This window comes from Neobacillus sp. DHD-1R (assembly GCF_057747995.1).
This window is the reverse complement of record NZ_CM173232.1, coordinates 1432844-2355589: the sequence shown is the minus strand read 5'-3', so window position 1 is coordinate 2355589 and position 922746 is coordinate 1432844. Positions and strand designations below refer to the sequence as shown.

At 38.4% G+C, this 922746-nt stretch carries 898 protein-coding genes, 3 tRNA genes, 16 pseudogenes, 8 riboswitches and 3 other annotated features (2 of these 928 only partly in view); of the genes and pseudogenes, 197 read left to right on the top strand and 720 right to left on the bottom strand.

Annotation, left to right across the window (positions count from 1 at the left end; genetic code table 11):
- On the top strand, positions 1-453 hold the 3' end of the coding sequence (locus AC3ANL_RS11395) for a DHA2 family efflux MFS transporter permease subunit (RefSeq protein WP_488329325.1). It extends 1059 nt beyond the left edge of the window; only the last 453 of its 1512 coding nucleotides appear in the window; its start codon lies beyond the left edge, outside the window; it ends in the stop codon at positions 451-453.
- 136 nt (positions 454-589) lie between these two features.
- Here AC3ANL_RS11395 and spx read toward each other — a convergent pair whose 3' ends face one another.
- Positions 590-1006 carry a transcriptional regulator Spx gene (gene spx / locus AC3ANL_RS11390; protein WP_488329324.1) on the bottom strand — a complete coding sequence of 139 codons (417 nt, stop codon included), beginning with the start codon at positions 1004-1006 and terminating at the stop codon, positions 590-592.
- Between the two features lie 119 nt (positions 1007-1125).
- Positions 1126-1572 carry a MarR family winged helix-turn-helix transcriptional regulator gene (locus AC3ANL_RS11385; RefSeq protein ID WP_488329323.1) on the bottom strand — a complete coding sequence of 149 codons (447 nt, stop codon included), beginning with the start codon at positions 1570-1572 and terminating at the stop codon, positions 1126-1128.
- A 144-nt stretch (positions 1573-1716) separates the two neighbouring features.
- Between AC3ANL_RS11385 and AC3ANL_RS11380 the strand changes: the two genes are divergently transcribed.
- Entirely contained in the window at positions 1717-2220 is a 504-nt protein-coding gene (locus tag AC3ANL_RS11380) for a CarD family transcriptional regulator (RefSeq protein WP_488329322.1), read from the top strand.
- Positions 2221-2333: 113 nt separating this feature from the next.
- On the opposite strand, the gene AC3ANL_RS11375 is transcribed toward AC3ANL_RS11380, so the two are convergent.
- The 15 genes from AC3ANL_RS11375 to AC3ANL_RS11305 form a co-directional block, all read right to left on the bottom strand.
- On the bottom strand, positions 2334-2609 hold the full coding sequence (locus AC3ANL_RS11375) for an iron-sulfur cluster assembly accessory protein (protein ID WP_488329321.1): 276 nt from the start codon (positions 2607-2609) through the stop codon (positions 2334-2336).
- Positions 2610-2719: 110 nt separating this feature from the next.
- The gene (arsA, locus tag AC3ANL_RS11370) at positions 2720-4489 is read right to left on the bottom strand and encodes an arsenical pump-driving ATPase (protein ID WP_488329320.1); all 1770 of its coding nucleotides are present in this window, start codon (positions 4487-4489) and stop codon (positions 2720-2722) included.
- Between the two features lie 23 nt (positions 4490-4512).
- Positions 4513-4875: an arsenite efflux transporter metallochaperone ArsD gene (gene arsD / locus AC3ANL_RS11365; protein ID WP_488329319.1), complete on the bottom strand. Its 363-nt coding sequence runs from the start codon at positions 4873-4875 to the stop codon at positions 4513-4515.
- A 92-nt stretch (positions 4876-4967) separates the two neighbouring features.
- Positions 4968-5387, bottom strand: coding sequence for an arsenate reductase (thioredoxin) (gene arsC, locus AC3ANL_RS11360; RefSeq protein WP_488329318.1), 420 nt, complete (start codon positions 5385-5387; stop codon positions 4968-4970).
- A 61-nt stretch (positions 5388-5448) separates the two neighbouring features.
- Positions 5449-6135, bottom strand: coding sequence for an MIP/aquaporin family protein (locus AC3ANL_RS11355; RefSeq protein WP_488329317.1), 687 nt, complete (start codon positions 6133-6135; stop codon positions 5449-5451).
- A gap of 135 nt (positions 6136-6270) precedes the next feature.
- Positions 6271-6564: an ArsR/SmtB family transcription factor gene (locus AC3ANL_RS11350; protein ID WP_488329316.1), complete on the bottom strand. Its 294-nt coding sequence runs from the start codon at positions 6562-6564 to the stop codon at positions 6271-6273.
- Between the two features lie 79 nt (positions 6565-6643).
- Entirely contained in the window at positions 6644-7276 is a 633-nt protein-coding gene (locus tag AC3ANL_RS11345) for a class I SAM-dependent methyltransferase (protein ID WP_488329315.1), read from the bottom strand.
- Positions 7277-7461: 185 nt separating this feature from the next.
- On the bottom strand, positions 7462-8253 hold the full coding sequence (locus AC3ANL_RS11340) for a putative protein N(5)-glutamine methyltransferase (protein ID WP_488329314.1): 792 nt from the start codon (positions 8251-8253) through the stop codon (positions 7462-7464).
- 185 nt (positions 8254-8438) lie between these two features.
- Entirely contained in the window at positions 8439-8651 is a 213-nt protein-coding gene (locus AC3ANL_RS11335) for a hypothetical protein (protein ID WP_488329313.1), read from the bottom strand.
- A gap of 119 nt (positions 8652-8770) precedes the next feature.
- Entirely contained in the window at positions 8771-9262 is a 492-nt protein-coding gene (locus AC3ANL_RS11330) for an ArsI/CadI family heavy metal resistance metalloenzyme (RefSeq protein WP_488329312.1), read from the bottom strand.
- A gap of 395 nt (positions 9263-9657) precedes the next feature.
- Positions 9658-10107: a MarR family winged helix-turn-helix transcriptional regulator gene (locus AC3ANL_RS11325; protein WP_488329311.1), complete on the bottom strand. Its 450-nt coding sequence runs from the start codon at positions 10105-10107 to the stop codon at positions 9658-9660.
- A 52-nt stretch (positions 10108-10159) separates the two neighbouring features.
- On the bottom strand, positions 10160-10366 hold the full coding sequence (locus AC3ANL_RS11320) for a hypothetical protein (RefSeq protein WP_488329310.1): 207 nt from the start codon (positions 10364-10366) through the stop codon (positions 10160-10162).
- Between the two features lie 15 nt (positions 10367-10381).
- Positions 10382-10882: an arsinothricin resistance N-acetyltransferase ArsN1 family A gene (locus AC3ANL_RS11315; protein WP_488329309.1), complete on the bottom strand. Its 501-nt coding sequence runs from the start codon at positions 10880-10882 to the stop codon at positions 10382-10384.
- Positions 10883-11114: 232 nt separating this feature from the next.
- Entirely contained in the window at positions 11115-11600 is a 486-nt protein-coding gene (locus AC3ANL_RS11310; RefSeq protein WP_488329308.1) for a methylated-DNA--[protein]-cysteine S-methyltransferase, read from the bottom strand.
- A 40-nt stretch (positions 11601-11640) separates the two neighbouring features.
- Positions 11641-12585 (bottom strand): HNH endonuclease, encoded by a 945-nt coding sequence (locus AC3ANL_RS11305; protein WP_488329307.1) that lies wholly within the window; start codon positions 12583-12585, stop codon positions 11641-11643.
- A 239-nt stretch (positions 12586-12824) separates the two neighbouring features.
- Between AC3ANL_RS11305 and AC3ANL_RS11300 the strand changes: the two genes are divergently transcribed.
- Positions 12825-13199, top strand: coding sequence for a DUF4430 domain-containing protein (locus tag AC3ANL_RS11300; RefSeq protein ID WP_488329306.1), 375 nt, complete (start codon positions 12825-12827; stop codon positions 13197-13199).
- Between the two features lie 149 nt (positions 13200-13348).
- On the top strand, positions 13349-14779 hold the full coding sequence (locus AC3ANL_RS11295; protein WP_488329305.1) for a PQQ-dependent sugar dehydrogenase: 1431 nt from the start codon (positions 13349-13351) through the stop codon (positions 14777-14779).
- A 246-nt stretch (positions 14780-15025) separates the two neighbouring features.
- Here AC3ANL_RS11295 and AC3ANL_RS11290 read toward each other — a convergent pair whose 3' ends face one another.
- The 8 genes from AC3ANL_RS11290 to sstT all read right to left on the bottom strand — a co-directional run bounded on the left by AC3ANL_RS11290 (position 15026) and on the right by sstT (position 23360).
- Positions 15026-15415 carry a cupredoxin domain-containing protein gene (locus tag AC3ANL_RS11290; RefSeq protein ID WP_488329304.1) on the bottom strand — a complete coding sequence of 130 codons (390 nt, stop codon included), beginning with the start codon at positions 15413-15415 and terminating at the stop codon, positions 15026-15028.
- A 79-nt stretch (positions 15416-15494) separates the two neighbouring features.
- The gene (locus AC3ANL_RS11285) at positions 15495-17222 is read right to left on the bottom strand and encodes a glycine betaine ABC transporter substrate-binding protein (protein ID WP_488329303.1); all 1728 of its coding nucleotides are present in this window, start codon (positions 17220-17222) and stop codon (positions 15495-15497) included.
- 1 nt (position 17223) lies between these two features.
- Positions 17224-18429 (bottom strand): quaternary amine ABC transporter ATP-binding protein, encoded by a 1206-nt coding sequence (locus AC3ANL_RS11280; protein WP_488329302.1) that lies wholly within the window; start codon positions 18427-18429, stop codon positions 17224-17226.
- 199 nt (positions 18430-18628) lie between these two features.
- Positions 18629-19786 carry a DUF4317 domain-containing protein gene (locus AC3ANL_RS11275; RefSeq protein WP_488329301.1) on the bottom strand — a complete coding sequence of 386 codons (1158 nt, stop codon included), beginning with the start codon at positions 19784-19786 and terminating at the stop codon, positions 18629-18631.
- A 235-nt stretch (positions 19787-20021) separates the two neighbouring features.
- The gene (locus tag AC3ANL_RS11270; RefSeq protein ID WP_488329300.1) at positions 20022-20498 is read right to left on the bottom strand and encodes a CBS domain-containing protein; all 477 of its coding nucleotides are present in this window, start codon (positions 20496-20498) and stop codon (positions 20022-20024) included.
- 277 nt (positions 20499-20775) lie between these two features.
- On the bottom strand, positions 20776-21618 hold the full coding sequence (locus AC3ANL_RS11265) for an aldo/keto reductase (protein ID WP_488329299.1): 843 nt from the start codon (positions 21616-21618) through the stop codon (positions 20776-20778).
- A 187-nt stretch (positions 21619-21805) separates the two neighbouring features.
- Positions 21806-21949 (bottom strand): hypothetical protein, encoded by a 144-nt coding sequence (locus AC3ANL_RS11260; protein ID WP_488329298.1) that lies wholly within the window; start codon positions 21947-21949, stop codon positions 21806-21808.
- Positions 21950-22121: 172 nt separating this feature from the next.
- Entirely contained in the window at positions 22122-23360 is a 1239-nt protein-coding gene (gene sstT, locus AC3ANL_RS11255; protein ID WP_488329297.1) for a serine/threonine transporter SstT, read from the bottom strand.
- 203 nt (positions 23361-23563) lie between these two features.
- Between sstT and AC3ANL_RS11250 the strand changes: the two genes are divergently transcribed.
- Positions 23564-24835 carry a ComEC/Rec2 family competence protein gene (locus AC3ANL_RS11250; RefSeq protein WP_488329296.1) on the top strand — a complete coding sequence of 424 codons (1272 nt, stop codon included), beginning with the start codon at positions 23564-23566 and terminating at the stop codon, positions 24833-24835.
- A 9-nt stretch (positions 24836-24844) separates the two neighbouring features.
- A complete protein-coding gene (locus AC3ANL_RS11245; RefSeq protein ID WP_488329295.1) occupies positions 24845-25060 on the top strand; it encodes a DUF3006 domain-containing protein in 216 nt (71 codons plus the stop codon).
- Positions 25061-25238: 178 nt separating this feature from the next.
- Here the strand turns inward: AC3ANL_RS11245 and AC3ANL_RS11240 are convergent, their stop codons facing one another.
- The 8 genes from AC3ANL_RS11240 to AC3ANL_RS11205 form a co-directional block, all read right to left on the bottom strand.
- The gene (locus AC3ANL_RS11240; protein ID WP_488329294.1) at positions 25239-25865 is read right to left on the bottom strand and encodes a DUF3267 domain-containing protein; all 627 of its coding nucleotides are present in this window, start codon (positions 25863-25865) and stop codon (positions 25239-25241) included.
- Positions 25866-26138: 273 nt separating this feature from the next.
- The gene (locus tag AC3ANL_RS11235) at positions 26139-26270 is read right to left on the bottom strand and encodes a hypothetical protein (protein ID WP_488329293.1); all 132 of its coding nucleotides are present in this window, start codon (positions 26268-26270) and stop codon (positions 26139-26141) included.
- Between the two features lie 160 nt (positions 26271-26430).
- Positions 26431-27249, bottom strand: a complete 819-nt coding sequence (locus AC3ANL_RS11230) for an STAS domain-containing protein (RefSeq protein WP_488329292.1) — start codon at positions 27247-27249, stop codon at positions 26431-26433.
- Positions 27250-27340: 91 nt separating this feature from the next.
- Entirely contained in the window at positions 27341-27940 is a 600-nt protein-coding gene (locus tag AC3ANL_RS11225; RefSeq protein ID WP_488329291.1) for a PP2C family serine/threonine-protein phosphatase, read from the bottom strand.
- A 104-nt stretch (positions 27941-28044) separates the two neighbouring features.
- Entirely contained in the window at positions 28045-29049 is a 1005-nt protein-coding gene (locus AC3ANL_RS11220; RefSeq protein ID WP_488329290.1) for a SpoIIE family protein phosphatase, read from the bottom strand.
- A 3-nt stretch (positions 29050-29052) separates the two neighbouring features.
- Entirely contained in the window at positions 29053-29469 is a 417-nt protein-coding gene (locus AC3ANL_RS11215; RefSeq protein ID WP_488329289.1) for an anti-sigma regulatory factor, read from the bottom strand.
- A gap of 3 nt (positions 29470-29472) precedes the next feature.
- Positions 29473-29835, bottom strand: coding sequence for an STAS domain-containing protein (locus AC3ANL_RS11210; RefSeq protein ID WP_488329288.1), 363 nt, complete (start codon positions 29833-29835; stop codon positions 29473-29475).
- Position 29836: 1 nt separating this feature from the next.
- On the bottom strand, positions 29837-30661 hold the full coding sequence (locus AC3ANL_RS11205) for an STAS domain-containing protein (protein ID WP_488329287.1): 825 nt from the start codon (positions 30659-30661) through the stop codon (positions 29837-29839).
- A 205-nt stretch (positions 30662-30866) separates the two neighbouring features.
- Here AC3ANL_RS11205 and AC3ANL_RS11200 point away from each other — a divergent pair, with 205 nt between their 5' ends.
- Entirely contained in the window at positions 30867-31136 is a 270-nt protein-coding gene (locus AC3ANL_RS11200) for a DUF2188 domain-containing protein (RefSeq protein ID WP_488329286.1), read from the top strand.
- Between the two features lie 61 nt (positions 31137-31197).
- Here the strand turns inward: AC3ANL_RS11200 and AC3ANL_RS11195 are convergent, their stop codons facing one another.
- Positions 31198-32850: an ABC1 kinase family protein gene (locus tag AC3ANL_RS11195; RefSeq protein ID WP_488329285.1), complete on the bottom strand. Its 1653-nt coding sequence runs from the start codon at positions 32848-32850 to the stop codon at positions 31198-31200.
- Between the two features lie 32 nt (positions 32851-32882).
- Positions 32883-33212 carry a phasin family protein gene (locus AC3ANL_RS11190; RefSeq protein ID WP_488329284.1) on the bottom strand — a complete coding sequence of 110 codons (330 nt, stop codon included), beginning with the start codon at positions 33210-33212 and terminating at the stop codon, positions 32883-32885.
- Between the two features lie 281 nt (positions 33213-33493).
- Positions 33494-33602: riboswitch (TPP riboswitch) on the top strand.
- Between the two features lie 102 nt (positions 33603-33704).
- On the opposite strand from AC3ANL_RS11190, the gene AC3ANL_RS11185 reads away from it, so the two are divergent.
- From AC3ANL_RS11185 to AC3ANL_RS11165, 5 genes are read left to right on the top strand one after another with little or no spacing between them, the layout of a single operon-like run.
- Positions 33705-34346: a thiamine phosphate synthase gene (locus AC3ANL_RS11185; protein ID WP_488329283.1), complete on the top strand. Its 642-nt coding sequence runs from the start codon at positions 33705-33707 to the stop codon at positions 34344-34346.
- Positions 34330-35457: a glycine oxidase ThiO gene (thiO, locus tag AC3ANL_RS11180; protein WP_488329282.1), complete on the top strand. Its 1128-nt coding sequence runs from the start codon at positions 34330-34332 to the stop codon at positions 35455-35457. The genes AC3ANL_RS11185 and thiO overlap by 17 nt, the downstream gene beginning before the upstream one ends.
- Before the next feature lie 10 nt (positions 35458-35467).
- Positions 35468-35671, top strand: a complete 204-nt coding sequence (gene thiS / locus AC3ANL_RS11175; RefSeq protein WP_488329281.1) for a sulfur carrier protein ThiS — start codon at positions 35468-35470, stop codon at positions 35669-35671.
- Position 35672: 1 nt separating this feature from the next.
- Positions 35673-36440 carry a thiazole synthase gene (locus tag AC3ANL_RS11170; RefSeq protein WP_488329280.1) on the top strand — a complete coding sequence of 256 codons (768 nt, stop codon included), beginning with the start codon at positions 35673-35675 and terminating at the stop codon, positions 36438-36440.
- Complete coding sequence (locus AC3ANL_RS11165; RefSeq protein ID WP_488329279.1) at positions 36437-37456, top strand: thiazole biosynthesis adenylyltransferase ThiF; 1020 nt, start codon at positions 36437-36439, stop codon at positions 37454-37456. The genes AC3ANL_RS11170 and AC3ANL_RS11165 overlap by 4 nt, the downstream gene beginning before the upstream one ends.
- A 146-nt stretch (positions 37457-37602) precedes the next feature.
- Here the strand turns inward: AC3ANL_RS11165 and AC3ANL_RS11160 are convergent, their stop codons facing one another.
- The 4 genes from AC3ANL_RS11160 to metE form a co-directional block, all read right to left on the bottom strand.
- Entirely contained in the window at positions 37603-38103 is a 501-nt protein-coding gene (locus AC3ANL_RS11160; protein ID WP_488329278.1) for a flavodoxin domain-containing protein, read from the bottom strand.
- Entirely contained in the window at positions 38084-39127 is a 1044-nt protein-coding gene (locus AC3ANL_RS11155) for a ribonucleotide-diphosphate reductase subunit beta (RefSeq protein ID WP_488329277.1), read from the bottom strand. The genes AC3ANL_RS11160 and AC3ANL_RS11155 overlap by 20 nt, the downstream gene beginning before the upstream one ends.
- A gap of 24 nt (positions 39128-39151) precedes the next feature.
- Positions 39152-41434, bottom strand: coding sequence for a ribonucleoside-diphosphate reductase subunit alpha (locus AC3ANL_RS11150; protein WP_488329276.1), 2283 nt, complete (start codon positions 41432-41434; stop codon positions 39152-39154).
- A gap of 241 nt (positions 41435-41675) precedes the next feature.
- Positions 41676-41853: riboswitch (cobalamin riboswitch) on the bottom strand.
- A gap of 85 nt (positions 41854-41938) precedes the next feature.
- Positions 41939-44233 carry a 5-methyltetrahydropteroyltriglutamate--homocysteine S-methyltransferase gene (gene metE, locus AC3ANL_RS11145; RefSeq protein ID WP_488329275.1) on the bottom strand — a complete coding sequence of 765 codons (2295 nt, stop codon included), beginning with the start codon at positions 44231-44233 and terminating at the stop codon, positions 41939-41941.
- A 160-nt stretch (positions 44234-44393) separates the two neighbouring features.
- Positions 44394-44584, bottom strand: a riboswitch (cobalamin riboswitch).
- A gap of 301 nt (positions 44585-44885) precedes the next feature.
- On the opposite strand from metE, the gene AC3ANL_RS11140 reads away from it, so the two are divergent.
- Positions 44886-45446 (top strand): phosphatase PAP2 family protein, encoded by a 561-nt coding sequence (locus AC3ANL_RS11140; RefSeq protein WP_488329274.1) that lies wholly within the window; start codon positions 44886-44888, stop codon positions 45444-45446.
- A 66-nt stretch (positions 45447-45512) separates the two neighbouring features.
- On the opposite strand, the gene AC3ANL_RS11135 is transcribed toward AC3ANL_RS11140, so the two are convergent.
- Positions 45513-46298: an alpha/beta fold hydrolase gene (locus AC3ANL_RS11135; RefSeq protein ID WP_488329273.1), complete on the bottom strand. Its 786-nt coding sequence runs from the start codon at positions 46296-46298 to the stop codon at positions 45513-45515.
- Positions 46299-46570: 272 nt separating this feature from the next.
- The gene (locus tag AC3ANL_RS11130) at positions 46571-46924 is read right to left on the bottom strand and encodes a DoxX family protein (RefSeq protein WP_488329272.1); all 354 of its coding nucleotides are present in this window, start codon (positions 46922-46924) and stop codon (positions 46571-46573) included.
- Positions 46925-47328: 404 nt separating this feature from the next.
- Here AC3ANL_RS11130 and AC3ANL_RS11125 point away from each other — a divergent pair, with 404 nt between their 5' ends.
- Positions 47329-48381, top strand: a complete 1053-nt coding sequence (locus AC3ANL_RS11125; protein WP_488329271.1) for a C45 family autoproteolytic acyltransferase/hydrolase — start codon at positions 47329-47331, stop codon at positions 48379-48381.
- Between the two features lie 86 nt (positions 48382-48467).
- On the opposite strand, the gene AC3ANL_RS11120 is transcribed toward AC3ANL_RS11125, so the two are convergent.
- The 17 genes and pseudogenes from AC3ANL_RS11120 to AC3ANL_RS11040 form a co-directional block, all read right to left on the bottom strand.
- The gene (locus tag AC3ANL_RS11120; RefSeq protein WP_488329270.1) at positions 48468-49910 is read right to left on the bottom strand and encodes a DHA2 family efflux MFS transporter permease subunit; all 1443 of its coding nucleotides are present in this window, start codon (positions 49908-49910) and stop codon (positions 48468-48470) included.
- A gap of 234 nt (positions 49911-50144) precedes the next feature.
- Positions 50145-50546 (bottom strand): hypothetical protein, encoded by a 402-nt coding sequence (locus AC3ANL_RS11115; protein ID WP_488329269.1) that lies wholly within the window; start codon positions 50544-50546, stop codon positions 50145-50147.
- Positions 50533-52032: an FTR1 family iron permease gene (locus tag AC3ANL_RS11110; RefSeq protein WP_488329268.1), complete on the bottom strand. Its 1500-nt coding sequence runs from the start codon at positions 52030-52032 to the stop codon at positions 50533-50535. The genes AC3ANL_RS11115 and AC3ANL_RS11110 overlap by 14 nt, the downstream gene beginning before the upstream one ends.
- Positions 52033-52244: 212 nt before the next feature.
- Positions 52245-52913: a phosphatase PAP2 family protein gene (locus tag AC3ANL_RS11105; protein ID WP_488329267.1), complete on the bottom strand. Its 669-nt coding sequence runs from the start codon at positions 52911-52913 to the stop codon at positions 52245-52247.
- 85 nt (positions 52914-52998) lie between these two features.
- A pseudogene (locus AC3ANL_RS11100) lies at positions 52999-53811 on the bottom strand (COG4705 family protein).
- A gap of 280 nt (positions 53812-54091) precedes the next feature.
- Positions 54092-54688, bottom strand: coding sequence for an undecaprenyl phosphate transporter UptA (gene uptA / locus AC3ANL_RS11095; RefSeq protein ID WP_488329266.1), 597 nt, complete (start codon positions 54686-54688; stop codon positions 54092-54094).
- An 88-nt stretch (positions 54689-54776) separates the two neighbouring features.
- On the bottom strand, positions 54777-55463 hold the full coding sequence (locus AC3ANL_RS11090) for a response regulator transcription factor (protein ID WP_488329265.1): 687 nt from the start codon (positions 55461-55463) through the stop codon (positions 54777-54779).
- Complete coding sequence (locus AC3ANL_RS11085) at positions 55460-56920, bottom strand: sensor histidine kinase (RefSeq protein ID WP_488329264.1); 1461 nt, start codon at positions 56918-56920, stop codon at positions 55460-55462. The genes AC3ANL_RS11090 and AC3ANL_RS11085 overlap by 4 nt, the downstream gene beginning before the upstream one ends.
- A gap of 20 nt (positions 56921-56940) precedes the next feature.
- The gene (locus AC3ANL_RS11080) at positions 56941-57675 is read right to left on the bottom strand and encodes an ABC transporter permease (RefSeq protein WP_488329263.1); all 735 of its coding nucleotides are present in this window, start codon (positions 57673-57675) and stop codon (positions 56941-56943) included.
- Positions 57656-58399 (bottom strand): ABC transporter ATP-binding protein, encoded by a 744-nt coding sequence (locus AC3ANL_RS11075; protein ID WP_488329262.1) that lies wholly within the window; start codon positions 58397-58399, stop codon positions 57656-57658. Before AC3ANL_RS11075 ends, AC3ANL_RS11080 begins: the two co-directional genes overlap by 20 nt.
- Positions 58400-58514: 115 nt before the next feature.
- Positions 58515-59414 (bottom strand): hypothetical protein, encoded by a 900-nt coding sequence (locus tag AC3ANL_RS11070; protein ID WP_488329261.1) that lies wholly within the window; start codon positions 59412-59414, stop codon positions 58515-58517.
- Between the two features lie 213 nt (positions 59415-59627).
- Positions 59628-60335, bottom strand: a complete 708-nt coding sequence (locus AC3ANL_RS11065) for a response regulator (protein ID WP_488329260.1) — start codon at positions 60333-60335, stop codon at positions 59628-59630.
- Positions 60292-61923, bottom strand: coding sequence for an ATP-binding protein (locus tag AC3ANL_RS11060; protein ID WP_488329259.1), 1632 nt, complete (start codon positions 61921-61923; stop codon positions 60292-60294). The genes AC3ANL_RS11065 and AC3ANL_RS11060 overlap by 44 nt, the downstream gene beginning before the upstream one ends.
- 72 nt (positions 61924-61995) lie before the next feature.
- The gene (locus AC3ANL_RS11055) at positions 61996-63522 is read right to left on the bottom strand and encodes a tripartite tricarboxylate transporter permease (protein ID WP_488329258.1); all 1527 of its coding nucleotides are present in this window, start codon (positions 63520-63522) and stop codon (positions 61996-61998) included.
- Positions 63523-63552: 30 nt separating this feature from the next.
- Positions 63553-64005, bottom strand: coding sequence for a tripartite tricarboxylate transporter TctB family protein (locus AC3ANL_RS11050; RefSeq protein ID WP_488329257.1), 453 nt, complete (start codon positions 64003-64005; stop codon positions 63553-63555).
- A gap of 62 nt (positions 64006-64067) precedes the next feature.
- Positions 64068-65093 carry a Bug family tripartite tricarboxylate transporter substrate binding protein gene (locus AC3ANL_RS11045; RefSeq protein ID WP_488329705.1) on the bottom strand — a complete coding sequence of 342 codons (1026 nt, stop codon included), beginning with the start codon at positions 65091-65093 and terminating at the stop codon, positions 64068-64070.
- A gap of 187 nt (positions 65094-65280) precedes the next feature.
- Positions 65281-66309: a threonine aldolase family protein gene (locus tag AC3ANL_RS11040; RefSeq protein ID WP_488329256.1), complete on the bottom strand. Its 1029-nt coding sequence runs from the start codon at positions 66307-66309 to the stop codon at positions 65281-65283.
- 233 nt (positions 66310-66542) lie between these two features.
- Between AC3ANL_RS11040 and AC3ANL_RS11035 the strand changes: the two genes are divergently transcribed.
- Complete coding sequence (locus AC3ANL_RS11035) at positions 66543-67301, top strand: YhcN/YlaJ family sporulation lipoprotein (RefSeq protein WP_488329255.1); 759 nt, start codon at positions 66543-66545, stop codon at positions 67299-67301.
- Between the two features lie 295 nt (positions 67302-67596).
- Here AC3ANL_RS11035 and AC3ANL_RS11030 read toward each other — a convergent pair whose 3' ends face one another.
- From AC3ANL_RS11030 to AC3ANL_RS11015, 4 genes are all read right to left on the bottom strand, one after another.
- Complete coding sequence (locus tag AC3ANL_RS11030; RefSeq protein ID WP_488329254.1) at positions 67597-68595, bottom strand: glycerophosphodiester phosphodiesterase family protein; 999 nt, start codon at positions 68593-68595, stop codon at positions 67597-67599.
- 124 nt (positions 68596-68719) lie between these two features.
- On the bottom strand, positions 68720-69187 hold the full coding sequence (locus AC3ANL_RS11025) for an SRPBCC family protein (protein ID WP_488329253.1): 468 nt from the start codon (positions 69185-69187) through the stop codon (positions 68720-68722).
- A gap of 341 nt (positions 69188-69528) precedes the next feature.
- Positions 69529-70971, bottom strand: coding sequence for an amino acid permease (locus AC3ANL_RS11020; RefSeq protein WP_488329252.1), 1443 nt, complete (start codon positions 70969-70971; stop codon positions 69529-69531).
- A 219-nt stretch (positions 70972-71190) separates the two neighbouring features.
- Entirely contained in the window at positions 71191-71358 is a 168-nt protein-coding gene (locus tag AC3ANL_RS11015) for a Fur-regulated basic protein FbpA (protein ID WP_488329251.1), read from the bottom strand.
- Between the two features lie 367 nt (positions 71359-71725).
- Between AC3ANL_RS11015 and AC3ANL_RS11010 the strand changes: the two genes are divergently transcribed.
- Together AC3ANL_RS11010 and AC3ANL_RS11005 are read left to right on the top strand one after the other, a co-directional pair.
- Positions 71726-72841 carry a C40 family peptidase gene (locus AC3ANL_RS11010; protein ID WP_488329250.1) on the top strand — a complete coding sequence of 372 codons (1116 nt, stop codon included), beginning with the start codon at positions 71726-71728 and terminating at the stop codon, positions 72839-72841.
- 102 nt (positions 72842-72943) lie between these two features.
- The gene (locus AC3ANL_RS11005; RefSeq protein WP_488329249.1) at positions 72944-73762 is read left to right on the top strand and encodes a GDSL-type esterase/lipase family protein; all 819 of its coding nucleotides are present in this window, start codon (positions 72944-72946) and stop codon (positions 73760-73762) included.
- 65 nt (positions 73763-73827) lie between these two features.
- Here AC3ANL_RS11005 and AC3ANL_RS11000 read toward each other — a convergent pair whose 3' ends face one another.
- Positions 73828-74391, bottom strand: coding sequence for a DUF2062 domain-containing protein (locus AC3ANL_RS11000; protein ID WP_488329248.1), 564 nt, complete (start codon positions 74389-74391; stop codon positions 73828-73830).
- 290 nt (positions 74392-74681) lie between these two features.
- Here AC3ANL_RS11000 and AC3ANL_RS10995 point away from each other — a divergent pair, with 290 nt between their 5' ends.
- On the top strand, positions 74682-75674 hold the full coding sequence (locus AC3ANL_RS10995; RefSeq protein WP_488329247.1) for an NADPH:quinone oxidoreductase family protein: 993 nt from the start codon (positions 74682-74684) through the stop codon (positions 75672-75674).
- Between the two features lie 47 nt (positions 75675-75721).
- On the opposite strand, the gene AC3ANL_RS10990 is transcribed toward AC3ANL_RS10995, so the two are convergent.
- Positions 75722-76528 carry a rhamnogalacturonan acetylesterase gene (locus AC3ANL_RS10990; protein WP_488329246.1) on the bottom strand — a complete coding sequence of 269 codons (807 nt, stop codon included), beginning with the start codon at positions 76526-76528 and terminating at the stop codon, positions 75722-75724.
- A 208-nt stretch (positions 76529-76736) separates the two neighbouring features.
- On the opposite strand from AC3ANL_RS10990, the gene AC3ANL_RS10985 reads away from it, so the two are divergent.
- On the top strand, positions 76737-77252 hold the full coding sequence (locus AC3ANL_RS10985) for a DnaJ domain-containing protein (RefSeq protein ID WP_488329245.1): 516 nt from the start codon (positions 76737-76739) through the stop codon (positions 77250-77252).
- Between the two features lie 79 nt (positions 77253-77331).
- On the opposite strand, the gene cysI is transcribed toward AC3ANL_RS10985, so the two are convergent.
- The 9 genes from cysI to AC3ANL_RS10940 all read right to left on the bottom strand — a co-directional run bounded on the left by cysI (position 77332) and on the right by AC3ANL_RS10940 (position 86745).
- Positions 77332-79050 carry an assimilatory sulfite reductase (NADPH) hemoprotein subunit gene (cysI, locus tag AC3ANL_RS10980; RefSeq protein ID WP_488329244.1) on the bottom strand — a complete coding sequence of 573 codons (1719 nt, stop codon included), beginning with the start codon at positions 79048-79050 and terminating at the stop codon, positions 77332-77334.
- Positions 79051-79076: 26 nt separating this feature from the next.
- Positions 79077-80870: an assimilatory sulfite reductase (NADPH) flavoprotein subunit gene (locus tag AC3ANL_RS10975; RefSeq protein ID WP_488329243.1), complete on the bottom strand. Its 1794-nt coding sequence runs from the start codon at positions 80868-80870 to the stop codon at positions 79077-79079.
- A 456-nt stretch (positions 80871-81326) separates the two neighbouring features.
- The gene (locus AC3ANL_RS10970; protein ID WP_488329242.1) at positions 81327-82049 is read right to left on the bottom strand and encodes a sirohydrochlorin chelatase; all 723 of its coding nucleotides are present in this window, start codon (positions 82047-82049) and stop codon (positions 81327-81329) included.
- A 21-nt stretch (positions 82050-82070) separates the two neighbouring features.
- The gene (cobA, locus tag AC3ANL_RS10965; RefSeq protein ID WP_488329241.1) at positions 82071-82847 is read right to left on the bottom strand and encodes a uroporphyrinogen-III C-methyltransferase; all 777 of its coding nucleotides are present in this window, start codon (positions 82845-82847) and stop codon (positions 82071-82073) included.
- Positions 82848-82867: 20 nt separating this feature from the next.
- Positions 82868-83467, bottom strand: coding sequence for an adenylyl-sulfate kinase (gene cysC / locus AC3ANL_RS10960; protein WP_488329240.1), 600 nt, complete (start codon positions 83465-83467; stop codon positions 82868-82870).
- A 13-nt stretch (positions 83468-83480) separates the two neighbouring features.
- Entirely contained in the window at positions 83481-84629 is a 1149-nt protein-coding gene (gene sat, locus AC3ANL_RS10955; protein ID WP_488329239.1) for a sulfate adenylyltransferase, read from the bottom strand.
- A gap of 116 nt (positions 84630-84745) precedes the next feature.
- Entirely contained in the window at positions 84746-85813 is a 1068-nt protein-coding gene (gene cysP, locus AC3ANL_RS10950; RefSeq protein WP_488329238.1) for a sulfate permease, read from the bottom strand.
- 25 nt (positions 85814-85838) lie between these two features.
- The gene (locus AC3ANL_RS10945; protein WP_488329237.1) at positions 85839-86555 is read right to left on the bottom strand and encodes a phosphoadenylyl-sulfate reductase; all 717 of its coding nucleotides are present in this window, start codon (positions 86553-86555) and stop codon (positions 85839-85841) included.
- Positions 86556-86634: 79 nt separating this feature from the next.
- Positions 86635-86745 (bottom strand): YezD family protein, encoded by a 111-nt coding sequence (locus tag AC3ANL_RS10940; protein WP_488329236.1) that lies wholly within the window; start codon positions 86743-86745, stop codon positions 86635-86637.
- Positions 86746-86910: 165 nt separating this feature from the next.
- A riboswitch (SAM riboswitch) is annotated at positions 86911-87013 on the bottom strand.
- 218 nt (positions 87014-87231) lie between these two features.
- Between AC3ANL_RS10940 and AC3ANL_RS10935 the strand changes: the two genes are divergently transcribed.
- Entirely contained in the window at positions 87232-87510 is a 279-nt protein-coding gene (locus tag AC3ANL_RS10935; protein ID WP_488329235.1) for a hypothetical protein, read from the top strand.
- A gap of 111 nt (positions 87511-87621) precedes the next feature.
- On the opposite strand, the gene AC3ANL_RS10930 is transcribed toward AC3ANL_RS10935, so the two are convergent.
- A complete protein-coding gene (locus AC3ANL_RS10930) occupies positions 87622-89403 on the bottom strand; it encodes a PhoX family protein (protein WP_488329234.1) in 1782 nt (593 codons plus the stop codon).
- 351 nt (positions 89404-89754) lie between these two features.
- On the opposite strand from AC3ANL_RS10930, the gene AC3ANL_RS10925 reads away from it, so the two are divergent.
- Positions 89755-90861 (top strand): AbrB family transcriptional regulator, encoded by a 1107-nt coding sequence (locus AC3ANL_RS10925; protein ID WP_488329233.1) that lies wholly within the window; start codon positions 89755-89757, stop codon positions 90859-90861.
- 94 nt (positions 90862-90955) lie between these two features.
- On the opposite strand, the gene clpP is transcribed toward AC3ANL_RS10925, so the two are convergent.
- Positions 90956-91537, bottom strand: coding sequence for an ATP-dependent Clp endopeptidase proteolytic subunit ClpP (gene clpP / locus AC3ANL_RS10920; protein ID WP_488329232.1), 582 nt, complete (start codon positions 91535-91537; stop codon positions 90956-90958).
- A gap of 30 nt (positions 91538-91567) precedes the next feature.
- On the bottom strand, positions 91568-92263 hold the full coding sequence (locus AC3ANL_RS10915) for a sigma-70 family RNA polymerase sigma factor (protein WP_488329231.1): 696 nt from the start codon (positions 92261-92263) through the stop codon (positions 91568-91570).
- Between the two features lie 434 nt (positions 92264-92697).
- Between AC3ANL_RS10915 and AC3ANL_RS10910 the strand changes: the two genes are divergently transcribed.
- Positions 92698-92895 (top strand): hypothetical protein, encoded by a 198-nt coding sequence (locus AC3ANL_RS10910; RefSeq protein ID WP_488329230.1) that lies wholly within the window; start codon positions 92698-92700, stop codon positions 92893-92895.
- Between the two features lie 77 nt (positions 92896-92972).
- Here AC3ANL_RS10910 and AC3ANL_RS10905 read toward each other — a convergent pair whose 3' ends face one another.
- From AC3ANL_RS10905 to AC3ANL_RS10890, 4 genes are all read right to left on the bottom strand, one after another.
- Positions 92973-93341, bottom strand: a complete 369-nt coding sequence (locus AC3ANL_RS10905; protein WP_488329229.1) for a hypothetical protein — start codon at positions 93339-93341, stop codon at positions 92973-92975.
- Between the two features lie 209 nt (positions 93342-93550).
- Positions 93551-94915, bottom strand: coding sequence for an MATE family efflux transporter (locus AC3ANL_RS10900; protein ID WP_488329228.1), 1365 nt, complete (start codon positions 94913-94915; stop codon positions 93551-93553).
- A gap of 148 nt (positions 94916-95063) precedes the next feature.
- A complete protein-coding gene (locus AC3ANL_RS10895) occupies positions 95064-95882 on the bottom strand; it encodes a hypothetical protein (RefSeq protein ID WP_488329227.1) in 819 nt (272 codons plus the stop codon).
- 502 nt (positions 95883-96384) lie between these two features.
- Positions 96385-96585, bottom strand: a complete 201-nt coding sequence (locus AC3ANL_RS10890; RefSeq protein WP_024027764.1) for a cold-shock protein — start codon at positions 96583-96585, stop codon at positions 96385-96387.
- Between the two features lie 374 nt (positions 96586-96959).
- On the opposite strand from AC3ANL_RS10890, the gene AC3ANL_RS10885 reads away from it, so the two are divergent.
- On the top strand, positions 96960-98201 hold the full coding sequence (locus AC3ANL_RS10885) for an MFS transporter (protein WP_488329226.1): 1242 nt from the start codon (positions 96960-96962) through the stop codon (positions 98199-98201).
- Between the two features lie 302 nt (positions 98202-98503).
- Positions 98504-99229, top strand: a complete 726-nt coding sequence (locus tag AC3ANL_RS10880; protein ID WP_488329225.1) for a protein-glutamine gamma-glutamyltransferase — start codon at positions 98504-98506, stop codon at positions 99227-99229.
- A gap of 94 nt (positions 99230-99323) precedes the next feature.
- Here the strand turns inward: AC3ANL_RS10880 and AC3ANL_RS10875 are convergent, their stop codons facing one another.
- The 18 genes from AC3ANL_RS10875 to AC3ANL_RS10790 form a co-directional block, all read right to left on the bottom strand.
- Positions 99324-100331: an ABC transporter substrate-binding protein gene (locus tag AC3ANL_RS10875; protein WP_488329224.1), complete on the bottom strand. Its 1008-nt coding sequence runs from the start codon at positions 100329-100331 to the stop codon at positions 99324-99326.
- Positions 100332-100349: 18 nt separating this feature from the next.
- On the bottom strand, positions 100350-101120 hold the full coding sequence (locus AC3ANL_RS10870; protein ID WP_488329223.1) for an ABC transporter permease: 771 nt from the start codon (positions 101118-101120) through the stop codon (positions 100350-100352).
- Positions 101110-101853 (bottom strand): ABC transporter ATP-binding protein, encoded by a 744-nt coding sequence (locus tag AC3ANL_RS10865; protein WP_488329222.1) that lies wholly within the window; start codon positions 101851-101853, stop codon positions 101110-101112. Before AC3ANL_RS10865 ends, AC3ANL_RS10870 begins: the two co-directional genes overlap by 11 nt.
- A 7-nt stretch (positions 101854-101860) precedes the next feature.
- The gene (gene tenA / locus AC3ANL_RS10860) at positions 101861-102532 is read right to left on the bottom strand and encodes a thiaminase II (RefSeq protein ID WP_488329221.1); all 672 of its coding nucleotides are present in this window, start codon (positions 102530-102532) and stop codon (positions 101861-101863) included.
- On the bottom strand, positions 102495-103820 hold the full coding sequence (locus AC3ANL_RS10855; RefSeq protein WP_488329220.1) for an acetylornithine deacetylase: 1326 nt from the start codon (positions 103818-103820) through the stop codon (positions 102495-102497). Before AC3ANL_RS10855 ends, tenA begins: the two co-directional genes overlap by 38 nt.
- Positions 103821-103843: 23 nt before the next feature.
- Positions 103844-104365, bottom strand: coding sequence for an energy coupling factor transporter S component ThiW (gene thiW, locus AC3ANL_RS10850; RefSeq protein ID WP_488329219.1), 522 nt, complete (start codon positions 104363-104365; stop codon positions 103844-103846).
- A 5-nt stretch (positions 104366-104370) separates the two neighbouring features.
- Positions 104371-105018 carry a thiamine phosphate synthase gene (thiE, locus tag AC3ANL_RS10845; protein WP_488329218.1) on the bottom strand — a complete coding sequence of 216 codons (648 nt, stop codon included), beginning with the start codon at positions 105016-105018 and terminating at the stop codon, positions 104371-104373.
- Positions 105015-105833 (bottom strand): bifunctional hydroxymethylpyrimidine kinase/phosphomethylpyrimidine kinase, encoded by an 819-nt coding sequence (gene thiD / locus AC3ANL_RS10840; protein WP_488329217.1) that lies wholly within the window; start codon positions 105831-105833, stop codon positions 105015-105017. Before thiD ends, thiE begins: the two co-directional genes overlap by 4 nt.
- Positions 105834-105848: 15 nt before the next feature.
- The gene (thiM, locus tag AC3ANL_RS10835; protein ID WP_488329216.1) at positions 105849-106661 is read right to left on the bottom strand and encodes a hydroxyethylthiazole kinase; all 813 of its coding nucleotides are present in this window, start codon (positions 106659-106661) and stop codon (positions 105849-105851) included.
- Positions 106662-106740: 79 nt separating this feature from the next.
- Positions 106741-106849, bottom strand: a riboswitch (TPP riboswitch).
- An 87-nt stretch (positions 106850-106936) separates the two neighbouring features.
- Positions 106937-107188, bottom strand: a complete 252-nt coding sequence (locus tag AC3ANL_RS10830) for a glutaredoxin family protein (RefSeq protein ID WP_488329215.1) — start codon at positions 107186-107188, stop codon at positions 106937-106939.
- 301 nt (positions 107189-107489) lie between these two features.
- The gene (gene galU, locus AC3ANL_RS10825) at positions 107490-108374 is read right to left on the bottom strand and encodes a UTP--glucose-1-phosphate uridylyltransferase GalU (protein ID WP_488329214.1); all 885 of its coding nucleotides are present in this window, start codon (positions 108372-108374) and stop codon (positions 107490-107492) included.
- 29 nt (positions 108375-108403) lie between these two features.
- Positions 108404-109180, bottom strand: a complete 777-nt coding sequence (locus tag AC3ANL_RS10820) for a HipA family kinase (protein ID WP_488329213.1) — start codon at positions 109178-109180, stop codon at positions 108404-108406.
- Positions 109177-110292, bottom strand: a complete 1116-nt coding sequence (locus tag AC3ANL_RS10815; RefSeq protein ID WP_488329212.1) for a glycosyltransferase family 4 protein — start codon at positions 110290-110292, stop codon at positions 109177-109179. The genes AC3ANL_RS10820 and AC3ANL_RS10815 overlap by 4 nt, the downstream gene beginning before the upstream one ends.
- Positions 110293-110381: 89 nt before the next feature.
- On the bottom strand, positions 110382-111410 hold the full coding sequence (locus AC3ANL_RS10810) for a hypothetical protein (protein ID WP_488329211.1): 1029 nt from the start codon (positions 111408-111410) through the stop codon (positions 110382-110384).
- 567 nt (positions 111411-111977) lie between these two features.
- Complete coding sequence (locus AC3ANL_RS10805) at positions 111978-113003, bottom strand: agmatinase family protein (protein WP_488329210.1); 1026 nt, start codon at positions 113001-113003, stop codon at positions 111978-111980.
- Positions 112981-114273 carry an imidazolonepropionase gene (gene hutI, locus AC3ANL_RS10800; RefSeq protein ID WP_488329209.1) on the bottom strand — a complete coding sequence of 431 codons (1293 nt, stop codon included), beginning with the start codon at positions 114271-114273 and terminating at the stop codon, positions 112981-112983. Before hutI ends, AC3ANL_RS10805 begins: the two co-directional genes overlap by 23 nt.
- A 210-nt stretch (positions 114274-114483) precedes the next feature.
- The gene (gene hutU / locus AC3ANL_RS10795; protein ID WP_488329208.1) at positions 114484-116157 is read right to left on the bottom strand and encodes a urocanate hydratase; all 1674 of its coding nucleotides are present in this window, start codon (positions 116155-116157) and stop codon (positions 114484-114486) included.
- A gap of 214 nt (positions 116158-116371) precedes the next feature.
- Positions 116372-117883 carry a helix-turn-helix domain-containing protein gene (locus tag AC3ANL_RS10790; protein ID WP_488329207.1) on the bottom strand — a complete coding sequence of 504 codons (1512 nt, stop codon included), beginning with the start codon at positions 117881-117883 and terminating at the stop codon, positions 116372-116374.
- Between the two features lie 270 nt (positions 117884-118153).
- On the opposite strand from AC3ANL_RS10790, the gene AC3ANL_RS10785 reads away from it, so the two are divergent.
- Positions 118154-119224, top strand: a complete 1071-nt coding sequence (locus AC3ANL_RS10785) for a putative glycoside hydrolase (RefSeq protein ID WP_488329206.1) — start codon at positions 118154-118156, stop codon at positions 119222-119224.
- Positions 119225-119278: 54 nt separating this feature from the next.
- Here AC3ANL_RS10785 and AC3ANL_RS10780 read toward each other — a convergent pair whose 3' ends face one another.
- Positions 119279-119674, bottom strand: a complete 396-nt coding sequence (locus AC3ANL_RS10780) for a hypothetical protein (RefSeq protein WP_488329205.1) — start codon at positions 119672-119674, stop codon at positions 119279-119281.
- A 103-nt stretch (positions 119675-119777) separates the two neighbouring features.
- Positions 119778-120182 (bottom strand): hypothetical protein, encoded by a 405-nt coding sequence (locus AC3ANL_RS10775; protein WP_488329204.1) that lies wholly within the window; start codon positions 120180-120182, stop codon positions 119778-119780.
- A gap of 123 nt (positions 120183-120305) precedes the next feature.
- Here AC3ANL_RS10775 and AC3ANL_RS10770 point away from each other — a divergent pair, with 123 nt between their 5' ends.
- Positions 120306-120560, top strand: coding sequence for a hypothetical protein (locus AC3ANL_RS10770; RefSeq protein WP_488329203.1), 255 nt, complete (start codon positions 120306-120308; stop codon positions 120558-120560).
- Here the strand turns inward: AC3ANL_RS10770 and AC3ANL_RS10765 are convergent.
- Positions 120544-121092: an Hsp20/alpha crystallin family protein gene (locus AC3ANL_RS10765; RefSeq protein WP_488329202.1), complete on the bottom strand. Its 549-nt coding sequence runs from the start codon at positions 121090-121092 to the stop codon at positions 120544-120546. The two genes, AC3ANL_RS10770 and AC3ANL_RS10765, sit on opposite strands and share 17 nt — an antisense overlap.
- 74 nt (positions 121093-121166) lie before the next feature.
- Here AC3ANL_RS10765 and AC3ANL_RS10760 point away from each other — a divergent pair, with 74 nt between their 5' ends.
- Together AC3ANL_RS10760 and AC3ANL_RS10755 are read left to right on the top strand one after the other, a co-directional pair.
- On the top strand, positions 121167-121424 hold the full coding sequence (locus tag AC3ANL_RS10760; RefSeq protein WP_488329201.1) for a hypothetical protein: 258 nt from the start codon (positions 121167-121169) through the stop codon (positions 121422-121424).
- Between the two features lie 23 nt (positions 121425-121447).
- Positions 121448-121666 (top strand): hypothetical protein, encoded by a 219-nt coding sequence (locus AC3ANL_RS10755; RefSeq protein WP_488329704.1) that lies wholly within the window; start codon positions 121448-121450, stop codon positions 121664-121666.
- A 99-nt stretch (positions 121667-121765) separates the two neighbouring features.
- Here the strand turns inward: AC3ANL_RS10755 and AC3ANL_RS10750 are convergent, their stop codons facing one another.
- Positions 121766-122347, bottom strand: a complete 582-nt coding sequence (locus AC3ANL_RS10750) for a TerD family protein (RefSeq protein WP_488329200.1) — start codon at positions 122345-122347, stop codon at positions 121766-121768.
- Between the two features lie 316 nt (positions 122348-122663).
- Here AC3ANL_RS10750 and AC3ANL_RS10745 point away from each other — a divergent pair, with 316 nt between their 5' ends.
- On the top strand, positions 122664-123038 hold the full coding sequence (locus AC3ANL_RS10745; protein WP_488329199.1) for a nucleotide excision repair endonuclease: 375 nt from the start codon (positions 122664-122666) through the stop codon (positions 123036-123038).
- A 50-nt stretch (positions 123039-123088) separates the two neighbouring features.
- On the opposite strand, the gene AC3ANL_RS10740 is transcribed toward AC3ANL_RS10745, so the two are convergent.
- Positions 123089-124117 carry an ATP-grasp domain-containing protein gene (locus AC3ANL_RS10740; protein ID WP_488329198.1) on the bottom strand — a complete coding sequence of 343 codons (1029 nt, stop codon included), beginning with the start codon at positions 124115-124117 and terminating at the stop codon, positions 123089-123091.
- Positions 124118-124349: 232 nt separating this feature from the next.
- Entirely contained in the window at positions 124350-124844 is a 495-nt protein-coding gene (locus AC3ANL_RS10735) for a flavodoxin domain-containing protein (protein WP_488329197.1), read from the bottom strand.
- A 266-nt stretch (positions 124845-125110) separates the two neighbouring features.
- Here AC3ANL_RS10735 and AC3ANL_RS10730 point away from each other — a divergent pair, with 266 nt between their 5' ends.
- The gene (locus AC3ANL_RS10730) at positions 125111-127210 is read left to right on the top strand and encodes a metallophosphoesterase family protein (RefSeq protein ID WP_488329196.1); all 2100 of its coding nucleotides are present in this window, start codon (positions 125111-125113) and stop codon (positions 127208-127210) included.
- A gap of 18 nt (positions 127211-127228) precedes the next feature.
- On the opposite strand, the gene AC3ANL_RS10725 is transcribed toward AC3ANL_RS10730, so the two are convergent.
- Positions 127229-128146, bottom strand: a complete 918-nt coding sequence (locus AC3ANL_RS10725; RefSeq protein ID WP_488329195.1) for an alpha/beta hydrolase — start codon at positions 128144-128146, stop codon at positions 127229-127231.
- A gap of 312 nt (positions 128147-128458) precedes the next feature.
- Here AC3ANL_RS10725 and AC3ANL_RS10720 point away from each other — a divergent pair, with 312 nt between their 5' ends.
- Positions 128459-129769, top strand: a complete 1311-nt coding sequence (locus tag AC3ANL_RS10720) for an alkaline phosphatase family protein (protein WP_488329194.1) — start codon at positions 128459-128461, stop codon at positions 129767-129769.
- 12 nt (positions 129770-129781) lie between these two features.
- Positions 129782-131038, top strand: a complete 1257-nt coding sequence (locus AC3ANL_RS10715) for an MFS transporter (RefSeq protein ID WP_488329193.1) — start codon at positions 129782-129784, stop codon at positions 131036-131038.
- A gap of 66 nt (positions 131039-131104) precedes the next feature.
- Here the strand turns inward: AC3ANL_RS10715 and AC3ANL_RS10710 are convergent, their stop codons facing one another.
- A complete protein-coding gene (locus AC3ANL_RS10710; protein ID WP_488329192.1) occupies positions 131105-131452 on the bottom strand; it encodes a metal-sensitive transcriptional regulator in 348 nt (115 codons plus the stop codon).
- Positions 131453-131625: 173 nt separating this feature from the next.
- Between AC3ANL_RS10710 and AC3ANL_RS10705 the strand changes: the two genes are divergently transcribed.
- Both AC3ANL_RS10705 and AC3ANL_RS10700 read left to right on the top strand, forming a co-directional pair.
- Positions 131626-132522: a DUF2935 domain-containing protein gene (locus tag AC3ANL_RS10705; protein WP_488329191.1), complete on the top strand. Its 897-nt coding sequence runs from the start codon at positions 131626-131628 to the stop codon at positions 132520-132522.
- A 231-nt stretch (positions 132523-132753) separates the two neighbouring features.
- Positions 132754-133866: a metallophosphoesterase gene (locus AC3ANL_RS10700; protein WP_488329190.1), complete on the top strand. Its 1113-nt coding sequence runs from the start codon at positions 132754-132756 to the stop codon at positions 133864-133866.
- 243 nt (positions 133867-134109) lie between these two features.
- On the opposite strand, the gene AC3ANL_RS10695 is transcribed toward AC3ANL_RS10700, so the two are convergent.
- Both AC3ANL_RS10695 and AC3ANL_RS10690 read right to left on the bottom strand, forming a co-directional pair.
- On the bottom strand, positions 134110-134577 hold the full coding sequence (locus AC3ANL_RS10695) for a CBS domain-containing protein (RefSeq protein WP_488329189.1): 468 nt from the start codon (positions 134575-134577) through the stop codon (positions 134110-134112).
- A gap of 231 nt (positions 134578-134808) precedes the next feature.
- The gene (locus AC3ANL_RS10690) at positions 134809-135465 is read right to left on the bottom strand and encodes a TetR/AcrR family transcriptional regulator (RefSeq protein WP_488329188.1); all 657 of its coding nucleotides are present in this window, start codon (positions 135463-135465) and stop codon (positions 134809-134811) included.
- 299 nt (positions 135466-135764) lie between these two features.
- Here AC3ANL_RS10690 and AC3ANL_RS10685 point away from each other — a divergent pair, with 299 nt between their 5' ends.
- Positions 135765-135926 (top strand): hypothetical protein, encoded by a 162-nt coding sequence (locus tag AC3ANL_RS10685; RefSeq protein ID WP_488329187.1) that lies wholly within the window; start codon positions 135765-135767, stop codon positions 135924-135926.
- Between the two features lie 67 nt (positions 135927-135993).
- Here the strand turns inward: AC3ANL_RS10685 and AC3ANL_RS10680 are convergent, their stop codons facing one another.
- From AC3ANL_RS10680 to AC3ANL_RS10655, 6 genes are all read right to left on the bottom strand, one after another.
- Positions 135994-136548, bottom strand: coding sequence for a DNA-3-methyladenine glycosylase I (locus tag AC3ANL_RS10680; protein ID WP_488329186.1), 555 nt, complete (start codon positions 136546-136548; stop codon positions 135994-135996).
- Between the two features lie 214 nt (positions 136549-136762).
- Positions 136763-137611: a DODA-type extradiol aromatic ring-opening family dioxygenase gene (locus tag AC3ANL_RS10675; protein WP_488329185.1), complete on the bottom strand. Its 849-nt coding sequence runs from the start codon at positions 137609-137611 to the stop codon at positions 136763-136765.
- 179 nt (positions 137612-137790) lie between these two features.
- Positions 137791-137976 (bottom strand): 4-oxalocrotonate tautomerase, encoded by a 186-nt coding sequence (locus AC3ANL_RS10670; protein WP_488329184.1) that lies wholly within the window; start codon positions 137974-137976, stop codon positions 137791-137793.
- A 27-nt stretch (positions 137977-138003) separates the two neighbouring features.
- Positions 138004-138786 (bottom strand): 2-keto-4-pentenoate hydratase, encoded by a 783-nt coding sequence (locus tag AC3ANL_RS10665; RefSeq protein WP_488329183.1) that lies wholly within the window; start codon positions 138784-138786, stop codon positions 138004-138006.
- A gap of 25 nt (positions 138787-138811) precedes the next feature.
- On the bottom strand, positions 138812-139531 hold the full coding sequence (locus tag AC3ANL_RS10660; RefSeq protein ID WP_488329703.1) for a 2-keto-4-pentenoate hydratase: 720 nt from the start codon (positions 139529-139531) through the stop codon (positions 138812-138814).
- 74 nt (positions 139532-139605) lie between these two features.
- Positions 139606-141069, bottom strand: a complete 1464-nt coding sequence (locus AC3ANL_RS10655; RefSeq protein ID WP_488329182.1) for an aldehyde dehydrogenase — start codon at positions 141067-141069, stop codon at positions 139606-139608.
- Between the two features lie 502 nt (positions 141070-141571).
- Between AC3ANL_RS10655 and AC3ANL_RS10650 the strand changes: the two genes are divergently transcribed.
- Positions 141572-142393, top strand: a complete 822-nt coding sequence (locus tag AC3ANL_RS10650; RefSeq protein WP_488329181.1) for a Cof-type HAD-IIB family hydrolase — start codon at positions 141572-141574, stop codon at positions 142391-142393.
- 183 nt (positions 142394-142576) lie between these two features.
- On the top strand, positions 142577-143335 hold the full coding sequence (locus tag AC3ANL_RS10645) for a hypothetical protein (protein ID WP_488329180.1): 759 nt from the start codon (positions 142577-142579) through the stop codon (positions 143333-143335).
- Positions 143336-143388: 53 nt separating this feature from the next.
- Here AC3ANL_RS10645 and AC3ANL_RS10640 read toward each other — a convergent pair whose 3' ends face one another.
- From AC3ANL_RS10640 to AC3ANL_RS10610, 7 genes are all read right to left on the bottom strand, one after another.
- Positions 143389-144324 carry a manganese-dependent inorganic pyrophosphatase gene (locus AC3ANL_RS10640; protein WP_488329179.1) on the bottom strand — a complete coding sequence of 312 codons (936 nt, stop codon included), beginning with the start codon at positions 144322-144324 and terminating at the stop codon, positions 143389-143391.
- A gap of 344 nt (positions 144325-144668) precedes the next feature.
- Positions 144669-145442: an SDR family oxidoreductase gene (locus AC3ANL_RS10635; protein ID WP_488329178.1), complete on the bottom strand. Its 774-nt coding sequence runs from the start codon at positions 145440-145442 to the stop codon at positions 144669-144671.
- Between the two features lie 48 nt (positions 145443-145490).
- A complete protein-coding gene (locus tag AC3ANL_RS10630; protein ID WP_488329177.1) occupies positions 145491-145892 on the bottom strand; it encodes a MaoC/PaaZ C-terminal domain-containing protein in 402 nt (133 codons plus the stop codon).
- Positions 145889-146338 carry a MaoC family dehydratase N-terminal domain-containing protein gene (locus tag AC3ANL_RS10625; protein WP_488329176.1) on the bottom strand — a complete coding sequence of 150 codons (450 nt, stop codon included), beginning with the start codon at positions 146336-146338 and terminating at the stop codon, positions 145889-145891. The genes AC3ANL_RS10630 and AC3ANL_RS10625 overlap by 4 nt, the downstream gene beginning before the upstream one ends.
- Before the next feature lie 18 nt (positions 146339-146356).
- Complete coding sequence (locus AC3ANL_RS10620) at positions 146357-147121, bottom strand: beta-ketoacyl-ACP reductase (RefSeq protein ID WP_488329175.1); 765 nt, start codon at positions 147119-147121, stop codon at positions 146357-146359.
- A 241-nt stretch (positions 147122-147362) separates the two neighbouring features.
- Positions 147363-147734 carry a DUF3147 family protein gene (locus tag AC3ANL_RS10615; RefSeq protein ID WP_488329174.1) on the bottom strand — a complete coding sequence of 124 codons (372 nt, stop codon included), beginning with the start codon at positions 147732-147734 and terminating at the stop codon, positions 147363-147365.
- An 18-nt stretch (positions 147735-147752) separates the two neighbouring features.
- Positions 147753-148112 carry a DUF3147 family protein gene (locus tag AC3ANL_RS10610; protein WP_488329173.1) on the bottom strand — a complete coding sequence of 120 codons (360 nt, stop codon included), beginning with the start codon at positions 148110-148112 and terminating at the stop codon, positions 147753-147755.
- Between the two features lie 284 nt (positions 148113-148396).
- On the opposite strand from AC3ANL_RS10610, the gene AC3ANL_RS10605 reads away from it, so the two are divergent.
- From AC3ANL_RS10605 to AC3ANL_RS10590, 4 genes are all read left to right on the top strand, one after another.
- Positions 148397-148549 (top strand): YpzG family protein, encoded by a 153-nt coding sequence (locus AC3ANL_RS10605; protein ID WP_488329172.1) that lies wholly within the window; start codon positions 148397-148399, stop codon positions 148547-148549.
- Positions 148550-148814: 265 nt separating this feature from the next.
- Positions 148815-149318 (top strand): GNAT family N-acetyltransferase, encoded by a 504-nt coding sequence (locus AC3ANL_RS10600; RefSeq protein ID WP_488329171.1) that lies wholly within the window; start codon positions 148815-148817, stop codon positions 149316-149318.
- A 51-nt stretch (positions 149319-149369) separates the two neighbouring features.
- Positions 149370-149624 (top strand): YpbS family protein, encoded by a 255-nt coding sequence (locus tag AC3ANL_RS10595; protein WP_488329170.1) that lies wholly within the window; start codon positions 149370-149372, stop codon positions 149622-149624.
- A 142-nt stretch (positions 149625-149766) separates the two neighbouring features.
- Positions 149767-151422, top strand: coding sequence for a PAS domain-containing sensor histidine kinase (locus AC3ANL_RS10590; protein ID WP_488329169.1), 1656 nt, complete (start codon positions 149767-149769; stop codon positions 151420-151422).
- A gap of 45 nt (positions 151423-151467) precedes the next feature.
- On the opposite strand, the gene AC3ANL_RS10585 is transcribed toward AC3ANL_RS10590, so the two are convergent.
- From AC3ANL_RS10585 to AC3ANL_RS10575, 3 genes are read right to left on the bottom strand one after another with little or no spacing between them, the layout of a single operon-like run.
- The gene (locus AC3ANL_RS10585; RefSeq protein ID WP_488329702.1) at positions 151468-152574 is read right to left on the bottom strand and encodes a GerAB/ArcD/ProY family transporter; all 1107 of its coding nucleotides are present in this window, start codon (positions 152572-152574) and stop codon (positions 151468-151470) included.
- Between the two features lie 23 nt (positions 152575-152597).
- Complete coding sequence (locus tag AC3ANL_RS10580) at positions 152598-153803, bottom strand: Ger(x)C family spore germination protein (protein ID WP_488329168.1); 1206 nt, start codon at positions 153801-153803, stop codon at positions 152598-152600.
- Positions 153800-155407, bottom strand: coding sequence for a spore germination protein (locus tag AC3ANL_RS10575; protein WP_488329167.1), 1608 nt, complete (start codon positions 155405-155407; stop codon positions 153800-153802). The genes AC3ANL_RS10580 and AC3ANL_RS10575 overlap by 4 nt, the downstream gene beginning before the upstream one ends.
- A gap of 149 nt (positions 155408-155556) precedes the next feature.
- On the opposite strand from AC3ANL_RS10575, the gene AC3ANL_RS10570 reads away from it, so the two are divergent.
- Positions 155557-155793: a YczF family membrane protein gene (locus AC3ANL_RS10570; protein WP_488329166.1), complete on the top strand. Its 237-nt coding sequence runs from the start codon at positions 155557-155559 to the stop codon at positions 155791-155793.
- 59 nt (positions 155794-155852) lie between these two features.
- On the opposite strand, the gene AC3ANL_RS10565 is transcribed toward AC3ANL_RS10570, so the two are convergent.
- Positions 155853-156062 carry a hypothetical protein gene (locus AC3ANL_RS10565; RefSeq protein WP_488329165.1) on the bottom strand — a complete coding sequence of 70 codons (210 nt, stop codon included), beginning with the start codon at positions 156060-156062 and terminating at the stop codon, positions 155853-155855.
- Between the two features lie 196 nt (positions 156063-156258).
- Here AC3ANL_RS10565 and AC3ANL_RS10560 point away from each other — a divergent pair, with 196 nt between their 5' ends.
- A complete protein-coding gene (locus AC3ANL_RS10560) occupies positions 156259-157206 on the top strand; it encodes an aldo/keto reductase family protein (protein ID WP_488329164.1) in 948 nt (315 codons plus the stop codon).
- Positions 157207-157455: 249 nt separating this feature from the next.
- On the opposite strand, the gene AC3ANL_RS10555 is transcribed toward AC3ANL_RS10560, so the two are convergent.
- The 4 genes from AC3ANL_RS10555 to AC3ANL_RS10540 all read right to left on the bottom strand — a co-directional run bounded on the left by AC3ANL_RS10555 (position 157456) and on the right by AC3ANL_RS10540 (position 161242).
- A complete protein-coding gene (locus tag AC3ANL_RS10555) occupies positions 157456-158679 on the bottom strand; it encodes an MDR family MFS transporter (RefSeq protein WP_488329163.1) in 1224 nt (407 codons plus the stop codon).
- Between the two features lie 125 nt (positions 158680-158804).
- The gene (locus AC3ANL_RS10550) at positions 158805-159071 is read right to left on the bottom strand and encodes a phage holin (RefSeq protein WP_488329162.1); all 267 of its coding nucleotides are present in this window, start codon (positions 159069-159071) and stop codon (positions 158805-158807) included.
- A gap of 135 nt (positions 159072-159206) precedes the next feature.
- A complete protein-coding gene (locus AC3ANL_RS10545; protein WP_488329161.1) occupies positions 159207-160556 on the bottom strand; it encodes an ABC transporter permease in 1350 nt (449 codons plus the stop codon).
- Complete coding sequence (locus AC3ANL_RS10540) at positions 160553-161242, bottom strand: ABC transporter ATP-binding protein (RefSeq protein WP_488329160.1); 690 nt, start codon at positions 161240-161242, stop codon at positions 160553-160555. The genes AC3ANL_RS10545 and AC3ANL_RS10540 overlap by 4 nt, the downstream gene beginning before the upstream one ends.
- A 256-nt stretch (positions 161243-161498) precedes the next feature.
- Between AC3ANL_RS10540 and AC3ANL_RS10535 the strand changes: the two genes are divergently transcribed.
- A complete protein-coding gene (locus AC3ANL_RS10535) occupies positions 161499-163601 on the top strand; it encodes a transglycosylase domain-containing protein (protein ID WP_488329159.1) in 2103 nt (700 codons plus the stop codon).
- Between the two features lie 67 nt (positions 163602-163668).
- Here the strand turns inward: AC3ANL_RS10535 and AC3ANL_RS10530 are convergent, their stop codons facing one another.
- The 19 genes and pseudogenes from AC3ANL_RS10530 to katA all read right to left on the bottom strand — a co-directional run bounded on the left by AC3ANL_RS10530 (position 163669) and on the right by katA (position 180390).
- Positions 163669-164385, bottom strand: coding sequence for an ATP-binding protein (locus AC3ANL_RS10530; protein ID WP_488329158.1), 717 nt, complete (start codon positions 164383-164385; stop codon positions 163669-163671).
- On the bottom strand, positions 164385-164873 hold the full coding sequence (locus tag AC3ANL_RS10525; protein WP_488329157.1) for an ECF transporter S component: 489 nt from the start codon (positions 164871-164873) through the stop codon (positions 164385-164387). The genes AC3ANL_RS10530 and AC3ANL_RS10525 overlap by 1 nt, the downstream gene beginning before the upstream one ends.
- Before the next feature lies 1 nt (position 164874).
- Entirely contained in the window at positions 164875-165459 is a 585-nt protein-coding gene (locus tag AC3ANL_RS10520; RefSeq protein ID WP_488329156.1) for a cob(I)yrinic acid a,c-diamide adenosyltransferase, read from the bottom strand.
- Positions 165460-165474: 15 nt separating this feature from the next.
- The gene (locus AC3ANL_RS10515) at positions 165475-165909 is read right to left on the bottom strand and encodes a bifunctional adenosylcobinamide kinase/adenosylcobinamide-phosphate guanylyltransferase (RefSeq protein WP_488329155.1); all 435 of its coding nucleotides are present in this window, start codon (positions 165907-165909) and stop codon (positions 165475-165477) included.
- Complete coding sequence (locus AC3ANL_RS10510) at positions 165861-166460, bottom strand: histidine phosphatase family protein (protein WP_488329154.1); 600 nt, start codon at positions 166458-166460, stop codon at positions 165861-165863. Before AC3ANL_RS10510 ends, AC3ANL_RS10515 begins: the two co-directional genes overlap by 49 nt.
- Positions 166430-167221, bottom strand: a complete 792-nt coding sequence (cobS, locus tag AC3ANL_RS10505; protein WP_488329153.1) for an adenosylcobinamide-GDP ribazoletransferase — start codon at positions 167219-167221, stop codon at positions 166430-166432. Before cobS ends, AC3ANL_RS10510 begins: the two co-directional genes overlap by 31 nt.
- Positions 167218-168723, bottom strand: coding sequence for a cobyric acid synthase (locus tag AC3ANL_RS10500; protein ID WP_488329152.1), 1506 nt, complete (start codon positions 168721-168723; stop codon positions 167218-167220). Before AC3ANL_RS10500 ends, cobS begins: the two co-directional genes overlap by 4 nt.
- Positions 168720-169292 carry a bifunctional adenosylcobinamide kinase/adenosylcobinamide-phosphate guanylyltransferase gene (locus tag AC3ANL_RS10495; RefSeq protein ID WP_488329151.1) on the bottom strand — a complete coding sequence of 191 codons (573 nt, stop codon included), beginning with the start codon at positions 169290-169292 and terminating at the stop codon, positions 168720-168722. The genes AC3ANL_RS10500 and AC3ANL_RS10495 overlap by 4 nt, the downstream gene beginning before the upstream one ends.
- Positions 169274-170353, bottom strand: a complete 1080-nt coding sequence (cobD, locus tag AC3ANL_RS10490; RefSeq protein WP_488329701.1) for a threonine-phosphate decarboxylase CobD — start codon at positions 170351-170353, stop codon at positions 169274-169276. Before cobD ends, AC3ANL_RS10495 begins: the two co-directional genes overlap by 19 nt.
- Positions 170313-171296 (bottom strand): adenosylcobinamide-phosphate synthase CbiB, encoded by a 984-nt coding sequence (gene cbiB / locus AC3ANL_RS10485; protein WP_488329150.1) that lies wholly within the window; start codon positions 171294-171296, stop codon positions 170313-170315. Before cbiB ends, cobD begins: the two co-directional genes overlap by 41 nt.
- Positions 171293-172759 (bottom strand): heme ABC transporter ATP-binding protein, encoded by a 1467-nt coding sequence (locus AC3ANL_RS10480; RefSeq protein WP_488329149.1) that lies wholly within the window; start codon positions 172757-172759, stop codon positions 171293-171295. Before AC3ANL_RS10480 ends, cbiB begins: the two co-directional genes overlap by 4 nt.
- A 3-nt stretch (positions 172760-172762) precedes the next feature.
- Complete coding sequence (locus AC3ANL_RS10475) at positions 172763-173824, bottom strand: FecCD family ABC transporter permease (RefSeq protein WP_488329148.1); 1062 nt, start codon at positions 173822-173824, stop codon at positions 172763-172765.
- Positions 173790-174755 carry an ABC transporter substrate-binding protein gene (locus AC3ANL_RS10470; RefSeq protein ID WP_488329147.1) on the bottom strand — a complete coding sequence of 322 codons (966 nt, stop codon included), beginning with the start codon at positions 174753-174755 and terminating at the stop codon, positions 173790-173792. The genes AC3ANL_RS10475 and AC3ANL_RS10470 overlap by 35 nt, the downstream gene beginning before the upstream one ends.
- 190 nt (positions 174756-174945) lie before the next feature.
- Positions 174946-175139, bottom strand: a riboswitch (cobalamin riboswitch).
- A 105-nt stretch (positions 175140-175244) separates the two neighbouring features.
- Positions 175245-175715 carry a 6,7-dimethyl-8-ribityllumazine synthase gene (ribH, locus tag AC3ANL_RS10465; RefSeq protein ID WP_488329146.1) on the bottom strand — a complete coding sequence of 157 codons (471 nt, stop codon included), beginning with the start codon at positions 175713-175715 and terminating at the stop codon, positions 175245-175247.
- 134 nt (positions 175716-175849) lie between these two features.
- Positions 175850-176458: pseudogene (ribB, locus tag AC3ANL_RS10460) on the bottom strand (3,4-dihydroxy-2-butanone-4-phosphate synthase); the annotation flags it as partial.
- Between the two features lie 60 nt (positions 176459-176518).
- Positions 176519-177178, bottom strand: coding sequence for a riboflavin synthase (ribE, locus tag AC3ANL_RS10455; protein WP_488329145.1), 660 nt, complete (start codon positions 177176-177178; stop codon positions 176519-176521).
- A gap of 161 nt (positions 177179-177339) precedes the next feature.
- Positions 177340-177486, bottom strand: a riboswitch (FMN riboswitch).
- 139 nt (positions 177487-177625) lie between these two features.
- Positions 177626-178096: a GyrI-like domain-containing protein gene (locus tag AC3ANL_RS10450; RefSeq protein ID WP_488329144.1), complete on the bottom strand. Its 471-nt coding sequence runs from the start codon at positions 178094-178096 to the stop codon at positions 177626-177628.
- Between the two features lie 138 nt (positions 178097-178234).
- Positions 178235-178759 carry a CBO0543 family protein gene (locus AC3ANL_RS10445; RefSeq protein ID WP_488329143.1) on the bottom strand — a complete coding sequence of 175 codons (525 nt, stop codon included), beginning with the start codon at positions 178757-178759 and terminating at the stop codon, positions 178235-178237.
- Positions 178760-178929: 170 nt separating this feature from the next.
- Positions 178930-180390 carry a catalase KatA gene (gene katA, locus AC3ANL_RS10440; protein WP_488329142.1) on the bottom strand — a complete coding sequence of 487 codons (1461 nt, stop codon included), beginning with the start codon at positions 180388-180390 and terminating at the stop codon, positions 178930-178932.
- A gap of 272 nt (positions 180391-180662) precedes the next feature.
- On the opposite strand from katA, the gene AC3ANL_RS10435 reads away from it, so the two are divergent.
- Both AC3ANL_RS10435 and AC3ANL_RS10430 read left to right on the top strand, forming a co-directional pair.
- Positions 180663-180866 (top strand): hypothetical protein, encoded by a 204-nt coding sequence (locus AC3ANL_RS10435; protein ID WP_488329141.1) that lies wholly within the window; start codon positions 180663-180665, stop codon positions 180864-180866.
- Entirely contained in the window at positions 180859-181059 is a 201-nt protein-coding gene (locus AC3ANL_RS10430; protein ID WP_488329140.1) for a YwbE family protein, read from the top strand. Before AC3ANL_RS10435 ends, AC3ANL_RS10430 begins: the two co-directional genes overlap by 8 nt.
- A 120-nt stretch (positions 181060-181179) precedes the next feature.
- On the opposite strand, the gene AC3ANL_RS10425 is transcribed toward AC3ANL_RS10430, so the two are convergent.
- The 6 genes from AC3ANL_RS10425 to AC3ANL_RS10400 all read right to left on the bottom strand — a co-directional run bounded on the left by AC3ANL_RS10425 (position 181180) and on the right by AC3ANL_RS10400 (position 186243).
- Positions 181180-181380, bottom strand: a complete 201-nt coding sequence (locus AC3ANL_RS10425; RefSeq protein WP_040209572.1) for a cold-shock protein — start codon at positions 181378-181380, stop codon at positions 181180-181182.
- 128 nt (positions 181381-181508) lie between these two features.
- Positions 181509-182252 carry a Cof-type HAD-IIB family hydrolase gene (locus AC3ANL_RS10420; RefSeq protein ID WP_488329139.1) on the bottom strand — a complete coding sequence of 248 codons (744 nt, stop codon included), beginning with the start codon at positions 182250-182252 and terminating at the stop codon, positions 181509-181511.
- A 93-nt stretch (positions 182253-182345) separates the two neighbouring features.
- Complete coding sequence (locus AC3ANL_RS10415; protein ID WP_488329138.1) at positions 182346-182648, bottom strand: iron-sulfur cluster assembly accessory protein; 303 nt, start codon at positions 182646-182648, stop codon at positions 182346-182348.
- 105 nt (positions 182649-182753) lie between these two features.
- Positions 182754-183380 carry a CDP-diacylglycerol--serine O-phosphatidyltransferase gene (pssA, locus tag AC3ANL_RS10410; protein ID WP_488329700.1) on the bottom strand — a complete coding sequence of 209 codons (627 nt, stop codon included), beginning with the start codon at positions 183378-183380 and terminating at the stop codon, positions 182754-182756.
- 267 nt (positions 183381-183647) lie between these two features.
- Positions 183648-184427: a TerC family protein gene (locus AC3ANL_RS10405; RefSeq protein ID WP_488329137.1), complete on the bottom strand. Its 780-nt coding sequence runs from the start codon at positions 184425-184427 to the stop codon at positions 183648-183650.
- A gap of 280 nt (positions 184428-184707) precedes the next feature.
- Positions 184708-186243 (bottom strand): carboxypeptidase M32, encoded by a 1536-nt coding sequence (locus AC3ANL_RS10400; RefSeq protein WP_488329136.1) that lies wholly within the window; start codon positions 186241-186243, stop codon positions 184708-184710.
- Positions 186244-186498: 255 nt separating this feature from the next.
- Between AC3ANL_RS10400 and AC3ANL_RS10395 the strand changes: the two genes are divergently transcribed.
- On the top strand, positions 186499-188568 hold the full coding sequence (locus AC3ANL_RS10395; RefSeq protein ID WP_488329135.1) for a peptidoglycan D,D-transpeptidase FtsI family protein: 2070 nt from the start codon (positions 186499-186501) through the stop codon (positions 188566-188568).
- 1 nt (position 188569) lies between these two features.
- Here the strand turns inward: AC3ANL_RS10395 and AC3ANL_RS10390 are convergent, their stop codons facing one another.
- Genes AC3ANL_RS10390 through AC3ANL_RS10375 form a run of 4 tightly spaced genes read right to left on the bottom strand, consistent with a single transcriptional unit; the run spans position 188570 to position 193285 of the window.
- A complete protein-coding gene (locus tag AC3ANL_RS10390) occupies positions 188570-189025 on the bottom strand; it encodes a (2Fe-2S)-binding protein (RefSeq protein WP_488329134.1) in 456 nt (151 codons plus the stop codon).
- 31 nt (positions 189026-189056) lie between these two features.
- Complete coding sequence (locus tag AC3ANL_RS10385) at positions 189057-189896, bottom strand: FAD binding domain-containing protein (RefSeq protein WP_488329133.1); 840 nt, start codon at positions 189894-189896, stop codon at positions 189057-189059.
- Positions 189883-192213 (bottom strand): xanthine dehydrogenase family protein molybdopterin-binding subunit, encoded by a 2331-nt coding sequence (locus AC3ANL_RS10380; RefSeq protein WP_488329132.1) that lies wholly within the window; start codon positions 192211-192213, stop codon positions 189883-189885. The genes AC3ANL_RS10385 and AC3ANL_RS10380 overlap by 14 nt, the downstream gene beginning before the upstream one ends.
- A 55-nt stretch (positions 192214-192268) precedes the next feature.
- The gene (locus AC3ANL_RS10375; RefSeq protein ID WP_488329131.1) at positions 192269-193285 is read right to left on the bottom strand and encodes an XdhC family protein; all 1017 of its coding nucleotides are present in this window, start codon (positions 193283-193285) and stop codon (positions 192269-192271) included.
- A 133-nt stretch (positions 193286-193418) separates the two neighbouring features.
- Here AC3ANL_RS10375 and AC3ANL_RS10370 point away from each other — a divergent pair, with 133 nt between their 5' ends.
- On the top strand, positions 193419-194966 hold the full coding sequence (locus AC3ANL_RS10370; RefSeq protein WP_488329130.1) for a multicopper oxidase family protein: 1548 nt from the start codon (positions 193419-193421) through the stop codon (positions 194964-194966).
- Between the two features lie 73 nt (positions 194967-195039).
- On the opposite strand, the gene trhA is transcribed toward AC3ANL_RS10370, so the two are convergent.
- Positions 195040-195687: a PAQR family membrane homeostasis protein TrhA gene (gene trhA / locus AC3ANL_RS10365; RefSeq protein WP_488329129.1), complete on the bottom strand. Its 648-nt coding sequence runs from the start codon at positions 195685-195687 to the stop codon at positions 195040-195042.
- Between the two features lie 594 nt (positions 195688-196281).
- On the opposite strand from trhA, the gene AC3ANL_RS10360 reads away from it, so the two are divergent.
- A complete protein-coding gene (locus AC3ANL_RS10360) occupies positions 196282-196632 on the top strand; it encodes a hypothetical protein (RefSeq protein WP_488329128.1) in 351 nt (116 codons plus the stop codon).
- Here AC3ANL_RS10360 and AC3ANL_RS10355 read toward each other — a convergent pair.
- On the bottom strand, positions 196629-197258 hold the full coding sequence (locus tag AC3ANL_RS10355) for a TVP38/TMEM64 family protein (RefSeq protein ID WP_488329127.1): 630 nt from the start codon (positions 197256-197258) through the stop codon (positions 196629-196631). The genes AC3ANL_RS10360 and AC3ANL_RS10355 overlap by 4 nt on opposite strands.
- 587 nt (positions 197259-197845) lie before the next feature.
- Here AC3ANL_RS10355 and AC3ANL_RS10350 point away from each other — a divergent pair.
- The 3 genes from AC3ANL_RS10350 (at position 197846) to corA (ending at position 201662) form a co-directional block, all read left to right on the top strand.
- On the top strand, positions 197846-198994 hold the full coding sequence (locus tag AC3ANL_RS10350) for a TIGR04053 family radical SAM/SPASM domain-containing protein (RefSeq protein WP_488329699.1): 1149 nt from the start codon (positions 197846-197848) through the stop codon (positions 198992-198994).
- Between the two features lie 216 nt (positions 198995-199210).
- A complete protein-coding gene (locus AC3ANL_RS10345; RefSeq protein ID WP_488329126.1) occupies positions 199211-200644 on the top strand; it encodes a hypothetical protein in 1434 nt (477 codons plus the stop codon).
- A gap of 67 nt (positions 200645-200711) precedes the next feature.
- Positions 200712-201662, top strand: a complete 951-nt coding sequence (corA, locus tag AC3ANL_RS10340; protein ID WP_488329125.1) for a magnesium/cobalt transporter CorA — start codon at positions 200712-200714, stop codon at positions 201660-201662.
- 140 nt (positions 201663-201802) lie between these two features.
- Here corA and AC3ANL_RS10335 read toward each other — a convergent pair whose 3' ends face one another.
- On the bottom strand, positions 201803-202114 hold the full coding sequence (locus AC3ANL_RS10335) for a hypothetical protein (RefSeq protein ID WP_488329124.1): 312 nt from the start codon (positions 202112-202114) through the stop codon (positions 201803-201805).
- A 259-nt stretch (positions 202115-202373) separates the two neighbouring features.
- Between AC3ANL_RS10335 and AC3ANL_RS10330 the strand changes: the two genes are divergently transcribed.
- The 3 genes from AC3ANL_RS10330 to AC3ANL_RS10320 all read left to right on the top strand — a co-directional run bounded on the left by AC3ANL_RS10330 (position 202374) and on the right by AC3ANL_RS10320 (position 204533).
- Positions 202374-203408: a M42 family metallopeptidase gene (locus AC3ANL_RS10330; protein ID WP_488329698.1), complete on the top strand. Its 1035-nt coding sequence runs from the start codon at positions 202374-202376 to the stop codon at positions 203406-203408.
- 242 nt (positions 203409-203650) lie between these two features.
- On the top strand, positions 203651-204232 hold the full coding sequence (locus AC3ANL_RS10325) for a hypothetical protein (protein WP_488329123.1): 582 nt from the start codon (positions 203651-203653) through the stop codon (positions 204230-204232).
- An 85-nt stretch (positions 204233-204317) separates the two neighbouring features.
- Complete coding sequence (locus AC3ANL_RS10320) at positions 204318-204533, top strand: twin-arginine translocase TatA/TatE family subunit (protein WP_488329122.1); 216 nt, start codon at positions 204318-204320, stop codon at positions 204531-204533.
- A 53-nt stretch (positions 204534-204586) separates the two neighbouring features.
- Here the strand turns inward: AC3ANL_RS10320 and AC3ANL_RS10315 are convergent, their stop codons facing one another.
- Together AC3ANL_RS10315 and AC3ANL_RS10310 are read right to left on the bottom strand one after the other, a co-directional pair.
- Positions 204587-204712 carry a hypothetical protein gene (locus tag AC3ANL_RS10315; protein ID WP_488329121.1) on the bottom strand — a complete coding sequence of 42 codons (126 nt, stop codon included), beginning with the start codon at positions 204710-204712 and terminating at the stop codon, positions 204587-204589.
- A gap of 166 nt (positions 204713-204878) precedes the next feature.
- Positions 204879-205424: a hypothetical protein gene (locus AC3ANL_RS10310; protein ID WP_488329120.1), complete on the bottom strand. Its 546-nt coding sequence runs from the start codon at positions 205422-205424 to the stop codon at positions 204879-204881.
- Positions 205425-205696: 272 nt separating this feature from the next.
- On the opposite strand from AC3ANL_RS10310, the gene AC3ANL_RS10305 reads away from it, so the two are divergent.
- Positions 205697-206920: an NAD(P)/FAD-dependent oxidoreductase gene (locus tag AC3ANL_RS10305; protein ID WP_488329119.1), complete on the top strand. Its 1224-nt coding sequence runs from the start codon at positions 205697-205699 to the stop codon at positions 206918-206920.
- A 174-nt stretch (positions 206921-207094) separates the two neighbouring features.
- Here the strand turns inward: AC3ANL_RS10305 and AC3ANL_RS10300 are convergent, their stop codons facing one another.
- From AC3ANL_RS10300 to hmpA, 5 genes are all read right to left on the bottom strand, one after another.
- Complete coding sequence (locus AC3ANL_RS10300; protein ID WP_488329118.1) at positions 207095-207463, bottom strand: VOC family protein; 369 nt, start codon at positions 207461-207463, stop codon at positions 207095-207097.
- Positions 207464-207604: 141 nt separating this feature from the next.
- Positions 207605-208585, bottom strand: a complete 981-nt coding sequence (locus tag AC3ANL_RS10295; RefSeq protein ID WP_488329117.1) for an ABC transporter permease — start codon at positions 208583-208585, stop codon at positions 207605-207607.
- Positions 208578-209492: an ABC transporter ATP-binding protein gene (locus AC3ANL_RS10290; RefSeq protein WP_488329116.1), complete on the bottom strand. Its 915-nt coding sequence runs from the start codon at positions 209490-209492 to the stop codon at positions 208578-208580. The genes AC3ANL_RS10295 and AC3ANL_RS10290 overlap by 8 nt, the downstream gene beginning before the upstream one ends.
- A 13-nt stretch (positions 209493-209505) precedes the next feature.
- Complete coding sequence (locus AC3ANL_RS10285) at positions 209506-210282, bottom strand: SGNH/GDSL hydrolase family protein (protein WP_488329115.1); 777 nt, start codon at positions 210280-210282, stop codon at positions 209506-209508.
- A gap of 198 nt (positions 210283-210480) precedes the next feature.
- On the bottom strand, positions 210481-211695 hold the full coding sequence (gene hmpA, locus AC3ANL_RS10280) for an NO-inducible flavohemoprotein (protein WP_488329114.1): 1215 nt from the start codon (positions 211693-211695) through the stop codon (positions 210481-210483).
- A 287-nt stretch (positions 211696-211982) separates the two neighbouring features.
- On the opposite strand from hmpA, the gene AC3ANL_RS10275 reads away from it, so the two are divergent.
- The gene (locus tag AC3ANL_RS10275; RefSeq protein WP_488329113.1) at positions 211983-212840 is read left to right on the top strand and encodes a DegV family protein; all 858 of its coding nucleotides are present in this window, start codon (positions 211983-211985) and stop codon (positions 212838-212840) included.
- Positions 212841-212868: 28 nt separating this feature from the next.
- Here AC3ANL_RS10275 and AC3ANL_RS10270 read toward each other — a convergent pair whose 3' ends face one another.
- Complete coding sequence (locus tag AC3ANL_RS10270; protein WP_488329112.1) at positions 212869-213534, bottom strand: vWA domain-containing protein; 666 nt, start codon at positions 213532-213534, stop codon at positions 212869-212871.
- 165 nt (positions 213535-213699) lie between these two features.
- On the opposite strand from AC3ANL_RS10270, the gene AC3ANL_RS10265 reads away from it, so the two are divergent.
- Positions 213700-214287, top strand: coding sequence for a YdcF family protein (locus tag AC3ANL_RS10265; RefSeq protein ID WP_488329111.1), 588 nt, complete (start codon positions 213700-213702; stop codon positions 214285-214287).
- Positions 214288-214512: 225 nt separating this feature from the next.
- On the opposite strand, the gene AC3ANL_RS10260 is transcribed toward AC3ANL_RS10265, so the two are convergent.
- Positions 214513-215076: a GNAT family N-acetyltransferase gene (locus tag AC3ANL_RS10260; RefSeq protein WP_488329110.1), complete on the bottom strand. Its 564-nt coding sequence runs from the start codon at positions 215074-215076 to the stop codon at positions 214513-214515.
- A gap of 210 nt (positions 215077-215286) precedes the next feature.
- Complete coding sequence (gene proS, locus AC3ANL_RS10255) at positions 215287-216717, bottom strand: proline--tRNA ligase (protein ID WP_488329109.1); 1431 nt, start codon at positions 216715-216717, stop codon at positions 215287-215289.
- 123 nt (positions 216718-216840) lie between these two features.
- Positions 216841-217060 (bottom strand) — a binding site (T-box leader).
- Positions 217061-217682: 622 nt separating this feature from the next.
- Here proS and AC3ANL_RS10250 point away from each other — a divergent pair.
- Positions 217683-218573, top strand: coding sequence for a cupredoxin domain-containing protein (locus AC3ANL_RS10250; RefSeq protein WP_488329108.1), 891 nt, complete (start codon positions 217683-217685; stop codon positions 218571-218573).
- A gap of 83 nt (positions 218574-218656) precedes the next feature.
- On the opposite strand, the gene AC3ANL_RS10245 is transcribed toward AC3ANL_RS10250, so the two are convergent.
- The 6 genes from AC3ANL_RS10245 to AC3ANL_RS10220 all read right to left on the bottom strand — a co-directional run bounded on the left by AC3ANL_RS10245 (position 218657) and on the right by AC3ANL_RS10220 (position 224178).
- Positions 218657-219205 (bottom strand): PepSY-associated TM helix domain-containing protein, encoded by a 549-nt coding sequence (locus tag AC3ANL_RS10245; protein ID WP_488329107.1) that lies wholly within the window; start codon positions 219203-219205, stop codon positions 218657-218659.
- Positions 219206-219319: 114 nt separating this feature from the next.
- Positions 219320-220582 carry a sensor histidine kinase gene (locus AC3ANL_RS10240; protein WP_488329106.1) on the bottom strand — a complete coding sequence of 421 codons (1263 nt, stop codon included), beginning with the start codon at positions 220580-220582 and terminating at the stop codon, positions 219320-219322.
- A gap of 9 nt (positions 220583-220591) precedes the next feature.
- The gene (locus AC3ANL_RS10235) at positions 220592-221263 is read right to left on the bottom strand and encodes a response regulator transcription factor (protein ID WP_488329105.1); all 672 of its coding nucleotides are present in this window, start codon (positions 221261-221263) and stop codon (positions 220592-220594) included.
- Positions 221264-221349: 86 nt separating this feature from the next.
- Positions 221350-222516, bottom strand: a complete 1167-nt coding sequence (locus AC3ANL_RS10230) for an ABC transporter permease (protein ID WP_488329104.1) — start codon at positions 222514-222516, stop codon at positions 221350-221352.
- Entirely contained in the window at positions 222494-223204 is a 711-nt protein-coding gene (locus AC3ANL_RS10225; RefSeq protein ID WP_488329103.1) for an ABC transporter ATP-binding protein, read from the bottom strand. The genes AC3ANL_RS10230 and AC3ANL_RS10225 overlap by 23 nt, the downstream gene beginning before the upstream one ends.
- Positions 223204-224178 (bottom strand): efflux RND transporter periplasmic adaptor subunit, encoded by a 975-nt coding sequence (locus tag AC3ANL_RS10220; protein WP_488329102.1) that lies wholly within the window; start codon positions 224176-224178, stop codon positions 223204-223206. Before AC3ANL_RS10220 ends, AC3ANL_RS10225 begins: the two co-directional genes overlap by 1 nt.
- A gap of 233 nt (positions 224179-224411) precedes the next feature.
- On the opposite strand from AC3ANL_RS10220, the gene AC3ANL_RS10215 reads away from it, so the two are divergent.
- The 3 genes from AC3ANL_RS10215 to AC3ANL_RS10205 all read left to right on the top strand — a co-directional run bounded on the left by AC3ANL_RS10215 (position 224412) and on the right by AC3ANL_RS10205 (position 229719).
- The gene (locus AC3ANL_RS10215) at positions 224412-224873 is read left to right on the top strand and encodes a MarR family winged helix-turn-helix transcriptional regulator (protein WP_488329101.1); all 462 of its coding nucleotides are present in this window, start codon (positions 224412-224414) and stop codon (positions 224871-224873) included.
- 4 nt (positions 224874-224877) lie between these two features.
- On the top strand, positions 224878-228048 hold the full coding sequence (locus tag AC3ANL_RS10210) for an MMPL family transporter (protein ID WP_488329100.1): 3171 nt from the start codon (positions 224878-224880) through the stop codon (positions 228046-228048).
- Positions 228049-228255: 207 nt separating this feature from the next.
- Positions 228256-229719, top strand: a complete 1464-nt coding sequence (locus AC3ANL_RS10205) for a TerD family protein (RefSeq protein WP_488329099.1) — start codon at positions 228256-228258, stop codon at positions 229717-229719.
- 58 nt (positions 229720-229777) lie between these two features.
- Here the strand turns inward: AC3ANL_RS10205 and selB are convergent, their stop codons facing one another.
- Complete coding sequence (gene selB, locus AC3ANL_RS10200) at positions 229778-231661, bottom strand: selenocysteine-specific translation elongation factor (protein ID WP_488329098.1); 1884 nt, start codon at positions 231659-231661, stop codon at positions 229778-229780.
- A 262-nt stretch (positions 231662-231923) separates the two neighbouring features.
- On the opposite strand from selB, the gene AC3ANL_RS10195 reads away from it, so the two are divergent.
- Positions 231924-233228, top strand: coding sequence for an Nramp family divalent metal transporter (locus AC3ANL_RS10195; RefSeq protein WP_488329097.1), 1305 nt, complete (start codon positions 231924-231926; stop codon positions 233226-233228).
- A 41-nt stretch (positions 233229-233269) separates the two neighbouring features.
- Here the strand turns inward: AC3ANL_RS10195 and AC3ANL_RS10190 are convergent, their stop codons facing one another.
- The 4 genes from AC3ANL_RS10190 to AC3ANL_RS10175 all read right to left on the bottom strand — a co-directional run bounded on the left by AC3ANL_RS10190 (position 233270) and on the right by AC3ANL_RS10175 (position 235577).
- The gene (locus AC3ANL_RS10190) at positions 233270-233764 is read right to left on the bottom strand and encodes a GNAT family N-acetyltransferase (protein ID WP_488329096.1); all 495 of its coding nucleotides are present in this window, start codon (positions 233762-233764) and stop codon (positions 233270-233272) included.
- A gap of 95 nt (positions 233765-233859) precedes the next feature.
- Positions 233860-234270 (bottom strand): vWA domain-containing protein, encoded by a 411-nt coding sequence (locus AC3ANL_RS10185; RefSeq protein ID WP_488329095.1) that lies wholly within the window; start codon positions 234268-234270, stop codon positions 233860-233862.
- Positions 234271-234423: 153 nt separating this feature from the next.
- Positions 234424-234951: a hypothetical protein gene (locus tag AC3ANL_RS10180; RefSeq protein ID WP_488329094.1), complete on the bottom strand. Its 528-nt coding sequence runs from the start codon at positions 234949-234951 to the stop codon at positions 234424-234426.
- Positions 234952-235016: 65 nt separating this feature from the next.
- Positions 235017-235577 carry a sugar O-acetyltransferase gene (locus tag AC3ANL_RS10175; protein WP_488329093.1) on the bottom strand — a complete coding sequence of 187 codons (561 nt, stop codon included), beginning with the start codon at positions 235575-235577 and terminating at the stop codon, positions 235017-235019.
- A 154-nt stretch (positions 235578-235731) separates the two neighbouring features.
- Here AC3ANL_RS10175 and AC3ANL_RS10170 point away from each other — a divergent pair, with 154 nt between their 5' ends.
- Entirely contained in the window at positions 235732-237390 is a 1659-nt protein-coding gene (locus tag AC3ANL_RS10170) for an FAD-binding dehydrogenase (RefSeq protein ID WP_488329092.1), read from the top strand.
- Positions 237391-237751: 361 nt separating this feature from the next.
- Here AC3ANL_RS10170 and AC3ANL_RS10165 read toward each other — a convergent pair whose 3' ends face one another.
- The 6 genes from AC3ANL_RS10165 to AC3ANL_RS10140 all read right to left on the bottom strand — a co-directional run bounded on the left by AC3ANL_RS10165 (position 237752) and on the right by AC3ANL_RS10140 (position 246845).
- Complete coding sequence (locus AC3ANL_RS10165; RefSeq protein ID WP_488329091.1) at positions 237752-240889, bottom strand: AAA family ATPase; 3138 nt, start codon at positions 240887-240889, stop codon at positions 237752-237754.
- The gene (locus AC3ANL_RS10160) at positions 240886-242031 is read right to left on the bottom strand and encodes an exonuclease SbcCD subunit D (protein WP_488329090.1); all 1146 of its coding nucleotides are present in this window, start codon (positions 242029-242031) and stop codon (positions 240886-240888) included. Before AC3ANL_RS10160 ends, AC3ANL_RS10165 begins: the two co-directional genes overlap by 4 nt.
- 176 nt (positions 242032-242207) lie before the next feature.
- Positions 242208-242408 carry a cold-shock protein gene (locus tag AC3ANL_RS10155; protein ID WP_007083969.1) on the bottom strand — a complete coding sequence of 67 codons (201 nt, stop codon included), beginning with the start codon at positions 242406-242408 and terminating at the stop codon, positions 242208-242210.
- A gap of 356 nt (positions 242409-242764) precedes the next feature.
- Entirely contained in the window at positions 242765-244567 is a 1803-nt protein-coding gene (locus AC3ANL_RS10150) for a TIGR04190 family B12-binding domain/radical SAM domain protein (protein WP_488329089.1), read from the bottom strand.
- A 154-nt stretch (positions 244568-244721) separates the two neighbouring features.
- Entirely contained in the window at positions 244722-245078 is a 357-nt protein-coding gene (locus AC3ANL_RS10145) for an ArsR/SmtB family transcription factor (RefSeq protein ID WP_488329088.1), read from the bottom strand.
- Between the two features lie 21 nt (positions 245079-245099).
- Positions 245100-246845, bottom strand: coding sequence for a SulP family inorganic anion transporter (locus AC3ANL_RS10140; RefSeq protein WP_488329087.1), 1746 nt, complete (start codon positions 246843-246845; stop codon positions 245100-245102).
- A 423-nt stretch (positions 246846-247268) separates the two neighbouring features.
- Here AC3ANL_RS10140 and AC3ANL_RS10135 point away from each other — a divergent pair, with 423 nt between their 5' ends.
- Positions 247269-248063, top strand: coding sequence for a TIGR00266 family protein (locus AC3ANL_RS10135; RefSeq protein WP_488329086.1), 795 nt, complete (start codon positions 247269-247271; stop codon positions 248061-248063).
- 170 nt (positions 248064-248233) lie between these two features.
- Here AC3ANL_RS10135 and AC3ANL_RS10130 read toward each other — a convergent pair whose 3' ends face one another.
- From AC3ANL_RS10130 to pruA, 11 genes are all read right to left on the bottom strand, one after another.
- Positions 248234-249274: an ABC transporter permease gene (locus AC3ANL_RS10130; RefSeq protein WP_488329085.1), complete on the bottom strand. Its 1041-nt coding sequence runs from the start codon at positions 249272-249274 to the stop codon at positions 248234-248236.
- Positions 249271-250146 carry an ABC transporter permease subunit gene (locus AC3ANL_RS10125; protein ID WP_488329084.1) on the bottom strand — a complete coding sequence of 292 codons (876 nt, stop codon included), beginning with the start codon at positions 250144-250146 and terminating at the stop codon, positions 249271-249273. The genes AC3ANL_RS10130 and AC3ANL_RS10125 overlap by 4 nt, the downstream gene beginning before the upstream one ends.
- A 167-nt stretch (positions 250147-250313) precedes the next feature.
- Positions 250314-251774: a DUF4153 domain-containing protein gene (locus tag AC3ANL_RS10120; RefSeq protein WP_488329083.1), complete on the bottom strand. Its 1461-nt coding sequence runs from the start codon at positions 251772-251774 to the stop codon at positions 250314-250316.
- 70 nt (positions 251775-251844) lie between these two features.
- Positions 251845-252483, bottom strand: a complete 639-nt coding sequence (locus AC3ANL_RS10115) for an HAAS signaling domain-containing protein (protein ID WP_488329082.1) — start codon at positions 252481-252483, stop codon at positions 251845-251847.
- Entirely contained in the window at positions 252464-252811 is a 348-nt protein-coding gene (locus AC3ANL_RS10110; protein ID WP_488329081.1) for a PadR family transcriptional regulator, read from the bottom strand. The genes AC3ANL_RS10115 and AC3ANL_RS10110 overlap by 20 nt, the downstream gene beginning before the upstream one ends.
- Positions 252812-252928: 117 nt before the next feature.
- A complete protein-coding gene (locus AC3ANL_RS10105; protein ID WP_488329080.1) occupies positions 252929-253105 on the bottom strand; it encodes a hypothetical protein in 177 nt (58 codons plus the stop codon).
- Between the two features lie 90 nt (positions 253106-253195).
- On the bottom strand, positions 253196-254638 hold the full coding sequence (locus AC3ANL_RS10100) for an amino acid permease (protein WP_488329079.1): 1443 nt from the start codon (positions 254636-254638) through the stop codon (positions 253196-253198).
- Positions 254639-254985: 347 nt separating this feature from the next.
- Positions 254986-255240 carry a biotin/lipoyl attachment domain-containing protein gene (locus AC3ANL_RS10095; RefSeq protein ID WP_488329078.1) on the bottom strand — a complete coding sequence of 85 codons (255 nt, stop codon included), beginning with the start codon at positions 255238-255240 and terminating at the stop codon, positions 254986-254988.
- Between the two features lie 133 nt (positions 255241-255373).
- On the bottom strand, positions 255374-256639 hold the full coding sequence (locus AC3ANL_RS10090) for a Glu/Leu/Phe/Val family dehydrogenase (protein ID WP_488329697.1): 1266 nt from the start codon (positions 256637-256639) through the stop codon (positions 255374-255376).
- 61 nt (positions 256640-256700) lie between these two features.
- Entirely contained in the window at positions 256701-257903 is a 1203-nt protein-coding gene (locus AC3ANL_RS10085; RefSeq protein ID WP_488329077.1) for an ornithine--oxo-acid transaminase, read from the bottom strand.
- A 61-nt stretch (positions 257904-257964) separates the two neighbouring features.
- Positions 257965-259509: an L-glutamate gamma-semialdehyde dehydrogenase gene (gene pruA, locus AC3ANL_RS10080; protein ID WP_488329076.1), complete on the bottom strand. Its 1545-nt coding sequence runs from the start codon at positions 259507-259509 to the stop codon at positions 257965-257967.
- Between the two features lie 213 nt (positions 259510-259722).
- Here pruA and AC3ANL_RS10075 point away from each other — a divergent pair, with 213 nt between their 5' ends.
- Complete coding sequence (locus tag AC3ANL_RS10075) at positions 259723-261141, top strand: sigma-54 interaction domain-containing protein (RefSeq protein WP_488329075.1); 1419 nt, start codon at positions 259723-259725, stop codon at positions 261139-261141.
- Between the two features lie 186 nt (positions 261142-261327).
- Positions 261328-261534, top strand: coding sequence for a methionine aminopeptidase (locus AC3ANL_RS10070; protein ID WP_488329074.1), 207 nt, complete (start codon positions 261328-261330; stop codon positions 261532-261534).
- 93 nt (positions 261535-261627) lie between these two features.
- On the opposite strand, the gene AC3ANL_RS10065 is transcribed toward AC3ANL_RS10070, so the two are convergent.
- Positions 261628-262647 carry a VanW family protein gene (locus AC3ANL_RS10065; RefSeq protein WP_488329073.1) on the bottom strand — a complete coding sequence of 340 codons (1020 nt, stop codon included), beginning with the start codon at positions 262645-262647 and terminating at the stop codon, positions 261628-261630.
- A gap of 304 nt (positions 262648-262951) precedes the next feature.
- Here AC3ANL_RS10065 and AC3ANL_RS10060 point away from each other — a divergent pair, with 304 nt between their 5' ends.
- Positions 262952-263299 carry a hypothetical protein gene (locus tag AC3ANL_RS10060; RefSeq protein WP_488329072.1) on the top strand — a complete coding sequence of 116 codons (348 nt, stop codon included), beginning with the start codon at positions 262952-262954 and terminating at the stop codon, positions 263297-263299.
- Between the two features lie 83 nt (positions 263300-263382).
- On the opposite strand, the gene aspA is transcribed toward AC3ANL_RS10060, so the two are convergent.
- Together aspA and AC3ANL_RS10050 are read right to left on the bottom strand one after the other, a co-directional pair.
- Entirely contained in the window at positions 263383-264801 is a 1419-nt protein-coding gene (gene aspA, locus AC3ANL_RS10055) for an aspartate ammonia-lyase (RefSeq protein WP_488329071.1), read from the bottom strand.
- A 218-nt stretch (positions 264802-265019) separates the two neighbouring features.
- Positions 265020-265442 (bottom strand): MarR family winged helix-turn-helix transcriptional regulator, encoded by a 423-nt coding sequence (locus AC3ANL_RS10050; RefSeq protein WP_488329070.1) that lies wholly within the window; start codon positions 265440-265442, stop codon positions 265020-265022.
- Between the two features lie 183 nt (positions 265443-265625).
- Here AC3ANL_RS10050 and AC3ANL_RS10045 point away from each other — a divergent pair, with 183 nt between their 5' ends.
- Both AC3ANL_RS10045 and AC3ANL_RS10040 read left to right on the top strand, forming a co-directional pair.
- The gene (locus AC3ANL_RS10045; RefSeq protein ID WP_488329069.1) at positions 265626-266081 is read left to right on the top strand and encodes a CBS domain-containing protein; all 456 of its coding nucleotides are present in this window, start codon (positions 265626-265628) and stop codon (positions 266079-266081) included.
- Between the two features lie 79 nt (positions 266082-266160).
- On the top strand, positions 266161-267372 hold the full coding sequence (locus AC3ANL_RS10040; RefSeq protein WP_488329696.1) for an MFS transporter: 1212 nt from the start codon (positions 266161-266163) through the stop codon (positions 267370-267372).
- Between the two features lie 66 nt (positions 267373-267438).
- Here the strand turns inward: AC3ANL_RS10040 and AC3ANL_RS10035 are convergent, their stop codons facing one another.
- The 3 genes from AC3ANL_RS10035 to AC3ANL_RS10025 all read right to left on the bottom strand — a co-directional run bounded on the left by AC3ANL_RS10035 (position 267439) and on the right by AC3ANL_RS10025 (position 271793).
- Positions 267439-268338: a YitT family protein gene (locus AC3ANL_RS10035; protein WP_488329068.1), complete on the bottom strand. Its 900-nt coding sequence runs from the start codon at positions 268336-268338 to the stop codon at positions 267439-267441.
- Positions 268339-268489: 151 nt separating this feature from the next.
- Positions 268490-270367 (bottom strand): molecular chaperone HtpG, encoded by a 1878-nt coding sequence (gene htpG, locus AC3ANL_RS10030; RefSeq protein ID WP_488329067.1) that lies wholly within the window; start codon positions 270365-270367, stop codon positions 268490-268492.
- A gap of 139 nt (positions 270368-270506) precedes the next feature.
- Positions 270507-271793, bottom strand: a complete 1287-nt coding sequence (locus AC3ANL_RS10025) for an NCS2 family permease (RefSeq protein WP_488329066.1) — start codon at positions 271791-271793, stop codon at positions 270507-270509.
- A gap of 110 nt (positions 271794-271903) precedes the next feature.
- On the opposite strand from AC3ANL_RS10025, the gene AC3ANL_RS10020 reads away from it, so the two are divergent.
- Complete coding sequence (locus AC3ANL_RS10020; RefSeq protein ID WP_488329065.1) at positions 271904-272620, top strand: Crp/Fnr family transcriptional regulator; 717 nt, start codon at positions 271904-271906, stop codon at positions 272618-272620.
- A 295-nt stretch (positions 272621-272915) separates the two neighbouring features.
- On the opposite strand, the gene AC3ANL_RS10015 is transcribed toward AC3ANL_RS10020, so the two are convergent.
- Both AC3ANL_RS10015 and ltaS (AC3ANL_RS10010) read right to left on the bottom strand, forming a co-directional pair.
- A complete protein-coding gene (locus AC3ANL_RS10015; protein WP_488329064.1) occupies positions 272916-273023 on the bottom strand; it encodes a YjcZ family sporulation protein in 108 nt (35 codons plus the stop codon).
- A 127-nt stretch (positions 273024-273150) separates the two neighbouring features.
- A complete protein-coding gene (gene ltaS, locus AC3ANL_RS10010; protein ID WP_488329063.1) occupies positions 273151-275097 on the bottom strand; it encodes a lipoteichoic acid synthase in 1947 nt (648 codons plus the stop codon).
- A 250-nt stretch (positions 275098-275347) separates the two neighbouring features.
- Here ltaS (AC3ANL_RS10010) and AC3ANL_RS10005 point away from each other — a divergent pair, with 250 nt between their 5' ends.
- Both AC3ANL_RS10005 and AC3ANL_RS10000 read left to right on the top strand, forming a co-directional pair.
- Positions 275348-275860 (top strand): DUF3231 family protein, encoded by a 513-nt coding sequence (locus tag AC3ANL_RS10005; RefSeq protein ID WP_488329695.1) that lies wholly within the window; start codon positions 275348-275350, stop codon positions 275858-275860.
- Positions 275861-275905: 45 nt separating this feature from the next.
- Positions 275906-276082: a hypothetical protein gene (locus AC3ANL_RS10000; RefSeq protein WP_488329062.1), complete on the top strand. Its 177-nt coding sequence runs from the start codon at positions 275906-275908 to the stop codon at positions 276080-276082.
- An 80-nt stretch (positions 276083-276162) separates the two neighbouring features.
- Here AC3ANL_RS10000 and ssuE read toward each other — a convergent pair whose 3' ends face one another.
- The 22 genes from ssuE to AC3ANL_RS09890 all read right to left on the bottom strand — a co-directional run bounded on the left by ssuE (position 276163) and on the right by AC3ANL_RS09890 (position 297579).
- Positions 276163-276720 carry an NADPH-dependent FMN reductase gene (gene ssuE / locus AC3ANL_RS09995; RefSeq protein WP_488329061.1) on the bottom strand — a complete coding sequence of 186 codons (558 nt, stop codon included), beginning with the start codon at positions 276718-276720 and terminating at the stop codon, positions 276163-276165.
- 42 nt (positions 276721-276762) lie between these two features.
- On the bottom strand, positions 276763-277899 hold the full coding sequence (locus tag AC3ANL_RS09990; protein WP_488329060.1) for an amidohydrolase: 1137 nt from the start codon (positions 277897-277899) through the stop codon (positions 276763-276765).
- A 14-nt stretch (positions 277900-277913) separates the two neighbouring features.
- Complete coding sequence (locus AC3ANL_RS09985) at positions 277914-278426, bottom strand: GNAT family N-acetyltransferase (protein WP_488329059.1); 513 nt, start codon at positions 278424-278426, stop codon at positions 277914-277916.
- Positions 278427-278451: 25 nt separating this feature from the next.
- Positions 278452-279225 (bottom strand): amino acid ABC transporter ATP-binding protein, encoded by a 774-nt coding sequence (locus AC3ANL_RS09980; RefSeq protein ID WP_488329058.1) that lies wholly within the window; start codon positions 279223-279225, stop codon positions 278452-278454.
- Positions 279222-279932, bottom strand: coding sequence for an amino acid ABC transporter permease (locus tag AC3ANL_RS09975; protein WP_488329057.1), 711 nt, complete (start codon positions 279930-279932; stop codon positions 279222-279224). Before AC3ANL_RS09975 ends, AC3ANL_RS09980 begins: the two co-directional genes overlap by 4 nt.
- A 14-nt stretch (positions 279933-279946) precedes the next feature.
- Positions 279947-280654, bottom strand: coding sequence for an amino acid ABC transporter permease (locus AC3ANL_RS09970; RefSeq protein WP_488329056.1), 708 nt, complete (start codon positions 280652-280654; stop codon positions 279947-279949).
- Positions 280655-280688: 34 nt separating this feature from the next.
- Positions 280689-281519 (bottom strand): transporter substrate-binding domain-containing protein, encoded by an 831-nt coding sequence (locus AC3ANL_RS09965; protein ID WP_488329055.1) that lies wholly within the window; start codon positions 281517-281519, stop codon positions 280689-280691.
- Positions 281520-281541: 22 nt separating this feature from the next.
- A complete protein-coding gene (locus tag AC3ANL_RS09960) occupies positions 281542-282072 on the bottom strand; it encodes a GNAT family N-acetyltransferase (RefSeq protein WP_488329054.1) in 531 nt (176 codons plus the stop codon).
- 47 nt (positions 282073-282119) lie between these two features.
- Positions 282120-282398 (bottom strand): glutaredoxin family protein, encoded by a 279-nt coding sequence (locus tag AC3ANL_RS09955; protein WP_488329053.1) that lies wholly within the window; start codon positions 282396-282398, stop codon positions 282120-282122.
- 121 nt (positions 282399-282519) lie between these two features.
- On the bottom strand, positions 282520-283854 hold the full coding sequence (locus AC3ANL_RS09950; protein ID WP_488329052.1) for an LLM class flavin-dependent oxidoreductase: 1335 nt from the start codon (positions 283852-283854) through the stop codon (positions 282520-282522).
- Positions 283855-284047: 193 nt separating this feature from the next.
- Positions 284048-285079 carry an LLM class flavin-dependent oxidoreductase gene (locus tag AC3ANL_RS09945; protein ID WP_488329051.1) on the bottom strand — a complete coding sequence of 344 codons (1032 nt, stop codon included), beginning with the start codon at positions 285077-285079 and terminating at the stop codon, positions 284048-284050.
- A 57-nt stretch (positions 285080-285136) separates the two neighbouring features.
- Entirely contained in the window at positions 285137-285502 is a 366-nt protein-coding gene (locus AC3ANL_RS09940) for a hypothetical protein (protein WP_488329050.1), read from the bottom strand.
- A gap of 178 nt (positions 285503-285680) precedes the next feature.
- On the bottom strand, positions 285681-286586 hold the full coding sequence (locus AC3ANL_RS09935; protein ID WP_488329049.1) for a LysR family transcriptional regulator: 906 nt from the start codon (positions 286584-286586) through the stop codon (positions 285681-285683).
- Between the two features lie 73 nt (positions 286587-286659).
- On the bottom strand, positions 286660-286866 hold the full coding sequence (locus tag AC3ANL_RS09930; RefSeq protein WP_488329048.1) for a Fur-regulated basic protein FbpA: 207 nt from the start codon (positions 286864-286866) through the stop codon (positions 286660-286662).
- Positions 286867-287106: 240 nt separating this feature from the next.
- Positions 287107-288108, bottom strand: a complete 1002-nt coding sequence (locus tag AC3ANL_RS09925) for a Gfo/Idh/MocA family protein (protein WP_488329047.1) — start codon at positions 288106-288108, stop codon at positions 287107-287109.
- Positions 288109-288192: 84 nt separating this feature from the next.
- On the bottom strand, positions 288193-289953 hold the full coding sequence (gene pabB, locus AC3ANL_RS09920) for an aminodeoxychorismate synthase component I (RefSeq protein WP_488329046.1): 1761 nt from the start codon (positions 289951-289953) through the stop codon (positions 288193-288195).
- A 268-nt stretch (positions 289954-290221) separates the two neighbouring features.
- Positions 290222-292162: a lipoteichoic acid synthase gene (gene ltaS / locus AC3ANL_RS09915; RefSeq protein WP_488329045.1), complete on the bottom strand. Its 1941-nt coding sequence runs from the start codon at positions 292160-292162 to the stop codon at positions 290222-290224.
- Positions 292163-292215: 53 nt separating this feature from the next.
- Positions 292216-293628 (bottom strand): MFS transporter, encoded by a 1413-nt coding sequence (locus tag AC3ANL_RS09910; RefSeq protein ID WP_488329044.1) that lies wholly within the window; start codon positions 293626-293628, stop codon positions 292216-292218.
- A 58-nt stretch (positions 293629-293686) separates the two neighbouring features.
- Positions 293687-294820, bottom strand: coding sequence for an MGDG synthase family glycosyltransferase (locus tag AC3ANL_RS09905; protein ID WP_488329043.1), 1134 nt, complete (start codon positions 294818-294820; stop codon positions 293687-293689).
- Between the two features lie 420 nt (positions 294821-295240).
- The gene (locus AC3ANL_RS09900; protein WP_488329042.1) at positions 295241-295372 is read right to left on the bottom strand and encodes a hypothetical protein; all 132 of its coding nucleotides are present in this window, start codon (positions 295370-295372) and stop codon (positions 295241-295243) included.
- A gap of 290 nt (positions 295373-295662) precedes the next feature.
- Positions 295663-296877 (bottom strand): MFS transporter, encoded by a 1215-nt coding sequence (locus AC3ANL_RS09895; RefSeq protein WP_488329041.1) that lies wholly within the window; start codon positions 296875-296877, stop codon positions 295663-295665.
- Between the two features lie 345 nt (positions 296878-297222).
- Complete coding sequence (locus AC3ANL_RS09890; protein ID WP_488329040.1) at positions 297223-297579, bottom strand: hypothetical protein; 357 nt, start codon at positions 297577-297579, stop codon at positions 297223-297225.
- A gap of 200 nt (positions 297580-297779) precedes the next feature.
- On the opposite strand from AC3ANL_RS09890, the gene AC3ANL_RS09885 reads away from it, so the two are divergent.
- Complete coding sequence (locus tag AC3ANL_RS09885) at positions 297780-298064, top strand: DUF3243 family protein (protein WP_488329694.1); 285 nt, start codon at positions 297780-297782, stop codon at positions 298062-298064.
- Positions 298065-298156: 92 nt separating this feature from the next.
- Here the strand turns inward: AC3ANL_RS09885 and AC3ANL_RS09880 are convergent, their stop codons facing one another.
- The 3 genes from AC3ANL_RS09880 to AC3ANL_RS09870 all read right to left on the bottom strand — a co-directional run bounded on the left by AC3ANL_RS09880 (position 298157) and on the right by AC3ANL_RS09870 (position 302964).
- Entirely contained in the window at positions 298157-299395 is a 1239-nt protein-coding gene (locus AC3ANL_RS09880) for an MFS transporter (RefSeq protein ID WP_488329039.1), read from the bottom strand.
- A gap of 198 nt (positions 299396-299593) precedes the next feature.
- Positions 299594-300958 carry an amino acid permease gene (locus tag AC3ANL_RS09875; protein ID WP_488329038.1) on the bottom strand — a complete coding sequence of 455 codons (1365 nt, stop codon included), beginning with the start codon at positions 300956-300958 and terminating at the stop codon, positions 299594-299596.
- 158 nt (positions 300959-301116) lie between these two features.
- Positions 301117-301197, bottom strand: a riboswitch (glycine riboswitch).
- Positions 301198-301779: 582 nt separating this feature from the next.
- Positions 301780-302964, bottom strand: coding sequence for a sulfite reductase subunit alpha (locus AC3ANL_RS09870; RefSeq protein WP_488329037.1), 1185 nt, complete (start codon positions 302962-302964; stop codon positions 301780-301782).
- Between the two features lie 289 nt (positions 302965-303253).
- On the opposite strand from AC3ANL_RS09870, the gene AC3ANL_RS09865 reads away from it, so the two are divergent.
- Together AC3ANL_RS09865 and AC3ANL_RS09860 are read left to right on the top strand one after the other, a co-directional pair.
- Entirely contained in the window at positions 303254-304180 is a 927-nt protein-coding gene (locus AC3ANL_RS09865; protein ID WP_488329036.1) for a DMT family transporter, read from the top strand.
- A 9-nt stretch (positions 304181-304189) separates the two neighbouring features.
- Positions 304190-304765, top strand: a complete 576-nt coding sequence (locus AC3ANL_RS09860) for a cysteine dioxygenase (RefSeq protein WP_488329035.1) — start codon at positions 304190-304192, stop codon at positions 304763-304765.
- Positions 304766-304931: 166 nt separating this feature from the next.
- Here the strand turns inward: AC3ANL_RS09860 and thrC are convergent, their stop codons facing one another.
- Positions 304932-306335, bottom strand: a complete 1404-nt coding sequence (gene thrC, locus AC3ANL_RS09855; protein WP_488329034.1) for a threonine synthase — start codon at positions 306333-306335, stop codon at positions 304932-304934.
- A 454-nt stretch (positions 306336-306789) separates the two neighbouring features.
- Here thrC and AC3ANL_RS09850 point away from each other — a divergent pair, with 454 nt between their 5' ends.
- Positions 306790-307395 (top strand): hypothetical protein, encoded by a 606-nt coding sequence (locus AC3ANL_RS09850; protein ID WP_488329033.1) that lies wholly within the window; start codon positions 306790-306792, stop codon positions 307393-307395.
- 190 nt (positions 307396-307585) lie between these two features.
- Here the strand turns inward: AC3ANL_RS09850 and AC3ANL_RS09845 are convergent, their stop codons facing one another.
- From AC3ANL_RS09845 to AC3ANL_RS09835, 3 genes are all read right to left on the bottom strand, one after another.
- Positions 307586-308209, bottom strand: a complete 624-nt coding sequence (locus AC3ANL_RS09845; protein ID WP_488329032.1) for a DNA-3-methyladenine glycosylase — start codon at positions 308207-308209, stop codon at positions 307586-307588.
- Positions 308210-308380: 171 nt separating this feature from the next.
- On the bottom strand, positions 308381-308806 hold the full coding sequence (locus AC3ANL_RS09840; RefSeq protein WP_488329031.1) for a universal stress protein: 426 nt from the start codon (positions 308804-308806) through the stop codon (positions 308381-308383).
- 79 nt (positions 308807-308885) lie between these two features.
- Positions 308886-310100 carry an MFS transporter gene (locus AC3ANL_RS09835; protein ID WP_488329030.1) on the bottom strand — a complete coding sequence of 405 codons (1215 nt, stop codon included), beginning with the start codon at positions 310098-310100 and terminating at the stop codon, positions 308886-308888.
- Positions 310101-310214: 114 nt separating this feature from the next.
- On the opposite strand from AC3ANL_RS09835, the gene AC3ANL_RS09830 reads away from it, so the two are divergent.
- Positions 310215-311087: a LysR family transcriptional regulator gene (locus AC3ANL_RS09830; RefSeq protein WP_488329029.1), complete on the top strand. Its 873-nt coding sequence runs from the start codon at positions 310215-310217 to the stop codon at positions 311085-311087.
- 137 nt (positions 311088-311224) lie between these two features.
- Here AC3ANL_RS09830 and AC3ANL_RS09825 read toward each other — a convergent pair whose 3' ends face one another.
- The 5 genes from AC3ANL_RS09825 to AC3ANL_RS09805 form a co-directional block, all read right to left on the bottom strand.
- Positions 311225-312586 (bottom strand): FAD-binding oxidoreductase, encoded by a 1362-nt coding sequence (locus AC3ANL_RS09825; protein ID WP_488329028.1) that lies wholly within the window; start codon positions 312584-312586, stop codon positions 311225-311227.
- Positions 312587-312726: 140 nt separating this feature from the next.
- Positions 312727-313389 (bottom strand): amino acid ABC transporter permease, encoded by a 663-nt coding sequence (locus AC3ANL_RS09820; protein ID WP_488329027.1) that lies wholly within the window; start codon positions 313387-313389, stop codon positions 312727-312729.
- Between the two features lie 12 nt (positions 313390-313401).
- On the bottom strand, positions 313402-314040 hold the full coding sequence (locus tag AC3ANL_RS09815; RefSeq protein WP_488329026.1) for an amino acid ABC transporter permease: 639 nt from the start codon (positions 314038-314040) through the stop codon (positions 313402-313404).
- Between the two features lie 89 nt (positions 314041-314129).
- Positions 314130-314936 carry a transporter substrate-binding domain-containing protein gene (locus AC3ANL_RS09810; protein WP_488329025.1) on the bottom strand — a complete coding sequence of 269 codons (807 nt, stop codon included), beginning with the start codon at positions 314934-314936 and terminating at the stop codon, positions 314130-314132.
- A gap of 15 nt (positions 314937-314951) precedes the next feature.
- Positions 314952-315680 carry an amino acid ABC transporter ATP-binding protein gene (locus tag AC3ANL_RS09805; protein WP_488329024.1) on the bottom strand — a complete coding sequence of 243 codons (729 nt, stop codon included), beginning with the start codon at positions 315678-315680 and terminating at the stop codon, positions 314952-314954.
- Between the two features lie 323 nt (positions 315681-316003).
- On the opposite strand from AC3ANL_RS09805, the gene AC3ANL_RS09800 reads away from it, so the two are divergent.
- Positions 316004-316675 (top strand): cell wall hydrolase, encoded by a 672-nt coding sequence (locus AC3ANL_RS09800; protein ID WP_488329023.1) that lies wholly within the window; start codon positions 316004-316006, stop codon positions 316673-316675.
- Between the two features lie 139 nt (positions 316676-316814).
- On the opposite strand, the gene AC3ANL_RS09795 is transcribed toward AC3ANL_RS09800, so the two are convergent.
- A complete protein-coding gene (locus tag AC3ANL_RS09795) occupies positions 316815-317714 on the bottom strand; it encodes a diacylglycerol/lipid kinase family protein (RefSeq protein ID WP_488329022.1) in 900 nt (299 codons plus the stop codon).
- Between the two features lie 164 nt (positions 317715-317878).
- On the opposite strand from AC3ANL_RS09795, the gene AC3ANL_RS09790 reads away from it, so the two are divergent.
- Positions 317879-318097 (top strand): hypothetical protein, encoded by a 219-nt coding sequence (locus AC3ANL_RS09790; protein WP_488329021.1) that lies wholly within the window; start codon positions 317879-317881, stop codon positions 318095-318097.
- Positions 318098-318182: 85 nt separating this feature from the next.
- Here AC3ANL_RS09790 and AC3ANL_RS09785 read toward each other — a convergent pair whose 3' ends face one another.
- Positions 318183-319115, bottom strand: a complete 933-nt coding sequence (locus tag AC3ANL_RS09785; RefSeq protein ID WP_488329020.1) for an LCP family protein — start codon at positions 319113-319115, stop codon at positions 318183-318185.
- Between the two features lie 467 nt (positions 319116-319582).
- Between AC3ANL_RS09785 and AC3ANL_RS09780 the strand changes: the two genes are divergently transcribed.
- Positions 319583-320179 (top strand): hypothetical protein, encoded by a 597-nt coding sequence (locus tag AC3ANL_RS09780; RefSeq protein WP_488329019.1) that lies wholly within the window; start codon positions 319583-319585, stop codon positions 320177-320179.
- 240 nt (positions 320180-320419) lie between these two features.
- Here the strand turns inward: AC3ANL_RS09780 and AC3ANL_RS09775 are convergent, their stop codons facing one another.
- The 6 genes from AC3ANL_RS09775 to AC3ANL_RS09750 all read right to left on the bottom strand — a co-directional run bounded on the left by AC3ANL_RS09775 (position 320420) and on the right by AC3ANL_RS09750 (position 327882).
- Complete coding sequence (locus tag AC3ANL_RS09775) at positions 320420-321655, bottom strand: MFS transporter (protein ID WP_488329018.1); 1236 nt, start codon at positions 321653-321655, stop codon at positions 320420-320422.
- A 193-nt stretch (positions 321656-321848) separates the two neighbouring features.
- Positions 321849-322748 (bottom strand): LysR family transcriptional regulator, encoded by a 900-nt coding sequence (locus tag AC3ANL_RS09770; protein ID WP_488329017.1) that lies wholly within the window; start codon positions 322746-322748, stop codon positions 321849-321851.
- A gap of 301 nt (positions 322749-323049) precedes the next feature.
- Positions 323050-324678 carry a M20/M25/M40 family metallo-hydrolase gene (locus AC3ANL_RS09765; protein WP_488329016.1) on the bottom strand — a complete coding sequence of 543 codons (1629 nt, stop codon included), beginning with the start codon at positions 324676-324678 and terminating at the stop codon, positions 323050-323052.
- 111 nt (positions 324679-324789) lie between these two features.
- On the bottom strand, positions 324790-326196 hold the full coding sequence (locus AC3ANL_RS09760) for an amino acid permease (protein WP_488329015.1): 1407 nt from the start codon (positions 326194-326196) through the stop codon (positions 324790-324792).
- Between the two features lie 38 nt (positions 326197-326234).
- Positions 326235-326996 (bottom strand): dimethylarginine dimethylaminohydrolase family protein, encoded by a 762-nt coding sequence (locus AC3ANL_RS09755; RefSeq protein ID WP_488329014.1) that lies wholly within the window; start codon positions 326994-326996, stop codon positions 326235-326237.
- A gap of 19 nt (positions 326997-327015) precedes the next feature.
- Entirely contained in the window at positions 327016-327882 is an 867-nt protein-coding gene (locus AC3ANL_RS09750) for a dimethylarginine dimethylaminohydrolase family protein (RefSeq protein ID WP_488329013.1), read from the bottom strand.
- 168 nt (positions 327883-328050) lie between these two features.
- Here AC3ANL_RS09750 and AC3ANL_RS09745 point away from each other — a divergent pair, with 168 nt between their 5' ends.
- Both AC3ANL_RS09745 and AC3ANL_RS09740 read left to right on the top strand, forming a co-directional pair.
- Entirely contained in the window at positions 328051-328803 is a 753-nt protein-coding gene (locus AC3ANL_RS09745; protein ID WP_488329012.1) for an IclR family transcriptional regulator, read from the top strand.
- Positions 328804-329100: 297 nt separating this feature from the next.
- Complete coding sequence (locus AC3ANL_RS09740; RefSeq protein WP_488329011.1) at positions 329101-330582, top strand: S8 family serine peptidase; 1482 nt, start codon at positions 329101-329103, stop codon at positions 330580-330582.
- 42 nt (positions 330583-330624) lie between these two features.
- Here the strand turns inward: AC3ANL_RS09740 and AC3ANL_RS09735 are convergent, their stop codons facing one another.
- From AC3ANL_RS09735 to AC3ANL_RS09670, 14 genes are all read right to left on the bottom strand, one after another.
- Entirely contained in the window at positions 330625-335100 is a 4476-nt protein-coding gene (locus AC3ANL_RS09735; RefSeq protein ID WP_488329010.1) for a coiled-coil domain-containing protein, read from the bottom strand.
- Complete coding sequence (locus tag AC3ANL_RS09730; RefSeq protein ID WP_488329009.1) at positions 335078-335827, bottom strand: DUF6063 family protein; 750 nt, start codon at positions 335825-335827, stop codon at positions 335078-335080. Before AC3ANL_RS09730 ends, AC3ANL_RS09735 begins: the two co-directional genes overlap by 23 nt.
- On the bottom strand, positions 335824-337335 hold the full coding sequence (locus tag AC3ANL_RS09725; RefSeq protein WP_488329008.1) for a hypothetical protein: 1512 nt from the start codon (positions 337333-337335) through the stop codon (positions 335824-335826). The genes AC3ANL_RS09730 and AC3ANL_RS09725 overlap by 4 nt, the downstream gene beginning before the upstream one ends.
- Positions 337326-338399, bottom strand: coding sequence for a Wadjet anti-phage system protein JetD domain-containing protein (locus AC3ANL_RS09720; RefSeq protein ID WP_488329007.1), 1074 nt, complete (start codon positions 338397-338399; stop codon positions 337326-337328). The genes AC3ANL_RS09725 and AC3ANL_RS09720 overlap by 10 nt, the downstream gene beginning before the upstream one ends.
- 385 nt (positions 338400-338784) lie before the next feature.
- The gene (locus tag AC3ANL_RS09715) at positions 338785-340251 is read right to left on the bottom strand and encodes an FAD-linked oxidase C-terminal domain-containing protein (protein ID WP_488329006.1); all 1467 of its coding nucleotides are present in this window, start codon (positions 340249-340251) and stop codon (positions 338785-338787) included.
- Positions 340251-341603 carry a (Fe-S)-binding protein gene (locus AC3ANL_RS09710; RefSeq protein WP_488329005.1) on the bottom strand — a complete coding sequence of 451 codons (1353 nt, stop codon included), beginning with the start codon at positions 341601-341603 and terminating at the stop codon, positions 340251-340253. Before AC3ANL_RS09710 ends, AC3ANL_RS09715 begins: the two co-directional genes overlap by 1 nt.
- Before the next feature lie 2 nt (positions 341604-341605).
- Positions 341606-342925 carry an FAD-binding oxidoreductase gene (locus AC3ANL_RS09705; protein ID WP_488329004.1) on the bottom strand — a complete coding sequence of 440 codons (1320 nt, stop codon included), beginning with the start codon at positions 342923-342925 and terminating at the stop codon, positions 341606-341608.
- A gap of 128 nt (positions 342926-343053) precedes the next feature.
- A complete protein-coding gene (locus AC3ANL_RS09700) occupies positions 343054-343356 on the bottom strand; it encodes a YerC/YecD family TrpR-related protein (protein WP_488329003.1) in 303 nt (100 codons plus the stop codon).
- 157 nt (positions 343357-343513) lie between these two features.
- Positions 343514-344848 (bottom strand): CitMHS family transporter, encoded by a 1335-nt coding sequence (locus tag AC3ANL_RS09695; protein ID WP_488329002.1) that lies wholly within the window; start codon positions 344846-344848, stop codon positions 343514-343516.
- A gap of 153 nt (positions 344849-345001) precedes the next feature.
- A complete protein-coding gene (locus AC3ANL_RS09690; protein WP_488329001.1) occupies positions 345002-346162 on the bottom strand; it encodes a CaiB/BaiF CoA transferase family protein in 1161 nt (386 codons plus the stop codon).
- A 121-nt stretch (positions 346163-346283) separates the two neighbouring features.
- Positions 346284-347174, bottom strand: a complete 891-nt coding sequence (locus AC3ANL_RS09685; protein ID WP_488329000.1) for a hydroxymethylglutaryl-CoA lyase — start codon at positions 347172-347174, stop codon at positions 346284-346286.
- A 37-nt stretch (positions 347175-347211) separates the two neighbouring features.
- Positions 347212-347892, bottom strand: coding sequence for a GntR family transcriptional regulator (locus AC3ANL_RS09680; RefSeq protein WP_488328999.1), 681 nt, complete (start codon positions 347890-347892; stop codon positions 347212-347214).
- 348 nt (positions 347893-348240) lie between these two features.
- Complete coding sequence (locus AC3ANL_RS09675) at positions 348241-348882, bottom strand: hypothetical protein (protein WP_488328998.1); 642 nt, start codon at positions 348880-348882, stop codon at positions 348241-348243.
- 160 nt (positions 348883-349042) lie between these two features.
- Entirely contained in the window at positions 349043-349285 is a 243-nt protein-coding gene (locus AC3ANL_RS09670) for a DUF1450 domain-containing protein (protein ID WP_488328997.1), read from the bottom strand.
- A gap of 231 nt (positions 349286-349516) precedes the next feature.
- On the opposite strand from AC3ANL_RS09670, the gene hppD reads away from it, so the two are divergent.
- From hppD to AC3ANL_RS09650, 4 genes are all read left to right on the top strand, one after another.
- Positions 349517-350638 carry a 4-hydroxyphenylpyruvate dioxygenase gene (hppD, locus tag AC3ANL_RS09665; RefSeq protein ID WP_488328996.1) on the top strand — a complete coding sequence of 374 codons (1122 nt, stop codon included), beginning with the start codon at positions 349517-349519 and terminating at the stop codon, positions 350636-350638.
- A 63-nt stretch (positions 350639-350701) separates the two neighbouring features.
- Positions 350702-351637 carry a hypothetical protein gene (locus AC3ANL_RS09660; protein WP_488328995.1) on the top strand — a complete coding sequence of 312 codons (936 nt, stop codon included), beginning with the start codon at positions 350702-350704 and terminating at the stop codon, positions 351635-351637.
- A gap of 1 nt (position 351638) precedes the next feature.
- Positions 351639-352937 (top strand): fumarylacetoacetase, encoded by a 1299-nt coding sequence (gene fahA / locus AC3ANL_RS09655; RefSeq protein WP_488328994.1) that lies wholly within the window; start codon positions 351639-351641, stop codon positions 352935-352937.
- Between the two features lie 44 nt (positions 352938-352981).
- Complete coding sequence (locus AC3ANL_RS09650; protein WP_488328993.1) at positions 352982-354139, top strand: homogentisate 1,2-dioxygenase; 1158 nt, start codon at positions 352982-352984, stop codon at positions 354137-354139.
- Between the two features lie 217 nt (positions 354140-354356).
- Here the strand turns inward: AC3ANL_RS09650 and AC3ANL_RS09645 are convergent, their stop codons facing one another.
- The 3 genes from AC3ANL_RS09645 to AC3ANL_RS09635 are packed head-to-tail and all read right to left on the bottom strand — an operon-like array spanning position 354357 to position 355990.
- The gene (locus AC3ANL_RS09645; protein ID WP_488328992.1) at positions 354357-354968 is read right to left on the bottom strand and encodes an FMN-binding negative transcriptional regulator; all 612 of its coding nucleotides are present in this window, start codon (positions 354966-354968) and stop codon (positions 354357-354359) included.
- A 24-nt stretch (positions 354969-354992) separates the two neighbouring features.
- Complete coding sequence (paiA, locus tag AC3ANL_RS09640) at positions 354993-355511, bottom strand: spermidine/spermine N(1)-acetyltransferase (RefSeq protein WP_488328991.1); 519 nt, start codon at positions 355509-355511, stop codon at positions 354993-354995.
- Positions 355512-355537: 26 nt separating this feature from the next.
- Entirely contained in the window at positions 355538-355990 is a 453-nt protein-coding gene (locus tag AC3ANL_RS09635) for a MarR family winged helix-turn-helix transcriptional regulator (RefSeq protein WP_488328990.1), read from the bottom strand.
- 273 nt (positions 355991-356263) lie between these two features.
- On the opposite strand from AC3ANL_RS09635, the gene AC3ANL_RS09630 reads away from it, so the two are divergent.
- Positions 356264-356524, top strand: a complete 261-nt coding sequence (locus AC3ANL_RS09630; RefSeq protein WP_488328989.1) for a hypothetical protein — start codon at positions 356264-356266, stop codon at positions 356522-356524.
- Between the two features lie 56 nt (positions 356525-356580).
- On the opposite strand, the gene qoxD is transcribed toward AC3ANL_RS09630, so the two are convergent.
- From qoxD to AC3ANL_RS09515, 23 genes are all read right to left on the bottom strand, one after another.
- Entirely contained in the window at positions 356581-356862 is a 282-nt protein-coding gene (gene qoxD, locus AC3ANL_RS09625) for a cytochrome aa3 quinol oxidase subunit IV (RefSeq protein WP_488328988.1), read from the bottom strand.
- A 1-nt stretch (position 356863) separates the two neighbouring features.
- Entirely contained in the window at positions 356864-357460 is a 597-nt protein-coding gene (gene qoxC, locus AC3ANL_RS09620) for a cytochrome aa3 quinol oxidase subunit III (RefSeq protein WP_488328987.1), read from the bottom strand.
- The gene (gene qoxB / locus AC3ANL_RS09615) at positions 357460-359406 is read right to left on the bottom strand and encodes a cytochrome aa3 quinol oxidase subunit I (protein WP_488328986.1); all 1947 of its coding nucleotides are present in this window, start codon (positions 359404-359406) and stop codon (positions 357460-357462) included. Before qoxB ends, qoxC begins: the two co-directional genes overlap by 1 nt.
- 51 nt (positions 359407-359457) lie before the next feature.
- The gene (gene qoxA / locus AC3ANL_RS09610) at positions 359458-360375 is read right to left on the bottom strand and encodes a cytochrome aa3 quinol oxidase subunit II (RefSeq protein WP_488328985.1); all 918 of its coding nucleotides are present in this window, start codon (positions 360373-360375) and stop codon (positions 359458-359460) included.
- Between the two features lie 623 nt (positions 360376-360998).
- Positions 360999-361313 (bottom strand): PaaI family thioesterase, encoded by a 315-nt coding sequence (locus AC3ANL_RS09605; protein ID WP_488328984.1) that lies wholly within the window; start codon positions 361311-361313, stop codon positions 360999-361001.
- Between the two features lie 224 nt (positions 361314-361537).
- Positions 361538-362383 (bottom strand): 3-hydroxybutyryl-CoA dehydrogenase, encoded by an 846-nt coding sequence (locus AC3ANL_RS09600; RefSeq protein WP_488328983.1) that lies wholly within the window; start codon positions 362381-362383, stop codon positions 361538-361540.
- Positions 362384-362412: 29 nt separating this feature from the next.
- Positions 362413-363189, bottom strand: coding sequence for an enoyl-CoA hydratase/isomerase family protein (locus AC3ANL_RS09595; RefSeq protein ID WP_488328982.1), 777 nt, complete (start codon positions 363187-363189; stop codon positions 362413-362415).
- A gap of 22 nt (positions 363190-363211) precedes the next feature.
- The gene (locus AC3ANL_RS09590) at positions 363212-363994 is read right to left on the bottom strand and encodes an enoyl-CoA hydratase-related protein (protein ID WP_488328981.1); all 783 of its coding nucleotides are present in this window, start codon (positions 363992-363994) and stop codon (positions 363212-363214) included.
- A 38-nt stretch (positions 363995-364032) separates the two neighbouring features.
- On the bottom strand, positions 364033-365220 hold the full coding sequence (locus AC3ANL_RS09585) for a CaiB/BaiF CoA transferase family protein (protein ID WP_488328980.1): 1188 nt from the start codon (positions 365218-365220) through the stop codon (positions 364033-364035).
- A 388-nt stretch (positions 365221-365608) separates the two neighbouring features.
- Positions 365609-366208, bottom strand: a complete 600-nt coding sequence (locus AC3ANL_RS09580; RefSeq protein ID WP_488328979.1) for a hypothetical protein — start codon at positions 366206-366208, stop codon at positions 365609-365611.
- Positions 366209-366279: 71 nt separating this feature from the next.
- Entirely contained in the window at positions 366280-367047 is a 768-nt protein-coding gene (locus tag AC3ANL_RS09575) for an SDR family NAD(P)-dependent oxidoreductase (protein WP_488328978.1), read from the bottom strand.
- A 17-nt stretch (positions 367048-367064) separates the two neighbouring features.
- Positions 367065-367853, bottom strand: a complete 789-nt coding sequence (locus tag AC3ANL_RS09570; RefSeq protein ID WP_488328977.1) for an enoyl-CoA hydratase/isomerase family protein — start codon at positions 367851-367853, stop codon at positions 367065-367067.
- A gap of 25 nt (positions 367854-367878) precedes the next feature.
- Entirely contained in the window at positions 367879-368790 is a 912-nt protein-coding gene (locus AC3ANL_RS09565) for an acyl-CoA dehydratase activase (RefSeq protein ID WP_488328976.1), read from the bottom strand.
- Positions 368791-368891: 101 nt separating this feature from the next.
- Positions 368892-370196, bottom strand: a complete 1305-nt coding sequence (locus tag AC3ANL_RS09560; protein ID WP_488328975.1) for a 2-hydroxyacyl-CoA dehydratase subunit D — start codon at positions 370194-370196, stop codon at positions 368892-368894.
- 44 nt (positions 370197-370240) lie between these two features.
- Positions 370241-371395, bottom strand: coding sequence for a 2-hydroxyacyl-CoA dehydratase subunit D (locus AC3ANL_RS09555; protein WP_488328974.1), 1155 nt, complete (start codon positions 371393-371395; stop codon positions 370241-370243).
- 40 nt (positions 371396-371435) lie between these two features.
- The gene (locus AC3ANL_RS09550) at positions 371436-372206 is read right to left on the bottom strand and encodes an SDR family NAD(P)-dependent oxidoreductase (RefSeq protein WP_488328973.1); all 771 of its coding nucleotides are present in this window, start codon (positions 372204-372206) and stop codon (positions 371436-371438) included.
- Positions 372207-372255: 49 nt separating this feature from the next.
- Positions 372256-373395, bottom strand: coding sequence for an acyl-CoA dehydrogenase family protein (locus AC3ANL_RS09545; protein ID WP_488328972.1), 1140 nt, complete (start codon positions 373393-373395; stop codon positions 372256-372258).
- Between the two features lie 31 nt (positions 373396-373426).
- The gene (locus tag AC3ANL_RS09540; protein ID WP_488328971.1) at positions 373427-374665 is read right to left on the bottom strand and encodes a thiolase family protein; all 1239 of its coding nucleotides are present in this window, start codon (positions 374663-374665) and stop codon (positions 373427-373429) included.
- An 80-nt stretch (positions 374666-374745) separates the two neighbouring features.
- Positions 374746-375363: a TetR/AcrR family transcriptional regulator gene (locus tag AC3ANL_RS09535; RefSeq protein ID WP_488328970.1), complete on the bottom strand. Its 618-nt coding sequence runs from the start codon at positions 375361-375363 to the stop codon at positions 374746-374748.
- Positions 375364-375552: 189 nt separating this feature from the next.
- Positions 375553-377205 (bottom strand): class I adenylate-forming enzyme family protein, encoded by a 1653-nt coding sequence (locus AC3ANL_RS09530; protein ID WP_488328969.1) that lies wholly within the window; start codon positions 377203-377205, stop codon positions 375553-375555.
- A 565-nt stretch (positions 377206-377770) separates the two neighbouring features.
- Positions 377771-378376 (bottom strand): TetR/AcrR family transcriptional regulator, encoded by a 606-nt coding sequence (locus tag AC3ANL_RS09525; protein WP_488328968.1) that lies wholly within the window; start codon positions 378374-378376, stop codon positions 377771-377773.
- 776 nt (positions 378377-379152) lie between these two features.
- The gene (locus tag AC3ANL_RS09520) at positions 379153-379980 is read right to left on the bottom strand and encodes a hypothetical protein (protein ID WP_488328967.1); all 828 of its coding nucleotides are present in this window, start codon (positions 379978-379980) and stop codon (positions 379153-379155) included.
- A complete protein-coding gene (locus AC3ANL_RS09515; protein ID WP_488328966.1) occupies positions 379965-380225 on the bottom strand; it encodes a hypothetical protein in 261 nt (86 codons plus the stop codon). Before AC3ANL_RS09515 ends, AC3ANL_RS09520 begins: the two co-directional genes overlap by 16 nt.
- 597 nt (positions 380226-380822) lie before the next feature.
- Between AC3ANL_RS09515 and AC3ANL_RS09510 the strand changes: the two are divergent.
- The 7 genes and pseudogenes from AC3ANL_RS09510 to AC3ANL_RS09480 all read left to right on the top strand — a co-directional run.
- Positions 380823-381005: pseudogene (locus tag AC3ANL_RS09510) on the top strand (IS110 family transposase); the annotation flags it as partial.
- A 276-nt stretch (positions 381006-381281) separates the two neighbouring features.
- Positions 381282-382517, top strand: a complete 1236-nt coding sequence (locus AC3ANL_RS09505) for an ABC transporter substrate-binding protein (protein WP_488328965.1) — start codon at positions 381282-381284, stop codon at positions 382515-382517.
- 177 nt (positions 382518-382694) lie between these two features.
- A complete protein-coding gene (locus AC3ANL_RS09500) occupies positions 382695-383498 on the top strand; it encodes a branched-chain amino acid ABC transporter permease (RefSeq protein WP_488329693.1) in 804 nt (267 codons plus the stop codon).
- A complete protein-coding gene (locus AC3ANL_RS09495; protein WP_488328964.1) occupies positions 383499-384491 on the top strand; it encodes a branched-chain amino acid ABC transporter permease in 993 nt (330 codons plus the stop codon).
- Positions 384488-385243, top strand: a complete 756-nt coding sequence (locus AC3ANL_RS09490) for an ABC transporter ATP-binding protein (RefSeq protein WP_488328963.1) — start codon at positions 384488-384490, stop codon at positions 385241-385243. The genes AC3ANL_RS09495 and AC3ANL_RS09490 overlap by 4 nt, the downstream gene beginning before the upstream one ends.
- Positions 385236-385946 (top strand): ABC transporter ATP-binding protein, encoded by a 711-nt coding sequence (locus AC3ANL_RS09485; protein ID WP_488328962.1) that lies wholly within the window; start codon positions 385236-385238, stop codon positions 385944-385946. Before AC3ANL_RS09490 ends, AC3ANL_RS09485 begins: the two co-directional genes overlap by 8 nt.
- A 95-nt stretch (positions 385947-386041) precedes the next feature.
- Positions 386042-386128 (top strand): annotated as a pseudogene (locus tag AC3ANL_RS09480) (DUF4256 domain-containing protein); the annotation flags it as partial.
- Positions 386129-386189: 61 nt separating this feature from the next.
- Here the strand turns inward: AC3ANL_RS09480 and AC3ANL_RS09475 are convergent.
- The 5 genes from AC3ANL_RS09475 to AC3ANL_RS09455 all read right to left on the bottom strand — a co-directional run bounded on the left by AC3ANL_RS09475 (position 386190) and on the right by AC3ANL_RS09455 (position 391254).
- A complete protein-coding gene (locus tag AC3ANL_RS09475) occupies positions 386190-386321 on the bottom strand; it encodes a hypothetical protein (protein ID WP_488328961.1) in 132 nt (43 codons plus the stop codon).
- Between the two features lie 22 nt (positions 386322-386343).
- A complete protein-coding gene (locus AC3ANL_RS09470; protein ID WP_488328960.1) occupies positions 386344-387360 on the bottom strand; it encodes an amidohydrolase family protein in 1017 nt (338 codons plus the stop codon).
- A 41-nt stretch (positions 387361-387401) separates the two neighbouring features.
- Positions 387402-388400, bottom strand: coding sequence for a VOC family protein (locus AC3ANL_RS09465; protein WP_488328959.1), 999 nt, complete (start codon positions 388398-388400; stop codon positions 387402-387404).
- 339 nt (positions 388401-388739) lie between these two features.
- A complete protein-coding gene (locus AC3ANL_RS09460) occupies positions 388740-389588 on the bottom strand; it encodes a DODA-type extradiol aromatic ring-opening family dioxygenase (RefSeq protein ID WP_488328958.1) in 849 nt (282 codons plus the stop codon).
- A gap of 202 nt (positions 389589-389790) precedes the next feature.
- The gene (locus tag AC3ANL_RS09455; RefSeq protein WP_488328957.1) at positions 389791-391254 is read right to left on the bottom strand and encodes an aldehyde dehydrogenase; all 1464 of its coding nucleotides are present in this window, start codon (positions 391252-391254) and stop codon (positions 389791-389793) included.
- Positions 391255-391502: 248 nt separating this feature from the next.
- Between AC3ANL_RS09455 and AC3ANL_RS09450 the strand changes: the two genes are divergently transcribed.
- From AC3ANL_RS09450 to AC3ANL_RS09440, 3 genes are all read left to right on the top strand, one after another.
- Positions 391503-392279 carry an IclR family transcriptional regulator gene (locus tag AC3ANL_RS09450; protein ID WP_488328956.1) on the top strand — a complete coding sequence of 259 codons (777 nt, stop codon included), beginning with the start codon at positions 391503-391505 and terminating at the stop codon, positions 392277-392279.
- Positions 392280-392311: 32 nt separating this feature from the next.
- Positions 392312-393247: an amidohydrolase family protein gene (locus AC3ANL_RS09445; RefSeq protein ID WP_488328955.1), complete on the top strand. Its 936-nt coding sequence runs from the start codon at positions 392312-392314 to the stop codon at positions 393245-393247.
- A 972-nt stretch (positions 393248-394219) separates the two neighbouring features.
- The gene (locus AC3ANL_RS09440) at positions 394220-394474 is read left to right on the top strand and encodes a Shedu anti-phage system protein SduA domain-containing protein (RefSeq protein WP_488328954.1); all 255 of its coding nucleotides are present in this window, start codon (positions 394220-394222) and stop codon (positions 394472-394474) included.
- 451 nt (positions 394475-394925) lie between these two features.
- On the opposite strand, the gene AC3ANL_RS09435 is transcribed toward AC3ANL_RS09440, so the two are convergent.
- The 7 genes and pseudogenes from AC3ANL_RS09435 to AC3ANL_RS09405 form a co-directional block, all read right to left on the bottom strand.
- Positions 394926-395228 carry a hypothetical protein gene (locus AC3ANL_RS09435; protein WP_488328953.1) on the bottom strand — a complete coding sequence of 101 codons (303 nt, stop codon included), beginning with the start codon at positions 395226-395228 and terminating at the stop codon, positions 394926-394928.
- A 2-nt stretch (positions 395229-395230) separates the two neighbouring features.
- Positions 395231-395668, bottom strand: a complete 438-nt coding sequence (locus tag AC3ANL_RS09430) for a riboflavin kinase (protein WP_488328952.1) — start codon at positions 395666-395668, stop codon at positions 395231-395233.
- 122 nt (positions 395669-395790) lie between these two features.
- Complete coding sequence (locus tag AC3ANL_RS09425; protein WP_488328951.1) at positions 395791-396291, bottom strand: flavin reductase family protein; 501 nt, start codon at positions 396289-396291, stop codon at positions 395791-395793.
- 108 nt (positions 396292-396399) lie between these two features.
- Positions 396400-397461 (bottom strand): alpha/beta fold hydrolase, encoded by a 1062-nt coding sequence (locus AC3ANL_RS09420; RefSeq protein ID WP_488328950.1) that lies wholly within the window; start codon positions 397459-397461, stop codon positions 396400-396402.
- A 219-nt stretch (positions 397462-397680) separates the two neighbouring features.
- Positions 397681-398775: an LLM class flavin-dependent oxidoreductase gene (locus tag AC3ANL_RS09415; RefSeq protein ID WP_488328949.1), complete on the bottom strand. Its 1095-nt coding sequence runs from the start codon at positions 398773-398775 to the stop codon at positions 397681-397683.
- A gap of 555 nt (positions 398776-399330) precedes the next feature.
- A complete protein-coding gene (locus tag AC3ANL_RS09410; protein WP_488328948.1) occupies positions 399331-401178 on the bottom strand; it encodes a sigma-54-dependent Fis family transcriptional regulator in 1848 nt (615 codons plus the stop codon).
- Between the two features lie 1048 nt (positions 401179-402226).
- Positions 402227-403198 (bottom strand): annotated as a pseudogene (locus AC3ANL_RS09405) (FAD-dependent oxidoreductase); the annotation flags it as partial.
- Positions 403199-404590: 1392 nt separating this feature from the next.
- Here AC3ANL_RS09405 and AC3ANL_RS09400 point away from each other — a divergent pair.
- Positions 404591-404983: pseudogene (locus AC3ANL_RS09400) on the top strand (helix-turn-helix domain-containing protein); the annotation flags it as partial.
- Positions 404959-405954 (top strand): annotated as a pseudogene (locus AC3ANL_RS09395) (IS3 family transposase); the annotation flags it as partial. The pseudogenes AC3ANL_RS09400 and AC3ANL_RS09395, both read left to right, overlap by 25 nt.
- Before the next feature lie 120 nt (positions 405955-406074).
- On the opposite strand, the gene AC3ANL_RS09390 reads toward AC3ANL_RS09395, so the two are convergent.
- Both AC3ANL_RS09390 and AC3ANL_RS09385 read right to left on the bottom strand, forming a co-directional pair.
- The gene (locus tag AC3ANL_RS09390; protein WP_136356277.1) at positions 406075-406371 is read right to left on the bottom strand and encodes a putative quinol monooxygenase; all 297 of its coding nucleotides are present in this window, start codon (positions 406369-406371) and stop codon (positions 406075-406077) included.
- Between the two features lie 31 nt (positions 406372-406402).
- A complete protein-coding gene (locus AC3ANL_RS09385; protein ID WP_488329692.1) occupies positions 406403-407041 on the bottom strand; it encodes a nitroreductase family protein in 639 nt (212 codons plus the stop codon).
- Positions 407042-407275: 234 nt separating this feature from the next.
- Here AC3ANL_RS09385 and AC3ANL_RS09380 point away from each other — a divergent pair, with 234 nt between their 5' ends.
- Positions 407276-407938 carry a TetR/AcrR family transcriptional regulator gene (locus tag AC3ANL_RS09380; protein ID WP_488328947.1) on the top strand — a complete coding sequence of 221 codons (663 nt, stop codon included), beginning with the start codon at positions 407276-407278 and terminating at the stop codon, positions 407936-407938.
- 160 nt (positions 407939-408098) lie between these two features.
- Here AC3ANL_RS09380 and AC3ANL_RS09375 read toward each other — a convergent pair.
- Positions 408099-408374, bottom strand: a pseudogene (locus AC3ANL_RS09375) (UbiX family flavin prenyltransferase); the annotation flags it as partial.
- A gap of 233 nt (positions 408375-408607) precedes the next feature.
- Between AC3ANL_RS09375 and AC3ANL_RS09370 the strand changes: the two are divergent.
- Positions 408608-409195 (top strand): annotated as a pseudogene (locus AC3ANL_RS09370) (LysR family transcriptional regulator substrate-binding protein).
- Positions 409196-409485: 290 nt separating this feature from the next.
- Here AC3ANL_RS09370 and fdhD read toward each other — a convergent pair.
- From fdhD to fdhF, 5 genes are all read right to left on the bottom strand, one after another.
- The gene (gene fdhD / locus AC3ANL_RS09365; protein WP_488328946.1) at positions 409486-410280 is read right to left on the bottom strand and encodes a formate dehydrogenase accessory sulfurtransferase FdhD; all 795 of its coding nucleotides are present in this window, start codon (positions 410278-410280) and stop codon (positions 409486-409488) included.
- Between the two features lie 151 nt (positions 410281-410431).
- Complete coding sequence (locus AC3ANL_RS09360) at positions 410432-410563, bottom strand: hypothetical protein (RefSeq protein WP_488328945.1); 132 nt, start codon at positions 410561-410563, stop codon at positions 410432-410434.
- A gap of 15 nt (positions 410564-410578) precedes the next feature.
- Positions 410579-410788: a heavy-metal-associated domain-containing protein gene (locus AC3ANL_RS09355; protein ID WP_488328944.1), complete on the bottom strand. Its 210-nt coding sequence runs from the start codon at positions 410786-410788 to the stop codon at positions 410579-410581.
- Between the two features lie 16 nt (positions 410789-410804).
- On the bottom strand, positions 410805-411302 hold the full coding sequence (locus AC3ANL_RS09350) for a helical membrane plugin domain-containing protein (protein ID WP_488328943.1): 498 nt from the start codon (positions 411300-411302) through the stop codon (positions 410805-410807).
- Positions 411277-414258: a formate dehydrogenase subunit alpha gene (gene fdhF / locus AC3ANL_RS09345; protein ID WP_488328942.1), complete on the bottom strand. Its 2982-nt coding sequence runs from the start codon at positions 414256-414258 to the stop codon at positions 411277-411279. The genes AC3ANL_RS09350 and fdhF overlap by 26 nt, the downstream gene beginning before the upstream one ends.
- Positions 414259-414478: 220 nt before the next feature.
- On the opposite strand from fdhF, the gene AC3ANL_RS09340 reads away from it, so the two are divergent.
- Positions 414479-414697, top strand: coding sequence for a PCI domain-containing protein (locus AC3ANL_RS09340; protein ID WP_488328941.1), 219 nt, complete (start codon positions 414479-414481; stop codon positions 414695-414697).
- A gap of 286 nt (positions 414698-414983) precedes the next feature.
- On the opposite strand, the gene AC3ANL_RS09335 is transcribed toward AC3ANL_RS09340, so the two are convergent.
- From AC3ANL_RS09335 to AC3ANL_RS09325, 3 genes are all read right to left on the bottom strand, one after another.
- Positions 414984-415163, bottom strand: a complete 180-nt coding sequence (locus AC3ANL_RS09335; RefSeq protein ID WP_488328940.1) for a hypothetical protein — start codon at positions 415161-415163, stop codon at positions 414984-414986.
- A 411-nt stretch (positions 415164-415574) separates the two neighbouring features.
- On the bottom strand, positions 415575-416012 hold the full coding sequence (locus AC3ANL_RS09330; protein WP_488328939.1) for a hypothetical protein: 438 nt from the start codon (positions 416010-416012) through the stop codon (positions 415575-415577).
- Positions 416013-416414: 402 nt separating this feature from the next.
- On the bottom strand, positions 416415-416933 hold the full coding sequence (locus AC3ANL_RS09325; RefSeq protein ID WP_488328938.1) for a DJ-1/PfpI family protein: 519 nt from the start codon (positions 416931-416933) through the stop codon (positions 416415-416417).
- Positions 416934-417081: 148 nt separating this feature from the next.
- On the opposite strand from AC3ANL_RS09325, the gene AC3ANL_RS09320 reads away from it, so the two are divergent.
- The gene (locus AC3ANL_RS09320; protein ID WP_031537027.1) at positions 417082-417471 is read left to right on the top strand and encodes a winged helix-turn-helix transcriptional regulator; all 390 of its coding nucleotides are present in this window, start codon (positions 417082-417084) and stop codon (positions 417469-417471) included.
- 466 nt (positions 417472-417937) lie between these two features.
- On the opposite strand, the gene AC3ANL_RS09315 is transcribed toward AC3ANL_RS09320, so the two are convergent.
- The gene (locus AC3ANL_RS09315; protein WP_488328937.1) at positions 417938-419077 is read right to left on the bottom strand and encodes a zinc-dependent alcohol dehydrogenase; all 1140 of its coding nucleotides are present in this window, start codon (positions 419075-419077) and stop codon (positions 417938-417940) included.
- A gap of 215 nt (positions 419078-419292) precedes the next feature.
- Here AC3ANL_RS09315 and AC3ANL_RS09310 point away from each other — a divergent pair, with 215 nt between their 5' ends.
- On the top strand, positions 419293-419613 hold the full coding sequence (locus AC3ANL_RS09310) for a DUF3732 domain-containing protein (protein ID WP_488328936.1): 321 nt from the start codon (positions 419293-419295) through the stop codon (positions 419611-419613).
- Between the two features lie 973 nt (positions 419614-420586).
- On the opposite strand, the gene AC3ANL_RS09305 is transcribed toward AC3ANL_RS09310, so the two are convergent.
- The 8 genes and pseudogenes from AC3ANL_RS09305 to AC3ANL_RS09270 all read right to left on the bottom strand — a co-directional run bounded on the left by AC3ANL_RS09305 (position 420587) and on the right by AC3ANL_RS09270 (position 425922).
- The gene (locus AC3ANL_RS09305; RefSeq protein WP_488328935.1) at positions 420587-421021 is read right to left on the bottom strand and encodes a hypothetical protein; all 435 of its coding nucleotides are present in this window, start codon (positions 421019-421021) and stop codon (positions 420587-420589) included.
- Between the two features lie 356 nt (positions 421022-421377).
- The gene (locus AC3ANL_RS09300; protein WP_488328934.1) at positions 421378-421572 is read right to left on the bottom strand and encodes a hypothetical protein; all 195 of its coding nucleotides are present in this window, start codon (positions 421570-421572) and stop codon (positions 421378-421380) included.
- 341 nt (positions 421573-421913) lie between these two features.
- Positions 421914-422321 carry a hypothetical protein gene (locus AC3ANL_RS09295; protein WP_488328933.1) on the bottom strand — a complete coding sequence of 136 codons (408 nt, stop codon included), beginning with the start codon at positions 422319-422321 and terminating at the stop codon, positions 421914-421916.
- A 72-nt stretch (positions 422322-422393) separates the two neighbouring features.
- Complete coding sequence (locus tag AC3ANL_RS09290) at positions 422394-422750, bottom strand: hypothetical protein (protein ID WP_488328932.1); 357 nt, start codon at positions 422748-422750, stop codon at positions 422394-422396.
- 587 nt (positions 422751-423337) lie between these two features.
- Positions 423338-424612, bottom strand: a pseudogene (locus tag AC3ANL_RS09285) (IS110 family RNA-guided transposase).
- A gap of 134 nt (positions 424613-424746) precedes the next feature.
- Positions 424747-425340 (bottom strand): tyrosine-type recombinase/integrase, encoded by a 594-nt coding sequence (locus AC3ANL_RS09280; RefSeq protein ID WP_488328931.1) that lies wholly within the window; start codon positions 425338-425340, stop codon positions 424747-424749.
- Positions 425341-425470: 130 nt separating this feature from the next.
- Complete coding sequence (locus tag AC3ANL_RS09275; protein ID WP_488328930.1) at positions 425471-425686, bottom strand: hypothetical protein; 216 nt, start codon at positions 425684-425686, stop codon at positions 425471-425473.
- A 139-nt stretch (positions 425687-425825) separates the two neighbouring features.
- Positions 425826-425922 (bottom strand) — tRNA-Sec (locus AC3ANL_RS09270).
- Between the two features lie 287 nt (positions 425923-426209).
- Here AC3ANL_RS09270 and AC3ANL_RS09265 point away from each other — a divergent pair.
- Complete coding sequence (locus AC3ANL_RS09265; RefSeq protein WP_488328929.1) at positions 426210-426638, top strand: DUF2621 domain-containing protein; 429 nt, start codon at positions 426210-426212, stop codon at positions 426636-426638.
- 74 nt (positions 426639-426712) lie between these two features.
- Here the strand turns inward: AC3ANL_RS09265 and AC3ANL_RS09260 are convergent, their stop codons facing one another.
- A complete protein-coding gene (locus AC3ANL_RS09260) occupies positions 426713-427192 on the bottom strand; it encodes a CcdC family protein (RefSeq protein WP_488328928.1) in 480 nt (159 codons plus the stop codon).
- 197 nt (positions 427193-427389) lie between these two features.
- Positions 427390-428100: a cytochrome c biogenesis CcdA family protein gene (locus tag AC3ANL_RS09255; RefSeq protein WP_488328927.1), complete on the bottom strand. Its 711-nt coding sequence runs from the start codon at positions 428098-428100 to the stop codon at positions 427390-427392.
- 275 nt (positions 428101-428375) lie between these two features.
- Between AC3ANL_RS09255 and AC3ANL_RS09250 the strand changes: the two genes are divergently transcribed.
- The 3 genes and pseudogenes from AC3ANL_RS09250 to AC3ANL_RS09240 form a co-directional block, all read left to right on the top strand.
- Positions 428376-428552 carry a Spo0E family sporulation regulatory protein-aspartic acid phosphatase gene (locus AC3ANL_RS09250; RefSeq protein WP_488328926.1) on the top strand — a complete coding sequence of 59 codons (177 nt, stop codon included), beginning with the start codon at positions 428376-428378 and terminating at the stop codon, positions 428550-428552.
- 92 nt (positions 428553-428644) lie between these two features.
- Positions 428645-429037: pseudogene (locus AC3ANL_RS09245) on the top strand (helix-turn-helix domain-containing protein); the annotation flags it as partial.
- Positions 429013-430008, top strand: a pseudogene (locus AC3ANL_RS09240) (IS3 family transposase); the annotation flags it as partial. The pseudogenes AC3ANL_RS09245 and AC3ANL_RS09240, both read left to right, overlap by 25 nt.
- A gap of 54 nt (positions 430009-430062) precedes the next feature.
- Here AC3ANL_RS09240 and AC3ANL_RS09235 read toward each other — a convergent pair.
- The 8 genes from AC3ANL_RS09235 to yneA all read right to left on the bottom strand — a co-directional run bounded on the left by AC3ANL_RS09235 (position 430063) and on the right by yneA (position 438313).
- Complete coding sequence (locus AC3ANL_RS09235; protein ID WP_488328925.1) at positions 430063-431856, bottom strand: ABC transporter ATP-binding protein; 1794 nt, start codon at positions 431854-431856, stop codon at positions 430063-430065.
- Between the two features lie 3 nt (positions 431857-431859).
- The gene (locus AC3ANL_RS09230) at positions 431860-433611 is read right to left on the bottom strand and encodes an ABC transporter transmembrane domain-containing protein (protein WP_488328924.1); all 1752 of its coding nucleotides are present in this window, start codon (positions 433609-433611) and stop codon (positions 431860-431862) included.
- Between the two features lie 193 nt (positions 433612-433804).
- Entirely contained in the window at positions 433805-434020 is a 216-nt protein-coding gene (locus tag AC3ANL_RS09225) for a YneF family protein (RefSeq protein WP_488328923.1), read from the bottom strand.
- A gap of 69 nt (positions 434021-434089) precedes the next feature.
- Positions 434090-434530 carry a sporulation inhibitor of replication protein SirA gene (sirA, locus tag AC3ANL_RS09220; RefSeq protein ID WP_488328922.1) on the bottom strand — a complete coding sequence of 147 codons (441 nt, stop codon included), beginning with the start codon at positions 434528-434530 and terminating at the stop codon, positions 434090-434092.
- Positions 434531-434788: 258 nt separating this feature from the next.
- Complete coding sequence (gene tkt, locus AC3ANL_RS09215; RefSeq protein ID WP_488328921.1) at positions 434789-436795, bottom strand: transketolase; 2007 nt, start codon at positions 436793-436795, stop codon at positions 434789-434791.
- Positions 436796-437018: 223 nt separating this feature from the next.
- Entirely contained in the window at positions 437019-437249 is a 231-nt protein-coding gene (locus tag AC3ANL_RS09210; RefSeq protein WP_488328920.1) for a DUF896 domain-containing protein, read from the bottom strand.
- Positions 437250-437323: 74 nt separating this feature from the next.
- Entirely contained in the window at positions 437324-437971 is a 648-nt protein-coding gene (locus tag AC3ANL_RS09205; protein WP_488328919.1) for a YneB family resolvase-like protein, read from the bottom strand.
- 15 nt (positions 437972-437986) lie between these two features.
- Positions 437987-438313, bottom strand: coding sequence for a cell division suppressor protein YneA (yneA, locus tag AC3ANL_RS09200; RefSeq protein ID WP_488328918.1), 327 nt, complete (start codon positions 438311-438313; stop codon positions 437987-437989).
- A gap of 160 nt (positions 438314-438473) precedes the next feature.
- Between yneA and lexA the strand changes: the two genes are divergently transcribed.
- The gene (lexA, locus tag AC3ANL_RS09195; protein ID WP_488328917.1) at positions 438474-439097 is read left to right on the top strand and encodes a transcriptional repressor LexA; all 624 of its coding nucleotides are present in this window, start codon (positions 438474-438476) and stop codon (positions 439095-439097) included.
- 186 nt (positions 439098-439283) lie between these two features.
- Positions 439284-439568 (top strand): DUF4257 domain-containing protein, encoded by a 285-nt coding sequence (locus tag AC3ANL_RS09190; protein WP_488328916.1) that lies wholly within the window; start codon positions 439284-439286, stop codon positions 439566-439568.
- A 96-nt stretch (positions 439569-439664) separates the two neighbouring features.
- Here AC3ANL_RS09190 and glnA read toward each other — a convergent pair whose 3' ends face one another.
- The 7 genes from glnA to miaA form a co-directional block, all read right to left on the bottom strand.
- Positions 439665-440999, bottom strand: coding sequence for a type I glutamate--ammonia ligase (gene glnA / locus AC3ANL_RS09185; protein WP_488328915.1), 1335 nt, complete (start codon positions 440997-440999; stop codon positions 439665-439667).
- Between the two features lie 40 nt (positions 441000-441039).
- On the bottom strand, positions 441040-441441 hold the full coding sequence (locus AC3ANL_RS09180) for a MerR family transcriptional regulator (protein WP_488328914.1): 402 nt from the start codon (positions 441439-441441) through the stop codon (positions 441040-441042).
- Positions 441442-441583: 142 nt separating this feature from the next.
- Positions 441584-442855, bottom strand: coding sequence for a methionine gamma-lyase family protein (locus tag AC3ANL_RS09175; protein ID WP_488328913.1), 1272 nt, complete (start codon positions 442853-442855; stop codon positions 441584-441586).
- Positions 442856-442869: 14 nt separating this feature from the next.
- On the bottom strand, positions 442870-444129 hold the full coding sequence (hflX, locus tag AC3ANL_RS09170; RefSeq protein WP_488328912.1) for a GTPase HflX: 1260 nt from the start codon (positions 444127-444129) through the stop codon (positions 442870-442872).
- A gap of 122 nt (positions 444130-444251) precedes the next feature.
- Positions 444252-445199 carry a stage V sporulation protein K gene (spoVK, locus tag AC3ANL_RS09165; protein ID WP_488328911.1) on the bottom strand — a complete coding sequence of 316 codons (948 nt, stop codon included), beginning with the start codon at positions 445197-445199 and terminating at the stop codon, positions 444252-444254.
- 200 nt (positions 445200-445399) lie between these two features.
- A complete protein-coding gene (hfq, locus tag AC3ANL_RS09160; protein WP_488328910.1) occupies positions 445400-445630 on the bottom strand; it encodes an RNA chaperone Hfq in 231 nt (76 codons plus the stop codon).
- Positions 445631-445656: 26 nt separating this feature from the next.
- A complete protein-coding gene (gene miaA / locus AC3ANL_RS09155; protein ID WP_488329691.1) occupies positions 445657-446583 on the bottom strand; it encodes a tRNA (adenosine(37)-N6)-dimethylallyltransferase MiaA in 927 nt (308 codons plus the stop codon).
- 357 nt (positions 446584-446940) lie between these two features.
- Here miaA and mreBH point away from each other — a divergent pair, with 357 nt between their 5' ends.
- Positions 446941-447948 carry a rod-share determining protein MreBH gene (mreBH, locus tag AC3ANL_RS09150; protein ID WP_488328909.1) on the top strand — a complete coding sequence of 336 codons (1008 nt, stop codon included), beginning with the start codon at positions 446941-446943 and terminating at the stop codon, positions 447946-447948.
- Between the two features lie 44 nt (positions 447949-447992).
- Here mreBH and AC3ANL_RS09145 read toward each other — a convergent pair whose 3' ends face one another.
- From AC3ANL_RS09145 to mutS, 3 genes are all read right to left on the bottom strand, one after another.
- Positions 447993-448445, bottom strand: a complete 453-nt coding sequence (locus tag AC3ANL_RS09145; protein WP_488328908.1) for a hypothetical protein — start codon at positions 448443-448445, stop codon at positions 447993-447995.
- 210 nt (positions 448446-448655) lie between these two features.
- Positions 448656-450611 (bottom strand): DNA mismatch repair endonuclease MutL, encoded by a 1956-nt coding sequence (gene mutL, locus AC3ANL_RS09140; protein ID WP_488328907.1) that lies wholly within the window; start codon positions 450609-450611, stop codon positions 448656-448658.
- Between the two features lie 15 nt (positions 450612-450626).
- Positions 450627-453233, bottom strand: coding sequence for a DNA mismatch repair protein MutS (gene mutS, locus AC3ANL_RS09135; protein WP_488328906.1), 2607 nt, complete (start codon positions 453231-453233; stop codon positions 450627-450629).
- A gap of 254 nt (positions 453234-453487) precedes the next feature.
- Between mutS and AC3ANL_RS09130 the strand changes: the two genes are divergently transcribed.
- Complete coding sequence (locus tag AC3ANL_RS09130; protein WP_488328905.1) at positions 453488-454228, top strand: YwaF family protein; 741 nt, start codon at positions 453488-453490, stop codon at positions 454226-454228.
- A gap of 70 nt (positions 454229-454298) precedes the next feature.
- Positions 454299-454372 (top strand) — tRNA-Arg (locus AC3ANL_RS09125).
- Between the two features lie 101 nt (positions 454373-454473).
- On the opposite strand, the gene AC3ANL_RS09120 is transcribed toward AC3ANL_RS09125, so the two are convergent.
- The 5 genes from AC3ANL_RS09120 to AC3ANL_RS09100 form a co-directional block, all read right to left on the bottom strand.
- Entirely contained in the window at positions 454474-454929 is a 456-nt protein-coding gene (locus AC3ANL_RS09120) for a GNAT family N-acetyltransferase (protein WP_488328904.1), read from the bottom strand.
- 198 nt (positions 454930-455127) lie between these two features.
- The gene (bla, locus tag AC3ANL_RS09115; protein ID WP_488329690.1) at positions 455128-456042 is read right to left on the bottom strand and encodes a class A beta-lactamase; all 915 of its coding nucleotides are present in this window, start codon (positions 456040-456042) and stop codon (positions 455128-455130) included.
- Between the two features lie 353 nt (positions 456043-456395).
- Positions 456396-458450, bottom strand: a complete 2055-nt coding sequence (locus AC3ANL_RS09110; protein ID WP_488328903.1) for a peptidoglycan D,D-transpeptidase FtsI family protein — start codon at positions 458448-458450, stop codon at positions 456396-456398.
- 121 nt (positions 458451-458571) lie between these two features.
- Positions 458572-460368 carry a BlaR1 family beta-lactam sensor/signal transducer gene (locus tag AC3ANL_RS09105; RefSeq protein ID WP_488328902.1) on the bottom strand — a complete coding sequence of 599 codons (1797 nt, stop codon included), beginning with the start codon at positions 460366-460368 and terminating at the stop codon, positions 458572-458574.
- A complete protein-coding gene (locus AC3ANL_RS09100; RefSeq protein ID WP_488328901.1) occupies positions 460368-460757 on the bottom strand; it encodes a BlaI/MecI/CopY family transcriptional regulator in 390 nt (129 codons plus the stop codon). Before AC3ANL_RS09100 ends, AC3ANL_RS09105 begins: the two co-directional genes overlap by 1 nt.
- 218 nt (positions 460758-460975) lie before the next feature.
- Between AC3ANL_RS09100 and AC3ANL_RS09095 the strand changes: the two genes are divergently transcribed.
- Positions 460976-462043, top strand: coding sequence for a sulfite oxidase (locus AC3ANL_RS09095; RefSeq protein WP_488328900.1), 1068 nt, complete (start codon positions 460976-460978; stop codon positions 462041-462043).
- Between the two features lie 61 nt (positions 462044-462104).
- Here AC3ANL_RS09095 and AC3ANL_RS09090 read toward each other — a convergent pair whose 3' ends face one another.
- A complete protein-coding gene (locus AC3ANL_RS09090; protein WP_488329689.1) occupies positions 462105-462431 on the bottom strand; it encodes a YnfA family protein in 327 nt (108 codons plus the stop codon).
- A gap of 221 nt (positions 462432-462652) precedes the next feature.
- On the opposite strand from AC3ANL_RS09090, the gene AC3ANL_RS09085 reads away from it, so the two are divergent.
- Positions 462653-462907 (top strand): GlsB/YeaQ/YmgE family stress response membrane protein, encoded by a 255-nt coding sequence (locus tag AC3ANL_RS09085; RefSeq protein ID WP_488328899.1) that lies wholly within the window; start codon positions 462653-462655, stop codon positions 462905-462907.
- Between the two features lie 108 nt (positions 462908-463015).
- Here AC3ANL_RS09085 and AC3ANL_RS09080 read toward each other — a convergent pair whose 3' ends face one another.
- The 42 genes from AC3ANL_RS09080 to AC3ANL_RS08875 all read right to left on the bottom strand — a co-directional run bounded on the left by AC3ANL_RS09080 (position 463016) and on the right by AC3ANL_RS08875 (position 507671).
- A complete protein-coding gene (locus AC3ANL_RS09080; protein ID WP_488328898.1) occupies positions 463016-464122 on the bottom strand; it encodes an AI-2E family transporter in 1107 nt (368 codons plus the stop codon).
- A 183-nt stretch (positions 464123-464305) separates the two neighbouring features.
- Entirely contained in the window at positions 464306-464506 is a 201-nt protein-coding gene (locus tag AC3ANL_RS09075; RefSeq protein ID WP_488328897.1) for a hypothetical protein, read from the bottom strand.
- A gap of 110 nt (positions 464507-464616) precedes the next feature.
- On the bottom strand, positions 464617-465732 hold the full coding sequence (locus tag AC3ANL_RS09070; RefSeq protein WP_488328896.1) for a thermonuclease family protein: 1116 nt from the start codon (positions 465730-465732) through the stop codon (positions 464617-464619).
- 184 nt (positions 465733-465916) lie between these two features.
- Positions 465917-466705: an ABC transporter ATP-binding protein gene (locus AC3ANL_RS09065; protein WP_488328895.1), complete on the bottom strand. Its 789-nt coding sequence runs from the start codon at positions 466703-466705 to the stop codon at positions 465917-465919.
- A 123-nt stretch (positions 466706-466828) separates the two neighbouring features.
- On the bottom strand, positions 466829-467809 hold the full coding sequence (locus tag AC3ANL_RS09060; protein WP_488328894.1) for an electron transfer flavoprotein subunit alpha/FixB family protein: 981 nt from the start codon (positions 467807-467809) through the stop codon (positions 466829-466831).
- Positions 467810-467823: 14 nt separating this feature from the next.
- Positions 467824-468618 carry an electron transfer flavoprotein subunit beta/FixA family protein gene (locus AC3ANL_RS09055; RefSeq protein ID WP_488328893.1) on the bottom strand — a complete coding sequence of 265 codons (795 nt, stop codon included), beginning with the start codon at positions 468616-468618 and terminating at the stop codon, positions 467824-467826.
- Between the two features lie 76 nt (positions 468619-468694).
- A complete protein-coding gene (locus AC3ANL_RS09050) occupies positions 468695-469552 on the bottom strand; it encodes an aspartate/glutamate racemase family protein (RefSeq protein WP_488328892.1) in 858 nt (285 codons plus the stop codon).
- A gap of 342 nt (positions 469553-469894) precedes the next feature.
- Positions 469895-471271: an FAD-dependent oxidoreductase gene (locus AC3ANL_RS09045; RefSeq protein ID WP_488328891.1), complete on the bottom strand. Its 1377-nt coding sequence runs from the start codon at positions 471269-471271 to the stop codon at positions 469895-469897.
- Positions 471272-471307: 36 nt separating this feature from the next.
- Entirely contained in the window at positions 471308-472558 is a 1251-nt protein-coding gene (locus AC3ANL_RS09040; protein WP_488328890.1) for an MFS transporter, read from the bottom strand.
- A gap of 183 nt (positions 472559-472741) precedes the next feature.
- Positions 472742-473179, bottom strand: a complete 438-nt coding sequence (locus tag AC3ANL_RS09035) for a GlcG/HbpS family heme-binding protein (protein ID WP_215040859.1) — start codon at positions 473177-473179, stop codon at positions 472742-472744.
- 36 nt (positions 473180-473215) lie between these two features.
- The gene (locus AC3ANL_RS09030) at positions 473216-473953 is read right to left on the bottom strand and encodes an SDR family NAD(P)-dependent oxidoreductase (protein WP_488328889.1); all 738 of its coding nucleotides are present in this window, start codon (positions 473951-473953) and stop codon (positions 473216-473218) included.
- A gap of 45 nt (positions 473954-473998) precedes the next feature.
- On the bottom strand, positions 473999-475420 hold the full coding sequence (locus tag AC3ANL_RS09025; protein WP_488328888.1) for an FAD-binding protein: 1422 nt from the start codon (positions 475418-475420) through the stop codon (positions 473999-474001).
- Between the two features lie 26 nt (positions 475421-475446).
- On the bottom strand, positions 475447-476334 hold the full coding sequence (locus tag AC3ANL_RS09020) for an isocitrate lyase/PEP mutase family protein (RefSeq protein ID WP_488328887.1): 888 nt from the start codon (positions 476332-476334) through the stop codon (positions 475447-475449).
- Positions 476335-476535: 201 nt separating this feature from the next.
- A complete protein-coding gene (locus AC3ANL_RS09015) occupies positions 476536-477885 on the bottom strand; it encodes an MmgE/PrpD family protein (protein ID WP_488328886.1) in 1350 nt (449 codons plus the stop codon).
- Between the two features lie 113 nt (positions 477886-477998).
- Positions 477999-478991 (bottom strand): ABC transporter ATP-binding protein, encoded by a 993-nt coding sequence (locus tag AC3ANL_RS09010; protein WP_488328885.1) that lies wholly within the window; start codon positions 478989-478991, stop codon positions 477999-478001.
- Positions 478966-479991: an ABC transporter ATP-binding protein gene (locus AC3ANL_RS09005; RefSeq protein ID WP_488328884.1), complete on the bottom strand. Its 1026-nt coding sequence runs from the start codon at positions 479989-479991 to the stop codon at positions 478966-478968. Before AC3ANL_RS09005 ends, AC3ANL_RS09010 begins: the two co-directional genes overlap by 26 nt.
- 17 nt (positions 479992-480008) lie before the next feature.
- Positions 480009-480848: an ABC transporter permease gene (locus AC3ANL_RS09000; protein ID WP_488328883.1), complete on the bottom strand. Its 840-nt coding sequence runs from the start codon at positions 480846-480848 to the stop codon at positions 480009-480011.
- 16 nt (positions 480849-480864) lie between these two features.
- A complete protein-coding gene (locus AC3ANL_RS08995) occupies positions 480865-481764 on the bottom strand; it encodes an ABC transporter permease (protein ID WP_488328882.1) in 900 nt (299 codons plus the stop codon).
- Between the two features lie 67 nt (positions 481765-481831).
- Complete coding sequence (locus tag AC3ANL_RS08990; RefSeq protein ID WP_488328881.1) at positions 481832-483394, bottom strand: ABC transporter substrate-binding protein; 1563 nt, start codon at positions 483392-483394, stop codon at positions 481832-481834.
- Positions 483375-484889 carry an FAD-dependent tricarballylate dehydrogenase TcuA gene (tcuA, locus tag AC3ANL_RS08985; RefSeq protein ID WP_488328880.1) on the bottom strand — a complete coding sequence of 505 codons (1515 nt, stop codon included), beginning with the start codon at positions 484887-484889 and terminating at the stop codon, positions 483375-483377. The genes AC3ANL_RS08990 and tcuA (AC3ANL_RS08985) overlap by 20 nt, the downstream gene beginning before the upstream one ends.
- A 327-nt stretch (positions 484890-485216) precedes the next feature.
- Positions 485217-485912: a GntR family transcriptional regulator gene (locus tag AC3ANL_RS08980; RefSeq protein ID WP_488328879.1), complete on the bottom strand. Its 696-nt coding sequence runs from the start codon at positions 485910-485912 to the stop codon at positions 485217-485219.
- Positions 485913-486276: 364 nt separating this feature from the next.
- A complete protein-coding gene (locus AC3ANL_RS08975; protein WP_488328878.1) occupies positions 486277-487146 on the bottom strand; it encodes an adenylyltransferase/cytidyltransferase family protein in 870 nt (289 codons plus the stop codon).
- A 32-nt stretch (positions 487147-487178) separates the two neighbouring features.
- The gene (locus AC3ANL_RS08970; protein WP_488328877.1) at positions 487179-488351 is read right to left on the bottom strand and encodes an acyl-CoA dehydrogenase family protein; all 1173 of its coding nucleotides are present in this window, start codon (positions 488349-488351) and stop codon (positions 487179-487181) included.
- A gap of 56 nt (positions 488352-488407) precedes the next feature.
- Positions 488408-489907, bottom strand: a complete 1500-nt coding sequence (gene tcuA / locus AC3ANL_RS08965) for an FAD-dependent tricarballylate dehydrogenase TcuA (RefSeq protein ID WP_488328876.1) — start codon at positions 489905-489907, stop codon at positions 488408-488410.
- 59 nt (positions 489908-489966) lie between these two features.
- Positions 489967-490920, bottom strand: a complete 954-nt coding sequence (locus AC3ANL_RS08960) for a VOC family protein (protein WP_488328875.1) — start codon at positions 490918-490920, stop codon at positions 489967-489969.
- Between the two features lie 14 nt (positions 490921-490934).
- Positions 490935-491774 (bottom strand): alpha/beta fold hydrolase, encoded by an 840-nt coding sequence (locus AC3ANL_RS08955; RefSeq protein WP_488328874.1) that lies wholly within the window; start codon positions 491772-491774, stop codon positions 490935-490937.
- Between the two features lie 182 nt (positions 491775-491956).
- Positions 491957-493270: an MFS transporter gene (locus tag AC3ANL_RS08950; RefSeq protein WP_488328873.1), complete on the bottom strand. Its 1314-nt coding sequence runs from the start codon at positions 493268-493270 to the stop codon at positions 491957-491959.
- Positions 493271-493469: 199 nt separating this feature from the next.
- Positions 493470-495353 carry a XylR N-terminal domain-containing protein gene (locus tag AC3ANL_RS08945; RefSeq protein WP_488328872.1) on the bottom strand — a complete coding sequence of 628 codons (1884 nt, stop codon included), beginning with the start codon at positions 495351-495353 and terminating at the stop codon, positions 493470-493472.
- A gap of 121 nt (positions 495354-495474) precedes the next feature.
- Complete coding sequence (locus AC3ANL_RS08940; protein WP_488328871.1) at positions 495475-495954, bottom strand: flavin reductase family protein; 480 nt, start codon at positions 495952-495954, stop codon at positions 495475-495477.
- A gap of 64 nt (positions 495955-496018) precedes the next feature.
- Positions 496019-496972, bottom strand: a complete 954-nt coding sequence (locus AC3ANL_RS08935) for a VOC family protein (protein WP_488328870.1) — start codon at positions 496970-496972, stop codon at positions 496019-496021.
- 85 nt (positions 496973-497057) lie between these two features.
- Positions 497058-498251: an acyl-CoA dehydrogenase family protein gene (locus tag AC3ANL_RS08930; protein ID WP_488328869.1), complete on the bottom strand. Its 1194-nt coding sequence runs from the start codon at positions 498249-498251 to the stop codon at positions 497058-497060.
- A gap of 52 nt (positions 498252-498303) precedes the next feature.
- Positions 498304-498957, bottom strand: coding sequence for a GntR family transcriptional regulator (locus AC3ANL_RS08925; RefSeq protein WP_488328868.1), 654 nt, complete (start codon positions 498955-498957; stop codon positions 498304-498306).
- A 71-nt stretch (positions 498958-499028) separates the two neighbouring features.
- A complete protein-coding gene (locus tag AC3ANL_RS08920; RefSeq protein ID WP_488328867.1) occupies positions 499029-499874 on the bottom strand; it encodes an alpha/beta fold hydrolase in 846 nt (281 codons plus the stop codon).
- Positions 499875-500139: 265 nt separating this feature from the next.
- Positions 500140-501339 carry an MFS transporter gene (locus AC3ANL_RS08915; protein WP_488328866.1) on the bottom strand — a complete coding sequence of 400 codons (1200 nt, stop codon included), beginning with the start codon at positions 501337-501339 and terminating at the stop codon, positions 500140-500142.
- A gap of 552 nt (positions 501340-501891) precedes the next feature.
- Positions 501892-502179, bottom strand: coding sequence for a hypothetical protein (locus AC3ANL_RS08910; RefSeq protein ID WP_488328865.1), 288 nt, complete (start codon positions 502177-502179; stop codon positions 501892-501894).
- A 23-nt stretch (positions 502180-502202) separates the two neighbouring features.
- Positions 502203-503624 carry a radical SAM protein gene (locus AC3ANL_RS08905; RefSeq protein WP_488328864.1) on the bottom strand — a complete coding sequence of 474 codons (1422 nt, stop codon included), beginning with the start codon at positions 503622-503624 and terminating at the stop codon, positions 502203-502205.
- On the bottom strand, positions 503617-504360 hold the full coding sequence (locus AC3ANL_RS08900) for a prolipoprotein diacylglyceryl transferase (protein WP_488328863.1): 744 nt from the start codon (positions 504358-504360) through the stop codon (positions 503617-503619). Before AC3ANL_RS08900 ends, AC3ANL_RS08905 begins: the two co-directional genes overlap by 8 nt.
- Before the next feature lie 357 nt (positions 504361-504717).
- The gene (locus AC3ANL_RS08895) at positions 504718-505032 is read right to left on the bottom strand and encodes a thioredoxin family protein (protein ID WP_488328862.1); all 315 of its coding nucleotides are present in this window, start codon (positions 505030-505032) and stop codon (positions 504718-504720) included.
- A 72-nt stretch (positions 505033-505104) separates the two neighbouring features.
- Positions 505105-505680 (bottom strand): TetR/AcrR family transcriptional regulator, encoded by a 576-nt coding sequence (locus tag AC3ANL_RS08890; protein ID WP_488328861.1) that lies wholly within the window; start codon positions 505678-505680, stop codon positions 505105-505107.
- 28 nt (positions 505681-505708) lie between these two features.
- A complete protein-coding gene (locus AC3ANL_RS08885; RefSeq protein WP_488328860.1) occupies positions 505709-506362 on the bottom strand; it encodes a carboxymuconolactone decarboxylase family protein in 654 nt (217 codons plus the stop codon).
- Between the two features lie 54 nt (positions 506363-506416).
- Positions 506417-506740 carry an iron-sulfur cluster biosynthesis family protein gene (locus AC3ANL_RS08880; protein ID WP_488328859.1) on the bottom strand — a complete coding sequence of 108 codons (324 nt, stop codon included), beginning with the start codon at positions 506738-506740 and terminating at the stop codon, positions 506417-506419.
- Positions 506741-507026: 286 nt separating this feature from the next.
- Positions 507027-507671, bottom strand: a complete 645-nt coding sequence (locus tag AC3ANL_RS08875; protein ID WP_488328858.1) for a serine/threonine protein kinase — start codon at positions 507669-507671, stop codon at positions 507027-507029.
- 154 nt (positions 507672-507825) lie between these two features.
- Here AC3ANL_RS08875 and AC3ANL_RS08870 point away from each other — a divergent pair, with 154 nt between their 5' ends.
- Positions 507826-508377, top strand: a complete 552-nt coding sequence (locus AC3ANL_RS08870; protein ID WP_488328857.1) for a GNAT family N-acetyltransferase — start codon at positions 507826-507828, stop codon at positions 508375-508377.
- 9 nt (positions 508378-508386) lie between these two features.
- On the opposite strand, the gene AC3ANL_RS08865 is transcribed toward AC3ANL_RS08870, so the two are convergent.
- The 87 genes from AC3ANL_RS08865 to AC3ANL_RS08435 all read right to left on the bottom strand — a co-directional run bounded on the left by AC3ANL_RS08865 (position 508387) and on the right by AC3ANL_RS08435 (position 602027).
- Positions 508387-508587: a hypothetical protein gene (locus AC3ANL_RS08865; protein WP_488328856.1), complete on the bottom strand. Its 201-nt coding sequence runs from the start codon at positions 508585-508587 to the stop codon at positions 508387-508389.
- A 113-nt stretch (positions 508588-508700) separates the two neighbouring features.
- The gene (locus tag AC3ANL_RS08860) at positions 508701-509246 is read right to left on the bottom strand and encodes an outer spore coat protein CotE (protein ID WP_149869644.1); all 546 of its coding nucleotides are present in this window, start codon (positions 509244-509246) and stop codon (positions 508701-508703) included.
- A 254-nt stretch (positions 509247-509500) separates the two neighbouring features.
- Complete coding sequence (locus tag AC3ANL_RS08855) at positions 509501-509956, bottom strand: YlbF/YmcA family competence regulator (RefSeq protein ID WP_488328855.1); 456 nt, start codon at positions 509954-509956, stop codon at positions 509501-509503.
- 1 nt (position 509957) lies between these two features.
- Positions 509958-511502 (bottom strand): tRNA (N6-isopentenyl adenosine(37)-C2)-methylthiotransferase MiaB, encoded by a 1545-nt coding sequence (miaB, locus tag AC3ANL_RS08850; RefSeq protein WP_488328854.1) that lies wholly within the window; start codon positions 511500-511502, stop codon positions 509958-509960.
- A 263-nt stretch (positions 511503-511765) separates the two neighbouring features.
- On the bottom strand, positions 511766-512632 hold the full coding sequence (locus AC3ANL_RS08845; protein ID WP_488328853.1) for a 2-oxoacid:ferredoxin oxidoreductase subunit beta: 867 nt from the start codon (positions 512630-512632) through the stop codon (positions 511766-511768).
- Complete coding sequence (locus tag AC3ANL_RS08840; protein ID WP_488328852.1) at positions 512633-514369, bottom strand: 2-oxoacid:acceptor oxidoreductase subunit alpha; 1737 nt, start codon at positions 514367-514369, stop codon at positions 512633-512635.
- Between the two features lie 485 nt (positions 514370-514854).
- Positions 514855-515115 (bottom strand): stage V sporulation protein SpoVS, encoded by a 261-nt coding sequence (gene spoVS / locus AC3ANL_RS08835; protein WP_003211281.1) that lies wholly within the window; start codon positions 515113-515115, stop codon positions 514855-514857.
- Between the two features lie 233 nt (positions 515116-515348).
- Positions 515349-516146 (bottom strand): TIGR00282 family metallophosphoesterase, encoded by a 798-nt coding sequence (locus AC3ANL_RS08830; protein WP_488328851.1) that lies wholly within the window; start codon positions 516144-516146, stop codon positions 515349-515351.
- A gap of 104 nt (positions 516147-516250) precedes the next feature.
- A complete protein-coding gene (gene rny / locus AC3ANL_RS08825) occupies positions 516251-517810 on the bottom strand; it encodes a ribonuclease Y (RefSeq protein WP_488328850.1) in 1560 nt (519 codons plus the stop codon).
- 324 nt (positions 517811-518134) lie between these two features.
- A complete protein-coding gene (gene recA / locus AC3ANL_RS08820) occupies positions 518135-519178 on the bottom strand; it encodes a recombinase RecA (protein WP_488328849.1) in 1044 nt (347 codons plus the stop codon).
- A gap of 277 nt (positions 519179-519455) precedes the next feature.
- Positions 519456-520706 (bottom strand): competence/damage-inducible protein A, encoded by a 1251-nt coding sequence (locus AC3ANL_RS08815; RefSeq protein ID WP_488328848.1) that lies wholly within the window; start codon positions 520704-520706, stop codon positions 519456-519458.
- Positions 520707-520738: 32 nt separating this feature from the next.
- On the bottom strand, positions 520739-521323 hold the full coding sequence (pgsA, locus tag AC3ANL_RS08810; protein ID WP_488328847.1) for a CDP-diacylglycerol--glycerol-3-phosphate 3-phosphatidyltransferase: 585 nt from the start codon (positions 521321-521323) through the stop codon (positions 520739-520741).
- A 51-nt stretch (positions 521324-521374) separates the two neighbouring features.
- Positions 521375-522274 (bottom strand): helix-turn-helix domain-containing protein, encoded by a 900-nt coding sequence (locus tag AC3ANL_RS08805; RefSeq protein ID WP_488328846.1) that lies wholly within the window; start codon positions 522272-522274, stop codon positions 521375-521377.
- Positions 522275-522294: 20 nt separating this feature from the next.
- The gene (locus tag AC3ANL_RS08800) at positions 522295-523083 is read right to left on the bottom strand and encodes a DUF3388 domain-containing protein (RefSeq protein WP_488328845.1); all 789 of its coding nucleotides are present in this window, start codon (positions 523081-523083) and stop codon (positions 522295-522297) included.
- A gap of 183 nt (positions 523084-523266) precedes the next feature.
- Positions 523267-523524: a DUF3243 family protein gene (locus tag AC3ANL_RS08795; RefSeq protein WP_488329688.1), complete on the bottom strand. Its 258-nt coding sequence runs from the start codon at positions 523522-523524 to the stop codon at positions 523267-523269.
- Between the two features lie 82 nt (positions 523525-523606).
- On the bottom strand, positions 523607-524329 hold the full coding sequence (gene ymfI / locus AC3ANL_RS08790; protein ID WP_488328844.1) for an elongation factor P 5-aminopentanone reductase: 723 nt from the start codon (positions 524327-524329) through the stop codon (positions 523607-523609).
- A 61-nt stretch (positions 524330-524390) separates the two neighbouring features.
- Positions 524391-525683: an EF-P 5-aminopentanol modification-associated protein YfmH gene (gene yfmH / locus AC3ANL_RS08785; protein ID WP_488328843.1), complete on the bottom strand. Its 1293-nt coding sequence runs from the start codon at positions 525681-525683 to the stop codon at positions 524391-524393.
- Positions 525683-526963, bottom strand: coding sequence for an EF-P 5-aminopentanol modification-associated protein YfmF (gene yfmF / locus AC3ANL_RS08780; RefSeq protein ID WP_488328842.1), 1281 nt, complete (start codon positions 526961-526963; stop codon positions 525683-525685). Before yfmF ends, yfmH begins: the two co-directional genes overlap by 1 nt.
- A 184-nt stretch (positions 526964-527147) precedes the next feature.
- Positions 527148-528107, bottom strand: coding sequence for an ABC transporter permease (locus tag AC3ANL_RS08775; protein ID WP_488328841.1), 960 nt, complete (start codon positions 528105-528107; stop codon positions 527148-527150).
- Between the two features lies 1 nt (position 528108).
- On the bottom strand, positions 528109-529155 hold the full coding sequence (locus AC3ANL_RS08770; RefSeq protein WP_488328840.1) for an ABC transporter permease: 1047 nt from the start codon (positions 529153-529155) through the stop codon (positions 528109-528111).
- Positions 529148-530683 (bottom strand): ABC transporter ATP-binding protein, encoded by a 1536-nt coding sequence (locus AC3ANL_RS08765; protein WP_488328839.1) that lies wholly within the window; start codon positions 530681-530683, stop codon positions 529148-529150. The genes AC3ANL_RS08770 and AC3ANL_RS08765 overlap by 8 nt, the downstream gene beginning before the upstream one ends.
- Before the next feature lie 201 nt (positions 530684-530884).
- Positions 530885-531970 (bottom strand): BMP family lipoprotein, encoded by a 1086-nt coding sequence (locus tag AC3ANL_RS08760; RefSeq protein ID WP_488328838.1) that lies wholly within the window; start codon positions 531968-531970, stop codon positions 530885-530887.
- Positions 531971-532058: 88 nt separating this feature from the next.
- Positions 532059-532784 carry a GntR family transcriptional regulator gene (locus AC3ANL_RS08755; protein WP_488328837.1) on the bottom strand — a complete coding sequence of 242 codons (726 nt, stop codon included), beginning with the start codon at positions 532782-532784 and terminating at the stop codon, positions 532059-532061.
- A gap of 349 nt (positions 532785-533133) precedes the next feature.
- Positions 533134-535479, bottom strand: coding sequence for a DNA translocase FtsK (locus AC3ANL_RS08750; protein WP_488328836.1), 2346 nt, complete (start codon positions 535477-535479; stop codon positions 533134-533136).
- 143 nt (positions 535480-535622) lie between these two features.
- Positions 535623-535859 carry a YlzJ-like family protein gene (locus tag AC3ANL_RS08745; RefSeq protein ID WP_488328835.1) on the bottom strand — a complete coding sequence of 79 codons (237 nt, stop codon included), beginning with the start codon at positions 535857-535859 and terminating at the stop codon, positions 535623-535625.
- Positions 535856-536611: a ClpP family protease gene (locus AC3ANL_RS08740; RefSeq protein WP_488328834.1), complete on the bottom strand. Its 756-nt coding sequence runs from the start codon at positions 536609-536611 to the stop codon at positions 535856-535858. Before AC3ANL_RS08740 ends, AC3ANL_RS08745 begins: the two co-directional genes overlap by 4 nt.
- Before the next feature lie 102 nt (positions 536612-536713).
- A complete protein-coding gene (locus AC3ANL_RS08735; RefSeq protein WP_488328833.1) occupies positions 536714-538381 on the bottom strand; it encodes a ribonuclease J in 1668 nt (555 codons plus the stop codon).
- Between the two features lie 251 nt (positions 538382-538632).
- On the bottom strand, positions 538633-539505 hold the full coding sequence (dapA, locus tag AC3ANL_RS08730) for a 4-hydroxy-tetrahydrodipicolinate synthase (RefSeq protein ID WP_488328832.1): 873 nt from the start codon (positions 539503-539505) through the stop codon (positions 538633-538635).
- A gap of 103 nt (positions 539506-539608) precedes the next feature.
- A complete protein-coding gene (gene dapG, locus AC3ANL_RS08725; RefSeq protein WP_488328831.1) occupies positions 539609-540844 on the bottom strand; it encodes an aspartate kinase in 1236 nt (411 codons plus the stop codon).
- Positions 540845-540896: 52 nt separating this feature from the next.
- Positions 540897-541946, bottom strand: a complete 1050-nt coding sequence (gene asd / locus AC3ANL_RS08720) for an aspartate-semialdehyde dehydrogenase (RefSeq protein WP_488328830.1) — start codon at positions 541944-541946, stop codon at positions 540897-540899.
- Positions 541947-542102: 156 nt separating this feature from the next.
- Positions 542103-542702, bottom strand: a complete 600-nt coding sequence (gene dpaB, locus AC3ANL_RS08715; RefSeq protein ID WP_488328829.1) for a dipicolinate synthase subunit B — start codon at positions 542700-542702, stop codon at positions 542103-542105.
- Complete coding sequence (dpaA, locus tag AC3ANL_RS08710; protein ID WP_488328828.1) at positions 542699-543601, bottom strand: dipicolinic acid synthetase subunit A; 903 nt, start codon at positions 543599-543601, stop codon at positions 542699-542701. The genes dpaB and dpaA overlap by 4 nt, the downstream gene beginning before the upstream one ends.
- 161 nt (positions 543602-543762) lie before the next feature.
- Positions 543763-544005: a YlmC/YmxH family sporulation protein gene (locus AC3ANL_RS08705; RefSeq protein WP_488328827.1), complete on the bottom strand. Its 243-nt coding sequence runs from the start codon at positions 544003-544005 to the stop codon at positions 543763-543765.
- A 95-nt stretch (positions 544006-544100) separates the two neighbouring features.
- Positions 544101-545339, bottom strand: coding sequence for a M16 family metallopeptidase (locus tag AC3ANL_RS08700; protein ID WP_488328826.1), 1239 nt, complete (start codon positions 545337-545339; stop codon positions 544101-544103).
- 102 nt (positions 545340-545441) lie between these two features.
- The gene (locus AC3ANL_RS08695; RefSeq protein WP_488328825.1) at positions 545442-546389 is read right to left on the bottom strand and encodes a polysaccharide deacetylase family protein; all 948 of its coding nucleotides are present in this window, start codon (positions 546387-546389) and stop codon (positions 545442-545444) included.
- Positions 546390-546553: 164 nt separating this feature from the next.
- The gene (pnp, locus tag AC3ANL_RS08690) at positions 546554-548671 is read right to left on the bottom strand and encodes a polyribonucleotide nucleotidyltransferase (protein WP_488328824.1); all 2118 of its coding nucleotides are present in this window, start codon (positions 548669-548671) and stop codon (positions 546554-546556) included.
- Between the two features lie 281 nt (positions 548672-548952).
- Positions 548953-549222, bottom strand: a complete 270-nt coding sequence (gene rpsO / locus AC3ANL_RS08685; RefSeq protein WP_488328823.1) for a 30S ribosomal protein S15 — start codon at positions 549220-549222, stop codon at positions 548953-548955.
- Between the two features lie 171 nt (positions 549223-549393).
- Complete coding sequence (gene ribF / locus AC3ANL_RS08680; RefSeq protein WP_488328822.1) at positions 549394-550347, bottom strand: bifunctional riboflavin kinase/FAD synthetase; 954 nt, start codon at positions 550345-550347, stop codon at positions 549394-549396.
- Positions 550348-550377: 30 nt separating this feature from the next.
- Positions 550378-551298: a tRNA pseudouridine(55) synthase TruB gene (gene truB, locus AC3ANL_RS08675; protein WP_488328821.1), complete on the bottom strand. Its 921-nt coding sequence runs from the start codon at positions 551296-551298 to the stop codon at positions 550378-550380.
- 58 nt (positions 551299-551356) lie between these two features.
- A complete protein-coding gene (gene rbfA, locus AC3ANL_RS08670; protein ID WP_488329687.1) occupies positions 551357-551731 on the bottom strand; it encodes a 30S ribosome-binding factor RbfA in 375 nt (124 codons plus the stop codon).
- Between the two features lie 17 nt (positions 551732-551748).
- Positions 551749-552030, bottom strand: coding sequence for a DUF503 domain-containing protein (locus tag AC3ANL_RS08665; RefSeq protein ID WP_488328820.1), 282 nt, complete (start codon positions 552028-552030; stop codon positions 551749-551751).
- Positions 552027-554336 (bottom strand): translation initiation factor IF-2, encoded by a 2310-nt coding sequence (gene infB / locus AC3ANL_RS08660; protein ID WP_488328819.1) that lies wholly within the window; start codon positions 554334-554336, stop codon positions 552027-552029. The genes AC3ANL_RS08665 and infB overlap by 4 nt, the downstream gene beginning before the upstream one ends.
- A 20-nt stretch (positions 554337-554356) precedes the next feature.
- Entirely contained in the window at positions 554357-554659 is a 303-nt protein-coding gene (locus AC3ANL_RS08655; RefSeq protein WP_488328818.1) for a YlxQ family RNA-binding protein, read from the bottom strand.
- Positions 554660-554667: 8 nt separating this feature from the next.
- A complete protein-coding gene (rnpM, locus tag AC3ANL_RS08650) occupies positions 554668-554940 on the bottom strand; it encodes an RNase P modulator RnpM (RefSeq protein ID WP_488328817.1) in 273 nt (90 codons plus the stop codon).
- Between the two features lie 14 nt (positions 554941-554954).
- Positions 554955-556079 carry a transcription termination factor NusA gene (nusA, locus tag AC3ANL_RS08645; protein WP_488328816.1) on the bottom strand — a complete coding sequence of 375 codons (1125 nt, stop codon included), beginning with the start codon at positions 556077-556079 and terminating at the stop codon, positions 554955-554957.
- A 35-nt stretch (positions 556080-556114) separates the two neighbouring features.
- On the bottom strand, positions 556115-556585 hold the full coding sequence (rimP, locus tag AC3ANL_RS08640; RefSeq protein ID WP_488328815.1) for a ribosome maturation factor RimP: 471 nt from the start codon (positions 556583-556585) through the stop codon (positions 556115-556117).
- A 247-nt stretch (positions 556586-556832) separates the two neighbouring features.
- Positions 556833-561158, bottom strand: a complete 4326-nt coding sequence (locus AC3ANL_RS08635; RefSeq protein WP_488328814.1) for a PolC-type DNA polymerase III — start codon at positions 561156-561158, stop codon at positions 556833-556835.
- 186 nt (positions 561159-561344) lie between these two features.
- A complete protein-coding gene (rseP, locus tag AC3ANL_RS08630) occupies positions 561345-562604 on the bottom strand; it encodes an RIP metalloprotease RseP (RefSeq protein WP_488328813.1) in 1260 nt (419 codons plus the stop codon).
- Between the two features lie 108 nt (positions 562605-562712).
- The gene (gene dxr / locus AC3ANL_RS08625) at positions 562713-563855 is read right to left on the bottom strand and encodes a 1-deoxy-D-xylulose-5-phosphate reductoisomerase (RefSeq protein ID WP_488328812.1); all 1143 of its coding nucleotides are present in this window, start codon (positions 563853-563855) and stop codon (positions 562713-562715) included.
- 32 nt (positions 563856-563887) lie between these two features.
- Entirely contained in the window at positions 563888-564679 is a 792-nt protein-coding gene (locus AC3ANL_RS08620) for a phosphatidate cytidylyltransferase (protein WP_488328811.1), read from the bottom strand.
- 80 nt (positions 564680-564759) lie between these two features.
- The gene (uppS, locus tag AC3ANL_RS08615) at positions 564760-565536 is read right to left on the bottom strand and encodes an undecaprenyl pyrophosphate synthase (RefSeq protein ID WP_488328810.1); all 777 of its coding nucleotides are present in this window, start codon (positions 565534-565536) and stop codon (positions 564760-564762) included.
- Positions 565537-565809: 273 nt separating this feature from the next.
- Positions 565810-566367, bottom strand: coding sequence for a ribosome recycling factor (gene frr, locus AC3ANL_RS08610; RefSeq protein ID WP_488328809.1), 558 nt, complete (start codon positions 566365-566367; stop codon positions 565810-565812).
- Positions 566367-567092 (bottom strand): UMP kinase, encoded by a 726-nt coding sequence (gene pyrH, locus AC3ANL_RS08605; RefSeq protein ID WP_488328808.1) that lies wholly within the window; start codon positions 567090-567092, stop codon positions 566367-566369. The genes frr and pyrH overlap by 1 nt, the downstream gene beginning before the upstream one ends.
- Before the next feature lie 175 nt (positions 567093-567267).
- Positions 567268-568152, bottom strand: coding sequence for a translation elongation factor Ts (gene tsf, locus AC3ANL_RS08600; RefSeq protein ID WP_488328807.1), 885 nt, complete (start codon positions 568150-568152; stop codon positions 567268-567270).
- 126 nt (positions 568153-568278) lie between these two features.
- Positions 568279-568977 carry a 30S ribosomal protein S2 gene (gene rpsB, locus AC3ANL_RS08595; protein WP_488328806.1) on the bottom strand — a complete coding sequence of 233 codons (699 nt, stop codon included), beginning with the start codon at positions 568975-568977 and terminating at the stop codon, positions 568279-568281.
- 196 nt (positions 568978-569173) lie between these two features.
- Entirely contained in the window at positions 569174-569953 is a 780-nt protein-coding gene (gene codY / locus AC3ANL_RS08590) for a GTP-sensing pleiotropic transcriptional regulator CodY (protein WP_488328805.1), read from the bottom strand.
- Positions 569954-570078: 125 nt separating this feature from the next.
- Entirely contained in the window at positions 570079-571482 is a 1404-nt protein-coding gene (hslU, locus tag AC3ANL_RS08585) for an ATP-dependent protease ATPase subunit HslU (protein ID WP_488328804.1), read from the bottom strand.
- 18 nt (positions 571483-571500) lie between these two features.
- Positions 571501-572043 (bottom strand): ATP-dependent protease subunit HslV, encoded by a 543-nt coding sequence (hslV, locus tag AC3ANL_RS08580; RefSeq protein ID WP_488328803.1) that lies wholly within the window; start codon positions 572041-572043, stop codon positions 571501-571503.
- Positions 572044-572321: 278 nt separating this feature from the next.
- Positions 572322-573629, bottom strand: coding sequence for an FADH(2)-oxidizing methylenetetrahydrofolate--tRNA-(uracil(54)-C(5))-methyltransferase TrmFO (gene trmFO, locus AC3ANL_RS08575; RefSeq protein ID WP_488328802.1), 1308 nt, complete (start codon positions 573627-573629; stop codon positions 572322-572324).
- Between the two features lie 176 nt (positions 573630-573805).
- Positions 573806-575884 carry a type I DNA topoisomerase gene (gene topA, locus AC3ANL_RS08570; RefSeq protein ID WP_488328801.1) on the bottom strand — a complete coding sequence of 693 codons (2079 nt, stop codon included), beginning with the start codon at positions 575882-575884 and terminating at the stop codon, positions 573806-573808.
- A 313-nt stretch (positions 575885-576197) separates the two neighbouring features.
- Positions 576198-577100 carry a DNA-processing protein DprA gene (gene dprA / locus AC3ANL_RS08565; protein WP_488328800.1) on the bottom strand — a complete coding sequence of 301 codons (903 nt, stop codon included), beginning with the start codon at positions 577098-577100 and terminating at the stop codon, positions 576198-576200.
- Between the two features lie 294 nt (positions 577101-577394).
- The gene (gene sucD / locus AC3ANL_RS08560) at positions 577395-578297 is read right to left on the bottom strand and encodes a succinate--CoA ligase subunit alpha (RefSeq protein WP_488328799.1); all 903 of its coding nucleotides are present in this window, start codon (positions 578295-578297) and stop codon (positions 577395-577397) included.
- A 24-nt stretch (positions 578298-578321) separates the two neighbouring features.
- Positions 578322-579482 (bottom strand): ADP-forming succinate--CoA ligase subunit beta, encoded by a 1161-nt coding sequence (sucC, locus tag AC3ANL_RS08555; protein ID WP_488328798.1) that lies wholly within the window; start codon positions 579480-579482, stop codon positions 578322-578324.
- A 238-nt stretch (positions 579483-579720) separates the two neighbouring features.
- Complete coding sequence (gene rnhB, locus AC3ANL_RS08550) at positions 579721-580494, bottom strand: ribonuclease HII (protein ID WP_488328797.1); 774 nt, start codon at positions 580492-580494, stop codon at positions 579721-579723.
- A gap of 47 nt (positions 580495-580541) precedes the next feature.
- A complete protein-coding gene (gene ylqF / locus AC3ANL_RS08545) occupies positions 580542-581423 on the bottom strand; it encodes a ribosome biogenesis GTPase YlqF (protein ID WP_488328796.1) in 882 nt (293 codons plus the stop codon).
- Positions 581424-581440: 17 nt separating this feature from the next.
- Positions 581441-581998 (bottom strand): signal peptidase I, encoded by a 558-nt coding sequence (lepB, locus tag AC3ANL_RS08540; protein WP_488328795.1) that lies wholly within the window; start codon positions 581996-581998, stop codon positions 581441-581443.
- A gap of 215 nt (positions 581999-582213) precedes the next feature.
- Positions 582214-582558, bottom strand: coding sequence for a 50S ribosomal protein L19 (gene rplS, locus AC3ANL_RS08535; protein WP_488329686.1), 345 nt, complete (start codon positions 582556-582558; stop codon positions 582214-582216).
- Between the two features lie 124 nt (positions 582559-582682).
- Positions 582683-583441 (bottom strand): tRNA (guanosine(37)-N1)-methyltransferase TrmD, encoded by a 759-nt coding sequence (trmD, locus tag AC3ANL_RS08530; protein ID WP_488329685.1) that lies wholly within the window; start codon positions 583439-583441, stop codon positions 582683-582685.
- Positions 583441-583959: a ribosome maturation factor RimM gene (gene rimM / locus AC3ANL_RS08525; protein WP_488328794.1), complete on the bottom strand. Its 519-nt coding sequence runs from the start codon at positions 583957-583959 to the stop codon at positions 583441-583443. Before rimM ends, trmD begins: the two co-directional genes overlap by 1 nt.
- A 12-nt stretch (positions 583960-583971) precedes the next feature.
- Positions 583972-584358, bottom strand: a complete 387-nt coding sequence (locus AC3ANL_RS08520) for a YlqD family protein (RefSeq protein WP_488328793.1) — start codon at positions 584356-584358, stop codon at positions 583972-583974.
- Positions 584359-584441: 83 nt separating this feature from the next.
- Positions 584442-584672 carry a KH domain-containing protein gene (locus AC3ANL_RS08515; RefSeq protein WP_488328792.1) on the bottom strand — a complete coding sequence of 77 codons (231 nt, stop codon included), beginning with the start codon at positions 584670-584672 and terminating at the stop codon, positions 584442-584444.
- A 12-nt stretch (positions 584673-584684) separates the two neighbouring features.
- Positions 584685-584957: a 30S ribosomal protein S16 gene (gene rpsP / locus AC3ANL_RS08510; protein WP_215040762.1), complete on the bottom strand. Its 273-nt coding sequence runs from the start codon at positions 584955-584957 to the stop codon at positions 584685-584687.
- Between the two features lie 109 nt (positions 584958-585066).
- The gene (gene ffh / locus AC3ANL_RS08505) at positions 585067-586419 is read right to left on the bottom strand and encodes a signal recognition particle protein (RefSeq protein ID WP_488328791.1); all 1353 of its coding nucleotides are present in this window, start codon (positions 586417-586419) and stop codon (positions 585067-585069) included.
- Positions 586420-586431: 12 nt separating this feature from the next.
- Positions 586432-586764 (bottom strand): putative DNA-binding protein, encoded by a 333-nt coding sequence (locus AC3ANL_RS08500; RefSeq protein ID WP_488329684.1) that lies wholly within the window; start codon positions 586762-586764, stop codon positions 586432-586434.
- Between the two features lie 101 nt (positions 586765-586865).
- Entirely contained in the window at positions 586866-587852 is a 987-nt protein-coding gene (ftsY, locus tag AC3ANL_RS08495; protein ID WP_488328790.1) for a signal recognition particle-docking protein FtsY, read from the bottom strand.
- Between the two features lie 18 nt (positions 587853-587870).
- On the bottom strand, positions 587871-591437 hold the full coding sequence (smc, locus tag AC3ANL_RS08490) for a chromosome segregation protein SMC (RefSeq protein WP_488328789.1): 3567 nt from the start codon (positions 591435-591437) through the stop codon (positions 587871-587873).
- Positions 591438-591491: 54 nt separating this feature from the next.
- Positions 591492-592229 carry a ribonuclease III gene (gene rnc / locus AC3ANL_RS08485; protein WP_488328788.1) on the bottom strand — a complete coding sequence of 246 codons (738 nt, stop codon included), beginning with the start codon at positions 592227-592229 and terminating at the stop codon, positions 591492-591494.
- Between the two features lie 161 nt (positions 592230-592390).
- Positions 592391-592624: an acyl carrier protein gene (gene acpP, locus AC3ANL_RS08480; protein ID WP_166237974.1), complete on the bottom strand. Its 234-nt coding sequence runs from the start codon at positions 592622-592624 to the stop codon at positions 592391-592393.
- Positions 592625-592767: 143 nt separating this feature from the next.
- Complete coding sequence (gene fabG, locus AC3ANL_RS08475; protein ID WP_488328787.1) at positions 592768-593511, bottom strand: 3-oxoacyl-[acyl-carrier-protein] reductase; 744 nt, start codon at positions 593509-593511, stop codon at positions 592768-592770.
- Complete coding sequence (gene fabD / locus AC3ANL_RS08470; RefSeq protein ID WP_488328786.1) at positions 593508-594455, bottom strand: ACP S-malonyltransferase; 948 nt, start codon at positions 594453-594455, stop codon at positions 593508-593510. The genes fabG and fabD overlap by 4 nt, the downstream gene beginning before the upstream one ends.
- 12 nt (positions 594456-594467) lie before the next feature.
- A complete protein-coding gene (gene plsX / locus AC3ANL_RS08465; protein ID WP_488328785.1) occupies positions 594468-595472 on the bottom strand; it encodes a phosphate acyltransferase PlsX in 1005 nt (334 codons plus the stop codon).
- A 15-nt stretch (positions 595473-595487) separates the two neighbouring features.
- On the bottom strand, positions 595488-596054 hold the full coding sequence (gene fapR, locus AC3ANL_RS08460) for a transcription factor FapR (RefSeq protein WP_488328784.1): 567 nt from the start codon (positions 596052-596054) through the stop codon (positions 595488-595490).
- 188 nt (positions 596055-596242) lie between these two features.
- On the bottom strand, positions 596243-598291 hold the full coding sequence (gene recG / locus AC3ANL_RS08455; protein WP_488328783.1) for an ATP-dependent DNA helicase RecG: 2049 nt from the start codon (positions 598289-598291) through the stop codon (positions 596243-596245).
- Entirely contained in the window at positions 598288-599172 is an 885-nt protein-coding gene (gene sdaAA / locus AC3ANL_RS08450) for an L-serine ammonia-lyase, iron-sulfur-dependent, subunit alpha (protein WP_488328782.1), read from the bottom strand. Before sdaAA ends, recG begins: the two co-directional genes overlap by 4 nt.
- A 24-nt stretch (positions 599173-599196) precedes the next feature.
- Positions 599197-599859 (bottom strand): L-serine ammonia-lyase, iron-sulfur-dependent subunit beta, encoded by a 663-nt coding sequence (gene sdaAB / locus AC3ANL_RS08445; protein ID WP_488328781.1) that lies wholly within the window; start codon positions 599857-599859, stop codon positions 599197-599199.
- A gap of 125 nt (positions 599860-599984) precedes the next feature.
- Complete coding sequence (locus AC3ANL_RS08440) at positions 599985-601649, bottom strand: DAK2 domain-containing protein (protein ID WP_488328780.1); 1665 nt, start codon at positions 601647-601649, stop codon at positions 599985-599987.
- 15 nt (positions 601650-601664) lie between these two features.
- On the bottom strand, positions 601665-602027 hold the full coding sequence (locus tag AC3ANL_RS08435) for an Asp23/Gls24 family envelope stress response protein (RefSeq protein WP_488328779.1): 363 nt from the start codon (positions 602025-602027) through the stop codon (positions 601665-601667).
- 288 nt (positions 602028-602315) lie between these two features.
- Here AC3ANL_RS08435 and rpmB point away from each other — a divergent pair, with 288 nt between their 5' ends.
- Positions 602316-602504, top strand: a complete 189-nt coding sequence (gene rpmB / locus AC3ANL_RS08430; RefSeq protein ID WP_007087786.1) for a 50S ribosomal protein L28 — start codon at positions 602316-602318, stop codon at positions 602502-602504.
- 203 nt (positions 602505-602707) lie between these two features.
- Here rpmB and spoVM read toward each other — a convergent pair whose 3' ends face one another.
- The 17 genes from spoVM to AC3ANL_RS08345 form a co-directional block, all read right to left on the bottom strand.
- Positions 602708-602791 carry a stage V sporulation protein SpoVM gene (spoVM, locus tag AC3ANL_RS08425; protein ID WP_098528769.1) on the bottom strand — a complete coding sequence of 28 codons (84 nt, stop codon included), beginning with the start codon at positions 602789-602791 and terminating at the stop codon, positions 602708-602710.
- 106 nt (positions 602792-602897) lie between these two features.
- A complete protein-coding gene (locus AC3ANL_RS08420; protein ID WP_488328778.1) occupies positions 602898-603548 on the bottom strand; it encodes a thiamine diphosphokinase in 651 nt (216 codons plus the stop codon).
- A 43-nt stretch (positions 603549-603591) separates the two neighbouring features.
- On the bottom strand, positions 603592-604236 hold the full coding sequence (gene rpe / locus AC3ANL_RS08415) for a ribulose-phosphate 3-epimerase (RefSeq protein WP_488328777.1): 645 nt from the start codon (positions 604234-604236) through the stop codon (positions 603592-603594).
- Between the two features lies 1 nt (position 604237).
- Positions 604238-605119 carry a ribosome small subunit-dependent GTPase A gene (gene rsgA, locus AC3ANL_RS08410; protein WP_488328776.1) on the bottom strand — a complete coding sequence of 294 codons (882 nt, stop codon included), beginning with the start codon at positions 605117-605119 and terminating at the stop codon, positions 604238-604240.
- Positions 605120-605194: 75 nt separating this feature from the next.
- Positions 605195-607174: a Stk1 family PASTA domain-containing Ser/Thr kinase gene (gene pknB, locus AC3ANL_RS08405; RefSeq protein WP_488328775.1), complete on the bottom strand. Its 1980-nt coding sequence runs from the start codon at positions 607172-607174 to the stop codon at positions 605195-605197.
- Positions 607175-607927 carry a Stp1/IreP family PP2C-type Ser/Thr phosphatase gene (locus AC3ANL_RS08400; RefSeq protein WP_488328774.1) on the bottom strand — a complete coding sequence of 251 codons (753 nt, stop codon included), beginning with the start codon at positions 607925-607927 and terminating at the stop codon, positions 607175-607177. It lies immediately after the preceding gene.
- A 4-nt stretch (positions 607928-607931) separates the two neighbouring features.
- Positions 607932-609023, bottom strand: coding sequence for a dual-specificity RNA methyltransferase RlmN (gene rlmN / locus AC3ANL_RS08395; RefSeq protein WP_488328773.1), 1092 nt, complete (start codon positions 609021-609023; stop codon positions 607932-607934).
- A 44-nt stretch (positions 609024-609067) separates the two neighbouring features.
- The gene (gene rsmB, locus AC3ANL_RS08390) at positions 609068-610414 is read right to left on the bottom strand and encodes a 16S rRNA (cytosine(967)-C(5))-methyltransferase RsmB (RefSeq protein ID WP_488328772.1); all 1347 of its coding nucleotides are present in this window, start codon (positions 610412-610414) and stop codon (positions 609068-609070) included.
- A gap of 1 nt (position 610415) precedes the next feature.
- Complete coding sequence (gene fmt / locus AC3ANL_RS08385; RefSeq protein WP_488328771.1) at positions 610416-611360, bottom strand: methionyl-tRNA formyltransferase; 945 nt, start codon at positions 611358-611360, stop codon at positions 610416-610418.
- Positions 611357-611842 (bottom strand): peptide deformylase, encoded by a 486-nt coding sequence (def, locus tag AC3ANL_RS08380; RefSeq protein ID WP_488328770.1) that lies wholly within the window; start codon positions 611840-611842, stop codon positions 611357-611359. Before def (AC3ANL_RS08380) ends, fmt begins: the two co-directional genes overlap by 4 nt.
- A 175-nt stretch (positions 611843-612017) precedes the next feature.
- Positions 612018-614429 (bottom strand): primosomal protein N', encoded by a 2412-nt coding sequence (gene priA / locus AC3ANL_RS08375; protein WP_488328769.1) that lies wholly within the window; start codon positions 614427-614429, stop codon positions 612018-612020.
- A complete protein-coding gene (gene coaBC / locus AC3ANL_RS08370; RefSeq protein WP_488328768.1) occupies positions 614416-615639 on the bottom strand; it encodes a bifunctional phosphopantothenoylcysteine decarboxylase/phosphopantothenate--cysteine ligase CoaBC in 1224 nt (407 codons plus the stop codon). The genes priA and coaBC overlap by 14 nt, the downstream gene beginning before the upstream one ends.
- A gap of 202 nt (positions 615640-615841) precedes the next feature.
- Complete coding sequence (gene rpoZ, locus AC3ANL_RS08365) at positions 615842-616060, bottom strand: DNA-directed RNA polymerase subunit omega (protein WP_488328767.1); 219 nt, start codon at positions 616058-616060, stop codon at positions 615842-615844.
- Between the two features lies 1 nt (position 616061).
- Positions 616062-616676: a guanylate kinase gene (gene gmk, locus AC3ANL_RS08360; RefSeq protein WP_488328766.1), complete on the bottom strand. Its 615-nt coding sequence runs from the start codon at positions 616674-616676 to the stop codon at positions 616062-616064.
- Positions 616677-616687: 11 nt separating this feature from the next.
- Positions 616688-616951, bottom strand: a complete 264-nt coding sequence (gene remA / locus AC3ANL_RS08355) for an extracellular matrix/biofilm regulator RemA (RefSeq protein ID WP_101647389.1) — start codon at positions 616949-616951, stop codon at positions 616688-616690.
- A 60-nt stretch (positions 616952-617011) separates the two neighbouring features.
- Complete coding sequence (locus AC3ANL_RS08350; RefSeq protein WP_488328765.1) at positions 617012-617887, bottom strand: YicC/YloC family endoribonuclease; 876 nt, start codon at positions 617885-617887, stop codon at positions 617012-617014.
- 96 nt (positions 617888-617983) lie between these two features.
- The gene (locus AC3ANL_RS08345; RefSeq protein ID WP_488328764.1) at positions 617984-620662 is read right to left on the bottom strand and encodes a calcium-translocating P-type ATPase, SERCA-type; all 2679 of its coding nucleotides are present in this window, start codon (positions 620660-620662) and stop codon (positions 617984-617986) included.
- Between the two features lie 164 nt (positions 620663-620826).
- On the opposite strand from AC3ANL_RS08345, the gene AC3ANL_RS08340 reads away from it, so the two are divergent.
- Positions 620827-622536, top strand: coding sequence for an Rqc2 family fibronectin-binding protein (locus AC3ANL_RS08340; protein WP_488328763.1), 1710 nt, complete (start codon positions 620827-620829; stop codon positions 622534-622536).
- 49 nt (positions 622537-622585) lie between these two features.
- Here AC3ANL_RS08340 and pyrE read toward each other — a convergent pair whose 3' ends face one another.
- The 46 genes and pseudogenes from pyrE to AC3ANL_RS08110 form a co-directional block, all read right to left on the bottom strand.
- A complete protein-coding gene (pyrE, locus tag AC3ANL_RS08335) occupies positions 622586-623218 on the bottom strand; it encodes an orotate phosphoribosyltransferase (protein WP_488328762.1) in 633 nt (210 codons plus the stop codon).
- Complete coding sequence (pyrF, locus tag AC3ANL_RS08330; RefSeq protein WP_488328761.1) at positions 623215-623931, bottom strand: orotidine-5'-phosphate decarboxylase; 717 nt, start codon at positions 623929-623931, stop codon at positions 623215-623217. The genes pyrE and pyrF overlap by 4 nt, the downstream gene beginning before the upstream one ends.
- A complete protein-coding gene (locus AC3ANL_RS08325) occupies positions 623903-624844 on the bottom strand; it encodes a dihydroorotate dehydrogenase (RefSeq protein ID WP_488328760.1) in 942 nt (313 codons plus the stop codon). The genes pyrF and AC3ANL_RS08325 overlap by 29 nt, the downstream gene beginning before the upstream one ends.
- Positions 624841-625614, bottom strand: coding sequence for a dihydroorotate dehydrogenase electron transfer subunit (locus tag AC3ANL_RS08320; RefSeq protein WP_488328759.1), 774 nt, complete (start codon positions 625612-625614; stop codon positions 624841-624843). The genes AC3ANL_RS08325 and AC3ANL_RS08320 overlap by 4 nt, the downstream gene beginning before the upstream one ends.
- The gene (carB, locus tag AC3ANL_RS08315) at positions 625611-628817 is read right to left on the bottom strand and encodes a carbamoyl-phosphate synthase large subunit (protein ID WP_488328758.1); all 3207 of its coding nucleotides are present in this window, start codon (positions 628815-628817) and stop codon (positions 625611-625613) included. The genes AC3ANL_RS08320 and carB overlap by 4 nt, the downstream gene beginning before the upstream one ends.
- Positions 628784-629901 (bottom strand): annotated as a pseudogene (locus AC3ANL_RS08310) (carbamoyl phosphate synthase small subunit). Before AC3ANL_RS08310 ends, carB begins: the two are co-directional and overlap by 34 nt.
- Positions 629898-631184 (bottom strand): dihydroorotase, encoded by a 1287-nt coding sequence (gene pyrC / locus AC3ANL_RS08305; RefSeq protein WP_488328757.1) that lies wholly within the window; start codon positions 631182-631184, stop codon positions 629898-629900. The pseudogene AC3ANL_RS08310 and the gene pyrC overlap by 4 nt, the downstream one beginning before the upstream one ends.
- Positions 631144-632088, bottom strand: a complete 945-nt coding sequence (locus AC3ANL_RS08300) for an aspartate carbamoyltransferase catalytic subunit (RefSeq protein ID WP_488328756.1) — start codon at positions 632086-632088, stop codon at positions 631144-631146. The genes pyrC and AC3ANL_RS08300 overlap by 41 nt, the downstream gene beginning before the upstream one ends.
- Before the next feature lie 171 nt (positions 632089-632259).
- Positions 632260-633570: a solute carrier family 23 protein gene (locus tag AC3ANL_RS08295; RefSeq protein ID WP_488328755.1), complete on the bottom strand. Its 1311-nt coding sequence runs from the start codon at positions 633568-633570 to the stop codon at positions 632260-632262.
- A gap of 182 nt (positions 633571-633752) precedes the next feature.
- Positions 633753-634295, bottom strand: a complete 543-nt coding sequence (gene pyrR, locus AC3ANL_RS08290; RefSeq protein ID WP_488328754.1) for a bifunctional pyr operon transcriptional regulator/uracil phosphoribosyltransferase PyrR — start codon at positions 634293-634295, stop codon at positions 633753-633755.
- 180 nt (positions 634296-634475) lie between these two features.
- A complete protein-coding gene (locus AC3ANL_RS08285) occupies positions 634476-635387 on the bottom strand; it encodes an RluA family pseudouridine synthase (protein ID WP_488328753.1) in 912 nt (303 codons plus the stop codon).
- Positions 635359-635850: a signal peptidase II gene (gene lspA / locus AC3ANL_RS08280; protein WP_488328752.1), complete on the bottom strand. Its 492-nt coding sequence runs from the start codon at positions 635848-635850 to the stop codon at positions 635359-635361. Before lspA ends, AC3ANL_RS08285 begins: the two co-directional genes overlap by 29 nt.
- A gap of 77 nt (positions 635851-635927) precedes the next feature.
- Positions 635928-636224, bottom strand: a complete 297-nt coding sequence (locus AC3ANL_RS08275; RefSeq protein ID WP_488328751.1) for a TraR/DksA family transcriptional regulator — start codon at positions 636222-636224, stop codon at positions 635928-635930.
- A gap of 148 nt (positions 636225-636372) precedes the next feature.
- Positions 636373-639144 (bottom strand): isoleucine--tRNA ligase, encoded by a 2772-nt coding sequence (gene ileS, locus AC3ANL_RS08270; RefSeq protein ID WP_488328750.1) that lies wholly within the window; start codon positions 639142-639144, stop codon positions 636373-636375.
- The gene (locus AC3ANL_RS08265; RefSeq protein ID WP_488328749.1) at positions 639134-639268 is read right to left on the bottom strand and encodes a hypothetical protein; all 135 of its coding nucleotides are present in this window, start codon (positions 639266-639268) and stop codon (positions 639134-639136) included. The genes ileS and AC3ANL_RS08265 overlap by 11 nt, the downstream gene beginning before the upstream one ends.
- 19 nt (positions 639269-639287) lie before the next feature.
- Positions 639288-639527, bottom strand: a binding site (T-box leader).
- A 49-nt stretch (positions 639528-639576) separates the two neighbouring features.
- Entirely contained in the window at positions 639577-640092 is a 516-nt protein-coding gene (locus AC3ANL_RS08260) for a DivIVA domain-containing protein (protein ID WP_488328748.1), read from the bottom strand.
- 84 nt (positions 640093-640176) lie between these two features.
- On the bottom strand, positions 640177-640950 hold the full coding sequence (locus AC3ANL_RS08255) for a YlmH family RNA-binding protein (protein ID WP_488328747.1): 774 nt from the start codon (positions 640948-640950) through the stop codon (positions 640177-640179).
- A gap of 32 nt (positions 640951-640982) precedes the next feature.
- Positions 640983-641246, bottom strand: a complete 264-nt coding sequence (locus tag AC3ANL_RS08250) for a YggT family protein (protein ID WP_488328746.1) — start codon at positions 641244-641246, stop codon at positions 640983-640985.
- A 5-nt stretch (positions 641247-641251) separates the two neighbouring features.
- Positions 641252-641713: a cell division protein SepF gene (locus tag AC3ANL_RS08245; RefSeq protein ID WP_488328745.1), complete on the bottom strand. Its 462-nt coding sequence runs from the start codon at positions 641711-641713 to the stop codon at positions 641252-641254.
- Positions 641714-641724: 11 nt separating this feature from the next.
- Positions 641725-642402: a YggS family pyridoxal phosphate-dependent enzyme gene (locus tag AC3ANL_RS08240; protein ID WP_488328744.1), complete on the bottom strand. Its 678-nt coding sequence runs from the start codon at positions 642400-642402 to the stop codon at positions 641725-641727.
- The gene (gene pgeF / locus AC3ANL_RS08235; protein WP_488328743.1) at positions 642402-643229 is read right to left on the bottom strand and encodes a peptidoglycan editing factor PgeF; all 828 of its coding nucleotides are present in this window, start codon (positions 643227-643229) and stop codon (positions 642402-642404) included. Before pgeF ends, AC3ANL_RS08240 begins: the two co-directional genes overlap by 1 nt.
- A gap of 68 nt (positions 643230-643297) precedes the next feature.
- Positions 643298-643567, bottom strand: coding sequence for a YlmC/YmxH family sporulation protein (locus tag AC3ANL_RS08230; RefSeq protein WP_488328742.1), 270 nt, complete (start codon positions 643565-643567; stop codon positions 643298-643300).
- A gap of 264 nt (positions 643568-643831) precedes the next feature.
- The gene (gene sigG, locus AC3ANL_RS08225) at positions 643832-644611 is read right to left on the bottom strand and encodes an RNA polymerase sporulation sigma factor SigG (RefSeq protein ID WP_488328741.1); all 780 of its coding nucleotides are present in this window, start codon (positions 644609-644611) and stop codon (positions 643832-643834) included.
- Positions 644612-644776: 165 nt separating this feature from the next.
- A complete protein-coding gene (gene sigE / locus AC3ANL_RS08220) occupies positions 644777-645496 on the bottom strand; it encodes an RNA polymerase sporulation sigma factor SigE (protein WP_488328740.1) in 720 nt (239 codons plus the stop codon).
- Between the two features lie 44 nt (positions 645497-645540).
- On the bottom strand, positions 645541-646482 hold the full coding sequence (gene spoIIGA, locus AC3ANL_RS08215) for a sigma-E processing peptidase SpoIIGA (RefSeq protein ID WP_488328739.1): 942 nt from the start codon (positions 646480-646482) through the stop codon (positions 645541-645543).
- Positions 646483-647143: 661 nt separating this feature from the next.
- Positions 647144-648280 (bottom strand): cell division protein FtsZ, encoded by a 1137-nt coding sequence (gene ftsZ / locus AC3ANL_RS08210; protein ID WP_488328738.1) that lies wholly within the window; start codon positions 648278-648280, stop codon positions 647144-647146.
- Positions 648281-648316: 36 nt separating this feature from the next.
- Positions 648317-649612, bottom strand: a complete 1296-nt coding sequence (gene ftsA, locus AC3ANL_RS08205; RefSeq protein ID WP_488328737.1) for a cell division protein FtsA — start codon at positions 649610-649612, stop codon at positions 648317-648319.
- A gap of 120 nt (positions 649613-649732) precedes the next feature.
- Positions 649733-650095, bottom strand: a complete 363-nt coding sequence (locus AC3ANL_RS08200; RefSeq protein ID WP_488328736.1) for a small basic family protein — start codon at positions 650093-650095, stop codon at positions 649733-649735.
- On the bottom strand, positions 650095-650826 hold the full coding sequence (locus tag AC3ANL_RS08195) for a DUF881 domain-containing protein (RefSeq protein WP_488328735.1): 732 nt from the start codon (positions 650824-650826) through the stop codon (positions 650095-650097). Before AC3ANL_RS08195 ends, AC3ANL_RS08200 begins: the two co-directional genes overlap by 1 nt.
- Positions 650827-650870: 44 nt before the next feature.
- Positions 650871-651584 (bottom strand): DUF881 domain-containing protein, encoded by a 714-nt coding sequence (locus AC3ANL_RS08190; protein WP_488328734.1) that lies wholly within the window; start codon positions 651582-651584, stop codon positions 650871-650873.
- Entirely contained in the window at positions 651571-652350 is a 780-nt protein-coding gene (locus AC3ANL_RS08185; protein WP_488328733.1) for a cell division protein FtsQ/DivIB, read from the bottom strand. The genes AC3ANL_RS08190 and AC3ANL_RS08185 overlap by 14 nt, the downstream gene beginning before the upstream one ends.
- Positions 652351-652659: 309 nt before the next feature.
- The gene (gene murB / locus AC3ANL_RS08180; RefSeq protein ID WP_488328732.1) at positions 652660-653568 is read right to left on the bottom strand and encodes a UDP-N-acetylmuramate dehydrogenase; all 909 of its coding nucleotides are present in this window, start codon (positions 653566-653568) and stop codon (positions 652660-652662) included.
- A 61-nt stretch (positions 653569-653629) separates the two neighbouring features.
- Positions 653630-654733 (bottom strand): undecaprenyldiphospho-muramoylpentapeptide beta-N-acetylglucosaminyltransferase, encoded by a 1104-nt coding sequence (gene murG / locus AC3ANL_RS08175; RefSeq protein ID WP_488328731.1) that lies wholly within the window; start codon positions 654731-654733, stop codon positions 653630-653632.
- Positions 654734-654922: 189 nt separating this feature from the next.
- A complete protein-coding gene (gene spoVE / locus AC3ANL_RS08170; protein ID WP_488329683.1) occupies positions 654923-655987 on the bottom strand; it encodes a stage V sporulation protein E in 1065 nt (354 codons plus the stop codon).
- A 149-nt stretch (positions 655988-656136) separates the two neighbouring features.
- Entirely contained in the window at positions 656137-657489 is a 1353-nt protein-coding gene (gene murD / locus AC3ANL_RS08165) for a UDP-N-acetylmuramoyl-L-alanine--D-glutamate ligase (RefSeq protein ID WP_488328730.1), read from the bottom strand.
- Entirely contained in the window at positions 657490-658467 is a 978-nt protein-coding gene (mraY, locus tag AC3ANL_RS08160) for a phospho-N-acetylmuramoyl-pentapeptide-transferase (protein ID WP_488328729.1), read from the bottom strand.
- 1 nt (position 658468) lies between these two features.
- Positions 658469-658918, bottom strand: coding sequence for a hypothetical protein (locus AC3ANL_RS08155; RefSeq protein ID WP_488328728.1), 450 nt, complete (start codon positions 658916-658918; stop codon positions 658469-658471).
- Positions 658919-658920: 2 nt separating this feature from the next.
- Positions 658921-660381, bottom strand: a complete 1461-nt coding sequence (locus AC3ANL_RS08150; protein WP_488328727.1) for a UDP-N-acetylmuramoyl-L-alanyl-D-glutamate--2,6-diaminopimelate ligase — start codon at positions 660379-660381, stop codon at positions 658921-658923.
- Between the two features lie 188 nt (positions 660382-660569).
- Positions 660570-662489 (bottom strand): stage V sporulation protein D, encoded by a 1920-nt coding sequence (locus tag AC3ANL_RS08145; protein ID WP_488328726.1) that lies wholly within the window; start codon positions 662487-662489, stop codon positions 660570-660572.
- Between the two features lie 232 nt (positions 662490-662721).
- Positions 662722-664959 (bottom strand): penicillin-binding protein, encoded by a 2238-nt coding sequence (locus tag AC3ANL_RS08140; RefSeq protein WP_488328725.1) that lies wholly within the window; start codon positions 664957-664959, stop codon positions 662722-662724.
- A complete protein-coding gene (ftsL, locus tag AC3ANL_RS08135) occupies positions 664956-665315 on the bottom strand; it encodes a cell division protein FtsL (protein WP_488328724.1) in 360 nt (119 codons plus the stop codon). Before ftsL ends, AC3ANL_RS08140 begins: the two co-directional genes overlap by 4 nt.
- Positions 665316-665368: 53 nt before the next feature.
- Positions 665369-666301, bottom strand: a complete 933-nt coding sequence (rsmH, locus tag AC3ANL_RS08130; protein ID WP_488328723.1) for a 16S rRNA (cytosine(1402)-N(4))-methyltransferase RsmH — start codon at positions 666299-666301, stop codon at positions 665369-665371.
- A 64-nt stretch (positions 666302-666365) separates the two neighbouring features.
- Positions 666366-666797: a division/cell wall cluster transcriptional repressor MraZ gene (gene mraZ / locus AC3ANL_RS08125; RefSeq protein WP_488328722.1), complete on the bottom strand. Its 432-nt coding sequence runs from the start codon at positions 666795-666797 to the stop codon at positions 666366-666368.
- Between the two features lie 170 nt (positions 666798-666967).
- On the bottom strand, positions 666968-668602 hold the full coding sequence (gene bshC, locus AC3ANL_RS08120) for a bacillithiol biosynthesis cysteine-adding enzyme BshC (RefSeq protein WP_488328721.1): 1635 nt from the start codon (positions 668600-668602) through the stop codon (positions 666968-666970).
- A gap of 87 nt (positions 668603-668689) precedes the next feature.
- Positions 668690-669085 carry a DUF3397 domain-containing protein gene (locus AC3ANL_RS08115; protein WP_488328720.1) on the bottom strand — a complete coding sequence of 132 codons (396 nt, stop codon included), beginning with the start codon at positions 669083-669085 and terminating at the stop codon, positions 668690-668692.
- A complete protein-coding gene (locus AC3ANL_RS08110) occupies positions 669082-669987 on the bottom strand; it encodes a 2-dehydropantoate 2-reductase (RefSeq protein ID WP_488328719.1) in 906 nt (301 codons plus the stop codon). Before AC3ANL_RS08110 ends, AC3ANL_RS08115 begins: the two co-directional genes overlap by 4 nt.
- A 512-nt stretch (positions 669988-670499) precedes the next feature.
- Between AC3ANL_RS08110 and AC3ANL_RS08105 the strand changes: the two are divergent.
- A pseudogene (locus AC3ANL_RS08105) lies at positions 670500-670787 on the top strand (transposase); the annotation flags it as partial.
- Positions 670788-671054: 267 nt separating this feature from the next.
- On the opposite strand, the gene AC3ANL_RS08100 reads toward AC3ANL_RS08105, so the two are convergent.
- The 3 genes from AC3ANL_RS08100 to AC3ANL_RS08090 are packed head-to-tail and all read right to left on the bottom strand — an operon-like array spanning position 671055 to position 674162.
- Positions 671055-672596, bottom strand: coding sequence for an acyl-CoA carboxylase subunit beta (locus AC3ANL_RS08100; protein ID WP_488328718.1), 1542 nt, complete (start codon positions 672594-672596; stop codon positions 671055-671057).
- 22 nt (positions 672597-672618) lie between these two features.
- Positions 672619-672831, bottom strand: a complete 213-nt coding sequence (locus AC3ANL_RS08095) for a biotin/lipoyl-containing protein (protein WP_488328717.1) — start codon at positions 672829-672831, stop codon at positions 672619-672621.
- On the bottom strand, positions 672828-674162 hold the full coding sequence (locus tag AC3ANL_RS08090) for an acetyl-CoA carboxylase biotin carboxylase subunit (RefSeq protein ID WP_488328716.1): 1335 nt from the start codon (positions 674160-674162) through the stop codon (positions 672828-672830). Before AC3ANL_RS08090 ends, AC3ANL_RS08095 begins: the two co-directional genes overlap by 4 nt.
- A gap of 246 nt (positions 674163-674408) precedes the next feature.
- On the opposite strand from AC3ANL_RS08090, the gene AC3ANL_RS08085 reads away from it, so the two are divergent.
- Positions 674409-674882: an N-acetyltransferase gene (locus AC3ANL_RS08085; protein ID WP_488328715.1), complete on the top strand. Its 474-nt coding sequence runs from the start codon at positions 674409-674411 to the stop codon at positions 674880-674882.
- 35 nt (positions 674883-674917) lie between these two features.
- Here AC3ANL_RS08085 and AC3ANL_RS08080 read toward each other — a convergent pair whose 3' ends face one another.
- The 4 genes from AC3ANL_RS08080 to AC3ANL_RS08065 all read right to left on the bottom strand — a co-directional run bounded on the left by AC3ANL_RS08080 (position 674918) and on the right by AC3ANL_RS08065 (position 677327).
- Entirely contained in the window at positions 674918-675547 is a 630-nt protein-coding gene (locus tag AC3ANL_RS08080; protein ID WP_488328714.1) for an RsfA family transcriptional regulator, read from the bottom strand.
- A gap of 86 nt (positions 675548-675633) precedes the next feature.
- Complete coding sequence (locus AC3ANL_RS08075) at positions 675634-676392, bottom strand: enoyl-CoA hydratase/isomerase family protein (RefSeq protein WP_488328713.1); 759 nt, start codon at positions 676390-676392, stop codon at positions 675634-675636.
- A gap of 153 nt (positions 676393-676545) precedes the next feature.
- Positions 676546-676719 (bottom strand): 50S ribosomal protein L32, encoded by a 174-nt coding sequence (rpmF, locus tag AC3ANL_RS08070; protein WP_205179447.1) that lies wholly within the window; start codon positions 676717-676719, stop codon positions 676546-676548.
- An 83-nt stretch (positions 676720-676802) separates the two neighbouring features.
- Positions 676803-677327 carry a YceD family protein gene (locus AC3ANL_RS08065; protein WP_488328712.1) on the bottom strand — a complete coding sequence of 175 codons (525 nt, stop codon included), beginning with the start codon at positions 677325-677327 and terminating at the stop codon, positions 676803-676805.
- Positions 677328-677566: 239 nt separating this feature from the next.
- Here AC3ANL_RS08065 and AC3ANL_RS08060 point away from each other — a divergent pair, with 239 nt between their 5' ends.
- Positions 677567-678781 carry a nucleotidyltransferase gene (locus AC3ANL_RS08060; RefSeq protein ID WP_488328711.1) on the top strand — a complete coding sequence of 405 codons (1215 nt, stop codon included), beginning with the start codon at positions 677567-677569 and terminating at the stop codon, positions 678779-678781.
- 19 nt (positions 678782-678800) lie between these two features.
- Here AC3ANL_RS08060 and AC3ANL_RS08055 read toward each other — a convergent pair whose 3' ends face one another.
- The 3 genes from AC3ANL_RS08055 to AC3ANL_RS08045 form a co-directional block, all read right to left on the bottom strand.
- On the bottom strand, positions 678801-679826 hold the full coding sequence (locus AC3ANL_RS08055) for a SepM family pheromone-processing serine protease (protein ID WP_488328710.1): 1026 nt from the start codon (positions 679824-679826) through the stop codon (positions 678801-678803).
- An 8-nt stretch (positions 679827-679834) separates the two neighbouring features.
- Entirely contained in the window at positions 679835-680614 is a 780-nt protein-coding gene (locus AC3ANL_RS08050) for a patatin-like phospholipase family protein (RefSeq protein ID WP_488328709.1), read from the bottom strand.
- Positions 680615-680764: 150 nt separating this feature from the next.
- The gene (locus tag AC3ANL_RS08045; RefSeq protein ID WP_488329854.1) at positions 680765-680968 is read right to left on the bottom strand and encodes a hypothetical protein; all 204 of its coding nucleotides are present in this window, start codon (positions 680966-680968) and stop codon (positions 680765-680767) included.
- Between AC3ANL_RS08045 and ylbJ the strand changes: the two genes are divergently transcribed.
- A complete protein-coding gene (ylbJ, locus tag AC3ANL_RS08040; protein ID WP_488329682.1) occupies positions 680913-682085 on the top strand; it encodes a sporulation integral membrane protein YlbJ in 1173 nt (390 codons plus the stop codon). The genes AC3ANL_RS08045 and ylbJ overlap by 56 nt on opposite strands.
- Before the next feature lie 34 nt (positions 682086-682119).
- Here the strand turns inward: ylbJ and coaD are convergent, their stop codons facing one another.
- The 7 genes from coaD to AC3ANL_RS08005 form a co-directional block, all read right to left on the bottom strand.
- Positions 682120-682614, bottom strand: a complete 495-nt coding sequence (gene coaD / locus AC3ANL_RS08035) for a pantetheine-phosphate adenylyltransferase (RefSeq protein WP_488328708.1) — start codon at positions 682612-682614, stop codon at positions 682120-682122.
- A 12-nt stretch (positions 682615-682626) separates the two neighbouring features.
- The gene (gene rsmD / locus AC3ANL_RS08030; protein ID WP_488328707.1) at positions 682627-683187 is read right to left on the bottom strand and encodes a 16S rRNA (guanine(966)-N(2))-methyltransferase RsmD; all 561 of its coding nucleotides are present in this window, start codon (positions 683185-683187) and stop codon (positions 682627-682629) included.
- Positions 683188-683555: 368 nt separating this feature from the next.
- Complete coding sequence (locus AC3ANL_RS08025) at positions 683556-683831, bottom strand: YlbG family protein (RefSeq protein ID WP_488328706.1); 276 nt, start codon at positions 683829-683831, stop codon at positions 683556-683558.
- A gap of 113 nt (positions 683832-683944) precedes the next feature.
- Positions 683945-684382, bottom strand: coding sequence for a YlbF/YmcA family competence regulator (locus tag AC3ANL_RS08020; RefSeq protein ID WP_488328705.1), 438 nt, complete (start codon positions 684380-684382; stop codon positions 683945-683947).
- A 59-nt stretch (positions 684383-684441) separates the two neighbouring features.
- The gene (locus AC3ANL_RS08015) at positions 684442-684891 is read right to left on the bottom strand and encodes a hypothetical protein (RefSeq protein WP_488328704.1); all 450 of its coding nucleotides are present in this window, start codon (positions 684889-684891) and stop codon (positions 684442-684444) included.
- Positions 684892-684995: 104 nt separating this feature from the next.
- Positions 684996-685235, bottom strand: coding sequence for a YlbE-like family protein (locus AC3ANL_RS08010; protein WP_488328703.1), 240 nt, complete (start codon positions 685233-685235; stop codon positions 684996-684998).
- Between the two features lie 18 nt (positions 685236-685253).
- On the bottom strand, positions 685254-685664 hold the full coding sequence (locus tag AC3ANL_RS08005) for a YlbD family protein (protein WP_488328702.1): 411 nt from the start codon (positions 685662-685664) through the stop codon (positions 685254-685256).
- 173 nt (positions 685665-685837) lie between these two features.
- On the opposite strand from AC3ANL_RS08005, the gene AC3ANL_RS08000 reads away from it, so the two are divergent.
- Positions 685838-686320: a PaaI family thioesterase gene (locus AC3ANL_RS08000; RefSeq protein ID WP_488328701.1), complete on the top strand. Its 483-nt coding sequence runs from the start codon at positions 685838-685840 to the stop codon at positions 686318-686320.
- A 21-nt stretch (positions 686321-686341) separates the two neighbouring features.
- Positions 686342-686701, top strand: coding sequence for a hypothetical protein (locus AC3ANL_RS07995; protein WP_488328700.1), 360 nt, complete (start codon positions 686342-686344; stop codon positions 686699-686701).
- Positions 686702-686747: 46 nt separating this feature from the next.
- Here AC3ANL_RS07995 and AC3ANL_RS07990 read toward each other — a convergent pair whose 3' ends face one another.
- Positions 686748-687827: a CAP domain-containing protein gene (locus AC3ANL_RS07990; RefSeq protein ID WP_488328699.1), complete on the bottom strand. Its 1080-nt coding sequence runs from the start codon at positions 687825-687827 to the stop codon at positions 686748-686750.
- A gap of 177 nt (positions 687828-688004) precedes the next feature.
- On the bottom strand, positions 688005-688439 hold the full coding sequence (locus tag AC3ANL_RS07985; RefSeq protein WP_488328698.1) for a CBS domain-containing protein: 435 nt from the start codon (positions 688437-688439) through the stop codon (positions 688005-688007).
- Between the two features lie 193 nt (positions 688440-688632).
- Between AC3ANL_RS07985 and AC3ANL_RS07980 the strand changes: the two genes are divergently transcribed.
- On the top strand, positions 688633-688992 hold the full coding sequence (locus AC3ANL_RS07980) for a YugN family protein (protein ID WP_488328697.1): 360 nt from the start codon (positions 688633-688635) through the stop codon (positions 688990-688992).
- 233 nt (positions 688993-689225) lie between these two features.
- On the opposite strand, the gene AC3ANL_RS07975 is transcribed toward AC3ANL_RS07980, so the two are convergent.
- From AC3ANL_RS07975 to cyoE, 7 genes are all read right to left on the bottom strand, one after another.
- The gene (locus AC3ANL_RS07975; RefSeq protein ID WP_488328696.1) at positions 689226-689690 is read right to left on the bottom strand and encodes a DUF420 domain-containing protein; all 465 of its coding nucleotides are present in this window, start codon (positions 689688-689690) and stop codon (positions 689226-689228) included.
- 99 nt (positions 689691-689789) lie between these two features.
- The gene (gene ctaG, locus AC3ANL_RS07970; protein WP_488328695.1) at positions 689790-690698 is read right to left on the bottom strand and encodes a cytochrome c oxidase assembly factor CtaG; all 909 of its coding nucleotides are present in this window, start codon (positions 690696-690698) and stop codon (positions 689790-689792) included.
- Positions 690699-690838: 140 nt separating this feature from the next.
- Positions 690839-691174, bottom strand: coding sequence for a cytochrome c oxidase subunit IVB (gene ctaF / locus AC3ANL_RS07965; RefSeq protein ID WP_488328694.1), 336 nt, complete (start codon positions 691172-691174; stop codon positions 690839-690841).
- A gap of 1 nt (position 691175) precedes the next feature.
- Positions 691176-691802, bottom strand: a complete 627-nt coding sequence (locus AC3ANL_RS07960; RefSeq protein WP_488328693.1) for a cytochrome (ubi)quinol oxidase subunit III — start codon at positions 691800-691802, stop codon at positions 691176-691178.
- A complete protein-coding gene (ctaD, locus tag AC3ANL_RS07955; protein ID WP_488328692.1) occupies positions 691802-693667 on the bottom strand; it encodes a cytochrome c oxidase subunit I in 1866 nt (621 codons plus the stop codon). Before ctaD ends, AC3ANL_RS07960 begins: the two co-directional genes overlap by 1 nt.
- Before the next feature lie 31 nt (positions 693668-693698).
- Complete coding sequence (gene coxB / locus AC3ANL_RS07950; RefSeq protein ID WP_488328691.1) at positions 693699-694754, bottom strand: cytochrome c oxidase subunit II; 1056 nt, start codon at positions 694752-694754, stop codon at positions 693699-693701.
- A 112-nt stretch (positions 694755-694866) separates the two neighbouring features.
- Positions 694867-695805 (bottom strand): heme o synthase, encoded by a 939-nt coding sequence (cyoE, locus tag AC3ANL_RS07945; protein ID WP_488328690.1) that lies wholly within the window; start codon positions 695803-695805, stop codon positions 694867-694869.
- 655 nt (positions 695806-696460) lie between these two features.
- Between cyoE and AC3ANL_RS07940 the strand changes: the two genes are divergently transcribed.
- Positions 696461-697369, top strand: coding sequence for a COX15/CtaA family protein (locus AC3ANL_RS07940; RefSeq protein WP_488328689.1), 909 nt, complete (start codon positions 696461-696463; stop codon positions 697367-697369).
- 36 nt (positions 697370-697405) lie between these two features.
- Here the strand turns inward: AC3ANL_RS07940 and pyc are convergent, their stop codons facing one another.
- The 3 genes from pyc to AC3ANL_RS07925 all read right to left on the bottom strand — a co-directional run bounded on the left by pyc (position 697406) and on the right by AC3ANL_RS07925 (position 702576).
- Complete coding sequence (gene pyc, locus AC3ANL_RS07935; RefSeq protein WP_488328688.1) at positions 697406-700849, bottom strand: pyruvate carboxylase; 3444 nt, start codon at positions 700847-700849, stop codon at positions 697406-697408.
- 64 nt (positions 700850-700913) lie between these two features.
- Complete coding sequence (locus AC3ANL_RS07930; RefSeq protein WP_488328687.1) at positions 700914-702119, bottom strand: FtsW/RodA/SpoVE family cell cycle protein; 1206 nt, start codon at positions 702117-702119, stop codon at positions 700914-700916.
- Positions 702120-702294: 175 nt separating this feature from the next.
- Positions 702295-702576, bottom strand: coding sequence for an Fpa/YlaN family protein (locus AC3ANL_RS07925; RefSeq protein WP_488328686.1), 282 nt, complete (start codon positions 702574-702576; stop codon positions 702295-702297).
- Between the two features lie 170 nt (positions 702577-702746).
- Between AC3ANL_RS07925 and AC3ANL_RS07920 the strand changes: the two genes are divergently transcribed.
- A complete protein-coding gene (locus AC3ANL_RS07920) occupies positions 702747-703244 on the top strand; it encodes a peptidyl-prolyl cis-trans isomerase (RefSeq protein ID WP_488328685.1) in 498 nt (165 codons plus the stop codon).
- A gap of 82 nt (positions 703245-703326) precedes the next feature.
- On the opposite strand, the gene AC3ANL_RS07915 is transcribed toward AC3ANL_RS07920, so the two are convergent.
- A complete protein-coding gene (locus AC3ANL_RS07915) occupies positions 703327-704655 on the bottom strand; it encodes a PhoH family protein (protein ID WP_488328684.1) in 1329 nt (442 codons plus the stop codon).
- A gap of 214 nt (positions 704656-704869) precedes the next feature.
- Between AC3ANL_RS07915 and AC3ANL_RS07910 the strand changes: the two genes are divergently transcribed.
- Entirely contained in the window at positions 704870-705460 is a 591-nt protein-coding gene (locus tag AC3ANL_RS07910) for a YhcN/YlaJ family sporulation lipoprotein (RefSeq protein WP_488328683.1), read from the top strand.
- Positions 705461-705507: 47 nt separating this feature from the next.
- On the opposite strand, the gene AC3ANL_RS07905 is transcribed toward AC3ANL_RS07910, so the two are convergent.
- On the bottom strand, positions 705508-705963 hold the full coding sequence (locus AC3ANL_RS07905) for a pyridoxamine 5'-phosphate oxidase family protein (RefSeq protein ID WP_488328682.1): 456 nt from the start codon (positions 705961-705963) through the stop codon (positions 705508-705510).
- Positions 705964-706133: 170 nt separating this feature from the next.
- Between AC3ANL_RS07905 and AC3ANL_RS07900 the strand changes: the two genes are divergently transcribed.
- The gene (locus tag AC3ANL_RS07900) at positions 706134-706334 is read left to right on the top strand and encodes a YlaI family protein (RefSeq protein WP_488328681.1); all 201 of its coding nucleotides are present in this window, start codon (positions 706134-706136) and stop codon (positions 706332-706334) included.
- A 55-nt stretch (positions 706335-706389) separates the two neighbouring features.
- Here the strand turns inward: AC3ANL_RS07900 and AC3ANL_RS07895 are convergent, their stop codons facing one another.
- From AC3ANL_RS07895 to typA, 3 genes are read right to left on the bottom strand one after another with little or no spacing between them, the layout of a single operon-like run.
- Positions 706390-706677, bottom strand: a complete 288-nt coding sequence (locus AC3ANL_RS07895; protein WP_488328680.1) for a hypothetical protein — start codon at positions 706675-706677, stop codon at positions 706390-706392.
- Positions 706678-706690: 13 nt separating this feature from the next.
- Positions 706691-707005, bottom strand: coding sequence for a YlaH-like family protein (locus AC3ANL_RS07890; RefSeq protein ID WP_488328679.1), 315 nt, complete (start codon positions 707003-707005; stop codon positions 706691-706693).
- Between the two features lie 17 nt (positions 707006-707022).
- Positions 707023-708861, bottom strand: coding sequence for a translational GTPase TypA (gene typA, locus AC3ANL_RS07885; RefSeq protein WP_488328678.1), 1839 nt, complete (start codon positions 708859-708861; stop codon positions 707023-707025).
- Between the two features lie 178 nt (positions 708862-709039).
- On the opposite strand from typA, the gene AC3ANL_RS07880 reads away from it, so the two are divergent.
- Complete coding sequence (locus AC3ANL_RS07880) at positions 709040-709225, top strand: YlaF family protein (RefSeq protein WP_488328677.1); 186 nt, start codon at positions 709040-709042, stop codon at positions 709223-709225.
- Between the two features lie 73 nt (positions 709226-709298).
- Here the strand turns inward: AC3ANL_RS07880 and AC3ANL_RS07875 are convergent, their stop codons facing one another.
- Both AC3ANL_RS07875 and AC3ANL_RS07870 read right to left on the bottom strand, forming a co-directional pair.
- Complete coding sequence (locus AC3ANL_RS07875; RefSeq protein ID WP_488328676.1) at positions 709299-710096, bottom strand: inositol monophosphatase family protein; 798 nt, start codon at positions 710094-710096, stop codon at positions 709299-709301.
- A 266-nt stretch (positions 710097-710362) separates the two neighbouring features.
- Positions 710363-710557 carry a hypothetical protein gene (locus tag AC3ANL_RS07870; RefSeq protein ID WP_488328675.1) on the bottom strand — a complete coding sequence of 65 codons (195 nt, stop codon included), beginning with the start codon at positions 710555-710557 and terminating at the stop codon, positions 710363-710365.
- 181 nt (positions 710558-710738) lie between these two features.
- Between AC3ANL_RS07870 and AC3ANL_RS07865 the strand changes: the two genes are divergently transcribed.
- A complete protein-coding gene (locus AC3ANL_RS07865; protein WP_488328674.1) occupies positions 710739-711371 on the top strand; it encodes a YktB family protein in 633 nt (210 codons plus the stop codon).
- 109 nt (positions 711372-711480) lie between these two features.
- Here the strand turns inward: AC3ANL_RS07865 and AC3ANL_RS07860 are convergent, their stop codons facing one another.
- Positions 711481-711753, bottom strand: a complete 273-nt coding sequence (locus AC3ANL_RS07860) for a UPF0223 family protein (RefSeq protein ID WP_488328673.1) — start codon at positions 711751-711753, stop codon at positions 711481-711483.
- Between the two features lie 42 nt (positions 711754-711795).
- A complete protein-coding gene (locus AC3ANL_RS07855) occupies positions 711796-712755 on the bottom strand; it encodes an NAD(P)H-dependent flavin oxidoreductase (RefSeq protein WP_488328672.1) in 960 nt (319 codons plus the stop codon).
- Between the two features lie 214 nt (positions 712756-712969).
- Between AC3ANL_RS07855 and AC3ANL_RS07850 the strand changes: the two genes are divergently transcribed.
- Positions 712970-714442 (top strand): aminotransferase class I/II-fold pyridoxal phosphate-dependent enzyme, encoded by a 1473-nt coding sequence (locus AC3ANL_RS07850; protein WP_488328671.1) that lies wholly within the window; start codon positions 712970-712972, stop codon positions 714440-714442.
- Between the two features lie 60 nt (positions 714443-714502).
- Here the strand turns inward: AC3ANL_RS07850 and AC3ANL_RS07845 are convergent, their stop codons facing one another.
- On the bottom strand, positions 714503-714625 hold the full coding sequence (locus tag AC3ANL_RS07845; protein WP_402965568.1) for a GapA-binding peptide SR1P: 123 nt from the start codon (positions 714623-714625) through the stop codon (positions 714503-714505).
- Between the two features lie 174 nt (positions 714626-714799).
- Complete coding sequence (locus AC3ANL_RS07840; RefSeq protein WP_488328670.1) at positions 714800-715099, bottom strand: DUF3055 domain-containing protein; 300 nt, start codon at positions 715097-715099, stop codon at positions 714800-714802.
- A 162-nt stretch (positions 715100-715261) separates the two neighbouring features.
- Here AC3ANL_RS07840 and AC3ANL_RS07835 point away from each other — a divergent pair, with 162 nt between their 5' ends.
- Positions 715262-715696, top strand: coding sequence for a DUF1885 family protein (locus AC3ANL_RS07835; RefSeq protein WP_488328669.1), 435 nt, complete (start codon positions 715262-715264; stop codon positions 715694-715696).
- A 397-nt stretch (positions 715697-716093) separates the two neighbouring features.
- Here AC3ANL_RS07835 and lpdA read toward each other — a convergent pair whose 3' ends face one another.
- From lpdA to AC3ANL_RS07810, 5 genes are all read right to left on the bottom strand, one after another.
- Positions 716094-717509, bottom strand: coding sequence for a dihydrolipoyl dehydrogenase (lpdA, locus tag AC3ANL_RS07830; RefSeq protein ID WP_488328668.1), 1416 nt, complete (start codon positions 717507-717509; stop codon positions 716094-716096).
- A gap of 3 nt (positions 717510-717512) precedes the next feature.
- A complete protein-coding gene (locus tag AC3ANL_RS07825) occupies positions 717513-718817 on the bottom strand; it encodes a dihydrolipoamide acetyltransferase family protein (protein WP_488328667.1) in 1305 nt (434 codons plus the stop codon).
- A gap of 111 nt (positions 718818-718928) precedes the next feature.
- Positions 718929-719906, bottom strand: coding sequence for an alpha-ketoacid dehydrogenase subunit beta (locus AC3ANL_RS07820; RefSeq protein ID WP_488328666.1), 978 nt, complete (start codon positions 719904-719906; stop codon positions 718929-718931).
- Positions 719907-719909: 3 nt separating this feature from the next.
- Positions 719910-721025 carry a pyruvate dehydrogenase (acetyl-transferring) E1 component subunit alpha gene (gene pdhA / locus AC3ANL_RS07815; protein WP_488328665.1) on the bottom strand — a complete coding sequence of 372 codons (1116 nt, stop codon included), beginning with the start codon at positions 721023-721025 and terminating at the stop codon, positions 719910-719912.
- Positions 721026-721509: 484 nt separating this feature from the next.
- On the bottom strand, positions 721510-722169 hold the full coding sequence (locus AC3ANL_RS07810) for a YkyA family protein (protein ID WP_488328664.1): 660 nt from the start codon (positions 722167-722169) through the stop codon (positions 721510-721512).
- A gap of 181 nt (positions 722170-722350) precedes the next feature.
- Between AC3ANL_RS07810 and def (AC3ANL_RS07805) the strand changes: the two genes are divergently transcribed.
- From def (AC3ANL_RS07805) to rnjA, 3 genes are all read left to right on the top strand, one after another.
- Positions 722351-722905 (top strand): peptide deformylase, encoded by a 555-nt coding sequence (gene def / locus AC3ANL_RS07805; RefSeq protein ID WP_488328663.1) that lies wholly within the window; start codon positions 722351-722353, stop codon positions 722903-722905.
- Between the two features lie 489 nt (positions 722906-723394).
- Positions 723395-723607 carry a DNA-dependent RNA polymerase subunit epsilon gene (locus tag AC3ANL_RS07800; protein ID WP_488328662.1) on the top strand — a complete coding sequence of 71 codons (213 nt, stop codon included), beginning with the start codon at positions 723395-723397 and terminating at the stop codon, positions 723605-723607.
- A 3-nt stretch (positions 723608-723610) separates the two neighbouring features.
- The gene (rnjA, locus tag AC3ANL_RS07795; RefSeq protein ID WP_488328661.1) at positions 723611-725278 is read left to right on the top strand and encodes a ribonuclease J1; all 1668 of its coding nucleotides are present in this window, start codon (positions 723611-723613) and stop codon (positions 725276-725278) included.
- 121 nt (positions 725279-725399) lie between these two features.
- Here the strand turns inward: rnjA and AC3ANL_RS07790 are convergent, their stop codons facing one another.
- From AC3ANL_RS07790 to AC3ANL_RS07735, 12 genes are all read right to left on the bottom strand, one after another.
- The gene (locus tag AC3ANL_RS07790) at positions 725400-726059 is read right to left on the bottom strand and encodes a potassium channel family protein (protein WP_488328660.1); all 660 of its coding nucleotides are present in this window, start codon (positions 726057-726059) and stop codon (positions 725400-725402) included.
- 87 nt (positions 726060-726146) lie between these two features.
- On the bottom strand, positions 726147-727058 hold the full coding sequence (locus AC3ANL_RS07785; protein ID WP_488328659.1) for a DUF4349 domain-containing protein: 912 nt from the start codon (positions 727056-727058) through the stop codon (positions 726147-726149).
- A gap of 166 nt (positions 727059-727224) precedes the next feature.
- Positions 727225-727680, bottom strand: coding sequence for a TlpA disulfide reductase family protein (locus AC3ANL_RS07780; RefSeq protein ID WP_488328658.1), 456 nt, complete (start codon positions 727678-727680; stop codon positions 727225-727227).
- A 78-nt stretch (positions 727681-727758) separates the two neighbouring features.
- On the bottom strand, positions 727759-728301 hold the full coding sequence (locus AC3ANL_RS07775) for a peroxiredoxin (RefSeq protein WP_488328657.1): 543 nt from the start codon (positions 728299-728301) through the stop codon (positions 727759-727761).
- 241 nt (positions 728302-728542) lie between these two features.
- Positions 728543-729673, bottom strand: a complete 1131-nt coding sequence (locus AC3ANL_RS07770; RefSeq protein ID WP_488328656.1) for an N-acetyldiaminopimelate deacetylase — start codon at positions 729671-729673, stop codon at positions 728543-728545.
- A gap of 68 nt (positions 729674-729741) precedes the next feature.
- Entirely contained in the window at positions 729742-730452 is a 711-nt protein-coding gene (gene dapD, locus AC3ANL_RS07765; protein ID WP_488328655.1) for a 2,3,4,5-tetrahydropyridine-2,6-dicarboxylate N-acetyltransferase, read from the bottom strand.
- A gap of 106 nt (positions 730453-730558) precedes the next feature.
- A complete protein-coding gene (gene ccpC, locus AC3ANL_RS07760) occupies positions 730559-731446 on the bottom strand; it encodes a transcriptional regulator CcpC (RefSeq protein WP_488328654.1) in 888 nt (295 codons plus the stop codon).
- Between the two features lie 78 nt (positions 731447-731524).
- A complete protein-coding gene (locus AC3ANL_RS07755; protein WP_488328653.1) occupies positions 731525-733033 on the bottom strand; it encodes an MDR family MFS transporter in 1509 nt (502 codons plus the stop codon).
- Positions 733034-733091: 58 nt separating this feature from the next.
- Complete coding sequence (gene cbpB, locus AC3ANL_RS07750) at positions 733092-733535, bottom strand: cyclic-di-AMP-binding protein CbpB (RefSeq protein ID WP_488328652.1); 444 nt, start codon at positions 733533-733535, stop codon at positions 733092-733094.
- Positions 733536-733684: 149 nt separating this feature from the next.
- On the bottom strand, positions 733685-733921 hold the full coding sequence (locus tag AC3ANL_RS07745) for a YkuJ family protein (RefSeq protein ID WP_283922466.1): 237 nt from the start codon (positions 733919-733921) through the stop codon (positions 733685-733687).
- A 220-nt stretch (positions 733922-734141) separates the two neighbouring features.
- Entirely contained in the window at positions 734142-734378 is a 237-nt protein-coding gene (locus tag AC3ANL_RS07740; RefSeq protein WP_488328651.1) for a hypothetical protein, read from the bottom strand.
- A 71-nt stretch (positions 734379-734449) separates the two neighbouring features.
- On the bottom strand, positions 734450-735661 hold the full coding sequence (locus tag AC3ANL_RS07735) for an EAL domain-containing protein (protein ID WP_488328650.1): 1212 nt from the start codon (positions 735659-735661) through the stop codon (positions 734450-734452).
- 140 nt (positions 735662-735801) lie between these two features.
- Between AC3ANL_RS07735 and AC3ANL_RS07730 the strand changes: the two genes are divergently transcribed.
- The 5 genes from AC3ANL_RS07730 to AC3ANL_RS07710 all read left to right on the top strand — a co-directional run bounded on the left by AC3ANL_RS07730 (position 735802) and on the right by AC3ANL_RS07710 (position 740082).
- A complete protein-coding gene (locus tag AC3ANL_RS07730) occupies positions 735802-736650 on the top strand; it encodes a C39 family peptidase (RefSeq protein WP_488328649.1) in 849 nt (282 codons plus the stop codon).
- 156 nt (positions 736651-736806) lie between these two features.
- Positions 736807-737685: a metallophosphoesterase gene (locus tag AC3ANL_RS07725; RefSeq protein WP_488328648.1), complete on the top strand. Its 879-nt coding sequence runs from the start codon at positions 736807-736809 to the stop codon at positions 737683-737685.
- A 73-nt stretch (positions 737686-737758) separates the two neighbouring features.
- Positions 737759-738256 (top strand): YkyB family protein, encoded by a 498-nt coding sequence (locus AC3ANL_RS07720; protein WP_488328647.1) that lies wholly within the window; start codon positions 737759-737761, stop codon positions 738254-738256.
- 292 nt (positions 738257-738548) lie between these two features.
- On the top strand, positions 738549-738749 hold the full coding sequence (locus AC3ANL_RS07715) for a hypothetical protein (protein ID WP_488328646.1): 201 nt from the start codon (positions 738549-738551) through the stop codon (positions 738747-738749).
- Between the two features lie 181 nt (positions 738750-738930).
- On the top strand, positions 738931-740082 hold the full coding sequence (locus AC3ANL_RS07710) for an aminotransferase A (RefSeq protein ID WP_488328645.1): 1152 nt from the start codon (positions 738931-738933) through the stop codon (positions 740080-740082).
- Between the two features lie 273 nt (positions 740083-740355).
- Here the strand turns inward: AC3ANL_RS07710 and AC3ANL_RS07705 are convergent, their stop codons facing one another.
- The 11 genes from AC3ANL_RS07705 to AC3ANL_RS07655 form a co-directional block, all read right to left on the bottom strand.
- A complete protein-coding gene (locus AC3ANL_RS07705; protein ID WP_488328644.1) occupies positions 740356-740535 on the bottom strand; it encodes a hypothetical protein in 180 nt (59 codons plus the stop codon).
- 86 nt (positions 740536-740621) lie between these two features.
- Entirely contained in the window at positions 740622-741500 is an 879-nt protein-coding gene (locus AC3ANL_RS07700; protein ID WP_488328643.1) for an NAD(P)-dependent oxidoreductase, read from the bottom strand.
- A 349-nt stretch (positions 741501-741849) separates the two neighbouring features.
- On the bottom strand, positions 741850-742323 hold the full coding sequence (locus AC3ANL_RS07695) for a hypothetical protein (RefSeq protein ID WP_488328642.1): 474 nt from the start codon (positions 742321-742323) through the stop codon (positions 741850-741852).
- A gap of 81 nt (positions 742324-742404) precedes the next feature.
- The gene (locus AC3ANL_RS07690; RefSeq protein ID WP_488328641.1) at positions 742405-743190 is read right to left on the bottom strand and encodes an SDR family oxidoreductase; all 786 of its coding nucleotides are present in this window, start codon (positions 743188-743190) and stop codon (positions 742405-742407) included.
- Between the two features lie 121 nt (positions 743191-743311).
- Positions 743312-743947, bottom strand: a complete 636-nt coding sequence (locus AC3ANL_RS07685) for an FMN-dependent NADH-azoreductase (RefSeq protein WP_488328640.1) — start codon at positions 743945-743947, stop codon at positions 743312-743314.
- A 110-nt stretch (positions 743948-744057) separates the two neighbouring features.
- Positions 744058-744204 (bottom strand): hypothetical protein, encoded by a 147-nt coding sequence (locus AC3ANL_RS07680; RefSeq protein WP_488328639.1) that lies wholly within the window; start codon positions 744202-744204, stop codon positions 744058-744060.
- A gap of 229 nt (positions 744205-744433) precedes the next feature.
- On the bottom strand, positions 744434-746146 hold the full coding sequence (ptsP, locus tag AC3ANL_RS07675) for a phosphoenolpyruvate--protein phosphotransferase (protein WP_488328638.1): 1713 nt from the start codon (positions 746144-746146) through the stop codon (positions 744434-744436).
- Entirely contained in the window at positions 746146-746412 is a 267-nt protein-coding gene (locus AC3ANL_RS07670; protein ID WP_488328637.1) for a phosphocarrier protein HPr, read from the bottom strand. The genes ptsP and AC3ANL_RS07670 overlap by 1 nt, the downstream gene beginning before the upstream one ends.
- A 300-nt stretch (positions 746413-746712) precedes the next feature.
- The gene (locus AC3ANL_RS07665) at positions 746713-748362 is read right to left on the bottom strand and encodes a glycerol-3-phosphate dehydrogenase/oxidase (protein ID WP_488328636.1); all 1650 of its coding nucleotides are present in this window, start codon (positions 748360-748362) and stop codon (positions 746713-746715) included.
- 122 nt (positions 748363-748484) lie between these two features.
- Positions 748485-749975 carry a glycerol kinase GlpK gene (glpK, locus tag AC3ANL_RS07660; protein WP_488328635.1) on the bottom strand — a complete coding sequence of 497 codons (1491 nt, stop codon included), beginning with the start codon at positions 749973-749975 and terminating at the stop codon, positions 748485-748487.
- 55 nt (positions 749976-750030) lie between these two features.
- Positions 750031-750225, bottom strand: coding sequence for a hypothetical protein (locus tag AC3ANL_RS07655; protein ID WP_488328634.1), 195 nt, complete (start codon positions 750223-750225; stop codon positions 750031-750033).
- A 230-nt stretch (positions 750226-750455) separates the two neighbouring features.
- Here AC3ANL_RS07655 and AC3ANL_RS07650 point away from each other — a divergent pair, with 230 nt between their 5' ends.
- Positions 750456-750644, top strand: a complete 189-nt coding sequence (locus AC3ANL_RS07650; RefSeq protein ID WP_488328633.1) for a YkvS family protein — start codon at positions 750456-750458, stop codon at positions 750642-750644.
- Positions 750645-750702: 58 nt separating this feature from the next.
- On the opposite strand, the gene AC3ANL_RS07645 is transcribed toward AC3ANL_RS07650, so the two are convergent.
- Positions 750703-750822 (bottom strand): DUF6254 family protein, encoded by a 120-nt coding sequence (locus tag AC3ANL_RS07645; protein WP_488328632.1) that lies wholly within the window; start codon positions 750820-750822, stop codon positions 750703-750705.
- Between the two features lie 144 nt (positions 750823-750966).
- On the opposite strand from AC3ANL_RS07645, the gene AC3ANL_RS07640 reads away from it, so the two are divergent.
- On the top strand, positions 750967-751578 hold the full coding sequence (locus tag AC3ANL_RS07640) for a CPBP family intramembrane glutamic endopeptidase (RefSeq protein WP_488328631.1): 612 nt from the start codon (positions 750967-750969) through the stop codon (positions 751576-751578).
- Positions 751579-751606: 28 nt separating this feature from the next.
- Here the strand turns inward: AC3ANL_RS07640 and AC3ANL_RS07635 are convergent, their stop codons facing one another.
- Entirely contained in the window at positions 751607-752653 is a 1047-nt protein-coding gene (locus tag AC3ANL_RS07635) for a YkvI family membrane protein (protein ID WP_488328630.1), read from the bottom strand.
- 194 nt (positions 752654-752847) lie between these two features.
- Here AC3ANL_RS07635 and AC3ANL_RS07630 point away from each other — a divergent pair, with 194 nt between their 5' ends.
- Positions 752848-755004, top strand: a complete 2157-nt coding sequence (locus AC3ANL_RS07630; protein ID WP_488328629.1) for an ATP-dependent Clp protease ATP-binding subunit — start codon at positions 752848-752850, stop codon at positions 755002-755004.
- 34 nt (positions 755005-755038) lie between these two features.
- Here the strand turns inward: AC3ANL_RS07630 and AC3ANL_RS07625 are convergent, their stop codons facing one another.
- Together AC3ANL_RS07625 and AC3ANL_RS07620 are read right to left on the bottom strand one after the other, a co-directional pair.
- A complete protein-coding gene (locus AC3ANL_RS07625; RefSeq protein ID WP_488328628.1) occupies positions 755039-756733 on the bottom strand; it encodes a M3 family oligoendopeptidase in 1695 nt (564 codons plus the stop codon).
- Positions 756734-756831: 98 nt separating this feature from the next.
- Positions 756832-757272, bottom strand: coding sequence for a MarR family winged helix-turn-helix transcriptional regulator (locus tag AC3ANL_RS07620; protein ID WP_488328627.1), 441 nt, complete (start codon positions 757270-757272; stop codon positions 756832-756834).
- 277 nt (positions 757273-757549) lie between these two features.
- Between AC3ANL_RS07620 and AC3ANL_RS07615 the strand changes: the two genes are divergently transcribed.
- A complete protein-coding gene (locus AC3ANL_RS07615) occupies positions 757550-758788 on the top strand; it encodes an MFS transporter (RefSeq protein ID WP_488328626.1) in 1239 nt (412 codons plus the stop codon).
- Between the two features lie 143 nt (positions 758789-758931).
- On the top strand, positions 758932-759276 hold the full coding sequence (locus tag AC3ANL_RS07610) for a hypothetical protein (RefSeq protein WP_488328625.1): 345 nt from the start codon (positions 758932-758934) through the stop codon (positions 759274-759276).
- A 123-nt stretch (positions 759277-759399) separates the two neighbouring features.
- On the opposite strand, the gene AC3ANL_RS07605 is transcribed toward AC3ANL_RS07610, so the two are convergent.
- From AC3ANL_RS07605 to AC3ANL_RS07585, 5 genes are all read right to left on the bottom strand, one after another.
- Positions 759400-759684 carry a ferredoxin family protein gene (locus AC3ANL_RS07605; protein WP_488328624.1) on the bottom strand — a complete coding sequence of 95 codons (285 nt, stop codon included), beginning with the start codon at positions 759682-759684 and terminating at the stop codon, positions 759400-759402.
- Positions 759684-760979, bottom strand: a complete 1296-nt coding sequence (locus AC3ANL_RS07600) for an FAD-dependent oxidoreductase (protein ID WP_488328623.1) — start codon at positions 760977-760979, stop codon at positions 759684-759686. The genes AC3ANL_RS07605 and AC3ANL_RS07600 overlap by 1 nt, the downstream gene beginning before the upstream one ends.
- The gene (locus AC3ANL_RS07595; RefSeq protein WP_488328622.1) at positions 760972-762003 is read right to left on the bottom strand and encodes an electron transfer flavoprotein subunit alpha/FixB family protein; all 1032 of its coding nucleotides are present in this window, start codon (positions 762001-762003) and stop codon (positions 760972-760974) included. The genes AC3ANL_RS07600 and AC3ANL_RS07595 overlap by 8 nt, the downstream gene beginning before the upstream one ends.
- 35 nt (positions 762004-762038) lie before the next feature.
- Positions 762039-762863 carry an electron transfer flavoprotein subunit beta/FixA family protein gene (locus tag AC3ANL_RS07590; RefSeq protein WP_488328621.1) on the bottom strand — a complete coding sequence of 275 codons (825 nt, stop codon included), beginning with the start codon at positions 762861-762863 and terminating at the stop codon, positions 762039-762041.
- Between the two features lie 726 nt (positions 762864-763589).
- Positions 763590-763832 (bottom strand): Spo0E family sporulation regulatory protein-aspartic acid phosphatase, encoded by a 243-nt coding sequence (locus AC3ANL_RS07585; protein WP_488328620.1) that lies wholly within the window; start codon positions 763830-763832, stop codon positions 763590-763592.
- Between the two features lie 326 nt (positions 763833-764158).
- On the opposite strand from AC3ANL_RS07585, the gene AC3ANL_RS07580 reads away from it, so the two are divergent.
- Positions 764159-764941: a carbon-nitrogen family hydrolase gene (locus AC3ANL_RS07580; protein ID WP_488328619.1), complete on the top strand. Its 783-nt coding sequence runs from the start codon at positions 764159-764161 to the stop codon at positions 764939-764941.
- 74 nt (positions 764942-765015) lie between these two features.
- Here the strand turns inward: AC3ANL_RS07580 and AC3ANL_RS07575 are convergent, their stop codons facing one another.
- Positions 765016-767310, bottom strand: coding sequence for a thiamine pyrophosphate-dependent enzyme (locus AC3ANL_RS07575; RefSeq protein ID WP_488328618.1), 2295 nt, complete (start codon positions 767308-767310; stop codon positions 765016-765018).
- Positions 767310-768323 (bottom strand): 2-oxoacid:acceptor oxidoreductase family protein, encoded by a 1014-nt coding sequence (locus tag AC3ANL_RS07570; RefSeq protein WP_488328617.1) that lies wholly within the window; start codon positions 768321-768323, stop codon positions 767310-767312. The genes AC3ANL_RS07575 and AC3ANL_RS07570 overlap by 1 nt, the downstream gene beginning before the upstream one ends.
- A 401-nt stretch (positions 768324-768724) precedes the next feature.
- Here AC3ANL_RS07570 and AC3ANL_RS07565 point away from each other — a divergent pair, with 401 nt between their 5' ends.
- Positions 768725-770476: a B12-binding domain-containing radical SAM protein gene (locus AC3ANL_RS07565; RefSeq protein ID WP_488328616.1), complete on the top strand. Its 1752-nt coding sequence runs from the start codon at positions 768725-768727 to the stop codon at positions 770474-770476.
- A 20-nt stretch (positions 770477-770496) separates the two neighbouring features.
- Here the strand turns inward: AC3ANL_RS07565 and AC3ANL_RS07560 are convergent, their stop codons facing one another.
- Both AC3ANL_RS07560 and AC3ANL_RS07555 read right to left on the bottom strand, forming a co-directional pair.
- Positions 770497-770628 carry a hypothetical protein gene (locus tag AC3ANL_RS07560; protein ID WP_488328615.1) on the bottom strand — a complete coding sequence of 44 codons (132 nt, stop codon included), beginning with the start codon at positions 770626-770628 and terminating at the stop codon, positions 770497-770499.
- On the bottom strand, positions 770628-770789 hold the full coding sequence (locus AC3ANL_RS07555; RefSeq protein ID WP_007086172.1) for a hypothetical protein: 162 nt from the start codon (positions 770787-770789) through the stop codon (positions 770628-770630). Before AC3ANL_RS07555 ends, AC3ANL_RS07560 begins: the two co-directional genes overlap by 1 nt.
- Positions 770790-770920: 131 nt before the next feature.
- On the opposite strand from AC3ANL_RS07555, the gene AC3ANL_RS07550 reads away from it, so the two are divergent.
- Together AC3ANL_RS07550 and AC3ANL_RS07545 are read left to right on the top strand one after the other, a co-directional pair.
- Positions 770921-771274, top strand: coding sequence for a DUF3905 domain-containing protein (locus AC3ANL_RS07550; RefSeq protein ID WP_488328614.1), 354 nt, complete (start codon positions 770921-770923; stop codon positions 771272-771274).
- Positions 771275-771391: 117 nt separating this feature from the next.
- A complete protein-coding gene (locus AC3ANL_RS07545) occupies positions 771392-771595 on the top strand; it encodes an alpha/beta-type small acid-soluble spore protein (protein ID WP_488328613.1) in 204 nt (67 codons plus the stop codon).
- A gap of 72 nt (positions 771596-771667) precedes the next feature.
- On the opposite strand, the gene AC3ANL_RS07540 is transcribed toward AC3ANL_RS07545, so the two are convergent.
- The 4 genes from AC3ANL_RS07540 to AC3ANL_RS07525 all read right to left on the bottom strand — a co-directional run bounded on the left by AC3ANL_RS07540 (position 771668) and on the right by AC3ANL_RS07525 (position 776172).
- Positions 771668-772843: an anti-sigma factor domain-containing protein gene (locus AC3ANL_RS07540; RefSeq protein ID WP_488328612.1), complete on the bottom strand. Its 1176-nt coding sequence runs from the start codon at positions 772841-772843 to the stop codon at positions 771668-771670.
- Entirely contained in the window at positions 772840-773586 is a 747-nt protein-coding gene (gene sigI / locus AC3ANL_RS07535) for an RNA polymerase sigma factor SigI (protein ID WP_488328611.1), read from the bottom strand. Before sigI ends, AC3ANL_RS07540 begins: the two co-directional genes overlap by 4 nt.
- A gap of 298 nt (positions 773587-773884) precedes the next feature.
- Positions 773885-774346, bottom strand: a complete 462-nt coding sequence (locus tag AC3ANL_RS07530) for a hypothetical protein (protein ID WP_488328610.1) — start codon at positions 774344-774346, stop codon at positions 773885-773887.
- A 245-nt stretch (positions 774347-774591) separates the two neighbouring features.
- Positions 774592-776172 carry a peptide chain release factor 3 gene (locus AC3ANL_RS07525; RefSeq protein WP_488328609.1) on the bottom strand — a complete coding sequence of 527 codons (1581 nt, stop codon included), beginning with the start codon at positions 776170-776172 and terminating at the stop codon, positions 774592-774594.
- Positions 776173-776378: 206 nt separating this feature from the next.
- Between AC3ANL_RS07525 and AC3ANL_RS07520 the strand changes: the two genes are divergently transcribed.
- The 3 genes from AC3ANL_RS07520 to AC3ANL_RS07510 all read left to right on the top strand — a co-directional run bounded on the left by AC3ANL_RS07520 (position 776379) and on the right by AC3ANL_RS07510 (position 779067).
- Positions 776379-776639 (top strand): hypothetical protein, encoded by a 261-nt coding sequence (locus AC3ANL_RS07520; RefSeq protein ID WP_488328608.1) that lies wholly within the window; start codon positions 776379-776381, stop codon positions 776637-776639.
- A gap of 140 nt (positions 776640-776779) precedes the next feature.
- The gene (locus AC3ANL_RS07515) at positions 776780-778519 is read left to right on the top strand and encodes an AAA family ATPase (RefSeq protein ID WP_488328607.1); all 1740 of its coding nucleotides are present in this window, start codon (positions 776780-776782) and stop codon (positions 778517-778519) included.
- A 125-nt stretch (positions 778520-778644) separates the two neighbouring features.
- A complete protein-coding gene (locus tag AC3ANL_RS07510; RefSeq protein ID WP_488328606.1) occupies positions 778645-779067 on the top strand; it encodes a YkvA family protein in 423 nt (140 codons plus the stop codon).
- 268 nt (positions 779068-779335) lie between these two features.
- Here the strand turns inward: AC3ANL_RS07510 and AC3ANL_RS07505 are convergent, their stop codons facing one another.
- A complete protein-coding gene (locus AC3ANL_RS07505) occupies positions 779336-779479 on the bottom strand; it encodes a YjcZ family sporulation protein (RefSeq protein WP_488328605.1) in 144 nt (47 codons plus the stop codon).
- Between the two features lie 21 nt (positions 779480-779500).
- Entirely contained in the window at positions 779501-779605 is a 105-nt protein-coding gene (locus AC3ANL_RS07500; RefSeq protein ID WP_402962164.1) for a YjcZ family sporulation protein, read from the bottom strand.
- A gap of 230 nt (positions 779606-779835) precedes the next feature.
- On the opposite strand from AC3ANL_RS07500, the gene AC3ANL_RS07495 reads away from it, so the two are divergent.
- The gene (locus tag AC3ANL_RS07495) at positions 779836-780645 is read left to right on the top strand and encodes a glycerophosphodiester phosphodiesterase (RefSeq protein WP_488328604.1); all 810 of its coding nucleotides are present in this window, start codon (positions 779836-779838) and stop codon (positions 780643-780645) included.
- Between the two features lie 242 nt (positions 780646-780887).
- Here AC3ANL_RS07495 and AC3ANL_RS07490 read toward each other — a convergent pair whose 3' ends face one another.
- The 4 genes from AC3ANL_RS07490 to AC3ANL_RS07475 form a co-directional block, all read right to left on the bottom strand.
- On the bottom strand, positions 780888-781718 hold the full coding sequence (locus AC3ANL_RS07490; RefSeq protein WP_488328603.1) for an undecaprenyl-diphosphate phosphatase: 831 nt from the start codon (positions 781716-781718) through the stop codon (positions 780888-780890).
- A 236-nt stretch (positions 781719-781954) separates the two neighbouring features.
- A complete protein-coding gene (locus tag AC3ANL_RS07485; protein ID WP_488328602.1) occupies positions 781955-783151 on the bottom strand; it encodes a coiled-coil domain-containing protein in 1197 nt (398 codons plus the stop codon).
- Positions 783152-783585: 434 nt separating this feature from the next.
- The gene (locus AC3ANL_RS07480) at positions 783586-784182 is read right to left on the bottom strand and encodes a hypothetical protein (RefSeq protein ID WP_488328601.1); all 597 of its coding nucleotides are present in this window, start codon (positions 784180-784182) and stop codon (positions 783586-783588) included.
- Positions 784160-784597, bottom strand: a complete 438-nt coding sequence (locus tag AC3ANL_RS07475; protein ID WP_488328600.1) for a helix-turn-helix transcriptional regulator — start codon at positions 784595-784597, stop codon at positions 784160-784162. Before AC3ANL_RS07475 ends, AC3ANL_RS07480 begins: the two co-directional genes overlap by 23 nt.
- Positions 784598-784746: 149 nt before the next feature.
- Here AC3ANL_RS07475 and AC3ANL_RS07470 point away from each other — a divergent pair, with 149 nt between their 5' ends.
- The gene (locus tag AC3ANL_RS07470; RefSeq protein WP_488328599.1) at positions 784747-785529 is read left to right on the top strand and encodes an alpha/beta fold hydrolase; all 783 of its coding nucleotides are present in this window, start codon (positions 784747-784749) and stop codon (positions 785527-785529) included.
- Positions 785530-785652: 123 nt separating this feature from the next.
- On the opposite strand, the gene AC3ANL_RS07465 is transcribed toward AC3ANL_RS07470, so the two are convergent.
- The 8 genes from AC3ANL_RS07465 to AC3ANL_RS07430 form a co-directional block, all read right to left on the bottom strand.
- Positions 785653-786717 carry an alpha/beta fold hydrolase gene (locus tag AC3ANL_RS07465; protein WP_488328598.1) on the bottom strand — a complete coding sequence of 355 codons (1065 nt, stop codon included), beginning with the start codon at positions 786715-786717 and terminating at the stop codon, positions 785653-785655.
- A gap of 32 nt (positions 786718-786749) precedes the next feature.
- Positions 786750-787331, bottom strand: coding sequence for a polyhydroxyalkanoate biosynthesis repressor PhaR (locus tag AC3ANL_RS07460; RefSeq protein WP_488328597.1), 582 nt, complete (start codon positions 787329-787331; stop codon positions 786750-786752).
- Between the two features lie 18 nt (positions 787332-787349).
- Positions 787350-788063 carry a hypothetical protein gene (locus tag AC3ANL_RS07455; RefSeq protein WP_488328596.1) on the bottom strand — a complete coding sequence of 238 codons (714 nt, stop codon included), beginning with the start codon at positions 788061-788063 and terminating at the stop codon, positions 787350-787352.
- Between the two features lie 94 nt (positions 788064-788157).
- Positions 788158-790761 (bottom strand): bifunctional acetaldehyde-CoA/alcohol dehydrogenase, encoded by a 2604-nt coding sequence (gene adhE, locus AC3ANL_RS07450; RefSeq protein WP_488328595.1) that lies wholly within the window; start codon positions 790759-790761, stop codon positions 788158-788160.
- A 302-nt stretch (positions 790762-791063) separates the two neighbouring features.
- Positions 791064-793823: a phosphoenolpyruvate carboxylase gene (ppc, locus tag AC3ANL_RS07445; protein WP_488328594.1), complete on the bottom strand. Its 2760-nt coding sequence runs from the start codon at positions 793821-793823 to the stop codon at positions 791064-791066.
- A 165-nt stretch (positions 793824-793988) separates the two neighbouring features.
- Entirely contained in the window at positions 793989-795092 is a 1104-nt protein-coding gene (locus AC3ANL_RS07440) for a cadherin-like beta sandwich domain-containing protein (RefSeq protein ID WP_488328593.1), read from the bottom strand.
- 138 nt (positions 795093-795230) lie between these two features.
- Positions 795231-795692, bottom strand: coding sequence for an SRPBCC family protein (locus AC3ANL_RS07435; protein WP_488328592.1), 462 nt, complete (start codon positions 795690-795692; stop codon positions 795231-795233).
- A 114-nt stretch (positions 795693-795806) separates the two neighbouring features.
- The gene (locus AC3ANL_RS07430) at positions 795807-796979 is read right to left on the bottom strand and encodes an aminotransferase class I/II-fold pyridoxal phosphate-dependent enzyme (RefSeq protein ID WP_488328591.1); all 1173 of its coding nucleotides are present in this window, start codon (positions 796977-796979) and stop codon (positions 795807-795809) included.
- Between the two features lie 160 nt (positions 796980-797139).
- Between AC3ANL_RS07430 and AC3ANL_RS07425 the strand changes: the two genes are divergently transcribed.
- Entirely contained in the window at positions 797140-797826 is a 687-nt protein-coding gene (locus tag AC3ANL_RS07425; RefSeq protein ID WP_488328590.1) for a YczE/YyaS/YitT family protein, read from the top strand.
- 168 nt (positions 797827-797994) lie between these two features.
- Here AC3ANL_RS07425 and AC3ANL_RS07420 read toward each other — a convergent pair whose 3' ends face one another.
- Complete coding sequence (locus AC3ANL_RS07420; RefSeq protein WP_488328589.1) at positions 797995-798189, bottom strand: IDEAL domain-containing protein; 195 nt, start codon at positions 798187-798189, stop codon at positions 797995-797997.
- Positions 798190-798357: 168 nt separating this feature from the next.
- Between AC3ANL_RS07420 and AC3ANL_RS07415 the strand changes: the two genes are divergently transcribed.
- Positions 798358-799206, top strand: coding sequence for an alpha/beta fold hydrolase (locus AC3ANL_RS07415; protein ID WP_488328588.1), 849 nt, complete (start codon positions 798358-798360; stop codon positions 799204-799206).
- 24 nt (positions 799207-799230) lie between these two features.
- Here AC3ANL_RS07415 and AC3ANL_RS07410 read toward each other — a convergent pair whose 3' ends face one another.
- From AC3ANL_RS07410 to AC3ANL_RS07400, 3 genes are all read right to left on the bottom strand, one after another.
- Positions 799231-800460, bottom strand: a complete 1230-nt coding sequence (locus AC3ANL_RS07410) for a multidrug effflux MFS transporter (protein ID WP_488328587.1) — start codon at positions 800458-800460, stop codon at positions 799231-799233.
- A 224-nt stretch (positions 800461-800684) separates the two neighbouring features.
- Positions 800685-801284, bottom strand: a complete 600-nt coding sequence (locus tag AC3ANL_RS07405) for a response regulator (RefSeq protein ID WP_488328586.1) — start codon at positions 801282-801284, stop codon at positions 800685-800687.
- Positions 801277-802416 carry a sensor histidine kinase gene (locus AC3ANL_RS07400; RefSeq protein WP_488328585.1) on the bottom strand — a complete coding sequence of 380 codons (1140 nt, stop codon included), beginning with the start codon at positions 802414-802416 and terminating at the stop codon, positions 801277-801279. The genes AC3ANL_RS07405 and AC3ANL_RS07400 overlap by 8 nt, the downstream gene beginning before the upstream one ends.
- A 325-nt stretch (positions 802417-802741) precedes the next feature.
- Here AC3ANL_RS07400 and AC3ANL_RS07395 point away from each other — a divergent pair, with 325 nt between their 5' ends.
- Entirely contained in the window at positions 802742-803521 is a 780-nt protein-coding gene (locus AC3ANL_RS07395) for an alpha/beta fold hydrolase (RefSeq protein WP_488328584.1), read from the top strand.
- A gap of 78 nt (positions 803522-803599) precedes the next feature.
- Here AC3ANL_RS07395 and AC3ANL_RS07390 read toward each other — a convergent pair whose 3' ends face one another.
- Together AC3ANL_RS07390 and AC3ANL_RS07385 are read right to left on the bottom strand one after the other, a co-directional pair.
- Positions 803600-805231 carry a long-chain-fatty-acid--CoA ligase gene (locus tag AC3ANL_RS07390; RefSeq protein WP_488328583.1) on the bottom strand — a complete coding sequence of 544 codons (1632 nt, stop codon included), beginning with the start codon at positions 805229-805231 and terminating at the stop codon, positions 803600-803602.
- A gap of 282 nt (positions 805232-805513) precedes the next feature.
- Complete coding sequence (locus AC3ANL_RS07385; RefSeq protein ID WP_488328582.1) at positions 805514-806137, bottom strand: YitT family protein; 624 nt, start codon at positions 806135-806137, stop codon at positions 805514-805516.
- Positions 806138-806454: 317 nt separating this feature from the next.
- Between AC3ANL_RS07385 and AC3ANL_RS07380 the strand changes: the two genes are divergently transcribed.
- Entirely contained in the window at positions 806455-807789 is a 1335-nt protein-coding gene (locus tag AC3ANL_RS07380) for a hemolysin family protein (RefSeq protein WP_488328581.1), read from the top strand.
- Between the two features lie 79 nt (positions 807790-807868).
- Here AC3ANL_RS07380 and AC3ANL_RS07375 read toward each other — a convergent pair whose 3' ends face one another.
- Both AC3ANL_RS07375 and AC3ANL_RS07370 read right to left on the bottom strand, forming a co-directional pair.
- A complete protein-coding gene (locus AC3ANL_RS07375; RefSeq protein ID WP_488328580.1) occupies positions 807869-808654 on the bottom strand; it encodes an arginase family protein in 786 nt (261 codons plus the stop codon).
- A gap of 189 nt (positions 808655-808843) precedes the next feature.
- Positions 808844-809764 carry an aldo/keto reductase gene (locus AC3ANL_RS07370; protein ID WP_488328579.1) on the bottom strand — a complete coding sequence of 307 codons (921 nt, stop codon included), beginning with the start codon at positions 809762-809764 and terminating at the stop codon, positions 808844-808846.
- Between the two features lie 236 nt (positions 809765-810000).
- Here AC3ANL_RS07370 and AC3ANL_RS07365 point away from each other — a divergent pair, with 236 nt between their 5' ends.
- Together AC3ANL_RS07365 and AC3ANL_RS07360 are read left to right on the top strand one after the other, a co-directional pair.
- Positions 810001-810939 carry a DNA-3-methyladenine glycosylase family protein gene (locus AC3ANL_RS07365; RefSeq protein WP_488328578.1) on the top strand — a complete coding sequence of 313 codons (939 nt, stop codon included), beginning with the start codon at positions 810001-810003 and terminating at the stop codon, positions 810937-810939.
- A 33-nt stretch (positions 810940-810972) separates the two neighbouring features.
- Complete coding sequence (locus AC3ANL_RS07360) at positions 810973-811611, top strand: endonuclease (protein ID WP_488328577.1); 639 nt, start codon at positions 810973-810975, stop codon at positions 811609-811611.
- Positions 811612-811699: 88 nt separating this feature from the next.
- Here AC3ANL_RS07360 and AC3ANL_RS07355 read toward each other — a convergent pair whose 3' ends face one another.
- From AC3ANL_RS07355 to AC3ANL_RS07340, 4 genes are all read right to left on the bottom strand, one after another.
- Positions 811700-812629, bottom strand: a complete 930-nt coding sequence (locus tag AC3ANL_RS07355; RefSeq protein ID WP_488328576.1) for a phosphate ABC transporter substrate-binding protein — start codon at positions 812627-812629, stop codon at positions 811700-811702.
- 170 nt (positions 812630-812799) lie between these two features.
- Positions 812800-815886 (bottom strand): efflux RND transporter permease subunit, encoded by a 3087-nt coding sequence (locus AC3ANL_RS07350; RefSeq protein WP_488328575.1) that lies wholly within the window; start codon positions 815884-815886, stop codon positions 812800-812802.
- 178 nt (positions 815887-816064) lie between these two features.
- Positions 816065-818818 carry a bifunctional YncE family protein/alkaline phosphatase family protein gene (locus tag AC3ANL_RS07345; protein ID WP_488328574.1) on the bottom strand — a complete coding sequence of 918 codons (2754 nt, stop codon included), beginning with the start codon at positions 818816-818818 and terminating at the stop codon, positions 816065-816067.
- Positions 818819-819348: 530 nt separating this feature from the next.
- Positions 819349-819420: transfer RNA gene (locus AC3ANL_RS07340), tRNA-Val, on the bottom strand.
- A 239-nt stretch (positions 819421-819659) separates the two neighbouring features.
- Here AC3ANL_RS07340 and AC3ANL_RS07335 point away from each other — a divergent pair.
- From AC3ANL_RS07335 to AC3ANL_RS07320, 4 genes are all read left to right on the top strand, one after another.
- Positions 819660-820382, top strand: coding sequence for an alpha/beta hydrolase (locus AC3ANL_RS07335; protein ID WP_488328573.1), 723 nt, complete (start codon positions 819660-819662; stop codon positions 820380-820382).
- Positions 820383-820522: 140 nt separating this feature from the next.
- On the top strand, positions 820523-821035 hold the full coding sequence (locus AC3ANL_RS07330) for a YjcG family protein (RefSeq protein WP_488328572.1): 513 nt from the start codon (positions 820523-820525) through the stop codon (positions 821033-821035).
- Positions 821036-821041: 6 nt separating this feature from the next.
- Positions 821042-821464 carry a GNAT family N-acetyltransferase gene (locus tag AC3ANL_RS07325; protein ID WP_488328571.1) on the top strand — a complete coding sequence of 141 codons (423 nt, stop codon included), beginning with the start codon at positions 821042-821044 and terminating at the stop codon, positions 821462-821464.
- Positions 821465-821602: 138 nt separating this feature from the next.
- The gene (locus AC3ANL_RS07320) at positions 821603-823909 is read left to right on the top strand and encodes a UvrD-helicase domain-containing protein (RefSeq protein WP_488328570.1); all 2307 of its coding nucleotides are present in this window, start codon (positions 821603-821605) and stop codon (positions 823907-823909) included.
- Positions 823910-823934: 25 nt separating this feature from the next.
- Here the strand turns inward: AC3ANL_RS07320 and spoVIF are convergent, their stop codons facing one another.
- From spoVIF to AC3ANL_RS07285, 7 genes are all read right to left on the bottom strand, one after another.
- On the bottom strand, positions 823935-824189 hold the full coding sequence (gene spoVIF, locus AC3ANL_RS07315; RefSeq protein WP_488328569.1) for a sporulation-specific transcription regulator SpoVIF: 255 nt from the start codon (positions 824187-824189) through the stop codon (positions 823935-823937).
- Between the two features lie 342 nt (positions 824190-824531).
- On the bottom strand, positions 824532-824660 hold the full coding sequence (locus AC3ANL_RS07310; protein WP_488328568.1) for a YjcZ family sporulation protein: 129 nt from the start codon (positions 824658-824660) through the stop codon (positions 824532-824534).
- A 109-nt stretch (positions 824661-824769) separates the two neighbouring features.
- On the bottom strand, positions 824770-825126 hold the full coding sequence (gene spoVAE, locus AC3ANL_RS07305) for a stage V sporulation protein AE (protein WP_488328567.1): 357 nt from the start codon (positions 825124-825126) through the stop codon (positions 824770-824772).
- A 4-nt stretch (positions 825127-825130) separates the two neighbouring features.
- On the bottom strand, positions 825131-826156 hold the full coding sequence (spoVAD, locus tag AC3ANL_RS07300; RefSeq protein WP_488328566.1) for a stage V sporulation protein AD: 1026 nt from the start codon (positions 826154-826156) through the stop codon (positions 825131-825133).
- Positions 826157-826633, bottom strand: coding sequence for a stage V sporulation protein AC (spoVAC, locus tag AC3ANL_RS07295; RefSeq protein WP_488328565.1), 477 nt, complete (start codon positions 826631-826633; stop codon positions 826157-826159).
- 16 nt (positions 826634-826649) lie between these two features.
- Positions 826650-827117 carry a sporulation protein gene (locus tag AC3ANL_RS07290; RefSeq protein ID WP_488328564.1) on the bottom strand — a complete coding sequence of 156 codons (468 nt, stop codon included), beginning with the start codon at positions 827115-827117 and terminating at the stop codon, positions 826650-826652.
- A gap of 320 nt (positions 827118-827437) precedes the next feature.
- The gene (locus tag AC3ANL_RS07285) at positions 827438-827794 is read right to left on the bottom strand and encodes a DUF1360 domain-containing protein (RefSeq protein ID WP_488328563.1); all 357 of its coding nucleotides are present in this window, start codon (positions 827792-827794) and stop codon (positions 827438-827440) included.
- Positions 827795-827935: 141 nt separating this feature from the next.
- On the opposite strand from AC3ANL_RS07285, the gene AC3ANL_RS07280 reads away from it, so the two are divergent.
- The gene (locus tag AC3ANL_RS07280) at positions 827936-828454 is read left to right on the top strand and encodes a CotY/CotZ family spore coat protein (protein ID WP_488328562.1); all 519 of its coding nucleotides are present in this window, start codon (positions 827936-827938) and stop codon (positions 828452-828454) included.
- A gap of 51 nt (positions 828455-828505) precedes the next feature.
- On the opposite strand, the gene AC3ANL_RS07275 is transcribed toward AC3ANL_RS07280, so the two are convergent.
- The 3 genes from AC3ANL_RS07275 to AC3ANL_RS07265 form a co-directional block, all read right to left on the bottom strand.
- Positions 828506-829006: a CotO family spore coat protein gene (locus AC3ANL_RS07275; RefSeq protein ID WP_488328561.1), complete on the bottom strand. Its 501-nt coding sequence runs from the start codon at positions 829004-829006 to the stop codon at positions 828506-828508.
- Positions 829007-829142: 136 nt separating this feature from the next.
- Entirely contained in the window at positions 829143-829913 is a 771-nt protein-coding gene (gene fabI, locus AC3ANL_RS07270) for an enoyl-ACP reductase FabI (RefSeq protein ID WP_488328560.1), read from the bottom strand.
- Between the two features lie 171 nt (positions 829914-830084).
- Positions 830085-831944, bottom strand: a complete 1860-nt coding sequence (locus AC3ANL_RS07265; protein WP_488328559.1) for a monovalent cation:proton antiporter family protein — start codon at positions 831942-831944, stop codon at positions 830085-830087.
- Between the two features lie 88 nt (positions 831945-832032).
- Here AC3ANL_RS07265 and prpE point away from each other — a divergent pair, with 88 nt between their 5' ends.
- Complete coding sequence (prpE, locus tag AC3ANL_RS07260; protein WP_488328558.1) at positions 832033-832773, top strand: bis(5'-nucleosyl)-tetraphosphatase PrpE; 741 nt, start codon at positions 832033-832035, stop codon at positions 832771-832773.
- Positions 832774-832875: 102 nt separating this feature from the next.
- Here the strand turns inward: prpE and AC3ANL_RS07255 are convergent, their stop codons facing one another.
- Genes AC3ANL_RS07255 through AC3ANL_RS07240 form a run of 4 tightly spaced genes read right to left on the bottom strand, consistent with a single transcriptional unit; the run spans position 832876 to position 835660 of the window.
- A complete protein-coding gene (locus AC3ANL_RS07255; RefSeq protein ID WP_488328557.1) occupies positions 832876-833814 on the bottom strand; it encodes an RluA family pseudouridine synthase in 939 nt (312 codons plus the stop codon).
- On the bottom strand, positions 833792-834586 hold the full coding sequence (locus AC3ANL_RS07250) for an NAD kinase (protein ID WP_488328556.1): 795 nt from the start codon (positions 834584-834586) through the stop codon (positions 833792-833794). Before AC3ANL_RS07250 ends, AC3ANL_RS07255 begins: the two co-directional genes overlap by 23 nt.
- 47 nt (positions 834587-834633) lie before the next feature.
- Positions 834634-835272: a GTP diphosphokinase gene (gene yjbM, locus AC3ANL_RS07245; RefSeq protein ID WP_488328555.1), complete on the bottom strand. Its 639-nt coding sequence runs from the start codon at positions 835270-835272 to the stop codon at positions 834634-834636.
- Positions 835273-835303: 31 nt separating this feature from the next.
- Entirely contained in the window at positions 835304-835660 is a 357-nt protein-coding gene (locus tag AC3ANL_RS07240) for a UPF0738 family protein (RefSeq protein ID WP_488328554.1), read from the bottom strand.
- 160 nt (positions 835661-835820) lie between these two features.
- Here AC3ANL_RS07240 and AC3ANL_RS07235 point away from each other — a divergent pair, with 160 nt between their 5' ends.
- From AC3ANL_RS07235 to AC3ANL_RS07220, 4 genes are all read left to right on the top strand, one after another.
- Entirely contained in the window at positions 835821-836405 is a 585-nt protein-coding gene (locus AC3ANL_RS07235; protein WP_488328553.1) for a CYTH domain-containing protein, read from the top strand.
- A 182-nt stretch (positions 836406-836587) separates the two neighbouring features.
- Positions 836588-836998, top strand: coding sequence for a globin domain-containing protein (locus AC3ANL_RS07230; RefSeq protein WP_488328552.1), 411 nt, complete (start codon positions 836588-836590; stop codon positions 836996-836998).
- Complete coding sequence (locus AC3ANL_RS07225) at positions 836991-837860, top strand: ClpXP adapter SpxH family protein (RefSeq protein ID WP_488328551.1); 870 nt, start codon at positions 836991-836993, stop codon at positions 837858-837860. The genes AC3ANL_RS07230 and AC3ANL_RS07225 overlap by 8 nt, the downstream gene beginning before the upstream one ends.
- Before the next feature lie 453 nt (positions 837861-838313).
- The gene (locus AC3ANL_RS07220; protein WP_488328550.1) at positions 838314-838535 is read left to right on the top strand and encodes a hypothetical protein; all 222 of its coding nucleotides are present in this window, start codon (positions 838314-838316) and stop codon (positions 838533-838535) included.
- Positions 838536-838573: 38 nt separating this feature from the next.
- On the opposite strand, the gene pepF is transcribed toward AC3ANL_RS07220, so the two are convergent.
- The 5 genes from pepF to spxA form a co-directional block, all read right to left on the bottom strand.
- Positions 838574-840397 (bottom strand): oligoendopeptidase F, encoded by a 1824-nt coding sequence (gene pepF / locus AC3ANL_RS07215; RefSeq protein WP_488328549.1) that lies wholly within the window; start codon positions 840395-840397, stop codon positions 838574-838576.
- 210 nt (positions 840398-840607) lie between these two features.
- On the bottom strand, positions 840608-841804 hold the full coding sequence (locus AC3ANL_RS07210) for a competence protein CoiA (RefSeq protein ID WP_488328548.1): 1197 nt from the start codon (positions 841802-841804) through the stop codon (positions 840608-840610).
- A gap of 105 nt (positions 841805-841909) precedes the next feature.
- Positions 841910-843421 (bottom strand): cardiolipin synthase, encoded by a 1512-nt coding sequence (gene cls / locus AC3ANL_RS07205; RefSeq protein ID WP_488329681.1) that lies wholly within the window; start codon positions 843419-843421, stop codon positions 841910-841912.
- Positions 843422-843489: 68 nt separating this feature from the next.
- Positions 843490-844161, bottom strand: coding sequence for an adaptor protein MecA (gene mecA / locus AC3ANL_RS07200; protein WP_488329680.1), 672 nt, complete (start codon positions 844159-844161; stop codon positions 843490-843492).
- A 348-nt stretch (positions 844162-844509) separates the two neighbouring features.
- Positions 844510-844905 (bottom strand): transcriptional regulator SpxA, encoded by a 396-nt coding sequence (gene spxA / locus AC3ANL_RS07195; RefSeq protein ID WP_488328547.1) that lies wholly within the window; start codon positions 844903-844905, stop codon positions 844510-844512.
- Between the two features lie 565 nt (positions 844906-845470).
- Between spxA and AC3ANL_RS07190 the strand changes: the two genes are divergently transcribed.
- Positions 845471-845656, top strand: coding sequence for a hypothetical protein (locus tag AC3ANL_RS07190; RefSeq protein WP_488328546.1), 186 nt, complete (start codon positions 845471-845473; stop codon positions 845654-845656).
- 70 nt (positions 845657-845726) lie between these two features.
- Here AC3ANL_RS07190 and AC3ANL_RS07185 read toward each other — a convergent pair whose 3' ends face one another.
- The 5 genes from AC3ANL_RS07185 to AC3ANL_RS07165 form a co-directional block, all read right to left on the bottom strand.
- On the bottom strand, positions 845727-846668 hold the full coding sequence (locus tag AC3ANL_RS07185; protein WP_488328545.1) for an ABC transporter ATP-binding protein: 942 nt from the start codon (positions 846666-846668) through the stop codon (positions 845727-845729).
- A complete protein-coding gene (locus tag AC3ANL_RS07180; protein ID WP_488328544.1) occupies positions 846669-847769 on the bottom strand; it encodes an ABC transporter ATP-binding protein in 1101 nt (366 codons plus the stop codon). It abuts the gene before it with no gap.
- Between the two features lie 17 nt (positions 847770-847786).
- Complete coding sequence (gene opp3C, locus AC3ANL_RS07175; RefSeq protein WP_488328543.1) at positions 847787-848815, bottom strand: oligopeptide ABC transporter permease; 1029 nt, start codon at positions 848813-848815, stop codon at positions 847787-847789.
- Entirely contained in the window at positions 848812-849744 is a 933-nt protein-coding gene (gene opp3b, locus AC3ANL_RS07170; RefSeq protein ID WP_488328542.1) for an oligopeptide ABC transporter permease, read from the bottom strand. Before opp3b ends, opp3C begins: the two co-directional genes overlap by 4 nt.
- A 112-nt stretch (positions 849745-849856) precedes the next feature.
- Positions 849857-851542: a peptide ABC transporter substrate-binding protein gene (locus tag AC3ANL_RS07165; protein ID WP_488328541.1), complete on the bottom strand. Its 1686-nt coding sequence runs from the start codon at positions 851540-851542 to the stop codon at positions 849857-849859.
- Between the two features lie 221 nt (positions 851543-851763).
- On the opposite strand from AC3ANL_RS07165, the gene AC3ANL_RS07160 reads away from it, so the two are divergent.
- Positions 851764-852120 (top strand): DUF3899 domain-containing protein, encoded by a 357-nt coding sequence (locus AC3ANL_RS07160; protein ID WP_488328540.1) that lies wholly within the window; start codon positions 851764-851766, stop codon positions 852118-852120.
- A 49-nt stretch (positions 852121-852169) separates the two neighbouring features.
- Positions 852170-852450, top strand: a binding site (T-box leader).
- A gap of 51 nt (positions 852451-852501) precedes the next feature.
- Positions 852502-853485 carry a tryptophan--tRNA ligase gene (trpS, locus tag AC3ANL_RS07155; RefSeq protein ID WP_488328539.1) on the top strand — a complete coding sequence of 328 codons (984 nt, stop codon included), beginning with the start codon at positions 852502-852504 and terminating at the stop codon, positions 853483-853485.
- Positions 853486-853770: 285 nt separating this feature from the next.
- On the opposite strand, the pseudogene AC3ANL_RS07150 reads toward trpS, so the two are convergent.
- The 15 genes and pseudogenes from AC3ANL_RS07150 to AC3ANL_RS07080 all read right to left on the bottom strand — a co-directional run.
- Positions 853771-854766 (bottom strand): annotated as a pseudogene (locus tag AC3ANL_RS07150) (IS3 family transposase); the annotation flags it as partial.
- A pseudogene (locus AC3ANL_RS07145) lies at positions 854742-855134 on the bottom strand (helix-turn-helix domain-containing protein); the annotation flags it as partial. The pseudogenes AC3ANL_RS07150 and AC3ANL_RS07145, both read right to left, overlap by 25 nt.
- Before the next feature lie 70 nt (positions 855135-855204).
- Positions 855205-855951 carry a DUF3603 family protein gene (locus tag AC3ANL_RS07140; RefSeq protein WP_488328538.1) on the bottom strand — a complete coding sequence of 249 codons (747 nt, stop codon included), beginning with the start codon at positions 855949-855951 and terminating at the stop codon, positions 855205-855207.
- 220 nt (positions 855952-856171) lie between these two features.
- Positions 856172-857083 (bottom strand): oligopeptide ABC transporter permease, encoded by a 912-nt coding sequence (gene opp4C / locus AC3ANL_RS07135; protein ID WP_488328537.1) that lies wholly within the window; start codon positions 857081-857083, stop codon positions 856172-856174.
- Between the two features lie 11 nt (positions 857084-857094).
- Positions 857095-858060 (bottom strand): oligopeptide ABC transporter permease, encoded by a 966-nt coding sequence (gene opp4B, locus AC3ANL_RS07130; protein ID WP_488328536.1) that lies wholly within the window; start codon positions 858058-858060, stop codon positions 857095-857097.
- A gap of 152 nt (positions 858061-858212) precedes the next feature.
- Entirely contained in the window at positions 858213-859931 is a 1719-nt protein-coding gene (opp4A, locus tag AC3ANL_RS07125; RefSeq protein ID WP_488328535.1) for an oligopeptide ABC transporter substrate-binding protein, read from the bottom strand.
- An 82-nt stretch (positions 859932-860013) separates the two neighbouring features.
- A complete protein-coding gene (locus AC3ANL_RS07120) occupies positions 860014-861024 on the bottom strand; it encodes an ABC transporter ATP-binding protein (protein WP_488328534.1) in 1011 nt (336 codons plus the stop codon).
- On the bottom strand, positions 861024-862046 hold the full coding sequence (locus AC3ANL_RS07115; protein ID WP_488328533.1) for an ABC transporter ATP-binding protein: 1023 nt from the start codon (positions 862044-862046) through the stop codon (positions 861024-861026). The genes AC3ANL_RS07120 and AC3ANL_RS07115 overlap by 1 nt, the downstream gene beginning before the upstream one ends.
- Before the next feature lie 171 nt (positions 862047-862217).
- Positions 862218-862952 (bottom strand): DUF2268 domain-containing putative Zn-dependent protease, encoded by a 735-nt coding sequence (locus AC3ANL_RS07110; RefSeq protein WP_488328532.1) that lies wholly within the window; start codon positions 862950-862952, stop codon positions 862218-862220.
- A 185-nt stretch (positions 862953-863137) separates the two neighbouring features.
- The gene (fabF, locus tag AC3ANL_RS07105; RefSeq protein WP_488328531.1) at positions 863138-864376 is read right to left on the bottom strand and encodes a beta-ketoacyl-ACP synthase II; all 1239 of its coding nucleotides are present in this window, start codon (positions 864374-864376) and stop codon (positions 863138-863140) included.
- 33 nt (positions 864377-864409) lie between these two features.
- On the bottom strand, positions 864410-865342 hold the full coding sequence (locus AC3ANL_RS07100) for a beta-ketoacyl-ACP synthase III (protein WP_488328530.1): 933 nt from the start codon (positions 865340-865342) through the stop codon (positions 864410-864412).
- Between the two features lie 269 nt (positions 865343-865611).
- Positions 865612-865812, bottom strand: coding sequence for a ComZ family protein (locus tag AC3ANL_RS07095; RefSeq protein WP_488328529.1), 201 nt, complete (start codon positions 865810-865812; stop codon positions 865612-865614).
- 23 nt (positions 865813-865835) lie between these two features.
- Positions 865836-866783: a BMP family ABC transporter substrate-binding protein gene (locus tag AC3ANL_RS07090; protein WP_488328528.1), complete on the bottom strand. Its 948-nt coding sequence runs from the start codon at positions 866781-866783 to the stop codon at positions 865836-865838.
- 193 nt (positions 866784-866976) lie between these two features.
- Positions 866977-867819, bottom strand: a complete 843-nt coding sequence (locus AC3ANL_RS07085; RefSeq protein WP_488328527.1) for a hypothetical protein — start codon at positions 867817-867819, stop codon at positions 866977-866979.
- 80 nt (positions 867820-867899) lie between these two features.
- The gene (locus tag AC3ANL_RS07080; protein WP_488328526.1) at positions 867900-868622 is read right to left on the bottom strand and encodes a hydrolase; all 723 of its coding nucleotides are present in this window, start codon (positions 868620-868622) and stop codon (positions 867900-867902) included.
- A 185-nt stretch (positions 868623-868807) separates the two neighbouring features.
- Between AC3ANL_RS07080 and AC3ANL_RS07075 the strand changes: the two genes are divergently transcribed.
- Complete coding sequence (locus AC3ANL_RS07075) at positions 868808-868990, top strand: YjzD family protein (RefSeq protein ID WP_488328525.1); 183 nt, start codon at positions 868808-868810, stop codon at positions 868988-868990.
- A gap of 288 nt (positions 868991-869278) precedes the next feature.
- Here the strand turns inward: AC3ANL_RS07075 and clpB are convergent, their stop codons facing one another.
- Positions 869279-871879 carry an ATP-dependent chaperone ClpB gene (gene clpB / locus AC3ANL_RS07070; protein ID WP_488328524.1) on the bottom strand — a complete coding sequence of 867 codons (2601 nt, stop codon included), beginning with the start codon at positions 871877-871879 and terminating at the stop codon, positions 869279-869281.
- A 125-nt stretch (positions 871880-872004) separates the two neighbouring features.
- Positions 872005-872184 (bottom strand): YjzC family protein, encoded by a 180-nt coding sequence (locus AC3ANL_RS07065; RefSeq protein ID WP_488328523.1) that lies wholly within the window; start codon positions 872182-872184, stop codon positions 872005-872007.
- Between the two features lie 323 nt (positions 872185-872507).
- On the opposite strand from AC3ANL_RS07065, the gene AC3ANL_RS07060 reads away from it, so the two are divergent.
- The gene (locus AC3ANL_RS07060) at positions 872508-873182 is read left to right on the top strand and encodes a Crp/Fnr family transcriptional regulator (RefSeq protein WP_488329679.1); all 675 of its coding nucleotides are present in this window, start codon (positions 872508-872510) and stop codon (positions 873180-873182) included.
- Between the two features lie 57 nt (positions 873183-873239).
- Here the strand turns inward: AC3ANL_RS07060 and AC3ANL_RS07055 are convergent, their stop codons facing one another.
- The 3 genes from AC3ANL_RS07055 to AC3ANL_RS07045 form a co-directional block, all read right to left on the bottom strand.
- Complete coding sequence (locus AC3ANL_RS07055) at positions 873240-873968, bottom strand: YwiC-like family protein (protein ID WP_488328522.1); 729 nt, start codon at positions 873966-873968, stop codon at positions 873240-873242.
- Between the two features lie 206 nt (positions 873969-874174).
- Complete coding sequence (gene mobB, locus AC3ANL_RS07050; RefSeq protein WP_488328521.1) at positions 874175-874723, bottom strand: molybdopterin-guanine dinucleotide biosynthesis protein B; 549 nt, start codon at positions 874721-874723, stop codon at positions 874175-874177.
- Complete coding sequence (locus AC3ANL_RS07045) at positions 874711-875976, bottom strand: molybdopterin molybdotransferase MoeA (RefSeq protein ID WP_488328520.1); 1266 nt, start codon at positions 875974-875976, stop codon at positions 874711-874713. The genes mobB and AC3ANL_RS07045 overlap by 13 nt, the downstream gene beginning before the upstream one ends.
- Before the next feature lie 228 nt (positions 875977-876204).
- On the opposite strand from AC3ANL_RS07045, the gene ric reads away from it, so the two are divergent.
- The gene (gene ric, locus AC3ANL_RS07040) at positions 876205-876906 is read left to right on the top strand and encodes an iron-sulfur cluster repair di-iron protein (RefSeq protein WP_488328519.1); all 702 of its coding nucleotides are present in this window, start codon (positions 876205-876207) and stop codon (positions 876904-876906) included.
- 80 nt (positions 876907-876986) lie between these two features.
- On the opposite strand, the gene moaA is transcribed toward ric, so the two are convergent.
- Positions 876987-878003: a GTP 3',8-cyclase MoaA gene (gene moaA, locus AC3ANL_RS07035; protein WP_488328518.1), complete on the bottom strand. Its 1017-nt coding sequence runs from the start codon at positions 878001-878003 to the stop codon at positions 876987-876989.
- 320 nt (positions 878004-878323) lie between these two features.
- On the opposite strand from moaA, the gene AC3ANL_RS07030 reads away from it, so the two are divergent.
- Positions 878324-879022, top strand: a complete 699-nt coding sequence (locus AC3ANL_RS07030; protein ID WP_488328517.1) for a Crp/Fnr family transcriptional regulator — start codon at positions 878324-878326, stop codon at positions 879020-879022.
- Between the two features lie 162 nt (positions 879023-879184).
- Here the strand turns inward: AC3ANL_RS07030 and AC3ANL_RS07025 are convergent, their stop codons facing one another.
- Positions 879185-880312, bottom strand: coding sequence for a TIGR04053 family radical SAM/SPASM domain-containing protein (locus AC3ANL_RS07025; protein ID WP_488328516.1), 1128 nt, complete (start codon positions 880310-880312; stop codon positions 879185-879187).
- Positions 880313-880513: 201 nt separating this feature from the next.
- On the bottom strand, positions 880514-880822 hold the full coding sequence (locus tag AC3ANL_RS07020; RefSeq protein ID WP_488328515.1) for a metal-sulfur cluster assembly factor: 309 nt from the start codon (positions 880820-880822) through the stop codon (positions 880514-880516).
- Between the two features lie 309 nt (positions 880823-881131).
- On the opposite strand from AC3ANL_RS07020, the gene AC3ANL_RS07015 reads away from it, so the two are divergent.
- The 3 genes from AC3ANL_RS07015 (at position 881132) to AC3ANL_RS07005 (ending at position 882394) form a co-directional block, all read left to right on the top strand.
- On the top strand, positions 881132-881944 hold the full coding sequence (locus AC3ANL_RS07015; RefSeq protein WP_488328514.1) for a Cof-type HAD-IIB family hydrolase: 813 nt from the start codon (positions 881132-881134) through the stop codon (positions 881942-881944).
- Positions 881945-882054: 110 nt separating this feature from the next.
- The gene (locus AC3ANL_RS07010; protein WP_430119191.1) at positions 882055-882207 is read left to right on the top strand and encodes a hypothetical protein; all 153 of its coding nucleotides are present in this window, start codon (positions 882055-882057) and stop codon (positions 882205-882207) included.
- Between the two features lies 1 nt (position 882208).
- On the top strand, positions 882209-882394 hold the full coding sequence (locus AC3ANL_RS07005; protein ID WP_488329678.1) for a DUF3813 domain-containing protein: 186 nt from the start codon (positions 882209-882211) through the stop codon (positions 882392-882394).
- Positions 882395-882448: 54 nt separating this feature from the next.
- On the opposite strand, the gene AC3ANL_RS07000 is transcribed toward AC3ANL_RS07005, so the two are convergent.
- Positions 882449-883291 (bottom strand): YitT family protein, encoded by an 843-nt coding sequence (locus AC3ANL_RS07000; RefSeq protein ID WP_488328513.1) that lies wholly within the window; start codon positions 883289-883291, stop codon positions 882449-882451.
- Positions 883292-883420: 129 nt separating this feature from the next.
- Here AC3ANL_RS07000 and AC3ANL_RS06995 point away from each other — a divergent pair, with 129 nt between their 5' ends.
- Entirely contained in the window at positions 883421-884278 is an 858-nt protein-coding gene (locus AC3ANL_RS06995) for a DegV family protein (RefSeq protein WP_488328512.1), read from the top strand.
- Between the two features lie 316 nt (positions 884279-884594).
- On the opposite strand, the gene AC3ANL_RS06990 is transcribed toward AC3ANL_RS06995, so the two are convergent.
- A complete protein-coding gene (locus AC3ANL_RS06990) occupies positions 884595-884726 on the bottom strand; it encodes a DUF3941 domain-containing protein (RefSeq protein WP_081810752.1) in 132 nt (43 codons plus the stop codon).
- Between the two features lie 72 nt (positions 884727-884798).
- Positions 884799-885662 carry a CvfB family protein gene (locus AC3ANL_RS06985; protein ID WP_488328511.1) on the bottom strand — a complete coding sequence of 288 codons (864 nt, stop codon included), beginning with the start codon at positions 885660-885662 and terminating at the stop codon, positions 884799-884801.
- A 154-nt stretch (positions 885663-885816) separates the two neighbouring features.
- Here AC3ANL_RS06985 and AC3ANL_RS06980 point away from each other — a divergent pair, with 154 nt between their 5' ends.
- Complete coding sequence (locus AC3ANL_RS06980; RefSeq protein WP_488328510.1) at positions 885817-886308, top strand: YajQ family cyclic di-GMP-binding protein; 492 nt, start codon at positions 885817-885819, stop codon at positions 886306-886308.
- Between the two features lie 151 nt (positions 886309-886459).
- Positions 886460-887332 (top strand): SDR family oxidoreductase, encoded by an 873-nt coding sequence (locus AC3ANL_RS06975; protein ID WP_488328509.1) that lies wholly within the window; start codon positions 886460-886462, stop codon positions 887330-887332.
- Between the two features lie 33 nt (positions 887333-887365).
- On the opposite strand, the gene AC3ANL_RS06970 is transcribed toward AC3ANL_RS06975, so the two are convergent.
- Entirely contained in the window at positions 887366-888889 is a 1524-nt protein-coding gene (locus AC3ANL_RS06970) for an alpha-amylase family glycosyl hydrolase (protein ID WP_488328508.1), read from the bottom strand.
- A 122-nt stretch (positions 888890-889011) separates the two neighbouring features.
- Entirely contained in the window at positions 889012-890859 is a 1848-nt protein-coding gene (gene asnB, locus AC3ANL_RS06965) for an asparagine synthase (glutamine-hydrolyzing) (RefSeq protein WP_488328507.1), read from the bottom strand.
- Positions 890860-891093: 234 nt separating this feature from the next.
- Between asnB and AC3ANL_RS06960 the strand changes: the two genes are divergently transcribed.
- Complete coding sequence (locus tag AC3ANL_RS06960) at positions 891094-891657, top strand: DUF2777 domain-containing protein (protein ID WP_488328506.1); 564 nt, start codon at positions 891094-891096, stop codon at positions 891655-891657.
- Positions 891658-891696: 39 nt separating this feature from the next.
- Here the strand turns inward: AC3ANL_RS06960 and AC3ANL_RS06955 are convergent, their stop codons facing one another.
- Positions 891697-892731 carry a ThiF family adenylyltransferase gene (locus tag AC3ANL_RS06955; protein ID WP_488328505.1) on the bottom strand — a complete coding sequence of 345 codons (1035 nt, stop codon included), beginning with the start codon at positions 892729-892731 and terminating at the stop codon, positions 891697-891699.
- Between the two features lie 228 nt (positions 892732-892959).
- On the opposite strand from AC3ANL_RS06955, the gene AC3ANL_RS06950 reads away from it, so the two are divergent.
- Entirely contained in the window at positions 892960-894789 is a 1830-nt protein-coding gene (locus AC3ANL_RS06950) for an aldehyde ferredoxin oxidoreductase family protein (protein WP_488328504.1), read from the top strand.
- 129 nt (positions 894790-894918) lie between these two features.
- Here the strand turns inward: AC3ANL_RS06950 and AC3ANL_RS06945 are convergent, their stop codons facing one another.
- From AC3ANL_RS06945 to AC3ANL_RS06935, 3 genes are all read right to left on the bottom strand, one after another.
- Complete coding sequence (locus AC3ANL_RS06945; RefSeq protein ID WP_488328503.1) at positions 894919-895191, bottom strand: MoaD-like domain-containing protein; 273 nt, start codon at positions 895189-895191, stop codon at positions 894919-894921.
- Position 895192: 1 nt separating this feature from the next.
- Positions 895193-895465 carry a ubiquitin-like small modifier protein 1 gene (locus AC3ANL_RS06940; RefSeq protein ID WP_488329677.1) on the bottom strand — a complete coding sequence of 91 codons (273 nt, stop codon included), beginning with the start codon at positions 895463-895465 and terminating at the stop codon, positions 895193-895195.
- Positions 895466-895602: 137 nt separating this feature from the next.
- The gene (locus AC3ANL_RS06935) at positions 895603-895962 is read right to left on the bottom strand and encodes a YisL family protein (RefSeq protein WP_488328502.1); all 360 of its coding nucleotides are present in this window, start codon (positions 895960-895962) and stop codon (positions 895603-895605) included.
- Positions 895963-896251: 289 nt separating this feature from the next.
- Between AC3ANL_RS06935 and AC3ANL_RS06930 the strand changes: the two genes are divergently transcribed.
- The 6 genes from AC3ANL_RS06930 to AC3ANL_RS06905 all read left to right on the top strand — a co-directional run bounded on the left by AC3ANL_RS06930 (position 896252) and on the right by AC3ANL_RS06905 (position 898282).
- Positions 896252-896473, top strand: coding sequence for a spore germination protein (locus tag AC3ANL_RS06930; protein ID WP_488328501.1), 222 nt, complete (start codon positions 896252-896254; stop codon positions 896471-896473).
- A 17-nt stretch (positions 896474-896490) separates the two neighbouring features.
- Complete coding sequence (locus AC3ANL_RS06925) at positions 896491-896736, top strand: spore germination protein GerPB (protein WP_488328500.1); 246 nt, start codon at positions 896491-896493, stop codon at positions 896734-896736.
- A gap of 78 nt (positions 896737-896814) precedes the next feature.
- Positions 896815-897435 carry a spore germination protein GerPC gene (gene gerPC / locus AC3ANL_RS06920; RefSeq protein WP_488328499.1) on the top strand — a complete coding sequence of 207 codons (621 nt, stop codon included), beginning with the start codon at positions 896815-896817 and terminating at the stop codon, positions 897433-897435.
- Positions 897432-897614 (top strand): spore gernimation protein GerPD, encoded by a 183-nt coding sequence (locus AC3ANL_RS06915; protein ID WP_488328498.1) that lies wholly within the window; start codon positions 897432-897434, stop codon positions 897612-897614. Before gerPC ends, AC3ANL_RS06915 begins: the two co-directional genes overlap by 4 nt.
- A gap of 3 nt (positions 897615-897617) precedes the next feature.
- Positions 897618-898007, top strand: coding sequence for a spore germination protein GerPE (locus tag AC3ANL_RS06910; protein ID WP_488328497.1), 390 nt, complete (start codon positions 897618-897620; stop codon positions 898005-898007).
- Between the two features lie 56 nt (positions 898008-898063).
- Positions 898064-898282 (top strand): spore germination protein, encoded by a 219-nt coding sequence (locus AC3ANL_RS06905; protein WP_488328496.1) that lies wholly within the window; start codon positions 898064-898066, stop codon positions 898280-898282.
- A gap of 16 nt (positions 898283-898298) precedes the next feature.
- Here AC3ANL_RS06905 and addA read toward each other — a convergent pair whose 3' ends face one another.
- The 5 genes from addA to AC3ANL_RS06880 all read right to left on the bottom strand — a co-directional run bounded on the left by addA (position 898299) and on the right by AC3ANL_RS06880 (position 908089).
- Positions 898299-902108: a helicase-exonuclease AddAB subunit AddA gene (gene addA / locus AC3ANL_RS06900; RefSeq protein WP_488328495.1), complete on the bottom strand. Its 3810-nt coding sequence runs from the start codon at positions 902106-902108 to the stop codon at positions 898299-898301.
- Positions 902101-905598 carry a helicase-exonuclease AddAB subunit AddB gene (gene addB / locus AC3ANL_RS06895; protein WP_488328494.1) on the bottom strand — a complete coding sequence of 1166 codons (3498 nt, stop codon included), beginning with the start codon at positions 905596-905598 and terminating at the stop codon, positions 902101-902103. The genes addA and addB overlap by 8 nt, the downstream gene beginning before the upstream one ends.
- A gap of 307 nt (positions 905599-905905) precedes the next feature.
- Positions 905906-906460 (bottom strand): signal peptidase I, encoded by a 555-nt coding sequence (lepB, locus tag AC3ANL_RS06890; protein WP_488328493.1) that lies wholly within the window; start codon positions 906458-906460, stop codon positions 905906-905908.
- On the bottom strand, positions 906450-907115 hold the full coding sequence (locus tag AC3ANL_RS06885) for a TVP38/TMEM64 family protein (RefSeq protein WP_488328492.1): 666 nt from the start codon (positions 907113-907115) through the stop codon (positions 906450-906452). The genes lepB (AC3ANL_RS06890) and AC3ANL_RS06885 overlap by 11 nt, the downstream gene beginning before the upstream one ends.
- A gap of 32 nt (positions 907116-907147) precedes the next feature.
- On the bottom strand, positions 907148-908089 hold the full coding sequence (locus tag AC3ANL_RS06880; RefSeq protein WP_488328491.1) for an LCP family protein: 942 nt from the start codon (positions 908087-908089) through the stop codon (positions 907148-907150).
- A 269-nt stretch (positions 908090-908358) separates the two neighbouring features.
- On the opposite strand from AC3ANL_RS06880, the gene AC3ANL_RS06875 reads away from it, so the two are divergent.
- On the top strand, positions 908359-908730 hold the full coding sequence (locus tag AC3ANL_RS06875; RefSeq protein ID WP_488328490.1) for a YhjD family protein: 372 nt from the start codon (positions 908359-908361) through the stop codon (positions 908728-908730).
- A 13-nt stretch (positions 908731-908743) separates the two neighbouring features.
- Here AC3ANL_RS06875 and AC3ANL_RS06870 read toward each other — a convergent pair whose 3' ends face one another.
- A complete protein-coding gene (locus AC3ANL_RS06870; protein WP_488328489.1) occupies positions 908744-909304 on the bottom strand; it encodes a competence protein ComK in 561 nt (186 codons plus the stop codon).
- A gap of 196 nt (positions 909305-909500) precedes the next feature.
- Between AC3ANL_RS06870 and AC3ANL_RS06865 the strand changes: the two genes are divergently transcribed.
- On the top strand, positions 909501-909737 hold the full coding sequence (locus tag AC3ANL_RS06865; RefSeq protein ID WP_488328488.1) for an IDEAL domain-containing protein: 237 nt from the start codon (positions 909501-909503) through the stop codon (positions 909735-909737).
- Between the two features lie 273 nt (positions 909738-910010).
- Here AC3ANL_RS06865 and AC3ANL_RS06860 read toward each other — a convergent pair whose 3' ends face one another.
- From AC3ANL_RS06860 to hemE, 8 genes are all read right to left on the bottom strand, one after another.
- Positions 910011-911282 (bottom strand): M48 family metallopeptidase, encoded by a 1272-nt coding sequence (locus tag AC3ANL_RS06860; protein ID WP_488328487.1) that lies wholly within the window; start codon positions 911280-911282, stop codon positions 910011-910013.
- Between the two features lie 225 nt (positions 911283-911507).
- Positions 911508-913070 (bottom strand): fatty acid--CoA ligase family protein, encoded by a 1563-nt coding sequence (locus AC3ANL_RS06855; RefSeq protein WP_488328486.1) that lies wholly within the window; start codon positions 913068-913070, stop codon positions 911508-911510.
- Between the two features lie 155 nt (positions 913071-913225).
- On the bottom strand, positions 913226-914215 hold the full coding sequence (gene lplA, locus AC3ANL_RS06850) for a lipoate--protein ligase (protein ID WP_488329676.1): 990 nt from the start codon (positions 914213-914215) through the stop codon (positions 913226-913228).
- Between the two features lie 16 nt (positions 914216-914231).
- A complete protein-coding gene (locus AC3ANL_RS06845; RefSeq protein WP_488328485.1) occupies positions 914232-914966 on the bottom strand; it encodes an MBL fold metallo-hydrolase in 735 nt (244 codons plus the stop codon).
- A gap of 114 nt (positions 914967-915080) precedes the next feature.
- Entirely contained in the window at positions 915081-917456 is a 2376-nt protein-coding gene (locus AC3ANL_RS06840; RefSeq protein WP_488328484.1) for a YhgE/Pip family protein, read from the bottom strand.
- A 204-nt stretch (positions 917457-917660) separates the two neighbouring features.
- Positions 917661-919103 carry a protoporphyrinogen oxidase gene (hemY, locus tag AC3ANL_RS06835; RefSeq protein WP_488328483.1) on the bottom strand — a complete coding sequence of 481 codons (1443 nt, stop codon included), beginning with the start codon at positions 919101-919103 and terminating at the stop codon, positions 917661-917663.
- 37 nt (positions 919104-919140) lie between these two features.
- Entirely contained in the window at positions 919141-920073 is a 933-nt protein-coding gene (gene hemH, locus AC3ANL_RS06830; RefSeq protein ID WP_488328482.1) for a ferrochelatase, read from the bottom strand.
- Between the two features lie 363 nt (positions 920074-920436).
- Complete coding sequence (hemE, locus tag AC3ANL_RS06825) at positions 920437-921483, bottom strand: uroporphyrinogen decarboxylase (protein WP_488328481.1); 1047 nt, start codon at positions 921481-921483, stop codon at positions 920437-920439.
- A 257-nt stretch (positions 921484-921740) separates the two neighbouring features.
- Here hemE and AC3ANL_RS06820 point away from each other — a divergent pair, with 257 nt between their 5' ends.
- Positions 921741-922238, top strand: a complete 498-nt coding sequence (locus tag AC3ANL_RS06820) for an antibiotic biosynthesis monooxygenase family protein (RefSeq protein ID WP_488328480.1) — start codon at positions 921741-921743, stop codon at positions 922236-922238.
- 137 nt (positions 922239-922375) lie between these two features.
- A protein-coding gene (locus AC3ANL_RS06815) for a hypothetical protein (RefSeq protein WP_488328479.1) crosses the window boundary here: on the top strand, positions 922376-922746 show its beginning. The gene runs 1027 nt beyond the window's last position; only the first 371 of its 1398 coding nucleotides appear in the window; it begins with the start codon at positions 922376-922378; the stop codon falls past the right edge of the window.

Sequence of the window (922746 nt, the reverse complement as noted above, 5' to 3'; positions counted from 1 at the left end):
CAGCTTGAATCAAGTTACACCTATATTATCTTTGTCTACACGCTTCGTATGTTTGGGATGTCTATGGTTATGATGCCAATTATGACCAATGGGTTAAATCAATTACCTACCCGGTTAAATCCACACGGCACGGCTATTAACAATACAGCCCAACAAGTAGCAGGCTCTATTGGTACTGCTATCCTAGTTACCATTATGAATTCTGTTACAAAATCAGAGGCTTTAAGCTTAATGAAGGGGATCGATCCAACGACATTAACAGAGACTTCTAGAGCAGCGTTAACGCAGCAGGCATTATTGTCTGGAATTCAATATTCTTTTTACGTGGCTCTTGGGGTCAATATTGTTGCCTTAGTATTAGCCCTATTTGTTCAGCATGTCGATACAAGTGAAGAAGCTGTAAACAATTTAGAAAATCAAGATAATCCTTCCTCTAAGCCTGTATCCATATAAGTAGCTTATCAAAAATAAAGCACATCACTTATTTAAAAAAAGTGATGTGCTTTACTCGTTTTACTAGCTTGGTTTCAGGTTCATTTTTTAAAGGAGAACTATCCAGGGACCATCACAAAGGGATAATCCCAGCATTCTACTTCAAATCTTCAAGATTATTTTCCTCTAAACTGACATACTTCAAATAATTTTTATGACGAACCACTTTAGGCACAAACCTGCGGATCTGAGATTCATTAAAACCGACCATAAAGCGCTTTCCGTCATGAATGATTGGACTTTTTAAGATTCTTGGCTTTTTTTGGATAAGGCTGTATAGATCTGTCAATTGTAACTGGTCGATCTCTATCTCTTTTTTTTGATATTTTATTGAACGTGGTGAAATAATATCCTCTGTTCCATCATCAGTTAGTCGCAATATTTCTTTAAACTCCGCAAATGTTAATGGATCAGAAAATACATTCCGTTCAATAAACGCTATATTATTTTCTTGAAGCCATTTCTTCGCTTTTATGCAAGTACTCTCACTGGGGTTGCCATAAAGTATGACCATGAAATCAAATCCAATCCAATCAAGTTTTTTATTCCAACAATGAATACGTGTGAAGATATACATAACACATAAAACTAACAAATCCATTCATTGAAAAATATGTAATCAAGAATTTTATTTTAGAAGGATGATGCTATCAATCCCCACTCTAGTTTTAGGATTTCTTTTAGTTTTTTAACATATTCAGTACCAATTTTTTCAGTGATCTTGTTTTCAATTTCAGCCTTTAATGACTCGTTTTTTTTATAGCATTCTTCGCCTAATTTAGTTAACTGTATACTTTTCTCTTTCTTATTATTTTCTAGATTAGTAATTTCAACTAATCCTTTTTCTTCAAGATGCTTAATGAACTTATGAGTAGCCTGTCGGGAAATATCTACTTGTTTAGAAATGGATGAAATCGTAGCCTTCTTTTTCTGAAAAATCCTTGTTAAAATAAACCATTCCGAATTAGAGAGGTAAATATCAGTGCTATCGTTCCATAATTTCTCCGATAGTTTGCGAAGCTGAACATGATGTTCACTAATCAGATCAATTAGATCTAAGTGTTGCAAATTAGAATCCAACTTTTCCACTCCATTCCTCTTACTGATAACAACTATAACAAAAATAAATTTATATTGTCAACTTGGTTGACAATATAAATAAAAAAGTAGTAAACTAAAATTGGTCAACCTAGTTGACAATATAGCGAAAAAGGAGTTAGCACAATGTTTAATATTGGAGATTTAATCATCTATTCAGGACATGGTATATGCCGGGTTGATGAAATCTGTGATAAGACCTATTCCGGAATTTCTAAGTCTTACTACGTCATACATCCGATTGAAAATACTCATGAATTGACCATAAGTACCCCTGTAAATAATGACAAAACCGTCATACTGAAATTAATGAATAAAGAGGAAGCAGAAGAAATTTTAGAATCATTTCATTTACCGGGAATTAATTGGATTGAAAAACCGCATTTGCGTGGGCAAGTGTATTCTGAGATTATAAAAACCGGAAATCGTATGGATATTGCTAAAGTAGCCCAAACCCTGCTGCGAAAAAAGAAGGAAATTGAAGGAGCTGGAAGGAAATTTTATGAGCAAGATAGCAAAATTTTAAACACTATTCAAAATATCTTGTTCAAAGAATTAGCAATTGCACTAAAAACATCATCTGAAGACATCTTTAAAAAGATTCATAGCATGTTAAGAATCAGCCAATAATTCTCCTAATCAAGAGCTAAATGGATTCTTTAAAAGCTAGTAGGAGATGAATAAACAAAAAAAGGAGTAATTAGTCCTTTAAGAAAACTAACTACTCCCAATTTTTTTCACTTTTAGCAACAGTTATTAACACCTAATAAAACCAACCCTGCTCCATCTTGACTTTCTTCTTTATCTAATGTTAATTCATCCGTTCCTGTAATTTGTGAATCGAACGCTACCTTAATTCCATTAATGTTTTTAATCGTATCTGATTCAAGTGGTTCATCCAAAGTTAATGCAAATTGTGGTCCGCAGCATCCAGCAACGGCAGATAGACGAATTCCTTCTGCTCCCTTTTCGCTTAAAAAGGTTTCTAATAATTGTTTAGCTCCATCTGTAATTTTCATTTGTTTTTCCTCCAAAATTCCCCTTATGAATGAGGAAATAGTCTTTTTAAAGCTCTTTCATTTCAATGCGATTACTTCCCCCCTGACACTGAAAATAGATTTTTCTTTCATTAATTAATAAAATCCTTTAACTTGTCGTACCCAACCTTATCTTCATGTAACCAAGGAATCATCGCACACTTCTCAGCTTTATTATCAATTACGTCTCGAATCCATTTCCTTTCTGCCATTGCTTTCCCTTTTAAAATTGGATCACTCGTATTTGTGGCAGATAAACTTTGATTAATCACCCACCACTGCGGATTAATACTAGCTCGTCTTAGGTCATCTTGTAATCTTGATGCTTCTAACACAGGTGTTGCTTCCGCAAGGGTGACAATAACTACGGATGTTTCTTTTGAATTTCGAATTTGCGGCAATAGTCTTTTTGCACTGTCTGGTACTGCACCAGTAGACCTTTCAATTTCTTTACTATAGGACTGCGATGCATCTAATAATAATAATGTATGGCCTGTCGGAGCTGTATCAATGACAACTATTTCATTTTCTGCTTTGGCTACGACTTCTGCAAAAGCTTGAAAAACAGCAATTTCTTCTGTACAGGGTGATTCTAAATCTTCTTTTAAGTAAGCGAGACCCGCTTCATCTAAGTCCTTACTTGATTTGGTTAACACTTCAGCCTTATATTTTTCAACTTCTATTTTTGGATTAATGCTGCTAAGGCTCAAGTTTTGATGCAAATCATCGTTTTGAAACTGAAATTCCAGGTGTGCTGCCGGATCAGTAGTTGTTAAATGAACACGATGCCCTTTTTCAACTAACCCCACTGCAATGGCAGATGCGACCGTTGTTTTTCCTACGCCGCCCTTTCCCATTGTGAAAATCAACTTGGTGTTGTTAGCTAAAAAATCATGAATCAAATCCTTTAATCCCGGGAGATTATTTGAATGATTCTCCATAATTAAATCAGCTGTTGGAACCTCCTCAACTGGATGAAACAGATTTCGAAGATTTTCAACACCTGTCAGAGAATAGGAAACATACGGTAATGAGTACTTGGTTGTACCCATTAGGTTTTCTGGCATCTGCTTCATTGCCTCGCTTTGGCGATGATAAAAAGCAGATGAGACTTCATCTGCTTCATTAAGGTTTCGAAGAAAACCGTTAATGATAAGCACTTGGTTTTTGATACCAATCTCTTTAAGCTCCTTTGAGGCACGGTCTGCCTCTAACAGAGCAGAAACATCTGGTCTTGTTACTAGTATTAAAGTCGTTTTAATTGGGTCAGAGAGTACCGAGACGGCTTTAGAATAAAGCTCTTTTTTATCTGCTAAACCCGATAAAGGACCTAAGCATGATGCCCCATGTGTACTTTCCTCTAAAAAACCAGTCCAAGCAGTAGGGAGCTGTAATAGCCGTAACGTATGCCCTGTGGGGGCAGTATCAAAAATTATATGGTCATATTGATTCACTATTTCACTATTTGTGATGAAACTTGTAAATTCATCGAATGCGGCAATTTCGACTGTACAAGCACCTGACAATTGTTCTTCCATAGTAGCTACCACCGCTTCTGGAAACGTATCACGATATGGACCCACAACACGTTCCCGATAGGCTTTTGCTGAGCTTTCCGGGTCTATATTACTAATAAATAAATTTCCAACCGTCGGTACTGCTCGCGGTGTACTGGTTAACTCGATGCCAAATACATCTTGTAGATTGGAGGCCGGGTCAGTACTAATCAACAACACTTTTTTTCCTCTGTCCGCTAATGCGACTGCCGTTGCACAAGCCGTTGATGTTTTTCCTACCCCGCCTTTACCAGTTAAAAACATAAATTGAGTCTTTACGTGAGTGGGACTGAATGACAGAGACATATTTTTTCCTTCTTCCCAATGGTTTATAGTTGTTTTAAATTAAATGAAATTCTCGCTTTTGGTTTTTCATTTAACTCTTCCACTTTTACTTCAAACCATTCAGCAAACTCCTCGTTTGTTGGATAACTTCCCACTTTTACTAATTTGTCATTGACTAAAACTGCTGGCAAAGCATCAGGCCCTTTTTCTTTAAAAATTCGTGTGATCTCATCGTTTTCAGCGAATTTTTCAGGATTACTCGTTAGTTGATATCGTTTAATATGAAAGCCTTTTTGCTCTAATGAATAAACTGCAGATGCAACCCTTGTCAATTTTGGATCAACACTTGGACCACATACCCCAGTGGAACAGCACATAGCTGGATCAAAAATCTCTACCTTGTTCATGTTAAAACCTCCAAGATATTATTAAATAAGCATTTGCTTATTTTTAGCTTTAAAGAAAAACCAAAAGAATGCACTCTTGGTTATCCTTTGTATTATTCTCCGGTTTCACTAAAACGTTTAATTCTATCTCCGATTTCATCACGAACACGTTGAAATAATGCCCATTTTTCCTCGTCTGTCCCTTGTGCTTTTGCTGGGTCATCAAATCCCCAATGAACTCGTTTTACCTTTGGTGGAGTAATTGGGCATTTGTCAGCAGCGTCACCACATAACGTTACAACTAAATCTGCATTGTTTAAATATTCAGGATTGATAATATCAGAGGTATGATTAGAAATATCAATACCGGTTTCTCTCATCGCTTTTACTGCATTCGGATTCAATCCATGTGCTTCAATCCCCGCACTGCGAATCTCCCAATCATCACTTAAATATTTTTTCGCCCAACCCTCTGCCATTTGGCTTCGGCATGAGTTTCCTGTACATAAGAAGTAAATTGATTTTTTAGACATGTTATACGCTCCTTTTTTTAGCAGATCGGAATGTATACTTTCCGAACAAGCATAAGTGCAACTACGCCTCTATCTTCGCCCTATAGGGCTCGGCAATCGGCGAGTTTTCTTTATCATCAAGTATTTTATATATTATTGCCGCACAAATGGCCCCTAAAATAGTTGCGACAATATACACCCATAAATGTTGAAGTGTTCCTGATACTAAAGCAGGACCAATCGATCTGGCGGGATTCATCGAAGCACCACTGATCGGTCCACCAAACATCGCTTCTAACCCCACTGTTGCACCGATTGCCATTCCCGCAAAGGATTTTGCTGCTTTTCCATGAACAGCAGATCCAAAAATAACAAACATTAAGAAAAAGGTAAGGATAAATTCTAACACAAATGATTGAGACCATGAACCACTTGGCAGGGTGGTACCTAATGAGGCCACATTTCCAAATAAAGAAAATAAGGTGGCACTGGCTGCTATCCCCGCAATGATTTGTGTAACAATATAATACATGGCTTCCTTTTTAGTTATATCCTTATGAAATAAAAAGCCAATCGTAACTGCAGGGTTAAAATGTGCACCTGAGATGTGACCAAACGTGTAAATTAATGCCATAACGACCAGCCCGAAGGTAATGGCTACGCCAACATGTGTTAAACTGTTCGTCATGGTATCGATTACGACTGCACCTGTTCCTGCAAAAACAAGAAAATAGGTTCCTAAAAATTCGCTTATAATCTTTTCTTTCATTTCTCTATTCCCCTTGATGATGAAATTCCTAACACACAATAGAACCACGTAATCCAACGCATCGAAACTTTAAAGATGTGTGTACTAAATAGTTAAGGTCATATTGGGACCTAATTTTAAAAACATCGTAGTCGTTCAACAATTACAACGACTAAATGAAATCTCATCCAAGTGGTCAATAATGGATTGAATATAGGGTTGTTGTACTTCGTTTAAGCGATAATGTTTCCATGTTCCTGCCGGTCTTTCGACAATTATTCCGACTTCTTTTAGCTTTTTCAATTGTTGACTAACAGCAGGTTGAGAAATATTCAAGACATCAACAAAGTCACATGCACATATTTCTCCTTTTTTGAGACATGCCAATAACTTTAAACGGTTAGGGTCACTCACTGCTTTTAACTGTTTCGCCATCAATTCTATATCCATTAAATAAGCGTGCCTCCTTATAAATAATTATTTGCTTATATAATATTCCTCTTATATATTGATTACAAGTTGATTTTTTTTAAGTTTTTGTAAATTGTTTTAAAATATGCTTATTCGGTTTAGCCCATACTAAATGAACCGTACCAGTCAGATAATGTTCCATCCTCTCAATGTGAATGTTAGAGTGCTCTATGATTTGAAGCATATCACGATTTAAATCGCAACCTACGATCTTTCTATTAAGTGGATTCAACAATGTTTGAATGTATCCGATCATATTATTTGAGCTTTTTCCATGTTCTAATAAAAGAATTTTCCCGTCAGGTTTACACCACTTATTAAATGAATTTAATACTTTCGTAGGATTTTCATATCCACACAGCGATAATGTAGAGATTACCGTATCAAATGAATTATCCTCAAACGAAAAGGATTCAACATCAGAAAGTATAAATTGGGCTTCTATACCTTCTTCAATCGCAGCTTCTTTTGCTTTCTTTAACATTTCCTCACTGAAGTCAACTCCTGTCACTTCCAATCCTTGAGGATAATAATGAAAGTTTGCTCCCGCACCAACTGCTCCCTCCAGCACTTTCCCTCTTGTAGATGTGAGCAATCTTTCTCTCCATTTTCTTTCCGACCGTATTCTTCTTCTCTTTTCATATATTTTTGCTTGTTTATCAAAAGTTCTAATGATCTTATCTTTGTTCATTAGCCACACACCTTTTATCCCCATTTTCATAATGAAGATATTTTATATATAATCATTCATTTTTCGAAAACTACACTTTTGCAGTACCCTAGGTTTCAGTAATGCGCCCTATTCTGGAATAAGGAAATTTTGGTTACTAGTACAGTGCCAAGAATTATCATTTTATTTGTGATTGAACTGAATGCTTATTTACCTTGAAAGCTAAAATTTGATCCGATAACGACAGTAGCATCCAGTTCCTCGTCTCTGATCACTTTCGTAGTCAGCCCAACACTATCAAAGATTTCAAAGGTTTGGGGTGTCTGCGTTTCGCTCGTTTCTATCAAAAGATGTCCTCCAGGTGCTAGCCAAAGTAATGCTTCTTCTGCTACTCTTCGCTGAATGTCAAGCCCATCCTCTCCTCCGTCAAGCGCCACCTCCGGTTCATATAGGCGAGCCTCCTGGGGAAGTAGCTTGATTGCCTTGGTGGGAACGTAAGGTACATTTGCAACTAGGATGTTCACTTGGCCTTTGAGTGAGTTGGGTAAGGCCTTATACAGGTCACCTTCAAAAACGATACCGTCGAAAATCGTTACGTTGCGTTCAGCACATCGTACTGCGACAGGGTCAATGTCAACAGAGTACAACACAACCCGTCCCAAAGCTGCGGCCAGTGCTACACCCACAGCACCTGACCCACAACATAGGTCAACGACGATATCACCAGAACATGACAGGGCTTCTGCCTGGTGAACAAGAAACTCGGTACGTTTGCGTGGAACGAAAACGCCCTGATCCACTTCTATCCTCAGACCACAGAACTCTGTGCATCCAACAACGTATTCAAGAGGTAAACCGTTGGCTCGCATTTCCACCATTTTATTGAGGTCCTCTGGAGTCCGTGCCTCTGAGATAATTAACCGGGTCTCATCTTCTGCGAAAACACAACCGGCGATTCTAAGTCTGTTAATAATATGTTTTTCCGTTTTACAGTCCAAAAAGAAATTAATTTTTTTCCCTATCTATCTCACCACTTTTGATAAGTTTATTTTAGTTCTGTATTCGTTAAAAATAGGAATATTTCCTTTTAAGGAAGCTTAATAATTAAAAAATGACTTCCAACAGGAAGTCATACATTAGGAGAGGTCTTTTACTTAAAGATGTAATTAAACATGGTCAAATCTTATAATTTCGGACGTACTGCTGCTGATAATGGGACAGCAAATTCTATAGGACCTGTTAGAGGAACTAATGTAGTTCCCACTGTAGTATATCCAACAGGAGCGACTCGCGGGGCTTTACCAGCCCCACAACCAATTTGCATAACGCCACCATTGACCATCCCACCAATTTTCAAATAACGGAAATCAAATGTTTGTTGAAGATGTTTATTCATTTTAATCACCTCTTATTAATATATGATCAAGAGTTAGGTTCAGTACTGATAAAAATAATGCCAAAAAGTAAACGAAATAACTCGTATTGCAAGGTGGGATCATGAATATTCTTAGAGCGTCACTTTGAGGAGTCAACAATAAGTTCTACTTTTTGCACATATGGTGTACAACATGAAGCATTCATTTGTTCATCTTTTTGTTCAACCGTAGATTTACAACAAACTGTGTCGTTGTTAACCATTTCTTCTACATCCGTTTTTGTATAGAAAAATTCCCACTCATTCCCGTTAGGATCAGTAACCCAAAATTTATCTTGGGTTGCATAACAACAGGTTACATCCATTTCTTCACGGGCGAAAAAGCCTAACTTTTCTAAGCGTTTTTTCTGTTGAAGAACATCCTCTAAGCTGTTCACTTGAAAACCAAAATGTCCAATTTGATTTCCTGATACTTGCTCTTTTAAATTTAGTGTGAAATTCATTCCAGGGTCATCAAGTAAAAACTTCGCATAATCCGATTTCACTTTAACTGGTTCTGTATCAAAAACTTTTTTGTAGAATTTAATTGATTCCTTTAAATTAGTTACATTTACTCCTACATGCATTTTCATTGTATTCCCTCCATATTTGAAATCAAATTAAGTTTTACTCGTTTCAATTTATTCTTTTTCATTTTCTTTTACTTCCTCATTTTTACTTTACAACAAGAGCTTTTTTGATCTACAACTTTTTCTATTTTTACATCACAGCAAGACTTTTCTTTGTTCTTTATGAAACATGCCGTCCTTCCTCACCTCCTTTAAATTAAGTAAAAGAGAAACCCTGATATTGAAGCCATTTAAACCACAGACACTACAAATGCTGAAACAAGCTCCTTTTGCAATAAGCATTTTGGATATTTGTAATTTGCAACTATTAATCATTTATTGTTGTCTTTTCCACTTTTTATGTTTCCATCTTTTAGTGCTTATCTTACTTGTATTTTGCAAGTGTTGAAAATGGGGATTTACCCCGAAATAGTCCCACAGCATACGTTAGATTTCGCCATCGCCTGATTTAATAACTTAATGGACCGAATGACTGTTTCTTTTTCGAACTCATTCATATGAGAAAAAACCTCATTCAAAAAAGCATTCATTTGTTGGTCAATGGTCGTTGCAATAAATTTCCCCTCTGTTGTTAGAGATAGAATACTAAACCTTCTATCGTTTGGATCGGGTGTTTTTTTTACCAAATTCATTTTTACTAATGATTGTACCTGACGGCTAAATGTTGTGATGTCAGTACCTAATGTATCTGCTATTTGGTGCATGGAAGGTTTATGCTGATGGTCGATCTCATAAAGGATATGACTTTGAATGAGGGAAATATCACAACCGCCTGCACTGCAGCAATTTTTATTTAAAAGACCAAACCGTCGTGTCATTACTTGAAATAAATCACGAATATTTACCAATATTTCTCACCTCTTTTTATTATTATATAAAATAATTTGCAAAATGCAACTATTATTTTAATTTATTTTTTAGATTTTGATAGGCTGTGACAAAACTTTGAAACGTCTCTTTTCCGTATATTAGTAGATCGCCTTTAAAAAAGTTTTGTGTCATATATTCATTTGCCTTCTCAATATCATAGTTCCTTGATGAAGTGACAAGCTTAAAGTAAGCTTCGAAATACTCAACAGAGAGAACACCTGCATGATTTACTGTCATATATCAACACCTCCTTTACTTAGATTGTACGATTAGCTTCTCCATGGCCATAACATCCACGTACTTTCCATCCAGAATACCCTGATTCTTAAATATGCCTACCTCACGATACCCATTCTTTAGATATAATCCTTGACCAAGCTTATTGAACGGAAATGTAAACAGTACTATTTTATGAAAATCATTTTCTTCTGCAAACTTCTCAATTCCTGTTAATAACAAACTGCCAATGCCCTTCCCTCTGCACTCTCTGGCAATGTATACTGATAAATCTGCGACTCCTGCATAAGCACAACGGTTATTATAAAGATTTAATGAAGACCATCCTAAAAGCTGCCCTTCTTGTTCAGCAACAATAACTTTAAATCGTCCTTTGTGCTGTTCAAACCACTCTTTCATGTACTGAAGATCTTTAGGTTCCGTTTCTAAAGTGGCTATTCTGTCTTCAATTCCTTGGTTGTATATTTTCATGATGGATTCTAAATCCTGTGTGGTTGCTTCCCGAATCAAGACCATGTATTATCCTCCTAAAATTACCAATATCTTCTTGTGAATTAATATAAGTTATAAATTTGCAATTTGCAAGTATTTTTTATTTAGGTTTTAAAGCGCTTTGGGTTAAAGTTTGCATAAAAGGATGTTAATAGGCTTAAATTGACAGCAATCGAAAATAATCCATTTTGAAAAAATTCTCAGCAAAATGGATTATTTTCATATTTATACCAGTTTTAATGAATAGTTACTAAGATTAACAGTCAACACTTTTAACGTTTTTTTCATGTTGAAGCAGCCATTCTTTGCGCCACAATCCCCCTGCATAACCTACCAACTTTCCGTTTGCTCCGATTATCCTGTGGCATGGAATGACAATACTTAATTGATTCTTTCCGTTGGCGCTCCCCAAAGCTCTGACCGCCTTTTCATTGCCAATGGCGATTGCTAGATTTTTATAGGAATCCGTTTGACCGTAAGGAACTTGTCTTAGTGCAGACCAAACCTTTTTCTGAAAATCGGTCCCTTCAAACCGATATGGAAATGTAAAGGTACGGCGCTCCCCTTTAAAATATTGATCCAGTTGTTGATAGCACTCTTTTACACTATTTGGCGTTTCCACATTTAAGAGATTCACAGGGGTATCTTTTTCAGCAAATAAAATAGAACAAATCGCCTCCTCTGTCCCGCTTATTTCCAACACTCCGATTGGTGATTGGTAATCTACTTTATATAAGGTCATTTTTTCTTCTCCTTTAGTCAGTTCATACTAATTAGATTGATCACTGACTTTCTCTTTTATCATGATTTTTGGTAAACATATACTTTTTATGCCACTTCATATACGGTTTATTTTCTTGATGTAAATTTATTTTCGTTTTTGGCATTAATCCGTATTTAACATAATCTTCAGGCTTAATGACGGATGCAATGTGAAGTCTGCCCTGCCCATCAAAAGTAATAAAACCATTATCATAAAGGGCGTCATGGTTAGCGCAAAGTAATATTCCATTATACGGATCCAGCCGTTCTACATTCGTACTATCTTTCCATGGTTTTGCATGGCTTGCTCGAAGCAGCTCCGGTAAGTCAATACCACATAAAGCACATTTATGCTCCCATAATGGCAATAAGGAATTACGAAACTTGTGGTGATCGATTCGCATTTTGGTTTTCATTTCTGATTCTGTTTCTGCCATTACAGGTATTAATGTATTTCGTTCGGTTCTACGTACATAATCCATCGATAGTTCCAGTTGTTCCTCGTCCACTTGATAGATATTTAAATCTCTGATCAAATCAAGAAATTTAATCGACAGTTCCTCATTACATGGATATAAATAACCTGAATTTCCATCCGCATTTTCTTGAAAAGCCGAATATTTGATTGGAAGGAGCGGCTGAATTTCCTTAAAATTCGTTTTGATATGTAAGGGAATTTCCAGTTCATGGTAGTCTACCTTCACTAAATACCCTTCCTCATTACTAGTGCTCTTATTTAGCTGCATATTTGGTTTAGGCGCTGTATCATAATGGTCAGCCGCTACACTTAACGCGACAATGAACCCTTTTACATAGTGGAATATTCGATCGTCTTTTTGTACTTCTTTCATTCGCTGCCATGAGTGTGGAACCATCCCACCTTGATCATGTTGTGGCGACCAAATGATCCCTAACTCCTTTTCCTCTTGATACGTTTGTCCCTGCATGACAATGTAATTATTCATTTCTTCTCCTTACGCCAGATCGATATTAAAATACCCACCATCTTAATCACTGTTTATCCTTCAAATTCACTGTTTATCCTTCAAATTATTATAAAAAAATAATGATTTTATAATCTAATTATACCACTTTTCTATAAACCATCCCTTACCATAAATATCATACTTCAAGTTAATTCCATCAATAATTCTGGCCAAATTGATTACAATATGGATACATTACACTAAAAGGAGATAAAAAAATGCTTATTAAAAAGATGGCGTTATTTTTACCACTGTTTCTTTTTTTAGTCTATTTCCCAACCCTTGCATTAGAAACGAAGGGCAATTTTCGAATTATAAACGACAAAAAAGAGCTAATTATTTCAAAAGAAGTTTCATTTCAAGAAGAAGAAACATTATACGATGTGACTAAAAGGACATTTGACATAGAAGAATTCAAGGGCAATATTATATCCATCAACGGTATTCACTCCATTCCAGCGAAAAATATCCATTGGGCTGCGTTTGTAAACGGGAATTTTGTAGAAATTGGATTAGATGAAGTCCATCTATTTGCAAATGATAATGTAGTATGGGCTTTAAAAAATTATGATGCGGATGAAATTTTAAAATAAATAACCAATATCAACGACATTGACGATCTCTTCTTTCACAAAAGTATTCAGGATAAATTGACAGTCTCCCCTGTCCTCTTTTGGTACTAATAGCACTCTTCTAATCATATTCTTATAAAAGAATACAATAAGAAGGGGTGTAAAGTTAGTTGCCAAAAAATAAGGTTAGTTTACGGCCTCTTGTAACTAAACTAAATTTACCCACTGTTTTGAAAACAACCTTACTTCCGGGTGACTCAATTGAAAGATTATTTATTGCAACCCAGGTAGGAGAGATCTTTTACATAGGAAACAATAGTTTAAGGACATTTTTAGATATTCGCTCGCGAATCATAAAACTAGGTAGTTCTGAATCAGGCGTTTCTGGTAGAGGCTATGATGAACGGGGATTGCTGGGGCTAGCGTTTCATCCCCAATTTTATAATAACCGTCTGTTTTATCTTCATTATTCAGTAACTGGAACACAAGGTCCAGGTGCCCTTTCTGAGCCATTTAAGCCTAACCCGTGTGATCCTAGAACTTTAAAACTAAAGTGGTTAAATAGAGAAACTCAATATGATCATATTGATACAGTCGAAGAATGGATGTTGCAATCGAATGGTCAACCTCAAAAGCGACGGACATTACTTAACATAAGAAGACCATTTATGAACCATAATGGTGTCAATAGCTTAAACTTTTCACCTGAAACAGGAAAACTTGTTTTAACAACGGGAGATGGTGGATCAGGCTTTGATCCATTTAATTTAAGCCAGGACGATATGGAAATCGCGGGTAAAATCATTGAAATTGATGTAGGTAAGAATACATTTAACGATAATCCGCCCGTAGTCACACGTTTTAGTGAACTTCCCGTCCCTATTCAGGAAACGCTAACGGTAATGGCCAAAGGGGTCCGCAATATACCAGGCATTTCATTTCAAAGGTTTTATAATCAATATATCAAATATGTGGGAAATGTCGGACAGGATTTGGTCGAGTCCATTTTTTCATTCGTTCATTATAAGCCAATCCCAGTTACTCAGCTTATTCAAACTTCTTTAATGAATTCTGAACCTGACCAAGAAGGGTTTATTAACTTAGGCTGGCGAGGGTGGGAAGGTGCTTTTCCTACTTCAATTATAAAGGGCTGCTCTGAAAATCCGGCATTGGATGAGAAAGCAATCGCTTATTACAATGAATCTATAAACACTTCAGTGAGGCGTCTTCAGCCTTTAACTAGCTATTTTCATAAAGATCCCCGCCCCGAAAAGTTTGGAGGAACGGCACTTACAGGCGTCCAGCCGTATTTGGGGAATGGAATTCCCTATTTAACGGGAAGCGTTGTGTTTACCGATCTTGCCCGTGTCGAAAAATCTCGACCTCCGGTTAGAGGGGTTTTAGCTTATACCAGGGTTAGGGCAGATGGTAAACTAAATGATTTTAGTGTGATTGAAACGGATTATAATTTAGGAGCTCAATCAGCTTATTATGTTAATTTAGGAACGAATCAGGATCAATCCAAACTATATTTAGGTGTTTATGGCTCTATGAAAGTGACCGATTTTAACCAAGGTACTGTTTTTGAAATTGTTTCATAACATACAAAGCGTAAGCGCCCTGTTCAGCGGCGTATGGCCTGGAGCGCTCCAACTGAGATAAAGGAAACACGAAGAGCCGGAGGCGATTCGATGTTGACTTATCGTAGGTCGGAGAGCGAAGGACACTAGCCGCTAGGGCGCTGGAGCTGGACAATTCTCGAAGCCAGAACTTATAAATTCTGATATTTTGTAAAAGGACTGCCGAATCAGCAGTCCCATTTTTGTAGGCCCGAATGGCCCTGCTTGTTATTTGACTATTACTTTTCCAACCATCCCTTTACTGAAATGGTACCGGCATATAAGTTCATATGTACCGGACATTTTTGGGCTCACGGTAATGGTTTTTTCTTTTCCTGGCTGGACTTCAGCATCAATCCCAAGCTTTTCCACGGTGAAGGTGTGTTCTTTATTTCCTTTGTTTTTCAATATCAACGGTGTTGTTTTTCCATTGAGAATAGTGATGACTTTCGGATTATAGTAATCATCGTTCAACTCGACCTCAATCGCTTTCACCGTCTCCATAGGCTGAGTTACAACACCGGACTCGGCAAATACGCCTAATGAGCCAAGAGTTGTTACAACCACCATCATTGTAAGCAAAACGACCAATCCTGTTAACCACTTTTTCACATTCATTGACAATCCCTCCTTTCCTAACACTATTTTTTTCCAATTCGTCAAATATTATCACTTTAAAAAGTAAAGCCCCGGTTTTCTACTTCAAATCATCAATAGAATCAATTTCCATATATGTTGGTACAACAAACCCATTCTTTGTTCCATGGAGGTTGGTCCCTAAATCCACGAAATCATCTTTATATTGTTTATAATATTCGTTATGGGTACTTGGCAGCCAGGCGGCTACCATACCGTCGGCACTACCGTTGGCCACACCGGCAAACATCGGTCCGACCTCTACTTGGCTTAATCTAACCTCATAGCCATTTTGCTTTAGAACCTGAGCAATGACATTAGAACTAGCGATTTCTGTATCCCACGCCACATAGGCAAGTTTGATCTTTTCCCCATTGCCTGCTTCGGCACCATTAGTCCATTGCGTCACTTTATCCTTGTTGGCAGTAATCCATTTTTTCGCTGCATCGGCTGGATCCTTCCCGTCTTTAATATCGACCATCACTTTTTCGATATCAGCTGGTTTCCAGGTAAATTGATCGAGTATGGTATAGGCACCTGGCGCGTCCTGTTTCAGTCCTTTTCTTACGATCGTATGAATATCTTCTACCGCACCAAAGGATTTTTTTGGGTCTTTAAGAAATTTCAAATCATATGTGGAAAACATCCAATGTGGAGCCCATCCGGTAACAATGATTGGTTTCTTATGATCATAGGCTTTTTTCAATTCCGCGACCATAGCTGCGGATGAACCTTCTGCCAGCTGCCAGTCATCCAACTGATAATCTTTGATAGCTTTATTCGCTTGTGCCATAATTCCTGCACCAGGTTCAATCCCGATCATTCGATATTCAGTTTGAGCCCCAATGCTGTTGTCATCCTTATTAACAGCTGTTTCTTTTGTAATGCTTGTCACAATAGCGGTAACTATAATTAGAACTGCTAAAATGGAAAAAACAATTTTTTTCTTGATCACATTCTCATATGCTGGTTTTCGTAAGTTTTGCGAAATCCGGTCGAGGATAACGGCGATGAACACAATCGACAATCCTGCTTCAAAGCCTCGTCCTACATCAATTTGGCTGACAGCCCGGTAAACATCCGCACCCAAACCCGGTGCTCCTACTAAGGAAGCCGTCACGACCATCGAGAGGGCTAGCATAATACTTTGGTTTACCCCGGCCATGATTGTCGGTGTAGCAATTGGTAATTGAACCTTAAACAATTTTTGACTATTACTGGAACCAAAGGCATCGGCTGCTTCAATTAAATCATTTGGGACTTCCTTAATGCCAAGATTTGTCATTCGTATCGTTGGCGCAATCGCAAAAATAAACGAGGCAATAATTCCCGGTACGACTCCAATTCCGAAAAATAATATCGATGGAATTAAATAGACAAATGCTGGCATTGTCTGCATAAAATCCAAAATCGGCGTCACAATTCGATGCACCGTATTTCTTTGAGCACTCCAAATTCCAACAGGGATTCCGATTATAATGGTAAGTAATCCTGATAATAAAACAATGGCAATGGTTTGAACACTGGACTCCCAATAGCCGAGATTATCAATCAAGAGTAAGCTGATAAGCGTAAAAATTCCTAACGGCCATCTGCTGGTATAGGCAACTAACAGTGTTAAAACAATGATTACGATGATTGGCGGGCCAACACTTAATACGTCCACTATAATAGTTAATAGGGACTCGATGACGGTGGTTAAAAAGTCGAAAAATCCAGCAAAGGCAACGGTTACCCATTTGACAATTACGTCTACCCAATCTCCCAAAGGGATTTTCGGCACATTCATCTTATTCACTCTCCAAATCGTTCAAGGAATCTTTATTTCCAGCTAAAGCCCCAATCACGGCGCCGCGAATTACAATTCCTTTTAAATGGTGTTCTGCATCGATAACCGAGATTGGCAGACTGGATGTGGACATCACATCCATCAAATTGGTCAATAAAGTATCTTCCAAAACCGTAGGAACATCAGTTGTCATCACATCCTTCATCGACTGATTTTGCTCAATGGCCTGACGGGCCTGCTCAGCAGAAATCGCTCCCAAGAGTTTCCGGTTGCGATCAACTACAAAAATGCTGGAATATCCCTGCTTCCGCATAATTTCCAATGCTACTCGCGGCCCTCGGTCGACACCAATTTTTTCTGCACGTTTCATTACATGAGAGGCTGTTAATATTTTCGCTAAATCTACATCTTCGACAAACTTCTCGACAAATTCATTGGCAGGATTCATTAAAATTTGTTCAGGTGTACCCAGTTGAATGATGCTGCCATCCTTCATTAACGCAACTCTATCTCCAATGCGCAGTGCTTCATCTAAATCATGGGTGATAAAAATAATCGTTTTCTTATATTTTTCTTGAATATCCAGCAGTTCATCCTGCATATCCTTTCGTATTAACGGGTCGAGCGCACTGAATGCCTCGTCCATCAAAATTACATCCGTGTCACTGGCTAGTGCTCTAGCTAGTCCAACCCGTTGCTGCATACCGCCGCTCAATTGTTTAGGCAATTGGTTTTCATACCCTTTTAACCCGACTACTTCAAGGGCACTTAATGCCTTCTTCCTGCGCTGTTCAACGGGAACTTTCTGGATTTCCAGGCCGTATTCCGTATTTTCTACGATTGTTTTATGAGGAAACAGTGCAAAGTTTTGAAACACCATGCTAATTTTTTTCTGCCTGACATCCCTCAGCTTTGCGTCATTCATCTTCACGATATCTTCATTTTCAATTAGGATTTCTCCAATTGTCGGTTTAATCAGGCGGTTAAACATGCGAATTAACGTGGATTTCCCACTTCCAGATAAACCCATAATGACAAAAATTTCACCTGGATAAATTTCAAAACTAACATTCTTTACCCCCACGGTCTGTCCCGTTGATTGCAAAATTTCCTTCTTGGTCTTTCGTTGTTTCAATAAATCAATCGCTGCCTTCGGATTATTGCCAAAAATCTTAGAGACACTTCTAACCTCTATGTAAGGTTTCATGCTGTCACCTCATTCTATTAATGAACGTATCATATACATTTTTACCGAATATATCTGTTTTATGTTAGAAATCCCTAAAACAAAAAAAGTTGGTCTCTACCCTTAGTAGAGACCAACTTCATTTCACTCCTATATCTTGTAAGCGTTCAAAATAATTGTCCTTAAAAACCAAAATCTATTAAATTGACTCTTTTATATCCTAAAGTGTCTCCGACTCTAGTCGAAATCCCTCTATGACTACATCTTCATCGATCTCCAACAAGAGGCATCGTTTTCCATTATACGTAATATATTTTACATTTTTCAAATCTTTTGGGCTGACAGATACATCTGCCACCTTTGTATTGATTTTAATCGTTTTAGGAACCAAACTGCTTGCTTTGAATTCATGTTTTTCATCAGCTACGACGTCTTTAAAGGCATGTTCCACCTTAGCAGTGTCTACATTCTCAACCCCACTAACCGTTAAGATATGTTCAATGTCACGATAATCCAACATCGGTGGTTCACTTTCTTCACTTTCTTTATTTTCCTGAACCATCTTATCGATTTCTTCATAGACATTGGAAATAACCCTGGTATCCACTTCCTCGCCCATTACTTTTATTAAGACCTGTTCGAAATTGTCCTTATCTTCCACGGCAGTAATGATGTCTTCACAATTGAGAACCTCTCCAATAAATCTTTCATCGGGTTGATTTGCTTTTCCTGTAAAATATAGAATATGGTTCACATCTGCAGCATGGTCATTAAAAGCAGGGAACAGAAAGCCTGACAATGGAGCTGCCAAATTAATAATCGGATCAAGGTTGTTATTCGATTTAAATTCCTTCTCGATATAATCAAACAACAAGGCTTTTTTTGGCTGATCGGTTTTATTAAGACTGCAAAGAATAAACTGGCTGGAATATACTTCATCATTCCCGCCTTCTTCGGATTCTTGATCTCGTTTCCTAGTCGGCTTATGATATTCCCCTCTAATAAATGTCACCATGGTATCAAATTCATAAACCACATTCGTAAACATTTTCGCAACCATTTGAAGCATATATTCTTTCCAATCCTCCGAATTCGCTTGTGAGCCATAGAAAAGAAAGGATTGTGCGCCGTCCTCCACATCCTGTTGAAATTTCAGTTCAAACAGTTTGGTATCAAGGCTGCCAGTCAAAACCTTTTTAAAGTTACCCAAAAACAATTCTTGTGCTTCCAGTTCTAACATTTGAAACGGCTGACTGACATGGTGGTAAATTTCACCCGTTTCTTTCTTTACATAAACATTGAATATTTCTCTAATTTTCATGAGTTCATTATTTAGTTTAAATTGCTTGCGAATATCAGCGATATCATTTTTATTCATTTTTCTCAACTCCCATTACTGATTATACTGTTCCATCATGAAAATAGAAATACGGAACACTCGTATTAAATTTCTTTTTTCACTCTTGTGATGAAAGATGAAACTACTGTTATTTTTTAAAAATACTCTACTATCGGTAAAAGAAAAATCCCTGCTTTGTAAATAAAACAGGGATTTTTCTGCATTTTTATTGGCTGCAGTTGAATTTAATTGTTCTTTGCTTGGAGACCGATGCTTATGAACTGGAGATTATATCTTGTTCGGCGGCTTTTTTTGATAAATGATGGATAATATCTCCACGACTAATGATCCCAACCACTCTTCCTGCTTTATTCACGACAGGGAGATTTTTAAAATGATGTTTTGAGAGTAACCTTATAGCGCTTTCAATATCATCGTCAGGAGATAAAGTTTTAATATTTTTTTTCATCATAATTTCATTTATTGGTGTATTCATTTTAGTGCTTAATACCTCTTCGATTGTTTCAGCTTCTATAAGGTACGCCATATAGTAAGCAAAATAGACTTTCTCTTGCGGTGCAAGAAAACGAACAATATCCCCATCCGTAACGATACCCAATAAACCTCCCATTCGATCAACGACTGGTGCACAATCAATGCCATTTTTTTCAAAAATAGATAATAACTCTTTTACAGTTGTCGTAGTTGGAGCAGTACAGACATGGTAATTCATAAAATCTCGTACATGCATTTCTATCATTCCCCTCTCATTTTTACATCTAGCTACTTTTCTATTAGCAGAATGGTTTACTATAAGAACTCCAATTGTAAGCGGTGCCATTTTTATCTATAAACCTTCTTAGTTTTACTATGGTGATAAAGTAATTTTATATCATATTTTTATGTTAGTGCTAATGCTATTTATTAAAATTTTATGAATTTTTCCCGCGATTTCATATAAAGATGTAAAAAGCGCATCACTTATAATGGAAGTGATGCGCTTCATTGGTCTTCTTATCGGCAATTGTTTAAAATTCTTCGTATATAGCCGGATCGAGATTTTTTATTCGGCCATTTGGACGAGTTAAGCCAGATAACATGCTCATTTCCGTTTCATCTAGCGAAAAATCAAAAATGGAGATATTTTCAAGCTGTCGTACCGGCGATGATGATTTAGGAATCGAAATCGCTCCAAGTTGATAATGCCATCGTAAAATAATTTGTGAAGTAGATTTTTGATGGTGATTGGCAATCTGTTGAATGGTATCATTTTGTAAAAGATCATTTGCTCTGGCTAAAGGACTCCATGATTCCGTCGTAATGTTATTCTCTTCATGCCATTTTCGTTGTGGTGCTTGATTGAAAAATGGGTGTAATTCAACTTGGTTGACACTTGGTTTCACGCCTGTTTCCTTTTCTAAACGCTCCAAATGTTCAGGTAAGAAATTACATACACCAATGGAACGAATCAGACCCCATTTTTTAGCATCAATTAATGCTTGCCAAGCTTCCACGTATGTACCTTGTCTTGGGTTAGGCCAATGAATTAGATATAAATCATAATAGTCTAGATTTGCACGATATAACGATTCTTGAATAGTCGTAACCGCTTTGTCATAGGCTTGATAGCGGCCTGGCAGTTTAGAGGCTATTTTTAATTCTGATCTTGAAACCGAGCTGCGTCTAACGGCTTCACCAATCGTTCCTTCGTTTTCATAATTATAGGCAGAATCGATAAGACGATAGCCGATATCAATTGCACTTAGGATCGAATTGACCCCTTCATTTCCCTTTAGTGTATATGTACCCAAACCGACAACCGGTAACGTAAGCCCATCATTAAGTGTGATTTCTGGAATTAATTTATTCAAGAGGAAACACTCCCTTCAGTAATATTTTAATATTAGCATAATTTCGAATAAATTTCATTAAATGTAGGGGGTCTACTTTACCTGTAAAACCACAAAGACGGTCCTTCTTTTAGTAAAAGCATAAGAACCGTCTCTTCCTATTATCCTGATTTCTGTTACCACTTTTTTAAGTTGTTGACACGTCAAGTTATTTCATTTTTATAGGAGTTACAACGGAAAATAAATTTTCAGTTGGATCCGTTAGATTGATTTCAATGATTTTATATCCAGTTCCTCCATTGTTCGACTCGTTTTTTACAGTTGATATTTTTAATGGCTGATTGTTCATCATGCTTTCTTCCTTCCAATCATATTTCTCACACAGAAGTTACTATATGCTGAAAAAGAAAAAATGTGCATAATTTTTTGTCAGCGGTCCCTAATAAATTTATGACACTTCATTTAAAAAAGAGAAAAAGGATGTCTTAAAAGCGTCAGACCCTTTTAAGACATCCTTTTTCCTATTATGAAGCTTTTTGAATATTGATCGCTTTCCCTTCTTTTCGTCTCTTTTTAAATTCAGCTGTTGCTGTAAATAGGACGTCTGTCGAAGAGTTAAGGCCTGTTTCAAACGAATCCTGCAAAACTCCAATAATAAAACCGACACCGACTACCTGCATTGCTACATCAGCAGGGATTCCAAATAAGCTGCATGCAAGAGGAATCAATAATAGTGAGCCGCCAGCAACCCCTGAAGCACCACATGCACATACCGCTGAAAGGACACTAAGAATAATAGCAGTTGGAATGTCCACATGAATGCCTAGTGTATGAACCGCGGCAAGTGTCAACACAGAAATCGTAACGGCTGCACCAGCCATATTGATCGTTGCACCTAATGGAATAGACACAGAATACGTATCTTTATCCAAATCTAATTTTTCACATAACTTCATATTCACTGGAATATTGGAAGCTGAGCTGCGAGTAAAGAATGCTGTAATACCACTTTCCTTTAAACACATAAAGACAAGCGGGTATGGATTTTGGCGGATATTTACGTATACAATAATTGGGTTCAAAACAAGTGCAACCACGATCATACATCCAATTAAAACGGCAAGCAATTTCCCATAACTTAATAGTGAATTAAGACCATTTGTTGTTATTGAATCTACAACCAGCCCCATGATACCTAATGGCGCAAAGCGGATCACCCAGCCCACCATTTTGGAAACAGCATCGGAAAAATTAGAAATCATTGTTTTTGTTGTATCGGCTGCATTTTTTAAAGCCACCCCAAGGATTACCGCCCAAGCTAATATACCGATATAATTCGCATTAAAAATCGCTTTGACCGGATTATCCACCACGTTCAACAGTAAGGCTTTAAGTACTTCTACCACACCCCCTGGAGCGGTCACATCCTCAACACCCTTTCCAAGAGTTAAGCTTACAGGAAACATAAAGCTTACTATAACCGCTAAAAGTCCAGCTAAAAAGGTTCCTAAAAGATACAGGACAATAATGCTTTTCATATTTGTTTTGTGACCACTTTTGTGTTGAGCAATGGCCGACATTACCAAGAAAAGTACCAATACGGGTGCAATGGCTTTCAAAGCACCTACAAAGAGACTACCTAATATGACAACTGGTTTTGCTGCATCTGGGATTGCTACCGCCAAGATAATACCTATAATTAAACCAATAATTATTTGTTTTACCAGACTTAATTGATTCCATTTTTTCATAAGACTTTTCATCGTTGTGCCCCCTTGTCATTTCAACCATCCATAGCCAATTTCGTCGCCTAATTTAACTATAAATTTTAATAAATATTATTATAGTGAATATTTAGATATATTACAATAGCTTAATTATTATCTATATAATAATATAAATAATTATTCCTCCCCTCTTCCATGAAAATAAGCGATAATAGAGTTATATAAGGGGGAAAAGCAACATGAAAATATCTAAATGGATTCAATTATTTGCAACGATGTTCTCGTTGGTTATTTTGGGAACGGCTTGCAGTGAAGTGACGTCTGTTCAGGAAAAGCCTGATCCATCAGCATCCTCCCAAAAATCGAGTTCAACCGATAAGGGCCAGTTGAATGTCTATTATTTTGATGTTGGTCAAGGCGATAGTATTTATATCCAAACACCAGAGGGAGAAGATATTTTAATTGATGGTGGAAACAATGACAAAGGTGATGATGTGGTCCGTTATCTTCAAGCATTGCAGGTGACTGATTTGGAAGTCCTCATTGCCACCCATCCTGATGCTGACCACATTGGCGGTCTGGATACCGTCTTACAAAACATGAAGGTAAAATCTGTTTATACACCTAGAGTTACTCATTCAACCCAAACCTATGAAGATTTTCTGCTTGCTGTAAAAAAAGCGGGATTAAAGCTAAAGGCAGCGAAAGCGGGAGTCACTCTAGACCTGAAAGGCGTCGATGCCAAATTCGTAGCCCCTGTCCAAAGTTACGGAAGTGAACTTAATGATTGGAGTGCGGTTGTGAAAATAGCATATGGCGACAATTCCTTTCTATTTACGGGGGATGCCCCAATTCGCTCAGAGGAAGATATAGTTGCTACTCATCAGGATATCCAAGCAGATGTGTTAAAAGTAGGACATCACGGGGCAAACACTTCAAGCAGTCAAAACTTTTTGGCAATGGTCAAACCAACCTATGCGGTTATTTCGGTCGGACAAGGCAACCGTTACGGGCATCCAACTGAGGAAATCCTTAATCGATTGAAACAAAATGGCATCCAGGTTTTTCGTACGGATGAAATGAATACCATTCTAGCGACGGCTGACGGAAAGAAGATTCATTTTGAATCGATTGCTTCTTTAACTCCAAACCATTCCATGGGTGCTCAAGAGCAAACGGTCCAGACAGCATCGACTACAACTAACAAATCAGTACCGAGTGTCGCTGCCCTACCAAAGGAGTCGGCTAGCGGAGGGCTGCAAGCAACCGTTGATAATCGCACTCCGCACCAGTATAATACGATTCATTTAACCGTTACTGGAGTGCCCGGTGCCGCTTATACAGCGACCGTTCATTACAAAAGCACAAACACGGAGTACTCGGGTGAAGTGGGTACACCTTTGCCGATAAGTATAAGTCGAGCAGCTTCAGGGTATGAAGTAATTATAGATATTGTGGCGAATACAAATGGAAAAACCTATTCCACGCAAACGTCCTTTGTTCCACAGTGAGGAGGCATAATGATGAAAGTGATTGTAGACCGCATCGAAGGTGACTTAGCCGTTTGTGAGAAAGAAGACAAGTCCGCAATCGATATTCCGCGGAAAGAACTGCCGAAAGACGTTCAACCAGGAGATGTCGTGGTATTTGAAAATGGAGCATACCAAATAGATCATGAGGAATCGAAAGAGCGGAAACAAAGAATCGAGAAATTGGCAAATGATTTATGGGAATGAATCAGTTGAATTTTATCATTAGAAAAAGCTTGAGGAAAATTGCTGATCAACTCAAGCTTTTTCCTTTATTGATGAACTCATTCATTAGGTTTGTCTTTCGTGAATCGGAAAAACTGGTGTTCACCTTTCGTTTTTAACGCATAATCGATAGACCTTTTTTGATTAAATTAGCAATCTATTATTTTGTATACAAAGATTTCCAATATGTCTTCAGTCCATTGCTTCTTAGTACAGAATTTTTCGGTACTTGTGTTAGCAAGAAAACTAAAGTTAGCATATCTACCGATGATGCGGCTGCGTTCAGTAGGAAAAGAAATTTTATGGAAGGTGTCAGCACCTCCATTAATCCTAATAAAAATGGGAATAGTATTGAAATTATCACAAAAGGTGCTATCGTGATGACGATAAATCTCCTTCTCCTAATCTCTTCCTCTGTATAAACGAATCCCCCAAAGAGGGTTAATCCGATGAAGGTCCTGTTTGACTTCATGAATTTAGGAATAAACAGGAGATGAATGAGTTCGTGGATGACCACCATCAAGATAATCCCTACAATTACGTCTATATGAATTGAAAAAGAAAATGATTGTGATTCTACTGAAAAACCAAATTCCTTTAACGTCATTTTTGAAAAGGGATTAATGACCATTGCTGATATAAAGATATTGATAAACATAAACGGAATTGAAACTAAAACCGTCATAAGGAATGTTTTAGGCTCTTTGAGCAGAATCCAATCGTTTTTCAATAAATCTATATGCACCTCTTGATTACTCTTAGGGACCTTGTTCGCGACTTTCATCATCCAACCCCCTTGGATTTTTTTGGCAATTTCAGTATACCACATCTTAATAATAAAAAAGTATTTTTGGTAAACTGAAAAAAGCCCTTCTCATATTATAAGTTAGGGCTTTGGTCATTTATTTTTCAATTAAATCTAATTTTCTCTACCAAATACTGTACTCCATATCTAGGTTAATATGAAACAATTGCTAAATAGATTGATTACATAATCCTTTAAGCTCTTCCTCTATTCTTGCTTTAGTTATATGTCCTCTCCATTATGCTTTATCTTTTATTAAAACCACAATCTTTTATTATAATCGTATTCAGAAACATCTAAACTCTCTTCCCTCTCTTTTTTTGGGGTACTTTCTTTACAAGGTTCTTCTGTTTGGTTATGTTCACGTTGTTCTATTAAAAGTTCCATAAATTTGTATCCCCTTTCCTATTACTTATAAATAATTATAATGGAAGCGTTTACATTTGTCTTGTGTTATTTTCTGGTAATACTAGACACACAAATTAAATGACGTGTGCTATTCACACGTCATTATCGGTATCTATTATCTAGTTAAGATGTACGTATTTTAAACAAAATAATTATTTAATGTTTGCTGTAAGGTTGCTTTTGTTTGGGCAAAATTAGAAAAATCAATTCCTAAATGCACCATTTTTCTAACAAGTTCTGGGCGTAATCCAGTTATAATTGATTCTGCCCCCATTAACTTTATACCAATCAACACTTTTTGAAAATGAGCAATGGTTACTTCATCCATGTCGGATATTCCAGATAAGTCGATAATTAATGTTAAGATCCTTATCTTTGAAATTTCTGTTAATACTTTCTCTTCAATAATATGCATTCGATAAGAATCAAACATACCAATCAAAGGCAATACAGCTACCGTTTGGCTAACTGGTATGATTGGTACGGAAAGATGTTCGACTAATTTCCTTTGGGAATGAATTAATTCATCTTTAAAATGTGAATAGCTAATGAAAAACGTGTTTAGAAACTCGTCAATTCCATCATTAACCTTCTTTTCCAATTCGAAAAAATCTTCAATAAAATTAACGTTAACATTTCGATTATAAAGATTGATAAAATTCCATAACGTACGTCTGATTGCATGTACCCATTCTAATTTGAAGGCAAGCGTTAATGAATGTCTCGCCCAAGCAATTCCCTCTTCGTTAGCAAAAGCAATGAGATCATCTTTTCTATTTTCCACTACATAAAGAACTAGCTTTTGAGCATTTTTCAATAAATCAATATTTCCCTCTTTTAAAATACGCTCAATATTCGATGCAACATTGACAGCCTCGGATAAAAGTTGCTCCTTAAATTCTTCATTATGGTAATTAATATATTCTGAAATATTTTTAGTATCGCAGGATGGTTCCATATTATATTCCTCCAAAGGTATTTCTTCTGGGCCTCAAATATCACCCAATTAATATCCATACCCTCTTTTTTAGTAAATAAACATTTTTTTGTTAAAATAATTGACCTACAATATAAGTGAGGTCGTCTTTTCCTGTTTTCGCAGAGATTTCTATATAGTTAGATATCTCTTCAATTGATCGAGAGGAACTTACTAATGACTTAATACCGGGAATTGCAAGACCATCCGTATGAAGAATAAATTTGGATCCCTTTTCATATGAAAAGGTTTCGCATTTGTATTTTTGGGGTTTCCCAGATAAATATCCGAGGACAGGCAGTGGATAGATAAACCGACCAGAGGGGCAAGAAAGAATAAATTGGATGTTTCCTACCGAGCTATAGATGAAGGTCTCTTGTGAAAAATGTACCTTTAAAATTGATATTGTTGCACCCCTTTTATTCTTGAGGACCTGGTTGCAACTATCGATTAATACCTCTACCTCTTTATCATAGTTTTTTTCTACCTCTTGACGAATCGCGTTTGAGGAATAATAGGCATGCTCCCCGCTTCCTAACCCATCGGCAACCACACAAATAAAGAAATCGTCCGTTGCTTTCATAAAAAAACTATCCCCGTTAAATACATTACCTTCCTTTGGAATCTGATAGGCGATTGCCTGAATATGTTGGTTAAAGTCAAGTTCAAGCATTTTTTTACCCTGCATCTTTACCAAGAGCCTTTCATAGATTATTTCTTACTTATTTAGTTCCTTAAATACATTCTCTAAAATAAAACTACCCGGTCAATTATTCTTTAAACTCTTTTTATAATAATGAGCGTAAAATCATCTCTGATCTCAAAATTTTGGAGTCTCTCGATATCACGATAAATATTTTCCACCATTTCTTGTGCGGATAAATGCATATAGGTTTGAATTAAATCGGTAATGACCGAACGTTCGATAAATCCCTTTTCCGTCCGTGATTCAGTCACACCGTCAGAAAGCAAAACGATCATATCTCCGGGTTTAACCATTTTTTCATATTGCTCATATGTACTATTTTCTACTACACCTAACACCACGCCTCTTGCTTTGAGATCCTCAAAAGAGTCAGAAGAAGCATGATAATAGAACCCTTGTTCATGCCCCGCAGAAGCATATGTAAATGAATGTTTTATGACATCATAGATTCCGTAAAACATGGTAATAAACATACTTGAATCAACATTATTTTCTACGATTTTATTTAAATTTGTTAACAATTCAGTCGGATTTTTGCTGCACTTTGGTAAACTATCCATTGCATATATAATCATAGACATACAAAGAGCTGCAGGTATTCCTTTGCCAATTATATCTGCAATGGCAACACTAATAGTTTTTCCATCCTGAACAAAGCGATAAAAGTCTCCATTCATTTTCTTGGCCGGTATACTAATCGCACCAATATCTACTTCCTCTATCTTTGGAATTGGCGATTCTAATAAGTTTTCTTGTATGCTGGCAGCCATTTCAATTTCCGACTTAATTTCAACTTGCTTGTCCCGCAAGCTTTGATGTTCTTGATAGGCTAAGCCATAGTTCATCATAAATTCAATGAGGAAATCAAACGAAGCTAAGATTTCCTCACTAATATCTGGAAATAACTCCTTTAAGACTTTACAATGAATGCTAATAATTTCCTCAGGAGATATTTGCTGTTTAATGGATTTCCTGCTAAACATTTGTCCTTGATACAACGCTGCTTCGGAAGATTCTTCTAAATATCTGCGAAGTAATTCCCGATAACTTGATTCTAAAATCGGTTTAAAATCCATTTGCTAACCTACCCTCCTATCTCGAAGCCATTTTACTACCTGAATGGTTGTCCCTTCTCCAAGTGATGAGATGAGATCGAATTCATCCATTAAACGTTTTACTCCTGGTAATCCTGCCCCTAAACCACCAGATGTTGAAAACCCATCTTCCATCGCTCTTCTAATATCCTGAATTCCCGGACCATGATCAACAGCCATTACTTTTAAACCTCTCTTTTCAAAATCATTGACAGGCTCAAAATGAATTTCTCCCTTGCCGGCATACAAATAAATATTACGTGCCAACTCAGAAATGGCAGTGGTAATTCTAGCCTGGTCAACTGTTCCAAATCCTATTTCTTTTGCAATGTTTCTTCCCAGTTGTCTAGCTGCAACGATATCCCATTCTGATAATATTTTTACAGAGGATTCATTCTCCATACTTTAATCCCCCAACTCTCGTTGTAAAGTTTCTAACCCCTTTTCTAGATCTAATGCAGTATGGATATCTTGGAGGTGAATCCCGAGTTCAACCAAAGTAATCGCTACAGCTGGTTGAATGCCAGTTAAAACAACTTTTACCCCCATCAATTTGGCCATACTAATTACATCACCTAGAACCTTAGCAATAAACGAATCAATCATATCGACCGACGTGAGATCAATAACAACACCGCTAGCACCGGTTTCATGTATGCGTTGAAGCAATAATTCTTGAAATTGTAATGCCGTTTTATCATCAAGCTCCCATTGAATAGAAACAAACAGACAATTATATAATTTTAGAATTGGTATTTTTGTATTCATTCTATTCCTCCGTTGATACAATCTTTCGATTTGTCATTTCTAATGCAGCTATGATCCCCTCTTGCAAGTTGCTTTTGGTAATAACCTGATTTAAATTAATTCCTAAATTAACAATTGTTTGGGCTATCTCTGGTCTTATGCCGACAATTAAGCATTTTGCCCCAATTAATCTTACTGCTTCAGTAGCTTGAATAATATAATGAGCCACCATTGTATCCACTACAGGGACCCCTGTTATATCAATTAACACGACTTGCGATCTATATTTCACAACACCCTCAAGCAAATTTTCCATGATCCTTTTTGCCCTATCTGTATCAATTGTTCCAATGAAGGGCATGACGGAAATATTATCAAAAACAGGGATAAGTGGTGCAGATAATTCTTCCAGTGCGATTCTTTGCAGAGATATCGTTTTTTGCCAAGAGGCTGCGTACTGACTGAATAATTGGTTATTAATCGGACTAATCCAATTATCATAATCCCAGACAAATTCCATTTGCTTCTTTTCTGAGTCATCTTTCGTAATATGAAAGAAAACCATCTTACCAAACTCGGTTATACAATCCATAATAAAACTTAATGTCCACCCTAATTGAATTAATTTTTGAGTGAACTCACTTATTTTGATATTAACTTTCTCCTCATTACTAGAGTCATAAAATAATAAATTTATATAATCATTACAAATATTGAGATACCTTTGGTCTGATATGATCTTTGATATATTGTAGCCATCTAAACTGTTTATTTTATCTAACCACTCATTGGCTAACTGAGTCCTATTTTTTTGGATATATTCAAGAATATAATTAGACTCCCCCATATTTAAATGCCTCCTTTAATTTGATCGTTACGCTTTTTAATATATTATACCATAACACAAGTACTTAGAAATCAGGAGCTCAAGGAAGCAAAAGTGACTAATATAAATATGTGTTTATTCTATTAAAAAACAAACGGTGATGTTTCTAATATCTTGAATCGGGTAAATGTAAGGGTAAAGACAAAATAAATTTGGAGGGAAACCGATGACAAATAAAAGAGATAACCAAGATGATCGTGATCAATATTTTAAAGACCGCGCTGGAACCGATGATGCAAGATTCCATGTTGTTCCACATGACGAGGAGGGCTGGGCGGTGAAAATTGAGGGAAACGATGGGCCAGCCTTCACAACTGATTCAAAAAGTGAAGCTGTAAAAGAAGCCAAACGGATGGCAGAAGATTCTAAAACGATGGCATACATCCATGATGAGGACGGAAAAATTGAACAACAGCATAATTACATGGAATCTTAAAATGCCCGGGAAGTGAACCTTCCTGGACATTTTAATGTTAAAAAAATAAGACTTCCCCTAGTTAAAAACGTCCTGTTTTAAGAATGGAATAAATAATCCATAGAAACATTAAGAATGCAATAACAAAGCCAACTTCGACTGCGTGTATGCTGGTTAGAATGGTGTTGGTTCCGAAAGTGGCCCCAACTATTAAGCCCAATACCACGATACTAAAGGCAAGTAGTGTTAAACTAAACGAAAATTTGTTGCTTAAGCGATCTATTTTTGTAAAAATATCATCAAGCTCATGAACACTAATTTTCACCTTTAAATCCCCTTCGGAAGTCTTCTGAAGAACTTCCTCCAGCTGGCTAGGAATTTTCGTAAAGCTTTCAGCCATGTCCTCTGCATCGTTCAAAAGCCTTTTTCCAAATTTGACAGGATTATAGCGTTCCAGCAATAGTTGTTGACCATAAGGCTTGGCCAATTCAAGCAGGTTTAATGAAGGATTTATATCTGAAATAATTCCCTCCAACGTTATTAACGTTTTTCCCAGCATCATAAAATCAGTGGGGATATAAATTTGATGATTTTGGGCAACCGAAAAGAGATCGTTGATAGTCAAACCAAAATTCAATTCTCCTAAAGGGGTATGGCTGAATTTTTTTCTGATTCTGTCAATATCATCATAAAATAGTTTATCATCAACCGATGAGGGGATATAGGTAAGCCTGTACATAGCCTTCACTATTAAATCAGTATCTTCATTCATAAGACCGATCATCAATGTGGTCACATCATATCTTTTTCTCGAAGATAAGCTGCCTATCTGCCCAAAATCAATAAAACCCAGCTGCTTCGTATCAGGATTGTAAAGAATGTTACCAGGATGCGGGTCTCCATGAAAGAAACCTTCTCTTAAAATTTGGGTAACAAACGATTCTACTAACCTATCAGCAATCTGTCTTTTTTCCTCCGGAGTTAGGTTAAGATGTTGGATCTCGGTAATTTTTATTCCTTCGATCCGTTCCATCGTGAGTATTTCGGCTGTAGTGTAATCCCAATAAATTTTGGGAACTTTTATGCCATTATGGTTTTCAAGTTGAAGCTGAATCGTTTCGGTATTCCGGCCTTCCTCCATATAATCCAGTTCATTTTTGATTGATTCGGACAGCTCATCCATCAAATCTGTGATATGATAATGTTCGGCCCAATCATAGTGGTTTTCCATCATCTTTGATAGGTCCTTTATTATTTCAAGATCTGCAAAAACCGTTTCTTTTATTTTAGGCCGCTGTACCTTTACCATTACCTCCTGGCCTGTTGGCAGTACTGCTTCATGAACTTGGCCGATCGAAGCAGACCCGACCGGTGTTTCATTAAAGCGAACAAATACAGCCTCAACCGCCTGTCCGAATTCGAGCTGGATTTTATCATTTATCTCAATAATTGGGACTGGTTTTACATTATCCTGAAGAAGTTCCAATTCACGAATGACTTCTACTGGTAACAAGTCACTCCTAATACTAAGGAGCTGGCCTAACTTAATAAAAGTAGGGCCAAGCTCCTCTAATAAAATGCGTAATCGGTGCCCTATTTCCTGCGGATTTTCCTGTTTAAAGTCTGCTATTAGTCGGTCTTTCATCGTAAGGGTATCGGTTAAACCGATCTCTTGGACTATGTAACCAAACCCATGTTTTACCAACAGGGAAACAATTTCTCTATATCGATTCAAACGTATAATTCCACTTGTCCTCATCCTGCCACCTATATCAGTTCAACGTTTGTGTTGTTATTTTTCAATCGGGCGATTTCTTGTTGAAGTAGTAATAGTTGGGACTGAATATTATCTAGTTCCTCTCGTGCCACGAAGCCCAGGTCCTTTAGCTGGGACTGTACCATTTCACGGTATTCTTGATTCCAGCTCTCGCTTTTTTCTTCGCCGCGTTTCAGAAAATCACCGAATAAGGAATTTGCTTCCGATTGGCTTACCATCCCTTTTTCAATCATGTTCTTCATCAGATCATCTAGTTTTTCTTTTCCATATAAAGTAGCTCCCAGCCCTAATAGGAATCCATTTTTAAATAGGTCTTTCATTCTTATATTCCTCCTTAATATTGTTTTACTATTCCATACCCTAAAATGGGGGAGCAATATCATAAAAGCAGTATTAAAATTGCTGGCTTTTCATAACTCCTATATTTCTCCAAGATACAAAAAATTCATGCCCCTGTCCTTTTATGTATTTTTTCTATATATATAAAGTGAGAAAAAAGGCACTCTTTATGAATTTATTTAATAGTTAAAATTATTTGACATTCTTAACTCAAGTGTTAGTATTATGCATGTAGGTTATTATTAAAAATTATAATGGAATTTATATCCGCTAGAGGTGCCTTTTTAAAGGGCTGAGATTGAAGTACTACTTCGGGACTCTATGAACCTGATCTGGGTTATACCAGCGTAGGGAAGTGGAAAACGCGATATTTGAGTGTGCAAGCATTTCATTTCAAATTATCAAACCACTTTCTTACATAAGAAAGTGGTTTTTTGTTTTCACTTATTTCTTAAGCGGACTATTCTGAAGGGGTGACGCCAATTTTAACGAAGGAAAAAGAGCTACATATTATTTCGAATGGTAAGATGCCAATCGAGAAGTTACGGGAGATTTTAGTCGATATCCACCCATATGTAACGTCGATTCATTTACGGGAAAAACAAAAAACAGCACGGGAACTTTTTAATGCGGTTGATTTGCTTTCTAAAGACATCCCCCTATCCAAAATCATAATAAATGACCGGGTTGATGTTGCTTTGATTACAAGTGCGGCAGGAGTTCAATTAGCCTTTCATAGTTTAGATGCCGCACTTGTAAAAAAAGCGTTTCCCCAGTTAAGGGTAGGAAGTTCCATCCACTCTCTTCATGAAGGAGAAAAAGCCCAACTGGCTGGAGCAGACTACGTGCTTTTTGGCCATGTCTTCCCTTCTAAATCTAAACCAGGAAAGACACCAAGAGGACTCGAGGAATTATCAAGGGTAAATCAACTGAAAATACCCGTATTTGCTATTGGCGGTATAACACCTGAGAATACGAAACAAGTCTTTCAAGCTGGTGCAAAAGGAATTGCGGTCATGTCAGGTATCTTAGAATCCCGCGATCCATTATTAGCTGTAAAAGCGTATGTAAAGGCATTAAAAGATGGAGATGGAATAAGTGAAAAATTCATTTGATGTTGCCATTATCGGTGGCGGGATTAATGGGAGTTCAATCGCCTATCAACTATCAAAGCTTGGAAAAAAAGTGGTTATGATCGAGAAAAACTATTTAGCTTGTGAAGCCTCCAGTGCAGCTGCCGGAATGCTAGCGGCACAAGCGGAGATAGAACAAGACGGTCCCTTATTTCAGTTAGCTCTAAAGAGTCAGGCAATGTTTCCAGCCCTCTCAAAAGAGTTATTTGAAACAACCGGTATTGATATTGAGTTTGTTCAAAGAGGCATGATAAAAATTGCAGAAACGGATGAAATTGCAACAGAAGGACAACAACAGGCAGCGTTTCAACGGAATTGGGATCCAGAAATAGAATGGCTTGATTCTCATAGTGTACGAGAATTGGAACCATCCCTCTCCCCAAGCGTGGCCGGCGGGATGTATCTCCCTAACGATGGGCATGTCCAGCCAGCTAAATTATCACAGGCTTTTGCAAAGGCGGCTGAACAATTGGGGACGAAAATCCTTGAAAATACCGAAGTCCTTTCATTTATCTATGAACAAGAGCGAGTCATCGGGATTAAAACCACTTTAGGAAACATTCATTGCAATCAGGTTGTCCTTGCAACAGGTGCATGGGCTTCAAAGCTAATGCATGACACAGGGCTTGACATAACTGTTTATCCTGTCAAAGGTGAATGCTTCTCTGTTAAATCAGATACACCCATCATTAACAGAACTATTTTTTCAGATAAACGATGTTACTTAGTACCAAAACGGAATGGTGAAATCTATATTGGAGCTACCCAAGTTGAGAATACATTTGATAAAAACGTGACACCTGGCGGAATTGCTACATTAGTAGAAAGAGCCGTTCAGCTGGTTCCTCAAATAAAAGATGCCAGATGGGAGCGAGTTTGGGCTGGTATTAGACCTCAAACTAGCGACGGCCTCCCCTACATCGGTGAACATCCTTTAAAGAAAGGATTGTTCATTGCAGCCGGGCATTACCGAAACGGAATTCTATTAAGCCCAGTGACAGGTACGCTTGTAGTGGATTTATTGGAAGGAAGACCAGATAAACAACTTCTCTCTGCTTTCCGGATTGATAGAAATAAAGAAATGGTGCATTAGGGGGATAATAATGACAGTCTTATTAAATGGCGAATCAATTCAATTACCAGAACAGATTGTCTCTGTTTCAGATTTACTAAAGCATTATGAAATCCATGATAAAGTCGTTGTGGTCGAAGTTAACGGAGAGATTTTAAACCGTTTGGAACACCAGAGAACTAGATTAACAGATAAAGATCGAATCGAAATTGTCCATTTTGTAGGAGGCGGTTGATATGTTAAAAATTGGTCCATTATCATTTAATTCTCGTTTGTTGCTTGGGACTGGAAAATATCCTAGCTTTGAAATCCAAAAGGAAGCAGTAACGGTATCAAAAGCAGAAATACTAACGTTTGCGGTTCGACGAATGAATATTTTTGAACCAAGTCAGCCAAATTTTTTAGAAAAGCTAGACACTAGCATTTATACTCTCTTGCCCAATACAGCTGGGGCAAAAACAGCAGGAGAGGCTGTTCGTATTGCGAAACTAGCAAAAGCTTCCGGTCTCTGCGATATGATTAAAGTCGAAGTGATTGGCTGTGATAAAACGTTACTTCCTGATCCGATTGAAACCCTCAAAGCAACTGAAGAATTAGTGAAGGAAGGATTTATTGTCCTCCCTTATACATCTGATGATGTCGTCTTAGCAAGGAAACTTCAAGAAGCTGGCTGTCATGCGGTCATGCCTGGAGCCTCACCCATTGGCTCTGGTCAAGGTATCATCAATCCAGTAAATCTTAGTTTTATTATCGAACAAGCAGTTGTACCTGTTATAGTTGATGCTGGTGTTGGCTCACCTTCCGATGCTGCGTTGGCAATGGAATTAGGAGCCGATGGTGTTTTATTAAATACCGCTGTTTCAGCAGCAAAAGATCCAATAAAAATGGCCAAAGCGATGAGTTTAGCGATTGAAGCTGGACGCTTAGGCTATGAAGCCGGTCGAATCGAGAAAAAGAGGTACGCTACTGCCAGCAGTCCAAAGGAAGGAATGAGTATTGGGTGAATAATCGGTACTCACGGCAGGAATTATTTCCACCTATCGGAAAAGCTGGGCAGGAAAAAATATCAGCTAAACATGTTCTCATTATTGGGGCCGGTGCACTTGGCTCAGCAAATGCCGAAGCACTTGTCCGTGCCGGGGTTGGTCAGCTAACCATCGTGGATCGTGACTACGTGGAATGGTCAAATTTACAACGGCAGCAGTTATATTCCGAAGATGATGCTTTAAATCGTCTACCAAAAGTCATTGCGGCAAAAAAACGCTTAACAGCTATTAACTCTTTTGTAACCATAGAGGCATTGATTGCGGATGCATCGGTTTTAGAGCTAGAAGAATGGGCTCAAAAAGTAGACCTCATCATTGACGCAACTGATAATTTTGAAACTAGAATGATGATTAATGATGTTTCCCAAAAGTATAAAGTTCCTTGGATTTACGGTGCTTGCGTGGGGAGCTATGGAATCTCCTACACCATTATTCCTGAAAAAACGCCCTGTTTCTCTTGTTTACTAGAAACCGTTCCCCTAGGAGGATTAACCTGTGATACAGCTGGAATTATTAGTCCAGCTGTGAACATGGTGGTATCCTATCAAATTAGTGAAGCACTAAAAATTTTGGTAGGTGACTTGGATTCATTACGAAATAAATTAGTTTCTTTTGATTTATGGAAAAACCAGTTTAGTGCGATTAAAGTAGACCCATTGAAAAAAGAGGATTGTCCCACTTGCGGGAAAAAGCCCTCCTATCCCTTTTTGTCTTATGAAAATCAAACCAAAACGGCGGTACTTTGTGGAAGAGATTCCGTTCAGATACGCCCTTCCCTTCCAATTGTCCGTGATTTAGAGGAATTAGAAAAATTATTAGCGAAACTAGGAGGAACCGTACAGCGAAACCCTTACCTTGTATCTTTTAAAACAGTTTCTCATCGACTAGTGGTTTTTAGAGACGGAAGGGTTTTAATACACGGAACGAAAGATATATCTGAAGCAAAGGCAATCTACCATAGATACTTAGGATAAAGAAAAACAAATAAGGTAGAGGCAGCAAGAGAAGTAGGCTTGTTATAAAAATAAGGAGGATGTCTCATAACAAAGGGTCAGACCCTTTTGAGAGATCCTCTTTAAATTCTCTTCGTAAATCTCACTCTTACTGAAAAAAATGTGGTTTATTGTTTAATTAAGAGATTCTTCACATTAAACCTTTGATCACACCTATTTGCACGTTTTAGAATTGCTTCCACAAACTTTTCACAGCGCTCCCGATCTGAACTTTGTGGAAATAATTCAACCTTCAAGGTTGCAGCTAAGCTCGTCTGCACAAATAACATATCTCTAAAAAAATCCACTGCACCACAATACTTAGGATAACAGCTATCCCCGGTTCCAAAGACGGCTGTAATCATTTCTTTTCTTTCTAGTAATTCAAACACCTGATATAGTCTCCCCATTTCCTTGGGGATTTCACCATTCCCCCATGTGTATGTACCAATCACTACTGCATCATATTGAGGTAAATGGGTAACCGAAAATTCATCAATTTTAAATAAAGAAATTTTAATGGATTTGCTCAGGAAGTGGCGATAAATTTCCCCAGCCAGATCTCTTGTGTTTCCTGTAACGGAGGTATATACAATCGCTATTTTCATCTTACAATTCATCAAATCCATTGGACTGGGACACTTTGGAATAGGTCCTTGACTTTTGCTCAAAGAAATCAGACTTTGTCTCATTCAGCATGTCATCGCCAAAGATTTGAATCCAAGGCATAGGATTGTTTCTTTCTTCATACAGGTTTTTTAAACCTAGCTGTCTTAAGCGTTTATTAGCCAGATATTCGACATACCCTTCGAATTCATGTAAATCAATTCCCTTTATATCTGCTAAGATATAATGAGCCCATTCTTTTTCAAGTATGACAGCCTCATTAATCGTTTGGTACACATATTGAATATTTTCATTTGTATGCAGGGTAGGATTTTCGGTTAACAGAATCCGAATAAACTGGGACATAAAGTAGGCATGCTGCATTTCATCCCGCTGAATATAACTAATCATTGTACTGGTTTTTAGCATTTTTTGCTGACGGGCTAAATGATAGAAAAAAGCAAATCCCGCATAAAAATAAATCCCCTCAAGATTAATAGAGTTCACACTCAATTTAAATAAGGTTTGTGGCGAAGGGTTTTGTTTAAAATCCTCATAGGCATCTAGAATCAATTGATTTCGCTTCCTTACGATCGGATCCAGTTTTGCTTGATTAAACCGCTCATTTTGTTTTCCTCTCGGAATGAGCGAGCTTAGAATGTAAGAGTACGATTCAGTATGAACCGCTTCTTGCTGTGCAATCACTGCAAAAATTGCTTTAAAGCTGGAGTCTGTCACATAATCCATCACTTGACTCATCGTCGGAGTTTGCAGGCTGTCGAGTGCAGCAAGCTGCGTATTGATTCGCAGGAATACATCCTTTTCTTTCTCACTAAGGGATTCCCATTGTTTAATATCATCCTGCATATTAATTTCTTGCGCCTTCCAAAAATTAGAAAGTAATGTTTGATACAAATCATACATTTGTGGATAGGCAATATCATTCCAATTAAGAAGCCCTGAAGACTTGCCATTTATAATGCCAGTAGATTTATTTGGAAACTCAGGATTTAATAGTTTAATTTTGGTTAATGGTGTATGGATCATCTAGTTCTTACCTCCGCGTTTAAATTAACTTTGACATGCTTCACATTCTTCCATCTCAGATTGAGATGTGCTCCTTACATAATAGGTGGTTTTTAAACCTTGCCGCCATGCTTCAAAATGGAGATGTAATAAGTCTCTTGCTTTAATATCATGACGAACATAGAGATTAAAGCTAATCGATTGATCAATGTGGCGCTGGCGTGCAGCATTTTGCCGAATACTCCAAGACTGATCTAATACATGTCGGGTACGGCGATAATAATCGTATGTGTGGTGATCCAAATCGGGCGCCGTTACTTTGAATCTAAAATTTTTCTTTTCCTCTGCGTATTCGACAGCATACAAAGGATCAATTCCATCGGTCGAACCGCCAATCTTGGCCGTGGAGGAGTTTGGCGCAATCGCCATCATCCAGCCATTTCGAATTCCATATTCGGATATATCCTTCTTCAATTGATTCCACCGTTCGGTTCGATACACTTTACGGTCAAAATATTGGCCGGTTTGCCATTCTGACCCTTCAAACTTACTATAGGCTCCCTTTTCCTTCGCTAATTCCATGGATGAATGAATTGTAAAGAAGGCAATATCCTCATAAAGACGATTAGCATAAGAAACCGCTTCTTCCGATTCCCAGAATATCCCCTCTAATGCAAGCAGGTGATGCCAGCCATATGTCCCTAGTCCCACTGCACGGTATTTTTTATTGGTAACATCGGCTTGTCCGACAGAAATCCGATTAAGATCAATGACATTGTCTAGCATTCTCATCTGGATCGGAATCAACCGTTCTAAAACATGATCCTTTACAGCTTTCGGGAGATTAATAGACGATAAATTGCAGACAACGAAATCACCAGGTTTACGAACAATAACCATATTTCCGTCTTCATCCTTATATTCTTTTACAATCGTAGTGGCAGACATATTCTGGGTAATCTCCGTACACAAATTGCTGCAAAAAATGGAAGTGCGGCCCGTTCCCCTTACATGTTTGTTAGGGTTTTGACGATTGACTTCATCTCGATAAAACATGTAGGGAGTACCGGTTTCTAATTGAGAAATCATGATTCTCGCCATAATATCCATTGCGCGATATGTTTTCCGAGGAAGAAGTGGATGATTGACTGCTTCTTCATACTTTTCGGTAAAAAACTTTTCATCCACCTCGTCATAATAATCTTCCAGACCAAGTGGTGTCCCGTTTTCATCCTTCCATCCCATGATTTGTTTTACTTGATGTGGGCAAAAGGTATGCCATTCACCAATACTTCGCCCGTTTTCATCTACTTCTTCGAGTTTCTTCATAAACAAATCAGGAATTGACACCCCGGTAAAAATGTCATGAGCTTTGCGTCTTTCGTCTCCGTTATTTGTTTTTAGGTCTAAAAAGCCATTCATCATGTCCTTATGGAAAACATCTAAATAAACGGCGACGGCTCCCTGTCGTTGTCCGAGCTGATCGACACTCACAGCCGTATCGTTGATCAGCCGAATCCAAGGCACGACACCTGACGAATTCCCTTTGAACTTCTTGATATCAGATCCTAAGGCACGTATTTTCCCAAGATAAATACCAATCCCGCCGCCATCTTTACTCAATCTAGCAATATCCCAGTTATTTAAATAAATCCCATCTAAGGAATCATCTACGGTATCAATGAAACAGGAAGAAAGCTGCCCAAAGCTTTTTCCTGCATTTGATAAAGTCGGTGTCGCAACGGTCATATACAGGTTACTTAGCGCCCAGTAAGCCTCAATAACATTTTGTAAACGCGTTGTCTTTGGTTCATTCATCATTAATGTCATGGCGATGATCATAAACCGTTCTTGCGGTAACTCGTAAATATTTCCTTCGTAGTCTTTGGCAAGGTAACGATCTGCTATTAAAAATAATCCAATATAATTAAACAAATAGTCCCTCTCAGGATTAATCTTTGAACCTAAACCTTTTATCTCTTCTTTTGTATATTCTTGTAAAAGATCGTTAGAGTAGATTCCTATTTTGGTTAACTCGGTAATAAGTGAATAAAAATCACCGTATTTGTCTTCAGGCTTATATCCTCTATGTATGGATGCATTCTGATAAAGTTCATTTAAATATAAGTTTGCCGCAAGAAAGGTCCAGTTTGGATCTTCCATTGAGATTTGATTTAAGGCATACAACAGTGATTGTTCGTAGCGTGAGGATTCCTCAAGTACGGATATCTTTTCTTTAAGTTTAGATGTGTCTATCTGATATTTTTCAGAAACTCTATTTATCGTTTCTAAAATTGTATCGATTTCCGATTGATTTTTAACGCTCATATCTAGTTCTCCTTTTTATTACCGTGAGCACTCTTTTTTGGAGCATACGGTCACAATTACCTTTTTTTGTACCCGGGGACTGGCTTTTTCCAAGCGAACGGTCACAATCCTTTTCAAACAAAACAAAAAACCCATCAAATAGGAGATGGGTTTAATAAACGTGGATTTATCTAATAAAAACAGCTATTTCACTGTAATAGTCAGAATACCCTCGTTATATCTTCCCACCTCCCGAAGAAGATAATACGCTATAAAAATGGCAGGTCTCCTGACTCATGCTTCATCCTACTCTAATCCCTTCCCGTCCAAAGACAGTGGCTATGATTATTTCGTCAGCAATTACAGTTGCGGGTACAGTTCTGGCTTTTCACCAGATTCCCTTTTAAGTCTATTCAGACACCATTTTCATTGGTCATTATCTATATTTAGTGTATTTTAAAAAAACAAACACTAAATATTGTATACAAACAAATATAGTATACAATATTCACTTTGACAAGTCTTTTATTTTTTCACAATCAGCTTTTCTCTTGCTTGGACTGCCGCTTCTACCATCACCTTAAGAGCTGCAATCGACTCCTCCATACCACGCGTTTTCAAACCGCAATCAGGATTGATCCAGAACAGCTTGGGATCAAGCACTTGAAGTGCACGATCAATGTTTTTTGTCATCTCTTCCAGTGTTGGGACTCGTGGACTATGAATATCATAAACACCCAGACCAATGCCTTTATCATAGGTGTGCTCTTCAAAAGCATTTATCAATTCACCATGACTTTTGGATGTCTCAATGGAAATAACATCTGCATCCAGCGCTTTTATGGCATCAATAATATCTTCAAAATTCGAATAACACATATGGGTATGAATTTGTGTTTCGTTTTGGACAGACGATGTGGCTAGTCTAAAGGCATAAACCGCAGCATTCAAGTAGCTTTCCCATTGAATGTGCTTTAAGGGAAGTCCTTCACGTATAGCTGGTTCATCCACTTGAATCATTCGAATTCCGTTAAATTCTAATAGCTCAATTTCTTTTCGAAGCGCAAGCGCTATTTGATTGGCCACGTCATAACGTGAAATATCATCACGCACAAACGACCAGTTTAGAATCGTAATCGGACCTGTCAGCATCCCTTTAACAGGTTTTGTTGTTAACGATTGGGCATAAACCGTTTCCTTAACGGTCATTGGTGCTAGAAAAGACACATCTCCATAGATTAGCGGCGGCTTCACACAACGTGACCCATAGGACTGCACCCAGCCGAATTTAGTAAATTGGAAACCGGCTAATTTTTCACCAAAGTATTCAACCATATCAGTCCGCTCAAACTCACCATGTACCAACACATCCAGGCCAAGCTCTTCTTGTATATCCACCCACTTTTTAATTTCCGCATTGATATATTCTTCGTATTCATGATTCGTTAACTCGCCTTTGCGCCAATTTAAACGCTGTTTTCTTACCTCTTGTGTTTGAGGAAAGCTTCCAATTGTTGTCGTTGGTAGTAGCGGTAATTGAAAAGCTGCTTCCTGTACCACTTGGCGGACGTTAAACGAAGCATCACGTTCGGGTCGGTAGTTAGGCAGGAATTGTATAGCTTTTTGGATTTCAGCGTGGTTCCGAAATGATGATTCATTTAATGCTAAAATCGCTTTTGTACTTGCCATGATTTCTTCCTTTTTCGTTTCTAACCCATCTTGTAAGCCTTTTGTAAGGACAACAAGTTCATGCAATTTTTCATCTGCAAATGATAATGAATCTTTAAGTACCTCATTGATTGTTTCTTCGCTCCTCACAGTTACAGGGACATGTAATAAGCTTGATGAAGGCTGCACAATCAGGCGGTCTTTTGAAACAATCTTGGCAATCTCAGCAAGTAAAGAAAACCTATCATCAAGGTTCGCACGCCAGATGTTACGCCCATCGATCACTCCGGCTGCAAGCACCTTATCTTTTGGGAAACCAACCTCTTTCAAAGCAGCAAGATTCTGACCGTGATCATGAACAAAATCCAATCCAATTCCTTTAACAGGAAGAGCAATGATATCTTCGTAATGTTCAATGCTATCAAAATATGTTTGCAAAATAACTTTTACGTTGGGTGCTGTATCATGCAAGGTTTGATAGACATTGGTAAATAGTTCAACCTCTTCTTTTGAAATGGTTGTAGACAAAATGGGTTCATCGATTTGGACCCATTCAACCCCTTCTTGTTGTAAATCCTTTAAAATTTCAGCATAAAGTGGCACAAATTGTTGAACCACTGTTTGAAAGTCACATTCCTCATAGCCCTTTGACAGCTTTACAAATGTTATAGGACCTAATATGACAGGCTTCCCGTCAATATCCAGTTTTTGTTTCGCCTCTTTATAAAATTGAAGCGGCCTGTTTTCGACAAGTCTAGGGACTGCTTCATCCAACTCTGGAACAATATAGTGATAGTTTGTGTTAAACCATTTTGTCATTTCTGATGCTACTGCATCCTTAGTTCCTCGCGCGATATCAAAATATGTTTCTAGTGAAACCTTCCCTCCACTATATTCAAACCGCTTTGGTACCAGGCCGAACATAACAGCGGTATCAAGGACATGGTCATACAAGCTAAAGTCTCCCACTGGAATCAAGTCAATTCCTTGATCCTTTTGCTTTTGAAGAGACGAAAGTCGAATCCCCTCTATTTGTTTTAAGAAAGCGGATTTTTCAAGTTTACCTGCCCAGAACTGTTCAAGTGCTTTTTTCCACTCGCGTTTTTCCCCTATTCGTGGATAACCTAAATTCGAACTTTTCACTTTACTCATCGTATTCGTACACTCCTTTATTTTGTTTATTTTCGTCATCAACAAAAAAAATCTCCCTTTTCAAGAAGAAAAGAGAGATTAATACGTCCAGTTAACTAGAGTTGAGACCAACTGGTTTTCTCAACACGTATCCCTCACTCCCCTCTATACACCCGTAGAGTACAAGCGCATACAACAGGCAGGTCTCCTGACTTTGGTTCATCGCTTCTTATCCCTTCCCATTTCATTTGAAACAGTGGTTCATTGATAAGTCGCTCTCCATTACAGTGGCGGGACCGTGCCGGACTTTCACCGGTCTTCCCTTTTAAGCTGCGGAATGATTCACACAGCACCTGTTGCATTTACTATTAAATTATCAAAAAATATTTTAATATTTTGAATTTAGTAGCCATCATAGCATGATAAACCAAGGCTGTCAAAAATTGATGATCACCGAAGTTAATAATAACTTCACTCCAGAGTTTATTATTTTTCCATATTACTTACTAAAAAATATAAGCATGAACTCTAATTTGAATTCATATTATACTGTTTCAGTACCTCTTTAGACCTGGATAACAGTGCCCGGAAGTGCGAAAAACACCTTACATATTTGCGTAATGAACGGAAATAATACCCTTGATAATACAACAAATTAGAGGGAGACTTTTTTATGAACTATCAAATATTCAGGGCGATTAACCAATTGGCCGGGAATTCTCGTATTTTAGATTTCATTATGAGGACCATTTCTAAAAGAGCTCGGTTTGTCTACCTTTTCGTAATAATCTTTCTATGGTTTCGACATGATCATTATAAAAAAATGACACTTTATACATGTGTATCAGTTGGCATGACATATCTGCTCAGCATGATGATTAAACTAATCTTTTTTAAACCAAGGCCCTTCTTGAATCATGGAGTACATTTATTGCCGCCAGTCCCCACTAAAAAAGATTCTTCGTTTCCAAGTAAACATACTGCACTTGCCTTTGCCTTCGCAGCTTCTGTATTTGTTTATCACCGAATATTGGGCTTGAGCTTGTGGCTGGTATCCATCCTAGTAGGCTTTTCGCGTATCTGGATGGGACATCACTACCCCTCTGATATTATAGGCAGCGCCATTCTTGGAAATGGTACGGCCTTCATGGTAAAGCTTGCAGAACAGTATTGGAAACCTTTCATTATTCGTATCCTTCATTCGTACACCCATATTCGTTCTTCATTTCGGTAAATGTCATGTGAACTTTAGGGATCATCCATCTTGGCTTGGATCATCCCTTTATGATTTTCTCCGTTTTTACGTTTTTACTCTATTTAGTTGTTTTGCCAGGATGAACTCCTCGATGAATTGATTTAACTCATTCGCTGATTTTGTCGGAATTTGATGCTTTTCATGGATAAACCTTAATACATTATCTGGTAACTTTTCATGTAACAGTTTGGCATATGGATGAAAGTTTTTATCCTTTTCTCCATAGATCAATAATATCGGAATATCAATGGTTTTTAATTGATTTGTACAGTTATACTCCAAACAAGCATGGTAATACTGCTCGATATTTTTACTATTTCCTTTAAGTGCTTCTCGGTAAATGTTCTTAAATATCTCTATTGTATTGGAATTGCTCCATGAAATCGTAAGGCCTAGTAGAGGCATCGTCCATGTTTTGGAAAGCATTCTTGCTATTGAAATTCTTTTTTCTTGATGACTATCCATCACTTCTGACATTCCGCTCACGATTATGCCCCCTAAGGCCCGATTGGGATAGGTCAATAAAAATTCCAATACAATCGAACCTCCCGTCGAATATCCACAAAGGTAAGCTTTGTCGATTTCAAGATGATCCAAAAGCTGTTTCATATCATCTGCGATGAGCTGATAGGTAATCGGCTCTTCAGAGTACGGGCTGCGACCGTGCCCTCTGATATCAAATGTAATGACCTTAAATTTTCGCGATAATCCCTCCACTTGGTATGTAAAATTAGCGCTCGTAAGTAATGGGGGATGAACAAATAAAATGGCTGTTCCCTCACCTTGGACGGTATAAAATAGGCCTCTGCCGACTGTAGTTAATATTGGCACAATGCTGCTCACCTCAATAATTAGCTTTAGATGCTTTTCTCATGATAAGCATTTTAAATTCTTAGTTTTTCATATTTAGCTTTGCACCATTTAAAGTTCTTATTCTAAATCCATATTTAATGAAGGATTCCATTGAAAGTGTATTATTTCAAGTCAAAAAGGCCTTGGATGAAGAATCCAAGGCCCTCGCTATTCATCGCATATCGACCATTTTCAGATGCTGTCTGTTATGATTATTAATGGTGTCAGGCACCCATCTAGTATTTACCCTCCTACCAACGGCCGATTGCCACAAATAGTGCGAATACTAGAAAAATAATATTCATCCAGATTGCCTGATTTTCTTTCCTCTTTGCGTGAAACCCAGCAGCAAGAATCATGATGAGCCCAAGTCCAAGCCCTGCAATCTGTGTTAATATAGGAGCAATTCCAAGCGCATAAGGCAAAATCAACCCAAGCCCACCAAGCAGTTCCGCTACACCGATAAATGTAACCAAACCTTTTGAAGAATCCTTTACCCATGGCAAGCTGGCTTTTGCTTTTTCATACTGAAATGTCTTCATCCATCCGATCATAATAAACGCTACTCCTAAAATAATTTGAACAGCCCATAACGCAATATTCATTAATGGACCTCTCCTTTTTTACTGTTTTTGTAGTAGATTAACAGTCAAATGGATAAAACGCCCAACAACCAATAGTCCTTGAATGGTACGAACTGTCACTTCATTGTAACAATCCCCCTTATTTCAAATTGACATCTATGGGTTTATGTTTAAGCTGCTTATAAAAACATTTATGCATTCGTTGGCATAATCAGACCGTTTCATAATAAATTTTTAAATAAACAAAAAAAGAATGTTGCTGCCTAAAACACCTTAAATCTTTGCCAAACCAAAGAAAATGATGCTTCCTAATTATCCAATTTAGGAGACGCTGGTTAGAATTTTATTTCGTAAAGCATGCATTTTGCTTTTCTTTCCTTCATCCAGTAGAATTTCCTTAATCGCATGATAAATGGGGAATATATTTGAAAAACGTATTTAGTGATATCATTCAGTTTCGCGGAACTCATTATGATTTTGGGTATAGGCAGGGCGAGCTATTAAAGAATTCTCTCATATTGAAAAATCGTAAAAAACAATGGAGTTCTAAATCCAAATTACGGAATTTTATTTCAGATGAATTGGAAGCGAAAAGGTTGATTCTTCATTTCGCTCCCCGCATTTGGGATGAGCTAAATGGATTGGCAGATTCTTTAAAAATGGAGATGGCAGATGCCGTTAGGGAATTTGGCGGCTATTATCTTGAATATGGAAAAAGTGGATGCTCGATTTTCACAGACCCTGATTACATGATTCGAAACTATGATAATGACCCGCTCTCCTATGAGGGGCGTTTTGTTCTTTATCAACCGACAGATCAGGGCTATGCTGTGATCGGTCCCTCCATGCAAATCACCGGACGGACTGATGGGATCAATGAAAAAGGATTATCGATGGGCTATAACTTAGTAAATCGCGTAAGGTCCGATGATGGATTTATTTGTAATATGATTGGACGAATTATTTTGGAAACATGTGCAAATGTGGATCAAGCTATTTCACTCCTAAAAGAAATTCCACACCGTCGCTCTTTCAACTATGTCTTGCTTGATCAGTGTGGCGAGTCGATCGTCGTGGAGGCCTCCCCTAGAGAAATAGCAATCCATCAGGCTAATATCTGTACCAATCATTTCAATAAGCTAAAACATGAAAATCGCTTCCGGCTGGACGATTCTCTTCAACGATTACAGGCGATGAAGAGGCAGAAAAACAACACTACTGATTCATACAAGGCGTTTCGATTGATGAACGATACAGAAAAGGGCGTTTTCTCAAAAAAATATGGAGCATGGGCTGGTACCTTGCATACAGCAGCCTACTTTCCTAAAGAAATGAAAGCATGGCTAGCCCTGGGCGGAGACAAGCTGCCACTGATCTTTGACTTTGACCAATGGCTCAAGGGAGAAAATATAAACATAACACGAATCAAAGGGGAACTAGACACAAACCTGCCATTTGTGAATATGGAAGAAATTTAATCGAGAAAGGGGTCAGACCCCCGGTGCGTTAACGCTTTAATCCACCGGGGGTCTGACCCCTTATAGTATTTTATCGACCTCAGCCATTACTCCTGGATTTTCACACGTACGTTCTGTCGTCTTTCTCCATCCACTTCATCCTTTGTCTGTCGATTTTGCTTAATGAAAAAGGAAAGGATCAGTCCAAGTAAGGAGAGAATAGAAATCACCATAAAAGCGATATTTGCTCCATGGATATCCGGATAGGCAATGTCCGGCCGCTGTTTCGCTGCTTCTGCTGTTGTCGTCATGACTGTAACAAGGATGGCGGTCCCTACGGAAGCTGCAATCATTTTCATTGTATTATCCATCGCAGCCCCGTGTGGAATTAATCGTTTTGGTAACTGATTCAAAGCGGCTGTCGCGACTGGCATCATGACCATTGAAAGACCAAACATTCGAATACCGTAAACGACTGTAATGAAGGTCATCGAGGTCGCTGGACTTAAATTGGTAAACGCAAACGAAGATGCTGTCAAGATTGTAATGCCACTCATCACGAGCCATCTCGCACCGAATTTATCAAATATTCTCCCAACAATTGGTGACATGAACCCGCTTATAAGTGCACCGGGCAATAAAGCCAGACCCGCTTCAAAGGCAGAAAATCCCCGCATATTCTGCATAAAGAGCGGGATTATCGTTTCCGCTCCAATCAAGCCCATAAAGCTAATCATTCCAATAGCAATGGCGAACGGGAAAATAGTAAAAGTAAAAACACGGAATTCCAGCATCGGATGTTTCAATCGTAATTGGCGGAAAATAAATACGAGTAATGAAACGCCGCCAATCGCAAGTGATAGGACAGTTGCTGCATGGGACCAACCATAATTTCCAGCACTAGTAAATCCATAAAGAAGCCCGCCAAAACCGAATGAAGACAACAGGATCGAAATAATATCCACTTTTGGCCTGGAAACTTCTGTTACATTTTTCAAGAAGAGGTGTGCGACAATGATATCGATAAGAGCAATAGGCAAAATAATAAAAAATAACACTCTCCATGAAAAATGCGAGGTAACCCATCCGGACAGTGCTGGTCCGATGGCTGGTGCAAAGGAAATCACAAGACCGACAAGCCCCATGGCTGCACCGCGCTTGTTGACTGGAAAGATTAGTAAAAATACGGTTGTCATTAACGGCAGCATAACTCCTGCTCCCACAGACTGAATCACTCTTCCTAAAAGAAGAATTTCAAAATTAGGAGCGATTCCACTGACAACCGTTCCCACTGCAAAAACACTCATCGCCGTGATAAACAACTGTCTTGTTGTAAATTTTTCCAATAAAAAGGCACTGATCGGAATCATGATTCCATTCACCAGCATAAAGACAGTCGTCAGCCATTGTGCACTATTGGCGGTAATGCCCATTTCATCCATAATCGGTGGTATTGCTGTAATCATCAATGTTTGATTCAAAATGGCAATAAACGTCCCTGCCAGCAATAGTCCTACAATCATCGACTGTTTGTTGCCTGATTTCTCCATTAATCCAACTCCTTGTTACCCAAAGTAAAAAGATTCTGTTACAGATTACCTTGTTTTCCGTCCAATTACCAATGAAATGATTTAGAAGAGCGTGAGACAAGTCTTGTCAACCTACCACCTTCTATTTTGAGTCACTGAAATATTTTTTATGTAAACCCCCAACTCATAGTTTAAAAGGTCAGACCCCCGGTGCGTTAACGCTTTAATCCACCGGGGGTCTGACCCCATGCTTTTTTATTTTAATTTTTCGACATCAACTAACACGGTATCTAGTTCATCTGCTGCTTTATTAAGGGTTTGTTCGTCAAGTGGTTCTGTTTTTGCCCCTGCTTCAATTATATGAAGTGGTGTTTCAACTTTTTCGTATAAGTCAGCACTCTTATCTTTCACTTCATCTTCAAAGGTTTGCCAAGATTTTTCTAAATTTTCTCCACTTGTTTTTACTTTGGCAGCATCTTTCGTATTTAATTGTGTTTTCAAATCAGAAATGGTTTGTCTCATTTCCTTCGCACCATCACTAATAGAAACTGTAGTCTTTGTCTCCTCAGTCTTTTTGTCTGTATTAGCTCCAACACATGCAGCTAATGTTAAAGAAGATGCTAATAAAATTGGAACAATCAATTTACGCGATTTCATTCAAGTTTCCCCCAAAATTTGATTTATTATCTTTTCTTTTATTTACTATTGCAGCAATTACCGCAACAACTAGTAATATCATCTGTGGGATCAAACTCTCCCAGGTTGAATATAAAGCGAAAAAGTTAATCGTTGGAATGGGTGCTTGAGTAGCAGGTAATAATCCTGCAAGCTGTAGGCCATGAATCCCCATTCCAGTAAATTTGAAACATAAGTAAAACATTAGAATACTACATACTAAGAAGAACGGGCGCATTGGAATTTTTAATCCTACCTTCAGTATTAAATAAGATAAGACAACAAGGATAAGTAATCCAATGGCAATACCCAATAAAAGAGATGATAATTTTATTGAAGAAGCCATTCCAATAAAGAATAGAACCGTTTCTGTACCTTCACGGAAAACAGCAAGAAAAGATAGAATTGCTAAAGAAAATAGACTACCTGTATTCAGGGCTTTTGTACTTTGTGTGCGAATATAATTCTGCCATTCTGAAATACTTGATTTGCTATGAAGCCAATAACTCATATATAGAAGCATGACTGCTGCAAAGACCCCTGTCCAGCCTGCAATTAAGAAATTATTACTGCCAAATGCCCCGGCTGAAAATAATAGGTTTACAATGATGCCAAGAATAATGCTTACTCCTATCCCTGCTCCAACCCCGAGCCAGATCCAATTACTTTTTTCTTCATGACCTGCTTTTCTTAAAAACCCAAGCAAGGCAACAACGACAAGCAATCCTTCTAAACCTTCACGAAGAAGAATCGTAATCGCATCCATCATGTTATAACTAGTTTTGGTGACCAGCGGGGAAAGATAGTCTCTCATTCCTTCAATTGTTTTTTTAGCTCCTGATATATCAGCGGGTTGAGAGGATAGCATCGAGTAGGAAGAAACCATATCTCTTTCTGCATCACCATATATTTTGGAGGATTGGGTCAGGACTACACCCTCGACATTCAACCAAGATTTACGAAATTTTTCAATATCGTCTTTCGCGCCCTGAATATCATTGTCCTTAATTTTTGCGAGCGACTGGTTAAGCAAAGAGACCAAATCCGCTACATCACCCTTTTGAGCAGAGCTGTTATTACTTTTATCGGACGTTGCGGAAAACTTACCATCAATAAACTGTTGATTTATGTTTTTTAGTCCTAAAAGAGCATTTCTCACTTTGTCTTGATTAATTGGCTGTTGAGCAAATGCAAATGATACCTGCCCCATGTTATCTTCAATATCATGATAAGCCTGCTCTGATTGTTTTTTTACTCCATCTTCAATTGAAAGCCATGTGGTTCTAAAGGTCTTGAATTGCTCAGAGGCTGCATCTAGTTCTCCCTTATCCACCGATTGAATAGTTTGAGTAATGATATTGTTTGCTCGCTCCATATCTTCCGATGCACTCGCAGCAAAACTGTTACTTGGAAGAACCATAAAAGCTGTAAGTAAAATCAATAGAGTAGTAAATAGCCTGCTCCTCATAATATCCTCCTTATGTACACGATTCATTTTTATATTTTATTAGGTTAATAAATGAAAATCATTTTCAATTAATTCTAAAAAAAATTATATTCCCATTGAGAATGAAAGTCAATATCATTTTATGAACTAGCTCGTCATTCCAACTAATAAAATATAAAGTAATTGGAATGAAATACAAAAGGAGCTTACCAAAAATGGTTTGCTCCTTTTTATTAATGCAGTTCACTCCGTTTATATTTTTTATTCTTCCCTTTTTCTTTATAATATTGGAAAAACCAAATTGCCACGGTTAACCAGAATCCGCTTGCTAAGTACCCGCCAATGATATCGCTAGGATAATGGACCCCTAAATAGATCCGACTGATCCCAATTGCGAAAATCATAATGGCACTTACGCAAATTAACAGGCTCCTTCCCCACTTCGTTGGAATATGACGCCAGAGCAAGAAAGAAACAATCACATAAACGGTAAAAGCATTCATGGCATGACCACTTGGGAAACTATATCCTGAAATATTAATTAACCGATGAAAATTAGGTCGTACCCTGTGAAACACTAGTTTCAAAATTTGGTTTAAGACAGCCGAACCGATTATGGCTGAAACAAGCAAGATCAATTCTAAACGATGATGCAAAACCGTATAAAGAAAAACGATGAAAAAGATACTAAGGACGATCACAACCGGAGTCGAACCCACAAAGGTGAAAAATTTCATCACGCTTGTTAACTGTGGGGATTCCAGTCCTTGAATGGCTGCGATGACGTCGCTATCAAAATCAATAATTTTGTGGTCACTTATTAACAAAGAAGTAAATAGGAATCCGAGCACACAGATTAGACTAATGATGAAAGCGATAACTAGATGCGATTTTAGGTTCATAAACAGGTCCTTTCAAGCAAGTATTTCAGTTATTACTTTTGTAATGGTTTTACTATACCATTAGATTTACTACGACTGATTATCTTTATTCATTTTTTGTACTAGCGAGCTCGTCTCTTCTCGTCTTAGTCAAGTAGATGACTAAACTTAAAATCGTTACGAGGAAGACTGCACTCGTCCCGACTGTGCCTAGACCGAGTCCGCTTTCTTTGCGTTGTTGTGACAAAAAGTCGCCCAGCGAAGCGCCGAGTGGTCTTGTCAAGATATAGGCGATCCAAAATGATAACACCGCATTCAGCTTCAATCGGTAATAAGCAATGGTAACGACTCCTATGAGCACAGCAAACATGAGAGCTGATTTCCAGTAGCCTATGTTCAGACCCTCAGCAATAAGGTCACCTGCAGCCGTACCTAAGGCGAAAGTGAAAAGAATGGCCAACCAGTAGAACGCTTCCCGTTTGGAGGTGTAGATCGAGTGGATAGAAAGTGTTTTTTCACTTGCGTACCAAACAGCAAAAGTTGCCAGCAATGCCAAACTAAACACGATCGTGGTAGTCTCAAGAGCCACGCCGAGGTTGTCAACTAGATTATCGGTGACAAGCGTTCCTACAATGCTTATCATAACAACTGCGAGCCAATAAATACTTGGCACATATTTCTTCAATCGAAATTGGAAGAAGAGCGTGATGATTAACAAAACAGTTCACACAATCGTCGTATTCGTTAGACCCCAGTTCAGGTTAAAATTCAGGAAGTCTGCGGCGGTTTCCCCTACAGTCGTAGCCATGATTTTGATGATCCAGAAAAAGATCGTCACCTCCGGTACCTTATTCAACATTTTCCTTTCTTTAGATTGATGATTCCGATTAATATCGATATTCTCCCCAGAATAGTCCATTCAGTTGTCCTCCTTATTTTCTGCATTTTAACATTCGATTTTTACAATCTACAAAAAGGTTTTTAGCTGCGCTCCCATTTTCAGATCATAAATCATCAATCCTCACGCATGTATACCCTTTATCGAGAAGGTCTCTCTTTTTTACACGTGAAATGAGATCCATTTGGGAAGCGTTAAATGAATGACGATGAATAAACTATTAAAAAACCATTAATATAACTTCTTTTAGCAAAAAAAAAGCAAAGATGGAAAACGTGGTGATCCTCAGATATCCAATCTATTACTTTTCAACTTTTTTAAATTTCCATTTATAAATGACATAACCAATTGTAAAAATAATCGCTACAAGGATAGCAGGCGTAACATAGGGCTTTGCCGCCTGGTTAATTTGATCCCATTTTGTTCCCAATGTCATTCCTAGATAAAGAAAAAGGATGGACCATGGAATAATCGCTACAATCGTATAGATGCTAAACTTCGCAAACGACATACGAGCAATCCCTGCAGGAATGGATATAGCATGTCTTACAACTGGAATAAACCGTGCCGTAAAAATAACACCCGGTCCATACTTGCTAAACCATTGTTGGGCATGGTCAATATGGTGAGGCTGGATTAATAAAAACTTTCCATATTTATTGAGAAACGGTCTTCCCCCGTAACGTCCTATCCAATATAAAAACCATTGAGCAATAATACCGCCAATTGTCCCTGCAATGACTGCTCCTATAAATGAAATTTTTCCGATCGAAACTAAATAACCGCCATAGGCTAATACAATTTCACTTGGAATGACTTCTACCATTAAGCCAAGGGAAATACCTAAGTAACCAAGGCTCGAAAGCAAATCAAAGATGGACTGAATGAAATGTGACATTTTCTACCTACCTTTTTGAAAATATTCCTTTGTTGTTAATTGGCTAACTGGCTAACGAGAGACAATGCTGCTTAACATTTATGTGCCATTAAGCTTTAAACCGGTACCCAGCTCCCCAAACCGTTTCGATATATTGGGGATTGGAAGGATCGGCTTCAATCTTTTCGCGGATCTTGCGAATATGGACTGTAACAGTGGATATGTCACCAAAGGACTCAAAGCCCCATAACTTTTCAAATAACTGTTCCTTACTAATGACCCGGTTAGAATTTAAAGCTAAAAAGGTTAAAACATCAAATTCCTTCGTGGTAAAAACTACCTCTTGGTTATTGACATAAACCCGTCTTGAATCTTGATCAATCCGAAGACCCCGAATCATGATACTGTCATTTCGAGGTTCCTTCCCTATTAGTCTCTGATAACGAGCTAGATGCGCCTTTACCCTTGCAACCAGCTCACTGGGACTAAATGGCTTGACAATGTAATCATCGGCCCCCAAGCCCAACCCACGAATCTTATCAATGTCTTCTTTTTTGGCAGAAACCATCAGGATCGGGATGTCCTTTTCGGTTCGGATCGCTTTGCAAATTTGGAAGCCATCAACCCCTGGAAGCATTAGATCAAGCAGCACCAAATCGATCTCTTCCGTTAACGCTTTATTTAATCCATCATTCCCTGTTAAAGCAATCTCAACCGAAAAACCATCTATTTCTAAGTAATCCCGTTCAAGCTCGGCAATACTTAAATCATCTTCTATAATTAAAATCTGTTTCATTGATCTTCACCTGCTTTATTTAGCGTAAATAAAATCGTTGTTCCTTGTCCTTGTTGACTATCTGCCCAGATGGTCCCCTGATGTTCTTCGATGATTCGTTTCGCAATCGATAATCCTAGACCACTTCCGCCAGTATCTGTTCCACGCGCCATATCAGCACGATAAAAGCGGTCAAAAATCATCGGAATATTCTCGTCAGCGATTCCAGGTCCATTGTCAGTGAGCTTAAAAAGAACAAAAGAATCGACAGTAGATAAATGAAAGGTGAGCTTTTTGTCCGGTTTATCGATATACTTCAAAGAATTTTCCACAATATTGGTAATCACCCGTTTCAAATGCTCACGGTCCCCCATAATGAGATAATCACCACTTTTTTCAATATTTAAGTTAATTTCAACACTCTGCTCTTCCAGATCAAAGCGAAGCTCCTCCACAAAATCCTCAAGGTAGTGATCAAAATGAAGTTTTTCAAAATGAAACGGAAGCCGTTGCAGGTCTAGTTTAGAGTATAAGAAGAGTTCATCAATCATATGATCCAAATCAAGTGATTTCGAATGAATCGTTTGTATATAACGGTCAATTTTTTCCGGGCTGTTTGCCACCCCATCCCGTATTCCTTCTACATAACCCTTAATGGTGGTAATCGGTGTTTTTAAGTCATGAGAAATATTGGCGATGAGTTCTTTGCGATTTTCCTCATATGCCAGCTGCTTTTCAACCGATTCCTTTAACCGCACCCTCATTTCCTCGAATCCTTGGGCAAGCTGCCCAATTTCATCCTTGGATGTTACTGGGATTGGAAGAGTTAGATCCCCTTCTTTCATTTGCATCGCAGCCTTTTGTAACCCGCGAATCGGACGAATGATACTTCGAGACACATAATAGGTTAACAATCCGTTAGTAACGATCAAGATCACAATCAAGATGATAAATAATATTGGAAAAGAAGCGCGGACAAATTGAGCTAAACTGCTGGCATCCGTTACAAAGAACAATGAACCTTCTGATCCATCCGGATAAAAGAAATCAAGTTTTTTTATCGATACAAATTGGTGATCAATTCGTTCTACCGGATCCACTTCACCAAATAAACCAAAAGGCGGCAGTTCGTCCTTTTCCAATCCCTTTAACTTAGCGGGTAGGTAGATAAGGTTTTCACCTTTTCTCACCACTAAGGAATTACCACCCGTTTTATTTAATTGACGGTCAATTTTCTTTAAGTCCGTTTGATCCAGAAACTTCCCTGGGCTTTTCAACGTTTCCTTGTGTAATTCAACTAATAATTGATCTTTCTCAGAAATTTGCTGATGATGCTCAGGGGGCAGGTAGATGTTTCGCAATTCTTTAATATCCCCTCTAAAAAGTAATGCCACTAGAAGCGCGGATAAAAAAACAAAAAAGATTGGCACTAAAATCATGGCAAGATTGGATAATAAAAGTTTTAAACGAATCGACATCTATTCCACTACTTTCTAATTTAATATTCTTTTTGACTAAACTTATAGTAGCCTAGTGTGAAGAATAAAGCACCAAATGATAATAGATAAATGGTTCTACCGAAGGTTACGATATTCATGCCATTATTGATCCAGCGTTGATACCAGTCATTATCATATGCCGGCAGCCATTGGGCAACGGCAGGAAAAAGATAGGTTAAAACGACCATCACTACATAAAGAAGGATTGAAAATGTTAAGGCCTTGCTGCTTGCTCCAAACCATTGAACGAGGAAAACCATTAAAATTCCAATCGCCATTAGTGGAAACCATGATAACAAAAACGATGATAACCCCACTAACAAACCACTAAAGGTGAAGTTCTCTAACCAAATGGCCCCTGTTAGTAAAGATGAAAGACAGACAATGATTAATAGCGTCACTAGGTAGATGCCGGTGCAGACAATTTTTGATGTAAACAGCTTGAAACGTGATAATGGGCGGACAAGCAGAAACGAGAGTGTCTTTTGTTCTTGTTCTCCTGCAAACATATCACTGACGACCAATGCCAATAATAACGGCAGGTAAAAAGAAACAGCTAAGCTTAAAATGACTAGTGGAAAAGACTCTCCATCAAAGGCGGTAAAACCAAACTTGTTCTGCATCATTTGAATGGCTGGACCAACAAGTAAAGGGAATAATGCTGAGAGGCACATCAACACGATGGTTGATTTTTTTCGTACTAACTTGGTCCACTCATTTTGTAAGTTCAGCATCTTGGTTTACTCCTTTCCCCTTACGAATGTGTTGGATATAATAGGATTCAAATGTTTCCCCTTCTTCTAATTGGCTTTTAGCCACTTCGCCAACGATTTTCCCCTTGGAAAGAATCGCAATTCGATTACATAACCGCTCGACTTCATCAATCAAATGAGTGGAGAGAATAAAGGTAACACCTTCCGCCTTCGCCAATCGACTAATAAGCTCCTGAAAATCAAGCTTCCCTTCAATATCGAGACCGTTTGTTGGTTCATCTAAAATAACCAAAGACGGTTTGGAGAGTAATGCCGCGGCAAGATATAACCGCTGCCGCATTCCGGTTGAAAAAGATTTCACCTTTTCATGCTTATGAGCTTCCATTCCCACCCATTGCAGGACTTCCTCTATTCTTCCTTTTTCAATGGAAGGATACAGTCTCGATGCGATCTGCAGATTTTCATAGGCGGTTAAATAATCAAACGCTTCGACGCCACTGATAAGTGTTCCCACCGATTTCATCGCTTGTTCAAAATGGTCCATGACATGAAAACCATTAATGAAGATCTTTCCTTGGTCTGGACGGCATAATGCGACAATGCACTTCATCAACGTTGTTTTTCCTGCACCGTTTGGGCCTAATAACCCAAAGATTTCACCCTTTTCAACCGAAAAATTAATCTTTTCAACACCGCGGCTATTCTTATATTGTTTTGTTACATCTTGTACTTCAAGAACCGGCATACTGTTCACTCCTTTCTACTGCTGTTTCTATATAAACAAGGTTTCCACTTGTAATTGTCAATTTTTTAGAACCCAGGGCAGAGGAATTTCCCCTGCCTTATAGGCTCATTGCAAATTAATCTTCATGTCCTTCATGCTTATCTTGTACGTTGACAACCTTTTTGCCTGTCAAATCAACGTTTGTTACCTGTGCTTTATTTAACTGATCGAATTTATTGGTAAGCGTTAAGACAAGGTCATGATGTGTTCCATTTACATCTTCACCAGAAACATAAATAGTTGCTTCTTGGCCAATTAAGTATTCACTTTGATCCACTACGCCTGTTAAGACAACACGGGATACGTTTATGTTATTTTTCAATTGTGGTAGCTGCGGTTTTAAGTCAGATAACTGTAAAGAGCCAAATTCTGCTTTTTCCGCATGATCGTTTTGTTGGTCGATATTTTTAAGGAAGAAAGACACAACAGCTTGCCCAACGGCAGGTATTTGATTTTTTGAAAGATCAAGCTGCAATTCTGTGTTCCCATTGGCACTATCTTTCGTGGTAATCTTATCCTGATAATTTTTGGTTACAGCGTCAAAGATCGCCTCTATATCTTTTTGCATTTGCGGTGAAACCTTTTCATCTTTATGCTCTTTTTCGTTTAAATCCTTCTTATCTCCGTTTTCTTGTTTCACATAGTAGCTATCATCTTTACTGCTCTTCACAACCGTCTGATCGGCTTTAGAAAAATAATCTACTTTTGTCGTTGTCCCACCATTTGTAACATTAACGGTGCTATTTCCTGATTCATCCTTCACATTTGCTGTGTTCAAGGAATCAACCTGGTAAATCTCCTTACCGTTATCTGTTAATGACGCGGTAGTATGTGCCGTAAAACTGTTAATGGTTTGCGTCTTTTTAACAGCCGTTTTGAACAGATCATACCCCGATGTGGACGCAGATGCCGACAAAACACCTCCTGCCATTAATAATCCACTGATGCCGGCAGCAACAAGCACTTTCTTCTTCATTGTCGTTCCTCCTTCAATTTAGTGATTGGTACAATGATCATCATAGACAAACAGCCTTAACAGCCTATTAATGAAATATTAAAAATTTCTTAAATCTATCTTTTGTGACAAGAACAGGACAATGGATTCACTTCATCTTAGTTATCAACCCATTTCCTAAATACAGTCAAAAAAATAGACACCAGGATCGTTTCCTGGCGCCCGTTTTTCTCATTATCTAGTCACTATATAAACCCGCTCTGGACGACCGACAGTGCCATATGCAAGGTCTGCTGCTATTTTTTCTTCCGAGACAAGGTGCTCTAAGTACCGTCTTGCGGTGGTTCTGCTGGCACCAATTTCTTTGGCAACGAGTTCAGCCGTTAAGCCGCGTCCTTCTCGGTCTAGAACCTCCAATACCTTCTCTAGTGTCAGTGGGTCAATTCCTTTCGGCAGGTAGGCCTTTTCATTTGTTATACCCTCTATTTCCTTTCGCAACAACTTGTCCACCTGCTGCTGGGTGACATGGAGATTTTCTTTTTCTAATTGTCCCAGTTTGGAATGAAAATCCTTAAATCTTAATAATGCTTGTTTGAACCGTTCAAACACGACAGGTTTAATGATGTAATCAAATACACCAATACTGATTGCTTCTTGTACTTTATGAATCTCTTTTGTCGCTGTAATCATGATCACATTCATTTGTTTCGGAGACTGCTTTAGTTCTTTCAATAAATCGAGTCCGTTCATATCTGGGAAAAACACATCCAGCAGCAGTAAGTCCGGCTGCATGATGTCGATTAAGGCTTTGGCCTCCCGATAACTTGCGGCAATCCCCACTGTTTGAAAACCTTCAATCTGCTCGATAAATCGTTTTTGGATTTCAGCAACTCTTAAATCATCCTCTATAATTAATACTTCGATCACTTGATTCCCCGTCATTCAAATTCCCCCTGCTTTTTGGTATCGCCACAGTGAAAATTGTCCCTTCACTATAATTGGAAGAAAACGTAATCGATCCACCTAAATCATGAATGGCTTTTTGTACGATGCTTAAACCGATTCCTGCATTACTGATGGTGCTCTTTGTGGTAAAACCTGCATTGAAGATCAATTCGCTTTTACTTGCCTCTATACCTTTTCCGTTATCTTCCACTTCAATAATCAACTCTTTCCCAAGATCGGTTAGGAACAGGGAGACCTTTTTTTCTACCCTTTCATTTTCTCGAACGGCGTCAAAGGCATTATTCACCAGGTTGCCAATAATCGTAACTAACGAGTCCCGGCTGATTTCAGGCGGCAGATCGGCAAAACTGCTTTCCCTATCAACCGTAAATTGGATTTTCATTTCGCTTGCTAAACTCACTTTTCCTAAAATAAATCCAGCAATGATGGGATCTGGCACTTCTCTCATTAAAAATTGGATGAACCCTTGGGTCACATCTACTTCCTTGGCGATAAAATCAATTGCTTCCTTATAGGATCCAAGCTGGATGAGACCAAGTAACGTATAAAGTCGATTGGAATATTCATGCGTTTGGGCCCGTAATCCTTCCGCATAGGCTTTTACATGAGACAACTCCTGTAGAAGATTAGCAAGCTCCGACTTATTACGAAAGCTGGCAACAGCCCCGACAACCTCTTTCTTATTATTAAAAATAGGAATGTGATTGGCTAAATAGACATCACCCAAAATGATGATTTCCTGGTCATATTCAGCTTGTCCCGTTTGGATGACTTCGAGTAGATGCGTATTTTCCAGCACCTCTTCGATTCTTTTTCCCCTTAATAGTGTTTGAATGGGAACCTTCAAAATATTATGAGCGGTTTCATTGACAACGGTAATCCGACCATGCGGATCAATCGCGATTATTCCCTCATGGATCGACTCAAGAATCGCATGCTTCTCCAGGTACATCCGGGCTATTTCTTTGGGCTCCAATCCCAAAATGGCTCTTTTAATATTTAGGGAGATCAATAGTGCTGCGAGTAAACTAGCGATTAAAATAATTAATGTCGCGACAAAAATTTTCCGCTGAATCTTTGCTACTTCTTTTTGAATATCCGTTTGCAGATAACCAACTGAAACCACGCCAATGACCTTTTCCTCATTAAAAATAGGTGCCTTTCCCCTAAGAGAAGGACCTAATGTCCCAATGGATTCTGAGATAACCGATTCACCTTTAAACACACGTCCGTTGTCACCCCCAACCATTTTCTGACCTAACCGCTTAGGATTGGGATGTGAGTAACGAATTTCATCGCGGTTACCGATGACGATAAATTCTGCCCCGACCTGGTTGCGAATTTTTTCAACAAGTGGCTGAATAATGACAGAGGGATTTTCTGTTTTAAAAGCAGATTGGATCTCTGGCATATTAGAAATGGATTGGGCAACCGCTAAGGCTTTCGTACCGATTTCATGCTTAAGGTTGGATTCCATTATATTTTTAAATGTAAATTCTATAATCGCTCCCATGATAATAATAAGTACAGAGATTCCCAGCATTAACTTTGTATGTAAACGCATCCAAACACCTCTTCTCTATCATATAAAAAAAAACTCCTCTTAAAAAGGAGTTTTTTCATAATTGTCAGTTTTTTATCCTTCCACATTGATGATGACCTCTTTCCCTCTTCGTTTCAATACGAAGGGAATGAGGAGCCATAAAGCCGTAATCACGAGAAAGACTAGTGAAATCGGGCGGGTAAAAAAGACACCATAATCTCCATTTGAAATGGTCAAGGCTCTTCTCAAGTTATTCTCAATCATCGGCCCAAGGACAAGCCCGAGAACAAGCGGAGCAATCGGGTAATCATGTTTATTCAAGAAATAGCCAACGACACCGCAGCCTAATAATAGCAAAAGATCGTTGGTGGATACTTGTACGGCATAGACACCAAAAATAGAGATAGCAATAATCATTGGGATCAGATATTTTTTCGGTGTTTGAATAATTTTTGCAAATACCTTCACAAGCGGCAAATTCAAAATTAATAGCATAATGTTTCCGATAAACATACTCGCAATCAGTCCCCATGCTACCTGCGGGTGGTCTTCAAATAATAACGGACCTGGCTGTACATTATACATCATTAAAGCCCCCATTAGGATGGCCGTGGTGCCAGAGCCCGGTATTCCCAATGTTAACAAGGGAATCATTGCACCACCGGACGCTGCATTATTGGCTGATTCAGGTGCGGCCACTCCGGCAATCGTTCCTGTGCCAAATTTCGCTGGGTTTTTAGAGATCTTTTTTTCAAGGATATAAGAAAAGAAGGAGGCAAGTGTCGCCCCTGCTCCAGGCAAAATGCCGACAAAAAAACCTAAGATGCTGCCGCGGGCAATCGGTCCTGCTGATTCTTTCAATTCACTCTTTGAAGGAAGTAAATTATTGATTTTCGCAATTTCTACGTCTTCCTCTTCTTTTTCTAATATGGTCTTGAACACCTCACCAAGGGCAAATAGCCCCACGGCAATCGTTAAGAACTCAATTCCCTGGTACAGCCAAGGAACATCAAAGGTAAATCTCGCAATTCCCGAAACACTGTCGATACCAATCGTACCTAATAATAACCCGCAAACCGTCATAATTAACGCCTTTGTGACCGATTTTCCTGCTAAACCACTAACAGCCCCCAGGCCCAATAGCATTAATGAAAAATATTCTGCCGGGCCAAATTTCAGCGCGACATTTGATAATGGTTTTGCTAGCGCGATTAAGGCAATCAATGTTACAATCCCGGCAACAAATGAACCAATCGCTGCAATCGAAAGCGCGCTGCCGGCTCTCCCTTTTTTGGCCATCTGATAGCCGTCCAATGTCGTCACAACTGAAGAAGATTCACCAGGTGTATTTAATAGGATCGACGTGGTCGATCCCCCATACATGGCTCCGTAGTAAACTCCGGCTAAGAGAATGATCGCACTGGTAGCTGCTTGTTCCGGTGGAAGCCCGCCCGTAATCGAAGCTGTTACGGGAATGAGCAGCGCTACCCCGCTCATTGGACCAATTCCCGGCAAAACACCAACAGCAGTCCCGATTAACACCCCAACAAAAGCAAAAATGATATTATACCAAATAAGTGCTGTACCAAAACCGTGGACCAAATACTCAAGTGTACTCATATGATTACCTCCTCTCTTTCTTTTCCTTTTTTAAAACCAAATTGGCCAGCCTGGAAGTGTCCCTTTTAATACCTCTACAAATAGAATATAAATAATTCCTGAAAAACTAGCAGAGATAATCAGGGAGGAAATCCACTTTGATCTTTCCATCGTTTGAAAGCATACAAATAAAAACAGGAAAGTAGTAATCACATAGCCGACTGATTCTAATGTTAAAATATAAAGCAATGTTGCGACAAGGATGATCAAGAAAGGTTTGTATTGTAAGGATTCTTTCGGTCCCTTCGTATCACTGCTGATAAATGTTTCGTAAAACAACCGAATACTTAATAAAACGAGTAGTATTCCAAGAACGAATGGAAATATATCTGGTCCGACCACACTTCCATAAGATGAGCTTGATAGATGCCTGCTGCCTATAATAAAAAGCACTCCAACCGCTAAAAACGCTATTGAGGCAACACGATCAAATTTTAATTCCATTGGTACGCCCCCTCCTGAGAAAAATAGAGGGAAGGAGAAAGTATACTCCTTCCCACTTTTTTTTACTTTTGCATGCCAAGTGCTTCTAATAATTGCTGAACTTGCTGATCCTGTTCTTCTAAGAACTTTTTAAAATCAGAACTGTTTTTGTATTCTAATTCCCAGCCTTGTGTTTCTACTTCCTTCTTCCATTCAGGCGAGTTTACTAATTTATCAATCGTTTTCTCCCAATATGTTTTTGCTTCCTTGGACATTTTTTCAGGACCAAACACTCCGCGCCAAATCGTAAATTCCGCATCAATACCTTGTTCCTTTGCTGTTGGAACATCTTTAAAATCACCTGCTAACCGTTCAGTTGCCGTCACTGCCAGAACACGAACCTTACCCGCTTTTAAAAATTCTTTCACACTTGAGGCATCCGTTCCAATTACATCAGCGTTACCGCCAAGCAGTGCGGTAATGGCTTCCCCGCCGCCATCATAGGATACGTACTTTATTTTCGTAGGATCGACACCATATTTATAAGCAGGAAGAATCGAAATCAAATGGTCCATCGACCCCGGTGCGGACCCGCCTGCAAAGGTTAGTTTGGTCGGATCTTTCTTTACTTCCTCCAATACGGATTTCAGGTCTTTAAATTTGGAATCTGCTTTTACCACGATGGCACCGAAGTCCTTTGTTAACTGTGCCAACGGCGTCGTGTTTTTGTATCCATAAGGACTATTTCCTTCTTTTTTCAAATTGTTAATAATAATGGGTGGTGAATTGACAAACAGCATATCGTTATTTTCAGCTTGCGCGGTTGCGTATTCTGCCATAAACACGGCACCGCCGCCGCCAGGCTTATTCTCAACCGTTAAGGGCTGATTGACAAGCTTTGTTTCACTCAGTACTTTTGTAAAGGAACGTGCCGTTAAATCCCAGCCCCCCCCCGCACCTGATGGAGCCACAACGGTAATCGCTTTTGTCGGATAGCCTGTGCTTTCCTCCTTCTTCACGGTGCTGCCTGTCTCTTTGCTACTGCTGCTGCACGCCCCTAAGCTTAATGCCAGTGCCCCAGCACACATTACTGCAGAAATTTTTTTCATCGAAAACATTTCATTTCCCCCTTTGTAAACGTTTTCTTAATTTTACAAAAGTTTTGTTAATTTGAAAGATTATGCATTTAAACAGCATTAAAAACTTATTAATCATTTTGTTCATATTGTTCACAGGCGTTTTTGGAAACATCAAAAAAGCGATCTCCATTATGGAAACCGCCCGTTTTTAGTGATATTATACTAGGACCTTTTTCACTCCCTCAATAAACCCTTTTACTTCTTCTTCTTTAGTCGCCCAAGAGGTCACGAGGCGGATGGCCGCGTGATCAGCATCGACCTTTTCCCAAATATGAAAAGAGTAATTCGTTTGCAATTCGGAAATAAGGACGTTCGGTAAAATTGGAAAGATTTGATTTGATGGTGAATCGGTCAAAAACCTGAAATTCGCTTTGCTTAATTCTTCTCTCAATAATCCTGCCATTTTGTTAGCATGTGATGCTAAGTCAAAGAACAAATTGTCCCGGAACAGTTCAAGAAACTGAATCCCCAAGAGTCTCCCTTTCGCTAAAAGTCCGCCTTTTTGCTTAATATGGTAGCGAAAATCCACCTTAAGCGCATCCTTACAAATAACTAAAGCTTCTCCAATCAATGCTCCATTTTTGGTTCCGCCAATATAGAAGGCATCAACAAGTTCAGGTAGATCACTCAAGGTTAGGTCATTTACTTCTGAACATAGTGCCGATCCAAGTCTTGCCCCATCCATATACAAAATGAGATTGTTTTCACGGCAGAAATCACTTAACTGCTGCAGTTCGTCCTTTTTATAAATGGAGCCAATCTCCGTCGAATTGGATATGTACACTAGCTTCGGTTTTACCATATGCTCATCAGGATGACCGTCGAGAACTGCTTTTACATGTGATGGTGTTAGTTTTCCATCCTTCGTTTCAATGGATAGTACTTTATGCCCGGTTGCCTCGATCGCCCCTGTCTCATGACCGAGGATATGGCCCGTACTTGCAGCCATGGCCGCCTCATGTGGTCTAAGAAAAGCTGAAAGAGCGGTAAGATTCGTTTGGGTCCCGCCTGATAAAAGATGAATATCTATATCCTTCCGTCCCATTCTTTCTTTTAACAATTCAATCGCTTGTAGGGTGTAACGATCTTCGCCATACCCGTCTTCCTGCACATAATTAGATTCGATTAAAGCATTCAAGATTCTAGGATGTGCCCCTTCATTGTAATCGGTCTTAAAGCTGTACATTATGTATCCCCCGTTTGATAATTTAACATTCGTCTTTATCGTAACATATCATGGGGATTATTTTAAAATAATCTTCCTGTCCGTTTAGTTTGTAGAATTTCAATTCAATCATCCTGAATTTAGACATTCCTTAAAATTTCCCATCGCAATATTTACCTGTATTCAGCATCGAATAGTCCGGCTTAAATAGGTGACATTATCTATGTACGATTAATTTAAAGGGAGTGACTTTCTTGTTGAAAAAAAGATGGGTTCCTTTCGTTTTAGCAACTACCATAATTGGTTTAACAGGCTGTGCTAACAATAATGACAATGCTAAAAATGCTCTTAATGATAGAGGCAATATGGGCGTTAATGTAAGAAACAATGCAGATAACGACCCTTATTTTAGAAATGTGAGAAACAATGTAAATAACAACATGAACATGCAGAACGTTTCCAACAAAACCTTACGCGTCTCAAATCGTGCCGGACAAAATGTTGAAAAGCTGCCACAAGTCGACCTGGCTCATGTCATTATTCGAAATAATGATGCCTATGTCGCTGTAAAATTAAACAATCCTAATACAACTGACAGGACTCGAACAGGTACGAATGTACGAAATAATAATGTAACTGCACCTGGTGCTGGTACGAGCATGAATGGGAACTATCCTAGTACTACCGGTGTCACAGGTGTAGGAAATATTGGAACAGGACCAAATGGTGCAGGAAATATTAGAACCAATTTGGGTACGACTGGTGTCCGTGATACTGGAATCAATGGCGGTACTACTGGAAATGTTAATTATAAGAAAGCCTCCACAGACCTTGATAAAGAAATTGATAAACAAGTCCGTGCAGCTGACAACAAAATTGACGATGTGTATATTTCTTATGATTCCAATTTCTTCAACCAAATGAACACTTTTTCCAACGATCTTCGTAACGGGCGAAATCGAGATGGATTATGGAATGACTTTACGAACACAGTTAATAATATTTTTAGGTAGATTTTAGCACCAATCTCTTTTGGAAAAAAAGCACTGCAGTTTCGTTCATTGAAATTGCAGTGCTTTGATTGGTTAGGGAAGTTTACATAATATAGTTATGGTTACTATCACTCGGTTTCATTTACTCTAAGAGCATTCTTTTTCTTTATTAGGTCAATGAAACCTTCTTTCATGAACCGGATACGCTTATTTTCTCACCTTGATGGCTTGGAGGGCAATGAAATGCTCGTTCATGGACCGTGCGACACCGATTTTTCTCCTTGAGGTCAATGAAACGAATGTTAATAAAATTTTCCTATTCATCCTCATGATCTTTTGAATTCCCCTTATGGATCGGGGCAATCCTATCGATCCGATTCGTCCAAATTCCACCCGTATAGTTCGATGGCAATCGTTTCAGATCTTCTGCGGAATCAAATCCTTCGGACCATCCACCATCTCCTGCCACTAAAATTACACGAGTGTTTACAGAATCCATCCGATTTAAAAACTTATTCGGCCAGCCCCACAGGTATGGTGCATATTTTTCGGGGATATGTAATTGAGTGTCCTCACATGCAGCCGGTATATATCCGGACCAACCAGTTCCTAAATATGGGAGTAAGCAACTCTTTAGAGTAGCCTTTGACATCACTCTTAGATCAGGAATCTGTTCCTTTAATGTTTGAATTGGCTGATCATCTCCGTAAACAGTCAACTGGCTGCGACGCTTTTCAGGAAGCTTTGAAAGGGAACGGGCAAGCATGATTCCCTCATTTGTGTCATTACTTTTTATATGAATTAATAAAGTGTCTTTTGAGAAATGGGTTAAGACTTCATCTAATGAAGGCATCAGACCGACTCCCTTCCCTCGAAATGGAAAGGTTTTTCCGTGATCTACCGTGTAGCCGTAGCCAATATCGACCTTTTTTAATTCTGACATTGTGTATTCCTTGGTTGATCCTTTAACATTTGTTCGACATTCAAGGGTTCCATCATGAAAAACAGCAAATTGACCATCCTTTGTCGGTTGAATATCCAGCTCGACCATATCAGCGCCAGCCGCAAAGGCCGCTTCCATTGACGGAAGTGTATTTTCTAAATAAGGATGCTCAGGTTTAAAAATACGTTCAGCTGTACAAGTATCCCACGCTATTCCCTCCATTGTAAAAGTTTGCCCCATCCCACGGTGAGCTAGCAAGAAAGGATCACCGTTCCGGTCTTTTGCCAAAAGAGAAGTATTATTTAGAAATATTAATACGATTATGAAAAGAATAAATAGGCCAAGTCTTTTTAATCTTTTTCTAACTTTCACTTTTTCCTCCAATATGAGCTTTTATCTTCATATTAAAGGAATTAAACATAAAAGTGAATGAAATATAACTTAAAAAGAGCGATAAAAATTGCTCTTTTTTATTGGCTGTTATCCGTTTTACATTTTATCTGCTGCCTCGTTTTATCTCATAAATCCGCCGTTTCATTTCTTTTTCAACCTTTTGAAAAAAAGTTTCTAAACCCTTGGCTGCTCCTGAATCTAATAGGCGCTGCCCTGCCAATGCTAGGGCACCTTCAACACGTGCATCAGCCCTGCACGTTAACTTGGATCCACCATGTACTTCTTTTATTACTATATCGGCGTTTCCACCTATTTCTCCCACATTTCCGTTCCCTTTGACTTGGAGGTGGTAAACTGAAGTAGGTTTCCTTTCAACAAAGCGAATTTCCAGTGTAAAAACGTCTTGGATTGGTCCGATTTTGAGCTCAATTTCAGCCTTGTACTTGCCTTGTGAAGTTTCCTTCAACGACCTGCATCCCGGAAGAGCATTTTTAAGGACTTTTTCGTCCTTTATATATTTCCAGACGATATTCCGTGGCAAACTGAAGTGATAAGCATATTCAATGATCAATGGTTCTCCTCCATTCGAGATCAGTTTAGAAAAATGAGGCGTAAACTTACCGGATTCCGATGCGATTTGTTTTTATTTATAATTATTCAAAATCCCTTTAAGTTGTTAAAATAGAATTTAGATTAGCGAGCCGTAGTCCATTTTAAATAGTAGAAGAAGGCAAAAAAAGTAAATCACCAAAAAAAGGCACTCCGTTGTGAGTACCTTTTTGGTGATTCTACAAAACTCAAATTTTAATTTGTTTTTGCTGATAAAACCTTTGCATTCCCTGATAAAAAGTAGAATTAGAAATAGAACCAAGAAATCCGCTGATTAGCTGTACCTTCACACTAAGTATTCGTCTATTTACGATCCTCATTCTCAGCATCTTTTCCAGTTAGTTCACTTGAAAATTCGGTTATTAATTGGGGTTGAAACTTCTTTGCTTGGACCTCAGCTTTCAAGTTTATCTTTTCGTGCGAACTGGTTTGGGATCTCATTACGAAATAAATGAGCGAGAATGCCGCTACCATCACAATCCCAGCTACTAGACCTGTCCCCTGTCCAGGAATAAATGGCATACTCACCAGAACTACAATCAAGCTGATTAAGGCTAGGTAAGATGTATATGGAAACCCAGGGATTTGGCATATTCCCTCAGGAGGACAGCCTGCTCTTTTACGAAAACGGATATGACTGGCCATTATGATGGCATAGGTAAAAATCAATGCGAAACCACCGGTACTAATTAAAACTAAATACACCCGTGGAAATAAGAGACCAAAACCTAAGCCAGCGAGCATGGCGAAACCTGAAAATAAAATACCTCGATAAGGGACGTCTTTTTGATCCTTTAACCACTTGGGTGCATGTCCTTCATCTGTTAGGGATCTAATCATTCTGCCTAATCCAAAGATCGCTGCCAGCATGGCAGAAAGGATTGCGGATATTAATACCACATTAATCGCCGTCCCAGCCCACCCGATCCCCCATCGATCAAGAGATGCGACCATCGGGCTAACCGTTTCATTTAGAGAGTCTGTAGGAATGAGGGGCAGGAGGACCGCTGCATAAATGATATACAAGCCTACAAGCGAAAATACCGTATAACGGATTGCTTTAGGAATGGTTTCACGAGGGTTATCCGCTTCTGATGCAGCAAGCCCGATAATTTCAAAACCGGCATATGCAAATATGACGAGTAACATACTTCCAGCAATACCTTTGATTCCTCCTGGCATTAATGACTCCCTTGCTAATTCCCCTGTCCCAATCGGTGCTGCTCCAGGAAGGACGCCAAAAATTAATACGATTGCAGTAATAATAAAAAAGACAATAGCGAAAATCTTCACTCCAGATAGACCACTTTCAAGCTTTCCAAGCTTGTCAGCTCCTAATAGGTTTAACAATGTAACACCTATAATAATAAAGCTGCCAAATAAGGCGATGGATACATGTGGAAACCATTCTCGGAGTAAGATGGATATGGCTGTGGCTTCACTTGACATCGATAGAACGGTTCCTGTCCAGTATAGCCACCCAACAACGAATCCTGCACCTGGACCAATTTCTCTTGCGGCAAAATTACTAAAGGAGCCGACAGTAGGATTAGCTACAGTCATCTCGGACAAAGCATAAAGGATAATATAAACAAGGACTCCCGCCAAAATATAGGACAATAAAATTGAAGGTCCTGCTGCATGAATAGCAACGGAAGAACCAAGAAAAAAGGAACCTCCGATTACACTCCCTAAGGCCATCATGGTGAGCTGCCACGCGGACAGGCCTTTTCGTTTTTTCTCCATTAAACTTTTTCTCCCATACTGTAAATTTTGTAATGTCAACGTTATTATTTACTCTGCTTGCCAAAAAGATTCTAGAAGAAAAAATTCGAAAATAGCAATTAATGTTCAGAAACTAGAAAAAGCCGCTCAAATGTGAGCGGCTTTTAGCTGTTTTAAGTATTGGTTGGTTAATCAGTTAACTATGCGAAAATGACGTTTAAGTTTAAAGGTGATGGAACCTCATGTAGCTAATTCATTTTCTTCATTGTCTTGAAATTCCTTTTCTAAATCACACAATGTCATTTCATATAGGTGCTTATTTTTAATTTTATAAACTCCTGATTTGATTAGTTCATCAATCAACACTTTTCTTTTTTCTTGGACAGCTTCCTGAAGTAGATCGCTCACCCGAGAAACCTCCATTCCTTGACTAAATATATATACCCAATATTCATTATAAATAGTCCTATTTTAAAATATTGTCGAACCAACGGATTGAAATAAATTGTTAGCATATTTTAATCAATGCAACAATTTTGTTAGGGACAAAATGTTTTTGTGCGATAGTTAATAGTATTGTTTCCTTAGATATTTTTATCAAAAATTTTTTGAGTTAATTGGATTATGTCTAATTTCTTAAAAATCCTATGTTATCAAACTGTAATACTCTTATAACACAGCTGACAGAATGATTTGCTACAATATCAATACATTGAATAGAGTGAATATTATGAAAAACTAAAAAATTATTAAATAAAGAAAGTAGTGGTGTTTGGTGATCAGAAAGATACTCATCCTTTTTTGTTTATTCTTCATGCTAGCAGCAACAGGATTTAATTTTTCTATACATACGGTTCAAGCAGATTCAGTCAATGACTTACATAATCAACAAGATTTAACCCCAACCCAACAATCTACCCTTCTAACTAATCAACTAACAGCAGAACCACAAGTGCCAAATTATCTCGGTCATTCATTAAACATAAATAACCAAATAAAACAAGTTTCTCTAGCTATGCAAGAAAATCAACAGGCAATCCACATAGCCGAGATTAATAGTAATCAATTGAAATCAGAAGTTGATCAACTGGAAAAAGAGACACAGATTTTAAAAGACAGCATCGATAAACGAACGACTGTATTAAAAGATCGTGCCCTTGCTTATCAGCACAGCAACAAAAATATTACTTATCTGGAAGTTTTGCTCGGTGCAACCAGTTTGAGTGACTTTGTGAACCGCGTCGGTGCCATTGCTGAGATAGCCGAAGCCGACAAAACGATTTTGGAACAGCAAGAAAATGAGCAACAGGAATACTCAAAAAAGAAAGCATCCATTGAAAAACATTTATTGAACCTTAATGACCTAAAACGTGATCTAGCGATCAAGCAGGCACATTTAGAAAAACAACAAACAGAATTCAAGGAATTAGATAAAAAGATCAAACTAGAATCAGTGGAAAAAGACGATGCTTCATTCTCCAGCATAGCTGCTTCCAATTTCGACAAGGCATCCATACGTACAGTCATTCATGCAGGCAATAAGTATATTGGGAACTCTGTTTATGTATTTGGCGGTGGAAGAAATAACTATGATGTCACCCACGGAAGGTTTGACTGCTCAGGCTTTGTGCATTGGGCATTTGCTCAAGCCGGAATTGAAATTGGGCGCAATACCGAGGCCATAAAAAAAGATGGCAAGCAAGTTTCTGCTGCTGAAATGCAGCCCGGGGATCTAGTTTTCTTTGACACGTATAAAAGGGATGGACATGTAGGCATCTATATTGGAGAAGGCAAATTCATTGGATCGCAAAGCTCTACCGGTGTTGCCATTGCGGACATGACAAAAGGGTATTGGAAAAATGCATTTAAAGGGCGGGTCATTCGAATTTAAGAGAATCTACTTTTTTCATAAATACCTGTATGATTGGAAATCAACTCCTACATATTTCTCCAATTAACCTTGATATAATGGAAAATATCAGGAGTGAAGAGTATGAAATATATTAAATATCTTTTTATTTTGGTGTTGATCATTGGATTTGGTACTGCTGCATGGGTTTATTATCCTCATTACCAACTATACCAGATGAAAAAACACACGGTTAAAGCGAGCCCGAATACTAATAAAGTGTCTTATCTCAATTATTTTCGAAATTCAAAAGCAGAAACGATTCATCATTTAGCCTTAGGTGACTCAATTATTCGTGGAGTTGGGGCTGGGGAGACAGAGAATTTTGTCTCACAATTTTCCATCAAGCTAGGTGCACAATCTGCTAAAAAAGTGGAGCTTGAAAATCAAGGGATTATTGGCATTACAAGTAGCGAATTAAATGAACTCATTCAGGAAGGACGTTTTGACGATTCTATCAAACAAGCGGATATTGTCACCATTAATGTAGGCGGAAATGATATCCTCAGCACAGCTAAAGGGGTAGATTTTCAAACGGTATTTCAGACCTACGATCAATTGCAATCCAACTTTACGAAGAACCTCTCAGACATTACAGCCAAAGTATCGATGTTAAATCCTAAGGCGACGATTGTTTTACTGGAATTGTATAATCCCCTTTCGCCCGAGGATCAATTATATTCGATTGCGGATAAAATGCTGCCAAAATGGAACTTGAATATTTATGAGGTCGCTAACAGTTTACCTGCGTCGATGGTCATTGAAACGACGAAGGTCATTAATGGGGATCATTTGCAAAACTTATCACCCGATGGTGTCCATCCTAATTCTGCCGGCTACACTGCCATATCGGAGCAAATGATTTTTCAATTTAAGCATCAATATAGAAAAAACTCAGTTTAAAACCAAGGAACTCATTCGTTTTAACTGAGTTTTTTGTAAGTCTAATCGTGCGAACGTTTACAAATTTAAATATAATTTTTATTTATACTATTTATACGGATTTCATTTTTACGGCGTCTTCTTTTTAGTCGATTGGTTCTTTCTTTTTCGTATAAATAATGAACGACAAAGTAAGATATGATGCTAAGAAGAATACCAAAAATAGTCATTCCTATTAAAGCATGGAAACCACCATGGATAATCCCGACAAGACTATGGAAATCACCATGCAGTAAGCCTTTAAAAGAAAAGGATGTATTATGACCGATTCTGACTTTCATTGGAAAGATAAGTTTTCCGATTTTTCTCGCAAATGGAAGTAGAATTACAGGGAGAAGAGATAATTTTCCAATAACATTTCCAATTATCGAAGCCGGTAAAGACCCTTTAGCTACCTTCACAATCGGAACAAACAATATATAGATAAGGGATGCTGAGGAAATCACCAGCATTTCCATGCCAAAGCCAAGCGCAAAACCCAATGATACCTTTTTAGCTCCTCCGGGGGAACGCAGAAGTTTCAAAAAGTTTAACTTAAAAGCACGTCCAAGCCGTTGAAAAAAATTATATTTATTTAGTTTTATGCTCATAAGTTAACCCCCAAGTAAATAATGCATTATACCTTAATTATATTCCAAATATGTTTAATTAACCAGTGAACTTCATCGAGATATGCTAGTTAATTTTTGCTAAAAAGCTATTGTGAAAGTTCTTCCACTTGTTGCTATCTTTAAACTTGATTTATGCATTTTCTCCCTTAACTAGCTATTTCGGATTATTTTCACAAAATGAGCAGTTTGCATGTAGAAAATAGTGTTAAACTAGATTTATTATTTAGTTTAGTTATATAAATTTATGAAAATCCAAAGGAGTTAGATCCATGACGCAATCGTTTAATGCACTTGTAGTGAATAAGCAGGATGAGCACTTTTCTGTTGAAGTTCAAAAGCTAACACTTTCCGATTTACCAGAAGGCGAAGTGTTAATTCGGGTCAACTACTCGAGTATTAATTATAAAGATAGTCTTGCCAGTATCCCTAATGGCAACATCGTTAACACCTATCCATTTGTTCCGGGCATTGATTTAGCCGGTGTCGTAGTTTCGTCAGCAGACGACCGCTATCAGGAAGGTGACGAGGTCATTGCCACCAGCTATGAAATCGGGGTATCCCATTTCGGAGGTTACAGCGAGTTTGCCCGTATTCCAGCAAAATGGATTGTTCCACTGCCGAAAGGGTTAACATTAAAAGAAGCAATGATTATCGGTACGGCCGGCTTTACTGCAGCATTATCCATTCAACGCCTTGTAGAAAATAATGTATCCCCTGAAAAAGGTAAAGTGCTTGTAACCGGAGCAACTGGAGGAGTTGGCAGCTTTGCTGTCTCCATTCTCTCTACACTCGGCTTTACCGTTGAAGCAAGTACAGGCAAAGAATCTGAGCATGAATACTTGAAAAAGCTCGGTGCCGCTGCCATTGTGTCACGTGAGGAAGTATATGATGGAAAAATTAGAGCATTAGGCAAACAAAAGTGGGCAGCAGCCGTCGATCCGGTTGGCGGTGAACCACTTGCCTCCCTATTAAGCCAAATACATTATGGAGGCTCAGTAGCTGCCAGTGGACTAACCGCCGGGACAAAGCTGCCAACATCGGTATTCCCATTCATCCTAAGAGGCGTAAATTTATTAGGCATTGACTCAGTTTACTGTCCAATGGAGACTCGATTGAAAATTTGGGACAGGTTAGCTGCCGATTTCAAGCCTGCAAATTTAGAAGCACTTATTCAAGAAGAGGTCAAACTAGCGCAATTGCCTGACGTCCTCCCTACCTTACTTAAAGGACAAGCACGAGGAAGAATCATCGTTAAAATATAATAGTAAGGGACTGCTCATCAGTATCGATGGGCAGTCCCCTTTTTATTTTAGCGATGTTTTTTTAAAATATGTTCTTTAAGCGGTAGATTAAGTTCGTCGATTCCCTCAATCACCAATTTTGCCATCTCTTTGGCACCCTTCTTCTGAAAATGAGTACTGTCCATTACTCCATTAGGATAATTGCGAGCTTCCCCAGCTTTCAGCCACAGGAACAGGTTCCTTGTTTTGTCTGGCCCGAGCTGCTTGAACCTTTTCTCACTTTTTGCAGCCAAATCAATGACTGGAACATGTTTCTCCTTGGCCAGCTCTTTCATGGCTGCAGGATAACCGCCATGTGTTTGCAATGCTTTGCCATCCTCTGTAAAACGGTATCTTTCCACAGGTGTAACCAAGATAGGGATCGCCCCTTTTTCTCTTGCCCCATCAATATACTGAGTTAAGTATTGTTTATAAGTTGTAGAAGGGTTCGTATACCTCTTCGGGTCTAGTATTTTTTCATCATTGTGCCCGAATTGAATAAACAGGTAATCGCCCTTGTTAATCGTTGAAAGGATCCTTTTCAATCTGCCTTCTTCTATAAAGCTTTTCGAACTTCTCCCCCGCTTGGCTTCATTGATCACCATAATTCGTTTATCAAACATATGTGTAAGCTCCTGTCCCCAGCCTGAACGGGGTGACAAAGATTTCGGGTAATTAGAAACGGTTGAGTCCCCTGCCAGATAAATCGTAATATGTTGACCATTAGTACTCTTGGATGAGACTCCAGTTGCATGAAAACCATTAAACAAAATTAACCCCAATAATATAACAAACGAACCAAATAATAAAATCTTCTTTCGTAATCCTTTTCCCAATCTATTTATCCCCCAATGTAATCACTTCGATGGTAAACCTTAGTATTTATTTATCATAATACATTCATAACATTTGAAAAAGAAAAATGTTGCAAAGAACTTTTAATCAAAATTATATCATTTAGTAAAACAATTGTGGTTTTCCGTATGTTACATTAATTTTAGCTTAAAAAGGAAGTAACTACGTGATGAAGAATGAGATGATTACATGTTGAATGTTAAGGAAGTTACAGAATTACTTAATGACCAAGGCATAGCAGCTAATGAAGAAACGGTCATACGATGGATTCTAGAAGGAAAAATGAAAGCGAAACGGACTAAAAAGTTGAACATAGACTACTCCATCTACCCGATTGATTTGGCAGCATTTATTTTAGAAAAGCAGATTGAAAAAAAGAGCAAACACTTTGGCATTGATTATCAACAATGGGAAAAAACGTTTTATGACAATCAGAAGTTAAAAGAGGAAAACGAGGAATTAAAAAGCATCGTTCGCATTGAACAAACCAAAGTCCGCGGATTAAAAAGAATGTTAAAAGCGGAATATGCACTGACTGATTCTCCACCCCTGCCCTTTCCTTTATTATTAGGATTAGAAGCAGATGCTGGCAAAGAAATGATCAAGAAAGAATATAAAAAATTACTCAAAGCCCTGCATCCAGATCGTAGTGGAGATGAACGACTTTTTAGGGTGTTTTACGATCATTACACCAAAATTAAGTAGAAATTATTTAATAAAATAAGAAGCCTGGTTTGGATATACAAAAAAAGAGACAGTCAAGGCTGTCTCTTTTCCAAATGCATTAATTATGAAAATTGGTCCCATCTGTTGTGGCTTTGACAATCTCTGCACGAATGACAAAGTCACCGAAGTGTTCGCCTTCCTGGCGTTCTTTTGCATAGCGTGGAATAATGACGCTTAATTCTTTTAAAATTTCGTCTTCACCGATATTTTCGCGGTGCATTTTGCTTAAGCGGCTGCCATCATGGGCTGCTCCAAGATACATATTATACTTACCTGGCGCTTTGCCGATAAACCCAATTTCTCCAAGGGCATGCCGTGCACATCCATTTGGGCAGCCAGTCATTCGGATCGTAATTTCTTTGTCACGGAGGCCGTTTTCATCAACAATTTTCTCAATTTTGGTAATGAGACTTGGTAAATAACGTTCTGCTTCTGCCATCGCCAAACCACATGTCGGGAGGGCCACACAGGCCATCGAGCTGCGGCGAAGCGCCGAGTAATGCTGTCCGTCAGTTAAACCGTATTTTTCAATCAAATCGTTGATTTTTTTCTTTTTCTGGCTGGATACATTAGCAATAATGACGTTTTGGTTGCCTGTTAAATGAAAATCTCCTGTATGAATTTTCGCGATTTCACGTAAGCCCGTCTTTAACTGGTAATTTTCAAAATCGGCAATCCGGCCGCCTTCGATAAACAGCGTAAAATGCCACTTTCCTTGAATACCTTTCACCCATCCATAACGATCGCCGTTATCGTCAAAATGAAACGGCTTCGCTTCTGCCAGGCTCCAGCCAAGGCGATTTTCCAGCTCTGCCTTCACATTTTCAAGACCTAGTCTATCCACGGTATATTTGAAGCGGGCATTTTTGCGGACAGAGCGGTTTCCATAATCACGTTGGATTGTAATGGTTTTTTCCGCAATATCATACAACTGATCAGGTTTACAGAAGCCGATCACCTTTGCGAGCTGCGGATATGTCGCTGTATCCCCGTGTGTCATGCCCATACCGCCGCCAATGGCAACGTTAAAACCGATTAGCTTGTCGTCCTCCACAATCGCAATAAATCCAAGATCTTGTGAAAAAACATCTATATCATTGGATGGTGGAACAGCAATCCCTATCTTGAACTTCCGTGGCAAATAAGTTGGACCATACATTGGCTCTACTTCTTCCACTTCAGGAGAACCGGCCACTTTTTCTTCATCGAGCCAAACCTCATAATACGCTCTAGTCCGGGGTAACAAATCATCACTTAATTTTTTTGACCATTCATATACTTCAGCATGAAGCTCCGATTGATAAGGATTCGAGGCACACATCACATTACGATTGACATCGCCGCACGCAGCAATTGTGTCCATAAGCGCTCCATTTATTTCCTGAATGGTCGATTTCATATTCCATTTTAAAATGCCATGCATTTGGAATGTTTCGCGAGTGGTAAGTTTTAATGTGCCATTGCCGTATTTATCAGCCAGCTCATCCATGACTAGCCATTGGTTTGGTGCAGCTACACCGCCTGGTAAGCGGACACGTAACATGAATTGGTAAGCTGGTTCTAGTTTTTGCTTTTGCCGCTCATTGCGGAGATCCCGGTCATCCTGCAAATAGCTGCCGTGATGTTTCATTAAACGGTTATCGTCTTCTGGAATTCCAGCGCTAATCCGCTCCAGCATCACTTCCTTCAGTGTCCCGCGTAAATAATTGCTTCTTGCTTTTATTTCCTCAACATCACTTGGTGGTCCATCGGGTGCTTTTAAAATTGGGTTTACCATGTTGAAAAACTCCTTTCCATCCAAAATCAATATACATCTCGCTGGTAACGTTTTTGCTGTTGCATATCGGCAAGATATGCTTCTGCATCTTCTCGGCTTAAATTGCCTTCTTTTTCAATAATTTCAACGAGAGCTTGATGGACGTCATGTGCCATGTGTTTCTCATCGCCACAAATATATAGGGCTGCTCCTTCTTGAAGCCACTGGAACACTTCATTACTGTGTTCCTGTAAACGGTGCTGTACGTATACTTTTTCCTTTGTGTCACGTGAAAAAGCAACATCCATTTTTGTCAACGTTCCATTTTTCAGCCATTTTTGCCATTCAGTTTGGTATAAGAAATCAGTTACAAAGTGCTGGTCACCAAAGAATAACCATGATTTACCTGTTTGACTTCCTGCATCTTCACGTTCCTGCATAAAAGCACGAAATGGAGCAACACCTGTTCCAGGTCCAATCATAATGATTGGTGTTTCCGGGGTTTGAGGTAATTTAAAGTTCTCATTGTGTTGAACGTAGACGTTCAAGATATCCCCCGGGTTTAGCCGTTCAGCCGCTAAAATCGAGCAGACACCATTCCGGGTGCGTCCGTGCGCCTCATAGCGGACAGCTCCGATTGTCAGATGGACTTCCTCTGGATTGGCAGATAAGCTGCTGGAAATTGAGTATAGACGGGAAGGAATTTTTCGCAAGCTGCTGATAAACTCTTGAGCCGCCCCCATCCAAGGCGTAAAGTCACGAACTAAATCAAGTAAATCCCGTCCTTCGATGTAGGCTTTTAATTGTTGTTCGTTACCTGCAGAAAGAAGTTCCTGTAACTTGTTATTTTCTGATAGCTGTACCAGCTTCTGAAGAAGTGGTTTTGTTAGAACCGTAATTTCATAAAAGGATAAAAGTGCGTCTCTTAGCGGACGAACATCGCCCTGTTTAACCGTAACTAGTTCCTCAGGGTTCCATTTCATTTCCTCAATGAGAAAGTCAACTAAAGCCGGATCGTTTTCCGGATAGACTCCAAGGCTGTCTCCAGGCTCATAGGCGAGTCCCGAACCCTCTAGCGAAATTTCGAGGTGATGTGTTTCTTTATTTGAACCTCTGCCGTTTAGATTAATATTTTCAAGCACTTCTGCTTTAAAAGGATTAGTCCTAGAATATGCTGAATCGACAGCTGGCTGGGCTGCTGTTTGTGCCGGTGTTGAATTTCCACTTGGAACTTCGCTAATGCTGCCAAGGACTCCTTCAAGCCATTCTGCTGCCGGCTCATCGTAGTCAACATCGCAGTCAAAGCGTGGATAGAGGCGTGTGCCGCCCAGTTCTTCTAACCGTGCATCCATTTCTTTTCCTGTCTGACAGAAAAACTCATACGAGCTGTCCCCCAACGCTAACACGGAAAAATTCAGGTCGACTAGTTTAGGCGCTCGCTTTCCAAAAAGAAACTCATGGAACGTAATCGCACGATCCGGCGGTTCGCCTTCGCCATGGGTACTTACGATAATAAGAAGGTTTTGAATTTTCTTTAGGTTATTCGGTTTAAAATCATCCATGGATGACAGTGTTACCTGGAAACCGTTCGATTCTAGTGTCTTGGCTGATTTCTTTGCCAGACCCTGGGCATTTCCTGTTTGAGAACCATAGAGAATGGTTATTTCTTTAGAAATTTTCTGAGTAGGCAGCTGTGCTATTGGTTCTGCTGCGGTTCCCAATGAACCAGCAAGATAGCCGCTAAGCCATACTTTTTGTGATTCTGTCAGGGTAGGCAGAATTTTGTTAAGGAGCTCAACTTGCTCCTGAGTAAACGGACTGTTCAATACCTGAAGTTGCAAACAATACCACCTCACAAGGGATAAAAGTAATTAACATATAATGTCATTTTTGAAATGAATGAGAATGTTCTCACTATTAATCTAGCATGCCATTAATTCGTGTTTCGGACAACTAGAAATTTTATTAAGATACCTTTTTTTCATTTTTATGGGATTTCGGTATAATTGGTTCGGTATAGTGCCTAGTTTTGTTCTTTTTAGGATGGTTCGGGCACTGTAAACCTTTGATAGTGACTGTCACGCTCTTTTTTTGAGTCGGATGGTCATCATTATCTTTTTTTGTGACTGTTAGTCTACTTTTAATCGGCTTCACGGGAACAATAATATTTTTTTGTGACCGTCAGTCTACTTTTATTCGGCTTCACGGGAACAATAATTCTTTTTTGTGACCGTCAGTACTCATTTGGAGTACGTCACGGGCACAATTGTTTCCTAGACTAGGTTAATAACAGCATCCTAGTTCGTCGCGCGCTCCATAACAATTTCCTCAATCACTCGATGGCCGCTCAATGGCCCAAGATTATGAATCGTATAGCCTTGCTTTTGCCACTTAAGCACCTCATGAGCAATTTCAGCAGTAAGTAAACCGGAAAATAACAAGTATGGAACCACTATTGCTGTACCCTCGACCCTTTCCATCAGGCGATTGAAACCCTCTTGCAGTCTTGGTTCCGCTGCAGCCATGTAGCAAACGGAGACCTCTTCAATGCCAAGCCGATTCGTAATGCCACTAGCAATCAGTTCGAAAGCGGCTTGGATTCCAGGGTCACTGCTTCCCCTTCCAACAATTAGGATTCGATCCTCACTTCGTAAAGGACCAACAGTGTCCCTAACCACTCCCGCAATTGCATCAAGAATGCCGCCTTGCACTCCGAAAGGATCCTTAACTGAAATTTGAATATCAGGAAATCTTGCCTGTAATGCCGAAAGCACCAAAGGGATATCTTGTTTAATGTGGCCGGCTGCCAACAAGAACAGCGGGACAACCGTGATATGCGTCGCCCCTCTTGCTACACACCTCTCAAAGCCTTCCTCAATAGATGGAGTCGACAATTCTAGAAAACTGATTTCTTGAATCGGGACATCCAGCCGGCCCATCACTCGCTCAATAAAGGCTTTGGCCTCATCTGCTCCTTTTTTCGAACGGGTACCATGGCCAATATATAAAATGGCTTTCATTCAAACGTCTCCTTTCTGCCTTTATCCATGGACAACTGGCAAATTGGGAACAATTTCTTCTTGGAACCAGTTTAGTTTTTTATGAAGGTGGACGACCTCGCCAATCACAATCATGCTTGGATTAGAAAGACCCGCCTCCTTCACACGTTCTTCAATGGTCTCAAGGGTACCTGCCACGGTTTGTTGATCGCCTAATGTCCCCCATTGGATAAGAGCAATCGGCGTTTGCGATGATTTGCCGTGTTGGATAAGTTGTTTGGTTATCGTTGAAAGATGGGATACCCCCATATAGATACAAATCGTATCAACTGCATTAGCCAGATGGTACCATTGATGCTCGGCCGCCACATCCCCGGCTTGGTGTCCAGTAATAAACGCAAAGCTTCTGCTTAAGCTCCTATGCGTGACTGGTATTCCAGCATAGGCGGAGGCTGCAATCCCGGCCGTAATACCGGGAACAATTTCAAACGGTATATCGTGCTTTGCACATTCCTCGGCCTCTTCACCGCCGCGTCCGAACACAAACGGATCTCCACCCTTTAAACGGACTACCTGATTTCCCTTTTTAGCATATTTCACCAAAAAGTGATTAATCGTTTCCTGTTTCATCGTATGATAGTGGGGGAGCTTGCCACAGTATACAAGCTGTGCCCCTTCTTTTGCATGCTGCAGCAGTTCAGGATTTACTAGCCGATCATAGAGGATGACATCAGCTTGTTGCAGGCAACGTAATCCTTTAACGGTAATTAATTCTGGATCTCCAGGACCCGCACCTACTAAAAAAACCTTGCCAACCATGGCTAATCATCCTTTCTCAACTAGATTATATTCTTTTCTTGCAAGTATTGAAAAATTTGTCCTACTGCTTCCTCTACCGTGAAAAGGTCGGAACGAATCGTGATTTCCGGACGTTCGGGTGCCTCGTAGGGAGAATCAATCCCGGTAAAATCCTTTATCTCACCACGACGTGCTTTAGCATAAAGCTGCTTTGGATCGCGAAGCTCACATTGCTCAAGCGGGCAGTCGATGAATACTTCGATAAACTCTCCATCTTCAAACAATTCACGAACCTGGTCACGGTCGGAACGGAATGGGGAAATAAACGCAGTGGTTACAACTGCACCGCTATCGACAAATAGTTTAGCGACTTCACCAATCCTCCTGATATTTTCAGTCCGATCATAATCGGAAAAGCCAAGGTCACGGTTCAAACCGTGACGAATATTATCTCCATCCAGTACATATTCATTGATTCCCTGGCGGTACAATTCGCTAGACACTGCATTGGCAATCGTCGATTTACCAGAACCAGAGAGGCCGGTAAACCAGAGTACACAGCTGCCATGCCCATATTGAGCACGACGATCTGTTTTCGTAATGGTTGTTGAGTGCCATGTAATATTCGTTGCTTTTGACATTTTCTTCTCCTCCTTAAACCGTTGCGCTTTCTTTCATTCCTTCAATCAACACTTCTACTACCTCTTTACGACTGAAGGTAGAAGGAGGTAGAACGCCAGCACGCAACATTTCTCTAACCTTTGTACCTGAAAGGATCACCCGGTCTTCTTTGCTGTGCGGGCAAGTTTTATCTGAAGCCATGCCTTCACATTTCGTGCAATAGAAGCTATGTTCAAAGAACAATGGTTTAATGCCAAGTTCCCCTTCAGGAAACTCGCTGAAAATGTGCTGTGCATCGTATGTCCCATAGTAATTGCCGACACCTGCGTGATCGCGGCCGACGATGAAATGGGTGCAGCCAAAGTTTTTTCGAGCGATCGCATGAAAAATCGCTTCTCTTGGACCTGCGTACCGCATTGCGGCAGGATATACACCAAGCTGGACTCTTTCTTCAGGATAATAGTTTTCTAGTAAAACACGGTAGCTTTTTAAACGAACATCAGCAGGGATATCGTCAGACTTGGTTTCCCCAACAAGTGGGTTAACAAATAGTCCATCGACTATTTCCAAAGCGGCTTTTTGAATATATTCATGAGCCCGGTGAATCGGGTTTCTGGTTTGGAAACCGACAACGGTTTTCCAGCCCTTTTCTTCAAATAATGCCCGTGTTTCTTTTGGCTCAAGCCAGACATCGGAAAATACTCCTTTTTCTGGTTTTTTGACCAAGGTTACTTCACCGGCTACATATACAGGCCCTCTTTCATAAAGCCGCTTTACGCCTGGGTGAGCAAGCTCTTGTGTTTTATACACTTCAATGGCTTCTTTGTCTAGGTCCGGCTCATACCATTCAGAGACCTTTATGACACCATAAACCTCTCCTTGAAAAACTAACTTGATTTCTTCGCCCTCATTAAGAGATACGGCTGTTGCGTAGGAAACAGGCAATGTAACAGGAATCGACCAAATGGTTTGATCTGCAAGACGCATGTTGCTAACAACAGATTCATAATCGGCTTTTCCGAGAAAACCCGTTAATGGACTAAACAGCCCTACTCCGATTAATTCGAGATCGCTTAAAGCGATGGCATCAATTTCAAGTTCTTTTTCAATTTGTGTTAAATCATAATCAGGGTTAAATGCTTGGATAAGTTTCCCTCCATGAGGTGCTGGTAAAAATGACATGTATAATCTAGTCCCTTCTATTATATAAATTAAGAACAATACTGAATTAGGTGTTACTGGCGGATAATCAACACTTAAGGTGAGACACCAACTTTCATTATCTCACAACCTAATATTTACTCTTTCACAACCTCTGGGTTCGCGGTTATCGTTGGCTTCTGCCTTTTCATTAAGGAAAGAACACCGAAGACAGAAATGAGTCCTCCAACCATTGCAATAATAGGGTAGAAATTATGTTCAATGATCAATTGAATGAGTGTATAGGATAACACCATTGATAAAACAGGCGACACAATCCAAACGGTAAGTAATTGAACAACAATCCCTTTTTTCAGTACCGACTTCCCCTGCTTGGCAAAGCCCATACCGATAATGGAGGAGGTGGTGATTTGTGTTAACGGGACAGGAATCCCAAACACGGATGCTATAGTTACAATGGTTGCACCCGTCCCTGAAATCACACAGCCCTCTTCCAGTTTAAGTGTCGTTATTTTCTTACCATTTGTTTCAAGGACGCGATGCCCGAGCAGCAGCGCCCCGCCTGCCACGAATAAGCCACCCCAGAAGATCCCATCTCCAGTTGAGAGAATGTTGGCTCCCACCAATGGACCAACTGCATTCGCAACATTGTTCATGCCGGCTGAAAAGGCCTCAAATAATCCCATAAATACGACAAGCGCAGACAAGAACGGAACGGCTTTCGGCGCTGCCATCCATTTTTTTAGCCGTTTATTTTTTAATAAATAAGAAGCTAAGATGGCGATGATAAATGCCGCGAATGGGGTAAGCAGCCAAAAAAACATGATCCAGACTATTTTGCTTACAAAAACAGATTGGTAAACAATCCCTGCCCCAATGACGGAACCTACTGCCACTTCACTAGTTGATAGCGGAATTCCGAAGATGTTGGCTAAAAATAAGGATAATGCCGCTGAAGCTAACACAATTAAGGCAATTGGGATGGTAAAGGTACTGTTTGGTACAATCCCGCTCCCAATTGTTTTAACCACTTCTCCCCCGCCAAGCCATGCGCCAAAGAATACAGCGATACTGCACAGGAGCAGGGCAAATCGTTTTTTTACAACTCCTGCTCCATAAGCGATGCCCATCGAGGCCGCAGCACCGCTGGCACCAATATTTATGGCAAAAAATAAACCAATACTTACTGCAATAATTGTGAGCAAAGATAATACCCTCCTTTAGCCTCCATTAACGGGTGTGTAGACCACACTCCGTCTTGCCGCTTCCTACCCAGCGTCCTGCTCGTGAATCCCCATCGTCCCCAACAGGTTGTGTACAAGGGAAACAGCCGATGCTTGGATAATTATGATCATGCAGGGTGTTGTATGGAAGATCTTTTTTCTTGATATAGTCCCAAACCTCATCCCATGTCCAATGAATCAATGGGCAAATTTTAATATTCTCGAATTTTTCATCCTTATTGATGAATTCAGTGTTGGCTCTTGTCGGTGACTGTTCTCGGCGAAGACCGGATATCCACGCTTGTTTAGCCGTTAACGTTTCTCTTAATGGTATGACCTTGCGAATATGGCAGCACTGGTTCGGATCCCTTTTCCATAAAGCTGAGCCATATTCTGCCGCTTGTTCATCGAGACTAACCTTTGGCAGTTTCCGCTCGATTCGGAGCGTTGGGAAACGGGCTTCTATTTTATCAATCACCTCGTATGTTTCTGGAAAGTGCAGTCCAGTGTCTAAAAAAACAATATGGGCATCTGGTTTTACCTGTGCGATTAGATCGATTAACACAATCGCCTCTGCCCCAAAACTTGATGAATAGACGATCTGCTCTTCAGGATAGGAATTGTAAGCCCATTCTAAAACGGAACGTGCCCCTTTGGTTTCATCCTCAATAGGGAATGTATCTGATATTTGTTGCCAATTTTGATAGGTTATTGCAGAATTCATGGTCATATGCCTCCTTTTTTCCATTAAAAAAGACAGTCTTCCACTCTTGTAAAGTGAAGACCGCCTCTAGTTTCTCTAGTCAGCGATTTTTATTTGGTTGAAGACGAACCTTTTCGTTTTTCTCAATTTGGACAATCTTGCCGTCCTGGACAACTAGTGTGATCGAACCAAATTTCAGTGATTCCATCATTTTCTCAATATGGGCAAGGAGTTCTTCCTTCTCATCAGTGTTCAGCTTGATTCGCCTCCTTTCGGATCATTAGCATGAGCATCATTCATCAATGTAACGCTCAGCACCCATTCCACAAAAAACACCTTTCCCCTTCGGAAAGGTGTTACCACTAGTATGGTGAACACCTTATCTCCCAAAATGACTTCACATTTTGCTGGAATTGGCACCTTGCTGTGCAGGTTGCCGGGCATCGTTGGGCCAGTCCCTAAGCCACTCTTGATAAGTGATTAACTGATTTTATGGAATTAATCCTACCATACCAATAGGTTTTATGTAAATAAAAAAATACAATTTTTTAAAAATTCTTGTTAATACCGTTTTTTCAATAGGTCATTAGTCTAATTTAACGAGAATTTGGACTGATTTTCCAAAAATTTTTTTTAAAAAAACCGATACCAATTTCAATAAATTGCATTTACTGTAATGTGAAGGAGGATGATGTTTATGACAGAGATAAATTTTCATCAAATTGCCCATGAGCTGTTAAATAAGGAAGTAGAGGTTGTAACTCTTCAAGGAACTTTTACAGGAAAACTGCTCGATGTTGGTACGGATGTTCTTGTTATAGAAAGCCGTGGTCGAATCCGCCCGAGGTTACTAGCCGTAAGAATTGAAGTTATCGTAGCTATCTTTCGGGTAGAGCACATGGCGAGAGGACCATTTGGTTTTAGTCCTGAGGAACATAAGGTTGAACACGATCGCGAAGAAAGTAGCAATGATTAGCGACAAAAGGTCGAAAAGAGAAAGCAAGTATTAATATGGTGCTTTCTCTTTTTTATAGTTACAAAAAAAAGCAGTCCTGTATAAAACAAGACCACTTAGAGGAAAAGTATCCTATTTATTATTTTTTTCCTCACCTAGTGAGGGAAGTCCCGAAAGATACCCCACATATCCCGGATTTTGCGAACTGTTCATGAGGTAGGCATGGCCATCAAGGTTCTCCACCATCTGTAAGCCAGTCGATTCCCCGCCTCCAGGTACGGAGAGAATTCGTGAAAGTTTCTTAGTCTCTACATTGTATGCCCATGTGTAATTATTTGCATGGAGACCGGAATCCTCCGCGATAAATAGTGTTTTCATTTTTGGTGAATAGATTACATTATCAGGATTTGCAATTTTATCAACGTTGGCTGTGTTTCCATCAGCGTCAGGAGCAGTCAAATCCTCACCCATTAAATAACCAGACATGTTGACAGGTACATAATGGCTGTTTATCTTTTGTCCATCTTTCGTTTTCCGATTGGGTTTGAAGGAGACTTCGTATATTCCTCCTGCACTAATCTTCGGTAATTGGATATCATCTACGGGAGCTGTTGGTTCAGGTAACATCGTCCCTTCTTGATAGGAGATGGCTAAGTAGGCTTTATTTTCTTTTTCGTTAAAATCAAGACCTTCCATCTTATTAAATTCTACTGTTGCACCAAGGTATGCCGCATAACGATGTGTCTCTAGGAATGCTGCCGCTTTGTCCATTCCTGGTTTCACTTTAACCCATTCTACTTTTTTACCGTTAGCTGCTGTTTTGATTGGGGTATAACCATCATTTTTCCCTTTAACGGCGTCGTCGGTTACGTCAAAGATATCACTGAAATTTGTTATGTCTGCTAACTTCTGAATTTCTTTATCTGTAGAATGACCAAGCTTAATCCATTCAAAATTGGCTGAACCGCCTTTTTCAGTTCCAGTCTGCACCCATTTGGCGGCATATAACGTACCTGCTGATAAATCTTTCTCTTTATCTGCTACATACATAAATAATCCGCCAGGGTTGCTGTCCACCCCATAAATAACCGTTTTGTTATCTGGCATGACCTTTACGCGTTCGAATGCCATTCTGCCCATGCTATAATGTTTAACAACACTAGTAAACCCATCTGCCTTAACGGTTACTTCCGGTACATGTCCATAATAGTAGGGATTTCCTATTAAATTTGGATTGTTATAATAATTCCGCATAAACTTAGTAACTGCTGAAGAAGCAGGATTCAATTCATGGGCTCTTGCATCGGGATCGGTTTCCTCTGATCCAAGATGTGTATTCCATGGAGTTAATAAGCCAGCACAAGGCTTCCAAATCCCATTTACCTCAGAAAAGTCAATTGGCTTAATATCAATAACAGTCAATTTGCCCGTGGCAGGATCCATCTCAACAGTACTTAAGCTCATGGTTCCCGGATTTTCAAGACCATTCTCATTTTTAGGCATTGATTCATAATGACTGATTAAATAATAAGTATTTTCAGGAAGACCAGGAACCTTCATAAGACTATTCATGTCTGGAGCTGATGAAACATATGGTGTACCATTGGCCCTTGTTTGGATTTCACCCGCTGCATTGGTGGTCACTCCAGCAACTTTTCCATTTATTAAATCACCAGGTCTAAACAAAGTTTCGTAGCTTAGTGGAACAGTTTTCTTGCTCCCGTTATTGTATGTAACCTCAACAGATGCCTTCGAATACATTAAGTCATTTTTTTCTTGGTCAGTCTTCGGTGCATTCATTCCATAAAACTCGATTGATTTAATTTTCGGAGATTCCTTCGGTGCAGCCATAGCTGCATTTAAAGATGTCATAGTTAACGATGCTGCAAGAACTGGTACGACAAATTTCTTCATTTCACTTCGCTCCTCTTCAATTAGCATTGCTCTTCTCTATAACCTTACAAAACTAACATTAAGACTGAGTAAAGTGGTAATAAGAATTTTGTAAACTTTCCATTAAAACGGCTTGATCAGTTTTTTCCTAGTGCTGCCTTTTTAAATGGTCACCTAAACACTTTAATTTACACATCATCACATGATAAAATAATGGAATGGCAAAAATTTTAGGTTTTTATTCATTAGTAGGTTTTGGGGTGAAAAATGATCCATCCCTTGTTGAAAATGTTATAAATGATGTATTACTTGAATATCATATTTCCTTATTATAAGGACGTTAATAAATTTTTATAGACGGAAGTGTTACTCTTGATTGATTTATCAAAGTCCAATGGCAACAAAATGCTTCGCTTTTCAATCACATTGATCACCGCCTTTATTGGTGGTCTGGTGTTCTCGGCTCTACATACTCCGATTCCCTGGCTGCTTGGGCCCATGGCAGCAGTTTTAATTGGGGCCCGATTTGTAAAAATTCCATTATATTGGCCAGTTCAGATTCGTGATGCTGGGTTAATTATTGTCGGTTATTCGATTGGATTGTCTTTTACACAAGAGGCGCTTCTGCAAATTATCGCAAAACTGCCCTCTATGCTGTTCATGACGGTATTATTAATAGGTTTTTGTGCAGGAATTGCCTTTGTTGTTTCAAAACTTACGGGGGTCGATTATCCAACTGTATTGACAGGAAGTATTCCTGGAGGACTGTCACAAATGATAATTTTTGCAGAAGAGATGAAAGGAATTGACATTACCACGGTGACTTTCCTGCAAGTGGCCCGGTTAATGATGATTATTTTTTTCGTACCTTTTCTGTTGTTTGGGCCGCTGTTTAAAAATACACCTGCTCAAACAGTTGCAGATGTACTTGACAAGACAATCCCAGCTTCTGGACCTTTTTTTGCCATGATGGTTTTCTTTGGAGTGATATGTATACTGTCTGCATTTCTTGCCAGAAAACTTAAATTTCCTACTCCCTTTTTACTAGGTCCTATGCTCATTACAGCGATTTTCAGTGTTGCTGGATTCCATGGCCCTGCGCTTACACCAACGATTTTGGACGTTTCACAATTTATGATAGGCGGGTACATTGGTTTGTTATTGAAACCTGAAAAACTCGAACATAAGGCAAGAATAATTACCCTGGCACTGCTTAGTGGATTGCTAATGGTCTTAGGATCTGTCGGGTTAGGTTGGTGGCTGATTTATTTTTACCATATTACCCCCTCGACAAGTTTACTGAGCTTGGCGCCAGGTGGAATGGATCAAATGGCGATCCTTGCCCATGAAGTTCATGCCGATTTATCGATGGTTACCGGGTACCAATTATTCCGGCTGTTTTTTATCTATTTTGCCGTACCGCCAATGCTAAGACTGTTCTTTAAAGTCGGTAATAGCAAGCGGAAAAGGACAGCTTGAGTGATTATCTGTTGCTTACTGTAATGAGAATATATTAAAGGGTCAGACCCCATATTGATGTTGAGGGGTCTGACCCTTTGTTTTCTTTTAATGATCATTTAGGATGCAGAATTTCATCAATGATGCCGTACTCTTTTGCTTCCTCCGCGCTCATGAAATAATCTCGATCGGTATCCCTTGCCACCTTTTCAACCGGCTGTCCTGTTCGGTCTGAAATAATTTGATTAATATGTTCTCTTAGCTTTAAAATCCGCCGCGCCGAAATTTCAATTTCCGTTGCCTGCCCTCTTGCACCGCCTAAAGGCTGATGGATCATGATTTCGCTATTGGGTAAGGCATACCGTTTCCCCTTAGTCCCCGCTAGAAGTAACAGCGCCCCAAATGAAGCAGCCATACCGGTACAAATGGTTCGTACTTCTGGCTTAATGTATTGCATCGTATCATAAATGGCGAAGCCAGCTGACGTGGAACCACCTGGGCTGTTAATATAGAGGGAAATTTCTTTATCTGGGGCGTCTGCTGCTAAAAATAATAATTGCGCGACCACGCTATTAGCAATATGGTCATTGATTTCATCGCCAATGATGATGATTCTGTCCTTTAATAGACGTGAGTAAATATCGTACGAACGCTCACCATGGTTAGATTGTTCAATTACATATGGAATGGTACTCATATCGTCATCCTCCTTGAAGCGTTTTATTGGCTATGCAGCCATACAGAGAGTGCTTGAAGGAGTGTTTTGTTTAATGGATTGCCATTTTGCCCTATAGTCAGGTGTTTCACGAAGACTTTTAACCATAGGGATAGTTTGAATTAGAACCGCTGGGTCTTCTTTTTTCAAAGCTTCATAAAATAAATCTGAAAGCAGCTCTCTTTCTTCTTCATCCCAAAATGAATCAATGGAAGAAGGTTGATCCTCTACTTTTTCTAGACGTTTTTTAGCACGATGAAGGCTGGCCTTTATTGCCATCTCTGTTGTTTTTAATAGCTCTGCTATTTCCTTGGCCTGATATTGAAACCCCTCTTTTAACATAAAAATGATCGCTTGCTTTGGTGTGAGTTGTTTGAACACAATGTCCACAAGATGGTTCATTTCATCGAGCCTCTCAGGTAAAACATGCTGATTAAGACCTGAATCAGCTTCAAGTGTTTCATTTTTTCTTTTTCGCAGGTGATCCACCCAATGATGGTAGGCAATTTTTTTTAACAAAGCGGTAGTCATTTGTTGAGGAGTATATTTTAATGCCTTCAGGAAGGTCTCCTGAGCGATATCGTCTCCATCCCAAGAGTTTTGTGCTAGAAACCGGCAATAGCGCTGTAGTTTTGGATAATGATCGATCCACCTGCCATCCTCTTGCAGTTTATTTTCTTCGCTGTGTGGGTTTAACTTTCGTGACATGCTTTCCACTCCTTTTTGCACTCTCTATCCTCTAAACGTTTCAAACTGGATGAAAAGATACGGGTACCGCTACTATTATTTATAAAATTATATGCTTAATAAAAGATTATTACATAGGACGACGAATTGATATTTGTTCGGCAATATTTTTATTGGAAAGCTTTTGGATTGGTCGAGACAATCGGAGGGAATTTCATTTGGTTTACATAATAATATTATCAATAAGGTAAATTTTTTGTAAATCGAAATTCATATACTAAAATTTTGCAAACGCTTAATCATCTATAAACCCTACATTATTCAAAATCATAGTTACAGTGTTTTCTCATCCTTGGTAAAAAATGAATGATTTTGTAGAAAAATAATGATGGACTAATTTTTATAGCCTGCTATAATCTCTTTAGGATATAAAATTATTTTTAAAGGTGGGCATTATGGGGAGCACATGTCGATATGTTGTCAACGCGCTTGGAAAAGGTGGGGAAACATATTATACTCTTTGTAAAGATAAACAGGATTTACAAAATTGGATTCACAACAATCGTGAAAAACTAATTATGGATGAGCTTATCGTTACGGATAAAAACCAAAGTCTTTTTAGCAAATTATTCGGTCTAAAAAAAATATTTTAACATGAAGGACGCCATTCATTATTGACTGGCGTCCTTATTTTAGTATTTTTGTATTTTCTGCCTTTAAATATAGTATCTTAGTCACCTAATTCTCTGATTTTTTTTCGTATTTCAATCATTACTTCGCGTGGGTTTTCCATTTCAAAAATGATATATTTATATTTCCCAAAACCGTCTACTTCCAAGTGGATTAACGGTACCTGATGTTCAAAAGATAGAAAGTACCACTCACCGCCAAATTTGAAGCGGCCTTCGTAGATATGCAGCGGTGCGATCGCGGTACCTGGCATTTGAAGCATCCATAGCGGCGGCTCAAATTCATCTATATAAACACCTTTAATGGATTTATATGGAATTTTCAACTGCCATTTAAATGCAAACACACTTATTACGCCTGTTAATCTTAGTACGAACTCATCGTCGGTAAAGTGTACTTTCCTTCCCATAGTCGTCACCTCACATACAGGTTTAGATCATCCTATCATTGTATATTTTACCACTAGAAGATAAAGTAAACTTTTTTAATTTTCACAAAAAACGCACATTATGCTAACAGATTCTTTCTTTAAGATAAACAAAAGGACTGACCCATTTGTGTGCAGTTTAGTGCTGGGCAGTCCATTTTTTGAATTATCACTATACCTACTATTGAAAGCTACTTATTGGTGCCTGACACCAAGAATCTTTTTTTCTGGATGTAGATGAGTCTGAGGGAGAGTGCGATTCCTGCGGCTAGTAGGCCGACGGTTAGGCCGATCCAGTAGCCTCTTGCCCCTAGGCTGGTAAAATTGGCCAAGAAGTACCCGATTGGTAAGCAAATGAGCCAATAAGCAATCAGCGTCATGATAAAAGCAATATTAACATCCTTATACCCTCTTAAGGCAGATTGGGCCGTTACCTGGATGGCATCCGAGATCTGGAAGAAGAGCGCAAAAATTAAAAAGTTCGCTGTTAAATTAATAACTGCAGTTTCATTTGAATAAAGTCCGGCCACCTGATAGCGAAAAGTGACCACCAGCAATCCCGTCCCGATTGCAATTAAAATGGCGAGTCCAATCCCCAACCAACTATATTGTTTTGCATCTTTATACCTCCGTGCCCCTACCTCATACCCGACAAGAACGGTTAGCGATGTAGAAATACTAATCGGAAACATATAAATAAATGAAACGACATTTAAAGCAGATTGATAAGCGGCAATCGTTGTCACCCTAAACTTACTTAATAAAATCGTGACAATTGCAAAAACAGTGGTCTCAAAAAAAACGGAAAGGCCCATTGGCACACCAATTTTTAAAATTTCTTTACACTGCTCCCAAGAAAATTCTTTTAAATTGGAAAATACAAGGAATGTAGTAAAAGGATCCTTATTTTTCACAATAAATGCTGTCATCCCGAGAAATACCCAATCGGTGATAGCTGTGGCATACCCTGCCCCGGCACCGCCAAGTTCAGGAAATCCAAACTTTCCAAAGATAAGTACATAATTCAGAATTAAATTGATCGGTAATGATAATAGCATAATGACCATAACAACGCGTGTTTTTCCTAACGCGTAAATAAACGATCTTAGGACGTTAAAAAGAAACAGAGGAAGCATTCCATAACTAAGTCCAACCAAATAATCAAAGGCTGTATCGCGTACACTTGGTGTAAGCTTCATGAAATCCAAGAGAGGATTTAACAAAAAGTATCCGAAAATGAGGACGACGATCGTAATCAAAACGGAAAGATACATCCCATGTTTAACAACGGCTGAAACTTCATGATTCTTTTTCTGTCCAAAGCGTTGTGCCGCAATTGGAGACACAGCAAGAAAAATCCCACTAATCCCCATGAAGACTGGACTCCATATGGACGAGCCAATCGCCACTCCCGCTAAATCAGAACTACTATATCTTCCTGACATAATCGTATTGAAAAACACCATTGAAAACATACCAAGTTGAGTAATTAAGATTGGTATTAGCATAACAAAAATCTGCTTTGTTTTTTCCTTAATTGTAAAAGTTTGATTCATTCTTGTGTACTCCTATTTAAATAAAAATCAGAAATTTCATTATACCCCATCTTTGCAAAATTTTCCTTACTAATATTAAAATTGATGAAACAACTTTCTCCCCGCTAAAAATCTTCTTGTCAAAGAAATAGGACATCCAGTGGAAGTCCTATTTTTTAACAATTTTCGAAGGGTTATTCACTTTATATAACACAGGCACATCTACTAGGAATTCTTCTGGGACCTCTTTCCCTTTTCCCATTTTCTTCGCAGCTACTTTTCCATCAAATTCAAGCGAATCGCCAGCGGCCAATTCGAACTTTTTCAATGTTTTACTGTGGCTGCACCAGGCAAGGCCTAGTTCTAGCGGATTCTCCTGCTCAATTTGAACATTTTCGAGGACAACCACTTCATCATTTTCTTCATTAAAAGGATTGTATACCAGTGCAAACTGTTTAACAGTTGCAGTAAAATGCACCTTATCAGCAGGTAATTCCAACTTTGGCGCCTTTGGTTTCTTCGGTTTTGACTCCTTAACAGGCTTAGCTTCCTGTTTAGACGGCTTTTCGGCTGTTTCAGTTACGGTTTTGATGGTCTCGGTTTCTTTTTCCGATCCCTCATCTGTCTTAACACCAGCAGCATCATGATCCTCAAGTGTGAGCATGCTTTCTTTCCCAAAGCTCGATTGCTGCATTTCTTTTAAAAAAGCAGGGTGAATACAGCTCAGATTGCCATCTTGGAATTCAATTACAAGCGTATTAAAATTCCCGCCACTCCCATAGGTTTCATATCCTTTGATGGTCACCTGACGCTGATTGTTTTGCTCCTTGTACCAAAAGTCCCTTTTCGCTTCCTTTGCGGAAGATAGACCCCATTCCTTTAATTTTTCCTTATAATGGTCATCATCACGAAAGGTCTCATAGTCGCCTTTAGGCGGGATATATTGAGTTAACTCAGATTGTTCTAATTGAGTTCGCACGATTGCCATATCTACATCTTCCTTTCACCATGTATGTTTCTTTGATTATAACATTTAAGACAGAAAATAATAATATTAAGAACAAAAGCGCAAGCGCCCGTTAAGCGACGTATGGACTGGAGCACATCGACTGAGATAAAGGAAACACGAATCGCGTTAGCGATTCGATGTTGACTTATCGTAGGGAGATGGGCGAAGTACACTAGTCGCTGGGCGCTGGAGCTGGACGAATCTAACGTATCAAAAGTTATTCACAGTGATGCAATCTATAATTTCCTATAAAATAAGTAAAACGACGTTTGGATTTACCCTGTGGACAATTATGTATTTATTTTTCTAAAATTTATGTGATTCCTCTCACATTCTATGCTATACTTATTCTACCATTTACTTTATTGCTTCATGTTCCCTGCTCATTTAGTTGAGCAGGGCTATTTTTTTGCAGCTTTTTATACTAAAAAAAAGACCCTGCGAGAGGGCCTTTTTTATGATTACATTTATGTGGTTAAGATTATGCTTTACGAACGTTAGAAGCTTGTGGTCCACGTTGACCTTGTTCTACGTCAAAAGTTACTGCTTGACCTTCGTCTAAAGATTTGAAGCCTTCACCTTGGATAGCTGAGAAGTGAACGAATACGTCGTCTCCTGCTTCGCGTTCGATGAATCCAAAACCTTTTTCTGCGTTAAACCATTTTACTTTACCTTGTTCCATGTGTGTTTCCTCCTGCTGTGTGCTTCATGCACACAATTTGTTACTATCCTTGCTTAAATCTTCCAGACAAAAAGCGCAGTACACTTTTAACGTTCTTTCCGACTCACAAAAATAATTCTCCTTTACTATAACAGAAAGAAATCAATAAAGCAAACGAAGAAACAACTTTTTAAAAAAGATTGTGGATTTCAGTGTTGAAGTAAAGACCTCCTAATATAGAAATGTCCGAAAATAAAGGGATTTATTTCACTTGAGATTTCAATCTTTCTAAAATATTTTTAATCTTCATGATTTTTTTAGAAAATTTTCTGTCGGTTGCTGGCTTTTGATTGTATAATTACTAAAGAATTTAATATGAAATCTGGTGAAGACACATGCGCACATATAATGAAAAAGTAAGTATCTATCATGGAATGGTGTCTACCATAGCTGTGAATCTTGCAGGTAACTATTTTCCTATTTTCGCTATTTCTATTCTTGGTGCTACCAATTATCAGGTAGGATTAATTAGTTCACTCCCACCGTTAGTTGCCTTAATAATGACGATTCCAGCAGCCATTCTGCTAAATCGGCTGGAATTACAAAAGAAAACGGTAGCTATGGCTGTTTTTTGGGGAAGGATTATGTTTTTATTGCTCATTGGAGTGGTTTTTTTCGATTCTGCCTACCAAGCCTGGGCTTTTTTAATCATTGTCGCTTTAATGAATGTGCCTGGAACAATCTCTAACATTGGTTGGCAAACACTCATTAGCGGGATGATTAATGATGATCGAAGAGGCGCATTTTTTAGTGACCGAAATCGACTTTTAACTATTGTCGGGATGGTAACCACGTTAATCATCGGCATTGTAATGAAAAAACAGACAGACAATGCACTTGCTTATCAATGCTTATTTTTTATTGCTTTTATTTTTGGCTTATTCGAAGTGTATTTCTTAATGAAGCATAAGGAACAAGTTCAACCAAAGACGAATAAAGAGCAAAAATCATTTATGGATTGGTCCATTTTTAAGGATAAAGGGTACAATTGGTTCCTCCTTTCTGCCCTGTGCTTTAACTTCACCTGGCAAATGGTTTGGGGACTATTCAATATTTATAACGTAAAATATGCGCATGCCACCATTCTTTGGATTAGTATATTTTCAGTTGCAAATCAGTTGGTGCAAATCTTTTCCTTCCCATTGTGGAAAAAATGGGCGGACCAAAAATCTAATACTCTTATGCTTGTTTGGGTAGCAGTCGGCATGGCAACAGCACCGATTTTAAATGTTCTATCAACGAACCTTATCTATTTGACATTTGTTTCTATGACATCCGGCTTTTTTGTTTCAGGTACGATGCTTCTTTTGTTTAACCTTTTGCTGGAGCAATCTCCTAAAGAAAAAAGAACGTATTGTATTACGACCTATAACATTCTTCTATCCTTGGTTGCATTTATTGCACCACAAATAGGAATTTGGCTTTTAGAAACAACAGGCATGGAAATATCGATGGAAATAAGCTCACTGCTCCGACTAATCAGTGCATTCGTCTTCCTCCTCATGTACGTAAAATTCATGAAAAACAAAAAATCCACCAAATTTCTAACAAGAAAAAAAGCGTCCTCTTCATCTTGACTGAAAAGACGCTTTTTGTAATATGAGAATGTATAAGTTTTTGTTTCGAGAATTGTCCAGCTCCAGCGCCCTAGCGGCTAGTGTCCTTCGCTCTCCGGCCTACGATAAGTCAACATCGAATCGCCTCCGGCTCTTCGTGTTTCCTTTATCTCAGTTGGAGCGCTCTAGGCCATACGCCGCTGACCAGGGCGCTTCCGCTTTTCTTGGTGTTAGGCACCATTTATTCTTTAGAAATGATAAATATATAAGAAACTTTATCATATTTTTAGAAAGAGTGTATTAATGGAATCAGGAGGAGAGCCATGATTAAAATTAATCATCAGATGGTGGATTCAGAGGATCTTGTTCCCAAATTTTCTAATCCAGAAGAGAAAACCATTGTGAAACAGATGGCGGCCCATCATACTTCCTACGAATACCCAACAATAAACGATCTTCAATTCGAACTCTTATTTCGAAGAAACACGATGAAAGCAGCACGTGAGCTAGACAAAAGTGGTCCTCATTTTACTACCTTTACGTATGCATTTTGCAATAAAAAGTATTGGGATCGCTTAGCGAATGGGGGCTTCCTCTTAAAGCCTGATGTTAGTCCCTCTGTTGGTCTATTAGACATCATTAAAAATGGGAAGCTTTATGCGTTTGAATGCTCCACAGCCATTGCTATTGTTTTATATATTGCCACCCTTTATTCGATCGGCAGTCAACGGTTTGATCTGCTCTTTGCCCGCCTATACTTAATGGATTGGCAATTTGATGAGGATTTGCCGATCCATCAAAAATATGGAGATGATTTTATTCCTGGCGATGTTTTGCATTTCAACAATCCTGATTTCGATCCCAAACAACCGCATTGGCGGGCGGAAAATGTCATCTTTTTTGGCGACGACAAATACTACGGACACGGTGTAGGCATCCGCAACGCCAGTACCATTATTGACTTTCTAAACAAAAAAAGAAAGCCAAATCCCAAGAATTCAGCTTACCTAATGCATTTAATCACACGACCAAATTATCAATCAATATAATGTTATTATTGGTGTCAGGCACCCATCGGTGGAAAGTGTCCACCGACGGTGCCTGACACCCTTTACAATACTGATGATTTACAAATGGCCTTTCCTATAAGTTAATAAAGGCTTGTTCTGCTTTGACGTTTTCGTTTATTACTTTGTTTTGTTTTAGCCATTTGGTGACCTGGTTCCAGGTTTCCGGGTCTTGGTAGCCGAATGGTTTTTCTTTTGCATCCATTAGAGGCAATAACATTTCTAAGCTTTTTGTTTCAATATCTTTCTCTAGCGGTGAAGATTTGTCTTCGTGCTTAAGCAGGGTGGACAAGGCCGCTTCAGGATGGTCCTGAACATATTTTTGACCTTCCCCAATTGCTGCCATAAACTTTTTAAACACTTCAGGTTTTGCCTTTAATCCCTTTTCACTAGCGACCAATACTAATTCATAGTAATCTGGAACGCCATAATCCGCAGGATTTAGGGTCCTTATTGGGTGCCCCTCTTTTTCCAGCAATAACTTTTCATGATTGATATACCCGCCGATAAGGGCGTCCGTCTTTTTCGTAGCCATTGCAGGAATGAGATCCCAGCCTACATCGACCATTTTTATCTTACCAGAGTCTCCGCCGTCAGCCTTTACCATGGTTTGTACAATCGCTTCATCAAGTGGAATCGATGGATAGCCAATGGTTTTACCAGCTAAATCTTTTGGTGATTGAACCGAACTATCGGCAGGCACCATGAGTTGATTGAGTGGATGACGGACAAGCGCGCCAAACGATTGAACAGGGATATCTTCACTGCGTGCCACAAGCACCTGCGGTTGATAGCTTATCGCCATGTCGATTTGATTGGCAGCCACGAGTTTCAATGGATCATTTGTGTCTGCAGGCATTTGAATATCTAGATCCAGCCCTTGCTTTTTAAAGTAGCCTTGTTCCTCGGCTGCAAAAAGAAAGGAATGGACCGCATTCGGATACCAATCCAACATTAAGCTGACTTTTTCGACCTTCTTGTCTGCACCTGAACTTGTTTTATCAGTAGCCGTCTTATCGTTTTGCCCACATGCACTTAACATAAGTAACAAAAGGCTAATCATGATTACAAAACTTTTCTTCATTAAATATTTCTTCCTTTCTTAGATGCGAAATTTATTTTTCAATAATTGTTTTTCTACTAATCGAATTAATAAAAATAGGACGATTCCGAGTAATGACAAAAGAAATATTGCAGCAAATACGGCATCTGCCTTAAGGTTACCTGACATGCGCCTGCTGAAGTAGCCGAGCCCTACACTTGCACCAAGCCATTCACCAATTGTTGCTCCGACCACACAATAGACAACAGACATCTTTAAACCGGACATAATCGAGGGCAATGCCATCGGGATCTGGATTTTTTTAAAAATGGCCCAGCGATTCGCCCCCATCGTTAACAATAAGTCCCGATATTCATGGCCGCCCGATTTTAGTCCATCATACGTACTAACGACGATCGGAAAAAATGCGGTCAAAATGGTTACGGCAATTTTGCTCCAAATCGAATAGCCAAACCACATGATAAAAATCGGCGAAATGGCAATTAGCGGCACCGTCTGTGAAATGACCAGAAACGGGTAAAGCACTTTCTCTAACGATCGTGAAAAGTGCATTCCCACTCCGATCAATAAGCCGCTGATAACCGAAATCAGAAAGCCTATCAAGACTTCTTTAAGGGTTGCGGGCAAATGTTCTTGTAACAAAAGCTGTCGGTTTTCTACCAATGACCCCCATATTGCTGATGGCGAAGGCAAGATAAAAGCTGGAATAATGCCTTGCTTCACTATCCACTCCCACAAACTGACGAGAACGATGACTACGATCACAAACAGACCATAATCTCCCGTCCATTTTTTCACTCTATTTTTCATTTTGTATCAGCCACTCCAGTTCTTTTCTCATTGCGATAAACTCTGGTTGGTAAATGAGTTCTGACTTTCTTGGTCTTGGGAGCTGGACCTTCACTTCTTGGATCCTATTTCCACGATCCCCTGTTAAAAGATAAATCCTGTCACTTAACAAAATCGCTTCCTCAAGATCATGGGTGATAAACAGGACCGTCTTTTGCAATTCTCCCCATAACCCTAATAACCATCCGTGCATGTTGCGTTTTGTCAGTGAATCAAGGGCGCCAAACGGCTCATCGAGCAATAAAAGGTCTTTGCCGGTCATAAGGGTTCGTAAAAAAGCAACCCGCTGCCTCATTCCTCCCGATAGTTCATTCGGATAGGCTTTTTCATAATCTGCTAAACCAAAGCGGGACAACCACTCCCGTACCTCCGGCAGCCTTGACTTTGTTCTTTCCTTCGTTACCTCCAAAGGCAGTAAGACATTCTCTATTACTGTTTTCCACGGTAGCAGCAAATCCTTTTGCGGCATATAACCGACATGTCCTACTCTCTTGCCAGGCTCTTCTTCTCCAATCAAAATAGTCCCTTGATCAGGTTCTAGTAATCCGGTAATCAACTTAAAAAGGGTGCTTTTGCCTGAACCGCTCGCCCCGATAACGGAAACAAATTCCCCAGCCATAACATCCAGAGAAATTTTTTCAAAAATGGGCTTCTCGCCAACAAAGGAGTAGGATAATTCATTAATCTTCAACATGGGTGAACTAGACAGGCCACTCGCCCCCCTGGTACACCATATCCCAGAACATGTATTCAAATCGGGATGTTGTCAGAAAATGTTCTTCTAAAATAGCTAGCTCCCGTTCTGGTTTTCCATCGGCCAATCCATCTAACAAATCCATGAGCCACTTAGCCAATGAACCAAATTCACTTGAGGAGTACATTTTGATCCATTCACCATATAGTTTGTGCTCACTAGCACCTGGATATTTTTCTGCTAGCATCGTGCTAATCTCCCAATAGCTCCACATACAGGGCAATAAAGCAGAGACTAATTCCTCCAACGAGCCGTTTTGAGCAACATTCAGCATGTACCGTGTATAAGCTAGGTTTATCGGAGTCGGTTGTGTTTCCTCCAATTGTTGCTTCGTAATTCCAAATTGCTTCGCATATTGGCGGTGCAATTCCATTTCACCATGCAAGGTCTCATTTAAGAGCTTTGCAAAGGCTGCCATTGTATCTAGGTCTCTTGCTTTCACAGCCCCAAATGCAAACAGTTTAGAATAATCGATTAAAAACACATAGTCCTGCTTCATATAGCGAATAAAGGATTCTATCGGCAGTTCGCCGGTTCCTAATCCGACTACGAATGGATGCTGATGGGTCTTCTCCCAAATATCATTTACGTTTTGATAAAGCCTCTCTGTAAACTTCATGTCCACCTGCCTCCTTCCTGGTGTTACACCATTCTGCGATAAAAACAACTAATACTTTTGTAAAATCCAATAATTGTTGAATTTCCACCTTCTCATTAACAGCATGGGCATTCTCCAATTTACCTGGTCCAAAGATAACCGTTGGAATACCAGCCCGATCAAGCCAGCCGGCATCTGTTACGGTTGGTGACATGCCAACCGTTGGCTTTTGGTTTATCATTTTTTCAAAAGCATTTGTTAAGCTCTTTGTTCCAGGATGCGCTGGATCGATTTCTAATGAAGGAAAAATTTCACCACGGTCGACAATCATGGATTTACCGCCCCATACGAACTCAGGAGGATTCTCCCGCAGCCACGGATCTGCTGCCGCTACTGCCTCAATATGTTGTTCGATTTCCTTTATAACCTGCAGGTAGTCTTCATTTGGGTAAAAATGAACAGTTACCCAGAGCGCACACCGATCAGCAATAAACGCTGCATGCCGGCCGCCTTCTATCACCGCGGGGTTAATCGTATTGGTGCCAGGTGAAAAACCTTCATAGCTTTTTGTCACTGCCCAGTGGCGTTCAAGTTCCTGAAGTCCGGCAATGATTTTCATCATTTTCTCAATCGCACTCGCGCCCTTTACTCGACCACCTGCATGAATCATCTTGCTTCTTATTCCATCATGATAGGTTTCCTTGCTTTGAATCGTTATCCAGCCTGTAATAACCCCGCCTTGCCCTTCTATATGTAAATCGCTTGTATCTACCACCACCGCGTAATCAGCTGTATAACCTCTTTCCGTGCATGCTAAAGTTCCCGCCTCGCCAACCTCTTCTCCGATTACGGATTGAAATTGAAGATCACCTTGTAAGGAAACACCTATTTCTTTTAAAAGTTTAATGGCAAACAGAGACGCGGCAATTCCGCCTTTCATATCGGCCACACCACGTCCAAAAATATGAGCATCCTTGATACTTGTTGAAAAGGGTGAAGTTTCCCATTCTTTATCATCCCAAACCTCGGCAACATCTACATGTCCATTGATAATCAAACTATTAAAATTGTTAGTGGATTCACCCTTTAAAATACCAACCACATTTGGGTCCCCAGGATAGACATCCCACTTATCAGTTTCAAATCCCAACTCTTCTAAATATCCTTTAATAAATTTCTGAATATCATCGGTATTACGGGCTGGCGGGCTCACGGTTGGAAAGGCAACCAGCTTGGTCATCAAGTCGAATAATACCCCTTTTCTCGCTTCAACTTCATTCGCTATTTTTCGAACTATTTCATCTTTCATTTGTCCACAACCCCTAGTGATTATTATTTTAATTTCATAATTTGGGGTGCATTTGTTTCATCCATTATTAAGACTCTCTTTCTCAAGAAAACGGCTAGAATCACAAATCCAAGCAGTGCACCTGCAAAAGAACTGAAGATAAATAATGGGATAAACCCAAATAGTGTTGCTTTTTGTCCCATAATGAGGGTTGCAATCGGATAGGATAGCAATGCACCAAGGATACCCGTGCCAATTACTTCGCCGATAAATGCCAAATAGATTTTTTTCGTTTTTATAAATAGGAGTGAAGCTAGCAATGCCCCGACCATACTGCCGGGAAAAGCAAAAATGGAGCCTGTGCCCATTAGATTTCGGATGAATGACACGCAAAAGGCCTGTGCTAACGCATAATAAGGTCCTAATAAGACGGCAGACAGCACGTTTAAAAAATGCTGCATCGGAAAGACCTTTGTAAAACCGATCGGAATAGCGACCAGATTACTAGTGATGGTTCCAATGGCAATCATCATAGCGGTCAGTGTCAATTTGGATGTTTTTTTCATAAAAATCACTTCTCCCCTAAGTAAACTTGGTGACTTAAGGCACTTGCGGCTTCCCGTGGTTTATCTGCATGGCTGATGGCCGTAATAACGGAAACGCCATCAGCACCTGCTTTTACAACTTCTGCGGCATTGCCACTAGTAATTCCACCGATTCCAACCATCGGAATGGTAAAGCCTTGTTTGCGTAATTGTTCAATGAGTACGGTCCCGCATACTGGCTTGGCATCATCTTTTGTATTTGTTGGAAAAATAGGACCAATGCCGAAGTAATCGGCTCCATCCTCTACCGCGCTGATTGCTTCTTCCCGGCTATGTACGGAAACGCCAAGAATCTTGTCGCCAATTTTTTCTCTTACCGTTTTTACCGACTCGTCCTCCTGCCCAATATGAACGCCGTCAGCCTCTATTGCAAGCGCTAGATCGATATCATCATTGACGATGAACGGAATTTCATGGTCCTTGCAAATGCTCTGAAGCTGTTTGGCAAGGGTCCATTTAGCTTCTCCTGTTAATGCCCCTTTGCCCTTTTCTCGAAATTGAAATAAAGTAATTCCACCAGCTACCGCTTCTTTAAGCACTTCCGCTGGATCCTTCAGGCAGTTGTTGCTGCCCATGATAAAATAAACCCTTAAATGTTCACTTATGCTTTTCATACATCTGCCGGCTCCCTTCGTAAGGTTCTTTTTCGAAATGCCCAGTGATTGGTTGGGCCGTGTCCTTGGCCAATCTCTAAGTCATCTTCAATCGCTGCCTGTATAAAATCCTTTGCTTTGACAACGGCATTATAAATCGTTGCCCCTTTAGCTAGTTCAGCGGTAATCGCGGCTGAAAAGGTACATCCGGTTCCATGGGTGTTCTTCGTTTCAATTCGCTTACTGGTGAAGGTGAAGAAATCCTTGCCATCAAATAATAAATCGATCGATTCAGCTGGATCTTCATCATGCCCGCCTTTTATCAAAATATGTTTGGCACCTAAGTCAAATAGCCGCTTGGCAGCTTCCTTTTTATCATTAGTTGTTCGAATTGACATTTCTGTTAGAACTTCTGCCTCCGGAATATTTGGTGTAATCACTTTGGCTAATGGCAATAAATACTTTTTCATAGCCGAAATGGCTTCCTGCTGCAAAAGTGAGGCACCGCCCTTTGCAATCATGACAGGATCGACAATCAAATTTCCCCATTTAAAAAACTGAATTTGTTCTGCAACGACTTCAATAATTTCCGCATTAAATAGCATTCCAGTTTTCAGGGCATCAGCACCGATATCCTCGCCAATAGCCTTTATCTGTTGTGATACTGCCTCCGAAGTCATCGGATATACCCCATGCACCCCCAACGTATTTTGGGCTGTAACCGCAGTGATGGCTGACATGCCGTACACGTCTAATTCTTGAAACGTCTTTAAATCAGCCTGAATACCTGCACCGCCGCCGCTATCAGAACCTGCGATCGTTAATGCTTTTATCATAAAAAAGATCCTCTCTTATTCATTTATTTTTTTAACAGATGCCAAAAGATTTATATCTTCACTTGAAACGAGTGATAATTGATTTAAAAATTCAATTTGGAAGCTGCCCGGCCCACGTTCTGCGGTTAATTTTGCAGCCTTTTCAGCAGCAATTCCATAATAGGACAAAGCCGAAACGGATGCCTTGAGCAGATTTTTTTCTACACCGGCAAATGCTCCAATTACAGAGGTTAATAAGCAACCGGTTCCTGTCACTTGTGTTAGAAGCGGATGTCCATTCGTAACAACAAAAGTGGTTTTTCCATCTGTTACCACATCCTCTTTTCCAGTGATAACCACCACACAATTCAGTTTTTGGGCTGCTGCTATAGCAAGCTCTGTAATATTTCCTTGTGTCTTACCTGCATCAACGCCTTTGATTTCCCACTGTTCTCCGATGACATTCGCCATTTCCGCAGCATTCCCTCTAATCAATGAGACGTTGATTTCCTTCATTATTTTTCTGGCTGTTTCCGTTCGATACGGAGTTGCACCAGCACCCACGGGGTCAAAAATAACCGGCACCCCATATTTATTGGCGGATTCTCCTGCAATGATCATCGCATCAACTGTTTGCGAATTTAACGTCCCTATATTCAAGACAAGGGAACTAGCAATCTTCGCCATGTCCGCTACCTCTTCATTTGCATAGGCCATGACCGGTGATGCACCAAGGGCAAGCAATCCATTTGCTGTAAAATTCGTAACGACGACATTCGTTATATTATGGACAAGCGGTCGTACCTCTCTTACTTTTTCCAACGTTTCATATATGCTCTGTTTTTCCAATCCAATCTCCCCATTTCTTTTGTAAATGAAAAAAACCAGATCCATAAATTGGACCTGGTTAGTTAGAAAATGAAAAAAATATTTCACTCGACTACTTTCCTACGCTGGTATTACCCAGATCAGGTCCGAAGGGTTAAAAACTAATCGTTTTCTCTCAGCCTGATTACAGGGCACCCCTAGTAGATACTTGCTTATTAAATTACCATCATCTTAACGCTAAAAATTATCGATGTAAAGAAAATTATTTCTATTAAACAACCTGATATTGTCTTAAATTATTTATCCAGATTTCTTTTCGCTAGTTCCATAAGTTCCTTTAACTCATTTGTAAATCCTTTGACTGCTCGTTGGCTAACCACGGTTACGGGTACACCTAGAAAGCCATATTGTTCGACTTCTGTTTGATACTCAGGGTTTGTGGTGATATTTCTGGCTTCAAATGGGATTCCTTCTTGAGAAAGTACCTTTTTGACCATTGTGCATTCGATACAATCGTTTGTCGTATAGACGATGACTTGTTTGTCCATGGTTCTGTTTCCCCTCTGCTAATATGTTAATTGGTGAAAGACTATGTTCTGTCTTTATGGTATCAGAAATATTAAAAATGCCAAATGAATCGTCTTAATTGCACTATTATATATGTACATCCAACCGACAAGGCTATTAAATAGAATCATAATTCTCCTAAAGAACCATTCAACCGTATATGACAAATTAACTCGAGAAATGTCTATTTATGCGCTTTCCCAAGCAATAATTAAACCATATTCACATATTCAAAAAGGCAACCTGTCCACCTGGGGTGGACAAATCGCCCCAATTGTCTTTTTATGGTGCCTGCCACCATTTTACTATTTCTTCCAAATAACTTAGGATTTCTGCTTTTGTGTCTTCTCTTTTGAGGGCGAGGTCGATGGTGGCTTTGATATAGCCGATTTTGTCGCCAATGTCGTAGCGGGTTCCTTCAAAGTTGTAGGCTAGAACGGCTTGTTGTTTATTTAACTCATTGATGGCATCGGTCAGTTGTAATTCGTTTCCTTGTCCAAGCGGAAGCCCTTCCAAGATTTTAAAAATCTCTGGTTTTAACACATATCGCCCCATGACAGCATACCTTGATGGAGCCTCGTCAATACTTGGCTTTTCTACTAACGATTCTATGGTAAGTAGATTCGTTTCGATCATCGCTGTCTTGGGCTTTATCATTCCGTATTTACTTACTTCATGTTCTGGCACTTTCTGAATCGCGATAATGGAACTATTATAATACTCGAAAACATTGATTAGCTGCTTTAAACATGGAACTTCAGCGGTGACCACATCATCGCCCAGCATCACCGCAAACGGTTCATCTCCAACAAAATTTTTGGCACATAGAATAGCATCGCCAAGCCCGTTCGGTTCCTTTTGGCGAACATAATAAATCTTAGCTAAATTAGAAATTTTCTGTACTTCCTCTAGCACTTTGAGATTATTCTTTCTAAACAGTGTATCCTCGAGTTCATAGGATTTATCGAAGTGATTCTCAATTGACCGTTTTCCCCTGCCGGTTATGATAATAATTTCCTCAATTCCCGACGCAACTGCCTCTTCAACAATATATTGAATCGTTGGTTTATCAACGATTGGAAGCATTTCCTTTGGAAGTGCTTTTGTTGCTGGTAAAAACCGAGTTCCGAGGCCGGCCGCTGGAATAATGGCCTTTCGGATTTTCATAAACTACCTCCTTTCAAAAAATTCTCTTTCTATTTTTCTTTAGCGTGTAATGGACGATAAACCTTTTTTAAAAACTTATACATTAACTCTGGAAGGATTTTTTTACGTCGGTTGACTAATGTACTGACAATCGCCTTGTTTTCTTCCTTTGAAACGTGCCAATCATCTGGTATGAACGAGACGATTTCTTCTATTAAGAGAATGGGCATGGTTTGAATGATTTCAAGGTGCTCTATAAAACTTTGTTCAGCACGAATACATTGTGCCATTAATTGGTGGGTAGCACTTTTCATTACTTCTACAGGTAAATTTTCCAAATCCTCATGAAGCCAATTATACGTTCCAAAAATCTCAGCCTGGTCAATCATCCATAATTGATAGTCTCCATTAGCTGCTTCTTGAAGCAATATATTCTTGCGGGTTCGGTCACGATTACACAACCAGTAATCTAGTAAAATGATTCCTGCGAGCGATTGATGGTTTAGGATATCTGGAACAGTAGATACCTGATGTCCATTGAAGGAGTTAGAAACATACAAAGAAGCAAATTGAAACTGTGTGCTTTGGAGCTGGGAAAGTTCAGGGACTTGCGAACAAAATTCTTGAGGAATCTCTACTAACCTAGCAAATGGTACAGGTAGTCCCATATAACGGGCCAAACAATACCCAATCCATTCATTCGGCAGGGTCTTTTCAAAGCCCGGTTGGAAAAATTTCACTACATAATCATTTCCATCATTGAAAGTGATTAGCTGTGCATTGGATTTACCTTCTAGCGTCTTGATAAAAGTAACCGGTGTCATCATGAAGGATCCTCCTCACTCTCGAGATCTTGACCTTTTTGGCCCATATTTTTTAATAATTGGATATATTCCGCAGCTACCTTTTGAATGGCAAAGTGCTGTTGAACTCGTTCAATCGCCGCTTGCGACATTTGCTGATGTTTTACAGGATTGTCAAGAACTCCATATATCTGCATGACCGCATCTTCGACATTTTGGCCACGATAAAGCTGACCCGTTTCACCTTCTACCACCAATTCAGTTACCGGCATCATCCTTGAAGCTACCACCGGAACACCGCAAATCATCGATTCGATAAAAGTATTGCCAAAGGATTCTGACCTGGTAGTCGCAAGGGTGCAGCCGCCTGATTGACGGATTTTTGCATACACATGTGGCATTTGTTGATAGGGAATGACTGGAAACCACTTGATAATATCAGTTAACCCATCGTCTTGCCAAACTGCTTTAAATTCTTCTCGCTGAACACTTTGTGCTCCACCAATAACCCATATTTCGATATCACTGCGTTCCATTTTTATCTTTTTTGCGATCTCAATCAGCATCGGCCAGTTTTTACGTTTGTCCAATCTGCCTACCCAACCGATAATCTTCTTATTGTTTGAAAGAATGGGTTCACTGTTGAAATCGATATCGTCATCCGGTAAGGCCCGAAAAAAAGAGGTATCAACCCCATTGTAGATAACGTTAATCGGGATATCATTGGTTAAAATAGTCACTAACTGCTTTTGATAATGGGAGGGAACAATAATACATTCTGGTTTAATACCTTTAAATGTTTTTAAGTGAGGCATCAGCTTGATTAATTCCGGTGTTCGAGCTTCTATAATGACAGGACCCTGGTATTTGGCTTTCCGGATCCACTTATATGCCGCACCTGTATCGACAACAATGATGGCATCATAGGAGTTTTTTTTGATAATTTTAATAATCTGCCCTTCATCCTTTGTTAAATAAACGGGAGCAATATCCTGCATTATATGGAGACCACCATGGTCGGTCGTATATAAAAATTCTGTATCAATTCCTTGCTGTTTAAAATAGACCGAACGGTTCCGCCATCCGGCATTTACCCCGCCAACGGTGAGGAGCCGCCAGATTACTAATACTTTCATGCTGCTTTCTCCCTTATTTTGATATAGGGCCTCCTCCATTGACAACACTCATCCGTAGTATGTTTGTTTGATGACATATTCTATGATTATTATTTGTGACGGTGTTTCCTGCTGCTACCATGTCTGCGGTCTCGATCACGGGATTTTTCTCCCTCATAACTCTTTCTATTTGAGTACCTATCTTTACCGCGATCACGAGAGCTTTCCCGGCGACGATCACTTTGGCTTTCCCCAGCATATCTTTTCTTTGAACTATTACCTCGTTTCCGCTCACTTGGTTGAGCTATTTCTCGAGATTTCCAATACTCATCTATTTTTTCCATAACCGCTTCCAGGCTCTTTCCACGTGCTAGCATGGTTTTGACCCATTCTTCCTTAAATACCTTTTGGACAAGGCCTTGCAACTGAACTACATATTTTTCCTCATCCGTTGTTGTCAAAAGTTGTTTACTTAGGTTCTTCAGTTTTTCTTTGTCAGGTTTTTGGGGGAGGATGACTTGAGTGATTTGCCGGGAGAGTTCTTCCATCCGGATATAGTGCAGCCATTCTTCATATAATTCTGGAGCCATTTCTTGAACATGTGCTAGAAATATAGCCTTATTTTCTTCCCCTAAAGAAGTTAATAATTTCCTTGGGTACGGATAAACGCGGTCACGCCAAACTGTTCTTGCAACGTCAATTACCTTCAAGTTCCCATCTGGCTGTATAAAAATTTGCCTTTTATGATGATCAATGCGCTCAAAACCGATTGATTTAAAGGTGATGAGCATTTCAATTAATTTGAAGGATAGCTCTGGCGTCAATGGCTGAGACTGCAGGTATTCACGGATATCGACACCTTTGACAAGTTCCATCGCGATATAAAGGGGACCTTTGGCATGTACATATGGAAAGAGATCCGTATTCTGTCCAAGGGACAGGGCATAAAATTCTCGTTCACAATCCTCTTCATTTCCGAAAACTTTCACACAAATATCGTCCCTCACTTGAAAGACCGCTCCCTGACGTCCTTTCCCTAACATCACTAATGGGGACTGATTTACTACTTCCACATCTGCATTTACTACATTTCGAACTTGTATATCTTTTAACCATGAATTCAATTGATTAATATCCACATTTTTCCTCCTGTCTTATGATTTATTCAACCGTCTATCGTGGGTTATTGGCTGGTCGCGATCACCGTTTACTTACTTCCTTCGGGCAGTTTTAAAAGCTTGTCTATTAAATGATCCTTTAAAGGTATCCTAATTAATAAAACAAAGCTTTATTACCTACAATAGTAAATTCAAGTGGAGTGAAAAAGGTAAAGGCAAGCGACCATAAAATCAAAATAAGATTAAATTTATGTAAATTTGTTAGAAAAGCGTAAGCGCCCTGTTCAGCGGCGTATGACCTAGAGCGCTCCCACTGAGATAAGGTGAAACTTCAATCAGCGAACGTTCTTCTCGCTGATTGTTAGTTGAACCGATCGGGTTCTTACGGGCAGTTGAGAAACTACTGCCCGTTAAACGCGATAAAGGAAACACGAAGAGCCGGAGGTGATTCGATGTTGACTTATCGTAGGACGGAGAGCGAAGGACACTAGCCGCTAGGGCGCTGGAGTTGGACAATTCTCGAAGATTTTAAACTTTCTAATCTCAGAACAAATGGCCAACGATAAACGAGATCGCTGGCCATTTCTCCTATTTTGCAGTGCCTTTTGCAGTGCCTGACACCATTCGTAACATTACCCCTGTAAGAAAGGTTAAAAATATATGGGTACCTAGTTTTACGGTTGATTGGACTAGCGTGTCTTTTAAGGGGTCGAGGCAAACGATGTCCATGGCTTTGACTTTGGGATGCTTCGCAGCTGCGAGTACGCCGTCGAGCAGCTCTTCTGTTGTCATGCCTCCCGGTGTTGATGCCGGTACTCCCGGAGCATAGGCAATATCAAGTACGTCCATGTCGACTGTCAAATAAATAGTATCAACCTTTGCAGATAACGCTTCTAAGCAATGGCGTACTGTTTCTTCAATACCCATTTTTCTTGCCTGACGGAGGGTAATATAATTAACACCCTTTTCATTAGCATATTGCTGTAAATCCTTTGTATTAAAAAAGCCATGTAAACCGATGTTGTACATATCAGGTCCCGCCACCACACCACTTTCGATCAAATTCCTCATCGGTGTTCCGTTTGATGGCCCATTATCGGTTAGAGACCGTAAATCAAAATGGGTATCAAATTGCAGGATGCCAATACGCTCCTGGGGTTTAGCCCATTTTAATCCCTTTACCATCATCGCCGTTATGGAATGATCACCGCCGATTGCTGCCACAGTCGATGTGGCAAAATTCCGATGAATAGTGGCTGATGCTTCGACGATATTGTCATGACAACGGTGTATATCAGTTACATGCATCGGAACATCTCCAGCATCCACTGCAGTCAGTTCCGCCAAATCCAAATCCTCATCCACATTATAGGTAGTAAATCCTTTCCAAGCACGGCGAAAGGCATCAGGAAATTCAGATGCCCCTGAGGCACTTATTGACGATCGCGATAGTGGAACGCCGACGACCACAACATCAACATCCTTATTTTTATGATCAACTGCTGCTGTGAGTGGCTGAATCCATTCATGAACCTTTGTCACATTGCCGTCAGTATCTGGTCTTACCCATAAAAAACTTGGTGGATTCAGTTTAGGATAAAGAAAGCTCTTCAACCAACTGCCCCCCTTTGACAACGACTTGACCATTTTTCACCACTGTATCCGTATGGTTTACCCCATACAAATATTGTAGTTTCATATAATTTTCAACGTTAAAAATGGTCACATCTCCTTTTTTGCCCACTTCTAAACTGCCAATCTCTCGTCCCCGATTGATGGCATGGGCTGCATTAATCGTTGCTGCAGTAAGTACTTCTGCCGGTGTCATCCCCATTTTTATACAAGCTAGATTCATAATAAAGGGCAGTGAAACGGTTGGTGAAGAACCAGGGTTACAATCTGTAGAAAGTGCCACTGGTACACCTAGGTCCACCATTTTTCTTCCATTTGCAGACTCGGCCATTAAAAAGTAAGCCGTTCCTGGCAGTAAAACACCCACCACCCCTTTTTCCGCCATGGCCATTATTCCTTTTTCCGACGCTTTTAATAAATGGTCGGCTGAAATCGCGCCTACTTCGGCCGCAAGTTCTGCTCCTTCATATGGCTCAATCTCATCGGCATGAATTTTTGGTATTAACCCATACCTTTTTCCAGCTTCAAGAATTTTCCGAGATTGCTCTGGTGTAAACACTCCCTGTTCACAAAATACGTCATTAAATTCTGCAAGTCCTAGCTCGGCCACCTTGGGAATCATTTCTTCAATTAACAATCTCACAAATTCATCGGGAGCATTCTTATATTCCTCCGGTACCGCATGGGCCCCCATGAAGGTACACACGACATCGATCACATGATTTTCATTTAACTTTTTCGCAACTTCCAGCTGCTTTTGCTCGGTATCCCAATCCATTCCGTAGCCGCTTTTCGCTTCGACCGTCGTCACGCCGTGCAGCAGAAATTGATTTAACCGTTCAAAGCTTTCTTGAAAAAGCTCCTCATGTGTGGCGTCCTGAGTCCGTTTGGTTGTGGCATGAATTCCACCGCCCGCATTCATGATTTCCATGTAGGCTGCCCCCTGCAAGCGCATATTAAATTCGTTCTCCCTGCTTCCCGCAAAAACCAAATGTGTATGCGGATCAACGAGCCCTGGAGTCACCAGCTTACCGGATGCATCCAATATTTCCGCCTCAGCGAGCCGCCCTGCATATTTTTCAAAGAGCTCTTCGTCCTTCCCTATTGCTTGAATGACACCGTTCTCAATCCATAGACTGCCGTTTTCAATGATGCCAAGCTCAGACATTGCTTTTTTTATAAGGGGAGCATTAGAACTTCCCTGTAACGACACAAGCTGTGCAGCATTTCGAATAAATAGTGCTTTACTCATCAGCTAACCTCCCTTTTTTGAAAGGCTCTGTTAATTTTGGTTGTTGATTTCCGCTCCAGGAGCTCGCTTTCCGCGGGCGTGCCGGGGAGCCTCCTCGGCGCTTTTGCGCCTGTGGGGTCTCCCCTGCACGCCCGCAGGAGTCGAGCGCCTTCCGCTCCAATCAACGAGTATAAAAAACAACATTGTCGTTTAACAGATCCTTTTGAAAAATTAATCTTGCTGCAGCATGGGCATGTTGATGCCCTTTTCTTTTGCTGTCTTAATGGCGTGCTCGTAGCCTGCATCGGCATGCCGAACCACACCCATCCCAGGGTCGGTTGTTAATACTCGTTCTAAACGCACTTCGGCATCCTTCGTTCCATCTGCCACAATAACCATCCCTGCATGCTGTGAATACCCCATTCCTACTCCGCCGCCATGGTGAACCGACACCCAGCTCGCACCACCGACAGCATTAATTAAGGCATTTAAGATTGGCCAGTCGGACACAGCATCACTGCCATCTTTCATCCCTTCTGTTTCTCGGTTGGGCGAAGCCACCGAACCTGCATCCAAATGATCACGACCAATTACGATTGGAGCGGAAACTTCTCCGGATGCAACCATATCATTGATGAGTTTGCCAAAGCGGGCCCGGTCTCCGTATCCGAGCCAGCAAATCCGGGCCGGAAGTCCTTGGAAGCTGATTTTTTCCTGAGCCATCTTCACCCATTTGCACAAGTGTTCATCATTCTTAAACTCGCGTAATAACCTTTTATCAATTTTTCGAATATCGTTAGGATCTCCGGATAAGGCTGCCCAGCGGAACGGCCCTTTTCCTTCACAGAATAGGGGCCGAATATAAGCTGGAACAAATCCTGGGAAGTCAAAGGCATGTTCCACTCCTTGATCCTTGGCTACCTGCCGGATGTTGTTCCCATAATCGAAGGTAACGGCGCCCTTTTCCTGCATGTTCAACATCGCTTTAACATGCATAGCCATACTTTGCTTGGAGAGTTCTACATACCTTGCTGGATCGGTTTTCCGTAATGCCGCTGCTTTTTCCAACGTAAACCCAACAGGCACATAGCCGTTTAACGGGTCGTGTGCAGAGGTTTGGTCTGTAAGCACATCAGGGTTGAAGCCTTTTTCAAGCATTAATGGTAAAATTTCTGCTGCGTTTCCGATTAACCCTATCGATAATGCCTTGCCATCCAGCTTTGCTTGGTGAGCCAGTTTCAATGCCTCGTCAAGGTCATTTGTTTTCAGGTCAAGGTAAGCGGTTTCAATTCGTCTGTCAATTCTGGACTCATCGACATCAATCGCTAAACAAACCCCGTCATTCATTGTGACAGCGAGTGGCTGTGCGCCGCCCATACCCCCAAGTCCTGCGGTTAAGGTAATCGTGTGTCTTAATGTTCCGCCAAATGATTGCCTTGCTAATTCAGCAAATGTTTCATAGGTTCCTTGGACAATTCCTTGACTGCCGATATAAATCCAGCTTCCGGCGGTCATTTGTCCGTACATCATTAACCCCTTTTGATCCAGTTCATGGAAATGTTCCCAATTGGCCCACGCTGGAACAAGGTTTGAGTTGGCAAGTAAAACACGCGGGGCGTCTTTATGTGTTTTCCAAACGGCGACAGGTTTGCCAGATTGAATTAACAATGTTTCGTCATCCTCTAATGCAAGCAGTGTTTTCACGATCGCATCATAGGATTCCCAGTTGCGGGCAGCCTTGCCAATTCCGCCGTACACAATTAAATCTCCCGGTCTTTCAGCAACCTCTTGGTCCAGATTATTCATTAACATTCTCAGCGCAGCTTCTTGAATCCAGCCCTTAGCGTGCAATTCCGTCCCGTGATAGTTTTTTATTACTCTTGGTTTAAAGGTGTTCTTTTCCATTCTCATCACTCCCTATTTATCATTCTATTCCTATTGTAAAAATAAAATTTTCTGAAAAATAGCTGTAAATCATTAGATAAAGGAAAATTTAAATGTTCAAAAGAGTAATTTTATTAGGATAACCTTCTAGTTTATGAAAATATATTTATAAAAAGATAGTTTTTATAGAAAAAGAAGCACAACATGTACCCTCATTTGTTTCTCTTTCATTTATTTATATGTTGGTGAAGTGGTCCTTTTCTATTACACCTTTTTGCATCCGAAATTCTCTCGGTGACCTTCCAATCAATAATTTAAATATTTTACTAAAATAATTTGCATTTTGATATCCAACCACAATCGCGATTTCTTTAACTGGCTTACTTGTTTCTATTAGCAGCCGTTTTGCTTCCTTCATTCGCACAGCTGTTAATAGTTCTGTAAAACTAGAACCTGTTTTCGTAATCAGCAGATGACTGAAATAAGAGGGATTTCGGTCCACAAATTGGGCGACATCTTCCAGGCGTAAGCCACTATTGGAATAGTGGCTCTCTAAATAGGCAATTCCACGCTCGATCGCATCTTGTTTTGTATTTTGAATAGTGGCACCAGCACCGATAAATATTTTTTGAATAAATAAAATGAGGTTTTGAACTGTTCGATAAAGAACCGCATCATAAAGAATCGAATCGAAAATAGTCCGATATTCTCGTTCATAATTCCGATTTACATTTAAATTGTATGTCTTCATAAATCTTCTTACTTGCGCCAAAATACTAGTTAACCTAATTCTGACCAGTCCAGGATCAGGATATGGACTTTGTAATTGGAGAAATTCAGCATAGAGCCACTTTTTTATTTTGTCCACGTCAAGATTTGTCAGCATATCGACCCATTCTCTTTGTTCCGGCGGCGTTAAAAAAGGATCAATATGCACCCACTCCGATGAAAATGTAAATTCGACCACTTGGCGGTAGCCCTTATAGTAAGTAAACTCCAGCATTTTTCGAGTCTGCAGGTATTTCTTGTTAAGGGTTGAATCCGAGGTCTTTCCTTTATGAACGACAATTGCTAGTGAATCTGAATAATCCTCTTCCCACTTTCTCATCGCTTTTTGGCATTGTTCTGTGATCGTAAGGCAGGTTTCCTTGAATAACAGAACCACCATATCACTTAGAGCGAAAACAGCGTGTTTATCAATAAATGGATAATCCAGTAAAAAGGACTGCAGTGTCGGAACTAGTTCAACGCTTTCTGTTTGAAAAGCGGCAAGTTTATAGTCCTCAGATGATGACACTTTTGGAAGGAATAAACTTTCATATGATAAATCTCGATATGTACTTGCCCTCTCTGTACTAGTTGTCTGATATTGATGACTCCGTTTTCGCGAGGCTTTTTGAAAGGTTGATTTAATCTTTGTGGCGGAAAACGGTTTAATCATTAAATCCAACGCCTGCAGATCTATCGCCATTTTTGCTTTTTCGAAGGTTGCTTCGGCACTGGTTAATACAAGTATCGGGGCATATATCTGCATCATTTCACGAAAACGTGACCAGTCTTCCTTCTTGAGCATATCTAGCTCCAGCAGAATAATGTCTGGTGTTTCCTTTTCAAACACCATCACAAATTCTTGAAAGTTTGATGCCAGCAAGATGTTCGAAACTGGAATAGAAGAAGACTTTAATAACCATTTAAGCCCCTCCCGTTCATTTAAATCCCGATCCGCAATCATCCACTTCTCCACCATTGCAACCCCGCCCTTCCTGCCACCGCTTCTGCTTCTATCTATTAATTATACAATGAAACAGGGTGCCATTAAATATAGAGCTTTTTAACATGGAGTCATTAAAAATGGTGCCTGACACCATTTATGGACACTGTACGCCTGGAGTGGACATTCACGCACAGAAAACGGTTGGTGTCAGGCACTAGAAGGCACCAGCATCGTTCTTTGTATTATTTATATATATATTGCAAACGATAATTTAGATAATCATAATTTGCAAGGAGTGGGAATATGCGGAAGTATCTTATTTTATTGATTGTCCTAGTCACATTTACCACGAATCGTCCGATATTAGCGAGTACTCATCCGACTAAAAATCCAGTGAGGGGCATTTATGTGACGGCACCAAATACTCAAGGCCCACAGTTCAATAAGTTACTCAATCTCGTCAAGCAGACCGATTTAAATGCAATGGTTATTGATATCAAGGATGACCAAGGCCATCTAACATTTACGCCCGCTAAATATTCACCTTTTTTGACTGCCAGTCACCCTTATATAACGGAGCCAAAGAAACTGATTCAGACCTTAAAAACAGAGCACATTTACCCGATCGCCCGGATCGTCGTATTTAAAGACAATGTATTGGCTCGTTCCCACCCCGAATGGTCGTTTCAAACAAATCAGGGCGTTTGGCATAATTCCCGAGGGGATTCGTTTACAAACCCCTTTCACAAAGAAGTATGGAAATATAATATTGGCATGGCGATTGAAGCAGCCAAAATGGGCTTTAAGGAAATTCAATTTGACTATGTGAGATTTCCTGAAAAATTTGAGACTCTCGAGGGTCCCCTTACATACAAAGGTAAACAAGGGAATAGGAATCGAGTGGCGGCAGTCACTGGATTCGTCAAATATGCTAGTAAAAAATTAAAGCCGTATGGGGTTAAGGTGTCTGTCGATACATTTGGAAATGCAACCATTATACCTGAAGCACCTGGTATTGGCCAAAATTTTTCAAAGATCGCTCAACATGTCGATGTTATATCCGCAATGATTTATCCTAGTCACTGGACAGGTAATTTTGGGATAGCCAAGCCTGATCTAGAACCCTTTCGCCTTGTGGAAGAATATGCAAAGGTTGAAACTGCGCGCTTGAAAAAATTAGCCACACCCCCTACATCTAGGCCATGGCTTCAAGATTTTACCGCCACATGGCTCGGCAAGGGGAATTATAAAGTGTATGGGAAAACGGAAATAGAGGATCAAATTCGGGCGTTACACGCCCAGGGAATTCAGGAATATTTATTGTGGAATGCTGCAAATGACTATACAACCAATGTGGATTATACACCGTTTTAACAAAAAGGATGAATCCTATTTCACTATGGAAGGATTCATCCTTTTTGGACTGTATTACGACTTTACTTGCGGTCTTATGAACATAATGCCCAAACCCAGACCAATTAGAATAGCAAGAAGATGGGTTGTCCCAGTGGACAATGCAAAGAATTTAAGCATCAATCCAAAGCTTTCATTCACCATACTTAAAAGCATTTTTTGAAAAATCGGCTTGTATATCAGGAAATAAGAGATCAGAATCACTGGGACTGCCTTCCAGTTTCGGCCAATTAAATACTTTGTTAAAAGAAAATAAATAATGGCCAATACAATGGCTAATCCAAAAACAAACGTATTTATGTACTGTATAGCACGTTCTGGCTGATCCAAAAACGTCAAAATAGTTAAGTAAATAACCCAACAAAGCGCCAATAAAACCGCGAAAATCTGGGTCCTAATCAAAAACTTCATACCCAATCTCCCTCACTCAAAATCATACAGTAACCATACCAACAAATCGCTTCTTATTCAACTAAGAAAGCATTTAGGCGTGTTTAAGTATCAAAAATGAAGTCTAGTAGTTTTCTCTTTTGGGTATTATGTTGACTTTTGGTCCGTCAGATTGTGGTTTCTTTTGATCGGCTTTCCTTTCTCCATGATCCTGTTTAGTTTCCTTTTCTCCTTCTGTCCGTAAAAAATCACTTCCATATGTGGCACCAATATTTAACCTTCCCTTTAACTCTTTAATCCCAAGCTGACCAAAGTTATTATTTAATTCAAACTTGTCGAATACAATTTTATCAACATGTACTTTTTCTATAATTACAGGCGGCTGAATGTTATCTTCCTTTTGCTGCTCCCATTTCTTCTCTAACAAATGGAGCTTCTGAATTTCTAGTTCTATGAGCCGCAGCTTTTGTTCTATTTTACTATATTTGTCATCTTTATTAGAGGAAAAGAATAGTTTTTTTAATAGCATAATCCGTCCCCGCTTTTGACGTCCCCACTGAGGACAATCTTCTTTTCCTTACTATATGCTCGTCCAAGTGGAACATGTCTATGTTAATAACGTACCTTTATAAAAATTAAGGAGGAAGCATCTATGTTCTTTTTGCCTTCGGCTGTAAACTTACACTATATAAAAATTAATACAATTGGACAAAACAGCAACCTATCAACAGGATCCAACTTTATCATCAACCGGAATGTAAGCAACTGTAGGAACGAGGGGTTCGGAGAGGAAAATTCTGATGGCACAGAATACCTTATTCCCATTTCCTATGTCGACGACAGCGATGTGCAGGATAGCGAGGCATTTAAAACACAACAAGCAGCCACTTCTAGTCAATGGGAATAATCTCGCCGGCTTCTTCAAGTAAAGGATAATGAACTTGCAGTACACCATTTGAGAAATTGGCTGATATATTACTGCCATCTGTCGGGCTCGGTAATAAAATATGGCGTTCAAAAGGACCTTGCTTTCGTTCGTTGTGGAGTACTTCACATCCATCCTCGTTTACTATTGATTTTGAATTGCCTTTTACAATTAAATAATTTTGATTGACCATTAACTGAACCTCTTCTTTTTTTATCCCAGGAAGGTCAATCAAGATTATTATTTTCCCTTCCTTTTTTATTATATCCACGAGTGGAAAACGGGGGTCACCTTTTGTATATATTGGCTGATTATTGGATGGAACGGAATTCATATTTATACTAGGTGTTGTTTGCTGATTTGACACCCTCTCTTGTTGGACATTCGTTTTCTGTTGCTGCCCATTTGCCAGAAATGAACCCATCATATTTTGATCAAAGATATCTTTCCAAAAATCGGTCCCGTATATATTTGAAGCCAATTCCATTAATCGTTTAATCTTCTCATCGTTCACCGATTTCACCTCATTCCCACATAATCTAGCATTATTAGGCATATATATTTAAGACAAAACGAAGGGGGTCCATCATGCCGGCACCAGTACCTTATGTTAATATTAATATTTTCTTATTGAAGATAAATTCCTTTGAAAATGCTTCAGCAGTAAATATTGGTCAAAATGTGTTAGCAGATTGGCACAACTCGGATAAGAAAAATCAAGGATATGGTCAAAACTTTGGGGATAATAGTGACTTTGTAGCAACACGAAGTGCTGTAGATGATAGGGATCAATTGGATGCCTTATCCTCGTTTGAATCCACGGTTCCCATTTTAGAAAGGAAGTGAGCATTTTGGTGAATTTTTCACCGATGGTTGTCAACTTTTTAGGTATTAAAATTAACGTGCTCGAGCATGAATCTTCTTTTACAATAGGACCCTTTTTTCAAGTGGACACATTTGTTTCTGAAAAACGAAATTATGGATTTGGAGAGGAAAATGGCGATTTAACATTAATAAATATACCGATTTCAGCAGTAACCGACTCAGACTTACTAGACTCTAATTCTGCCAAAAATAGTGTGGTCTGACGAGGTACTGCTCTCGAATTCTTGGTTTAATAATATCAACCAAAAAAGGCCAAGCAGGAGAATGTCTCCTGCTTGGCCTTTTCTATGTGTATGTTAGAATCAACCCACGTTTAAACCGAAGTCGGTTGCGATGCGGGCAAGACCGCCTTGGTAGCCGGAGCCGACGGCTGAGAATTTCCACTCGCCGTTGTGACGGTATAGTTCGCCAACAATAATCGCTGTTTCAATGGAGAAATCCTCTCCTAAATCATAACGAATGATTTCTTGATTAGTTTCCTCATTAACAATCCGGCAGAAGGCATTGGAAACTTGTCCGAAATTTTGACCGCGGGATTCTGCATCATGAATCGTAATCACAAATGAAATTCTTTCAACTTGAGCAGGGACTGCCTTTAAATCAACTTTAACTTGCTCATCGTCTCCGTCCCCCGCACCTGTACGGTTATCACCTGTATGTACCACGGAACCATTTCCGCCTTCAAGCTGGTTATAAAATACAAAATCCTTTTCAGATCCACACTTCCCATTGGCATCTAATAAAAAAATACTTGCGTCTAAATCAAAATCTTTCCCACCATCATAGCGATTGGTATCCCAGCCAAGACCAACTACAACCTTGGATAATCCAGGATTTGTTTTCGTTAAGTCTACCTTTTGACCTTTAGATAATGAAATTGCCATACTAACACCCTTTCGAAAAAATTTTTTGAAACCTTCTAACAAAAAAGAAAGCTACTACCATATTACACCCACATGTAAGATTATTCACTTCAGAAGCGAATCTAAAACGTAAAAATATCAATGCCTTCTTTAAGTTTACAAAATCTTCTTTCGTTTTTCTATTATTATTTCTCCAATTCTCTGATACAAAATGGTTTCGAATTGAAAAAAATGGTTAAATTAAGAAAGTCAAACCTAATATGGCAGGATATGCTATAATGAACTGTTGGCTAAGCACGTTAGCCGTTTATTTTTAAGCAGGGAGCGAATTTATTTTATGATAAAAATTGAAATACCAAATCCAGATGTTGTGATCACGAAAAGCAGACAAGTTGGAGAAAAAGTCGAATCACCACTTAGCAGCGAATATGGTTTCACGGATTACAACAAAATTCCTCGTGATAAAGGCGGAATGATTTTATTTTTTAACGCCAATGACGAATTACTTTTTGTAGGAAAAGCTAGAAAGCTAAGACCTCGTGTGAAGCGGCACTTTGAAGATACCGTTTCCCCAATCAAATCCCATCGCGATGAGGTTTATAAGATTGCCGTGATCGTTGTCGAAGAACCAATGGAAAGAGAAATCTATGAAACCTACATCATCAATACTCTTCATGCAAAATACAACATCGACAAAGTATTCTATAAATAATCCATACTGATGAAAAGAGCGGGTTTAAGTAAACCTGCTCTTTTTAAACATTAACTAATATCTCCATATTTCAAAATCATTTCTTTTTCAATATGACTAGCCCTTATACCAAACTGCGGCATCAACTGCCCTACTTTTTCACCCAATAGAATCTTTATGGCCAGATATGGAAAATTGATGCCTGAAAGACAGCTGACATGCATCCCCCCACTCATGCGTGGATTGATTTCGAGCAGCTTCGGCACCCCATTACTATATTTCACCTGGATATTGAACACATAAGGTAATTTATAAACTTGATGGAACCTATGGGCCAGCTCGATTAACTCCACACTATCCACAAGCTCTCTCACCCGGCCATCCCCTTTCATACGTGGAATCGCAGCATATAATTCATCATGAGAAGCCACGCAGTCAATACTGTATTCCCTATCTTCCAAAAATTCAAGAACCATTAAATCGGGGAAGGTTTCCTGCTGACTTAATATTTCACAGGCATAGGCATACGAAATTCGATAGCCAATTCCTTGATGGAAAAGCTGATCGATTGACTCCATTTTGTCTTTAATCACCCGGAAACCATTTGCCCCTTCTCCAATCACAGGTTTAAAGCAAACCTCGTGACCCAATTCCTTGAGTTTGGTATAGGCATTCTTAAAATCCGCCAGATTATTGACAACATAATAATCGGGGATCGAAAAGATCGGGACCCCGTTGGATAAGGTTTGATAGGCTGCCGCTTTATTATCGAGTATTTCCATAAGAGTCGCATTAGGGCATACCAGAACCTTCACACCCAAGGTTTCAAAATGAGCTAACCGCTTGGATATGAGGACATTTTCTTTCCGAGGAATGAAAATATCAATTTTATGTTTTTGGCAAAACTGAAGACAAAACTCTATATATTTTTCCCCTGATATGTCAGGCTCTACGAAGGCGTAATCACAATTTTGTAAATATAGCGCATCTTTATTTGGATGGGTACCATAAATAATAAATTTCCGCTGATCCTCATTTGCCCGAATCATATCAATATAATGTGAAACGGTTGTAAACCATCGATTAAACCAGATCTTCATTTGAATCCTCTTTCATGTTTATAATGAGACCCTTTCATTATGGGCAAACTGATTGCATTTTATAATCAAAATGTAAAAATGCCCCTGCCTATTGAGAATGGAGGGAATCAGCCATATCGTTTAATAGATCCTAATAAATAAAAAACGCCCCTGCAAACGCAAGAACGTTTTCCATCTACATTATAAATTCCCCAGTAAACTGCTTGATCTCTGATGAAAGTGAGCATTAAACTTATACCGGAATTTGAATATGGTTAAACTTGGTTGCAAACTCCATTATAGCTTCCAAATCTAACTTTGAGCTGTCCGAGATGATTCCATCTACTTTTTTTACCACTTGTCTTTCAAAAAAGTTCATTTTCGACACGAGGAATTCGCCGCCAAACAAGCCGAGTGCAACAGAGTTCTTTCGCATTTCTTGCGGATAAGCATTGTTAAATTGCTCAATCGCCATTTCTCCATCTCGCATACAAACGAGAAAAAGTCCTAATTCCTTTTCCAATAATTCATCGTGGTGTTGGTTGATAAACTTTTTAATTTTTCTTTGAATCTGTCCTGCGTGAATCGACCCTCCAATAATTACGGCATCAAAATCCTTGAGGTCAAAAATAGTTTTTTCCCTTTGTAAATCTGCCGATAAGACTTCTCCAGCTAGGTTCTCAGATAATAACCCAACCACCTTTTCTGTAGTCCCATGGGATGAGCAATAAACAATTAAACTTTTCATGCTATTTACTCCTCCTTCATTTACCAAAACCACCGCGATTACAAATGGACAGACAAAGACGGAATCATCCTCCCTTCTATTATAAATCCTCCATTTGAAAACACTCGCAATAATATTGGCAATATTATTACAACTAATCTTGCTAGGGTGCCTGACACCATTACCAATCTCCACGAGGTAATAACGGTGTCAGGCACTCTTTAACAATGTCACCAGTATCCCTCCTAACAAATAATATGGTAGTAATTTATTTTGGAGGTGAAGTTATGAGCAGGATGGAGTTCCCGATGGTGCTGGCGGGGCCGATTGTTCGGAGGGTTGAACCATCTAAGGTTTTTATTTGGATTGCGACAAGCAGGAGATTTATGATTGAAGGAATCTTCTATCAAATCAGCCAAAGCCAAGGAGGCGGGGATGATCTTTCCTTCGATTACCAGCAGATAGCAACAGTTAGTGTGCCTATGACCGTAAAGATTGGCAAACAACTGTTCATCCATTTAATTAAAGCGGCCCCCATCAACGGCCAATTTCCAACCGATACTTTGATTGGCTACAATCTACAATTCAGCCATGGCTCTGAGCAGCATGATTTAAAGAGTCTGAACTTCCTCACACCTAATCAACAGCATTCCATCGTATATGGAAAGCTTAAATACCCTACTTTTCAAATAAAAAACGGGAATTGCCAGTGCAAAAGCAATATTTTATATGGCTCTTGCCGAAAACTCCATGGTGAGGGAGAAGATACACTAGCCTTTGCAGATATGATCCTGGAAAAAACGTATGCCTTGACGAAGGAAGATCGCCCAGACGCACTTTTTCTGATGGGCGACCAAATTTATGCAGATGATGTCGCCGATCCAATCATCCTGCCCATTGCCACAATAGGCAAAGAGTTAATTGGGAAAAATGAACCACTCCATCTATTGGATGATCGCCTCAATCAAGAACTCTATCCTTCCCAGCTTAATCAAATAAACGGCAGACAATTTATCATGGAAAATCTTGCCCTGTTTACGTCCTCTCAAGCACAAAACCATTTAATCGAATTAGGCGAATTTGCTGCAATGTATCTATTAACTTGGAATCCCGAACTGTGGGCCGCCGCTCAAGAGCACCAATTATTTGCATCCTTTGCGGAGATGGAAGAAAAAAAGCTTATTCATTATACGTTTCCAAATAAGGAGCGCACTTTGAAGGAACATAAAACAGAGCGCGAAAAACTAAAGGTTCGGTACCAAGATCAACAAGAAGCCCTAATTACCTTCCAAGAAACACTTTGGCGAGTTCGAAGATTGTTAGCCAATATACCGACCTATATGATTTTTGATGATCATGATATTACCGATGATTGGAATATTTCAGCCAATTGGAAAAAGAACGTTCAAAATGCGTCCTTAGGCCGACATATCATTGCAAACGGCCTTGCCGCATATTGGGCGTTCCAAGGCTGGGGGAACGATCCGGAAGCCTATGATCAAGATTTTATCGAGATGATGGCCGCTTATTTTAAGAAATTGAGGAATGACAGCACTCACTCAAAACTAAATGACAGATGGATTATGAAACTTTTGAATTTTAACTCGTGGCATTTTGTTGCCCCAACCACGCCTAAGGCCGTTTTTCTAGATACCCGAACACTGCGTGAATATGAGTCCACACCCAAACCAGTAAAATTTGGTCATATTATAACAGAAACAGAGGGTTGCCCCCAGCTCATTAACCAAATCGGTTGGTCTCTCCTTACAAATAAGCTTCACTTAAGCGGATGGAAAAGTGGGACCCCCTTGGTCATCGTCTCCGCCACACCCTTTTACGGAATGGGCCTAATTGAATCCTTTCTGCACGATTTTGTCTACCCTTTTAAGGTCATCGGCGTGGACGTGCAAACTTCCTTTGATTTTGAAGCTTGGAAATATAACGGAAAAGGGTTTACAGAGTTCCTTCAACAGGTCACTGAATGGGCCCCATCTCAATGCCTTATATTATCAGGAGATGTACACTATGCCTCAGCCGTTAAGGCTGCGGTCACATTTGCCAATGGAAAAAAGCTTCCGATTCAGCAATATACAAGCAGCGCTTTTAAAAATATGAGTTTTTCTGGAATTTGGGGACTTTTGATGAAAATGGTCATTGGTTTCAACTCTTTAAGCAGGAAAAATAAAGATATCCACCGGATTTGTGACCCCACCTACACGATTATCCATGTTGAAAAAGACCATGAAGAAGAACCCTATTTATGGAAAGATCAATTGAGGTATCAATTTTTAGAAAAAGGCTCCATTATTGAAACCAGCAACAATCTTGGTTTAGTTACGATCACAAAGGAAACAAGTCAAAATAGGATCATTAAAAAAATAAAGTGAAGGTCATCTCACGGACCTTCACTGCCTAAATATTTTCTTTACAAATCTTCCAATATCCGTCACCGCTCTTCTTGCTTCAGGTAAGCGATCTCCACTAATTTGCCAAACATGCCACATTCCATTCCAAACATTAAGCGAAACATCCACACCTACTTTCCTTGCTTCTTGTGCGAGCTTCATGGCATCACTTTGTAAAATTTCATGATTACCAGCTTGGATAAACATGGGCGGCAATCCTGTAAGATCCGCAAAGATGGGGGATATGAGCGGGTGTTCGAGGGACTCATTCCCTGCGTACATACGGGCAGCCCCTTTTACTACTTCGAAACTTAAATACGGATCAATCTGATAATTTTGCCGATAACTTGCCCCGCTGCTTGTTAAATCTACCCATGGTGAAAGACAAACAACAGCAGCCGGAAGGGGCTCATTCTGATCTCTTAACACCAATAAAGTGGCAAGGCACAGTCCTCCTCCCGCCGAATCACCTGCCAGGATGATGTTCGAAGAATCGTACCCTTGCTCGAGCAGCCAGTGGTAAACGGTTACCGCATCTTCAATCGCCGCTGGAAAAGGATGTTCGGGTGCCAAGCGATACTCAGGAAACAGGACCTTCACACCAGACGCTCTCCCGATTCTAGCAGCGAGTGGACGATGAGTATTGGCTGAACATAGGGCATACCCTCCTCCATGTAAATAAAGAATCACCTTATTTGCCAACGATGTGCTGCCGAAAGAAAGCCACTCTGCATATAACCCTTCCACTTCAAGGGACTCAACCTTACAGTTTTTTGGCAGTCTGGCAATTTTTCTAGCGGCAGCATCAAGCATTTGCCGCTGTTCACCTATCCCTTTACTCCTTAAACCCTTCTTCACAGCTCTTTTTACCGATAGCTTAATTGCTTTTTCGAAAAAATAACTTTGGAAACTTGGCATGATTTCCAACTCCTTTTTTCCGCATGTAACGGCAGTAAGTTTAAGAAAATTTACTGGTTACAACGTATTGATTTAGGCTCACCATCAAGCAGCACGCGAGCCATACACGCCTATACTAACAGAACTCACATTATCCATTAATTGCTAATTTCATTATACTAGAAAAAATCCTTAATAAAATAATGACTCTATAAACTTCTATAGTTTTGCCAAATTTTCAAAAATTTTTGTAAATATTTTGTAACAATTCTTTCCTTTTAATCCTCCTATAGTAAAATAAAAGTAACCTGAACTATTTACTGGAGGGTTTGCATGCAACGACTTACTGACCATTTAATCATTATTTCATTTGATTGTCTTTCTGCTTTAGACTTTCCTATATTACAAGAACTTTCTCACTTTCAGACCTTATTAAACAATGGCACTTATGTCGAACAGGTGGAAACCATCTACCCTTCGGTTACCTATCCATGTCATGCCACCATTGTGACAGGAAATTATCCGAATCGGCACGGGGTCATCAATAATACGTTGCTGCAACCAGGTATGGCTTCACCTGATTGGAATTGGTACCGGGATTGTATCCAGGGGACTACCTTATATGATGAAGTGAAAAAGGCAGCGATGACGACCGCAGCCCTTTTATGGCCAGTGACTGCAAAAGCCGCTGCTATCGACTATAATATGCCGGAAATCTTCGCTAATCGCCGCTGGCATAATCAAATTCTTGTATCGCTTCGTAGTGGCACGCCGCGCTATCAGTGGGATCTCAATAAACGCTTCGGACATCTCCGCAATGGGCTTAGGCAACCTGAATTAGATGATTTTGTCTTAGCATCCACCGTCGACACAATTAAAACAAAGAAACCAAACTTATTGATGGTGCACTTTACCGATTTAGATACGCAGCGGCATGATCATGGTTTTTCTTCCGATGAAGCAATAGCGGCGATTCACCGACATAACAACCGGCTTGGTAGAATTATTGAGGCCTTACAAGAGAGCGGAATCTATGAACACTCGACCATCGTGGCATTAGGAGATCATAGTGCCCTGGATGAACATAAGGCTGTCAATGTGAATGTCCTCTTACATACCCAAAACCTAATTACAACAAACGCGAATGGGAAATTAATAAATTGGAAGGCCTATTGTAAAAGTTGTGATGGTTCTGCATATATTTACATAAAAGATAAACAAGATACAGCGACTTATAAAGAAGTTAAAAATCTATTAGATTCTTTATTAGCTGACCCTGATTCTGGCATCGAACAGGTACTAACAGGTGAACAAGCCGCGGAAAAAGGGGCTGATGGGACATGCGCCTTTATGATTGAAGCGCGGCGGGGTTTCTATTTTTTAGAAGACTATCAGGGGGATTACATCAAAACGATCACCAAGGAGGCGGCCGCATCTGATAAAAAGTACACCTTTGCCTGTCATGGCTATTCACCTGAAAAAGAGAATTATGGCACCATCTTGATGGCAGCCGGGAAAGGGATTCAGCCGATCACCCTGCCTTCTATCCGGCTCATTGATGAAGGCCCGACATTCGCAAGGCTCCTCGGTGTCAGCTTAGGAAATACCGATGGAAGAGTTATCGAAGAAATGTTGACTTTATAAGGGGGAAAATGAATGAGTCGGATGTCAAAGCAAGAGAAAAGCTGGGTGTTCTATGATTGGGCGAATTCGGCCTATTCGATCCTGATTACCACGGCCATATTTCCATTGTATTTTAAAGCGGCAGCGAACGAGGCGGGATTGGCCGCATCTACCTCTACTGCCTACTGGGGTTATGCCAATTCCTTTGCCACTTTGCTCATTTCGCTATGTGCCCCTATTTTGGGAAGTATCGCTGATTTCAAAGGCTTCAAAAAAAGATTTTTTATCTTTTTCTTTGCTCTCGGTATTATTTTTACCTTCCTGCTTGCGGTTGTGCCAAGTGATCAATGGCTGATTCTATTAATCTGTTATATGGTTACCGTCATTGGTTTTGGAGGTACAAATATTTTTTACGATGCTTTCCTTGTCGATGTAACAACAGAAGAAAGAATGAATCAAATTTCTTCAAAAGGATATGCGATGGGCTATATCGGCAGTACCATTCCGTTTATTCTTGGAATTGCCCTGATTATTTTATCACAGCAAAATATTATTCCACTCTCTGTAACGCTCGCAAGCCAGCTTGCCTTTGCGATTACGGCCTTATGGTGGGGGTTGTTTACCATTCCGATGTTAAAAAATGTGAAGCAGGTTTATTATAAGGAAATCTTACCAAACCCTGTAGTCAATGGATTTAAACAGCTTTTTACAACTTTTAAAAAAATCAGGCAATACCGACCCTTATTTCTGTTTTTAATCGCTTATTTCTTTTACATTGATGGCGTTAATACCATTATCACGATGTCAACAACCTATGGAGCTGATTTAGGAATCACATCTACGAACCTATTAATTATCTTGTTTGCGACACAAGTGGTGGCGGCACCGTTTGCAGTCTTATACGGAAAACTTGCCGATAAATTCACGGGAAAAACGATGTTGTTAGTTGGCATATTTATTTATATCGTCATTTGTGTATATGCTTATTTTTTAAAAACCACATTAGATTTTTGGATTCTCGCTATGCTTGTCGGTTCCTCCCAAGGTGGCATTCAGGCGTTAAGCCGTTCCTACTTTGCTAAGCTCGTTCCAAAAGATAGTGCCAATGAATTTTTTGGTTTCTATAGCATCTTTTATAAATTTGCTGCCATCTTAGGTCCATTTTTAGTCGGTATTACAGCTCAGTTAACCGGAAATACAAGTAGCGGCGTATTTAGCTTAGTCCTATTATTTATTATCGGAGGAATATTCCTTCTTCGTGTCCCGGAAGTGGCAAAGACTACAAATTAAATAGAATGAGATCGTATCAAAAGGGTCAGACCCCACGAATGCTGAAATCGCGGGGGTCTGACCCTTTTATTTTTTCATTAATTTTTGAATGGTAACCAAAACCTCATCCAAGACCTCGTAATCCCCTTCTTGGATTCTCTCGACAACACAGCTTTTCAGATGACCCTCAAGCAAGATTTTAGCTACACTATTTAACGCCGATTGGGTAGCAGAAATTTGATTAATGACATCATCACAATACGTATCTTTTTCAATTAAACCTTTAATTCCTCGGATTTGACCTTCGATTCGGTTCAACCTTGTTACAAGATTGTTTTTAACCTTATCTGAATGATGACTTTGTCGATGGCTGCCCTCATGGTCACAGCACGAATCATCAATAAGTTCCTTTTCAACCTCTTGTTCATGAGACATTTTAACGCCTCCTTTTTGACTTATTATATCATACCCCCGTATTGTAAAGCGACGGAAGAAACTGCGCTTACGACATCTTTATTTTATATATTCAAGATACAAACTAGTCCCATGACATATAAGGAAATCTTTGAAATAAATATGTAGTAATGGTTATTTTAGGGGGCGAAGACATGGTCAATCAGGGCTTTACGGGTATATATGACAGTCAGAATCAATTGCTGATTTCTCCTGAGTCCTTTGCTGCACCACCTGAATCATTGACAGAGCAACTGTTTATTGAACGATCCTTAACCGAAAATAAATTTTGGTTACGGATTATGAAAGAGCATTCGTATTTTTTAAGTGAAGGATTCAACCGTCATGATAAGCAGCTCATTCAACAAACAGATCGTTTTTATTATTACTTTCAAGAACAAGAAAAGCGAGCTCACCAAACTCCAAATGATGTAACCGCAGTCAGAAAGTTGAACGAAGATTCTATTCAATTGGTGTTAGGATTAAGAAATTTCAAACGTAATCTCCTTATTCTTATTATTAATTGCAAAGTTAAGGGATTTAATTTCCCGCTGCTTGTCGATCACATTGCCCGTGAAGCTGAGTATTTTATGAGAACGTTAAAAAAATTTAATGAAGGAATAATGGATCCTATTCAGGATGCCATCATCAAAGAAAATGTATTTTGGCTTAAAATTATGATGGAGCACTCACGCTTTATTGCTTCACTATTGGATCAATCAGAACGAAATTTAGTGAAAACTGCAAGTAAATTCGGCGACGATTTTGAAGTTCTTCTTAATCAAGCAAGAGATGTTGAATCCATGCTATATAAGAAGAGTCCGACTTATCCAATAATCGGAAAGCTAAATAAGGATAGTGAAAATGCCACCCATGAGCTTCGAAATTTTAAACAAGCGGGCTTAGATTTAATAAAATCATGTCAAATCCGTAGTGTCATTGATCCATTGTTAGCAGATCATGTAGTAAGGGAAGCTGATCATTTCCTCTCTATGATTTCGGTCTTAGAGCAAAGACTAAAAGTAAAACAACAAGAAGAACAGCATTTCTAGAAGTTATTTGACGTGACATATTTACTCCAAGTAAAACTGATAAAACCGCATTACGATATGAATGCGGTTTTTTACCGTTTTCTATGTCAATCCTCACAGCAAAGTTTAATTGACAGTACATAGTTAACATGCAATACTTGAACTACATTTCATGTTTTTTTAAAATTCACCTATGCTTACAATCTTTACATTCTAGATCCTGTTTTAGTAACTACATAAAAGGAGTTTTTTATGAAACTGCGCAATGTGATCAATTTTCTCCTTATCCTTATTGTTTATGCAGCATTAACCTTCTATATTGGCTGGAACGGCTGGATGTGGCTGCATGCCGCCTTTGGTCTTGAGGCTTCTTGGCCATATGGGATTTTAATTGGACTGATCTCATTTTCCTACATCATTGGCCATTTCCTAAAAAGTGTGTCCATTTTTAAAATGATTGGTTCCTATTGGTTTGGTGTCCTACAATACGCTATTTTATTTCTGCCCCTTGCAAATCTTATTGGGCTCGTCCTAGTTTTTGCTGGACTTCCAACCATATCGGTTATCAATTGGCTAGGTGCCATCGTTATTGTTGCCTTTATCGCTCTCTTTATTGTTGGAACATTTAATGCTTATAGCCCTGTTGTCCGCAACTATTCCATTGTGATTCCAAAAAAGGCTCAAAATCTTTCGACACTCAGAATTGCCATGGCCTCTGATATGCACTTCGGCAGACTCTCAGGTCGTTCCCATGCTCGCCGGCTGGTTCAACAAGTAAATGCACTACAGCCGGATCTCATTTTATTACCCGGCGATATCATTGATGATGACCCTGAGCCCTTCATCAAAAAAAAGATAGGAACGATTATGAACGAGTTATCAGCACCACTCGGAATATATGGTGTTCTCGGAAATCATGAATATTATGGCGGCGGAATTCCCCAATTTTTAAAGGAGATGGAACAAAACGGGATTACAATCCTACTTGATCAAATCATCAAGATTGAGGACAGTTTTTATTTAGCAGGACGGAAAGATAAAACCGATGGGAAGCGGATATCCATCGAGAATTTACTTGCAGACATTGATCTGGATGCCCCCATCATCATGATGGACCACCAACCGGCAGAAATTAGTCAGGCAGAAAAACATCATGTTGACTTACTTTTATCCGGGCATACGCACAGAGGACAGATGGCACCGAATCATCTCATTACCAGAAGAATATTTGAACTGGACTGGGGTTACCTGCACAAAAATCAACTACATACGATTGTTTCATCAGGATTTGGATTTTGGGGTCCACCACTCCGGATTGGCAGCCGCTCTGAAATCATCCAAATTGATGTTAGTTTTTCGGTATAAGGGGAAAAGCGCAAGCGCCCTGTTCAGCGGCGTATGGCCTGGAGCGCTCCAACTGAGATAAAGGAAACACGAAGAGCCGGAGGCGATTCGATGTTGACTTATCGTAGGGCGGAGAGCGAAGGACACTAGCCGCTAGGGCGCTGGAGCTGGACAATTCTCGAAGCCACAACTTATAAATTTTTATATTAAAAAAAAAGCCATCACAATGAAAAAATGTGATGGTCTTTCTTTTAAGTATTGTTCTTATTGAACGCTTTCCACGATCTTTTGCTGGATATTGCGAATGACATCACCGCGACTGATGACTCCTACAACATGTTTCTTTTCATCAATGACAGGTAGTTTCTTAAAGTGATGTTTAGATAAAAGATTTATGACTGTGGTCATTTCGTCCTCAGGTTGAACTGTTACGATTCCGTGTGTTTTGGCAATCTTACCAATCTCTGTCTCAATAATTTCACGTAAGTGTATGTCCATAGCTTCAACAGCCACATACGTGATAAAGCTGAAATAATCGTGAATGCGGCGATCAATCGGTTTGATTGCCCGTAGTATATCACCATCAGTTACAATTCCACATAAAGTCCCATCTTTTTTTATAATGGGCACGCCGCCTATTTTCTTTTCAACAAACGTCGCCATTACCTCTTTAACGGAACTTTCTGGGCTTACTGAAATAACATCTTTCACCATAAATTCTTTTACTTTCATGATGTTCACCACTTTCCTTGAAATGTATAATGATCAGTCGAACCCGCGTTATTTGTGTGGTATCCTATTACTATTTTTTCAAGATGGTTTCAAAAATAGACCGATAAAAGAGATCACTGCCTGCTAAGTTTCCTCTTTTTTATAGGTTCTATGGGATTGTATTCATGAATATAATTTTACTCATCTTTTAAGATATTAATTTTCGTTGTATTGTATTGTATTGTGTACACTTTAATCGATGTTTTTATTTTCATTATTTCGTAATTTTATTAAGGCTGCCGGCGGAAAAACCATTCGACAAATCACCTTAGCCAATTCATGATAATCTGCTTTAATCCTGCAATCAAGTTCTTTATCCATTCCCTTCTCCAATAAAACCATGATTGCCCAAGAAACCGTATCTAAATCAAGATCCATCCATGTTAGCTCTTGCTCACAAGCTTGTTTTAGACTAGAAAGTATTCTCGCATGGATCTTCTTTCTTGCATCATCCAATACCTCCGCAAGTTCTGAGTCCTTCGAGAGCAGCTCAGGCAGTACCCGATAAAGTCCCATCTCATTTAGCCGATTATAATGGTTTTCTAAAAGCGTTGCCATTAACGATTCCGGGTCATTAGAAACCCAACTGGGTTCAGGTGGCAGAAAGTTCTCTATTTTATCCTCTAATAAAGACATTAATAGCTGCCGTTTATCGGAAAAATAGCGATAAAACGTTCCTGTCGCTACCCCTGCATGGGAGGCAATTTCCTTAGCGGTTGTATGTTCGTAGCCTTTTGTATTAAATAAAACATAGCCGCTTTGAATCAGAGCATTTCTTTTTTGTTGAGCTCGTTCCTGTTTAGGCACAAATGGAAATTCACCAACAAGTTTATCTTCGCGTTCTGGCATATGATCACCTCGTTACAATCATAACACGATTTTATAATTTGAACCATAGTTCATCTTTTTATTGACAGACATCTCTGATTATGTAATACTTGAACCCAGGTTCATGTTGTAGTTCATGACATAGTTTAACACCCCTTGCAAAATGAATGACTATAACATGACCAACTTTTTTCATAAAAGTACAATCTCCTAAGCAGGATTTTAAATCTTTTATGCGAATAATTTATAGTATCTTTATCACGATTGTTCCTTTTCTATACTATATATGTATTACAATAATTTGGAAGGTGTTGAATAACTTGGCCAATCAAACTGATTCAAAAAAAATCTCTGTAAATTCAACTATTTCGTTAAAAGGAATTGTGAAAGCCATTTTCAACGATACCGTTCACGTCCAAATAGGTGGCAAGATTATTCCTATACCAGCTTCTGACTTCATGATTGAAAACCCTACGAAGTAATTATTTGATTTTTTAAGCAGGAAAGCCCATCACAAAATGTGGTGGGCTTTCCTTTTTCATGAGAAAACTACTGTTGATAACATTCACATGTCACAATATGGTCATTCACCATGCCAACTGCTTGCATAAATGCATAGCAAATGGTCGATCCAACAAATTTAAAGCCTCGTTTCTTTAAATCCTTACTTAATTGATCACTAATTTCTGTTGTAGCCGGGACATCTTTCATTTCTTTGAAATGATTGTGTATCGGTTTACCATTCACAAATGACCAGATGTATGTGTGGAAAGAACCAAATTCCTCTACAACTTTTAAGTACGCCGCTGCATTTGTCATAACAGCATTAATTTTCAGCTTGTTACGGACAATTCCTTCGTTATGTAAAAGCTCATCGATTTTTTTATCATCATACCGGATTATTTTTTTAGCATCAAAGTTGTCGAAGGCTTTTCGATAATTTTCTCGCTTTTTTAATATCGTATACCAGCTTAGCCCTGCTTGTGCACCTTCCAGATTTAAATATTCGAACAGCAACCGGTCATCATAAACGGGCACCCCCCATTCATGGTCATGATAATCGATATATAATGGGTCTTGGTTTACCCAGCTGCATCTATTCATTTTTAGAATACCTCCCATTCTTTCATCATCTAGTTAGCTCATTTTACATCTCCAAGTATTACATATTTCTATTAGAAAAGGTATCTGACAGATTAAACTACCAGGCACTTGAAGTAAAGTGACTATATACGGAAAAGGCTTAATTGGAACGATTATTAGAAAAAAAATGAGAGCTGTAGGAAGTTACAATTGTATTTTTCCTACAGCTCTCTATTTATTTAACATATTCACTGTCAGTCCTTGCCTCTACACTTGCATTCTCCTTTTTTCCAAATGTAATCAGTGCGTTCCAGCTTCCGGAAGATTGGCCATCTGCATAATAAATAGGCTCAGAACCCTCCTCAATCAGACTGAGCAACATGGCAAGATGACGACCACCGGATTCTACTCTTGCAAATCTTGCATATTCAGGCAGCATGTTATATGCCTCTTGATAATTTTTGTTCATTACAAATTCTATAAATTGTTTATCCATAGCATGCTCCGTAACAGTGGGCTTATTATGGCGTCCCCGAACTAAATTATGGGACAAGGCACCACTTGAAACAAATACAACCTTTTTCTCAGTTTCTTGTAAAACCTTCCTTATTTCCTGCCCCCATTTAAACGTTTCTTCCAAACTGGCAGCCAACGTGACTGATAAATTAATAACGGGAATTGCTTCGTTTGGATTTAAATATCGTAATGGAACTACACTTCCATAATCCCATAAGTAATAGGGATCATTTACCGCTTGAACTTGGAGACCTGCCGCTTGACCTGCCTTCACTAATTGATTGGCCAACTGTTCATCTCCAGGATAATGGTAAGACACATCCTTAATTAAGTCAGGAGCTTCAAATGCTGTTAAGACCCCTTTATGAACTGGGGTACAGTCAACATAATGGAAAAACGTAGACGGCCAGTGACAGGAAACTAACACAATTACATCCGCATTTACCCCTTTAATCTGTTTTGCCACTTCTTTCATTGCCGAGGCCATATCTTTTTGAAATTCTGGCACTTGGTCCTCATGACAAATGCTAGGAACATGCGGGGCTAATATACTAAACTCGATTGTCATAACACCCTCCTGAAATTTATCTCACGAATAGAAAACGCTTACAATAAAGAATTTTAAGAAAATATAAACGGGATTCTATCTTAAATATTTGCCCTGAACCTTCCTTTTACTTCGTATTAAAATCTACTCAATTGGAGCATGATCATTATTTATCACGATCACGCTCCAGTCTATTCTACTTATCTCTCTGAAGCTGGGATACCTGCAATTCCCCAATGGGTCTTCGGAATTTCTGTAACAATCACTCTAATACTCTCTTTTGGTGCATTTAAGGTTTCGGAAACTGTAGTCGTAATATTGTGGATTACTTCTGCCACTTTCTCCGGCGGCCTTCCTTCCATCATTTGTACGTTTATGATTGGCATTAGAATCCCTCTTCCTCTCTTTTCTTTTTAATCTATTACAGTGAAGGTCACTTCACCTAATCCGTCAAATTTCCCGCTGACCATATCACCATATTTTAACATTACCGCACTCGTAATTCCGCCTGTTAAAATGACATCCCCTTTTTTAACCTTTTCGCCTTTTCGAGCAAGCATATTCGCCAGCATGGCAACGGAGTTGGCAGGATGGCCAAGGACTGCAGCCCCTGCTCCTAATTCCTTTATTTCACCATTAATGGACAGGGTGGAACCAAGTAAGTCTAGTTCAAATTGCGCTGGTTTCTTTAAAGTTGTTCCAAAGACAACTCTAGATGTAGAAGCATTATCTGCAATCACATCGGGTAAAGTAAAATTAAAGTTTTCATAACGGCTATCAATGATTTCTAATGCCGGAAGAACATATTCCGTTTTTGCTAGTACCTGTGCACCAGTCACGCCAGGACCCTCGATATCTTCACCAATAACAAACGCAATTTCCGCTTCGACTTTTGGATGAATCATTTGATGTAATGGCAGCTTTCCGCCATTTTCGATGAGCATATAATCAAATACATATCCATAAATGGGTTCATCGATCCCCATTTGTTTCATTTTTGCATGACTTGTTAGACCCATTTTCGGTCCAACGATTCTTCTTCCTTCACCTAACTTCATTTGGACGATTTCTTCTTGTACCTGATAAGCCTCATTTACTGTCAAATCAGGTTTCAAATTTGCCGTTACTTTTACAACTTCGCGTTTTTCTACTTCGGCTGCAACTAAATAATTAGCTATTTCTTTTAATTGACTCAACTTGTTCCCCTCATTTTTTCATAGTTTAAAAGTGAACACTTACTTGACCGATATGGGCAAATCTTGCCGTAAACGAATCTCCCTTTTGTGCTACTTCTGCCGCAGACAATGCACCTGAGAGAATGACTTCTCCGGCACAAAGTGAAATATCAAACTCTGATAGTTTATTGGCTAACCAGGCAACACATGTGGCCGGATTTCCTAGCGCTGCCGCCCCCACGCCCGTATTGACAAGTTCTCCGTTTTTCGTTAATACCATCCCAATTAATTCAAGATCAATATCTTCTATTCTAGTTGGTTTTCCACCAAGCACGTATAAACAAGAAGACCCATTATCCGCAACCGTGTCCTGTAGCTTGATCTTCCAGTCCTTGATTCGACTATCAACGATTTCAAGTGCAGGAACAACATACTCCGTTGCTTGGAGGACATCAAGGGCGGTCACATTCGGTCCCCTTAAATCCTTTTTTAAAATAAAGGCAATCTCCGCCTCGACTTTTGGTTGAAGAACCGACTCAATCGAAATATGACCGCCATTTTCAACCACCATACTGTCAAGTAAATGCCCATAATCCGGTTCATCGACCCCGAGGAGATTTTGCATCGCTAGGGAGGTTAAGCCAATCTTTTTTCCGACGATTTTCTGGCCTTGGTCAATTTTCTTATTAATATTTTCTAATTGTATATAATAAGCTTCTTCAACGGAAAGCTCTGGATCTACTGATGTTAAAGGGGCTATTCCCATTTTCGTATTCTCTGCTTCCGCTAATTGTTCTGCATATTGTTTTACCTTATTCGTCAAAGTTCTTACTTCCCTTCTTATAGTTTAATCGTGATATTAGAAAGTTCAGAGTAAAAATCAATACTATGCATCCCACCCGTTCTACCAATTCCGCTCTGCTTCATTCCTCCAAATGGTGTACGTAAATCACGTAAGAACCAAGTATTTACCCAGATAATCCCTGCCTCAATTTGATGTGCAACACGATGGGCACGTTTCAAATCGTTTGTCCAGATGGTTGCACTTAAACCGTAATGGGTATCGTTAGCTTGCATAATGACTTCTTCTTCCATATCAAACGGCATAACAGTAACGACAGGTCCAAAGATTTCCTCACGGACACAACGAGAATTCCTATCTAATCCTGTAATAATAGTAGGCTCTAGATAATAGCCCTTTTCATAACCTTCTGGTCGTTTGCCGCCTGTGAGGATGGTTGCCCCGTCTTGCTGAGCGATCTCAATATAACTTTTGACTCGGTCATAATGTTCCTTGCTGATTAAGGCGCCCACATTTGTATCGGCATTTAGTGGATGGCCTACTTTTAACGTTTTTACTTTCTCTGCAAATTTAGTTAAAAATTCTTCATATGCGGGACGTTCGACATAAATACGTGAGCCACAAAGGCAAACCTCACCCTGATTAACAAAACTAGATTTAATCGTAGTTTCGATTACCTCATCTAAATTCGAGTCTGCGAAGATAATATTAGGATTTTTTCCACCCAATTCAAAGGAGAGCTTCTTCAAGGAATCAGCTGCAGCCTTCATAATAGCTGTCCCCGTTCCTGGTTCTCCAATAAAGGAAATCGCATCAATATCTGGGTGCTCCGAAATGGCGCCTCCCGCGGAATTTGGTCCAAAGCCGTGAACAAGATTGACGACTCCATCCGGAACTCCCGCTTCTTTACAAATTTCCATCAATACTGTAGCTGTCATTGGTGTCCATTCAGCTGGTTTGATCACTGCCGTATTCCCCATCGCTAAACATGGAGCTAATTTCCAAGTCAATAATAACAACGGCAAGTTCCAAGGCTTGATGATTCCGACTACTCCTACAGGACGTCGAAAAGTATAATGAAGCGCGATATCATCTTGCATATTCGCATCGGTTCCAACTGAAGTGATATAATCAGCGAAAAAGTGGAAGTTAAAGGCGGCACGAGGAACGTCCACACTATTAGCTAAAGAAAAAGGTTTTCCTGTGTCCAATGATTCTAAGTGGGCAAGTTCCTCTTGCCTTTCCAAAATCAAATCACCAATGCGGCGAAGAATTTTTGAACGTTCCACAACAGAAGTAGTCTTCCATCTACCATTTAAGGCTCTTCGTGCTGCCGTCACCGCGTAGTCAACCTCTTCTTTTCCACCTTCAGCTACTGTTCCTAACACGTCTTCTGTGGCAGGGTTAATATTATCAAATGTTTTTTTGTTTTGTGACTCAACAAATTGTCCGTTGATAAAATGTAAACAATTAATGGCTCTTATTCTTGTTTCTACTTGCATGTCAAAATTCCTCCTAGAAAGTAATTATTTTTGGTATTTTCTTAATTTTATGGTAACGCTTACGGATTTCATTAACAACACGTTCGTTTCTCTATATGAAACAACCATTTTTTTTTTGCAACTTAACTCCAACCTATTTAAAAACAACAAGGTTCCTTGCCCACCTTGTTGTTCAACGCTCTCTCGATTCAAAAATAAAAACATTATTTCCGGAATGTGAATATAAAAAATTCATAAAATCTAAATTTTCTCTTCCCCTTTTGAATTTTTTCGCTATATTCCCCACTATAGTGCAACAGGGTTTATCATTATGAAACAAATATCTAATGTTACTCTATTGATTGATAAAAGACACCGATGCACATAATTGCTCACCTTCATTATTGCAATTCACAATATTTTTTTGATGCAATCTATAATTGGATTCAATTGTTATAAGTTTTTTTCCTAGAGTTATAGTAAGATGAGGTAAGAATATTTGTAAAGAAAGGAATCATCAAGAATGACTTATAAAATGATTGTATTAGATTTAGATGATACGTTATTGCAAGACGACCATACGATTTCTCCCCGCACGAAGCAGGCCTTAATGGAGGCTCAGGAAATGGGAGTAAAAGTAGTTTTAGCATCTGGGCGCCCAACATCTGCAATGATAGACATTGCTGAAGAGCTTCGTTTAAAGGAATACGGAAGCTTTATCCTTTCTTTTAATGGGGCAAAAATTACAAATTGCCAAACAGGTGAAGAGCTTTTTAGCAGCACCTTATCACCAAAGACGGTTCACTATTTATACGAATTAAGTCAACGTGAAGATGTTTGGATTCATACGTATGTGGGAGACCTAATTGTAACCGAAGCAGGAAACCAATACACCAATATTGAAAGAGAGATAACTGGACTGGAAATTGTTGAAGTTGATAGCTTTGTAGATTATGTGACAGATCCAGTGGTCAAAGTGTTAATGCTTGAAGCCCCTGAAAAACTTGCCAATATAGAAAAAAGGCTTCAACAAGAGTTAGCTGGTAAACTAAGTGTCACGCGCTCTAAACCGTTCTTTTTGGAGTTTACCGAGGAAGGTGTAACAAAAGGAACAAGCCTTCATCATTTAATTGGACAACTTGGCATTAAGCGTGAGGAAGTCATTGCCATGGGAGATAGCTATAACGACTTAGCGATGATTGAGTTTGCTGGCCTTGGTGTGGCGATGGGCAATGCACCTGAAGATATTAAAGAAAAGTCGGACTATGTGACCGATACGAATATGAATGACGGAGTGGCAAAGGTCGTAGAAAAGTTCATCTTGAAAACTCCACAGCTAGTTTAAATCAATTATTCAATCCCCTCAAAACGCTTGGCATGTACCAAGCGTTTTTTGCTTATTTTAATAATGTTTATAGTCCCGTTCTTTTACAAGCTTTTTCAAATGATCCCTAGCCCATTCATGTCCCCTGTTTTGTTTTGAAGCATAAACTATTACAAGTAAAAATTAACAAAGGCGGTGTGTGATATGGGATTATTTATCAATAACAATCAGCATCCGAATGTTTTTAAGAATAATGAGAAACTGAATGAACCAAATCAAATATTTTCACGGCATGATTTCCTAACTGACCTAATGAATGAACAGCAAAAAGCCAATCTAGCCCTTAAACAAGCATTTCATGAGCTTCAATTGCGCTATGAACACCAGGAGAAAGCCCAAAATAATCATTGGAAACATGTAGACCATCAGCTTTATGATTTGAAAAATAGTACTGAACAAAAAAAAGACTTTGATAACCAAATGGTACAAAAATTACAAATCATTTATGAGAAAAATGCACATTTAGAGGCCCTTTTAGAAAAAGAAGCATTGATCAAACAATCATTAATCAATCAGGTCAGTCAATTAAATAAATCCTATCAGGGTATTGCAAGCAAATGGGAGCAGACCGATGAGTCGAATCATCAGCTTTCAGTGCAAATGAATGAACAGCTTAACATGCAAAAAGAGGCAGCTGAGAAATTGTCCAAACAAGAGGAGTTTCAAGATGGAGTGTTAAAGCGTCTTGACCATCAGGAAGCATTACTAGACAAAGTAGCCCGTCAAATGAATCACATTCGCTCCATTCTTTTTGAACGGACCAATTATCTAGCTGCCAGAATAGACGATGGATATAAATTGACCTCCTCCTATGTCTATAAATTGATGACCGGTTCCGATCAACCATTAACCTTTTTCATGATGAATCAGAAAAAAGAAGAAAATCAAAAGCAATTAGAGTAGGTGGTAACTAAACTGAAAACCGTCCATGCACATTAGCATGAACGGTTTCTTTATTAAATACCTTTATTAAAAATATCTGTTAAGATTGGAACGATTTGTTTTTTGCGGGAAACAACGCCCTTTAAGGTTGCTGTGTTATTAGAAAGGGTAACATTGTACGCTTCTTCGACCGCAGCCTTTTTGCTTCCTAGAGCTAAACCAACTGAATCATTTGTTAAAATATCCGTTACAACAAATAAGAATAAATCTAGGTTCTTTTCTGCAATAATATTCGAAATAGCTGCTTCTAATTCAGCTTGTCTTTCAAGCACATCAGCCGTGTCAACTACATTGACTTGTGCAATCTCTACTTTACTTGAGCCCATTTCAAATCCTTTAGCATCAAGGCTTAGAAGTTCATCAATGGTTTTATCACGAACATCTGCACCTGCTTTAAGCATTTCCAAACCATAGCTTTCTGCATCCACACCAGCAATTTCAGCTAGTTCACGTGCAGCGGCAACGTCTTCAGGTGTACACGTTGGTGATTTGAATAATAAAGAATCAGAAATAATTGCAGATAGCATTAGACCAGCAATTTCTTTCTTAATTTCTTTGCCGTTTTCTTTATACATTTTATTAAGAATGGTTGCTGTGCAGCCAACAGGCTCGCAGCGGTAATATAATGGATCGCTTGTTTCAAAATTAGCAATCCGGTGGTGGTCAATAACCTCGAGGACGCGAACATCAGCGATATCATTGGCACTTTGTTGGCGCTCGTTATGGTCAACAAGAATAACAGAATTAACTTCAGCGGCTACTGCTTCCACTAAGCGTGGAGTCTCAGCATGAAATTGGTTTAGCGCGAATTGTGTTTCACCATTAATTTGTCCTAAGCGAACTGGCTCCACATCTATGCCTAATTGTGTTTTCAAATCTGCATACGCAATCGCAGAACAGATCGTATCGGTGTCAGGATTTTTATGACCAAAAATAAGTACTTTTTCCATTTGACTACTCCCAATCGTTTGAAATTATGTAGGACAGCCTCAACTGCCTGAGTATGACCCTAACGAAAATTATATATGATTCTGTTAAAGGATTCAAAAAAAATATTTAAGATCCATTTTAAACAGCAAATTTTTCACTTAAAAAGTGCAACAAAACAAAGGATCATAACCCATAACCCCAATAATAAATGGAATGATAATATTAGTCTTCGCAAGTTGGAGTGAGTTATCCGCTAGTTAGCTCACTTCATCCGCAAGTCAAAGCGGTTTATCCGCAAATTAACTCACTCCATCCGAAAATTGAATCACCTTAACCACTAGTTAGCTCCATTTTCTCAAAAAAATCACATCGCATGTGCACCGCCGTCAACCACGACAATATCTCCAGTCACAAAATCTGAAGCAGGCGATGCTAAAAATAACGCTACACCTTTAATATCGGTGTCTGAGCCAAATTTCCGCAATGGCGTTTCTTCAAGAATGGCCTCTCCACCATGATCCAGCACGCCTTTTGACATTTTTGTTGGGAAGAATCCTGGGGCTATCGCATTCACGTAAATTCCCTGTGGTCCCCATTTCACAGCTAAATCTTTTGTAAAAGTAATAACAGCGCCCTTACTAGTGTTATAGCCAATCGCATTCATATAGTTAGGATTGCTGCCCTGTAAGCCGGCAACCGAGGCAATATTAATGATTTTTCCAGACTTTTGTTCGAGCATGACTCTTCCAACCGCTTGGGACATTAAAAATGTACCTGTTACATTTACATTCATGACCTTTTGCCAAGCCTCTAGCGGCATCTCCTCCACTGGAGCTCCCCAAGAGACACCGCTGTTGTTAACAAGAATGTCAATCCGGCCAAATTTTTTAACAGTCCGTTCGACGACGTTTCTTACGTCCTCGGGATTGGAAACATCACATTTAAGGGCAAAGCTTTCAACCCCAAGCTTTTTTAACCCTTCGCTTACTTCTTCACACGCTTCAAGTTTTCTTGAACAAACCACTACATTGGCTCTTGCCTCAGCAAATCCTTCGGCAATTTGCTGGCCAAGCCCCCTGCCTCCGCCTGTTACAATCGCAACTTTGCCGGTTAAATCAAATAACTGTTTTACATGCATCCGAATACCCCCTATTAAAGTTCAAAAAGGATAGAGCCATTCATGGCATTAATATTGGTGAAAGACGACCTCTCCCTTCAAAACTTCGCTTCCTTGTTGGTTAACCGCTTGGACACTAAAGTACAAATTGTGATCCTGTTTTTCTTTTAATGTCGCTTTAAGCGTTACTAGATCATTTAAAAACACCATGCCTTTAAAGCGAATGGAGTAATCCTGTACAAAACCTTCTTGATAATATTCTGTGAAAAGCTTTGCCAAATTGCCCATTGTCCACATACCGTGGGCGATAATCCCAGGTAAACCAGCTTTTTTCGCTTCTTCATCGATTGTATGAATCGGGTTAAAATCTCCTGATGCACCAGAGTATTTAATGAGGTCCATTCTAGAGACGGGCTCGAGTTGAACTTCTGATAAAGATTCACCAACTTGTAATTGTGTTAGTGTACTCACTTTACCAACTCCTTCCTTACCGCTTCCGAGATGACGATCGTTGAGGTTGAACTGAAAATGAGTTTGCCTGCCTCATCCTCGCCAAAGCTTTCAAGAACAAGGAATCCCATTTCCCCGAAGTTTCCTTTTTTCTCAAAGTAATTCTTAACTTTTGAATAGCAGTACACCTCTTCACCGACCAATAATGGCCGTTCATAATGAAAGGTTTGTTCCCCATGTATCAGCCCTTTAGACGGCAGGTTCAATCCCTCAAACACACCATAATCAAAAATCCTCGGAAAAGTTGGTGGAGCAATATTTGTTTTGTATCTGGAAAGCCAGGCCGTGTCTTCATCAAAATAGATGGGGTGAAGGTCATCAATGGCTTCCGCAAATTTCTTGACAGCGCCTCTTTCAACAGCATTCTTCACCTTATTCGATTGTTTGCCGATTTGATCTTTAAACAATTAACTTCACCTCATTTATTAACATTTTGGTCCGCCCGCAACATAAATGACTTGCCCATTCACAAACGATGATTTCTCATCTGCAAAGAAGGCAACAGCATTGGCGATATCAGCAGGCTTCCCGCTTCTTCCGACTGGAATAGCGGCCACACTTGCTTGAATTAATTGCTCAAATGGAACACCGATTCTGGCTGCTGTTTCTTTGGTCATTTCTGTTTCAATAAAGCCCGGGGCTACGGAGTTTGCGGTGATTCCATATTTCCCCAACTCAATGGCTAGTGTTTTCGTAAATCCTTGTAAGCCAGCTTTTGCCGCTGCATAATTGGCCTGACCGCGATTTCCCAGTGCTGACGTAGAGGAAATATTGATAATTCGGCCATATTTTTGTTCGACCATATATTTTTGGACAGCACGAGCGGTATTAAACGAGCCTTTTAGATGTACATCCATCACCGTCTGCCAATCTGAATCGGTCATTTTGAATAAGAGGTTATCGCGGATCACACCTGCATTATTAACAAGCACATCAACCGATCCAAATGCCTCATAAACTTCCTTAACCGCACTTTCTACCTGCTCTGCATCAACCACATTGGCGGCCTTCGCATAAACATCATAGCCTTTTTCTCTTAGTTCGCATGTAGTTTCATTTAATGTCTCTTCATTTAAATCAATGAAAGCTACCTTTGCCCCTTCTTGCGCAAAAAGTTCAACAATCCCTTTTCCAATTCCACGGCTTCCACCTGTTACAAATGCAACTCTCCCAGCAAATCTACCTGTCATTTCTATTCCTCCTGATTTTAAAATAAACAATACTCTATTCTAGATAGCGCTTACAATTTACCTTTTTTAAAAATATGCAAGCGTAAGTTAAAAAATACCTACCGGTTGGTATGTTAGTTTTATTTTATTCCGAAATTTCAGATAATACAAGCTTATGTTTATTATTTTCCCTATTAAAAATGAGGTTGTCCCTAAACAAAGGGGCCAGACCCTTTGATTGAGACAGCCTCATTTTGGATGATTATATGTGACGAATCGCTTTTCTAGCGATGCGCTCTTTTATAGTGGAGATGGTAATTGAACTTACTAGCCATGAAATTAATCCTATTGCAATACTAAAAATCCAATTGTCAGTTGTTTGCAAAGAAAAAAGAACAGCGATCACACATATAATTCCGCCCATCATTCCATAAACAGAACCTCTCGCAATATTAGTTGCTTTTTTCGTTCCGGAGGCTATGCCCACCATAATAACTGCTGTCAGCATAACAGCCGGGAAAGCAGCAAATATACCGGCAAGAATCTTCCATGGAGAAATGACGGTAATAAGATAACTGATGGAAACTGCTGCACCGCCAAGTAGAAAACGAACAAATAAATCTTGTTTATTCATGTTGTCACCTTTTTTCATTTAATAGGATGTAATAAATACAACGATTATCGAGACAGTAAGCCAACATGCCATTGCATGCAGGATCCCTCGTTTCCAGCCGAACTTTGGAAGAAGATAGCCTGCAATTAGGGCAACTAGTATATTAATGGCCATTCCAAAAATGGCTCCTCTTGATAGCATGATTGAATGAGAAATGAGTTGTCCACCATGAAAATCGAGTCCAATTGTAAGTAATGCTGCAAGATATACGGCAGGAAATGCTGCAAATATTCCGCCTGCTTTATCACCTAATTTTTTAGATACAATGGTACAAGCAACAACAGCCAAACCTCCCAAAAGGAATCGGATGAGCAGTGCACTTAAAGATAAATGAGCCATTTGTTTTTCGCCTCTTTTTTTGTGTCAACAAGATGTTATTTTACTAACGTGAATTGTCTCACAAAGTAATTTATGTATTCATTTTACATCACTTACGTGAACATTCATGTGAACTTTTTATTACTATTTTCGAAGCGGTTTCATCTTTTAGATTAAACGATTCCAACTTTTTTCAAGCGTCTTTTATGATAAGTAATGACTATTTTCTATACTTTTTACAAATGATAAAGGTGATATTCAAACCGAATATCGTCGTTTCAAATCCTATGATGAGGTGATTGTTGATGAGCTACAGAGAACAATTAGATCCACACTCAGAGCTTTTTCATCACACTTTTACGAGCCCGAAGCATCAAAAAGCACAGGTAAACGGGCAGACTCGACTGTCGCAAGACAAGATCATCTTAAGGAGCAATGCCAAGGCCCATCGCTGGTAGGAGTCCTGGCATAAGAAACGAAAATGGATGTAAAGAAAAATTACATCCATGAAAAGAAAGACTCTTTTCTCGATCCAAATGTCGAGGAAGGGTCTTTCTTTATTAAGTAAGAATTTATAAGTAATGACATTGAGAATTGTCTAGCTTCAGCGCTAAACAGGCGCTTGCACTTTTCTTTTTCAGATTTAACTTTATATTGAAAATATCTACTTGAAACGATATCATAAATTCTAATGACATTACATAACTGGAGTGGACTACAAATATGTTTGAAGCTGTGATAATTAGAGATGCAGAAATAAAGGACATGCCGTTCATTATAGATATATACAATTCCACGATTCCTGGCAGAATGGTGACAGCAGATTTAGAGCCTGTCACAGTCGAAAGTCGGATGCAGTGGTTTGATGATCATTCTCCTACTTTTCGCCCATTATGGGTTGTCGAAATGAATGACAGGATCTGCGGATGGGTTAGCTTTCAATCGTTTTATGGCAGACCTGCCTATAATGCCACTGCTGAAATCAGTATTTATATACATGATGATTTTCGCGGAAAAAGACTAGGTAAATACCTTATTCAAAAAGCAATCGATGCCTGTCCTAAACTTAAAATCAAGACGTTGCTCGGCTTTATTTTTGGCCATAATGAACCAAGTTTGAAATTATTCCAAAGCTTTGGTTTTGAGAAGTGGGCTCACCTACCGAAAGTTGCAGAATTAGATGGGGTTGAACGAGATTTACTAATTCTTGGAAAAAGGGTAGGATAGCCCCTCACCACAATGAAAAATCAAATACATAAAATGAATGGAGTGGAACACATGAGCGTCCATAAAGAAATAACTGAACATGTAAATAAACAAAACAAAAAAATAAATGATTTTCTTTTTCTTGATCAACAACGAGAATTTTATATAGAAGAAGCCATAACACTTTGCAAAGAAGGAAAAGCGTTTACGACGGATAAAATTAACGCTGTTACCAGTCAAATAAATGCTCTTGCAAGACAAGGTATCATCCCTACTCGTAAGATAGTAACAGTTGAGATGGTCAAAGAGTTCGCAATGAAATCCTAGGATTCACCAATAATCAATTGTAATAAATAGGAAATCAGCCTTATATGATTCCAAAAATATTATTTTTCTTGTATTATAAATAGGAAGAAAACTGTTTTTATTACTTTTGGATACCTCGTTTCCTAAAAGACTGGAGATTTACATGGATAAAAAAAAGCTAGTCTTCCTTTATTTCATCAGCAGTATTATTTGGATTTATGGATCTAACTATCTCATTCACCAGTTCGTACCAACTCCCTTTATTCCGATGATCGAAAGGTCAAAAGAGATTTTTTATATTCTCGTTACAGGGGGATTCATTTATTTTTTTATTGCTAAACAAGAAGAGCTAAATGTGTCTATAGATGACAAAAAACGGCTGTCAACCCTGATTAATTCGATGGTTGACTTTGTGAATTTTAAAGATGGTGACGGTAGATGGATTGAAGCGAATGATTTTGGTTTGAAATTGTTTCAGCTGGAACATGTCGATTATCGTGGAAAAAAGGACTCTGAATTAGCCAACTTTTCTGATTTTTACGCTGATGCTCTTAGGTACTGTGAAGTTTCAGATGAGCAGACATGGGAAAATAAAGAAATAACTCGGATAGAAGAAGTCCTTCCTATTCCAAATGGTTCATTTAAAACGTTTGATACCATTAAAGTTCCTTTATTCAATCCTGATGGCAGCAGAAAAGGGTTAGTGATTATTGGCCGTGACATTACTGAAAAAAAAGAAATGGCCAAGCAACTTGCTGAAAGCCAGCAACAATATAAATCTTTATTTGAATATAGTCCTGATATCGTTTATATATTGGATCTAGAAGGTAAAATAACAAATCTAAATTCCCAATTTGATGTCATTACAGGTTTTAATCGGACAGAAATGATTGGAAAAAACATTAAAACTTTATTACCGAAAAGGTATAAAAGATTTTTATTACGTTTTTTCTCTTCGGTTGTAGAAGAAGGAAAACCAGTTATGTACGAAATCAACATCGCAAATGTAACCGGAAATTTCATAACCCTGCAATGCACTTCCCTTCCGATTATCATCAATGGAAAGATTGCCGGAGTCATTGGTTATGGAAAAGATGTGACCACCCTCCGGAAGACGGAGGAACGGTTACGAAGAACAGAAAAACTTTCTGTTGTTGGCGAATTATCTGCAAGTATTGCACATGAAATTCGAAATCCTTTAACATCATTAAAAGGGTTTGTCCAGCTTCTCCAAATGGATGACCAAAAACATCAATATTATTATCGAATCATGCTTGATGAATTAGATCGTATTAACCACATTGTTGGTGAACTGTTACTTTTAGCCAAGCCCCAGCATCTTAAATTTTCTAAGGCGGCTCTTCAAAATCTCTTAAATGATGTCATTTCGTTATTAAATACAGAAGCTATTTATTATAATGTTCAGATAAATTCATTTTTTCCTGAAGAAAACATCTACATTGAATGCGAGCCAAACCAGCTTAAACAAGTATTTATAAATATCATTAAAAATGCCATCGAGGCTTCTGAAAAAGGTGGAATGGTAGCAATCAGTTTAAAGGTATTAGACAATGAGGCCCTGATTACTGTTAAAGACAATGGCTGTGGGATTTCAAAGGAACGATTAGAAAAAATTGGTGAACCTTTTTACTCTTCGAAGGAAAAAGGAACTGGCCTAGGCTTAACTGTTAGCTTTAACATTATTCAAACCCACAAGGGCACGATTCGATTTGACAGTCAAAAAAACCAAGGAACCTCGGTTCAAATATACCTGCCGATTAAGCAGGATCACCGGAAGACAGCTAACGTAAATATTTAAGGATGAAACTGCCTTTTGGGATATCCCTAGGCAGTTTTTACTATCTTATAACGAACCCGCCTTTTTTTTTCGATTTCGAAAAAAAGCTATGATTAGTAAAAGAGTGGGAATGATGATCTGAAAGGGCCAGTGTAAATAAATCGGAACGATTTTTAGCCCCTCCTTTATATGTTCAGCATAATTAGAAGCAATAGTCACAGAAGCAAATAAAATGATGGCCCCCATAGGAAGACTCAGTTTATTTCGGTCTTTGAAATTAAAAATATCGGCCGCCCCAACGACAGCTGCATAATAATATAAGGTGATTTTAAAAAAACCACCCACTACTAGATATAACATAAATAACACGTCTAAACGCTCAATAAAATCCGCTAACCTTATTTTGCTAACAGTCGATAATAAGGGGAAATTGGCTCGAACAAACAAATCAGGCCCTAGGGCAGCAACATTAATGACTGCTGTTATGGTAATATTGATCCCCGCTAGAATCATCCCTCCCAGAACAACAAGCTTAACTTTTTTTTGATCATTTACAAATGGGAGCAGCATCGTAAACACGATCATTTCTCCAAACGGGAAGGTAATGGTTTCGCCAAGAACTGTTTTCATTACGGGCATCCAGCCATTTTCAAGGACGGGCCGAAGATTCTCCAAGTGGATTAACCCTGAGATAATCACTAATGCGAAGCCAACTACCGCTACGAAATAAATGACGAGAAAAAAAAGCTCACCCACCCTTGCGATGACTTCAAAGCCCTTGTGAATGGCATAGATAATCGTGAAAATCATTAAGCAATTGATGACGATTAAAGGGGTTACAGTATAAATGGTGGTCGTTAATAATTCACCAAAGTCTCGTAACACCCTAGCCGCACAATATAGGAAATAGACAACGTATAAGAATCCAATGACACGCCCCATCCATTTTCCAACAATTTTTTGAGCATAGCTTGTAAAGGGGAGCTCAGGATAATATAAAAATAATTTATAGTAAACGAGAAAAAGAACCAGCCCCCCTGCCAAACCCAACAAAATGGTAATCCATGCATCCTGTTTCGCCTGCCCTCCTAAACCTACGAGAATGGCACTACCCATCTCGAACAGCACTACTAAGACAAATAGTTGACTAGCCTTAATTTTTTCCATTTCTATACACTCCCCCCTTTCCAAAAGATTTATTTCTCTAACGTTGACCAAAACGGTATTGTCCGAATTCCTTCTCGCCGGATATATAAATCTACTTCGACATTGACCTTTAAGGCAGCAAATTCTTCTGGCCAATTTCCTTTCAATTGTTTCCATAATTCAGGATCCGCTAAGTGGACTTTTTGACCGAACCCGAAGATATCACTTTTTTGCCGTTGAGCTGCTTTCACTGAGGCTAGTACTTGCTTCCTAGCTTCTTTTTCAACTAAATTTTCAATTTTTTGAATTACGGCTGGATCTGCCAAATCAATAGCTGTATTGGCTTCAGAAATCCATCCTTCACTTTCAATCGCAATATTAATAATTGGTTTTTGATTAATTATGCGTGCTGAGACTTTGGTTTTCGAACGTATCGGCGCAACGGTTAACGCATCTTTTTTCCCATTCCAGTTAACATTGACATTAGTACTCTTTAACTTATCTAGAATCCAGACCACCCCCCGCGCTTTGTCGTTCGAAATCCAGCCATGCAATTTCCCATTTTTAAAAACAGCAAGCCCATCGGATGATAGATATGCGTCTGTTGTTGTTTTTTGAAGGTTTTCTGCCTTTCTAGCTTTTGGTTTATTCCCAACAAGCTTGTAACCATTTAAAATGGGTTGCTTCCCTTTACTAATTAACCCAGTTAAAAAATCATCGATATTGATACTCATATTTTCTCCCAGCATACTTTCTGCTGACCTGATTTGTTTTGTTATTTTAGTAACTGGAAGTTTATCAAGAATCGTAAGTGTCGTTACTATTTCCTCTGCTGTGCAACCCCTCGTAATAATTAATTCTGTAGTTGTTCGAAATTCAGGGTCGCGGTCCAAAGCATCCATTATATACAGCATGCTTTCTTTGGCTACTTCTTCACTGACAACTACAACATTGGTATGTGCATAGTATAGTCGTCTAGAAACCTTTTTGGTTGCGTTTCTAGCGGCTTCCGTTAGGGTGTCCCCTGAACTTTTATAAACAGCGATTGGCAAACCTTGTCCGCCCCCGGTTTGGCCCGGCGCCACATTTGCAGGATTAACAAGTTGAAAAGAAACCTCAAACTTTTTATCCTTGCCTTTATCAATCCCCATGGCCATCACAAAGGCTAAATCGGTCAGTTCCTTTTGATTCCAGCAGGCACTTAACAGTGGTAAAAGCATGACAATTATGGACAGCATGATACCATTCTTGTTCATGACTGCTCACCTTTATTGGATGGACCCTCATCTGATTTAGGAGGTCCTGGCTTTTGATGTTCTCCAGTCCTGTTCAGATTTCCTTTACTAATAAATGGAGGTCTTTTCTTTAACGCCCAAAGGGGAAAACGAACAAATGCGTCTTGTTGGTTACTAATATTTAATGGAGCTAAAGGCATCATGTATGGGATTCCGAAAGAGCGAAGTGAGCATAGATGAATCACCATAAACATGACCCCAAGCATCATTCCATAAAAACCTAACATCGTTGCTAGTCCCATCAGAACAAATCGGATTAGCCTGGCCGCGATCGCCATGGCAAAAATAGGTGTTGAAAAATTTGCAATCGCAGTAATTGAAACCACGATAACCATTACAGGCGAAACAAACCCAGCTTGTACAGCAGCCTGGCCAATGACAAGTGCTCCAACAATTGAAACGGCCTGACCGACGGCACGTGGCAGTCGCAGACCGGCCTCCCTCAAGATTTCAAAGGTTACTTCCATAATTAACGCCTCCACAAACGCAGGAAACGGAACACTTTCCCGTTGGGCTGCAATCGCAATGGCCATTGTGGTGGGAATCATTTCTTGATGGAAGGTAGTGGCCGCAATATAGACAGCTGGACCCATAAGTGCGATTAAAAAAGACAATATTCTTAATAACCTGATACCTGTTGAGATATCAAAACGGGAGTAATAATCATCCGGTGCCTGAAAAAACTGAATAAATATCGCCGGGGCAGTAAGGACAAATGGGGTCCCATCAACAATAATGGCAATTCTCCCTTCAAGGAGCTGCGATGAAACGACATCTGGCCTTTCCGTATGAAAGGTGGTTGGAAATGTTGTCCAGGTCTGGTCTTCGATTAATTGTTCAATATATCCCGAAGCAATAATACCATCAATATCGATCCGATTTAGTCTCTCTTTTATCTCAGAAACAATTTTTTCATTGGCAATTCCTTTTATATACATAAGGGCAATATCCGTTTGTGATACCTTTCCAATTTTCATGGATTCCATCCATAAATTAGGGCTTTTTAATCTTCGTCTTATTAATGCTGTATTTGTTCGAAGTGTTTCCGTAAAGGAGTCCTTTGGTCCCCTTATCGATAATTGTGTGGAGGGTTCAGTAATCGCTCGCTTTTCCCATCCCTTCGTTTCACCACTGATTGCCTTCTGGCAGCCATCTAAAAAAATGATCGTATTACCTGAAAGGATGGAATCATATACTTGATTCCAATTATTGACGGTTGAGACGCTTCCTAATGCCACAGCATGGTCCAAAACATATTGAAAAATATCGATTCGGTCGAGAATGATTTCTGTCTCCATCATTGGTTCTAAAAGAAAATCACTGACTACTTTACTGTCTGCTAATCCATCTACATATACTAATGCACCTTTATAACTGTTCACATTGAATTCTCGAATAATAATATCCGCACTTTTTCCAAACTCTTCATTGATCCGTTTAATATTTTCTTTAAAATCCCTAAGTATAGGCAAATCTTCCGGTTTAAGAGGATCTTGTTGTTGTCTATAATTATCATTTTGCCTCTTTTTTTTCTTTTTTTTCAATATGTTCGATAAAATCGGCAAAATTATCCACCACTCATCCTAAAGATTGATATGGCTATTTTCCCCAATTAACACGCAAATATCCACTTATGAGAGAAACTTCTTAAACTATAGTATAAGGAGGTCTTATTCATAAAATACTATTGATAATGTGGAATGAAGGTGAAATAATGAAGCAGTTCTTCGTTGTACTATTACTGGCAGGTGGAATGCTTTCAATCATTATCATTTTAGATATACTTATGGGAACAAGCCCTAGTGGAGTTATTTGGAAATCAATTAATCCTTTTCGGGTAATGGAACCTGCTGAATATATGATTATTTTTTTATTTGGCTTGTTTTTTCTTATTAATGCATCCAGTTCCTACCTTAAAAAGAAACGGAAGAACAAATCACCTGCAAATTAACAAAACGCATCATTAAGAACATTACATTGCTTCTATTATTAAAAAAGAAAAAGAGCTCCTCAAAGTGAGCTCTTTTCCTTATCCTCTTCACGATTCACACTATGCTTTTTCCTTGTAAAGAAAGCTATGACTGATGAAAATCCGTCCTTCCATTTTTTTCTAAGAGCATTTTTTTCTCCATATATGTATCGATTCCAAACATAATAGACTATTTCCTCCCCCACTACAAGCAAAAGGAAAAGGGCAATAATCATCAACCAAACTGACATTCCAAGAACCCCTTTTCGTTTGGATTATTCATCTTATTCCAAAAACTAAAAAAGAAGTACAGCCTAACATAAAATTCTATTTTACTAGAATGATTCTATTTTAATAGTATCAAAAATCATCCTAATATGTAGACAATTTGCCAAATAATGTGTATTTTTATTTTGTGCCACTAATTTTTTTAGAGGAGAGGATTTTATGGAATACCGCCGATTAGGAAAGACAGGCTTAAAGGTCAGTGAAATCAGCTTGGGAAGCTGGCTTACATACGGAGGTTATGTCGAAGAGCAAAATGCTGCCGCCTCCATTGACAAAGCCTACGACCTAGGTGTTAATTTTTTTGATACCGCCAATGTTTACATGCGCGGAGAAGCGGAAGTTGTTGTAGGTAAAGCTTTAAAGAAATACGTACGTGATTCCTATGTACTTGCAACCAAAGTATTCTGGCCGATGGGCGATGGACCTAATGACCGTGGACTATCTCGTAAACATATCATTGAACAGTGTAATGCAAGTTTAAAACGTCTAAACACTGATTATGTTGACATTTATTATTGTCATCGTTTTGACCCTGAAACTCCACTTGAAGAAACATTACGGGCCCTTGACGATCTTGTCCGTCAAGGGAAAGTCCTCTATGTCGGTGTAAGTGAGTGGACAGCTGAACAAATTACCGAAGCTGTTCATCTGGCTGATAAAAAACTTCTGGATCGAATCGTCGTGAATCAACCGCAATACAGCATGCTGCAACGTTATATTGAAAAAGAAGTGCTCCCTGTTTCTGAAAAGCATGGAATCGGCCAGGTTGTATGGTCACCGCTTGCACAAGGAGTATTAACAGGCAAATATAAAAAAGGCGAAAAAGCTCCTGCGGGCAGCCGGGCAGCCCAAGAAAAATACAATAATGGCCTGTTTGGTTTGTTAACCGATGAAAATCTTGATCGTGTGGAGCTTTTGAAAGAAGTTGCTGCTGAAAATCAACTCTCGCTCGCCAATCTTGCCCTTGCCTGGATCTTAAGACAAAGCAATGTTGCCAGTGCATTGGTGGGAGCAAGCCGCCCTGAGCAAGTTGAGGAAAACGTTAAAGCCTCCGGTGTGAAATTGACTGAAGAAACAGTTGCTAGAATTGAAGATATTTTAAGATAAGAAAAGCGAAAGCGCCCTGGTCAGCGGCGTATGGCCTGGAGCGCTCCAACTGAGATAAAGGAAACACTAAGAGCCGGAGGCGATTCGATGTTGACTTATCGTAGGGCGGAGAGCGAAGGACACTAGCCGCTAGGGCGCTGGAGCTGGACAATTCTCGAAGCCAAAATTTATAAATTCTTATATTAAAAAATAATGTGGATGTCTTAAAGGGTCAGACCCCTTTGAGACATCCACATTTTACTTTTTATCTTATGTTGCTTTTTCAATGCTGGCAGATTTTGTTTTCATAAATGATTTGTTACCTGCTGTAAAGAAAACGATACTTCCGAGCGAAATAATAGCAATAATCCAAAACATGATTTGCCCTTGAAACAGGCTTAAAAGATAGCCGCCAACTACTGGTCCAAGAAAGTTGCCTATTTTTCGAAATTGAGCAGCACCAAAATAGGTGCCACGTAAATGTTCCGGTGCGAGCTGATCAATCATCATACTATTGGATGGGAAAATTAAGATTTCACCTATAGTTAATAACACCATCGCAAGGATGGCTGTCACCCAGCCATTTACAAAACTAAAACCAATTAATCCAGCAGCTATAAAAATTGCTCCTAACACCATGACTTGCATTAATTTAAATCTTTCCGCAAAATGACTGATTGGCATTTGCAGACATACCACCATAACAGCGTTAATCGTTAAAAGCATCGAAAAAATCACAACGCCATTTTCTATTTTCCCCTCTAAAATTTGCGGTAAATTGGAGTCAATTTGAACATAACCCATATTGATTAGGATGATTCCAATAATTAAATACCTTAAGGCCTTGTCTGTTTTGACGATTCTAAAAGCTTCACCAAAAGAGACACCTTTCTTATTTTGTTGCGCCTGCTGTGGAATGACCAGTTTTTTCAAAAAGTAGACTAATACGACAGCATATAAAAAATAGGTTGTGCCCGTAATCGCAAAAGATAACTTGGCCGATGTATTGGCCAAATAGGCACCAAAAAGCGGACCAACTGATGCACCGATATTCATTGCAGTATACCGTAAAGAATAGACCTTCATCCGCTTTTCTTTCGTTGTTATATCCGCCATCAAGGCTTGTGATGTGGGTTCAAAAAATGAATTGCATAAGCCATTTAATGAATTTAGGATAATAAACCAACCTTCGCCTGAGGCAATCGTAAATCCATAATATACAAAGGCCTGGGTAAACAGTGCTGTCACCATAATCGGTTTTCTACCAAAACGATCTGATAAATGACCACCTATAAATCCACCCACCGTTGCCATTAATGGGCTCATTCCGACGGTTAATCCAATAAAAATTGGTGAAAGGTCCATATGTCTCGATAAATAAATGGACAGAAAGGGAAGTGTCATAAAAGCGGAGCCTCTAGATAAAACAGTTCCTATTAACAGCACCCACACGATCGAATGAAATTGTTCAATATAGTTTTTAACTTTTTTCATATGTATGTCCTCACAAATTTAGGTTTACCTTTCAAGTAAAACAATTTGTAGAAAGTCTGTAAAGAATTTTCTTACAGTTAAAAAAATTTAAAAAGCCGGCACCAAAAGCTACCGGCTTTACTTTTTTAATTGGGGTCCTTGTATTTTAAGGCACGATCGCTATCTCCGTACCCCTTTGTAGTGGGATCTTGTACTAAACCTAACATCGACATTAAAACAAACACAGCATTTGCAAATGTTAAAATTGAGTTTTGAATGGCATCTGTTAATTGAAAATCAACAAGACCTACAGAATGTAACCCGCCTAACACCATTTGGGCCACGATTAAGATTTGTGAAACAAAGGCCATTACCCAATTCCGATTTTTAAATCGGACTTTCCAGTTAATCAAATTCCCCATCCCCTATCCTGTATACAATCTTTCTATTAACATATGCGTGGTTTTGAAAAGGTTGTCCACGATTATCACGGCTTTTCTGCTTAAAGCTCAAAAAAATCAGGTCCCATATAGGGTACCTGATTCCTATTACACTTCTCTTCGCATCGCTTTTAAAACATCTACCCTTGTTGCCCGTTGTGCCGGCCGATATCCTGATATAATTGTTACACCAAAACAAATCACAACACATATGATTGGTAAAATGACTGGAATATCACTAAATATTAAATTGATTTCTGTCTCCTGATTAAATGCTTGTTTAATAATGAAAGGAACCACAAAATTGACGGCGAAACTGATCCCATATGAAACGATGGTGCCGATAATTGCCCCAATTAAACCAATATAGGTGCTTTCGAGCAGAAAAATTCGCTTGATCGTTTTTGGACTTGCACCAATCGCTTTCATGATTCCAATATCTGGAGCCCGCTCGGTTACCGCCATAGTCATCGTATTATAAATTCCAATCGAGGCAATTAAAATTGCAATCGTTCCAATAAAAATCAGCCCAACTTTAGCAATCATAAATATCATATTTACTTCCTTTAATTCATTAACTACGGAATAGGTGCCATACCTTTTTTCATTTAATTGATCTGATATGCTTTGAACAGCTTCCATGTTTTTTGCATAAACCTTGACTTCATCATAGGTATTTCCATTTGAATCGATTCCTTCTATTTTCTCATTTGCAGGATCGATCATGATGCCTTTTGTGGTTCCTGTAAAATTTTCAATTTCCCTTAACACTTCTTCAGATATGTAGACACTTCGATCTTCAGCCCACTCTTTTGTTGGCTTCTTAGATATTCCCACGACTTTTAATGGAATCTTTTTTTCTACTTGTTTCCCATCTTTAAACTGCCTAACCGTTAATTCGATTTTCTCACCCATTATATTGCCTGTGTAGCGATACTTCTCTTTAATTTGTCCTTTTTCATCATACATGTCATCCGGCGCATTTATAACAGCAAGACTGAGTGGAAAGTTATAGCCTACCACCACTTCTTCTTTACTTTTTGGCAAATGACCTTTTTCTAATTCAAAACCCGCTTTAATCTCTGCAGGAAAATTCGTCACAAATGTTTGCGCTGATGATTGATAATTTCCAATCGAATACGTACTTTCCTGCTGGACTATTTTACGTCTAGTAACCGCTTTGACACCTTTCACCTTTTCAAAATATTGAACATCCTTCTCGTTTACAGGACGGAACTCGCCTTGATTTTCCATTTCCTTGCCGTGCACATCAATCTGCGTGATCACCCTGCGTTCCGTTATTTCCTTCACAACCGATTTCTGTAAACCGAAGCCTACGGAGGCTAGAACGATTAAAAAGGCACAACCCATTGCGGTGGCTAAGATCGTCATAAATACTCTTGTTCTATTTTTCTTCATATTTTGCCGAACAAAGCGAAATTGGTCTCTTTGCTTCATACCAATACCTCCTCGACAATGCGGCCATCACTTAATTCAATCTTGCGGCTGCCAATATTAGCTACCTGTTCATCATGGGTGATAATTAAAAAAGTGATTCCTAAATTTCGGTTTAGTTCCTGGATGAATTCTAGTAATTCTTGTTCTGTTTCACTATCAAGGCTGCCTGTCGGTTCATCCGCAAGGATAATAGGTGGGTTAACAATTAAGGCACGCGCGATACTGACCCGCTGCTGCTGCCCACCTGATAATTCTCCTGGATAATGATCCTGATATTCTAGCAACCCCACTTTCTGCAGCATTTCCTTTGTTTGCTGCTTTCTTTCATTTTCATTAATACCCCTTAAAATCAACGGAAGTTCGACATTTTGAAAAGCAGTCATGCTTGGAATGAGTTGAAAACTTTGAAAAATAAACCCGAGGTTTTTTATTCGAAAATTTGCAAATTTCTCTTCATTCAAATTAGAAACCTTTTCCCCGCTTATCCAGATTTCACCTGCTTTTGGATAAATAAAACCACTAATTAAATTTAATAAGGTTGATTTTCCTGAGCCGCTTCTTCCAACAATAGTTACAATTTCACCTTTTTCAACAGAAAATGAAATATCTCTAAGTACTGGAATAATCGTTTGCCTTCCTTTTTTTCCAATTACAAACTCATGACTTAAATTTTTTACTGTAATCATAATTTCCTCCTGCTTCCCATTTACTTCATACTAATAGACGAAGTCCAATACCATTTCCCCTACAGTTTGGTAAAAATAACTATTTTTTCCTTGTTTGAAGATAGACAGCTGCACTTCCACTTATCCCCCATAAAAGTTAGTAAACATTGTTATAAATGGGAATAATAGGTTGAAAAACAGTTTTTATTGGTTTTTTTCGATTAGAAAATTTATAATAGATGAATCGTAAATTTCTTTTTGAAAGTAAGGAGATATAATGGAGAAATTACATCCTTTTCGTGACATGCTTGTCCGTTTCTGGAAAAAGAAACATTTAACCCAAATATTCTTATTAGTAATCCTTGTAGTGGTATTATCAACGATTGTCTATTTCGGCTGGCTTGCATCAAGGGCAAATGTTGAATCACTGAAGCAAGGGTTAAGCACGCCGACTGTCATTTATGATAAAAATGAAAAAGTAGCAAGTAACGTAGCGACGAACAGAACCAAAGGCGTGAACATCACAGATTTGCCTAAATACGTACCCAATGCAGTAGTCGCGATCGAAGACGAACGCTTTTACGAACATGGCGGATTTGATGTCAAGGGAATAGCACGTGCCTTTTTCAGTAATTTGTTTGCAGGAGAAATAACAGGTGGCGGAAGCACGTTAACCCAGCAATTGACCAAAAATGCCCTCCTCTCCCCGGAACAGACCTATAAACGGAAGGCTGAGGAATTATTTTTAGCTGTAAAAATGGAGAAGGTTTATACAAAAGATGAAATTCTGCAAATGTATGTGAATCAAGTTTATTTTGGAAGCGGCGCTTGGGGAATAGGAAACGCCTCGAAAAAGTATTTTAATAAAAACATTCAGAATGTAACCATCAGTGAAGCGGCAATGCTGGCTGGACTTTTACAGTCGCCGAATTATCTGGATCCTTATAAAAACTATGATCTAGCAATGAAACGAAGAAATGTCGTTCTAGGTAAGATGAAGGAACTTGGGATGATTACCGCTGCGGAGTATAAAACTGCAAAGAACGAAAAAATCCGTCTGCACGATGGCGGAGGCAGCTCTGTTGAACGAAAATATCCTTATTATGTGGATGCGGTTTTAAATGAAGCCATTTCTAAATATGGCATCACTCAGGAAGAAATTTTAACTAGAGGATATCGTATTTATACAGAAATGGACCAAAACCTTCAAGCAGGACTTGAAAAAGTGTATAGTAAAAGCTATTTGTTCCCACGGGGAACAGGGAGAACATTAGTCCAAAGCGGATCTGTCTTAATGGATCCAGCTTCAGGCGGTGTCCGTGCACTTGTTGGCGGGCGTGGTGACCATGTGTTCCGCGGCTTTAACCGGGCCACTCAGTTACAGGCACAGCCAGGCTCGACTATAAAACCACTGGCCGTCTATACACCGGCTCTTGAAAATGGCTATAACTATTCGTCCGAGCTTGTCGATGAACCAACATCATTCGGAAATTACAAACCAGAAAATTTTTCGAAAACGTTTCAGGGTAAGGTGCAATTGTATAAGGCCCTAGAAGAATCGCTAAATGTACCGGCTGTTTGGCTATTAAATGAGATTGGTTTAAATCAAGGCTTGGATTCATTAAAGCGGTTTGGCATCCCTGTTGTAAAAGAAGACAAAAATTTAGCCATTGCCCTCGGAGGTATGAGTAAGGGGGTCTCCCCCTTACAAATGGCGAATGCATTTACGGCTTTTGCAAATGACGGGAAGCGGCAGGATAGTCATCTGATTACAAAAATTGTTGGCCCGACAGGAAATATCATTGCTGAACGGGAATCCAAAACAACCAAAGTGACTTCCAAAAAGGTTGCGAACGAAATGACGTCGATGCTTTTGAATGTTGTGGAATCAGGAACAGGAAAAAAAGCACATATCCCTGGCCTGCAAATTGCCGGAAAAACTGGGTCGACCCAGCTTCCGTTTAGCGGTGTCAGCGGTACGAAGGATCAATGGATGGTAGGTTATACGCCAAACATTGTTGGGGCTATCTGGATGGGCTATGACCAGACAGATCGACAGCATTACCTTCCAAGTGCCAGCTCGTCCAATGTTGTTCCGATTTTCAAAGAAATCATGAAGGAATCCAGTAAATATCTCCCAAATGAAAGCTTTGATGTGGTTTCGATAAATGCTCAGCTAGCAGGAGAAACGGCAACAAGGACAAAGATCAATGATCAAGCGAAGGAAATTAGCAAGGAATTGAATGAAAATGCCAAGAAAATCGGGGCCACGATCAAAGAACAAGCCCCTCAGTGGAAAAAGAGTTTGGATGAAACGTTATATACCATCGGTAAAGGGATTAATTCATTAATAAATAAAGCAAAAAGTATAGGAGAATAGCACGCAAGCTTTTGCGTGCTATTTTACTGTTATAAGTGAAAACAGCTCATTTCCGTCATGATTCTAATTATCTAATTACCAGGACAGGATGGAGAAAGCTTCCTGCCGCCTTCTTTATCATCTCTTCTTGATTTGGATGGTAAACAACTATAAAGCAGGTTGCAGGACCAGCTGATTTTAAAATATCAATATTTGTGTTGACCATTTCTTGTGAAATTTCTTCACCAGAGAACATTTGATTCAGCTCGAATAAAATTCCTTTGGAGCCAACAGGCCAAAGCATAACATCCTCAATCTTACTGATCTCTTGAAAAAGGGGAAGCGGTGCCACCAGATCAGTTTGTTCCATCACTTCGCTTCCCACAAGCGGAGTACCTACAACTGCAAATTTAAATTTTTCAGAGAAGACTAACTCTGTCGATTTAGCCATTTTCTTTTTGCCAAGAACGACTAAACCAACTGCTGATTGCAAAAGGGTAAAATTACTTTCCGTACTACCTGTTATCAAGACTGTTGTTAAATTGAGTTCCAACAGCCCTTTTTGTATCCCCTTTACAAGTTCATCCCATGGTTCATTACCGCAAAAGTTATGAAGAACGACAGAGATAGGCTGTCCGCCTGCTGCCATGCATTCCATAACTGCCACTCTAAACGAATAATATGCAGTCGTTTCGTATGGGACATGGATAAGGTCGCGATTCTTCATCCCAATGGCTCCGCTGTTATCACACGCGATAATGAGCGAGTCCTCATCGGTAACGGGAATGGTGATAATATCCCTCATTATTTTGTGACTCTCTTGAGTAATCCGTGTGAGACCACTGAAGAAAGACGTGGAATAAGGATAACTGCGATGACTGTGTTAATAATGGAACCAATTAACAGTGAAGGGACAATCCCCCAATAAAATCCTAAATTCATTAAATAAATAAAAGGTAATGGAGCCACGAAAGAATTCCCAATGATAAAGAGCACACTTGCTATAATTCTATTATTTTTATAAAGGATGCCAAAAATCCACACCAGCACTGCCATTTCTATCGCTATTAAAAAGTGCATAGGTCCTAATGGGAAGCCGCCTAACAGTGCTGATATGAGATGGCCAAATGCACCCACGATTGCCCCAGCAGGTCCTCCAAAAAAGGCCGCTGCTAAAAGGGCGGGAAAGGCATCCAATCCTACACTGCCGACAATCGCTGGTATCTTAATCATCGCTCCGACAACAGATAATGCCGTGAACAACGCCAGCCAGCTTACCATTTTCCCCTTCATCCTACTTTTCCTCCTTACGCTTACCATCTCTAAAGACCTTTGCACTGCGGACATATTCGACATCGCTGACATTTAGTCTAAAGTTAATGACTCTGGCTAACGCAAAGAAATAATCTGATAGACGGTTTAAATACATTAATGCTAATTCAGGTGTTTTTGGATCTGCCTTCAATAGCTTCACAACTAACCGTTCTGCTCGTCTTGTCACCGTTCTTGCAATATGAATCGAGGCGGATGGCTTGGTTCCTCCAGGTAAAATAAATCGTTCTAGCTCTGGTGCCTCTTCAATGTATGCATCTATTTTCTTTTCTAAGTAATCAATCGAAACTTGATGAAGCTTTAACGCTCTTTTTTCGGATACATTCGCAAGATCGCCGCCACAGTCAAATAATTCATGTTGGATTTTTTCAAGATCATCAAGAACGTCCTTGAATAACTTCGGATCAAGTTCAGTGATTGCCTGGCCGACAAAGCAATTTACCTCATCTACTGTTCCATAAGCTTCTACTCGTGTGTCGTCCTTGTCTACTCTTCCGCCAATAATACTTGTTTTTCCTTTATCACCAGTTCTTGTATAAATTTTCATTGTTTATGATCCCCTTTACTTAATAGTTTGTCTTATTCCATACCAGATAATATCTACCATTTCTGATTGGGCTGCAATATCTTGGTAGGCCCATCCTGTTACATCCCGCCAACGTCTTTTTCCTGCTTCGACTGGCACAATTCCTTTTGTTATATCAGTCCCAATCACGATCAATTGGCGATTACCGATTGCTTTTTCCCAAGAAAGCCAATGCTCTAAACAATGATTCCAGATCTCTCGACATTGGCCGGCATCATATTTCGCTGTTAAATCCTTTAGCCAAATTTCTATACCCTCAAGGATCATCACATCTTGGTCGATATCAATTAAATTCATTGGGAGAGAGTGATGATCATATGCTGATATCCAAAGATTTTGCTCGCATACTTTATATTCATTCTTTACCCATGCCCTTTTGCCGTTATAGGCACCTCCAATAATAAAGTGCATCGTTTCCCCCTCCTTAGCGATTCTCTTTCAAAAATAAGTTCGAACCCTTGATCATGATTTACCTGCCAGCTCCAAAATTCTCTTTGGTCTGGTGCAAGGATGGATAAAAGATATCTGATAACCCCGCCATGTGTAATCACTGCACAGGTTGGAACACTGGAGGCGAGGACTTCTTCAGTAATCCTAGCCCAGCCGGAATTAACCCTCTTCGCGAATTCGTCAAATGATTCTCCACCTGGCGGACAATGATTTAAAGGGTCACCAAGCCATTGGCGATAGAGACTATTTTCTTTTAGGTCTGCGTAGGTCTTTCCCTCCCATTTACCGAAATTCATTTCTCTTAATTCTTTTAATAAACAGGGACTCGTATTGGGAAATAATATTCCCGCAGTACTTACACATCTCTGTAAATCACTCGAAAAATAGACCTGATAGCTTTTTGCGATGGAAATCGTTTTTGATTCGGAACATAATGGTGAATCCTTCCATCCTAAGTAAGCTTTTCGTTTATTTTCTTCTGTTACACCATGACGAAATAATGCAATAACCACACGGTCATCCACAGTATTAACTCAGTCCCTTCAACAGTAGCGCCTAAGACATCCCCTGTGATTCCACCAAACCATTTCACCGCTTTATGTCGAAAAAGAAATAAGCAGCAGACTGCAACCAAAATTAACAAACCTATAAGGAGGAATTCTTTTATCAATAAACTGACAAGAATTAGAAGTCCAACTAAGTACAGGGGGTACGGCCATAGTGCCTTACGTGTAGCTGCACTCTGAAATAACGTGCCCAGCCCCTCATTTTTGGCAGATTTTACTGTTAACAACATTACACCCATTACACTTTTACTAAAAAAAGGGATCACCGCAATCATGATATATAAGATGTTTTCTACATTTGATGTACTCTCATAAATAAATAGAAACCGAGAGCTTAATAATACGATAATTGCTAGGACACCAAAGGCGCCCGTTCTCGGATCCTTCATAATTTCAAGTCTTTTCCCTTGATCTTGATAGGAAAAATAAGCATCACTTGCATCCATCCAGCCATCTAAATGAATTCCACCTGTGAGGAGAATCGTTACCAGCCACAGCAAGAATGCAGAAGCAAGATGGGAAAAAGGCGTAAATTCAATACACACATAAAAAACAAATGAATAAATAATTCCTTGAATTAACCCCATTAATGGAAAGGATTGGACTGCCTTTTTAAGATGCTCGTGATCGATCGGTATTTCTCGTGTGATCGGTATAGCCGTAAAGAATTGAAGATTAATCAAAAAACCTTTCCAAAACTTCATCATTTTGTACTCCATTGATAAATGATCTTTTTCATGACATCCCATTTAAGATGACTTTTCATTTCGTCAGCAAGAAAATCAAATCGTTTATCCTTAAACACTTTATTAAAATTAGCTTCTTTGTTGGGAAACCCTTTCCTTTTTCGAATCATGTTTAACCAATGATTTCTCCACTCATCATTGTGAAAAAGGTGGTGAAGATACGTTCCAATAATTTGACCATCATTTGCATAATAGCCTTCCTCATCCCCATTATCTAATGTTAAAAACGGACAAGCTTGTTTAGATAAGATTGTCTTCCCTAAATGGATTTCATACCCTTCTAATTGCTGGTTTATGTCTAACCCTGTCCTTTTGTGAAACTGGCCGATAACTCGATTGGTTTCTTTTTCTTTATAAAAGGTGGTTTTAGCGGGAATGGAACCTAAGCCCTTCACTTTGAAGTTCGGTACACCAGTATCAGTTCCCTCTTCATCGACAAGTTCTTCACAAAGAATTTGATAGCCGCCACAAATGCCGACTACATAACCGCCACTTTCTATATACGTTTGAATTAGAATATCTAACTGTTTATCTCTTAAATTTTTTAAATCACTGATCGTACTTTTTGTACCTGGAATGATAATAGCATCTGGTTGTCCAAAATCACTCGGATGATTAACCCAGCGGAGTGTGACATCCTCCTCATATTTAAAAGGTTCCATATCACTGTAATTTGAGATAAATGACATATTGATAATTGCAATATCAAGAGTCGCCTTTTTGGAATTCGTAAATTGCGTCCTTAGTGATAATGAGTCCTCCCCATCAATCATATGATTCTCAACAAAGGGCAGTACCCCTAAAACAGGTACACCCGTTTTCTCTTCCAGCCATTGAACTCCGTCCTCAAATAGGGTGATATCTCCACGGAATTTATTGATAATTACACCTGCAACTCTTTGCCTTTCTTTAGGTTCCAATAGATTAAGTGTCCCGACAATACTAGCAAACACTCCACCGCGATCAATATCCGCTGCAAGAATAACTGGGACATCCGCTAGTTCTGCTACTTTCATATTAACAATCTCGCGATCCTTTAAATTTATTTCAACAGGACTGCCTGCTCCCTCAATCACCACTACTTCGTATTCTTCCTGCAGCTTGTGAAGAGATTTCTTAATTACTTCAAGCCCTTTTTCGTAAAAATTTTCCCGATACCCACGTCCAGATTGAGTTTCAATTGCCTTTCCCAAATAGACAATCTCTGAGTACTGTTCCGAGCGAGGCTTCAATAAAATCGGATTCATCCAAACTGTTGGCTCAATCCGAGCGGCTTCTGCTTGAATTCCTTGTGCCCTGCCAATCTCTTTTCCGTCTCGAGTCACATACGAATTGTTAGACATATTCTGTGATTTAAACGGGACGACCTTTACTCCTTCATTGGCCAGGATTCGGCAGATTGCGGTTACAATTAGGCTTTTGCCAACATCAGATGCTGTCCCTTGAATCATGATCCCTTTCATCCGCGAACTCCTTTCATAGCGATGGGAATCCCTGCTTCCACTAAAAACACTTGGTCCGCTTCCTTCACTAAATATTGATGGAGCTGTCCCAGCAAGCGTCCATATGTAATAATCAATTCATTTCCCAGTAGTGACTCGTTTAATACTTCATTACTTACGACAATCGTTGTGCTTGCCTGGTGTTTAATTAAAGAAATCCCTGAGATAATATTTTCTTTAACCGTTTCTAAATAAGGGTTATCCCAGGCTTGTTCTATAGAAAACAATTCATTATTCAATAGTGTCGTGACACAATCCAACAAAATAATATCCTGGTTAGTAAATTCATGGGCAAGCTTCCCTATTTGGACAGAACGTTCAATTGTTTTCCAATGGCATGGACCTGATTGTCTATCACATTGGTGTTTTTTGATTCGTTCCTCCATTTCTAGATCAAAAGGAACACCTGTTGCCAAGTAGGTAAGTTTTCCACCTGTTTCACTTGCGATCTCGATAGCTTTGCTTTCAGCAAAGCTGCTTTTCCCGCTTCTTACTCCGCCTGTTATGAAGATTAATGATGATGCCGCCATTCTGCCAACACCTCCATTAATTGATTATTTTCTTCATGGCCCTTGATTGCAAACCGAAGCCATCTTCCCTCCAAACCAGGAAAATTAAACGTATGCCGTGGAATCATACCCCGATATAGGAGAAACTCAAACAATTTATACTGATCTTCCAATAAAGGATCCCGCAATAAATAAAAATTAACTTTGGAAGCTGTAACCGCAAATTTTTCTCGTTTAAAAAAAGTAAGGAGTCTTTTTCGTTCATTACGAATATATTCCTGGGTCTCTTTTATAAAAGATTCATTATGTAAACAAAGTTCACCTGCTAATAATGCAATCGTATTCGTACTCCAATGGGATTGTAACTGGCTAAGTATTACGATATTTTCAGGCTGGGAAACTAAATATCCCAGTCGAATTCCTGGAATCGCGAACATCTTTGTCATGGAGCGAATAATAACTAAATTTGAAAACCTGTTTATGTATGGAATGAATGAATCATAGTCATTTAAAAAATCAAAAAATGCTTCATCCAAAATGACAAAACAATTTTGCTTTTCACATTCCTCCATAATTGAAATGATCATTGATTTAGAATATTGAATGCCTGTCGGATTGTTCGGATTACACAGAAACAAGGCATCCGCATCTGCTTCCATCAGACTAGCGCATAAATCAGTCTGATCCAATTGAAAGTTCGGCTCCTTCAGTTGATGATAGAAAATTTCACAATGATTAACACGACATGCTTGTTCATATTCAGAAAAAGTTGGCTCTACAATTAGTATTTTTTTGCCTGCCATCATTCTTGCCACTAGTGTAATGAGCTCAGCTCCACCATTTCCAATTAAAATGGAATCAACGGTTGTCTGCTCAATGGTTGCAATTATCCTCTTTAACCTTGTGGCAAATGGATCGGGATAAACGATAATTTCTTGATAAAAGTCCTGCCACTTTTCCTTCAAATTTGCTGGTGGACCAAGGGGATTGATATTTGCACTGAAATCAATAAATTGCTTAGGAAGTGTGAGCCCCATTGCCTCATATAAATAGTGAGGATTCGAGCCATGTGATGGCCACATCAAGAAACATGCCCCCTATCCATAAACATAATAAAAATAAAAAAACGGTTTTGCTAAGAATAGCATTCGCTTTGAGAATATGGCCCGCTTGGATGGATTGAATAGGATCACCCATTTTTGCCCGGTTTGAAATCAAACCTTTGTAATAGTTTATTCCCCCAAGCTGGATTCCCAAGAGGGCGGCAACGGCTGCTTCACCCCAGCCACTATTTGGGCTCGGATGCTTTTTTGCATCTCTAAATAAAATCTTCCACGCTCTTCGATAGCTGAATTTTTCCGGACGTTTTCCAAGCAGCATCATCATTCCCGTTAATCGACTTGGTATCCAGTTCATTACATCATCCCACTTCGCAGATGCCCAGCCAAACTCTTTAAATCTCTCATTTATGTGGCCCACCATCGAATCACATGTATTGGCTGCCCGATAAACCATCGCAAGGGGGGCTCCACCAATGAAGGCCCAAAACAAGGGTGCTGTCACTCCATCACTTGTATTTTCGGCAACCGTCTCAATTGTTCCACGAGCAAGTTCACTTTCATCCAATGAATCTGTATCGCGGCCAACAATAAAGGATAGCTTTTTTCTTGCTTCAGCAAGCTTTCCTTCTATTAAAGGGTAATAGACTTCTAGGGAAGCATCTTTCAAGCTTTTTTGGGCAATAGTACTAGAAATGATAATACCTTCCACTAAGATTCCTACTAAAGGATGAATCTGATACCCAATTACTACTAACATTAAAACGATGAAAAAAACAAAAAGTAAGATAAACAGAAGCATAGCAACCCCTTTCGATCGCTTAAAATCCCCATGATTCCATCTCTTTTCAAAAAAAGTGATCATGTTACCAATCCATCTAACAGGATGTGGCCAATGCGGCGGATCACCAATAAGCAGGTCAATAAGATAAGCAAGCGTGATTGCGACTAAATGAGAAACGATCATGTTCGATTCCTTTTACTGGATTTTTGGATAGCTTCTGTTGTGCACTGATAAACTGCTGTACTAATAAGCTTTCCTAAAGGGGTTATCGTTCCGGCAAATTCTAACAGTTCTCCGGTTTGAGAAGCAGCAATTAAAATACTATCTGTCGAGGTGCCTGTAGCGATTGTTCCAGTGACTTTATCCATTACTTTTAAGTCATGTAATGCCTTTGCCTTTGCTTCCGTTGCGGTCATGATGCATTGAATAAATGCTTCCTCTGTCAGTTCACCATTCACAAAAATCCAGGTGTTGATCGTTCCAGGTGTCATCTCAAATGTATGCTGTACACTTTTTGAAGCATCGATCGCATTACCAACCCCCGCAGTGACCACTGCCAATAGGGAGAAGCCGTCTTGTTTAAACAATTTGTATACCACATCTTCCAATACAACCGCTGTCATCATGCCAACGGTCTCTGACGGTTCAAAACCCTTTACTTTTAAAAATGCAGCCATTTCCATGCGATGGTCGCTGCAGTTGTAATCCTTGTTCACATGCCGATTTACGAATGTTTGATGCCAGCCGGTTCCAGAACCCAAGACACCTGAAGACATGGTTCTTAAGGAAAAAGGGGTTGTTACCTCAATCAATTCTTCAGAAACAGATACGTACGTTTCATCTATTTCAAAACGGTTTGATTTCTTAAACTCAATTGGGAGCAAGACCATCTGTGGAGCAGCCACTTTTGGATGGGGATGTTTTTGAATGTCTGTATGATACACATTTCTAATTCTTTCTTCCCTAAGCACTTCATTAGGAACATGATCGATATTAATCGTTCCGTTTTCGAGGAGAAGCAAGCGATCACAATAAAGCCCTGCAAGATTTAAATCATGGAAAATCGAGATAACTGTTAAGCTATTTTCTGACGTCCATTTTTTTAAGAAATCTAGTAATTCCTTTTGATACGATAAATCCAAATGGTTGGTAGGTTCATCTAATAAGAGAATTTCAGGTTCTTGGGCTAATGCTTGTGCGAGAAAGACCCTCTGTTTCTCTCCGCCCGATAACTCCTGAATATTTTTATTTTGAAATGCCGAGACACCAATCTGCTCCATGACTCTTTGGACAACTGCTTCATCTTCTTTATTCCAGGTCTGAAACAATCCCTTCTGATGAGCATAGCGGCCAAGCGAAACCGTTTCTTTTACCGTGTAAGAGAAAGATTGGGATGAATGTTGAGAAAGGACTGCAATAATTTGGGCCAGTTGTTTTGTCTGGTATTCCTGGAGCGGGTTTCCCTTAATAAAAATCTTCCCTTGATGAAAGGGTAAAATCCCGCTAAGCATTTTCAATAAAGTTGTTTTTCCACTTCCATTAGGTCCTAGGATCCCGAACAATTCCCCTTGATTTACTTCAAATGAAATGTTCTTTAGAACAGGTTCACTTGAGTATCCGCCTGAAACTTGTTGTACGCTAAGCATTCCTTATCCTCTCCTTTCCATCCGTTTTCTTTGCAGTAATATCATGGCAAATACGGGTGCACCAATTAGGGCCGTTATCACACCAATCGGCAGCTCTGTCGGCGAAATAATCGTTCTCGAAATTAGATCAGCTAAAATTAAAAAACCACTCCCGGTAATGATCGATAATGGAAGAAGATGCCGATGATCGGGACCCCATAATAATCTTGAGAGATGGGGAATCACAAGTCCAACAAATCCAATTGTTCCCGAAACGGCCACTGCCGCTCCTGTTAAAATGGAACCAGCAGTCAAGATAATTAACTTTCTTTTTTGAACATTGACCCCTAAATGTTGTGCCCGTTCTTCCCCAAATGACATGGCATTTAATTCTTTTGAATTACCTATAAGCAGGACAGAACCGATAATAAAAAAGGGCAGCATGATTTTAATATATTCCCAGCCTCTCATTGATACACTTCCTAAAAGCCAGCCAATAATTTGCCTAAGCTCATCCCCAGTCAGAGCTATCATAAGCGAAATAATTGAACCTAGAAAAGAACTAAAAATAATACCCGTTAAGATAATCGTTTCTACTCTCATCGAGCGCTCAATTTTACTGGCAAACGTAAGGACCAAAATAATCGTGAAAAATGAAAATAAAATACTTAGTAATGGTAAGGTGAACAAGCCGACAAATGGGATGGAAAGATGAAAAAACAGTGTAAGCACGGCACCAACGGACGCCCCCGATGAAACACCCAATGTATAGGGATCTGCTAACGGGTTTCTCAGCAGACCTTGGAAGGCCGCCCCTGCAATAGCAAGAGACGCCCCGACAAGGCCTGATAAGATGACTCTAGGTAAGCGAATGCTTAAGACAATACTCGAATACATGGGGTCGATTTGTCCGAGTGAAATAAACCCAAATAGCTTATCACTTATTATTTGAATAATAGTTAACATGGGAACCGAAACTGTTCCGATCGAAATACCTAATAAAATAGAAATGAAAAGGAAAACCCCTGCCAGTATGTAGGCGAGAAGTTTATTATTTAAAAACCTCTGGATAGATTGCCTTTGCAAGATCCTCTACTCCTTCAACAATCCTAGGGCCTGAGCGGGTCACACGATCAGAATCAGCATCGATGACTTGTTTATTTTTTATAGCGTTAACCGTTTCCCAGCCTTTGCGGCTTAGAACTTGGTCAACTGGATTCTTTACATAATAGCCATAAGTGGTAATGATGACATCGGGATTCCGTTTGATCATGGCCTCTTGATCAATTTTAATCCAGCCCTCTTGATCATTTGCAATGTTTTCTGCATTAATCACAGTGAGCATTTGATCCATAAAGGTATTTTTTCCAGGTGTATAAATTTCTGGTGCAGGAGAAACCTCCACAAATACCTTTTTCTTTTCTTTTATTTCTTCCGCCTTAGTTTTGATTTCTGCCAATTTAGCCTTCATTCCCGTGATAATCTCAGCTGCATTTTTGGATTCTCCAGTAGCTTTCCCAATCATATCAATCGACTCATAGACTTGGTCAAAATTTTGCGCATCATTAATAATCAGCACTGTAATACCAGCATCGCGCAGTTGTTGAAGTCCCTCTTTAGATATAGGAGCTGATGATTCATGTGCTAAAACGAGATCCGGTTTTAAGGAAATGATTTTTTCTAGGTTAATTTCTTGCCCGCCGACTTTCTCTTTTTTCGTTGCTTCTTCAGGATAATTATCAAAATCAGACACACCAATTACTTCTTTTTCGAGACCTAATGCAAAAGCAATTTCTGTATTACTTGGGATCAGTGAGACAATCTTTTCTGGTTTTTTCTCAATCACAACATTATTATCTAATGCATCTTTAATCGTAACTGGAAAAGTGACTTCTGCTGATTTCTTTTCCACACTCGTGTTATTTTCCTGTTTCACCTGATCTTTCTTTTCAGCACAACCAGCTAAAACACCAAATGTCAATAATGCTACTAATAAGAGCGAATACCATTTCTTCATTTTTTCTCCTGCCTTCTGTTTAATAAAAATTTATGTAACAACAAATAAATCCCCCTGTGCCCCATTAACTTCTTCAGCAACAAAAAAACATCTCCACTGTAAAATGGAGATGTTGATGTGATTAGATTCAATTACTGTTATAAAGTAAAAGTAGTCTAGCCTTCAACACCCTCCTATCCACGTAGGTTAATTGGCGCACAAGAATTAGGCAGGTTTCCTGGCTCATGATCATCGCTTCCTACGTCTTCCCATCCTATTAGACAGTGACATATTATAGGTTGCTCCCATTTACAGTGGCGGGACCGCGCTGGCTTTTAACCAAACTTCCCTTTTAAGCTTAAAATCTCATATTAAGATTTTAGCACCTAATCTTTAAAGATCTATTTTGTTACTTTTATTATAAAAGTAGCGTAATGATTTGTATATGATTTTAAGAAATAATATTAAAGCCAGCTTAAGAGGTGACTTTATCATTACTCATTAAAAGCATTATTGTTCAATATTTCTGAGTAGATTGGCCATCTCAATGGCAGATGTTGCAGAATCCCAGCCTTTATTACCAGCCTTGGTTCCTGCACGCTCAATCGCCTGTTCAATGGATTCAGTGGTTAATAACCCAAAAATAACAGGAACACCAGTCGCTAATGATGTTGCTGAAACACCTTTAGCTGCTTCATTACATACATAATCAAAATGTGGTGTCGCGCCGCGGATGACTGTCCCAAGTGTGATGACAGCATCATACTTTTGGCTTTTTGCCATTTTTTGAGCGATTAACGGTAATTCAAATGCACCTGGAACCCAGGCGATATCTACATCGGATTCACTGACTCCATGTCTTTTTAATGCATCCTGTGCCCCATCTAATAATTTACTGGTTATGAACTCATTAAAACGTCCCACTACAATTCCTATTTTTAATCCTGAGCCAACTAAATTTCCTTCAAAAATATTTCCCATGTTAATGCCTCCATTAGTTTAATTTTTCTATAGTCATGTACAAATGCCCTCATTTATCAAGCTTTTTTCTTGAATGATGGGCATTTAAAATACCGATAAAAAATTAATTTTGGTTAATTTTATCTCACGTTCTTCAAATTTTCCTTTTGAGTTCGATATTCAACCAAGTCCTTGATCATAATCATCTTTACATTTAACTTATCCGCAATTTTACGGAGTTCAGGAACACGTGCCATTGTTCCATCTTCATTCAGGATTTCACAAATAACCCCAGCAGGTTTTGCATCGCATAACTTCGCAAGATCAACCGCTGCTTCAGTATGCCCTGTTCTCTCCAACACTCCGCCCTTTTTAGCAATGAGAGGAAACATGTGTCCAGGTCTTTTAAAATCCTCGGCTTTAGCCTCTGGATCAAGCAAACTTAAGATTGTACCAGATCGTTCGAATGCCGAAATTCCTGTTTTGGCAAATTTATGATCGATACTTACGGTAAAAGCTGTTCCATGAGGATCCGTGTTTTTAGCAACCATCGGCATCAATTCAAGTTTTTGCGCTAGTTCTTGCTCAATTGGAACACAGACAAGGCCTCTTCCGTGCGTAACCATTAAATTTAACACTGCTGGTGTTGCTTTTTCAGCTAAAGCGATAAAGTCACCTTCATTCTCCCGATCCTCGTCATCACAAACAATGATCACTTTACCTTCTTTTAAATCTTTAAGGGCTTCATCAATAGAATCAAACACGCTTATCACTCCTTTTATTTATCTAACAGTCATGGATGGATGCAATTTTTAGACTTTAGGTTAGTAAAACCCATTTTCTTCTAAAAAGCTTTCCGTGATACCAGACTTGCTTTTTCGTTGTGTCTCACTTGAAAAGTTTTTGATAAAATGGCCGATATATTTACCGACCATATCGCATTCCAAGTTAACAATCTCCCCTGAGCCCTTAAGCCCTACGACTGTTTCCGATAAGGTATGAGGAATCAGCGATAGAGTAAAACTTTGTTCTGTTACTGCGAAAATAGTTAGGCTTGTCCCATCGACTGCAACAGAACCCTTTTCGATCATATATTTTAACAATTCAGGGTCTGCTTCAATTTCATAGTAAACGGCATTTTCTACTGCCTGTTTTCGTTTAATGACCCCAGTTCCATCAATATGCCCCGAAACGAAGTGACCGCCAAACCTTCCTCCAGCTGCCATCGCTCTTTCTAAATTGACTTTTGCCCCGCGCTTCACTGCATTTAAACTGCTGGCTTTGACCGTTTCAGGCATGACATCAGCGGTGAAATGCTTACTTGTAAAAGAAGTAACCGTAAGGCACACCCCATTAACGGCTATACTATCGCCAAGGTGAACATCATTGAGTATCTTGTTCGCTTGAATCGATAAAACAAACGATTCGCCAGTGCGCTGAAAATTTGAAACCACACCAATTTCTTCAATGATTCCGGTAAACATAATCGTTACGACTCCTTACTTAGGTTTTACTCTTTTTATTATTCTCATTTAAAAATGAAATACAAAAAGACCCAAAAGAATTTTCTCTTCAGGGTCTTGAAAAAGGCATTAGAAAATAAAGGCTTAAAAATAGGCATATTTCACCCTACTATTAATCCGCTTTTTTCCTTCTCCCATCCAGACTTTAACTGTCGGCTCTGGAGTTTCACCAGATCCACCGTTTAACAAAAATGTTAACCGGGTCACGGACTTAGAAGCAATGCTTCATCACCGCCGGTTAGGAATTTCACCTGACCCCGAAGGAATTTATTCAGCTTGTTAACTTTCATATTAGTATACTTTATTTATACTGTAAAGAAAATTTGTTTGTGAATATTTTCACATGTGTTCGTAATAAGGAGTTAAAAAGACTCTCCTTATTTTTTTCATTGCATGATTAAATGCCCATTATTTCTTATAAGTTTTAACCGGTAAATAAATGTCAAATGAAAGGTCTCCTGCTCCGTTCTGCTGTTTGTGAGCTTCATGATAAATTTCTAAACTTAGTGCTTGATGATCATGGTCGTACCCGTATTCCTTCATCCAGGAAAACATCCGATGATACGTATTTTCTACATCCTCTAGCCTTCCTTTATGGGATGCAACCACGTAGTTTTTACGTGGAATGGTAAAGCCCACCATTCCTGCTGGTACATCTTCAATTTTTTCGACTGGTGTGGTTACATAATAAGTGAATTCGGTTTCTCTGCTATGAAAAGGTGCTACTAAGATTGGTTCTTCCGTCTGATGTAAAACTTCATCGAGACGTTCTTCCATCATCGTGAAAAGACTAGAAATAGATTGCGTTTGCGAGTATGTACCATTCCATGAAAGTCCCACTACTTTCATTTCAGCTTTTTCAATTACTTGGATTCCCAAGCATATCCCCCCTTTGTACAAGCATATTTCTATTATTCTTAAATTATCACTGGAATTCCTGCTAAAATAATTCGAGCCTTTTCGTGAAAAAAATTTTTTGAAACCAAACAGACAGCCTAGGGCTGCCTCGCTCCAAAATTATTTTAAGATACTTTGTGGTATATCAAATACATTCCACAAAAAAGTGGCATAGATCGCAGAGAGGATCCAAGCTAAAAGAGGATGTTTATAATGTACAGCCAAGACAGAAAACATAACAAAACTAAAAAAAGCTGACCAGCCTAGATTCCAACCATTCTTATGCACTAATGCCCCTATTTTCAAATCCGCAAATTCATTCACGGTATAAATAATAGTCCATAGAAGAATGTGGAATAATTTCTTCCATTTCTCCTTTGGTAAATGTCCTAGAAATATGCTAATAGTTGCAGGATATTTTATTAATATAACCAGCAACGCTATGTGAGTATGTTTAGCCCATCCTATATCACTTCCAACAGGTATGTATTCCCACATACTATGTTTAAATAACAGAAATTGATAGAGGAGATCCCCCACCATTAAAAATAAGTAAGTAGAATAATACGCCCTCCAGTTTTTCCAATCTCCCCATTTAATTGCCGAAAAAATAAATATTGCTCCATAGACAATGTTCAGATTCAAAGGTATAGACTCCTTCACATTCTTGGTACTTTTATTTTTCCAGTTATTTGAAAATTTATGACAGATATCTGGAAAAACTACTGGTTAAATTGAGTAAAAAGGGTCAGACCCCACGTTTGCTACACATAGTGGGGTCTGACCCTTTGACTTGAAACATTCTCTTCCAACGCTTATTTTACTTCTTGCGGAATGGCTAAATTCAAGCCTTTTGCTACTCGCTCTCCATACTCTGGGTCAGCCTTGTAGAAATGTTGAATTTGGCGAAGTTTAATATCATCTCTTTCCACTGGCTTCATTGCACCCACGATTGTATCCACCAAACGACTCCGCTCGTCTTCTGTCATTAACCGGTAAAGGTCTCCCGCTTGGGTATAATGATCGTCGTGATCATAGGAGACCTGCTCGGCTGCACCTGTAACTTGGAATGGAGTTTGTTTATGTTCGGGTGTTTCCTGCGGGCCCCCATAGCTATTAGGTTCATAATAAACCGAACCGCCGCCATTATTGTCAGAGCGCATCGCACCGTCACGTTGATAATTATTAACTTCCACTTTTGGCCGGTTGATTGGAAGTAAATTATGGTTTGGTCCTACACGATAGCGGTGGGCATCGGAATAAGCAAATAATCGGCCTTGAAGCATCTTATCCGGAGATGCCTCCACACCTGGAACAAGCGTTCCTGGCGAAAATGTTGCCTGCTCAACCTCCGCAAAATAATTTTCAGGATTGCGGTTCAGCACCATTCTTCCTACTTCAATTAATGGATAATCCTTATGTGACCATACCTTTGTAACATCAAATGGATCAAATCGATACGTAATAGCATCTTCAAATGGCATTATTTGAACATGCAACTTCCATGCGGGGAAATCTCCACTTTCAATTGCATTAAACAAATCCTCAGTATGGTAATCTGGATTGTCACCCGCTAATTTAGCTGCCACCTCTGCCGACATATTCTTAACGCCTTGTTCTGCCTTAAAGTGATACTTCACCCATACAGCTACGCCATCTTCATTTACCCACTTAAAGGTATGGCTTCCATAACCGTTCATGTGACGGAGCGTGGCAGGCAGACCGCGATCTCCCATTAAATATGTTACTTGATGTAAGGATTCAGGGGAAAGCGACCAGAAATCCCAGACTGCGTTGGGATTTTTCAAATGTGTTTTTGGATCTCTCTTTTGAGTATGAATGAAATCTGGAAACTTGATGGCATCACGAATAAAGAATATTGGTGTGTTATTTCCTACTAAATCATAGTTTCCTTCATCTGTATAAAATTTAACTGCAAAACCACGCGGGTCCCGAACCGTATCTGCTGAACCTAATTCTCCAGCTACAGTTGAGAATCGGATGAACATTGGCGTTCGTTTTCCAACCCCATTAAACAGCTTTGCCTTGGTGAATTTAGACATGTCATTTGTGACTTCAAAGTAACCATGTGCGCCTGCACCTTTGGCATGCACCACCCGCTCCGGTACACGTTCACGGTTAAAGTGGGCCAATTTCTCAAGTAAATGTACGTCTTGAATGAGAGTTGGACCGTGTGAACCTGCAGTCATCGAATTTTGATTATCACCAACAGGTGCTCCATTTCCTGTTGTTAAATGGTTGTTCGTGTTACTCATTTAATCACCTCGTAAACTATTTTTTAGAAACTTAAATAGATTATAATATAAATTTAATTAAAATCCATATTAATTAATAATTATTTTTAATTAATATGGATTTTAAATTATACCAACCTGTACCTACTATTACATAAGTATTAAAAATAAAGGACGTTATTCCAAAAATATAGAAATAACGTCCTAAAAATTTTTTATCTTGAATGGATGATTATTAATTAAGGTGAAAATAGATTATACTGTACATGACACTTTTTATAGGAGGATTTTTTATGAGTGAATCTAATCAAACAAACCAAGCTGAAGAACCAAAAAAGAAAATGAGCTTACAAGAAGCGATGAAACAGCAGCTTGAAAATAAAAAAAACAAAGCAGCATCAGGGAATACTAATGCAAATAACACCCAGAGTGCCAAAAAGATGAAAAGTCAACAGACCAAAAAAGTTAGTAATTCACGGAGAAAAATGGGTGTCTAACGGCCAGAACAGAAAGGATGTTCACCCTGGGGCTTCTGTGAAAATAGTTTTAAAAGCGGATCAAAAAAGTGGAAAACTAACAGCGGGCATCGTGAAAGATATATTGACTAACTCGAGTTTTCATCCTCATGGTATTAAAGTGAGACTAACAGATGGACAAGTTGGTAGAATCAAGGAAATTCAAGATGTTTAAAAAACTTTTCCGTTATTAGCATCATTCTTAAAAAACATCTGCTCGTGTAGCAGATGTTTTTTTGTAAAAAGCCATACAAAAAGAGGATGTCCTTGAGACATCCTCCAAGATTGGCAGGTCTTATGATTTACGAACGTTTACCGCTTGTGGTCCACGTTGGCCATTTTCGATTTCAAACGTAACCTCTTGACCTTCATCCAAAGATTTGTATCCTTCACCTTGAATGGCTGAAAAATGTACGAATACATCCTCTCCACCTTCACGCTCAATGAATCCAAATCCTTTTTCACTGTTAAACCATTTTACTTTACCTTGTTCCATTTCTTTGTAGCCTCCTAGCATGTAACCATACATGTTTTTGCAAAATATACTTGCCTAAATATGTTTACCCATTTTCAACCCTCCTATACCATAAAAACATCTATTAATTTAAATTTTTCCATTCAACTTCAAAGAATCCATTTGTGGATGGCACGTGCCACCCCGTCCTCATCATTTGTTAAAGTGACCCAGTCTGCAGCCTCCTTAACGACATCCTGAGCGTTTCCCATTGCTACACCAATTCCTGCTTCTTTAATCATTATTAAATCATTTCGACTATCTCCAACTGCTATAACATTTTTCATTTTAATGCCTAATCTGCTGCAAACCACTTCTAGTCCTCTAGCCTTGTGAATGCCAGCAGGGTTAACTTCGATGTTCCTCAAAGTGGAATTGCTAATTTCAAATTCCCCTTTTGCTTCAAGTTCTTTTAATATTATTGCTCTTGTTTCATCATCATCCGTCCAAAATCCAAATTTTAACCATTCTTTCTTATGTAAGTCCTCAGGCATTTCGTTTCGCCAATGGCGGTCCGTGCCGATTGCCCAATAGTTTGTTTTATGTTGCTGAGTTAATTCCCACATCCATTGTACCAGCTCAGATTTCACCAGATTCCGCTCGACTAATTCCCGATTTTCATCCCAAATCTCACTGCCATTAACCGTTACCAGATAGGAGGTCAGTTCCAATGCATCTGCATGCTCCCGACATGTCAACAATGAACGCCCAGTGCTAAGAACAACATATACCCCCTTATTTTGGGCAGCTTTGATTGCTTGGCGATTTGCTTCGGATATTTGTCCATCACTATTTAAAAGGGTCCCATCCATGTCTAAGGCAATTAATTTAATTTCATTTTTAAATTGATTCATTAGTAAATTCTCCCTTTTGACTTTTTTATCTATTTTATGAATCTCCTCGATAAAAAAACACTTGGCGTTAAAAACCAAGTGTTTGCTTTTATATTAATGATGGTGGTGTCCGCCCATTTTAGGATTAGTAATCAACCACTCCTCTTTTGGAACATGGAAAAATTGAATCCAGGCACCATCAAGATACTCATTATTTTTCTCAAGAATAATATCAATATCCTTATCGGTTTTAACCACTTCATCATTTTCAGTTGGAGTATCTAGCATCAAATCATAGTGGGCATGATCTCCATGAACATTTGTGACGTAAACTCGAAAAAGTTTTCCTTCTGAGCCATCTTGTTCTAACATTTTTTTTAATGCTTTTGCTGCATTGCGATTAATTTTAACGTCCATTTTGTGCTCTCCTCTTGTTATGTATTCTATATTATTATCCCACGATTGTTTAAAAATAGACAGTGTTAAGTGTTGAATCAACATAATTTCAAATATATTTAATCTTTATTTTAAGCTCTTTTTCCGTTTTGTTTTCACCAGCTGGTATCCAATAAAGGTGACGTAGAGGGGAATGGCTACGTAGATGAAATATGGGAATCTCTGCTGTTCTTTTTTAAAGACGATGTAGATGGCGTATCCCAAAAAAAGTGTAATGATGATTCCGTATCTCGGCAGCGGGATATCCTTTAAGCTTGGTATTTTAATGGTACTTACCATTAAATAGCATAAAACAAAAAAGGCAATGACAAAGATGAAACCAAGCATTTTCCCCTGAAACAGCGTCAAAAGTGTTAATAAACCGCCGGCCGCCGTAATCGGAACCCCGGTAAAATATTTTATAGATGATTTCACGGCATTAATATTGAATCGAGCCAATCGATAGGCTCCGAATAAAGGAAAGAGTCCTGCAACAGCCATGCCAACAACACCGAAGAATGAAAAATACGAATAGTAGGCCATCATGGCAGGCGCCACACCAAAGGTGACAATATCAGCTAAAGAGTCAAGTTCTTTCCCCAGATCACTTTCGACACGGAGAATTCGGGCAATACGTCCATCCATGCTATCCAGCATCATACCAATTAAAATTAAAATGGCGGCATTCTTGTAGTCCCCCTGTGCTGAATACATCACAGACAAAAAACCAAAAAATAAATTAGCTAAGGTAAAAAGATTAGGAATACTGTTTCTAATAATATGTATCACTCCAAAACGATTAATAAAACTACGCAACTCTTTGCTTGTTTATATACCTTATTATACAGTTTTTCATTACAAATTTGGAAAAACAAAATTACACCGACTAATTTTAATATCCCTTTTCCATTAAATAGTATGTCTATATTAATTTACCATCTTATTACATAAATGAAAACCCGCCAATTGGCGGGTTCGTTATCAAACGTTCGCTTTATTTGCAGCTTCTACAGTTTGATCCTTTGAAAGAAACCAACCAGCTGCCGCGATCCCAACTAAAACAACATAGAAGGTTACCTTCCATTCGGTTGAATGGGCAAATTCCTCATTTAAGATGGCTAATGACGGGTGTGAAAGAGTGTAAACAGCAAGTTTAACACCAACCCAGCCCACAATCGAAAAGGCAGCAATTTCTAAACCTGGTCTTCGCTCAAGGAGCTTAACAAATTGATTTGCGGCAAAACGCATAATGACTAAACCAATGATTCCTCCGGCAAAGATCACTAAGAATTTCCCTCCGTCCAGTCCACCGATATTGGGTAGCTTTGTGTCTGGAAGGACAACTGCCATCGCTACAGCAGCAAGGATAGAATCAACCGCGAAGGCAATATCCGCTAATTCCACTTTAAATACAGTCGTCCAGAAGCCACTCGTTTTTCGGACTTCTTTCTCCACTTTTTCTTCTGCCTTTCCTTTAACCACCTTTCGGAAAATATGATTTCCGGCCATGAATAATAAATAGAGAGCACCTATTGCTTGAACCTGCCACACATCAACTAGGAATGAGATCGCAAACAATGAGGCAAACCGGAACACAAATGCTCCAATTAATCCATAAAACAAAGATTTTTTTCGCTGTTCTTCCGGCAGATGCTTGACCATTATCGCTAGGACAAGGGCATTATCTGCAGCCAATAGCCCCTCCAATGCAACCAAGATTAGTAAAACCCACCCGTATTCCAGTAATAAAGCAAAATCCATAAGTAGTTCCTCCTTAGATTGTTAGATTTTTTTAAATATACTCCTAATGCCATAAAAATAGGCCTTTACCGGATACAGTAAAGGCCTAAAAATACACAAAAAGACCTTTACAGTAAAGTAAAGGTCTTGCTAACAACGTCCATGTTGCCAATAAAGCCGGAGAAAAGAATTCTCGAATTGACGACTTTATTGTAGCAGCTACTCCCCTTTAAAAAGGAAATATTTAATTACTATTAATATACTAAACGTCGTATTAATTGTCAACCACTTGTTTGTAGATTTATAAATCATATACCTCTGTATATTTTTCCTCTAAATATTGCACGAGGTATTCAGCATTTAATTCCTCACCTGTTACTTTTACAATTAATTCATTGGGAGTATACAGCTTACCGTACTGATGGATATTCTCCTTTAACCATGATTGAATAAAGTCAAATCTGCCACTTTCAATATAGGTATTCATATCAGGCAGTTCTTTTCGAATCGTATGAAGAATTTGAGCCGCATAAAGATTCCCTAACGAATAGGATGGAAAATAGCCGATTCCGCCAAATGACCAATGAACATCTTGAAGAACTCCTTCTGTGTCAGTCGCTGGGGTAATTCCAAGATAATCCTGCATTTTTTGATTCCAAATGGACGGTAAATCTTTTGCTTCAATCTCTCCGCCTATTAAAGCCTTTTCAATCTCATAACGGAGCATAATATGCAGGTTGTAGGTTAATTCATCAGCTTCGACACGGATAAATGAAGGTTCAACCGTATTGACGGCACGATAAAACTCCTCAACAGATAGATCTTTCAATTGCTTAGGAAAATATTCTTGAAGCTTAGGGAAAAAGTAATTCCAAAATTCCTTGCTGCGGCCGATCATATTTTCCAAAAATCTCGATTGTGATTCATGAATTCCAAATGATGCTCCACTCTGAAGAACAGTTTCCTCAAAGTCCGGATTAACATGCTGTTCATAAATACCATGTCCCGCTTCATGAATGGTTCCAAATAAAGCTGACCGGACGTTTTTTTCTAAATAACGCGTGGTTAAGCGAACGTCTCCAATATTAACTGTTTGGGCAAATGGATGAACAGTCTCATCCAGACGTCCAGCTTCCATATCAAAACCAATGATGGGCAAGATGAACCGATTAAATTCCTTTTGTTTCTCTATTTCAAATGATTGATTAAATACTTCAACCTTGGTTGGTTTGCCATTTTGCTTAATTCGTTCTAATAATTTAACACTCGATTCTCTTAATTTGGCAAATAAAGGGTCTAGTCTCTTTACCGTTAATCCCGGCTCAAATTCATCCAGCAGTGCATCATATGGATGATCCTCATACCCGTAAATTTCTGCAAATTTCCGCTTAAACTCAACAATTTTTTCTAAAGATGGAAGGTACAGCTGAAAGTCGTTATTTTCCCTTGCCACTTCCCATGCATCATTAGCCTGTGCGGTTAAAATGCTATATTCTTTAAAAAGATCAGCTGGAATGCTTTTGGATTTCTGGTAGTACTCTCTATACTCCCTTACTTTCGCCTTCGTAACCTCATCTAATTTACACTCATTTTCGGACGATGTTAGCGTTTCTAATAGATTTCCCATTGTGGGTGATACAGAAAGCTTAAATACTTCCGTCCGCAATGACCCAACGGCTTTTGCAAAAACACTTCTGCCTTTTTTCGGTGCCATCACCTTTTGATCCCAGTCAACTAGACCTATAATACTTGAGTAATGGGTAATTTTTTCATCTAATAATTTAAATTGTTTTAATGCTTGCTGAAGTGTAGTTGATTCCACCACATTATTCTCCATATGTAATTCCCCCTAACTTTTTTTCTATCTCTAAAAGGATATCTTAATGAAACAAACACATCCACATCCATTATAATTTAAAAATTCAAATATGGAAAAAGATTTCAAAATCTCTTCTTTGACAAAAATATTATCATTCGACACTCTTTGTTGATACTGCATAAATATTACCGTAATAAGGGAAATATAATATTTGGTAAATTATTTGGCATTATAAGGAAAAGGAACCGATTTGGTAAAAGGATGTGTGTTTATTTGGATAAACAAAAAATGAAAAAATCTCATTTTCCTTTTCGACTAAATATTCTTTTTTTCAGTGTATTTTTTTTATTTTCCGTACTCATTCTCCGGCTTGGCTTTGTCCAAATTGTGTATGGCGAAAATTTCAAAAGGGATTTGGAACGAAAAGTAGATATTACTGTTAGTACTCCAGTGCCTAGAGGAAAAATACTCGACCGTGATTTTCAAGTAATTGTCGATAATGTGCCAAAAAGTGCAATCACCTTTACCAATGAAGGCTTTAGCCAACAGGTAATGCTTGAAACAGCTGAAAAACTAGCACATCTAATCCAAAAAAAGACTGATAGGGTCACAAACAGAGATAAGCGGGATTATTGGCTTTTGAAAAACCAGCAGCTAGCCGATGCCAAAATATCAAATGAAGAATCAGACCTTTATCATACTAAAAAAATAACAGATAAAGATTTGTATAAATTAAAGTTAGATCGGATCACCGAGCAGGATTTGAAACAATTAACAGAGGTTGATCTTGAAGTTCTGGCAATTTACCGTGAATTTATCAACAGCTACCATTACTTACCACAAATGGTAAAGAATGAAGAAGTGACCGAAAAGGAATTTGCCATTGTCAGTGAACATCTCCAATCCTTGCCAGGGGTTGAGACAACTACGGATTGGGATCGTTCATATGCCTTTGATAATACGTTGAGATCTATTTTGGGAAATGTGACAAAATCAGGGGAAGGACTTCCAGCAGATCAATTAGAGTATTTTTTAGCAAGAGGCTATAGTCGAAATGACCGTGTCGGCAAAAGTCAGTTAGAGTTTCAGTATGATGATGTGCTTCACGGCTATAAATCAAAGATGAAGAACGTTACCGATAAAATGGGCAATGTGATTGAAACTCAGCCCATTGCTGTTGGAAAAAAAGGGAAGGATTTAGTATTAACGATTGATATGGATCTACAAATGGCGGTTGATAAAATAATTGAAGAAGAGCTTATGGCGGCCAAAAAATCACCGGGAACAAGTTTAACCGATCGGGCTTATGTCGTCTTAATGGATCCTAAAACTGGTGAAGTACTCGCAATGTCAGGTAAAAAAATGGTCAAAGATAAAACAACTGGCAAGGTCGAAATGTTTGATGATGCGCTTGGGACCTTTACCACTACCTATAGCGTAGGTTCGACAGTTAAAGGGGCTACCATCCTCACCGGCTACAAAACGGGGGCGATTTCCCCGGATACTTATTTTGATGATGCTGGGATTAAAATTAAAGATACACCTTTAAAAAAATCGTACACCTACTTAGGTAGATTAAATGAAGTTAATGCCTTAAAAAAATCTTCAAACGTTTATATGTTTCAAACGGCCCTAAGGATTGGAAAGGGTCATTATGAATATGACAAACCATTAAATTTTACAAATAAGCTGGCTTTCGAAACGATCAGAAACTCTTTTGCATCGTTTGGACTCGGAACTAGAACGGGAATTGACTTACCGAATGAACAATCCGGCTTTAAAGGACAAAGTAGGCTGCCCGGGTATTTGTTAGATTTAGTGATTGGTCAGTACGATACCTATTCTACGATGCAACTGGCCCAATATGTATCTACCATTGCAAATGGCGGTTATCGGATGCAGCCTCATGTGGTAAAACAAATTCGAGAACCTAATAGTGAATCAGACCAACTTGGACCTGTTCTTAAAGAAATCAATCCTACTGTCTTGAATACAATTGACATGAAACCGGAATGGATAAACCGAGTACAATTAGGATTTAAAAAGGTCATGCAAGAACCAGGTGGAACAGCTGTAAAGTTTTTTGAGGGTGTTACGTACTCACCTGCCGGAAAAACAGGGACTGCTGAGGCCTTTTATGATGGTCCCTTACGCAGTAATTACGGTAAAGAACCACCACCCGTTATAAATTTAAGTTTGGTCAGTTATGCCCCAAGTTCAAATCCTAAGGTGGCTATGGCTGTGTTAGTACCATGGGCTTTTGATGGCAAAATTGACAATCGTGCAAACCTAAAGATTGGCCGTCGGGTATTGGATACGTATTTTCAAATGAATCATAATTGAGTTAATTCCGTTTTAATACTGATTTTACCGCTTCCTCAATTTCCACATAACTCGTGCAGCGGCATATATTGGATTCAAGCCACTCTTTAATCGTTTGATCATCAGCATTCGGGTGCTGCTCGATTAAAGAGTGACAATTCATGATAAAACCAGGTGTACAATATCCGCATTGAAAGGCAAACTTTTCAATAAATGCTTTTTGAATCGGAGCCTCGTGAAGTCCTTCAATCGTCGTTACCTTTTTCCCCACTGCTTCTACTGCCAGCATCAAACATGACTTCATTGGCCAGCCGTCCACATTTACTGTACAGGCACCACAGTCACCATTTAAACACCCTGGCTTGGCACCGGTCAGACCAAGCTTTCCTCTCAAAATATAAAGCAGTGTATCAGCAGACCTTACTGAGATTGTATGACCTTCCCCATTTATATTTAGCTTAATGGTGCTGGACTTCAAGGTTCCCCTCCCCCTTCTACTAACAAATTAATCAAACCTGGGCTCTATCTAGTGTGGCCAACAAATCAAAAAGCAAATTCCGTAAAACAAATATCCGGTATTCCGATGAGCCCTCAACATCATCCAAAATGGGCTTCGGCAAAACAGCAATGGCCCTATCAATTCTTGCTTCAATCGTTTGCCCTTTATTGTTTAATGCGTCCTCTACTGTGTTTGAGCGAAAAGGAAATGGACACAATCCGCTAAAAGCAACTCGGGTTCTCCCATCCACTTTTATAGCAGCAATGGTAATGAGCGGATAGCCAGTGTCCCACTGTTGACGACGTTTCACTGTAAAATAAGGCGCCCTAATATATCTGCTCTCGGTTGCAATTTGAACCAAGAATTCTCCCTTTTGCAATTGGAGCTGCTCATTGAAAATTTGAGTAATCGGGACAATCTTTTTTCCATCCGGTCCAATTATTAACACCTGACTTTCGGCAAGTAAAAATGGCAGTACAGCTTCACGATAAAAAATACGGGCACAAATATTTCCCCCTAAGGTAATTTTCCCACGAGCAGTATGATCAGCTACTTCACTTGCTGTTTTTGTAAGAAGGGGGAAAAGATTTGCTTCTTCTATTTTGGTAAGAGATAGCGTGCTGCCAAGAAGCAAAAAATCTCCGCTTATTTGCATTACCTTGGATTCTACAATCTCCTTAATATCAATAACAGCCTCTGTATAAGCAAGATTAATTCGCCCAAGGGTGATTAGTTCTGTACCCCCTGAAAAAAATATGGGCTGTTTGCCCTGTTGGTCTAAAGATTGGTATAAGTCAACAGCTTCCTTTAATGTTTCCGGACGGTAATAGTCAAAATCAAAGGGAAGCATGTCGAGTTGCCTCCTTTGCCTTCCAAATTAACTCAGGAATTAATGGAAGATTGTGCAGTGACACTCCAGCAGCAATCGACAATGCATTACCGAGAGCCCCTGGCATTCCCATTAAGCCATGCTCCCCCACACCCCGTGCTCCATAGGGGCCATCCAGCAGAGGGGTCTCAACAAACCCAACGAGATAGTCAGGATTTTCTCCATACCTCAGCGGTCTATATGTGCGCAGCTGCGGATTCAATACTCGACCTAGTTCATCAAAATAAAATGTTTCTCTACCTGCAAAGGCAAGGCCCATACTCATTGCACCCATCACTTGTCCAAGCGCAGCTTTTTCATTCATGATGCGGCCAATATCTACAACAGTACAAGCTTTCAATAAACGGTAGGTATAGTCCCTCCTGTCAAATTCAATTTCCACTCCATAAGCGGCCACAGTCCATTCAGGTCCCGGCTTCCCTTCACCTGTTTCCGGATCCAAGTGTGTGAGGTGTCGTAAAATAAAATTGCCCCTGCCAATGATTTGACCGCCTACAGAATTTCCATTTGGATATTGATAACCGTAACCCACATCTTTAAAATCAAGTCCGATTGAAGGATCATCACGTAAATAAACGCGACTTTTGCCGACTTCCAAATCTTCCTTTGGCGCTCTTAATACACAGGCTGCCACCTCTTTCAGCTGTTTAATTACATCTTCTGCTGCATTTAAAACAGCCCTCCCAGCCATATAAGTTCCTCTGCTTGCGACCGTCTTCCAATGCTCTGGAGTTGTTTGCGTATCCACTTCCATCCGGACATGAATCTTATCCACATCCATTTTCAGTCGCTCAGCCAGAATTTGAGCAAGGATCGTTTTAGTTCCTGTTCCAATTTCAATAACGCCAGACATTAAATTCAGGCTGCCGTCGCGATTAAAAGTAATAATCGCCCCTGAGGGTGCATTCGGATCAATGGTGGAAGTTTTCCAACTGCAGCTGACCCCCTTCACCCTTACAAACCGATTATTTACCTCCTTGATGTAACCGTCTTCCCACTGGATTAAATCTCTTACTTTATTAATACATTTCTGTAAGTCTCCAACGTTACTTTTATTCAATTTGACCCTTGTCGGAGTGGTGTGCCCCGGCATAATGGCATTTATATATCTGAGTTCAAGCGGATCAGTATTTAATTTTTGCGCCAATAGATCCATCGTTCGTTCTATCACAAAAGATAATTCAGAATGGCTAAAACCTCTAAATGGGGCTGCATAGGGATGATTGGTATACATGCAATACGAGTTGCACCAGACATTTTCAATATGGTATGGGCCCGTACAATCAACTGCTCCTGATCTAACCACATCAATAGCTTTATCTGAATAGGCACCTCCGTCCCAGAAAAAATGGATCTCAGCCGCTTTTATTTTTCCATTCCTGTCTGACCCTAATTTAACAGTAGCATCTAAACCAATGTGGCATGGAGAGGTAAGGATGTCTTCTTCTCTTGAATTTAGGATCTTGACTGGCTTCCCGCCGACAGCCTTTGAAGCTAAATAAGCTAATAATTCGAGCTGAACAGACGCCTTCCCACCATACGCGCCGCCCACAAATGGAGTAGTAACAATGATTTTCCCCATGTCTTCATTAAAATATCTAGCAATCAACTGTTTGACCATAAACGGGGCTTGTGATGATGTAGTAATCATAATGGTACCATCGGGCCTAATCTCAGCTGTTGCACATCTTGTTTCGATTGCAGCATGATCAGAAGGGGAAAAAGAGAAGCTCGCTTCCACGACTGCGGAACATTCTGACCATCCCTGCTCCATGTTACCTTTTCGAATTTTAATGAGAGTGGCAATATTGGTGTCAGGCACCGGATGTGAGTCTTCATCCTTGTCATATTCACCTAAATGTTCATGAACAAGCGGTGCCCCCTGTTGAAAAGCCTCAGTTGGTGAATTTACAACAGGCAGTAATTCATATTGAACTTTTATTAAATCTGCTGCCTTCTTAGCTTGGGCAGGGTTGTCGGCAACAACAAGGGCAACAGGTTCACCATGGTACCGAACCTTGTCTACTGCAATCGGCGGCCTGTCACGTATGGCCTCCCCTGTTAACGGAAATGGCTTACCGGCGAGAATGACTCTGACACCTTGAACCTGTGAGGCTACCGTCGTATCAATGTGAACTATTTTAGCATGACCATAGGGACTGATGACCATTTTTCCAGACAGCATCGGGACAGTATGATAATCATGTGTGTACATTGCTCGACCAGTTACCTTTTCAAGCGCGTCCTTGCGCAGCACGCTTTTCCCAATAACTTCCACAATTTAACCTCCCAACATATGTGATTGTTTAATAGATCTCTATCTCTATCCAAAACTAATCTGGAATCGTCCATAAAAACTCTACTCTTTCATGAATTGGTTTTCTCCACACTTCAATCATTTGTGCCATCAGACTGACAGCAATTTCAATGGGACCTTTTGCTCCAATCGCAACTCCTATGGGGGAATGGATACTATCAGGAATATGCTCCTGTTTAAGAAGCCTTTTTGTTCTTTCTCTCGGACCTAGTACCCCTAAATATCTTATATTCTTAGTAACTACCTTCATTAGAATCTCTTGATCTATCTGAAAATGATGGGTCATAATCACTACAAAATCATAGGGGGAAAACGAGAGTTGGTTAAGAATTCTACCAGGGTGCTCGACTATGAGCTGATCTGCTTTGGAAAAATATTTCTTCTGACAGAACTGATCCCGCCAATCACAAACCACTACGGAAAAGCCAATTTCCGCGGCTAATGAAACAACGGGTCTTGCATCTGGTCCGGCTCCGAAAATAATAAGTCTGGGCTTAGGTCGATAAGTTTGCTGAAATACAGAAGGACCGTTTCTTGTGATAACGCCGCTTTTAGATGTAAACTCAAGGATTGGGATTGGTCCCGACCAGTTTCCAAATGGCTCTCCGTCTTCTTCAATAAAAACATATTCCCCCAAGTCATCTAATTTTTTCAAGCCAATGACTGGCTTATGCCGATTTAGCAGTCTATTTACTAAAAGAAGATCTTCTGTTAAATTGTCCGTAATCGGCTCAATTAAAATATCTATCGCGCCATTACAGCCTGCACCTTGCCCCCAGTTCAAATCATCGATATCAGATAAATCATAATGAACCATCATACTTTCCTGTTTCCTGAAAACATCCTGCACTTTAAACGCCAAATCTGTTTCTAAACAGCCTGCACTTAACATACCAATTTGGGTACCATCAGCCAAAAACACCATCGAAGAACCTTCTTTTTTATATGCGGATCCTTTTACCCTGACAATCGTTGCTAATACCTTTTCACCTGGGTACTCAAGTACATCTAACAATTGATAAAAATCGTCCACTCTTCTCCCCCACTTCAAAACATAAATTCCCTATCCTAATTTATATTAGGGTGGCAGCAATTCCTAGAATGGTTAATTTTTTCTTTTTTCCTTTCATAGTTATAAGGTAATACCTATTTAAAGGGGGATAAGGATGAAGCTGGCAAAATTTAAAGATTCACTGCCCATCCCGCCTGTATTAAAACCAAAATGGAAATCAGATGCCTACACCTATTACGACGTTGTGATGAAAGAAACACAGCAAGCACTGCATCGTGATTTGCCTAAAACTACGATATGGGGATATGAAGGAATTTATCCGGGTCCTACTTTCGAAGTTGAAAAAGGGGAAAAGGTGTATGTAAATTGGCAAAATAACCTTCCTGACCGTCATCTGTTTCCAATTGATCATACGGTTCATGGAGCTGAACCAGATAAACCAGATGTTCGAACCGTTGTCCATCTCCATGGAGGAAGAACAGAACCAGCTAGTGATGGATATCCTGATGCCTGGTTTACAAGGAGGTTTGGTAAAACTGGACCATTTTTTCAAAAAAGAATATATGAGTATACCAATCCGCAAACAGCAAGGACTCTATGGTATCATGACCATGCCATCGGACTGACGAGACTAAATATCTATGCAGGTCTGGCTGGATTTTATCTAATTAGGGATCGCCATGAGAAGTCATTAAATCTGCCAAACGGGGAGTTTGAAATACCTTTACTTCTTCAGGATCGTACGTTTAATGAGGATGGATCGTTGTCATACCCAATTCAGCCCGAGAACAATCCATCTGGCCTTAAACCATCCATTATCCCTTCATTCTTTGGAGATACAATTGTGGTAAATGGAAAGATTTGGCCGTATTTAGAGGTTGAACCTAGAAAATATCGTTTTCGGTTATTAAATGCTGCAAATGCTCGTTTTTTTCGACTTTCCTTAGATTCAGGCCAATTATTTTATCAAATCGGAACGGATAGCGGTTTGATCGAACGACCAGTTGGGATTACTTCTTTACTACTTGCTCCCGCTGAGCGCTTGGATGTCATCATTGATTTTTCCAATATGAGCGGCCATTCGATTATTTTGAAAAATGACGCTCCGACTCATTTTCCAAGCGGAGACCCTGTTGATCCTGAAACAACTGGAATCATAATGGAATTTCGGGTGTCAAAATCACTGACAAGCATCGATACAAGTGTGATTCCAGCTTATCTAGGACCTATAAACTGGTTGAAGGTAACGTCGGCACAAAAGCAAAGGTATCTAACATTAAGTGAAGAGAAGGATCAATACGGAAGATCACTATTTCTCCTCGATAAAAAAATGTGGGATGCTCCTATCTCTGAAAATCCGCGTCTTGGTACAAATGAAATATGGCATTTTGTCAACACGAATAATGATGACCATCCCATTCATATTCATCTTATCCAATTCCAAATTCTAACAAGAAGAGCATATGATGTGGAGCATTTTCAAAAGAAGAACCAAATTAAGTTTACTAATGCAGCCATTCCCCCCGATGTCACGGAAATGGGCTGGAAGGATACGGTAAAATGTCCCCCTGGTTTTATCACAAGTGTACTCATCCCGTTTTTCCCATTCACTGGTCAATATGTATGGCATTGTCATATGTTAGAACATGAGGATTATGAAATGATGCGACCATACCAGGTCATTCCGGCACTTGAATTTTAAGTGAAATGGATCAATTAAAAAAATAAGAACGATCTCAGAAAAAAAACAGCACTATTTAAAATGTGCTGTTTCTTTATTTTATAGGTAAAACATAAAATAACACACAAAAGAAGTGTGCAACACTACCGGCCATTACGAACAAATGCCAAACCGCATGGTGATATTTGAAGCCACGCCAAACATAAAAAATAGCTCCAAGGGTATAACAGGCACCACCGATGACTAAGTACATCATTCCTTCCGAAGAAAGATTGTTCATTAATGGTTTCCATGCAAAAACAATCAGCCAACCCATCACCACATAAAGAATCGTGGAAGTAAACAAATACTTTTTTACAAAAAAACATTTAAATACAGTGCCGGCAATGGCCATAACCCAAACGATTCCAAAAAGCCACCAGCCCATTTCCCCTTTGATGACGATTAATAAAAATGGCGTATATGTTCCCGCAATAAAAAAGTAGATAGACGAATGGTCAAAGATTTCAAAAAGATCCTTTACCTTACCTTCTGGGAAGCTATGCAGCAATGTTGATGACATATATAGAATAAACATTGTTACACCAAATATCGTAAAACTAACAACATGCCAGGCTGTCCCATAGAGCGAAGAGTATACAATTAATATAACTAGAGCTGATATGCTTAAAAGCGCCCCAATTCCATGTGTAATGGAATTAGCTACTTCTTCTTGCTTTGAAAAGGTGTGTGTAGTTGCCACTATATTGCCTTCTTTCAACCGAATTCTGTTTAAATACAAGGGTATACATCAAAATAACATGATCACCTAAAAGGCACAATGGACATTTATCATATCAAAAAACAAAAAGAGGCTGTCTCAATATCCTCTATTTTTTACCCTATTGATCCTTTTTATTAGTAATCTGATTCATTAATTTCTTGACACGATCGTTCGGACTCCAGCAATTAAATTTATAGGTCGTTTTCGTTTCATAACCTAAACGACTACAAAAATAGGTCATCTTATTTGTCGTTTTCTCTGCTCTAAAGTGCCTGCAGGTCGCACAACAGTGAAAATCCTTCAACATAGTCACCTTTCTTAAACTATTAATCTTTCCTTAATAGTTTGTTCATAATTATCATTTACGATATAAATAGGTTCACGGAAGAACCTTTAACCTCCGCCCCCCTTAATATAGATTAGGTTTGACTGCCCGACATGTTGTCGGGTAATTTTTTTTGACCAAAAGTAAAACTTATCGCCTTTTTCAAAATGTCCTCCTTCAGTTAAGTATACTTCTCGAAAACCATGTCAATAACAATAGCAATTACGTTATTGAGAGGGTGTCTTACTTTGAAGGGCATATATTTTATTAATGATCGAATTTGTCTTGATGGTCGATCAAAGGAAGAAAGTATCATCATGCAGGAACAAACCATAAAAAAATATCTATCTGAACAAAACATTCAGGTGGTCACGCTTAATCCATACCAATTAAACGAGTATTACACCATTCCCCATGCACTTTTATACGATTTAAAAAAAGAGAAAAGTCAATTTGATTGTTTGATTTATTACTCATTAGAAACCATAGAAGACTTTATATACACTTATCCGGCCAAATGGCTCATTTTAAGAAGCTTTTTTAAAGAAATTATTATGATGGATAAACAAATGGATTCAAATATCCAACAAGTAATTTAATCCGTTGATTTATTGGCGGTTCTTCGATAAATAATGAAAAAGTTGATCAAAAAAATAATTAGCACATAACAGCCATAAATTCCAAACGAATATAATTTATTGCTGTTAAATAGGGAACCTGCAAAGGATAAGATCAGAATATTGGGGATTTTCCCAAATACCGATGCGGTGAAAAAGGTCATCCAGCTGACATAACTTAAACCGCAAATAATATTAACAATTGGTGCCGGAATAATCGGGATTAAGCGGCAAGTCAGGATGGAAACGAACGAATTTCGGTGAAGAAAATCCTCATATTCCCTTACTTTTGGATATTTAGCTAACTTTTTTTCGGCAAAATCTCGAAAGCCATATCTGCATAAAAAAAAGAAACCCATTGTACCAACCATTGCTCCTGCCAACGATATGACAACTCCCAAAGCCGCGCCAAATATTGCTCCAATGACTCCTGCTAACACAGGAAAAGGGATGACCGGGAAGAAAACACAAATGGCGACGAGCAGCATACTAATGAAAATGGATAAGCTGTTGCCTTCATTAATTATTTCTAATAATACATCTTTCTGAAAGAAACCAAGGGCAACGATCATAAGTACAATACTTACGGTTATTATTCTTTTTACCATTATTTGTCCCTCCCCATTTATCGTATATAGAGGAAACTTTCCCTATCACCATTTTAAAATATCAGAATTTATAAGTTGTAGCTTCGAGAATTGTCCAGCTCCAGCGCCCTAGCGGCTAGTGTCCTTCGCTCTCAGCCCTACGATAAGTCAACATCGAATCGCCTCCGGCTCTTCGTGTTTCCTTTATCTCAGTTGGAGCGCTCCATAAGGAAGGCTTCGGCAGCATGGGCATCGCACGAAGGGAAAGCGTTAGCTTTTCCGAGGAGGCCATACGCCGCTGAACAGGGCGCTTCCGCTTTTCTTACAGTTTTGTTTGCCAAAAAAGATTCTTTATTAGTATATCGCTAAAAAGGACTTACATAAAGTGTCAGATTTAAGCTATTAAACCTTTAAACTGTAACAGGATTGTAATAGTTTAAGTGTTTTTTAGGCTCTTTTTTTGAATGTAGAAATATTGTAACAAAGCGCCCGTTCACGGCAGAATAGCAAATTTATAATAAACCTATAGAAACAATTTTAATGATAAAAAAATATAATGAATTTTGGTGATGAAAATGCAAGGTATTGGAAAAGGACATCCACATGCAATGGGACATCCACATGGTGCAAGTATGAAAATTGATTATGACGTTAACCCTTTTATCGTGATCTGGGAAGTAACTAGAGCTTGTCAGCTAAAATGTGTGCACTGCCGGGCAGATGCTCAGCTAACCAAAGACCCAAGAGAATTAACACATGAAGAAGGAATCAATTTAATTGATCAAATTTACGAAATGGATAACCCAATGTTAGTTTTTACTGGCGGGGATTGCATGATGAGAGATGATCTTTATGAGCTTGCTGATTATGCCATCAAAAAAGGTATGCGTGTTTCGATGACGCCGAGTGCTACTGATAATGTCACAAAGGAAAAAATGAAACTTTTTAAGGAAGTTGGATTATCCCGTTGGGGCTTTAGTTTAGACGGACCTACTCCAGAAATTCATGACCATTTCCGCGGAACACCCGGATCCTTCGATCTTACTGTAGAAAAAATAAAATACTTAAACGAACTTGATATGCCGCTTCAAATTAATACCGTAATCTCTCGCTATAATTATGATGCACTTGAACAAATGTCCAAACTCGTTGCAGAGCTTGGTGCAGTGATGTGGTACATTTTCTTACTAGTACCAACTGGCAGAGGTCAAATGGACGCTTGTATCTCTCCTGCTGAACATGAAAAGATATTCCGCTGGTTGTATGATTTAAGTAAAACCGCACCATATGATATTAAAACGACTGCAGCACAGCATTATCGGCGTGTTGTCCTTCAAGAAAAACAACGGGATCATTTAATTGAAAAGGGTGAACTTCATTACGAAGACACGATTACAACCGATTTTGCTTCCATGCATGATGGCTTAAAGCGTGCACCAAAAGGCGTAAACGATGGTAATGGTTTTGCATTTGTCTCCCACATTGGGGACGTAATGCCTAGCGGCTTGCTGCCTATTGTAGGCGGTAATGTCCGTGACACTCCACTTGCAGAAATTTATCGTGAAGCCAAAGTATTCAAAGAGCTTCGTCAGCCTGACAACTATAAAGGCAAGTGCGGCGTTTGTGAGTATAATAAAATTTGTGGTGGTTCCCGCTCTAGAACATACGCTGTAACCGGCGATTATTTGGAAAGTGAACCATTCTGCGTATATATTCCGCAAGCAATGCGAAATAAAGCTGCTGCTACAACAATATAAATTATTTTTCAACACCTATATTTAAGAGGCATTTCCAATTGTCGGAATGCCTCTTTTAATTTGGAAAAATAAGAGTTTTTTTGATTTAATCCAGTAAAATCAATGTCCATTTTTTATTTACCTTTTATTTTAATCTATACTTCATTTTACTGGTTAAGGAGTGTGCTTTTTGGGTATCTTGTCTTTAGAGATATTTCAATCGAAAGGAACCTCTCCATGCAACCAATCGCTATAAATGAAAAACACATTTCAACAGCTCTTTTTCAATTTATCTTCCCCATTTCATTTAAGGCCGCCAATGCTCATACCCTTCCCCATTACTTACATAACAATGGTTTTTCTCCGTTTCAATTAAATGATGTTCAACAAGAAACAGCCTATTATGGTGATTATTCTGTTTCCCATCGTGACTTGGAAGCATTTTACCTTCCAATGACAAATTCTATTCTATTTCCGCAGACGTCCCAGCAAAAAGGGTTGCAGAGGTACTCAAAAAACAGCGACGTGAACGGGCAGCTGATCTTAAAACAGACACGTATTCCATTTAAAATTCATTCTGTTGACGTATTTATCTGCCCATATGAACTTGGTTTTTTAACCATTCGAACTGAAATTAATCACTTGCCTTTATCACACGTCATAGAATTTGCCAATTGTTTTCGATTTTTGGATTCACCTACACAAATGACTGAAATTGAACATAATAACAATAAGTATCGGTTTGTAGGAGATTTTCTATTTGCTTCTCTATGTCCACATTTGCAGGATTATATAGAAGCTGCTTCCGATTCCCTGCTCAGCCCAAATAACATGTATGTACATTCCTTTCTTTCTTTTCGGGAAGAAGAGATTGTGGATGCAGTTGATGTATATCGTGCTGCAACATTAAGGGGGCAAAATTCAGGTGGAGATCCATTTGAACGTACAAATAACCAAGCATATATTAATCAATATTTGAAAACTAACGGCATCTGCTGGTCTCCTTCTACTTTTACTGTATTCGATGAACACTGCTTAACATGGTTAACAAATAAAAGTCAAAACGAAACCAGACAAAGCATCAGCGATTTTTATGGTCCATATTATTATGCAGTCATCATTAATCTTTTTCATATGCTGGTGTTTTTAAAAATTACTAAAACGTATTCAGCAATAAATATTGACCAAGCAACCAAAGAATTCAAGCAGTTAATTTATACGATAAACTCATTTACCTCGAATTTCTTTTTTACTATTGAGCCGGCGCATGCTTTTGGACATGAACTTTTTAAACAGTTAAAAAAATGCTTTCAAATCGACCGGTTACATGCTAATACGAAAGAAACTCTCTTTAGCCTTTTTAAATATGAAGAAAATATCGTAACAAAAAGAGACAGTTTATTATTATTAATTTTGACCTTATATACTGTGATTTGTGGAATATTTAGCATGAACCTGTTCACACATGATTTAGTGGGAAATATCAAATGGAGCCATTTTAAATCCTATAATCCCTTTGAATATTTTGCTGTTTTTATTGTACTTAGTGGAATCATTACAGTATTGTTCCTTGGGCTGCAAAGTCTTTATCAAGAAGTGCAGGACCGCAAAAACCGTAAAAAATGGATTCGAAAAACGGGCTTACCACAAAAAAATGATAAACTTCTATGAATCGTACTGTTTTTTACGATTCTTTCCTTTATATTGAATGTAGTGACTTTTCAATAAGGAGTATTTTATGATTAGAACCATTGCAGTAGATAAAACGTATCATATTCACATTGACGTAGATATCTCAAAACTGATTCACGGGGTGTATCAGTGGTACTGGATTGATTTTTACAATCCAACTGATGAGGAAATTCAATTGCTGAGTGCGCCTCTTTCCTTCCATCCCCTAGCTATTGAGGATTGCATCCATAATTTACAGCGGCCCAAGCTTGACTATTATGAGGACTATACATTTTTTGTTACACAAGCCCTTAACCAAGCATCCCTTACTCGCGAAGAAGTTGATTTTTTCTTGGGGAAAAACTATATTATTTCGTTTCATTATCAACCATCAAAGGAAATTGATGAAGTATGGCAGCGATTAACCGATACGACTGCCATTAAAAAGTGGGACCCTTCGCATGTACTATACATTGTCGTAGACAAAATGGTGGATAATTATTTTCCCCTCGTTTACCAAATCGAAGAAATGTTAAGTGAAATTGATGAAAATTCGAAAGGAAAAGCAATGGAAGTATTGCTGGAGGATTTATTTGATACGAGGCATCATCTGCTTTCATTACGGCATACGATTACACCGATGCGTGATTTGATTTATAGAATTCTTAATTCTCAACGGATTACTTACATACAAGGAAGAAAAGAATACTTTTCTGATATTCATGATCATTTACTTAAACTTACAGAAATGATTGAAGCCAATCGGGAGCTAACTACGGACATACGTGATAGTTATATTTCCCTTAATTCGCATCAAACCAATCATGTTATGAAAGTATTGACCGTGATTACGACCCTATTTATGCCATTGACTTTTATTGCAGGCCTTTACGGAATGAATTTTCGCTATATGCCGGAGTTAACATGGAAATATGGCTATTTTGCAACACTCATCGTTATGTTTTTAGTGGTGATTGGCATGTACATTTGGTTTAAGAAAAAAGGTTGGTTTAAATAAATGTACCCACAAAGGGTCAGACCCCACAACCTCAATATGCCGCTGGACTTTTTCTCAGCGGCGGTTTTATAACTGAGTGTTATGATTGGGGTCAGACCCATTTAGCTTCTTCTCACATTATGCTTCCTAATACTTTTATCTTATTCCCACTCTTCATATACAACCGTCCCACCTGTTAAATCGATCGTGTTCCTCTCACCTTTATAGTATGTTTTTCCAGCCTTCTCAACGATAAAGTTGTCATATGTATATACCTTTTGTCCATTTGGGAGCTGGATCATAACCTTTTCCCCGATTTCTTCTGTTGGAGCTTCTATTTTTATCGTACTTTGAAGGTAATGGTGAAATATAAAGAAAGCGCCTGTTATCATTACGCATACTGCGATGAAAGAAAATAGACCCTTCCAAGAAAATTGCTTTGTTTTTTGGTCATAAAGTTCTACTCTGTTCAACTTTTTCTCCTCCGTTTAGTACATATATGGTCGTTTTATGATTATTTACCCACTTTTTTAATAAACATTCGAATGGCTCATTCAAATCCAATTTCTTTACATTTAATCCTTTAAAGAAAAATTCAATCCATATTAAGATATGTGTCATTATCCAAAAAGTTGACACTTAAATGTTTTAAAACACATACTTTATTAATTTTAGGTATAATAATGAAGAATGAAAATTCCGAAAGGGGCACTTGCAGTGGCAAATACAAATATTGAAGAAACAATAAAATTAATAGCCAGCTTAGTTTCTATTCCTAGCCCATCAGGTAATACCAATGAAGTAATCACTTTTGTGGAAAACTTCCTGGCTGATTTGCAAATTAAGACATACAGAAACCGCAAAGGCGGGCTAATAGCCACAATTGAAGGTCATGATTCCAGCAAGCATCGCATGCTAACCGCACATGTTGATACGCTCGGAGCAATGGTGAAGGAAATTAAATCAAATGGAAGATTAAAGATTGACTTGATTGGCGGATTTAAATATAACTCCATTGAAGGAGAATACTGCCAAATTGAAACTAGCAGCGGAAAGAAAATTTCCGGGACCATTTTAATGCACCAAACATCCGTACATGTGTACAAAGATGCCGGTAAAGCAGAACGGAATCAAGAGAATATGGAAATTCGAATTGATGAAAAAGTACATACTGCTGAGGAAGTACGCGCACTTGGGATTGAAGTAGGAGATTTTGTTTCGTTTGACCCTCGGGTCGAGGTAACTCCCAGCGGCTATATAAAATCTCGTCATTTGGATGATAAAGCCAGTGTGGGGATCCTTCTTCAATTAATTAAACAAATTAAAACAGAAGGTATTGCATTGCCTTTTACGACCCATTTCCTTATTTCAAACAATGAAGAAATTGGTTACGGTGGTAACTCCAACATTACACCTGAAACAGTTGAATATTTAGCTGTCGATATGGGTGCAATGGGTGATGGGCAATCAACAGATGAATATACAGTTTCCATCTGTGTCAAAGATGCAAGCGGACCCTATCATTATGAATTGCGCAAACGATTAGTTCGTTTAGCTGAAGAAAATAATATTGATTATAAGCTTGATATTTACCCCTTCTATGGTTCCGATGCCTCAGCTGCCATTCGTTCTGGGCACGATATCGTCCATGGCTTAATCGGACCTGGAATCGATTCTTCCCATGCGTTTGAACGGACTCATACATCATCGATAGAAAATACAGCAAAGCTCTTGTATCAATACGTCCAATCTGATTTAGTTTTATAAGGATTAATGCCTATAATAGGGAAAGAGTAAAAGCCGATGTTTTTTCTGCATCGGCTTTTCTTGGTGATAGACCATTAGTAGTTTTCAATGATTAAAAACTTATTTATTTGTAAAAATAAAGAATGTCCCTCTTTCGCCTTCTCAACTTGAAAACTAATATTATTTTTACTCAATTTTCATGGAATTTTCATATTACTCATTTAAAATGAGAATAAATACTGATATTTAAGGTGTGTGGTTACATGAATCAAGGTTCCGTTTCAAATAAAAAAGCAGGTTTCCTGGTAAACTTTATTGCAAATACTAAAGAAAGAAAATTAATCCTTTTATCGTCTGTGGTTGTGCTATGCCTCATGTTGACCGGCTTCGTTTCTATTTATTTTTTTCGTGACCAATTAATGACGGAGGATTTTCGTCAATATAAAGGGACATTTAAACAATTGGGCTCGATTTCAAGGATTGGTTTTTTTGCAGTACTAGTGATTTATCCCATTTTTCGTTTATTAAAGGTTAAAAATTTGAAAGAAATCAAATGGGGAAATGTGCAATTAAAATCTATTTTACAGTTTGTCGGTAAATTAGTGAGAAAGTGGCATGCTCCCATTGCTATTCTTTCCACAGGTATTGTCATTCTTCATGCTTATCTGGCATTAATAAGAGGGTTTAAGTTTGACTTTACTTATATTTCAGGGATTATTACCACATTGGTTTTACCTTTCCTTCTCTTCATGGGACTAAAGCGCTATAAAAGAAAGGATCAGAATTGGCACTTCAAGCTTGCAATTGGCTTCTTGATTTTATTTATGATTCATGCGACCTTTTAATCATCACTCTTTACTAGTACAATTATAGAGAAAACGTTATAATATTCCTTGAAATAAGTAAAACTCATCACTAGGAGATGAAAAAATGTTTTCTAATATAGGTGTCCCTGGTTTAATTTTAATCCTAATTGTAGCCTTAGTGATCTTTGGACCAAACAAACTCCCGGAAATTGGCCGTGCCTTTGGAAAATCCATTAGAGAATTCAAAAACGCAACTGATGGAATTGCTGATGACATTAAGAAAGAAATCAAAGAGGATATAAAAGAGGTCAAACAAGAAAAAATTGACTTAACAAAATAACAAATCAAACACAAACAGCATCCCCAAACGATCATTAGGGATGCTGTTTCAGATTATCTGCGGGATTTTTCCGCTAACGACTGTACTTGAGTCATTAATTTTTTCCGAGCTTCTGGGTTTCGTAATAAATAAGCTGCGCCTAAACCAATTGTCGTCATCATCAAAGCTTTTCGTTTCATTTACAATTCCTCCTTTTCACTTCCTGCTTTTTAAATATTCCCACTTACTCATTAATTTAGCATTTCTAAAAATTAACAGTATATTTAATACGTACCCATCCTTTCTAGATTTAAACAAACAAAAAGCCAATTCCTTTTTGAAATTGACTTTTCTAATGACCTTGGATTACTTTTTTAACTTTTCTTTCATCATTTGATTATGCTGCTTTGTCTGCTCTAACAATTGATTTAAGAGGACAGTAGCTTGTTTATTGTCCTTATTTTCAACAGCAGTTCTTAATTCATGGAACGTTTTCCAATGTCCCATATCTTTTCCGCCATGTGCTTTCTTAACAAATTCCTCTTTCGTTAGCTTGCCTTCTTCAAATTGTTTCTTTAAACCTTCCATCTTGGAAATTTTTTCTTTTTTCCACTGCTCACGGATAGCCGCATTTTCTGGACTCATCCATTGATTCCGTAAATTTTTCTTCTCTGCAAGGACTTTTATCCATTCTTCTTTTTTATCCGGCGTATATTGATCTACCCAAGAAAGAAGCCTTTGCTCTCTTTCAGCCATCATTGCCTGCCAGTCTTTATGCATCATATGGTGATGGTTGCGTTCTTGGCAATCACAAGGTTTTTCCTCTGGATTTACAGGCGCCGCCTCTTTTGCATGAGCAAAACTTGGTATTAATAATAAGGCAAATGAAAAAATCAACAATCTTAATTTCATCAATAAATCTCCTTCCAATTTCATCAAATTAAAGCCGCTTTTTTCAACACGAAATTATTATTCCCATCATGTCGAAAAAAATTTACCATTTCGACAAAATTTTAGTAAAAATGTACTTGTGTTCTTAATTAAAGTGTCGTATTCTATGAACATAGTAAACATGTGAAAATATTCACAAATAAAAAGAGCGGTAGGCTCTTATTTTTAAAATATCTATTGTGAATAGTTTCACAAAAGGATGTATATATTTAAGGGTATCGGAGTGAATCATTATGACAAAACCACAAATCGTAATTCTAGGTGCCGGATACGGCGGGATCATCACATGTAAAAGCCTTGAAAAATTATTAAAATCGAATGAAGCAGATGTAACACTTATTAATAAACATGGATATCATTACATCACAACACAGCTTCACAAAACAGGAGTAGGAACAGCGGCAGATCGCCAAATTGCTATGTCAATTCCTGAACTAATCAATCCAAATAAAACTCGTTTTGTCCAAGCAGCTGTGTCATCTGTTGATATCAATACTCAAGAGGTTTACCTTGAAGGTGGAGATACGGTTAAATATGATTACTTGGTCATTGCTCTTGGCTTTGAGGTTGAAACATACGGCACTCCTGGAATTAAGGACCATGCATTTCAAATCAGAAGTTTTAGGAGTTCAAAAGCAATTTATCACCAAATCCTCAAGCAATTTAATCTATATAAGCAAGATCAAGACCCCGAACGATTAACTTTTGTAGTGGCTGGCGGTGGTTTTACAGGTGTTGAGATACTGGGGGAATTAGCTGATGGCCTTCCTAAATTATGTAAGGAACACAGTATTCCTTTTGAAAAAGTGAAAATTATGGCCATTGAGGCTGCACCATCTGTGATTCCATTCTTTCCGAAGCAATCAATTGAATATACAACCGAAGTGTTAGAACAATTAAATGTCGAATTAATTACAAGTAGAAAAATTCTTAAATGTACTCCAGATAAAGTTATTCTTGAAAATAATATAGAAATTCCTACTAAGACGTTAATATGGTCTTGTGGTGTAAAAGGAAACACAATTGTCCATAATTGGGGATTACCAATTGTGAAGGGCAAGATCGCCGTAGATTCTAATCTACGTGTTAAAAATACGAACAACATCTTTAGTATTGGGGACTGCTCAATATTCATGAAGGATGAAAAGAATGCATTGGCTCCAACTGCACAAGTAGCACTTCAACAGGCACCGGTTTGTGCAAAGAATATCGTTGCCTCGCTACGCGGTGAAACATTAAAATCATTTGTATATCACCATAAAGGTTCTGTTGCATCCATTGGATTTACAGCAGGTGTTGGTAAAGTAGGTTCTGTCCGTTTATCTGGCTTAATTGGTGCATTTATGAAACTCGTAATTGAGGCTCGTTATCTGTTTAATCTTGGCGGTCCAGCACTAATCATCAAACAGCATTTTGGTGTTGATCGCAAACCGATAAAAGTAACAGTAAAACAATAGCAAGGCTTGAAAATTGCTTATTTCCCTGGCATAGGCTCCCCTCCTACTTGCCATTTGATTAGATAAATCCCGATAATAAATTGCCTTAATCCCCCGAAATTAAGGCAGACAGAGGATGCCTCATTATAATGAGACATCCTCTGCTCATTTCTTGATATTATTTATTTTTATCCTTTATTCCCATTCTAAGAATTCAAGGCGATTTCCAAATGGGTCAAAGACATGAATTCTGCTTGCACCCGGAAGGTTGTCATCCTCCGTATATGCAATGCCACTCTCCATCAGACGTATTTTTAACCCAACTATATTGTCAACGACGATCGCTGGATGGGCTTTTTTAGCAGGTGTAAATGGTTCCTCTACTCCAATATGCAATTGAAATGGACCAAACTCAAACCAAACTCCACCGCGTTTTTTCAATTCCTCAGGTTTTTCAACCTCTGTTAAGCCGAGAATACCTGCAAAAAATCCTCTTGCCTCGTCCTCACACCCTTTTGGGGCCGCAAGTTGAACATGATCAAATTTTTTTAATGCAAATGCCATATAAGACACCTCCGAAGTGTACTAACTCACCCTTATTTTACAAAATTTTAAAAATTCCATCAAATTTCATCCCTTTTTAGATAAAAAATAAGTGAATGTGCCAAAACACGGGGTTACCCCTTTTTGGACATTCACTTTACGTTAATAGACATCTCTTTTAGTAAAAACAAAAAATGATACAAATAATGCGGCAGCCCACCAAACAAAAAGTACCATCATTGAAAACGAGAGGTTCATTCCTTCTATGGGCGGAGCCGCCCCCTTCATATAATCCGTTAATCGTAAATTTACCATAAAAAAGTATTTAGCCGATTCCCAAGAGGATACCATGTTACTTAGAATTGCTCCTGATATCAGAGCAGCAAGCATCACACCCATTCCCGCGGCTGTACTTCGAATTAAAACAGATAGCATAAAGGATAAAGTGCCCACGACAATTGCCACTAACCATACAAGACCAAAATCCATTAATAAAAACTTCCATAAGCTGAGCAGCTTCACTTCTGAGGTATTTAATCCTGCATCTGTCACATTGAAACCAGTTAAGATGGGTGCCCCCCAGCCTTTATACCCAAAAATCAATCCCGAAATGACATAAGATAGAATTCCCGTTATAGCAATAATTAACGAAATGGCTAGACACAGGGTGATATATTTACTTAAGAGTATCTTCCATCTTTTCACTGGTCTCGTCAACAAAAGCTTAATTGATCCCTGACTGTGTTCGGAGGATACCAAATCGCTCGCAATCACCATGACCATCAGCGGAATAAATAAATCAATCGAGTTTTCTAAAAAAATCCTCATAAACGTTGGTGCACCTGGCTCTGTTGGATTGATATCATGGTCAAGATAATATTGTTGCTGCTGTAACGAAATTTGCAGTTGTTTCTTCCATTCATCTGTTATTCTGCTGCTGCTTAACCGGTTTGTGGTATCGACAATTTGCTGCTGTAGGATTGTACGCCAATCACTTGTCCCTAATTTTTCTCGCTGTGTTTCAATCTGTTTGTATTGAGCATATGTAAATAACACTACAAGTACGCCGATAATCATCGCAATGACGACAAGTCGCTTTTTGGCCACAACCTTCATCATTTCATTTTGGACCAGATTATTCAATTGTGTCACCACCCGTTAGTTCGAGGAATAAATCTTCAAGCACCGGCATTTTTCTATTCATTTCTGTAACTGAAACACCTGCTTCAACTAGTTGTTTATTCCATTCTGGTATCTTAAGTTCATCAAATTCCGTTACAATCGTCCCATTATCTTTTTCTTCAATGGTTGTAAGAACGCTCAATACATGTTTTCCTCTTTCAAACGGAGTAATATGCCATTCCACTCTTTCACGATTTGCCAAGAGTTGCTGGACGGTAGCAATTCGAATAATCGTTCCTCTTGAAATAATTGCCACTCGATCGCACAATAATTGTATTTCACTTAATAAATGACTTGAAACAAGAACACTCAAACCTTCCTCTTCAGCAAGAAAACGGATAAATTGCCGCATTTCCCGGATACCTGCTGGGTCTAACCCATTGGTTGGTTCATCAAGGATTAACACTTTTGGTCTTCCCAATAATGCTTGGGCTATTCCGAGACGCTGCCTCATCCCTAAAGAGTAGGTTTTTACTTTATCATGAATCCGATCAGTTAAACCCACTAGTTTAGTGACCTCTTCGATTCGTTCATTGCCAATTCCATCAAGCATTCGCGCGAAATGGAGTAAATTATTATAACCTGATAGATATGGATATAATTCTGGGTTTTCCACAATACAACCGAGGTTGCCCATCGCCTCTTGAAACTGTTCCTCAACGTTGTAACCACAAATATGAATACTGCCCTCAGACGGTTTAATTAGTCCCACTAACATTCGGATTGTTGTCGTTTTTCCGGCGCCGTTTGGACCCAAAAATCCAAACACTTCCCCTTCACGTAAATCAAATGTCAAGCCCTTAATAATTTCTCTCTTCCCAATCACTTTTTTTAAATTCTTAACTGCTAATGTAATTTTCTTTTCCATCAATTTCCTCTCCTTACCAGGTGAGCAATGCAGCTACTCGTTCGGCAATTAAACGATACCCTTTTGAATTTGGGTGAAACTTGTCTGAATATAGATAGTCGTTTACCTTTAACTCGAACAAGTCAAACGTTGGCACGAACACGACTTTAGGAAAGGCAGCACTTACTTCGGCACTATCGTAGTTCCAATGACGAACGACTTTCGACATCTCTTTTCCTTGTTCTAACTCAATAAAAGGATTATACAAACCAACAAAAAATACATTTGCGTTAGGATTGTTCTTGCGAATTTGTTCAAAGATAAATTTCAAGTTATCAAGGTATTTCTTTTCAATGGCAGCGATTGCTTCTGACTTAAAATCAACCAAACCTTGACCGCCCCGGAATAAATCGTTCCCGCCAATCGTCACCAACACCATATCCGCTTGTTTGATTTGGCGGCCCACTTCAGGCTCTTGAACTTGTTTACGGAGCTGATCCGATCTTTGACCAATGATACCTAGATTTGTTAGCTGCACCTTTCGCTTTGTCCTGTCCTTTATTTCATCCATTAAAACGCCGACATATCCTTTTCCAGTCTCATCTCCTGTACCCCTCGTTAGTGAATCACCTAACGCGACGATGGTTAACTCTTTTTTGTTTTCTTCCTTTTTATTAACCGCGTTAGTTTCCGGAATTTTTTCCGGCTTTCCAGCATAGTATTCCCCTACTGCCCAACCAAGCCCAATCAGCCAGAGGAGGCAAAATAATACCGCAACGGCAGTAATGGAACGAATGACATTCTTATTCATGAAGGACATCCTTTCTGGCCTTTTCTATTATTTAATCACAGTTATTGACTGAAACAAACTTTCAATACCTCCGATTTGAGCTAAATCCAAAAAAATTCAATAAATGGTAACTTTTATAGTTAAAGTGCGATATCCTTGTTTTTTCTAATTTGTTCAAAAAAAAGCCGACCTCCATTTTGGAAATCGACTTACATCCTTCTATTCTTCTAAACTTCCCTTTGGTCCAAAAAACTCAAAGTGGATTCTCTCTTCATTTACCCCTAAATCTTTTAATGAGCCGTTAATTGCCTTCATAAATGGAACAGGACCGCAGAAATAAAAGTCTGCATTCTCAAGATCCACATTGTCGTTCAACCACTGACGTGTAACATAGCCTTCAACGTCAAATCGATTGTCCTTGCGATCCTCTTCAGTTGGAGAATCATAAAAAACAAATGAATTCACTTGCTCCTTAGCAGCTAGCTCCTCCACCTCACCTCTTAGGGCATGTACATGGCTGTTTGCAGCCGCATGAATAAACGTTACCTGACGTTCTGGTTGATTGTCCACCACTGTTTTTAACATGCTCATCATTGGTGTAAGCCCTACACCACCACTTAGAAACACAACCGGTGTATTTTTTTCCATATCAAGAACAAAATCCCCGGCTGGAGCACTTACTTTAAGAATATCCCCTTCATTTACACCTGTGTGTAAATAATTGGACACCATACCGTCAGGATTCGTGCTTCCTGCTTCTCGCTTCACACTAATTCGGTAATAGTCTTTACCAGGAGCATCTGAAAGACTGTATTGGCGGATATGTGTGAATGCTTCCCCTTCAATCTCTAGTTTAATACTAATATATTGACCTGGAATAAAATCTGCAATCGCACGATGATCCTCTGGTTTTAAATAGAAAGATGTAATCACATCACTTTCGACTACTTTACGGTCAACAGTAAAGTTGCGGAAACCATCCCAACCGCCATGCTGGTGGGCCGCTTCGTCATACATCTCTGCTTCCACACTAATAAAGGCATCGGCAATAACGCCATAGGCCTGCGCCCAAGCATCAATAATTTCGTCTGTTGCTGCTTCACCTAACACATCTTTAATCGCCAATAAAAGATGTTTCCCTACAATTGGATAATGCTCTGGCTTTATACCAAGACTTCTATGTTTGTGGGCAATTTGTTTAACGACAGGAAGAATGGTTTCGAGCTGGTCGATATATTTGGCTGCAGCATAAACAGTTGCTGCTAGTGCTTTTTGCTGTCTGCCCTTTTTTTGATTGGCATGATTAAAGATATTTAATAATTCAGGATGATTGCCAAACATCAATTGATAAAACCGAGTGGTAATCATTTCTCCATATTGTTCGAGTACCGGTACAGTTGATTTAATAATTTCAATTGTTTTTTGATCTAACACTAAAAACACTCCTTTAAGTAGTTTTCACTATTTCTATAGTGATTATATTAAATAAAGGATAGCTATTAAGTGATTTAGATCACACTTTATTATTTTTGAATAATTTGAACAAGGAAAAGTACCATTAATCATAACGCTGTCTCAGAAACTTCACAGATTGTTCACTTTTAAACATGACAAATATAACTAGTAGTCTAGTATCCAATCTTGTATCGTTTTAGTAAGTTATCAATGCCTGAGATTCTTCATAGGGAATGGCATATTAAGAGCATCAACTGGAGGAAAAAATGATTATGAACAAAGCAAAAATAGCCTGGATTACTGATACTACTGCTTCGCTCAGCAAAGAATTTATTGAGGAACACCATATACATGTTATTCCCCTGCACGTTGTAATTAATGATGAATTTTACAAAGAAACAATTGATATTTCTGCACAGGAATTTTATGATCGAATGAAGAATGAAGAAGGGAAATTTCAGTCTTCCCAGCCTTCGATTAATGACTTTGTAGTACTATATCGTCAATTAAAGGAAGACTATGACTGTGGAATTGCCATACATGCATCAAGTACTTTAACAGGTACCTATCAGTCATCGATTATGGCAGCAGAAATGGAAGATTTTAAACTGTTTGCAATTGATTCACAAACCGGTTCATATCCGCTTTCCTTTTTAATAAAAAAAGGAATCGAACTAGTTGAGCAAGGACTGGATATAAAAGATGTAATATCCCAATTAGAGACATTACGAGAACACACGCGTTTGTATTTGGTTCCATCTAATCTAGATCAACTTCATAAAAGCGGCCGCGTCTCTGGCAGTCAAAAAATACTAGCTTCTTTATTTAATATTAAACCGATTTTATCGATAGAAGATGGCGGCGCAGCAAAAATAAAGGAAAAAGTACGTACCGAAAAGAAAGCGCTAGCATGGCTGGTTAGTAAATTAAAAGAAGACCTTGATACCAGAACTGTTCGTAAGGCAGCTATTGTCCATGCCAATGACCTCAAAAGAGCGACGGAGTTTGAAAAACAAATAAACGAAATCTTCCCTAACATAGAAACAGAAAAATTGATGCTGATTACGGTGGCAGGAGTCCATACCGGTGTGGGGACACTTGGACTTTCGTGGGTGTGTGAATAAAGGACTGATTTTCATCAGTCCTTATTTTTTACAATATCCCCTTTGCTTTAGCTTCTGATAGCCACGAAGGAAACTCATTAAGTAATTGGTTATATAATTCTTCATCTGATGTTTTTTCGATATCTAATATGTGAAAAAAGTTTGCATTATCGACAAATCGGCCTTCCATTGTATCTAATTTTTCAAGGACTTCAAAATTGGAATTACCAATTCCGACAAATTGCCAAAAGATAGGCTTTTTCGAAGACTCTACTACTGGTTTCTTAATGGTTCTTTTACAGCCACCATCATTAATAAAAACGATAAAAGCAGGTTCTTTTGAAGGTGCTTCGATTGTATATTTTTTTATTACATCCTCCATGACAGGAGGTTCATCATTTCGCCCAAATTTATGAATCATATCATTGTTTAATATGTATTCCTCGACATAGTTGACAAAATCCCTCTCAGTAACTGATTTTAACCGAGAAAATTCATTATCATAAACCCAAATATCCAAAGTGCCATCATCATCAAATTGACTGGCAACCGCTAGGATCCGCTCCACGACTTTTTGGACGGTACCATTTTTATAGAGTCCCCTCATGGATCCGGAAATATCCAGCACTAACCCCACTCGAGCCACAACATTCGTAAGTTGCTTCTTTTCTAAAACAACACCTGCTGTTTTTTTCAGTAAATTAATTGTCGACATTAAAGCCCCTCCATTCATAAATTGATGCGAGTAATAGAAAGATAACTTCTTCTATTATTATACTCCATTTGAAAAATATGTTAAAAGGCAATCACAGATTATCTATTCTTTTGTATAATATGTTTAATTGGATTTGAAAAAATAACATGAAATGGATTTGAATTGATGAAAAATAAGAAAAGAGTGTTAGCATTGCTTGGAGTTCTCGTAGTCCTTGGGTTCATTTATATGACGATTTTACAATCAAAGATTAGCCATTATAGTAAAATGGAAGTTCCGCAAAATGCGGACTATTTGATTGTCTTGGGGGCAAGGGTGAAAGGAACGGTTCCTTCATTGGCCTTTGCAAGCAGGATAAATGCAGCTGGTACCTATTTAAAGAAAAACAAGAATACAGTTGTTATTGCATCAGGTGGCCAAGGTCCTGGCGAGGACATCTCTGAAGCGGAATCTATTAAGAGAGAATTAGTGAGTCAAGGCATTAAAGAATCTCGCATTATTTTAGAGGATCGTTCCACTGATACATATGAAAATATTCACTTTTCTAAAAAGCTGATTCCGGCTAATGCTAAGCTCGGAGTAGTGGTAACGAATAATTTTCACCTCTATCGTGCCCTATCGATTGCTCGTGATCAGGGCTTAAATGTACAAGGACTCCCAGCGAAAACCCCTCGGATGGCTGTTATCAAATCATATACTCGTGAATATTTAGCGATTACAAAATATTATTTTAAAAAATATCTACTAAATTAATCATAAAGAAAACTCGACATTGTGGTCGAGTTTTCGTTTTTTATTTAAGAATTTATAAGTTTTGGCTTCGAAAATTGTCTAGCTCCAGCGCCCTAGCGGCTAGTGTCCTTCGCTCTCCGCCCTACGATAAGTCAACATCGAATCGCCTCCGGCTCTTCGTGTTTCCTTTATCTCAGTTGGAGCCTCCAGGCCATACACCGCTGACCAGGGCGCCTCCGCTTTTCATTATGATTGTACTTTTGCAAAAATACAGGTATCACGTATTTCTTTACCATCGGCAGAAATACTATCATTTTTTAAAATGCCTTCTAAGGTAAAACCTAATTTTTGCGGGATAGCACGGCTTTTGGTGTTGCTAGCATCACACCGAATCTCTACTCTTCTTGCTTTTAACTCTCTAAATGCAAATTCTGTTATAGCTTCAGCTGCTTCAGTGATGTAGCCATTTCCGCTATAACGAGTATCAATCCAATAACCAATTTCAACCTTTGGCACATCCCAGTTAATTCTATGCAATCCCGAGGAACCAATGAATTCCCCAGTCCCTTTTTTAAATACATGAAGTCTTAGGTCTTCTCTTGTTAAAAACTTCGCATGGGCATCGCGCATATTAGCTTCTACATCTTGTTCCGATTGCTCTCTATGAGCCCAAGGCATCCAAGCTTTCAATTCATTTAATGATGCCTGCATGGCGTCAAAGACCGCTTTTCCGTCACCAGGCATTGGCTTTCTAATTAACAATCTTTCCGTGTAAAACTCTTCAGGAAAATCTAGCAAGATTGGTTTCATAGGACTTCTTCCCCTTTCTGAAATTAAAGTATTCGATAAAAAATGTAGATTTCCTTTTTTCTTTGGGTTCGTCTAGAAAAAGATTGATTCGCGGATAAAAATATAAATTCGCGGATAAACCAGATACTTAAAAATGGGCAGTAAATATTCAACAAAAATACTAATAAAAAGACCCTTCCATATCGGAAGAGCCCTAATAAATCGGTATTTTTAGTAAGCTTTTGCCCAATAAACCATTTGTTTTGCGTCTTTTCCACAGCAAACACATTGCTCAGACAACTGTTCTTGCTCAAATGGCATACAGCGTGAAGTTGCACCTGTTTCTTCTTTGATTTTTTCTTCACAGGCTAGGTCACCACACCACATTGCCTTGATAAATCCAGGTTTCGCTTCCAGCGTTTCTTTTAATTCAGAAAGAGTTACCGCTACAGACGTTCTTTCTTCGCGATGCTTCAATGCTTTATTGTAAAGGTTTGTTTGAATATCATCCAATAATTCTATAAGCTTTGCTTCTAATTGCTCAAGAGGAACGATTACCTTCTCTAACGTATCCCTTCTTACCAATACAACTTGTTTGTTTTCAATGTCTTTTGGTCCAACTTCAAGACGAACAGGAATACCCTTCATTTCGTATTCATTGAACTTCCAGCCTGGCTTTTTATCACTTGCATCAATACCCACACGAGCCACTTGTCCTAGCGAATTTTTTAATTCATATGCAAAGTCTAGAACGCCTTCTTTGTGCTGTGCGATTGGAACAATCATCACCTGTGTAGGAGCTGCTTTTGGTGGAATCACTAGACCACGGTCATCCCCATGGACCATGATTAATGCACCAATAATTCTTGTCGTGAACCCCCAAGATGTTTGGTGTACATACTGCAGTTTTCCTTCTTTATCGGTGTACTGAATTCCAAATGCCTCGGCAAAGCCTGTGCCAAAGTGATGGGAAGTACCTGATTGCAATGCCTTTCCATCATGCATTAAGCTTTCAATCGTAAAGGTAGCTTTAGCTCCTGCAAACTTTTCTTTCTCAGTCTTTTGCCCTTTCACAACTGGAATAGCAAGAATCTCTTCACAAATGGAAGCATAAACATTAAGCATCTTAATTGTTTCTTCCATGGCTTCTTCATCAGTGGCATGAGCTGTATGACCTTCCTGCCATAAAAACTCTAATGTCCGTAGGAATGGACGAGTCGTTTTTTCCCAGCGAACCACGTTTGCCCATTGGTTATATAATTTTGGTAAATCACGATAGGAGTGAATGATATTACTATAATGCTCGCAGAATAACACCTCAGATGTTGGTCGAACGACCAATCTTTCTGCTAATGGTTCCGATCCTCCATGAGTAACCCAAGCAACTTCAGGAGCAAAGCCTTCAACATGATCTTTTTCCTTTTGCAGCAAGCTTTCAGGAATGAATAAAGGCATATAAACATTTTCATGTCCTGTTTCTTTAATGCGGCGATCCAATTCATTTTTAATATTATCCCAGAGGGCAAATCCATAAGGGCGGATAATCATTGAACCGCGAACACTTGAATAATCAATTAAATCAGCTTTTGTGACTACATCTGTATACCATTGGGCGAAGTCCTCGTCCATGCTAGTAACATCTTTTACAAATTCCTTTGCCATTTTTGACACCTCATTATTTTTTTTAAAAGAAAAGACTAAATTTTCATTTTGAGAATTAGCCAATTCCACCGCACAGCGGCGTATGGATTTCGCTTTTTTGAACATAAAAAGGCCTTGATCCTAACAAGGGACCAAGGCCTGGCGGTACCACCCTAAATTCATAAAGCAAATAGCTTTATACTCTCTCCATGATAACGGACTTTATCCGCATGTATCTTCAAAAATTAATCCGATACAGAACTCAGAGGCAGGTTCGAATGAACGTCTTAAGAAACCTCACACCAACTGGTTTCCTCTCTTAGTAAGACCCTTTCAATTTACTAATCCTCATCATAGTTTCAATAGTATTTTTGAAAATTATATATTTCCTAATAATAAATGTCAAATTTATTTTTATTTTGTATATTATGAAAAGGAAAAAATGAGGCATTCCACTTTATTCACAATGATAATTCAGGTAAAATGCGAGGTATATAAAAATTGGGGTGACCACTATGTTAGATAAAAAAGATGAGATTGAACAGGAGGAAGAGGAAAAAGATTTACTATTGGAATACATCAAATTACAAAATGAAGCCCTCAAAAGAATTTATAAAAATACGCTTGATAAATAAGAAAAGCGCAAGCGCCCTGTTCAGCGGCGTATGGCCTGGAGCGCTCCAACTGAGATAAAGGAAACACGAAGAGCCGGAGGCGATTCGATGTTGACTTATCGTAGGGCGGAAAGCGAAGGACACTAGCCGCTAGGGCGCTGGAGCTAGACAATTCTCGAAGTCAACACTTATAAATTCTGATATTAGAACAAAAGGATTAAACAGCCTTTTATAACCTCCATGACATGTCCACCACTCAATATTCATAAAATGTTCAAATAAATCACTAAAAATACAAATTTCTATTGGATATTTAAATTTATAATACTCATATGTTGTTTATTTCAAAAAGCCATATGGGGAGATTATTAGATGAGTATTTTTTCAATTATTTCAGCAGTTTTTGTTGCGATTGGCACTGGCTATTCTATTTTTCTTGAATACCGTCATAAAAACCTGTTGAATAACACTCCGGGAATCATGATCAGCATGGTTATTGCTGTGATAACCGGCTTACTAGCTGGCAGTATTATTGGTATTACTTCTGGTGAGACTTTTTTAGTCGTTGGTGTCAGCATGATTATCGGTTTTGTCATTGGTTTCTTAGCGGGTCATCCGATTGGTTTATTGGCAATATTAATGGGCTCTATTGCTGGTTTAATGGGTGGGATTAATGGGGCTATTCTTGGAGTTTTTCTTCAATTCATTAACCCAACGATATTACTCGGCATTTTACTAGGTTTTTATATTGTCATTATTGGATTTGTTATCATTTATATTCACGTTATGACGAACAAAAAATTCTCTATCGATACGCAAGAACTTTCACCTTTTGCCATTATCGCAGGAGGGCTTGTGCTCGTCTCCTTGTTTTTATTTATGTATAGCAGTAATATGGTGAAAATTCCCGGTCAAGATGAACCTGCTCAGGCACAAGCCCAACAAGGAACGAGCAATCAAAAAGTTACGAAAACAGAAGTCGATGTAACGAACCAAAGCACGCCAAAAGTAAAAATGCTTGTAACAGAAACAGGTTATACGCCAAATGTTATCAGGGTAAAAAAGGGAGTTCCCGTCGAATTGGAAATTAAAAATCCGTTAAAAGATAGTTGCTTATCTACCTTTATGATCCCCGATTTTAATATTAACAATGTTAACCTTAAAACTGGGACAACAACTCTCACCTTTACCCCTGATAAATCAGGTGAATATACCTTTAGCTGTGGAATGCAAATGTTTAAAGGAACGATTATTGTTGAATAAAAAAGGGTCTGCCCTCACGATTAGCACTCAATATATTGAGGTTGTGAGGGTTGACCCTTTGTTTTATGACATCTTCTTTTACATTAGCTTACAAATTCTGCTTGACGTTTTTTTCTTTTTCCCTCGGCACGTAGTACTTTGATGGATAAATAGATACCTGTCCCTGTTAAAGCAATCATCGCAATAGCAACGAGATCAATGAGCCACTTTACATTTGTGGTGCCAATTCTTCCTTCGTGAAGACCACGAATTGTACTCATAAACGACACTTGTCCCATCCCTTCCCCTCGGATTCCATCAGGAAAGTTTCGATTCCCGCTAAAGCCAGATGGTGGACCTTGGAATTGCCCATTTTCATTTGAGCCCGTTTGTCCCTGGGCCTGACCATTATTCTGGCGTTGCATTTGCCCAGAGGCTTGGCCAGAATCCGATGTCATACCTTGTCCTGCTTGTCCCTGATTAAATTGGCCACGGTTAAATTGGCCTGGTTGGAAATTGCCTTTACCGCCTTCAATTTGTGTTTGCCCGATTAACCACGGTTCATTCATTAATAGCCCTGTCATCGACTCCAAGAAGATAAAAATTGACGCAATTAAGCCGATCCATAAGTGTGCCTTTCGCGTTTTCTTCATTTCAGAATTCTCCCTTCAAAATTCATGATTCACAAAATGTGCTTATTCAATATGGATAAACACATTATGAAGGGGTTTCCTTAAGATTTTCTTAACTTATCATGAAGAAGTACCCTAATTTTTTTGTGCCTTGGGAAATATGATTTCAATTTTTGTTCCCTTGCCTAGGATACTATGAACCTTAGTTTTACCATGATGTTTTTCAATAATCCATTTTGCAATCGACAAGCCCAATCCGGTTCCTTCTGCAGCTGTCCTTGCCTTGTCACTCTGATAAAATCGATCAAAGATTTTTGGGATATCCTTTTCGGGGATGCCGATCCCGTTATCCTCTACCTGAAAGAAAATAGAGGAATGAGTTTGTGTGCAAGAAAGCAGAATCTCACCGCCCTCTTTTGTATACTTAATCGCGTTGTCTAATAGAATCACAATCAACTGGTGAATACGTTCTTTATCTGCCAAAAACTTTACTGGTTCTGGAGCTTTTAATCTAAGTGATTTTTCTTGATACATCGCAATTTCTTCATACTGTAGAATGATTTCTTTTAAAAGTTCATCCAATTGAAAGGAGGACTTTTTCATTTCAATTTGATTAGAATCAGATCTAGCAAGTGTCAATAAATTAGTAACGAGTTTGGAAAGTCGTCTTGATTCATTCGATATGGTTGAAATGTCGATTATTTTTTCCTGGACCGTTGCAGCTGGAGAACGAAACAGTATATCTGTCTTTGCCTGAATGACTGCTAACGGTGTTCTTAACTCATGCGATGCATCCGAAACAAACTCCTGCTGCTTCTGCCAAGCTTTTTTAATCGGTACTAAAGCCCTGCCGGCTAAAAAATAACCAGAGGCAATCGCGCAAATTATCCCGACCCCACAGCCAATTAACATAATTAACAAAAGCCGGTCTAATAATTCGTTCTCTGAATTTACATTACGAATAAATTGAACTGTTAATTTGCCAAATTGAGGATGCACTACCTCGAAGGCTACATATCTAAACGAATAGTTTTCTACATCAACATCCTGCAGGCTGTTTAATTTTTTCGGACGAATGAGTTTCTCATTATCTTGAAAAAGCTGTGAATCTCGGTTTCCTTCGGCTAACAGCTGCTTGTTTTCATCCCAGATTAATGTCACGATCCTTGGATCTCTGCGTTCGAACCTAGGGGCAACCACCCTATTATTTTGATGTAGATCGTCCGGATCTTTAGGCTGCTGTTGTAGATGCTCTGCAGAATCAAGTAAGGACTGGTTTACATCCTTATATAACCTATTTTCCGTATAAAAATAAACAATGCCGCCGAGTATGCTGATTAACACAATGACAACCAATGAATTTAATAATGTAAGTTTGATATGGGTTTGACGAAACATGAGGTGCTCCTATTCTTCATTCAGCATGTAGCCGACGCCGCGGATGGTTTTAATATCAGCATGGTAACCAAAAGGTTCTAGTTTTTTTCGTAGATGATGCATGAATACCTCTACGATTGCGACCGTCGTATCAGAGTCGAAGCCCCAAATACGATCATATATTTGCTCTTTCGTTAAAATTGCACCTTTGTTAGTAATCAAATACTCTAACAGTTCATATTGCTTGGCTGTAAGCTTTATCTGCTCGCCATCCACGATAATTTCCCGTTCTTTTCCTAATAACTCAATGCCTCGATATTGAATCGTTTGATTGGTTGTTAAGCTTCCACTTCTCCGCAATAATGCGCGAATTCTTGCCTTTAATTCGGCTGCTTGGAAAGGCTTAACTAAATAATCATCGCCACCGCTATCTAATCCCTTTACTCGATCTTCTAAGGAATCTCTAGCTGTAAGGAAGAGCACAGGTATTTTTAATCCTTCTTTCCTTATCGTCTGTAACACTTGGAAGCCATCAATCTCTGGAATCATGACATCTAAAACAATTGCATCATGAATATTTTGCATAGCTAAAAACAAGGCTTCTTCCCCATCCGATGCTTGGTCTATTTCGAATTCATCTGATAAAAGCTGAACTATGGATTCCAGCAAGGGAAGGTTATCCTCTACTACTAATAATCGCAACTCATTCTCTCCTCTTGAAAAGGGTATTCATTTCATTATATAGGAAACAAAGCGGCCGCAATAGTGCGGAGCCGCTAGATTTTCCCTTATTCGTATCGTAAGGCTTGGATAGGATTTAACTTCGATGCTTTATTGGCTGGAAATACGCCAAAAACAACTCCGACTACTAACGAGAACAAGAACGAAAATATCATAATGGACGAAGAGAAGGAAACGCTCAAATTAAATAGTGATGATACGAGCTGACCTATTCCCAATCCTGCTATTACCCCAATCATTCCTCCAACACCACTTAAAACGACTGCTTCAATCAAGAATTGTAAAAGCACATCTCGCCGTTTTGCACCGATTGCTTTCCGAATTCCGATTTCCTTCGTTCGTTCTGAAACAGATACGAGCATGATATTCATGATTCCGATGCCGCCCACGAGTAAGGAAATACTGGAAATTCCGCCTAACATCATCGTCATCGTATCGGAAACAGAACTCATGGTATCCATAATATCCTGCTGGTTCGTGACACTATAGGAATCACTCTTGTTTGGATAGAGGGAAGCCATCGCCATTTCAACCTCATTCATGACAAAATCCATTTGATCCTCACTTTTTCCTTGTAGATACACCTGATTTATCGTCGTGCTTTTTACTAAACGCTGACCAGTGCTGATTGGGACGATGACAACATTGTCTCCACTTTGCCCCAAAGAGCTCCCTTTAGAAGCCAAAACTCCTACCACTTTAAATGAAGTTCCCTCAATTTGCAGATATTGACCTACAGGGTTTTCTGCTCCAAAAAAGGCAGATGCCGTGTCAGAGCCAATTACGGCAATTTTTTGCCGATACTCGATATCAAGGTCAGTGATAAATCGCCCTGCACTTACCTTTGCATCACGGACGGTTGAATAAGCAGCATTGGTACCGGTTAAGCTAACTTGAGAGGAAGTTCGATCTTTTTTAACATTCACACGTCCCGAGACAACAGGTGACACTGCTTTGACCCCGTTTAACTCACTAAGCTTACTAATTTTATCCTCTGTTAAAGCTAAATCTGTGCCAAACGTATTAATGGTTAATAAATTTGTCCCCAACTGATTAATCTGGCTTGTCACATTTTTTGTAGATCCCTGGGCAATCGAGACTAAAATGATCACGGATGAAACTCCGATAATCATGCCCAGCATAGTTAAAGCAGACCTTAGTTTATTACTCTTGATACTTTTGAGTGCCATTTTAATAGATTGCAATATTCCCAATGAGTTCACCTCCATTTTCCTGTAATTGCCCATCTTGGATGGTGACCATTCGTTTTGCTTGTTTTGCAATGGCTAGATCATGAGTGATTAAAATAATGGTATGACCTAATTCATTCAATTGTTTCATCACTTGGAGAATTTCCTTACTCGTTTTGCTATCGAGAGCACCCGTCGGTTCATCAGCCAGGAGAATGGCCGGTTGACCCACAAGCGCTCTGGCAATGGCAACCCGTTGTTGTTGACCTCCTGATAGTTGCGAGGGTAAATGGCCTGCCCGTTCTTTCAAGCCAACCTTGCTTAAGCCCTCTATGGCCCTTTCACGGCGTTCTTTTGCCGGAACCCCTCTATATAACATAGGCAATTCTACGTTTTCTAAAGCAGATAATTTTGTTAACAGGTTAAAGTTTTGAAAAATAAATCCTATTTTTTGATTTCGGATGGTAGCTAATTGATTATCATTCATTTTCCCGATATCCTTACCATCCAATAAATAGGTACCAGATTGGGGTCTGTCCAAGCAGCCAATCATATTCATTAATGTCGATTTCCCTGAACCCGAGGGACCAATTATGGCCAAAAATTCACCTTGATCAATAGTTAAAGAAACATTATTTAACGCATTGACCGTTTCCCCACCAAGCTTATACGTTTTCATCAGATTACTAATTTGAATGATAGGATTGCCCATTAGTTTCCACTCCTCCCACCAAACTGACCTGCCCCGCCACTGCGGTTCATACCTCCAGCATTACTCATTCCGCCGAATCCGCCGCCAAAGCCTCCGCCTTGCATAGCTCTATTTTGATTATTGGCCGAAGTTGCTTTAGCTAATTGCGGTAATTGAACGGTTTCACCTTCTGAAAGACCCTCGGTAATTTCTACATAATCTTCATTTGCCAATCCTGTTTTTACTGTTTTTTGCTCGGTTCCTGCACTTTGATTTCCTGATTCGGAGGCAATGGTTAGGACATATTTTTCACCATTTGACGTATGAACAGCATCCAAGGGTACATAAAGGGCATCTTGTTTACTTGCAGTTAAAATGCTTGCCTCTACACTCATACCAACTTTAAGATTATCAGGTTTATCAATATGGATACTAACATCGAAGGTGGAAACTCCATTAGAGGATATCCCTTCTTTTGCCACAGACGTTACTTTTCCTGTAAAGGTTTGATCAGGGTATGCATTTACTTTTAGACTAACAGACTGACCTTCTTTTATTTTGGTAATATCGAGTTCATCGATTTGAACGACTGTTTGCAGGTCTTGATAGTTGGTTACATGACCGACCACTTGTCCAGAGGTAACCCGTTCGCCCCCGGCAACGGCAACAGTTGTAACAGTCCCATCTGCAGGTGCTGTAATCGGGTCACTGCCATCTGTAAAGGTAATCAATTCATCGCCCTCTTTAACCTGCTCCCCTGCCCCGACTAATACTTCGTCAATCTCATCGTTATTCATAATTGACTTAATATCTTCGCTGGTAACAGCCTGAACTGTTCCTGACCCACTGATTTTTACTTCTAACGTCCCTTTTTGAACAACTGAGGTCCGTACCTGTGCAGTGGTAGGTTGTGAACTCGTTTTTGCTGAATACCATTGGTATCCGACAAAACCAACTACTAGTACACCTACTGTTATTAAAATCCATTTTTTCATTTGGGCCTGCTCCTTTTCTTGCCTGAATGCATTTTCAGGACATGATAACTTATAGCGCAACCGGTAATTACTTTCACAGCCATTAACGCGCTTCATTTGGATAAGCTTATTATTAGGTTTGTTCCTTAACTTTTCCTTAAGGAAAGCATTGACGGTAAATCCCTCATGAATTATAGTTAAACACATGAATAGTTAAAGAGTTTAACTAATTTTACAAAGAAGGTGTAATTAAAATGGATAACCACATCATCCAAGATTTGATTAACCGTTATGTATCTGTATCTTTTCAGGTTCATAAAAAAGGCGAAGCATTAATTAAAGGGCAAATAAGTACCGAACTAACCAATGACCAGCACTACATATTGAGGTATATTTCACAGGCTGGAGAATGTACTTCATCAGAATTGGCCGATGCTTTTGAAGTGAATAAAAGCGCCATCACAGCTATTATCAATCGCATGGTCGACAGGAACCTCATTGAACGAACTCGAGATGAAAGCGACAGAAGAGTCGTTTACTTAACCTTAACAAAGGAAGGAAATATGCTTTTTCAAAATTGCCAAGAAAAAATCCGATTACTGGTAGAATCCATCATTACACAATTTGATGAAGCTGAAATTAAAAATTTTATCAATACGTACGAAAAGCTGGCTCTTATTTTAGACACCAAGAAAAAGGAAGAACAGGGGGAATAGTCGTATGAGAGCAATAATTAAAGGAAAGTGGTTTATCCTTATTGCCTGGATTGCTATTATAACGGCACTTTTTATGGTGGCTCCAAATATGGAAGCACTTGTACGGGAAAAAGGGCAAATTGCTGTTCCGGATGGCTATTCATCGACCATTGCGGAAAAGATTCTCACTGATGTTCAATCAAGCGAAAATAAAGGGAATCAATTGCAAACGGCTCTTGTCTTTCATAGGGATAAAAAGTTATCAAAGGCTGATTTTACCAATGCCGAAAAGGCGGTTACTCTGCTTGATAAAAATAAAGAGAAACTAGGAATCACAGAAATCCTCACCCATTTCACCCAGGAAGAACTGAAAGATCAGCTTGTTTCGAAAGATGGGAAAACGATTCTTGTCTCTATCAAGGTTTCGGCTAATGGCCGGGAAGCGAAGGAAATAACGGAAGAGTTGTACCAAAAAATTGATCACATCAAGCTGGATCATTATTACACCGGCAGCTGGGTAATTGGTGACGATCTGGTTACAAATTCTCAGGAAGGTCTGAAAAAAACGGAAGGAATAACTGTTGGTTTTATCTTAGTGGTCCTTCTTCTTGTGTTTAGATCGGCCATTGCACCGATCATTCCATTAGTGACAGTCGGCTTCAGTTATCTTACTGCCCAATCGATTGTTGGGTTATTGGTGGATCATGTGAATTTCCCTTTATCAACCTTTACGCAAATATTCTTAGTCGCAGTCCTTTTCGGAATTGGAACGGATTATTGTATTCTGCTGCTTAGCCGCTTTAAAGAAGAAATGGCTCGACATGAAAGTGTTACAGATGCCATTGTGGAAACCTACCGGACTGCAGGAAAAACCGTTTTCTTTAGCGGAATAGCGGTTATGATCGGTTTTGCTTCAATTGGATTTTCCACCTTTCAGCTATACAAATCGGCTGCAGCGGTTGCTGTTGGTGTGGCGATTCTGTTACTCGCCTTATTGACTGTAGTTCCATTTTTTATGGCTGTGCTGGGTAAAAAATTATTTTGGCCCTCCAAAGGCCAGCTCGAACATCGGGACAGTAAAATATGGGGCACGATGGGGAAATTTGCATTGGTACGGCCATTAATTGCCTTTATCCTGGTTGCACTCATTTGTGTGCCCTTCTTGTTTACCTATCAGGATCAATTATCGTTTAACTCTCTCGAAGAAATTAGTGATGACTTTCCTTCGATAAAAGGTTTCAATATTATCTCTGAATCATTTGGTCCTGGCGAATCAATGCCTACTCAAATAGTAATTAAAAATGATGATAAAATGAACACAACTGATTATATTGCATTAACTGAAAATATTAGTCAGGAACTAAGTAAAGTAAATAATGTAGAAACCGTTCGTTCAGTTACCCGCCCAACCGGCAAACCGATTGATGACTTTTATCTTTCCAAGCAAGTAGCAAGTCTTGGAGACGGACTAGGTCAAGGAAATGATGGCATTAAGAAAATTAGTGAAGGACTTTTAGATGCAAGCAGCCAGATGGCTGCTAATCAGCCGCAAATGCAGAAAGCAACAAATGGAATCAGCACATTAATTACAGGAACAGACAAAATAAAAACCGGTATGGGCTCCCTTCAGGATGGTCTAATCCAAATTGAGAATGGACTCAAAGATGGATCAATGGGTGCTACCGAGGCACGTAAAGGGTTAGAAGAAATAAAATCACAATCTGAAAAATTATTGGCAGGATACAAACAACTACTCCAGGGCTATCAAGATGCGAGTGTAGGAATTGGCACGCTTAAAGAACATTACGATGGGATTGCAGCGGGATTAAATCAACTACATCAAAGCCTAGCCAAAACAGATCAAGATTTTGCTAACTTAGAAAAAACATATATTGGTATCACTCAAGATGCAAGCTACCAAACTATTAAATTGACAGTTGCCGGTGCAATAGCTGCAACGGATGCTTCCATTCAAGATCCAAATGTATCATTGGCAGCAGGTTTAGCTACCTTGAATACTGGATTAAAAGGTGCACAAACGGGTCTTAATATTGCCAATAGCAACTTTGCAACAATGATTGCAGGCCAAGGGCAGCTTTTAGACGGAATGGGCAAACTGATAATAGGAATTAAACAGCTTGAAGATGGTTTATATAAGATGGAAGCCGGTCAAGGAGAAGCAATCGCTAACTTGCCAAAGTTTTCTGCAGGTTTAGATGGAATTAAAACTGGGCAGCAGCAACTCCTTACAGGTTTCCAGGACATGGGTAGTCAAATCACTCAGCTTTCAGACGGCTTAACCCAAAGTTCCGATGGTTTGCATCAAGTATCCCAAGGTCTTAATTCTGCCCAAAATTATCTTACAGATGTATCGAAGCAAAAACAGAATGGTTTTTATATTCCACAGGATGTGTTGGACAGCAAAGATTTTGAACAGGCACTCAATGCCTATATGTCAAAAGACCGCAAAGTCATGACAATTGATGTGGTCTTTAATAAAAACCCATACTCAAATGAAGCGATTAATCAGGTCCCTGAAATAAAGAAAGCTGTAAATAGAGCGATAAAGGATACTAAACTGGAAAATGCACAAGTAGCGATTGGCGGAGTATCCAGTATGCATCATGACCTTGATACGATCTCCAAAGCCGATTATTCACGTACAGTTGTTTTAATGCTGGTTGGGATTAGTATCATTCTAATCATTCTATTCCGTTCACTCATTATGCCACTTTATCTAATTGGTTCACTAATCTTAACTTACTTTACGTCCATGGCGATTTCGGAATCTATTTTTGTTAACTTGCTAGGTTATACCGGCATCAGTTGGGCTGTTCCGTTCTTTGCCTTTGTCATCCTAGTGGCACTCGGAATTGACTATAGTATATTCTTAATGGACCGATTCAACGAATACCGAAATTTACCGGTTCAACAAGCAATCTTACTATCTATGAAAAAAATGGGTACAGTCATTATTTCCGCTGCCGTTATCTTAGGCGGTACATTTGCGGCAATGATGCCATCAGGCGTTTTGTCCCTGTTAGAGATTGCTACCATACTTCTCATTGGTTTAGCCTTATATTCCCTTGTTGTCCTTCCCTTGTTTGTGCCTGTCATGGTAAAAACATTTGGTGAGGCCAACTGGTGGCCATTTAGAAAGAATAATGATGGTATGAATCATTCAAATCATTTTTAATGTTTAATAAGTATACGGGGCTAACTTAACCGAGTTAGTCTCGTCTTGTGTAAAACCCTTGATTAATTTGAAACTTTTTGATCTTTGATACGTACATTAAAAGTGTAGACAAAATACCATCACTACAAATTCAACTTGAAGTTTTTCCCTTTTTCAAAAATAGATTTATAATGTACATATGACAAAAATGATTGAGGAGTGAAAAGTGTGGGTGTTACTCTTAGCAAGGGGCAAAAGGTTGATTTAACGAAATCACACCCTGGTCTGCAAAATGTTGTGGTTGGACTGGGTTGGAACGTTAGCAACCTGGGCTCTAATTTTGACTTGGATGCCTCGGCTTTCTTATTAGGTGAAAGCGGCAAGGCAAACAGCGATCAAGATTTTGTTTTTTATAATAACCCTTCAGGTGGAAATGGCTCGATCATCTACAGCGGTGATAACCGCATCGGTTCAGGGGTCCGCGATGACGAGCAAATCCGGATTGATTTAAACAGAGTCCCTGCTCAGATTCACCGCATCGCCTTTACCATCACCATTCACGATGCACAGGTAAAACAACAAAATTTCGGACAAGTGTCAGATTCCTATGTCCGCATTTTTAATGAGATGACGAATGAGGAATTACTAAGATTTAATCTTGGCAGGGACTTTACGGTGGAAACAGCAATCGTTGCTGCCGAGTTATACCGCCATAACGGAGAATGGAAATTTAATGCGATCGCCAGCGGTTTTCAAGGTGGTTTAGCAGCATTATGCCGTAACTTTGGGATTACCGTTGACGACCCGCCAGTGAGCACACCGCCTCAACAGGCAAATTTCCAACAAAATAATGTGTTTCAACAAACTAATCCGACTCAACCAAATTCTTATCAACAAACCCAAACAAGCTACAATCCATACCAACAAAATCAGACTAACCAGCATGCAGCCCAACAGCCTGTCCATCTTCAACCGGATTCGTCTTACCGGCCGCCTGCCTATGGGTATCCAGCGCAGTCGACCTACCCACCAGCTTCAAATGCTCATCAAACCTATGGTGGAGATGATATAATTTGTCCACGCTGCCATTCTTCAAATGTCAGTACAGGAAAAAAAGGTTTCGGGCTTGGTAAAGCTGCGATTGGCGGGTTAATTTTGGGACCGGTTGGTTTGCTTGGTGGGTTTATTGGAAAAAACCAGCTAAAGTTCAATTGTAATAGCTGTGGAAATTCATGGTCCCCTTCGCAAACGGATTATGCGGAATGGGCAAACACGCAAAAAAGAAAAGCTCAGGACTTATTCAATCGCTACAAAAGTCAGGATGTTTTGGAAGCGGTCGTGGCAGCCTGTGCTTTAGTGGCCATGGCTGATGGTTACTTAGACGCTTCTGAGCGCCAAAAAATGACCGAATTTGTTCAACAAAGTGATGAATTGCGTGTATTTGATACAAATAAAGTCCTGCAAAAGTTCAATCTCTTCGTTTCAAGAATAGAAAATGATCGGATGACGGGGCGTGCCGAAGCCTTTCGAGCACTTGGAAAAATTAGAACGAAGCCTGAAATTGCACGACTAGTAGCCCGTTACTGCATCGCGATTGGCTATGCTGATGGGAATTTTGATAATAATGAAAAGCAAATGGTTGCCGACATATGCCGTGAGCTCGGTTTAAATCCTGCAGAGTTTTTATCTTAATAATAAAGAGAGGATGTCACAAATTGGGTCTGACCCTTTGTGGCATCCTCTTTCCTTTTTAAATCATCCATACACGTTTATTTTCAACGCGTTTTGTTAAACCCTTTGCATCCAATCTTTCTAAAAACGGAATCATATATTTCCTTGATAGGTCAAGAACGTCCTTAGCTTCGCCGACTTCAAATTCTTGTCCTGTTTGGGATTGAAGTTTTTCAACCGCTTCCTTGAATACTGCTCCATGATAGGCAAAATGATCATCCAATGGAACGAGTAAATTTTGATCTTCCAAAAATCTTCTAAGATCAAATTCAATTGCTTCTGGTATGCCGGCACTGGAAAAATAGTCCTTTAAATAGCGTACTTTTAATCCGTCCTTCTTCAATTCCTGAAGAAGATTCTCAGTCCGCTTTGCCCAACTTTTCGGAACATGAGGGACAAAGGCTGCCAGGGAAACAAATTGTTCTTTTCGTTTAAAGATGCCATTTGCTATACCATTTTCCACTACAAAATCAAGCAAGGATTTTGGAAACCTTTTTTGCAGTGATTGTAAAAGCTCCGCTTTATTTACCCCGGTCTTCATGGGATAGGCTTGATGAAATTCCTGTAATCTATCAAAAATGTCCTCTTCAATGGAATGGATGATTAACTGTAATGTATACTCTTTTCCATTGTATAAAACAAATTCTTCCTCGATTAAATGCTCAATTAATGTGACTTCATCAAGTGCAGTCCGCTTGATCATTTCATTTAGAGGCAGGCTTTTTGCTTCTACTAAAGCCGCCGTGATTCGCTCCTTCGGTGTGCCCGCTTTTTTCTTCTCAAGTTCTTCAATGGTTTGGTCACCAAAGCGATATTTATTTCCACGCGGGTCAATGACCCAGCCGCCGCCAATGGTCTCTTGCGGACTTGGTCTGCGTAAAATAAAGCGGTCACCGCGTTTTGTTAGAATTTCTTCCTCCAGACGAAGCTGACACAAAATTTCGCCATTTTCTTCCTTAATCTCATTGCGGTCAAAGAAAACGATTCTACCCATTACCTCTGCGGTACCAAGATGAAGCTTAATCGGCATCCGCTGTTTAACCAGATGTTCCAAATCCTCGACGACACGAATAGCCACATCAACTGTTTTCGACACGATAAAATGTTCGGATGATACGAGCACATCCCCTCGCTCTACCTCTTCCTTTGTTACATTTGAAAGGTTGATGGCCGTCCGCTGGCCAGCAAATGCCTTACTGGCTGCCTTATGATGCACCTGAATCTGCCTTGCTCTTACTTCTAGGCCTTTTGGCATAATTTTAAGTGTTTGTCCTTCTTCCACGGTTCCTTCATAAACAGTCCCACGAACTACTGTACCTTGACCCTTGACCGTAAAGACTTGATCAATCGGCAGACGGAAGGCCCCTTTTGCATCCCGCATTTCTTGTTCCTTTAGCATTCTTATTATTAATTCTTTTATTTGTTCGATTCCTTTATTGGATAAACTATCAATAAGGACAAAAGGAGCGTCCGCAAAAACAGTATCCGTAAGCTCTTCTAAAATATCATCTTTGACAAGCTCAATAAATTCTTCGTCAACACGATCAATTTTGGAAATGGCTACTACCCCATTTTTTATACCCAAGAATTTTAAAATATCGAGATGTTCCCTGGTTTGAGGCATAACCCCTTCATCTGCAGCGACAACAAGCACAACTAAATCAATTCCAGCCACCCCGGCAATCATCTGTCTGATAAAGCGCTCATGTCCAGGAACATCTATCACGGATATTTGTATTTCCTCGTCTTCATATAATGGCGCAAAACCAAGTTCAATGGAAATTTGCCGTTCTTTCTCCTCTTTTAAACGGTCGGTATCGACATTGGTAAGTGCTTTCGTTAAAGATGTTTTCCCGTGATCAATATGACCAGCCATCCCAATTGTAAAATATCTTTTTTCCAAGATTACCACCTTCTTAATCGTTCTTCCATTCTACTGTAGCCTTTATAGGATAATTGTTCAAGCGAACATTTTTAGACAGAATGATAGGAATTACCCCGACCGATTGATCAATAAAAAAAATATATATTTTTGAGGCAAAAACCTACACAAATATTCCGAAATTTATTATAATGAATATATAAATTTTGCACTCATGCAACATTTGTTCATTAGAGAACAAACCTTGCATTTACGAAAAACAAATAGGAAAGGTTGGTGTCTTATGAGTCAAACAAATTCACTCGCAGTTGAAAGGGCTCGAGCAGCGGAACAACGAACGGTTTCTGCCGCAAGAGATGCCATTAATGGAAAAGTAACAGGTTTTCGGGCATTATTGCCGTTTATAGGTCCTGCATTTATCGCATCGATCGCATATATTGATCCAGGAAATTTTGCAACAAATATTCAAAGTGGTGCCCGTTTTGGCTATAAAATGCTTTGGGTAATCGTTTTAGCCAATTTAATGGCTATGCTCCTGCAAAACATGTCAGCTAAGATTGGAATCGCTACCGGAAAAAGTTTACCTGAACTTTGCCGAGAATATATGCCTAAATGGCTTACAAATATTATGTGGGTCGTTTCTGAGCTTGCCGCAATGGCAACGGACCTTGCTGAATTTTTAGGCGCAACATTAGCCTTAAATTTACTAGCCGGTATTCCGATGCTGTTTGCTACCATTATTACTGGTGTGGTCACCTATTTAATCTTAATGCTTGAAAAATTCGGATTTCGCCCTTTAGAGAAATTTATCGCAGCCTTTGCCTTGCTAATCGGATTATGTTATTTGGTCGAAACCATTCTATCAAAACCAGATTTTGCCCAAATTGCTTATCATAGTGTTGTTCCATGGCTTGGTAATAGTGAAAGTATGATGTTAGCCGTTGGAGTCATTGGAGCTACCGTTATGCCCCATGCAATTTATTTACACTCAAGCTTAACGCAACATCGAATTGTCCCTAGAAATGATATGGAAAAAATAAAAATTCAAAAATTTAGCACAAAAGAGATTATGATCGCCATGACACTTGCCGGCTTCGTTAATCTAGCGATGATGTATATGGCCGCGTCTGTTTTTCATTCATCTGGTCAAAGTCAAATTGCTGATCTTACAACTGCTTATCATACCTTAACACCACTGCTTGGTGCGGCTGCAGCCAGTGTTTTCTTAATCTCCCTGCTTGCTTCAGGGATTTCAAGTTCTGTAGTGGGTACAATGGCAGGGCAAGTTATCATGCAAGGGTTTGTGGGCTTCACGATTCCATTATGGATTCGCCGTTTAGTGACGATGCTGCCAACCGTCATTATCGTTGCCATCGGCGTGGATCCTACCCAAACGTTGATTATCAGCCAAGTCGTGCTAAGTATCGTATTACCGTTTCCGATTATTGCCTTGATTTATTTCACTCAAAAGAAAGAATTAATGGGCGTGCTCACCAATAAACGAATTACAACCGTTCTTTCCAGCCTATTTGCGCTAATCATCCTTGGTTTAAATATTTGGATGGTCTTGCAAATGTTTATTGGGTGAATCCGGACTCTTTATAGTAAAAATAGGAAAACACCATCCGATCATAGATGGTGTTTTTTGTTGGTCAAAGCGTCGGATCTTCTCGCCCTTCCTTTTTCAAACTGACTAATATAAAAACCTGGTACCACCTCAAGATCACTTACAAATTTAAACCCATTTTTCAAATATAAGTTTTTCGCGGGTGGATTGTCTTTTCCCGTTGAAACCTTAATAATAAGCAAATTTTGATTACAGTTCTCTACGTGTGATATCAATTTTTGCGCAATTCCTTTTCGGAAAAAGTCTGGATGGACAACCATTCTGCAAATGGTCAGCACCTCGTCATCAATTGTATAGGAAATGGCTCCAGCAAGTTTATCACTCTCAAAATATCCTAGAAATGTTTCCTCACATTCCTTTAAATCATTCATAGTTTCTTTTAGAGGTGGGATTTCGAAAAAATTTATCATTTTTGCCTCAATTAGATAGGAAGACCTTTGCAATTCAAATAATTCTTTTACTATTTTCTCATTAAGCAAATCAAGTTTTTTTATCAATGCTGTAATTCCCCTCTTATTTAATTCTCTTTTCTTCTCCCCTATCTTACTTTTAAAACATTTAAAGATCCCCCACTTGGTGAGGGATTTATTTTTCAAGCAACTTTAATTGCTTTTCCAAATGGAACCCGCGGTAAAAATTGACCTGGGACTAACCAAAATAATTCATAATCTATCTTTTCCATTTCATCAGAAAAAAAGCCGGTTACATCAGTAATATAAAACAGCGTGTCGATATTTTCTTCTTTTGCCCACTCCAGCACTAATGTATAGGAAGACTTCCCATGGGTTTGGTATTTAATCGTATCACTTTTTATAGGGGAAATACTTCTAATTTTAAAATCTGCCTGAACTAAAATCGTATCTGGTTTCAATTGTTCAAACAGTTTAACTATGTTATTAATAAGAATTCCTGGTGCTTCATTTGTGGAAGTATCCACAGCTAAGGCAACCTTCTTATCCTGCCGCTGCTGAATCATGGAGAGTATCGTTTTGTGCCATTTCAACTCCATCAACCCCTTTGTTTTAATAAGTGAACCATCTTATTTTGGGTTAATTGGAATGAGTTTATGATTGGATAATAGCGGGAAAATATTGACCGTACACTTGGGTAAGACTATCCTTGTAGATAAGCAAAGAGTGAATATTTCAGTGTGAATTTAATCCTGGTTTTTATGATTAAATTCGCTCTTTTCCTTTAAGTATTCTCTTTCGCATTTTAACAATTTGTAGGAAATAACGTTTCCCTCGGTTTTTTTCTTTTCGATCACTTCCCATTTAAAATTATTAAGTTTTAAATGGACGGCTACATTCCAGTTATCTGGCTGCTTATAAAGCAAATAAGCTTCAGATGGTTTAATAAACAATGTCGGTTTACCTCGAGAAGCTACAACAAATTGTGAATGTAAAGTCTGATAATTCTCATCCAATTCTTTTCCACCATAAATAAGGTGGGCAGCATCTAAATCCCTGTCGGTGACTTCAATGTAGTTTTGATCATCAATGTTCAATTCTAGGCTAGCAATTATATCTTTCATAAGTGCGTTATTATATTGGATATCTCGATTTCTCATATTTTCAAGGCATTCTGTGGATAACCTCGGTAGTTCCTTTGCCTGACCCTTTAAGGGAAAATTGCAAAGTGTGAAGAGTACACAACAAATTATATTGATTACAAGTTTATTCATAAAATAATCACCCCTAACATGTTTTACCATATTATTCAGCAATAGGGGTAGATCTATACTTTTGTCTACCCTTCCAAATGTTTAATTATTTTAGCAGGATTTCCGCCGACGATCACATGATCAGGAACATCTTTTGTAACAACCGCACCCGATGCAATGATCACATTATTTCCGATAGTAACCCCAGGATTAATAACAGCTTTGCCGCCAATCCAAACATCATTACCAATATGTACGGGAGCTCCAAATTCAATTCCAGATATTCTCTCGGCTCTATTAATCGGATGTGCTGCTGTATAAATATGGACGCCCGGTGCAATTAAACAATTGTCCCCTATCTGAATCTCACAAACATCAAGAAAAACACAATCAAAATTTGCATAAAAGTTTTCCCCAACGTGAATGTTGTAACCATAATCACAACGAAAATTTGGCTCTATGTAAAAATTTTCGCCTGTTGAACCAATTAGCTCTTTTAGAAGTTCCCTTCGTTTACTTCCTTCCGTTTCTATTGTTTGATTGTATAACCTTGTTAGCCTTCGTGCATGTTCACGTTCAGTTACGAGTTGGGGGTCGGCTGCAAGATAATGCTCACCATTTATCATTTTCTCTTTCTCTGTTTTCATAACATGCTTACCTCCTCAAGTATTCTTCCATATATTATAAGTAAAAAAGCAACATTTGTATGTGAATCATGCTATAATTTTAAATAATTGATTTTTCTGAAAATACATAAAATAGAGAATTCCCAACTGATTTTTACGAAAAGGAGGCAATAATTTGAAGTACGACGTAATTGTGGTTGGAGCTGGACTGGCTGGTTTAGTAGCAACTGCCGAACTCGCAGATGCAGGTAAAAAGGTACTCCTTTTAGATCAAGAGCCTGAAGCATCTCTTGGCGGCCAGGCATGGTGGTCGTTTGGCGGTTTATTTCTAGTGGATTCACCTGAGCAACGAAGAATGGGCATCAAGGATTCACGTGAGCTCGCATGGCAGGATTGGTTAGGAGCAGCAGGCTATGACCGCGAAGACGATGAGGATTATTGGGGGAAAAAGTGGGCAGAGGCATATGTTGATTTTGCTGCAGCCGAAAAACGCAAATGGCTTTTTGAAATGGGTGTTCGTTTTTTCCCTGTTGTAGGTTGGGCTGAGCGTGGTGGATATACCGCAGAAGGTCATGGCAACTCCGTACCTCGGTTTCACATCGTCTGGGGAACTGGCCCGGGTCTAATTAAGCCTTTTGAGGAAAGAGTTCGCCCAGCAATCGGAAAAGGTCTCGTTGATTATCGTCCGCGTCATCGGGTAAATGAATTAGTAACAGAAAAAGGGGCTGTTATTGGAACCCGTGGTAATATTCTCGTCCCGAGTTCCGCTGCACGCGGAGAAGCAAGTTCCCGTGAAGTAAATGGGGATTTTGAATTCCAAGCCCACGCTGTAATGGTGACTAGCGGCGGGATTGGTGGAAACCATGATTTAATAAGGAAAAACTGGCCCGCCCGGCTTGGTGGAGCACCTAAAAATATGATTTCCGGGGTGCCTGAACACGTCGATGGACGAATGCTTGCGATTACCGAAAATGCTGGTGGTCGAATTGTGAATCGAGATCGGATGTGGCATTATACCGAGGGGATTAAAAACTGGAATCCAGTTTGGCCCATGCATGGAATCCGTATTCTCCCTGGTCCGTCCTCTCTTTGGCTTGATGCAAAAGGAAAACGTTTTCCGACGCCGAATTTCCCAGGTTTTGATACTCTAGGCACTCTTGAGGCCATTATGAAATCAGGCTACGATTATTCTTGGTTTATCTTAACGCAGAAAATCATTGAAAAAGAGTTTGCCTTATCTGGCTCCGAGCAAAATCCTGATTTGACAGGGAAAAGTATTAAAAAGGTATTAGCACGTGTTCTGCCCGGCCCTACCGCTCCAGTAAAGGCTTTTATGGACAAGGGTGAGGATTTTGTTATTGCGAATACACTTGCAGAACTTGTTGCTGGGATGAATAAACTAAGTGGTGACAATTTGTTAAATCTTGAGGAAATCGAGCGTCAGGTTTTAGCAAGAGACAGGGAACTCGATAATAAGTTTACAAAGGACCTTCAAATTACTGCAATGCGTGGCGCCCGTCAATATCTTGGTGACAAACTGATAAGAGTAGCTCCTCCTCATAAAATCCTTGATCCAAAAATGGGGCCTCTCATCGCTGTTCGTTTAAATATACTTAGTCGAAAAACGCTCGGCGGGCTGCAAACGGATTTATCAGGGAGAGTATTAGATTCAGCAGGTAATCCAGTCCCAGGACTCTATGCTGCCGGTGAGGTTGCTGGATTTGGCGGCGGCGGAATCCATGGGTACCGCTCATTAGAAGGGACATTTGTCGGTGGCTGTCTGTTCACAGGGAGACAAGCTGGTCGGGCACTTGCTAAGGAATTAACAAACTAATTTTTTTGTGACCTTTGTTTATCTTTTTTGGGGGTATACAGGCACAATTATTATTTTTTTGACCGTCTGACTTTTTTTATCTGTGGTACGGCACAATTATATTTTTTTGTGTCCGTTAGGCTTTTTTTATCCTTAGTACGAGCACAATTATATCTTTTTGTGACCGTCTGGCTTTTTTTATCCTTGGTACGGGCACAATTATATCTTTTTGTGACCGTCTGGCTTCTTTTATCCTTGGTACGGGCACAATTATATCTTTTTGTGACCGTCTGGCTTTTTTTATCTGGGCTACGGGCACAATAAATCAAAAAAAAGGCAGTGTAATTTCACTAAAAATTGAAATCACACTGCCTTATAAACTTTAATTGGTAAACATAAACTCTGTTCTACTTCCAGTCTGTCCTGCAATAACCTCAAGTCTGACATCAATTCGTTCTTTCAGTTCCGGAACGTGAGATATAATACCGACCAGCCGGCCGCTGCTTTGAATATCCATTAATGCTTCAATCGCTTGGTCAAGTGATTCAGGGTCAAGTGTACCAAAACCTTCGTCGATAAACATCGTTTCCAACGAGACGCCCCCTGCATAATTTTGAACCACATCGGCTAGACCCAATGCCAAGGATAAAGATGCTTTAAAACTTTCACCGCCCGATAGTGTTTTAACATGGCGTTCCTGACCTGTATATTGGTCAAACACAAGCAGTTCAAGGCCGCTTTGAGCGTTCCCTTTTGATCTGTCTGTTTTTCTCAGTAATTGAAACCGGCCTGAGGTCATTTTTCTTAACCGGACATTGGCTTCCCGTAAAATATCATCTAAGAAAGCCGCAAGCACATACCGTTCAAAGGTGACCCGGAAGTTATTTTGACCCTTGGCAATATCAGATAGATGACCGATTAGTTTATATCGTTCTTCCATAACCTTCATTCGTTCATTTAAGCTTTCCACACGGTGATACATCTCTTCATTATCGCGCTTTTTGACGAACAAATCGGTCCGCTGCTGATTCAGCTCTTCCATTTCGCTCGTAAGTTTTACAAGCTCTGCCTTTAATCCTTCAACATCAGGGGTTTTTATATCTGCTAACAGCTCCGTTAATTCCTTCAAACGATCTGTTACAGAGCGGAGCTCTTCTCGAAAGCTGCGAACCTCCGCTTCTAGATTGCGGATTTCTCCATCTGTCCGTTTAGATGATGCATACAACCCGTATTTTTCAAAGCCTTGCTCGGACAGTCTCGTTAAAAAGATTTCTCGTTCTGTGGTTAGCTCCTGCTGTTTACTAGTGTGGTGCAATTGTGCATCTTTTAATCTAACTGTCTCATTCGAAAGTTTTTCTTTGTTTGCTTGTACATGTTGCTGCGCTTCTTCTAATTGTTTCATTAACCTCTCATGACGGCTTCTGGCAGCGGCAAGTGTTTTTTCATATTCTGCCTCAGACCGAAGATTTTCGGGTATAACGTTCATCATTCTCGTGAGATTCGTTTTCTTTTCCGTAAATTGAACCGTTAATTCATTCACATTAACACCCAGCTGATGAAGAGTAGTTTGTAAGACACCTTTTTCAGACTCTTTTTTCTCTAAATCAACTTTTACATTTTCAAGCAGTTGAAGCTGTTCAGCAAGCTTTCTTTGAAGTTGAACTAACTGATTTTTAGCCGTCAGGGTCTCCATTTTCACATGAGGTAAATCCGTTTCTGAAAAATCGGCACGAGCCGTCTGAATCTCCTGCAACATATCATGAACGGCTTCCTTCTGCGATCTCTCCACCGATTGACTTTGATAAAAATCCGCTTCAACTTTGGATTTTTCTTTTTCCCATATGGCAAGTTGTTCTTTTGCTGCCTTCAGGTCCTCTTCAGTCGGAATATTATTACCAGGTTGGATGGCTGGTGATGGATGATGCTCTGAACCACAGACAGGACAGGCTTCACCTGTTTGAAGCTGAGAAGCTAAAATGGCTGCCTGCCCATGCATCCACTTTTTCTCTAAATCTTCTACAAGGCCTTTGGCATCGGTAAATCTAGCAAGTGTATTTTCATAACGGCCCGTAATGACTTTGAGATTTTGTTCTGCCTTATGACGGCGCTCAAGTAAGCCTTCATATTTTTCAAACCGTTCCAACTCAAGTTTTAGTTTTACTAGCTTACTTTCATTTTCCAAATAGTCTAGCTTTCCCTTTTCTATTTCTTCTTTTTGTTGTTTAAGGGCTATGAGCTGCTCTTCCAATTGTTGGAGATTCTTTTCATAATTAAGTTGTTTTTCTTTTGCCGATATTAGTTCCGTCTCCTTAAGCTTTGTGTCCTTCAACAATGCCGAGTATGAATAGACATCCTCTTTCATATTGACTAATCGGTTCACTGCTTCAAGGGTTTCCTTTCGTTCTGCTTCACGGTCAAGTTCTTGCTGTAATTGGTGTTCATACTGTTTGGAAAGTTCGTCCAATTTTTCAATTTCCATAACAATAGACGTCACATTTTCCTTAAGCTGATCCATTTCACGCTTTAATCGGTGGCAAAGCTCCTCTTGTTTTGCTAATAATGCAGCTTTTTGCGCCCGATGGACTTGCAATTCCTTTTCTACAAACATTTCTTCTTGAGCAATCAGGCGCGCTTTTTGGCCCCTCAGATCCTCTTTTGTTTGCAATTGTTTCAAAATCGCTTCTGCTTCAAAAATCTGACCCTTAAGCATATCTTGTGCTTGGATCTTTTCAGTTAATTGGCTGTTTAGTTGATCAAGTCTTTCACCCATACCTGCTATTTCTGCTTGTAAAAGCGGCATGATAATGGTGTCATTCACACTTTCCGCTTCAAGGTAGGTTCGAAGCTCTTCATTTGTCATAGCTTGAATTCGTCGCATCGCTTCATTTCTTGCTTGAACCTGGTCTTCCACTGATCTTTTCAGTTCAGTTGCTTCTTCCTTCAATCTTTCTTCGACCATTTTATATATCTGGGTATGAAACAGTCGCTGCAGGATTACTTCCTTATCCTTACTGTCTGATGTCAACAACTTCCGGAATTCCCCTTGGGGAATCATGATAATCTGCCGAAACTGGTTGGCATCGATTAACATAATTTCTTTAATTTTTTCCTCAACATCATTGATCTTTGACGCTAGCAGCTTTTTTTCGCCATTAGCATCCCACATATATAATTCGGCTTTTGCTCCAAGCTGGGTAAAGCCCTCACCTTTTTCCTTTTTCTTAAGTTGTTGAGGTGACCGAGTGATTGAATAGACTTTGTTACGCAGGGAAAAATCAAGGGAAACCTCGGTTAACAACTCATCTGTAGCAAATTGGCTGCGGAGTTCGGGACCATTGCGGTCTTCTCCACTTGCTTTTCCATAGATTGCATAACTAATCGCATCAAAAATGGTTGTCTTACCGGAGCCTGTTTTTCCTGAAATCACAAACATCGTTCTGTTCCCTAGCTGATTAAAGTCAACCACTTCACTTCCAGCATAAGGACCAAACGCCTGCATCGTCAGTTTTAACGGTTTCATTTCACATCTTCCCCCCGTAACACTTTTTCAATAATATCAGCCATGATCGCTTTTTTATCACTAGTAAACTCAGAGGTTGTCATATCTGCGTAAAATTGCTCAAATAACTCAAGCTCCGACTTTTTCTCACTACGGTGGGAATTGAATGACTGTTTTTTCTTCAAATCGGTTAAATCAATCTTGCGTTCAAGATGGAGAACATTTGGATAGACTTGACGTAATTTATTAATCGGATCGAGTAAGGCCCCTTCATCCAGCAGGGTTATTTTCAAATAATCTTCAAGCCGTTCTTTTTCATAAAAGCGCGGGTCCAATAATTCCTCTAAATGTCCTTCTAATTCCCGCATGTCATGCCTAGGACTGAGCGAACGATAACGATGGGTGAAATTTCCTTTTTCGTCCATTTCTATAATTGAAATCGATTTTTTTTGTTTTGCTTCGGAAAATGAATATTTTAAAAGGGATCCAGAATATTTCACTTTTTCATGGTTAATCGCGTCGGGGCTGTGTAAGTGTCCGAGTGCCGTATAGGCAAACGGTTCAAATAATTCTGCCCCCACACACCCAGAGCCTCCCACTGATAATATTCGTTCCGAATCCGAGGTTTGTCCCCCCAGTACAAACGCATGTCCAACTAACACGTTCGGCTCATTTGGATTTAGCGTATCCTCCATTTTACCTATGAGAGCTTTCATTGCTTCTTGATGGGAGTGGATTGAATCATCTCCCAGAAGTTGGCGGACGACTCCGGGCTCTGCATAAGGAACAAGGTAGAAATTTACCCCATTAATATGGACCGGTTTGAAGTTGTTTGTTAGTTTCCCGGTTAAATAAAATTGACTATGCTTATACCATGAGCTTCCAAATGAGAGACGCTCCGCGCTGTCATGATTACCGGCTATTGCTACAATTGGCGTTTTTAACTCAACATTGATTTTGAATAGAATTTCATCAAGTAACTCTACTGCATCAGTGGGTGGAACGGAACGATCATATAAATCACCGGCAATGATTATGGCATCTGGCTTCTCTTCCTCCACTATGGCAACAAACTGTTCAAGTGCTTCTCGTTGATTCTCCGTCATATAAACCCCATGAACTAATTTACCTAAATGCCAATCGGCGGTATGGATAAATTTCATTTGGATCACCCCAATTTTTTTTCTGTACTTTTATCGAATACTACCATTATAGCAAAATACCATTAAGAATGAGGCTGGAAATCATTATTGTATTTCCCTTTATAACCAACCAAAACCCAAGACAACAAAAAACAGCCCGGTACAATGTCCGGGCTGTTATCATTAGTTTTTTTACATTACTTTTTAGTTACGTTTGCAGCTTGTGGTCCACGAGCACCTTCAACAACTTCGAAAGATACTTCTTGACCTTCTTCTAATGTTTTGAAACCTTCTGTTTGGATTGCAGAATAGTGAACGAATACATCGTTTCCGTCTTCTGCTTCAATGAATCCGAAACCTTTTTCTGAGTTAAACCATTTTACTTTACCGTTTTTCATGTGAAAAAATCCTCCTATTGGCTTGCTAAGCCATGTGTAAAATTCACCAAATTACAACGCGATAGCTTTACTTCAGGTCCTTATCCAAACATCGGTTAAAACATTGAACAAGCTTGTAACATAAATCTAATCTCGTGCAACGGCTGTCTAAAATTTATCATTTCTATACCTAACTGTCAAGAAATGTCTCATTGACAGACACCTACATAAATCTACATTTCTCCCTTAAAAACTTCCATTATTTAGGTTTTTTCTACTGTTTAAGAATCATAGATTAAAAGAATTTTGTCGTATTTTGCAGAAAAAATTAGGCAAAAAAACAGCATCTTAACATGCTGTCTACTTTTGTCGTTCCACTATTGACGTTTTCTAGAATTTGTAGAAATAAACACATTTCGATCTATCTTTCCAGCTCGACATTTTATCTCTTTGATGATGTCCTTCACTAGTAACTCCAGACCAATAAAAGTTAAAGACGGAAAGTCAGCAAACAACTTTTTAACTTCCCACTTCAATTCATTTCCACCACAAATGCTATGGCGATTAATCTGATCCACTTCTTCTTTGATTTGGACCATTAGCGTTTTTTGTTCCTCCTCTGGGAGGAGAGGCAATTCATCTAAGCGCTTAAGGAATTCTACCGATTTTTCAATTTTGACGGCAACCTCATCATGTACATCTTGTCCTATAATATGATGTTGGTACTTAAATTCATTTAACCTAAGTGCTGAATCATAGGTTGCTCTCACAATTTCCTCTCTTGTCATTTTATTTGTTTCATAGCTAAGCATATTTTTCCACGATGGCTGTTTCATTGCATTTCGAAAGTCTTCTAGCTTATGGCAAAATTTCTTATAGCCATATTTTTCTGGGTTTTCAAATGCTGGACTCCCTGGATCAAGAAATGGTGACAGCGGTGCTACAAAGTAAGAAAGTCTTGAATTCTCACCACATTTTTTGTGAATCATTTCACAAAAATCGACATTTCGCATTGCACTCTCATATGTTTGATTAGGGATTCCTGTCATGAAAAATAAATCAATTTTTGCACAGTTTTGCTGTAATGCACTTCGAAGCATTTCAACCACCTTTAGATTGGTGCATGGAAGCTTGCCATTATATTGACGAATATCTTCATCAGCGGATTCTAATGTCAGTTCAATACTATATTTGGGTATAGCCTTATTTAAACGTTTAAAAAAATCCTCGTCTGCATAATTAAATAATTCAAAAACGATTTCATTCTTTAGCTTCATCTTTTCTAACCCAGATAAAAAATCGTCAACATATTCTTCTCCACCCTGTCGAATATCATTTAAAAGAAAAATGGGCGCCCGGGTGAATCTTTGAATCAAGGCAATATCCTCTAGCATTTTTTCAGGTGAACGCATAACCAGTTTTTTTCGATTGCAATTAAGCTCATATGCTGCTTTTGAACCCCCGCAAATTAAACAATTATACGTGCACCCTTTGGATGTCAAAATGGCTGTATTTGGATATTGAAGCCAACCTTTGTATGGCAAAGGATCGAGGAGATTAAAGTACTTGAACACAGATCGAATGATGTAACGGTAACCAGGTAAATTAAATTCATCTAAACTATCTGGGACATAAGTTATCTCATTATAATGATAGTTTGTGCCTTTTTTCCAAGTAAGATTTGGAACATCAAAGAAACTTTCCGTTTCCCTTTTTTCTAATTTATTGAGGAGCATGAGGATGAGCTTTTCCGAGGTATCACCTCGTACAACAAAATCGATACATGGATATTCGATAAGTTCCTTATGAAAATAAGTGCTGGAAAGTCCCCCAAACATGACAGGGGTATCGGGGTGATATTTCTTGATGATTTTTGCAAGTTCAACACTTCCATGGGCATGGGGCAGCCAATGCAGGTCGATTCCAAATGCTTTGGTCTTTATTTTTCTAATTTTTTTCTCTACATCAAAGTTTGGATTTAACAACATCCGATTAGCAATATTAATAATCTTCACTTTTAAACCAAATCGTTCAAGATAATCGCCAATGCTTGTTAATCCGATTGGATACATTTCAAAAACTGGAGAAGATGGAACCACATCACTTATTGGTCCTGTAAACAGCATCTCTTTCCGAAAATCATAAACAGTAGGTGGATGCAGCAATACCAAATCATACATATTCGATCACCTTCCACTTTTTTAATCTATCATTCAACTTTCATATTAATCTATTTTTTAGTGAATAACTGGCTGAATTATTACAAAATAACGATATTTTCCACAAAATAACAATCCTAACTTTTTTATTATACATATAAAAAAACCGAAGAATTTAATTCTTCGGCTGTGATATCGCTTCTTCTTCCACTTCTTTAAACTTATCCAAAATAGTAATCGTATCAACGAGATGATTATTAAAAATCTGCCTAGCAACGGCTAATAATTCAATAATCATGGGATCCTTTAATGTATAAATGACCTTATTTCCTTCTTTTGTGCCTGAAACAATATTTTTTGCTCGTAGAATGGTCAGCTGCTGTGAAACAGAGGAGCCCTCACTGCCAACAAGGGTTTGAATTTCGTTAACATTTTTGTCCCCTTCGGCTAACAGTTCCAAAATGCGGATTCTCAATGGATGTGCTAAGGCTTTGAAAAATTCCGCTTTAAATTGCTGCATTTCTAAATTCAAATCATTCACTTCCTTGTTTTTCTAGAAGGTAGCGGTTAGCTTTGCCATTCCTTCCACTGATTCAGTGGCAGATAACTGCTTACACTCCCTAAACGCAAAATGCTTACAACCGAGGCATTTATTTTTGTTAATCTGCAAGAGTCCATATTGAATGGCTTCACCTGTATGCTCAAAAAAATGATCCGTGCCAATTAGGTCATATAAACCTGTTTTTTTCAAAACATTTTCCGGCTGCGCATTTAAACCTGATATCAATACTATACCACTTTTCGAAAAATGATTCACAATACTAGCTAGAATGGCTTCGCCTGTTGTATCCATTAATGGTACCTTGCTCATCCGTAATAATAAAATCTTCGGCCGATAGTTGATTGTACTCATGATGGTATTTTCAAAGGTTTGTGCGGCACCAAAAAACAATGGTCCTTCTACGTTAAAAATACTAATTTGTGGACAATCATGTGTATCCGTGACCATACCTGTTTCCACTTTCCCCTGACTGTGGGCCGGATTAGGCAAAGCCTTTGCCGTCTTCGTTACATCACTCATCCGTTTAACAAACAATATGGCCGACATCACTAAGCCTACTTCAACCGCGGTAGTTAAATTAATAAAAACCGTCAATAAAAACGTGACTGCTAGAACAAGGGAATCTGTCGATTTAGTTTTAAAAATATGAGCAAATACTTTTCTTTCACTCATATTCCAAGCTACGACCATCAGGATGGGTGCCATGCTTGCTAAAGGAATATACGAAGCCTTTGGTGCAAAGAACAGCAACACAAGCAAGACCACCAGCCCATGAATGATACCAGATAAAGGAGAAACGGCACCATTTTTAATATTTGTAGCCGTCCGTGCTAATGCCCCAGTTGCCGGGATCCCGCCAAACAATGGTGTCACCATATTAGCAATACCCTGACCAATCAGCTCTTTGTTGCTGTTATGGCGGCTATTAGTCATCCCATCCGCCACTACTGCGGAAAGAAGCGATTCAATTCCACCAAGCATGGCAATGATGAAAGCTGGCTTTAAAAGGTTGGTAATAATATCAAGGTTAATAGTTGGAATTTGAAGCTGTGGCAGTGTGCTAGGAATTTCTCCATAAGCTGAACCGATAGTCGCCACTTGCCCTGGATAAAACAAGGCAGCTACAAGTGTTGAAACCAGTAGTCCAATAAGTGGACCAGGTACTTTAGGGGCCACCTTGGGAGTAATGATCACAGTAACCAGACAGATTCCTGCCGTTAAAAGGCTGAACAAATTCGTTGAACCCAGATGGACAAAAATTTCCTTTAGGTTCAAAATAAATTCTTCATGCTTGTTAATTCCTTCTAGACCTAGGAAACTTGGGATTTGCCCTGTAAAGATTGTAACAGCAATCCCAGCAGTAAAACCAATGGTCACCGGTTTTGGAATCCATTTTATTAATGAACCAAGTTTAAATATCCCCATCAGTGTCAAAATAATTCCAGCCATAAATCCCGCAATTAGGAGGTTTTCATAGCCGTATGTCATGACAATACCAAATAGAATCGGAATAAATGCTCCAGTTGGCCCCCCTATTTGATACTTTGATCCACCGAGTAAGGAAATAAGAATCCCCGCAACAATAGTGGTATAGATTCCATACTCCGGCTTCACCCCTGAAGCAATGGCAAACGCCATTCCAAGCGGAATCGCAATTACCCCGACAATCAGACCTGATAGGAGATCTTTGGGTACACTCCTAAAGGAATAATGATGGAATCTTTTGTCAATAAACATATTCACCCTTCTTATCTTTTTATTTTTGGCCGATAGAAAGTAAAACTTTCCTATCCGGCATAAGTTCAACTACGCCCATTGTCTTCACCTTAAGGAGCTCGCCAATCAGTGTTTTTACTTTATATATCTGATTATTTGAATATAGAGGAATACTGAATAATAATCAAGTGTTTTATTATAAAAAGTTTCACTTGTTTTTTACATCATTATGCTGTTATAATAAACAAGCGATGAGCTGAGTTGTGTAAGCCGAGAAACATTCCTTTATGGAGCGCACTATGTGGAGTGTGGTTTTTCGCCTCAATACGCAAAAGACGCCTGACTAGTCAGGCGTCTTTTTATTTTCCCATTAAAATTAGCACTTACAACCTAAATTTTTTATAATATAGATAGGCAATTATTAAAAAAAATGGAGGGATAACCATGAATAACCATGAAATCGATTATAAGATTTATGGCGATGATATGCAATTTGTAGAGGTGGAGCTTGATCCGCAAGAAACGGTGATTGCAGAAGCCGGAAGCTTTATGATGATGGAAGATGACATACATATGGAGACCATCTTTGGTGATGGTTCTACAAGCGGCGGCGGCAGTGGAATAATGGGCAAATTATTAAGTGCTGGTAAGCGAGTGATTACCGGTGAAAGCTTATTCATGACGACATTTACGAATACCGGTATGGGAAAAAAACGAGTTTCTTTTGCTTCACCCTACCCAGGTAAAATCATTCCCATGGATTTATCACAATATGGAGGAAAGATCGTCTGTCAAAAGGATGCTTTTTTAGCTGCTGCCAAAGGGGTTCAAGTTGGAATTGAGTTCCAACGTAAACTAGGTGTCGGCTTTTTCGGCGGTGAAGGATTTATCATGCAAAAGCTCGAAGGAGACGGAATGTGTTTTGTTCATGCTGGTGGTACCATTACGAAGAAGGACCTGCTCCCTGGCCAAACATTACGAGTGGATACAGGCTGTTTAGTAGCCATGACCAGCAGTGTTCATTATGATATTGAATTTGTCAAAGGCGTCAAAACAGCCTTGTTTGGCGGAGAAGGCTTATTCTACGCAACATTACGCGGTCCTGGATCCGTTTGGATTCAATCATTGCCGTTTAGCCGACTTGCCAGTCGGGTATTCGCGGCTGCCCCTTCACGCGGTGGTGCAAAAGACGAAGGCAGTATCGCTAGAGGAATCTTTGATATGTTTAATGGCGACTAATTTAATTTTAAAGGAAGCAGGATCAGATTTGATTCTGCTTTTTTATTGTCATGAATGCCTGTTTACTTGCGAAGATTTATAGATTTTTTAACATTTTGTAAAATAATTCCAAAATTCGTTGAATTCCATCATGATTTTGTAGAATACTGCTTATAATTTGTTGAATTCACCTAATAATTTGTAGAATTCTTTCTAGAGTTCATTGTCTTTTTTTGTAATAGCTCAAATTTCCCCTGTGATGATAGATTCGCAGGAAGATCTACGTCCTTTTTTCTTTTCCGTTTTATTTTTATCATCTGTAATCCTAGGCTATTGTTTTCCAGTTCTTTTTTTATCATATTCACAACCACGATTACCAAGAAATAACCAATTACTGGAGCAAACACAATCCAAGGAGATAGAACAAACTCTGTAAAATTCTGGCCAATTAACCCAGCCCATTCATTAGACAAGGATGCAGGCTTGGGCCGATCGTGTTCATCCGTATAACCAAACACCCCGGCTCGATTTTGTCCCCCTAGAAAAAGTTGAAAAATACTTAGTTGCATGGTGATCTGTAACGTACTTAAAATCTGTTGCACGGTAAATAAAATACCATAAGACCGCATATAAGGCAGCAATTGTCTTTTTATTATATGTAATTTTCCTGCCCCCATTAAGAAGGAACTTTGCATAAAGGATGTTTTTAATAATTCATCGGTTATATCAGAGGCAAAAAGGGTTACTGTCGGGAATCCAATAAAGACTAAAATTATTATTTGATAGGTGACGATCGACGAAATAGCCACATCATTTGGTGCACCAACAATAGGAACCATCAAAATAATTCCAATTAATACGGAGGGGATATAGCGCATGGTTAAGAAAAAGTCCATAAAAAAACCTTTTAAAAATGGGAGCCATAGTGATAAAAGCATTCCAAACAGCCCGCCAAAAAGAACCCTAAGAATGGCAACAGCAAAAGCGGTAATTAACGTAAATTTCGCACCGTAGAGCATGACTAAATGCAAGTCCTCTCCATTTCGGGTAGTTCCAAGCCAATGTTCTTCTGAAGGAGGGAATGGTGCCCTTCCGATTATTTTCCCTTGATCATCTTTGATCAGCACCTGATGATTAAAATCGATAGGTGCATAATAAGGATAAAAACAACTCATGACTAATAGGATTAACAGCAAAGAGGTACCAATCATTGTCTTTTTATATTTCCTCATAGACTAATGGCCTCCTTTCCTTTAATCCGCCTTGAAATGAACCAGCCTGCTGCTTCAATCACTAAAAGGGGAATACTCAACATCAGTAAACATGCTACCAGTGAAGCGAAATCTCCACCCTCGAAAAGAATCTTAAAAAACTGTCTGGTAAATCCGTTTATGTTAAACATAAACTCGACAAGATAAATGTTTGATAAGAGGACCCAAATGACGGTTCTTAGTTGTAATACTAATAGTGGAAAAATGTTCCGAATTATATGTACTAATAATGTTCTTATAAGGCCCATCCCTTTTGCTTTTGCATAAAGGACATACGGCTGATTTTGTTCCTCAGCAATTACCCTTATGAGAAACTGCAAAAGCAAGAAAAGAGGTAAAAAGGAGACAGTAGCGATTGGAACAAAGTAAGGTTTTACACCAAAGATCCCGTAGAGCTGTAAAAACTTTAAACCTGTTGTTTTATAAAGAGTAATAACAAAAAATTGAAATAAAAAAATAACAAGTAAATCTGGAATCGCTTCAAAAAAATTGACTATATTTTTTAAACGGTTTTTTACATTTTCAGGAGCAATGATAATCAATAGAGCCATCATCATAGCAATTATGAGGATTACTAAAAGGCTCACTAGCAGAACAACCATGGTATATTGATAACTTCCTGCAATATCTAGTTCATGGAAAAATTTTAAGTAGAGAACATCCTTATAGTCTAGTAAGGATTGCCATTTTGCATTTACATTCGCCCAAAACAGGTTAAAATGAATCTCTACCTTATCTTTCCCAATTACCACTAATTGAGGTAGATTAAATATAAACAGGAACCCAGATAGGACCAAAATACTTCTAATAAGTGATCGGAACACACGCTTCATTTTATCATCCCTAGTAATTTATTAAACTTCTACGCTTCCTTTTTTTACCATTTTTAAAATATATTTTCAATATTTCCAAATTAAATAGACGTTATAAAATATGTGTTAGTTACAACATTTTTTGAAAAGAAAAAAGCATGCAAGTTTTCTGCATGCCAAAATCCTCTCTATTCCAAATCTAATTCTTTTAACTTTTCAAATGCCTGCTCTCTTTTCATATTATATGATTGCCACGGAAGGCTTGTTGTAGATGCTTCTCTTTTTCGTTCCAGTAAAATGGTTCGTAATTCAGGAATTTTCGAATCTTTTTCGAATAGCTCTGTCAAACCAAGGACTCCTGTATAGGACAAACGATTGAGATAGTGAACATCAATTTTCCCGCTTGTCTCGTAGCGGTTCAGATTTTCTTTTATCACAATTTTATATAAATCAATAACGTTAATCGCCGTGTAGTAAATAAGTGAGGCGATAAAATAAAAGTGAACTAAGGACAGCCTTTCAACCCAAATTTTCACCAAGGTATACGCAAAAATCACGACAAGGAAGATCATAAATGAATGCACGAGTACCCTTGTAAATGTAAAGCCATAAGCTTCCTCATACATACTTAACCGTAAAAAGGCGGAACTTAGCATCACTGCGCTTGAGAGGACAAGAATGGTGAGCATGATTTGGGTTAATCTGTTCATAAAACCAGCCACACGTTGTACATAGGTTAGCACTACTACGGTTATCGATAAATTAATCAATGTAACAAATAAGAGCTCAAAAAAGCCTTTTCGTGCATACTCTGCATACGTATAATCATCCTGCAGCGTCCCACTAAAAAAATATTTAAATTGGACGACTGTAAATAAAATATATACGGCATTTATTAGGACAAGAACCGTTATGGTAATAATGCCATCCATTTGAAACGGTGCTGTTTTCACTTGTTGTTTGATTACGTTCATTTGTTTCTTGATTAGTACCTGCATGAATGCAAAGAAGGCAAGGGTATAAATAAGAATACTAATCAAACGGGTAAACCTTTCTGCATTGATGATGCTAAACCATTCCGGTATCCCGCCAATCATCCGTTCAAATTGAGCGTCTGCAGACATTAGTAAATTTAATACAATAAATAATACAGGAAGAGCAATGATAATCCCAATACCGATTTTCTTCCAAACTAACAATTTATCTTCCTTAACTCCTTGTTTTAGTCCTTTTCCTAATAAACCGCTAAACGCCGCGAGAAATTTAAAAGACTCTATGATCCGAGAAAATATTAACGTAATAAATGCTGGCTGACTCCAACGATGATTCTTCGGACTGGTCACCAATACTAAATGAAAGACCACTAGTCCAGGTATCGCAACTATATTCAACGTGTAAAAAAGTAGATTATTGTTTAGAAAATAGCAGACTGACAAGAGCCAAATGCAACAAATAATCAGATACCCAAACCGCTGATGCGAAAAAGATAAGCGGCGGTATCTCCAGAAAAAGACAGAGTAAAAAGCCATTATAAAGACGATATAGGAAATTCCTATTTCTCCACGAAAAAAACTTTCTTCTGCTAAAATCCCAAGGAGCAGACATAAGAATAAAAACAACCAATCTGATTTTCCAATTTTCATTTCCATATTTTCATCCCTTTTCATATAGATTTTCTATATATATAGATATTCTAGGTAACAAAGCAAAAAAAACTGCTTATATCGACGCTTTCTTTCCCCAGCGATACCCAACCCAGCTAATTGGATAGAGGATTATTGTAAAAATGATACAAGCAATGATGAACGTTTTTGTTAGTAATGGTGCAAACCATGAATGTGGTATGATTTCAAATACCGTTAGAACCATTAACAATATATTAGGAATGAGTGAAAGTAAGAATGTTTTCCGAAGCAGCACTCTTCCACCGTGACCAAACCCTTTACCGATTTCATAACCAAGTAAGGCCCAAAAGAACATATACAAAAAGGCAATAAGAGAAGGAATGGCGGTTAAATGGCCCCATAGGGACGTTAACCACTCCCACTGATAAAGATTATGTGCTAATGTTAATAAACTTCCTCCACCAAAGAAAAGAATATTGAGAACAATAAACAGCCATTTCATATTACTTGGTGTAACGGATAGCTCTTCCTTCCACAATTCTGCAATCTCTTTTGGACTTCCGAGCCTAGCTTCAATTCGCTCGATGACCTCATCCTCATTCGTATAGTCAAACAATTCAATTAGAATTTCATCGATATGTGACTCATACTCGCGCAGAATATTCTCTTTATCTTGATGGTCACCAAGTCCCTCTGCTAATCTTTCAAGAAACTCATTCTTCGGCCGTTCCATGCTTCGATCTCCCTATCACCTTGTTCATTACTTTAACAAAGTCGTTCCACTCACGGGTTTTTTCGTCTAATAGCTCTTTCCCTGCTATGGTAATCCGGTAATATTTACGTGCAGGGCCTTTTTCCTGCTCTTGCCAGTAATAGTCAATATACTCCTGTTTTTCAAGCTTATGTAGGGCAGGATACAGAGTGCCTTCTTTTACACTCAAGCCATTGTCACTGCGCTGTTCAAGCTCTTTAACCAATTCATAGCCGTACATATCACGTTCGTTTAGTAATTGGAGTAAGATTAAGGACGTACTCCCCTTTACCAATTCACGATTAAACATTTTATCACCTACCTAGTTTTGTTAGGTACATAGAAATTCTACAACAAATAAAATGTGTTGTAAACAAATTTAAAAAAATAGTGACGATTTTGCATCGCCACTGCTTTTCATAAAAAACTATTTCATTTTCAAGTTATTCTTTTGTTTTTCAATGAATTGATCTCGTTCGCCGCCATCGGATAATTCCTCTGAAAATTCAAGTTCAGCTTCCTTACCAACAAACTCACCGGTGCGAATCGTCTTTGGGGGTAAATTATTATTCGGTGCGGCCTGCTCATTCCATTTTCCCATCATAATCACCTCACATTTATTATTCGAATTTCAGATAATAATATCCCCTAATAAAAGAACGTTTGGCATATAATCCAAACGTCAGCAAAAAGATTAAATGATCATTTTTTTATTTTCGTGAAGGTTTAATTCCTGTTCTCCACCACCATCGTTCTCACGGTTCTTTTTAATTTTGAAATGGTAAATAAGGTAACAGGCTGCTACAAACGGAACTCCTAAATAAAGGGCAAGCCGTTGTTCGGAGTCAAACGCTAAACTTCCCAATACGATACAATTTAAGGTTAAGGCGATGATTGGCAGTGCAGGATAAAGTGGTGTTCTGAATTTAAGGTCCTCCACTTTTCCGCCTTCACGGATGAATTTTCTCCGAAAGGCAATTTGCGAAGCGGTAATGGAAATCCAACCGACTTGAGCTCCAAGTCCAGCTATCGATAGCAGCCATACAAATACGGTTTCTTGTGCAAAGAATCCAGACAATAAGGATAATAAAGCAATCCCAATTGTTAAAACAAGGGCATTGATGGGAACACCTTGTTTATTCACTTTTGCAAGTTTTGGACTAGTCATTTTCTCTTTTGACATCGCATATAGCATCCGTGTTGCCGCATATAGACCCGAGTTAGCTACAGAAAGTAAGGCAGTAAGGATGACAAAGTTCATAATATCTGCTGCATAAGGGATACCAATACTATCAAAAACGACGACAAAAGGACTTTCAACGACTCCTGCTTGTTTCATTGGAATTAAACTTGCTAAAACAAATATAGCTAATACGAAGAAAAATAACGTACGCCACACCGTTTGCTTAATTGATTTTGGGATGGTCTTTTCTGGTTCTTCACTTTCCCCAGCTGCAATCCCGATTAATTCAGTACCCTGGAATGAGAAGTTAACGGCAATCATCGTAATGAGTAAGGCAGTAAATCCATGTGGAAGAAGACCATGGGCTGTAAAATTCGAGAAAAATGGTGCGGTTTGTCCACCTTTCATGTCAATCAAACCGAACATCGCAGCTCCACCAAGAATAATAAAAGCTATAATAGCGAAAATTTTAATACTAGAAAACCAAAACTCTGTTTCGCCAAAGGCACGGGCTGAAAGTGCATTGAGTGAAAATAAAACCACTGCAAAAATGGCACACCAGATCCAAACAGGTGAATTAGGGAACCACCGCTGCATAAGCTGCCCAGCCGACAACAATTCCAAGGCAACCGTAACGGACCAACCTAACCAATACAACCAGCCAAGTGCAAATCCCGTTCCGGCACCGATAAATTTAGTAGTATAGGTTTGGAATGAGCCGGAAACAGGCATGGCTACCGACAATTCCCCTAAACAAAGCATGGTTAAAAACATAATCAATCCGCCAACTATGTAGGAAAGAATAGCACCTGTTGGTCCAGCCTGGCTAATCGTATACCCTGCCCCTAAGAAAAGACCTGACCCAATTACCCCACCAAGTGAGATCATAAACAAGTGGCGCGTTTTCATGGTTCTTTTTAATTCATGTGTTGCATTGTTCTCCTGTAAATTCATTAACCTTCCCCCTTATTCCTATTAAAGAATACGCTTACATCTTCTGCTAACTAAAAAATGTATTAAAATAGTAAAACATCAACAAAAAGTTATCGAATTTTCTTGTTAAATTAAAAATTAGGTTTATTGCCCCTCATCAACAACCAAATCTTTTTAATATTTTTACTATTTCCACCTTATTACTTGCAATTTCTATGCCAAAGTAGAAAAGTCAATTTATGACCACTTTTTGAACAATAATGCAAAATTTTTTTGCATTATTTTAAAATAATTTTGCATATGAAACGCAAAAAAAAGATGTCCCATAACAAGGGGTCAGACCCCTTTGTTGAGACATCCTCTTTCTATTAGTCACTACCAGTAATCAGAAGGTCATCGTTTATTATAGCTAATGCTGTATGAGCATTAATCTTTTGGCCATCTCTAACGAATAAATTGGTAATATGTCCGCTTATGCCAACCGAAACCTCTTCCACCTTACCGTTGTTAGTTTTAATTAAAAACAACTTTTCCCATTCGTATACATGGTCGTTTTTCTCTGTTAAAACTTTTTCAACGGTTCCGGAACAAGGACTGTAAATGGTTTCTTCTATCCTTTGCAAAACTCTTCACTCCTATTTTTTGATTTCGTATAGTCATTAAGCGGTAATTATTCTAACACATGGAGAATTGATTTTACAAATCCAGTTTTCACCAAATAATTAGAATCAACTCTCACAGGTGCATCATTTTCCTTTATACCCAACCACGGAAACGAGAGGCTTCTGCTGTTTTTCTGATACCAACCATGTAAGCAGCTAAACGCATATCTACTTGATGTGTTTGAGCAGTATGATAGATATTTTCAAATGAACTGGTCATTACTTTTTCTAGTTTTTCATTAACCTCTTCTTCAGACCAATAGTAACCTTGATTATTTTGTACCCATTCAAAATAAGAAACAGTTACCCCACCGGCACTTGCCAAAATATCAGGAACTAGAAGAACACCGCGTTCTGTTAGAATACTAGTTGCTTCAAGAGTTGTAGGTCCATTCGCTGCTTCGACAATAATGGAAGCCTTAATATTCGCAGCATTATGAGCCGTTATTTGGTTTGAAATGGCCGCTGGAACAAGAATGTCACAATCTAGTTCAAGAAGTTCACTATTAGTAATTGTATTTTTAAATAATTGGGAGAAGGTTCCGAAACTATCCCTTCTATCGAGAAGGAAATTAATATCTAGTCCAGTAGGATCATAAACTCCCCCATAGACATCTGAAACGGCTATAACTTTTGCTCCCGCATCATGCATAAATTTGGCTAAATAGCTGCCAGCATTACCAAACCCTTGAATAACCACACGTGCACCCTTTAACTCTTTACCTTTTTTCTTCACAGCTTCTTGTATACAGATGGTAACACCAGCAGCCGTCGCTGTTTCACGACCTTTTGATCCGCCTAATACAAGTGGTTTTCCCGTGATAAATCCAGGTGAATCAAACTCACGTAAACGGCTATATTCGTCCATCATCCATGCCATAATTTGCGAATTGGTATACACATCTGGAGCGGGAATATCTTTAGATGGTCCAACAATTTGGCTAATCGCCCGAACATATCCGCGGCTTAATCTTTCAAGTTCTCTGAAGGACATCTGTCTTGGGTCACAAATGATTCCACCTTTTCCCCCGCCATAAGGTAGATCCGTAATTCCGCACTTTAAACTCATCCAAATCGACAGTGCTTTTACTTCTTCTTCATCCACGTCTGGGTGAAAGCGGACTCCACCTTTTGTTGGTCCTACAGCATCATTATGCTGTGAACGATAACCGGTAAAAATTTTAACGGATCCATCATCCATCCTTACAGGAATTCTAACTGTCAATAATCGAATCGGGTCTTTTAAAAGCTCATACATTTCGTTTGTATAACCTAACTTATTAAGTGCTTTTTGAATCACTGTTTGCGTGGAATAAAATAAATTTAATGATTCTTCTTCCTTATGTTGTTCCTTCGTCATATCATTTACCAGTGTATTAGCAGGCATCTTTGCCACCTCTTATTAAAGTTTGGGTTTCACATTAGGATAATACGTTTTGAATTTTCTCTACTGCCCAATCGATTTCTTCTCTTGTAATAATTAAAGGTGGTGCAAAGCGAATGACTGTATCATGTGTCTCTTTGCATAATAAGCCTACATCTTTTAATTGTTCACAATATGGTCTAGCTTCTTCAGTTAATTGAACCCCGATAAATAAGCCTCTTCCGCGAATTTCTTTAATAATTGGATTGTTCATTGTTTTTAATTGTTCAAGAAAATATTCCCCTAATTCAAGTGAGCGTTCTTCTAACTTTTCTTCCTCAATCACATTTAATGCCGCAAGTGACACCGCACATGCTAGTGGGTTTCCCCCAAAAGTAGACCCATGTGAACCAGGATTAAACACACCTAAAACGTCGGAATTGGCTACCACACAGGAAATCGGGAATACTCCGCCTCCAAGTGCTTTTCCTAAAATTAACATATCAGGTTCGACTTCTTCCCAATCACAGGCAAACATTTTTCCAGTCCGTGCTAAACCTACTTGAATTTCATCCGCAATAAATAAGACATTTTGTTCTTTACATAATTCAGAAGCTTGTTTTAAAAATCCATCAGGAGGTAAAATAATACCTGCCTCACCCTGGATTGGTTCCATTAAAAATGCAGCAGTATTAGGCGTAATGGCTGCCTTTAATGCTTCGAAGTCACCATATGGAATTAATTTTATCCCAGGCAGCATTGGTCCAAATCCTCGTTTGTATTCTGGATCAGATGATAACGAAACCGCGCCCATTGTCCGTCCATGAAAATTCCCTGTGCATGCTATAATTTCTGCCTGATCTTCCGCAATTCCTTTTACATTATAGCCCCAGCGGCGTGCTGCTTTTAGCGCTGTTTCTACTGCTTCTGCACCTGTATTCATAGGAAGTGCCATATTTTTATTAGTAAGCTTACAAATTTTTTCATACCAAGGACCTAATTGGTCATTATGAAATGCCCTTGATGTAAGGGTTACTTTATCTGCTTGGTCCTTTAATGCTTGAATAATTTTGGGATGACGATGTCCTTGGTTCACCGCTGAATACGCACTTAGCATATCCATATAACGTTTTCCTTCAGGACTTTCCACCCATACACCCTCTGCTTTTGCGATTACAATTGGCAGTGGGTGATAGTTATTGGCACCAAATTTATTTGTTTGTTCAATGATTTCGCTTGTTTTAGTTTTAACTTCTGTCATTTTGTTTTCCTCCCTAATTTTTTTAATAACTAGACTGCTCTCCTATTCTTGCTTGTTAGTCTTATAACATTTCTGAAGTTGTTTTTGCCTGCATATGGAGAAGTAAGTAATCTGGTCCTCCGGCTTTGGAATCTGTTCCTGACATATTGAATCCGCCAAATGGCTGGTAGCCAACAATTGCACCAGTACAAACACGGTTAAAGTAAAGATTTCCGACATGGAATTCCTCTCTTGCTCTTTCAATGTGTGCACGATTATTTGATATTAGGGCTCCTGTGAGTCCATAATCTGTATTGTTAGCAATATTCATCATATGGTCAAAATCATGTGCTTTACAGAATGTTACTACTGGTCCAAAGATTTCTTCTTGCATCAAGCGGGCATTTTCATCGAGATCCGCTATAATGGTCGGTTGAATGAAGTAACCTTTTGCGTCATCTCCTTCTCCGCCAGTCATTAACCTGCCTTCTTCTTTACCAATTTCAATATAATTCATGATTTTTTCGAATGATTTTTCATCAATTACTGGTCCCATATAGGTGTCTTCTAATTCAGGATTACCAACGGTAAGTGTCTTAGTTAAAGCAACAGCCTTTTCTAGGACGACATCGTATACATCTTGGTGTACAACCGCACGAGATCCAGCGGAACATTTTTGACCTGCATAGCCAAATGCTGAATAGACAATTGAGGCTGCAGCTAAATCTAAATCAGCTTCACTATCAACAACCACGGTGTCTTTTCCACCCATTTCTGCAATCACACGCTTTAACCAAATTTGTCCTGGATTTACCTTTGCAGCACGTTCATATATACGGCAGCCGACCTCGCGGGAACCTGTAAAGGATACAAAACGAGTTTTTGGATGGTCAACCAAATAATCACCAATATGTGCTCCGCTTCCTGGAACAAAGTTTAAAACGCCGCTGGGAAGCCCGGCTTCATGCATTAGTTCCACAAATTTTGCAGCTACAATCGGTGTTGAATTTGCTGGTTTTAACAAAACGGTATTTCCAGATACAATCGCGGCAATGGTTGTTCCAGCCATAATGGCCAATGAAAAATTAAATGGTGATATGATAATTCCTACTCCAAGTGGAATATAGTGAAACTGATTGAACTCGCCAAAACGACTTTGGACATGCACACCATCTTTGAGGTTCAACATTTGTCTGCCATAATATTCGATAAAATCGATTGCTTCAGCAGTTTCTACATCTGCTTCCCTCCAGGGCTTTCCTGCTTCCTTTACGAGATAACTAGAAAATTCATGTTTACGGCGGCGCATCATGGCAGCAGCCCGGAATAAGATGTTCGCCCTATGCTCAGGTCTCCAAGTTTTCCATGATTCAAATTCTGTTAATGCAGCCTGCATGGCTTGTTCCGCTAATTCTTGATTAGCCATTGACACGGTGCCAATTATTTCTTCTTTATTAGCAGGATTGATCGATTGAATTTTTTCATCAGTCGTAATCGATTCACCGCCAACAATAACCGGGTAGTGTTTACCCAATTGAGATTGGACTAATGATAAAGCTTCTTGAAATGCCAGTTTATTTTTTTCCTCTGAAAAATTAGTAAATGGTTCATGAGTATATGTCAGCATGCATTCTCCCCCTTTGTTATTCATAAATCTATAATGCAAGTTCTGTGCCAACCATATATTTTGCATGTTAATAGGGTTAACCTCATATATGAAGCAATATTTTTTTGCTTAAAATTCTGTTTTTACAAAAAAAACGCAAAATTATTTTGCATTGTTGAGTTTTTTTTGATTAAATATGTGCATAAAGGAAAAATACAAAGGGTAGGGATCATCATGGATCATTCCAAAAATTATTTGCTCTATTTAACACGTGTGTATAAACGAATTTTGGACGAAGTGGATGTTGGTGTCCATGCGGTTGACGAAACCGGAAAAACGATTATTTATAATAAAAAAATGATGCAAATGGAATCGATGGATTTTCAAGATGTAATGGATAAAAACCTTTTAGACGTGTTTATGTTTAAAGATGACCAATCTAGTACTCTTGTAAAAGCACTGCAAGAAGGCAAAGAAACGAGTAACGTAAAGCAAACCTATTTTAATAATAAGGGACGGGAAATTACTACTATTAACAATACCATTCCTATTTATATGGATGAAAATCTTCAAGGGGCAGTGGAAATTGCTAATGATGTTACAAAGCTAGAAAAGCTATTAAAGGGAAATATGAATAAGGGGACTACAAAATATACGTTCGATAACATTATTGGGACAAGCCAAGCCATGAAGGAAGTAATTGAATCGGCGAAACGCGCTACTCGAACCTCCTCCTATGTATTAATAGTTGGCGATACAGGTACAGGGAAAGAACTTTTTGCCCAAAGCATTCACAATGCAAGCGGAAGGTTATCTGCTCCTTTTATTTCGCAAAACTGTGCCGCCCTACCTGATAATTTAATTGAAAGTCTGCTTTTTGGGACGAAGCGTGGTGCATTTACAGGAGCTGTCGATACCCCAGGTTTATTTGAACAAGCAAACGGCGGTACATTGTTGCTTGATGAGATCAACTCATTAAATTTAAATCTTCAGGCTAAATTGCTCCGCGTCCTTCAGGAAAAAACGATACGGCGAATAGGTGATACGAAGGATACCCCTGTTGATGTTAGGGTTATAGCCAATATGAATGAAGACCCTATTGACGCAATTGCCCATAACCGCATGCGAAAGGACTTATATTATCGGCTGGGAGTCGTAACAATCTTTGTCCCGCCACTAAAAGACCGCAAAGAAGATATTCCATTATTAGTGGAGCATTTTATCGAAAAATACAATGAGCGATTTAGCATGCGGGTAAAGGGCTTGTCAGAGGATGTTAAATCCTCTTTCTTTGAGTATGATTGGCATGGAAATGTCCGCGAGTTAGAGCATATTATTGAAGCAGCCATGAACATTATGATGGACGAAGAATGTATTATGTACTCCCATTTGCCCTACCAATATCGAAGCAAAATGCAGATGAAGGAGAGAATGATGCCTCTTTCCACTGTGGACACCTTCATTAAAGATGACGCGAATGTTACGGTGCCACTTAAAGATCAAATGGAGTTATTTGAAAAAACATATATTGAGCATGTGTTAAAGAAAAACGATTTTAATATTTCAAGGGCAGCGAAGTCACTCGGGTTAAGCCGCCAAAGTTTACAATACCGAATGAAGAAGCTAAGTTTGGAGATAAAAAGAGTCGATTAGCATACTTCTTTTTTACAATTTTAAATAGAGACTCACTAAAAAGATTATATTTCCATATAATATATGAGGAATTACCGCCATTAAATGGAACTATTTAGTAACCATTAACCACTTTATAAAAAAAACATACAAGCATAAATATTCCATTTTTCCCCCATACTAAGAAAAAACGATGAGGTGAAGAAAATGGGACTACTCAACTCATTTAACCAATGGAAAGAGACTAGGTATCAAAACCATATCTCCAATATGAAAGAGCAGGGTAAATGTCCTGATTGTCAGGGTCGAGGCTATACCGTCTATCCCTATAATGAATATGCTTACTTCAATTCTTTTGAATGTCCAGGCTGTCAAGGCAGCGGTCAATATACAGATTGGGACGAAATGAAGTAATGTTTTTACAATTAACTCCGACCTCCTTCTTTAGTAAAAATCCCTTCAGGAAATGTCCTGAAGGGATTTTTTGCTGTCAATTCCGGGCCATAGTTAGCCACGCTTCTTAATTTGGTTTTGATATTTCTTTGCTGTCCTTACCTCAACGGTTAATGTACCTTTCTTAACAATTGCTTTTAAGAGCAACGGGGCATCAGCGGTATTTTTAAATCTAAAATCTAACCCCCCATAAGAAACTGTTGCATCTCTTCCAGTCGGTACATAGCCCACATGGAGCGAATGATTATTCCTTTCAATATAACTTACACCTAATTGGTCAATCGCATTATATAAAGTAGAAGATGTCTGACAAATACCGCCGCCGATTCCATCCACTAATTTCCCGTCGATCGCTTCAAGGGCTTGTTGATACCCATGTTCTGCGTCACTTGGGCCTACAGTCGTATTAAATGAGAAAGAATCCTCCATCCCAATGATGACATTATTGATCGCCTCTGCTGATAAGGCAATGTTTTTCGTTCTACCCGCAACGGCGTTATTAAATTTGGTAGTATACGCAGCGACAACGACTTCCCCTAATTGAGCCGCTTCTTCAGGCTTATAGCCACTTTCATTTACATAAAGTGGAATCTCAACGTCCCCGCCTTTGGCCGAGGTCTGCATGATCTTTTCGGACAGCTCCGCTTCATCAAGAATAGTTTGCGGTGTTCCTTTAATGACTTGTCCATTAGCATCTAACCTATCTAAAATCATCCTTTTATCATATCCTGGCATTTCTTTTGTTCCTCTAGCTAATTCCCTTGTTAATGCGGCAAGTTCTTGTTTAAATTTCCCCTCATCTTTTCCGTAACCTAAATCCTTTACATTAAAAGTTTTTATTACATTTTTCGAAGTTGGGTCAATAAGATTCAAAATTATCGGTCTTGCCTCTTCTTCTTTTTTTCTCTTTTCCTCTTCCTTGATCTGTTTTTCTTTTAAGTTTGCCTCTTGAGCAATTTTCTGCTGATGCTGCTGTGCTGCCTTTGCTTCTTTTTCTTTATCTGTCTGTTCCGCACAACCCACTAATCCAATTAAACTACCTGCTAATAAAATGGTAATTAATCTAGTAAACATTTCTATTTCCCCAACTTTTCTGATTTATTATAAAAATTTAGTCAAATACCTACTAATATACTATTTGACGTTTATAAAAAGAATTTCGTTTCAGGACAATCTCCTATTCTATTCCATTTTTATTTCCATTTTCCTGCAATAATTACATGAACAGATTTTATTTTAACACTTTGTACCCATAAAATAATTACATTTATTATTATAAACAAGTAAAAACTGATATTCAGCCAAAATGGACTAGTATAAAAAAATAAAATAAGCAAATAGTAATGAATAGGTATGGAATTTTTTTGGAGGTGCAAAAATGTCTGTATTTGTATATCAGACTTTTATCATTAAACAGGAGAAATTTAAGGAAGGAATCGATAATTTAAAGGAAATTAAAAAGTTTAGAAATGAAAATTATGATCATAAAGTGGAGATCTTAACCCCGGTGTCTGGAGCGGATCATACTTTAGCAATGCTTTCAACCTATGAGGGTTTAGCAGAAATGGAATTACAAAACAAAAAAATGTTTGAAGACGAGGAATATCTAGAACTCATTGGTCCTTTCTTCTTAGAAAATATTGCAGAAGGAAGTATGTATACGCAAATTTACCGTACGTTGCGTGAAGTGAAAAATGATAAAAGCGATAAAAAGAAAGAAAAATAAAAGATTGGTTTTAAACCTCTATAAACCAAAAAAGGGCCGAATCGCCCTTTTTTTATTTCACGCAAAACTAACGCCTTGTCTTGCTAATCTCGTTCCAATAGTGCGGCACCAGCAATCCCCGGCTTAGTCATTTCATATATATTTAAAATAAGGTCTAATTCTTCTTCTGAAAGAACGTCATATTTTAAGCATAATTCACGAACTGATTTACCAGTGATCGTCGCTTCTCTAGCAATGCGTGCCGCCACTTCATACCCTAAATGCGGATTAACAGCCGTGATGATTCCTACACTTTTTTCTACATATTCTTTTAGGCGAGCTTCATTTGCTTCAATTCCCTTTAGACAAAAATCGGTAAAAGAACGGAATCCATTGTTCATAATACTGATTGATTGCAATAGGTTAAACACTAATACTGGCTCCATCACGTTCAATTCGAGCTGGCCTGCTTCGGAAGCTAGGCAAATAGTATGGTCATTGCCGATTACCTGGAAAGCAATTTGATTAATAAGTTCCGGCATAACAGGATTTACTTTCCCTGGCATGATCGAAGAACCTGGTTGACGCGCAGGAAGTGTGATCTCTCCAAGGCCTGCACGTGGACCAGATGCCATTAAACGAAGATCATTGGAAATCTTTGACATGTTCATCATGCAAACCTTTAGCCCAGCTGATACTTCGGTATAGGCATCTGTGTTTTGGGTAGCATCAACTAGGTGTTCGGCATTCACTAATGGAAGCCTGCTGATATCTGCTAAGTGTTTAACGACATCTTGAATATATTGAGGGTCAGCATTTAATCCTGTACCTACTGCCGTTGCACCCATATTCACTTCATATAAATGGGAGCGTGATTGCGAAATACGCTTGATATCTCTTTCAAGGACACGTGAGTACGCTTCAAACTCTTGACCAAGGCGGATAGGAACGGCATCCTGAAGATGTGTTCTCCCCATTTTGATAACGTTTTCAAATTGTTTAGCCTTCTCTTTAAAAACTAAATGCATATAATTCATGGTCGCTAGTAATTTTTCAAGTAACTTTAGTGTGGCAATGTGAATGGCAGTTGGAAACACATCATTGGTCGATTGCGACATATTCACATGGGTATTAGGACTTAAATGCATATACGCACCTTTTTCATAGCCCAGCAATTCAAGAGCCCTATTTGCGATCACTTCATTTGCATTCATGTTCATCGATGTACCTGCTCCACCTTGAATCGGATCCACAATAAACTGGTCGTTCCATTTACCTTCAATCACCTCATCAGCTGCTTCAATGATTACATTTCCAAGCCCGCTGTACAAACGTTTAGTGGTCATATTAGCCATTGCGGCTGCTTTTTTTACCATCGCAAGTGCCTTAATTAACTCTTCATGAATCCGATAGCCCGTAATAGGAAAATTTTCAACCGCCCTCAGTGTTTGAATACCATAATACACATCTAAGGGAATCTCTTTTTTTCCTAAAAAGTCTTGTTCGATTCTTTTTGTGTCCATAAATATCCGTCTCCCAACTTTAATATCACGATCTTAGTTGTTGTAAAAAAATTATTATCACACAAAAATAATACCAATAAAATCATCATGTGTCTCTATTTTCTCTATTATTCATTAACAAACCAGATCTATTGCAACTGCTTCAAAATAAAAAGAGATGATCGAATTCATTTCCTTCGGTCATCTATTTTTTTTATCAAATTTAAAGAATATTAATCTTAAATAAAAGATTGATTGAATTTTCTTAACAGCTGTCCAAAAATTTGGCGTTCCTCATCTGACCAATCTTTTAATAAGACATTTATTCTCTCCAATCGGCCCTTCATATGGTCAGTTAATTCTTTTTGACCCTGTTCTGTTATTTCAAACGTATAGGCTCTTCCATCTAATGGATCAGGAATTTTATAGAGATAACCCTTTTGCTCTAAAGCTGCTGCCTGTCTACTTACCGTTGAAACATCCAACTGGAATTCTCCTGCCAGAACTTTTACTCCAACAGCCCCCTTAGTGGCGATCCGACGGAGCAATAAATAGGCAGAGCGATCAAGATTCCCGATTTTTTTATTAGAAGTAACGGCAGTCGTCCGGCGAATTAGAATAGCTAGTTCAAGTTCAATCATTTCCATGGAATGTTCGTGCATATCTATCCAACCTCACAGTTAAACTAAGTGCTAAAAACAATCATACCACATCAATCTATATTTATATGATAGTTAAACTTGATGGAAACCCCCATTGACGCTGTAGAAAATAGTTGTATAATACAATCAGATACTTTCATTATACAACCAATTTTTCCAAAAATGAAAAGAGGAGGAAAAAATTTGCAAGCACATGACATTATGATCAGTCAAGTCCATAAAGTGCTAGACAGTGATTCCGTTCGATCCGTGATTGAAAAGTTTATCGAATATCGGATCAGCGGTCTTCCAGTCGTTAATGACAGAAATGAGGTTGTTGCCTTTGTCAGTGATGGTGATATCTTGCGCTATATAGGCAAGCATGAGGACAGAATCGTCGACAATTTTTATTATGCTTTCGTAATTAAAGGCGATGATGAAAAATTTGAGGAAAGAGAACAAAGATTGTTAGATTTGAATGTTCTCGAGATTGCTAAAAAAAAGGTGATAAAGGTTTCATGGGATGAAGAACTGGAAAATATCGCTGCTGTATTAGGAAAAAGACAGATAAAAAAGGTTCCAGTTGAGCGTAATGGCGTATTGGTTGGAATTATAAGCCGTGGAGATGTGATCAGAAATACCTTCAAAGAGTTATTATAAATTAATAGGAAGATTGACTAGGGAGAAATTCAATCAAAAAGGAGAAATGTGAATGTCAACACCACCACCTGTTGCGTCTATGTCCTCGAAAGTTACTGCTTCTGCAGAAGTAAAAGGAAGATTATTAGCACAACCAAAGCCTGTATGGGCCGTGTTCTTTGCCTGTATCATTGCTTTTATGGGTTTAGGTCTTGTTGACCCGATTTTGCCGGCAATCGCCGACCAATTACATGCCTCGCATAGTCAAGTTACCTTGTTATTCACAAGCTATAATGCAGTAATGGCAGTTGCAATGCTCTTAACGGGAATGATTTCTTCAAGGCTTGGGATAAAGTGGACTCTTTTATCTGGGATTATTATCATTGCTGTCTTTTCCGCACTTGGGGGATTTTCAAACGGTATTTGGATACTCGTAGGCCTTCGCGGCGGCTGGGGACTTGGGAATGCATTGTTTGTCGCTACAGCATTAGCTGCGATCGTCTCCCTTTCTAAAAGCGGAACCGCTAAAGCAATTATTTTATATGAAGCAGCAATTGGACTAGGAATTTCTGTTGGACCGCTTCTTGGCGGTTGGCTGGGCGCTATGTCATGGAGAGGTCCATTTCTTGGTGTTGCTTCCCTAATGGTGATTGCTTTTATTGGGTTAACTTTATTAATGCCAAAGGACAATCAACAAACTAACAACCAATCAAAAACTTCCTTTTTAGATCCCTTCCGTGCCTTAAAACATCGCTCTCTGCTAATTTTCGGTATAGCTGCAGCCCTTTACAACTTCGGTTTTTTTACTCTACTCGCATACGCCCCTTTTGTCATGGGATTAGATGAGCATGGTTTAGGCTTTGTATTTCTTGGATGGGGAATCCTCTTGGCAATTACATCTGTATTCGTGGCTCCCAAATTGCAAAAATGGTTTGGAACGATTAAATCCATGTGTGCCATGCTAATTCTGTTTGCTATCCTTCTTTTTGCCATGGGCATTTGGACTTCAGAACAATGGCTAATCATCACTGCCGTAATTGTTGCTGGTGCATTATTAGGCAATAACAATACACTGATTACAACAGCAGTAATGAATGCTGCACCAGTAGAACGGTCCACTGCCTCCGCGGCCTATAGCTTTCTCCGCTTTATCGGCGGTGCTATTGCACCATTTATGGCTGGGAAGCTTGCTGAAATTTTTAACCCATCCGTCCCTTTCATCGTCGGTGGCAGCTTTGTGGTCATTTCTGTATGGTTTATCCTCATAAACAATCATCATGTTAAACATGTTGATCAAGTTGAAACACATTAATAAAAGGAGGATGTATGAAAGGGTCAACTCTTTCATACATCCTCCTTTTTTAGATTTACTAATTTCCTAATGAATATCTCTCTTCTTAAACCGGCCGCCACGAACCTCAGAGATGTCAGCAATGGCTAGGAATGCTGATGGATCAATCTCTTCGACAATCGTCGTTAATTTTGATTCTTCTAATCTTGAAATGATACTAAAAATGACCTTTTTAGTATCCCCTGTATAGGCACCTTCACCTTTAAGATAGGTCACTCCACGTCCAAGACGATCATTGACGGCATTTCCGATTTCTTCAGCATCGTCACTTATAATCCAAACAGATTTCGTTTCCTCCAGTCCCGCTACCACCGTATCGATTGCTTTGGAAGCAATGACATATGCTAACAGTGAGTACATCGCACGATCCCAGCCAAAGACAAAGCCTGCCGTTCCTAAAATGAAGATGTTCATAAACATAATAATTTGACCAACTGAAAAGGGAACTTTTTTGTTAATGACAAGGGCCAATATTTCTGTACCATCTAATGCCCCACCATTGCGAATGACCAGGCCAACCCCAATGCCTAAGATCATTCCCCCAAATAAAGTGGCTAAAAGGATATCATCCGTAAAAGCAGGTACAGGGTGAAAGAAGGAAGTAAAAATGGATAACACAATAATGCCATATACCGTAGAAAAGGCAAATGTTTTTCCCATTTGTTTATATCCCATATAAACAAATGGCAGGTTTAGCACGAATAGAAATATTCCTAATTTCCAACCAGTTAAATGTGCAAGCATGATTGAAATCCCTGTTATTCCACCATCAATAACGTGGTTTGGAACTAGGAATATTTCTAGTCCTGTTGCCATTAAAATAGCACCAATTGTAATGGCAATGATTCGCAAAATAATCCTGCTCTTTGGGAGCTTGCGATGTTGAATGGTTTCTTTTAAAAATTCTTCTTTTTGTAAATCTGTCATTAAACCACACCTTTCCGAAATAGTTGTTCTGTAAAAAACATTTTTTCTTCTTTATATAATTATATCATAATTCCTTCTAAAATTGAACTCAAGTTCACATTTATAAAAATAAAACGGATTGCATAAACAACTGCAATCCGTTTAGATATCCTTACACCATAATTTTACAAATGTTATTGGTAAATTCAACTGGATCCTCGATCGGCAATCCTTCAATTAACAGGGCTTGGTTATACAACAAGGTGGTATAAAGTGTTAATTTTTCTTTATCTTGTTCAAAGGCATCTTTTAATGATTCAAATACTTCGTGATGAACATTAATTTCTAAAACCTTGTCTGCCTTAATGTTTTGATTGTTTGGCATAGCATTAAGAATCTTTTCCATTTCAATCGAAACTTCGCCCTCAGTGGTTAAACATACCGGATGGGTTTTTAATCTTTTAGATACTCTAACATCCTTTACCCTGTCAGATAAGATATTTTTCATAAAGTCAAAGAGATCTTTGTTTTCCTTTTGTTCAGCAGCCGTATTTTGACTTTCATCCGTTTCAAACCCTAGATCACCGCTTGATACCGATTTAAATTCTTTTTCTTTATAAGCCATTAAAATTCTAATTGCAAACTCGTCTATTTCTTCTGTGAAATAGAGAATTTCATATCCTTTATCAGCAACTAGTTCTGTTTGTGGCAGCTTATCAATTCTTTCATTTGACTCTCCAGTGGCATAATAAATGTATTTTTGCTCCTCTGGCATCCTTGAAACATATTCGTCAAGCGTCACTAATTTCTTCTCTTTAGACGAATAGAACATCAATAAATCCTGTAATTCTTCTTTATGTGTCCCATAATCACTGTAAACACCGTATTTGAGTTGTCTGCCAAAGGAGTTATAAAACTCTTCATACTTATCTCGTTCATTTTTTTGGATAGTTAATAGTTCACTTTTGATTTTTTTATTAATGTTTTTCGCAATTAACTTTAATTGGCGGTCATGCTGCAACATCTCTCTTGAAATATTTAAAGACAGATCCTCAGAGTCCACCATCCCTTTAACAAAGCTAAAATAATCAGGAAGTAAGTCAGCGCATTTGTTCATAATCAACACACCATTGGAATAAAGCTCTAACCCCTTCTCATATTCCTGAGAATAAAAATCGAAAGGTATCTTTTCAGGAATATATAAGATTGCGTTATATCTAACAGCTCCGTCCACGCTGATATGAATATGTTTTATCGGCTTATCAAAACCATAGCGTTTTTCAGAATAAAAATTATAATAGTCATCTGCTGTAAGATCCTTTTTATTCTTTTTCCAAATTGGCACCATGCTATTAACCGTTTGTTCTTCTTGATAATCCTCATATTCATTTTCACTGCCCTCTTTTAGCCGTCTTTCCGTAACGTCCATTTTAATGGGATAGCGAATAAAATCAGAATATTTTTTGATGATCCCTTTTAAACGATACTCTTCCAAATATTCATCATAGCTCTCATCTTCTGTATTTTCTTTGATCTTTAAAATAATCTCGGTACCAACAGAATCCTTATCACTTGGGACAATCGTATACCCGTCAGCTCCCTTAGATTCCCATTTATAGGCTTCATCACTGCCGAGTGCCTTGCTGTTGACGATCACTTCATCCGCTACCATAAAGGCTGAATAAAATCCGACACCAAATTGACCAATAATATCATAACCATCTTTTATTTCATTTTCTTTTTTAAATGCTAACGAACCACTTTTAGCAATCGTTCCTAAATTAGTTTCAAGATCTTCCTTAGTCATTCCAATCCCAGTATCACAAATTTTCAAGGTTCGTTTTTCTTTATCGGCCGTTACTTTTATGTAGTAGCTATCTTTATCAAAGGTTAAATCATCATCTGTTAAGGCTCGATAATAAATTTTATCAATCGCATCACTTGCATTTGAAAGCAGCTCTCTTAAAAAAATCTCCCGATGCGTATAAATGGAGTTGATCATCATGTCTAATAATCGTTTTGACTCTGCTTTAAACTGTTTTGTTTCCATTAAGACCTCTCCTTTACAATAATTACAAATTCTATTTTAGCACTCTATGCCGTTGAGTGCTAACCATTATTTTAATAACATATAATCATTTTTTCGTCAAGAGATTAAAACAAAACAAGCCAGACCGTAGTCTGACTTGTTAAATAGACCCTAATATAAAGTAAAGCAAGAAGATAAAAGCAATCACATACATGGTAATGGAAACTTCCTGTTTTCTACCGGTGACAAGTTTTAGAATCGGATAGGCAATGAATCCAAATGCAATTCCATTAGCAATACTGAAAGATAAAGGCATGATTGCCATCATCAAATAAGCGGGAAAAGCTTCTGTAAAATCTCCAAATGGAATTTCCTTTAGATTTTGAACCATTAAACAACCGACAATAATTAAAACAGGGGCAATCGCAGCATTGGGAATCACTTTAAAAAGCGGAATCAGAAACAGTGCGGGAATAAACAATAATCCTGCGGTAAACGACGTTAAACCTGTTCTCCCCCCTGCTGCAATACCCGTGGCAGACTCAGCAGCGGTTGTTGTTGGACTGCACCCAAATAATCCTGCTCCAATAATGGAAAAGGCGTTAGACTGAAACGACTTTCTGAATTTCGATTTATCAGGAAGCATACCGAGCTGTGCTCCCATATTTTGAAAAATAATGACCATCGATAATGAGAATACAGCCGTCCAAAAATTAATCGTGCCTATCTGACTAAAATCAAAAGAAAAAAATATTTTATCATATCCACTAAAGGACAAGCTAAAATTACGCAAGGTTGAAAAATCAACTATTCCGAGTAAAGCTCCAATCAAAGTACCGGCAATAATCCCAATAAGAAAGTTTCCTTTCACATTGTTTAAAAAAAGCGGGATTAATATGAGCAAGGTAAGGATGGTAGTTAAAGCAATCGGGTCACCTAGATTTCCTAATTTAACAAACGTTCCCTCACCAGCAACAATCAGTCCGCCATTTTTTAATCCTAAAAAGGCTATAAACAGCCCGATCCCTGAGGTCATAGCGTTAATCATCGATTTCGGAATGGAGCGGGATAAATATACAGCACCTTTTGTTACCGTTGTCAATGTAAACACTATTCCTGCAACTAATACGACAGCGAGTGCTTGCTGCCAGGTAAGTCCTAATGAAAATACTAGTGTAAAAACAAAAAACGCGTTATCTCCCATTCCTGGAATGATCAGCAATGGTGAATTGGCCCAAAGTGCCATTAACATACAACCAACAAAGCTGCAAATAACGGTTGCAATCGTAACAGCTTCATATGGCATCCCGACTTGGCTTAGGATTGCACCATTTACCACAATAATGTAAGCAACTGTCATAAAAGAGGTCAGTCCTGCAATCCCCTCTGTTCGGATAGTTGTTTTTGCTTCTTCGAGATGAAAAAGTCTCTGTAATCGTTTATTCAATCTAATTAACCCCTTTTAATGCACGAGTTCAGTCAACGAAAATCGTGTTATAATTATCTTTATTATTACCCACATCAATTGACAAGTGATTCAAGAAAGGATGCATGTATATGATTACCAATATCTCAGAGATTCCGATTTTCGCTGATATTCCTGAGATTGATGCACCACATATCACTCCCCTACTGAAGGAGCGCCAATTTAAAAAAAACCATATCCTCATGTTTGAAAATGATCAAAGTGAGGATGTTTATATCATTCGTTCTGGTATGGTAAAGGTTTACCGTATTCACGAAGGAAAAGAAATTGTTCTAAGTATCTGTTTACCAGGTGATATCCTGGGAGAAGTAGAAGCTCTCTCAAACGACAACCATCGAATTTCTTCCATTGAAGCACTTGAAAATGTTTCTGTTTGGCAAATTAGCAAACAAGATTTCTTAGATCTTGTCGACAAATACCCTTCTGTTCTAAGAAAGGCATATATGATTCTCGTTGAGCGAACGAGAATGCTCAATCGCTTGATTCGCTATTTAACCTTCTATGATGTACGAACCAAAGCTGCTAATTTACTGGTGGACCTTTATTATAATTTTGGAAAACCAAGTGGTGATTGTTTTAAGATTGACCTGAAAATAAACCAGTCCCTGCTGGCTAGTATGCTGGGTGTAACTAGAGAATCCATATCCAAAACACTTGGTGATTTTCAAAATGAAGGACTTATCGATATTCGTGAAAAGTTTTTTTACCTTTTGGATAAAACTAAATTGGAAGCAATTTGTAATGAAGCAGAAGAAGTTCCAACGCTTCGGAAATGGAATAACCTTTAGTACTCGTTTAACCACTCATTTCATAATCATAACAATTTTAAGGTTTGATTTCAGTTAACCTTTTTACGTTAATTTTGTTAACTAGTTCACAAAATTAACGCCATTATGTTAAATGAAATAAATTTTTGAATTGGGACCAAGTTCGGTGTAAAGAATGCTGGAGATATTTTTAGAAAATGAATATTTCTCATATCTTTACACTTTACCTGCCTATAGATTCAAGAATGTTTTAAAACGAAAGGCAAAAAAATAACGCCCTGTCTATAGAAGACAGAGCGCAGTCAATTCTTATTCCTTAGCAATATCCGTAACCACCGACAAAGCTTGCACCGATGATGATTAGCAGAATGAATAAAACTACAACTAAAGCAAAGCCATTACCGAAGCCTGCAGCACCACCCATTAAAATCCACCTCCCAGCTATTTCTGAATTATCTTATGTTAGCCTCTATTTTGTGTGCCACACTTAATTAATCTTTCTTGGTCCAAGAAAAAAGGCTGCCTGAAATTGGCAGCCTGAATTGTTTTGATTACTGATTAACTACATCTTTTTTATTATAGTCGTATTTTGAGCGATCTACAGGAGTAAAGCTTGGAGGTGTATAGAACCGTAATAAATCACCATTCACAACTTTGTCTGAAAAGGTTAATTTTTGTTGCACGAGTCCTTTATATTTCTTTGCTTCTTCTAACTTGTCCTTATCTAAGTCCAATCCTGTATTTGTATCATAATATTTACCATCAATCGAATAAATCGTTGGACTTACATAGTCACCATTTCGGAATGGAATCAGATCATCATGTTGTTCAGATAATAAGTCTGTCCCAAATTGGACAAAGTCTTTTGTATCTGTACCTAACAAGTGCAGAAGTGTTGGAAGAATGTCGACTTGTCCACCGTATTCATGGTTTATTCCGCCTTCCATGCCTGGTACACGAATAAAGAATGGTACTCGTTGTAATCCTGCATTTTCAACAGGTGTAATTTCTTTTCCAATTATTTGTTCCATCGCTGTATTATGATTTTCTGAAATACCGTAATGATCACCATACATAACAATAATAGTATGGTCATATAACCCAGATGCCTTTAAATAATCAAAGAATTGCTTTAAAGCCTCGTCTGCATATCGAGCTGTTTGGAAGTATCCATCGACAGATTTATCGCCAGTCGCAGCAGGTGCAATTGTCGCCTCTTCTTGATTAATTGGGTATGGATAATGATTTGATACGGTTATAAATTTTGTATAAAATGGCTCGGGCAGTGACTCAAGTAATGGAATCGATTGTTTAAAAAATGGCTTATCCATTAACCCATATTCTGCTTCTTGATTAGCATCGATTTGATAGTAGTTTGAATCAAAAAATTTAGTAAATCCAAACGATTTATAGATCTCATTACGATTCCAGAAGGTTCCAGAATTCCCGTGAAACACTGCTGAAGTATAACCCTGTTGACCCAAAATGGCAGGTGCAGCCTGGTATGTGTTTAAACCTTTTGTTGTAAAGGCTGAACCTTGTGGCAATCCAAATAAGGAATTTTCGAGCATGAATTCAGCATCAGACGTTTTTCCTTGAGCTGTTTGATGGAAAAAGTTATCAAAATACATGGTATTTTGATCCTTCGTCAATGAATTCAAAAATGGTGTGACCTCTTCCCCATTTAACTTGTAATTAATTAAGAAATTTTGCATGGATTCCAAGTGTAGATAGATCACATTCATACCTTTACCAGCACCGAAATATTTAGGGTTAGGCTCCGCATAATTAGATTTTGTATAGTTTATGACTTCTGTAATATCGTCACTATTTGCCATTACCCGCTGTGCGGACGCTTGCGTACTTTTCACCGCATCGTAAATGGTGTAGTTGTACATTCCTAAATATTTTACGATATAGTTTCGGTCAAATCCTCTTGTCAATAATTGAGGTCGGTCTAATTCTGCTAATGATAGATTCACGCAGGAAATGGCCAGTGATAAAGTAAATAAAATAGATATTTTACCGCGGGTCATATCTTTTCTTTCAATCTTAACAAAACGAAATGCAAGTAAAATAATCATAAGTATGACATCGCTAAAAAATAAAATATCATACGGTTTTAACAAGGTAATCACACTACCGCTGACATCACCAAAATTTTGTGTCTGTGTTAAAGTCGGAAACGTAATAAAATCATTAAAGAATCGGTAAAATAAAATATTGGCATATAAAAGAATGGATAATAGAAAATCAATCACAATCAGCGAAGTATACTTTTTTCGTCCTTTAAAAAACATAGAAAAGCCTAAAAATATTAATGCAGAACCTAACGGATTAATAAACAGGAGAAATTTCTGAAGAGAATTTTCTATCCCTAAATCAAACTGTGTTAATTGAACAATGTATGTTTTTATCCATAGAAAGAATACTGCTAAAAAGAAAAAGCCAATATATTTGTTAAAAATACTTTGACCCTTGTGAAGTAAACTATTCAATTTGTTGCACCACCTTCTAGCACATCATTATGACAAAATAACATGCACTTTTAAATATGAGTTTAGAACCAATTAACCTAACATCTATCATAACAGGTAAATATGAACAATCAATGAACAAATAATGAACAAGCAATTTTGTCATCATTTTTTATAGGAATTAATTCTTTAGATGGTGGAAAACTATTTGTGTGCTTCAAGAAAGGAGGCACTTATGAATAAAATTTCAACTACTTTAAGGAGGGTAACAGTGGGGATTCTAAGTGGCAACCCTAAGGATGAGCCATTACATTATGGTGAAGTTTTTGACATTTGGGCATCGCAATTAGCTGGAAACAGCATGATTGCTGGTTATAAAACCATGTTAAATCATGCAGGTGATGAGGATTTAAAAAAATTATTAATAGAAGCAATTGAAATTGGTGAACAGCAAAAGAAACAAATCGAGGAAATTTTAAAAGAAAATGGCATTGGTCTGCCACCAGCATTGCCTGATCCGCCGGAAGCTTGTTTAGAAGATATTCCAATCGGAGCGAGAATTCCAGATCCCGCTATTGCTGCTACACTTTCTGCTGATATTGCTGCCGGTTTAGTTGCCTGCAGTAGTGTGATGGGGATGTCAATTAGAGAAGATGTGATCATGATGTACGGCCAATTCCATATGCAAAAGGCTGCACTAGGTGGAAAGGTACTTCGCTTAAATAAAGAAAAAGGGTGGCTGATTCCACCACCACTGCATCCTACTAAAAATCACGAATGCTAATATTTCATGTAAAATAAATCAACTTTAATTAGGAGGCAATATTCTTTGGCCACTCAAAATTCTCTTAATCAAAAAGGCAACACCATAAATAATACACAAGGTTCGGGAACTGCCTACCATCAAGAACATGCAAGTCAAGTACCAGATTATGGTGGGAATACAGTTGATCCAAACGCCGAACAACTAACTAATAGTATTGACAGTACTGAAAGTACAAAATAACAGCTCTCTCATGTAAACGCCCTTTATTGTGGCGTTTTTTTTCATTATGGGGAGATTAAGCCCATTTAAATAGACGTTCATTAATGAATGGTACTTAAAACGTTTTTTACGGTAATCAATGAGGTTTTTATGACATCTAATAAATAAATTAATCTACTCTTTGCATCACTATCTAATTCATAATGATTATTTCCTAATTTTTTTATTTGACTATCTTGTATAAAAACTCCTTTTAAAATGTGAGTTGCTCCAAGAGATGCTAAAACCGGTTTTAGTGCATAATCAATCATTAATAAATGCCCAAAAGTGCCGCCAACGGCAATGGGTATTATTATTTTTCCCTCAAGGCTGTTTTGTGGAAGAAGATCCAAGTACGTTTTTAACACCCCTGAAAAGGATGCTTTATAAACGGGAGTAAGAATGACAATAATCCTTGAATCTTCTACTTTTTTATTCGCTTTCCGGATTTCTTCACTTTCAAACTTCGCCTGAATTAAATCTTCTGCTGGAAGTTGGCGGACATTAATGATTTCAGGAGTACTTTCAAGGCCTTGAAAGTACTTAATAACTTCTTCTAATACCCCATTTAATCTCGTTTGTTCGGATGGACTGCCCGAAATAATGGTTACTTTACTCATCTTTGCTACTTCCTTTCTTAGGTAAACTTAATGTTAACTTGCCTATTGAGGCACTAATAATTCTTTAGCACTTTCATATAAAAAATAAGCTGCTTTAATAAGTGCTGACTCATCAAGTGTAAAGGCAGGATGGTGCCAGTCCTCATTCCCGTTTGTACCAAAAAAGGCAAATGTCCCTGGTACTTGTTGAAGATAATAAGAAAAATCTTCACCAGCCATTGATGGTTCTGGATTGACAACTTTCAAGGATTGCTGTTTCGCTGCTTTCTCAGCAAGTTCCGTGATTGACTTATCATTAATAAGGGGTGGTGGACCTGGAAACCAGCCAATCTCGACTTCTTGTGAAAAAGCTGTGGCAATCGCTTCAGCAATGGTATAGAACTTTGCTTTTACTTCCTCCCGAGCAGCCGTATCAAAGGTGCGAATGGTACCTTCCAGGATGACCTCACCTGGAATTACGTTCCACGTGCTGCCGCCATTAATTTTAGTTACACTTAGTACTGCACTTTGAAGTGGTGATACATTCCGGCTCACGATTGTCTGAAGGGTAGTAATAAGGTGCCCGGCTGCTACAATCGGATCCTTTCCATTTTGCGGCAGTGCTGCATGACTCCCTTTTCCATAAAGAACGAGATGAAAACGGTCCACTGCAGCCATTATTGGCCCTTTCTTTAAACCAATTGTTCCGACTGGTAAATTAGGTTTATTATGAAGTCCAATTATCGCCTCCACACCATCCAATTGCCCATCCTTTATTACATACTGTGCACCCCCGCCTGATTCTTCTGCTGGTTGGAAGATTAGTCGAACCGTTCCATTCAGTTCTGGCTGGTATTTTTTCAACAGATGGGCTGCACCAATTAGAGCTGCTGTATGAAAATCATGACCACAGGCATGCATAACTCCCTTTATTTTTGAAGCATAGGGAAGTCCTGTTTTTTCTTCGATTGGAAGTGCATCAATATCTGCTCGCACTGCCACGATTGGACCAGGTTTTCCTCCTTTTATGTCCGCAAAAACTCCTGTTTTCAAATCAGTTGGGCGAATTGGAATGTCGAGTTCCTGGAGCCATTTTCCAATGGATTTGGTTGTTTCATATTCTTGTAGTGATAATTCCGGACATTGATGTAAATGACGACGGATCGATATTAAATATGCAGCTAATTCCTCCTGATTCATAACAAATTCCTTCCTTATAAATCGAATCTATAGCATTTGACCAAAATATCATTGTTCTTAAATTCCTTCGATTGATCACGCTTAAATCCAAACCATTCGTATAAGCGAATAGCTTTTTGCATTTTATCACCTGTGTGCAAATATAATTTATCTGATCCTTGTGACTTGGCAAAATGAAGACCTGCTTTTAATAATTCTTGGGCTACGCCTTTTCCTCTTGCCTGGGGGTGAACTGCTAATAAGCGAATAATTGGTGAAAAGATTTGTAGTTCTGGTCTTTGATAGGCCTTTTCCGATGACTCAAATAACTGTAATGTACCAAGAATTTGGTCATTACTTTTTGCGATCAAGATCTTTTTCACATTTGGATTATCAACCGATGCTTTGATATTTGCTAAGTACTCCTCCCAATGATGTAGGTTTGTATAGTCTTTCGCATATTGCTGATAGCTTTCCACTAATAAATGTCTAACCGTTTCTTTTTCTTCCTCGGCTAATTCTTTTATGATGATTTGCTTTGTTACCATTACCAACACCCTCTTCTCAAGAATTTTAGTTAATTAACCTGTTCTTTAAGTTGGGGAAGAATGATTCACCCGATATTCGTTGTAAAAATCGCCGGGTTCGTTCTTCTTTTGGAGCATTAAAAATTTCCAAAGCTGTGCCTTCCTCAACAATGACTCCTTCATCCATGAACAATACGCGATCAGCGATTTCTCTAGCAAAACTCATTTCATGAGTAACAATCACCATCGTTATACCTTCTAGTGCAATATCTCTAATTACTGAGAGCACATCCCCAACTAATTCAGGGTCCAAGGCCGATGTAGGCTCATCAAAGAGAATGACTTGTGGATTTAGAGCGAGTGCCCTTGCTATTCCTACCCTTTGCTGTTGCCCGCCGGATAGCTGCGATGGATAATGATGTAATTTATCACTAAGTCCCACTTTTCTAAGCACCTGTTCACTTTGGATTCTAGCTTCTTTTTTCTTCACTTTCTTCGCAACGATTAATCCTTCCATCACATTTTCCAGCACAGTTTTATGGGCAAATAAATTATAATGTTGAAAAACCATGGCAGATTGTTTTCTTAATGACAACATTTCTTTTTTCTTCGCCTTTTCTGAATTGATCTGTATATCTCCAATTTTCACAATGCCTGCATCAGGTGTTTCTAAAAAATTCAGACATCTCAATAAAGTCGTTTTACCTGATCCACTTGGACCAAGAATCGTTACCACTTCTCCTTTTTCTATTTTTAAGTTAATTCCTTTTAAAACAGGCTGTTTGTTAAATGCCTTTTTTATACCATGTAAGTAGATCATGACACGCCTCCTCGATTATATGCTGTTACCCTTTTTTCAAGTAAATATGAGAGACCTTCTATCATAATGGTAAGACCCCAATAGATTATCCCCGCAGCAATAAAGGCTTCGAGAAACTTTAAATTGATTGATGCGACGATATTAGCCGCACCAGTCACCTCTTTCTCTGATACAAGAAAAGCAATAGATGATGTGTGTAAAAAACCGACAATGATATTTGTAAAATTCGGAATGGACTGAGCTAAAGCCTGTGGTAGAATGATTCTAACCATCGCTTGCATCTTCGTCATCCCCACTGAATAAGCCGCTTCCATTTGTCCATTAGAAACACTGATAATACCAGATCGAATAATTTCTGATAAATAGGCACCTGCCGCCAATGACAAGGCGATTAACACAAAAGAAATAATCGGAATAGAATTGGTCTGAATCCCTAAATTGAACTTTGTTGAAATTTCATCAATTAATAAGGGAAATCCAAAATAAATCACAAAAATATGCATAATAATAGGAGTTCCTCTAAAAAATGATACATAACCATTGGCAACACGATAGAGCAATTTCACTCGATAAACTCGAACAAGAGCAACAATAATGCCTATTAAAAAGCCGCCCAATAAGGGAACAATCGTTAGGATGAGAGTAATCGGAAGGGCCTTAATAATTTCTTTAAACGCTACCCAGATAAAGGGAATATCAATCGTCATGTTCACTCCTCCTATTATGCAGCAACAGATAGATCCGCTTTTTGATAACGATTGTAGTATTTTTCTAGTTTACTAAATATTTTTTCAAATAATAGGACCACAACATAATAAATAATCGAAAGAGATATATACACTTCTAGTGCATGTGCGGTTGCAGAAATGAGCGTATCCCCTCTTCCCATCATGTCCATCACACCGATGGTAAAAGCGAGCGAAGTATCCTTTAATGATCCAATGACCGAATTAGCCATATTTGGAAAAGCAATCCTCAGTGCTTGGGGCAGGACGATTCGAAAAAAGTTTTGGCTCCCGGTCATTCCTATTGAATAAGCTGCTTCCGTTTGTCCATAATCGACTGCCCGAATGGCTCCTCGGAAAATTTCAGCAAAACCAGCGCCATTACTAATGGCATAAGTAACAATGACAAAATAAATGGCATCCAACTTCGAAATATCAATATTAAAAATCATGAGTACGGCTGGCAAGCCATAAAAAACAAGGAATAATTGGATTAATATTGGTGTCCCTCTAATAAAAGAAACATATAAAATGACCAATTGATTTAATATAGGTATTTTAAATAATCTCGGTATAGCGGCTGCTATACCGAGAATTATTCCTAGAATAATAGATGCTGTTAATATTTGTAGAGTTACCCCGAGATATTGAATCAGTGTGGGAATAAACTCGATTATTAACTTTAAATCAAAGGCACTCCCCATTTTACTTAGAACCTCCTAATATAGAATCCACTTGTTAAAAGTTAACGGTATAGTCAGCGCCTAACCATTTTTTACTTAACTCACTCACTACACCTTCTTTTTTCAATTCCACAAGTGCTTCGTCAATTCTCTTTTGTAATGGTGTTTCATCTTTTCTAAGCAGGAAATAAACTTTAGAATTTAGCAGCGGCTCACCGACCACTTTTTGCTGCGCATCTACTGCGTCATTATTAAAATCGACAGAAAACGGCGTCGTAATGGTAGCATCGGCACGACCTGTTTTTAGTTGATTAATCGTCGAATCAGGTCCATTACCTGCATAAACAATTTCAATTCCGGCATTATTTTCTTTGTTATACTTATCTAGGAAAACAGCGGAATTACTAGTCGCACCTACGATTGCCTTTTTCCCTTTTAGATCTTTAATAGAATGAATATCATTGTTATTTTTATTGACAGTTACGTGAAGCGGAAAGACATTATATGGTTCTTCATTAAAGAGAAACTTCTTTTGCCGCTCTTCATTGACCTCCATTTGGTGGGCGATAAAATCAATTTTATTTGTTTCTAGACTTAATAACAGATTCGAGAACTCCATTGTTTTAAACTCAAATTCATAGTCTGGCAACTTTTCATCAATTTTCCTTACTAATTCCACATCATATCCAGTTAACTTTCCATCCTTATCAATAAAGCAAACATTTGGAAATTGTGTCCCTGTTCCGACTATTATTTTTTGGACTTTTGGTTCTTTTTTAGCAGGGTCTGAGGTTGTCTTTGAAGCTGTTTTCGTTTCTTGAGAAGAGCAAGCACTAACCACTAAAGCAAGTAGTAACGTCATAACAATTATTAATCTTTTCTTCATTAAATATCCACCCATCCTTTATTTACCTAGCTATCGGTATTTGATTTTCTATTATGTGATATAATGATTCATTCAAGATTTTTCGAAGATAAACAATTTTTTCCTTATTATTTTCCTTTTTATCAAAGATCTTATAACCTCTTCTTTCGTAAATAGAAACGAGCCATGGATGACGTTCAGCTGTTGCTAAATATACGGCAGGTGCTTTGACTTGATCCCGAAGAACTTTTTCTTCTAACCATGTTAACAATGTTGAGCCAATGCCTTTCTGCTTGTATGCTGGATCGACCGCAAACCACCAAATAAAGGGGTACGGACTGAAATGATTTGGATCAGCCCATGGGTAACGTACCGTAACAGTAGCAATAATGCTGCCATCTTGTTCCAAAACGTAAGTGGCATTTCGCTGAATATTATTGGTAACAAGCTCCAGGTCAGCTGTTGCAGCTGTGAATTTAATATTCAATTCACGAATCGGTTCGTAAGCTCTAAGAGTCAAATCGAGCACTGTTGGAGCATCATCTACTAATGCTAAGCGGATATGTTGTGTCATAATTACCCTCCTCGTTTAGCCTATTAAACTCATTTAATTAGTCGGATTTATCCTAAAATTTTATTCTTTTTAAATTTATCAAGCACTTGCTCAAGATGTTCAATTCCTACTTGTGTTACCGCCTCATACACTTCACCATGGCCAATTTCAACGACAGGTACATGGCGGATACCATACTTGGTATTTAATATTTCTCGAAATTCATCATGATTAGTGACATCGACTATTTTGTATTCAATCTCATTTTCTTGTAAATAATGTTTCACCTCTCCACAATAATGACAACCTTCTTTAGCCCAAACCACCACAGATAATTCTTTTCCCATCCTTACTTTCCTCCTTGGTTTTTTTTAACAAAAAAGGCTCTCCATTCAAGATCAAAATATCTTAAAATCGAGAGCCTCTAGTCGCCTAGTCGGCACAACAGCGAATATTCATTTACTAGTTTCAACGGTTTACAGCTTCTTTCGAATGACGATTTACTGGAAACGATATCCCCAGGTTACCTCGTAATGTATCAGCCTCGTATTCCGTCCTATACAGCCCTCTTTTTTGCAAAATTGGCACCACATAGTCTACAAAATCATTTAATCCATTAGGAACACCAGAACCTATAATAAACCCATCAGCACCCTTTCCTTCAAACCATTCCTGTATCAGATCAGCGACTGTTTCGGGAGTTCCAATGAAGTTGGGCTTCGGTGTAGTCTCTTTTAATGCAACTTGACGAAGTGTTAAATTTTGTTCTTTTGCTTGCTTTTTTATACGATTCGTATGACTTTGGAAACTGTTTTTCCCTAAGTCACCCAATTCAGGAAACGGTTCATCAAGCGGATACTGCGAGAAATCATGATGTTCGAAATATCGCCCTAGGTAATCCAGCGCTTTATCTATCGATACTAGGTTAGCAATTTCTTGATATTTTCTTTCTGCTTCCTCTTCTGTTTTACCAATAATAGGTGAAATCCCTGGCAGTATGACAAGTTCATCGGGTTTCCTGCCGAAGGCCTTTACCCTATTTTTAACATCTTGATAAAATTCCTGGGCAGCTTTTAATGTTGGATGGCCTGTAAAAATGGCATCCGCTTCCTTAGCAGCTAGATCTTTACCTGCTTCCGAGGAACCAGCTTGAAATATAACAGGTCGTCCTTGCTTAGATCTTCCAATATTCAAGGGACCTTTCACAGAGAAAAAATCTCCTCTATGATTTAATGGATGTAATTTCTCTGGATCAAAGAATACCCCTGAATCTTTATCACGTATAAATGCGTCATCTTCCCATGAGTCCCATAATCCCTTTGCTACCTGCAGGTATTCAGCAGCAATCCTGTATCTCTTTGCATGATCGGGATGTTCCTCAATTGTTTTGCTAAAGTTTAAGGCAGATTTCTCTAATGGTGAGGTCACAACATTCCAGCCGGCGCGACCATGACTAATCTGATCAAGTGAAGCAAATTGCCGCGCAACATTAAACGGTTCGCTATAGGAAGTCGATAATGTTCCAACCAGCCCAATCCTTGATGTGACGGTGGCTAGTGCGGATAAAATCGTAATTGGCTCAAAACGATTTAAAAAATGTGGAATCGATTTCTCGTTAATATGCAAGCCATCCGCGATAAAGACTAAGTCGAATTTTCCTTCTTCCGCCTTCTTAGCCTGATTTGTATAAAATTCTAAGCTAACACTTGCATCTGCTTGAATGTCTGGATGCCTCCATCCAGCTATATTTCCTCCAACTCCATGAATAATTGCGCCAAATTTCAGTTTTTTTCGATTACACACTAAGATTCCTCCTCTATAAATTAAATAAATTTTGTTCTCCTTTATACCCAAGTTAATTAATGAGATTAATCGGAATAGTGGTTGTTATGCTTTATCCTATCACTTAATGAATGGGATTTCTATTCTTTAACTGATAGATAAATTTTTTAGATTCATTTAAAAAATTTATTAGGGAACTTGAATATTTGACTTCCTAGACCAATGTCTTTTGTTGTCGTGTTGTATTAATATCCTCGTCAGATGTGTGCAGTGGGCTCAACAATTTAAAGGATCGCAATCTTTCTGCGTCATTTTCAATCGGTGTATGTAAAATAAATTCATCCACCTGATAAGTTTTGTGAAGCTGCTCTAACAACTCATTTACTTGAATTGGGGTTCCCGCAATGATATCTGCTTCTTGTTCTGTGATTTCATAAGGCTCACCTGCCTGTTTACCAAACACCTCAGCTTGCTCAACCGATTGCAGAGTCAATTTACGGCCGCTTTGAAGGTGAACCTTAACAATTTTCCGTTCACCTGCCAGCTGTTTTGCTTCCTCTTGAGATGGTGCCGCAATTACAGCTAATGAAATGATGAATCCACCATCTGGGAAACCTTGTCGATAGATGTTTGCCGCTTCTTCTAGCACATGGTTATCACTATTGATAAACTTAGCAAACACAAATGATATACCTAGACTTGCGGCTAGCTTGGCACTGTCTATACTGGCTCCTAGTAAAAAGATTTCGGGCTGTTCAGGTGGAATGGGTGTTGCTTGAATTCCAGAAAGTGGATGACTTTCTTCAACTGAATTTTCAATTATTTTTTGCAATAAAGAGATCCTTTCTTTAAAATCACTCCCATTATTAACATTCCCAAATTGTAATGCTTTTGTTGACAAAGGCAGCCCGCCCGGTGCTTTTCCGATGCCAAGGTCTACTCTTCCTGGAGCAAGCGTTGATAACACATTAAAGTTTTCTGCTACCTTATACGGACTATAATGCTGAAGCATCACGCCTCCTGAACCTATTCGAATAGAGTTCGTTCGAGCCAACAAGTATGATATTAAAACCTCAGGTGAGGAACCTGCCACTTGCTCTGAATGATGATGCTCTGATACCCAAAAACGTGAGTAACCCCATTGTTCTGCTTGTTGCGCTAGTTGTACAGTTTTTTGTAATGCCTCAAACGCAGTTGTTCCTGCAGATATCGGGCTCTGGTCTAACAGACTTAGCTTATAGCTCATTTACTGTAACCTCCTTTTATTTTTATACAAAAATGTGTTAAAGGACACTTAAACGAATCATTTCTTCAACGGTATGACTTTTCCACTTTTAAAACCGTCATTCATAAATTGATCTAGTTTTCTTTTGAGACCGCCATTGCCAAAACGAATGAATTTATGCTGATTTTTCTCAACTCCTTCATCTTGGACAAAATCTAAGAATGCCAAAAGTTGGATTCTACGGTTATAAATATTAATAATCCCCTGCTCGAACAGCCACTGTTCAATCGTATTATAAATTCCTCTATTAACCCCAAATTGATGATTGCACCAAATGAAAAACTGTAAATCTGGTAAATTCAGATATTGGCTTGCTTCAATACTATTCCTGTATTTTGTTTTTGGTTTTTGCCCAACAGATATTAAATTTGAGGTTTCCATCATTTACATCCTCCGTTTTCTGTCAATATTTTGACACCTCATATTCAGTTAAATCCAAGTTTAGTTATATGGATAATATAGATTGATTAATTGAGATTAATCCTAACACTTAAAAGTTTGAACTGGCAATACTTTAGCTGATAGAAAAAATTAATCAATCAATCAGAAATTTGAATCAATATCAGTACGTGCTAACTTTATGAGCTGGCTTTTCAAATTCACTAACTGAAAGAAGAATGTCCTTCCATAGGACTGGGTGGGCAATCCCTTTATTTAAGTGGATGGCAAATATATGCTGGTTAATATTGATGATATGTGAAACATCGATTTCAAACAGCTCGCCTCGATCAAGTTCTTTCTTTATGCATAGGTAAGGCAAAAATCCGATGCCGTTTTTGCTTAGAATAATAGATTTTGCTACCTCCAAGTGGTCAACTAAGAATTCTATTCGCGGCTCTAGATTGGCCACTTCAAATAGTTTATGGACCCGATTCCAGTCAAAAGCACCGCATTCAAAAAATACCATTGGCTCAATGGCTAGTTGCTGCACTGTTACATTCTCTTGAAATTGAAATGAATGACCGGGATAAACAACTAATCGGACAGAATTATTAAGGAGTTCATGCTTTTGAATTCCACGATGAGTGACATCCTTCATAAGGGCGATATCCACCTGTTTATGAAGAAGTTTATCGAGCAATATGTCATTTGGTGCGGATACAAATTTGAAACGAAGATGAGAATTTCCTTTTTTCAAGAAATGAAGGGCAAACGGAATAAAGTATTGTGATGTAATTATGTTCGCACCGATAACAACTTCCTCAGGATTTTGATCTTTTTTTAATAGTTTTTTCCCTTGCTGATACGTACGAATAATTTGTTCTGCATAAGGAATAAATAATTTTCCGTCCTCGGTTAAGGTCAAACTTCTCCCTTTCCGTAAAAATAATTCAATGCCTAAATCACGTTCTAACGTTTTAATTCTCGCTGTAACCGTTGGCTGAGATAAAAAAAGTGCTTCAGACGCTTTATGGATACTCTCCAAATGGACGACATACATAAAAGCTTCCAGATGATCAATATTCATGTTTCCTGCCCCTTTTCGTCATTTAATAAAGCTTCTAAAAAAAGTCCTAAAGTCTTCTTTTATGCACAAAATATTAGCATTTTTTATTAAACCAATGAATTGATTTCATTTCGCTATGCGGATGGTGATCTTCTTTAAAATTCCTGAATTCACTTTCTAAATCGTTAAGAGATAACTCAAAAAGGTGTTTTTCCTCTTTTTTGTATACACCAAAAGCAATTAGTTGGTGAATTAATTCCTTCCGTCTATTTTCAACAGCTTGCCGGAGAAGTTTACCCATTTTCAACACTCCTTTACGAATTGTCATTACATAAAGTAACCTGTTTAGGTAGGTACAGGTAATGAAAAAGGCTCCTTTAAACCATTACGTATATTTCTATACGTAATGGTTTGAAGGAGCCATTGGTTGACCAACAGGCTATCATAACGTTTTCTTATTTTCCCCATTTGTTTACTCGGTATTAAAACTATTGCTTAAACTATATATTGGATATGAATCCGTGTCAATTGTTTTTTACCATTATACGGAATGGTAATAACTTTTTACCATTTCACCCATGACCCAGTTGGTCCTCGCACCTGTCCTACCGTTGCTAGGACACTGCCCGCCAGCTCCTGTTAATTCAGCAACTACGGTTTCTATAAGGGGTTGATGAACATGCTGTGGCGGATCAAAACTCCATTCCTCTAGTCCATTTGCAGACGTCATAACAATAGGGTCATTTCCAAATGTAGAGAAGGTTATTTTTCCTTTACTGCCGACAATTTCATTTACATCGACATTCTCAAATGCAGAAAAGCACCAATTACCTACTCCGTGAATTCCAGATTCAAATAGATATGTACCTGTAACGATATCCTCTGCAGGGTAATAGCCAGCTTGATTTGAAGCAAAGCCTTGAACCGACTTGATTGGTCCTAGTAAAAAGTCTAAGATGTCAAGCGTATGGCTGGCTAAATCAAAAAACAATCCCCCGCCAGCTAGCTGTGGTTGAACACGCCAAGGAAGGTTTTGTGAATCCTTCACATCCTCTGAAACCATTTGATACTGTGTTGTTGATACGAAACGTATGTCACCGATTGCTTTATTTTCCAATAACTCTTTTATTTTTAGAAACCTCGGTTGCGCCCTTCGATAATAGGCTACGAATAAAGGAACCCCGGCTTCCTCACAGACAGCAATCATTTCTTGGCACTCTTTCATATTCCTTGCCATTGGCTTTTCTACATAGATCGGTTTTCCAGCCTTGGCTGCTTTAATGGTATATTCTTTATGCGATCCTGGCGGTGTCGCAATGTAGACAGCATCGACATCAGGGTCGTTAATAAGAGCATCCGCATCATCGTACCATTTTGGAACATGATGCCGTTCTGCGTAGTCTTTCGCCAATTCTCCTGTTCTTCTCATTACCGCAACCAACTCTGAGTTTTCAATTTTTTGGAATGCTGGTCCACTCTTTACTTCCGTCACATCACCACAACCAATGATACCCCAGCGAATTTTATCAAATTTCTTAATCATAATCGTTTCCCCCTTTTAATACGTTGTTTTCTTCACACACTACTTGAATTAAATTTAACAGGTGAATTTTTACAATAATAATTGCTAATTCGTCAATCGTACTTCGATCCATTTTCGTACACTGTTGATAAACCATATCTTCGAGCAGGTTCGTAAGTCAGTAATCGTTAATCGTTTCTCACGTATTTCCCCCTGACTAATTAATACCTCTCGGAATGTACCCGCAAGCAAGCCGCTTTTAACTGGCGGTGTCCACAATTGACCCTCTATTTCCAAGATAATGTTTCCATTTGTAAACTCGGTAATCTCATCATGTTTATTCCAAAGTAATACATCAAAAATATCTGACGGCTTTTTCATTTGAAAATAGGAATAAATAGAACGATTTGTTGTTTTATGGTAAAGGAACGGATTGTCCTGATCAATTGGTTGGTCGGCAAGCAACACCTTTAAAGAAGTAGCCGCTGGAATTAAAGGTTGTGCCTCTAGTATCAGTGCTCCAGCTTTTTTTAGCAGTAAGCGCACCTTAAACTCCCCACTTTTACGTTGTCTAGCGAAAGTGTTTAATTCATTTTGGAGTTTTTCCATAGGAAATGGATAACCAAAGTATTTTGCTGATTTTTCTAGACGGTTAAGATGTTCTTCTAACAAGAAATATTCTCCCTCGGTTAAAAGAATGCTTTCAAGCAGTTCGAACTCTGGTCTGTCTTCCTCAAGCAGTCTGGCTTTTGCAAGAATTTCATCATATTCGCCTTCAGTGGTAGAATCCCAGGTAATCCCTCCCCCAACACCATAGGTTGCTTGACCAGATTGCTGATCAATGATGACCGTTCTAATTGGTACATTGAAGATTGCTTCTTTGTTTGGTGTTATATATCCGATTGCCCCGCAATATACCTCACGCGGCTTTTCTTCCAACTCTGCAATGACTTTCATCGTGCTGACCTTTGGTGCACCAGTAATTGATGCACATGGAAAGAGGGCTTTAAAAATATCAATAACCCTCGTTTTTTCGGAAATTTTAGCGGTAATGGTTGAAGTCATTTGATAGACTGTTGGATATTGCTCAATTTCATATAACTTTGGAACAGTAACCGAACCAAGGTCCGCGATAAGAGATAAGTCATTTCGCAGCATATCCACAATCATGACATTTTCAGCCCTGTTCTTCTCAGAATGATAAAGCCAGCGGGCATTTGCTTCATCTTCTTCAAAGGATTTTCCTCTTTTGGTCGTCCCTTTCATCGGCCGGGTGGTAATCTTTCCACCCTCCAAATGGAAAAACAATTCAGGTGAGGCAGACAAAATGCTATGTTCGCCCGTATTGATATACGCGCAATAATTGGATGACTGTGCTTTTTTTAACGTCTCAAAAAAAGCAAAATCATCACCTTGAAAAAAACTGTTCAGTCGAATGGTATAATTTGTCTGATATGTATTGCCTTTTTCAATCGCCTTCTTAATGGATTGAATGCATTGATTATATTCTTCTAAACTAACAGATGGTGTCCATTCCGTAAGCGAATAGGAACTCTTACAATTTATTGTTCGATATTCGGGCTCCGTAAATAGACCAAACCATAATAGCGGCATTGTTGTTCCACTCTTTGTCATAAAAGCTTCATCAAATGCGGCTGCACTTTCATAGGATAAAAATCCAGCTGCATAATATCCTTCATTTACTGCTTCCTGTACAAGTTGAAAACATGGTAATACCTCATCGATTGTATGGGCTTCTATTACTTTATAGGGCTTTGAAAACACAACCGGCTCGATTTCACCCTTTTCAGAAGCAAATTCAAACACTAATAGCGGTTTTTGTTCAATGTAGTTTTTTTCTAGCATGGCTTTATCCCTTTTTTAAATATTCTGTTTTCCCAAGGCGTTAGTGGGGCAAAGTATCAAGCATTTAAGGAAAATTTTCTTAATCTTCCCTATGACCTCCCCAAAATGATTTGACATAAATAAAAATAAATTCTTCCATTACTATAACATATCATGGTAGATTTCTAATGAAAAAAAACCGCACAAAAATTTTTTTGTGCGGTCTAAAATTCAAGAAATTTATCCATTAATACTATCTTTAAAATGACAAGCAGGATCATTTGTTGATTCAATTTGCGAGGTTTTTGTAATAATGATATTTTGATCGATCCACCGGGACAAAACCTTTCGGTGTGTAAAACTGTAATAAATCTCCATTTACTACTTTATCGGATAGCGATAGTTTTTGTTGGACGATTTCCTGATCTTTCTTCGCCTCTGTTAGTTTATTATTTGCTAATTCCATACCTGTCGTAGAATCATAGAATTTTCCTTCAATCGATGTGATTGTAGAACTTACAAAGTCTCCATTTCGGAAAGGGACTAGGTCATCATGCTGTTTAGATAACAGGTCGGTTCCAAATAAAACATACTTCTTGGTATCTATTCCCAATAAGTGAAGAAGAGTTGGGAGAACATCAATTTGTCCGCCATATTCATGATTAACCCCGCCTTCTATTCCTGGAACATGAAGGATTAAAGGGACTCGCTGCAATCCAGTGCTGTCAAAAGGTGTAATTGGTTTCCCCAGAACTTGCTCCATTTCCTTATTATTATCTTTTGGAATCCCATAATGATCACCGTACAAAATAACAATAGTATTCTCATATAGCCCAGCCTTCTTTAATGAAGTGAAAAACTGCTCTAAAGCTTCGTCTGCATAACGGGCAGTCTGAAAGTATGAATCGACATATGCGTTACCCGTGGCAGCTGGTGCAATCGAAGCATCCTTTTTAGCAATCGGAAATGGAAAATGATTCGTTAACGTAATAAATTTGCTATAAAATGGCTGAGGTAATGATTCCAATAAAGGAAGCGATTCCTTTAAAAATGGCTTATCCATTAGCCCGTATTCCGTTAAATCCTCAGTATCCATATTATAGTAGCTTGAATCAAAAAACTTATCATAGCCAAACGATTTATAAATTTCCTCGCGATTCCAAAAACTCCCGGCATTTCCATGAAAGACAGCAGACGTATACCCCTGTTGTCCTAAAATGGAAGGTGCAGCTTGATAGGTGTTTAAACTTTTCATCATAAAAGCAGAGCCTTGTGGTAATCCATATAATGAATTTTCTAATATAAATTCAGCATCTGATGTTTTACCATGAGCCGTTTGGTGAAAGAAATTATCAAAATAAACGGTATTTTTATCCTCTGTCAATGAGTTTAAAAAAGGTGTCACTTCTTCCCCCCTTAACTTGTAATGAATAAGGAAATTTTGGAAAGACTCCAAGTGGTAATAAATGACATTCATTCCCTTACCCACACCAAAGTAAGTTGGATTGGGTTCAGCATAATTAGATTTTGTATAATTATAGACCTCTGTAATGTCGTTGCTATCTGCCATAACCCTTTGGGCCGATGCTTTTACACTTTGAACCGCATCATATAGGGTGTAATTGTACAAGCCCAGATATTTCACAATATAATTCCGGTCAAATCCTCTCGTTAATAACTCGGGTCGATTTATTTCTGCTAAACCTAAATTTGCACACGAAATTGCCAGTGAAAGTGAGAAAAACGCAGCCACCTTATGGTGATTCATATCCCTAATCTCCATTTTTACAAACCGAAAAGCAAGGAATGCCGACAACAAAATAAAATCAATAAAAAATAAAAAGTCAAATGGTTTAAGTAATGAAACTACGCTGCCACCTATTTCCCCAACATTCTGTGTCTGGGTTAAAGTCGGTAAAGTAATATAATCATTAAAGAAGCGGTAATATAAAATATTGCTATATAACAAAACAGATAAAAGAAAATAAATGGCCATCAACCATACAAGCTTCTTTCGTCCTTTTAAAAAGAAAGCAAGGCCTAAAAATAGTAAGGAAGATCCCAAAGGGTTTAGAAATAATAATAAATGTTGAAAAGGGCCTTCTATCCCTAATTTAAACTGTGTTAACTGAGCTAAATATGTTTTCATCCATAGGAAGAAGACAGCCAAAAAGAAAAAGCCATGATATCTATTAAATATACTTTGACCTTTCTGTAGTTTATTAATCATTTTGCTCCCCTATCAATTGGTATTATTTTTTTCATTTTTTAAAGGAAAAACTTCTAGACTTGATGATTTTTTTCTTGTTTCGACCTTAAATTTAGTATTTCTTTCACATTATGTATATCCACCATATTTTTCTTTGCCATTAATAAATAACATATGGCCGAAGGAAGAAGAAAAATTTGCAGAATCGATAAAGTTATCACATAACTTGCTGGTTCATGGTAGCGAAATGCGATTATGCCAAATATGATACCGACACCAACGTTTCCAATCGTTCTGCCTAAGCTATTGAAAAGATTTGCCACACTAAAAGCTGTACCACGATGCTCAGGCAAATTCACATCAGTGATAAGTGCAAGCCAGTTTGGAGTGTTTGCAGATTGGGATGCAGAAGCAAAAAAAGATAAAATTAATAATAAAGCCATCCAAGGATTTGTAAATAATTGCTTAATTAAACCAACTAAAATGCTCAAAGCATTATGATCGTTTGGCAGTAGCAGCTTGTCCATTGGAATAAAGAACATACAAATGTAAAGAGGCATTGTTAGAAATACAAAAAATGATGTGAAATAGGCTCTTCCTTTATAGGTTTTCTTTTGAAACTTGTCACCGAGATGGCCGAGGTAAACAGATGTCATGCCTCCAATTTGAAAGATTGCATAAAGATAACCAGAAGCAATCATAGCTGTTTCCAAGCTGTATCCCTGCTGTTGGATTTTCAAAATAAATAATGTAGGAAGCCATATGAGGCTGCCCGTAGCAATATTCATAAAAAAAGCCTGCAAAAATAGAAATACATTACTACCCTTTAAAAGAATAGGTAAAATTTGCTTTGCTTCTATCATATAATGATACGTTTGGCCATTTTCCATTAAACCTGTTAACTCTGGATCGGATTGACCTCTGGATGGTTCTTCTATAAAAAAATAAAGAATAATCAGAAAAAAACCGATTATACCTACTAATATAAAAGGCAATCTCCAACTAGTGCTAGTTGCAGTTAAAGAAGCCAAAATAGATCCTGCTATTCCACCAAAGCCTTGGGCCATGCCCCAAAGGCTCAAAATCATTCCACGTTTTTCAAATGGAATATAATCAGTTAAAATACTAAACCCAATTGATGCAATACACCCTAATCCTACCCCTGTAACGATTTGAAATAATAAAAGTTGCAGATAACTTTGGCTTATTGATGTCAAAAAAGCTGATATGACCCAAATTAACGTACCAATCATGATCAGTCTTTTTCGTTTATATTTTCCTGAGAGATAGCCCCAATAAACTGATGAAATAGCTGTCATTAAAATATTTACGGCTGAAATACTACCCAATTTTGCTATGTCCACATGCAAGTCCTGTGCGATATATTTAAATAGTGGCGGAAATAATCCAACAATAATATTATCGAATGCAGCAAGTGTAATAAATACCGATATTGTGAATACCATTTTGGTATTAGTACTTTTCAAATATATTAAAACCTCTTTTTCCTGAAATTTATTCTTTAAACGAAATTATTTATTCCAATTAGGCAAGCTGCAGATTCCATTCAAATCGATTTTCCACCTCTAAAATGAACTGAATGATTTCTTGTGCCGCTTGAGGTTGGATAAACTTTCTTTGGGAATCGATAATATTATTCAGTTTTTCTGCATCATTTTCAAGTAACTGGGTAATCATAGATTGAATTTCGGTTCTATCTTTACAAATAACACCCAAATTATATTTTTCAGCAAAATTCGGATTGTCCTCTTCTTGACCAGGGAGAGCACCTGTAATAATAATCGGTGTATTAGAAGAAAACGCCTCAAACATGACATTGGGGCTTCCCCTTGTAAAAGCAATATCTGCATCGAACATGAGATCTTGAATATTTTTTGTAAAGCCAAAAATATCAACATGATCCCCATATTTACTCTTAAGTGATTGCTCTAACTCTGCTTTTAGTTTACTATTTCTTCCGGCGACAATATTCACTTTACAATCAAAATGATCAAGTAAGATTTCAGCAATATTCTTCATATTTCCTACACCCTCACCACCGCTCATGATTAAGCAATTTAAAGGTGCACCATCATTATAACTAACTTTTTTATTCAAGCCATTTCTAAAAAATCTTGCACGTACCGGAAATCCTAATACTTTTATATTTTCAGCTGGGACGCCATATCCTATACACTTTTCTTGAGCTTCCATTGTTGGGCTGATAATATAATCCGCTCTTTTATCCGCCCAAAGTGGGGATATGTTCACAAGATCAGCAATAAGTGTAAAAAATGGTATTTTAATATATTGTGTTTCTAAAATATTTAAGATGGACCCATTAAAATTGGGATGGACAGATACGATCAAATCAGGTTTTACTTCGTTTAGTAATTTTAAAAAATTCGTTTTTATTAGTATTTCTATAAATTTATTGATTAAAGATGGATTTTCTGCCGAAAAATTAAATACCTTCTCCCATAAATTTTCTGACTTTCTCGTGATAGGACCGTAAGACTTGCCAATATTCAGTAGGAATTGGCCCCCAAGCGAAAAACCATCCACTACATGTACACTAATGTCAGGGTTCTTTTCGATCTTTTCACACAAAGATTCTGTGATACTTTTATGTCCATGACCTGTGTTATCCGAAGAAATAATTAATACTTTTTTACTCATATAAAGCACCTCACTTACCAATAAATATCCTAGGCTGCTCCAAGGATTATAAATTACAGCTGTAAAAGCCATATGGACTTAATTTAAAGTATATTGAAATTACTAAAATCTTTTTATGTAATTTTCATTAATCAAGGTATTATACCTATCTATATATCTATTGTATAATTTTTTGGGGGAAAATTCCCATTAATTTTATATTAATTATTCATTTATCTACCTGGAGCCGAGACACTTTATGAATTTGCGGGTTATTTATAGTAGTTTTTTCCTCATACTTACTGCTAATAAAACCGTTTAAAAGGACATAAAAATGGCAGCATAGTTGCTGCCAGTCCTAAACCTATTTCACTGTTTAAACTACTGCTAGCGGCAGGATCAGCAAAAATAAAGGCGTATGGGATGAATATTAGTTTCCCTTTATGCACCCTTTTTTCCTTTATTTATAAACTCCTTGGTGTATTTGATTTCATTTTCCAAAATGGCTAAACGAATTAGCTTTAACTTAATTTCCTTGCTAAGCGACATCCATTCATGATTATAGATTCTCAATTAATATCCCTCCAATTGATTTATTGTTCAGGCTATAAGTTAATCAGTAATCAATTCAACTTCTTATCCTCAAGGTATTTTTAACTTTCCAATTATGTATTCTTTTCCCTTTTATTTCAAATTGCTAACATATTATTGATTTCCAATTTATATCATTTTTCAACATATTTTTCTACAATTCATAAAAAAGAGGCTCAAATCGAAAGTGATTGATTTGTAGCCTCGTTTTACTTTCATTCATTTAGTTGAAGGAAAACCCACTCAATTAATAGATATTGCAAATTTGAAAATCACACCGCTTCAGCTAAAGATTCGATTTGATTCTGCTTTGCTTTTTTTTTCAAACTTACCATCGCTATGAAAGAAATACAGTAGAGTCCTGCCAGATACCCCATTGCTGTTGTCACATTAGCATGTTGCAGGATATATCCTACTAAAATTGGAGATAATCCCCCTAATGCTCTACCGAAGTTAAAGATCGTGTTGGTTGCTGTACTGCGGATTTCTACTGGATAGTAACTACTTATTAAGGCACCGTATCCAGCAAACATTCCATTTGAGAAGAACCCTACAATCGCACCGCCGATTAAAAGGCCGGCACTTCCTGACGCAAAGGAGTATAAAAAGACTGCGATGGCGGAAGCAAATAAGAAGATGCCAAATGCGCGCTTCATTCCAAGTCGATCCATAAATTGTCCAAACGTTAACATCCCTGCAATCATTCCAACCGCCGTACTAATCGTCCAAAGGGCCGAGTTTGAAACGGATAATCCTTGTGATTGTTGAAGCATAGACGGCAGCCAAATCATCAAACCGTTATATCCCGCAATTTGGACAGTGGCCATGATCGCTAACGCAAATGTTGTGATGGATGTTCTTGGTGTCGCAAACAATTGGGCTAATTTACCATGGTTTGGCACAAGTTGTTTTCTCTTTTGTGCGGCCAGCCATTCAGGTGATTCGTCTAATTTCTTTCGTACGATAAAGGCGAATATAACCGGAACCAAACCGATGAAGAACAATCCTCTCCATCCCCATGCAGGAAGAATCATGGCGCTTAGAAGTGCAGCAAGGATTACACCATATTGAGCACCGATACTAACATAAGAAGAAGCTCGTCCTTGTTTATTTTTTGGCCATGCTTCTGCTACAAGCGCCATTCCAATTCCGTACTCGCCACCTGCCCCTAAGCCTGCAATAAACCGAAATAAGTAGACTTGGTTAATATTTGTGGCTAACCCGGTTAATGCGGTTCCGATTGCAAATAGGAGAATGGTATAGGTAAATACTTTAACTCTCCCAAATTTATCTGCTAAAATACCGAAAATCATGCCCCCTGCCAGCATGCCTATATTAGTAATGGAAGAAATAAGTCCGCCTGCAACCATATCAATATGAAATTCTGCGATAATCATCGACATCGCAAAGGATATAAACATGATATCCATACCCTCTAATGTTAAACCTGCTACGGATGCAACTACTGTTTTTTTACGATAATCCATTTCTGTCGTTCTCCTTTCAAGCCTCACTGGACTATGATTAAAAGATAGTTGGCAAAAATAAAATGCCCTCTCATCCAAAGGACAAAAGGGCATCATATATACATAACGATTATATACGAAGTTTACTTTCGCCTTCTTGGCCTCTCTGGACCAAATTAAAGGAATTTAATTTCATCTAATAGTATCACGATATTTATTAAGTGACAATATTTTTAATCCAATTCTATAATTTTCAAAAAAAAACGCCATTCGACCATTTCCATCACAAATCAGCCAATACACAGCATAATCCAACAAAAAGCAGCTGCTCACTTTTTTAGAACAGCCATAACGTTATGCACATATTTATTCCTTATTGCTTAATGTTTGACTGAGATTTTTCAAGGTATATAGTTTAGCGGTTAAAAGATATAAATCATCATAGTTATTTTTTACGTACTCATCAATAATGTGGATTCCTTCCTTAAATCTATCAACTAAATAATAGGTGTACTTTCCATCCCAATCAAATTGGTTTATTCTTACAAGCTCATCTGCGAGGATTTGAAACTTATACTCCTGAATTAGTAATTTTATTTGATACAATTTATCTGTATGAAACCTAAAGCTATTATTTTGTTCATAACTTTTATCAACATATGAAATAAACTCATTAATATTTTCGGCCAACATATTCGCCTTTTGCATCTGGAAATTCATCATTCCATCTCCTCTTTGTCAATAATCCAATCTATCTCTAGAAAAAGTTTATGTTTCGAGATGATATTCTACTACCATCAGAAAAAGAAAAATGAGTCTCTTCATCCCCTTTCACATTGATAAGGTTTTAATTGGTGCCTTACAGGGAATCTATAACATTAAGGTTATACACAAAAAAAGGAGTGGTAAATTTGGACAAGCAGATGGATGAACAAAAAATAGAAAACCAGATTTATAAAAATGGAGATTCCTTAACAAGTTTTGATGATTTTCGGGAATACCTTAGTGGAAAGGTGAAGTTAGGAGAAAAACTAGGTATGGACGAAGAGCAATTAGCCAACTCGGCTCAGAAAGTAGCTGATTACCTAGCAGATAAACAGTCACCTAAAAATTCCGAGGAGCGATTATTGCAGGAGCTCTGGAACGTGGGTACGGAGGAAGAACAGCACAAACTAGCACATATGCTTGTACGATTAGTGCAACAATAAAAGAATTTTAAATATAATTGAAAATTACAAAAAAAGGAACCCACTCAATAGAAGTGGATTCCTTTTTTATAATCAGTCCCTCTTTTTGCTAGTTAAACAGTTTCAAAAGCAAGCTTTGGTTTTCGTTCCATTTTTAACGCCACAATTAGGAATGAGCATCCAACAATAAACCGTATAATCGAAGTTGTCACCATGGCCGCATTCATGCCAAACAAATTCAGCAGGAAAACCCCAAACTGAGGAGCGATAAAGCCAATTATTGATAACAAAAAGTTATAATTGGCGATATAGGTTGTTCTATTTTTCTCGGGAGACACCTTTAACAGCTGGTTAAATAATAAAAGGTTGGTACCTGAAACAAAAAGGCCGATCCATAGATTAATCAGCGTAATATAAATGAGGCTGGTGGATAATATGGTTAATACTGGTGCAGTCGCCATGCCGGTTGCTGCTACAAACAATAACATGGTATTCCCCCCACGATTCGCAGCTTTTGCCCACCATTTAATGCTGACAATTTGAGCAAATTGATTTGTAACAGCGAACAGGCTGAACCATAATGCAGTAGCATTCGCCTCTCGAATATGATAAATACTAAAGATGGACCATGCCATTTGAGCTCCAAAATTAAAGAGGAGCGCGCAGATAGTAAAGGATACAAACGGTTTATGAGAAAAAATTTCCAGTGAGAAACTCCTCTTCTTTGCTTCCATCACTGACTTTTCCATTGGAACAGTCTCATTCTTCTCCCTATGCTTCATTAAATAATATACTTCAAAAATGGCAAAAACGAATCCAACGACAAATAGAACCTGGTAAGGAAAGGGATTGCTTGAATTGAATTGCTGCAGAAAAAAACCAGTTAAAAAAGTAACCCCCATGGCAGTAATCGTAGATAACCGGTTACGTGTACTAAAAAATTCTCCCCTTCGATTTTCAGGAACAAGGTCACCAATCAAAGTTTGCCAAGATAATCCGGAAAGGGCCCCCGGAAAATTTAATAGCGCTATTAATCCAACAAGTACCCATGCAGAATATGTTCCCGATAAAAATGGAACAAACATCATAAGCATGAAAAGAAGCCTTGTAAAAAAAGTAGAAACGACAGTGAATTTTTTTTTGCTTTGTACTCTATTGAGCCAGACCGTGCCAGGAATCAGTGCAAGCATCCCAATAATTGACGGTAAAGATGTAATCAAACCCATCTGCTGGTTGGTTGCCCCTAAAACACTTAATGCAAATAAAGGGATATAGCCGTTAACCGTGTTGGTTGATACCGTAGAGGCAAGGCCGTTATATATGCTTAATCTTTCATTTTCGTTTAATTTCAAGTACTGTTTCTCTCCTTCATTTCATTTATCGAAATGGATTGTAAACCGACGCTTTACAGAAGGCAATACTTTCGGAGAAAAACAGTTACTTTATCATACCTTCTCAATTGAGAAGGTACATCTAAATACATAAATATCCATAAAAATCAGATAATGGAATGTTCTTTGGAACTTACTGCGTTTCATTCCCTGATAAATTTACGCAGAAATTTTTATATTTTTATCTTTTTTCTTTTTAAATGAATACAGGAAAAACAAAAGAATAAACCATAAAGGTGTCATTAATAACGCTACACGAGTTGCTTCCGCAAATAGCATAATAACTAGAATAATAGCAAATAACGTAAGGACCACATAGTTAATAAATGGTGTAAACGGTGCTTTAAAAGTAGATTTTTCTCGTAAATCGGGTCGTAATTTTCTATATCGCAAATGACAAACTAAAATGATGCTCCAAACCCAAATAAAACAAATCGCACTTATTGTCGTCACGATTCCAAAGGCTTGTCCCGGAATTAGCTTACTTAATAGGGCTCCAACGGATAGCACAAGGGCAGATATAAGTAATGCATTACTAGGTACATGATTCTTATTTAATTTAGCAAATTTAGCTGGTCCTTGTTCATGATTACTAAGGGTAAATAAAATCCGGCTTGTTGAAAACAACCCGCTGTTACAAGCTGATGCTGCGGATGTTAAGACCACAAAATTAATAATACCGGCAGCTATGGGAATACCTACCAAGCTAAATGTTTTCACAAAAGGGCTGTTTTCTGCATTTAGCTGTGTCCATGGATTAATACACAAAAGGATGATCAGTGCCCCTACATAGAAAAAAAGAATTCTTAACGGAATTTTATTAATCGCAGAGGGAATATTTTTTTGTGGATTGGATGTTTCCGCTGCAGATACCCCCACTAATTCTACACCTACAAATGCAAAAAGAACCATCTGAAATGAAAGCAAGAAACCTGAAACCCCATTTGGGAAGAAGCCGCCATATTGCCATAAATTATTTATCGAGACTGTACCCGTTTCTGTTTGGAATCCAATAACTAATAAAACAACCCCAATTATGATTAAGGCAAGAATAGTGATTACCTTGATTAACGCAAACCAAAACTCTAATTCTCCAAAAAGCTTTACAGTTAATAAATTTAGCCCCAATAACAAAACTAAACAGACTATGGCAGGAACCCATTGCGGAATATCAAACCAATATTGAACGTATACGCCAACCGCGATAATATCAGCCATTGCTGTCATGATCCAGCAAAACCAATACGTCCAGCCTGTAACATACGCTGCCCATGGTCCAATATAATCCTCAGCAAAGTCCGTAAATGATTGATAGCCCTTATTTGATAAAAGAAGTTCTCCTAATGCCCTCATAACAAAAAAGCATGCGATACCTACGATTAAATAAGCAAAAATGATCGAAGGACCGGCTAACTGGATAGCTTTTCCTGAACCTAAAAATAAGCCTGTCCCAATCGTACCGCCAATTGCTATGAGTTGTACGTGCCGATTTTTCAGATCTCGTTTTAATTCTTGTTGTGCCACTTAAAATTCCTCCTTGTTGTCATAAAAATTGTTATTAATCTACATGTAAACCATGTAAAAACCATAAAAAAAAGAGATTGGATTAGCTCCAATCTCATCGGTCATAAGAATAACAAATATTATCTATACCTCTTGTATTTGAGAATAATAAATAGTATTCGTACTCTTCTGTCCTTTTGCCTGAGATTGTGAACCCTTCGGCGCCGCAGATAACCTGCGGTCTCTCCAGAAGCTGCTCCTGCTATGGTACGTGCCATAGCAATCATAGCTTGCTAATATCATTTTGTTAAACTATTGTTGAATAATTTTTAATTTTAATAGTATTATGTTAATTTGTCAACACATCATTTGGTAGATTAATAGTTAGTAAAGAACCAGAGCATATTGAATTTGATTTGATGAGATTGGTGTAATGGCCATAATGCGATAGCCGATACTGAGTAATTGCGATAAAGTTTCAGCACAATTGTAACGTGGCGGCTCAATCGGTGCGTGAAAACTTTTATATAAATGTATCAATTGATTATTGTTTGTACAGTAAAGTAAGACAACATGTCTACCGGTCCATGCTTGACCGATCATTGGTTGTATTTTGATATCCCATATATTTCTCATTTTAGCACCCTTACTAATTGATACAGTAGATTATGTAAAAAACTAGTCCATTGTTCTAAAAGAATAACGAAATGGTTAAAGTAATGGTTGTTTCTACAAGCCGATAGCGCCTGGAGCTAGACATTTCCCAAAGCCAAAATTTATGATTTCCTATCTTTTAAAAAAGGAGAAGTTCTCAATGGTATGAGAACTTCTCCTTCCGCTTTTTAATACACATCCCGTAGGTAACGCCCTTGCGCTTTCATATCATTTAGATATGCTTCTGCTGCTTCAGGGGTCATTGATCCTTCTTTTTCAATCACGTTCAATAACGCGTTGTGAACGTCCTTCGCCATATATTGCTTATCACCACAAACATAGAAGGTTGCTCCATTTTCTAGCCATTCAAACAATTCTTTGCTATTCTCAAGCATTTTATGCTGTACATATACCTTATGCTCTGTATCACGTGAGAACGCCGTCTCTAATCTAGTTAGGACACCTTCTTTTTGATACTTTTCTAACTCTGCTTGATAAAGGAAGTCCGATGCTGAATGCTGATCTCCGAAAAATAGCCATGATCTTCCCGTTCCTTTATTAACCGCACGTTCCTGGATAAAGGAACGGAATGGTGCAATGCCTGTCCCTGGACCAACCATAATAATGTCTGTATCTTGTGACTCTGGCAGATGGAAATGCTTATTGGGTTGAACAAAAACAGAAAGCGTATCGCCTGCTTGAATTCGTTCTGCGACTAAAACAGAACAAACCCCTTTCCGATCGCGTCCATGTGCTGTGTAGCGCACAGCGCCGATCGTTAGATGCACTTCACCAGGATTGGCTGCAAAACTGCTAGCAATGGAATAGAGACGCGCTGTCATTTTTCTTAAAAGGGAGACAACCTCTTGGGCCGTAGCCTTCCATGGACCGAAATCACGCAGCATATCAAGCAAATCTCGTCCGTTAGTATATTCTTTTAGCTGGGTTGCATTTTCAATTAATACAAGCTTTTGTAACTCTTCATTTTCGGTTAATTCTGCTGCCTGTTGGAGAATCTTCTTCGATAGAAGTGTTATTTCAAAATATGTGGTTAGCGCCTCTTTTAATGGGAGTATATCCCCTTGCTTATTTATTGTTACAACTGTTTCTTCATCCCAGTTCATTTCTGTAATAATGGAGGCCACAAGTTCTGGATCATTCTGTGGAATCACACCAAGAGCATCTCCTGGGATATAAGAAAGTCCTGATTCTTCTAATGATAATTCAATATGCCTTGTTTCTTTACTAGAACCGGCACCATTTAAATTTTCGTTTTTGAGAACCTTTGCTTGGAAAGGATTTGTTCTTGAAAAAGTGGTTGGGACCTTGTTGTCTTCTTGTGTAATTTCAGGGTTTCTTACAGTAACTTGCATAATTTTCACCTCTAGAAGTTGTTTTTGCTAGGTTTGGCCATTTTACTTTGACACACCAACTAGTATTTATAACAGAATAATATCAAAGATTTGTAGCAATATCTATATTCCAACATAGTGGTTCCCACTATTTTATTATAAACACATCTATGAACTGAAATGAATATTAAAATAAATCCAATTCTCGAAGCCAAAACTTATAAATTTTTATATAAAAAGAAAAAACATTTTCTATTAGGACAGGCATATGATGGAATATCCATCTATTTGCTGAAAGGAATACTTGACCATGGTTAATAATAAATCGAAATTAATTGCTTCACTGTATGCCTTTATGTCGATTAGTTTTTGGGGCGTTTCATTTGTATCAACAAAAGCTGTACTTGAAAAGCTTGACCCCTATTCATTACTTGTTTTTCGTTTTGGAATTGGAACATTATTTTTGCTGTTGCTTTTACTTCTTCAGCGTAAGCGGCTGCTTGTCTCCATTAAATATCTTCCCCAACTCTTGATTTTGGGTATTCTTGGCGTATTTGTCCATCAAGTACTTCAGGCGACAGCATTATTAACGATTAATGCATCATCTGCTGGATGGCTCATTTCGTTTTCCCCTATCTTTACAGTCATCCTGTCCATTTTCTTTTTACATGAAAAGATGAGTATAACGAGGGCTGTGGGGATGGTGCTGGCAATCACAGGTGTACTGCTAGTTACAACCACAAGAAGTGGACAATCCTTTCAATTTGCATTGAATATTGGCTTTTTTCTAATGATTTTGAGTACCTTGAATTGGGCCGTCTACTCCGTGTTATTAAAAAGCTTAAAAATCCCTTATTCCCCTCTGTTAGTGACGTTTTACATGAGTTTACTAGGCTTGATTCTTACTACACCATTTATTATTAGGAATAGAGGCTGGGAATCCCTTCCCCTTCTAACGCATACGGAGTGGGCGCATTTGTTGTTCCTTGGTGTCTTTGTTTCAGGTATCGCTTATTGGTATTGGGGTAAAGCCCTTGAAACTTTAGAAGCCTCAAAGGTTTCGATGTTCCTTTATTTGGAGCCCATCTCCACATTGGTTGCGGCAGTTTTGCTGTTACAAGAAAAAGTTTTATTCATAAGTGTTGCCGGAGGTATCATAATTATTATAGGAGTAATTATTGTTAACGGTCAGCTTATACCTATGTTGTTTACCCTCTTCAAGAAAAAGCGTCCATAGGAGGAGAGCATGATGACTTTGCCAAGTAGGTTAAAGAAAGTATTAGATTCCTTAAGAAGCCCCTCTAAAGCAGTGTTGAGAGATGCTCTATTACAACTAGATCTTACACTAGACGATTTTTCCCACTTACCGGAACCATCGGAAGGAAAACCCTACAATCGAAAACTATTATATAAAAACGAAGAGGTTGAAATGCTTGTCATGAATTGGTCGCAGCTGGAGTGTGCACCGCATGATCACGGCCATTCCCATGGCTGGATTCAAGTCCTCTCAGGTATTTCCCTTAATTCGGTGTATGAGGTCAACGGTAATGGCTTGCCCAGTGAATTGTTTCATCAATACCATCATAAAGGGAAATTTTTTTATGCACCGAAAAGGGCTATTCACAAAATGAAAGCTTTGAACCAGACAGATTTGGTTACCCTCCATCTATATTCCCCTCCCATCACTGGAATGACTGTCTATGACCTGCAAAAATGTGCTGCTTGCGTCGTATCAGACGATTGCGGCGCATGGTGGCCAGATGAACAATATCAGAAGGTCAAAGAGATACAATTAAAAAACAATGTACTGACTAAAGAGTGACATCCTCTTTTTATAGTACACTCAAGTGATGGATGCTGGATTAAAAAAATTATGGATTATTAGATAGAAACTAGGTGATTTCCTTTTAAAAAAATAACAAAGCTGCCTCATTTGGAATGAGACAGCCTAATTTTTTTCAACCTTCCTCTATAACCAGATTTGTGGTTTATTTAGCTGAAAGACTAAAAAGCTTTTCTAAATGACGGACCACTTCATCATTATCCGCCTCAATTACTTCTAGATACTGTGGTTTATTAAACAATTGACTGATTTGCTCAGGGTATGTCTGATCAATATGACAACGTTCGATCGATTCATTAAATTTTGCCGGGTGGGCTGTTGCCAGTGTAACGCAAACCTCATTAGAGTTATTACAAACTTCGTACGCTGCGACCCCGCAAGCAGTATGTGGATCTAATAAATAACCTGTTTCAGCATAGTACTTACTGATGGTTTGCAGGCATTCTTCCCCTTCAACTCCATGTGCAGCAAAATCTTCTTTCACTTGACGGAGCAGCTCCTCATTCACAACGATTTTTTCTTCTGCCTTAAATTGCTCCATTAAGACTGACACTGCCTTTGGATCTTCTCCAAGCAAGTAGTACAAATAGCGCTCAAAATTGCTGGCAACTTGAATATCCATAGACGGGCTATAAGTGCTGCGGAATTCACCTGGCTTGTATACTCCATTATGGATAAAACCTTCTAAAATATTATTCTCATTTGTCGCTACGATGAGTTTCCCAACTGGGAGCCCCATTTTCTTTGCAAGATAACCAGCAAAGATATCTCCAAAATTTCCAGTCGGGACACTAAAGTTAATGCTGTTTAATTCTTTTTCTTTTTTCACTTGGAAATACGCATAAAAATAATAAACAGTTTGTGCCAAGATCCGAATAAAGTTAATGGAATTAATCGCACGCAGATGGTATTTGTTTTTCAGTTCAACATCTGCAAACAATTCCTTGATAATTTTTTGACCATCGTCAAACGTTCCTTTTATCGCCAAATTCAAGACACTCTTGTCATCAACCGTTGTCATTTGCAATTCTTGTACCTTACTTACTTTGCCATGGGGGTGCAAAATACAAATACGAATACCTTCTTTTCCTCTGACACCCTCAATGGCTGAAGCACCCGTATCTCCTGAAGTGGCACCGAGAATATGAATTGTTTCACCTGTCTGCTTGGACACATAGGAATATAAATTCCCTAAGAATTGCAGCGCAATATCCTTAAAAGCAAAGGTCGGCCCATGGAATAGTTCTAACAAATACATGTTATCTTTCAACCTTTTAACAGGTGTTACCTCTGCGTGGCGAAAAGTGGCATAACTTTTCTCGATTAATGCCTTAAGCTCATTATCAGGAATTTCACCATCCACAAAATAAGAAAAGATTTCGTATGCTAATTCCTGATAAGTAAATTGGGACATTGCATCTAGCTTCTCTGCAGGAATATGCGGAATTTTCTCCGGCACTAATAGTCCACCATCATTTGCCAGCCCCATTAAGACGGTATCAATAAAACCAATTTTTTTTACGTTTCCTCGTGTACTAACAAAGTTCATAGTGTCCTCCTGTTTTTTTTATTTAAAGTTATACTTTCTAGAGCAAATCAATATTGAAACTTTAGACATAATATTTTTTGTTGAGTTAAAATATATAAAGTTTATTTTATACATAATTTAGTGAATAGTCTATAAATTGTCGTTTTAGAAAGCAGATTTTTTATCATTTACATGTTTCGCTAGTAGATTTCCTCATAATTACTCAACAAATAGGAGGAACTAGCACATTTCATAAGAAAGTGACGATGAAAACTCTTCATACTCATACAGGAAAGTAAGAACATATCTTGAATTATACTCCTACAAGGAAAATAACCTTGTAACATATCGGAAAGGTTGTGAGTTTATGAGACTTTTGAATGTACAACCTAAGAAAAACTTTCACTACATCTTTGTTCAATTTCCAGGAATGAAGATGAATGTCCCTATGCTCTCGAACGGTGAGGGAAAGGTGGTGAATGAAGATGCTGCTTTATGTATCCAATTAAACAGCAAAGAGAAGGTTAAGCAAATATTCTTTGTACGTACCCAGAGTATCAAACCTTTTGACTTTACAGATGAAGGAATTGGAGCAAAAGCATATTATCGAGTCATCAAACAAAAAGAAACCTCTCATGCCTCACTCCAGAATGAATCTGAGGATTTCATCTCATTTATTACAGATGAAGTGGCTGTTGTCCAAAAGAAAACAGATGCAGGATATCACTTTGTCTTGGTGGTAAATAACCGTGAAATCGGAATTGTCGCTTCAGTTGAAGAAGAAGTTTTACAAACAGAGAAAGTGGCATTACAACCTAAAGAGAAAACGAAAGAGTATGCCTCTGCTAACAAAGATAGCAACAAAAATGTGGCTGTTTTCCGAAGGAGAGCCAAGAAAACGATATTCTTAGGAGGCTATGTCTTTCAGGATCATGTAGTTATAGAGCCAATCCGAACTCTTTTGGAGGGCGTTAAGAGAAAAGTTAAAGTATTTTCTCCTGCCGCATTAGACTTTATTGGTCCAGGTGATCAGAACCAACTATTTTTATCAGGAGGGGGTGGTGGAGCGGCTTGCCCCTAATAGGGATACACAACTTTATATTTTTAAACATCGAAACCAAAAGGATTAAAGGATAATCCTTTTCGATAATATAAAATCTAAAATAAATAGGAAAGGAAAAATAATTGGCTGCCAGACACATTCGATTTACGGAAAACTAAATTAATCCATTAATATATGGACTTAACCAACGTGTTAAGTCCTTTTTATTTTAAAATACATATTCAGACTTTTGATGTCTGGATACAAATTTATTATTAGTAACCCAGAAACGCCAAGGATAATCCCGTGCTTCACCAGATTTGTCAATTCCAATCCTTTTTCCAGCTGAAATGCTTTTTGGGTGGGATCCTTTAGCAATAAATAAAGGAGGATGCGTAAGGGGGCGGCCATAGTCCTCCATATTAATGCCCAATGATTTTGTCAGTTTCCCGGGGCCGTTTGTCAATCTTGTCAGATCTTCCATGCCTCGCCTGATTTTCATAAGCTCGATACCGTGCCAAGGTTCGAGGGCGCGGATTAAAACGGCTTCTGGTTTTTCTTCGCCGCCGGTGACCACATTGAAAAGGCAGTGTGTATGCATTAAATATGTATAGGCAAGGCCGGAACGTTGGAACATGACCTCGGTTCTTGCCGTCCTTCTATTATTGTAGCTGTGCGCAGCTTTGTCACCAGGACCTATGTAAGCCTCTGTTTCAACGATATATCCTGCAGCAATCCCCTCATTCGTTTCTTTTACAAGAAGGCATCCAAGCAATGCCTTTGCCAGTTCAAGCGTGGGCAGTTCATAAAATTCCGGCGATAATGGAATGATTTCTTTTAAAAATTCCCCCATGTCACACACCTCCATAAAAATATAATTAAGTTTACCCTAAAATATGGCCCAAATTGTATCCGTTTAAAAAAAGATGTCTTCCAATCCCTAAAAGGCACCATCCAACCTGGATGGTGCCCCTTTTTTCATCTAGTATATGTGTGTTCAATGAAAAACATCGGTATTTGCTGATTACTTAATAATCAAAACAGGACAATGTGCAAGCTGGGAAACTTTCTGACTAACACTGCCAAGCATTAATCCTTTAATATTTCCCAACCCCCTGCTTCCCATGATAATGAGCTGATACTTTCCTTCTTCTGCCTTTTTAACAATTTGAATGGCCGGTTCTCCTATCACATAATGGGTTTCAATTTCGATTCCTTCATCTTCTGCAAAAGAAACCGCCTGATTTAACATATCACCGGCTTCTTTTCTTCGTTCATTATAGAGATCATCAATCGTTGCATTTGGCATTCCTTCGGTTATATTCAGATTTTTCTCGACATGGATCACGCCAATTTTAGAATATCTTTCCTTCGCAAAATTTAATGCAGACCTTAAAGCTTTTTCACTCATTTTAGAGCCATCAATTGCTACAAGAATGCGATTGAACATAATGTCATCTCCAAAAATATAAAATATTATATTAATATTTTATCAAATATTTCTATCTATGAATAAATATTTAATAATATTATTTTAATGAAGTATTTACTTCTACGGAAGAAACACCCATTTTTTCTGAAGAAGCCTTTTTTCCGTACAAGAAATAGTGTAATGGCAAACAGATGACTGCAATAATTCCAAGACTGATATATAAACCACTGTATCCTATTGAAGGAACTAAAAATCCTTGTATAAAAGGTCCAATCCCTAATCCTATATCGGTAAGAATGAAAAATGTCGATGTTGCTAATCCAACGCGATGAGCAGGTGCAGATTGGACTGCGACTGTCTGAGAACTGGACATATACGTTCCATATCCAAAACCGACTAGTGCACCGGCAATTAATAGAACAATCCCAACATGTGATTGACTAAGCACAAATAGACCTATTATTAAAGAAATAAGCGCCGGATACATGATGAAATTTGGCCCCTTCAGATCAAACATTTTACCAGAAAATGGTCTGGTTACGAGGACCGCGGCAGCATAAACAATAAAGAAGAAACTTGCTGCTGAAGTGATGTTGTTCTCGATAGCAAAGAACGATAGGAAAGATAAAATTCCGGAATAACAGAAAGCAGTAACCGTTGCAACAAGTGTAATCGGCACAGATTTTTTCTCAATAAAATTGGATAATTTAAACCCTTTTAATTCCGCTTTTTGTTCTTCTGTTAAGGTAATTTCTTGAACTTTCAAGAAAAAGGATAAAACTAAACTAATCGCTATACAGACTAAACTAAAAACAAATATCATTTTAAATTGAAAATGTTGTTGAATAAATATACCTATAAAAGGTCCAATCGCTGTAGCCAAGGTCATACTTAAAGCAAAATAGCCGATTCCTTCTCCACCTCTAGCTTTTGGAATCACTTGGGCTACAACTGTACCTAATACAGTGCCAGCAAGACCAAAGGCAAACCCATGTAATAAGCGATTAGCAATGAGCATTCCAAAACTATCTACACCAAAATAGAAAATGGCAGAAAAAACCATTATCAAAATGCCGGCTAGAAGAAGTTTTTTTCTACCTATTTGATCAAGGTATTTACCGCCAATAATCCGACCGACAAGCGCTCCAATAACAAAAATACTGGATGCTAAACCTGCTTGACTCTCAGATGCATCAAATTCATTAACAGCAAATACGGATATAGTGACCATTAATAAATAAAATGTTAGCATTAGAAAAAAATTGGTCACTAATATACCTATATAATCTTTTGTCCATAATTTTTCTTTCATTATTCAATCCCCTTTTTTTGTCAATTTATTTAATATGAACATAGTGTTTATGATACAATATCGCTATTGATAAATAAAATAAATGTTGTTTATAAAGGGGATAAGTAATTAGTTATGCCAACGATTACTCAATTTGAAATCTTTATGAAGGTTATTGATGAAAGAAGCTTTACAAAAGCTGCTCAAGCCCTACATATGTCACAGCCTGCTGTCAGCCATGCGATTGCTACTTTAGAATCAGAGCTAGGCGTTACCTTATTAGTACGAGAACGGGGCAAGGAATTAATTGTAACGGACATTGGAAAACGGGTTCTATTTCAAATAAGAAATATACTAAATAGTCTTGAAAAAATTCAACAGGAGATCTCGCTGGAAAAAGGATTAGTCACTGGAACTATTCGTATCGCAACTTTTCCTAGTGTAACGGCACACTTCTTGCCAAAAATTATCAGTACTTTTCAACAGATAAGACCGAATGTGTCACTGACATTTAAGGAGGGTTCCCAAGAGGAAATCAAGGAATGGTTAACAGCACGGGAAATAGATATCGGATTTATCGTTCTGCCATGCAGCGAATTAGAAACAATCCCCCTTGTCAAGGATCGCTATCTTGTTATGCTGCCGGATGGGCATTCCTTGCTAAAGAATAAGTCTGTTTATTTATCGGATTTGGAAGACGAGCCTCTTATTATCTCTAATGCTGGATATGAAGCACCTATTATTGATCTAATGAGGAAACAAAAAATTACAATAAATGAAAAATATAATACTTCTAACCTAAATACCTCATTAGGTATGATAAAGGAAGGATTAGGAGTACTTATTCTGCCCGAGCTCTCATTGAAAAATCTTTCTTTTCCCAAAGCGAACATTCGGCCATTAGAAACAAACCATTATAGACATATCGCCTTAGGCTTACCCTCATTACAGGAAGCCTCCCGTGCCGTCCAATTATTTATTCAAATAACGAAACAACTGTTTGAATAGGAGAGGAATTTCTTGAAAAATTTTTACTTAGTGGCACTTTGTAGGTATTTAATAATTTTCGCTTAGTGGATAATAAAAATCCACCTTTCAAAAAGAAAAAGGTGGATTTCTTTGGCGGTAAGACCGAAGTTTCGTATTTATTTAAACATCTTTCCTGGATTTAAAATACCTAGGGGATCAAACTGGTCTTTTATCATTTTCATAAGATGAATAGAACTTGCATGTTCCTTATATAGATAGTCTATTTTTCCTAACCCAATTCCATGTTCACCTGTTGCTGTACCACCGCAATCAATCGCAAATTCGACAATTTTTTGATTCACCGTATGTGCTTTTTCCAGCTCTTCCTGATCGTTTGGATTAACCATCATTAACGCATGAAAGTTTCCATCCCCAACATGCCCTACTACGCCTCCAAACAATCCATAGCTTTCAAGTAAAATGCTTGCGTACGTAATCGCATCAGGTAGCTTGGAGAAGGGTACACAAACGTCCGTACTCATATTACTCTTCTCTGGAAAACTATGTTTAAATGCATAAACCAGTGTATGACGAGCCTCCCACAATTGTGCTTTTTTCTTTGAGTCCGTTTCATATTCAAACTGAGTACAACCTTCTACCTCCGCTATCTCTTGTGCAAAAGCAACATCTGCTTTAATTCCAGCTTCATTCCCCTGGAATTCCATAAATAAAGTTGGCTGCTCAGCATACATAGTTTTGTTATGAAAGTTAACTTGTTTCATACACTTGGAATCTACCAGTTCCACACGAGCGATTGGAATCCCAGAGGTGACCATCGCATTCGCTGCATTGATTGCATTTTCAACAGAAGGAAAAGCAGCTCTGCATGCAAGAGTTGCTTCGGGAATTCCGAATACTTTTAATGTTATTTCTGAAAATACTCCTAATGTCCCTTCTGAACCAACAAAAAGTGGAGTTAAATTGTATCCAGAAGAAGATTTAGCTGCTAACCCGCCAATGTTTGCTATTTCCCCATTTGCTAAAACTACCTCTAGACCTCGTACCACATCTTTCATAGCACCATATTTTACTGTCGTGGTACCCGAGGCATTGGTACTAGTCATACCACCGATGGTAGCATCAGCTCCTGGGTCTACCGGAAAAAATAGGCCATATCTTTTTAGTGCCTTATTCAATTGTTTTCGTGTTACACCAGGTTGTACCTTTACTAGTAGATCGTTTGGCCGTATTTCATTGATGTTATTCATCAATTGAAAATCCATCGAGATACCACCTGCAACTGGGATTGAGTGCCCTTCCAGGCTAGATCCAGCACCAAATGGTACAACCGGTATTTGATACTTATAAGCTATTTTCATAATTTCTGAAATCTCCATTTTACTTTTTGGAAAAACGACGATATCCGGCTTCACAGGCAGATGATACGATTCATCCTTGCTGTGATGTTCTAAAATGGTTGGATTCTCACTTATTTGTTCCATTGGTAGAATATTTCTCAAATCTTGTTTCCATTTCATTAGTATTCCATCCTCTCATTAACTGCAATTAATGGTTTCTTTTTCTCTATTAATATATTTAAATAAATAATTCACAATCTCCTGCAAGCATAAAATCTTTAATGAAATAAAAAATCCGGCCCAAGGAATGAGCCGGATTCTTAAGTCTGCTTTAATTCTAACCTTCTCGCTATCAGTGACAAAGCATAATTAACGATAAAATACATCAACGCTACAATTACAAACACAGGTATTACGTACGATCCCTTTTGTGCGTAAATAATTTGTCCGTTGTGCAATAAATCCGGCAGCGCGATGACGACAGCTAACGATGTATCTTTTAGCAAAGAAATAAATTGACTAACAATAGGTGGAACCATTCTTCTCAGCGCTTGAGGCAGGATAATATAACGTAATGTCTGAATGTAGTTCAGGCCAGACGAACGTCCTGCTTCAATCTGGCCTTTTTCGATCGAGTTTAAACCGCTTCGAATAATCTCTGACAGCATAGCTGATTCAAAAACCGTCAATGCGGCGATCGCCGCAGTCGTTATTTCCATTTCAATTCCGATTTCGGGCAAGGCAAAATAAGTGAAGAAAATGATCAACAGTAATGGAAGATTACGGATCGTCTCGACTACCACGGCAAGTAATGGAGAAACGACGGGAATCCGTGCATATCTGAGAGTGCCAATAAGACCACCAATAATGAAGCTGAGCACAATTGAAATGGCAGCGACCTTAAGGGTAACCCAAAATCCTTCAAGTAAAAATTTAAAATTATCCGGTTTATATACTTCAATGAACGGTGCTAGAAAATCCATCTATGCACCTCCTTAATTACTTTTAGCCATGCGTTTTTCTAAAAATCCTACGCCAAGACTTAAAGGTATCGTTAAAATTAAATAAAATAAGGCCACAAAAATATAGGTATCAAAGGTTACGTATGTCTTTGCGGATATTAAATCCCCCTGATACATTAAATCCCCACCTGCGACTACAGCTAACAATGATGAATTTTTAACTAAATTGATAAATTGGTTGCCAAGAGGAGGGATTACGATCTTTATAGCCTGCGGGAGTATAACCATTCTCATTGCCTGGCCGTAACTCAATCCTGTCGAGCGGGCTGCTTCCATTTGCCCTTTTGGAACAGACATAATTCCGGCACGGATTGCTTCCGCAATGAAAGCCGCTGTGTAAACGGTCAATCCGATCGTTCCTGCCAACATCCCGCCAAAATTTCCAGCTAAGTAAGTGAAAAATATGATTACCAGTACAGGGATATTACGAATAAATTCAACATATGCCGTACCAAACCAGTTTAGAGGTTTAAACGGGGCAATTCGCATGACAGCAAGAAGTGTTCCCAAAATAAAGCTGCATAATAACGCTATTAAACTGGCAATAATGGTTATTTTTAATCCTTCTAAAAATGAATCGATATTATTCATTAGTATCGAGAAATCCACCAAACGATCTCCTCCTAATTATCAGGATGAGCGGGTCCGAAAAGTTGCATACGGACCATTGCCCATCCTGACGAGAAACCCGGTATAAATAATTAATTTTTAATCCATTTATCCTTAATTTCATCGTACTTTCCTGAATCCTTCAGGCTTTTTAATGCTTTATTCAATGCATCGACAAGCTCTTTGTTGCCTTTCTTAACAGCAATTCCATAAGGCTCTTCTGTGAATGTTCCACCGACTAATTCAAATGAAGGATCTTCTTCTGCCATACCATAAAGAATGGAATCATCTGTCGTCAGGGCATCACCCTTGCCTGCCTTAAGGGCTGTAAAGGCTTCAGCATAGTTTTCGAATTCAAGTACGGTTGTTTCAGGTGCTTTCTCACGAATATTTACTGAAGATGTCGAACCTTTAACAGCAAGAACCTTCGTTCCTTTTTTCAAATCTTCAATACTCTTAACCTTGCTTCCTTTTTTCACAAGCAATGATTGCCCAGCATCAAAATATACATCAGTAAAATCAACTTCTTTTTTACGTTCTTCATTGATGGTCATGGTAGCGACAACCGCATCAACCTTACCATTATTCAGGAGGCCTACCCTAGTTTTCGAAGTAACTTCTACGTATTCTGGCTTAACATCCTTGCCAAACATTTCTTCTGCCAGCGCTTTGGAAAGATCGATATCGAACCCTTCCACCTCACCTGTCGAAGGATTCTTCAATCCAAACAAACGAGTGTCATATTTTACTCCAAACACGATTTTTTTCTCTTCCTTGATCTGGGCCAAGACATCCTTACTGCTGTCTGTAGAGGCCTTGTCCCCGCTGCAACCGGCAAGTAATAAAGCAGCCATTGCAGAAAATAGCGCCATTTTTACAAAGTTTTTTGTTTTCAACATTTCATTTACCCCCTATTAATGATTTAATATACGGCTGAGAAATAAGCGAGCCCGTTCTTCACGTGGATTCTCATAAAATTCAGCCGGGACTGCTTCTTCCAATATTCGCCCCTCATCCATAAATACGATTCGGTCGGCCACTTCTCTGGCAAAGCCCATTTCGTGGGTCACTACAACCATCGTCATACCTTCCTTAGCAAGGGCTTTCATCACATCTAGGACCTCGCCGATCATTTCAGGATCAAGAGCTGAGGTTGGTTCATCGAAAAGCATAATTTCTGGTTTCATGGCAAGGCCGCGTGCTATGGCTACACGCTGCTGCTGACCTCCGGAAAGCTGGGAGGGATATGATTCGGCCTTATCTGATATTCCTACTTTATTAAGATAATATCTGGCTGTTTCCTTTGCCTCATTTTGAGATTGGCCTAATACTTTCATAGGAGCAAGAGTGATATTTTCAAGCACAGTTTTGTGGGGATATAAATAAAAATGCTGAAAAACCATGCCAATATTGCGCCTTAGCTTATTGATATCTGTTTTTTTATCCCCTACTGATATCCCGTTTACAGTGAGTGTCCCGTCAGAGATTGATTCCAAATGATTAATACAGCGTAACAAAGTACTTTTCCCTGAACCAGATGGCCCGATTACTACCACAACTTCACCTTTATTGATTGTGAGATTAATATCTTTTAAGACGTGAAAATCCCCATAAAACTTATTAACCTGATTAAATACAATCATTCTTAACCTCCTTATATAAAACTTTTTCACTATGTAAATAAATTTTTGCGAACTTTCAGAATTGATTAAATTATATTCATATTACGTAAAGATGTCAAATCGTGACATTTTACCCATCTTTTTCATGCTCCACCATCAGTAAAATATTCCTGCATTTCGTATTATTGGATGTAATATGTCATTTATATAGGAATAATGTCATAATTCTATTTTACCTGTAATGTTGTACATCAAATTATAAAGAAATGTAACAGGAGCGTTCTGTAATTCATCCACTAGCACATGTTAGAGTTATAGAATAGTAATTTACAGGAGGTAGCAACATGAAAAACACATACATGATTAAATTAGCCGCAGCTTTTGTAGCTGCGTTTGCATTTATAGGTTTACAAAATGATACGGTCGAAGCTATTACCATACCTCAAGTTGTAAAGGCAGATAACCTTCAGAAGCTTGGAAAACAAAATGGTATAAGCATTGGGGATAAAAGCCAGGTCATTAATCGCCATGAGGATGGGATTTATAAAAAGGAACTGGTGCTTATGCCTGATAAGCCGAAGGTAGTAGAACAAACAGCACCTGAAAAAGAAACACCAGCAAAAAAACCAGAGGAACCAGCTGTTATAATTTCTAATCAAGAAAAAGACTTATTTGCCAGATTAGTAGAAGCTGAAGCAAAAGGAGAATCCTATGAAGGAAAATTAGCCGTTGCGACTGTCGTATTAAATCGAGTCGATTCTCCTCATTTCCCTAATACAGTTACAGGTGTAATTAAACAAGTAGTAGGGAAAAGCTATGCTTTTTCACCTGTTCAAAATGGTGAAATTAATAAGCCTGCATCTGATGAGTCTGAACGAGCAGTTGAAGAAGCACTAACCAGAAATGATCGTTTAAATGATTCCATCTATTTTTATAATCCGGAAATTGCCACAGATAAGTGGATTCGTACTCGTGAAGTAGTGAAAACAATTGGTAATCATGTATTTGCTAAATAATGTATAAAACTTGTTATATCAAAAAATAAGAGTGCCAGGCACCCTCCATTAATTTTATGGATGGTGCCTGGCATTTTTTAATACATGCAAGTTAAGATTTTTTACACTTAGCAACCATTGACTCTTATAAAACTCCCATTCACCATTTCTCATTTGGTTTTAACATGTGAAGATGATGTTTGAGAACGGTAATATGACTAGGTGTCTTGGTATACACCTCGCCATCCGTATCTGCGTCCATTTCCTCTTCTGTAAAAATGGAGATTGATTTTCCAGAGTAATGGTTCATTTCCTGGCTTAATTCATTATTTTGCATCGTAATATCTGTCGTGAAAAGTTCTTTCAACAGCGTCAAGTTTGTATGCTTGATAATAAATACATCTGCGTATCCATCATTATAACTGATCGCTTTAAATGGCAACATATTGGTTCCAATGTAATTCCCGTTGGCTACTATAATCAATTGCGCTTCTCCTTCAATTCTTTCCCCATCTATCTCTAATGCATATTTAATTGGATCTATATTTTTCATGGTCCTGATTGCACTAAGTAAATAGCTAATTCTACCAAAATGGTCCTTTTCCGTTTCTCTAATATTATTGGAGGTTTCTGCGATTAAACCAGTGCCCCAAAAATTTAAACAGTATTGTTCATCCACTTTGAGAACATCTACTGGCATGCTTTCACCATTGATGATTTGTTCTGCAGCGATAGCAATATCCTGGTCGATCATTAAGGTCCTTGAAAAATCATTACAGGTACCAGCAGGCAGGATACCAATCACAGGACGATGATCCAAAGTTGATAATCCGTTGATACATTCATGGACCGTGCCATCTCCACCAAGGATAATCACCAAATCAACATCCGATCCATGTGTCTGGCAAAGCTCTTTTGCATGGTTGATTCTTTGTGTTTGTACAATCATTAAATTTGAAATACTGGAAGACAGAATCGGGACAGCGACCCCAAGAGCCTGTTTAATATCCTTTTGGCCGGCATTTCCGTTATAAATTAATAGTGCACGTTCATAACGCATATAAATCACTTCCTAATTACCATTTTAATTCTTATATACCCAATCATCGTGTATCCTTCACCAGCAAATTCTACTAATCTAAAATTCTTAAAACATTTTGGTAAAAAGCAGTTTAATATACTAACTACAGGGTAAAAAAAGACAAAAGAATGAGGAGTGATTTGATGGAAAATAGTAAAAACAGCAAAAGTTACAAAACAAATAATATGGATCACCCTGAACAATATGAAACAACCAACGAAAGCTTATTTGATAAATTTGAAAGTGAAAGAACGGTAGATCCAATCCCGATGGAAGACCTGAATGAAGAAAAACAAGAGGAAAAGCACAAACGTGACACCAAGCATACTTCCTCTAGTGAAAAAAAATATGGTGGTGTGTAATTTCCATTCTAAGATTCTTAACATCCAATAAAAAAATGCAAGATGGTTTCATTCCATCTTGCATTTTTACTTTGAATTTAAAATTTTATTCGATTGATAAAAATTCATTTAGAGCAGACTTGTTTTGGTCAAGATTGATACTTAACACTGAACCAGCATTTTTATATTCCTCATTTGTGAAAGACCCATCCACGGGAATTCGCATTGTTTTTAAGTCGTTGGATTTATTTGTTAGCAAATCTTTTCCCAAAGAAAATAGGATAGGAGTATCCAAATTGGTATCAATATAAGGATTTATAACACCCAATATTTTAGGAAGTTTTAAAATGCTCCCTGCACTCATTGCTTCACCCTTCAACTTGCCAATCACTTCTTGTTGTCTTTGAATTCGGCCAAAATCGCTTAACTTATCATGTCTAAAACGTACATATCCTAACAACTTATCCCCATGTAAGGTTTGAATTCCAGGTTCTATTGTCGTTCCAATACCATACGACATTTCATAAGGGACGTCTACTTCAATTCCATCTGGTGCAATAATATCTGCAATTTTTGAAAATCCTTTAAAATCAACAACCGCGTAATAATTTATATCAATATCAAAGTTTTCTTTTATGGTTTGTCTAAGAAGCTCTGGTCCACCATATGCATACGCTGCATTTATTTTTTGCTTTCCATGTCCAGGGATATTTACAAAGGAGTCCCTCATGATAGAAATCAACTTGGCTTGATGAGTATCTTGGTCATAGTGGGCTATCATGATGGAATCCGTCCTTGAGTGTTCTTCACCACGTGAATCGCTTCCCAATAGGAGCACATTAATTTTTCCAAACTTCACTTCTTCTCCCTGGAAGGCTTTCGCAACTTTCTTATCACCATTTCCTACCCCAGCAAGCGAAACTCCTTGTTTATATTGATATGTTGCATAAGCACCTACACTACCAATCATTAATATAAAAATAAACAGAATTACTCGTTTCCATCTAACACGCTTTTTCCTACGCTGCATTCTTTCCATAGTACACCTTCCCGATTATTATGGTTTCACTGAATTATTGCACCTAAAAGCAAAATAGATCCTTAAGCTGACGGAAAAAAGGACCTATACTGCCAAATTTTTTTAAAATTTTCCATAAAGCTATTAAAAATAATTCTTTTCCCTCTTCTGTTAGTGCATATAGTTCATAGTTAGCTAATTGCCGTTCAACAATAGCATATCAAACTTATTATCTATTAAATTAATTTTGACTACTTTCAAAGACTTAAATAGAAACTAAAAAAATGTTCAGTAAACCCATTTTACTAAACAAAATGCTACTAGAACTATACATACTCGTTGACAATTTGTCAACAAAAGTTATGATTTTCACTATCTTTGACTTTGTCCCTATTATATAAAAGAAAGGGTTTTATTTCTATATTTGATAAATCCATGTAAAAAATAGTGTGGTAAAATAAGTATAAAACCTGTAAACGGAGGATTCTATGATTTGGTTTTTGCTGCTTGTCGTTCTGTTTGCTTTTTTGATGGGATTTTTCCAGGTTCCCATCTGGATCATGTATGGCGTATTGGTTGCTGTGCTTGTTTTTATCATGTTTCGAAACCCGCTTTTATTTGGCAAAGATGCGGAAAAGATGATGGCATACTTAAAAAAATCCAAATCGCCCTATTTGCAATTTCTCTACCATTTTCTTTACGGGGACCTATCGGCAGCGGAACATGCGATGGGGAAAATCCGTTCCAAAAGATCAAAACGAAACACCGAATTGATGCTCTTAATGGAGAGGAAACAATACGGAAAAGCAAAAGAACTTCTTACACAAATGGGTGGACATAAGTCAAAGTGGTACGCTTTATCGGATATCGCCATTAATGAAGGCGACGTAGAAGCATTCAAACAAAATAAAGAGAAGATCTCAGACACTTTTTTTTTAAACATGCTGGAAGTCGATCAAGCCGTTTATGATGGGAAAAAGGAAAATGCGGTTAGGCTGCTCGATAACATGATTCCAATGCTTAGAGGTTATAAATTATTAACAGCCGTCCAGTATCGCAAGAAAATACTTGAAGGAAAAGTCTGACCAGATGTACCGATTATGTAAAGCCCGAAAGCTTATAATTTCGGGCTTTTATTTAAATGATACTCTATCTTAGTCAAAATAATATCATGTGGACATTTGAAATACCTCTATTTTTGTCAGTGATAAAGATTGCCTATTATAATAAATTACGCGTAAAAAAAGTCTCTCCTCGGAAAGAGAGACTTTTCCATTTTAGCACCTTTGGTATATTAGAAATATCTTAAAAAAAGCGATTGCTCTTTATAAAACAGTTTCTATTTTTGGGTTTAGCTGGACCTTAACTGGTGCTGTTTCATGGAGAAATAGCGAGAAAACAAAAGCCAAAAATGCAGCACTGGAGCTAATGATAAGTGGTGCTGCAAGACCCCAGGTATCAGCAGCAATCCCACTTAAAATGGGGTTAAGAAAGCCTCCGAAAAGCTCCCCAATACCTATAACTAATCCTATAGCTACTCCAGAATATTTTACTGGAATTGATTCAGCTGGTATGACAGACATAATTAATGCTCCTACACCCATACCTGATGAAAATATAAAAACTAATGGAATAATTAACGAAACAGAGTCAAAAAACATTAGTGATAGTGGTGTAAAGCCGGAAAGAAATCCGAAGATAAGCATTGCTGGCTTTCTGCCAATACGATCTGAAATGGCAGGGACGATAAACCCTAAAATTGCGAATCCTGCACCAAATGAAGCCATAATGATACTCATAATGGTTGGTGAAAAGCCTTTTACATTAACAAGAAAGACTGGGCCGAATATATTAAAAGCCATAACATACACCATGAATAAGCTGAAAATGATGATGGATAAACAAATATTTCGATTTTTAATTACATTTTTAAAGCTAACCTTTTTACTAGGAACAGCTTGAGAATTGACTTCTACTTTAGGGTTTCTTACATACTTCATAATGAAAATTGCTAAAATGATTCCAGGAATTATTGTCAAATAAAAAGCCGTACGCCAATCATAAGCATTTGCCAGTGCGACAATGATAAGAGGAGCCATTAAACTACCAAACACGGCATTTCCAGTATTCATTGTAAATCCGACGTTAAAACCACGACGTGACTCAGACGACTCTACTGCCAGTATTGATTGGGTAATTGGTGTAATTGGACCTTCTACAACTCCCATAATCAGCCGAAAAACGAATAAGATTGCAAAAGAGGCAGCCAATCCATGCAAAAGAGATATTAAAGAAAAACCTAGGACAAAAACAGCCAATAGAGTTTTTTTGCTTCTTACTCTATCCGACAAATAGCCTCCCAATGGCCCAGAGATTGCCCATGTAATTGCTAGCGCCGAACCAAGTAATCCAATTTGGGTGTTTGTTAAAGTAAAATCCTCCTGTATAAATGGAATAAGATAATTAATTGCAAGTCGATCAAAGAAGACAAATCCTACTGAAAAGAAAAATAGTGCCACTAACTTATTTTCATACGTCCAAAATTTCCTCTTCTCCATCATAGACACCCCTTAAAATATAGTTATTATTGCTATCATTCTATATGTGAAGGTTTGCACCATATTGCTTTCTTTTATTGTTAGTTTAGGAAACGCTTACATAATTCTATTTTATTTTATTGTGGTAATAATTCGAAATATCAGAAATTTATATCCGTAATAAGTATTTCTTATCACCAAAATCTCAACACCTACATTAAGAATTTTGCCTTGAAATTATTGTATCAAGCTCTTTCAAAAACAAAGGGATAGATGGATTAGCGTTTCTTTTTTTCCAAGCAACCACGATATCAACAGTGTGATCCCATTCCTCAATTTCAATATATTGTAGGGTAGGGTTGGCATACACAAATAAATGCTTAGGAAGAACTGCAATACCTAATCCTGATTCAACGAGCAATAATACTGTTTCGATACGCTTAGATTGAGAGGTAATATTTGGTGAATAACCGTGATTTGCATAGAGAGAAATTAATTGGTCATATGCTTGTGGGGCTACTTTTCTATCAAGCATAACGAGAGGCTCATCGGCAAGCTCTGAGATATGAACACGTTCTTTCTTGGCAAGAGGATGTTCCTGATTCATAAATACATAATAAGGTTGGGAAGATAAGGTTTTGTACTCCCATTCTGCCATATCTTCAGGTCTAAAAAACATAGTAAAGGCAATATCGACCTCATCTTTTCTTAGTTTTTCCACAATTTGACCCGTTTGATAATGATTTAGACTCATTTGAACAGATGGGTATTTTCTTCTAAACTCTTTAACCAAGGCAGGCAAGATTTCCTTAACTGGGGAATATAAAAAACCAATATTCAATTGTCCAACCTCACCAATTGCAGCCTTTTTTGCCTTTTCAATAGCTTCTTCGGATTGGTTTAACATCTCAATGGCATCATTCAAAAAAACCTTCCCGGCAGGAGTCAACTGAACAGAATGTTTATCGCGAACAAAAAGTTTAAGACCAATTTCTTTTTCTAAACTAGCAATTTGTTGACTCACAGCTGGTTGAGCTACAAAAAGTCTCTTGGCTGCTTGTGTAAAATTCAAATGTTCTGCAACGGAAATGAAATAACGCAATTGTCGTATTTCCATAATAATCTCCTCGTAACAATAGTTTAGTAGCTCATACTAAGATGACTAATCCCCTAGTAACTTCCATTATATTGGAGAAAAGGAGTTCACTCAAACGATAATTCTGAATTTTTTAAAGACTTGTAAAATGAGATAACACTTATTTTACTTTTTTCCCTTTAGATTAGATATGTCTTGATACTCTCTAACTAACATTAACTTAAATTTCTCACTATATTTAGTCATAAAGAAACACCCCAAAGTTTAGAATTCAACTCTAACTTTTGGGGCGCAGTACAAAACAGATTGGTGCCATTTAATTTTAGCTTGAAGGTAACTGGCAAGAACTTTTTGCAATCATTTTAATCATTGCTTCAACAAGGGCCGGAACTTCTTCAAAGGCGCTTTGCATGTGCAGGCGTTCTGTTCGTTTATGGGCATCTTTTCCAAATGGACCGACATTTAAGACAGGCGCCCGGAGTTGAGACATTCCAACAAAAGGTATAAAATAACTGCTTCCCCATACCGGTGTATTTGCTTTAAAGGTAGTCCCCCCCTCCCATTCATCCTGATAATTAACATAACTTAAATCACTGATTCCATTAAAATAGTGAATCTGTTTTACAGGCAAATTAAATTTTGCCATTCCTTGTTCCTTAATATATTGCACACATTTTTTAATAAGCTCATCGTCAGAAGAATTGACCGCCGGATAATAGGGAGGTGCGTACATTAAGACCATGGCCGGTGCAAGCTCTTGACACTCAATCATCAGGGCATCGACAATCCTTATAGTTCTTTCACGGTCATCCATATGGGAGTTGGCATGAACCTCCGCTTTCAATTCCTCAACAAAATCGATACCGAATTTAGAAACCGCATAGGTTTGTAAGTCGTCATACCGTAAAACACTCACTTCGCCAACAGGTTTAATGGAATGATTCAAACAAACCTCTTTGTAAGCTTGGTTACAGGCCTGTGCCGCATCAAGTGCGACTTGTTCGAAAATCTCCATGATTTCTTCTGCATTACGTTTCATGACAAATACGTTATACAATGCTGCTGAACGGTATGGTGTTTGGGCAGAGTATTCCAATCGTAGATCTTTTTGCTGAAGGGTAACAGGAAGTGGTGTGGTTTCTCCCAGCACTTTTTCCTGAAGATTCAAATTCCACTCCATCCTTTGGGTCAAAAATGAGGCAATATATGGTGCAGTTATACCGCTTAGCGGTTCACCTACATGTGTTTCTTTTCCATAAAAGAGTGCTGATGGCATAATTTTTCCAATCGATCCGGAATAAATATAATAACTCCTGTCACCTGGTTCTTGTGTAAAGACTGGCTCTCCATTTAAGAAAAGCTTATAGTCAAGGTTATGCTCTTCTTTTAGTTCAAGTAATTTAGTAACGGCAGTTCTCATCCCGGCGGAATTAACCTCTTCATCAGGAACCGTTAGCAAAAGAAGATTAATCGGCCATTTTTCAACGGTTGCTTTTTCTAATAATCCCATGTGCATCGCAAGTCCCATTTTCATATCCATTGTACCCCGTCCAAATAAATACTCACCTGAGCGGAGATCGAGTTGTGCATCCTCATGTAATTCATCAATGCGATTTAAAAGGAGTTTCGTCAATTCCTCCGGTTGATAGGCATATTCTTCAAGGTCTCCATACTCTTCTGTGTTTACCGTATCAAAATGGCTTATTAAGACGATCGTTTCTTTTGCATCTCTATGCTTATACAGCGCAGTTAAAAACCGCCGATCCAAATCCACATCATGCATCTGTAAATGATTGGGATGTGTCGAAAAATACGATAATTCTTGAAGCTTTGCATGAAGCTTGCTGGGAAACTCACACTCACCAACCGTTAATGTCATACTTCGCCAATTCACCAGTTCACACAACAACGCTCGCAATGAATCTGGTGTTCCCCACCTTAGCTGTTCCATAGTTTCTTACCCCTTTACAATACCGAAAAAAGTAGTAGTTTAATAAATTCAATTCATTTCCACTCACTGTCCACTTCAGGTAGACAGTGTCCATTTATGGTGCCTGACACCCTAAAGTTTTATATCCTTTTCAGGAATGCTTTTTTCGGCTCGTTTATTTTTGAAGTAGAAGGATACATAACATATTAGCAGGAATCCAATTCCGATGAGTAGTCCGATTAGCTGAGTTGGATCGAATGCTAAGAATATGAGGATCGATACACAAAAAACGATACAAATGAGGGGAATTAAAGGATAGAATGGGACTTTGTACTGTAAATCCTCTAATTTCCCTCCTCCCTGCAGGTATTTACGGCGAAACATTAACTGGGAAAGAGCAATTCCGATCCAAGAAATCGTAACGGATATTCCTGCAATAGACATCAAAAGTACGAAAACGGTTTCTGCTGCAATAACGCTTGTCATCAATGATAAAAGGGAAAAAATCATCGTAATGACGAGCGCTGTGAATGGAACTTTCCTTTTTGAGAGTTTACCAAATAGCCTTGGTGCCATCCCTTCATGAGACATTGCCCAAAGAAGTCTGGTTGAAGCATATATACAGGAGTTTCCTACTGATAATATAGCGGTAAGGATAACAAAGTTCATAATATCTGGTGCGAATGGAATGCCTGCCAAATCCATTAACGTCACGAAGGGGCTTTCTAATAAGCCAAGTTCCTTGGTTGGGAAAATAGCTGATAAGATTATAATAGAGGCAAGGTAAAAAACAATGATTCTAACTAAAACGTTCCTAATGGCACGAGGGATGTTCTTTTGAGGCTCTTCACTTTCACCGGCTGCAATCCCAATTAATTCGGATCCTTGATAGGAAAAAATAACGTTCATCATGGTTACAAAAAGAATTCCAATCCCGGCTGGGAATAGACCCTTAGGGGCTAGGTTATCCAATAATGGAGCAGGTCTATCTTCTAAAGGGATAATTCCAAAAATTGACCCTACACCAATAAGGATAAAAAAGATAACGGCTACCACTTTAATTCCAGAAAACCAGTATTCCGCCTCAGCGAAACCTCTAGTCGTTAAGGCATTCAATACAAATAATAGCAGAATGAAAACGGCACACCAAACCCAAACGGATACATCTGGGAACCACCGCTTCATTAAGATCCCTGCTGCAGTGAATTCTACACCGGCAGTTGTCGCTGAGCCAATAAAATACATCCACCCCAGCGAAAACCCGGCGGATGGACTAATGAATTTACTTGCATATGTCTGAAACGAACCGGTTACAGGCATAAAAACGGCGAGTTCTCCCAAGCACACCATAACGAGGTACAAAATAATACCGCCGAATATGTACCCTATTAATGCACCACCTGCGCCTGCCTGGTTAATTGTATAACCAGCATTTAAAAATAGCCCGGTTCCAATTACTCCCCCTAACGACAGCATAAACAAATGTCGCCGTTTCATTGACCGATTTAATTGCTCCTGTTGACCCCCTTGATTTTCCATCCTCTCCCCACCCCTCTTAAATTAACAGCAATTTTAAATTAAAAGCGCAATGACAAGCAGCTTAATCCACCATCTAACTTACGGAATTCAGACATTTCGAGCTCAATCGTTTTATAGCCTGCCTCGTTAATTTTTTGTTTCGTGATCGGGTGCCCGGCGGGAATGATACAATAGTCATTCACTCGAATACAATTGGCTGCATACTCCTCTTCTGGTGGAATCACAATTTTTTTGTAGCTAGTGAAGTCTGGATGGTCAATAAATTCACCTGCGACCACAATCGTCTGATTCCCTAAATAAGCAATGCCTGTTTTTAAATGAAAGAATTTTTCAAGGTGAACAATCGTAGCTTTATATCCTTCTGATTCTAAAATTTGTTTTAATTGCTCGGAGCCTTCAAGGTTCGTTCTAACAGAAATGCCTATATAGAAATGATCTTCAATCTGTAATATATCTCCGCCATCTAGAGTCCCAGGAGATTTAATATAATAAATAGTTTCATAGAATGACTGGATTACAGGTTCCATTTCCACGATCTCTTCATTCCGGGATAGTGCTCCAGGGTTTGCAATCACAGCAAAATCTGGAGTTAGTACCGCTGTATCTTCCACAAAAGTTGAATCGGGAAATTCTAAAGTACTTGGGAGGACCGTCACCTTTGTACCACATTTTTCTAAGGCATTGATATAGGCCTTGTGCTGCTCTAACGCTTTTGCCAAATTGGGTTTTCCAAGGTCGGAAGTGGTTAAGCCATTTACATAGCTTTCTCCTGGTATTTTTACAATGGTATTTTTAAACATGATCAGTTCCCCTTTTCTTTTATTCTCGTACAACTGGACATGTTAAGCATGTCGGCCCGCCGGTTCCTAAAAAAGAGATTTCATTTCCTTCATATTCATAGACAGTTGCACCCGCCTCGATTAATCGTTGTTTCGTCATCGGGTTTCCATTCAACATTACGCAAACTCTCGGTGCTAACGCAAGAACATTGCAGCCAAGCTGGTGATATTCTTCATCCGGTACTTCAATCAATTGAAAGCCACGTTTGATAAGTAATTGACGAAGGTAGACAGGCATAAGTCTGGAATAAACCACTGCTAGATCTTCATCAATAATGCTGATGAGTGACATAAGATGAAGACATTCCTCTTCGCCCTTATCGTGCGGCAATTGAACAATAATACATTCATCCACTAATTCCTGGGTCATTTCTTGGATTTGCCGGATGGCTTCATCGTTTGTACGGTATCCGCGGCCGACTAACAACGTACGATCATCCAGCCATACGAGATCTCCCCCGTCCGCAACTGCATCTCCACTGAGTTCTCCTAAAATGGGAATGTTTTTTTCTTGTAAAAATTTTTTATACGCTTCAGCTTCCGGCTGTCGTAACGTTTTTCCTGATTTTAAAATGATCGCCCCATTTTTCGTAAACTTAACAGGGTCATGGGCATAAAGCGAGTCTAATCCAACTGCTTCTGATATTGGTAAAAACTCAATCTCAGCTACATGTTCTTTAATAATGGCAACAAACTGTTCAAACTCATGTTGAGCCTTTATGTAATTTGGTTCATTGAGGTAGTTGAATTTTTTCCATTCATTACGTAAATGCTCTTGACTGATAAAGGCATCCTTAGGATGTTTCAAAATAACCTTGTTAAGGTTTTTATACATAGATGATAACATGTTATTTCTCCTTTCTTTTTTCCGCATTGTGGAAAATACTTTCTTTTAATGGAAATATATACTATGATATTATAGTAGGTAAATTCACAAGTCAATATATTTTGAATTTACAAAAAATATTTTTTATTTACTTCAGGAGCTAATGAAATACGATAGGAGTTTGATACCATGCAAACGATTGACAGAGCCATGCAAGTTATTAAAGTACTTGCTGAGAGCGATCCAAAAAAGTGGTTTTCTATTACAGATTTATCGAAAGAATGTAATTTACCTGTCAGTACCATGCATCGTCTTTTACAATCAATGATTGAACACGGATTAGTTCAGCAGGACCCAAATCTAAAACTCTATTCAATGGGGATTACGTGGTTAGAATATGGGTTAAGGATGTATGATACATTTGATTTTGTTGGGCTGATTCGTCCCGAAATGGAGAAATTAATGCATGAGGTGGAAGAAAGTGTTTATTTTAGTAAACCTGTTGGATTGGATGCTTTAATTGTTGAAAGAATTGACTGCCCGCACAACCCGATCAGAATTTATGATCAATTAGGTATCAGAATCCCGCTAAATATTGGGGCTGCCAATAAAGTGATGCTGGCTCATATGCATAGGGACGAGGCATTAAAAATCATAAAAACATTAGTACCAAACGAGGAAATAGAGTCGTTCCTCCTTCTGCTAGATACCATCCATCATAGAGGTTATGGTGATAGCCTTGGGGAACGAACCAAAGGCACGGCCTCCGTCGCAGCACCTATATTCAATCATTCCAACGAATTAATAGGTGCATTAAGCATCGGTTACGTAAACCTAAATCAAACAGAAGAAAAACACCGTTTCCTTATTGAAAAAGTCATCCAATACAGTTTGGTTATATCCGGCAAATTAGGAAGTAGACCTAAAATGAATACCCAATAAAATCGTTAACGCTCTTTACAGCATAACCCAAGTGAAGACTAATCACTTGGGTTATTTCTTTTCCATAAAAATCGAATATGAGATTGCTCAAAAACTTCCTATGCTCCTACCATAAGGAACCACATCCATCAAAATTGGTAACTTATTTAATGGAATTTACTAAATTACTAGTGTCAATCCGCAAGAGTCGAAAATTCCCAAAAACGGTGTCGTTCTTTATCGAGAAGTTATCATTTCAAAAGGGTGGATGTTATATTAAAATGGAGCTGTTAGATAAATTATTAGGAGGTTATTTTATTGAAAAAAAGAAACAAGGGTATGGCTATCGTAGCCAGCAGTATCTTAGCAATCTCTCTATCATCCTTTAATCTCCAAGTCTCTGCAACTTCACCAGCTAAAAGCTACCTCATCGCTTACAACCAGTCATCATTACCAAAAACCTATCAGACAGACATGAAGAATGCCGGAGGTGTAGTGGTAAATGCTATTCCGGAAATCGGAGGAATAGAGGTCCGCTCTTCGAATCCTAATTTTCTCAACAATCTAAAATCCAATTCTAGTATTCTTGCTGCAAATGTAGAAATGCACTATAAACTCGATGACGAGCAACCAGCAGGGGCTGATGGTAAGCCTGTAACACTAACACCTGATGCTGATGGTACATACTGGAACTCACAGTGGGACATTCGTCATTTAACTAACGAAGGAAAATCGTTTAATATTGAGACAGGCGGTAAGGAAGCAAATGGAAAGGTTACTCATAAGGCCATAGTCGGAGTAATCGACACAGGTATTGATGCAAATCACCCTGACCTTAAAGCCAACTATGTTGGCGGTCAAAGTTTCGTTCCGGCAGGAGGTTATTCTGGAAATGACAAGACTGAAACAGGCAACCCCAAGGATGTACTGGATCGTGAAGGTCATGGTACACATGTAGCTGGTTCCATTGCGGGTAATGGAAAAATAAAAGGTGTAGGCCCAGATTTAGGAATCATGGCTTACCGTATATTTGACAGTTCTGGAAGCGCCCCAACTGCCCCAATTGTTAAAGCAATGATTCAAGCAGCTAAAGATAAAGTGGACGTTGTCAATATGTCCATTGGCGGCTATGACAATTTAAAATATGAATACAATGGTACTAGATATAGCGACATTGCCGACGTTCTCCTTTGGAAACGGGCAGTCAAGTATGCAGTGAATAATAATGTCACCCTAGTCGCTTCTTCCGGTAATGAATCGTTAAACTACGCGGATAAAAAATCACTGACTGACTATTTGAATACTAATTATGGTGATTCCAACCTAGTCTTTAAAGGTGTTACCATTGAAACACCAGGAGGAATTCCAGGAGTGATCACGGTTTCTTCGTCTAATAAATGGTCGAAGGATGTACTTGCATTCTATTCAAACTATGGCAATAGCTTTATCACTGTAGCTGCACCTGGAGGAGACAACGGTCCTGATTATGCCGCCACTGGAGATTTAAATAAACGCGATTTTACCTATCGCGCATTGTCCACTTGGCCAACTTACTTAGATCCATATTTCACAACAATAGATCCACAGCATCCAGGGTATGCATACCTCCACGGAACCTCCATGGCTTCGCCAAAGGTTGCCGGCATCGCTGGAGTCATCAAAGCTGCGCATCCAGACTACAAACCAGCTCAAGTGGAAGCTCTAATTGAAAAGACCGCATTAGATTATGGAAAACCAGGTCATGATCAATACTTTGGTTCCGGTGAAGCAAATGCTTACTCGGCGTTAACAGGTAAATAGTATAAGGTAAGGCCCATCTCATCGATGGGCCTTTGCGTTGCACTATGTTACTTTAATTGAGCCGACTTCCTCTCCTTGATAAATTCGAAATGCGGGAACGATTGTGTCCGAAACAATTTCTTTTCCTTTTTCCCGAATGAAGTCCAATTTATAGTAAGCGTCAAATCTTTGGCTGATTTCTGTTTTCACAAGTTCAGGCGGAGTAACGACGATGAATTGGAACTTCAGCTTTTCAGCCACTGCGAAAATCGGATCAAGGACATGGGCCGATGCTGCTTGTCCGAATGGATTATCACAGACTAAAGGAACCCAGCTTTGATCTGTTTCGCTTTTAACCGATAACAACATCATCATCATAACCATTCGTGCTGACAGCTTTTGTCCTCCACTGCCATCGGATTTCGTTCTTGAACCTTGATTAATGGTCTGCCAGGTTGAATAATGTTCTCTTTGCGGTTTCCCGTACATAAAGGCATTATCTGTTCGCATATTATAGACGAGCAGCTCAGGATATCGATTTCGTAGTGATACGAACAAGATTTGCTCATCACTAATGAGTTGTTTTATTTCTTGGTCTAATGCTTGATTATTACTATCAATCCTATCAAATTGTTTGGTAATTTTACTAATGGCAGATACAAAATGCTGCTTCAGCAGCGGTTCGATATCTTCAGCCTTTTTAGGTAAGATGTCTTCTTTTAGCTGGACGAGCGGAAAGGAGCCACGTTCATTTTTCAGCTTCATTTTTGCAATCATGGAACGAATGGCCTCTGCAATGCTCATGACCTTCATGCTGGCACGGCTTGCCCAAAAGTTTTGCGCCTTTTCTGCCCTTTCTTTGTCTCGTTCTAATTGTTCCAATCCACTCTGTGAAAAACGCTTCATATTTTTAACGATGCTTTGAATATGTGCATAATGCCTCATATCCAGATGATCTAATGTTGTTAATACTTCATTTTTAAACCGAATTTCCCAATCTTTTCCTTCAATAGTCAGCTTTAAATTACGCAAGGATTGTTCGATTTTCGCATGCTTCTCTTTGCCTTCTTCTTGGATCGCTTGATGTTCTTCACACCAGGATATGATACATGCTTTCCCTTGATTCTTAATTGTTTCTATATCCGCATCCGTAAATGCTGCCGCTTCCTCCTTTAGGATAACGGATAAAGTTAACAAATCCCCTTCATAACCAGCAATGTTGGTTTCTGTTTCTTTTTGGCGCTTTTCTGCCTGCTTTACTTCGTCTTTGTTTTTTTTCGTTTGGTCTTTTATTTCGACTGCCTTTACTTCTAAATCAAAGTCTTCCCATTTTTCAGGCTGCTTTTCATGCTTAGCCACTTTCTTTCCGGTCTTCTCACGCTGTTCGGCCGCATGATTCAGGGACGTTTCTGCAACTGTAACAGCCGTTCCTTGTTCCCGTTCTTCTTTTTCTGCTGCCTTCGCTTCCTTTTGTGCGGTTTGCAGCATATTTTCTAAAATACTCATCGGTTCATCAGGTTCGGATGCTTCATTCCAATCCGGATTATGAGTATTGAGTTTTTTCTCTAGTTTCTTTTGCTGCTTTTGTTCGGTTTCTCGTTTTGCTTGAATAACGAGTAATTCTTTAGCCTGTTCTTCTTTTGATTTTTGGAGCTGTTTCAGCTCATCAATACTCCCATTTATTTCTTCTAATAAATGGGGCGATAAGCGTGGGACCTCTTCACTTCGGTCTGCTTTTTCATCAACAGGAAATACAGCCGTTTCAATAAAAAGGGCAATCTCTTTTATATTTTGTTCGGTTATAACCTTCCATTCTAAATACGTTTGATTCCACTTGCTTTGCAGCTCACCGATATTTTCGTGCTCTTTTTCTATTTCTTGCTGCACTAAACTTAAAGCTTCCTTTTGTTTCTCTTTTTCTAGTTTTAGCCGTTTATTTTCTTGATGCAGTGTTTTTTCCTGATCAAATTGCTCTAATGTTTCAACATCTCTTGTCAGCTTTTCTATTCTTCTCTTTGACTTCTCCCACTGTTCTTTTAGCTGAAGCTGAATTTCCTTTTCTTTTTCTTGCAGTGTGGTGATTTCCTTTAATTCATCTTTTTTAGAAAAAAGAGCGATCTGTTCCTGATTGAATGCTTTCTCTATATCAACCGAAAGCTCACTTGAAACAAACCGATCGATTTCTTTTAAAATACGACGTAAGGAAGTTTCTGTTTTTTCAATTTCTATGAGAGTATCTTTCTTTTCTTCAATTTGTTTAGCTGTGTTTATTTTCCAGTTGGTGAAATGATTTTTATCCGCTAATAGCTCCTTCTCCGTACCGTTAATAAGCACAAAGATTGGCTGGTGATTTGCACCGTTCATTTCCTCACGCATGAAAATTGGAACAGGACTTTTAAACATTCTTCCTGAAAGAACCTGCTGATTGATTTTTTTCCATTGCTGCCCGCTAACGACCAAACCAAATGGAAGAAGTGGATTTGTCAAAAGGTGGTTCGCCATTTCCTCTGCACGTAAGGATTGAAGAAATTGGGTCCCATAAAACACATCAATACCAGTCTTTTCATCGATCCATTCCTTTAATTCCTTCACATCTTTATTTGGAATCCAAAAGTGCTCATCATTTAAGGAATGATCTAATTGTTTTTCCCAAAGGGCTTTTTTAATTTGTTCCCCTTGTTCCCTATTATTGTCTAGGATCTCTTCAATCTGGATAGCATATTTTGAAAGAAGTGCGTGAGTTAACGGTTCAGTGACGTCATTTAATAATCCATGAAGCCGATCGACTAATTTTGCTTCCTTTTGCTTTTGCTCTTCATTGGCTGCTTTTAACTCTTTACATTTTTCTTCTAAAAACTGAATCGTTTGGACGAGAGTACCATGTGAAGTGGCAAGTTGAGTTTGTTTTTCACTAGATTCTTTTTCCTTTACTTGCAGCTCTTCCAAATTAGCTTTTTTTTCTTCAATTTGTTTAGAAAGACTAAGAATAAAACCCTGTAAGTCATATGTTAAGCGGTCGCCAAATTCTTGGATGAGATTTTCTTCCTTAGACTCGAAGGTATGAATTTGTGTATATAAAAAATCAATTTCCGAGCTAAGCTGAGCAATCTCTTTTGTTTTTTGCTTTTCCTGCTGTAACAGATCATTTCCTTTTTTCTTTAAGAACTTTTGATACCCCAAATACTGCTTAACAGCCTCTTGTAAGGATTGATACGAATTTCCCCATTGATTTATAGCCTCTTTTTTAATTTCATCCATTCTTTGGTTCACTTGCTCTAAGCCGCTATTTTGTTCTAATATCATTATCTGTTGAGAAAGAGAGCGAATACTTTGTTCGTTTTCACTCCACTCTTTTAATAAAAGCTGAAAGTCCAGCTGTGCTTTTCGTTCCTGTTTTTCTTTAACGATTGCTAGTTGGGCAGTATGTTTCGCCCTTTCCTCAACTAATTTCTTCTCCCAATTCATAACCTCTCTGTGAGCTTTCGCATACTCTAAATTGTCATTTTGATAGCGTAAATCTGCTTGCCTTATTGTTAATTTTTCTATTTCCTGCTCTAAAGTAAGCCGTGTTTCCTCTTCTGATTGCTTTAAATGTTCCAAAGCACCAAGCAGTTGTCTGCCCACCTTTATACTGCCATTCACGATTTCTTTATGCTCTATACCTTTTGCCAGATTCTCTTCAAAAGGGACAATGTCTTCTAAAAATTCCTTATGGGCTTGCTCTCTTTTTATGAGAATAGGCAGGTCTTTCGCAATACTTGCCTGACTCTTAAAAATCTCAACAAGATCGTTTTTTTGATGTTCCGTCCGATGCAAGACTTGACTAACAGTAGGAATGATCCGTTTTTGGAACAGAGAATGATCATCCTCCGCTCCCTCAAAGTACTTACCAACGCCGCCTTCATCCTTGTTAATGTCTTTCATAATATCCCAGTCTTTACGGTTAATTCCGTATGTATCAAGAATGCGATAGTGTTTCTTTGTATCTCGGTAAACGTCATATCCATTCCATTTTAAATAGTCCTTTAAGCTTTCAGTCTCAGCAACCTCATCATTTTCAAAGAGTGGAATGTGCTCAAGTGACGCCTCTTCTTTCCGGTCAAATTCTCTTGTATAAAAAGTAATATTCGGAAGAATCTTCGCTTCCTGTTCCAATGTTTTACTTTCATTCCCACTTTCTTCACTCATCGAAATCCGCTGTTCTGCTGAGAACATTCCTCCAGTGATCAAATGCCTGTGGTCCGCACCATCCAATTCCCATTGAATGGCAACATGAAAGGTATATGGAATAAATTGCTCTTTATTGTTAAAAAAGAACTGCTGATAATAACGATTGTTTTGCTTTCCCCATGAGGTTCCTGGTTTAAGTATTTGGAAGATGGTTTGCAGGAATACACCTTTCCCTCCCCCATTCATCATTGCAATTAGACCATTGGTTGATGTCTCCTCATTATGGAAGTTAAAAGTGGTATCTTTATATTGCTTTTGCATGCCATCATATTTTAGGCCAACAATTCTAATTCGATGGATTTTCGGCATGCTCACCCTCCTCTGTAGTCATTAATTTTTTAAATAATTCATAACGATCATAATCGTGATACAAGTACTCAATTCGCTCAAAAAGCTCTTGTTTTGGAATTGCCTTTGGAATATCATCCCGATCAAGAATGACGACCAACCCCTCAGACTCTAATAAGCGTAAAGCACTGGCAATTAAACCGATTCGGGTTCGCCGATTGGCTTTTTTAGATCCAAAATCATCCGTGTCTACTTCCATGTACTTCCATGTCGTCACAACTTCTTTCATATCGATTCGTTCTTCTTCTCCGAAGTCAGGTTTAACTTTAAGAATGCTATCCCAATTCATCATAAGGTCGTTGACTTGCCGCTCTAATGCGTAATAGCTAATTCCTTCCCGCTTCGTGCGGATTTTCGCAGCCTGATTGAGATCGATGCTTGCTAAAAAAGACATAATGACAACACTAATTAGATGAAAATGTTTTTTCGTTTCGACTTGCTTATGTTTTTCTTTCATATGGGTAAAATTCGTCGCAAAGACAGAGCCGGTTGGCTGGACAACCAATTGGATCCGTTTAGGCGATTCAATGATATATGTACCGGATTCGTCTGCTAATAAAAGAACGGTTTGCCTCACTTCCGGATCAAAATATGTCTGGAAGTGTTCGCTGTTTTCGTCGATTACTTTATCTTTTAATAGAGTAAAATAGACCGCTGAAGCTTTTTTGATTGATTCTGCATTCATCATTTTTCCTCCTGTACACATATCTTAAAAGGGGTCATTTTCATTCGATACCAATGATGCGGCTCTGCTCGATGATCAAACATGGTAAAAATTTTCAAGCCTTCGAAGACTTGAAATTGTGGATATTCCTGCATTAGTTTATAGAGAAGAATTTCCCGCTCGTCACTTAATGTTTCTTCCTTTCGATGCAGCACTTGAACCTTCAGAGGCTTTTTATCAAACATCATCCATAAATCTATCGTTTCAGGTTCTTCAAACCATAAATCTTGCACTTCATATGGCAACCCCTGTAAATCCGCTAATGAAAACTCTCCGTATGTTTGTAAAAATTGAAAAACATAACTCCATGCCTTAATAACAGAATCCCAGTTTGTCACACGCGGTCGAGTAATGCTTTCTTCTGCCTCCTCTTCAACTAACGTCTCTGTTACTTGTTTTTCATCGAATTCTTGTTCACCCCAAATCCAATCAAGCGGCAAAATAAATTCATTCTTCGGTGAAAATAAAGGGGCAAGTACTCTTTCTAAGTCCGAAAAAGAATGAATGCCTTCCTTCATGAACCAATTTTCATAAATATGTTCTCGAAAGGAAATCAGGCTGGTTTCCCAAAACAATGAAGGGTTTTCCGCTTTTAATTTCATTTCATATGAGATATTTTGAATGACTAGCTTAGCAAAACGATCATGCAATTGCCTTGTATGGCCGATTTTTTCTTGGAGAATGATCAATTCTTTCTGAATATAATCATCCTCTTCCGTTCTTTGCTTTGTTTTTTCAATCATGCTAGTAATGGTACGAAAGTGATTTTTTTCTTCTTCAAATTGCTTTTCAATTTCGACCCGATTATCGGCCCTTTGCCATTCTTCTTCAATCAATAAGATTTTGGGATTGTTAATCATTTCCTTTTGGAAAGTGAATTCTTTTGCCATTAAGCGGTTTACTCGTGAAATGAGGTGATCGAGGTTTCGAGTAGCTTTGCGAAAATTACCGTTTTTAATCAGCTGCATACTATAAAGCTGTTCGATCGTTATCGAGAATTCCTCAGCCATTTCCCTGCTCATAAAAATCATTTCCTGCGATACATCTGTGAGTTTATACACAATGGATCCGCCCAGTTCTAAATTTGTATATAATTCATCCATAGTGACATATCGAAATGTCTGCGTTTCCCATGATTGTCTTAGTTCATCGTAATATAAGGCTTCAAACGGTTTACTATACTCTTCTTTTCCCTGATATAGCAGCCCGCTTGTAATACGTTCAATTTGCTTGTCGTCTGCCAAAAGCTTCATTTGCTTAACGGAATCTTCTACCATATACCTAATATCTGATTTGCGTCTATGATCATCATCATTTAATTCTCGATAAAAGATGGATAGGAGCACTTGCATGAGAATCGTTTGAATATGTGGCTTCAGCTCTCCTACTTCCATGCCCCTGCCAAACTCAAACAGGGGATTTAATCGTTGCATTCGTTGGGCGAAACCTTCCCATGATTCGTTCACGTCCATCTCCTCCATGTTTCTATGTTTAAGACTTCTTGCGGGATTCGCTTATTTTCCTGCCATAACTGCTGTAATAGCGCTTGCTCCTCTTCCGTAAACCATTGAAAGAATAATTCACGGTACTTGATGTTTTGTGTTTGGCCTTGTTTTTGGTCATTCCTTTGTTCTAGACATTCAAGCATTTTGCGATAAATTTTTAAGGCCGGCTGAATACAGCAATCCGGGTATTTTTCGATAAGCCGAATGAGGATCCCGTATCCTGCGGCATCAAGATCTCCTGCGTAATAGAAAAGATAGGGCTTTGTCGGAAACATTCGAAAGAAATAAGAAAAGCTCCGCTCTATTTTAGTCCCTGCCCCATAAATAATAAGTTCGGGTTCATAATCGAGTTTATTTTCTTCCAATAACTTAATAGAAGTATGAAAGAAAGATAGATTTTCGACGATGAGTACTCTTTGAATATCTTTTATTTCTTTCCCTTGTTTAATCCAAAATAAAAACGGCTCCCCATAGTTCACCATTTTAAGCTGATTTTCTGATATGCCAATCCTAGCTAAAAAGCCTTTTCCATCAGGAAAACTATCATTATCAGTTAAGAATTTTTCATGGCCAAAGAGCTCGAGGCTCCTTTCTTCTATTGAAATAGTCTCCCGATCATGATTGGATTGGAGAAATGTATACACATTCTGGATTCGATTCCACTCATCTATCGTTTGCCATTGGGGATATCGTTCATAATAGGAAAAATCAAACTGATCACTTAATTTCATCATCTCAAGACGATCCCATTTGGATTCCTGAACTTTTATATTTACCCAATAATATAACGGCAGCGCAGGTGTCCTGCCATTGTATTGATTATTTTGAATCGGGATAAGATGTCCTTCAGTTTGCAATGTTTCAATGGCACCATAAAACAAAGTATAACCGTCCATTTCAAAATAATTATCCAAAAGCTTTCGCAGCTGTAGTTCTAAATCATTAATATTTATTTTCTTTTTTTGTTTAGGGTGTTGAATATCTCCAATAAAGCCTCTCACCCTTGTTTCAATGATATCGATTATATTCACCTACTTAAATCCTATAGTTTTATAGAATAGACCTCTATTATCCAATTTGGACATCCTTATATTATAAACTAGTTGTGTTGTTGAGGGTAAATGGATTTTTCTTAAAACATCTCGAACAAGGACTGGTTCCATATCTATTTCCAACCCTAAGGAAGTGCAGCACAAGTTTTTTGAAATAATAAAAAAACCGCACGAGTGAAAAAACCTCCGTGCGGTTAATATGTATTAGTTTTGCCTTTACACTTCTAGGTATCTAATCTGCTTCCTGGAAAAGCTACTAAATTAATAAATTCATAGAGTTCTTGAGCCACCTGAAGTCTGCCTTTTTCACATAGTTTGTCAAAGTGAGATTCCTCCTTAGGTTTTATCGAAACAGCTGTATAGTTTATTTTGAAAGGGTCGTTTCTTTTTCTTTTAGGTCTGTCTTGATTTCCACGCAGCGTCCTGGGCTCGGGAATAGTTTTCCTGCATTTAACAGATTTTGAGGATTGAACACTTCACGAATATCCGTTTGTGCTTTAATTTCATCATCTGTAAAAACGAAGCGCATTTCTTCTCTTTTCTCAATACCAACGCCATGCTCACCGGTGATTGTTCCTCCTACATCAGCACATACTTGCAGACAGGCACTGCCAACTTCTAATGCCTTTTCACTTTGACCAGGAATTCGAGCATCGAAAAGAACTAACGGGTGAAGGTTCCCGTCTCCTGCATGAAAAATATTCGCTATCCGGAGTCCGGACTCTTCGCTAATTTTATTAATTCTGCTAAGAACTTCCGGCAGCCTGCTTCGAGGAATAACACCGTCTTGTACTAAATAATCCGGAGATATTGCTCCCATTGCACCGAATCCCGTTTTACGGTTTGCCCACCATCTGCCTCGTTCTTCCTCATCCTTTGCTGCCCTGACCTCACGCACGTTTCTTTTTTTACAGACTGCCAAGATTTGATGAATTTGCTCATCCAATCCTGCAGCAATTCCATCCACTTCAATAAGCAGCACTGCTTCAATATCCTTTGGATGTCCCACGGGGAATGCCGCCGCTTCTACACCCTCAATTGCTGTTTTATCCATCATTTCTAGTGCTGCTGGAACAATCCCTGCTGAAATGATATCTGAAACTGCTTGACTGCCGTCCTCCACTTTATCAAAATAAGCTAACACGGTTTTCTTTGCTTCCGGGTTCTTCAGGATTCGAACTGTTATTTTGGTTACGATCCCCAATGTTCCTTCAGACCCTATTAACAATCCAAGCAAATCATATCCAGGCTGGTCGGGAATTCCATTAGCTGCAATTTCCACGATGTCACCATTTGGCAAAACAACCTCTACACCGAGGATATGGTTCGTTGTCACACCATACTTAAGACAATGAGCGCCCCCAGCATTTTCGGCAACATTACCACCAATTGTACAACAATACTGACTTGATGGATCTGGAGCATAATAATAGCCCTTATCAGCAATCGAGTTCGTCAGTTTAAGGTTGACAAATCCAGGTTGAACTACAGCACGTCTATTTTCATAATCTACACTTAACAACCTTTTCATCATGACTAAGCTAATAATTATCTCTCCATTTAAGGGGATAGCCCCACCGCTTAATCCCGTTCCGGCGCCTCTGGCAAGAAAAGACAACTGATTATCGGAACAATATTTAACAAGTGCTGCCACTTCTTCTGTGTTTTTCGGGAACACAACAGCTTTAGGCAAATGCCTATGCAATGTAAAGCCATCACAATCATATGCTAGTAAGTCTTCCTTATGGTAAATGATAGATTGAGCATTCCCTACAATATTTGCGAGATTAATAATATGATGATCCTTTGATTTGATTCCCTTGACCGCCATTATTTTCCCTCCATACTCTCCTCTTTTTGATAGGCCCAATCCAGTAGCTGAATCGTATGAACAATTTTTTGGTTCCTTCCATACTTTTTTACTCCCATTGCCATTTGGAGCATACAACCAGGGTTCCCCATTGAGATCATTTCTACATCTTCAGGAACATTTTCCATTTTTCTTTCAAGCACGGCAGAGGCCATTTCCGGATTCGTAATATTGTAAATTCCCGCACTGCCACAACATCTGTCCGAATTTGCCATATGGACCAACTCCACCCCAGGAATGTCGAGTAGGAGATCCCGAGGTTCCTGGCGAATTCCCTGTCCATGTGCCAAATGGCAAGCATCATGATAGGTGATTCTTGTTTTTAATTCCGCTTTAGGTTTTTCGTAGCCTGTGTCATAAAGGTATTTCGAAATGTCCTCAACCTTTGCCGCAAACTCTTCTGCTTTTTCATGCCATTCAGGGTCTTCTCGAAACAATTCAGGATATTCCTTGAGTGCACACCCACAACCAGCTGCATTGACAATGATCATATCGGAATCTTTAAAAGCTTCGATATTTTGTTTTGCCAGCTTTCTTCCTGTATCACGATCACCAGCATGTACATGCAGTGCTCCGCAGCAAGTTTGATTTTTTGGAATAGCCACATCATTTCCGTTCCGGGTTAACACATTAATAGTCGCCTCATTAATATCACTGAACATAACATCCATGATACAGCCGGTTAAGATAGATACTTCAGTCTTTGTATTACCTTTGGCCTTAATGACTTTTGTATCTTTGTACTTTTTACGAACTGGCTCTTTTATTTCGGGCATGATAGTTTCCATCTCAACTAAATGCTGTGGCATGATATTAATCAACTTTGTTTTTCGGAATACCTTTTGCAAGCCGCTCTTTTGATAGAATCGCAGCAGGTTTCCAAGTGAATTCAGCCGTGTTTGATGAGGAAATAAGCCTTGCAGGAACACTTTGCTTACAGTTCCTTTCAAACCTGTTAATGGCATCGCCTGGCGAATCTGGCCACGGGCTTCTTCAATAAGTCCGCCGACTTCAACATCCGCTGGACATGCGGTTGTACAGGCACGACAGTCAAGACAAGCGAATACCGGATCCATAAAGTGCTTATTGACGGTGAGTTTACCTTCTGCCACCGATTTAATTAAATGAACGCGTCCACGGGGGGAATGCTGTTCCTGTCCTGTAATCTCATAAGTCGGGCATGATTCTAAGCACATTCCACAATGGACACAATCTGCCCATTTGTTTTCATCCGGGTGGTCTTTCAAGAGATAATTACTAAGACCGGTGGTACATGCAGGATCTTTCCTTAGATCTTTTTCATTAATACTCAATTTTAAATTCCTCCAACAAATCGTTTAGGATTAAGAACCCTGTTTGGGTCAATCTTTGATTTGATTCCTTCTAATAGGAAGAAATGCGAAGGCTTTTCACCCCACGTGCTTACATCCTTTCGCAAATCAAAAGGCAAATGCTTGACTATGGCATATCCACCCAGTCTTGTGACGGAGCTTCTAATTTGTTGGATGGCTGAAACGATATCCTTTTTTGCTCCTTTAAGGTTTATTTGACCTAAACCGTGTCCTAATCCACCATGAGCTAAAACTTCTAAATTATGAAAATCGCTTAAAAGATGACTTTCTTTAATTACGTGTGTTACATCCAGATTTATGACGCCAATTTTTAAAGATGCCTCTGTTACATTGCAGCTTTTTGCAGACGAATTCGGGGTAAGGGAATAAAATTGCTCCCAAAAGGAATGTACTTCTTGATTGGCAAGGATTTTTAATTCAGTATGTATGGGCTGAATACCTTGAATAAAATTCTCTTGGTACTGAATAGATGCTTCAACATCCTCTAGTCCAATTGCCAAAGTGAAACAGCTTACGCCTGTCAATTTTTCTGAAAGTTTTGGACTTAGAAGTTCAAGTGTTACTGGCTCCATGGTTGAATCAAGAAGCTGTGTAGTAAACCCTCGAATTTCTTCCATACTTCCCGCTGGGAATGATAATAAAATTAATCTTTCACATTTGGGCAGTGGCCGTAACTTTACAATGACTTCAGATAACACACCCAACGTACCCATTGATCCGATAAATAATTTGTTCATATCATAGCCTGCTACATTTTTCACTACCTTACCACCGGACCGGATTATCTTGCCATCCGGGTATATAATTCTTAGCCCAATAACAACGTCTCTTGAAGATCCATAACCCAGCCGTTTGGGACCACTTTCATTTGATGCTATTATACCGCCAATAGTAGCTGATTCGGGGTGGAAAGGGTCAAGTGAAATTTTTTGCTTATGCTGAGCCAAATAGTCTTGTAGTTCTTTAAACGTTGTCCCAGCTTTTACAGTTAACGTCATGTCGCCCACCACATGTTCCACGATGCCTTTATAGTTAGAAAGAGAGAGTAAAATATCAACTAAATCCAACAAACCGCCATACCCTTTTTTCGTTCCATTGCCTTCAACAGAGACCTTTTTGCCATTTTCATTTGCGTATTTGAGAATAGCGGCTATTTCTTCTTCTGATTGCGGATAAACAATCACTTTTGCATCGTTTCCTAGCGGATGATTTTGCTCTTCTACGGAGATTCTATTCCCTGGTATAATCGCCTCTAATTCAGACAAAAGTTCTGCGGTATCCAATACTATCCCCCCTTTAATGTTCCATCATAATATGGCGCAGCACTTCTTTTTTAGTTTCCGGGTTTAATATTATTTATGAGGATGAAATTTATTTATACTTCAATTATAAAAAATCCATGCTTACTCTATTAAAATTCAGCTGCAGTCTCTATGCGGTCTAATACCATTGGGTAACCCTCACTACCATAATCCAAAAGTTTCTTAATTCTTGTAATTGTAGAGGTTGAGGCACCAGTTTCTACTTGTATGTCCAGGTACGTATCACCTTCTTTTAGCATTCTTGCAACCTCTAGCCTTTGAATAAACGACTTAATCTCATTCATGGTACACAAATCATCAAAGAATGCCATACACTCTTCTTTGGTCTGTAGAGATAGGATTGAATTAAATAGCTGAACAACGGTTCTCTCGGGTAATTTTTTTATATACATTGTCTACCTCCACTTGCATATGGAAATTTTTTTTCGAGTATATATAGAAGAAACTAGGACCATTTTTTCTTCGTCACAAAATTTTACTCCTGTAGTTAAAGTAAGTAGGCAGACTCGTCAATTCAATGGACAGTCTGCCTACTATAATGCATTTGGATTACCCTAATGAAATTGTTCCTAAAAATACACCAATGATGATATAGATAAGCAAAATACCTAGAGACCATTTTGCTGCATGTTTATGGAGATCACCTAATGTGATACCTGTTATGTTGATAAGTAAATAAACAGACGCAACAAGTGGACCCATAATTCCGAATGGAGTGCCATATAAGGAAGCGGTTCCAATTTTTAAAGCATCTATCCCGTAAGTAGAAGCTGTTTCAGCTAAGATTGGCAAAACCCCAAAATAAAACCCATCTGGACCAATTAAGAAAAGGGCAGGCGCACTAAGAATAGCAGTAATTAAAGCCATAAAAGGACCCAAGTTGCTAGGGATAATTGACACCAGCGATTGTGCCATAGACTCTGAAATTGGTGTGCCTTTAAATATCCCTGAGAAAATCCCAGCTGCCAGAACCACCGCAACAACGGCTAAAGCATTAGGTGCATGAGCAGCTAATCGATCACGTTGACCATTTAATTCTGGATAATTAATTAACAGTGCAATAGCGGTTCCGATGATAAACAGTACTGCAGCAGGCAGCCATTCTAGTACAATGGCTATCATTATCACAGTTGATAGAAAAAAGTTAATCCAAATTAATTTTGGCCGTTTCAGGATTTGGCTTTCTGGTCCAATGTTCTCAATTGTTCCGCTTTCAATTGCGGCTTCTACTATCCCTGCATCAGGAATAGAAAGTGATCCACTGCTTTCCTTTTTATATCTTGCTCGTTCTTTCAAACCGATAAAATAAGCAACAGAGATAACGAACAGCAAACTTACAATCATCCCTGGCAGCATTTTAAGATATAAATCAGTTGGATTAAGATGTAGTACACTTGCTACCCTTCCTGCAGGGCCTCCCCAAGGAACAAGAGTTGTGATTCCTATTTGCATGATTGTAATCGATGCCAAAATAATAGGACTGATTCCAAGTTTTTTATAAAGCGGAAGCAGAGCCGTAACAACAATCATCATGGTCGTTGATCCATCCCCGTCAAATCCTATTAATCCTGCTAATACAGCAGTTCCGACAATTATCTTTAATGGATCTCCTTTAGCTAACTTGATGATCTTTGAGGTTAGTGGATCAAATAACCCTGTGTCTAGCATGATACCAAAATACAAAATGGCAAATAATAATAGAACGGCAGTAGGTGATACTTTTAGAATCCCATCCATCATCAACGTGCCTATTTTTGGTCCGAATCCCCCAATTAAACCAAAAATGATAGGTACTAATGTTAGGCCCAGAAACGGAGATGTACGTTTTGTCAAAATCAAAAACAAAAAGGTGAAAATCATGGCAAATCCTAAAATAGACAACATAAACTTTATTCCTCCCCAATGTTCGTTATTGGTGTGGGATCAATGGTGTCTTTAATTGCAACAGTCGCTTTGTCACTAGTAGTTATAGAATGACTTTTAACACTTCATTTATTTCATAGATATACATAAATCAAGCTGTTTCAATAATATATACTACTTTTGCTTACATAGTTTATTACCAATTATCTCTTCATTATGTTGTCCGAGTTTAGGACCAATCCATTCAATGGTGCCAGGAGTTTCAGATAATTTTGGGACTATACCTGGAACTAGTACCTGCTCTCCATCAGGAAGCGTAACCGTTTGAAGCATATCGCGCGCTTGGAACTGCTCATCATTAACAATTTCTTCAATACTATAGATAGGACCTACAGGCACACCAGCTTCATCAAGGATTCTTTGCACCTCCTTTTGTGTATGTCTCCTTGTCCATTCCTCTATGATTTGATCGAGGTATTCTGAATGCTTTGCTCTTCCTTGGTTATTTGCATACTCAGAATTTTCCGCAAAATCTTGTCGTCCAATAGCAATCGCAAAGCGTTTGAAAATGCTATCACTATTTGCTGCAATCACGATATATTTTCCGTCCGAACATAGATACGTATTAGATGGGGCAATTCCTTCTAAGGTAGCTCCCGTCCTTTCTCTTACAATACCTTTCATATCATATTCCGGGAGGACTCCCTCAAGCAAAGAGAAAACAGACTCAGTAAGTGCAACGTCTACAAACTGTCCTCTTTTCAATGGATCCATATCTCTTGCTCTTAATGCCAGTAAAGTGCCATTAACAGCATAAAGACCTGCAATAGAATCACCAACAGCTAACCCAACACGAACTGGAGGCCGATCAGGAAATCCAGTCAAATATCTAAGACCGCCCATGGATTCTGCAACACTGCCAAAACCAGCTTTGTCTCGGTAAGGTCCTGTTTGACCATAACCAGAGATACGGGTCATAATAATACTTGGGTTTATATTCTTTAAATCCTCATAACCGATTCCCCATCTTTCTAACGTTCCGGGACGAAAATTTTCAATAACAACATCTGCTTCTTTTGCTAATTCTCGCACCATATTCTGGCCTTCTACTTCGCGAAGGTTAAGTGTTATCGATTTTTTATTTCGAGCATGTACATACCACCACAGTGATGTTCCTTTATGCATAACACGCCAATTTCGTAAGGAATCACCACTCTTTGGATCCTCTACTTTAATCACCTCTGCACCAAATTCACCAAAAATCTTTCCGGCAAACGGAGCTGCTACGAAATTCCCTAATTCTAATACTTTAATTCCATCTAATGGTTTTCTCATTGACTCTCTCCTTTCCCATAATTAGGTGAGTTGTTTACGTTCAAGATATCTTTGAATAGAAAAATATTTTGAATATTCAGTTTTTGTATACCGATTTTAATATAGATGATTTTCAGTATGACTAACATTGTACGGTTTTTGTTAACACCTTAGCATCCCTTAACAATTGGGGAAATGAACAATCTAATTCCTTTAAGATATCAAGATTCAATCCAGTTTGCATATTTTGTTGTTCTAAAAATTCTGCAACACTGCTCGCCTTGATATTACCAGGAGACCCAGGGGCATAGGGACATCCTCCTAGTCCTGCTTGGGCGACATCCACTAAATAGACACCCGCCTGGATACCAGCCATTACATTAGCCAATCCGTACCCGTACGTGTCATGGAGATGAAGCCCAATAGGGGTGTCTGGAAACTTCTCAGCTAAACGACTGATATATTCATATACTTGTCTCGGTGTCGCTTTTCCAATGGTATCTCCCAAGCCTAGTTCATTAACTCCTTGGTTGACGAGGTACTCGGCAACTCTCTCCACTTCCGAGTAAGGTACAATTCCATCAAATGGACAAACAAATGCAGTAGCAATCGCACCAATAGTTTTTCTTTCCTTTTTATTTGTTTCTTCAATTAATTCTTTTATTTCTAGTAAAGATTCATCTGTACTTTTATTTAAGTTTGCTTTGTTATGTTTTGTGCTTGCAGAAAGGAAAAAAAGGGCGTTATGGATCTTTGATGTTAGGAATCTATCTAATCCCCTTTTATTAGGTACTAACGCGTCATATTCTACTCCTTCAACCATTGGTAGATTATTTGATAGTTCATCTGCATCCTTCAAGGCAGGAACCCACTTGGGATGGACAAAGGAAGTGACTTCCAAGCGATCAAATCCTGCTGAAATTAAATGATTTATTTTGTTTATCTTTTCTTTAGTGTCTACAAATACTGGTTCATTTTGCAACCCATCTCTCAATGTAACATCACGAATTTTAATCCTTTGAGGAAAAATCACTGATAAAACCACTCCAATTCTCAAATTGTTTAATTAATTAAGTTTCGCTTTCTATATTTTTTAAATCTGAGTACATCGAGGTATAAAATTGATAATCACGTTGAATATGAGCCTTCATTAACTCCTCTGCTGCTTTTCCATCCCTATTTTGAAGAGCCAGCCATACAGCTTGATGTTCTTTTGCTCCCTCTTCCAATCGCATTGGAATATTTATTACAGCATTACGATAAAAAGTTATTAATGAATAAAGCTGATTCATCATTTTCAGCAAGTATGGATTTCCACTTGCCTCTACAATTAGGAAGTGAAATTGAGTGCTTAGATTCTTTAATTTGCTAAGATCTTTCTTTTCAACCATTAAGTTCATATCAACCACTAAATTTGATAAATGATTACGTTGCTTCTCATTCATACGTAAAGCAGCATAATATGCACCTGTTGGCTCCATACTCAACCTGCATTCGAAAAGATATTTAAAATCCGAAATGGTTGGCCGGAAAACTCTTACACCGCCTCTCGGACTGACGGAAACTAATCCATCGCTGTTTAGCCGGCGAATCGCTTCACGAATCGGACTTCTACTAATTCCTGTTTCCTTTGAAATTTTCTCCTCAACAATTCGTTGTCCAGGCGGTATGTTGCCGCTTACAATTTTTTCATGTAAATATTCATAAACCTGTACTTGAAGAGTTTGGGACTGTAGCATTTTCGATTTCATCCTAACACATCCATAGTCGCAATTTTCTGTTTTTGTATACAAGAATATATATTTTCTTGGTCCAACCTAATCTTATACAATTTGTTGAGTTTGACTATTGTGGATAAATTTAAAATAGCCAAATATTTGCATGTTTTTTCGGATATATACCCCCTTATTCTACTGTGCTAATAGTGTTAATACAAGAAAAAATAAAATCATTTCTGATTTTTCTAAATTTTATAATCAATTTTCTAAAAGGGCAATCCTATACTTCAAAGTATTATCACTTTAAAACAATTACAATTCACAGTGTTAAAGTAAATGACTTCTAAAAACAATACCTTTCTTCTTCTGTTTTCAAAAGAGTTATCTATCCATGTCTAATTTAATCATTCTATATTTTCCCTTTTTATCAATATCAATTTCAAATAAACCTTTCTTGGACAAAAAGATTGAATAAGCAGTTTGACTTACCTTTTTATTGTTTATTTGACGGATTGCTAAAAAAAATTTATGGATGTAATAATTTATATTTTTCCTAGAAATATCGACTTCGTTTAGTAAAAAGCTCCGTAGAGTCATCATTTCTGTATTTGGAAACGTTTTATAAAAAAAATCAAGAGGGTTACTTTTTTGGAAGAAATCATCTGAAGAGAAATAAGTAACGCGGGGCATGTCGTTTGCATCAAAACCAGCCAAAATATAGACAGTTGTATAATCTTGGTCAGGATATGTTTTTCTGAACAATTCCAAAGAAGTACTAAATAATTTTTGAGTATGTGTTTCGATATCGTCCAGGGAACTTGTTCTTAGAGCGAATTTTTTAAGTTCTTCTAAAGGTATATCAATGATATTTTTAACACCAGCAAACGCAAAAATGACATTTTGATTTAACACTATTATTTTTTTTTCATCATCACTAAAATTAGCTGTTCCTCTATAGGTAATTCTTTTATCAGCCATTATTAACACACCATCTTCAAACTTCTTACCAATCAATGCGGTCATCAGTTTTACTCCTTCAGAATCAAAGAATGCCCTACTTTGGATTCATAGCAGGGCTTTTTTTTATTATAGCATAACCAAGTTTATTCTGAAGCGTTATGGATTCTTGGTACTACCAGACTTATGGTTAGATACTATCTATATCAAACTATTGATTTCTTTTTTACACAGCTCCTTGTTTTGTCCCATGTACATATTGATCAATTTTTTGATAAAGGCTTTCGGGTTCGTCTGTAACTAAATTTTTACCATTCACAAGTGCAAATGGTTCCATTAAGCATTGTCCACAATATAATAAGCATCTTTCTTCAATTACCTCCAAATCTTCGCGCTCCCTTAATTTTTCTTTTGTGGTTTCCAATTCGTCTTCGAAATTGCAAGGACAGAATTTCACTTTAATATTCATTCTTATCACCCCTTTGAATTTTATTGTCAACATTTTAAGTGAATATTGAAAATACATGCAAGAATACACCTAAACGCAAACTAGCTTTAACGCATTAATGCCGCACGGAAAAAACGCGTTAAAACCTAGGTTTGCACGCTCATTTTTAATATATTATGATGATTGACATTACAGGAATTGAATTTAGAAAATTCTGTTTGTTTATAAAATCAAACAAAGGAGCTGGAAAATATGGCTGAAAAAATGATTAATTCTACTACAACAAAAAAAGAGGAAATATTTCCTGTCAAAAATGTACATTACGTAGAAATTTATACTGGAAATGCAAAGCAAGCGGCCTATTATTATGCAAAAGCTTATGGTTTCAAGCTGGTGGCTTATAAAGGACTAGAAACTGGTTCTAGGGACCGAGTATCTTACGTAATGGAACAGGGGGCCATCCGATTAATTCTAACTGGTACATTATCAGATAGTACTGACATAGCTGCATTTATTAAAACTCATGGTGAAGGTGTTAAAGATATTGCCCTTTTTGTACAAGATTTAGAAAAAACCTATGCGGGTGCGATAGAACGCGGAGGTATTTCCATTCGGGATCCATGGGTTGAAGAAGATCAAAATGGCAAAGTGAAAAAAGCTATCCTCGGAACATACGGCGATACGATTCATACGCTTGTTGAACCGCTTGATTATAAAGGTGCATTTATGCCAGGGTTTGAAGCTCGTGAGGACATCTTAGGTGCAAACCCTACAGGCTTAATTGGTGTCGATCACCTTGTTGGTAATGTAGAGGTAATGGAAGAATGGGTAAGCTATTATGAAAAAGTATTCGGCTTTACTGTTCTTAAACACTTTGATGACGAAGACATTTCTACAGAATACTCTGCACTTATGTCCAAGGTGATGATGAATGGAACGGGACGCATTAAGTTCCCAATTAATGAGCCTGCTGAAGGAAAACGCAAATCTCAGATTCAAGAATACCTAGATTACTATAATGGACCAGGTGTTCAACATCTTGCCCTTTTAACTAACGATATTATTGGTACAGTGGCTGCACTAAAAGAAAATGGTGTTGAGTTTTTGTCTACTCCTAATACTTACTATGAAGATTTAGCAAAACGTGTAGGTGATATTGATGAAGATATAAAAAGACTACAGGAACTTAATATTCTTGTCGATCGTGATGATGAAGGTTATTTGCTTCAAATCTTTACAAAACCACTCGTTGACCGACCAACAATGTTTATTGAAATTATTCAACGTAAAGGGGCACTTGGTTTCGGTGATGGAAACTTTAAAGCATTATTTGAATCGATTGAACGTGAACAGGAGCTCAGAGGAAATATTTAATATTACCCGGTCATACCAGTGAGATATACGGTATGACCTCCTTTTCAAGGAGGTGTTTGGTTATTGTTAACAAAAGTAAATGTGATGTGGAAAGTGGATGCGGTCAGTCATTTCATGACAGAACTCATTGATTATGCTGGAATTTTTCCGCCAGCTGCCCTATCTCTTCAAGAAGCAATCTTCAATTTTAATTCATATATACATGGTTCTGATAGCTGGATGCTTGGTCCGTTTGTTATTCCTGCTTCCCGTTTAAGCGAACTAATTCCTTTTAGAGCTCAATTTAATGAACAATATCCCCTTCGTTTATCTATTATTCTTACAAAATCTGGAGACATCGAAACAGATATGGAGGCTATTCAACTTTTTTCGGAAACCTATAAAACAGCTGGCACGATAGAAGCTATTGAAGTCCCTCCACAATCACAATTTAATCCTGCTACTTTTGAGAAACTTGATAAACTGAACGAGGGGTACCGAATTTTTTGTGAAATCGACGGAACAATTGATCAACTACTAGCCACTTTGGATTCTCTTAAGATGATTAATCAAAGATCTTTTAGACCTGTGGGAATCAAATTACGTATGGGTGGTATTACAGCAGACTTGTTTCCCACTGCGGATAAAGCAGCGTTCGTCATCCATGAATGCCAAAAACGAGGTCTTGCCCTTAAATTTACTGCAGGTCTTCATCATCCGATTCGTCGGTATCGAAAAGAGGTGGAAACATCTATGCACGGTTTCGTTAATGTATTTACCGCTTCTATTATGGCCTATTGCCATTCAATTACGAATGAAACCATTAAAGCGATATTACTTGACGAAGATCCGGCAAATTTTTCATTTACAACAAACACGCTCGCCTGGCGCAATTTAGCAGTCAATTCCGCTGATATAAATGAGGCACGCAATATTTTTGCCCTTTCATACGGGAGTTGCAGCTTTGATGAGCCACGAGAAGAACTAGGGGAACTGAAAATATTTCATGGGAGGCAATGATATGAAACATTCCTTTATCAAAACTAAATTAGACTCACATTTTCCGATACAAAACTTACCGTACGGCATTTTTCAAAAAAAAGGTGAATCCCCTCGTGTTGGTACTGCGATTGGCGATTATGTTCTTGATTTATTAGTAATTGATGAAGCCGGATTATTAAATGGAACAGGTGCGGAACAAAAGAATATCTTTTCTGTTTCTACACTGAATCCATTTATGGCACTTGGACGTAAAGTCTGGTCTGCTGTACGAACGAAACTTCAGTACCTCTTGGATGCAAATACAGCTGATTTACGTGATAACGATGAGCTTCGTTCAAAAGCATTTCATTTAATGACCGATGTAGACATGCTTCTATCGGCGGACATTGGAGACTATACAGATTTCTATGCCTCGAAAGAGCATGCAACCAATGTAGGAACAATTTTTAGAGGAAAGGATAACGCACTCATGCCAAATTGGACACACTTGCCGATTGGATATCATGGGCGAACTAGTTCCATTGTACCAAGTGGAACCCCGGTTCGACGTCCACTCGGTCAGCGAAAACCAATAGATACAGAGTATCCAATTTTCGGACCTTCTACTCAACTTGATTTTGAGCTTGAAGTTGGTTGGTTTATTGGACCAGGCAACCCGCTTGGTGAACCTATTCCCATCAATCAGGCTGAAGATCATGTTTTTGGTCTCGTCCTTGTAAATGACTGGAGTGCGCGTGATATTCAAGCATGGGAATACCAACCGCTTGGCCCTTTCCTCGCCAAAAATTTTGCCACTTCCATCTCACCCTGGGTTGTGCCACTTGAAGCTTTAGAACCTTTTCGCAAAGCTGGACCAAAGCAGGAACCAGAGCCGTTTCCTTACCTCCAGCAAGCAAAAGATGGGTCATTTAATATTAATCTAGAAGTTTATTTGACTCCTGAAAGTTCTGAGATAGAAACGAGAATTACCAAAACCAACTTTAACTATTTGTATTGGTCAATTGCTCAACAATTGGCACATCATACCATAACGGGATGTAACATACGCCCAGGCGATATGCAAGCATCAGGCACAATAAGCGGTCCAGATAGAGAAGAACGTGGCAGCCTTCTAGAACTTGCCTGGCGCGGCTCACAACCGGTACCGCTTAAAGACGGTGGTGTACGCTGCTGGATCGAAGATGGAGATACAATAACGATCAGTGGCTGGTGCCAGGGAGATGGTTATCGAATTGGTTTTGGTGAAGTAAACGGTAAAATATTGCCTGCTCTTTCGGAAGCTAATATATTAGCTAATCAAACACCTCTAAAAATCTAAAATCCTATTATTAATTCAATAAAAGAAAAAAAGGAGTTTATACAATGACCTATTATGTAAAAATGGGCCGTATTCCCCACAAACGTCATACACAGTTTCGTCAAGAAGACGGAAGCCTTTATTATGAGCAATTGATGGGTACGAAAGGTTTCTCAAGTATCCAATCACTTATTTATCATATCAATCCGCCAACACAAGTAAAAAAGGCAGAAAAAATTGGTGATGTTCGTTATGAGTTTGAAGAAAAAGGCGCATTAAGACACCGTCATTTTCGGACATGGAATACAGAATCAGGCGGGGATTTTCTTGCAGCACGCAAAATTTTCCTGGCAAACGATGATGTAGCGCTTGGCGTAGCACGTCCTAATAAACAGATGGATTATTTTTATCGCAATGGTGAAGGCGATGAATTGTTATTTGTTCATGAAGGAACTGGTAAAGTAGAAAGCATTTTTGGCGAATTGAGTTTTGGGCCTGGAGACTACCTGGTTATTCCGATTGGCACAACCTATCGTGTTGTTTTGGAATCTGAAGAAGCTCGCTTTTTTATTGTAGAATCAAATTCATCCATTTTAACACCAAAGCGCTATCGAAATGAATTTGGACAGCTTCTTGAGCATTCACCTTTTTGCGAGCGTGATATCCGTACTCCAGAAAGATTGGAGCCGAAAAATGAAAAGGGTGAATTTGAAATCCGAGTACGGGCACAAGGAATGCTTACTTCCTATACGTATGATTTTCATCCGCTTGATGCGGTGGGATGGGATGGATTCCTTTACCCTTATGCATTCAGCATTCATGATTTCGAACCCATTACAGGTCGCGTTCATCAGCCGCCACCAGTCCATCAAACATTTGAGGCACATAATTATGTTATTTGTTCATTTGTACCACGGTTATATGACTACCATCCTGACGCTATCCCTGCTCCTTATGTTCACAGTAATGTGGACAGTGACGAGGTCCTCTATTATGTTGATGGGGACTTTATGAGCCGCCGTGGAATTGAAGAAGGTTCAATTACCCTTCATCCGAGCGGTCTACCGCATGGACCACATCCTGGCAAGATTGAAGCAAGTATTGGCAAAAAAGAAACTCAGGAACTTGCGGTCATGGTCGATACATTCCAACCGCTCTATATCGTAAAGGCTGCTCATGATATCGAAGTTGAGGAATATATGAGCAGTTGGCTGGAAAAATAATTACCAAAAATCGCTAATGCTCGATTGACCCCATAAAAGGAGCGATCCTCTCTCATAATAGATTGATTCCTTACCTTAACCTTAAATAAGCCCTAGCAAGTTTTTTCACCTGCTAGGGCTTTTTTTTATAATTTTTTATATTATTACAACCTAAACAAAAAAAAACATTTAATATACATTCAACATAAGCACTCAACAAAACTGCATTGAATAACTTTTATTTTTGTAGATTTTTCCTCATAAGAGATGCCACTTGTATGTTATCCTGTTTAGAAGTGTTTTCTAGGTTCTTAATAATTAACTCTTGTCGTTCCACAGGATGATTTTGACTTAATTTAGCCTTTGCTTCAATTTTTGTGATGTTTATTCTAAATGCTACAATTCCTTTACTCATGCCTTCGATAAAACTAGGGTCTACATCACTTAAATTGTATGGACTATCCGGATTTTCATATTTATTTACTAAGTCATTTAATGAATCGAATATCACTTTTTCATCTTCAATAATCTCTATCTTCCCATATAAATGAATGGACACATAATTCCAAGTAGGCACTGCTTTCATTGTTTCGTACCAAGAAGGTGAAATATAACAGTGTGGACCTTGGAAAACCACAAGAACTTGTTGGTTTTCAGCATCCTTCCATTGTTCGTTCGGATGAGCAAAATGACCATATAAAGCATTTTCAGATCTATTTAAGATCAGTGGAAGATGAGTAGCGTAGGGTTCTCCGTTATGCTGTGAAAATAAAGTTGCAAAGCCGTACTTTTCGATAAAGTCATAAATAATATTTTCATCATCGATTTTAAAATGTTTAGGTATATACATAATGATTCCACCTTTCAAAAAAAGTTATATGAGTGTTTTGGTCATTATTAAGTCCATTTGTTCTTCATCACCCATATAAAAAGAATGGGCTCCAGTTTGAACAAACCCCATTTTCTTATAAAAAGCAATAGCATTTTCATTTTTTTCCCAAACGCCTAGCCAGATTTTCTGTTTATTACGTTCCAGCGCAATTTCAATAGCTTTATTTAGCAGATATTTACCAAGCCCATGTTTTTGAAATTTGTGATTTATATAAATCCTCTCGATTTCAAGTGATTCATCACCCATTTCTTCAGACTGAGCATCATTGGTATTAACCTTTAAATATCCAGCGACTTCATTATTAAAATAAACAAAAAAGAATTGCGAAGAAACATTGGATAATTCTTTTTCTAATTGTTCTAAGTTAAATGCCCTTTCCAGGTACGCATTCATATTTTCGGGTGAGTTCTGATGCTTAAATGTCTCATTAAATGTTTCATAACTAATTTCTTGAAGTATGCGTAAATCTTCAAGTGTGCATTTTTTTAGATTTATAGTCATTTTTATATATCGCTCCTTTTATATAATTAATAATTTCTTTTGTTTCCCTTTTTTACAAATTCCCAGTCTATTTCAATATTTTTTCGAACTCTTTGAAGAAGATTAAAAATGGTTTCTACTTCTGTTTCGGAAAATCCAGCTAATGCGACAAGATTGGAATAATCATTTTCTCGTCTTATAAAAGGATAAACATTTTTCCCTTGCTCCGTTGGAAAGAGCTTTTTTATTTTTTTGTTATGTTGATCGTCTTTCTTTTCAATAAAGCCATTCATTTCAAGTTTTTTTATAGCACGAGCTGCTGTTGTTCGGTCTACTTTTATCATTTCAGCTAACTTTTCTTGAATGATTCCGGGATTTTCACATATTCGCACAAGGTACAAATACTGCCCTTTTGTAAGGTCATATTCTCTAAATTCTATATTACTTATAGAATCTAATGCCCTTGCTATCATTCCAATTTCACGAAGAATTTCCTTCATAATTAACTCCTTAGTAGATATTTTAGTTGCAAATACAATAAAAATGGAATATTTTAAATTTAATCTTTTTTTGTTGTATTTGCAACAAAAAATAATGTTTTTGGTGAAGAAATGACGAATGAGAACGTCTCTTACTACCTTGATCGATCATGATGATCGGTCATGATGAAAATATAAGATAGCAAGTGAAAGAAAATGTAAAGATATATCAAAAATAATTTTTGACAATTTTGTGAACAAAGTGAATAATATAAGTAAAGGGGGATGACAGTTATGAAATCTAAAGAAAAACTACTTAATGCAGTGAAGTATGTTGGGGGAACATTTCTTATTATTGGCTTAATCTCATTCTTAATTGGTTTTTTCGGAAACGGTTCCATTCTTTTAATAGGCAGTGGAATTGGGGCAGCAGTAGGGGCAGTATTTATCTTTATTATGGGAGTATTTTTCGTTTTAACAGAAGAAATGACTGAAAAATCTTTTAAAGGGATTCCAATATCACATATTAAACGCAAAAAAGGAGCGCCATTGTAAGCGCTCCTTTTTCTATAATCTTAGTTGAAAACATTTAAATTTCGAGAAATATTCAGCTACATATTCCAAATCATTGTTAGCAAGGTACCAAAGACAGTAACTAGTGCAATGACTATTGCATAGTAAAGAGTCGTATAAATGGCCCCTTTATCCTTCGTTTCACCAGCGTGCATAAATACAACAAGCTGAACGCCCGCTTGTATGAACGCAGTTAACAAAAGAATCGTCATTCCTGCTGTGAAGGACATGTCTAAAAAGTAAACAGCTAAAGCAATCATGGTAAGCAGCAGGGAAGATACAAATCCGAGAACCTGTTTCATCGGGAATAATTCTTTCATCTTACATCATTCCTTTCAGATAGATGAAGCTGAAAATGAAAATCCAAACCACATCCAAGAAATGCCAATAAAGAGAGAAAATAAAAGATTTATTGGCTGTTTCAGGAGTTAATCCCCGCTTTTTCACTTGCATTAGGATAAATAATCCCCAGAAAAAACCAAATGTAACGTGGGCACCGTGTGTTCCTAAAGTTGTTAAAAGGATCGCTGTAAAAGCGCTCGTTTGTAATGCTGCCCCTTCGTGTACGTACGTAATAAATTCAAAGATTTCAAAACTTAAAAATCCTAGTCCAAGTAAAAGGGTAATCGCAAAGAAGGTCATTGTCGCCTTCTTGTTGCCAATCCGCATGGCATGAATGCCAAGTCCGATTGTAAAACTACTTGTTAATAGTAGAATAGTTTCAATAAGGACTGGTGTGATTTGAAACAATTCTGCACCTGTTGGACCATTACCTGTCCGATTCACTAATGTGAAAAAGGACGAGAAAAGCGTTGCAAACAGCAGGATTTCGGCTCCTAGGAAAATCCAGAAACCTAAAATATTTGTTTTATTTTGTTCTGTACTATATTCAAGTGGCAGCGAGTGATCTATTTTCATTATTTCGCACCTCGCAATTTTGTTTCAGTTTCTTCAATCTCTTCGACAGAGATGTAGCGGCCATGATCTTTTTCGAATGAACGATAAGCCATACAACCAAAGATTCCTAGAGTTGCTAAAATTAATAGCGGCCAAATAGCAAATACAAACGCGAAGCCCCAGACGAAGAAGATACCTCCAAGGCTCACTGGTAACCCGCTATTATTCGGCATATGAATTTTTTCATATTCACCTTTAAATAATACATGTCCATTTTTCTTTGCATCCCAGAATGCTTGAGAAGATTTAACTTGTGGCGTAATCGCAAAGTTATATTCTGGTACAGGACTGTGTGTAGCCCATTCAAGAGAACGTGCATCCCAAGGGTCAGCACTAATATTTCTCGAAGCATAACGAACACTATAATAAATGTTATACACAATTAAGGCAAAACCTACTGCCATAATTGCCGCTCCGCCAAATGAAACCATATTCAATGGTCCAAAACCAGTCGATTCAGAGTATGTGTACATACGACGAGCTTGACCATCTAAACCTGTAATATACATTGGGAAGAAGGCTAACACGAAACCAATTGACAGTAACCATGCGGTCCATTTACCAATCTTCTCATTTAACATAAAACCAAACATCTTTGGCCAGTAATAGGTAAGACCTGCTAGCATAGCAAATACGACCCCAGGAATAATCACGTTATGGAAATGCGCAACTAAGAACATCGTATTATGATATTGGTAGTCTGCCGCTGACATCGCAAGCATAACCCCTGTTACCCCGCCAATTGTAAATAACGGGATGAAAAGCAAGGAGTATAACATAGGAGTGGTAATGGTAATTTTCCCTTTCCATAGCGTAAACAGCCAGTTAAAGATCTTAACCCCTGTAGGAACAGCAATTGCCATTGTTGTAATCGAGAAAATACTGTTTGTTAATGCACCCTGCCCCATAGTAAAGAAATGGTGAACCCAAACTAAGAAGGAAAGCAGCGATATAACGACCATTGATGCCACCATTGATTTGTATCCATAGAGATTTCGGCGTGCAAAGGTTGAAATGACTTCACTATAAATACCGAATGCTGGCATAATAAGGATATATACTTCAGGATGTCCCCAAACCCAGAACAAGTTAGCCCAAAGCATATCCATACCACCATTTGTCGTGGTAAAGAAGTTTGTTCCAAATAGTCGGTCCATTGTTCCCATCGCTAGAGCTACTGTTAAAACAGGGAACGCGAATACAATAATGACGTTAGCAACAAGAGAAGACCATGTAAACATTGGCATCTTCATTAATGTCATCCCTGGTGCCCTCATTCTAAGGATGGTCGTGATAAAGTTAATCCCTGTCATCAATGTACCCAGCCCCGCTATTTGAAGGGCAATCATATAATAGTTGGTACCAACAGATTCGCTGAATTCAGTACCGGCAAGCGGGAAGTAGGAAGTCCAGCCTGCATCTGGTGACCCGCCAATAACAAAGGAAATGTTAAATAACATTGCGCCAGCAAAGAATAACCAGAAACTGATTGCGTTTAATCGTGGAAAGGCTACATCTCGAGCTCCAATTTGTAAAGGAACAACGACATTCATTAAGGCCATAATAAATGGCATCGCCATAAACATGATCATTACGACACCGTGTGTTGAAAAGATTTCATTATAATGCTGTGCATCTAACAACTTGTTATCAGGTACAGCAAGCTGAGCACGCAGCATAATCGCATCTACGCCTCCGCGGAATAACATCAATAATGCGGAAACTAAATACATAATTCCGATTCGTTTGTGGTCAACTGTTGTTAACCATTCCCGCCAAAGATAGCCCCATTTTTTAAAATAAGTCAAGCCTGCGATAATCGCAATAACAGCAAGACCAATGGCAACCATTGATGCATATATAGCAGGTTCTGGATTTGGTACTGCAAATCTATCAAAGAAATCCATAGGTTGGTGACTCCTTTCATCATTTAAAAAATAGAACATACTAGTTTACTATTATTTGTGATCCATGTGATCCATATCGTCCATATTCATATTCTCATCCATGTGATCCATATCCATATTCTTATCCATATTTTCCATATTGGCATGACCTTCTGGTGGAGGTGAGAATTTCAAATGTGTACCTGTATAGGTGGAACGTCCAAGGTGACCTGGTTTTAATAACTCATCGAATTTTTCTTCCGTAAGAGGTTTCGCTGTTTCTTTTACTTCTTTCACCCAGTCATCAAATTTTTCTTCACTCATTGATTCGACTGGGAAAGTATTTTCAGCAGTACCTTTACCACTAAAGTTTACATTCCGACCCATCAATTCCCCTGGAGAGTCTGCTACTAAATGTAATGTATTAACCATGTCTGACATCGCATATTTTTGTCCGCCAAGCTGGGGAATCCAAAAACTAGTGATTGGTCCATATGAATACAGTTTAAATTCAATCGGACGGTTTGTTGGAATATACAAGTAGTTCACTGTTTCAATATTTTCTTCTGGGTAGCTGAAATGCCATTTCCAGTTAGATGAAGACGCATAAATAACCAAAGGCTTTTGATCTTCATATCCCTTTGGTGTTGCTTCCACTTTATAGTTTGATTGAACAGACATAAAGGAAAGAACTGCGACAATTATTATTGGAATCCCCACACAAATCGCTTCCACGAGAGGACTGCCTTCAATATGTGGAGGCTCATAATCTTTACTTTGTTTAGAAGCACGGTATTTAACTAACACAAAGATTAAAATAGCAAAAACAACAAGAACAATAAACGCCATTATTACAATTGAAATTATAATGTCATTAGCTTGTGTTTGCGCTTGAGGTCCTTTAGGATCTAAAACTAATAATGGCTCACAACCAGTTAGCAATGTGAAAATCGTGAAAATTAATGTTAATAAAGCCCATTTCATTTTCATAGGGGTGCCCCTTTCTATTTTTATCCCAAACGTTTTGTATGAATAATTGGGTATGTAGTGATATAAATCACACTCAAGTAAACCCATTTTATAATCATTCTTAAAAAAAGAAAAGGGAATGTGAAATATGTCACAAAATGTTCATAATCACATTTCCAGTACTGGAAGACTGTGCTAATCATTAGCTTTTTCAAAAAAGTTTTACTATTATAAGTAGGTTAGGAGAATATAATTCTACTTTTTCAAACAATCTAAAATAATCCCCCCTGGCAGTTGCCATTCAATTGCTTCGTTCCCCAGGTGATTTTATGTTTATCCTTAATATTTTTTTTTCACAAGGTGCCCTTCTCATAGAAGAATACATTAACAAATACAATGGAAAACGAATCTCACTAAAAGAAGAATGAAAATTTGACAACTAACTCTATTCTCGATATTTTTATCTCGAATTAAAGATAAATTATTCTGAGATACTATTAGTTTTTGATTCTTAGAAATACAAGAACATAGTTCAAAAATTGAACAAAAAGAAATATAAAATAGAAGGAATAAAAATACACAAAAAACTGTGTATGATGACCATACACAGTTTTTTGATTTCAGACGGTGAAGTTAAGAAACGGTCATATGTTAGCAAATATGCCGGTTGCTCTTGCAACTAATTCGTTTTGGTCATTGTAAATGTTACAGTCGACGTGGTTGAAAGTTCTTCCCTTTTTAATTAGGTGTGCGTCTGCTGTTATAAAGTCACCCTTTGCACCTTTTAGATAGGTTGTTTTTAGGTCGACTGTTACGACGGATTGAATAGTGTTTTGCTCTTCTACTAAGGCATTACATGTATTTCCCATAGCTAGGTCAGCTAACAAGCTAATTATCCCTCCTTGAACATACCCTACTGTATTCAACAGTAGTGGCTGAACAGGCAAGATTACTTTCAAATTGGTATCACTTATTTTTTCGTATTTGCAATTGAGTAAATGGTCAAATGCGTTTTTAATATACTTTGTTTCCAGCTGTATCACCTCAAAATACAATGCTAAAAAAGTTTGAAATCAAATACAAAAAAATCTACCTTTTTCTACTATTCGCCCAAGAAGGACAAAACGGATAATTTGTCCCCGTGTGGTGATGAGTGGGACCAAGGTGCCACCAATGCTAATTTTTAATACTCATAAAATCCACGGCCGGTTTTTCTGCCGTAGTGTCCTGCCCGAACCAGTTTTCGTAATAGTGTGGCAGGTCGGTATTTGGAGTCAGCTGTTTCTCCATAGAGAGTTTCCATTACCATCAGCATTACGTCCAGACCAATCATATCAGCCAGCGCTAAGGGTCCAATCGGATGATTGGCTCCCAATTTCATACCAAGATCAATATCTTCCCTTGTTGCAACGCCTTCTTGAAGGACAAATATAGCCTCGTTTATCATTGGCGCCAGTATTCTATTTACTGCAAACAATGGCGCTTCATTAACGGTTATTGATTTTTTCCCAAAGCTCTCACACAAATCTTTGGCAATTATATAGGTTTCATCCGAGGTATCATTGCCACGGATAATTTCGACTAATTCCATCAGTGGCACAGGGTTAAAAAAGTGAGTTCCGATGACACGATCAGCCCGTTTTGTAGCAGAAGCCATCTCTGTAATACTTAAACCGGATGTATTAGAGCAAAAAATTGCTTCTGCTTTGCATATTTGATCAATATTCCGATACAATTCTTTCTTTTTCTCCATGTTCTCGATGATAACCTCAAAAACTAAATCAGCGTCCTTCAAATCTTCCAATCTAGTAGTGACTGTAAACCGATTTAAAATGGTTTCAACTGAGTCGTTTAATTTCCCCTTAGAAGAGAGCTTTTCTAAGCTTTTTCCAATAATGCCTAAACTTCTGGTTAAAAAGTCCTCTTGGATATCCGATAATATGACTTGGAAACCTGCGCATGCAGCAACCTGAGCAATACCAGACCCCATGCTCCCGGCTCCAATTACACCAATTGTTTTGATTGTCATGTTACAACCTCCCAAAATTTCATCTAATCTTAAAAACCTTTAAATTCTGGTGCACGTTTTTCCAAGAATGCGTTCACACCCTCTTTAAGATCCTCACTAGATATCAGGTGGGCTTGGACCATACATTCTTGCTCTAAAAATGCTTCCCATGGGAGCTGCACCGAATGGTTCAACATTTTTTTCACATAGCGATTACTTAATGGCGGACCCTTCAAGAGTACCTGGGCAAATTCACTTGCTCCCTGAAGTAAATCACCTTCAACCACCTTATTGACAATCCCCCAACTCTTTGCCTCTTCTACTCCTAAAATCTTCCCGGAAACAATCCATTCCTTAGTTATAGTAGTTGGCACTCGTTCAGATAACAACTTTATTAAGCCTAAGTCCGGAATTACCCCAATATTCACAAAGCTCAACCCAAACTTTGCCGACGAGTCTGCGACGATAAAATCAGAAGCTAGCGCAAGGCTAAAACCTGCTCCCGCAGCATACCCATGAACAGCAGAAATCACATATTTATCCATATTCAATATCACGCGGGTAACATTAATCGCTTTCTCCATGTAAGAGGCAACTTCACTCTGTTTTGTAAATTGCTGAATGGTTTCTAAATCTCCTCCTGCGCAATAGGATTTCCCTTCACCCGATAAAAGGATTACCTTCACCTCAGGGTTTTTATCCAGGCTTAACAGCGCTTCTGTTAGTCCCTCTACTAAATCTGTAGATAGAGAATTCAACTTTTGAGGACGATTGAGAAAAATAGAACCGATACCGTCCGCAATTTTTACTAGGATAGGTTGAGACATAGGTATTTCCCCCCTTTTAAATTTATTTTCCCTGAAACTGTGGCTTTTCCTTCGCTAAGAATGCTCGCGCACCTTCCTTTTGATCGTCCGTGGAACAAAGGCTTTTAAATTCGACTGCCTCCAGCTCCAATGCTTCTTCAATCTGCAAATCCAATCCTCGGGTAATTGCTTTTTTGCCAGCTTTGATAGCCAGTGGCCCTTTTTTCTGCATCTTTGAAGCTAGAGAATGTGCACGTTTAAGGGCTTCTCCAGCTGGAACGAGAATTTCTACCAAACCAATTCGGTATGCTTCACTTGCATCGATGTTATCTCCGGTAAAAATAAGCTCCTTCGCCTTTCCAGCTCCTACTAATCTAGGTAAACGCTGCGTTCCTCCATAGCCTGGAATAATTCCTAAATTCACCTCAGGCTGTCCGAATACCGATTTTTCACCTGCAATTCGAATATCACACGCCATTGCCAGCTCACAGCCAGCACCAAGAGTGAATCCTTCAATCGCCGCTATCACTGGCACCTCCAAGTTTTCAATCTTATTAAAAGTCTGGTGTCCAATTTTCACTAGGTCATATCCTACTTCAGGAGTCATATTGATAAATTGTTTGATATCGGCTCCAGCAACAAAAGCTTTGTCACCGCCGCCACTAATAATCACAGTTTGAACAGCAGAATTCAGCTTCACGACGTCTAAAGTTTGATCCAGTTCTTCCATAATCTGAGCACTAAGCGCATTTAATGGCGGATTTTCTATTGTAATAACAGCCGTCTTATTTTCAACATTTAATTTTACAAATAGAGTCGTCAACATTTTTTTACCTCCCTCCTATTCTTGAAAAATAAACTCAATTAACTGAATAGCCCAGTATTGCCAAATTCCTCAATTTCCTCTTGAGAATAGCCGAGATTTTTCATCACCTCTTCTGTATTAGCCTTTGATAGAGGGATACCCGTGTGACAATACTGAGGAACAGACTCTGAAAACTTAATAGGATTGGCAATTTGTTTTACCTTTGTACCATAAGGACCAGGTACCTCAACGACCATACCTCGCTCATGAACGAGCGGTCCCTCTAATACTTCACCAAGGGTTAACACAGGTTCAACGCAGGCATCAACAACATTAAATAAATCCATCCACACATCAAGTGTTTTCGTCTTTAAAATCTCTCGAATCTCTTCTTTAATTTGAGCCAGATCCTTTGGCGCTACGCCTCCAGCAGCGAATTCAGGTCTGCCAATGGTTTGACAAAACGCCTTGAAAAATTGAGGCTCTACACCGCCAAAACTAAGGTATCTGCCATCCAACGTTTCGTAGTAATCGTATAGAGAGCCGCCATTAATAAGGTTTTCCTCCATACCAATGCCTTTTCCATTTACTAGATAGCTAGCACCCTGCATAAACGTATTAAAGGCAATCATTCCATCGGTCATGGAAACATCGATATGCTGACCATTCCCAGTTCGCTCACGATAAATAACTGCCGAAAGAATTCCAATAATGGCATTGTTGGACCCAGAAGCAATATCCGCAATTGCTACGCCCATCAATGGCGGCCCCGACTCTTTCTTTCCTGAATAAGAAGCGACACCTGAAATAGCTATGTAGTTAATGTCATGACCTGCACGATCTCTCATCGATCCTGTTTGACCGTATCCTGTTAACGAGCAATAGATTAATCGCCGATTTACTTTCCTAAGACTCTCGTAATCAAGGTTCAACTTCGCCATTACACCTGGGCGGAATTGTTCAATGATAATATCGTACTCGCCTAAAAGCTGGTGAATCACTTCTACTGCACGAGGATCCTTAAGATTGAGAGGCATAACCTTTTTGTTCCTGCTCAATTGTGCCGAAACGGCTGACATCTCTGTGCCAGGAAGAAAAGGTGGTAGAAAATCGACTACATCAGGTCTCGACCCCGATTTTATCCTTAATACCTCTGCTCCCATATCGGCTAAACACATGGTTGCGTATGGTCCCGGAACTAATGTACTGAAATCTAATATTTTTAAACCTTCTAATGCTCCAGCCATTTTTTTCTCCTTTCCATATTCATAGTATTTTTCTAAAATTTGTTCGAGCTATCACTGCTATTTCTTCTGGTAGTTTAAATGATAGTGGTTCTTGATGCAGGGCTTGGAAGAAGTTAGTATCACTCGTATTGAGATAACCGAGAGTAAGACGCGGCACAAGACGTACATGAATCGGCTGCTTCATTTGCGGATCTGGTGATAAATGCACCATTAAATTAAAACTAGCAAATCCCTGTTCATTTAAAGTTGCAAAAATAGAAAGTAAACCGTTCGAAAAATGGAGCCAATCTTGTTCCGTTAGATCATCTATCGAATAGGCTTCTGAAAAAACTGCTAAGAAGGCATTATGGCTTTTTGGTGCAAATGCATGAAGCCAAGCAATTTTTCCTTATTCACCGCTCCATCTTTCTCCTAGCTTTTTTTCAGTTTCACATAGTGTCGTGAAATATTCCTTACCCGTTTCACGTTCAAAAGTATGTGCCTTTTCTGCTGTAATACTTTGATAGTTTGTTGGAGAGTCTGAAACCATTACTTGAATATGAGGATGAATAATACTGCCTCCTGATAAAGGAAGATAGTTCCAGTTAATGGAAAAATTCTTTGCAATATTATCTGTGGCAGCTACACGTTGTATATAGGTTTGTGCAGCTAAAAAGGCGTTTTTTATCATTTCGGCTGTAAAATCTTCCAATCTCACATAATGTTGTCCAGAAAAAATAACGACACCATTATGTTTGCTGTAGGGGAATAAATTTGGAAATACAATGGCATTTCGAAAACTTCTTCGTTGTTCTGTTACTTCTCTATTAAATATTGGAGTCAGCTTTAGGATATTTTCGCTGCAAAACGGACAATTTTCCCCGCCTGTCTGCTCGGCAGCCTCTGTATAATCAGGTGGCTGAATTTTTACCCCTGTGTCAAATATTAGACGAGATGATTCACCAGTTAATGGATCAAAGCCGAATTTCCGTTTTTCGTTCAATGACATTACCTTGATTATCTTGAAAGCTGAATCATTCCACTTGTTTACGAAATTTCATTAACATGTGTGATCCCAGCTTACTTCGCAGGCAGCTGCGCTGCACCGTCTAGCATAATCGTTGTTCCATTTATATATGGATTCTCAACAATATGTCTAACCGTTGCTGCATATTCAGACGGATTCCCAAGCCTTTTTGGAAAAGGAATATGCTGGGTAACTTCTTGTTTAAATGATTCGGGCATTCCACTAGACATTTGCGTATCGAAAAGACCGGGTGAGATTGCCACAATCCGCATCCCATAATCGCCAATCTCGCGAGCAATCGGAAGAGTCATCCCAACTACTCCTGCTTTCGAGGCACTATATGCCGCCTGTCCTAGTTGACCGCCGAAGGCCGCTGCTGAAGCTGTATTCACAATAACTCCTCTTTCTCCATTTTCATCGGGTTCATTCTTCAACATCTCTTGGACTGCATATCGAACTACGTTCATCGTGCCGATTAGATTTACTTGGACTACCTTATTAAACTTATCCATTGGAAAAAGTCCCTTCTTGGAGTATACCTTTGCACCAAAAATAAGACCGGCACAATTGACTGCTACATGAATACCGCCAAAAGTGGTAGAGACTGTTTCCACTGCTTGTTTTACAGAAGTTTCATCACTTACATCTGTCTTGTAGAAAACAACTGATTCACCAAGTTCTCCTGCAAGATTCTCTCCTCGATCTTCATTCATATCTAGAATGCCGACCTTTGCACCTTGTTCCACAAACAGCCTCGTACAGGCCTCACCAAGACCCGAGGCACCACCGGTAACAATAAATACCCGATTTTTAATATTCATTCCTTCTCACCCTCCACTTAATAACCCTTAAATTCAGGTTTACGCTTTTCTGCAAAGGCTTTTAGTCCTTCTGCTAAGTCGTAAGACCGAACATGCTGGCGTAAATTAAGCATTTCATGCCGCAACGCCGCATCCTGTGTTTGATCCACCGAAGCGTTTGCCACTTCTTTCATTCGGCGGAGCACCAATGGACTTTTAGCGGCAAGCTTCTCAACAAAGTTTTCGACTTCCTCCACAAGCAGTTCATCAGCCACAACCTTATTAACCAAACCGAACATTTCCATCTCAGCAGCAGATAGAAAATCACCGCTAAATAAAAGATATTTTGCCCGATTTAGCCCGATTTTCTTTGGCAAAACCGCTGCACCACCTGCTCCTGGAAAAACTCCAAAGTTAGAATGTGCATCTCCGATTTTGGCACTTTCAGCGGCGTATACGATGTCACAGCACATGACAAGCTCCAGACCACCTGCTAGTGCAATACCATTGACAGCAGCAATCACGGGTTTTGGCATTTTTCGAAGAAGACCACAAACCTCATCAAACATATCTAGAAAGTCCTTCATACCAGGTTCAGAATTATCTAAAGATGAAAGGACATTTTTAAGATCCGCTCCAGCGCAGAACGCTGACCCTGTTCCAGTTAGGACAACAGCCTTGACACTGCTGTCAGATTCGCATTCTTTTAAAACGCTCTCCAACTCACTCAGCATAGTAGATGACACGGAATTCATATTCTTAGGACTGTCTAAAATAATCCAAGCGCCGGCACTGCGGCGCTCAAAACGAATACTTTCGTATTGCATGGCTTTCTCCTTTCTAAAAAAGCAATTATCCGTTTTGGTTTAATTGGTAATTTTGCACGGAACAACTAGCGCAATCTTTTGCAGGTGCACGAGATTTATCTAAGTCTTGTTCCTCTTCTACTTTTTTCCGCATCCCCGTAGCGAAGTCATTCGCAAATAATGCTGCCCCTAAAGCACCGACAATTTGGGGCTCATGGGGGATGAATATAGAAACACCTAACGTTTTTTCTAATGCATGAACCAATCCTATATTTTTTGCACCTCCACCTGTCATCATTACTGGCTGTTGCATTCCTACACGCCCAACTAAGCCTTTCATTCTTCCTGAAATTGCCTTATGCATACCAGAAAGAATATCTACTGTTGAGTGGCCTTCCGCAACTAAGGAAATGACTTCTGACTCAGCGAACGTTGTACACATGGAGCTGATTTTGATATCAGCGTCTGATTGCATCGACAAGGCACCAATTTCAGTCAATTCAACGTCCAGCGCTCTCGCAAGAACTTCTAGGAATTGACCCGTACCCGCAGCACATTTGTCGTTCATCGCAAAGTTTTTAACATTTCCTGAAGGATCGACCGCGATGACTTTGCTGTCCTGACCGCCAATGTCAATCACCGTTTTTACTTCGGGATACAGATAGTTGGCTCCCTTTGCGTGACAGCTTATTTCTGTAAGATTCTTACCTGCAATTTCTAACCTTTTCCTTCCATAACCCGTGCTTACGGTAAATGCAATATCATCAAGAACCAATCCTGCTTTTTCCAAGGCATCTTCAATCGCCATCATAACGGCTTTTTGACTTACAAAGCCCAATTGTTTTACGCTATGGGAAACAATTCGTTTATTTCCATCAATAATCACTGCTTTACCGGTTAAAGAACCACTATCTACACCCATTGTATAAAAGGAAGAACCATCACTTGTTGATGTCATTTAACTCTCTCCTCCATCATTCTAAGGGATTAACTCCCCCCAAATTCAACCACTTTAAAAATCTGTCCGGAACCTGTTTTCCCTAACAAATTCTGAATCTATTACCCTCGGCTTTTTTGTGCTTCAAGACTTTCAATCAGTGCTTCAATACGAGTGTTAACGAGTTCTTCCTTATAGAAGGAATCATCAACCATATCACCCTCAAAGGAAGTAGATTGAATACCCATCTTTTTATTTAAGTTTTCTGCTAACAAGAAATGAGAACGGGAGAAGGAACGACAAGTTCTTGCACCATGAAAGACAATACCATCGATGGAATAATCTTTAGATAATGTCATCATTCGCTCCTCAGTAATTGGGTAACCAAGGTTCAACTGACACTCAAGGTGATTGATCGCAATTCCCCTTAACGGATGTTCAGGGTCTATCGTATCTGGCTCATGCCAGAACGCCATATGCGTGTATCTACCCGCTACGACAGTCGCATCATAGCTGGCAAACTTATCGGCCATCCAGCCAAGCTTATTCCAATTCATAATTCCTTCCCAGAAAATACGATACTTTTCATTTGGAACAGCGCTGACTCCATTGTTGAGCCTCTCTTGAACCTCATCTTTAACAGCTTGCATCGCTTCCACCGTCCCTGGCCATGCTGTGAGATAATTGACCGGTGCAATTTGAATGGACCAATCAAAAAAGCTGGCAGGAGCTGGTTTCGCCTTACATAGTTCCATCGCTTCCATCCGAAGCTTCCCGACCTTCTTTGTGACACCCATTAACTCTTGGAATTTATCCCAGTTATATGGCTTGCCGCTTACAACCTCTAAGAACTTAATCAAATCTTCAAATTGCCTGACTACGTATTTAACATTTTCCTCAAATTCTTCGCCTTTCATATAGGTAGAGCCGTTACGTCCCATATGATACGGAATAACAACATTAAACCAAGGGATTTTTTTACCAAAAACACGCTCGATAGCCCAATCCCATTGCGGACCAGTTGAACAGCCCGGATAACAGGTAACAATCGCATCTGGTGCCGGAATTTCGGTTGCAATTGGACCTGGGTTCAAATCTTCCGGAACACCTAATTCAGCGAACATCGCACATCCCATTTGTGTTCTTGCGTATGAGCAGAGTTCACGATTAAAACCGCGGTTCTCAGCAAAGGTTTGCGGTTCTTTTTCCTCGTGTCTTGCCGCAACACGTGCACCGTAACCTTCTCCGTGGATCCACGCCATATCCTGTGCAGCCATGAACATCCCAATTGGGAGACCTGTTGTATAAACAACCTTTTTACCAGTCTTCTTGGCATTAATCAGATCCTCCCAATATTCATTAACAAGCTTGTTAACCAATTTACCAGACTTTAATCGATTCGCTCTTTTCGCTTCCTGTACTGCCATTTATCATCATTCCTCTCTTTTTAATTGCGTCAATTTTTTAAAATTTAAACAGCCATTTCAACAAAGGCTTCTAATCTAGTCTTAATGGTTTCGATAGAATCTAGTTCGTGTGAGATTTCTAGGAGTAGGTGAGGAATTCCAGCCGCTTGCATGGCGTCCTTGATATCTGGGTAGAAGAACATATGCGGTTCACAAAATTGTGCCATTACAATGATAAGTTGATCTGCTTTATACTTTTTCATCGAGTCAACTAAGTATTGAGGCCAGTCGGTTTTAGGATCACATCTAGTTGGACAAGGGACGTTTGTATTTTTATCAATATAATGTGCAGCGATTGCTGCCAGTGGTTCCCTATCCTCAGCAATATTGTCACTAATATACCTGTAGCCATGGAAAAGGTCATCCCCGACTACAATAGCACCTGATTGTTCAACAAGTTCCAATATCTCGTTTTTCGGTGCGCCGCAGAAACTTCCAGATAAGAAGACACGCACTCCTTCTTCCTTTATAGAATCCTTCTTACCATGAAGCTTCGGAATCAGGCTCTCTAGTATCTCGTTATGCTCTTCTTTCAGCATCACCATGCTTGATTTAATAATGGACAACATTTCACTCGAAGTAAGTAATGAAGGATGGATTGTTTTTAACTCGTAGATCTCCCTAATTAAGCTCCGGCTTTTGTTATAAATACGAATGCTTTTAAGGAGCGACTCATCACTAATCTCTTTACCTGTGAATCTTTCAGTATCTCGTTTTAATTCCTTTAATCCTTGAACGATATCTCCATGGGTCCATGGCTGGTTTCCAACAGGCAAGCGGAAAAACATATGGTTTACCTTCGGCAGAAGACTCCCAACTACTTCAGAACCGCCAACAGCTTGGATACAATAATCTCCACCAACGAATCCGTCTAAGAAATTTAATTCGCCCTTTGCTGCTTGATCGACAATACTGCGAGTCGGACCGCAGAAATAAGAAGGATAATACGCGTGCCCAGTAGTAATGGGTTCCTCCTTCACTTGAAGGACAATTGGTAAAACACCCGCTGCATGAAGTAACTCTTCTGGAAAATGCATAATGTAACAGCCAATAATTTTTGAGCCGGTTTCCATTTTCCATTCTTTTGCTCTCTCATAAGGGTCTGCTGCTATTTGTGCTAATTTATTCATAATTTCATCTGATGATAAATTTTGGTACATAAACGTGTTACCTCCTTTTTTATTAACAGAAAAGTTTCTTTTACCCTGCAAATGAAAGACCACCGTTGATGCTTAAAGTTTGACCTGTAATTCTGTCGGATTCGGGTGAGGCAAAGAAAAGGGCCGCCTCTGCAACATCCTCCGCATTAGGTAAACCAAGCTTGGCACGGTCCACTGCTTTTTGAAATACATGACTTGCCTCAGTAGCCATAACTGCCTCAAATCCTGGAGTATCTTGGATAACGGTTAAACATAGTGCATTCACACGAATCTGCCAGCGAGCGAACTCATTTGCCAATGCTTTATTCATAAGTACAAGACCTGCTGCTGCCGATCCTATTAATGATTCTCTTGGGGTAGCAATTCGTCCCGCGTCAGAGGTAATGATGACAATCTTTCCATAATTTTGCTCTCTCATATGGTCGAGCATGGCCCGTATCGCATAAAGTCTAGAGGATTGTTGGCTGTTTAAGCATCCATCATAGTCATTAGGGTCTAGTTCGTGAAAAAACCTCGCATACTGAACAGTGGCACCCCCATTGGCTATTAAAATATCAATTTTCCCCATCTCAGCAACGGCACGGTCTGCCATTTGTTTTACAGAATCATAGACAAACAAGTCACATTCTAAAAAGATGGCACGTCTGCCCAGTTCTTCAATTTCCGCTACAACCCGCATCCCTGCTTCATGATTTCTGCCGCTAACAACGACATCAGCTCCACTTTTTGCAAGCTTTAAAGCAGTTGCTTTTCCAATTCCATTCGTTCCACCTGTGACAAGGGCAACTTTACCATTAAGATTTGCAATCATATTTTTCTCCTTTTTTTAGAAAAGATTTAATATTCAGTCTTTAATGAATTTAAGAATGGAGAACACGTCCAATGGCCATAACCTCTGCTTCTTTCGTTCCTTCATAGATTTCAAGAATCTTGGCATCACGGTACCATTTTTGGACCTTGTATTCCCCCATATAACCGTAACCGCCATGAATTTCAATCGCAGCATTTGCACAGAAAACAGCCGTCTGACCACCTAAGTATTTTGCCATCGCCGAAAGTGTAAAATCAGGTTTTCCTGAATCGACAAGCCATGCCGCTTTATAGACGATATTTCGAAGTGCTTCTACTTTGACAGCCATCTCTGTTAATTTTGTCATTGTAGCCTGGTAGCTTCCAATCGGGTTGCCAAATGCATATCTTTCTTTTGAATATTTAACAGCTTCATCAAGGCATGCCTGCGAAATCCCCAATGCCTGAGCGGCAACCATCATTCGAGTAATATCAAAAAAGTGCATAAGCTGCGGAAATCCTTTTCCATCTGTTCCAACAAGATTAGCTTGAGGTACACGGACATTCTCGAATGAGATTTGTGCCGTATCACTTGCACGTATTCCTAATTTCCCATGAAGCTTACCTCTTGTGATTCCCTCACTATTGGCGTCTACAATAATTTGGGAGAAACGTTTATGCCTTTTCTCAACTGGTTGTGTAATCGCCTGAACTACCATAAAATCACTAACAGTACCATTAGTGATAAAGATTTTACTGCCATTGATGATGAAATCATCACCAGCACGTACTGCTCTAGTTTGGTAACCAGCTGCATCTGTACCGGCATTTGGCTCTGTAAAAGCACCTGATGATACCCACTCTCCTTTACAAACCTTTGGTAAATATTTTTGCTTCTGCTCCTCGGAGCCGTATAGGTAAATGGCTTCACATCCGAAGCTTGCCGTAATAATATTTGTACCAATTCCCATATCAACACGGGAGAGCTGTTCCGTTATAATAGCCTGACCTAATATCCCCATTCCGGCACCGCCGTACTCTTCAGGTATCCATGCTCCAACTAGCCCTAGGTCTGCTGCTTTTTTTACGATTTCAGGAGTATATTTCTCTTCTCTATCACATTCTGCTGAATGAGGAGCAATTTCATTCTCTGCAAATTTATAGGTCATATCCTTTAACATCGCCAATTCTTCGGTTAAATTGTAATCCACCGTTCTTATTCCTCCTCTAGAATCATAGTGTTCACGCTTTTTCTAATATATGAATGCACATCGCTGCTTCTTCAACTCCAATACTGCCGCCTCCGTTTTCAGCAAGACCGATTCTTGCTCCAATTACCTGCCTGTTTCCTGCTTCTCCTCGCAGCTGGGTGACAACTTCATAAATTTGTGCTAACCCCGAAGCTCCAATTGGATGCCCCCTGCTTTCAAGTCCACCACTTGTATTAATTGGGATTGATCCGCCAATAGTAGTGGCACCTGATTCTGCTAGTGCTCCTCCTTCACCCGGCGGGCAAAATCCCATTGCTTCACTTTGGTGTAGTTCTCCATAAGCAGTAGCATCATGTAACTCAGCTAAGTCGATATTCTTTGGACCAAGTCCAGCTTTTTCATAAGCCTCTTTGGCAAGTCTTTCACCGATATCCTCACCTTCAAGGTCTCTATCTGATCCTTGACCATGCACAGAGGCAAGAATTTTTACCGGACGTGATTTCTCTATTTTTTTCAAGAATCTCTCAGAACAAACGATAACTGCAGCTGCCCCGTCTCCAACTGGCGCGCACATACTGCGAGTCAAAGGATATGTAACAGGACTGTCATTCATAACTTCCTCTATACTCATTCGATTTTGATACTGTGCGTTTGGATTCAAAGAAGAGTGATAATGGTTTTTTGATGCGATGGCTGCTAGTTGTCTTTGAGTGGTACCATACTTACTCATGTGCCAACGGGTCATCATCGCATAAACATCCATAAAAACACTCCTTCCAGCACCAGGTGCTGATTCATCAGGAGGAAGTGCAACTTCTAGGTTCTTCCCGTATTCCAATAATGTATTGATTTGCTTATCAAAATTTTCTACATCCATACAACTAGAATAAGCGGATAACGATTTCGCTTTGTCTGGATTGGTCAACTTTTCAGAACCAACCGCAATGGCGACATCATACAATCCTGCTCGAATGCCAGTATACGCTAAATGCAGTGCAGTTGAAGCTCCCGCACAAGCATTTTCCACATTGGTTATTGGGATCCTGTCAATCCCCATTCCCCTGAAAACCACCTGACCACGAATGGAATGCTGTTTATCAAACATTCCCCAAAAAGTATTCGAGAAAAATCCAGCTTGTAAATCCTCTTTTCTTATTCCTGCATCCTCTAGGGATTGATGAATCACCTGCTCCGCCATGGTTCGAACTGTCTCTCCAGGATACTTGCCAAATTTGTTCATCCCAATCCCGATAATATAAACATTATTCATGTAATCCTTAACCTCCTGTTCCCTCTAACCAGGGTTAATCTTTTTTCTATTCGGGCATATGTAACTTTTACTCTAATATTCTAGTCTTCCAGTTTAATCACTGCCCGATAACAAAAGTCAGTTAAAGCCTCAGCAGCTATTTGTGTTTCTTTCTGACTATTAGGCTTGAGCATTAAATGTTGGCCATATCCTTCAAACATACTGGCAAGTGCCCGAATCGTGACATCAACATTTATTTTGTGGCAGTATCCCTTTTTTATGGAACCTTTAATATCACGTTCAATCCGTTTAAATAAGCTTTCACTTATTTCCAACCACTTATCTTTATAATGTTGTTCCACCATCATTACTTCTTTTAATGCCAGGAGTACCCCTCTGTTTTGATTGTAATAGTCTAGTATTTTCTGAGCTTCATTTTTCATCGTTTCATATAGGTTTATTGACAAGTTTTTGGACTGGACATCTTTGTCTACCTTTTCTATAAGTCCATCAACTAATCGGTCTAGGAGATCATTTTTATTTTTGAAGTAATGGTAAAAGGTTCCATACCCTACATTGGCTTTTGTCGTAATGTCCTTGACAGTCGCTTTCGTGTAACCGATTTCAGAAAATACTTCCATGGCACACTTCTTGATTAGATCCTGATTTAAAGTCTTGCGTTCTGGTTTTATTGTCTCCTTAGATTTTGCCAATTTCATATTCTTAACTCCTACTTTTCATAAATAACCCTTTATCAACATTGTAGTCACATATGACATTGATGTCAATAAAAACTGATAATTCAAAATATAAAAATTTTTATTGACTTATAGCTGTCAAAACTAGGTTCTTAGCAGAACCTTTATCAAATCAAAAAAGGTGTCCCGCTACCCGGAACACCTTACACCTTAAATTTGAGTCAAATTGGTACCTTGGTGAACTTCTCCATTTTTGACCATCTCTTGAAGCTTGAATTTTTGGATTTTCCCTGCTGCCGTCTTCGGAAACTCTTTCACGAAGTACCAATTTCTTGGTCTTTTAAAACCTGCCATATTAGCTTTACAGTACTCCGTAAGTTCAGTTTCGGTTGGCAGGTCTTCAAAGGAAGATGGAATGACAAGCGCATTGACTTGTTCTCCCCAATATTCATCCGGTATGCCAACTACTGCTATATCAGCAACTTTAGGGTGGTCCCGCAACAGTGATTCCACCTCACTCGGATATATATTTACACCTCCGCGAATGATCATATCCTTCAATCTACCTTTAATTTTAATAAATCCTCTCTCATCCATGGAACCAATATCTCCTGAATGTAGCCAGCCATCGTCTTTAAGTGTTGCAGCTGTCTGTTCCGGCATATTGTAATAGCCAATCATGGTTTGATATCCACGACAGCAGATTTCACCATCCATACCAAGTGGAAGTACTTTGCCTGTTGCAGGATCAGCAATCTTTACTTCAATATGCGGATATGGCTGCCCAATTGTTTCCGCCTGGTCCTCAGGGGAATCATCAAGATGCGTTTGGGTTGTTCCGCCGTGCATCTCCGTTTGTCCACAAACAATTGACATACCACAGCCTAGTTCATCCTTCACACGTCGAACTAAATAAGGTTCGACCTTTGAGGCACCAGAAAGCAGAGACTTCAAGGTTGAGAGATTGTATTTTTTACGATCAGGATAGTTTAAGATTGCTTCAACCATGGTTGGGACGAGAAGTGCAAATGAACCTCCTTCTTTTTCAATCAACTCAAGAAACAGTCCTGGGTCGAAGCTATTAACTAGTACAAGTGTACCCCGTTGTTGCAGGGTTCCTAGTACCGCAAACCCGCAGCCACCCATATGGACAAGCGGCATAACATTCACCCATACACCGCCTACTTCCATTCCTGCACGTTCTGCCATAAATTTAGTACTGTTGGTTATACCCTTATTGTGAAGGATTGCTCCCTTGGATTTACCAGTGGTACCTGATGTATACATGATTACAAAAGGATCTTCCGCCCTTACAATTGGAAAAATGGTTGATTGGCTGCCGCTATTCATGAATTCATCAAAATTTGAAAAACAAATCACTTTTCGCAATAACGGTAAGTTTTTACGGACATTTTTAACAGCCTCAAGCATGTTATAACCTCGGTATTCATCAACAAAGAAGATTCCCGCTGCTTCTGATTGACGTAAAAGGTATTCCAGTTCTTTCTCCTTTAATGCCGGGTTAACAGTTACTAATGTGACTCCTGCAATCGCACATCCATATTCAAGCAAAACCCATTCACTTTCATTTGGTGCCCAAACTGCAACATGCTCTCCCGGTTTAAATTTAGAAAGCAGGGCTGAAGCAACACGTTCAGAGTCAGCTAAAAGCTGAGTGTATGTCCATCTTCTGCGCCTTGCCGGATCCGCCACACCTTCTACTAAAGCAATCCGTTCAGGAACCTCCGCCGCAACTTCCCTTAATACCTGGGCAACCGTCCAGTTATGTAGCGGTTGTGATGTTTCGGCCGGCCAATAAGACTCCATTAATACAGTTGATTTATATACCTTGTTATTCGCCAAATTAATCTTCTCCTTTTGCATCCATATTATAAGACTCCATTTTCACTGCAGAATCTATAGGTGCGCAAAAAACGAATTTGTAGCGATCCCCCATTTAGCCTATGTGCCTTTTGCAAAACAGTACGTATGGGATTGATTGTGCCGCGTGTATGCCATTATGATATTGATCCCTCAAAACTAAAAAGTTTTACTATTCCTAATTATGTTTATATCCAGATAATTTATCTTTTAATTTTCTTACTCACCTCCTTTATTGTTCGTCAGGATTGGGTTATATTCCTCTAAAATCATCTATTAACGACATGATCATCACGTGTGACACCGCCGTCATTTTTTTAGTAAAAAGAATCAAATAAACTTTAAAAATACCATTTATCACTAAATAGAAATCAAAGTTTATTTTTATATGTAAGAGCCATATCTAATTGTAAGCGCATACATTGAATACATATTTTTTTTAAAATACCTTTTATTATTTTCAATGACTTCCGAATAAACTACTTAAACATAAAGAATAAGCAACAAAATGATTGAATCTGTTGCTTATTCGAGCAGATTAAATCAATTATTCCTTAAATACTGCTTTATAGCACAAGTTGGTCAATGCTTGGGCAACCTCTTGGATTTCCGCTGGTGTTACTGGCTGTGCCATTAAATGATGACCATATCCCTCAAACATGCATGCTAAAGCTCGAATCGTTACGTCAACATTGATGTCGTGACAGTACCCCTTTTGAATCGAGCCCTTGATATCACGCTCAATCCGCATGAATAGACTTTCACTTATTTTTAGCCATTTTTCCTCAAATTGTCTGTCAACCATGACTGCTTCCTTCAATGCCAATAGGATGCTGCTGTTATTTACGTAATACTCAAGAATTCTCTGTGCTTCATATTTCATTCTTTCGTAAACAGTTAACTGCATATTCTTTGGCTGGACATATTCATCCACCTTCTCCGCCAGGTCGTCTACCAACTTACTCAAGAGGTCCTGCTTATTGTTATAATAATGGTAAAAGGTTCCATGCCCTACATCTGCCCGTGAAGTAATATCATTCACAGTGGTTTTCATGTATCCAATTTCGGAAAATGCCTCTAAAGCACCACTAATAATCTGTTCACGTATCCATGCCTTTCGACGATCCGTTCTTGAATAGTTTTCAGCTTTCATATAAAACTCTCCTATTATTAATCAGATTCTATATTTAAAATTTTAGTCACATATGACTGTTGTGTCAATATATAAAAAATATTCAGAATGTTTTATTTAAAAAACTTCTTATGATTATTTTATAGAATGTCAATGATTGATCCCCATAATTCATCTAATACCTTCTTTGTACTCTTACTACTACATTAACGACGCTTATAATTACGTACTATTTTTTGCATAAAAATAGCCCCCTATGAATTTTAATAGGTGACTAAGAGTAATTGTCCTTCACAGTCTCGACAAAACAGTCTTCGACAGTCTAGCCAAATAACACTAAAAGACTGTGTTGAAACAATTTTATTAAAAAAATTGAAAATCCTAATTTGGCGGGACTGTGTGGGAATCGAACCCACCAGACCTGGCACGCAGGTCTCAAGCAGTTTTGAAGACTGACGCTATATTATCCGCTCAATCATTCCGATCAATTAGCGTCTACATCAACGTTGAATCAACGACTTACACAGTTTATGTTCAATCACCGTAACAGTTTTCGTTCGTCCTTTACGGTTTTATAATAGGCGAATGTTATCGTAAGTGTCAATATACCCTTGTCGTTGTTAGCTATCAAAGGAATCTTTTTTTATAATGATAAAAAACTTCATCTGCGTCCCCCATGATTTTTTGAAATCATTCCTTAACTATACTACCAAAGGTAGAAGAGGAAAATGTTTCCAAAATTATAAAAATAAAGACCACCCGATTACTTTATAGTAGACGGGTGGTCTCATGTTATGTTAGTTCCCCTTCATTATTCCTTCTTTGCGGCTTTCGTATTCTTTATCGGAGATCTTACCTTGCTCCTTCAAATGATCGAGATGCTGCAGTTCCAACTCCATAAACCCATTTTTGCCGGTTAGCACTTCTTCTTCTGTAACCAAAAAGTATTGAGTGGGATTCAGGGAATATTTAAACTTGCCATCTTGGTCGTATGCTCCCACCTTTACTTTAATCCTGCCTTGGCCAAACTCTTCCGCTTTTACAGTAATGGGGACGGTTGCGGTTTCCCCTTCTTGGACGTCCGTCCATTCAGCAAGGACCGTTTTTCCAGCCTCGCTATTCTGGATGACACCGGATGCCTCCAAGACAGCTTTTGCCTGTGCTTCGGGATTACCGAATTTCACTTGCAAATTCAATTTCATTTGATCTCGGCTGAGCGGTTCCTCGATTACCTCGAGATTACCCGTAATCGGCGGCAATAATTTCCCTGATTGCATCGGGGCAGTCTTGCCGCCCTCACTCTGACTTTCCATATTCCGACTGCAGCCTGCGATTGCTAACAGGCAAATGAAGAGGAACAAACATCTTTTCATTTTTCCACTACCTCCACTAACAAAACCCACAATGACATCCCAGTCAAAACCGTCCCCAGGGAGCAAATGAAGATCTTCCCCATCATAATAAGAGACACTATCTCCACTTGTATCAGGGAAGAGCACTCTGACATCTGGTAGTGCACCGCCATTTATTTTTTTCGTATATTTGGTTGCCATTAACATGGCTTGATGGACAGAAAATGCTTCTCCATTATCCCTGCTATGGTTGGTGGTTAAATCAATATCCAAACTGGATCCACTTTTTGGACATCCTCTTTTGTAGCACTTTCGACTTGATACGGATCTTTATTATTAGACGGGGTTACGGTAAATTCGTCTCCCTCTGCTATGATCCTTACATAAATATCATAGCCGCTTTCTGGCCATTTGGCACTATTATCAAATTCTGCATAGTATTCGCCATCTTTGTTGGTATGAATGTTAGTAATTAAATCATCTTTTGCCACATCTTCATCCCAAATTTCAACTGTCACGCCTTCTCCAACAAAACTACTAATCTATTTGAATAAATACCAAATAGCCCTTGTAGGGTAGTGCCTTTCAATATGGTGCCTGTCACCATTACTAATACCATCGCCTTATTTTCCCGCTTCCGCTTGTGCCATTCTTCTTAGGGAATTTTTGGATTTTTTTGGAATTTTTACTCAAAAGGACTATTTTAACATGAATTCCATTTTTAGGTAGTACTAAACGCTATGAAAATAGTGCAAATGGTGAAAAGCACCACTGAAAAGGCAACTGCTGATTTTTAGGAGTCCCTACTAGGGGACTTATTTTATTTTGAATAGGAAAAACATTGCTTCGTGTTGAATAGTGCTAATAGACCCTTTAGGAGGAAGAGAATCTTTCATGATTATCTAAAATTAAATCTTTTAAAATGTCTTAAAGAACATATAACAGGCGGCTTATATGAAAATGAATAGTGCAGATCTGAAGTGTAAAAGTTGTGGAGCAAATTCATTTGTGCAAGCGAGTGACTTCATAAACCTTCGTCCCCTTAATAAAAAATTGGCGATAGGCTCTGAGAAGATTTACACGATTTGTTTGGATTGCGGTGAAGTTGTGTTAATAGAATTACTAAACGAGGCTCTTGCAGGCTCCGTCATGCCTTGTATATGGCTGTTCAAAGCGGTATTCGTGATGCCCGTAAAAAGAAAACGACTGATGAAATCATTGCACGTAATAAAAGACTACGAGAGTTTTACGATAAAAAACGAGAAGAAGGAAAACTCTTCAGAGTAGCAATCATTGCCATTCGTTAACAGATATAAGAAAAAATATTTGAACAGGTAGATTTTTATATTTTTATAAAAAAAATTTAATACGTTGCGTATAGCACAACAAGGGTGTTGCAGTAGAAACAAATTCATAATAACATCTAGTCAGAAAGAAAAATCTGAACATTTTGAAAAAAATGTAAACGTGTCTAAAAAGGAGGAATTTTTCTCATAAAACAGAAATGTAAACGCTTAATAAAGGATAGTTTTGAAATGCTTGCCAATCTTTAATTACAAAAGGGGGAAATGAAAATGGAGAATAAGAAAACGAAATCAAAATGGAAATTAATGTTCCTGCTTCTTTTAACAATGATGATTTTTGTTGCAGGCTGCCAAGGAGCAAAAAAACAATCTACCACAACTGAGGAAAAGCCTCAATCAACAGAAGGCGAAACGATTAAAATTGGTTTTGTCCTATCCTTTACAGGTCCATTGGCTCCATTATCTGAAGGTATTAAAAAAGGATTCGAACTTTATTTAGAAGAACATGATGGGAAATTAGGCGGTAAAAATGTAGAGCTTAAATTTGAAGATGACGAAGGAAATCCTCAAGTAGCTCTAAGAAAATATCGTCAATTAGTTCACAGTGAAAAAGTAAATCTTCTAGTTGGTCCTACTAACTCTTCTATCGCTCTTGCATTACGTGATGAAGTAAATAAAGATAAAATTCCTATGATTGTACCAAACGCAGCAGCAGACGATCTTAATTGGAGTAAAAAGAGTGATTATGTATACCGTGTTTCTTGGTCTAACTGGCAAAATGGAAATTCTCTTGCAGGGTATGTAGTAGAAAATATTGGTAAAAATGCAGTTATTATGGGTTCTGATTTCCCAGCTGGTATCGAAGTGTTAAGATCCTTTAAGGCTGCCTATGAAGAAGCAGGCGGTAAAGTATTAAAAGAACTTTATCCTAAATTAGGAACAAATGACTTTTCTACTTATTTACAAGAAGCATCTAGCTTAAAGCCAGATGTAATCTATTCCTTCTTTGCTGGTAGTGACGGTATACGTTATATTCAACAATACAAGGAATTTGGTTTAAAAGATAAAATTCCAATGTCTGGAACATTAGAGTTTGGTGATTTACTAATGACAGAGCCTACTGGAGATGATTCGGAAGGATATCTTGCTGGAACTGTATACTCACCTTGGTTGGAGAATGATTTAAACAAAAAATTTGTTGAAGGTTATGAAAAGAAATACGGAAAGCTTCCAAATACGTTCTCTGTTAATGGATATGATTCTGCAACAGTTCTTAACAAAGCTCTAACTGCAGCAGGTGGCGTGGAAGCCGAAAAAGTAATCAAAGAATTACAAGGTATTTCTTATGATAGTCCACGTGGGCCAATTACGATTGATAAAAAAACACATAATCCAATTCAAAACTTCTATATCACAAAAAACGTTGTGAAGGACGGCAAACTTGTACCTGAAATCGTCGAAACAAAAGAAAAAGTAACAATGCCAGAAAAATCACCATTTGAATAATGGTTACTAAAAATTTCTGATTAACTAAATAAATGGGGCTGTCCCAAAAGACAACCCCATTTATTAATTGAAAAACTGATTATTTTACTACATTTTAAAAAGGAAGAGAGGAGAGAGTCCTTGGATATAATTCTAGTTCAACTTATAACGGGCATTGCATATGGAATGCTGTACTTTATGATTGCAGCAGGGCTAACGATTATTCTAGGAGTTATGAATGTTGTCAATCTAGCTCATGGAGCACTATTCATGCTAGGTTCCTATTTGGCCTTTACCTTTATTAGCAATGGGATTAACTTTTGGTTTGCACTAATATTATCCGCTATTTCAGTAGGGATATTTGGTATTATCCTTGAAAGAGTATTAATCAAACGTGTTTATGGAAAAGTGCTGGAACAAGTGTTGCTGACATTTGGTTTAATGCTAGTTATTGCTGACTCTGTCAAATGGATTTGGGGAACAGAAATGCAAACGATTCCAGCACCTGCAATGCTTGATATGTCCATCCCAATTGGGGATATGGCATTCCCAGTATTTCGTTTATTTGTCGTATTTCTTGGTTGTTTATTAGCAGTTTTACTATGGTATTTAGAAGCAAAGACACGTATAGGGGCAGTCATTCGTGCAGGGGTAGATGACCGTGCAATGGTTGGTTCTCTTGGTATTAATGTAGGAGTTGTATTTACAGGCGTATTTATCTTTGGAGCAGCTTTAGCTGGATTAAGTGGAGTATTAGGTGGGCCACTCTTAGGTATGTATACAGGAATGGACTCTGAGATCCTTGTCACATCCTTAATAGTTGTTGTAATAGGTGGTTTAGGTTCATGGAAGGGATCTTTTATTGGCGCTTTAATTATTGGAGTGCTTGAAATATTTGGAAAAGTGTGGTTCCCATCCTTATCCATGCTCATTGTATTCTTAATCATGATGGTTATTTTAATCATTCGCCCCCAAGGTCTATTTGGAAGAGAGGTGGCATAATTGAAAAAAAATATTTTTTATGCTGTTTTACTTCTCCTCGGCGTTTTCGCAGTACCGCAAATAATTTCTGATTTCGGAACGAATTTAACAACTGAAATTTTTATCATGGCCATGTTCGCCATGAGTTTGGGCTTAATAATGGGCTATGCTGGTTTAGATTCGCTAGGGCATGCTGCCTTTTTTGGAATTGGTGCCTATTCTGTTGCATTAATCGGGCAGGTTGTGACTAATACGTATTTAATCATAATTATAGCGGTTGCGATTACTGGAGTGATTGCATTCATGACTGGAGCAGTATTCATCCGTACTTCTAAATTCTACTTTCTTATGATTACGCTTGCCTTTAGCCAATTGATATTTACTCTATTGTGGCAAATGAAGGATTTGACAGGTGGAGCGGATGGGATGTCTGTTTCCGCTATTATGAATCTTGGATTTGGTGACATATTTGATCCGCAAACCATGTATTATGTGATGGGAATTATTTTTGTCGCTGTCTTTATTTTACTAAGATTATTCGTGGCATCTCCAGCAGGAAAAATTACGAAAGGCGTCATGGAAAATGAAGGTCGTATGGTTGCACTTGGCTATGACGTTCGTGTTTATAAATTATTAGCCTATACCCTTTCCGGAGCATTAGCAGGGTTTGCTGGTTCACTTTATTCCTTCTATAACGCTTTCGTCTCTCCTGAGTTATCTGCTTGGTTGTTCTCTGGTCAAGTAATGATCATGGTTATCGTTGGAGGCGTAGGTACATTGCTTGGACCTGCCATTGGAGCGGCTGTCTTTATCTTCCTACAAAACTTTATCAGTACCTATACGGAAAGATGGCCATTGATTTTGGGTGCCATTCTCATCTTCCTTGTCCTTCTTGGAAAAGGCGGAATCATCCAGTGGTTGAAATTAGGTGTCGATATGATTTTTAAAAGTAAATCCAAAAATAATAAGGTTTCCTCTACTAGTCAACCAGAAAAGGAGGAGGTTATCAGTTGAGCTTACTAAAAGTAGATAAAATAAATAAATCATTTGGGACCCTACAAATACTACATGATGTATCATTGGAAGTACAACCAGGCGAACGCCATGTTATTATTGGTCCAAATGGTGCTGGGAAAACGACTCTTTTTAATTCTATAACAAACCATCTTCCTATTACTTCAGGAACGGTACATTTTGAAGGGAAAGATATTACAAATCTTCCTGCTCATAGATTAATTCATTTAGGGATGGCACGAACATTTCAAAAGAATAATTTATTTGGTGATTTAACGGTAGAAGAAAATATTCATCTTGCCTTAACAGCCAAGAAAAAATATCGTCATGACGTATGGTTTTCCCTAACAAGTCGTTCTGATATAAAAAAAGAAACAAATATGATATTAGAAGAATGGAAGATTACCCATCGCCGTGATGTGAAAATAAATAATCTATCCTATGGGGAACAACGTTTATTAGAAGTACTATTGGCGATGGCTAGTAAACCAAAGCTTCTTTTATTAGATGAACCAACATCTGGAATGTCTCCGGCAGAAACAACTCAAACTTCCGAGATGATTCAAAGACTGCCGCGCTCCATGGCGTTAGTGGTAATTGAACATGATATGGAAGTAGTTTTTGCGATTGCAGATCGAATTACTGTTCTTCACCATGGTGAGCCAATATTAACTGGTGCTCCCGAAGAAGTTAAAAATAGCGAAATGGTAAAGGAAATTTATTTCGGTGGAGGTGCGAAAAAACATGCTTGAGTTACAAGATGTTCATTCCTATTATGGAACAAGTCATATCCTTCAAGGGGTTACATTTACCGTTCCAGAGGGAAAATGTGTCGCACTTTTGGGACGAAATGGAGCAGGAAAAACAACAACGATTCATACTATATCTGGTCTGGTCAAATCAAAACGCGGTACCATCACTTTTAATGATAAACAAGTACAAGCTTTACCAACACACCAAATTTCTCGTGATGGTATTGGCTTAGTACCACAAGGAAGAAGAATATTTCCTTCCCTTACCATTAGAGAGAACTTAACGATGCCCGCTAGGAAAAGAAAAGGATATAGTCAAGCAGTAAACTGGGATATCGACAAGGTTTATGAGCTATTCCCCATTCTTAAGGAACGCGAAAATAATATGGGTACGCAGCTATCCGGCGGACAGCAGCAAATGCTGGCAATTGGCCGGGCATTGATGACTAATCCGCAGTTTCTGTTAATGGATGAGCCATCTGAAGGACTAGCCCCGGTTATTATTGACCAAGTGGGTGAAATCGTCTGTAAGCTGAAAGAGACCGGACTTTCGATATTAATGGTTGAGCAAAATATTTCCCTTGCCTGCCAGGTGGCGGATGAAATCTTAATCATGAACAAGGGTACGATTGTTTGGAATGGTGCACCAGATGAATTGTTAGAAAATAAGTATATTCAGCATAAATATTTGGGAGTTTCATAGCTTCCAAAAAAGGTAGACTCCTATCTCGAGTCTACCTTTTGCTTAATTTAATCCTTATTTTTATGAAGAAAATAAGGATAGATACTTGTATATTTTTTCGCTTTGGGAACATCTTCGTGTACCACAATGGTGCGGACTCTTACTATGGGGCCAGAGGGTTCCGTGGCTCGCTAAGAGTCTAAATTATGCACAAACAGCTAAATTTTAATTTGAGAACAAATCACTTGGGGAAATGCTTTAATCTCATTCTTCAACAATCGAATTTGTGGAATAGCAAAAGCCAAATTTCTCACTAAAAGGTAGTGATGAATTTGGCTTTTTTTCTTTCAAATGCTTTGAAAGACTTTCTGTTTTCGAAGCATTTTTCGTTTCCATAAACATCCCCTAGAGTTTACAGTCAGGATTTAACCAATTCATTCAATCCAAGAAAATCCAAAGCATTTTGTCCAAGCATTAACCTTGCATCGACTTCTGAAATATCCTCATGGTTGTCAATGACCTTTCCTACCGGCTTTTCGCGCAGTAAGAATGGATAATCAGATCCAGCAATAATTTGCTTTGCACCAAAACGTTCGATCATGAATTTCAGATTATCTGGGTCGTATACGAGTGAATCGTAATACAGTTTTTTCGCATAGGAGCTTGGAGGATTTTCTGTATTTCGGGTATCCGGCCAAACTTCCCAGCCTTTATCCATTCTTGGAAGGATATATGGCAAAGATCCGCCTCCGTGTGCAAAGCAAATTTTCAGATTCGGCAACTTGTCCAGCATCCCGCTCATAATGATGCTTCCGGCTGCTAACGCAGTTTCTGATGGCATTCCGACAGTATACATTGAATTGAAACGTTGCAGCCTTTCTCGTCCTAGAGTTGCCCATGGGTGGACAAAAAGTGGAACATTCATTTCTGCTGCCGCCTCAAAAAATGGATACAGGGAATCGTCATCCAGATTTAGTCCGTTTACATTGGAACCTATCTGAATCCCTTTAAGTCCGAGCTCTTTAACAGCTCTTTCCATCTCTGCTACCGCCTGTTTCACATCCTGCAGTGGAACCGTGCCCATTCCAATAAATCTGTCTGGATACTTTTTTACCACAGAAGCGATAAAATTATTCTGTGACTGGGCAAGCTCCAGGCCTGCCTGCGGATCCGACCAATATGAGAAGGTGACTGGAATCGGTGACAGCACCTGTATATCCACACCCTCCTTATCCATGTCTTCAATCCGCTTTTTGGGATCCCATGCCTGGTCGGTTATCTTCCTGAATGTTTTGCCTTGTATCTTAATTTCAGCACCACAGCTGCAGGTCTTTTCAAGTATCGGAAACCGGCCATCTTCATATTTTGTTGCCAGGTCAGGAAAATCCTCGGAAATGATGTGTGTATGAAAATCAACTCGTAATTTTTTTGTCAAAGCTGAAAATCCCCCTTCTTTAAGACACCTAAACTGCCAATCTATTTCTTTATTTCTGTACCGTAAGTCAAGTAGCTTTTAGGTGGTGTGCTTCCCCACATATCAAGCCCAAACTGTCCAGTTCCTGATTGCCACTCAATTGGCTCCCAATCTGGTGCAAAAATAAGCATTCCGCCTGTCCACAGCTCAATCCGGTTACCAGATGGCTCAAATGCATACAGGAATTGCGCCCCACTTGTACCATGCTTTCCAGGTCCCCACTCGATTTTGATGTCATTTTCAGCCATGATATTCAGTGCACGCAGTAGTTCATCCGGTGAATCTAAGAAATAAGCTACATGATGGAGAAGTGCTCCCGATTGATTTCCGTTTCGCATGATTGCAATTTCATGTGCGATATTTGTTTTGCTCAACCATGAACCAAGACGAACATCTGCTTCATTTTGGATATAGTAACGATGATGGATTCCAAGGAAATTAGTCCACCATTCCTGTTCATGTGCAACATCATTCACCATCACATTCACATGGTCAAAGCGGCGAGGCGCAGCACCTTTCCCACTGTATTTCATTGGGTGACTAGGCAATTTGGAAGCTGTCAGTGGGTTCGAATACTTTTCCATTTCCCAATAAAGCTCAATAGGAATTCCAGCTGGGCTGTAGAATTTGATGGCATCACCCTGTGCGAGTTCAGTACCACCTTCTATCCACTTATAGTCAGTTCCTGATTCTATTAACGATTTTTCGAATGCATAAAGTGATTTTTCTGAGTTAACTCTCCAACCAAAATGGTCCAGTCCAGGTTTTTCAGCTTGATTGAGAACTAATGTGTGATGATCCCAGTCCTGCCATGCTCGTAGATAAACCTTGCCGTCTTCCTCTGCGGTTACATGCAGGCCCAGAACCTCTGTGAAAAACCATGTAGATCTTTCCAAGTTAGTCACATTGATTGATGCGTGGCCTATGTGTGCAACATTCGATAATTTAAGATCTAGTTCAGTCAGTTCTACCTCATTTTGTTTTGCATTTGATATCGTCATCTTTTCATACCTCCAGTGTTTTATTTTGCTTTAGAGTAAATTATTTCATATCGGAAACCGCTTACATGAATTGTAAGAAGAAATTGATTTCGATAATTCAAATAATTTACTATAAAAAAATGTGACTTTCTCTTTAACTAGTTCCTATTATATGGGGTCGATGGGGCAAACAAAAGTGCTGAATTGTTCTATGTGAAATTAAATTATAAAAATTTAAAAAAATCTAAATTATTTTATTGAAAGTGATTTCCTCTATGTGAAACTTTAAAGAACTCCAATACAATTTTCTATTAAATATTTTGTAGGCGTTTCCAAAAAAAAATCCTCCAGCCTTTTTCTTTATCTAACATATTCGCTATCTGCTTCAGCCTCTATCTTGACTGACTCTTTATTCCCAAAAGTAACCATTGCATTCCAACTTCCAGAAGATTGTCCGTCCGCTAAATAGGTTGGTTCCCATCCATCCTCAATCATGCTAAATAGCATTGCAAGGTGACGTCCACCGGATTCAACCTTTGCAAACCTTGCATACTGCGGAAGCATATCATAGGCTGCTTGATAATCTTTTTTCATGATGTATTCCACAAATTGCTTGTCCATAGCATGTTCCGTTACTGTCGGCTTATTGTGTCTTCCACGAACTAAATTATGAGATAAGGCACCACTTGAAACAAATACTACTTTTTTCTGACTTTCACGTAAAACCTTGGCAATGACTTGCCCCCACTTATTGGTTTCTTCTAAACTTGCTGCTAATGTAACAGATAAATTAATAACCGGAATATCTTCATTTGGAACAAGATAGCGTAATGGTACGACACTTCCATAATCCCAAATATAATAAGGATCATTTACCCCCTGGACTTGCAAGCCAGCTTCCTTACCAGCATCTACTAATTGATTAGCTAAGTCTTCGTCACCTGGCCAATGATAGGGAACATCTTTAATCAAATCTGGCGCTTCAAATGCAGTTAGAATCCCCTTATGGACAGGAGTACAGTCAACATAATGAAAAAATGTTGATGGCCAGTGACATGAAACTAATACTAGAACATCAGGTTTTATTGATTCAATCTCTTTAGCAACTTCTTTCATAGCTGAAACCATATCCTTTTGAAACTCAGGTACATCTTTTTCATGGCAAATACTTGGGACATGTGGGGCCAACATACTCAATTCAATCGTCATATGATCCTCCCTAAAAATAGATTTTTTAGCAACCGCTTTCATAAGTAAAAAAATAGATTTTTTTCCTTTTTAGACATATCTTTTACTGTAAGGTCAGGATCAATTGCTGTAAGTGGAGCAGTACCAATCCTAGTGTTTTCTGCTTCGGCTCATTGGTCTGCATATTGTTGTACTTTATTCGTCACTCTTCTTACTCCCCTTCCTATAACTTAATCGTGATATTGGATAATTCTGAGTAAAAATCAATGCTATGCATGCCGCCTGTTCTGCCGATCCCGCTGTGCTTCATCCCGCCAAATGGAGTACGAAGATCACGTAAAAACCACGTGTTTACCCAAATAATTCCAGATTCAATTTGATGGGCAACGCGATGAGCACGTCTTAAATCATTGGTCCAAATCGTTGTACTTAACCCATAATGCGTATCATTCGCCTGCATGATTACTTCCTCTTCCATATCAAATGGCATTACAGTAACAACAGGTCCAAAGATCTCTTCGCGGACACAGCGAGAATTCCGATCTAATCCCGTAATAATGGTTGGCTCTAAATAATATCCCTTTTCAAAGCCGTCCGGACGTTTTCCACCTGTCAAAATAGTGGCTCCATCATTTCTAGCAATCTCAATATAGCTATTAACTCGGTCATAATGCTCTTTGCTTATTAATGCCCCTACTTTAGAATCATTGTTCAAAGGATGGCCAACTTTTAATGTTTTTACCTTTTCAGCAAATTTGGCTAAGAATTCTTTATATACAGGTCTCTCAACATAAATACGTGATCCGCAAAGACAAACTTCCCCTTGATTAATAAAACTAGATTTAAGTGTTGTTTCAATAACCTCATCCAAATTAGAATCTGCGAAAATAATATTTGGATTTTTACCGCCCAATTCAAAGGATAGCTTTTTCAATGATGCTGCTGCAGATTTCATAATTGCTGTCCCTGTACTTGGCTCACCAATAAATGAAATAGCATCTACATCTGGATGTTCTGTGATCGCTCCACCAGCAGAATTTGGTCCGAATCCATGAACGAGGTTTACAACGCCATCTGGAACTCCTGCTTCTTTACAAATTTCCATTAACACCGTTGCAGTCATAGGAGTCCATTCTGCAGGTTTAATAACGGCTGAATTCCCCATAGCCAAGCAAGGAGCTAATTTCCAAGTAAGTAGTAATAATGGGAGATTCCAAGGCTTAATGATTCCCACAACACCTACTGGGCGACGATAGCTGTAATGAATCGCCTGATTATCCTGCTGATTGGCATCTGTGTTAACGGAAATCATGTAATCTGCAAAAAAGTGGAAGTTATAGGCAGCACGCGGGATATCGATACTGTTGGCTAACCAGAATGGCTTTCCAGTATCTAACGATTCTAAGTGAGCCAATTCTTCTTGTCTTTCAAGAATCAAATCACCAATGCGACGTAGAATTTTGGAACGTTCTCCGACCGTCATCCCATTCCATCTACCATTCAACGCTCTGCGAGCAGCTGCAACTGCATAATCTACTTCTTCTTTTCCACCTTCTGCAACTGTCCCTAGCACTTCTTCAGTTGCAGGATTGATGTTATCAAAGGTTTTTTTATTTTGAGATTCAACAAATTGTCCGTTTATAAAGTGTAAACAATTTATAGCTCTTACCCTAGTTTCTACTTGCATGTCAATAATCCTCCTAGAAAAGTTAATTTTTACTATTTTCTTAACTTTATGGTAAAGCTTACGAATTTCACATACAACGCTGCAGTTTCTCTATATGAAACAATCATTAAAAAATTTCAAAAAATGCAAAATATTCATTTATTTATCTAAATATTTATAATTTTCACTTTTCAAATCGTGTATTTTTTGATATATTGCGTACTATAGAACAACCTTGTTTTCTATAATGAAACTTAGGGGGTAATCATTTGGCACTTAAAAACCAAGAAGATAGTCATCTTTCATCTGTTAAAAATGCACTTCGAATCTTAAAAAGTTTTTCGATGGACGAACCAGAAAAAAAGATTAGTGACCTCTCTAATTCACTTGGACTTAATAAGAGTACGGTCTCTCGTACAATGGCAACGCTCGCAAGTGAAGGTTTTGTCTTTAAAGATCCTGAATCAAAGAAATATCGTTTAGGCCTGTCAATTCTATCTTTAAGTGGCATTGTCAATCACAATATGGATGTATATCGAGAGTCCCAGCCTATCCTTAATAAGCTTGTTGAAACCATTGGTGAAACCGCTCACATTACTGTTTTAGACCAATTAGATGTAATTTATCTGCAAAAGGTTGAATGTAATCATCCGGTTAGAATCTTAACTCACGTTGGAAGACGAAATCCTACATACTGTACTAGTTCAGGAAAAGTATTATTAGCTTTTTCAAAGGATGATGTCATTGAAGCTGTCATTAGAGATGGGTTAAAAAGGTTCACTAAAAACACGATTACAGATCCACAAAAATTACGACTCCATTTAAAACAGATTAAAGATAATGGTTACGCCTCATGTTTTGAGGAATTTCACGAGGGTGTCATTACGATCGCGGCTCCGATTTTTGACTACCAAGGAAATGTCATTGCAGCATTATCGATTGTCGGACCAAAACAAAGGATCCAGCCACAAAAAGTCCAGGGATATGCAAAAAAGGTTATGAACTCCGCGATGGAGATTTCCATTCGGATGGGATATAGGAGCTAAAAAAATTTTTTCAACCAAAAAGGAGATTTGTTATGTTCGATTTTCACACACACTTTATTCCTCCTGATGTGATCAGCTGGATTAAGGATCACCAACATACTGTTAATGCAAAATGGATTAAAAAAGAAGAAAACAAAGATGAATTTTTACTAGTAAATGATAAGTGGGGATTTGAGTTAAAAAAAGCGTTTATTGATGCTGATCTGTATTTATCCGAGCAGGAAAAAGCAGGTGTTACACATTCACTTCTATCGCCAATACCACAACTATTCATGTATGATTTTCCTGAAGAAATTTGCATGGATATTTCTACTGTTTACAATCGTTCTTTAGCACAGTGGACAAATTCAAATCCTACAAAACTATCAGCATTAGGCACTGTCCCACTTACAAACCCTGAGAAAGCGGCAGCCGTTCTACGCGATGGTATTAGTGCTGGATTAAAAGGAGTCATTATCGGACCTGGATTATCAGATCATATGTTATCAGATGAATTTTTTACACCTTTTTTTGAAGAAGCGAATCGACTAAAAGCGATTGTTTTCATTCATCCATTATTATGTGAGGATTCCAGATTAAAAAGAAGAATGATGCCAAATTTAATTGGTGTACCTTGGGAAACAACGATTTGTGCAACTGATCTTTTGTTAAGCGGGATCGTTGATCAATACCCTAATGTAAAGATTTTATTTGCCCATGGGGGAGGCTTCCTGCCGTATCAGATTGGGAGACTTAACAAGGGGTTTGAACAATGGGGACTTGTTTCGTCTAAACTACAGGCTCCACCATCAGAATATTTGAAACGCTTTTGGTATGATTCGGTTCTGTGGAGTCAGGAAAGTTTGGATTTCTTAATCAAAAGCGTGGGTGAAGATCGGGTGGTACCAGGATCTGATTATCCTTTTGACCTATGTGTTTGGCCTCCGACTGGAAATAATCAAGCAGCGACTTATTCTTTACTAGAATAATAACAAAAAAATTTAAGTCTATATACTCAATTTTATTAATGGTTGTGATTGGGGTGATTTTATTCGTAGGGGTTGAAAATTGATCGTATTGAATAACAGCTACTTTCGAAAGCGCTATTAAAGGCAATATTAAGTAATTTGAGAGCATACATTTTTAGATTTTTTAATTTGCTGCAACTTATAAATAAATTTAAGAACCCGAAGTGGATTCTACCCTTTCAAGGATTGCATAAATACGAAACTTACAAACCTGGCACGCAGGTCTCAAGCAGTTTTGAAGTTAGAAAAAATAAGTTATTTCTGGTTATTCTTAAGTATTGCACATTATCCATAATCGATTAAAATCGGGGGTTCATCAGATCTTAATGCGGTTTTGTTATTTCTATTAATCACTAATTATTTTGAGTATGTGACCAAAATGTTACCACTATACATTAGCCTAAAATTAACGCCAATCATTTAAATCTCATGGTTCTCTGAGCACAAACATATAGGTTTTAGATTTTTGAAAATTGTTTATAGTTACCGACTTAATTTATCTTTTCATTTTTCTAAAAGCAGTTCAAAAATAGAGGCTTTAAAGATTGAAAGATGATGTTTAAAAGGTGCTTTGACTTTTAAAATAAGGCTATATCTTGTTGATTAAAATTTGAGCCATATCTCGTTTTTCCACCGTGATATATAGGCCCAACTAGATGCAAAATATCGCATTTCTAAACTGGAGGTCGGACGTTCTAATCATTACCTATAAGTTAAAAACCCCTTCAATTCAAGGGGTTTTTCTGTTTTATTTGTTCCATATAACAGCTGTTTTGGCAACAAATACTTAAATGCGAAAATGTTCCTATTTGGTAACATTTGCATCTATTTTAGATTATATTTTATCAAATTAACCAAAATTAGGTATAATTAATATGAACGTTTATTGTACGTACACATTAATTTTTATGGTATAGAAAGGTGAGCTTTCAGGTGAAAGAAATACTGATTGAACAATTTAACAACGTTTTAGAAGATGAACAGTTAAATGAGAATGATGTTCAAAGATTTTTAGAAAACAATACTGAGCTTGTTTATACTCCTTTTTTGCTTAATCATGGATTACATTTTAATTATTTTGTATTAGTAGAACTTGAAGATCCCAAAAAAAGAATTTTCACATCAAATACAGAACAAATTACCTTCCACCACGATTTTAATCACGCCATTGATCATTTAATTTCATAGCCGATTGCAGTTGCATAGTCCAAAATACTTGTCCTTTGGGTCTCCAACCCAAAACCATTAGCCTGTTCTTCAGTGCTAACAGGTATCTACCCTAAGTATTTTTCCTATTTTTAGCCTCCCCCGTCATGTACGGATGCTTTATCTATTAGATACATCCTTACAACCTGGTTAGTGAGCTTTCAAGCATCTTAACAATTTTTTAACTCCTTCGGTTTAAAAAATTAAATCTATTTCTTTACTTGTATCTGGAAAAATATTATACGAATCTAATAATCTGTATTAAGAATAGTCCTGCCATCACACAATATTGATTTTTTTAACTATCCTTGGGCGTTCGGAACCGTATGTAATCTGGGTAGGGTTCTTAAAAAAGCCCAACTCGTTCATTAAATTTCCTCCTTAGTTTTAACTTTTATTCCTGCGACATATCCCAAACATACGTATATCGTGCTTAGCCCAATTTTTTCGTTGTTTTCATATATTCGTTTAAACGGGGTGTCAGTCCACCATGACCAAACTTAATAGAATTCATCCCAGAGTGGTTGTAATTGATTTGAATAAATCTAAGAAATGATAAAATTGTTTTACGTCGATGAATGATATCGATGAAACCTTCATTGTAAAGCCAGGCATCTATACAATTATAAACACCTTTATTAATCCCATACTTTTCATGACAAAATTTGAAAAAGGATAAATCCGCTACATTAAATTGGTGTTCTGGACTAAGTTTTATACCAAACACTCCAATCATTGTTAAACTTTCATTTTTTGATTTATTAAATTAAATCGATTATTAACATTTCTAATATCTTTTTTTATTTGATTTATAAGTGAATCCAGATTTAAAAATGGCACTTCTTCTCTTACAAAAAAACAAACATTTACAATTAGGGTTTGATTATAAATCTTTTTGTCAAAATCAAAAATATGAACTTCATAATGAATGGTTAAGTCTTTACTATTGAAAGTTGGTCTCTGGCCAACATTCATTATTCCAACATACTCTTGTTCCTGATAAACAACTTTCACTCCATATACACCACAATCTAAGTGCATGTGATTCAATTCTACCGATATATTCGCTGTTGGAAATCCCATTTTTGTTCCCAATTGTCTTCCTTTGATAACCAAACCACTAAATGAACATAATGTATCATCTAATTGATCCAATACATTCCCAATAGCTGTCATAGACATCTCCTCCTTTTTGGTCATAGTGCTGAACTCGCTCCTATGCAAGTTCAAAATCTCCATTTTTGATAGAAGATTCCCATGAATCATTTTTGGAATAATCATTTTCACGTAAAAAAAAGTTACTTCGCTACATAGAATTCTGACGGTATTGCTGCAAAGTGTCTACGATGATACAGCATGGGCTCTTTTTGCTCCATTCTAATGTTAGTAACTTCTCCAATTAAGATAGTGTGATCCCCTGCTTCAACTGTTTTAAATGTATCGCACTCAAGAACTGCGAAAACACCATCAATAATCGGAAGTAAATTTTTAGAAAATTCCCAATTACACCGACTAAAACGATCTACATTTTTGCTAGCAAATGTTTTACATAGCTCTTGCTGATCCCCAGCTAGAATATGAACTACAAACTTCTCCCCTTCTACAAACGATTTTATGGTTGATACATTATGATCAATTGACCAAAGAATCATAAGTGGTTCTAAAGAAACGGAAGCAAAAGAATTAACCGTTAATCCAACAGGTTTCCCGTCCTTGTCAGTTGTAGTAATCACTGTAACACCGGTCGGATAGTTTCCCATTACCTCTTTAAATAGTTTTTGATTTTCTATTTTTTTCATTATTATCCCTCCTTGTTCTTTAAAATCCTCCCACCATAATATCTTTCATTAGTACCTACTAAGAAATTCAAAAGTTGGAGACCCCTCATATTCTTGTTGAGTGTTTCACTATACAGGGGTAGCTAATAGCTGATTAAGATGTTTATTTATTTGATCCATAAAATCTGTACCTTCAGCTCCAAATAAAGCGTAGTGTCCACAAATACTATGAATCACCCTAAATTCACTATTCGGTATCATTTTTTGCTCCTCTTCGCAATCCTTAGGTGGAAAGAACATATCTTTATCAATTGGGATTACGTAGACTTTCGCTTTGATCCTGTCAAATGCTTCTTTCAGATTCCCGTTGGTGATTCTGCTCACATCACTATGTTGCCATTTCCACGCCATGCAAAGAAGGGCGTTTGGGTCTTTAACTTTATAATTTGCTTCAAGAAAGTCTGATAAAAATTCATCTAAAGAGTCTACACCAAATAGCCGCCAGGCTTCCCGCTTGTAAAATTCAGTACTACACCCCATTACCCCCCATATCTTCGCATGTCTTTTTAGTCCATTTAAAACTTCCGTGCATGATTGATAATTCCCGTTATTCCAGTTCGGGTCAGATGTGATTGCTTCCATTAATATATCGGTAAACAAAAAGTTGTGGGGGGTATTCTTTGCTGTTCCCGCAATCGGTGCAGCACGTTTAACCATATCAGGATATCGCAGAGCCCACTCATATGTTTGCTGGGCTCCCATTGAAGCTCCTACAACAAGAGCCAGTTGTTTGATATTAAAATGTTCGGTAAGTAACTTATGTTGAGCACGAACGTCATCACTAATTCGAACTTTTGGAAAATTACCCATATTCAAAGGAGCTGGTGTGTTATGAGGTGAACTTGACAGTCCATTTCCTATTTGATTGACAATAATAATAAAATAATGATCTGGATTTAGTGCATTTTCACTCCCTATAAAGGTTTCCATGCTTTTATTGGTACCGGAATACCATGTAGGAATGAGAATCGCATTATCTTTTTCCTCATTCAATTCCCCAAACGTAACAAAAGCCAGTTTACAATCAGGAATCTTGCAACCGTCCTCTAATTCAAAGTCTCCTATATTATAGAAATGATACGGTCCATGAACCTCTTGAGAATAAAAGTTGTTATCAATCAAAAAAACCACCTTCCCTCAATGTTCTTCATTAAAACTCTGAGATGGCAATTAAAGTCTGCTTTAAACTTCAAAAACACCTCAATAATCACCTTTTTAGGGATTATTGAGGTATGGATCATGAAACTTGTCCTCGGTTAAATTTCTTTCTTAACCTAGTTGGAAAGTTTCGTAGCACCCACTGCAACCAAAAAAAATTGTCCTTTTTTAAGGTGCAAATCTTTTGGTGTGTTATATGATTACTTTTGATAACTTGTGTTCAACTCTCGGCAATACTTCTTCCTTTAATAAACGCATTGATTTTTTCCACGATTCAGGTTGTTCGCTATAATCGTAGCTAACGACAAGCAAAGTTCCGAAACCGCCAACCGCTTCATAAAGATTGGCAAATTTAGTTGCGACCGTATCAGGAGAGCCGACCAGCCAGTTATGTTTTGCCACGTATTCTGGTGTAATTTCATTATCGTCTACAGAACTTTTATGTTTAAATACTGAAATTCCTCCAAGTTGTCTAAACAAAGGTAAGTAATATTCTCGATAATGTCTGCCCATCATGGAATGTAAAGATTCTTCGAGTGCTTCCTCATCGGTATCTGCTACAAACACATCACGTGTAATTCTCCAGTCGCTTCGCTGCGGGTTTCTTCCGCTTCTTTTTGCCCCTTCTTCGACATCCTTCCAGTGATTGGCAATATACTCAAGGTTATTGCCCAGACTCATAGGAATAAATCCCTTTTCCCCTGCCATTTTTAGTGTTTCCGATCCAGGGCTAAGTCCGGTGACGCCAATTGGCGGATGAGGATTTTGGAAAGGCTTCATATGCGGTTTTAAGATGTCATTGCCTTTTACTTTATTTGCGCTCCAATAATTCCCTTTAAATTCAAAAGGTTCCTCTTCTTTCCATAGTTTCAGCATAATTTCTAATGCTTCCGCCATCATCTTTCTATTTTCTCCAAATTCTACACCAAATGTCTCCAAATCCGTTGGTATCGCACCTGCACCTACTCCTAGGATCAACCGTCCTTGGGCAAGGTGGTCAAGATATGCGACCCGGTGAGCCAATTCTACTGGATGATGATAAGGCAAAAGGTGAGCACCAGGTGCGAGTTTAATTTGTTTCGTTGATTTAAGAGCTTGAGCAATCATCAAGTCCGGAGCTGGAATGGGCTCCCAAGTTGAAGTGTAATGCTCTCCGATCCAAACCTCATTGTAGCCCAATTGATCTGCCAATTGGATTACCTCTAGATCCCATTCCGTGGCATCATAAGGATTTCTTTCTGGTGGATGTGATGGCTGTAAAAACATTCCTAATTTCACTAAAATCATCTCCTAAGTGTTATTTTGTAACTCATAGAAGTAATATGCAGATTCTGTGCCAAATTCAAATACATACAAATGTGACTACAAACCATTCTTTTATTTTCTTTTTTAAAATATTTTTCCTGCTATAAAAATGAATGCCAAACACTTAACTAAATTTGTATTATGACGATAAGATCCTAAAAGAAACTAAACAAGTCCCTACCCAGATATGAGCTAAATTACTTTATTAATAAAATTTATTAATTACATTTGTGCCATCAAATTGTCATAATTTTGTTTTTTCTATTTTTGTTTTGTTGGAAAAGATGATGTCATATTAGAAAAAATGATAATTTTTGAGAATTTATGAGAATTTGTGAGAAAATAGAAAGAATATGGCGCCATTCGACTGATTACTTTCTGATAATCAGACTGCGAGTGAGAGGAGATAGCCTGTCAGTCTAACTCGTTTCGGGGATTTTCCAACTGTACTTTTATGGATTAAGTATATGGTGGAATTTAAACGATACAGCCATTGATACTGTATAAAATCAAAAAAGGTGATAAGTATTGCACTAATCACCTTGATATTTTATATTTGCTTAATTTGCGATAAAATGTACTTACTGGCATACCAATTAATTCTGCACCTTTAGTTACATTTCCCTCTGTTTGTTCCAATGCCCGTATCATTTTATCTTTTTCTTTATTTTTATAGTTATTTAATGAAATAGAATTATCAACCAGATTTCCTTGAAGAAAATAAGGAGAAAAGTGATGAAGTTGTGGTTCGCCATCATCGGCCAATACTTTCATTTTTTCAAGAACATTGAAAAGTTCGCGAATGTTACCAGGCCAATCATAATTGACAAGGTAGTCCATTAGTTGATCTGAAAATGTAACATCCCAAGGTTTTATTTTAAGAAAGTGATTTACCAGACTTGGAATGTCTTCCTTTCTTTCTCTAAGGGAAGGAAGATTTATGTTAAAAACATTTAAACGATAAAAAAGATCTCTTCTAAATTTCCCCTCTTCAACCAGCGTTTCCAGTCTTTTATTTGTTGCGGTAATTATTCGGACATCAACAGCCCTTGCATGAGTTCCTCCGACCGGAACGACTTCCTTTTCCTGCAAAACACGCAAAAGAGCAACCTGCATCGAAAGAGGCATATCACCTATTTCATCCAGGAAAATAGTTCCACCATCAGCCTGTTCAAATTTTCCTTTGTGTCCTTTTTTTCTTGCTCCCGTAAATGCTCCTTCCTCGTATCCAAATAATTCGCTTTCCAATAGATATTCAGGAATACTACCACAGTTAAGAACGATAAAAGGGTTATTTTTTCTATTACTATTTAAGTGAATCGTTTTCGCAGCAATTTCCTTTCCTGTTCCGCTCTCTCCATGAATGTATACAGTTATGTCGTATTTTGATGCTTTTTTCAAATCACTAATTACTTTCCTGAACTTCTCGCTTCTTCCTTCTTCACCCACAAATTTGAAAACGTTTTCAAAATATACCTTTTTCTTACCCATGTCTGCATTTTCTTGCTTAAGGGTAACATAAATTTCATAACCATATAATTTCCCATCTATATTAATAGGGATTCTGCTTTTTTCCTTAAGGCCAATCTTCTCCAATTTTGAAATCTGAGTTTTATACTCTACAATTTCATCCTTAATCATTTCCATAATAGATGAACTGGCTGTTACAAAATAATCATCCCGATCACAGATAACGATAGATTGTTCCCGATTTTTCTCTATCCTGTTATAAAACATTTTAAGCAGTTCTAACATTTCATTCTCTTGCTGTACTTTCCATTTCAGTTCAATAGCATATGCTGTCGACACAGCCATACTAAGCAACTTTAAATCAAGCTGCTTTCTTGTAGTAGAAATACCCAAAACTCCAACTAATTTACCCTGATTATTTTTTATCGGTGCGGCAGAACACGTCCAGTTATGAAAAGCTTTGGAAAAATGCTCAACGCCTGTAACGTGAATAGGTTCTTTTATTTCCAAAGCAGTAGCAATGGCGCTTGTCCCCAGCTCTTTTTCATTCCATCGCACTCCGTTAATGATATTCCAGTCTCTTGCAAATTTGACGGTTTTATCTTCACCATAGCCCTTTAATACATATCCCTCTGAATCTGTTAAAATCAGGATTGTTCCTGTTTCTTTTAAAAATCCGTTCAACGAATTAATATAGGAACTGGCCAACTGTAATAAGCGATTATTTTCTTCTCTTTTTTTCAAAAGATCTTCGTCGCTTAAAATATGTGTCACTTTTTCAAGATAAGGGTTTACATTATTTATTTTAGACCGGTACCATGACTCTAAAATTTTGTTGGAAATCCTGGATGTGTCCACAACCCCTTCTTTTACAAAACGGCTCCAGGTACTTTTTGTAATGATGAAATCATTCATTTATGTAATCATCTCCTTTAAAAGAAGTCCTTAAATTCTATGATAGAAGATAATTAAACCCCATAGATTGGTCGTAATATTCAAAATATTATATATTATCAATAATATTGTAAGGCATTTTCTTATATTTATCAATCGTTTGCGATTACAGTATTCTAATAGATTTTTGCAACCAATGTGCCACCAAACATTACAAAATGCTGTCTAAACCCAGCAAATTCAACTAAATCATATGTAAGTTGACCTTGTGTCCAATTGGTGTCCACTTCTGTAATTTTTACGTATTTTGGGACAAAAAAATTTTATTCTCAACTTCTAAAATCGCCTCAGAAACCTTGATATAACTGGATTGGCGGGACTGCGTGGGAATCGAACCCACCAGACCTTGCACGCAGGTCTCAAGCAGTTTTGAAGTTAGAGGAAGAGTGTTTTTTCTAGCTATTTTTAGTTATCTTTAATCTTTGTAAGTCCTTATTTCTCAAGTGATTTTCCAATCTTCAATATTTTTTTGTAATTTCTAATTATCATAATTATTTGTAGAATGTTACCAAAATGTTACCAAACCATATATATTTTTGAGCTAACCCTAATGTTACCGACAATATCTGCATATCCTCTTTTAAAGGGTCCTCATAATAATTTTTATTGTCATTTTTTATTTTTCCAATTGCTAAGCTTGTCGCCAAATAGCACCTTTTATATTTGAGAAGAGGAGCTTTTCGAAGAAATAAAAGCATCCAACCCTGTCAAGATAGGACGCTTTTATCTTCAATAATCTCATAACCTCCGGAAACCTTCTGAAATAAGCGTTTAGGATTTTATATTTATCCTTTCTTATCTTATCTTTTAACTATTTATTTGTATTTCGTGAACACGATGTTACCAATAGAAGACATACCGAAGGGGAGCAAAATTTAACTCTTATCATTACGGCACATCATTTTAATTCCACCAACTCAAAAAACTGTATGAATAAAATTTTAAACAGGTTTTCGAGAAACCTTTTAGATTGTCAATAGCTCCTACATTTACACTTTTTTCATGTTTCTTACAAAGAATGTATACCCATTCCGATTCCATTCTCCGCTGCTTCCATTACCATTTCTCCGAGGGTCGGATGGGCATGAATGGTAGAGGCTATATCTTCAAATGTAGTTCCTCTCATTTCAATCGCTAGTGCGACTTCCGCTATTAAATTTGATGCTTCTGCGCCTACAATCTGAGCCCCTAATACTGCTCCTGTTTTCTTATCCCCTACCAGCGTAACCGATCCCTCTTTTACGTCTAACACTAAGGCTCTTCCGTTTGCAGTGTAGGAGAATCTTCCTACTATTATTTCATACCCTCTGTCCTTTGCCTCTTTCTCAGAAAGACCAACTGAAGCAATCTCAGGGTCAGAAAAGACTACAGAGGGTATACAACGGTAATCGACCACACTTGGTTCACCTGCAATAGCTTCTGAAGCTACTTTGCCTTCATACGAGGCTTTATGTGCCAAAGCGAGACCTGGCACAATATCCCCTATTGCATATATATTCGATACATTCGTTTTGCATTGCTGATCAACTTCTATATATCCTTTGGAATTAACGATTACACCAACATTATCCAAAGACAGATTCACTGTATTTGGCCTTCGCCCGACTGTAACTAAAACATAGTCAGCAGCGACTTGCCTTTCTGCCCCATTTTCTTCGAAAGTGACTATGACTTCATTCTGTTTTTCTACATAACTTTTCGCTGTTGCCCGGGTAAAAACATTAACGTTCGCTTTTTTCAAATTTCGATTAACCACGCTTACCAACCTTTTATCAAAACTGGCTAGAATTGAACTCTCTCCCTCAAGAATTGTTACCTTCGATCCGAATTTTGCAAATGCCTGCCCCAGCTCAATTCCTATGTAACCTCCACCAACAACGACCATTCTTTTTGGCACTTCTGGCAGACTCAATGCTCCGGTTGATGAAAGTACCCTATCACTAAACGGAAATCTCGGCAGCTCAATTGGTCTTGATATGGTATGGTTAATATCAATTGCGAAATTTATTATTACCCTTTTCCTACTGTTCTTCGGTAGTTTGGTTGTAAAGGCATTTTCTCGATAAAGAGAGTATCATGCAGATAAATTGGCTTTTATGCTGATAATAAAAAGAGAATTGCAAAATAACCTAATAGGTTTCCTCACAATTCTCTTACTTATAGTAATATCTCTTATTTGAATGTAGTAATCACTTTAGTAGGTGGTTTCCAAAATAAATATAAGTTATTTTATATGTTAATCAGAATTTCAATATACAACTCTCGATGTTATAAATGCTCTATTAATATTGATTATTATTAAAACTTTTAAGGATTCAAATGTATTAAATGGATTTACTAAATTACCAGTAATACATCCAGCAGTAAATTGATGACAATTATCAAAAAGTAAATTGTAACCTCTTTTTTCTTTTTCTTCCCAAAATTTATTTGCTCTATAGTCAATAAGACTATCCGATAAAACTTCGCCATAAACGTCGCAAAGCGAATAAAGACTAATAACTGTTCTATAATCGCTACAGTTTACAAATTCATCGAGACTCAACTTCCTTAAATTCCCATCCCCCAGTTAACTCAATAATTCTATTATCCCCAATATAGATACCTGTATGCTCAGCGGAACCCTAACCCAAATCACACCAAACAATAGCTCCATTCTTTAATTCTGGCCTTTGGTCCACAATGTCCATAAATTGTTAATATAGCCTTTTGGTTCTTCCAAAGAACAAAAACCTCACTCCCTTTTCTAACACAGTTAAACAATGTGAAACTATTTATTTGTAAAAAAAGTGTTTTTAGTAATAATTAATTGTAATAATGTTTTCTTAGTTCTGTATTAATTTTTTCCTTATAACTCTTCTCAAAGTTGGTCATTACTTCTTTTACTATATTGAATGAAATTTCTTTTTGGTTTCTTGGTCTAGCCGCATCTCTAGTGGACATAACCGTTCTTCATTCAATTTGCCTAAGCGATCAACCAATTCAGCCTATTTCAGTACCCCTTCTTCAAATAAGCATAGTACCCTATCCCTTTTAGTTTCTACCGTAGCAATTGATTTTTTCAAAAGCTGGTATTCCTTTTGAATGGGGCCCATATTAAAAAAGTTTGTCTACATTTTAGTAGCTCCAAGCTTAAAAAACCTCAGTTACTTATGATACGGTTCACCGTATTTTATCTAAATGAGGTTTATATTTCCTCATTTTTAAAAATAGCATAGTTGAAATGTCTCTTGATATAATCAATCATATTTGACAAGTCTATACAGCTAAAGAACATTACTTGCAGCTTTAAAGAAAAGCCTATTCAAGATTTAATGTTCTGAACTGCCCCGTAAATGTTAGACACCATTCTAACGTTTACGGGGGTTTTTTTATGGCCAAATTTACAGTTGAAGAAAGAATACAAATTGTTTTACGGTATTTACATGGGATCGAATCTATCAAGGCGATTGCGCAGGAGGCAAAGGTATCCCTTAGTATTGTGAGTGGATGGATTCGACTTTATGAACAACAAGGTATAGAAGCTTTTCAAAAAAAATATACAAGCTACTCTCTACAGTTTAAAATGGATGTACTGAATTATATGAACGAAACGGGTACATCATCTTACGATGCAGCGGCTATATTCAATATTTCATCTCCTAGACTAATTCGAAATTGGAGAAGTAAATTTGAACAAGGTGGAATTGGTGCCCTAGAACAGAAGAAAAAGGGGCGTCCACCAGTGAAAAAGAAGGCAAAGAAAATCGATTCAAAAAGAACAATACCTGCAGAAGGGTCAGTCGAAGCACTACAAGAGAAAATCTCCCGATTAGAAATGGAAAATGCTTACCTAAAAAAGTTGAATGCTTTAGTTCAAATGCAGGAAAAATTACAAACAAAATCAAAGCGAAAGTAATTTTTGAACTAAAGTATCAGTATGAAGTCGTGGATTTAGTTGAAGTCGCTGACATTCCACGTAGTACGTATTATTATTGGGAAAAACGATTAAATCAAGCTGATAAATATGCCGAAGTAAAAGAAGCTATCAAAGTGATTTTCCATGAACACAAAGGTCGTTATGGTTACCGTCGTATAGCGAAAGAACTTGAGAAAAAAGGATTTCATCACGATCCGAAAACGATCAATCGTTTAATGAATGAAATCGGCCTAAAATGCCTGGTACGAATGAAAAAGTATCGTTCTTATAAAGGAAATGTAGGAAAAATCGCTCCAAACCTATTAAACCGCGATTTTTCTGCCGAGAAACTGAATCAAAAATGGGTAACCGATGTTACAGAATTCCACCTATTCGGTGAGAAACGTTACCTCTCACCAGTACTTGATTTATGTAACGGAGAAATAATCGCTTATACTGTGATGAAACGACCTGTTTATAAATTAGTTGGCGATATGTTAAATCAAGCGATAGAGCGTCTTCAACCTGGGGACCAAGTAATTCTCCATTCAGATCAAGGATGGCAGTATCAAATGAAGCAGTATCAAAAAACATTAGAACAGCACCAGATTACGCAAAGTATGTCTCGCAAGGGGAATTGTTTGGACAATGCAGTTATTGAAAATTTCTTTGGCTTATTAAAGTCTGAACTTCTTTATCTACAGGAGTTTGATAGTATTGAGCATTTTGAAAAAGAATTAGAAGACTATATTCACTATTATAATCACAAACGAATAAAGGCAAAATTAAAAGACCTAAGTCCGGTAGAATACCGAGCTCAGGTCCTCAATGTAGCCTAAAATATTTGTCTAACTTTATTGGTTCAGTTCATTCTTGAGTAGGCTTGTTTTCTTTTTGGAAAAAAACCTTATTTACTTATGATACGGTTCACCATTTCATTCTATTTAAGAGGCCGAAATCTATAATTTTAATGGCTGCCCCTCAAATGCTTTAACCTCTAATGGTGCAGTCAAAAAGTCCTTTGCATTTGCTACGAACTTGGTAAAGTGCTCGCTTGAGTTATGATTGGCAACAGCTTGCATATCCTGCCAAACTTCCACCATCGTAAATACATTTTCGCTTTCTGTATCTTTTTGAAGGCGATATGAAATATTTCCGTTTTCTTCTCTTGAGGCAGCAATTAACGGCTGAATTTCCTCTAGAAACAAATCCTGTTTCGCAGGATTTATATGGAATGTTGCATGAATAATAATCATCGAACGTCAATCCCTTCTTATTTACATTTCATTACTTCCATTGCGCGACTTGATCAATAGGCAGACGAACTGATGGATGTCCGTTATCTGCTGCTTTACCAATAGAGATTAACATAACCGGAACATAACGGTCTTTTTCCAATCCAAATGCTTCAGCAATTTTGTCTTTTTCATATCCGCCGATTGGATTTGTATCGTATCCATAAGCGCGGGCAGCAAGCATTAACTGCATGGATACAAGTCCGCCATCCACTAAAACAACATCTTTCAAATCTTCACGTGAAATCGTTTCAAAATAGCCTGAAAAGGAAGCATGAATTCCTTCTTTTACTTCTAAAGGCATAAATCCCTTCTCTACAGCTGCTCCGTAGATTTCTTCAAATTTCTCAAAATTATTCATATCACCAAAAACAGCAATAACGGCTGATGATGTTTCAACTTGAGTTTGGTTAAAACGTGCCAGTGGGGCAAGTGTTGCTTTTGCCTCAGGGCTCTCAATCACAAGAAAGCGCCATGGCTGCATATTAACAGAAGAAGGAGCACGTGTTGCTAATGTAAGAATTTCTGTCATTTCTTCATGGCAGATTTTTACGGACTTATCATAATTTTTAATGGAACGGCGTTCTGTCACAATTTTATTAAAATCATTCGTTATTTGTGCTGTAGTCATAGAAGTCATTGTTATATTCTCCTCATTTCGTTTTGATTATTGTTTATAATATTTGAGGTCTTTAAATACTTTTTATTCATTTTAGACAAAAATATTATAAAATGTCTAAAATGTTAACTACGTATAAACTTACTCCACTTTCTTTTAGTTGTAAACTGAAAAGAATTGGAATATCAGAATTTGAATGAACACCATTGGATTATGATATAATTTCCTGATAAAGGGAGTGGTAGTTTGAGAAAAATTGCACCTGATGAAAGACAGATGATAAGAAAAGCCTATGTAAAAAAGTTAATCCATGTCGTTCGGACTCAAGGATTCCTTTCCCTTACCATTCAAGATATCGCAAAAACGATGAATTTAAGCCGGGCTTCCTTGTATAACTACTTTTCTTCGAAGGAAGACATTATTATGGAGCTGACTAATCTCTGTATTGATTATATAAATGAAGCTGGTCAAACCATTTCCAATGAAGAGTTATCTTATCCACTTCGTTTCCAAAAAGTGTTTGAACAAGCTGTTTTTTCAGCTGCTTATGCTTCAGATATTTATTTGACTGATTTAAAAAGAAGCTGTAGGAATCTTTATGAAAAAAAGATGCAATCAAGAAAAGAACAACTATCTGCCATTCATACCTTTTATCGAAATGGCATGAATGCAGAAGTTTTTAATCAATTAAATCCATCCATCTTAATTATTCAGGATGAAACTGTACTAGGGAAATTGGTGAATACATCCTTTTTAGTGGAAGAGGAATTGTCATTGAAACAGGCTCTATTCGATTATTATGTGGCGAAGAAAACCCAGATCTTAAAGCCCGAGTACTTGCAAAACACGGAGCATGAAGATATTAATGCAATGATGGAAGGCATCCTCAAAAAGCTGGCAGCCATCTAATGACTATAAAAAAGACTCTTACTCGCTGGTGGGGTCAGCCACCTAAGAAACAGCCTAAATCTTTTTATTAAGCTTTAGGCTGTTTCTAGTGTAATTTAACTGTAAAAAAACATGTCGGTAATGCTTTTAATGATGAATTGGCATCAGTAGACTATTTAAATTATAAATTGCTATTCTCTTTTTTGATAGAACCATTCCAACGTTTTTCTTCAGCTTCGGGCAGATGTATGTTGAACTGATCCAGTGTTCGAAATACAATATGGTTAATTATGTCATCTAGCGATTCAGGGTGGTTATAAAATGCTGGCATTGGAGGGAGTATAACGGTTCCCATACGAGATAAAGCCAACATATTCTCAAGATGAATATCGTTGAGCGGTGTTTCCCGTGTCACCAATACCAACTTTTTGCGTTCTTTTAAATTCACTCGCGCCGCGAAGCGTTTACATATTGCTCAACCTCCTCTAAGTATGCATTGAAGTCTTTAGAGGAAGAACTGGGTGTCATATTAATTAAACGAGATTAAGGGGGATTTGGATTAACACCTGCTGGACTGACTTTTTATAAAAGAGCCAAAGAGGTTTTAAATTCTATTAATGAAATGGTAACAGAGGTAAAGGAGGAACAAGAAGGTATTAGAGGAAAACTATCTATTGGGACTGTTATGTCTTGTGTACCTTACCTTCCTCCGGTTTTAAAAGTTTCCAAGAAAAGTATCCTGACGTTTCTTTTCAACTTTTTGAGGAAGATTCCCAAAGAGTAGAGGATCTTCTGAAAAGTAAAGAAATTGAACTGGGTATCATAAGATTACCTTTGCAGTCCCAAAATGCTAATAACATTTCAATCTATCCGTTGCAATCTGACCCACTTGTAGCCATCTAACCAGCTAATTGGAATATCTTTAAGGGAAAAACCATATCAATTGAAGAATTAGAGAAATATCCTCTTTTGGTACTGCATGGGCAAGGGGATTATAGTGTTTTTCATAAGTTTGTTGAGACATGTAACATCCATGAATTTAATCCAAAGATTATTTGTGAAAGCCCAGATGTAACAACACTGATGAAATTAGCGGATTCAGGGATAGGAATTGCCATTGTTCCTAAAATAGCTGTGCAATTAGAACTGCAAGAATCATTATCATATGCGGAAATTATGCCTAAAATTAAATCCGATACTGCACTTATATGGATAGAAAATCATTTCATGTCCAAAACTGCACAAAACTTTAAGGAGACTTTCATCAATTTATTTTAAGTGACCCGTTTTTATTTTTAGAAGTAAGCACCTCTCCATCAAATTAGAGGTGTTGTTACTTTTTTCTCAAAAACCTCATTTACTTATGGTACGGTTCACTGTAACAAATCTAAATGAGGTTTTTTCATTCTTAATTTAAAAAGATATAACTGGAAATAAGGTATTAAGAGTTTATCGATTTAAATCCAATTTTTATACTTTATTTTTTGATACCACCTTGATTACGCCTGTTTTCATAATTCGATAATTCAGTGATGGTATGAGTAATAATTAGTTCCACTTATTAGGTCTTACACGACATCCAGCCTTTCACGACAGGTATACACATTTAATGTCTCATTTCTGACAAAGCCAATTGTCGTAATACCCAACTGTTCCGCAAGCTGTAGCGCAAGTTCAGTTGGGGCTGATTTTGACAGAACTATCTCACAGCCAATTTTCGCTACTTTTAATATGATTTCGGATGAAATCCGTCCACTAAACACGAGTAATTTGTTATGAAGTGAAATATTATTTTTTAAACAGTGTCCGTAAATTTTATCCAATGCATTGTGACGTCCGATATCCATTCTGTTTAAAATCATTTTATCCACCTTACATAATGAAGCATTATGTACACCCCCTGTACTTTTGAAAATTATGGATGAATGTTGCATCTCATTCATTAGCTTAAAACAGGCATCAGAGGATATTTTCAGGCTGAAGGAATCCATTTTCTTGGCATTTATGGAGTCATTAACAAAAACAAATCCCTGTCTGCTCATTCCACAGCACGAGGTTACATAGCGTTTATTATGAAATTTTTTATAATAAGGATTGATTTTATTTGTTTTCACATGGACAAATCCGTTGTTTTCTTCCGTCCAAATATCTTCAATTTCATCATATCTCCGTATGATTCCTTCGGAAGCCAAAAATCCTACAACTAAATCTTCGATATACTCAGGTGTACATACAAGTGTGACAAATTCTTCCCCATTAATTTTAATTGTTACTGGATACTCAGTTACGACACTGTCTTCTATATGTTCGGTAATTCCCTTTCCAAGCCGAAGAATCTGCCGTTTAACCTCTATTGGTTTCAATGTTATCTCACCTGCAGTAGAACAGATTGGATGATCTTAGGATACCTATTTTACTCGTACATTTTTATTCCATAAACTGTTTCAAGTTCATATCAATATTATCAAAACACGTTAAATGAATGAAACACAACCTGATTTTCTTACAAAATGCTCAGTTTTCAAAAGTGTGCCATTTGCGGTCTTCTATACAGCTTTCACAAATATGGAGGATGACCGATTCAATTGTTTCCTGACCATTATTCTCCATTTCTTCTTTTGAACCACATACTTCGCAAATTTTCATTGCGGACACCTCCTATTAATGAGCAATTTCAAATCCCGTTTCAATAATTGCTTGTTCAAAATCTTGTGGAGACGCCATCCGTTCATCATAAGTAAAAACCGCTTGGTTTATTGAGAGTTTTACTTCAGCCCTGCTTAGACCCCATACATGTTCCAAGGCTTGTAAAACTTTATCTGCATCCTGCTGATTCACCATATTTTTTACTGTAACAACACTTGTTTCCAAGCTGATCATCCTTCCTTTATGGATTTTCCCGCCTGTTACGCAAAAAAGATTCGCCCATTCCATCCATAAAATCAACCATGGTTGTCATGGCTGCGCGTATTTCTGGACTCCACAGTCTTTTTCTTAATTTCCAAAGGCTTTGCTTTTCACCTTTTTGACCGGTATTAGAAAGACGTTTTAGCCCATTCTTAAGTCCATCTAGGATCGTTGTGAGCTGTTCGGGCTGTAAGGAGCCTAAAAACGAAAAAGTGCTCATGCCGTTTTTAATAACATTGTGCATGGTTGGCTGGTTAACCTGTTGAATAGCGATAGCACCAATCTCTGTTCTCTGCTCGATCATAGAATGTACGGCTTCCAATATCTTCGTCTCGTGAAGCCCCTTTATGATGCTAATAGCTTCCAAAATGGCTTCCTTATTAGCAGCCAGCTCCTGAAGGATTTCAGAAACTGCCTGTGATTGTTCCATTTCTTGGTTGGGAATTTCTTTCCTAATTTGCGTGATGGCCTTTGCCATATTCGTCCCCCCTTAATTGAATGAGTTCTGGGATTGGAGTGTAATCCGAACGTTTCCATTTATCTTCCACCTTGACACTTAACTGTGGAACCCTATTTCCATACCGATGATTATGTCTTGGCAGTGGAGATTCTCCCTCGGTTTCAATGACTTCCATTTTTACACCTGCTTCCTTGTATGCCGGAGTATGGGTGATGATATCGTGGTAACTGCTTGTTAAGCGGTTTACTGCCTCAATTTCTTCTCTCGTATTCATCGTTAAATAAAGTTCTTTTCCTTTTACCCGGTCCGTGACAATGACTCTTACTTCAACATGTCCATATGGAGAAGTGAGCCCAACCAAAGAACCGTCCTCCAGGTTCCTTTCATGTGCAAGTTCAGGTGATACTTCTAGCCATGGATGAGGAACCTTGTGAATTAATCCTTCAGATTGGTACGTCATGTTTCCTTCATGGAAATGCTCTAATAAACGGCCATTATTCAAATGCAAATCATATTCTTCGCCCGCAACAAATGGCGGTATCCAATCAACTGGCACCAATCTAGCTTTGCCTTCAGGTAATGCAAATCGTTCTTTGTATAAAAGCGGTGTATCTTTACCATTTTTCGATACAGGCCATACCTGACTATTCCATCCTTCCAGACGTTCATAGCTTACTCCGGCAAATAATGGAGCAAGACCTGCAGCCTCATCCATAATTTCGCTTGGATGTTTATAATTCCAATTGGCACCAAGCCGATTGGCCACTTCCTGAATAATCTCCCAATCCGGCTTAGATTCTCCGAGCGGCTCAAACACTTTATGGAAGCGCTGAATCCTTCGTTCGGTATTGGTAAACGTGCCGTCCTTTTCAAGGCTTGGTGCAGCAGGGAGAACTACATCAGCAAACTGTGCGGTTTTACTAAAGAAAACATCCTGAACGACAAAAAACTCCAACTTTTCAAATCCAGCTTCCACATGGTTTGAATTTGCATCGACAAGGGCCATATCTTCACCAAACAAATATAGTGCTTTCAATTTTCCTTTGTCCATTCCTTCAACCATATGGTGGTTGTCCATACCAGGCTCTTCCGGAAGTTTCACGCCCCATGCTTTTTCATAGCGCTCTCGTACTTGAGGGTCCTGAACTGGATCATAGCCAGGCATCCAAGCTGGCATTGTTCCAAAATCACATGCACCTTGAACATTGTTATGGCCTCTGAGTGGATAGGCGCCGGTACCTGGTCGGCCCACATTACCCGTTATTAAAAGGAGATTACAAATAGCCGTACTAGTTTCTGTTGCCCCCATATGTTGAGTGATGCCCATTGCCCATAAAGCACAAACCGATTTGGCGGAATGAATCATCGTCGCAAGCCTTATCAATTCTTCCTCTGTAAGACCTGTTTTTTCTACGGCGTAACCTAAAGTGAATTTTTCGAGAGATGCTACGTATTTTTCAAAATCATTTACACGATTCTTCAAAAAATCTTTGTCTTCCCACCCTTGGTCAAGAATGTATTTCGTAACCGCTGACAGCCATATTAAATCCGTGCTCGGTTTTGGATGAATGAAAAAATCAGCCCGCTGTGCCATTTCGTTTTCTCTAATGTCTGCTACAATTAACTTTTGTCCATGTAGTTTATGGGCTCGTTTGATTCGCGTTGCTAATACAGGATGGGATTCTGCAGGATTTGCCCCAATAATGATAATTAATTCTGATGCCATGATGTCCTCAATCGTTCCAGTATCCCCTCCTAAACCGACCGTTCGCATCAAACCGGCTGTAGCGGGCGATTGACAATATCTCGAGCAATTATCAACATTGTTTGTGCCCATTACTGCTCTGGCTAATTTTTGGAACACATAGTTTTCCTCATTGGAGCATTTTGATGAAGCAATATATCCAATGGAGTCTGGTCCATATTTTCTTTTGATATGTCCAAGCTTTTCCCCGATGAGATCAAGTGCTTCTTCCCAGGTGGATTCAACAAACTCATTCCCGTTTCGAATTAATGGCTTTGTCAATCGCTCTTTGCTATTGACGAAATCCCAACCCCACTTCCCTTTTACACAGGTGGACACTCCATTAACCGGTGCTTCTATATCTGTTTGAATTTTCAAAATTTCACGACCTTTTGTCCATACCTCGAAGCTACAGCCGACACCACAATATGTACAAACGGTTTTCGTGCGTTTAATCCTTTCTTTTCTCATGGATGCTTCTACCTCGGATATGGCAAAAATCTCTTTATAACCTGGCTCAACCTCTTTCGTTAAATCAATCATCGGCCCTAAAATTTTAGGAGGAATGCCTGTTAAAAAGCCTGCGTTCCCCAACATCGATTTTTCCATGAGAGCATTACATGGACATACACTGACACAATGTCCGCACGAAACACAGGATGATTGATCAATTGGGACATCATTATCCCAAATAACACGCGGTGCCTCTCTACTCCAATCAATGGTTAGGGTTTCATTTACTTGCAAGTCCTGACATGCTTCCACACATCTACCACACAATATGCATTGATCTGGCTCATATCGGTAAAATGGATGTGAATTATCAGGCGGGTACGGTTTTGCTTCGAACGGGTATTGTTGATGTTCGACTCCCATGAGTTCCACTGTGTTATGGATAGTGCAGTTCCCGTTATTGTTATCACAAACCGTACAATAAAGTTCATGGTTCTTTAAAATTCGGTTCATGGCCTCATTTTGTGCATTTTTGACTGGTTGTGAAAGGCTATCGATTTTCATTCCTTCCACCACTCTTGTAGCACAAGAACGAACCATTTCACCGCCCACATTTACATAGCAAGTGTCACATGTTTGAATAGTTCCTAAGTTCGAGTGATAGCAAATACCAGGAATAAAGACATCTTTTTCCCTGGCGACATCTAAAATGGTTTGACCCAGTTTCGCCTCGTACCCTTTTCCATTAATCTCCACTAAAAAGGTTGACTCTTCCACGATGTTTCCTCCTATATTCCGGTTATTTAGCTACAGTTCCTGACTTTTACTTCCTGATTCATTCTATATGCAGTCTTTATATGTTTTGGGTTTGAAAATATCTTATTTCCCTTACTTCAAATTGGGTTCATGTAATAATGTTTACTATAATGGGAATTTTATTAATGACTTAAATATTTTTGGAATTTAATTGGGGCGGAAAAGAAAGAGAGTGATTTTTTTGGAAAAAGAAAACCTTTATCAATATGTCCATACCATGATTACTTCATCAACAAACCTACCAAAGTACATGTCTATTTCTTCAGTAAAAGTGGCGGATTTATTAGGAATTCCTGTATCAGAAGTTGAAAACGGTTTACACAAACTTGTCATGGATGGGCGTTTGCAGACTTCAAAACTAGACAAACCCCCATACAGTGAAATTTATTTGTTACCATAAAAATCAACAATTTAGGAACCATTTTAATAATAGAAAAAAAGCCGATTCTTACTCTTAATGAAGGAAGAACGGCTTTTTTAATGCAGGATTTTATAATTACAAGGAATAAAAAACCTCATTTACTTATGGTACGGTTCCCCGTAACGAATCTAAATGAAGTTTTTTATTGTATTAAAAAGAGAAGTGGTTTTTTCCCTCTTCTCATCGATTTATCTGTCAGTTATCCTCCAAGTCATTAATTTATACAGGGAATACAACTTTGCAATTTTCCCCTTTGCAATTTGAATTATGCTTTCTTTTGTTTTAAGATGTTCATGGTTAGGGAACATATGATAAATACAAAAGGATTCATAACCTTCCTTATCATACCTTCTCGTAATTTAGTATCCTTAAAGCCTTTTTTAGAAAGTGCATAAATAGATAATCCAAATACCACTCCCGCTTTAAACAAATCAATCGGTGACATACGCTCACCTCCTTTACTGTTAAATCACGCACGAAAAAGAGACGATAACTCTTTAAGAGCAAACCTCTCCGACCCTTTATCATAATAAGTTGTCCTATATATTCACCCGCCAGTGACTTCATACAAAGCTTATAGGCTTAATAAGTTCACCATCTTTCAATAGGCCAAGGGCCCCTGTTTATCCTGTAATAAGTAAACAACATTCGATGCATCGCCATCATAGAAGAATACCCAACACGTTAGTTCTTTCTTAAATTCAACCGGAATACTTGCCTAGCTCCCCGTTCCTTATGTCGTCCGCTGATATGGCTTTAACATCTACTTTCCAGTCTTTATATGCCAAATGTGGATGCTGTTACTCCATATAATGTCTAAATACTTTAATCACGCTCATGTTATTGCTCGCTCCCCTTATAGGTTGATAAAAATGGAAAAAGGAGAAGATAAATCATCGTCACTGGATGATTTATCTTCTCCCTGCTTTGTATAGTGCCTAACCACTTCATTATTCATTTGAATTTGTATCGATTCAATTTTACGGTCATTAGCTATCGTAATTTTATTGATTAGCAAATGCAAAAGCTGTTTTCTCTGTTCGTCTGTAATGGAATTCTTATAACAATCCTCAAAATGATTCATTACCCGTTTGACCATTTTAAATGATATTTCTTGCTTGCTGCCTTGCACCAATTTTTGCTCAATCGGTACAATTTGGTCCTCCAATAGCCTTGTTTCTTCATCTAACTTTTCCAATTGGTCCTTTAAATCGGTCTTGTTTAATATTCCATCTTCGTACAGACCTATTGCCTTATCTTTCTTAGATTGAATAGCTTCCAATGAGTTTTTCAAGATCCGATATTCCCTATGGAGCGGTTCTGAAATCGTACGATTTCTTTCATTAATTTTACCAACTATATCTGCTGGTTAACCAAATTTTAAAATAGCAGTAAGGTTATCACAGCATTTTGTCCCGCTCCAGGTAAAAATTAACTAGGATGATTCATTGGTGCTTGAATCCACACGGTTCTCATTTTCTTGCCTTACTCTGTCTGAACAAGGTACAAGCTCTGACTTCTTGTTGGCCACAAGCTCCAACTGTAACACCAGCAAATTCCATAGGACAGCACCAACTCTATCTGTTAATTGGGTTAATTTTTGGTGTATTTTTCTTACATTTGGATAGCCAAAAGCCTTCGAAATTAATTCCGTAGGCTTTCGATTATATGAAAATTCAGCGAAGAGACTGTAGAATTAGCTTAATGCTTTTACTAAAGCTTCTCCAAATTCTTTAGCGCCATCTGGACCATCACCAGTGATAATATCATCATGAGCAACAACATGTTTTTCAACATATGTTACTTTATTCGCTTTTAATTGGTCTTTTTGTACATCTACTGGATAGCAAGTTGCTTCTCTTCCAGTAAGTAAACCCGTTTTAGCTACAGTAACCGCACCTGCACAAATTCCTGTTACAAGAACTTTATTAGTATAAGCTTGTTTCAAGTAGTCTTGTAATTCTTGATTTTCCCATAGATGATCGTTCGTACCAGATCCACCAATAACAGATACAACATCATAGTCAGAAGCAAAAACGTCTGAGAAAATTACCTCAGCAGTTGCTTTACCTTCATAATCCCCTATGATTTCACCTGTTTTTGTACTTGCAATTGTCACATCAATTCCGTTGCTTTCCAATTCCGCTTTTGGTTGAAATAATTCGTCTTCATTGAAACGTTCTGGTGGTATAATTAAAAGTGCTTTTTTACTCATTTGTAGTTCCTCCTCATTAATGAAAAAGATTTGCCGGTAAGACGACCATTTCATTCTACTGCTTGTTTTCTTCACTGTGAAGAATGCACTTTTTTGTAAGAAGGTTACCGACAGGTTACAATTGATACAAATAAGGAGGTAAGAATTTATGCCAGATACATTTAGAGATGAAGTTAAAGAAAAGATCATAAATGGTGATTATAATTGTGAAAAAGAACTTACCTTATCAATTATAAGTGGTAAATGGAAAATTGTTATTTTATGGCATTTAGGGGTAGAAGGACCACATCGATTCAGTGATCTCCAAAGGCTTTTTCCAAAAATATCTCATAAAATATTAACGAATCAATTAAGAGAACTGATGGAAGATGGAATAGTTCATCGCGAGGTTTATCCAGAAGTTCCACCGAAAGTGGAATATTCCATGACTGAATTGGGGATGACTTTACTTCCTATCGTTGAAATGATGTATGAATGGGGAAAAAATCGGATAGCAGAAATCATAAAAGAAATGGATATTTCGGAATTAAACAATTAAGCGTAAGCTTACATTTACAATGTTGCTTTACAAAACCTATTAGAAAAGAAGCACCTTCACTTAACTGTAAGGAGGGTGTTTTTTTCTACCCATCATTAAAAATTAAAATGTTCGAAGGGTCCAACACGACTAAACCAAGGCATTTTTACTCCATTATGTAAGATCATTAAATGTTCAATGATTTTCATATATTTTACAATATAATCTATAAAAAGAAGCATCGGAGACATTTAAAACACTTATCTACGAAAGATGAACTATTTCAAAGAAAAGTCCGCTTTAATACCTGTAATATCCTTTTTCACTTAGCACACGGATCAATGGCAGTATCATCTTCACATGATTTCCCCCTCGTATAATAACGAAACTAGGTCCTGCCAATATTGACGAAAAATCGGCTAAACACATCGGGCTGTACCTCAGGGTACAAAACCCCGTGGCACAGCCCCTCTTCTCATGCCATCATTTAAGGCTTCAGGACGAATTTAATGCATTCGTCCGCATGGTTGTAAAAGGTGTTGTACGCGTTATGCGCCTGATCGAGCGGCACTTTATGCGTGATGATCTCCGTCGGATCGAACTCGCCTGCCATAATTTTTTGATACAGCATCGGCATGTAATGAATCACGGGCGCCTGTCCCATGGTCAGCTTCACGTTTCGTTCCCAAATGTTTCCGAACATGAACTGGTTGTATTTAGAACCGTATACCCCCGTAATCTGAATCGTGCCGAATTTCCGCACCGCATTCATCGCGATGTTGATCGGGCTGAGCGTTCCGCCAACCAGCTTGGCCTTCTGCTCTTCCTCCTCCAATGGCGTCTTCTTGCCGTCCATTCCGACGCAATCGATGACGACATCCGCACCCCCGCCCGTTATTTCTTTTATATGCAGCCCCAGGTCTTTGAAATCTTCAAAGTTGAAGATTTCGACGTTATTCATTTTTTTGGCATGGTTCAGCCGGTACGGGAGATTGTCGATCGCGATGACCCGTTTGGCCCCTTTCATCCAGGCGAATTTTTGCGCCATCAAGCCGACGGGGCCGCAGCCGAGCACCACCACCGTATCCCCCTGCTTCACGCCGCCGTTGTCCACGCTCCAATAGGCCGTCGGCAGCACGTCGGACAGGAACAGGAGCTTCTCATCCTCCAATTCGCATGACTCCGGAATAACGAAAGGCATGAAATTGCCGTACGGCACGTAAAGCAATTCGGCTTGTCCGCCCGAATAATTCCCGTAACGTTCGGTAAACCCAAAGTAAGCTCCCGTATCCACTTGGGGATTGGGGTTGGAGTTGTCGCATTGGCTCTCCATTTCATGCTGGCAGTAATGACAGCTGCCGCACGAGATATTGAACGGGAGCACGACCCGGTCCCCTTTTTTGACCTTTGTCACCTCAGGGCCCACTTCTTCGACGATACCCATCGGTTCATGTCCGACCACGTATCCGGTTTGGGCTTGAATCGCCCCCTGGTATATATGGAGATCGGAACCGCATATGGCGGTCGAGGTGATCCTGACGATAATCCCGTCTTTTTTCTGAATCGTCGGATCCGCGACCTGCGTCACTTGCATATTCTTCATGCCATTGAAAGTTACAGCCTTCATAATCACCCTCCTGTTATGGCATGCCTTGAATTTGCATGCATGCTTCTATTATGGAATTGGAGAGTGAGGCTTATACATTCGATGTACGGTATTTTCGACAGCCGCGGAGCGCCTAAGAACAAGAAAGGAGACGGAAGACGAAGCGTTAATGAATACCGCATGGAGTCACTTTCGCCGGTTTGAAGCCGCTCACCGAAATAGCATATGGCAGGGCGATGCCATATGTTCCTAATTGGTTAATACTTGACAAACCAAGCAGACCTTATTTTGGTGAAGAAGATAAAAAAGAAAAAAAAGAATGGAAAGATGTAATCCATACAGATAGGGCTAAGATTAAAATAGCAATGAAACTATTGGACGATTTTATTACTTATATAAATAAAGACCTGCATAAAGATTTTCAGATTATTGTTTTAGAGCATATCCCAAAGTCAATTTGGCAAGAGTCAAAACTGAAAAACCTCCATCTTGTTGATAAAGAATTTAAGGATGGCAATGCTCTTATTAGATTCGATGATACGGGTAATCCATATTAAAAAAGTTTTAACATTTTATTTTAAAAAGGCAGAAATAAAATTCATCTGCCTTTTTAACGATTAATTAGATATTCAAGGTTCATTTTTTTATAAGGTTTGCAGTTACTTATGATACGGTTCCCCTCAGTTAATCTTAAACAGAATGGGTAGAGGTATTGTGAAATTGTTCACCAGACCTTTTGTTTTGAGGTCATACCCAACTGTTCAAACCGTCTATCTTTGAAATTACTTAATTGTTATAATCCTCGAGCTGCAGATATTAGACCGCCATTAATTCTTGCTAAGTTTCTCCAAGTCTTTTCCATATGGTCAGCTATTTCCTGCTTTTCCCCATTTATATTAAGATTGATGGAGTGTCAAACTTGGAAGAAACCATTATCCTTTAAATTTTTATGAACTGTTGTTGCATTATAATGATTAAACGATTTCTTAAGGAAATGTGATTTATTGATTAACTCGTTATATTTTTTTATGTATTTTAATATTTGATTTTTTATATACCCTGTCTCTAAAAATCACATGTCATTAAAGATTTTATTTTATTAATATGACTATATTGCGGTTCACTTACATCATTATTCCATTCCTCTAGTCTACTTAAACCCTGAAGAAAACTATTTAAATCGGCACCAAAAGAATTACAAATAGCTTCTTCAATCTGATTTCTCATAGGGTCTAATTACAAATACCGATTCAGGATTAATATCCTCTCAGACACTATTTGTAATTACTCTTTTTCACTTCATCACCTCACAGGTAATATAACATTTTTTAATAGCCTACTATCCGAATTTTATCACCCCTTCCCAAGTACCGACTATATTACGAGAAAAAATTCAAACAATAAAAAAGGAACCGTAATAAGGCCCACCATTTTGTGTTTGAAATGCTTGATTAGCGTTATATATTTTATGTTTTATATAAGAATAATCAAAATTCCAAGACCTTATATTTTCATGTTTGCATAAATCATTTATTTTTGTTTAGAAGGAAATTCTTGCAATAGCTTCAACAATTCCCCAAATTCCTTGCATAGAAAATAGAAAGAAAGGCAAAAAGCTCCCATGTAATTGGGAGCATGAGTCAGCTCCATAGTAATTGGATTGTTCTTTTTCTGGTCAGAATATACCTTTCCATGTCCAGCTCGGTTTCTGGCAATGAGGAGTTTCTTTATCATGGTTGAAACCCTTGCATAGCTTTTTTTATTCAAGTCTCCGTATCGAACCTTATCAAAGGCTTTTAAGTACCTTGTATTCCATTTCACTCCTTGAATTTTATCGTTAATAACCTTCTTATAATGGTCATTCTCAAATATTCTGTCTCGGAAGTTACAATCCATAATGGCTTCAACTCCCCTATAAGCGGAAGTAAGCGAGGAGCAAAGCTTTTCATAGTTAATTTTATTCAAATAGCTATACTCATCAATTTCGTAATAATGCAAGTCTGGACGAAAATGAAACGATATTTAAGAACCCTCTAAAAGAGTATAGTAAGTTTCTTGAGCTTGATAAAAACAAGCTAGTGCTGTTCTGAGTCGGCTATCTCGATAGATTAACTTTAGCAATTTCTCCAACTTTTTAAACCGTAAAGTACCCAGTATAACTCCATTTTCAAGGTATTCATACTCGAAAGAATTTCTATTATGATAAATGTCATAAATTTTATAGTCTTTTCCATTTCCTCTAACCATTCTAAATAATGCCTTATCCTGGCTATAAACATGGTCGCATAATGCAAACATCAATTTTACTGACTCGAATACTTTTAAAGCTGTTTTAAGGTTTTTTCTTCTATTAGTAAAGAACCATATTTACCAGCTAATAAATAATTTATTAACTTGAAATACTTGTCCTCAACTAATACTTCTACATGGCTGTCTCTATCATGATAAGGGTGAGCCATTTCCTCGGTCATTTCCTGTATTCTTAATCCAGTCATAATAAACAATTCATTTGCCATTTTAACTCTCCAGATAATTTCCGTATTTTTTCTATATAAAACTAGCATAAGAGAACGTTAAGAAAAGAGCAATTTCGTTCATAAATTTGTCGAAACTTCTAATGAGGAGTACGCAAAATCAGTTTTAAAAGGTAAAGCAACTGGCGGGCTTCATAAAATGCTAAAGTCTGGGCTATCTCGCAAGATTAAAAAAATAAAAAGGAAAGACTTTACTGACATCTAATTATTCAAGTCCCCTCTTGGCAAAGAGTAACTTCTTTGCTTTTTTTAAGACCTAAAAAAGACCACTTCTCGTGGTCTAAATTTTTGTACCTGTTCAATTAAAGCTAGTTGAAGAAGACTTATTTTTCAAATCTCACTAATGTTTTTTCAGGAATACTAATTTTGTCTATATCAAAGTTAATTAGTTTTAGAGTTAACTCAACATCTCGTTCTTCGTCTTCTTCCCCGACCCAACAACTATACAGTTCAAAATAATCTCCTTTTTCGAGATACTCATCCATAATTTCACATAGTCTGATGAGTTTTTTCTTTGAGTCATTACGAACATATTTGGTTGTATATTCCGAAATGTTAATCCCCCAATCAGTTGATACCTCATAAACATAAGGAGTAGTAAATTGATTTTCCCTAACAGCTATTCGGTGGTCCTCTTCTGAAAAACTATGACCTATAATGATTATATCGTTTGAATTTTCATCGCTAAATGGTATTTCTACGTTGCAACCAATATAACTTGCCAAACTCACTTCTATTCACTCCCTAGAATTAGTTATAAAGCGTCTTTACCTATAAACCAGAAACTTCAATAACGGGTACAATTATTTTAATTTAAGCTTACGTTTTTCTTCCCAAGCTTGCGTTAAGTTTTTGTGATAATCTTTTGGCTTTTCGATTAAAATCCAATCAATTGAATGTGCAGTTTTTGGCATCCATTTCTTATGACGAATTCTTATTTTTTCGTGATTTGTATAGTGAGGATAAATTACAGTAGACTTTGAAAAACTGGCAGTACTGCTTTTAAAAAACTCAATGTCTTCAATTTCATCCCAATAAACCTTATTGGCTTTTAGGTCGACTACAATTCCCTCATCATCCCAATAAAATCCTTTGCCTTCATTTCTTTTTTTCCAAAAGTAAATTGAATACCCTATCGTAAAAGTTGAAAAAGTGAACAACTAAATTGATACAATTGGGGCATCCCTAAAAGCAAAAATGCACAATATACACAATATATTCCAGCAACCATAAGAACTAGTATCAATGGTAGAGAGATTCTGTACATTTTCACTTGTTCCAAAAAATAACAACACCTTTTTAAATTTGATTTATCATTATTTTAACAGTTGTTCCTCTTCAACTCCCTCAGTTTAATACGATTTTCTCCCGAATACTCGCTTATTCGCAGGATTTCATAACCCTTTATATAGATTTAACGGTTAAATGAAATGAGTTCAGATCAATTTGGCTTCGTGAAGGCATAGTTAAATAGAGGAGTAAAGCAAAACTCCATAATTTACCATATAATGTACATGCTCCACACCGCCCCTGGAGGCTTTCCCTCCCATGTCTCAACGGATCAAGTGCCCTATCATTCCTTCGTCATGCCTATTCCAAGGGGTGGAGGCCAGTTATGCTAAACTAATGGGTCAGTGCCCTTATGTTGAAGAAATCTGGTACCCCGTACATATTTGAAATCCTACGAATAAGCCAACATTCGGTAAATTCAAGTTTATTTATTTATGTTCCTAAAAGGGGACAAATATTAGGCAGCCAAGGGTGATAATGATTTGAGTTTATCAGGACAATAGGATTCATTACGTCTAGATATACCTACAAAAATCCTAGCCAATTTGCCAACTAACTTCATAATTGACTTCATTTTCTTCATCTTCTTCACTTTAACATTATGTGTGTGTAATGCTTTAAACTCTGGATTGTTCGCTACTAGACTCATTGTTGCTAAGAAGAGGAAACCCCGTAGTCTCGACCCTCCACGCTTTGAAATTACAATTTGACCTTTCCACTTACCTGAACTTGCTTAGGCTAAGTGTAATCCCGCAAGGCGAAGTAAAGAATTACCATGAGCAAAGTTACTTAAATCTCCAGCCTCACCTAATATGCCAGCTAGAGAAATTTCACTTATTCCTTTAATGGTAAGTAACATCTGAGCATATGGGATTTTATTTAATACCTCGGTAACTTGTTGTTCAACTCTTTCGAGTTGCATTACAGCTAAATCATATTCCTCTAATAACTGCTCTAAATGAAATTAATAAGCATCAAGTGCTTGTCTAGTACCAACAGATTTCTTAGCTAATTGGAGGAGTAATAGGGCCTTTTTTAATCCAGGCTGCCTTTTCATGATTGATTTCCAACCTGTGATGACATCATGAGGCTGCATAGTTTCTAATTCCATTGGGGTTGGGAATAATCGAAGGGTTGCGATTGCCCCTTTAGCTTTAATATCTTTGAATACCTGTCGTAGTTCTGGGAAAACAATATCTACCCAGCGATTTAATTGATTAATAGAACTAACGAGGCGATTAACAACTACATCACGATTAGACATAAGAACCCTAAGTTTTTCAAATGATTCTGATGTGTACCTAACTTCAGAATAGTAACCGTTCTTTACCATATCAGCGATAACTAAAGCATCCTTTTTATCGCTTTTTGACTGGGTATTATCACGGTTTTCTTTATTCTTTTTTACTAAATGAGGGTTTACTGTTACAACCTCAATATCTTGTTTAGAAAGCCATTTTGAAAGATTAATCCAGTAGTGTCCTGTAGGTTCCATCCCAACAATAGCTTCGTCCAAGTTGTTGGATCCTTGGAGATTTTTAATCCATTTTAATAAACTAGCAAATCCTTCTTCATTATTTTTGAATGTAAGTGGATCTCCGACAACAATTCCACGGAAATTAACAGCTCGTGCTACATGTAATTGTTGAGCAATGTCCACACCAACAACGAGATGTTTAACGGAAATTCTTTCTATTAGTTGATTTTGTTTGTTTTGCATTTTAAACTTCATAGTAGGGTTCCTCCTTAAGGTTTTGAGTTAGAGTGGTGTCTACTCATATCTTACTGAGGAGCCCTATTTTTTTCAAAGTCGAAAAATAACGATCTACAGGAATGCTAAACAGCCCAGTTAGTTAAACAAGAAAATTACTTAAAGACGTTCTTGAGTGGACTAAAAACGTTGTGTTGACGCTTAATGTCAAAGTTAGTCATTTGAATATATTTTCGAGTCATACTCATATCAGAGTGACCAAGTATTTTCTGTAAGCTGAAAGGGTCTCCTCCATTCATGATATAGAGTAATGCTCCAGTATGACGCATTACATGAGGACGGACAGCTTTCTTAATTCCTGCCAACTCAGCTACCTCATGGAGTCTTGTTCTCCAAGTATTTGAAATCATTTCTCTACCGTCATAAGTTAAGAAAAGAAGGTCTTCTCCAAAGTCCTCCGACTCATTCATGTACTCCTTGAGTAGTTTCATGGTCTTACTGGAGAGCGGTACTTCGCGAGCTTTCCTTGTTTTCGTATTCATTGCCTCCAGCTTAATGACTCCAGCCTTAAAGTCAACATTGCTGCGTTTCATTGCGAGGAGCTCAGATATACGAACCATTGAGTCAAGAAGAACCATGACCATAACTTTATCTCTGAAACCTACATAAGTGGACTCATCAAAAGCATTTAACAGAGTCTTTATTTCCGCAACAGTTAAAGCCTCAATAGTGTCCTCCGCTGTTTTCATTGGTTTAAACTTCTCGTGAATTGGTTCGTCAATAAGGTTCTCCAAGTAACACCAACGGAGAAATGCTCTCATTGTTCTAATCCTAATGTTAATGGTCATTGGCTTTAAACCTTTTTCACTTCTCATGAAGTCAACCCAGCCGAGAAAAACCTTCTCTCGATAAGTCTTGACCTAAATAGTTACACAACCATTGAAAATGAAAATGGTATTCTTCAATAGTTCTAGGAGCTAAACCTTCAGAGTTCTTATACCACATGAATTTCTCAAACATTTCTTTCATTGTTAAGTTCTCCGTAACCTTCCTCGTAGCTGTAACTCGACCATGTTTCCTAACACCTTTACGCATACAAAAAACCTCCAAATATAGTAATTTGAAGGCTCTGAACACACCCAGTTTTAGCTTCTCGGTTTCACACAGTTTCGTTTAAAACGACTAAAAGACTGTGGAGGTTGGAAGTTGTGTGATTGATTGAAAATATCAGTTTTGGCGGGACTGCGTGGGAATCGAACCCACCAGACCTGGCACGCAGGTCTCAAGCAGTTTTGAAGACTGTGGAGGACACCAGTACCCCATTCAGCCCCATCGTATGGAGTAGTTTCAAGGTGTAAAACTATAGTTAGACAGTCTTGTGAACTCTAACCAAATGAATTTACTTACCTATCATTTGTACTCATATTACAATGGAATATAGTAATAATCAATAAAATTGGCCCATTTGTCATTTTTTCGACAAGGTTTTCACTTCCCATATTTCCCTATACACCCCTTTGCTGCGAATGTCTGGCTCCAAGATTATGGCAAAATCTTGTCATTTATACTGAAAAAAGACTATAATAGGAAATAATATCGATTTTTGTAGGTGAATTGAATGCAGCTTCAAGGTTGGTTTTTATGGTTTATCCTATTTTGGGTCGTTTTTCTCGTAACGATGATGGGAATCGGCGGCTTCTTTATGTTTCGAAAGTTTTTGAAAAAGATGCCTAAAAATGATGGCAAGTCCGTGATGGATTGGGAAGAATATTATGTGAATGAATCCCGTCACCTATGGGGGGATGAGGAAAAAGCCTTTTTAGAGGATTTAGTCAGCCCTGTACCGGAGCTTTTCCGCGATGTTGCTCGGCACAAGATTGCTGGAAAAATCGGCGAACTTGCCTTAAAAGAGAATGCTCCAAAGATCACGCAAGGACTGATCATCCGCGGCTATATTCAAGCAACACCTAAACGGGATCATAAATTTTTACGCAAAAAGCTTTTTCAAAATCAGATTGATGTTGCGCCGTTTGAGCATTTATTCTAAACCGTCTCCCGAGACGGTTTTTTCTTTTACCAAAAGAAAAAGCACTGACCCCGAAGAATCAGTGCATTGAATACTTATATCATTTTTGTCCCATGTAACTCTCTGTATAGCTTCATATATGACCGATACATCGCCACACGCCACGGAACAATCATACTGAAAGCTAGCAGGAAGAACATACCGCTTAGCTGGCCAATATCAATGGTGCTGCTCAAGATCCCTTTTAATACAAGTCGAACGATTAATAAACCAACTAAGATAAAGATAAAGGCCTTAGATCGCTTTAAGTAAATATCGTTTTCACGAATTTCAAATTTTGACGTTTTGATCAGAAGGATTGAGAATAGCATCCCAACAATCACTGCCTCCATAATCTCCATAGGCGTTAATCGAAATTGAGGTATGACATACATCAGTGCCCCGCTGGACATGAATATCGGCGGTAATATAATCTTTTTGACATTTGTAGGTTTCTTTGCGGCTTTCATGCGAACAAATAAAACAAAAAAGCCCATAAAAACAGCTCCGATGGAAGAAACAACAACGTAGTTCATTGGAATCATTCGTCCCTTATCTAATTATTTACTCACCCATTATATCTCAAAAGATGTATTTTGAGAAAAAATATTCACTGTAATTATGTTAACAATATTGAAATGGCTTAACAAGCGAAGCAAACAAGGAAAATTTGACTTCCTAGAATACTACCAAATGCTTATCACCAGCTTCTAAACTATGCAGCCAAATGAAATTAAAATCCTGTAAACCCGCCAAACAACCCTGAAAAAATAGTAATAATTTTCGTCATCCAGTCAAAAAAGAGGACAATTCCCATGACGATCATGATGTAACCGCCAATTTTCATGATCTTTGCACTATGTTTTCTAATTGATTTCATCCGGCCCACGAAGAACGATAAAATGAGAAATGGAATCGCGAAGCCTAAGGAATAGGCAAGCATGTATATGACTCCAGACCCTGGGTTTGATGCAGCTAGCAAAATAACAGCTGAAAGGATTGGACCCGTACATGGCGTCCAACCAGCAGCAAAGGCCATTCCAATTAAAATGGAACCAATGTAGCCTGAAGGGCGATTTTTAAATTCGAATCGACGATCTTTCATCATAAACTGTGGATTTAAGATACCCACAATGATTAATCCAAAGAATACAATAAAAATCCCGCCCAGTTGACGGATAAGATCCTTGTATTCAACGAAGAAACGGCCAACAAAAAAGGTGGTTCCAAAGCCGATGGCAACGAAAATAATCGAAAATCCTAGTAAGAAACATATCGTATGTAACAAGCTCCGTTTTTGAAGCATGGCATTTTCACTTTTTATTTCGCCAACAGACATACCGGTAATGTATGATAGAAATGCTGGATAAAGTGGCAAACAACATGGTGAAATAAAGCTTAAAAACCCTGCACCTAATGCTAATAATAAATTTACATCAGACATATAAACACTCCCACTATAGTCGATACCACTTCATTCTAACAAAACTTTAGCCCAAAAGATAATGATTAACATGAATTTTTTGTGTCTCCGTTTTCACACGTCAAAAACCGTTCACTTTTTCCAATTAAAGTCTAAAACATTGGGTATTTTTTTACAAATTACTTTGAAGTAATTTACAATATAGGTTATACTAGTAAAACAATGCCGGTTTAATAGTCTTCCATTCTTTGTTTTTTTTTCAAAAATTAGGGGTTACTCCGGAAAGGAAATCAGCCGTGTTAAAACAAGATTTAGCTGCATTAATAGAAAAAAAGCGAGCTGAATTAATTCAAGTCGCCATTACAAACGGTTTGACTTCCTCCGTTGCAATTCGCTACAGTCAGGAACTTGACCATCTCTTAAACGAATATAATAAAATTTATATAAAAAAAGTTCCATCGTCCGCCAGTTAAAATCTTAATAAGAAGACCAACGAAAAAGCCTGGCATACTTGAACTGCCCCGTAAATGTTAGACACCATTCTAACGTTTACGGGGGTTTTTTTATGGCCAAATTTACAGTTGAAGAAAGAATACAAATTGTTTTACGGTATTTACATGGGATCGAATCTATCAAGGCGATTGCGCAGGAGGCAAAGGTATCCCTTAGTATTGTGAGTGGATGGATTCGACTTTATGAACAACAAGGTATAGAAGCTTTTCAAAAAAAATATACAAGCTACTCTCTACAGTTTAAAATGGATGTACTGAATTATATGAACGAAACGGGTACATCATCTTACGATGCAGCGGCTATATTCAATATTTCATCTCCTAGACTAATTCGAAATTGGAGAAGTAAATTTGAACAAGGTGGAATTGGTGCCCTAGAACAGAAGAAAAAGGGGCGTCCACCAGTGAAAAAGAAGGCAAAGAAAATCGATTCAAAAAGAACAATACCTGCAGAAGGGTCAGTCGAAGCACTACAAGAGAAAATCTCCCGATTAGAAATGGAAAATGCTTACCTAAAAAAGTTGAATGCTTTAGTTCAAATGCAGGAAAAATTACAAACAAAATCAAAGCGAAAGTAATTTTTGAACTAAAGTATCAGTATGAAGTCGTGGATTTAGTTGAAGTCGCTGACATTCCACGTAGTACGTATTATTATTGGGAAAAACGATTAAATCAAGCTGATAAATATGCCGAAGTAAAAGAAGCTATCAAAGTGATTTTCCATGAACACAAAGGTCGTTATGGTTACCGTCGTATAGCGAAAGAACTTGAGAAAAAAGGATTTCATCACGATCCGAAAACGATCAATCGTTTAATGAATGAAATCGGCCTAAAATGCCTGGTACGAATGAAAAAGTATCGTTCTTATAAAGGAAATGTAGGAAAAATCGCTCCAAACCTATTAAACCGCGATTTTTCTGCCGAGAAACTGAATCAAAAATGGGTAACCGATGTTACAGAATTCCACCTATTCGGTGAGAAACGTTACCTCTCACCAGTACTTGATTTATGTAACGGAGAAATAATCGCTTATACTGTGATGAAACGACCTGTTTATAAATTAGTTGGCGATATGTTAAATCAAGCGATAGAGCGTCTTCAACCTGGGGACCAAGTAATTCTCCATTCAGATCAAGGATGGCAGTATCAAATGAAGCAGTATCAAAAAACATTAGAACAGCACCAGATTACGCAAAGTATGTCTCGCAAGGGGAATTGTTTGGACAATGCAGTTATTGAAAATTTCTTTGGCTTATTAAAGTCTGAACTTCTTTATCTACAGGAGTTTGATAGTATTGAGCATTTTGAAAAAGAATTAGAAGACTATATTCACTATTATAATCACAAACGAATAAAGGCAAAATTAAAAGACCTAAGTCCGGTAGAATACCGAGCTCAGGTCCTCAATGTAGCCTAAAATATTTGTCTAACTTTATTGGTTCAGTTCAACTAGCGCCAGGCTTTTTTTCTATTAGTTTACTACATCTTCCATATGTTCAACGGCGCCGTTTTGTAAGAGGAACATTTTATGATATAAACCGCCAAGTGCAAGCAGTTCCTGATGGGTTCCCCGCTCTACGATCTCTCCTTGATGCAGCACGAGAATTAAATCTGCATCCTGAATGGTAGATAAGCGGTGGGCAATCGCGATGGTGGTTCTCCCCTTACGCATTTTTGCCAATGCCGTTTGAATGGCTTCTTCTGTTTCCGTATCAATATTAGCAGTTGCTTCATCTAACACCAGTATTTTAGGATTGGCTGCAATCGTTCGTGCAAAGGCAATTAATTGCCGCTGCCCACTCGAGAAAGTGGCTCCCCTTTCCACCACTCTATGCTCATAACCATCCTCGAGGTTTTCAATAAATGAATGGGCTTGAACAAACCTCGCTGCATCTTCAATTTGTTCATCGGTCACCTCGTGATTATGAAGACGAATATTATCCTTTACCGTTCCATAAAACAAAAAGGGATCCTGGAGGACAAGGCCCATTTTTACGCGCAATTCCGCCTTGGTAAAATGACGAATCGATTTCCCATCAATTAAGATCTCCCCACGCTCAAATTCGTAAAAACGCATCATTAGATTTATGATCGAGCTTTTGCCGCTGCCAGTGTGCCCCACCAGTGCGACCGTTTCACCTGGACGGGCGGTAAACGATATATTTTTTAAAACATCTCTCTGCCCATCATAGGAAAAGCTTAGATTCTTAAACTCGATCTGCCCTTCTTCAATGGAAAGGCTCGTTTCTGTCTTCTGAGCAGGAGCCAATTCTTCTTCGTCCAATAACCGAAAAACACGAGAGCCTGCGACAATCGCTTGCTGGTACAATGATAATCTCATCATCATTTGGTTAACGGGTTCAAAAAAGCGGTCTAGATAATTGATAAATGCATAGATGACCCCAATTTCTATACTGTGCTGGAAGGAGGTGATCCCGAAATAGCTCAAGACAAGAATTAACGCGAACATATAAATTAAGTCAATTGCCGGCCTTAACAGTAACCCATCTATTTTTATATTTTTCATTCCGGCATTATAGTGCTTCTCGTTGATGTCCCCGAACTCATTGCGAAGCCGTTTTTCCTGACGAAAGACTTGGATGATCGACATGCCTGAAAGGGATTCGGCTAATTTGGCATTCAATTGGCTTAGTCTTTCACGCATATCGAGATAAAACTTTGAGCTCATTTTTCTGTATAAGTTCATGACAAATAATAAAATAGGAATAATGATGAGACAAAATAAAGCCAGCTTCACATTCAAAATAAACATCGCAATAAAAATACCCGCAAGTAAGAATCCACCTTGAATGAAGGTAGCAATCACGGTTACAAACATATCTTTAATTGCTTCCGTATCATTCGTTACCCTTGACACGATACTCCCCGCTGGTGTTTTATCAAAGTATTTTAACCCGAGTGACTGCACTTTGGAAAAAACATCAATCCGCAGTTGCTGAATAATATATAAGGCAATCTCTTGGAATTTCACAAATTGAAAAAACATCAGGATGGCTTTTATGATTTGGATTCCCATATACAGGGACCCTAGGTATAATAATGGCTGAAACTCAAGCTTCCCCGGTGTCAAATAATCATCAATAAAGATTTTGACAATTAACGGCAGGACGATATCTCCTAATGTTGTTAAAATGAGCAGGACAAAGGCCACACTTATGATCTTTTTATGGGGCTTTGTATAGGAAAGGAGACGGAATAAGACTCTTCTTTGTTCACGGTCAGATAGCTGCAATTTTTCTTCCATATGTTAGTGACCTCCCTGCTCAACGAGCTCTTCTAACTGCTGGCGTAAATACATTTCCTGATACCATCCGTCTAATTGCATCAGTTCTTCATGAGTACCTCTTTCAACGATATTGCCCTCATCAAGGACAAGAATGAGATTCGCATGTTGAATCGCACTTAACCGATGCGAGGTAATGATTGTTGTTTTGCCAGCACGATTCTGCCTTAATGCCGAAAGAATCGCTTCTTCTGTTTTTGCATCTACAGCGGACAGTGAATCATCAAGGACTAATACTTCTGGATTCATCAGCAGGGCTCGGGCAATCGAAATCCGTTGCTTTTGCCCACCCGATAATGACACACCACGTTCGCCGACAACTGTTTGATAGCCATCCGTAAATTGGAGAATATCAGCGTGAATATTGGCTAATTTCGCAGCGCTTTCAATTTCCTTTATGGTGACAGTTGGATCTGTAAAGGCAATATTTTCAGCAATTGTAGCCGAAAATAAGAAATGGTCCTGTGGAACATAGCCAATGGCTTCGCGTAATTTTTCCAGTTTAAACATTTGCAGCACTTTTCCGCCGAAAAGTATTTCACCTTGATAGCCTTCAAACTCACGAATGAGTAGTTTCAGCAGTGTCGTTTTACCGGATCCGGTTTTCCCGACAATTCCAAGTGTCTCACCTTGATGAAGAGAAAAATGGACCTCTTTTAAGATCGGTCTTGCTTCTCCCGGATAAGTAAATTCAGCGATTTTGTATTGAATATCACCACAAGGGACCACATCTAATGCTTCTCCATTATCAATGATTTCAACTTTTTCACTTAGAAGTGCAGCAACTCTGTCGTAGGAGGCACGACCCCGTTCAACGATATTAAATAGCCAGCCAAAGGCAAGCATCGGCCAAATTAATAAACCTAAATAGGTAGTAAACGAGATTAATTCACCAATTGTTAACTCATCATTTAAAACATATTTGGCGCCAAACGCAATCGATAAAAAAAAGGAAATGCCGACAATAATCGAAATCGTCGGATCATAAAGTGAATCAATTTTAGCAACGATAATATTTTTTTGAACAACATCCTCTGATAGCTTGCGGAAATCCTCAATATCTTCCTGTTCCTGCCCAAAGGTTTTAATAACCTTTATCCCTGTAATACTCTCCTGTGTTTTATCATTTAGAGAGGAGAAGGTCTCTTGTGCCTTATGAAAGCTTTTATGTAACATGGTCCCAAACCAACTTGTCAGTATCGCCATAATCGGCAGGGGAATTAAACAGATTAACGTTAATTTCCAACTGATCGTAAAGGCCATGGCTATGATGACAAACCCTCCGGTGGATAGAGAGTCTACGAGGGTTAGCACCCCGGCACCAGCTGTTTGCTGAATGGCAGAAAGATCATTTGTCGCATGAGCCATCAAGTCCCCTATCCGGCTTTTTTGGTAAAATGCAGGTGACATTTTAGTGAAGTGACGGTACAGCTGATTTCGCAGAATTTTACTAAGCTTAACGGATGAACCGAAAATCATGATTCTCCAATAATACCTAAGGACGTACATCGCAAGCCCTACGGCAATAAGGACCACCACCCACTCAATGATTATCCCTTTTGTGATTGTTCCCTCGTTTATCTGATCGGCAATAATGCCGATTACTTTCGGAGGAACTAGTTGTAACAGTGCAACGACTAATAAGATTAGCACCCCTGATACGTACGCTTTTTTCTCCTGTTTAAAAAACCAGCCTAAATCTAAAAAAACTTTCAAGCACACACCTCCAATAAACAAGAAAATTCAACTGCCACTGAGTTGACTTTATGAAAGTTCTCGTCTTATTTATCTGTTATAAAAATCATACGGCTGAGTTTAATATTTTATCAAATATTTGTAAAATAAGAAAGATTTAGACATGAAAAATAATCATGAAAAAAGCACCCTTTTAGTTGAGTGCTTGTCCATTTTATTTGCCTTGCTGTTTATTCATAGCAGACATCATTTGGTTGATCTTCTTTTGAGAAGGCTTCATACCCATTTGCATCATCATCATTTTTAACATTTGTTCATTGATTGGCGGATTTTTCTTTAAGTAGCTCATCATATATTTTCGAGCAATGAAAAATCCTAGTGCTACACCGACTGCTAATGCCAGTATACCAACTAGAATGTAATATCCCATTAGACTTCCTCCTTCATGTTGTCTACCATACAGTGTACTAAATAAAATGGAATAAAACAATATCTCGTTTTAGATAAATTTTCTTTCTTTAATTGGTTTTAACCAGCCGTATCGCTCATGCTCGAGATCAATTGCCAAAAAGGAAGATTCACATTTTCTTAGCACTTCAAAAAAAGCTGTTTCTGCCTCATAGCTGCCCTCTGCTTCCACTGTAATTAAGTCTTGAAAAACTTCTATCCTTGCCGTGCTTAGTTTTCCGCTTAATCCTAACATGTATGCTCCGTGATCCGCTTTAAATCCCTTATGTTTTCCGAGCTGCTTTTGGATCAATTGATGGATTTTTAACACTTCTACCCTTTTGGTTATATATGAAATTTGTTTAGCTGTAATAAATTTAAGTTCGCCGTCAGCTGTCTGATGTTCTTGAAAAAGCTGAAAAAATAAACGCTCTCTTCCGAAGTAATGGGCGGCAAATTCATCTTCTATTAAATATAGCTGATATTTTCTCACCACTGTTCTCTCCTTCGTTGAAACCCTTTTCCCTATTATAAAAAAATTCAAGAAAAACTTTTGTCTTACGGCGCCAAAAACTTTCACTATTTTTGTCGATTACAAGGGTTTTAAACAAATCTATATTAATTTCGGTAGATTTAGTGAATTTTCCTTCATGAAAAGTCATTGTTCAAAAAATTTTAACAAATACAAATACTCTTCAAGAGCAAAAAGAGAGAACGGAAATTCCGTTCTCTCTCTTATCTATCTTACAATTTATTTTTGTAACAGTGCTTTAACACGTGCTACTACGTTATTAACGGTAAAGCCGTATTCTTCCATAATTTTTTCACCAGGTGCTGAAGCTCCGAACTTGTCGATTGCTAAAACATCACCTTCATCACCAGTATATTTGTGCCAGCCGAATGATGCGCCAACTTCAATTCCTAGACGCTTCTTCACATTCTTTGGTAGGACAAAATTTTTGTAATCTTGCGACTGTTGTTCAAAACGATCCCATGATGGCATGCTGACAACAGAAACGAGAATGCCTTCCCCAGCAAGGGCCTTTTGCGCTTCCACAGCAAGACTTACTTCTGATCCAGTTGCTAATAGCAATGCATCTGGAGTCTCTTTTTCTGCAGGTGAAACGACATAAGCACCTTTTGAAACTCCTTCGTAAGCACGCGTATCAGTGCCTTTTAAGGTTGGTAAATCTTGACGAGTTAAGATTAGGGCTGTTGGTTTGTTGGTTGACTCCACAGCAAGTTTCCAAGCTGCCGCTGTTTCATTACCGTCTGCTGGACGAATGATCGACAAACCAGGCATTGCTCTTAATGCTGCAAGCTGTTCCACTGGTTCGTGTGTTGGTCCGTCTTCCCCAACGGCAATACTATCATGTGTGAATACATATGTGACAGGTAATCCCATTATGGATGCTAGACGAATAGCTGGACGCAAGTAATCAGAGAAAACAAAGAATGTTCCACCGAATACTTTTACCCCACCATGCAGAGCAATCCCGTTCATGGCAGCGCCCATAGCAAATTCGCGGACACCAAACCAGAAATTACGGCCTTCATATGCTCCAGGCATATAGTCTTTTGATCCTTTAATCATCGTTTTATTTGATCCTGCAAGGTCTGCTGATCCACCGATAAATATAGGCAGATTTTTCGCAATTCCATTTAACACTTCACCAGAAGAGGCACGGCTTGCAAGACTTTTTCCTTCTGGGTAAACTGGAATATCCTTGTCCCAGCCTTCTGGAAGTTCATGATTTAATGCTTGTTCTAGCTGAACAGCTAGTTCAGGGTACTCATTCTTGTATTGAGCGAAAAGATCATTCCACTCTTTTTCTTTTTTCTCACCATTTTCAACAATGAGTTTTTGGAAGTTTTCATATACTTCTTGTGGTACATGGAAATCTTCTTCAAAGGTCCATTTATACGCTTCTTTTGTAAGCTTTAACTCATCCGCTCCAAGTGGTGCACCATGAATGCCTGATGTTCCTGCACGGTTTGGTGAACCGTAACCAATAACGGTTCTTACTTCAATCATGGTAGGACGATCAAGGTCACTTCTTGCTTCTTCAAGTGCATGAGCGATTTCTTCAAGGTTATTGCCGTCTTCAACACGAAGATACTGCCAGTTGTACGCTTGGAAACGCTCTTTAACACTTTCTGAGAATGATTTATTCAAGTCTCCATCAAGTGAAATATCATTGGAATCATATAGGACTACCAAACGGCCTAATTTTAAGTGTCCTGCAAGGGATGCTGCCTCTGCAGAAACGCCTTCCATTAGGTCCCCATCTCCGCAGACACTGTATGTAAAGTGGTTCACAAGTTCATACTTATCTTTATTATACACGCTCGCAACATGACGCTCTGCCATAGCCATTCCGACAGCCATCGCAATCCCTTGGCCAAGTGGACCAGTTGTTGCTTCTACACCTTCAGTATGGCGATACTCAGGGTGACCAGGTGTTTTACTACCCCATTGGCGGAATTGTTTTAGGTCATCCATGGAGAGATTGTAACCAGATAAGTGAAGCATGCTGTATAACAAGGCAGAGCCATGTCCCGCAGACAAGACAAAACGATCACGATTAAACCAGTGAGGGTTCTTTGGATTATGGTTCATGAATCTTGTCCATAATGTATAAGTCATTGGTGCTGCACCCATTGGCATCCCAGGATGTCCTGAATTTGCTTTCTCGATTGCATCAATGGAAAGCGTACGAATAGATGTTACAGATAAATCATCAATAGTATTAAACATGAAATACATCCTTTCTCATTCACTAAAACTGAATACACCATTTATATTATATTGCTCCTGCTATTAATTCAACAAATAGCACTAAAATAAGTAATAATCGTCACTTTGTTTCTTATTTTGACACTATAAGGAATGATATATGTGAAAAAAAAAAAAAACTCGCCAAATGGCGAGTATGTGTGTGGAGCCTCTTGCTTTGGCTATTATAATCGGGAACAGCCTTTTAATGAAGTCTATTTTTCTTTCTGGCTTTGATTTTTTCTGGTGTTACATCATTGCCTTCGGGATCAATGAACTTAGTGTTTGTTAGGGTATCAAGCATATTAGAACGGAAAGTCGCCAAATATTCACTTCTTAATTTTGATTGTTCTTTAGCTTCAATCTCCGTTAATCCTGTCGATTTTGCTTTTCTTGCCAGTTCGTTGATACGAGCCATTTTTTCTTTAGATAGCATTCAAGTACCATCCTTTCTATAGGATTAGACACTTGATTTTACTAAAAAAAAGAAGTTCTTACAAGGCAGAAGGATTATTCATCTTGTGACTCCATATACTCTTGATATCGTCTATGTACGGTTGCTTTTGAAATTTGGTAGCCAAATCCTCTAAGTGTGGCAGCAATTTCCGCAAAGGTTAAGTCATTTTTTCTTAACCGAATGATTTGATCAATTGGAACCTCGATTTTATCCCGGCCGGAACCCTCACCAAGGTTTTTTAAATTTTTTTCTGGTTTATAGCCTTGCTGAACGGCACGCTTCATGCCGCGTTTAATCTTTACATTATGAAGTTTCCGTTGGTACTCTTCTACCATACTGACGATTTGTAACACCATTGAATCAGATTCTGATAGTTCGAGTTCCCCGCTATGAGAAATACTATAAAGTTTGATTCCTTCTTTTAAAATGCAATGAAGGAGGGCAATTTTGGCATTCCCTCTGCCAAGCCGAGTCTCGTCCTGGATTAACAATGCTTGCACCTGTGAATCTTTTATCCGTTCTAATACCTCTAATATTCCATCTCTTTCAAAATCATAGCCGCTTGCTTGTTCTTTAATGATGGCATCAACCTCAAAGTGATACTGGCTCGCAAGTTGGATTAATTCCTCTTCCTGACGTTTTAATGAGGTTTCCTGGGTTTCTTTATTCGTGCTGACACGGCAGTAAATAATTGCTTTCAAATTCTATCCTTCTTCCTATTCTTCAGGGGCACTAGCTAAAATGGTTGTTGTTGGAGATACTTTCTTACTAACCGGAATGACAATTTCTTCACCTGGAAAAATTTGATCGTTAATATTTTCATTATGCTTCTTTACCCAGCTGACGAACTCATCATTGGATAATGAATGCTGTTCGGCATATTGGTTAGAGATTTTCCAGAGTGAATCACCTTCGGAAATAGTTACTTTTAAATATTGATCCTGGTCAGTAGGATGTTGTTTAAATGATAATATGAGAGCTAAGAAGCAGCTTAGTATAATTAGAGTAATAGCATATGAGTATTGGGTCCATAATTTTTTCATGTTTTCCACCTCTTATAGGAATATATGTTCTCTTTTTGATATCATCATTATAGTCCGAACGTTTGTTTGTTGTCAACTACATTTTCGAACTTATGTTTGTATAAAAATGAAGAACATGCTATAATTAAGCCAACAATAACCAGGCGAGGTGCATTTTATCATGGTAAAAATATCAAAACGGCAGCAGGATATCCTGGATTTTATAAAAGATGAGGTTAGAAGCAAGGGCTATCCTCCTTCGGTAAGGGAAATCGGTGAAGCAGTTGGTCTTGCCTCCAGCTCCACAGTACACGGTCACTTAGCTAGGTTGGAAAGTAAGGGTCTCATCAGAAGAGATCCAACTAAACCAAGAGCTATTGAAATTTTGGAAGTAGATGAAGCAGCCAATATCCCAAGAAACAAAGTTGTAAACGTACCAGTGGTTGGGAAAGTTACAGCAGGTATACCAATAACAGCTATTGAAAATGTAGAAGAGTATTTCCCTCTTCCAGAAAGTCTTGCTCCTTCGGATGAACAAGTCTTTATGCTGGAAATCATGGGTGAAAGTATGATAGAGGCTGGAATTCTTGATGGGGATTACGTTATTGTAAAGCAGCAGAAAAATGCTGATAACGGAGACATTGTTGTAGCAATGACTGAGGAAGATGAAGCAACCTGTAAACGGTTCTTCAAAGAAAAAGACTATATCCGCCTGCAACCAGAAAATTCCACGATGGATCCTATTATTTTAAGGAATGTTTCTATTCTTGGAAAAGTAATTGGGGTTTATCGTCATATACATTAAAACAAAAGAGCTGTGACCAGCTCTTTTTTTATTGGGAAAATTTTCAACTTTCATTCACAATTAATTACTATATTAAAAAATCAGTATTTTTACTCATTTTCATATTGCTAATATTTAATATAATTAAATTACACCATGATTTACCTTAGGTCCAAAAAATAAAAGGCTTAAGGAGTGTGGGAAACAGTGTTAATTGACATTATTTTCTCGATTGTGATTGGTGGGTCGGTGGGGGTCATCGGACATGTTCGAAAGAACGGAAAAATTATCATGCCTCGCAGAACAAAAAAATTTCTTTATCTCGGTTTTCTCGAAGAAGTACTTCTTGGTGCAGTTGCTTCGCTTCTCCTCGTCCTGTATACCGCTCCAAATTCATTGGTAGAAATCCTTATTTTTTCGATTATTGCTGGACTCGCTGGTGATGCCGTTCTGAATAGAATTAAATTATTAAATGAGAACGGTGAGAAGTAAATTTTTATAATGCCTCAGTAATCTATTACTGAGGCTTTTTGGTTTTTGTTGTAAATTAAAAAGCCCCGTCGCGTTAAGCGACAGGACTAATGAATCTTAGTACACGCTCATATATTGATCGCGTTCCCATTGGTGAACGACGGTGCGGAACATATCCCATTCAATTTCTTTAGCTTCAATAAAATGTTCTAGGATATGCTCTCCAAGACCAGCAGTGATCACTTCATCAGCTTGAAGTTTTTCTAATGCATGGGCAAGTGTTGCAGGAAGATCGATGATTCCTTCTTCGATTCTTTCTTCTTTACTCATTACATAAATGTTACGGTCGATTGGTGCTGGAGGAGTTAATTTATTTTTAATTCCATCTAGACCAGCTTTTAGAAGTACTGCCATTGCAAGGTATGGATTGGCAGCAGGGTCTACGCTTCGAACTTCTACACGAGTGCTTAACCCGCGTGAAGCTGGAATTCGGATTAATGGTGAACGGTTCATTGCAGACCATGCAACATAACAAGGTGCCTCATAGCCTGGTACTAAACGCTTATATGAGTTTACAGTAGGGTTTGTTACAGCTGTAAAGGCTTCAGCATGTTTTAGGATACCAGCAATGAATTGACGTGCATTATCGCTCATTTCTAAGTCGCCAGTTGACTCGTAGAATGCATTTTCCCCACCTTTGAATAAGGAAAGGTTCATGTGCATACCAGATCCGTTTACGCCGAATAATGGTTTTGGCATAAATGTCGCGTGAAGACCATGCTTACGCGCAATCGTCTTAACAACAAGCTTAAATGTTTGGATTTGGTCACAAGCTGTTAAAGCATCAGCATATTTAAAGTCAATTTCATGTTGTCCTGGAGCTACTTCATGGTGAGAAGCTTCAATTTCAAAGCCCATTTCTTCAAGCTCAAGAACGATATCACGACGGCAATTTTCACCTAAATCAGTTGGCGCTAAATCGAAGTAACCGCCTTGGTCGTTCAATTCAAGAGTGGGTTCACCTTTTTCATCTAATTTAAACAAGAAGAATTCCGGTTCAGGTCCGAGGTTGAAGTTAGTGAAGCCTAACTCTTCCATCTCCTTTAACACTCTTCTTAAGTTATTACGCGGGTCACCTGCAAATGGTTTACCTTCTGGAGTATAAATATCACAAATTAAACGGGCAACTTTCCCTTTTTCAGCTGTCCATGGGAATACTACCCATGTATTAAGGTCAGGGTAAAGAAGCATGTCAGATTCTTCAATACGTACGAAGCCTTCGATTGATGAACCGTCGAACATCATTTTGTTATCAAGTGCTTTTTCCAATTGGCTGCTTGGAATTTCAACATTTTTGATTGTTCCCAAAATGTCAGTAAATTGAAGACGGATAAATTTCACATTTTCTTCTTTTGCTAAACGTTGGATATCTTCTCTTGAATACTTTGCCATTTTCATTCCCCCTATTTTTTGAAAAAAGAATCATCATAATTTAATGGAAAAATCGAGACATATCGCCTTGGCGTAATGTGGATCGATTGTTTCTGCCTGAATGCATTAATTCGTTGCGAAGAAGCTTTCTTAGTTGTTCATCAGTTAAGTCTGTTTTGGCTTTTTCTTTTGGATTGTCAGCTAACTTAGATTGTTGCTCTTTGACTATGAACAATTGCTTAATGCCCGCCATGTTCACACCTTGGTCAATTAAATCTTTAATTTCTAACAATCTATCAATATCGTTCAAACTATACATCCGTCTGTTTCCTTCGGTTCTAGCTGGAGAAATCAACTGGTGCTCTTCATAATAGCGGATTTGTCTAGCGGTTAAATCTGTTAACTGCATGACTGGCCCAATCGGAAACAGTGGCATGGAACGACGAATTTCTCTTCCACTCACCAAATTTCTCCTCTCTTTCGTAAATCTTATTGCTATTATATTTCGTGTAAGAAAAGATGTCAACACTATGTTAGATTTTCTTACATGCTTTTTTAAAATAAAATAGGACAACAATATTACAAGCCATTCTATTTTATTTTCCCTAATCTAATTGAATTAATCCCTTTTCGACTAAATGGTCAATCGCCAAACAAATCGCCATTTTCACATGTGCATAGGTTAACCCGCCTTGTACATAGGCAACATATGGAGGGCGAAGCGGACCGTCCGCCGTAAGTTCAATACTCGCACCTTGAATAAAGGTTCCTGCTGCCATAATCACATCATCCTCATATCCAGGCATATAACTTGGGTGTGGTGTCACGTAGGAATTGATGGGTGAGGCAAATTGGATAGCCTGACAAAAAGCGACCATTTTATCCCGATCATCAAACTGGACTGATTGAATTAAATCTGTTCTTTTCGTGTCCCACTTTGGCGATGAATTCATCCCCAATTTTTCCAACATTGCTGCAGTAAAGACGGCGCCCTTTAATGCCTGACCTACGACATGTGGAGCAAGAAAGAACCCTTGATACATTTCTTGCAGGCTGTATAAAGAGGCACCTGCCTCTGCCCCGATACCCGGGGAAGTCATTCGATAGGAACAGGCCTCGACCCATTGTTTTTTCCCAACGATGTATCCTCCGGTTTTAGCAAGGCCGCCGCCTGGATTTTTAATTAATGACCCCGCCATAAGATCTGCACCGACATGACACGGTTCTATCTCTTCAACAAATTCCCCATAACAATTATCTACGAAAACGACCACGTCAGGTTTGATTTCTTTGACAAAGGAGATCATTTTACCGATTTCCTCAACAGTAAAGGAGGGCCTTGTGGCATAGCCTTTCGAGCGCTGGATCCCGATCATTTTTGTATTCGATTTTATTTTCCCAGCAATGGCATCCCAATTAATCGAGCCTTCATCGGTCAAGGCGGCACTATCATAAGAGATCCCGAATTCCTTTAAGGAGCCCACTCCATTGCCGCGAATCCCGACGATTTCTTCAAGGGTATCATAAGGTTTTCCCGTTATATAAAGAAGCTCATCCCCCGGCCGAAGAACCCCAAATAAAGCAATCGATATAGCATGGGTGCCTGAAATAATTTGCGGGCGAACTAGACCTGCTTCACCCCCAAACACATCCGCATAGACTAATTCCAAGGTATCTCTGCCAATATCATCATAGCCATAGCCGGTTGACGGAATAAAATGTGAATCACTTACACGATGTTGTTGAAAGCTTTTTAACACTCGAAATTGATTGGTTTCGATTCTTTCATCCATTTCTTTATGTACCGCAGCGATTTGTTGTTCCACTTCCCTCACAAGCGGCTGCAGCTTTTCCCCATTTTTTAACTGTTGAAACATGTTGTTACTCCTATCTATAGTGAAAATTTCAGTAATTGTCCCGTTATCTGATGATCCTTAAGTGTGTATCCTTTGCAGCGATAAAATTGACTGTCTTCATCAAAAACGAGTGTTCTTAAGATGGTCTCATTTTTTAATTGTGAAAGCAGCTTTCCTTCCGTTGATGGAATCTGTACTTCGTATGGTTCCATCTGTTTCATCACTACCTTCTCCATCTGCTCCTTCAAGGAATGACGATCGCCTTCATCAAAGGCACTAATGAATACAGTTGGTGTATCAGCCGTTGGGACAAAATCTGGATGCTGAATATCTTTTTTATTATATACTGTTATTTGTGGAATATCTTTTACTTCTAAGTCATCCAACAGCTTTTTAACAGTTTTTTCGTGTTGAAAATAATCAGGATTAGACATATCAACCACCTGCAGAATCAAATCAGCTTCCTTTACCTCCTCAAGTGTGGAACGAAAGGCCGCAATAAGTGTGGTCGGTAAATCTTGAATAAATCCTACCGTGTCGGTAATCAAGGCCAAAAATCCACTTGGTAAAATCAATTTCCGTGTCATCGGATCTAGCGTGGCGAATAATTGATTTTCCTCGTATGACTCCGCTTCAGATAACCGATTGAACAACGTTGATTTCCCTGCATTCGTATAACCGACAATGGCCACTTGAAAGGTCTTATTTTTCTTTCTTCTCTCACGATACCGATCACGGTGTTGAACGATGACGGAAAGCTGTCCTTTAATATCATCAATTCTTCGGCGGATATGACGGCGGTCTGATTCTAACTTCGTTTCCCCCGGACCTCTTGTACCTATTCCTGCACCAAGACGCGATAAAGCAGTTCCCTGACCAGCAAGTCTTGGTAATATGTATTGCAGCTGCGCCAGTTCAACCTGCAGCTTCCCTTCTTTAGAACGGGCCCTTTGGGCAAAGATGTCAAGAATGAGCTGCGTTCGGTCAATAATCCGCGCATTTATTTCAGCGGCCAGATTTCTTTTTTGACTTGGGGATAGCTCGTCATTAAATATGACGATATCTGCCTCCGTTTCCTCTACCAATGCATTTAATTCTTCGACTTTTCCTTTACCAATATAGGTGGCCGGGTGAACGCGGTCACGTTTTTGGACAAGTGTGATAAGCACCTCACCCTGTGCCGTTTCCGTTAATGCTCCTAGCTCTCCCATCGAATAATCGAAACGGGCATCATCATCCCGGTTCGTTTGGCACCCAACGAGAATGGCTTTTTCTTTTGTTTCCTTTACTGCCACAAGGCATCCTTCCTTCCCATCAAGCTCTATTGTTCATCATACCAAATATCCCTTATATAATACTAATTCCCCCTTTCTTACATAAAAAAAACGACAGGTTCATATTCCTGCCGATTCGTTGATTAATCTTCCTCAAAAATAAGGTCATTGCTTCTAAGGGTCATTAATTCATGCCGATCATAGCTATTTAGCATTAACAGTCTCATCGCTTGGGCCCGTACGGATTTTTCAATCACATTACGGACGTACCTGCCGTTTGAAAAACTATTTGGGTTTAATACAGCCTTCACCCAAATTAAATGATCGCGTAATTTTTTTTCTGCTTCATGACTAAGGGTATACTCTCTTTCGATTAACATCCGGCTGGCAATATCCATTAACTGGTCAATATTATAATCTGGGAAGTCAATGACTAAAGGGAAGCGAGAATGCAAACCAGGATTTAAGGTTAAAAAGTAATCCATCTCTCGGGAATAGCCTGCCAGAATCAGTATAAATTCATGCTGTTTATCCTCCATATGTTTGACCAGTGTATCGATGGCTTCCTTGCCAAAATCCTTTTCCCCGCCACGGCCTAACGAGTATGCTTCATCAATAAAGAGAATCCCGCCTTGAGCTTTCTTAACTAAGTCTCTTGTTTTTTGCGCAGTATGGCCGATATATTCGCCCACAAGATCCGCCCGCTCCGCCTCAATTAAATGGCCTTTTGAGAGGACATTCATTTTTTGAAACAACTTTCCTATTAACCTGGCAACGGTTGTTTTCCCTGTTCCCGGATTCCCTTTAAACATCATATGGAGGGCTTGCTTTCTTGCCCTTAGTCCCATTTCCTCACGCTTCTTGTTCACGTAAATCCATGCATAAATTTCTTTTATCATTCGTTTCATTTCTTCCATGCCAACCAAAGCCCCGAGTTCTTCTTCAATTTCCTTTAGTGCCGTATGCTCGGGGGGGATGACCTTTGGAACAACTTGAAAATCTGGTATCTCTTTTGTGACTGTTTTTCTTTCATGTGAGTTGAGTACCACCTTTATTTGGCCGTTACTTTTCATACGTATCGGTTGATCCAAAGCTTTCACCTCTCATTCTGCAAACAGTATACGTAAGGTAGCAAAATATAAGCTACTTAGAAGTGTATTTGGTTAGGCATAATCCTTCATACTATGTGTATTCACGACAAGTGGAAATCATTAAAAAAGTTTTCCCCGTGGTATCTCTTATAGCAAAAAAAAGAACCCATCGGCAATGGGCTCCATTTTAAATCTGTCTTTTATTGGTTTTCAAGTTCAAGGTGAACATTTTTTTGCGGTGCAAAGGTTGAAATGGCATGTTTATATACTAACTGCTGCTTCCCCTCTGATTCAAAAAGAACAGTAAAATTATCAAAGCCCTTAATTTGACCTCTTAATTGAAAACCGTTTAGAAGAAACACCGTCACATTGATATTGTCCTTACGGCACTGGTTTAAAAATTGGTCTTGAATATTAATCGTTGTTTTCATTTGTATATCCTCCTCTTTTATCTCTACTAATATGTATTCGATTTTACTTTAAGCTTTCCTTCAACATAATGAGAAATTTCCGCTATTTTTTTTGCGAAATTTTTCACATCTGTCATATCAAACCATTCTACATCCATTTTGTTCCGAAACCAAGTCAATTGTCTTTTTGCATATCTTCTTGAATTTTGTTTTAACTGTGTTACAGCTTCTTCTTTTGTTACATTACCGTCTAAATAGTCATAAATTTCTTTATAGCCGATAGCTTGGATCGATTGACAATCACGTAAGCCTTGATTATATAAGCTTTTTACCTCCGCTAGCAGTCCTTCAGCCAACATTAAGTCGACTCTCGTATTAATGCGTTCATACAGTGTTTCCCGTTCCATCGTTAAACCAATAAGTGCCGCATCATATAACAAATCAGGCTGTTGTGTCTTCTGGAATTCTTGCGTTGTTTTCCCTGTTAGATGGAATATCTCAAGGGCACGGATCACTCTTCGAACATTATTGGGATGGATTTGAGCCGCACTGCTAGGATCAACTTCCATTAATTCTTTGTGCAGCGCCTCATTCCCAATTTCCTTGGCTCGCTCTTCCTGTTGCATTCGAAAGGATTCATCACCTGGCACATCAGAAAATTGATAATCAAAGATAACGGACTGAATATACAACCCTGTCCCGCCTGCAATGATGGGAAGCTTACCTTTTTGGGCAATCTCATTAATTTTAGCACGGACAAGCAGTTGAAACTCAGCAACAGAGAAATTTTCAGATGGCTCTTTTATATCGATTAAATGGTGGGGGATACCCTCCATTTCATTTTTCGTTATTTTCGCTGTCCCAATATCCATACCACGATAGATCTGCATGGAATCCCCGCTGATGATTTCACCATTAAAACGTTTGGCCATTTCAATACTTAATCTTGTTTTTCCGACTGCGGTTGGGCCCATGATCACAATTAATTTTTGTTTCGACTCCAATATTTTCACACTGCCTTTTACGATATTCAGTGAAAGACTTACTTTGCTTCTGCTTCCACCCCTTCATCCTAACACAATTTTGAAAAGCAGTTGAACATCAAATAAGTATATACAAAAAATTTCTTTTCTATGCGTTTTGATCGAACGAATTTAGTATATCCATTTTTATTTCAAAGATGATAAATATTTCCTGTAAGTTTACAAAATATTTCCTGTAAGTTTACAAAACCATAACGGTTCATTTACAAAGCGCTTTCCACCCCCAAATTCATGGTAGGCTATAACGTAGGTTATGGAGTATTAAAACTAAGGAATAAGGTGAACAGAATGCTTACTACTTATGATATTGGAATTGACTTAGGAACAGCAAATATATTGATTTATAGTAAAAATAAAGGCATCGCTCTTAATGAGCCGTCTGTAGTGGTCATCGATACAGAAACGAAAAATGTCGTAGCTGTTGGAATCGAAGCGAAAGAAATGATTGGGAAAACACCAGAAAAAATTGTTGCGATTCGCCCATTAAAGGATGGCGTTATTGCTGATTTTGACATGACAACCGAAATGTTGAAGCACATGTTAAAAAAGGCATCTAAAAAAATCGGTTTTGGTATCCGTAAACCAAATGTTGTGGTAAGTATTCCGTCTGGTTCGACTAGTGTGGAACAAAGAGCCATTCAGGATGCAGTAAGAAATGCGGGTGCGAAAAAAATAACGTTAATTGAAGAGTCCGTTGCGGCAGCAATTGGGGCTGGGCTGCCAGTGGATGAACCGGTTGCCAACGTGGTGGTAGACATTGGCGGAGGGAATACCGAAGTGGCGATTATTTCCTTCGGAGGCGTGGTCGCCTACCATTCTATTAAAGTTGGCGGAGACCGCTTTGATGATGATATTATTCAACATGTCCGCAAGGAATACAATGTGTTGATTGGAGAACGGACAGCTGAAAATATTAAAATGCAAATTGGTTATGCCCTTATTGACCATGAAGAACTTACGATGGAAGTCCGGGGCCGTGACCTAGTAACAGGGCTACCAAAAACCATTAATCTTTCATCCTATGAAGTTCGTAATGCAATTAAAGAGGCACTTTTGCATATATTAGAAGCGATTCGAGCAACACTTGAAGACTGTCCTGCCGAACTAAGCGGTGATATTGTCGATCGCGGTGTGATTTTAACCGGTGGTGGTGCCCTTCTTAACGGTATGGAAGCATGGCTTAGTGAGGAAATCGTTGTACCTGTTCAGCTCGCTCCAAATCCACTTGAGTCCGTGGCAGTAGGAACTGGACAAGCACTACAGTTTATCAACAAAATACCGGCTGCTGTGAAATAAAACAGAGTCAAAAAAGGCTGCAGGGATAAACCTGCAGCCTTAACCTATTCATCACTATTTCTTTTTCTCCTATTATTAAAGTAAAGGAATATTGGTAACGGAATCACGATAAAACCAAGGCTTTTGATGATTTGATTTTTTGCACTTTCTTTTATCCGGTTCTGTTCATCTTTTACTGACTGTTCATAACTGGCACGGATATCTTTTTCGGAAAGAAGCTTATCATTCTCACCTTTCACTTTTCCATCTTCTCTAATTTGCTTAAAATCCTCATAATTTTGATAATATGCTGGCGGACTTATTAAATCAGCAGCAGCCATAAAAATAGAAATCCCTCCGCCTATAACCATCATTAGCGTTGCGAACAAAACCAAATACGTATACAGGTGTCGTATCACCTTTTCATCCCCTTTTTCTTTATTCTTCACAGCATAAACAATTACAAAAATAATGATCACAGCAGGTAAAAATGTCATTAACAAGCTGAAAACAACCAATGGCTTTCCCCCTTTTTACCATGACTTTTTTTATTTTCAAATTCATGTAAGCAAACGATTTCACGTTCCTTTTAGTGTAATTTTACACTAAAACATCTTCGGTTAGAAGAGTTTTTATAAATTTTTTCAATCTTTGTGTCCTTAGCTATAAACAAACATACAAAAAGGGTACAGAATCGAAGCGATTCTGTACCCTTATCTTATTTCCTATTACATTACCCGTTTAAACATTTTCTCCATTTCATAAATAGAGTAATGGACGATAATCGGTCTTCCATGTGGACACGTGAACGGGTCTGAAGCTTTCCGCAAATCATCGAGAAGGGCTTGGATTTCATCGTTGCGCAAATGGCGATTTGCTTTTATCGAGGCCTTGCAGCTCATCATGATCGCTGCTTCTTCACGTAGTTTTTTAATATCGACTTTTTTCATCGATAAAAGCTGCTCGATCATATCCTCAATAATCTGCTTTTCTTCCCCTTTAGGAAACCATTGTGGATGGGATCGGACGATGAAACTATTCAAACCGAATTCCTCGAGAAACACTCCAACCTTTTCAAGCTCACTTAAATTCTCTGTAATTTTTACAAACTCATCTGTTGAATATTCGAATGTTAATGGGACAAGCATTTCCTGCAATTCTGAATAAACCTGACCAACTTTTTCACGAAAGTACTCATACTTTAGACGCTCCTGTGCCGCATGCTGATCAATGATATATAACCCGTTTTCATTCTGGGCAAAAATATACGTCCCGTGCATCTGTCCAATTGGATAGAGTCGTGGAATCCGGCTATTTGTTTGATCGGTATTCAAAACAGGAGAATTAAATTGATCATTTTCAAGATTATGAGTACCCTGATCATTCAATTGATGATCTTCAAATGTTTCCTGATTTGTTTCAAAAAACGGTTCAGAATTCCTACTAGAAGGTTGGGCAAATGGACTTTTTGACTCCCAAATAGGTGTGTCATCTCTCTTATCAAAATCTGCAGGAACATTTTCATCTTGTGGAACCGGGAGTGTTCGCGACTCTTGGATGGTTTGCTGAGGAGCCGTCCAGTTCCAATTTGTTGATTTATTATTAGCCTGCAGCTGGGTACCTTCATCAAGTATTAACGCCGTTTGCTCGGATTTTACTTCTTCCTTTTTCACCTGTGTATAAGCTGTCGGAATCAAGATTTTCGATTTAAAGACTTCTTTAATAATCGTTGTGACAAGCTCATTCAATTCCGCTTCCTTACTAATGCGAACTTCCATTTTTGAGGGATGAACATTGACATCGACAAGCAATGGATCCATCTCAATATTCATCAAAACAATCGGAAACCGGCCAATCGGAAGCAAGGTATGGTAGCCTTCCTGAATCGCCTTCGCCAACGGATAATTTTTAATAAATCGGCCATTAATCATCGTAGAAATATAATTCCTCGAGGCTCTTGTCACTTCTGGCATGGATGCATAACCGCTAATCTTGTAATCAAGTGACTGTCCGGTAATCGGCACCAGCTGCTTCGCTATAGCCATTCCGTAAATCGAAGCTAGCACCTGGCGAACATCCCCGTTTCCGTTCGTATGAAGCAGCTTTCGCTCATTATGAATTAAACGGAAGGCCACCTCTGGATGGGACAGGGCCAGCCGGTTGACAACATCGGTAATGTTGCCAAGCTCTGTGTGAATGGTTTTCATGTACTTTAAGCGGGCAGGCGTGTTGTAAAATAGATCTGTGATCGTGATATCAGACCCACGTCTCGCCGAAGCTTTTTCAAAGGTTTCGACTTTCCCGCCTTCAATCACCACTCGGTTTCCCGCTCCTTCGCCCGTGGAGGTCTTCATTTCGAGCCTGGAGACGGATGCAATACTAGGTAGGGCTTCACCACGGAAGCCAAGCGTACGAATTCTGAATAAATCATTTTCATTCTTGATTTTGCTGGTAGCATGGCGTTGAAAGGCGAGTAATACATCTTCTTCTTCAATCCCGTACCCGTTATCGGTAATTCGGATTTTAGCAAGTCCTGCTTCTTCTATCTCAATTTCAATCACTGTACTGCCGGCATCAATCGCGTTTTCTACGAGTTCTTTTACAACAGAGGCGGGCCGTTCAACCACTTCACCCGCGGCTATTTTGTTTGACAGGGCATCATCTAATTGAATAATCTTTCCCATAATATATGGCACCCCCTACTTTAACTTTTTGTGGAGTTCATACAGCAGGTTAATCGCCTGTAGTGGTGTAACATCTAATAAATCAATTTCTTTTATTTTCTCTAATACACGCTTTTCTTTAGAAGAAGGTTCCACTTTTTTCGGCCCCTTCGGCTCATCGAAAAAGGATAGCTGGGCCAGTTGTTCCTGATGCTTTTCTTCGCTTACAACTGCTTCTTTTTTTAAAGGTGTGGTTGGCTGAACTTCTGTCTGCTCAAGGGCCGCTAAAATCTCACTCGCCCGGTTTATTAATTCCGTTGGTAATTCGGCAAGCTGTGCGACATGAATTCCGTAACTCTTATCAGCCGGTCCTTCTTTAATTTTATGAAGAAAAACAACTTTGCCATTGTGCTCAATCGCACTGACGTGAATATTTTTAAGCTTTGATAGTTCTTGATCCAAAACGGTAAGCTCGTGATAGTGAGTGGAAAATAAGGTTTTTGCCCCAATCCGCTCATGAATATATTCAATTATAGCCTGCGCAAGGGCCATTCCATCATAGGTGGAGGTTCCACGGCCAATTTCATCAAATAAAATTAAACTGTTTTGTGTTGCATGGGTAATCGCATTGTTTGCTTCCAGCATTTCAACCATAAACGTACTCTGACCTGAAATGAGATCATCTGCTGCACCAATCCGGGTAAAAACCTGGTCAAATATCGGCAGCACTGCTTCTGACGCCGGAACATAACAGCCGACTTGCGCTAAAATAGCAATCAAAGCAATTTGCCGCATATACGTACTTTTACCAGACATATTCGGACCAGTGATTAGCATGACTTCTCGGTCGCTATCCATAAAGCAGTCGTTTGGCACATATTCTTGCGCGTTTAAAACCTTTTCGACTACGGGATGGCGTCCATCCTTAATGACAACCTTGCGCTCATTTGAAAAGTGCGGTTTTACATAGCGGCGCTCTTCACTCACCTGGGCAAAGCATTGCAGCACATCTAGGGTACTAACGGTTTTGGCCAATGCCTGCAGGCGCGGAATTTGTTCCTTAACAATCTCGCGAATCTCGGTAAATAACTCATATTCGAGCTCACCGCATTTTTCTTCTGCTTGTAAAATTAATGCTTCTTTTTCCTTTAATTCTGGTGTAATAAATCGTTCTGCATTCGTTAAAGTCTGTTTACGCTCATATTGGCCTTCTGTTAACAAATGCAGATTTGCCCTGGTGACCTCAATATAATAGCCAAATACACGATTATAACCAACCTTTAAAGATTTAATGCCGGTTTTCTCACGTTCTTCACGCTCAAGTTGGGCGATCCAGTTCTTTCCGTTCCGGCTGGCATCACGGTATTGATCCAGCTGATCATGGTAACCGTCACGAATGATGTTTCCTTCTTTTAATGAAAGCGGAGGATTTTCCACAATCGCTTGCTCCAGGATATCTGTGACTTCTTCACAAGGGTCAAGCAATTCTACCATTTCATTCATTTGTTCATTTTGCATACCTTGAAGGATTTGTTTTAAAAAAGGAACCTGCATTAATGAGCGCTTTAATTGGACTAAATCGCGGGCATTGACATTTCCAAATGCCACCCGGCCTGCTAATCGCTCTAAATCATAGACTTCCGTTAATTTTTCACGAAGTTCCTGACGCTCAAAATAATGATTGATTAACACGTCAACAAGGTTATGCCGGTACTCGATGTCTGCTTGTTTAATCAACGGTCTGTCGATCCAGTGTTTGAGCATCCTTCCGCCCATCGCTGTCTTCGTTTCATCAAGCAGCCATAATAAGGAACCTTTCTTTCCTTTGGAACGAATTGTCTCGGTTAATTCCAAATTTCGTTTTGAATAGTAATCAATTTTCATATATTGATGAATTTGATACGTCGTAACAGGCTGCAGGTGGTCAAGGCTTCGTTTTTGCGACCGGAATAAATAGTTAAACAGCCTAGCCACGGTAAGCTTTAATTTATCTTGATTAAGGGCTCCCAACAGCTGAGAAAAATTGATATCTATTGAACTATTATCCTCAAAGGAAATCGCCAGCACATCGCGTTCGCGCATTTTCTTTTGCAGTTCACCATCAAAATTGCTGGCAATGACTACTTCTTTGGCACTTAAGACGGCCAATTCGTTTAGCACTTCATCAAAATTATTGGAAAGAAGTGTAACCCGGCTCTCACCGGTTGAGATGTCGTTGTAGGCAAAACCATAGGTTTGATCGTCAAAGGCTGTAATCGAGGCCAGATAGTTGTTCTCTTTGTCCGATAATCCTTTTCCATCCATCACGGTACCTGGTGTGATTAGTTGGACAACTTCCCGTTTCACCATACCTTTTGTTTGTCTTGGGTCTTCCATTTGCTCACAAATTGCGACTTTATAGCCTTTTGAAATCAACTGTTCAATATAGTTAGCGGCTGCATGATAGGGAACGCCGCACATCGGAATTCGTTCATCGGAACCGCCCTCGCGGCTCGTTAAGGTAATCTCTAATTCTTGTGATGCTTTTACGGCATCGTCAAAAAACATTTCGTAAAAATCGCCTAAGCGAAAAAATAAAAAGGCATCTTGATAATCTGCCTTAACGGTTAAATATTGCTGTATCATCGGCGTATAAGCAGCCATAATGACCTCCACGGTTTTAATCAATTTTGTAAATATATCTTTTAAACTTCATAAAAGTCAAGCTTTCGCTTTTCATATTTCGATTTACTTCGACATACTATTATATCACATACCGTGGGTGTCAGGCACCCGATGAATATTTGCCAGTTTAAAAGGATTACTGAATAAATCTATTGAAATGATAAACACATCTAAATTTCGACTAATTCCGAAAGTAAATCATGATAAGATTCCGATAAAAGGATGGTGTCATTATGGAGTGGTTTGGCCGAAGTAACAAAAACTTTGATTTTCAGATGTTTTCAGTCAGTCACTTTGTTGTCTTATTTATCCTATTTCTCGTTTCGGTAATTATTTTTATATTTAGGGATAGGTTAAAGGATAAGGTTTGGAGACGAGCAGAAATCGGGGCAGCCATTTCATTGATCATCATGGAAATCACCTACCATATATGGATGTTTATTAATGGAAGCTGGAATGTCAGTCATGCCATCCCGCTTGAGCTGTGCAGCATCAGCCTTATTCTAACAGTATTTTTATTACTGACTAGGAAAAAGATCATCTACGAGATTTTATTATTTACTGCCTTACTTGGGGCATCACAAGCTTTGGTTACACCCTTATTAACTTATGACTTTCCACATTTTCGATTTTTTCATTTCTTTTATACTCATATGATGAGCATTTGGATCCCTCTCTATTTTACGTGGGTGAAGGGATATCGGCCAACCGTCTGGTCCGTCTTAAAGTTGTTTATTTTTTTGAATGTTTTGCTGCCGATTATTATGTTTATCAACAAGTTAGTCGGTGGTAACTATATGTTCTTAAGCCACAAACCAACAAGTCCGAGTTTATTAGATGTTCTCGGCCCATACCCATGGTATATTTTATCGTTAGAAGGTTTATTAATCGTATTGAGTTTAATCGTTTGGTTCATTTTCCGAGAAAAGACAACGGTAAACAAAACGGAAGTCGTCAGTGAACAGTCCATTTAATAATATGAACTGAACTTTTTATTGACCTTTTTCGATTAACTCATTATAATAAATAAGGTTCCTAATAAGTGTCTCAGTAGCTCAGTAGGATAGAGCAACAGTTTCCTAAACTGTAGGTCGGAGGTTCGAATCCTCTCTGGGACGTACAAAAGCCTTGATCATTCAAGGCTTTTTATTTTGGTTTAAATAATTGTTTGGTGGTTGCCGAAAATTTGCCGAAAATAAAAATTACCTTGCAGGTTTTATTATTCTGTATAAATCTCATAAATTCTTGATTTGCTTCCCCAAGGATGATATCCGTCACCTATATATGTAAACCCATATTTTTCGTAGTATCCAACGTGGTCCGTGCAAAGGTAAACTTTATTAAATCCTGCTTTTTCTGCATCAGCTTTAGCACGCAAAAGAAGTTTTTTACCCAAAGACCTTCCACGATACCTTTTTTCAATATAAAGAGCACAAATCCAAGGCCATAAATCCATACGACTAATAAAATCATTACTAATAAGACCCGCGCAACCAATAATTTCACCTAAGTCCTCCAATAAATACCAAATAGGAAGTGGACTATCGGTTGTTATCCCATGTGCAATACAATCTTCATATACTTTCATACTGTTTTCGTTTGCCCATATACTCTGAAAATACTTTATTGCTTTTTCTTTATATTCTGGATGTTCCCTTACACTTATTATTTTCATATTAAAATTCCCTTTGTTATCGTATATTTTTTAAAAGATGCTAGAACTTTTGAAATCGGTTACATATAACCCCCATTTCTATTATTATATAGAAAAAAATCAGTCAGCACATACTAAATCTTTCTAATGATAGTATATGATGACTGAATGACAAGTCTGTTTACTGATGCAATTGAGAATTGGGATGAGTAAATTTAATTATTTGTCCCACTTCAGAGCGTTAAGTGCCACCTTGGCAGCTTCTGCGATAAGCGCATTGTCATAGGCGGCATTCTGTGTATCGCGCCTGGATAGAACTGCGATGACAATGGGAGCTCTATTCGGCGGCCAAACAATCGCAATGTCATTCCGCGTTCCATAGCTTCCTGCCCCGCTCTTATCATCGACTTCCCAGCCTGTTGGTGCACCAGCACGGATCAATGCATCTCCAGTTGCATTTCCACGCATCCAATCTGTCAGGATCGTACGTTTTTCAGCAGGGAGCAAGTCACTGACTGCGAAAGCCTGGAGGCTCGTAGCAAGTGCTTTTGGTGTACTGGTGTCACGAGTATCTCCAGGAACAGCTGAGTTCAAATCCGGCTCGTACCGATCAACCTGGGTAACGTTATCGCCAATCTGTCTAAGCGCTGTTTCAAATCCCTCGGGTCCTCCTAATTTTTCTAATAAAAGGTTCCCAGCGGTGTTGTCGCTATATCGGACAGCAGCCTCGATAACTTCCCGAAGCGTCATCCCGGTGTCTACGTGAAGCTCTGTAACGGGTGAATACGATACGATGTCATCGCGGGTGTATGTGACTAACTCGTCGAGTTGATCAATTGAGTAATGCTGCAGCAATGCACCTGCGGCTAAAGCTTTGAAGGTGGATGCGTAAGCGAACCGCTCATCAGGCCGATAGGCAACGGTCCGATTTGTACCGGTATCAATCGCATAGACTCCGAGCCGGGCGTCAAATTTGCCCTCGAGTTGTGCAAACTCACGGTGTATATGGGGTGCTGGTGTTTTCTTGACTGCCTTTTCGGGCTTGTCAGAATGATTATTGGTGGTCATCGACCAGCCGGCAAGGGGTACAATGGCAACCACTAGCACAAGCAGGGCAAATATAATATTATTCATGCTGAAAATGTTATGTGTTTTCTTCAAGATCTTAACCTCTTTCTATTAATAGAATAAGTGGGTTTAATCATTATGTTTTGATTAACACCAATCGGCTGTTAACCAGCTGATCCTAAAAATTGTGTATTGCTTACTAATTCAATTCTATTATTTACGGAATGAAAAATTTTTGCAGTTTGCAGCTAATTTCAATATCACTTTCATAACCTTATGCTCCCCCGAAATGCTAGAGGAGAATTTCCTCCTTTCTTCAATATTGATTACATGCGTAAAATTAGCTTACACACAAAATACTACAAACGTAGTATTTGTTGCGTATTTAATACTACACGTGTAATAAAAAGATGTCAATCTCATTTTGAAGTTGGCTGTCCTTTTTCATTAAGGTCAAAATATGATCGAAAAACCCGCTGGCTGATGATATTGGCTGCACTGTGCGGTTGAGCATAACCATCACGGTAAGCATTTGGCACAATAACTGCAATGGCAATCTCGGGATTATTGAATGGGGCATACCCAGCAAAAGAAAGATTCCAAGTCTTCACCCCATTTTTATAGGATTCCGAGGTCCCGGTTTTACCCGCGGCATTGTACGGTTCGTCTTTAAAATAGCCCCTCGCTGTTCCTTTGGAACCATGGGTAACCAACCAAAAACCTTGTTGAACCCGCTTAAGCATCTCCTCACTCATATCCACCTGATTCAGCACCACTGGTTCGATTTCATCGATTACATTGCCCGGACCATTGCCATTCTTATTGGGTTCGCGAATCTCCTTCACCAATTGGGGCTTCATCCGGTATCCTCCATTGGCAATCGTTGTAATATACTGGGCAATTTGCATCGGTGTATAAGTATCTAATTGTCCGATAGCAATTTGAAAGTAGGTGCTTGGATTGGTTCCTTTAATTCCCGCCGTTTCGTTATCAAAACCTATACCGGTCGGAATCCCCAAACCATATTGGTTGAAATAATAGCGGATGGTTTCAATTTTTTTCGGATCGATATTCAATGTGCCATTGGGGACATACTTGCCGCCCATAATTTCAATCGCAGTTTTCCACATATAAACATTTGATGAACGCTCTAATGCCTCTAATTCGTTAATTCTATTCATGACTTGGTAAGAGGAAAAGGTGCCCGATCCCTTAAATCGCATAACTTCATCCAAGTCTATTTCTCCGAAATCCCTGACACCCGTTTGGTATCCGGTTAATACGGTGGCCCCTTTAACGACGGACCCCTGTTCAAACGCATAAGTGAAGGTTCCCGGTGTAAAATCCGTAAACTCCCGGGACTGCCTATTATACACTTTTCCTGACATCGCTAGAATGCGGCCTGTTTTCGGTTCCATTGCCACGACAAAGGCAGTGTCAAGGGTATCCGTATGCGGCTTTTGGATCGCATTCACTAACTCTTCCTGCATGATTTTTTCCACTTGGGCTTGGAACTCCATATCAATGGTCAGAACAATATCCTTGCCGCTCTGCCCTTCCGATACAGTCTCTGTACTCACCACATTTCCATTTTGATCGGTCACCGTCTTTACCTTTTCCTTTTTGCCCTGTAAAATGTCGTCATAAAACTCTTCAATATAACTTTTTCCCACTCGGTCATTCAGTTTGTACCCTTTAGCCATATAGTAATCTACTTTTTCTTCAGGAAGTCCTTCATCTGCACTTGTTACTTCCCCAAGCATATTCCAAAACGTTTTCCCGTAGGTGCGTCCCCGCTTCCAATCGGTCGTGCCATCCACTCCCGGCAGGTTTTCCAGATTTTCATTTACTTTTGCATATTCTTCATCAGTTACATTTTCGTTTTTAATCATCGTCGGGGTTAAAGCGATAGCGGACGATAGCTCCCGGTAGATGGCCGTCATATTTTTGTTTATAGTCTGGATGTCTGTTTCAGTAATTCGGTCTAATTTCAATTGATATAAATCCTTGTCGGTCAGCTTTTCCTGTTTGTATAATTTCTCCTCCTTTTTTGTGATTAAATCCGTGCCATTGTTATGTTTCAACAGCCAGATATCTTTCAAATCCCGATCGGTCACTTTATTGATCTCTTTCTCATTCATGTCAAGAAAGGTATCTAACTTTTCAGCCAGTTCAAGCAATTCGCCCGGCTGCGGGTTTTTCGGCGGGGTATAGATAATCGCTTTTTCTGGAATATTGTAGACTACTAACTTATGATTCGTGTCATATATTTTTCCGCGCGGAACGGAATAGCTGACGGGCGTCACATCCGTCATCTCTGTTTGAGCCGCATAGGCTTCCCCTTTGATAATTTGAATAACACCAAGCCTGAGAATCAGGGTGGAGAAAAGAACAAAGACCATGAAAAAGAGACCATTCAGTCTCCAGCGAATTGGGTTTTTTACTATATCTTCTTTCTTCTTTTTTTGCTTCATAATACATCAGTCCTTTCATACTGAGAAGTTTGTGAATAAGGTCGTCTATAAATACTACAATTGTAGTATTTTGTACCAGAAAGTCCCAAAAAGGAAGGGTCATCCTTTCTGGGGTTATTTATTAAAATATCTTTTTATGACGCAGGATTTGCTTGGCAATCTCCGCTGCCTTGCTTCCTTGGGCCTGCCCATCCTTATTTTGAATATTAATGACGAAATAAAAACGATTATCACCTTTATCGACAAAGCCAATAAACCAGCCATTTACATTCTTTCCATTAAGCATGCCGGTTCCCGTTTTACCATACAACCGTCCATTCTTTTGCTCATCAATGAAAATGGCTTGTTTAACCGCTTGAATATTTTCCTGTTTAAAACCAAATTGATTTTCTTCAAATGCATACAATAGTTGCACCTGTTCAATCGGCGATATTTTTAAAGAGGATTCCATCCAGTAGCTATCCAAATTTCCTGAAAGGTTCTCGTTTCCGTATTTTATCTTGTGAAAATATTCCTGAAGCTGCTTCCTCCCTACCTCTCGATCGGTATTTTGGAAATACCAATTTACTGAACGGCTCATTGCAGTCGTTAAATTTTGATTTTGATTCCATTCTTGAAAAGGATAAATATTCCCATCCCAAACCTGTTTATTGTTATTCGGGGAAATCACATTAGATTCCAGGGCAAATAAGGCAGAATAAATTTTATAGGTGCTATTAGGAGAAACTCTTTGTTCACTCATTTCTCGATTATAAATTTGATATTGTTTTTTTGAGGCATCATATAAAACAAAGCTGCCATTGTAGCCCTTAAAATAGGAACTTAAATCTTCGTAAATCGTATTCTTCTCACTGAAATGATACACATCATCCGGACTCGCAATGACTGTAGTGATTGGAGCAATAAAAAGTACAAAAATCCCCAAAACTGCACAGATGACTTTACTTTTCCATTTCAATAATGGCGAATCTTTAGAGAAGCTTGCAATGCGCTGGATTCTTTGTTTGATCTGTGTTTTTGTTCCCCCAATTCCCGGTGCAAACTGTCCATAATCCCGATCAGATTGTTTATTCGCAAACCGAATGATGGTATGCCCATATTCGATATATCCGCTCTCATCCAAGAGATTTAGAACGGAAGCATCACAAGCCAATTCCCGATCGATTCGTATCCTTTTTAAGGCATACCAGACGATTGGGTTAAACCAATAAATTAAATGAAAGAACCACATAACGTAATTAACGAACACATCTTTGCTTTTATGATGGTGCAGCTCGTGCAAAAACACGTATTTTAATTCATTTAACGAGAATGCTGCTCGCGTTTTGCTTGGTAAAAAAATATAGGGTTGAAAAATCCCGAACGTGATCGGCGAGGTAATAAAAGAGGTCTCCCGCAGCCTTATGTTTCTTTTCACCCCAACCATCTCTTTACACGCTTCTAATAGTTCATTTATCTTTTGGTTATGAACAGCCGCAGCTGACTTTTTGATTTGATAGATTTGATAGTTTGAATAAACAGCAGCCCCAACAAAAAGAACCATTCCAATGACCCAAACCGTAAAAAATGTATGGGTGACGAAATCTGGCGTTGACTTGTTCACAGATACCGTGAAATCGTGCAATAAATCGGTGTTTGGCGCCTGAGAAGGATCCAATCCATTGAACCTTTCACTCTTAGATGCTGCGTCTTTAGGAAAAAAAAGCAAGCTTTTCAAATATTGGGTTCCTTCTCCAAGACGAAAATTACTCCAAGGTAAAAAGGAGGCTATAATTGGAATGAAAAGAAAATACCAAATATGATAATTTGCTTTCACCGTCAAATGTTTGGAAAATAGCCTTTTGATCAAGAGAATCATGAAAATCAAGAGGGATACCACGACGGTACTTAATAAGATCCGCAGTAGAATGGTATCCATTATTTTTCCCCTTCTTTCTTATCCCTCATGGATAAAATTTTCTTTAATTCGGAAATATCTTCATTAGATAACTGATCATTTTCAATAAAATTTAATACCATTGAATTTAATGTGCCTCCGAAAAACTGCTGCAGAAAGGATTTACTTTTTTGCCCAACATATTCGTGTTTTTCAACCAGTGAAGTATAAATAAACACTCGGCCATCTTTTCTTGCGTGTAAAGCCTTTTTCTTGACCAGGCGTGCCAGCATAGTGTGAATGGTATTCGGTTTCCAATCACACTTTTTCGATAATTTCTCAACGACCTCAGGAGTCGAAATGGGCTCATATTTCCATATAACTTTCATCACTTCATATTCTGCTTCTGATATTTGTGGAATATCTTTCATAATGACCCTCCTACTTTTACATCTGTAGTATTTATTATAGCAAGATGGTCCAATTATATAAAGCATTGTCGTGTACTTTAGCCTAAGGTAAATAATCCCGTGTGCTGAGGATTTATTCTATACCATTCACCTCAATAAGTTAGTTCCTATCTGTTGAATGATTTCTCAAAAACCACATATGCATATACTAGCAGCTCCATTTTAAAGGAGGTAGTAATATGAATTATTCTCATCGGCCTAATGTAAGACCCAACCTTACTATAAAGACGCTCGTTCCTGAAAATCAGGAAACACCGATCCATTTTATTGCAGACGATCTTGTAAGTGAAAAGCTATTTTATAGAAGGAATCATTTTCCTTACCCCCACTTTGCATCATCCTATTATTTTCTTCCAATTGTAGGATTTGTGGACACTCCTAAGGTCTTTACTTTACAGGAAATTTACTCATTGCCTTCACAAACGATAAAAGTGGTTTTAGAATGTTCAGGTGATAAGCGTGAGCTATTTGAACCAAAAGTGTATGGGGAGAAATGGGGGAAAGGAGCGATAAGTCAAGGATTTTGGAAGGGTGTATCTTTAAGATCCTTATTGCAGTACACCGGATTGCTCGAAACTGCCAAAGAAATTGTTTTTGAGGGTTATGATTTTGGTAAAAGGACTGATTCTAACCAATTATTCTATTTTTCAAGGAGTTTACCCATTGAAAAAGCCCTTGATCCAGATACCATTATTGCATATGAATATAATAATCAGCCCATCTCCTTCAAGCACGGGTATCCCCTCAGATTAATTGTCCCTGGATGGTATGCGATGGCATCTGTAAAATGGATTAAAAAAATTAGTGTCATTGACCATGTATTTAATGGACCTTTTCAAGCTGTTGATTACGTTTACTATCCATACAAAGAAAACGATAATGGAAAAGTTCCTGTCACAACCATAAATGTTAACTCAACCATCAATTTTCCATTAAATATGGAATTATTACATACTGGAATTTATGAAATTAGAGGGATTGCCTGGACAGGTAAAGGAAATATAGCAAAGGTGGAAATTAGTATTGATGGCGGCCAGACCTGGGTTACATGCCAACTAACTACCTCACCCAAGAAATATGTTTGGGTTCGTTGGAAGCATATATGGGAAGCACAAATAAAAGGCGAATACACCATACTTTCAAAAGCCACAGATTCTAATGGCAATGTCCAACCATTAGAACCGATGTGGAACAGAAAGGGGTATGGCTACAACGCCTTAGATCGTATTAAAGTTAAAGTTGAGTAATTTTTTGTTTTTACCAGTTAGCCTTATAACAATACCATTTTTTCTAAGCCTCATTAATTGTTTAATGTCTTGGTGCCCACAATATAACTGAAACCCCTATTAAACAAATAATAGCTCCAATCCAATCGTATGTATCTGGTGTCTTTTTATCAATTGCCCATCCCCATAATACAGATAGAAGGATAAAAACACCTCCGTATGCTGCATATACTCGACCGAATGATGGGAAATTTTGAAATGTTGGAATTACCCCATAAAGAACTAAAATAATACCGCCAATAATACCATACCAAAAAGAATGAGCCTCTCGTAACCATAACCAAATTAGATAGCCTCCACCTATTTCAGCGATCCCCGCAAGTATAAATAATATTATCGTGTAAGTTATTACAACCACCTCCTCATAAAAATTATAATCTAACACGAGTACTTATACTATTTGAACTGCTTTTGCCATAATTTTTTTAGGCACTTTTGCAATTTTCTACCGTGAGAAAAAGATAAAAAAAGGTAGTTAGCCCAACATAACTAACTACCCTTGCAGTTCTCACTATAAGTAGGTACAATCATGGATCATGTTGAATAAGCTGTTAAAAAGGGGTTTATTCGATGAGTGTGGTTACTTTAATTCTTACTGTTCTTATTGCGATGATAATTGGGATTGTTGCTGATAAGCTATCACCAGTTAATATGCCTGGAAGTTGGGCAGGCGCAATAGTTGCAGGCTTCGTCGGAGCATGGATTGGTCAGTATTTACTTGGGACATGGGGTCCAGTAGTTGCGGGCTTTTCATTAGTTCCTGCTCTCCTTGGTGCAATTATTGTGGTCATAGTTGCAGGTATATTTGCCAAGTTATTGGATTAACTATTTATGTCATAAAAATAAAAAAACGCTATGTTTGCTATTGTTTACCGGCAATTCACACGGGACAATATCATAACACAGCGTTTTTTAAATTAAAGTTTCACATTTTTATAAGGTTTCCTCAACGGCAAGGTTTGCTCTCTTCCTTGCCCTTAAAAATTTAACAATGTTTAAAACAATCGTTTTCGAAACAGCATAGGTTGGGACAGCCAAAACCATTCCGAGTACACCCGCTAGGTTTCCGGCAGCCAGTAAAATAATGATAATTGTCGCTGGATGGGTATCCAAACTTTTGCCTAGAATCATAGGTGACAACAGATTTCCTTCAATTTGCTGGGCTACCAGGATGACTACCACCACAAGCAGCGCTTTTGTTGGAGAATCAAAAAGAGCAATCAATACAGCAGGTGCCCCTCCCAAAATCGGACCAAGATACGGAATTATATTGGTGAAGGCCACAATCATCGCCAATACTAATGCATATGGCATGTCAATAATTAAATAGCCGATTAGTGATAGGGTTCCCACTGCCAAGGCCACCGTCACTTGGCCTTGAATATAGGCAGAAAGTGTTTCACCTGTCTCTTTTAAAATTGCTAGACCTTCCTCCCTGTATTGGGAAGGTATAAATTTTCCAACAGCCGTCGGAAAGTTATGACCGTCTTTAAACATGTAAAATAACAAGAATGGAACGGTAACGAGAATGATTGCAATATTGGTAATGACGCCTAGTACATTACCAAGACCACGTGTAATATTGTCAGGCAAGGTGTTAGCAAAATCGATGAGCCTTTGTTTAGCCGTTTCAATTAAATTGCTTTGTTCGTCAATGAAACGCTTGTATTCTGATGATTGGGCAAGGTTATCAACAAACTTCATTGTTTTGTCAGCATAGACTGGAATTTCATTCGCCAGCGCGGTTACCTGCTTTGTAATTGCTGGCACTAAATTCCCAATCGCCAGGACTAGGATTCCTGCAAAAACAACATAAATTATCAAGATGGCCCAGATTCTTGGTATCTTCCGCCGTTCAAGAAATTTCACAACCGGATTCAATAAGAAGAAAAGGAATCCTGTAATAAGGATCGGAAAGAAAATAGTCGAGAAAAATACGCCAATCGGTTGAAATAAAAATGAAATTTTTGTTGAAACATAAATGATGGCTGCAATTAACAAAATTTGGATGAGCCAATATTGTAATTTAGTCTTTGACAAATTATGTACCTCTTATTCTTAATTTTATTATAGTTAAAGTATATCAAACAGCGTGTTTGATACACAATTTTTTCCTTAATTATGTTTTTATAGATTACAATTGAACTCCATAGGTAATTTTTCCCTATCGGTCAATGTAACGTTCTTTCATTGCCCTTGACCGCTTTCTTTTTCTCCTTACGGTCAATGTAACCCTCCTTCATTGACCATGGACGCTTCCTTTTTCTTCTTGCGGTCAATGTAACTCTCTTTCATTGACCATGGACGCTTCCTTTTTCTTCTTCCGGTCAATGTAAATGTTCTTTCATTGACTTTGACCACTTTCTTTATCTCCTTGCGGTCAATGTCCTTCTTCTCATTGACGCGATTAACTAACCGTGGCATAACTTTAAAAAAATTCCCCTGCAGCAGGTGTGCTTATAACCGATAATTTCTCGAAAAAAATTGCAAAGACCGCTATTTAATTAAAATAACGGTCCTTCCATCAACCAATATTAAGATTGTTCACATGCCCAGTTATCTTTATCACGGTCATGTCGAGCTTCATAGGCTGGATGTGTGGATGGTACACCCTTTGGATATACCTTCCTCATTTCCGTACAATTTTTAAAGGACTCTGTACCAGTATTTGAAGTACCACCGCCAGAGGTTGCTCCACCTGATGAATTTCCACCCGATGAGGATGTTCCAGTTCCACTAGAATCCAAATCCCCCTTGGTAGTCCCCTGATCACCATAGGCCCATAAGCCTTTATTGGCTTCTCTTGCCTCTCTGGCAAACTTAACAAAGAAGGTACTATATTTCACGTCAGGCGGATAGGTTGATGGTTCAGCATATCCATTTAACACCAGGTTAGCATTGAACATTTTCGAACGAATTTCCGCTTCATCCATATCATTTGTTGGAATGCTTAACCAAACAATTCTTAGTAAACGGCTGTACCGGTCGGTTTCCGATACATCTTTTTGCATCCATACTTGTTTCCCATTTAGCTTCGAAATAGTATAATTGCTCGCTTCTTTGCCGTATTCTTCATGTCTTGTTGTGGATTCGGGCGTATTTACACCCACCAAACGGACTTTCCTACCATCGGAGGTAACAAAGGTATCTCCATCAACCACTCTGCCCACGGTGATAAGTTCCAACCCCATCCGTTTTGCCAATTCTTCTTGAGAAAGTTTAGCGGCTTCTTGTTTCTCCTGCTCTATCTTTTCAGCTTCCGCTTTTTCCGCTGCAATACGCTGCTCTTCAGCTTCAGCCTTTGCTTTTTCGTCTGCTAATCGTTTTTCTTCCGCTGCTGCTTTTTCCTTTGCCTTCTGCTCCGCCACTTCTTTCTTTTCCTTATTAACTGACGCAGTATTCGGTTTTACTTCTTTTTCCTGTTCAGTTGGTTCGGAAAACACCATGGCTAAAACAAAAGATAAAATAATTCCCGCTGCGATCAACCATCCTGATTTTGCGAAACGTATCTTTCTTTTTTTATATTGGGTATTAAGAAATAACCCGATTAAAAATATAACCATTCCGAGGAAGGCAACAGGGGCCACAATGCCCATTATTAACATAAACAGTAGGGCTAGTACAATAAGAATACCTTTGACTATTTTCACAATCGATGATCTCTCCTTTTGCAAGCAACTCTTTCTTATTATACCTATTTTCAAATTAAATTTGTTGTTAACTATTAAATCCATTGAATATGTCATTCATAAAAAGATTTACTAAGAAGTAATTGAAAAAAACTAAGTGCACACGATTTCATCATGCACACTTAGTTTTTTACTTTAACCAAAATTATTTTACGGTTTGTAATTTTGACAGCAGTGGTCGTCCATTCTCCCAATAAACCTTTACGGGAAGATTGAAATATTGACTGAGCTTATTGCTCTCTATCATGTCAGAAGTAGTTCCCGCTGCAAAAACTTGTCCCTCTTTTAATAATAAGGTCTTATCAAATTGAGGTAAAATCTCCTCAACATGGTGTGTTACATAAATGATAGTTGGAGCATCCGGGTTTTTAGTAATATTCTCAATCGATTCTAACAGTTGCTCACGGGCTATAAAATCCAGCCCATTCGTTGGTTCATCGAGAATGAGCAAGGACGGATCTGCCATTAATGCCCGAGCAATTAGAACCCGCTGCTTCTCCCCTTGTGATAAGGTTTGATAATCTCGATTAGCGTAGTTCGTACATCCAAGCTCTTCAAGAAGACCGATCGCTTTTTTTCTCATTTCATCTGTCGGTATTTCGTAAAGGCCGATTGACGCATAGGCCCCACTTAAGACAACTTCAAAAGCATTGTCTTCTGGATAAAATTTTTCTTGAAGTGATGATGAAACGAACCCAATCTGCTTACGAAGTTTCTCGCCTAGATACGTTTTACCAAACTCCAATCCCAAGACAGTTATTTTCCCTTTAGTCGGAAAATAATAAGCATTCAACAAATTTAAAATAGCTGTTTTTCCAGAGCCATTTAGACCAAAGAGGACCCAATGCTCTCCTCTATTAATTTGCCAATTGATATCTTGTAAAATCCACTTTCCATCACGTATTAATGAAAGATTCTCTAATTGGACAACCATTCGATCACTCCTCTGTAACAAAATTATACTCCTATATTATCAAAATCTTCAGAAATAGCTATTAACATTTTATAAAAAAAGGAACCCATGTCTATAACTGGGCTCCTGATTGATTGCTAACTCTTAAACTAGTACTTTTTTTAATTTTTCTGTTAGGGCTGGAATGATTGTTTTGTAATCAGCAATCACACCCATATTGGCACGTTTAAAGATAGGTGCTTCTGGATCCGTATTGATCGCGATGACGTTCTTCGCATTCGTTATACCTGCCAAGTGCTGACTGGCACCGGAGATTCCAACTGCAATATAAAGGTCTGGAGCGACCACTGCACCTGTCTGACCTACTTGCCTATTAGATGGAACCCAGCCGGCATCACATGCCGCACGGGACGCTCCCACTGAGCCGCCAAGAACATCTGCCAAGGCTTGCAGTTCCAAAAAGCCCTCTGGTCCCTCGAGACCTCGTCCGCCAGAGACGATGATTGAAGCATCTTCGAGGCGAATATCGGACAAGGCCGATTGAATTTTCACGACAAGTTTTGTTAAAACAATATCTTCCGATGGAGCGTAATCAATGGGAATAACTTCACCGATGCGAGTTTCATCAGGTACCGCCATATCCCGACTCTTTTGGCGTATACCAACTACTACTTTTCGGCGAGTGGTCGTATACTCTCCAATAGCCTTATCACCATAGATGGGACGAATCCATGTTAGTTTATCGCTTTCCGTTCTGAAATCGACCACCTCTGTAATAGCTGAGGCTCCCATTCTAGTAGCCAGCCGGCCGACTAAATCCTTGCCCATCCTGTCAAAGGAAAGGAGCAAAATGTCAGCGCTCGACTGTTGAAAAACCGTAAACAAGCTGTCAACGTAAAGATCTACCTGATATTCGGCAAGTACTGGATTTGACACTGTGTATACTTTCCTTGCACCACAGGCAATTGCTTCCTTTGAACTAGACACCGAAGCAGGTCCCAATAAAACAGCTTCCACTTCTCCGTCAGTGGCACTAGCTAATTGGGAGCCAAACCCCAACGCTTCTCGAGCACCCGAACTTAAGGAATCTCCGTGCTGATTTGCAAATACAAGAATTTTGGACATATTTTTGACTCCTCCTATAAAATCTTGAGTGCCAAGAGCTTGTCAGCCAATTCACTCGCGAGTACTGTTCCATCCGTTCCTGGCAGAATTTCACAGGGGACATCCCTGTTTAATACGTAGGCCCGCTCTAGTTTTACTCCAGGTTGACAGCGCTCCGGATCTAGTTCAAGATCATCCGATTCCATTTCCTTGATTGCCTTTGAACGTGCCAGCCTAATATCCTTTACCTTTGGCAGCCTTGGTACATTTGTTTCGGCGCTGATAATCGTAAAAACAGCTGGCATAGGCACACTCACAACGGTATAGCCATCCTCTGCCTCACAACTTGCCTTCACATGCTCTTCTTCTACCTCAAGGTCTGAAACAAGGGTAAGGCATGGTATACCAAGCTCTTCCGCCATAACAGGCCCAACCAAACCTTCCTCTATATCACTGGCTTGATATCCGGTCAGTACAATCTGTGCACCACCCAAATTTTTAATTGTTTGAGCAAGAATATGTCCAACAGCCTGCCCATCTAAGTTTTCCCACTCTGAATCCCAGACCCGAACTGCTTGATTAGCTGTAAACGCTAGGGCACGGCGAAGGATGTCTTCTGATGAATCGTCCCCTAAGCAGAGGGCCGTCACGGTTGCTCCTGGTGTCTTATCGCGCAGCTGGATTGCTAATTCAAGGGCATTCTCGGCAAAGGAATCCAGCACCATGTCTGTGTCACTGTTTTCCGGACGATTCGTCATGGGGTCAATCTTGAAATAACGCGGTGTAATCTCTGGATCATAAACCTGCTTAAGGCACACGACGATATGCATTCCAAATTCACCTCTTTTTTTATCTATAAAACTAAACCTATTTTTTAAAAATCTATTATTTTAACGAAATGGACTTTTATTTAATAGCTTTACTTTCATTACCTCTGACTGCAATTCCTCGATCGTTTTTAGGATCTGGAGAAGGATCCAGTCTATAAAGTTCTCGCAGTCTTTCCACCGCTTCTGCAGGTGGTTTGGCATTAAAGTATCCTCGTCGAGTCATAAAGACGCCGGAGTTTTTGCGTAAATCTACTAATGACTCACACATCTTAATTCCAGCTGCAAATGAATCTAGCACTGGTACATCACCAATTCTAGAAATGCCATGTGTAGCTAAGAAGACGTTCATTGGTCCCTCACCGGGAACAATGACATCGGCCCCTTCAGAGATGGCTTTTTCTGCTGCCTGTTTAAAAGACTTGATAACAGGCTCTGGGTCATTGAATCCAGCCAGTACATTGTCAAAGCCTACATCGGTTTGGATGATTGGTCCAAGCTTATTGCCAAGACCATAGCGTCCAGCATTCTGTCTTAGTTCATCAGCAAGCGGACCAAGGAAATTGACGACGCCAATACAGTCACCGAGCATGGAGGCCATATGAAAGGAGGCTTGACCATAGCCGACTATCGGAATATCTACCAATGTGCGCGCTTCTAGAAGGCCAACATCCGGAATAGTAGCAATAAACATCGCATCATAGCCGGCTTTTTCCGCCATTAGCGCTGCCCGTACAAACTGCTCCCGATGCAGGTTTTGCAGGTAAGAATACGTGATAAAATGACCAGGATAATGGGTAGGATACGTTTCTTCCGACATCCCATGTAACACGACCTCCACATCTGGACGGGCGATCCTGCTTACATGATTCATGATCGCATCCCGATATTGCGGAACCCTATCAATTGTGGTTAAACTTTGGTGCCAAATTTTCATGAATGGTACCCCCTTTTTTGGTGTTTTTTATAAAAAAGGTAATTATTTTTCAATTTCAGACTGGAGTAAAATAAGGACTTTAGCGAAAATCGCAAATTATCAGCGAATATTTAAGATTTATCAGCGAATTTCTTAATTTATCAGCGAAAATGAATAGTTTTTCAGCGGATTTAGTATTTTATCAGCGAATCAAAAAAGTTTGTTTGCGAATTTATATGTTTTATTTGCGATTTTCAATGTTTTATTTGCGAATTCAACATGTTTATTTGCGGTTCTCGCCGGTTTATTTGCGGATTAAAAATTTCATCTTAAAATCTCAATTAATGCACTGCCGCGATTCAATTATTTCACAGTGACCTCCGCCAAAGCATCCAGTGCAGCGATCCGGCCAAATACTGCGGCCTTCCCGAGTGAACTTCCCGTCATGTAACCAGCACCATGGAATCCGCCGGTGATTTCACCCGCTGCATATAACCCTGGTATCGGCTCTCCAAAGGGATTTAGCACTTGGGCTGCAGGATTTACAGCAACACCTGCATAAGTGGCCAGCATCGCAACGGTCGACTCGAAGGCATAGTAAGGTGCTTTCTCAATGGGAGTCGGTTTTCCATAATTATGGGTGAGCGACTTCCGGCCAAATTCAGGATCCTCTCCATCTTTAACACCATGATTGTACCTTGTAATCGTATCTTCCAACACTTCAAGCGGCACATCAATGCAGTCAGCTAATTCCTCTAATGTTTCTGCTATATAAAGAAGGCGGCGGCGCCGAAGCAATTCCAAATCATAAAGCGGATCATCGGTCACACTCTTATCCATTACGGTTTGGTCCCAAACCTGATAGCTAATTTTGTCGGGCTGCTCGAATGCTGCTTTTCCCAAGAGTTTATAGGAAATGGACTCATTAACAAATCGCTTCCCCAATTGGTTGACCATAATAGCCCCTTTGTAAAAAGCCAACCCCTGAGTCTTAACCGCTCCTGATGCAGTTGGGTGGAAGCCGTACGTTCCATTTAGGTAAGGCAAATCCTGTACCCAGGCACCATGCTCCCAGGCCATTTGTAATCCGTCTCCTTTGTTACCCGAACCACCAATCCTAAGGGCACCGGTTAACTGTGGAGCAAACTGATGAAGTAATTCCTCGCTTTTGGCAAAACCACCTGAAGCTAGAATAACTCCTTTAGCGGCCAAAACTGTTTGCTCTTCTCCATCGAATTCATATAAAACCCGATTAATTTTACCTTCTACGTTTTTCATAAGTCTACGGGCCGGAGCACTAAAACGAATGATCACGTTCGGCAACTGCTTTACCCTGCGGTATAATGACTGAATGGCTTGATGAGGGTCGATAATGTGGCCACGGGGAACACTGTGTCCGCTTACCGCTTCTAACGAGCGGAATTCCACACCATGATCAATTAGCCATGTATAGGTTTCAAGTTGATGCTGACCGTATGCATTTACTAACGTATGCTCATTTGCTCCTCCGCCAACCTCTATTAAGTCATTCATAAGAGATTCAGTAGAATCGATGATCCCTGCTATATCTTGCATATCGGTTCCTGCAAAGGCCATATATCCTGAGCTAAGTACGGTACTGCCGCCAAGTTCGTCCTGTTTTTCCAGGAGAAGGACACTGGCTCCTTTTTCACCAGCCTCAACTGCGGCGCACATGCCGGCCAGGCCCCCGCCCAAGACTACTAAATCAAAGGATTCCATTTTCTCACATCCTCTTATTCTATGATTTTCTTTTTACTAGAAACTAATATTTTCTTTATCATCGTGGTTCGTATTAATGGTTCCCGCAATCTCCATGTCCAATTTTGTATGCTTTGTTTCAGGGAATACCCAAGCCCATAAACACAAAGCAAAGAAAAAGGCTGCCCCCATTAAAATAATAGGTTGATATCCATAAACCGGAAAAATAGCTGCCGTGATTAACGGCGGAGCAAAAGCAAGACCCCGGCCAATTTGAAGTGCCCAAGAAATTCCTGTGCTTCTTAAATCTGTTGGAAATATCTCGCTAAATAATGAACCGAAGACCGTTGCACCATTTGAACCCATATATAAAAGAAAAATGGGAACTAATATCCAGATTGAATCCAATAAAGAATTCCAAGTAAAATAGAGGAGTAATCCGCCAAAGGCAGCTATGAATGCTAAATACGAAAGAGTGATTCGTCTACCCCAACGGTCGGTCGTATATCCCGCGATCAATGATCCAACCAAACCAGCAAAGGCTGTAAAAAATAACCACCACCCGGTTTGACCCATTTCAAAACCTTCATATTTTACTAAATAAGTGGGTAAAAAGTTAGTTATTCCATAATAGGCAAAATATTGAAATACAGCTGCAACCAAAGCTATGATAAAAGGCTTCCAAAAACGCTTCAGGCCAAACTTCTTTTTAAAACCAGGATTCCTCGTATTCTTAATTGTTTTTTCCCATACCTCTGATTCCTTTACATCTCGTCGAAGATATAACGCTAATAATATTGGAAGCGCTGAAATGGCAAAGGTCCACCTCCAACCAATAATAGGTAAAATAAATCCACCCATTAGTGCCCCCATAAAAATCCCGATATATGCTCCTCCATAAAGAAGACTGCTCCAAAATCCTCGTTGTTTCGTTGGAACCACTTCACTAACCAATGCCTGGCCTGCACCATATTCACCGCCAAGTCCAAATCCAGCAATGGCTGTCCAAATCACTAACCATATATAATCAAAAGTAAACGCTCTCATTAATGTAGCAATACAAAAGATGACTAGGGTCCATATCAGGATTTTTTTTCGGCCGATCTTATCTCCCAAAATTCCAAAAATAATTCCACCCAACGCCAGGAAACCCAATTGGACTGAAAACAAAGAAGCAACTTGTTCGGTAGTTAAAGACAGGGATGCAGCCATTGGAATGACTAAAAAACTAAGAACAAAAACCTCATAGTAATCAAAGATCCAGCCAATATAAGCACCAAAAAAGACTTTATACTTGGCGGAGTCCATTTTTTCCGGTTGATTAGGATAATTAGTTGTGCTCAGTATAAGCCCCTCCCCGCTTTAAGCATTTTTTATTGCAATTAAACTCTAGGAAATACTTATAGAAGTCCGGCCAATGAACTCTATCAACAAAAGTCCTTGGCCGGAGATTAAAAATACAAGTTTCATATAAAATCGTTACTGATTTATTTATTCGAAATTTTTGATCACTTCTAATGCGGCTTCACATACCTGCATATCATGTGTATAGTGTCCACCACTAACTCCGATACCACCGATCAGCTCGCCATTAATTTTAATAGGAAAACCTCCTCCGAAAATAACCAATCTTTCGGTGTGGACAATTCCATGAAGCAATGGTGGGTCATTCTTAATTTTGTCGTACCATTCATGTGTCGGTCTGTTATAAGCAGCTGCGGAAAAGGCTTTATTCTGCGAAATCTCCAAACTTAACACTGGTGCACCGTCCATTGCCGCAAATGCTTTTATATTACCTGGTTTATCAACAATCGCAATGCTAAACGGGATTCCGAGTTCCTCTCCCTTAGCTAAGGCTGCTTCTAACAATTTATTTGCCAATGCTAGACTAATATTTTTTGTTTCTACTACCGTTTTTAAATTTGTCATGTTTCTTTCCCCTTCCAACTATTAAAATTAATATTTTTATACGTTAACTGGCCGACCGCTGCCAAATGCTTCAACGGCAGTGGCTGTTACAGCAACAGATTTAGGTAAACATAAATCTACAATGACATGGGCGATATCTATCGGTCGAAGCCAATTGTCTTTATTCACATCAGGCGCTAAATCCTGCATCATCTTTGTGTCGACAGGACCTGGACAGACAGCGTTTACTCTAATTTTGTAAGGTTTTAATTCTTCACCCAATGCTTTCGTGAAACCGATGACCGCATATTTTGAAGTAATATATGCACTTCGATCAGGACCACCTTTCGTTCCCCATATAGATGAAAGATTAATAATTACGCCATTCTTTTTTTCAATCATTTTCGGCACCACTGCTCGTGAACATAAGAAGCTTCCCTTTACATTGACATCTTGTAAAAAGTCCCATTCTTCGACGCTTGTTTCAAGAAATGGTTTTAAACTCATTACACCGGCATTATTTACTAATATGTCAACGGAGCCGAGTTTTTCTTCTGTTTGTTGGACTGCTTGATAGACATTGAATTCGGAACGAACATCTCCGACGATGGAGATAGCTTCCCCTTTTAATTCATCAATAATATAAGCAGCCGTATCCTTGCTTTCCGCTTCGTTATCTGAAAAAATGGCTATTTTGGCACCTTGTTTGGCTAAAAGAATACAGGTTTCCCTGCCAATTCCCCTGCCGCCGCCAGTCACAAAAGCTACCTTGTCTTTTAATTCCAAGAAAATCATCCTTCCCTTTAAGACAAATTATAATTGGCTTTTTTCTTAGCTTGATTAAACTTCGAGTTTCTTTGATTGACTCACATAGGAAACTGCATGTTCCCCCGCACGGCGTCCAAATACAAGTCCCCTTAATACCGATGTTCCGCCTGGATACTTTCCGTAATAGAGTCCAGCTGTTTCACCTATTGCATATAAACCAGGAATGGCATCCTGATCTTGCGATAAGACGCGGCCATTTGTATCGGTAGCTAAACCGCCATTGGTGAAAACATTCGAGCAGACAATAGGATAAGCAATATAGGGTGCCTGGTTGATTGGGATTGCCCAATTAGACTTTGGCGGCGTTATTCCGACCGTTTGTTTGCCATCCTTTTTATCCCAGTGAAATTCACCCGGTTGAATGGCCGCATTATAGGATTCCACGGTAGCCGTTAATTGTTCAACCGGCACGCCTATCTTCTCGGCTAATTCTTCAAGCGTGTCAGCAACAATAGCGGGTTTATCCGTTTCTACTGCGCGCTCATAATTTGGAATATCATACATTTTTTGATCGCCGATCATATAGGCAATATGACCAGGAAGATCATGAAAGATTTTTCGGGCTACTTCTTCATATTGCTCGTCGACGGTGGTTTTTCCCTCATCCACAAAACGGTTTCCATTTTGATCGACCAAAATAAAGTAAGGATAGGTCATGACAGCCGCTTCTTCCCGCTTACTTCTTGGGTCGACTGGTTCAGCATGGAACGAATCAAACTGGCCAGCCGTTTTGGCCCCGATTGACATCGCCATCCGAATGCCTTCCCCCTTATTGAATAATCCGCCCTCGGCAACTGTCCGAATCTTATGGGCATCTCTGCCAACATATTGGGCCATCATCTCCTGATTTCCCTGGAATCCACCGGATGCTAATACAACTGCTCCGACTGTTAATTGAAGGGATGTCCCGCCTTTTACACGAATCATTAACCCATTGACAGCACCTTCATCATCAAGAAGTAATTTCCAAGCAGTAGCTTCGTAAATAATTTCAACACCCAGTCCACCAGCACGGCGGGCTAGTGTGTCAACAATCGCCCGACCGCCGCCCACTGGCAATAATCGCGGCTTTGATGCGGTTAAAAACATCGTTGGCAGGTAGTCGAAATCAACCCCTTTTTCCTCTACCCACCGTAGTGTACTGCCAGCATTTTGGGCGAGAGTTTCTATGTACTCCCGATCGGAATAGTTGTCTGAGAAAGCCAGCATATCTTCAACGAAGTTGTCGGCTACTTCATCGAGATTCTTCATCCGCATATAAGAGGCAGTCCAACGGGAGTTTCCGCCCCTATGATCATAATCAGCTCGTTCCAGGATGGCGATTTTTAAGTTTTTATTGGATTTCTTTGCCGTTTCTGCAGCAGATAAAGCTGCTGAGGTCCCAGCCACTCCACATCCAATTACTACAATGTCATAATCTATTTCTCTCACCACTTCAGCTTCCTCCTCTAAATAAGTTTTTACTTGTTAATTAATGACTGATTTTCAGAATACTTGTTTTCCCATTCTTTAATTTGGTTGAGTTTAAAGAGGGATTGGCGCTCTTCCCATGTACAGATCAACTCGTGAACATTCTCTTGTGAACCCTCCGCTTTTAAGATTTTCAGCGACTCAGTAATACCTTTAATCGCTGAACGAAGAACTGTATTGGCGCAAAGCATGATCTTAAAGCCAATCTCTTCCGCTTCTTTTAAAGAAACGAGCGGGGTTTTACCGCCCTCTACTAGATTAATGATCTGGGGGATGCCTGTTAAAGAACTGGTTATTTGCCTAAGTTGTTCGATCGTTGTAGGCGCTTCCACAAAAATGATGTCAGCACCAGCATCCTTATAGGCATGTGCCCTTTCTATTGCATCATCAATCCCATTAACAGCTAAAGCATCTGTTCTAGCAATGATGGCTAGATTTTCGTCATGTCTTGTGTCCACTGCTGCCTTGATCTTTCCTATCATTTCTCCCTTTGATATCACATCTTTTCCGTTGAAATGGCCACATTTCTTCGGCGACACCTGGTCTTCCATTTGAATAGCTGCAACACCTGCTCGTTCAAACTCACGAACTGTCCGCATAACATTAATGGCATTGCCAAACCCTGTATCGGCATCCACAACAATCGGAACTGTTGTCACATCTGCCATCCGGGCAACGATATCGACCACTTCTTTTAAGGAAGTCAAACCGACGTCCGCCCATCCTAATTGGGCATTGGAAATGCCGGCACCAGTCGCATAAATGGCGTGAAACCCGATTTCTTCTATTAATCTAGCTGACATCGCGTCATACGCACCCGGCAGGATAAATGATCCCCTTTGTTTCAAAAGTTCCTGGAACTTTTTTGTTTTATTCATTTATTGGATCTCCTTTTTTTTTATGCATATTTAAATTTTAGAAAATTAAAACATTAATTACAAAGGTAAAAACTATTCAATTTTTGGCAATTTTCCAATAATTTTTATTAGTCTTTCTTTAGAAAATCAATTTAATAGTTTTTGAAATGGTGAAAAATTATTAAAAAGTGGTAAAGTGTTTCTTACTGATTAATTTCAAAATTAATGGATAATTAGAGGTAATTTATTTAATAAGTCATAATCAAGGCTATTACTTATCGTTTTCCATACCTCTTCAGGAGCATCTATGTTTGCAAATAAACAACAATCAATAAATTTATTCTTAACTTCATCAAAAGTCACTATAGGAAGGCAACGTTCTATATGTCTTTTAGTTCCTTGAGCAGTTATTACCTTAATATCACCTTGAGGAAGCCCAAGAGTATTAGGTTGTGTCTGTTCAATCTTTACAAGCTTTGACAATTCTAATACTTGCGAATCCATAAGAGCCTTATCTGTTAGATTATTCAAATTGACATTTCCATGTACAAATGTAAACGCAACGATAAAAGGGATACTAAATTTAGCATCTTGCAATGTTTTGGGATGGCAACGCTCTGGCATTGGATGACATAACATACTTGCCGTTTCATTTACTCCGATTACAATGTTTTCGATTTGATTGTGTTTTACTTCATTACGAAGGACTAGCGCCGCTTTTATGTAAGGGTGTGAATAACGACAGCTAGGGAAAAGTTTTATTGATGTATCTGAAAATGCCCACGTTTCAGTATCTAATAATATTTTTCGTTGACCTTCGCTTAGATTTTTTCCGAAATAGTTTCGAAAAAGACCGGTTTTACCATCCAAGCTACTCGCTGGAGCCGATACTCCCTCTCTAGCCAAAAATGCTGCTTGAACACCTCCCATAGATGCAAAGGCAGGGTAAATCGACCTAGCTTGAGAACCTACACCAACTCCTGGCTCTTTTCCACCAGCTAATTGCATGTAAGCTAGACCTAAGGCATGAACTAATTTAGAATCATCTAACCCAAGAACAAGACCGGCAGTGATTGCGGCACCAAGATAACCAAAAAGTTGACTTAAAAACCATTTGGAATCAGCGCCTGTACCTCTAGGTTCAATCGCATATCCCAGCCGGCAAATTAACTCATTTCCTAGTCCTACCGCAGTGACAAGATCCGTAGTTCTAGAATCTTCAATGGTAGCAGCAGCTAATGCAGACGCTAAAATAATTGGAGTAGGATGTATTCTCGCTAAATCATTTATATCATCAAAATCTAGTGCATGTGCCAAAGCAGTATTGGAAAATGCTGCATAAGCAGGAGGTAATTGATGTCCACTTCCAATTACTCGGCCAGCACCACCTTCTACTCCCAAAGATATCCCAGATATCGATTGTAAGGCTATAGGTGCTCCTTTATGAGCCGCCAATGAGATTCCTATAGTATCAGAAATATGAAGTATTACCTTTTTACGGACTTCCTCTGGCAAACCACATTTTTGTCTTTGGCGAATGGCATTAATAATATCAAAGCTCAATGATGACAAATATAAGCCCTCCCAAATATTTCTCAAAATAGTTTTCCAAATAAAAAATCCTCCCTGCTTTCAAAACTCATCAATATCTAAGGGAGTATATGAAAACTATAATTTCAGTACTATTAAGTTGCGATCTGCTCCTTTTTTGGTTCTTGAACTAATAAACAAGCTGTCAAACTGTTAATGGACGTTTGTAATAAAGCAGGCTCAATACTTTTGCATTTTTCCATCGCCACTGGACAACGAGTATGAAAATGGCAGCCTTGTGGAGGGTTTGATGGACTCGGCAAGTCTCCCTGTAAGATAATTCGTTCTCTTTCTCTCATTTCTGGATTAGGTAGAGGTACAGCCGAGAACAGTGCTTTAGTATAAGGATGACGTGGAGATTCAAATAATTCCTCTGTCTTGGCAAATTCAATAATTCTTCCGAGATACATCACAGCAATTTTATCACTAATATGTTTAACAGCTTGGATTCCATGAGCAATAAAAATATAAGATAATCCAAAATCTTGTTGAATTTCTTTTAATAGATTTAAGATTTGAGCTTGAATGGACACGTCCAGGGCTGAAACCGGCTCATCACAAACAATGAGTTTTGGCCTTAAAGCAAGTGCACGTGCAATCCCAATTCTTTGCCTTTGTCCACCGGAGAATTCAATGGGGTACCGAGTGCCATGGTAGGAAGCGAGCCCAACTCTTTCGAGTAATTCATCCACCCTTTTCTTAATTTCTTTTTTTGTGCCAATTTTATGCAGAAAAAGCGGTTCAGCAATAATATTGGCTACTGTCATTCTTGGATTCAATGACGAGTAGGGATCTTGAAAAATCATTTGTAGATTTTTTCCTAATTCCTTTTTGTTCTTGTAATCACTTAATCTTTTTCCTTCAAATAGGATTTCACCACTGGACGGTTGGTTTAATCCAACAACCATTCTTCCAGTCGTTGATTTTCCACAACCAGACTCCCCGACCAATCCAATGGTCTCACCAGGAAAGATATCAAGACTAATACCATCTACGGCTTTTACAACTTGATCTTTTTTTCCGAATAGTCCGCTGCCAACAGGGAAGTACTTTTTTATGTCTCTAAGAGACACTAGAGGTTGTTGCATAATTCAAACTCACTCCTTCCTTTACAAGGGGATTCCAACAAGAAACGCTGTTTCCTGTAGAATACTTCACATGTACGGGCTCTACTTGTCTACACTTTTCTGTTGCAAAGGAACAACGGGTAACAAAATTGCAGCCGGATGGTAATTCTAATGGATTTGGAACAACACCAGGGATTGTTTCCAATTCGTCTATTCTCGGCCCAGTTAATTCAGGAACACTATCCATTAACCCTTTGGTATAAGGATGACGTGGATTTTTAAACACTTCTTTGACTGTACCTTCTTCAACAATTTTACCGCAATACATTACTAGTACACGATCTGCTATTTCGGCTACAACTCCAAGATCATGGGTAATTAATAGAATTGAAATACCTAATTCATGTTGAAGATTTTTTAATATATTCAAAATTTGAGCTTGAATGGTTACATCAAGTGCTGTTGTTGGTTCGTCAGCAATAAGCAGTTGTGGATTACAAGCAAGTGCCATCGCAATCATGATTCTCTGTCTCATCCCGCCTGACATCTGATGTGGATAGTTTCTTAATCGACGTTGTGCATCAGGAATTCCTACCTTATTTAGTAAATCTAATGCTATCTTTTCGGCTTCCTTATACTTAATTTTTTTATGAAGTATAATAGACTCTACAATTTGCTTGCCAATCTGGTGAACTGGATTGAGAGAAAACATTGGATCTTGGAAGATCATTGCGATGTCATTTCCACGTATTTTCCGCATTTCCTTTTCTTTCAATTTCAATAAATCCTGCCCATGGAATAAAATAGAACTTCCGGGTTTATATTGAATCGCACTAGCATTGAGTCCCATTATTGAGAGTGATGTCACACTTTTTCCACTTCCTGACTCCCCCACTAGTGCCATTATTTCCCCTTTTTGAATAGCAAATGAAACATCGTTTACCGGCCTGATTTCACCTTTATCTGTCGGAATGAATGCTTTCAAATTCTTTACTTCTAAAAGTGGTATTGTTGATTTCATACTTCTGTCCCCCTTTGTTAGACCTTTTTATACTTTGGGTCAAGTGCTGTCCGTAGACCATCTCCAAGAAAGTTCCCAGCAAGTACAGTAAGCATGATTGCAAAACCTGGGTAGACAATCATCCAAGGGTTCATATTAATCATGCTGTATGCCTGTTGTATCATATTTCCCCAGCTAATTTGAGGAGACTGCGCTCCCATGCCAAGGAAACTAAGAGATGCTTCAACAAGAATGGCATAGCTTAAATTAAACGATGCTTGAACGATTACCGGCGGAGCAATATTCGGAATAATGTGTTTTACCATAATCCAACTTGCTCCAGCGCCAGAAATTTTGGCTGCTTCAACATAGGGCTCTGTTCTGATTTGTAATGTTTGTCCTCTTGCAAGTCTTGCAAATTGGGGAATCGAGACTATCCCAATGGCAATCATGGCATTCCATAAGCTAATGCCTAATGCTCCTGTTATTCCTAGCGCCAATAATATGGAAGGAATGGCAATAATTCCATCTACAATTCTCATGAAAATATCATCAACAATCCCGCCTAAATATCCTGAAAGAATTCCCATTGGCACTCCGATAAAAAGTGGAATCAGGATAGCGAACAAACCAGCTTTGATTGCAGCTTGAGATCCGATTATTAATCTGCTAAAAATATCACGTCCAAGCTCATCTGTACCTAACCAATATTTGGTATTCGGACTAAGTAAAACCTTCGTTAAATCCTGCTTTAATGGATCATGAGGAACAATATAAGGCCCAATTAATGACATGATTATAAGGAAAACTAAAAAGAAAAAACTAATGAAGGCCATCCTTTCGGACATTAACCTTTTAAAGATAGTTTGAAAACTCATAGTCACAACCCCTCCACTAGTACTCGATCCGAGGATCTAAAAGTGCATAAACGATATCAGTAATAAAATTAATGAGAATGACCATGACAATCATAATCAGGACAACCCCCTGAAGCATAGTGAAATCACGCTGTAATACCGAATTTACTGCAAGCTGTCCTATACCAGGGATGGCAAATACAGTTTCAATAACAACTGTTGCACCTAACAAATGACCAAATAAAATCCCAATTGTCGTTACAACAGGTAGCATAGCGTTTTGGATACCATGTTTTATAATAGCTTGCCAACGATTAACTCCCTTGGAATAAGCTGTTCGTACATAGTCCGCACTCATTACCTCCATCAATGATGACCGTAAATGCCTTGTAATTTGCGCAGTTCCAACTGCACCAAGTGAAATGGCAGGTAACAATGTCCCTTTAAAAAATTCAACAGGATTCTCAGTTATACTGGTAAAACCTGTCGCTGGGACCCAGCCAAGGTGTAGACTGAAGAATAAAATAAGCAGCATTGCTAGCCAAAAATTAGGTAGTGCAGTTCCAAGTGTTCCAAAGAACCTTGAGACATAGTCGATCCAACTATTTGGGAAAAATGTAGATGTAATAGCAAAAAACATTCCACCAAAAATCGAAATAATCATTGCTACTACAACAAGTTGAAATGTAACGGCTAAACGTTCAATTACTGCTTCATGTACATATTGTCCTGTAAATACAGATCGCCCTAAATCCCCCTTTAAAGCATTTATTAACCAATCGAAGTATTGCGAAATAATCGATTGATCTAGCCCAAGTTGCTGGCGCAACTGGGCTATTTTTTCAGGGGTTGCATTCTCTCCAAGCAACGTTAAAACTGGATCGCCTGGTATTAAAAGGATAAAAGAATATACGATGAGCGTTGTTATTAATAGCATTGGAATTACGTATAATATACGCCGAAGTAAAAATTTTAAAAACACTTTTAATCGCTCCCTTTGTCGTTTATTCCTTTTTCCAAAGTGTTGAAAAAACTGGCTTTTCTAATTTATTTGGCACATATCCCTTTAACGATTGATTCATGATAGCAGTTCTTGGCGTAAAAAATAATGGTATTCCAATTGCTTCTTCTAAAATTGCTTTCTCGCTAATTTGCATATATAGTTTAGCACGCGTTTCTTGATCATAAGTCTTCCCCGCTTCAGCAATCAGCTTATCAATTTCTGCCGTTGTATGGCCTGTATTATAGTAGCTCCCACTAGAATATAATGCTTTTATTGTAATTTGCGGATCTGGACGGGCTGACCATCTTCCAAGGAAGCTGTTTGCTTTTTTTTCATCCCAAAAGTTAGCTAGCGCAGCCTGCTGCTCCATTGCTTGCAGTTTAACTTCAATCCCAATTTCTGCCAGTTGACTTTTTATGGCTTCAGCAACCCTTTGATCATAGGCCATTGAATGATGAACCAAATTAAATGAAACTTTGTTAATTCCAGCTTCTTTTAGAATTTGTTTTGCTTTTTCCGGGTCATAGTTAATCTTTAAATCTTTATTTGCCGCCCAGTATTCTTTTGGAAATGGCTGATATGCAGGTTCCCCAATACCAAAATTAATAGCTTTAATAAGTGCCTCTCGATCGATACCAAAATTAATGGCTTGTCGTACGGCTTTGTTATCTAGCGGAGCTTTAGCATTATTTAAATACAACATTTTAAATGGCAATGATATTTCTTGAATCACTTTAAGGTTTTTATCATTTACTAGGGATGAAACAGTACCAGGAGAAATATTTTCTACAAAATCGACTTCACCTGATTTCAGTGCATTTATTCTAGTAGTTTCTTCCGGCATAATTTTAACGGTCATTTTATCTAAATACGGAAGTTCTCCATCCCAGTAGTCTTTATTTGCTTCGTAAACAATTTCACCATTTGGCACATGTCTTGTCATTTTAAATGGGCCAGTGCCGATAGGATTTTGAGAATAATTTTCCCCGTTTTTTTCAACTGCAGTTGGTGAAACCATCATCCCAGCTTGATCCGATAGCGCTAATAAAATTGATGAATCTGGTTGTTTTAAGTTTAATTGAACCGTTTTTTCATCTATCACTTCTACACTTAAGATATTTTTCAAATCAGTCAACATAGATTTATCAGAGTTAATGCGATCAATATTAAATTTTACTGCTTCTGCATCGAAGGGAGTTCCATCATGAAATTTAACATTTTCCCTTAATGTAAGAATCAATGTAGAATCATTTGAATATTTCCAAGACACAGCCAATCCAGGTTCAGGCTCTAGTTCAGGAGAAAAGTGAATTAAAGTATCATAGACTGGAAACAATAAAGGAAAATTAATTCCTCCGCTTGCCTTAATTGGATCAAAATTAGCTACATCCGTTTCATAAGCGATCGTTGCATTTCCGCCTTTTTGAGGGGTACCTTCATCCACCTCTTTTTTACTGTTTTCTAAAGGTTTTGTGTCAGTTTTTGAGGAACAAGCCCCTAAAACGATTGTAAATGTAAATAATAATAAAACTATAAAACTCATTTTAAATTGGATTTTTTTCATATTGATTATTCCCCCTATAACTTGCAAATTGAGCTGCATTCTCACCGGCAATTTTTCCAAAAACAGAGCCTGCCATTAACCCAGCGCCACCTGGGTAGTTAAAATAGAATAGTCCACCTACTAGTTCTCCCGCTGCATACAATCCTGAAATGGATTGCAGCAATGTATCCTGAACCTCAGAATTAGGGTTAATCCGTAATCCCCCGTATGTGAAGGTAATGCCACATGTAACTGCATACGCTTCAAATGGAGCCTGCTCCAAAGTATTAGCCCAATTTGATTTGTTTATTGATAACCCTTTTGTACATCGACCGTCTTTAATATTGGGGTTAAATGGTATGTTGTTGCGAATAGATGCATTGTATTGCTTTATTGTTTGTAAAAGACCGTCAGGATCAATATCATCCAGTTTTTTAGCTAATTCTTCTATTGAATTTGCTGTTACCTTAGTAACCTGTTTAAGTTTATATTCGTCACGTAAAAGATGGGATACCTTGTTATCAAATATTTGCCAGGCAAATTGTCCGGGTTGTTCTAGTATTAGTTTTCCAATATTTGCATAGGTATAATTGCGAAAATCTGAGCCCTCATCTACAAAACGCTCCCCCTTTGCATTTACTATAATTCCGAAAGGATAGCTTAGCTTTTGAAAACCTTCACCAAATTCTGGTGCATATCGATCTCCACCAACTGCGTGTGCTCCTGACCAGTTCCCGTGGGAAACAGCCCCAATATCTAATGCCATTTGGATACCTTCCCCTGTATTAAAGCGACTTCCTCTAACTTTTGCTATATCCCATTTTGGACCTAAATATCGAGTTCTCATTTCTGTATTTGCATGAAATCCTCCAGAAGCTAAAATAACTGATTTTGAATAAATTTCTTTCGTTTCACCATGATGCTTAAAAACAACTCCATGGACACCCTTATCATCATGTATAAGCTTTGTAGCCATAGCATTATAAAGTATTTGAATCCCCAAATTTTTTCCTTCATTATGAAGAGTTTCAATTAAACCATTACCACCACCTACTGATTCGACAACCATCCCACCCCAAAATTTGAATTTTCCATTAACCTTAAAAGCCTGACGGCCATATATAGGTACAAATCTAATCTTATGAGATCTAAGCCATTTCATCGTTTCAAAACTTTTACTTGCTAAAAGTAAGGATAATTCAGGATCAGTCCTATATTCACTTAGTCGACATAAGTCATCGTAGAAATTCTCTTCAGAGTAAATTCCGAAGTCTGTATTCTCTATTTCCTCCGGTGTAAGGTCAGGTATAATTTGTATTAAATCTTCTATACTGTTGTAGGCGAACCTAATGGATCCATGGGTGTAAGCGCTGTTTCCACCTTTTTCATTCTCAGGTGACTTTTCTAGGACAATAACGTTGGCTCCGTGCTCCCGTGCTGCAATAGCAGCACACATGGCAGCATTTCCTGCCCCAACAATTACAATATCTGTTTCATATATCCTGTCTGCATTCACATATTTCCCCTTCTTTCGTAAATTTCCACCAAATTTTTCAGGATCTAATTAGGCTGGCCTGTACAAAATCATGACTTTTATTGACATTAGTTTTCTATTGACAGGAGGAACACTAAAAATCAACTGGTCTACAACTTCCATATGCATCAATTGCAAAAACTGTAACCGCATTCATTTCGAACAAGCTTGAATCGACTATTACATGTGAAATATCACAATTGGATATTTAGATGTACAATCACTATCGTCTGTCTATTTTAATTATTCCGAAAATTTTATTTATATTATAAGAGCTCAATTTTGAGCTCTACTTAGAGATGCTATTAATCAGTGGTTTTCATCAATATTTTGTTGAAGATGTACTTCAATTGTATGAACGGCAGCCTTTAAACTATTGTTAATATGTTCTCTCATTAATTTTTCAGCTTTATCGGGGTTTTTATTGGAGATTGCTTCAAACATTTCTAGGTGTTCTTTTGCGGCATTTCTACTTCTCTCATTATTTTTAATGGGTCCTAACCTACGGTATCTAGAAATGTGATCATTAAGTTGATTTAAAATCTTATTTGCAGTTTTATTTTTGCTAATTTGATAAAGATAGGAGTGAAATTCACTTCCATAATAAACAACTTCATCTCCTCTATCATTATTAGCAGCAGCGACAATAAGTTGAGTAAATTGACCTAACTTTTGTATATCGTTCGATGTTGCCTTTGTCGTTGCCTCTCTAGCTATCAGCCCTTCAAGTAAGCTTCTAACATTAAAAATTTCCTCAACCTCTTGAATTGAGATAGGTGCTACTTTAAGTCGTCCATTTGGTAATCTAAGGATAAGCTCTTCAATTTCCAGCCTCTGTAAGGCTTCTCTTATGGGTGTTCTGCTTATATTTAGTTCAGTTGCTAAATACTCTTCATTAATAGGTTGATCAGGAGCTAAGATACCCTCAATAATTTTTTTCTTAATTTCGAAATAAACAAAGTCCTTTGTAGATAACCTCCGATTCATTTGAGATGAATTCAGCATTATTAAAGCTCCCTTTTTAGTTAATTTAGTAATTTCAATAGTGTAATTACTATATTGTATAACAGTACATTTGTGTAATTGTATACAATTTTATAAGTTAGTCTAATTTTATTTGAAATATACTCTAATTGTCAATATTTTTTTATCATCAATTAACCGCTATTATTGACCAATTACAATCGAAAGAAAAAACTAGGTGGTAAGAGTCCTGTAAAGTACAGAATTCTTACCACCTAGCAATAATCATAATACTTTAGTCCAACTTTTTGGGGTCAGTTGAAAGTTAGCTTTGTTCTCTAATTTTTTTAAAAAAATTATAGTTTTTGCCGTTATATAGCTCTGAATATTTTCTTTTTTTATCTTATCATCCATTCCAAACAAAACTGAATTTGGACGAGTGTAACCAATCCCTATCGCAAATTGAATCCCTTTTATCTTCCGTTAACCGCTGGTGCCAAGTAAGCGAAACCGCTGTATCACTATTCAGGAATAGTTCCGAAACATTTAGAAGCGGGATCATTTCGTTTTCACCTGTCACAAATACCTCTATTTCTTGTGAATGACATCCACTTGTTAACGTAACAGCATATTTGCCCTGCCCTGGCAGGGTATAGTAAGGTTTAACTTTTAACGCACTGCCGTCCCATTCACAGCCAACTTCATAGGAACGTCCTAAAAAGGCAGGCAAGTCTTCCACATTTCCCTTTGATAATTTTTCCCGAATGCTTGTTGAACTAATTTTCTCTCCACGGCATTCGACTTTATTTACTTTCGTAACTTCGAGGATTCCGCCTGAATCTCGTTTCAATCGATCCATATTCCCTTCACCGCGAAAGCCATACGTATAATCAAAACCTGCAACTGCATGGACGACACCGAAATCGAGTAAATATTTAGCAGCAAACTTTTCTGGCGACAGCGATGCGAACTCCCGATCGAATTCAACAATATAAAAAATATCGACACCAAGTTCAGAGAACAGTTTCTCTTTATCAGGTAACGGCATTAGATATTCTACTTTTGTTTTTCCATTTGATAAAACGGTTTTGGGATGTGGAAAGAAACTCATTACCGTTAAGAGTAGATTTTCCTCTTTTGCCTTCCTAAAAGCTGTTTGAATGACTTCACGGTGGCCGATATGAATACCATCAAAAAATCCTAGCGCCATGATACTTGATTTTGCTTTTTGCTGCCAGTGCATCAGATTATCGGGATTCAAATAAATCGTTTCCATGCAGGTGCCTCCTTCTTATTTCACATTAAGCTTTACCCATTAATCGATACGTCAAAGCCAAATTGTGTCTTTCCAAACGCTTCAACCGAGTCTTCGTAGAGATTGGATCGATGTGTACATACTGCCAAAAGATCGCGTATGAACATTTCAATTGGATCTCCTTTAAACATCGAAAATCCGCCAAGTGTCAACAAAACTTTCACGGCAATGTCCGCTACGTTTTTCGTGATTTTTGCCCTAATTGCAGCAAATTCACCACGTTTATCTTCTTTTCCCATTTCATAGTTTTCTAATAAAGAAATATATTTGTCTAATAGACCTTCTGATTCGTAATATTTAATCGTTAATTCTGCTAATACCCCCTGATGACGGGAATCTTTAGCAGAATTTCCTCCTAATCGAACCCGCTTTTCCGTCCGTTTCTTAAATTCCTCTAGTAAACGCTCCGCACCGCCTAGCGCGACCATAGGGAATCCGATACAAAAAGATGAGAAAAATGGAACATCATAAAGAGGATAGTCTTTATCATAACCTTCAGGAGGTCTGCCTGTACGATCTGCAACAGTAAGTCGTATAAGATGGTGCTTTGGAACGTAGACATTATCGACAATTACCTGGTTGCTTCCTGTCCCCCTAAGGCCTAACGTATCCCAATTTTCCACTATTTGTACATCAGATACCGGTAATGTCAGCATGCATAGTTCATTCTCTTCATTGCCGTCTATTTTTATTTTCACTGCAAGAGACACCCAGTCGCTATATAAGATTCCGCTTACAAAACTATACTTACCGGTGATCCGAAAACCATCTCCATCCTTTTCCACTTTCCCTATAGGAGCAAAGATATCTGCGATTAATCCCCCCTGATTAATCACTTCTTCTGCTCCCTCTTTCGTCATAAAAGCTACTAAACTATTATGAATGGAATAAAGAAAAGTTAACCAAGCAGCAGAGGTATTATATTTTCCAACCGTGCGGATAATCTGGGAATACTCTCTTAAATTTACTTGAGGCTCTCCGTATTTTTTTGGAAGTAATAACTTGGATAATCGAGCTTCTTTCATCGCATCAATGACATTTTTTGAAACGGTTTTGTTCTGATCTGCTTCGAGCGCCTCCGATTCTGCAATTTTTCCAACCTTTTCTGCCCCTTTTAATAACAAACTGAAATCAATTTTGTTTTCATCCAATATATTGCTTACCATATTTCGCACCCCTTTTTAATGTTATCTCATAAAAAGAAAACAACTAATCTTTACTGTTAAACCATCTCTTTTTTTCCTTGATGGACAAATCGTGCAGCATTTTCGCCTGCAATTTTGCCAAAAACAGAGCCTGCCATTAAGCCTGCACCACCAGGATAATTAAAGTAGAATAAGCCGCCCACTAGCTCACCGGCCGCATATAATCCTGGAATCGATTGATATAAAACGTCCTGCACTTCGCCGCTCGCATTTATTTTCAACCCGCCAAAAGTAAAGGTGATGCCGCATGTAACAGCATAGGCTTCAAATGGGCCTTCATCCAGGGTATTTGCCCAATTGGATTTCCTGACCGCCAGCCCTTCTGTACACCTGCCATCCTTGATATTTGGATTAAACGGAATATCAGCCCGGACCGCCTCATTGTACTCCTTCACGGTTTGTAAAAATCCTTCCGGATCGACACCGTCAATTTTCTTGGCCAATTCCTCCAATGTATCTGCTTTCACTTTTGTTACTTGTTTTCCACGATATTCTTCCCGTAATAGACCGGACACTTTTTGATCGAAAATCTGCCAGGCAAATTGGCCAGGCTGTTCCAGAATCAGCTTGCCGTATTTTGCATACGTATAGTTTCGAAAGTCTGCACCTTCATCAACAAAGCGTTTTCCTTCAGCATTTACGATAATGCCAAATGGATAGCTTAGCCTTTGAAAGCCTTCCGTGAATTCCGGCAGGTATCGGTCTCCGCCAACCGAATGGCACCCTGACCAGTTTCCACTGGCAATCGCACCAATATTTAATGCCATTTGAATTCCTTCTCCAGTATTAAAACGGCTGCCTCTTGCATGAGCTAAGTCCCATTTCGGTCCTAAATACCGTGTCCGCATTTCCGGATTGGCATGGAAGCCCCCGGAAGCCAAGATCACTGCTTTGGTGCGAACTTCCGAAGTTCTTCCTTTATGTTTAAATATAACCCCATGAACTCCAGCATCATCATGAATAAGTTTGGTCGCCATGGCATCGAATAATACCTGTACACCTAGTCGCGCGGCTTCCTCATGCAGTGACCCGACTAAACCTGGACCACCGCCGACCGATTCAGCAATCATACCGCCCCAAAATTTGAATTTACCGTCCACTTTAAATGCTTGGCGGCCATAAATCGGCACAAATCGTACCTTATGGGATACAAGCCATTTCATTGTTTCAAAACTATTGCCAGTTAGGAGTGACGCGAGCTCTGGATCGGTACGGTATTCCGTCATTCGGCACATATCATCAAAAAATTCCTCTTCCGGATAGGAGCCAAAGTCTGTGATGGCAAAATCTTCTGCAGTCAGTTCAGGCATGATTTGTTGTAAGTCTTCATTGCCGTCATAAGCAAACCGAATGGAACCATGGGTGAATGTGCTGTTTCCGCCTTTTTCGGATTCAGGTGCCTTTTCCAGTACCAAGACCGAAGCGCCATTTTCTCGTGCAGATATGGCAGCACACATAGCGGCATTTCCTGCTCCAATAACCACTATATCTGTTTCAAACTTTCTTATTTCAGTCACAGACCTCTCCCTTTCTTTTAAAAAAGCTGACTCAATATGGTGATGAGTCAGCACTTTATTTAAGCTTCAATGGTCGGCTTATTCATTTCCTTATCCATCACAGAATCACCCCAGTAGGTATTACCAATCGAGTGCTCTTCTTCTGTCCACTCAACCGGCTCCCAATCGGGCTCAAATATTAGATAGGAACCGCTAAACAATTCCACTCGGCAGCCGCTGCCAGGATCCAATACATAGAGATAAAAAGCTTGAGATACACCATGCTTTCCAGGTCCGATAAAATTAATCCCATTTTCTTTTAATATATCAGCAGCCCTTAAAATGTCTTGGGCGTTATCATGCCAATACGAAATATGATGCAGCTGATTTGGAGTTTGCGCTTGTGGTCTTGAAATGACAGCAATATCGTGAACCAAAGGAGTGACACTCATCCAGCCTGCAACGATTTTATCATTATTGTATTTAACATATTCACGAAGCTTAAAGCCTAATTGGCTTCCCAAGTAGTCAATAATTTCACCAACATCCATCGAAGTAGCAATATTGACATGGTCAAACCTTCTAGGTGAGCAGCCGCGGGCCCAAGCTTTATAGGTCTGGTTTTTCAAGACGGATCGTCTCTTTTCATCCGCTTTTGGCTTTTCAACGTCATAATAGATTTCGAAAGAATGCTGACTTGGCAGTTTAAAACGGATTGCCTGTCCTTGCCCTGTCTCTTCACCTGCTTCAATCCATCTGACTTCTGTACCTGCCTTTTCTAAAAGCTGGGCAAATCCTTCGACATCCTCAGGCCTTTTCGTTCTCCAAGCGATATGGTCGATATAACCACGATCACCTGCTGTTAATGAAAGTGAGTGATGCTCAAAGTCACCCCAAGCCCTCATGTAGTAGGTCCCGTTTTTTTCTTCGGTAACTTCTAAACCAATAACATCTCGGAAAAACCACAATGACTTTTCAAGATCAGGTGTTACAAGAGCAACATGCCCCAATTTCGCAATCTCTGGTAAACTCATCTCCTATACCCCCTTTAAATTTTGCTAGAGAAATAATCTTGGATTAACTGATTAAAGCTTTCTTTCTGTTCTATTTGCGTCCAATGACCGGTTTGGCCATAGACATGGAGCTGGACGTTTGGTAAATAGGATAGCAGGTAATAGCTTGATTCAATGGAGCAAACCATATCGTCTCGTCCGTGTACCAATAAAATTGGATTTTGAATTCGTCTTAAAGCCGTAACCGGTACTGGAACAGCAGCGGTTGCAAAAATCGCATCATTGGAGCGCTGAATTTCCGGCCGCATCGCTGTTTCATAACGGGTTTCGGCAAGTGCATCTATTTCTGGTGCTAGTTTCTCAGCATCATAGACAAACCAGCTCATAATTTGGCGCATTTTCTTTTCTGATGGATTATCATAAAAACCTTTCGCGCGGCCAAGCTCAGTACTTATTTTTGTATTTGGCGTCCCGCCAGGTCCCATTAATACCACTCGATCAAATCGTTCCGGATGTTCTAGCAGCAATTCAAGGGCAATTGAGCAGCCTAACGAGTTCCCCACTACATGAGCCTTTTGAATTCCCAGTTCATCCAACAATTCGATAATTTGATTGACCCAAAGATCGCTCCACCCCTGCCGGTTCTTTGGCAGTGTTTCGGGATGGCTGCTATTGCCGAATCCAATCAGGTCCGGAGCAAGGCAGTCATATTGTTCGCTGCAAGCTTGCAAGGCATAGCGCCAGTTTGCCCAAGCAAACACACCGGGTCCTGAACCATGTAGGAACAAAATTACTTCAGAATTCCCCTCACCCGAGCGATTTAGGTAAGTTTCAAAATGTTTCGTTTTAATCAATTTTTGTGTAATAGTTGACAATTTTTATCCTCCTTTATTTAAAAGCATTTTTAAAGTTTGTTAGATAAAATGAAACCCTTTACATTAATAAACATTTTAATTCCTACTTAAATATTAGAAAATTCAAGCTATTGTTTCTAGATAAAAAATCATCTGATTTAACCTTGTTTTCAAGTAATTTTTATTAGTTTTTAATCAATAGGTTAAGATACGACGATCTCTTCATCTATTTCTTTCTGTCTTTTGGTACCAATTTTTAATGTTGTAAGGGTGATTAAACTGATAAGTAAGAATGCCGCAATGATAAACATAGCCTCCCTAAAAGTAAATACCCCCATAATATATGGGCCCACGAAACCGCCTAAAGAGGAAAGGGTGCTTACTAATGCAATTCCTGCAGGTGCTGTTTTTTCAGAGAAAAAGAAAGTGATATAAGCATAAAACGTACCAGAAATTCCATATAATCCGGCAGACGTTATCGAAAGCATCAAAACCATTAGTGGCAGGCTTGTGACAAGCGCACAACCAATGAAGCCAATCATTGCAATGGACACACATGCTGCCAAGTGCCGTTTATGCGAATTGGTTCTGTCAGCGTTCCATCCCGTAAACAGAATGGATGGTATTGCAATAATAGAAGGAATCATTGCTAACCAGCCAATTTGTAAGTTAGACGTTCCTGATACAGATAAGGATTTTATAATGGTTGGCATCCAGTAGGATAGGGCATTCACTGCAATAAACCCTGCAATATTAAACAAAGATAATTTCCACAATTTCGAATCCTTCAACATACCAAGATGGGAGGTTTTATTTAATTTCGAACTTTCCGACCTCTCTTTTTCTAATTCCTCCTCAAGCCATGCCTTTTCCTCTGCTGTTAACCACTTTGCATTGGCTGGTTTATTCGTTAAATAAAACAATACAACAACCCCTAAAAGCACAGCAGGAGCTCCTTCCAAGATAAACATCCATCTCCAGCCTGCTAATCCGCCCCACGTTATCGTATCCATGATCCATGTCGATACGGGTGCTCCGATTAAGGCACTTAGTGGTAAGGCAACGAAAAAGAGAGCGGTTGCTTTCCCTCTTTCTCGGGCTCTAAACCAATAGGTTAAGTAAAGAATGACCCCCGGGACAAAACCTGCTTCTGCAGCACCTAGTAAAAAGCGTAAGATATATAGATGTGTAGCGGATTGTATAAACCCTATTAAAATAACGACAATTCCCCATGTGATCATAATGCGGGAAATCCACAATCTTGCGCCTACCTTGTGTAATATTAGATTACTAGGAACTTCAAATAAAAAGTAGCTGATAAAAAATAACCCTGATAACAAGCCGAATACTTCTGCGGTTAAAGCCAAATCTCTGTTCATTTCCAAGGCAGCATAGCCCATATTAACCCTGTCCAAGAAAGCAACCACATATAAAATTAAAATAAATGGTAAAATTCTACGCATTGTCTTCTTTAAAGTACTTTTTTCAATGGCATTAATCGATTGAACCTGATTCAAATAAATCCCTCCATTAAATTATTCTAAAAAGAAATCGCTTACAATTTTAAATTTTAGAAAATTTAATATATTTATGCTAGAGTAAAATTCATCTGATTTTTTACTATTTTTAAGTAGTTTATATTGAAAACTTTATTTCGGTAATGTTTATTGGTTTTTTAAAACAAAGGCATTCCATCTCTGGAAGGCCCTTTGAAGTTCATATTTGCAGCTCTCCCATAGCCAACAAAGAGTTAAGAATTAGTAAGAGCTGGTAGCTTTGAGAAGAATCACGCAGGTTTTTGTTAATGAGCGATTCAATCTTGTTAATTCGATACATTAGCCCGCTCATGGACAGTGAAAGGTCTTCCATGGTTTGATGAAGCTTTCCGCCATTTGATAAAAAAACATACAGAGTTTTTATTAATTCTTTTTGTTTTACTTCGCTGAGCTTGTAAAGCGGACCCAATTCTTGCATGGCAATTTTCTTAATTCCACTTATATTTTTAGAATTAATCAAAACACCTACAATACCTAAATCATTAAAATAAATAATTTTCTTTTCCGACGACATCCTTAAAGCAATCACGGATTCTTCAAAAAAATCTAACACACTCTCAATCTCTTCAGCTTTATCACTAATTCCCATTTTAAATTGGTGGGAGGAATGGGTAGTTTCTAAGTGTTTAAGGAGTTTCACAAGATTAATTTTCTCTGTTTCTGGTATTAACATAATGATTTGACCCTCATACTGACCAATCAACGCTTTACATCCTTGAATGTCTAAATATTTGGCAATTGACTCGAGTATTGGATCATTTTGGTCCTTGTGATTATCTGTTATGGTTCTACTCACTTTAAAATCAATTGCAGCAATATAGTATGGTTTTTTTAGATCAAAGCCCATATACCGCCCACGTTTGATCATTTCCTCTCTCGAAGAATATTGACCTTTTAATATTTGTTCCAGGAAATAGCCCTTCATTTTTTCCAGTGCTTCAAAACTGGTTTTCTCATTCAGTAGATATAATGAAGCGGCGTTGGCGACTCGCTCAATAAACATAATATAATTTTCTACATTTTTGAGTGTATTTGTTGAGTAAATAAATGTGCAATATCCAATGACCTTTTTTTGCACAATAATAGGAGTGATTAACCGTTCTTGATTTTCTGTTTTTAATCTTGTGGTTTCATAAAATACTGGAAGGGTTTTATTATTCCTTCTATTCTTTCGGATTAAACTCTCGATTAATTCCTTATTAAGGATATTAAAATCTGTTTCTTTTATCCCGGAGTACGCTATTTTGTGAAAACTCAAATCTTCAATTGAGATTGGAATTTGCAGCAATTTATGAGATGTGTCGGTAATGTCTTGTAAATTGCTTCCATTTGATATACTTTCCGTTAATTTTTTATGGAATGTTGACACCTTATCAATATAATTTCGCTGCTCTAAAAGTTGCTCATACGTATACTCTAATTCTTCAATAATATTGGTTTCTTGGTAAAATTTAATTTCTTCCCGAATTTCACTTTCCCAATCCTCCTGAAGTCTTGCTTCAAAACTGCATTCCGCATCACCTTTAGCAATACAGCATATTTCCTTAACAATCACACTCTTTTTGCAAACAGTTGACATATAACCGCTGGCATATCCGGTCAAGGTATGACACGCAGGGATATCTGATTTGCCATGATGTTTAAGGTGCTCATGTGCTTCAAATGAGTCGATCCATTTTCCCTTTCCGAGAATAGACTTAATGGTATCTAAATCACTCATCTCAATAATACGTTCAGATTTAATATCCTTTATGTGACCTGTATTTAAATGAAGAATGGATGCTTGCTTTAGTAGTTCATCGATGGAGGAAATGGTTTTCATTGCCTCTTTTGCATCACTGGCACCTAAGCTCCAACCGTAACGAAGGAGGAACCCCTTGGCTCTTTTCGTACCTAAATTTTCGATGATTCCTTTGCGTAATAATCCAAAGGCTGCAGGCGTGGTTAAAATTTTTTTATTTTCTTCTTCTGCTCCGACTGGTTCAACGATCGTTTCCAGGTTGTCACTCATTCGCTCACCCTTTTCAATACATGGATTAATCAACAAAGACTCCTTACATGTTACCTACAAGGAGTCTTTATCGTGCATTCACAAGCTTTATTTAAAGGTTGCTGAAATGGAACCTAAATGAATATTAATCACCATAGCCTCGTTCATCCGTTTGCTAGTTTGTAACCGGTGAATCTTCCGCCAGTGCTCGGTAACGTCCGCTATAAAAAATGAGTGGTTCTGCATCTTCCAAGTGAATATCAGTTACTTTACCAATAAACAGTGTGTGATCACCCTCCACATGCTCAGCAGATACCTCGCAGGCAATCTGAGCTACAGCACCAGCGAGTACCGGCTTCCCATCGAGACGATCAAAAACAACTTCCCGATGTTCTTTTAACTGACCGGCAAAAATCATCGAAAGTTCTTGTTGATCCGCAGCCAAGATATTGACAGAAAATGTTTTGCTTTGTTTAATTTTTTCAAGAATACGGGCCTTTTCACCAATGGAAATAACCACTAATTTTGGACTAAGTGACACCGACATGAAAGCATTGGCTGTCATCCCGTGCACATCACCATCTACATCGGTTGCAATAACCGTTACCCCTGTTGCAAATTTACCCATTGCGCTTCGAAATTGACGATCATCCATTTTATAAACCCCTCTCTATAACTTATCCATAGTTTACACTAGCTATCTATTAAACTAAAAAATATTATGCCTCAATGGTTGGATTGTTCTCAGGCTTATTGTCCATCTGATCGCCCCAGAAGGTAAAGCCGATATCCATTTCATCGATTGTCCATTCGATAGGCTCCCAATCAGGTTCAAATATTAAGTAGCCATTCGTAAATAATTCAACACGTAAGCCGCTTCCAGGATCAATGGCATAGATATACATTGCTTGTGAGATTCCATGTTTCCCAGGTCCTTTGAAGAAAATACCATGCTCCTTTAAGATGTCCGCTGCTCTAAGAAGATCTTGAGAATTGTCCAACCAGTAGGAAATATGATGAATTTGATGGGTCGTTGGTGAGAATGGATCATGGCTAACCGCAATATCATGGACCAACGGTGTAACACTTAACCATGCACCGACTAAAGAGTCATCTGGTGCTTTCACATATTCACGCATTTTAAAGCCTAACTTTTCCTTTAAAAAGTCTGAAATGACATTTGCTTTTAATGATGTAAGCAGATTAACATGGTCTATTCTTCTTGGAGATACTCCACGGGCCCAGGATTTATAGGTCTGATTCTTTAATACGGAACGTTTAGACGCCTCTGCTAAAGTTTTTTCCATATCGTAATAAATTTCGAAACGGTGCTCACTTGGCAGTTGGAAGCGGATGGCTCTTCCTTGACCAGCCTCTACTCCTGCTTCTATCCAGGTTACTTCTGTTCCCGCTTCCTCCAGGAGTTTTGCAAATTTCTCCACATCCTCAGGTCGTTTTGTTCTCCAAGCAATATGATCAAGATAGGATTTGTCTCCAGCTGTAACCGAAAGGGTATGATGCTCAAAATCTCCCCAAGCTCGTAAATAATGGGTGCCGTCGACTACTTCTGTTTCCTCTAAACCAATGATTTCCTTATAAAACCACAGTGATTTCTCTAAGTCTTCGGAAACTAATGCAACGTGCCCTAACTTTGCAATCTCTGGTAAACTCATTTTGGATCCTCCTCATATTAATTAAATGAAAGCCTTTTCACATATCATTAAAAAAATAGGTACTTTGTTAATTTGATGCCACGGATTAAACGAAATACGAATTCGGTTCCTGCCCACACAAAACTCTTCCGTATGTTTCTATTAAACTTGATGGAGTAATAAATCCATGTAAATGCATGGTTAAAAAGTCACGATATACTCTTTGAAGAGGGTTGGTCTCGTAGGTGAACATAGAGCCGACTCCAGCAACTAGGAGATCAATGGCTTCTTTACATAATTGATTAACATAGCCAAAGTCTGCCTTCACTTTTACAATTTCTTCTTTACCCATCACTTCACCGCGTTCAGCATATGCGTCAATTTTATCTACAGCTCGGTAAAGGTGAAGCTCAGCGGAATCAATTTTTAACTGTGCTTGGGCTACCTGTAAATGGGTAATAGGTGCTTCCGCTTGTTTGTTATAGAAGGTGTTCCCAATTCCAGCCTTTGGAAGCCGTTCCATATATAGATCCATTGCCGCTTGGGCAAGTCCTAATGCTGGTGCCACAATCGATAGTGTTAGTGATGGAACAAAGGAAGATCGGTACAATGCCACATCTTTAAGCGGTTCAATTAAATAATGCCCTTTACTAGCTAAACGATCCAACGAAACACGATGATCGGGTACAAATACATTTTGTATCTTACAGCTATTGCTGCCTGATCCCTTTAGCCCCATAACATACCAGTCATCAAGAACCTCTAATTCGTCGCGAGGAATCACCATAATGGCCATTTCTACGCCGCCGTTATCATCCACAATTGGGAATCCAAAGTAGCACCAGTCAGCATGTGGACTTCCTGACACAAATGGCCATTGTGCTTCCTCGATAAAATAGCCGCCTTCTACTTTTTTGATACCACACTTAATTGGTTTGAAATTCCCGGCCAACACTACTTCTTTTCCAGGTTGATAAATTTCACTCAGTGCCTTTTCGCCAAACGTGTAGGAAATCATATAATCACGAATATTACTTAGCGCCACAAACCAGCCAGCAGATCCGTTGCCACGAGAGATTTCTGTAACTACCTCTGTATATGTCCGCATATTTGTTTGATATCCGCCAAATAAATGGGGACGCAGGACCTTTAGTGTTCCTTCCTTTTGCATGGCATCAATAATCGATTTTGGTAAGGTATTGGTTTTCTCAATTTCTTCACCATGTTCTCGTAACTTTGGTATAAGTGCCCGAGCCTTTTCCACTAATTCTCTTTTTGTATCTAGCACACTTTGTTCCATTAAAATTTCCTCCCAAAAATAGTTATAGTTTTTTACTATCGGGTGATCATTACTAATTAAGAACATGTTGGTTTACATCAATACCCTGATATTTTTCGCCCACTAATTTTGCTACACGGCGCATATGTTTTTCCATCAAACTTTTGGCCATTTTACTATCCTTTTCTTTAAGACAGTTAAAAATCATCCAATGTTCAATCTGAGATTGACTTCTTCGTACAGTTGAAAATAATTCATCTGGATTTCCTACATAATTTAGGTAATCCCAAAGCTGCTTTGCTAGATTAAAGGTATAAGTTAACTTGGAGGCTTCGTAAATTGTGCGATGATAATCAATGTTGAGGCTGGCATAATCGTCTGGTGACAATTCCGGATCATCCATTTGCACTAAAATATTTTCCAAATAAGCGAATTCCTCTTCGTCTAGGCATAATGCCGCCTGTTCAGTCATTAAGGCATCTAAATTTGCACAAACTATTAAACGCTCTAGCACTTCTTCAGGATCCGGTCGCTTCACAAAAACGCCTACTTGCGGAATAATCGAAAGGAAACCTTCCTGTTCTAATTTTGATAATGCCTTGTGGACGGGTGTTCGACTCATATTTAGGTTGACAGTGATTTCATTTACATTGATTGCGGTTTCTGGTTCCAAGACCCCTTCAATGATTAATCGTTTAATATAGCGATATGCTGTATCAATTTTCATTTTATACACCTGCAATTTTCTAGGATTCGTTACCCTAAATTAGATAGGGAATCAACGGTGTATTAAAATTTCTATATTTCACCATTGAAAAAATCCGCTGTTAGTTTGATAAATCTTTCTTTTTGCTCCACTTGAGCCCAATGCCCGCAACGCTTAAAGATATGTAACTGTGCATTTGGCAGATAGTCCATCACATACAGGCTGCTTTGAAGCGGTACAAATCGGTCTGCATGGCCATGGATCAGTAAAATAGAATGGTCCATTTGTTTTAGTGCGGATGGTGGAACGAGCATATCAGATAAGTGGGATTTTGAAAAATTTTCTTCATATGATTTGCGAACTTCCGGCTTTAGGAACATCTCTAATCGCTCAGAGACAATTTGGTCCAGTTCATCTTCAAGGATACTTTTATCATATAAAAACCAACTTAGTAAATTTTTAAATGCGACAGGATTTGGATCCTTATGAAAGTTTGCTAATTTAGCAAGTTCTGGGGTTGGTTCTGTTAAACCGCCGCCAGCCCCCATCAAGACAACCCGATCAAATCGTTCAGGAGCATACATCAATAAATGAAGAGCAATCACACCACCAAGCGAATTTCCCACTAAATGGGCTTTTTCAATCTCTAACGTATCCATTAAGGTTAAAACCTGCTTTACCCTCTCGTTCATCCATTCGGCCCCATTGTTCGGGTAGCTCTCAGGATGATCAGTATCACCAAACCCAAAAATATCGGGTGCCACGACATGAAATTTTTCATTTAATCGTGGTAAAATGTGCTGCCAATTTGTCTTAGCACTTACCCCTGGACCACTTCCATGAAGAAAGATAATCGTTTCAGCAGCTTTGTCTCCACCTTCATGGATAAATGTATGATAGTTTCCTGTTTGAACTTTCCTTGTTTCAACAGCTGTCATTTTTCGTACCCTCACTTTGTATAAAATAGTATTCAATCGTGATTTTTAAAGATGCTAGAATTTCAGTTTTTCATTTTTACTATCTTTATAGTGGATAATCCAATAAAAAAGCGCTTTCTTTTACTAACTATAATTTTACCTTTGTTTATTAAGCCTTGTCAATAAATTCTAAATATTTTTTTTATTCAGAACAACACACTCTACTTATTAAATTTAAAAAGCTAAAATGACAAATTTTCATTTATCATTTTAGCTTCATTTTTTATCATTGACTTACGGTAATCTCTAAATCCTTATTCGGTCTTCTAACCGTGATTGCCCAAATGAGAGCTAATAAGACCAGGCCAACCGCACTTACAGATAATGGGAATCGACCGATATCTTGGTTAAAAATGGTTTGGACTAACTGGAAACCAAAAGGACCTAAAATTCCGCCGATACCTTGACCAGCAACCACTAAACCGACACTCGAAGTGGCACCAACCGGGGTAAGTTCAGAAACCCGAGTAAATACTCCTGGAAGGCCAATTCCCATCCCAAAACCACCTATTACACTTCCAATAAAGATCATCGTTAGACTTGGCGAAAAATAACAGACGGCCATTCCTAATCCGGTCAATAAGATTGCTAGAGGTAAATAGTAATTAGGAAGTTTATGTTTAATTCTTCCAAATAAAAATCCTGCAAGCAATGTGCCGAATGTAAAAATGGATATAGCCAAGCCCGCCTCCGTTGCATTTCCCAATTTATCAGCTTGAATGACGACGGATATATTTGTTACATAACCAAAAATCAGTGCTGAGTAGAATACCTGTCCTAGACTTACCCAATATATAGATTTTGGCTTTTTAATCTTTACACGATCCTGAGATCCTTCGATTTCTGATACCCGCTTTTGCTCAGGTTCAGGTAAATAAAGAATGGTCAATGCTAGAATCCAGATTGGGAAAAGGTAGGTTAAGAAACCGTAGTGCCACCCATACGAATCCGCTAAAATCCCACCAACTAATTGGAAGAAAATAGCTCCAATACACGCAATCGTGGAGGTTCCAAAACCAATCAAGAAATCTCTTTCTCTACCTTCGAAGAAATCTGTTATCACATCAATGGATAATGGCATCGTGATTCCAACACCAAGCCCTAAAATACCCCTCATTACAATAATCAGCCCGAGATTATCAATAAAAGTTGGAAGAACTCCGCCAATGATAAAAAGGCTTAATCCAACAAACAATAAGGTTCTCTTTTTAAACCGTTTGGAAAGTTTACCATAAAAAAGTGCAGGAACAATTTGAATTAATCCTGGAAAAGTAGCAACTAACATGACAATCGTAGGGTCATATTCCGGGAATGCTTTAATAATATCGGCCATGATTGATCCGGCTACCCCTGCCGCAACATCTTGGAAGGCAAGAATTACAACCAAAAACTTGAGAAAATTTCTGCTGATTGTCTTTACTGCCATCGTAAAACCCCCCTTATATCCATGAAATTGTTTAAAAACTGAACACCAATGATAGCGGAGAACAAAATGAATTCGCCTTCAATACTTATCAAAATTTTAGAATAGTTTCTGTCGCTTTTGTTGGCCTTCAAAAACAACAGTAAAATTTTAGATAACCACTAGCTAAAATTTTAATTTTACTAATTTTCCTCTTTTCACTGTTAAAATAGGTAAAAAAAGCGCTTTCTTTTACTAACTGTAATTCTACAGACCTGTAAATTACTTGTCAATATATTCAAAATATTTTTTATTTTTAAAACAATTGACATTATAGTGGGAAAACACAGAAAAATGCGCTGAAAAATTCAGCGCATTTTAATAGAAATCAGTTTCAAGTAAAATTTTACTGTTAATCTCTGATTGAAATCTCTTTTTTTAAATTTCATTCAAAAAAACTGTAAAAAACCAATTGATGATAATGGAGTGGTCATTTACTCCTCTGCAAGCACTCGACCTTTACCACTATAATAAATAAGCGGTACAGATTCTTCGAATAATCGTTAGCTTGATTAGTCATCCACCTAGATTGGTTATGATGATTCCAAAGCAGGCCGAAAATAAAAGAATACTTAGACCTATACCAATTAATGCTCCCTGGCCCAGTCTTTTTCTTCCCTTTGCAAAACTAACTATCGGAATGACAATTAAGGCAATAATAGCAACACACAAATAAACAAAAAATAGGGATGAAAACATAACTAAAAATAAAATTCCGACAAGGTAAATTCCAAGAGTAATTCCTATTCCTTTCCACAGATCTTTTAATGATTCTGCATTTTTATTTCCATCATTTTGTGTCAATCCTTTCACTCCTATTCTAGCTATTAATCAGCTTTCATCATGGTCAGGCCCTCTAACTCTGCTTGGATTTTCTTAAGCTCCACTTCTTTATCGTCACGGTAAAATAAATTATAGGTATCAAACGGTATGATCCGTCCATCAGGATGGGCAATGTGAACACATGATTTTTTAACGGATCGAACATCAAAATTATAAGCATCTAAAAATTGCATAATAATCACCCGAAACACGTTGTCGTAGCCAATTTGTCCTGGCATTGACACCTTTGGCAGACAGCATAATAAATCCTGCAGTGATAATGCTGATGAAGCTGGCGAATGATTTAAGGAAAACAGCTTAAAGATCATCTTTTTCAAATGTTCGTCTTGTTCAAATACGATTGTATTTCGTTCACCCTCTAATAAGATGTTTGGATCAATTAAGCCTGTTAATGGCGTGACTTCCTCATTTTGTTTTAAGGCATAGCCCATTGCTAAACAATCGGGGTGACATGGTACTGGGATGATATCCTTTGAGCCAAATACGTTAGATTGGTCAATGATCATCTGCCGAACTTCACTTAGGGTTAAACGATTCGTTGAAGGGTCGTAGTCTTCCAGTCTTCCCGCTGCTTGGATAGGCTGGAAGGTTACCCCTCTGACACATTTCTGTTTTAAACCGTATTGAATGATCTTGCCCACTTCATGATCATTAAGCCCTTTTTTAAGGGTCACAACAAGGGTGGTTGAAATATTATATTCATTTAAATGCTCGATTGCCTTCTGTCTGATGTCTCTCAGGTCTACCCCTCTTAATTCCTCCAAAGCTTCTTTTTCAAAACTATCAAATTGTAAATAGATTTCAAAACCAGGTGAATACGCAGCGAGTCGTTTAACAAATTCTTTATCATTAGCAATCCGCAGACCATTTGTATTGACCATTATATGACGGATTGGTCTTGCTTTTACCATATCCAAAATGTCAAAAAATTGCGGGTGTATGGTGGGCTCGCCGCCGCTAATTTGAACAATATCTGCCTGTCGCTCATTTTTAATAATGCTATCAAGCATGAATTCGATTTTTTCTAAACTGCGGAAGCTGCCCTTTTGTGGAGAGGATTCTGCATAGCATATCGGACATTTCAGATTACATCTCTCGGTTATTTCTAGCAGCGTTAAACAACTATGCTGCTCGTGATCAGGACAAAGACCGCAATCATAAGGGCATCCGTACTTAATGGGTGTGTTCCAGCGATAAGGCATTTCAGAGGGTTTGATAAACTCACGGCACCACTTATAGTAAGCCACATCCGTTGAAATCAACACTTTTTCTCTCCCATGCCTCATACAATTCTTCACTAAATAGACCCTTTCGTTTTCGATAATGACCTTTGCTTCTACTTTTCGTAAACAGGTGGAGCAAATACTGTTTGTTAATTCATAAAATAAATACGGACGATTAGGCATTGATTTCTCTCCTTTGGTCTGCTTGTTTTTTGGATATGAGCCATATATAGTATCCAATCCCAAGTAAGCTGGCAATTTGGATATTGTTCAAGAACAGATATGGGTGTGGGGTTGGTTTAATAAAATCAATCAACAGGCGAAATAGAAGATAGCTTATCATAAATAACTGGAATAGCAATCCTTCCCAACCGATTTGTTTTTTCTTTATTTGAAAAAGAACCAAGATCAGTGCCCCTAAGAAGAATATTTCATAAAGCTGTGTTGGATGCCGCTTCATTCCGTCACCAAAATCAACACCTGTAAACCAAGTTGTTTCGACGCCATATGTATGGTCATCTAAACCGGTTAAGAAACAGCCGATTCTGCCAATTACCATTCCAATGGCAAGCGGGAGGACAAAATCATCACCCGTTGAGCGAGTCCAGCCAATTAATTTTTTTGCAATCTCCACGCCAATTAACCCACCTAATAATCCGCCCACAATCGTTTTCCCTTCCATTAAATAAACAAAATTATTCCAGTTTTCTAATGTCCTTGATGAGTCTTCAAACCAATAAAGCAACTTTGAACCGATTGCTGCCCCTAAAGTCGCACCGACAACCACCCAGATCGCTTTATCGATTGGAATCCGCTCTTTATTCCTTGTGAACAAATATACTCGAAACCCAATAAAGTATGCTAAGGCTTCAAATAACAGGTGGGGATGAATACCAAATACATAGAAAGGGAAATTCACCTTTTCCTCTCCTTTCTAAATTGAACTTTAATTCTATATTATCAGAATAAAAGGAAAGTAAATGGATTTTTTGTTAATTTTTAACTTGTAAAAAGAAAAGCGCAAGCGCCCTGGTCAGCGGCGTATGGCCTGGAGCACTCCAACTGAGATAAAGGAAATACGAAGAGCCGGAGGCGCATTCGTGCTTGACTTATCGTAGGGCGGAAAGCGAAGGACACTAGCCGCTAGGGCGCTGGAGCTAGACAATTCTCAAAGATTTTTATACTTTCCTATCTTATAAAAAAGAAAAACAGCCAAGGAACTTTAATTAAAGTCCTTGGCTGCTTATATATATTATTTCTCGTAAATTTTAAAATCTTATAACGTATTTAAAAATTCTCTTACTTGGTCTGCTGTTTTGGCGTTTGCACTATGTAAATGAGCCAGCTTTTCGCCATTTTTAAATACTAGTAATGATGGAATTCCCATTACCGTTTGTTCTTCAGCAAGTTCTGGAAATTCATCTTTGTCAATTTTAAACCAGTGCTTGTCCTGATTTTCCTCAACAATCTCATCGATATACATATTCAGACGTTTACAATCAGGGCACCACGTAGTTGTAAATATGCCTACTGTTAATTGATCATCTGCGATTTGATTACGGTATTCTTGCTCTGTCTTAATTTCTTTCATGTTAATCCCCCTTTATATTTATGCTTCCTATTATACAAAATTAATGTCTACTCTAAAAATCTTTTGATTTGATTAAGATAGATTAAGTTGTTTTCGAGTCACGTCGATTACATTAACCAATAATTGAATATCTTGATGGTTTTTCATTAATAAAACACCACCTTCGATAATAGCGATTATCGACTGCGCACTTTTTTTGGTATCAACTGTGTTATTTAGTTGAGCCTGCTTAACCATTTCGTCTAATACGGCTTTTACTGCATCAACCCAGCGCTCAAAAAATTGTTGAATTTTCACTCGAAACTCTTCTTCATGTTCACTCATTTCAATCGCCAAGTTGCCAACCGGACAACCTAGTTTCATTTCCATTTTAGCATGAGAAGCTATCGCCCAATCGAACATCATATTTAATTTTGATGTAGGGTTATCCGCTGATTGAAGAATTTCTTTAATTAACTGTTGATTCCAATCCTGAATCAAATCATCTACCACAGCAAGTCCAAGGTCATATTTAGAGGAAAAATAATGGTAGAATTGTCCCTTTCCAATATGAGCAGCTTGAAGTATATCACTTATTGATGTGGCTTGGTAGCCTTTTGAATGAATGATCTCTCTAGCTATAGAGATTATTTCTTGCCTTTTATTCATAAATACACCTTCGTCATCGTGATTCTAATCATTCACCATAGCTTTGAATCAAATTAGCTATATGTGCATATGCTCCACCAGCTAGTAATGCGGAAGAAACCAAAATGGCTTCGGATAGTTCTTCATTTGTTGCCCCGACTTTTGCTGCGTTTTTCGTGTGAACATCAATACAATATGGGCATTGAGTGGCATGCGCAACTGCTACAGCAATAATTTCTTTGAATTTTTCGGTTAATTTGCCTGCTTTCATGGCTGCGGCACTAAAATTAGAATACCCTTTAAAGCCATCAGGTGCATTGATTCTTAGATTACGAAGTTTTTTGAGATTCGATCTTGCATAAAGAGTATCCGGTGCTTCTGGATCTAATGCATTTTGCACATGAGTGCTATGGGTCACTGCCCCTCCAGCTTCTACTGCAGCTACGACAAAAACAGCTTCCACTAACTCTTCAAGGGATGCTCCCTCTGCTTTGGCGCTCAGTGTATGGGAGTCAATACAATATGGACATTCAGTTACATGGGCTATTGCAACGGCAATGATTTCCTTTTCTTTTTTTGTAAGTGCCCCTTCTTTAAGAACTGCACTGTTAAACTCCGAAAATGCTTGTAATTGATCAGGCACTAGATTTTTAAGTTGATTAAGATTTTTCAAATTTTCTTTTTGATATAAACTGTTTGTCATATAAAACACCCTTTCATTTACTGTACTACTAAATGATGAATTGTAATCCTTTATTTAGACTTTTGAAACAAATGCCATTCTTCCATTGACAATTTGCTGTGGGCTTTTCAACTGAAAACTATTAACTGACTCCGAAAAATCAATTTTTAAATCTTCATCAAAATAAAGAAGTTCTGATTTCTCCATTAAAATCGGACCATTGTTTGTTTCAAATACAATATCATCTGTTTCATCTATTGATGAGACAAACATCAAGGTAGGTACTCCCGCACCACAAGCGAGCCCTTCCATTACGTTTTTAATTTTTAGATATCCTTTTTGTTCACCAATCTTTTTAGTTAATACTCCTGCCGCATTATCAGTAATTGTGATATTCATTTCCACACCTCCCATTTTATTCTTATTCCCTTTTTATGATCTTCTTATAATTATTCTTGCAAACAGCTATAATTTCCTGTACCTACCGTTCGGTACAATTTTAGTCTATCAATTTAATTTATAATTAGCAATTAAATTGATTGACAACGGCAAGCCATACCGATTTAATTTTAAGTGAATTTTCTTTTCCAAATTTGATTTTTAACTTAATATATTCAAACTTGTTAAATCAACAAGTGCACTTTCACCAAAACGATAGCGAAGAAGCTTGTTCGCTATGATTCAACTATTTCTTTCTCCATCTGCGATACATCCTATATCCCTTTCGCACACCGTCAACAATAAAGAATGGAATTCTTGGATGATATTTATACAGAAATGGTCGATATATCTTGTAATAACCTTTTTTTAGGTCATTCCACTTCCTGCAATAGCCCTGTTTATAAAAATCTGATACATCAACGATATAACCTCTTCCTTCATACATCACAACGTTCTTGCCGTGAACATCAAAAGGATTCAACCCTACTGACCGGGCGTAATCTAAGCCAGCATCAATATCTTCAATGACTTGTTTAGGGATTTGTAGCCCTTTTATCACTGCATCAAATAAAGTAATCCCTTCTAGCTTTTTTAACACTAAATATGTTTCACCATAGTCGTATAATGTTGAATAAGAAGGATGGCTTCCTAACCTTTTATAGACTTCTATCTCCTTCTTAAGCTCCTCAGGGTTTCTGCCGTACACTTTTACTACTCTATCTGGATAAGACTTGTGTGAAAAGACACCAGCATAATTGCCGTTCCCAATTGTATTCCACGATTCTGACTGGTTGGTTACAATGATAGGGTCAAATGGGCTTTGAACAGTCAAATCTATATTTGGCAATAGTTCTTTTTCTATTAATTTTACATACTCATTAATAATCATTTACACACCTTCTACAATAGACTATCTTTAATATCACTTCTGATAAACCCATTATAAAGTAAATAGTTAATCTAGGTTGTAAATTAAAATAGAAATTTCTATACAGCCAATATACAATAAAAGAAGTAATCTAATTATAAAGAGAGGAGAACCTATGACATTTCCCATTTTAGAAACAAAACGATTAAAATTAATTGAACTTACTCATCAGCATGTAAATCCTCTTTTTGAGATATTATCATTAGAAGAAGTGACACGGTTTTATGGAACTAATTCTTTTACAATACAAGCCGAGGCTTCCAGATTAATTGAATTATTTCACAAGAACTTTCTTGAAAACCGGGGGATTCGTTGGGGCATTAAGCTTAAAGAAAATCAAAGAATTATTGGTACGGTTGGTCTGAATAGTTTACAATTAGCCAATAATCGTGCTGAAATCGGTTATGAACTACATCCTTCATTTTGGAGAATGGGTTTTGCTTCAGAGGCCATTACAGAGGTCCTGGAATTTAGTTTTAATAAGTTGAATTTAAATCGAATCGGAGCGGTCGTCTATCCTGAAAATGCTGCCTCCTTAGAGCTGCTATTAAAGTTAGGCTTCAGCAAAGAAGGAGTACTTCGCGGCTATATCAAACAGAACAATAAATTTCATGATACATATGTTTTATCACTTTTACAGTCAGAATGGAGGAAAAGCCAGGAATAAATCCTAGCTCTATTCTTCAAAATAATCTTTCAAGGCTTTAGGGTTTTTGACCTCATCCTCTTGATAATAAGGGTTATTTTCCTCTGCATCCTTTGGGTCTAGGTTCGTTTTAATCACTAACATTGGTGAAGAAGGGCTTTCCGCAATAATACGGTCATTTAATTGATCAAAATCTGGCATGTGTTTATTTCCAGGCTGTCTCGGCTTCATCGGAACACCTCCTAGAAATAGCTTGCTGATTTTTCCCTATCTCATTCACTTAATTTTTTGGCTATTTAAAAATAAAATGAAAAAAACTAGGAAGTGTTACCTTCCTAGTATCTTTATTCTTCTTCTGAGCCGACTAAGAAATCTGGATTCAGTTCCTCGAATTCTTCGTCGTCTACATCCAATCCCCAATCCTCATCATTGTCCTTGCAGCCTTCGGAGCTGACACGGACACAAACCTTTGTCTCGCCAATCACTTCTACAAGGAACTCCCTTTCGACATGGACAATGATTCGGTTACCATTAGGGGAAATGACCGCTTCACAGCAGTTAGGTTGTTGCAGCACTCGAGCACAAATTTCATTGTCATCGAGGCAGTCATGATCACGGTATTTTAGTTTGATGACATCAGTATATTGCACACGTTCAGTCACTACTTCTGTTTTGGTATTATCATTAAAAGAGTACCAAACGTTAATGTCATACGAGCCGTGAATCTCTACTGTTTTGCCGACTTTTTTCGCGTTGTATTTATGATTAATGATCCAACAGCCAAGAATACTTGTCGGACTATGCGCCGGGCTAATCGTATGATTGGACTGGGTAAATTTTCGTCCTTTCGCAACTACGGCCTTGGTAATTATCTCTCTATATTCTCCCATTTTGCGCGAACCCTCCTCATTCATTTTCATTTCATCGTATGCTAATTTGTAGACTAGTGTGATATATATTTTTGTGAATACTGGATAAAAGTTTAGTCATAGTTCATTTTATGCGGGATTTATAGGTGTGTGCCTTTCTTGCCTGTACTAAAAAAAGAAGGCCATTGATATCTTTGGTTTGGAGAATTTCTTTTGAAGGGTAGAGTTTTAGATAAAGAAAAACCAGACTTCGATTAGAAGCCTGGTTCCCATTTTTAATGATCGTGATCACAATCGTCGTGGCTATCACATGCCCCGCCGCCATTTTTCATACTTGCACCCGTTTCACCGATTAATACATCTCCACCTGTAGAAATAATAATTTCATCAGTTACCGTATTGGAGATAGTGGAAGCAATTAGTTGAAGTAGTTCATTCACATCTACTTGAGATTGTTTAAAATCCTGAACAACAGGAATTTCATCCAACTCTTGTTCAATCGAAGATATTTTGTCCTCAACCTTTTTTAATGCCTCATGTTTTCCATAATGCTGTAAATTAACGGCCTGCTTTTGTAGGCCTTTAATATCGGAAATCAAGGTCTTCACCTTTTGATTTTCATGAATATGAGCTTCTGCTCGTTTGAAGAAGTCCACTTCATCCGTATCTGCAATCATACGTGCCAATTCTGCAGCACGAGCGACGATATCGTCTTTAGTATATTTCGCCACTTTATTTCACCTCAACTGGTTCTAGTTCTTCCACCATTTCTCCGTTTAATGACCATGTTCTTGCTTCTGTTATTTTCACTTTAATAATTTTGCCAATCACCGATTTTGGGGCAGCAAAGTTAACAAGTTTGTTCTTTGAAGTGTAGCCTGCTAGTACATTAGGATTGTTCTTGCTTTCCCCTTCTACAAGAACATCCACTATTTGACCTTCATGCTTTTTCATTGCTTCTAAAGAAAGCTCATTTACAAGATTATTTAGCCGTTGCAGGCGTTCTTTCTTGACTGCCATCGGAACGTTATCCTCCATTTTTGCAGCAGGAGTTCCTTCACGTGGTGAATAAATAAAGGTATAAGCCAATTCATAGCCAACCTCTCGATAAAGAGACAATGTTTCTTCAAACTGTTCATCTGTCTCGTTTGGATAGCCCACAATAATATCAGTGGTCAAAGCAACATTTGGCATAGCCGCTTTGATTTTTCTAACAAGCTCTAAATATTGTTCTCTTGTATATTTACGAGCCATAATTTTCAATACATCTGTTGACCCAGACTGCACTGGTAAATGGATATGATCCATTAGGTTGCCGCCCTTTGCAAGAACTTCAATCAAATGATCATCAAAATCACGCGGATGGCTGGTGGTAAAGCGAATCCGTGGAATATCAATTTTACGTAATTCATCCATTAGGTCACCAAGGCCATAGTTCAAGCCTTCTAGATCTTTACCATAGGCATTTACGTTTTGTCCTAGCAGTGTAACCTCTTGATAGCCTTGTGCTGCTAACTGGCGAACTTCCTGAATAATCTCTTCAGGACGACGGCTTCGCTCCTTACCACGGGTGAACGGTACTATACAGTACGTACAGAATTTATCACAGCCGTACATGATGTTTACCCAAGCCTTAATTTTACCGCGGCGAACTTTTGGAAGGTTTTCAATAACATCGCCTTCCTTAGACCATACTTCAACTACCATTTCCTTTGACATGTATGCCTCATTTAAAATGTTTGGCAGACGATGAATGTTATGCGTACCAAAAATCATATCAACTTGATTATAGGTTTTTAGAATCTTATTAACGACGCTTTCTTCCTGCGACATACAACCACATACACCAATAAGTAAGTCCGGCTTTTCCAGTTTCAAATGCTTTAAATGACCAAGTTCACCAAACACTTTGTTTTCAGCATTTTCACGTATTGCACAAGTGTTTAAGAGAATAACATTCGCCTCTTCGGTGCTGTCAGTAGGCTCATAGCCCAATGCTAAAAAGATACCTGCCATGACTTCAGTATCATGTTCATTCATTTGACAGCCATAGGTACGGATATAAAACTTACGGCCATCCCCCATTCCACGGAATTCTTCAGGAATAGTAAAGTCATTATGATATTGCACTTCTTCTTTACCACGTTTTTTAGCTTCTTTTAGAGAAGGAGCAGTAATCACTTGCTCGAAGTATTTGCTGTAATCCTTGGCGGATTTTTTGTCCGAAGAATTAGCAGTTTCTACTTGCTGGCCTTCTAATCTTTGTTTTTCATTCATTTAATTAAAATCCCCTTTCTAAAAAAATGACGTAAGGTGTCTATTAAATTCCTTAATGTTATTTTTTACCTGTGCCGTAAATAAAGCTATTAAATATTATCTGCACATTATAATAGTATAAAGGTTTACCTAACTGAAAACAATAGAAATCCCTGTTAACAAGCCTGTTTAAGAGATAATTCATTTTTGTAATCGGTGGTTTCAATTAATCGTTTACGTAAAAAAACCGAGGAAATAAATTCCTCGGTTTTTTTGATTGTTTATTACATAAACTCAGCAACTAATTTATCAAAGTGTGCTTGATCAAGATTTAAATCAGCCTCTACTAATGGCTCTTCAGAATATCCAGTCAGTAATTCCTGGTAAGAAGAACGCTCATTGTTTTGGTATATTAGGCCAGTCACTAAACCATTATGTTTCATTAATGTCTGCATCGCCATTTCACGATTGGATGGATCGTATCCTTCCACATCGCTAAGCTTCTTTAGATTTTCCTTAAACCAGTCATATGTGTTGACTTTATTATATGTTACACATGGGCTGAATACGTTAATTAATGAAAAACCTTTATGCTTGATCCCTGCTTCAATTAAAGCAGTTAGATCTTTTAAATCGGTTGAGAAACTTTGAGCAACAAAGGTTGCGCCAACTGTTAATGCCATTTCCATTGGAGAAATCGCTTGTTCGATCGACCCCATCGGTGTTGATTTGGTTTTAAAACCAACTGCTGAACGTGGGGAAGTTTGACCTTTTGTTAAACCATAGATTTGGTTATCCATAACAATGTAGGTAATGTCGACATTACGGCGAATAGCATGAATCGTATGTCCCATCCCAATTGCATATCCATCACCGTCACCGCCAGAAGCAATGACTGTTAAATCACGATTAGCCATTTTAACACCTTGGGCAATCGGAAGTGAACGGCCATGGATACCATGAAAGCCATAAGAATTAATATAACCAGAGATCCGCCCTGAACAGCCAATCCCTGAAACAACTGCTAAATTTTCTGGTTCTAAACCTACATTTGCTGCCGCACGCTGCATTGCCGCTTGTACGGAGAAGTCGCCACAGCCTGGGCACCAGTTCGGTTTAACATCATTTCGAAAGTCTTTAAAAGTGGCCATTTAGAACAACTCCTTACATTTTGAATGAACTTCGTGTGGTAGGAATGGGTTACCATCATATTTAACATATTTTGTGATTTTTTCAGCATGTCCAACATTCATTTTCATGATATTTGCTAACTGTCCAGTTGCATTGTTTTCCACGACAATTACTTTTTTCGCAGAACGGACAAGTGGAAGCACTTCATCAGTTGGGAATGGATGGATTAATCGAATTTGGGCATGATTGACTTTCAAACCGTCATTTTCTAAGCGACCCATCGCTTCTTCAATAACTCCACGAGTTGAGTTAAAACCAACAATCAATAAATCTGCATCTTCATGTGGTGCATTTTTATAAACAGGTGTGTTAAAACGAATATTTTCAACCTTACGTAAACGTTTATCCATTTGGGCAATACGGTTTGTTGATGATTCAGATGGTTTACCATTTTCAGCATGTTCAACACCTGTAACATGGTGAATTCCATTTTTCATACCTGGAATAGTACGAGGTGAAATACCATCTGGTGTTACTTCATAACGCTTGAAATAGGCTTTATTTTCAATCTCTGGAAGTTCTTCTGTTACAAGCTTACCGCGTCTAATTTCTACTTTAGAGACATCAAGTGGTTCCACTGTTTGTTTTCCTAAAGATAACTGAAGGTCTGATAAAACAATTACAGGGCATTGATACTCTTCGGCCAGATTGAACGCTTCTGCAGTATCATAAAAAGCCTCTTGTACAGTACTTGGAGCCATTACGATTTTTGGAATTTCACCGTGTGTACCATAAATCATCGCCATTAAGTCGGACTGCTCTTGTTTAGTTGGTAATCCTGTTGATGGACCCCCACGCTGTGTATCGACGATGACAAGTGGAGTTTCTGTGATACCTGCTAATCCTATAGCTTCCATTTTTAATGATAATCCAGGGCCTGATGATGCAGTGATCGCACGGACACCACCATAGCTAGCACCGATCGTCATTGTACATGCAGCAATCTCGTCCTCTGTTTGGATAACTGTCCCGCCAAGTGCCGGTAATTTCTTAATTAAATATTCCATGATATCAGATGCAGGAGTGATTGGATATGCCGCCATAAAACGACATCCAGCAGCAAGGGCGCCCAATGCGATGGCATCGTTTCCAATCATAAACATACGGTGTTTGCCATCTGCTTTTTCAAGGACCATTGTCGGTACACTGGCATCCATTTTTTCTTTCATATAGTCGAAGCCAGCTTTAATCGCATCCATATTTTTCGCAACAACCTTGTCGCCTTTTTTACCAAAAATCTCACGAACTACTTCTTCAAAAACATGAATATCCAAATCTAAGACCGCAGATGTTGCACCGATTGCAACCATGTTTTTCATTAGGGATGTCCCTAATTCTGTAGCGATTTCTGTAAATGGAACCGCATACAGGGATGCTTCAGTATCTTCCGGCTTTTTTGGACCAAATTTTGCATCAGCAAGGATTACTCCTTTACTATGAAGCTCTTTGTAATTAACATCGATGGTTTCTTGGTCAAAAGCTACAAGGATATCAAGGTCATCAGAAATAGAGCGTACTTCAGTTGTGCTTACTCTGATTTTATTATTTGTATGACCGCCTTTAATACGTGATGAAAAGTGACGGTAACCATACAAGTAATATCCTAGGCGATTCAGTGCGATTGCAAAGATTTCCCCAGTACTTTCAATACCTTCCCCTTGTTGTCCGCCAACTTTCCACGAAAGTTGATTGATCATTTCCTTACACCCCTTTGGATATGTAAAAAGTTAGTAGATTAAATCATTTATTACTGTAGCACTTCTCCTGATAATTCACTAAAAAATTAGCCCGTTTAATGTTTTTAAGACTAAAAATTTGAATGATGAAGATGTACTAAACGCTTACAATTCTAGACCTTAGCACTAAAAATTGCAACCCTTTAAGCCTAAATATTGTCTAAAATATGAATATTTTTTTATTATTTGCAATTTACTATTTATCTTTCGGTAAAATTCTACCAAATGGTAGACTTAGACATTATATTTACCGTATTCTTTACCGTTTAAAAATATTGCGACCGAGCCTTCCCTATATACCAGAATAATGTTGAGACATTAAATTATTATTGCTCATTTAATTTTTAATAGGGAAAACGAAGAAATTAAAAAACCTGCTTGGCATGGTACCAAGCAGGTAAATTGTACGTATTTTTTTGTTACAGCCTATAAATAGTCTATCTCTTTCATCTTGGTTCGACGATTAACTTAATAGCCGTACGTTCTTCCCCGTCTATTAAAATATCGGTAAACGCAGGAATACAGATCAAATCTACTCCGCTAGGTGCTACAAACCCTCTTGCAATCGCTACTGCCTTTACGGCTTGATTCAATGCACCCGCACCAATAGCCTGTATCTCTGCTGCACCTCTTTCACGCAGAACTCCGGCAAGTGCACCAGCTACAGAATTAGGATTAGATTTTGCTGAAACTTTTAATATTTCCATTCCTAGCTCCCCCTTAGAAAAATCCCGATCCCGCATGAGCAGTTTCATGAACAAATCAGGTTATAACATTCCACTGCTACTATATTCAGTTGTGAAAAGACATATTCCGGCTTGGACAAAAAAATGTCATTCAAAATGCATAATCGTTCTTGCAAAGGGGGCTATCACTAACAAAGGGTCTGACCCCACACAGTATATTCAGTGTAGAATCTGACCCTTTTTGAGACAGCCGCTTAACTATAGAATGGATGATCATCATTTATTAAAATTGGATTTATTTTTTTGGTAAACCCTGTTTTACGGTCTAATTCAATCAACACGGCGCTTAACTGATTTCTTCCTGTCGTAGGGACTTCGAAACGAACTGGGAGACTGGTTAGAAACCTTTTTAAGACGGCCTCTCTTTCCATTCCTAAAATACCATCATATGGTCCAGTCATACCCACATCTGATAAATACCCGGTACCACCAGGTAATACACGGTTGTCTGCTGTTTGCACATGTGTGTGTGTTCCAACGACTGCTGATACTCTTCCGTCTAAATACCAGCCCATGGCCTGTTTTTCACTTGTGACCTCTGCATGGAAGTCGACAAAAATATATGGAGTTCGTTCACGGGCGATTTCCACTAATTCATCTGCTTTCCGAAATGGACAATCTAATGGGGCCATAAAGGTTCGACCTTGAAGATTAATCACAGCAACCTCTAGTTCATTCACTTTAAAAAAAGCTAAGCCCTGACCAGGTGTTCCTTCTGGAAAATTTGCTGGTCTAACTAAATTTTTCGCTGAGCCGATAAACTCAAATATGTCTCGATTATCCCAAGAATGATTGCCAAGCGTTATCGCTTGTGCACCCTGTCCCAAAAATTCCCGATAAATCTTTTCGGTAATTCCTCTTCCCCCAGCGGCATTTTCACCATTAATAATCGTAAAATGGGGTCGATACTTTTCTTTTAATTTAGGCAGATATTCCTTCACCATGTCACGGCCTGGTGAGCCAACGACATCGCCGATAAAAAGTAAATTCATGTTTTTCCCTTTCATCAATCAAATTAGTCAATATTCAATTTAACACATACAACTGTCATTTAAGCGATTGAAAATCAATAAATAAAGCGGTGCAATCGCACCGCTTATTTTGCGTATTCAACAGCCCGCGTTTCACGGATTACTGTTACTTTAATATGTCCAGGATAATCAAGCTCTTCTTCAATTCGTTTGCGAATATCACGAGCTAAACGATGTGCAGAAAGATCATCTACTGCTTCTGGTCTTACAATAATACGCACTTCGCGACCCGCTTGAATAGCAAAGGATTTTTCAACTCCTTCATAGGATTCAGAAATTTCCTCTAGCTTTTCAAGGCGACGGATATAGTTCTCAAGTGTCTCACTACGTGCACCTGGTCTAGCAGCTGATAGTGCATCAGCAGCTGCCACAAGAACTGCAATAATGGATGTTGGTTCTGTATCCCCATGGTGGGAGGCAATACTATTGATTACCACTGGGTGCTCCTTGTATTTCGTTGCAAGTTCTACCCCAATTTCCACATGGCTTCCTTCCACTTCATGGTCAATGGCTTTTCCAATATCATGAAGCAAGCCTGCACGGCGAGCCAATGTTTCATCTTGACCAAGTTCAGCGGCAAGCAAGCCTGAAAGCTGTGCAACTTCTACTGAATGTTTTAATACGTTTTGTCCGTAACTCGTACGGAACTTCAAACGGCCAAGGATTTTGATAAGATCAGGATGTAGTCCATGTACACCGACCTCAAAGGTCGTTTGCTCACCAACTTCACGGATATATTCATCCACTTCGCGGCGAGATTTTTCAACCATTTCTTCAATTCTTGCTGGATGGATTCTACCGTCTTGAACTAACTTCTCAAGAGCTAAACGAGCAGTTTCTCTTCGAATAGGATCAAATCCTGATAAAATAACTGCTTCAGGAGTATCATCAATAATCAAATCAATTCCCGTTAACGTTTCAAGTGTACGGATGTTACGTCCCTCACGACCAATAATCCGACCCTTCATTTCGTCATTTGGAAGATTGACGACAGAAACAGTCGTTTCGGCAACATGGTCAGCAGCGCAACGCTGGATTGCCAGCGAAAGAATTTCCTTCGCTTTCTTGTCTGCTTCTTCCTTCGCGCGGTTTTCACTTTCCTTAATCATGATGGCAGTGTCATGGGTTAACTCTTGCTCCATTCTGTCAATAATGATTGTTTTCGCTTCTTCGCGCGTAAGGCTTGAAATTCGTTCGAGTTCAGTTTGTTGTTTTCGTATCAACTCGTCCACTTTGCTTTCCATCTCTTCAATATGCTGTTGTCTTAGGTTTAGAGAATCATCCTTCTTTTCTAAAAGATTTTCACGCTTGTTTAACGTTTCCTCTTTTCGATCTAAATTCTCTTCTCTTTGCAGTAAACGGTTTTCTTGTTTTTGCATTTCATTTCTTCGTTCACGAACCTCACGCTCAGCTTCAGTCCGAAGCTTGTGAATTTCATCCTTTGCTTCTAGCAAAGCTTCTTTTTTCAATGAATCAGCATCACGTTTCGCATCTTCAAGAATCTGCTCTGCAGCATTCTTTGCACCTGCTACTTTTGCATCAGCAATGGATTTATGAACAAAATAGCCAACAACGGCACCGACGATAAGGCCAAGCAAAATGGAGATGATAGTAATTGGATCCAATCGTTACACCTCCTCTTGCTATGAACTTTTGTTACAATTTTTTAAGTGTCGGCATGTACATTGTTTAGACTCAACATACAGCAAGCACCAAGGCTTTTCGCATTGTAATATTTCCAAAAATGTAAAATATACATGTTAATTGTAAAGGTGAGAATATTTATTGTCAAGGCTTAGTCCTATTAGCTTTTTGAAATATTTAGAATTTGACAATTTATATTCATTTACTCACCCAAATTAAAAAATGTATAATTGAAAATACAATTGTATATTTATTCAACTTTATTAAAAAAGCAAAACCCGTCTAGGGGCTTTGCTCTACTAAAACTAATCCAGCAAATTAATCTGCTCATCATCTTCTTCTGTTTCGGTTACAAATTTCTCTCCATCTAAACCATAATGCTCACGAATTTTTTGTTGAATTTCCAGACGAATACTTGGGTTTTCTTTTAAGAATAATTTTGCATTTTCACGGCCTTGTCCGACTCTTTCCCCATTATAGGAATACCAAGAGCCGCTCTTTTCAACTATATCCAACTCAGAGCCAATATCGATAATCTCGCCCTCTTTAGAAATACCTTCACCATACATAATGTCAACTTCAGCAGTACGGAATGGCGGTGCCACTTTATTCTTAACGACCTTTATTTTGGTCTTGTTACCCACTATATCATTACCCTGCTTTAATGCTTCTGCACGGCGCACTTCAATACGAACAGTGGAATAGAATTTTAATGCGCGTCCACCTGGCGTAGTCTCTGGGTTTCCAAACATGACTCCAATTTTTTCACGAACTTGGTTAATAAAGATAGCGATTGTCTTGGATTTATTAATGGCACCGGAAAGTTTACGCAGTGCTTGAGACATCAAGCGTGCCTGTAAACCCATGTGCGAATCTCCCATTTCCCCTTCAATTTCTGCTTTTGGAACTAAAGCAGCTACTGAGTCGACTACAATAATATCAATTGCACCACTGCGAACAAGGGCCTCAGCGATTTCAAGTGCTTGTTCACCAGTATCTGGCTGCGATAACAATAACTCATCAATGTCAACACCCAATTTTTTTGCATAGGCTGGATCAAGGGCGTGCTCGGCGTCAATAAAGGCAGCCTGTCCACCATTTGCTTGTACTTCAGCAATTGCATGTAAGGCAACAGTTGTTTTACCAGAGCTTTCAGGGCCATAAACTTCGATAATACGGCCTCTTGGATATCCACCCACTCCTAGTGCTGCATCAAGGGCTAAAGAACCACTCGGACTCGTATGAATCTGCGTATCCGTTTTTTCTCCCATCTTCATGACGGAACCTTTACCAAATTGTTTTTCTATTTGTTTAAGCGCCATTTCTAAGGCGGCCTTTCTATCACTCACAAATAGTTCCTCCTTTTTTTATGAAAAAAATTTATTATTATTTCTTTAATCTATCAAAATAAAAATAAAACCTATTACTAATATAACCTCTTTTTGGCTATTTGTCGAGAAAAAACACGAACATTTATTCGACTTATTTTTAACAATTTATACTAGGATAACAGCTAAATCAAACCACTTTTTGTCTTTTCACTAAAATAATAGCTTTGAAATGCAACTTTTTAGCTTTTATCTAAAAGTTTCGAATTTGTTAAATAAAAAGAACCACAGAAAACTATTAAGCCTTCTGTGATTCTTTTAAATGCTGCAGTATAAAAAAGCAGCCATATTTTACTGATCTTTTCCGATTTGCTTCTCTAGTCCCAGCAAGGGCAAGTTTTTCGACTATTGTTGGTCTTCCCTTAATGGCCATTCCAATATAAATGGTCCCAACCGGTTTCCCTTCCACCTCATCAGGACCAGCAACACCGGTAAAACTGATTGAAATATCGCTATTAACCAGTCTTAATGCATTTTCCGCCATTTCTTTGGCGCATTGTTCACTTACAGCTCCATATTTTTCAAGCGTTTCTTTTTTTACTTGTAATACATTCTGCTTTACTTCATTCGAATAAGAAACAATTCCACCTTTAAATACGGAGCTTGCACCCGCTAAGGACGTTAACTCTTGCTGAAATAGCCCGCCTGTTAAACTCTCAGCAGCCGTAATCGTTAATTTTCTTTCTTTTAATGCTTTCATTAGTTCTTCTACTAATGATGTATCATTGTAGCCATATAAAAATTTTCCGACACGTTGATTAATAGTTTTTTCTACTTCATCAAGCATCGATTGCGCAATCTGTTCATCAATATGTTTTGCCGTTAATCTTAAGGTAACCTCTTGGTCACCTGCGAGCGGGGCAATCGTCGGATTGGTTTGAGCATCAATTAAATCGATTATTTCTGTTTCCAACGCTGCTTCCCCAATACCAAAGAAACGCAGCACCCGCGAAACAATTTTTTCGTGAGATTCTTTTTCAGTTGTTAGAGCTTGACACCCATATTGGAGAAACATCGGTTCCATTTCCTTTGGAGGGCCTGGTAAAAGCATATATGTATGGCTGTCTCTTTCTAAAACCATGCCAGGGGCCATGCCATGATCATTGGGAAGAATATGAGATCCTTCCAGTACTAGTGCCTGCTTGCGATTATTATCTGTCATTACACGGTTTGTTCGTTTAAAGTATTGTTCAATGGACTCTAATGCCACTTCGTCCAAAACAAGTTTTTTGCCAAGGTGACGCGCAATCGTTTCCTTCGTCAAGTCATCCTTTGTCGGACCTAGGCCGCCAGTAAAGATGATTACTTTCGCTCGACTTTCAGCTATTTCAATCGCTGCTTTTAATCGATCAGGGTTATCTCCAACGACGGTATGATAATAGACATTTATGCCTACTCCGGCTAATTGCTGTGATAGATAACGCGCATTTGTATTCACAATTTGACCGAGCAATAACTCAGAGCCAACAGCAATAATCTCGGCATTCATCACTTCATTCCCCCTTATCAACGATAGGTACCCTACTTAGAATTTTTTAACACGTGGCTATTTTTTGCAAAATAATCCCAGCCAGACCAAATAGTGAAAATTAATGCGACCCACAAGGCGAAAATATCAAATCGAAATGGAATCATCGCAAAAATAAAATTATGTAACAACAGGGATGAAATCGCGATAATTTGCGTCCATGTCTTTATTTTACCGAGCATATTAGCAGCGACCACTTCCCCTTCTCCTGCAAGTAAGAGGCGAAGACCCGTTACAGCAAATTCCCGGCTTATAATAACGATCACAAGCCATGATGGAGCATAAACATCATTCAGTTCAACAAGTACAATTAAAGCTGCCGAGACGAGTAATTTGTCTGCAAGCGGGTCAAGGAATTTCCCCATATTAGTAACAAGGTTGTATTTCCGGGCATAGTGGCCATCCACCCAATCTGTTGTGGACGCTAAAATAAAGATAAGTGCACCGACAAAATGAGTAACAGGCATATCTGCACCAAGGAGATGCATTTCCCCCCAATCAAATGAGGCTAACATTACAATCAAGAATATAGGAATTAATAATATCCTTGATACAGTGATTCTATTTGGAATATTCATAATTTTCCTCCATGCTGAGTTTAAAAGTGAAAAATAGCCATCAACAGATGACTATTCATTCTTCAGAACATAATGAATCGTGATGTTCTGAACATTCGCTGTTGCTGGTATGGCATACTCAAGCTTTTGATCATTTACATAAATTTCTGTTCCTGCGGCATTACCTACCCTGATAACGGCATCCGTTTCAGCTGATAAATCCACTGTCTGGTTCTCGATTTTACCAGGTTCAAGCGTTCCTTCGAAAAAAGATTTCTCTTTACCGTTTTTAACTCTTACCCAAGTTTTACTCTTAGAAACCAATTTCACGACAAATTTATCTGCATTTTTTAAATCGTAAGTAGAATTGTTCCCACTACTATTCACCACTGTTAGTTCTTGCTTCGGAGTATCTACTACTGTTTGTTGCTCTTCTTGCTTCGCAGTATCCTCTGTTTTTGTGTCTTTCTTTTTAACTTTTTCAGCTTCATCCGTTTTTACCTTTTCAAGGCTGGCGGATTTTTCAATTTTAACCTGTTCACTATCTTTACTGAGAGATTCTTTAGGATTACTGTCAGCATGATTAGTAATAAAATAATATAACAGACTTGCAACACCAATAACAAACACACCAATTAAAATCTTGGGGAGAATATCAAAGACTTTGGAATTTCCCTCTGTAATTGTTTTATGTGTTTTCACCCTTGATAATTGCTGCGGCAAATCCTCATTATAAGAAGAAGGAATTTCACTTTTATAGGTTTCAAAGATTTCATCTGGATTGAGGTCTAATGCCTCGGCATATTGCTTAATAAAAGCACGTACGTAAAAATTCCCAGGCATGCTGGAATAATTACCCTCTTCTATTCCTATTAAATACCGCTTTTGAATTTTTGTCATGGTTTGTAAATCATCTAAGCTTAATCCTTTTGCTAATCGAGCTTCTTTAAGACGATTTCCTAATTCCGTCACTTGTAACACCTTCCAACTTATTAAAAATCAAAATCTCCAAAATCAGATCCGGAGAACATATTGTGTTGATCAACCACCTCATATGTAATCTCTTCATCCGCGTGATTTCTAAGTTCAATGATATAATCAAAATCATCAAGCGTGTACTCTGAATTTTGTACGAAGATATCAGGATGCTCTATTACTTTAACAGACGGCAGACGCATGATTTCACGGACTAGCTGCCAGTGGCGCTCATTGGCACGTCTTGTCGACACGATCCCATCAAGAATAAACAAATTATTTGCATTGTACTCATCTTCGATTAATTGATTGCGGATCGTTTGTTTTAAGAGTGTAGATGAGACAAATAACCAGCGTTTATTGGCACAAACACTTGCTGCGACCAGTGATTCCGTTTTACCGACTCGAGGCATACCGCGAATACCAATCAGCTTATGTCCCTCCTGCTTAAATAATTCTGCCATAAAATCAACCAATAAGCCAAGCTCATCCCTTACAAAACGGAATGTTTTTTTATCATCTGCATCCCTTTGAATATAGCGGCCGTGTCTAACGGCAAGTCTGTCACGCAGTTTTGGTTCTCTCAGTTTGATTAATTTTATTGTGTCCATTGTATGTAAAATTGACTCAAGTCGTTTAATTTGATCATCATCTTTTGCTAAAATAAGCAGCCCTCGTCTTCCTTCATCAACACCATTAATGGTTACAATATTAATAGCAAGCATTCCTAATAAGGATGAAATGTCGCCCAATAGACCAGGGCGGTTTTTTTGAATCTCATATTCTAAGTACCATTCTTTTTTCATTTTTAAAAACCCCCTAAAAGAAGTTTCGACAAATTTTTCACAACTCCATGTCTAACACTTATAATAAATGATTTTGATTGAAGATGAAAGAAAAAACAAAAGAGAATGGCCTAATTATCCAAATTCCTTGCTTTACCTGTGAAAAATAGAAAAAGAGAGACGACCCCAAAGGGTCTCCCTCTTCTAGCGACTTCCGTTATTTGAGACAAGTTTTAGCATGATATTGGCAATAGCTTGTTGTTCATCTTTGTCTGCTACTGACCAAAGGTCGGAAAGAATTCTTTCTTGTTCATTTTTCGGTTCTACTTGGCTTGCTAAGTAATCACCAATTTGAAAAGCAAGGTTACTAATAGCCCCCTCACTCATACCCTCATTTTGTGCATGATGGAGACGATCAGCTAAGAAGTCTTCCCATTGTTTCCAATTTTCTAAAACAGACATCATGTTCCCTCCTTTAGAATGGTACATGAGTATTTTGCGGCGTAGTGACATGAACTATACATAAATAACTTGAATTTTATCCTTATGTATACCATCCGCCGTTTATTGCAAGAACCTGGCCAGTGATATAAGAAGACTGATCAGAGAGTAAGAAAGCAGCACATGAGGCAATTTCTTCAGGTTTCCCTATTCTTCCCATCGGTATCTCAAAAGCAATTTGCTCCATTTCTTCGGAGGTAAACCCTTCCATCATAGGCGTCTCAACCGGGCCTGGGGCGATTGCATTTACTCGAATACCATTTAGGGCAACTTCTTTACTTAGAGCTTTTACAAACGCAATTTGAGCACCTTTAGCAGCAGAGTATGCCACTTCACAAGCTGCACCTGTTTGCCCCCAAATCGAGCTGATGACAATAATATTTCCTGAGCGCTTTGATAAAAATTTTGGCAGCAGTTCTTTTGTTAACATTAAGGGATTGATTACATGAATATTCATAAGGGCTTCAGCTTCTTCCTGTTGCAAATCCACGAGAAGTCCATATTGACTTTTTCCACCGCAATGGATAATTGCATCTAATGAAAAGATTTGTGAGGGAATTGCTTGATAGCCATTTGCTTTAGAAAAATCTGCTTGGATAGGAATGTATTCACCGCCAAATGACTTCAGCTTATTCATTAACTCCATTATTGTTTGTTTATTTTGATTAAAATGCAGGTATAAATGATAGCCGTTTGCTGCTAAATGTAATGCTACCGCTTGTCCGATTCCACCACTTGCCCCCGTAATTAATACATACTTTTTCATGAAAATCACTCTCTCTTTAACTACATAGAGAAGAAGCGTCGGAAATACGACGCTTCTTCTCCTATTTTTTCTTTGGAACGACTTGGCATACAGAGAATCGTTCCTCTGAAATGACTTCTGACGCAAGCGTTTGAACATCCTCTAAAGATATTTTTTCAAGCGTAGGCACCACATCAAATAAGTTCATGTCATTAAACGCATAACGTGTAAACTGATTCGCAATATATTCAGGTGAATTTACAGATCGTAAAAAGGCACCAATTTTTTTCTTCTTTGCCCTATCCAATTGCTCCTCGGTAAAAATACTCCCATTTTTGGCCTCAAGAAGCATTTTTTCAATCATGTCGGCTAATTTGTCAGGTTCCCCCGTATCTCCCCCGACCATTGCAAATCCAAAACCCTGTTCCTGTGTATAGTCATAGGAAAAAGTTTCGTCAATAAGGCCTTCACCGTAGAGCTGATTATAATTTTCGGAACTCTTTCCAAACAATAAATCGAGAAGCACATTCATCGTTAACTCATTTTTAAGCAATACTTCGCCTGTTTGATCAACATGGAGCGCTTTAATCCCCACGAGCGATTTAGAGGTTTGAACGTTCATTTCAAGAATTTGCCTCTTTTCGGCAGCTTGCACTGGTTCTTCCGCAAATTTACGTTTTATTTCAGGCATATCCTTGTAGTCTTTTTTAGATTGATTATCCCTTACTTGATTCATAATCTTTTCTGGATCCACTGGGCCGACAATGAATAACAGCATATTGCTTGGGTGGTAGAAGGTATTATAACACTCATAAAGCCAATCCTTTGTAATATCAGCAATCGATTCGATTGTACCAGCGATATCAATTTTAACAGGATGATTTTGATATAGGTTTTGAATTAAGCCAAAATATAAGCGCCAATCTGGGTTGTCATCATACATGGTAATTTCCTGGCCAATAATCCCTTTTTCCTTTTCAACGGTTTTTTCAGAAAAATAGGGGCTTTGAACAAAATCAATCAAGGTTTCTAAATTTTTCTCGACATCTGAGGTGCTAGAAAATAGATAGGCAGTCCGTGTAAAAGAGGTAAAGGCGTTGGCTGATGCACCCTGACGGCTAAATTGTTGAAACACATCTCCATCTTCTTTTTCAAATAATTTATGCTCTAAAAAGTGAGCAATCCCATCAGGAACTTTAACATACTCATCTTTACCCAGTGGGACAAATGTATTATCTACTGAACCATATTTAGTAGTGAAGGTAGCAAATGTTTTATTAAAACCTTTCTTTGGCAAAATATAAACATTTAAGCCATTCGTCATTTTTTCATGATAAAGCTCTTCCTGAAGCTGGTCAAAAGTAATCTTCTCCATTAATTGCCCGCCTCCGATCCCGTTAAGAAATAAATCGTATCAAGTTCTATTTTTTTCGCTACGGCAACGATTTGCTCTTTCGTTACTTTCAGCATTTCTGTTAGCCATGATTCAAGGCTAATATTGGTATCTGCCACCACATTATGGTAGAGCAATTCGGTTAAGCCTCGAGCCGTGTCAACGGTTTCCATGATTTGATTTTGAATCACGGCTTTTGTTTGCTTTAACTCCTCGTCTGTAAAATCGCCTTTTTTCATGGCTTCCATTTGTTCGTGAATGATCCCCACTGCTTGATCATAGTTCTTTAGGTCAATCCCTGACATAACCATCATTAATCCCTTATGACTTTCAAGGCGACTCGCCGCATAATAGGCAAGACTCGCTTTTTCACGTACATTAATAAATAACTTAGAATGGGAAAAGCCACCGAAAACTCCATTAAAAACCTGAAGGGCAAAATAATCGGAATCCCCATAAACGATATTCGTGCGATATCCCATATTTAATTTTCCTTGCTTCACATCCTGCTGTTCTTTTACCTCATTTACAGAAGATGGTTTGTTTCTGCTACTTGCAGCAACCTTTTTCGGTGAACGATTTTCAAAAGATAAAAGCTCTGCCGCAATTGTCTTTACTTCCTCTTCCTTCACATCACCGATTACATAAAGATCCATCTCATCCTCTAAAAAAGCGCGTTTGAAGTAGTCGTATAAATTTGCTGGTGTAATCGCATCAACATCGCCCGCTGCTCCATTAGCCTGCAGGGCATAGGGTTCATCTTTACACATTTCTTCGATCAGGCGGGCATTGGAATAGCGCATTTTATCATCAAAAACAGATTGGATCCGCGACTTAAGGGTTCTTTTTTCTTTCTCAACTGTATCCTTATCAAAGCCATTTTCTGATAGGTTGGGGTTCGTTAAAATGTCCGCAAGCAATTCAAAGCCCTTTTTCAATAATGGATTGGAATCACTTAAAAATTTTTCATTCGCTATTTCTAATGAAAGACTTATGATATGATATTCCCCTTTTTTTCCTAAGTCCACATAAAGGGTTGCGCCATATAGTTCATCTAAATATGACCGTAAGGCCGTAGTGGTAGGATATTTCGCAGAACTGCTTTGTAATACTTGGGGAAGTAGAGCCCTTTTTGTTACATCCTCTTTTGTTAATGGTGCTTTCATTCTCCAAACAAATGTATTGGTTTTATATTTTTCTGTTTCGATGACATGAAGTTTATATCCTTGCAATTCTGATATTTTTTCAGCAATAGCGTCCAATGGTTTTCCTCCTTTTCAAGATAAAGGGTTCTACTTTAAAGATATGTAAACATTTTTCTTTATATCTTTTCCTTTTGAATAAAACCTATACTTCTTACTATAATTTGACAGGCTTGGTCATTACAAGCAAATACGCTTACGGATAGAAAAAAGAGAATGTCTTTTGAGACATCCTCTCGAATTTTTATCTGCTACCTTTGATATAATGTGTACCACTTGCTTTTGGAGCATCGGCACGGCCGATAAATCCTGTTAATGCTAAGATGGTTAATACATATGGGGCAATTAACAAATACACATTTGGAATGCCTTTTAAGAACGGTAAACTAGATCCGATAATACTGATACTTTGAGCAAAACCAAAGAATATGGCAGCTCCCAAGGCACCCAGTGGATGCCATTTACCAAAAATCATCGCGGCTATAGCCATAAAGCCCTGACCACTGATGGTTGAGTGGCTGAAGTTAGATGTAATGGATTGTGCGTAAACACCACCACCAATACCACCAAGAGCACCGGAAAGAATAACACCTAAATAACGCATCTTTGTAACATTTATTCCCATTGTATCAGCAGCCATTGGGTGTTCACCTACTGAACGCAAACGAAGACCAAATGGTGTTTTGAAGACTACATACCATACAATAATTGCAACAACAATAGCTAAAAATGATGTCCAGTATGTGTTTTGAAAGAAAATTTTTCCGATAACCGGAATATCTTTTAAAATTGGAATATCAATTTTATTAAAACCTTTACTAATAATGTCCGTTTCACCTTTATCGTAGATTAGCTTTACAAGATATAAGGTAATTCCTGTTGCAAGTAAGTTAATCGCCACACCGGAAACTGTATGGTCGGCACGAAATGTAATGGCAGCAACCGCGTGCAGTAACGAAAATATTGCTCCAGCGACCATTGCAACTAGTATGGATAGCCAAGGGGTCAGACTTCCAAACGTTTCTACAAAGGTTAGATTGAAAACGATTGCCGTAAAAGCACCAATCACCATCAATCCTTCAAGTCCAATATTTACTACCCCAGAACGTTCAGAGAAAATACCGCCTAATGCAGTGAAGACAAGAGGAGCAGCCCATAGCAATGTGGATGGAACAACAATCATTAAGATTTCCATTAAGCTCAACTTACTTCACCTCCTTTTTGCTAATTCGGTCAATAAACACTCTTATTATATAGCTTGATGCAACGAAGAATACAATTAATGCGATAATAATATCAACTAGTTCATTTGGTACACCTGCTTCAAGTGGCATATTCAATGCCCCAACTTTTAATGCACCAAATAATATCGCCGAGAAAAATACTCCTAAAGAGGTATTCCCACCTAATAAAGCAACGGCAATTCCATCAAATCCAACGCCTGTAAAACCACCTTTAACAGTTGCATAACCGAAGGTTCCTAGTCCTTCCATTGCCCCTGCTAAACCTGCAAAACCACCGGCGATAACCATGGATAAAATGATATTCTTATTCACACTCATCCCAGCATAGTGTGCAGCATGCTGGTTAAAACCAACAGCTCGTAATTCAAAACCTCTAGTTGTTCTTTCAAGCAAGAACCACATAAAAATACATGCAATTATGGCAATAATAATTCCCCAGTGAAGTCTTGAGTAATCAGTTAGACTTTGTAACCATTCAGACCTTAATGTTGCAGATTCTTTCACTAGATCTGTTTTATCTTTATTATCTGTTATTACATTTTTAATAATATAATTGGAAACGTGAAGCGCCACATAGTTCATCATGATCGTCACAATTACTTCATGAACGCGGAAGCGAGCTTTTAAGAAGCCAGGGATAAATGCCCAAAGTGCGCCCGCGACCATTGCTGCTATAATCGCTAGCGGCAAATGAATAATACGAGGAAGATCAAAAGCAATCCCCACCCATACAGCTGCAAGCCATCCGACTAAGAACTGACCTTCAACCCCGATATTAAATAAACCGACACGAAAAGCAAAGGCAACTGCTAAACCTGCTAAAATATAAGGGGTAAATTGTCTTATGACTTCCCCTAAATAATACACATCGCCAAATGCCCCATTCCAAAGCGCTGTATAAGCAGTAATTGGATCATAGCCACTTACAACCATGATAATGGTACCAACAATAATACCTAATAAAACGGCAATAATTGGTGTTAAAATACTTTTAAACCGTTTAGACATTGGTGTGTTCACCCGCTTCCTTTCTATTTGAACCTGCCATCAACAAGCCAAGCTCCTGCTCAGTTGTCTCTTTTGGATTCACAATGGCCACGATTTTTCCTTCATAGATAACAGCAATGCGGTCACTAACATTCATAATTTCATCTAACTCAAACGATACAAGTAAAACGGCCTTGCCATGATCGCGCTGCTCGATCAAGCGTTTATGAATGAATTCAATTGCTCCGACATCTAAACCACGAGTTGGCTGTGCAGCAATTAATAGATCTGGATCTCTGTCAATTTCACGACCAATGATCGCTTTTTGTTGATTTCCTCCCGAAAGGGCACGTGCCAATGTAAACTCACTAGGAGTACGCACATCAAATTCGTTAATTAATGTTTTTGCTTTTTTATAGATTTCTTTAAAATTCAAAATACCGTTGGTTGAGAATGGTTTCTTATTATAGGTTTGTAAGACCATATTCTCCCCAATTGGAAAATTCAAGACTAGACCATGTTTATGGCGATCTTGAGGAATATGGGCAACTCCAGAATCCGTGATTTTTCGTGGAGTATGGTTAATTAATTCTTTCCCGTTTAATTTAACACTGCCACTTTCTGCTTTACGTAATCCTGTTATGGCTTCAATAAATTCTGATTGCCCATTCCCATCCACACCCGCGATTCCAACAATTTCACCAGCTTTAACAGAAAGATTTAGACCATTAACCACAGTTACCCCACGGGTGTCTTTTACAACCAAATCATGAATTTCAAATACATCCTGTTTTGGTTCTGCCTCTTTCTTTTCTGTTTTAAAGACAACATCTCGGCCAACCATTAAACTCGCAAGCTCATTTGGGTTTGTTTCACTGACATTTACTGTTCCAATCCCTTTACCTTTCCGGATGACGGTACAACGGTCAGATACTTCCATAATTTCTTTTAACTTATGAGTTATAAGAATAATAGATTTACCTTCTTTAATTAATGTTTTCATAATTTGAATAAGTTCTTTAATTTCTTGTGGAGTTAAAACGGCAGTCGGCTCGTCAAAAATAAGAATCTCTGCCCCGCGGTAAAGAGTCTTTAATATTTCAACCCTTTGCTGCATGCCTACAGAAATATCAGAGATTTTCGCTTGAGGGTCAACAGCCAAGCCATACCGTTCAGAAATTTCGCGAACCTGTTGTTCCGCCTTTTTAAGATCAATTCGACCTGCAGAGGTAATTTCTCTTCCAAGGATTATATTTTCGGTTACAGAAAAGGTATCCACAAGCATAAAGTGTTGATGAACCATTCCAATTCCATGATCATTTGCAATATTTGGGTTCGAAATTTTTACAGGTTTCCCTTTAACACGGATTTCGCCCTCTTCTGGCTGATACAAACCAAAAAGAACGTTCATTAAGGTGGACTTTCCTGCACCATTTTCACCCAATAATGCATGAATTTCACCCTTTTTTAATTGCAGGGTTATGTTATCATTCGCAACAAAGCCATTAAACTCTTTACGGATGTTTAGCATCTCGATTACATATTCCATTTTTCTCACTCCCTGTGATAAGGTAAAAGGAAAATTTGACCAGTAGTAGTAAGAGGTCAGACCTTTCAGATTTTTAAAAAAATAGGGATTTCTCCCCACTAAAATCTTCAATGAAAAGCAGAATCTACTTCTGCGCTTCAGTTAAGATTTCATTAAGAAGGAATAAGCAGGCGGTAAACCCTCCGCTTATTCCTCGAAAAATTATTTTGCACTAAAGGTTTTTAATTCAGCACGTGTTCCTGGAACTTTTACAGTTCCGGCCTTAATTTTTCCAATCCAGTCTTTTACAGCTGCATCAATTTCAGCTTTCTTAGGGGCTTTATCGTTAATTGGAGCTAAACCAACTCCATCTTCAGCAAGGCCATATAATGCAATTTCTCCACCAGGGAATTTACCTTCTTTTGCTTTTGTAGAAAGGTCATATACGGCATTATCAACTCGTTTTAGAGCAGATGTAAGTACAACATCTGGACCCATGTTTGCTTGGTCACTGTCTACACCAATTGCCCAAATTTCACGAGCGGGATCTTTTTTCTTAAGATCTCCGGCTTCTTTAAATAATCCAACTCCCGTACCGCCAGCAGCATGGATAACTACGTCAGCTCCTGAAGAATACATTTTGGAAGAAATAGTTTGACCAAGTTCAGCCTTATCAAATGCTCCTGCATATTGGATATCAACAGTTGCTGTTGGATTTGAAGCTTTAACTCCTGCTACGAAACCGGCTTCGAAACGCTCGATAACAGCACTTTCCATACCGCCAATAAAGCCAATTTTGTTTGTTTTAGTAGTCATTCCAGCTGCAACACCTGCTAGGAAAGACGCTTCTTGTTCTTTGAAAAGAACGCTTGCTACGTTTGGCTGCTTAACTTCAGCATCTACAATGGCAAAATGCTGGTCTTTTTGCTGTTTTGCGATTTCTTCAACTGCGCCTTGCATCAAGTATCCAATACCAAACACTAGATCAAAATGTTGACGAGCAAGTGTATTTAAGTTTGTAGCGTAGTCAGCATCGGATTTTGATTGAAGGTAATCAAATCCACCTTTACCCTTTGCCAATCCGTTATCTTTACCAAATTTTTGAAGTCCTACCCACGATGATTGGTTAAATGATTTATCATCAACACCACCAACGTCAGTAACCATTGCTACAGAAAATGCTTTTTCTTTGTCTCCACCACTCTTAGCTGGTTCTTTGGTTGTGTCATTGCTTTTTCCACATGCACCTAAAAGTGTTCCAGCAGCAAGAACTAATGATAGCGCCATTCCAATTTTACGCTTTTTCAAGGTATTGTCCCCCTATGAATGTTGTTTGATTTAGTAGAAATGTTCTGAAAAGCTTGACTGATTCCGTTTACATAAATTAACAAAAAAATTAAATTCTTTTTCTTAATACATGGAAACTAAACTTATCTGCTTTAAAATAGTTTACCGAAAATAGGACAGGCTCATCCATTTCGTCGAAATGCATTTGTTTTAAAACCAACAAAGCTGTTTCAGGATCACATTCTAGGATTGGGGAAATTTTCTCATGAAAACCTAACGGTTCGATTTGGGCAACAGCATATGTAATTTTGCGGTTTGCCTTTTCATCTAGAATCCGAAAAAAAGATTCTTCCTCATGGGAAAATGTTTCTGGAAAAATGCGTTCAGGAACCTTATCAATGCAATACACGACAGGTTCACCGTTTGCGGTTCTAACCCTCTCCATCACGAAAATTTCCTCACTAGTAGAACATGAGAAACGACGAATATCCTCCTCGGTAGGATACTGAGTTGATGAACTTAAGAAAATCGTTCCAGGCTTCATACCAGCTTGTTTAATCATGTCAGTAACACTATTCAGTTGTTCAATTCCTGAAGTAAACATCGGCCTCGCGTTAACAAAGGTTCCTACTCCATGACGCCTTGTAATAACGTTATCTTCCTCAAGAATGCGAAGTGCTTCCCGAAGTGTTGCCCTGCTTACACCAAGTTGTTTCGCGAGATCAAATTCAGAAGGTAACTTTTCTTTTTCTTTGTATATACCTTCTTCAATATCTTGCTTCAACCGATCGATTACTTGTAAATATAAATGCCGGTTATCTGACTTAATTGACATGCTGTTTCCTCCAGCTCTTTTCCTAAGACATCAGACATCTGATATCATTCCTACTAATCGGATTTATATTAACATTTTTCAAGTGATAAATAAATAGGAATTAAAAATTTCGTCGAAAAAAGGAGGAGAGGATGAACTTGGTCATAAGGTTTCCGGTTTGTTCCTATAAATAAATGCAATCATTTACCATTCAATTTTTCTTGGTGTGATATGGAGAAATTACGGTGGATTTTTTGACTTCCCCACATTTCTCCATCTATTACTATAGTACCAATTTTTTTAGGAATTAGAAATAAAAAAAAGAGCCATTTGGCTCTTTTTTAAAATTCTGACAAGCTCCGCATTTAATTTAGGAACTTTGTTCCTCTTTTGGTTTTGTTTGAAGCACTGCTCGTGGTTTACTTCCTTCATATGGACCTACAACGCCGCGAGCCTCCATTTCATCAATTAAGCGAGCGGCACGTGTGTACCCTATCCGGAAGCGTCGCTGCAGCATTGATACTGACGCTGTTTGCATATCAATGATTAAATCCACTGCTTCTTCATATAAATCGTCTTCCACGGCTCCAGTAACCTCTGGAATATCATCGGGGATCATTTCTTCCTGATATTGCGCTTTTTGCTGACCAATAACAAATTCGACGGTATCTTCTACTTCTTGATCCGATAAAAAGGCGCCTTGAACCCGAACAGGTTTAGAGGATCCTACAGGAAGGAATAACATATCACCACGACCGAGCAGCTTTTCTGCGCCTCCCATGTCTAAAATGGTCCTCGAATCAGTTGCGCTTGATACTGCGAAGGCTATTCGTGATGGGATATTAGCTTTAATGACACCTGTTATAACATCAACAGATGGCCGCTGGGTAGCAATAATCAAGTGAATCCCTGCCGCTCGAGCCATTTGGGCCAAACGAGTAATCGAGTCTTCCACATCTGAAGATGCAACCATCATTAAATCAGCTAACTCATCAACAATTACGACGATATATGGTAATAACGGCTGCTTGTCGTCTTCTTCAAGATTATGCTTTCTTACATGATCATTATACCCCTCAATATTCCTGGTTCCTGTATGGGAAAACAATTCATAACGTCTTTCCATTTCATTTACTACTTTCTTTAATGCCTGGGATGCTTTTTTTGCATCTGTTACTACTGGTGCTAGCAAATGGGGGATACCGTTATAAACATTGAGTTCAACCATTTTCGGGTCAATCATCATTAATTTTACTTCATGGGGTTTTGCCCTCATTAATAAGCTGGTAATAATGCCATTAATACAAACACTCTTTCCACTACCAGTTGCTCCCGCTACTAGTAAGTGAGGCATTTTATTTAATTCAGCCAACACGGCTTCTCCCGTAATATCCCTTCCCAGTCCAATTAAAAGCTTGGCATCAGGCTTGTCATTTTGAGTGCCTTCAAGTACTTCTCTTAAAGAAACCATTGCCACCTCTGAATTTGGAACTTCAATGCCAATCGCTGATTTTCCTGGAATAGGTGCTTCAATTCGAATCCCTTTGGCCGCAAGTGCTAAAGCTATATCATCACTCAAGCTAACAATCTTACTAACTTTAACACCTACATCGGGATGTACCTCATATTTTGTGACAGCAGGTCCTAAATGGACTTGAGTAACACGGGCTTTTACGCCAAAACTTTGAAAGGTACGTTCAAGCTTAGCCGCATTGGCATGAATGAGCTCATATTCTCCACTTTGGTCTGTTTTCTTTGGTAGATTAAGCAGTTTAAGCGGCGGTAATTCATAGGAAACGTTTTCTACCTCAGTAAACTTAATTGGCGGGGTTTGATCATCGTCTTCTTCTTTTTTGTTTTTAGTTTCTTTCGACTGTTCTGGTGCATGTTTTTCAGGCGGTGCTCCTTCAATATAGGCCCTATCTGCAAAACTTGAAATAATTGGTTCCGGAATGTTTGTTTCTTCCTGCTCAGGCTGCTGTTGATTTTTGACAACAGGCACGTTTTCCCTTTGCCGATTTTCTTGCTCTTTTTGCTTTTGCACTAACCGTTCATTTTTGCGCTCTTCTTGTTTTTGCTTCCAATCAGACATATCTCCTTTAAAGGCTTCCCATTGATTTTTCGCAAAGTCGAAGATTGTTATCATTATTTTCCCTACTAAATCCCCAAACGATTTACCAGTGAGCAGGATAATGCCAATGATAATAAAAATAAAAGCGATAATTTTTGTACCCGTTTCTGCAAATAAATAATGAAATAATGCAAATAGGATAGCGCCAAGAATCCCCCCGCCTAAATCGGTAGTGCTTGTCTCTCCTCTTAGCTCCATTAAAAATAATTCCCACGTATTACCAATTACACTTGGATCTTTAAATTTACCATCGTTTGTTAGCAAATGAAATAGTGTTACATGACTTAATAGCAGGATGGCTGAAACGATAAAATAGCTTCCCACTAACTTGATATGAAAGAAAAAAGGAATACTGCGTTTCCACATCAAATAAACGCTTAAAGCAACGAGTCCGATCAAAGCCAGCATATACCATTCGCCCATCCAAAAGCGGAAGAATAGAACCGTCGCCTTGCCAACTGCTCCAAGCTTTGCAATCGAAATAATCGCTAAAGCTAAGATGACAAGTGCAGACAATTCATATTGCAGCGTCCGTTTTAAATGGTTATCTCTCTTTTTTGATCTTCTTCTCTTTTTTTTGACCATCTAATCACCTTGTATGTTATGGTATTGTTTATACTCACTATTATTACTTATGATATTTGATAGGTAATAAAGTATGAATAAAAAGGAAAGCAGCCCGTGCGGCTGCTCTTTTCTTGATACCATGATTATACCATAATCTTCTATTACAATCCCGACAATCCATTAAGGTTAGCTAAAGAAATTTTTGCACCTGGGCAAATCTGTTCATTCATAAAATGCTGGGGGTCACTACTTAAAATACGAATCACTTGTAAACTGTTTTGATCGCTTAGCTCTACTAAAAGTGGAATACCTTGATAAGTAATCATTTGTTGTTTGCTGTCTGCTCCAGGTTCATATGGATAAATAAGTTCATTTGGCATCATCGTATATAGAATCATTGAATCAGCCCCTCACCTTTTTCCTTATGAAGATCAATCAATTCATTTAATTTTTTCATTGCTGGACCAAGGCCGCCGACTTCATCTATTAGTCCGCAACTTACTGCATCCACACCAATGACATTTGTCCCAATGTCTCTCGTTAGATTTCCTTTAGCAAACATTAAATCCTTAAATGTATCTTCTGCAATATTTGAATGCTTCGTAACGAAATTGACAACTCGTTCCTGCATTTTATCCAAATATTCAAACGTGGCTGGGACACCGATCACGAGACCTGTTAACCGGATTGGATGTATGGTCATCGTCGCGGTTTCCGCAATAAAGGAATAATCACACGATACTGCAATTGGAACTCCAATAGAATGCCCGCCGCCTAATACAATGGAAACAGTTGGCTTGGAAATAGAAGCAATCATTTCGGAGATGGCAAGTCCTGCTTCAACATCACCGCCAACTGTATTTAAGACAATAAGGACTCCCTCTATTTTCGGATTTTGTTCGATCGCTACAAGTTGAGGCAGCAGGTGCTCATATTTTGTCGTTTTATTTTGTGGAGGAAGGGCTAAATGTCCCTCAATTTGGCCAATTATGGTTAAACAATGAATGCTAGAATCTGTTGAAAGTTGTGGTACATTTGTTTGACCCAGCTGCTGAATCTTCTCTATTAATGTAGAAGAAGGTTTTTCTTCTTTTTGCGGTTCTTGACCTTCTTGGTTATTAGTAACGTTTTTTAGGAAATCGTTATTCATCCTAATACTCCCTTCAAGCATGATATATTTTAGTATTTACCTATGGAATAATTTCATGCTTTAAATATAAAAAGGCACTGGCTGCCCAGTACCTTTTAGATTTTATACTTCCATGATAATTGGTAAAATCATGGGTCTTCTTTTGGTTTTTTCAAATAGTGAGCGGTTTAATTCTTCTCTAATTTCTTGTTTCAGGCTGGACCACTCAAATGTTGACTTTGCTGTATTTCTTTCGACGATATCCCGCACTAATTTTGTAGACTCATCCATTAACTTTTCTGATTCTCTCACATAGACAAATCCTCTTGAAAGAATCTCTGGTCCGGCTGCAATTTTCTTCTCTTGTTTTGTTAAGGAAACAACCACAATTAAAATTCCATCTTGGGATAAAAGCCTTCTGTCCCGTAATACAATATTACCTACATCTCCTACACCAATCCCATCGATTAGGACATTACCGGATGGCACCTTTCCAGAAATAGAAGGAATTCCTTCTTTCCATTCCACTACATCGCCACGATCAGGAATGAGAATTTGATTGTTCGTTAGTCCACAGTCCATCGCCACTTTTCGATGTGCCTTTAGCATCCGATATTCTCCATGTACAGGAATCAAGAATTTTGGTTTCATTAAATTAATCATGAATTTCAATTCTTCTTGACTTCCATGACTTGATACATGAATGGTCCGTTTACCGTATATGACATTGGCACCTGCCCTAAACAGCATATCGATTGTCTTAGAAAGGAATACCTCACTTCCTCTTAACGGAGAAGCAGCAAATAAAACAGTATCACCTGGCTGAATATTTAAAAGCTTATGGTTTTGCTTGGCCATTTTCTGAAGTGCTTCAATTGGTTCTCCCTGAACCCCTGTCGCTAATACCACTATTTCACGGTCTTGATATTCTTTAATTTCACTAACCGGGATAATTGCATCTTCGTCTACTTCTAAATATCCTAAATCGAATGCAATATGATAAATTCGTTCAAGACTCTTTCCCAAAACAGCTACTTTGCGACCGGTTTCTTTTGCTGCATCAAAAATATGTTGAACCCGGTTAATATCTGATGCAAAACATGCGGCAATAATTCTACCTGGTGCATAATAAAAAGAATTAGACATTTCGCGTTCAACGATCGCCTCAGATGTCGTATAACCAGGTTTTTCAGCTTCGGTACTATCTGATAGCAAACATAATACCCCTTGCTCTCCAATCGCTGCCATTTTCCCAATTTCAGGTTTATAAAGCTTTGTAGCTGCCTGGTCAAACTTAAAGTCACCTGTATAAACAATAATTCCTTCTGATGTATGAATACAAATTCCAATTGAATCAGGAATGCTATGATTGGTTTTAAAAAAACTTACATTAACAGCCTCTAATTCTACAATCGTATTCGAAGTAACTTCTATGAAATTAGCTGTTCCGTAAAATTCCTGCTCCTTTAGCTTGGCATTAGCAAGAGCAAGGGTCAGTTTTGTTCCATAGACTGGTACATTGACTTCTTGCAGAACGTAGGAAAGCGCCCCAATATGGTCTTCATGACCATGTGTTAAAAAGACTGCTTTTACCCTTTCCTTATTGTCTTTCAAATATGTTATATCAGGAATGACCATATCGATACCAAGCATTTCTTCCTCGGGGAACATTAAGCCGGCGTCGATGATGAATATATCCTTGTCTACCTCAACAAGGTACATATTCTTTCCGATTTCTCCAATACCACCAAGTGTAATGAACTTAATGGACGTATTTTTTTTCTTTATCAATTTCCGTTTCCTCCTATGATGATAATCACTCTATCATTTATTGACTTCGAAAATTGTCCAGCTTCAACGACCGGCGACACGTGTACTTCGCAAAACGATCGCTTCCGCTTTTCTATCCGATCGAGATCAGTTATGATCATTATACTTGATTGGTGAAAACCTTTACAACCAATATTAGTTATTTTAATCAGCTCATTACATAAAAAGTAAAAGGGCCAACCGATTTGCACATCGATTAGCCCTTGTTATTATTAATATTTTGGTAATAAAGCAATAAGGGTTGCACGTTCTTGTTCTGATAAGCTAACAAGTGGCAGCCTGACAGAACCTACATCCAATCCTTTTAGCTGCAATGCCGTTTTTACCGGTGCTGGACTTGGAGCAGCAAACAGCCCCTGCATAAGCGGCAGTAGCTGCTGATGCATTTTTGCAGCCTTGTTAATTTCTCCGTCAAAAAACGCTTTAACCATTTCTTGCAATTCATTTCCAATCACATGTGAAGCAACAGAAATAACACCTGCCCCCCCGATAGATAAAACCGGAAGTGTTAAACTATCATCCCCACTGTATAACACAAAGTCATCAGCTGTATTAGCAATAATATGTGCCATTGCGCTTAAATCCCCACTTGCTTCTTTTACAGCCACAATATTAGGGATTTTTGACAGGCGAATTACCGTTTCCGGTTGAATAGTAACGACCGATCTGCTCGGAATATTATATATCATAAGCGGCAGGGTTGTTGCATCAGCAATTGCTTTAAAATGCTGATATAAGCCTTCTTGATTTGGTTTATTATAATAGGGCGCAACCACCATAATGGCATCCACACCAAGCTGTTCAGCTTTTTTAGTCAATTCTATCGAGGCATACGTATTATTGCTGCCAGTACCTGCAATAACCGGTATCCGTTTTTTTACGACTTTTACAACGTGATCAAATAAGGCCAACTTTTCTTCTTTAGATAATGTTGGTGATTCACCAGTGGTTCCTGCTATCACTAGAGATTCTGTTCCATTTTCTATCAAGTAATTAACCAGTTGCGTGGTTTTTGCAAAGTCAATATGCCCTTTTTTATCAAAAGGGGTTACCATTGCTGTAGAAACTCGACCAAAATGAACCATTTTCTGACTCCTTTCAATACAAACGGATTGTTCATTACACCGTTGTATCGCAACTTCTAATTCCATTTCAATTAAATTTCTGAAATCATGGCTCTGTATAAAACTAAAAATTATACTCCATCGATTCTTCTTCTAACTGAAAGGCATCATGTAAGGCATTAACGGATTTAACCAAGTCATCCTGTTTTACCAAAACCCAAATAGTCGTATGACTGTCAGCAGATTGTAAAATTCGAATTCCTTGATCAGATAATGCCGTTACAATTTTAAAGGTAACCCCTGGGACACCCGCTATGCCTGCACCAACCACAGAAACCTTAGCACAGTGACGCTCGACAACAGGATTATGGCCTAATTCTTTAAGAACTTCCATTGCGCGATCAGTCATTTCATCGGTAACCGTATAGACAACTCCATTAGGAGATATATTGATAAAATCGACACTTATTTTTTCATTAGCCATTGCTTTAAATACTTCTGCTTGCAAGTTATATTGGTCTTTTTTTGCATAAACCTTTATTTGCGTGACATTAGAGACATGAGCAATCCCTGTGACAAGTCGCTCTTTAATATCACTGCCACGATTATCTTTATTTAGTGTAGTGACCAAAGTCCCAAGATTATCCGAATAGGTGGACCGAATGCGGATCGGAACTTTAGCTTGCATCGCAATCTCCACTGCTCTTGGATGAATGACCTTTGCACCTTGGTATGCCATATTGCACACTTCTGTATAGGTAACAACAGATAAAGGACGAGCATTTTCAGCAATCCTTGGGTCGGCTGTCATAATTCCTTCTACATCAGTAAATATGTCAATCCATTCTGCATTAAGGGCGGCTCCTAGGGCTGCGGCTGACGTATCACTTCCACCGCGTCCGATCGTAGTAACATCACTATTTTTTGCAGCTCCTTGAAAACCAGCTACCACTACCACATCATTTTTTTCGAGTTCTCGAAGCAGCCTGTCACATTTCATTTCAATAATCTTTGCATTTGTATGATCATTATTTGTACGGAAGCCTGCTTGAGCACCCGTTAAGGCAACGGCATCAATGCCGTTCTCCAATAGCATGTTTGTAAAAACAACACTAGAAATAACCTCACCACAGGACAATAACAAATCATGTTCCCGTTTAGAAATTTTGCTTAAATTACCGCCGATTAATGATAATAGTGTGTCTGTTGCATAGGGGTCTCCCTTTCTTCCCATTGCGGATACGACCACTACTACTTTGTAACCTTCAGCCAATGCTTTTTCGATATGGCCTTGGGCATGCTGTCTGCTTTGTTCATCCCTGACAGATGTCCCGCCAAATTTTTGGACTATAATTTTCATGGTGACACCAAAACCTGCCTTTTTTTGAAACAACCATTATATTTGATGTTTTTTATTTAACTAATCCTAATTCCACTAATCTCTCAGCAATTTGAACGGAGTTCCATGCTGCTCCCTTTAGCAAGTTATCAGAAACCACCCACATATGGAAACCGCGGTCTTCATCGATGTCTTTTCTAATACGTCCAACAAAGACATCATTCTTTCCAACACAATCTGCAGGCATTGGATATACTTGATTTGCAGGATCATCTTGCAAAACAACGCCTGGTGCATCCTTTAATAATGCTTTTATCTCATTCGCACTTACGCCTTCCGCATCAATTTCGAAATAAACGGATTCTGAGTGACCTACTGCGACAGGCAGTCTGACACATGTTGCAGAAACGTGTAAGTCTGGTAAATGCATGATTTTCTTCGTTTCATTAATCATTTTCATTTCCTCAAATGTATAGCCATTATCTTGGAACTTATCAATTTGGGGAATAGCATTAAACGCAATTTGATAATGATTTTTATCCGATTTAACTGGTAAAATCTTCGGTTCCACCGGTTCTTGAGAAACAATAGCTTTCGTTTGCTCCATTAATTCCTCAACTGCGGATGCACCTGCACCGGAAACTGCTTGATAGGTTGATACAATAACCTTCTTTAAACCAAACTTTTGACGAATCGGTTCGAGGGCAACAACCATTTGAATAGTGGAACAATTTGGGTTTGCAATAATGCCATTGTGCTGATGCAAGTCCGATTCGTTTACTTCTGGGACAACCAAAACTTTATCAGGATCCATTCTAAATGCACTAGTGTTGTCCACGACGATCGCACCACGTTTTACGGCTTCAGGGGCAAGTTCTAATGAAACACTGCCGCCAGCACTAAATAAAGCTATATCAACACCCTCAAAGCTTTCAGGTTTCGCTTCTTCAATCGTTATTTCCTGTCCATTTACCACTACTTTTTTCCCTGCCGACCGTGCTGATGATAGGAGGGTGAGTTTTTTAATTGGAAAATTTTCTTTTACTAATGTTTGAATCATTTGTTGTCCAACTGCTCCTGTAGCCCCTACAACAGCTACATGAAATCCATTTTGCTGACTCATTTCTAAGTTCCCCTTTCAATCTTTCAACCTTTATCATAATGATTATTTCTTTTTTAATTTGACATCAGAAGGGGACATCCCCCTCTGATGCAAGATTAATTTATTTTACCATATTCTTATTAAGAAATAACCTTTTTTGCCGAAAGAGAGGGAAATTTAGTCCGAATCTTTATACCTTTCAACAAGGACGGGCTGGATCTGCTTCCCTTCCATTGCAGCTTCTACTGTTTCTGGTAATAATGACATTCTGGCCACCATCGAATTAGGTTTTTTTATAGGATCATCCTGCCCATATGGAATAAAGAATATATTCTTTGTGGCCATTAGTCTCATTAAGTTGATACCATTTAATCCAAGCGCATCATTTGTGGATATTCCGAGGACTACCGGTTTCAAATTTCTTAGTGTTGCTTTAGCAGCCATTAAAACCGGGCTATCGTTCATAGCATTGGCAAATTTACTCATGGAAACACCTGTTAATGGGGCGATCACCATACAATCCAATGGAATTTTAGGTCCTAAAGGCTCCGCTTTGACAATCGAATCAATTACTTTATTTCCTGTTAAATCTTCTATTCTTTGAATCCAATCTTCTCCCTTGCCAAAACGGGTATTCGTGTTTTGCACTGTAAAAGTCACAACTGGCATGACCTCTGCACCGGCCTGAACTAGTTTTTCTATTTCTGGGAAAACAGCATCATAGGTACAATGCGAGCCGGTTAGACCAAAGCCAATTCTTTTACCTTTTAAACTCATTTTACTTTCCCCTTTCGCTTTCTTACATCATCTTGAAGCAGTTGGGCAAGAACATTTGCCAAAATTTGACCAGCTGTTTTCGGTGCCACAATGCCTGGCAGCCCTGGAGCAAGCAATGCTTTTATTCCTCTTTTCTCAGCATATCGAAAATCAGTTCCTCCAGGCTTTGAAGCAAGATCAATGATGAGGGAATGTGCAGGTAATTTAGAAATAACCATGGCCGTTACAATTAAATGGGGTGCTGTATTAATTAAAATATCCGTATCCTTCACTTCATTGATCAAATTATTTAATTGAAACGGGGTTAAACCCATTTCCGTAATTCGTGCCAAATGCTCACTCTTCCTTGCTCCAACCTTTACCTTTGCTCCAAGTGCAGCAAAGGTTCTCGCCACACTCATCCCAACTCTTCCTAATCCTAATACTGTTATATTTGAACCATGAATCGTAAAATCCGTATGCTGGATCGCCATCATAATCGTGCCCTCGACCGTCGGTATCGAATTATATATGGCAACATCATCTCTTTCAAACAATTGGATGAGAGTTCGTTTTGTTTCCTTTGTAATTCCATTTAAAAAGGAATTACTAATTCCTGAATAGATCGTACAATGCTCAGGTGTTTTAGCAAGCGTGTCACCTGTTAAAATAACCTTTTCATTCGAAAAGATTGTTTCTACTTGCCCTTCTAAATTCGTTCCAGGTACAGGCAAAATGAGAGCATCCATATTTGAAAAATCAACCTCATCCATCTTCTCTTTGACCGCACCCGTGAAGGCATGATCAAGCTGTTCAAAACCTATTAGCGATAGTCTCGCGTCTAATTCGGTTAACCTACGGATGATTTCCAGCTGTCTAGCATCCCCGCCAATTACGGCTATCTGCATCCCTGTCAGCATGAAAACGTTCACCTTCTTTTTTTAAAAATCCTTTTTGGATTCCATTTTCTGTTTATCACTTCAACATCTTATGTAGGATTGCATCATTCGGTGAGTTTTCCATCATAGAAATAAAAAAAGCCCAAGCAATATCATATTGCTTGGGCTTTCTCATTCGTATTTCATTCCTCTTCAGGCATATCGATAATAATCATATCAGAACCAATTTTTCGAATATGCTGCCATGGTACTCGGATTTCCTCTCCTTGTTTCCGAAAACCAAACCATTTTAATGAGGGAATGAGCAGTGCCTGAATTTGACCTGTCCCTTCATTAATTTCTAAATCCGTTTGGCCAAGTACGCCCAGGCGCTCTGCCTTTTTAACATCAACAATTTCTTTCCCACTTAATTCACTAAGCCTCATTACAAAACCCCCCTCGTTTAACCCTTTTCTACTAGTTTATAAGAGGAGCTCTGTTTTTAGACTAAAGAAAGAGGATGTACGACATCCTCCTCTAATTAAGATAATTTATTGGGAAATTCTCCGTCTGGACTAATTAAAGTGACTGAGTATTTATCATTAAAAACAGCTCTCGCCATTTCGTCCACGCTTTTTTTAGTTACCACATCAATCTGTTCAATAATTTCATCGAGAGAGCGATGGCGTTTTAAAAGCAATTCATTTTTACCATTACGACTCATTCTGCTATTCGTACTCTCTAAACTTAACATGAGGCTTCCTTTAAGCTGTTCTTTACTATTAGTCAATTCTTTTTCGGTAATTCCATCTTGTTTTAATTTTTCAAGCGTTTCCTGAATCGTATCAAATAAAACATTCAGCTGCTTTGCTCCCGTTCCGCCATATACAGTCACTATTCCACTATCCTGATAAGCAGAATGATAAGAGAAAACTGAATAAGCTAAGCCTCTTTGTTCACGAACATCTTGAAATAACCGCGAGCTCATACTGCCTCCTAAAATATTATTTAGGGTTATTAAACTGTATATGTCTTCGTGGCCGACTTTCAACCCTTCAAAGCCAATACATAAATGTGCTTGCTCCGTATCCTTTTTTCTAGAAATTCGGTTCGCATGAAACGTAGGAATATTTTCAGGAGTCTCTTTTGAGCCGCCCTGGTAGGAGCCAAAATAATTCTCGACTTCTTGAATAAAACTTTCAGATATATTTCCAGCAATAGAAACTACTACATTTTCAGGGGTGTATCTTTCATGGATATATTCCTTTAAGGTGTTACCTGTAAATGTATTTAATGTCTCTTCCGTCCCAAGGATCGGGTATCCAAGCGGATGGTCTTCAAATACTGCCCTGCTAAGTAAGTCATGGACAATATCGTCTGGGGTATCCTCATACATTTTGATTTCTTCTAAAACAACATTTCTTTCCTTATTCAATTCTTCTGCTACAAATGTAGAATTAAAAAACATGTCCGCCAACACGTCTAAGGCAAATTTAGAATGAGTATCGAGAACTTTTGCATAATAGCATGTATACTCTTTTGAGGTAAAGGCATTCACCTGACCACCGATACTATCAAATGATTCAGCTATATCTTTAGCTGAGCGAGTGGTCGTCCCTTTAAAAAACATATGTTCAAGAAAATGAGAGATCCCATTCGTTTCTGAAACTTCATTTCTCGAACCCGTTCCAATCCATACTCCAATGGCAACTGATCGTACTGTTGGAATATTTTCTAATACAATTCTTACTCCGTTTTGGCATGTGTACTTATTAATCATTGACTTCCTCCTGTCTAATAAACAGCGGATGCTACTACTCCAATTATTTATTATACTTTCTAATAAGTATTTTCTCCAATTTCTGATATATATTGCCTATATTTATTTTATTATTCGTTTTTCATTCATTAAATCGGTTACCGTACCAATTTGTAAATTCTTTTGTTCAATTAATGTAATTAATTGATCAAGTGATTTTGCTGTTGATGAGGTGGGATGCATAAGCACCATAGAACCTTTGTCAATTTTTGACATGACTCGATTGATTAGGACTTCAGGGGATGGTTTTCGCCAATCCACTGTATCTACCGTCCACATAACCGTCTTCATATTCAATTCATCGGCAATTTTAACGGTTTCATCACGATAGCTGCCACTTGGTGGTGCGAACCACACACATTTCTGCCCTGTCGCAGCTTCAATAATTTCATTTGTTCTTATTATTTGTTCCCTAGTTTGTGCCGCTGATAACCTTTTCATATCGGGATGAGAATAAGAATGATTTCCTACCTCATGGCCTGCACTCACGATCATTTTTGCTAAATCTGGATTCTTTTTGGTCCAATTTCCTTCAAGAAAAAAGGTCGCTGATACCTTATGCCTCTTTAGAGTTGCGAGCATTTCAGATAAATATTCGTTTCCCCAAGCAACATTTATAATAAAAGAAACCATTGGTTTTTCCGGATGACCTTTATAAATTGGAGAGGGCGGCAGATCATCAAGATGGACCCTAGGTTTTGTCTGGACAAATATCAATCTCTTTTCATCAAAAACGCGCTTTTTCATCATATTTTTATATGACCCTTCAATATCAACTTTAAGTCCGTTATATCCAGGAATAGCCTTCCATACAGAGTCTACTTTTGCATCGGAAGCAGGTATTTCATATGTAGAAGCATATTTTATTATACTTTGATATAGTGCATCTGTCTGATTCACTGCTGGAAGCGCAGATTCTTTCAAAGTGGATACATATTTATTCACAATCGGATTGTTTACCGAAATCCATGCTATTAAACAAATCACAACAACCATACTTGCCTTTTTCATCTATCTACCCATCCCCCTTCCATAAAGATTATGTATAAGAGGGACAAGGTAGAACCTAGAAAAGCGGCGGCACGCTGCCAAAAAGGTTGATGACATAAAAAAAGCCAAGAGGTTCTCCTCCTGACTTTTTTGTTCCTGTTTAACAGGTACAGTCTGAGTTTTAATTATTGTTTTTGTTCAGCTTTTTCCCGTTGTTCTTTTAATACAGCTTTGCGGGATAAGTTAACCCGGCCTTGTTTATCAATTTCAGTTACTTTAACTAAAATTTCATCGCCTAATTTTAAAATGTCCTCTACTTTTCCTACTCGCTCTTCAGCAAGTTCAGAAATATGAACAAGGCCATCTTTTCCAGCAAAGATTTCAACAAAAGCTCCGAATTTTTCAATTCGTTTTACCTTACCAAGGTACATTTCGCCAACTTGAACCTCACGAACAATATCTTCGATGATTTTCTTCGCCTTTTGATTCATCTCTTGATTTGTTGAGGCAATAAAGACTGTACCATCCTGCTCGATATCGATTTTAACGCCTGTTTCTTCAATAATCTTATTGATTTGTTTTCCACTTGGTCCAATGACATCACGAATCTTATCTGGATTGATCGTCATGGTTAAGATTTTCGGTGCAAATTGTGAAAGCTCAGCTCTAGGTTCAGTTAGGGTAGCCAGCATAGAGTCTAAGATGTGCATTCTTCCTACCTTTGCCTGCTGCAGAGCTTCTTCTAAAATCTCACGAGAAAGTCCTTCAATCTTAATATCCATTTGAAGTGCGGTAACCCCTTTTGCGGTACCAGCCACTTTAAAATCCATATCGCCAAGGTGGTCTTCCATTCCTTGAATATCAGATAAAACGGTGTAATGCTCACCCGATTTTACTAGCCCCATTGCGATACCAGCTACAGGTGATTTAATTGGTACACCGGCATCCATCATCGCTAATGTACTGGCACAAATACTTGCCTGTGATGTTGAACCGTTCGATTCAAGAACTTCAGAGACAAGACGAATGGTATATGGGAAATCCTTTTCAGGTGGAATAACTGGTTCAAGTGCTCTTTCACCAAGCGCTCCATGTCCAATTTCACGACGGCCTGGTCCACGAATTGGCCCTGTCTCCCCAACACTAAAGGAAGGGAAGTTATAATGGTGCATAAAGCGTTTTTCTTCTTCAATCCCTAGACCATCTAAAATTTGGACATCACCCATTGCACCAAGTGTACAAATACTTAAAGCCTGTGTTTGTCCCCGTGTAAATAATCCGGATCCATGGGTACGCGGCAAAATACCAACTTGAGAAGACAATGGACGAATTTCATCAATCTTCCGGCCGTCTGGACGAACTTTTTCTACCGTAATTAAGCGACGGACTTCACCTTTAACAATCTTGTCCAAAATTTGCTTCACTTGTTTCATGTCTTCTTCTGTTGCTTCTTGTTCCACATATTTCGCGATTACTTGATTTTTCACTTCTTTTATAGCATCCTCACGAGCATGCTTTTCTTGAACCTGAATAGCCTTAAGCATATCAGCTTCACAAAGCCCTCTTACCTCTGCCTCTAATTCTTTATCAATTTCATAAAGAGAAATTTCTCTTTTTGGTTTGCCAATTTCAGCAACAATTTTTTCTTGGAATTCAATTAATTGCTTAATTTGGTCATGACCAAACATAATTGCCTCAAGCATAATTTCTTCAGGGACTTCAAGAGCACCTGCTTCAACCATGTTGATTGCATCCTTTGTTCCGGCAACAGTTAAATGAATATCACTTTTTTCGGCCTGTTCAACAGTCGGGTTAATGACAAATTCATTATTTACACGACCAACTACAACACCAGCAATCGGTCCTTCAAATGGAATATCTGAAGTACTTAGTGCTAAAGAAGACCCAAACATAGCAGCCATTTCTGTAGAACAATCTTGGTCTACACTCATTACTATACTAATTACTTGAACATCATTACGGAAACCATCAGCAAAAAGCGGACGAATTGGACGGTCAATCAGGCGGCTGGCTAAAATAGCCTTTTCACTTGGGCGACCTTCACGTTTTATAAAACCACCAGGGATTTTACCAACCGCGTATAAGCGTTCTTCGTAATTAACTGTTAATGGGAAAAAATCAAGATTCTTTGGTTCTTTCGAAGCGGTAGCGGTACTCAATACGGCTGTATCGCCGTAGCGCACAAGAACTGCACCGTTAGCTTGCTTTGCTAATTGACCTAGTTCAACCGTTAACTTACGACCAGCCCACTCCATAGAATATTCATGTTTCGTTTGTTCCATAATTTTACCCCTCTCTAACTAAATCCCTTAGAAGGATGATACGAAAGATGGCTCTCTCCAATAATCATCAAACTAATTCTAACTAATATAAAAAAAGCCTAGAAAGCTTATTTATTTCATTCAAAGTATTTATAGTATGCACATAAAATCCTAGACTTAAAATTATGTATTAAAAATTCTTTGGTTTGTCAAGCTCCAGCGCTTACTGGGAATGCCCAAAGCACTTATGTTTTTGTCTTTTTAGCCTAATAAAAAAGCGGGAAAAATCCCGCTTCTGTAGACTAACGACGTAGACCAAGCTTATTAATTAACACACGGTAACGTTGAACGTCTTTGTTACGTAGGAATGTTAAAAGATTACGACGTTTACCAACCATTTTTAAAAGACCGCGACGTGAGTGGTGATCTTTCTTGTGAGTACGTAAGTGCTCGTTTAAATTGTTGATTGATTCAGTAAGGACAGCGATTTGAACTTCAGCAGATCCAGTGTCACTTTCATGAGTTTTGTACTCAGCGATAAGTTCATTTTTACGTTCTTGAGTGATTGCCATCCGGTTCACCTCCTAAAATTTTCATATCCCCTGTTACCGAGCAAGCGTCGGAGACTCGACTTGCCAAGTAAAGGTTTGTTTTAATACGTATTTAAGAATACATGGTTTTACGTCAAAATGCAAGTTAAAACCTGATTATATTGTAAGAAAAACTTCGTTTAAGCGGCAATTTTAAGAAGATTGTCGATTTTTTTGGAAGTAATCAAGAGCATTTTGTTTATCCTTTTCTATTTGGGTAACAAGTTGTTCAATACCGGAGAATTTTTGTTCTGTTCGAAGGTACTTATGCCATTCGATTACCACTTCTTCTCCATAAATATCTTGGTTATAGTCAAACACATGAACTTCCACTGATACTACCAGTGAATCTTTCTTAAAGGTTGGCTTGACGCCAACATTACAGACTCCATTATGCCATACATTATGAACCCTTAATCTTACAGCATATACTCCAATTGGCGGGATAATATACTCATCATGGTTGTTCACATTTGCCGTTGGAAAACCAATCGTTCTCCCTCGCTTGTCTCCATGAATGACCTCTCCGGATGTTGTATAGAATCGACCAAGTAAAGTAGGGAGTTCCTCTGTCTTTCCTTCCATAAGAAGGTCACGAATTCTAGTTGAACTCACTTTTTCATTGTTATAAACAAACTTCGGGACGATGTTATATGAAAATTTATCGCGTGAATGGAATGGTAAAGTTTCCATTGTTCCTTTCCCCATCCGTCCATACGTAAAATCAAACCCTGCCACAACATGTTGTACATTAAGACCAATAATATACTGATCAATAAATTCTTGAGGCAACAGATTTGCAAATTCTGTGGTAAATTGAACAATATATAGATAATCAATCCCAAATGCTTCTATGATGCGAATTTTTTCATCTATTGGTGTAATATATTGGATATTCTTATCTGTCTTGCCTAATACAACCGATGGATGTGGATCAAATGTCATCACAGCACTTCGATATCCCTTTTCAGCTGCTTGTTTTTTTGCTTCAAGAATTACTTTTTGATGGCCAATATGAACTCCATCAAAATAGCCAAGGGCAATCGCAAGTGGTGGAAGATCACCGTTTTCGATGTTAATTGGATAACTAAGTCTCTTTATTTCCAAATGAAACTCACCTTTTCTATTCGTAACCGTTTACTCTATATCATTTCTCAGTACTTTAACTGGTTTTAGAAGATCTGGTTTACTTGGATGTTTGGCATAGATGGCAAGTGCCTTACCTTCCTCTGTTTCAGTGATAATAGGTCCGTTACAATTTTTTAAGTGTTCTGGTATATTTAAGAGTGCGCCATTTTTCACTTTCTCTGCTACTTTATCATTAATTAGTAATTTCGGCAAATGAGAAAGTGCCGATTCTAATGGTCGCAACACACTGGAAATGGTCCCCGCTTCCATGTGTTTTTCAATCTCGGTAAACGTCAAACAATCCGCTAATAAAAAGTCAGCTGATTGTATTCTTTGTAAGTGGGACATATGGGCAGGGAAACCAAGTATTTCTCCCATCATGACTGCCAATGTTCGGATATAAGTCCCTTTGCTACAGCTTACCCGAAAGCGAAAGGATATGTTCTCGCCTTCAAATTGTTCTCTCTTGTCGAGTAATTCAATAGAATAGATGGATACAACTCGCGTAGGCCGTTCAACTTCTATTCCTTTTCGAGCATATTCATAAAGCCGGACTCCTCCAACCTTAACTGCTGAATACATTGGCGGAGTTTGTTTAATTTCCCCAGTGAGTGATTCTAATACCTTGATAATTTCTTCTCTTGTAATAGGGCGATCCACTGCTTTTCTTTCGACTACATCTCCTGAAGCATCTTCAGTTGTCGTTGAAAAACCTAGGGTTACTTCCCCTTCATAAGCCTTACCTGCATCAGTAATGTATTCTGCCACCTTCGTGGCTTTCCCAATACAAATAGGAAGAACCCCTGTTACATCGGGATCAAGCGTTCCTGTATGGCCAATTTTTTTGGTTTTTAATATCTTTCGCAGCTTAAAAACACAATCATGAGAGGTTAATCCAGCAGGTTTAAATAATGGTAATATTCCTTCCATTTAATAAATCCTTTCTATTATATAAAATTAAAAAAAGGGATAGACAAATGTCTATCCGCTATTTTTCTTCATTCTTTTCCATTGGCTTATCATCGTCCGTATGCAATTGATGGAGAAGTGTATCAATTCGATTTCCGTAATCGATTGATTCATCCCATTCAAAGATGATTTCTGGTGTTTTCCGAAGACGAATACGTTGACCAATTTCAGTTCTAATGAACCCTTTTGCTTTCGCAAGACCTTTTAACGTATTTTCCCTCTGCTCTTCATCACCTAATACAGAAATGTAAACCTTGGCTTGCTGAAGATCTCCAGTAACTTCCACATCAGTAATGGTCACAAATCCGATCCGAGGATCTTTAATTTTCCGACTGATGATGTCACCTAGTTCTTTCTTCATTTGTTCTCCCACACGATTTGCTCTGTGGCTCATCATATTCACCTCTTAACTTAAAGCCATTCTATCTCGGTGATCGTTCTTTCAATTTCAGGAAACGAGTCGATAAATTTTAAAGCATTTTGTAATTCATGCTCTGTCGAAACACGCGTAGATGTAACAACAGCAATGGCAATTTGGGTACGTTGCCACGTATCCTGAAACCCGACTTCTGAAACAGAAACATTAAATTTCTGTTTCAATCGAGTAAGTATTCGCTGCAAGACTGCTCGCTTTTCTTTTAATGAATGGGCATCATAAATCATACATTCACAAACGGCAGTTCCGATGATCATTTACGTTCGATTTCTTCCATTACATATGCTTCAATGATATCTCCTTCTTTTACATCATTGAAGTTTTTAATGGTAATTCCACATTCGTAACCTTGTGCTACTTCTTTCGCATCATCCTTAAATCTTTTAAGTGCATCAATTTGCCCTTCAAAAATTACCACACCATTACGAATTAAGCGAATCCCACTATCACGTGTAATTTTTCCATCTGTTACATAAGAACCAGCAATGGTTCCCACTTTAGAAACTTTAAACGTTTGACGAATTTCTGCTTGACCAATAATCTTTTCTTGGAACTCAGGGTCAAGCATACCCTTCATAGCTGCTTCGATTTCTTCAATTACTTTATAAATGATACGGTGCAGACGAACATCAACCTTTTCTGCTTCTGCAGCACGTTTCGCATTTACGTCAGGTCGTACGTTGAAACCAATAACAATTGCATTTGACGCAGCTGCTAAGGTAATATCCGATTCATTAATAGCACCGGCACCACTATGAATGATCTTGATGTTAACACCTTGAACATCAATTTTTTGCAGGGAGGCTGCGACCGCTTCTGCTGAACCTTGTACATCTGCTTTTAAGATGATGTTTAGGTCCTTCATTTCACCTTGCTTCAATTGCTCAAACAGTGTTTCTAGGCTGACAATTGATTTTTCACCACGATGAGCTACTAATGCCTGTTGGGCACGTGCTTCCCCAACTTGACGAGCCGTTTTCTCATCTTCAAATACTACAAAACGGTCCCCCGCTTGCGGTACATCATTTAAGCCTGTAATTTCCACTGGAGTGGATGGTCCTGCCTCTTTTACTCGGCGGCCCTTATCATTTACCATTGCACGGACACGGCCATGAGTACTGCCAACTACGATTGGATCGCCTATTTTTAATGTGCCATTTTGAACTAATAAAGTTGCCACTGATCCACGGCCTTTATCCAATTGGGCTTCGATGACTGTGCCTAATGCAAGACGGTTTGGATTTGCTTTATATTCTTCTACTTCACCTACAAGCAGAATCATTTCAAGAAGGGTATCAATCCCCTCGCCTGTTTTTGCAGATAGTGGAACAAATATAGTATCCCCGCCCCATGCTTCTGCTACTAATCCATGCTCTGTTAATTCCTGCATAACACGGTCAGCATTTGCAGCTTCTTTATCCATTTTATTTACAGCAACGATAATGGGAACCTCAGCTGCTTTTGCATGGTTGATCGCTTCAACTGTTTGCGGCATAACACCGTCATCTGCTGCTACAACAAGAATGGTAATATCAGTAATTTTTGCTCCACGGGCACGCATGGTTGTGAAGGCCGCATGTCCCGGAGTATCTAAAAAGGTAATCTTCTTACCATTTTCAACTACTTGATAAGCACCAATATGTTGTGTAATACCACCAGCTTCACCTTCTGTAACCTTTGTATTCCGAATTGAATCAAGTAAAGTAGTTTTACCATGGTCAACGTGACCCATAATCGTAACAACCGAAGGTCTTTCGACTAAATCTTCCGCAGCATCTTCTGTAAAATACACTTCAAGGTCAGTAGTATCGATTTTAATTTCCTCTTCAACCTCAACGCCATATTCACCAGCAATCAATTCAATTGCATCTTTATCAAGTACTTGATTAATGGTAGCCATTACACCAAGTAAAAAGAGCTTTTTAATGATTTCTGATGGTTCACGGTATAATTTTTTTGCTAATTCTGCGACTGTTAAAGATTCACTAAATGTGATTTTAGCTGGAAGCTCTTTCTCTTTTTTCTTTACAGGCTGTGACTGTTGAACAGGAGTATGAGCCTTCTTCTTCTTATTATTATGATTATTATTTCGATTTTGGTAATTATTATATGGCTTAGCTTTTGCTTTATCAGCATTGTTAAAAACTTTGTTTTCTTTTGACTGACTTTCTTGGTTTTGCTTTTTGCCTTCGACCTTTTTTGGAGGAGAGACAACCTTTACCTTGCTTGGAGCAACATTTTTATCTGCAGCTTCTTCGAATGCTTTAGGAGATTTCGCCTGCACTTGAGGCTTTTGTCCAGCTTGGCCCGGTCTTTGATTTTGGCGATTATCCTGCCCAGCAGGACGTGCGTTTGTGCGGTTTTGCTGCCCGTTAGTTTGCTTTTGCTGGTTTGGATTAGAAGCTTTTTTATTATAAGCTGCATCCAACTTTTTTACTTCTGCATCTTCAATTGTTGCCATATGATTGGATACCTCTATATTCATTTCTTTTAATTTATTGATAATTTCTTTACTCGATATGTTGTGTTTCTTTGCGTATTCATAAACACGGATTTTACTCATTTGTTTCACCCCCGCTAGATTTAATCGAGCAACGTTATTAGTTTTTTAGCAAATCCATCCTCCATAACAGCTACAACAACGCGGGCTTCTTTGCCAATTGCTTGACCTAGAAGATGACGATTTTCCACCATTTTTAATGGAACATGATAAGAATTACATTTATCTGTAATTTTTTTAGTTGTATTTGCAGATGCATCTGCGGCTAATAAAACGAGTTTTGCTTTCCCATTTCGGATTTCCTTAACGGCAAGCTCCTCACCCGAGATAATTTTACGTGCTCGATTGGCTAAGCCAAGCAATGACATCCATTGATTTTGTTTCATTTGGATAGTCAATTCTCCTTCTCTATTAGCTCAAGTAGTTCTTCATAGATCGAATCATTAACTGAAACATCTAGATGGTTAGATAATGTATTTTTTTTCTTGGCTAGTAGGATTGCTTCTTTGTTCTTTGAAAGGTACGCACCTCTGCCGGATTTTTTTCCCGTCAAATCGATGGATACGTCCCCTTCTTTGGAGCGAACGATGCGAACGAGTTCTTTTTTCGGTTTCATTTCACCGGTTGCTATACATTTACGCATAGGAACTTTTTTTCTAGTGTTCACACGTATCACCTCACCTAATCGTCTAACTCTTCATCATATTCAAAATCAGTATCAACTTGATCGTCAAACAATCTGATTGTTTCTTCACGTGGATAAATACCTAGTTCACGCGCTTCTGTTTCCGATTTGATATCGATTTTCCAGCCAGTTAATTTTGCAGCCAGGCGGGCATTTTGTCCACGTTTTCCGATTGCCAAAGAAAGCTGATAATCTGGAACAATAACGGTTGTTGCTTTTTCATTTTCACTCACCATAACATCAAGTACCTTTGATGGGCTTAAGGAATTAGCGACAAACACAACTGGATCATCGGACCACTTAACAATATCAATTTTTTCACCTTTTAATTCATTGACAACGGCCTGAACTCGTGATCCTTTTGGTCCTACGCAAGATCCTACCGGGTCAACCTCATGATTATCAGAGTGAACAGAAATCTTTGAACGGTCTCCCGCTTCACGTGCAACAGATTTTATTTCAACTGTACCGTCATAAATTTCTGGTACTTCAATTTCGAATAAACGTTTTAATAATCCTGGGTGAGTTCTAGAGACAAATATTTGCGGACCTTTTGTGGTTTTTTCAACCTTTGTGATAAATACCTTAATACGGTCATGTGGCTTATATCGTTCATTTGGCATTTGTTCATTTACGGGCAATAATGCTTCTATTTTCCCAAGGCTGACATAAATAAATTTAGAATCCAACCTTTGTACAATACCTGTCATAATATCTTCTTCACGGTCAATAAATTCAGAATAAATAATGCCTCGTTCTGCTTCTCTAACACGCTGAGTTACCACTTGTTTAGCGGTTTGGGCTGCAATCCTTCCAAAATCTTTTGGAGTGACTTCCATTTCAACAACATCTTCGACTTGATAATTAGGATTAATTCGTTGTGCATCCTCTAATGAAATTTCCAAACGTGGATCAAACACTTGATCGACCACTTCTTTACGTGCAAAAACACGCATGGTTCCACTCTGTAAATTTAAATCGATTCGGACGTTTTGTGCTTGATTGAAATTACGACGGTACGCTGATACTAATGCCGCTTCCATTGCTTCAACTAAAACATCCCTGGAAATGCCTTTCTCTCTTTCCAGTATTGTAAGAGCATCTAATAATTCGCTGCTCATTTTCTTGTATCCCCCTATTCCTATTCAATTTTTCTTTATGAAAAAATAACTGCAAGTCGTGCATTCGCTACCTTCTCATATGGAATTTCGATTGTTTTTTTGCGAGTTTTAATCTTTACTTCAATTTTCACTAATTGACCATTAAATTCCAGTAATGTTCCCTCGAAGTTTTTTTCCCCATTGATTGGCTCATAGGTTTTGATAAAGACATTTTTACCGATTGCCTTTTCGAAGTCTTTTTCTTTTTTTAATGGACGCTCTGCACCTGGTGATGACACTTCAAGAAAGTAGTTATGGGGAATGGGGTCAATTTCATCGAGTTTTTCACTAAGTCGCTCACTCACTACACCACAATCATCAATATCAACACCTGCGTCTGAATCAATATATACGCGAAGGAACCAGTTTTTTCCTTCCTTCACATAGTCAATTTCCACTAGTTCTAATCCAAGTTCTTGAATAATCGGTGCAGCTAGTTCTTCTACAACTTCCGTTACTTTGCTCATGCTTTCCCTCCTTATCTATATTATTTCACCCATATTCTATGTAGTTCACGGAAAGTTTTATCATTTTACATTAAAAACAATGGTAAACAAAACCAAGATGCAGGTGTGCCGCAGCTTGATTACATAACGAAAGAGTGGGTTTCCCCACTCTTGAACACGAGAGTATATCTTAGTATTTCCAATAAAACTATACCATAACCAACATTTATATGCAAATGAAACCAAAGAGTGTCAAGGTTATTCCTATCTAGAACAAGGAAAGTTGGTTCTGTTCTGGAAGAGATGCAAGACAGCCTTGTTTATCCAAATATTCAAGAATAGTCTTGGATACCTTACCGCGTTGCTGCAGGTCTTCTTTTGATAAAAATTCCCCATCTTTTCTAGCCTTAACTATATTAAAGGCTGCATTTGTACCTAAACCAGGGATGGAATTAAACGGAGGAATCAACGAATTTCCCTCAATGATAAAATCCGCTGCGTCAGATTTATATAAATCATAATTTTGGAAGGTATAGCCTCGTTCCGTCATTTCAAGTGCTAGTTCGAATACCGTTAACAAACTTTTCTCTTTATTGGATGCTTCCAGACCCTTTGCATTAATTTCCTCAATTTTTGCTCGAATGGACTCAGAACCACGCGACATCGCTTCAATGTCAAAGTCCTCGGCACGAACAGTGAAATAGGCTGCATAATAAAGAAGCGGAAGATGTACCTTAAAGTACGCAATTCTAACTGCCATTAACACATAGGCAGCGGCATGGGCTTTAGGGAACATGTATTTTATTTTTTTGCAGGAATCAATGTACCATTCCGGTACTTCGTTTCTCCGCATTTCCGCTTCCATTTCTTCGCTTAAGCCTTTTCCTTTACGAACTGATTCCATTATTTTAAAAGCAAAGGATGGGTCAAGCCCCTGATAAATTAAATAGACCATAATATCATCACGACAACCGATAACTTCACTTAAGTTACAAGTTTGATTATGAATTAATTCCTGTGCATTGCCGAGCCATACATCCGTTCCGTGCGATAAGCCTGAAATTTGGACTAGTTCTGAGAAGGTGGTCGGCTTTGTATCTTCAAGCATTTGCCGTACAAACCGAGTACCAAATTCAGGAATACCTAATGTCCCTGTTTTACACATGATTTGCTGTTCGGTTACACCTAATGATTCAGTGCTGCTAAAAATTTTCATAACCTCCGGATCGTCTGTAGGGATCGTTTTGGGGTCGATTCCACTTAAATCCTGCAGCATCCTAATTACAGTTGGATCGTCGTGTCCGAGAATATCTAGCTTTAAGACATTATCATGAATAGAATGGAAATCAAAATGAGTGGTCTTCCATTCTGAATTGCGGTCATCCGCCGGAAATTGAATCGGTGAAAAATCGTAAATATCCATATAATCCGGGATAACGATAATACCCCCTGGATGCTGTCCAGTTGTTCTCTTTACACCCGTACAGCCTGTTGCAAGTCTTTCAATTTCAGCACCCCGTAATTGTAAATTGTTATCCTGCTGATAGGCTTTTACATACCCAAATGCCGTTTTATCCGCGACTGTCCCAATCGTTCCGGCACGGTATACATTGTCTTCACCAAACAGAACCTTTGTATAGTCATGGGCACGAGGCTGATATTCACCCGAGAAATTCAAATCGATATCTGGAACCTTGTCCCCCTTAAAACCAAGGAATGTTTCAAACGGAATATCGTGTCCATCTTTATGGTATTTAGCACCACATTGCGGACAGTCCTTATCAGGCAAATCAAATCCGGAACCAACGGAACCATCATTAAAGAACTCTGAGTGCTTACAAGTTGCGCACACATAATGTGGCGGCAAAGGATTCACTTCCGTAATTTCCGTCATTGTCGCAACTAAGGAGGAACCAACCGATCCCCGTGAACCAACTAGATAACCATCGTTCAGTGATTTTTTTACAAGCTTATGAGAAATTAAATAAATCACGGCAAACCCATGCCCAATAATACTTTTTAGTTCTTTTTCCAAACGAGCTTCGACTATTTCAGGAAGCGGTTCACCATAAATTTTATGGGCCATTGCATAACTCATTTGGCGCATTTCATCTTCTGCACCTTCGATTTTCGGGGTGTACAAATCGTCTTTGATTGGCTTAATGGAGTCAATCATATCTGCTATTTTATTTGTGTTGGTTACGACAATTTCTTTCGCCTTTTCTTTGCCTAAAAACGAGAAGCAATCTAGCATTTCATTCGTAGTTCTAAAGTGAACATCTGGCAGTTCATGACGGTTCAATGGGTTTGCCCCGCCTTGTGAGTTAATTAAAATTTTACGATAGATTTTATCATTTTCATTCAAATAGTGGACATTTCCCGTGGCGACTACAGGAATCCCTAATTTATCGCCGAGAGCGACAATTTTACTAATGATGTCTTCCATCGCTTTTTCATCACGTACTAACTCCATTTCAATTAACGGTGCATTGACTTCTTTCGGCATAACTTCTAAATAATCATAAAAGCGTGCGTGTGCCTCCACTTCATCTGGAGATTTTTGCATCATTCCTTCAAACACTTCGCCTTTATTACATCCCGAACCAACCAGAATTCCTTCCCGGTACTTTTGAAGAACGGATCTCGGTAGTCTTGGTACACGGTAAAAATACTCAATGTGTGAAATAGAAACAAGTTTAAATAAGTTCTTTAACCCTGCCTCTGTTTGTGCTAAGAGCGTGCAATGATAGGGACGGGCACGTTGATAAGCATTTCCCTTACCCATATTATCATTGAATTCATCATGATATTTAATCCCCTTTTCATCGGCATCTTTAAGCATTTTTAACAGTAAATATCCTGTCGCTTCTGCATCATAAATGGCACGGTGATGCTGGGTTAATTCAATATCAAACTTTTTAGCCAATGTGTTTAAACGGTGGTTTTTCATTTCCGGATATAGAAAACGGCCTAACTCTAGTGTATCAATAACTGGGTTTTTCGCTTTTTCAAGACCAATCTTTTTATAGCCCACATTCAGGAAGCCCATATCAAAGGATGCGTTATGAGCAACAAGGACAGCATCGTCTATCCAGTTATGGAAATCCTGAATGACATCACCGATTTCCGGGGCATTTTGCACCATATCATCGGTTATTCCTGTCAGATTGATTGTCGTTGCTGAAAGACGATGGTGTGGATTGGCAAAGGATTCAAATCGATCAATAATTTCCCCATTTTTTACTTTTACAGCCGCTAATTCTATAATCGTATCATAAACAGCAGATAGTCCTGTTGTTTCAACATCAAAAATAACAAATGTATCTTCTTCTAGCAAACGATGGGCATCATTATAGGCTATTGGCACACCATCATCAACAAGGTTAACTTCAACCCCGTAAAGAATTTTTATATCATTCTTTTTTCCTGCTCCAAATGCTTCCGGAAAGGATTGTGCAACAGCATGGTCTGTCACAGCAATGGCTTTATGACCCCATTTACTTGCTTGAGCAACAAGCAAACTCACCGGTGTTACAGCATCCATCTGACTCATCGGTGTATGAAGATGAAGTTCAACCCGTTTTTCATTCTCTGGTGAAGTATCCTTCCGGCCCGCTGGTTTAATTTCATTTATATCGTTTCCGATCATAACAAGATCACGAACAAAAGTATCGTTCTGAATGCTTCCACGAACTCTTACCCACATCCCTTTTTTCACGTGTTGGAATAAGGCTGCATCCTCTTTATCTCTAGAGAACATTTTCACCATGATCGAGCTTGTGTAGTCAGTAATCTTAAAAGTTAGCAGTGAACGGCCGCTTCGTAATTCCCGAATTTCCGCATCAAAGATATAGCCTTCAACAGCCACTCTTCTTTCTTCATCCACAATATCAATCAAACTGCGAAGGTCGTTATTATCCTTTATGGTTAACCCAATTGTGAGTGGACCGATTGGGCCATCCCCGCCGGATGAATCCTTCTCGGCTTCTTTCTTCTGCATCTCAACTACAGCTAAATGGGCACGTTCTTGATCTTCCTTTTGTTTAGCAAGTAAAAATTGTTGGTATTCTTCATTTTTTTCATCATTTTTTAGGTCTGTCTCAATGGCCAGTAATGGAAAACCGAAGGATTGATAGATATTTCCAATAACAGATCCATACTTCCGTTTTAACGCTAGACCTTCAGCGTCATTCCTTACGGTTATGGTAAGCTTGTTTCCGCTTGCTTCTGGCACTTGCTCATTTAATAACCTTAAAAGCGGCGGTGAAATCCCATCAATTTGTTGAATACAATGATTCCAATATTCTCGCAATAAATCTGGTGTAATGATTGGATTTGTTACGTGGATATCGTATGAAATGGTTGCAATATTTGAAAAGGTTCTTTCTAGTTGAGTCGTAAACTTTAGATAAACATTAAAGGGTAGAATTTTTTCAATTAAAAATTGAAAATGCCACTTTCTCGCTTTCTTTTCAACCAAAAGCCTTTCAATTTGCGCATTGTTGAAATGTACTACCACAGCATCTTCTACTAATTGCAGCTGCTGGAGCAAGAGTTGGAATCGCTCTTTATTGCCTAAGGCATGTTCGCTCATCGTCTCTCTCCCATCTATTAAAAATCTCTAAATTTTATCTATATCAAAATTTAATTATATCACATGATATACCTTAGTTCGGGTAATTTCGACAGAAAATACATCCAGCCTTTCCAGTCAAAATAAAAACTGGGATCGCAGCTGCGATCCCAATCGTGGATATAAATTAACAGGTTTTATCTGGATTTACAGGAAGAATCTCTGTATATCATTCCAGGTGACCACAAGCATGAGAAGCATGAGGAGGGCAAAACCGATAAAATGAACCATCCCTTCTTTTTGCCGGTCAATAGGCTTGCCTCTGACAAATTCCACCACAAAGAACATTAATCTTCCACCATCTAGTGCAGGAATTGGTAGTAAATTCATAATCCCTAAGTTAATACTTAGGATTCCTGCCCATTTCATTAAATAATAAATACCCGATTTTGCTACTTCATCAGTAGATTTGTAAATGCCCACTGGACCTGAAAGTGCGTCAATCGTAAATTGTCCAGTAACTAATTTTCCAAGCATTACAAAAATCTGCTTCGTCCAGAAATAGGTTTCTGTAAAGCCAGATTTTACGGCTTGAACGGGTGACTTTTCAACAGGACTGTAGACCCCGATGATCCCCATTTTCTCACCCTCGACTGTTTTCTCAAGGGGAGTTACTTGAATTTCATTTTCTTTCCCATTACGAATTACTAAAAAATCAAGTTTTTTATTTGGATTTTCTCGAATAATTTCAACGACATCCGACCAGCTTGATATTTCGGAGCCATTAATACTTTGAACGATATCGCCTTTTTGCAAACCAGCTGATTTTGCCGCACCGTCCGGTGTAATAACACCCAGTTTGGGTTCGTTCGATGGCACACCCTGTAACAAGGCAATGATGATAAACACGACGAAAGCTAAAACAAAATTCATCATTGGACCAGCAAAAATAGCCATAAATCTTTGACCTAATGTTTTTGAACCAAATTGTCGATCAAGTGGAGCAATTTGTGATTCAATACCATTTTCAACAATGACTGCAGTTGGACTAACGATAAAAGTTTGCAAACTTTCATTTTCATCTTCCGGATATCCTTTTACCACTAAATCCTTTTCGATATCCGCAAACTCCACTTCCACAATCCGACAGTTAGGGAATTTTTCTTTATTATTTAATATGATTTTATTGACTTTATTTTCCTTGTCAAACATGAGACCAATTCGATATCCAGGCTTGATTTCAACCATTTCAGGATCTTCTCCTGCCATGCGGACAAATCCGCCGATAGGCAATAACCGGATCGTATAGATTGTCTCACCTTTTTTATGTGTGAATACTTTAGGTCCCATCCCAATTGCAAACTCTCGGCACAAGATACCTGCTCTTTTTGCAAAAATGAAATGACCTAATTCATGAAAGAAGACGAGTGCACCAAAAATCACAATAAATGCAATAACTGTAGTCAATAAAACAACCTCCTTTTTTCAGGATAGGGAAGATCTTTAAACTTCGATAATATGTTTTGCAAACCACTAGTCTCTTTCCTATGGACTTTGAACCATGATTCTAAATTCTTAGAGAAGAGAATGGACAAATTTTCTCGTTTCCTTATCTACCTCTTCAATCAATGTTAAACTTGGGTTCTCCATGGTTTGATGAGCATTTAATGCCTTTTCAATTAAATCCTCAATCTGAAGGAAACGAATTTTACCTGCTAAAAATGCGGCAACTGCTGTTTCATTGGCTGCATTTAAGACGGTTGGCAGTGTTCCGCCTTTTTTACCTGCAAAATAGGCAAACTGTAGACTTCGGAAGCGTTCGACATCCATCTCCTGAAAGTGCAGCTTTCCTACACTGGCCAAATTTAAACGGTTTGCTGATTTACGCGGCAGGCGATCAGGATAGGTAAGGGCATATTGAATTGGTACTCTCATATCGGGTGTTCCAAGTTGGGCAATGATACTTGAGTCATGAAATTCAACCATCGAATGAATAATACTTTCTTTGTGAAGCAGCACATCAATTTTTTCATAGGGCATTGCGAACAGCCAGTGTGCCTCGATGACCTCTAATCCTTTATTCATCATCGTTGCGGAATCAATGGTGATTTTCGCTCCCATCGACCAATTTGGATGGTTTAGTGCCTTTTGAACGGTAACATGTTCTAACTCCTGACGCGTTTTATCTCGAAAGCTCCCCCCAGAAGCAGTTAAGATTAATCTTTCGATATTTTTATCCTTTTCTCCTTGTAAAGCTTGAAAAATGGCTGAATGTTCACTGTCAACAGGAAGCAACGGAACATTATTCCTTTTTGCAGCTTCCATAACGAGATGTCCTGCTGTCACCAATGTTTCTTTATTGGCAATGGCAATAGCCTTTCCACATTCAATCGCTTGTAATGTAGGGTGAAGACCAATACTGCCCAAGACAGCATTAACGAGGATTCCAGATTTCTCATAAATAGCTACCTCAACTAGTCCCTCATTGCCATAGGTAAACTTTGTTTGGGGAAATTCTGCTTTTAATGTATTACAATCACTATAGTCTTGTACAGAAACAAGCCCTGGTTTAAATTCTACTATTAATTTCCGAGCCAAATCGATATTTTTGCCAACAGAAAAGGCTGCTAAATGAAATTCTGTTGGATGCTCACGGATAATATCGATCGTTTGCATCCCAATCGAACCAGTTGCACCTAATAAACTAATTATTTTCAAAGCTGTCAACTCCTATTAAAAAACACAAACATCTATACCCAAAGATGAAATAAGTGTAATATTGGCCAAACAAATAACAGGCTGTCAAAACGATCCAGTATTCCCCCATGGCCAGGTAAGATTGTTCCTGAATCTTTCACATTAAAATGACGTTTGAACGCTGATTGAACGAGATCGCCAATTTGTCCAAAAACAGAAAGGACAATCGTAATGCCAATTAAGGTCAATAGACTGACTGTAATGTCGCTAAAAAGGACAAATAAGATAGCAACAATTACGGCACATATCACGCCGCCGATTGAACCTTCAACGGTTTTATTTGGACTGATTTCTGGCCAAAGCTTGTTTTTACCAAAAGATTTTCCGATAAAATAAGCACCCGAATCCGTTGCCCAAATAATAAATAGAGAATAAAAAATATAAACAAGTCCCGCCTCACGCGTTTCCATAAAAAAGTAAAAGCCCATCCCAACATATACTGCAGACAGAATGGAAAAGGAAACATCCTCAAATGTAAAACGGTTCTTGGTAATTACCGTATACGCTAATAATAAGAGAATTAATATAATCCCCAGCTCTGTTTTTGAATAATAAAAGGTTGAGATTACATCATTATATTGTTTGGGAAAGATGATCACCCAAAGAAATAAAAGTGAGAGCAATCCATTGATTGTAAAAGGGTTTATTTTTCTCATTTTTAATAATTCATACAATCCAATTGTTGCGAGAAAATACGTTAACAAAACAAAAGGTAGTCCCCCATAAAATACAATTGGCACAAATAAGGCAGCTGCTACGACTCCTGTTATGATTCTTTGTTTCATCTACTAATTCAACACCTTTATTGTTCTACTAAGAAGTACAGAAATGCTCAATCACCTTTTTTAAATTAAGCAGGTCATTATTAAATTCCGCCAAACCGACGCTGACGTTTTTGATAGGCATGAATGGCTTCCAGTAAATGTTCTTCACTAAAATCCGGCCATAATACATCCGTAAACCAAAACTCTGAGTACGCCAATTGCCAGAGCATAAAGTTACTCAAACGAATTTCGCCACTAGTTCTAATTAACAAATCCGGGTCAGAAAAAAGGGAAGTCATTAAATAAGAGGAAAAGACTTGCTCGTCAAGTTCTGTCTCCTTCAGTATACCATTCTTACTATCAATTATGACTTGTTTAACGGCATCGAGAATTTCCGCCCTGCTTCCATAATTCAAGGCAAAATTTAACACTAGTCCTGTATTATTTTTTGTTTCTTCTATAGCTTTTTCAATTGCTTGGCGTGTATGTATAGGCAGCTGATTTTTATATCCCATCATTTTAACTTGAACATTATTCTCGATTAATTCAGGAAGAAAGGTACCTAAAAATTCTTCTGGAAGCCTCATAATATATTCCACTTCATTTTTCGGACGTTTCCAGTTCTCCGTTGAAAAAGCATATAAAGTTAGGGCCTTAATCCCAAGATTATTGGCAAGCATCGTAGTTTTACGAACAACCTTCATGCCTTCGTGGTGTCCGGCAATTCGCGGTAATGCCCTTTTTTTCGCCCATCGCCCGTTGCCGTCCATAATTATGGCAATGTGCTCTGGTACAGGCAACTCTTTTATTTCTTCTATTTTATCTCGGAGTGTGGAAGAGTTATTTGGCTTCTTCCAAAGCCTAAATTTTTTCAACATAACATTGCTCCTCAAATAGTTAATCATTTCCTCCGATAATAAATCATGCATTCAAAATCATATATTCATATGTAACAGATCGCTTTTCAGGTGAGATGATTTAATCATACCAAAAAATCGAGAAGATATCTCTAATAATAACTTATGTAAAATAAAAGGAATTAAGAATAATGTTCAGAAAATTTCTTGGACAATCGCCGTCCTAAAAACATCAATATAGATTAAAAAACCCCCTAAAAAGAGGGTCTTTTTTCAAAACAAGTGGATATATGATTACACTTCTAAGATTTCTTTTTCTTTATCTTTAGTAATTTGGTCAATTCTTTGAATATTCTCATCCGTAAGCTTTTGAATATCATCAGAATAACCACGAAGTGCATCTTCTGTAATTTCACCATTTTTCTCAAGCTTTTTCAAATCATCATTGCCATCACGGCGAATATTGCGTATTGCTACTTTCGCTTCTTCCGATTCTTTTCTAACCAATTTCACAAGTTCTTTACGACGTTCTTCCGTCAATTGCGGAATAGCAAGACGAATGACAGTCCCATCGTTAGTTGGATTTAAACCTAAATCAGACTTCAAGATGGCTTTTTCAATATCACCAAGAATTGATTTATCATAGGGTTGAATAACCAGCAGTCTTGCTTCTGGAGTTGAAATTCCTGCCATTTGATTTACAGGTGTAGGAGCACCATAATAATCAATAGTAATCCGATCAAGTAAAGAAGCACTAGCTCTTCCCGCACGGATACTTGCAAGCTCTCGAGTATAAGACTGAATTGCTTTGGTCATACGATCTTTTGTAGATGCGATAACTTGTTTTGGCATTAGTTTTTCCCCCTTACAATAGTACCTATTTTTTCACCCATAACAGCCTTTTTAATATTGCCCTGCTCCATAATTGAAAAGACAATAAGCGGAATATCATTATCCATACAAAGGGAAGATGCAGTTGAGTCCATAACGGCTAAACCTTCCTTAATAACATCCAGGAATGTTAAATCTTCATACTTAGTCGCAGTTGCATCGATGCGCGGGTCAGCCGAATAAACACCATCGACATTATTTTTTGCCATTAAAATCACTTCAGCATCAATTTCAGCTGCCCTTAACGCTGCAGTTGTATCCGTTGAGAAGTAAGGGTTACCAGTCCCTGCAGCAAAAATAACCACCCGATTCTTCTCTAAATGTCTTATTGCCCGACGTCTAATATACGGTTCTGCAACTTGGCGCATCTCTATAGATGTTTGCACACGTGATTCAATGCCTAGATGTTCTAAACTATCTTGCAGTGCTAATGAATTCATAACGGTAGCAAGCATGCCCATATAATCGGCTGTAGCTCTGTCCATGCCCATTTCACTGCCAATTTTCCCACGCCAAATGTTACCTCCACCAACAACGACTGCTACTTCAACTCCAAGCTCTGCGATTTCTTTAACTTGAATAGCAATCGACTTGATTACAGAAGGTTTAATCCCAAAGCTCGACTCACCAGCAAGTGCTTCTCCGCTCAATTTTAAAACCACTCGTTTGTACTTAGGACCGTTCATATAAACCTCCGTATGTAATTATTTAAGGCACAGCGCCCTAGTCAGACGCTGGAGCCAGATATTGCACAAAGTTCGTTCCTTCAAAAATAGGGAACACACCGTGTCCCCTATTCATAAACCTATTACAGTAACATTCTCATAACAACATGTTTAGTTTAAACTAGAGAATATTTGACTATTGTTTATTTACTTGGTTCATAACTTCTTCTGCAAAGTTATCTTCACGTTTTTCGATTCCTTCGCCTACTTCATAGCGTACAAATTCGCGAAGTGTTGCACCTTTTGATTCAACAAATTGACCCACTTTTTGATCTGGATTTTTAACGAAACTTTGGTCAAGAACACAAACATCTTCAAAGTATTTGCCAAGACGGCCTTCAACCATTTTTTCAACGATCTTCTCAGGCTTGCCTTCGTTAAGTGCTTGTTGTGTTAAGACTTGACGCTCGTGTTCCACTTCTTCTTGTGATACTTGATCACGAGAAACATATTTTGGTCTTAATGCTGCGATGTGCATAGAAATGTCTTTTGCTGCATCCGCATCGGTTGAACCTTCAAGTACAGTTAATACGCTGATACGGCCGCCCATGTGAAGGTAAGCACCAAAAGCATCATTGTCAGTTTTTGATAGGACTGCAAAACGACGAAGTGTAAGTTTTTCTCCGATTTTTGCAATTGCAGCGTTGATGTGATCAGCAACCGTTGCACCGTTTTCCAAAGTTTGTGTTAGAGCTTCCTCAACAGAAGCAGGATTGTTTTTCAAAAGGTGTTGAGCAAGTTCCTTCACAAGTGATTGGAAACCTTCGTTTTTTGCAACGAAATCAGTCTCTGAGTTAACTTCAAGAATAACCGCTTGGTTGCCTTCTGTTAAAATAGAAGTTAATCCTTCTGCAGCAATACGATCAGCTTTATTTGCTGCTTTTGAAATACCTTTTTCACGTAAGAAATCGATTGCTTTCTCCATATCACCATCTGTTGCTGTAAGAGCTTTTTTACAGTCCATCATACCTGCGCCTGTTTTTTCACGTAATTCTTTAACCATTTGAGCTGTAACTGCCATAATAAATTTCCTCCTTTATACTATGTACTATACACATATCTTAGCCATTCAAACTTAAGATAAACATTTCTTAAAAAAAGGTGATAAAGGGTCTCCCTCTTATCACCTTTTGAAAACATCCAAATCTTACGCTTGTACTTCTTCGCCTTGTTTAGCTTCAAGAATAGCATCAGCCATTTTACCAGTTAAAAGTTTAACTGCACGAATAGCATCATCGTTCGCAGGAATAACTACGTCGATTTCATCTGGATCACAGTTTGTATCAACAATACCTACGATAGGAATGTTCAATTTCTTAGCTTCTGCAACTGCAATACGCTCTTTACGAGGATCGATGATAAATAAAGCATCTGGAAGTTGCTTCATGTCTTTAATTCCGCCTAGGAATTTTTCAAGACGTTCTTGTTCTTTCTTTAATTGTACTACTTCTTTCTTTGGTAGTACTTCGAAAGTACCGTCTTCTGACATTCTTTCAATATCTTTTAAGCGGCCAATACGTTTTTGAATTGTTTCAAAGTTAGTTAATGTACCACCTAACCAACGTTGGTTAACATAGTACATACCAGAACGGCCTGCTTCTTCTTTAACAGAATCTTGAGCTTGTTTCTTTGTACCAACAAAAAGAACTGTTCCGCCGTTACCAGCAAGTTCCTTAACCCAGTTATAAGCTTCTTCAACTTTTTTAACTGTTTTTTGTAGGTCGATGATATAAATACCGTTACGTTCTGTGAAGATATATTTCTTCATTTTTGGGTTCCAACGGCGAGTTTGGTGTCCGAAATGTACACCAGCTTCAAGCAATTGCTTCATAGAAATTACTGACATGTTTTTTCCTCCTAGTGGTTTGTTTTCCTCCGCTCATCTCATTTTTAAGCAGAAACTGTTATGAACAGCACCATCTGTTTAAATCAATAAGCGTGTGTATTAACACCATGAAATAATATAGCATAAGTAAATCTAACAATCAAGTTTTACTTTTATAAAAATAAAAAATCCCTAGCATTGACTAGGGATTTATATATTACTTCGATCTTAATTTATCAAGTTCAATAAGAAACTTATCATTTAAGACTTTAATATACGTTCCTTTCATTCCAAGAGAACGTGACTCGATGACCCCTGCACTTTCAAGCTTTCTTAGTGCATTGACAATAACTGAACGTGTAATCCCAACACGGTCTGCAATTTTCGATGCAACAAGTAAGCCTTCATGGCCATTTAGTTCTTCAAAAATATGTTCAATAGCTTCTAGTTCACTATATGATAATGAACTGATGGCCATTTGCACAACTGCCTTACTTCTTGCTTCCTCTTCAATTTCTTCAGCTTTTTCACGTAAGATCTCCATACCTACTACAGTTGCTCCATATTCAGCAAGGATTAAATCATCATCATGGAATTTTTCTTCCAATCTTGCAAGAATTAATGTTCCAAGACGCTCCCCGCCGCCAATAATAGGTACGATTGTTGTTAAGCCTTCATGGAATAGATCATCGTTTTCTACTGGAAAAGCAGTATATTGGCTTTCAATATCAAGATTTGATGAAGTTTCTTGGATATTAAACAAACTCTTTGTATATTCTTCAGGAAATTGGCGATCCTCAAACATTTTTTTCATTCTTTCATTTTCAATTTGCTGATAAATTGAAAATCCTAAAAGCTTTCCGCGACGGCTGACAATGTATACATTTGCTTCAATTACTTCACTCAATACTTCAGACATTTCCTTGAAATTCACCGGCTTGCCAGCTGCCTTTTGCAATAGTACATTTATTCTTCTTGTTTTTGTAAGTAAATCCATCTGTTTCTTCCTCCTAATTAACTATAACCATTATTAAATTTTATTGTTAATACGCTATATTGACGTATTGGGTATTATGCAAGAAAAGACGTTTTTCCCGATCATTCAGGAAAAACTAGCTGTTCCTAAAGAATAAATTGGGATAAGTCTTTGTTTTTCGAAATAGCCCCAAGTTTATCATCTACATACTGTGGTGTAATCGTAATCTTCTCCATCGTGATATCAGGAGCTTCAAATGATAAGTCTTCTAATAGCTTTTCTAATATCGTATGAAGTCGTCTTGCCCCAATATTGTCTGTATTTTGATTTACTTCAAATGCTACTTCTGCAATTCTACGAATAGCATCGTCAGAAAATTCAATTTGTATACCTTCTGTTTCCAATAATGCTTGATATTGTTTAATCAAGGCATTATCTGGCTCCACCAAAATTCTGAAGAAATCATCAACTGTCAATTTCGTTAGTTCAACACGAATTGGAAAACGTCCTTGAAGCTCTGGGATTAAGTCTGATGGTTTAGCAATGTGAAAAGCCCCAGCTGCGATAAATAATACATGATCCGTTTTCATCGAACCATATTTCGTTACGACCGTTGATCCTTCTACAACTGGTAAGATATCTCGCTGAACACCTTCTCTTGAAACATCAGCTGAAGAACCACCTGAATTTTTGCTTGCAATTTTATCGATCTCATCAATAAAAATAATCCCTGTTTGTTCAGCTCGATAAATAGCTTCTGACGATACTTCATCCATATCGATCAGCTTTGCAGCTTCTTCACTTGTAAGTACTTTTCTAGCTTCACGGACCGTTAATTTTCTTCTTTTTCTTTTTTTCGGCATAAAGCTGCTGAGGGCATCTTGCATATTCATCCCCATTTGTTCAATCCCTGATCCTTGGAGCATATCGAACATGGAAGGAGTCTGCTCTTCTACTTCTACTGTTACGATTTCGTCTTCTAATTGACCAAGAGCCAATTTTTCTTTGACAATCTTCCGTTTTTCCTGAACAGAATAGTCTTCTTGATTCGTCTCTTGTTCAGTGGAAGAATTCCCGCCGCCAAATAACATTTCGAGCGGGTTTTTATAGTTGTTAGCTTTTTTTGCAGTTGGTACAAGTAAATCTAACAGCCTGCTGTTTGCATTTTCTTCTGCAAGTTCTTTTACACTTTGCATCCGGTCTTCTTTTACTAATCGAACTGATGTTTCAACAAGATCCCTAACCATCGATTCCACATCACGGCCGACATAGCCCACTTCTGTGAATTTAGTCGCTTCCACTTTAATAAACGGTGCACCAACTAACTTTGCCATCCGTCTAGCAATTTCTGTTTTACCGACACCGGTTGGCCCGATCATTAAAATGTTTTTCGGAATAATTTCTTCTCGAAGCTTGTCAGTTAAAAGGCCTCTTCTATAACGATTCCTTAAAGCAACAGCAACTGCTTTCTTTGCATCCTTTTGCCCAATGATATATTGATCAAGTCTTTCAACAATTTGGCGGGGTGTTAAATCGGTTGTCTTTACCATACGTTCAATCTCCTCCCATTAAAGCTCTTCAACGATAATGTTGTGGTTCGTGAATACACATATATCTGCGGCTATTTCTAAAGAAGCTTTGGCAATTTCTTTTGCAGTTAATTGATCCCCTGCAAACTTTTTCAAAGAACGTCCTGCCGCTAATGCATAATTTCCACCCGAGCCAATCGCGAGTATCCCGTCATCAGGTTCGATTACTTCTCCAGTTCCGGAAACAAGAAGCAAACTTTCACGATTCATCACAATTAACATAGCTTCCAACTTACGAAGCATTTTGTCGCTTCTCCATTCTTTGGCAAGTTCGACCGCTGCCCTTTGAAGATTACCATTATATTCTTCTAATTTACCCTCAAACAATTCAAAGAGAGTAAATGCATCTGCTACAGAACCTGCAAAACCAGCTAATACTTTACCATTAAATATCTTTCTTACTTTTCTTGCTGTGTGCTTCATCACCACCGAATTTCCTAATGTCACTTGGCCATCACCAGACATAGAACACTCTCCGTTATGATGAATGGCAAATATGGTAGTTGCGTGAAATTCACCCATAACTTATCTTCCTCCTTTTGGAGCAATTTCTGTTTAAAAAACACAAATGGTATGTAAATAATTGAGTTAAGTTGATTCTTAAGTCATTACTTGCAAAGATTTGAAAAAACCGAATTCACTGAACCCAAGTTGGTAATGTTCAATTGTATTGTGCTTAATTCTTGTATATTTGTAAACATCAAATAAATAAGTTTAATAAATCATTCACATTTATCATACTATTTACCTGACAAGGGCTACTAAATCGTATCATACTTCAATAACCCTTGCAAGAAACTTTACAAAACTTTCACAAAGTTCTGAATTGTGTCCAGTGCACGATTGGCATGCTGTAAATTCCTTTCCTGCTTCCCTTTTATTTTTACAGGCAGTTCAGGAAATAATCCAAAATTCGCATTCATGGGCTGAAAATTAGCGGGATTAGCTGTCGTTATATAACGAGCCATACTGCCAATCGCTGTTTCAGCAGGAAACTCGACTGTCTCCATCCCGTTCACTAATCGTGCGGCATTAATCCCTGCAATTAACCCGCTTGCTGCTGATTCCACGTACCCCTCAACACCCGTCATTTGGCCGGCAAAAAATAAATCTTCACGATTCCGGAATTGATAAGTAGCCTTCAATACTTTTGGAGAATTAATAAATGTGTTGCGGTGCATAACACCATATCGGATAATTTCAGCATTTTCAAGACCAGGTATCAGCTGAATGACTTCCTTTTGAGCTCCCCACTTTAAATGTGTCTGAAAACCGACAATATTAAACAGCGTTCCAGCTGCATCATCTTGACGAAGCTGTACAACTGCAAATGGTCTTTTCCCTGTTTTTGGGTCTTCCAAACCAACTGGCTTTAGCGGTCCGAAGAGCATTGTTTTCTTTCCTCTTCCGGCCATTACTTCAATTGGCATACAGCCTTCAAAAAAGACTTCCTTTTCAAATTCCTTCACTGGGGCAGTCTCAGCTGAAATCAAAGCATCATAAAACCGATTAAATTCTTCCTCTGTCATCGGACAATTTAAATAGGCTGCTTCGCCCTTATCATAACGGGACTTTAAGTAAACTTTATCCATATTAATACTTTCTTTTTCAAGAATCGGAGCGGCGGCATCATAAAAATAAAGATAATCCTCACCGGTAATACTCTTGAGCTGCGCAGAAAGAGCCTCACTGGTGAGTGGTCCTGTTGCAATAACAGTTGGTCCAGCAGGAATTTCAGTTACCTCTTCATTAATAACCGTCACATTTTCATGATTTTTAACCATCTCCGTCACTTTAGCGGCAAATTCATGACGATCGACAGCCAATGCTCCACCAGCAGGTACCGAACATGCATCAGCTGCTGCGATAATAACGGAATCAAGCTTTCTCATTTCTTCCTTTAATACCCCAACAGCGTTTGTTAACGTATTAGCCCTTAATGAATTACTGCAGACTAATTCAGCAAATTTATCTGTATGATGTGCAGGTGTTTGCTTGACAGGACGCATCTCAAAAAGTCTAACCTTTACGCCACGCTTTGCAATTTGCCATGCTGCTTCACTTCCAGCCAAACCAGCACCGACTACATTAATTGTTACTTCTTCCATTTAGAACCTCCTAAATTTCTTACTGGTATTTAATGCTCTCTACCAGTTTGGATAAAAAAGTACGTTATATATACCTTTCCCACAATTAAGTCCATCTTGCATTGTACTATACGAAAGAGAAACAAAAAAGTTTTTTGTTTTTTAGTAAAAAGAAAAAGAGTGGTTGGACCCACTCTTTAACTCTGTTGTTCTTCCTTGTAATCACATGCCGTACATTGTACTTGAACACCTTTTTTCAATTTCTTTTCGACAAGCAGACCGTCACATTTAGGGCAAGCTCTCGGTAATGGCTTATCCCAGGAGATAAATTCACACTCAGGGTATCTGGTACAGCCGTAAAATAACCTTTTTTTCTTGCTCTTACGTTCAATAATTTGGCCTTCTTTACAAGTAGGGCAAGTAACGCCAATTTCTTTCACAATTGCTTTAGTATTGCGACATTCAGGAAAATTGCTGCAAGCCATGAATTTTCCATATCTGCCCATTTTGAATACCATTGGGTTTCCACAGAGCTCACAATCCTCACCGGCTGGCTCATCTTTAATTTCAATGGATTGCATTTCTTTTTCAGCTATTTCTAAGTGCGTTTCAAAGTCGCGATAAAATTCATCGATAATTTGTACCCAGCTTACTTTTCCATCTTCAACATTGTCTAATCCCTGTTCCATTTTAGCTGTAAATTCTACATCAAGAATTTCAGGGAAGAATTCTAGAATAAGATCATTAATAATCTCTCCTAGTTCCGTTGGAATAAAGCGTTTATTATCAAGCGCAACATAGCCCCGTTTTTGAATCGTATCCAAAGTAGGTGCGTATGTTGAAGGTCGACCGATTCCCAACTCTTCTAACGTTTTTACAAGTCTTGCTTCCGTGTATCGTGGCGGCGGCTGGGTGAAGTGCTGTTTTGGCTCAATATCCTTTTTAAACACTTCATCTCCTTCTTTTAGATCCGGAAGCATTTTATTCGGTCCATCTATTTGGTCATCCGAACCTTCTACGTAAAGCTTCATAAAGCCGGGAAACTTTATTTTGGATCCAGTAGCTCGAAAGATGACATTTCCATTCTGCAAATCGACACTCATGGTGTCCATGGTTGCCTGTGCCATTTGACTCGCTAAAAATCGTTCCCATATTAATTTATATAAGCGGAGTTGATCACGAGAAAGAAATTCTTTTAAACTGTTGGGATCTCTTAATGTACTTGTTGGACGAATGCCTTCATGTGCATCTTGAGCATTCGTTTGCTTCTTTTCTTTTCTTTGTTCTTCCTTTAAAAAATTCTCACCATATTCAGCTTTAATATAACTTGCAGCCTCTGTCTGAGCAATGTCGGAAATTCGAGTAGAATCTGTTCTCATATATGTAATGAGACCCACCGTTCCCTCTTTTCCAAGCTCAATTCCTTCGTAAAGCTGTTGGGCTAGCATCATTGTTTTCTTCGCACGGAAGTTAAGCTTTCTAGCTGCTTCCTGCTGTAGGGATGAGGTAATAAAAGGTGGCGCCGGGTTTCTGCGGCGTTCTTTTTTAGTCACAGACATAACTTTGAACTTATTATCCTTCAATTGCTGTAAAACCGCGTTAACCTCTTCTTCCTTTCTAAGTTCACTTTTATTTTGATCAACTAAAGAATGAAAAGCTGCGCTAAATTGATCTTTCCCCTTTAAAAATTCGCCTTCAATCGTCCAGTATTCTTCAGGAGTAAATGCTTTTATTTCTTTCTCCCTGTCAATGATCAAACGCGTTGCAACGGACTGAACTCGTCCCGCACTTAATCCTTTTTTTACTTTTTTCCAGAGAAGCGGGCTAATATTATAGCCGACGAGACGATCTAAAATTCTTCGAGCCTGTTGAGCATCGACCAAATCCATATTAATTGAGCGTGGATGCTTAAAGGATTCTTTTATCGCGTCCTTAGTTATTTCATTAAAAACAACGCGGCAATCTGAGTTAATATCAACACCTAGACTATGCGCTAAATGCCAGGCAATGGCTTCCCCTTCACGATCCGGGTCAGCTGCGAGATAAACTTTTTTTGCCTTTTTGGCTGCCGTTTTTAATTCCTTTAAAACAGGACCTTTACCACGGATTGTAATATACTTTGGTTCGAAATTATTTTCTACGTTTACACCCATTTGACTCCGTGGCAAATCACGAACATGCCCCATCGATGCTTTTACTTTATATTTATTTCCTAAATATCGTTCAATTGTTTTCGCTTTTGCTGGCGATTCTACAATTACCAGAAATTCTGCCATTCAATATCCTCCTTAAGAGGGAAAGTGTGAAAGCAACTTGAAATTGGCGTGTGCCTTCTTCTAAGTGCTAACCATTTGAGAAGTTTTCCTAATTTCCAGTGTTAACAATTTAAACCGGAGAAAATACTTTACAAAACTGCCTTATCCCAAAAAATTTCACTTATATAGTAGCCTTTTATTTAATCTATTATTATTTTCTAACTTCTGTTGGAAAATGTATAACATAATAGAAATTTTTGCAACCTTTTTCAGCTAAATTCTCCATTTATTCGAAAAAACCTGCAATTATAACCATTTTATTGATAAGTTTCTATCATCTTCTAGAGTTTAATCTTATTTCTTCCAAAATATCCTCAGCTCTTGTGACAAGTTTTGCCCCTTGTTGAATTAACTCATTTGCCCCAGTTGAATAAGGATTAAAAATACTTCCCGGAAGTGAAAACACATCCCGTCCTTCATTAACGGCAAAATTGGCCGTAATCAACGAACCGCTTTTTCGCTTTGCTTCTATAATAAACGTTCCATTCGCTAAACCGCTAATAATTCGATTCCGAGCAGGGAAATGCCATCTGAGCGGTTTGGTATCAGGAGGATATTCTGAAAGGACTAATTGAGTTTTCATCATGTCTCGTGCAAGACTTAAATTTTCCTTAGGGTATATGTGGAATAAACCACCTGCAATTACAGCGATTGTTTTTCCACCATTTTTAATCGCATATTCATGTGCAAGGGCATCGATTCCCTTAGCTAGTCCACTAACGATCAGGACGCCATGTTCAATGAGCTCGGGAAAGATAAGTCGAATCGCATTTTTTCCATATTGAGTAGCTTGACGAGAACCAACCACAGCAAGCTTTGGTTCTGTTTCTAATAGAGATAAATCGCCCTTAGCAAATAAAGCCCAGGGCGGCTGATAAATTTCTTTTAAAAAGTGGGGATATTCTTTTTCAAAAATAGTGATGACGGCAATGTCATTGGTTTCATATTGTCGGATTTGTTCATGAATGATTTCGGGATGAAGAGTAAGGATAGAAGATGTTGTTGAAGGGTTATCGAGGTTGGTAGAAGGAAAAAGTAAATTTTGCTGATGGGATTGTGTTTGTAATTGATACAGGTACTTTAATGTCGGGTCTTTTTTTAACATTTGGAATACAGTATTCCAAGTGATATTGGGGTAATGAAGCAAATGAATCAGTTTTTCTTTAAAGTCATCCATCGTAACAAACCTCCATTTTATTTTATTTTATTATTAAATGACTCTGTTAAACTTAGTTGTTGATTTCCGTTCCAGGCACTTCGCTTTCCGCGGGGCGACCGCCGAGCCTCCTCGACACTGCGTGTCTGTGGGGTCTCGCCTGTCTCGCTTCTCCCGCGGGAGTCTTCGTGCCTTCCACTTCAATCAACAAGTGGTCAATTAATCAACATAATTCTTTAACAAAGTCTATTAAATAATGATAAAATAGTCCCTCAATTGTATAAGGGACTATCTGAATCATCTTAAGCTGTTATATTAGTGTGTTTTACACTTATCATATAAGCCTTGTTCTTTTAAGACACCGATTAAAGTTTCGCCCATAACAGATGGTGTATCGGCCACTTTAATGCCACACTCGTTCATGACGCGGATCTTTTCATCTGCTGTTCCTTTTCCGCCAGAAATTATGGCACCAGCATGTCCCATACGCTTTCCAGCAGGGGCGGTACGTCCACCGATAAAGCCAACTACAGGTTTTGTCATGTTTGCTTTTACCCATTCAGCAGCTTCTTCTTCTGCTGTTCCACCGATCTCACCAATCATGATAACCGCATATGTTTCTGGGTCTTCATTAAAGGCTTTTAACACATCGATGAAGTTTGTTCCGTTCACAGGGTCTCCACCAATACCTACTGCTGTTGTTTGGCCAAGGCCTGCTGTTGTTAATTGATGTACTGCCTCGTATGTTAATGTTCCAGAACGAGAAACAACACCTACATGGCCTTTCGTATGAATGTAACCAGGCATGATCCCGATTTTACATTCATCAGCTGTAATCACACCAGGACAGTTTGGACCTACTAAACGAGTCTTCTTGCCCTCCATATAACGTTTGACTTTGACCATATCCAAAACTGGAATATGCTCTGTTATACAAATAACAAGATCTAGCTCAGCATCGACTGCTTCAATGATGGAATCAGCAGCAAAAGGCGCTGGAACATAGATAACAGAAGCATTGGCACCAGTAGCATCAACTGCATCTTTCACAGTGTTGAAGACAGGTACTCCTTCTACTTCTTGACCGCCTTTACCAGGTGATGTACCGCCGACAATTTTTGTACCATATTCAAGCATTTGCTTTGTATGAAAACGAGCAGTGCCGCCTGTAATCCCTTGAACAATAACCTTTGTATCTTTATTAATAAAAACGCCCACGTTAATTCCCCTTTCTCCTCGATCCTATTTCACTAATGAAACGATTTTTTGTGCGCCATCAGCCATGGATTCAGCAGCGATAATGTCAACACTTGACTCTCTTAGGATTTTCTTACCTAAGTCAACATTTGTTCCTTCTAAGCGAACAACAAGCGGCACACTAAGTCCAACCTGCTTAGCTGCTTCTACAACACCCTCAGCAATAACATCACACTTCATGATTCCACCAAAGATATTTACAAAAATACCTTTTACGTTTGGATCAGAAAGGATAATTTTGAATGCTTCTGTCACTTTTTCAGCAGTTGCGCCGCCGCCGACATCAAGGAAGTTAGCAGGGTCACCGCTGTAATGTTTAATAATATCCATTGTTGACATCGCAAGTCCGGCACCATTAACCATACAGCCAATGTTTCCATCTAACGCAACATAGCTTAAATCATATTTAGATGCTTCAATTTCTTTTGCATCTTCTTCTTCAAGATCACGATATGCTAGTATATCTTTTTGACGGTATAAAGCATTCGAGTCGAAGTTTAATTTTGCATCTAAGGCCATTACTTTGCCATCCCCAGTTACCACAAGCGGGTTGATTTCAGCAATGGAGCAATCCTTTTCGATATAAGCATTATAAAGACCCGTCATAAACTTCACTGCTTGATTAACCAGCTCTTTTGGAATGTTAATATTGAAAGCAATACGACGTGCTTGGAATGGCTGTAAACCAATTGCAGGATCAATTTCTTCTTTAAAAATTTTCTCTGGGGATTTTGCTGCAACTTCTTCAATTTCTGTACCGCCCTCTTCTGATGCCATTAAAACAACACGAGAAGTAGCACGGTCTAGCACTAAACCAACATAGTATTCTTTCTTAATGTCGCAGCCCTCTTCGATTAACAAGCGCTTTACTTCTTTGCCCTCAGGACCTGTTTGGTGTGTTACTAAAGTTTTTCCGAGGATTTCATTTGCATATGTACGAACCTCTTCAAGGTTTTTCGCCACTTTTACTCCACCGGCTTTCCCCCGTCCGCCTGCATGGATTTGCGCTTTCACCACACATACTTGTGTGCCTAGTTCTTTAGCAGCTTCTACAGCCTCTTCAACCGTGAATGCCACTTTTCCATTTGGAACCGCTACCCCGTAGTTTCTGAGGATCTCTTTCCCTTGATACTCATGGATATTCATTTCCCATCCTCCTATCAAACTCTTCAAAAAATTGACTCCGTTTTCATTTTATAGAATGATGCAAAACTTGTCTACCTTAAAGCTTTAAAATTATATTCATCTTTAAAAGATTCTGAATAATGCATTTAAAAAACCATTAAATTAGATGATCCTACATTATTAAATCCAAAATTTACTAAAAAAAGATATCCAAAAACAAAAGGTCAGACCTTTTTTCAGGATATCCTAACTTCAACTATTATTTTTGTAGAAAATCTTTGACTGGTGCGAAGCTTTTTCGATGATAGGAAGTAATCCCATACTGCTCGATTGCTTGAATATGTTCCTTTGTGCCATATCCCATATTATGTTGGAAACCATAAGCAGGATAAGTTAACGAAATTTCTTTCATTAGCGCATCTCTTGCAACTTTAGCCACAATCGAAGCTGCCGCAATGGAGATACTTTTAGCATCTCCTTTAATAATCGATTCTGTTGGATATGGAGTCTCGAGTTTCATCGCATCAATCAACAAGAAATCGGGTTTAGGCTCTAATGAGATGACAGCTGATTTCATTGCTTTTTTTGTTGCTTCATAAATATTTATCTCATCAATTTCCTCAGCCGGGATCATCGAAATACCAATCGCGAGTGCTTCTCTGCGTATGACTTCATCGTATTCCTGCCGTTTTTTCTCTGAAAGCTTTTTTGAATCATCAATACCGGCCAAGAAAAAGTCAGCAGGCAATATAACAGCAGCCGCTACAACTGGACCTGCCAGCGGACCTCTCCCTACTTCATCAATACCCGCAATAAGTTGGAATCCTTGTGCACGAAATTTTCGTTCGTAAGCATTCATTTCATTAAATTTATCGTGCAGGAATTTTTCTTGTTCTCTTTGTTTTTTCCACTTTGCCAGCTTTTGCTGTACCCCTTTTCTTTCATCCTTCTGAAGTTCTAAAAGAAAGGAGTCCGTTTCATCTAAAATTGTTGTCAGTTTTGCTTCAATTTCTGCAATGGATAATTTTTTCATGTTACACACCTTATTTTTTTCGAAAAATAAGCTCCCCGACAGGAGAGCTAGTTTATTTTAATATTTTCTTCAGTTAATGGAATATCTTTTGGTCTTTCAAATGTCAGCGGTCCAAATTTCTCGGTGCGAATTTCTCTAATAACCAATTCTGCCACCTTATCATAATCTACTATGCCTCCGCCCGTCAGACAGCCTCTCAGCTTGCCGATATGGTCAAACAACTCCACCACATCCTCAGGAAGTTCCGACAGCTTGTATCGTTCCTGTAAACGCTCTGGATAGGCACGTTCCAAAAAGTTTAGCGTGTAAATGGTTAGATCATGCAGGTTTAATAATGTATCTTTAATTGCACCTGTAATAGCCAACTTCATTCCAACCTCTTGGTCTTCAAATTTTGGCCATAAAATTCCTGGTGTATCAAGCAAGTCCATTTCTTTTCCTACTTTAATCCATTGTTGTGCCTTTGTTACTCCAGGGGTATTCCCTGTTTTAGCGAGGTTTCTCTTTGCCAGCCGGTTAATAAGCGTTGACTTTCCTGCATTAGGGATGCCAACAATCATCGCGCGAGTTGCTCTCGGGTTTACCCCTCTTGCTCTTAACCTGTCAAATTTTTCTTTCAAAATTTCATTGGAGGCATTAACGATGCTTTTCATGCCTTCGCCGGCTTGAGAATTAATTGCCAAAGCTTTTATGCCCTTATTTGCAAAATAGGCTATCCATTCCCTTGTTGCTTCTTTATCAGCCATATCTGCTTTATTTAATAAAACCAATCTCGGTTTGTGCTGGATAATTTCATCAATCATTGGATTTCTTGAAGAATACGGAATTCTCGCATCCACCAATTCAAAAATGATATCGACCAGCTTTAACTTTTCCGTGACCTCTCTGCGAGCCTTAGCCATATGGCCTGGAAACCATTGGATCGTCAAAGCGCCACCTCCTATTTCTATTTCACCGTTACAATGTGAGCATCACTTATCGGCCAATAAACAACGCTCGTTTTCCCAATTACTTTACTCATTGGTACAGTTCCAATATGTCTTGAGTCTTTACTGAAACGGCGGTTATCACCCATAACAAACAATTCACCCTTTGGTACTGTTTTACGGCCAATTTTTTCTTCTAAGGTAAATGATCCTGTTAATGGACCGTCTTCCACTTGTTTCTTATATTCATCTAAATAAGGTTCTTTATACGCTTTACCATTCACAAATAGAGTATCATCCTTATACTCAATGGTATCACCCGGAAGGCCTATGACACGCTTTATATAATCCTTTTTTTCCGGAGCATGGAACACGATGATATCAAATCGCTTTGGCTCCCCGATATCATAACTAAATTTATTAACGATCATCCGGTCCTGGTCCTTCAATGTCGGCATCATGGATAAACCGTCTACAACAATTGGAGCAAACAGAAAATATCGAATGACTGTTGCTAGTGCTACAGCAATCAATAGGGCCTTTGTCCATTCCCATAGTTCATTTTTCTTTTTTGTCATACAATCCCCACCAATCACTAATAAAAAATGTTTTATAAAGACTATTTTACATAACTTAAACATATTTAACACGATGGGACAAAACATTTTAATGAAACTTTAATAATATATTTAACATTTTGCAACAATTGAATCCGTTCACTATCATTTACTATTCTTTTAATTGTTATGTACAGAAAAAGAGCCTGCTCGAGGCAAGCTCTTTTCTTTTCATATTATCGAATCTCTTTAATTCTTGCTTTTTTACCGCGAAGGTTACGCAAGTAGTAAAGCTTAGCACGGCGAACTTTACCGCGACGAATTACTTCAAGCTTCGCAATTTTAGGTGTGTGTACTGGGAAAGTACGCTCTACGCCTACTCCGTAAGAAACTTTACGAACTGTAAAAGTTTCACTAATTCCACCACCACGACGCTTAATCACTACACCTTCGAATAACTGAATACGTTCACGAGTACCCTCGACAACTTTAACGTGTACACGTACAGTGTCACCAGGACGGAACGAAGGAAGATCAGAACGAAGTTGTTCTTTTGTGATTTCTTCGATTAATTTATGCATCGTTTTCAACTCCTTCCAACAGATGCTCTTGCACATCAAATGCTTACCTCTTGCAGCGGAACATCGTTATAAGACCACATTCTGAAAAGTATCAGCTCAAGTCACAAGATGTATCATAACATACTTATTGCGAGCTTTCAACAATACTTTTATTCTTTTTTAGTTCATTTAACCATTTTTTCTGTTCTGGTGTCAGTTCAACCTTTTCAAATAGATCAGGCCTTCTATCCAATGTTCGACGTAAGGATTCCTTATTACGCCATTCCTCAATTAGCTTATGATTTCCAGACATGAGAACATCCGGTACCTTCAAGCCGCGAAAATCTGCAGGTCTTGTATAATGCGGGTGTTCAAGCAGACCTGTACTAAACGAATCATTTTGATGCGATTCCTGATTACCTAATACTTCTGGCAAGAGACGGACTACACTATCAACAACAACCATAGCTCCTAACTCACCACCCGTTAAGACATAATCACCAATCGATATTTCGTCTGTCACGACATGCTCCCTAATTCGTTCATCATAGCCCTCATAATGACCACAAATGAAGATTAAGTGTTCTTCTTTAGCTAATTCTTCCGCTTTTTTTTGTTCATACCGTTCTCCTTGTGGACAAAGCAAAATGATCCTAGGACTTTTACTTTCTGCCTGCTCCTTTAACGCCGCTACCGCATCAAAGATGGGCTGCGGTTTTAATACCATGCCAGCTCCTCCGCCATAGGGATAATCATCAACGGTAGAATGTTTGTTATCGGCAAAATCACGAAAATTAACGACATTATAGTGAACGGCAGACTTCTCGACGGCCTTTTGCAAAATGGATTGTCTTAGTACCCCAGAAAACATTTCTGGAAATAACGTCAGAATATCAATCTGCATCATGAAAGCAACCCTTCCATTGGATCAATTAAGATGACTTTCTCGTTAACATCCACTTTTTTGACCACATCATGGATGTAAGGAATTAAAATTTCTTTACCACCTTTACCTTTAACGACCCATACATCATTGGCCCCAGGGGATAAAATCTCAGTTACTTTCCCAATTTCTTCTCCTTTAGTTGTAGCAACAAGACAGCCTATAATTTCATGGTAGTAAAACTCATCTTCTTCTAATGACTCAAGCTGTGATTCGGGAACTTTCAAAATTCCGTCTCTAAACTTTTCAACTTCATTAATATTGTTATAGCCCTCAAACGTAAGTAAATTGAAATTTTTATGGGTCCTGTGGCTTTTAACTGTGAGCTCGATAGGCGTATTTGTATTTGGCATAAACAAATATAATACATTCCCTGCCTTATAGCGTTTCTCTGGAAAATCTGTTTTAGATATGACTCGCACTTCGCCCTTTATACCCTGTGTGTTTACAATTTTTCCGACATTAAACCATTTTTCCATAGTTTTACACCTCTAGCGTATATCGTCTATTATTCCATCTTTGATAATAATGGTTGGCTGCCCAGACCGCCCGTCCCACTTGTCACCTATCTTAACATCAACGAGGGCCTGCACTTCCTTTTCCTTTAATTCACTGCCTAATGGTAGCATATGTAATTGTTCGATTTGAAACTCTAGGAGCTTTTCTTTTTCCCTTCGCTTACTGATTTCTTTTTCAAATTGATTTTTCAGCGCTCCTGGTGAAAAACTCTTGGTTTTTTCCAAGCGTTTTAACTCAAATTGAAGCTGACTGCATTCCCTTTGAAGCTGCAGCTTCTGGGCCTGATATTGTTCGAATAATTTTTCCTTACTAGTTTCCGTTAGAATTTGTTTAACCACAACAGTTTGAAGAATTTGCATCAAAAAAGCCTCCCTCAACTTCCGCTTTTCGTATAGCAAAAAAGGGAGGAACTAATCCCTCCCTTTAATCTAGATGCAAAAAGCTATTCACCAATTTCTAGAAAAATTTTCTTTTGTTGTGATGATCCTGCTGCATATACAACAGTTCTAATGGCCTTTGCAACTCGCCCCTGTTTACCAATCACTTTTCCCATATCTGTTTTATTAACAGATAATTGATAGGTTACGCGATTGTCATCTTCCGCGACATCAACATGAACGTCTTCTGGAAAATCAACCAGCGGCTTAACAATTGTTTCGATTAATTGTTTCATAATCGCCCGCTATTACTTGTTTAATTTTGCATTATGGAATTTTTCCATGATGCCTTGGTTTGAGAAAAGGTTACGAACTGTATCAGATGGTTTCGCACCGTCTTTTAACCATTTAAGAGCTAATTCTTCGTTGATATCAACTTTAGCTGGTTCTGCAACTGGATTGTAAGTTCCAACGATTTCAATGTAACGGCCATCACGTGGTGAACGAGAATCTGCTACAACAATACGATAGAAAGGAGTTTTCTTTGCTCCCATACGTTTTAAACGAATTTTAACTGCCATTTTAAATAAGCACCTCCGAATAGTTTCACACAAGATAGTATAATATCAATTCTTTTATAGTTTGTAAAGTGTTTTTTCTTTACATGCAGTATTACCAATTTTTAGCAGCTTAAAACGGGTTGAATGGAAATTTAAATCCGCCTTTTTTCTTCCCTTTTTGCTGCATGCCTGTCATTTGCTTCATCATCTTTTTCATATCATCAAACTGTTTTAACAGGCGATTTACCTCCGTAACGGTCCGACCGCTGCCTTTGGCTATCCGTTTTTTACGGTTTGAATTTAAAATTTCTGGATGTGTTTTTTCTGCCATTGTCATTGACCTGATAATGGCTTCAACATGGCCTATTTGCTTTTCATCGATTTGAAGATTATTCAAACCTTTGATTTTATTTGCACCAGGCATCATTTTTAATAATTCATCCAGCGGGCCTAAGTTTCGAACCTGACCAAGCTGATCCAAAAAATCATCGAGCGTAAAGGTTGCTGTCCTCATTTTCTGTTCTAATTCTTTTGCCTTTTCTTCATCAACATTTGCTTGGGCTTTTTCGATAAGGGTAAGGACATCACCCATGCCTAAAATTCTTGATGCCATCCGTTCTGGGTGAAAAGGCTCCAATGCATCCATCTTCTCGCCGAGTCCGATAAATTTAATTGGCGTTTGTGTAACGGCACGAATGGAAAGTGCTGCACCACCCCTTGTATCACCATCAAGCTTTGTTAAAACAACACCTGTTAAACCCAGCTGTTCATTAAAGCTTTGGGCCACATTAACAGCATCCTGCCCTGTCATGGCGTCAACAACAAGGAAGATTTCATCAGGTTTCGTCAGCTCTTTAATGTCTTTAAGTTCGCCCATTAAAGCCTCATCGACGTGGAGACGTCCTGCAGTATCAATCAGAACATAATCATGATGCTCTTCTTTTGCTTTTTCAATCGCTTGTTTAGCAATCTCAACCGGGCTCACTTGATCACCAAGTGAGAAAACAGGCATGTCTAATTGTTTACCAAGAGTTTGAAGCTGCTTAATCGCTGCGGGACGATAAATATCGGCGGCAACAAGTAAGGGTTTGCGATTATACTTCTTACGAAGTAACAATGAAAGCTTCCCTGTTGTTGTTGTTTTACCGGCACCCTGTAACCCCACCATCATAATAACGGTCGGTGGGCGGCTGGATATAGCAATCTTGCTTTGTTCGCCCCCCATTAACGCAGTCAATTCCTCATTAACGATTTTAATGATTTGCTGACCGGGAGTTAAACTTTTCAAAACTTCTTGCCCGACGGCACGTTCACTGACTTTTTTGACAAAATCTTTGACAACTTTGAAGTTAACGTCTGCTTCTAATAGGGCAAGGCGTACTTCACGCATCATTTCTTTGACATCCGCTTCAGAAACTTTCCCTTTTCCACGGATTTTTTGGATTGTATTTTGCAGTCGGTCGGCTAATCCTTCAAATGCCATTCATGCCGCCTCCTAATCTAGTTTCTCAAGCTCAGTAACCATTTCTGAAAGTGTCTGCTTTGACATGTCATCCTTATTAAGCAATTCTTTCATTTGCCTAATCAGCTTTGTACGCTCTTGAAATTTCTGAAATAATAACAGCTTTTCCTCATACTCCTCGAGCATTGCTTCCGTCCGTTTAATATTATCATAAACGGCCTGACGGCTGACGTCATACTCCTCGGCAATTTCTCCCAGTGAGTAATCATCTAAATAATAGAGAGACATATAGCTTTGCTGCTTTGGCGTTAACAACGAATAGTAAAAATCATAAAGATAATTCATTCGTGTTGTCTTTTCAAGCATCATGCCAGAATTCCCTCCAATATGAATGTTAAGTGAAAAGCCTTTACAAAAGTAAGTTTACAGGGTAAGACATTTCCTGTCAAGAAAATATCTTTACATCCTTACTCTGTTTTTTCAACTTGGTCAGCAAATAGACCGTAAACATATTTTTCAGCGTCAAATTCTTGGAGATCATCCATTTTTTCCCCTAGACCGACAAATTTTACAGGGATTTTTAATTCATTTCGAATTGCAAGCACAATGCCGCCTTTAGCTGTACCATCTAATTTGGACAGGACGATCCCACTGACGTTTGTCACCTCTTTAAATGTTTTCGCCTGAATGAGAGCATTTTGACCTGTAGTGGCATCAAGAACTAAAATGACTTCATGTGGAGCACCAGGTATTTCCCGTTCAATTACACGTTTCACTTTTTCTAACTCTTTCATCAAGTTGACTTTGTTTTGTAAGCGGCCTGCTGTATCGCACAGTAGAATATCCGCATGGCGGGATTTAGCCGCCTGAATGGCATCAAACATGACGGCTGCTGGGTCCGATCCTTCTGCCTGCTTAATCACATCTACACCGACTCTTTCGCCCCAGACCTCAAGTTGTTCAATCGCACCTGCACGGAAGGTATCACCTGCTGCCATCACAACTTTCTTGCCTTCACTCTTAAACTTATAGCCCAGCTTACCAATGGTTGTGGTTTTACCCACTCCATTAACCCCCACAAAAAGAATGACTGTTAGACCATCTTCCTGGATGTTTAATTTAGACGATAGTTCTTCACCGGCATTGTATATCTCAACCAGTTTTTCAGAAATCACACTTTGCACTTCCTGCGGGTCTTGAATGTTTCGGCGCTTTACTTCCAACTTAAGCTCATCAATTAGCTGCATAACTGTATCAAAACCTACATCGGCCTGAATCAAAATTTCCTCTAATTCTTCAAAAAAGTCTTCATCTACTTTACGGTATCTTGCTACCAGATCATTAACTTTGCCAGAAAAATTGTCTCTTGTCTTTGTTAAACCTTCCTTAAACTTTTCCGTCACAGAATCTGTTGATTTTGAGATTTTTTCTTTTAACTTTTTAAAAAAGCTCATTTTATTCACTTCCTTAAATTATAATTCGACTAATTCCTTTGTATCCTCTAAACGGACTGAAACAAGTTTTGATACACCTGATTCCTGCATAGTTACCCCGTAAAGGACATCCGCTTCTTCCATTGTCCCTTTCCGGTGTGTAATCACAATAAATTGGGTTTCTGCACTATATCGTTTTAAATATTGGCTGAACCGTTGAACATTGGCTTCATCTAACGCTGCTTCCACCTCATCCAGGATACAGAATGGAACAGGACGGACCTTCAAAATAGAAAATAATAAGGCAATGGCGGTTAAAGCACGTTCTCCGCCTGATAATAACCCTAGGTTCTGCAGCTTTTTACCTGGTGGCTGGGCTACAATTTCCACACCCGTATTCAAAAGATCTTCTGGTACGGTTAAGACTAAATCAGCCCTGCCTCCACCAAAAAGGGTTCGAAAGGTCGGTTCAAAATGTTCGCGAATTCCCTCAAAGGTCTGTTGAAAACGTCTTTTCATTTCGATATCCATTTCCTCAATGACCTGGAAAAGGGTATCTTTTGCTTCTTGAAGGTCTGTTTTTTGTTCGTTTAAGAACACATAACGTTCAGAGACACGTTCATATTCCTCGATAGCACCAAGATTAACATTTCCCAGCTCTTCAATCGCGAGTTTGATTAGTTTGACCTTTTTCCTTGCTTCTTCAACTGGGATCGTTAATGGGTATTGATCCTTTGCCCCATCGAACGATAATAGATATTCTTCACGTAATTGAGCAAGGCGATTTTCAAGTTCTACATCCAAGCGGTTGATTTTAACTTCCTCATCTTTTAAAACGACAATCATACCCTTATGGAGTCTTTTTAGTTCATTTGCTTCCAATTCGGTATCTTCCAGTAAATCCTGCAAGGATAAACGCTCTTGTCTTCTTTCTGTAATTAGCTGCAGTGTCATTTCTTTGTCCTGCTGTTTTCTTTTTGCTGCAGCTTCTAACTGTACTTCCCCTGATGAACTGTTTGTCATCTCAGATGTTAATAGATCTAAATCCTCTGTAAAAATAGACAACTTTTGCTCGCTTTCTGCTAAATCTTCGTTTAGAAGTGCAAATCGTTCCTTTGCATGGGTGAATTGTTCATTTTTAGAAGCAAACTCGACTTTCAATTCATTGATTTCGGTTGTCAAGGTTTCTCTTGAGGTTAGGTTACTTGTTTTTTGTTCCGTTAGGATGACGATTTGAGCATCCAGTTCAGCAATCGTTACCTTGTAGTTCTCGATTGCCTCAAGTAATTCCGTCTTTCGGTTTAAAAGTGTGGCCTTTTCATCCGTAAATTGCTCTTTATCAAGATCATAAATGGATAACCGGTCGTTGATATTCTTTTCTTCCAACTCGGCTTCGCGAAGGTTGCCCTTGACAGTTTGTTCCCGAAGTCTTAATTCCTCACCGCTCTGTCGAATTTCATCAAGCAGTTTCTCCGACTTTTGGACTTCCTCTTTTAATGTCTTGACTACAGTTTCTAAACCAGCGGTTTGTTCTTCCATCAGGATAAGTTTTTCTTTTAAATTTTCAAGTTCCCCTTTTCTTGTTAACAGGGAAGTGTTTTTTTGTTTCAAAGCTCCACCGGTCATCGAACCACCCGGATTGACAATATCCCCATCCACTGTCACAAGTCTGCAACGGTACTGAAGGATTTTGGCTAGTTCATTCGCTCCCTTGAGATCTTTTGTAATGACTACATTCCCAAGCAGGTTACTCATGACATCTGCGTACTTGGGGTCAAACTTCACAAGGTTGACGGCTGGTCCAATCAAGGATGGATGGTTTTGAATGGAAGCCAGTTGTGCCGAAGAAAGTGGTCTTCCCTTGATTACACTTAAAGGTAAAAAAGTTGCCCTGCCATAAGAGTTTTGTTTTAAATACTGAATGGCCATCCGTGCGTTTTGCTCGGTATCGACGACAATATGCTGTAGAGCGCCGCCAAATGCTGTCTCAAGGGCAGTTTCATACTCCTTTGGAACGGTTACCAGTTCGGCAACGGCACCTTCGATTCCCGATAGCTTATGTTCACGAGCCTTTAGTACTTCTTTTACGCCTTGGAAAAAGCCTGCATAATCTTCTTCCATCTCTTCAAGCATTTCTTTTCTCGACTTTGCCTGCTGAAGAAGTTGGTAGGCTTGGTACAAGGTCTTTTCTTGTTTTTGATAATTCGTTTTTACTCCTTCAAGCTTACTTTGCTGATCACGAAACTCCATCAACTGATTAGATAGGTTCTTTTGAGTCTCTTCTAATGCAGCTTGGATGTTCAACTTTTTAGTCTGTGCAATTTGTCGTTCTTGTAGGTATTTTTCATTTTCTGAATCGAGCCGTGAACTTTTTCGCTCCTGCTGCTCCAACTGTTGATCAATATATTTTATTTCATTATTGGCGCCTGCTTGAGCATTTAATATTTCGATATATTCACTTTTTAAGGCTTCAATTTTTTCTTCCATGTTTTCTGTGAATAATGGAAGTCTTTCTTGTCTTTCGCTTAGCTTAGATTGTAATAGCACAACCTGTTCACGAAGTATGTTAACTGACTCTTCCAGAGTTTGACGATTTTTCTTTAACTGGCTGACTCGTTCGGTTAGTTCAATAATATTTGCTTTTAACTGTTCTTTATTTTGAGCAGCATTTTTCTTTCTTTCCTTTAGGACTTCTTTTCTTCCTTCAAGCTTTTCGAGTTCCTCACTCGCATGAAGAAGCACATTTTGCAAATCTGTAATGGATTCATCTAACGCCGAAATCTTGTCTCTGGTTTCAATTAGTTTAGCTTCCTTAACCTGAAGATCAGAGGATAGTCTCAATTCTTCCTGTTGATGCTGTTCAAGTTCCTTCGAAAGGTTTTCCCATTTCTGATGTAAATCTTCAATTTCATAAACCGTAAGGGCAACCTCTATTTTTTCAAGCTCCCCTTTTTTCTCCAAATAGTCTTTAGCCATTGATGCTTGAATTTTCAAAGGCTCCACTTGGCTTTCAAGCTCATGTAAAATATCATTCACCCGATTTAAATTATCCTGGGTTTCATATAATTTAACTTCCGCTTTTTTCTTCCGATTTTTATATTTTAATACCCCTGCCGCCTCTTCAAAAATGGTTCGGCGTTCCTCGGCTTTGCTGTTTAAAATTTCTTCCACTTTTCCTTGGCTGATAATCGAAAATGCTTCTCTGCCAAGGCCGGAGTCCATAAAAAGGTCAATGATATCCTTGAGCCGGCATGATTGTTTGTTGATTAGAAATTCACTATCCCCGGAACGTGTTACTCTTCTAGTCACACTAACTTCATTAAAGTCGAGCCCTAATCCCTGGTCCGTATTATCTAATGTAAGCGTTACTTCAGCAAAATTAAGGGCTTTTCTTGAATCGCTTCCAGCAAAAATGATATCTTCCATTTTGGTGCCTCTTAAAGACTTAGCAGACTGCTCCCCTAGAACCCAGCGGATTGCATCGGTAATATTACTTTTCCCACTGCCATTTGGACCCACAACTGCTGTAACACCAGGAACAAAATCAACTTCGATTCGTTCAGCGAAAGATTTAAAGCCAATAATATCCAACCGTTTTAAAAACATTCTTTATATCCTCCCTATGTTGCACGGGGATTTCTCCTGCAAACATTGTAATTTCTAGGTTGTTTTTGCTTTCAATACATTAAGTGCCATTTGTGCAGCAAACTGTTCCGCTTCTTTCTTAGATTTTCCCGTACCAATCCCTAGTTCTTCACCATTAAGGGATACTCGAGATACAAATTCTTTATTATGGGCAGGACCTTTTTCTTGAAGGACACGGTATTCAATCATTCCTGTTCCATCACGTTGAATCAGTTCTTGTAATTGGCTCTTATAATCCATCACATGAGAAAAAGCACCAGCATTAATTTTAGGAAAGACAACTCGATCAAGGAAGTCTACTACTTTTTCAATTCCCTGATCCAAATAAAGTGCACCAATAAATGCCTCAAACACGTCAGCAAGTAATGCTGGCCGCTCTCGTCCGCCAGTCATTTCTTCACCCTTGCCAAGCAATATTAGTTTTCCAAATTCGAGCTCATTGGCAAAAGCTACAAGTGATGGCTCACAAACAATGGCAGCACGTAATTTCGTCAATTCCCCTTCAGTCATAGTTGGGTATTTTTTAAAAAGGAATTGTGAAACAGTTAGTTCGAGGACTGCATCTCCTAAAAACTCGAGCCTTTCATTATCTTCGAAAGGCTTCCTGCGATGCTCATTCACATAGGATGAATGAGTAAAGGCCTGTTTTAATAATTTTTCATTCTCGATCGTAACTCCGATCGTATCTTGAAAATCCTTAAATTGATTCTCTTTTGCGCGATTCAATTCTTTTTCCTTACTATTCTTGCGCATGAAAGTTCTCCACCTTGCATTTAATTTACTAACACTACTATGAGTTTAAAAAAGTTTCTATAAAAACGCAAAGAAACTTGGCAAAAGTTTTGCTGCCAAGTTCTATCATACAGAATAAAGCTCCGTTTGAAAACGGAGCTTTGTGAATAAATCTAACGTGATTACTTACTGCTATTTATGTAATTAACAGCGTCACCAACAGTGTTGATTTTTTCAGCATCATCATCAGAAATCTCCATATCGAACTCATCTTCTAATTCCATTACTAGTTCAACTACGTCAAGGGAATCAGCGCCAAGATCATCTTTAAATGAAGCTTCAAGCTTAACTTGAGATTCATCCACACCTAAACGGTCAACGATGATTTTTGTAACACGTTCTAATACCTCTGCCATGCTTGTTCACCTCCCCTCAAGCTATTATAGAGTATTTCATTAAAATAATACACTACGTTTTTAATAATAATTCTGGTCAGAATTTTAAGAATTATCCAACCAAGGCGCCCAGCGTTCAAAATTGAGGCGAATTCGTATTTTTATTACATTACCATTCCGCCATCAATATGAAGTGTCTGACCTGTCATATAATTACTGTCATCCGATGCTAGAAACGCCGTAACTTTCGCAATATCTTTTGGTTCACCTAACCGTGCCAAAGGTATTTGCTTTAACATTTCAGCTTTCATATCGTCTGAGAGTTTATCCGTCATATCAGTGGTAATAAAGCCGGGAGCAATTGCGTTAACCGTTATATTTCTTGATGCAAGCTCTTTGGCTGTTGTTTTTGTTAAACCAATGACACCGGCTTTTGCTGCAACATAGTTCGCTTGCCCTGGGTTGCCGCTCACGCCAACAATAGAGGCAATATTAATAATGCGGCCCACTCGCTGCTTCATCATTTGTCTAGTAACTGCCTTTGTGCAAAGAAAAACGCCTTTTAGGTTAATGTTAATGACATCGTCCCATTCTTCTTCCTTCATTCTCATTAATAAATTATCCCTCGTAATTCCTGCGTTATTAACGAGAATATCAAGTTTTCCGAAACGGTCGATTGATGCTTTCACCATTTCTGTGACTTCTTCTGCCACTGACACGTTACACTTAACTGTAAAAGCATCTCGGCCAAGTGCCTTAATTTCATCAACAACTTCATTCGCTTTCGCTTCACTGCCGGAAAAATTAACAGCTACATTTGCTCCTTGTCTTGCAAGTTCAAGAGCAATCTCCCTGCCAATTCCTCTCGATGCCCCTGTGACTAAGGCGGCTTTCCCTGCTAAATTCATTGCATTTCCTCCTTTAGAGCATCCATTACTGCATGAGCACTTTCCTCGTCGGATACCGAATACGTTTTAACAGTTTTATCAATCTTTTTAATCAAACCTGACAACACTTTCCCCGGACCAATTTCAATGAATGTATCCACGCCAAGGTCGATCATTTTCAGAACGGAATCTTCCCATAAAACTGGAGAATAGAGTTGTTCAATTAATTTATCTTTCATTTCCGAAGCCAAGCTTACTGGTTCTGCGGTCACATTAATCACAACAGGGATCGATGCATTTTTCATCTCAATTCCATCTAAAACTTCAAGCAATTGGTCAGCCGCAGGTCTCATTAAAGTGGAATGAAAAGGACCGCTAACATCTAAAGGAAGCACTCTTTTTGCCCCGGCTTCTTTCGCTTTTGTGCCTGCCAATTCAACCCCTTCTCGTGAACCTGATATAACAATTTGTCCAGGACAGTTTAAATTTGCTAATGACACAGGATAGCCAGATTCACTTACGTCTTTTGTTACCGATGCAAGAGGATCACGAGCGAGCCCTAGTACAGCGGCCATTGAACCTTCACCATTTGGAACGGCGTTCTCCATAAACTCTCCCCGTTTTCTAACGGCATATACACCATCTTCAAAAGATAATACCCCGGCAGCAACAAGAGCTGTATATTCTCCTAAGCTATGACCTGCGACGAAATCAGCTTTGATACCAGATTGCTGAAAATAGTCCAAAATAGCGATACTTGTAGTCAATAAAGCAGGCTGGGTATTGTAGGTTTTGGTCAATTCTTCCTTTGGTCCTTCAAATATTAAATGACTCAATGGGGCATTTAGCCTTTTATCTGCCTTTGAAAAATACTCCATTACCTCGGAGTGTTTTCCGGCTAATTCCTTAGCCATTCCTACCGTTTGTGAGCCTTGTCCTGGAAAAACAAATGCGATTTTACTCATATCAACACTCCTTTATTGTTCAATTTTAGCGATATTAGTTTCTTCTACCGTTTGTTTAATTAACCCTACCACATCATTATTGACCATTTCTCTCGTTTGTCTAATCGCACTAAAGATAGATTGTCCATTTGACGAGCCATGGGCTTTAATAACCGGTGCATTCAAGCCAAATAGTGCCGCACCACCATACTCTGAATAATCCATTGTGTTTTTCAATGTCTTTAGATTAGGCTTGAGAACTGCCGCAGCCAATTTACTTGTAAAACTTCCCATTAAAGCCGTTTTTAACATTTTAAACATGGAAAGGGCTGTCCCCTCTATCGTCTTCAACACCATATTGCCCGTAAATCCATCGGTTACGACTACATCTGCAACACCATCAAGCAAATCTCGTGCTTCCACATTTCCAATAAAATTAATATCAGTATTTTTCAAAAGGTCATAAGCGTGTTTGGTCAGCTCATTCCCTTTCTTTTCTTCCGTACCGATATTTAAAAGGCCTACTCGCGGTTTATCAATGCCTCTTACTTTTTTGCTATAAATGGAACCCATCATCGCATATTGGACGAGATGTTCTGGTTTTGCGTCTGCATTTGCCCCGACATCTAATAGCAGGAAGCCTTCGCCGCCGATAGTGGGAAGGGTGGGTGCTAAGGCAGGCCTGTCAATCCCATCAATTCTTCCGACCACAAAAAGGCCGGCAGCCATCAATGCTCCCGTGTTACCTGCAGAGATACAAGCATCTGCTAACCCTTCTGCTACCTGACTGGCCGCTAAAACCATCGAAGCATTTTTTTTACGTCGAACTGCTCTTACTGGTTCATCCGTACTTAGTATCACTTCATTTGTATGTAATACAGAAATTCTCTCGTGGCTTGTTAGGGTTTCATTAATTTTGCTTTCGTCCCCTACAAGTGTTATATGTATGTCAGAAAAAGCCTGAACAGCTTTTATAGCACCTAAAACGATTTCTTTCGGGGCATGATCTCCGCCCATTGCATCGATCGCTAGTTTCATTTTTGTCTCATCCTTTTATCGATTTTTCGAACGGTACATTTCAAATTCCCCAGTAAACACCAATTCATTATTCACATAACTTTTCACTTCTACAAACGTTCTGCCAACGTGTTCATCAATTTTCGTGACTCTCGCTTTGGCAATCACACGTTCATCCAATTTAACCGAACGATTGAAATGAATATTTGCTCTTGCTGTTAAGGCCAATTCATCATTTATTACTGCTACAGCAAGAGAATTTGCCTGCGCAAATACATGATGCCCCCGGGCAATATTATTACGCTTAAAGACATGTTCATGTTTTACATCAAAAAGGGAAATGGCACTTTGATCTAATTCTATATCAATGATTTCACCAATGACTTCGTCAAGCGGTAAAGAGCGAACTTCATCTTCGAACCGTTTCTCAGCGACAGTCTTAATCCGTTCACGGAGTTCTGGAATTGATAGTTCTAAGCGATCAAGACGAATTGTTTGCACACTTACTTGGAATTTTTCCGCTAAGTCCTCATCGGTAATAAAGGGATTATCTGTAATTGTGGCCGTTAATAATTGTTGACGTTCCTTTTTACTTCTTCTCATGTTTAATCACACCGTCCGACATCTTATGACTAGGTCCTAAGAGTAGTATAAAATTTAAAAATACAGATTGCAAGATTAATTTTATTAGAAAAGCTGAAGAGCCCAGTTTTCTAATAAAATGATCCTTAGTTACTGGGCGCATTACCTAGACAAAAAAATACGATTTCTTTTCAGATAGCAATGGAAAGCTAGTCCAGCTTTTCCCCTTCTAATACACCCGATTCTTCAAGCGTATTTCTTAAATATTGATATTCGGGAGCTGACCAAAAGGTTTCCGACTGAATCAACATGGCTGCATCACTTCGAGCCGTTTCAAGCGCACGATAATCGTGAACCATATCCGCGACTTTAAATTCAGGAACCCCACTTTGTTTTTTTCCGAAAAAGTCCCCAGGCCCTCTAAGTTCCAAATCCTTTTCACTTAGAACAAACCCATCATTTGTTTCCGTCATGATTCTCATTCGTTCTTGACCAACTTCTGATTTTGGACTTGCAAGTAAAATGCAATACGACTGATCACTTCCACGGCCTACTCGTCCACGCAGCTGATGGAGCTGTGAAAGTCCGAATCGTTCGGCATCATAGATAACCATCATTGTTGCATTGGGAACATTTACCCCTACTTCCACTACTGTTGTGGATACAAGCACTTGAACATCATTCATACTAAACGCCTTCATGACTGAATCCTTTTCCTCTGAAGACAAACGGCCATGCATAAGACCTACTTTATAACGATTTTGAAAATAGTGGCTAAGCGTTGTATGGACATCAATCGCATTTTGGACATCAAGCTTTTCTGACTCCTCAATTAAGGGACAGATCACATATGCCTGGTGCCCCTTTACCAATTCCTTTTCAACAAAAGCAAGGACGCGCTCCAGCATTTCAGGTTTTGCCCAATAGGTTTCAATTGATTTTCTCCCAGCCGGCATTTCATCGATGATCGAAACATCCATCTCACCAAATACAGTAATTGCTAGCGTTCTTGGAATTGGAGTTGCAGTCATAAACAATACATCTGGATTTTCGCCCTTTTCCCGTAACACTCTCCGCTGCTCCACACCAAAGCGATGCTGCTCATCCGTGATCACAAAGCCGAGTCTTTTAAAAGATACCTCATCTTGGATGAGGGCATGTGTTCCAATTAAAATATCGATTTGTCCCTCCGCTAACGCTTGCAAGAGTTCACGACGCCGTTTCCCTTTAATGGAACTTGTTAAAAGCTCACATTTCACATTAAATGGTGCTAGTAAGCTTTTTAATGATTCTGCATGCTGCTCAGCGAGAATTTCTGTTGGTACCATTAATGCCCCCTGGTACCCTGCTGTTACGGAAGCAAATAAACCAATTGCCGCAACCACGGTTTTCCCTGACCCTACATCACCTTGTAAAAGCCGATTCATCCGGAAGGGTGATTTTAATTCAGCTAATAACTCATTTACAACCCTTTTTTGGGCATTGGTCAACGGAAAGGGCAAACTATTGATAAATTCCATAATTCTTGGCAACTCATATTTTTGCTTAATACCAGGAGAATGCTCTCGTTCAAACTTCCTTAATGCTTGCATTTTTAGTTGAAACAAAAGAAACTCTTCATAGACAAAACGGCGCCTTGCCTGTTTCACTTCTTCGGGGCTGTTCGGAAAATGCATGATTTTGATGGCAGCTTGTCTGTTTAGAAGACGATATTTCTTAATAAATGATTCTGGCAGAGTCTCTTCAATAAAATGCCCATATTGGCGGAAAGCAAGCTGGATAAATTTCCGCATCCCTTTTGTTGTTACTTTACCTCGTAAGGAGTAAACAGGTTCAAAATCATTTGCTTTTGTATTGTGACCCGCGTGCATTTCATTTGCTGTGATGGTTTGACGATGTGCATCCCATTTACCCGTAACAGTGATCGTTTCATTTATAGTGATTTTACTTTTTAAATAAGGTTGGTTAAAGAAAACTACTTTTATTAAATAAGCCCCGACAAATAGCCGGATCGTTAGCTTAGATTTTTTCCTGCCATAATAGACAAGAGAAGGCTCGCTATGAACCTTCCCTTCTACTGTCACTTTCTCTTCATGTTTTACTTCGGTTAAATCCCTTAGCGAATAGTCCTCATAGCGATAAGGAAAGTATTCCAATAAATCATGAATCGTAAAAATCTTCATTTCCGCAAAAGATTCCGCAGTTTCTTCCCCAATACCCTTCAATACGGTTACTGATTGGTTTAGATTTGAATTCACTTTTCTTTGAGCGGTATACCGAAAATCTTGGCTTCAAGCTCCCGACCTGTCGGTGTAGCCGCCAACCCTCCCTGCGCAGTTTCTTTTAGTGCTGTTGGCATAGATTGACCGATTTTATACATGGCGTCGATGACTTCATCACATGGAATTCGACTCGTAACTCCTGCCAAAGCCATATCAGCTGCTACCATGGCATTGGCTGCACCCATCGCATTTCGTTTCACGCATGGAACTTCAACAAGCCCAGCAACCGGATCACAAACTAAACCAAGCATGTTTTTTAATGTTATTGCCATCGCATCAGCACATTGCTGCGGTGTTCCGCCGGCTAATTCCACAATCGCAGCGGCAGCCATCCCTGCTGCAGAACCAACCTCAGCTTGGCAGCCACCCGCGGCACCGGAGATAGAGGCATTATTAGCCACCACAAATCCGAACGCACCCGCGGTAAACAAAAACGAAATCATTTGTTCCCTTGTTGGATTGAGCTTTTTTTGAACTGCAAACAGGGTTCCTGGAACAACGCCTGCTGACCCTGCTGTTGGAGTGGCACAAATAGTTCCCATCGCCGCATTTACTTCATTGGTTGCAACGGCTTTACTAACAGCATCCAAAATAGTTTCACCAGTTAAAAAATTCCCTTTTTCAATATACTTTTGAAGAAGAACCGCGTCTCCTCCGGTTAACCCCGAATGGGACCTTACACCCTTAATTCCTTTTTCGACGGCTTGTTCCATAACTGTTAAGTTTCTGTCCATAAAAGACATTATTTCTTCTCTTGAACGACCTGTCACGGCAACTTCTTGTTCAATCATAATTTCAGAAATCTTTTTATTTTGACTGATCGCGAGTTCAACTAATTCTGCAACATTGCGAAACATGACCTTCCCCCTCTTGATGTTTAATTAATCGACAATTTTGGTAACTTTTAGTATATTTGGTAGCTCTTCAAGTTCGATTAGAATTTTATCGTCAATATTTTGATCCACTTCAATGGTCATGAGCGCCATCTTTCCAATATCTTTACGGGCAACCTCCATATGACCGATATTTAATTCATATTTTGCCAGTGTATTCGCGACACTTGCAATCGCACCGAAACGATCATTATGAACGACAAGAATGGCGGGATGATTTCCGGATAACTTTAATTCAAAGCCATTTAACTCGATAATCTCAATTTTACCGCCGCCAATGGATATTCCCACTAGTTCAAGTTCTCCGTTATGATCACCAATGATTATTCTTGCCGTATTCGGATGATCCATAACGGCATCTTCTTCAATAAATCGAAGCTTCATCCCTTTTTGATTAGCAATTTCAATGGCATCAATGATTCTGACATCATCTGTATCAAAATCTAATAAACCACCAACTATTGCCACATCGGTTCCATGACCTTTATAGGTTTTGGCAAACGAACCATACAGGGATATATTGGCCCATTTAGGTTCTCGTCCAAATAAACTTCTGGCAACTCTACCTATTCTTGCTGCTCCTGCAGTATGTGAACTAGAGGGGCCAATCATGACAGGTCCAATTATATCGAATACACTTCTATATTTCATTAGGTTTCTCTCCCTTGGTGTAGATCGATTTATACATAATAGTTATTCTATAAAAAGTTTTTTAGCTGCTCAAATTCAAAAAAGAAGGGTGTGGCAAAAGCCCTCCCTTCTATTTTAGACCTTCCTTATTCAATTGAAAAGATAAATGAATATAATGGCTGACCACCATTATGAATTTCTATTTCCACATCTTCAAAATTTTCCTCAACAAATTGAGTAAGGTTACTTACTTCCTCTTCAGTTATATCTTCCCCATAAATGATGGTTAAGATTTCTGAATCCTCATCGAGCATCTTTGTTAACAGATCCTCTGCCACTTTTCCTTTGTCCTTGTTTTTTACAACAATTTTACCTTCAGCAATACCCATGAAATCATCTTTTTCAATTTCTAGGCCATCAATAGAGGTATCGCGGACAGCAAAAGTGATTTGACCCGTTTTAACATGCTGTAAGGCTTCCTTCATAGCGTTTTCATTACCATCAACACTTGCTGACGGGTTGAACGCAAGCAGGGCAGAAAGTCCTTGTGGAACCGTTTTAGATGGAATGACAATAATTTCTTCATCCGAGACATCTTTAGCTTGCTCTGCAGCCATAATGATATTTTTATTGTTTGGTAAAATAAAGACCTTCTTAGCATGAACATCTTTAACAGCTTTTACGATATCTTCTGTACTCGGATTCATCGTTTGCCCGCCTTCGATGACCGCATGCGCACCTATGCTTTTAAATAGATCTGCGATTCCTGAACCCATAGAAACGGTAACAATTCCATACTCTTGCAATTCCTTCGGCTTCGTTGAAACATCAACTTTATGAGATTCACCGACGATATTAGTATGCTGAAGCCGCATATTTTCGATTTTCATATTAATCAGATTGCCGTAACGCTGACCGTAGGACAAAACTTCTCCAGGCTGCTCAGAGTGAATGTGCACCTTTGCCACATCTTCATCCGCAATCACCAATAAAGAATCGCCTAATTCACTTAAATCATTTCTGAATGTGCCTTCATTGAACTCTGCTTTATCCTGTTCAAATCGAACCATAAATTCAGTACAGTAGCCGTAAACAATATCTTCTGTATTGATGTGGCCTTGGACACTTTTATGGTGTTCAGCACTAACTAGTTCTGACATGGATGGGAGCAGGTCAGAAGTTTCTGGCAGCTCTTCTCCTTTAAGTACAGAAAGAAAACCTTCATAGACAAAAACAAGCCCTTGACCCCCACTATCCACAACGCCAACTTCCTTTAAAACAGGAAGCAGGTCAGGTGTCCGTTTAAGAGAAGCCTTTGCCTCTTTTAACACTTCTTCCATAATTTCAATAATGTCATCAGATTGTTGGGAAGCGAGAACGCCTTTTTTGGCTGAATCCTTTGCTACTGTTAAAATAGTCCCTTCGACAGGTTTCATGACTGCTTTATAAGCCGTTTCAACGCCTGCTTCTAAGGCATTAGCAAAATCTTCCCCAGAAATATATGTTTTTGTTTCAACTGCCTTAGAAAAACCACGGAATAATTGAGAAAGAATAACCCCTGAATTACCGCGTGCTCCCATAAGTAAGCCTTTGGAAAGTGCTATTCCAACTTTACCAATATGTTCCTGGATATTATTTTTTACTTCCTTAGCCCCAGAGGTCATTGATAAATTCATATTTGTTCCAGTATCACCGTCGGGCACAGGAAAAACGTTTAAGGCATCAACCATTTTTGCATTTGCAGCCAAATGATTTGCACCTTGGATTACCATCTCGGCAAAACGTTTTCCATCTAATGCTGTTATTGACACAAACTTTCCTCCTCACTACGGGTTCGTCACACGAACTCCTTGAACGTAAATATTAACCGAGTCAACGGCAAGTCCAACAGTCTTATCGAGGGTATATTTAACTTTTGATTGTACGTTGTGGGCAATTTCGGAAATTTTTGTTCCATAGCTGACAATAATGTACATATCAATATGTAATGCCTCATTTTCCTGGCGCACAATCACACCGCGAGTAAAGTTTTCTTTTCGGAGTATTTCCGAGATACCGTCCTTAATTTGACTCTTAGAGGCCATACCGACGATTCCATAGCATTCGACTGCTGCTCCACCAGCAATTGTCGCGATTACTTCATTGGATATATCAATTTGTCCGTACTTTGTTTTTAATTCAATGGACATGGATCGTTCCCCCTTTGGATAATTGCTCCTTGACTACAGTCATTTTACTATAGTCAATCCAATATTGAAAGTCATACCTGCCTGTTAATATAAGAGCATTGAATGATTATCTATGTCAAGGCTTTTTTCTTGAAAGGTTTAGATTCAAGTATTGCATTCAGATAAGTTGTATGATAAATTATTAAAGTATCTCAAGTCTAGAAAATTTGATAAAATAATTTTCTATAGCCAGATGAACATCTAAAAGACAGCTAGTTAAGCTTTTGGTAGTTAAGGAGGGAAATCATAATGCCACGTAAATGTGTAGTAACTGGAAAGAAAACAACAACTGGTAACGCACGTTCTCACGCTATGAACGCAAATAAGCGTACATGGGGTGCTAACCTACAAAAAGTACGTATTCTTGTTGATGGAAAGCCTAAGCGTGTTTGGGTTTCTGCAAGAGCGTTAAGATCCGGTAAAGTTGAACGGGTATAAGAGTCACCTGAGCATCCTAAACTAGGATGCTCTTTCTTTTTATGGAAAGGGGCGGAGCAGCCCATCACGGCCTGTAATGCCATATTAGTTTTTTGTGAACAAAAAAGGACAATTTAAAGAGCTATTCTTTTATTATTCCCCAGTTTAAAATAAAGAGCACCCAAATAATTCGGGTGCCCCATCAAAAGTGACCATTTTTATTTCTATTCGCCCTTCTTAAATGCTCCAATCATCGCTCGGACAAGTCCGCCTAAGAATTTCGGCAGTTTAATTGTATAAAATTTCATACTGTCCCTCCTCACAAATCTCCCACAGCTTATTTAACGCAACTTTTTCCGCACGCCCCTACATATTATTCAAACGAACGAAATCAGTTCTACTTTGAATTGCATATTAATCATAACTTCTTATCACTATTAATATGCCTTCGGAAAATGAAAAAGTACCATAATCACTAATAAGTTCATTACTAATACATAGTGTGGAACCGATAGATATATGACGATTTTTCAGCGGATATTTAAAGCCTGACAATGTGAGATTACTGATTTCAAGGGTCAAAGGTACAAAGGATACATATTTTATAGATGCCATTTTTTCAATCGTATAGCTCCCTGGTCCTTTTAAAAAGACAATATTTTTACTATCAATTAGATAGATATTGGCTGGATTATTTTTTTTTAGTGGATTCAGTAACAGATGGACATTAGCAAATAAATGGTCAAGTCGACCGCCAGTTGCTCCAAACAAACGGATGATAGTTGGTTCTTGTTCTAATGCCCAATTAAGGGCAAGCTCCATGTCGGTTTCATTCTTTTCTGGTTTATACCGTTTCATTTCGGTTACATGCTTTTCAATAAAGGTTAATTCATCTTTTGTAACAGAATCGAAATCACCAAATGCAATAAGTGGCTCTATCTTCCTGTTTAAAAGGTGAAAGACACCTCGATCAACCCCGACCCAAATAGTGTTATCTTCATTATAGTTAGTTAAATCAGGAAGTAATTCTTCAGGTCCTCCGGCAAGAATATTAATAATCTTCATTCTTCATTCCTCCATAAAGAAAAGCCAGCTGTAAAAAGCCGGCTTACCCTCTAATTAGCGAAATCGCCTTCGCATAATCCTCATGATTATAAATAGCAGAACCCGCTACAAGGACATTTGCACCTGCTTCGATGCAAAGCTTTGCCGTTTCTGGATTAACACCGCCATCAATTTCAATTTCAAGTTCTAGTCCTTTTTGGTCCGCCATTTCTTTTACTTTGCGTATTTTCGGAAGAACCTCAGGAATAAATGCTTGCCCCCCAAAGCCTGGATTTACAGACATTAATAACACCATATCAATCTCTCCGATAATATGTTGAATCATTTCTACTGGAGTAGCAGGGTTAAGTACCACTCCGGCTTTAATACCATGAGATTTAATATTTTGGATGGTGCGATGAAGATGACGGCAAGCTTCCACATGAACGGTAATATAATCCGCACCAGCCTTCACAAAGGCTTCAATATATTGATCAGGATTTTCAATCATCAAATGCACGTCCAACGGCAATTTTGTCATTGGACGAATGGCATCAACAATAAGTGGTCCTATCGTAATATTGGGTACGAAATGTCCATCCATAACATCAATATGGATGTAGTCTGCTCCCGCTTGTTCCACAGCTAGTATCTCTTCCCCCAATTTTGAAAAATTGGCTGAAAGAATCGAAGGTGCTATTTTTACCATGTTAATACCTCGGCTTTCTATCTTTAATTTCCTGAAGGAAATCCACATAATGTTCATAACGATAGGATGGGATTTCACCTAATTCAACAGCTGACTTTACACCGCATTTCGGCTCTGTAACATGTAAGCAGCCTCGGAATTTACAATTCTCACTTGCCCGTTGGATTTCCGGAAAACAAGAAGTTAAATCTTCAGTCTCAATGTTCGCAAACTCTAAAGAACTAAACCCTGGAGTATCAGCAATTAAGCCGGTTCCAATCTTAATTAGCTCAACATGTCTCGTCGTATGTTTTCCTCTGCCAAGGTGTGAGGATATATCATTCGTTTTTAATTCAAGGTCTGGCCGTAATACATTAAGAAGCGAGGATTTCCCCACCCCCGACTGCCCAGCAAATACAGAAATTTTATTTTCCACATGTGGGCTTAATTGTTCAATCCCTGATTCTGTTTCGGATGAGGTAAGAATGACTTCATAACCCGCCGCTTTATATTGGTCAGCATATGCTTCAATCTTCTGCTTTTCGTCCTTATTTGTAAGATCCATCTTGGTAATACAAATTAACGGTTCAATGTGATTAAATTCGACCAAAACAAGAAAACGATCTAAAAGAACTGTACTAAAGTCCGGTTCGACTGCGGAAAAAACAAGAATCGCCTGATCTACATTCGCAATCGGCGGACGGACCAATTCATTTTTTCGTTCCTTCACTTCCAAAATATATCCTTCAAGATCATTTTCAGCCTGAAAAACGACCTCATCACCAACAAGCGGGGTTATTTTGTTTTTTCGAAAAATGCCTCTTCCTCGACATTGGATTAAGCTTTCATTTTGGAGAACATAATAAAAGCCGCTTAAAGCTTTAACAATTTTTCCTTCAGGCATAGCCACACTCCTTGCCCATTTTCTAACCGAAAAATAACTTTCATCACTTCTAATATCGTACTAATGCAAGACAGGTTATTCTGTATCAGAATAATTTTTATTTTCATCTATGATGACCTTGGTATCACGAATGACTTTATACCCGGCTTTTTTGCCATATGGAATCATTAATTTAATTTGTTTTTTCGTATTTTCCGTAATATAAAAGGTCTCAGCCGGTTCTGTCATGCTATGGTTCATATCCTCAATGTAAATGGTCACGAGTTGTTTCTGGACTGGTTCCTCTGGTACTGTTGTCGGTTCATATGGAATCGTTAATTCGATAATGACCTCTTTAGGCGGCTTATCTTCCTTGCCCTTCGAGATGACTACCTTTACCTTGTCACCCTTCTCTAATTCCGTACCTGGAGCGGGACTTTGAGAAATAACCATACCGACCGGGATATTTTCATCATATCTTTCTTCAGAGGCATCTAAAGTTAAACCAACCAAAGATGCATAATCTTGTGCGCCCGTTAAATTGTATTGGGTTAAATCCTTTAAGACAATTTTTTCGGGCCCTTTGCTGACTTCAAACTCTAGAACCGTCTCTTCTGGAACAACCTTTTCTCCACCTAAAGGATTTTGACTGATAATAGTTCCGGGATCGCTGTCATCGTTAATCTCGATTTTCTTTATATCTTTAAAATTTTGATTATCAAGGATACGAATGACATCCTCATATTGGCGTCCAACATAATCAGATAGTTCATATTTTTCCTTACCTGAGCTGATATACAAAGTAATTTTTGTATTTTCCTTGACAGTACTGCCAATTTCCGGACTAGTCCTTATGACGCTGCCTTTTTCAATCTCTTCATCAGTTATCTCGATTTGTTTACCAGCAGCTAGTCCTTTTAACTCGAGTTTGGAGATGGCATCCTCCGTAGTCAAGCCACTTATATCCGGAATTTTTACGTCCTTTGGTGTCAATAATCCAGGTAAAACGGTTAATGTTAATAAACCAAGAATAGCAAGCACTAAAAAAGTAGAAATTAGGATCATTGGCCATTTCTTTCGTTTTTTATTGCTGTTTTTCTGTTTTTTCTTTGCTTCTTTTTCATTAGTAGGCTTTTCGGTACTATGCACAATGGTTTCATCTAAATTTTTTAATGGATGTTGATCTGTAATAACCGGAATTGCTTTTGTAGCCTCATTATCAATAGGGATGACAAACTTGGGTTCATTCATCCTTTCCGGATCGAGGGCCGTTCGTAAATCCTCCTCCATTTCATCGACACTATTATAGCGATGGAATGGATCCTTAGCTGTAGCCTTCAAAACAATATTTTCAACACTTTGCGGAATGTCGGAATTCCATCTTCTAACAGATGGTGTTTCAGACTGAAGATGTTTCAAGGCAATCGATACAGCAGATTCCCCGGAAAAAGGAAGCCTTCCCGTCAATAGTTCAAACATGACAATACCTAATGAATAAATATCTGACTTTCCGGTCGCCATTCCACCTCTTGCTTGTTCAGGTGATAAATAGTGAACCGAGCCTAATACGGAATTGGTCTGAGTAATGCTAGTAGCACTGAGAGCCATGGCAATTCCAAAATCGGTAACTTTCACATTACTATCATGATCGACTAATATATTATGTGGTTTGATATCACGATGAATAATATGGTTTTGGTGGGCATGAGAAATGGCAGATGTAAGCTGTCTCATGATTCCAATTGCATCTTCGACTCTCAAGGGAGAATTTTGCTGTATGTATTGCTTTAGTGTTTGACCATTTATATATTCCATCACAATGTAATAAAGGTCATTTTCCTCACCTACATCATAAATATTAACAATATTCGGATGGGCAAGACTCGTTGCTGATTGAGCTTCACGGCGAAATCTGCGGATAAATTCCTCATCATTAGCAAAATCTAGGCGAAGCATTTTTACCGCTACATCGCGGTCAAGGATCATATCATGGGCTAAGTAGACATTTGCCATGCCTCCTCCGCCAATCATATCCAATATTTTATAGCGGCCACTTAATCTTTTTCCAATCATCATTTACACATCATCCTCGCTGACATCAGAAAACTCTACTATAGCAAGTGTAATGTTATCCTCTCCGCCATAATTATTTGCTAATGAGATCAGTGTGCCTGCTTTTTGCATTAAAGGTTCCTCATTTTGGAGGATTTCGATTAGTTCTTTTTCGCTTACTTTATTGGAAAGTCCGTCTGAACATAGTAAAAGGATGTCTCCCTCTTCAAAAATAATCGTTCTAATATCCATTTCTACTATTTTTTCTGTTCCCAGTGCGCGAAGTAACACATTTTTCCTCGGATGATGCTCGGCATCTTCTTTTGATATTTGTCCTGATCTAACTAGTTCATTAACAAGTGAATGATCTTCGGTGATTTGTTTAAAGCCGGTTTCATTTAATAAATATCCTCTGCTGTCACCAATGTTCGCGATGGTTGCAAAGCGGTCCGTAGTGATCGCCGCCACGATTGTTGTTCCCATACCATCACATTCAGAATGATTTGTGGCATGGTCTAATAATAAGCTATTTACTTCTGTAATTTGTTCCTTAAGCCAACTCTCTGCTTCTTCTGCTGTCACAATATTTTGGGAAGCTTCCCAAATAGATTTCAAATGACTTAATGTCATTTGACTTGCGACGTCACCAGCACGGTGACCGCCCATTCCATCAGCTACAATGGCAAGGCGGTTTCCGTCCTGATTGATAAACACACCACCAGCGTCCTCATTATGAAGACGCACTTTCCCTCGGTCTGTTTGAAATACCGCTTTCATCCTTTCACCTCGTCTCCTCTTTCCGCTCCTTTGCACGAAGTTGTCCACATGCTGCAGCAATATCTGACCCCTGCTCTCGGCGGATCGTTACATTAACACCTAAGTTTTTCAATGTTTTTTCAAAAGCAAAAATTTTATCCCTTGGTGTACGAACATAATCCCTTTCTGGTACATAGTTAACAGGAATTAAATTCACGTGACATTTTAGCCCTTTTAAGAGGGCTGCTAATTCTTCCGCGTGTTCTGTTGAATCATTTACACCACCGAAAAGGCCGTATTCAAAACTAATCCGTCGACCTGTCTTATCGATATAATACCTTACCGCTTTCATTAAGTCATCAAGTTTATATGCCTTATTAATTGGCATTAATCTAGAACGAAGTTCGGTATTTGGTGCATGAAGTGAAATGGCAAAGTTAATTTGCGTATTTTCATCTGCGAATTGATAGATTTTTGGAACGATTCCACTGGTCGAAACGGTAATATGGCGCGCCCCAATATTCAATGATTTTTCGTGATTGATGATTTTTAAAAAGGCTAACATGTTGTCGTAATTATCAAATGGCTCGCCAATCCCCATGATGACCACAGAGTCTACCCGCTCATCAGTTTCATCCAAGGCTTGTTGGACCTTGACAACTTGCGCTACAATTTCTCCTGCTTCTAGGTGTCGTTTCAACCCGCCAAGTGTCGAGGCGCAAAAAGTACAGCCAATTCGGCAGCCGACCTGTGTGGTGACACAAACAGAGTTTCCGTAATCATGGCGCATTAGCACCGTTTCTATTGAATAGCCATCTTGAAGCTCAAACAAGAATTTAATCGTTCCGTCGGTAGAGGTTTGCTGAATGATGGTATTCAAGGTAGTAATTTGAAAATGACCATCTAGCTTATCTCGCAAGCCCTTTGATAAATTACTCATGTCTTCAAACGAGGTAATTCTTTTTTTATAAAGCCAATCGAAAATTTGTTCAGCCCGAAATGGTTTTTCACCATTCTCCGACAGCCAGTTTTTTAATTCTTCAAGTTGTAAAGAGTATATTGATTTTTTCTTAATATCCATTGTTGTTTTTGTCTCAGTTGTATTTAATTGTTCCAACTGTTACACCTTCTTTCTATTGTCTAGCTCGAGCGCCTAGGCGCTTACGCTTTTCTTAAGACTGCAATATAAAATCCGTCCGAACCGATATCTTGCGGAAATATTTGTAAATCGAAGCCAGTAATTAATGGTTGGATCGCTTCCGGCATTCTGTTTTTAAATGAGACATCCCCTTCAAACTCAGGATGATTTTCCAAAAACGTTTTCACCGTTTGTTCATTTTCCTCTTTATCTACTGTACATGTACTATATACAAGTATACCGCCTTTTTTTAGGAGCGGGGTAACAGAAGTTAAAAGGTCTTGTTGAATACTGCTTAAACGTTGGATGTCTTGTTCAGTTTTTGTATATTTCATATCCGGTTTTCTTCTCATTACTCCAAGTCCCGAACACGGTGCATCGAGAAGAATTCGATCGAAGGATTCAAGCTTAAACTTTTCCTGTAAATGTCTGGAATCAGAAACACTAGTTTTGATATTGGATAATCCTAAGCGCTTGGCATTATCATTGATTAATCTTACTTTGTGCTGATGAAGATCAACCGATATCACTTCACCCGTACTATGCATTTTTTCAGCAATATGCGTACTCTTCCCTCCTGGTGCCGCACAAGCATCGAGAACATACTCGTCTTCCGTTGCACCCAATGCATAAGCAGCAAGCATCGAACTTTCATCTTGGATCGTGAACATTCCATATTTAAAGGCTATTGTCGAAGCTAGATTCCCCTTTATGGATCTGATTGCTTCAGGGATAATTGGGCTTTTTTCAATCTGGAAACCATCCTCTTCTAATAGCGCAATACATTCATCTCTAGAAATTTTTGTGAGATTAACTCTGGCTGTTTGCATAGGTGCGGTTAAATTGATTTCACACATTGCTTTTGTTTTATCATATCCAAATTGGTTAACCCATCTGGTTACTAGCCACAGCGGGTGGCTGGTTTCAAGTGATAATCTTTCAATTGGGTCGGACACTTCATTCAAAGATGGGAGCCCTTGCCTCTGGATGCTTCTAAGCACACCATTAACCAAACTGGCAATCCCTTTATGCCCGCGTTCTTTGGCAATTTCTACTGCTTCGAAAATAGCTGCTCTATCGGGTATGCGATCGAGGTAAACCATTTGATAAAGGGTTAGTCTGAGTAAATGATGGATCCAATTGGCTAATTTTTTATTGTCTTTGATAAAAGGCTTTAAATAAAAGTCTAGTACCATTCGCCTTTGTAATGTTCCATAGGTGAGTTCTGTTAACAGTCCAACATCTAAAGGGGACAATTGGTTTTTTTCAATCGTGCTGTTAAGAAGTAAATTGCTATATGATTGGTTTTTCTCTATCGTAACGAGTAGATCCATTGCGATGGCACGTACATTATTCTTTGTTAAAGTCATCTTATTCTCCCAGCTTATTGCCTATTGAAATTTTTGAACCTGCACCTCTTAAAAATTGTTCGCTCAACATTTTTGTTTTGCCGGAAGGCTGAAGCTCCGTGATCTTAATGGCCGTATTGTTACCTGTACTAACCGTAAATCCATCTGATTCTATTTTTAAAATGGTTCCAGGCTCCCCATTGGTTAAGCCTGAAACCTTTTCGGATCGCCAAATTTTTAAAACCTGACCATCCAATGTAGTAAACGCAACAGGCCATGGGTTTAACCCACGGATATGGTTATAGATTTCTTCACCCGTTTTATCCCATACAATCTTTTCTTGCTCCCGTTTAATATTCGCCGCAAAGGTAGCTTCCTCTTCGTTTTGTGGTTTAGGGGTAAGTCGACCTGCTAATAAAAGAGGCAGAGTTTCCGATAATAATTTTGATCCCGCAGCACTTAACTTATCATGGAGAGTCCCAAGATTGTCCTCTTCTGTAATGGGCACTTCGATTGTAGTTAAAATATCACCTGCATCTAATTTCTCTACCATATACATAATCGTGACACCTGTTTTCTTTTTCCCTTGAATAATCGAATAATGGATTGGTGCCCCACCACGTAGTTCCGGCAATAATGATGCATGAACATTAATACACCCAAATTTAGGTTCGTCTAACAGCTTTTTCGGTAAAATTTGCCCAAAAGCGGCCGTTACAATTAAATCAGGCTGTAAGGAAAGGATTTTCGCAAGTTCTTCTTCTTGACGAATTTTTTCCGGTTGAAAGACGGGGATTCCATGTTTTAATGCCTCCACCTTCACTGGCGGCGGGGTTAACACTTTTTTTCTTCCAACCGGTCGATCGGGCTGGGTGACTACTCCAATCACTTCATACCCATCATTAATAATTTGTTGTAAGACCGGTACAGAAAAATCAGGGGTTCCCATAAAAACGATTTTCGTCATTCACTTTCTACTCCTTTTAATTCATCTTCCTCTAGGTATCTGGTTACTTTTGTTGTAAATAATATCCCGTCTAGATGATCGATTTCATGCTGAATGGCTCTCGCTAAAAAACCCTCTGCTTCCAGCGTATATTTCTTTCCTTTCCTGTCAAAGGCTTCAATCTTTACAAAATTAGGCCGTGTCACTTCGCCAAACAGTCCAGGAAAACTAAGACAGCCTTCAGGTCCAGTTTGTTCTCCAGATGTTTCTAGAATACTCGGGTTAATCATTTCAATTGTCCCGTGTTCGTCATCGATATCGACAATTGCAATCCGGGCGTCTAGTCCGATTTGCGGGGCAGCAAGACCCACCCCGTCAAATTCAATCATCGTGTCATACATATCATCAAGTATCTTTGCTAGCTTCCGCTCAAACTTCACCACTGGTTTGCACGTCTGTTCGAGAATCTCTGCAGGGTGAATGACCATTTTTCTTATCGCCAAATCTGTTCCTCCATTATGATAATACTAGTTACTGTATCGTTTTATATTATTAATTAAGATGAGTATGATTGCACGTTGAAACAGAACCTGCTTCAGCGTCTCGTTATTGGAGCTTTTCTTTTCATTTTCGCCCAAAAAACTAAATCATAACCTTTCAAACTGTTTTCCGTCAAGCTTACATTAAGATGAAGGGATTTACATCTATGGAAACTTGTAAACCACTTTTGGTATCTTTCTGGTATTGATCTAAAACCGTTTTGAGTGTTTTCGTAAGGTTCGGTTCCCGCTTGTATTTTATCAGACATTGATAGCGATATCTATTATTAATCCTTGCAATCGGTGAGGCCGCAGGTCCTAAAATGACCGCCTCATTAGACATTTGTGAACGAACATATTTTACAATCTTCTCCGTTTCTGATACGACTTTTAACAGGTCCTCATGACTAATCGTAATAAGTGAGAGATAATAAAATGGCGGATAATGATGCAGCTTTCTAATCATCATTTCATGCTGATAAAAAAGATCATAATCTTGTTGACTAGCGAGTTCTACACTGTAGTGTTCTGGCGTATAGGTTTGAATAACGACTTCTCCCGGCAGTTGATGTCGTCCCGCCCGCCCGCTGACTTGTGTCAATAATTGAAAGGTTTTTTCAGATGCACGGAAATCTGGCAAATGAAGCATGGTATCTGCAGAAAGTACACCTACTAAGGTGATGTTTGGAAAATCCAGTCCCTTTGCAATCATTTGCGTACCTAATAAAATATCTGCTTTTCCATCCTTAAAATCGGTTAATAATCTCTCATGGGAACCTTTTCGACCTGTAGTATCAACATCCATTCGAATCACTCGAGCCTCTGGAAGGATTTTTCCCAGTTCCTCTTCCACCTTTTGGGTTCCGGTCCCAAAATAGCGAATATATTCACTATTGCACTCTGGACAATGCTTGGGAACATAGCTCTCATAGCCGCAATAATGGCATTTCATATGTTCATTAACGCGATGATAGGTAAGCGAGATATCACAGTTTGGGCAATTCACCACATAACCGCAGTCTCTGCACATCACAAACGACGAGTGTCCGCGCTTATTTAAAAATAACACGGACTGTTGTTTTTTCTCGAGACGATCTTTTAACATGTCAAAAAGCTTTCTGGAAAACATGGAGCGATTACCCTCACGTAGTTCCTCCCGCATATCAATAATTTCAACGGAAGGCATTTTCTGATTGTTCATTCGGGTCGGTAATGTAAGAAGATGATATACCTTTTTTTGCGCTCTTGCAAAAGACTCGAGCGACGGGGTGGCACTTCCAAGCACAACCGGACAATTGTATTTAGTTGCCCTTTCAACCGCCACATCCCTCGCATGGTAACGAGGCATTTCTTCCTGCTTATAACTTGTCTCGTGTTCTTCATCAATAATAATAATACCGATGTTTTCGAATGGAGCAAAAATCGCTGACCTGGCGCCGACGACAACTTTTACTTCCTTGCGCTGTATTTTTCGCCATTCATCATATTTTTCTCCTGCCGATAAGCCGCTGTGTAAAACGGCCACTAAGTCCCCAAATCTTCCTTTAAAACGATGAACCATTTGCGGGGTTAGGGCAATTTCTGGAACCAGAACGATTGCTTCCTGACCTTTTTCAATCACTTCTTGAATGGATTGTAAATAAATTTCCGTTTTGCCGCTTCCTGTAACACCATATAATAAGAACACTTCGTGCCGGTTCATTTCAATGGCATTAAGAATGGGAACAATGGCCGTTTGCTGGGCATTTGTTAATGGCAGAGGTTTCGTTCGTTCGAAAGTTCGGTGTTCAAATGGATCACGATATACCTCCATGTCAAACTCTATCAACAGATTTTTTTCGACCAGTGCCTTCACCGTCGATGCCGAAGTATTTACCTCCGAAATCAGCTTCCTTAATTCCACCTCATTAAAGTGCTCAGCAAAAAAGGTTAAAACCTGTCTTTGCTTCTCCGCCTTAACGGGGAGATGGTTTAATGCCTCGTTTAGTTCTTCAAGTGAGACGGCAGGGCGGACATATTTACGGTGTTTTTTGTTTACTCGTTCTTTGACCACATAAATCACTTCTAAATGACCTTTTGCTGCCTCTTTTTGTAATAAGGGAACAATCCCAACATTTAAAGCATCTTCCCAATTGAGCATGGCACCATTTACAAAATAGGGATGCAGCTGTAAAGGTAAATCAGTGAGTGTTACCCCATTACCAATCTTTACTTTTTTTTCGTATTTAGCTTTAAAGGCTGCCGGAAGCATGACTTGAAACGCTGAAATTTTAAAGCAAAGCGTATGGTCCGTCAGCCAGTCACCAAGCTCTAATAATTCCCTATTTAACACGGGCTCTAAGTCCATGGGCTCAATCAATTCTCTTAACTTTTTAAATTCCGATTCCGCTTTTAATCCGATAACAAATCCTTGAATATTCCTTGGACCAAATGGAACAATCACTCTCATTCCTGGCTGAATGGCACCCCTTAAATGCTCAGGGATTAAGTAATCGAAAGCCCGATCCGTTTGTTTAGCCGGAACATCCACAATTACACTAGCTATTTCCATATTTACCCATATCCTTCAAAAGTGAAGTAATTTCTTCAATGATCTTTCTTGCAACATCTATTTTTGACATTATCGGTAATTGTGTTACCTCTCCTGAACGTTTGAAGAGTGTGACAATGTTTGTATCAGTCCCAAAGCCGGCACCTTCTGTTTTCACATTGTTTGCAACAATCATATCCGCATTTTTCTTTGTTAATTTTTTTCTAGCGTACTCTTCTATATTTTCAGTTTCTGCCGCAAATCCCACTAAAACTTGATTTCGTTTCCTTTTTCCCAACTCAAACAAAATATCTTTCGTTCGTTCTAATTCAATGGTTGAATCTCCGTCCTGCTTTTTTACCTTATGATCAAAAGCGATTTTGGGGCGGTAGTCCGCCACAGCAGCTGTTTTAATCACCACATCTGCAGTGTCATAATGGTCCATTACAGCATTGTACATATCTTCTGCACTCTCAACCTTTATAAGTTCAACTCCATTTGGCGCTGTAAGCTGAACGGGTCCTGATACTAAAACAACACGAGCCCCCTGCTTGATCGTTTCTTCTGCAAGGGCATAGCCCATTTTTCCGGTAGAATGATTAGAAATAAACCGAACAGGATCAATTTTCTCTCTCGTTGGCCCCGCCGTTATCACAACTGTTTTTCCTTGTAATAAGTTCTGGTCTTTTTGTTCAAAAAACCTCTCAATTAATAAAACAATTTTTTCTGGTTCCTCTAGACGGCCCTTTCCGACATATCCACAGGCCAAATATCCTTCGCTAGGTTCAATAAATTGATAACCATACTCAGCCAAACGGGATAAATTTTTCTTCACAGCAGGATGGTCGTACATATGCACATTCATGGCAGGAGCGAGCCATACTGGTGAGGTTGCCGCCAACAATGTTGTGGTGATCATATTATCAGCGATCCCACTTGCTAATTTGGCAATCGTATTGGCGGTCGCGGGGGCAACTAAAATTAAATCAGCCCAGTCCGCCAAATCAATATGGGCAATTACTTGCGGATTTTTTTCATTAAAAGTATCGGTATATACTTCATTGCGGGATAATGCTTGAAAGGTTAGCGGGGTAACAAATTTTCCTGCTGATTCACTTAAGATGACCTTCACATGAGCTCCAGCTTGTACAAGCTTACTGGTTAGAGCTGCTGCTTTATATACAGCAATCCCTCCTGTAACACATAATAAAATGTTATGACCCTTTATCATTCTTAAAACCCCCCACTTCGTCCATTACTATATCTTTCTCCTTATTATGCTAGATAGACTCTAATTTTTCATCTATTTACTATCCAAAATCGACAAAATAAACCTATATGGAAATAGAAAAATAAAAAAGGCTGACATGGAGGCGATTTCCCTTTTTGTCAGACCTTCTTCCTTGTTTTACTTTGTATTTGTTTTTATTCGATTATTTACCATATAATTCATCTTTTTTAGTAATCCGGTAGGTTAGTTCACCGCTATAAATTTCTTCTAAAGCTTTTCCTACATATTTATAAGAAACATATTTAGGTAATCTTTCATCTTTTACTTGTGACATCACACGCGCACGCTTGGCTGCTACAGAGACAAGCGAGTATTTAGAGTCGATTTTTTCTAACAATGAGTCAATGGATGGATATAACATATTATTCAACCTCCAGTAATTTTTTATAACGATGTTCCACTCTTTCTCTGCGGCAGTGTTCAGCTGTGACAATGGCTTTAACACGTTCGCAGGCAAGGGAAATTTGGTCATTTTCCACTACATAATCATATAGTTCCATCATTTCGATTTCTTCACGAGCAGATAACATTCGATTATGGATGATATCCTCGGTTTCTGTTCCCCTTGTGACAATCCGGTTTTTTAATTCGGTTAAACTTGGAGGCATAAGGAAAATAAATAACCCTTCAGGAAATTTTTCCCGAACCTGACGGGCACCTTTTACTTCAATTTCTAAAAAGACATCTTTTCCCGCATCTAGCGTTTCACGGACATAATCAACTGGGGTACCGTAGTAATTCCCAACAAATTCTGCGTACTCTAACAATTTACCCTGCTTGATTAAAAGCTCAAATTCCTGTCTTGATTTAAAGAAATAATCAACCCCATCGACTTCACCTTCACGTGGTGAACGGGTGGTCATGGAGATGGAGTATTCAAAGGCTGTATCTGGATGAGAAAAAATTTCTTTTCGAACTGTTCCTTTTCCAACCCCGGATGGCCCAGACAATACAATCAGCAATCCTTTTTCCTGCATGTTAGAAAATCCTACCCTTCATCAATAATTTCATCACGGTCCGTTAAACGATTGGCAACCGTTTCTGGCTGCACGGCTGATAAAATAACATGGTCACTATCCATGACAATCACAGCACGTGTACGTCTGCCATATGTAGCGTCAATTAACGATCCCCGATCCCGCGCATCTTGAATAATTCGTTTTATTGGAGCAGATTCCGGGCTGACAATGGAAATAATGCGATTGGCAGAAACGATATTTCCAAATCCAATATTAATTAATTTAATCGACATGGTTACTCATCCAATCATTAATAATATATTTTGGCCGTGTTAAACAGTTTCTAAACCATTCTATTCGATATTCTGAACCTGTTCCTTCAGCTTCTCAAGTAAACTTTTGACCTCGACAACTGTTTTGGCAATATTTGAGTCATTAGCTTTTGAGCCAATGGTATTGGCCTCTCTGTTCATTTCTTGAACAAGGAAATCAAGCTTTCTGCCAATCGGTTCTGTTTCATTTAAGGTTTGGAGAAACTGTTGTATATGGCTTCTTAAACGTGTTATTTCTTCATTAATATCAGCTTTATCAGCAAATACAGCAACTTCTGTTAAGATTCTGGATTCATCCAGTTGTCCATTTACAAACTCCTGCATCCTTTTGGTTAGTCGCTCTTTAAAGGATTGGACAACGAGAGGAGCATACTTCTGAAGCTCTGAAACATTGGCTTCTAATTGAGAGGAAATAGCAAGCAAATCTTTTTTCAATTCTTCCCCTTCGGCGATACGCATTTGTTTCAGTAAAATGACTGCCTCTTCCACAGCACTAAGAACTAGATTCTCAATCACTTCATTGCCAGCTTCACTTTCTTCAATATGTAAAAGATCTGTTCGATTAAGCAAATCCTGAAGCGTGATCGTTCCTTCAATCCCATACTTGGTTCGTGCCTCTTTAATGAATTGATAATATTCTTCAATCAGATTCCAATCGGCTTGAACCTTACGGGTAACAATCCCTTCTCCTTCAACACTAACATAAACCTCAACCCGGCCCCGGCGAATATGCTGGCTTAATTTCTTTTTTATTTTATCTTCTATTTTTAAAAGTTGTCTTGGCATGCGGATATTTATTTCAGAAAATCGGTGGTTAACCGTTTTTATCTCCACATTTACAGAGAATGAACCTGAGTCTGTCTTCCCTCTTCCAAAGCCTGTCATACTTATAACCATCACGTGCACATCCAATCTTTTAAAAATGATCGGCTCCTTCTAACAAAACAAAAGGTAATAGATAGGATTCTATTACCTTTTGGATTATAACATACTTTATTTTGTTTTTCTTAACAAAAATGATCCGGCTAGTAAAAAAGTTGGAATGGAGGATAAACCCAAAATCAGCAGCCAATCCTTTCCACTAATCGGCAGCGTATGGAATATAGGCTGCAACGGCGGATAGTAAATGGCCACGAGCATGAGTACTAAGGATGATAAAACGGCCCAAACAAGGTAGCGATTTCCAAATGGGTTTCTCGATAGGACTGATTTTTCACTTCGGCAATCAAATACATGGATTAATTGGGCCATTACAAGTGTAGCAAAGGCAACGGTTTGTGCATAGGGAAGCTGATTAGGTTCGTTATGGTAAACAATCATAAAAGCTAATAATGTAACAAGGCCGATCAAGAATCCCCTTGATACAACTTTCCAACCTAACCCACGGGAGAAAACTCCTTCATTTGGGCTCCGCGGTCCGCGTTTCATCACATTCTCTTCTGGGCGATCCAGACCAAGTGCCATGGCCGGCAGACCATCTGTCACTAAATTGACCCAAAGGATTTGTATTGGTACAAGAGGCAGGGGCAGAGCTAATATCATCGCAAACAACATCACTAGAATTTCTCCAACATTCGATGCAAGTAAGTAACGGACAAATTTACGAATATTTTCGTAAATATTCCTTCCTTCCGTGATAGCGGCTTTAATGGTAGCAAAATTATCGTCCAACAAAACAAGGGCAGAGGCTTCCTTTGCCACATCCGTTCCCGTAATCCCCATTGCTACACCAATATCGGCCGCTTTTATGGCAGGGGCATCGTTTACCCCATCCCCTGTCATTGCCACAATATGTCCCCTGTTTTGCAATGCTTTCACAATTTTCAACTTATGCTCTGGTGACACTCGGGCAAAAACAGAAACGTCATCAACAACCTCTTCAAGCTCCTCGACGGACATTTCAGCTAACGCATTGCCGTCCAAAACCTTGCTTTTTTTCGTTAGAATTCCCAGCTGAGCTGCAATGGCTTTTGCCGTGATCACATGGTCACCTGTAATCATCACCGTTTTAATACCGGCTTCCTTACATTCTCTTACAGCCGCCTTAACTTCCGGTCTTGGCGGGTCAATCATTCCTTGAACACCAATAAAGGTTAATTTTTTTTCTGCTTCATGTTCACTTAGGATAACGGTATTAGCGGAAATAGGCTTAAAGGCAATCGCAATGGTTCGAAGTGCCTGGGACGCCAGCCCATTAATCGACTCCTGGACCTTCCCTTGGGTCTCTATATTTAAATATTGTGTTCGTTCGTCCCAAAGAATTGATTCGCAAATACCTAAAATAACGTCAGGTGCTCCTTTGGTTACTATAAAATGCCGCCCTTGTTTGTCCTTTACATGGATACTCATCATCTTTCTCGCCGAGTCAAATGGGAACTCATTGATAATCGTAAACTCATCTAATAATTTGTGACGATCAAAGCCTGCTTTCATCGCACTAACTAGTAAGGCCCCTTCGGTGGGGTCGCCATCAAGTGTGTATTCATCCTCTTTCATAACCAAATCAGAATGATTGCATAGCATTCCAAAGATTAACATCTGCTGGAGGGCTTTTTCATCTTTCGGAGCAACATGCTTCTCATTACGATAAAAATTCCCGCTTGGCTGGTAGCCCACTCCATCAACGGTCCACGTCTGCCCGCCGCTCCATAAATGGGTTACTGTCATTTTGTTTTGTGTCATGGTGCCTGTTTTATCAGAGCAAATGACTGAGGCACATCCAAGCGTTTCAACGGCAGGAAGCTTTCTAACAATCGCATTTTTCTTAATCATTTTTTGGACACCTAATGATAATGCGACAGTCACAATCGCTGGCAGTCCCTCAGGTATGGCGGCAACTGCAAGCGATACACCAGCTAAAAACATTTCATAAAGCTCATGTCCCCGTAACACACCGACCACAACAACAAGCACTGTTAGCAGCAATGCAACGGTAATTAATATTTTTCCCAGTTGTTCTAAACGGCGCTGCAGTGGTGTATCCTGCGATTCAGCATTTTGCAGTAAATTCGCAATTTGTCCCATCGCTGTATTCATTCCGGTACCGATGACAACTCCTACTCCACTGCCTCTAGTGACCATCGTCCCCATAAAGGCCGTATTCTCCATGTCACCAATGCCTGGGTTAGGATTTGTTAAGCTATCTATATGTTTCGAAACGGGTACAGACTCACCCGTTAGGGCTGATTCTTCAATTTCTAAACTTTTTGAGTCAATGACACGGACATCTGCACCAATTCTGTCACCCGAGGCAAACTTTAAAATATCGCCAATGACAATTTCTTTGGATGCTAGTTTAATCCACTTTCCTTCCCGTAATACTGAAACTTGGGGAGCCGATAATTCCTTTAATGCCTGAAGAGATTTTTCGGCACGTCGTTCTTGGTAAAAACCAAGACAGCCATTAATAATGACAATGGCGATAATGGCAATGGCATCAATATATTCACCTAATAACCCTGAAATCAAGGTTGCCGCTAGCAGAACTAATACCATAAAATCTTTAAATTGACTAAAAAATAAGAGTAAAGCCGATTGCTTTTCTCCTTCGTCTAATTCATTTAGTCCGTGCAGTTTGATCCTCATTTTTACTTCTTCTTGTGATAATCCCGAAGAAAAGTCGGTTTCTAAGGCCTTTTCTACTTGATCTATCTTCATTTCATGGAACTTCATCCGACCATCTCACTTCCCCCTTTTATAGACTTGCTCTAAGGAAAGCTTATTCAGGGTCGTCCAAAAAAATGCTAAATGAAAATATCATATCAGTGTAAAATAAGACAGAAGTTAAGATTGTAGGATATAATTAAATTATATGTTTGAAGAAAAGGATGTTTTCCATGTCATTTGATGGTTTATTTACAAAAGCAATGGTTGATGAACTAGTTCGTTCTATTAAGGGCGGGCGTATTAACAAGGTTCAGCAGCCTTATAAAAATGAAGTGATACTTACCATTCGCGCAAACGGTGTAAATCAAAAGCTGTTGTTATCTGCCCACCCCAGTTATGCACGGGTACAATTCACCAGCGAAGCCTATGATAATCCAAGTGAGCCGCCGATGTTCTGCATGCTGCTTAGAAAGCATATTGAAGGACATATTTTAGAAGATATTTATCAGGTAAAAAATGACCGGATGATCATTTTTGAAATTAAAGGCAGAAATGAAATAGGCGATATTAGCTATAAACAATTAATCGTTGAAATTATGGGCAGACATAGCAATATTGTCTTAGTGGATAAAACGCGCAACGTCATTCTCGATAGTATTAAGCATGTCTCCTATGCTGTGAACACCTATAGAGCGATTTTGCCGGGCCAGTCTTACATACTACCACCTGAGCAGCACAAATTAAATCCCTTTGAGGCTGTTGAAGAAGATGTGTTGCAAAAAGTGGATTTCAATAGCGGCAAGGTCGATCGGCAGCTAGTTGAGCATTTTGCAGGCACCTCACCATTATTTGCTAAGGAAGTTATTTTTCAAAGTGGTCTTGCAAATCGAACGACTGTACCAACTGTATTTATTCGGTTAATAAACAAGGTAGCCACTGGTGACCTTTCGCCTTCTATTATATCAACTGATGGGAAGGATGCTTTTTATCTATTTCCGCTAGAGCATCTAAAAGGAGAGGTAAAAACCTTCCCCACACTTAGTGAAATGCTCGACCGATTTTATTTTGGTAAGGCAGAAAGAGACAGGGTGAAACAGCAAGGCAATGATATCGAACGGTTTATTAGTAATGAAAAAGAAAAAAATGAAAAGAAAATTGAAAAGCTAAAAGGCACGTTAAAGGAAACCGAAAAGGCTGAGCAATATCAATTATTTGGAGAATTGTTAACAGCCAATCTTTATGCAGCCAAAAAGGGCATGAAGGAAATCGAGGTTCTTAACTATTACGATGAGCACAACGGCACGGTAGTGATTCCGCTTAACCCAAGAAAAACACCTTCTGAAAATGCACAGAAGTATTTTACCAAGTACCAAAAAGCTAAAAATGCGGTTGCCGTGGTGGAGGAGCAGATTGAGATTGCCCTTGCAGAAGTTGCTTATTTTGATAGTTTACTACAACAGGTGCAAACGGCTTCCCCGAAGGATATTCAAGAAATTCGGGAAGAGTTAGTAGAGGGTGGCTATATCCGCGAACGACAAAAACGAAATGGCAAGAAAGCAGCGAATGCCAAACCGGTCTTGGATCACTTTCTCTCAACTGATGGCACTGATATCGTTGTAGGAAAAAATAATAAACAAAATGATTATTTAACCAATAAGCTGGCGGCACGGGATGATCTTTGGTTTCATACCAAAGATATACCTGGTTCCCATGTGGTTATTCGGAGCAAGGAACCCTCTGATGAAACCATTCGGGAGGCAGCAACTTTAGCCGCTTATTACAGCAAAGCAAGAAATTCAAGCTCGGTGCCTGTCGATTATACAAAAGTACGACATGTGAAAAAACCTAGTGGGGCAAAACCTGGTTTCGTCATTTATGACACTCAACAGACAGTATATGTCACTCCAGATGAGGAATTAGTATTGAAAATGAAAAAATAGGAGGATGTCCCATTGTTTGGGACATCCTCCTATTTTCTAGTTTTTATATCTACTTAAATTGATTACTCCATTCAGAAGGATTTTTGCTCCAAGAAAGAAGACTTTCCTGATTTTCAGCACTAACGTATCCTTTTTGAATGGCGACTTCAATTAATGTTGAAAAATCTGTTAGAGAAAGGGTCTTAATTTCTTCTTGCTGCAGTAATTCATTTCCCTTTTCTAATCCATATGTAAAAATGGAGACAACTCCAAGTACATCACAACCTGCTTCTCTTAAGGCTTGAACAGCAGTTATGACACTTCCTCCAGTTGAGATTAAATCTTCAACCACAACTACCTTTTGACCCGATTCAACTTTTCCTTCAATCTGATTTCCTTTACCATGGCCTTTTGCTTTTGAACGAACATAGCACATTGGTAAATCCATTAGCTCACTGACCCAAGCTGCGTGAGGGATTCCTGCTGTTGCAGTACCAGCGATGACCTCTGCTTCTGGATAATTCTCAAGAATGAGTTTTTGCAAGCCGGCTGCAACCTCTCGACGTACAGCTGGGTAGGATAAGGTTAAGCGATTATCACAATAGATCGGAGAACGCAGTCCAGATGTCCAAGTAAATGGATCCAGTGGTTTTAAGGCAACCGCATTGATTTCTAGTAATTTTTCAGCAATTAAGTGTTTCATTGTTGTACTCCCTTCCATGCTTCTATCCATTGATGATAGCTCTTTAATGGGTCAGCAGATCGTGTAATCGAACGTCCAACCACAATCGCACTTACCCCTGCTTGCCTGGCAAATTCAGGTGTTGCGACCCGTTTTTGGTCACCGGTAGAATCAGAGGCCATTCGAATTCCTGGACATACTGTTAAAAATGGGTGTCCTAGCTTCTCCTGAATAAAAGCAGCTTCCCATGCCGAACAGACTACGCCATCTAAGCCAGCCTCTTTCGTAAGAGCAGCATAATGGAGAACAGATTCCTCTAAGGATACAGGGATTAACTGTTCCCTATTCATTTGTTCTTTCGATGTACTGGTTAACTGGGTGACAGCAATACAATCCGGGCGTTTCCGTCCTGCCGCAGAGCCAGCCTCCAACCCCTCCAGTGCCGCATGCATCATTTCCTTTCCCCCAGCAGCATGTACATTCACTAAATCGCATTCAAGTCCGGCCAGCCCCTTCATGGCGCTTTTCACCGTATTCGGGATATCGTGCAGCTTTAAATCCAGAAAAATACGATGACCTTTTTCTTTTAACTGATGAACGATTGAAGGACCTTCCTGGTAAAATAACTCCATTCCTACTTTTACAAACAGTTGCTCTCCTTCAAATGGTTCCAAGAATTGTTTCACTTCGCCGCCATTTGCAAAATCAAGCGCGATGATAAGCGAGTTGTCCATGCTTGTTCCAGCTCCTTCCGGTACATTCACTGATGTGGTCAAAGCCAAGTTTCTCAAGTAACCCTGGTAATTCGTCAATAATGGTTGGACATACAAAGGGATCCACAAAATTGGCTGTTCCTACTGCTACCGCACTTGCCCCTGCATAGAAATATTCGATTACATCCTCCGCCGACTCAATGCCGCCCATCCCAATAATCGGAATGGAAACAGCTTGGCTTACTTCATAAATCATCCGAATCGCAACAGGTTTAATCGCCGGCCCAGACAATCCGCCTGTCCGATTGGCTAAAATCGGTTTGCCTGTTCTTAAATCAAGCCTCATCCCAACAAGTGTATTAATCATTGTCAAACCATCCGCACCACCATCTTCCACTGCTTTTGCCATTTCGACAATATTCGTGACATTGGGTGACAGCTTCACATACACAGGTACTTCGGAAACTTCCTTTACCTTCCTGGTTAATTGCTTAGCTACATCTGGTAATGTACCAAAGGCAATTCCACCTGTTTTTACATTTGGACAGGATATATTAAGTTCTAATGCCTGGACATTAGGTGCTGTTGATATGTCTTTTGCAACCGCCACATAATCTTCCTCAAAAGAACCTGCCACATTCGCAATAATCGGCACATCGTACTGAGACAGCCAGGGCAGTTCCTCACCTAGGACTTTTTCAAGTCCAGGATTTTGCAAACCAATGGCATTTAACATTCCAGCTGTTGTTTCCGCAACTCGTGGTGTTTGGTTTCCAAACCGTGGTTCAAGGGTGGTTGCTTTAATCATAATGGCACCTAGTACACTCAAATCATAAAATTGACTATACTCTCTTCCGAATCCGAAACAGCCCGAAGCAGGCATGATTGGATTTTTTAGATTTAAACCAGGTAATTCGATGTTAAGTCTGCTCAAATTAATACCTCCCCGGCACGAAAAACAGGTCCATCGCTGCATACTTTTTTATAGGAAACTCCTGTCGGATCATCTGCCCGTTTACACACACAGGCAAAACAAGCACCAATCCCGCAGCCCATACGTTCTTCTAATGATAAAAATACTTTTTTATCAGGATAATTTCGTTCGATTGCCCTTAACATTGGTGTCGGTCCGCACGTATAGATACAATCAAACTGAAAATCCTTCATCACATCTGTCACAAAGCCTTGACGTCCATAGGAGCCATCCACAGTGGTAATGTGGGTTTCACCATTTTTTAGGAATTCATTTTCATAAAAAACAGCTGACTTGGATTGGAAACCTAGAACGTGGATTACCTTGACCCCTTTTTCGACTAATTGATTGGAAAGCTGATAAAGGGGTGGTACACCGATTCCGCCGCCAACCAGCATTGCTGTTTGTCCTGGACTAACTTCATCAACTGGAAAGCCGTTTCCTAGCGGACCGAGGATATCAATATCCATCCCAGGTCCCCTCTGCGCTATGAGTGATGTGCCCTTTCCTTCTGCCCGGTAAATCATCGTCAAACTTTTTTGTTTTTTATCGAAGGAAGCTATACTTATTGGCCTGCGTAAAAGTGGATCCAACCCGTTTGAAACTCGTACATGCACAAATTGTCCAGGTGCACTGATTTGGTTGACCAAATCACCCTTTACGGTAAGCTCGTAGATGTTTGCAGCGATTTCTTTTTGGCTGCTGATTTTGCATAATTCTTTACAAATCATGCTAATACAACCTCCTTTTGGACTGCATGCATGGCTTCCGCAGAAAAATTCATTGATTCTATTACTTTAAGAATTGCATCTGCTGTGTCTAATGAGGTTAAACATGGAACGCCATTTTCAACGGCTTCACGGCGGATTCTAAACCCATCCCTTGCCGGCTGTTTTCCTTTTGTTAAGGTATTGATGATGAACTGTGCTTCTCCGTGTTGAATAACATCTAGAAGCGTTTCCCCTTCAGTCCCAATTTTTCCGACTACCTTCACTGGTAAACCTGCCGACTCTAAAACTGCAGCTGTTCCGCCTGTTGCCATTAAACGATAACCATTCGCAGAAAAACGTTTTGCCAGCTTTAGTGCTTCTTGCTTATCCTTATCCGCTACCGTAAATAACACCGTGCCAAACTTTTGGATGTTCATGCCCGATGCAACCAATCCTTTATATAATGCTTTTTCAAGTGTGACATCCTTACCCATTACTTCTCCGGTTGACTTCATTTCTGGTCCGAGTGTAATGTCCACACTTTTAAGCTTAGCAAAGGAGAAAACAGGGACTTTCACAAATACCCCTTCCCTCTCCGTGACAAGGCCGGGAATGTAGCCTTGATCGAGAATCGAAACTCCCAAAATGGCTTTTGTCGCTATTTTCGCCATAGGGATATTCGTTATTTTACTTAGAAAGGGAACAGTTCGGCTTGATCTTGGGTTAACCTCAAGGACGTAAACCTTATCTCCAGCTAAAACATACTGGATATTCAATAATCCGATAATGTTCAAGCCTTTCGCTAATTTTTCTGTATATTCCACTAGTGTTTGTTTCACCGATTCCGAAAGAGTCTGTGGCGGGTATACAGCAATTGAGTCACCAGAATGGACACCTGCCCGCTCGATATGTTCCATAATTCCTGGAATGATAACATTTTCCCCATCACAGATGGCATCTACTTCGATTTCTTTCCCTGTTAAATAACGGTCAATTAAAACGGGATGTTCCGGATTAATTTTTACTGCATTTTTCATATAGTGAAGCAGTTCGTCCTCGTGATAGACAATTTCCATTGCCCTTCCGCCAAGAACATAGGATGGGCGGACTAGAACTGGAAAGCCGATTTCGTTTGCAATCACTAACGCCTCTTCCACGGACAAGGCTGTTTTGCCCAAGGGCTGTGGTATATTTAACTTTTCAAGAGCTTGTTCAAATTTATCTCTATTTTCAGCCCGGTCTAAGTCCTCTAAACTTGTTCCAAGGATCTTTACACCGTTTTCGGTAAGGTCAGCAGCAAGGTTGATTGCGGTTTGACCGCCAAATTGTACTACAACCCCGAGTGGTTTTTCTAATTCAATGATGTTCATTACATCTTCAATCGTTAGCGGTTCAAAATACAGTTTATCAGAGATACTGAAATCGGTTGAGACAGTTTCAGGATTATTATTAATGATGATCGCTTCATATCCGGCTTCCTTGATTGCTTTCACAGAATGCACAGTCGCATAATCAAACTCAATCCCTTGACCGATCCGAATTGGTCCAGAGCCGAGAACGATCACACTTTTTCGTTCGGTTACGACTGACTCATTTTCCTCTTCATAGGTACCATAATAATAAGGGGTTTCCGACTCAAATTCAGCTGCACAGGTATCAACCATTTTGTAAACAGGGATAATCCCTGAGTTCTTTCGTAAATTTATGACCTCATTTACGGTCCAATTCCAAAGCTCTGCTATTTTTTTATCGGTAAAGCCTTTTTGTTTTGCCTCGATAAGGATTTCTAAATCTGCTGAGTTGGCAGCCAATTTTGCTTCTAGGCGAATAATTCCTGCCATTTTGTTTAAATAAAATAAATCAATTTTACTCCAGTTGTGGATGGTTTCGATCGTTATTCCACGTTTTAACGCTTCTGCGATGTAAAAAAGACGTTCATCTCCTGCTTTGCGAATCCGTTTCTCAAGCAATTCATCATCAATTTCGTCTGCACCGTTTAGTTCGAAATGGTAGACGCCTGACTCAAGTGATCGGATGGCCTTCAATAGGGATTCTTCAAAAGTACGGCCAATCGCCATGATTTCTCCCGTAGCTTTCATTTGAGTTCCAAGTGAACGGTTTCCTGATTCAAATTTATCAAATGGCCATCTTGGAATTTTCGTCACAATGTAGTCGAGCGCTGGTTCAAAACTAGCATAGGTTTTTCCGGTTACCGGATTCAACATTTCATCGAGTGTTAAGCCGACGGCAATTTTTGCGGCTAGTTTGGCAATTGGATAACCAGTAGCCTTTGATGCTAGTGCAGAAGAACGGCTAACACGTGGATTTACTTCAATAATATAGTAATGGAAGCTTTCAGGATCTAAGGCTAACTGAACGTTACAGCCTCCTTCGATTCCTAAGGCACGAATGATTTTTAGGGAAACATTTCGCAATAATTGGTATTCACGGTCACTTAATGTCTGACTTGGTGCAACCACAATGGAATCCCCTGTATGCACCCCAACCGGATCGATGTTCTCCATGTTACAGACGACAATCGCATTGTCGTTTCCATCACGCATGACTTCGTATTCGATCTCCTTAAAACCTGCGATACTTTTTTCCAGTAAGCATTGAGTTACAGGACTATGCTTCAATCCACTTGTGACGATTTCCTCAAGTTCCTCCTGATTATAACAGATCCCGCCTCCAGTTCCGCCAAGGGTATAGGCAGGACGGACAATTACCGGAAAACCAATCTTTTCAACAAACGCTGTGGCTTCCGCTAATTCATGAATAATTTCACTATCTGGTACCGGTTCATTTAATTCATTCATTAAGTTGCGGAATAAGTCGCGGTCCTCCGCTTGTTTAATCGCGGAAAGTTTGGTGCCCAGAATTTCAACCCCGCATTCTGCTAATACTCCTGAGTTTGAAAGTTCAACAGCAAGGTTAAGACCTGTTTGCCCGCCAAGTGTAGCCAGCAAGGCATCAGGACGTTCTTTACGAATGATTCTACTCACAAATTCAACTGTTAATGGTTCGATATAAACGCGGTCAGCAATCTCTGTATCCGTCATAATGGTTGCTGGATTGGAGTTTACAAGAATCACACGGTAGCCTTCTTCTTTTAGCGCGATACAGGCTTGAGTGCCGGCATAATCAAATTCGGCCGCCTGCCCAATCACGATTGGTCCCGACCCGATCACTAAAATGGAGTTGATATCTGTACGTTTAGGCATTTGCGGTAACCTCCTGTTTATGCTTTTCCATCATGGCTAAAAACTGATCAAATAATCCTTTTGCATCTTCTGGTCCTGGTGATGCTTCAGGATGATACTGGACAGTAAAAGCGGGAAAATCTAGATGTTTAAGTCCCTCAACGGTTTCATCATTTATAGCAATATGTGTGACTATTAATCTTGTGTCTTTAATTGAATCTGCTTCCACAGTATATCCATGATTTTGGGAAGTTATCGCGATTTTCCCTGTCGATAAATCTTTAACAGGATGATTAGATCCGCGATGTCCAAATTTCATTTTTTGCGTATCTGCTCCACATGCTAGGGCAAATAGTTGATGTCCAAGACAGATACCAAACAAAGGAACTCTGCCCAATACACCTTTTAGCATATCAATGGCTTCCGGTACATCTTTTGGATTGCCTGGTCCATTGGAAAGCATAATCCCATCTGGACTTAATTGCAGAATTTCATCAGCTGTTGTATGATAGGGCACCACTACAACATCACAATCGCGCTGGTTTAGTTCTCGTAAGATTCCATGCTTCATTCCAAAATCTACAAGAACAACTCTTTTTCCTCTTCCTGGACTCGGATAAGCATTTTTTGTGGATACTTGTTTGACTTGGTTATATGGGAGTGCCGTTCTTCGTAATTGATTTAACACTTCATTAGCATCTTTTTCAATGCTGCAGATTGCTCCCTTAAGTGTCCCATACTGGCGGATAATTCTTGTCAATTTTCGTGTATCTATTCCTGCAATTCCCGGGATCTTTTTCATGTCAAAGTATTCATCTAAGGTATATTCACTTCGCCAATTGGATGGAAATTCAGTTGCTTCTTTGACAATAAAACCCTTCACTGCTGGATTAATCGATTCAAAATCGTCTCGATTAATTCCGTAATTCCCGACCAGCGGGTAGGTGAGCGTCACAATTTGTCCGCAATAAGAGGGGTCAGATAGGATCTCTTGGTAGCCGGTCATACCAGTATTAAATACTACTTCACCAATGGTTTCCGTATCACTGCCAAAACCTTTACCGATAAATATTGTACCGTCTTCTAAAATAAGCTGTTTTTTCATGCTAGCACACTTCCTTTTTCCCACGCAATTTGCCCAGATGCGATCGTCATCTCAGGCCATCCTTTACATTTCCAACCCCCAAATGGAGTATTTTTCCCTTTGGATAAAAATTCTGCCGGGTCAATCGTGTGTTCTTCTTCTAGATTCAAAATGACTAAGTCTCCCGGTGACCCCACTTCGATTTTTCCGTAAGGCAGACCAAACGCTGATGCAGGCTTTATGGTTAAAAATCCGATTAATTGCTCAAGCGTGATAATACCTTTTAAAACAAAGTGAGTGTAAAGGAGTGGGAATGCCGTCTCGAGTCCTACAATCCCAAAGGGCGCGAGCATCATCCCTTCACTTTTTTCTTCCTGTGTGTGCGGTGCATGGTCGGTGGCAATAAAATCAATCGTTCCATCAAGGAGTCCTTCAATTAAGGCCGCCTTATCGACTGCATCTCGAAGCGGTGGGTTCATTTTGAAATTGGCATCAAGCCCTGGGATATCGTCTTGAGATAATAATAAATGATGGGGTGTTACTTCAGCAGTTACATTTATCCCCGCACGCTTGGCATCTCTCACCACCCGAACGGATTCCTTTGTACTAATATGACAGATATGATAATGACAGCCTGCCGCTTCCGCAAGCAGAACATCTCGTGCGATTTGCACAGATTCACAAATGGATGGAATACCATTCAAGCCGTGACGTTTTGCAAAGGCTCCTTCATGAACACATCCCTTATTAATTAGGGTGTTTTCTTCACAATGGGCAACAATAGACATGTTAATCTCTGCCGCTTTTCGCATCGCCTCAAGCATCTTACTAGCTGACTGAACGCCAACTCCATCATCTGTAAAAGCAAAAGCACCGGCATTTTTGAGCGTTGCAAAGTCAGTTAACTCCTCGCCAAGCTGCCTAGTCGTAATCGACGCATAAGGCAAAACTCTTACCTTTGCTGATGCTTGGATCCGCTTTTGCAAGTCGTCCATGTGGTTTTTGGTGTCAGGCACCGGACGAGTATTTGGCATAGTAGCAATGGTAGTAAAGCCGCCTTTTGCTGCAGCACTAGTTCCTGTGGCGATCGTTTCTTTTCTTTCGCCGCCAGGTTCACGAAGATGGACATGTAAATCGATAAATCCTGGTGAAACCATCTTTCCGGCTGCATCTATTTTTCGGTCCACTATAGTGTCAATATTTGCCTCGATTTTTGTGATGATGCCATTTTCAATTAAAATATCTGCTTGTTTTGTTTCTCCATTAAATGCTATGTAACATGCGTTCTGAATAAGTAGTTTCATCGTTTTTTCCTCCTTTGAGACTCTCTATTGACCTCTTAATAGCTGCCATTCTTACATATACACCATTTTCCATTTGCTTAAATATTCTTGACCGATTGCACTCTACTAAACTATCAGCAATTTCGACATTGCGGTTTACAGGAGCAGGATGCATGATGATACTCTCCGGTTTCATCATTTTTTCCCTTTCTTTAGTAAGGCCAAATTGTTGATGATATTCATTTGCAGTAAAACTGCTTTTTTCTTGATGCCGTTCATGTTGAACGCGCAGTAACATGACTACATCTGCTTCTTGGATTGCCTGATCAACCGGCCTATATCTGGAACTATCTGCACTCCGAGAATCAAACCATTCCTCTGGTCCAGAGAAAATCACCTCTGCTCCCAACCTAGTCAAGACATCCGCATTCGAGCGTGCCACTCGGCTATGACGAATGTCACCTATAATTGCAATCTTCAGCCCTTTGAATTGACCATATTCTTGCTGAATGGTCATCAGATCAAGCAACGATTGGGTAGGATGGTGTCCGCATCCATCACCACCATTAATAATCGGGATATTTACCTTCCCTACTAATTCATCAAAATAACGATCCTGTCCATGACGAATGACAATGGCATTTACGCCGATAGATTCTAATGTTTTAACTGTATCATAAAGTGTTTCCCCTTTTTGGACACTTGACGTAAGAACCTCAAACGGGATCACTTCTAAACCTAACCTTTTTTGGGCGACTTCAAAGCTGCTCTTTGTTCTTGTGCTTGGTTCAAAAAACAAATTGGCTGTAAACATCAGCCCTTCTGGATGCCATTTCATGCCAGCTTTAAAATTTTGAGCGTCTGCTAAGATCTGATGAATCTCATTTACCTTTAATTCATTGGTGGTTAATAAGTGATTTAACATCCTCTTACCCCTGCCTCTCGTTTTTGAATAAAAAAACACCCTGATCTTGATCAGGGTGCAAATAATATACTTAACTAAGGTGATGAAGAGTTGAGCTCCGGCATCCCCAAGTTCTAAGCATTACACCCTTATAAGCCTCTCTGGACTTCCTTTAAAAGGTACTCTTGTTTTCTATGCAGTTTTCTTATCGCTATCCGTTTCATCTTCAAACATATTTTCAGCAGCAGGAACTCTTCCAGGCAGAATGAGGTTTAGCAAAACACCAATGATTGCTGCCAAAGCCATTCCCTGGATTTCTACATTTAAAGGCAGTTTCACGATCGCTCCGCCGATTCCAATAACCAAAATGACAGATGATATGACAAGATTGCGATTAGTGCTGAAATCGATTTTACTGTCAACTAACATTCTTAACCCTGATGAAGCTATAATTCCAAAGAGAAGGATTGATACGCCCCCCATAACAGGCGTTGGGATAGTCTGAATCAAAGCAGTTATTTTCCCGACAAATCCGAAGACGATAGCTAGCCCTGCAGCTCCTGCAATAACGTAAACACTGTATACTCGTGTAATGGCAAGTACACCGATGTTTTCACCATAAGTTGTTTTGGGAGGACCACCAATTAGGGCTGAAATCATGGTTGCTGTACCGTCACCAAGAATGGAACGGTGCAGACCTGGTTCCTTAATATAGTCTCGTCCGACCACCTTACTTAGGACAAGTTGATGTCCGATATGTTCTGATAATGTAACCACTGCCACAGGTACCATTAGGAAAACTAAATCCCAAGTGAAATTCACCTTGTAGCTGAAAAACGGAATTACAAATTCTGGCATCTCAAACCAATTTGCTTTTAACACAGGACTGAAATCAACGATTCCAACTAATAATGCATAGATGTAACCGACAATGATTCCAGCTAGGATTGGGATAATACTTAACATCTTTTTGGCATATATAGAGAAAATAATCGTTGCTGCTAAGGTAACTAAAGCTACCGAGAAATGAAGCATACTGTATTTCCCTGCCGGGTTATTCATCGCCATTCCTACAGCTGTACCTGAAAGTGCTAAACCGATTACGATGATAACTGGACCGACTACGATTGGTGGAAGTAAATTCATTATCCAGCGATGACCAGCCTTGCTGATCACTAGGGCCACAATTCCATAAACGAGGCCTGCAAGAAAGGTTCCTACCATTGCTGCACCAGGTCCGCCTGCCGCTTTTGCAGCGATGATTGGACCGATAAAGGCAAAGGATGACCCGAGGTAGGCAGGGACCTTACCTTTTGTAATAAGAATAAATGCCAATGTTCCAAGTCCACTTGAAATTAATGCAATCGCTGGGCTTAATCCAACAAGATATGGCACAAGGATGGTAGCTCCAAACATGGAGAATAAATGTTGTAAACTTAAGGTCAGCCATTGGGCTGGTTTTGGAATATCGTTTACGTCTAAGATAGGTTTATTATTTTTCATTTTTTTCTCCCCTAATTTTCTGTAATGATTTATCATTATTGTTTGCGTTTTGGCATAAAAAAACCTCTTTGTCCAATAAGGTACAAAGAGGGATTAGAAATGCCGCATCAGAAAAATTCCCTACGGCTCTTTCCCCTTTGTCAGCCTCACAGGACTGCCTTTAAAAAGGGCTATTCTTATTATTATTTATCATAGATACTTACTTGATCCACCTTATCTATTTCTGCCAGTTCAACAACAATTTTTTCATCACTTGATGTTGGAACATTTTTTCCTACATAATCTGCTCTAATGGGCAGTTCACGATGGCCTCGGTCCACTAAGACAGCTAGTTGAATGACTGCGGGCCGCCCAATATCCATAAGGGCATCTAGTCCTGCCCTGACGGTTCTGCCTGTGTATAACACATCGTCAACCAAAATAACCTTTTTATCACTTATCTCAACTGGGATATCAGAACCCTTCACAAGTGGTTCTTGATTTTCCGTTTTCTTCGATAAATCATCGCGATAAAGGGTAATATCAATTTCACCAACTGGGATAGACTTTCCCTCAATTTCTTCAATTTTTGCTGCTAGTCGTTCTGCAAGATAAATGCCTCTAGTTCGAATTCCGACTAGGATGGAATCATCAATTCCTTTGTTTTTTTCGATAATTTGGTGTGCAATCCTTGTTAATGCCCTGCCGATTGCTTGTTCATCAAGGACAACTGCTTTTTGGCTCATATGACACCTTCTTATAATAGAAATAAAAAACCTCTCACCGTTGTGGATGAGAGGTAGACAAGTTAATTTTACGTATTATGGCTAAGCGCCAATATACTAACCGTTTCCTTCTCAGCCTCACGGGACCGAATTAAAGGGCTTATTAAACTATAGTCATCTTACATTAAATCGGGGCTCACGTCAACGATTATTTCGCAAATAATCAAGGAGCCGTTCAAAGTCATCCGGCAGCGGTGCTTCAAATTCTAAATATTCATTGGTCCTTGGATGAGTAAATCCAAGAATACCTGCATGCAAGGCTTGTCCGTCAATATCCAATGTTTTTTTTGGACCATACTTAGGATCCCCAGCAAGCGGATAGCCAATATATTTCATATGAACACGAATTTGATGGGTTCGCCCTGTCTCTAATTGACATTCAACAAAGGTAAAATCTTTAAAGCGTTCAATAACATGAAAATGAGTTACAGCATGTTTTCCTTTATCCACAACCGCCATACTCTGACGGTCCCTAGTATCTCTGCCCAGCGGTGCGTCAATCGTCCCAAAGTCATGCGGAATAACTCCGTGAACAATGGCCTTATATTTACGTGTCACCGTTTTTTGAACCAATTGATTAACAAGACTTTCATGGGCCATATCATTTTTAGCAACCATTAATAAGCCTGAGGTGTCTTTATCAATCCGATGAACGATGCCCGGTCTTAACACCCCATTAATGCCGGATAAATCCTTACAATGGGCCATTAATCCATTTACCAATGTACCCGTTAAATGGCCTGGTGCTGGATGAACGACCATTCCTCTTGGTTTATTTACAACTAAAACATCTTTATCCTCATAATAAATTTCTAAATTAAGCTCTTCAGGTACTACATTTAAATCCTCTGGATCTGGAATTGTTATATCAATTTCATCATTCAAGCTGCATTTATAATTGGTTTTCACGGCTTGTCCGTTAACCAAAACATGTCCATCCTTAATCCATTGTTGAACCTGTGTTCTTGACCATTCTTCGTCTAACCCTGAGATGACCTTATCAATCCGGTCACCTTTTTGGTCCTCAAGAATGGTGTGTTCCATTTTCTCCATAAGATTTCTCCTTTGTTTCTCTCTCATCTAGCAGCATTTGAATCATTAACAGGATGACGCCGACCACCAATGCTGAATCCGCAATATTAAAGACTGGAAAATTATAGCTGAAAATATACATATGAATAAAGTCGACTACTTCTTGACGAAGGACCCGATCAATAAAATTACCAATCGCCCCTCCAAGCATCAATGCCAATGATACACCTAACAGCCATTTACCCTTTGCGGCTTTGTAGAGATAATACATAATAGCAACAATTACAACAACCGTAATGACATAAAAGAGCCACATTTGCCCTTGGAGAATCCCCCATGCAGCTCCACGATTGCGGTGAGAGGTTATATACAAAACCTGATCAATGACAGAAATACTTTCTCCCAAAAGCATATTATTTACAATTAACCATTTTGTAAATTGGTCTAATAAGATAACAAAAATAGCGATTAAGTAATAAAACACTATGAAATACCTCCACACTCAGCCTAAACTTACTCTTAGCATTTTAGCACACTTAATCGCATAACGACAATGTAACATCATAAAAAAGACGTTGAAATCGGTTTTTTGTAATAGAATTCTAAACTTTCGGAATCTTTTAGTGATTTTATTGTGGGCATCGCTTTTAACAAAGCCTCTGGTATTAATTCACCAGAAATTTCACATTTACCAAAATTCCCATCGGTAAACTTTTGCATCGCTGCCTTAATGTCGTTTAGTTCTTCCTCTAAAATGGACGTAAGCCATGTTTGCATTGGTTTATTTTGTAATGAATATTCAATTTCTTCCTTAGTTTGACGGAGTTCCAAAAACAGCTTTTCCTGCATGGCATTCATAGTTGTTACCTCCGTGGTTCATCATTTGTTTTATTATCTCCGTCTCTCACTTCCTGACACGGATAAACAATTGACAACCACTACAACAATTAACGAAAAAGGGAAAAAATGAAAGCCCCTTGCATTTTTTACAAGGGGCTTCATTTTCCTATGCTAAGTGGGAATAATTTTCTTTAACAACTTCAGCACAGCGTGGGCAAAGTGTACTATGTTCTGGGTCATGGCCAACCTCTGGCGTTACAATCCAACAACGTTCACAGGTTTCACCCTCCGCTTTAGAAATCACAATAGCGGCTGTATCTAGTTTTATGGCAGTATCAGGTGCTTGTTCGTACGAACCAGCTACTTCAAAGCCAGAGACAATAAACAACTGTTTCATGTTTTCATTAATAGAATCAAGCAAAGCTCTGGATTTCTCATTAACATATAAGGTAACTTTTGCAGTCAATGACTTACCAATTACCTTTTGATTGCGGGCTTCTTCAAGTGCTTTTAGGACATCATCACGGAGTGTCATGAATGCATGCCATTTTTCTTCTAAAGCCTGGGCACCAGCTAGTTCTTGATATTCTGGAAGATCTGTAAGCTGTACACTTTCTTCCTGAACGCCAGGAATAAACTTCCAAACCTCATCAGCTGTATGAGATAGAATTGGTGAAACTAATTTTGTTAAAGCAAGCAGTGATTCATATAATACAGTTTGAATAGCACGACGCTCATGGTGATCAGCTGCCTCAATATAAAGTACATCTTTAGCAAAATCGAGATAAAACGCACTTAAATCTAAAGTGCAGAAATTATTGATTGCATGATAAATGTTTGCAAATTCATAGTTCTCATACGAATTACGAACATTTTTGATTAATTTATTTAGTTTAACCAGCATAAATTGATCCACTTCGCGCAAGTCTTTATAAGCAACCTTATTTGCAGCTGGATCAAAATCCGCTAAATTTCCAAGTAAGAAACGGAAGGTGTTACGGATTTTACGATATACCTCGGCAACTTGTTTTAAGATGGCATCAGAGACACGAACATCGGCTTGATAATCTACAGAAGCTACCCATAGGCGTAAAATATCAGCACCTAATTGATTCATTACTTTTGCAGGTACAACGGTATTCCCTAATGATTTACTCATCTTCCTGCCTTCACCATCAAGGGCAAATCCGTGGCTTAGGACTCCTTTATAGGGAGCCTTTCCTGTTACAGCTACTGCAGTTGAAAGCGAAGAGTTAAACCAGCCGCGATATTGGTCAGAGCCTTCAAGATAAAGGTCTGCTGGACGAACTAAATCTTCTCTCTCAAGGAGTACCGCTTGATGGGAAGAACCTGAATCAAACCAAACATCCATGATATCCGTTTCTTTTGTAAAAATACCATTTGGACTGCCTGGATGTGTAAAGCCTTCAGGAAGCAATTCATTCACATCACGTTCAAACCATACATTTGAACCATGTTCACGGAAAAGGTTCGATACATGATTGATTGTTTCATCGGTAATAATCTCTTCGCCGTTTTCAGCATAGAATACCGGGATTGGCACGCCCCACACACGCTGACGGGAAATACACCAATCACCCCGGTCACGAACCATGTTAAATAATCTTGTTTCCCCCCAAGCAGGGACCCACTTCGTTTCTTTTACTGCTTCCAATAATTCGTTTCGGAAATCTTTAATGGACGCAAACCACTGGGGTGTTGCACGGAAAATAACCGGCTTTTTCGTTCTCCAATCGTGCGGATAGGAGTGAGTAAAAAACGAAAGCTTTAGCAATGCACCCACATCTTCTAATGCCTGTGAAATCGGTTTATTAGCCGTATCATAAAATAAGCCTTCAAAACCTGGTGCTTCACTAGTCATTACACCTTTATCATCTACAGGGCAAAGCACATCTAAACCATATTTCTGACCAACATAAAAGTCGTCTTCCCCATGTCCTGGAGCAGTATGAACACAGCCAGTACCTGCATCAGTTGTAACGTGTTCACCTAACATCACTAATGAATCACGGTTATACAATGGGTGTGCAGCAACAATATATTCCAATTCTGCACCTTTAACTTTTTGGACTACAGTGGTTTCTTCCCAGCCGATTTCTTTTGTGACAGCTTCCAAAAGTGCTTCAGCAACTAGGTATTTATTTCCATTTACAGACACAACCACATAGGTTAAGTCAGGATGCACAGAAATACCAAGGTTTGCTGGAATAGTCCATGGAGTTGTTGTCCAGATTACAATTTGTGTATCAGTATCGAGAACGCCCTTGCCATCTTTCACTTTAAAAGCAACATAGATGGACGCTGAACGTTTATCTTGATATTCAATTTCTGCTTCAGCAAGTGCTGATTCACTTGATGGGGACCAATAAACTGGTTTTTTGCCCTTGTAAATATAGCCTTTTTTCGCCATTTCACCGAACACTTTAATTTGTTGTGCTTCATATTCAGGTTTTAAGGTAATATATGGATTTTCCCAATCTGCACGAACACCAAGACGTTTAAATTGGGAACGCTGATTATCAACCTGCTCAAGGGCATATTTTGTACAAAGCTCACGGAATTCAGCAACAGTCATCTCTTTACGCTTAACACCTTTATTTGTTAAAGCCTGTTCAATCGGTAAACCGTGTGTATCCCAGCCAGGTACATATGGCGCGTGAAAGCCGCTCATCGATTTATAACGGACAATCATATCTTTTAAAATTTTATTTAGGGCGTGACCCATATGGATGTCTCCATTTGCGTATGGAGGACCATCATGCAGCACAAACATCGGACGTCCTTTTGTCCGTTCTTGTACCTTTTGATAAATATTCATTTCTTCCCATTTCGCCTGAATTTCAGGTTCTCTTTGGGGAAGATTGCCTCGCATCGGAAATTCCGTTTTTGGCATAAGTAACGTATCTTTAAATTCCATTTTCGCTTCCTCCAGCTTCTTTATATTGAACAGAATGACCATTCTCATAGTGAAAAATACTACTATCCGGAAAGTTTGGATAATGGGTTTCACTATTGCGACGCTCCGCCCCTTTTCCACGCAAAAAAACCCTCTCATCCCAAAATAGGGACGAGAAGGTTTTATTCCCGCGGTACCACCCTGATAGATAATACCGAAAAGTACTATCCTCTTTACCATTCGTAACGTGAATCATTCGCCTGAGCCTACTACCCCCATTAAGGGATTCGGTCAAAAACTCGAGGGTGATTTTCCAATTTTTCAGCTTTACCGGGCTTTCACCACCCCCGACTCGCTTAATAAAAGCCGTAGAAAAATTGTACTGTCCCTTTCATCGTCATTTTCCATTCTATACAACTATCTAAAAATTATATGCTAATAAAACGCATTTCGTCAAGCTAATGAATCTTCCTCTTGGTGAATTTTCAATTCTGTTGCATCCACTTCATACTCTAATAAATGATCCCAATCATCTGTATTCAGCATATCAAGCTGTGCTTCAATCAACATTTTAAAACGTGTACGGAATACTTTAGACTGCTTTTTCAAATCCTCAATTTCAAGGGCAATTTTTCTTGCTTTAGAAAGGGATTCATTCACAATACGATCCGCATTTTTCTCGGCCTCTTTAATAATGAGCTTTGCTTCCTTTTGAGAATTACGTTTTACATCTTCACCAGCTTCTTGAGCAATAATGATCGATTTATTAAGCGTATCTTCAATATGCACAAAATGGCTTAAACGTTCATTCATATCATTTAAGCGTTCTTCCAATTCTTTCTTTTCTCTTAGTACCAGTTCATAATCCTTAATAACTTGATCAAGAAATTCATTCACTTCATCTTCATCATACCCACGAAAACCTTTATTAAACTCTTTGTTATGAATATCTAACGGCGTTAACGGCATTCATGCCACCTCCATGCAATCTGTACTTTTATATGTATAAGCAAATATTCGACAAGATTTTCGATAATCCTGCTTAATTAGCAATTATTTTTGTTTGCCGACGCTTATTCGCCATTTTTCCTTTTTGGTTTTTCCTTCAATCCCGATCATTTTTGCCCTTCCCTGTCCTCTTACGGAAATCATGTCTCCTTGGTCACAAATAAAGGCAGGATTTTCAATTAAGGTCCAGTTTACTTTCACAAGGCCATGCTGAATTAAGGAAAGTGATTTTTGCCTCGATAGGTGATAAATGCCCGAAATAACTGTATCAAGACGTAAGGAAGAAACCGTAATATCTGTTTCATCCCATAATTCCTTTGCCGCAATGGCATGGTCGATATTTATTTCAGTTAATTTAACTCCTGCTCTTCCGATTGATTCTAGGTTGTTTTTAACATAGTCACTAATTTCCCTTGCTGCAAAAAATTGAACCTGCCCATCCATCATAAGGATGTCACCAAATTTGCCGCGTTTAAGCCCTAATGACATAAGTGTCCCTAAAACCTGTCGGTGTTCGATTGCTACGAACTTACGAGGATAATCAATTTCAAACAAACTTATTTGAAAGTCCTCATCGTTTGCAGTTAAATAATCAGGGTAAATAATGGCCCTTTTTCTTTCTACACCTGGACTTCCTCCAAAAAGTTTGCAGTGGACATCGCCATTTTCACCAATTATCGTTTTTAAAATATGCTGTTCTCTTGGATCAAGAAAATCAGTTAATTTTGCGCTATACTGTGTCTCAACATTGTTTTTCCAATGTAAGACCTGGTCGATATATTCCCGTTCTTCCGGACGAAAATGCTGATAAATGTTCATAAATGAGTACACAACCTATTATGAAAAAATTCTTATATAAGCCACAAATAAACCCTGTGTAAACCGTTGCTGGCAAAGTTGAGAACAAGGAAAGCGACAATAGGTGAAATATCCATCATACCAATCGAGGGGATGAATTTTCTAAATGGCTCAAGATATGGTTCACAAACTCTTGCCAAAAAATGACCAATTGAAGATTCTCGAGCATTTGGAAACCATGACATTAATATATAAATAATTAATACCCATGAATAAATATTGAGAAGCTGTTGCAATAGATTGAAAACAAAGGCCATTTACATTACCACCTTGTATTTAGATTATCTTGGTCAAGAATAAGATCCGATATGTTCCCAGACACTTCCACATTGTCAGGCGTGCATAAAAAAATACATAAGCCAATTTTTTGGATGTCTCCACCGAGCGCATAGACAACACCGCTTAAGAAGTCAACAACTTGCCTGCCTTGTTCATGGTCAATCCGCTGAAGATTAACGACTACCGCACGCCGATTTTTTAAGTGATCGGCAATCTCCGTTGACTCTGAGTAGGTTCGCGGCTCAACTAATATTACTTTTGACGATTTAGAAGCATTAGAAGAAGCTGGCGTTTTTTGTATGCTTTGTAGACTGACAACATTTTGACTTTTAATTGGCTGCTGTTTTGGCTTTACTGGTTCAACCGGCTCGACATATTCATCATTGTTATCATCATATTCATCATCTAAAAAGAAAAATGTTTTTAGTTTTGATTTAATCGTCATGTTATTCTCTCCTAACCCTCTTCACCGACAAGTGCTGTCCCTATTCTAACCATTGTTGCCCCTTCTTCTATTGCAATCGAAAAATCATTGGACATCCCCATTGATAACTCTGTACATGGAGCAAAATCTAAATGTAAGGCTTGCACTTGATCGCGAAGTTTCCTTAGTTTTTGAAAGCACTCACGCAGAATTTGTTCATCATCTGTAAATGGTGCCATGGTCATTAAACCTTCCACACTTATATTCTCAAAGGGACTTAGTGATTCAATAAATAAAACAGCTTGCTCTGGTGATAAACCGTGTTTGGATTCTTCACCAGAGACATTAACCTGAACTAGACATTTTACCTTTTGTTTAGCTCGCTTATTGATTTCTTCGGCAAGCGATAATCGGTCCAAAGAATGAATATAGTCGACCTTATCGATAATATTTTTCACCTTACGTGTCTGAAGTGTACCAATATAGTGCCAATTAGGCTTGTCCTGCAATACTTCCCATTTTTCAAGCAGTCCTTCATCCCGATTTTCACCTAGATCAATTATTCCTGCTTCAAGTGCTTCAACAGCTCTTTGGATGCTTACGTATTTTGTAACGGCAATCACTTTCACTTCAGCGGTGTTTCGATGTGCTTTATGACATGCCTCATTTATTTGTTGATTAATTTGCTTTAAATTATCTGCAACTCTCATTAACGTTCCAATGTCTCCTTCCAACCAATAAAACTCAGCATTCTTCCTGTACTACCCTTGTCACGGCGATGAGAAAAAAATGTCTCATGATTGCAGCTAGAGCAATAGCTTGTATTGATGATATTTTTAGCGGGAACGCCTGATGCAAGAAGTATTTGCTTGTTTAATTCACGTAAATCTAATGAATATTGCCCTTCTTTAACTAAATTATAGGGTAATACGCTGCCATCTTCTAGTGATTTTTCTACAAAGTTTATAACCGGCTCATCTACAATATAACATTTTTCACAAATAGACGGTCCAATTGCGACAAAAATCTGTTCAGGTTTAATCCCCTCATTGCCCCAAGCCATAATCATTTTCCTTGCGATCTGTCCAACTGAGCCCTTCCAACCAGCATGGGCAATACCAATCATCTTTTTTTCAGGAGCAATAAAAAAAAGGGGGACACAGTCGGCAAAGCAAAGTGTTAACAGGATCCCCTCTTCATCCGTATAAAAACCATCCGTTCCTTTAAAGGATTGTTCATAAGAATCAGATCCATAGCCACGATCAGCCTTTGAAATCTTTTTCAGAATTACATCATGTATTTGTTCTGCCCCAACCCATTTGGTAAGTGGGAAGTCAAGTATCTCAGCCAGTTTTTCTCTATTCGCACGAACTATTGATAATTCATCACCGACATGAAACCCAAGATTAAGCGTGCTAAAACCTCCTTGGCTCATGCCGCCGTTTTTGGTTGTAAAACCTACAATTAAGTCAGAAAATTGACTGACCCAGTTTTCAATTGTTAAATAAGACCGATTAGTTAATACAAAGGGTTCCATTTCTATCCCTCTTTTGTTTTTCTATAGTTTACCATGAAAAGAAAAATTGGTCACCGAAATACATATTGTCATACTTCAGTATGTTCCGTAATTTGTTCCATGCTTCCCTTATACCTAACCAAAATGACATCTTGACCAATCTTTAAAATATTTTTCCAAGGAATAACAATGTCTTCATCTTTTCCAAAAAAGCCAAGGACCCTGCCGCTGCCAGAAATAACAACTGCTTCTATTTTACCTGTTGTTAAATTTATCTCTATATCACCTATATTGCCAAGCCTTTTACCATCCGAAACATTGACGACATCTTTTATCTGAAATTCAGAAATTTTAACCATTACATCACTCCCCCATTTTCTCTGCTATTATCAACATATGATGACAGATGATATTTTATCTATAGGCTCTGTTAATTTTTAGTTAGAAAATGGAGGGAATCAGCTCCCTTTCCGCGGGCGACCGGGCAAGCCTCCTCGGTCGTTCCGACCTGTGGGGTCTCGCCTCGTTCGTTCTCCCGCAGGAGTCTCGCCGATTCCCTATGTCAACTCTAATCGTTTAACAGAGCCTATCTATAAAAAATAAAGCTGTCCGAGTGGACAGCTTTAGCTTTGAATGTTTTTATTCATTTGTCTAATCGCTGCTTTTTCAAGGCGAGAGACCTGTGCTTGAGATATGCCGATCTCATCAGCCACTTCCATTTGTGTTTTTCCTTGAAAAAACCGCTTCCGTAAAATTAATTTTTCACGTTCGTTTAATCTTCGCATGCCTTCCTTTAAAGCAATCTCTTCAATCCAATGAATATCTTTATTTTTTTCATCGCTTAATTGATCCATCACATAAATGGGATCTCCGCCATCATTGTATATCGGTTCAAACAACGAGACCGGGTCTTGTATGGCATCAAGGGCGAATACGATTTCTTCGTGTGGTACTTCTAAGACTTTGGCGATTTCTTCGGCAGTCGGTTCACGAGAAGTTTCACTCATTAATCGTTCCCTAACCTGCAGCGCCTTATAGGCGATATCCCTCAAAGAACGAGAAACACGGATCGGATTATTATCACGTAAATACCTCCGTATCTCTCCAATAATCATTGGTACGGCATAAGTGGAAAACTTTACATTTTGACCTAGATCGAAGTTATCAATTGATTTCATTAGTCCAATACAGCCAACCTGAAACAGGTCGTCAACAAATTCACCACGGTTGTTAAACCGCTGTATCACACTTAATACTAGGCGTAAATTACCGTTGACGAGCTTTTCACGGGCAGTAAGTTCGCCCTCTTGCATTTGCTTGAAGAGTATTCTCATTTCTTCGTTCTTTAAAACTGGAAGTTTTGATGTGTCTACACCGCAAATTTCAACTTTATTTCGAGTCAATCCTTTTCCCTCCTCACAGGAGTTGCTGTACAAAAAACAGTATCTCCCCGAGAAGGAAAAATATGCACCTGTCCACAACCATGGACAGATGCATAAATGTCGAAAAATGCAATTAAATCATGAGACTCTTAGGTTTTTTAGATGGAAAAAATTTTCTTTTTTTAACTATACCATCTTGTTAAACTCTTTTCGTAATCTTTTGATTATTCTCTTTTCTAATCTTGAAATATAGGATTGGGAAATACCCAGCATATCAGCGACATCCTTCTGTGTCTTTTCTTCCCCATTTGTAAGACCAAACCGCAGCTCCATAATTTGCTTTTCACGGTCTGTAAGCTGGTGTAAGGCCTTTGTTAACAACTTTCGGTCAACGCTTGCTTCCAGGTCCTTTGTGATGATATCATCATCGGTTCCCAAGACATCTGATAATAATAGCTCATTTCCGTCCCAATCAATGTTTAATGGTTCATCAAAGGATACCTCTGACCTAGTCTTATTATTTCTTCGTAAGTACATTAGAATTTCATTTTCTATACATCTAGAAGCGTATGTAGCAAGTTTAATTTTTTTCTCAGGGTTGAAGGTATTGACAGCCTTAATTAATCCAATCGTTCCAATGCTAATTAAATCCTCGATATTAATACCGGTATTTTCAAATTTTCTCGCAATATAGACAACAAGCCTGAGATTTCGTTCAATTAAGATGGATCTTGCTGCCTTATCACCACCCGGCAGTTTCTTCAATAACATTTCTTCTTCATCTTTGTTCAAAGGAGGCGGTAATGCTTCGCTTCCGCCGATATAATAAACTTCATCCGTTTTTAGGCCTAATTTCATTAACAGTTTATACCAATAGTAGGATAAGCGAAGTTTCCAATTTTTCATGTATGTTCCTCCTTCTAAATTATCATTTATCTGAGTATAGTATATTAACTTACCTTCACAGTTCCTCCTTCAAGCTTAGGCCCCGTCAACATTTTCGGATGGACAATACATTGAAAAGCATCATCTGCTGAAAGTGGCTGCATCGTAAAAGATACAAGACCCTTTTCACATAAATATTGAACATCGTTATGTTCGATTAAAATAGAATCAGGTTTTATGGCAACAATAAGCTGATGCTCCTGTCCCACTACTCTGCACGGAATAATCCTTAGCCTATGGCGCCATTGATCCGGTATTTCTTTGTTGCCCATTATCAAGGGTTCCGGATCAGCAGCAGCTATCTCTCTAATTAATTCCGGAACGGTCTCCATTTGATTTTTAACAGAGACAAACATAACAGGTTGCTTTGACAATGGATCATACAGTTGGTTTCCACTATCTACCAATCCCTTAAACACTAAGCTATCACCTTCGATATCCAGTTTCACATTGACAATCTGGTCGAATTGGATTCTGGTCATCTCCATACTTTCTACATTTTTTCTTGCAAAGTGCCAGGCAACCGGAAAGCCAATGAGGACAAAAAGCCAACTAATCGGATCCCCAAACCCCTTTACACTGGACATTAGAACCTTTGTTGACAACACTAAATCCGATTGAATAAAATAATGAGCACCCATAATGGCTCCGCCAATTAAAAATGTTGAAACATATAACGTCATTAATGCTTTAAAGAAAAAGGTGAACCGCTTAAATCCAAAGGCAATTAAGACCATTAGAATCGAACAAAAAAGTTTTGAAATAGGGTGGCCGGAATAGACATTTAATGGTGTAAACGATAATAAAATAATCAATGACCCTATAAATCCACCGGTGAGTATTCTCCATAGACGTATCCTTCTTTTTAAAAATATAGCTGTTAAATAAAGGAGAAGGCTATCAAATAATAAATTAAGAGCCCAGATTACATCTAAATATACAGACAAATACGCATCCTCCTTTAATTTCGCTCCCCGATATGTCATACGGTCATTCTATTCTTCTGTTTACGAAAAAGTATAACGTACTTTAATAGCGGAAGTGTGTCACTTTCTGTAATCAAAAAAACAGAAATTTTGTCATATTAAAGAAAAGCGCATGCGCCCTGTTCAGCGGCGTATGGCCTCCTCGGAAAAGCTAACGCTTTTCCTTCGTGCGATGCCCATGCTGCCGACGCCTTCCTTATGGAGCGCTCCAGCTGAGATAAGGTGAAACTTCAATCAGCGAATGTTCTTCTCGCTGATTGTTAGTTGAGCCGATCGGGTTCTTACGGGCAGTTGAGAATCTACTGCCCGTTAAACGCGATAAACGAAACACGAAGAGCCGGAGGTGCATTCGTGCTTGACTTATCGTAGAGCGAAGGACACTAGCCGCTAGGGTGCTCCTCGGAAAAGCTATCGCTTTTCCTTCGTGCGAAGTTATGCTTCCGAAGCTTACTCTTATGGAGCTGGACAATTCTCAAAGATTTATACTTTCTTATCCTATAAAAAAGGCATAGTTCCAACTGGAACTATGCCTTTTATCAGATCATTATTAGAATTATATTTTGAAAATAAAGCTTCTCTTGTTTAGTGCATTTCTCTAAATCAGTACTTTCGCTTTCTGTTTTTATCTTCTCCGATTACGGTTACGAAGGAAGGTTGGAATATCTAATGTATCTTCTTGTGATACATTTGTGTTCCGAACAGGTTCCTGTGGTGCCTCTTCACGTTTATGCTCTCTTTTAGCAGTTCCAACAGCTGGTTTTGGAGCTTGTCCGAAAGAAGGACGAGTTACTTTTGGCTGTGCCAGCTCTTCGTTAAAACCAGTGGCAATAACCGTAACAATAATTTCATCTTTTAATGCCTCGTTAATAACAGAGCCAAAAATCATGTTTACTTCTTGATCTGTGGCCGTTGCAACGATATCCGCTGCTTCTTGAACCTCATAAAGACTCAAATTGGACCCACCAGTAATGTTCATCAACACACCCTGTGCCCCATCAATGGAGGTTTCTAATAGAGGTGAATTAATTGCCTTTTTAGCAGCTTCTGTTGCACGGTTTTCTCCAGCTGCAACACCAATACCCATTAAAGCAGACCCTTTATTAGACATGATGGTTTTTACATCAGCGAAGTCTAAGTTAATTAATCCTGGGGTTGCAATTAAATCAGATATACCCTGTACACCTTGACGGAGTACATTATCTGCCTCACGGAATGCCTCAAGCATTGGCGTGCTTTTATCAACAATTTCAAGTAGTCGATCGTTCGGAATAACAATAAGAGTATCGACTGCTTCTTTCATCGAACCTATTCCACCCGATGCTTGATTTGACCGTTTTTTTCCTTCGAAAGTAAACGGACGTGTTACAACACCCACAGTTAAGGCACCAAGGTCACGAGCAATCTGGGCAATAACTGGAGCAGCACCAGTACCTGTTCCTCCGCCCATTCCTGCAGTTACAAACACCATATCTGCACCACGTAGTGCTTCCTCGATTTGTTCTTTACTTTCCTCTGCAGCCTTTTTTCCCACTTCTGGATTAGCACCTGCGCCAAGACCACGAGTAAGCTTTGCACCAATCTGCATTTTTACTTCTGCTTTTGATAAATTTAAGGCTTGGGCATCTGTATTAACAGCAATAAATTCAACACCTTGAACTCCATGTTCAATCATACGATTTACCGCGTTATTACCTCCGCCGCCAACTCCTATTACTTTTATTGTTGCAAGAGAATCTAAATTGGTATCAAATTCTAACATGACAAATCCTCCTAATTCGTCGATTTTCCTTTTCGATTATTCGAAAAAGTAACCAAGGAATTTTTTTACTTTTGATGACATCTTTTCTTCCGGATGTTTTTCTATTTTTGCTTTAGGTTGATGTTGTTTTGGTACTCTTTTTTCGATTGGCTCAGCCACTGCAGAGGTTGACCCCTTGGTTCCTCCTGGCAATCTAGCATTCTTGTATGCATATTTAATTAAGCCAACCGCTGTTGTGTATTGAGGTTCTCTTACACCAATATAGTCAGGTGAAGCAATACGAACAGGATTTTGAAACATATCCTGGGCAAGCTCCAAAACTCCTTGCATCTTTGAAGTTCCGCCCGTTAAGACAAAACCACCTGGTAAATCATTCACACCTAGACGCTTCAATTCGTTAGCAACCAGTTCTAAAATTTCTTCCATTCTAGCTTCAATAATTTCAGATACATAGAGTTGGTTGAATTGTTGATGCTGATCGCTGCCGATAATTGGTACGCTGAAGAACTCATCTTCTGAGGCGTTGTCATAGAAGGCATGTCCATATTTCACCTTGATATTTTCCGCATTCTCAGTTGAAGTGTGCAAGACTTTGGAGAGATCATTTGTGAGAAGATCCCCGCCAACTGGTAACACACTTGTTGCCTTTAAAAATCCTTCTTCAAATACAGCTATTGTCGTTGAGCCACCGCCAATATCAATTAGGGCAACCCCCAGGTTCTTTTCATCCTTTGATAAAGCGAAATCCCCTGCTGCCAACGGCTGTAATATAATGTCTAAAATTTCAAGACCAGCACGTTCTACACAGCGCAATGTGTTAATGATAATCGATTTTGATCCCGTAATAAGAGTTCCATCCATTTCTAAACGAACGCCTATCATCCCACGTGGATCATTAATTTCATCCTTACCATCTAAAATAAATTGCTTTCGAATAACACCAATATTTTCTCTTTCTGGAGGGATTGACCCAACATGTGCTGCTTCAATGACACGAATGACGTCCTCATTCGTAATTTCTCGGTTTTGGCTTGAAACAGCAACTATACCGTGACAGTTCTGAAGCATGATGTTGTTGCCGGAAATTCCGACGACCACTTCTCGAATCTCCATCCCTATCATTCTTTCCGCCTGCTCAATTGCCCGCTTGATAGAATGAACGGTGTCGTCCATGTCAACGATCGACCCTTTGCGTAAGCCTTCTGATTTCACATTGCCAACACCAATTATATTTAACGAGTCTTTACCCGAGTCATTGACCATTTCACCAATGATAACCTTTACACTGGATGTACCGATGTCAAGACTAACATATATTTCATTGCTGTTCATTCTTTGGCACCTCCTTTTAATCTCCTTAAGTTGAACAACAATTCATTTGTTCAGTAACAGTTTCATAGTCATTATCTAATAAAATTATTCGTCACAACTACATTTTTCCCTTTAAAAAAATCAACTTTTTTCTATTTTTTCTTTGTTTGTTGACCATTTTGTCAATAATATTCGTCTTATAACGGCAATATTCTGAAACAATCTGACACCAAACGCAAAAACCGCTGCTAAATACAAGTCTACACCAAGATGAACACCGAGAAAAGCTAAACTTGCAGCTAACATTATATTAAAAAAGAAACCTGAAACAAACACCTTTTCATCATATATATTTTGCAGGTATGCCCTGATCCCGCCGAAAAGTGTGTCGAAGGCTGCAAGAACAGCAATCGACAAATAATTGGAATATTCTTCAGGAATGCGAATCTCTGTCAGTAGACCGAGAATGATTCCGATTACTAAACCCATAAATGGAAGCCACACTAAGAGCCGCCCCCTTCTTTGATCGGTTCCATATACTTTATACGAATAGAATTATCATATTCCGGAATGATCGTGTTGGGATTCGGTGCAGAAACGGTAAGTCTCAAGCTCTCAGTAAAAAATTCATCCCTGGCTTTTGAAACTTTCATCCGATTAGATAATTTTTCAGCAGTACTCATATCATCCACGCCTACTTTAATTTCGATAGGTAAACTCTTAAGTGTATGTCCATCAATTTTTGTTTCCCCATTGATATCCCTAATGACAGTCGTATTAATGGTTCGTTGACCATCAATCGCTACATACTTTGCTTCATACATGTATAACTCATTCAATAATCTTTTTAAAAGTTCTGGAGCTATGACCTTCGTCACTGGAGCACCCAGCTGTACATCCTCTATAACCGGATCAATCTGCAACGTAATGCCTGGGCCAGTAACCTCGGTTAGTCCTGCTTCAATTTTCAACTCTTGTAATGTATCCTTAAGCGCCTGTTCCTTACTTTGCTTTCGTTTAGATTCATAGGCCGATAGTTTTTCCTCATTCGAACGAATTTCACTTAATAAATTAGACTGAGTTTCTTTTTCTTTTAATAAGGCCTCACGTAACTGCCAGACGTCACGTGTGTCACGTTCGACCGGCTTTTTAACCGTTTGGAATTGAATCGCAACCATGAATCCCAGCAAGGTCGCGATCAAGGTTATACTTAAATTTATTTTCGGCTTGTCCACTTTTCTCACCCAACCTTATTATATATTCCGAACGTGGACACAGACTAGCTGCCTAAAATGGGGTTTAGCATAATTTCATTTTCTTTTTCCAATGTAAAAATAAGATTATCATTCACTAATTGGTCCTTCACTCCTTCGGTAAGGTTTAATGAGGATGAAAGGACGTCTGGGTCACCAATTGCTGTAATAACAAATGGTGCAGGATATGGGACACCGTCAACCGTTATGACAGGCCCGTTACAAACAATATAAGAATGACTCGTCAGCCTTTGCCCATTTATAGCAACAGCCGCAGCACCGGAGATATAAAGCTCATTCACCACTTTAAACACATGTTGTTCATGAACAAGATAGTTATTAACGTTATCTTCATTTGGGTCATATGCTCCGTCAGAAAGTGTAACCTTTACACCTTTTCCTTTTACTTTCACCTTGCCAAGAAACATCCGATATTTTTCAGCATCTTCGGCGAGATTCAGATAAACCTGAGCTTCTTTTGCAAGATCTTTTTCATTTTTAAGGACTTTGTCTTGCTTTTGATTTAATTCCTTTTGAAGCTTTCGATTGGTCTCCTCTTGGTCAATCAGCTGATTTCTTAATGCAAGCGTCTTTTCATACTGACTGCCTGATAATTCCTGCTGCTTTTCATTTTGGCTTTCTATTTGGGTCAAATGATAAGAGATGGCAAGCATAAATCCCAGCACAAGGAATACAAGGGACAAGATAAAATGTCTACCCTTCACCTTAATCCTTTTCAACTTTTTCTTCCTCCACTTCCGGTTCAAAAGCCTTAAAATATGAACCTACTTCTAAATCAATAATCCCCTTTTTGTTGGGATCTAATTGACTTATGATTGAAGGATAGTGCACCATCTTTTCCGAAAAACTTCTAAGAGTCGCACTTACCTCAAAGCCATCATTCATGTATAAGGAAATATGATACTGATCAGTTTTTTTCGGAGAATAATGAATTTCAGAAATGGAGTTTAAAATTTCACTTGGAAGTTTTTCTAACTCTTTAATCATTAGAGTAAGGACTGCGCCTTCTTTAAAATCGAAAAGAATCGGAGAGTTAACTGGGATTATTTCCGTTTTTCTATCTGTTAAGATTTTTCCATTTTCCATAATTGGAAGGTAGTTCTTAACCTTTTTGAGATAGGCTACTCTTTGATGCTCTTGAACCTGTATTTGAATAGTATTAGGCCAATGAATCTTTATTTCTGCCTTTTTTATTTCAGATAAACTCTGTAGTTTTGAAGCAATTTCACTTTTTTTCACTTTCCAAATATTTGTATTTTTCGTTATGCCACTTGCTTTCACTATTTCCGAATCGGAATACATTTCATTCCCATTAACAGTAATGTTCTTAACATGACTTAATGGTGATTGAGAATATGCGATAACAACAATCATTGTAAAAAACAATATGAGCAGAAGTACAAGACGTTTATTCGCTTTACGCCGTCTTTGCTCCTTAAGTTTTGGAATTCGATCCTCAAGAGCAACGATTTTACCTTTTTCCATTCTCTATTCCTCCAAAAAAGAAAAGCGTAAACGCCCATGGGCGCTGGTGCTAAACAGTACTCAAAGTACAATGATTAAAACTTGAACACTGGTAGCTGTTGCCCTAAATAAACAATATGCTTGTCCTTTAACATGTTCTTGGTTACCTTGAAAAGAGGAACAACGGCACGAAAATTCATGCCGTCACTCATTTTCTTCCTTATTTCCACCTATAATAATATCAGTAATTATAACACAATATTTGTCATTCGTATGAGATTTCTTACAAGAAAAGTAAGTTTTCCAGTTAGAAAAAATCGAAGTTTTTTTCTATTTTCGTCCAATTATCTCTACTTCTGTTTCCATCCTTACTTCATACTGGTTAAAAATGGTATCCTTGACATACTGAATTAAAGCAAGGACATCCTCGGCAGTGGCATTACCGGCATTAACAATAAAATTGCCATGCATTTCTGATATTTTTGCTCCACCAATACTGTAACCCTTTAATCCTGCAGTCTCAATCAATTTCCCTGCATAATGTGGAAGCGGATTTCGGAAAATACTCCCTGCACAAGGAAAGTTCCATGGCTGTGTTTCTTTTCGATAATCCTTATTTTTCTGCATTTGCGCAACAATAGCGGCTCGATCACCCTTTGCAAGTTGAAACACAGCTTCAACAACAATTCCGGGGCGTTTTTTTTGCAAAATAGAAGTTCTGTATGAAAATTCCATTTCTTCGTTTGAAAGCCACTCCATTGACCCATCATCAAACAAGATATGTGCTTTAGTTAAGATTTTGCTAATATCGGAACCATGTGCACCAGCATTCATATACACCGCTCCACCTACTGAACCAGGTATTCCACTGGCAAACTCTAGGCCTGATAGTCCCTTTTTACTAATTAATGTAGATAGACTGACAAGCGAATGGCCCCCGCCAACTGTTATTTCTGTTTCATTTATCTCAAGATGGTCAAGTCCAGAACCGAGTTTTATAACTGCTCCTTCGATTCCTTTATCAGAGACCAATAGATTTGACCCTCTGCCAATCGCCCGCCAACTAAGGTGATGTTTTTCAATGATTGTCATTACCTGCTTTAAATTCCCCACCGATGAGGGCTCGACAAAAAGATCAGCAGGTCCGCCTATTTTTATGGTTGTATGATTAAGAAGAGGTTCTTTTTTTTTCACTTTCCCAATATTTAAATTTTGCAATTCCGTTACAATCGCGTCCATTTTACCACCCTAACTTTTCAAGATGCGTTTATCTTTAGTCTATGCTAAGAATTCATTTGGGCTACCTTTGATTTGCACTGATAAGCTGTTTCATTACTAAGTAAAGTCTGTTTGCAGAATCCGGTACACCCATTTTTTTTGATTTACTTTTCATTTCCTGTAAATGATCTTTATTTAAAAGAATTCGATCAATGTGCTCCACCAGACTATTATTATTTAAATCTTTTTCTAAAAGTAATTCCGCCGCACCATGGTCACTTAATGACCTTGCATTTTTCTCTTGATGATTATTGGTTACATATGGGCTTGGAACTAAGATACTTGGAATACCGAGTGAAGTTATTTCTGCAAGTGTCGTTGCTCCAGCTCTTGATACTACTAAATCTATCCCGGCCAAAACTTCCGGCATGTTATGAATAAATGGTTTAATCACGACATTACTCGGATTTCCGACTAATTCTACTTCCTTTTTGACATCCTCAAAGTGAACATCACCGGTAATATAAAGGATTTGATATGGTTTTTCTGCCAATTCAGACAGAGCTTTAACCACTGCTTCATTGATGGGTCTTGCACCACGACTCCCGCCAAAAATTAATACTGCAGGCTTAGTTGTACTTAGTCCAGCAGATAAACGCCCTTTTATTCCATCCTTACCAATTACTTCAGATGCACGAGGATTTCCCGTAAAGACGACCTTTTCACCAGGAAAATAGTCCTTTGCCTCTTCAAAACAGATGGCTATCTTATTTACATATCTGCTTAAAAATTTATTGGTTAGTCCAGGGACACTATTTTGTTCATGAATAATGGTAGGAATTCGAAGGCTGGAGGCAGCATAAACAACCGGCCCGCAAACATATCCACCCGTTCCAATAACAATGTCAGGCTTGAACTCTTTTAAAATTTGTTTGCTGTCTTTCACTCCCTTTAGAAAACGAAAAATGGTTTTTACATTTTCAAAGGATAGTTTTCTTTTAAATCCAGTGATGTGAATAGATTGAAAAGCTATATTTTCGCGAGGAACAATTTTACTTTCTAAACCATTGTTTGTACCGATATATAGAAACTCTGCCTCATTGTTTTCTTTTTGGATTTCTCTAATTAATGCAAGCGCAGGATAAATATGGCCGCCTGTCCCGCCGCCACTTACTACTATTTTCATTTTCTCACCTCTAAAAAGTTGCTAAACACATTCTACTATAAAAACAATAAGAAAAAAGCGAAAGAAAAAAGAATGTTATGTAAATGTAATGAAACCATTAATAAATGGAAGTAAATCCAATTATTTAACCTTTAGGGAATAGCACTTATGAAATAAAAAGAACCCTGCTAAGGAAACAGGGAATCATTTTTACAATCTGGAATAACGACTGATATTAAGGAGAACACCTATGGCCATTAACATTAAGGTCAAGGAGGAACCCCCATAGCTTAAAAATGGCAATGTAATACCCGTTACTGGCATAAGTCCTGTTACAACACCGATATTAATCATTACCTGAATGGCAACCATAGCGATAATGCCAACTGCGAGGAAGCTGCCATATAAATCTGGTGCACCAAGGGCGATACGAATCCCTCGCCATAATAAAAGCGCAAATAAAAGCAAAATGAACGAGCCGCCAATAAACCCTAGTTCTTCTGAGAGAATCGCAAAAATAAAGTCTGTCTGGGGTTCTGGTAAGTAAAAAAACTTCTGTCTGCTCTCACCCAGACCCAGTCCAAATAACCCACCCGGACCGATCGCATATAGTGATTGAATGATTTGAAAACCACTTCCTAGAGGATCGGACCAAGGATCTAAAAATGAGGTTATCCTCTTAATACGATACGGTGCAGAAGCAATCAACCCAACAAACCCAGCTACCCCTATTAACCCAAGAAAGGCAAAATGACTTATTCGTGCACCAGCAATGAAAATCATCACTACGCAGGTCCCCATCATGACAGTACCTGTTCCTAAATCAGGTTGCAGCATAATCATGGCAAAGGCAACAAAGGCCAGCCCTAGTGAAGGAATCAACCCCTTTTTAAAAGAGGTAATGACCTTTTGCCGCTCAGAGAGATATTTGGCTAAAAATGCAATCATGGCCAGTTTCATAAATTCAGAGGGTTGGATTGAAAATGCACCCACTCCTATCCAGCTCCTTGAACCATTTCGAACATTCCCGATTCCTGGAATTAAGACGAGAACTAACAGGACAAAACAAACGATTAAGATTGTCTTGGCCCAAGTCCTCCAGGTCCAGTAATTGATATTCATAATAAAAAACATGGCTGCTATTCCTACCCCGGCAAATAGGGTTTGCCTTTTTGCGAAGAAAAAGGAATCTTGGAATTTATATTCAGCCCATATAGCACTTGCACTGTACACCATAATGAGCCCTATTGCCAGGAGCGTGAAGGTTACAATCATTAAAATAAAATCGGGAGTTGTTCTCTTAGTCGGCACCACTATCCACCTCAACTGCAAGTTTTAGGGCTCCGCACATTTAGCTGAACTCAATTATTGACCAGCTCTAGTGCCCAGCGGCTAGTGTACTTCGCTCTTCCTGGTACAAGCCCTTACTTAAGCTTATGCACCGCTTCGATAAAAATGTCTCCTCTGACTTCAAAACTTTTATATTGATCCCAGCTCGCACACGCTGGAGACAATAGGATGACGTCACCTGATTCGGAATATCGATAAGCTTCTGGCACTGCCTTTTCAACATTATCGACACGGCTGATTATTTTTATTCCAGCAAGCTTACCCACTCGCTCAAGCTTGGGTGCTGTTTGGCCAAAGGTAATCAATCCTTTAACATTTTTTAGATAGGGTAGAAGTTCATCAAATTCATTGCCGCGATCAAGTCCACCTGCAAGTAAAATGACTGGAGCATTAAATGCAGCTAGCGCAGTGCTCGTTGCCAAAATATTCGTCGCCTTTGAATCATTATAAATTCTTCTTCCATTTACCACATCAACATATTGCAAACGGTGCCTGACACCCGTAAATGTGCGCAGCACCTCTTGAATGGCGCTATTTTCGACGCCGGACAGTTTAGCGGCTGCCATTGCTGCCAAGATGTTTTCGAGGTTATGTACCCCTGGTAAGGCAACTTCGGTCGTTTGGATAATTTGTTCCTTGTTAAACATAAGCCAGCCGTCTTGAATATAAGCTCCTTCTGCGAGATCCTTCTTTGCAGAAAATGGAATCATTCTTGCTTTAGAGTTACGAGCGATCTCCATGGTTTCTTCTTGGTCTGCATTAACGATTAAATACTCAAGTTCTGATTGATTTTTTGTAATGTTTGCCTTCGCTTGAATGTATTCCTTTCTTGTACCGTGATAATCTAAATGGGCATCAAAAAGGTTTGTGATAATCGCGATTTTCGGATTAAAGGTTTCAATTCCCATCAGTTGGAACGACGACAATTCAATCACGATTGTATTTTCCTTTGTTGCTTCTTGGGCAACACCAGAAGCAACCGTTCCAATGTTACCGGCTATTAACGGTTGTTTCCTTCCTTCTTTTAGCATTTCAAAAACAAGTGTTGTAGTTGTTGTTTTCCCATTTGTTCCAGTAATACCAATAAACGGAGCCTCTGAAATTTGATACGCTAGCTCCACTTCCGTAATGACAGGGATTCCCTTTTCAAGTGCTCCAGCAATCATAGGATTGTAATAAGGAATACCTGGATTTTTTACAATTAGTTCGAACCCCTCATCCAGCAGCTCAATCGGATGTTCGCCGCATATCACTTTTATCCCCTGCTCTAATAACCCTTGAGCTTCAGGATTTTCCGATAATGGCTTTTTATCATTAACTGTAACAAATGCTCCAAGCTTATGTAACAGGGCCGCTGCGGTTACACCGCTTTTGGCTAAACCAAGGACAAGTATTTTTTTATAACGATAAGATTCAATCTGTTTCATTTATAACCACACCTCAATATAGATACCCAGTATCGCAAATATTAACCCAACACTCCAAAACGTTACTACCACTCGCCACTCTGACCACCCAATTAATTCATAATGATGATGTAATGGACTCATTCGGAAGATTCTTCTTCCCGTCGTCTTAAAGGATGCTACTTGAAGTATAACTGATAATGTTTCGATAACAAAAACACCACCAATAATAATAAGTAGAATCTCCAGCTTTGTTAGTATGGCAATTGCAGCAATTGCCCCTCCAAGTGCAAGTGAGCCTGTATCTCCCATGAACACTTTAGCTGGGTGCGCGTTAAATACTAAAAATCCTAACACCGCCCCCACTACTGCTACTGAGAAAATAGCAATTTCAAATTGGTTTTGATTCCAAGCCAAAACTGCAAATGCCCCAAAAGCAATCGCCGCGGTGCCTGACACTAATCCATCGAGACCATCTGTTAAATTGACCGCGTTCGAGAATCCAACCAGCCAGAAAATGATCAAAAATACATATGACCAGCCTAAGTCGAAAGAGTAATCTCCAAACGGTAATTTGATTTCAGTTGATTGCCCAGTGTGTTTATAGATAAGATAAAATATTACAGATATAATAATTTGACCTAAAAGCTTTTGTCTTGAGGTTAAACCTAAATTTCGTTTCAAGACAACTTTTATGAAATCATCCAAAAAGCCGAGCAGCCCGAATCCAAAGGTCACAAATAAAAGTAAAAACGCTGTAACCGGGGTTTGCTCTGAATATTTTCCGATCATGACCAAGGTGGTAATGATTATGGAAAACAAAATCATGACACCACCCATTGTTGGTGTTCCTGATTTTTTTTGATGTGATTTAGGACCTTCCTCACGAATGCTTTGTCCAAATTTCAATCTTCTTAAGAAAGGAATAAAAATCGGAGAAAGTAAAACAGAAATTAGAAAGCCCATTATAATTGTGAAAAAAATAACTTGCTCCTTCATTTTATCCCCTCCCCTTTATATCGTTGGTGCCTTTATTCTTCAATTGATCTAGCATCGAAGCTATATCATATGTTTGTTTATTTTTATTAAGAAGTTTTTTATTTGATAAATTAAAGTTAGTTATCTCCATGTGCTTATTCGTTTCTCCATCTAATTTTTCGCTATATAGTTTTACAATCTTTTTTATTGCCTCTGCCTGATCTGTCGTAAAAAAAACTGGGAAATGGCTTGGCGTATACCGTGGCAGCTCTTGTTCAGAATCCCAAATGACTGCAATTGCCCCATTGGCAATCGCATCTAAGAGTTCACCGGACTCCTCAAAGGTCGGCACAAATAAACCTTTGGGTTGAACCACATTGGCCTGATCAGCCACGGTATAAAACAAGATATCGTCCTGAATTCCTTGTTTTTCTTGAAACAATCCTGCCAAGTCTTTTAAAGCTAAAAACATACCTATCTCCCCTCAATTGCTTCCCTGGCCACAAGCCGATCATCAAAATCATGTACATCGCTGCCCATGATTTGATACGTTTCATGACCCTTTCCAGCAATTAAAATGACATCTCCAGCCGTCGCTTGACGAACAGCTGTATAAATGGCTTCTTTTCGATCAGGTATGACCTGATAGAATTCCCCTTGCACACCTGATTCCATATCTTTCAGTATGGCAATTGGATCTTCACTCCTCGGGTTATCAGAAGTAAGGATCGGATTTGTTGCCAAACGACAGGCAATTTGAGCCATTAAAGGACGTTTTGTACGGTCACGGTCACCACCGCAGCCGATAATGACAAATACCTTTTTCTCGGCAAAATGCTGAATCGTTTTCAACACGTTTTCAAGACTGTCTGGAGTATGAGCATAATCAACAATGACAGTAAAATCCTGGCCTGCATTTACTAGTTCAAATCTTCCAGCTACCCCTTCAATGCTCTCAATGGAATGAATAATTTCGTTAATTCCAATTCCTGAGACTAAAGCTGCTGAAATGCTGGCTAAGACATTATAAACACTGAATTTACCAATTAACTGCATTTCAATAGGATAGATGATGTCTTCCATAACCAAATCAAAATGTGTGCCTTTTGGCGTCATTTGAATATTTTTTGCCTGAATATCTGCCTTTTGATCAATTCCGTATGTAACTACATGTGCAGCCGTGGAACGTCTATACATTTCTGAAGCAGGGTCATCAGCATTTAATACAGCAAATTTAGCCCTTTTATGATCGAAGGTATTGCCAAGTTGAGCAAACAATAAGCTTTTGGCGCGCTTATATTCCTCCATAGTTTTATGATAATCAAGGTGGTCTTGTGTGAGGTTAGTAAAAACAGCAACATCGTAATCACAACCATGAACCCTTCCTAAATCAAGGGCATGTGAAGAGACCTCCATGACCGCTAAACTTACACCAGCATCAACCATTTGATGAAACGTTTTTTGCAGGGTGAGACTTTCTGGAGTTGTATTCTTCGTTTCAATTGTCTTGTCTGCAATTTTCGTATACATCGTGCCTATCAGGCCCGTTATTTCCCCGGCATCCGCGAATATTTTTTCAATTAAATGACTCGTCGTGGTTTTGCCATTCGTACCGGTTATACCAATTAAACGCAGGCTTTTTGTTGGCTGCCCATAAAAAGCATCCGCGAGCACTGCCATGGCTCTTGTGGTATCGTTGACAATAATAACAGGAACATTTAATTTTAATGGTCGTTCAGCAAGGATTGCTGCTGCACCATTTTGAACGGCAGATTCCGCAAAATCGTGACCATCCACAGTGTAACCCTTAATACAGATAAATAAGCTCCCTTTTTGCACCTTCCGATTATCGTTTTCGATGGTTGTAATTTCCGGATCTTCTCCTTTATAAGGAAGAATTGGATGCAAACACTCAAGCAGCTTTTGTAGCTTCATTTCTCTCAAATCCTCTCATTACCAAACATAGCAAATTACCAGTATTCTCCTAAAACCATTCTTTCGAAAGTTCCATCTTATTTTACATTAAAATATTTCATTTTACCATTTGTTATGAAAGGTTAATAAAATTTTAGGCGGCAGAAACATTCCGGCCGCCTGTCAATGAATTTCTATTCAACTGATAACTAGTCGCCTTTACCAAAATAAAGTCTAATTTTGGAGCCTTCTTTTACCTTTGTACCTGGTGCAGGAGATTGACGAACCACAACATCCCCTTCACCACTGGCATCAATTTGTAAATTAATGAGCTGCTCACGAAGTTCACTTTTTGATAAACCAACAAAGTCCGGTAACTTTAACAGTGGTGAATCGGGCCATTTGATTTCTTTTTCTATTTGATCTTTTCGAGGTTCGACGCCCATCGCACTTAAGCTATCCTTCATGATGGCCCCAACGATTGGTGCGCTAACAACCCCGCCAAAAGCGGTCACACCTTTGGGATTATCAACGGCCACATACACAACAATTTGTGGATCATCAGCAGGAGCGAACCCCATAAAGGAAACAATAAAGTTATTTTCTAGATATCTTCCGTTTTGTGCCTTTTGGGCAGTACCCGTTTTACCCCCGACACGAAAGCCTTCTATAAATGCCTTGCCCCCTGATCCTTGGGCAACTACACTCTCAAGGGCATGGCGAATTTCTTTTGATGTTTCTTCTGTGACCACTCGCCTTTTCTCAACTGGGGTGTTTCTCATTACCACTTCTTTTGAAACAGGATCTATAAGCTCTTTCGCGATATAAGGCTTATACAGTATCCCACCATTGATGGCTGCAGAAACAGCAGCGACTTGCTGAATCGGTGTCACCGATACCCCCTGCCCAAAAGCAGTTGTGGCTTGTTCTACAGGACCCACTCGGTTCAAATTAAATAATATTCCTGTTCCTTCACCTTGCAAATCAATACCTGTCTTTTGGCCGAATCCAAAATCTTTAATATACTTAAAAAGTTTTTCTTTCCCTAAACGATTTCCTAATTCTACAAACCCCGGGTTACAAGAGTTTTCAACGACCTCCAAAAATGTTTGGTCACCATGTCCGCCCCTTTTCCAGCATTTTAACCTCGCACCTGCTACCTGGACAGATCCAGAATCATGAAAATGTTCTTTTTCTAGATTGACCTTCCCTTCATTTAGCGCAGCTGCTAGAGTAATAATCTTAAAGGTGGACCCCGGCTCATATGTTGACCAAACTGGAAGATTACGATTATACACTTCTTGTGGAACGTTTCGGAAATTCGCGGGATCAAAAGTCGGCCTGCTCGACATTGCCAAAATTTCTCCATTATTTGGATTCATGGCAATAGCCACAATACCGTCCGGATTATATTTTGCCTCTGCAATATCTAGCTCTCTTTCAACTACTTTTTGTATTTTTGAATCGATGGTGAGTTTTAATTCTAGACCGTTAACGGGATGCTCATAATCATCGGCCATGTCATTCATTCTTTCCCCTTTGGCATTGGCATAAAATTTCACTGCTCCCCGTTCACCACTTAACTCTTTATCATAATATTGCTCAAGTCCCATCAAACCTTGGTTATCTGCCCCTGTAAATCCAAGCACATGGGAAAGGTAACTTCCATTTGGATAGTAGCGCTTGGAGTCTTCACCAATATAGACACCCTCAAGACCGAGGGCTCTAATTTCTTTTGCCTTTTCATGAGATATTTTTCTTCCCTCTTTAATCCGAACCGACGATGCACTTTTTGTAATTTCGCGATAAGCGGCTTCTTTCGGCATATTTAATACAGATGCCAGTTTTTTAGCTGTTGCAGCTGGATCTTTAATCTGCCTAGGAATCACATAAACAGTCGGAGCACTAATATTTGTTGCCAATGCTATTCCATTTCTGTCGACAATTTGACCACGCTCTGGTTCAAAAGGAATATTCCGACTCCAAGATCCTTTGGCACGATCCGTTAACATATCACCTAGGACAAATTGGACGTATCCTAATCGAACATCAATGATTAAGAAGGTTAGGATTCCAACAAATAGTGCAATCATTAATCGCTTTCGGACAGTTACATTAGACACACGCATATAATGAATGATCCTCCTTTATCCCGCATTCACTTACCATTATCGTTCATTTATATGCTTGTACTTTTTTAAATAGAACGCAGTAACAACGCTGAAAAATGGAAAAGAGGATGTCCCAAAACAGAGTGTCAGACCCTCACAATCTCAACATATCGCTGCCCCTCCCTAAAAGGCGACATTATGTTGGATGTAAATCTTAAGGTCAATCCTGTTTTGAGACATCCTCTAATTGTTAATCTTGGACTTTTTCTTCCTTCGCTTTTACCGTTTCAGTATTTTGGGCATCCTTTTCAACATTCCATTGTTCTTCAGGTGTTTTTAAATCGACAATGAGAAAATCTCCCCGTTTTAATAAGGAATCTGGTTTAATATTTTGTTTGGTAACAAAGCCTTTACCCTTTGTAGTCAATTTTAAATCAGCGATATTTGCAATCTTCATGACATCTCTCAGTGACCAGCCCGTCATATCCGGTGCTGTCAGATCACTATCTGTTTGAATAATGACCTTTTCACCCTCTAATATAGTCGTACCAACCTTTGGCAACTGTCCAACTACCTTTGTTCCACCACCGAGTACAACTGGTTCAAAATCACTTGCTTTCAACTTTTTAACTGCTTCATCCACTGACTGTCCTTTTAGATTTGACAATTTATTTACTTCAGCCGTTTCAAGTTTAGATGGCTGGATATTTAAATAGTGCAGACTATTTTTCATGACTGGATTAAAAATGGCCGACACTGGAATAGCACCTTGACCAGCATCCATACCTTCAAGTTTTGGCTGCTGAACGGCTACATACACAATTAGTTTAGGATCATCTTTCGGTGCCATTCCTAAAAATGAGAACATATAATTGTTAACGCCTGATAAATATCTTCCCTTTGGCCCTGGGATATTTGCTGTACCTGTCTTCCCAGCTACACTATATCCATCTATTTTGTAACGTCCCCCTGTCCCCTTTGGTGAAGTCACTACCGTTTCCAAAATATCACGAACCTCCTTGGCAGTTTCAGCCGATATCGGCGTTGAAACTACCTCTGGTGACATCTCTTTTATTGGTTTCCCTGTGTCATGATTAACAATTTTATCAATTACATGGGGCTTTAACATTTTTCCGTCATTTGCGATTGCCGTAGCTGCTTGTATTTGTTGAATGGCTGTGATCGCTGTTCCCTGTCCATATGCCGTGGTGATTTTTTCACTTGGATAGGTGAATTGTATTTTTCCTGATGTTTCATCAGGCAGTTCGATTCCTGTCGGTTTATCAAAGCCAAATTTAGTTAAATACTCCCTGAACCGATCAAAACCTAACTTTTCTTTTGCTATTTTTGCGAACGCAACATTTGAAGAGCGTTGAACCCCTTCAAGATAGGTGATAGTCCCCCAACCAGAACCGTTATGGTCATGGATGGCTTTGTCCTTTTCAGTCACCCGAAAAGACCCAGACTGGTACGTCTCATTTGGATTAAATACTTTTTCCTGTATCGCTGCGGCAAGAGTGAAAATTTTCATCGTTGACCCTGGTTCAAATGATGTTTCAACCGCTTCATTATGCCAGCTGTCAGTTATTCCATCCTTTGTTTTTGGGTGGAACGATGGACGCTGGCCCATTGCCAAGATATCCCCTGTTTTTGGGTCCGCGACTACCGCAATAATTTTTTTCGGTTTATATTCTTTCACAACATTGTCCATAGCATCTTCTAAAAACGTTTGAATTTTTTGGTCAACGGTCAAATAGATGTCATTCCCATTTTGCGCCTGTGTGATTTTTTCCTTTCCATCGGGAAGGATATACCCCCATAAATCACTTTCATAATTAATCTTGCCGTCTTTTCCCGTCAGCTCTTCGTTATATTCTTTTTCAATTCCCATTTTACCAACTGCTTTATAGGTTTCATCCTTTTGTTCAATCCGGTCAGCATATCCTACTAAATGAGAAGCAAAAATTCCATTGGGATAGAAGCGTTTTGAATCACGGGAAAATGTAATTCCAGGCAGCTCTAGGTTTTCTATTTTTTTCTTTATTTCATACGTTATATCACGCCCGGCCCTGCCAAATTCAACCTGGAATTTTCCTTTTTTCTTTCCTTGGGTTAAAATCTTATAAATCTCTGACTCATCCATTTCAATATATTTAGCAAGTTCCTGTGCCGTTTTACGCAGGTCCTTTACATGTCTTGGCTTTTTGGAATCTGTCGTCATTTTTTTATCTAAAATGGCAATAAGTGTATAGGCAGCTGTATCTTCTGCTATAACCTCGCCCTTTCGGTCAAAAATAACTCCTCGAGCGGCCTGTAAGGTACCTTCTCTGTTATATTTTTGTTGAGCCTTTGCAGCAAGAGGCTGTCCGCTGACCTCACCCGTAATTTGGATGGAAAAAAATCTGCAAATCAATACAAAAAAGAGCAGGCCGAATATCCCAAACAATATCGCTGCTCCAACATTCATATAGGGCTGTTTCTTATTCATCTTTCCTGCACAACCTTGACGTTATTTTCATCTTTTATTAATCCTAACTTTTTTGCCTTTTCAAATATACGGTCATATGAACTTAATTCGCTTACCTGAACCTGCAAATCACCATTGACCTTTTGTTGTTCATTAATCTTTTCTTGCACGGTTTGAATGTCCTTGTTTACTTCGTATATTCTTGATTGATTAGAAATAAGATGAATTGCTCCAAAGCAGACCATTCCAGCAAATACGATTCCAATGATTTTTTCTCCTGGAGTAAGCCAGGACTTTTTTATTCTTACTTGACTCTTATTTGGGACAGACTGTTCTGCTTGTTGTTGTTCTAAATATTTCCTGGCAAGATTACTCAAACGTTTCCCCTCCAGATTATTCTAAATTAAAAGTTAAGCGAGCGTTTCTTCTTTTATATTTTTTCAGCAATACGAAGCTTCGCTGATCGAGCGCGGTTGTTTTGTTCTAATTCTTCTTCCGATGGAAGAATGGGTTTACGAGAGACTAATTTTAAAATTGGTTTATACTCATCAGGAATAATAGGTAAACCGTGAGGTAAAGAAGGGGTCTCACTCGCCTTCTTGAAGGCTGCCTTACAAATCCGATCCTCAAGTGAGTGGAAGGTGATAACACTAATTCTCCCCTCTGGATTTAGTAGGTCAATGGCTTGGTTTAATGACTTTTCAAATACAGCCAATTCGTCATTAACAGCAATTCTAACAGCCTGAAAAATTCTCTTGGCCGGATGGCCACCCTTCCTTCTTGCTGGGGCAGGAATCCCATCCTTAATCAAATCAACTAATTCGAATGTGGTTTCAATCGGTTTTATGGCACGTGCCGCTTCAATCTTCCTAGCTATTTGTTTTGAGAATTTTTCTTCTCCATAGCGAAAAAAGATGCGGACTAAATCTTCATATGCCCAATGATTAATGACATCATAAGCTGAAATATCGGCTTCATTATCCATTCGCATATCTAGTGGGGCATCATGGTGGTAGCTAAAGCCTCGTTCAGGTGTATCCAATTGTGGTGATGAAACACCAAGGTCATAAAGAACACCATCTACCTTTTCAATTCCTCGATCTTCAAGTTCTTCTTTCAAATATAAAAAATTGCTTTTAATGATTTCTAATTGATTTCCATATTCAGCTAATCTTTCTCTTGCATTGGCAATTGCTATCTCGTCTTGATCAAATGCAAACAGCTTTCCACCCTTACCTAACTTAGAAAGAATGAGAGCGCTATGTCCTGCACCGCCTAACGTACAATCGACATAAATGCCATCTGACTTAATATTTAATCCTTCAACAGCTTCATTCAATAACACAGTTGTATGTTCAAACATTTACGTACCTTCCTTTTCCAATCGAACGATATTTATGAGAAAATATATTAATATAACTTTCCCATTATATATCAAAGCCAATCATATTTTCTGCTATTTCCGCAAAAGATTCTTCAGACTCTGAAAAATAGTCTTCCCAAATCGACTTGCTCCATATTTCGATTCGATTGGAAACACCCAAAATGACACATTCTTTATCTAACTTTGCATATTGCAATAGCGGTGCCGGGATATTAATTCTTCCTTGTTTATCAAGTTCACTCTCTGTTGCACCAGAAAAGAAAAATCTAGTAAAAGCACGGGCATCTTTTTTTGTCAGAGGTAAGCCTTTTAACTTTTCTTCGATAAGCGTCCACTCTGATAATGGGTATCCAAATAAACATTGATCCAATCCACGTGTAATGATAAACATGTCACCAAGATCATCACGGAATTTGGAGGGCACAATTAACCGGCCTTTACTATCAATGCTGTGATGGTATTCACCCATAAACATACCCATTACCCCCACTTTCTATTAAAAATGTACCACATTCCCCCACTTTCCACCACCTATTTTTTAACTATTCGCCTCATTTTCTTTAAAACCCTTTTTATTGAGGGATTTTTTTATAAAAATAAAAAGGATGTCTTAAAAGGGTTAGACCCTTATAAGACATCCTCCATCTATAGTTTTATTACCTTGTGGCGGCCATCAAATTCATACGTCCCCGCCATTATGTCTTGAATAAAATTTAGCCCATAGTGATTTAAATAATAAAAAATATTCCAAACCCGTTCTTGCGGAAAGCCATCGGGCCGTAATGCAAGATCGACACGAGCATATTTATTTAACTGGACATCGTGTTTTAACTTAATAGCCTCTTCTAATTTTGCTTGCATGAAGTTCATTTCTTTTAGAAGATAACTCTCATTTTTCTTGAGCATTGGTAACAAAGCATGATTAATTTGTTCCGTTTTGGCTTCAATTAATTCGTACTGCTTCCTTAATTGATCAATCGTCCTTGAAAATAATTGTTCTAAATCCTTATCTTTGATAGTGGCTAAGAAGTGTTCTCTTTCCTTTTCTGTTCCATTAGTTAAAACATCGACAAGATCTAAATTCAATTCAGTCATATCGGTTTCAATCGAACGGTCCATAAAAGTGATATTCAAACGTGGAACAATGGGCGGCATTTTAATATCAAATTGCTCAAATACCAGTTTTAATTCTGCCCAGTAGGAAATTTCACCAGGACCTGCAATAAAGGCAATTGTCGGGAAAAGCCATTCCTGCATGAGTGGGCGGGTCACCACATTATTACTTAATAATGCTGGGTTTTCATCGAGTAACGCCATTAATTCTTCTTTTGAAAAGGTAATCGCACCACCTTTTCCCACAAATCGGTCGATTTCTCGGTGATATTCTAGCAGTACTCGCTCATTATGTCTTTGATCGTAGTAAAATAGGTTTGCTGCGTACTCGCTCGCATCAATCGTACAAGAAAAACCACTCTTTTCGATTTGTTTCTGTTGTTCTAATAACGAAAAAGTGATTGCTTCATGTTGTTGAATTTGTGCTCTAAAAAACTCTTTTTGTACTTGGCGGAATTCCCTATTCCCAGAATCAACAATTAAAAGCCCATAATCCTTAAAAAGCTCCATGATGATCTGGGCAAAGAAATCAACAAAGGTGGTTGATTTTAACAAATGCCCTTCAGCAAATTCTAACAAAGTATTTGTATGTTCGGTCTCCCCAAAATTCTCCACTAAATTTCGAACCCATGAAAGACAGACATCTTTGTTCAAATGAATATCTGACACCATTTTCTTTTGCAGGACTTTTTCGGGATAAATCCATTTATCCACCTGTTGCTTAACAGGTACAAACACATGATTCACTTCTTGAAAATCATGATCTTCGCCAGCAATCCAGAACACAGGTATAACAGGAATTCCAAGTTGTTTTTCTTTTTCTTCTGCTAATTTAATAATAGAAATAACTTTATGTATAGAATAAAGAGGTCCTGTTAATATACCTGCCTGTTGACCGCCAATGACCACGAGGCTATTATCTAGTTTTAATTTCTCTATTGAGTTTTTAACAGCTTCTGATGATGGAAAGCCCTCCATAAAGCTCTCAATGTGTGCAGCAACCTCCAAACGAGGAAACGGTCTGTTGTTTAATTCAGCTATTCTTTTCTTATCCGCTTGAAAGTCATTAAAACGATAATGAAAAAAAGGCTGAATTTCAGCAGATTGTTCCAAATAATTGGACGCAAACCGATTGGTTGCTGGTAGCGAGAGATTTAAAATCTCCATTCATGTACTTCCTTTCTGATTACCCAGATTCATTCTTTTAAGAGTATACCACTACCCAGCCCATTTGAAGAAAATTTTTGCTTCAAATTAGGATGAGAATGTAAAAATTACAGCACGAGAAACTAATCCAAAGACTGTCAAGGTGAGATAGGCTAGAAAAAACAAGATAAAATTAAACCGCCAAAAACCTTTGAATACCTTTTTCACAACGATTTCTTCTTTTACTTTCCAATGGACAAAGACAAACACCATTGCAATTAGGATCATTATTAATATTATTAACCAAAAAAAAGATTTCCCCCATACTGTAACAATTAAAAAATGAACGGAAATGATAAAAAAAATGGTTGTATAATCCATGGCCTTTTGCAATGATTTATGCGTATTTTTAGTCATTAATTTTAAAAGTAAAAAAACAAGAATCAAACTCAATAATGGCATTGTAAAGAAAACAGTTAAGATAGCGGAAAGAATGGTGCTCATATATTTTTTTCCTCCCTATTGATTTCTTTACCCTTAATTAAGTAATAAAGATTTTCAATTTGCGGAGCTTCTTTCCCTTGTCTGCCTGCTTCTTCTAATAGAAAACCTAAAATCGCATCAATTTCTGTCAGCCGATTGGCTTCAACATCCTTTAGCATCGAAGAACGATTATCAGCTGTACTTTTACAAATGTCAATAACTTGTTTCAGATAAGCTTCCGGTTGTACTAGGTTCAGTATAAAAGAGATTTCGGTAAAGAGATTTTGTAATACCCGAAAATAAAACTGATTATCGACTAATACTCCATTTTCCACCTGCAAGAGTGCCGTTAATGGGTTAATAACCGCGTTAGCAATTAACTTTTTAACCAGCATTTCAAAATAATCTTCTTGAAAAACGAATGGAAACTCAGAGGACAATGCCGCTGAAAATTTTACTAAGGCTGTACTTTCGCCTTGAAACAAAGCCACATTTGTCACTCCTTCACCATTATGCCGAACTGTAAATGCATTCTTTTTAAGTGCCCCATGTTCCACCGAACCGACAAATAGGTTATTTGACCTCAATCCTTCAAGCAACTTTAAATGGCCCATTCCATTTTGGATAAATAATAGGTTTTCAGGAAGGGGCTGTAAATCATCTATTGTTTGAATGATAGCTGGAAGCTGATATTGTTTAACTGCTATTATCGTAAAATCTTCTCTTCCCCTCCACTCTGTAATCGGCAGAGAATTAATCCACGATACACACTCTTCCTTCCCTTTTTGCAGCAAGATTCCGTTATTTTTAATCGCAGCAGCTTGTTCTTCCGTTCTAGTATAGAGGACTACTTCAAATGCCTTACTTATATAGGAAGCAAACAATAATCCTATCGATCCCCCACCGATAATTCCAACCTTCATGTTAATCCCTCTTTTTTCACGCTTTTCTAATATTTTATCAGATGAACTAGATGGTTTGATAGAAAAAAAACCTTTTCATCGAAAAGGGTCAGGCTATCGAGAAACTCTCGACAGCCTTTATTTGATTTAGTATCTTTAATAATTCTCTGCGTTTAATTATTATAATACTATTAATAAATAGACTATTCGACGTGTCTGTTGATTGGCGCTCCAGACACTTCGCTTTCCGCGGGCGTGCCGGGGAGCCTCCTCGGCGCAAGCGCCTGTGGGGTCTCCCCCTGCCCCGTACTCCCGCAGGAGTCTTCGTGCCTTCCGCGCCAATCAACAGGTGTTAGTAATTAGATTAGCAGTTCAACCAATCATTTATAAAAATAAGTGGTGATATCAATGTGTAAACCAAAAGAGTCTAGCCAAAAGGGTATCTCTTTAGCATTCGGTTTGAAAGACAATTAGAAAAAGAAATGAAAATGAACTTTGCTTATCGATGTTTTTTAGGTTTGAAATTCAAAGACTGTCTACTTTTATCCCCTTGCACACGTTCAAAAATAAGGTGAAAGTTGATACACGCCAAGTATGGAAGGAGTACATGGAAAAGGTAAGCGTAAATCTCTTATCTAAATCAGGAAAAGAGTTATATAAATTTAGAAGGGGAAAATTGAGTGAAGCTTTGCTACTGCCGGTTACGGTGTATAAAAAAAGCAAGTGAGCTGGCTCTTCTTACCGCAGCTTGCCAGAACATGAAAAAGATTGCGACACACTTATTCAGACTGGAAAAGGTGTGTGGCAATTCTTTAGGTTGATTAATCTCCTGTTGATTGGAGCGGAAGGTGCGAAGACTCCTGCGGGAGTACGGGGACAGGGGAGACCCCGCAGGCGCGGAACGCGCCGAGGAGGCTTCCCGCACCGCCCGCGGAAAGCGAAGCACCTGGAGCGGAAATCAACAGGCCCCTTTGCAGGGGGAATTTTTAATAATAATGGCAATTTAAATTCCAATAAAATAAAAAAATGGCTGAGGAATATACCCTTTCCGACAATCTGACCCTTTTCATCGAAAAGGGTCATGTCAACTAAACAGGATATACCGGATGTTTCCGGACACTGAAGGCTAATTCTTTTGTTTCATAATAACTAAAACGTTGGATCAGGACTTCACGCAACTCGGAAGGAGCAACAATTTCATCTATGATCAGCTCCGATGCAAGCTTATAAATGTCAATATGCTCTTTATACTCTTTTTGCTTCTCTTGAACAAAGGCGATTTTTTCCTTGGGATCGCTAATCTCATTAATTTTATTAGAATAAACAGCATTTACTGCTGCCTCTGGACCCATAACAGCAATTTGTGCAGTTGGCAAAGCAATACAGCAATCCGGTTCAAAGGCCGGACCGGCCATAGCATATAGACCTGCACCATATGCCTTTCTAACAATTACAGAGATTTTCGGTACAGTTGCCGAGCTCATCGCGGCAATTAATTTCGCACCATGACGAATGATGCCAGCCCGTTCAACTTTTGTCCCAATCATAAAGCCAGGAACATCTGCTAAGAATAATAATGGAATATGGAAGGCATCGCATAGTTGGATGAACTTTGCTGCTTTATCTGCAGAATCAACAAATAAAACCCCCCCCTTAACCTTTGGCTGATTAGCAATTACCCCCACAGCTCTTCCATTGATTCTAGCTAATCCGGTTATTAATTCAGGAGCAAATAATTTTTTTATTTCATATAAACTGCCATTGTCCACTAATCGTTCAATAGCCTCTAGCATATCAAAGGGTGCATTCTGATTCTCGGGAATTATCGCTTCAAGTTCACGACCTTCCTTTGCATCCATTCCGTCGGTCATTTTTGGTTTTTCTTTAAAGCTGGCAGGAAAATAGCTAATATATTTTTTAGCTGATTCGATCGCTTCTTCCTCACTGTACGTCAAAACATCGCCGCAGCCGCTTATGGTACAATGCATGCGGGCCCCGCCCATTTCCTCTAAGGTTACTTTTTCACCGATTACTTTTTCAGCCATACGAGGAGAACCTAGGTACATGGAAGCATTTTGATCAACCATTATCACAATATCACAAAAGGCCGGGATATATGCACCTCCTGCCGCAGAAGGACCAAACAAAATACATACCTGTGGAATCATCCCCGAGAGCTTCACTTGATTATAAAAAATTTTCCCTGCACCACGACGATTCGGAAACATGTCTAGTTGATCCGTGATTCTTGCACCTGCTGAATCGACAAGATAAAATAACGGAACCTTTAATTTTTCGGCAACTTCTTGAATCCGAATAATTTTTTCAACTGTACGAGCACCCCAGGAACCCGCTTTAATTGTCGAATCATTAGCCATGGCACATACTGTCTGCCCGTTAATTCTACCGATTGCTGTTATAACGCCATCGGCAGGAAGGTCCCCTGCATGAAAATTAGCAAATTTCCCATCTTCTTCATACCTTCCATCATCAAACAATAAGGCTAATCGGTCGCGGGCAAATAACTTGTTTTGCTCTTTAGCCTTTTCGTGATATTTTGGATGGCCGCCCATTTCAATTTTCTTTCTATGTTCATTTAATTGGTCGTTAAAGGTGTGTATGGTTCCCATATTACTCCCCCTCTCGGAATGACTATTCTAAAACGAGCAGAACATCGTCTTCATTTACGAAATCACCGATGCTTACTTTTATTTCCCTGACTAAACCCTCTATTCCACTTTCAATTGGAATCTCCATTTTCATTGACTCTAACATAATAACTTCCTGTTCTGGCTTGACTTGGTCCCCCTCTGCGACGAAAATATTTAAAATGGTACCTGCCATTGATGATGTAATTTCCTTCATAGTTTTACACTCCTTAAAAAATTTGTAGTGTATGACCCCTTTTGAAAGTCAGCATTCTCGAGAATACTTAAAAAAAGTGGTACATTTGTTTTAATTCCTTCTATTTCTACATCTGTAAAAAAGCTTTTTGCTATAGTAAGGGCCTTTTCACGAGATTCCCCATAAACGATGCATTTAGCAATCATCGGATCGTAATATGGTGTTACCGTTCCACCTTCATCATAGCCAGAATCAATTCTAACTCCCTCTTTTTGATTCCAATGAAGCGTGGTAATTTTTCCTGGAGATGGTAAAAAGCGAACAGGATCCTCTGCATAAAGACGGAATTCAATAGCGTTTCCTGTCGAAGAAATTTCCGATTGCATCGAAGGTAAGCGTTCACCAGCAGCAATTTGAATTTGCCATTTTACTAAATCCAGTCCCGTAATCGCTTCGGTCACAGGATGCTCCACTTGTAAACGCGTATTCATTTCCAGAAAGTAAAAATTTTCATTTTTATCGACAATGAATTCAATCGTTCCTGCGTTCGTATAGTTAACAGCACGAGCTGCCCTTAGCGCTGTTTCAAACATTTTATGTCGGGCTTGCTCTGATAGAAAAGGTGATGGTGATTCTTCAACTACCTTTTGATGCCTTCTTTGAATGGAACAATCCCTTTCATATAGGTGTACCAGGTTGCCATGTTGGTCTCCAAAAACTTGAACTTCCACATGCCGGCTATTATCAATATATTTTTCAATAAAAACTTCATTTGAACCGAAATAGGCCATTGCTCTTGTTCTCGTTGAATCAAACGATTTAACGAGCGCTTGCTCATTTTCACATAGGACCATCCCGATTCCACCGCCCCCTCCACTTGCTTTAAGCATAATAGGATAGCCGATGGTCTCAGCAAGGTTACATGCCTCTTCAATCGTTTTTAAACCCTTGCTGCTTCCAGGGACAACTTGAACCCCGGCTTTCTCCATCGTTTGGCGAGAAACAATTTTGTCCCCCATAAGTTCAATGGTTTCTGGCCTTGGTCCAATAAAAATCATTCCTTCCATCATTACCTGTTTGGCAAAATCAGCGTTTTCAGACAAAAATCCATAACCAGGGTGAATAGCATCTACTTGCTCACGTTTTGCTATTTCCAAAATCTTATCTCTTTGTAAATAGGATTTGTTAACAGGTGGTTCCCCTACACAAATAGCCTTGGTTGCAGCTTTTACAAAAGGCATTTCCTTATCGGCTTCGGAATAAATAGCAATAGTCTCAATCCCCATCTCGTGACAGGTTCTAATAATTCGAAGGGCAATTTCTCCGCGATTGGCAATTAAAATTCTTTGCATATTTTTTCCCCTTTCCTATTCCTTTTGTTCCATCGATATAATGTTTCTACATAATTCTTCGAATTTCCTGCAAATTTTGAAAACGCTTCCTAAAGTAAATTTGAGGAACTTTTTGTATTTTTGTTATATAATGATATTAGTCCATTTAGAATAATGGAAAAATTAATTCAATTCTTTTCATGTTATTCAGATTTCCTTGAATTTATACGATGGTTATGAGCTTATCATTCTTTTAGGAGGTAAACAATGGTTGTAAAAGTGGAAAAGCTAAAAATAAATTTTAAAACATTAGAAGAGTTTAAAGAATTTAAAGAATATGGGATTCAAGAATTATCTATGCTTGAGGACCTTGAAGAAAATATGATAGATAATAATAACGAGTCACCGTTTTATGGAATTTATTTCGGGGACAAACTAGTAGCACGAATGAGTTTATATCAAATTGACGCTAAATTTGACCGCTATTTCTATCCGCCGCAAAACTATTTAGAGTTATGGAAGCTCGAAGTATTGCCAGGATATCAAGGCAAGGGCTTTGGTAACACTCTAGTTGAATTTGCTAAAAACTTTGGACTTCCAATAAAGACAAACCCAAGAGTCCAATCTAGAAGCTTTTGGGAGAAAATGGGGTTTAGCAATGTTGAATATGATATGGAACGAGATCGTGGAGAAAACCCATTAGTCTGGTATCCAGAGGGCGTAGAAGCGCAGCACCAATAAAATAGTAAAAAGCGGACATAAATAAGTCCGCTTTTTTATTTTTCCACTCTTTCTAGGTTTCCATTTTTGTCCATTTGAAATTTCACTTTTTGTTGTCGATCCTCGTCATGGAGAACAACCATTTTTCGGGCTCTCTCCATAATTTCAATTAAAGAACGATAATCTTCTTCAATGGCCGTTAAATTTTTTGCCAGTCTTTCATTTTCCGCAGCTAAATAATATGTCTTTTTTTCCAACTCTTTGATTTTTTCGATGGAATGTTGTCTGTCTTCTTCGAAATTAGAGGAGGCTTCCGCTTGTTTATAAAGTCCCTCTAAGAAATGAATAACTGCCGGAAATGTGATGGCTCCCTCCTGTTCACTGCCAGATGAGGAATGGGCACTTTCCACATTGTCAGGCTGTTGAATAGATTCTCCTCCAGTTGGATCCTCTTGTTTTTTTAATTCTTTACGTTGCTTCTTAGCCAGCTCAATTCCTGATTTATACTGTTTTCTTACATATGAATTCCAACGGAAACCACAAGCTGCTGAAGTTCTCGTTAATTGCTTGCCTACCTCCTCAAATGCTTGGAGTTGTGTTCCGCCTTCACGGATGTGTCTTAGTACAACTTCAGCAAGTAACAAATCCTCATCTTGCGACCATGCATCTTGTCGTGTGGGTGACATCTGTTCATCCCTCCTAGTGTTTTTATAATACATATGCATCTACTAGAAAAGATAGACTTCCACAGAAGTTGTCTTTTAATCTTTATTCACAGTTTTTTACTGACAAACGTTTTTACATAGTTATGATGTGCTTCGCTTTCCCATAATAGGGAACAATTTTGTACTTCTTCCTCTATTCTCTCAAGCAGCTTGTTTTCTTCCCACTTTCTTGTCCATACTCGTTTATAGGACTTAAGCACACTCAAATCGACTGCTATCATTTTTTCAATAAATGTCTCAACTGCCTGAAGTGAGTCCTTTTCGAAGATGGCGTTAATAAAGCCCGCATCTTTTAATTCTTCAGCTGTTTGCAGCTCTGCTTCCATTAACAATTTCATCGCATTGGCTGCTGGAAGTTTCTCAGCTAGGATGGATCCGCCTCCCCAGCCAGTAGTGATGGCCTGTTTCCCCTGAACAAACCCTGCTTTTATCCCTTTCCGTGCTAACCGAAAATCACAGGCAGCAGCAAGTTCACAACCGCCGCCAACAGCTGTTCCATTAATGAGAGCAACGGTTGGAATTGGTAGGGTAAGCAGTGAATAAAGAATAGCGGCCATTTTCGAAAGCATTTGGTAAGCTTCCTCCTTGGTGTGCAGAGAATGAAATACAGACAAGTCTCCTCCGGAACAAAATGCATGGTCCCCTAATCCAGTAATAATGAGTGCCTTTATATCTTCTTCCTTTGCCCTTTTTATTGCCTTTGCTAATCCTTCCATCACCTCATAATTAATTGCGTTTCTTTTTTCATTTCTCGTGATCATGAATAAAAGATAACCCTTCTCCCGTTTTTCTAACCTATATGACAAGTCTTCTCGCCTCTTTTCCATAAATTTTCGTATAGCTAGGGGTGTAATTGCTGTTTGAAATCAACAATCGTTATCTATGTAAATGATATCCCTTGAAGAAACGACAAAAGCACAAGGGCATAATGCTCCTTGTGCTTTTTATCCTATCGGAAATTAGTCGTTAACAACGTTTTTCCCTTTGTATGTTCCGCAAGCTTTACATACGCGGTGTGCAAGTTTCATTTCACCACAGTTTGGGCAACTTACCATACCAGGTACGTTTAATTTAAAATGAGTACGACGCTTTCTTTTTGCAGTTTTAGAAGTTCTTCTAAAAGGTACAGCCATTCTTCCCACCTCCTTAAAGAGTATTAAGAAAGTAATGAAGGCCAGGAATACTGGTTCTTCACTTTGCTTCTTAGATTTGCCGATTATGATTCGGAAGAATTGTTTTCGTCAAAAAACTTTGCAAGTCCTGCTAGTCTTGGATCAATCTTTTTGGACTGGTCCTCTCCTTGAATAACTTCCCAATCCTTACCGGACTGCGGAGCCGCTTCTTCGGAGTTTACATCATCACAAAACACTTGCATTGGAACCTCAAGTAAAAGTATTTCACGAATGATTGGCATAACATCAATCACATCGCCTTTAACTTGATATGCTTCCTCTTCAGTTTCATACGCTGAACCTTGTAAGAGGAAAGTTTCAGTTGTTTCGACATTAATTGGAAGTTTAACATCCACTAAAGTACGAGAACAAGGAAGTATTAAATGACCTTCGATATTTAAATGGAATGTCACTTTCGTTGAATCGATATCACCCCGACCCGTAATATGCATCGGAGATACATCAAGGATAGTGGGATCAACTTGTTTGATCTCATCCACTCGAATAATCTCATCAATTAAAAAATCCTTGTTTCGATATTTCTGTAATTGACTTAATGTCCATTTCAATTGAATCACCCCAAGGCAACAAAGGTAATTATAGCCTTCGATAATATTTTTGTCAATGTTTTTTCTTTACACCTCGTCAGGTGTTTTTTCGCTAAAATGAATTCACTAAAATGAGTTTTTCTATTATAGTGTATCCAGTTAAGCTTTTTGCAAACATCTACAACATCTTATCATATTATTTGATTAGTTTCCTTAAAATTTTGCTATAATGTTATTAAATTTCTAAAAGGAGAGCGTAAATGAAAGCTGTGGGCGTAATTGTCGAATACAACCCTTTTCATAATGGACATGCCTTTCATGTAAAGGCTGCAAAGGAAGCAACTAATGCGGATATCGTCATCGCTGTCATGAGTGGTAATTTTTTACAAAGAGGAGAACCTGCGCTTGTTTCCAAATGGTATCGGACAAAGATGGCATTACTGAATGGGGTTGATATCGTTTTTGAACTCCCCTATCGTTTTGCAGTCCACAAGGCCGAAACATTTGCACAAGGAGCTGTATCTATTCTAGATGCGGCATGCTGTGATTCGCTCTGCTTCGGAAGTGAGAGCGGCGATCTTTCTGCATTTTTACAAACCATTCATTATCTAGAAGAACAGCAACAGGCCCTTGATGAAAATATTAAGCGATTCATGGGCACAGGTGTAAGTTATCCAAAGGCTCAATCCTTAGCCTTTCGTGAATTGTCCAATTCAGAACAATATTTAGATTTAACAAAGCCCAATAATATCCTTGGCCTTGAATACATAAAAGCAATAAACCAGCAAAAAAGCAGCATTAAACCATTGACGATTGCCCGAAAAAATGCCGACTATCACGATGAGCACTTTGCTTCTGAAACAATTGCCAGTGCGACGAGTATCCGAAAAGCCATTTTCTCGAATGAGGCTGGTGAAACGGAAATTGACCAATATGTACCAGAACCTACAAAACAATTATTAACTGCCTATCTGGATCATTATCATGTCTTTCACCAATGGGAAAATTACTGGACCTATCTCCAATTTCGTCTTCTGCAGTCCAATCCGGATGAACTAAGAGAAATTTATGAAGTGGAAGAAGGGCTGGAGAACAGATTACTAGCTGCAGCACGAAAGTCAACGAGTTTTCGAGAATTTATGCGAAATATTAAAACAAAACGATATACATGGACAAGGCTGCAAAGAGTATGCGTTCACATTTTAATGAATACGAAAAAAAGAGAAATAATGAACTACTCGAATAAAGCCTCTTATATTAGACTTTTAGGAATGACCAGCAAAGGAAAAGAATATTTGAATAAGAGAAAAAAAGATTTTAACCTTCCCATTGTTTCTAAACTATCTTCTTTCAAGGAAAAAGAGATTCAACTTGATGTTAAAGCGGCACGAATTTACGCATTAGGTGTCCCCAATCACTTGAAAAATACCATGATCAATCAAGAATATAAACAGCCGCCCATATTTGTAGAGTAAAAAAGATGATGCTTTGGCATCATCTTTTTTTATCAGGCAGTGCCTCTAAATACTGAACGGCATCATCAAATGTATCAATTGGAATAATCCTCATGTTGGTATGAATATCCTTGGCCGTTTTTATCGCATTCCGGTAATTAGAATCCTTTGCCCCTTTTTCATTAGGAGCTAAAAAGATTTCAGCACCTGCTTTGTCAGCCGCAACAATTTTTTGCTCAATTCCCCCGATGGGACCCACTACCCCTTTTTCGTCAATGGTTCCTGTTCCTGCTATTTGGTATCCTTTCGTTAAATCTCCTTCCGCTAACTGGTTATAGATTTCCAAAGAAAACATGAGTCCTGCAGATGGACCGCCAATCGCGTCGGTCTTCACGTTTACCTTTGGATCTACAATAATATCCTTATCATCCACGAGTGAAATCCCTATCCCAATCTTTGTCGGATCCTCTTTAAATTGCTGAAGACTTAAGGTAACAGTGTCCGTTTTTTTATTTCTTGAATAGGTAAGGGTGACGTGATCACCAGCTTGTTTTTTGCCAACATATTCAATGAATTTTTCCGATGAAGAGAATGGGGAACCATCTACTTTATAGATGCGATCACCTACTTGAAGCTTTCCTTCTGCAGGCATTCCTGGAACTACCTGGACAACATAAATGCCTTTATATTTGTAGTGAATCGGCAATCCTGCCTTTCGGTAGGCAACGTCAATCGCATTTAGTTTAGATCCCGCCATCATGTGAAGCTGTCTGGCATTATATTCTTCCTCTGTTTCCTTGTTAGATAAGATCAAGTCCAATGGATAAAGTTCTTCATATTTAATCAATTTTGCTTCTAAATAAGAATAGATGTTTGCTCTTCCCATTCTAACGGTTGTCAGCATAAAGTTACCTTCATCTTTATCGCCGCCTTCAACTGTTATGATGGGCCCTAGTTCTTTGGCCATTCCAGGTTTCGAAACATAATAAGGCAATGTATAATACATTCCGCCAATTAAAATAAGAGCCAACAACAGTGCTAACCCCGCATACCATTTTTTTTGCATCTTTCGTGTTACCCCTTCCATTGTTCTATAACCGCTGCTATTTGCTTTATTTGTTTTTCTGTTTCTTCTTTACCCACATTAATAATTTCTTCAATATTAGTGAAAGCTCGTGAGCTATACATTTCAACAGGCGGGCGTATCATAATATCCGCTGAGGATTCTCTATTGTTGATGATTTCTATTTGCATAATATCAATGCTCTGCATAATAACATCATAAATAGTGGTAATTTCAGCATTCCGTTTCACTCTTGAAACATCCACCGCAATCACAATATCAGCCCCCATATCTTTTACAACCGAAATAGGAACACGATCTGATACGCCGCCATCCACTAAAATTCTTCCATTATATTTTTCCGGAACAAAAATTCCAGGGATAGAGATGCTTGCTCTGACTGCTTCAGCCACAGGTCCTGATTGAAAAATGACTTTTTCCCCTGTCAATAAATCCGTTGCCACAATCCCAATCGGAATTGAGAGTTCTTCAATATTCTTACCATGGGTAAACACCCTAATAAATTCTTTAATTTTTTTCCCTGATATAAAGCCCATCTTAGGAACAGTAAAATCCAAAAAGTACTTTCGTTTAAAAGCAGTCGATAATTTATATAACCGATTTAAGTCAATGTCTGCCCCATAAAAACTAGCTACAAGTGCCCCCATACTGCTCCCAGCAATAAGATGAATCGGAATTCCCGCAGCCTTCAACGCCATAATAACACCTAAATGAGCAAACCCTCGTGCACCACCAGAACCAAGTGCTAAACCAATTTTTGGCTGCCCCATAACTGTTGACCTCCTAGTGATAAAAAATCAAGAGAAATCTCGTTCAATCTTATGGTCTAAATTGCTGTTCTATGAGTATATTTGATTTATATGAGGACAAGTAGAAAAGCTTAGTTATTGACTTATTCCCTTGGGCCTCAGGCGCTGGAGCTAGATAACTATAAGGAAGATTCCTAATTGAATAATCTCTATTTTAGCATTGATAATATTGGTTTGCACAGTTTGAACAATCGTATGGAAGGAGGTCCCTTCATTGTTTCGGTCTAAACTAAAAACCGTTTTTTTATCCGTTTCCGTCATCATTTTAGCTGCTTCACTTATTTCTTTTCCCCAGGAGTCATTTAACGCATCCATTCGAGGCCTTAATATGTGGTGGAATATAGTCTTTCCTTCTCTGCTGCCATTTTTTATTGTATCGGAAATGTTAATTGGTTTTGGAGTAGTTAAGTTCATTGGTGTGTTGTTAGAACCCCTCATGAGACCACTGTTTAAAGTACCGGGTGTAGGCGGCTTTGTTTGGGCAATGGGCATGGCCTCTGGGCAGCCTGCCGGGGCAAAATTTACTTCACGCTTACGTCAAGAAGAACAACTAACCAAAATTGAAGCGGAAAGGCTTGTATCTTTCACCAATTCTTCAAATCCATTATTCATTTTTGGTGCAGTAGCAGTCGGCTTCTTTAATAATCCAAAAATAGGATTTCTTTTGGCTGCTGCTCATTATTTAGGCAATATATGTGTAGGAGTTATCATGCGTTTTTATGGAAAGGAAACACCAGAAGAAACTAAAGAAAAAAGAAAAAAATTCAAAATCAGGACAGCCTTGTCTGCACTCCATCAAACAAGACTAAAAGATAATCGGCCAATTGGAAAACTTTTAGGTGATGCCGTTAATTCATCCATTCAAACGTTATTAATGATCGGCGGCTTCATTATTTTATTCTCTGTGATTAACAAATTACTTTATCATTTACATATAACGGCGACATTGGCAAAATTGATTGACGTTGTACTATCTTCATTGTCATTCTCAGATTTGTTAAGCATTCCGTTTATATCGGGAATATTTGAAATCACGCTTGGGAGCCAACTAATCAGTCAGGTACAAGATGCAACCTTGCTGCAAAAAGCAGTAATCACCAGTTTTATCCTTGCTTTTAGCGGTTTTAGTATTCAAGCACAAGTTGCCAGTATCCTAGCCCAAACAGATATCAGATTTAAACCATTTTTTATTGCACGTATCTTACAGGGGATTTTCGCCAGCATTTTTACTTTACTTTTGTGGAAACCGCTTTACGTTCGCTTTAATAGGAATGAACAGCCTTCTACTGCTTTACCTGTTGGTTTTCTTGAAGATAGAGCATGGGCAGCAAATCATTTTTACCATAAAATGATCGAAGTGGGGCCGCTCATTACGCTGATGGCACTGTTTGTGTACATTGTCATATTGTTTACTCGGTTAAAAAAGAGTTAGACAATTTGCCTAACTCTTTTGGTTATTCAACTTTTTATTTCAATTTTTCTTGCGTGAATTTTTTGTGCAACTCTTTTTCGACAATAGGTGGAACAAGGGATGAAATATTGCCGTCATATTTTGCGACTTCTTTTACTATACTCGAACTTAAGAAGGAATATTGGCTGTTTGTCATAATAAAAAAGGTTTCAATATCTTCATCTAACACCCTGTTCATCGAAGTAATTTGCATTTCGTACTCAAAGTCGGAAACAGCCCGCAAGCCTCGGATAATCGCATTGGCATTGACAGCTTTAGCGTAATCAACAAGTAAGCCTGAATGTACATCAACCTTCACGTTCGGGAGATCTTTTGTTACCTCTTTAATAAGGTTCATACGTTCCTCGACGGTGAATAATGGATTTTTAGATGAATTGTTTAAAACGCTCACATAGACAGTATCAAATACTTTGGCTCCTCTTTTTATAATATCTAAGTGGCCATATGTAATTGGATCAAAACTTCCTGGACAAACAGCTATTCTAGCCAAATTGACTCCCCCTCACTCATTGCTGGATTTTGAAAAAATCGTAACAGCAATAATCCCATACTTTTCATGTTTAATTTGCGAAAATTTCCCTACAGTTATTGGTAATTCTACATCAAAGCTATGTTCACAAACAACGATTCCATTTGTTTTCACCAAATTTTGTTCATCCATCTTTTCCATTAAATTAACAAGCTGTTGTTTTTTGTAAGGTGGGTCTAAAAATATGTAATCAAAACAGATTTCTCTTTTTACAAGTGCTTTTAAAGCTCGCTCTGCATCATTTCGAAAAATTTCCGTTTTCTCTTCAAATTTACACGCTTTAACATTTTCCTGGATGACATGTATAGCTTTTGATTCTCTATCTATAAAAATAACTTTATCCAAGCCTCTGCTCAGTGCCTCTATACCTAAGCCCCCGCTGCCAGCAAATAAATCCAACCCAATTCCCCCATCGAAATAGGGACCAATCATATTAAATAAAGCTTCCTTCACTTTATCCGTTGTAGGGCGTGTTGTATTTCCTGGAACAGCTTTAAGAGGTCTTCCCTTGCATATACCTGAAACTACTCTCACTGCCGTATCACCACATTTTTTCATAAATAATTTTTTCTTAATACATCCTACCACAATTTATAAAAGAGAAACAATCTGTTCTGTCTATCTTTCAGCTGTTTTTTACAACCAGTTATCATTTGTTCAATTGAAAATTTATAAAAAAGACGTATAAGCTTGGACGTTGTGGAAATAATGTAATTAACAACATCAATTCGAGGATGTTGTTGCCAACCGCGGAGAAGACTTACGTTTCCCCATAAGTTCTTCCTCCGGTTTCTCCTCTCCCTTTGCCTTCTATCCTTAATGAGGATGTAGAAGGACCCTGCAGAATTTTCTGCAGGGTTTTTTTTGTTTTTTAAAAGGTGAGGGCCCGAGCCCTCACCTTTTCATATACCCATTTTATAATCATATTCCTTCGCTTTATCTGGTGATGAATTCTCATATTCCATTCTAAGGAAAGGTTTATACGAAGGTTCTACTTTTTTGACAAATGAAAAAGAATTTAACTTTTCCATAATTCCTTCTACTTCTTCTTGATTACAATACAAAACCACATATTTCAGTTTTTTTGAAACATAATGAACATTTCCGAAGCGCCTTAGCATTTTAGCTTGCTTTAATGAGTAAAGCCAAACTACTAAACCTTGTCTTTGAACAAACATACTTTTTTCCCCTTCAGCAAAACCATCATTTTACATAAGTCTAGCACATTAAAATGGTCTATTTCAATTCAAACTTTCCATAAAAAAGAAATCAGCTTAAGATAAGCTGATTTTCATCCGCACCCACAACTTCCGCCGCTGCCACAGCCACTGCCATGACTACTTTCAAAAAACGGGTTTCCAGTAGGTACTTTTATATGTTCTGATACGGAACCGCCGATTAACATACTGATTTCATCCAAAAGACCTTGCAAATCATTTTCTGCCAACTTAAATTGAGCCACAATTGGGTCCAAATCCATTTCGCGTTTATATTGCCGAATTTGCATCATGATTGTTTTATAGTCAGGATGGTATTTTCCAAACCGTTGGACCTCTTCATAACGCTCTTTAAGGCTGACAAACCGATTGATCTTTTGCTGAGTTTCCTTATTAGTTTGCATATTATATAAACAGATGTGATATTGTTCCGCTATTTCGGACTCTAATACCATCTTAGCTAATTCTTCTGCATGCTCAAGTAGCTCAATTCTTTCTAAAGTAGCAAGCACTTACGCTCACCTCCACAGCTATTTTACCATGAAAATAGTGAGAAAGCGAAAGTTTCACTTTATCTTGGGATATTTACCATAAACTCTTTGGATAAACCGTATGGCTCATTACTTAATTTGACAACCTCAAGTTTCATTTTATGCCGTCCAGGAGAAAGACCCTTAATAATAAAGGCAGCGGATGTTACCTCAGATTTTCTTTTTCCATCCATCCACACAATTATTTTTCCAATCTTTTGTTTGGAATGATCAGCAGCTCGAAAACTAATCCCTGTTAATATACACTCAACCAGTACTTGATTTCCTTTTACCCCATGACGGACAAATAATGATGGGAATTCTTTTGATGCTTGATTATAAACAGGAATAATGTCACGGTAAACAACCCTTGTTTCCTCAATCGACACGGTTTTTTGCTTTGTTTCTGGCTTTGGTAAATCCCTCTGACATCCAGCTGCAATTCCTGCCGTTAATAACAGCAGAACATAAAATGGTAAGATTTTCTTCAAAACCATCACTCCTTTATGATGTATTGTTCGCCTCCTTTTTCTTTTTTAGTCTCCATTTCGAATTACATTAAAAAAGGCCACACCATTTCAATGTGGTCCCCTTGTTAGGTTTGTGTCTTCATTGCTTGGAACATGTTGTACATCATGGATGCCATTTGGACACTATTTGAAAACTTCTCTACTTGATCAGGTATTGTTTTTTTATAATAGTGTAAGGATGCAACTTCCAGCGCCTGTAGATCATATGGATTCCTTGATAATTTCCGATACCAGAGAGGCTGCTCCCTTACAAATTGTTTTAGATCTTTCTGACGTTCTAAATATTCCAATACATCTTTTCTCATTCTAATGTTCCCTTCATGTTAGTCTTTTCGGAATAAAAATGGATGCTTGGGCCCTTCTTGTGGTTTTATTTGACCTTGTGCAGGATTAGGATTACCACTCTGAAATTGTGAAATGACTCCCTGGATAGCGCCCAACGCCTGACTTAAACTATTTATATGCCCTTGTACTTGATTGGGGTCCATTTTTTTGACCATGCCCATTACATTGGACATCCAATCTCCCTTTGAGTCGTTAGTTGTTTTAGCCTCTGGATTATTTTCTGCCCCGATCGATTCCCAGCGTTTATCATCTTCCCCTAATAAGTACCAGTCCTCATATAACTCTTGCCAAGTGGCCTTCCCATTCCGAACTTCTTTTATAATCTTTGGGTTATTTTTCACAAACTCTTTAAATTGGATGACGGAAGGATGGAGTTTTTTTTGCGTCATATATCTCACCTCTGCCCATATTAATCGCCACTAATACAATATGTAGAAAACGATGAAAGGTGAGAAATCAAATCGTGTGAAATGATTTATAATTATGCTTCTAAGTGGTAAGATGACTACAATAGTATACTATTTGGCGTTCCAACCTAGAAAACGATGAAAGAGGTAAAAGAATGAAAGAGCAATTACGTCAACTATTAGAATCATGTCTTGAAAATGGATCAGAAACAGATTTTCAGGTATTGCAAACCCTATTGGAAGGAGTCCAAAAAAAGATTAATCGAATCAGGAGTACTTTTATTGATGGGATTCTTCATATGGAACCAAGTATTGGCCAGGATTCCTGTGAAATAACTATACCTATTAATTCCGTTATTGAAAATACACTAGGCATTGTTCACGGCGGGATCACTGCAACCGTGCTCGACACGGCAATGGGCGTTATGGCCAATAAATTGCTTCCTGAAGGTTTTGGTGCTGTTACAAGTCAGCTTAATATCCATTATATTGCTCCAGGAGTAGGTGATACACTTCGGTGCAAAGCTGAAATTATACATAAAGGCAGCCAAACGATGGTAATATCCGGAGAGGCTTTCCGCAGCGATGGGAAAAAGATTGCCCATGCAACCGGTACTTTTTTTATTATCAACAAGTAAAATTGGAGGCGTTTAGTCATTATGGTTACCGCCATAATTATCCCCATTATTTGTCTGTATTTTTTTTGGCTGACAAGAAAAGAGATGAAAGAACAGGACAAGAAATGGCTATCCGCTGGAAAAGTCCGGGAAGAAGCTATTCTTACAGGTGAAGTTACTAGTGTTTCGGGGGAAAAACAGAAGTTTTATTATCATCGATACCTCTTTGTTCAAACAATTAAGCTGCAAACGGCAACAAAATTAATCAGCGCGATTAAAGTAACACCTGTTACTAAAAACGTGAGAATAGAGGAATTCATTGCAGGCGACCTCCTCCGTGTCTACGGAAGTTGGGATGGCAGCAAATTTGTATTCAACCATTACGAAAAGAAAAAAAGGTGACAATTACGTCACCTTTTCCTTTTCAGCACATTCCACACTTGAACCTTTACTGTTCCGATTTTTGAATGAAGTTTTGTGTAAAGTATTTTTGATAAACTCCAACTCCAAGATGGGTATACTCTTTATTCAATAATGCTTCTCTGTGTCCTTTACTATTAATCCATCCCTCTACTACAGCAGGTCCATCCGAATAGTTGGCGGCAATATTTTCACCGGCTGCTTGATAAACGACCTTTGCTGTCTTTAAACGATTGGTAAGATCTCCGAATTTTTTGGATGTATGGGAAAAGTCATTGTTTTCAGCCATATCTTTGCTATGTTGGTATGCGACCTCTGCTGTCTGTTCATCCCAGATTAGTGGTTTTAATTTATACCTTTTTCGTAATACATTCGAAATATCAAATATCTGCTGTTCAGTGCTATTTTCTATTCTGGTTCTTAAATCCTCGCTCAGAACAGGCGGCTCAATTAACGTACCACTATAAACCAGTTCATAGGGCCGTTGTTTTATAAGTGTTTCTGCATTAAGAAACCGAACGCTTGATAAGTTACCAGTAAACTTGTCAATGTAGAGTTGGACGTAAATATCACCTAGTTGCACCATAGGCCGAAGATTTAAATCAGTATCATTTAATTCAAAACGATAGGAATTTCCATTTAGTTCAAGATTAATATTTGTTTCAAAAAATTGAGTATTAAATATTTCCTCAACTGGCTGTCCTATTTCAAACGGAGCCACATCAAGGGTTTCCCCAATGGCAAAGATCGTCACAACTTTTTTATTTTCAACTCCAACTTGTAGATAGCGGTTATTTGTTTGATTATAAATATACCATTGATAACCATACAGAGATTCATCGATTCTAGCAGGTGTTCCAAATTCTTTTTCTAAGTTAGAGACGTCCTGTCCAATCCATAAGGCTAACCCTTCGCCGGGTTTATCTAAAGTTATTTTATTTCCTGTTTCATTATTTGTCCCCTGCAGCATGTGTTGGTCCATTTCTAACGGATGATCTTCCTTGATCAACACTTTACTTTCATTGTTTTCGTTAACACTAACATAAAAACCAATTGTTAAAAAAACAACTGAGAGTATTAGAATTCTACTAAGTGTTCGCAGAGGCATTCACCCTCTCTATACCATTTTCTATCATTTTATGTATTGATAAAATAATTATATCATTTATACCATACTTAGTAATAGTCATTATCAAAAATGTCTGATTAATAAACAGTTAATAAAGAAAACAGGTACTAATTGTACCTGTTTTCTTAGAGGAATTTCAATATTTATATAATATTTTTAATGTTGAATTTCATTACTTTTGTGCTCGGATATTTCTGTCAGTGCTCCTTTTGCTTGATCATCCGTTAACTCCCGAATAGCAAAATCCCCAAGGGAAACAATTCCAATTAACTTTTCATTTTCAACTACAGGTAATCTGCGAATTTGATGTTCGGCCATTAACTTAGCCGCTTCCCTACTTGACGTCTCAGGGCTAACCGTTACCAATGTGCTGCTCATAATATCTTCGACCTTAGTTGAACCTGGTTGTTTTTCTGCCACTCCTCTAATGACAATATCACGGTCAGTGATCATGCCCACAAGTTTATCCTGATCAACAATTGGGATAGCTCCTACATTTTGTTCCTTCATTTTAACCGCCACTTCAAAGATATTATCTAATAATGTACAACACTCAATGTCATCGGTCATAATATCACGAATTTTTTCCATGCCTTTTACCTCCAGAATCCATTTTATTTTCCTTAACAATAAAATAGGTTTTACCAATCCGTTTTGCTTTATACGATTGAATCTATTGATTGCAAGTTACAACATTTTCAACTATTATTAAAATGAATTATACTTGCTGTAATACCATATAAGAAACATAGGGATAGGGCAATCGTTATAGGAGGGAATATGAATGCAATTCGACAATACTGGAATTGAAAAATTTAAAGCCGAAATTAACCGTTTAGATGAGGTTATGCATGAACACGGCTTAGTTCGAGCAGGTCAATGGGACTATGATCGAGTTACATATGATCGTAAATTTGAATTAAGAGAAGGGGTTTTTTATCTCCGTATTCAAGGTTATTCGGTTGAAGGTGATGTGGATACCTTTAAGGCAATCATCCAATTGTTACCGCCACTTTTAGGTAAACATTACTACCCGCACGGCGTCGAATATGGCGAGGGTGAGAATTTCCCAACTTCACTTGTAAATCAATGTAATAAAATACTTGAACAAGTAAGTGAAGAAATCAGTAAGTTTGCACTATAAGTAAAAAGGAAGAGCGCTGGACCAATTCCATTGCGCTCTTCCTTTTTTTAATATCAGAATTTATAAGTGTTGGCTTAGAGAATTGTCTAGCTCCAGCGCCCTAGCGGCTAGTGTCCTTCGCTCTCCGCCCTACGATAAGTCAACATCGAATCACCTTCGGCTCTTCGTGTTTCCTTTATCTCAGTTGGAGCGCTCCAGGCCATACGCCGCTGAACAGGGCGCTTGCGCTTTCCTTATAACCCAAGTATCGCTTTTATCATCGATGTTGTTTCTCCACCATGATAAATCACATATAACAATAAATACACGGCAACACCAGTTATAGCTGTAAAGAACCAAATAAAACTTGTGATCGGACCGAGTTTGCGATGAATAGAAAGCTTATTTTTATAACCCGTGGTTAAAGAAGCGATTCCGAAACCTGCTCCAATTGTTGCTAATGTAATATGAAAAACCAAAAAGATCGTATAATAAATCTTTATATCTTCCGGTCCTCCAAATGAAGTGTTCCCTATAAAAATGGTACGTGATGCATAAATGATAAAAAAGATAAGTGCAAAAATGCCGGCAACAAACATTGTTTTCTTGTGTGCTTCAATTTTTCTTTGTTTAATTTGCCACCAGCCAATTGCCACAGTGATCGCACTTAAGACAATAAAGGAAGTACTGATAGTAGGTAAAATTGGAATAGAATGCATTGGTTTATCCTCTCTTAGTAAAGATACTACCCTCATTTTAGTTGAGTTTCCTAGTATTTTCAAATAATATACTAAAAAAACCCCCAGTAGAATGGGAGTTTATTCAATAAGTTTAGGATTTAAGCTGTGATTGTTCATTTCACGCTCAGATTCTTCTTGATCCTTACGATACCATTCAAAAAATACCTGCGCTAAAACCACAGCGTATATAACTTCTTGAATAATTTTCATCACCACTCCGCCCAGCCGTTGATCTTCAACTAAGGTCATTGAGCTAAATAGTTCCGGTCCACTTAAATTTAAATTTGCAAATGTAGATGAACCCACACATAAGCTCATTGCCTGTCCCCAGACTTCCGGATCATGGTAGGTGGCATATAATGACGAATTGGAAAAAATGATAAGTGCACAAGCAGGAGTTATCAAGATACCATTTCCAAAAATATAGGCTACTTTTTTAATACCACTTATTGTTTGATATTCTGGAAGCGGGTTAATTAATGACCACCATAAACCAATAGCTAAAACAAATAGAAGGATCGAGTATCCACCATGCAAATATCGATTTTGCATCACATGATCAAAAACAAGGGGAATATGGTAGAAAGAAAAGAAACCATTAAATAAAATAACTGAAACAACTGGTTTCGTTAATAACGTAAAGATTTTGTTTATTACCTTAATATTTATTATCGTTCTCCATAGCCAGGAAGGAATCGATAGAATAAACAAGGGAGGAATTAGAAAGACTAAAATTACCATTGTAATCCCATGAATATAAAACAATAGATGGCCCATTAAATCAAGCGGCGAACCTTTTATTGCATACACTAAAATCATGGCTGTCAAAAATAATGCCGCCTGTTTTACTGTCAATGGCTCACTAGCTTGGAACTTTGATCGAAATGTAATAGTTATGAGAAAATACGCAGCCGTTAGGACAATTAAAATAAACAAAAAGTACGGGCTCCAAAGGGCTTTAAAACCAAAGATATCTATTGTAAGCACCTTGTTATCACCTCAATTTATAGTAAAAGACTTGTCTTTATTATATCCATAGAGTTTTTAGTATGCAAAAAAATTGCATCTAATTATCTTTCTCCACCTAAAAAGAAAATCGGCTTAACGCCGATTTTCTTTTTTTATTCCTACCACCAAATAATGGTAACAAATGTCAAAATAGTAATTAATCCTACTAATAACCCTGAGAACAAAAATAACGTAGGCGCTTCATGCCCTTTATGACTCATGTGCATAAAGTAAAACAACTGAAAAACAACTTGCACTGCCGCTAATAAAAGGATAAATGGGACCGTAAACCATTCCGTCATTCCTTTCATAGCCACAACAGCGAAGGCCACAAATGTTAAGAAAAGCATTAAAGTAAAGGAAACAACTTGATAACGCATTTCTTCCGCACTTTTTTTGCGGCGATATTCAAGGTCAACTCTTGGATTACCTGAGTTTAATGGCTGATTTGTCATGTTATCCCACCATCCCCATCAAATATACTACGGTAAAGATAAATACCCAAACTACATCGATAAAGTGCCAATATAAACTGGCAACATAGAATTTGGGTGCATTATAAAGACTAAGACCACGTTTAGAGTTACGAATCATTAATGTAAGGATCCAGCACAAACCAAAAGCTACGTGGCCGCCGTGGAAGCCGACAAGTGCATAAAAGGCCGAACCGAATGCACTACTAGTAAATGTATGCCCCTCATGAACATAATTCGTAAATTCATATACCTCACTGGCCAAGAAACCCGCACCTAAAACTACGGTAATGCCAAGCCAAATCATCATTTTCTTAAAGGCAAAATTCTTCATGTGGTACATAGCATATACACTTGTGATTGAACTTGTTAATAACAGCATAGTCGCCACAAATGTAAGTGGTAATTCAAACAAATCCTTAGCCAAGTGCATATTTGTATTTGGAACCTTATCTTTCAATGCTAGATAGGTTGCAAAGAGAGAGGCGAATAAGACTGTCTCTCCCCCTAAGAATAACCAAAAACCTATAAATTTATTTTTTGCTTCAAGGGTAGATTTCTCCGGCTCTGCAGGCCATGTTTCTAACGTCATTTTTTCTTCAACGTTCATTATGCCTTAGCCCCCTTTTCATCCTGTAATTCTTCTTTATGAATATGGAATCCATGATCGTCCTTAATTGAACGCAAGAACATAGAACCAAAAGTGATCAATAAACCAATAATCATAACTGGCAGCGCCCATGATACTTTATCAACGTGATACATGGCACCAAATGCGGCAATAAACAAACCGACAGCAATCATAAATGGTATGAAGGAAGAATTTGGCATATGGATATCTCCCAAGGGTTCTGCCGGTGTCATCCCTTTTTTACCTTCCATTTTTTCAATCCAATAAGCATCTAAGCCGCGAACAAGCGGAAGTTGTTTAAAGTTATAAAATGGAGGTGGTGAAGGTATTGCCCATTCAAGTGTTCTACCGTCTCCCCATGGATCATTGCCAACTTTAACATTTTTAACAGAGGTCATGATTATGTTATATAGAATAACAAGAACACCAATGGACATAAATGCTGCTCCAACTGAGCTTACTAAGTTGGCAGCTTCAAACCCTTGTCCCGGAAGGTATGTGAAGACACGACGCGGCATACCCCATAGACCTAAGAAGTGCTGAATAAAGAATGTTAAATGGAAACCAATGAAGAAGAACCAGAAGGTAATTTTTCCTAAAGTTTCGTTTAACATTGTTCCAAACATCTTTGGCCACCAAAGATGTGTTCCCGCTAAGATAGCAAGGACAACACCACCAACAATAACGTAGTGAAAGTGTGCGACAACAAAATACGTATCATGATATTGATAGTCTGCAGCAGCGGCGGCAAGCATTACCCCGGTTACTCCCCCCATAGTAAAGGTTGGGATAAAACCAAAAGCATAATACATCGGAGTCGTAAACTTAACACTTCCACCCCACATGGTGAAAAGCCAGTTAAAGATCTTAATTCCTGTTGGTACTCCAATTGCCATTGTTGCAACGGCAAAAATGGCATTTGCAACAGGTCCGAGACCAGTTGTAAACATATGGTGAGCCCAAACCATAAAGCCTAAGAATCCAATTAACACGGTTGCAAACACCATTGACGAGTAACCGAAAAGACGTTTTCTTGAAAAAATCGAAAAGATTTCAGAGAAAATACCAAAAGCAGGAAGGATTAAGATATAAACTTCAGGGTGTCCGAAAATCCAGAATAAATGTTCCCAAATAACTGTGTTACCACCCATTGTAACATCAAAGAAATTACCTCCAAACATACGGTCAAACATCATCAAAGTCAAACCAACAGTTAATGGAGGGAATGCAAATAAAATTAAGGCAGATGCAACAAATGTAGTCCAAGTGAACAATGGCATCCTCATGTATGTCATACCCGGAGCACGCATATTTATAATGGTAACAAGAAAGTTAATACCACCAATTAAGGTACCAAGACCAGAAATCTGCAGGCCTAGTACATAAAAATCAATTCCATGCCCCTTTGAATGTAAAGCAAGTGAAGCATATGATGTCCACCCCGAATCAGGCGCTCCACCTAAAAACCATGAAAGGTTTAGGAATATTCCACCAAAGAAGAATAACCAAAATCCTAATGCGTTTACAAATGGAAAGGCAACGTCACGCGCACCTATTTGTAATGGCATTACCGCATTCATAAAACCAAATAAAAGCGGCATTGCGGCTAAGAAAATCATGGTTGTTCCGTGCATTGTGATAATTTCATTAAATGCACCTGCGCTAACAAAATCATTATTTGGTACTGCAAGCTGGATGCGGATAAAAACAGCTTCAAGTCCGCCAACTAAGAAGAAAAATCCACCTGCAATCATATATAGGATGGCAATTTTTTTATGGTCAACTGTTGTTAAAAAGTCCCATACTGTTGCGCCAAATCCTTTTTTTTGAGCAATGGTACTCACAATTTTACCTCCCTTTCAACAAATTCCCCTTTTATTCCTGAACCTTTAAGCCCATTAAATATTCTGCAACTTTATCAATTTGATCATCGGTAAGATTATATTTACCAGTCATCATATTACCTGGTTTATAGGTCTCAGGATTTTTGATCCAATTTTTCAATTCATCTTTATTATGATCTAGAATACCGGCTACACGTGATCTGTCACCAAAGTTTGTTAAGTTCGGTGCTACACGAGCAGTATCTGGCATTTTATTAGCAGGTGTGACTGCATGACAGCCAATACAGCTTTGATTAAAGATTTCTTGACCTTGCGCAGCTACATCAGTTTTAGCTTTTTGCGGTTCTTTAACGTTCTGCATAGCAGTAACCCAATCGTCAAATTTGTCTCGACTCATGGCTTTTACTTTAAAATCCATTAGAGCATGTGATGGACCGCAAAGTTCAGCACATTTCCCATAAAATAGATTTCCTGCTTCATTTGAACGCTTATCATCAAATTCCAACCAGAATTTGTTAATGTTATCAGTGTTAGTATCCATCTTTCCACCAACAGCTGGAATCCAAAATGAGTGTTTTACATCCATAGATTTTAAATTAAAATAAACTTTCTCATTTGTAGGTACCACTAATTCCTGACTGGTTACAATTTTTTGGCCAGGATATTCAAAATCCCACCAATATAAATGCGATCTAACATTAACAACAAGTGCTTTTGAATCTTTTTTATCCATTGGTCCCACATCAGCAAGCTTAAAGGTTGCTGCAACAGTCGGAACTGCCAGGATTAAAAGTAATAGTATAGGAATGGCTGTCCAAATAATTTCTAATTTGTGACTTCCTTCTACTTGTTTAGGTATTTTATCATCCTTTCTTCTAAAACGAACAAATACCAAAATAAAAATAACTACTACTACTAGGATTACCCCTACCATGACATAAGTACTTAACTTCATTAAATCATATTGCATGTCTGCAACTTCACCGGCAGGTTTTAACGCTGAAACGAATGGTTTACCACATCCGGAGAGTACAAGCGCTAATAACGCAAATAACGATACCAAGCGCCACTTTGCAAGCCTTTTCATAGCCTAATCAAACCCCTCTTTCACTAATAAATTCTAATAATAATGTTTGGTCAAAGAAGTATGTAGAGATTCTTTTCTAGTTAATAAAACTAAAAAAGAATCGTAAGCAAAACTAAATCAATGTAACGATTACCATTGCTACAAAAATAATAGTTAAATATTGCAAAGAATAAACAAACATTAGTTTTGCCCACTTAATGTCATCTTTGATCCTATATCCATAAATCCCTAACACCAGCCACCCAATATTTAAAACGGTTGCTAGAATCAGAAATGGGATTCCTAATTTGGTAAGAAAAAATGGAATTGGTAAGAGTAGTGCAACCCAGACTAAAATGTGGATTTTTGTTGTTTTAAAACCCTTTACCACAGGAAGCATTGGAACTCCGGCTGCTCTGTATTCATTAACCCTTCTCATTGCAAGAGCATAAAAATGGGGGGGCTGCCAAACAAACATTAGGACAAACAAGGCCCAAGCCATGATATCTAGGTTAGCATCAACAGCTGCCCAGCCAATAAGTGGTGGTACTGCTCCAGATATACTTCCAATAATCGTGTTTGAAACTAACTTTCGCTTTGACCATAATGTATAGAGAAAAACATAACTAAAAACTCCAAGCAGTCCAATTACTGTTGCAGTCATGGTAGTAAGGAACAAACAAAGAGTTCCCAGCACTATAAGAATAATCCCTAAAGCTAAAACTTTTACAGGTAAAATCTTTCCTGTAACAGTTGGTCTTGATTTGGTTCTTTCCATCAAAGGATCAATGTCCCGATCAACATAATTATTGATGGCGCATGATCCAGCAATAATCAGGGAAGAACCTGCGACGGTAAAAAATATAATATCTAAATTATTTAAAAAGCTTTGGCCAGAAAAGTGAAGAGCAAGCCAAAGTCCAGTAAATGTGGTAATTAAATTGGAATTAACGATTCCAATTTTAATTAGAGCCATTAAGTCTTTCCAGAACGTAGTATTTTCCATTGCTGGTTTAAGACTTGCAACACCATTCTCTATGGCCGGTCCTCCATAAACCTTTGGTTTGGACATTATTATTCCTCCTAATCCTTACTAACAAATATTCACCAATCAACAAATATCAATACACCCATAATTTTAGTCAACTGTTTACTTTAGAAAGATATTACGAATAAGTCCTTCGTTATCTCCTATTTCAAAGACTAAGAGGATGATTAGTTTATTTTCAAGTGATTTTAAAACACTTTCTCTGTATATTAAATCACATTTTTTGGTGTTTTTGTGAACTTTTTTTGAATAATTTTTAACTAAATTGTGACAATAGTCAAATTCAGTTGGGGAACTAACCTTTTTGTGTCTATTCATGTATTAATTTGTCTAATTTTTTCTTAGATCAAGGGTAATTTCAAGCATTTTGTCTAAAAAAGTCCAATACCCATTAAAAACATAAATAGATATATTTAAATATTCAGCCCTTCTTACATTACTAACAGACTTAAACTGTAGTTTCAACTATTTTCACTATAATAATAGTGGAATGTAGATATTATTCATTTTATTTGTTATTTATTAACTTCTCTAAAAATCTATGCTGAAATTCTGTTCTTTTTTGTTTTTATTCGTTATGATTAATAAGGACTTTTCATTTTAGTTACTTTTCCCATTTATTATACTGTCAGGATAATCCAATGACAAATTATTGAACTTTTTTAAGAGGTGAATTTTTTTGCGACGTTATTTAAAGTGGTTCGCAGTTGCAACTACCATTGCAATGATTTTTATTTTATTAGGTGGTGCACTTGTGACCAAGACTGGCTCTGGAATGGGCTGTGGGAGATCCTGGCCATTATGTAATGGTAAATTTCTCCCATTAGAAATAACGCCTGAATTAGTGATTGAGCTTGCACATCGTCTCGTCTCTGGCCTAGGCGGCATTATGGTACTTGTACTCTCAGTTTGGTCATGGAAAGCAATTGGCCATATTAGAGAAACCAAGTTTCTTTCCATACTATCTTTTTTCTTTTTACTTTTACAAGCATTAATTGGGGCTGCCGCAGTTAAATGGGGACAATCCAGTTTTGTTCTTGCATTGCATTTTGGAATATCGCTCATTTCATTTGCTTCGGTTTTCTTATTAACATTGTTAATTTTTGAAATTGATAAGAAGTTTGACGCAGACAAGCTATACATTGATAAGCGGATGGGCTTTCATATCGTTAGTATTTCGATTTATAGCTACCTTGTTATTTACACTGGGGCTTTGGTCCGCCATATGAAGGCTAGCCTCGTTTGTCTCGATTGGCCTTTATGCTCAAATGGTTCATTTTCATTACCAACCAACATCTATGAATGGGTGCAAATGGGACATCGTGCTGCCGCTGGACTTATTTTTATCTGGATTGGTTATATATTTTATTTGGCCGTACGCCATTACAAGGAGCAAAAGGTTCTTTATTGGGGCTGGACGATCTCTTTCATTCTTGTTTCCCTCCAAGTTATTGCAGGGGCATTGATTATTTTTACTAGGTTAAATCTCTTAATCGCGCTCCTACACGCTTTCTTTATTACATGCTTGTTTGGTCTACTAAGTTATTTTCTCCTGCTTTATTCAAGATCTAGGCGAAATCATCAATAAGAAAGAGGATGTCACCACAGACATCCTCTTTCTTATTTAGCCTTTTGTCAATTCAAGTAATAAATCCCCTGTTAGGATTGACTCTCCATTAGATACATAAACATCCTTCACAATTCCTGAAAAAGGAGCTTGAACGGTCGTTTCCATCTTCATTGCTTCTGTGATCATTAAATGGTCACCGCGTTCAACTTTCTCACCTTTTTCAACTAGCACTTTAATAACTGTTCCCGGCATGGAGGCTGAAATATGTTCTTCGTTTTTCGCATCAGCTTTTAATCTTGATATAACGGTAGATTTAATACTTTCATCCTTAATTAACACTTCTCGTGGCTGCCCATTTAACTCAAAATAAACAATTCTTGTGCCATCTGCCATAGGCTCACCAATTGACACAAGCTTAACAATCAGGGTTTTACCCGTTTCAATTTCCACTTCAATTTCTTCACCAAGTCTCATCCCATAAAGGAATGTTGGTGTATCAAGCATGGAAATATTCCCATATAAGTCCACTGTCTTCATATATTCCATAAACACCTTTGGATAAAGTGCATAAGCAATAATCTCAAAGGATGTTACTTGTCGGCCAAGCGCTTCAAAAAGTTCTTCCTTCAGCTTCGAGAAATCCACTGCCTCAAGTAACTCCCCTGGTCGTACCTCTAACGGTTTCTTCCCTTTTAAAATGACCTTTTGCAATTCTTCCGGAAATCCTCCGTATGGCTGTCCCAAGAATCCTTCAAATAATTCAACAACAGAGTCAGGAAAATCAAGTGACTGTCCCTTTGACAACACATCCCCTTCTGTTAACTCATTTTGAACCATGAACAGTGCCATGTCCCCAACAACCTTGGATGATGGTGTCACCTTTACAATATCACCGAACATTTTATTTACACGGGAATACATATCTTTTACTACTTCCCATTGCTCCCCAAGTCCGACGGCCTTTGCCTGTTGTTGAAGATTACTATATTGTCCGCCCGGCATTTCATGCTGGTATACTTCTGAATGTGGTGAGATCATTCCACTTTCAAAATCCTGATAATACTTGCGAACATCCTCCCAATAGTAAGATAATTTTTCTAATGCATTAATACTTATTTTGGGTTTTCGAGAGGTTCCTTCAAGTGCGTAAAATAAAGAATTCGCACTCGGCTGTGACGTTAATCCTGCCATAGTACTTATAGCTGTATCGACAATATCCACTCCGCCTTCGATGGCACGTGCGTAAGTAAAAATACCATTTCCACTTGTATCGTGTGTATGAAGGTGAATTGGGATATCAACTGCCTCTTTTAATTCTGAAACTAAACGATAAGCAGCTTCTGGCTTTAACAAGCCTGCCATATCCTTAATGGCTAATATATGGGCTCCTTGTTTTTCTAACTCTTTTGCTAAGTTTTTATAGTATTCTACATTATACTTTGTTCGGGCAGGGTCCAAAATATCTCCTGTATAACAAATCGATGCTTCAGCAATTTTCCCTGTCTGTCGTACTGCATCAATGGCTACTTCCATTCCCTTTACCCAGTTTAAGCTGTCAAAAATTCGGAATACATCTATCCCAGCTGCTGCAGATTGATTTACAAATTCTCTTATGACATTGTCTGGATAATTTTTATAGCCAACCGCATTTGCTCCACGAAATAACATTTGTAACAGTACATTAGGAATTTTTTCACGAAGTGTTAATAATCGATCCCATGGGTCTTCTTTTAAAAATCTATACGCAACATCAAATGTTGCACCGCCCCACATTTCAAATGAAAACATATTTGGCAATAGTTTAGCAGTCTGTTCAGCAATATGGACAATATCTGTTGTCCGCATTCTAGTCGCTAATAAAGATTGATGGGCATCTCGATAAGTGGTATCTGTTAATAAGACTTGCTTTTGGTCTTTCACCCATTGCACAAGTCCATCCGCTCCATGCTTATCTAGAATTTGTTTTGTCCCTTCTTGATAAGGAAAATTATATTCTAATGCCGGAATCCTCGGCTTAGAAAATACAGGTCTTTTCTTTTTCTCAACACCCGGAAAACCATTTACAGTCACCGTGCCAATGTAACTGAGCATCTTTGTCCCTCGGTCTTTACTGACAGGAAAGATAAATAACTCAGGTGTTGTATCAATAAAGGAAGTATCATATTCACCATTTCTAAATTTCTCATGCTTAACAACATTTTCTAAAAAGGGAATATTGGTTTTAATCCCTCTTATTCTAAATTCCTGGAGGTTTCGAACCATTTTAGCTGCGGCCTGTTCAAAGGTTAATGCCCACGTAGAGAGTTTAACGAGCAAGGAATCATAGTATGGTGTGATGACAGCACCTTGAAAACCATTTCCTGCATCAAGACGTACTCCAAAGCCTCCACCTGAACGATAGGCCATAATTTTCCCTGTATCAGGCATAAAATTATTAAGTGGATCTTCCGTTGTAACACGGGACTGGATTGCAAATCCATTCAATTGGATTTTCTCTTGTGTTGGAATTCCGATAATGGGACCGTGCAAGTCATGACCTTCGGAAACCAATATTTGTGTTTGAACAATATCAATACCTGTTACCAATTCTGTTACGGTGTGTTCAACTTGAACACGAGGATTCACTTCAATAAAATAAAAATTATTTCCAGAAACAAGAAACTCGACCGTTCCAGCATTTAAATAATCCACATTTTTCATCAATTTTACAGCTGCTTGACAAATCTGCTCACGTAGGTCATTGGAGATCGACACACTTGGGGCAACCTCCACTACTTTCTGATGACGTCTTTGAACAGAACAATCCCGGTCATATAGATGTACAATATTCCCATGTAGATCCCCAATGATTTGAACCTCAATATGTTTTGGGTTTTCAATTAATTTTTCAAGATATACTTCATCATTGCCAAACGCTGCCTTTGCTTCTGATTTTGCCCGTTCAAACGCTTCGTGAATTTCTTCACGAGATTTAACAATTCTCATTCCACGACCACCGCCACCAAGAGAGGCCTTAATAATAAGTGGAAATCCATGTTCATCTGCAAACTCTTCAACATCATGTACGCTACTTACTGGACCAGCACTTCCAGGTATTACCGGGATATTAGCAAGTTCAGCTTGTCTTCTTGCTTTTACCTTATCACCAAACATATCAAGGTGAGTGGACGTGGGACCGATAAAAATAATGCCTTCTTCTTCACAACGTTTGGCAAAATGAATGTTCTCTGACATAAAGCCATAACCGGGATGAATGGCATTTACTCCGCTTTTTTTGGCGATGGAAATAATTCCGTCAATGTCTAAATAAGCATCTATCGGTTTTTTCCCTTCCCCTACTAAGTAGGCTTCATCTGCTTTATAGCGATGGTAGGAACCCGAGTCTTCTTTTGAATAAATAGCAACAGTCCGAATATTCAGTTCAGTACAAGCGCGAAAAACCCTTATTGCAATCTCTCCTCGATTGGCTACTAATACTTTATTTATCTGTCTTGTCACGTAAAGCACCTCATATTCTATGTATTTTTAAAAACGCAAGGGATTGCTTTCCCCCGCGTTTTCATTACAAATAGTATAACTTTCCGTCTTGAGATTTTAACTTTTTGCCCATTTGTTCTTGCTTTTGATGTTTGTATTTTTTTTCAAATTTAACAAACATCGACACATTCACAAGAATTCCAGTTGAAGCTGCAAGCATTAATAGCGACGATCCCCCATAGCTAATATATGGGAGGGTAACTCCTGTCAGTGGAATCAATCCGGAAACACCTGCTAGATTGATAAAAGACTGTATTCCAATCATACTGGAAATTCCAATCGCTAGCAGACTTCCAAAAGGGTCCTTGCATTGCAAACCTATATAAATTCCTCGTAAAACAATATAGGCCAATAGGATAATGACAAAGCCAACACCCCAAATACCTAACTCTTCTGCAATAACAGCCATAATAAAGTCTGTATGAGATTCTGGTAAGTACCCGAGTTTTTGAATACTTTTTCCCAAACCTAATCCATTTACCCCTCCAGAACCAATTGCTATATATGAGTTCGCTAAGTGAAAGCCGGCATTTTGAGCGTCAGCAAACGGATTCTCTAATACAGAAATCCGGCTCATCCGCTTCTCTGAGAATATAGCATCTCTTGCTACAAAGGCAATAGGCAATATAACAATCAGAGCCATGATAAGTAATTTCGAGATGCTTTTAAAATTCATCCCAGATGAAAAAATGATTGTAGCAGCAATAGCGGCAATAATGATCGCCGTACCATAATCGGGCTGTAATACTATTAATCCACATACGATAAAAAGAAAAACTAGTGGAGGCAAAACACCTTTATTAAATTGATTAATATAGGCCTGTTTCTTAGCATAGACAGCTGCCAAATAGATGATTACCGTAAGTTTCACAAACTCAGCGGGTTGCAAACGAAAAGAACCTATCGAATACCAACTTTGTGCGTTTCCGGCAGTATGTCCAAACGGAAAGAGCCCTACTAGTAACAAAATTGATCCCATTACCATTGGAACCTGAAACCATTTTGTCATTTTCATGATTTTGTAGGGAGCACTTGCAAAAACAAAGAAGATTGCAAAAAAATACACAAGCCACTCTTTTTGTTTTTGATAAAAATAATCAGGCGGGACATCATATCGTTGCACAGCTGAAGCCATGCTGGCACTATAAACCATTACAAGCCCAAAAGCACACAAAAGGGTAATGGCAATAATTAACGTATAATCATATGATTTCAATATTTTTTTGACCATGTACGACATCCTCATTTTCAGGATTAATATATACACTCTATTATAATAGAAAATGAGTGTTATTACTTGAGGAAAAAACCATTTGTTACAATATTTTAATAAAGAATTTTTTAATATCTTACAGCAGTAATAAAAAACCCAAACAATTTCCGGCCATTGTTTGAGTTCTTAACCATTATTTTTTTAAGGATGCATCATGAAGCGCAGATAGCTCTCTCTCTAATTGATCTAAAATTGCTTTTCCATCCTTACCATCTATTAAGCCTAATCGAACAGCAAAGTCTATTTCTCTTGAAAGGCCAAACATTTGTGTATCCAACACCTCTTCATAAAGAGGACATTGAGGCATCGTGAGATTGTCCATTTGCACTTTGATAAGCTTTAATATCTTTTCAGCGTCACCCTGTAATAAAGCTAAGGCTTTTTCCTGATGATTCACGATCATTTCAGACGCCAACACTAATCCCCCCATTTCAGAGCGATAATTCAACTTATCTATAAATTTTACCGTTTACAACTGAAAATTGCAAGAAGAATGAAGGATATTACCAAAAGGAGTTACTTTTATGACAATCCAATCAAAAAAAGATATACTTAAACATGGTTAGACTTTAGGGGGTATTGAAGATGGAAAATATCATCATTATATCAGGAAAAGTGAAATATACGATCACACTAGATCCAGGTGTCTGGATATTTGATGATCGTCGTATTGATTTAACTACTTACTCATGGAAACAAAAGGAAAATGAAGATTCCCAAGAGGCTTATACAAAGGCAGTTTCAAAGCATTGGGATCGTGAAATAATGGAAGGGGCCATCTATCCTCCAACATTAAAAACCGAAAAGAAATTCGAAAAAGAAAAGGTATTAACTGGCACTTTTGGAATTCCCTTAAAACCATTTTTGTTAAATGCCGAACCGGAAAAAAATGCAAATCGCCTCATTGTACAGACGACAAAGGAAGATCATGAATTTTCGCTTGAACTAGCATATGAATTCATTTTAGGATATTCAAATAACGGGCAGCCATTATCAGCCGATGGACCTGTTCATCTCTACTTTGGTGACGGTTCCAATCAGGAAAGCCCTATTAAAAATGTAACTGGTTTTAAAATAAAGTAAGACTTCCTTCAGTGAGGAATTTTGCCAAATAGTAACAAACAGGCGCCATAGTATGGCGCCCGTTTGTTACTATAATAATTTACTATAATAAATCAGCCGCAAGCCGTGCCAGCCCAGATCGTTCCCCTTTTAGTAGTTTTACATGGCCGGAAATATCTTGATCCTTAAACTTTTCTACAACATAGGTTAATCCATTGTTATAGGCATCAAGATATGGATGATCAATTTGTTCCGGGTCACCCATTAACACGATCTTGCTTTCCTCACCTACCCGGGTTAAGATAGTTTTCACTTCATGCTTGGTTAAGTTTTGAGCTTCATCAATAATTATAAACTGCTTTGGTAAACTTCTGCCGCGAATATACGTTAATGCCTCTACTTCTATTGAGCCCATCCCAGCCAATATTGCATCAAGTTCTCCTGGCTTTTTAGTATTAAACAGATATTCTAAGTTATCGTAAATTGGCTGCATCCAGGGTCTGAGCTTTTCTTGTTTTTCACCTGGCAGGAATCCCAAATCCTTCCCTACAGGGACGATTGGACGAGCAACTAATAACTTCTTATACTCTCTGAAATCCTCCGTTTGCATTAAACCTGCAGCAAGTGCAAGTAGTGTTTTGCCTGTACCCGCTTTTCCAATTAACGTAACAAGTGGAATATCCTTACGTAACAATAATTCAATCGCCATCGTCTGCTGCACATTTCTTGAGTGAATCCCCCACACATGTTCTTGGTTTAAGGTTAGTCTTTTAACTTTTTTACTTGTTTTGTCTACCATGCCTATTGCTGATGCAGAACCTCCTAGGACATCTTTCATAATGAGGAACTGATTAGGATAAAATGGGTGGTTAGCAACCTCTGAAAGAGATAATTCTCCTTTTTCATAAAAACGGCCTAATAATTCAATCGGAAGGAGAATTTCATAAAATCCGGTATAGATATGTTCTACTTCCACCACACGGTCGTTTAAAAAATCTTCAGCCGTTAAACCAATCGCATCTGCTTTTACTCGCACTAAGGCATCTTTACTAACAATTATGACAGGTTTGCCATTTTCCTTCGCTTGTTCCTCTAAGTATAAATTCTTTGCTACCGCAAGAATGCGGTTATCATTAGTTTTTTCAATAAAAATATCCTGAAGCTCGTGAAAGGATCGATGGTTTAATTCAATTCTAATGGAGCCTCCATTCTCAAGCGGGATTTTCTCATGAAGTTTTCCTGAGGCCCTCAGACCATCAATTAATCTAGATACATGCCTTGCATTTCTACCAACCTCATCCATATATCTTTTCTTTGAGTCCACTTCTTCCAGGACCACTGCCGGAATAACAACTTCATTTTCTTCAAATGAAAAAATGGAATACGGGTCTTGTAGTAAGACATTTGTATCTAACACGTATATTTTACTCAAAGCGACGCCTCCTGCTTCACTGGTGTATGGCTTGTTAAAAAAGAATCAACAACCCTTTGCTAGAATGGACTTTGGTAAAATATATGTTTATTGGAATAAAGATAGAAGGCGTTCCGCACAATAATTGTAAATGAGACCACACAACTTGTATGAAAGATTGCTGCACCGTCTTTTTTACCTTTACATCATTTATCTTCTTGGAGGTGGTTAATAAATGAAAATACTATTGTTCTCAGTTGTAATCAGTTTATTATTAGCCGGATGCAGTTTCGGCACCCAGAAAGAGATGGCTAAAAATAATAATCAGTCATTAGTAAATGTTAAAAACAGTTATATTGAAAGTGTTGACCGTAAAACTGGACAGGAAATTTCCAAGCGTTTAGTTAGTCTTGCGACAAGTATTCCAAATGTAAATGATGCTACCGCTGTGGTTTTAGGCAGATATGCCATTGTGGGGATTGATGTAGATGCCAAAATTGATCGATCACAAGTTGGCTCGATTAAGTATTCTGTTGCAGAGAGCCTGAGAAAGGACCCTTATGGTGCAAAAGCGGTAGTTGTTGCCGATGCCGATACAACCCAACGATTAAAAGAAATACAAGCAGATATAGAAAAAGGAAGGCCTATCCAAGGAGTTATGGAGGAACTTGCAGATGTTGCAGGTCGATTAATGCCTGAAATTCCAGGAGACATTATCACCCCAAGCCCCAAAAACGCAACTGAAAAACCTGATAATAAGCTTCCGGCAAATGAAGAAAAAAAGCTAAAAAAGGAACAGGAAGATCAATCAAATCACCATAAATAGATGTACAACCAAAAAATATTTTAAAAAAAGCTTAGTCCCGGGGTGGACTAAGCTTTTCTCATTGCTTCCATTACTTGATTATCTAGTTTTTGAGCCGCATTTTTGTCATATGTTTTGTCATACTGTACTTCCGTAACAATCCTGGATCCGTAAAACATGACATCTCTAACTTCTCTTATCGAAACTTCAATCAATGCCAGCTTTAATGGAACATTGGCTAAACGATCTTCTTTTACATGTGCTTCCCCTTGAATAGAATATGTAGATTCATTTGCTATCAAATTAATGACAACCATATTATTTTTATTAATATTCTCGATAATTCGAGATCGATTATCTACTGCAAAATAGATGGTACTCTCATCTTTAGCTAACACCCAGGAGATAGCACTAACATTTGGCCCGCCTGTTTCAAAATCGATTGTAGCTAAAGTTACATACCTCTCTTTTTGCATTCCATCATATAATGGCTTTATTAGTTTTGGTTCTACTTGATTTGCCATATTACACAACCCCTTTACTATTTCCTACCCTCTGTTGAAAACAGATATTTTCATATTACTACTATCCCTATTTTTCCTCAACTCTAATCAATTGATTTTCCAGTATGTGAACAATCATGATATACTATAATACAAACATTCCTTTTTCAGAAAGTTAAAGAGGTGCTTGAATGAGAGTTAAGTGTGTAATTTGCGATAAAATTGAAGCGATAGAAGATGAATCGTTAATAGCCAAGCAACTTCGCAATCGTCCGATCCATACATATATGTGCAATGACTGCAGCACAAGAATAACTAAAAAAACAAATGCACGCATTGAAACAGGAAATTTTCGATTATATCGTCCAAAATCCGAGAAAGATGAATGGTAACAAATTTTCGTTAAAAAAAAGAGGATGTCCAAGACATCCTCTTTTTTTTAACTTCTTATACTGGATAATTTTCAAACTTTTCTGGTTCAAGATTGATTTGATTAAGCATGATGTCAATTAATTCACGCGAATAACGCGTCTTTTTTGTTTCTTCCCCTTGTTGGTACGAAACATAATACATCACATCATCACTTGTAGTTTCAATGTTTGAAACATGATGTTGTGTTGTTAACATCTCTTCAAAGAAATCGCGTGTTTCCAAGGCAGCTGTATCATCAGGACGAGCATCGCACACTACCTTTATCGTAAGCCAATTATAAAGTGCATCCTGTAAGGATTTCATTTTCTCCCCCCCGTTATTTTGCTTCAACCTCATGCTTTTTTGATTGATGCAGACGAATTTTATAAATAATTAAAATTAACGCCGCTATACCTAAGCCTTCTGCTATTGGTAATGCATAGGAAAAAAACAACAATAACAAGCATCCGATGCAAAGACAGAAATATATTACAATGTTTTTCAAAAGAGGCAATTTTTTTGCAAAGCCTAACTTGTAGACAATAGCCGACAAAATGACAATAAAGAAATACTGTAGCAATACACCCGTTTCGATATTGGTAAGCTCAATAAAAAATCTTAAACTTGGCGAGAGGGATTTTAATTCTTCCACAGCGTGCACCTCATTACTTAACTTAATTCAGCATGTTTTTTCTTTTTAGCCGATTTTTCACGTTCATTTTTATCTAGAATTTTCTTACGAAGACGAATAGATTCCGGCGTAACCTCACAATATTCATCATCATTTAAATATTCTAATGACTCTTCTAATGTCATGATCCGTGGTTTTTTAATAACTGATGTTTGATCTTTGTTGGCTGAACGGACATTTGTTGCCTGTTTTACTTTTGTTATATTAACTGTAATGTCATTTTCACGCGTGTTTTCACCAACAATCATACCTTCATAAATTTCAGTACCCGGTTCAACGAAAATCGTACCTCGATCTTCTACTTGCATGATGCCATATGTTGAAGCCTTACCAGATTCCATTGAAACAAGAACGCCTTGATGTCTTCCGCCAACCTGACCTTGAAGCATTGGCTGGTAACTATCAAAGGTATGATTGATGATTCCATAACCGCGTGTCATCGTTAAGAACTCTGTTGTATACCCAATTAAGCCACGAGCAGGAACATTGAAAACTAATCGTACTTGACCAGATCCATTATTGATCATATCAAGCATTTCTCCTTTGCGGGCACCAATGGATTCCATTACAGAACCTGTATGCTCTTCAGGAACATCAATTTGTACTCTCTCAACCGGTTCACAACGAACACCGTCAATAACTTTAACAATAACTTCAGGTTTTGATACTTGAAGTTCATAGCCTTCACGACGCATATTTTCAATTAAAATTGATAAGTGAAGTTCACCGCGGCCGGATACAATCCAAGCATCTGGTGAATCTGTGTTTTCAACACGTAAACTTACATCTGTATGCAATTGAGCAAGAAGTCTTTCTTCAATTTTTCTTGAAGTTAAATATTTACCTTCTCGACCAGCAAATGGGCTATTGTTTACAGCAAAGGTCATTTGCAGTGTCGGTTCGTCAATACGTAAAACTGGTAATGCTTCTTGATGTTCAATTGGAGTAACCGTTTCACCAACATTAATATCTTCCATACCTGAAACAGCGATTAAGTCACCTGCTACTGCTTCTTGAATTTCTTGACGTTTTAGACCAAAGAAGCCAAAAATCTTGGTAACACGGAATTGTTTTACGGAACCATCTAATTTCATTAGGGCAACTTGTTGACCTACATGAATGGTTCCACGGAAAACACGTCCAATCCCAATTCTGCCAACAAAATCATTGTAATCAAGAAGTGCTACTTGAAATTGCAATGGTTCATCACGATTATCAATTGGTGCAGGGATATACTCAACAATTGCATCATATAATGATTTCATGTTTTCGTCTTGCTTTTCTGGAGTTGTGCTTGCTGTACCATTGATGGCTGATGCATAAATGATTGGGAACTCAAGTTGATCTTCGTTTGCACCAAGTTCAATAAATAAATCCAATACCTCATCAATTACTTCAGCTGGGCGAGCAAAGTCACGGTCAATTTTATTGACAACAACAATTGGAGTTAAATTTTGTTCCAATGCCTTTTTTAGGACAAAACGAGTTTGAGGCATACAACCTTCATATGCATCGACTACAAGTAAAACTCCATCAACCATTTTCATAATCCGTTCTACTTCTCCGCCAAAATCAGCGTGTCCTGGAGTATCTAAAATATTGATACGAGTATCTTTATACTGGATGGCTGTATTCTTAGCGAGAATCGTGATTCCGCGTTCTCTTTCTAAATCATTGGAGTCCATCGCACGTTCTTCTACATGCTCGTTAGAACGAAATGTTCCTGATTGTCTTAACAATTGGTCAACCAATGTAGTTTTACCATGGTCAACGTGAGCAATGATTGCAATATTACGGATATCATTTCTTATATTCAAAAAATTCCACTCCTGCCTATATTCATAAAAATAACTTCTATTTGTAGTTTTTCATATACAACTAAAACATTATACCATAATTAAAGTGGAAACCTGAAATGTTTTTATGTAAAATATAAAATAAACTAGAAATACAGTTCAAATCTGGACTGTTTTCATTTCAAAGGGGTATGTAAATATGAATAATGTGAAATGGCCATTGCTTATTTATGCAATACTTGCTGCAGTCTGTATCATGGGAATTGGCATTGCCATCAGCGAACAAAGCGTAATTGGGATAATCGGCTGTATTGTTGCTGTCACTGTGATCATGGGGATGGGTTTCAAAACAAAAAGAAGAATGCGGGAAAATGGGGAACTTTAATATAAAATTCCTTTAATAAAAGAGGCTGTATCAAAAGGGTCTGACCCATTATTTTGATACAGCCTCTTTAGGTTTAGTATTTTCCGTTTTTTAGATAATCTTTTAATATCGCTTGATGCAATCCTGGCTTTGCAGCAAAAAGTGAATCTTGGGAAAGAAAATCAAGTGGTTCTCCTCTTAAATTGGTTACAATTCCACCAAGTTCTTCGACTATCACGGTACCGGCCGCAAAATCCCATGGTGATAATCGCATTGAAATATACGCATCAATCCTTCCTGTTGCGACAAAAACCATTTCAAGGGCCGCGGTCCCATAGGATCTTGAACCCCTTGCGTCTCTTATCAAAGGGATCATTAAATTGTGATCAATTCGGTGGTTTTCCATCACCCAAGTTGCATTAAGGGCAATAATAGATTCCTTTACGGTTGTTTCTTGAAGTGATGGAAGCCGTTTTCCATTTAAATACGCCCCTTCACCCCGAATGGCATGATACAACTCATTATGGGCAACATCATAAATAAGTCCAATTTTACCGATTCCATTTTCATAAACCCCTATTGAAATCGCAAAGTTCCTTTGTTGGTGAATAAAATTCATTGTTCCATCGATTGGATCAATTAGCCAGACGATACCATCGAGGCTATTAAGTTCGTCACCGAATCCCTCTTCCCCCATAATTTTATGGTCTGGATAAACTTCCCTAATTTTATGGATAAAAAATTGTTCAATTTCCTTATCTATATTAGTTACCAAATCATTAGGATTCGATTTTGTCTCAATATTTAACGTCTTTTCAAAAGATAAACGAATTTTATCTCCAGCCTCTTGTACCCATTGCTTTGCATGGGCGTCAATTTTTTCCCAGATCATAACTCTCCTCCACCCCGAACTATATTCTTGATTTCAATGAATGTAGTATAAAACATGACTGTCAATTTAATGTACCTCTAGCTTAATCAAAATAATGGAACACATCAACTTTTAGCCAATCGTACGTTCAAGTCATCACACATATGTACAATAATAAACGAACTCCTTTCAATCTATTTGGGAGTCCGTTTTAGATAAGTCCATAAACAATGTTTCTCTCGCTCATTCCAATTTGTTACTCCTTTGATTATAAATATCCTACCCAATCAAAGAGCTTTTAATCGTAGTAATTCCTGGCGAATTTTTTCTAATTTGTTTTTGCATTCTTTCATTTTCTTTTCATTTTTTTCCTCGATGGCCTCAAACAAGGTAGCTAATTCATAATCCATTTCCAATCTTAATACTGCTGTTCTTTCCTTTTCCCCCGCTTTTTTTAGAGATGTATTCATTAGTTGTTTCATCTTCCTCATCTCCTTTCGTCGATTTATCTTATTTTTCAGATTATTATTTTTTACTGTATAATATGAGTCTTCTTTATATGTTGCAACAAATATGTGCGTTCACCTATAAGAGCAACAAACTTCTTGAAATTTATCTCTTATGCTACAATAATTGACAAACTGCAGTTGTGGAGGTAATAAAATGGATTTCACTGGATTCACAAATGAAGATTTTGATGTCTTTTTAATAGAAGGTTTAGAGCCAAGAATGGAAGCATTGAAAAGTACGATTCGTCCCAAACTAGAAGGCTTAGGTGAATATTTTGCTCCCACATTATCGGCCCTAACGGGTGATGAAATGTTTGTTCATGTGGCCAAGCATGCAAGGCGGACCATAAATCCGCCTAAGGATACCTGGGTTGCCTTTGCTAATAATCCGCGCGGATATAAAATGCTCCCCCATTTCCAAATTGGCTTATGGCAAACCCATTTATTTATTTGGTTTGCCGTTATTTATGAAGCACCACAAAAAGAGGAAATAGGGGCAAGATTTTCGAAAAAAGCAGCGAAAATATCTAAAGAAATTCCAAAGGATTTTGTCTGGTCTGTTGATCATACAAAGCCTGATACAGTTAAACAAGACCAATTGTCTAAAGCTGATTTACTTTCTTATTTCAACAGATTACAAAATGTAAAAAAGGCCGAATTATTATGCGGTTTCACCATGGACCGCACTCAGGCCATCCAGTTAGGTCCAGAAGGATTAGTAACCCAAATTGATGAAGTCTTTAAAAAAGTTGCTCCACTATATAAACTGGCAATGAACATAAAATAAGTGGATCTCCCGAAACAAAGTTTCTGCCCCTCAAACAAAAAACATACCCTTTAATATAAGGTATGTTTTCTGTTAAGTGAGGGGTGACCCAAAGGGAGCATCCACTTAATTATTTCATAAGGATTTTATCACCAGATAAAGCCTCTTTTGCTTTCTTGATGGTTCGATATGACGAATAGCCGCTGATTTCTTCAAATTCACCACAAATCGTTTTTTCCTCCGCTTTACTGGGAACTATTTCTTTAAACCGCCTATAGGCCTTCATAACCTCATCCCGTTCGATTCCTTTTTCATAGGCCTTCTCAATTGCTTCAAAGAATTTAATCACATCGACGATTTCATCAGTCGACCAAGTATAGTCTATGGGGTATTGGTATTCCACGCTTTCACCTACTTACTTTTTAACTTAAATTGTATGATACCTTTATTTTCCCCATTTTGCACGGATTTCCTCTGCTTCTTTAATCATTCGTTCAAATAGCACTGCAACTGCCGGTACGTCCTTAATAAGACCCATCACCTGCCCAGCCCATGCAAACCCTTGGCTAGTCTCACCATCATATATGTACCGTTTATTAGCTGTACCACTGATATAATCCTTTAACTCCTCATAACCACCATTGTTTCTTTCAATTTCAAGAATTTTTTCCGTCCATGTATTTGCGAGGGCCCTTGCTGGTGCCCCTATTGTTCGTTTGATGATAACCGTGTCTGATTCTCCGCCTTCCACCAGTCTTTGTTTGTAAACCTCATTTGCATGAACACACTCTTTGGTTGCAATAAATCTTGTTCCCATTTCAATCCCTTCGGCCCCTAAGCTTAGTGCAGCCATAAGACCTCTGGCGTCCCCGATACCACCTGATGCAATCACTGGTATAGAAACAGCGTCGACCACTTGTGGAATTAATACCATCGTTCCGATATCATCCCTGCCAAGGTGACCGCCCCCTTCCTGTCCCACTACCATAACTGCATCAGCTCCAAGTTCTTCAGCTTTAACTGCTTGCCTGCGTGCAGCAACTAAAACAAGGGTTTTGATCTGTGTACCTTTTAACTGTTCAAAAATAGATGCAGGATTGCCTCCGGTCATAGAGACAACAGGAACATTTTCTTCAATAGCAACCTGCAAGAAATCAGCAAATGATCTCCCATGCTGTCCAATCGCAAAATTAACTCCAAACGGTTTATCTGTCAGTTGTTTAACTTTTTGAATTTCTTCTCTAAGTTGATCAGGATTTGCTAAAGACATGGCCGTAATTTGACCAAGTCCCCCAGCGTTTGATACAGCTGCAGCCAGTTCAGAATAGGCTAAATAAGCTAACCCTCCTTGGATAATCGGATATTGAATATTTAAGATTTCAGTTACTCGTGTTTTCCAATTCATAGGAATGCCCCCTTTAAAGAATTTATTTTGTAAATTCGTCTTCAAAGGTTAATTTTCCTGTCTATATGGAAAACTAACTTGAATCAAAGAAAATAATCGAATTTCGTACGTTAATCCTATGCAAGGCCCAAGAATAGTGCTATAATTCCTTTGTTTTATGTTTATTCTTAACGACATATTTAGAGCATTTTTTTATAAAGAGGTGTAGTAATCATTGTCACAAAATCAAACACCGTTATTTAGCGGTTTATTAGAACATGCAAAAAAAAATCCGGTCCAATTCCATATTCCTGGACATAAAAAGGGAGCCGGAATGGATTCTGAATTTCGCCAATTTATTGGTGATAATGCCTTGTCTATCGACTTAATTAATATTGCTCCGCTCGATGATTTACATCAACCAAAAGGCATCATTAAACAAGCACAAGATTTAGCAGCTGAAGCCTTTGGTGCAGATCGTACTTTCTTTTCTGTTCAGGGAACAAGTGGAGCTATAATTGCCATGGTCATGGCTGTTTGTGGACCGGGAGAGAAAATAATTGTTCCTAGAAATGTTCATAAATCAGTTATGTCTGCGATTGTCTTTTCGGGATCGATTCCTGTTTTCATTCATCCAGAAATTGATAAGGATTTGGGGATTTCCCACGGAATTACAACAGATTCAGTAGAAAAAGCCCTGCAACAACACCCGGATGCGAAAGGTGTGTTGGTGATTAATCCTACCTATTTCGGAATTTCTGCAGATTTGAAGAAAATTGTTGAAATTGCCCATTCTTACCATGTCCCTGTCCTTGTTGATGAGGCTCACGGTGTCCATATTCATTTTCATGATGAGCTTCCAATGTCAGCCATGCAGGCAGGAGCAGATATAGCAGCAACAAGTGTTCATAAACTTGGTGGTTCCATGACACAGAGCTCTATCCTTAATGTGAAAGAAGGACTTGTTTCAGCTAAGCATGTTCAATCAATCTTAAGCATGCTTACAACAACGTCGACTTCTTATTTATTGTTAGCATCGTTGGATGTTGCCCGCAAACAGTTAGCCACTAAAGGAAAAGAATTAATTGACAAGACCATCCAATTATCACAATCGATTCGCAAAAGAATCAATGAAATTGAACATCTACATTGCATCGGTGCAGAAATATTGGGTTCAAAGGCCACTTTTGATTATGACCCAACTAAGTTGATTATTTCTGTAAAAGAGTTAGGATTAACCGGATATGAAGTAGAAAAATGGCTACGAGAAAAGTATAACATTGAAGTTGAATTATCAGACCTCTATAACATCCTTTGTATCATCTCACTGGGAGACACAGAAGTTGAAGGCAACATTCTGGTAAATGCTTTAAAAGAATTGGCCAGCGAATGTGAACATCGTCCAGGGAAGATTGAACCTGTAGAAGTTTTACTGCCTGAAATCCCTGTTCTTGCTTTAACCCCAAGAGATGCATTTTATGCTGAGACAGAAGTCGTTCCCTTTGAAGAATCAGAGGGCCGAATTATTGCAGAATTTGTAATGGTATACCCACCAGGTATTCCGATTTTTATTCCTGGTGAAATCATTACAAAGGAAAACCTTCACTATATTCGTAAAAACCTAGAAGCTGGGTTACCTGTTCAAGGCCCAGAGGATGATGAAATTAAAACAATACATGTTATTAAAGAATATAAGGCTATCCAATAGATAAGAAAAAACAGGATTCCATCAGGGATCCTGTTTTTTAATAAAAAATTCTTTTACTATTTATACTTCTTCGTCAATATGATGGTCATCACAACAATTACACTTAGAGTAAAGCACAGTTACTTTTTCATCTTCAAAATGATCAATAGTAGAGTTACAAGTTTGGCATACAAGAGTACCCATTTGTTCTATCCCCTTTTCTTTTTGAATGATCATGATTTTGAAAGCCCTTTAATATCCTTAATTCAATAATAATATATCACATTAGAATTATCAAGCCTAATTTGTATGTCACATTTAAAAAATAATCAAAAAAAAAGACCCATATAGGTCTTTTTCACATCTTAATGTTGTACTTTATTCATATTGAGTGACAAAGGGTACGGACGGAAGGGTTATGCTAAAAAACTCGGCTAAATCTGAAGCCTGCTTTTTATCAGGGATACGGAACACTGTTTGAAGGTAATCAATATCTTCAATATCTTTTGGATCGAGGAGAGTAGAACGGCCAGTTTGCATGCAGACAACTAGAGGTTTACCAAAAAACAAATTCGTATAAATGATTCCAAAATCATACCGGGCTTCTTCTGTTGCAAACCCGACGAACCTCACTTTTGCATTTTCATGCTCATCATAGAGTTTATCGAATAATTCCATTGGGATCCTCCTTTTCTTTTTAATATTTAGAATATTATTATAATTCATTGTTAACAAAATATCAAGAAAACTAGATTATTTATTAGGTAATTGTTGTCAGTACTTTTTAATCAATGCTAGAATAGAATTGCATACATTATGGACTAATAAGGGGGATTGGTGATGGCTGTAAACGCATTTATTAAGCTTGTGCCCTCATCTGCTAAACAAACAATAACACTTGAAGAAGTAAAGGAATTATTTCACTATTATAAGAACATTACCACAAAAACAGGTGACCAATTAAATTGGGAATATGGGGATACTGCATTTCCATATGAAATAAAAGAACCGGATGAAGGCAAGGGAAAGTGGTTTTATTTACACTCTGACCATGAACGCTACAATACGATCTTACTAGGCGTTGATACAGAAACCATTCGGAGTGAAGATGGCGTAGACAGAGAGCAAGTATACATACAATTAACACTCCCTGAACAATCAACACACGGTGATAAAGGAAAAGCAAATGAATTCTGTAAATTCCTTGCTAAAAAGCTCCAGGGTGAACTTCATCTTTTTAATGAACGAATCATGTACTATTATCCTAGAAAATAAACCATTAAAAGCTCCTATATGGGGCTTTTTTAATTTAGAAAAATGACCATGGTATAGTGAAGAGATGTATACATAATTAAACTTAACGTGGTAATAAATAGGGTTTTCCGTGGGGATTTGGTTACATAATTTCCGATTACAAATGCTAGATAAAAAAACACAAAAAACATGATAACTTTATAAATGAGTTGATCATGGTTTGAAAGCCATTCTATAAACGTATAACCGCTCCAAATAATAAATTGTACTATTATGACCATATACATCTTCATTTTTATCACCACACAGAATACATTAATCTTTATTGAAGAACAAAGACTTCAGTAAGTGTTTAAAGTATATGTTAAAAAAATAAAATCCTTTCCGTTTTAATAACGAAAAGGATTTTATTTTTAAATTATTTCAAAACATGAATTGGATTTCCAATAGCAACTTCTGCTGCTTCCATTGTAATTTCACCAAGTGTTGGATGGGCATGAATCGTCATAGCTAAATCTTCAGCCGTCATGCCTGTTTCTATAGCAAGGCCTAATTCAGCAATCATATCTGATGCACTTGCACCTGCTATTTGTGCTCCAATGATAAGACCATCTTCTTTACGAGTAATTAGTTTTAAGAAGCCGTCTCCGCTATCAAGTGAAAGCGCCCGACCATTAGCTGCAAATGGGAACTTAGAAGCAATAGCTTCAATTCCTTTTTCTTTAGCTTGTGCCTCTGTAAAACCAACTGAAGCTAACTCAGGTTCAGAGAAAACAACAGCAGGAATTCCTAGATAATCAATTTCAGATGGATGGCCTGCAATAGCCTCTGCCGCAATTTTTGCTTCATATGATGCCTTGTGTGCCAATTGAGGACCTGCAACAACATCACCGATAGCATAAATATTGCTAACATTTGTACGGCACTGCTTGTCGATTTCAATCAGTCCGCGCTCACTTAATTTAACACCGGCTTGTTCTAAGCCCATTTCATCGGTGTTTGGACGACGTCCAACCATTACAAATACGTAATCGGCTTCAAGTTTCTTCTCTTCGCCTTTAGTTTCGAATGTAACAACCACACCGTTTTCGGTTTCTTCTACACCCTTAGCCAAGGCTTTAGTATAGAATTCTGCACCTTTTTTCTTCATGTTGCGTTTAACAAGTGAAGCCATTTGCTTATCAAAAACGCCAAGGCCTAAAATTTCTTCGGCCCCTTCTAGAATAGTTACTTGACTGCCAAAGTTTGCATAAGCTCCGCCAAGTTCAATTCCGATTACGCCGCCGCCAATGACAACAATTTTTTCAGGAATTTCTTGCAAATTAAGTGCTCCTGTAGAGTTAAGAACACGTTTTGAATATTTAAAAGTAGGCAACTCGATTGGACGAGAACCAGTCGCGATAATGGCATTCTTAAACGTATATGTTTGTGCTGAATGTTCATCCATAACACGAAGTGTGTTAGCATCAACAAAATATGCTTCCCCACGAACGATGTTTACTTTATTTCCTTTTAATAATCCTTCAACGCCGCCAGTTAATTTCTTCACGACACCAGCTTTAAAATCTTGAACCTTTGAAAAATCTACTTTTACATTTTCAGCTGTAATTCCGAATAATTCAGAATGCAGGGCTGTTTCATAACGGTGACCCGCGGAAATTAAGGCTTTAGAAGGAATACAACCTACGTTTAAGCAAACACCGCCTACAAATTCCTTTTCAACAATTGTTACTTTTTGTCCTAATTGAGCTGCACGAATTGCTGCAACATATCCCCCAGGACCTGCACCAATGACTATAGTATCTGTTTCAATAGGGAAATCTCCAACGACCATTTTTTACGCCTCCATTAACAATAGTTCTGGATCGTTTAATAAACGTTTAATATGATTTAATGCATTTTGTGCTGTTGCGCCGTCAATCATGCGGTGATCAAAACTTAAAGAAAGAGCTAATACCGGTGCAGCAACAATTTCACCATTGCGAACGATTGGTTTTTCAGCAATTCTACCTACTCCTAAAATCGCAACTTCAGGATGGTTAATAACAGGTGTAAACCACTGGCCGCCTGCTGATCCAATATTTGAAATTGTGCAAGAAGCACCCTTCATTTCATTTGGCGCAAGTTTTCCTTCACGTGCTTTGCCAGCTAATTCATTAATTTCATTAGAAATGTTAAACACAGATTTACGATCAGCATCTTTCACTACTGGAACAAGTAAACCTTTTTCAGTGTCTGCTGCAATACCAATATTGTAGTAATGTTTATGAATAATTTCACTTGTCGCATCATCAAGTGAAGTATTTAACGCAGGGAATTCGCGTAATGCACTTGTTAATGCTTTTACGATGTATGGCAAGAAAGTAAGCTTAATGCCTTTAGCTGCAGCTACTTCTTTAAATTTCTTACGGTGTGTTACAAGTTTGGTAACATCCACTTCATCCATTAAGGTTACGTGTGGAGCAGTATGTTTGGAATTAACCATGGCTTTAGCAATAGCCTTCCGAATTCCGCTCATTTTTTCACGAGTCTCAGGATATTCACCTTGTGGAATTGGTGTTGCTGCTTGTGGAGCTTCCGTTTGAGCTGTTTGGGTTTCTACAGCTGTTTCAGCTTGTGCGGCCGGAGCTGCTCCACCACTCAAGAAGGTATCAATATCGCCTTTTAGAATCCGTCCATTATTGCCTGTTCCAGCAACTAGATGAATATCAATTCCTTTTTCACGAGCGTATTTGCGGACAGATGGCATAGCAATAATGTGTCTGTTAGGATCAACTGCCACTTGTGGTTGGGCACTAACAGTCGCTGCAGGTGTTTCTTGTTTAGCTTCAGGTGCAGGTGCAGCTTGTTTTTCTTCTTGTTTTGGCTCCTCTTCATCACCCTTGAATTTTAAATCTTCATATCCAGGTGCATCAAAAGTAACAAGAACCTGTCCAACTGTTGCAACGGTTCCCTCACCAACTAAAACTTCAAGAACGGTTCCCTCAACTGGGGATGGAATTTCAACAACCGCTTTATCATTTTGTATTTCACATAGGACATCATCTTCTTGAACTTTATCGCCCGGTTTAATAAACCATTTGACAATTTCACCTTCGTGAATACCTTCACCGATGTCAGGCATTTTAAATTGAAATGACACAGAGATTCATCTCCTATTTTTCATATATTTTAGTTAAGATAAAGGGAAAAGAAGGTCTTTTCCCACATATTATTGTTTAGCTTTAAAAAACTATGCCTTTAATGAATAGCATTAGAATGTTAATACTTTTTTAGCTGTTTCGATAACATCTTTATAATTAGGTAACCAAGCAGATTCAGCTTGTGGGAAGGCAAAAATCGTATCTGGTGCTGCCACACGTAATACAGGTGCTTCTAAGCTTAAAATAGCACGATCATTAATTTCCGCTACCACATTTGCAGCAATACCTGCTTGTTTTTGTGCTTCTTGAACCACAATGGCACGACCTGTTTTTTCAACAGATGCAATGATAGTCTCAATATCAATTGGACTAACAGTACGTAAGTCAATAACTTCTGCAGAATAACCCTCTTTTTCTAATTCTTCTGCAGCTTTTAAGGATTCGTGAACCATTGCACCGTAAGTAATGATAGAAACATCGGTTCCTTCACGTTTTACTTCCGCTTTTCCTAGTGGAATTGTATATTCCTCTTCAGGAACTTCTTGACGGAATGAACGATATAATTTCATGTGCTCAAGGAAAATAACAGGATCATTATCACGAATAGATGAAATAAGTAGCCCTTTTGCATCGTATGGAGTTGATGGGATAACCACTTTTAATCCAGGTTGTTGAGCCATAAGGCCTTCTAAGCTATCAGCGTGCATATCAGGTGTATGTACGCCGCCACCAAATGGCGAACGGAATGTTACAGGTGCATTGAATTTGCCTCCTGTACGATAACGAAGACGAGCTGCTTGGCCGGAAATAGAATCCATTACTTCATATACAAATCCAAAAAATTGAATTTCTGGAACTGGGCGGAAGCCTTGTAAACTAAGACCAACTGCTAAACCACCAATACCGGATTCAGCAAGTGGTGTGTCAAATACACGATCTTCGCCAAATTCTTTTTGCAGGCCTTCTGTTGCACGGAATACACCACCGTTTAAACCCACGTCTTCACCGAAAACTAATACATTCGGATCATTACGTAATTCCGTCCGTAGTGCATCTGTAATTGCTTGAATCATCGTCATTTGAGCCATGGCTTACTTCGACTCCTTTTCTTTATAAATTTCATATTGCTCTTTTAAGTTAAATGGCATTTCTTCGTTCATTATGGAGATTAAATCTGTTACCTTTTGCTTAGGTGCAGCATCTGCTTGTTTGATTGCTTCTTTAATATCTTCTTTTGCTTTTTCGATTACTTCGCTTTCCTTTTCTTCACTCCAAAGCCCTTTGTTTTCAAGGAATTTACGGAAACGAACTAGTGGATCTTTCTTTTCCCACTCATTATCTAATTCAGCGGTACGATAACGTGTTGGATCATCACCGGCCATGGTGTGTGGACCATAACGGTATGTTAAGGTTTCAATAAGTGTTGGTCCTTCGCCATTAATTGCACGTTCACGAGCATCACGAGTAGCTACATAAACTGCTAATGGATCCATGCCATCAACTTGGATTCCTGGGATACCAGCTGCAACTGCTTTTTGTGCAAGTGTTTTTGCAGCTGTTTGCTTTTCACGAGGCGTTGAAATAGCAAAGTGATTATTTTGAATGATAAAAATTGCTGGAGCTTTAAAGGCACCTGCAAAGTTAATACCTTCATAGAAATCGCCTTGTGATGTTCCACCGTCACCTGTATATGTAATAGCAACAGCTTTTGCTCCACGTTTTTTCATTCCAAGCGCAATACCAGCAGTTTGAACATATTGGGCACCAATAATGATTTGTGGAATTGCTACATTAACGCCTTCTGGAATCTGTCCGCCTTGGAAATGTCCTCTTGACCATAAAAATGCTTGGGATAATGGCAGGCCATGCCAAACAATTTGTGGTACATCACGATACCCTGGTAAGATAAAGTCTTCTTTTTCAAGGGCAAACTGAGACGCTAATTGAGACGCTTCTTGTCCAGCAGTTGGAGCATAAAAACCTAGTCTTCCTTGACGGTTTAAGGAAATTGACCGTTGATCAAGAATTCTTGTATAAACCATACGGCGCATTAATTCCTGTAGCTGTTCGTCAGTTAGGTCAGGCATTGCTGCTTCATTTACTACCTCACCTTGTTCATTAAGGATTTGTAGCGTTTGAAATTGATCTTCTACAGCTTCGAGTGCTTTCTTCGCATCAAGCTGGGCATTCTTCAGTTTAGAAGCCATTTTGGTCACCTCTTCCTTTCTATTCAGAGCTTAATTTTAAAATAAAATCCACTAACCTTAGATTACCCAAAAAACTACTATTAAAAGCATAATAATAATGTGTGTAGTTCAATGAAAAATCCAACGTGTTACTATAAATGATTTTGTGGCGAGGTAATGGAAAATATCCTATATAGTTTTTCACAGAAAAAAACAATATAAACCTAAAGAACTCTTTCCATTTACATTTTATTCTGTATCATTTTTTTGTGCACTATTATTAGTACAATTATCATCACATATATGAGTTTACATCATTCATTTTCTTGCGTCAAATACTAAGTTTCATTATTTTTCACTATTGTCATGTTAATTAAAAGAAACACTTTATTTTTATCTGTATCACTCATTCGAATTATCTGTTATATAAAATTTCACCATTTAGACAATTGTTATAATATAGAAAAGAACCGACTGTGATCAGTCGATTCTAAGAAGTCCAGGTTTATTTCGTTTTTATGCCTGCTTGTTTATACAATGATAGTTTCTTTTCATTGTATTGTTCGGTAAAGGTATTAAATTTTTCATTGGCTGTAAATACCCTTTTATATGTATCATTTAGTTTATTTACCTGGGCCTCGAGATCTTCATAAGGAAGGTTCTTATTTTTAAACATTGCATACAATTCTTTATCATATGTTAGAGCAATTGAATATTCCTTATATAACTCCTCATGTGCTTGATACCTTTTTAGCATGATTTCATATAATTCATCAGCGGTTTTCGCGAGTGCGGGATCTTCCAACTCACCTTTTATTTTTTTTATCTTACTAAATTCCTGTTCTGACTCCTTAATACTTTTTGTTTCCTTTTCCATATATTCTTTTCTTTTATCAGCCATTGTGAGTGCTTCATCAGAAAGCTTGACAATCTGATCATATTCTTTCATGCCCATATTAATAATCTGGTCATATATTTCTTTTTCTTGTTTTTCTAAAGATACCAGTGGATCTTGCTGGTCTTCAAAAAGCTTTTCTTTCGTGACAACAGTCTCTAATACATCATACATATTTTCAACAGGGGTCTTTTTTTCTCCACATCCTGCTAAAATAATCATGACAGCAATAATAGCTATTAGAAAACGTCCATGACCTTTAAATAACAAATTAATACCTCCTAACTGCTACCAACTCTAACTATATCTGTCCTTAGTTTATTTGACAATATCCTACCGTAGAAATGTGTGTCAAATTCGTAAGTGCAAACAATCAATTATTAACATTTCAGCAATTGTTTGATAGACTAATGATTGTTACTAACATTATTGAACACAGGAGTGAATGTTCATGTTAACGATGGAGGATATCATTCGAGATGGCCATCCAACCCTTAGGAAAGTGGCTGCAGAAGTCGTCATGCCACCATCCGAAGAGGATAAAGAGATACTATCCAGCCTTTTAGAATACGTTATCAATAGTCAAAACGGTGAAATAGCATCACAATATAACTTGCGTCCTGGAATTGGATTAGCAGCACCACAGATTAATGTTTCAAAACGGATGATTGCCGTACACCTTACAGACGACAACGGAACTCTGTATAGTTATGCCTTATTTAACCCCAAAATCATTAGTCATTCTGTAGAACAAGCCTATTTACAAGCTGGTGAAGGCTGTCTATCAGTGGATGAAGCCATTCCAGGCTTTGTACCAAGACATGCAAGAGTCACAATTAAGGGGATAACTCTTTCAGGTGAAGAAGTGAAGCTCCGTTTAAAAGGACTTCCTGCCATTTGCTTTCAACACGAAATCGACCATCTAAATGGCATTATGTTTTATGATCATATTGATAAGCGCGATCCTTTTAAATCCATTGAAGGAGCAATCGCTATTGAAAGGTAAAAGGGATGTCCCAAAAGGGTATGACCTCAAGTCTGACTCTTTGTTTTGGGCATCTTCTTTTTTTAAAAAATATTGTCACATTACTTCCATGTTTAACCATGAGAAAATCCGCGTTTTCACCATATACTAATAGTAAAAAAATATTTATTTTTAAAAAACTTCAATAATCTGCCATTGCTTGCTTTACATTGGACAAGGTTCGTATAAAATAAGAGGTAAGGAGATGATCCACTATGTTAAAGAAGCTAAGAAAGAAGCTTTTAAAACAGTGGAATGATTTATTACGAAAAAAATCCATTGCCTAATTTATTTTCAAGGGCCCTTCAAACTTGCGAAGGGCTCCTTCGTTATTGTACATTGTAAAAATATAGGTTTAAATTTACATACTTTTCATATATAGTCCAAGGGCTTCCAAAGAAAATAAATGAAAAAGATGAAAATGTTTTATATAATAGAAAAAGCTATGATTTAGTAAGGAGCGAATTTGTCATGATATTTAAAGTATATTATCAAGAAAGCATTAAAGAGGTACCAGTAAGAGAGGATACAAAAACTCTTTTTATTGAAGGCGAATCGGTAAGAGATGTCCGCGCTAAAATTGCCAACCGTGGTTATAATGTTGAATATGTACAAGAAGTAAAGGGAGCACATTTAGAATATGAACAACAAAATGAAGACTTTAAAGTATTGGAGATTGGATAATTTATGAAATTTGTAAAAAATGATCAAACTGCTGTTTTTGCCTTAGGTGGTCTGGGTGAAATTGGCAAAAACACGTATGCGGTTCAGTTTCAAGATGAAATCATCTTAATCGATGCCGGAATTAAATTTCCTGAGGATGAGTTACTGGGAATCGATTATGTTATACCCGACTATACCTACTTGGTAAAAAATGAAGAAAAGATAAAAGGATTATTTATCACACACGGACATGAGGATCACATTGGCGGTATTCCCTATTTACTTCGTCAAATAAATATTCCTATCTATGGTGGTAAACTTGCGCTAGGGTTAATTAAAAATAAATTAGAAGAACATGGTTTATTGAGAACTACTAAACTGATTGAAATAAAAGAAGATGATGTAATTAAATTCCGTAAAACATCTGTAACCTTCTTCCGAACTACCCACAGTATTCCAGATTCCTATGGTATTGTCGTGAAAACTCCTCCAGGTCAAATCGTCCATACTGGTGATTTTAAATTTGATTTTACTCCTGTAGGTGAACCAGCTAATTTAACCAAAATGGCTGAAATCGGCAAGGAAGGCGTATTATGTTTACTATCAGATAGTACAAATAGCGAAATTCCAGATTTCACGATGTCAGAACGACGTGTCGGCGAAAGCATCGACGATATTTTCCGTAAGGTAGAGGGTCGAATTATTTTTGCGACATTTGCGTCAAATATTCATAGATTGCAGCAAGTAGTTGAGTCAGCAGTTGTTTATGGTAGAAAAATTGCTGTCTTCGGTCGAAGTATGGAAGCGGCCATCAACATTGGTCTTGAATTAGGATACATTAATGCACCAAAAGAAACCTTTATAGAAGCAAATCAAATTAATCGTTTGCCTGCTGATAAAGTCACAATTCTTTGTACAGGCAGTCAGGGTGAACCGATGGCTGCTCTATCAAGAATAGCCAATGGTACACACAGACAAATTCAAATTATACCTGGTGACACGGTCGTGTTCTCCTCTTCACCGATCCCTGGGAACACCATTAGTGTTAGCAGGACGATTAATATGCTATATCGAGCTGGCGCAGAAGTCATCCATGGTAAATTAAGCAATATCCATACTTCTGGACATGGCGGTCAGGAAGAACAAAAATTAATGCTCAGGTTAATTAAACCAAAATTCTTTATGCCAATTCACGGTGAATATCGGATGCAAATTATGCATTCGAAACTTGCTGTTGATTGTGGAGTAGAAAAAGAAAATTGTTTTATCATGGATAATGGCGAAGTATTAGCACTCTCAGATAGTACTGCACAAGTTGCTGGCAAGATTCCATCCGGTTCCGTCTATATTGATGGCAGCGGTGTTGGTGACATAGGTAATATTGTTTTAAGGGATCGAAGAATTCTATCTGAAGAAGGTTTAGTTGTAGTTGTCGTAAGTATTAATATGAAAGAATTTAAAATTGCCTCCGGTCCTGATCTCATTTCGAGAGGTTTTGTTTATATGAGGGAATCCGGTGATTTAATTAATGATGCTCAAAATCTAATTACAAAACACTTGACTAAGGTAATGGAACGTAAAACTAGTCAATGGTCTGAAATTAAAAATGAAATTACAGATACATTAGCACCATTCCTTTATGAAAAAACAAAGCGTAGACCAATGATTTTACCGATCATTATGGAAGTATAATAAGAAAAGCGGAAGTGCCTCTTGGCGCTTCCGCTTTTGTTTTAGATATGAAAGGATAAAAATCTTCGAGAATTGTCCAGCTCCAGGCCATACGCCGCTGACCAGGGCGCTTCTGCTTTTCTTATTCCAATACTTTTTTTTCAAAGCGATTAATATCTTGATCGTTGCCAATGACAATTAAAACATCATCGAGGGAAATCGTTTCTTTTGCTTGCGGAGATACAATGATTTCTTCTCCTCTTTTGATCGCAACAATATTCAAACCCCATTTTTTGCGAATATCCAAATCCATGATGGTATTTCCGCTAAGCCTTTTATTAGCAACGATTTCAACAATACTGTGTTCAGCAGACAGCTCAAGATAATCGAGAACATTACTTGAAGCCATATTATTGGCAATCCGCCTTCCCATATCTCTCTCTGGGTGAACGACATGATCCGCACCAATTTTCCGAAGCACTTTCTCATGGTAATCATTTTGCGCTTTTGCTGTTACACGGGCCACACCTAATTCCTTCAAAATCAAAGTGGTTAAGATACTAGCTTGTATATCTTCACCAATCGCAACAATCACATGATCGAAATTACGGATGCCTAAACTCTTCAAGACATTCTCGTCTGTTGTATCGCCGACAACTGCATGTGAAGCAATCATTGCATATTCATTAACCCGTTCTTCATTCATATCGATACCGAGGACTTCCATGCCTTCGTCCGTTAAAGTCCGGCAAATACTTCCACCAAACCGGCCAAGTCCAATTACCGCAAAACTCTTCTTCATAAAATAATTCCCCCGCATAAATCCATAGTCTTTGTTGGTTTAATTTTAGCACTCTTTTTTGCAATTTCATACAGGGTCACAGCACACTTAAACCCTTTCATTTCGATTCTTTCTCTTTTTATAGAATAGAAAAGCCAATAAAACTAATCCAGCTACTATGATTAATATTGGCAGGTTTCCAATTATAAAAACCACTAATCCTGACAGGGCGGATAATAGTAGATTGATACTTTTCATAAATTGCTGTTTGGTTTTTTCCCATGTATTTAGTTTGTCCTTATCAATATTTGGAACAACCACTTTATTCTCATAAAGGGTAATGGTTACAGTAGAAAAAGAGGTTTGGTTCTTTAAATACTTCATTCTTCCTTCGATCGTCTCTATTTCTTCTTGGAGAGCAGCCAAATCGGCAGAAATTTTTAGTAAATCCTCTGTTTTTGTTGCACTTTTCATAAATGCTAACAACCGTTCCTCTACAACCCTTTTTGATTTTAGTCTTGATTCAAGATCAACATATTCTTCGGTTACATCCTGCCCCGTAATATTCCTTTGCAGCACTTCCGCAGCTTGCCCCTCGGCATCATGAAGAAAGTCTTGAAAATACTTTTGAGGTATTCTAAATTTCAGTGTACCGCTAACCAGTTCATTATCCTCTTTAGTTATATTGGATTCAGCAATATATCCTCCTATATTTTCCGCTTTTTCCTCCAATCTTTGCACAGTTTGTTCAAATTTTTTAACACGAAGCTGTAAATCCGCATTATAGATTACCATCTGATTTGGGATTTCTAAAATCGTACTTTGGGTTTTCTCATTTTTAGCATCCTCAGCTGAGAATAAGGATTCTTCCTTCCGACTGCTAGGCTGCGAAGAATCGGTGACCATGTCTGCTTTGTCACTCATCTTGGCACTTTCGTCTTTGCTGCTGGAACTGCAGCCCGCTAAACTAATGAACAAAACCATGATAAAAATTGGAAATGCTCTTGTAAGATTAATCATTTAGTACACCCCATTCTCTCGATTAGTAAATGTCCTGAATCAACATCATCTATTACTAATACGGACGAGAGATTGAAAACAAGGTTACAGAGATATAAAATTTAATTATAAACTGCAATAAACTAAAAAAGCTGTTCATTGATGATAACGAACAGCTTTTTTATGGTTATTCAGTTTTTTCTAATTCGTCTAAAACACGGTTAACCCGCTTTTCGAGCATTTTCATCCCACTTCCACCCGCTTGGAAGTGGCGAAGCTTACCATCACGATCAAAAACATAGTAAGCAGGAACATATTGATTTTCAAAGATTTCCGTTAATTTATGCTCACTATCGACAAAGATTGGCTGTGTGATCCCATGTTCTGCGGCAACTTCCTTAATTTCATCCACGTTCAAATCATTTTCAGACCGTGGCATATGGACAGCAACTACATTTAGTTTATCCTTATAATTATCACGGAATTGATTTACTTGCGGCATTGCTTCCTTACATAGATGACAGCTAATCGACCAGAAATGAATCAAGGTTGGCTTTTCTCCAACTAGGTCTTCACTAGTAACTTGACCATTTAACCATTCTGTTGCCCCTGTTAACTCAGGCATTTGCTCACGTAATTTCATGGGTATCCTCCTATTTTAAAAAAGACCTAACGCTGGTAAAGGTTAGGTCCTATCTTTTGAAAATGAATGAAAACTAAATTATAAAGTAGCTTGTCCCGGCTTCCAGTTTGCAGGGCATAGACCACCAGTTTGTAATGCTTGAAGAACACGTAAAGTTTCATCCACATCACGGCCAATATTGTTATGGTTCACAACTGAATACATTAATTCACCTTCTGGGTTAATGATGAATAATCCACGAAGTGCGATCCCTTCTTCTTCAATTAAAATACCATAGTCACGAGTAACGACATGATTGTGGTCAGCTGCTAATGCATAGTTTAATTCGCCAATACCGTTTTGTTTGCGGTCTGTGTTAATCCATGCAAGGTGTGTATGAATGGTATCAGTAGAAGCTCCAATGACAACTGCATCAAGATCATCAAACTCTTCAAAGCGATCAGACATGGCAGTAATTTCAGTTGGGCATACAAATGTGAAATCCATTGGATAAAAGAACAATACTGTCCACTTATCATTTTTCATATTTTCTTCAAGACTAACTTTTCCAAATTCTTTGTTTGGCAATACTGCTTCCATTTCAAAGCGTGGCGCTTGTTTACCTACCATACGTTCTGGCATTTAAATCCCTCCAATAAAGTAGTTAAATTTAATTATGATAGCTATTCTTCTGCTACCCCTTTGACCTTCTCAGGTTAGGACAAAACTTTTAGAGATCATTTCAAATTATTATTACTAATAACCTAAATTTCCCCTTAGTCAGTTTTACCTTTTTCCGATGAGAATAAACGACAATATGTAACATTATTCCTTTTAATCTTAACATGTTTAACCAACAGAACAAAATAAAATGACTTGTTTTCTACGCTTTATGCTGATTACCTTTATAACTAATAAAACTTGTCATGACCTTTATAGCAACTTCAATTGCAGATTCGTCTGGATTTAATTTAGCATGATGCAAACCGAATGGTGATTCAACGCCAAGCCAAAACATGAGACCCGGAATTTCCTTAAGCATATAACCAAAGTCTTCTCCAGTCATTGCTTCCTTGCACTCCATTACCGTAACATCCGTGTTACTCTCGATAAAATTCATAAATTCCTTTGTAATGGACTCCGTATTGTATACTTGGTGATACATGGAACCATAGTCAATGACAGCTTCACATTCAAAACCAGTTTCAATCCCTTTTACAAGCGCTTCGATTCGGTGCTTCACCTTTTCCATTGCTGCTGGTGACAATGTTCGAATTGTTCCTTCAAGTCTTGCCGTTTCCGCGATAATATTTTGAACAGTTCCACCAGCTATTTTACCGATTGTGATGACTGCACTATCTAGAGGATCAACATTCCGTGAAATGATGGTTTGCAGCTGAGTGACGAGTGTACAGGCCGCGATAACCATATCATTCGTTTGATGTGGATAGGCTGCGTGTCCCCCTTTACCTTTTAGATCAATAAATAGCTCAGAAGTGTTAGCAAAAAGTAAACCTTCTTTTAAGGCAATGGTACCAACAGGATACTCCGGAGCAATATGGAGAGCAAAAATCAAATCCGGCATCCATTCCTGCATTTCTTCTGATTTTAACATTGGTTCTGCTCCGCCAGGACCCTCCTCAGCTGGTTGAAATATAAACAAGAGGTCGTCCTTAATTGGATTCTCAAGAAAATAGGTCAGCACCCCAAGGGCAATCGTCATATGAAAATCATGTCCGCAGGCGTGCATTGTCGCTTCATGTGTAGAGGAAAAAGGTAAACCTGTTTCTTCCCTAATAGGCAGACCATCTATGTCGGTTCTGTATCCAATTGTTTGGGTAGGATTTAAGCCATGAATTTTTACAAACAAGCCCGTTTTCCATTTTTTTATTGTGATCCGTTCTTGAGGCAATGAATTTATAACAGACAATAAATATGCCTGCGTTTTAAATTCTTGAAATCCAAGTTCTGGAATTTGATGAAGTTCACGGCGGACTTTAATTAATGAGTCCATGTTTATTCCCTCTCTTTCTCTATAAAAGAAGCGTGGAAAAGTTTCCACGCTTTTACATATCGAATTTATTATAACTGTCTAAGTTCTTGCATAATTTCTGTTTTTGACTTAGTTTTTTCATCTATATCTTTAATTTTCTTTGCTGGAGTCCCAGCTACGACTGTAAATGGAGGGACGTCCTTCGTTACCACTGCACCAGCAGCTACAACGGAACCTGTTCCTACCGTTACGCCTTCAAGAACGACAGCATTAGCACCAATAAGAACATCATCTTCAATAACGACAGGCTTTGCAGAAGGCGGTTCAATGACACCTGCTAAAACAGTTCCTGCTCCAATGTGACAATTTTTCCCGACGGTTGCTCTGCCACCTAGAACAACACCCATATCAATCATGGTTTTTTCACCAATAACAGCCCCAATATTAATAACCGCTCCCATCATAATCACGGCATTATCCCCAATTTCAACTTGGTCACGAATGATGACACCAGGTTCAATTCTTGCATTGATATGTTTGGTATCCAATAATGGAATCGCTGAATTACGACGATCATTTTCAACAACAAAATCTTCAATTTTAGCACTATTTGCCTCTAAAGCAGCATTGATTTCAGACCATTCACCAAAGACAATGCCTGTGCTTCCATTAATAAAGGCTTTTGAGTCACTTCCAAAGTCAATTCCTGCTAAGTCACCCTTCAAATAAACTTTTACAGGTGTAGATTTCTTACTATTTGCAATAAAAGCAATAATTTCATTAGCATCGATCATTTTCATAAATTTGCCCCCTATGGTTGAACTTAAACTGTAAATGGACGTTTGTCACATTTTCCATACAAAATACTTTAACAAACAAAAGCACTGAAAACAAGGAAAAACATCCTTACTGTTCAGAAGATTCTGCGATGTGCTCTTTAATTAATTCTACAAACGCATGAACCTGCTTCAATTGGAAGGCAGATTCATATCCTAATAGCCAAGTATCTCTTTTCAACGGTTCGTTATTTTCATCAACCAGTGGAATTTTGAAGATATTCCTTTCTGCTTTTGTTAATGTTATCGCCGGTAAAATAGCATAACCAATCCCATTAAAGGCCATCTGCTTGCACGTCTCAATTTGATCCACCACAACTGTTCTCTTTGGTGATGTTTTAAAATTACGCATCCACCAATCTTGAATTTCCTGATAATAATTAGAGTCACTTCTAAATTGAATAAAGGGACGTTCGGTCATTAATACTTGTTCCGGTCTCGTAAGTTCTCGATCGACAAGATAAAGGGGATCGTTAAAAAGATGAACTTTTACTCCTTTCCAATCTGGTGTTCCCCGAATAATTCCAATATGTACCTGATCATCGTACAAACATTTTAGTATTTCGCTGCTCCACCCTGTAACCAATGAAATTTTTACTTGTGGATATTTATCGATGAACTTTTTTAAAACTTGAGGCAGCCAGTTCTGACCCACGATAGATGCTACAGCAATTTTCAAAGTCCCAGAAATACCAGATTGGAGAGAATTTATCGTTTCACGAACCTTTTCTTGTTGCTTGAGGACATCATTCGCAAATTCGACTACATGTTCACCTGCTGGTGTCAGTGCTAGTCCTTTTTGTGAGCGAAGAAATAATTTAGTTCCCCATTCTTTTTCAATTGTTTGTAAGCGTTGAGAAAGAGCTGGCTGAGAAACAAACAGCCGCTCCGACGCTTTTCGCATATTCATTTCTTGTGCTAAAACAGATAATAACTGAAATTCTGATATGGAGGACAATGGCAAAACCTCTTTGTTCATTTTCTTTTCATTATAAAATGTTCAGTTTTTACTTTTCCAATCATAAAGCTTTTACATTTACATTTGGCCGTTATTCTTTTTCGGAATAAACCATATTAAAAGCAAACTTATGAATGCAAAGGCGAAGACGACATAATAAACAGTATGTAAGGAGGTCGTCAGCCCATCTTGTAAAATACTTCTTACAGAATCGGAAAGCTTATCGCGTTCCTCCGATTTCAAAAGGATATTCGTATCATTCACTGTTAAGGACTTGTCTTTTTCATTTAAAAACTGAACCAACCGGTTATTAAGAATACCGCCTAACAAGGCAGCCCCAATCGTATTGCCAAGATTTCTCATAAACATATTTGCTGCGGTAGCAATTCCTCTTTGCTGCCAGTCCACAGTGCTTTGAATCGAGACAATAAACGCGGTTGAAGTGAGACCCATCCCCACCCCTATTAAAAGGGAACCAGCCGCCGCCCAGAAAGGCCCAGATGAAGATGACATCGTCATGAAAACAACACTGCCTATAACTAAGAACAGCCCTCCAATAATTGAGGTTTTTCGATATCCAATTTTTATGAGCATTCGACCTGACAATGTGGATGCAATTGGCCAGCCAATGGACATTGCGGTTAATGTGAAGCCTGCTACTATCGGTGTTTGTTCCATTACTCCTTGAACAAATGTCGGCAAAAAACTCGATATGCCTATTAAGATAATTCCAGATGTAAGTGATGCTACATTAGCAATAAAGATTGGACGTTCCTTCCAAATTGAAAATGGCATGACTGGCTCAGAAGCTCGTCCTTCTTGAAGGACAAACGCAATCAATGCAAGTGCCGACACAATAATTAATGTTAGCGTCTGCCAACTTCCCCATGACCAGCGGCCGCTTCCTTCAACAAGTATAAACATAATTGTAGAGACTGTAATGGTTAAAAGAATCGCACCAAGATAGTCTATTTCATGTTTTTTCTTTTCAACATTTTCATTTAAGAACAGCCATAATCCAAGTAAGGAAAGAATCCCCAGGGGTAAATTAATCCAAAAAACATAATGCCAACTGACATATTGGACAAGTAAGCCGCCAACTGCAGGTCCTGTAATCGCTGATATTCCCCACACACTAGAAAGATAACCTTGTATTTTTGCCCGTTCTTCTGTGGTGTAAATATCTCCCACAATCGTTGTCGCTATTGGCGTAACCGCGCCCGCCCCAAAGCCTTGAATTAAGCGAAAGAGAATCAGTGTTTTCATAGATGTGGCAAAGCCGCAAAGAATCGAACCAATTAAAAAGATGATAATTCCAAGAGTAAGAATTGGCTTCCGGCCAAATAAATCTGAAAGTTTCCCGTAAATAAGGACGGTTACAGAATTCATTAAAAGATAGGCAGAGAATACCCAACTATAAAGTTTAAAACCACCCAAATCTGCGACAATCGCTGGCATCGCAGTAGAAACAATGGTCGCTTCAATTGCTCCCATAAACATTGCTAACATAACGGATGCTAATACCAGCGGTTTTTTAGTTGGTTTTCGTTGTTGGCCTTTCACAGACGTCTCTCTGTCTACGCTCATAAATACACCTCATATCCGTAAAAAATAGCTCCCATTTGGGAGCAGTATGGTTCAAACACTATTTTTTAAATCGTTTTACGATTTTATTCAAATGATTTAAAACCGTGCTTCTTGGTAAAATCCCTTCAAAAAATCCCTCACTATTTTCAATACAAATAAACGGATGGTTTACTAATAACTCTAAGCAATCATTAACCGATGCAGATATTCCTATTCGTGGAATTGAAATTTTCATAATTTCTTCCACCCGTTTGTTTTCAAGTTGTTCAAATTCAATCCGTTCAAGACCAAGAATGGAATCCATAATAATTGGTGTGCTTATTAAACCATGAAGCTTGTAATGTGGATCCAGTACAGGGATAGCGGTATATCCACTTTTGGTTAATACCAACAAGGCATGTTCAAGATTGTTTCCAATTTGCACATGTGCGACCCGTTCAGAAGGTATCATTAATTGTTTAATTGTTAATTCTATAAATTCCCCACTGGGAAGATTAATCATCGCCGAAAACTCCTCAATGTTTGTTTTTCTACAAATTTATTCTATCATAGTTTTCGGTACTCTGGGCTATTTAAGAAACGTTTCCAGCTAAAAATCTCTTTTATACAAATGCTAATTTTTGTCCAAAAAAAGAAACCCCTAGAGGTCTCTTATTGAATTAAATCAAAAATTTCAATTGTAATCATGTCAATATTATCAAATTGATATCTTTTTGGTTTTTCCTTCTCGTTATATACTTCTAATTCAAAGGTTTCTGTTTTTGGATGAAATGTTACCTGACACTTTCTTTCACCATTCACCTCAAAATACCGTTGTGCAGGTTCACCACTATTAGATTGTTCCTGCAGGTTTTTTAACCTAGTTAATATTCCTTGAAGCTGTGACATATGCTTCCTCCTTTCAAACACAAAACAAACTGTCTATAGTTATATTTATCATTTGGCATATGATCTATCCTGAGCGATTCTTTTCAAAATTTTACAGTAAGTTTTTATGCCAATATTAAAAGAATAAGATACTATACTCCATTTGTCCAAATAAAATTAAACGAAATGCTATTTTTTTATAAATAGATGGAAAAAATAGGCCTCTTGTATTTGAGACCTATTAGAAAAAAGTAATTTTAACAAAGAGAATAATAAACAGCAGTAATGCAAAAAAGATTCCATATGCTAAAAAAATGGGATTTCGTGTATAAACATTTCCTTGCACTGGTTTAGCAATTTTTGAATCCATATCCCCTTCAACTGTCTTTTGACTTTTTGCAGCAGACAATGTATACAGCAGGGATATTGCAAGAATAGCAACAATGGCAATCGCAAGCGTATCAACGAAAAGATTCATGAGCGCGTCTCCTTCTTATGAATGTTTACGATTAAAATGCCACTTGCTGTTTCATTCTATACAGGTTCATTCTACAGTAATTGGTCATGTTCAAATAGATATTGATTAGAAATATCGATAAATAAGTAATCATCGCCGTTAATAGGAAAGGAAAATGTCCGTATTGTTTCTCCGGTTTCAATATCACAATACAAATCGGATAACCGTCCCCTCTGTTCATGACGCATTTTAATGATATTTTCCAAAAAGTATGGGCGCCAGCTCCAATTTTTATTTAAATAAACGGACTGCACAATCCAGCCATTTTTATCTTTAAAGATATTGGCTGATTTTTGAAACCCATCCTCATCACAAACATACATTCGGAAGGCAATGTTGTCCAATTCCTTAATTAACGTTTGGAAAAGGGTTACATAACCTGACTTTTTATTTTTTATGACAATCTCTTGGACCGTTGTGTGAAAATATTCTTCTGTAGTAAATACAGCTTCTAACTTTCGCTTTTCATAAGCAATAAAGTCATGAAATTTTTCTTTTAAACGGTCCTTTAAAAAATCACGATTTATCAATTCAGCAGCAGGAGGTCCTAAATAATAACCTTGATAGTAGTGGCCGCCATTTTTCCAAGCAAATTGCAATTGATAACTCATTTCAATATTCTCGAACAAAAGGGTAGCCCCTATTTTTCTTGCTAAAAGCGACAAAGTAAACAAAACATCATTAAAATACATACCCGTTGATGTTGATTTTAGGGCCTGCAGATTTATTTTTATAATATCCGGTTCGAGCTGACCAATGCGATCAAAATGGTAACTCTCACTTCCAATACTTGCAATCGCGATTTTTAATCCATAAGTCCGATAGTATTGCAACAGATGATCAAATTGATCTAAATCACCCTGATAATTCCGATCGGAAATTTCAAGAACAACTCGATTTAAATTTAATCCTTTTTTTTCCAACTCAAGAAGTTCCTGCAAAAACGGCTCTCCATGTCCATACATTAACAATTCTGCATTCCGATTAAAGAAGACCAGGATATCTTCGTCAAGCTCTAATACTTTTTCAAGTGCCTTTTTTACGATTAAGACATCTACTTCATACTTATATTCATCAGGAATTTGATCATCATGAAAAAAAGGCCCTAAGCTGATGACATTCCCTTCTGATTGAAATCGTCCCAATACTTCATAGGCAATAACTACTTGCTCGTCGGCACTAAAAATCGGTTGAAAATACGGAAAAACATTTTCAAGATCCGATAGAATTTCCAATGCATCCATCCAAGTTCCTCCAAAATTTTTTCTTATTATACCATACGCTTCCGGTTCGCTTCTCGTTCTTTTCCCAAAAGAATACCATTATAGCAGCAATGATACAATCATATCCTATAAACAAGCTCTCTTTTAAGGAGGTTTGTTTTTTGAAAATACTTTGCGCTTTAGCAGCATTACTGCCAATGTTAGGATGCAACCACTATAATGATGATACAAATAAGAGTACAAATCAAATTAATCAACAGATCACATCAACAAGTACTGAGAACGCTCCAAATCAACGTATCACCTTAAAAAATACAAAAGATAAATCCTATACCCTTAATGAGCTAAATAAACAAGTGCTTCCCATTGAGAATACAGATACAGACCAATCCGTAAATACAACGGCAAAAAAGAATTCCGTAATGCTTAATGTCATTCTGATTAAACAAAACCCTGAGCTAAAATATGGGTGTGAAGTGACAAGTCTTGCAATGGTATTACATTATGCTGGTGTAAAAACAAGCAAAATGAATCTATATCAGTCCATTCAAAAAGATCCAGACCCGCTTATTAGGTCATCAAGAGGAGATATTTTACGATGGGGAAACCCTGCAGATGGATTCGTAGGAGATATGACAGGAAGACGTGCAGGTTATGCCGTTTTTGATAAACCGATGATTGCATTAATTAATCAAAAACTTCCCGGAAGAGCTGTAAACTTAACCAATCAGCCTTTCGACCGGGTATTAGAGCATATTTCAAAAGGTTATCCAGTGGTGGTTTGGACAACTGGTGATTACCGTTTACCTGATCGATGGGAAGGATGGTATCACGGTAAACAGTATATCAAAACTCCCCTTGATTTACACGCGGTCGTCCTCGTTGGTTATGACGTTCATCATGTATATTTAAACGATCCGCTTTCAGGAAGAAAACAAGTAAAGGTAAGAAAAGACCAATTTGTATCGTCCTGGAAAGCCTTGCAAAGCCGAGCCGTTAGTTATAAGTAAAAGCAGTCATTCGACTGCTTTTTTAGCATTTTTTTTATTTTTTTGAATAAACACTTACAAATAACCTTTTTAGTTGCATTATTGGAAGTTTTTAAAGAAAATACAAATGGGCTTTTTTATTTAGCAAATGATGATTAAAGATGGGTTGGTAGAAAAATGGCTTATACGTCTAAACAATCGCGGAGGACATTTCTAAAAAGAATATCGGGTTCATTACTAACCGTTATTGGATTGAGTTCAGGGGGCTATTTCTACGCCAATCGAATTGAGCCTTCCTTGCTTGATATTCAAGAACAACCAATAAAGCATAATCTTATCCCCAAGAGCTTCGCAGGAATAAAAATCGTTCAATTTAGTGATACTCACCTAGGTTTTCAATACAATCTAAGGCAATTTAAAAAATTAGTTTCCAAAATCAATGACCTTCACCCAGACATTATTTTATTTACTGGAGATTTAATGGATGAACCAAATAAATATTCGGACTTGAATAAATTAGTACCCATTTTAGAAAATCTACATGCCCCACTTGGAAAATATTGCGTCTATGGAAATCATGACCATGGTGGCTACGGATCTGAAATTTATCGTAATATCATGGAAACCACCAATTTTAAGGTCCTATTAAATCAATCCATTCCTATCCATTTACAGGATGGCAGCAGCATCTACCTGCTGGGTATTGATGATGCAATGTTAGGAAACCCAGATTTACCGTTAGCCTTGAAGAATGTACCCAGGAACTGTTTTACATTACTATTATCCCACGCCCCGGACCTGGCTGATTCAGCATCACAGTATCAAATCCAATGGCAGCTCAGCGGGCACAGCCATGGCGGTCAAATAAAAATTCCCTTTTTAGGCCCACTTGTGATGCCTCCCTTTGCCCAAAAGTATCCTGAAGGTCTTTATAGCATAAACGACAAGTTAACCCTATATGTTAACAGAGGAATAGGAACAACCCGATTGCCGTTCCGGTTTATGGCCAAGCCAGAATTAACTATTTTTACGTTAAATCCAATAATAGATAAGTAATAAATTATTTTAAAAAATAGTCCCTTATTTCTATTTTGATAAAAAAAAGGTATAATGTAGTTGCTTTAAAAGAATGAAAGGAGAACACAATTTGAAGTACGATCAGAAACATCCCCTAACCAATATAAGTTTAACCATTGAAAACCTCGCACAAGCAGTCTTTATTGTGAATCGCCATGCAAAAACCGCTCCAAACCCCAAACTATTGTACAAACTGAAACAAGAGTCACTAAAAAAATTGATTGAAGAAGGGAAAGCAAGGAAGGTTGGTCTTCATTTTTCTGATCACCCACGAAATAGCCAGCAACAGTCTGATGTACTTGTCGAATGCGGAAGATACACCTTTCATATTCCTCCAACTAAATCAGATTTTCATGATCTCCCTCATCTTGGAAAATTAGATGCAAGTGTAAGAAATCCAAAGGCTGCACTCTCGCTAAACGCTGCCAAAGCATTATTACAGACCTACACAGGGATCTCTGAACTAGAGAATGCACCTTTTAATCCTCGAAAAAAGCAACAAACATACCAAAAACCAATTTTCAAAAAGTTAGGCGAACGATATAATTAAACAAAAAAGTGGATATCCCAATACAAAAAGTCAAGACCCCCAAAACAAAATAAGCAGCTATCAATGTCGAATTTACAATTATCTATTTTGGTTTAAGCGAAGGACTGACTGTTTTGGGACAGACACTTTTTTTCTTGGACTCGTTTGTCTAATTTTTGCAACAACTTCTTGAGCATTTTGTGAACACCAGCGTTGAATGATAGACTCTTTTATCAATCACCATTACAATACAAACGTAAGGATTACTTAAGTATCAATACGCAGCCATAAACTTTAAAAGAGGTGCTATAGCATGAAAGGAACCGCCATTCTTTTTCAGGAGCAAAGAATTACGTTTATTGAAGGTGTCGATCATTCCCTTTATGAAAATATCAAAGAGCAATGTGGATGTGAAAATTGCAGCTGCAAGCTTAATGATAAAATAGTGGAATTTGATTCTGTATCACCAGTTTTCTGGCACGAGGATGAAATTGATTGGGATTATGGATATTAATAATACGCTTTAATTTGCTATATACTCCCCACCCCCTAAAAAGACGGTCTTGAGCAAAGCTCAAGCCGTTTTTTTATTACACAATAATATAAATCGTCGATAGTAGCATCGATTGCCTCAAATAGTCTATAATCATAATATTCTATCGTTATAGAATCCAATGCTGGAAGGATGTGCACTATTGGAACATTTACTTAATGAACGCGTTAAAAATATTGAAATCTCCGGAATAAGGAAATTTTCAAATATGGTCGCCCACATTGATGATCTGATTTCTTTTACGATTGGGCAGCCAGATTTCCCAACCCCTGAACATGTAAAAGCTGCAGGCATTGCAGCAATCAAAGATGACTTTACTTCCTATACTCATAACGCAGGCACACTGGAATTAAGGCAAGCAGCGTCTAATTTTGTTAAAAAGAAATACGAGCTAAACTATAAACCCGACTCTGAAGTGATTGTAACAATGGGTGCAAGTGAAGCGATTGACATTGCTTTTAGGACGATTTTAAGTGAAGGAGCAGAGGTCATTTTACCTGGCCCTATATATCCTGGTTATGAACCAATTATTCGAATGATGGGTGCAGTACCTGTCCATGTCGACATTCGAAATAACCATTTCCGCTTTACATTAGACATGATTAAACCGTTTATAACAGACAAAACACGCTGTCTTGTTCTTCCCTACCCATCGAATCCGACAGGAGTAAGCCTCTCCGAAGAGGAACTGGGGGAAATAGCGGGTTATTTAAAGGACAAGGATATTTTTATATTGGCGGATGAGATTTACAGCGAACTAACGTTCGACAAAAAACATAGGTCGATTGCGAACTTCTTAAAAGAGAAAACCATTGTGATAAACGGGCTATCTAAATCCCACTCTATGACAGGCTGGAGAATTGGCTTCTTATTCGCTCCAGAAAACATTACAAAACATATCTTAAAGGTACACCAATATAATGTTTCATGTGCAAACTCCATTGCCCAAAAGGCCGCTCTTGAAGCTTTAACAGTTGGGATTGATGACGCAATTGCCATGAAAATGGAATATGCGAAAAGAAGAGAATATGTATATCAGCGTCTAATCACAATGGGCCTAGATGTCGTTAAGCCAGATGGGGCCTTTTATTTCTTTATAAAAATCCCTGATACAATGGCCTTAAATAGCTTTGAGTTTGCCCAAAAGCTTGTGGAAGAAACCAAAGTGGCCGTTGTTCCAGGCAGTGCATTTTCTGAGTATGGAGAGGGCTACTTCCGGTTATCATTCGCCTGCTCAATGGAAAAATTGCAGCTCGGCTTAGAACGAATGGAAACCTTTTTCATCAAAAGTTAGAAAAGCGGAAGCTCCCTGGTCAGCGGCGTATGGCCTGGAGCGCTCCAACTGAGATAAAGGAAACACGAAGAGCCGGAGGCGACTCGATGTTGACTTATCGTAGGGCGGTGAGCGAAGGACATTAGCCGCTAGGGCGCTGGAGCTGGACAATTCTCAAAGCCAAAATCTATGCATTCTTATCTTTTTAAGAAGGATGTCCTAACCAAAAAAGGGTCTGAAACCACCACCTCAATGTGGGGTCAGACCCTTTTAGGAAATCCTCTTTATTTTTGATTATTGTCCATTATATTTTCCGTTATTCTTAGGTGCTTTTTCTTTTTTAGCTTTGTCTTTATGGATTTTGTTGGTAGCTGCGGAACCCATTTCATGGGCAAATTCTTCATTTAAAACAGCAGAATCAAACCCTTTTTTGTTTTTCTGCTGAGGGTCGTTCTTTTTTGTCCGTTTGGCCATTATCATTCCTCCTAACAAGATTTTCTTTCATAGTTTCTAAAAGTCAGGAAGAATTTATTCTTACCAGTTTGTGGCCAAAAAGGAGGCTAGTTTTTCCAATATTTATAAAGTGCCTGAGTGCCGCTATTCTCCTCGCCCATTTCAGCTAATTGATCATATAAGGACTTTGCTAACGTCAATCCAGGTACTGGCATATCCATCCTTTCAGCTTCGTCTATGGCAATTTTCATATCCTTAATAAAATGTTTTATGTAGAAGCCTGGTTCAAAATCCCCTTTTAACATTCTTGGGACAAGATTAGAAAGAGACCAGCTGCCAGCTGCTCCAGCGGTAATATTTTTTAAAACATTTTCCGGATTTAATCCTGCCTTTTGGGCATAAATAATCGCTTCACAAACACCAATCATATTTGAAGCAATGGCAATTTGATTACTCATTTTGGTATGCTGTCCTGCACCAGCCTTGCCTTGATAAACAATATTGGTTCCAAGGTATTCTAAGAGTGGGCGAACTGCCTCAAATGCTTCCTTTTCGCCGCCAACCATTATCGAAAGTTTAGCTTCCTTAGCACCTACATCTCCACCTGAAACGGGAGCGTCGATTGCCTGAAGCCCCTTCTTCTTTGCCTCATCATAGATTTTTACAGCAAGCGAAGGTGAAGAAGTTGTCATATCAATGAAATAGCTGCCAGGTTTACCGTGTTGCAGCAAACCATTTTCACCTAAAAACACTTCCTCCACATCTGTAGGGTAGCCGACCATTGTAAAAATAACATTGGCCTGCTCAGCTACGTCTTTTGGTGTTTCCGCCCATATTGCCCCGCTTTCCAATAAGTCATTTGCTCTTGCTTTTGTTCTTGAGTAGACAACTAAAGAGAAGCCTGCCTTTAAAAAATGCGCTGCCATGCTTTTACCCATAACACCTGTACCAATAAAACCTATTGTTGTATTTTCTGGAGTTAGCAAGTAAATCCTTCCTCTCAATGCTTTTTCTTTATTTTAACACTCCAATTTATTTTTTGGTAATAAGAAAAGCGCAAGCGCCCTGGTCAGCGGCGTATGGCCTGGAGCGCTCCAACTGAGATAAAGGAAACACGAAGAGCCGGAGGCGATTCGATGTTGACTTATCGTAGGGCGGAGAGCGAAGGACACTAGCCGCTAGGGCGCTGGAGCTGGACAATTCTCGAAGCCAAAATTAATAAATTCTTATAAATTTAAAAAGACCGGAACGTCCAGTCGTCCGGTCTTTTTGCTCCATCTCCAAATTTTATGCACATATTAATGTTTTCCCATAACCATCTGAATTAAACAAGTTCTATAATTCGGATGAGAAATTTGTTAGAAATGCACGTCCAAATACTTCTTTGTCGTTAAAAACCTCGATTGAAACCGCTTGATTCTGCTCAATCATATTCCTAAGCTCTTGGATATGTAAATCAATTTTTAATGGCAAGGGATCCATAAAAATATATTTTTCACGTTTCCCTTTAACTTCTAAATAATCGCCATTTAGAACTTGATCCTCTCCATAGACTATTTCCCTTTTGCCAATGGCTGCAGCTAATTTATCATCGTGGATGGTTACTTTTACTTTGTATAATTGGTGTCCTTCAAGTATTTCGTTATTTATACGAAACCTAAATTGGAGTTCATTATTTTTAGTGAGTAATGCATCGGCATATCGATTTACAATTAACTCGTTTGAAAATAAATATCCACATCCACTTAAATTGGTTAAACAGAATATCCCAAGAACAAGGAAAATTTTCATTCGCAAATTTCTGTGCATTCATAACACTCCCTCATCTTTTACCATAGCCAAAATCCAGTGGCAATAAACGTTAAGAAAGGTTAAAAAAAGGAAAAAAGCTTAAATAGATTTGATCATGCCACCGTCTACGAGGTAAGCACTGCCTGTCATATAGGAATTTGCATCCGACAGTAAAAAGGCTGCCACATTCGCAAACTCTTCTGGGGTTCCATATCTCTTCAACGGTATCCCTGCTTTCATCTGTAATTCAATTGTCTCTATGTCAACGCCTAGCTTGTCTGCAGACACTTGGTCTAAATGTACGATACGGTCTGTTGCAATCCGTCCAGGTGCAATCGTATTGATAAGGATATTATAATGTGCTAACTCTGAAGCAAGCGTTTTAGAGAGCCCGATGATCCCTGTCCGAAATGTATTAGATAGAATCAATCCGGGAATTGGCTCTTTTATGGATGAAGAAGCAATATTTAAAATTTTACCACCTTGTTGTTTCAAGTAAGGTAATGCTTCCCTTATCATTCTGACATAAGATAATAAATTTAGTTCAAATGAGGCTTGCCATTCTTCGTCTGTCAAATCTTCAAATGATGCTGCAGGTGGACCGCCTGCATTATTAACTAGTAACTGGAGGCCGCCAAAGTGTTCCACAGTAGCCAAAACTAGCTGTTTAATATCATTGGTATTGGTAATGTCTGCTTTTTGATAGGAAACCTTTCCCATTCCGATTGACTCCAGTTCAAGAACCTTTTGTTTTAATTTTTCCTCTTCACGACCGGAAATCATCACATTCGTGCCTTCTTTAACAAGCTGTTTCGCAATGGCAAACCCTAACCCTTGGCTTGAAGCTGCAATTAACGCTGTTTTTCCTGATAAATTTAAATCCATTCCATTCAATCCTCCTTTTATCTATGCACTTTTATTATACAAGATTCATATAGGGAACACTTGGAAAACAAATTAAAAAAATGAGACAGAATTTCCGTCTCATTTTTTATGTTTTTGGTTTTTAGAATGTATGGGCAAAATCCTTAGCCCTGGCAATGGCGTCATCTTTTATTTCTTGCGCTTTTTCAGGCATGGCGTTGTGTCCTTCAACAAATAGACCATCCAAAGTTGCAATACCGAAAAAACTCATCATAATACTGATATAACGGTGTCCCATCTCCATTTGTGCTGCAGGCCCTTCAGAGTATACACCTCCACGTGCCTGAATATGCAAAGCTTTCTTATCAGTTAACAGCCCAATTGGCCCCTGTTCCGTATATTTAAATGTTTTCCCTGCTACCGCCACTGAGTCAAGATAGGCTTTCATTACTGGAGGAAAAGAGAAATTCCATAATGGAGTTACAAATACATATTTATCCGCCCCCACAAACTGCTCACTTAACTCATTTAATCGTCCAACCTTTTCTTTTTCATTAGCTGATAATTCGTCAAATACCTGACCTGATCGAAGTTTTCCCCAGCCACTAAATACATCCGCATCAATTTGGGGAATTTGTTCCTTATACAAATCTAAATGAACGATTTCATCCCCTGAATTTACCTGTTTATATTCATCGATAAACGCTTTGCCTACTGCCATGCTATAGGACTGTGTTTCATTATGTGGGTGCGCTGTAATGTACAAAACCTTTGCCATATTCATTCACCTTTCTATATTAAAATTTAAGACATTTTAGTATCACACTTAATGGCCCTAAATAATCAAAAAAGATTTGCCCTATCGGCAAATCCTTTCATTTTAACCATTTATTCGTTTGTATTTAGTGAGTAAGGATTTTGACCAATGTTCATTCTCATATCATCAGTCAATTGGAATGGCTCATTAACCAATGCCTCATTTATTGCTTGGCCTAGTTGTGAACTTCCATCATAATGTATAGGTTTTTGCTCCATAATTCCTATTCACCTCCACTAATTCTACATTTATCATATGTATTCCACACCTTATTAATCACCTAACTCCTAATTTTTTAGTAGATATAGGTAAAAAACTAGGTATAATTTAATAATATTGTACTCGATATTTAATTTAAAATAAATAATTATTTCAAAATTCAAAAGTTATTTCTTAAAAAAGAGACCGACTGAAGAACAGTCGGTCTCTTTTTCCCAGAGTAATGATTTACATTGTTGAAGAATGAACTGCTTCCATTACCTGTGAAGTGGTTTGCATATTTAAAACTTCTTTTGCTAATTTCTCCATATCAACCTTATTCAGGTTCTTGATTTGTGAACGAGCCTTCAGAATTGAAGTGGCACTCATCGAAAATTCATCAAGACCTAATCCAAGAAGGATCGGGATAGCGGTTTCATCTCCAGCCATCTCGCCACACATACCAGTCCATTTACCTTCTGCATGCGCTGCATCGATGACCATTTTTACTAATCGTAAAATAGATGGGCTATACGGTTGATATAAATAAGCTACACGTTGGTTCATTCGATCAGCAGCCATTGTGTATTGAATTAAATCATTGGTACCAATACTAAAGAAATCTACTTCTTTGGCAAATTGGTCAGCTAAAACCGCTGTAGATGGGATTTCAACCATGATGCCAAGTTCGATTTTTTCCGCTACTATTTGACCTTTCGAAATAAGGTTAGCTTTTTCTTCCTCAAGAATTGCTTTTGCAGACCGGAACTCATCCAAAGTTGCAATCATGGGGAACATAATTTTTAAATTACCATAGCTGCTTGCACGTAGTAATGCCCGCAGTTGGGTACGGAAAATATCCTGCTCTTCGAGACATAAACGAATTGCACGGAATCCTAAGAAAGGATTCATTTCTTTTGGTAAATCCAAATAGGGCAGTTCTTTATCCCCGCCGATATCCAATGTACGAACTACAACAGGTTTTCCTGCCATGCCTTCTAGCACTGCTTTATAGGACTCAAACTGTTCTTCTTCTGTTGGAAGTTGATCTCTTCCCATATAAAGGAATTCGGTTCTATATAAACCTACTGCTTCTCCGCCATTCTCAATAACACCTTTTAAATCTTTAGGAGTACCGATATTGGCTGCTAATTCTACATGATGATGATCCTTGGTAATGGTTGGCTCATTAACAAGTTTAGCCCACTCTGCTTTTTGAACTTCATAATCCGCATGAACTTTACGATATTGTTCAACAAGTTCTGGTGTAGGGTTAATATGTACTTCACCTTTAAGTCCATCAACAATGACAAGGTCACCATTTGTGACATCTTCAGTTGCTGTTTTTGTACCTACTACTGCAGGTATTTCCATTGAACGTGCCATAATCGCTGAATGCGAGGTACGTCCCCCAATATTGGTTGTAAACCCTTTAACAAATTTACGGTTTAATTGGGCTGTGTCAGAAGGTGTCAAATCCTCTGCAATAATAATCACTTCTTCAGCAATCATGCTAGGATTCACAAGTTGAACACCTAACAAATGAGCTAACACACGCTTTGTAACATCCCGAATATCTGCTGCCCGTTCTTTCATATATTCATTATCCATTTGTTCAAACATCATAACAAACATATCGGCAGTTTCTTTGAGAGCAAACTCGGCATTTACTTTTTCAGATTGAATTTTTTCTTCAATCGGTGCATTCAATTCAGGGTCGCTTAATACAAGGAGATGGGCTTCAAAAATCGCTGCTTTATCTGCACCAAGATCTACTTTAGCCTTGTCACGAATAGCTTCGAGTTCTGACTTAGATTTATCCATGGCCTTGCGAAATCTTTCAACCTCTGCAACACTATCATCAATTGATTTCTTATCAAAAGATAAATCAGGTTCAACAAGACGATATGCCTTAGCAATGGCAATACCGTTTGATGCAGCAATCCCATTCAAAAAAGTCATTATTCTGCCAAACCTTCTTTTTTCAATGTTTCATCTAAAGCATTTAATGCATCGTTAGCATCATTGCCTTCAGCCTTAATGACAATATCTGCACCTTGACCTACGCCTAAGGACATTACACCCATAATTGATTTCAAGTTAACTGTTTTACCTTTATATTCTAGAGTAATTTCAGAATCAAATCTGCTAGCTGTTTGTACTAATAAAGTTGCTGGTCTTGCATGAATACCTGTTTCTGCGATTACTTTAAATTGTTTCTCTGCCATGCTAAATCAAACTCCTTTAATTTATATTAAAAAAATTAAACTTGCTTTAATTAAAATAAACATTTCTCGGCATTTAGTCAACCAAAGCAATTTTAACTAAAGAATAAAAATAAATTTCATGTCGGTTTATTTTTCCAAACAAGAGCCTAAACATGTATTCATTTTCAATCTCTCAATAATGTTTTTATTGGTACAAATGAAAGAATATCATTTCCTTCAATATCAAACAACTAAAAAACTCACAAAATCATTCTGTTCACAAAACTGTCAAAAACATTTAAAATCCATCAAAAACATTTATCAAGAAAGAACGGCTGTTTTTAAAGCCTCATCTAACGAAAAATAATAGGTTTCCCTTTCCTGTTTGGTCCAACTTAAACGATCTTCCATATAATCCAGGACTTTATTTTTCCATTTTCTTACTGATTCAATATTAAACAGGATTGCTCCTGTTCGTCGATTAAAGAAATCATTTGGTGTGACAACCATTTCTTCTTCTATGCCATACATAAGCTTTGCAAATAAGAAAAGTGGTAAACCGTAGCGGCTAGCAACTTCCTGATTCTTTTTTACTAATTTAAAGACACTATCAACGTTTGAACCATAAATTTTCGTTAATTCCTCCGCTTCTTCACGAGTTAGCCCTGCTTCCACCCCATGATCAATCTTTCCAGCTATAAAGGTATGAAAATTTTTTGCTCCTCCCACATGACCGCCAGAAATAGGTAAATCCTTTGTCTGACAGTTTGGAAAATTCATTCCTGCTTCAAATTGAAATTTTGCCGTTAACAAATCGACGATGGTTTCCGCCATTTTTCGATATCCTGTTAATTTACCACCAGCGATGGTAATTAAACCTGAATTCGACTCCCAAATTTCATCTTTCCGTGAGATTTGAGATGGATCCTTCCCTTCCTCAAAGATAAGCGGTCGAACCCCTGCCCAGCTCGATTCGATATCATGCTCAGTAATTTTCACATTTGGGAACATGTAATGAATCGCTTTCAAAATATACGTTTGATCATGAACTGTCATATGTGGTTGAACTACATCTTGATCGTAAAAAGTATCTGTAGTACCCACATATGTCTTACCATCACGAGGAATCGCAAACATCATTCGACCATCAGGCGTGTCGAAATAGATGGCTTGTGTTAAAGGGAAGCGTGCTTGGTCAATCACAATGTGAACTCCTTTAGAAAGTTGCAATGTCTTTCCCTTTTTTGACTGATCCAGTTCACGAATCGTATCAACCCACGGACCTGCAGCGTTAATAACCTTTTTAGCTCGAACCCTATAGTTTTCGCTGCTTATCTGGTCCTGGACGATTGCCCCGGCCACTTTTCCTTTTTCATAGACAAGTTCGATAACCTTTGCATAATTACAGGCAATCGCTCCTTTTTCAATTGCCGCCTTCATCACTTCAATTGTCAGCCTGGCATCGTCCGTGCGGTACTCCACATAGTACCCGCCTCCTACTAAACCATCCTTCTTAATGAGCGGTTCCATCTTTATCGTTTCGGCAGCAGATAACATCGTACGGCGTTCGGAGCTCTTTACTCCTGCCAAATAGTCATACACTTTCAGGCCAAGAGACGTACTGAACAAACCGAAGGTTCCGCCTTTATGAATGGGCAGCAGCATCCATTCTGGCGTGGTTACATGCGGACCATTTTCATAAACAATCGCTCGTTCTTTGCCAACTTCGGCAACCAGTTTAATTTTAAATTGTTTTAAATAGCGTAATCCTCCATGAACTAATTTTGTTGATCTGCTAGACGTCCCTGCAGCAAAATCTTGCATTTCTACCAGCGCTGTCTTCATCCCCCGTGAAGCAGCATCAAAAGCAATTCCGGCCCCCGTAATTCCCCCGCCAATTACTAACACGTCAAAAATTTTCTCGTTAAGCATCTGTCCAATCTCATTGCGATACAGGGTAGAAAATTTCATAAATAGCGCCGCCCTCCCTGAGGTTATATATTTTAACTGTAAATAAATATCGTAACCCAAAAAGACCACTAAAACAGTATCAACATAAGATCATGCTTTTGTGGCCTTCCTTTTATCCTATTCTATTTATAAGCCATTGCTGCCTTCACAGCCCTATTCCAACCAGCATACAAGTTTTTTCGAGCCTCTTTCGACATTTTTGGGGTAAACAGTTGGTCTACTTTCCACTGTTTAGAAATTTCCGCTTGGCTTTTCCAATAGCCTACTGCTAATCCTGCTAAGTAAGCTGCTCCTAGAGCTGTCGTTTCATTTACTATGGGTCTTTCAACTGGAACATTTAGGATATCACTTTGGAAACTCATTAAGAAATTATTTTTGACAGCCCCGCCATCGACACGAAGTGTGTTGAGTTTAATACCTGAATCAACCTCCATAGCTGATAAGACATCCTTGGTTTGATAGGCTAGTGACTCAAGTGTTGCACGGACAAAATGTTCCTTCGTTGTACCTCTGGTTAAACCAAACACAGCACCTCGTACATCACTATCCCAATATGGTGTTCCTAATCCAACAAAGGCTGGAACAACGTACACACCGTCTGTAGACTCTATCATCGCAGCATATTTTTCACTATCCGCTGCATCCTTTAACAGCCTTAGGCCATCTCGAAGCCATTGTATGGCCGAACCAGCGACGAAGATACTGCCTTCAAGGGCATATTCTACCTTCCCATTTATCCCCCAAGCGATCGTTGTTAATAAGCCGTGCTCTGAGAGGACTGCTTTTTCGCCCGTATTCATTAACATAAAGCAGCCGGTCCCGTAAGTGTTTTTTGCCATTCCTTTTTCAAAACATGCCTGACCAAATAATGCTGCCTGCTGATCACCTGCTATTCCGGCAATCGGCACTTCTTTTCCAAAGAAATGACTATCAACCGTCTTGGCGTAGATCTCTGAAGACTCGCGAACTAAGGGAAGCATGGATTTAGGGACACCCAATATTTTTAAAAGCTCTTCATCCCACCTTAGCTCATAAATATTAAACATGAGGGTTCGGGAGGCATTGGAAAAATCAGTAACATGTACCTGGCCGCCGGAAAGCTTCCAAATCAGCCAAGTATCAATGGTCCCAAACAACAATTTCCCTTGGTCAGCCTTTTCACGTGCGCCCTTCACATTGTCTAGAATCCACTTGACTTTTGTCCCTGAAAAATAAGCATCGATTAATAGCCCAGTTTTGGCATGAAACAAATCATTATAACCACTTTTCCTTAGTTCTTCACAAATACCACTAGTTTGGCGGGATTGCCAAACAATTGCATTGTATACGGGCTCGCCTGTATCTTTATCCCAAACAACCGTTGTCTCCCGTTGATTTGTAATCCCAATACCTGCAATTTGTTCTGGTTTTATACCTGATTCTGATAAAACACCCGCAATCACGGATAGGATTGAACCCCAAATTTCATTCGGATTATGCTCGACCCAGCCTGGCTTTGGAAAGTGTTGTGTGAATTCCTTTTGGGCGGTGTGAACAACCTCTCCCTTTTTATTAAAGATAATAGCTCTTGAGCTAGTTGTTCCTTGATCTAATGATAAAATATAATTTTCCAATAGCCATCTCTCCCTATAAAACCCCAGTTTTTAAATGAATTTATTTGGATTAAAGCTAGCTTCTAGGTTCTTGTTGGTACTGATATAAGACATCTCCCCCCCGCTGACCAATCCCGCGGAAATGTTTAAAGTCTTTTCTTTTCACGATTACCTTTCGAAACTCCATAAAATCAGCATTCTTAACGTAATACTCTGAAAGTTCCCCTGTCATCAGTCGATCTAAAATTTCTGTAACCATATCTTCTGTCATGTTAAAAATACACCACCATTTCAATCATATTGTATCGTATAAACCATTATCCTCATATTCTATAATTAAAGGCTTTTCCATACTTTTTTTCCAACCTCCTTCATATAATAAAATAATCTGAAATAATTAACAAAATTGTCAAACAAAAGGCTTTACGAATTTAGTATATTAGTGCAAACTGTTATGTAAACGATTTATTAATAGTTTTTGGGCCAAAGGAGAGAGACTAATTGAAAAAAGCAGAAGTAGGAAATATCGTAGAATTCCGTGGTGGATTGCAAGGGATTGTTGAAAAGGTAAATGAAAATTCTGTAATAGTCGACCTAACATATATGGATAATTACCGTGATTTAGAATTAGATCAGCGTACAGTTGTCAATCATAAAAACTATAGGGTAGTTAAAGAAAGCGCTTATTAGTGTAATAGATTTACAGAAAAGGCAGTTATTATCTGCCTTTTCTCTTTGCCTTGTATTTTTATTGACCTTTTTCTGTTTCTTTAGAAATTTGCTTTAAAGATTTTACATTACCATGAGGATTTTGGTCCTGCTTCCTAACAGTCCATTCTCGCTGTTGTTGACTTTTTGATTTGCTCATACCCTCACTCCTTTCCTCATTATTTTTTTCCTTAATCTAAGTTCTTATCAAAAAAAATGGTTAAAATGTTTAATGAAATCATTTCCTTTAAAAAAAATTATTTGTTAAAATAGATTTTATTGATTTAAAAAGGAGCTAGGTATAATGAAAGGACGCTTCCTAGATATGCGGCTTATTTTTGGGTTCTTAATCGCCCATGCCCTTATCTACTTTTCTTTTTTTGACAAAACCATTTTTTGGTACATTTTCTCTGGATCAATCCTCGTTTTAATCGTATTTGCCATGTTCCAAGGAGACGTGGATGATGAAACATCCTTTTTTCACTATATTTTTCTAGGTGCATTCTCAGGATTCTTGCTATATTTTATTTTTTGGTTAGGATTCCGAGCAATCCAAATTTTTAATCTTCCTTTCCATAATAATATAAATCAATTGTACCGTTGGTATGCACCCAAAGCTTTTTGGCACTACATTGCCCTCGTTTTAATTGCCTCACCTGGAGAAGAACTATTTTGGCGGGGGTTTGTCCAAAAAAGATTATTGAAAAACTTTAAACCATTATGGGGCATTTTTATTGCTGCGTTGCTCTACGCCTCAGTCAATATTTATTCCGGTTCATTTTTGCTTGTTTTCGCATCTTTAGTTTCAGGTTTCGTTTGGGGTTTACTTTATTATTGGAAAAAAAGTATGCCGCTTGTGATTGTATCCCATATTATCTTTGATATTATGATTTTTGTTATTTTGCCCTTTACATAAAGAAAGCAGCTGTCTCGAGGAGCTTTCTTTATTTTTTTTCTTCAGGGTTAAATGGTTTCATCCATAGCAAAATAAAAAAGGTCATGCAAATATAACCAAAGAGGGGATATAAATAAGATAAAAGCGTTCCATAATTAATTAGACTGATCAAATAGGAAACAGTAAAAATCCCTGTAACAGAAATCATGGTTGGTACTGGTATATATTGCTTCAGCTGTCGATCAAGTCCAAACACATTTCCTATCACGGATGTAAATATTTCTCCATAGATCACAAGCACGAAAATCCAATAAAAAAAAGGTGCTAAGTTTTTCATTACAATCGCCATTGGAATTTCATACAGTTCTAAATTTGGGAGCATAATTAAGGTAAAATGACTAGAAATTAAAATTAGTGTCAAGGCCGACCCACCGAGGATACCTCCCCACTTGATTGTCCAATCATCCTTCACCTCTGCAGCAATTGGGACCAATACCGCTTGAGCTAAACCCAGATTTAAGGCTGCATAGGAAAAGGGTGCTACCACACTTTTCCAACCATCCTCCGCATGGGGGATATATAATAAATGGTCTATAAAATTCGGCAATTGAATGGAATAAAGCATAAGGATGACACTAAAACTAATCATTAATGGAACCACAAAGCCATTAACCGCAAAAAGTCCCTTGGTTCCCACTAGCATGACAATAAAGGACAAGAAAATAGTCAAACAAACACCGACAGCTTTCGGGATTTCTAATTGTTCCTCAAAAACGGCTCCAGCACCAGAAAGCATGACCGCACTAACTCCAAGAAGCATAATAAGCATAAAGACATTGATCACACGGCTGGGCCATTTTCCAAACAAGTACTCATTAAATTCTTGGTACGATTTTGCATCTATTTGTGCGGACATTCTCATTAATTTTGTGCCCAATACAATAAAGAGATACCCGCTCATTAATATACTTATTAAGCCAAAGAGACCAAATCGTGAAAAAAATTCAACGATTTCTTTACCAGTGGCAAATCCTGCCCCAACCACTGTTCCTACATAAACTGCCGCAATTTGAAAAGCTTGCGTCCAACTCTTCACACCATCTCCCCCTCCTCATCAATATATGATTTGAGGGACAAACAAAGACGAGCTTTTTTCTCTATTTGGTAACCATTTCTATAAACAAATTACTTGAAAGTCAAAAAAGGTCAGGGTATACTATGTCTATAAGGTCAAATATAGTCAAAGTCAAACTAAATGAAATTTTACTATTTTAAGGAGGTTATTTACTTATGCTTTGTCAAATATGTAATCAAAACCATGCAAACATTCAATTAAGTATGAATATCAACGGACAACGTAAGGAAATGAAACTCTGCAATGCATGCTATACAAAAGAAAAACAAACCCTACATGCTGGGTTTGGTCCAAATATAAATTCATTTCCTAATTTTCCATTTGAAAATCTATTTTTCGCGAAGGGATTTCCCCAAGGTCAAGATATAAATGATCCGCACGCTCCACAGCATGCAGGAAAAACAGAACATAATGGTTTTATTGATCAATTTGGCCGAAATTTAAGTAACATGGCTAAAGCAGGTTTAATTGATCCCGTCATTGGCCGTGATGAAGAAGTAAAACAAGTTATTGAGATTTTGAATAGAAGAAACAAAAATAATCCTGTCTTAATTGGGGAACCTGGGGTCGGTAAAACGGCCATTGCCGAGGGTCTTGCAGCAAAACTAGCAAATGGTGATGTCCCAGGTAAACTACGAAATAAAGAAGTTTATTTATTAGATGTCGCTTCCCTTGTAGCCAATACGGGGATTCGTGGTCAATTTGAGGAAAGAATGAAACAATTGATTGCGGAATTACAGGAACGGAAAAATATTATCCTGTTTATTGATGAAATTCATTTGGTTGTGGGTGCAGGATCTGCAGAAGGTTCAATGGATGCAGGAAACATCCTAAAACCAGCACTTGCACGAGGTGAGTTACAAGTTATCGGTGCAACAACGTTAAAGGAATACCGACAAATTGAAAAGGATTCTGCTTTAGAACGGCGCTTCCAACCGATACATGTCCTTGAACCAACGCCTGAGGCTGCAATAAAAATCTTAAAAGGATTACAAAAAAAATATGAAGATTATCATAAAGTCAGCTATTCTGAAGATGCCATTCATGCATGCGTTCAATTGTCTCAGCGTTATATTCAGGATCGCTTCTTACCAGATAAAGCCATCGACTTACTAGACGAAGCTGGTTCTAAGTTAAATCTCATTTCTGATTACAGGAGCAACGATCAAATAGAGAAGCGCTTAAAAGAAATTGCTAGTGAGAAAGACAATGCCCTTAAGAATGAACAGTATGAAAAAGCTGCCGTCCTTCGGGATGAGGAAATAAAACTTGAAAAATCCTTAAATCATGAAGAAAGTTCCGAAAGACCAGTCGTAACTGTCTCACATATTCAAGACATTATTGAGCAAAAAACAGGGATTCCAGTCGGAAAGCTGCAACAAGATGAACAGGTCAAAATGAAGAATTTAGAAGAAAATCTTAATAAAAAAGTGATTGGTCAGGAAAAAGCTGTAACTAAAGTGGCAAAGGCAATTAGACGAAGCCGTGCTGGCTTAAAATCCAAACATCGCCCAATTGGTTCCTTCTTATTTGTTGGACCTACTGGTGTCGGAAAAACCGAGCTTTCCAAGACATTAGCCGAAGAATTATTTGGCACTAAAGATTCCATGATTCGCCTCGATATGAGTGAATATATGGAGAAGCACAGCGTCTCAAAATTAATCGGCTCTCCTCCAGGCTATATTGGTCATGATGACGCAGGACAGCTTACTGAAAAAGTACGGCGAAACCCATATAGTATTATTTTGTTGGATGAAATTGAAAAAGCACATCCAGATGTACAGCATATGTTCCTGCAAATTCTTGAAGATGGCCGTTTAACGGATAGCCAAGGAAGAATCGTCAGCTTTAAAGACACTGTCATAATCATGACAAGCAATGCAGGCATTAGTCGCAAAACGATCCACGTTGGTTTTGGAGCCAATGAAGCCATTGAAGAAGCTAGTATTCTTGACTCCCTAGGAAGCTTCTTTAAACCAGAGTTTTTAAATCGCTTTGATAGTATTATTGAATTTAATGCTCTCGATAAAGATCATATTTTGTATATTGTTGATCTAATGTTAAATGAATTACAAGAAACATTAGCAGAGCAACAAATAGAATTTTCGATTACAATGGCAGCAAAAGAAAAATTAGCTGAACTTGGCTACCATCCTGCTTTTGGAGCCCGTCCACTCCGTCGGGTGATCCAAGAACAATTGGAAGACAAAATTGCTGATTTTATCTTGGATCAGCCAGATGCAAAAAAATTATCTACCATAGTGGAAGATGGAGAATTAAAAGTAATATCGGAACCTGTTCCAGTTTTATAACTAAAAAGCGAAGCCACGCGGCTTCGCTTTTTAGTTATAGTTTTTCATCCTCAACTGAGTTTAACCATTCATCGATTACCCCGATGACTGATTCTACACACCCATCTTCAAATGGTGAGATTAAATTGGCAGCTTCGACTAGTTTGGTGAATGACATACTGCCGCCAAGCTTACAAAGTTTCACATAATCCGCCCATGCTTCTTGTTGATTTTCTCTTGAACGCTTCCAAAATTGGAACGCACAAATTTGTGCAAGGGTATAGTCAATATAATAAAACGGGGAATTAAAAATATGACCTTGGCGCTGCCAAAAGCCTCCATTTTCTAAATACTCATTCCCATCGTAATCTTTATGCGGCAAATACTTTTTCTCAATTTCCCGCCATTGAAGCTTCCGCTCTGATGGCGTTGCTGAAGGATTTTCATAAACCCAATGCTGGAATTCATCAACTGAAACCCCATAAGGCAAGAATAATAAGGCACTACTTAAATGTGCAAACTTATATTTATCGGTATCTTCTTTAAAAAACAAATCCATCCATGGCCATGTGAAAAATTCCATACTCATTGAGTGAATTTCACATGCCTCATAGGTTGGCCAGTAATATTCAGGTATTTCAAATTTCCGGCTTGAATAAACTTGAAATGCGTGACCTGCCTCGTGTGTTAATACATCAATATCGCCTGATGTTCCATTGAAATTTGAAAATATAAACGGTGCCTTATAGTTCTCAATGAATGTACAATAACCTCCGCCCGCTTTTCCTTTTTTCGCAACAAGATCCATAAGGTTATTTTCCTGCATAAAGCTAAAAAATGCTCCTGTTTCCTTTGAAAGGTCTTCGTACATTTTCTGGCCATTTTCGATAATCCATTCTGGACTGCCTTTTGGAACAGCATTTCCTGAAAGAAAATTGAATCCTTCATCAAAATATTTTAATTGATCAAGACCAATTCTTTCTTGCTGGCGTGTTTTTAGCTTTGTGGCGATAGGAACAATAAATTCCTTTACCTGGTCACGGAAATTAGCAACCATTTCTGCGTTGTAATCCGTTCTCATCATCCGATAATAACCTAGTTCTACAAAGTTTTTAAAACCCAGTGTTTGTGCAATCTCTGTTCTTACTTTAACCAAGTCATCATAAATACGATCCAGCTCTGCTTCATGCTCTGCTAGAAACCCAAATTTTGCTTCTGTGGCTCTTTTTCTCATGTCCCTATCTGTGGACTCCGTAAATGGCTCTAATTGAGCTAGCGTTCTTTCTTCCCCTGCAAAATTGATCTTAGCTGAAGCAAGCAGTTTTGTGTATTCTGTTGACAAGCGATTTTCCTGTTGCAATAATGGAACAATTTCTGGTTTAAATGTCTTCAGCTGACCTTCAGCAAGGGCAAACAGCTGTCTCCCCCATTTTTCTTCTAGCTGAGAACGAAATTTAGAATCAATCAGTGCTTGATAATACTTCGTCACTAATCCTTCAACCTTTGGCTGGATTTCATCCATATAATCTTGTTCAACTTTATAAAACTCATCGTTCGTGTCAATAGAATGACGGATAGAACAAAGATTGAACATGGTGCCTAAATCATTCCTAAGCTTATTGATTTCCTTCATAATCTTGCTTTGTTCTTCATAGGTGACTGCATCTTTAAAACGAGCTAGTACATCATCAAATTTTACTGTAAATTCTTCTACATTTGGTCTTTCGTATGTATAGTTTTCAAAACTCATTAGCTCAACTCCCTTTTCTCTATTATTCCAAATTTATCATATCCACACTACCTATTTATATTTCTTTATAAAAAAAATACGACCAATTGGCCGTATTTTTAAAACTTACCTGCAGGTAAACCTAATTTTTTCAACAATTCAATTGCTTCTGTTTTCTCTGTTTCAGACAGGCTCGACATAAGCGTATCAATTTGTTTCGCATGTTCAGGAAAAATATTTTGAATAAACGTTTTCCCTTCATCGGTAATTTGTGCATAAGTTACCCGACGGTCCTTTGGACAAGCAATTCTCCTCAAAAATCCTTTTTGTTCGAGCTTGTCAACCACATATGTGATGCTTCCACTCGCAAGCAAAATTTTTCCGCCGATTTGCTGCATTGGCTGGTCGCCTTTATGATAGAGGAGCTCTAATACTGCAAATTCAGTTGGATTTAGACCACTTGATTGAATAACTTTATTTACATGTTCATTAATCGCTTTATATGCTCTTGAGAGGACAATAAATAGCTTTAATGATTTAGCTACTGATTCATTTTCCATAAAAACTCATCCTTTTATTTGGAATATGGTGTACCTAAGTATAGATAACACCTTGTGAAATTATCTCGATTTCAAAATTAATTATAAAAAATTTTTCAATTCCTGTCAATTTCTCTTGTCCAATAAGAATATTTTGGTAATTTTTTAAAAATTGGAACCTATTTTTTAGTATCTTAATTTAAAAATTCCGAAAATATAAATAAATATTTCTTATTTTTGTTAATCAGTAGTAAGATAGGATTGAAAAATAATTAATAATGGAAAAAGAAGGGATAGAATGAATCAACAAGCTGTTATACACGCGAAGGCTTCAAAGCCTTCTGAATCAACCATGTATAAAATTCTTTTTATCATTGGGCTTTGTCATTTATTAAATGATGCTATTCAAGCTGTTGTGCCTGCTATGTTTCCCATATTAGAAAAGTCAATGGGGTTAAGCTTCACTCAGCTGGGCATCATTGCCTTTTCATTAAATATGGTTTCATCCGTCATGCAGCCTGTGGTTGGTTTTTTGACCGATAAAAAGCCAATGCCGTTTGCCCTGCCAATTGGGCTTACTTTTACGTTATTCGGTATCCTTGGTTTAGGGTTTGCTTCAAGTTTTGCTATGATTGTCGGTTCTGTTCTGTTTATTGGTCTAGGTTCTGCTGTATTCCATCCAGAAGGTTCGAGGGTGGCTTATATGGCTGCTGGAAACCGGAGGGGACTTGCTCAATCCATTTACCAAGTAGGAGGGAATACAGGTCAAGCATTAGCACCATTAATTACGGCATTAATATTGGTTCCACTCGGTCAAATTGGTGCATCCTGGTTTACGATCGTTGCAGCACTTGCAGTATTTTTATTAATTTATATTGCTAAATGGTATCATCAAAGATTAATCATTGCACCCAAACCTAAAAAGAAAAAAAATATTAATATTGCTATGAAACAAGGCTTAACCAAAGAGGTAAAAACTACTTTAGCACTAATTCTCTTACTAATCTTTGCAAGAACATGGTATACCTCGGGTATCACCAACTTCTACACCTTTTACTCAATTAAAGAATATGCTCTTTCAATAAAAGAATCTCAAGTCTTTTTATTCGCATTTTTATTTTCAGGGGCAATCGGGACCTTCTTTGGTGGTCCATTAGCAGACCGATTTGGGAAAAAAAACATCATTTTCTTTTCGATGTTAGCAACTGTCCCTTTTTCAATTCTTATTCCACATGTGTCTCCAACCATGGCCTTTATCTTTCTCGTTCTAACAGGATTTATTTTAATGACTAGTTTTTCTGTTACTGTCGTGTATGCACAGGAATTAGTTCCAGGAAAAATTGGTACCATGTCTGGTCTGACTGTTGGTCTTGCGTTTGGGATGGGGGCAATTGGATCTGTCGGGCTAGGTTCCATTGCCGACTGGATCGGTTTACAGTCCATGATCTCCTGGCTTGGTGTGTTACCATTATTAGGTTTAATTGCTTTCCTCCTGCCATCGGATCAAAAGGTGTGGGAATGGAATCAACAAAAATAAGGAGGGGCTTCAATGCCCCTCCTTATTTTTGTCATTTTTATGAAAAGACATAAATTTTTTAGAAAGTTTTAACATTTATCACACAAAAAAGGTTTTAATGTTTCATATAATATAGATAGAACCTTAAAGGGAGGAAAAGAAAGATGAAAACTCCAAATTATCATGACTTTTATGAAAAGGCTTTAATTCCGATTGGTTTAAATGACCTAAAATCCTTACAGAGATCAAATGCATGCTGTGATTCACCTTTCACCCATTGGCTCATCGCCGTTGAAGGGGTACAACTCGCCCAGGCAAAGATTTATTTTCACTGGAAAGTGAGTATATACGCTGCTACTGATGAAGGAGATTTTAATTGGAAAACACCGTTTTATTGTTCTCCAGCTATGGAGCTTATAGATCAAGCCAATACCCTTGCGGCTTCACTGGTTATGTCAAGTAAACAAGACGAACTCTCCTCCACTGTCCTCCTAGAGAAAATAAGCTAATCCTTATGAAACATACCTTCTGCTTCACCTTTTTTTACCTTCCTTTGTGAAAAAACCTACATATAGTGAATATTAAAAAGTGCTGTTTAACTTAATGCAAACAGCACTTTTTCATTTTAAGCGTTACGCCAAACGGAAAACAATTCCATGTCCGCCTTTTGGATATTCCCATTTAATATTTTGGTGTGGACAACCGATGCGGCAGCTGCCACATTCATGACAGCCCTCATAGCCTACCTGCATCCTTGTCCCTTCCCATTTATAAACCTCAGCCGGGCAAAATACTGTACAAATTTTATCGGGACATTGAGTCATACATATATCATGGTCAAGCACGGTCAAATGGGATTTGGTATCACACTTAAACCTAAGAAGGTACTGTTTTTCCTCGATATTCTTCGTAGACATTATTTCACCGCCTTCCATGCACGATAAAGATCTTGCAATACTCGGATCGTTCCTCTTTCTGATGTCACACTTTTCATGATTTGTTTTTGTTTCTCTCGTTTTGGTGTACCATCTACAGTAAAGAATTTGCTCATTGCTTGGTTCATCATTGGTACATATTCATTAAAGTATTGAGGATATTTTTCAAATGTATGAGCTGCATCTTTGTATTTTTCCAAGTCCTTGATAATAAAGCTATTATAAAGGGCTTCGCGGTAACTATTTAAACTTGCTTCACTGAAATCGTTACGTTCCTTTGCCTTCACAACCGCTTCTGCAGCCATTTTTCCTGAATACATTGCCATGTTCGAACCTTCACGATGGATGGCGTTAACGAGCTGAGCAGCATCTCCTACCACAATTACCCCATTACCCGCAACTTTTGGAACAGAACGATAACCTCCTTCTGGAATCAGATGGGCAAGATATTCTGCTGATTCACCACCAGCAATTAACGGTTTGACCATTGGATGGTTTTTGAGGTAATCCAGCAATTCATACGGCTTTAATTTTGCTTTTATCATACTGGATAGGGTCGTTCCTACTCCAATATTTAAACTATCTTTATTCGTATAAATGAAAGCTGTTCCTAGATTCCCTTTCGTCGAATCACCAAAAATCTCAATCGTGGTACCCTGATTATCATCTACGTTAAAGCGGTCATTAATCTTTTCTTTTGGTAAATTAATAACCTCCATAACTGTTAATGCTACCTCATCTGGACGAAACTCCTTATGGAAGCCTAACTGTTTGGACAAGAGTGAGTTAACACCGTCAGCAAGCACAACAACGTCTGCATAAACCTCTCCATCGGGACGATCTGTACGAACTCCGATAACCTTTCCATTCTCTACGATACATTCTGTTACCACTGTCTCGTTGATGAGCAATGCTCCAGCTTCTACAGCCTTTCTCGCAAACCATTGGTCAAACTGCGCACGCAGTACTGTAAAGTTATTATATGGTTCTACGCCCCATTCAAGACCTTTATAGCTAAAAGAAACAACGGATTCCTTATCCATCATCCAAAAACGCTGCTCGATCACTGGTCTTTCCAGAGGTGCTTCCTTCCAAAATTCTGGAATCAATTCTTCCATTTGCTTTCGGTACAATACCCCACCCATTACGTTTTTAGCACCAGGGTATTCCCCTCTTTCAATAAGCAAAACATTTAGCCCACTTTTTGCACATGTGAGGGCACAAGCTGTACCTGCAGGTCCGGCCCCAACTACGATGACGTCAAATTTTTCAGGCATAACTTATTTCACCGCCTTTTTCTGTCCTGAGCTGCTTAAATTGCTCGATTAGTTTAGGTACTATTTCCATAGCGTCCCCTACAATCCCATATGTTGCAACATCAAATATCGGCGCATTTGGATCCCTGTTTATGGCGATAATAAACTCTGAATTTTTCATGCCAACCACATGCTGTATCGCTCCAGATATGCCAATGGCAAAGTAGATTTTCGGTGTTACGGTTTCACCGGTTTGGCCCACTTGCTGTTCGTGCGGCAGCCATCCCGCTTCAACAACATCACGTGTTCCCCCCACACTAGCACCAATGGTTTCAGCTAATTCATGAATTAGCTGGAAATTTTGGTAATCTCCCATTCCCTTGCCGCCGCAAACGATCACATGTGCATCAGCTAAATTGGCTTTTTTTGTTACCTCATTCACAATTTGCAGCACTTTAGTACGCATATCTTCTTCTTTAAGGTCTATTTTCTCTTCAATGATCTTCCCAATCCTACCTGATTCTGGCTCCAACGCCTTCATCACCTTGGGTCTAACCGTTGCCATTTGCGGACGGTGCTTCTTGCATAGGATGGTTGCCATTATATTACCACCAAAGGCAGGTCTGCTCGCCTCTAACAATCTATTGGATACATCCACATCGAGCATGGTGGTATCGGCAGTTAACCCAGTTGATAAATCCGTCGCTACGGCACTCGCTAAATCCTTTCCATTCGGTGTCGCACCATACAGTATAATTTCTGGCTTGTATTTTCGTGCAAGCAGCATAACGCCCTGCATATATGATTCTGTTCGATAATGTTTCAAGACAGGATGATCAATCACATAAACTTCATCAGCCCCATATGAAATGACCTGGTTTACTAATGGTTTAACCTCATCACCTAGTAAGAAGCCAGCTAATGGTACTTGTAATTTATCAGCCAGCATTCTTCCAGCACCCAATAATTCTAGTGAAACGCCTTCGATTTTTTGCTCGTTTTGTTCGATAAATACCCAGACTCCACGATAATCGTCTAGATTCATATAAACCCCTCCCTTAGACAGAAGCATAATCTTTTTTATTTAGATGACTGTATAGACAACAGGTCCTTTTTCTCCATCAGGACTTCCATGAGCTGTTTCACCTGTTCTTCAGTAGAACCTTCAAGTCTTTTACCGCCTTCTGGTCGTGGAGGTGTAAACATTTTACCAACGATAGTTGGTGACCCCTTTAGTCCAAGCTGTATACGGTCTACATTTTCAAGATCACTTACCGCCCAAATTACCGGTTCATATCTAGCTGCTTTAATCATGTTCGGCATTGGCGAGTATTCAATATTGTTAATTTCTTTTTCGACCGTTAACAAGCAAGGCAGTTCAGATTGAATTAATTCATAGCCGTTAGTTAATTTACGTTTAATTAAGACAGTTTTTTCTGTTTGGTTGACTTCGGCAACTTCAATTACATTTGTCACAGGGGGAATATCTATACGTCTAGCTATACCAGGTCCAACCTGTCCTGTATCACCGTCGATGGCATGTTTTCCACAAATCACCATATCCACAGGAAGTTCCTTATTAATTTTTTCTAATGCTTTAGATAAAGCATAACTAGTCGCAAGTGTATCTGCACCGGCGAAAGCACGGTCTGTAATTAAAAATCCTCTATCGGCCCCTATTTCAATACTCTTTTTAATAACGGCAGTTGCTTGCGGTGGCCCCATTGACAATACCGAAATTGTACCACCTGTTTTTTCCTTAATTTTCACAGCCTCTTGAACAGCATGGGCGTCGTAAGGATTTAAAATGGCTGGAGCACTTCGGCGGTCGAGTGTGTTTGTTTTTGGATTAATTTTAATAATTTTTGTATCGGGTACTTGTTTGACACATACGACAATGTGCATGTAGGACTTTCCCTCCTCCATATGAGCTATGATTGTTGGAAGCGCTTGCTTCCTTTGGTTATAAAAAATGCCTTTATTAACGATATATGAATCGCAACACAAGCATAGACCAAACGATTAAAGTTTTCTTTTTTTTACTAATTAATATAAAACTACAAATGATGGAAAAACATAATATACCTTATGGAGTGTTCTAGGATGTGATTTGAAAATGATCGAAGTTGTAGTGACTACATGTTGTGGTAAAATAGACAATTAATCGTGATATGAATTTTCAGGTTACATACTCCTAATATAACTATAAGAAATATTGAGATATAAACAATGATAAAAATCACAGCTTATGTCAAATATTGTAGATTAAATAATGGGATGTCTAAAAAAGAAGTATTTCTTCAACCTTACCAGAGGATAAAAAATGGGGAGCTGATTTATCACTATTTTTCATTGATTTATTTGCGCTGAGTAAAGGCCTCTAGTTGCTATGTTTTAATCAATTAGTGAATTAGCAAACTAAAGGCCTTCATGATAGTTACTTAACAAGCGTAATTTGAAATGTTTTTATATTATTGTAAATTTCTTTCTAAAGTCATGGAGATGGAAATGAGCGGGTATCTACTTAAGAGTGAATTCTGGGGTTGCAAATCATGGTGTTAATCCTTGATATTTTTAACGAAAATACCATTAATTAAAAGTATAATGTTGTTTTTCCTACTGTTATGTCCCTTAAACTAAAACCTTTGGCCAAATCATAACCATTTGTTTAAAAGCAAATTTTACTTCTTCATTCGATCTGGAAGTTTGCTCAATCAACCTTTGGTACTTATTTATTAATTCATCTAGCTCCTGGCTGTATTTGATTGTTTCATCACTCGTAAAGCCCAGGTTGTTGGCACTATTAATCATTAATTCTCTTTTGACCTTTATTTCTTTAATCATTTCAGATTGGTTATTACTATAGCTGTACAATTTAAATCCTCCTACTCTTACGCTCTTACTGTAAACTACTAAAAAGTAGACTACTTGAAGAATTATGACAAGAAATTATCTAAAAGTAAATACATTCGCAAAAGTAGACAAAAAATTTTATTTCTTCCGTTTTTCGACAAATTCCTTTCTGCATTTCTTTGTTTTATGACAAAAGTCAACCTGGAAAAATATTCATGATTTGCATCATTTAACTTACCTTTTTCATTAATTTCAAATTTATGTTGAATTTCTAGTGATAAATGTTATAACGTTTATAACAGCTTGTAAAGAAAAAAATTTAAAAATTTTCAATGAGGTGAGTATTTTTGAAATTGAAAATATCTTGTATACAGATGGATATTGCTTTCGGTGATTCACTTAAAAACTTTCAATCAGCAGAGAGACTGATTGAAAAGGCCATGGATGAGGATCCCGATATCATTGTTTTACCCGAACTATGGACAACTGGCTATGATTTAACACGTCTTGATGAAATTGCCGATCAGGATGCTCAGCAAACAATAGAATTCCTCCAAAAGGCTGCAAAAAAATTCCATGTCCATTTTGTCGGCGGCTCTGTCGCAAACCGGTCAGTAAATGGTGTAACGAATACGCTGCTGATTATTACAAAAGATGGAAGACTCGTTCATCAATATAGTAAACTTCATCTTTTTAAATTAATGGATGAGCATCTATATTTAAAAGCTGGAAAACAAAAAGGATTATTTGAACTAGAAGACGTGCCATGCGCAGGAGTAATTTGCTACGATATTCGCTTTCCTGAATGGATTCGCAGCCATACTTCAGAAGGGGCAGAGGCACTGTTTGTTGTTGCCGAATGGCCTGCACCTCGTTTGGGACATTGGCGGGCGCTTTTGATTGCTCGGGCGATTGAAAATCAATGTTATGTCATTGCCTGTAATCGATCTGGCAGCGACCCAAATAACCAATTTGCCGGTCATTCTATGATCATTGATCCTTGGGGAAATGTGTTGGCTGAAGCTGGTGAAGAAGAGGAAATCTTATCAGCTCCCATTGAACTGGACTTGGTGAAGGAGGTCCGTAAACAAATTCCCATTTTTGATGATAGAAAACCAGATTCATATTAATATGTTTTTAATTAAAAACGCAAAGCACTAATATGCTTTGCGTTTTCCTATTCATATACTATCAGTGTTTCACTTTACAGCATTGGATTTTCGTGTTTCGCTTTTAGACGCATCCATCTTTTTTCAACTTCTGCTTCAAAATCATCTAACATAGGTTTATTTTCATCTTTGAGAAGATGTTTTGTTTTACCCATATATTTTAACCAATTTGAAAGTGGAATCCGTTTATTCTTGTCTTCAGGATTATACGTTATTGTAGTCACACCTTGCTCCACTTCATAAAGTGGGAAGAAACAAGAGTCTACGGCAGCTTCGACAATTTTTGTACCGTACCGATCGTCTGATTTCCAGTTTAACGGACAAGTGATTAACAGTTTTCCATAGACAGTTCCAACATTTTGTGCATACCATTGTGCTTTTGCACCTTTTTTCACTAGGTCCTGTGGGAATGCTTCAGAGCCTGTAAACACATACGGTATATTTGTCGCAGCCATGATTTGTGCTGTGTCTTTATGATGGAATGCTTTACCGCGCTGTGCTTTCCCTACACCGGAAGTACTTGTCATATGTCCCAAAGGAGTAGAATAAGACAGTTGTGATCCTGTATTCATATATCCTTCATTATCATACTCAAGCATGATTAATTTATGCCCACGGAGTGCTGTACCAATGGCAGAACCCATGCCAATGTCCATTCCGCCATCGCCAGTAACCATTACAAACGTCGCATCGTCAGATACTTCTATTTCTCCACGGCGTTTCAATTCCATAAATGCTTCAACCGTACCTGATAAAGTTGCAGCTCCATTTTGGAACAAATTGTGCATCATCGTTTGTTTATGCGAGGTGCTTGGATACCCTGTAGTGGTAACATAGGCACAGCCTGTTTGGAAAAGGGTAACGATATCCCCTTCAATCCCTTTAAAGAATAACTCAAGACCTGCAAAAATTCCGCATCCTGGACATGCTCCGTGGCCTGATGCAATCCGTTTAGGTTTTCCTGTTAATGCACGAAGCGGTGGGATTTTCACCTTTAATTTATTTGTTTCTTCGTCCATCTTCACATCAATTAAACCCGATTTAAAGACATCACCATGTTGTGGTAAAATGACTGGTTTAAGGATTTTTTCTGGGTTACCAGGAATATGACCATAGTAATCAAAAGGCTTTTCAGCATAGCCCTTTTCCATAGCATCGATCGCCATCCCAAAGAATGCATGTGCATCACTTGCATAAAAGTCCTTACCGCCAAGACCAAATACTCGGCTTAAGACAAGGGTATTGTTGTTTTTGTCATCTTGTAGTGCGGATTTCACTTCATGTGTTAAGTTAGGACCATGTGCACCATAAGAATCAGCTCGCTCACCAACTAATAATGCTTTAACATTTTTAAGGGCTTCACGAATTTCCTGTGCAGGGAACGGGCGAATAATATTAGGACTGATAACCCCTGCTTTAATTCCCTTGTCTCTAAGCTGATCCACTACATCCTTTGCGGACTCTGCTGCAGAGTTTAATAAGAATAACGCTACCTCCGCATCTTCCATTTTATATAAATCTAGAACAGAATAGTTTCTGCCGGACAGTTTCGCATATTCTGCCGAAACTTCTTTAAATACTTCACCAGCTTGGTAGATGGCCTCTGATTGTTGAAAATGGTTGTTAAGAAAATCGTCCCCACTCATATGAGCACCAATGGTTACCGGCTTACTTAAATCCCTGACAAAATTGTAATCTGTAGGACATTCTCCTACAAATTGCTGCACAACACTACGGTCCTTAAAGTATTCAACTCTACGTTTTTGGTGAGATGTAAAGAAACCATCATAGGCCACAATCACTGGTAAGCGAACTTTGGAATGTTCTGCAATTTTTAGTGCCATTATATTCATATCATAAACAGCTTGCGGAGTTTTTGCCGTTAAAATAACCCATCCAGTGTTTAATGCATAATAAAGATCAGAGTGATCTCCACGAATATCAAGTGGACCACTGACAGCACGAGTAACTAAGTTTAAAACCATTGGAAAACGAGTGCCTGATTGTACTGGCATCTGTTCAAGCATATATAAAAATCCATTCGCACTTGTAGCATTAATTACACGTGCTCCTGTAGCTGCGGCTCCATAGCAAATACCCGCTGAGCCATGCTCTCCATCTGCAGGAATCAACTTAATATCATGCTCTCCCCTTGTTTTCATCTGATCTAAAAACTGGGCTACTTCAGTTGATGGTGTAATTGGAAAATATCCCATAATATGATAATTGATTTGAGCCGCAGCTGTAGCTGCCATTTCGTTTCCCGATTCAAATGTAGATACCTGTTCTGCGACACCTTGTGTTGTTAATTTATCTTCTAACATTGCCATTATTGAATCCCTCCTGCAATATAAGGAAAGTTTTGTTTCACACGGTGATCGTCTGCATACCCTAGCATTTCACGAAGATCGCCTAATGCATCCGTTGGACATGCTTCCACACATTTTAAACAGCCTTTACAATATTGATAATCAATTCCTTTAAGGAACATTTGTTTTCGTCCGCGTTTATCTTCTCCCTCTCCCCAAACAAAACAGAAATCAGGACAAACATTGTCACATGCTGCACAGTGGATACATTTTGATTGTTGGAATTCAGGTAAATATCCTTGTCGGGAACCACTTACATCTTTGAAAATACTATTTGCTTGTGAAACCATTCCGCCACCAATTTCTTGGGTCATATAGCCAAGTTGTGGGAGTGAACGTGTAAAGGCTTTTCCTTCAGCACCTTCTGGTACTTCATATGTTTTAAATTGAACTTCATTATAGCCGCGGTCAAACGTGCGGATATTAGGCTCAACCAGATGTGGATATTTCTTTGTAAAGGTTTTCCGAATCACATCTCTCATGGATTCAGGATCTAAAAAATCACAAATACGGTATAGTGCGCCCAGCATGGCTGTATTTACTTTTGTTTTTTCCTCTACCGCAATGGTAAGGGCATCTACAATGGCAAGAGTACCATACTCCAGCTGTAGATCCTTTTTCACATCATCAAAAGCTCTTTCTGTATTGACTAACACAATTCCGTCAGCATCTAAACCACTGACAACATTAACTGTTCTATATAAGGCTTCATGAAAAACGCCAACAATATGTGGCTGCTCAATTGGGCTATGATCTCTAATTTCCACGTCTGGATCGCAAAAACGAATAAAACTCTTAACGGGCGATCCTTTCTTTTCAGACCCGTATGACGAAAAATTGGAACCCCTTAAGCCAAGGCTTAAAACACCAGCTTCAGCTAACATTTTTCCTGCTAAATTTGCACCTAGACCACCAATAGATTCTAGACGGATTTCAAAAAATCCTAGTTCATTTTTTTTCGGCAAAATAGACATAATGTCCCTCCCCAATGGTAGAAAAGCTGAAGCACCCAGACCTGGAGCTACCTAGGTGCTACAGCTAAATAAATTTGTTATAAAATTACAAATAAAAAGAAATTTACTTCCCCAAAGTTATTGTAGGACAATAAACATTTTTTAGCTGTGATAAATGTCAAACATCTAGAAATATTTTTTGAAACACAATTTTATTTATTAATAAAATCATTAATATACCTGACTTAATAAAGATATTATAATTATACAACAGTCTGAATTGTGTAATATAACAGATAAAAATAACGACTCATTATATCTCGATATTTGTAAAGGTTCTGGCAAACAGTTTGTCTGCTATTCTTTTGGTCAAAAATAAGGTATAATTATGTTTTGTTTTATTATCGAAAAGGGGCAATCTTATGAAAATCATTTGTTCTACCTTGAATGCAAAGTTCATTCATACAAACCTTGCCATTCGTTATTTAAAGGCTTATGCCGCTCCAGAATTTACAATCCAGTTGAAAGAGTACACCATCAAGGATCCCGTCTTAAATATCGTGTCAGACCTTTATCAAGCGAAACCATCAGTAATTGGTTTTAGTTGCTATATTTGGAACATTGAAGAGACACTCAAAGTCGTCAATATGCTTAAAAAAATCGACCCAGACATCCTCATTGTTTTAGGCGGACCTGAGGTAACATACGATACCGCTGAATGGATGGAAAACAATCCAGATGTTGATTTTATCGTCATTGGCGAGGGAGAGCATAGCTTTAAACAATTACTCACCGAAATCAACACTACTCAAAACTATAAAAAGGCAAACGGAGTTGCCTATCGTGAAAATGGTCAAGTATTGATGACTCCGCAAATGAATAAGTTAGATCTTAAAGCACTACCATCTCCCTACCGCCTTCCCGAAGATAAAGCTGAGCTTGGAAAACGTGTCACTTATATTGAAACAAGCCGGGGATGTCCATTTAGCTGCCAGTTCTGTCTTTCATCAATTGAAGTGGGCGTCCGATATTTTGACAGAGAAAATATAAAATCTGATATTCGTTATTTAATGCAAAATGGTGCAAAAACGATTAAATTTGTGGATCGGACCTTTAATATTAGTAGAAGTTATGCCTTGGAAATGTTTCGTTTTCTTATTGACGAGCATTTACCAGGTACCGTCTTTCAATTTGAAATAACGGCTGATATTATGCGGCCCGAAGTCATTGAATTTTTGAATCAGGAAGCTCCAAAGGGACTATTCCGTTTTGAGATTGGGGTACAATCCACCAATGACTATACAAATGAACTTGTCCAAAGGAAGCAGAATTTTTCGAAGCTGACAAGGACTGTCACAATGGTAAAAGAAGGTAGGAAAATTGACCAACATCTCGATCTGATTGCTGGTTTGCCAGAAGAGGATTATGCCTCTTTCCGTAAGACCTTTAACGATGTTTTTGAAATGAGACCTGAAGAATTACAATTAGGGTTTTTGAAAATGCTTCGTGGCACCGGCGTACGGCTCCGTGCGGAGGAACATCAATATGTATATATGGACCATTCCCCATATGAAATCTTAAGCAATAATGTGCTATCCTTCGATGATATCGTGCGAATTAAACAAGTGGAGGACGTTTTAGAGAAATATTGGAATGACCACCGAATGGATTATACCGTTGAATATTTAGTAACCAATGTATTTCCTTCACCATTTGACTTTTTCCAGGAATTTGGATCCTACTGGGATAAACGGGGGTGGTCTAGAATTGGACATCAGCTTGAAGACCTTTATCGACGCTTGTATTCTTTTCTAGAGGAAAAGTCCATTGATCAACTAGAAGTGGTGGTCGGACTTATGAAGTATGATTATTTAAAAAGTCATAAATACAAACCAAGAAAGCCATGGTGGGAGCCAGCTTTGGAAAAAGGCGACCGCACAAAACTATATAAACACATTCTTGAGAACCCGAACCTGTTAGGACAAGAATTCGTCAATCTGGGACTCGATGAAAAAGAATTATATAAGCATACTATGCTCGAAGTGATTGATTTTGATTTAGATAAGTATTTAACCACTTGCGAAATTATACGACAGCCTGGAAATTTATTGGCATACTTTGACCCGTCAAGTAACCAAACTCTTATCTTTCCATTAAAAAGTGAAGTAAAATAAAGCCGGGTCACTTCCCGGCTTTATTTGTTTTGCTTAGCTTGCTCTCTTTTCCGTTGTTTCTGCTCATAAAGCTTTACCCCATTAACATTACCAATTTCCACACTGAATTCTTCTACCGGTATGCGTGGAGGCGTTTTTCGTCGGCTTCCCATTAGCTTCTACCCTTTTTTCCTAATTTCGAATTGCGGTTTGCAAACCTAATAGCGTTATTATTATCGGTAAATTCTGCTGAAAATTCACTTTCCTGAACATTTTTATGGGGTGTCTTCGTATATTTCTCCACTGCATCAAATTCTGCTTTTCGCTTTGCCATATGGATCCTCCCTCTTGATTTATTTTACTTCCTTAGTTTTTAACAAAGTGGCTGTTATCATTCCTTTCCTTATTTTTCTAAAATAAAATTATTTTTTGAACAGAAAATATAAGTAAAAAAGGAGGGTCACCATGAAAAAAGAAAAAGGCAAGCTGTCCTCTGAACAGATTATAATGAACGAAACCATGCCTCACCAAATAAATGCACCCAGCTTTGAAGGTACGGGTATTAAAATGCAACCCCCATTTGTCAACAAATTTGGTGTCACCATAGGAGATAGTCTATATGCTTCCGAAAATTCTCCTCTAGAAAACTGGACCGAGGACACGGATCCAGCGATCATGGCTGGTGATGATTGGGTTCATCCAACAAATGATATCGGCTGGAACACATCTGAAAATCAAGAACTCCTGGAAAACATAAGAAAACCTCAAGCCTATCCGTTTATGCATCCAACAAAAGATGTAAGCCATGGATCAGACTAAATGAATTATCCAAATTCGAAAAACATTACCACTTATGAAATGGTGAAAGAACATAAATAATATTCATACAGAGGTCAAAAATCCAAATCCCTCTGTTAAAAAAAGGAGTGAAAAAAAATGGCAAATAGCAGCAATAAATTATTAGTACCTGGGATTGAGCAATACTTAGATCAGGTAAAGTATGAAATTGCTCAAGAATTTGGTGTTCAATTAGGTTCAGATACAGTTTCAAGAGCTAACGGATCCGTCGGTGGCGAAATTACGAAAAGACTTGTCCAACAAGCCCAAGCTCAAATTTCCGGACAGTTTACTAACAAATAATTAAATATAAATGGAAAAAAAGTCCGGATTTATACCGGACTTTTACCTTTTTATTATTAGCTTATCCAAATTCTACTTTTCTTGTTTCCCTCTATGTTGTTGATTTGGAGAAGCCTCTTTTTTATCCTTTTGCTTCCCTTTATTTTGCTGATTTGGAGAAGCCTCTTTTTTATCCTTTTGTTTCCACTTATTTTGCTGATTCGTAGAAGCCTCTTTTTGTTCTTTTTGTTTCCATTTATTTTGCTGATTCGTAGAAGCCTCTTTTTGTTCCTTTTGTTTCCATTTATTTTGTGGTGTTATGTTTGTTTGTTGATGAGTTTGCTTTTGAATTTGTCTTATATTTTCATCTTCCTGTTTTTTCAGTTGTCCTGGAGCAATAAGTTTCCCCTCTGATCGATTCGTTTCGCTTTCAGGCACCTTTTCAGTTAACCCCTTATCAAGGCCGTCAGCTTCTTGTTTTTTCAGTTGACCAGGCGGAATCGCTTGCTCTTGTTTCAGTTCTACTGCTTTTTCCTGATTAGGTAAGAGGATAGTTTCTTCCTGCTTTTTGTCTATTGCTTTCTGTTTATTTTTTGCAGAGTCCTGATTTTTGTTTTTTTGATATTTTCCAGTTGACATGCCCTGTTTGTGTGCTAAATCTCGTTCTTTTTCAGTAGCTGATAATACAGTAATGTCTAACTGTTGATCATTCACAGTGGCTTTAATCTCATTTATTTTCTTTAGGAATTCTTTTTCTGCATTTTCCTCTGGCTGAGTTGTCCGTACTGTAGAAATAATCACTGGTTCATTATTTTTTATAAGACCTGCGTCTTTTATCTCAGCTAATATCGATTGGGTTAATTCAGAAACATCTTTTTTCTTCCAATCTAATTCTGATAAAAGCTTCTTTCCTTCTTTATTGAACCCTGTTACCTCAATCACTTGCATTTTTTTATTTACACCTAGCTCAATACTTGGATTAGCATCTATTGACATATATGCATAGGCATTGTTTTTTTGATTAAAAGGGAATAACGAGCCAAGTAAAAGCAATAAGGCAGCCATAACTGCCCAGGCTGTTTTAAAGTGAAATATATCTTTAAAGAAAAGTAACATTTTGGCATTTTTAACGCTTTCCATTGGAAAAAATTGAATTTCCTCACCAATAGAATAGAGCTGATCCTGTCTTCTAGAACGTAAAAATTCACCTTCGGGGGTTAATAGAGTTAAATATGCCTCATTAATTTCCATTATAATTCCTTTTCTCATGTTTCTAGCACCCCCTTTATATAATCCTTCATGTACACATAATCACTTGATAATATAAGCGCAATGGCAATAATATATTTACGATTTCGTTCAATCGTCTTTCTGCTGACATTCACCATTTTTTCTAATTGTTTAATCGGAAGTCGTTTTTTTTCAAGTAATAATTCCCTTAATTCTTGATTATCAACTAACATTTTCGCTGTTAAAATCGCACTCTTTCGTGCATCCGAATGCTTTGGTGAATTCTCAACCAAGTCACTAAAGCTTAGACCGAAAGATGTTAACAAGACCTGAAAATGAAGAATTTCCTCTTTTCGCAATTGTTCATCATTCTTTTTATAATACTCATCGAGGGAAAGTTCATTTACAATGACATTTCCTGCTGATTCTTCCTCTTGAGATGCGCTGGTTATGTCAATGCTTATATGTTGGTTTTTCGTTTGTTTACGAATATAATCAATCACTCTTCTTTTGATAATTACTTCAGAAAAGCTTAGGAGTGAGCTTCCTCGCTCTGATGAAAATTTTTCAATCGCTTCATTAAATGCGATAAGACCAATGCTAAATTCATCATCGGTTTCATATATATATCGTCTACAAACAGAAGATACTGTTTTTGCAATAAATGGCTTATAGGCCTCAATTATTTCATTAAGTAAAGATTGGTCACCTTGTTGAATTAAAAGGACCGTCTCTTCTAGAGTTCTTTTTTTCTTTTTGGTCATAAACAATAAACCTAGCATTTGCTCACCTCTATCGACCAATTATACCATACGAGCGTTAAATTGGACTTCTTGGGGTGAAGCAAAAAAAAAAAAAAAACAGTCCTAAAAAGTGGGGATATCATTTCCGATTTAATATTTAAATTACTGTTAGGTTTTATGTCCTCTCATTTCCTCACCTCGATCATTAGTGGCCGCTTTTTCTCTACATAGGTACGTTACCTTTGAAATAGTTTGTGGGGGTTACCCAGAATTTTTTTCCCAACCCCAAAAAAGCTTTAAACCAAAGTGCCTGATTTAAAGCCTTTACGTTACCCATTTATGGATTTCTACTATTTAAAAAAAGTTTAAGCATACCCCCAATTAATACTCCTGGTATTAAAAAAAGCATTGGCAGAAAAACAGGGCCAGGGTGAATGTGAAAGAAGGTTACCTTTGACGAAACCATTAATCCAACCGTTACAGAGTACGCACAAAAGACAAAGGGCAAATAGGAATACTTTTCTTCTGCTGGCATTGCAAACCGGTACCCATCCCAAATAGAAAACATATAGACACATGGATAAAACATAAGCCATTGGTAGTTAATAACTGCCTCTGCTTTATCTATTTCACCTAAGAAACTGTACATAATCGCTTGGTTAAAGTGACCATTCACATTCATTACAAATTCTAAGAAAACAAATAATATCCCTTTGATATAATGTCCTGTTAACAATTGACTAAAACCAGGAAAAGCAATATTCCACAAAACGGCTTCCAATCTTCTCATTTTCTTCATTGTACTAACCCGCTTCTTTATGTCTTTTTAGGAAAAACATCTCAATTTAGCTTATCCATTCCATTGTCAAAATAACGGTAGATAAAAGAATTTTTCCCAATTATGTACCTGTATCCACATGCATTTGCTTACTATCGACAAATAGAGTCGTTGTCTGAATTTTGAGTTATCTATCTATGTAAAAAGCAGCGGGATGATTCCCGCTGCTTTATTAAATCCTGGTATTAAATCGCGCCATGACCAAACTATTCTTGCTGGTCCATTGGATTATAAAGTTTAATGGCCGGATTTTTTTCTTGGAACCACCTTAACGCAAAGTCATTCTCGAATAAAAAGACAAAATGATCATATCGATCTTTCACCAATAGGCTCCGCGAATTTGATAGGTTTTCATCCACTACTTCGTTTTCGACCCAACGAGCAATTTTAGAACCCATTCGTTCCATTAAGACCTCAGCATTGTACTCGTTTCTCATTCGATGCTCAAACACCTCAAACTGCAATTGACCAACAGCACCTAATAAATACTCATCCATTCTTACGGTTTTGAAGAGCTGAATTGCACCTTCTTGCACAAGTTGCTCAATTCCTTTATAAAAAGACTTTTGCTTCATGACGTTCTTAGCAGAAACCTTTACATATAACTCTGGAGTAAACTGCGGCAATCGTTCAAATTGAAAATCTTCCTTGCCTGTGGTCAGCGTATCTCCAATTTGATAAGTGCCAGTATCGTATAACCCGATAATATCACCACTGACTGCTTCCTCGACAGTATTTCTTTCTTCCGCCATAAATGATGTGGACTGTGAAAGCTTTAGCTGTTTTCCTAAGCGCGGTAGGTTGACGGTCATGCCACGTTCGAATTTACCAGAACAAACCCGAACAAAAGCAATACGGTCACGGTGTGCTGGATTCATATTGGCTTGAATTTTAAAAACAAAGCCTGAAAATTGTTCCGTTAAAGGATCAATTTCGCCAACTGATGAATTCCGTGCTTTTGGCGGTGGCGCAAATTGCAAGTATGACTCAAGGAACGTCTGAACACCAAAGTTTGTTAACGCACTGCCAAAGAAAACAGGTGTAAGAGTTCCAGCTGCGATCTTTTCAGTAGAAAACTCATTTCCTGCTTCATTCAGCAATAAAATTTCATCCAAAGTTTGATCATATAGTCCCGATATTTTTAATGGGTGATCACCAGCAATTTCACCATCATCATTTAGTGAGATATATCGCTTTTCCTCACTTACACGAAATTGTTCGACACGATTGTGGTATCGATCATAAATTCCAAGGAATTCTTTTCCCATTCCAATCGGCCAATTCATCGGATAGGATTCAATTCCAAGAACTTCCTCTAGCTCAGCAAGAAGTTCAAGCGGGGCTTTCCCTTGACGATCCAGCTTATTTATAAACGTAAAAATTGGTATCCCACGCATGCGGCATACTTTAAAAAGCTTAAGTGTTTGTTCCTCAATCCCTTTTGCCGAATCGATAATCATAACTGCACTATCGACCGCCATCAAAGTTCTATAGGTATCTTCACTAAAATCTTGGTGTCCAGGCGTGTCCAGAATATTGACACGGAATCCATCATAGTCAAATTGCATTACGCTGGAAGTAACAGAAATTCCACGTTGCTTTTCAATTTCCATCCAGTCACTCGTTGCAAATTTACCGGTTTTTTTCGCCTTTACTGTACCGGCATCGCGAATGGCTCCGCCAAATAATAATAATTTTTCGGTTAGTGTCGTTTTACCAGCATCCGGGTGAGAAATAATTGCAAATGTCCGGCGTGACAATACTTCTTCTTTAAAATTGTTACCCATCTTGTCTTCCTCTCTTTTGACAACTTCATATTTTATTGACCGCTTAAGCGGAGAAAAATTTTTTGTCCATAACTTTAATCTTATCCTGCATTCGACAACTTTGCAATAATTCTATGGCCGACAACTGATTTTTTCTTTTATCGGACAAGCTATGAGACTATAATGTTGTTATAGAGAAATATAAATTAAATTCCCTGGGAGGATATATGAAAAGTAATCAGATCGATCAACAAACCTTAACCTTATTGCATAAAGCCTTCGAAGTTGTCCTTAAGCAAAATAATGTTTCCTTTAAAAAGATTGGCATTGCCGAAGAAGGCGATCAGCTATTATTTTTATATGAAGGAAAAGGCAAAAAAGTTCATATTTTTAAATGGAGCAAGGCAACATGTATCGGACTTAGCATAGGTGTCATCGCGCAAAGTGTTTTAATGCCGATTATTCCACAGCTCCGCTTATTGTCATAGTATTCCAAGGCACACTTTCCTAATGCAGGTGGTGGGTATTTAGTTGAAAAATAGGCAGTATTCTTCCACCGATTCCCACACCCATTTTTATGGAAATACCTTTATAATAGAGTATGACTCTTTAAGAGGAGATGAACTGTATGAACCAAAGTAAGAAAGTAGTTTCAAAGTTTATTCCGCTATTTACAGCGTTAATTTTATTGATTGCAGGGATCATTTGGTATGTTCAAACAGCAAATCATGTGATCACTATTCCTTTCTCTTCTGTTGAGAAGACCATCCAAGAACAAGATGGAAACTTAATTGAACTAACAGAACAAGCAGATGGCAGCCTGTATTTAAAAATTGGTGACATAAAATACGTTTCTCATGTCCCACCCAATAGCCAAATGATTGAGAAGCTAGTCGAAAAATATAATATAAACTATTCTTATGAGACTAGCAGTCCTTATGGAAAATGGATTTTGGGCGGAGTCATCCTGATTCTTGCCGCCGCCGCTTTTGCTCTGCAAAAAACAAAGGGTGGTTTCGGTCTTCATAATTCCATGAAAAATAGTGTCGCGAAGTCTCGTCCGCTCCCAACGATAAGCTTAAAAGATGTAGGTGGTCTGGGAGAGGAAATGAAAGAAGAAATTTTACAGACACTTTCTACCTTAAAAGAACCCGAGCGCGCTATTAGATTGGGTATCAAGCCACCAAAAGGGATATTATTATATGGCCCACCTGGAACAGGTAAAACTCTATTAGCTCAAGCCATTGCACATGAATTAAATGCCTCTTTCTTCTCGGCCAGCGGATCAGCTTTTAATGAACTGTTTGTAGGAGTTGGTGCGAGCCGGGTCCGTTCCCTGTTTCAAACAGCCAGAAAACAGACTTCTGCTGTCATTTTCATTGATGAAGTAGACGCTCTAGCCGGAAAAAGAAAAGCCCATGGCGGGGAAGAAGCCGAGAAAACATTAACAGAACTTCTCGTTCAGCTTGATGGAGGCCACTCCAATGATGGAATCCTTTTTATTGCTGCGACAAATAGAAAAGATTTGCTTGACGATGCCTTCCTTCGCCCAGGACGGATTGACTTTTCATTCCATGTACCACTGCCTGATACAAAAGGTAGAAGAGAGATTATTGGTATCCATACAAAAGGAAAATCACTTGCAAAAGATGTTTTTGCTTCTTTAGATGACTTGGCTGAGAGTACATCAGGATTTTCCGGGGCGGAACTGCAGTCCCTGTTTGAAACAGCCAGCAGACGGGCCGTTAGAAACGGTCAAGATCAAATCTATAAACAGGACCTTGATTATGCGCTTGATCGTACTATATTAGGAAGTACCTCCCGTTCTTTACAGGATCTTGACACTAAACGCAGGGTTGCTATTCATGAAGCCGGTCATGCGATAGTCGCCTCGATTACAAAGCCTGGATCTGTAAGAAAGGCGACCATCATTCCTCGTGGTGCAGCACTGGGATATGTAGCTCCAATTCCGAAAGAGCTGGACTTGTCGACAACGTCGGATCTTCTCGATCGTGTCGCAATGATCCTAGCAGGCGGTGTTGCTGAAAGGATGCTGCTTGGCGAACACAGTATCGGTGTTAGTGGTGATGTACAACAGGCTAAACACCTAATTGAACAAATGGTGGATACAGGCATGCTTGAGGACGGGTTTACACTAACATTTAACAAACCAGATAAAGAAATAAAAATGCAAGAACTCTTTGCAAAAAGCTTAGCAAAGGCTGAGACAATCATTCAAAGTCATCAACATCAGTATCATCAATTGGTGGATGCTTTATTAAAAAAAGAAACATTAGAAGGATCAGAAGTAGAATCCATTGTTCAAGGAAACTCTACAACCAACATTGACAATCTAGTCTTAATATAAGAAAAAAGCCAGATGCGGGATTATTCTGCATCTGGCTTTTTCGGCTCAATCAAATTTCTAATGATTCATTTTAGCCCTCCAGTGGTAAACTAAGTATGAACCCTCCGAAGAAGGAAGTGGACATTATGTTTAAAAATAAAGAAAGGTTAGAAAAAGAACAATTAAAATATGATGACGAGGCAAAAGGATATCTCGACGACCCAGGGAAGATAAAAGGGTTACTAAAAAAAGCAATAAAAAGGGCGGACGATAAAAAGGGGAACCTAGGGGAAGCATGGAGTAACCTACAATTATTCATTGAATTAGTAAAAGCATATTCTAAAGGTGAATATAGAAATGTATCAAAGAGTACAATCATTACTATCATAGGAGCTCTTCTTTATTTCGTTTCTCCATTTGATTTAGTCCCTGATTTCATCATTGGCCTTGGTATTTTTGATGATGCTGCTGTAATAGGATATACCATTAAAAAAATAGCAACAGAATTAGATGAGTTTAAAAAGTGGAAACAATCCACCCCATACACACAAGGAAACCCGCTTGATTAATATAGCGGGTTTTTGTGTGTTTATTAGTTGATCACACGATCAAGCTCCGGCGCTGACCATGGCGCTTTCGCTTTTCTTATAATATCAGAATTTATAAGTTTTGGCTTCGAGAATTGTCCAGCTCCAGCGCCCTAGCGGCTAGTGTCCTTCGCTCTCCGCCCTACGATAAGTCAAGCACGAATGCGCCTCCGGCTCTTCGTGTTTCCTTTATCTCGGTTGGAGTGCTCCAGGCCATACGCCGCTGACCAGGCCGCTTGCGCTTTTCTTACTACCATCTAAAGCAAGCTGCACCTACGATGATGAGAAGGATAAATAATACGACGATTAATGCAAATCCGCCGCCAAAACCTACTCCACAGCCACCATATCCGTATCCACAGCCACCATATCCGTATCCACCATATCCATACATTAAAATTCCTCCTCTTTTATATTAATAAAATCCGCAACCCCAAGAAGCTCCGATAATGATTAACAAAATGAATAAAACGACTAGTAGGGCAAATCCGCCGCCATAGCCACCTGCTACACCAGACATTTACATTACCTCCTTTTTCGATTTCCATATATCCTATTCACCTAGATAATAATGTGCGATAGACAAATATCCATATTAAGATGGATTGTAAAAAAGGTATAAGCCCATTCTTTTATAGATAGGCTTATCTCTTTGTCATATATCTGTCCAAGAATCGTTTTATATTTGACAATTACAATTGTTTTTTTTACCATGATCACACAGATAAAAGTAGATAGGAGCCACCTTCTGTGAAAATTATTGTAACCACTATTTCTTTTATATTCTTGGCTGCTTTTCGAATCCTAAATAAATTAACACGGAATCCCCCAAGACCTAGTACTATGAAAATTGGCCACAGAGGTGCTGCCGGCCACTGTCCAGAAAATACATTTGCATCCTATCATGAAGCGATAAAGTTAGGAGTAGACTATCTTGAAACGGATATACAAATGACAAAAGACGGCATATTAGTGATGATTCATGATCCAACTGTAAATCGGACAACAAATGGAAAAGGCAAAGTAAAGGATCTTACCTTATCAGAGATTAAGAGTCTTGATGCGGGCAGCTGGTTTAATTCAAAATTTCAGAATGAAAAAATACCTACTTTTTGTGAATTTTTAGATGAATTTGCCGGAAAAGTTGGATTGTTATTGGAATTAAAAAAACCATCTTTATATCCTGGAGTTGAATTAAAAGTAGCAAATGAACTCTTACAACGGGGGCTTGCTCTTGGAGAAAATAACAAAGTGATTGTTCAGTCCTTTGATCAAAACTCACTGAAACGATTTCATAAACTCTTACCCACTATCCCAATCGGAGTTTTAGTTAAAAAAACAGCCATAAATGGACTCTCACATAAGGAATTACTATCTTTCTCCAGTTATGCCTCCTATGTAAATCCAAAAATAACGATGGTAAATAAACGGCTGATTAGACGCATCCATCAGTTTGGCTTTAAAACATTGATTTGGACAGTGAAGAAGAAATATGATGTAAATCTTTTAAAACATTATCGTGTTGAAGGAATAATCAGTGACTATCCAGATATTCTATAAGAAAAGCGGAAACGCCCTGGTCAGCGGCGTATGGCCTGGAGCGCTCCAACTGAGATAAAGGAAACACGAAGAGCCGGAGGCGCATTCGTGCTTGACTTATCGTAGGGCGGAGAGCGAAGGACACTAGCCGCTAGGGCGCTGGAGCTGGACAATTTTCGAAGCCAAAATTTATAAATTCTTATATAGTTAAAAAAGAGGATGCTCTAAAAGGGTCAGACCTTTTAAGAGACATCCTCTTATAATTATAAGAAAACAACATAAATAATGAACGCAAGCACAATTCGGTATATCGCAAATGGTAACAGTTTAATTTTATTAATAAGCTGCAAGAAGAATTTAATCGATATTAATGCAAAAATAAATGCACTAATAAATCCTGCAATAAATATTGGTAAAGCATCCATCGTCATATATTCCCAATTTTTTAACAAAGAAAGAAAACTAGCACCTGCCATAATGGGCACAGCCATTATAAAAGTAAAGTCAGCGGCAGCCCGATGACTCATGCCCATCAAAACACCACCTGATATCGTGGACCCAGAACGAGAAAACCCTGGCCAGAGTGAGAAGCATTGAAACAGACCAACTGCTAACGCTTGTGGATAAGAAATTTGATCAACGGTTTCTGTTTTTGGTTTCTTTGGACCAAAAATATCAGCAAAAATCATTAGGACAGCACCGATTACTAAACCAATCAGAACTGTTACAGTCGAAAATAAGTGGTCATCAATATAGTCATTAAAGAGCACACCTAGCACCCCTGCAGGAATTAAACCTACAATAACTTGTGTTAATTTAAGACGACTCTGTTTCTGAACCGGCCGCCCAGTAAATTTTCCTAATCCTAATAAATCAATGAAACGATCTTTAAAAGTAACGACAACGGCAAGGATTGATCCAAGCTGAATCACTACTTTGAAGGTGTTGGCTCCATGTGTTGTTAAAAATTTTTCGGATTTCAACCACATATCATCAACGATAATCATATGGCCTGTTGAGGAAACTGGGGCAAACTCCGTTAATCCTTCCACTAATCCTAGAATAATGGCTTTAATCATCATTAGTAAATCCATGTTGTAAAATCTCCTCACTTTTTGCAGCAGAAATTAATTAAAGTAATTAACTCTCCTATTTTACTCATTAACTAGTTTGATTGGCAATACTATTTTTTACGACTATTATTACTACTTGTATTTAACGTTCATTACTCTTTAAAGGTTTCATGTAATTTTTTCCATTAACAAAGAAGAGAAGCGGTGCTTGGAGGCATCGCTTCTCTTCTTTTTTTCTTCCCTCATTGGGTATACATTTAATTATTTATAATCCTCATTACACGGCCATTAAACTTCTTTTGGTAGTATCCATGTGTCATATCTGCAATAGCAATGCCAGTCGAACTTTGTGAACCGATAAAATTCCCTCCACCTAGATAAATACCGACATGTCCATCAATTTTATACGTATTAAAGAAAACAAGATCACCAGGTCGTGCCTCACTTAGCGGCACCCTTGTTCCGGTATTTTTCAAAATATCTGTATGGGCACCCAATTTAATACCGGCACGTGCAAAAGCCCATGCAACAAAACCAGAACAATCAAATCTTCCATTTGCGACATCATAAGCATTTCTCCCCCCGCCAAATACATAGACAGAGTTTCCGATATATTTATCTCCTGCATGTAGGACAATATTAATCGCTTCATTGGATGTGGTTGGAATGGATACATTTACTGTTGCTGTATTTGAAGACAACGTATTTTGGGACGCTGCATTTTTAAGTTCTTCCTCTTTTGATGCAAGTGTCCTATCTTGTTGTTGCAAATTAGCTTTCTCGGAAAGCTTTTCTTGCTCTTTTATCTTTAATTCTTTCTTTAAAGCATCATTTTGCTCTTTTTGTTCTAAAATTTGTACTTGCATACCTTCAAGTTCTATTTGCATATCTTTTAAATCATTTAATTTCTTTGCTACGAAAACTTGTTTCTGTTCGATTTCCTTTTGGTCCTCTTCATGCTGGATGACAATGTCTTGGTCCGCTTCGACCATCGTCGCAACTGCTCCAAGACGTCCAACAAAATCACTAAAGTTTGAAGACCCAAGCAGAACATCAAGATAACTAACCTTTCCACCACTTTCTTGAAAGGACAAGGCACGTTTTTTTAGTACTTCATTCCGCTTATCTATACGATCCTGAATGACTGTTAATTCTTGCTGTAAGGCACCTACCTCAAGCTCTGAAGCTTGCACTTTTTTTTCAGTTTGACTTATCATATTATTATTATCAATGATTGCCTGCTCAACTCGATTAATTTGTTCAGTTAATTTTGCCAATTCAGTTTGGACTTTTAAAATTTCTTCATTTGCTTGGAAAATCTCTGATTGAACCCCTGTACGCTGCTCTTCAACACCCTTAAGATTGGATGCTTCCGCTTTTATTGGTGGGAGTGAAAGAACACTGCCTAAACCAAATATAATCGTCGCACTTAGTGCTAATAACCTGTTCTCCATTTGTAATTCCCTGCCTTCTAAAATTCACAAATTACCTAGAGTAATAGAAATTATGCTTTGAAGACTAGTACAAAAGATCTGTAATTTCTGCACAGTATGACAGAATTCTATGTATCTCGGTCGTTTTAACTACCTAATAATCAGTTCAGATAAGAAAAATATCACAAACAATACCCAATATAATCCTATTTTTCCCTATTTGTAGTATAACATCCATAATAGTCAATTAAGTTATGAATATATTACAATTGTATTTCAATGGAAAATTTTCGCTGATTATTAACAAAAAGTTCAATATATAATATTTCCAGAAATAGGAATGACCAATAAAAAAACCACAACCCCTTCCTTTTAAAGAAAGATTGTGGTTCTAAATTTTATAGAGATGTTTTTTGTCAATCAATGTTGTTAATTCCCCTTAAAGGCTATTGTCATTACTGAATTTTGATTAATTCTTTAAAACTATTTCTGCCTCGTTCTACAAGGTCCAAATGAGTGTTTCTGGCTTTCTTTACATATTCTTTTCTAACTTGCAGCCATGCGTTTCTGCGTTCACGTGCATACGCTACATTTGATTCTGCATTTTTTTCGAAGTTATCTTCTAACTGATCAACAATTTGGAATATAGAACGAACTGGAGTGAGTGCCAATTTTTCTAATTGTCCAGTAACTTCTTTCATTTGTTGTAAAAGTTCTTCCCGATCGTTTGTATGACTGGCTTCTTCTTTTATTTCTTGTTTATCTGGATTAAATTGGTGAATCAGTTCGCTAACTATACCCTTATTAGTTTTTTTGGCCTGATCATACAATTTTGCAATAGATTTGCGGTATTGCTTATTGAATTTTATGACCTCCCTTAATGCATTAATATAGGCATCTTCCCTGTTTTCTCGAAGTTGTTGAGCACGTTCGCTTGATTGTTCATACTGATCCCAAAATGTAGTCACAAATGAGCCAACAGGTATCGATTCAACTGCAGTTGAATTTTTTTCATCTGCTGAGACCGTTTCATTTTTCTTCTGTACCATCATTATTCCTCCTCCTACTTTTATTGTCTTTCTCTATTGGATCCTTCTTCTGAAATGAAGGAATATAGAGCTCTAGGAAACTGGAATACATCTTAAAAAATTGATCTAGGATTGATTGATAGTTTTCTAGTTGATTGGCATAGCCTTTTAAGTATGTAACACCAGCTTTTGTAATTGAGTATCTTCTTTTGGCCGGCCCGCTTCCTGTTGTATCCCATTCTGACGAAACAAGTTCATCCTTTTCCAGCTGCCTTAGCATCCTGTATAAATTCCCTTGATCAAGGGTCTTGAACCCGAATGCTTCAAGCTTGTGGCTAAGTTCATATCCATGAAGAGAAACTTTACTAAGAAGCAATAAAATAAATGGCAGCACAAAATTTTTGGATGGATTAACTGATTGATTATCTTTGTTTACCATATTAATTATCACCTCACCTATATGTATTTTACATCTATAGGTAATATTTTGCAATATGTAAAATAAATATATATAAAATTTCTATTTTAATGTTTACAAGTTCTATTACTTGGTTATAAACTTATTAAAAAATGAAAAGGTGGTGTAAAATGGAAAAAGCTAGAATCAGCAAAGCAGGAGTGCCTTACTTGTTTTTTGGAAGTGGAGAACCACTGTTGCTCATCCATGGCTTAGGAGAAGTAAAGGAAGGTTGGAAAAGCCAATTTGAGTTAGCTGATCAATTTCAGTTGATTATTCCTGATTTACGTGGTCACGGGGATTGTACAAAAACAGATGGTATATCTATTCCTAACTTTGCGACGGACATAATTGGTTTAATAAAAGAGTTAAATTTTGAAAACGTTCACATATTAGGCCTGTCAATGGGTGGAGCCGTTGCACAGGAAATCTATCGTCAGGCTCCCGACCTCTGCCGTTCACTCATGTTGGTTAGTACATTTCACTTTTTCCCGAAAAAATTAAAGCGTTTATTATTTGAGAATCGAAAAACAAAGTTTGAGTCTGTTACTGCTGCAGGAAAACAAACAGAATTTCTCGCACGGATGGCGCTTTACTCCTGGAATCATGATAGCCAAGAAGTCTTCCGTCACTTTTTCCGTCCAAAACATCAAATTTTCCTTGAATCCCTTAAAATGTGTCTTGAAGTCAACAACCGGAACTTATTACCAAAAATCCAGGTTCCAACTTTAATTATTGGTGGTCAATATGACTCAGTTTTACCTGTCTGGATTCAGGCCTGCATGCACAAGCTCATTCCCCATTCTGAATTTATTATTATGAGGAATACCGGTCATCTTGCCAAATTTGAAGCAAAAGACCGGTTTAACCATCTATTAAGAAGATTCCTCAATCAACAAACCACTGCAGGATAAGGCTATCCAAAATGGAATTCTTTTCTACCAAACGACCTGCCTAATTATTAGGTTTATTTAAATTAACGGGAAGAAACAGGCCGCCACCCATCCTCCCGTTAATATTTTATTCATTTCAATTGATTATACAAGTGCATCCTGAATTTCTTTTGAACGACTGGAAAGCCATTGATCAGCAAATCCTGCGAACTTACCTGTCAGGGCTAATGAAACATGTCCTCCTTCAAATACTTGATAAGTTTTATCTTCGCTCGATATCATATCCATTACAGGAAGGCTTTGCTGCTCTAAGACAAGTGTATCTCTTGACGTAGAGAAAACAAAAACAGAACATTTAATATTCTTTAAATCTACTTTTTTGCCGCCGATGGTGAGCTCACCTTTTAAGAGCTTGTTGTCTTTATAAAAATCATTAAACAATTGTTTGAAGGCGGCACCTGTAAATGAAGCGGTGTCTTTTGTCCATTTGTCCATCCTACGCCATTTTTCAACATATTTTTCATCATGTGCACGGGTAATTAAGTTGACCCATGGCGTAATATAAACTGGCGATAGCCCTCTAAACATCAGATACAAATATTCGGCAGGAATTACACCATAAACCTCTGAAAAGCGGTCAAAGCTTATTAATCCTTTTTGAAGACCTTTTAACCACTTATCTGGCACAATGCCAACACTGAAATCAATAGGTACCGTGGCAAGCACTAAATTTTTTATTGGCAATTTGGTTATGGCAGTAAAAATAGCTGAAATTGTACCACCCAAACAATAGCCAACCATGGAAATTTCCTTTTCTCCTGAATGTCTTAATGCCCGTTTCACCGCATTCTCCAAATAATCTAAAATATAATGATCTAAGCTAATATCACAATCCTCATAGCCAGGGGATCCCCAATCCAAGAAGTAGACATCATAACCTCGATCAGTCAGACCGCCTACGACACTACTCCCTTCTCCGATGTCCAAAATATATGATTTATTTAGGAGCGAGTAGACCAAAAACAATGGTATTTGATATTTTTTTTCTTTTGCAGGGTGATAATATAAAGTAGATTTATTTTTTTTCCAAATAATCTCTCTGGGTGTAGGTACTATGTCTGGTTTGGGTTCTGATAATACTTTATAGACTTGCGTCCATCTGGCAGTTTCCTTATCCATGTCAAACGGTGGAATAAAATTTGGAAACAATGCTGTTGTACTCATCTTGTTTTATGCTCCTTTCATTCTGATTTGGAAGTACCAGCACCAGCGAGCACTAGGTCTTTATCTTTTTCTTTGTCTTTGGTCTTCCCTTTTTGAATAAGATTTTTCATTGTTGCTAGCTCGGCCTTGATTTCTATTAATTGGCTAAGTTCTTGCTTCAACTCCTGTAGCTCTGTTTGAATTTTTTGGGTTTCTGCTAGGTCATGGGCCATTTTTTGAAACTCATTCTTCATCTGCATGACAATATTTACCACTTTTTGGAACATTACCAAATTCTCTTTATTTACTAAACCAATATTATCCTGCAGGTTCCATAATTGTTCTTCTAAATTATCCATTTTTTCTTCAGCTTGGACCGATAACTTTGCTACATTCGCAATATCTTTTTTGGTTGGTATATTCATGACATTAGCCATGAACTCCTGATTTTTTCTTAATAGTTCCAGGTAACGTGCATGACTTTCTGTACCAACCTTTAATAGGCGGACAAACTCATTATTATCACTCATCATGTATAAAAGACCATTTAATTGTTTTTCCCACATATCACTGACTCGCTTGAAGCCTTCAAATGGATCATATGTTTTACCTTTAGTCATTTTGTATCGCCTCTCTGATTATGATTTTGTAAATTCCTCGGTTTTGTCCAAATATTTGTTTAACGGGAACATTAACGTTTTTATTTGTCTGGCAAACAGATTAACAAACCCCTTTTGGTTTTCATAAATTAAATTACCAGCCTGTTTCATTGTTTTTATATATTGCTGTCTGGCCTTTTTTCGTAAGGTAATGTATTGATCAATCATTTCAAGATATTTATCCATTGATAGATTGCTTGCTATCTTTTGACACGGTGCTGCAAGAATAGTTAATGTTCTTTCTTGAATTTGATCAATTTGTGTATTTATATCTTCGTAAGACTTAAGCGGGAAAAAATGCTGCAGGCTGGTTGTAGACATTAAGAATTCCTCTCTTGCTGTTTTTTCCCATGCGGAAAATTCCTGGTAAAATTGCGCTACTATTTCTATCACATTACCTTGATTACGCTGAACACTCTCAGCAAAAAGATTTGCCTGTTTTAGAAAAATTTCATCCCGGAAATCAGCACGTTTTGCCCATTCGTCTAACTCACCAAATACATGGCGCCATAAAATGTCTAAGCTTGAAAGCTGTTCTGCATCTTCTTCTTTTTCAGCTGCAATCTTTTTCTTTTCTTCATTTTTTTCTTCAAGTACTGACTCTTGTACCCTTTCATTTTCTTGATTCATTTCAACCTCTAAAACTGTTTCCTTCATTAAATTTTTTTCGTTTTCTTTTTTGTCAGCCATCATACTCGCATCCTTTAAAGAAATTTTTATCTTTCAGCAATTCCTTTTCCAATATTGGTAGAAACACCGATTGACTGTTGTGATTTAAACTCAAATCTTATACACCTAAATATGCCAGTTGATATATATCAGCTAGTTCGCTAATAAACGGTTGTTTTGGATTCGCAATGGTATCTTGATCGTCAAATGCATGTTCTGCTAATTCGGCTACTTTACTATCAAAATCTTGTTTATTAACACCATTTGCTCGGATGCTCATTGGTATTTCCAATTCCTTCGCAAGTGCAACAATTGCTTCAATTAAATTTTCAATTCCTTCCTCCGTTGTGCTTGCTGGGAGACCAAGCATTTTAGCAATCTCTGCATAACGCTCATCGGCAATAAAATGTTCGTATTTAGGATAGGTCATAAATTTGTTTGGTTTTGCTGCATTATAACGAATGACATGCGGCAAAAGAATAGCATTTGCTCGTCCATGTGGAATATTAAATGCAGCACCAAGCACATGGGCAAGACTGTGATTAATCCCTAAGAATGAGTTAGCGAAGGCCATCCCAGCAATCGTTGATGCATTATGCATTTTTTCCCGGGCCTGTTCATCCTTGCCATCTCGGAATGCCCTTGGCAAGAATTCAAATACAAGCTGAATTGCTTTAAGGGCTAAGCCGTCCGTATAGTCATTAGCTAAAACTGAAACATAGGCTTCTATGGCATGTGTTAAAACATCCATCCCTGTATCAGCTGTAACATGATTAGGAACTGTCATTACAAACTGTGAATCCACAATTGCAACATCCGGTGTAAGTTGGAAATCAACGAGTGGATATTTAATATTTGCCTTTTTATCAGTTATAACTGAGACAGATGTAACCTCTGATCCAGTACCAGAAGTAGTTGGAATGGCAATGAATTGTGCCTTTCCTCTTAGAGCCGGGAATTTAACCACACGCTTAGTTGGATCAAAGAATTTTTGTGTTAAACTATGAAAATCTGTTTCAGGATGTTCGTAGAATAACCACATTGCTTTTGCCGCATCCATTACAGAACCACCGCCAAGTGCAATAATACAATCTGGCTGCAGCTTTCTCATTCTGTCTGCGCCATCCAAGACCGTTTCAATGCTAGGCTCTGGCTCAATGTCAGAGAAAGTTTCAAATTGAATCTTGTTTTGATTCTTTTTTAGATAATAGAGCACTTTATCGACATAACCATTTTTAAGAGGACTGCCACTTGTCACAATAAAAACTTTAGAAATCCCAGGAATAGAAGCTAGCATTTGAACTGAATTTTTCTCAAAGAAAATTTGTGAGGGAACTTTAAACCATTGTGTAAAGGTTCTCCTTTTAGCTACTTTTTTAATATTCATGAGATTCTGGACTCCTACATTCTGTGACACAGAGTTCCCCCCATATGTTCCACATCCAATTGTCAAGGATGGTAATGATGTGTTATAAATATCTCCGATTGCACCATGGGTTGATGGTGTATTAACCATAATTCGGCCAGCCTTCATTCGGAGAGCGAATATGTCAACTAAACTTTGGTCTGTTGTATGAAGAGCCGCCGAGTGCCCTAGTCCACCATATTCCAAAGTTTCCTCTGCTATTCGTAATCCGTCTGCAAAACTATTAACTTTGTAGCATGCCAAAATTGGGCTTAACTTTTCACATGAAAGTGGATAGTTTGGACCCACTCCATTCAACTCTGTAATTAAAATTTTTGTATGAACAGGTACATTTACTCCTGCCAGTTTCGCAATCTTAGCAGCAGGTAACCCAACGATTAGATGATTAATTGCACCTGTTTTTTCAAAAATGACGACCTTTTCTACCATTCTTTGTTCTTCTTCATTTAAGAAATAACAATTATTTGCAATCATTTCCTGTTTTACTTCCTCGTAAATCTCTTGATCGATAATAAGGGCTTGTTCGGACGCACAGATCATTCCGTTATCAAATGTTTTTGATAGAATAATATCGTTTACAGCCCGTTTGATGTTGGCTGTTTTTTCAATATAACAAGGGACATTACCGGCCCCAACTCCAAGTGCAGGTTTGCCTGAACTATAAGCTGCTTTGACTAAACTTGGTCCCCCCGTTGCTAGAATGAGAGAAATCTTCGGATGTTTCATTAGGTTCTGGAAGGCCTCATGTGATGGAGTCTCAATCCATTGAATGCAATTTTCAGGAGCCCCTGCCTTAATTGCAGCCTCCTTTAGTAATTTAGCGGTTTCAGTACAGCATTTTTGACCAAATTGTGGAAAGGCAAAAATAATTGGATTTCTCGTTTTTAGCGAAATCAAGGATTTGAAGATAACCGTTGATGTTGGATTCGTAATAGGAATGATCCCGGCGATCACACCGACAGGCTCCGCAATTTCCACCATGCCCTCATTCTCATTTTCACTTATTACACCAACCGTTTTCATATCTCTGATATTGTTATAAATGAATTCTGTGGCAAACATATTTTTAAAAACTTTATCTTCATATACGCCTCTTCTTGTTTCCGTAACCGCAAGCTTTGCAAGATGTTTATGATTTTCCAGGGCGGCAAGGGCCATTTGTTTAACGATTTCATTAACCATTTCCTGGTTATAGCACCTGAAATCACCTAGAGCTTTAGCTGCGTTTTTGGCTAATGTATCAATATGCACAGCAACCGCCTGATTTTCTTGTAATACTTTTTCTTTTACAACCATTAGTAATCCCCTCCAGAATCAATTTACTTGCTAAATAGCATGTGTTAATCAAATTCAAGGATTTAGAATAATGAAACGTCACTCCTTAATTTCTTATTGGCTAAAATATATCATGCGGATTCATCGAAAAATGTCGAATTATACGAAAAAATGAATGAGTACCCATTCATTTTTAAATAATTCACAAAATGTTCAAAAATGCTATTAGCATTGATAAATGGGGTTCAGCCCACAACAAAAAAAGATGTCTCATAACAAAGGGTCAGACCCTTTGTTATGAGACATCCGCTTTACTTATGATATCAACCAGTATTTCTTAATCCGGCAGAAATTCCACTAATGGTGAGAAGCACTTCCGTCAATAGTTCATCATTAGGTTCTTCTTGGCTTCGCAATTCTTTAATTAGTTCAACTTGTAAAAAGTTTAACGGATCTACATATGGATTTCGTCTATAGACCGATTCCTTTATATTCGGGGTATGATCGAGTAATTCTTTATCACCCGTTATTCTGAGTAAAATACCTTTTGTCTTTTCATATTCCTCTAGAATATTGGTAAATATCCGGTCGGCAATTGATTGGTCATGTACAAGTAATAAATATTCTTTGGCAGTTGTAATATCCGCCTTCATTAACGCCATGTTAAGATTATCAATCGTCGATTGGAAGAACGGCCATTTTAGATACATTTGCTGTAAAAGCTGAAGATTTTGCTCATTCTTTGCAGCAAAGCTTTCTAAACCAGTACCTGCAGCATACCAGGCAGGTAGCAATTGGCGGCTTTGTGTCCAAGCAAACACCCAAGGAATGGCTCTTAAGTCTTCAAATCTTCCTCTATTTTTCCTGCTCATTGGTCTTGAACCAATGTTTAAGTCTCCAATTTCTTTTAATGGAGTGGCTTCATTAAAGTAAGTCAGGAAATCTGGATCACCAAAAACAAGTGATTGATATTTTCCTAAAGCAATGCTGGATATTTCCTCAATCGCTTCTTCCCATTCTTGTTCACGCAATTGACCATGCTCTTCTTGAGAAACATGTGTGGCTGTTAGAAGCAAGGTGGATGTTGCCTGTTCTAAACTTCGATAGGCAATATCCTCAAGCAAATATCGTGAAGACAATACCTCTCCTTGTTCTGTAATTTTGACACCATCGCCAATGGTTTCAGCTGGTTGAGAAAGTATACTTTTATTTAATGGACCGCCACCGCGCCCCAACGACCCGCCACGACCATGGAAAAATTTTAAGCCAATTTTATACCTTTTCGCCATCTCATGAATTTCGATTTGTGCTTTATACAGTTTCCAGTTAGCTGTTAACGTCCCGCCGTCTTTGCTTCCATCTGAATAACCAAGCATAATTTCCTGCTGATTTCCTAGGATTTGCAAATGATTACGATAAACTGGCATTTTAAAAAGTGTTTCCATAATGGACGGACCAGCAGTTAAATCATCAATGGTTTCAAGGAGCGGAGCAATATTTAAATGACTTTCAAGGGTACCATCTGCATGTAGTCGATAGAGACCAGCTTCCTTTGCGAGAACAAGTACTTCTAATAAGTCACTTGGTGATTTTGTCATGCTGACAAGATACACGGAAATAGACCGCTTGCCAAATTCCTCATGTGCTTCCTTAATCATTTGAAATACTTTGATCATTTCCTGTGTGTCCGATGAATAATCCTCAGTGGATAATAGCAGTGGACGAGGGTCTATTAGGATATTTTGTAAGATCTTAATCTTTTCTGTTTCAGAAAGCTCAGCGTAATTATCAGAAATACGAACCTTTCGCAATATTTCTGTTATAGCTGCTTCATGTTCCCCGCTATGATTCCGAATATCTAGCGTAGCTAAATGGAAACCAAACAATTGGACTTGTCGGATTAGCTTTTGAATGATTTTCAATTCATGTGCTGTCGGATGGTGCTGTTTTAAGCTATTGTTAATCATATTCAAATCAACTAATAATTCATCTGCAGAACGATAACCTAAATCTGATTTGCCGACTTGTCGGACTCGTTCGATGATAACCGCAAAAACTCGACGGTATACCTCTGTTTGATTCGGCCATTTTTTCTCATCTGATAATAATTTATTTTCATTTTCTTTAAGGAATGTAAGAATCTCATCACTTACATTTACCCTTGTTGTGGAATGACTATATCGTTTCATTAAATCCACTAATACATTTTTGTATTTTTTTAAAGCAAGTCTTCGTTGTCTTTGTAACGTTTCCCATGTTATATCATGTGTAACATTGGGGTTTCCATCACGGTCACCGCCAATCCATGAACCAAAACGAAGGAAATTAGGAATCTCCCAAGCTGTGTTTGGATAATAACTTTCCAGAGATTCTGCAACCTCCTGATGGATATTAGGAAGTACTTCAAAAAGTGTCTGATCAAAATAATATAATCCATTTCGGACTTCATCCAAGACAGTTGGCTTATGATCGCGCAATTCATCCGTTTGCCAGAGGATAGCAACTTCATTAAACAAGCTCTCTTCAAGCTTTTTTTGTTCTCTGTTCGTTAGGAGCGGATGATCTAAGTTTTTTAATACATCTGCGATTCGCTGCTGAATTTCAAGGATAGAACGTTTTGTGGCCTCGGTTGGATGTGCGGTAATGACAAGCTCGAGTGACAATGTTTGTAGTACATTTTGGATTGTATCTTCATTGATATCGTATTCTTTAAGCTTTAGAATCGCACTCTCAATTGATGCAGGCTGAACAATCTTATCGTCCTGAAGCTGATATTGTCTTCTCCTCCGAATTCGGTGGTTCTGCTCTGCAGCATTGATCAAATGGAAATACATTGAAAATGCCCGAATAACTTGTTTACGCATGGGCGTGTTCAAACTGGTAATTTCATCTTTTAAGGCAGCATAGATTTCTTTATCAAAGTGACTCCGTAGCGTTTTACTCATGAGTCGTATTTTTTCTACTTTGTCTAAAAGTTCTGTTCCACCATGATTGACAAGGATTTCTCCCAGCATTTTTCCAAGTAACTTTACATCGCGACGCAATGGAAGACTGCTGTCATTCAATTTCTCTTCTGCTGTCATTTGAATCACCTTCCCTTTAATTCGAAAATTCGCTAAATTTTTTATATATAAATATAACATCTTTTATGAACTTGGTCTATTTTTATTTATTTCACAATGTTTGTTTAGAACAATTAAAAACCTGCCCAAACAGCAGATTTTTTCTACATCTATTTTTTAGAATTGTTATTTTTCTTGATCAAACACCAATACATAGGTTTTCTGATCATCATCCCCATTTGAGACAACAACAGAAATAATCGTTTTATGATCGTCTTCTAATTGAATGGTTTTGCTGCTGCTACCTTCAATCAAGACATCTGCCCCACTATAATTAACGGCTGGGTTTATCGTAATGGCCTTAACGTCATTTGATACCGCTATATGGTAGGTAAACTCGTTAGTTGTAAAGGCACTGTCCCATGTGCCTTCTGAAACTGATAAGGCAGAAAGTGTTGCTTTACTAACTTTTACTATAGTCGTATTACTTGGCTGTTGAGATAGTTGGGATGATTGAGATGTCTGTGAGAATGAATTATTTCGATTAGTCAACGTCGTCGAGTTGACTACTGGTACATTTGTAGCAGCTGCTTCCCGCGTGATACGAAGTGTATAAGTTATTTTCATGCCATTTTCGGCTGTTACATCAATCGTAATATTAGACTTTCCAACTGGTATTTTAACAGATACCCCTTTATCAACTATATTTGAACCATTAACCTCAACGGCAGCCGTTTTGGCATTTGCTGTCGGAAAAACTGAAATAGATGATATTTCATTGGAAACTTGAGCACTATATTCTGTTATGGCAGCAGAAAATTTGGGCGATAGTTCCCCTGATGAAAGATTAATTGATTGCAGAAGGTTATCGTCATCTTGATTTCTCGTTATGGTAAGTGTATAGGTAGTGGCCGCTTGACTTTCATCCTTAACGTCGATAAGAAATATGTTCTCCCCTGTATTAAGTGTGAGAGGACCGGTTGAATCGTTTGTAACTGTCTGTCCATTTACTGTGATGACAGCTCTGGAATTATTACTTTTTAAAAGAAGACTAACGGCTTTAATGTCATTTTCTACAGATGCTGAATATTCCTTTGTATTTTCTTTTAAATCTTGGTCAAGTTTGACCCCTTCAATCTCTAATTTTGAAAGTGTGTTGGTGGTTTCCGTCTCTTGTGTGACTGCAGGACTTTCGGCATATGCAGTTGGTATGTAAGGACCTGTTCCTATTCCAACCATAGTAGCAATAAGAATTACGTTTAGTCCGTTTTTTTGTATCTTTGCAAACATGAATCGTTCCTCCTATCTATTATCCATATGGAGCATGGAATTTGATTTAACTGTACGATTCGATGCTTAAGAATTGCTTAATTTTTATAGAACATGACAGGTTGTTTTCATAAAAAAACAAACCCTTTTCAAGGTTTGCTAAAATGATGATGATTTTCTGTTGAATTCTTCCAACTTTGAAGAGATGGCTACCGCTACTTCCTCATCAGATAATTGAATAGCCTTTTTTAAGAGCGAATTGGCTAAAGATCCTATTGGGCCGGTTGAATTAATATCAATAAATCCTGTTACTCGTGTTTTATGTCGATTAAGTGCTTTTGCTTCAAAATACCCTTCTCCTAGGTACTTTTCATTTGATCGCCATAATTCAAAGCTGACCCTAGCAGGCTCATTCCATTCCTTAATATCAATCAACAAAAAAACCTTTTTTTTCATTATGCCAAGGTCACTTTTAAATTCCCATGTAATTTGTCGATCATTTAGTTTTTCATGTTGAATGTAACCTGGGACAAGCGGCGCCCAATTATTTTCATCCCTGATAAAATCCCAAATTACTTCAATGGGGATATCTAATTCTACATGTTGTAACTCGCTCGGCATGGGTATCCCTCTTTCGTTTTCAAAAGTAAAAACCTTCAAGTTACTGAAGGCTTTTTTAAAATATATGTTATTTTATTTCTTTATAGAAGAAACTTAGTTATTTTCCTTTATTTCCTATGATCTCTCCATGAGGAATTCATGGATCCGTTCTGATGCAAGTAAGAGTCTATCAGGCGGTTGAACCATGGCAATTCGAACATAGCCTTCACCCATTTTTCCAAAAGCATCGCCTGGAATGACCGCGACACCGGCATGATCAATCAATTCAAAGGCAAATTTGCGAGAACTCCACCCTTTGGGAATCCTTGCCCACACAAACATCGTTGCAGGAGACTTCGCCACTTCCCAGCCGCTTTTTTCAAGCCCCATTATTAGAGTATCCCGTCTAAGCTCATATTCTTTCACTTGTGCACTTAGGAATGTGTAGTCCGAGGTGAGAGCCTCCACCGCCGCCATTTGAATCGGATAAAAAATCCCGTAATCAATGTGTGATTTAAAGGTTGCTAAGATATGGATGGCATGTTTATTTCCGACAACATATCCTATCCGACAACCAGCCATATTAAATGTTTTCGATAGCGAATTAAATTCAATTCCAACTTCTTTTGCACCTGGAACAGACATAAAACTAATCTGTGGGTTATCATCAAATATTAATTCTGAATAAGCAAAATCATGGACCACCAAAATATCATGGTTCTTGGCAAAAGCAACGACTTCTTTAAAAAACCCGATATCCGCAAGTGCTGTTACTGGATTTCCAGGATAACTAATAATCATCATTTTTGTTTTTTGTAAAACTTTTAATGGAATATCATCAAGCTTTGGAAGAAACCTATTTTCAGCTAAGAGAGGCATGGGATAGATCGTCCCACCTGCAATATTTACACTAGCCTCATAAATTGGGTAGCCTGGATCAGGGACTAGGACATAATCACCGGGATTAATTAATGATGTTGCCAAATGAGCTAGTCCATCCTGTGAACCCATTAACTGCAAAACCTCTTTTGCAGGATCTAAGTCTACTGCGTAGCGTTGTTTGTAAAAATAACTAACGGCAGTATTAAATTCATCGATTCCCTTCAATGTGTATCCATATTTACATGGATCTTTAGTGTATGCGACTAGTGTCTCCACCACAAATGGCGGTGGTTGAAAATCTGGACTTCCTACACTTAAATCAATCACGTCTTTTCCCTTTTTGATGGCATCCTGTTTTCGATCAGCTATTTCTTGGAAAATACTAGCCGTCATTTTTTGAAGTTTCTCAGATGCAACGAGCTTCATAAACATTCTCCTCTAATCTTTAAAGTATGATTAAAATTTCTTACTTGATAGAATTTTTATTATTTTAACATATTTCTGATTATAGTAATCTCATTTTATCGTTTCTATGATTAAAAATAACCATTGATTATTAATTCCAAATAAATTAAAATTTTAGGATATGTTTAAAAGTCAGAAAACGAACTGGCCGTTATTGGAGGAATATAAATTGAAGATCTTTTCTTACTTTTTATTTTTTTTAGGATTAACTTTTTTTGGCTTAGGAAATGCCATAGCCGTAAAAGTGAAAGATGTTGGTTTGCATCCTTGGGAAGTATTAAATGTTGCACTTTATGAGCATTTTGGTTTAACCATTGGAACATGGGGAGTAGTGTGCGGGTTAATCCTGATTCTTATCTCATCGTTTGTTGCAAGAAGCTATATTAGTATTGGAACCATCTTAAATGCCTTATGTATTGGACCAATAATGGACTTCTTTCTATGGTTAGATATTCTTCCAAATGCAACTCATACATGGCTGGATTATTTAATTCTCCTTGTTGGTGTGTTTTTTTCTGGCCTTGGCGGCGGCATGTATGTTGCTGCCGGTATCGGCGCGGGTCCACGTGACGGTTTTATGCTATCCATATCTGATAAAACAGGGCTTTCAGTCAGTAAAGCTCGAATGATCGTTGAAAGTATAGTTTTAGTTATTGGTCTTTTATTAGGCGGACCTGTATTTATCGCCACTTTCCTTTATACGTTTATTCAAAGTCCCATTTTTCAACGCTCATTAAAACATTTCAAAGTATTAGTAGCATCAATGAAAAGGAAGAAAAGCCAAAGACAAGATGGGATTGTATTATAAAGATCTGTAATATAGCTTATTTTTAAGTGGAAGAATAGGCAGACAGCACAAAAAACCAGCCGAAGATGTTTTAGGATAACGTTGATTTTTCCATGAAACGGCCAAGAATCCCCAGTCCATTGGATTGGGGATTCTTTTTAGTGGAAGTAAGTTGGTTAAATAAATGAGTTATGAAATCTTCTTTAATTCCTCTGTTAATTTGAGGAATAGCTCCTTGTTCCCATCTTGTAGTGTTTGGTCGATTTCCTTACGGATTTTCTCCCTCTTGAATTCAATCAGGGAATTGTTTAAAAACATCTCTGCAACTACTGAATCTGTTTGCTCATCCGGCTGTTGTGGTGAATTTAATAATTTCTTTTCCATGGAAATCAACTCCTTTAGCTTTTTTTCATTATACATTGAGTTTTCTAAAAATTCAAACATTTTATTTTGGAAATTTAAAAGAATTTTGGTAATCCATTTTGGTGTAAGGCTGAAATAATGGGGTAAATTAATGGCATCTATTTATTATTGGAAAAGGAGGAAGAATCGATGGAACAAGCTGTATTCACCGGCTATCAGCAGATTAATAATATAGATGTTTATTATGAATTTTATCCTCATGATTCAGCGAAAAAAACGTTTGTTTTATTGCATGGTTTTCTTTCTTCCACCTTCACATTTCGCCATTTAATTTCACTGTTGAAAGAAGAATATCAAGTCTTATCACTTGATCTGCCCCCATTCGGAAAAAGTGCGAAATGTAATCAATATGTGTATTCCTATAAAAACCTTGCACAAACAGTTATCAAACTGACAGAATCGTTAGGATTAAAAAATATCACTTTCATCGGCCATTCAATGGGAGGCCAAATTGTCTTGAATATCCTCCATATGATGCCTGAAATCGCCGATAAAGCAATTCTCCTATGCAGTTCAGCTTATTTGAAACGCTCAAAATTACCATTAATCTTAACCAGCTATATTCCTTATTTTCATCTATTTGTAAAATATTGGTTTGCGCGAACTGGGGTAAAGAAGAACCTTCAAGATGCGCTTTACAATCACTCGATCATCAATGATGAAATGATTAATGGCTACCTGCAGCCCTTCTTACAGGATGAAATTTTCGTAGCACTTACCAGAATGATCCGCGACCGTGAGGGGGATCTTCCTGTCGAAGCCCTTAAACAAATCAAAACTCCTTGCTTACTAATTTGGGGTGAACATGATAGGTCCATTCCACTAAAATTCGGAGAACAACTTAACAAAGATTTAGTCAATTCTGAGCTGATCGTTTTAAAAGAAACAGGACACGCTGTTCCAGAAGAACGTCCGAATGAGGTCTTTGAATACATCAAACATTTTTTAGAAAAATTTCAAACGGCAGCCCACCAGTAATGGAATCGGCTGCCGTTATATCAATTAATTTTTTTTATTTTTTAGTACGAGAAAAAAATAGGATGAAACCGCTCCTAAACCGGCCAACACAATGACAATCCCCATTGGAATAGCATTATGTTCTCCCCCCACTCCAACTAGTGGCGCTGCCAATGCACCGATTGCAAATGATAAAACACCTAAGAGGGCAGAGGCACTGCCAGCATTTTTTCCTTGCTTCTGCATGGCAAGTGAAAATCCAGATGTATTCACTATCCCAATACTAGAAACTACAAAAAACAGTGGAATAAGAATAAGAAAAAGATTCGCCTGTATAGACAGCAGAATAAGTAATACGATTCCTCCGCTCAGGCATAAACCTACTCCAAACACAAAAAGCTTAGACTCGTGAATTCTTCCTGCCAACCTGCCTGTTATTTGACTAGCGAACATGATGCCGAGCCCATTAATGGCAAAAATATAACTAAACAATTGTGGAGAAGCACCATAAATATTTTGGACGACAAAAGGTGAACCTGAAATGTAGGCAAACATCGCAGCAGTAACAAGGCCTTGCGCAAAAGCATAGCCTACGAAGGTACGATCCTTAATAAGATTTTGGAAGGTTCTAAGTGTAGTTTTAAGCCCCCCTGTTACTCTTCTATCATTATGCAGAGTTTCTGGTAAACCGAAAAGGACAACAAAGAACATGATGAAACCTACTAAACTTAAGACGACAAACACACCTTGCCATGGAACCACCTTTAATAATAGGGCACCCACTACTGGTGCGAGAATTGGGGCAACTCCATTAACTAATGCAAGCAGTGCGTAGAATTTCGTTAATTCAGATCCAGCATATAAATCCCGAACAACGGCTCTAGAGATAACAATCCCTGCTGAGCCGGCTAACCCCTGAATAAACCGTAATCCAATTAACATCCAAATGGATGGACTGAATACACACAAAAGTGAAACAACAAAATAGAGGAACAATCCAAAAAGAAGAGGTAATCGTCGGCCGCGTATATCACTGATTGGTCCTGCCAAAAGTTGTCCCGAAGATAATCCAAGCAAGAAAAAGGTGAGACTCAGTTGAGCGAGAGATGGACTTGCGTGAAAATCCTTTGCCAATTCAGGCAGAGCCGGCAAATACATATCAATCGATAACGGGCCGAAACCGGCTAAAGTACCTAGCACGGCGGCCATCCAAAACCTTTTAGAACGAGAGATTCCCTCAGTATTTAAAATTATTTTGTTGGAAGGTACTCCCATTTTAAATATCAATCCCTTCTAGTTAAACAATGAAAAACTCCTCAAGGACAAGGATTTTTCTTGTATACTACTTTCTACAAAGAATCATATTTAAATTATCTTAAAATTACAACTAATAATTTAAAAGTTCTCAAGATTTTTCTGTTTAAAATGGAGAGCGTCAGCTCCTTTATCCACAAAAAAGGAGTGTTAATACGGTGTATGCCATCGTATTAACACTCCTTTCATTTAAACCAGCCCTTTTCTTTAGATTGGGTGATGGCTTCAATGCGATTTTTCACTTCGAGTTTGTCTAAAATAATCGAGATGTAGTTACGGACCGTACCTGTTTTAATGCTGAGCTCTTCGGCAATTTCTTTGGTGTTTTTTCCATCCGCAACAAGCTCTAGCACTTCTTTCTCCCTGTCTGTCAATGGATTCTCTTCACCATAGACATCATCCATCAACTCAGGTGCATAAATTCGTCTGCCCGCGATTACGTTTCGAATCGAACTTGCTAGTTCATCACTTGGACTATCCTTTAACAAATACCCGCTCACACCCGCCTTTAATGCACGTTGGAAGTAACCGGTTCGGGCGAAGGTCGTTAATATGATCACTTTGCAGCCAAGACCTTTAAGTTCTTCGGCCGCCTCTAGTCCGCTCTTCCCAGGCATTTCAATATCCATGATGCAGATATCAGGCAGAAATTTCTTTACAAGCAATACAGCCTCTTCACCGTTTGATGCCTTTCCTACTACTTCCATATCGTCCTCTAAATTTAGCAGTGAACCAAAGGCACCTAACAGCATCTGCTGGTCTTCAGCGATAACAATTTTAATCATTTCGATCCTCCTTATCGACTTGCTTGACATCGTTGGGTACCTTTATCGTTAAGGTGGTTCCATTCATTGTCAATAGCTCTAGACTGCCATTAATAAATTCCAGCCGTTCTTTCATTCCAATCAATCCATGCCCTTCGTCAAGAGTGTTATTTCCAGCTTTGAACACGCCATCATCATGAATTGAGAGGATGGTTTCCTTCCAAGTTTGCTCGACTGAAACGATACAAGACTTAGCTTCACTATGTTTTACTACATTGTTTACAGCTTCTTTCAGGCACATACTAAGTATATTCTCGGTTAACAGTGAAACATTCGTTAAATTGAACTCGCCTTTACATTCAAGATTAATTAAAGCCGCTTTAATGATTTGTTTAACCCGAAGGATTTCGTCCTTCAAGCGAATCCCACGCATCGAAGAAACCATTTTTCTAACTTCACTTAAAGCAGTCCGTGCTGTTTGCTGAACATCTTTTAGTTCATTGCGTGCCTGATCTGGATCCTTAGTAATGAGTTTACGTGCTAGGTCTGACTTCAATCCGATTAAGGAAAGCTTTTGACCTAGTGTATCATGGAGGTCACGTGCAATTCGATTCCGTTCCTCTAATATAACCAGTTCTGATATTTTTTTGTTTGCATCCTCAAGCTTTTCTTCAAGCTGCCCCCTCTCCTTCCGATTATGAATACTAAACGGAAGAAGGATCACACTGATCCAGATGATGATAACAAATGGCAGCTGTGTAAGAAATAACTTTTCTTGCGTGACAATGTTATAGTTAATGGAAGCGGAGGTACTAATCAAATGAATAAAATACAAGGTTAAAAAGGCAATCCGGTCTTTAATATTACCTATAAAATAAGCAAGGAAGAAAGCGAAATAAACATAGCTGTAAAGACTTGACGCCGTGATCGAAATTCCAATTAAGATTAACGTCCAAAGGTAAACGGGCCAGCCTTTTGAAATAAAGGCAATCCGGTAAAGAATAAAGAATACAAAGGTAAGTAACACGCCCACAACGATCTGAATAGTAGATGACGATTGGAAAATAAAGTAAAAAGGTAATATACCAAGTATGGTCCATATATACGGAGCAATACCATTATTTTTTCCAAAAGTCATATACCTTTTAATCATTGACAAAACCTCATTTTCTAAAAATAAACTTAATACTTCTATCTTACCTTACTGTACCTTCATTTTCCCCTAATTTATTCTCTATTTTAGCTAAAAACCTTAAAACTTTAAACCAAACACACTTTTTGCTCTTGAACAGAATGATTATACTGCCATTGAGTTTATCGAAAAACAGTTTTTGACTGTTTTATAGGTGTAAATTACATCTATATGGTCATAAAAATATTCTTGCCTTTATATAATAAACTAGCCGAAATTTCATAAATGTTTACACCTCACAAATCTTGGAAACATATGTTTATAAAAACATTAGGAGGAATAAAAATTGGGAGAACTATTTTCTGTTTGCTCCGAAATTCCTTATTTACGATTTGGTGTGGGTGAACCTTTAGTTTTTATACATGGTCTTGGTGAAATAAAAGAGGGTTGGTCAAATCAGTTTGAATTTGCAGATCAATATGATTTAATTATACCTGATTTACGAGGGCATGGTGAGTATCAATCTCCTGGCGAGATTACGATTAATAACTTTGCCGATGATGTGATACGACTTCTAAAGGGGCTTAAAATTGAAAGCGCACACATTTGTGGACTTTCAATGGGTGGAATGATTGCACAAGAGATTTATCGCCAAGCACCTGAATTATGCCGATCATTAATGCTGGTCAGTACGTTCCATTATGCACCAAAACATCTAGGTAAGCTTTTTTTACAATTTCGACAAGCTCAGCAAAAAAATATATCTCCTGATGTTCATAGAGAGACAGCCGCAAAAATATGTCTCTATTCATGGACAAGAAAGAATTTTGAAGACTTTTATCAATTTTATAAACCCAATCGTGAATTCTATTTCAAAGCCATGGAAGCCTGTCTACAAGTAGATAATTTAAGTTTACTTCCTAAAATTAAAGTTCCTACCTTAATTATTGGCGGACAATATGATTCTGTTATCCCTGTTTGGGTACAATTATTAATGCATAAGCAGATACCCCACTCAGAGTTCGTCATTTTCAGGAACACTGGCCACATCGCCAAGCTTGAGGCAAAGGATGCCTTTAACAAAGTTCTTCGTACCTTTCTAACTAAACACAAAATGACAGGGTAGAGGGGAAGGATGATACCTTCCTCTTTTCCCTGTTAGACTAAAAAGCTCTTGAATATTTATCTGTCATCCCTCTTTCTATCAAGCATTTTCTTTCAATTTTTCTTGGTCTCGTAATACTCTTCTGAGCAATTTGCCAACAGATGATTTAGGCAGTTCAGGGAGAATTTCCACTTCTTTCGGCGCCTTATAGGATGCAAGGTTTTCCTTTCCGAACTGTTTGATTTGCTCTTCTGTGATAGAAAAACCTGGTTTTAGCTTTACATAGGCTTTAACGGTTTCGCCGCGATATGGATCGGGTACACCCACAACAAGGGCTTCTTCAACTGCTTCAAGTTGATATAGGACCTCTTCAATTTCACTCGGATAAATATTGTATCCGCTTGCAATAATCATGTCCTTTTTCCGGTCTACAATATAAAAATAACCGTCCTCGTCCATTTTGGCGATATCCCCTGTAAATAGCCAGCCATCTTTAAGGACTAAAGCAGAATCCTCTGGACGGTTCCAGTAACCTTTCATTATTTGAGGTCCTTGAATGACTAATTCCCCTGCTTCTCCTATTGGTGCATCAACATATCCATTCTCTGTTTCAAGAACAATTTTCGCAGTGGTACTTTGAACTGGAATTCCCACACTACCATATTTTCTCGGTACAAATGGAGGGTTAAAAATAGCTGTTGGTGCTGACTCAGACAGGCCATAACCATCTAGCAATGTTGCACCCGTTCTCTTTTCAAACAACTTTGCTGCTTCTACCGGCAGTGGTGCGCCACCGCAGCTGATAAAATATATTTGATCAAAACCGCACTCTTCCAACCCTTGTTGACTGTTTAACGCAAAAAACATGGTTGGAACACCTGACATTTGGAATGGTTTCTCCCGCTTAACGGTCTCCATTACTTCCTTCGGATCAAAACGAGGTAAGATAATTTGATTTGCTCCCTCACGAATCCCGCATAGTGCTGTACTAGACAGTCCATAAACATGGAACATCGGCAAGACCGTAATCATTTTAAAATCTTCAGGTTTCACACATGTTTTATAGGCAAAATCGCATACTTGGTTGAAATTGGCTAAAAGATTATTGTGAGTAAGCATGACTCCTTTAGCTAGTCCAGTCGTTCCACCAGTATATTGAAGCAGGGCCACATCCTCATGCCGGTTGATTTCTACTTCTGGAACATTACTATCTTCATATAAGAATCCATCGAAGTATTGATCACCCTCAGCTAAGATTGCCTTTTCGCCGCCAAAGCTAACTACAATAATTTTTTTCAATGAAGTTTTTGGCTGTACTTTTTTTACTTTCGGATAAAAAGCATCCAAGACAACTATGTATTCTGCCCCAGAATCATTTAGGACGTGTTCGATTTCCCTTTCAACATACATTGGATTTACCTGTACCGCAATTCCACCTAATCGAAAAATCCCAAATAAGGAAAAAATATAGTGGGGAGAATTGGGAAGCATAATGGCAAAACGATCACCCTTCTGAAAATTATTCCTAAACAAGGAAGCGGCAAATCTGTCCGTAACCACTTTCGAATCCTTAAAACTCCACACCTTTCCATAAAAAGTGAAGGCAGGTTTTTCATTATAACGGTTTACGGCTTCTTGTAAAAAATCATAAAGGGATCGGTGTTCAATTCTTACATGCTCATCAATTCTAGGATCATAAATTTGTAACCACGGTTTCTGCTGATAAACCATATTTCTCCCTCCCCATACATATTTAGTTAATTCACTTAAATTATTGTTAGGAATGGAAAAATTGTAAACTTACTATTCTCGACACCTTTCCACAATTATTAATCATTTTCTTACCAAAAAAAATGATTATTCATCTTATCTTCCTATGGGATAAAAATCAGCAGGAAAAAGGTCGAATATTGTCAGGATTACTTCCGTCGTTCACAAAACTTTAATAGAAAATTATGAAATTTATTTGACAAAAAAGTCCTCAGAAAAAATCATAGATTCCAATGTATACGATTATTTATGTGAGGCATGTATTGAAAAATCGATAGTCTTATAAGCTACAAAAAAGGTAGCTAATGAATAGACAGCCTCTGTTAGACCATATATAAAAATCGCACTCCCGAATATGAAAAGATTAAACAGCAGGATATATTGACCAATGGTAATCGGCGAACGTTTACTAAATAAGATCGCTAAGACCTCTATCCCATCTAAACAACCTCCATATCTGATCGTTATTCCCACTCCCAACCCTAAACAAAGCCCTCCAAGAAGGATGACTATAAGAGGATTTTCTGTTAAAACTGGAAAAGGTTCTAAAAGATAGGTTCCAACTGAAAGGGTAAGAATAGCGAATAGGCTCAGCATGAGAAACCTTTTGCCAAGATATGAATAAGCAATAAGGAAAAATGGAGTATTCAATATTAGGAGAAACAGTCCCACTTCTTGCCGTGTAATATGTGAAAGAATGATGCTAACACCAATAATTCCACCGTCAATTACATAATTTTTCACTAAAAATAATTGCAGCGAAATGGCCACTAGCATAGCCCCACAAATAATAAAGCAAATGCGTTTTAGAAAAGATATACCGTGTGATCTCATTTCAATGTAGGAGTTTTTCCTTGTTTTATACATACCGTTCCCCTTTTAGTACAAACTTCCTTCTTAGATATTTATATTCTTCGATAGGGAAAGTATCACATTAATACTTACAATTTAAATGGGGATACCTATCACCAATTATTTTTAGATTCGACATAAAACATGAACCTTTGTTCATGTTTTATTTTGACAAATTTAAGGTTTTTATGTAATAATTGAACTAGAGTTCATTTTCAAACCAAGCTTTATCCATACGGAATTAATATTATTAAAGATTAATAAATTTAGTTTGTTTTGAAAATATGATTTTAAAGACTGGAGGTGTAAGCCTTACCTGGTAAGGCTATACATTGGAAATAGTTAACCTGATTATCATCGCTATCTTGATTGCACTAACCGGATTTTTCGTTGCAGTCGAGTTTGCGATAGTAAAAGTAAGAGGTACACGTATCGATCAACTTATTAAAGAGGAAAAAAAGGGAGCTAAAGCTGCCAAACATGTAGTTACACATTTGGATGAATATTTGTCAGCGTGTCAGCTCGGTATCACCGTAACTGCACTTGGCTTAGGCTGGTTGGGCCAACCAACGGTTGCCAGATTGCTGACGCCTGTTTTGCATTTCCTTCATATAAATAGCTCCATCACAAATGTTCTTTCGATCGTCATCGCATTTGCTCTTGTGACATTTATAAATGTGGTTGTCGGCGAATTAGCTCCTAAATCATTTGCGATTCAAAAAGCTGAATCCATTGCACTTATAACGGCAAAGCCGATTATTTGGTTTTATAAAATATTTTATCCGTTCATTTGGATTCTAAATCATTCATCAAGAATGTTAGTTGGCCTATTCGGGCTGAAGCCTGCATCTGAAAACGAATTGGCCCACTCCGAAGAAGAATTGCGGATTATACTTTCTGAAAGTTATCAAAGCGGGGAAATTAATGAATCAGAACTAACCTATGTGAATAACGTTTTTGATTTTAACAATCGAATTGCTAAAGAAATTATGGTGCCTCGGACTGAAATTGTAATTTTATCAGTCGACGATGAGCCTGAAGAGATTCTTGCATTAATGAAGGAACAAAAATATACGCGTTATCCCGTTATTAATGGTGATAAAGATAACATTATTGGAGTAGTGAACATCAAGGATATTTTAACTACACAAATTATTCATAAAGATTTGACTCCAATTAAGTCACTCACACCTTTTATCAAACCTGTTATAAGCGTGATTGAAACCGTACCTATTCAAAGCTTATTAGTTAAACTGCAAAAAGAAAGAATCCATATGGCCATCCTTTTAGATGAGTTTGGAGGTACATCAGGTCTGGTAACTGTTGAAGATATCATCGAGGAAATTGTTGGAGAAATACGAGATGAATTCGATACAGATGAAATTCCTGAGGTACGAAAAGTAAATGAGGAACATTATATTGTAAGTGGTAAGGTTCTTATTGAAAACATTAACGACTTGATTGGAACTACATTTTCAAACAAGGATTTAGATACAATTGGCGGTTGGTTTTTGTCCAATAAATTTGATGCTAAAATTGGTGATCGGATCGAAGTAGATGGCTATTGCTTTACGATCAAGGAAATGGAAGAACATCATATTTTATACATTGACATTCAAAAGGTACCAGCATTGGAATACACGGTTCCTAAAAGTTCTGTCTCATAATCATAAGGATTTTAATATTAATATTTATAAAAAAACGGGCTGAATCTCTTCATTCAACCCGTTTTTATTTTTCTACCAATTAAGCGCCTTTATTATGTGAATAACTTAGTTTGAGGCATGTTTGCAATAGGTGAACATTGGCCTTGTCGTTTTTTTGGATTATGGCTTGATACTCTGGCAAAAGAGCATTCGTTGGAGATAAACGCAATTCGCCACAAACATCAAGCCCCTCAGCCTCCTTGGACTTCAAGAGGATTTCGAGATATTGTGTTAATGTGCCGATATCCATCACACCTTGATCCCAGTTTGTTAAAGCTTCAGAAGTGGTTAAAACATCTTTGTCTATACTTATGTAAATATTTTTTGTGTGAATAGCAGAAAGAATCGACTTTAGTGAGTAATGCTGGCTGCCATCGAACGGAAAAATGACAACACGAGGATGTGTGCTATAATGCGCTGTAATAGTAGTTGGACCGATAATCACAACTCGCTGCAACAATGGGATGTCCCTTAGAGCAAATGATACCCAGGAACCACAAGAGATTAAATTTTCCCCTAGAGGATCATTGATCCTAATATCCGGATGATTATCAAACAAAACCAATGTAAACGGTTCGGTTAGTTCTTTTAATAATAGATAGGTAACATAATGATAGTTTCCACTGCCAATGAACGTAATCCCTTTACGGTTTCTTTTTTGCAGTTTGCTGTTTAGGTGAAACATAGAATCCCCTTCACAATAAAGGTTGACATGTTTCATTTGACGAAAGTCGATTTCATCATGTGAGAATTTTTGAAGCTTCCTCTGTTCATAGTACGTATCGTCAAAATTAATGATGGTTATCCCATTTCTCAATAACCCCATTATCTTTCATCTCCTTAAAAATTGGTGTTAGGCATTGTCCATAGATTAGTAGACTTGTCTAATGGTTAATAGTGACAGATAAATTTATTAGCCTTCTATTATTATATCAATCCTATATTTAATTTTCATGGGTTAGACGTTTAAATGGAAAAAGGAGAATGCCAAAAAAACATTCCCCGGCTTTTCTGTTTAAGGGACGATATTCCCCGCTGCCTTATAAATTTGATACCATTCTTCTCTTGTCAATACGATTGCAGCACCTTTGCAGGCCTCTTTCATCCGTTCCATTTTAGTAGTGCCTAGGACTACTTGAATGTTTGCTGGATGGCGAGTAATCCACGCAACCGCAATCGCCGTATTTGTCACATTATATTTGTCCGCAATAACATCTACTACTTGGTTTAACTCTGGAAAACGCTCTAAATCTCCCAGGAATGACCCTTCAAAGAAGCCATGCTGGAATGGTGACCAAGCTTGCATGGTGATATCATGTAAACGGCAATATTCTAAAATGCTGCTATCCCGGTTAATCGCCTGGTCAATATTCATATTTAGCGTTATGCCTGAATCAATCATTGGCGTATGGGCAATGCTAAGTTGCAGTTGGTTTACTACCAATTTATGTGGTGTGTATTTTTGCAACAGTTCTATCTGTGCAGGATTATGGTTAGACACACCAAAATACTTAACCTTGCCGCTGGTATGTAGTTTTTCAAATGCCTCGGCTACCTCAGTGGGTTCCATTAAGGGATCGGGACGATGGAGCAGTAAAATGTCGAGATAGTCGGTGTTTAATCGACTTAATATCCCGTCTACGGAATCAAGGATATACTCCTTGGAAAAATCAAAATAGCCTGAGCGGATTCCACATTTGCTTTGCAGAATCATTTTTTCACGAATAGAAGGGTTCATTTGAATCGCTTCAGAAAAAATTTCTTCGCTCTGACCCTTTCCATAAATATCGGCGTGGTCAAAGAAATTAATTCCTTCCTCCATTGCAGTCCGAATTAGTTTTTCTGCCTCAGGCAAAGAAAGCTGTGGTAATCGCATGTTACCCATTATGATATTTGAAACTTTTAGCTCGGTGTTAGCTATATTTATGTATTTCATGTAAATCCTCCCTTTTTTCCTTCTTTTCAAGTCCATGTTACCAAAGTTTATGAAATATAACACCAACTCTTTTTCATTTACCGTCACTCTCTTTTTTGCCGGCTCCCGGGCAATGTAATACGCTCGACTACACCCATGGGCCGCTATCACCCTCATTTTTTTGTTATTATATAAAGTAGCAAGATAACGAAATTATTTTATGTGATAAAGATAGAAAATGATTTGGAGGCTTGAATGTGTCAATTGTAAAAAACACAAATGACCGCTGGGAGGAAGTCAACGAGCAAATCATCATTGACTTGCCGGCGGATTTTAATATAAAAGCAAATCTTGGCTATTTAGAGCGGAATAAAAATGAATGCATGTTTGAGGTCGAAAATGAAATGATCACTAAGGTAATTACCACCGAAAACTCACAAACCTTAGTACAAATTCATGTAGATGATAACAATCAGATGATTGTTCAGCTTTTAAAATCTTCAAGTCCTATTAATAAAATGGATCGTACTGAGTTTGTTAGGTACATTCGTGAATGGTTTGATCTTGATCGGGATTTAACCCCCTTTTACGAATTAGCAAAAGCAGACCCGCTTCTTAAGGGACCAGTCCACGAATTCTATGGATTACGGGTAATCGGAGTTCCTGATTTATTTGAGACCCTCTGCTGGGGAGTCTTAGGACAGCAGATTAATCTTGCATTTGCCTACACCTTGAAAAGGCAATTTGTAGAAAAGTTCGGTGACTCAATAGAATGGATGGGAAAGAAATACTGGATTTTCCCATCCTATGAACAAATTGCTTTATTAACACCGGAAGATCTGGCCGATATTAAAATGACCGTGAAAAAGAGTGAATATATTATCGGAATCGCTCAGTTAATGGCCAGCGGTGCATTATCAAAAGGGGAATTAAAGAAATTGGGTAATCTCAAAGAGGCGGAAAAAAGCTTAATCAAGATTCGTGGAATTGGTCCTTGGACCGCAAATTATGTGTTAATGCGGTGCTTGCGTTTTCCCTCAGCTTTTCCAATTGACGACGTGGGATTACATAATGCTATCAAACATTTAACAGGTTCAGAGAATAAGCCATCAAAGGAAGAACTATTAAAACTTTCGTTAAACTGGACGAATTGGCATGCATATGCCACATTTTATTTATGGCGCGTTCTTTATTAACATAGTGACATAGAAGACGGTTGGAGGCAGTAAATGAAGCAGGATTATTATATGATTTACCAAAAATTATTTGACACCTACGGTCCGCAAGGCTGGTGGCCAGCCGAGACACCGTTTGAAATGATGATTGGAGCAATACTTGTTCAAAACACAAGCTGGCGGAATGTGGACAAGGCATTAATAAATTTGAAACCCTATTTATCGCCTGAAGGAATTGACCATTTATCAAGCGATGAACTTGCCGAGTTGATAAGACCTAGTGGCTTTTTTAATATAAAAGCTAAACGGATCAAATCTTATATGGAATGGTTTAAAAATTATCATTTCGATATTGAGCTAATCAAAAAATTAAATCGACAGCAATTGCGGTCTGAACTATTAAATATCAAGGGCATCGGCCCCGAAACAGCAGATGTTATCTTGCTATATACATTTGATACCCCCATTTTTGTAGCCGATGCCTATGCAAGAAGGATTTTTTATCGTCTAGGTTATGAGATGCCTATCACTTATGATGCCTTTCGATTACAAATCGAAAAAGAATTGCCAAGGGACTTGATGCTTTACAATGAGTTTCATGCCTTGCTGGTCGAACATGCAAAAGAGCATTGTAAAGCCACCCCAATTTGTACGGGGTGTCCTTTATGGGGAGTTTGTGACCGTAGGTTATAGATAAGGATCAGAATGCTGATTTGCTTTGAACTAAACTAAAAAAGGTAAGTGCATAGTAGCACTTACCTTCTTTTCAATACTTAACTATTTATTTATTAGTTTGATTTCCTTTTGCATCACGTTCTACTTTCATTTTTGTTACAGGTAGGTATCCTTGTTCTTTTAACAAGTTGTTTTGGATATCATCAGACATCATATAGTCAAGGAACGCTTTTGCTAATTCATTTGGCTCTCCCTTAGTATATGAATGTTGGTAAGCCCACACTGGGAATTTACCAGATTGTACATTTTCTTCAGTTGGTTCAACACCGTCGATTGCAAGAGGTGTAACTGTTTCATCTGTGAAATATGAGAATGCTAGGTAGCCAACAGCACCAGCCGTTTCGTTAATAATCTTTTTAACAGTGTTTGAAGAATCCTCTGTAACACCTTCAGCAGGTGTTGCGCCATCTAGTGCAAATTTATTGAATATAGCACGTGTACCAGATGAATCTGGACGGTTTACAAGAACGATCTTTTGATCAGCGCCGCCAAGTTCTTTCCAGTTAGTGATTTTGCCTGTAAATACTTTAATTAAATCTTCTTTTTTAATATCTTTAATACCAACTTTAGGGTTAACTGCTGCAGTCATACCTACAACTGCTACTTTATGGTCAACAAGCTCACTTGCTTTATCAGGAATTTTCTCTTCAGCAAAAACGTCAGAGTTACCAATTTGTACAGAGCCTTCAGAAACTTGTGATAAACCTGTACCAGATCCACCAGCTTGTACTTGAACATCCACGTTTGGATTTTCAGCCATGAATTTTTCAGCAGCTGCTGCTACTAGTGGTTGCATTGCAGATGAACCAGAAACGGATAATGATCCAGAAAGTTCTTTCTTTTCTTCTGTTTTCGGTGTTTCTTTCTCAGTTTTTGCTGCTGTCTTGTCTGTAGATGCTCCGCCTCCACAAGCAGCCATGAATACCATTAAAGCTGCAAATAATGTTAGTAGGCTTAGTTTTTTCAAACTTTTCATTTGCCTTTTTTCCCCCTAAGAAAATAATTATTATTTTGCCTTACAGTTAACTACTATAGGACAAAAGTATTAACTTGGTACAAAGAGAACGTAAAGGTTTTGTAAATTATGAATTGTGTTTCTTTAATTCTTTATATTAGTGCCCAGATAATCGAAGGTTCGTTATCTTTTTACGCTGAAAGCGGCGAAGTTCGCTTCATCTTTGCTTTTCTGTCCCTTCCACTCATCCATTCATACATAATAGGAATGACCAAGAGGCAAATAAGCGTGGAACTGATCATGCCTCCCACCACGACAACCCCCAGTGTTTGTGAAATGATTGTATCCCCTTTCCCAGATACTGCTAAAGGAAGCATTGTTAAAATAGTAGTTCCTGCTGTCATTAAAACTGGCCTAACCCTAGTAGATGCCCCATTTAGAATGGCCATTTTGGGTTCAAGTCCTTCAGTAAGATTTCTCTCAATCTTATCCACAAGGACTATTCCGTTAGTAACGACAATTCCCGTTAACATCATTAATCCAACTAATGCCGCAAGATTCCATTCCAGTTTAAAAATAAACATTCCAATTACTGATCCTATAAACGCTAACGGTATACAAACTAATACGGAAAGAGGAGCTCTCCATCCCTTAAAAACAGCACTTATAATGAGGAGAACAAGTAATATGGAAAAGAATAAAGCAATCACCATTTCATATATCATTTCAAAAACCTGCTGCGGGGCACCTGCAAAGGAATACTCGACTCCTTCTGGCAACGAGATTTTCTCAAGGGCTCGTTTGACTTGTTTTGTCACTTTTCCAATATCACTTGAAATGATGTTGGCGGTAATCACCGCAAACGGTTGTCCTCCCTTTTCTTGGATCACTGCAGTACCTGCTGGCTCTAAAATCGCAAGCTGATCTAATGTTACTTTTTGTCCTTCATTATTTAGAAAGGTCTCTCCGCCCATAATCGAAAAAATATCCTTTGTGTTACCCTTTTGTTTATTGGTATGAATGACAATAGGAAAGGTATTTTGATTAATGGAGATTACCCCTTTTGTTCCCTCAGCCGTATATTGCTGAATCCGCTCTAACACATCATCAAGCTTAATCCCGTAATGTTCGATAGCCTTACGGTTAAGCGAAATATGATACTGTGTTGTCTGATCTTCATCCTCAGCAATCCCCTGTACGGAAAGACCAGGAACGAGCTTAAGCTCGTTTCGTATCGTTTGTGCCATAGTTTCCAACGTCTGACTATCTGATCCGGTAAGGTTAATCTTTAACTGAGAATCGTCACCGGCTATGTTTTGGTTCGAAACTGTGTAAACAGCCTTACTTGACAATGAATTTAGTTGGTTCTTGAGCTTGTTGATAAAGGCATTAACATCCATACCTTTCTTTACCATTATGGACAAATTGGCGATATTCGGTTTCTGAAGCCATCCGCCTCCTGCATCAAAAACATCATCCGATTGAGGTGTAAATGATGAACCCAGTCCTGAAGAAAATGATTCCACTTTTGGATTTGTTTCTAGCAAGACTTCCACTCTTTTCACCTCGGCGTCTACTTCAGTTAAGGAAGTGTTTGGTGGCATTTCCACCTGTACACCGATTTGCCCAGAGGTATTGGACGTTGGCAAGAAATTTACAGGAAGAAAGGCAGCTCCCGCCGAAGTTAATAGAAATAAGGCAAGAAAAGCCAGAATCACTTTTTTCTTCCGCCTAAACACCCATCTTAATAATTTATGAGCAAACGGCTCTAACTCATCCCTTGTCGAAAGTGGTGTGCCCCTCCAAAAAAAGTTATAAAGAACTGGGACAACCAAAATGGAAACAAACAGTGAAAGGATCAAGGCAATGACCACAGACCAAGCAAATCCTGAAAAAGCTGAACTCACCAATCCACCCAATAAGGCAATCGGAACGTAAACCGCTACGGTAGTGGCGGTTGAGGAAACGATCGCAGGAATCATTTCACAAACAGCTCCTGTTAACAATTGAACGTTGATTTTCCCGCTTGCTTCATTCACTTTCCGATTCATATTATCTAGGATCACGATCGAATCATCGACTACCCTGCCCATGGCAACAATAAGTCCTGAAACGGTAAGAATATTGAGACTAATTCCCATCGTTTTTAATAAACCGGTTGTAGCTAACAGACAAATTGGAAGTGAAATAGAAATTAATAAGGTAGAACGAACTTTACGGAAAAACAGAAAAACACAAATCATCGAAAATATGCATCCTAATAAACCTTCCTTAATAAGACCTTTTAAAGATGCATTTACTTGTTCACCTTGATCAAAGACGATAGAAGCTTGTATGTCCTTATTTTTTAATGCAGGAATATCCGTCATCCTATTCTTTATTCGATCGGATACATCTGTAATATTGGAAGAAGGGATCTTCAAAACATCTAAAAGAACACTAGGTTTCCCGTTGGTTCTTGAAATGGTCTCCAGGTTCACAATCGAGTTTGAAATGTCAGCCACGTCAGAAAGTGGAACTGTTTTACCTTCACCGGTCTGAATAGGCAGTTGTAAGAGATCTTGTTGATTAAATCCCCAGCCCGAGACTTGAATAGGAATCGACATCTGATTGTTTGATACTTTTCCTTCAATTCCAGTTGTATAATTTTGGGCAAGTGACCGTTTTACATCACTGACCGTCAACCCTGCATTTTTTATATTTTCCAGCTTTAAGTTCACAGCATATCCGGCATTTCCACCTCCCGAAACTCGTACATCCTTTACTCCAGGAACGGTTTTTAAACGATTGACAAAATCTTCTTGAATCGAAGTCCGAAGCATATTTTCCGTTATATTTGCAGAAGAACTCGTCAGACTTATTCTTATAATGGGCATGGAATGAGTACTTAGCCTTGTCACTAACGGTTTTTCAATATCGGCAGGCAATTTAATATCAGCTATGGCTTGTGAAACCTGCTCCTCAGCTTGCTTCATATCATAACTCATTGGAAAGTTAAGACTTATCAATGCCCCACCGTTAAAGGAGTTTGTTTCTACATCTTTAAGACCTTCTACTACTCTTACTGCCTGCTTGATTGGTTCCGTTATCATTGATTTAATTTGCTCCGCCTGGTATGGATCCGCACGAACGGTTATCGACAAGGTTGAATTATTAATTTCTGGCAGGTAATCCCGTTGGATTTGCCATGCAGACATTCCACCCCAAACGAGAATTAGCCCAATTAAAGTTACAATGAGGATTGCACGTTTCATCGTCTCATTTAGTAATCGTTCCATATCTTTTTATCCGGGCAATAAAAACCCGAACCGCTCCCCCCTATAGGTGAATTTAAATTCGGAGAATGTATCTCTCCATATGCATAACAATAGCTACCCAACTGGGTAGCTAAGCTACAAATTACATACAATCTGCTTTCTTGCAGCAGCTTACTAAGAAACTCTGACCCTAGTGCTATTAATCATTATCAGCAGGTGACGGAGCAAAGCTCTCAGGCTGCTTTTCTACTTCATCTGGTGTATGAACCTTTTTATCCCCTGGATATGGTTTATCAAAACCTTTTGTAGCATACCAAACGGCATGATTAAGCATATTAGCATTAGTCTCATCCGGTGATGCATTTCTGCCCGTTAACTTTTCTTTGTTTTTGTTAGACCACTCTGTCCATTTTTTCGAAAGTTCACGTGCCTCTGGTGTCACCTTTTCTGTATTTGCAAGTGCTGCTGTATTTGAATTCGGCTGGCCGTTTAAAGTGTCAAGCGGAATTTGGTTTTGTTCAACGTTGTACGGTGTAAAATCTGGTTCATTGGTAAAGATTTCGCTCATTGGTTCCGCTGCAGCATCGTTCTGGTTCATTGGAGGAAGTCCTAAGATCTGTTCAATACTGCGAACCATGTTAATAACCGTCCAGTAGTGGCTGGAAGTGATTCCTTTTTTCACCCACGGACTGATGACAAATGCTGGTTCACGGTGTCCATCTACGTGGTCCAGCCCATTTTGTGCATCATCCTCCGTAATAAAGATAACAGAGTCTTTCCAATACGGGCTATGGGAAATGAGGTCAACAATTTTTCCGACAGCCAAATCATTGTCCGCTACCATTGCCTGAGGTGTAGGTGACCCTGTCGCAGTCCCATTCGTGTGGTCATTAGTTATCCACAACGTATTCAAGGCCGGTAAATCATTATTCTTTACGTGTTGCTCAAACTGCTTTTTGAAAATTTCAAAACGATACTGGTCAGGAATTCCCATATCAAACGTTGGGAATGGTTTATGTGTAATTGGCCCAAGTGAGGGGATATCATACTTCGCCTCATAGTTTCCAATTGGAACATGCAGATCGCCAGTCTTTTGTCCTGAAAGGATTAAATAATCATTATACCAATCTGTCCAAGATCCGCGTGGTGCCGTACCGGTAAAGTCTGTCGTGTCTTCGCCAAAGTTCTCCACTGACACTCCATGTTTAATGGCTTGATCCCATAAATGACCAGTAGGTGCATATGCCATTGGGTCCCCAGCACCCCCGGGATAGCTGCGGACATTCGCAGAATCTGTCTCTTTATCTTCATAATCTGTGTTTGTTCCCTGCATTACCCATTGGTGTCCACTCGCTGACTGGATGCCGGAAACATAGAAATTATCAAATAGTGGATAAGTTTCTGCAAATTTATGAAAGTTGGGAGTAACAGCTTTTGGGAACTGCGTTAATGCCACCTCTCCATTGCCCTTTCCTAAGTCACCAAGTACTTGGTCATAGGTACGGTTTTCTTTAATAATATAGAATACGTGTTTAATAGTGGAAGGCTCACCGATCCGCTCAGGCATTGCAACTGGTTTCTTATTGTTTCGAGGCTCGGCGTTCAAGTTTTTTAAACCAAACCAGTTGTTATTCGAATACACCTGCTTTGTTCCTTTAACAAGGTCTTCAGTTGAAGGGAAGGGAATCAATGATAAAGATCCTATTTGTGCATAAGAGGAGTGTCCTGTCACCTTAACCCCTTGAATCGTTAAATCACGTGCAGGTCCACGTGAACCAATTCCATCCGCATTCGCAACGACTAAATTTTTATTTTCAGTATCCACGGCGATATCAACGGGGAACCAGGCTGTTGGTAAAAGCCCTTGCAATTCCGGAGTCTTATCAGGACCTTGCCAGTCATAAACCGCAATTGCGTTATCGCGGCCAAGGCTGACCATTAATTTGTTATCTACTACTTTGACTGCGTTTGGCACAGAACCTTTATGAGCATCAGGATATGGTTCAATATCTATCGTTTGTGCCACTGAATTCGTCTTGGTGTCAATGACTGAAACCGAGTCGCTGTTCGTATTGGTTACAAATATATATTGCCCGGACTGTGTCATCCGTTCTGGTTGCACACCAACTTCAATCGTTTTTGTTACGGTGTTCGTAGTAAGGTCAATTATGGATACAGTTCCTGTTGAAGTCGCACCTGTTTTAGGATCGACCACAACTTGAGTTCCCGAAGAGTTAACAGTTGTATCACCAGCTTTCGCTACCCTACCGCCTTGGTTTGTTACGTAGGCAGTATTTCCATCAACTAAAATACTTGTAGGAGCATTTTCCACGGCAATTTTGGCTGTTAATGCGCCTGTATACGGATCCATCACCCCAAGGCTGTTATCACGGTTAAGAGCTACTAAAAGCTGACCCTGTGGTCCGACAGTTAGATCAAGCGGGTTGATATTTCCGCCAACAGCTGCATTAGGAAGGGTATAAGTCTTTTGAATCGCAGGAGTTCCATCAGCACCAACTGACATGACAACTACTTTACCTTTTCCGCCCTTTGAGCCAGTTGCATAAAGCTGATTTCCGTCCTTGGAATAAGCTAGCCCCCACATAGTAGAAAGACCTAAATTAAAATCATTTAGCGTCATTTTTCCAGTTGCAAGATCAACGACATTAATTCCCTTTCCGCCGTAGTTGCTTCGGCCAACAATCGTCACAGCGGTTTTTCCATTTGGATGAACGGCGACAGTAATAGGGTTTCCGCCAAATTCAATTTGTTTTCCAGCTGGTGTGATTAATTGGTTAACAGGCGTTTGAACTGAACCATCTGCTAGTTCACCCACCAAATTGCTTCCAAATCCAGATTCTTGTGCAGCGTAAGCCCCAGCCGATCCTAAAAGTATCGTACTCAAAGTTAGTCCAGCAAGCAGTCTTTTCTTTTTTCTAAATTTCTTTAACACGATTCTCACTCCCCTTTTTAACTACAGCTACAGATTACGCTTCCTTTATTAACCATTGGTTGAGCTTATGTAAAATACAAATAAAGAAGATTCTGACTTTTTATCCACTACTATCTCACTAGTTTAGTGGTTTCCAAAACCCTATTAAAGTTTGAAAAACACAATTTGAATGTGCAGAAGCTCTCTAAAAACCTTTATTAACCATCAGCTAATTACAATTTTCCTAGTCATTTTTCGTAATAATAGATATCCCTCCCAAAAGCCCCATCTTGAAGCTAATTACTAGATAAAAAGTAAAAAGTATGTAAATTCAACAGCAAAGAAACTATTTTAAAACCACGGAAAATAAAAAAGGCACAATTCCTTGTTATGAAAGGATTTGTGCCTTTTTTGATGACGACTTGTAAAAGGATCGAACCTCCTTCCAAATCCCACCGTAATTTCAGAGGAAGAATTCGATCAGGCCATGATATAATAAAGTGAAAAATGAAACAAAAAAACCAACATCAGGTAGATGTTGGCCTTTGTGATGATCTGAGAGGGATTCGAACCCCCGACCCCGTCCCTGTCAAGGACGTATTCTCCCGCTGAACTATCAGATCAGATATTAAGGTACATATTTAATTATATTTAAATATAGAAGAATGTCAATATCTTTTTATCTTCGTCGAACCTTTAAACGTAAGAACATTTTGTCGATTATGCCTGAATCAAAGTCCAAGCTTCATTTCCTCCATTAATTCTCCTCCATTCCACTCACAAACATCACCTCCCAAAAGCATTTCCTCAACAGTTATGTTAAAATGCTGTTGTACTAATTGAATCATGGGGGAAATGTCATATGCAATTTCCAAAAGGCACAATCAAAGAACATACCTTTCTAAGTAAGGCCCTTGGCGAGGAACTGCAGCTCCTTGTTTATCTGCCTGCAAACTTCTCGCCGCTTTATAAATACTCCCTGATCATCACCCAAGATGGCCAGGATTATTTCAAATTTGGCCGAATCGGGCGATTAGCAGACGAGTTTCTTTTTCAAAGAGAGATTGAAAATGTCATAATTGTGGGAATACCTTATAAGAATGTTGAAGACCGTCGTCGAAAATACCATCCAGATGGTGACCAAAACCAGCAATATATTCGCTTTCTTGGACATGAACTGGTGCCTTTTCTTGATTGCGAGTATCCCACCTACCATATGGGATCAACAAGGGCACTTATTGGTGATTCACTTGGGGCCACGGTCTCATTAATGGCAGCCATCCAATATCCGCATACCTTTGGAAAAATATTGTTACAGTCTCCGTTAGTAAATGAACGGATATTGCAATTAGTCGGAGACTTTACGGAAGGACAACTTGTGGAGATCTATCATGTCATCGGCACTCAAGAAACAGCCGTAACAACCACGGATGGAAAGGTAATGGATTTCCTTACTCCAAACCGTTTACTTCAACAAGTAATATCTGAAAAAGCGATTCCATACTTTTATGAAGAACTGAACGGGAATCATACATGGAAAACTTGGCAGCCAGACCTTAGACGTGCACTTAAAATGTTATTTTAGTCTCATTACTATTTTCACAAAAAGTGTTTCCTTCATTTAAGTCGTTTAATATTTTTTGAAAATTTGCTATAATAGCAAGAAGGCTTTTTTTGACGATTATTTTTCTAAAAAAATAATTTCATTTAATTGGAGGTAACCGTATGAAATTTGGTGTTGTCATTTTCCCATCAAAAAAGCTTCAAGACTTAGTAAATTCTTATCGCAAGCGCTATGATCCGCATTATGCCTTAATTCCTCCACACCTAACATTAAAGAGTGCCTTTGAGGCTACGGAAGAGCATGCAAAAGAGTTTGCTGATAAATTACGTCAAATCGCTGGTAATACCAGTTTTTTCTCTTTAAAAGTTTCGAAAATCAGCTCATTTCAGCCTGTTAATAATGTTATTTATTTTAAAGTAGAACCAACAGAAGAACTTACTAACTTACATGCTCAAATAAATCATGAAATTAATGAACAATCCCAAGATTATGCCTTTGTTCCACATATTACACTTGGTCAAAACCTTTCTAATGATGAGCACTCAGATGTCTTTGGTTCACTCCGAATGACCAAAATTAATCATGAAGAGACAATTGACCGTTTTCACCTGCTTTATCAATTAGACAATGGCTCGTGGACAGTTTATGAAACATTTCGGCTTGGAAAGGAATAGTTGAACGTGACCGTGAAAGTTGTTGAAAATCAAACAGAACTAGAAGATGCTTTTACAATTAGAAAAATTGTTTTTGTAAATGAACAAAATGTCCCCATCGAAGAGGAAATCGACCAATATGAGGATGAAGCCACTCACTTTGTCATGTATGATGATGGTTCCCCTATCGCTGCCGGCAGATTCCGAGTCGTGGATGGCTACGGAAAAGTAGAACGTATATGTGTTTTAAAGGATGCCCGTAAGACTGGTGCTGGAAAGACAATCATGAACGCAATCGAAAGTCATGCCAATAAACAAGGATTACGTAAGCTGAAGCTAAATGCTCAAACCCATGCGATTCCTTTTTATGCCCGTCTTGGTTATGAAGTGGTCTCTGAGGAATTTTTAGATGCAGGAATCCCTCATAGAACCATGGTGAAAGAAGTTTAATTCATTGAAGCACTTGCCAAAATTAACGGCAGGTGCTTTTTGTTTTAACAATTGGATATAAAAGGATACTCTTTCGATTATGCTTTGGTTTTGTTATGATAGAACATGTCTTATCTATCGAAATAGAGGTTTAAACATATGAAAATAGCTATTTATCAAAACCAACAAATTAATCTTGAGCATCTTCCTCGAGAACAATTTCAAAAAATATATCTTGCCGGAAAAAATGATGAACTGCGTTGCCCGGTCTGTCAAGAAAAAGTGCGCATGTTTCTTGGTGTCCAAAACACACCACATTTTTTCCATGCCCACGCTCCTGAATATCATTGCCCTGACCCACTGACGCCCATTAGTAGTACAGACGATTCAGAACTTTATATCGAGCGGAATGGATTTAAAATACCGCAAGGAAGAACCATTGCCACCGTTTCCTCAAAAAGTGTTGAACTCTTCAAAAATGCTATCCGGATGGCAGGCATTCACCCATTTAAACAGAATAACAGTGACAGCCAGAAAGAGCTCCCTCCCTTTTTAAAGCTGCTGGCTGAAAATGGTGTCGTCCTTGATGAAAGTCAGGCTGCCGCTGTAACAGAAACCGAAGGCTCGTTATTAGTGCTTGCTGGTGCAGGAAGTGGGAAAACACGTGTATTAACCGCACGAACTGCCTACATGTTAGAGGTCAAGCAGATTAATCCACGTTCCATTATGCTGGTAACCTTCACTTCTAAGGCTGCTGGCGAAATGAAAAACCGATTGCTCTCCTATCCTAAGATGAAACGGGAAAAAATCAACCAACTGGTAACAGGAACGTTTCATAGTATTTTTTACCGGATTCTTATGTTTCATGATCGAGCGAATTGGTCGCCAAATAAGCTGCTAAAAAAAGAATGGCAGCGGGATAAAATACTCAAAGAAGCAGGCAAAGAGCTAGGCATATCGGAAAAAGAATTTGCCTATGATTTAGCATTACAGCAAATTGGTTTCTGGAAAAATTCGCTTCTGTTCCCTAACGAGGTTAAGCCCACATCCGAGTGGGAAGAAAAAGTCGCGTTCCTTTATCAAAAATATGAAGAATATAAACAGCAAGAAGGACTTTTTGATTTTGATGACATGTTAATTAGCTGTTATCAACTTTTGAAGTCCAGCACCTCTCTCCTTGAACAATATCAAAATAGCTTTCATTATTTTTTAATCGATGAGTTTCAGGATATTAATAAAGTGCAGTATGAGCTAATCAAACTGCTGTCGGGAAAACATCGAAATGTATGTGCTGTTGGAGATGATGACCAGGCAATTTACTCGTTTCGGGGCAGTGATCCCACCTACCTAATTGAGTTTGAAAAAGATTTTCCAAATGCCAAAATGGTTACGCTTGATCATAATTACCGTTCTTCCCATGAAATCGTTGAAGGTGCCAACCAAATCGTATCGGCAAATAAAATGAGACGAGCAAAAAAAATGAAGGCACAATTTTCATCTGGGGAACCCCCGCTGTTATTTTTTCCATATGATGAAGAGGAAGAAGCGACCATGATCGTTACAGACATCCAAGAGCAGATATCAAGGGGAGCACACCCGGGAGAATTCGCGATCCTTTATCGAACGAATGCTGGCTCACGTGCGGTGTTTGAGCGCTTAGCCAGCTCGAATCTACCCTTTAGAATCGATCAGGATACAGAAGCATTTTATGAACGATATATTGTCAGAAGCGCCCTTGCCTTCTTACGGATGAGTGTAAATGAAGATGATTCAAAAGCGTTAGCGGATATTTTACCATTATTATTTTTAAAACAAACGGTCTTAAAAGAAGTAAAGGCACAAAGTATTCTTAATGATTACAGCTTTCTTGAGGCGCTTTCTCGCTTGAAAACCTCTCATGCCTTTCAAGAGAAAAAACTAAAAAAAGCGGTAACACTCATTCGTGGCCTTAAGCATTTGTCTCCATCGACAGCGATTGAACAGATTGAAAAAGATATTGGCTTTCTTGATTTTCTAAAGAAGCGTGGAAATGAGTCGAGTAAGCTAGAAAAAGGTTCTGATGACCTCAAGGATCTTAAAGTGGCTGCAAAGAGCTTTGATTCCATCAAGGCTTTGTTGGTCCATGCTGATCATATGTCTGCGATGAATAAGGAGATAAAGAATTTAAGTAAGCATTTTACCGATGCCATTACCCTTAGTACCATACATCGGTCTAAAGGGCTGGAGTACAAAACGGTTTATATCATCGGAGCGGTAGACGGAAGCCTGCCGCATGACTTTGCACTGGAAGCTAATCGAAATGGAGATTTTACGGCTTTAGAGGAAGAACGAAGATTATTCTATGTTGCCATGACAAGAGCAAAAGAGCAGCTATTTATCTCTGTTCCAAGTAACCGACGAGGAAAAAAAGCAAATCGTTCTCGGTTCTTAACTACTTTAAATAAAAAGAGGAAGACCAATTTTTAAATAAAAATGGGGCTTCCTCTTTTTATTATTTTTTATTCATCATGTTTGCAATCGTATTGAAGTCTAGCTGCTTACCGTCATTAACGATTGATTTAACAATTTGATCTTCCATATCTTTACTTACCGGTTTATTAGCAATTTGAGAAACTCTGCGAATAACATTACGAACTGTTTTTTCATCTTTAAAATTAGCATGTTGCAGGGAATTGGCTAACTCAAAGATATCTTTCATATTAACGCCTGTTTTCTTTTCAATGTTTTTAAAGAACCCATTATCCATTTTGAAAATTCACGCTCCTTCATAAACTACTTTATTCTATGAAGAAACGAGAAAAATGTGATTAAAGGTAAGAAAAGCGGAAGCGCCCTGTTCAGCGGCGTATGGCCTCCTCGGAAAAGCTAACGCTTTCCCTTCGTGCGATGCCAATGCTACCGAAGCCTTCCTTATGGAGCGCTCCAACTGAGATAAAGGAAACACGAAGAGCCGGAGGCGCATTCGTGCTTGACTTATCATAGGGCGGAGAGCGAAGGACACTAGCCGCTAGGGCGCTGGAGCTGGACAATAAGAAAGGGCTGGCCACTTTTAGGGGCCAACCCTTTCCATTGAACAAGCTCTTATTTATTAAAAGAAGCTTGCACCAACAATGATCAAAAGGATGAACAATACAACGATAAGAACGAAAGTTGAACCTCCGCCATATCCGCCGCCGTATCCGTAGCCGTAACCGCAACCGCCATATCCGAAGCCCATAGACTGTCACCTCACTTTCGGTAGTCTCATTAATAACATATGAAATTAACGAATAATGTGTACTAGGCATGACATCCTAATCGCTAAATTGGATATGAAAATGTGTTATTCACCCTTTAGGCTTGAAAATCAGTGCACCAATAAAACCAAAAATAATTGCCGCAGAGATCCCGGAGCTTGTTACTTGAAACATCCCAGTTAATACACCAATAATTCCATGGGCCTTAGCATCCTGTAGAGCCCCATGAACAAGGGAATTACCAAAGCTTGTTATTGGAATAGTTGCTCCCGCACCCGCGAAATCGACCAACGGTTCATAGAGACCGAACCCATCCAATATAGCCCCTACAACTACGAGTAAACTCATTGTATGTCCTGGTGTTAGTTTTGCTACATCAAATAATAACTGACCAATGACACAAATGAACCCGCCTACTACAAATGCCCAGAAAAACATCGCGAGCATACCCTCACCCCTTTTCTCTATTCATCTCAATTGCTACAGCATGGGCAATACATGGAATGGATTCGTTTTGCTGAAAGCTAAGCGGCGACAATAGTGCACCTGTGGCAACGACTAACATTCGTTTATATGTACCTTTCTTTAATTCATTTAGGAGATGTCCATATAAAACCGTTGCTGAGCAACCTGCCCCACTTCCGCCTGCTTGAACAGGCTGATTTTCTTTATACATTAATAAACCGCAATCTTGAAATTGTTTCCGTTCCAATTTTAAGCCGCTTTTGTTAATTAATTCAAAAGCAGTATCATGCCCAATCCTTCCTAAGTCACCGGTAACAATTAAATCATAATAGGATGGATCTAATTGCATGTCGCGAAAATGGGCCATAATGGTATCTGCTGCAGCCGGTGCCATCGCCCCGCCCATATTAAACGGATCTGTTAACCCCATATCAATAACTTTTCCGATTGTGGCAGACGTTGTCACAGGGTGTTGCCCTTCAGACTCATTTGGCTCAATAAGGGCAACCCCCGCACCCGTGATTGTCCATTGTGCTGTGGGAGGCTTTTGGCCTCCATACTCTGTCGGGTAACGAAATTGCTTTTCAACTGCCGCATTATGGCTTGACGCTCCTGTCAAGACGTGTTTTGCACCTTGGTAGTTAACGACAAAAGAGGCTAATGCCAACCCCTCCATCGATGTAGAGCAGGCCCCGAAAAGACCGAAATAAGGAATCTGCATGGTTCTTGCAGCAAAGCTAGTTGGAGTAATTTGATTGATCAAGTCACCGGCAAATAAAAATTGCACCTGTTCTTTTTGAACATTACCTTTTTGCAATGCCACTTTCATCGCTTCTTCAAGCAATAGACGATGGGCCTTTTCATAGGACTCTTTTCCCATCCAAAGATCTTCATATAATAAATCAAAATCATTTGCCAATCTTCCATTTGCTTCAAACGGCCCTCCTGTTACACCTGTCGCCGTGATCATTGGCCGATTTTCAAATACCCATGATTGATGCCCTTTTAACAATTAAATTACCCCCCACATCACGAGTAGTGTCTTAATTAAGGCTACAACGAAAGCAGAAAATACACCAAATAATATCACCGTGCCCGCAAGTTTAAACATATTTCCGCCTACCCCTAACACAAACCCTTCTGTACGGTGTTCAATTGCAGCTGAGATGACAGAGTTACCAAATCCAGTAACCGGCACGGCACTTCCTGCACCAGCAAACTGCCCAAGGCGATCGTAAATGCCAAAACCTGTTAATAACATGGAAAAAAAGACCATCGTTGCTACCGTTGGATTTCCTACATTCTGCTCTGTAAAATCAAAGAAATATATGTAAAAATAACTGACAGCCTGCCCAATCACACAGATGAGGCCGCCAACCCAAAAAGCCTTAATGCAATTCTTCAACACTGGTCGCTTAAGTTCATGCTTTTGCTGAAGTGTTTGATAGTTCTGCTGCTGCGGGGTCATGTTTTTTTTGTTGCTCGCCATCTTGATTCTCCCTTCCTTACTTCAGATCTTCCGTCATTTTGACAATTTGATTAAAGCGTTTTTCGGCCTCGGAGTGAGAAAATTTTGTTGATTTCATGCGCTCCTTCAGCCTGACTGTTTCTAAAAAAATCTTATAGTCGCTAGAGACGGTAAAGTTTTCTTTCGGATATTTTTCCTCCAACATCTTATTCAAGTTCTTTTCAATTTTTTTCATTTTAAATCGGTGTAAATGCTTTACTTTATAAACAACAAGGGTATCCCTTTTTCCCTTTACAACAGCAACATCATAGATTTCTGGAAACGAACTTACTTCCTTTTTAATTTCATCCACCCGGTCGGTGTTCTTACTCTGAATTGTCATGACCGGATTAGGATTAGTCGTTTTTATCAATGCCATTTGACTGTCCTTAGCCGGTTGAGTTGGATTACAGGCCGCTAATAAAAATAAACAAGTACATATTATCAATCGATAGATAGTAATCATTTGCTTCCCTTCCTTGTAAAATTATTTGAGTTTCGATTACTACATAGTTTTTTCGATAAAGACAAAAATTATGAATGAATAAGCTAATTATCTTTTGTATAAAAATTAAAAAACTGCCAGATTACCAGCAGTTTTTTCGATTACTTAGATGTTTTTTTACCACAGCCGCACCCTTTTTTCTTTTTTTGAGTTGTCGATCGAACAGGCCGTTTGGTTTTCTGGCTTTCTTTTTTGTTATTCATCGTTTCTCTCCCCTCGGAGTTCATTCATAACTACTGTCAGAATATGTTCTCAAGCGTAATCTTGTCTCAGCAAAAAGCTTATTTTTCAAGGAAATTTTGTACCAATAATTCTAAAATGGACGCCAAGCCTGCAACAGCTAATATGAGGATAAAGGGTGTAGAAAAAACTGGGCAGATATAATGGATACCGACGATCAGGGCAGCCGACCAGATCCCTGTACACCAATAACAACTGAGCAATTCACCTATGAATTTCTTTATGCCTGTTTTCTTTGGCATGTAATAGACCTCTATTTCCCCCTCCTCATTTTCCTCCTGTATTTCATCATAAAAGGGCTCACGCAAAAATTCAAAAATTTTATCAAATACTAGTAATCTTGTCAGCCTAAAGCTTGAAAGTGCTAAAAAAATGAAGGTTAACAAGGTAATTTTCATGGGTGAAAGTCCTTTCTACAGACGAATAGATTATTAACCAGGCCTAATTTTTCCAAACAAGGCGTTTGTCCGTTACCCAAATACGCTCTATAAAATATGTTAGTAATGTAAGATATATCACGGAATAAGGAGGAAATATTAATGGGTTGTGGAAATAGTAATAACTCGTTTAGCAGTGAAAGCTGTGTATGCGAAGTAGTTCGAGCTATTAAAGATATTCAAGATAATGCTGTTGTAGAAGCAGAAGAATGTGCAGAGTGTACCAGTTGTTTTACCGAACCACTAGGATCGATGGTATCACCAACAAGGAGAGAGCCGGTCGATACTCGTGTATTTGTTTTAAGTACAGATGACGGTACTCCATTTCATGCATTCTTAACACATGAGTGTGAGGCATGTGTATCCATCTACTTTCGAGTGGAAGAAGTATTTGACAACTGCTGTGCAACACTTCGCGTATTAGTACCAGGCCACCGCGATAACAATGGTCAATTTGCTCCGATTAACCTTGTGTCAACTGGAGACAAATGTTGCATCGACCTTAGTAAAGTTTGCAAGGTTGACAGATTCCGCGCTAGCAGAGATTGCATTACAGTTGACTTAAACTGCTTCTGTGCAGTTCAATGTATTGCAGACGTAAATCTTGGCCTTTGCAATTAGAAATATGAAATGAGCCAGTCGTCAAGCGGCTGGCTTTTTTTTGCCTCCACATTATCTTTTGATCCCAATCATCATGATGTTTGTTAATTCATGAAGCGGAATTGTTAAAGATGTTTGATCGTGCATTTGAATTGTTACATGAAGTTCGTCGTACGCTGTTAAGTACCCCTGAACATTTTTTTCAGCGGTATAAAAGACGCAAGGTACAGGCGGGAGGACTTTTGGAAAGTTGATTAGATAGTCTAAGCGCTCAAGTAATTCCATTTCTTTGAAGGGCTTTACTCTATTTAACGAGGCACGCGATTTTTCTTTTTGTGGAGCAGTTGAACTAATTGGCAGATTTTCTGGTTTAACTTCTGTTTCGTGGACAGGTTCCTTTTTCGCTAGGGAAATGGTCTTTTTGGGTTCCTCTTCTAGCAGCATCATTTCGTCCTCAATTAGTTCAAGTTGCTGCTTGTTTGTATATATTTCCTGCATATTGGTATAGGTAGGAGTTCTTTTAAACGACTGTTGGATATAGAGTAGAGGTCCTTGTTTTTTTTTCGTGGACACTTACCGCACCTCCTATTTACGTAATCATACAATCTATATGTATGCGAATTGCCTACACTCGTTCATGGAAATTACAAATATAAAAACAAAAAAGATGTCTCAAAAGGGTCAGACCCTTTTGAGACATCCTCTATTTTTACAGAATATGATATCCGGAGTCGACGTGGATGTTTTCACCGGTAATACCACGGGAAAGGTCACTGAATAAGAATACAGCTGTATCGCCAACTTCCTCAGGCGTGGTTGCTCTTCTTAGTGGAGCTTTTTCTTCAATTTCACTTAAAATCGAATTAAATTCCCCAATTGCCTTTGCGGATAAAGTGCGGATAGGGCCAGCAGAAATAGAATTAACACGGATGCCATATTTTCCTAAATCGGCTGCTAAATAACGGACGCTTGCATCCAATGAAGCCTTAGCTACACCCATAACATTATAGTTTGGAATCGCACGCTCACCCCCCAAATAAGTTAAGGTAACAATGCTGCCGCCATCTGCCATTAAGCCCTTAGCTTCTTTGGCAATTGCAGTTAACGAATATGAGCTAATATTGTGGGCAAGCAAGAATCCATCCCTCGATGTGTTCGAATATTCCCCTTTTAAATCTTCTGTTTTTGCGAATGCGATACAGTGAGCCACGCCATGAATCGTGCCAACTGCCTCTTTTATGTCAGCAAAACACTTTTCAATCGCCTCATCACTAGTAACATCACACGGAAGGACTAATGTTCCTTCAGCTTCTAAGGAATTAGCCAATTCCCGGACACTACTTTCGATTCTTTCACCTGCATAGGTAAAAACTAATCTTGCGCCTGCGTTGTGAAGTGAGCGGGCTATCCCCCATGCGATACTGCGTTTATTGGCTACGCCCATTACAACATATGTTTTTCCAGTTAAAGAAAGATTCATATTGAAAAGTCCTCCTACGATAATTACAAGATATTAGTACTTGGTGCTAATTTTACACTAAATCGTCACAAATGAAAAGGATTGTCTTTTTTCATTAAAAAGCGCAATGCCCTGGTCAGCTGGACAATTCTCGAAGCCAAAACTTTTAAATTTTATAATTGGATAAACACGTTAATATATTTCACAAAATTCCAATTCTCTTTTCAATTTATCCACATACGCTTTCGAGCCTGTAACAATTAAACGATCATGCATTTGCAATTCTGTGTCACCATGGGGGACAATTGAATCTTTGCCTCTAAAAATACGGACAAAAATGATATCACCTGTAAAGGGAAATCTCCGCAGTGGCATTTCATCAAACTGTGCGTTCCTCATGACAATTTCATATAAGCCTGTCTCTTGATTCGTTAATATTTTAAGGACTGTAGGTGATTCAATTAATGCGCGAAGCAGCGTCTTCGTCGACATAAAAGAGGAAAAAACCTCGATGTTTTGCTCACGAAGATTTTGTTCTAAGCTGAGGCTTTCAATCCTAGCGATTACCCTTGGAACACCCTTTTCTTTAATCGCAATGGATAATGTTGCATTCACCGTTTCATCTCCAGTAGAAACCACGACAATTTCTGATTGATAAACCTTTGTTTCAGCAATAGTTTCAGCAAAATAATCCGGGATTTCCACAATATCAAATAGCGAATTGGCAATCTGTTTTTCTGACTTCTCCATGTTTGTATGATATAAAATTGGATCATACAGATCGGACTTTAACTCTCTAGATAAGGCAAGCGTAATTTGGGTTGCACCTAAGAAAGCCACACTGACCTGTTTACTGGATGCCGCTTCTATAGGAAAAAGCTTCTTAAAGACAATTGGGGTAAAAATGGACGTAATAACTGCAACCAATATTAAGGTCCCACTCATCTGTGGTGATATGACATTCAATCTTTCACCAATGGTAGCTGCGGCGATAACAAGGGAAAGGGTTGATGTCAGTAAAAATCCAGAAGAAATCACCGTTTTAATATCATACCAAATTTTCAACAGGTAAACTGGCACAAGCTTTGATAACAGCAGCCCAATCAGTAAGAGTGGAATTAAAAGGAGGAGCTTTTTTTCACTAAAAAGGGACCAGACATCAAGATTCACACCAATCATCACAAAAAAGATTGGAATTAAAAATCCATAGCCAAAGGAGTCCAGCTTATGGACAAGCTCCTGGTTTGGCGATAATAATGAAACTAATACACCTGCTAAAAAGGCTCCGAGGATGTTTTCTGCGCCGACCGTTTCGGAAAGACCGACTAAAACAATGATCAGGGTAAAAACTGCTCTTGTACCAATTTGAACGGTCCCCGTTGATAGAGCCTCGACAATAGTACGATTTTTAAACCTTTTCCCAACAAAATACAGGACGATCCCCGCAGCAAACAAAATCAATAGCAGCCAAGTACTTCCATGTCCCTTCTCATAAAGGGAAACAAACACAGCAAGCAAAATCATCGTTACCAAATCCGCAATCACAGCTACAAGGAGTATGATCTGACCGATAACGGTTTTCATAAGGTGGGCTTCCTTTAAAGTAGGAACGACCACTCCAAGTGAAATTGTTGAAATAATCAATGTCATTAAAAAAGCATTGCCAATAAAACCGGCCAATACAAACAAATAGGATAGACCAAGAGAAACAATAAAGATTCCGGCAAATATGATCGCTGCTACAGCAAAGGTATTTGGTTCCTTTTTACCGTTTGGAAGAAGCTCCCGCTTTTTGCTGCCAGTAAAGGCGGTAAAATCAATTTCGAGACCGCTTAAAAACATGAGAAAAATAAAGCCAAGCGTGGAAAGTGTGGAGAGCCACATATCTTCATGGACAATATCGAAGCCACTTTTCCCAATTATCAAACCCATAATAATTTCAGCTACTACTACCGGGATAAAATTCATTTTAAACCGATGCAGGATAATTGGTGTTAAAAAGGCCATTGTGACAACGACTAGTAGAGAAATAACCGAAACATGTTGTTCCATTTTTCACCTCTCAAAACTATGATTTCTTTCTTTTTATAAAAACAATCTTTTTAACAAAAAATAAAATTATCTACTGGGGGTGCAACAGATGAAAATAGATATTATTGGTGATATTCACGGGTGTTTTAGTGAATTTAAGGATTTAACGCTCAAACTTGGCTACCATTGGGATAATGGAATACCTATTCATCAGCATAACAGGGTTCTTGGTTTCGTTGGTGACTTAACTGACAGGGGACCGGCTTCTTTAAATGTAATTGAAGTTATTTGGGAGCTGGTCATTCACCATAATTTGGCCTATTACACACCGGGCAATCACTGCAACAAGTTATATCGCTTCTTTCTAGGGAACAAAGTTCAGATTAAACATGGCCTGGAAACAACTGTCGCGGAATATGAGACATTATCCAAAACTGACCAGACATCCATTCGAACAAAGTTCATTCAACTTTATGAAAAAGCACCCTTATACTTGGTATTAGACGAGAATAGGCTCATAATTGCACATGCGGGAATTAAACAGGAATTCATCGGGCAAACACATGGCAAAGTCAAAGAATTTGTGCTTTACGGTGATATAACTGGTAAGCAAAACCCTGATGGAACACCAGTCAGAAGAGATTGGGCAAAAACTTATAATGGTGATGCATGTATTGTTTATGGGCATACACCTGTGAAAGAGCCGCGGATTATTCGAAATACTTTTAACATTGATACTGGCGCTGTTTTTGGCGGCAGACTTACAGCCTTACGATACCCTGAAATGGAACTGATTTCTGTTCCTTCTACTATGCCATATATCGAGGAAAAATTTAAACAATTTGATTGACCATGGAGTTTGTTCCTTTAAAGATTAGAGTTTGACAATTTTAAGCTGTTTAGTATTCACCTTGTTTAAGATCCACTAAAACTAACAGGCTGACTATATAAGCTAGTCAGCCTCAATGATTTTATACATATCCTGAGGAAGCGGCACAGTAAGGGTCATTTCCTCTTTTAAGAATGGGTGGACAAATCTTATTTGCCTGCAATGAAGGGCCTGCCTACCTATTAAGGTAGACTCACCTCCATATAAATCGTCCCCGAGCAGCGGATGTCCGAAAAATGACATATGTACTCTAATCTGATGAGTCCGTCCTGTCTCGAGCTGTAGTTCAATATGAGTAAAAGAACGATGCCGATTTAATACCTTGTAATGGGTACAAGCATATTGGCCGTCAGGACGCACTTGCCTTTCGATGATACTATCGTCTTTTCGGCCAATTGGTTCCTTGATTGTACCACTATTCGTTACAAATAAACCAGCTGCAAAAGCCTCATATGTCCTTTTAACCTGACCGTTCTGCTGCATTTTGCTAAATAAATGATGGACATGACGATGTTTGGAAATTAACACAATCCCTGATGTATCACGGTCAAGCCTGGTCACAATGTGGGTTGTTGCTTGGAGGCCAACCTTCTGATAATATCCAATAAGGGCATTAGCTAAACTTCCCGCAGGGTGTTCCCTTGAAGGAATGGTATTCATTCCCGCCGGTTTGTTCACTACAAGCAGATACTCATCTTCATAAAGGATGTTCAACGGAATATCCTCACCCTTTAACCCTTCACTTGGGATTTCCTCTGGAAAAATAACCGTTAACACATCATTCTCCATCAACTTATATCTGACATTTACTTCCTTATCATTCACAAGAATGCTTCCGCCCTTAAACTTAATATCTGTTAAGGCAGTATGCGAGATTTCTTGTTCTTTTAAGAATTCTTTTATTAATAGTCCAGTTTGTTTACCCTCAATTACCCAGTTCATATGAAATCGAGAAACCCTCAACTGTTCATCCCCCGCTTCAATCAGAAATAAATGAATCATGCACCCTTTTCCAGAATGGAAACGGTCGAAAGCGGGCAAAACGAATTTTTTCCTCTGGCACCCGGAACTGAATCGATTTTACATCCTTATGGAGTAGTGTCAAGTGATCAATCGTTACCTGAAAATCAGAGCGATTAACGGGTTTTAACATACAGGTATGATGTGCTGGAAGAATCAATGGAGACCCCACCGTCCTAAATACCTTGTTATTAATCGATGCCATTTCTGCTACTTGAAGGGCAGATATAGAAGGGTGAATAATCGCTCCTCCAAGTGCTTTATTATAGGCCGTACTTCCTGAAGGAGTGGATACGCACAATCCATCACCACGAAACCGTTCAAACTGCTGCCCACGAATCTCTACGTCCATGACAAGTGTTCCCTCCACACTTTTTACGGTAGACTCATTCAAGGCTAAATACCGTGATTCCTTCCCTGCATGGGTATAACGGATAATGACCTCCAGCAAAGGGTATTCTACGACTTGAAAGGGAGTTTTAGCAATGGCAATCACAAGTTTTTCAATTTCATCAGGAATCCAGTCCGCATAAAATCCAAGATGACCCGTATGAATTCCGACAAACGCCGTTTTACTTAAACGGCTGCTATAGCGATGAAAAGCATATAGCAACGTTCCATCGCCACCAATAGAAACAACTATATCTGGCTGGTCTTCATCATAGATAAGATCAAAATCAAGTAAATACGTCCTCATTTTATGCATCAAGATATTTGATTTTTGATCTCCTTTTGAAGTAATCGCAAATTTCATAGTTTTATGCTCCTTGTATAAATGGCTTTCCAAAGGCAGTCCTGTCACTAGTTAGTTTCTTCTTGTTTCAATTCTTTCTTTCTTGTAAAAAAAGCTTGGGCTTCCTGAATTTCGCCGCGGATTAAAGACATTTCTTCATCGAGCCGAAAAGCGGCTTCTGCAGCTCTTTGCAATCTCATTTGGATATCTGTGGGAAAGATCCCTTTGTACTTATAGTTGAGCGAATGTTCAATAGTCGCCCAGAAGTTCATAGCGAGGGTCCTAATTTGAATTTCGGCCAGGATTTTCTTTTCTCCATGGATCGTTTGGACGGGGTATCGAATCACCACATGATAGGAGCGGTACCCGCTCGTCTTTTTATGGGATATATAATCTCTTTCCTCCACGATCTCCAAATCATTGCGGTTCCTTAATAAATTTACAACTGTATGTATGTCATCCACAAATTGACACATGATCCTCATGCCGGCAATATCCTGCATTTCCTCGTCTAAACTCTCCAGTGGGATACCCTTTTGATTAGCTTTATCGAGAATACTTGCAATGGGTTTTACGCGACCTGTAACAAACTCTATCGGTGAATGGGAAGAATCTAGTTCAAACTGTCCTCTCATCCCTTTTAATTTTATTTTTAACTCTGAAACAGCCTGTTTATATGGTGCTAAAAATTGATCCCAATGTTTCATGATTCCACCTCAAAATTATCACAAATTATCCTTAAAATATTTCTTCAACTTTGGTGACCATTTCCTTACCATAGTTACTATTTCCTTTAATATTGCTAATTACATATTCTAATTCATCCTGAAAATTTACAAGCTCTATTTGTTCACCCTCAAATAAAACCCATGCAGATATTTGTTGCTCGCTGGCAGTCTTTAGGACGGGCCAAATTGCTTCAGGTATAACAATGTATGTATATTCCTCTTGATCTTCCATTAAGTAAATGAATGAGCAATGATCAGAATCCACCAAAATTTGCTCCCCTGGAACTAATCCATTGATAGATTCATTTGTTTCTAAATATAGCTTCTGATCGATAATATTAGCGTTTAGGATTGTTATTCTTTTCATTATTTTTTACCTCCATCTTTCACCTATTTATTTTAGCATAATTCACCCATTTCTCCCAAGCATTGCAGTTGGAGAGAAAGAAGGAAGTGTTTATAGCTGGACAGCCATTCAAGTTCATAGGTATGATAAACTAATCATCGTTTTGAAAGGATGTGTTCCAATGTCAGAAAATCTTGAAATTGAATTTAAAAACATGCTTACAATCGTAGAATATGAAAGACTTCTTAAGGAGTTTAACATTCATAAAAAGCAAATTTTCACTCAAGAAAACTTTTACTTTGATACAGTTGATTTTGCTTTAAAACGAGCTGCCAGTGCTTTACGAATACGGAAAAAAGAGGGAGCTTTCGAGATGACCCTAAAGCAGCCAGCCGTTGTCGGACTCCTTGAAACCAATCAAATTTTAAGTAATGAAGAAGCATCGTTGGCTATTAATCATGGCAGGCTTCCCATTGGCTCAATCCAAAAGAAGATTGAAGAGCAGAATATTCCTTTTTCAAATATTGAGTATTTTGGTTCTCTCATTACCAATCGAGTTGAATTTGAATACAAAGGTGGATTACTTGTGCTTGACCATAGTACCTATCTAAATCATGAAGATTATGAATTAGAATTTGAAGTAGAAGACTATCAAGCAGGACTCAAAAGCTTTCAAGCAATCCTTACTCAATTTATGATTCCTGAACGAAAAACGGAAAATAAAATCCGCCGCTTTTATCATCAGAAATATACACAGTCTAACTAAATAGATACTAAGAATATATTCCCTGCTGATAAGTTGATTATTCCCTGCTAAATACGCACACAATTGTATACTTTAAAAGAGTGTCTAACTTTAAAAATAAACTTATTCAAAGCAATTAATTTGAGATATGAAATAGGCATTGTTAAAATATGAATACAAAAGAGATTAAAGGAGTTGTCAACATGATTGAGAAAAAGCTAACACCATATGAGGCAATTGGTGAACATACGCTGCACCGTCTTGTCGACACATTTTATGGCCTTGTTGCACAACATCCTGACCTAGCTCCGATTTTTCCAAGTGAACTCACAGAAACGGCTCGAAAACAAAAGCAATTCTTAACCCAATACTTAGGTGGTCCTACCCTCTATTCACATGAGCACGGCCATCCAATGATGCGGGCACGTCATATGCCATTTCCTATTACCCCAACCCGGGCAAAAGCGTGGTTAGCATGTATGAATCAAGCAATGGATACGGTTGGATTAGATGGTTCCTTAAGAGATGAGTTTTACGCCCGGCTAAATCTCACTGCCCAGCATATGATTAACACGCCAGATAGTGGCGAGATATCAGGTGAACAGCGTGGGTAATCCTAATACACCTAGTCCCAAGAAACGTTGCACTGGCAGTGAAAAAAAACCTATTGAAATATATATGTTTATTGATCCTTTATGTCCCGAATGTTGGGCACTTGAGCCGATTCTTAAGAAGTTACAAATTGAGTATGGCGGTTATTTTTCCATTAAACATGTTTTAAGTGGACGATTAGCCGATTTAAATTCAAGTAAAAAAAAGAACTATGAAAATATTGCTCAAGTATGGGAAAAAACGGCAAGTAGATCAGGTATGTCATGTGATGGAAGCCTTTGGTTAGAGAATCCAGTGGATAATCCTTATATTGTCTCGATTGCTCTAAAAGCTGCAGAATTACAAGGAAGACGTGCAGGTCTCCGTTTTTTTCGAAGAATTCAAGAAATGCTCTTTTTGGAAAAGCAGAATACTTCAAACCTAGAAGTGCTAAAGGAATGTGCAGCTAATTCAGAATTAGATGTAGAAGAATTCATGACAGATATTCATTCTGAGAGTGCAGCGAAGGCTTTTCAATGTGATTTAAAGATTACCTCGGAAATGGATGTGTATGAAATTCCAACCCTTGTATATTTCAATGAAAATATAGAAGATGAAGGAATTAAGATAACTGGTTCCTACCCATATGAGGTGTATGTCGAAATCCTTGAAGAAATGCTATCAGAAAGACCAGTAAAATCACCACCACCGCCATTAGAAACCTTTATGAAGTTTTTTAAATTTGTCGCTTCTAAAGAAATCGCTGTTGTCTATAACATGTCTATTTCCCAAATTGAACGAGAAATGAAAAAGCTGCTTTTGAAACAAATAGTGGAACAAATCCCAGCTAAATATGGAACATTTTGGAGATATATTGATGAGTAGGCAAATGCAGGTCCCATGGATCCAGCATTTGTCTTTTTTATTTCATGGAAAGTACAAAAGCATAAGCGCCCGTTTAGCGACGTATGGACTGGAGCACATCGACTGAGATAAAGGAAACACGGAGAGCGCTAGCGATTCGATGTTGACTTATCGTAGGGAGATGGGCGAAGTACACTGGGCGCTGGAGCTGGACGAATCTAACTAATCAAAAGTTATTCACAGTGATGCAATCTATTATTTCCTATAAAAACAAAATGCCTTGCAGCTATAGACTACAAGGCATTTCTCTATTAATACGAACAAAGGGGATGGGAGAAATTTTTCACGGTCAAACAAAGGGGTATATGTTTGTTGTGATCAACTTCACGAGTTAAATATACCATGTGGTCATAGTGATGACAATAAGTATGTGTTTTATTTCACAATATTGTCAAAAAGTCATATTTTCATTAAATGGACAATAGACATAGTAATAAGTATTCATTAAAGGTGGCATTTTATATGGACAAAATTCCTTTTATTATGATGGTTCTGTTTTTTGTGATCGCTTTTTTTCTTAATTTGCTAGCATTATTAAAAATATTCCCCCTCTTGCTTAGTACCCCCATTTTATTTATTTCAATCTTAACCTTTATATTTTATCTAAATGATCGCAAACGATTTAGAGGATTTTAAAAAGGGATGACGCTGCCTTGGCATCATCCCTTTTTGTGTTATGGTAATAATAATTTTTCTAATTCATTTAGTTTTTCTTCAAATACTTTGCATGCATCCTTGATTGGGCCAGCACTTGTCATATCCACCCCTGCTTTTTTGAGCACTTCAATTGGATAATCTGAGCTTCCTGCACTAAGGAATTCCTCTATATACCGTTTTACCGCTGGTTCGCCTTCTTCTAAAATCTGTTTACTTAATGCCGTGGCCGCACTAAAACCTGTCGCGTATTGATACACATAATAATTGTAATAGAAATGCGGAATTCTTGCCCATTCTAAGCCAATTTCCTCATCAATCACAATATCCTCTTCTCCATAATATTTCTTGTTTAATGCATAATAAGCCTCAGTTAACGAGTCAGCAGTTAATGCTTCATTATTTTGAGCCTTTTGATGAATCAGGTGTTCAAATTCAGCAAACATCGTTTGACGGAATACGGTGCCTCTAAAACCTTCTAAATAGTGGTTAAGGAGGTAGATCCGTTTTTGTTCATCATCAATTGTTTTTAGTAAATAATGGTTAAGGAGTGCCTCATTACAGGTAGAAGCCACTTCTGCAACAAAAATCGAGTAATCTCCGTATGGATACGGCTGAGTTTTCCGAGTGTAATAACTATGAACGGAGTGTCCAAATTCATGGGCAAGCGTAAATAAATTATTTACATTATCTTGCCAATTCATCAGGATATACGGATGTGTTCCATAGGCTCCGGATGAGTATGCACCGCTTCGTTTTCCTTTATTCTCTTGGACATCCACCCAACGATTTTCGAAGCCTTCTTTTAATATGTTCGAATATTCCTCACCCAATGGAGCTAATCCCTTGATCACTAGCTCTTTGGCCTCATCATACTTAATTTCCATCTTTACATCTTTAACAAGCGGTGTATATAAGTCATACATATGAAGCTCATCCAACTCTAACACTTTTTTCCGAAGCTTAATATAGCGATGTAGTAAATGAAGGTTTTCAGTAACGGTGTTAACCAAATTATCATAGACACTTTCCGGAATGTTGTTGCCTGAAAGCGCAGCATGTCTTGCTGAATCATATTTCCTAATTCTTGCATTGAAGTTATCCTTCTTTACATTACCACTTAGCGTACTGGCGAATGTATTTTTAAATGCCCCATACGTTTTATAAACGGCTTTAAAGGCATCATGTCTAACTCGTTTGTCCCCGCTTTCTAAGAAACGGCTGTAACGGCCATGGGTAACTTCAACCTCTTCCCCATTCTCATCCTTAATTGTTGGGAACTCAAGGTCAGCATTGTTCAGCATGCCAAACGTATTACTTGATGCATTCATAACTTCACTTGCTTCTGCTAATAAGGCTTCCTGATCAGCACTTAGAACATGTGGTCTTTGTAGATTAATTTCTTCTATCGCATGTTCATATAGCTTCAATTCTGGTTTCTCATTCAGGAAGCTTGTCACCTTGCTTTCCTCAATCGATAGAATTTCTGGAACAATAAATGCTAATTGACTAGCCGCTTGGGAATAAAGATTCTTCATCCTGTCATCTAAACCTTGATAAAAGGAGTTCGTTGTATCTTGATCATATCGCATATGTGAATATGTATATAGCTTACCGATTCGTTCTAATAGTTTATCTTGAAACTGTAGAGCCTTATAGAGTGTCTCTGCACTTTCTCCTAATTTCCCTTCAAATTCTTTAATCCCAGGAATTTGACCTTTAATCTCTTGAAATTCCTTTTCCCATTCTTGGTCATTTGTAAATATGTCTTCTAATTTCCATGTTTCTTCGACCTTGATTTCGCTTCTTGCCGGCAGCGGCTTTACTGCAGTTTCTTTTGCCATGATCAGATCCTCCATTCAAATTTTGATATGCGAAAAGAATGCACTACTAATTATATTCTCCTTATTCTTTCCAAGTTCCTTTAAAATACATTAGAAATGGCATTACTACTTTATTATACCCACTAGATTGATTTCATTTCGCAATCCTTAAGAATTAAAACTCTCTATTCTTTACCACAATGACTTCTCAAATTCTATTGGAATGTCAGACTACCTTATGAACAGTTTATTCTGGTTTAATTGATAAAACCGTTGTTGAGCTTCCCCCCTTTCCCGATTTGAATGAGGGACGATTAGTTTCTTTTGTAAAACAAATATCTGCTCTCCTATTTGTCTCAAAATCCCTAATTGTACTAAATGTTGTAAATATTCGAATTCGGCTATGATGGGATTTACTTGTTCTAATTGGGGGACATTTCGAATGATGATATGATTTCTATATCTTCTATTAGTAAAGTGCTGGCTAACTTCTCTGTGAGTTATCAAATCATTGGGGTTCTTTTCGGCTAAAACATCAAGATACAAATAGGTTTGCCAAATAATCGGCGGTGTTTGAATGAGGATTGAATGCATCACTGGAAGCCCGACTTCAGGAGGTAATAGGAAAAGGTTAAGTCCGCTCTTATATATTTCTTGAAAAAATGCTTTTTGTCCAGGCTGGGGGTGTAGTGACCAATTTAAGATGAATCTTTCAACTTCCGTGCTCCAATTCATAAGACTGATATGATTCTTTTCCTCTGGTTCAAGCAGGTCATTTAGCTGAAGGCTGGATAAGGGATAATAGGCATAGTGGGCAAAAGCATTTTTGATTGAGATGGCAGTAATTGGTTTAACGAAAAGAACACGCTGTTTTTCGGGGCAGTAGGCAGGAATATAAAGAATCCCTGACGATGAACTTCGTAAAAAGGAATAATGGAAATTTGACAAAGCTATTATATCTTTTCTCTTTTTGTGAATATGTTGGCTAGAGATAATCCACAATGGAATATAGTCATTCTCCAGATACATTTTCGTCCTCTTCATAAAAACCTTCTCCCCTATTGGGGAACATTGAAACTCAAGGGCATATTTCTTCCCATTGTACGAAAACATAATATCAGGACGCTGTTGAATATCTTTATCAAAGTATTCTAGTTCCGACGGAATACTTTGGCTGGTCAGCCACTGAAACAGTTGCCGTTTCCCTTCCATATGTTCAACTGATTCATTTTCAAATAAATTGCGGCAGCTGCTTCCCTGTTTATGGGCAAAATGAAAGATTCTTCGGTCCCCCAGTTTTAGGAATACCCCTTCTCCACAAATCGAACATACAAATTCTTCTTTGTTACGTAAGGACATTAGCGTTTCTTTCTTGTAATCATATCCTAAACATATTTTTTTACCACTTTTTGTTCGTGCCGTTAACAAATTTCTCTCCTCCTTTCTGTACACATAATTCGCTATCATTCGTTCAATTCCTTTTAGAAAAAAGAAAAACACGTCATTTTTCGACGCGTTTTCCTCTGACTATTTTTACAAAAGCGGCGACAATAATCTTGCCGTTGATTCGAGTATTCTAAATCCAATATGTCTTTTTTGAAAGACAGCTAAATCAAGCTGTTTTGCATAGGTTAAGTCATTTGTATATTCATCAACAAGCTTTTGCGTACTGTTCGTTCGGAACAAAAATGCATTTACCTCAAAATTCAAATGAAAACTTCTCATATCCATGTTAGAAGTCCCAATCGAGGCAAGTTCATCATCAACAATGATGATCTTACTGTGCATGAACCCTCGGTGATATTCATACACCTTCACACCAGCCTCCAATAGTTCAGGGAAATAAGACCTGGATGCATGAAAGACAATACGTTTATCAGGGCGGTTGGGAACGAGCAGTCTCACATCTATGCCACTAAGAGCAGCGATTTTAATGGCAGAAAAAATATCTTCATCAGGAATAAAATACGGTGAAGCAATCCAAACTGACTTTTCCGCTGATGCAATCATGGAGAAAAAAATATTTTTAATGACACTCCATTCATTATCAGGACCGCCTGCAATCAATTGAACACCGCCATGACTTTTATTATCAAGTTGGGGTGATAAATATTCGGCTGTTAAAAAACTATGATTGGTCATATAATACCAATCTTGCAAAAATATAAGCTGCAGTGTTCGGACAGCTTCACCTTTTAACATTAAATGCGTATCACGCCAAAAACCGATAGCTTTATTCCTGCCCAAATATTCGTCGCCTATATTTAATCCACCTACAAACCCTATTGTTCCATCAATCACGATAATCTTCCGATGATTCCGAAAGTTAAACTTATTATTTAAAAAGGGAAGTTTTACGGGACCGAACGGAACCGTCTCAATCCCAGCATTCTTTAAATCATGAATATATTTCTTAGCTAGTTTCCATGAACCAACGGCATCAAACAAAAAACGAATTTTGACACCCTGATTGGCTTTTTCAATTAGGATTTCTTTGATTTCTTCACCAATTTGATCATGACGTACAATATAATATTCAAGGTGAATATGGTGTCTAGCTCTATTTAATTGCTCTAGAATATGTTTGAATGTCTCCTCACCGTTAGTTAACACTTGTGTTGAAGTATCAAAAGAAATAGGGCTATTTCCTAGTTTTTGGGCTAATTTGAATAGTTTCCCTTGATGTTGCCCCATTAAGGAGAGTTTTTCTACGTTTCTTGGATCATCTTCTCCTTCTACTGTAAGAAAGGCCTGTTTATCTAGGAAATACTTTTTCCTGAACATCTTTTCTTTCCGATAATTTCGTCCAAAAAGAAGATAAAAAATAAAACCAAGCAGCGGAAAACCTCCTAACACAACTAACCAAGTGATCGTTTGGGTCGGATGACGATTTTCGAAAAAGATGACAAGACCGATAAAAATAACTGATAGCGTCATTAAAACACTCAGAAAGCCAAAAATACCACTTTCTAATTGATTCCTAAAGAAAAACAATAGTCCGGATAATAAAGCTAAAAATAGTACAACCCTTACTGTGTTTTTCAGATGACTCACCTGCCAGATTTCTCATTTTAAAAAAAACACCGATTTCAAATGTGAAATCGGTGTATATATTAGCCGAAATATTTTCGTAACTCACCAAAGACATTTTTATGAATAATTTCCTTACCGTATTCTTGAATACGATGAATCGTTAACTGCGTTTCATAGCCGTATTCGAGTAAAACACTAAGAATATCATCAATTTCATCTTCTCCAAATAAATCTTCCGGAAATTCTGTATATAAATAATATTTACCTTCAAAATGATAAAGCATTGTCACTAAATCATCTAATCCTGCTCGATTCGATAAGCTAATGACATCTTCAAAGTCTTTAAACGCAAGCAGGAATTCCAATGTCTCTTCCTCTAATAAGATTTCATCATCATCTGAAAGAGTAGGATTAAAATGGTGATCCAAGAGATCTTCGATTTTATCATCAACAGGAATATCCTTTATCTTATCACCAGGAATAGGAAGTTCAAATTTTTGTCCATCTCTTGAAAGTTGTGCCCTGGTTACTAGAACCTCTAATCCTTTATCAAGTGCTTGGACTTGAATCCAAAGTGGACCCTCAATGACAAAATCTTCCTCGCCATGTACCTCATCCATCATTTCCCAAAAGAGCTCCTCACTGCGTTCTCGATTGTACCAAATTTCCTCGCGATCAAAGCCTCTTTCTTCAATATCACCATAGGAAATATAAAATTTCACTGTGTTCTCATTTATGCGTTCAATCTCCATCATACTCTCTCCCTTCCGTTTTCCATATTGAAGGGACTAAATACCCCCAAGCAGATAATGTCATTAAACAATTACTTAAAAAAAGTAAATATTCATGTACTTTCATTTTATGACAAAAGTACTAATAAGGGAAATAAAAAAAGTGAAAAACGAAAAAACCATTATAATGCCTAATAGGATGGTTATAACTAAGATATTCTTTTCATTGTAGCAAAATGAACAAGAAACCACAAATTATCCGCATAGATTAAGAAAAGCGCAAGGGCACTGGAGCTGGACAATTCTCGAAGCCAAAACTTATAAATTCTGATATTAAAAAAAGACCTCCAAATAAGAAGGTCTCCCTATTTAATTAACCATTCGCTGTGCTTCGCGTAATTGAAAGGTTCTTACTCTTCTTGGTAAGAAACGTCTAATTTCATCTTCATTATACCCAACCTGCAAACGTTTCTCATCAATAATGATTGGACGTCGCAGCAATCCAGGATTTTCTTTAATCAATTTAAAGAGGTCCTGCAAAGGCATTGCATCTAAGTTAACATCTAACTTTTGGAACGTTTTTGATCGAGTGGAGATAATCTCATCTGTACCATCTTCCGTCATTCGCAGAATTTCTTTAATTTCCTCCATTGATAATGGTTCGGAGAAAATATTTCTTTCTTTGTATGGAATTTCATGCTCTTCTAACCATGATTTAGCTTTTCTACATGATGTACAACTTGGTGAAGTGTATAGTGTTACCATCCGTCTTCACTCCTCTTTTATTTACAAATTCTATATAGTTAAATAAGCATTTTTAATGTGGAAAGGAACCTAATTAAAATAATTATAAATAAGTAATTTATATCATAAATTATACACCACTGTTTTTAAAAAAGGTATCCTTTTTTAAAAAATTATTAAATGCTCAAAAACAACAAAATTTTTAATTATAGTCCTATTATATTAGACGTATGAATCGGCTAAAAGTTTCAAAATACTTCACTTTTGACACAACATTCTTAGTAACATTTCTTTTCCTCACAAGATTGTTCGTATTAATGAAAAATTCTTTGCGGGTACAATAAAGTAAACTTAAAAGAATTGTAATGTTTCAAATTTATTAGTCTATGTATTTAATCATATACCCCCTTTATTCTTATCAAAACCTTAAAATAGAAAAAAGTAGCAATTATTTTAAAAAACTTTCTGACTGTTTATTGATTTTCCTCTTTCAATAAGGAGAAAGTTCTTTTAAAATATGTGTAGGGGATATTTCATTTAGTTTTAATAAAATATTCTGATTAGCGTAAATGGAGGGATCTAGAACATGGGTGGATACATAACAGATTTAACTATTGTTGCATTGCTAATCATTGCCATTACAGCCTTAATGGGTGTAATATCCAACAGTATTGGTGAAAAATTATTCGGTGGTAAACGCCGGTCTGAATTTGTAGATGAAAGTGCAAAATACCAAACAGGCTGGAAAGCTGTCGGCGGTAAAAGAAAATAAACTTGAAAAAGCGATACGTCCTTCACTTTATAATAAAAAAACGATCTCAAAAATTTGAGATCGTTTTTTTTTACTGTTTAGATTGTATTTGGTATTTTTTAAATTCTTTTTCAGAACAAAGAACAAAATGTCCTGGAGTCACTTCTCTAAATTCAATTGCTTCATTCACAGTGTAATTATGACTTGCCGGGTCATACGATTTACGTCTTCTCGTCCGTTCACTGATTGGATCTGGAGCTGGAATAGCCGATAAAAGTGATTGAGTGTATGGATGAAGTGGATTTCGATAAAGTTCATCCGCTGGTGCAAGCTCGACCATTTTACCAAAATACATAACACCGATACGATCGCTAATATATTTTACCATCGAAAGGTCATGGGCAATGAAAAGATAGGTTAATCCTTTTTCCTTTTGCAGTTTCTTCAGTAAGTTAACGACCTGTGCTTGGATCGAAACGTCTAATGCTGAAATCGGTTCATCGGCAATAATGAATTCTGGTTGTACAGCAAGTGCACGAGCAATACCGATCCGTTGGCGTTGACCACCACTAAATTCATGCGGATAGCGATTAGCATGTTCTCTATTTAATCCAACTGTTTCTAAAAGTTGATATACTTGTTCCATCCGTTCTTGCTTTGTTTTTGCCAATCCATGAATATCAATTCCCTCGGCAATAACATCAGCAATTTTTAATCTTGGATTAAGCGATGCATAGGGATCTTGGAAAATCATTTGCATTTTTCGATTAAATTCTTTTAATTGCTTTTTCGTTTTCTTTCCATGAACGTCCACTCCGTCATATAAAACCTCTCCACCGGTTGCATCATATAAACGGATGATGGTTCTTCCGGTAGTGGATTTACCACAGCCTGACTCCCCAACTAGTCCCATAACTTCACCTTTATAGATATCGAAGGAGACATTATCAACTGCTTTTACTTCATTCGGTTTGCCAGGATTAAAATATTGCTTTAGATTTTTTATTTCAAGTAATTTCTGTCTTTCAGCCATCTATTTTCCCTCCTTTGTCCCAGGGAATTTATCTTTGTCCAACCTTGCAGAACCACTGGCTGCTCCCACTGTGCCTGTTGCATATTGATTTTGACGTCTTTTTACTGCTTCAGGAGGCTCAACCTTCGGTGCATCAGGATGTAACAACCATGTAGCAGCATAATGTGTATCAGATACCTTAAAGAAAGGAGGTTCCTGCTCTAAGTCAATCTTCATAACATAAGGGTTACGTGGTGCAAATGCATCACCTTTTGGCGGATCCAATAAATCAGGTGGTGTTCCCGGGATTGAGAACAACTCCTCATCTTCCGTATCCATATCCGGCATTGAACTGATTAGGCCCCATGTATATGGATGCTGTGGATTATAGAAGATTTCATCCGCTGTTCCAATTTCAACAATTTTCCCGCCATACATGACAGCAACACGGTCAGCCACATTTGCTACTACACCTAGGTCATGTGTAATAAAAATAATGGAAGTATCAATTTTCTTCTGTAAATCCTTCATTAATTCAAGAATTTGCGCTTGTATGGTAACGTCAAGAGCCGTTGTTGGCTCATCTGCAATGAGGACTTTAGGATTACACGCCAAAGCAATAGCAATAACAACCCTTTGTCTCATCCCACCTGAGAATTGATGTGGGTATTGATCAACGCGAATTTCAGGTTTAGGAATACCAACAAGCTTTAATAAATCGACTGCCCTTTCTCTGGCAGCGTGTTTGCTCATATTTTGGTGCTTAATCAGCGGCTCCATAATTTGATTGCCAATTTTCATAGTCGGATTTAAGGAGGTCATCGGATCCTGGAATATCATAGAAATATCTTTACCACGAATCTTCTGCATCTCTTTATCTTTTAACTTCGTTAAATCTTTTCCTTCGAAAAGTATTTGACCACTTTTAATTTCTGAATTGTGCTCAGGAAGTAAACGCATAATTGATTTTGTTGTAACAGACTTACCGGAACCGGATTCACCAACAATCGCTAGTGTTTCTCCATTATATAAATCAAAGCTTACACCGCGAATCGCTTGTACTTCTCCAGAAAATGTATGAAACGATATTTTCAAATCCTTCACTTCTAAAACTTTATCCATTGTCATTCACCTGCCCTCTAATCACGCATTTTTGGATCCAATGCATCTCGTAATCCGTCCGCTACCAGGTTAAAGCAAACCATAATGACGGCAATCATAATAGATGGAATAATCATTTGATATGGAAATGCAATCATCGATTTGAATCCAGTATTAACCAATGTTCCTAATGATGCATGAGGTTCTTGTAAGCCTAAACCAATAAAGCTTAAAAACGCTTCGAAGAAAATAGCACTTGGGATAGAAAACATCGTATTAATAATAATGACACCGAACATGTTCGGAATCATATGTTTAAAAATAATCGAAGAATCTGATGCCCCTAATGTTTTAGCAGCCAAAACAAATTCTTGCCCTTTGAATTTTAATATTTGTGCACGAACAACCCTTGCCATACTAGTCCAACCAGTAATGGTCAAGGCAATAATAATTGGAATGATCCCTGGCTTTAACACGAGAATCATCAAAACTACCACAATTAAGTTAGGAATACCAACAATAACTTCGATAATCCGCTGCATGACACTGTCCGTTCGGCCGCCTAAATAGCCGGAAATCGCTCCATAGGCAACACCAATCGCCATATCCACTATTGCTGCCATGAAGGCAATAAATAATGATACTTGTGTACCTTTCCAAACACGTGCGAATTGATCTCGGCCTAAATTATCCGTTCCAAACCAATAATAGGCATCAACTTTACGTACTTCATATGCATTATATTCTTGGCCATCTCTTCTTTGCAGTGTCCCATCAAATGGCAGCCAATGCACATTCTCCAAACCTTGAATACGTGGAGGCAGATTATTATGTTTAGTGTCTTGCGTATCGTAAGCATAAGGGGTCATTAAAGGACCGACAAAAGCCATTATAAGCATGATTGCAAGAATCACTAAGCTAACCACTGCACCTTTGTTCTTCCGAACCCGCAGCCATGAATCCTGCCAAAAGTTTAAGCTCGGTTTAGAAATTTTTTCACTCTTTGATGGGTCAATATGAATAGGTGCAAACATATCCTGTGAGATTGCTGTGTCTTTCTTGCTCATTTAGATCCTCCCCCCGATACACGAATACGTGGGTCGATGATTCCATAAAGAATATCAACAATTAAAATAACCACTACAAATAATACGGCAAATAAAATATTTGTTCCCATGATAACGGGGTAGTCGTTCATATTAATGGATTTTACGAATTGTTCACCTAATCCAGGGATTCCGAAAATTTGCTCTATAACTAGCGAACCAGTCATTAAACTAACTGCTAATGGTCCCATAACCGTTACAACAGGAATTAAAGCATTCCTCATCGCATGTTTAAGACTAATTTGCCAACGGCTTGCACCCTTTGCTCTTGCCAATGTTATATAATCAGAACCTAAAACCTCTATCATTTCAGTTCGCATAAACCGAGCTGCAATTGATATAGGAAACATGGCTAAAGCAATGGTAGGCAGTATCGTATACTCAGGTCCTTTCCATAGCATAACTGGAAGCCAGCCCAATTTTACAGAAATATAATACTGAAGCAATCCAGCAAAAATAAAAGAAGGTACTGATTTACCCACTACAGCTACAAAGGTTGAACCATAGTCTAACCAAGTATTTTGCTTTAGTGCAGCAATAACGCCCAAGAATATACCTAAAATTGCACCGACAATCATAGCTTGCAATCCTAATTGTGCAGATGGCCCAATCCGGTTTGCAATAAGTTCTGTTACTGGGGTATTGTCAAATTGAAAGGAGATTCCAAGGTCACCTTTTACCAGATTCATCATATAATGAAAATATTGAACAGGCACGGGTTCGTCTAAGCCGTATTTATCCAGTAAAATCTGACGTTGAACTTCAGTGAGCTTTTCGAAATTGTTAAAAGGGCTACCTGGAATTAGCTTCATGAGGAAAAAAGTAAGTGTTGTTACAATAAAAAGGGTAACGATCATATAGCCAACACGTTTTAATATATATTTTGCCATGCCTACACCTCCTAATTGGTTAAATTTTCGACATTTTACGACAATTCCGATACAGGTAAAAAGAGAGTATATGTGAATATATACTCTCTTTCTATTTGATTAGTTATAGTTACTATTTTGTGATTTTAATCCACTGGTAACTATAGTCAGGACCAAATGCATGGTGTGCAAAACCTTTAACTTTTGGATTGATCAAGATATTTACAGAACGTTGGTAAAGTGGTGCGATAGCAGCATCATCTTCCAACAATATTTTTTCTGCATCTTGAAGAGCTTTCCAACGGTCTTGTGGTTTAGCAACAAGATCTTCGTTAGCTGCCTTGATTAACTTATCAAATTCCGGATTACCATAGCTCATATGGTTTTGTCCGCCGCCAGTTACCCATAGATCCATGTAAGTCATTGGGTCTGCATAGTCAGGTCCCCAACCACCCATTAACAAATCATAATCTTCCGCATCTTCACGAGCAATACGAATTTTGAAAGGAACTGCTTCGATTGTAATCTTTAAGCCAGGTAGGTTTTTCTCTAACTGATCTTTAATGAAAGCATCTGTAACTTTTGAAGTTTCTGTATCTTGACCGACGTAAGTAAATGATACTTCCTTAAGTCCTGTTTCGGCAAGTCCTTTTTCCCAAAGTTTTTTAGCTTCTTCTTTGTTAGAGCTTAAGTATGTTCCAGCAGTATCACGGAAATCTTTTCCATCTAAGTAAGAGAAACCTTTTGGTACTAAGTAATCAGCAGCGACTGAGCCGTTTGCTAATACGTCTTCTACTAAAGCTTTTTTGTCAACAGATAGAGCAATTGCTTTACGGATGTTAACATTTTTCAATGCTGGATTCTTTTCGTTCATTTTTAACCACCAGATTGATGGCTCTTGGTAACGTAATAGATCATCTGCACCTTCAAATTGAGAAAGGATCGCAGCTTGAGCAAGCTTTGGTGTAATATCAGCTTCACCTGCAGTGTACGCATTTGCAGAAGCTTGTGGATCTTTAGAAACGTTGAAATTAATCTTTGCTAGAGTTGTGGATTTTGCATCCCAATAATCAGCATTTTTTTCTAATACCCATTCAGTAGCTGTTGGGCCATCCCATTTAGTCATTTTAAATGGACCATTGTATAAAACGTGTGAAGCATCTTTTGCATAGTCTGCACCTTGTGCTTCAACATACTTTTGGTTTTGTGGATAGAACAATGGGAATGTTAAGTAAGATTCGATATATGGAAGAGCTCTTACTAGCGTGATTTCCAATGTTTTCTCGTCTTTAGCTTTAATTCCTAAGTCTTCCAGTTTTGCTTTTCCAGCAACAATCTCAGATGCGTTTAAGATTTTGCCTTCCATGAAGTACGGACCATATGGAGCAGCAACTTTTGGATCGATAACACGTTGCCATGCATATACAAAGTCATTTGCAGTAACTGGGTCACCGTTTGACCATTTTGCGTCTTTTAATTTAATTGTTAAAACAGTTTTGTCATCATTATAAGTTGGCATCCCATCTGCGACACCAGGGATTACTTTTTGGTCTTGATCCAAACGATAAAGGCCTTCGTTTACAGCATTTAAAGTTGTGAAGCTCATTACATCTTGTGCCATAACGCTGTCCATTGTTGGAATTTCAGCAGACTCAAGAACATTAAGTTCTTGCTTATCAGCAAGTGCTTTTTCAGTACCAGCCTTATTTTTGTCATCAGTTTTGCCTGTGTCTGTTTTACCACCGCCGGAACATGCTGCAAGGAACATGCTAAGAACTAGTGATAGAACTAAAAGTAGTGAAAGTTTTGATTTCTTCACTTGTAGACCTCCCTTTTCTATTATTCTGAAAAATTACTACATTCTCTATTATACATATTTTAAACAAATTGTACATGACTTTTTTCTATTTAATTTACAAGTTTGAAACAATTTTTACCTATTTGTTACAAAAAGCTGTGTTATAATTTTTATTTATAAAGTATTTTTCGCAATTTTTTTGTTAAGTATACCTTTATAAATCAAGGTTTGGAGGCTATTTTGTGAATTTTCAACTTAAGAGAAATCTTCTCGTTTTTATTTTGTCTCAGCTAGCAATTTTCATTTTTTTATTTTTTTTCAAACACAAAATTACCCTTAATAGTTATATTGATATATCTTTTTACGTGACAGCTGCCTGTTTATTATCTGCACTACTTCTTTATACCATTCAGAGCGGGTTTTATGATGTCATGTCTAAATCCTTTAATCTCGCCTTTTCTAGAGGAAAAGACAAGCGGAGATTCGAGGAAATCCCCGGATTATCCGAATTAATTACACTCCAAGGAAAACCGTTTCTCATCCATGGCCTTTTAAATGGATTATGTATGATTATTGCCCTTCTCGTCTATTATATGTAGGACACTTGAAATTAAATATAACAATCCATTATAATGTGAGTAATCAAAAAGTTGAGCAATGATAAAGAATAGTACGTATTTATTTTTCGATTCAGAGAGTTTGTGGGTGGTGCAAACAAACACGAAGAGATACGGAATGGACTTTGGAGCTTCTACCTGAACTGAATCCCTAATGATTATTAGTAGGAGTAGACGTTTTCCTTGCGTTAAAAGGGCTTGGATGAGGATTTCTAATAACAAAAGGTTCAATCCTTTTAAGACATTCTCATCTACACTGAGTGACTCGTTTTGAGTAATTTAGGGTGGTACCGCGAACCATTCGTCCCTATTGATTTTTGGGGATGAGTGGTTTTTTTTATATATTTTTAGGAGGATATGAACATGAAAACAATTTTTTCAGGAATTCAACCAAGTGGAACCATTACTCTTGGGAACTATATTGGGGCCATGAAACAATTCGTGGAATTACAAAACGAATACAACTGCTTCTTTTGCATTGTAGACCAGCATGCCATCACAGTACCCCAAGAGCCGCTTACACTTCGGAAAAACATTCGCAGCTTAGCGGCGTTATATCTTGCTGTAGGAATTGACCCAGAAAAGGCAACATTGTTTATTCAATCAGAAGTACCTGCCCATGCACAGGCAGGCTGGTTGATGCAATGTATTTCGTATATTGGGGAATTAGAAAGAATGACTCAGTTTAAAGATAAATCTACAGGAAAAGAGGCAGTTTCTGCAAGCTTGTTAACCTATCCGCCATTAATGGCAGCGGATATTTTATTGTATAATACCGACCTTGTTCCTGTTGGTGAAGATCAAAAGCAACATATGGAATTAACACGAGATTTGGCAGAAAGATTTAACAAGAAATATAACGACATTCTTACCATTCCAGAAATAAGCCTGCCAAAGGTTGGTGCAAGAATTATGTCACTTCAAGAACCAACGAAAAAAATGAGTAAATCGGATCCAAATAAAAAGGCGTTTATCACTCCATTAGATGAGCCAAATCAAATTGTGAAAAAAATAAAAAGTGCAGTTACCGATTCAGAAGGCATTGTTAAATTCGATCCTGTTAATAAGCCTGGCGTATCTAATTTGCTCTCTATCTATTCTATCTTGGATGAAAAGACCATTTCTGAGCTTGAAGGAATGTATGCAGGGAAAGGATATGGAGATTTTAAAGGTGATTTAGCCGAAGTAGTTGTAAACTTTTTACAACCTATTCAGGAAAAGTACTACAATTTGCTGGAATCCACCGAACTCGACCGCATTTTGGATGAAGGTGCGGAAAAAGCTAACCAAGTGGCCAATAGAACATTAAAGAAAATGGAAAATGCCATGGGTCTTGGCAGAAAATAAGAAAAGCGGAAGCGCCCTGTTCAGCGGCGTATGGCCTGGAGCGCTCCAACTGAGATAAAGGAAACACGAAGAGCCGGAGGCGCATTCGTGCTTGACTTATCGTAGGGCGGAGAGCGAAGGACACTAGCCGCTAGGGCGCTGGAGCTGGACAATTCTCAAAGATTTTTATACTTATTTATCTTAAAAGAAAAGCGGAAGCGCCCGTAACTCTAAAAATAAAAGCCTGATCCCAAAAGGTATGAATAACATACCTTTGAACTGAACCAATAAAGTTAGACAAATATTTTAGGCTACATTGAGGACCTGAGCTCGGTATTCTACCGGACTTAGGTCTTTTAATTTTGCCTTTATTCGTTTGTGATTATAATAGTGAATATAGTCTTCTAATTCTTTTTCAAAATGCTCAATACTATCAAACTCCTGTAGATAAAGAAGTTCAGACTTTAATAAGCCAAAGAAATTTTCAATAACTGCATTGTCCAAACAATTCCCCTTGCGAGACATACTTTGCGTAATCTGGTGCTGTTCTAATGTTTTTTGATACTGCTTCATTTGATAATGCCATCCTTGATCTGAATGGAGAATTACTTGGTCCCCAGGTTGAAGACGCTCTATCGCTTGATTTAACATATCGCCAACTAATTTATAAACAGGTCGTTTCATCACAGTATAAGCGATTATTTCTCCGTTACATAAATCAAGTACTGGTGAGAGGTAACGTTTCTCACCGAATAGGTGGAATTCTGTAACATCGGTTACCCATTTTTGATTCAGTTTCTCGGCAGAAAAATCGCGGTTTAATAGGTTTGGAGCGATTTTTCCTACATTTCCTTTATAAGAACGATACTTTTTCATTCGTACCAGGCATTTTAGGCCGATTTCATTCATTAAACGATTGATCGTTTTCGGATCGTGATGAAATCCTTTTTTCTCAAGTTCTTTCGCTATACGACGGTAACCATAACGACCTTTGTGTTCATGGAAAATCACTTTGATAGCTTCTTTTACTTCGGCATATTTATCAGCTTGATTTAATCGTTTTTCCCAATAATAATACGTACTACGTGGAATGTCAGCGACTTCAACTAAATCCACGACTTCATACTGATACTTTAGTTCAAAAATTACTTTCGCTTTGATTTTGTTTGTAATTTTTCCTGCATTTGAACTAAAGCATTCAACTTTTTTAGGTAAGCATTTTCCATTTCTAATCGGGAGATTTTCTCTTGTAGTGCTTCGACTGACCCTTCTGCAGGTATTGTTCTTTTTGAATCGATTTTCTTTGCCTTCTTTTTCACTGGTGGACGCCCCTTTTTCTTCTGTTCTAGGGCACCAATTCCACCTTGTTCAAATTTACTTCTCCAATTTCGAATTAGTCTAGGAGATGAAATATTGAATATAGCCGCTGCATCGTAAGATGATGTACCCGTTTCGTTCATATAATTCAGTACATCCATTTTAAACTGTAGAGAGTAGCTTGTATATTTTTTTTGAAAAGCTTCTATACCTTGTTGTTCATAAAGTCGAATCCATCCACTCACAATACTAAGGGATACCTTTGCCTCCTGCGCAATCGCCTTGATAGATTCGATCCCATGTAAATACCGTAAAACAATTTGTATTCTTTCTTCAACTGTAAATTTGGCCATAAAAAAACCCCCGTAAACGTTAGAATGGTGTCTAACATTTACGGGGCAGTTCACCTTTTGGGTCAGGCTTTTAGTTTACTTTAGGGCCATGCTCCATTTCCCAAAGTTTTTCGAAAAACGGCTGCCCTTTAATTAAATTTTCACAGAATGTTTCATGGTGCTTGGACCAGCCATACTTTGTTTCTTTGAATAGTTGTTCCCACGCATCTTCAAAATTCATTTCTTGAATCATTGAATATTGCTCTGGGCACCATTCTGTATACCAGTAACGTACTTCTGCTTCATTATTAGACGCGAGCAATTGGTCAAGGGCCATAAATAACAATTGTTTTAACTGCCGTTCCTTTCTTGTTAATCCTCTCATCAGGTCTGGTTCTGGAGAAAGAATATGATAATCCTTGCTTTTAGGCTGGGCATAAAAATGATATTGTTGGGCTTCATGCTGACTTATCATTTCATAGACAAGCTGTTCCTGCCTAGGGATTAATCTGCTTTTTCGAATTGGAATATTATAGCCGATTGTATCAACTGCTAATATTCCCACTCCATCTGTAACAACAAAGCAATAGTCAAGCTGAATTCTTTCATGGTTTTTCCTTAAATAGGCTTTTTGATAAATATCATCTAGAAGCTGTTGTGGCAGCTCTAGCAGATCATTTTCAATATAGTTAAATAGAAGCGGCTCGACTTTAATAAGTGGTGCCTGATCTAAGAGCTCCACTCCATCATCCTTACGCCATTCATGAAAATGGCATACATTATACCCGTTTTCTTCACCCTCGAACCAATTTACCCAAACATCATGAAGATACAACATTGCACAACCCCTCACTTCAAGAAACTGTTTGTCAATCAGTATGGGCAGACCTTAGTTAAATTATTCCTTTATATATATTTTGCTCCAAATCCGTTTATGAACTAATTCTGGTTGTTAACTTGTCTCTATATTAATAATTATGGGTGAAATGAATTATTTATGTATCCCTTAAAAGTAATCCCTCGCAAAAAAACATCTACCAAATTCATATGGTAGATGTTTATCTTCTTGATTTAGGATGAAAGGCATCTTTTAAACCTTCACCGATAAAGTTAATAGATAAGATTGTGAGCGTAATAATTAAGGCTGGAGGTACCCAAATCCAAAGCTTAAATTGCAGTACGTCCGGTTCGTTTGCTGAATTCAACATATTTCCCCAGCTTGGTATTTCCTGAGGAACACCAAATCCTAAAAAGCTTAGACCAGTCTCAGCAACAAGCATAGTCGCAAAGGTTATCGTTGCTTGAACGATAATTGTTGATAAAATGTTGGGTAATATGTGTTTAACAATAATTTTAGCCGGTGAACTACCAATAGAAAAGGCAGCAGTTATATATTCATTCTCTTTTTCCACCAATATTTTACTGCGGACAATCCTAGCAATTCCACCCCAGCTTAGGATGCTAATGGTTCCTATTAATACCCATAGCCCATTTACCTTCCCAAATAGAATCGTGTTTAGGACGATGACAAACACCAAAAAAGGAAAGTTTAAAATAAAATCTGTAAATCTCATTAATATATTATCGACTACACCACCAAAATATCCAGAGATAGAACCGATTAATGTCCCAATGAAAATAACAAATAAGGTACAGCTTAATCCAACTAATAAAGAGATTCGTCCGCCATAAAGCAGCCTTGTGAACACGTCTCGGCCTGCTTTATCCGTCCCTAGCCAATGTTTACTCGATGGTTTTAAAGACATTTCACTGATATTAATTCTAGTAACATCGGCCGTCGTAATATAGGGAGCCAGGAAAGAAATGATGGCAACGACAATTAAAAAGATAAGGCTTATGAGAGCCATTTTATTCTTCAAGAATTTTTTTCGGGCTATTGCCCATGGCGATAAGCTTTTTTTAAGGAATACTATGCTAATTTTAGTCTCCTTTTGTGAAACAATTTCCATCTTCTCTCCCCCTAATCTAACCTAATTCTCGGATCGACAACACCATATAAAACATCAGCAACAAGGTTGCCAATCAGAGTTAAAAATGAGAATAACATGGTCAACGTCATTAAAACAGGATAATCCCGAGTTCCTACTGATTGCAAGAATAGTTGTCCAAGACCTGGATAAGTAAAAATCGTTTCCGTTATGATTGCGCCGCTGATAATGGCAACTAAATCAAAACCTAAAAACGTTATAAGCGGTATAATAGAGTTTCTTAAAATATGCACATTGTAAACCTTTTTTTCAGATGTCCCTTTTGCACGTGCGGTACGGACATAGTCTTTTCGGCTATTTTCAATAATATCATTTCGTAAGAATTGGGTATAGCTGGCAGTACTTAGTAATCCAAGGACAACTGCCGGCAAAAATACATGATGAAGACGACTTAGCCAATACTCAAGTGTTCCCTCTGTAACCCCAATATCAATGGATCCATTTGATGGAAACCAACCCAGCGTAAAAGAAAAAAGGAAAATGGCTAATACTCCAGCGATAAACGATGGAATGGATAATCCTAGATAATTTAATCCCCCAATAAGGTTGTCACCAAGTGTATATGGTTTTCTACCTGCATAAATCCCCATCAGGAAGGCCAGGATATAGGTTATTAAAATTGAAGTGAATCCTAGTAACAATGTGTTTGGAATACGTTCTGCAATAACATCTGCTGCCTCAATTTTAAACCGTGTTGATTTACCAAAGTCCCCTTGAACAAAGTTGCCTATCCAACGGGCATACTGTTGTGGTAATGGGTCGTTATAGCCGAATTTTTCCCGCATTTCCGCAATATATTGAGGATTTGTATTCCTTGGATCAATTTCCCCACTAAGTGAATCTCCTGGCATTAACTTTGCTAAAGTAAAAACTACGATTGAGATCAAAAATAGCATCGGAATCATGCCCAAAATTCTTCGAAATGCATAGTTAAGCATGTGCATTCTCCTTGTCTATAAACTATATCAGAGCGGTACCCAAATTATTCAAATGGGAGAGGAAACGAAAGACCTAAGCTCCCGCCTCAACCATTTAATCTTTTTGTCTGTTAAACAATCACCATTGTCTAATGCATGTTAATCTGCTCTAATTATTGTTTAATCCACCATTGATTTGGACGGTTCATACCGGAAACGTCGAATTTAACTTCTTGAACACGCTTGCTCACTGCCATTGTTTCTTCAAGCTCAGCAATCGGTAAAACAGGAAGTTCTTTCATGAATAGCTTTTGCCATTGAACATAGAGGTCTTTACGTTTTTCGTTATCTGTTCCGACAATGCTGATATCAAGGGCTTGGTCAAGCAATTTATCGCTATCAGTATTTACCCAGCGAGGATAGTTCCAAAGAGCCTTAGAGCCCCAAAGTGGTGTTGGGTCTGGATCGGCCCCGGTAGACCACCCACCGAAGAATACTTCCATAGATTTATCTGCTTTTTCTAACATATCGTAGTAAAGATTTACATCTGTCATCGTTAATTTAGACTTTAAGCCGACTTCTTCCCAATATTGTGTTAATGCTTTCGCACGAGTTTCAAATGTTGGGTTTTGTGTTGCATAGTGGCTGAAGTTAACAACAAATTTCTTTCCGTTTGGATCTTCACGGAATCCATCGCCATCAACATCCTTGTACCCTGCTTCATCTAATAATGACTTCGCTTTTGCTGGATCATATTTGTATTGCTCTAAATCTTTATTGTCTGCTGCAATCCAATGGTTCGTAGGAATTGGACGGTTAACTGGTTTACCCACGCCAAAGAAGAACGCTTTAACCCATTCCTCACGATTGATTGCAAAGTACATTGCTTCTCGAAGCTTTTTCTCTTGGTACTTTGGTTCGTTCATGATGTTTTTCTTGCCATCCCAACTCCCTAATCTGAACCCAACATAATAGTAAGTCACACCTGGATATGTGACAGCATTTACATTATCAAGTGCCTTCACTTGATCCATTATACTTGGATGGAACGATGTCATATCAATTGTGCCATTTTTAAGCTCACCGATAGAAAGTGATGGGTCAATAACTTTTACCACTACTTTTTCAATGTGCGGTTTACCACCAAAGTAATCGTCAAAGCGTTCCATCTCTACTGATTCACCAGGAACAATTTTAGTTACCTTGAATGGTCCTAAGCCCACTGGCTTTGCACGGACTTGTTCAGATGCCATCATATCTTTAACAGCCATACCCTTAAACTCTGTACGGTTCATTGGATATGTCCAAAGGTTATCCAGGTTGTTTACACGTGCTTTATCAAATGTAATTTGGATGTGGTAATCATCAATAATTTTGAGGCCAGAGATTTCTGTTGCTTTGCCATCATGGTAATCTTGTGCACCAACAATATTTCTGACGTTATCAAAACGTGGCCCTTCATAGTCTTTATCAGCTACTACTTTAAGGGCGAATTCCCAGTCTTTTACTGACAATTCATCGCCATTATGCCATTTCACACCTTTTTTGATTTCAAAATCAAAGACCTTATTATCGGTTGTTTTCCAAGAAGCTATATGTGCTTGTGCCTTTAAGTTTTCATCATAATCAATTAAGTTTTCATCAAAGAAATCAATTACATATTGATCCGTAGCAGTTCCATAAAATGAATAGTTAAATTTACCTTCTGGAGCTGAATCTAGCGCATAAATTAAGGTTCCGCCATCTTGTGGTTTTTCTGCAGTTCCACCACTCGTAGTACTTTTGTCATCCTTTTCTTTTGTACCTGCTTTTTCACTGCTGCTACACGCTGTTAAAAATGCTGATAATACAAGCATTAATCCAGCTAATATAAGCATACTTCGTTTTTTCATTTATTTCCCCCCTAATATTTTTTGACAGGATAATAGTCTAGCTCCAGTGCCCATCGACTTGTGTAATTCGCTAAACAGTCGCCTAATATAGATGGCAAGCTACCTGATGAGAGGGTTTCACCTCCTTCAATATGGGCTTACTTTTGGAACAATCCCCCATTGCCCTTGGACAACGTGGATGGAATGGACATCCAGATGGTGGATTGATAGGACTTGGTACATCACCTTTTAAAATAATTCTTTCCTTCTTTATCCTTGGGTCTGGAGAGGGAATTGCTGAAATCAGCGCCTGTGTATATGGGTGAAGAGGTTCTGCATAAAGTCTGTTCTTCTCCGCAATTTCCACCATATTTCCTAAGTACATAACACCAATTCGATCACTCATGTGTTTAACCACACTTAAATCGTGGGCAATAAAGAGCAAGGTCAAATCAAATTCTTTTTGTAAATCTTTTAATAGATTTAATACCTGTGATTGGACTGAAACATCAAGGGCGGAGACCGGTTCATCCGCGATAATTAATTTGGGTCTTAGCGCAAGGGAACGGGCAATTCCAATTCTTTGTCGTTGACCACCGGAAAACTCGTGAGGATATTTGTAATAGGCATCCGGGGGTAAACTTACTTTATCTAATAAGTCCATTACCTCCCGTTTTAATTCAGCCTTCCTCTTTTTTGTAAAATTATAAATTGGTTCCGCAATGATATCACCCACCATTTGCATAGGATTTAATGATGCATATGGATCCTGGAAGACCATTTGCATATCTTTGCGTATTTCACGCAGCGATTTTCCTGAAACGTTCGTAATATCTTTTCCATCGAAAAGGATGCTGCCCTCTGTCGGTTTTAATAATCTTAGAATCGTCCTGCCGGCAGTTGATTTTCCGCAGCCGGATTCCCCAACTAGTCCAAGAGTTTCCCCTCTTTTAATTTTAAAAGAAATATTATCAACCGCTTTTACATTGCTAACAGTGTGATTAAAAAATCCGCCTTTTACTGGATAGTAAGTTTTTAGATTATAAATTTCTAAGAGATTTTCAGTTGAAGAGGCAGTTTTTTGCTCGTTTTTATGTATGGGAACAGTCCTCATTACTTCACTCCTCCTCTTGGTTTACTTGTTTTAAAAAGAAAACATGCAACCTCATGACCTTGATTAACTTCTTCAAGTAAAGGGGTAGTAGCATAGCATTCAGGCAGGGCTTGCGGACATCGGTGGGCAAAACGGCAGCCAACTTTCGGCATATTTGTTAGGGAAGGAACTATTCCTTGGATGGAGCTTAGTCGTCCTGTCGTTACGTCCATTTTTGGAATTGCTCCCAAAAGCAGGGTCGTATACGGATGTTTGGGATTATGGAATAGGGAATCAACGTCTGTTCGTTCTACAATCTTTCCTGCATACATGACGATTACTTCATCACACATTTCTGCAACTACACCTAAATCATGTGTAATGAGAATGATAGACATATCATTTACAGCTTGTATATCTTTTAATAATTCTAGAATCTGTGCTTGAACAGTTACATCCAATGCTGTTGTTGGTTCGTCTGCGATTAGTAATTTAGGCTGGCAGGCGATGGCAATGGCTATCATCACCCTCTGTCTCATGCCACCTGACAATTGATGTGGGTATTCATCTACAATTTTTTCAGGACGGGAGATTCCCACACTTTTCAATAAAGCGATTGCTTTTTGACGTGCCTCCTTTTTTGAAATCTTTATATGGTTAAAAAGAACCTCTTGCAGTTGGTAACCTATTGTAAAAACAGGATTAAGTGAAGTCATGGGCTCTTGGAAGATCATTGACATATCCTTCCCGCGAACTTGATTAATTTGGGATTCAGACATTTTCTTAAGATTAGTGCCGCCAAAAATAATTTCACCTGATTTTACTTTTCCATTTTCTTTAGGAAGCAACTGCATAATTGAAAGGCCCATAACTGATTTTCCACAACCAGATTCACCAACAACTCCAACAATTTGACGTGGCTTTACTTGAAAGGAGACATTATCTACAGCAATATAATCGACTCCATCAATATCAAAGGCTGTCTTTAAATTTTTCACCTCAAGCAGCGGTGCTTCATTGAGTAATGATTTTATTGGACTCATTAGGACACCTTCTTACTTTTTTAATTATTCAGTAAATTCATTATATTTAAATAGAATTCTAGTACAGGATTGTTACATTTGCAATATTTTTTTACACAATTGGAAATTTAAGTTATATTAGAAAAAAGAAAAAGCCTATAATTCTAGACTTTTTCTCACTACTATTATTTTTTATTGTAAATATCGAGCAGCTGGTGTAGTAAAAGACAGTTTGGTAGAATAGTTGTTCTCTTGATAAAATTTTTCAATAATATTATACCCGGCAGCATATCCTAATAATTTTGGGATCCTCCCACCACCATATAAAAGTTCATCGTGTCCTCTTTCATTTTTCTTTTTATCCAGCTGATTTTTCAGATACTTATCCCAAAATGTGTCTAGTTCTTTTTTTGTATACATGTGGCACCAATTTGCAAGATAACCCTGGCCACAATTTTTTAATACCGCATATTCTGCTAATCCTTCTATGATTAGTGAATCAAGTAAGGTGTAGTTTTCTATTTTTTTGTCTAGCATGCGCATTCTGCAGACATGATGATATTCATGAACCACTAATGCTTCTAATTCTTTCGGATCATCATAATAAGAGAGAAAAAGAAACATCTTATCAGGATAGGATACTCCGGCTTTACTTTTTTCCTCTCTTACAAAAAAACCGCTATTCTGTGCTAATGGAAAGAGAAAAATAGGTATGTCGGGACCATTCCATTGCTTTTTATATTTAATGAAAATACGCTCTATTATATCCCATGCTTGCTGATCCAACATCTTTGTATGATTTGTCTTTGCGGAGCGTGATGGCCGATACATGCCAAAGTTCACCAGCTGGTGATAAATTTCATTTGCAGCTTGCCCTTTAAAATAAGGACGCAGTTTTTCACAAAGCTCTTTCGGTTTATCAAACATATCCTTTAACCATTGATCAGTCCGAATAACTCCCATTGGTGCACCCCTTTGCCTCAAATCCTCCTTCTAGTCAGTTTATGTAAATATTTGGAATAGGTTCAAAGCGAACGTGATTCTTAAATGCAAAAAGAGGATGTCCCAAAAGGGTCTTAGCCTTTGTTTTGGGACATCCTCGATCATTTTTCTTATTCGTATTTTTTAAACACAATCGTTGCGTTATGGCCACCGAATCCCAGCGAGTTACTCATCACTGCTTTTATTTCTTTAGAACGTGCTTTATTTACCACATAATCCAAATCACATTCAGGGTCTGGTGTTTCATAATTAATAGTTGGCGGAAGGATACTATCTCTGATTGCTAAGACACTAAAGATGGCTTCAACTCCACCAGCAGCACCGAGAAGATGTCCCGTCATTGACTTGGTTGAACTTATTGCAAGGTTTTTGGCATGTTCACCAAATACTTCCTTGACAGCAAGTGTTTCATACTTATCATTATATTCGGTACTAGTACCGTGGGCGTTTACATAATCAATATCCTCAGGTCTTAATCCACCATCATTAATCGCCATTTTCATTGCTCGTGCACCACCTTCACCGCCTGGTGCTGGTGCTGTAATATGGTAAGCATCACCTGTTGCCCCGTAACCAATAATTTCAGCATATATTTTTGCTCCACGAGATAGGGCATGTTCTAATTCTTCCAAAACGATAATACCAGCACCTTCACCGATTACAAATCCATCACGATTTTTATCAAACGGTCTGCTAGCTGTGTTAGGATCAGGATTTGTAGAAAGAGCTGTATTGGCACAGAATCCAGCAACCGACATTTTTGTAATTGGCGCTTCGGCTCCGCCTGTTACCATTACATCTGCATCGCCGCGCTGAATTACTTTAAAAGCATCCCCGATAGAGTTGGTTCCCGTTGCACATGCCGTTACTGTACAAGAATTAAATCCTCTTGCTCCAAGAAGGATTGAGACTTGGCCAGTCGCCATGTCAGGAATTAACATTGGAACAAAGAATGGACTAACCCGTTTGTATCCTCTTTTTTGGAAAATTTCAAACTGCTGTTCAAAGGTTTCCATTCCTCCGATGCCTGAACCAATCCAAACACCAACACGGTGAGAATTTTCTTCATTAATTGTTAAATTGGCATCTTGAGCTGCCATCATTGCAGCAGCCACCGCAAATTGTGTAAAACGGTCCATTTTACGTGCGTCTTTTTTTTCTACAAAAACTTCTGGATTAAAGTCTTTTACTTCGGCCGCAACCTTGGCAGGATACTCATCTGCATTTACCCTTGTCATCGGACCAACGCCTGATTTTCCTTCTACTATCCCTTTCCACGTTGTCTCAACATCGTTTCCTAGCGGTGTAACGGCTCCGACGCCTGTTACTACAACCCTACGCTTTTCCATGTAGACATCTCCTTTATATTCGTTTCCGCTTTTCTATTTCCCCCAGCGAATCGCTATGGCTCCCCATGTTAAACCTCCACCGAAACCAACCATAACGATAAGATCATCGTCTTTAATTCTGCCTGCTTCCAAGTCTTCCACAATCGAAATGGGAATAGAAGCTGCTGATGTATTCCCATATTTATTAATCGTTTTCGACATCTTCTCAACAGGTAATTCTAATCTCTGTCTTGAAGCTTCCATAATTCGTATATTGGCCTGATGCGGGATTAAGAAATCAACATCATCCTTTGTTAAACCGGCTTTTTCAAGAACATTTATACAACTCTCACCCATTTGCCTAACTGCAAATTTAAAAACTTCGCGTCCGTTCATAATGATATGTTCGTCTTGGTATAGGTGCTTTCCTCCGGTACCATCAGCACCTAACTCAAATGCTAATATTCCACGATCTCCAGATACTGGTCCAATAATGACTGCACCTGCACCGTCCCCAAATAATACAGCAGTATTCCGATCATTCCAGTTGGTTATTTTGGAAAGCTTTTCAACCCCAACAACTAAAACGTATTTGTATACATCAGTTTCAATAAATTGTTTACCTGTCACAATTCCATACATAAAACCTGCACAGGCGGCACTTACATCCATTGCTGCTGCTTTTGTTGCTCCTAATCTTTCTTGAATTCTGCAAGCTACTGAAGGAAAGGGTGCGTCTGGTGTAACCGTCGCTACTAAGATTAAATCAATCTCTTCTGGTGTTATACCTGCATCTTTAATTGCTTTTTGGGCTGCAGTAAATGCCATATCAGAGGTATTAACATCATCTGAAGCTATTCTTCTTTCTTCAATCCCTGTCATGGTACGAATCCACTCATCAGAGGTATTCATCATTTTTTCCAAATCATGATTGGTGAGAATTTTTTCTGGTAAATACCTACCTATTCCAACAATACCAGCTCTCATTATTCCATCTCCTTTAGCCTTTATCAGACCATATATATTCTTAGGATTAATATCAATTATTATGACTTGGTACTAATTTTATCAAATAACCCCTATTTAAAGCAACTGTTTCTTCATGGATTATATTTCGCTTATGTCTATTCCTTTTACTATTTTGTTCAAATTCTTATCATAGAATCCATTTTAAAGGGAAGGCAGTCTTGCACTGGGAGATTAAGAAGAGTGGAAAAACTCTTTGAAAAAGAAATAAGCTGCCGATATCTGGCAGCTTACTTTTTGCTTATTTCATTAAGGGCTTCTTCTCTACCTAACGTATAAGCTTCTTGCATTACTTTGGTAAACAAATTCATAAACGGCTCAATTAACTCCATTGATAATTCGACCCCAGCCTGATCTAATTGCTCTTTTGCTTCGGGTAAGTATTTCATTGCAATCTGCATAAATTGTAGTGTTTTGTCTTGACTATTCATATGTACTCCTTTTAAAACTGATCTTATTTAGGTAATTCTCCAGTTTCTTTATAGTGATCTATTTGCTTATTTAAACTTCCAATAAAATCTTTAGGTACTACCGGACTAAATTTACCCAGGGAAATAACATTGTCTTTAAAATCAAATGAAAGATTTCCTGATTTTAACTTACCTTTGTTATATTCATCCGCTACCTTTTCATACAAGGTGTCAACCTGTTGAATCGTGCTTGTTAACACAGTTGTCTCCCCTAAGTCTGATTGGTCTGAGACATAACCGATTACATATAAACCACGTTCCTTAACGCGCTCAATAACAGGTACATTAAAGCCATCACCGGCTGGATAGACCACATCAACACCGTTTTCTAACATACGGTCGGCTAATTGAATAGCCTTTTGTTCATCATCCCAATTTCCCACGTATTCTATACTAACCTTGGTATCTTTATTTTCCACCACAGCCCCTTGATAAAATCCCTCAATTTCCGGCTGCCATTCATAGGCAGCTAAAACTCCCACTTTATGGGTGTTGGACATATGAGCAGCGACCATTCCGCCGAAAAAGCCCATCGCGTGTGCCTTAAAGTTTAGGCTTGTGGTATTTTTGTTTTTTGCATCGCCATTAAAGCTGACAAAATGGATGTTTGGATAGTCTTTTGAAATAACATTAAAATATTCCGCGTACTCAGAACCATGACCAAAGATCAAATTTACACCTTTTTGGTCAAATTCCTTGACCGCCCGTTCCACAACAGCCTGTGAATTCATTCCTTCTTTATAAAATACGTCCACATTAAATTTGGATTGAATTTTTAACATTCCCTTAAAACCCTTTGTTCCCCACACTTGATCATTCACAGTTTCAGGAACTAACAAGCCAACCTTCTCTAATTTACCCGAAGACTTTGGTGCGACGCAAGCCCCAAGTAAAAGAAGACATAAAAGAATGACTCCTAATCGGTTCAGCATTCCATGCAACTCCTTTGTACAACGGCCACTTCCATTATCTATCTATTTTTCAAGTAATTTGATACCAAAATAAAAGAAATCATTTCCTTTTATTTTAACCTTAGCACAATTAAATGAAAAGACAAATTGTCCTTCAATCCTACTTACTCAATAAAAGTAATGGGATTTGGCAAGCCAAGGAAGCACATCTTTTTTAACGATTTTGAAATAAACGTTGAACATGTTGTACCTGATTTGTAATGGATTCCTCCACTGGTGTTACTTTTTTTACTGAAACTCTGTCAATTTGCTTATTCAGTAGTAATAAGGCGTGCCGGTTGGCACAACTTGATTGTTCAGCGATTTGAAGAAAAGCTGCACATTTATTCCAATAATTTTTCTTCCCGCTTTCTAACATATAGCACTTTATATGGTCAGAATTAACTGTTTCAATTGTATCAACCATTGTATCAACCACATCATCAACATAAAGAACATCTTCAGACCATTCTCTTTCGCTTTTAATGATTTCTACCTTTTGTATTTTTGAAAGAATCGTTTGTTGAAATAAATAGGTTGTTGGCTGCCAAGGACCATAAATGGCTGATAAATAAAACCATTTATGATGGTTTCCCCACTTTTTTGCTTGCTCAAGAAAGGCCGTTAGGGTCCTATCTTGATTAGGTAACAGGAATTGAATAGGAAGTAACAAGACTACATCCGTAAGGTTTTTATGATATCCAATATAATTTTGAATTGATTTTGTGATCTCTTCATCCTGTAAAAGATTATCTTTATGCCTCATATATAGATCGTATATGGAAAAAATAAATGTCGTGGTTGTGGTGTCCTCTTCCTGCCAATTTCTCCACTCAGACAAAGCAATTTCTCTAAAGTTGGCATTCCGCCCTATCTCTAGTCTTTTTTCCTCCAGATATTGATCTTTGTCGTCATTATCTATATGAACGCCTATAATTTCAACGCCTTTATTTAACAAAGCTTTACAAGTATGAAAACTTACGAAATCGTAAATTCCAAAAATTATGGCCTTGTCCATTATATCTTCCCCCCCAAACTAGCCTTATTGAATCCTATGCGGTGCGCAAAGGAAATATTTCTTTTTGGGGAGGAACGATATTAAAGGACCGTTTCATGGCCTTTAAAAAACTTGATAAATACTTTTCCAAGCTGTGGTTTTTTTTCAGGAAGAATATAGGTAGGATTGATTTCAGGAGTGTTGATTATTCGTTGATATTGTTTTGATTGAGCATACGATTTTCCGCCTGAAAGGACATGAATAATCTTAATTGGACAGTTTAAATCAAGATTAACGGAATCATCCATACTAAATATGGTGCTTTCCATTAAGGTCTGATCCAATCCATGTGCTGCAGTTAATTCTTTGAGTAGTTTTTTATAAAAGAACTTGTGCTCCTTTTCTTGTTCCAGATGCTGCTTTAAGGAAAGGATTGGATTTAGCAAGATGACAGACCGAATGCATCCCTTCATTTTCTCCATTAACCGAATAGCAATTAATGCCCCCATTCCCTCGGCCAATATATGAATTTTATTATTTAAGATTTCACTGCGTATCACATGATGATATAATCGTTGAGCAAGCTCGACAGCAGATTCGCTCCCCCAGTTCCGCCCATATAGATTTGAGGAAAAAATAGTGTACCCTGCATCTTTTAATTCGTTAATGATAGCTAGTTTACCTTCGTTTTGTGTCCAAAAACATTTGCTCTCATCCACAAAATGTCTTTCATCTCCAATAACTAAGATCCCAAACCCAGTAGGCTTCTCGGGGTAATGAATGATATTCCATTGGGTATCCATTAGAAAATTGCGATTCTCCATTGATATATCTCCTTTTACATAATTCCTCAAAATATTGTATGCCATTTCACAAGAGATGAAAGGGAGTTTGCCCATATTTTTCATTTACCCGAAACTAAAATCAAAAAATGGATTTTTCCTATATTTTTTTAAAATCGTATGGTACTATTATTATTGATGAAAAATAGGTAAGAGGTGAAAAAATCGTGCGATACCTTTGGACGCTTTTCTGGTCATTTCTTTTAGTGCAAATGCTTACATATGTAGTTAGCTCAATGTCTGGAGTAGCTTTTGATTTTGCTTCCGGTGCTATTGTTTCAATTGGAGTAACCGTTCTGCTGCTCATTATTTCTGCCATTATTCCAAATGAACCTGCTAATCAACATTAAATGGGTAAAAAAGGTCTTCCAATTAAATGGATGACCTTTTTTTACTTTATAAGAATTTATAAGTATTGGCTTCGACAATTGTCCAGCTCCAGCACCCTAGCGGCTAGTGTCCTTCGCTCTCCGCCCTACGATAAGTCAACATCGAATCGCTACCGCTCTTCGTGTTTCCTTTATCTCAGTTGGAGTGCTCCATAAGGAAGGCTTCGGCAGCATTGGCATCGCACGAAGGAAAAGCGTTAGCTTTTCCGAGGAGGCCATACGCCGCTGAACAGGGCGCTTGCGCTTTTCTTATTTCTCATTAACCGTTAATGAGATTTCTTCATCTTTTATGTGAATTTCCACTGTTGACTGTTCATGTACCCGGCCGCTTATTATCTCCCTTGCCAGTTTCGTTTCAATATTTCTTTGAATAAAGCGTTTAAGAGGTCTTGCACCATATAGTGGATCAAATCCATTTACAGCAATAAATTCTTTCGCCTCTTCACTAATTAAAATATCAATTTGCTGTTGTTTCAGCTTATTTTGCAGTTCCCTCATCATCTTAACAACAATACTTTTAATTTCAGCTAATGCTAACGGTTTAAAAAGGATGGTCTCGTCAATCCGATTTAAAAATTCTGGTCGGAAATGTGCTTTTAACTGTCCCATGACCTTTTCTCTTGTGGCATCAGAAATTTCAATTTCATTTTCACTTCGTTCAAGTAAAAAGTGCGAGCCAATATTAGACGTCATAATAATAACTGTGTTTTTAAAATCCACCACCCGGCCTTGTGAATCAGTGATTCTTCCGTCATCAAGTGCTTGTAAAAGAATATTAAATACTTCCGGATGTGCTTTTTCAATTTCATCCATTAAAATAACCGAGTATGGTCTTCTCCGGACAGCTTCTGTCAATTGTCCGCCTTCTTCATAGCCTACATAACCTGGAGGTGCACCAATTAATCGGGAAACAGCATGCTTTTCCATATACTCGGACATATCAATGCGAATGATATGTTCCTCACTGTCAAATAATGATTCAGCTAACGCCTTTGCCAGCTCTGTTTTCCCTACACCTGTCGGCCCTAAAAATAAGAATGATCCAATTGGGCGGTTTGGGTCTTTAATACCTGCCCTCGCCCTTAGCACAGCATCTGCGACCAAATTGACTGCTTCATTTTGACCTATAACTCTTTCATGCAAGATCGATTCTAATTTCAACAGTTTTTCTCTTTCACCTTCTACTAGTTTAGCGAGCGGAATTCCTGTCCATCTAGAGACGATATTTGAGATTTCCTCGCCTGTTACTTCTTCACGAAGCAGTCTCTCACCCTTTATCGCTTGATTTTCTAATTCCTTAAGTTCCTTTTCTGCTACGGGAATTAGTCCATGGCGAAGTTCTGCAGCACGGTTTAAATCATATTGATCTTCCGCCTGCTGGAGCTCTCGACGAAGCTTTTCAAGCAATTCCCGTTTTTCTTGCAATTTCTGTATACTTTGCTTTTCTTGAAGCCATTTGGCTTTCATTATATTTGCCTGTTCTTTTAAATCAGCAAGTTCTTTTAAAAGTGCCTCGAGCCTTAATCTACTGCCCTCATCACTCTCTTTTCGTAAAGCGGCCTCTTCAATTTCAAGCTGCATAACCCTGCGTGTCACTTCATCAAGCTCCGTTGGCATAGAATCAATTTCAGTTCGAATCATGGCACAGGCTTCATCGACTAGGTCAATAGCTTTATCTGGTAAGAATCGGTCTGTAATATAGCGATCGGACAAAGTAGCCGCCGCCACAAGGGCATGATCATGAATTTTCACACCATGATATACTTCAAACCGCTCCTTTAATCCTCTTAATATGGAAATCGTGTCTTCAACATTCGGTTCTTGAACTAATACTTGTTGAAATCTTCGTTCAAGGGCTGGATCTTTTTCAATATATTTACGATGCTCATCAAGTGTAGTCGCTCCAATGCAGTGTAGTTCCCCACGTGCAAGCATCGGCTTTAACATATTCCCAGCGTCCATCGCCCCTTCGGTTTTTCCAGCTCCCACAATTGTATGGATTTCATCAATAAACAGCAAAATTTGTCCTTCGCTTTTTTTAACTTCATTTAAAACAGCCTTTAGCCGTTCTTCAAATTCGCCTCTAAATTTTGCCCCTGCTATTAAGGCACTCATATCAAGTGAAAAAACGGTTTTATCCTTTAATCCCTCAGGTACGTCTTTTCTAACAATTCTTTGCGCAAGACCTTCGACAATGGCAGTCTTCCCGACCCCTGGTTCACCAATTAGGACTGGATTATTCTTTGTTTTCCTCGATAAAATTCGAATCACATTACGAATTTCAGTGTCCCGGCCAATAACCGGGTCAACCTTACCCGCTTTCACTTCGGCGACAAGGTCTCTTCCATATTTTTTAAGGGCATCATAGCCTGCCTCTGGATTTTGGGATGTCACTCTTTGGTTCCCCCTTATTTCTTTTATTGCTTTTAATATTGTTTCTGGCGTTTGACCAAAAGATTGGATGATTTTTTTCATTTCAGAATCATTAGCATAAGAAGCTGCTAAGAGGATATGTTCAACTGAAATATACTCATCGGAAAACTTAGAGGCAAACTCCTCCGCACTTACTAATAATTTCTGCAGCTTAGTTGTAATATAAAGTTTCCCTTGCTCTACCCCGCTTCCAGTAACCTGAGGCTTTTTAGCTAAAGATTCTAAAAGGCTGGATTTTACTTTCTCAGCCGGCAAACTGGCCTTTTCTAATATAGCTGCAATCAAACTGTCTTCTTGGTCGATTAACGATAAAAATAAATGAATTTCATCTATTTCTTGATGACTTTCTTTGATCGCTAAGACCTGAGCATCCATTAAGCCTTGTTGTAAACGCTCCGTCATTCGGTTAAGGTCCACTTTTCTCACTCCTTGTTTGACCATTTTTGACCTATTTATCTTTATTATAAAACAACCCTTAACTATATGTAAATTATTAGTCATAAGAAAAGCCATCCTAAAAAGATGGCTTTTCTCTTTCCGTATTATGGCTTTCGCTGATACGTCCAAACCCGTTCGTCATTTGATGTCTCAGGAAACGGGTCTCCTGCTTTCAGTTTAATTTTTTTAGGGTTGACAACAGTACTTCCTGTGTCGCCAATCTCAACATATACACCATTGTTTGGGGCCTTTTTCCCTGATTTAAACTGATGATTTTGTCCCATGCTTATCCCTCCTTCTCTTATACACCTTTATTATTTCCTAATGTGGTTCCAGCATTAAAGGAATTTCTTTCAAATTCCTTAAAAGTCGACATTATTTCCTAAGAAATGAAGGTAGTAGCTGGATAGTTCTCAAATTAAACATTTTATACTTTAAAGATTTGAATTTTGACGATTGTATGAACTTATTCCACAATTATTGCTAAATATTCTTCGTTAACAATATAATAATAGTAATATCTAGTAAATTTAACGTTGACTTGCATGTTTTTTCAATATCAATTTGTACCTTTAAGGTGGTTAGTCGTATGCAGTCAGTAAAAGAAATGCCTGTAACATTGTCACATCTGTTTGAGACCGTTCATCATATAAAGAAGATTGAAAAAGGAACGTTTCTTTTTCAAGAAGGTTCACCAGCTGAAGAACTTTATATCATTCAAAGCGGCATCATCCAAATTGGTAAAATAATACCTGATGGAAGAGAACTCACGCTTAGAATGTGTTCCCAAGGTGAATTTGTTGGTGAATTAAACTTATTCTCTCCTTCTTCTCGATATTTATTAAGCGCTCGTGTTGTGGAAAGCGGCGAAGTAGCCGTGATTATGAAAGATGTTTTAGAGGAGAAATTGTCACAAAATCTGCCGCTTTCTTTTGAATTCATCCGCTGGATGAGTCAGCAATATCGTAAGACGCAAACCAAGTTTCGGGATTTAGTGCTTCATGGAAAAAAAGGAGCCTTGTATTCAACCTTGATTCGAATAAGTAATAGTTATGGTGTTAAAAATAATAAAGGAATTTTAGTGGAGGTTCCTTTAACAAATCAAGAGCTGGCAAATTTCTGCGGAACCTCACGAGAGGTAGTTAATCGTCTGTTAGGTGATTTAAGAAAAGCTGGTGTGATTTCCATCGATAAAGGTACGATTACCATTCATGATATAGATTATTTAAAAAGAGCAATTGACTGCGAGGATTGTCCAGTCGAAATTTGTAAGGTTGATTAAGGTAAAGTAAGCAGCATCAATATAATATAAAAAATCGGTCAATTACGACCGATTTTTTTATTTAAGGATCACAATTTGAATGGCAAGAACGACAAAGAAAATGACCGAATTAATGATTTCATAAATACCTATTTGAATTGGGGATAACTTCCTGCCATAAAAAATAAATGCACGAAGTAAACTGGGTATATAGGCAAGACCGACAATCCAAAATCCGGAAATAAACCATATCGCTACAAGGAGTATATGGTATGCCCATGAAATCCATTTGAAATTTTTATTTTTCTTTTCTCTAATCATGGATTTCACATAAAATGTACACCCAATAAAAAATAACACAGATATCAAAAATGTAAAAATAATGGCCAAAGTCGTAAGAGAACCTTCCCTTAAATAACTACTTGCCAAACCTGCAATACAAAAAGCAAAAATAGCACTTATATCATTCATAAAAGCACGGTCTTGGTTTCTCGATGTATAATAAGCATTTAATATAAATAACGGAATCATCAATAGGCCAAACCAAACTATAGAAGGCCTTGCGAAAAGTGGAAACAGTAACAATAATATTGCTGGAACCAGATAGATTATAGCCCATTTTGCATAAAAGCGGAGTTTTTTCTTTTTAAATAATAGGAGCATCGGATAAGTAGCTAGGTATAAAAAGATCCAGCCGATAAAAAAAGGAATATGCTGCCAGATAAATCCACCATTCATAACTCCCAGCCAAAAGGGGATGATTAGCATTGCCCACGCACCATGTTGTTTTGGTAAAAATAACTTCATCTCTCCCACTCCTTTTTCTTGATATCTTTACTATAAGAAAGCTCAGTCGAAAAATAAGTGAAGAGAATCACATATAAAATGAAAAAAGAAGGCATTTGCCTTCTTTTTGTGTCAATATTATTTAAACAAACCATATATCCCTACTATAATTATAATGAGGATTGTTAATCTTTGCTGTGATAAAAGTAACGTTTTTGACAATTTTATTAACTTTTTTCATCTATTGTATGAACATGTTTTTGAATCAGTTCAGTCACCCAACTTATGACTGTTTCATCGTTAATAATAAAGGATGGAAAATTGCATTTCTCTCGAATAATATCCTTTAATTCTTTCTCCCAATAGACAACAGCCTTAACATTAGTTACTGATTCTAATAAAGATAAATCCTCTTTATCCTTTAATACTAAAAGTTTAGGATAGTTTTTCTGCTTATAGCCTTCTATTAAAATGATGTCTGGCGAGAACCATTCTAATAGTTCTATCTGCTCTTCAAGCCCAAAATCGCATTGATCTGACTGAAGAATTAACCTGCCATCTCCTTCAACAATAGAGGCGATGGCACCAGCGCTTACATGTAGAGTTGCATCCTTTTGCATTAAGACATCAGGTTTTCCTCCGTGTCCATGATGTTTAATGGTTACTGTTTTTAAATGATGAACGGCTAAATTGTTAATCAGTTTTGCAGTAATAGTTGTTTTCCCACTATTTTGGTACCCGACTATTTGAAAAATGAACGGCTTTACCAAGGCCATTCACTACCAACTTGGTCTTCAAGCAGTAAGACTTCCACTTCACTTCCAGCGGTGTATCCCCTTGTTCCGCCAGGGAGAATCATTAATGAATTAGCACTAGCAAGGCTCATAATGATATTGGACTTGTCTAATCCACTCGGTGTAGCCTTTAGCTTACCTTCTTCTATAAACGTCAAGCTTCTAACAAACCTTGTAAATGGATTAGCTTTTGGAAAATCCACCTCAAGTATCGCCTTTTCTTTTCTAAGATGCGGTTTTTCAGAGAATAGCATCTTACGAATGATAGGCCTGGCAAACAATTCAAAACCAACATAACAAGCGGAAGGATTTCCAGAAAGGCCAAATAAGATTTTACCATTGTATGCTGCCACTGTTGTTACACTGCCTGGGCGCATGGCTACTTTATTAAATAAAACCTCCGCACCTAATTTTTCATAAATAGCGGGAAGGTAATCAAAGTCTCCTACGGACACACCACCGGTGGTTATTAACAAATCCACCTCTGTCAGGGCATTTAACACTGCCTCATAACAGGTATCAAACTCATCCGGTAACTTTCCCAAATATTGAACAGTTCCACCAACTCTCTCGATTTGCGCTGCAATCATATGAGAATTACTGTTACGAATTTTCCCTGGAACTAGTTCTTCTTCCACTTCTAGCAATTCAGTTCCCGTCGCAAACAGACCAACCAACGGCTTTTTTGCAACCGGAACATCTTTATATCCAAATGTTGCCAGCATCGCTTGAATGCCAGGATTAATCAATGATCCTTTCTTTACTAAGACTTCCCCTTTTTTGGCATCTTCGCCTGTAAAGGAAACATTTTCACCTTTATTTATTCTTCGTTTAATCGACATATACGGGCTTCCATTTTTTTCGCTTGCTTGGGTAATTTCAAACATGGCCACAGCATCTGTTCCTTCAGGCATCATAGCACCTGTCATAATTCGAACACACTGATTTTGACCAACAATCTTTTGAGAGACCATTCCTGCGCCAAGATGGTCTATTACTTCAAATTCTACGGGATTAGTCTGAGAGGCCCCTTGAGTATCAATCGATCGTATCGCAAAACCATCATACGGTGCTCGATCAAAGTGGGGAACATCGCTAGTTGCGATTAAATCTTCTGATAAAAAGCGGTCAAAACTTTCATTTATTGAAACGGATTCTAGGATGCCATGTAATTGATGTTCCATTATTTTTTGAACTGCCTCATCTATTGGGATCGGTCTTCTTCTTTCAAACAAAAAAAATCAACTCCTGTCCATACTGGTACGTTTTTATCTATGTAGAAAAATAGCTAATATTCATTATAAGTCTATAGAAACCTTTCTAACATATCAAATGTCACAACTTAAGAAAAAATTTAAAAATCATAGGACTTGTGTGATGCAGGTCACCTAAATATTTTTACTTTTCGATTATGATTAAGTCATAAATAAAGTATCAACACCTATTTTAAGGAGGAAATTAAAATGACTTTCTCAATAACAGCCAATTCTATAGTAAAAGATATTGTGAATGAATTACCTAAAACAAGTGATGTATTCAAAAAGAACCGCATTGATTTTTGCTGTGGAGGTAATATTTCTTTAGTTGAAGCAGTTACTCAAAACGAGCTAAACTTAGATACCTTCCTCGATGAGCTTAAAGTGGTTTTTAAACAATATGAAAATACAGAAAAAGATGTAGCCGTTTGGACAGATTCTGATTCAAATACCATAATTGATCATGTCATTACCAATTATCATCGTGTATCGGAAGAAGAATTAGCTTTGCTTAGTCCGTACGTAACAAAAGTATCCCGTGTCCATGGTGAAAATCATCCAGAATTATTAAAAATGAATGAGCTATTTTTTGAATTCAAGAAGGAATTGCTTGCACATATGGAGAAAGAAGAAGCGATTGTTTTCCCATTAATTAAGCAGCTCGCAGATGGAACCGTACCAAATCGCGAAGAAGCGATTGCCTTGATTGTTCAGCTTGAGGAAGAACATGACCATGCTGGGGACATTTTAAGACAAATCCGCCAAGTCACATCTGACTTTGAACTTCCACTAGATGCCTGCGGCACATATCGTTTAGTGTACGCACGCTTGGAAGCATTGGAAGGATTAACTTTTATGCATGTACATCTAGAAAATAATATCTTATTCCCAAGATACATTACAAAATAATAAAGAGGATATCTCAAAAGGGTCAGACCCCACGTTTTAAAGTATGGGTCTGACCCTTAGTTTTTGAGACATCCTCTTTTTTAACCACCTATATAAGACATTTCAATTTTTTTACGATTTTTATTTGTTTCCGCAGTTCTCTCGTCTGAATATCGGTCATCTCTTCCATTCCAAATAGCAGTGATCCGCTCAGCTATTTGCTCATCAGTTGCTCCATTTCTCATGAAATTCCGTATATCATGACCATTCCCATTAAATAAACAGGTGAAGATCTGACCATTTGCTGACAACCGTGATCTGGTGCAGCTTGAACAGAAAGACTCGGATACAGACGTAATAAAGCCGACATTTACATCAGTATCTTTATAATGATAAAGTTTTGCGACTTCCCCATAATAGGCAGGATCAACAGGCTCAAGCTCAAAATGCTCTTTTAACAAATGATAAATCTGCCTCTTGGTTACAACATCATCCATTTTCCATCCATTTGTTGAGCCAACATCCATAAATTCAATATACCGTAATTCTAATTCATGTTGTTTACAGTATTCAGCCATTGGAATAATTTCTGTATCATTTAAGCCCTTTTTAACAACCATGTTGATTTTTACTCCCAAGCCAGCCTGTTTAGCGGCAGCAATCCCCTCTAATACGGGGCCTGTGCCAACGCCGCGTCCATTAATTTGACCAAACAATTCATCGTTGAGGGTATCAAGGCTGATATTTACCCTTTTCAGACCCGCCTCTTTTAAGTCTTTTGCCAACTTTGGCAGCAGAACACCATTTGTGGTTAAACCAATATCACTCAGTCCTTCAATGGCAGACAGCTTTTTAACTAGAATCGGCATATCTTTGCGCAACAGGGGTTCTCCACCTGTTAAGCGGATTTTTTCTACACCTAAACTAACAAATATTTTGCCTAGACGTTCAATTTCTTCATATGTTAGTAAAGCGCTTCTAGGAAGAAATTCAAAGTCTGGTCCAAATTGATCAGCGGGCATACAGTATTGACAGCGGAAATTACAGCGATCAATAACGGAAATCCTTAAATCATGTAATGGTCTATTTAATTTATCTTTAATAATGGTTTTTTCCATTAATATCAACTCCAATATCTTAAAAGAAGCTATTTATTATAAGTGTAACAGGGATATTGAAAAAAAACTGTTACTTTATTCACTATTAATATACTTTATATATACGTCTAATTTTATCAGATGTATGAAAAGGAATAAATGTTTGATTGGAGTTTATCCAATATTTTCTTTTTTGTTCGATAAATTTAATCACCTTTAAGTTTTCACTGTATTGTCATTGTTTACTTCGTTGAGATTACTAATCATGAGCTAAAATATTATTAGATAATCTTTCGTGCGAATAATAGAAATGTTTATTAATTGATTTAGAGGTGAATGGGATGACAACGACAATAAAACCAACACATTCGATTGAAATAAAAGAATTACTAAAATTGGCGGACCGAAAATTTAAAAGTGAACGAGGAAGTTTTTTGTTTCAAGAGGGAATGGTGGCAGAGGAACTTTATATTATCCTTTCTGGAAGAATTCAAATTAGTAAAATCACATCAGACGGTCGGGAACTATCATTAAGAATCTGTGGTGAAAATGATATTTGTGGAGAATTAACTCTTTTCACCGATAACCCAAGATATTTATTAAGTGCCAAGGTCCTTGAGGAAGGCGAAATTGTTGCGATAAAAAAAGATGTGATTGAAAGTGAGATCTTTCAAAATAGCAAGCTTGCGTTTGAATTTATGAAATGGATGAGTGATCATTTTCGGAAAACACAAACTAAATTTCGCGACCTCGTCTTAAACGGGAAACGCGGAGCTCTATTTTCCACACTTATTCGGATGTCAAACAGCTACGGTATTCAAAAAGGGACTGGAATTTTAATTGACCTGCCATTAACCAATCAAGAGCTAGCTAACTTCTGTGGAACTTCCCGTGAAAGTACGAATCGTATCTTGAGTGAACTAAAACAGGATGGGATTATTTCAGTTAAAAAAGGAAAAATCTCCATCTTAAATTTACAATATTTAAAGGATGAGATTGGCTGTGAAAATTGTTCAGCCGTTTATTGTAATATTGAATAGCGTTGTACTTAATACATTTAATTTTTGAAATATACGAGAATGTCCATAACAAAGGGTCATAGCTCACAAGCTCAGCACCGCTGGAACTTTTACGAATCAGTGATGTGATGAGTGTGTATCGTGCGCTCAGACCCTTGTGGGTATTCTCCTTTTTATATTAGCTTATTTTTGTCCCTGATTTTCCCTTAGTGCTTTTGGGATATACACGCAGAATGGTTCACTCTCAAGGTAGTCACCTGTCATCGCATAAGCACGAGATCTTGAACCACCACAAACATAGCGAAACTCACACACACCGCATTTTCCCTTAAATTCATCAGGATTTCGTAAAGCTTTAAAAATTGGAGATTCTCGATAAATGTCAGCTAATGGAGTTTCCCGGATATTCCCCGCCTTTACTGGTAAAAGTCCACTAGGATAGACATCGCCAATATGCGAGATAAACACAAAGCCATTTCCATCATTCACACCTTTAGGTGCACGTCCTAGCCCATCAATAGATCCTGTTAGACCCTTTTCTGTTAATGCACTTAAATAATTGATTTCATCTGTTTGTGCTTTTGCTTCGCGCATCTTTTGCTGGATAACCACACGACGGTAATGCATCGCTTCTGTTGTTTTAATATCAAAAGAAACTCGTTTACTTAGATCATAAAGCCATCTTAATACCTTTTCATGCTCTACTGGTGAAATCATATCGGTCACTTGACCTCTCCCTGTTGGGACTAGAAAAAAGACACTCCAAAGAACACAATTTAACTCCTCAACCATTTTTGCCATTTCATCCAGATATTCATAATTATATCTTGAAATGACTGTATTAATTTGAATCGGAATTTCCAGTTCATGCAGATATTTAATTCGTTCCATTGTTAGATCAAATGAGCCAGCCGTTCCACGGAAATGATCATGGATTTCTGCTGTCGGTCCATCAATACTAAAAGCCCAACGGGAAAGGCCAACCTCTTTCGCTTTTTGAATCGCTTCCTTAGTAACATTAGGAGTAGCACTCGGTGTCATGGATACGCGTACGCCCTTTTCAACTGCATATTTAGCAATATCAAAAATATCCTCCCTCATTAAAGGATCCCCGCCTGTAAAGACCAGGATTGGATTGTTCATATCATATATCTGATCAATTAAATTTTTTCCTTCATCAAATGTTAATTCACGTGGATCCCGAGTGTATTGGGCATCTGCACGGCAATGCAGACATTTTAATTGACATGCACGTGTAAGTTCCCAAATAACAATAAACGGATCCTTGTTAAAATCTCGATTAAATGACAAATGAAACGCCCCCTAAAACGGCCATTTCAAACCATAACAGCCTTAATAATTAGTATTATAAAGGTGTTTATAGTTGAAAAAAGTGAACTACCTCACAGACTAAAGGTGATTTGTGTCTGTTCTGTGAAGGCTAAAAAACAAAAAAAGGATGCCTCATAACAAAGTGTCACCCCCTTTGTCATGAGACATCCTGTTTATTTCTTACCGAATTCCTAAGGCAATTTTTGCGTAGCGAGACATCATATCTTTATTCCAAGGTGGATTCCAAACAATGTTAACATCTGTATCATTAACCTCTGGAATATCTGCAAGTGCTCGTTTTACTTGGTCAACTATAGTACCAGCTAAAGGACATCCCATTGCTGTTAAGGTCATTGTGATAAAAACTACGCCCTCATCATTCATATCAACATTATAAACTAAACCTAAATTTACAATGTCTACTCCAAGCTCAGGGTCAATGACGAGCTCTAACGCACCCATGATATTTTCTTTTAATTCTTCATTCATATGTAATTCACTCCTTTTATTTATTATACCCAAAACTTACTGCTTACGTTGTGGTCGCTTGTGGTAGATTTTTGTTGAGAGACCAAAAGGACTATTCTCCACATGCTATAAAAAGTATATAGTTTTTTTATAGCTCTTGGTGTGAATTTTTTTACAGTTTAGATATAAAATTGTTAACATAGTAACTATAGAAATAAAATTTTTCAACCGTTAGTAATAAGGTTCATAAACGTAGTGTATCACGGAGACAAATTTTTTCCTAAAGCAATGCACTTTTAACAGAAACTTTTACACTAAGAAGGAGTTCATATGACTGAGAAACATTTAATTGCATTAGATTTAGATGGGACGTTACTAAAAGATAATAAAACCATTTCCATCAAAAATAAAGAAATCATTCAAAAAGCAAAAGCAGAGGGACATATCGTCATGATTGCAACTGGCAGACCGTATCGTTCCAGTGAAATGTATTATAAAGAGTTGGAATTAGATACACCAATTGTCAATTTTAATGGTGCATTTACCCATCACCCTCGTAGTCACAGTTGGGGATTTTATCATGAACCGCTTGATGTCAAAGTGGCAAAAGACATTGTTGAAGCATGCAGAAGCTTCCAATTCCATAACATTATCGCTGAAGTCATGGACGATGTTTATTTTCACTACCATGATGAAAAGCTGTTGGACATTTTTAGCTATGGAAATCCACGTATTACAACCGGTGATTTAGCTAATTACTTAACTGATTCACCAACAAGTTTACTAATTCATACAGAGGAAGACCAACTTTCAAAAATCCGTGACCATTTATCAGAAGTCCATGCTGAAGTCATTGAACAACGGAGCTGGGCTGCACCATGGCATATAATTGAGATTATTAAAGTTGGTTTAAATAAAGCTGTTGGATTAAAAAAGGCGGCTGCTTTTTACAATATCCCAGCTGAAAGAATCGTTGCGTTTGGCGATGAGGACAATGACCTCGAAATGCTTGAATATGCTGGTCATGGAATTGCAATGGGAAATGCAATTGACCAAGTGAAAAATATCGCCAATGAGATTACTCTTAGTAACGAAGAAGACGGTGTTGGAGAATACTTGGCCGATTTTTTAAATTTAAGATAACCAACATTCACCATTGTTTACCTAAATGAAGACGCTAAATTTGGAGCATACTATCTTTGAAGCAGCATTGCTGTTTCAATAAGAGCTTTGAGCATATTGGAGGGATTCGAATGGGTAAACGAAACAAATCAAAACGCTTTGTCCAGCAAGGTGTGGATACGGTTAGCAAGCATGCTGAACGTATTCCCTATCACATGACCTACGCTGAAGCTGAAGCTCAGAAGATGGCCAATGTGCATGAATCCTCGCTTGGAGGAATATAACATGGGTAACCAATTGTTCCAGGAAGCACGAAGATTTGTTGAGATGGCGAAATCCGCCAGCCCTGATGACCTTGATACTACAGTTGCGAAGGCTAAGAATGCATTAAGTTCTGCTTATGCCAACTCGACTGTAGCAGAGCAAACCCAGCTCCAACAAATGCAACAAGAGCTTGATCAGATTCAATAGCTTCAAAAGGAAAAGCGGAAACGCCCAAACTGGGTGTTTCCGCTTTTCTGTAACCTAATCTTTTCGGAAAAATCCATAGACTCCAGTAGTTTGAACGATGTTGGTAAAGGCATTGGGATCTACTTCTTTAATAATTCTTTCTAAATCGAATAGTTCATAGCGGGTGATTACAATCATTAACATATCTTTTGATTCATTGGAAAAGGCCCCTTTGGCGGGAATCATGGTAATTCCTCTCACTAGGGATGCATGGATCGCTTTTTTTAATTCATCCGCCTTTTTTGTTATTATCATGGCTGTCAGTTTTGCATGTCTTGTATGGATGGCATCAATCACTCTTGTTGAGGTGTATAAAGTAACCAGGGTATAGAGAGCCTTTTCCCAACCGAAAAGAAAGCCTGCAGTGATAATAATAATACCATTCAAAACAAACATATACGGACCCACGGGTTTGTCTTTCTTCCTTGATAAAACCATGGCAATGATGTCAATACCACCTGTAGAAGCTCCCCACTTTAACGTAATCCCTACTCCAATCGCTTGAATAACGCCTCCAAAAACGGCATTCAATAATATATCATGTGATACTTGTTTAATTGGAATCATAGTGAGAAATAAGGATGAGAGAATCACACTTAGAAAACTGTAGACAGTAAAAGATTTTCCTACACTTTTCCAACCGAGAATGGCCACTGGAATGTTCAATAAAAGTAATAAAAGTCCCATAGATACATGGATTGGTGTATAATCACTTAGGACCTTTGAAAGTAATTGAGCGATTCCTGTAAATCCACTGGAATAAACATTAGCAGGAATTAAAAATAAGTTCATGGCTAGTGCATTTAATATGGCACCTGCCACAACAATGACGAGTTTTTTGGTTTGAAGCCAAAACATTCTGACATATCTCCCTTCATTCTTTTAATTGGCATTTTCCTTTCTGTTACGCTAATTAGATAATTGTTTTTTAGAGTTGAAACCGATAAACTGAAACTAAAGATTAAGATGTGAAAGCAGGTGAACTTCATGCCGGTAAAAATACTCGCTGACAGCGCATGTGATTTACCCAAAAGTTTTTATGAAGAAAATAATACTGTGTTACTCCCCTTGAAGGTTCAACTAAATGACAAAGAATATGAAGATGTAAAAACGATTGATCCCAAGTTGGTTTATGATGCCATTCGTAACGGAATTATTCCAAAAACCTCTCAGGTTTCCCCTCATTTATTTGAGGAAGTTTTTACAGAAATGGCTGAAAAAAATGAAGAAGGAATTTATATTGCCTTTTCATCAGAATTATCAGGTACATATTCCACTGCTGTTATGATTCTTGACCAAGTAAAGGAAAAATATCCAAACTTTCAATTCTCAATTGTTGATACGAAGTGTGCATCACTTGGAGTGGGTTTAATTGTGCAAGAGGCAGCAAGGCTTGCTGCCAATAATGCAACAAAAGAAGTCATCTTAGAAGATGTCAAATTCAGAAGCGAGCATATGGAGCATATCTTTACCGTTGAGGATTTAGATTATCTTGCAAAGGGCGGCCGAGTATCTAAGGCTTCTGCATTTTTAGGTGGATTATTAAATATTAAGCCCATCTTAAATATGGAAGATGGAAAACTTGTTCCAATTGAAAAAATGCGGGGGAAAAAGAAGGTATTTCGCCGCATTATTGAAATCATGAACGAACGAGGCTCTCAATTACAAGAGCAAATTATTGGAATTAGCCATGCTGATAATGAAGAAACGGCCTTAGAAGTAAAGGCAATGTTGGAAGAGGAATTCCATCCGAAAGAGGTATATATTTCTTCTATTGGCGCAGTCATAGGAGCTCATACAGGTCCGGGGACGATTTCTATTTTCTTTTTAAATCAATTGCCGTAAAGAGGAAGGAATTCTTTGGAGCGTCAGCAAAAAACGAATGGGGTGCAGTAAGCACCCCATTCGTTTTTTTATAATATCAGAATTTATAAGTTTTGACATCGAGAATTGTCTAGCTCCAGCGCCCTTGCGGCTAGTGTCCTTCGCTCTCCGCCCTACGATAAGTTAACATCGAATCGCCTTCGGCTCTTCGTGTTTCCTTTATCTCAGTTGGAGCGCTCCATAAGGAATGCTTCGGCAGCATTGGCATCGCACGAAGGAAAAGCGTTAGCTTTTCCGAGGAGGCCATACGCCGCTGACCAGGGCGCTTCCGCTTTTCTTATTTATGGTCGGTTTTCTTGGAGTATTGATTTTTTCCTGCTTGGCGATTTTTTTCACGCATCATATTTTTTTCATGTCTTAAGGCATTATTATCTTGTGCTTTTTTATCATTATCAGAAGTGTGCGGCATATCCTTACTCCTTTCAAAATTCCTTGCAATCCTTATTGTTTGCATTCAGAAAAAGAGTATGTAATGAATTCGTTAATCTTTTTTTGCATAGGTCCAGCTGCCTTCCTGGTAAGCTTTTCCCTCTTTTAATAACTTTCCTAAGGCACGCTTAAATGCCCCCTTGCTTAGACCAAAGCGTTCTTGAATCTCTTCCGGCATACTCTTATCACTAAACGGCATTGCACCATTTCTACTCATCAGATATTCGTATATTCTTGCTGCATCGAGATCTTGTGATTCTTCTTTCCGCGCAAGCAATGACACATTAATCGTTCCATCCTCCTTGACGTCAATGATCCGGCCTTCCACCTTTTCACCTAAACGAGGTTCTTCTTGACGCTGGGATTCATGAATAAAACCTTTAAAGCCCTCAATGGTATAAATCCAGCTTCCCACCTTGGCTGTTCGATAAATATGTCCTTGGACATTTTTATTAAAATCTTTCCTTGTCGCTTGGACTGATATGGATTGAATCACTTGATCACTTGCCAACCGTGCATAAAGCAAATAATTGCGGTTCAACCTTAGCGTAACGTAAACTAAATCGCCCACCTTAGGCCAAACAGATTTATGAGCAGGCAGATCATCAGTTCCTAATAAAATATCTTTAGGCAGGCCGATGTTTAAAAAAACACCAATTTTCGGATTTGTATCAGTGACCTTAACCCACGCATACTTCCCTACTGAAATTTCTGGAATTGTCATCGAAGCAGAGGTTCTTCCCTGTGAATCCACATATAAAAAGACCTCGACTTCATCACCTTCTGCAAGTTCTTGCTGTGCTTGATTTATATGCAGCAAAACATCCTCATTACCATCCGTTAAAAAATAGCCAAACTCAGCCTTTCGGGCAACAGTTAAGGTAGTTGGCTGACCAATAAGTTCATTTAAAGACATAATCTAACTCCTCTTTTCTTTCCTCGGAGATTTTTCCTAAAGGTTGTTCGAACTGCTATATTTTACTATAATGTAGCCATAAAGTGAAACTTCAATCAGTGTGGAGGACTTTTTTACCCCCATTGATTAATATCTAAAAATGGAGGGGATGAATATGTCTAAAGACAGTTCATTTGATATTGTATCCAAAGTAGACTTTTCTGAAGTCACAAATGCGATCACACAAACGATGAAAGAAATCGCAACGCGCTACGATTTCAAAGGCAGCAAAAGTGAAGTATCGCTCGAAAAAGAAGAACTTGTGCTTATATCTGATGACGAATATAAGATGGATCAATTAAAGGATGTACTCTTCAGTAAATTAATAAAAAGAGGAGTACCCGTTAAAAATCTCGATTATGGAAAAATTGAAAAAGCATCAGGTGGTACCGTTCGTCAAAAAGCAAAACTTGTCCAAGGGATTGACAAGGAAAATGCAAAAAAAATAAACACCATTATTAAAAACAGCGGAGTAAAGGTGAAAAGTCAGGTTCAGGACGATCAAGTACGAGTAAGTGGTAAAAATCGTGATGATCTGCAAAAAATTATTTCTTTGGTTCGAGAAGCAGATCTCAGCATCGATGTTCAATTTATTAATTACCGATAAAGTGAAACCTCAAACTACAAAGTTTTACTGATTGTTTGGGCGGGTAATAGAAAGGTATAAGGAGAAATCCCTATGCCTTTTTTGTTTGTTTCATAATTTGGCTCTTTTATCTAACACTAATAAGTGAATAAATTTGTGGAGGTTTTAGACAATGAGCAGTTCACAAAGTAAGAAAAAAGTGACCTTTCCGCCCCAACATCAGCAACAACAGCCCGGAGTAGAAAGTGAAATGAATCCTCAACCGATTTCAGTTGACCCTAATTATAAACCAGGTGGAAAATTACAAGGCAAAACAGCCATCATTACGGGTGGAGATAGCGGAATCGGAAAATCTGTTGCCATTTATTTTGCCAAGGAAGGCGCTGATATTGCGATTGTATATTTAGAAGAAAATCAGGATGCCCAGGAAACAAAAAAGCTCATCGAAGCAGAAGGACGCCGCTGCCTTCTTTTTTCTGGTGATATTGGAAATGAAGATATTTGTAAAGAGGTAGTCAATAGCACGATCGCTCAATTTAATAAACTCGATATTCTTGTCAATAATGCAGGCGAGCAGCACCCACAGGAAAGCCTGCTGAATATTACATCGGCACAGCTGGAAAAAACGTTTCGCACAAATATTTTCTCCTATTTTTATATGACAAAAATGGCTTTGCCCTATTTAAAGAAAGGAGCATCCATCATTAACACTGCTTCAATTACAGCATACGAAGGAAATGAACAATTATTAGATTATTCAGCAACTAAGGGGGCCATCGTTTCGTTCACCCGTTCCTTAGCCAAATCTCTTGCTCAACAGGGAATACGTGTGAACGGTGTAGCTCCTGGTCCGATATGGACTCCACTCATTCCATCAACTTTTACGGCTGATCAAGTAGCTACCTTCGGCTCGAACACACCAATGGGTCGTGCCGGGCAGCCGCACGAGCTGGCACCAAGCTACGTTTATCTAGCATCAGAGGACTCCTCTTTTGTTAGCGGACAAATGCTTCACGTAAATGGCGGGACAGTGGTTAATGGATAAGAAAAGCATCGGCGGAAAAGCCGCCGATGCTTTTTATTCTACTTTATTGATTTTTCCTCTTTTGATAATGAAGAAAAGAAAGATAATCGCTAAAATAACTACACTAATCATTACAGCAATATATGAAAATTTAATGCCGCTTTTTTCAGCTAATACATAAATTTCTGAATTATCTCGGTCGACTATAAGGATGTATTGATGATTTCGACTGCGAACAAGATCCCCGCCTAATAAGCCACGGAGCTCTTTGTTATCCTCTAATTGTTTGTCTGTTAAGATCACCTTTTGTGACTTAGTCGAATTGTTTATTGCAATAATCGATGTTTCGCTTTGATAGACACGTTTATAAATTACCATTCCAGCTTGATCATATAGCATTTCTATCGATCCTCTTGTTAAGGAAGGAAGCTTGTTCCTTAATTCGGCAACTTTGGTAATGTAATCGATTAATTCCTTCTCCGTTCGAAAGTTCATTTGCCGGCGGTTATCTGGGACATTTCCACCATTTAACGCAATTTCTGTTCCATAATATACAATAGGTATTCCCGGGGTTGTATAAAGATAGGTTAATGCTGTTTTCCAACGGGAACCTGGAAACTGTCTTTTATCCACAATATCCTTTGTAAATCTTGCTGTATATTCATTATCCAAAAAGGTCGCCATTTTTTCCTCATTTTGCCCGTTATTCGGAGCTGCATGAAGGGTGTTAAATGATTGATTTGTAGTAGCAAAGGCCTTCCTCAATTTATCACTATGGTTATAATCATATAAGCCGTCAATCCCGGCATTTAAATATTTATTTTCATCCATTTTTGTCGTTTCGGTTGGAACGCCTAGTAAGAAGAAGTCCTTGTTTTCCTTCTTTACCGCATTTGAAAAATCATTCCAAAAACTGACAGGAACATGGTTGACCTCCGGCAGGCTATACCCATCGATATCTGTTTGCTTAATCCACCATTTAGCAGCATCAATTAAGTATTTTTTTACCTCTGGATTGTCTTGATTTAGATCAGGCAAACCATTCACCCATCCAGCCTCAAGCTGTTGCTGATTATTAGAATCGTTAATAGACTGTTTTTGATGAAACCAAGCCTTTTTGTTGGAATCATTTACCCATTGGTGGTTGGCTGCTGTATTATTGGTAACAAAATCAATTAAAACCAGCATCTTCCGTTTATGAGCTTCTTTTACAAGTTTTTGAAAGGTTTTAATGGAACCGAAATGCTCGTCTGTTTTATAAAAGTCCTTTACCCAATAGCCATGGTACCCGTTTTTTTCATTATCAACGATAGGCGTTAAACGAATGGCCGTAAACCCCATGTCATGTATGTAATCCAATTTGTCAATAATCCCTTGAAAATCACCGCCATTATAGGCTGACGGATCTTTTGCATTCACATCGAGATCATTTTGAATATCCCCATCGTTAAAGCGGTCAATCATAATAGAGTACACAGATTCGTCCTGCCACTGCCGGCTATCTTTTTTTACAGCTGCATTAGCAGGAAGTGATGAAAATAGGAAAAATACAATAAACAAAAATGTTATTTTTTTCATAGTAGCTTGTCCCCCTCTAAAAAAGGAAGAGGTAGGTTCCCTCTTCCCAATACTCATTTTAATCTAATAAGGTTTTTATTCCAAATTTAAATTTGCTTTTTTTGAAATTTTATCAACTCTTTTTAATTCACTATATTAATGTTGTAATCCTTAAACCATGTGTGAAGCTGCACAAGGTAGGCTAACAATTGCGGGCCTGTCATTAGCTGGCCAAACCATGGTTCCTGGAATGAATTCCCCCCTGACTCTACAATACGTTCTAACTTTTCCTTCTGAAAGAATTCATGCAATATCGAAGACTTATCTTGTAGAATTGTATCCATCCACTCTTGGATAGCCAAGGTATACTGTGGATTATGTGTTTTCGGATATGGGCTTTTCTTTCGGTAAAGGACCTCTTCTGGAAGAATTCCCTCAAATGCTTTACGAAGTAACCCTTTTTCTCTGCCTCCGTACATTTTCATTTCCCATGGGATATTCCACACATATTCAACAAGTCGATGGTCTGCAAATGGGACTCTGACTTCTAGGCTTGCCCCCATGCTCATTCGATCTTTTCGATCAAGTAAAGTAGTCATAAACCAAGTCATATTAATATAAAACACTTCTCTACGCTTTGCCTCTTCTAAACTTTCCCCTTCTAATTTAGGGGTTTCAGCAATAGCCTGGCGATACTGTTCAAGACAATATTCATTCAGTTTTAATTTTTCTTGCCAATGTGGAATCAGTAAATTTTGCCGTTCACTAACAGAACGCATCCAAGGAAAACCCGGGCGCTCTAAGTCTTGTTTCCGATGGAACCATGGGTACCCTCCGAAAATTTCATCCGCACATTCCCCTGATAGACTTACAACAAAATCCTTTTTAATTTCTTTGCAAAACCAAAGTAAGGAGGAATCAATGTCTGCCATCCCAGGAGTATCACGGACATGTGTGGCTTCTAACAAATCATGCACTAATTGGACTTGTGATATGGTCTTGTTATGATGTTGAGTAGCAAAGCGATCCGTCATCATTTGAATAAATTTCCCGTCTGCGTCCGGCTGAAATTCATTTGATGCAAAGTACTGGTCATTTCCTTCATAATCAATGGAATAAGTATGCAATTGGCCTTTTCCTTGTTCTTTAAAACCTTTGGCAGCAATAGCTGTAATGATACTTGAGTCGAGGCCGCCGGATAAGAAAGTGGACAATGGCACATCCGAAACAAGCTGCCTTGTCACAGCATCGGTCACTAAAAAACGGACTTTTTCGGCAGTTTCTTCCACACTTTCCTTATGTTTTTCGCTTTTTACATTCCAATAGCGCCATATTTTCAAGCCATTTTTCGAAAATGTTAAGGCATGGGCTGGTCTAAGTTCTTTTAACCCTTTGAAAACACCTGAACCAGGTACCCTTGATGGACCTGCTCCAAAGATTTCAGCAAGCCCCTCTTGATCAATCTCGGTCTTTATTTCTGGATGGGCAAGGATAGCCTTGATTTCTGAAGCAAAAATAAGACCTTTTTTGTGTTCCGTAAAAAATAATGGTTTTACTCCAAGTCGATCTCGTCCAATAAAGAGATGTTCCTTTTTGGAGTCCCAAATAGCAAAGGCATAGATGCCATTTAAGTAATTTACGCACTCTTCTGCCCATTCTATATAGGCAGATAACAGGACTTCAGTATCAGAATGACCTTTAAAAGAATATCCTTTAGTAAGGAGAATTTTGCGAATATCTTCCGTGTTATATAATTCTCCATTGTAACAAATGGTGTAATCAAACCCCTCTTTATGTTTGGACATTGGCTGTCTCCCCCCTTCAGGGTCGACAACAATTAGCCGCTTATGTCCGAAGCCAACATGTGTACCAGACCAGATGTTGGTTTCGTCAGGACCTCTTTTTGCCAATGTATTCACCATTTTTTTTAAGGTTTCTGTTTCATTTACTATTGCTTTATCAAAATCAACCCAACCAGAGATTCCGCACATTCGCATCTCACTCCCTTACAATTTAAAATACTGAACATTTATTTCATGGTCTATTCTATTCAGCCCAAATAAAATGGTTAATTGTCCTACATCAGATTTGCATAAGTGCATGAACGTAGGCTGTTTTTCTTAATCATTAATTTTTATACTTAATTTTTATAAATAACCAAGTTATAAAATGACAGGAAGATGTCTAAAAAGAGAAATGAAAGCAACTGCGTACGGAGGTTAACGATGAATCGACAACAACGAATAAAACTATATGATTTCCAGCAAAGAGCCTACAATGAAGGAACAGTAGAACAAATCAATGATCAATGGATCTTTTTCGATGAAGAAACAGAAGAAGCTACCATGTTAGATGATTTTGCTCATCAAGAAATTGAGGTTTTCAGGTTAAATCGCTGGAAAAAAGGGATTTTAAACGAACCTGGAAAAATCTTTTGTGGAAAGGAAGCAATCATGCTTCGAGACCACGATACGATTAGAATGAAGAAACATCTAATTTACTCACTCGAAAGACTGTTAGATGGTATCAATGACGATGCTTTTTTCCAGTTTGTTACGACATTAAACTCCCTTAACTTTTCTATTTATGATTGCATCTACTGTTATAACCATCTATCCTTCCTATCGGATGAACATCGGAAAGATGGTGTGAATTTTATGGTGTTTGATAACCAAGAACAAATTTGTAATGTCCAGCATCACTTTTGTTACTACGAAAAGGTCAATGACCGGTTTGAATTCACGTTAAACACCGGAAAACGACTCGTAATTGAAAAAATGATTTCATAAGAAAAGCGTGGTATTTACCACGCTTTCTTTTATATGAAGTTAACTGCCAATGTACTTAGAATACAGCATTTTAGCTTTTACAATATCATGGGTCCCATGAACGAGGACGCGGGCATCTTTAAAGACCACAACAGAGATAGCTTCTTCTATTTTTGGAGTAAAGCGGAGTAAGAATTCATTCCCCTTCACCTGCCCGCTTTTCCTTAGATTCTCTGCCACCTTTCTTAAATTCAATTCCTCCTTTTGCCGTGGATTAATTTGAACGGTATCTCGGCCGCAAAGGCTTGTGTAGGCTAATTGGTGCTCGGAGGTACGGTCTAGAAAATCAAATTGCCCCTTCGCACAAGTAGGACAATTCGGATTTCTCCCCTGCGATATATCCATTTGCATAGTGGAATAATCCCAAATATCAATTTGTTCAAGATTTGGAGTTGGAGCTGCCCCTACTAATAGTTTTATTGTTTCCAATGCTTGAAAGGAGCCAATAATATCGGTTAAGGGTGACAATACACCAACCGTATCGCATGTTTCACCAGTACTAGCTGGAACATGTGGAAAGAGACAACGGTAACAGGGTGTTTCGCCTGGTTTTATTACAGCAAACATCCCTCTTGAACTTACCGCGCCGCCATGCACCCATGGTGTTCCATATTTAACGGCAACATCATTAATTAAAAAACGGGTCATAAAATTATCTGTCCCATCGACGATTACATCAAATTCAGATAATAATTCTTCAGCATTATCAAGATTTAAATCGGCAATCACAGCATCCACTGTAACAGTAGAATTTATTTTAATTAGTCTTTGCTGTGCTGCGACGACCTTGGGAAGATTTAATTCTGCATCTTCTTCATCATATAGCGTTTGTCTCTGCAAATTGGATAGTTCCACCAGGTCCCTGTCAATTAACCTTACGTACCCCACACCTGATCGGACTAGATGGTTGGCAATCACCGTTCCTAATGCACCTGCCCCAACAATGACAACACGCCCTTTTAATATCTTTAATTGCCCTTCTTCCCCAATCTTATTAAAAAGGATTTGTCTTGAATACCGTTCTAAATCATGCATAACTACCTCTTTTCTCCTTTTTCTTAATTGCAAGTTGTTAGGGAAATATTATTTTAATTATATAATATCAAATAATGAACTTTTTTCCTTTATTTAACTATTTTAATTTTAAAAATATTCAAGAAAGTGTATAATAAAATTGGATTAATTATAGGGAAAAATCTCTTATCTCTTTTGACTTGAATAAGAGATTCATATAAAAAAGATCTTTAGAAAGAGGGGAAGACTTTGAATATTGGCGGGTTTAAAAACAAAGAAGTCTTAGTCGATTTAACAAATGGAACTATTGATTACAGAGAGATCAATGAAGACGATGCCAAAAAGTACATAGGCGGTCGTGGTCTTGGTGTCAAATATGTACTAGATAACGGTCCTGAAGTAGAGCCATTATCTGCTGAAAACATTCTATGTTTCATGACAGGTCCTGTTACCGGTACACGTTCATCCATGAGCGGTCGTCTTTGTGTAGTGACAAAATCACCACTCACAGGAACGGTTACGGATTCTCACATTGGTGGATGGACTGCTGCACGTTTAAAGTGGGCAGGCGTTGACAATCTAATTTTCTCAGGAAAATCTGATAAACCCGTTTACCTTTATATTGAAGATGGAAAAGCTGAGCTCCGCGATGCTTCAAATTTATGGGGTACTAGTACAAGAGCATTTATTAAAGCGATGAAAGACCAGTATGGTGAACAGGACCTAAGCGTTATGACGATTGGTCAAGCTGGGGAAAATACCGTTCGGTTTGCATCATTTATTAATGAGCATGACCGTGCTGCCGGCCGTGGAGGAACAGCAGCGGTGGCGGGCTTTAAAAAGTTGAAAGCCATTGTTATTAAAGCAGGCCAAAAAGGAAATATGCCGGTTGCAAAATTAGAAAGTGAATACAAAGAAGCCAATAAAAAAGCTGTTAAAGCCATTCTAGATGGCGGGTTAACTGCACCAAATAAAGGTGGACTCTCCGTTTATGGCACCAACGTGTTAACGAACCTTATTAATGAGGTTGGAGCACTGCCAACGAAAAACTCGCAATTCACATATTGGGAAGAAGCCGAAAAGCACAGCGGTGAATATGTCAACACTCACTTGCGTGTTGCCAATAACACCTGTCATGCCTGCCCGGTCGGCTGTAAGATTGAAGTGGAAGTAAAAGACGGGAAATATAAAACACGGGTGGAAAGTATTGAATTTGAATCTGCTTGGTCACTTGGCTCTAACTGTCTTTTAAGTGATGCGGAAGCTATTTCTTACATGATTGATCAATGTAATGAATATGGTCTTGATACGATTGAACTCGGCCATTGCTTCTCAGTTACAATGGAGGCCTATGAAAAAGGGATTATCTCAGATGAACTAATCTGGGGAGATGCAGATTCCATGATTGAATTGACTAGAAAGATTGCCTTTCGTGAAGGGTTTGGCGGAATTCTTGCTGAAGGTCCTGCGCGCGCAACAGCCTCTTGGGGCGCCCCACAACTTTCTATGTCCGTAAAGGGCCAATCTATTCCTGCTTACGACCCACGTGGTATTCAAGGAATCGGACTTGGTTATGCAACAAGTAACCGAGGCGCCTGTCATTTACGCGGCTATACAGTAGCGAGTGAAATAGCGGGTATCCCTGAACCGACAGATCGTCTTAAACCTGAAGGTAAGGGCGAATTATTAAAAATATTCCAAGATATGCTGGCATTCTCAGATTCTATGAATATTTGTAAGTTCTCTTCATTCTCGGAAAATGCAGAGCATTATGCGGAGCAGTACAGTGGTATGACCGGCATTCCTATGACCGCTGATGATGTCATGAAGGCTGGAGAAAGAATTTATAACTTGGAACGTTATTACAATAATCTTGCCGGTTTTAATAAACGCGAAGATGATTTCCTTCCAAAGCGCTTTACAGAAGAACCTGCATCTGGAAACAGTACTGGTTATGTGAGCCGAATGGATATCATGCTCGAAGAATACTATCAAGTCCGCGGCTGGAAAGATGGTCTTGTACCAGAAGAAAAACTGCGTGAATTAGGCATCATCGACTCTGAAAATCAACTCGTATAATGAATAAGAGATGTCCCAAAAGGGTCTGACCCCACGTTTATCTCTCAATATATAGCCTTCTTTAGAAAAAGATTAGCGCTATGTTGAGGCTGTGGGGTCTGACCCCTTTGTTTTGGGTCATTCTCTTTTTTAACCGCCAATCCGAGTTGTTTTGTATCGATAATTCTTGATAAGCCAAGTGAGTGTTTCCTCATCTTTTGCCATAAAACGTACCATCACAGAATTCACTTTAAAAATGGCCGTAAAAGTAAGCTCTTCTTCCGATAAAATTTGGCCGCTCCAGTCTTCAGCTGTAAAGGTATATGGATAGGTATGCGTCATTTGGTTAGCACCAAGTTCTTCAAAATACATGCCGAGATGTTCTCTAGTGATCCCACGAAACTCCAAATCTCTTATTTCCATTTTACCCTCCAGCAACCGGAGGGAAAAGAGCAAATTGATCCTCTGGTTTCACCTTGGTTTCCAGATTATCGAGGTGGATGATATTCCTTCCATTAATGTACACATGTACAAATGGAAGCAGCTCTTTTTCTACTGTAAATATTTCTTTATATAAGTCAGGAAACATTTCAATCATTTTATCTAAAACATCTATCACCTGTTCCCCATCAGGCTGAACCTCAACTGTTACCCCTCCGCAAATTTGCCGGAGATTTGCAAATACCTTTACGAACACCATGATCCTCTCCTCTCTTCTACCTTTAATAGTAAAACCACGGGCTAAAGTTGTCACGCTCAATATACTATTTTTATAAATAAGAAGGCTGCCCATGGTTTAGTTCCAGGACAGCCTTTATTTAATCAATCAACTACCTATACATTGAAAATCGACATCGGTAATTTTTCAAAGCCTAAATACAAAACAAGCAAAAATGCTATCACAAACTGTATCCAAAAAACAGAGGTTTTTCTGTTATTTGCAGCACGGCTAAGAATCATTTCAAACAATCCGATTACCCACAATCCGACAGCTGCTTTTAAAATATACCAAACATCGATCTTGTATACCATAAAGAGAAGCCCAATTCCAGTTACGATAATAAGCAAATATAATACTCGTAATATCATTTGGATTATTTTAAATCCTTTTGCTTTCCCACTTTTATTTAATGCAAGTGCAACGAAAAATAAAATCAGTGCTAATACCCATGCTGTTACATGACCATGAATCATTTACTTACCTCCTATGTATACTTAATCAAGAATATCTTACCATAGGTATCTTATAATTACGAAAAAAGTGGTTCACTATCGTAAGAAACATTTTTCGATTGATTAGAAAATACTTATTATTGATTTCAACAATAAATAAAATTTGGGCGAATGAATCACATTATACCTGCCTATACATAACATGATATAAGCAAAACGCTGCCCAAGATATTTGTTATTGGGCTGTCTCCAGCTAATCAGTAATCGACGTCAATTGCTGAAATCTGTAATCATAAAGAAGGTGATGTTCATGCCAGCAATTGTTGGGGTTGCCCAAGTGATTTCTCTAGGAAACAGCTCTGTATTCCACATTGGCGATGTGTATAAAATTATGCCCTTTTCTAACGCTAAAACATTTTCTGGAGCGGGTTCCTTTAATACAGGAGAAAGTTTAAATGTTCGTAATAATGTAAGTAATACCAATACGAATGACCCGGATGTCATTGATTCAGCCAATCTCCTAAACTTGTAATAAATAGGTGGTCTAATATGAATTTTTATATTCAGCAGTCCATTCACATTAACTTCATGAAAATTGGCGGTATAACCAATTCCTCCGTCTTGCAAATTGGGAGTGCCGGGATCATTAAACCCCAGGCTAATTTGTATAATACAGGTGGATTTACAGGTCCTGCTCCAGCAGCAGGAAAACCATTTGCAGGGATTCAACCCTCTGGCTTACTTGAAACACCTGCCGTTCCCTTACAAGCACCTGTTAGAGAGGGAACCCTGTAATCTATGACAGAAGTCCATTAATTAACATGTAGAGATCAAAAAAACAGGAATAACGGGCGTAAATAGTGAGGTGATAAAATGTATCAAGATATGAATCAATACCTTCAATGGCTGCAGATGTATATTCAATCGCAAGAGAAACGGATAGTAGCTCTTGAAGAAACTGTCAAAAAGATGTCAGCGGAGATCAAGCAATTAACCGAAAAAAAGTCCATTTATGTAGATAAAATTGAATATAAATTTGATCAATTGAAGGTTGAGACACTTGAGGGGACATTGAATATAGGCTTAAATCCGAACGACTTGTCATCGAGTATCGAGGATTTCGCTGTACAGAATCAATCACTAGATACCCCATTTAGTCCGAAAACGCAAATGCAAAGATCGATGAAAATTGAAGAAGCCATTTATCAATACTTAGAAACAGACTTACCTCAAATTATTGAAGATACCCAAAAAAAGTTAGGCATGGCGCCAGGGGACTCTTTTTTAGCCTTTATCAAAGAGGATATTATCAAACAACTGCCTAATAGGATTGATTATCATCTAAAAGCACAAACAACCCAAAATCCATCTTCTCAACGCAGCTTCGACGTTGAGGCATCCATTATTGAGGCGTTAAAACAGGAAATTCAAAACGGTGTACATGTCTTTTTAAATCATTTGCCTGAACATGTGAAAGGAATGAAGACAGAATGAACTTTGAAGTCTATAACCGAGATCTTTGTGTAGGAACGATTAGAATCACGGGGGTAGCAAGTTCTTCCCTTGTATTGGTTGGTGATACCGAAACCATTCAACTTTCTTCTACCTTTGATACACCAGCAGAATCGTTAATTATTGGACCGTTTGTTCCTTTAGCACCGGAAGGGTCCTAAAGTATGCAACCACGAACTTCCTTTATAGACAATGTTTCCGTTAAGATTGTATCTTTCGCCTCCATTTTACAACTCGGTGATTCCTGCATTATTAACAGCCTCTCTCGTGCACTTGCTGTTCAAAGGGAAGCAGAAACTTTTTACGGGAATGAAGGTAATTTTAATGCCTATCGTGTATTTACCGAACCTATTCCCATTCCACAAATAACTGAACCATTTTCTATCAGAACCCACAATCCCAAACCTTTAATTAAGGTACAAACCATTGATATTATTGGGATGTCCTCTTCTTCCATTCTACATGTTGGGAATAGTAAACATATATCGATGGAGGCTAGGGTAAAGCATATACGCCAGCTTCTGCCACAAGATCAAGAACAAGACATTAGGTAAACGCATATAGTACTATATGAAAATACCTAGAATGTTTATAGAAAAGGATGTTTTTGATGCCCGCGATTCTTGGTCCAGTACAAATTGTTAATGTAGGCGGAGGAATTGTACAATTCGGTGATGCACTTTATATCTCCCCGAAAGCCTCCACGAAAACATATGCCGGCTCTGGTGGATTTAACACCGGTGGACTTATCGTCACGAATACCGGTTTGAGCGGTACCAATGTTCTTGATACGAACCTCATTGATCAGCCTATAGCAGGAAATAATTAAAAAATGACATAAACCATTATTGGTCTATGTCATTTTTTATATCTTTTTCTAATTTTAAAATATGAGCACCATCAAAGAAAAATAAGTATCTCTCCTCAACAGTTCTTTTCCAAATTTGTTCAACAGCCTTCGTGTATAAGTTAATCTGCATTTTATATCGATCTTCAAGAATGGGTTTAGCTTGTTGAAAACCGCCTTTATATCGATCACGAATTCCATCAGATTTGTAGTCAATCAGAACAAGTCCCTTTTCATCCTCAAGGATACAGTCAATAATCCCTTGGACAAAAACAGATTCATCTTCCTCTTTCCAGTTAGGATAAACCTCTTTTGCCGGCAATGAAAGGGTAAAAGGAATTTCTCTGTGAACGGCCTTAGCCTGGAAAAATCGTTGGCCCAAATTCGAATTGAAAAATTGAACAATCAATTTACTATCGATAACCTCAGCTTGTTCGGGAGTTAATAATTCATTGGTAACCATCCACTTTAGTTGTTCTCCAATGGTTTCTTCCGTCACCTTTTCAGTCAAATCTACATGCTGCATCACCATATGCAGGGCCGTCCCGCGCTCAGCAGGACTTAATTGTTTTTCCTGCATAAACTTGGGCCGCTTTAGTATCGATTTTTGAAAGCCGCGGACTAGGTCTGTGCTGCTATGTTCATCGGTCATTTCCCGCGCACGTTTTATTTCCGAAACTGATTGTTTTGAACGATGAATGGCAGCACTTTGGAAGGGATATTCCCATGCTAAGCGGGCATTTATCTCTCCTGCAAAAGTAGATTCAGCTGGCACATGTTCCAATCTCTGAACCTTTTCCATAAAGTGATCCTCTACCGATTCAGCTTCCGATTCTTGTTTTTTGATTTCATCTGCGCTTTTTACAGTAATGCTCCAGGCAGAATGATGTTCAGTGATTTCTGTTGGAACAAACACATTCGTTTCTCCCGAACCCCTTAATTCTCCAGCGTTATGATGACGGACAAGTGCCGGTCCAATCCAATCAATATAACTCATTGCTGAAGCCCGCTCATAATCCTTTAAGAGCCATTCCGTATGGATGGAATAGTCATTCCACTGGTCGATTTTTTTCATTGCATCTTTTAAGGTTGCTGTCATGTATAACTTTTCTTTTGCTCTTGTCATCGCCACATATAAAACACGCATTTCTTCGGCAAGCATTTCCAGTTTCTTTTTTCGCTTAAAAGCGATTTGCGGGAGTGATGGATAGGTAATGCGTTTCTCTGCATTCACATACTTTGCGGCAAACCCAAATTCTTTATCAAGCAAAAAGGGTTTACGAATATCCGTCATATTAAAGTTTCTTGCCATTCCGGCCATAAAGACAACTGGAAATTCCAACCCTTTACTGCTATGGATAGTCATAATCCGAACTACATCTTCTTGCTCACCAAGTGCTCTTGCTGCCCCCAGGTCATCGCCTCTCTCAATCATCCGTTCGATAAACCGTAAAAATCGAAATAACCCTCTGAAAGATGTTAGTTCATATTGACGAGCTCTGTCATATAACGCTCGCAAATTAGCCTGCCTTTGTTTCCCACCTGGGAGACCACCAACAAAATCATAAAATTGGGTGTCGCGGTATAACTGCCAAATTAGCTCTGATAAAGATCCTTGCCTTGCCAAAGAGCGCCAATTGATTAATAAATCATAGAAACTGCGCACTTTTTCATAAAATGATTCTGTTTCTGCTGATTTACTCGTGCAAAAGGCAGATACCGCCTCCCAAAACGAACCACGTTTTCGACTAATCCGGATTTTGGATAATTCTTCCTCATTTAAACCAACAATCGGTGACCTTAACACAGATGCCAGCGGAATATCCTGGAATGGATTATCAATCACCCTAAGAAGTGACAACATAATCGATACTTCTGTTGCTTCAAAATAACCGGTTGATAGATTTGCATAAATAGGAATTCCTTGCTGCTTGAACTCCTCCATGATTTGTGGTGCCCACGTCATTGAGCGGAGAAGAATCACAACATCCCGATACATCATCGGTTTTTGCATTTTTGTTTTGGTATTATAAACGGGTGCACCATTAGCTACTAATTCTTTAATTTTAGCGGCGATCAGTCTCGCCTCAAGCTGTGATTGCTCTAAATCAACCTTATCAAATTCCCCTGCTACTGCTTCTGCTTCTGTTTCCGGGTCTGTCTCAAAAGATGTTTCAACACTTTCAACCTTTTGATCAATCAGCAGCAATTCTACCGGGATCGGAATGGCCTCAGGATAGTCGGCACCGTTTCGCAATTCTGCTGCCTCGTCATATTCTATTTCTCCGACTTTGACACCCATAATTTGTTTAAATAAATAATTTGTTGCATCAAGTACCTCTTTCCTGCTTCTAAAATTACTAGCTAGATCAATTCGAAGTCCTGATGCTTTCCCATCAACGGTAAAACGATTATATTTATCTAAAAAAAGATGGGGTTCGGCTAAACGAAAGCGATAAATCGATTGTTTGACATCCCCAACCATAAACAAGTTGCCGGATTGCTCCTCTCCCTTCGTAACCAGCTTTAATATTGTTTCCTGCACCAAATTCGTGTCTTGGTATTCATCGCAATAAACCTCATTAAAATGGCGTCGGTAAGCAAGGGCCGCTTCTGATGGCAAAAATTCTCCTTCAGCTGTGATGCCTTCTGTCAAAATTCCCAGGCAGTAATGCTCTAAATCGGCATAATCAACCAGACCTTTTTCTCTTTTTACTTTTTCAAACCGTGTGGAAAATTCTTTCACAAGGTAAATGAGCGTTTCAATTAATGGGCGCATCTCTACCATATCCCGTAAAAAGCTCTCTGGTTTACGGAAAAATAGTTCTTCCCTAATATCTTGGATTTTTTTCTTAGCTTTGTCCCGCAGCTTCTGAGCTTTCTCAGTTAGTAATTTATCATAATGATCCCCTTTAACTTGTTTAGCTCTTGAAAAAGACCATGTTTGCATAGCCTGATAAAGGGTAGCCCATGAATCCTTCTGCGCCAACATAAGAGTATCAATGACCTGTAGATCTTCTATAAAGTTTTCTGCTCTTGGTGCCGGACCATTAGGTAATTTAGTGAGTTCGAGCCCTTGTTTAATCATTTCCTGTGCAGCTTCTAATTGCAGTTCAATATCAAAAAGCAGGGCCTGTATAAAAGGCAGTTCCTCTATAGCAGTCACATTTTCTACATCATACATGGAAACAATCGAATGTAAATAGTTTTCTGGGAGCGGATTGGACTGTGCAAAATCGTAAATAGAACGGATGATATCCATCAACGCTGCATCGCTGCGATCATTTGTGAACGAATCTACTAAATTAAAAAATGCATCATTATCTTTCTTGCCATACTCGTCTTCAAACAGTTCATCCATTATTTCGTCTCTAATCAATTGGGCCTCTGTTTCATCCGCAATACGGAATCCTGGATCAATATCAATTAAATAATAGTATTTACGGATGACTTCCATACAAAAGGAGTGCAGGGTAGAGATAGAAGCCTTATTTAATAAACTAAGCTGTTTGCGTAAATGCCGTGATTCTGGATCATGATCGATGGCCTTTTCCAAGGCTTCACCGATCCGATGCCGCATCTCTGCTGCGGAAGCATTGGTAAACGTTACAACTAGCAGTTCATCGACATCAATCGGATTTTCCCTAGACAATATTTTTTGAATAATCCTTTCTACAAGGACAGCTGTTTTCCCAGAACCAGCTGCTGCGGCAACAAGGATATCTTTATCCCTGGCCACAATCGCTTTCCACTGGTCGTCTGTCCAGGTCACACCCTCTGGTTTCACTGGGATAATGAAATCATTCATGTTCCTTGTCCTCCTTTTTGATTAATTTTAAAACTTCTTCTTTTGAATGTGGTGTGAGCATTCTAAATTGATTATTTTCTATTGATTCATCAAATTGACATACAGATTTATAGGAACAAAATGTACATGGAATTTTATCCTTTAATTTATATGGGGCAATATCGATTTGACCGCTGACAATGGCATTTCCGGTTTTCTGATATTGCTCGCGAACATGGTTCCTTAGATTATCAAATTCTTCTAAACTGGCTATTTTGGATTTTTTTGATAAATTTCCATCTTTTTTAATTCCAGCAGCAACAATTTGTGAATCACCGGATTCTAGCGTCTGGTCCATCAGTTGAATGACCTTTTGGTCACTGAGCATTAAACCATTCATTTTAAACTTCTTCATTATTTCGTTTTCGATTTCATCGATAGTCAGCATTTTCTTCGTATTGATAAATGGATTATGAACATGGAAATATAGGACACCTGCCGGACTCGCCTTCATCTCCACTAATTTATTAGAATGGGTCATGACAATATCAAGATAGGTCAGCATTTGCAGGGCAAGGCCATAATAAACCTCGGTTAAATTGACATCCTTTTCACTTGATTTATAGTCAATCACCCTTAAGAAGACACTATCATCTTCAGCTTTTGCTTTATCGACCCTATCAATCCGCCCTGCTAATTCCATTCTTTTTCCATTTTTTAATGAAAAAGTTAACGGGGGCAGCTCTCCTTTCGGCCCAAAGCCCAATTCTAATCCGATCGGCGAGAACCCACTTACTTTTGCATGCTCACTCAATACAAGCGAGGCCCTGGTAATGATTTGCTCTAATTTTCTCTGGATATAATGATGTCGTTCGGAGCTCAATAATATTTCGTTTTGTAGTTTTGGTGCTAATGTCCTGACAGCTTCTTTTGAAAGTACCTCACATTGTTGCCGTGTTAATTCAGCCCAGGACAGGTTCTGTTCATTAACAACATCTGCAATCTGTTTTAAGGCTGCATGGAATAGTTCACCAATGTCAGGTGCCTCCAAGCGAAAAACGGACCGTTCACGCAGCTTGAGTCCATGCTGAGCAAAATGTGAAAAAGCACAGCCATTGTACAATTCCATTCTTGAAACACTCGCCTGAATGGTTTCACCATACAAAGCATCCGCCACCTCTTGAGATAACTGGACAGTCCCATTTAAATAAAAAAGACTCGAAAACACCTTTTGTGCCTTGTTTTTCCACGAACTCTTTAGATAGTAGTTATACACATCCCACCATACATTGGAGATAGGATAATTTCTCTTTTTCCATTGAAGTTGACCGTTTAGATAGGACAATGTTGTCCTAAAATTAGAAACAAAACGTAACTGTTCGGTTTCGTCTATTTCTAAAGGATCTGTAACATAATACGCTTCAACGGCATCGGGAAACATATCCTTAAGACGCTTAATGTAGGAGGAAGGAATCAATGCTTTTCCTTCATCATTGGCAAGTGGATAACTAATATAAAGCTTGTCCGACGGTGCCGTAAATGCTTTATAAGCAAGAAAGTTTTCATCTAGAAGGCGTGTCCGGCTGCTTGGTGCAACATTCATACCCGCAGCTAATAAGAGTTCCCGGTCTTCATCAGCGAGAATCCCCTCATCTGAAATTTTAGCTGGCAATACCCCCTCATTGACTCCGATAACAAAAACAATTCTGATATCATTCAGCCTTGATTTTTCTAAATCACCAATTAGGACTTGGTCGAGTGCAGGAGGGATAAGTGAAAAATGTAACGATTCAAAACCTGCTTCTAAGATAGCAGCAAATGCCTTTACTGTGACTTCCTCTTCCCCAAGAATTTCATCATATTGGTCAAGAAGATCAATGACTGCATTCCACACTTGTTCATGCTCACGCATTCTGACAAGATTGCCGTTTTCTTCGGCTGCTATTTTCCACTTTTCAAGCTTCTCGGGAATATCTAATTCTTCTAAATATAAATAGATGGCCTCACAAAATTTTCGCCCTGTATCTGCTTTTTTCAGTCTTCTAGACAGGCGTAACATAGGCGCAGATACCATTAGCTTTAATTCATTTAATTCTTGCTCCATCTCTTTTTCTGCATCCGTTTGAGCATTTCCAGCTAACTCCATCCCTCTTATTCGTCGATAAACCCAGCGCTCCTTTTTCGTCCATTTACTGCCGTTGATCCCGTAGGCTAAACAGTAATTTTCAAGGAGATCCATCTTTTCGCGCATTTTATATGGATTTTCTTGAAGGGGATATAGTAATTCTGTTTTTATTGCTCTAAATACTGGTTCATAGCGCCAAAACGAATTAATCACTTCAAGACTAGAACGGATTAACTCAATGAGCGGGTGATTGAGCATCGTCCTTTTCTGATCGATAAAAAATGGAATTTGATAATCAGTAAAAACTGGTTCAATAATTTCATGGTATTCCCCACCATTTCTGATAAGCAATGCGATATCTCTGTAACGGTACTCACTTGTCCGGACGACATCGCGAATTTCTTGCGCAATCCCCTCAATTTCCGCTCTTCGATTTGCAGCCTGGTTAATGTGAATGTCCGTTGTACCGTGAAAAGCGACGGTTGGGCGCATATCAAACTTTTCCTCTAAATGACGTAAGGAAGGTTGATTCCATTTTTGTTGGTCTCTTAAAATGATAGGCTGTTCTAATTTAATGGAGTTGACTCTGGCTAAATCATAAATATTGTAGCAGGTCTCACTTGACGCCCGGAACAAGTCGAGTTCGTCAGGGGCTGCATCAGTAAATAATTTTTCCGCAGTAAATGCCAGAGACACTCTTTTACATTGCTTCATTAATTCCCCTATGACACGATATTCCTGTGGTGTGAAGCTATAAAATCCATCGATATAAATTTCTGTCTCTTTCAGATAAGAAGAGGATGAAATTTTCTCTGCTAAGAGGTGAAAATAATCCTCTGAGTCTATATATTTACCAAAAATTTCATCCTCAAAATTCTTATAAATGATTTCTAAGTCTTTTAATTTATCTTGTAAGGCTTTTGACTCTCCATCGTCTCCTGTGCCAAGCTGTATAGATTCTTGGGTCAGGTCTTCGGGTCTAAGGCAGTATCGCTTGAATTCTACAATCATTTGTTCTAGTTGCTGAACAAAACCATTCTTATCGGCCGCCCGTTGAAAAATCCTTAAATTGTCTTTCTGTTCGTCAATGATTTTTCGAATTAACATATTCATGCCGACACTGCTTAAATGCATACGGCTAATCCCACCTGTTTCTTGGAGGATTCGCCATGCTAAACGGGAAAAGCTGAATACCTGGGCCCGAATCATTCCACCAATGCTAGAGTCAGTTGCCAAGCTATATTCTGTTAAAAACGTCATCTGCTCTGGCACAATATATATAATCGGTGTACCCTCTGGATTTTCCATTAACTGACCTCGTATTTCATCAAGAAACATAGCAGTTTTGCCGCTTCCTGATCGCCCGATTATCATTCTTAATGACATAGGTATACCTCTCTTTCATACAAATCAATCGATGCTTTATTTCTGTGGCGCTCCGCACCTGTTCCATAAAACTTTGTATCTTTCATTTTACCATAAAAAGAGTACAAACGTTTGGATATAGTTAGGATGTTTAAAACCAAAGCTGGAAATTATTATACAAAAAGCGTAAGCGCCCTGGTCAGCCGCTAGGGCGCTGGAGCTGGACAATTTTCGAAGATTTTTATACTTTCTAATCTAATAAAAAAAAGAGCATGTCCAAAACAAAGGGTCAGGCCCTTGTACGACATCCTCTGTTAACGGAACATAATTAAAAATGTACATCCATTTCATTTAATGGCCAATAGCGTAAATCTACTTTGCCCACTACTTGACTAGCAGAGATGAATCCGAATTGTCGGCTATCCCAACTCCCTAATCGATTATCACCGAGCACAAATAATTTTCCTTCCGGAACAGTATTTTCACCGGTAATTTCCTTCAAACTAAAATCTCCGGTTATTTTCATTCCTGGCGATTTCCGCTTATAAACGTCTAAAAACGGCTCCTCAAATTTCTGTCCATTAATATATAACTGATCTTCCCGATATTCAATTTTATCACCGGGGAGGCCGATAATACGCTTTACAAAATCTTCTTTAGCATTGGCATGAAATACAATGACATCAAATCGATTCAACTCTCCCACTTGGTACCCAAGCTTATTGACAACGAGCTTATTCCCATCCTGAAGAGTCGGCATCATTGATTCGCCTTCGACAATATAATTAGAAAAGAAAAATGTACGAATAAAAGCAAAGATAATGATTCCAATGGCAAATGCCTTAACCCATTCCAACCCTTCTTTTTTCCACTCAATCTTCATTGAAGCTCCTCCATTTCTCCTTCTCTGTATGTCTATCTATTTCACCATTATGGTCATTTTCCATACGCTTATTCATTCTTACTTCAATTCTTTTTCCTACAAACCAAAGAATAAAAATAACAAGCAAAACAATGGCTGTTCGAAATGGTTTTGTTATCAATGAATGGAGATCATAGCCGATAAAGCTAATCGTAAAAATCATCACCATTTTTCCGATACATACTGCCAGCATATATTGGGCAAATTTGATTTTTGAAAGACCAGCGACAATGTTTACAACTGCCGATGGAGTGAATGGAAAACATAATAGTAAAAAAAGGGGGCCAAACCCATGACGGTCCACCCAATCCATTAGCTTGAGAACCTTTGGGTGCTTGGGCAAAAAAGATAATAACCGTTCTTGCCCATACCTTCTAATTAGCCAAAAAACAAGGCCGGCCCCGATACAGGCCCCAAGCCATGAATATAAAAATCCTAACCAAAGTCCAAAGGCACTGGCATTTGCCATGACAAATACAAACAAAGGAAGAAACGGCAAAAATGCTTCAATGATAATTAACAATATGCCTGGGAGGGGTCCAAGTGCTCGATATTCTTGGATGAGTCTCATAACATGTTCAAGTGTAAACCAAGCTTTCAATGATTCCAAATCCATCCCGCTTTCTCCTTTATATTATTTCTCTGTTTTTATTTTGTAATAAATTGATGGAGTGCCTCCCTATTTTTATCGACATCGATATCTAGAACGGCTCCTTCTCCTTTTATTGTTGGCTCCGTAAAGCTATTTTCAATGGGAATTCGGAACGTTTCCATGGTCCCGCGTTTATCGGAAAGGAAATCCTTTCCCATAAAGATCAAATCTGAAGTGCTCATGTTTGTATTAACATAGGGACTGACAACACCAATAAGTTTGGGGAGCTTGGCGATAGTTTGAAAACCACTCAATTGATCCCTAATCGCATTAACTGCTTTCTGTTGTCGTTCAACCCTGCCGAAGTCGGACATAGCATCATGACGGAAGCGGACATACCCAAGCATCTGCGTACCATTCAGCCTTTGCAGTCCTGGTTCGATCGTCATATAAATATTTTTTTCCATTCTTTTCTCTACATCTATCTCTACACCGTTTGGAAATGCTTCATCAATCAGTTGAACAAAACCTTGAAAATCAACGATGGCGTAGTATTGTAAATCAATATCAAAGTTCTCTTTAATGGTCTGCCGCATTAATTCAGGGCCCCCTCGTGCGAAAGCTGAATTAATCTTATGCTTGCCGTGCCCAGGGATTTCCACATAGCTGTCCCTCATAATCGAAGTTAATTTGAAGGTCCCTTTGTCTTCATTATAATGGGCTATCATAATGGTGTCGGCACGGGACTGTTCCTTTCCCCTCGCATCACTTCCCAGCAATAGAACATTAGTGTCGCCATATTGATCCTTTTGTCCTTCAAAGGCATAGACAACATTTGTTTCTTTATTATCCTTAACTAATTTCTTTAATGATTGATTAACTCCTTGTTTATATTGAAAATATGCATAACCTACCACTGCAGCGAACAGTACCACAAGTAAAAGCAAAATGGACGGCCATCTTCTCTTTTTCTTTTTATGATGTCTATCAGCTCTCATGTTTTATCACCCATTCGTCCATGTTTTTAGTCTCAACTATATATGACTGTATTTTCTTTAATTAGGTTTCCTCATTTAATTCATTTTTCCCTATCAAATATCCTTCTATTAATAAAAACTTTCTCATACCTTATCGTTATTTTGCAACAAAGAAAGCTCGCCATTTGACGAGCTTTTTCAATTTCATGCTCTATTGCTTTTGTTGTTCCTTTTTTGTAAAATAAAGAGGAACGTTTGTTCGATAATAATAAAAGGAAGATGATGGTATCATGACAAGAATTCCAGAGAAGGACCGGGACATAATGGAAAAGGCGATTTACTTACCGATGGTTCTCATTATCTTAAACCGAGATTTAGCCGTTGTGGAAAATAGCCCCTTTAAATTAAAAAAACCTTATTTGAATTTAATTGAAGATACAATGAAGGAAATACAGCGGGAATTAGCTGAGGTAAAGCACTATATGAAAAAGAATAAGCTCCAAGTTATTGAAACAAAACGGGACGATGCTTTTACGATGTACATGTTTATATATAAAGGCTATGAAGAGAACCATAATTACTTTAATCCAAGGATTCGCAATAAAGTCCAGGAATTAATGGAAGGTTATTTAATAAAAAATACTCCTCCAAATAAAAATTAGGTTTACGAAACCACTAGTTCGAATCATTTAAATAGCATTCAATACTTTCCGAGGCCTTTGACGATTTTGGTCCATGCATTAAATAAAATAACTTTTTCTTGTTATATTCTACTCTTTGCATTAGCTTCAATTGTAAGTAAGAAGTTCTTAGCATCTGGGAATTAAACGTATTATAGGAAACCGGAAAGATGTGAGATTGGTTATTGCGGAAGATGACCAGCGTTTCACTCGCTGAGACTCGCCGATAATCCTTAATGTGTTCAAAGAAGAACCAAATACACTTAGGATTGTCTGGTGAAGCCGTACAGAAAGCGTAAATATTGCTAATTGGTTCAATAACTATGGGGAGTTTTCTTGAGTAATCAATTAATAGTCTTGTCCCTTTCCTTCTGCTCTCGTAATCTACACCATAATACGCGCAGCCTTTTTGGATAATACTGATCGGCTTAACAGGACACAGTAGTTCATCATCGACTTCACGAATGAGGGAATAGATTTTATTTCCATATTCCATCGGTTTAATATACAACGTACAGGAATTTACGATATACTCACCAATTTGCTTATCAGCCAACAACATTCACTCCTTTTTATATTTAATCTACCATATCTTACCACTTTTACTTTTTTATACCCTCATTTTTTTGAATTGTTCCTAATTTATTCACAAATTAGTCTGTCAAGAAAAATTGTTGTCAGAAAATTATAAATAAGATTGATATTATAAAAAAAACTCCATATAATTAAAAAAAGCATCAGGGGTGGTTTTTATGAATGAAAAATCATACACAGAGTTAATGAAAATTGGTGCCATGAAGCGAGCTCGAATGAAAGAGAACTTCGTCCAGGATTTATACATCGACATGCTTTTGTCTGAAATCCAGTTAACGATTGAAAAGGAAAAATTATTAAAAAGGATTGATTTGGCCATTGACCAACGGGACAAAAAAACATTTCATGATTTGTCTAGTGAGCTAAAAAAAATTAATAAACGTTTCGGAACTTAACCTTTTGAACCGCCGCATTTGGCGGTTTTTTATTAGAAAAGCGGAAGCGCCCTGGTCAGCGGCGTATGGCCTGGAGCGCTCCAACTGAGATAAAGGAAACACGAAGAGCCGGAGGCGCATTCGTGCTTGACTTATCGTAGGGCGGAGAGCGAAGGACACTAGCCGGTAGGGCGCTGGAGCTGGACAATTCTCGAAGCCAAACCTTATAAATTCTTAAAGTACAAAAAGGGATATCTCCAAAGGGTCAAACCCTTTGGAGATATCCTTTTTCATTTATTGATGACGATGGGTAATTTCATATTCCTCGAGTACGGAAATCCGATCAAGCATAGAAGGATGTGTATACCGAAAAATTTTCACTAATAGCGGCGGGTTCACTTCACTTAATCCGGAACGAGTTAATTCTTGAAAAGAAGTAATGGCCGCTTCCGGGTTTTTGGTCATCTCAATAGCATATTTATCAGCTCTTGTTTCCTCATAGCGGGATATTAGATTTGTAAACGGGCTGGCGGCAAACAAAAGCATTGACAGAATCATAAAAAATAACGGAAGTGAGCGAATACTTCTTACATCCTCTATTTTTAATTCCTTCCCAAACCGTCGTACTGCCCAGTTCATTAACCTATAGGTTAAATACAGTCCCAGTAGTGACATAATCAAGTAGACCGCAATTCCAAAATAAATATGTTTTTCAACATAATGACACATTTCATGGGCCATGATGAAAAGTATTTGGTTATCATTTAACCGATTTAAGGTCGTATCCCAGAGTACTATTCTGGCATTAGAACCAATACCTGAAACATAAGCATTTAACGAGTTAGTTTTATCAGCCATATTCACTTCAAAAACATGCTGAGCCGGTATTTCAGCCTTATCAGCGAGAGCCAAGATTTTCGTTTCCAATTCCTGATTTTTCAAGGGATAAAAGTCATTGTATAATGGGTCAATGACCACTGGCTGCAAGAACATCATAAACAAAGTAAATGGAATGGATAACAGCCAGCCATAAAGCCACCAGCGCTTTTGGCTTTTCTTCATTAGCCAATATAAGACGGGTACAATAATTAACCATGTTGCATAATTAATCCAATAGTCTATTAACTCATCCTTCATCCAAGACGCGAAGGTTTGCGTGGAAATATGATAGGTTTTTGAAAGAGAGTAACTAATAAAGTTTAAAGGAAATGTCGCTATGAATGCAAAAAAGGATAACCAAATCAAATAAATTGCCATTTGCAGCAGCCTATACTTTGAAGAATGATCTGCCCAGCGCTTAAACGCCTTTGAAAAGCCAAATAATAGAATGAGAAAATAGAAAAGCCATTCAAACGGAGTTGATAAAAAAAACAATAGGTTCCTGATTTTTGAATACTCCTCGCTCAAGCTTAGTTCTCTTCCATTAAGAAACGTTGACGGGTCAGCCTTTGAGCCTTGATATTCAAAAGGTAAAGCAGTATCGGCAAAGTAAAATAAATACCAATAAAAAAACAATCCATATAGACAAAAGGCCAAAACCGCATAGACCCCCATTTTTCTTACCATGATTTTGTCCCCCTTTTTGTACAGCCTCTATACCTAGTTTAGTTAAAAAGGACAGATTTAGAACCCATAAAAATAAAAAGACAGGACAAACCAAACTTGAATCATATAAACATAACTATTAGCAAATTTTCTATAAAAATGAAATAAAAAAAACATGGTGCTATGGACCATGTTCAAGAATTCTAATGTGCATGTCTGACAAGGGGCTAACCCTTTGTTTTCTTCTTATTTTCCTCCAGCTTGTGTAACCTGTGCTTTAAGGGCACGTCTTAGTATTTTGCCCGTCGTATTTTTTGGAAGTTCTTCAATAAACTCAATTGTGGACGGAATCTTATATTTTGCTAGATGCTCTTTACAATATTCTCGTACTTGCTCTGCTGTTAGCCCTGGATTTTTACTAACTACATAGGCATTAACCGCCTCTCCTTGATTAGGATCTGGTACACCAAGAACAGCCACTTCGATCACATCCGGGTGATTATAAATGACTTCTTCTACTTCACGTGGATAGACATTATAGCCGCCAACAAGGATTAAGTCCTTTTTCCGATCAACAATATAAAAGTAGCCGTCCTCATCCATTCTTGCCATATCACCAGTATGAAGCCAGCCATTACGAATCGCTGCAGTCGTTTCTTCCGGCATTTTATAATAGCCCTTCATTACATTTGGCCCCTTGACAATAAGTTCTCCGATGCCACCGACAGGTACCTCTTCACCAAGCTCATCAACAACCTTATTCTCGACATGAAGAACGGATGTACCAATAGAACCAGGCTTGCGTGGACGGTCGAGCGGGTTAAAACAAGTCACTGGGGATGCCTCTGATAATCCATATCCTTCAGAAATTAATACATTAAATTTCTGTTCAAAGTTCTTAAGTAAGGCAACAGGAAGTGATGCCCCTCCGGAAATGCATAAGCGCAATGATTTCAGGTCTTCAGGATTCCCTTCCGGAAATTGATAGAGAAAATTATACATTGTCGGTACACCGGCAAACACAGTAGCCTTCTGCTCTTTTATTAAGCCAAAAACTTCCTTTGGACTAAACCTTGGTGCAATTAATAAGGTTGCTCCACTTAATAACGGCGCGTTTAACGCTACGGTCAAGCAAAAAATATGGAACATAGGAAGGACTGTTACGATTCGGTCATCTTTGTTCATTTTTAAATAATCACTAACGTCTTGAGCATTGCTGTATAAATTCTTATGGGTCAACATGGCGCCCTTTGGCTTTCCGGTTGTTCCCGATGTATAGAGAATAATTGCGGTGTCATCATCGTGCAGTTCTGGGCCTTGGAAAGATAAATCCCCAGCGTCAATGACTTCTGTAAACGATTTCATTTTAGGATAAACAGTAAGATTTTTAATCGCAGTTCGACTTATGCTCTCAGGCTTCGTTTCACAAAAAATGTAGTGCTCTACCTTTGGTAAAAGTTGATGCATTTTCTCCACTAATGGAAGTGCTAAATCAAGTGCGACAACTACTTTTACATCACCATTATTAAGGATGTAGCCAATTTCATCTGCAGTGTAGATTGGATTAATCGGTATCACGGTTACCCCAAGCCGTAATGCCCCATACATGCTGATTACAAAGTGTGGAGAGTTCCCCAGTAATAAAGCAATATGATCCCCTTGTTTAATTCCTACTTTTTCAAGACCTGATGCAAACTTAGTAATTGCTCCATCCAATTCTCCGTAAGTAATGACTTGGTCGATAAAATGATAAGCTGGTTCTTCCGCGAAATTTTTCGCTGTTTCCTGTAACTTCGTAGATAAATTCATCATATTCCTCCCATCCATGAATGAATACTCATTCATTTATTCATAAAAGTTTTCTAAATATATTATATTGCTTGAATTTTAAGTATTCAACCATAATACAAAATTATTATAATTTAAAAAACGCGATCCCTGAAAACAGGAAATCGCGCACAATGTTAATAAATTAAATTAATAAATTCTTCTTTTGATATATTTCCAAAATAATGAGTGGTATCAACATCTAATAGTGCTTTTTCAATTTCATTCTTTTCATAACGAATGCCATTCAACCTGTTTTCGATATCACTTACATCGCCCACGCCAAAAAAGTCGCCATAAATCTTACAGTTTTCTAGCATTCCTTTATTTACTTCTAAACGGACATCAATGGAACCGGCAGGAAACCGATGGGAGTGCTGTAAATTAAATTTAGGAGATTTTCCATAATTCCATTCCCAGTTTTGATAGCGCTCCTTTGAAAGCTGATGAATCTTATCCCAATCATTTTCCGTTAGCACATATTCCGGTATTTCCCCTTGTTCTTCGAAAATGCTTTTTAATAATAATGATCGGAATTCATCCATTTCAATCTTATTGGTTAAAAACTCCGAAATATTAGCAACCCGGCTGCGGACCGATTTTATTCCCTTTGATTCAATCTTATCTTTTTTTACTTTTAGCGCAGAAACCACATTTTCAATTTCTGATTTAAGCATTAATGTACCGTGGCTAAACATTCTTCCTTTTGTTGAAAATTGTGCATTTCCGGATATTTTCCTGCCTTCAACTTCCAAATCATTTCTGCCACTTAACTCAGCATTAACGCCTAGTTTCTTCAAAGCTGCCACGACAGGCTCTGTGAATTTGCGGAAATTATGAAAACTATTCCCGTCATCCTTCGTAATAAAACTAAAGTTTAAATTTCCAAGATCATGGTAAACCGCTCCCCCGCCGGACAATCTGCGAACAACGTGAATACCATTACTTTCAACATATTCTGTATTAATTTCCTCAATCGTATTTTGGTTTTTCCCAATAATGATAGATGGCTCATTTATGTAAAATAATAAATACGTCTCATTAATATCAAGATTTTTCAAGGCGTACTCTTCAATTGCTAGGTTGATCCGGGGATCATGGATTCCTTTATTATCAATAAATAACATCATATTCTACTCCTTCTTATAGTGAAATAGATTGAAATTCGTCTGCAAGATTTATTATACCAGTAAAATGTTCAGATGCCTCCGTAATTAAATCAGCTACGTTTCCGTAATGCGGAAGATGGGTTAGAATTAATTGTTTAACAGCTGCTTTTTGGGCAAATTGGCCAGCTTCCACACTATTCATATGTCCGGCGGACTTACCATTTTGATATCCGTAAAAATTGCATTCACATAGCAATACATCAGCATTGCGGCTAAACTCAATAAATTCTTCTTTAAAAGAACTGTCAGCCGTATAGACAAGTGCCTTTCCATCAGCCTCTATTCTCATCGCATAGCATGGGACTGGATGGTTTGTTTTCAAAAATGAAACTTGAAATGGACCTACGGCAAGTTGGCTATTGGGATCATATGCAACCCCTTTTGTAATGTTTTTATAGGTTAATTTAGTAAATTCCTGTTCATCAAAGTGATGACCAAAAATAGGAAGGGTAGGAAAATCCTTATCCAAAAACCCCTGTATTAACCGTGCATGCTGCAAAACGCCGATATCTGCAATATGATCAGGATGATAATGAGAAATGATGACAGCATCTAGTTCTTCAGGCTGAATGATATTTTGCAGTTTTGAAAGCACACCACTTCCACAATCAATTAATAATTGAAAACCATCGTGTTCAAGTAAATATCCTGAACTTGCTGCGTTCCGTTTTGGATAACCGCCCCAAGGACCTATAATGGTTAGTTTCATGTTTTATTCCTCCCATTCTCATCTTCCTATCTTTAATATACGCAAAAATAAATTTCTTTTCATGAAATAAGAAACAAAAAAACCAGCCAAAAACGAACGGCTGGTTTGTAACTCTTATTCACCGACTAAATTTGGGTGTTGATGTTTAACTTGATGTCTATGTCTCATCGTAAAATAGGATAGGGTTCCAAGGGCAAACACAAGCATGAACCCTACAAGAACAGCTATATTGTGCCACATGAAACTATAGTCACCACTTGAAATAACAGCTTTAAAGCCCTGCACAGAATAGGTCATTGGCAGGAATGAATTAAAATGCTGTAAAAAGTTTGGAATTAATTCAAGCGGAAATGTTCCGGCACTTGTTGTTAATTGAAAAATAAGAATCACTATCGCAATAAATCGCCCTACATCAGCAAGCACTGAAACAAGAAGCTGAATTAAGGCTAAAAAGGTTAAACTTGTAATAATTGAAAATAAGATAAATTTGGGGATACTTTGAACCTCAAGTCCTAATCCCATAAGAACAATCACGTCTGCGAGTATGGCCTGAATCACACCAACACAAGCCATAATGGCAAACTTGCTGGCAAACCAGTTAAATCCACTGGATGGTGCTGCAGCCGTATCACGCATTGGAAACACAATGGACAAGAGAAGTGCACCGACAAACAATCCTAGTGAAAGAAAGTATGGGGCAAAACCTGTTCCATAGTTTGGTACATGATTAATTTTTTCATTATCAAGTTGGACTGGCTCAGCTATCATATTATAGGTCTTATCATCGGAATGAACCTTAGAAGCTTCATTTGCTCCATCAGCAAGCTTGTCAGCTAATTCTTTAGCACCATCTGATAACTTGGCGGTACCATCCTGTAATTGTTCAGAGCCGTCTGCTAACTGACCTGCACCAGAGGTAATGGCATTAGAACCTGCTGCTAATTGGTTCAGCCCGTCTGTAAGGTCTGAAGCACCATTTGATAACTTTCCAGACCCTGCTGCTAATTGGCCAGTACCAGCGGTTAGTATATCGGCACCATCTGATAACTGACTCATCCCATTTGATAAGTTGACGGTACCTGTAGTTAATTTTGCAGAACCTACAGATAAATCATGAATTCCTTTTTGTAATACCTGCTGACCGCCATTGATTTTTCCAATACCGGCAATCAACTGATCAAAATAAGGGTTTGTTTGTGCTTTAATTTTATCTTCCAATCCATTTGATGATTCGGCTAATTTTCCATTAACTCCGGATTTAAATTGACTAAAACCTGCATCAAGTTTAGGACTTAGCTCAGATGCAATTTGTTGTTGTAATTGTTCTTTGGTTGGTGCATTTTTTTGCTCGTTAACCATGATCGCTTGGACTAGCGCTGGGTCTACTTTATTATTAATTAATGTTTGAGCTAACTCCTGCATTTTTCCAGTTTGCTCCTGAATGGTCTGCTCAGCGATTTGTGCCGCTAGCATCCCGGTTAACTGAGTCTGAAATTGATCAATGCCACTGTTTAGTTCGCCTGCATTTCTCGCTAATTCTTTCTCAACTCCAGCGGCAATTCCAGCAGGAAGGTCACGTTTTAATTGTTCAGCACCAGCATATACCTCATTTGTTCCTGCAATAAGCTGGGGAATACTAGCATCCGCTTTTGCCAATCCGTTTTTCAGTTCAGTTGAACCTGATGCAATCGCTTGTGAACCTGAATTGGCGGCTTCCAATCCTTTATCGAATTCAATTGATTTCTCAGCTAAGGTTTCAAGCCCGTTATAGATCTCCTTTGATCCTGAAGCAAGCTTATTCGAACCGGCATCGGCAGACTTCATCCCATTATTAAATTCAATGGACTTTTCAGCGAGAGTTGCCAGCCCGTTATTTAAATCCTCACTACCTTGTTTTAAATCTACTGTCCCGTTCCTCAATTGGCCAGCACCGTCACTTGCTTTTACAACGCCATCTGCAAGTTCGGTTATTTTTTCAAACATCGTTTCCGCATAAGTCTCAGTTACCTTTTCAGCAACTGCAGTTTTAATTTTTTCCACTGCGGTACCGCCGATTTGTGCTGATAGGAAGTTAAAGCTTTCATTTGGTGTATAAATTAACTCCAATTTTTTGGGGTTTTCATCCAATAAAGTGGTCGCATTTTTGGAAAAATCCTTTGGAATTTCGATTACCATGTAATATTTTTGATCTTTTAACTTTTGATATCCCTCTTTCTTATCCACGAAATCAAAATCAAAATCCTTACTTTTCTTTAGTTTAGAAACCAAATCATCACCAATCTTAAGGTGATTCCCATCAAGTGTCGCGCCTGCATCATTATTCACCACTGCAACCGGCAGCTCGTCAAGCTTGTCATATGGATCCCAGAACGCCCATAAAAACATTCCAGCATACATAACAGGAACAAACATAACAGCAATGATCGGGATTAGGATTTTCTTATTTTTAAAGATTGCCAAGAGTTCTTCCTTTAATAAGATGTTTTTCACCTCTGATGACCTCCTTTTTAGAAATTGACCATTTTATTCATTTGGTCATTTTGTTGCTAAAAATAAAGATTATCCCTTTAGATAATCCTTATCTATATCCAACTATCAAAACATGAACAATTGACTAAATGAACATTTTGGTCATTAATTACTTTAAGAGTATACATCCTAATTTATAAATTGGCAATAAAAAAAGAAGCTGCATCACTCAACAGCTTCTTTTTCAATATTCTTCATTTTTAAGTAATCTAAAACGTCCTGAACAGCGGCTTCTCCTTGATCGATACAATCAGGAACTCCGACACCACCATAGGATGCGCCAGCTAGAAATACGCCTGGCAATTCTGCCTTTACATGATTTAAAATCGTTTCTAATCGCTGCTTATGGCCAACCGTGTATTGGGGCATGGAATTTTTCCAGCGAGATACAATCGCAAAGTCAGGATTCATCGTAATATCCATTGTCTTTTTTAAATCATCGAGAACGATTTTAATAATTTGATCATCTGACAAGTCTACAATTGTTTCATCGCCCGCCCTGCCGACATAACAACGAAGGAGTACTTTCCCTTCCGGCGTAGAATGTTCCCACTTTTTATGAGTCCACGTACAGGCAGTAATCGAGTAATCACCGTTTCTCGAAACTACGAATCCGGTTCCGTCAATATCCCTCTTTATGGCTTCCTTTGGAAAGGCCATTGCTACCGTTGCAACTGACGTGGAGGGTACTGATTTAAATGGATCAAAAAAGCTGTAGTCGGAGAACATGGTTTGGGTTACCTTATGAGGAGTAGCGGCAATAATACTATCAGCCTTGATCGTTTCTCCATTATTGAGATACAGCTCGTAGGAATCACCAGTTTTGGTAACTTTGTCGACACGATGCCCTTTTAAAATAGACTTTGGTTCTATTTTTGCTTCGATGGCTTCTGCAAAAGATTGGAGGCCTGTTTTGAAGGTTAAAAACCCTCCTTTTTTCGAGTCCTTTTTTTCAGACTTCTTGGGTTGAGAAGGGGCTGTTTTTTTCATGCCTATGATCAGGCTTCTGTATTTTTGCTCCACCTCGTAAAATTGCGGAAAAGTAGACATAAGGCTTAATTGATCAATATCACCTGCGTAAATGCCAGATAATAATGGTTCAATTAAATTTTCAACGACCTCGTCGCCTAACCTTCTTCTGAAAAATTCTCCTAATGATTGGTCTTTTCCGCTTTCTGATCTAGGCAGAATGAAATCTGCCGCAGCTCTTAGTTTACCGGGAATAGAAAATAGATTTGTTGTTAAAAATGGACCTATTTCTGTTGGAATTCCCATAATCGAACCACCGGGCATGGAGTGTAGTTTCTCATTTACAAGAACATACGATTTACCTGTAGAATTAGGAACTAGTTTATCATCCATCCCCACTTCTTTCGCCAGTCGTATCATACTTGTTTTTCTAGCTAAAAAGGAATCCGGTCCCCTCTCAATCGTAAATCCATCCCTTATGACGGTTTGTAGCTTACCACCGAGACGGCGTGATGCTTCAATGAGTTGAATTTGGATTGGAAGGTTTTGCTCTTGGACTATTTTTTGAAGATAGAAAGTTGAAGTGAGACCGGCTATTCCTCCCCCAACAATGACAACTTTATGTATATCCTCAGCCACGGATATCACCTACTTCCTATAATTTCCTATCAGTTACTTATTTCGATAAACGCTTAAGGATCACGTCAGACAAACAATCAATAAATTCTTCCTTAGCATTTGGCATTTCAGGGCGGTAATAGCTAACACCCAATTGATTGGTTACAGTTTTGCACTCAACATCATTATCAAATAGTACCTCAAGATGGTCACATACAAACCCTACAGGTGCATACACAAATGCTTTATAATGATCCTTATTAAACAAGTCCCTCGTTAGATCTTGGACGTCAGGACCGATCCAAGGCTCTGGAGTATTACCAGCACTTTGCCAGCCAACTGTATAATTTTTAATACCAGCCTGATCTGCAATTAAATCAGCTGTTTCTTGAAGTTGATTAGGATAGGGATCGCCATATTGGAGGATTTTCTCTGGAAGGCTGTGTGCCGAAACAATCAATATTGCTTGCTCCCTTTCCTCTTCTGGCATTTGATCGAAAATTTGTTTGATTTTGTCCGCCCAATAGTTAATGAATTTTGGTTCCTGATACCAACTCTCGATCGTTCTGATTTTAAGTCCGCCTAATTTTTCAGCTTCTTCCACTGCTCTGCCATTATAAGATTTTACACTAAAGGTTGAGAAATGTGGAGCAAGAACGATACTTACAGCCTCTTCAATGCCATCTTCATACATATTCTTTACCGCATCTTCAATAAACGGTTTTATATGTTTTAAACCTAGATACATTTTAAATTCAATTTCATCTTGAATTTCATTTAAATATTTTTCTAGCTTTTCCGCTTGATCAGATGTGATTTTGGCTAATGGTGATATTCCGCCAATTGCTTCATACCGATTGCGTAGATCCTCTATCATTTCAGGGGTCGGCTTCCTGCCATGGCGGATATGTGTATAATATCCTTCCAAATCATCTAATGAATAGGGTGTACCATATGCCATAACTAATAGACCCATTTTCTTTTTTGTCATATTTTGCACCTCATCTAAGTCTTTTGCATTTGCTAGTCTTTACGAAAGGACAAGGGGCATTAAGTCTCCAGGCAGTAAACTTTGTAAAGATCTTAATTCCCCTGTAAAAATCAGCTCATTCTATTGTGCCAAATAATTTGCCGTCTTTCCAATTTTAAGTTCTTTTAAAAAGAAAAGCGCAAGTGCCCTGGTCAGCGGCGTATGACCTGGAGTGCTGCAACTGAGATAAAGGAAACACGAAGAGCCGGAGGCGATTCGATGTTGACTTATCGTAGGGCGGAGAGCGAAGGACACTAGCCGCTAGGGCACTGGAGCTGGACAATTCTCGAAGCCAATACTTATAAATTCTTCTATAATAAGAAATTAGCGACTTAATTTAGATGCAGAATACTCGTGAATAAAGGATGCTAATCTTTTTAATGTCTCCGGATTAACAGATGGGAATACACCATGACCCAAATTAAAGATATACCCGTCTTGTGCCATTCCTTGATCTAAAATAGCTTTTGCCCTTTCCTCAATAACTTCCCAAGGAGCTAATAATATGGCTGGGTCTAGATTACCTTGTACGGTTTTATGAATCCCCATTTCTCTCGCTTGGCTAATCGGCAGACGCCAGTCCAAGCCCACAACATCAAGTGGAAGATCGTTCCATTCCAAAGCAAGATGACTTGCCCCCACCCCAAACATGATCAACGGAACATTTTCTTCTTTTAATGAAACAAAGATGCGATTCATGACTGGTTTGATAAAGATACGGTAGTCTTCCACATTTAATGCTCCAACCCATGAATCAAAAATCTGGATGGCCTTTGCACCCGCTTTTATTTGCGACTTTACGTATGTAATGATCATATCGCCAAGCTTTTCCATCAGGGCAAACCAGGCCTTTGGCTCAGTATACATGAACGCTTTTGTCTTATTGTAGTTTTTAGATGGGCCGCCTTCAATCATATAGCTGGCTAATGTAAAGGGCGCACCTGAAAATCCAATTAATGGCACAGATAATTGCTCTTGTGTTAATAATTTTATGGTATCCAATACATATGGCACATCGTCTTCTGGATGTATTTCACCAAGTTTTTCAACATCTGCTAAGGAACGGATTGGGTTGTCAATGACAGGACCAATCCCACCCTTGATTTCAACTTGCATGCCAATTGCGGGCAGTGGTGTCATAATATCTTTATATAGAATGGCTGCATCGACGTTATATTGTTCAACTGGGAGCCTTGTAACGTAAGCACATAGCTCAGGTTGATGAGTAATTTCAAATAAGGAATACTTTTCTTTAATCTCTCTGTACTCTGGTTGAGAACGGCCTGCTTGACGCATATACCACACAGGTACATGATCCGTCTTCTCACCTCTTGCTGCTTTTAATAATGTTTCATTAAACTGTTTGGTCATGAATAAAGTCATCCTTTCAAAGACATGTCTGTTTTCCATTTTAATATATAGAACAAAAATATAAAAACTTTTGGGATTCAAAGTATATAAAGACTGTCTTCACTATAACGATTAATCCTATTTGTGTATAGATAACGATAATAACTGTCAAAAAAAAGTCGTTTTTCTAACTATTCCTTTGGTGATATTAACCAAAAGCATACTCTGTTCTTAAAAGGGTAAACCAGTTAGTAATCTAGAAAAAAGGAGACTAAAAAATGAATGTTTATCTCACCACAGGGACGTTCGACTTTTTAAAGCGCATTGAAAGCAAGTATCCTAATGAAGTAATGGTGACAATGGTTAATGAGAATGGAGCAATATTACTCCATGAAACCAGTGGCAGCACCGAATTTAAAGAACCACGTAAGTACGAAGTGTTAGCACCGGTTGGTGAAATTCAAAAAGAGGGTTTTGTTGTTATGGAAAACATCCCTGTGACGGATGAAGGCAGACCATTAATTGAATATCAATTAAAAGATCAAGCACCCCTTATCGAGAACCAACCTGGTTTTATCTCATTTAGACTGCTGCGCCCCCTATCATCCAATACCTATGTCATCCTGACTGTTTGGCAAAATGAAACCTATTATCAAACATGGCAATCATCAGATTCATATTTTGGAACAGCTTTTAACAAAGGGACCGGAGTAAGTGGGCAGCCCCACATTTTGGCAAGTGCACCTTATGTAAGCACATACACGATTACGACATAGAGTCCAAATACCATTTAACAGAGCTTTATTTTCAAGAAAATTTTTCTTTCTTTCCCCTCACCACTTGATGCGATTTTCATATTCTGTATTACATCCATAGGGCAATAGCCTATGGATGTAGAAAGGGGGGAAAATGAATGCTTATTGAGCTTACAGCTCTTCATTGGATATATGTGACCTTTATTGTTTTGATTATCGGATTTATGGTAATGAGAAGGGACACAACCATTGTTTGTATTATTGGAATCTTCTTAATTGCCCTCACCGCGACTGGCAGCTTAAGTCATTCCATCAGTAGTATTTTTACTAGTTTTAGCTATGCCATTACAGAATTATTATCGACTATACTCGTTATTTCCATCATTGTTGCGATGAGTCATACTTTAACCACTACAGGGATTAACGACGTCATGATTTCACCATTTCGGAAACTAATTCGTAATCCTACACTTGCCTATTGGACAATTGGGATCCTGATGATGGTCATTTCTTGGTTCTTTTGGCCATC

What these genes read in the sequence shown, in the direction of transcription:
- AC3ANL_RS06925 (WP_488328500.1), top strand. Translation starts at nt 896,491, where the DNA reads ATGAATTTTTATATTCAGCAGTCCATTCACATTAACTTCATGAAAATT.
- AC3ANL_RS11375 (WP_488329321.1), bottom strand. Translation starts at nt 2,609, where the DNA reads ATGAAAATTACAGATGGAGCTAAACAATTATTAGAAACCTTTTTAAGC.
- AC3ANL_RS08890 (WP_488328861.1), bottom strand. Translation starts at nt 505,680, where the DNA reads ATGAATAAAAGGCAAGAAATAATCTCTATAGCTAGAGAGATCATTCAT.
- AC3ANL_RS07110 (WP_488328532.1), bottom strand. Translation starts at nt 862,952, where the DNA reads ATGTTTGATAAACCGAAAGAGCTTTGTGAAAAACTGCGTCCTTATTTT.
- AC3ANL_RS06990 (WP_081810752.1), bottom strand. Translation starts at nt 884,726, where the DNA reads ATGCCGCACACTTCTGATAATGATAAAAAAGCACAAGATAATAATGCC.
- AC3ANL_RS10210 (WP_488329100.1), top strand. Translation starts at nt 224,878, where the DNA reads ATGAGAGCAATAATTAAAGGAAAGTGGTTTATCCTTATTGCCTGGATT.
- AC3ANL_RS10755 (WP_488329704.1), top strand. Translation starts at nt 121,448, where the DNA reads ATGGTTGTCAACTTTTTAGGTATTAAAATTAACGTGCTCGAGCATGAA.
- AC3ANL_RS09630 (WP_488328989.1), top strand. Translation starts at nt 356,264, where the DNA reads ATGAAATCTAAAGAAAAACTACTTAATGCAGTGAAGTATGTTGGGGGA.
- AC3ANL_RS10870 (WP_488329223.1), bottom strand. Translation starts at nt 101,120, where the DNA reads ATGAAAAATAGAGTGAAAAAATGGACGGGAGATTATGGTCTGTTTGTG.
- AC3ANL_RS09430 (WP_488328952.1), bottom strand. Translation starts at nt 395,668, where the DNA reads ATGACAGCTATTGGGAATGTATTGGATCAATTAGATGATACATTATGT.
- opp4B (WP_488328536.1), bottom strand. Translation starts at nt 858,060, where the DNA reads ATGCTTAACTATGCATTTCGAAGAATTTTGGGCATGATTCCGATGCTA.
- AC3ANL_RS08935 (WP_488328870.1), bottom strand. Translation starts at nt 496,972, where the DNA reads ATGAGTTTACCAGAGATTGCAAAGTTAGGGCACGTTGCATTAGTTTCC.
- AC3ANL_RS08655 (WP_488328818.1), bottom strand. Translation starts at nt 554,659, where the DNA reads ATGAAACAAAATCAATGGATGTCATTGCTTGGCTTAGCCAATCGAGCA.
- proS (WP_488329109.1), bottom strand. Translation starts at nt 216,717, where the DNA reads ATGGCAAAGGAATTTGTAAAAGATGTTACTAGCATGGACGAGGACTTC.
- AC3ANL_RS08925 (WP_488328868.1), bottom strand. Translation starts at nt 498,957, where the DNA reads ATGAAAATTGATACAGCATATCGCTATATTAAACGATTAATCATTGAA.
- AC3ANL_RS07390 (WP_488328583.1), bottom strand. Translation starts at nt 805,231, where the DNA reads ATGGTTTATCAGCAGAAACCGTGGTTACAAATTTATGATCCTAGAATT.
- AC3ANL_RS11280 (WP_488329302.1), bottom strand. Translation starts at nt 18,429, where the DNA reads ATGAAACCTTACATAGAGGTTAGAAGTGTCTCTAAGATTTTTGGCAAT.
- pyrR (WP_488328754.1), bottom strand. Translation starts at nt 634,295, where the DNA reads ATGAGCCAAAAAGCAGTTGTCCTTGATGAACAAGCAATCGGCAGGGCA.
- trmD (WP_488329685.1), bottom strand. Translation starts at nt 583,441, where the DNA reads ATGCAGATTGATATTCTGACGTTATTTCCAGAAATGTTTTCTGGGGTA.
- AC3ANL_RS10815 (WP_488329212.1), bottom strand. Translation starts at nt 110,292, where the DNA reads ATGAAAGTATTAGTAATCTGGCGGCTCCTCACCGTTGGCGGGGTAAAT.
- AC3ANL_RS10260 (WP_488329110.1), bottom strand. Translation starts at nt 215,076, where the DNA reads ATGAAACCAATCTTGCTAGATTTTCCTGAAGAGTTTTACACGGAAAGA.
- AC3ANL_RS06820 (WP_488328480.1), top strand. Translation starts at nt 921,741, where the DNA reads ATGAATGTTTATCTCACCACAGGGACGTTCGACTTTTTAAAGCGCATT.
- AC3ANL_RS08920 (WP_488328867.1), bottom strand. Translation starts at nt 499,874, where the DNA reads ATGACAGCTGTTGAAACAAGGAAAGTTCAAACAGGAAACTATCATACA.
- AC3ANL_RS10175 (WP_488329093.1), bottom strand. Translation starts at nt 235,577, where the DNA reads ATGAAAACAGAGAAAGAGAAAATGATAAATGGTGAGCATTATCTTGCA.
- AC3ANL_RS11210 (WP_488329288.1), bottom strand. Translation starts at nt 29,835, where the DNA reads ATGAATACAAAAATACCAATTCTAAAATTATATAATTGTCTGTTTGTT.
- AC3ANL_RS07220 (WP_488328550.1), top strand. Translation starts at nt 838,314, where the DNA reads ATGGACAATAGACATAGTAATAAGTATTCATTAAAGGTGGCATTTTAT.
- AC3ANL_RS06980 (WP_488328510.1), top strand. Translation starts at nt 885,817, where the DNA reads ATGTCTAAAGACAGTTCATTTGATATTGTATCCAAAGTAGACTTTTCT.
- AC3ANL_RS07835 (WP_488328669.1), top strand. Translation starts at nt 715,262, where the DNA reads ATGGCTGTAAACGCATTTATTAAGCTTGTGCCCTCATCTGCTAAACAA.
- AC3ANL_RS09415 (WP_488328949.1), bottom strand. Translation starts at nt 398,775, where the DNA reads ATGATTTTAGTGAAATTAGGAATGTTTTTACAGCCATCACATCCACCA.
- AC3ANL_RS10615 (WP_488329174.1), bottom strand. Translation starts at nt 147,734, where the DNA reads ATGAATAAACAAGATTTATTTGTTCGTTTTCTACTTGGCGGTGCAGCA.
- AC3ANL_RS09700 (WP_488329003.1), bottom strand. Translation starts at nt 343,356, where the DNA reads ATGTATATAAAAAAATTACCCGAGAGAACCGTTGTTCAGCTATTTAAT.
- AC3ANL_RS07640 (WP_488328631.1), top strand. Translation starts at nt 750,967, where the DNA reads ATGAAAGGACGCTTCCTAGATATGCGGCTTATTTTTGGGTTCTTAATC.
- fmt (WP_488328771.1), bottom strand. Translation starts at nt 611,360, where the DNA reads ATGACGAAAATCGTTTTTATGGGAACCCCTGATTTTTCTGTACCGGTC.
- AC3ANL_RS06885 (WP_488328492.1), bottom strand. Translation starts at nt 907,115, where the DNA reads ATGGATTTGGAATCATTGAAAGCTTGGTTTACACTTGAACATGTTATG.
- AC3ANL_RS10725 (WP_488329195.1), bottom strand. Translation starts at nt 128,146, where the DNA reads ATGCCAAGTTTCCAAAGTTATTTTTTCGAAAAAGCAATTAAGCTATCG.
- addB (WP_488328494.1), bottom strand. Translation starts at nt 905,598, where the DNA reads ATGTCATTAAGAATGATAATCGGGCGATCAGGAAGCGGCAAAACTGCT.
- AC3ANL_RS11060 (WP_488329259.1), bottom strand. Translation starts at nt 61,923, where the DNA reads ATGCGTTTACATACAAAGTTAATGCTGGGAATCTCTGTACTTATTATT.
- AC3ANL_RS10415 (WP_488329138.1), bottom strand. Translation starts at nt 182,648, where the DNA reads ATGGACGTTAAAATTAATCGCAATGCAGCAAAAGCATTAAAAAAAATG.
- AC3ANL_RS07770 (WP_488328656.1), bottom strand. Translation starts at nt 729,673, where the DNA reads ATGGACTCATTAATTAAAGTCCGCCGTGAACTTCATCAAATTCCAGAA.
- AC3ANL_RS08770 (WP_488328840.1), bottom strand. Translation starts at nt 529,155, where the DNA reads ATGTCTAAACGGTTTAAAAGTATTTTAACACCAATTATTGCCGTTTTA.
- AC3ANL_RS10745 (WP_488329199.1), top strand. Translation starts at nt 122,664, where the DNA reads ATGATAAAAATTGAAATACCAAATCCAGATGTTGTGATCACGAAAAGC.
- AC3ANL_RS10695 (WP_488329189.1), bottom strand. Translation starts at nt 134,577, where the DNA reads ATGAAAGTAAAAGAATTTATGGTGAAAGATGTTATTTCAGTAAGCCCA.
- fabI (WP_488328560.1), bottom strand. Translation starts at nt 829,913, where the DNA reads ATGAATCTTTCTTTAACTGGAAAAACATATGTTGTAATGGGCGTAGCC.
- AC3ANL_RS11270 (WP_488329300.1), bottom strand. Translation starts at nt 20,498, where the DNA reads ATGCATGTACGAGATTTTATGAATTACCATGTCTGTACTGCTCCAACT.
- sucC (WP_488328798.1), bottom strand. Translation starts at nt 579,482, where the DNA reads ATGAATATCCATGAGTATCAAGGGAAAGAGATCCTCAGAAACTACGGG.
- AC3ANL_RS10530 (WP_488329158.1), bottom strand. Translation starts at nt 164,385, where the DNA reads ATGAGGGATATTATCACCATTCCCGTTACCGATGAGGACTCGCTCATT.
- ctaF (WP_488328694.1), bottom strand. Translation starts at nt 691,174, where the DNA reads ATGACAAATCAGCCATTAAACTCAGGTAATCCAAGAGTTGACCTTGAA.
- AC3ANL_RS08515 (WP_488328792.1), bottom strand. Translation starts at nt 584,672, where the DNA reads ATGAAACAATTAATCGAAACAATTGTTAAGCCGCTGGTTGATTTTCCA.
- trpS (WP_488328539.1), top strand. Translation starts at nt 852,502, where the DNA reads ATGAAAACAATTTTTTCAGGAATTCAACCAAGTGGAACCATTACTCTT.
- AC3ANL_RS11285 (WP_488329303.1), bottom strand. Translation starts at nt 17,222, where the DNA reads ATGAATGTGCCGAAAATCCCTTTGGGAGATTGGGTAGACGTAATTGTC.
- AC3ANL_RS08295 (WP_488328755.1), bottom strand. Translation starts at nt 633,570, where the DNA reads ATGAAAAATAATAAACCTATCTTAGACGTAAACGATATTCCAAAACCA.
- AC3ANL_RS07510 (WP_488328606.1), top strand. Translation starts at nt 778,645, where the DNA reads ATGTTTAAAAATAAAGAAAGGTTAGAAAAAGAACAATTAAAATATGAT.
- pyrE (WP_488328762.1), bottom strand. Translation starts at nt 623,218, where the DNA reads ATGAAACACTTAATTGCTGAAAAATTACTAGAAATCAATGCGGTTGCC.
- pruA (WP_488329076.1), bottom strand. Translation starts at nt 259,509, where the DNA reads ATGCTGACATATACTCATGAACCATTTACTAATTTTTCAGAGGAAAAA.
- AC3ANL_RS07715 (WP_488328646.1), top strand. Translation starts at nt 738,549, where the DNA reads ATGAAAGGAACCGCCATTCTTTTTCAGGAGCAAAGAATTACGTTTATT.
- AC3ANL_RS11115 (WP_488329269.1), bottom strand. Translation starts at nt 50,546, where the DNA reads ATGAAATCGCGTAAATTGATTGTTCCAATTTTATTAGCATCTTCTTTA.
- AC3ANL_RS07545 (WP_488328613.1), top strand. Translation starts at nt 771,392, where the DNA reads ATGGCAAATAGCAGCAATAAATTATTAGTACCTGGGATTGAGCAATAC.
- AC3ANL_RS11075 (WP_488329262.1), bottom strand. Translation starts at nt 58,399, where the DNA reads ATGCCGGTTCTTGAAGTACAAGATGTAACAAAACAATATAAGAATAGC.
- AC3ANL_RS07530 (WP_488328610.1), bottom strand. Translation starts at nt 774,346, where the DNA reads ATGAAGAAAATGAGAAGATTGGAAGCCGTTTTGTGGAATATTGCTTTT.
- AC3ANL_RS10115 (WP_488329082.1), bottom strand. Translation starts at nt 252,483, where the DNA reads ATGGAACGGCCGAAGAATGAGTTTCTTGAAAGATTAGCAGAGGGACTT.
- AC3ANL_RS10740 (WP_488329198.1), bottom strand. Translation starts at nt 124,117, where the DNA reads ATGAAGATCTGGTTTAATCGATGGTTTACAACCGTTTCACATTATATT.
- AC3ANL_RS07905 (WP_488328682.1), bottom strand. Translation starts at nt 705,963, where the DNA reads ATGGCAAATCAAGTAGAACCAAAACTAATAAAGCCATTATATGATGGA.
- AC3ANL_RS09505 (WP_488328965.1), top strand. Translation starts at nt 381,282, where the DNA reads ATGGAGAATAAGAAAACGAAATCAAAATGGAAATTAATGTTCCTGCTT.
- AC3ANL_RS09755 (WP_488329014.1), bottom strand. Translation starts at nt 326,996, where the DNA reads ATGTTTAAAAATACCATTGTAAAAATACCAGGAGAAAGCTATGTAAAT.
- AC3ANL_RS07415 (WP_488328588.1), top strand. Translation starts at nt 798,358, where the DNA reads ATGGAACAAGCTGTATTCACCGGCTATCAGCAGATTAATAATATAGAT.
- AC3ANL_RS10935 (WP_488329235.1), top strand. Translation starts at nt 87,232, where the DNA reads ATGACAGAGATAAATTTTCATCAAATTGCCCATGAGCTGTTAAATAAG.
- AC3ANL_RS09280 (WP_488328931.1), bottom strand. Translation starts at nt 425,340, where the DNA reads ATGAAAACAGCGGAGGACACTATTGAGGCTTTAACTGTTGCGGAAATA.
- AC3ANL_RS09410 (WP_488328948.1), bottom strand. Translation starts at nt 401,178, where the DNA reads ATGAATGATTTCATCATTACAAAAAGTACCTGGAGCCGTTTTGTAAAA.
- AC3ANL_RS08635 (WP_488328814.1), bottom strand. Translation starts at nt 561,158, where the DNA reads ATGAGCGAACATGCCTTAGGCAATAAAGAGCGATTCCAACTCTTGCTC.
- qoxB (WP_488328986.1), bottom strand. Translation starts at nt 359,406, where the DNA reads ATGGATTTCTTTGATAGATTTGCAGTACCAAATCCAGAACCTGCTATA.
- AC3ANL_RS09500 (WP_488329693.1), top strand. Translation starts at nt 382,695, where the DNA reads ATGATTGCAGCAGGGCTAACGATTATTCTAGGAGTTATGAATGTTGTC.
- AC3ANL_RS07930 (WP_488328687.1), bottom strand. Translation starts at nt 702,119, where the DNA reads ATGGTCAAAAAAATATTGAAATCATATGATTATACGTTAATTATTGCC.
- AC3ANL_RS07435 (WP_488328592.1), bottom strand. Translation starts at nt 795,692, where the DNA reads ATGCCGAGCGAGTTACAACATGTAGAATTAGATATCCCCATTGAAGTA.
- AC3ANL_RS10070 (WP_488329074.1), top strand. Translation starts at nt 261,328, where the DNA reads ATGGGACTACTCAACTCATTTAACCAATGGAAAGAGACTAGGTATCAA.
- AC3ANL_RS10400 (WP_488329136.1), bottom strand. Translation starts at nt 186,243, where the DNA reads ATGGAGAATAATGTGGTGGAATCAACTACACTTCAGCAAGCATTAAAA.
- AC3ANL_RS10565 (WP_488329165.1), bottom strand. Translation starts at nt 156,062, where the DNA reads ATGTCAGTTTGGTTGATGATTATTGCCCTTTTCCTTTTGCTTGTAGTG.
- AC3ANL_RS08245 (WP_488328745.1), bottom strand. Translation starts at nt 641,713, where the DNA reads ATGACGATTAAATCAAAACTAAAAACATTTTTCTTTTTAGATGATGAA.
- AC3ANL_RS09010 (WP_488328885.1), bottom strand. Translation starts at nt 478,991, where the DNA reads ATGCAACAACCTCTAGTGTCTCTTAGAGACATAAAAAAGTACTTCCCT.
- AC3ANL_RS09085 (WP_488328899.1), top strand. Translation starts at nt 462,653, where the DNA reads ATGAGTGTGGTTACTTTAATTCTTACTGTTCTTATTGCGATGATAATT.
- fabF (WP_488328531.1), bottom strand. Translation starts at nt 864,376, where the DNA reads ATGGAAAAGCGTAGGGTTGTAGTAACAGGCGTCGGAGCCGTTACACCG.
- AC3ANL_RS08095 (WP_488328717.1), bottom strand. Translation starts at nt 672,831, where the DNA reads ATGAAGGAAATTACATCATCAATGGCAGGTACCATTTTAAATATTTTC.
- AC3ANL_RS09905 (WP_488329043.1), bottom strand. Translation starts at nt 294,820, where the DNA reads ATGAGTAAAAAAGTATTAATTATTTCTTCGGATAACACAGGTCATGGA.
- arsD (WP_488329319.1), bottom strand. Translation starts at nt 4,875, where the DNA reads ATGAACAAGGTAGAGATTTTTGATCCAGCTATGTGCTGTTCCACTGGG.
- AC3ANL_RS11190 (WP_488329284.1), bottom strand. Translation starts at nt 33,212, where the DNA reads ATGAAAGACCTATTTAAAAATGGATTCCTATTAGGGCTGGGAGCTACT.
- AC3ANL_RS08875 (WP_488328858.1), bottom strand. Translation starts at nt 507,671, where the DNA reads ATGATTATTAATGAGTATGTAAAATTAATAGAAAAAGAACTATTGCCA.
- rpoZ (WP_488328767.1), bottom strand. Translation starts at nt 616,060, where the DNA reads ATGTTATATCCATCCATTGACTCATTGTTAGAAAAAATCGACTCTAAA.
- AC3ANL_RS09750 (WP_488329013.1), bottom strand. Translation starts at nt 327,882, where the DNA reads ATGTTATCATCTATGTATAAAAACCTTAACAAGGTTATTTTGAAACAT.
- AC3ANL_RS08400 (WP_488328774.1), bottom strand. Translation starts at nt 607,927, where the DNA reads ATGAAAGCGGTATTTCAAACAGACCGAGGGAAAGTGCGTCTTCATAAT.
- AC3ANL_RS06910 (WP_488328497.1), top strand. Translation starts at nt 897,618, where the DNA reads ATGCAACCACGAACTTCCTTTATAGACAATGTTTCCGTTAAGATTGTA.
- hppD (WP_488328996.1), top strand. Translation starts at nt 349,517, where the DNA reads ATGGCTGAAAAAATGATTAATTCTACTACAACAAAAAAAGAGGAAATA.
- AC3ANL_RS07820 (WP_488328666.1), bottom strand. Translation starts at nt 719,906, where the DNA reads ATGGCTCAAATGACGATGATTCAAGCAATTACAGATGCACTACGGACG.
- lepB (WP_488328795.1), bottom strand. Translation starts at nt 581,998, where the DNA reads ATGACAAAAAAGAAAAATGAACTATGGGAATGGACAAAGGCCCTATTG.
- AC3ANL_RS10265 (WP_488329111.1), top strand. Translation starts at nt 213,700, where the DNA reads ATGAAAAATAAGAAAAGAGTGTTAGCATTGCTTGGAGTTCTCGTAGTC.
- miaB (WP_488328854.1), bottom strand. Translation starts at nt 511,502, where the DNA reads ATGAATGAAAAACAAAGATTAGAAGGCCAGCAAGTAGAAACTGCTAAT.
- mecA (WP_488329680.1), bottom strand. Translation starts at nt 844,161, where the DNA reads ATGGAGATTGAACGCATAAATGAGAACACAGTGAAATTTTATATTTCC.
- AC3ANL_RS07505 (WP_488328605.1), bottom strand. Translation starts at nt 779,479, where the DNA reads ATGTATGGATATGGTGGATACGGATATGGTGGCTGTGGATACGGATAT.
- AC3ANL_RS10620 (WP_488329175.1), bottom strand. Translation starts at nt 147,121, where the DNA reads ATGACAGGTAGATTTGCTGGGAGAGTTGCATTTGTAACAGGTGGAAGC.
- AC3ANL_RS07755 (WP_488328653.1), bottom strand. Translation starts at nt 733,033, where the DNA reads ATGAGCGTAGACAGAGAGACGTCTGTGAAAGGCCAACAACGAAAACCA.
- AC3ANL_RS09975 (WP_488329057.1), bottom strand. Translation starts at nt 279,932, where the DNA reads ATGACGATTGATATTCCCTTTATCTGGGTAGCGTTTAAAGAAATTATT.
- AC3ANL_RS09390 (WP_136356277.1), bottom strand. Translation starts at nt 406,371, where the DNA reads ATGATTATTATTCATGCAACATTCCATATAAATCCTGCGAAACAGGAT.
- AC3ANL_RS08980 (WP_488328879.1), bottom strand. Translation starts at nt 485,912, where the DNA reads ATGCTGAATTCATCTCAAATGAATCGGAGGTTATCTACAAAGGACTTT.
- AC3ANL_RS10355 (WP_488329127.1), bottom strand. Translation starts at nt 197,258, where the DNA reads ATGGTAAAAAGAATAATAACCGTAAGTATTGTACTTATGATCGTTGCC.
- AC3ANL_RS07595 (WP_488328622.1), bottom strand. Translation starts at nt 762,003, where the DNA reads ATGAATCTAGACGATTATCGTGGAGTCTGGGTATTTATCGAACAAAAC.
- AC3ANL_RS09810 (WP_488329025.1), bottom strand. Translation starts at nt 314,936, where the DNA reads ATGTTGAAAACAAAAAACTTTGTAAAAATGGCGCTATTTTCTGCAATG.
- AC3ANL_RS07720 (WP_488328647.1), top strand. Translation starts at nt 737,759, where the DNA reads ATGAAAGGAGAACACAATTTGAAGTACGATCAGAAACATCCCCTAACC.
- AC3ANL_RS07140 (WP_488328538.1), bottom strand. Translation starts at nt 855,951, where the DNA reads ATGTTGTATCTTCATGATGTTTGGGTAAATTGGTTCGAGGGTGAAGAA.
- plsX (WP_488328785.1), bottom strand. Translation starts at nt 595,472, where the DNA reads ATGAAACTAGCGATCGATGCAATGGGCGGAGATCATGCCCCGAAAGAA.
- AC3ANL_RS08055 (WP_488328710.1), bottom strand. Translation starts at nt 679,826, where the DNA reads ATGCAAAAAAAATGGTATGCGGGGTTAGCACTGTTGTTGGCTCTTATT.
- paiA (WP_488328991.1), bottom strand. Translation starts at nt 355,511, where the DNA reads ATGACTATAAATCTAAAAAAATGCACACTTGAAGATTTACGCATACTT.
- AC3ANL_RS07565 (WP_488328616.1), top strand. Translation starts at nt 768,725, where the DNA reads ATGAAAATCATTTGTTCTACCTTGAATGCAAAGTTCATTCATACAAAC.
- AC3ANL_RS11330 (WP_488329312.1), bottom strand. Translation starts at nt 9,262, where the DNA reads ATGAAAATGCATGTAGGAGTAAATGTAACTAATTTAAAGGAATCAATT.
- rpsB (WP_488328806.1), bottom strand. Translation starts at nt 568,977, where the DNA reads ATGTCAGTAATTTCTATGAAGCAATTGCTTGAAGCTGGTGTACATTTC.
- acpP (WP_166237974.1), bottom strand. Translation starts at nt 592,624, where the DNA reads ATGGCAGAGGTATTAGAACGTGTTACAAAAATCATCGTTGACCGTTTA.
- rimP (WP_488328815.1), bottom strand. Translation starts at nt 556,585, where the DNA reads ATGAGCAAAGTAACGGAAGTTGTAGAAGAACTAGCTGCACCGATTATT.
- AC3ANL_RS10385 (WP_488329133.1), bottom strand. Translation starts at nt 189,896, where the DNA reads ATGCTTCCCTTTGATTTTGACTATTACCGTCCGGAAACATTAAAGGAA.
- rbfA (WP_488329687.1), bottom strand. Translation starts at nt 551,731, where the DNA reads ATGAGCCACAGAGCAAATCGTGTGGGAGAACAAATGAAGAAAGAACTA.
- AC3ANL_RS09255 (WP_488328927.1), bottom strand. Translation starts at nt 428,100, where the DNA reads ATGTCTGATGTAAATTTATTATTAGCATTAGGTGCAGGGTTTTTAAGC.
- AC3ANL_RS07665 (WP_488328636.1), bottom strand. Translation starts at nt 748,362, where the DNA reads ATGAAATTTTCTACCCTGTATCGCAATGAGATTGGACAGATGCTTAAC.
- ric (WP_488328519.1), top strand. Translation starts at nt 876,205, where the DNA reads ATGACTTTCTCAATAACAGCCAATTCTATAGTAAAAGATATTGTGAAT.
- infB (WP_488328819.1), bottom strand. Translation starts at nt 554,336, where the DNA reads ATGAGTAAAATCCGTGTTTATGAATACGCAAAGAAACACAACATATCG.
- sat (WP_488329239.1), bottom strand. Translation starts at nt 84,629, where the DNA reads ATGTCATTTTTACCAGCACCTCATGGAGGGAAACTTATCCAAGCATTT.
- AC3ANL_RS07250 (WP_488328556.1), bottom strand. Translation starts at nt 834,586, where the DNA reads ATGAAATTTGCGATTACTTCAAAAGGAGATCAAAAATCAAATATCTTG.
- def (WP_488328663.1), top strand. Translation starts at nt 722,351, where the DNA reads ATGTTAACGATGGAGGATATCATTCGAGATGGCCATCCAACCCTTAGG.
- AC3ANL_RS09445 (WP_488328955.1), top strand. Translation starts at nt 392,312, where the DNA reads ATGTTCGATTTTCACACACACTTTATTCCTCCTGATGTGATCAGCTGG.
- AC3ANL_RS09840 (WP_488329031.1), bottom strand. Translation starts at nt 308,806, where the DNA reads ATGTTCAATCGCATTCTTGTAGCAATTGATGGCTCTAAAATGAGTGAA.
- spx (WP_488329324.1), bottom strand. Translation starts at nt 1,006, where the DNA reads ATGGTCATACTTTATGGCAACCCCAGTGAGAGTACTTGCATAAAAGCG.
- AC3ANL_RS11205 (WP_488329287.1), bottom strand. Translation starts at nt 30,661, where the DNA reads ATGGGGGAGTCTAATTATATTCTTGAATATATCCAAAAAAATAGGACT.
- AC3ANL_RS11300 (WP_488329306.1), top strand. Translation starts at nt 12,825, where the DNA reads ATGCTTATTAAAAAGATGGCGTTATTTTTACCACTGTTTCTTTTTTTA.
- AC3ANL_RS08750 (WP_488328836.1), bottom strand. Translation starts at nt 535,479, where the DNA reads ATGGTCAAAAAAAAGAGAAGAAGATCAAAAAAGAGAGATAACCATTTA.
- AC3ANL_RS10350 (WP_488329699.1), top strand. Translation starts at nt 197,846, where the DNA reads ATGGGACATCCACATGGTGCAAGTATGAAAATTGATTATGACGTTAAC.
- spoVE (WP_488329683.1), bottom strand. Translation starts at nt 655,987, where the DNA reads ATGATTGTAACCTTCACGCTCCTGGCAATAGGGCTCATTATGGTGTAC.
- AC3ANL_RS08025 (WP_488328706.1), bottom strand. Translation starts at nt 683,831, where the DNA reads ATGTTTGTTCAAAGACAAGGTTTAGTAGTTTGGCTTTACTCATTAAAG.
- AC3ANL_RS10675 (WP_488329185.1), bottom strand. Translation starts at nt 137,611, where the DNA reads ATGACAATCGAGTTTAGTATATTAGCCCCGCATGTTCCTAGCATTTGT.
- AC3ANL_RS07485 (WP_488328602.1), bottom strand. Translation starts at nt 783,151, where the DNA reads ATGGAGAACAGGTTATTAGCACTAAGTGCGACGATTATATTTGGTTTA.
- AC3ANL_RS10315 (WP_488329121.1), bottom strand. Translation starts at nt 204,712, where the DNA reads ATGAAACGAAAAGCTTTGATGATGACGACAATTGGTTTAGGCGCAGCT.
- AC3ANL_RS09960 (WP_488329054.1), bottom strand. Translation starts at nt 282,072, where the DNA reads ATGACACAACATATCCGCTTAGCATTAGTAGATGATGCTCCAACAGTG.
- AC3ANL_RS07290 (WP_488328564.1), bottom strand. Translation starts at nt 827,117, where the DNA reads ATGATTACTATCTATCGATTGATAATATGTACTTGTTTATTTTTATTA.
- AC3ANL_RS07090 (WP_488328528.1), bottom strand. Translation starts at nt 866,783, where the DNA reads ATGCTGAACCGATTAGGAGTCATTCTTTTATGTCTTCTTTTACTTGGG.
- thiW (WP_488329219.1), bottom strand. Translation starts at nt 104,365, where the DNA reads ATGAAAAAAACATCCAAATTGACACTGACCGCTATGATGATTGCCATT.
- AC3ANL_RS10995 (WP_488329247.1), top strand. Translation starts at nt 74,682, where the DNA reads ATGACGCAATCGTTTAATGCACTTGTAGTGAATAAGCAGGATGAGCAC.
- AC3ANL_RS11085 (WP_488329264.1), bottom strand. Translation starts at nt 56,920, where the DNA reads ATGTCGATTCGTTTAAAACTTTTATTATCCAATCTTGCCATGATTTTA.
- AC3ANL_RS09550 (WP_488328973.1), bottom strand. Translation starts at nt 372,206, where the DNA reads ATGATTGCAAATCTTAATGGTAAAGTTGCCCTTGTCACAGGTGGAACG.
- AC3ANL_RS09595 (WP_488328982.1), bottom strand. Translation starts at nt 363,189, where the DNA reads ATGTCTCAACCTATCCTAGTAAAAATTGCGGACGGTATCGGTTCTATT.
- AC3ANL_RS09300 (WP_488328934.1), bottom strand. Translation starts at nt 421,572, where the DNA reads ATGGCAAATGAATTGTTTATTATGACTGGATTAAGAATACAGGAAATG.
- AC3ANL_RS10520 (WP_488329156.1), bottom strand. Translation starts at nt 165,459, where the DNA reads ATGAAAATTTATACAAGAACTGGTGATAAAGGAAAAACAAGTATTATT.
- AC3ANL_RS10770 (WP_488329203.1), top strand. Translation starts at nt 120,306, where the DNA reads ATGTTCTTTTTGCCTTCGGCTGTAAACTTACACTATATAAAAATTAAT.
- AC3ANL_RS08320 (WP_488328759.1), bottom strand. Translation starts at nt 625,614, where the DNA reads ATGATTTGTAAAGAATTATGCAAAATCAGCAGCCAAAAAGAAATCGCT.
- AC3ANL_RS11345 (WP_488329315.1), bottom strand. Translation starts at nt 7,276, where the DNA reads ATGAACAAAGATAAGATCATTAGAACTTTTGATAAACAAGCAAAAATA.
- AC3ANL_RS07600 (WP_488328623.1), bottom strand. Translation starts at nt 760,979, where the DNA reads ATGCCTGAAAAATTTGACGTCATCGTAGTTGGGGCCGGACCTGCAGGT.
- arsC (WP_488329318.1), bottom strand. Translation starts at nt 5,387, where the DNA reads ATGTCTAAAAAATCAATTTACTTCTTATGTACAGGAAACTCATGCCGA.
- AC3ANL_RS10435 (WP_488329141.1), top strand. Translation starts at nt 180,663, where the DNA reads ATGAGTGAATCTAATCAAACAAACCAAGCTGAAGAACCAAAAAAGAAA.
- AC3ANL_RS10875 (WP_488329224.1), bottom strand. Translation starts at nt 100,331, where the DNA reads ATGAAGAAAAGTTTTGTAATCATGATTAGCCTTTTGTTACTTATGTTA.
- AC3ANL_RS09890 (WP_488329040.1), bottom strand. Translation starts at nt 297,579, where the DNA reads ATGATGAATTTCCAGATGCAAAAGGCGAATATGTTGGCCGAAAATATT.
- AC3ANL_RS07425 (WP_488328590.1), top strand. Translation starts at nt 797,140, where the DNA reads ATGTTTAAAAGTCAGAAAACGAACTGGCCGTTATTGGAGGAATATAAA.
- AC3ANL_RS07475 (WP_488328600.1), bottom strand. Translation starts at nt 784,597, where the DNA reads ATGGTAAACAAAGATAATCAATCAGTTAATCCATCCAAAAATTTTGTG.
- arsA (WP_488329320.1), bottom strand. Translation starts at nt 4,489, where the DNA reads ATGTCTCTGTCATTCAGTCCCACTCACGTAAAGACTCAATTTATGTTT.
- AC3ANL_RS06875 (WP_488328490.1), top strand. Translation starts at nt 908,359, where the DNA reads ATGACAAGAATTCCAGAGAAGGACCGGGACATAATGGAAAAGGCGATT.
- AC3ANL_RS06985 (WP_488328511.1), bottom strand. Translation starts at nt 885,662, where the DNA reads ATGTCTTTAAATGAACTTATTGGTCAGCCAACTACCTTAACTGTTGCC.
- AC3ANL_RS07725 (WP_488328648.1), top strand. Translation starts at nt 736,807, where the DNA reads ATGGCTTATACGTCTAAACAATCGCGGAGGACATTTCTAAAAAGAATA.
- AC3ANL_RS07180 (WP_488328544.1), bottom strand. Translation starts at nt 847,769, where the DNA reads ATGGATAAAGTTTTAGAAGTGAAGGATTTGAAAATATCGTTTCATACA.
- AC3ANL_RS08085 (WP_488328715.1), top strand. Translation starts at nt 674,409, where the DNA reads ATGGTTGTAAAAGTGGAAAAGCTAAAAATAAATTTTAAAACATTAGAA.
- AC3ANL_RS08300 (WP_488328756.1), bottom strand. Translation starts at nt 632,088, where the DNA reads ATGTTAAATCACTTATTAACCACCAATGAATTAAAGGTAAATGAGATT.
- AC3ANL_RS10035 (WP_488329068.1), bottom strand. Translation starts at nt 268,338, where the DNA reads ATGACAGATTTACAAAAAGAAGAATTTTTAAAAGAAACCATTCAACAT.
- hutI (WP_488329209.1), bottom strand. Translation starts at nt 114,273, where the DNA reads ATGAGTAAAGCACTATTTATTCGAAATGCTGCACAGCTTGTGTCGTTA.
- AC3ANL_RS10570 (WP_488329166.1), top strand. Translation starts at nt 155,557, where the DNA reads ATGAAGCAGTTCTTCGTTGTACTATTACTGGCAGGTGGAATGCTTTCA.
- AC3ANL_RS10075 (WP_488329075.1), top strand. Translation starts at nt 259,723, where the DNA reads ATGGATCATTCCAAAAATTATTTGCTCTATTTAACACGTGTGTATAAA.
- ribH (WP_488329146.1), bottom strand. Translation starts at nt 175,715, where the DNA reads ATGGGAAATATTTTTGAAGGAAATTTAGTTGGCTCAGGATTAAAAATA.
- AC3ANL_RS10705 (WP_488329191.1), top strand. Translation starts at nt 131,626, where the DNA reads ATGGTCAATCAGGGCTTTACGGGTATATATGACAGTCAGAATCAATTG.
- AC3ANL_RS08340 (WP_488328763.1), top strand. Translation starts at nt 620,827, where the DNA reads ATGTCATTTGATGGTTTATTTACAAAAGCAATGGTTGATGAACTAGTT.
- AC3ANL_RS10930 (WP_488329234.1), bottom strand. Translation starts at nt 89,403, where the DNA reads ATGAAGAAATTTGTCGTACCAGTTCTTGCAGCATCGTTAACTATGACA.
- AC3ANL_RS08420 (WP_488328778.1), bottom strand. Translation starts at nt 603,548, where the DNA reads ATGAAGATTATTAATATTCTTGCCGGAGGACCTGAAGAATTACTTCCT.
- AC3ANL_RS08930 (WP_488328869.1), bottom strand. Translation starts at nt 498,251, where the DNA reads ATGGAACAAAGTGTGCTAGATACAAAAAGAGAATTAGTGGAAAAGGCT.
- sdaAB (WP_488328781.1), bottom strand. Translation starts at nt 599,859, where the DNA reads ATGAAATATAGAAGTGTATTCGATATAATTGGACCTGTCATGATTGGC.
- AC3ANL_RS09260 (WP_488328928.1), bottom strand. Translation starts at nt 427,192, where the DNA reads ATGAACTACGTTGTTGTTTCTTCCATCGGAGCTGTTTTTATGGGCTTT.
- AC3ANL_RS10830 (WP_488329215.1), bottom strand. Translation starts at nt 107,188, where the DNA reads ATGGACAAACAAGTCATCGTCTATACGACAAACGATTGTATCGAATGC.
- AC3ANL_RS09435 (WP_488328953.1), bottom strand. Translation starts at nt 395,228, where the DNA reads ATGATTGGAGTGTTTGGTATAAAACTTAGTCCAGAACACCAATTTAAT.
- AC3ANL_RS07855 (WP_488328672.1), bottom strand. Translation starts at nt 712,755, where the DNA reads ATGAATTGGAAAACACGAGTAACTGAAATCTTAAATATTCAATATCCG.
- AC3ANL_RS10945 (WP_488329237.1), bottom strand. Translation starts at nt 86,555, where the DNA reads ATGAATTCTGCAATAACCTATCAAAATTGGCAACAAATATCAGATACA.
- AC3ANL_RS10790 (WP_488329207.1), bottom strand. Translation starts at nt 117,883, where the DNA reads ATGGTGGAGAAGTGGATGATTGCGGATCGGGATTTAAATGAACGGGAG.
- cyoE (WP_488328690.1), bottom strand. Translation starts at nt 695,805, where the DNA reads ATGTCCAAACCAAAGGTTTATGGAGGACCGGCCATAGAGAATGGTGTT.
- AC3ANL_RS10650 (WP_488329181.1), top strand. Translation starts at nt 141,572, where the DNA reads ATGACTTATAAAATGATTGTATTAGATTTAGATGATACGTTATTGCAA.
- rpsP (WP_215040762.1), bottom strand. Translation starts at nt 584,957, where the DNA reads ATGGCAGTTAAAATTCGTTTAAAACGTATGGGAGCAAAGAAAACTCCT.
- tkt (WP_488328921.1), bottom strand. Translation starts at nt 436,795, where the DNA reads ATGTTTAATACTATTGATGATTTATCTGTAACATCTATTCGTACGCTT.
- AC3ANL_RS08700 (WP_488328826.1), bottom strand. Translation starts at nt 545,339, where the DNA reads ATGATTAATAAGTACACATGCCAAAACGGAGTAAGAATTGTATTAGAA.
- AC3ANL_RS07060 (WP_488329679.1), top strand. Translation starts at nt 872,508, where the DNA reads ATGCCTGTAACATTGTCACATCTGTTTGAGACCGTTCATCATATAAAG.
- AC3ANL_RS07480 (WP_488328601.1), bottom strand. Translation starts at nt 784,182, where the DNA reads ATGATGGTACAGAAGAAAAATGAAACGGTCTCAGCAGATGAAAAAAAT.
- AC3ANL_RS07190 (WP_488328546.1), top strand. Translation starts at nt 845,471, where the DNA reads ATGGGTGGATACATAACAGATTTAACTATTGTTGCATTGCTAATCATT.
- rsmH (WP_488328723.1), bottom strand. Translation starts at nt 666,301, where the DNA reads ATGTTTGAACATACAACTGTGTTATTGAATGAAGCTGTTGAAGGATTA.
- spoVAC (WP_488328565.1), bottom strand. Translation starts at nt 826,633, where the DNA reads ATGGCGAGCAACAAAAAAAACATGACCCCGCAGCAGCAGAACTATCAA.
- AC3ANL_RS08755 (WP_488328837.1), bottom strand. Translation starts at nt 532,784, where the DNA reads ATGTCAATTAAGTCAGATAACCGGCATTTATATTTACAAGTAATCGAT.
- AC3ANL_RS09870 (WP_488329037.1), bottom strand. Translation starts at nt 302,964, where the DNA reads ATGCAAGTTACTGTAAGAAACCCTGAAATTACACAAGAAGACAACAAG.
- AC3ANL_RS07655 (WP_488328634.1), bottom strand. Translation starts at nt 750,225, where the DNA reads ATGACAGAAGATATGGTTACAGAAATTTTAGATCGACTGATGACAGGG.
- AC3ANL_RS08960 (WP_488328875.1), bottom strand. Translation starts at nt 490,920, where the DNA reads ATGAGTTTACCAGAGATTGCGAAATTGGGGCATGTTGCTCTTGTAACA.
- AC3ANL_RS07685 (WP_488328640.1), bottom strand. Translation starts at nt 743,947, where the DNA reads ATGGCAAAGGTTTTGTACATTACAGCGCACCCACATAATGAAACACAG.
- uptA (WP_488329266.1), bottom strand. Translation starts at nt 54,688, where the DNA reads ATGTCACATTTCATTCAGTCCATCTTTGATTTGCTTTCGAGCCTTGGT.
- dapG (WP_488328831.1), bottom strand. Translation starts at nt 540,844, where the DNA reads ATGAAAATTATAGTCCAAAAATTTGGCGGGACATCTGTCAGGGATGAA.
- AC3ANL_RS11160 (WP_488329278.1), bottom strand. Translation starts at nt 38,103, where the DNA reads ATGGATTTGATGAATTGTAAGATGAAAATAGCGATTGTATATACCTCC.
- AC3ANL_RS09030 (WP_488328889.1), bottom strand. Translation starts at nt 473,953, where the DNA reads ATGATTTTCTTGGAATTAAAAGACAAGGTAGCTTTTGTGACTGGCGGC.
- pnp (WP_488328824.1), bottom strand. Translation starts at nt 548,671, where the DNA reads ATGGAACAAACGAAACATGAATATTCTATGGAGTGGGCTGGTCGTAAG.
- AC3ANL_RS09730 (WP_488329009.1), bottom strand. Translation starts at nt 335,827, where the DNA reads ATGATGAATGCAGAATCAATCAAAAAAGCTTCAGCGGTCTATTTTACT.
- AC3ANL_RS10135 (WP_488329086.1), top strand. Translation starts at nt 247,269, where the DNA reads ATGAATAACCATGAAATCGATTATAAGATTTATGGCGATGATATGCAA.
- AC3ANL_RS10110 (WP_488329081.1), bottom strand. Translation starts at nt 252,811, where the DNA reads ATGTTTAATCGTGAATTGGTAAAGGGGAGTACGTCCTTAATCTTACTC.
- AC3ANL_RS07745 (WP_283922466.1), bottom strand. Translation starts at nt 733,921, where the DNA reads ATGTCACAGCTTCAAGGAATATTAACTAGGTTAAAAAACCTGCAGGAA.
- AC3ANL_RS08800 (WP_488328845.1), bottom strand. Translation starts at nt 523,083, where the DNA reads ATGAAAAAAGAATGGTACTTAGAATATGAGATTCAAAAAAACCGCCCT.
- prpE (WP_488328558.1), top strand. Translation starts at nt 832,033, where the DNA reads ATGAAAATAGATATTATTGGTGATATTCACGGGTGTTTTAGTGAATTT.
- AC3ANL_RS09020 (WP_488328887.1), bottom strand. Translation starts at nt 476,334, where the DNA reads ATGAATAAAACAAAAAAGTTCCAGGAACTTTTGAAACAAAGGGGATCA.
- AC3ANL_RS07120 (WP_488328534.1), bottom strand. Translation starts at nt 861,024, where the DNA reads ATGAGGACTGTTCCCATACATAAAAACGAGCAAAAAACTGCCTCTTCA.
- frr (WP_488328809.1), bottom strand. Translation starts at nt 566,367, where the DNA reads ATGCCAAAACAAGTTATCGCATCTACAAAAGATCGTATGACCAAAGCA.
- ptsP (WP_488328638.1), bottom strand. Translation starts at nt 746,146, where the DNA reads ATGACTTTTTTGAATGGGATTGCTGCATCAAACGGTATTGCCATTGCT.
- AC3ANL_RS11090 (WP_488329265.1), bottom strand. Translation starts at nt 55,463, where the DNA reads ATGAAACAGATTTTAATTATAGAAGATGATTTAAGTATTGCCGAGCTT.
- AC3ANL_RS09785 (WP_488329020.1), bottom strand. Translation starts at nt 319,115, where the DNA reads ATGGAAAGAATGCAGCGTAGGAAAAAGCGTGTTAGATGGAAACGAGTA.
- truB (WP_488328821.1), bottom strand. Translation starts at nt 551,298, where the DNA reads ATGGAAGGAATATTACCATTATTTAAACCTGCTGGATTAACCTCTCAT.
- AC3ANL_RS08275 (WP_488328751.1), bottom strand. Translation starts at nt 636,224, where the DNA reads ATGAATGCCATGCAGGAAAAGCTGTTTTTGGAACTCCGTCAAACTAAG.
- fabG (WP_488328787.1), bottom strand. Translation starts at nt 593,511, where the DNA reads ATGAATTTAGCAGGGAAAGCCGCCTTAGTCACAGGGGCATCGAGAGGA.
- AC3ANL_RS11250 (WP_488329296.1), top strand. Translation starts at nt 23,564, where the DNA reads ATGAAAATATCTAAATGGATTCAATTATTTGCAACGATGTTCTCGTTG.
- AC3ANL_RS10160 (WP_488329090.1), bottom strand. Translation starts at nt 242,031, where the DNA reads ATGAAATTTATCCATACCGCCGATTGGCATTTAGGTAAATTAGTTCAT.
- AC3ANL_RS07870 (WP_488328675.1), bottom strand. Translation starts at nt 710,557, where the DNA reads ATGAAACAACTAATGAATACATCTCTAAAAAAAGCGGGGGAAAAGGAA.
- AC3ANL_RS07540 (WP_488328612.1), bottom strand. Translation starts at nt 772,843, where the DNA reads ATGAGAAAAGGAATTATAATGGAAATTAATGAGGCATATTTAACTCTA.
- AC3ANL_RS08140 (WP_488328725.1), bottom strand. Translation starts at nt 664,959, where the DNA reads ATGAATAAGAAACAGCCCTATATGAATGTTGGAGCAGCGATATTGTTT.
- AC3ANL_RS10905 (WP_488329229.1), bottom strand. Translation starts at nt 93,341, where the DNA reads ATGGGAAGGAAAGTACACTTTACCGACGATGAGTTCGTACTAAGATTA.
- AC3ANL_RS10720 (WP_488329194.1), top strand. Translation starts at nt 128,459, where the DNA reads ATGCAACGACTTACTGACCATTTAATCATTATTTCATTTGATTGTCTT.
- priA (WP_488328769.1), bottom strand. Translation starts at nt 614,429, where the DNA reads ATGGAAATAGCTAGTGTAATTGTGGATGTTCCGGCTAAACAAACGGAT.
- AC3ANL_RS09225 (WP_488328923.1), bottom strand. Translation starts at nt 434,020, where the DNA reads ATGGGATATTACATTCTAGTTGGTATACTGGCATTAGCAGTCGGTGTA.
- AC3ANL_RS08970 (WP_488328877.1), bottom strand. Translation starts at nt 488,351, where the DNA reads ATGGTAAGCAATATATTGGATGAAAACAAAATTGATTTCAGTTTGTTA.
- AC3ANL_RS09930 (WP_488329048.1), bottom strand. Translation starts at nt 286,866, where the DNA reads ATGGGTAAACTTCTCCGGCAAGCTGTTGAAAATAGACGGAAGGAATTA.
- AC3ANL_RS07280 (WP_488328562.1), top strand. Translation starts at nt 827,936, where the DNA reads ATGGGTTGTGGAAATAGTAATAACTCGTTTAGCAGTGAAAGCTGTGTA.
- AC3ANL_RS11310 (WP_488329308.1), bottom strand. Translation starts at nt 11,600, where the DNA reads ATGACCTTATATAAAGTAGATTACCAATCACCAATCGGAGTGTTGGAA.
- AC3ANL_RS07080 (WP_488328526.1), bottom strand. Translation starts at nt 868,622, where the DNA reads ATGGAGAATCGCAATTTTCTAATGGATACCCAATGGAATATCATTCAT.
- AC3ANL_RS09805 (WP_488329024.1), bottom strand. Translation starts at nt 315,680, where the DNA reads ATGATTGTATTTAATCAGGTTAATAAGTTTTATGGGGATTTTCACGTC.
- AC3ANL_RS11240 (WP_488329294.1), bottom strand. Translation starts at nt 25,865, where the DNA reads ATGATGAAAGTCGCGAACAAGGTCCCTAAGAGTAATCAAGAGGTGCAT.
- AC3ANL_RS11230 (WP_488329292.1), bottom strand. Translation starts at nt 27,249, where the DNA reads ATGGAACCATCCTGCGATACTAAAAATATTTCAGAATATATTAATTAC.
- AC3ANL_RS09525 (WP_488328968.1), bottom strand. Translation starts at nt 378,376, where the DNA reads ATGAAAGCTGAAAACTATTCAAGAACGGATCGTCGAAAGGCATGGATA.
- AC3ANL_RS09475 (WP_488328961.1), bottom strand. Translation starts at nt 386,321, where the DNA reads ATGGAAACGAAAAATGCTTCGAAAACAGAAAGTCTTTCAAAGCATTTG.
- pyrH (WP_488328808.1), bottom strand. Translation starts at nt 567,092, where the DNA reads ATGAACGGTCCTAAGTACAAACGAGTGGTTTTAAAATTGAGCGGAGAA.
- AC3ANL_RS07625 (WP_488328628.1), bottom strand. Translation starts at nt 756,733, where the DNA reads ATGAGTTTTGAAAACTATACATACGAAAGACCAAATGTAGAAGAATTT.
- AC3ANL_RS10775 (WP_488329204.1), bottom strand. Translation starts at nt 120,182, where the DNA reads ATGCTATTAAAAAAACTATTCTTTTCCTCTAATAAAGATGACAAATAT.
- AC3ANL_RS10890 (WP_024027764.1), bottom strand. Translation starts at nt 96,585, where the DNA reads ATGGAACAAGGTAAAGTAAAATGGTTTAACGCAGAAAAAGGTTTTGGA.
- murB (WP_488328732.1), bottom strand. Translation starts at nt 653,568, where the DNA reads ATGGACGCGATTGTAACGGAATTGCAAAATTTAAATATTGGGAAAGTG.
- AC3ANL_RS09860 (WP_488329035.1), top strand. Translation starts at nt 304,190, where the DNA reads ATGATGACTTTGCCAAGTAGGTTAAAGAAAGTATTAGATTCCTTAAGA.
- AC3ANL_RS11155 (WP_488329277.1), bottom strand. Translation starts at nt 39,127, where the DNA reads ATGATCCATACACCATTAACCAAAATTAAACTATTAAATCCTGAGTTT.
- AC3ANL_RS07095 (WP_488328529.1), bottom strand. Translation starts at nt 865,812, where the DNA reads ATGAATAGTCAAGACAAAACACTACAATTTATGCAGATTGCAATGAAA.
- AC3ANL_RS07985 (WP_488328698.1), bottom strand. Translation starts at nt 688,439, where the DNA reads ATGGAAAAAATTCGTGATATTATGACCGATGACATTGAGTGTTGTACA.
- AC3ANL_RS08000 (WP_488328701.1), top strand. Translation starts at nt 685,838, where the DNA reads ATGAAAGAGCAATTACGTCAACTATTAGAATCATGTCTTGAAAATGGA.
- AC3ANL_RS09985 (WP_488329059.1), bottom strand. Translation starts at nt 278,426, where the DNA reads ATGGTAACAAAGCAAATCATCATAAAAGAATTAGCCGAGGAAGAAAAA.
- AC3ANL_RS09575 (WP_488328978.1), bottom strand. Translation starts at nt 367,047, where the DNA reads ATGAATATTAAAAATCGGGTATTTATTGTTACCGGTGGTGCCTCGGGT.
- AC3ANL_RS10270 (WP_488329112.1), bottom strand. Translation starts at nt 213,534, where the DNA reads ATGTCGACAATTAATTTACTGAAAAAAACAGCAGGTGTTGTTTTAGAA.
- AC3ANL_RS08145 (WP_488328726.1), bottom strand. Translation starts at nt 662,489, where the DNA reads ATGCGTGTGTCTAATGTAACTGTCCGAAAGCGATTAATGATTGCACTA.
- opp4C (WP_488328537.1), bottom strand. Translation starts at nt 857,083, where the DNA reads ATGGAAATTGTTTCACAAAAGGAGACTAAAATTAGCATAGTATTCCTT.
- AC3ANL_RS09790 (WP_488329021.1), top strand. Translation starts at nt 317,879, where the DNA reads ATGGAAAATAGTAAAAACAGCAAAAGTTACAAAACAAATAATATGGAT.
- AC3ANL_RS11105 (WP_488329267.1), bottom strand. Translation starts at nt 52,913, where the DNA reads ATGAACCTAAAATCGCATCTAGTTATCGCTTTCATCATTAGTCTAATC.
- AC3ANL_RS08990 (WP_488328881.1), bottom strand. Translation starts at nt 483,394, where the DNA reads ATGAAAAAAATCCAATTTAAAATGAGTTTTATAGTTTTATTATTATTT.
- AC3ANL_RS07990 (WP_488328699.1), bottom strand. Translation starts at nt 687,827, where the DNA reads ATGCCTCTGCGAACACTTAGTAGAATTCTAATACTCTCAGTTGTTTTT.
- cbpB (WP_488328652.1), bottom strand. Translation starts at nt 733,535, where the DNA reads ATGATTAATCTTCCCAGTGGGGAATTTATAGAATTAACAATTAAACAA.
- AC3ANL_RS10090 (WP_488329697.1), bottom strand. Translation starts at nt 256,639, where the DNA reads ATGACGAAGGAACAACATAAGGAAGAAGAATCATTAAATTTATTTTAT.
- AC3ANL_RS10245 (WP_488329107.1), bottom strand. Translation starts at nt 219,205, where the DNA reads ATGAAGAAAACGCGAAAGGCACACTTATGGATCGGCTTAATTGCGTCA.
- AC3ANL_RS10910 (WP_488329230.1), top strand. Translation starts at nt 92,698, where the DNA reads ATGGGGAGCACATGTCGATATGTTGTCAACGCGCTTGGAAAAGGTGGG.
- moaA (WP_488328518.1), bottom strand. Translation starts at nt 878,003, where the DNA reads ATGGAAAAAACCATTATTAAAGATAAATTAAATAGACCATTACATGAT.
- AC3ANL_RS11260 (WP_488329298.1), bottom strand. Translation starts at nt 21,949, where the DNA reads ATGATGAACAATCAGCCATTAAAAATATCAACTGTAAAAAACGAGTCG.
- AC3ANL_RS11065 (WP_488329260.1), bottom strand. Translation starts at nt 60,335, where the DNA reads ATGACGGGGAATCAAGTGATCGAAGTATTAATTATAGAGGATGATTTA.
- AC3ANL_RS08345 (WP_488328764.1), bottom strand. Translation starts at nt 620,662, where the DNA reads ATGAAGTTCCATGAAATGAAGATAGATCAAGTAGAAAAGGCCTTAGAA.
- AC3ANL_RS08240 (WP_488328744.1), bottom strand. Translation starts at nt 642,402, where the DNA reads ATGAGAGTTGCAGATAATTTAAAGCAAATTAATCAACAAATAAATGAG.
- coxB (WP_488328691.1), bottom strand. Translation starts at nt 694,754, where the DNA reads ATGAAAAGGCTTGCAAAGTGGCGCTTGGTATCGTTATTTGCGTTATTA.
- AC3ANL_RS10660 (WP_488329703.1), bottom strand. Translation starts at nt 139,531, where the DNA reads ATGGGAATAGCCCCTTTAACATCAGTAGATCCAGAGCTTTCCGTTGAA.
- AC3ANL_RS10250 (WP_488329108.1), top strand. Translation starts at nt 217,683, where the DNA reads ATGAGTATTTTTTCAATTATTTCAGCAGTTTTTGTTGCGATTGGCACT.
- AC3ANL_RS10050 (WP_488329070.1), bottom strand. Translation starts at nt 265,442, where the DNA reads ATGCACGAACATTCCATGGAAATGATTGAACTTGAACTAGCTATTCTA.
- AC3ANL_RS09040 (WP_488328890.1), bottom strand. Translation starts at nt 472,558, where the DNA reads ATGGACTCCGCCAAGTATAAAGTCTTTTTTGGTGCTTATATTGGCTGG.
- AC3ANL_RS10165 (WP_488329091.1), bottom strand. Translation starts at nt 240,889, where the DNA reads ATGAAACCGTTAAAACTGACGATGCAGGCGTTTGGTCCTTATGCTGGA.
- AC3ANL_RS07310 (WP_488328568.1), bottom strand. Translation starts at nt 824,660, where the DNA reads ATGGGCTTCGGATATGGCGGTTGCGGTTACGGCTACGGATACGGCGGC.
- AC3ANL_RS07895 (WP_488328680.1), bottom strand. Translation starts at nt 706,677, where the DNA reads ATGAAATCCTTACAGGATGCACTTTATAATTGGCTTACGATAAAGGTA.
- AC3ANL_RS10690 (WP_488329188.1), bottom strand. Translation starts at nt 135,465, where the DNA reads ATGCCAGAACGCGAAGATAAACTTGTTGGTGAATTTCCATTTGTGCCT.
- AC3ANL_RS07980 (WP_488328697.1), top strand. Translation starts at nt 688,633, where the DNA reads ATGCAATTCGACAATACTGGAATTGAAAAATTTAAAGCCGAAATTAAC.
- AC3ANL_RS07355 (WP_488328576.1), bottom strand. Translation starts at nt 812,629, where the DNA reads ATGAAAAGTTTGAAAAAACTAAGCCTACTAACATTATTTGCAGCTTTA.
- spoVM (WP_098528769.1), bottom strand. Translation starts at nt 602,791, where the DNA reads ATGAAATTTTATACAATTAAACTGCCGAAATTCTTAGGCGGACTTGTC.
- AC3ANL_RS07255 (WP_488328557.1), bottom strand. Translation starts at nt 833,814, where the DNA reads ATGATTCATTTATTTCTGATTGAAGCGGGGGATGAACAGTTGAGGGTT.
- ftsY (WP_488328790.1), bottom strand. Translation starts at nt 587,852, where the DNA reads ATGAGCTTTTTTAAAAAGTTAAAAGAAAAAATCTCAAAATCAACAGAT.
- AC3ANL_RS10420 (WP_488329139.1), bottom strand. Translation starts at nt 182,252, where the DNA reads ATGAATCAATTTAAAAATGAAATTAAATTAATTGCCTTAGACATGGAT.
- AC3ANL_RS10495 (WP_488329151.1), bottom strand. Translation starts at nt 169,292, where the DNA reads ATGGCGGCATCATCATTAATCTTCATAACAGGCGGAGTAAGAAGCGGG.
- carB (WP_488328758.1), bottom strand. Translation starts at nt 628,817, where the DNA reads ATGCCTAAACGTACAGATATCAACTCCATTTTAGTGATCGGGTCGGGA.
- AC3ANL_RS09795 (WP_488329022.1), bottom strand. Translation starts at nt 317,714, where the DNA reads ATGCGTTATGAACGTGCACTATTAATTTATAACGGAAATGCCGGCCAA.
- AC3ANL_RS09565 (WP_488328976.1), bottom strand. Translation starts at nt 368,790, where the DNA reads ATGACATCAACAAGTGATGGTTCTTCCTTTTATACAATGGGTGTAGAT.
- AC3ANL_RS11110 (WP_488329268.1), bottom strand. Translation starts at nt 52,032, where the DNA reads ATGAGGAGCAGGCTATTTACTACTCTATTGATTTTACTTACAGCTTTT.
- AC3ANL_RS10320 (WP_488329122.1), top strand. Translation starts at nt 204,318, where the DNA reads ATGTTTTCTAATATAGGTGTCCCTGGTTTAATTTTAATCCTAATTGTA.
- AC3ANL_RS08915 (WP_488328866.1), bottom strand. Translation starts at nt 501,339, where the DNA reads ATGGCAGTAAAGACAATCAGCAGAAATTTTCTCAAGTTTTTGGTTGTA.
- AC3ANL_RS10060 (WP_488329072.1), top strand. Translation starts at nt 262,952, where the DNA reads ATGTCTGTATTTGTATATCAGACTTTTATCATTAAACAGGAGAAATTT.
- AC3ANL_RS10015 (WP_488329064.1), bottom strand. Translation starts at nt 273,023, where the DNA reads ATGGGTGGTGCTGCAGGCTTCGGTAATGGCTTTGCTTTAGTTGTAGTT.
- AC3ANL_RS11200 (WP_488329286.1), top strand. Translation starts at nt 30,867, where the DNA reads ATGACAAATAAAAGAGATAACCAAGATGATCGTGATCAATATTTTAAA.
- AC3ANL_RS09765 (WP_488329016.1), bottom strand. Translation starts at nt 324,678, where the DNA reads ATGGAACAGCTAAGGTGGGGAACACCAGATTCATTGCGAGCGTTGTTG.
- ltaS (WP_488329045.1), bottom strand. Translation starts at nt 292,162, where the DNA reads ATGATTAATAAACTACAGAAAGGTCAAAGTATATTTAATAGATATCAT.
- AC3ANL_RS09775 (WP_488329018.1), bottom strand. Translation starts at nt 321,655, where the DNA reads ATGATGGAGAAGAGGAAATTTTGGACGTATGAAAATAAGTTAGTGGCA.
- tsf (WP_488328807.1), bottom strand. Translation starts at nt 568,152, where the DNA reads ATGGCAGTTACAGCTCAAATGGTTAAAGAATTACGTGAAAAAACAGGC.
- AC3ANL_RS10730 (WP_488329196.1), top strand. Translation starts at nt 125,111, where the DNA reads ATGAGCAGGATGGAGTTCCCGATGGTGCTGGCGGGGCCGATTGTTCGG.
- AC3ANL_RS08060 (WP_488328711.1), top strand. Translation starts at nt 677,567, where the DNA reads ATGAAAGCTGTGGGCGTAATTGTCGAATACAACCCTTTTCATAATGGA.
- AC3ANL_RS09320 (WP_031537027.1), top strand. Translation starts at nt 417,082, where the DNA reads ATGCCAGATACATTTAGAGATGAAGTTAAAGAAAAGATCATAAATGGT.
- rnjA (WP_488328661.1), top strand. Translation starts at nt 723,611, where the DNA reads ATGAAATTTGTAAAAAATGATCAAACTGCTGTTTTTGCCTTAGGTGGT.
- rpsO (WP_488328823.1), bottom strand. Translation starts at nt 549,222, where the DNA reads ATGGCAATCACTCAAGAACGTAAAAATGAACTTATCGCTGAGTACAAA.
- AC3ANL_RS09990 (WP_488329060.1), bottom strand. Translation starts at nt 277,899, where the DNA reads ATGAATCAGGAGGAATTAGCTGCATATTTAATATCGATCCGTCGTCAT.
- rnc (WP_488328788.1), bottom strand. Translation starts at nt 592,229, where the DNA reads ATGCGCAAGAATAGTAAGGAAAAAGAATTGAATCGCGCAAAAGAGAAT.
- AC3ANL_RS10560 (WP_488329164.1), top strand. Translation starts at nt 156,259, where the DNA reads ATGGAATACCGCCGATTAGGAAAGACAGGCTTAAAGGTCAGTGAAATC.
- pdhA (WP_488328665.1), bottom strand. Translation starts at nt 721,025, where the DNA reads ATGGCTTCTAAACTGAAGAATGCCCAGCTTGATGCGAAGAAAGCACTC.
- AC3ANL_RS06960 (WP_488328506.1), top strand. Translation starts at nt 891,094, where the DNA reads ATGAATCGACAACAACGAATAAAACTATATGATTTCCAGCAAAGAGCC.
- AC3ANL_RS07875 (WP_488328676.1), bottom strand. Translation starts at nt 710,096, where the DNA reads ATGATCTGGGAAAAAATTGACGCCCATGCAAAGCAATGGGTACAAGAG.
- qoxD (WP_488328988.1), bottom strand. Translation starts at nt 356,862, where the DNA reads ATGAAAGAATTATTCCCGATGAAACAGGTTCTCGGATTTGTATCTTCC.
- AC3ANL_RS08520 (WP_488328793.1), bottom strand. Translation starts at nt 584,358, where the DNA reads ATGCAAATTCTTCAAACTGTTGTGGTTAAACAAATTCTAACGGAAACT.
- AC3ANL_RS08865 (WP_488328856.1), bottom strand. Translation starts at nt 508,587, where the DNA reads ATGAAGCCGAGACAGCCTGGAAATAAACACATGCCAGATTTTGATCAA.
- AC3ANL_RS10580 (WP_488329168.1), bottom strand. Translation starts at nt 153,803, where the DNA reads ATGAACAAGAATGGTATCATGCTGTCCATAATTGTCATGCTTTTACCA.
- AC3ANL_RS08940 (WP_488328871.1), bottom strand. Translation starts at nt 495,954, where the DNA reads ATGGATGATCGTCAATTTCGAAGCGCAATGGGTAAATTTGCAACAGGG.
- AC3ANL_RS10760 (WP_488329201.1), top strand. Translation starts at nt 121,167, where the DNA reads ATGCCGGCACCAGTACCTTATGTTAATATTAATATTTTCTTATTGAAG.
- AC3ANL_RS10275 (WP_488329113.1), top strand. Translation starts at nt 211,983, where the DNA reads ATGATTATGAACAAAGCAAAAATAGCCTGGATTACTGATACTACTGCT.
- AC3ANL_RS08230 (WP_488328742.1), bottom strand. Translation starts at nt 643,567, where the DNA reads ATGGTTAAAATTTCTGAATTTCAGATAAAAGATGTCGTCAATGTTTCG.
- AC3ANL_RS10715 (WP_488329193.1), top strand. Translation starts at nt 129,782, where the DNA reads ATGAGTCGGATGTCAAAGCAAGAGAAAAGCTGGGTGTTCTATGATTGG.
- AC3ANL_RS07115 (WP_488328533.1), bottom strand. Translation starts at nt 862,046, where the DNA reads ATGAGTCCAATAAAATCATTACTCAATGAAGCACCGCTGCTTGAGGTG.
- AC3ANL_RS11140 (WP_488329274.1), top strand. Translation starts at nt 44,886, where the DNA reads ATGAACTATCAAATATTCAGGGCGATTAACCAATTGGCCGGGAATTCT.
- AC3ANL_RS10285 (WP_488329115.1), bottom strand. Translation starts at nt 210,282, where the DNA reads ATGAATAAGAATGTCATTCGTTCCATTACTGCCGTTGCGGTATTATTT.
- AC3ANL_RS09680 (WP_488328999.1), bottom strand. Translation starts at nt 347,892, where the DNA reads ATGAAATCGAAAATGCTACAGTCCCAAACTCTTCAAGTACAGGTTTAT.
- yjbM (WP_488328555.1), bottom strand. Translation starts at nt 835,272, where the DNA reads ATGAAACATTGGGATCAATTTTTAGCACCATATAAACAGGCTGTTTCA.
- AC3ANL_RS07440 (WP_488328593.1), bottom strand. Translation starts at nt 795,092, where the DNA reads ATGTTTGCAAAGATACAAAAAAACGGACTAAACGTAATTCTTATTGCT.
- AC3ANL_RS11355 (WP_488329317.1), bottom strand. Translation starts at nt 6,135, where the DNA reads ATGAAAGAAAAGATTATAAGCGAATTTTTAGGAACCTATTTTCTTGTT.
- AC3ANL_RS10785 (WP_488329206.1), top strand. Translation starts at nt 118,154, where the DNA reads ATGCGGAAGTATCTTATTTTATTGATTGTCCTAGTCACATTTACCACG.
- AC3ANL_RS07690 (WP_488328641.1), bottom strand. Translation starts at nt 743,190, where the DNA reads ATGGATTTAAATTTATCAGGAAAAACAGCGTTAATTGCAGCTTCAAGC.
- AC3ANL_RS06945 (WP_488328503.1), bottom strand. Translation starts at nt 895,191, where the DNA reads ATGGAAATAAGAGATTTGGAGTTTCGTGGGATCACTAGAGAACATCTC.
- AC3ANL_RS09715 (WP_488329006.1), bottom strand. Translation starts at nt 340,251, where the DNA reads ATGGCGGTCAAGGGAATCAAATCAAAGGATCATCATATTATTAATCTC.
- AC3ANL_RS11225 (WP_488329291.1), bottom strand. Translation starts at nt 27,940, where the DNA reads ATGCTTGAACTTGACTTTAACCAACATATTCAGGCAATCGCCTATCAG.
- AC3ANL_RS07400 (WP_488328585.1), bottom strand. Translation starts at nt 802,416, where the DNA reads ATGATTAAAAGGTATATGACTTTTGGAAAAAATAATGGTATTGCTCCG.
- pyrF (WP_488328761.1), bottom strand. Translation starts at nt 623,931, where the DNA reads ATGGACAACTCGCTTATCATCGCGCTTGATTTTGCAAATGGCGGCGAA.
- AC3ANL_RS10535 (WP_488329159.1), top strand. Translation starts at nt 161,499, where the DNA reads ATGGAGAAATTACATCCTTTTCGTGACATGCTTGTCCGTTTCTGGAAA.
- dpaB (WP_488328829.1), bottom strand. Translation starts at nt 542,702, where the DNA reads ATGAGTTTAAAAGGTAAAAGAATTGGCTTTGGTCTAACCGGCTCGCAT.
- AC3ANL_RS08250 (WP_488328746.1), bottom strand. Translation starts at nt 641,246, where the DNA reads ATGGCCTTTGTTTTCAATCTATTGCAACAGCTTCTCAATATTTATTCA.
- AC3ANL_RS10500 (WP_488329152.1), bottom strand. Translation starts at nt 168,723, where the DNA reads ATGAAAGGGATCATGATTCAAGGGACAGCATCTGATGTTGGCAAAAGC.
- AC3ANL_RS11130 (WP_488329272.1), bottom strand. Translation starts at nt 46,924, where the DNA reads ATGAATATTGCGTTATGGGCTGTTCAAATTATTTTAGGAGTAGCGTTT.
- lepB (WP_488328493.1), bottom strand. Translation starts at nt 906,460, where the DNA reads ATGAAGATTGAGTGGAAAAAAGAAGGGTTGGAATGGGTTAAGGCATTT.
- smc (WP_488328789.1), bottom strand. Translation starts at nt 591,437, where the DNA reads ATGTTTTTAAAACGGTTGGATATTATTGGCTTTAAATCTTTCGCTGAA.
- AC3ANL_RS09760 (WP_488329015.1), bottom strand. Translation starts at nt 326,196, where the DNA reads ATGGAAAATCAAGGGGGTCAACAGGAGCAATTAAATCGGTCAATGAAA.
- AC3ANL_RS10370 (WP_488329130.1), top strand. Translation starts at nt 193,419, where the DNA reads ATGAAGCTGGCAAAATTTAAAGATTCACTGCCCATCCCGCCTGTATTA.
- AC3ANL_RS07630 (WP_488328629.1), top strand. Translation starts at nt 752,848, where the DNA reads ATGCTTTGTCAAATATGTAATCAAAACCATGCAAACATTCAATTAAGT.
- AC3ANL_RS09570 (WP_488328977.1), bottom strand. Translation starts at nt 367,853, where the DNA reads ATGCAATACGAAAGTATTCGTTTTGAGCGCCGCAGTGCCGGCGCTTGG.
- opp4A (WP_488328535.1), bottom strand. Translation starts at nt 859,931, where the DNA reads ATGAAAAAACGAAGTATGCTTATATTAGCTGGATTAATGCTTGTATTA.
- AC3ANL_RS07005 (WP_488329678.1), top strand. Translation starts at nt 882,209, where the DNA reads ATGGGTAACCAATTGTTCCAGGAAGCACGAAGATTTGTTGAGATGGCG.
- ribE (WP_488329145.1), bottom strand. Translation starts at nt 177,178, where the DNA reads ATGTTTACCGGAATCATTGAAGAAATTGGTGTGGTTTCAAATTTTCAG.
- ileS (WP_488328750.1), bottom strand. Translation starts at nt 639,144, where the DNA reads ATGGAATTTAAAGATACGTTACTTATGCCAAAAACGGAATTTCCGATG.
- AC3ANL_RS10655 (WP_488329182.1), bottom strand. Translation starts at nt 141,069, where the DNA reads ATGCAAGTAGAAACAAGAATAAGAGCCATTAATTGTTTACATTTTATC.
- tenA (WP_488329221.1), bottom strand. Translation starts at nt 102,532, where the DNA reads ATGAAGTTTACAGAGAGGCTTTATCAAAACGTAAATGATATTTGGGAG.
- AC3ANL_RS10865 (WP_488329222.1), bottom strand. Translation starts at nt 101,853, where the DNA reads ATGTTGAAGATTAATGAATTATCCTACTCCTTTGTTGGCGAGAAGCCC.
- pepF (WP_488328549.1), bottom strand. Translation starts at nt 840,397, where the DNA reads ATGGCAAAAGAAACTGCAGTAAAGCCGCTGCCGGCAAGAAGCGAAATC.
- AC3ANL_RS09725 (WP_488329008.1), bottom strand. Translation starts at nt 337,335, where the DNA reads ATGGACGTGAACGAATCATGGGAAGGTTTCGCCCAACGAATGCAACGA.
- gmk (WP_488328766.1), bottom strand. Translation starts at nt 616,676, where the DNA reads ATGCAGGAAAAAGGATTGCTGATTGTATTGTCTGGGCCATCCGGGGTT.
- AC3ANL_RS11040 (WP_488329256.1), bottom strand. Translation starts at nt 66,309, where the DNA reads ATGTACAGCTTTAAGACCGATTACAATGAAGGGGCACATCCTAGAATC.
- AC3ANL_RS06880 (WP_488328491.1), bottom strand. Translation starts at nt 908,089, where the DNA reads ATGAGAGCTGATAGACATCATAAAAAGAAAAAGAGAAGATGGCCGTCC.
- AC3ANL_RS08115 (WP_488328720.1), bottom strand. Translation starts at nt 669,085, where the DNA reads ATGAGCACCATTCTTTCCGCTATCTTAACTGTTTTCTTTACAATGCCA.
- AC3ANL_RS07375 (WP_488328580.1), bottom strand. Translation starts at nt 808,654, where the DNA reads ATGGGGTTATTGAGAAATGGGATAACCATCATTAATTTTGACGATACG.
- AC3ANL_RS07335 (WP_488328573.1), top strand. Translation starts at nt 819,660, where the DNA reads ATGCAATTTCCAAAAGGCACAATCAAAGAACATACCTTTCTAAGTAAG.
- sigI (WP_488328611.1), bottom strand. Translation starts at nt 773,586, where the DNA reads ATGCTAGGTTTATTGTTTATGACCAAAAAGAAAAAAAGAACTCTAGAA.
- aspA (WP_488329071.1), bottom strand. Translation starts at nt 264,801, where the DNA reads ATGGACACAAAAAGAATCGAACAAGACTTTTTAGGAAAAAAAGAGATT.
- AC3ANL_RS09770 (WP_488329017.1), bottom strand. Translation starts at nt 322,748, where the DNA reads ATGGAAATACGACAATTGCGTTATTTCATTTCCGTTGCAGAACATTTG.
- adhE (WP_488328595.1), bottom strand. Translation starts at nt 790,761, where the DNA reads ATGGTTGTAAAAGAAAAAGTATTACAAGAAAATCAGGCGGTTGCTGTG.
- AC3ANL_RS07430 (WP_488328591.1), bottom strand. Translation starts at nt 796,979, where the DNA reads ATGAAGCTCGTTGCATCTGAGAAACTTCAAAAAATGACGGCTAGTATT.
- AC3ANL_RS09955 (WP_488329053.1), bottom strand. Translation starts at nt 282,398, where the DNA reads ATGGGAAAAGAATTATCTGTGGTGGTTTGGGCTAAAGAAGGTTGTCAT.
- AC3ANL_RS07790 (WP_488328660.1), bottom strand. Translation starts at nt 726,059, where the DNA reads ATGAAGAAGAGTTTTGCGGTAATTGGACTTGGCCGGTTTGGTGGAAGT.
- AC3ANL_RS11335 (WP_488329313.1), bottom strand. Translation starts at nt 8,651, where the DNA reads ATGAATAAACATCTTCAACAAACATTTGATTTCCGTTATTTGAAAATT.
- AC3ANL_RS10595 (WP_488329170.1), top strand. Translation starts at nt 149,370, where the DNA reads ATGAGCGTCCATAAAGAAATAACTGAACATGTAAATAAACAAAACAAA.
- AC3ANL_RS08860 (WP_149869644.1), bottom strand. Translation starts at nt 509,246, where the DNA reads ATGGGAGAATATAGAGAGATAATTACCAAGGCCGTAGTTGCGAAAGGA.
- AC3ANL_RS11245 (WP_488329295.1), top strand. Translation starts at nt 24,845, where the DNA reads ATGATGAAAGTGATTGTAGACCGCATCGAAGGTGACTTAGCCGTTTGT.
- ymfI (WP_488328844.1), bottom strand. Translation starts at nt 524,329, where the DNA reads ATGAAAAAGTATGTATTAATTACGGGGGCAAGTGGTGGAATCGGACAA.
- AC3ANL_RS10640 (WP_488329179.1), bottom strand. Translation starts at nt 144,324, where the DNA reads ATGGAAAAAGTACTTATTTTTGGTCATAAAAATCCTGACACCGATACG.
- AC3ANL_RS07525 (WP_488328609.1), bottom strand. Translation starts at nt 776,172, where the DNA reads ATGGGTAACAATTTTAAAGAAGAAGTATTGTCACGCCGGACATTTGCA.
- AC3ANL_RS09120 (WP_488328904.1), bottom strand. Translation starts at nt 454,929, where the DNA reads ATGAAAATAATAAGTGTAAGGGAACATCCAGAATATAAAGAAAAAGCA.
- AC3ANL_RS10100 (WP_488329079.1), bottom strand. Translation starts at nt 254,638, where the DNA reads ATGAATTTACAGGAGAACAATGCAACACATGAATTAAAAAGAACCATG.
- AC3ANL_RS10820 (WP_488329213.1), bottom strand. Translation starts at nt 109,180, where the DNA reads ATGATGACACCGGTTACTTTTATCAAGACGCTAGAAGGTAAATCCAAT.
- AC3ANL_RS08080 (WP_488328714.1), bottom strand. Translation starts at nt 675,547, where the DNA reads ATGTCACCCACACGACAAGATGCATGGTCGCAAGATGAGGATTTGTTA.
- AC3ANL_RS09885 (WP_488329694.1), top strand. Translation starts at nt 297,780, where the DNA reads ATGGATGAACAAAAAATAGAAAACCAGATTTATAAAAATGGAGATTCC.
- AC3ANL_RS09055 (WP_488328893.1), bottom strand. Translation starts at nt 468,618, where the DNA reads ATGCATATCGTCGTGTGCCTTAAGCAGGTTTATGATCCAGAGATTACA.
- AC3ANL_RS09965 (WP_488329055.1), bottom strand. Translation starts at nt 281,519, where the DNA reads ATGAAGAAAAGATTAATAATTGTTATGACGTTACTACTTGCTTTAGTG.
- rnhB (WP_488328797.1), bottom strand. Translation starts at nt 580,494, where the DNA reads ATGAAAAAATTATCCATTGCAGAAATTGAAGCAAAACTGACAACAATT.
- AC3ANL_RS09130 (WP_488328905.1), top strand. Translation starts at nt 453,488, where the DNA reads ATGGAGTGGTTTGGCCGAAGTAACAAAAACTTTGATTTTCAGATGTTT.
- AC3ANL_RS08435 (WP_488328779.1), bottom strand. Translation starts at nt 602,027, where the DNA reads ATGTCCATTGAATTAAAAACAAAGTACGGACAAATTGATATATCCAAT.
- AC3ANL_RS11380 (WP_488329322.1), top strand. Translation starts at nt 1,717, where the DNA reads ATGTTTAATATTGGAGATTTAATCATCTATTCAGGACATGGTATATGC.
- AC3ANL_RS11045 (WP_488329705.1), bottom strand. Translation starts at nt 65,093, where the DNA reads ATGAAAAAAATTTCTGCAGTAATGTGTGCTGGGGCACTGGCATTAAGC.
- AC3ANL_RS09600 (WP_488328983.1), bottom strand. Translation starts at nt 362,383, where the DNA reads ATGACAATCAAAACAATTGGTGTAATTGGAGCCGGGAGCATGGGGTCT.
- AC3ANL_RS09745 (WP_488329012.1), top strand. Translation starts at nt 328,051, where the DNA reads ATGCAAACGATTGACAGAGCCATGCAAGTTATTAAAGTACTTGCTGAG.
- qoxC (WP_488328987.1), bottom strand. Translation starts at nt 357,460, where the DNA reads ATGAAAATAGATCACTCGCTGCCACTTGAATATAGTACAGAACAAAAT.
- AC3ANL_RS07490 (WP_488328603.1), bottom strand. Translation starts at nt 781,718, where the DNA reads ATGGATTTACTAATGATGATTAAAGCCATTATTCTAGGATTAGTGGAA.
- AC3ANL_RS10970 (WP_488329242.1), bottom strand. Translation starts at nt 82,049, where the DNA reads ATGAAAGCCATTTTATATATTGGCCATGGTACCCGTTCGAAAAAAGGA.
- AC3ANL_RS10300 (WP_488329118.1), bottom strand. Translation starts at nt 207,463, where the DNA reads ATGGCATTTGCATTAAAAAAATTTGATCATGTTCAACTTGCGGCCCCA.
- AC3ANL_RS08740 (WP_488328834.1), bottom strand. Translation starts at nt 536,611, where the DNA reads ATGAATAACGATTTCCTAAAAAACGTTACTAATAACCAAGAAGGTCAA.
- AC3ANL_RS07185 (WP_488328545.1), bottom strand. Translation starts at nt 846,668, where the DNA reads ATGGCTGAAAGACAGAAATTACTTGAAATAAAAAATCTAAAGCAATAT.
- AC3ANL_RS09800 (WP_488329023.1), top strand. Translation starts at nt 316,004, where the DNA reads ATGAAAAACACATACATGATTAAATTAGCCGCAGCTTTTGTAGCTGCG.
- rsmB (WP_488328772.1), bottom strand. Translation starts at nt 610,414, where the DNA reads ATGACTTTAACAAAGAATAATGTACGTGCCATCGCAATGGATCTACTC.
- hutU (WP_488329208.1), bottom strand. Translation starts at nt 116,157, where the DNA reads ATGGAAAAGAACACCTTTAAACCAAGAGTAATAAAAAACTATCACGGG.
- AC3ANL_RS11150 (WP_488329276.1), bottom strand. Translation starts at nt 41,434, where the DNA reads ATGAGCGTTAAAAATCAATCGGAAATCGATACAATTTTAGAAACGATA.
- AC3ANL_RS06935 (WP_488328502.1), bottom strand. Translation starts at nt 895,962, where the DNA reads ATGATTCATGGTCATGTAACAGCATGGGTATTAGCACTGATTTTATTT.
- AC3ANL_RS08285 (WP_488328753.1), bottom strand. Translation starts at nt 635,387, where the DNA reads ATGGAGAAAATGGAACACACCATTCTTGAGGACCAAAAAGGTGACCGG.
- dapD (WP_488328655.1), bottom strand. Translation starts at nt 730,452, where the DNA reads ATGAAAATGATCGATGCTAATGAAATTATTGCTTTTATTGCAAATAGT.
- AC3ANL_RS08840 (WP_488328852.1), bottom strand. Translation starts at nt 514,369, where the DNA reads ATGATCAATCAACTTTCGTGGAAAGTTGGCGGACAACAAGGGGAAGGT.
- AC3ANL_RS10680 (WP_488329186.1), bottom strand. Translation starts at nt 136,548, where the DNA reads ATGAATAGATGCAGCTGGGTAAACCAAGACCCATTATATATCGATTAT.
- AC3ANL_RS10085 (WP_488329077.1), bottom strand. Translation starts at nt 257,903, where the DNA reads ATGACAGAAGTTAAAACTAAAACAAGCGAAATCATTGAACAAACAAAT.
- murG (WP_488328731.1), bottom strand. Translation starts at nt 654,733, where the DNA reads ATGAAAATAGTAGTAAGTGGCGGCGGGACAGGCGGCCATATTTATCCT.
- AC3ANL_RS07615 (WP_488328626.1), top strand. Translation starts at nt 757,550, where the DNA reads ATGAATCAACAAGCTGTTATACACGCGAAGGCTTCAAAGCCTTCTGAA.
- AC3ANL_RS08010 (WP_488328703.1), bottom strand. Translation starts at nt 685,235, where the DNA reads ATGAGAAAAGATGTATTGGAATATTTAGAACGTCAGAAAGATCTAAAA.
- asd (WP_488328830.1), bottom strand. Translation starts at nt 541,946, where the DNA reads ATGAGTCAGCAAAATGGATTTCATGTAGCTGTTGTAGGGGCTACAGGA.
- AC3ANL_RS08815 (WP_488328848.1), bottom strand. Translation starts at nt 520,706, where the DNA reads ATGAATGCCGAGATTATTGCTGTTGGCTCTGAGTTATTGCTCGGTCAA.
- AC3ANL_RS09385 (WP_488329692.1), bottom strand. Translation starts at nt 407,041, where the DNA reads ATGACTACAGCACAAATAACGAATGATTTTAATAAAATTGTGACAGAA.
- AC3ANL_RS06970 (WP_488328508.1), bottom strand. Translation starts at nt 888,889, where the DNA reads ATGAAAAAAATAACATTTTTGTTTATTGTATTTTTCCTATTTTCATCA.
- AC3ANL_RS07030 (WP_488328517.1), top strand. Translation starts at nt 878,324, where the DNA reads ATGACAACGACAATAAAACCAACACATTCGATTGAAATAAAAGAATTA.
- spoVIF (WP_488328569.1), bottom strand. Translation starts at nt 824,189, where the DNA reads ATGGATAATGGGTTCTTTAAAAACATTGAAAAGAAAACAGGCGTTAAT.
- coaBC (WP_488328768.1), bottom strand. Translation starts at nt 615,639, where the DNA reads ATGATAAAGGGTCATAACATTTTATTATGTGTTACAGGAGGGATTGCT.
- AC3ANL_RS09425 (WP_488328951.1), bottom strand. Translation starts at nt 396,291, where the DNA reads ATGAAAAAAATAGAAAATCAAAAACTATTTAAAGAGGTAATGGGAAAC.
- AC3ANL_RS07520 (WP_488328608.1), top strand. Translation starts at nt 776,379, where the DNA reads ATGAAAAGTAATCAGATCGATCAACAAACCTTAACCTTATTGCATAAA.
- AC3ANL_RS07515 (WP_488328607.1), top strand. Translation starts at nt 776,780, where the DNA reads ATGAACCAAAGTAAGAAAGTAGTTTCAAAGTTTATTCCGCTATTTACA.
- opp3b (WP_488328542.1), bottom strand. Translation starts at nt 849,744, where the DNA reads ATGGCAAAATATATATTAAAACGTGTTGGCTATATGATCGTTACCCTT.
- AC3ANL_RS08895 (WP_488328862.1), bottom strand. Translation starts at nt 505,032, where the DNA reads ATGAAAGAAATTAAGACAGAGCAAGAATACCGTAATCAAATCGCAGAT.
- AC3ANL_RS08090 (WP_488328716.1), bottom strand. Translation starts at nt 674,162, where the DNA reads ATGCAAAGAATTTTAATTGCCAATCGCGGAGAAATTGCCCTTCGAATT.
- AC3ANL_RS11120 (WP_488329270.1), bottom strand. Translation starts at nt 49,910, where the DNA reads ATGGAGAAATCAGGCAACAAACAGTCGATGATTGTAGGACTATTGCTG.
- AC3ANL_RS08150 (WP_488328727.1), bottom strand. Translation starts at nt 660,381, where the DNA reads ATGAAGCTACAAAAGCTGCTTGAGTGTTTGCATCCAATTCTTCCTTAT.
- AC3ANL_RS10635 (WP_488329178.1), bottom strand. Translation starts at nt 145,442, where the DNA reads ATGCATGTAAAACAGTTATTTGATTTAACCGGCAAAGTTGCGATTGTA.
- AC3ANL_RS06865 (WP_488328488.1), top strand. Translation starts at nt 909,501, where the DNA reads ATGAATGAAAAATCATACACAGAGTTAATGAAAATTGGTGCCATGAAG.
- yfmH (WP_488328843.1), bottom strand. Translation starts at nt 525,683, where the DNA reads ATGGAGAAGATTACTTTTGACCAGCTTCAGGAAGAGCTTTATCATGAA.
- htpG (WP_488329067.1), bottom strand. Translation starts at nt 270,367, where the DNA reads ATGGAAACAAAACAGTTTAAAGCAGAGTCAAAACGATTATTAGACATG.
- AC3ANL_RS09940 (WP_488329050.1), bottom strand. Translation starts at nt 285,502, where the DNA reads ATGATGGAAACCTCAAATTTAATATCTGTTGGGCAAAAACCAAAAACA.
- AC3ANL_RS08845 (WP_488328853.1), bottom strand. Translation starts at nt 512,632, where the DNA reads ATGGCCACTTTTAAAGACTTTCGAAATGATGTTAAACCGAACTGGTGC.
- AC3ANL_RS07570 (WP_488328617.1), bottom strand. Translation starts at nt 768,323, where the DNA reads ATGTCTATTTTGCCGAAAAAAAATGAACTAGGATTTTTTGAAATCCGT.
- nusA (WP_488328816.1), bottom strand. Translation starts at nt 556,079, where the DNA reads ATGAGCAGCGAATTATTAGATGCTCTTACAATACTGGAAAGAGAGAAA.
- AC3ANL_RS08155 (WP_488328728.1), bottom strand. Translation starts at nt 658,918, where the DNA reads ATGTTTTTAGCTTTAAAAGACTTGGCAGGATTGTTTCAAGAAAAACAA.
- AC3ANL_RS07780 (WP_488328658.1), bottom strand. Translation starts at nt 727,680, where the DNA reads ATGAAATTACGTGAGCAAATGCCTGAGTTAACAGGGGCAACAGAATGG.
- AC3ANL_RS07900 (WP_488328681.1), top strand. Translation starts at nt 706,134, where the DNA reads ATGAGAGTTAAGTGTGTAATTTGCGATAAAATTGAAGCGATAGAAGAT.
- AC3ANL_RS09075 (WP_488328897.1), bottom strand. Translation starts at nt 464,506, where the DNA reads ATGCCACGGTTAGTTAATCGCGTCAATGAGAAGAAGGACATTGACCGC.
- AC3ANL_RS08975 (WP_488328878.1), bottom strand. Translation starts at nt 487,146, where the DNA reads ATGGAAACGATTTATTTGAATCCCGATAATCTGATGCACTGGCAGCAA.
- AC3ANL_RS08830 (WP_488328851.1), bottom strand. Translation starts at nt 516,146, where the DNA reads ATGAATTTACTTTTTATCGGCGATGTCGTTGGCTCACCAGGCCGTGAC.
- AC3ANL_RS10885 (WP_488329226.1), top strand. Translation starts at nt 96,960, where the DNA reads ATGCGCACATATAATGAAAAAGTAAGTATCTATCATGGAATGGTGTCT.
- AC3ANL_RS08995 (WP_488328882.1), bottom strand. Translation starts at nt 481,764, where the DNA reads ATGCTATTAATAACAACGCTCATCGTATATTCTTTTATCCTTTTAATA.
- thiE (WP_488329218.1), bottom strand. Translation starts at nt 105,018, where the DNA reads ATGAAAAGCATAAGTGAACATTTAAGGGTTTATTTTATCATGGGCAGC.
- AC3ANL_RS07670 (WP_488328637.1), bottom strand. Translation starts at nt 746,412, where the DNA reads ATGGCAGAGAAACAATTTAAAGTAATCGCAGAAACAGGTATTCATGCA.
- opp3C (WP_488328543.1), bottom strand. Translation starts at nt 848,815, where the DNA reads ATGAGCAAGAAAGACACAGCAATCTCACAGGATATGTTTGCACCTATT.
- AC3ANL_RS09105 (WP_488328902.1), bottom strand. Translation starts at nt 460,368, where the DNA reads ATGGATACCATTCTACTGCGGATCTTATTAAGTACCGTCGTGGTATCC.
- AC3ANL_RS08665 (WP_488328820.1), bottom strand. Translation starts at nt 552,030, where the DNA reads ATGATCATCGGAACTGCCGTTTGTGAATGTATGATTTATGATGCCCAT.
- AC3ANL_RS10880 (WP_488329225.1), top strand. Translation starts at nt 98,504, where the DNA reads ATGATTAAAATTAATCATCAGATGGTGGATTCAGAGGATCTTGTTCCC.
- thrC (WP_488329034.1), bottom strand. Translation starts at nt 306,335, where the DNA reads ATGAACTTTGTTAGTACACGAGGAAACGTAAAAAAAATTGGTTTTATT.
- AC3ANL_RS11320 (WP_488329310.1), bottom strand. Translation starts at nt 10,366, where the DNA reads ATGACAGTAAATCATGCAGGTGTTCTCTCTGTTGAGTATTTCGAAGCT.
- spoVAE (WP_488328567.1), bottom strand. Translation starts at nt 825,126, where the DNA reads ATGCTCGCGATGTTTTTCTGGGCATTTGTAGTAGGCGGGTTCATTTGT.
- AC3ANL_RS09865 (WP_488329036.1), top strand. Translation starts at nt 303,254, where the DNA reads ATGGTTAATAATAAATCGAAATTAATTGCTTCACTGTATGCCTTTATG.
- AC3ANL_RS11275 (WP_488329301.1), bottom strand. Translation starts at nt 19,786, where the DNA reads ATGAATAAAAATGATATCGCTGATATTCGCAAGCAATTTAAACTAAAT.
- AC3ANL_RS07575 (WP_488328618.1), bottom strand. Translation starts at nt 767,310, where the DNA reads ATGGCAATGTTAGAAGATAAATTAACAACACAAGGTGTCGCAGAACAG.
- hemE (WP_488328481.1), bottom strand. Translation starts at nt 921,483, where the DNA reads ATGACCAAACAGTTTAATGAAACATTATTAAAAGCAGCAAGAGGTGAG.
- AC3ANL_RS07735 (WP_488328650.1), bottom strand. Translation starts at nt 735,661, where the DNA reads ATGGATGCATTGGAAATTCTATCGGATCTTGAAAATGTTTTTCCGTAT.
- dprA (WP_488328800.1), bottom strand. Translation starts at nt 577,100, where the DNA reads ATGGATGACTTTAAAGAAAAACTGATTCATTTGCTTCATTACCCCAAT.
- AC3ANL_RS07845 (WP_402965568.1), bottom strand. Translation starts at nt 714,625, where the DNA reads ATGGGTACTCTTGTATGCCAAACTTGTAACTCTACTATTGATCATTTT.
- AC3ANL_RS09895 (WP_488329041.1), bottom strand. Translation starts at nt 296,877, where the DNA reads ATGGATTATCGTAAAAAAACAGTAGTTGCATCCGTAGCAGGTTTAACA.
- AC3ANL_RS08260 (WP_488328748.1), bottom strand. Translation starts at nt 640,092, where the DNA reads ATGCCGTTAACGCCGTTAGATATTCATAACAAAGAGTTTAATAAAGGT.
- AC3ANL_RS08885 (WP_488328860.1), bottom strand. Translation starts at nt 506,362, where the DNA reads ATGACAAACAGTTTATATCAAAAAGAAAATTTGAAAAATCTTAATCAA.
- AC3ANL_RS11020 (WP_488329252.1), bottom strand. Translation starts at nt 70,971, where the DNA reads ATGGAGAAAAAACGAAAAGGCCTGTCCGCGTGGCAGCTCACCATGATG.
- AC3ANL_RS10425 (WP_040209572.1), bottom strand. Translation starts at nt 181,380, where the DNA reads ATGGAACAAGGTAAAGTAAAATGGTTTAACAGTGAAAAAGGATTTGGA.
- hfq (WP_488328910.1), bottom strand. Translation starts at nt 445,630, where the DNA reads ATGAAAACAACGATTAATATTCAAGACCAATTTTTAAACCAGTGCCGT.
- AC3ANL_RS09585 (WP_488328980.1), bottom strand. Translation starts at nt 365,220, where the DNA reads ATGGCTGGAGCATTAGAAGGTTTAAAAATATTAGATTTCAGTACATTA.
- bla (WP_488329690.1), bottom strand. Translation starts at nt 456,042, where the DNA reads ATGAATAATATTATATTTGCCCTGCTTGTGCTAGTGGTTGCCATTGTA.
- AC3ANL_RS07455 (WP_488328596.1), bottom strand. Translation starts at nt 788,063, where the DNA reads ATGATGGCTGACAAAAAAGAAAACGAAAAAAATTTAATGAAGGAAACA.
- AC3ANL_RS10900 (WP_488329228.1), bottom strand. Translation starts at nt 94,915, where the DNA reads ATGAATCAAACTTTTACAATTAAGGAAAAAACAAAGCAGATTTTTGTT.
- AC3ANL_RS07350 (WP_488328575.1), bottom strand. Translation starts at nt 815,886, where the DNA reads ATGGAACGATTACTAAATGAGACGATGAAACGTGCAATCCTCATTGTA.
- pssA (WP_488329700.1), bottom strand. Translation starts at nt 183,380, where the DNA reads ATGTATTCAGCACAGGGGGACTACAAGAATGCCGCCATTTTAATTTTA.
- AC3ANL_RS09460 (WP_488328958.1), bottom strand. Translation starts at nt 389,588, where the DNA reads ATGACGATTGAATTGAGTATGTTGGCCCCACATGTCCCAAGTATTTGC.
- AC3ANL_RS10290 (WP_488329116.1), bottom strand. Translation starts at nt 209,492, where the DNA reads ATGGAAAAGAAAATTACATTAGCAGTTAAGAATTTAAAAAAAGTGATT.
- AC3ANL_RS09235 (WP_488328925.1), bottom strand. Translation starts at nt 431,856, where the DNA reads ATGGAAGAAAAATTGCAGCTATCTGACCGTGAACAAAGAAGAGTCTTA.
- AC3ANL_RS07550 (WP_488328614.1), top strand. Translation starts at nt 770,921, where the DNA reads ATGAAAAAAGAAAAAGGCAAGCTGTCCTCTGAACAGATTATAATGAAC.
- AC3ANL_RS10405 (WP_488329137.1), bottom strand. Translation starts at nt 184,427, where the DNA reads ATGGATTTTGCTTTATTACTGGAATACGGGTGGGTTTTACTAATCTTG.
- hemH (WP_488328482.1), bottom strand. Translation starts at nt 920,073, where the DNA reads ATGACAAAAAAGAAAATGGGTCTATTAGTTATGGCATATGGTACACCC.
- rpmB (WP_007087786.1), top strand. Translation starts at nt 602,316, where the DNA reads ATGCCACGTAAATGTGTAGTAACTGGAAAGAAAACAACAACTGGTAAC.
- AC3ANL_RS07705 (WP_488328644.1), bottom strand. Translation starts at nt 740,535, where the DNA reads ATGGCCAAACGGACAAAAAAGAACGACCCTCAGCAGAAAAACAAAAAA.
- AC3ANL_RS11315 (WP_488329309.1), bottom strand. Translation starts at nt 10,882, where the DNA reads ATGGTCTTGATTCGGGAAGCAACCACACAGGATTTAGAATCCATCATG.
- AC3ANL_RS09485 (WP_488328962.1), top strand. Translation starts at nt 385,236, where the DNA reads ATGCTTGAGTTACAAGATGTTCATTCCTATTATGGAACAAGTCATATC.
- AC3ANL_RS07000 (WP_488328513.1), bottom strand. Translation starts at nt 883,291, where the DNA reads ATGTTTTGGCTTCAAACCAAAAAACTCGTCATTGTTGTGGCAGGTGCC.
- AC3ANL_RS10480 (WP_488329149.1), bottom strand. Translation starts at nt 172,759, where the DNA reads ATGCTTAGCGTACAACAAGTTTCAGGCGGATACTCAAGTGAACCTGTT.
- AC3ANL_RS06975 (WP_488328509.1), top strand. Translation starts at nt 886,460, where the DNA reads ATGAGCAGTTCACAAAGTAAGAAAAAAGTGACCTTTCCGCCCCAACAT.
- AC3ANL_RS07015 (WP_488328514.1), top strand. Translation starts at nt 881,132, where the DNA reads ATGACTGAGAAACATTTAATTGCATTAGATTTAGATGGGACGTTACTA.
- pgsA (WP_488328847.1), bottom strand. Translation starts at nt 521,323, where the DNA reads ATGAATATTCCAAATAGAATCACTGTATCAAGGATATTATTAATTCCT.
- spoVS (WP_003211281.1), bottom strand. Translation starts at nt 515,115, where the DNA reads ATGGAAATATTAAAAGTTTCAGCAAAATCTAATCCTAATTCTGTAGCT.
- AC3ANL_RS10345 (WP_488329126.1), top strand. Translation starts at nt 199,211, where the DNA reads ATGCAACCAATCGCTATAAATGAAAAACACATTTCAACAGCTCTTTTT.
- AC3ANL_RS10130 (WP_488329085.1), bottom strand. Translation starts at nt 249,274, where the DNA reads ATGAGGAAATATAAAAAGACAATGATTGGTACCTCTTTGCTGTTAATC.
- thiD (WP_488329217.1), bottom strand. Translation starts at nt 105,833, where the DNA reads ATGATAAAAGCATTAACGATCGCAGGTTCTGATAGCGGCGGCGGTGCA.
- bshC (WP_488328721.1), bottom strand. Translation starts at nt 668,602, where the DNA reads ATGGAGATTTTAAATCTCTCGCTACCAGCAACCAATCGGTTTGCGTCC.
- AC3ANL_RS10750 (WP_488329200.1), bottom strand. Translation starts at nt 122,347, where the DNA reads ATGGCAATTTCATTATCTAAAGGTCAAAAGGTAGACTTAACGAAAACA.
- AC3ANL_RS09695 (WP_488329002.1), bottom strand. Translation starts at nt 344,848, where the DNA reads ATGTTGTCTATTTTAGGATTTGCCATGATTTTCACCTTTTTGTTTTTG.
- AC3ANL_RS07880 (WP_488328677.1), top strand. Translation starts at nt 709,040, where the DNA reads ATGAATAATGTGAAATGGCCATTGCTTATTTATGCAATACTTGCTGCA.
- AC3ANL_RS08765 (WP_488328839.1), bottom strand. Translation starts at nt 530,683, where the DNA reads ATGGAATATGTAATCGAGATGCTAAACATCCGTAAAGAGTTTAATGGC.
- miaA (WP_488329691.1), bottom strand. Translation starts at nt 446,583, where the DNA reads ATGGGCCCAACCGCAGTCGGAAAAACAAGATTAAGTATTGAAATGGCC.
- lpdA (WP_488328668.1), bottom strand. Translation starts at nt 717,509, where the DNA reads ATGGTCGTTGGAGATTTCCCTATTGAAACAGATACTATAGTCATTGGT.
- cobS (WP_488329153.1), bottom strand. Translation starts at nt 167,221, where the DNA reads ATGATGAAGTTTTGGAAAGGTTTTTTGATTAATCTTCAATTCTTTACG.
- AC3ANL_RS09000 (WP_488328883.1), bottom strand. Translation starts at nt 480,848, where the DNA reads ATGAGTTTTCAAACTATCTTTAAAAGGTTAATGTCCGAAAGGATGGCC.
- AC3ANL_RS11000 (WP_488329248.1), bottom strand. Translation starts at nt 74,391, where the DNA reads ATGAGCATAAAACTAAATAAATATAATTTTTTTCAACGGCTTGGACGT.
- pabB (WP_488329046.1), bottom strand. Translation starts at nt 289,953, where the DNA reads ATGCTAGAAAAAAACTACATTGAACAAAAACCGCTATTAGTGTTTGAA.
- clpP (WP_488329232.1), bottom strand. Translation starts at nt 91,537, where the DNA reads ATGAGTACCATTCCATATGTAATTGAACAATCTAACCATGGTGAGCGT.
- AC3ANL_RS07370 (WP_488328579.1), bottom strand. Translation starts at nt 809,764, where the DNA reads ATGAAATACATAAATATAGCTAACACCGAGCTAAAAGTTTCAAATATC.
- AC3ANL_RS07230 (WP_488328552.1), top strand. Translation starts at nt 836,588, where the DNA reads ATGATTGAGAAAAAGCTAACACCATATGAGGCAATTGGTGAACATACG.
- AC3ANL_RS10545 (WP_488329161.1), bottom strand. Translation starts at nt 160,556, where the DNA reads ATGAAGCAAAGAGACCAATTTCGCTTTGTTCGGCAAAATATGAAGAAA.
- AC3ANL_RS07555 (WP_007086172.1), bottom strand. Translation starts at nt 770,789, where the DNA reads ATGGCAAAGCGAAAAGCAGAATTTGATGCAGTGGAGAAATATACGAAG.
- mraY (WP_488328729.1), bottom strand. Translation starts at nt 658,467, where the DNA reads ATGAAGGAGCAAGTTATTTTTTTCACAATTATAATGGGCTTTCTAATT.
- mraZ (WP_488328722.1), bottom strand. Translation starts at nt 666,797, where the DNA reads ATGTTTATGGGTGAATACCATCACAGCATTGATAGTAAAGGCCGGTTA.
- AC3ANL_RS10125 (WP_488329084.1), bottom strand. Translation starts at nt 250,146, where the DNA reads ATGAAGCGTGTGTTCCGATCACTTATTAGAAGTATTTTGGTCCTATCT.
- AC3ANL_RS09535 (WP_488328970.1), bottom strand. Translation starts at nt 375,363, where the DNA reads ATGAAATTGGCAAAATCTAAGGAGACAATAAAACCAGAACGCAAGACT.
- AC3ANL_RS07235 (WP_488328553.1), top strand. Translation starts at nt 835,821, where the DNA reads ATGTCAGAAAATCTTGAAATTGAATTTAAAAACATGCTTACAATCGTA.
- AC3ANL_RS10940 (WP_488329236.1), bottom strand. Translation starts at nt 86,745, where the DNA reads ATGATGGAATCACTGAAATTTGGTTCGATCACACTAGTTGTCCAGGAC.
- AC3ANL_RS07865 (WP_488328674.1), top strand. Translation starts at nt 710,739, where the DNA reads ATGGATTTCACTGGATTCACAAATGAAGATTTTGATGTCTTTTTAATA.
- AC3ANL_RS11080 (WP_488329263.1), bottom strand. Translation starts at nt 57,675, where the DNA reads ATGCTGAACTTACAAAATGAGTGGACCAAGTTAGTACGAAAAAAATCA.
- AC3ANL_RS09650 (WP_488328993.1), top strand. Translation starts at nt 352,982, where the DNA reads ATGACCTATTATGTAAAAATGGGCCGTATTCCCCACAAACGTCATACA.
- AC3ANL_RS09465 (WP_488328959.1), bottom strand. Translation starts at nt 388,400, where the DNA reads ATGACGATATCAAATGCAAAACAAAATGAGGTAGAACTGACTGAACTA.
- AC3ANL_RS09925 (WP_488329047.1), bottom strand. Translation starts at nt 288,108, where the DNA reads ATGATTAAGAAATTTGATAAAATTCGCTGGGGTATCATTGGTTGTGGT.
- AC3ANL_RS07405 (WP_488328586.1), bottom strand. Translation starts at nt 801,284, where the DNA reads ATGATTAAAATTGTTATCGCTGAAGACCAGCAGATGCTGTTAGGTGCC.
- AC3ANL_RS07740 (WP_488328651.1), bottom strand. Translation starts at nt 734,378, where the DNA reads ATGAATCTTTTCGTTGATACGCTTGCGATTGCCATTGTTGCTATTCTT.
- AC3ANL_RS07265 (WP_488328559.1), bottom strand. Translation starts at nt 831,944, where the DNA reads ATGGAACAACATGTTTCGGTTATTTCTCTACTAGTCGTTGTCACAATG.
- topA (WP_488328801.1), bottom strand. Translation starts at nt 575,884, where the DNA reads ATGGCAGAATTTCTGGTAATTGTAGAATCGCCAGCAAAAGCGAAAACA.
- AC3ANL_RS09845 (WP_488329032.1), bottom strand. Translation starts at nt 308,209, where the DNA reads ATGGGGGAATTTTTAAAAGAAATCATTCCATTATCGCCGGAATTTTAT.
- AC3ANL_RS07410 (WP_488328587.1), bottom strand. Translation starts at nt 800,460, where the DNA reads ATGGGAGTACCTTCCAACAAAATAATTTTAAATACTGAGGGAATCTCT.
- ppc (WP_488328594.1), bottom strand. Translation starts at nt 793,823, where the DNA reads ATGACAGCAGAAGAGAAATTGAATGACAGCAGTCTTCCATTGCGTCGC.
- AC3ANL_RS08045 (WP_488329854.1), bottom strand. Translation starts at nt 680,968, where the DNA reads ATGGATGCGTTAAATGACTCCTGGGGAAAAGAAATAAGTGAAGCAGCT.
- AC3ANL_RS09540 (WP_488328971.1), bottom strand. Translation starts at nt 374,665, where the DNA reads ATGAATAATGTTTATATTATCGGGATTGGGATGAACAAATTTGGCAAG.
- pyrC (WP_488328757.1), bottom strand. Translation starts at nt 631,184, where the DNA reads ATGAAACTACTTATTCAGAACGCATGTTACATAGCATTTAATGGAGAA.
- AC3ANL_RS11005 (WP_488329249.1), top strand. Translation starts at nt 72,944, where the DNA reads ATGAAATATATTAAATATCTTTTTATTTTGGTGTTGATCATTGGATTT.
- fahA (WP_488328994.1), top strand. Translation starts at nt 351,639, where the DNA reads ATGAAACATTCCTTTATCAAAACTAAATTAGACTCACATTTTCCGATA.
- AC3ANL_RS07020 (WP_488328515.1), bottom strand. Translation starts at nt 880,822, where the DNA reads ATGAATGAAGAATTAAAAGAAAATATCATGGGTGCGTTAGAGCTCGTC.
- AC3ANL_RS06855 (WP_488328486.1), bottom strand. Translation starts at nt 913,070, where the DNA reads ATGAATTTATCTACGAAGTTACAGGAAACAGCGAAAAATTTCGCGGAA.
- rplS (WP_488329686.1), bottom strand. Translation starts at nt 582,558, where the DNA reads ATGCATAAATTAATCGAAGAAATCACAAAAGAACAACTTCGTTCTGAT.
- AC3ANL_RS07605 (WP_488328624.1), bottom strand. Translation starts at nt 759,684, where the DNA reads ATGTCTACGAAGAATATCGAGGAAAAACAGTACCTTCTTAGGTTTAAG.
- AC3ANL_RS11235 (WP_488329293.1), bottom strand. Translation starts at nt 26,270, where the DNA reads ATGGAACTTTTAATAGAACAACGTGAACATAACCAAACAGAAGAACCT.
- AC3ANL_RS10105 (WP_488329080.1), bottom strand. Translation starts at nt 253,105, where the DNA reads ATGATGGGAAAATGGAATGAGCAGGCCGCACCGAATAATAATTTACCC.
- cobA (WP_488329241.1), bottom strand. Translation starts at nt 82,847, where the DNA reads ATGGTTGGCAAGGTTTTTTTAGTAGGTGCGGGTCCTGGAGATCCAGAA.
- gerPC (WP_488328499.1), top strand. Translation starts at nt 896,815, where the DNA reads ATGTATCAAGATATGAATCAATACCTTCAATGGCTGCAGATGTATATT.
- AC3ANL_RS07800 (WP_488328662.1), top strand. Translation starts at nt 723,395, where the DNA reads ATGATATTTAAAGTATATTATCAAGAAAGCATTAAAGAGGTACCAGTA.
- AC3ANL_RS08745 (WP_488328835.1), bottom strand. Translation starts at nt 535,859, where the DNA reads ATGATTCTATATACGATGATGCCAAATGAACTTATTTATCCATATGAA.
- AC3ANL_RS09455 (WP_488328957.1), bottom strand. Translation starts at nt 391,254, where the DNA reads ATGCAAGTAGAAACTAGGGTAAGAGCTATAAATTGTTTACACTTTATA.
- uppS (WP_488328810.1), bottom strand. Translation starts at nt 565,536, where the DNA reads ATGTTGAAAAAATTTAGGCTTTGGAAGAAGCCAAATAACTCTTCCACA.
- AC3ANL_RS10195 (WP_488329097.1), top strand. Translation starts at nt 231,924, where the DNA reads ATGAGTCAAACAAATTCACTCGCAGTTGAAAGGGCTCGAGCAGCGGAA.
- AC3ANL_RS06845 (WP_488328485.1), bottom strand. Translation starts at nt 914,966, where the DNA reads ATGAAACTAACCATTATAGGTCCTTGGGGCGGTTATCCAAAACGGAAC.
- yneA (WP_488328918.1), bottom strand. Translation starts at nt 438,313, where the DNA reads ATGAAAAAATTATGGACCCAATACTCATATGCTATTACTCTAATTATA.
- AC3ANL_RS09945 (WP_488329051.1), bottom strand. Translation starts at nt 285,079, where the DNA reads ATGAGCTATAAGCTAAGTCTGTTAGACCAGAGCCCGATATCTGCAGGA.
- AC3ANL_RS10225 (WP_488329103.1), bottom strand. Translation starts at nt 223,204, where the DNA reads ATGGGCAATCCTATCATTCAAATTAGTAATCTGATGAAAACGTATAAG.
- AC3ANL_RS09095 (WP_488328900.1), top strand. Translation starts at nt 460,976, where the DNA reads ATGAATTATTCTCATCGGCCTAATGTAAGACCCAACCTTACTATAAAG.
- AC3ANL_RS06905 (WP_488328496.1), top strand. Translation starts at nt 898,064, where the DNA reads ATGCCCGCGATTCTTGGTCCAGTACAAATTGTTAATGTAGGCGGAGGA.
- AC3ANL_RS09360 (WP_488328945.1), bottom strand. Translation starts at nt 410,563, where the DNA reads ATGAAAATTTGCGAAGTATGTGGTTCAAAAGAAGAAATGGAGAATAAT.
- corA (WP_488329125.1), top strand. Translation starts at nt 200,712, where the DNA reads ATGATTAGAACCATTGCAGTAGATAAAACGTATCATATTCACATTGAC.
- AC3ANL_RS10020 (WP_488329065.1), top strand. Translation starts at nt 271,904, where the DNA reads ATGATTACCAATATCTCAGAGATTCCGATTTTCGCTGATATTCCTGAG.
- AC3ANL_RS09735 (WP_488329010.1), bottom strand. Translation starts at nt 335,100, where the DNA reads ATGCCGAAAATCCATCGAATTAGAATTGTTGGCCTAAAATATGATGGC.
- AC3ANL_RS09325 (WP_488328938.1), bottom strand. Translation starts at nt 416,933, where the DNA reads ATGAGTAAAAAAGCACTTTTAATTATACCACCAGAACGTTTCAATGAA.
- AC3ANL_RS07065 (WP_488328523.1), bottom strand. Translation starts at nt 872,184, where the DNA reads ATGGGACAAAATCATCAGTTTAAATCAGGGAAAAAGGCCCCAAACAAT.
- AC3ANL_RS11050 (WP_488329257.1), bottom strand. Translation starts at nt 64,005, where the DNA reads ATGGAATTAAAATTTGATCGTGTTGCCTCAATAGCGTTTTTAGCGGTT.
- AC3ANL_RS10645 (WP_488329180.1), top strand. Translation starts at nt 142,577, where the DNA reads ATGGGATTATTTATCAATAACAATCAGCATCCGAATGTTTTTAAGAAT.
- AC3ANL_RS11055 (WP_488329258.1), bottom strand. Translation starts at nt 63,522, where the DNA reads ATGAGTACACTTGAGTATTTGGTCCACGGTTTTGGTACAGCACTTATT.
- AC3ANL_RS10525 (WP_488329157.1), bottom strand. Translation starts at nt 164,873, where the DNA reads ATGAAGGGGAAAATGGTAAGCTGGCTGGCGTTGTTCACGGCATTATCT.
- asnB (WP_488328507.1), bottom strand. Translation starts at nt 890,859, where the DNA reads ATGTGCGGAATCTCTGGTTGGGTTGATTTTGATAAAGCAATAGTAAAT.
- AC3ANL_RS08185 (WP_488328733.1), bottom strand. Translation starts at nt 652,350, where the DNA reads ATGGAAAAAGGTAAAATCGTTGCTCTTGAGGATCGAATTCCAAAACTT.
- lplA (WP_488329676.1), bottom strand. Translation starts at nt 914,215, where the DNA reads ATGTTATTTATTGATAATAAAGGAATCCATGATCCCCGGATCAACCTA.
- AC3ANL_RS07240 (WP_488328554.1), bottom strand. Translation starts at nt 835,660, where the DNA reads ATGAAAAGAATAACAATCCTAAACGCTAATATTATCGATCAGAAGCTA.
- AC3ANL_RS07330 (WP_488328572.1), top strand. Translation starts at nt 820,523, where the DNA reads ATGAAATTTGGTGTTGTCATTTTCCCATCAAAAAAGCTTCAAGACTTA.
- AC3ANL_RS10140 (WP_488329087.1), bottom strand. Translation starts at nt 246,845, where the DNA reads ATGTTTATTGACAAAAGATTCCATCATTATTCCTTTAGGAGTGTACCC.
- AC3ANL_RS06860 (WP_488328487.1), bottom strand. Translation starts at nt 911,282, where the DNA reads ATGGTAAGAAAAATGGGGGTCTATGCGGTTTTGGCCTTTTGTCTATAT.
- AC3ANL_RS11215 (WP_488329289.1), bottom strand. Translation starts at nt 29,469, where the DNA reads ATGGAGAATGAATCCTCTGTAAAAATATTATCAGAATGGGATATCGTT.
- dpaA (WP_488328828.1), bottom strand. Translation starts at nt 543,601, where the DNA reads ATGCTGACAGGGATGCAGATAGCCGTAATTGGCGGGGATGCTAGACAG.
- AC3ANL_RS09050 (WP_488328892.1), bottom strand. Translation starts at nt 469,552, where the DNA reads ATGAAAATTTGGCACCAAAGTTTAACCACAATTGATAGGGTTCCGCAA.
- AC3ANL_RS07695 (WP_488328642.1), bottom strand. Translation starts at nt 742,323, where the DNA reads ATGCACAGAAATTTGCGAATGAAAATTTTCCTTGTTCTTGGGATATTC.
- AC3ANL_RS11170 (WP_488329280.1), top strand. Translation starts at nt 35,673, where the DNA reads ATGTTAAAAATTGGTCCATTATCATTTAATTCTCGTTTGTTGCTTGGG.
- AC3ANL_RS09275 (WP_488328930.1), bottom strand. Translation starts at nt 425,686, where the DNA reads ATGCGTAAAGGTGTTAGGAAACATGGTCGAGTTACAGCTACGAGGAAG.
- AC3ANL_RS08905 (WP_488328864.1), bottom strand. Translation starts at nt 503,624, where the DNA reads ATGCCTAATCGTCCGTATTTATTTTATGAATTAACAAACAGTATTTGC.
- AC3ANL_RS10180 (WP_488329094.1), bottom strand. Translation starts at nt 234,951, where the DNA reads ATGAATAAACTTGTAATCAATATAATTTGTTGTGTACTCTTCACACTT.
- AC3ANL_RS09690 (WP_488329001.1), bottom strand. Translation starts at nt 346,162, where the DNA reads ATGAGAAAACCATTAGATGGAATTAAAGTATTAGAATTAGGGAATTTC.
- AC3ANL_RS10610 (WP_488329173.1), bottom strand. Translation starts at nt 148,112, where the DNA reads ATGGCTCATTTATCTTTAAGTGCACTGCTCATCCGATTCCTTTTGGGA.
- AC3ANL_RS10040 (WP_488329696.1), top strand. Translation starts at nt 266,161, where the DNA reads ATGTCCTCGAAAGTTACTGCTTCTGCAGAAGTAAAAGGAAGATTATTA.
- AC3ANL_RS07285 (WP_488328563.1), bottom strand. Translation starts at nt 827,794, where the DNA reads ATGAAAATTACCTTGTTAACCTTCATTTTTTTAGCACTTTCAAGCTTT.
- AC3ANL_RS10540 (WP_488329160.1), bottom strand. Translation starts at nt 161,242, where the DNA reads ATGATTACAGTAAAAAATTTAAGTCATGAGTTTGTAATTGGAAAAAAA.
- AC3ANL_RS06915 (WP_488328498.1), top strand. Translation starts at nt 897,432, where the DNA reads ATGAACTTTGAAGTCTATAACCGAGATCTTTGTGTAGGAACGATTAGA.
- trmFO (WP_488328802.1), bottom strand. Translation starts at nt 573,629, where the DNA reads ATGGAAGAAGTAACAATTAATGTAGTCGGTGCTGGTTTGGCTGGAAGT.
- fabD (WP_488328786.1), bottom strand. Translation starts at nt 594,455, where the DNA reads ATGAGTAAAATCGCATTTGTTTTTCCAGGACAAGGCTCACAAACGGTA.
- AC3ANL_RS07960 (WP_488328693.1), bottom strand. Translation starts at nt 691,802, where the DNA reads ATGAACGTTGAAGAAAAAATGACGTTAGAAACATGGCCTGCAGAGCCG.
- addA (WP_488328495.1), bottom strand. Translation starts at nt 902,108, where the DNA reads ATGAATGATTTCATTATCCCAGTGAAACCAGAGGGTGTGACCTGGACA.
- AC3ANL_RS07560 (WP_488328615.1), bottom strand. Translation starts at nt 770,628, where the DNA reads ATGGGAAGCCGACGAAAAACGCCTCCACGCATACCGGTAGAAGAATTC.
- AC3ANL_RS10895 (WP_488329227.1), bottom strand. Translation starts at nt 95,882, where the DNA reads ATGGCAATCGTGCGAACTCAATTAGAACAATCTGAGTTAACTCAATAT.
- AC3ANL_RS09110 (WP_488328903.1), bottom strand. Translation starts at nt 458,450, where the DNA reads ATGAAGCAAAAAAAGAAGAAAGAAGATATAGTAAAAAACCCAATTCGC.
- cysC (WP_488329240.1), bottom strand. Translation starts at nt 83,467, where the DNA reads ATGTCAAAAGCAACGAATATTACATGGCACTCAACAACCATTACGAAA.
- ftsZ (WP_488328738.1), bottom strand. Translation starts at nt 648,280, where the DNA reads ATGTTAGAATTTGATACCAATTTAGATTCTCTTGCAACAATAAAAGTA.
- AC3ANL_RS10310 (WP_488329120.1), bottom strand. Translation starts at nt 205,424, where the DNA reads ATGAAATTAAGATTGTTGATTTTTTCATTTGCCTTATTATTAATACCA.
- AC3ANL_RS10120 (WP_488329083.1), bottom strand. Translation starts at nt 251,774, where the DNA reads ATGGAAATGAAAATTGGAAAATCAGATTGGTTGTTTTTATTCTTATGT.
- AC3ANL_RS09035 (WP_215040859.1), bottom strand. Translation starts at nt 473,179, where the DNA reads ATGACAAATTTAAAAACGGTAGTAGAAACAAAAAATATTAGTCTAGCA.
- metE (WP_488329275.1), bottom strand. Translation starts at nt 44,233, where the DNA reads ATGAGTAAAGTGAAAAGTTCGAATTTAGGTTATCCACGAATAGGGGAA.
- AC3ANL_RS09100 (WP_488328901.1), bottom strand. Translation starts at nt 460,757, where the DNA reads ATGAAAGATATTCCACAAATATCAGAAGCAGAATATGAAGTGATGAAA.
- AC3ANL_RS11070 (WP_488329261.1), bottom strand. Translation starts at nt 59,414, where the DNA reads ATGAAGAAGAAAGTGCTTGTTGCTGCCGGCATCAGTGGATTATTAATG.
- AC3ANL_RS10985 (WP_488329245.1), top strand. Translation starts at nt 76,737, where the DNA reads ATGTTGAATGTTAAGGAAGTTACAGAATTACTTAATGACCAAGGCATA.
- AC3ANL_RS07645 (WP_488328632.1), bottom strand. Translation starts at nt 750,822, where the DNA reads ATGAGCAAATCAAAAAGTCAACAACAGCGAGAATGGACTGTTAGGAAG.
- AC3ANL_RS07100 (WP_488328530.1), bottom strand. Translation starts at nt 865,342, where the DNA reads ATGAGAGCTGGTATTGTTGGAATAGGTAGGTATTTACCAGAAAAAATT.
- AC3ANL_RS09315 (WP_488328937.1), bottom strand. Translation starts at nt 419,077, where the DNA reads ATGAAGGCTGTAACTTTCAATGGCATGAAGAATATGCAAGTGACGCAG.
- AC3ANL_RS07680 (WP_488328639.1), bottom strand. Translation starts at nt 744,204, where the DNA reads ATGGAGCAAAAACCTATACATTATGATGGAAGTTCACAACTAGGCCAA.
- thiS (WP_488329281.1), top strand. Translation starts at nt 35,468, where the DNA reads ATGACAGTCTTATTAAATGGCGAATCAATTCAATTACCAGAACAGATT.
- AC3ANL_RS07010 (WP_430119191.1), top strand. Translation starts at nt 882,055, where the DNA reads ATGGGTAAACGAAACAAATCAAAACGCTTTGTCCAGCAAGGTGTGGAT.
- AC3ANL_RS09210 (WP_488328920.1), bottom strand. Translation starts at nt 437,249, where the DNA reads ATGCTATCTAAAGAAAAAATGGCTCGTATCAACGAACTGGCAAGAAAA.
- cbiB (WP_488329150.1), bottom strand. Translation starts at nt 171,296, where the DNA reads ATGATCGTTTCTCATTTAGTCGCAATCACGCTTGCTTATCTTATTGAC.
- AC3ANL_RS08695 (WP_488328825.1), bottom strand. Translation starts at nt 546,389, where the DNA reads ATGAAAAAGGCAAGTATGGTTGTTGTGATTTGTTTAATAGCATGGATT.
- AC3ANL_RS07055 (WP_488328522.1), bottom strand. Translation starts at nt 873,968, where the DNA reads ATGAAGTTATTTTTACCAAAACAACATGGTGCGTGGGCAATGCTAATC.
- AC3ANL_RS08255 (WP_488328747.1), bottom strand. Translation starts at nt 640,950, where the DNA reads ATGAACATTTATCAGCATTTTCGTCCGGAAGAACGGGAATATATCGAC.
- mutL (WP_488328907.1), bottom strand. Translation starts at nt 450,611, where the DNA reads ATGGGAAAGATTATTCAATTAGATGATGCCCTGTCAAACAAAATAGCC.
- AC3ANL_RS09580 (WP_488328979.1), bottom strand. Translation starts at nt 366,208, where the DNA reads ATGTCATTGAACGAAAAACGGAAATTCGGCTTTGATCCATTAACTGGT.
- AC3ANL_RS09635 (WP_488328990.1), bottom strand. Translation starts at nt 355,990, where the DNA reads ATGAAGGAAATTCTTCGTGAAATTGGAATGATAGCAAGGGCATTAGAT.
- AC3ANL_RS10065 (WP_488329073.1), bottom strand. Translation starts at nt 262,647, where the DNA reads ATGTTTACTAGATTAATTACCATTTTATTAGCAGGTAGTTTAATTGGA.
- murD (WP_488328730.1), bottom strand. Translation starts at nt 657,489, where the DNA reads ATGAAACAGATTGAATCTTATCGTTATAAAAAAATACTTGTCCTTGGT.
- AC3ANL_RS11350 (WP_488329316.1), bottom strand. Translation starts at nt 6,564, where the DNA reads ATGGATATAGAATTGATGGCGAAACAGTTAAAAGCAGTGAGTGACCCT.
- AC3ANL_RS07995 (WP_488328700.1), top strand. Translation starts at nt 686,342, where the DNA reads ATGGTTACCGCCATAATTATCCCCATTATTTGTCTGTATTTTTTTTGG.
- AC3ANL_RS09065 (WP_488328895.1), bottom strand. Translation starts at nt 466,705, where the DNA reads ATGGTTGTCCAATTAGAGAATCTTTCATTAATACGTGATGGAAAGTGG.
- AC3ANL_RS07785 (WP_488328659.1), bottom strand. Translation starts at nt 727,058, where the DNA reads ATGATTAATCTTACAAGAGCATTTCCAATTTTTATCATGGTTTTGTTC.
- AC3ANL_RS08050 (WP_488328709.1), bottom strand. Translation starts at nt 680,614, where the DNA reads ATGGGGCAGCCAAAAATTGGTTTAGCACTTGGTTCTGGTGGTGCACGA.
- cysI (WP_488329244.1), bottom strand. Translation starts at nt 79,050, where the DNA reads ATGGTAAACCCAATTTTAAAAGCACCCGATGGACCACCAAGTGATGTT.
- AC3ANL_RS08870 (WP_488328857.1), top strand. Translation starts at nt 507,826, where the DNA reads ATGACATTTCCCATTTTAGAAACAAAACGATTAAAATTAATTGAACTT.
- AC3ANL_RS10220 (WP_488329102.1), bottom strand. Translation starts at nt 224,178, where the DNA reads ATGAAAAAATGGATTTTAATAACAGTAGGTGTACTAGTAGTTGGTTTT.
- hslU (WP_488328804.1), bottom strand. Translation starts at nt 571,482, where the DNA reads ATGGTAAAGACAACCGATTTAACACCCCGCCAAATTGTTGAAAGACTT.
- AC3ANL_RS10590 (WP_488329169.1), top strand. Translation starts at nt 149,767, where the DNA reads ATGGATAAAAAAAAGCTAGTCTTCCTTTATTTCATCAGCAGTATTATT.
- AC3ANL_RS08880 (WP_488328859.1), bottom strand. Translation starts at nt 506,740, where the DNA reads ATGAATATCACAATTACTGATAATGCGGCAGGAGTATTAACTAAAAAG.
- AC3ANL_RS07975 (WP_488328696.1), bottom strand. Translation starts at nt 689,690, where the DNA reads ATGCATTCTATTCCAATTTTACCTACTATCAGTACTTCCTTTATTGTC.
- AC3ANL_RS07840 (WP_488328670.1), bottom strand. Translation starts at nt 715,099, where the DNA reads ATGGAATTATTCGATAAACTCTATGATGAGCATGAAAATGCAAAAGTG.
- AC3ANL_RS10305 (WP_488329119.1), top strand. Translation starts at nt 205,697, where the DNA reads ATGACAAAACCACAAATCGTAATTCTAGGTGCCGGATACGGCGGGATC.
- katA (WP_488329142.1), bottom strand. Translation starts at nt 180,390, where the DNA reads ATGAGTAACACGAACAACCATTTAACAACAGGAAATGGAGCACCTGTT.
- rsgA (WP_488328776.1), bottom strand. Translation starts at nt 605,119, where the DNA reads ATGCCTGAAGGAAAAATTGTTAAAGCTTTAAGCGGCTTTTATTATGTT.
- AC3ANL_RS07590 (WP_488328621.1), bottom strand. Translation starts at nt 762,863, where the DNA reads ATGCACATTGTCGTATGTGTCAAACAAGTACCCGATACAAAAATTATT.
- AC3ANL_RS10600 (WP_488329171.1), top strand. Translation starts at nt 148,815, where the DNA reads ATGTTTGAAGCTGTGATAATTAGAGATGCAGAAATAAAGGACATGCCG.
- AC3ANL_RS09980 (WP_488329058.1), bottom strand. Translation starts at nt 279,225, where the DNA reads ATGATCTACTTACATGGTATAAAAAAGGCATTTAACAAACAGCCTGTT.
- glnA (WP_488328915.1), bottom strand. Translation starts at nt 440,999, where the DNA reads ATGGCAAAGTATTCAAGAGAAGATATCCAACGTTTAGCAAAAGAAGAA.
- AC3ANL_RS08110 (WP_488328719.1), bottom strand. Translation starts at nt 669,987, where the DNA reads ATGAAGGTTGGAATTATCGGTGGGGGATCGATAGGATTATTGTTTGCT.
- AC3ANL_RS08620 (WP_488328811.1), bottom strand. Translation starts at nt 564,679, where the DNA reads ATGAAACAAAGAATCATAACAGGAGTCGTAGCAGCTGCCTTATTTGTG.
- galU (WP_488329214.1), bottom strand. Translation starts at nt 108,374, where the DNA reads ATGAAAATCCGAAAGGCCATTATTCCAGCGGCCGGCCTCGGAACTCGG.
- mreBH (WP_488328909.1), top strand. Translation starts at nt 446,941, where the DNA reads ATGCTTACTACTTATGATATTGGAATTGACTTAGGAACAGCAAATATA.
- AC3ANL_RS07910 (WP_488328683.1), top strand. Translation starts at nt 704,870, where the DNA reads ATGAAAATACTATTGTTCTCAGTTGTAATCAGTTTATTATTAGCCGGA.
- AC3ANL_RS08005 (WP_488328702.1), bottom strand. Translation starts at nt 685,664, where the DNA reads ATGACGCAAAAAAAACTCCATCCTTCCGTCATCCAATTTAAAGAGTTT.
- AC3ANL_RS09780 (WP_488329019.1), top strand. Translation starts at nt 319,583, where the DNA reads ATGATTTGGTTTTTGCTGCTTGTCGTTCTGTTTGCTTTTTTGATGGGA.
- AC3ANL_RS07620 (WP_488328627.1), bottom strand. Translation starts at nt 757,272, where the DNA reads ATGGAAAATGAATCAGTAGCTAAATCATTAAAGCTATTTATTGTCCTC.
- AC3ANL_RS10780 (WP_488329205.1), bottom strand. Translation starts at nt 119,674, where the DNA reads ATGAAGTTTTTGATTAGGACCCAGATTTTCGCGGTTTTATTGGCGCTT.
- remA (WP_101647389.1), bottom strand. Translation starts at nt 616,951, where the DNA reads ATGTCGATTAAATTAATTAATATTGGATTTGGAAATATCGTTTCTGCC.
- sdaAA (WP_488328782.1), bottom strand. Translation starts at nt 599,172, where the DNA reads ATGTTTCGCAATGTTGCAGAATTAGTTGAACTCGCGATCAGTCAAAAT.
- AC3ANL_RS11290 (WP_488329304.1), bottom strand. Translation starts at nt 15,415, where the DNA reads ATGAATGTGAAAAAGTGGTTAACAGGATTGGTCGTTTTGCTTACAATG.
- AC3ANL_RS10710 (WP_488329192.1), bottom strand. Translation starts at nt 131,452, where the DNA reads ATGTCTCATGAACAAGAGGTTGAAAAGGAACTTATTGATGATTCGTGC.
- AC3ANL_RS09590 (WP_488328981.1), bottom strand. Translation starts at nt 363,994, where the DNA reads ATGTTGACGACTCTATTTGTAAAATTAAATGTTGAAAATAAGACGGCT.
- AC3ANL_RS09830 (WP_488329029.1), top strand. Translation starts at nt 310,215, where the DNA reads ATGCCAACGATTACTCAATTTGAAATCTTTATGAAGGTTATTGATGAA.
- ftsA (WP_488328737.1), bottom strand. Translation starts at nt 649,612, where the DNA reads ATGAACAGCAATGAAATATATGTTAGTCTTGACATCGGTACATCCAGT.
- AC3ANL_RS10240 (WP_488329106.1), bottom strand. Translation starts at nt 220,582, where the DNA reads ATGTTTCGTCAAACCCATATCAAACTTACATTATTAAATTCATTGGTT.
- pknB (WP_488328775.1), bottom strand. Translation starts at nt 607,174, where the DNA reads ATGATGATTGGAAAAAGATTAAGTGGCCGCTATAAAATATTGGATATG.
- dapA (WP_488328832.1), bottom strand. Translation starts at nt 539,505, where the DNA reads ATGGTTCATTTTGGTCGAGTTTCTACAGCAATGGTAACCCCTTTTGAT.
- ffh (WP_488328791.1), bottom strand. Translation starts at nt 586,419, where the DNA reads ATGGCATTTGAAGGATTAGCCGACCGACTGCAAAATACAATCCAAAAA.
- ssuE (WP_488329061.1), bottom strand. Translation starts at nt 276,720, where the DNA reads ATGAGTAAAGTAACCATTATTTCGGGCAGTCCATCCGAACAAACGAGA.
- AC3ANL_RS06955 (WP_488328505.1), bottom strand. Translation starts at nt 892,731, where the DNA reads ATGCATGATTTAGAACGGTATTCAAGACAAATCCTTTTTAATAAGATT.
- AC3ANL_RS07460 (WP_488328597.1), bottom strand. Translation starts at nt 787,331, where the DNA reads ATGACTAAAGGTAAAACATATGATCCATTTGAAGGCTTCAAGCGAGTC.
- AC3ANL_RS10215 (WP_488329101.1), top strand. Translation starts at nt 224,412, where the DNA reads ATGGATAACCACATCATCCAAGATTTGATTAACCGTTATGTATCTGTA.
- AC3ANL_RS09060 (WP_488328894.1), bottom strand. Translation starts at nt 467,809, where the DNA reads ATGTCCAAAATTCTTGTATTTGCAAATCAGCACGGAGATTCCTTAAGT.
- AC3ANL_RS06930 (WP_488328501.1), top strand. Translation starts at nt 896,252, where the DNA reads ATGCCAGCAATTGTTGGGGTTGCCCAAGTGATTTCTCTAGGAAACAGC.
- AC3ANL_RS09835 (WP_488329030.1), bottom strand. Translation starts at nt 310,100, where the DNA reads ATGAAAGAAAAATTATGGACAAAAGATTATATAGGTATATTAGTGACC.
- AC3ANL_RS08350 (WP_488328765.1), bottom strand. Translation starts at nt 617,887, where the DNA reads ATGGTTATAAGTATGACAGGCTTTGGAAGAGGGAAGACAGACTCAGGT.
- codY (WP_488328805.1), bottom strand. Translation starts at nt 569,953, where the DNA reads ATGGATTTACTTACAAAAACAAGAAGAATAAATGTACTATTGCAAAAG.
- AC3ANL_RS09825 (WP_488329028.1), bottom strand. Translation starts at nt 312,586, where the DNA reads ATGAAATGGAAACAAGATTTGAGAAATATTCTACCAATGGAACAAATA.
- sstT (WP_488329297.1), bottom strand. Translation starts at nt 23,360, where the DNA reads ATGAAAAGTCTTATGAAAAAATGGAATCAATTAAGTCTGGTAAAACAA.
- AC3ANL_RS07470 (WP_488328599.1), top strand. Translation starts at nt 784,747, where the DNA reads ATGGAAAAAGCTAGAATCAGCAAAGCAGGAGTGCCTTACTTGTTTTTT.
- AC3ANL_RS09670 (WP_488328997.1), bottom strand. Translation starts at nt 349,285, where the DNA reads ATGAATATTAAAGTGAAATTCTGTCCTTGCAATTTCGAAGACGAATTG.
- AC3ANL_RS08705 (WP_488328827.1), bottom strand. Translation starts at nt 544,005, where the DNA reads ATGAGGCTTAGTGAATTAAGTGGGAAAGAAATTGTTGATGTTAAAAAG.
- AC3ANL_RS10155 (WP_007083969.1), bottom strand. Translation starts at nt 242,408, where the DNA reads ATGAAAAACGGTAAAGTAAAATGGTTTAACTCAGAAAAAGGTTTCGGA.
- AC3ANL_RS09005 (WP_488328884.1), bottom strand. Translation starts at nt 479,991, where the DNA reads ATGAAATCAACAATACCACTTTTAGAAGTAAAGAATTTGAAAGCATTC.
- AC3ANL_RS08795 (WP_488329688.1), bottom strand. Translation starts at nt 523,524, where the DNA reads ATGTCTGTTTTAGAAAATTGGAAACAATGGGAAGACTTCTTAGCTGAT.
- AC3ANL_RS09335 (WP_488328940.1), bottom strand. Translation starts at nt 415,163, where the DNA reads ATGTCACCGATTGATTTGTTTAAAGCGGGAGTGGTATTTGGATTATCT.
- AC3ANL_RS09560 (WP_488328975.1), bottom strand. Translation starts at nt 370,196, where the DNA reads ATGGCAGTACAGGAAGCGAAAAGAGCGAATCGATTAAAGTCTGGTAAA.
- AC3ANL_RS09350 (WP_488328943.1), bottom strand. Translation starts at nt 411,302, where the DNA reads ATGGCAAAGGCCATCACGCAAATTAGGAAAGAAATTCCCAACCAAGAA.
- fapR (WP_488328784.1), bottom strand. Translation starts at nt 596,054, where the DNA reads ATGAGAAGAAGTAAAAAGGAACGTCAACAATTATTAACGGCCACAATT.
- AC3ANL_RS08500 (WP_488329684.1), bottom strand. Translation starts at nt 586,764, where the DNA reads ATGCTTGAAAAGACAACACGAATGAATTATCTTTATGATTTTTACTAT.
- cobD (WP_488329701.1), bottom strand. Translation starts at nt 170,353, where the DNA reads ATGTGGCCATCACATGGCTCGAATCCTCACTATTTATATGAGGCAATG.
- AC3ANL_RS11305 (WP_488329307.1), bottom strand. Translation starts at nt 12,585, where the DNA reads ATGAATAATTACATTGTCATGCAGGGACAAACGTATCAAGAGGAAAAG.
- pgeF (WP_488328743.1), bottom strand. Translation starts at nt 643,229, where the DNA reads ATGGAACCCTTTGTATTAACTAATCGGTCTTATTTAACAATTGAAAAC.
- rpmF (WP_205179447.1), bottom strand. Translation starts at nt 676,719, where the DNA reads ATGGCTGTACCTTTTAGAAGAACTTCTAAAACTGCAAAAAGAAAGCGT.
- sigE (WP_488328740.1), bottom strand. Translation starts at nt 645,496, where the DNA reads ATGAAAAATTGGAAACTTCGCTTATCCTACTATTGGTATAAACTGTTA.
- AC3ANL_RS07775 (WP_488328657.1), bottom strand. Translation starts at nt 728,301, where the DNA reads ATGCCAGAACGTATGGTAGGTAAACAAGCGCCACGCTTTGAAATGGAA.
- AC3ANL_RS11220 (WP_488329290.1), bottom strand. Translation starts at nt 29,049, where the DNA reads ATGGATTTTAAACCGATTTTAGAATCAAGTTATCGGGAATTACTTCGC.
- AC3ANL_RS07360 (WP_488328577.1), top strand. Translation starts at nt 810,973, where the DNA reads ATGAAGCAGGATTATTATATGATTTACCAAAAATTATTTGACACCTAC.
- AC3ANL_RS10855 (WP_488329220.1), bottom strand. Translation starts at nt 103,820, where the DNA reads ATGAAAGATGAAATAGTTCGAAAAATAGCGAATGAAGTTGAAGCGAGA.
- AC3ANL_RS10915 (WP_488329231.1), bottom strand. Translation starts at nt 92,263, where the DNA reads ATGTCACGAAAGTTAAACCCACACAGCGAAGAAAATAAACTGCAAGAG.
- AC3ANL_RS09820 (WP_488329027.1), bottom strand. Translation starts at nt 313,389, where the DNA reads ATGGATTTTCTAGCACCGTTCATTGAAGTATATAAACCGGATAATTTT.
- AC3ANL_RS09310 (WP_488328936.1), top strand. Translation starts at nt 419,293, where the DNA reads ATGCCATATGTTCCTAATTGGTTAATACTTGACAAACCAAGCAGACCT.
- AC3ANL_RS10515 (WP_488329155.1), bottom strand. Translation starts at nt 165,909, where the DNA reads ATGCACTTTATTATTGGAGGTGCCTATAACGGCAAAAGGGCATGGGTA.
- AC3ANL_RS09645 (WP_488328992.1), bottom strand. Translation starts at nt 354,968, where the DNA reads ATGTATATACCTAAACATTTTAAAATCGATGATGAAAATATTATTTAT.
- AC3ANL_RS09935 (WP_488329049.1), bottom strand. Translation starts at nt 286,586, where the DNA reads ATGAATATTGATCATCTGGAAGCTTTTATGTATGTCGTCCATTTGGAG.
- AC3ANL_RS10150 (WP_488329089.1), bottom strand. Translation starts at nt 244,567, where the DNA reads ATGTATGATTTGGTATTGCTGCATCCACCTACTGTTTATGATTTTCGG.
- AC3ANL_RS07920 (WP_488328685.1), top strand. Translation starts at nt 702,747, where the DNA reads ATGGAAAATATCATCATTATATCAGGAAAAGTGAAATATACGATCACA.
- AC3ANL_RS07500 (WP_402962164.1), bottom strand. Translation starts at nt 779,605, where the DNA reads ATGTCTGGTGTAGCAGGTGGCTATGGCGGCGGATTTGCCCTACTAGTC.
- AC3ANL_RS07385 (WP_488328582.1), bottom strand. Translation starts at nt 806,137, where the DNA reads ATGTATAAAACAAGGAAAAACTCCTACATTGAAATGAGATCACACGGT.
- lexA (WP_488328917.1), top strand. Translation starts at nt 438,474, where the DNA reads ATGGTAAAAATATCAAAACGGCAGCAGGATATCCTGGATTTTATAAAA.
- spxA (WP_488328547.1), bottom strand. Translation starts at nt 844,905, where the DNA reads ATGGTAACACTATACACTTCACCAAGTTGTACATCATGTAGAAAAGCT.
- AC3ANL_RS10670 (WP_488329184.1), bottom strand. Translation starts at nt 137,976, where the DNA reads ATGCCAATCATAAACGTACAAATGATGGAAGGAAGGCCGCCGGAGAAA.
- AC3ANL_RS09175 (WP_488328913.1), bottom strand. Translation starts at nt 442,855, where the DNA reads ATGTTTCAACAGTTAAAAAATGGGGAAAAGCTGCAGCCGCTTGTGAGG.
- AC3ANL_RS07085 (WP_488328527.1), bottom strand. Translation starts at nt 867,819, where the DNA reads ATGGACAAGGCCATAATTTTTGGAATTTACGATTTCGTAAGTTTTCAT.
- AC3ANL_RS10700 (WP_488329190.1), top strand. Translation starts at nt 132,754, where the DNA reads ATGAAACTGCGCAATGTGATCAATTTTCTCCTTATCCTTATTGTTTAT.
- qoxA (WP_488328985.1), bottom strand. Translation starts at nt 360,375, where the DNA reads ATGAAAATGAAATGGGCTTTATTAACATTAATTTTCACGATTTTCACA.
- AC3ANL_RS09675 (WP_488328998.1), bottom strand. Translation starts at nt 348,882, where the DNA reads ATGACCGCATTGATTGGTAAGAAGTTTGAAGATGGTGTGTTAATAATG.
- AC3ANL_RS10605 (WP_488329172.1), top strand. Translation starts at nt 148,397, where the DNA reads ATGAGCTACAGAGAACAATTAGATCCACACTCAGAGCTTTTTCATCAC.
- hslV (WP_488328803.1), bottom strand. Translation starts at nt 572,043, where the DNA reads ATGGGTGAATTTCACGCAACTACCATATTTGCCATTCATCATAACGGA.
- AC3ANL_RS09970 (WP_488329056.1), bottom strand. Translation starts at nt 280,654, where the DNA reads ATGGGGAGTGCCTTTGATTTAAAGTTAATAATCGAGTTTATTCCCACA.
- AC3ANL_RS07320 (WP_488328570.1), top strand. Translation starts at nt 821,603, where the DNA reads ATGAAAATAGCTATTTATCAAAACCAACAAATTAATCTTGAGCATCTT.
- AC3ANL_RS10470 (WP_488329147.1), bottom strand. Translation starts at nt 174,755, where the DNA reads ATGAAGAAATGGTATTCGCTCTTATTAGTAGCATTATTGACATTTGGT.
- AC3ANL_RS07420 (WP_488328589.1), bottom strand. Translation starts at nt 798,189, where the DNA reads ATGGAAAAGAAATTATTAAATTCACCACAACAGCCGGATGAGCAAACA.
- AC3ANL_RS07610 (WP_488328625.1), top strand. Translation starts at nt 758,932, where the DNA reads ATGAAAACTCCAAATTATCATGACTTTTATGAAAAGGCTTTAATTCCG.
- rpe (WP_488328777.1), bottom strand. Translation starts at nt 604,236, where the DNA reads ATGGTAAAAATAGCACCTTCGATTCTTTCAGCCAATTTTTCAAAATTG.
- AC3ANL_RS08100 (WP_488328718.1), bottom strand. Translation starts at nt 672,596, where the DNA reads ATGGGAACCATACACACCTTTAACGACCAATTAAATGAACATAGAAAG.
- AC3ANL_RS10325 (WP_488329123.1), top strand. Translation starts at nt 203,651, where the DNA reads ATGAATCAAGGTTCCGTTTCAAATAAAAAAGCAGGTTTCCTGGTAAAC.
- AC3ANL_RS09045 (WP_488328891.1), bottom strand. Translation starts at nt 471,271, where the DNA reads ATGGAATCCTTTGATTTAGTAGTCTTGGGCGGGGGCCTGGCCGGCATG.
- AC3ANL_RS09265 (WP_488328929.1), top strand. Translation starts at nt 426,210, where the DNA reads ATGCAGCTTCAAGGTTGGTTTTTATGGTTTATCCTATTTTGGGTCGTT.
- AC3ANL_RS09555 (WP_488328974.1), bottom strand. Translation starts at nt 371,395, where the DNA reads ATGTACCAAAATTTATCATCAGATGAAATTATGAATAAATTAGCACAA.
- AC3ANL_RS10735 (WP_488329197.1), bottom strand. Translation starts at nt 124,844, where the DNA reads ATGAAAAGTTTAATTGTTTATTGCTCATCCCATGGGACTACAGAAAAG.
- AC3ANL_RS06995 (WP_488328512.1), top strand. Translation starts at nt 883,421, where the DNA reads ATGCCGGTAAAAATACTCGCTGACAGCGCATGTGATTTACCCAAAAGT.
- mutS (WP_488328906.1), bottom strand. Translation starts at nt 453,233, where the DNA reads ATGGCTGCTTATACGCCGATGATACAGCAATATTTAACCGTTAAGGCA.
- mobB (WP_488328521.1), bottom strand. Translation starts at nt 874,723, where the DNA reads ATGGCCTTGGTAAAGCCGTTCATTTTTCAAATAGTCGGGTACCAAAAT.
- rimM (WP_488328794.1), bottom strand. Translation starts at nt 583,959, where the DNA reads ATGGAAAAATGGTTTAATGTCGGAAAAATTGTAAACACACAGGGTATA.
- AC3ANL_RS10555 (WP_488329163.1), bottom strand. Translation starts at nt 158,679, where the DNA reads ATGAAAAAAGTTAAAAACTATATTGAACAATTTCATTCGATCGTGTGG.